This is a genomic window from Tenggerimyces flavus, assembly GCF_016907715.1.
Taxonomy (GTDB): domain Bacteria; phylum Actinomycetota; class Actinomycetes; order Propionibacteriales; family Actinopolymorphaceae; genus Tenggerimyces; species Tenggerimyces flavus.
In genome coordinates this window covers 2,381,433-3,290,193 of sequence record NZ_JAFBCM010000001.1, presented here as the reverse complement: position 1 = coordinate 3,290,193, position 908,761 = coordinate 2,381,433, and the positions used below count along the sequence as shown (strand labels likewise).

The following is a 908,761-nucleotide window of genomic DNA, read 5'->3' as shown; positions in this document are numbered from 1 at the left end:
TGTAGACCGAACGTGCCGCCGCCCTCCAGACCCGGATGCGCGAAGAAGCCCAACGGCCCGAGCCGGTAGTTCATCGTCACGGCGACCACCCCGCCCTGCGCGGCGAGGCGCTGCTCGTCGGCGTCGGCGCCGGAGCCCGTCCGCATCCCGCCGCCGTGGATCCACACCATGACCGGCAGCCGCCCGGGCGAACGCCTCGGCACGGTCACGTTCAGGGACAGGCAGTCCTCCGACGAGGACGCCGGTGAGCCGACCACCGGGTCGGCCGGCTGCGCGCACCGGTCGCCGGGCTGCGACGCGTCCCGTACGCCAGCCCAAGGCGCCACCGCCTGCGGCGCACGCCAGCGCAGCGGGCCGACCGGCGACGCGGCGTACGGGATCCCGTTGAACACCTCCGCCGTCGACGAAGCCACACCTCGCACGAGCCCGGCGTCGGTCCGGACGACCGGTCGCTCCCCCGCCTCGGCCGGCGTGGCCATCCCCACCACGGCCACCGCCGTCGCCAAGCCGACCAGGCTGGCTACCAGCTTGCACATCTGTGTCCCCATTCGTTCGACGATGGAAACGAGCCTGGCAGCGCGACGGGCGGCGGACATCCCCTCCCAGGGCTGAGCCGGCATCCACCGATCGGCTGATCTTGACGCATCCTTGACGCCGTCCCACCACCTGTTGACGACACGTTGGCGCAGGTCAGTGCGACTGTGGAGGGGTGAACATCGGCTCGTTCGTCCAGGCCCACCGGTCTGCCGTCGTCGGAGTCGCGGCGGTGGTGCCGTTCGGTGCATGTGCGGCGATGATCCCGTTCCGGGAGTCGGTCGCCAACACGAACGTCGCGCTGGGGCTGGTGCTGCTCGTCGTGGTCGCCGCGGCGACGGGGTTGCGGGCGGCGGGGCTGGTCGCGGCGGTGTCGAGCGCGATCTGGTTCAACTTCTTCCTGGCGCCGCCGTACGAGACGTTCATCAGGATTTCCGTTCGGGCGTTGACGGATCAGGTCGCCGAACAGATCGTCGAGGTGCTTGGGATCGATGCCTGCCGCCGCGTCGCCGTGGCGCTCGCCGACCAGGTCGGCTCAGCGCTGGCTACGACGGGGACGCCAGGCCGTAGCGCGCGATGACGTCCGGCAGCCAGTCCGGCGTGTCGAACTGGAGTCCGTACCGAGCGACCAACGCCTCGGCCTCCTCCGCCGAGGGCTGGACGCCGCTGGCGGCGATCGACACGACCTCGTGGAAGAAGTTCTCGAACCCCGCCGGGCTGATGATCTCGATCATCCGCGCGGGCACGTCACCGGCGTTCCACATCGCGTGCAGCTCGCCGCGCGGCTTGGTGATGTAGCCGCCCGGGCCGAGGACGACCTCGCGGGAGCCTGACCGGAACCCGATCTCGCCCTCGGTCACGATCGAGTACTCGTCCTCGAGCGTGTGTAGATGCGGCGGCACCAGGGCACCCACCGGGAACGGATGCTCCACCACGGCGATCGCACCGCCGGTGTCCTTCCCCCACAGCTTGAACGCGACACCGATCGCGCCCAAGGATCCCTCCAACCCCTCACCTGGCTGGACGATCGTCAACGGTGGCGCGTCTTCTTCGCTCATGCTTCCAGAATGTCAGCTCACCGGCCACGCTTCGAGCAAATACGCCATCGGCGTGCACTCGACGATCTGCCGCAGCTCGAAGCCGCCCGCGGTCACCAACTCGCGCCATTCCTGCTCGGTCCGGTCGATGCCGCCCGCGACCGCGAGCATCTCGACGTCGTCGAACTTCGAGTAGTGCGGCCCGTTCCCCGGCGGCACGACCGCGTCGACGATCAGCAGCGGCGTATCCGGCCGAGTCGCCCGGCGGATGACCCGCAACAGCGCGAGCGCCTGGTCGTCGCGGAAGTTGTGCACGCAGCTCTTGATCACGTACGCGTCCGCGGTCGCCGGCACCGACGCGAAGAAGTCGCCCTCCAGCAGCTCGATCCGCGCCTCGAGTCCGCGGTCCGCCACCACCGGCTCGGCCTGGGCCAGCACGCTAGGCCGCTCGAACAGGATGCCGCGCGCGGACGGGCTGCGCTCCAGGATCGAGGCGAGCAGGTAGCCCACGCCGCCGCCGAGGTCCATCACGGTGCCGAACCGGCCGAAGTCGTACGCCGCGGCGATGGCCGGCGCGGCGGACGCGTAGAACTCCACGGTCGTGTCGAGGAAGACCTTCTCCACCGCGGGGTTCTGCGCGAGATAGGCGTAGATATCCATCCCGTACAGGTCGTCGAAAGCCGGCTCGCCGGTCAGTGCGCTGTGCATCAGCCGCCCGTACGGCGCCCACATCGGCTCGGCATTGAAGAGCCGCACGGCGCCCCGCATCGAGCCGGGAACGTCCGACCGGAGGCAGTCCGCGAGCGGTGTCAGCGCGAACCGGCCGCCGTCGTCCTCGGCGAAGACGCCCACGCTCGCGGCCGCGCGGAGCAGCCGGTAGAGCGAACGGGGATGGGCTTTGACCTGCTTGGCAAGGTCGTCCGCCGTCCGAGGTCCGTCGGCGAGCGCGTCGGCGACACCCAGCTCGGCCAGCACGCCGAGCGTCGGCGACACCCACTTGGCTGTCAGGAACTGCATCATCTGCGCCTGCGGTGGCAGGGCGGTGGTGTCGGTCATGAGAAATACGGTAAGGCGACCTGACCATCTCGTCAAGGTCAGGTACCCTGACCATCATGACTGAGCCCACGGGACGACGATTCGGCCTGCTGCGCGTCGCGTTCGACCAGGCACTGGCGGCGATCCTCGAGCAGGTCGGCCCGCGCCATCCCGACCTCCGGCAGGCGCACGTGCAGATCTTCCGGTACGGCGGGATCGACGGATCGAACGCCGGTGAGCTCGCCGCCCATGCGGGCATGACGAAACAGTCGATGCACGAGCTCGTCACGCATCTGGAGCGCGCCGGCTACCTGCAGCGGCGTCCCGATCCGAGCGACACGCGCGTACGGACCGTTCGCCTCACCGCCAAGGGCAGACGGCTCGAGCAGGAGCTGCACGAGGCGATCGCGACCGTACTCGAGGACTGGGAACGACGGATCGGAAAGCGCCGGTTCGACCAGCTCTGGACGACGTTGCAGGAGCTCACCGGCGAGCACGGCGAGCTGCCCGGACCCGCGGAGATCAGAGCCGCTTCTCGAACCAGTGGTGGGCGTACGGCTCCTCGTTGAACGCCGGCACCTCGCGATAGCCCGCCGCGCGGTAGAGGCCGATCGCCTCCGTCAACGCCCGGTTGGTCTCCAGCCGCACGACCTTCACGTGGTTCATCGCGGCGCACTTCTCCAGCTCGGCCAACAGGCGACGGCCGAGACCGAGCCCGCGCGCCGACGGATCGACCCACATCCGCTTGAGCTCCGCGGGCTCGTTGCCGTGGAGCTTCAACCCACCGCAGCCGATCGGCTTCCCGTGCAACGAGGCGACGAGCAGCAGCCCGTCCGGCGGCGAGAGCGAGCCGTCGTCCGCCGGCAGGCTGCGCGCCGGGTCGAAGCCGGCGGAGAACCGTTCGGACAGCTCCGCGAAGTACCGCCGCACGCAGTGCCGCGCGTCCGGATGGCGTGGATCGACGATGGACACCTCGACGGTCGAGGCGACGAGCAGCCGTTCGACCTCGCCCATCGCGGCGACGAGCTTGGCCCGCTGGCCGGCGTTGAGCGGCTCCAGGATGCTCGCCGCCAGCGTGTCCGACGCCTCGTCGAGCACCGCGACCTCGCGCCGCCCCTGCGCGGTGAGCGACGCCGTACGGACCCGCCCGTCCGAGCCGCTCTGCGCCACCGACACGAGACCGTCCCGCTCGAGCGAGCGCAGCAGCCGGCTGAGGTAGCCGGAGTCGAGCTCGAGCCGGGCACGGAGCTGCCGAACGTCGGCGCCGGACGGCCCGATCTCCCACAGCACGCGCGACTGACCGAGCGGCCGTTCGCGCGCGAGGTAGGTGTCGTTGAGCGCGCCGATCCGCTGCGTCACGGTCCGGTTGAACCGCCGGACCGAGTCGATCATGCTCACATCCATTCTCTGACTATAGTCAGAGAACTCAGTCGTCGACAGGCCGTCCGTACGTCACCGCGTCGAGGACGACCGGCGGCAGCAGCGTCCGGTACGGAGCGTCCGGGGTGACGCCGAGCGCGTCGTTGATCGTCGCGAACGCCAGCCGGATGCCGACGAACACCGTGACCGTGAAGATCTGCTCGTCCGTCCAGCCCGCCTCGCGCATCGCCTCGACGTCCTCGGCCGCGGTCTTGTTGGGATCGCGGACCACCGCCCGCGTCCAGTTCGCCAACGCTCGTTCGCGATCCGACAGACCGGCGTCGTCCCCCCGCAGCACTCCGGCGACCGTGTCGGCGTCGGCGACACCGGAGATCTTGTGCCCCCAGGCGACCGAGCAGGCCGAGTCGCCGAGCGTCGACGCGCACGCCAGCACCATGATCCCGCGCTCGCGGAACGACAGGTCCTGGCCCTCGATCACCTTACCCAGAAGGGCGAACAGGCCCTCGATCGTCGCCGGCTGGTACGCCCAGAGCCGCGACACGTTCATGACGAAACCGGGACTGTCCAGGTCGCCGTCGAACAGCGCCTTCGCCTCCGGCGTGGGTGTGGGCTCGTGCAGGAACACGTCTCATGCCGCCTTTCGGGCGAGATAGCCGACGACCTCGATCTTGGCCCGCAGCGGCAGGCCGTCGCGCACCTGGACGTGCGCCTGGGCGGTCGCGGCCTCGAGGAACGCGGCCTCGCCGACGTTCTGGATCGCCTCGTACGCGGGTCCCGTCGACGCCAGGGCTCGCGCGAACGTGTCGGGATCGGCGAACTCCCAGGCGGCCGGCACCGTGAACCGTTCGATCTCGACGAACCCGTGGGACGCCAGCAGCTGCTCCCCCGCGCCGGGTCGGCCGAGCTGCATGGCCGCCTGGTTCGCGAGCTTCGCCTCCTGCGCCAGCCGGAGCGGCTCGAGCGCCCAGGCGCCGGGCGACACCTTGATGTGGCCCCACACGGTGAGCCCGACGCGGCCGCCGGGGACGAGCACACGGAGCACCTCGTCTAGCGCGGCGGGCGTCGTGCCCCAGATGCCTCGGAAGCTCGTCACGACGTCGAAGCTCGCGTCGTCCCAGGGCAGCGCGTGCATGTCGCCGACGCGGAGATCGGCGTCCGGCGTACGGTCACGGGCGACCGCGATGAGGCGATCGGAGGCGTCGATGCCGGCGCACGACGCGCCGCGCACCGCGGCGAGCTCGACCGCGAGCCCCGCACCGCAGGCGATGTCGAGGAGGCGGTCGCCGTGGTCGACGCCGAGGCGGTGGTGCATGCCGAGGTACTCGCGGCAGTTGGCGGGCTCGGCCAGCGTCGCGAAGTCGACGGCCTTGCGGCCCCAGCCTTCGTCGACGACCAGCCAGTCTTGTTGTACGGCTTGCTGTGGATCGAGCATGACGGTTGTCCTTCGCCTGGTTGTCGATGGAGCTGGACACGTACGACCAGCTCACCCAGGTCCCCCACGGACCACGACCGGCCCCGCCCGTTCCCCTCGATGGTCTCTCAAACAGGCGGTCCTCCGCCCACGGTTTTCCAGAGTCGCCGCCCCGTTTCGCCCCGACCCCGGCCCACCTGCCCGTGATCATGAACGTGATCATGAAGACAAACCCGGCGTATACGACCAGTTCGGCGTCATGATCACGTGCCCGTGCCAGGTCCGCTAGAAGAACCGCCCCACGGCGGGCGAGAGGTAGCGGTCGAAGTCCTCGGGGAAGGCGTGGCCGAGGCCGGGGATGCGGACGACCTCGACCCCTTCGAGGCGCGCCAACGCGGCCTCGAGGTCCGGGCCGACGTCGTCGTCCTCCTCGCCGAGCAGGACCGTCCCGTTCAACGCCGTGGTGCCGGCGGGGAGATTCTCGACGCGTACGGCCGGTCCCATCGCGATCACGCCGACGGCACGCGGTTCACCCTCGATCGCGCACAGCACGGCCTGCCGGCCGCCGGCGGAGAAGCCCGCCAGGATCAGCGGCAACTCACGGTCGGCGTCGGACAGCGTCGTCAACGCCGCCTTGACGTCGCGGGTGCCGATCGCCGAGTCCGGCCACGATCGGTACGTCGGGGTGTTGCGCTGGCTGGACGGTACGGCGACGACGACCAGGCCGAGCTCAGCCGCGGGCGCCCAGGACTTCGTCGCGTCGGTGGCGTCCTGGCCGGCTCCGTGCAGCGCCAAGAGCACGCCGCGCGGCGTACCGGACGGCCGCGTCACGATCGGGTCGAGCTCGACGTCCGGATCGCTCTCCGAGCGGACCTGCGCCTCCGCGACGAGCTCGGTGAACCCGTCCAGCTCCGCCAGCGGCGCGAGATCGTCGTCCTCCAAGAGGATTCGCGGGTGCCACCAGGCGCCACTCGTCAACGCGGCTTGTAGTTCTTGCAGCGCTTCGGTCGGTCGCCCAGCCGCGGCGAGCACACAGGCCGCCATGTGCGCCAGGTCCGAACGCCAGGGCGCCAGGCCGGATTCGGCGTTCCGCAACAGCTCGACGGCCTCGTCGAACTGCCCCTTGTCGTACAGCTCGAAGACCTCGTTCTCCAAGGTCCGATACCGGTCCCAACCGCTCAATCCAGGCCCGCTCACGCACCGGATCCTAGGCGATGTCAGCCTCGTTCGCTGACTACTTTTGCATCCATAGGGAATGATTGGTGGGTGAGCATCTTTGTCGACACGCCGTTCGCGACGGAAATCGAGGCCGACGACCATCGCGGCCTGTTGACCGTCGCGCAGGGTTGGAAGGTGCCGTACTACCGCACCGTTCCGCTGACCGGGAACAAGTACGTGGTGCACGCGATCATCGGCATCCACGGAAATCTCCGGCGCCCGGACCAGACGTTCACCGGCCTGTTCGACGCCGCTCGCGCTGCTCACGCCACCAGGAAGGTGGCGATCGTCACCCCGTTCTTCCAGACCCACAACGACGAACCGGCCGAGGACGAGGCGCGGTGGACGTCGGCGGCGTGGAAGGAGGGCGGCGAGGCCGAGGGACCGTACGGACTCAGCAGCTTCGCCGTCATGGACGGCATCTTCAGATCCCTTGCGGACAAGGAGAAATTCCCTCGTCTGCGCAGCATCGCACTGGTCGGTCACTCGGCCGGCGGCCAGTTCACCCAGCGGTACGCGGCAGCGGGTGAGGCGCCGACAGAGCTGTCGGGCGTTCGAATACGTTACGTGGTGGCGAATCCGTCGTCGTACCTGTATCTGAGCAATCTGCGCCCAGATCTCGGTGACCCGACCGCCACCGCATTCGACGTTCCCGACAGTTCGTGCGCGGAGTACGACAACTACAAGTACGGGCTGCGCAATCTCGACACGCACTATCTGCGGAAGGTCGGCGCGCGGGAGATGCGAGCGCGCTACCTGTCCCGCAAGGTCACCTATCTGCTGGGCTCCGCCGACGTCGAACGCGACTCCGAGCTCGACACCGAGCCGGCCGCAGAGCTGCAGGGCGCGCACCGCTTCGACCGTGGCCTGCGCTACACCAACTACCTGCGTACGTACTTTCCGTCCGCGCCGCACCAACGGTTGATCGTGCCGGGCGTGGCGCACGAGAACGCCGCGATGTTCGGTTCTCGGCAGGCCCGGTCAGTGCTCTTTGCCTGAGGCCGCTTCCGGTCGGCGGGTGAGGTCGACCACGGTCGGCGGCTCTCCATAGGGCGAGAACTGGATGACCGTGGTTCCCGGCGTCAGCTTCTGGTCGGTCCGGAACCGGTGCTCGAGCTGATCGTCGGCGTCGTTGTCACCGGCGTCCGCCCTCAGCAGGAGCTGGGCCAGCTCGTCCGCGTCCTCGTCCTGGATCCCGTCGCCGACGCCGTCCCAGAGCAGCGCCTCGTGGCCGAACCGGTGCAGGACCTCCTGGATCACGTACAGGCGGACGAAATCCGGGCCGGACAGATCCGAGCCTCGCGCGACGCCGTAGTCGGCGGCGTCCAGGCGGCCGGCGCGGTAGCCCGTCCAGACCTCGGCGGCGGTCTCGAACGGTGCGCCCTCGCCGGTCGGGAGGTCGCGTACGTCGAACGCCCGGCTCCCCGACTCCAGCTCCGGATCGCCGCGCTGCCACCGCTCGCCGTTCCACCACTCGGCGACGACGTGGTCACCGTGGAAGTCGGGGTCGAAGTAGCCGGCGAACCCGACCCTGGTCCGCGCCGGAGTCCCCTGCTCGCGGAGAGCGGCGACAGCGAGCAGCGAGTGGTCCCGACAGCACCCCGCCACCCGGTCGCCCGGCGGTCGCCGCTGGAGCAGCGGTCCGGGGTGTCGCGCCTGGTCGAGGTCGAGGATGGTCTCGACCCACCTCGAGTGGATCTCGTCGCGGCGCTCCTCCTTCATCATCGCCGCCTCGGCCCGGTAGTGCAGGACGAGGTTGGTGGTGGCCCTGCTGATCTCCTCGATCCCGTCCAGCTCCCGCAGCAGCGGCCCATGCCGTCCGGGATCGGAGAAGGCCGAGTGCCGCGCGTACCGCTCCGGAGTGCTCATCCCGCGATGGTGTCATTTTGGAAGCGTCATTTCACCCGGATGGCCGCAGGAGCGAGGCTCTCGATCATCCTCTCGCCCATGCTCATGCAGAGTGCGCGGAACTGTGCCTTGGGGACGTCGACCCGACCACCTAGGTAGAGCCTGATCAGCCCGTGCATGAACGCGGCGAGCAGGAGCGAGATCTCCCAGACCTCGCCGTCGTCGAGCACGCCTTGCGCGATGCCGTCCGCCACGGTGTCCGCGAGCGGGTTGAACCGCTCGGACTGCCCGCCGCGGAAGTCGTGCGGGTACCGTCGAGCGGCCTGGCGCTGCGCGGTGAACATGAAGTCGTAGAGCCGCGGCTGGTCGAGCGCGAAGTCCACGTGGATCTCGAGCAGCTCGCGGAGCCGTCCGTCGGCTGGCGCGCCGGCGCTCTTCTCGGTGAACCGCTGGTCGAGCTCGACGAACGCGTTGTCGGCCACCTGCTCGAGCATCGCGTCGCGGTCGTCGAAGTAGCGGTAGATCGCCATCGGGGTGATGCCCACGGCGGTGGCGACGCGGCGCATGCTGACCTCGTCGGGGCCACGTTGGACGATCAGAGACCGCACCGTTGCGACGATGCGGTCTCTGGTGGTGGTTGCTGCCATGTCCGGCAGTCAACCCGATCGGGGTCTACGCCGTATACCTGTCTACACCCGTAGATGTCCCTGGGCCGTCCCTGGGCTAGCTGTGGGTGACGGTTACGTTGAAGAGCTTGGCCTCGCCGTAGTTGCTGGCGCTGCACGGACTGGAGTTCGTGCAGTTGGCCTGGGTGTACGCGCCGGCCTTGAAGTACGCGCCGGTGAAGCTCTTCGAGATCGTCGTCTGCAGCGTGTTGTTGTAGTACGCCTTGATCTGGCCGCCGCTCACGACGAACTTGACCTGGAATCGCGTGCCCACCTGGAGACTGCTCGTCACGAGCTTGTGGTGTGTGGTGTCGCCGTTCGTCACGTACAGGCTGGTGCCCTCGACCCGGAACACCGACACGTCGTCCTCGCCGTCGTGGATCTGGCCGACCACGAGGTGCGGCTTGTCGTTCGGCAGATGCAGAACGGTCTGGTCGACCACCAACGTGTGCGTGCCCGACGTCGACGACCAGGCGGCGTTGCTGGAACCGTTCATCTCGCGCAGTTCCGAACGTGGGTAGCCCGAACCGCTCGTCGTCACGCCGTTCACCGCCGCCCGGAACACCACCGACTGGCAGTCCGCGGCCGGGACGAACCAGGGGCTCACCTTGTACGTGTCAAGCGCGGGTTGCTTCACCTCGTCCGGGCTTTCCTCGTCGCCGATCGGCAGCTGGATCTTCCAGTTGGTCAGGTTGAGGATGTCCGACGGGTACTGACATGCGGGCGGGGTGGTCCCGCCCTCGGCGAAGACGTCGACCTCGGTGATCGAGGTCCACGCGTTCACGGTGTTGCCGTGGCCGACGACGCGTACGTACCGCGCCTGTCGCGGCGTGAACGAGGTCGTCTCCTGCTGCGTCGTCGTTCCGCTGCTGTTGCCGTTGAAAGCATTGGTCCAGGCGGTGCCGTTGGCGGAGGTCTCGATGTCGAAGCTGGTCGTGCGGGTGTTGCCCTGATGCCACCCGATGGCCAGACTTCCCACGGTGGTTGACGATCCGAGGTCGAAACGGATCCACACGCCGTCGCCCTCGTCGGACCAGCGCGTGCTGAGGTTGTTGTCGCGGGTGTTCGCCGGAACGTTGCCGTCGTCGCCGCTCGCGGTCACGGCGGTCACCGGCACTTCGTCCGCGGCTGCCGCGGTGGTGCTGAGGCCGAGGATCGCAACCGATCCGGCGAGGGTGAGGACAAGGGGTACGCGTAGCGACCGATGCATCGAACGACACCTCTCGTGAAGGGTGCTTCGACTGGGTTGGTGCAACGATGCACCGCCATCGGGCGGCGCGTCAAGGTCCGCTGCTGAACTACTCCGGTGTAACGATCAATCTGGCGGAGCGCTGGTGGATGCCCTGACGACGAGCTCCGGCCGCATGGTGAGCGAGCGCCCGTGCGCGGACGGATCGCCGCTCATCGCCGCCCTCAACTGCGCGAACGCCGCCTCGGACAGGTCGGACAGCGGTTGCCGCACGGTAGTGAGCGGCGGCGTGGCGAGGTCGGCGAGGACGATGTCGTCGAAACCGGTGACCGACAGCTGCCCTGGGATGTCTCGGCCGAGTGACCGCGCGCCGGCGAAGACGCCGAACGCGCAGAGGTCGTTGACGGCCACGATCGCGGTCGGCGGGTGCTCGCGTTGGAGCAGCTCGATCGCGGCCTGCTTGCCGAGCTCGGCGATGTCGCGGTCGCCGTACGTTCCCTCCGGCGCCTCCCAGGTGGGAGCCTGCGCGGGATCGAGGCCGGCGCGCTCGAGCGCGAGGCAGAAGCCGCGGTAGCGGGCGCGGCGGTTCATGCTGTCGAGCGTGCCGGAGACGAACGCGATCCTGGTGTGGCCGAGCCCGAGCAGGTGCGTGGTCGCGAGCTCGGCACCGACGACGTTGTCCACGCTGATGTTCGCCAGGCCAGGTGGGTCGGACGCCTGTGGGGTGCGGTCGAACGTGACGATCGCGAGGCCCTTGTCCAGCAGCGGAACGACGTGCTCGACGTCGGGCAGCGACGAGCAGAGCACGACGCCGCGGATGCCGTCGGCCCACATTTGTTCGACGTACTCGCGTTCGCGGCCAGGGTCGCGCTGGCTGTTGCAGAGCAGCAGGTGGAAGCCGTCGGCGAGCGCGTTGCGTTCGAGGTGCCTGGCGAACGTGCCCCAGAACGGGTTGGCGACGGATGGAACGACGAGCCCGATCGTGGTCGGGTGCCCGGTACGCAGCTGCCGCGCGACCTTGCTCGGCCGGTAGCCGAGCTTGCTGATCGCGTTCTCGATCCGGCGGCGCGTCTTGGGGTTCATCCGCTCGGGCCGGCCGTTGAGGAAGTTCGAGACCGTGCTCGGCGACACGTTCGCGGCCTCCGCCACGTCGTGAATCGTCACCCGCCCCACCATCGGCCCAGCCTATTGCGCGGGTGCCGCGTAAAGTGGCAGTTGGCCGCGACTGGCGAGGGTGGACCACCACCGGGGAGCGGCCTGTTCCGATGTGAGCGTCGACCGCCTGGGCGCTTCCGTCAGCGATCTTCGTTGAGGGAGGCCAGGACATGGAGCTTCGCCACGGGACCAATCCGCACCAGACCGCTTCCGCTCGGCCGGTGACGCCCGGCAGGTGGCCGATGCGGGTACTGAACGGGCAACCGTCGTTGATCAATCTGCTCGACGCGCTGAACGGGTGGCAGCTCGTGCGCCAGGCGAGCTCGGCCGTGGGGAAGGTGGCGGCCGCCTCGTTCAAGCACGTCTCCCCCGCCGGCGCCGCTGTCGCTGACACGGTCGCGGAGGCCTATCGGCTGGCCCGGGACGCCGACCGGAAGTCCTCCTACGGCGACTTCGTCGCGGTCTCCCACCCGGTCTCCGTCGACCTCGCCGAGCTGCTGGCCAGCGTCGTCTCCGATGGCATCGTCGCACCTGGCTACGAGCCGGGCACGGTGGAACGGCTCAGCCGGAAGAAGAAGGGGCGGTACCTGGTCGTCGAGGCCGATCCGACGTTCACGCCGCCGGCCCGCGAGGAACGTGAGGTCTTCGGACTCCGGCTCGTCGAGGACCGCGACGACGTCCCCCTCACGCCCGCCCTGCTCCCGCCTTCCGGCGCGTTGCCATCGCAGGCGGTCGAGGATCTGCTGCTGGGGTTGGCGGTTCTGCGCTTCACCCAGTCCAACTCGGTCGCATACGTGCGCAACGGGATGACGCTGGGCATCGGCGCCGGCCAGCAGTCGCGGATCGACTGCACCGCGCTCGCCGGCGCCAAGGTCGACACCTGGTGGCTGCGCCGCCACCCGGACGACCTACTCGACCAGGTCGCCTGCGTCTCCGACGGCGCCTTCCCGTTCCGCGACAACGTCGACGAGGCCGCCCGCCACGGCGTGCGGTACATCGCCGAGCCCGGCGGCTCGATCCGCTCACCCGAGGTCGAGCAGGCCTGCCGCGAGCACGGCATCACCTACGTACGCACCGCCCTCAGGCTGTTCCACCACTAGCGCGGCGCGGCGGTCGACTCCCGGACGACCAGCTCCGGGCGGATCAGGAGGGAGCGGCCGGGGCGGGGCGTCGAGGACTCGATCAGGGAGTGGAGCTCGCCGAAGGCCGCGGCGGCCATGTCGGGCAGCGACTGGCGCACGGTGGTCAGCGGCGGGGCGGCGAGGTCGGCCAGCACGATGTCGTCGAAGCCGATCACCGAAACCTCAACCCCCACGGCGAATCCGGCGTCCCGCGCTCCCGCGTACACACCCAGGGCCGTCATGTCGTTGATCGCGAAGATCGCCGTCGGCGGCTCGGGCGCGGACATCAGCTCCAGCCCCGCCCGGCGCCCCAGGTCGGCGGCGTCGAGGTCGCCGTACTGCGACCCCGACGCCCCGGCCCACACCGTCACCTCGGCGTCCGTCAGGCCCGCCGCGGCCACCGCGGTCTGGAAGCCGTGGAACCGCTCCGCCCGGTTCACGCTCGCCAACGACCCCGAGACGAACGCGATCCGCCGATGTCCGAGCGCGGTCAGATGCTGCGTCGCGAGCTGCGCCCCCACCACGTTGTCGACCGAGATGTTCACCAGCGGCGGCGGATCCCCGGCCTGCGTCGTCCGGTCGAACGCCACCAACGCCAACCCCCGCGACAGCAATGGCAGGACGTGGTCCAGCGACGGCAGCGACGAGCACAGCACGACGCCGCGGATGCCGTCGTCGAACAGTTCCTCGATGTACTGCCGCTCCCGGTCCGGGTCGCGCTCGCTGTTGCACAGCAGCACGTGATACCCCTGCGCCAGCGCCGCGCCCTCGAGATGCCAGGCGAATGTTCCCCAGAACGGGTTCGCGACCGACGGCACCACCAGCCCGACCGTACGGATCCGCCCCGTCCGCAGCTGCTGGGCCGCCCGGTTCGGCCGGTAACCCAGCCGCGAGATCGCGGCCTCCACCCGCTCGCGGGTCGCGGGCAGCATCCGACCCGACCGCCCGTTGAGCAGGTTCGACACCGTGCTCGGCGACACCCCGGCCGCGCGGGCGACCTCGTAGATCGTCACGCCCTTCACACCGGTCATGGTAGCCGTTCAGTACATCGGTTCACCGCGTAACATCATTGACACACTCCTGCGGTCTCAGTATCTTCCGGTGCATCGATACACTTCCGAGGGGAGAACCCATGCGGCTCTTTCGCACCCTCGCCCTGGCCGCCCTCGCCGTCACCGTCGCCGGGTCCGTCGTCGGTTGCGGCGGAGCGGCCCCGGCGCCGGCCGACCAGTCCGAAGAGGGTGGCACGATCCGTCTCGTGACCCCGATCTTCGAGGGCACCGACGGCAAGAAGGTCCTGGACGGACTGCTCGCGGAGTTCAAGAAGAAGCAGCCGAAGTTCACGGTCCAGGTCGACTACACCACGTACGCCAAGCTCAACGAGAAGCTCGCGACCTCGGTGGCGAGTGGCCGGCCGTACGACGTGATGATGATGGGCGTCGGCTGGATCCCGCCGTTCGCGTCCCGTGGCGTGCTCGCCGATCTCGAGGCAGACCCGAAGGAGCTGGCGAAGACGTACGCCGAACGCGTCGTCACCGCGGGCGTCTACGACGGCAAGGTGTACGCGCTGCCCGTCATGCTCGACACCCGATTCGGCGTCTACCGCAAGGACCTGTTCGCCGAAGCGGGCTTGACGAAACCGCCGAGCAACTTCGACGAGCTCCGTGAGTACGCCAAGAAGCTCACCACCCGCGACGCGAAGGGCAAGCTCACCCGAGCCGGCGTCGACATCCTGTCGAACGACACCCGCCAGACGTACGAGACGCTGATGTGGGCCGCGGGCGGCGCGCTGTTCGACGACGCCGGCACCAAGCCGACGTTCAACTCCCCCGAGGCCGTCAAGGCGCTTCAGCTGATGACCGACCTGGTCCGCACCGACAAGTCGATCGACGTCGGATTCAGCAGCCCGGACGCCGCGACTGCCCCGATCATCAACGGGCGTGCGGCGATGGCGGTCGCGCACAACAACCTGTGGCTGCAGATCCAGGAGCAGGCGCCGGACCTGATCAAGCAGGACAAGATCGGCACGTTCGTCATCCGGGACGCGCAACCCGCGATGTTCCAGGGTGGGACGATCGTCACGATGTCCGCGAAGACGCAGTACAAGGCCGCCGCACGGGACCTGGTCGACTTCCTCGCCGGCCCGGACTCCTCGCTGGCCGCGAGCCAGCAGCGCGGGAACGTTCCGGCGGTCAACAGCCTGCAGAGCTCGGAGTACGTGCAGGGCAACGCGTTCGTCCAGTTCGCGATGAGCAACCTCGACAAGTCGTACTCCGAGGGTGGAGTGCCTGGCTGGTTGGAGATTCGCGGCGACTTCAAGGGCGCGATCGAGTCGGCGCTGCTCGGCCAGAAGACCCCGCAAGAGGCGCTTGACGAGCTCGCGAACAAGGCCACATCCGCGATGCAGCGTAGGTAGCTGAAGGTGGCGAGCACTGTGGCCTCCGAGGCCCAGCCGTCGACCGCGGCCGCGCCGGTGCCCCCGCGCGGCCGCCGGCACCGGCGGCTGGGCTGGGAGCAACGGCGCGCGGCCTGGCTGATGCTGGCGCCCGCGCTCGTCCACCTGATCTGGTGGATCGGCATCCCGGTCGTCGCGACGTTCGTGCTGGCGTTCACCAACTACGACGTGCTCGCCGGCACCGCGAGCTTCGTCGGGTTCGACAACTTCGTCGAGATGTTCTCCGACGACGTGTGGAACGGCGCGATCTGGCACACGATCGTCTACACGTTCTTCACCGTCCCCGTCGCGATGGCGATCGCGGTCATCGTCGCGGTGCTGCTCAACCAGAAGCTCCGTGCCCGCGCGTGGTACCGAGCGGCGTTCTTCCTCCCCCACATCACCGCCACGGTGGCGATCGCGATGGTGTGGATGTGGATGTTCGAGCCGCGGGTGGGGCTGTTCAACGCGATCCTCGAGTGGTTCGGCTTCACCGGACCCGCCTGGCTGTCCGACCCGAACACCGCGATGCCCGCGGTCATCGTCGTCGGTGTCTGGCAGGGCATCGGGCTGAAGATGCTCATCTACCTAGCGGCGCTGCAGAGCATCCCGACCGAGCTGTACGAGGCCGCCTCGATCGACGGCGCCTCGAAGCGGCGGCAGTTCTGGTCGATCACGCTGCCGCTGCTGCGGCCGGCGACGTTCTTCGTCTTCGTGGTCTCGATGATCGGCGCGTTCCAGGTGTTCGAGCAGGTGTACGTGCTCACCGCCGGCGGTCCGGCGAACGCGACCACGGTGATGACGTACGAGATCTACCAGACCGCGTTCAGCGAATTCCGGATCGGCCTCGCGTGCGCGCAGAGCGTGGTGTTGTTCGCGTTCCTGCTCGTCCTCACGTTGATCAGCCGTCGGATGACCGGCAAGGACGACCATGAGACTTAGTGTCGAACAGCGCATGGACGCGACGCAGCGGATCAGCCGGATCGCGCTGCAGCTGGCGCTCGCGATCGCCTCGCTGATGATGATCGCGCCGTTCGTGTGGATGCTGCTGACCTCATTGAAGAGCCCAGCGGACATCGGCTCGTACCCGCCGAGCATCATCCCCAAGGACTGGATCTGGGCCAACTACGCCGACGCGATGGCGGCCGCTCCTTTCCTTACCTACTTCAAGAACAGCCTGCTGATCTCGATCGGGCACACGGTCATCAACCTGGCGCTGGCGATGATGGCCGGGTACGCGCTGGCCCGGATCCGGTTCCGCGGCAGCACGGTGATCTTCATGGGCGTGCTCGCGACGATGATGATCCCGACGTACGCCAAGATCGTGCCGCAGTACCTGATCGCGAAGTCGGTGCCGTTCTTCGGCGGCAACGACTGGCTTGGCCGCGGTGGAACGGGCTGGCTCGACACCTGGTGGGCGCTCATCATTCCCGGAGCCCTTACCCCGTTGGCGATCTTCCTGTTCCGGCAGTTCTACCTCACGCTCCCCCGCGAGCTGGAGGAGGCCGCGCGGATCGACGGGATGGGCGAGTTCGGCATCTTCACGCGGGTGATGACGCCGTTGGTGAAGCCGGCTGTCGCGACGGTCGCGCTGATCACGTTCGAGAACAGCTGGAACAACTTTCTCTGGCCGTTGCTCGTCACGACACGCGACGACCTGCGTGTGATCCAGGTCGGGCTCGCGGTGTTCCAGCAGACCGAGGGGACCCAGTGGGCGTTCCTGATGGCGGGCTCGGCGTTGGCGACGTTGCCGATGATCGTGCTGTTCCTCGCCACGCAACGGTACTTCGTGCAGGGCTTTGCGACCGCAGGGCTCAAATAAGTAGCCCCAACGAGAAGCATGGGAGAAGACGATGTCCTTCGACCTTACCGGCACCCGCGCACTGGTCACCGGTGCCGGACACGGCATCGGCCGCGGCATCGCCCTGGCGCTGGCGGAAGCGGGCTCCGACGTCGTGGTGCACTACGCGTCGTCCGCCGACGCGGCCGCCTCGACGGTGGGCGAGATCGAGTCGCGAGGGCGGAAGGCTCTGGCGGTCGGCGCCGATCTCACCAGTACCGACGCGACCGCACGGCTGCTGGCAGAGACGGTCGGATTCCTCGGTGGGCTTGACATTCTGGTCTGCAACGCCGGGCACCTCGTCGGGCGTTCACCGATCGAGCAGATGACCGACGAGCACTACCTGAAGACGATCGAGGTCAACCTGGGTTCGACGTTCCGTACCTGCCGGGCCGCGATCCCTGCTCTGCGCGAGTCGGGTGCCGGGCGGATCGTGACGATGGCCTCGCTGGCGGCGCACAACGGGGGCGGGAACGGCGCGACGGCGTACGCGGCGTCGAAGGCCGCGGTGCTGGGCTTCACGAAGGGGCTGGCGAAGGAGGTCGCCGTGGATGGGATCACGGTGAACGCGGTCGCGCCGGGCTTCATCGGGGAGACCAAGTTCCACGACACGTTCACCACCTCGGAGGGCCGGGCCACGGCCGTGGCGGGGATCCCGGTGAAGCGCGAGGGCCTGCCTTCGGACGTGGCGGCGGCGGTGCTGTACCTGGTGTCGCCGGCGGCCAGCTTCATCACGGGCACCACGCTCGACATCGACGGCGGCGTCCGCACCCGATGACGCGCCACCTTTCGCACGCCGGACAGGGCGGAGCGCTGCCGCATGAGTCTTGACGGTGGTGTCGTCCTTCCCGCCGAGCGCGGTGGCTGGTGGCATGCGTACGTGTGCCCCGTCCACGGGGGCGAGCTGGTGCACGCGCGACTGCTGGACGGGTCGTTCCCCAAGGACGGCGCGGCCTGTCCGCACGGGTGCCTGATCGATACTCCCGCTGTCCGTGGGGCGTGGGCGGCGTTGGCGCATCAGGCCTGTGCGCGACGGATCCGCTTGCTGGGCGACGAGCAACCCGCTACTGCCGTCGGACTGCTCGTCGAGTACGCGGAGCTGCATGCCTCGTTGACGAACGCCGGCCAGCACGAGCAGGCCGCGTCGTGGATGCTGCGCGGGCGGCTGTTCCACCAGGCGCTGAGCGAGGCGATCTGGGCGGTGTCGGTCGGGCACGCCGCGTGGACGCTCGCCTCGCTCGGCACGGCCGGGCTCGAGCCGGTGCTGCCGATGCTCGACGCGCTCGCCGCCGCGGCCGTCGAGGCGCGGGCGGAGCTGGTCGGGCAGGGCAAGTTCAGCTCGAACTACACGGCCTGGCTGACAGCTGCCGAGATCGTCACGTCGACCGCCGCCGGCTTGATCCGCGGCGAGGTCGTCGAGCGGGACTGGACGACGCTGTACGACCACGTCCTCGCGGCCACGGGCGACGACGGCTGGGAATGGGAGGGCAGCACCTACTACCACGGGTTCGTGCTGCGCGCGTACCTGCTCACCTTGCGCGGAGTCGCACCTGCTTCGCTGCCTGAGCCGGTGGGCAATCGGCTTGCCGCGATGATCGCGGTGCTTACGGGCATCGCTTCGCCGGGCGGGGTCCTGCCGGCGTTGCACGACGGGCCGTACGAACGTCCCGCCACCGAGGAGGAGTGGGTCGAGCTGCGTTGGCTCGCCGACCAGTTCGCCGGTGGGCTTGTCGACGGGTGGTTCGGCGGCCCACCACGGCCGGCGGCGGAGGTGCCGTCGACGTTCGGCGATGTCGGCTATCTGGTCGTCCGAGCCGGCGGCGTCCACGCGGTGCTGGACGCCGGTCCGCACGGTGGATCTCACGGACACCTCGACAAGCTTTCGCTTTACCTGTATGGCGATCGGACTCCCTGGCAGCCCGACCCTGGCCAGGTGCCGTACGCGAGCCCGCTCCGCGCGCACTACAAATCCACCGACGCGCATCCGGCGTTCCGCGTCGACGGCCTCGAGCAGGACGAGTGCGCCGGCACGCTGGCCGGCGACGTCGCGCGGTGCGACTCGGCGTACGACGGGGTCAGCGCGACGAGGCAGCTGATCCGCGGCGACGGCTACCTGGTCGACGTCCTCCGGATCACGGCCGACCGCGAGCGCCGGCTGACGGCTCTGTTGCGGCCGGGCACGGAGTTCGAGGCCGTCGCCCTGCCTGACGGTGTCGTTCGTACCCGCTGGAGCGGCGCGGAGGAGCTGACCGGCTGGCACGTCAGCTCGTTGCCGGCTTCGTTCAGCGTGGGTTCGGGATTCGGCATGGCGGACGATCCGCAGCGGTTCCGTTCGTGGGTCGACTGGTCGGCCGACGGCGAGGCGGTGACGTTCGTCTCGGTCTACCAAGCCGCGGGGGTCGCACCGAAGGTCACGGGGATCCGGTTGGACGGCTCAGACCTGGCGGTCGAGCGAGCCGGCCACGAAGGCAGCATCCATCGGACAGGAGTCTCGTGATGAAGCGCAGCATTCTGATCGCGGTGGTCGCACTGGTCGCGGCTCTGACCGCCGCGCCCGCGTGGGCGGCGACCTCGTACTACGTCAGCCCGTCGGGCGACGACGCTCAGGCCGGCACGTCGTCGGCAACAGCCTTTCGTACGCTGCAGAAGGCGTTCGACGTCGCTCCTCGTGGCTCGACGATCCGGCTCGCGCCCGGTACGTACCTGCAGGACGCGATCACGCGGCACTCCGGTGTGCGTGTGACCGGCCCGGCGAGCGCTGTGCTCAAGGGCGGCGGCGGTGCCCGCATCCTGCAGGTCCAGCACGACGACATCACGCTGGACGGGTTCACGATCGACGGGCTGCACGGCGCGGCGGACAGCAAGGACGGCTACCGCGACAAGCTGATCTACGCGATGAGCGCGGTCGCCGGCGATGGCGTTGCTGGGTTGACGATTCGGGGCATGACGTTGCTCAACGCGGGTGGCGAGTGCGTGCGGCTGCGCTACCTCATCACCGGCACCGAGGTCAGCGGCAACCGGATCCGCGGCTGTGGTGTGCACGACTTCGTCTTCAACGACGGCGGCAAGAACGGCGAGGCGATTTACATCGGCACCGCGCCGGAACAGCAGGGCGCGAACGGCGCGCCGGACGCGCGGCCGGACGTCAGCCGCGACAACCGCGTGTTCGGCAACGTGATCGACACGCAAGGCAACGAGTGCGTGGACATCAAGGAGAACTCGACCGCGAACGTCGTCGAGGCCAACATCTGCACCGGTCAGAAGGACCCGCAGTCCGCCGGCTTCGACGCCCGCGGCTCGGGCAACACGTTCCGCTACAACATCTCGCGCGACAACCTCGGCGCCGGCATCCGCTTCGGCGGCGACACCCCGACCGACGGGACGAACAACGACGCGTACGGCAACGTGATCACCGGCAACGCGGCCGGCGGCATCAAGTTCCAAGCGACACCCCAGGCCCGCGTCTGCGGCAACGCCATGTCCGCCAACACCGGCGGCAACGCCGTCGGCACCTACGCCAGCGCCTTCACCCCCACCGCCCCCTGTCCATACTGAGAGCGTCGGACTCCACCTGATGAGGGGTCAGCAGCTTGTCGAACGAACAGGGCCGGGTCTTCCGCGAGGCATGGATCGCGGGTGTCACGCGGCACTATCCGGGTGAGCCCAAGCCTGGGTACGTCGCGCCGTGGGACGAGACGTCGGATTGGGAGCGCGCCTGTGCGGCCGCCGTCTATGAGCAGGTGCGGCAGTTCATCGAGGTGTCCGCCGGCAGCACGTCCAAGCTGAGCCGCGCCCAACGAGGACGGTTCGTGGCGCTCTGCTGGATCGCTCAGATCTACAAGCACATCCCGGACCCCAAGCCGAGCTATGTCGCCGACTGGGACGACCTGCCGGAGTGGCAACGGGAGACTGACGCCGACATCTTCGACCACATCGAGCGCAGCGGCTGACGTCAGGCGACTGGGCCAGTCAAGAGGCCGAGGCCAGGATTCTGGCCGTCGGACAGAAATAGGAACGATCGTTCCCATTTCGGATACAGGTATTGACCAGTTCCGTGGCCCTGGCTATGGTCTCCCCATTCGGCTACGACCGTAAGTACGCGGTTTCTTCGGGGGAGCCGGTCCACCCGCGGGCAGGGAGTACGAGTCATGCGAATGCGGATCGGTCGTGTCGTCGCGGTTGCGCTGGCCGGCGTTCTGGCCACAGTTGCCACTGCCTGTGGGTCGAGCGGCAACGAAGCTGTCCCGCAGAATCCGGACGAGGTCTCCGGCAAGGTCACGATGTGGATCTATCCCATCGGCGGCGACCTGGAGAACACCTGGTGGCAGCCGAAGGTCGCGGAGTTCAAGAAGAAGTTCGCGAAGGTCGACGTCGAGGTCGTCGTCCAGCCGTGGGCGAACCGCGACGAGCAGCTCACCACCGCGATCGCCGGCGGGAAGGCTCCGGACGTCGTCTACCTGATCCCCGACCAGGTCTCGCAGTACGCCGACACCGGCGCGCTCGCGGACGTGTCGGACGTGATCGCCGAGGACAAGGACGACTTCCGTGCGAACGCGCTGCAGGCGATGACGTACGAGGACAAGCTCTACGGCGTCCCGTTGCTGATGTCGGTCACCACCACGATGGTGAACAAGAAGGCCATGGCGGATGCCGGGATCACCGAGATCCCGCAGACCTGGGACGACCTGCTCGCGGCCGCGCCGAAGCTCAAGGCCAAGGGCTACTACGCGACCACCTACCAGGCCGACCCCACCGCCACGCTGAACCTGTCGTTCTACCCGCTGCTCTGGCAGGCGGGCGGCGAGGTCCTCAGCGAGGACGGCAAGAAGGCGGCGTTCAACTCCGACGAAGGCGTCAAGGCGCTCGAGTTCGTGAAGAAGCTCGTCGACGGCGGGTTCACGCCGAAGGAGGCGCTCACCGCCGTCCTGCCGGTCGAGACCAGCCCGTTCGGCCAGGGCAAGGTCGGCCTGACGATCTCCACGGCCTCGTCGGACCTCTCGGCCTACAAGCTGCCCAGAGAGAACTACGAGATCGGCGCGCCGCTCAAGGACGTCAAGGCAGTCGGGTACGGAACGGTCGGTGGACTCGCCGTCCTCGACTCCGCGAAGGACGCCGCCGCGGCCAAGGCCTGGGTCCAGTGGGTCACCTCCACGGAGGAGATGAAGGAGTTCGACAAGTCCCGCAAGTACTTCCCGCCGCGCAAGTCGGTCGGTGCCCTGTTCGACGACGACCAGCTCGCCGGCACCGAGGAGAAGTACCTCGACGACATGCGGCCCGGCGTCATCAGCCCGCAGGGACGCGCGCTGATGGACCTGATCAAGCCCCACCTCCAGGCAGCCCTGCTCGGCAAGGTCGCGCCGAAGGAAGCACTTGACGCGGCCGCCCAAGAGGTCGATGCGCTGCTCGCCCGCAGCTGAGCTGACCGACGTTGAGCACAAGGCTCGCTCCTGAGACCGCCGACCCCCCGCGGCGGTCTGCGTCGGACCGTCCGGCCGGCACCCGCCGACCGGACGGTCCCTCGCGTTGGCAGACGATGCGCCGCGACGGTTCGGCGATCGCGTTGGTGTTCGTCCTGCCGTACGTCCTGCTCTTTCTGATCTTCCGCATCGGCCCGGCCATCGCCGGCATGCTGCTCTCCCTCACCAAGTACAAGATCACCGGCGACATCGAATGGAAGGGCACGGACAACTTCCAACGCCTGTTCGCCGATCCGCTGTTCTGGAACGCGCTCCGCGTCACCCTCGTCTACACGCTGATCGCGGTCCCGCTGACCGTCCTCGTCTCGCTCGGCATGGCCCAGCTCTGCGCGAGATCGGTCCGTGGCATCCGCGTCTACCGCGCGCTGTACTTCCTCCCGGTGATCACCAGCCTCATCACCAGCGGCGTGATCTGGCAGTGGATCTACTCCGGCAACGGCCCGCTCAACTGGCTGTTCGGCACCATCGGCGTCGGCCCCATCCCCTGGCTCTCGGACGGCTCGATGGTGCTGCCGTCGCTGTCGCTGATGAGCGTGTGGACGCGGTTCGGGTACGACATGCTGATCCTGCTCGCCGGCCTCCTCGCGATCCCGCGCGAGTACACCGAGGCCGCGATGGTCGACGGTGCGTCGGCCTGGTCGCGGTTCTGGCACATCACGCTGCCGCAGCTCAAACCCGCGCTGTTCTTCGTCGTCGTCCTCGAGATCATCCAGTCGTTCCAGGTCTTCGACGTGATCTACGTGATGACCGGTGGCGGGCCGGTCCGGTCCAGCTACTCGCTCGTGTTCTTCCTGTACGACCAGGGCTTCCACTACTTCGACTTCGGCTACGCGAGTGCGGCCGGCGTCATCCTGTTCGCGATCACGCTGGTGATCTCGCTCGCACAGCGGCGACTCTTCCGGGAGGACAAGTGAGCATCGCGCTCTCCCGGCAAACCCGGCCGAGGCCGGCCAGGCGACGACGCCACCCGAGCCGATCGTCGCTGTGGGCGCATCTCCCACTGGCACTCGTCGCGCTCGTGACGATCTTCCCGTTCTACGTGATGGTCGTCCTGTCTCTCCAGCACGGGAAGCCGCTGACCCTCCCGTCGTCACTGTTCCCGACCAGGATCGACCTCGGCGCGTACGTGGAAGCCCTTGCCAGCAGCGACATTCTCGGCTGGGCCGGCAACACGCTCGTCTACTCCCTCGTCTCGGTCGCCCTCGTCCTGGTGTTCGCGTCCATCGCCGCGTACGCGTTCGCGAAGAAGCGCTTCTTCGGCCGAGAGGTGATGTTCTGGTCGTTCATCGCGATGCTGATGGTGCCGTACCACCTGACGCTGATCCCGCAGTTCATCCTGGTCTCCAAGCTCGGGCTGCTCGACACGATGACCGGGCTGATCGTGCCCACGCTCGCGAACGCGCAGGCGTTGTTCCTGATGCGGCAGTTCATCCTCGGCATCCCGGACGAGCTCATCGAGGCCGCGAAGATCGACGGCGCCGGCGAGCTCCGGATCTTCTTCCAGATCGTCCTTCCGCAGTGCAAGCCGATCATGGCGACCCTCGGCGTCTTCATCTTCCTGTGGCACTGGAACGACTTCCTCTGGCCACTGGTCGCGACCCGCTCCCCCGACAACTACGTGTTGACAGTCGGGCTCTACAGCCTGCAAGCCAAGGACGTCTCGCTGGCTGTCACGATGGCCGCCGCCGTCGTGACGTTCCTCCCGATCCTCTTCGTCTATCTGTTGTTGCAGCGGTACTTCGTCCGCGGCGTCACGTTGAGCGGACTCAAATAACCAAAGCAGGAGGCATCCTTGCGCAGGTTCCCGCTCCTTTCCGTCCTTCTCCTCCTCACCCTCGCCCTCATCCAGACGCCGGCTCAGGCAGCCGCGGATCCGATCGAGGACCTCGGCACTCCCTTGACCTCGTTGACGATCATGACCGGAGCCGTCGGCCGCGAGGCCGACGGCTCCGACGTCGTCTACGCGGTCCCGGCGGGTGAGAACGCCCGCCTCAACATCGTCGATCTCCATTCCCGGCAGCTCAAACGCTCCATCCCGCTGCCCGGCGCGTCCGGCTCGTGGGCGGTCACCGTGGCGAGCGACGGCCGCGTGTACGTCGGCAGCTACGCCAACGCGCGCCTCTACCGCTACGACCCGGCGACCACCCAGGTCACCGACCTCGGCTCGCCGATCCCCGGCGAGCAGTACGTCTACGGCCTGTCCGCCGGCGAGAACGGCGTGATCTTCGGCGGTACGTACCCGAACACGCACGCGTTCAAGTTCGACCCCGCGACCGGCCAGACCACCGACTACGGCACGATCGCCGGCACCGAGAAGTACACTCGCGCGACCGCGTACGACCCGGTCCAGAAGGTGCTGTTCGCCGGCCTGCTCTCCCCCAAGGCCCGGCTGATCCGGATCGACACCACGACCGGTGAGAAGCGCGAGATCACCCCGGCAGGACTGACCGGCAGCGGTTTCTCGGACATGAACTACGTCGACGGCAAGATCTTCGCCCAGGTCGACAACCAGATCTACGTGATCGACGCCGTGACGGGCGAGCTCGTCTCGTTCGAGGACCCGAGCGGCGCCACCGTGCAGCGCTATCCGATCATCGCGCGCGGCGTCTCGCCGGCCAGCAACGGCGCGGTGTACTTCACCGCCACCGCGTACGCGATCACCCGCTACGACCTCGCGACCAACACGCTGTCGACGGTGATGTCCGGCGGGCAGCCGGTCTCGCTCGGCCGCGGCGCGGCGATCGGGTACGGCTGGATCACCGAGGACGGCGGGCCCAAGCTGTACGGGCTGGCCGGCAACTACGCCGCGGGCACGTTCCGCTTCGACCCGGCCAGCAGCGCGCTCGAGGTGTGGACGTCGCCGTTCGAGTATGTGCCAGCCCCGCTGGAGAACGTGCTCGCCGACCCCACCACGGGGAAGGTGTACGTCAACGCGTTCCTCAACGGCTCGACCGTCGTCTACGACCCGGCGACCGGCGGGTCCACCGCGACGACGAAGCTCGGCCAGACCGAGGGCTGGGCGTGGGGACCGAACGGCAAGATCTACGTCGGCACCTATCCCAACGGCCAGCTGTCGGAGTGGGACCCCACCACCGGAACCAACCGCGTGCTGTTCGCGCTCGAGGCGACGCACCACCAGAACCGCCCGGTCGCGGTGCTGCCGTCAGGCGGCAAGCTCTTCGTCGGCACGACGCCGGGCTACGGCCTGTACGGCGGCGCGTTGACCTTCTACGACCTCGCCACCGGCCAGCTCGACGTCCACCGCGACATCGTCACGGACCAGACCATCGCCTCGCTGCTGCCGCTGGACGGCAAGATCTGGGCCGGCTCCAGCACCGACGCCGGACAGGGTGCCGACCCGCGGGCGACCGAGGCGCGGCTGTTCCTGTTCGACCCCGCGACGCAGCAGAAGACCGCCGAGTACACGCCCGTCCCCGGCGCCCGCAGCATCAACGAGCTGACCATCGGCCACGACGGCCGGATCTGGGGCCTCGCCGACGGCACCGTGTTCGTGTTCGATCCGGCGACCCGCAAGGTCGTCCGCAAGCTCACAGTGTTCACCGCCCCGGCGAGCGCCCAGGACGGCGCGCTGCTGTGGCGCGACGGCTACCTCTACGGCACGTCCGCGGGGCGGCTGTTCGTCGTGGACTCCCTTGCGGGGAAGGCGAAAGTACTGCGGACCAGCGGGTTGCTCAGGCTCGACGCGACGCCCGACGGACGCATGTACACGCTGCTCCGCGTTGCCGGCGAGACCGAGCTGAGTCACCTCGGTCGCTTCACCCCGCCGGCCGACAAGTGTCCGAACTCCGACCTCCGCGCGACGGTGTGGCGGCACGGAGTCGACAGCAGGGTTCCCAACAGGTTCGTCCGGGACGGCTGCACGCTGGCCGACCTGATCCGAGGATGAGGGAGGGATGTCATGAAGCTGCATCGGTTTCTGATCACCGCCATCCTGGTCGCAGGGGCGGTGTTGGCAGGAGGGACAGCTCATGCGGAGGTGGTGTACGACGCGGTGACGCCCGCGACGTACACCGCGCCCGACGAGCTCAGGGCGTACGAGGTCGCGACGATCAACTTCAGCGTCGCGTCGGGGCAGAAGATCTACGTCTACGGCGACCTGCAGGCCGGCGACGCCAGCAAGCGGACGCTGGTCGACGCCTCGGTGACCTGCGCGGTCGGCGCGAGCATCGGCGGCAAGGTCGTGCACAACGAGAACATCGGCTCCGGGGCGCAGACCTCGGTCTCGCTGGTCGCCCGGATGTTGGTGACCGCACCGTACGCGGGAACGATGTACTGCCGGATGTACGCGTGGGTGGCGACGCTCAGCGGGAGCTCGAGCACGGTGCGGGTGACCGGCGGCGAGCTGAAGATCGGCCGTCGCAGCGTTCCCGGAGGCGTGCAAGCGACGTCGAACAACCAGGTGACGACCGTGGGCAACCCGGTCTACACGCCGGTGATCCCCGGCAGCGCGACGGCGGGCTCGGTGACCGGGCTGTGGCAGTCACCGGCGGGTGCGAGCTCGTTGACCGTTTTCGGCGACCTGTCGATGACCAAGTGCCGGACTGGCGACGCCTACGGCTGTCCGTCGTCGAGCCCGACGGCCGACTCCAGGGTGTCGACCACGTTGTTCGTCACCCAGTTCAACGCGAACGGCTCGGTCTGTGACACGAATACGTACATAGCGGCGGCGACGATCAGCGACGAACGGCGGCACGACGTCAACTACACGGCCCTGACGGTGCCGGTCGCGACCAGCGGGACGTGCGCGCCGAAGTTCTCGATCTACCTGAAGTCGCAGGTCACCTCGGGTGGAGCGGTCGCCACGCACGGCGCCGCGACCGCGGGAGCGATGGGCGTTCTGTTCGTTCTGCCCACCTGACGAACCCGTAGGCATTGACTCCGCGGGGTGGGGTACAACTCGAACATCCCCACCCCAAGGAGACGACGACGATGGCCAAGCGGATCACGTTTCGGGTGACGCCAAAGGGCAACCAGTGGCAGGTCGTCCCGGCACGAGCCGGGGCGGCCGCCCTCTACGCGGACAAGGACCGCGCCGTCCGCGAGGCAAGCGGCCACGCGCGCGAGATCCAGCCCAGCCGCGTGGTCATCTACACCCGCGGCGGCGCGGTCGAGACCGAGTACACGTTCGAGAACGAGCCGCTCCACCAGCACCGAAGCGACCGGGTCGGCTGGTCCCAGCCGCCCGGCCGCCTCGTCTCCTAGCCCTGCCTTCCCTCAGACCCCAGCCACCACGCTCGGCGGTTTCGGCTTCCGGGGTCCGAGGACGACGCTTCGGCCGAAGGCCCCGGCTGGTCGCCGCAGGACCACCCGAAGCCGCCGAGCACCGCGACCCGATGCCGTGGAGGCCGCCCGCGGCCGACACGTGCGAGCGGTCGCCATGGGCCTAGTACCATTTGACCTCGAGTAGCAACCCGCTCTGGACGTAGAACTTGTTCGGTCCCGGTGACACGTCGGCGAAGCCCGTCACGTAGTTCGGGCCCACGTCCACCAGGGTGTCCGGGTCGATCCGCCGGGTCCGCCCGTTGGTCGCGTAGATCGCGCCGTCGCCCGGGTCGTACGCCATGTTCCCCGCGCGCGGCTGGAAGCCCGTCACCGTCGCCCAGTTGTACGCGAACTGCTGGACCGAACGGATCAGCGCGCCGTTGGTCGGCGAGATCTCGAACACCGTTCCGTACGTCAGCCCGAACAGCCGGCCCTGGCCGTCGAACGTCAACCCGCTCACGCCCTGCTCCTCCGGCAGCGGCGTCGACCGCCACAACACCTGGCCGGAGGTCGCGTCGAGCGCGAACACCTGCCCGGGGTGCTTGGAGTTGTCGGACGGGTTGCAGCAGCCGAGCGAGCCGCCGTAGATCACGCCGTCCTTGTAGGTCAACGCCGAGATCTGGTTCGCGCCCTCGACCAGACCCGAGTTCCAGGTGCGCCGCTGGCCGGTCGCGGGGTCGTACAACGTGACCGCCCCGTTGTCCTGGGTGTTCTTCGGCGACGTGCCGATCGCGACGTACGGACCAGCGCTGACCACGGTCCAGGGCCGTTCCTGACCCTCGTCTTTGAGCTCGAACAGCTTCTTCGGGTTCGCGTCGCCGAACGGCTGGGCCGGGTCGTACTCCCACAGCTGCGCGTTCGGGTAGACGCCGAAGTACATCTTCCCGTTGTGCTGGCTCATGCCCTCGATCTGGTGCTTGAAGATGTACTCGGTCCACTTCGTCGTCTTCGGGTCGTACGCGACGAGGCCGCCCTGGAAGTAGCCGCCGCCGTAGACGCGACCGTCGGGGCCTTTCGCCAACGAGCGTGGAGCAGTCGGCGTCCCGACCAGGCCGTCGGCGTACGCGAACGTGCCCTGCTTCGTGGCCGGGTCGTACGTCCACATGTCCCCGCCGCCGGTCGAGCCGTAGATCAGCTCGTGCCCGACCCGCTTGTCGGTCAGCCGCGCGAGCGCCTTGCCGGCGCCGACGCCGCCCTTGTCGGCCTGCTCGGGTCCGCCCTTGAAGCCGGTCGGCGTCAACGTGCCGTCCCGCGGGTCGAACAGGTGCAACTCGCTGTTGACGTTGAAGTAGACCCGGCCCTCGTCGTCGGCCTGCGTGATCGTCTGCCCCATGTAGCCGGGGATCCGCCACTTCCACTGCAGCGTCTTCAGGTCCAGGACCCAGCCGACCTGCTCGGTCGTCCCGCCGGCGAACAGGATGTAGAGATAGCCGCCCTCGTCCTCCATCTGGTACGTGTACTTGTCCGTCGGCATCCCCGGAGGCGGCTGGATCTCCACCCGCTTGCCCGTCCTCGGGTCCACCTGCCAGAACCCGGTCGTCTGCCCGAGGCCGGCGTAGATCTTGCCGCCGGCGGCCTCGACCGAGCGCACGTACAGGAACTTCGCGCCGAAGTCGCCGTAGTCGCGGTACTGCCGCGTCGTCGGATCCCAGCCGAACAGCTTGCCGGGCGGCAGCGGAGCGGCGCCGAAGCCCTCGGTGGTGCCGAAGTAGAAGACGCCACGTTCGTCGGCGTCGCCCTCCCAGGTGAAGCTCGTGCGCGGCGACGGACGACCGAGGTCCTCGACCGCGTTCGCCTTCCAGGGCAGGCGATACACGTGGCCGTAGCCGTACGTGCTCACGTACACCGTGCCGCGCTTGTCGATCGACACACCCCACGCGCCCTGCGCCCCGATGTCTGCCGGCACCTCACCGGACGGCGGTCCGGGCACGTACAGCGGCAGCATCCGCAGGACCTTCTTGGTCAGCGTGTCGATCTCCGCGAGATACGCGGGTTTGCCGCTGAACGCGAGGTACGTCCGTACGGTGCCGTCCGGCATCCGCGCGGTCTCACCGCCCGCCGCGGTGGTCGAATAGAGCGGGATCGTGCCGCGGTTCCACCACTGCGGCGTCGTAGGAGTGATTGCTGCGGGAGCGACGGCAGCGGTGGCCGAAAGGCCCGCCGCGAGCGCCACTCCGATGATCAGCAGCTTGCGCCAGGAACGCATTCGCCTACCCATTGGCCACCACCTCGCGAGATCTTGTGGTCGTGACCGTAAACACAGCAAGGGCGGCCGTCAACGGTCATGTCCAGAACTGGTGCGGACCTGTTGTGGACATGTCCCTCCACGGCGCCTACGCTCGCAATTTGCGGCCGGGTCCGTAACGTGGAGGTGGATCGGTGAGGCGAGGCAAGACACTGCGTGTTCTGGCCATGGCGGCCGCGGTCGTCGCGGCGACGTTCGCGTCGACGGCGGCGGGCGCCGCACCGGCGGCACCACCACCGGCCCCCGTCGGGCCACGTTCGCTGGGCATCCCACTGCAGGACGTGCTGATGATCGGCGGCACCGTCGGCTCGCTGCCGGACGGCCGCCGGGTGATCTGGTCCGCGGTGTCCGGCACACCCGCGTACCTCAACGCGGTCGACACGACGACCGGCGCTCCACTCGTGTCTGTCCCCCTGCCCGGCGCGAGCGGCGCGTACGGCGTCGAGCAGGCACCCGACGGCACCGTGTACGTCGGCACGTACGGCGCCGGCAAGCTCTACCGCCTCCTCCCCGGCGCCACGGCTGCCGAGGATCTCGGCGTCCCGGCCGCGGGCGAGGGGTACGTGTGGAACATCGTCGTCGCGCCCGACGGCACGGTCTTCGGCGGAACCTCGCCCGGCGGCAAGGTGTTCAGCTGGAGTCCCACCACGAAGACGTTCCGCGACTACGGAACGATGGTCGCCGGGCAGACGTACGTGAAGAGCATCGCCTACGCACACGGGAAGATCTACGCCGGCGCGCTCGCCTCCTGGATCGTCACCGAGCTCGACCCCGCGACCGGCGCCAAGCGCCAGCTCCCGCTGCCGCCCGGCATCGGCGACCCGACCGCCAAGGTCGTCAACGACCTGCGCGCGTACGGCGACTTCGTCTACGCCCGCGAGCAGACCGGCCCCGGCCCGCTTCGCGTCTACAACACCGCGACCGGCGCGTGGACCGACACCGTGGAGAGCGCCGCCGGCCTCGACGTCACGCCGCCCGGACCCGACGGCCGCGTGTGGTTCTTCAAGCAGTACGAGGCCGGATCGTCGGAGCTCATCGCGTACGACCCCGTCACGCGGGTCCAGCAGCGCACCGGGTTCAAGGCGTACGGGCGCATCGTCAACACCCGCGGCATCGGCTGGGACGGCGACAGCGTCGTCGGGCTGTTCTGGCGCGGGCTGATGTTCCGCTACGACACGAAGACCGGCCAGTCGCAGAACATCCGGACGACCGTCGCCGGGCAGCCGACGCCGGTCCTCGCGCTGGCCTCCGGCGCGCCGGGCACGGTGTACGCCGGCGGGTTCCTGCAGGGCGGTGTCTCGGTCGTGTCGACGGCTGACGGAGCGACGACGTACAACCGGTTCAGCCAGGTCGAGGCGATGCTGCCGACGAGCCGTGGGCTGGTCATCGGCGCGTACCCGTCGGCGCGCATCTACCGCTACGACGAGTCGAAGCCCTTCTACAGCGCCGAGTACTCCGACCAGGCGCCGCAGGGCAACGAGAACCCGGTGAAGCTGCTCGACCTCACCAGCCACGTGCAGAGCCGGCCGCAGGGACTGGCCGAGGTGCCGGGCAAGCTCGTCTCCGGCTCCACGCCGTCCGGCGACACACTCGGCGGATCCCTGTCCGTGATCGACGCGCGGACCGGCAAGGTCGACCGGATCATCGACGACTTCATCGTCGACGAGGGCATCACGGCGATGGCCGCGGGCAAGCACGGCATCGTGTACGGCGCGACGACCGTCGCCGGCGGGCTCTCGACGACTCCGCCGACCCAGGACCGCGCGACGATCTTCGCCTACGACGTCTTCCGCAACCGCAAGCTGTGGGAGGTCAACCCGTCCGCATCGGTCCGGACGATCTCCGCGGTCGCCGTCGACTCTCGCAACCGGGTCTGGGCGATCGTCGACGGCGACGTGCTCGAGCTGGATCCCTCGACGGGGCGGACGATCCGTACGTTCGACACGTTCGCTGGCCACAACGCGGCGGGCCAGCTCGCGTTCGACGAGACGAAGACGACCCTCTACGCCCACATCGGTGGGGAGAAGGTCGTCCTCGTCGACACCAACCGCAAGACGTACCGCACGCTGCTCACCCAGCCGGCGTTGCGCATGGTCTACAACGCCGGCGAGCTGATCTTCGGGCGTGACGCCGAGCTGATCGCCTGGCAGGTACCCAACCGTTAGCTCAAGCGGAACGCCTTGTCGATCGTCTGGTTCACGGTCGCTCCGCTGTTGTCCTTGGCCAGCACCCGCAGGCCGACGACGCCGGTCTTGGGCAGCTGGAGCGTCGCGGTGTACGCCGCCCCAGCTGGCCGGACCGGCGCCTTGCGCCAGCGGGTTCCGTCGAGCGTCATCTCCACCGTCAGCGAGGTGACCTTCGGCGGGCTGGTCAGATCCTGGTAGAACGGCGTCACCGTGATCTTGTGCGAACGCCCTCCCTGCACGGTGTTGTCGAGCGCGACACCGAGGTCGTACCGCAGGAAGATCGCCGACTCCGGCTTGCAGGGCACGCCCTGGCCGGCGTACGTCAGCACGCACGGGTAGTTCGGCGACTGGTCGTCAACCGTGACTTGCTTCGACCAGAACGTCCAAGCGGTGTTGACGGTCGCGCCACCGCGGAACTGCTTCATCGTGTAGCGGTACTCCTTCGACTCCGGTGGCAGGTCGTACGCCATGAAGCTGCATCCACCGAGTGCCAGTCCCAGCACGGCCGCGAGTGCGACGATCGAGCGCCTCATCGGGACACCTCCAGTTTGCCGTCGCTGAAGCTGATGACCAGTTCCGGATAGACGTACGGCGTGAGTTCCTTGCCCTGGTCGTCGTACAGATGCCGCTCGCACGAGTACGTCGGTACGTCCGGTGGACTGGATGGGTCGTCACAGGTGAGCGGGAACTGTTCGTGGCCGAGGCCCAGATGCCCGGTCTGGTGCGCCGGCTCCGGGGTGGTCAGGTACATGAACTGGTAGAACCTGTTGTCCTCGCGGCAGAGCGAGCACAGCAGCGTCTCGCCCGAGCCGTCCACCGCCGGTTCCACGATCGGCGGACCGGGAACGACCGGCGGCTGGAACCAGTGGATCGACCGCGGCTTCGCCGTCGTGAGGGCGTGGTAGCCGAACTCGACCGACGGTCTGCGTGTCGGCTGCTCCGCGATGAACCGATGCGAAGCCGCCGGGTCGACCGGACCGACGAGCGTGACGAGCGGCCGCGGCGCGACGAACGTGGGCGTCTCCACCGTGGCGAGGGTCGGCCCATCGGTGTTGACCGCCCAGTCGATCGACGTCGCGGTGGGCACGTCAGCGTGCACCAGGTTCTCGACGGCGGTGAGCTGGTCGTCCTTGACCCGGTGGTCGAGGTCGGCGGGCAGCTCGCCGCTCTTGCCGAACCGCAGCAGGTACAGGTACGGCAGGTCGCGTGCTCCCTGGATGGTCAGCTCGACCGGTCCGGCGAGCAGCCGATCGCGCAACGCCTGCGCCTGCTTGGCCGGCAGCGTCATCGTCGGCAGCGCGTACGCCTGGGTGCCGAGCTGGACGCGGCCGGTCGAGCCGGCGACGAGGACTGCCTTGACCCCGGCGTCGGCCAGTCGCTTGATCCGCGGGACGAGGTCGGCGCCACAGACCGGCTGGCAGATGTCGGTCGGCGTGAGCAGGGCGACGGTGGCGGTGGCCGCCTTCGTCGCCGTCGCACCGGTGCCGTCGTAGACGAGCCGGTAGTCGCTCGTGCCGGTCAGCTTGGCGACGGTGTGGTCCGCCGAGCGGTACCGCGGGTGCAGCACCAGCGGGGACGCGCCCTTCGTCGACGCTCGCACCAGTGGCTCACCGAGGATGTGCTGGCTGGCGTAGCCGAACGTGCCCGTCGTGACCGGCGCGACCGGCAGCGTCCAGAAGTTGTCCGTCCCGTCGGCCGACTCGAGCTTGCCGGTCAGCTCCCAGTCGCCGCCGGAGCTGGCGCGTTCGAAGCCGAACCAGGCGTCGTAGGTCTCCGCCGGGCGGTCGGTCTCGATCGTGATGCGACGGGCCTGACGCAGATCGAACGTCATCGCGGCCGCACCCGACACCGGCACGGACGAGTTCAGGACGATGGCGGCCTGCAGCTCTCCGGCGCCGTCGCGCCAGCTCATGCTCGCGGCGACCGTGTACGTGCCCTTCGCCAGCGCGGTGGACACGGTCGGCACACCAGGCAGGGTTCGGGTGGGATCGGCGAAGTCCGTCGATCCCTCGTTGCGCGCCAGCAGCCAACCGTCGACGACGAAGTCGGTGGCGCCGTCCGGCGCGACCGCGGTGAGCGCGAGATCGAACACCTCGGGCTCGACGTACGCGGCGAACGCGGTGGTCAGCGCGGCGTCTCCACCGGCTGCCTTGACGGTGCCGCGGAACATTCCACCGATGTCGCTCTTGGTGGCGTCGACGCTGACGTTCACCTGAGCTGTCCCGCCGGCCGGGACCGTGACCGTGGTGCGGTCGATCGTGACGAGCGCGGCGGGTGCCGGCTGACCTCCGAACGTCTTCACCGTCGGCGTCAAGGTGAGGTTGACGGGAGCGTCACCGTCGTTCGTGTACGTGATGGTCTTTTGCGCTGGTGGGCTGTCGGCGACGACGCGGCCGAAGTCGAGGTTGCCGTCACTGAACACGGCCTGCCGTACGGCGCGGGCGACATCGACCCGCCCGGCGCCCTGCTCGAACGGGCTGAACCCGGTGTCGACGGAACTGCTGACGAGCGCGTCCTTCAGCTGTTTGGCCTGCCAGGTCGGGTGGCGCTGCGCGAGGATCGCGGCGGCGCCGACAACGTGCGGGGTGGCCATCGAGGTGCCGCTGAGGCTCTTGTAGCCGGTGCCGCCCGCCGCGGCCGCGGTGATGTTGACGCCCGGCGCCGCGATGTCCGGCTTCAGGCCGAAGTCCCCGACGCGCGGACCACGGCTGGAGAACTCGGCGAGCTGGTCGAGCTTGTCGGTCGCGGCGACGGTCAGTGCTGAGTCGGCGGTGCCGGGCGAGCCGATCGAGAGCGGGTCCGGTCCGCTGTTGCCGGCGGCGATGACGAACAACGTCCCGTACTGCTCGGTGAGCTCGTCCACGGCCTCCGTCGCGATGTCGCTGGGGTTGGTCGCCCTCCCGCCGAGGCTGAGGTTGACGACGTCGGCGCCGCTCTCGGCCGCCCACTGCATGCCGGCGATCACGCCGGAGATGCTGCCGCGGCCATCGTCGGCGAGGACCTTGCCGGCCAGCAGCTTCGCGCCCGGCGCGACGCCCTTGTACTTGCCCTCCGAGGCGGCGCCGGAGCCGGCGATCGTGGAAGCGACGTGGGTGCCGTGGCCGTTGCCGTCGGTGGTGTCGCCGTCGGGGAGGAAGCTCTTCACCTCCAGTACGTGGCCGGCGAGGTCGGGGTGGTTGTCGTCGATGCCGGTGTCCAGAACGGCGACGGTCGTCCCGGTGCCGTCGAAGCCGGCCTGCCACGCCGCCGGGGCGCCGATCTTGGGCACGCTGACGTCGAGGTCGACGGTGACCCTGCGGTTCAGCCAGACCCGGGTGACACCCGCGTCGAGCGTCCGCTGCATCGGCGTGGTGATCGTCTCCCAGAGCGCGGCGGCGCCGGTCTTCGTCACGTCGATGGCGGTGGCGTCGACGCTTTCGAGCGTGCGCTCGACAGTGGAGCTGGGGAGAGCGTTGGCCCTGTTGGCTTTGGCGTTCTCGTACTGGACGATGATCGGGAGCTGCTTCGTCTCCGCGTCGGTGTAGCCGGCCTCGGCGAGGTAGGAGACGTTGAACAGGTCCGCGTCGACCCTGTTCGCGGTGACGAGCGGGAGTGCGTCGGACGGGTAGACGTAGAGGTCGCCGCCCTGCTGGAGCGTGTGGATCGCGACCGGGCGGCCGTCGGGGCGGTCCGCGACCTTCACCCCGGTGACCTCGAGGCGCCGCTTGGCGTCAACGCCGAGTTGCACCTGGTCGCCGGTGAGCAGGGTGATGGCCGGTGCCGGACGGATGCCGGCCGCGAGCTCGGACATGGAACGGCTGTCCAGGACCCGCTGGGCACCGTCGTCCCCGGCATTGGCCGGTGGACCTCCGGTGACCGAAAGCCCTGCCAGTAAGGTGATTCCGGCAGCAGCGGCCACGACTGAACGACGCATGCAAGCCCCTCTCCCCAGTTCGTACTTGCGGTCGACTCCTCGGGAGGTTGACACAGGGTGCGGAATTGGCGAAAGCGTTCACAGCGACGCGTTTGTAGCATTGACACACATGTTTCACCGGCGAGCTGGGGGCACATCTTGCTGGAGGCGATCGGGCTCGGCCCCGAGGCGGAGCAGCTCTACCTCGCGTTGCTCGACCAGCCGTCGCAGACGCGCGCGGAGCTGGTGTCGCGGCTGCCTGGTTGGTCGGCCGCCCGGGCCTCTCGCGTGCTGACCGATCTGGTCGAACGCGGCTTGGTCACGACGCTGACCGGGCGGCCGCTGCGGTACGCGGCGATCGCTCCGGACATCGCGCTGGAGACGTTGTCCCGGCAGCAGATCGAGCAGGTACGCAAGGTGCAGGAGCTCGTCCCGCGGCTGATGAAGCTGTACTGGGAGGCGACGAAGAGCACGACCGCGACGGACTTCGTCGAGCTGGTGACCGCGGATGTGGAGGGGACGTCGCAACGGACGCGACAGCTGCACCTGTCCGCCCGTTCGCAGGTACGCGCGTTCGAACGACCGCCGCACCCCTGGTCGCCGAACTCGCTCGAGCCGGATGAGCTCGGCGCCCTGCTCGACCCTGACGCGGTGATCCAGCGGGAGAACATCGCGAACGGGGTCCGCTACCGGGTCGTCTACGACAGCGTGGAGGTCGAGGACGCGGCGCGCTGGCCGGACCTGCGGGACTCCGCGCTGGCGGGTGAGGAGATCCGGATCTTCGACGGGCTGCCGGTGAAGCTCGTGCTGTTCGACGATCTGGCGGCGACGACGGCGTTGGCGAACGCCGACGGGCAGCCGATCGGCATCGTCGTCGTGCACAAGTCGCCACTGCTGGACGCGTTGTCGGCGCTGTTCGAGATGTACTGGGCGAACGCCGTTCCCTGGGTCGCGCCGGACACCGCCGACTCGACGGAGGACCAGCTCGTCAGCCTGCTCGCCTCGGGGCATACCGACGAGCTGATCGCCCGCCGGTTGGGGTTGTCGCGCAGTACGGTGCAGCGCCGCGTCAACGACCTGATGGATCGCTTCGGTGCGCGGACGCGCTTTCAACTGGGCTTGCAGCTTGGCCGACGTCTAGCACTCGAGCCGCGACGTACGTGACGACCGCGCTGACCCCGATCACCAACCCCAGCGGTAAATGGGATGCGTCGGAAACGGCGACCGACCTACCCTCATGGGGAATCCGACTCTGTCGTCTCACAGGAAGGGGTCCGCTCGTGCGAACTCGTAGCACCGCTCTTCGGTGCCGGACGAGGCAACGCACGGTCTAGCCGACCCTTCTTCTCGGTCTTTTCCACTCGTCCGTCGTCTCCCGGCGCCGGGGGCATCCGCATGCCCTCATTCAGCCGATGTCAGGAGACGTGGGCCGATGCGCCCTGCCAAGACGAAGATCAAGCGCTTCAAACTGGAGACCAAATACGTCCACCACCGGTCCGAAGGACTGACCCGCCGCCGGAACAAGGGAACCCGGCTGCTGGTCCTCGAGAGCCCCGAGCATCAGGATGGCAGCAACGTGCCGGACAAGAAGTAACGCGCGTCAACGTATTGTTGAAACCCGTTGACTGCGGGCAGAGTACGACCATGCGACGTGTCCGATTTCTCCCACTGCTCGTCGGTTGGATCTGTTGCATAGCCGTCGTCGCCTTCGCCGGGCCGGCTCCCGCCGCGACGGCCCCGCTTCGCGAGGCACCCGCTGCCCCGCTGGCGGGGCCGACCGCGGACCAGCTGCGCGCCAGAGTCCAGGCCTGCGGCACCCAGCTGTCGAACGGGCTGTACTCCCAGGACGCCGGCGGATCGCAGACGATCCCGATCTGCGGCAAGAGCAGCGCGGTGTTCTGGACCGCGGACTTCGACATCGACTGCGACGGTCAGCGCACGACGCAGTGCAACGAGAACACCGACCCCTCGTTCCAGCCGGAGACCGCGTGGTCGCAGTCGAACGGGCAGCCGCTGAACTCCGCGACGCTGCCGTTCATCGTGGTGCCGCTGAAGTCGACGAAGTTCGACTACTCGGCGCACAACATCACCGGCGGGACGGTCGCGGCGGTCGTCTACCAGAACAAGGTGGCGTACGCCGTCGTCGGCGACCTCGGCCCGGCGGCGATCATCGGCGAGGGCTCGTACGAGCTCGCCGAACAGCTCGGCATCAACCCGAACCCCGCGACCGGCGGGGTGGGCGGGACCGTGGTGAGCTTCATCCTGTTTCCGGGCGTGAAGGCCTCGCCGATCGAGGACGCGGCGGAGGCTCGTGCGTTCGGTGAGACGGCGGCCAACCAGTTCGTCGCCGCGGGCGGCGCGTGCGACGACGTGTCGGTGGACTTCACGGCCTATCCGCAGCTGCAGTCCGGCTCGACCGGCGCCGCCGTGAAGGCTTCGCAGTGCCTGCTCACGGCCGCTGGCCACTCCGTCACGCCGTCGGGGACGTACGACGCCACGACGGCGAGTGCCGCCTCGGCGTTCCAGACCGCGCGCGGGCTGCCCTCGAACGGGGTCGTCGACTTCCACACCTGGACCGCGCTGCTCGCGCGCGGTGACAAGCCCACCTTGCGCAACGGCTCCACCGGAGTCGCCGTTCGGAGGTTGCAGCGCTCGCTGACGGCGGCGCTGCGGCGGACCGTGGCGATCGACGGGCAGTTCGGCACGATCACCGAGCAGGCCGTTCGCGACTATCAGAGCTCTCGTTCGCTCGGTGTCGACGGGGTCGTCGGCAACCTGACCTGGACCGCCTTGCAGGCCGGCAAGTAGAGGAGAAACCCCGTGTCGCGGATCCGAACGCTTCTCGTCGCTCTCGCCCTCGTCGCCGTCGGCGCGGCGCCTGCCCACGCGACGGCCGTACCGCGGCAGATCACGATCGCGGCGGCGACGTGTACGTCCGACAACGCGAATCTTGCCGCCCGCTTGAGCTCTGACCTCAACGAGGCGGTCTTCCGCAGCCCGAACAGCATGGGCATCACCGTTCTGGACCGCAGGACGAACACGGTCTGCCACTACAACCCAGACCTGCTCGTCGGCGTCGCCAGCATCATCAAGGCGACGATCGTCGGGACGCTGCTGCGGCGTGCGCAGGAAGAGGGTCGCGGGCTCACGGCGACCGAGCAGAACCAGGCGCGGCTGGCGATCACCGAGTCGAACAACGACACGACGACCGCGATGTACAACTCGCTCGGCAACGCGCGGATCCAGGCGTTCATGAACGCGGTCGGCATGACCGACACCCAGACCGGCACCTGCTGGGGCTGCTACCGGACGTCGTCGAGCGACCAGGTCAACCTGCTGCAGGCGCTGTCCAATGACAACCCTGTGTTGACACCGGACCGCAAGGCGTACCTGCTCGGGCTGATGGCCCAGGTGGTCGCCTCGCAGCGCTGGGGAACGCCGGCCGGGGCGCCGCCGTCGGCGACCGTGCACGTGAAGAACGGGTGGTTCCCGTCCGGTGGTCAGGTCAACAGCATCGGGCTGTTCGACGGGAACGGGCACGACTACATGATGGCCGTGGTGACGGGGAACAGCTTCTCGACCGAGGCCGGCGCTGCCCGGATCGAGCTGGTGGCACGCGCGGCGCACCGTGCGCTGAACCCGACCGTGCCGGCCTGGCCGACCTTGCGCGAGACCTCGTACGGCAACCGGGTGCAGGTGCTGCAGCGGCTGCTGATCTCGCGTGGGGCTTCGCTCAACCCCGACGGCGACTTCGGCCCCTTGACGGCGACCGCGGTGCGCAACTTCCAATCGGCGAACGGGCTGTCCGCCGACGGCATCGTCGGGCCGCTGACCTGGGGCAAGCTGGCTGCGACGGTCCAGTCCGGCGCGACCGGCGAGGCCGTGCGTGCGCTGCAGCTCCGCCTCACGGCGTACGGCCTGGCCGCTGGCGCTGCGGGGACGTTCGACGCGACGACGGTGGCCTCGGTGAAGTCGTTCCAGACCTCGCGCGGCCTTCCCGCCGACGGCGTGGTGGGCGCGACCACCTGGCAGCACCTGGTCAGCTAGCGAGCCAGCGGGAGAGGTCCTTGATCTCGCGTTCGACCGCTGCCGTCATCGCCTTGGTGAACGGCACGTCCTGGTGGAGCTGCTCGACCCACAGGCCGCCGACCTTGTGGTCGGCGGCCGCGTCGAGCTTTCCGACGAGGCGGTCGCCGTACAGGATCGGGAGCGCGAAGTAGCCCCACCGCCGCTTGGCGGCGGGCTTGAACATCTCCAGCTGGTAGTCGAACTCGAACAGTTCGGCCATCCGTTTGCGGTCGTGCACCAGCCGGTCGAACGGCGACAGCAGGGCAGCGCGGCCCTTGAAGGGCTGGCCGAGGAACGACGGGTCGACGCGCCACTTGCCGCGGACGCCCTCGACGACCGCGGGCTCGCCGATCTCGCCGACGTCGATCGGCTCGCCTGGAATGGCGGTCGCCTTCGCGCGGGCAATGCCCAACGAGCGTAGACGTTTCTCGTTGCGGATCCTGTTCGCCTCGTCCGCGGGGACGATGACGTCGTCGGGATAGATCCGCTCGGCCAGGTCGTACAGCCGGTCCCGGCCCTTCCACCCGGCGGCGGCGATCTCGCCGCGTTCGACCATGAAGTCGAGCAGCATCCTGCGGTTGCGGTCGTTGTTCCAACCGGACGACTCCCACGGCACCGCGCAGGTGTCGGGGAGCTCCTTGGACGGGAGCGGGCCGTTCCGCGCGAGCTCGAGCAGGATGTCCTGGCGGCACCGGTCGTTCGCCGCCACCCAGTCGCGCCGGTACTCCTGCCAGTCGCGGAGCTCGCCGCGTCCCGGCCAGTCGGCCATCTCGGCACGGTAGAGCGCGAGATCCTCACCCGGACGGATGTGGCCCTGCAGATCGACCAGCGTGCCGTGCTCGATCGCCTTGTCGAGCTCACGCCGGTCGTACGACGAGCCGAGCCGGCTCCACGCGACGAGGTGCGCGCTCGGCGCGATCGCGTCGGTCGGTTCGGCGCGGAGGAACGTCAACCCACGCACGGTCTCGAGCAGGTCGCTTGGCCGGTGGGCGTCCAGGAGCTGCGCCTGGACCGCGATCCGCCGGGCGTCGCGGCGGGTGAGCTGGTGGACGGTCACCAGCTCGTGTCCAACGGCATGCCCTCGGCGTACCCGGACGCGCTCTGCACGCCGACGACGGCCTTCGCGTGGTACTCCTCCAGCGTGGCCGCACCGACGTACGTGCACGAGCTCCGTACGCCGGCGATGATCGCGTCCAGCAGGTCCTCGACGCTGGGGCGTTCCGGGTCGAGGTACATGCGCGACGTCGAGATTCCCTCGCTGAACAAGGCCTTCCGGCCGCGTTCGAACAGCGTGTCCTTCGCCGTACGTAGCTGCACCGCGCGCGCCGACGCCATGCCGAAGTTCTCCTTGTACAGCCGGCCGTCGCTGTCGCGCCGCGGGTCTCCCGGCGACTCGTACGTGCCGGCGAACCAGGAGCCGATCATCACGTTCGACGCACCGGCCGCCAACGCCAGCGCGACGTCGCGCGGGTGCCGGACGCCGCCGTCGGCCCAGACGTGCTTGCCGAGCTCGCGCGCCCGGCCGGCGCACTCCAGCACCGCCGAGAACTGCGGCCGCCCGACCGCGGTCATCATCCGGGTCGTGCACATCGCGCCCGGGCCGACGCCGACCTTGACGATGTCCGCGCCGGCCTCGACGAGGTCGGTCACGCCCTCGGCTGTCGCGACGTTCCCGGCCACGACGGGCACCTGGGGGTCGAGCGAACGGACCATCTTCAGCACTTCGAGCGTGCGCTCCTGGTGGCCGTGCGCGGTGTCGACGACGAGGACGTCGATGCCGGCCTCGAACAGCGCCTTGGCCTTCGTCGAGACGTCCCCGTTGATGCCGATCGCCGCGGCCACTCTGAGCTTGCCCTCGTGGTCGGTGGCAGGGGTGTAGAGGGCGGCGCGGAGGGCTCGTTCGCGGGTGAGGATGCCGACGATCCGGCCGTTCCCGTCGACGATCGGTGCCAGCCGGTGCCGGCCGTCGTGGAGCTGGTTGAACGCGTCCTCCGCCGCGATGCCGTTCGGCAACGTCAGCAGCTCGGTCGACATCACCGAGCCCAGCTGGGTGAACCGGTCGACGCGTTCGCAGTCCGCGTCGGTGACCACGCCGATCGCACGGCCGTCCTCGACGACCACGACGGCGCCGTGGCCACGCTTCGGCAGCAGGTTGAGCGCCTCGCCGACCGGCGCGTCAGGCGTCATCGTGATCGGCGTGTCGTACACGGTGTGCCGTTCCTTCACCCACGCCACCACGTCGGACACCACCTCGACCGGGATGTCCTGCGGGATCACGGCGATGCCGCCGCAGCGGGCGATGGTCTCGGCCATCCGCCGGCCGGCGACCGCGGTCATGTTCGCGGCGACGATCGGGATCGTCGTACCGCTGCCGTCGACGGTCGCGAGGTCGACGTCCAGCCGGGACGCGATCGCGGACCGGTTGGGGACCAGGAACACGTCGTTGTAGGTCAGATCGTGATCCGGAGTCCGACCGTTGAGGAAGCGCACAGACCCTCCAAGGGGCGTTGGACAACCTCAACGAGCGTAGCTGGCGGCGCCCATTCGCGCCGCCAGCCACTTTGCCGGTTCTTGCCGTTCTCGGTCAGAACGTCTGGATCGCCGACCGGATCTCGGGCCGGAAGATCTCCTTGATCGCCACGCCGCGCGGAGCGTCCAGCTGCGCCTCGGTCTCGCCCGCCTTGAGCGTGATGCCCTGCAGGTAGCTGCCGTAGACGAACGCCCGGGTCCCGGTCTTCACCGGCAGCCTGGCGACGCCCGCGCCGCTGAACCACTTCGTGCCGCCGCTGAGCGAGTACGAGCCGCCCTTGCTGTACAGGCGCATCGTCGAGCAGTAGCTCGATGCGAAGGCGGCGGACTTGCCGAGCGACGCTGCCTCCTGCTTGACGACCTCGCAGAGCGAGGAGTTGGTGCCGTTGGAGGTCGACATGTTGCCGAAGAACCGCGTCTGGCCGGTGGCGTTCAGCGGGTTGCCCGTTTGCGCCCGCTCGTAGATCTTGCCGAGGTCGGTGAGCGTGGTCCGGTTCGGGATCGGTCCGCCGCAGCCGATGTTGTGGTTGAACTTCGTCGCGGTGAGGCCGATCGCCTTGCCCGTCGCCTCGATGTTCGCCGTACCGAACTTCTGCCGGAGCGAGTGCGTGTACGGGTTGTTCGAGGCCGTCATCATCTGCTTGTCCATGATGCCGAGGGTCTGGGTACCGGGGATCGTCGAGCTGTCCGGACAGCTGTTCTGCCAGTCCGGGCGGTTCTGCCGCTTGAAGTTGAGCACCTGGTTCACGTTCGCCGCGCCCTGCTGGATCTTGAGGCTGGCGTGGAAGTGCACGAGCACCTTGATCGAGCTGGCCGGCTCGAACTGCTTGCTCGCCTGCAATGCCGAGGGGGTGGAGCCGTTCACGCGCTTGAGGTAGAAGCCCCACTGCTTGAACGTTCCGTACCTGTTCCACATCGCCGAGCGCGCCTTGCCGTCCGCGACGTCGAGGTTGTCGAGCAGCACGACGGCGAACCGTACGCCGGCCGCGGTGGTGTAGCGCTCGATGTCGATGATCCGCGTGCCGGTCTGGCTGACGGCCTGGCCGACCTGGGTGGAGGTGAGGTTGGTGTACCAGAGCCAGAACGAGACGGGCTCCTTGAACTGCAGAATGTCATACGTGGTTGTCGAAACTCGCTCGAGGTTGATCAGCCGCGCCTGGTTGGTGTTGATGTCGGTGGAGACCTGGGCCGCGGTGCGGTTGATCTTCCACCACCAGGTCCGCGCGTCGGCACCGGCGTTCTTGACGGCGATCAGCGTGTAGAACTTGGTCGTTCCGATCCTGAAGGCGCCGACCTGCTGCGGGCGGAAGCCCTTGCTGATCAGCTCGTTGTACATCGTGGTGGCGTTGGTGCCGACCCGGTAGTACCAGTTGCGGAAGGCGACGCCGGTGTTCTTGACCATGACGACGGCGTACCTCGTGCCGGCTGCCGTCGTGTAGCCCTCGATGTCGACGAGCCTGGCCTGGTTGGCGGTGAGCTTGGTGTTGACCTGCGCGAGCGTCATGCCGTAGTACCACCACCAGCCACCGGTCGCGGCGTACGAGCCGGAGTTGTGCACGAGCCGCGCGGTGAACTTCAGCGGCGAGGCACTGTCGACCTCGAGGTCGGTGATGCGGTAGCCGCCGGAGATCGCGGTCGTACCAAGGTAGGCGGGCGTCTGGCCGTAGTACCAGCGCCAGGCCGTCGGGTTGGACGTCATCCGATCATCGGTCAGCGCGCTACCGCTCGGCGGCACGGCCCCGGCCTGCTGCGGAACGAGTAGTCCGGCGATCGCGACAGCCAGTGCGGCCACCGCCACCCCCAAGCGCCCCCGCCACGTGGTCGAGCGTGTGGACATGCCTCCCCCTTCGTGAGCTTTCTGTTCCGCCGGGTCCCCCGGCGTCCGCTCGACTGTGGCAGCGGGAGGGGGATCTGCCATCCGCACCGACTACGCAAGCAACCGGCACCGGCTACGTAGGCGGCCGCTGCCCGGGCGACGTGCTCCTGCGACGTGATCATGTACGTGATCGTGAAGGGAAACTGGTCGTATACGACGGGTACGCCTTCATGATCACGTACATGATCACCGGGCGCGTGGGCGAGGTCGCTCTTCTTTGGTCAGCTCTACACTGTTGCGTTGGGCGCTCGCCGGGCTTTGGAGCTCTAGGGGACTGTGGCGGCGGTCGAGTGTGGCCACCTGTTTTTCACGCGCCGCCCCTGCCCCCGGAACAGGTGTCCCGGGGGAGGCCTGCTTGCCTTCCGGTCTGCTGCCGTGCTCGGGTCGCTTGTTGGCTTCCCCCGGTCTCTTGTGGCTCGGATGAAGCCGGGGCCGTCCGCCCCCGCTCCGCTTTGAATGAAGGGCACCTTCATTCAATAGGTTCGAATGAAGGTGCCCTTCATTCAAACGCCGTGGCTCGGATGAAGCCGGGCCCTCCGTTGCTATCCGGCGACTCTGTGGAGCCGACTTGCCGAAAATCGCGACCTGCCCACGCCCGGCGCTGGGAGACTGGCATGATCCTCCAGTCTTCGCGACCCGCATCGGCCCTACCTGGCCGGTGAGCGTGGTCGAGGGGTGAGCGGACCGGCCGACCGCCGGGGCGAGTTTTCGATACGATCACTTAGGTCATTTCCGGACGAATCGGACAGGCTGATGCCCGGTGGCAACCGCCCAGCTCGCGAGACGGGGCTTGCGCTGGACCCCACGCGTCGTGTTACAAGGGATGTACGCAGTGTGATCGGACGCCGAGCAATCTCGGGAGGGCGAGCCGATGAGGATTCTGCGCCACGGCTTCGGCCGGCCCGTCGACGGGCAACGTCGAGGGTCCCGTGTGGCTCCGTTAGCTGCGTGTTCCCGCTCCAAGCCGGTCTCGACGCCAGCGCTGTCGTCATGTGCCCACCCGGCCCAACGTCCGCCATCCTGCCCGCCACCCCTGGGCTGCTAAGGCCGGCGTACCCGCCGGCTCGACCGACCGTCTCGAGGAGCGCATGATGAACCAGCGTTCTGATGGGAAAGACGGGGGACCGCTAGCTGGCCGTGAGCGCAGTTCGTCGGCGCTCCGGGACCAACGCAAGGACGCCCGTCTTCGTAAAGAGGCCGAGAAACAGAAGCGCGCGGCCGACCAGCACCGGTCGGACATGCGCGTCCAGCGGCAGACGTCTGCCGCTGTCGTACGCACCGAGCAGGTCGACCAGAAGCTGCAACGGCTGACCACGCTCCTGCTGGCCTCTCTTTCCCGCACCGTCAAGCCGATCGACTTCGAAGAGCTCAAGCAGGCCGTCCCCATGGCCAAGCTCGGCGCCGACCGGGACCCGCTCCCCGAACCGCTGTGGGAGGAGTTCGCCCCGAAGCCGCCGCGCCTACCCGGAAAGCTGCTGCACGCCGCCAAGCACCGGCAGGCACGTGCCGTGGCCGAGGAGGCGTACGCCCGTGCCCTCGAGCGGCACAAGGTCGCCGAGGCTGAGCGGCTGGCCCGGGTCAAGGAGAAGGTGCGCGAGCACGAGGGCAAGACCGCTGGGGCGAAAGCTCGCATCTCGGCGCACAACCGGTCGATCGACTCGCTGCGTCAACGTGTGCTTGCGCGCGACCCGTTCGCGGTCGGCGAGTACTACGACCGCGTCTTCGCCGACGTCGTCGACAAGCGTCCGTTCCCGCGCGGTCGGCGGATCGCGTACGTGCCGGACTCCAAGCTCCTGCTGATCGACTGGCAGCTGCCGTCGGTCGACGTCGTGCCCAAGGAGAAGGAGTTCCGCTACAACAAGTCGACCGACTCGATCGAGGTCTCGAAGTTCCGCACGGTCGAGGAGCTGGACGAGACCTACGACGAGCTCGTCGCCCAGATGGCGCTGCGCGCTGTCAACACCGCCTTGGCAGCGGACCCGGACCACCTCGTCGACACCGTCGTGTTCAACGGGTTCGCCGTTTCGCCCACCCCCGCTGAGGGATCCGAGTTCGACGCGGCCCCGTGCCTGTTCAGCATGCGCGCGGGGCGGCGTACGTTCGCCAAGCTGAAGCTCGCCGACGTCGAGCCGCTCGACCGCGTGCGGAAGCTGTTCGCGGCGCACATCTCCGACCGCCCGGACGAGCTGCAGGGCGTCGAGCCGGTCCTCGCGTTCGAGAACGCCGACCCGCGCGCCAGCCTGCAGCCGGACTCGTCGCCGTTCGGGCCCGACCTGATGGCGATGTCGGTCAAGGAGCTCGAGCAGCTCGCGAGCACCCTGCTGTCCCGCATGGGCCTCGAGCACGAGCTGGTGCGGTCGATGTCCGACGGGCTCGACTACCGGGCTGCGCGGATGACCGACGACGGCGAGGAACGGTTCATCGTCCGCCTGAGGCGCACGACCCAGCCGCTGCAGCCGCAGGTCGTGCGCGATCTGGTCTCGGCCGTACGCCGGGAGAAGGCCGACGAGGGCCTGTTCCTGACGACCGCGGGGATCCTGCCAGCGACGTTCGAGTACGCGAACGGCAAGCCGGTCACCATGCACAGCCGGCAGACGCTGCTCGCGCTCATGCGCCGCCACGGCGTCGGGGCCAGGATCGAGCTCGCGCCAGCCGCCGCGCTCAAGACCCAGCCGGCACGGGTGCCGATGCCCAAGCCGCGCGTCCCGGGCCTCCCGCCGGTAAGGACCGCCCGCTAGGAGGGACGCCGAGGGCGCCGGGGCTGGATCTCGCCGAGCACCTCGTCCGCGTCGGCGCGGGACAGGCCGCTCGCGAGCAGCAGGTCATGCACAGCCGAACGGAGCTGCGCCACGACCACCTGGGCCGAGAAGCCGGGCTCGGTACGTAACGCCTCCGTCGCAAGCGTCGCGGCGTCCAGCAGACCGCGGCGAGCAGCCAACGGTTCGAAGCCGCGGGCGAGCTCGTTCCGGAACGTGCGCACACCCTCGCCCAGCCGGCTGATCGCCGCCGGCAGCGAGGGCGGAACGGTCTCCCCCACGCGCAGCATCACGACCGCGCGCCGAGCCAGCACGCGCACGTTCCGCACCGCCCGGTCGATGTGCTCCACCGCGTCGACGTACAACGCCAGATGCCCGCGCATCCGCCAGCGCACCGGCGCGATCCGCGCGATCTCCGATCCGGCGCCCAACGCGTCGGTGAACTCGGTCAGCTTCGTCTCGATCTCGCGCGCCCGCGACAACGCCGCGGCTGCCGCGTCGCGATCGCCACCGGTCAACGCCTGAGCGATGTCGTCGAGCGTCCCCGCGAGCTCGTCCAGCATCGGGTTCGCCGCCCGCCGCGCCACCACGACCGGGTTCACCGGGATCAGCACAGCGTTGACAAGCAGCCCGATCACGCCACCGATCAACGCGTCAATGAACCGCGACGTGGCCATTCCGCCTTGCGTACCGACGGGAACGAGCGCCACCACGAGGATCGCCGAAGCCGCGCCCTGGTTGACGACCAGCGGACCACCGCCGAGGAACACCGCGACGGCCATCGCCAGCACGACCACCAGTCCGAGCTGCCAAGGACCGCGCCCGATGATCGCGACCAACGCGTCCGCCACCAACACCCCGACCGCCACACCGACGACGAGCTCGATCGCCCGCTGCAGTCGCTGCCCGAGCGAGACCCCCAGCGAGATCACCGCGGCGATCGGCGCGAAGAACGGCTGCTCGTGCCCGAAGACCCGCGTCGCGACCACCCACGCCACCGCAGCGGCGACGGCCGACTGCAGGATCGGGATCGACGTTCGGAACAGCCGCAGGAACCGTCGCTTCGTGGTGTCCTTCGACCGCGAGGTCACATCGTCGAGCAGCCGAGACCAAGCCGCCATCGCGAGAACCTAGAGGTAGAGACCGGTCTGGTCGTCTTCGAGACGCTCGGAGGCGACGGCGTGGATGTCTCGTTCGCGCAGCAGGATGTACGCCTCGGCGCGCACCTCGACCTCGGCCCGGTCCTCCGGGTCGAACAGCACCCGGTCGCCGACCACGATCGTCCGTACGTGCTGACCGACCGCTACGACGCGCGCCCACGCGAGCCGCTTGCCCATCTGGGCGGTCGCGGGAATCAGGATGCCCGCGGACGAACGACGCTCGCCGGACTCGGCGTCGACCGAGACCAGCACACGATCGTGCAGCATCCGGATGGGCAGCTTGTCGGGGTTCGGCGCGCTCACCCTGAGGAGGGTACAGCCAACCTTCCAGCGGACTCGCACGTCGGAAGTGCAACCGCAGTCCGCACTAGGGGGAGAAACCCAATGGTGAAACAGCTCATCCGATTCATCGCCGCCATGGCCATCGCCGGCGGCGCCCTCCTCACCGTCTCAGGTACGGCGTGCGCGTGCAGTTGCGTGCCGAACCCGAACCTGGCCGAACGTGTCGCCAAGGCCGACGTGGTCTTCAGCGGCACCGCGATCAGCACCAAGGAGAAGGGCGAACAGAACAAGGTCATCACCTTCCAGGTCGGCACGACCTACAAGGGCAAGCCGGCCGTCCGCAACGAGATCCTCACCGCACGGGACAGCGCGTCGTGTGGGTTGGAGATCCAGGACAAGACCGAGTACCTCGTCTTCGCCAACAAGAGCGACCACGGTCTGGGGCTGAAGCCCGCCGAGGGCCAGTACACCGCGATCCTGTGTGGCGGGGCCGACCCGTTCACGAAGGCGGGCCACGACGAGCTCGTGAAGGTCAAGGGTGTCAAGCAGGTGCAGGTCATCAACGAGAAGCCTCCGGTCCAACCGGCCAAGGTGGTCAAGACCCAGGAGACGACGAACGAGGTCGCGACCGAGAAGGAGGCGATCAGCGCACCGATCTGGCCCTGGGCGGGCGGAGCGGTCCTGCTGCTCGCGGCGGCCGGTGGTCTCGTGTGGTGGAGGCGCTCGCGCGCCTAGCGAGGTAGGTACGACGCGGCTCCGGTCGTCACGTTCGTCGGCGGATTGCGGGCACCCTCGTTGGGCTTCCGCGAACGAACGAACGGCCGGAGCCGCACCCTTGTTCTGGCGACTAGCGGCGGCGGAAGATCCGCCTGAGCACGATCAGCGCGACGATCGCGCCGCCGGCCACGGCGGCGAACTTCACCAGGCGTTCGGTACGCAGACCGCCGTACTCGTCGACCACGGCGTCCTTGGCCGAGGCCACGCCTCGGGCCGCGAGCGTCTTCGGGTGCACCCGGTCGACCAGCGAGTCGACGGTCGCGGCCAGCCGCTCGCGGGTCGCGGCGAGCTCGGCCTCGATCTGGGCAGGCGTACGGCTCCGGCCCGCGTGTCCGTTGGCCGACGGGTCGGGTGCCGTCGATCTCACCGGGGCGGTTTCGTCACTCACCTTTGAGCCTCCTTCACCATTCGGTGAACGTCTCATCCTTGCAGGTCGACGACGACTTTGACGTCATCGGGCGACCGGTCCAGCGCGTCCTGCCACCGAGTGAGCGGCACCCGCCTTGTGATCAGGCGGCCGAGCCAGTCGCGATCGGCCTCCAGCAGCGCGTCCACGGCGTCGACGAAGTGCCGGCGTGCCGCGTTCACGCTGCCGACGATGGCGGCGTTCTTCATCACCAGTTCCCGGTTGAGCGCCTCATACGCCACGCTCAGCTCGGCTTCGCGGTGCGAGATGCCGATCAGGCAGAGCACGCCGGCGGGAGCGAGCAGCCGTGCGGCGCCGTACGCGAGCGCGCCGACGCCGGTGCACTCGATCGCGACGTCGACCTGCTCGCCGACCTGGTCGAGGCTGGTGACGTACCGGGCGCCGAGGTCGCGGACGAGCGAGGGCTTCACGCCCTCTTCCATCTGGTCCAGAACGTAGACCTCCAGCCCCCGTTGGACACCGAGCAGCGCGGCGAGCAGACCGATCGGCCCGGCGCCGGTGATCAGCGCGGTCGCCGGCTCGTACCACGACCGCGAGCCGATCATCTCGACCTGCTCCCAGACCTTGGCGACGTCGCTGCCGGGCTCGACGAGGACGCCGAGGTCGCCGAGCTCGGCGGGCACCTCGACCGCGAAGCCGGGATCGACCCGCCACTGCTCGGCGCCGAAGCCGTGCCGCTTGCGGATGCCGCGCTCGGTGTAGAGCCCGTTCCGGCAGAAGTCCGCCTCACCGCGAGCGCAGGCGGGACACGGCACCGGGTCGGGGTGCCGCACGATGCCGGCGACGAGGTCGCCCGGTTCGAGCCCCGTACCGGCCGGCGCCTCGAGTACGCGGCCGAGCGACTCGTGCCCGAGGATCAGCCGTTCCTCGCCTGGCGGCTGGTTGCCGAGGCCGTGCTCGATGACCTCAAGATCGGTGCCGCAGATGCCCAGCAGCAGGGCGTCCACGAGCACCGAGCCGTCAGCGAGGGCGGGCTCGGGGACCTCGGTCAGCTCGCCGGATCCGGGCTTGCCGGGAATGGCTGTCATCGCACGCACGATCAAGTCCTACCCCACCGCGAGCACTTTGCGCGCACGCGGTCCCTGGGCACTGTTCGAGCGCCTAGTCGGTTTGGGTCGGGGGCACCCTGGTCCCATAGGTTCGGACGAGGGTGCCCCCGACCCAGCCAGACCTCGCGGCCTGCCTAGCGCAGGAATGCCATCACGTCGGCGAAGAACTGCTTCATGGTGACGATCGCGTGGCCCGCCTTCGGGTACATCACGAGCTGGCCGTGCGGCAGCCGTTCGGCGGTCTCGGCGAACATCTCCGGCGTCCAGAAGTAGTCCCGCGCCCCGCAGATCACCAGCGTCTCGGTCTGGATGGACGGCAGCCGGTCGTACACGTCGAAGCCGTCCTCCGCGCGCAGCACGGCGATCGGGTCGGACGGCCGGGACGCCTTGATCAGCAGTGGGGCGAGCCGCATCGGCACCGCGAGCAGGCGCTGCAGCAGCTTGTTCTGGGTGAAGCCGGCGACGAGGACCTGCGCGTGGAAGCGGCCGTCGCGCTCCATCTTGTGCAGGAGGTCGAGCTGGGCCTGCTTGGCGACCGGGCCGAGCCGGTACGCGGCGCTCGCCGCCACCGCGCGACGGACGACGTCCGGATGGTCGGCGATCAGTTGCAGAACGAGCGAGCCGCCGGTCGAGTGGCCGAGGACGTCGACCGGCCCGCCGCCGAAGTGCTCGCGGATCCCCTCGGCCTGGCTGGCGGCCAGGTCCGCGAACGTCGTGGTCGGCGGCAGGCCGGGCGCGCGGTTGGTGAAGTAGACCTGATAGCCCGCCTGGGTGAACGGAACGACGGTCCCGAGCGTGATCCTGCGCCCCATGCCGGTCGGGGTGACGTGCTCGTGGGTGAAGCCGGAGAGGTAGACCAGCGGGCCCCCTCGCTGCCGACCTTGAGGTACGGCTCGCCGCCCTTGAACGCGCCCTCCACGACCGGGACCTGCTCCATGGCATCCGCCTAGCTATGAACGATCTGGAGATTCGTTCATAGCGTAGCGCGGTCGGGGTGGAAACCGAAGGGCAGCTCGAGCCGGTGCGCGCGCATCAGCTCCTCGTTGCGCAGGATGTCGCGAGTCGGCCCGTCGGCGACGATCGAGCCGTCGTCGATCACGATCGAGCGTTCGCACAGCTCCAGCGCGTACGGCAGGTCGTGCGTGACCATCAGCACGGTCACGTCCAGGCTCTGCAGGATCCGTGCGAGCTCGCGGCGCGAGGCGGGGTCGAGGTTGCTCGACGGTTCGTCGAGCACAAGCAGCGACGGCTCCATCGCGAGCACGGTCGCGACCGCGACGCGGCGGCGCTGGCCGAACGACAGGTGGTGCGGCGGGCGGCTGGCATACTCCCCCATCCCCACCATCGCGAGCGCCTGCTCCACCCGGGCGTCGAGCTCGGGGCCGGTGAGGCCGAGGTTGGCCGGGCCGAACGCCACGTCGTCGCGCACGGTCGGCATGAACAGCTGGTCGTCCGGGTCCTGGAACACGATCCCGACGCGGCGCCGGATCTCGCGCATGTGCTCCTTGTCGACGTCGAGCCCGTCGACCCGGACGCTGCCCACGCCAGCTGTGTGGATGCCGTTCAGATGCAGGACCAACGTGGTCTTGCCGGCCCCGTTCGGCCCGAGCAGCGCGACGCGTTCGCCGCGCTGGATCGACAACGAGACGCCGTACAGCGCCTGGTGCCCGTCCGGATAGGCGAACGCGAGCCCGTCGACCTCGAGGATGGCAGTCATCAGAAGGCCCATGCTCCCACCGCGACGAGGAGCGCGAGAACGGGCAGGCTGGCCGCGGCCGCCCATTGCCGCCGCGTCGCGGCCGCCGTGGCGAGGGCCGGGAGCCGGCCGGTGTAGCCGCGGGACAGCATCGCGAGGTGCACGCGTTCGCCGCGTTCGTACGATCGGATGAACAGTGCGCCCGCGGACTTGGCGAGCACCGGCCAGGCGCGCGGTCCGCGAGCCTCGAAGCCGCGCGACGCCCGGGCGACCTGCATGCGGGCGAGCTGGTCGGTGACCACGTCGAGGTAGCGGACCATGAACGAGGCGATCTGGACGAGCTGGTGCGGGACGCGCAGCCGTTCGAGCCCGGCGAGCAGGTCGCGCTGCTCGGTCGTCGCGCCGAGCAGGATCGAGCCGAGCACGCCGAGCGTGGCCTTGGCCAGCACGTTCCAGCTGCCGAGCAGCCCCGGCTCGGACAGCGACAGCCCGAGGACGTCGATCCGCGGGCCGTGCGCGATGAACGGCAACAGGACAGCGAACGCGACTACGGGCACCTCGACGACGGTGCGCTTGAGCACGAACAGGTACGGCACCCGCGAGATCGCGATCGAGGTGAGGATCAGGACGAGGTAGCAGCCGAACGCCCAGTACGCGGTGCGCGGCGTCGAGACGACGAGCAGCACGAACGTGACCAGCGCGACCAGCTTGGTCTGCGCCGGCAGCTTGTGCACAGGCGAGTGCTCGTGGAAGTAGAGCCTATGGCCGTGCCCTGCACCCATCTAGGCGTTCGCGCGGTTGCGACGGCGCACGACGTACGCCACACCGGTGCCGAGCGCGAGCACGATCGCCACGCCGATGATGCCGGCGAGGCCGCCGGACAGGCGCTCGTTCTGCACGCCCTTCACGCCGTAGTCCGCGAGCGGCGACCCGGCGACCGGGCTGTCCGCGGCGTGCTCGGCGAAGCCCTTGTCCTCGGCGACCTTGTTCAGCCCGTCCGGGGCACTCGAGGCGTAGAAGCTCACCACGCCGGCGAGCACGAGCGTCACCAGCAGGCCGGCGATGAACAGCGTCCGGCGGCTCATGCGGCCGTCCCTTCGCTCGGGGTGCGGATCTCCAGCGGCTGGGCGGCGACGAGCGGGCGGGCGCCGTACACCAGGTCCGGACGTACCGCGACGACCGCGCCGATGGTGAGCGCGGTGATCGCCGCCTCACCGAGGCCGATCAGCAGGTGCACGCCGACCATCGCGCTGAACAGGGCGCCGATCGGGATCGGCGCGGCGCCGCCGATGAGGTACAGCAGGGCGAACGCGAGCGCCGAGACCGGCACCGAGAGCAGCGCGCCGACGAACGCCGCCGGAACCGCCGATACCGGACGTTTCGGCAGGAACCGTAAGACCAGCTTGAAGATTCCCCACCCGACGATGACCGTCACGACGCCCATCAGCGCGATGTTCGTACCGAGCGCGGTGACCCCGCCGTCGGCGATCACCAGGGCTTGGACCGCCAGCACGACGGTCATACATAAGACCCCGGTGTACGGGCCGACGAGGATCGCGGCCAGCGCGCCGCCGAGCAGGTGACCGCTCGTGCCGGCGGCGACCGGGAAGTTCAGCATCTGCACGGCGAAGATGAACGCGGCGACGAGACCTGTCAGCGGAGCCGACTTCTCGTCCAGCTCGCGGCGGGCGCCGCGAAGGCTGAGTCCGATCGCGGCCACGGCGACGACGCCGGTGGCGATCGAGGTGGGGGCGTTGAGGAACCCGTCAGGTACGTGCACGACGTACTCCTCCTGGGCTAGTCCTAGGTGATGGGCCGGCCGGGCGATGTCCTAGGCTCGACAGGGAGCACCGCTGGTCAGGCCCAGCATATGCTCCATGGTCTTACCTGCACATATGTTGCAGGAACGTTCATCCCGAGGAGGCCCAGTGTCCGCCGCACCCCGCCTGCAGCCCGGTGACGTCGCACCCGACTTCACCCTGCCCGACGCCGACAACAAGCCGGTCTCGCTGGCGGACTACCGCGGCCAGAAGGTCATCGTGTACTTCTACCCGGCGGCCTCCACGCCCGGTTGCACCAAGGAGGCGTGCGACTTCACCGAGTCGCAGCCGGAGCTGTCCTCGGCGGGTTACGCCGTCATCGGGATCTCCCCCGACGCGCCGGCGAAGATCGCGAAGTTCCGTGACGAGCAGGGCCTGACGTTCCCGCTGCTGTCCGACCCGTCGCGCGAGGTGCTGACGGCGTGGGGCGCGTACGGCGAGAAGCAGCTGTACGGCAAGACGGTGCAGGGCGTGATCCGGTCCACGTTCGTGGTGGGTGAGGACGGCAAGCTCACCTCGGCGCAGTACAACGTGAAGGCCACCGGCCACGTCGCCAAGCTGCGCCGCGAGCTCGGCGTCTGACCTGCAGCGATAAGGTTCCTCCCTTGGGGAAGGGGTCGTAGCCCAATGGCAGAGGCACATGGCTTAGGACCATGCCAGTGCGAGTTCGAATCTCGCCGGCCCCACGAGCTCAGGGAGATCGTCCCGGCGTGAACGCGCTCCAGACGCTGATCCGGCCGTCCGACCCCGCCGCGCCACCGCGCGTGCGGCGGTTCGACGCCGCCACCATCGCCCTCGCCGTGGTGACCGGCGCCGGGATCGTGGTGCGGATCGCGCTGTGGTGGCAGGACCGGGCGTTCTGGCGGGACGAGCTCTCCCTCGTCCAGAGCCTCGACACGTACTCCGTTCCCCAGCTCTTCGGCCAGCTGACCGACGCCCAGACCGCCCCGCCCGCCTGGCTGGTGCTGGTCAAGGCCTCGACCTGGGTCCTCGGCGACGGCGAACGGGGCTACCGCGTTCTCCCGCTCCTGTTCGGCTGCGCCACCCTCGTCCTGCTCGCGATCTTGGCCGCGCGGCTGGTGAAGAACCGCTGGGCCGCGGTCGTCCCGGTGATCGTGATGAGCACGGTGTCCGAGCTCGTCTTCTACACCGCGCAGACCAAGCAGTACACCGCGGACACGTTCTTCATCACCGGACTCATCCTCCTCGCCGTCCTGATGATCCAAACAGGCAAGGGCGAACGGCTCTGGTACGTCGCGCTCGTCGTCGCTCCGTGGTTCTCCTACGGTGCGATGCTGAGCGTCCCGCTGCTCGCTGCCTGGCTCGCCGTCGTGCAGCTCAGACGCCGTCAACGCGGCCTTGCGCACCTCGCCGTGCGGCTGATCATCCCCGCAGTGTCGGTGCTCGGCGCGGGACTGCTGTCGTGGCGTTTGACCAGCCACGTCAACGAGTTCACGTCGTACTGGGACTACTACCTCGGCCCGGAGAACCTCGCCCACACGTTCCGCTGGACCATCGTCGTCTTCAAGGACCTCGCGATCCGCGAGCTCGGGAGCGCGCTGTGGTGGGCGACCGGGCTGCTGGTCATCGCGGGGTTCGCGGTCGCGCTGCGACGAGGCGTCGGGATCGGCATCATGCTCGTACTGCCGACCGTCGCGGGCTACCTCGTCGGACTGCTCGGCATCTACCCGTTCGGGCACCGGCTGATCCTGTTCTGCGCGCCAGGCTTGGCGATCTGCCTCGGGATCCTGGTCGACGCCGCGATCGAACGAGCCCGCATCCTGCCCTTCAAGTACGCCAAACCCGCCGTCGGCGTACTGGCCGCGGCGATCGTGCTCGCGACCTCGTGGACGACTCCGCAGCGGTTGAGCCACGACCTCAGGTACCAGTTCGGCGTGGACGACTATCGGGCCGCTTTCGCGTTCGTCGCCAAGACCTGGGAGGACGGCGACGTCCTCATCGTCGGCAACGGCGACCGGGCCGCGGCGCGCGTGTACGGGCCCCGCTTCGACCTGCCGATGAACCGGATCCTGCGGGCCAGCCCGACCGAGTACAAGAAGCTGCGCGTGGACTGCCCGACCCCGCAGCTGCGGACCCCGGGCGCGCAGTTCTGGTTCCTCACCGGCGACGCCGTGATGATGTACGCCGGTGTGTCCAGCCGGACCGCGATCATCGCGCCGTTCGTGCCGAAGTACCACGTGGTGAACACCCGCGTGAGCGGCCTGGTCACCGTTCAGGCGATGCTGCCCGGCCAGCACCGCTACGTCTGGCCGACCCGGTGCCTGCGCTACGAACTGGTGACAGCGCCGGTCTACCGGTAGCAGACTGGGGCGTCACGGTACGGAGGTGATCGGTGACGGTTCGAACGCGCGTCGCGTGGGTCGTCGTTCTCGCGTTCGCCGCGGCCTGCGGGCCGACCGCCGAGCCCGCGGCGCCTGGGACCTCGAAGCCGCCGGCACCTACGACCAGCTCCAGCAGGGCGGAGCTGCCCGACCTCGTCGGCAAGGGCCTGCAGTTCGCGCAGGACACCGCCCAGGCGGCGGGCTTCGTCACCCTCACCAGCCACGACGCGAGTGGTCGCGAACGGCTGCAGGTGTCGGACCGCAACTGGAAGGTCTGCTTCCAGTCGCCGCCGCCCGGGTCGGCGGACCCGAAGGCGACCGTCGACTTCGGCGTGGTGAGGCTCGAGGAGACCTGCCCCGCGAAGGACGCGCCGCCGTCGTCGCGCGCGCCGTCGGCACCCGCCGCCATGCCGTCGCTCGTCGGCAAGAGTCTGCGGGTCGCGGAGGAGGCCCTCGGCGCGAACGCGAGCGCCACGGTCCGCGACGCGTCCGGGAAGGACCGCGCCGTCCTCGTCTCGACCAACTGGCAGGTCTGCGCCCAGGACCCCGCGCCCGGCGCGGCGTACGACGGCGTGCCCGTGACGCTGGACGTGGTCAAGTACGGCGAGAACTGCCCTAGCCCGGCCCTAGCCCCGACCTTTCGTCCGGCGGTTGGTTCGACCGGCCCCGCCATGGGGCCAATGATCATGTAAACATGATCAGCCGCCCCGTTACCCCGGGTAGACGCCAGGTAAAGCGGCCACTGGCCGCGTAAGGCGACCACCACGCTTCACCAACGGAGTGCCTTCCGCCCCCAGATCACTCGAGACGTCGCCATCCCAAGCCTCCCCGGCAGGACAGGCACGTCCGTCTTCACAGGCCAAAGCCGCCCACCAACACCTGAAATCTCGAGGTTAGCCCCTGCCCCTAAAGCACCGCGGCTACCAACGGAGCCACCGCGCGCAACGCGCGGCCGCGGTGGCTGAGCTCGTCCTTCTCCTCGGCGGTCAGCTCGGCCATCGTCTGGTCGACGCCGTCGGGCAGGAAGAGCGGATCGTAGCCGAACCCGCCCTCGCCGCGCCCCGCGCGCAGGATCACGCCCGGCACGCGGCCCTCGACCACCTGCTCCTCGCCCGACGGCAGCACGAACGCGACCGCGGAGACGAACGCCGCCGCACGAAACTCGTCCGGGACGTCCTCGATCTGCTCGAGCAGCAGCGCGTTGTTGCGCTCGTCGGACTTCGGCTTCCCCGCCCACCGCGCGGACAGCACGCCGGGCATGCCGTTCAGCGCGTCGACGGCGAGCCCGCTGTCGTCCGCCAACGCGGGCAGCCCGGTCCGGGCGACGGCCGCCCGCGCCTTGAGCAGTGCGTTCCCGGCGAACGTGAGCTCGCTCTCGACCGGCTCGTCGTACGCCTCGAAGTCGTCGAGCGTCAGCACCTCGAGCGACGGCAGCAGCGGGCCGACGATGCGCTCGATCTCGAGCAGCTTCTTCTTGTTGTGCGTGGCGAGGACGAGGCGCGGCATCACAGCGTCCGCGCGAGCGCGTCCCGCTGGAACTGGGCCAGCTCGGCGCAGCCGGCGCCCGCGAGCTCCAGCAGCGCGTCCAGGTCCTTGCGGTCGAACGGCTCGCCCTCCGCCGTTCCCTGCACCTCGACGAAGCGCCCGTCGCCGGTCATCACCACGTTCATGTCGGTCTCGGCGCGCACGTCCTCCTCGTAACAGAGGTCGAGCAGCGCCTCGCCGTCCACGACGCCCACCGAGATCGCGGCGACCGTGTCCTTCAGGGCCTGGCCTCTGAGCGCCTTCTTCGTCTCGAGGTAGGCGACGGCGTCCGCGAGCGCGACGTACGCACCGGTGATCGCCGCCGTCCGCGTGCCGCCGTCGGCCTGCAGCACGTCGCAGTCGAGCACGATCGTGTTCTCGCCGAGCGCCTTGTAGTCGATGACGGCGCGGATCGAACGGCCGATCAGCCGCGAGATCTCGTGCGTACGACCGCCGATGCGGCCCTTCACCGATTCCCGGTCGTTCCGCGTGTTCGTCGCGCGCGGCAGCATCGCGTACTCCGCGGTCACCCAGCCCTGCCCCGAGTCACGCCGCCAGCGCGGCACGCCCTCGGTCACACTCGCCGCGCAGAGCACCCGCGTTCGGCCAAACTCGACCAGCACCGACCCCTCGGCGTGGTCCAGCCACCCGCGCGTGATCTTCACCGGGCGCAGGTCGCCCGTCGATCGCCCATCCACTCTCGTCATGTCTTCGACCCTAGTCAGGCGTGAGTCGATCACTACACGGACGTCTCTTGAGTCAAATTTGACTTGTAGGTCAATTTTGACTCAAGATGAACTCATGATTCCTTCCGAAGTGACCTGGTTCAGCTCGCCGTTCCTGGCGGCGCTCGCCCCACCCGACCCCGACGCGGTCGTCGCCACGGCCACCGAGATCGTCGAACGGCAGCGGCACACCGCCGTCGACGAGCCGGGCCTCGGCATCCTCTGGTTCACCGCGCTCTCGATCGCCGGCTTCCGGCAGTTGCGCGAGACCCACGACCAGGAGCAGTCGGTCGAGGCGTTCCGGCACGCGTTCCTCGACCCGTTCTACGCCTGGGTACGCGACCAGACCGCCGCCGCACTCGACGCCTCCGCCAACCCCGTGGACGTTCTCCGCGAGGAGTCGAAGAGGCGCGAGGCGCACTTCTTCGGCAGGGCGTTCACGTTCGACCGCCCGCAGGACGACGAGCACGGCTACATCTCCGTCGTTCGCGGCTGCTACTACCAGCGGCTCCTCGTCGCCGAGGGCGTGCCGGAGTTGCTCCGCACCTTCTGCGACTTCGACACCGCCTGGATGGACGCCGCCGACGAGCGGCGACACGGCGTGCGGGTCGAGAGGCCGACGACGTTCGGGTACGGCGGTCCGTCATGCTGGTTCGTCATGACCAAGCTGTCCGAGCCCGCGCACGCATGAGCGCCGCCACCAGGATCCTCGTACTCGGGCTGCTCGCCGACGGGCCGAAGCACGGGTATGAGATCCGCCGCTGGCTCGAGACCAGCGAGGCCGAGCTGTGGACCGACGTCAAGCGCGGCTCGGTCTATCACGCGCTCGGCAGCCTCGAACGCGCCGGCCACGCGGAGATCGTCGAGGACGCCTCCACGCCGGCCCGCACGACGTACCGCCTCACCGACGCCGGCCGGTCCGAGCTGCGCCTCCTGCTCCGGGACGGCTGGCAGGACCTGCGCGGCAGCTATCCCCGCGGGCTCTACACGCTGCTCACGTTCGCCGATCCACTTCCGGTCGAGGAACTGCACGCTCTGCGCGACCGGCTCCGGGAGGAGCTCCGCGTGTGGGAGAAGGGCACCGAGGCCAAGCGTTCGCTGCCGAACGCCTCCCTCGTCGCCGCGCTGATGGCGAACGGGCGCGCCCACCTCGAGGCGGACCTGGCGCTGCTCGACGAGCTCAGCGCAGCCGAGCCCCCGTCCTCGCCGCCCAGTTGAGATACGCCGTCGAGTAGATCGGGATCACCTCTGGCGCCGGGTCGTTGACCGCCATCCGCGCGGCCGCCGCCGAGATCGCCGCCGCCGTGTCGCCGAACGAGGCCACGCCGAGCCAGGTGGGCGCCATCGTCTCGTACGCGAGCATCGCCTTCGACCCGCTCCCGTCGACGAACTGCGTCACGGTCGGCCGCCCGTCCGGCGCGGTCACCATCACCTTCTGCGTCAGCGCCTTGTACAACCGCGTCATGTCGTCGGCGCCGATGCCGACCCGGGCGCGGTAGGCCACGGCCGCCATCGTCACGTCGACGTGGGCGTGCGACACGTCCTCCTTGGCTCGGCTCGGACCGCGGACGGGGAAGTTGTCGGAGACGTCGTCCGCGCGCGTCCAGCCGTTGTAGCAAAGGCCGTTCGACCGGTAGTACGTCCACGACACCGTGCCGTCGTCCTTGCGCTGCAGGTCGGTGACGAAGTCGCGGACGAGCTCCGCCGCGCGCTGCCGGTGCCACGGACGACGCCCCGCCATCGCAAGCTCGAGGTAGGTCCGGGCCACCGACGTGCTGTAGTTGTGCGGCAGATCCGAGCCGTCGAGGTTGGTGGGCACGCCGCGCAGGTAGCCGTAGTAGCCGGCGCCCTCGGCGGTGCGCAGGTACTCCTCGTCGTGGATCGCGACCGCGGCGTCGGCCGCTTCGAAGTACTCGGTGGCCTTCGCGCGGTAGCGGCGCGACGCGTTCAGCTTCGGCGTCGTACGGACGATCCGCGCGAACCAGGCGAACGGGTAGGTGATCTGCCCCGTGTGGACGGAGGAGTGGAAGTACGACGAGTGCAGCGTGTCCACGACGGGGACCGGCTCGCCCGCGGCGTCGGGGGTCGGCCGGAGGTCCTTCGCGGTGAGCTGGTCCTTGGCGCCGCTGAACCCGTCGTTGATCCGGCGCACCGCGTAGTTCGGGCTGGCCGGGTCCATCGTCAGGTTGTCGTGCGTGTTGTCCCTGCCGTACATGTCGTGGTGCGTCTGGATCTTGAACGTGCCCGGCGTCGTGCCGGCCGAGACCGTGACGTGCATGCTCTCGGCGAACGCACAGGCCGACCGGATCCGCATCGTCGGCCTTCCCTGCGCGTCGCGCAGGATCAGGTCGCCGGCGGAGTAGGGCCAGTACGCGCGCCACCCGGGCAGCGACTGCCCGCGCCAGTCGCCGACGCCGCGTTCGGTGTCGCGGGAGGCGAGCACGTGGTCGAGGTGGTCGACCGCCTTGTCGAGGTAGTAGGGGTCCCGGTAGGCCTCCCACATCAGCAGGTAGGCCTGGAGGATGTACGCCTCACCCCAACCGAGCGCGGCGCGGTCCTCGTTCAGCTCGGTCTTGCGACCGTTGCCGTTGTTGAACCCGTTGTCGAGCGCGTCGAACTTCGCGCGCGTGGTCCACACGGTCGCGTCCGCGCTCGCGGTCGTTCCGGTGCCGAGAACGAGTCCAGCAGCACCGAGCCCGGCAGCGCCGAGCACTGTCCTTCGAGGGAGCTCCATGCCCGCCGACGGTAGGCCTAACCGGTCATGACCGAAAGACCCGCGTCAGCGAACCATCCGGTTCCGGACGCCCTACGCCAGCGCCGCGCCAGCAATGGTGGGCACGGTCAGATGTCGTACGTGGCGCCGGGCTTGGCCAGCTCGATCGGGTGGTCGTACGCGGGCCGCGCGTCCGCCAGCACGCGGAGCGGGTCGTGCCAGGGCGGGATGTGGGTCAGCACGAGCCGTCGTACGCCCGCGAGCGTCGCGTGCTCGGCGGCCTCGCGACCGGTGAGGTGCACGTCGGGCGGGTTGTCGTCGCCCTCGAGGAACGAGGCCTCGGTGAGCAGCAGGTCGGCGCCGCGGGCGAGGTCGACGAGCGCCGTGGTCGGGCCGGTGTCGCCGGAGTAGACCAGCGTTCGCCCGTTCTGCTCGACCCGGATCGCGTACGCCTCGACCGGGTGGGCCATCGGCGCGACGGTCACGAGGAACGGGCCGAGCCGGATCTTCTCTCCCCCGACCCAGTTCTGGAAGTCGAACTCCTCGCGCATGCCGGGCTTGAGCGGCAGCCCGTAAGCGGTGGCCATCCGGTCCGCCGCGCCCGTCGGGGCGAAGACGGGAACCTGCGGCTGGGCACCGTTCGGGTGGTACTTGCGCGCGACGTAGTACGCGCACAGATCGATGCAGTGATCGGGATGCAGGTGGGTGAGCGCGACCGCGTCGATGCCGTAGATGTCGGTGCAGCTGGCGAGCGGGCCGAGCGCGCCGTTGCCGAGGTCGAGGACGAGGCGGTACGGCTCGGGGTCGAACGACTCGACCAGGTAGCAGGAGGCGGCGGAGTTCGGGCCGGGGAACGAGCCGGAGCTGCCGATGACGGTCAGCCTCATGGCAGCTCCTCGACGAACCGGATCTCCGGTCCGAGGAAGCGGCCGCCGATCTGCATGAAGGAGTCGGGATCCCCCGTGGTGAGGAACCGATGTCGCGGCTCGGGCAGATCGGCGGGTCGTTCCAGGCCCTCGCCGACGAGGCGGGCGTAGACCTCCTTGGCGGTCTCGTCGGCGCTGGAGACGAGCGTGACGCCGTCGCCCATCACGTACGAGATCACGCCGGTGAGCAGCGGGTAGTGCGTGCACCCGAGCACGAGCGTGTCGATGCCGACTTCGGCGAGCGGGTCGAGGTACTCGTGGGCCGCTTGGAGCAGCTCGGGTCCGCTGGTGAGGCCACGTTCGACGAACGGCACGAACCGCGGGCAGGCCCGCGTGGAGAGCGTGACCTGCGGGGCGGCGGCGAACGCGTCGTTGTACGCCATCGCGGTCGCGGTCGCCTCGGTGCAGATCACGCCGACCCGGCCGCTGCGGGTGGCGGCGACGGCCCGTCGGGTGGCGGGCAGGATCACCTCGACCACGGGGACGTCGTAGCGCTCCCTGGCGTCGCGGAGTACGGCGGCGCTGGCGGAGTTGCACGCGATGACCAGCAGCTTGACTCCCCGGTCGACCATGTGGTCGAGGCTCTCCAGGGCGTACTTGCGAACGTCGGCGATCCGCTTCTCGCCGTACGGGTAGCGCGCGGTGTCGGCAAGGTAGAGCACGGGCTCGTGCGGGAGCTGGTCGAGGACCGCCCGCGCGACCGTCAGGCCGCCGAAGCCCGAGTCGAAGATCCCGATCGGCGCGTCTGCCATGGGCGAAAGCGTACGGGTCGTCGCGTTCTGGCGATCGGAAACCGACGCGAACGAGTCGGAAATGGGGCCCTCGACCGGATCGAAACCGTTACGGGGAAGGGCTCAGGCCCAGAGCTGGCCTTCGAGGGTGTCCTCGGCGGCGTCGAGGGTGCCCTCGTACGCGCCGGTCGAGAGGTACTTCCAGCCGCCGTCCGCGACGATCGCCACGACGTCGGCGCGCTCTCCTGCCTTCGCGGCCAAGTGGGCCTGGGCGATCGCGGCGTGCAGCACCGCGCCCGTCGAGATGCCGACGAACATGCCCTCCAGCTCGAGCAGCTCGCGCACCCGGCGCACGGCGTCGCGCGGCCCCACCGAGAAGCGCGAGTCGATCAGCCGGGCGTCGTACAGCTCCGGCACGAAGCCCTCGTCCAGGTTGCGCAACCCATAGACCAGCTCGCCATAACGCGGCTCGGCCGCCACGATCTTGACCGAGGGCTGGTTCTCGCGGAAGAAGCGTCCGACCCCCATCAGCGTCCCCGTCGTCCCCAGCCCGGCGACGACGTGCGTCACCGACGGCAGGTCGGCGAGGATCTCCGGCGCGGTGCCCTCGTAGTGCGCGAGCGCGTTGGCCGGGTTGCCGTACTGGTAGAGCATCACCCAGTCCGGATGCTCCTCGGCGAGCCCCTTCGCCACGCGTACGGCCTCGTTCGAGCCGCCCGCGGCCGGGGACGAGACGATCTCCGCGCCCCACATGCGCAGCAGCTGGCGGCGTTCCTCGGAGGTGTTCTCCGGCATCACACAGACCAGCCGGTAGCCCTTGAGCTTCGCGGCCATCGCCAGCGAGATGCCGGTGTTGCCGGACGTCGGCTCGAGGATCGTCGCGCCCGGGCGGAGCCGCCCCTCCTTCTCGGCCTCGGCGACCATGCGAAGCGCCGCGCGGTCCTTCACCGAGCCGGTCGGGTTGCGGTCCTCGAGCTTGGCCCAGATCCGAACGTTCTCCGCGGGCGCGAACTTCGGCAGCCCGACCAGCGGAGTCTGCCCGATCGCGTCGAGGAGCGAGTCGAACCGCAAGGCTCAGCCGCCCGCGACGGCCGGGAGAACCGTGATCACGTCTCCGTCGGAGAGCGCAGCGCCGAGACCGCCGCGGAAACGGACGTCCTCGTCGTTGACGTACACGTTCACGAACTTGCGCAGGTCGTCGTTCTCGACGAGCCGGCCGCGCAGCCCCGCGTGCTTGGCGTCCAGGTCGTCCAGCAGCTCCTTGAGCGTCGCGCCGTCGGCCTCGACGACCTTGGAGCCGCCGGTGTACGTGCGGAGGATGGTCGGGATGCGAACCTCGATGGCCATGCGAGCTACTCCAGGTGGTCGGTCGGACGGGCTCTCGTTAAAGGGAACCACGCGAACGGGGCGTCTCATTCCGTCAGGTCGGTGGGACGACTTCGACGTCTTCCTCTGTGACCACGCTGTCCACGATGCGGAACGACCGGAACTCCACCGGCCCCTGCCCCTCGTCCGCGCGGGTCGACACTACGACGTAGTGCGCGCCCGGCTCGGAGGCGTAGGAGATGTCGGTCCGCGACGGGTACGCCTCGGTCGCCGTGTGCGAGTGGTAGATCACCACCGGCTCCTCGTCGCGGTCGTCGAGGTCCCGCCAGACCCTGAACTGCTCCTGCGGGTCGAACCGGAAGAACGTCGGCGACCGCTCGGCGTTCTCCATCGGCACGAACCGCTCCGGCCGGTCCGAGCCCTCCGGGCCCGCGACGATCCCGCACGCCTCGTCAGGGTGGTCCTTGCGAGCGTGCGCGACGATGGCCTCGTACGTGGTCCGATCGATCCTCAGCACGACAGGAAGCCTACGGGCGCACGATCGGGGCGCCCACCAGCACGCAGCCGGTCTCGCGCATCTGGGTCAGGGCCGCCTCGGTCGAGGCCAGCGCCACGCCCGCGGTGAGCTCCAACCGGACCGTCGTCTGGAAGCCCTCGCGCGCCGCGTCGACCGCCGTCGCCCGCACGCAGTGGTCGGTCGCGATCCCCACCACGTCGACCGCGTCGACCGAGCGCTCCCGCAGCCACGCCGCCAACCCCGAGCCGTCCTGCGCGAAGCCCTCGAAGCCCGAGTACGCCGCCGCGTGCTCGCCCTTGCTGAACACCGCGTCGAACGGCTGCGGGTCGAGGTTCGGGTGGAAGCCGGCGCCGTCGGTCCCGGCCACGCAGTGCGGCGGCCAGGTGTCGACGTAGTCGGGCGTCGCCGAGAAGTGCGCGCCAGGGTCGACGTGGTGGTCGCGCGTGGCGACCACGAAGTCGTACTCCCGCTCCACCAGCGACGCCTCGTGCCACGTCCGCAGCAGGTTGCCGATGTCGAACGCGACCTCCGCCCCGCCGTTCACCGCGAGACTCCCGCCCTCGCAGAAGTCGTTCTGTACGTCCACCACAATCAGCGCGCGAGTCATCGTCAGGAGTCCTCGTAGGTCGTGTGCAGGGCGGGCTCGCCCCGGGACAGTTTCAGCGCCGTCGGCGGCAGCTCGGCGAGCGAGCGGGCGTGCCGCTCGCGTGCGGCCGAGAGCGGCTCGGTCCAGATCACCTCGCCGGCCTTGACGAACTGGACGAGCAGCGGCCGGTCGTTCGCGTCGCCCTCCGGCACTGAACGGGTCGAGATCACCTCACCCGTGGCGATGTCGTTCTCGTCCAGCCGCCGAAGCGACCACTTGCGGCCCTTGTGCGTGGGCTTGCCGGCCGAGCGCTTCGCCACCCCGACCATCGGCGAGGACGCGTCGGACGACTCCGACCGCGCCACCAGCTTGTAGACGAGCTCCGCCGTCGGCGCCCCGCTGCCGGTCACGACCGAGGTGCCGACGCCGTACGCGTCGACTGGCGCGGCGCGCAGGCTGGCGATCGCGTACTCGTCCAGGTCACCGCTGACGACGATCCGCGTCTTCGTGGCGCCGAGCGAGTCGAGCTGAGCGCGAACGTCGTGCGCGAGCATCAGCAGGTCGCCGGAGTCGATGCGTACCGCCCCCAACGACGGCCCCGCGGCCTCGACCGCCGCGGCGACGCCGGCGTGCACGTCGTACGTGTCCACCAGCAGCGTCGTCCCGGCGCCGAGCGCGGCGACCTGCGCCTCGAACGCCGCCTGCTCGGTGTCGTGCAGCAGCGTGAACGAGTGCGCGCTGGTCCCGCGGGTCGGGATGTCGTACAGCCGGCCCGCCTCGAGGTTGGAGGTGGACGCGAAGCCTGCGAGGTATGCCGACCGCGCCGATGCCAGCGCCGCCCGCTCGTGCGTACGCCGCGAGCCCATCTCGATGATCGGCCGGTCCGCGGCCGCGACCACCATCCGGGACGCGGCCGAGGCGATCGCCGTGTCGTGGTTGAGGATCGACAGCGCCAACGTCTCCAACAGGACAGCCTCGGCGAACGTCCCCTCGACGACGAGGATCGGCGAGCCCGGGAAGTAGCACTCCCCCTCCGGGTAGCCCCAGATGTCGCCGCCGAACCGGTAGTCGGCGAGCCATGCGGCCGTCCGCTCGTCGACGATCTCGCGCTCGCGCAGGTAGGCGAGAACGGACTCGTCGAAGCGGAAATGCTCCAGCGCCTCGAGCAGCCGGCCGGTGCCGGCGACCACGCCGTACCGCCGCCCGTCAGGCAGCCGGCGGCCGAAGACCTCGAAGACCGCGTGCCGATCGGCCGTGCCGCTCTGCAGGGCCGACCGGAGCATGGTGAGCTCGTACTGGTCGGTGAGCAGCGATGTGACCCGTCCCATGGCAGAAGGGTAGTCCGGCACGTTTGATGGGGTCGTGACACGATAGTTCACCGTGAGCACCGCACCTGTCGAGCTGGACGAGCCAGAGGTCGATGACGTCGTCCTGCCGGACCTGCCGTGGGTCACGATCGTCTGGAACGACCCGATCAACCTGATGTCCTATGTGACGTACGTCTTCCAGAGCTATTTCGGCTACTCCAAGAAGAAGGCCGAGAAGCTGATGATGGACGTCCACAAGAAGGGCAAGGCGATCGTGTCGAGCGGCAGCCGCGAGGAGATGGAGCGCGACGTCGAGGCCCTGCACGGCTACGGTCTATGGGCGACACTGCAGAAGACCGGCTCCGAAAAGGCATGAGGTGAGATGACGACTGGCTTCCGGTCGCGGCACGGGGTGGTGTCCGCGACGTTCGTCGCCGACGAGGTCCGGCTGCTGCGCGGGCTGGTCGGCGAGCTGGTCGAGCTCATCTACGACGACGTACCGCCGCGCCGGTCGGAGGTCGCGGAGGATTCCCTGGCCGCGATCGTCGGCGACCTGGGCTCGCCCGAGCCGCCCGAGGACGCCGTCCTCCAACGGCTGTTCCCGACGGCGTACGAGGACGACGACGAGTCCGCGGGCGACTTCCGCCGGTTCACCGAGCGCGGGCTGCGCGACGGCAAGGTGAAGAACGCCGAGCTCGTGCTGGAGTCGCTCGGCGACCCGGAGTACTCCGACCAGGTGACGGTGTCGCTGAACCCGGAGGAGACCCAGTCCTGGTTGCGCACGTTCACCGACCTGCGGCTCGCCCTGGGTACGCGGCTGGGTGTGGAGCAGGACGACGAGGACGCGTGGGAGAAGCTCCCCGAGGAGGATCCCCGCCGCCACGTCTACGGCGTGTACGTGTGGCTCGGCTGGGTCCAGGAGTCTCTGATCCAGTCGCTGAGCTAGGCCGTGTCTCTTGAGTAGCGTCGGTCATCGCGCGTAGCGCGATGGCGCGCGGCGCCTCGCGCCCGGCTGGGCGTGGTGCAGGAGGAATTCATAGTTTGTCCTCTGGGTGACGAACTGGACCGCGGCCAGGCGGGATGCGAGGTGTCGCGCGTCAGGCGATAGTCAAGAGACACGGCCTAGGCAGCCTCGTCGGGTGAGTTAGGCAGCCGCTGCCGATGCCGACGGCGGTCGTCCGCGACGACCATCGGTGCCGTGATCGCTCGCCTGCTCGCCACCGCCTTCGCCGCTCTTCTGCTGGCCACGCTCGTGCCGGCCGCCGCCGAGGCCGCCCCGTCCATCCATCGCTCCGGCTACGTCGAGGTCGACGGCGCCCGGTTGTTCTACGAGGTCAAGGGCCCGCGGCACGCCGCGCACCGGACCCCGGTGATCCTCGTGCACGGGCTGAGCCTCGACCACCGCATGTGGGACCAGCAGTTCGGCGTCCTGGCCTCGACGTTCCTCACCTACCGCTTCGACCTGCGCGGCCACGGCAGGTCCGACCCGGTCACCGCGCCGGTCGGCCTGCACGACAACGTCGTCGGGTTCATGGACGCGCTCGGCATCGACCGGGCCCACCTCGTCGGCCAGTCCCTCGGCGGCAACGCGGTGACCGAGGTCGCGGCGACCCGTCCCGAACGAGTCGCGAAGCTGGTGCTGATCGACAGCGGCATCAACGGGTTCGCCTACCCGACACCGAACGTCCTGCAGCGCATCCCGACCTACCTCGAGATCGACAAGCAGCAGGGCCGCGCCGCCGCCCTGCGGGCTTGGCTGCGCGACCCCTTGTTCGCTACCTCGTTCGGCGACCCGAAGGTGCGGCCGCAGCTGGAGAAGATCATCGGCGGCTGCGACTGCAGCCTGTTCTTCAATCCCGCGTTCCAGATCCGGCCGCCGACGTTCTCCCGGCTCGGTCAGGTGCGGGCGAAGACGCTGGTGCTGATCGGCACGCTCGACGAGCCCGAGTTCCAGGCAGCGTCGACCGCGCTCGACACGTTCATCCCGAGGTCGACCCGGATCGACCTCCCGGGCGCCGGACACATGTCGAATATGGAACGACCGCTGCCGGTGACCCTGGCGACGCTGTTCTTCCTCGCGTCCTAGATCTGCTTGCGCTCCCGGAGCCGGTCCAGGCGGCGGCGCTGCGACGGGTCGAGCATCGCGTAGCCGATCGCCGGTGCGGCGACGGCGGCGATGATCACGAGGACCCCGACGATCGCGCCGATGAAGCCGGGCAGGATCCACCACAGAAGCAGACCCGCGACGACGCCGCCGGCCTGGTAGGCCCTGATCTTTTTCATGCTTCGTCCCTTTCGACGGCACGTCCGGGTCCCGCGTGGATCCCTATTCTCTGCCATCCCAACGAACAAGGCACCCGGGAGACTCCCATTCTGGTCACGCCGCTTCGAGCCGGGCCGTCAGCCGGGCGCGAACGTCGGGCCAGTCGTCGTCGGTCATCGCGAACTGCACGGTGTCCCGCCAAGTCCCGTCCCGGCGCACCTTGTGCTTGCGGAGCACGCCCTCGCGGGCCGCGCCGAGGCGGGCGATCGCGGCCTGCGAGCGCTCGTTGCGGATGTCGGTGTGCCACACCACGCGGACGGCGCCGAGCGTGTCGAACGCGTGCGTCAGCAGCAGCAGCTTGGACTCGGTGTTGAGCCCGGTCCGCCACCAGCGCTTGCCGAGCCAGGTGTAGCCGATCGCGATCGACCTGCTGTCCGGGCTGATCTCGTAGTACGACGTATGCCCGGCGACCTCCCCCGCGCCGCGGCCGCGGACGTCGAGCTGAGCGAACGGCATCAGCACACGTCGTTCCCGCAGGTCTTCCGCCCAGCGGACGAAGTCGACGGCGTCGTCCTGCGACGACAACCGGCCCCTGGTCAGGTGCTGGAACACGGCGTCGTCGTCCGCCGCCGCGAGCAGTTCCGGGGCGTGCTCGAGGGCAATGGGCTCGAGCCGGACGTGCTTGCCGGTGAGCACCGGCTGCTCGTACCAGTCGGTCATGAAGCCTCCAGTCGTGCGGTCAGCTGGTCCCGGACGCCCGGCCAGTCCTCGTCGGTCATCGCGAACTTCACCGAGTCGCGCCACGAGCCGTCCCGCCGCGGCATGTGCTTGCGCAGCACGCCCTCGCGGGTCGCGCCCAGCCGGGCGATCGCCTCCTGCGAGCGGGTGTTGCGGATGTCGGCGTGCCAGACGACGCGGACGGCGCCGAGGTCGTCGAACGCGCGCTGGAGCAGCAGCAGCTTGGACTCGGTGTTGAGCCCGGTCCGCCACCAGGGCGTGCCGAGCCAGGTGCCGCCGATCGTGATCGAGCGGAACTCGGGGTGGATCTCGTAGTACGAGGTCGAGCCGGCCACGACGCCCGGGCCGCCGTCGCGGACGTCGAGCTGGATCCAGGGCACGCGGCGCGCGAGCGGCGACTCGTGGTCGGCGAGCGCCTCGCGGACGTACCGTTCGGCCTCCTCGCGGCGGTGGAACGGGCCGTACCGCAGGTGCTCGAAGACCAGCTTGTCCTGCGGCATCGCGAGGAGTCCGTCGACGTGATCGAGCGACATCGGCTCCAGCCGGACGTACCGCCCGCTGAGGACCGGTGCCTCGAACCACTTTCCCAGACCTGCCACCATTGCCGTTCCATTCGTACTGGTACAAACTAGCGATTGTGTCACTACGATATTCGCCTCGCGGGGCTACGTCCAACGCGATCTCCGCCGATGTGGAAAACGCGGTCCGGACGGGCGACCTCGCGCCCGGGGCGCAGCTGCCGCCGGTCCGGACGCTCGCCGCGACGCTCGGGGTGTCGCCGGGCACGGTCGCGACCGCGTACCAGGCGCTCCGCCAACGCGGGGTGGTGTCGACGGACGGTCGGCGAGGGACGCGGGTGCTCGCCAAGCCGGCTACCGTAGCGCGGTCCCAGCTGCGGCTGCCGGTGCCTCCCGGCGCGCGGGACCTGTCGGCGGGCAACCCGGACCCGGCGTTCCTGCCCGCCTTCGGCCCGCGGCTGCGGCGGCTGGATCCGGAGAAGGTGCTGTACGGCGCGCCGAGCACGGTGCCCGAGCTCGCCGCGCTGGCGCGGGAGCGGCTGGCGGCGGACGACGTGCCAGCCGACCACCTCACGGTGACCAGCGGCTGCCTGGATGGGATAGAACGTTCGCTGGCCGCCCATCTGCGGCCCGGCGACGCGGTCGCGGTGGAGGACCCGGGCTGGCACGGCGTCCTCGACCTGCTCGCCGCGATGAACCTGCGCGCCGTCCCCTGCCCCGTCGATCCCGACGGCCTCGAGCCGGACGGCCTGGCGATCGCGCTCCACCGCGGCGCCAAGGCGGTCGTGGTGACCAGCCGCGCGCAGAACCCGACCGGAGCGAGCCTGCCCCGGGGTCGTGCGGCCGAGCTGCGCGAGGTGCTGGACGACTTCCCGGACGTGCTGGTGGTGGACGACGACCACGCCGGCGAGCTGGCGAGCGAGCCGTTGCACTCGTTGGCCGCTTCGACGGATTCGTGGGCGGTGATTCGTTCGCTGTCCAAGCCGTTCGGGCCGGATCTGCGGTGCGCGGTGCTCGCGGGCGACGCGGAGACGGTGAGCCGGGTCGAGGGCCGCCAGTGGCTCGGCGCACGCTGGGTGTCGACGGTGCTGCAGTCGCTGGTGGTGGCGCTGTGGACGGACCCGGAGGTCACATCGCTGGTGGATCAGGCTCGGCGTACGTACGACGCCCGCCGCTCGGCCCTGCTGGGCGCGCTCGCCGCCCGCGGCATCGAGGCGCACGGGACCTCGGGGTTGAACGTGTGGATCCCGGTCAGCGACGAGACGAGCGCGGCGGTCCGCCTGCTCGAGGCGGGGTGGGTCGTGGCACCGGGTCAGATCTTCCGGATCGCGAGCCGCCCGGGCCTCCGCGTGACGGTGACCACGCTGGAGGAGTCGGAAGCCCCCACGCTGGCCGCCGCCATCGCCGCCGCTCTGGCACCCGGTGGCCGGTCGTCACTGGTCTGAGGGAAGTCCCGCTCGCGCCCGCCAGTACGCCGGTTCGAGCGGCCCGGCCAGCCAGGCCAGCACCTGTTCTACCGCCCGCTCCAACCGTCTGCTCAGCGAGCTGTAGCCGTTGGCGATCAGGCTGAGTTGCTCGACGTAGTGAGTGCCGTGATCGACGTCGCAGAAGCAAGTCACGCCTACCGAAGCCGTCACCTCGCGCATGCCTTGGCGGGTCCAGCTGGCGTCGATGTCCAGCTCGGTCCAGTCGGAACGGTCGCCGATCGACACAGCTGTGCTGAGAAAGACAGCGGTTCCCACGGTCTTCGGACCTGGGAAGGCGGCGTTGTCGATGGACCAGTACCACGTCGGCGCGTCCTCCGGAGGCCTCGCGGAGTCGAGGGCGAGCGCTACCAACCTCATCACGAGAACCTCGGGGGCTTCGATGTCGGGGAAGAGCTCGGCGAGCGGTACCGCCTCGAACGGCCCCTCCTCCATGGCCTGGTGCATCCGCCGATCATTGCCCTGATCAGAGCCTGGGGCAACGACCCTCGCGGCGAAGCGTCACGGCAGCTGCTTGCGTTCGCGCAGGCGCTGCAGCCGACGCCGCTGGGACGGGTCGAGCATCAGATAACCAACGACGGGCGCGGCGATGACGGCGAAGACGATCAACGTGGCGAGCCAGCCCGGCAGCCACCAAAGGGCGAGGAGGCTGACGACCGCCCCGCCGAGAATGTATTTCATGCGGTTCGACATGTCTCCATCGTCCGTTGCGACCGCTCTGCGAACGATCCGGCATCCCCCGGACTTTCCCCCGACGACCGGCCTCAGGGCGTGACGACCACAGGCGCGCCATCCGCGACCAGCCGCCAGTCCACCGCGGCGAAGACGCCCGGGTCGATCGCCCCGACCTCGCGCACCCAGTCGATCAGCAGCTGCCGGATCTCCGCCTGCCGGTTGTAGAGCACCGGCGCCGTCGCGACATGCGGGAAGTTCCCGCCGCCGGACTGTCGGTAGTTGTTGATCGCGACCACGAACTCCTGGTCCGCGCGGACCGGCGCCCCGCCGTATGCGAGCGAGACGATCCGGTGGCCCAGCGGCCGGGCGATGTCGATGTCGTACGTCAGCCGCGCGTCGAGCCCCGCGACGATGTCGTACTGGTAGTCCGCCATGCCGTTCGCGTTCGTGAGCCGCTCCGGCGGGAACGGGCCTGGTCCGTCGACCTGATGGAAGTACTCCGCCGAACGTTCCAGGTACGACCGCAGCTGAGCGCCGGTCAGCCGGACCGCGAGCAGCGAGTTGTCGAAGACGTACAGAGCCGCGACGTCGCGCACGCTCACCTGACCCGCGGGGATCGACGCGGCGCGGTTGAACGGAGCGGCGATCGACAGCACCGGCAGCGAGCCCTCCGGCGTCCCCGCCAGCGCGGCCTTCACCGTCTCCGCCTGGACGAAGTTCACGAAGTCGATCGCCGCGGTGTCCTCGTACCGCGCGGTCGCCGCCGACATCGCCTCCTTGCAGGTCCCGACGACGGAGTTGACGTACGCGACGACCTTGTCGTGGTCGCCCTTCAGCAGCCGCACGATCTCCGGGTCCTCCGGCACGGAACTGCTGTCCAGGATGCTCGCGTGCTTGTCCAGCACCGACCAGCCGTCGGCGAGAGACCAGCGCAGGTCGAGGTCGATCACACTCAGCCGCTTGCCCCAGTACGCGGGCTCGGTGAGCAGCACCTTCGCGCCCGTCGTGACGTTCGTGACGAACCGTTCGGCGATCTCGGCGTGCTGGTGCCCGACCAGGATCGCGTCGATGCCGGGGACCTGCTGGGCCAACAGGATGCTGGCGTTCTCGGGGTACAGGATCGCGTCGCCGTACGAGGAGGACGTGCCGAGGCCGGAGTGGGCGGCGACGATCAGCACGTCGGTGCGGAGCCGCAGCCGCGGCACCCAGACGCGCGCCTGCTCGACCAGACCGGGGAAGCGCATCTGCCCCTCGACGTGCGCTTTGTCCCAGATCGCGATGCCCGGGTTGGTGAGCCCGAGGATGCCGACGCGGACCGGGCGCAGGTCGTCGCGCACACGGACGCTCTTGATCACGTACGGCGGGAACACCGGCCGGTCCGAGCTCCAGTCCAGCGCGTTCGCGCCGAGCAACGGGAACTCGAGCTGCTCCTGCCACGCGCGCAGCAGCGGGATGCCGTAGTTGAACTCGTGGTTGCCGAGCGCCGCCGCGTCGAACCCGATCGCGTTCATCGCCGCCGCCATCGGGTGGAGCTGCCGTTCGCTGGCCGGCTCGATCTTCGCGTAGTAGTAGGCGAGCTGCGTGCCCTGGATCGTGTCGCCGGCGTCGATCAGCAACGTACGTTGGGCACCTCGCTCGGCGCGGACCTCCGCGACGAGCGTCGCGATCTTCGCGAGACCGATCTCGTCGCCGTCGCGATCGTCGTACGCGCGGTTGTTGTAGTAGTCCCAGTTGAAGACGTTCCCGTGCAAATCGGTCGTCCCGAGCACGGTGAGCCGCTCCCGCATGGCCAGCTCCCTCGCCGTTCGGGCACCGTTGTTGCTGGCACCCTACGCGAGCACGAGGAGCGACCGATCCGTCACGACCTCGAGGTGTGAACGCCCTTCCCACTAAGGGAAGACGGCGATCCCGGGGGTGAGGATCCGGTCCGGGTCGTGCTGCGCCTTGAGCGCCTGCATGGTCGCGTAGCGGGAGCCGTATTGCTGTGCCCAGTCGGCGGCCTGCATCGGTGCCGCGCTGATCGGGTAGAGCGTCCCGCCGCCGGCTCGGGCGCGTTCGTAGATCTGCCGGTTGCGGGCGAGCTTCTCGGCGACGAAGGCAGTGTTGGGTCCGGGCAGCGGGGCCGAGGTGAGAACGTCGAACAGGTACACCCAGCCGCTCTGGGTGTCGGGCACGCGGAGGTTCGGCCGGGTGAGCTTGTCCCGCCGCTGCGGGAACAGCAGGCCGAAGCCGGCGAGGCCGACGTCGTCGAACGTGAGGTCGTTGAACGTGTCGATGACGAAGTCCTCGACCTCCTCGCCCGGCAGGAACACGTCGATCCACGGGTGCGGTACGCCGTTCCAGAGGCCGAGTCCCTTGAGCAGGTTGATCAGCTCGTCGACGCGCAGGACGTAGTCGGTGTAGTCGCGGTCGTACTGCTGGCGGAGCAGCCAGAGGTCGTTCATGCCGCGCAGCAGCCTGGCGCCGTTCGGTGGTGTGCCGGGCTCGTACGGGATGGCGAGGTTGAGCACGTACAGCCACGGTGTCGGCAGCGGCAGGGCAGGCACGGAGATGACCGAGCCGAGGCCGCGGGTGAGCGGCGACGTGAGCGCCTCGAGCAGCTGGAGCAGCTTGTCCAGCGGCGGCAGCAGCGGGGTGGGGTCGGCGGCGACCGCGAGCGCGGGCATCGCGACTTGCCCGTACGCATGGGGAATCTCGCCTCTGCCGAGGATCGTGCGGAGGTCCTTGAAGAACGTGCGGGGGTTCGCGTAGAGCAGGCTCCACTGCCGCATCTTGGTCGGCGCGGGGACGAGGTCGAGCTTCGCGCGGGTGATGATGCCGAACTGACCGAAGCCCGCGAGTACGCCCTGGAACAGGTCGGCGTTCACGGTCTCGGAGCACCACACGATCTGGCCGGCGCCGGTGACGACCTGCAGCTCGCGGACGCGGTCGACCTGCGCGCCCTCGATGCCGGTCGTGGCGATGCCGCCGACCGACAGCGTGCCGCCGACGGTGAGCTCGATGTAGCCGGTGAAGACCGGGCACGTCACGCCCTTCGCCGTCGTCTGGGCGAGCAGCGTCTTCCAGAGCACGCCGGCGTCAACGTCGGCGACAGTGGTGCCGATGCTGTGGATCGTGTCGAGCCAGCGGGTCTCGACGACGAGCCCGTTCTCGACGAGCGACTGGCCGTAGACGGAGTGCGCCTCGCCGCGGGGTGCGAGCTTCAGCCCGTTCTGGCGGCAGTACGCGACCATGCTGGCGATGTCCTGGGCGGAGCCGGGACGGAGGATGGCCCACGGCCGGTGATGAACGATGTTGCCCTCGTCGGTGCTGTCCGCCGCAAGATCGGCGTCGCCCATCACGACCACGCCGTCGAGCTGTGGCAACGGCGCGTACGTGCCCTTCGGAGCCGCCTGCGCTTCGCGTACCCACTGTCCGGTCGCGGTGTCGAAGCCCGCCACGACACCTGCCGCGATGACACCCTGGAGAAATCCGCGCCGCTTCATGCGACGTATTCCAGCATTCGGTGGGATCGCGAGGCATCCGTACGAATACGTAATTTCCGCTGTTTGTTACTGAGATCCGGCTCGGTATCGCCCCGGTGTGGTGCCGACGAGCTGGGTGAACGCGGCGATGAAGCTGCTCGGGTTGGCCCACCCGCACGCGCGGGCGACGTGGGTGGCGTCGTGGCCTTCGGCGAGCAGGACGAGCGCGTGCGAGACGCGGAGCTGGGTGCGCCACTCGTAGAAGGTCATGCCGAGCTCGTCGTGCAACAGCCGGCTGAGCGTGCGGGCGCTGGCGCCGATCGTCCTTCCCAGCTCGGCGAGAGGGGTGTTGTCCGCGGGTTCCTCGTACAGCTTCCGCGCGAGGGCTCGCAGCCGGTCGTCGCTTGGCTCGGGCAGCTGGAGTGGCTGCTCGTGCGCTTCTTGGAGCTCATCTATGAGTACGCGACGGACACGGTCGCGAGCTGTGCGGTCGTACTCGCGGGGGCTGGTGAGGCTGAGCAGGAGCTCGCGGGCGAGGTCGGAGGCCTTGAAGACGACTGGATGGTCTGGAATCCGCCGCGCGAGTGACGTTGGGACGACCTCGATCCGCATGTCGGTCTCGCCGTGCGCACGGTGGTGGTGCGCGAACCCGGCGGGGATCCAGGCAATGCGGTTGGCGGGGACGACCGACGTGCCGCGCTCGGTGTGGACGGACAGGACACCTCGGGCTGCGTAGACCAGGTGGCCACGGTCGTGGGAGTGCGCCGCGCTCGTACCGCCTGACGGCCACAGGTGCATGCCGCCGGACGGCCAGAGCTGCGAGCTCACTCCGGCCCAGGGTTGGCGGGCAACGGGCATAGGTTGGCATTTTACCGGTGGTCAGCCACGTCTTGAATGGGCGACAGTGGCATGCATGAGGACGACGATGCGCGCGGCGGTCTGTGTCGGAGCGGGTGGGCCGGAGGTGCTGGAGCTCCGGGAGGTGCCGGTGCCCGCGGTTCGTCCTGGCTGGAGCCTGGTCCGGGTCTGTGGCGCGGGCTTGAACCGGTCGGAGCTCCGGACCCGGCAGGGGCATTCGCCGAGCGTGGTCTTCCCGCGGGTGCTGGGGATCGAGTGCGTGGGGGTCGTGGCCGAGTCGACCTCTCCGCTGGTGGCGGCGGGGACGACAGTGGCGGTGGTGATGGGTGAGCTGGGGCGGGCGTTCGACGGCGGCTATGCGGAGTACGCGTTGGTGCCGAACGCGCTGCTGATGCCGGTCACTTCCACGTTGCCGTGGGAGGTTCTGGCCGCGTTACCCGAGACATACCTCACCGCGCAAGGATCCCTGGATACGTTCGGACTCATACCCAGGGATAGTGGCCGGCTGCTGATCCGCGGAGGAACATCGTCAGTGGGCATGGCAGCCGCGTCGATCGCCTCTGGCCACGGCATCGAGACGGCAGCCACGACCCGGCAGCACAGCAAGGTCGACGCGTTGACCGCGGCAGGCGTCGACCATGTCCTGGTCGACGAAGGCGAATCCCTGGAAGGGAGGGTGCATGCGATCTGGCCCGAAGGCCCCGACTTCGTGCTGGATCTGATCGGAGCTCGCACGGCGCTGAGCTCGCTGCAGCTGGTCCGTCGTGGCGGAACGGTCTGCGTGACGGGCTCGCTCAGCGGCTGGCTGATCCACGAGTTCGAGCCGATCGCGATGATCCCGTCCGGCACGAAGCTCACGTCGTTCCACAGCGACGACCTCAAAGGCAGCGCGGGCGCGCCCGTCCTGCAACGGATCGTCGACGAGATCCAGGCCGGCGCCTATCGGCCGAACGTGGATCGCGTCTTCGGCCTGGACGAGATCGTCGAGGCCCACCAGTACATGGAGGACAACCAAGCCACCGGGAAGGTGGTCGTCATCCCCTAACCGCCTGTGCGCCGACCCGCCCAGGTCCACGCGTACTCGCCGTCGTCGCTCTCCTGGCCCGCCTCGCCCATCTCCAACGGGCGGAACGTGTCGACCATGACCGCCAGCTCCTCGAAGCTCTCCGCCCCCAGCGACGCCTCGATCGCACTCGGCTGCGGTCCGTGCGCGTACCCGCCCGGGTGCAGCGAGATCGAGCCGAGCCCGATGCCGGAGCCCTTGCGGGCCTCGTAGTCGCCGCCGCAGTAGAACATGACCTCGTCGGAGTCGACGTTGGAGTGGTAGTACGGCACAGGGACCGCGAGCGGGTGGTAGTCGACCTTGCGCGGGCAGAAGTTGCAGATGACGAAGTTGTAGCCCTCGAAGACCTGGTGGACCGGCGGCGGCTGATGCACGCGGCCGGTGATGGGCTCGAAGTCCTCGACGTTGAACGTGTACGGGTACAGGCAGCCGTCCCAGCCCACGACGTCGAACGGGTGCGTCGCGTACGTCATCCGCGTGCCGACGATGCCGCTCGGCCCGTTGCCGCGGTGCTTCACGAGCACCTCGACGTCGGTGCCTTCGGCGACGAACGGTTCGGTCGGGCCGTGCAGATCGCGTTCGCAGTAAGGGGAGTGCTCGAGGAACTGCCCGTACCTGGAGAGGTAGCGCTTCGGCGGCGCGATGTGGCTGTTGGCCTCGATCGCGTACGCGCGGATGCCCTCGTCGCCGGTGGGGATCCAGCGGTGGGTGGTCGCGCGCGGCAGCAGCACGTAGTCGCCGGCACGAGCCTCGAGAACGCCGAAGACGGTCTCGACGCGAGCCGAGCCGGTCTCGACGTACACGCACTCGTCGCCGATCGAGTTGCGGTAGTACGGCGACTCTTCGCCTGCCCACACGTAGGAAATGCGGACGTCGCCGTTGCCGAGGAGGAGGCGGCGGCCGGTGACGACGTCGTTCGCCTTCCAGTCCAGGCCCTCGAAAAGCCCGTGCAGCTTGAGATGTCGCGGCGTGAGCGGGTGGTTCGCGGTGGTCGCGAGATCGGGCAACGTCCACACCTGGCTGTCGACGATCGCCGACGGAACGCCCACGTGGTAGAGCAGCGAGGCGTCGGAGGAGAAGCCCTCCTCGCCCATCAGCTCCTCGTAGTAGAGCTCGCCGCTGGGCTTGCGGAACTGGGTGTGCCGCTTGGGCGGGATCTGTCCGACAGCGCGGTAGTACGTCATGCCCCCTGAGGCTAGGACTTCGCCTCCGCCGAGTCGACCACCGCGCGCTCGCGTAGGACAGTTTGCACAGTCTCGATGTCCTTGGGGGACGTACGGGAGGCCAGCCAGTACATCACGCCGGTGGGGATGAAGAACGCCTGGAAGACCGCGAGGCCGAGCGCGAAGTTCAGCGGCGGGGGGAACGAGGACTGCAGCGCCCGGAAGATCACGCCGACGAGCCCGTTGCCCGCGGCGCGGCCGACGCCGTTCACCAGGTTGCCGAGGCTGAACACTGTGCCGCGGTGCTCGGGCGGGTTGACGTCGGCGACGAGCGCGTACCAGTTCGGCGCGTTCGCGGACGTCATCGCGAGGGCGAGCAGCGCGACGACGAAGCTGATGCCGATGACGGGGCTGGTGAAGATGCTCGCGAGAACGCCGAGCGCGATCGCGCCGCTGCCGCCGTCGGAGGGGACGTCGACGTCGAGCGGGAGGAAGAACAAGATGACGTAGAACGGGATGCCGGCGAGGATGCCGATGCTCGCGACCATCGCCCTGCCACGCGGCGTACGTCGTTGGAGCCGGTCGCCGACGAGGCCGCCGAGGATGGAGAAGACGCCGCCCAGTTGGAAGAGCGTGGCGAAGATGCTGCCGATGACGATCGCGACCTCGGTGGTGTAGCCGAGGGCTTCGGCCTTCGCTTGGAACAGTCTCGGCAGCCAGACGAAACTTCCGAAGACGAGCTGCGCGGTGAAGCCCTGGAGGATCAGCCAGACGTTGGTACGTCGTCGCGCGATGCCCTTGAGGTCGTGGGTGCTGATGCGGTGGTCGTACTCCCCGCCGGCCTCGAAGATCTTCTGGAGCTCCGGCTCGCTCTCGCCGCGCTTGATGTCGGCGGTGAAGACGTACGCGGCCGTGGCCACCAGGCCAACGACGGCGAGGACGACGAACGGCCTCCCCCAGTCCCCCGCCCCGAGCACGCCGCCGAGGAGAGTGCCGGCGAGCGTACCGACGCCCTGGCTGAGGCCCCAGAAGCTCATCACCAACCCGCGGCGCTTGGGCGAGATGAGGTCACTGACGACCGAGAACCCAACGCTCGCCACCGCGCCAAGCCCGATCGAGGCAAGCACCTGGGCGGCGAAGAACGCTGGATAGCTGTCGGAGATCGCCGTAGCCGCGGCACCGGCGGCCCAGAGGATCGTGCCGATCATCAGCAGGGGCTTGCGGTTGAACCGGTCGCCGAAGTACGCCCAACCCACACTCGCGACCGCAGCCACCAAGATGCTGCCCGCGGTGACGCCGCCGATGGCGGCTTCCCGGACCCCAAGGTCGTTCGAAATGGGGCTGTAGAGAGGTGGAACGAGCCCAATAGTCACGTTGTCCAGGCTGGCGAGCACGATGAACACAACCACGCTATAAACGCGCCGCGCCCCACCCGGTGTGCTCACCGGGACATCCAAGCAGACAGGGTTTGCTCAGACGTCGGGGTAGGCGTCCACGACTCCCCGCACATCCCCATCGATGTGGTCCCGCGCCTTCGCGATCAGCTCACGCAGGGCGTCGTAGAGACCGAGGTAGTCGAACAGGTCGGCCATCCGATACCAGTCGAGCGAGTCGAGCTCGGGATCCTCGGACTCCAGCCGCTTGAACGCAGCCGGCGGAACGATCTCCCTGGCATGGTGGTACGCGAGTCGCCCGAGCAGCTCCGCGACCGCGCCGAAGTCACCGTCGTTTCCTGCGAGGATGACCAGGTCGTCGACCAAGGCGACAGTAAACTCTGTCGAGGTCGTCCCCAGATACCGCAGGGTCTGACCCTTGAGCTTCAGCTTCCAGAGCGCGGCGCGGTACGTGCGCACGGCTTCGTCCTCATGACCACGTAGGTTCGTCCGGCGCCGAACCTGCTCGTACAGGTCGCGGATGTCCGCGAGGAGCGGTTCATACAGATCAGCGGTTTCCGTCATTGCCTCTTCTTCCCCTCGGAATGCTGTCGGCGTATTCCCACGGCAGGGCTGCGACCCGTTCGGAGAACTCGGCCGCCGTCATCGCCTCTGTCGCGTAGATCGTGCGATGGCCCCACTTGTGCGGGGCGTCCGGGGAGACGTCCTTCCCGTCGCGGTGGATCGCCAGACCCGATCCCTCGGGAGGCTGAAAGTCGACCGGCAGCCGGTGGTACGGACCGTTCATCCCCACGTCGGGATGCCGGGGATCGATGAACGTCGACGCGCCGGGCACGATGTCAGCTGGGCTCGTCGGCGCATAGGGTCCGACGAGCTTGTCCCACGAGTCGATGCCCAGGTCCCTGTCCCTCACCGGCCCAGCGCGGCTCTTGTTGCCGAAGCGGTGGAGCTGTTCGGGGTCGCGGTGCTCGGCGGCTGGGGCGGGGCGGTCGACTTCGGCCGCGAGCTTCTCGGCGTCCGAGGGCTCGAAACGGTCCTTCGACTCCGCCCGGATCTTGGCACCCAGGGCCACGAGAGTGGGTCGATCGGGGAGCTGGGCGGCAGGTTCCGCACGGCTCTCGCGCGGCTCGAGGTGGTCGCGCGGGTCGTACGTCGGCGTCGCGGGGTCGAAGGACTTCGCGTCGGCGACCGCGTCCACCTCCTTGGTCCGGCCCGCGTCGATCGGCGCGCGCGCATCGGGCGGCCGGTCGTCGGGACGGTCGCTGGCTGGGTCGCGGAGCTCGGACATCGCTACTGATCATGCCTCAGCCAGCGACGCAAGGTCACGATGTCCACAGGGCGACTTCGCCCTAAGCTCGGGCGCATGGTCAGCCCGCTGTTCACTCGCCTGATCGACGACGCGGCGATGTTCCCGCCGGGGAACGCGCCGCTCGGCGAGGCCGTTCCCGGGCACGCCGCGCACCGAGGGGCGGCGTACGGGGAGCTGGTCGGCCCGTTCCTCGTCTCCGACCAGCGGCTGCCCGACCTCCAGCCGCCCACCGACCTGGCCATCGGCGTGATCGTCAGCGGCGGCGCCGGCGCGATCGGGCCGGCCCTCACGTGGGCGAGCCGCATGGCGAACGTCCAGGTCAAAGCCGTCGAGGCCGCGCTCAGGGACGAGCCCGAGCTGGCGAGGAACGCCCGCCGCGTCACGATGGCGTACGACCAGGCGAGGCAAGACGGCACCCTGCAAGAGCACGCACACGCCTACATCGAGGTCCCGAGGCTGTACGGCTGGCAGGACGCGCTCGACGTCCTCGCCGAGACCGGCGACCGCGCCAAGCTTCGCACCGGCGGCGACAGCCCTCCCACCGAGCAGGAGCTCGCCGACTTCATCGAGGCCTGCCTCGACCGCGAGCTCCCGTTCAAGCTCACCGCCGGCCTCCACCACGCCGCCCGCAACACCACCGACAGCACAGAGCAGCACGGCTTCCTCAACGTCCTCCTCGCCACCCGCCACGCCCTCGACGGCACCAACCCCACCGAGGTCCTCGCCGAACGCGACGGTACGGTCCTCGCCGAACAAGCAGAAGCTCTCGACGACGCGGCAGCGAAATCCACGCGCCGCTGGTTCACCTCGTTCGGCTCGTGCAGCATCGCCGAACCCGTCGACGACCTCAGAACGCTAGGACTCCTCCGATGAGCTGGGTTCCAGGAGCCGCTGGCTCGCCGTTCGGCATCGACAATCTCCCGTACGGCATCTTCGACCACGGCGACCAACCCCGAGGCGGCGTCGCGATCGGCGAGTACGTCCTCGACCTCGCACCCATCGCGGACGTCTTCGAAGCCCCGACGCTCAACCCTTTCCTCGCTCAGGGCAGAGCGGCCTGGCGAGAGGTACGAGCCCGCATCACCGAGCTCCTCACCGACGAAGCGCACCGCGACCAGCTCACCCTCTTCCCCCAGAACGAAGTCACCATGCACCAGCCGTTCGACGTCGCGGACTACGTCGACTTCTACGCCTCCGAGCACCACGCCTCCAACCTCGGCAGGTTCCTCCGCCCGAACGAGCCCCCGCTCCTCCCCAACTGGAAGCACCTCCCCGTCGGCTACCACGGCCGCGCCGGCACGATCGTGGCGTCGGGCACGCCGGTCGTCCGCCCGCAGGGCCAACGCAAAGCCGACGACTACGGCCCCAGCCAGCGGCTCGACATCGAGGTCGAGGTCGGCTTCGTCGTCGGAACGCCAAGCCAGCAAGGAAGTCGCGCCACCGTCGACAGCTTCGAGGACCACGTCTTCGGCATAGTCCTCGTCAACGACTGGTCCGCAAGGGACCTGCAGGCCTGGGAGGGGCGCCCGCTCGGACCGTTCCTCGCCAAGTCGTTCGCCACCTCGATCAGCAGCTGGGTCGTCCCGCTCGACGCCCTCCAAGATGCCAAGCTTCCCAAGCACACTCAGGACCCCGAGCCATTGCCCTACCTCCAGGGCGAAAACAACGCCAGCTACGAGATCGACCTCGAGCTCAAACTCAACGGGACACCCGTCTCACGGCCGAGGTTCCGTGACCTGTACTGGACACCGGCCCAGATGCTCGCCCACCTCACCGTCAACGGAGCGAGCCTCCGCACCGGCGACCTCTTCGCCTCCGGAACGGTGTCCGGCCCGACCCGCGAGGAGTGCGGCTCCTTCTACGAGCTGTCGCTCGGCGGCACCGACCCGCTCACCCTCCCCGACGGCAGCGAACGCACGTTCCTGCACGACGGCGACGAGGTCACGATCACCGCCACGGCACCCGGCCCGAACGGCGTCCGCATCGGCTTCGGCGAGGTGAGCGGGACGATCCAGCCCGCTCAGTAGAGCACCGCGAGGTACCCGACGAACCCGGCCGTGAGCACCACGGCCGCCAGCTTGCCGGTCCGCCCGAACCCGGTCCAGGGACCCTCGAACCGCCGTACGGCAAGCACGATCAGCCCCAGCACTACCGCCAGCACCGGCAGCCACACGACCCGCGCCGCCAACCAGCCGAGGCTGTCCGGCGTCGCGGTCAGCCCCGCCACACCCGCGCCGCCGATCGCTCCGCCCGCCAGCGAGACGAGCACGAGCGGCACCTGGTGCCAGCAGAAGATCGTCATCGCGGACAGGTTCACCAACGCCGTCCCAGGCCACAGCCCGCGCCGGCGTTCGAGCAGCGCCTTCACGCGCCGGTGCAGCAAGATCGCGGCCCCGGACTGCGCGGCGGCGAGCGCGAGGACGAGCAGCGACGGCGGGTGCGCGTTCGTACGAGCCTCGCCGGGTACGCCGACCATGCTCATCGGGTACTCGAAAACGCCGACCAGCAAGGCGAACAGCGCCACGCCACCGCCGAACAGGACCCACGCCGTCCGCCTGTCAATCCGTCCTTGCGCCCACGAGACACCGAGCTGGAACGCGAACAGCCACCCCGGCAACAGGTTGATCATCCCGATCCACGACGGCATCGACGACGCGAACGGCCCGTACCGCAGCACATCCACCACGGCCACCGTGACGATCAACGGCAGCGCGGCGAACACCCCCAGCCGACGCGACGCCGCGAAGGCGTACGGAGTCAGCGCCGTCACCACCCCGTAGATCGCGATGAACCACAAGGGCTGGACGAACAGCACGAGCCACGTCCGCAGCGACCCGGTCGGCACGCCCGTGAACGCCAACACCGTCAGCGCCAGAGCAGACAAGGCGACGCCCGCGATCACCGGGCGGCCGAGCCGGACGAAGCGGGCCTTCAACCAGTCCCAGTACGTCGACCCGCGTCCACTCGACCGGGTGTAGCTCAGTGCGGCCGAGAATCCCCCGACCAGGAAGAACAAACCGAGCATCTGCAGGAACCAGCTCGCGGGCGCCAGCGCCCCCAGAGTCCGCAGCGGCGACGAGATCTGCAGGCCCTCGGCCGTGAGAACCAGCGCCCCGACCAGCCAGTGCCCGACGATCACACCGAGCGTCGCGAGCGCGCGGTAGCCGTCGATCGCGCGGTCCCGCGAGGCAGGAGTCGCCTCGTCGACCTTCGCGACGTACGCCGACCAGCCGGAACGTCGCCGGGGCCGCGGGCGCGTGAGGACGTCAGCCATGGGTCTCACCCTTCGAGGATGCGAGCGTCACGTCGGCGTACCGGCCGAGCACGATCCGCGCCATATTCGCCAGCGACTCCGAGCCGGGCTGGTAGTAGCTGCCGTGACCGGTGATCGTGCCGGTCGAGAACACCCGGGCACCGAACTCCGGCGAGGTCGGACTCGGCCCGTGTCCGAGGCCCAGGACTCGCACGTTCGGGACGAACTGGATCGGGTCGTCGGCCGTACGCGCCGCCCACACCCGCGCCGAGGTCTCCAGCGCGGCTGCGGAGGGCGCGTCCATGCCCGGACTGCCGATCGCGATCAGGTTCTCTGCCTTGGCCGCCTTCGCGGCGAGCCCGCACGTCACGCTGCCGTAGCTGTGGCAGATCAGCGAGACGTCGGCCTTGGCCGGCAGGATCTTCGTCAGCCGGACGAGGTCGCGCGCGCCCAGCTCGGCGCGCTCGGACCGGACGGCCGACAGGTTGATGACCTCCGGGGTGTCGTACCCGACCCAGGCGACGACCGCGGTCGGTACGTTCGGCGCGGTGCGGCGCAGCTCGGCCAGCAGGGCCTTGGCATTCCGCCGCGGCGAGGCCGTGGAGGGGCTGTTGGTGAAGTCGGCGAGCGACGGGCCACACCCGGGAACGAGCACCGCGATGCGCTTCGCCTTGTCCAGTTCGCCGAACGCCTCGACGACCCGCCCGTCGCCACTCGGATCGAGCGCGAGGAGCTGCCGGCCGTCCACGACGCTGGCCTGGTACCGCAAGGCGCCGAGCTCGGGATGCGGGTCCAACGCCGAGACGTACCCGACTCCGCTGCCCGTCCCGAAGGCGAGCGTCCCCACCAGCGCGAGTGATCTCAGTCTGTTTCTCACATCACATAACGCTAGGAAGTTACGCCTGACCAGCACATCCGGCTCAGCCCCGGTTTCGTGCTGGTGTTACCCCCACCCTTAGGGGGATCTCCCTGAGCCTGGAGTGCTACCGAAGGTTGACCGATGTACGCCAACGGGCTGGGGTTCGAGGTACGCGGTCGTAGACTCCGGATCATGAGGAGGGTCGCGCTAGCCGTCGCCGCGTTCGCCGCTGTCTTCGCGTCGAGTGGCTGTGGCGCGGTGGGTTGGGCGACGCAGGTCGCGGACCAGCCGGCCGCCGCCGAGGCCTCGCCGCAGGTGCCCGACGGCGCGGAGTCGCTGCAGCAGGCGGCCGACAAGCTGAGCGCCGGCGACCACGCCTGGGCCGGAGCGAACAAGGCCCGGATCGTGTCGGTCTATGCCGATCTGGTCAACAACCGCGTCAAGGTCCTCGTCAGCGCCGGTACGAACGCCAACGCCGTCACTGTCGCGGCGAAGAAGGCCACCGGCCTCGCCCCGGTCGTCGAGGCCGCACCCCAGCGAGCCGCCAGCAAACCGCAGACCCCGGCACCCTGCTCCTGCCTGCCCAAGTAGCCAGCGCGCAGGGGCCGAGGTCGTTTGAATGAAGGTCACCTTCATTCAATAGGTTCGTATGAAGGGACCCTTCATTCAAACCGCGTCAGTCGAGGATGTTCTCGTGCAGCTTGGGCACGTCCGCGAGCAGCTTCTTCGTGTACTCGTGCTGCGGGTTGAAGATCACGTCGTCCGTCGGTCCCTGCTCGACGAGCTCGCCCTCGCACATCACCAGCAGCCGGTCGCTCACGTAGCAGGCCTGGCCGATGTCGTGGGTGATGAACAGCACCGTCATGTCGAAGTCGCGGCGCAGGTCACCCAGCACGTTCAGCACGTTCGCCCGCAACGAGGCGTCCAGCATCGACGTCGCCTCGTCCGCCACCAGGATCCGCGGCTGCATCATCAACGCACGCGCGATCATCACCCGCTGGCGCTGCCCACCGGACAGCTGATGCGGCCACTTCTCCAGGACGTCGGACGAATGCAGCCCGACATGGCCGAGCGCCTCGGCCATCCGCGCGTTCGCGGCATCGGCCGACAGCCCGCTGTCCGAGAGCAGCTTCTGCGACCGCTGCAAGAGCCGCTTGACTGTGAAGAACTGGTTGAACGCGCTGAACGGGTCCTGGAAGACCGCCTGCACATCCCGCCAGTACTCGCGAAGATCCTTGCCGCCAAGGGCAGTGACGTCGCGCCCGTCGAGCGAGATCGTCCCCGATGTCGGGTCGAGCAACCGCAGTACGAGCCGCGCCAGCGTCGACTTGCCGCTGCCGCTCTCCCCCACGATCGACACGACTTCCTTGTGGCCAACGGTGAACGACACGTCCTCGACGGCCTTCACCACGTTCGCTCCGTGCCCGAAGTGCCGCGAGACCTTGGACACCTCGAGCAGCGGCTTCGCCTGCGGAGAGCCGTTCCCGGACACCGCGGTCATCCCGCCACCTCCGACACCGACAGCACCGACTTGCCCGGGTTGCTCTGCGACCACCAGCACGCGGAGAAGCGACGCTCGTCGCCCACCTCCGGCGGATCCTCCTCGCTACAGATGTCCATCGCCAACGAGCATCGCGGGTGGAATCGGCACGCCTTCGGGGGGTTCGCCAGGTTCGGCGGCGAGCCCGGGATGCCTGCCACCCGGCGACGCCGGACCTGCGGCTCGGGTACGAGCACCGAGTTCAGCAACGCGCCGCTGTACGGATGCCAAGCCCGGTTGATGATCTCCTGCGCCGCGCCGATCTCGACGACCTTGCCCGCGTACATGATCGCGATCCGGTCCGCGACCGTGTTCAGCACCGGCAGGTCGTGCGTGACGAAGATGACGCCGGAGATGATCCGCTGCTCGAGCATGTCGCGCAACATCTCGATCAGGATCCGCTGCGAGGACACGTCCAGTGCCGACGTCGGTTCGTCGGCGATCAGCAGCTTGGGGTCGAGCAGTGTCGACAGTACGGTCACCACGCGCTGCTTCATGCCGCCCGAAAGCTGGTGCGGGTAGTAGTCGAGCACGCGCGGCGGAAGACTCAACTGGGTCAGCCTTTGGCGCGCCCGGTCGATCGCTTCGGACCGCTTCGCTCCGGGCTCGTGGGCCCGGATCACGTCGTACGCGAAGTCCCGAATGCGCAGCGTCGGGCTGATCGAGTTCATCGCACCCTGCGGCAGCAACGACACGACCTTGCCCCGCCAGAGCCTGGGCGGCTCCTGGCCGGCGCCGAGCCGGAGGATCTCGCCCTCGACCTCGAGCTCGCCCGACTTCACGTACAGCGGCGGCCGGTGCGTCAGCGACAGCACCGCGCCGAGCGTCGACTTGCCCGAGCCCGACTCGCCCGCGATGCCGAGGACTTCGCCTTCTCGCAGGTCGATCGAGACGTCGTCGACGGCCATGACCTCGGTGTCGCCGCCGGTGCTGTACGCCGCGCGCAGACCGCTGGCGCGGAGCAGGCTGCCGGTCGTCGTACCCCACGTCGTCGTCGCGCTCATCGACCGACCTCCACGTCCGTAGCCTCGGGCGCCCCGGTCGCGGCGGCGGGTGGCGCACCGGCGCCGACGGGTGCCGCGCCACCGGCGAGCGGGATGGTCTGCCGCGGCCGCTTGGCCGTCGTTCCGCGCCGCAGCCGCGGGTTGAAGACCTCGTCGAGGCTGGACTGCAGCATCAGCAGCGTGAACGCGATCAACGTCAGCAGCAGGGTCGGCGGAACGAACGCCCACCAGGCACCTGTGCGTACCGCTTCGTTGGCGATCGCCCAGTGCAGCATGGTGCCGAGCGACGTCGTGTCGCTCGGGCCGAGACCGAGCAGGCTCAGCCCCGCCTCGGCGAGGATCGCGCCCGCTACGTGCAGCACGAACGCCATCGCGATGTACGACATCAGGAACGGCAACACGTCGAACGTGATCATGCTGAGGTTGTTCACGCCCGACAGCTTCGCGATGTCGATGTGCTCGCGCGTTCGTACGCTGCTCGCCTGCGCGCGGACCGCTCGCGCCGTCCATGGCCAGCTCGTCACGCCGATGACGATCGCGAGCGCGACAGCGCTGCGCGTGCCCAGCGCGATCGAGAGCAGGATCAGCACGACGATCGTCGGGATCGCGAGCAGGACGTTCGTGATGCCCATCAGGGCCTCTTCGAGGATCCCGCCCCGGAAGCCCGCGATCAGGCCGATGACGACGCCGATCAGGTTGGCGATCGCGCCGGCGACGAGGCCGATCACGAGCGACGTCCGAGTGCCGTACATCAGGTTGATGAAGACGTCGTGGCCGAGGTTGTCCGTGCCGAGGATCGCCTCGCCGGACGGCCGGTCGTACAGGCCACCGACGGTTTGTCCCAACTGGCCATGGAAAAGCACGGGTCCGAGGAACCCGAACAGGACCATGAGCAGGACAGCGACAGCCGCGACCCAGAACCTTGGGGTGAAGCGGATCATTCGCATCGTCAGATCACCGCTCTCCTGCCCGGGCCGCGCGGATCCGCGGATCGACGAACGCGTAGGCGATCTCGACCGCGAAGTTGGCTATCAGCACCGCCACAGCGATGAGCAGTGTGATCGCCTGGATCACCGGATAGTCGTTCGTACTGATCGCGTTGAACAACAGACTACCGATGCCGGGGTAGCCAAACACCAGTTCGGTGATGAGAGCCCCGCCGACGAGCGTGCCGACGGACAGGGCCAGGCCGGTGACCTGGGGAAGCATCGCGTTCCGGAAGATGTAGCGGACGATCCGGTTGTCCGGGAGGCCCAGGCCGCGGCTGTAGTTGACGTAGTCCGAGCCCAGCTCGTAGATCGCCATCGACCGCATGCCGACCGCCTGTCCGCCGATGAAGATGATCACCAGGGAGAAGAACGGCAGCCAGTAGTGCTGTAAGACGTCGGTGAAGAACGGTATCGAGAGCTCCGGAGTCGCGCCGAACTCGTACGCGCCGCTCGCCGGCATGATCGGCCACCACACCGCGAGCAGGTAGAGCAGGATCACGGCGAGGCAGTAGTACGGCATGCTCGACAGGAACAGCGAGCTGAGGAACGCCCCGCGATCGAGCCAGCCGCCCTTGAACGCGGCGATCGCGCCGAGGGCGTTGCCGACGATCCAGCCGATCAGGATGGCGGGCAGCTGGATCGCGATGCTCCACGGCAGCGCGTCCGCCATCAGGTTCGTCACCGGCGTCGGGTAGAGCGAGAACGACGTCCCGAGGTCGCCTTGCAGCAGGTTGCCCACGTAGATGACGAACTGCTCGAAGATCGACTGGTTGAGGCCGAACTCCTGGACGAAGTGCTCGTGGATGCGCTGGAGCGTCTCGCCCTGCGCGCCGCCCCGGCCGAGCTGCGCCACGATCGCGTCGACCGGGTTGCCCGGGATCAGCCGTGGCAGAAGGAAGTTGAGCAAAACCGCCGCGATCAACGCGCCGAGATACCAGAGCGTCTTGCTGACCAGGTATTTCCGGAGACCCATGTCACCTGCCCTTTACCCGTCTGGAGCGTGGAGAGAGGCTGGCGCCCAGAAGTGTCATGAGCGCCAGCCCCAGCTTTAGGCCGTGTCTTGCAAAGATCGCCGTCCGCGCGACACCCCACATCCCGCCTGGACGCGGTGCACATCGTCACCCATATAACCAATATGAGTTCCTCCTGCACCACGCCCAGCCGGGCGCGGGGCGCCGCGCGCCAAAACCGGCGCTATTTGCAAGACACGACCTGTCACGCGCTGACCCGCTCCAGCTTGAACAACCACTCGTTGCCAGCACCGGAGAACTGCGGTGGTGCATCCGGGTTCGCCTCGCTCGGGAAGCCCTTCCAGTTCGACTCGTTGAACTCGAAGAACTCCAACGGGCGGTACATCAACGGGATCATCGGGATGTTCTGCATGTAGATCGTGTCGAGCTGGGTGTAGAGGTCGGGCAGCTCGGCATCGGTCGCACCCGCTGCCTTGTCCAGCAGCGCGGCGACGGCCGGGTCGGAGAAGCGGCCGTAGTTCCAGAACGCCGCCTTGCCCGGAGCGGGAACGCCCCGGTTGTCGAGGACGTCCCGGAAGCGCTGCCACGGAGCGGCCGCACCCGTACCCGCGATGTACCACAGCGCGAGCTCGAAGTTGCCGTTCTGCACGGCCTGCGTGACCACCGGAGCCTGCGGGAACTGCGTCTTGATCTCGATGCCCGCGGCCTTGGCGTTGTTCGCCACGATCTGCAGAGCGGTGTTCCAGTCCGTCCAGCCGGTCGGCGTCTGCACGGTGAACGGGCCCATCCGGGTGCCGTCGCCGAGGACGTAGATGCCGTCGTTGCCCTTCTTCGCGCCGAGCTCGGTCTCGAGGATCTTGGCGGTCTGCTCGGGGTCGTACTTCCAGCCGTTCTTGTCGACGTTCTCCTGGTTGAAGAACTTCTCCTCCGAGCCGGTCGGCAGGATCACGCTGGAGTTCGCGGGCGTGGAGTACCGCGACATCGCCTTGTCAGCGATGTCGGGGTAGTTGATCGCGAACGCGAGAGCGCGGCGTACCCGTACGTCGCTGAACGGCTTCTTCTTGATGTTGATGACGAGCATCGGGATGCTGCCGGGCACGTGGTAGGGCTCCTTCTTGTACCACGTCGAAACGGGCAGCTTCCGGTCCTCCCACATCTGCCAGATCTGCGGGGTGAACTGCTGGGAGACGTCGATCTTGCCCTGCTGCAGGGCGAGGTCGCCTTCCTGGTTGCCCTTGAAAATGGGGTGGTTGATGAACTTGGGGCCGGGAAGGCCGCCGTAGAAGGTCTTGCCCCAGTAGTTGTCGTCGCGGATGAGACCGACCTGCGTCTGGTCGTACTTGTCGATCTTGAACGGACCGGAGCCGATCGGGTCCTTGTTCTCGTCCTGGGTGATCGGCTTGCCGGACTTCTCCTTCTCGTCCCACACGTGCTTCGGAAGGATCGCGGTGCCGGCGAGGTACGACCGGGCGAGCTTGGGGTTGAACGGCGTCTGGCCGAGCGTGAACGTGACGGTCTTGTCGTCGGTCGCTTCGATCTTGTCGAAGTAGTCCCAACAGGCCGCGTACGACACTTCGGGGTGGCGCTTCGCGATGTCGAACGTGTTCACGACGTCGGCGGCCGTGACCGGTTTGCCGTCGCTGAAGTGGGCGTCCGGCTGCAGCTTGACGACGAACGTCGAGCCCTGGCTCTCGTCGAACTCGGCCGCGAGGCCGGGCGAGAGCTTGCCGTCCAGCAGGTTGAAGCGGACGAGCGACTCGAAGACGTACTGCGCACCGGGCTGACCACAGGGCCACGCCGGCGACGAGTTGAACGGGTTGAAGTTCGTCGGCGGACCCCACTGGAAGCCCGCGACGAACAACGTCTCGCCTGCTTGTCCAGCTCGGCCTGCCGGCTTCTTCGCGCCGCCACTGCCGCCTTGGCCCCCTCCGCCGGGAGCACCGCCACTACCCCCGCCGCAGGCGGCAAGTACGCCAGCCATGCTGGCGGCGGCACCGACGGCGGCCGTGTTGACCAGGAACTGTCGGCGCGATGGCCGCGCCTTGTTGGGGAGATCGGACATCGTTGTGTTTCCCTCCACGCGCGCATTGGCTCATGCGTGTAGACGCTGACAAGGGCTTGTCCGCGTCGACGGGCAGAACCGATCGGGGTCCTGTTCTTGTCCATCGCGCCGATGGCAGTGCGGCAGCCGAAGGCCTGTTCGACCAACGAACTGCGACATTGCACCCCCGGGTGATCGGGTGACGGTTGCCAGCAGATTACGACTCCCCGCATCCCGAAACCAGAACTATGAACAGATGGGACGCACTTAATCGTTAAGTCCGGAAGGCAACGGTCACGAATTGGCCACGACGCCTACTGCAAGTCCCAACAATCTCACTGTGCGCAGCGAATCTGGCCGGTGGGTGGACCTGGGTTCAGTACTTGAATACAACAGTTGAACTGTTCAGGACTTATTTCAGAGCGTGAACACCTTGCCAGGGTTGAGGATGCCCTGCGGATCGAAGACCTTCTTGAGCTCGCGGTGCACCCGGAGCGAGGTCTCGCCGATCTCTCTGGCCAGCCATTCGCGCTTGAGCATGCCGACGCCGTGCTCGCCGGTGACCGTTCCCCCGAGCTCGAGGCCGACGGCCATGATGTCGGCAAACGCTTGCTTGGCACGTTCGGTCTGGGCCGGATCACTGGCCTCGAACACGACGTTCGGGTGCAGGTTGCCGTCGCCCGCGTGGCCGACGACGGCGATGAGCAGGTCGACGTCGGTGGCGATGGCCTCTACGCGTTCGACGAAGGCGGCGAGCTCGGTGCGGGGTACGCAGACGTCGTCGATGAGCCTGCCGGTGCCGATGCGCTCGAGGGCGAAGTGGCTCTCGCGCCTCGCGGCGAGCAGCAGGTCGCCCTCTTCCTTGTCCTCCGCCTCGGCGACGTCGAAGCCGCCGGCGTCCTCGAAGATCCGCGCGTACCCGGCGATGTCGGCCTTGGCCTGCTCGGGGGCGGCATCGGACTGGGCGACGAGCATGGCGGCGGCGGTCTCGGGGAGTCCGAAGTTCTTGTACGCGTTCGCGGCTCGGAGGCTGGCCTGGTCCATGAACTCGAGCAGGCTCGGCTGGTGCCCGTTGGCGATGATCCGCGCGACGGCGTCGCCGGCCTGGCGGACGCTCGGGAAGAGGGCGGCGACCGTTCTTGGCTCGCTTGGTTGCGGCAGGAGCGCGAGCGTGACCTCGGTGACGACGCCGAGCGTGCCCTCGGAGCCGACGAAGATCTTGCTGAGGTCGTACCCCGCGACGCCCTTGGCGGTGCGCCTGCCTGTCTTGAGCATTTCGCCGCTGGCCAGGATCACTTCGAGGCCGCGGACGAAGTCGGCGGTGACTCCGTACTTGACGCAGCAAAGCCCGCCGGCGTTGGTGGCGACGTTGCCGCCGATCGTCGAGATGTCCCAGCTGGACGGGTCGGGCGGATAGAAGAGCCCGTGCTCGAGGACCTTCTGGGAGAGCTCGTAGTTGAGGACGCCCGGCTCGACGACGGCGATCCGGTTTGCCGTGTCGATCTCCTTGATTCTGTTCATCCGGTCCATGCCGAGCACGATGCATCCGTCGATCGCGTTCGCGGCCCCGGAGAGCCCCGTCCTCCCGCCCTGCGGGACAACGGGGACGTGGTGCTTGCTGGCCGTTCTGAGGACGTGCTGGACGTGCTCGGTCTGTCTCGGGAACACGGCGACCTTGGGCGTGCCGGCCGGGCAGAACGTGGCCATGTCGTTCCGATAGCTCTGCAGGAGGTCCACGTCGGTGACGATGGCGTCCTTGGGAATCCCCGCCGCGAGGTCCTTGATCAGCCCGTCGGTCATGGCTCCAACGTACTCATTCGTCTGACGTCTGGGCGGTGGAAGGATGGCGGACATGCGTGCCATACAGGTCAGGGAGCAGGGTGGTCCGGAGGTCCTCGAGCTGGTCGAGCTGGCGGATCCGTCGCCGGGGGCCGGTGAGGTCGTGGTGGAGGTCGCGGCGGCGGGGGTGAACTTCGTCGACATCTACCGGCGGTCGGGGCAGTACAAGGTGGAGACGCCGTTCGTCTCCGGCGCGGAGGGCGCGGGCACGGTGTCTGCCGTGGGCGCCGGGGTGACGTCGGTGGCGGTGGGCGACCGGGTGGCTTGGGCGGAGGGCTCCTCGGGCTCGTACACGTCTCATGCGGTCGTGTCGGCCTCCAAGGTGGTGCCATTGCCCTCGTCGGTGTCGTTCGAGCTTGGGGCGGCCGTGCTGCTGCAGGGGATCACGGCGCACTACCTCGCGACCTCGACGTACCCGATCGCCCCTGGCGACTGGGCCGTCGTCCACGCCGGGGCCGGCGGGGTCGGGTTGCTGTTGACCCAGATCGTCAAGCTCCGTGGCGGCCACGTGCTGGCCACCGTCTCGACGCCGGAGAAGGCCGACCTGGCCCGGGGCGCCGGGGCGGACGAGGTGGCGTCGTACTCGGACTTCGTCGACCGCGCTCGTTCCCTGACCTCAGGCGCCGGCGTGCCGGTCGTGTACGACGGCGTGGGGACGACGACGTTCGACCACAGCCTGCAAGCGCTGAGACGCCGCGGCTACCTGGTCCTCTACGGAGCGTCGAGCGGAGCGGTGCGGGAGGTCAACCCAATGGAGCTGCAGAACGCGGGCTCGGTCTTCCTGACGCGGCCGACCATGGGCCACTACCTGGCAACCCGCGAAGAGCTGGTGTCGCGTACAACGGACCTCTTCACCTGGATCGCCGAAGGCAAGCTCTCCGTCCGCATCGGCGGCCAGTACCCGCTGGCCGATGCGGCCAAGGCCCAGACCGACCTGGCATCGCGAGCCACGACGGGCAAGCTCCTGCTGATTCCCTAGCCGGGAACAAGGTCACCGGGGAGTGGGTTGAACGTAATGAAAACGGTTCCCACTCCCCGAGGAGCACCTCCCATGGCCGCCCGCCACCCCGACCACCGCCCCATCATCAAGCTCCGCTCCACCGCCGGAACAGGCACCACCTACGTGACGAGGAAGAGCCGCCGCAATAACCCCGACCGCCTGATCCTGAAGAAGTACGACCCGGCCATCCGCCGCCACGTCGACTTCCGCGAAGAGCGCTAGGCGCCCCAAGTCGTCACGACGACCCGTTTCCCGGCTCTGGCCAGGAACTCAGGCCGCGGAGGAGGGTGAGGAAGGCTTGTTCGGCTGGGGACAAAGAGCGGTCGTGGCGGTGGGCGGCGGTGACGGGGCGGGGCGTGGGTGGGGGTGAAACGGTGATCGGACGTAGCCAGCCGGCGGAGAGTTCGTCGGTCAGCGCGTGTTCGGAGATGAGGCCAATGCCCAGCGTGGCGCGGATCGCTTGTTTCAGCGTCTCCGGACCCCACATGTCCGCGGTCGACACGTCCGACAAGCCCCAGAGGGCGAGGGTTTCCAGCTGGACCGCTCGGGTCGAGGAGCCTCGCTCCCGCAGGAGGAAGTGCTCGGCAGCCAACGCGGACGGCGCTACCGCGAGGCCGGCCAACGGGTGAGACGGGGCGCACACCAGGAGCAGGCGGTCGGTGAGGATCTGCTCGACCGAGAGTTGGTCGGCCGTCGGCGAGCCCGCGAAGACCGCCAGGCCCAGTTCGCCATCCAGCAGGCGAGAACGGACCTGGGCCTCGTTCCCCACGAAGAGGTCACAGGTGATGTGCGGGAACTGGGCTCCAAACCGAGCTAAGAGCCCGGGTAAGAGATAGGTCCCCGCTGTTGTCGTTCCGCCGACCGAGAGGCGGCCCGAAGACAGGCCTTGGACCGATTGGATGGCAGCTACCGCCTGGTCGGCCAGCGAGAAGATGCGGCGGGCATGTTCAGCTAAGACTTGCCCTTCGGCGGTCGGGCGGATGCGTGACCCCGAACGGTCCACGAGCACCGCGCCCAACGACGACTCGAGCTGCCGCACCTGGTTCGACACCGAGGGCTGGCTCATGTACAGCTTCTGGGCCGCAGCCGAGAAGCCGCCGCTGTCCACCACCTGCAGGAAGATCCAGAGGCGGTGCAGGCTGAGCTGCACGAGCACCGATCGTAGAAGATGGCCCCATGAACGGGGAGTACGGAGTCGAAGCCTGGCTCGACGAGCAGCTCGCGAAGGCCGGCCGGCAGCGCACGGGGGACATCACCCAGCCGCGGGTACGCCCGTGGGGCGCCATCTGGCACGCCCCCACCGACCAGGGCGACGTCTGGCTCAAGGCCCCCGGCCGGCGCACCGCCTTCGAGGTCGGCCTGTACGAGATCCTCCAACGTGCGGCCCCCGACCACATCCTCGAGCCGATCGCCGCCGACACCGACCACGGCTGGCTCCTCCTCCCTGACGGTGGCATCCCCGTCCGCGAGCAGCTAGGCGAGCACGACCTCATCGACACCCTCGAGAAAGTCCTCCCCCAGTACGCCCAACTCCAGCGCGCCCTCGCACCGCACGTCGACGCGATGCTCGAAGCCGGCGTCACCGACATGCGCCCGAACGTCATGCCGCAACGCTTCGACGAAGCCTTCGAGGCCGCCGAACGGTACGTCACCGACAGCGGCACCGAAGAAGACCGCGTCAATCTCCAAGCAGTCAAGGCGAAACGCGCCCAGTACGTCGACTGGTGCCAACGCCTCCAAAGCGCCAAGGTGCCAGCGAGCCTCGACCACAACGACCTCCACCTCGCCAACGTCTTCATGACGAACGGCCAAGCCCGCTTCTACGACTGGGGCGACGCCGTCGTCGCGCACCCGTTCGCCAGCATGTTCATCGGCCTCGGCATGATCGGCATCATGCGCGGAGTCAAGGCCGACTCGCCCGACGTCACCAGAGCCCGCGACGCCTACCTCGAACCGTTCACCGACCTCGCGCCGCACAAGGACCTCGTCGAGGAGCTCGAAACAGCCGTTTGGGTCAGCAAGCCCGCCCGTGCCCTCGTCTGGGAACGGTCGATCGACGGCCACGAGAGCGAGTTCGCCGACGCGCCGTACCAGACGATGTGCGGCCTGCTCCGCGACTCCTGGATCCAGCTCTGCTAGGACGATTCAGGCGTGGTTGAGGGCGACCCAGTAGGCGTCGAAGTTGCGCAACCGGTGTCCGGACGGCAGTGGCGTCAACGGACGGTTGACGAGGAACGGCACGCGCTGCTCGGACAGGCCGCCGTGCGAGCGCAACGGGCGGTCGAGTGTGGACAGGTCGTGGCCGGCGGGGGTGGTGCCGACGGCGACGTTCGTACTCGCCACCACCGCGAGGTCACCGATCCGGTCACCAGGAAGCTCGTACCGTTCCACCGCCTCGTCGCGCGTCAGCACGGCCTCGATCCCCAGCAGCGCGGCCAGCCGTTCCCGCGCGACCGGCACGTCCGACGGCGAGGACAGGTGGATGTAGGCGAACGAGCCCAGCGCGCCGTGGTGGACCGGGTACGGGTCGGTGATGGGCAGGATCGTCCGGCTCTCCCCCGCGCCGAACCAATCGTCAAGCTGGTCTTGCAGATAGACCACGCGAGCGACGCCGGCAGCGTCGGTCTTCGCGTTCATGCCGTGGTCCGCCGTGACCACCAGCGTCGCGCCGAGCTCGTCGAGCCGGGCCCAGTAGGAGTCCATCATCGCGTAGAAGTTGTTCGCGACCTCGGTCCCCGGTGCGTACTTGTGCTGGATGTAGTCGGTCAGCGTCAGGTATGTGATCAAGGGCCGCGAACGTTCCAGCAAGGAGACGCCCTCGGACAGCACCCGCTCCGACAGGGCGGCGCTGTAGACGGGCGGTGCGTCGGGCAGCTTCTCCGACGAGAAGCACACCGAGGACGCGGGCAGGTCCTTGCTGAGCAGGCGCCGCAGCTTGTCCTTCGCCGTGATCACCGCGACGGGCGCCCCCGCCGCGTCGAACGCGGCGAAGATCGTCTGCGCCCGAAGGAACTCCGGCTCGTTCATCATCACTTCCTCACCGCGCGAGCGGTCGAAGAAGTAGTTGCCGCTGATCCCGTGCACCGACGGCGGCCGGCCGGTCGCGATCGAGAGGTTGTTGGGGTTCGTCAACGAGGGCATCGCGCAGTCGGCCGTCAGCGCCGTGCCGGTGCCGTTCTCGAGCAGCTTCGCGAGGTACGGCATCCGGCCCGCCGCGAGAGCCTGCTCGTGGTAGGCCGGCTCGCTACCGTCGACGCACACCACCACGACCGGCTCGGTGGGCATCGGATAGTCGCGTCCGTTGACCTGGATGATCTGAGTGCTCGCCATACCCACGATGGTGATGGCGAGCACTCGAAGACAGAACCCCGCGTTTGGCTATGCCGCCTATAACCCCACCGGGCTTGGGGAAACGCCCGATGTACGGGAGGTTAGGCGGCGTCGGACGGGCTGTGCTCCTCCAGCCACCCGCGCAACGGGACGTCGTCGTCCGTCGGCGAGTAGTGCCCGTTGGCGTTGACGCCGTACCCCAGCAGCTGCTTGCGGACCGGGTCGCTGTTCGGCCACAGCTCCTCGACGGTCATGTCGTCCTTGGTACGGATCCAGCGGTAGCCGTACCCGTAGAACAGCACCTTCCGGGTCACGTCCGACCAGTTCGGGCTGGCCGCGTGCCACAGCCTGCGGTCGAAGAACACCGCCGTACCCGGCTTGGCGAGAACGGGCACCGCGCCCACCGGCTGCCCCGTCCCCTCGGGCACCTCGAGGTCGTCCTGCAGATGGCTGCCCGGTACGACCCAGAAGTTGCCCCGCCCGGCCTCGCTCGTGTCGGACAGGAAGTAGGCGACCTTCAGCGAGAGCCGGGGCCGCGGATGCGTGTCGATGTCGCGGTTGACCCGACCGGAGTCCTGGTGCCAGCCGAACGTGTTGTCGGTCTGCTGCAGGCCCGAGGGCGGCGTGACGATCAGGTGCGTGTGGTACAGGTAGATGTTCCAGCCGAGGAGCCCCCACACCTTCGGGAGAACACGCTCGTAGTCGACGAGGTCGGCGAACTTGTCGTGCTCGGGCACGAAGTTCGCCACGAACATCGCCTTGTCGCTCGCCGCTTCCCCGGCCGCGGTCTTCCGCTCATGGACACCGTCGACGATGGCAGTGAGCTCGGAGACCTGCTGCGGCGACAGGGCGTTCTCGAGGTAGAACAGGCCGGTCTTCTCGAAAGTGTTGCGTTCCTCGTCGGTCAGCGCGTACTGCAGGCACGACGGATCCATGACACCTCTTCAGTCAGACGTCAGATGATGGGACAGCGCTGCACCGTCTTTGACGCTAGGTATGCGGTCAAGGAGCGTCAAGAAATTGTCCAGAAGAGGGCGCCGGCGCCGTCCCTCGAGGCCCGACCGGGTGATCATGTACGTGATCATGAAGGCAAACTGGCACATAGGCATGCCAAGCATTCATGATCACGTTCATGATCACGGCGCGGCGCCCTACAGGTTGCCGCGGCGCTCCTGCTCGCGCTCGATCGCCTCGAAGAGCGCCTTGAAGTTGCCCTTGCCGAAGCCGAGCGACCCGTGCCGTTCGATGAACTCGTAGAAGACCGTCGGCCGGTCGCCGATCGGGGCGGTGAAGATCTGCAGCAGGTAGCCGTCCTCGTCGCGGTCGACCAGGATCCCCCGCCGCTGCAGCTCCTCGATCGGAACGCGGACCTCGCCGATGCGCTCCCGCAGCGCCGGGTCGACGTAGTACGAGTCGGGCGTGTTGAGGAACTGCACACCGTTCGCGCGCAGGAGGTCGACCGTACGGAGGATGTCGTTCGTCGCCAGCGCGATGTGCTGGCAGCCGGGACCGCCGTAGAACTCGAGGTACTCGTCGATCTGGCTCTTCTTCTTCGCGATCGCCGGCTCGTTCAGCGGAAACTTCACCCGGTGGTTGCCGTTCGACACGACCTTGCTCATCAGCGCGGAGTAATCCGTCGCGATGTCGTCGCCGATGAACTCCGCCATGTTCACGAAGCCCATCACCCGGTTGTAGAACGAGACCCAGTCGTCCATCCGCCCGAGCTCGACGTTGCCGACGCAGTGGTCGATCGCCTGGAACAGCCGCTTCGGGTGCCCCTCCGGCCGGGTCACGACCGTGGTCCGCGCGACGAAGCCGGGCAGGTACGGGCCGGAGTACTTGGATCGGTCGATCAGCGTGTGCCGCGTCTCGCCGTACGTCGCGATCGCCGCGCGCCGGACGGTGCCGTGCTCGTCGGAGACGTCGTTCGGCTCCTCCAGGATCGTCGCGCCCTGCGCTCGCGCGTGCTCGATGCACTTGTCGACGTCCGGCACCTCGAGCGCGAGGTCGACGACGCCGTCGCCGTGCCGGCGGTGGTGGTCGAGCAGCGGGCTGTCGGAGGCGACGCCGCCCTCGAAGACGAACCGCGCCGAGCCGGCCTTGAGGACGTACGACTTGCGGTCGCGCTGCCCGGTCTCGGGACCGGCGTACGCGATCAGGTCCATGCCGAACGCGAGTTGGTAGAACTGCGCGGTCTGGGTCGCGTTGCCCACGCAGAACACGATCGCGTCCATCGCCGTGACCGGGAACGGGTCGCGGCTCGCGTCGTACTCGACCAGGCCGACGAGCTGCTTCAGCTGCTCGAGATTGAGCTCGGCCTCCTGCTCCTGCGGCGTGAGCTCGCCGATCGTCATCAGTCGCCCTCCAGATCGCTCGCGTCCAGTCTTCCGGAGCATTTCGCGAGCCCACAGAATGCGCAACCGCACGCGGGAACATTGGGCAACTTGTAGAGTCCGCAGCATGCACGACCTGCTCTGGCTTCTGCTGCCCCTCAGCGCGGTGCCGATCTGGGGCATCATCTCCCCACGGTCGCAGTGGCGAGTCCTGCACGCGTGGCTCTACCGGAATCCGGAGGCGAACGAGCCGAGCGATGCGGCGTACACGGCACAACGCGTCGGCAACGCGTTCGTCCTGGTCATGATCGTGGTGGTCGCGGTCATCGCCGCCGACCAGTTCCCGTCGTCGTGAGGCGGGCAGCGTGACCCGCCAACAGCCGCCCGTCGACGCGCTGGACGCGCGGATCATCGAGCTGTTCACCCGCGAGCCCCGGGTCGGCGTGCTGGAGGCCTCCCGCCGGCTCGGGGTCGCGCGCGGCACCGTACAGGCGCGGCTGGACCGGCTGGAACGGACGGGCGTCGTCCGCACCTGGGGCCCGGACCTCGACCCGGCCGCGCTGGGCTTCGACGTCACCGCGTTCGTCACGCTGGAGATCCGCCAGGGCGTCGGGCACGACACCGTCGCGCGGCATCTGGCCGGCATCCCCGAGGTGATCGAGGCCTACACGATCACCGGCTCGGCGGACATGATGGCGCGGATCGTGGCGGAGTCGAACGCCGATCTGCAGCGGGTCATCGACCAGATGCTCGCGTTCGACGGCATCGTGCGTACGTCGACGCTGATCGCCCTCGCGACCCAGATCTCGCGTCGGGTCCTGCCGTTGTTGGCGAAGGCCGCGCGGCAGTCAGCGGGCTAGGTCTCGGGCCCTACCCTGTCGCTCCGCGTTGGACCGCCCAGGTGCGGATCAGGTCGATCCGGGCCTGCAGCTGCTCGGCGGACGCCTGGACCGCGAGCGGGCCGCCGCAGGCGCGGCGGAGGTCGGCGTGCACGGCACCGTGCGGCAGGGAGGTGCGGTGGTGCCACGCAGCGACCAGCCCGTTCAGCTCCCGGCGGAGCACGCCGAGGCGTTCGTACGTCGCCTCCGCCGGCTCGGCGACCGGGGCGGAGGCCGCCTCGGGCTCCTTGCGCTTGGGCTGCGAACGGCGGCGCTTCAACAGCTCGGTCACCTGGTCCGGCTCGAGCAGCCCGGGGATGCCGAGGAACTCGGTCTCGTCCTCGCCGAGCTCGCCGCCGAACTCGTTGCCGTCGTAGACCAGCCGGTCGAACGCCGCCTCGGAGTTCAGGGCTTGGAAGCCCATGCCCTCCTGAAGGTAGTCCGGCATCGTCTCGGCCTGCTCGGCCTGCTGCATCAGCGCGTCCTCGTCCTCGTCCTCCGACGACGGCGGCCGGAGCACGTGGTCGCGCTCGACCTCCATCTCGGCGGCATACTGCAGCAGCGTCGGCACCGTGGGCAGGAACACCGACGCGGTCTCGCCGCGCCGGCGGGCCCGGACGAAGCGGCCGATCGCCTGGGCGAAGTACAGCGGCGTCTGCGTCGCGGTCGCGTACACGCCGACGGCGAGGCGGGGAACGTCGACGCCCTCGCTCACCATCCGGACGGCGACCATCCAGCGCGAGGTGCCGTCGGCGAACTCCTGGATCCGCTTGCTCGCCTTCGGCTCGTCGGAGAGCACGAGGGTGGGCTTCTCGCCGACGATCGCGGCGAGCAGCTTGGCGTACGCGCGGGCGGTGTCCTGGTCGGTCGCGATCACCAGACCGCCGGCGTCGGCGACGTCGCGGCGTACCTCGGTGAGACGCTTGTCGGCGGCCTCGAGCACCTTCTGCACCCAGTCGCCGGCCGGGTCGAGTGCGGTGCGCCATGCCTGGGCGGCGAGGTCCTTGGTCATCGGCGCGCCGAGCCGCGCGGCGATCTCGTCGCCGGCGCTGGTGCGCCACTTCATGTCGCCGGAGTACGCGAGAAACAGCACCGGCCGGACGACACCGTCGGCGAGCGCGCGGCCGTAGCCGTACGCGTAGTCCGACGCACTGCGCGGGATCAGCTCGTCGTCCGGCGCGTAGGTGATGAACGGGATCGGGTTGGCGTCGCTGCGGAACGGTGTGCCGGTGAGGCTGAGCCGGCGGGTCGCCGGGTCGAACGCCTCGCGGACGGCCTCGCCCCAGGTCATCGCGTCGCCGGCGTGGTGGATCTCGTCGAGGATGACGAGCGTCTTGAACCGCTCGCACCGAACCCGGAGGGCGTTCGAGGCGACGGAGACCCCGGCGTACGTCACCGCGACGCCGTCGAAGTCGCGGCTGGTCTTGCCGGACTTGCCGGAGAACGCGGGGTCGATGCTGATGTTGCCGCGGGCGGCCGCGTCGGCCCACTGCTGCTTGAGGTGCTCGGTCGGCGCGACCACGATCAGCCGCTCGACGACGCGGCGTTCCAGCAGGTCACCGGCGATGCGCAGGGCGAACGCCGTCTTGCCGGCGCCGGGGGTCGCGACCGCGAGGAAGTCGCGCGGGCCGCGCTGGGTGTAGAGGTCGTACGCCTCTTGCTGCCAAGCGCGCGGCTTCGCCCAAACACCCTTACTGGCTTGATGATGGGGCAGCTGGCCGGTGGACAGTGTCGTACTCAAGCGGCGCCTTCCCTGGTCCGTACACAACGGGTCCGCGCGGCTCGATGGGGCCGCACGGACTCACCGTCCAGGGTAGACGAGGACGCCGACAGGTGCCGGTCAGGGCGCTTGAGTGTCGGGCTCCTGAGTTTCCGGGGGAAGGGGCGGCAGGACGCAGAACTCGTTGTCCTCGGGGTCGGCCATCACGACCCAGCGCACGGTCTCCTGGCCGATGTCCGCGCGCTTGGCACCGAGCCCGATCAGCCGGTCGACCTCGGCGTTCTGGTCCTTCGGGCGCAGGTCGAGGTGGAGCCGGTTCTTGGTCTGCTTCTGGTCCGGATTGCGGACGAACAGCAGGTCAGGAACGACGTCCTCGAGGCCACTGCCCTCGGGCGGCTCGACGACGGACTCGACCTCGTTCTCGAACGTGACCCGCCACCCGAGCGCGGCAGCCCAGAACGCGGCGAGGGGCGCTGGCTCAACGGAGTCGACGACGATGCATTGGATGCGGATGTCCATGGCCGCCAGCCTGCCCTAGCGATCCGACGTCGGCGCGGCGGGGCGACCTGTACGGAGCGCGACCGTGACGACCCGGTAACGGCACCGCAACAGCGCGTGTGCAAGATTGTCCGTGTCAGGTCACAGGGCGGGACCTCAGGAGTGGGCTATGTCGAACGACCGGAAGCCGGTGGCACGTACCGTGGTCACCTCTACCGTGGGGTTCGTCTCCGAGGTGATGGCTCTGCTGCCCGGCTTCGCAGGCGACAAGGCGCGCCGGAACGCCTGGGAGGCGCTCTGCGCGCACCGGGCGCGCCGGACCGAGTGGGAAGACGCGAGCCGCTGGATGCCGGCGGACGCCAAACCGAAGAGCCCACGCCGGAGCGCTTAGTCGTTGTTCTTGTCTTTTCCGGGCGGCATGCTCTCCCAGATCTCCTTGCACTCCGGGCAGGTCGGGAACTTCTCCGGATCGCGACTCGGCACCCACACCTTGCCGCAGAGCGCGACGACCGGCGTACCCGTCACCATCGCCTCGACGAGCTTCTCCTTCGGCACGTAGTGCGAGAACCGCTCGTGATCGCCGTCGCCATGCGACGGCGTCGTCCGAGTTTCCTCGATCGTCTCGGCACCGGGGCTCATCTGCGTGCTCATCCTGTGATTCTAGGGGCACCTCAGCCACAGCCAGCCGACCAGTTGAATGAAGGGCACCTTCATTCGAACCTATTGAATGAAGGTGCCCTTCATTCAAACCCAGGGGCGGACGGAACCACCCGGCTTCATCGCCACCACAAGAACCCGGGGGAACCCACGAGCGACCTCAGCACGGCAGCCAACCCCAGCAAGAAGGAACCTCCCCCGGGACACCTGTTCCGGGGGCCGGGGGCGGCGCGTGAAAAACAGGTGGCCGGGCCGGGGCGAGTCAAGGGCCGCTCCGCGGTCGCGAAGCGACGTCGTTTGCCAAATCCGCGCGAAGCGCCGCCCAAACGACGCCCTTGACGCGCCCCGGACCGGCCACCAAAATCGACCGCCGCCACAGACCCCGAGAGCACCAACCCCCGAAGAGATCTCATCGAGGACCGCACCAAACAGCACCAGACCCAGAAGAGCTTCGCCGAGAACATGAGCCACTCAGCACTCGACGATGGGAAGCGCAGCACCCGTGACCTTGGATGAAGGTGCCCTTCATCCAAAACCCCGGCCCAAACCCTCGGCCCACCCGCCCGTGATCATGAACGTGATCATGAAGCCCAACCCGTCGTATACGACCAGTTCGCCTTCACGATCACGTTCATGATCACAGGCGTCGAGGAGCCGGGTGGGAGCGGGACCGGAGCCCTCAGTTCATCGCCGGGTCGTCGGGGAACGTCGCCACCAGGGCCAGCTCGTCGCGCTGCCGCCGCAACACCCGCCGCCACAGACTCGAGGGGTCGGTCGAGAACGGGTCGTCCGGCTCCGCGTCGACCACGTACCAGCCGCCGTCGGTGATCTCCGACTCCAGCTGTCCCGGCGACCACCCCGAGTAACCGGCGAACACGCGCATCCCGTGCAGCCCGGTCAGCAGCTCCGGCGGAGCGTCCAGGTCGACCAGGCCGAGCCGCCCGTACAGCCGCCGCCAGCCCAACGGTTCCGCGCCCTTCGGCACCTCCGCCAGCGCCAGCGCCGAGTCGGTCGCGACCGGGCCGCCCTCGAACAGCACGTCCGGCGCGGACACGAACTCGTTCCACGGCGCCAGGACAGACGTCACCGGCATCTCGGTCGGGCGGTTCACCACCACGCCCAGCGTGCCGTCGCCGTCGTGGTCGAGCACGAGGATCACGGTGCGGACGAAGTTCGGGTCACGCAGCATCGGCGTCGCGACGAGCAGCCGCCCGGTCAACGCCACACCGTTCATGTGTCTAGTTTCCCGTGTTCGGGCCCTCTTCGCCCAGAGACCGACCGGAGATTGCCGCGGCGACCACCAAACCGAGACCCACGCCGACGATGTCGGCCAGCGCATCCAGGGGATCGCCGGACCGCGCCGGCAGCAGCGTCGCCTGGATGACCTCGCTGAGAATGGCGTGCGCGACCAAAACGACCCCGAGCCACAGCGAACGAATCCCGACCCAGCGGCCGAGGAACGCGACCAGCCCGAACACCCCAAGGTGCACGAGCTTGTCCGAGTACGGGAACAGCCCCGGGCCGGGCGACCCCGGCCAGTACACAACGAACAACTGCCCGGCGCACGCGACGCCGAACAGCAGCCACCGCGGCCAGGCGGCGCTCAGAGAGAGCCGTCCTGAGCCGGGGGCGCACCGACGCCAGCTGCGGCCACCGCGTCCCGTACGGCCGTCGCCACCGCGTTGTGCACGTCCGGGTGGAACACGCTCGGCACGATGTAGTTCGGGTTCAGCTCCTCGTCGGTGACCACGCCCGCGATCGCGTGCGCGGCCGCGATCAGCATGCTCTCCCGTACCTCTTTGCTGTGCGCGTCCAGCAGGCCGCGGAAGACGCCGGGGAACGCGAGCACGTTGTTGATCTGGTTCGGGTAGTCACTGCGCCCGGTCGCGACGACGGTCGCGTGCTCGCGCGCGGCGGAAGGGTCGACCTCGGGGTCGGGGTTGGCGAGCGCGAACACGACCGCGTCGGGCGCCATCGTGGCGATGTCGGCGCCGGTGAGGATGTTCGGCGCCGAGACGCCGACGAAGACGTCCGCGCCGGCGACCGCGCCGCGCAGGTCGCCGGTGTACTGCGCCTGGTTGGTGTGTTCGGCGATCCAGCGCAGCTCCGTACCCAGGCCGGTCCGGCCGGCGTGGATCACGCCGTCCACGTCGGCGACGACGACGTCCTGCGCACCGGCCGCGATCAGCACCTTGAGGATCGCCGTGCCCGCGGCGCCGGCACCGGACATGACCAGGCGTACGTCGGACAGCTTCTTGCCGACGATGCGGAGCGCGTTCGTCAGTGCCCCGAGAACCACGATCGCGGTGCCGTGCTGGTCGTCGTGGAAGACAGGGATGTCGAGCAGGTCGCGCAGGCGGCGTTCGACCTCGAAGCAGCGCGGCGCGGAGATGTCCTCGAGGTTGATGCCGGCGAACCCGGGCGCGATCGCGCGAACGACCTCGACGATCGTGTCGACGTCCTGGGTATCCAGGCAGATCGGCCAGGCGTCGATGCCGGCGAACCGCTTGAACAGCGCCGCCTTGCCCTCCATCACCGGCAGCGCGGCCTGCGGGCCGATGTTGCCGAGCCCGAGCACCGCAGACCCGTCGGTGACGACCGCGACCGTGTTGCGCTTGATCGTCAGCCGGCGGGCGTCCTCCGGGTTCGCCGCGATCGCCATCGACACCCGCGCGACGCCCGGGGTGTAGATCATCGAGAGGTCGTCACGGTTGCGGATCGGGTGCTTGGACTGCATCTCGATCTTGCCGCCGAGGTGCATGAGGAACGTACGGTCGGAGACCTTGTGGATCGTTACGCCGTCGACCGCTCGCAGCACCTCGACCAGCCGGTCGGCGTGCGCGGTGTCGGTCGCGGCGCAGGTCACGTCTATCCGCAGCCGTTCGTGCCCGGACGCCGTGACGTCGAGCGCGGTGATCGTTCCGCCGGCTCGTTCGACGGCCGACGTGAGGTCGCTCACCGCGCTCCCGCGTGCCGGCACCTCGAGCCGGACCGTGATCGAGTACGAGACGCTGGGCACCATTGCCACGCCGGGTTCCTCCTGTTGTGCGTACCTAGGAGCCCGATCGTCTCACCTAGGCGTCGCGGCGCTTGAACAGGATCCAGGCCGGGAGGAAGATCGCCGCGATCCAGGCCGTGAACGTGAGGCCGCTCACCGAGCGCGACGGCTCCTCGCCCAGCGGGGTGGCCTGGCCCTCGGCGCCAGCGATCGAGCTCACGTCGAACAGGTTCGCCATCCGCGCGCCCGAGCTGAACGGCAGGTAGTGGAACGCGCCGCGCACGTCCTCCAGCGCCGGCAGCAGCGCGAGCGCGCTGAGGATCGGCTCCACCATCAGCGGGACGACGAGGATGATCACGATCGCGACCGGGAGGTTGCGGAACAGCGCGGCGAGGCCGAGCCCGAGCACGCCCCAGAGCCCGACGTACAGGACGTAGCCGATCATCGCCGGCAGCACGGCGTCGTTGGTGAGCGACACCGTCTCACCGAGCAGGCTGCCGATGCCCCAGTTGAGCAGCACGCTGAGGATCGCGGTGACGAGGGACCAGACCGCGACGACCAGCAGCTTGGCGACCACGAGCCGGCTGCGCCGCGGCACCGCGGCGAGCGTGCTGAGGATCGTTCCGTGCCGGTACTCGTGGCCGAACGCGAGCACGCCGATCAGGCCCATGAAGATCGCGACCAGCGGCAGCGGGCTGAACGGGATCCCGCCGGTGAGGATGATCCCGGTGGTGCCGACGTCGGAGCCGCTGTTGCGGGTGAAGTACGCGACGGCGCCGGCGACCGCGAAGCTCAGGAACAGGCCCGCGCCGGTGAGCCAGAACGTGGAGCGCAACGTGCGCAGGCGAACCCACTCGTACCGCAGTGCGTCGATCATCGGTCGATCCCTTCCAGCGCGGCGGTTCCGCCCAGTTGCGCGATGAACTCCTCGCTGCCCTCGGTCGCTTCGAGGAACGCCTCCTCGAGCGTCGCGACCTTCGTCGTCAGCTCGTGCAGCACGATGCCGGCCTGGAACGCGAGCTCGCCGACGTTGGCCTGGTCGATCTCGGTGGCGAGGAGCGCGCCGGTGTCGTCGTTCGTGATCTTGGCGCCGCTCTGGCTGAGGACGTCGGCGAGGCGGCCGTTCTCCGTGGACCTGACGAGGACCGTCGTGCCGGACGCCTGCTGGATGAACGTGTCCACCGAGCCGGTCGCGATGAGCTTGCCGCGGCCGATCACCACGAGGTTGTCGGCCATCAGCGCCATCTCGGCGAGCAGGTGGCTGGAGACGAAGACCGCTCGGCCCTGCGAGGCGTACGACTTGAGGAAGTTGCGCAGCCAGGTGATGCCCTGCGGGTCGAGACCGTTGGCGGGCTCGTCGAGGATCAGCGTGTGCGGGTCGCCGAGCAGCGCGACCGCAAGACCGAGGCGCTGGCCCATGCCGAGCGAGAACGACTTCGGCTTGGCCTTCGCGACCTCGCGCAGACCGACGTACTCGATGACCTCGTCGACGCGCTTACCCGGGATGGCGTTGGCGGAGGCCAGCATCAGCAGGTGGTCGCGGGCGCTCCTTGTCGGGTGGAAGGCTTTCGCCTCGAGCACCGCGCCGACGTGGCGCATGGGATGGCTCAGCTGGTCGTACGGCTTGCCGTCGAACAACGTCTGGCCCTCGCCGTGGTCGAGCCGCAGCATCAGCCGCATCGTCGTCGACTTGCCGGCTCCGTTCGGGCCCAGGAAGCCGGTGACGACGCCCGGCTCGACGTGGAACGACAGATCGTCCACGGCACGTTTCGCGCCGAAGCGCTTGCTCAGCCTGGTGGCCACGATTCGCGACACGGTGTCACCTCCTGGCCACCACGCTATTGCGCTCGCGTGCCCGTCTTGTGGACCTCACGGCCGAGTTTTGCTGGGTGCTTCTCCCCCTCGGGGAGGAGTACCCCTGGTTACATTCGCGTTCCTCACCCTGGTCAGATGCCTGGGTGGAGTCGGTGCGGCAGGATCGGTGCCATGACGACACGACCTTCGTTCAGCACCTGGACCCGCGCCGAGCACGAGGCGTACCGGTCCCGCGTCCGCGGCTGCCTGCTGGGCGGCGCTCTCGGCGACGCCTTGGGCGCGCCGGTGGAGTTCTTATCCCTGTCTGAGATCCGGTCGCGGCACGGGCCAGCTGGCGTGGTCGAGCTGACCTCTGGGCTGGTGACGGACGACACGCAGATGACGCTGTTCACGGTCGAGGGGATGATCCGTGCCTCGCTCCGGTGGGACCGCGGCGTCAACCACGAGCCTTCACAGGTGCGCCGGTCGTACCTGGGCTGGCTGGCGACGCAGGAGCGGTCCTCGCCGCCCGCCGATGTCGTGGGGTGGCTGGGGCGGGAGTCGTGGCTGTACGCGCAGCGGGCTCCGGGGAACGCCTGCCTGTCCGGGCTGCGGAGTGGGCGAACGGGGACGTTGAAGGATCCGGTGAACCCGGACTCCAAGGGCTGCGGGGCGGTGATGCGTTCGGCGCCGTTCGGGCTGATCGCGCCGCGGCCGTACGACAGCCCGGAGCGGTGCTTCCAGTACGCGATCGAGTGCGCGGTGCTGACGCACGGGCATCCGACGGGCTATCTGGCCGCGGGGATGTTCGCGGCGATCATCCGGTGCCTGGTCGAGGGGTCGTCGCTGGCCGAGGCGGTGGATCGTGCTCGGGCGATCCTGGTGACGTATGAGCACCACGAGGAGACCTTGAAGGCGGTCGACGCCGCCGTGGCTGCTGCCTCGGCCGGTACTCCGTCGGCGGAGCAGGTCGAACAGCTCGGCGGCGGCTGGATCGCGGAGGAGGCGCTCGCGATCGGTCTGTACTGCGCGATGGTCTACCTCGAGCCGATGCAGTTCCGCGACGCACTGCTGCTGGCCGTCAACCACAGCGGGGACGCCGACTCGACCGGCTCGATCGCCGGCAACCTGCTCGGCACCCTGCACGGCGAGACCGCCCTCCCGCCAGCCTGGGTGTTCAAGCTGGAAGGCCGCGGCACGATCCTCACCCTGGCCGACGACTTCGCCCTCGAGCAGACCCAGTCCGCCCACCTGCACGGCGACTACGGCCCCGACACCGGCTGGCACTGGAGGTTCTGAGTCGAGGTCGGCCAGGGGATAGCGCGTCCTGGTGGTGGTCACGTACTCTTGCGGGCATGAGTCCTGTAGCTCAGCGATTTCCTCGCCCCGGCCGGCACAGCGGTGCCGTCGGGGTCAGCTTGGGCTGAGCTCCTCTTTCACCGCTCCTCGTTGCCGGTCGGGGTGTCTGTCCCCCTCACCAGCGATCCGCACAAGGAGCTCTCATGTCCCGCTATCTCTCTTCCGACGCGCTCGCACGCGACCTCGCCATCCGCGACCTCAGCGATCCGGCGCAGGGCCAGCACGCCCTGCAAGTCGTCGTTGACAGCGTCACGCAAGCGCTCGCCCAGGCCTGGGCGTGCGACACCCAGACCGGCCGCGAGTCGCCGGTCGTCAGCCTCGACGACAACTACGAGCTGCTCGGGTACGCCAACGACGCGGTGACGCGCGACGTTCGCTACACCAGGTACGTCGACGCGCAGCACGTCCTCCGCAGCCACTCCACCGCGATGATCCCCGCCGCACTCAGAGCCCTTGCCAGCAAGGCGAATCCACCGCACGACGTGCTGCTCTCCTATCCGGGCATGTGCTATCGCCGGGACTCGGTCGACTGGCAGCACACCGGTACGCCGCATCAGCTCGACCTGTGGCGCATCAAGCACGGCACCGACGCACCGATCACCGAGGCCGACCTGGAGGACCAGATCGCCCGTGTGGTCACCGCCGCGCTGCCCGGCGCGCCGTGGCGCACGATCCCCGCCGTCCACCCCTACACGACCCATGGCCGCGAGATCTACGCCGAGTGGAACGGGGTCTGGGTCGAGATCGGCGAGTGCGGGCTCGCGGCACCGCACGTTCTGCGCAAGAGCGGCCTCGACCCCGACGAATGGACCGGAACCGCCATGGGCATGGGAATCGACCGGCTCGTCATGCTCCGCAAGGGCATCCCCGACATCCGGCTGCTGCGGTCGACCGAGCCGCGCATCGCCGGGCAGATGCTCGATCTCTCGCCCTACAAGGCGGTCTCCCCGCTGCCACCGGTCCGGCGCGACCTGTCGGTCGTGGTCGGCCCGGACGTCGAAGCGAGCGACGAGCTCCTCGGCGACCGCGTCCGCGACGCGCTCGGCGACGACGCGGACGTCGCCGAAACCGTCGAGGTGCTGAGCGAAACGCCGTACGAGCAGCTCCCCCAAGCCGCACAAGAGAGGCTCGGCATCCAACCAGGCCAGCGCAATGTGCTCGTTCGCCTCGTGCTCAGGCCGGTCGACCGCACGCTCACCGACGAGCACGCGAACGTCCTCCGCGACCGCGTCTACGCCGCCCTCCACGAAGGCGCGAACGCCGAATGGACGGCGGTGACTGCCTAGCCCGGATGGAGCCTCAATGCCCGGTCGTGCCGTCGATCGCTTCTCGGATGAAGTCGGCGTGACCGTTGTGCCGCGCGGTTTCCTGGATCAGATGGACCAGGATCGCCCGCAGGTTGGCCCGCGCGCCCGACGGCGTCGTGGCCACGTCGTCGAGCCCGCCGGCGGCCACGAGGGCACGGGCTCGCTCGCAGGTGCGGAGGTACTGCCCGACCAGCTCGTCGACCTTCTCGTCAGGCCCGATGCGGAAGTCCGCGTCCGGCTCGCCGTCGGTGGGGAACAGATCTGGCTCGGGCAAACCTCCGTAGATCCTGACGAACCATCCATGCTCGGTCTCGGCGAGATGTTTCACCAACCCCAGCAGGTTGAGTCCCGACGTCGGCATTGGCCGCCGCCGCAGTTGCTCGTCGTCGAGCCCATCCAGCTTGCGCAGCAGGGTGGCGCGGTGCAAGTCGAGCTGCTGGGTCAGTGATTCGCGCTCGTCAGCCAGTCGATCCGGCGTGGCCCGCTCCACCGGCGAGGTGAATACCATGCGCCGACTCTACGGTCGACGTACGACAAACCGGTCCTAGACGAGTCGGCCCATCCGCGGGTCGCTGATGCTGTCCTTGCCGTTCTCGACGTGCCCGGCGTACCCGTACTGGAAGCCGCTCTCCCCGCGGATCGTCACGACCAGGTGGTACCAACCCTTGGTGTGCGCCAAAGACCGGCGCTCGGACTCCGACTCCCCCGGCGACAGCGTCAGCTTGGCCGAACGTCTCGAATACTGGTCCGCCACCACGACCTCGACCCGCCGCGTCCCCTTGTTGGTGACCTTCAGCGTGACCGCGGTGCCGCGCGAGTCGCATGTCGCCCGCACCTCGAGCCGCTCCGAGCCGGAGCCCTTGAACTGCCGGAAGAAGCCGTTCGGCCCATGCACCGTCAGGTCGTAGCGGTCCCCGATGGCAAAGGTGTCGGCCAGGGACTTGTCCGGCTCGACCGTGTACGACCGCGGCTGCGACGCCGGGTCGGCCGACCGGACCTGGAAGACACCGGCCGCGTCGCCGGTGCTGCGGAAGGAGAGATCCACCGAGTCGCCGGACACCTTGGCGTCCGCGTACAGGACGTACGGGAGAGCGCGCGCCGGGCGCACCCCGCGCTCCTGCCGGGGCAGTTCGGGGTCGGCCGGCGGCACCGGCGGCTCGTCGGGCTGCCGCTCCAGCTCGGTGGGCTTCAGGTCGTCGGTGTCGGGCAGCCGGGGGAAGCGCGACCGGTTCGGTTCCCGGAAGTCGAAAGCGCTGGTCAGGTCCCCGACGACCGCACGCCGCCAGGGCGTGATGTTGGTCTCGAACAGGTCCTTGTTCTTCCCCATGAACCGCGCCTCGAGGAACTTGATCATCGAGGTGTGGTCGAAGAGCTGCGAGTTCACCCACCCGCCTCGGGTCCACGGCGACACGATGATCATCGGCACCCGGATGCCCAGCCCGTACGGACCGGCGGCGTAGTTCGCGCTGCCGGGGAAGATCTCGTTCGTGGTCGGTGCGGTCGACTTGCCGTACGCGGGCGTCTGCGGCGGAGTCGGCGGGACCAGGTGGTCGAAGAAGCCGCCGTCCTCGTCGAAGGTGATGAACAGCGCCATCTTGCCCCAGACGTCGGGGTTCGACGCGAGGATGTCGATGACCTGCGAGACGTACCAGGCGCCGAAGTCCGGCGTCCAGTTCGGGTGCTCGGTGTACGCTTCCGGCGCGACGACCCACGACACCTTCGGCAGCCGGCCGCGCTTCACGTCCTCGCGGAAGTCGGTGAGCAGCTTCTCCGGATCCCTGTCCAGGTTGACGATCGACGTTCCGACCTTGGCCTTGTCCGCCAGCGGGTTGCCCGGCTCGGCGCTGCGGTAGCTGTTGAAGTACAGCAGCGAGTTGTCGCCGTAGTTGCCGATGTACGGGTCGTTGGTCCAACCCCAGGAGCCCGCGGCGTTCAGGCCGATGCCGCTGTCCTGGTAGACCCGCCAGGAGACGCCGTTCCGCTCGAGTCGTTCGGGGTACGTCGACCAGCCGTAGCCGAGCTCGGCGTTGTCGACGACCGGGCCGCCGCCCTTGCCGTCGTTGCCGACCCAGCCGCTCCACATGTGGTAGCGGTTCGGGTCCGTCGGCCCGAGCAGCGAGCAGAAGTAGTTGTCGCAGATCGTGAACGCGTCGGCCAGGGCGTACTGGTACGGAATGTCGTCCCGCGTGTGGTACGTCATCGCGGTCACGCCCTTGTTGGGCACCCACTGGTCGTGCCGGCCGCCGTTCCACCCGTTGTGCCCGTCGGTCCACCCGTGCGGCGGGTCAGGCAGGAACGTCTGGCCGAGGTCCGGGACCTCCGGCCGGAACGGCAGCAGCTCGTTCGCGCCGTCCGGCTGGTGCCACACGCTCTTGCCCGTCCCCAGGCGCACCGGGTGCGGGTCCGCGAAGCCGCGTACCCCACGCAACGTGCCGAAATAGTGGTCGAACGAGCGGTTCTCCTGCATCAGGAAGATGACATGCTCGACGTCCTTGATCGAACGATGCTTGTCGCTGGCCGGAATGGCCAGCGCCCGGCTGAGATCCGGGACCGCGGCGGCGACCGCCGGAGCACCCATCATCGCCAGGAACGAACGTCGGTCGACAGTGCCCACGACGGCCACCTTCCTTCGCCTGCGCCTGAAACTAGCGGCTGCAAGCTAACAGCGGTAGGTGGACGCGACATGTCCAACGCACATGACGACGGCAAAGCCGAGGCCGCCCGCGGCCACCCCGCTAGGCGCTGGCACCGCCGTCGATCACGAGGTCCTGCCCGACGGCGAAGCCAGCCTCGTCCGACGCCAGCCAGAGGATCGTTCCGGACACCTCGTCGAGCGTGCCGATGCGACCGAGCGGCGAGGTCTCCTCGACCCGCTTGGCGCGCGCCGCATCGTCCTCGCCGGGGCGCAGCGACATCGTGGTGTCCGCCGACGCGGGGCTGACCGCGTTGATCCGGATGCCGTCGCGGATGTACTCGCGCGCGGCGGCGCGGCTGAGCGCGCTCACCGCGGCCTTCGACGCGCCGTACGCTCCGGTGCCGGGTACGCGGATGTGCGGCCCCAACACCGAGGACAGGTTGACGATCACGCCGCCGCCCTGCGTCTTCATCTGCCGGATCTCCTGCTGCATCGAGAGCAACACGCCCTTGACGTTGACGTCGAAGAGGTAGTCCCAGTCCTGGACATCGATGTCGGCGACCGGACCAGTGGCGGCGAGGACGCCGGCGTTGTTGACGGCGATGTCGAGCCGGCCGTACTCGTCGACGGCGTGTTTGACGGTCCGCGTGACGTCGTCCTCCTTGCTCACGTCCGCCACCACATAGGTCGCGGTGCCGCCCGCGTTCTCGACCTCCTTTACGGTCTCGGCTAGCGGCTCTTGACGGCGACCGGAGACGACCACCTTCGCGCCCTCCCGGGCGAACGAGACCGCCGTGGCGCGGCCGATGCCCGCTCCCGCGCCGGTGACCAGAACGACCTTGTCAGGAAACCGTGTACTCATGGAGTTTCTCCTCATTCTTCTTGTGGGGTTGGCGAAGCGCGATGGCCACGCCGACTGCGGTGAGGACGAACGCGATGGCGGCGACGCCGAAGGCCGCGGCGTAGCCGGCGGTCTGGTGGGCGTAGCTGGCGGCGAGCGAGACGAGGAACGCGAGGCCGACGGTCGGTCCAGCCTCCATCGCGAGGTTCGCGACACCACCGGCGAGACCAGCCTGCTGTTCGGAGGCGGTCGAGGTGGCCGCGACCATCGCGCCGGAGAACGCGAGGCTGGCTCCGGCGACGAAGACCAGCAGGCCGGCCAGGAAGACGCCTACGTATGGGGAATCGGGCTCGATCCGGCTGAGCAGGCCCATGCCGACGGCGGCGAGCCCGAGGCCGATCGGAGTCGCGCGTCGGGCGCCGAACCGGCCGACCACGCGGGAGACGAGCGTGCTCGTGCCGAGCTGCACCGCGACGTACGGGAGGAACGCGAGCGAGGTGAGGATCGGCGAGAGTCCCTTGACCTGCTGGAGATACAGCGAGGTCATGAACCACATCGTGCCCATGCTCGCGGCGGTCACGAAGATCGCCGCGAGGCCGCCGACGCGGGTCCGGTCGGCGAGGAAGCCGAGCGGGAGGACGGGGTCGGCGGTACGACGTTCGACGAGCACGAAGCCGACTCCGAGCACGACCGCCCCGCCGATCGCGACGTATGCGTTGTTGAGCAGGCCGTAGCTGAGCAGGGTCATCGTGGCGGTCGCGAGCAGCGCGCCGAGCGCGTCGATCCGTCGGCGGGCGGGCCGGGCGGTCGTGGGCTCGAACAAGCGCCAGCCGGCGAGCGCCGCGGCGGCGGCGATGACGGCGGGAGCGAGGAACGCGACGCGCCAGGAGCCCCAGGTCAGGACCACACCGGACAGCAGGTTGCCGAACGTCGCGCCGATGCCGGAGAGAACTCCCCATGCCGCAAGGGCTTTCGCCCGGCGGGCCGGGTCGGGCGTGAGCTGGCGAAGCAACACCATGGCGGCGGGAGCGACGAGCGCGGCGCCGATGCCCTGGCCGAACCTGGCGGCGAGCAGCAGCGCGAAGCTCGGGGCGAGCGCGGCCGCGAGGGAGCCGGCGGCGAAGATCGCGAGCCCGGCGAGGAACGTACGCCTGCCGCCCAGGTCGGCGAGCCGGCCGCCGGCGAGCAGCAGGCCGCCGAACGCGAGCCCGTACGCCGCGATCATCAGCGCGACGTCGCCCTGGGACGAGCCGAACTCGCGCTGGATCGCGGGCACGCCGAGCAACGGGAGCGTGATCGCGGCGATCAGCAGCACCTGGGTCGTGCCCAGCAGGATCTTCCGCATCGTCGCTCCTTTCTGGATCGATCGGTCCAAAATGTGGGCAGCGCAAAGCCGCCCGCCTGAGTGGGGTGGACTACTGGAGCGTGCCGAGGGCCTGGTCGACGGCGTCGCGGACGCGATCAGGGTCGGGTTCGCCGCGACCGAGGACGCGCAGGCCCTGCATGACGACGAGCAGGAACCGAGCCAGCACCTCCGGATCCCTGTCGGCTCCGACCTCACCCTGCGCGCGTGCCCGCATCATCGCGCCCGTGAGCGCGTGCTCGAGCTTGTCCCAGCTGGTCTCGACGCGCTTGCAGACCTCGTCGTCGCTGGCCATCAGCTCGACGGCCGCATTCGTGATCATGCAGCCCTTCGGCCCATCCGCAGGACGATCGGCGTACGAGAGCAGGAGCTCACGCACGGCGGGCAGCACGGGGCCGGGCCGCGCGAGCACCTCGGCCGACGACAGCCCAGTCGTCCGCCCGTAGCGCTCCAGCGCCTTCAGATAGAGCTCGTGCTTACTCCCATACGTGGCATAGATGCTCGCCCGGCCGATGCCGAGGTGCTCGACGAGATCGGCCATCGACGTCGCCTCGTACCCGCGCCGCCAGAACAGGTCCAGCGCGCGCTGCAGCACAACGTCGGGGTCGAACTCCTTCAGCCTTGCCACACCCCGACCGTAGCCGAGCTGGAACGATCGGTCAAACAACTTCAGGTCAGCGCCGGACGTGGGTGCGGAGGCCGAAGCCGTACGGGAACAGGGGGTCGTAGACCTTGTCGCCGACGTTGATGGGGAGCTGGGCCATCGTCTTCGGCCACGTCACCGGCAGCCGGCCGGTGTATGCCACGTTGCCGAACAGGGTGTCGGCGACGCCAGCGCCTTCGGTGCCGGGCAGCCAGGCGGCGACCAACGCGTCGATCTGAGGCAGCTGGTCGGTCACCAGCATGGGCCGGCCGGAGACCACGACCACCACGCAGGTCATCGCGGCGCAGACCTTGTCGATCGCGGCGCGATCGGCGGCCGACAGCGAGAGGTCGGCGCGGCCGTTGCCGATGTCGCCGATGCCCTCCGCGTACGGGGTCTCGCCCACCACCACGACGCCGACGTCGTGGCCCTCCAGCGGAGCCGAGGCGTCCCGGCTGTACGTCACCGCGGCGGACGGCGCGACCGAACGGATGCCCGCCAGGATGCTCGTCCCCGGCGTCGTCGCGCCGCTGGAACCCTGCCAGGAGATCGTCCACCCGCCGGACTGGTTCCCGATGTCGTCCGCGTTGCTGCCAGCCACGTAGATCGAGCCGGACTTCTTCAACGGCAGCGTCCGCGAGGCGTTCTTCAACAGCGTCTGGGACTCCGCCACAGCAGAACGGGCCAACGCGCGGTGCGAAGCGGAGCCCACCGACGACAGGTAGGTCCGGTCCACGAACGGCTTCTCGAACAACCCCAGCCGGAACTTCTGCCGCAGGATCCGCCGCGCGGCATCGTCGATCCGCGCCTCGGAGACCTGCCCCGACGTCACGCCGGCGAGCAGCAGCTCGGAGAAGCGCTGGTACTCGTGCGGCACCATCACCATGTCGATCCCCGCGTTCACCGCGGTCACGACATCGCTCGCGTAGTCGCCGGGGATCTGGTCGATCCCCTGCCAGTCCGAGATCACGAACCCGTCGAAGCGGAGTTTCTTCTTCAGGACATCGGTGATCAGCGCCCGGTGCGCGTGCATCTTGACCGGACCGGCCGGGTCGTCGAGCAGGTCGACCGACGAGTACGACGGCATCACCGTTCCGACGCCGCGGTCGAGCGCGTCGAGGTACGGCGCGATGTGCAACCGCCACAGGTCCTTCGTCGTCACCTCGGTGATGCCCTGGTCGGTCGTGTACGAGCCGGTCGTCGACGAGCCGTACGTCGTCCCGCCATCGCCCACCCAGTGCTTCGCGGTCGCGAGCACGCTCGTGGGCTTCGACAGGTCGTTGCCCTGCAGCCCATCCACGATCGTGCCCATGGACTCCACCAGGGAAGGAGATTCGCCGAACGCCTCGTACGCGCGGCCCCACCGTTCGTCGCGCGACACGCACAGGCACGGCGCGAACGTCCAGGTCGCCCCAGTCGCGCGCGTCTCCTTGGCCGTCGCGCGACCAATCGCCTTCACCAGCGAGGGATCGCGCGTCGCGCCCAGCCCGACGTTGTGCGGGAAGATCGTCGCGCCGACGACGTTGTTGTGTCCGTGCACGGCGTCGACGCCGTACAGCAACGGGATCTGCAGCGGCGTTTGCCGTGCCCGCAACTGGAAGCCGTCGACCATGTCGGCCCACGCCGCCGGCGTGTTCGGGTTCGGCACGGACCCGCCGCCCGACAGCAGCGATCCCAACGCCCACGAGGCGATGTCGTCCTGCGCGTCGAGCGCGCCGCGCTCGGCCTGGGTCATCTGCCCGATCTTCTCGGCCAGCGTCATCCGGCCGAGCAGATCGTCGACCCGCTTGCGGATCGGCAGGTCCTCGTCGAGGTACGGCAGCCCGTGCGCGTCGATGACGATCGTCGGCTGGTCGCTGGAAATCCCCACGTTCTCGCCCGACAAGGTGAGGTTGACGGTCTCCGCGACCTCGGCCTTGCGGTCGGACGTCGTCCGCACCCGGAACGTCTGGACAGCTCCCGTGGCAGTGCCGGCAGGGAACGTCAACGATCCATTGACAGCGGTGTAGTCCGTGCCGGGCGTGGCCGTCCCGGGCGAGGATGCGTACGCGATCGTCACCGGCTGCTCGAGCGGCTGGCCAGTGCGCGTCGTCAGGCGGACGCCGACGTCCACGGACTTGCCCTCGCGCACCGAGTAGACCGGCTTCAGCGTGTCCACCGACGCCGGAGGCGGCGGCACCGCGACGCCGTACACCGCGATGTCGTCGAGGGAGAACGTGCCGACCCGCCCGGCGGGAGGCGTGAACGCGAAGCCCCACATCGCGGTCAGATCGAGCTCGTGGTTGATGCCGCCGACCGGTTGGAAGTCGGTTCGGTACTGGAAGCGCGAGAACGGGAGCTCGATCAGCGTCCAGCCGGAGAAGTCGTCGGTGAACGAGGTGTTCCACAGCTCCGACGCCTCGGCGTGCGCGCCGCCGTCCTTGATCTCGAACCAGATCGTCGGTCCCGAACCGGGCGGCTGTGGCGCCGCGTTGTGCCCGTACCACCAGAACCGGATGCCCGCGAAACCGCTCCAGTCCTGCGGGTTCGTGTCGTACGTCAAGTTGTGCACGACGCCGCCCCATCCCCCGGCGTCGGCGTGATAGTCGACACGCAGGGCGTGGTTGTCCGGAACGCCTTCGCGCGCCCGCGACTCGACCGTCAACGTGGGATGGTCGTTCCCATCCGCGCCGAACGTGAAGATCCCCTCCGGATTGCCGAACGGGACCTCGCCCTCGAAGTCGTCAAGAGTTGCACTCGGTTCCGCGGCGGCGGTCGAACTCACGAAGAACGAGCCGAAGATCGCGAACACAGCAAGGAAGATCCAGGTACGACGCATGCAACGCCCCCTCAGACCGAAGCTGCTTGGGAGTTAAGCAGCAGGGGGGCGTCGCGACAAGACCTCAACGAGCGTTCAAGAAATCAACCGTCGGCGTGCGGAGGTCCGTGCGCGTGCGACTTCGTCTCCGGATCCGTTCCCCCGGACGCGCCGGCGAGCAGGCCCGCCGACAGCAGAATCACCACGAGGAACAGCACCGGAACGCCCAACGCCCAGTTCAGCCCGGCCCGCTCGGCGATCGCGCCGATCGCCACCGGTCCGATGACCGCGCCCACGTACCCCGCCGACACCGTCGGACCGAGCACGGAGGCCCGCTTCTTCGTTCGGGTGTTGCCGCCCGCGGAGAACACGATCGGCACGACCGGCCCGATCCCGAATCCGGCGAGCGCGAACCCGACCAGCGCGACGGCCGGCTCCTGCACGAGCAGGAACAAGCCGAAGCCGACCAGGCTGATCAACGTGCCGACCCGCGCCACCATCACCGGGCCGAGGATCATCCCCACCCGGTCCGCGATCAGGCGGCAGATCGCCATCGCGCCGGAGAAGACCGACAGGCTGAGCGCGGCGAACGCCTCGGAGGTGCCGACGTTCTCGTGCATGTAGAGCGGACCCCAGTCGGCGACCGAGCCCTCGGCCAGGAACGAGCCGAAGCCCATCACGCACAGCACCGTGACGACGAGCAGCCCGACCGGCGGTCCCTTGGGTTGCGCCTCGTCGACATGGTGGCCGGTGGTCGCGGCCTCGTGATCGCCGCTGAGCAACGGCATCAGCAGCGGCACGCTGGCGATGAGCACGATCACGCCGACCACGATGAAGTGCACGCGTACGTCGACGCCGAGCTGCGCGACGCCTGCCGCGATCGCCGATCCGACCATCGAGCCGACGCTCCACAGTCCGTGGAACGAGGACATGATCGGCCGTTCGTACAGCCGCTCGACCGCGACCGCGTGCGCGTTCATCAGCACGTCGAGCATGCCGCCGAGCAGACCGAGCACGAACAGCGCGGCGGTCAACGTCCACAGGTTGACCGCGAAGCCGGGACCGGCGAGCGAGATCGCCTGCAGTGCGACCACGACGCGCATCGCGGTGCCCGTACGGCCCTGCTTCTCCATCCGGCCGGTGAGCCTCGTGCCGATCAGGAGGCCGACCGCCATGCCGCCCAGCGCGAAGCCGAGGTCGTCGTGGCTGAGGTCGAGGTTCTCCTTGATGGACGGGATCCGCGGCGCCCAGGTGGCGAACGTCGCCGCGTGCATGAGGAACGTCAGGGCGACGGCGACGCGGGCCTTGCGGACCTCGTTCGTCACAGGAGAAGCGACCGGCATTCATCTGACGATAGCGGTCCCTGGGACCGAAGATCGCCTTCGTCCGCTAACTGAACAGGCGGACGTTCCAGGGGTAGGTGAACCGGTTGCCGGCGGCGGCCGACAGCCCGCCGACGCCCATCAGGATGAACCAGATGAACGCGAGCGGCACGAACAGCAGCCCCGCGATGCCGAACGTGAACGCGGTCGCGACACCGAGCACGATGTTCGCGCCGAGGAACGTCACCTGGAAGTTCACCGCCTCCATCGCCTGCTGGCGGACGAACCGCGACGTCTTGCCCTTGGACGCGGCGATCAGCGCCGGGCCGATGAACAGCGTGAAGAACCCGAGCCAGTGCGCGGCGAGCGCGACCGCTCGTTCGTCGCCCGTCGGCGCGGGACCCACCGGCCCAGCCGTCGCGCCGAGGTGAGCGGACACGGCCTGGGTGGACTGCGCCGCGGCCGGGTGGCCGAGCGGGAGCCCGCGCAGGGCGGTGGACAGGTCGGCACGGTTGACCGCCGCCAGCGCGCCCTCGACCCGGTGGTCGAGCTCGGCGTGGTCGATGCGGCCCTCGGCGAACGCGGTCTGGAGCATGTCCACGGCCCGATCGCGCTCGGTGTCCGATACCCGGAGGGCGTCCGCGGAGGCGTACGGGGAAGCTGGTGCAGGCGTCATGACATCGATGCTCCTTCGTGGGCGGCCATCCGGCATCCGGGATCGACCCTGAAGGGCCCCCGATCCACCTGGCACTACCTAGTGCGGTGGTCTCGTCGTGACCTGCGCGGAGTGGCCGAGCGCGATCCGGGCGAAGTTCGCGAGCGACTCCGTTCCGGGCGCGACGTAGCCGTCGTGGCCGTACGCCGTGCCGGTGTCGACCAGGCGGGCGCCGAACGCCTTGCCGGCCGGGTCGACGCCGTGGAACAGGTCGCCGATCCGTACGTGCGGCGTGAACGTGATCGCGTCGCCCTGCGCGGCGGCGACCCAGACCCGCGGGTGCAGGCTCGCGGCGCGAGGCTGGCGCATGCCGGGGCTTGCGTACGCGACGACGTCGGTGACGTCCGTCGGGTAGCGGGCGAGCCCGCAGACGACCGAGCCGTAGCTGTGGCAGAACACCGTGATCGGCGCGTCGGTCGTGGCGGCGAGACGATCGAGGTACGCGGTGAGCTCGCGCGCCCCGTCGCGCGCCCTCGTTCCGGTCGCGGACTCGACGCCGATGCCGTTCGGGGTCCGGTAGCCGACCCAGGCGACGGCAGCGAGCTTCTCGCTCCTCGCGGCTGCGACGACGGCGTTCGCTGCCTCGAGCGGACCACCCACCCGGCCGGCGTTGTCCATCGTGACGCCGGCGCCGGGGACGAAGACGGCGATCCGTTCGGCCGTGGCGACCGGCGCGCCGACCTCGATGCTGCCGAGGTGCGGGCTGCCGATGGCCTGGCCGACCCCGGCTGTCGCGAGTGCGGCTCCGACGACGGCGCCGGCGATTCCCATCCGTGCGAGCAGGTTCATGCCGCGGAAGCTACGGCCGGGGTGAGGGGCCGAACGTCACCCCGCGGCGCTCCATTCGTCCTGGCTCCGCGGATCTAAGGGATCAGCCGGAGCCGGCGGCGACCAGGCCCGACTCGTACGCGAACACGACCGCCTGGGCGCGGTCGCGGAGGTCGAGCTTGGTGAAGATGCGGCCGATGTGGGTCTTGACGGTCTGCTCCGCGACCACCAGCTGGGCGGCGATCTCGGTGTTGGACAGGCCGCGCGCGATCAACGTGAGCACCTCGGCCTCGCGGGCGGTCAGCGCGTTCAACGCAGGCGCGCGATGGCGTACGGCGGGCCGGTTGCGGGCGAAGTCCTCGATCAGCCGCTTCGTCACCGAGGGCGCGAGCAGCGCGTCGCCGCCGTGGACGACGCGGACGGCGGCGACGAGGTCCTGCGGCGGCGCGTCCTTCAGCAGGAACCCGCTCGCCCCGACCCGCAGCGCCTCATAGACGTAGTCGTCCACGTCGAACGTCGTGAGCATCAGGACTTTCGGCCGGTGCTCCACGCCTTTCGGAGGGTCGAGCAGCTGCCGGGCCGCCTCGAGGCCGTCCATCTCGGGCATGCGGACGTCCATAAGTACGACGTCAGGATGCAGGGTCCGCGACCTTTGGACCGCCTCGGCGCCGTTCGACGCGTCTCCGACGACCTCGATGTCGGACTGCGCGGCCAGCAGGGCGGCGAACCCGGCCCGCACCATCGCCTGGTCGTCGACGACCAGAACGCGGATCGTCACAGCTCCTCCTCGTGCGCGTCGGCGGCGAGCGGAATCGTCGCCACCACCTCGAATCCCCCGTCTTGACGCGGCGCCGCGGACAACGTCCCGCCGAGCATGGCGGTCCGTTCCCGCATGCCGACCAGTCCATGACCGTCGCGGTTCTGCTCCAACGGCATGACGGCGCCCTCGGGCTCGGCGTTCGTGACGCGAATCGTCAGCTCGGTGGGCGACCCGTTCAGCGCCACCCTGGTCTCGGCGCCGGGCGCGTGCCGGATGACGTTGCTCAACGCCTCCTGGACGATCCGATAGCCGGTCAACGAGACCGTCTCCGAGACCTTCGTCGGGAGATCGTTCGCCTCGTACCGGACGTTCGTCCCGGCCCGGCGGGTCGCCTCGACGAGCGCGCCGATCCCGTCCAGCCCGGGTTGCGGCGCCCGGTCGCCGGACTCGCTCGACTCGTCCGACCGCAGAACGGCCAGCAGCCGGCGCATCTCCGACAACGACTGGCGCGCGGACTCGCTGATCGAGGTGAACTCCTGCTTCGCCTCCTCCGACAGCTCGCCCAGCCGGTACTCGGCGGTCGACGCCTGCACGGCGATCATCGACATGTGGTGCGCGACCACGTCGTGCATCTCCCGCGCGATCCTGGTGCGCTCCTCGAGCAGCTGCCGCCGGGACCGTTCCTCGGCGGTGACGAGCTCTTCCTGGACGACGCGTTGGCGGGCGAGGGCGCTCGTTCGGATGGCGGCGCCGATCACGAGCGCGACGGCGGCGAGCATCCACTGCGAGGCGTTCGTGTCGGTGTACGGGTACGTGGGCTCGTGCTGGCTCGCGAACGTGCCGGCGATGCCGACGAGCAGCCAGCTCGCGATCGCGATCCACAGCCGGTGCCGGCGGGCGACGGCGTACTGGATCGGGAGGTACGCGATCAGCGCGTGCGGCAGCCACGGCCAGGGCTGCGTGCCGTTGCCGGGGATCGGGACGACCGCGAACGGGACGACGAAGATGCCGGTCATCGCGAGGAACCAGCCGAGCAGCGGCCGGTGGCCGGCGACGATCAGCGGGACGACCTGCCAGGCGGCGAAGATGAGTGCGGTGGCCCCGGGCTGCCAGGCGAAGTCCTGGGGCCAGAGCGGGCCGGTCGTGTAGTCGGTGTTGGTGAACTGCGTACCGGCCGCGATGAGCGGGATGGCGAGGACGACCGAGCCCGGGCCGACGAGGCGGAAGATCGTCCTGATCGACAGCAGCTTGAACGGGAGGTCCGAGTCGTCCGGGCCCAGCAGCAGGTTGACGACCGCGCGCAGCATCGTCCCGGCGGCCCGTCGGCCACGTCCGGGACGCTGGTCGCGGAGAGTCTTTGCCATGCCACGGCCAGCGTAGGGTCGCCGGCCGCCCGAACGCGTGACCCCAGGGTCGTACTCGCACGTGGCTCCCCGGTGTGACGGGCAGGTCTGACGTGGGCTTTAAGGCTGGCTGAGGGTTTGTCCCGAATCTGGATGACCATGACGACCCAGCCCACGCGGCGTACCCGCCGCAAGTTCACCCAGAAGCAGATCGCCGTGCTGTTCGTCGTGGCGGGCCTGGTCCTCGCGGCGTTCTACGTCGTGGACCGGGTCGTGCTGAATCCGTGGTCGATGTCGACCGGTGGCCGGCCGGCACTGTCCGGCTATTGGCAGGGGACGGCCGACTTCACGCCGGGAGGTCGGCGCAACGTCGTGGTCGAGTTCAGGTACGAGTTCGGGACAGGCACGTCGCGTAGTCACAGCTACGACCCGCTCGCGGGAACGATGAAGACCTGCGGCTCGGACGGCACCCGCGAGGCACACCTGTTCGGGGACTCGGAGAACCGCTCGGGCAGCCTGTTCGAGGTCAGCACGTCGTACGAGGGCACCGGACCTGGCGACTACATCTTCGACCTGCGCGGCGAGTGGGAGGGTGATCGGGTCGGGATGCGGGCGAGATACTCCGTCCAGCTCCCGGAAGGTCAGTACCTTCCCAGCGACAAGACGACCGGCTCGCTCGCGTTCGAGCTGCGCCGGACCACGAAGGCCACGTTCGAAGCCACCTGTCCGACCTGACCTTTCAGGACTTGAACACGCCGTGTGGTGTTGACGGCACCGGCTTCTGCTTCCAGGATCGGGTCCGATGATCTCGCGCGTTGGTGACGTGGGCCGTGCGGTTCCAACGTTGAAGAACGCGCCTGGTCGGGCCAACGACGGCACCAGGAGGGAACCCATGTCAGACAACCTGCCCCGACGCCATGTGTTGCGCGCGGCCGGAGTTCTCGGGCTCGGAGCTGCAGCGGTCGGCGCGCTCAACGGCCAGTCGGCCGCCGCGCCCGTGGCGACGTCCGCGCCGTTGGGTCACGGGCGACTGGACATTCGCAAGGAGCCGTTCGGGACGACGCCGGAGGGCAAGAACGTCGACGTCTACACGTTCTCCAACGGCAAGGTCACGATCTCCATGCTGACCTGGGGCGCGACGATCCAGCGGATCGACCTCCCGGACCGCCGCGGCCGGAAGAAGAACGTCAGCCTGGGCTTCGACAACCTCGACGACTACCGGATGAAGAGCCCGTACTTCGGCGCGACGATCGGCCGGTACGGCAACCGGATCGCCAAGGGCCAGTTCTCGATCGACGGGGTGCAGTACCAGATCCCGCCGAACAACGGCGAGAACGCGCTGCACGGCGGGCCGGTCGGCTTCGACAAGAACGTCTGGGACGCGAAGGTGGTCCGTTCCGACCATGCGATCGGCGTGTCGTTCAGCCTGGTCAGCCCGGACGGCGACCAGGGCTTCCCGGGCACGCTGACGACGAACGTGACGTACACGCTGAACCGCCGCAACGAGCTCCGCGTCGAGTACCGCGCGAGCACTGACAAGGCGACGGTCGTCAACCTCACCAACCACACGTACTTCAACCTGGCAGGTGAGGGCAACGGTGCGATCTACGACCACGTCCTGAAGCTGAACGCGCCGAAGTACACCCCGGTCGACGCCGGCCTGATCCCGACGGGCGAGCTGCCCTCGGTGTCGGGCACGCCGTTCGACTTCCGTTCGCCGCAGACCATCGGGTCGCGGATCCGGTCGAACCACCCGCAGATGTTGATCGGGCGGGGGTACGACCACAACTTCGTGCTCGGCGCGGCGGGCAAGGACGGCTTCCGGCTCGCGGCCAAGGCGTGGGAACCGGAGAGCGGCCGGACCCTGACCGTCCACACCACCGAGCCCGGCGTGCAGGTGTACACGGGCAACTTCCTCGACGGCTCGATCGTGGGGATCGGCGGGAACGCCTACCGGCAGGGCGACGCGTTCTGCCTGGAGACGCAGCACTTCCCGGACTCGCCGAACCAGCCGAGCTTCCCGTCCACGCTGCTGCGGCCGGGCAAGACGCTGAAGTCGACGACGATCTTCGCCTTCGGCACCCACTGAGTGACTGGTCCGAGGAATCGCGGTCCCCGGGCCGCGATTCCTCGGACACCTCGGGCGTGGTTCCTTCTACGCTCGCCTGCGTGACGGAGGTCGTACCCCACATCGGAACGCTGCGGGAGAAGCATCTCCACGCGGCGCTGAAGCAGTGGTACGCGCGTCCGGGGGACCGGTTCGAGGTCCCGGTCGACGGGTTCGTCGTCGACCTGGTGCGCGGAGACCAGCTGATCGAGGTGCAGACGCGCGGCTTCTCGTCGATGAAGCGCAAGGCGGTCGCGCTGCTGGGACTCGGGCATCGGTTGCGGATCGTCCATCCGATCCCGGTCGACAAGTGGATCGTGAAGATCGACGCCGACGGAGTCCTGGTGAGCCGCCGCCGCTCGCCGCGCCACGGCAGCGCGGCGGACATCTTCGGTGAGCTCGTGAGCATCGCCGACGTGTTGGGACATCCGCTGTTGGAGATCGAGGTCCTGCTGACCACGGTGGAAGAGCACTGGCGGCACGGCCTGCACCGAGCCTGGCGTCGCCGCGGCTGGTCGGTGGTCGAACGAAGGCTGCTCGAGGTCGTCCAGGCCGTACGACTCGACAACCTGGCCGACCTGCTCCCCCAAGACCTCCCCGAAGAGTTCACCACGGCAGACCTGGCCAAGAAGCTGAGCCGTCCCCAGCGCGCGGCCCAACAGATGGCCTACTGCCTGCGCCGAGTCGGCACCGTCACCGCCGTGGGCAAGCAGGGCAACGCGGTGATCTACCAGAGGACTTCGAACGAGCAGCCGTAGAGATGTTGCTGGCCGGCCCCGGGTTCCAGGCCAGGGCCGGCCATGGGCGTCACCGCGGAACGTGGGGGATCAGGGCACGTGTTCCTTGGTGACATCCACAGTTCTACGGCCGCCCGCTTGGAACTGACTGGGACCGCACTACGCAGCCCACTACGCAGCACCTACGCAGGGGGGAGGTCGCGGCCCGACCACACGGCTGCCAGACCGGCCCGCGAGGTGACGCCGAGCTTGGCGTACACCCGCTGCAGGTGCGTCTCCACCGTTCGCGCCGACAGGTCCAGCCGCCCCGCGATCTCCCGGCTCGACGCCCCGTGCGCCGCCAGCGCGGCGATCTCGGTCTCCCGCCGGGTCAGGGCCGAACGATCGGCCCGGCCACCGACGACGGGTTCGGAACGTTCCGACCCACTCCCCACCCGGCCGAGCTCCCGTTCGGCCTCCTCCAACACCAACCGGGCGCCGCAGTCCGAGGCCAGCGACGCCGCCCGGCGCAGGTTCAGCGACGCGCGACCGGAGTCGCCCGAGGCCGCCCAGGCCTGGCCGGCGAGCAGGTACGAGCGCGCCATGTTGTACCGGCTCGGCGCCAACGAGTGCCGCTCGGCCGCCTCGATCGCCCGCACCGCCGCGGCCGCCGCCTGGCCGCGCGCCAGCTGGACCCGGGCCCTCGCCAGCAGAGCGTTCCCCGCCCGCGTCGGCAGCCGTGGATGCGACGCCGCCTCGGCCCGCGATGCCCATCCGTCAGCCGACTCCAAGCCGCCCCGGGCCAGCTCGACCGCGGTGATGTACTCGTAGAACACCGGCTTGGTCAGCCGGTCGAACAGCGATGCCTCCGGCCCGCCGGCAGCACGTAGCAGCTCGTCGACGCTCGTGTCCTCGCCCGCCGCGATCCGGATCACCGTCAACGCGAACGTCCGCGCCGCCCTGGCCCGGTCCCCCGCCGGCTGCGCGACAGCCTGCTCCCCCGCCCGCAGCGCCTCAGCCAGGTCGCCGTACAACAGGGCGGCCCAGGCCCGCGTGATGAACGCCAACGCCCGCAGCTCCGCGCTCGGCGACAGCATCGCCGCGTCCACCGCGGTCTCGGCCGCCGCCAAGGACTCGTCCAGCGAACCGAGCGAACGAAGCACGATCGACCGCATGCTGTAGAGGTAGCCGAGCAGGTAGACCTGCCCGCCGCCCTGCGCCAGCGCGACCGCGCGCTCGACGTGCCGCAGACCCTCGGAGTACCGGTCCAGCGGGACCGCGGCCCACGCCGCCCAGTAGAGGGCCTCGAGCCGCGGCGAGATCTCCGCGTCGTACATGCCGTCGATCAACGAGGTCGCCACATCGAGCCACGCGCCCGCCTCGTCGACCGCGCCGACCATCAGCTGACCGTTCGCGAGCACCGCCGCCGCGGTCGCCTCCAATGCCCGGTCGCCGTGCCGCCGGGCGGCGGCCATCGCCTCCATCGCGCTGTCCAGGTTGCCGCCGTACTCGCCGCGGAAGTGCGCCGTCGCGGTCAGCTCGAGCTTCAGCGCGGCCGCCTCGACCGAGTCCTCCTTGCCCAGCACGGACAGCTCGCGCCGCAACAGTGCCGCCGCCTCGTCGTGCCGGCCGAGCATCCGCTCGGCCATCACGCACAGGCTGACGGCGCGGGTACGGGCCGAGCTCGGCGCCGCCGGAAGCTCGGCGAGAATCTCGTGCACGATGTCGCGGCTCGCCGCCAGCTGTCCTGCGACCGCCAACGCCTGCGCGCGGTTCAGCGAGATCTCGATCCGGCGCGCCGAGGTCGCCGGCTCGGTCGGCAGCAGCTGCAGCGCGACGTCGAACCAGTGCGCCGCCGTCGCCGGCGCCCGCGCCATGCTCTCCGCCGCGGCCTGGGTCAGGACCTCGATCGCCTCCTGGTCGCCCGCCTCCGCCGAGTACTCCACGTGGTGGGGGCGGGCGGCGAACGGTGCGCCGCGACGTTCCAACGCCGACGCGGCACGCGCGTGCACGGCGAGCCTGGAGATCTCGCTCAGCGTCTGGTACGTGACGTGCCGCACGAGCGGGTGCCGGAACTGGAACCGCCGCGACCCCTCGGCCGGACGCACGAGATCGAGCCCCAACAGCTCTTCGATCAACGCCAGCACGTTCGCCGGCGCCAACCCGGCTACCTCGGCGACGAGCTCGGGATCGAACGGGTCGCCGAGAACCGCCGCGGCCTGGGCCGCCAGCCGCGCCTCGGGCGAAGCGGTCCGCAGCTCCGAGGCGAGCGCCGACTGCACCGCCGCCGGGACCTCGCCGATCTCGGCCGGCATCGGATGCCCGCCGTCGCTCGGCGACGAACGCGCCAACGCGTCCAGGTAGAACGGGTTCCCGCCACTCGCGAAGTGCAACGCCTGTTGACGTTCCGACGTCACCTCGGGGCCGAGGATGCGCGCGGTGTCCGACGCCGACAGCGGTGTCAAGCGGACCTTGCGTACCAGCCCGTCGTCCGCGGCGAGGTTCAGCGAACCCGCGACGGTCGCGCTGAGCTGACGCGGCCGGTACGCCAGCGCCAGCAGCACCGCGGCGGCCGGCGGATGCCGCAGCAGGTAGCCGACCAGCTCGACCGACGCGTGGTCGGCCCAGTGCAGGTCGTCGAGAACGAACACCAGCGAACCGTTGCTCGCGAGCTGCTCCAACAACCGCCGGATCGCCCTGTGGACGCGGAACCGCTCGGCCTCGACCAGGTTCTCGCTCGGCGTCGTACTCGCGTCGGCGAGCGACGGGAACACGCCGGCGAACTGGCTCGCGTCGATGCCGAGCTGCTTCACCCCGTCCGCGCCGAGCTTGGCGAGCTGGTCGTCGAGCGCGTCGACGAACACCGCGTACGGCAGCATGCCCTGGAACTCCGCCGCCCGGCCGGCGAGCACGAGGTGGTCGCGGCTCTCCGCGAGCCGCCGCAGCTCGGCGAGCAGCCGCGACTTGCCGATGCCCGGCTCGCCGACGATCTCGACGACGCGGAAGCCGCCGCCGGAGTCGTTCAGCTGGTCGACCTCGTCGGAGAGCAGCGCGACCTCGTCCTCGCGTCCGACCAGCCCGACGCGATCGGACTGTTTGGACCGCTCGGTCGCCCTCGCTCGTGCCGCGCGGGGTTGGGAGATCCGTTCGGCCTGGGCGAGGATGTCGGACTCGAGCTGCCGCAACGCCGGTCCTGGGTCGAGGCCGAGCTCGTCGGCGAGCACGGTCCTGGCCTGGCGCAGCGTCGCGAGTGCGTCGCCCTGCCTTCCGGCGCGGTAGAGCGCCAGCGCGAGCAGCCTCCAGCCCTCCTCGCGCAACGGGTGTTCGGCGACGTGGGCCTGGAGCTCCGCGACGGTCTCGGCCGCTTGGCCCAGCGCCAAGGCAGCCACCGCGAGTCGTTCGGTCGCGACCCGGCGCAGCTCCTCGAGCCGCGCGGCCTCGGCGTGGGCCCAGGGCACGTCGGCGAACTCCGCGTACGCCGGCCCGCGCCACAGGTTGATCGCCTCGACCAGTCGCGCCTGCGCGGAAGCGGGCTCGGTGGGAAGCAGCCGTCCGGCCTCGACGAGCAGCGCCTCGAAGTGCCATGCGTCGACGTCTTCGGGAGCGAGCCTCAGCACGTACCCGGGCGACGCGGTGACCAGGATGTTGGCCGGCGTCCGCGGCGGGCGGTCGGGTTCGAGGACGCGCCGCAGCTGTGACACGTACCCCTGGATCGTGGCGAGCGCGCCGGGCGGTGCCTCGTCGTTCCAGATGTCGTCGATGAGCCGTTCGACCGGAACGACCTGACCACGCGCGACGACGAGACGGGCGAGGACAGCACGCTGCCGCGCGCCGCCCAGCTCCAGCGGCACGCTTACTCGGTCGGCCGCGAACGGCCCCAGGACCCGTAGCGCCACCATGCCAAGAGCCAAGCTATGTGCTCAGTACGAGCGCCGTCCGCCGGATCCGGTCAGCCAGACCCGCGCGTTTGTTGTGATCATGGGTCCGATGGTGTCAGGTACGAGAGGAGAAACCCGCGAGTCGCCTGTTGTTATCGCCGGGCCGGTACAGGGTGTTCACCGCGCTCCTGGTCTGGCGGGGCTTCTGGAGGGGATCCTTTTGATGGGGAGGTCGACGTGCGCGTGCTCGTAGTGGGCGGCTCGGGAAAGGTCGGGTCGCTGACGCTGCCCTACCTCGCGGAGCGGCACGAGGTGCGGGTCTTCGACCTGAAGCCGCCGCGACCCGACGTACCAGCCGAGTACGTCGGTGGCGACCTCCGCGACTTCGACGCGCTGCGTTCGGCGGCCGAAGGCCGGGACGCGTTGCTGTTCATGGCGATGGGCCCGATGGCGGACTGGGGCAGCCCGGAGAACGGGCGGCTGCACTTCGACGTCGCCGCCGGCGGCCTCTATCTCGCGCTGCGCGCCGCACACGAGAGTGGCATCACGCACGCGGTCTACACCAGCAGCATGTCGGTGTACTCGTTGCGCGGCCACGAGCAGCGCGCCGCGTACCCGGACGAGACCGTGCCGACCGACGCGACCGGTTTCTACGGGCTGGCGAAGCGGTTCGGCGAGCTGGTCTGCGAGGGCGCGGTGCTGGACTACGGGATGAGCGTCGTCGCGTTGCGGCTCTGCTTCCCGGTCGCCGACGACGAGTTCCCGATCACCGAGCCGCCGGAACGCGCGATCCTCTGCACCTCGGCACGCGACGTCGCCGCTGCGCTGTTGGCCGGGCTGGACCGCCAGGGCCACGGCTTCGAGGCGTTCGGGATCAGCGGCGACGGGAACGAGCGGATGGTGTCGCTCCGCAAGGCTCGTGAGGTGCTCGGCTGGTCGCCGCGGGACGTCACTCCTTGATGGTCCGCGCCTATTCGGCCTTGGGCACGAGGTCGAGTGCAGCGGGTGGACGTGGCTTGTCGGTGACCCAGCCGGCGTCGAGAACGGCGACGCGAACACCGTTCGGCCTCTGCATCCCCAGCACGCCGCCGGTCTTCGGATCGAGCAGGAGCTGCGTGCCCTGCTCGTCGCCGGAACGTTCGATCGCCAGGCCGGCGCGGCCATAGAGGTCGTCGACCCTGCCGACGTAGTGGATGCCGGGGAGATCGGCCAGGACCTTCAGGGCACTGGCGCGCTGCGCGGGTGTGGCCGCGGTGTCGACGAGGAGCTCGCTGAGGACCGCGAACAGCCAGCTGTCTGGATCGTCGTTCTCCTTCGGGTCACGCATCGTCAGCAGCGTGTCGACGAGTTTGTCGGGTTGAGTCGACAGTTTCTGCACGATGATGCCGTTCAGGTCGGCCGCGCCGAGGTAGTTCGCGGGGTCGTCGACCAGGCGTCCTTCGTCGGGGAGCTGGACGACGAGCAACGGGGTGGGCTTCGGGGCGTCGGCGAGCTGCACCTTGACGGCGATCGGCTTGCCCGCCTCCTCGTGGGCCTGGGAGTCGGCGGGGCTGGAGGGCCGCAGTGAGAGCATGCGGAGCCCGGCCGCGGTCATCCCCTTCTCGCCGCCCCAGTGCTCGGCGACGACCGTCAGCTCCATCTTGTAGGGCACGCGGTTGGCGAACGTGACGACCGTGGTCGAGGTGAGGTTGCGGATCCGCCAGTAGTACCCGGTGGGCTTGGATCTGGCGGCTTCGTACGTCGCTGCCTTGCCGATCATCTCGGTGGCGTTCGGGAACGGGGTGGGGCTCGACGGTGGTCCCGCGGGCGTGACGGCGCTCTGCGGTGGGCTGGTCGCCGGCTGGTGGTCCTGGTCGGGGATGAGCTGCGGGACGAGCGAGGCGCCGATGACGCCGGCGGCCGCGACGAGTGCGGTGATCGCGAGGCGGAGGTGGTGGGACTTTGTCCTGCGTACCTCGGTGCGGGTCAGCCGGTCGAGCTTCGCGCGGGCGTCGGCGACGGTGTCCGGGTCCGGGGCTGCCGGCTGGGCGAGGACGTCGCGGAGGAGGCGTTCTTCCTCGTTCATCCTTGCGCCTCCCGGGTCGGGTCGGCGCCGCCGAGGGACTGGCGTACGTGCTTGCGGGCGCGGTTGAGGCGGGAGCAGACCGTTCCGTAGGCGATGTCGAGGGCCTGGGCGACCTCGGTGTAGCTGAGTCCAGCAAGGGCGACGAGCAGCAGGACGTCGCGGTCGCCGGCGTTGAGGCGCGCGAGGGCGCCGGCGAGCTGGCGCTGGATGCTCTGGGCGTCGACGCGTTCGGTGGTGCGTTCCTCGTGGCTGTCGGTGTCCTTCTGCGGGCCGAGGCGTTCGATCGCGTGGTAGGCGCGGAGCTCGACGCGGCGGTGGCGCTTGATCAGGTTGGTGGCGATGCCGTACAGCCAGGCCCGCACGTCGCCCCGCTCGGCGTCGTAGCGGTCGCGCTGGCGGAAGGCGGCGAGGAACGTCTCCGCGGCCAGATCGTCGGCGATGTCCTTGGTGAGCCGGCGGGCGAGGTAGCCGTGGATCTCGGCGAAGTAGCGGTCGAAGATGGCGCCGAACCGTTCGGGCTCGGTCCGGGACTTCTGCACGATCTCCGCGTCGGCACTCGCGTTCGGGCGCGCTTGCGCCTGGTTGCGCAGGATGCCGACCGCGGTGGCCATCTACCCCCCTCGAGCGTGGTTTCGTACGTTCTTGCCCGAAGGATGCCGACCCCTTCTCCTTGGTTGCGGGCGGTGGCCTGATGCGGCCACCTGTCCTCATGATTGAGACATTGGGACACGCCTCGCCAGACCGGGCGCCGGGACGGCAAGCGGACTAAAGTCCGCCCTGATGAGTGACGAGTTGCTGAGCATCGGGTCCGAGCCGCCGCCCCGGGAGCGGGCGGATGCGGCGCGGAATCGGCTGAAGATTCTGGCTGCCGCGGAGCGGTTGTTCGCCCGACATGGCGTCGGCAACGTCTCGATGGACCAGGTCGCCGCCGAGGCGGGCGTCGGCAAGGGGACGCTGTTCCGGCGGTTCGGCGACAAGGCCGGCCTCGCGGTCGCCCTGCTCGGCGAGCGCGAGAAGCAGCTCCAACAGCAGATCCTCCAGGGCGACCCGCCGCTCGGTCCCGGCGCCGAGCCGAGGGAACGGCTCAGGGCGTTCCTGCACGCGTACGCCGACCTGCTCGACGCTCACCTCGATCTCATCCACATGTCCGAGACCGCGAGCCCCGGCGCTCGCTTCCGGATCGGCGCCTACCAGCTCTGGCGCAAGCACGTCGCGATCCTGATCAACCAAGCCAACCCCACAGCAGACGCCGACTTCCTCGCCCAGGCGATCCTCGCCTCCCTCGCCGCCGACCAACGCAAGGCCACCAAGGACGAGTTCCCCACGCACAGGCTCAAGCAAGGGCTCGACACGATCGCCGACAAGCTCACCAGCTAGCGGGTTTCCGACCTCAACACCGCGAGCACGCCGAGATGTCGGCGCGCCGAGGTACGTTCCACAACCATGACAACCATGACAACCACCGCCGACAAGGTCGCGCAGTTCCGCAAGCTCCACGAGGGTCCCGGCGCCTTCGTCATGCCCAACCCCTGGGACGCCGGCAGCGCCAAGGTGCTCGCGGGCCTCGGCTACAAGGCGCTCGCCAGCTCCAGCGGCGCGCTCGCGTTCACGCTCGGCCGCGTCGACGGCGCCAACCTCGTCACCCGCGAGCAGGCGATCGCCCACGCCAAGCAGATCGCGGACGCCACCGATCTCCCGGTGAACGGCGACCTCGAGCGCGGCTTCGGCGACAGCCCCGACGACGCCGCGGAGACGATCCGGCAGGCAGCCGCGGCTGGGCTCGCCGGCGCCTCGATCGAGGACGCGACCGCCAACCCGGACAAGCCGATCTACGACCTCGAGCACGCCAAGGACCGCATCCGCGCCGCCGCCGAGGCAGCCAAGAACGCCGAGAACGGCTTCGTCCTCACCGCGCGCGCCGAGAACTTCCTGTACGGCATCAGCGACCTCGCCGATACCATCGCCCGACTCCAGGCGTACGAGGAGGCCGGCGCCGACGTCCTCTACTGCCCCGGCGTCACCGACCTCGACGACATCCGCGCGGTCTGCGACGCCGTCGGCAAGCCGGTCAACGTCCTCCCGCTCACGCCGACCCTCACCGTCAAGGCCATCGAGGACGCCGGCGCCAAGCGCATCAGCCTCGGCACCTGGTTCCACAACGCCGCGCTCGCCGGGTTCCTCCAGGCCGCGCAGGAGCTCAAGGACAACGGCACGTTCGAGTTCTTCGGCAACTCGCGCGCCGACGTCAAGCCCTACCTGCAAAGCTAGATCGGGCGGGGCGTCGTCCCCGCCATCGTCGAGCCCCGGTACGTCAGCGCGATCCGCTCCGTTGCCGTGTCGGGGTTGTCGACACGAACGAGGAAGCTGTACGCGAGCTCGTCCTCGGCCAGCCGCAGCGCGACGTCGGACTCCGAGACCCGACCGTCCGCGTTCTTCAATGCCACCAGATACGGCTTCAGCCGCGCCTCGATGTCCTTCCGCGCCCGCATCGTCGGCCACCACGTCACGATCGCCAACAAAACAAGGGCGAACGGTGTCGCCGTGAACACCACGAGCCGCGCCCACGGCTGCGACACCCCGCCGAACGCGATCGCCACCGCGATCACCGCGAACACCACGCCGTACAACCAACCCCACGACGACGTCAGCGCCGCCGGGTGCGACGTACGCTGCCGCCGGAACCGCGGCGCGATCCCGGTCAACGACACCTGCCAGCGCTGCAACGAGCGGCTCCCCGACGAGGCGGCAAGCCCGCCCAGCGCGACCGCGATTCCCAACAAAACAAGCAGAACCAGCCCGATCGAACGTCCCGAAGCCGACCCCAGCGCGTTCCACCACTCGACGAACTGCGCCGCGATGTCCTCGTCGTACCGGGTGATCAACCACGCGATCACCGCCACCAACGCGCACAGCACCACGACGGCGGCCGCGGTCAGTCCGAGCCGCGTCCGCGTGAACGACACCGGCGGCTGGAATCCCAACCGGGTAACAAGTTTCGCGGTCAGGTCCGACATCACCGCAGGTGGCGTACGGCTCGGCACGCCCAACATCCCGAGCACGACGAACCCGACGACGACCAGCGCCGCACCGATCACGATGCCCGCGGCGTTGCCGGTGTCGTCGTCGGCCCAGCGGAACCCGGCGTACACCGTCAGCGGTAAGACTGGCGCCAGCAGGACGAGCCCGTGCAGCAACGTGCCCGTACGCAACGCCGCGAACCCGAACGTCGTCAGCAAAGCCGCGACGCCCAGCGCCGTCACCCACCCCGGCGCCCCCGCGACCAGCGCGACGCTCAGCGAGATGCCGCCGAACGCCAACACCAGAAGGGCAACGAACCGCGCCGCCGAGCCGGACAGGGTGAGTCCGAACACCATCCAGTACGGCAACAACGAAGCACCACGCACGCTCCGCGTCACGGCCTTCACCGCCGGGATGCCGACCTTGTCGCTGTCGAGCAGCGTCACGCCCACCGCCGCGGCCGTCGCCGCCGTACGGATCATCTGGTCGCTGCCACGTTCGATCGACAGGTCCTCGCGTCCGATGCCCGCCCGGTCGAACGCGCGCAACGCCTGCACACCGAGACTCAACCGTTCCGAGGCGGCCGTCGCGTGGTTCAGCCGCGACACCTGCCCCAACAGCACGGCCTCGGAGTCGAGGAAGAGCTGTCCTCGGCTCCGCCTGTTCGCACCCTCCGCGCGGTCGGCGTGGATCGCGCGTGCGAGCGCGGGCAGCTCCTCGAGCACGATCTCGATGTGCAACGCCCACGCGACGTACTCCGCCAACCAGGGCAGGTAGCGCCCGTCCTCCTCCGACGGATCGCGCTCCGACAATGCGTGCAGCTCCGCCAGTGCCCGCGCGCCGCACTCGCGGACGACCTCTGGCAGCTGCTCGTCGGCGGTCACCCCGAACAGGTTGGCCGTCAGCGAGGCGAAGTCCTCCGAGACCAGCGCCGCACTCCGTTCGCCGCGCAGCAACGCGAGCCGCCGCAGCCGCCGCGGGTCGGCGACCGTACGAGCCAACGCCGTCGCCGCGTCCAGCCGACCCCACGTCCAGTCGTTGATTCGCCAAGACTCCTTGAGGAAACCGCCGAAGCGGTGCACGGACGCGCCGCCCACCTTGTCGTCCGGCTCCGTGCTGTGTTCGACGAACGCGTTCGGCGTGTGCAGGCTCAGCTGCACGAGCTGCACCGGTCCGCCGCGGGTCTGCGGCGGTTCGGCGATGCAGGTCGCGCACACCATCAGCGCGATCAGCCGCCCGAGCGTCCTGGTCACCGCGTCGGCGGGCTCGCCCGGCAGCGCGTCGGAGTCGAGCAGGTCGCACCAGGCCTGCATGGTGCGGGCCTCGCTCGGCGTCGCGCCCATCGGGTCGCGCAGGTACGGGCAGGTCTCCAGCGCGAGCCGCGCGAGGTCCCGAGCCTGCTCCAGCGTTCGCGCGCCGAGGGTCGACGAGGTACCGACCAGCTGCGTCGCGTACTCCTCGAGCCGCTCGCGCCAATGCTCGGCCGACGGTTCCTCGGCGCCCGGCGTGAACACCGCCGTGTCGATCTCGGCGTGCAGGTCGGCGAGCTTGCCCCGGATCTCGTGCAGCCGTTTGCGCAGCGCCTTCTCGTACACCTCCGCCATGACCTCCGGGCTCGCGACCCGGAAGACGAGCGCGATGACGTCGAGCAGCGCGTCGGAGAGCTGGTCGAGGATCGGCAGCCCCCAGCCCCAGGACGTTCCGTCCTTCCAGGTCTCGCTGTCGGCGGTCGGCGCGTGCGCGCCGGGCGTGAGCGTGGACCAGTCGAGCGCCGTCCGCCAGGTCCAGTGCGACGGCGCGTACGGCAGCTCGCCGCGGACCGGGATGCCGGGCGGGAGCGCGGCGACGGCGTACGAACGTTGCGCCTGCTCCGCGGCCTCGCGGACGCGGTCCCACGGCCACCCCGGCTGGCTCGGCGTCCGGTCCGCGATCTCGCTGGCCTCCTCGCGGATGCGCAGCTCGCGGTAGTGCGGCTGCAGCGGCTCGGCCAGGTCGAACAGGCGCTCCGGCATCGGCGTCGACCCCGCGCGGGCGAGGTTGACGAGCACGTCGCGCAGCCCGCCGCGGCGCGCGGTCGCCTCGCGGCTGTACCGCTCGACCTCGTCGACGAACGACTTGTTGCTCTGGCTCGACCGCGCGCCGAGGATCATCGACGCGGCCTCGGCGACGGTCGGCGGGTCGTTCGGGTCGTCGGCGCGGGCCGCACTGGGAAGGCCGGCGTGCGGGTGGACGACGAGCATGACCCGCCGTACGGAGTCGCTCGCCGGCATCTTGTCGATCGCCTCGAGCGCGGCCTGGGTGGGTGTGTTGACGAGCAGCCCGCCGTCGACGGTGTAGCGGGACAGGTCACGTACGCCGCCGGACCGGTCGGCCTCGGCCCAAGAGACGGCGTTCGCCATGTTCGGCCGCCCGTTGGTGGTGTCGGAGCCGTCGAACACGACCGGGATGAACGACGGCTCGAACGCCAGCGGGAAGCTCGCCGTGCTCCTGGCCGCGAGCGCCAGCTTGTCGACGGTGGCCTCGATCCGTTCGGCTGAGAAGTCGTCGGGCGTCTGCCACTGCCCGTTCACCAACGTGCGCGCGGTCGGGCCGCGGCGGAAGCTGAACGTCTCGTCGTGGGTGGTCTGCTTGAGCGGCTGGCCGAGCGAGTCGACCGTGACGCGCTGTGCGCCGGTGAGCAGCGAGGTCGTGATGGTGAGGTCGACGGGACGTTCGTCGATCGGGCGGGGGTTCCAACGTCGTGCCAGCTGCCGGAAGGCGTCGCGCAGCCTGGGCAGAAAGTATTCGTCCCCCTGCAAAAGTGAGGTGGGACTGCCACGGAACGGCTTGCGGAACATACTTTCGAGGCGGCCCTGGTCAGCCCATAAGTCGCGGAGCAGCCGCAAGTCGGCGTTGACACTGACCTGGGCGACCGAGAGGAACGCGCCGTTGATGCCGCCGGCGCTGGAACCGGTGATGACGTCGGCGCGGGCCTCGGAGCCCATCAGGTCGAGCAGCGCGGCGTACGGTCCTTCGCGCCTGGTCAGGCGGTCGATCTCGAGCGTCGCGCCGCCCATCCAGATCGCGAGACTCACGCCGCCGTTGAGGACGACCGCGAGCCGGATCTCCTCGACGGGCAGGCTGGGCTCGACCGGCCGGTCGGACATCCGGGGCCTCCTAGTGACGGCTAGACACGATCCCCGAGCACACAGTAGGGGGCTCAGGTGGCGAAGATCGTCGGATTCCGCAGGTTGACCGGATGATAGGGGCGTGGCTTATGAGTTGAGCTCCCGGCTCGTGGTGGGTGTGGCGTCGAGTGCGCTCTTCGACCTGGCGGAGTCCGATGCGTACTTCCGTTCGCACGGCGAGGTCGCGTACCGCGTCTACCAGGACGAACGGGTCGACGACACGTTGCGGCCGGGCGTGGCGTTCCCGTTCGTGCAACGGCTGCTCGCGCTGAACGACCTCCGCCCGGGCGACGGCCTGGTCGAGGTGATCGTGCTGTCGAAGAACGACCCGACCACTGGCCTGCGGGTGTTGCGATCGATCGCGACCCATGGCCTGGACATCACCCGCTCCGCGTTCACCCAGGGCAAGGCTCCCTACGCGTACATCCCCGCGTTCGAGATGTCCCTGTTCCTCTCCGGGAACCGGGCGGACGTCGACGCCGCCATCGCGGCCGGCTGTCCGGCTGGCCACGTCCTGCCGTCGGCAGCCGTCTACGACGAAGCCGACCGTGAGCTGCGGGTCGCGTTCGACTTCGACGGGGTGCTCGCCAGCGACGAGTCCGAACGCGTCTACCGTTCGGCCGGCGACCTCGCGCCGTACCACGAGCACGAGCTGAGCCGCCGGTTCGAGGCGCTGGCCAAGGGCCCGTTGCAGCCGCTGCTCGCCAAGCTGAACGCGATCCAAGCGCTCGAGGAGGAGCGTCGGCTCTCGACCGGCACCTACGTTCCGCGGCTGCGGATCGCCCTCGTCACGGCACGCAGCGCTCCCGCGCTCGATCGTGCGATCCACTCGTTGCGGGACTGGGGCGTCCAGGTCAACGACGCGTTCTTCCTGGGCGGGATCGAGAAGGCGCGCGTGTTGGAGGTGCTGCGGCCGCACATCTTCTTCGACGACCAGAGGACGCATTTCGCCGACTTCGTCGCGGGGGTGCACATCCCGTACGGCGTCGCGAACGAGCCGTCTAGATGATCGATTCCAAGGGGTTAGTGGTCGTAGGCCAGGAGTGATCGCTTGATCGGTTGGCTGGTGTGATCGTTGTGCCAGATCGCGGTAGTCATGGCCAGGACGCGTTGGAGGACGCGGACCCAGACGCCTGCGGGGGTGTGGCCGCCGTGGTGTTCGAGGTCGAGTTGGCCTTTGAAGGTGTCGTTGATCGACTCGATGACTTGTCGTAGCGGTTGGAAGAACTCGGCGCCTGCCCGTGGGGTTTCGCCTTTGCGGGTCGGGCGGAGCAGGTGGAGGCCGGCGTCGGCCAGGGCGGTCTCGAACTCGCGGCCGTAGTAGTTCTTGTCCGCGATCACGATCTGCCCGACCCTCCCGGTGGTCAGGTCGGGGTCGGCGTGGAGGACGCCGAGCAGGATCTGACGTTCGTCGGCCTTCGCTCCGGTCAGGGCGAACCCGACCGGTAGCCCGTGCAGGGTGCACAGCAGATGCAGCCGCAGTCCCCAAAAGAAGCGGGAGTGGCTGGCGCAGTAGCCGTACTCAGCCCAACCGGCCAGATCGGAACGACGCGCGGTCTCGCGTGATCGACCGCACTCGACCGGAGTCGAGTCGACCACCCACACATCGTCGGTCCACATCGTGGTGTCGCGGGCCAGCACCCCGACCAACCAACCGATCGTCGAGCCCAACCGCCGCAGCCGCTTGTTGTAACCGGGCTGCTTGGGCAGATACGGGAACAACGCCCGCAGGTGGCTCCGGGCATAGCGCAACCAGCGCGCCTCGCTGGTGTGTCCGAGCAGTGCCTGCATCACCGCCAAGGTGACCAGTTCAGCGTCACTGATCTTCGGAACGATCCCCACCGCAGGACGCCATGGCGCTCGTTCCGGCGCCGACTTCAACCAATCATCGGTCCGCACGTACAGTGCTGTCGCGAGGGTGTCCAGGTCAGCGTCCACGAAGGTCTCCACGAGATCGGCGTCGGGTAAGCAACGCCGATCCTGGACACCCTCCACCTCAGCCAACACTCACCACGCCGAACCACACCCCTTGGAATCGATCATCTAGTGGAGATGGGTTCTGAGCGAGAAGCGCTTGGCGAGAGGGGTCTCGAGGCGTTCGCCGGTCGCCAGGTCCGCGGTGAGCTGGCCGACCAGCGGGGCGAACTTGGCGCCGTGGCCGGAGCAGGGTGAGCAGACGACGATGTTGCCGTACCGGTCGAGGACCCAGTCCTCGGACTGCGTCCAGGTGTAGAGGCAGGAGGCCTCGTTGAACGGGCCGGCCTCGAGGCCGGGCAGGCGTTTGGTCACGTAGTCGACGACGCGTTGGCGGGCGGCGGGGTCGATCGTTCCGGTGCGGGTGTCGGCGGTGGTGACGGTGCCGTTCTCGTGCTCGCCGATCTTGATCACGCCCGGTCGGCCGCCGTCGCGCCCGGCGGGTACGCCGTAGAACGTGACGTTGCCGGCGACGCCGTCGCGGTAGATGAACGTCGGCCACTCGACCGACGGGTCGGCGAGGCCGAAGTGGAAGACCGACTCCTGGGTGACGCGGAGCGGCGGGAGCGTGACAAGGCCTGCGAGCAGGTCGGTGGTCCAGGCGCCGGCCGCGGAGACGACGGTGGTGGCGGTCCAGGACTCCTCGCGGGTGTGCACCCAGGCGAGGTCGTCGGCGAGCTCGATCTTGTGGACGGGTGCGTTCTCGCGTACGAGGGCGCCGTCGGCTCTGGCCTGCTTGATCATCGCGTGGACGGCTCGTTCGGCGTCGATGACCCCGGCTTCGGGGTGGAACATGACGGGACCGTCGAAGACCATGCCGGGCCATCGCGCCTGGGCCTCGGTCTGGTCGAGCAGCTCGGCTTGGACGCGGGAGGCCTTGAGGACGTCGGTGAGCGCCTTCGGCCCGCGGGAGGCGCCGTGGTCGAGGCCGCCTGTGAGGGTGAGCAGCTGTTCGCCGGTCTGGTGCTCGAGCTCGCGCCACAGCTCGCCGGCTTTGCCCGTGAGCTTGACGTACATCGGGTCGGGATAGGCGCGCCGGAAGATCCTGGCGCTGCCGTGCGAGCTGCCGCCCTTGTGCCCGAACTCGTGGGCCTCCATCAGAACGACGGACCGCCCGCGTCCGGCGAGCGCCCATGCGGTGGCCGCCCCCATCAGCCCACCGCCGACCACGATCGCGTCGACGTCCGCGCGCTTGCCCATACCGCTCACCATCTGCTTACTGTCCGCAACAGTGCGCACAGAGCGTAACGAACCCAATGAGGGTGAAGGTAGCTGTCATTCGACCAATCGACCACCCCACGCCCAAACTGGCCTCCGCCAGACCTGAACGCAGGCAGCAACGAAAAAGGCCCCGAGGGGCCCAAATGCTGGTGTCGACAAGAGCAACCCCGTGGGGCGGCCACGAGCCGGCACCGTGGGGGGTCCGGGGGGTCGTCCCCCCGGGGGAAATGACGCGGAGACGCGGCCGGCGCTTTTAGCCGGCACGCGTCGCTCCGCACCGCAAAAGGGCCCCGAAGGGGCCCAAACGCTGGTGTCGACAAGAGCAACCCCGTGGGGCGGCCACGAGCCGGCACCGTGGGGGGTCCGGGGGGTCGTCCCCCCGGGGGAAATGACGCGGAGACGCGGCCGGCGCTTTTAGCCGGCACGCGTCGCTCCGCACCGCAAAAGGGCCCCGAAGGGGCCCAAACGCTGGTGTCGACAAGAGCAACCCCGTGGGGCGGCCACGAGCCGGCACCGTGGGGGGTCCGGGGGGTCGTCCCCCCGGGGGAAATGACGCGGAGACGCGGCCGGCGCTTTTAGCCGGCACGCGTCGCTCCGCACCGCAAAAGGGCCCCGAAGGGGCCCAAACGCTGGTGTCGACAAGAGCAACCCCGTGGGGCGGCCACGAGCCGGCACCGTGGGGGGTCCGGGGGGTCGTCCCCCCGGGGGAAATGACGCGGAGACGCGGCCGGCGCTTTTAGCCGGCACGCGTCGCTCCGCACCGCAAAAGGGCCCCGAAGGGGCCCAAACGCTGGTGTCGACAAGAGCAACCCCGTGGGGCGGCCACGAGCCGGCACCGTGGGGGGTCCGGGGGGTCGTCCCCCCGGGGGAAATGACGCGGAGACGCGGCCGGCGCTTTTAGCCGGCACGCGTCGCTCCGCACCGCAAAAGGGCCCCGAAGGGGCCCAAACGCTGGTGTCGACAAGAGCAACCCCGTGGGGCGGCCACGAGCCGGCACCGTGGGGGGTCCGGGGGGTCGTCCCCCCGGGGGAAATGACGCGGAGACGCGGCCGGCGCTTTTAGCCGGCACGCGTCGCTCCGCACCGCAAAAGGGCCCCGAAGGGGCCCAAACGCTGGTGTCGACAAGAGCAACCCCGTGGGGCGGCCACGAGCCGGCACCGTGGGGGGTCCGGGGGGTCGTCCCCCCGGGGGAAATGACGCGGAGACGCGGCCGGCGCTTTTAGCCGGCACGCGTCGCTCCGCACCGCGTGGAGGTGGGGGGAATTGAACCCCCGTCCATCGTCGATGTTCCAGGTCTTCTCCGGGCGCAGCCTGCAAAGTCGTTCTACTCGGCCCCGGCGCTCTCACAGGCAAGTTCGCCGACAGGCCCAGCCGCCGTAGATGTCCCCACTCGGCCCCGCGGCCGATCCGAGCAGGTAAGCCCTCTAGCTGAGGCCAGGAACCGGGTCGAAGGCGTCCCCGGGCTGACCCTTCGCGTTAGCTCGCTTTAGGCAGCGAGAGCGAAGTTAGTGCGCGTGTTATTGGCACTTATTGGTTTCCAGAGATCGTTAACGAGATAACCCTGGATCCTCGGCCCGCTTCTCCTGAAGCGATCGCACGATGTCGAAACCGTTCACCCCCTCTTGAGTTGTCAAACCCCGACCGAGGTCGAGGCGAGCACCACAATACCGTTCAACGCCCGGCCACCGCACGTCCATTCCCGGCGACCGCCCCGCCAGGCGGCCGCCGGAACTGGTCGAGGTCAGGGCAGGACCTTCACCACGCCCTGGCTGCTGCCGCCAGCGCCGTCCCAGTCGCCGACCAGGGGCTTGTCGCCGGTGTCGCCGAACGTCACGGACTCCGTCGTCTCCGGCGGGTCGATGCCGCTCACGCGGAAGTAGAACGTGCGGTTGCCCGGCCGGTACAGCCCGGGCTCGTCGCGGCCGTCGCCGCGCCAGTCGCCGATCAGCGGCTTGTCGCCGACGTTCCCGTACACCAGCGTCCGCGTCGCGCCGTCCGGCAGCCGCAGGTCGAACGCCGTGCCCTCCGGCCGGTAGACGCCGACGTCGGACACGCCGTTGCCGTCCCAGTCGCCGACCACCGGGACCGCGAACTTCGCCCCGTACGCCAGCGGCGACGTCGACCCGTCCGCGAGCCGGCGCAGGAACGTCCCGGTCAGCGGCGAGTACACGCCCACCTCGTCGCGACCGTTCCCGTCCCAGTCCCCGACGATCGGCTTGTCGCCCGATGAGCCGAACGTGATGTTCACCTGCCCGACCCCGCCGGCGAAGTCGTTCCGCAGATGGAACGTCTGCGTGTCCGGGTTGTACACCCCCGGCGTGTCACCACCGACTCCGTCCCAGTCGCCCGCGATCGGCACCATCGGTGTGTTGCCGTACGAGAACGCCGGAATCGTCGCCACCGAAGACGTCCGGCTGTTCGACAGGAACCACCGCAGCACGCAGATCTCGGCCGCCGGTTGCACGTCCTCCGACGCCGAAGACGAACGCACCACCGACCACACCGCCGACGCACCCAGGACGCAAGATGCCACCACCACAGCGGAAACCAGCTGTGTCAAGACGCGCTTGCTCATCCCCAGCCCCCTCACTTGTCCAGCCGGTAGAGCGCAGCCGCGCCCGGCGCCAACGAGACGTCGATCCGCGTCCGGTCCGGCACCGCCGTGTATCCACCCGAAGCCGGATCGAACAACGACACCGCCGTCACCGACGAGTGCACCGACAGCGAAGACGTCGCCGTGGCGTTGAACCGCCGGTTGGCCACGAGAATCCACCGCCGCGCCGTCGTGTCGCGGAGCTGCCCGAGGACGACCGGGCTGCCGGACGTCGCGGTAATGTACGTGTCAGGCGAGAAGCCGACCGCGCCAGGAGGCAGCGGCAACTCGTTCGCGTGCACGACCCGTTCGGACGTGAGCGGCTTCACCTGCGCGCCCACCTGCCTCAGCCAGGTCGTGTTGACCACCTTCGCCCCGTCGTACAACGGCGTCCGCTCTCCAGCGGCCGTCATCAACGCCGGCCCGAACGCCTCGCCGCGGGCGGGGTCCGGCTGCCAGTAGGTGAAGTACTGGATGCCCTTGCATCCGTACGCCATGCTGAGGTTGCTTTGCCACAACAACTCAGCCTGGTTGGGGAAACGGCGTCCGGCGTACTGGACGCTCTGGATGTAGACCCACGACGGGATCCCCGCGCGCAGCGCCTCGGAACGGATGATCGACCAGTTCTCGAAGTAGCCCGGCTGCTCGCTGCCCGGCGCCGTCGTCAGCGGGTACCGGTCGAACGACAGCAGCGGCGGCTTCAACGTGTCGACGAACGAGCGCACCATCGTCTGGTAGCCGGCGCCCGTGCCCGGGACCAGGTTCGAGTACAGCAGGTGGTTCGGCGCGACCTCTCGCGAGATCGCGAATGCCCTGCCCAGCGTGGGGAAACGCGATGCCGGTGGCTCGTCGCCGAGGCTCCAGCCGACGAACGAGTCGACTCCCTGGTACCGGTTCAGGACTGTCGTCGCCAGCGTGCGCGCGTCGTTCGACGTGATCGACATCGGCACCGAACGGTCGTCGCTGATCGTGAACCGCCCCGCGTAGTTGGCGACATCCTGATCACCGCCGACGAGGAACTTCAGCCCCACCGCGTCCGCCATCCGCATCGCGTGCAGCATGATGTGCGCGTCGAGCAGGTAGTTGCCGCCGATGACGAACGTGAACCCCGCTTCGCGAATCTCCGCGTACCGCTCACCCGTCGTCTCGAACGGATGCGGAGGCCAGAACAGCCCGATCGGGAACTCCGTCCCGCCGAGGAGCGGCAGCCCTCCACATGCCGCGGCCGCGACGACCGGCGCCGATCTCGGGCTGGCTTGGGCCGGCCCGTTCAGCATCCGCTGCCCGACCGGCACCGCCGCCGCGGCGACCAACCCCACCGCGGCCCCGCGCAGAATCGCGCGCCGATCCACCCTCCGCTCCTTCGGGAGCGGGTTCTGCTGTTGCTCCGATGACACGATGCCTCCCCGGTACGACGGCCTTGTCAGGCAGAACGATGCAACCTAGTGCAACGTTGGAGAAGCTTCCTTCGCCGTACCGAACGGTGCTTGACACCCGGACGACTCGACACCTTGCCATCCAATATCCACAGGTGTTGAATTAGCGCCGTGGACACCAAGCGAGCAGCGCTCGGGAGTGCGGCGTTCTTCGTCGCGGCGCCCGGCACGGTCGTCGGGCTGGTTCCCTGGCTCATCACCCGTTGGGACCTCGACGGCGGGTGGTGGCCAGCCCAAGTCCTCGGCGCGGCGCTCGTCGTCACCGGCCTCGTCCCGGTCGTCAGCGCGTTCGCGCAGTTCGCCCAGGCCGGCGGCACGCCGATGCCGCTCGCGCCGACGCAGAGGCTCGTCGTCACCGGCTTCAACCGCTACGTCCGCAACCCCATGTACGTCGGCCTGCTCGTCGTGATCCTCGGCCAGGCGCTCCTCTTCACCAGCCCCGGCCTCGTCGCCTACGCCGCCGCGGCGTGGGCCGCCACGGCGACGTTCGTCCGCTGGTACGAGGAACCCACCCTGCAACGCACCTACGGCGCCGAGTACGACGAATACCGTGCCAACGTCCGCGGCTGGCTCCCACGAAGGCGCCCCTGGACGCCGACGAGCTAGCCCAGAGCGAACGGATTCGGGATAGCGTCCAGCAGCTCCCGCGTGTACGGATCCCGCGCCGACCGGATCACGTCCAACGTCGGCCCGCTCTCCACCAGTCGACCGCGATGCAGCACCAGCACCTCGTCTGCCAACACGCGCGCCGACAGCAGATCGTGCGTGATGTAGAGCATCGCGATGGACCGTTCCCGCACCAACCCATCCAACAGCTCCAGGATCTCCGCCCGGATCGACACGTCCAGCATCGAGATCGGCTCATCAGCCACGATGATCTCCGGGTCCGGCGCCAATGCCCGCGCGACGACGACCCGCTGCTGCTGCCCACCGGACAGCTGGTGCGGGAACTTGTCCACGAACTGCGACGCCGGCGACATCCCCACCGTCTCCAACAGCGCCGCGACCATCGGCCCCACCGTCGCACGCGTCGCCCCGCGGTAGTTGATCAACGGTCGGCTCAGCGTGTAGCCCACCGTTCGCGCCGGGTTCAACGCCGCGAACGGGTCCTGGAACACCAGCTGGATGTGCTGCCGGTAGTCCTTCAACTGCCGCTTGGACAGCTGATCCACCCGCAACGACCCGAACGTCACCGACCCCGACGTCGGCCGCTCGACGCCCGTCACCAACCGCGCCAACGTCGTCTTGCCACTGCCGCTCTGGCCGACCAGCGCGGTCACCATCCCCGCCCGCAGGGCGAACGACACGTCCTTCACCGCGTCGACTTGCGACACCTTCAGACCGCGTCGCGTCCGGTACGTCTTGACCGCCGACGAGACCGCCAACACCTCGTCGCCGTGCACCCGCGCGCCGCCCGAGCTCTTCGTGAACACCTCGCCGTCCACCTCCGGCCGCACGACCTCACCCGGCGGGGCCGCGTACTGCGCCTCCGCCACATGGCAGGCCGCCTCGCCGCCACCCATCGGCAACAGCACGGGCTCGTCCGTAAGGCACTTGTCGACAGCTTCCTTGCACCGCGCCGCAAACATGCAGCCCTGCAAGGGACCGCCGAGGTCCGGCGGACGCCCGGGGATGTACGCGATCCGCACCGACTCCGACCGCGGGTCGGCGTACGCCCCCAACAGACCGCGGCTGTACGGGTGTATCGGCTCGGTCAGCATCGACCGCGACTTCTGGTCCTCGACGATCTTCCCCGCGTACATCACCATCACGCGGTCCGAGATCTCCATCACCGTGCCGAGATCGTGGCTGATCAGCAGCACCGCGAAGCCCTGCGACTGCTGCAGAGCGCGCACGTTGTCCAGGATCGACCGCTGCACGATCACGTCGAGCCCGGTCGTCGGCTCGTCCAGCAGCACGAACCGCGGCTTCAACGCCAACGCCAGCGCGATCGACACCCGCTGCTTCATCCCACCCGACAGCTCGTGCGGATAGAACCGCATGAACGACGGCTCGATCATCACCATCTCGAGCAGCTCGCCGATCCGCGACCGCACCGCGGCCCCACGTAACGACGTATGTTCCTCGATCACGTCACGGAACTGGGCCTCGATCGAGATCACCGGGTTCAACGAGTTCATGCTGCTCTGGAACACCGTCGAGATGTCCCGCCACCGCAGCTTCCGCAGCTCCTCGCCCCGCAGCGACAGCAGGTCCATCCCGTCGAACGTCACCGACCCACCCGTCACCCGACCGGGCGGCGGCAGCAGCCGCAGCAGCGCGTTCCCGAGCGTGGTCTTCCCACTCCCCGACTCACCGAGCAGACCGACGAACTCGCCGTCCTGCAGGGTGAACGAGACATCCCGTACGGCGCGAGTCGGACGCCCCGATCCGTACGCGACGCTGAGCGACTTCACGTCCAGCAGAGACATCTCATCCCTCCCGCAGATGGGGGTTGCTCAGAGCGTCCACGCCGAAGTTGATCAACGTCAACGAGGTAAGCAACAACGCGATGCACAACCCTGGAACACCCAGCCAGACCCACTGCCCGGTGAGCATCGCACCGGAGTTGTTGGCCCAGAACAACATCGTTCCCCAGCTCACCGTCGTCGGGTCGCCGAGACCGAGAAACTCCAAGCCCGCTTCGGCTGCGATCGCTCCGCCGGCCGCACCGAGGAAGCCGGCGACGACCAACGACATCATGTTCGGCATGATCTCGCGGAACACGATCCGCAACGTGCTCTCGCCCGCGAACCGCGCCGCCGTGATGTAGTCGCGTGCCCGCAACGTGAGGATCTGCGCGCGCTTCACCCGCGCACCCCACGCCCACCCGGTGACGCTGATCGTGAAGACGATCAACCACAACCCACGCACTGGCGAGTACGCCGCGATCGTGATCATCAACGGCAGAACGGGAACCACCAGCGCGAGGTTGATGAGGAACGAGAGAACGTCGTCAACCCAGCCTTGCAGGTAGCCTGCGGTCAGCCCGACGAGCAGCGCGATCACCGTCACCAACAGCCCCGCCACGAGGCCGACGATGATCGACGTACGTGCGCCGTACACCAATTGGGACAGGATGTCCTGCCCCGACGCCGTCGTTCCCAACGGGAACGCGCCACCCGGCGCGAGCGACTGCTCGAACTCGGTCGACTTCGGGTCGTGCGGAGCGATCAACGGAGCGAAGACTCCCACGAGCACGAAGACCGCGAGCATCACCAACCCGACGCGACTCTTCTTGTTCGCCCACAGAATCGCGAACCACTTGGGCATCCGCGACTTCCGCGCCTCGGCGATCTCGCGTTCGACGAGCGCTTCGGACTCCTCCGGCTTCGCGACCTGGCCGATCGGCGTACTCATGCCTGCGCCTCCCGTCGGACCCGCGGATCGAGAATTCCGTAGAGGATGTCGGCGAACAGGTTCGCGAGCAGCACTCCGATCGTCGTGAACAAGAAGATCGTCTGCATCAACGGGTAGTCCCGGTTGGAGATCGCGTCGAACATCAGCTTCCCCATGCCTGGATAGCCGAAGATCATCTCGACCATCACCGTGCCGCCGAGGATCGCGCCGAGCCCCATCGCGAAGCCGGTGACGTTCGGCAGGATCGCGACGCGTGCGCTGTAGGTGAGCGCGACGCGACGCGTCTTCAGACCCTTCGCCTGCGCGAGCCGCGTGTAGTCCTCACCGAGCGTGTGCACCATGTTGTTGCGCATGCCGAGGATCCACCCGATCGGCGCCGTGATCAGTAACGACAGCGCGGGAAGGGCGCCGTGGTACGCCGCGTCGGCGAGGAACGCGGCCGACAACGACGGTTCGATCTCGCCGCTGTAACCGCCGGACTCCGGGAACCAGCCCAACGAGAACGCCAGCACGTAGATGAGAATCAGCGCGATCCAGAAGAACGGCAGCGTGCCGAGGAACGTCGACCCGAGGCTCACGACCGAGTCGAACTTCCCGTTCCGCTTCCACGCTGCCGCGGCACCGAGGAGCGTCCCGATGACAAAGCCCACCACGTGCGTGATCCCGACCAGCACGATCGTCCACGGCAGCGCTTCGGCGATCATGTGCGTCACCGTGTAAGGGAAGTACGTGTACGAGATGCCGAAGTCGCCCTGGAAGACCGACCCGAGATAGTCGAAGTACTGCTGGAAGATGTTGCCGGTTGGCAGACCGAGCATGAGCTGCACCGCCCGGACCTGGGCCGGGTCGATCGCCTCCGGGCTCTGGCCTGCCAGCCGACTCAGCATCGTCTGTGCGGGGTCGCCCGGCTGGAGCCGCGGGATGATGAAGTTCAACGTCACCGCGGCCCACAGCGTGAGCAGGAAGAAGGCTCCCCGACTGACGAAGTAGCGCATCGGCTACCCCTTGAAGTCCGGGTTCGGACGCAGCTTCGTCACGATCAGCAGCTGGTTGTCCGGGCCGCCGTACGGGTCCTTCTCGTTCGGCCAGCCGATCGCCTTCTCCGTTCGGTACTGGAACCACTTCGCCCCGTACCACAAGGGAACGTCGGGCACCTGCTCGTACATGCGCATCGCGAGCTGCTGCACGAGTGCCTTCTGCTGCGCCTCGTCGACCGTCTTGACGAGCTGGTCCAGCAGCTCATCGGTCTTGGCGTCCTTGAAGCGGATGTAGTTGGTCGCCGCCGGCTTGCCGATCGGCGCGGTCTGGCTGCTGCCGAACGGGTGCTGGAACGACTGGTAGATGTTGCAGTCGCCACCGTGGACGCCGAACATCATCTCGAAGTTGCCGGACTTCGCGTCCGCGTCGGTCTTCTCGTACTGCGGGGTCTGCAGGTCGATCGTGATACCGAGCGCGGCGAGGTTCTTCTGGACGATCTGCGCTGCCTGGATCCAGTCGACCCAACCGTTCGGCACCATGAACGAGAACGTCATGGGCTTGCCGTCCTTGCCGAGCAGCTTGCCGTCCGCGTTGGTCGTGTAGCCGGCGTCGGCCAGGGTCTTCTTCGCCTGCGCGGCGTCGTACGGGATCTTGCCGTCGTTCTCCAGACCGGCGGGCAGCCAGTCCTTCTGACCAGGCAGGACCAGCGAGGTCTGGCTCGCGGTCTCGACGTACCCGAACTGCGCCTTGTTCTTGATCTCCTCGCGGTCGATCGCGTAGGTCAACGCCTTGCGGAACTGCAGGTCGTCGAACGGGGCCTTGGTGAGGTTCATGGCGATCGCGATGTTGCCGCCCGGCGGGAACCAGTAGTGGTTGTGCTCCGGGTCCTTCGCGACGAACGTCTTCTCGATCTCCGGCACGAACATCGCGTTCCAGTCGTACTCGCCGCGGGCTAGCCGCAGCTTGTCGACCTCGGCGCTTCCCGTGGCCTTCTTGAAGAACAGCTCACGAATCTTGACCTTGTCGGCCTGCCAGTACTGCGGGTTGCGCTCGAGCACGAGCTGCTGGCTGTTCTGGCTCTTGACCTTGAAGGGACCGGTGCCCACGGCCTGTGGGTTGGTGAACTTCGTCGGGTCGGCCTCCTTGGCCCAGATGTGCTCGGGCACGATCGCCGTGTCCACGATCTGGTTCAGGGTCGGAACCGAGGGAGCCTTGAAGGTGAACGTCACCTGCTGGTCGCTGTCGGCGGTGACGCTGGACAGCTTGGACCACAGTCCGTTCGTGTCGAGCGCGGGCGACTTCTTGAACAGGTTGAACGTGAACTCCACGTCCTTGGCGCTGAACGGCTTGCCATCCGACCACTTCACGCCGGAGCGGGTCTTGACGACGAGCTTCGACGGCGTCTCCCACTCGTAGGCCGTGCCCAGCCACGGGGTGATCTCGCAGCTGTAGCGGTTGGTCATGAACAGCGGTTCGAACGTGTACTCCGTGGTGAGCTTCGTCGCCAACAGGAACGGGTTGAAGTTGCGCTGCGGGGCGTTGCCACCACCGAAGTCGCCCATGTTGAGTCGCGCGACCATGCCACCCGCGGACCCGCCGCCGGAGGCGCCTGGCCCTCCGCCGTCACCACCACTACCACCGCACGCCGCTGCTGTTGCTGCGACGAGCACGAGCGACGACACCACCGCCGCGATCCGTACGTTCACGTCGAACCTCCTGGATCGATCTGTCCCCGTGCTTGTGTGTGAGCTGCGTTCAGACACCGCTGCCGCAGCCGCAGCTGCCGCGGATGACGACCTGCGTCTCGATCACGCGGTCGAGCGACGCGTCGATCTGACCGTCGACGTGTCGAAGCAGTAAGCGCGCGGTCTCAGCACCGAGCTCGCGCATGGGTTGATGAACGGTGGTGAGCCCGCTTGCCATCAGGCCCGCCATCGCGATGTCGTCGAAACCGGTGACCGCGATGTCCTGCGGAACGCGCAGCCCGCGGTCCATGACCGCGACGACCGTGCCGAGCGCCGTTTCGTCGTTCGCGCACACGACCGCTCTTGGTCGCCGCGGGAGCTCGTCGAGCATGCGCGCGGTCGCGATGAACCCGTCGGACTGTTGCAGACCGACGCGGATCGGCTCGTGCGGCGGAGCGATGCCGGCCTGCTGGTGGGCTTGCAGAAAGCCTTGCCAGCGGTACGTCGTGTCGGGCGAGCCGGCGGGGTTGCCGACGAACGCGAGGTCGCGGTAGCCGTGGTCGACGAGCAGGTGGGTCGTAAGTCTCGCCATCGCGGCGAGATTTTCGGTGCGGATGGTGGGGACGCCGAGCACGGGGCGGCTGGCGAGGAGCAGAACCGGGTCGCCGCGGTCGTGCAGTCGCCGTACCTGCTCGTCGGGCAGGACGCCGCCCATCACGGCGATGCCGTCGACCCGGTCGACCATGTCGAGCACGAGGTCGACGGACTCGCGGAGCAGGTGCGTCCCGAGGATCACGACGCCGACGCGCGCCTTGACCGCCTCGTCCTCGAAACCGGCGATGACCTCGGAGTAGTAGGGGCCGGCGAGGCCGGGGAACACGATGCCGAGCGCGGAGTGCCTGCCTGCGACGAGCGCACGTCCGAACGGGCTGGGGCGGAACTTGTGGCGTTCGATCGCCTCTTGGACCTTGCGCCTGGTCTCCTCCGAGACCTGGCCGACACCGCGCGCGACCCTGGACACAGTGGCGATCGAGACGCCAGCGTCCTCAGCGATCTGGTGCAGTGTCGGTCCGCGCTTGCTCATCTGGCCCCGGCTCTGGGAGGGTTGCTGTAAAGCGTGCGGTAAACGTTTGCAGAACGAGTTTTCAGGATCGTAACCAGCCGGAAACCTGACTGCAAGAGGTGAAGCCTTGATCGACATCCGGCGCAAGCAGCTCGTGATCGACGGTGTCCCGCGGATCGTGCTTGCGGGAGAAGTCCACTATTTCCGACTTGCGCGAGACGAATGGGCTGATCGGGTCGACAAACTGGCGGCAGCCGGTTGCGACACGGTCGCTTCGTATATCCCCTGGCTTGTGCATGAACTACCCGACGGAACGTTCGATCTATCTGGCCGAAGTCGGCCAGAGAACGACCTCGGGGCGTTCATCGACCTGTGCGCTTCGCGCGGAATGCGCTTTCTCGCGCGGCCGGGGCCGTTCGTCATGGCGGAGCTGAAGAACGAGGGGCTGCCGTATCGCGTGTACGAGGAGCACCCGGAGATCGTTCCGGTGTCCTGGGACGGGTCGGCTGTGTCCAGCCGGACCGTGGACTACCTGGCGCCGGCCTATCTGGAGGAGTGCGCGCGGTGGTACGCGGCGGTGATGCCGGTGCTGGCGTCGCGGCTGGCTCCCGCTGGCGGTCCGGTGATCGCCGTGCAGCTGGACAACGAGGTCGGGATGTTGTCCTGGGTGACGAACTCGCCCGACCTGACCGACTTCGTGTTGGCGGATTTCGTTGCTTGGTTGGGGAAACGGTGGTCTGCCGAGGCTCTGGCTGCGCGGTATCCGTTCTCGATGGATGCTCCGTTGTCCGAGATTGGGTCACATCTCCGTTCGCCGGGCGAGGAGTGGGTGGGCGCGTTCACGCAGGACCTCGGGCACTACCAGCGCGATCGTTTCGCCCGGTACATCGCCGCTTTGCGGTCGTTCGCCGAAACTTCCGGAGTGACCGGAGTCCCGTTCATCGTGAACGTGCACGGCACGAGCAACGGGCGAGGGGACACGTTCCCGATAGGCATCAGCCAACTCGTCGATACTTATCGGGGCATCCCGGGTCTCGTGGCGGGAACCGACCACTACCTCGGCGAGCTCACGCCGCGGAACGTGACGGATCTGTATCTGATCAACGCGTTCATGGATGCGGTGAACGACGCCGACCAGCCGCTGACCTCGGTGGAGTTCGAGGCGGGCGACGGCGACTACGGGAACGACCTGTCGGTGGTGCACGATCCTTCGACGGTCGACCTGAAGACGCGGCTGTGCGTCGCGCAGGGCAACCGGTTGATCAACTACTACATCTTCACGGGGGGCGTCAATCCGCGCTTGCCTACGCTGGTGGGCGATGGGAACGACCGGATCGGCTTCACGGGTGAGCGTCACGGCGTGCACGCGCCGGTGGGGCCGGAGGGGCAGCTGAACCTGTCGTACTCCCGGACAGCCGCCGTAGTGGGTGCGGTGAAGGCGGTGGAGCCGTTGCTGGCGACGATGTCGGAGCAGCATGACGACGTCGCGTTGGCGTTCGTACCGGACTACTTCATGACGGAGTCGGTGTATCCGTCTTCCGCGCTGGCGAAGAAGATCTCGGACAACCTGTCGCGGCATCGGTTCGGCGGACCGGGGCAGATGATGGCGCGGGCGATGCTGTTGGGTGGGTATCGGTTCGGGTCGGTCGCGCTTGACCGGTCGTACGCGCGCAACGCGCCGTTGACGCCGGATCTCGTTCCTACGTTGGCCTTTGGGTCGGCCTCGTACCTGTCGCGCGAGGTGCAGGTCGCGCTGGTCGAGTATCTCCAAGCGGGTGGGCGTTTGCTGCTGTGTGGGGAGGTGCCGGCGTTCGACCTCGAGGGGCGGCCGTGCACGGTGCTGCGCGACGCGTTGGGGTTGGTGCCTCGTTCGTTCATGCACTCTTCGCACGCGTACTTCGTGTCGGTTTGCGCTGCTGGCTGGGCGGCGCCACGGCCGGAGCGGCGGGTCGGGTACGCGCAGGGCTTCGCCGCGTCGTCGGACGCGTTCCTGGTCGACTATCAGACCGGTGACGGGTGCGGCTTCGACCTGACGGTCGGGGCGGGTCGCGCCGTGGTGATCTCGTGCGACTACCCGGGCGACATCTCGCTGTACCGCTCGGCCTTGGAGCGGCTGGGCGCGCCGGCTCGGGTGCGGCACGACGCCTCGCGTTCGTCGCTGGTGGTGACGACGACTGCCAACGACGCCGGGGAACGGTTCGTGCACGCGCTGAACCTGGACGGGTACCCGGCCGAGTTCTCGCTGACCGAGGACGGCGCGCCGTTGTTGGAGGGGGCGCGCGTCTCGCTACCGGGGCGGGGTGCGGTGATGCTGCCGGTCGGCTTGCAGGTGCCTGGCGGGCATCTGGCGTACGCGACGGCGGAGCTGGCGTCGTTCGGTCCGGACTCGATGTCGTTCCGCCCGAGCCCGGGCGGCTTGGTGGCGGCCTTCGCGACCGACCGCACGGTGGTCGCCTCCGCCGGAGAGGTGTCGCTGCGCAACGGCCTTCAAGTGGTGTCCGCGGGGGCCGGCCTGGTGGAGGTCCAGCTGACCTGAAGATTCTTTCGGCGGGATGTCGTATCGCGGCTGCCTCGTTCGTCGGTGGGGTGAACCGAACGAACGAGAGGAAGCGACCATGTACCAGTACCTCGACAACACCGCCCGCTACGAAGCCCTCGTACGCGAAGCCAGCCACGACCACCTAGCGCACTCGGTACGCGCGTCCCGACCGCGGCAACCCCTACTCGGCTGGGTCACCCACCTCACCACCCGCGTGCTCAGACTCGCGTGACGGGGGAAACTTCTCCGGACTGGCCTCATACTCGGCCAACGCTTCCTCACCGTCGTAGGCCGAGGAGAACTCGATGACCGACCCATCATCACGCCGGACCAGCAGCGGCCCATTCCCAATCAACCGGTGGCGCCGACTTCTCGTCCGGACATACTCAGCCGTGTTGTAGACGAAGAGCCACCCATAGTCGCGCTCAATCGTCCACTCATCGTCGACGACCCGCTCCTCGCCCTCGGGATACGGCTTGGACCGCGCGTTCCGCAAATGCGTCTCCGCAATCCGAATGGCTTCCTGCCTACTAAGCACTGATCCACCCTCACCCGGTCCGGTAGATGTCGAAGGTCTTGAAACTATGTGGATCGTGCTCCGCCACGATGTTCTTCTGCCCGTCCACCCAGTACACGTCGCCGTCGAAGTTCACGGCATTGTAGGCGTGGGACTGGTGCTGGTTCTTCCAGCCGATCACGATCGCCCGCGCACCCGGGCCAGCATCGAGCAGAAGTCGCTCGACGTCATCACCCTCGAGTTCCTCGACGTAGTCAATCTGCCGCGCCGACATCGCCGCGTCGAGGTAGTGCTGCTGCTGGTCCTCGGTGGGGCCGGCGGCGGCTGGTCGGCCTCGAAGGACATCGTCGACAGCCATGGCGCATTCCACGCAGTTGTGGCTCGAACGAGTGGGGTTGATGTGCTCGAGCAGGTCCTGCAAGACGTCCGGAGCAAGCTTCCCGTCGGCCTCATCGAGTGCGTCGGCGAACACCTGCTCGGCGTCCCGGACCGCGGTGGCTTCCTTCTCGCTGAGCGCCTTGTCGCTGGTGTCGAGTTCGTAGACCCGAAGCGACCTGCGCTCAGCGCAAGGAACCTGACTCCAGCGATCCGAATCAATGGGACCGAATTCGTCTTCCAGCGGCGCCTCGACAGGCTCAGCGACTGTGGGAGGCGAGTCGACCTGATTGGGGGCAGGGCTGTCGGACGTTCCGCCCACCCTCTTCTCGAATCGTTCCGCAGATGCGGCGCGGACTTTGGCGCTCAGACCGCGCAGAACAGGGCTGTCTAGGCCGGGTACTGGTGGGGCTGGTTCGCGGCGGGTCGATACGTGGTCTGTGGGGTTGTACGTCGGCGTTCGGGGGTCGAAGGATTTGGCGTCCGCCGCTCGGTCGAGTTCCTTGACGCGGGCAGCGGTCCGGGGGTGTGGTGGCTTCCTCGACGGTGTCGCGCAGCTCGGGCATCAGACCCCGATCATGCCCGCATCCTGCTGACTGTGTCGATTCCGCTCATCCCACCTCGTCACCAGCGACGAAGGAGGCTCAGACGGCTGTCAGACGCGACGTTCCGTCGGAGGATGCGCCTCCGGGTGTGCCTCGTAGTCGGCCAACGCCTTCTCTCTCGTGTACGAGGTCGGGAACTGGATGACCGATCCACTCTCGCGCAGGACGAGGAGGGGTGCGTTGCCCACCAGGGCGTCGCGACGGTTCCTCGTACGCACGAACTTCGGTGGTGTTGTACATGAACAGCCACCCGTAGTCCCGCTCGATGGTCCACTCGTCGTCCACAACGAGTGTGTCGGGGCCCGGAGGCAACCTGGATCGCGTGCTCCTCGGCGATGCGTACGGCGTCCTGCTTGGTGATCATCGTTCGCCTAGGTCACCGCGCGCGAGCGAAGACCCGCGTCACGTTGCCGTCGTCGTTCGGGCGGCTGCCCCGGTCCTCGAACCCGCACTTCTCCGCCACCCGGATGGACGCGACGTTGTCCTGGTTGGCCTCGAGGAGCAGCTCGGTCAGGCCGAGCTCCTCGAGAGCCCACCCCGTCACCAACTCCACCGCCCTCGGCGCCACTCCCTTCCCTCGATGGGAGGGAAAGACGCTGTAGGCAATGGCCGTGCCGTCCTCGCGAACCTGCAGATTGACAAGCCCCATCGCCTCATCGGTACGAGCATCCGCAACGATCATCGGCGCGGACGTACCCGACCGCCAAGCCGCCTCGACCCGCTCCATGCTCGACGCGCGAGCGGCCTCATCCATCGGCTCGTCATCCAACCACCGCCGCGTCTCCTCATCCCTACTAGCTGCCGCGATCGCGTCGAGATCCCCCACCACTCGCAGTCGCACCGAGACAAACCCATCCGTCAATGGCTTCGACGGCGGCTCGATCGGAGTCACGAACGAGCGTCCGCGGGGGGAAACTTCTCCGGATCACCCTCGTAAGCCGCAAGCGCCTCCTCACCGCCATACGAGGAGAAGAATCGAATGACGGCCCCGTCGTCACGCCGAACCAGAATCGGCCCGTTGCCGACCAAGCTCTGGTGCGGATCGCGGGCGCGAAAGTACTCAGCCCTGTTGTAGGTGAACAGCCAGCCGTAATCCCGCTCGAGAGTGAGCTCATCGTCGATCACGCGCTCCTCGGCGCCCGTGTAGGGCCCATACCGTCCGCGATTGAGGTAGTCGTCGAGGATGCTGACCGCATCCTGCTTGGTGATCACTGCTGCCCGCCTCCGCTGGTCAGATAGAACTCGAGGCTCTTGTGGTTGTGCGGATTGCGCTCCGTCATCAGGTCCTGCTGCCCATCCAGCCAGAAGACTTCGCCATCGATGTTCGCGACATTGTAGGCGTGCACGGGACGCTGATTCCGCCAGCCAACAACGATCCCGCGCGCACCAGGGCCAGCCTCCGCGACGAGCTGTTCGACGTCCGCCGACGTGACATTGTCGAGGTAGTCGAGCGAACGAACCGAGAGAGCGGCCTTGAGCTCATATGGCGGTTGATCAGGGGTCGGGCCGGCGACTGCCGCACGTCGGGACAGCACGTCATCCACGGACTTGGCGCACTCCACGCAGTTCATCTCCGAGCGGGTCGGGTTGATGTACTGGAGTGCTTCTTGAACGTCATCAGCGGTGAGGTCTTCGCCGGCGTCGTCCAGGACCTCGGCGACGTGCTCCTGCGCCTCTCTGATCTGGCTGACCTCGCCCTCGGTCAGAGCAGCCTTGCTGCCATGCAGTTCGTAGGCACGTTGCGGACGGCATTCGACACAGGGGACTTCGCGGTAGCGGTCGGCGTCGATGGGGCCGAAGGCGTCGGTCTCGGGGACTTCCACCGACTCCACCGCAGCCTCGGGCCCGTCTGGGCGCGGTGCGGCTGGGCTGTCGGACGTTCCCCCGACGCGCGGCTCGAAGCGGTCGGCTGAGGCGGCGTGGACCTTGGCGCTCAGGCTGAGCAGCACTGGGCTGTCGAGGCCGGGCGCGGGTGCTGCGGGCTCGCGGCGGGTCGAGACGTGGTCGGAAGGGTTGTAGGTCGGCGTCCGCGGGTCGAAGGCCTTCGCGTCCGCGGCCCGGTCGAGCTCCCGCACGTGGGCAGCGTCGATGGGCGTGGCGTCGACGGATTCGCGCAGGTCGGGCATCGGGACTGATCATGCCCTGTCGATTCCGCCGATTCCATCCGTCATCACTACATGCACGCACTCATTGCCATGACGCCGACCGGCCAGCACGAGACAGACGAGCTCCAAGGCGCCCACGAGGAGTTCATCGGCGCCCTCGAGCGGGACCACCGGGTCATCCTCGGCGGCGAGCTCAAGCCCCCGCTCGCCGGTCACCTCGGCGCGTACGTCGTACGTTGCCGCGACCTCGAAGAGGCACAGCGGCTCGCCGAACAGGACCCGCTCGCGAAGAGCGGCGCCATCACCGTCCAGGCGTACGAATGGCAGCTCGTCGGCGTCGACCCCGAAGCCGTCGATAAGGACGCACTCCTCTTCCCCTAGCCAGCCCGTACGCTCCAACTACGTGCCCACTGTCGCCGCGATCGGTCTGCTGGTCGGCGCCCTCTCGTTCGCGGTCGTCAGGCCACGCGGGCTCGCCGAGGCGCTGGTCGCCGTACCCGCCGCGGCGCTCGCGATCCTCACCGGCCTCGTCCCCTGGCACGACGCGGCGACCGAGGTCAAGGCGATGGCACCCACCGTCGGCTTCCTCGCCGCCGTCCTCGTCCTCGCCCGCCTCGCCGAGGAGTGGAGCGTCTTCGCCTACCTCGGCGCCCTCGCCGGCAAGGTCGGCCGCACCAATCCCAAGCACCTGCTCGCCGTCGTGTTCGTCAACGCGAGCGTCGTCACCGCCGTCCTGAGCCTCGACGCGACCGTTGTCCTGCTCACGCCCGTCGTCCTCGCCGCCGCTATCAAGGCAGGCGCAAGAACGAGGCCACACCTCTACGCGTGTACGCACCTCGCCAACTCCGCCTCGCTCCTCCTCCCCGTCTCCAACCTCACCAACCTGCTCGCCTTCGACGCCAGCGGCCTGTCCTTCGGCCGCTTCGCCGCGCTGATGGCACTCCCCTGGCTCGCCGTGATCCTGGTCGAGTACGCCGTCTTCCGACGCTTCTTCAACAACGACCTCGCCGCAACGACTACGCCAACCCAGCAGCCGAAGGTCAAAGCTCCCAAGTTCGCCCTCGCCGTCCTCGCGGCAACCCTCCTGGGATTCGCCGCCGCAGACCCGCTCGGCATCCACCCCGCGTTCGTCGCGATGGCCGGAGCAGCGGTCCTCGCGGCACCCAAGCTCAGACGATCCAAAGAGTTGGTGAAAGCCGCCAACCCCGGCTTCCTCGCCTTCGTCCTCGCGCTAGGCGTCCTCGTCCTCGCCGTCAGAAGGCAGGGCCTCGACGACCTCATCGCCCACGCCGTCCCCCACGGCACCAGCCTGCTCGCGCTCCTCGCCGTCGCCACCATCGCAGCCGTCCTGGCCAACCTGCTCAACAACCTCCCCGCCACCCTCGTCCTCCTCCCCGCCGTCCAGCACGAGCCGGCCCTCGTCCTCGCGATGCTCATCGGCGTGAACGTCGGTCCCAACCTCACCTACGCCGGCTCCCTCGCCACCCTGCTCTGGCGCCGCATCCTGCACGCCACCGGCGAACGACCGCTGACCAGCGACTTCCTCAGGCTCGGCGCGATCAGCGTCCCCGCCACACTGATCGCCGGCACCACGGCATTATGGGTGGCTTTGATAACATTTTAGGCCTTATTTCGGAGATGTCCGTTTATCACTCAGCGCAGTCTCAGTAACACCACGTAACGTTCGAGACGTGATCTTGGGGCGTTCGAGAACGGCACTCGCGTGCTGGTTGGTGCTGGTCATGGTCGCTCAGGCGGGGGCGCTGGTGGCACTCCATCGGTTCTTCGTCGGCAGCCCGCTCGGGCAGCTCGTCGAGACCGCCAGCCTCGCCGGCAACGTGTACGGGAGGGACCGCATCCTCCCGCTCGTCGTCGACGTCCTGAACCTCGTCTCCGTCCTCTCCCTCGCCGTCGCCACCATCGCGATCGGCTTCATCGCGCTGGCCAGGCGGCGCGTCGGCCTCGCGCTGGTCGCGATCATGGTCATCGCCGGCAGCAACCTCACCACCCAGATCCTCAAGGACGACGTCTTCACCAGGCCCAACTACGACATCGACGGCGTCACCCGCGTCGCGAACAGCCTGCCCAGCGGGCACACGACGGTCGCCGCCTCGGTCGCGTTCGCGCTCGTCCTCGTCCTCCCGGCGCGGCTCAGGGGCGCCGGCGCACTGCTGGGCGCGGGGTACGCGGCACTCACCGGCGTCGCCACGCTCTCCGCCGGCTGGCACCGTCCCTCCGACGCCGTCGGCGCGTACCTCGTCGTCGGTGCCTGGGCCGCGTTCGCCGGCATGCTGCTCGTCGCGTTCCGCCGCAGGAACACCACGACCAGCGGGGGCGGCCACCCCATCGTCGTCGCCGTGCTCGCGACCGTCAGCGTCGTCCTGCTGATCTGCTCAGCGCTCATGCTGCGCGAGATCAGCGCGGCGTTCCCCGTGCTGTGGCGCGAGTTCGGCGACGACCGGTTCCTCACCGCGTACGTCGGCGGCATCGCCGGCATCGCAGGTACGGCCTGCGCGCTGATCGCGATCTTCCTCGGCACCATGTACCTGGTCGTCCCGCGCAGGACCGTTCCGCGCCAGCGCCGTACGCCGGACGACCACCCGCCCAGGCACGCCCGCGTCGCCACGCCCGCCTGAAATACCCTGCTCAGAAGGGTTGGCGCGGGGCTACCAACGGGTAACACTGATGGGTAGCCTCAGGCGGAAGGGGACCTGTCCCATGAGCCAGACCGCTCACGTGACCGAAGCCGAAGCCCGTGCTGTCGCGGAAGCGGCGCGCGAGAAGGCCTGGGCGAAGCCGAGCTTCGCGAAGGAGCTCTACCTGGGCCGGCTGCGGCTCGACCTCGTCCACCCACACCCGGCGTCGCCGGCGGACAAGCAGGCCAAGGGCCAGGAGTTCCTGCGGAAGTTGCGCGCGTACTGCGAAACTCTCGACGGCCAGGTGATCGAGCGCGACGCCAAAATCCCTGACGAGTACGTCAAGGGTTTCGCCGAGCTCGGAACTTTCGGTATGAAGATCCCCGAGTCGTACGGCGGCCTCGGCCTGGCGATGATCGACTACGCCCGCGCGCTGATGCTGATCGGTTCGGTGCACCCGAGCCTCGCCGCGCTGTTCTCCGCGCACCAGTCGATCGGCGTGCCCGAGCCGGTGAAGCTGTTCGGCACCGACGAGCAGAAGCAGGCGTTCCTGCCGCGCTGCGCGAGCGGCGCGATCAGCGCGTTCCTGCTCACCGAGCCCGACGTCGGCTCGGACCCCGCGCGGTTGCGGATGTCGGCGGTGCCGTCCGAGGACGGCAGTGAGTACGTGCTCGACGGCGTCAAGCTCTGGACGACGAACGGTGTCGTCGCCGAGCTGCTGGTCGTGATGGCCCGGGTACCCGCCTCCGAAGGGCATCGGGGCGGCGTGTCCGCGTTCGTCGTCGAGGCCGACTCGCCTGGCATCACGGTCGAGAACCGGAACGCGTTCCTCGGTCTGCGCGGCATCGAGAACGGCGTCACGCGATTCCACCAGGTCCGCGTACCCGCCGCGAACAGGCTCGACCAGGAGGGGCGCGGGCTGAAGATCGCGCTGACCACATTGAACGCCGGCCGGCTGTCGATCCCCGCGACCTGCGCCGCGGGTGCGAAGTGGTGCCTGAAGATCGCGCGCGAGTGGGCGGCGACCCGCGAGCAGTGGGGCCGTCCGGTCGGCAAGCACGCCGCGGTCGCGAACAAGATCGCCTACATCGCGGCGACGTCGTACGCGCTCGAGGCGATGCTCGAGCTGTCCGCGGAGATGTCGGACCAGGGTGACCTGGACATCCGGCTCGAGGCCGCGATCGCCAAGCTGTACGCGAGCGAGCACGCCTGGCTGGTTGCCGACGAACTGGTGCAGATCCGCGGCGGACGTGGGTACGAGACCGCGGATTCCCTTGCCGCACGGGGCGAACGCGCGATCCCGGCCGAACAGATCCTGCGCGATCTGCGCATCAACCGGATCTTCGAGGGCTCGACCGAGATCATGCATCTGTTCATCGCGCGCGAGGCCGTCGACGCACACCTGCAGGCCGCGGGCGAGCTCGCGGACCCGAAGGCGGAGCTGTCGGTCAAGGCGAAGGCTGCGGCGAAGGCGAGCGGCTTCTACGCCAAGTGGTTGCCGCATCTCGTTGCTGGCAAGGGACAGGTGCCGACGTCGTACGCGGAGTTCGGCGTGCTGGCGAAGCATCTGCGCTTCATCGAGCGGGCGTCGCGGAAGCTGGCGCGCAACACATTCTACGGAATGGCCCGCTGGCAAGGGAAGTTGGAGTTCCGTCAAGGCTTCCTTGCGCGCGTGGTCGACATCGGCTCGGAGCTGTTCGTGATGACGGCGGCGATCGTGCACGCGCACCGCGACCGGGCCAAGGATCCGTCCGGTCAGCTGCTCGCGCTGGCGTTCTGCGAGCAGGCACGCGTACGAGTCGAGGAGCTGTTCGACCGGCTGTGGCGCAACTCCGACGACACCGACTACGCACTCGCCCGCAGCGTACTCGACGGCAAGTTCACCTCGCTCGAGGAGGGCGTCCTGCACCTCTACCCCGAGGCGCCGTGGATCTCCTCGTGGGCGTCTGGCCCGTCGGAGAAGGAGAACCTCGCGCGCCGCATGCTCTAGTGCTCTAGGCGCGGCCGTAGACGGAGACGTGGGCGAGGCTGGTGCCGGTGAACGGTTCGCCGTGCCAGCCGCCGAAGCGGTCGACCAACCTCAGGCCGGCGAGACGCGCCATCAGGTCGAGCTCGCCGGGCGTGACCAGCCGGCACACGATCGGCTGGAAGCGAATGCCCTGTGGGGTAAGGCGAACGTGGTTCTCCTCGAGCAACTGCGTGACCGGGTCGTACCGCGCGACGTCGAACGTCACCCGGTCGAACCCGACGTGCTCCGCCTCGACGTAGTTGGGCTTGCGTTCGTCCACCCAGGCACGCGGGATCGCGGCCTCGATGACGAACACGCCGTCTTCGGTCAGATGGCGCGCGGCGTTCTCGAAACAGCGGATCTGGTCGTCCGCGGTGAGCAGGTTGAAGATCGTGTTGAACACGAGGTAGACGACGCCGTACTCCCGGCCGGTCGCGACGGTGGTCATGTCGCCCACGTGTACAGGGATGCTGGCCTTCTCGCGCAGCCGTTCGACCATGTCCGGTGAGAGCTCGATGCCCTCGACCTCGACACCGGACTCGGCGAGCGGAACGCCGATTCGCCCTGTCCCGATGGCGAATTCGAGTGCCGGTCTGCCTGCCGCTAGGGCCGAGAGGAACTCGACTGCCGGGCCCTCGTCGCCGCGAGGTGCGTTGTCGTACTCCGCCGCCACCTCGGCGCCGAAGCTTGTCGCAGGATCGAATCGCTCCATGGTCGCGAGCCTTCCGCTTGCCTTGCTCTCGACACAAGTGATTTAGAACGCGGCCTCGAGGATCGCTGTGTAGTCCTCGGCGGTGGCCGGGCGCGGGTTGGTGGCGTGGCTGTGGTCGTTGAGCGCGCCTTCGACGATGCGGGGAACGAGGTCGCGCGGCACCTCGAGTGCGGTCAGGGTGGCGGGCAGGCCGAGGCGTTCGTTCAACGCCACAAGCTCGTTCGGCAGGTCGGCCTTCGGCTCCAGGCTCAGCGCGGCCTTCAGGCGGTCGAGCTTCGCGCCCAGTGCTGGCGCGTTGAAGCGCAGCACGCCGGGCATGAGGATCGCGTTCAGCGTTCCGTGGTGCAGCGGCCGTTCCGACGCACCGCCGAGCGAGTGGCTCAACGCGTGCACGCCGCCGAGGCCCTTCTGGAACGTGAGGCCGCCTTCCAGCGCGCCCATCATCAGGTCTTCGCGCGCGGCGAGGTCGGAGCCGTTGGTGACGGCGCGTTCGAGGCTGCCCCACACCCGGCCGGCGCCGTCGAGTGCGATCGCGTCGGCGGGCGGGTTGAAGCGCGGCGAGCAGAACGTCTCGATGCAGTGCGACAACGCGTCCACGCCCGTCGCGGCGGTCAACATCGGCGGCAGTCCGAGCGTCAGCTCTGGGTCGCAGATCGCGCGGAGCGGGATCAGTCGCTGGCTGAGGAAGCCGAGCTTTCGCCCGTCGGACAAGGTGATCAGGGCACCGCGGCCGACCTCTGAGCCCGTGCCGGCGGTGGTGGGGATCGCCAGTAGCGGGGCGACCGGGCCGATCTTCGGCATGCCGCCGAGGATCGCCGCGTACTGGTCCAACGGTTCGGGATGGGTCGCGAGCAGCGCGGCGCCTTTGGCCAGGTCGATCGGGGAGCCGCCGCCGAGCGCGACGATCCCGTCGGCGCCGCTCTGGACGTACGCCGTGGCCGCCGCGCGGACGGCCGCCTCGGTCGGGTTCGGCGGAACTTCCAGGAATCGCACGTGTTCTTCCGGAAGAAGGGCGGCGACGCGGTCGACCAGGCCGGTGGCGGCGAGGCCGTGGTCGGAGATCAGGAACGGCTTCGTGACGCCCAGCTCGGCCAAGGTTTCGGGGAGGCGGCCGAGAGCTCCCGCGCCGAACTCCACCGTGCCGAGATAGCTGATGACTCCGGTGCCGCTCATCGCCCTCCCTCTAGTGCGCAACCGTGGCGGGTTGGCCGCACCACTCCGCCAGCGCCGACCGTACCGCGTCGAACGCGTCGGACTCCTCCGTTGCCCACGCCACGGCGCCGACGACGATCACCTCGGTGGAGGGGGAAGTGGCCACGGGATGACCTCCAAACGGCTGGGCCTCGCTTGCCCCATTTGCCCTGCTGACGAGCAGGCCATCCCAGATGGCTCCGGTAGCTCCCGAGCGACTCCCCGGTGAGGGCGGCGAATGATCATGTTTACATGATCATTCGCCACTCTACCTGGGATACACCCCGCGTAGAGCACCCACACGCCAGGTAAAGCGGCATCGGTGCCCATCCGCCAGCACCCCCGAGTTGCCCATCAGGCCTAGCTGGCGGCGGGTTGGCGGCGGAAGGTGCGGCGGTAGGTCAAGGGGGCGACGCCGAGGGTGGCGTGGAGGTGTTGGCGGAGGGACGTGGCCGTGCCGAAGCCGGCGTCGCGCGCTACCCGGTCCACGGGCAGGTCGGTGGACTCGAGCAGGTGCCGCGCGCGTTCGATTCGCTGGCGGGCAAGCCACTCCCCTGGGCTCACGCCGGTCTCGTCCCGGAACCGGCGCGTGAACGTCCGGATGCTCATCCGCGCATGTCCCGCCATCGTCGCCAGGTCGAGGCGGTCGCCGAGCCGGTTCAGCATCCAGGCGCGGGTGCTCTGGGTCGTCGCGTTCGCGAGCTCCGGCAACGGCCGTTCGATGAACTGCGACTGCCCACCATCGCGCCACGGTGGCACGACCGCGCGCCGGGCGGTGCGGTTGGCGACGTCGCTGCCGTGGTCGGTACGCACGACGTGCAGGCACAGGTCGATCCCCGCACCGATGCCGGCGGACGTCAGCACGTCGCCGTCATCGACGAACAGCACGTCCGGGTTCAGCTTCACCCGCGGATAGAAGCGGCGGAACCGCTCGGCGTGGATCCAGTGCGTCGTCGCCGGCCGGCCGTCGAGCAGGCCGGCGGCACCGAGAACGAACGCGCCGGTGCAGATCGACATCAGCCGCCGCCCGTCGCTCAGTACCTGGGTCAGCGCCTCGGTCAGCTTCGCGTCGAGCGTTCCGTCCTCGAACGGCGGCCCGCCGTGGATGCCGACGACCACGACCGTCTCGGCCTCGTTCACGACCTCCAGTCCGTGGTCGGGAACGATCTGGAACCCCGTCGTCGTCCGCACCGGCCCGCCGTCGGGCGTGCAGACCATGACGTCGTAAAGCCGCCGATTGTCGGCGTTCCGGGCGGTACTGAAGATCTGGGTCGACGACCCGACGTCGAACGCCACGACGTGGGGAAGCGCGAGGACGGCGACGCGATGCTTCGGGGCCATGGCCGGATTCTTTCACATGTTGGCCACCGGGCCACTGGCATCCGTGAGCGGCTTCCTCCACGATCGATGACTGTGACCACCGCCTCGACCGACGCCAGCCAGTCCTCGGACCTCCCCTCGGATCCCTCCGGCGGGCGCCGCCCGCGCCTGCACCGTGCCTGGTTCGTCGCCGGCGTCGCGTTGCTGGTCCTCGTCGGCGCCGCCGGCTTCCGCGCGACTCCCGGCGTACTGATCACGCCGCTGCAGGAGGCGTTCGGATGGTCGCGGGGAACGATCTCGTTCGCCGTTTCGATCAACCTGCTGCTGTACGGCCTCACCGCACCGTTCGCGGCGGCCCTGATGGAACGCTTCGGGCTCCGCAAGGTGCTCACCGGCGCGCTCGTGCTGATCTCGACCGGGGCCGGCCTGACCGGGTTCATGACGTCGAGCTGGCAGCTGATCCTGTGCTGGGGCGTGCTCATCGGCCTCGGAACCGGCTCGATGGCGATGGCGTTCGTCGCGACGATCACGGGGCGATGGTTCGTCAAGCATCGCGGCCTGGTGACCGGTGTCCTGACGGCGGGCGGCGCCACCGGTCAGCTGGTCTTCCTTCCGGTGTTGGCGAATCTCGTCCAGAACCATGGCTGGCGGTCGGCCTCGTACACCGTGGCGATCGCGTCGCTGGCAGTCGTTCCGCTGGTGGTGCTGTTCATCCGGAACTTCCCGCGCGACGTCGGGTTGAAGCCGTACGGTGCGAAGGCGACCGATCCCGAACCGAGCGGGCCGACCGCGATCGGCGCCGGTCGAGCGCTCAGCGTGCTCAAGTCCGCCGCGAAGAAGAAGACTTTCTGGCTACTGGCCGGCGGGTTCGCGATCTGCGGGATCTCGACGAACGGGCTGATCGGGGTCCACTTCATCCCCGCCGCGCACGACCACGGCATGCCGGAACCGACCGCTGCGGGACTGCTGGCGCTGGTGGGGATCTTCGACATCATCGGAACGATCCTGTCCGGCTGGCTCACCGACCGGATGTCCTCGCGCGTCCTGCTCGGCGCGTACTACGCGCTGCGCGGCGCCTCCCTGCTGATCCTGCCTTCGATGTTGGACGCGACCACGCATCCGTCGATGCTGTTCTTCATCATCTTCTACGGGTTGGACTGGGTCGCGACCGTTCCGCCGACGATCAACCTGTGCCGGCAGCACTTCGGCGAGGCGGGGCCGATCGTGTTCGGCTGGGTGTTCGCCTCCCACCAGATCGGCGCGGCACTGGCGGCGACGGTTGCCGGCGTGATCCGCGACAACTCCGGCTCGTACACGTTGGCGTTCTGGGGTGCCGGAGCGCTCTGCTTCGCCGCCGCCGCGATGTCGCTGGCGATCCGCAGCCGGACCGTTGTGCAACAGACGTTGTAAAACAGCTGTTTCAGTACACGTGTTTTACAACGCGTGTTTTAAAACACGTGTTGCACCTCACCGCTTGCGGAGCGACGCCTCGTGGCGCGCCATCGTCGTGGCGAGGTTCGTCTCGACGAGGTCGTCCACCTCCACCGAGGCTTGACGGAGCGCGAGGTAGAGCGCACCGACGACGGGTGGATGTGGTGGAACGACGACCCGCCAGCCGGGCAGGGCCTTCGACAGCAGCAGCTCGAGCCGCGACAGCAGCGGATTGCCGGCACGCATCAGCCCGCCGGCCGTGACCACCACGTGGTCGGCGGGGTCGTCGATCCGCGCCGAACGAGCCGTCGCCAGTACGAGGCGGGCGAGCTCGGCCGAGGCGTCGTCGACGATCGTGCTGGCGAGCGGATCACCCTCGGCGGCGAGGCGCAGGACGATCGGGGCGAACCCGGCGCGTTCGGGGCGGTCGATCTGGTTCGCGTACACACGCCGCGAGATCGCCCGCAGGTCCGGCGCGTTGAAGTAGTCGAGAACGGCGTCGTACAGCGCGCTGCGCTCGACCCGGCCGTCCTCCACCGCGGCCGCGGCGTGGAGCGCCCGCATGCCGAGCCAGTACCCACTGCCCTCGTCGCCGAGCAGATGCCCCCAACCGCCGCGGACCTCGCGCGTACCGTCCGACGAGACGGCCACGGCGACCGCACCCGTGCCCGCGATCAGGCCCACGCCCGGGCGGCCACGGCTGCCACTCGCCAGCGCGGCGTACACGTCGTGCTCGGCCGTCAACGCCTCCACCGCGACGAGATCCCGGACCACCCGGTCGGCGATCTCGATCCCCGCGGTGAGAGCGAGGTAGGCGGAGACGAGCTTGGCTGGCCGCGGTTCGACCGACGCGAGCGCTCCGGTGACGGCGGCGGTGAGCGCCGCGGTGGTCTGGCGGAGCCCCGCCTCGGTCTCGATCCGTTCGCAGCCCGCGCCCCGGCCGACGCCGACGATCTCCCCACTCGGACGAGCGAGCAGCGCGATCGTCCCGGTTTGTCCGGCGTCCACGGCGAGGACGAAGCTCATTGCCGTGACCCTAGTCGCAGTCCGGCTCGTCGAGGCAGCCCAAGCTGAACATCGTGAGGCCACCTGCTGACGGTGGCGTGCGGCGAAACTGAGCGAGCCGGGGCTGCGCCATCAAGCTAGTGCGCTGGGGCGGCGGAGACGAGAGGTTGCGGAAGGAGCAGCAAACCAGCGAGTGAAGGGTCTCTGGGAGGTGGAGGAGGCCCGATGAGCAACGACCGCTCGCCGTCCGACCTCGTCGCCCGCGTCAAGGACACCTTGCAGGCAGCGGCGTCGGCGTTGGCAGCGGCGAGTCGACCAGTTCCGGCCCAGCGGTTCGGCCTGCGTACCAACCAGCGCCGCTGGCACTGGCTCGTCATCGCCCTGGCCGCTGCGGTCGCCGTCAGCCTCGCCCTCGCGATCCCGTACGGGCTGTTGCACCGTTGAGAAACGTCGCGCCGCGGTAGCGCGAAGATTCTGCGATATTCGAGCAACGCGGGGGCACGGCTGGGTGTCTCCTCCTTCGTGACGGAGACGTCTATCAGCCTTCGCCGAGCTCAGACTCTGGCCACGACCGCCGCCGACGGCATGGCGCGTTCGGAGCCGGAGACGGATCGTGACGAGGCGGTCGCTCAGCTGTACGAGACCCACTGGCTCGGGATGGTCCGGCTCGCGGGACTCATGCTCGGCGACCGCCCGTCCGCGGAGGATGTCGTCCAGGACTCGTTCGCCGAGCTCTACCGGCGCTGGGACAAGGTGCGCGACCGGTCGAAGGTCGTGACGTACCTGCGTTCCACCGTCCTCAACCGGAGCCGGAACGTCATCCGCCGCCGGCAGCTGGCGCTGCGCAGGAAGCCGCTGTACGAGCCGCCCGTCTGGTCCGCCGAGTCCGAGGCCGTCCTCGGCGAGGACCGCCGCGAGGTGCTCGTCGCCCTCAACAAGCTCCCCGCAAGGCGCCGCGAGGTACTGATCCTGCGGTACTTCGTCGACCTGTCCGACGCGCAGATCGCCCAGACCCTCGGGATCGCCGAGGGAACGGTACGGTCGGCGGCCCATCACGGACTCGCCACGCTCGCCAAGATCCTGAAGGGAGAGAGCAGGTGAACGATCAAGGCATCGAGCAGCGCCTCCGCGAGGCACTGAAGAGCGCCGGCGCCGAGATCGCCCCGCACGGCATCCGCCCACCGGGGCTGGAAGTGCGTACGCGCGAACGCCGTACCCGCTGGACGCTGGCCGCCGCGGTGGCGGCCGCCTCGGTCACGCTGGCGTTCGGCGTCCCGTTCGCCCTGCTCAACAAGGGAAACTTCGACCCCGCCGGCTCCTTCGACCGACCCAAGGACCCGGCTCCCCTCGAGCTGGTGGTCCCCTCCACCCCGCTGGACTTCTACCTCAACCTCGCGTGGAACGGCGGCCGATTCTCGGCTTACTCGGTCCCCACGACCTCCGACAGCCAGCCGAAGGACTTCTTCAACGACTCGGACTACCGCTCCGCGGCGGCGGCTCCCGACCGGAGGAGCTTCTACCTGGCCAGGCACGACGCCAGCAGTGCCGCGTGTTCGACGCGGATCAGCGTGCTCAGCGTCGAGCAGGAGACCTCTCGGGCCACGCAGTCCACCGTGAAGGACACGGTCGCGACCGGCAAGCGGTACAGCAGTCTCGCGATCAGTCCCGACGGCAGGAAGCTCGCGGCGTGGTACGACACGATCGAGTGGGACGGCAGGCAGTGCGTGACGAACGCAGCCACCACTCACGGCGTGGTGGTGTTCGACCTGTCGACAGGCGGCAAGCGCACGTGGACCCTGTCGACGATGAAAGGATCCTTCGCGCCGGTCGGGATCAACGCGCTCAGCTGGTCGCTGGACAACCGGTACCTGGCGTACCCCCTGGACTTTCCGAGAGCCGTCCCTCCCGCCGAGGTCCTGATCAACTACGGGAAGACAGCCCTGGTACGCCAGCCAGGCCCCGCGGCCGATCAGTTCCGCTACCTCGACACGACGCGGCCGGACGGCACGCTGCCCAGCAACAGCCGGGAGATCACCCGGGACACGAAGGAGCTGTCGAAGTACGTCAGCGTCCAGCTGCTGACGTCGAACCAGTACTACCCGCAGGCTCTCACCGGGTTCGCCCCACAAGGTGGCGCCCGGGTGCTTGCGGTGGGGCTGGAATCCGACGGGGTCACGCGCGCCCTGCTGGAGATCCGGCTAGGGTCCGGCTCGGTGAGTGTCCTCGACCCCTCGTACAACCCGAACGTCCGGGCGGTCAGCTGGTAGCGGCCCCTGGCACGATGGACCCATGGCTCAGACCACGTCCGACCTTCGCGTCCTCCTGCTCGAGAACATCCACCCCGACGCCGCGACGCTGTTGTCCAGTCGCGGCTTCTCGGTGGAGACGTACGACGGCGCCCTGGACGGCGACGAGCTGGTCAAGCGGTTGGACGGCGTGCAGGTGCTGGGGATCCGTTCGACGACGCAGCTCACCGCCGCGGTGTTCGAGCAGGCGCCTGACCTGCTGGCGGTCGGCGCGTTCTGCATCGGGACCAACCAGATCGACCTGCCGGCGGCGACCGAGCGCGGGATCGCGGCGTTCAACGCCCCGTTCTCCAACACCCGCAGCGTGGTCGAGCTCGCGCTCGCCGAGATCATCGCGCTGACGCGGCGGCTGACGGACAAGAGCAGCGGCATGCACGCGGGCGTGTGGGACAAGTCGGCGGTCGGCAGCCACGAGATCCGCGGGCGCGCGCTGGGGATCGTGGGGTACGGCAACATCGGCTCGCAGCTGTCGGTGATCGGCGAGGCGCTGGGGATGTCGGTGTACTTCTACGACCCGGTCGACAAGCTGGCGCTGGGGAACGCGCGGCGATGCGCGTCGCTGGACGAGTTGCTGTCGGTGGCGGACGTGGTGACGCTGCACGTGGACGGGCGGCCGGGGAACCGGGACCTGTTCGGCGAGCGCGAGTTCGCGCTGATGCGGCCGGGCTCGATCTTCCTGAACCTGTCGCGCGGCTTCGTCGTCGACCACGACGCGCTGCGGACCCACATCGAGTCCGGGCACATCGCCGGGGCGGCCGTCGACGTGTTCCCGAACGAGCCGAAGCGGCGCGGCGAACCGTTCTCGTCGGTCCTGCGCGGGCTGCCGAACGTGATCCTCACGCCGCACGTCGGTGGGTCCACGGAGGAGGCGCAGCAGGACATCGGGCGCTTCGTCGCGGCCAAGCTGCTGCACTACGTGGTCGACGGCACCACCTCGCTGTCGGTCAACCTCCCGGCGCTGGCGTTGCCGGAACAGGCGTCGACGCATCGGCTCGCGCACGTACACCGGAACATCCCGGGCGTGCTGGCGACGATCAACGGGCTGCTGGCGGAGCACGGCGTGAACATCGAGGGTCAGTACCTCGGCACCCGAGGCGAGGTCGGCTACGTGATCACCGACTTCGGCGCGTCGGCACCGCCGTCGGTGCTCGAGCGTCTGGCCGGGATGCCGGAGACGATCCGGCTGCGCTCGCTGAGCTAGCCTCGGGATTTCAGGTGTGGGTGGGTCGCCTTACCCGGCCAGTGACCGCTCTACCTGGCGTCCACCCCACGTAAAGCGGCCGTTGATCATGTAAACATGATCATTGGCCCCAGGGCGGGACGGGCCGAGCGGACCCACCGCCGGACGAAAGGTCGAAGCTAGAACGTGTCCAGCGTGGCTTCGCGGGCCGGCAGGGTCTGGGCCTGAACGAGCAGGAAGAGGGCCTCGCGGGCGTGCCGCTGGCCTGCGCTGGTCAGGGCCATCGAACGGCCGCCGCCCGCGACGACCAGGGCTGTCGTCGCGTCGACCAGGACCCGCTGGGCCTCCGCGCGGACCGACAGCCGCTCCGCGTGTGCCTCGTCGAGCGACACCGACTCGTGCAACTCCTCCGACCGCGCCTGCACAGCGGCCAACCGCGACGACAGGCGGTCAGCGGCACCGAATCCAGCAGGCAGGTCGGCCTTCGAGGACAGCTCCCGTAGCTTCCGCAGCGCAGCGGCGGCGACCCCGAAGACGCCCGGGTTCACGTTCACCGTCTGCCGCTGGTCCATCCGCAGCCACTCCTGGATCGGCATTCGCTGCACGATGTGCGAGTCCGGAATCACCACGTTGTCCAGCGCCAGCCGCACGGTCTGCGTCGACGTCATCGCCGCCATCCGCATCGGCGCCGAGGCGATCAGCCCGGGGCGCGGCCGCGCGTTGACGATGCCGAAGACGACCTCGCCGTCCGCGGACGCGCCGCCGAGAGAGAGGACGTCGTTCAGGCCCCAGCCCGTGTACCAGGGCGCCATCCCGCGGAACCGCCAGCCGCCCTCCACGCGCGTCGCCTCGACCGGCCGGTCGGGCCAGCCGCGCAGGTGCGCGAACGCGGTCCCCGCCACGAGCTCACCCCGCACCAGCTGCGGCAACAGGTCCGCACGGATCGGCGCGGAGCTCTCGGCGAGCATGCGTACGGGTCCGTGGTGCTGCGCGGTCACGAACCAGGTAGCGCAGTCCGCACCGGCCAGCACCTGCTGCACCCGACGCCACACCGCGGCGGGCACCTCGGACCCGCCAGCGGACGAGGGCGCGACCAATCCGAGCAGGCCGGCCTTACCGATCGCCTCGAGGTGCGAACGCGGAACGACGTCCGCATCCACCTCGGTCGCGGACGGTTCGAGCAGATCGTCAGCGAGCTGCCGGGCGGCCTGCAGCATCGGATGTTGATCAAGGTCGGTAACCGACGCAACGTTGGTCACGACCCCGATCCTTCCATCGCTACGAGTGACCGCTCGCCCCGGGTCCGGTGAACACTCTGCCCAGGTTGTGCCAGCACACGTCGGCGAGCCAGTCGTCGCCCAGGTCCAGCCGCACCAACGCCTCGAGCGCATGGGCGTACGGGTACGGGATGTTCGGGAAATCGCTGCCGAACAGCACCCTCTCCCGCAGCGCCGCGAACCGGCCCAGCAGCTCCGGCGGATACGCCGCGAAGTCGGAGAAGAAGTCCGTGAACACCATCGTGGTGTCCAACATGACCCGTTCGTATCGTTCCGCCAGCTCGAGGAACTCCCGGTACTCTGGCGCGCCCGCGTGGGCGATGATCACCGGCAGTCGCGGGTACGAGCGCAGCACGCCGGCCACCGGCTCCGGCCCGGTGTGGCTGTTCGGGACCGGCCCCGACCCGGCGTGCAGAACGAGCGGCACACCGGAATCCTCGAGCGCGCCGAACACCGGTCGCAGGTACGGGTCCGCGAGCTCGAAGTCGCCGACCTGCACGTGCGCCTTGAAGACCTGCACACCCTGCTCGATCGCCGCGGCGACGTACTTGCCGGCCTCCGGCTCGGGGAAGAACGTCGCGGACGGCAGACATTCCGGCACCGAGGCCGCGAACGTCCAGGCCCACTCGTTCAGGAACGTCGCGATGCCGGGCTTGTGCGCGTACGGCAACGCGGTGAACCGCCGGACACCCAACGAACGCAGAACCGAGACCCGCTCCTCGTCGCTCCCCTTGTAAAGGACCGGCCACTCCCGCCCGAGGAATGGCCCCGCCAGGTCGAAGTGTCGCCACACCGCCGCCATCACCCGCGGCGGCATGAAGTGCACATGCACGTCCGCGAGACCCGGAATCCCCAATGCCGCAAGAAAAGCAGGAACGTCGGCGTCGACCGTCGGCGACGTCACCACGAGCCGCCTCCCCCGCCACCACCGCCGCCACCGGACGACGAGCTGGACGAGAACCCGCTGCTGCCGGACGACGACGAGCTGCCGCCGCTGCTCCCCGTGGACACCGGCGTCGTCGCCGCCACGGCCACCGCCGAGACCCCAGCCAGGTTGAGCGAGTAGTCGCTGTACGACCACGGCCGCGGGCCGTCGTACCAGGACGGCGACGGCGGGATCCGACCGGCGCGCGCCAGCCGTTCGCAGACGTTCGCCCACTTGTCCGCGAGACCGAACGCGACGGCCCACGGCAGGTAGCGACTGAAGATGTCGACACCCTCCTCGAACCTCAACCGCTCGGCCTCCGCGACCTCGAGGTAGCGCCGGAATCCCCGCACCTGTTGGGCAACCGCCTCCCCCGCAGCGGTACGGCCGCTCCGGACGAACAGCGACGCCACCGCCGCCACGACGCCGAGGACGATGCCCAACCCGAGGAGGCCGAGCCCCAGCGATCCCAATCCAGTGACGATCACGAGCAGGATGAAGAACCCGAAGAACCCGCCAAAGGCCAGCCCGATGCACGAACCCGCCGACAGTGTGAAGCCCAGCCGCGGGTACCAGTTCCGTTCGACCGCGAGCTTGCCGAGCCGGTCCGACACGGCGTTGTGGGCGCGGGCGAACTCGTTGTTGGGGCCGGCGAACGACAGCGAGACGGTCGTGTTCGTGCCGAACAGGTTGCTGATCAGCTCGTTCTCGTGCGGCCGCAGGCTCGCGTCCGGACCGCGCCCGACGGTCAGCGTCCAGTTCGTCGGCTGCCGCCCCGGCACCGTGTCCGCGCCCTCGGAGATCCGCAGGTAGCCGCGCGCGGCGAGGTCGAGCAACGTGGCCGTCGTGTGCGTCGAGTCCACCCGCCGGTTGAGCAGAACGCCTGCCTCGCCTGGCGAAACGTCCTTCGGCGGGCCGAACTGGACGGCCGTGCCATCCGGGGCGAGCAGCGACACGTACTCCTCGCGTGCGGGTTGTCCGGGCGCTGGCGTCAGGCCGGGCGTGACCCCGACGTACCGCTTGTCACGCCGCCGCCGGACCGCGAACAGCAGCGGGACGCCACCGATCAACGCGAACGCCCCCGCGCCGCCGGCCATGTTCGCGGGAGACACCGCGAACGTACGCTTGAGCGCGTTCCGCTCCTCGAGCGTCGGCGCCGGAATCCGCACGCCGGCAAGGTCGAACGCCGCCACGACCGTGAGGACCTCGCCCGGCTCGACGGAACGCTGCGTGAAGACCGCCTTGCCGTCGGCGAGAACGTCGTCGTCACAGGGGTTCTTGCTGCCGGGAGGGCCGAAGAGGCAACGCTGGTGGGTGATTCCGCCCGGCGCCTCGACCGTCACGGTGAGATCGTCGATCGGCACCTGCCAGTGCGGGCCGGCCGCGTCCCAGAACAGCTCGCCGGTCCCGTTCGGCTGGGCGTTGAGCGCACCCTCGATCGTGTAGGTGAGCCGATACGACTGCGGCCCGCTGACCGTCGCGTCCGGATCGCCGATCCGGATGCGGGTCTGGTCGCCGAGCTCCTCGACGTCCACGTCCGCCGGCGCGCCCGTCGAGCTGGACGCCTCGACGCCCACGATCGCGTACTCCCGGTTGCGGTCACCGTCGTAGGGCTCGCGCGTGTCGAGGAGCCGTTCCGGCCCGTGGTTCGGCGTCGCGCCGAAGTCGAACCGGAACTCCTCGGTGACGTGGACCGAACCGTTCGCCTGCACGGCGTAGGTGATCCGGTACGGCCCGAGCTGGCCGTCGTCCGCGGCCAGGGCCGGGCTCGCCGGCGCCACCACGACCAGCACCGCAGCCACGACTGCGATGATCCCCGAACGTCGCGTCCGGCCCGTCGAGGAAGCGGTCAATGTCGGGCGGTCAACGACCGCCCGTCGGAGTCGAAACTGAGCGGGCCGGACGCGACCATCAGCGCTGTGCCTCATGTGCGCTTGGACTCCGCGGTCAGGGCAACCGTTCCCGGCGTCACCACGACCCGCCGCCTCCGCCACCGCCGCCGCTGCCCGACGACGAGCTGGACGAGAAGCCGCTGCCGCCCGACGACGAGCTTCCCGAGCTCGTGGTCACCGGCGGCGACGAGTTCGACACGGCGGCGGCCGAGAAGCCAGCCAGGCTGGTGTTGTAGTCGCGGTACGACCACGGCCGGGTGCTCTCGTACCAGGACGGCGAGGCCGGGATTCGTCCCGCCTTGGCGAGGTCGTGGCAGACGTTCGCCCACTTCTCCGCGATGCCGAACGCGACCGCCCACGGCAGGTACCGGCTGAACACGTCGATCCCCTCCTCGAAGCGCAGCTTCTCCGCCTCCGCGACCTCGAGGTAGTGCCGGAATCCCCGCACCTGTTGAGCAATCGCCTCACCAGAAGCCGTCCGGCCACGCCGCACGAACAGCGACGCGGCCGCCACGACCAACGCCAGCAGGATGCCAGCCGCGAGGAAGCCGAACCCGGCCATGCTCAGGAAGACCATGCCGACGATCACGCCACCGAGAATCGCGATCGAGGCGAAGACCAGCCCGATGATCGAGCCGGCATCCAGCGCTCCCGCCGGCCGCGCGGCGAACCAGTTCCGGTCGACGACGGTCTTCCCCAGCGACTTGATCACCGCTCGGTGTGCGTTGGTGAACGCCGCGAGGTGCCCGCCCTTCGACAGCGCGATGGACTGCATGCTGGCGAACAGGGTCGTCAGGAACCCCTGCTCGTGCGGTCGCAGGCTCGCGTCCGGCTCACCTGTCGCGGTGAGCGTCCAGCCCTTCGGCTGCTGGCGCTTCGGGGTCACCTCAGTCTCGGCGATGTGCAGGTAGCCGCGAACGGCGAGGTCGAGCAGCGTCGCAGTGGTCTGCGTCGAACTGAGCTTGCGATCGAGCAGAACCCCAGCCTCCGCAGGCGAAACGTCCTTCGGCGGGCTGAACTGGACGACGGTCCCGTCGGGTTCGAGCAGCGACACGTACTCCTCGCGTGCCTCCTGCCCCGGTACGGGCGCGAGACCGGGAATCTGGTCGACGTACTTCTTGTCGCGGCGTCGCCGAATCGCCAACGCCAGCGGGACACCGCCGATCAGCGCGACCGCGCCGACACCGCCGCCGACGCTCGCCGGGGACGGCGTGAACGCGTCCCGGAACGGGTTGCGGTCCTTGAGCAGCGGTGCCGGGACGTTCACGTCCGCAAGGCTGAAGGCCGCAACGACCGTGAGGACCTCGCCCGGTTCGATGGTCGTCGCGGCGAAGACAGCGTCGCCGCCAGCGATCCGCGAGGAGCAGGGGTCCGTGCTACCAGGTTTGCCGAAAAGGCAACGCTGCTTGGAGATTCCACCGGGAGCCTTGACCGTGACCGCCACGTTGTCGAGCGGCACCGGCCAGTTCGGGCCGGCGGCGTCCCAGAACAGCTCGCCGCTCCCGTCCGGCTGCGCGTTCAGGGCTCCGACGAGGGTGTACGAGAGCCGGTACTTCTGCGGCCCGCTGACCGTCTCGTCCGGGTCGCCGATCCGGATCCGGGTCTGGTTGTCGATGCCCTCGACGTCCACGTCCGCCGGCGCGCCCGAGGAACTCGACGCCTCGACGTCCTCGACCCGGTAGCTCCGATACCGGTCCTTGTCGAACGCTTCTCGCGTGTCGATGAGCCGCTCCGGGCCGTGGTTCGGGGTGCTGCCGAAGTCGTAGGTGAACCCCTCGACGACGTCGACGGTCCCGTCCGGCTGCACGGTGTAGGTGAGGAAGTACGGGTCGATCCTCCCGTCCTGGACGTCCTCGGCGTCCGCGAGTGCAGGGCTGGCGACCAGAACCGTAGCCAGCGCGGCTACGCACACGATCCCCCGTAGATGTCGGGTCATGCGACTTGGACTCCCCGTTACGTCGTCTTCGTTCCCAGCTTGGTCAGAACCTCGCGGAGCTGACCGAGCGACGCCGCGATCCACGGCAGCCGCAGCGGGTCGGCGCTGCGCAGCGCTTCCCACCGCTGGTCGGACGTCTCCCCGTACAGCAGGCTCGTCGCGACGCGGAACCGCAGCGCGTCCGGTTCGTCGCCGAACGCCTCACCGGCGAGCACTCCTACCCCGTAGCGGTCCAGCAGGAACGTCGCGGCGTCCGCCCCGGTCTTCGCGCCGTGCGCGGCGAACCAGTCGCGGTGTGGCTCGAGGTCCGGGTACAGGTAGAACGCGCCGGTCGGCGGGCGGCAGGTCGCGCCGGCCGCGACGAACTGGTCGTAGACCGCGGTCGCGACCGTTCGGTGCAGCTGGCGGCTCTCGGCGACGTGCTCGGTGACGTCCGGCGGCTCGGCGAAGACGTACGCGGCGACGTCCTGCATCGGGCCGGCGAGGCTCGACCAGACCTCGCTCGCCACGCCGACGATCGCGTCCCGCAGGCCGGCCGTTCGCTCGCCGTCAGGCAGCCGCGCGACGCCGATGCGCCAACCACCCAAGGCCATGCTCTTCGACAGGCCGGTCGTGACGACCGTACGTTCCGGCGCGACCAGGGCCGGGCTCAGCACCAGCGACGGGTCGTACGCGAGGTCGCGGTAGATCTCGTCGGAGAGGATCACCAGGTCGTGCTTGACCGCGACCGCGCAGACCTCGCGGACCAGGTCGGCCGGCGCGAGCGTGCCCGTCGGGTTGTCCGGCAGTGTCAGCACGAGAACGCCCGGCTGCCGGCCGCTCGCCCGCGCCTGCGTGAGCCGCGCGTCGAGGGCGGCCGGGTCGGGGACGCCGCCCGCCTCGGCGGCGATCGGGACGTCGATCACGTGCTTGGCCGCGAGCGCGGCCTGTGCGGCGTAGCTCACCCAGGACGGGCGCGGCAGCACGACGTCGCCGGGCAGGCTGGCGATCACCGCATACAGCAACGCCTTGCTACCCGGCGCGTACACCAGCTGGTCGGGGTCGGTCGCGAGCCCGCGGCGGTCGAAGTAGCCGGCCGCCGCCCGGCGCGCGGCCGGTGCGCCGACGACCGTGCCGTACGCGTTGTGGCCGGTGTTCTGGGCGAGAACGTTCGCCACCGTGGGGAGAACGGGCAGGCCCGCCTCACCGAAGCCGAGGTGCAGGATCTGCTCACCGCGCGCCTTGCGGGCCCGGATCGCTTCGTCGATGGCGAGGGTTGCGGAGTGAACGACCACGGCCCCTGTCTACCAGGAGCCGCCGCCCCCGCCGCCTCCACCGCCCCCGGAGAACCCGCCGGAGAAGCCCGAGCCGCCGCTGGAGGACGACGACGCCGTGGACGACATCGTGGAGCTCGTCGTCGACGCGAAGCTCGTCATCGAGTCGCCGAAGTGGTTGTGGTCGAAGCCGTTCGGGTTGGAGTACCAGTACAGGCCGCCGGCCGTGGCGCTGGTCGCGGCGAGGGCCGCGAACACCTTCGCCCACCGGTCGGTGACGCCGAAGACGATCGCGTACGGCAGGTAGCGGCTGAAGATGTCCTCGCCCTCCTCGAACCGCAGCTGGTCGGTCTCGGCGGTGGTGAGGTAGCGCCGGAAGCCCTGGACCCTGGCGAGCGTGGCCGTGCCCGTGGCGGTCCGGGCGGGCATCATGTGCGCCGCCAGGCGCATGACGAGACCGGCGATCACGAGTGCGACGCCGAGCACGGCGAGGCCGAACTGCTGGTTGGTGAACGCGACGCCGGTGCCGACGCCGGCGGCGATCGCGAGGAGCAGACCGGTGCCGCCCCAGGCGGAGCGGACCTTCTCCGGCGACTTGTGGAACCAGCCGCGCTGGACGGCGTCCTCGTACAGCAGCGTCTGCACCTGCTTGAGGTCGCTCGCGAACCGGTTCTTCAGGCGCGACATCTCGACGACCGGACCGATCTCGAACAGCGACGACAGCAGCTTGGTCTCGGCGTTGGAGAGCTGCCCCTGGCCGCCCTCGAGCTTGGTGAGGCGCCAGTCCTTGCTGTTCCAGAAGTGCTCCGGCGGGATCTCCTCGATGTGCAGGTAGCGGCGGACGGCGAGGTCGACGATCATCGCCGAGACGTCGAGCGCGTCGGCACGTTCGTCCATGATCGTGCCGGCGAGGGCCGGGCCGACACCGTCGGGTGGGCGGAACTCGGGCGCGACCTCGGGCTTGAACCAGCGCGCCGGCCGGCTGACCTCGGGCTGACCGGCGAGCGGGACGAGCCCCGGCGTGAGGCCGCCGTACTCGCGGTCACGGCCGCGGCGGAAGTAGCTGATGCCGGTGAACGCGATCGTCCCGACGAGGAGAGCACCGCCGATGCCGTACGTGATCGGGCCGGGCGCGGCGGCGGCCTCACCGACCGGGCCACCGAGGCGGTTGTTGCGGCCGGAGATCTCCGGCGCGGCCACGTCGACGACCCCATTGTCGATGCCGACGACGAACGTGAGCGGCTGGCCGTACGACAGGTTGAACTGGTCGAACCGCGCCTTCTTCGGGTTCACGATCCGCGCCCCGGCGCACTTGGTGTCGGCGCCCAGCTTGTCCGAGAAGCAGCTGACCTTGTTGATACCGCCGGGCGCGTTGACCGTGACGCTCGCCTTGGCGATCTGGACCGACCAGCCGGTGCCGATCGCGTCCCAGTAGAGCTCGTCGTGGTCGTCGAACGGGTTCATCGCGCCGCGGAGGTGGTAGCGGATCTCGTATGTCTGCCTGCCCGTGACGGTCTTGTCGGGGTGGCCGATGCGCAGGAACGTCTGGTCGGCGCCGGACTGCTCGTCCAGGTCGGCGGGCGCGCCGCTCGGGCTCGACACCTCGACGTCGTCGATGTGGTAAACGCGGTCGCGGTCCTCGTCGACGGCCTCGCGGGTGGGGATGTCGCGGGTGAGGCCGTGCCGGCTGGCGTTGCCGAAGTCGTACTGGATGACCTCGGTGACGTCGACGCTGCCGTCGGGGCGGATGTCGTACGTCGAGTCGTACGCGAGGATGCGCTCCTCACCGGCGGCGCTGGCCGCGGGCATTCCGCCTAGCAGGGCGGCCAGTCCGGCGATCAGACCTACCGCGAGAACACGCTTCTGGACCCCGTTCATGGGGCAAAAGGCTAGCGTTTGCCGCTGTTGAATCTCGCCATGGCCCGCTGGGCCTCGCGGTCGGCGTCCCGCTTGGCGACGGCCTGGCGCTTGTCGTACTGGCGCTTGCCCTTGGCCAGGCCGATCTCGACCTTGGCCTTGCCGTCCTTGAAGTACATCGACAGCGGCACGATCGTGGTGCCGCTCTCGCTCGTCGCCGTGGCGATCTTGTCGATCTCCTTGCGGTTGAGCAGCAGCTTCCGGCGCCGGCGCGGCGCGTGGTTGGTCCACGTGCCCTGCACGTACTCCGGGATGTGCACGCCCTCGAGCCAGGCCTCGCCGTCGATCACGATGGCCCAGCCGTCGACCAGGGACGCGCGGCCAGCACGCAGCGACTTCACCTCGGTGCCGGTGAGAACCAGCCCGGCCTCGTAGGTGTCCTCGATGTGATAGTCGTGCCGCGCCTTCCGATTTTGCGCCACGAACTTCTGACCACGTTCTTTGACCATCCCTCTATCCTCGCGGATCGCCGCAACCCCTTTGCCGGGAGCGTGCGGTGCGGGTCGGCGCCACGAACTTCTGCCCACACTGGCGGTCCTTGATCATCCCTCTATCCTCGCGGATCGCCGCAACCCCTTTGCCGGGAGCGGTGACTTTTCACGTGGGCGGGATGCACCTCCATCGCGTGCCGATGCCGCCAAGCGTGGTGGCCGAGCACCCGGACTCCGGGATGCCGGGCCACCCGCTTGCGGCGACGCTTCGGACGTGGTCGTAGCGCACGCCAGAACTCGAACCTGCAACGAAACTTCATCTCTAGCGTTACAACCACTTCATCGGGTTAACGGTGTCACCGTTCTGATAGACCATGAAATGCAGGTGGCAGCCGGTCGAGTAGCCGGTCGTGCCGACGTACCCGATCACCTCGCCACGGCTCACCCGGTCACCGACATGCGCGGAGTAGCGGGAGAGGTGGTTGTACGAGGTGACGATCGACTTGCCGCTGATCCGTCCGTGCGAGACGAAGATCCGGTTGCCGTACCCGCCGTTGTAGTAGCGGCGGATGACCTTGCCGGACGCCGCCGCGCGGATCGGCGTACCGCACCCGGCGCCGAAGTCGGTGCCGTCGTGCAGCTTCCAGCGGTGCAGGATCGGGTGGAACCGCATGCCGTACGGCGAGGTGATGTGGCCGTACACCGGACGAGACAGCAGGCCGCCGCCGTCGTCGTTGCCGCCACCATCGTCGTTGCCGCCACCGTCGTCGTTGTCGTCGTCGTTCCCGCCGCCGTCGTCCTTCTTGCGCTCGCGCTCCTTGCGTTCCCGCTCCTTGCGCTTGCGCTCTTCCTCGGCTTCCTTGCGGGCGAGCTCCTTGAGCTCCTTCTTGATCCGCTCACGCTCGGCGAGCAGCGCGTCGTACTGCTTCAGGTCGTCGGACTTCGCCTGCGCCGCGGTCGCCTGGATGGCGGCGCGTTCGCGTACGTACTGACCGACCGCGTTCGTCGCCTCGAGCTGCTGGCGCTCGAGCTCGCGCATCCGGGTCAGGTTCTCGGCGGCTTCCTTGCGCTGGTGCTCGGCGTCGGCCTCGGCGAGCTCCAGGGCGGCCTTCTTGGCCGCGACCTCGGCGCGCGCGTCGTTCAGCCGGTCGAGCGACGTGGCCTGCGACTGCGCGACGCTGTCCACGATCTGCAGCCGGCTGAGCAGGTCGGCCGGCGACTCGCTGTTGAGAACGGCGGCGAGCTCGCCGAGCCCGGACTGCTGGTAGTTGGCGTTCGCGAACTCCGCGATCGCCTGACGTTGGTCTTTCACCCGGCTCTGGGCGGTGCCCAGGCTCGCCTTCGCACGGGTGACGCGGTCGCGGGCGGCGACCAGCTTGGCCGCCATCGCCGTGTCCTTGGCCTTCGCCGCGGACAGCTGGCCACGGACGAGCGCCAGCTTGTTCTGGGCGGCGGCGAGATTGACTTCCGCGGACTGGAGCGCCGCGGAGGCGGATTGGAGCGCGGCCGACGACTCGTCGAGGTCCTGCTTGGCACCCTCGAGCTGGCGGTCGACCTTGCGCTTGTCCTCTTGCGGCCCGGCCTGGGCAACGGGCAGCCCCACAGCCAGGGATGCCACCAGGGCACCAGCAATGACGACGCCCAGCGTTCGGCGGCGCCTTCGTACGGCGTGTCGCAGGATCCCGAACGGATCGACACGAGGTCTCGGGGCGGCCGGTGGGCCGTCCTGGGATGCGTTATCGGTCCGAGTCGGTCGGTCCTGGGATTCCAACAACGCGCCCTTGCGGGCACGGGGGAAGTGTCGGAACACAGGTCTTCCCTCCAGGAGATGCCCCGCCGCTAGGCGGAGATCTCGCTCTCGGATGCAGTTGTATTCCGCAGGCTAGCGGATCAACCTCACACGTTGAGGTATTTCCGTAGTGTGACAAACGATGCGATAACTGCCAAGAGAATCCCTAAACCAATCAAAACGGGCATCGTCGCGATCGTCGCGTCCCAACCGATCCACGGAACCGCCCGGATGCCGCTCCTGAGCCGCTCGGTGACCAGCGGCGCGAACGCGAGCGTGGCGCAGGCCAAAGCGGCTCCGGCCAGGGCGGATACCACGCTTTCGACGATGAACGGGAGCTGGATGTACATGTTCGACGCGCCCACCAGGCGCATGATCCCGATCTCTCGTCGCCGGCTGAAGACGGTCAGCCGGATCGTGTTGCCGATCTGCAGGATCGCGGCGATCAAGAGACCTCCGGCCAGGCCTATGGCCATCCATTGCAGCCCGTTCAGCCCCTTGAACAGGGGCTCGAGGACCTCGCGCGAGTCCTGCACGGAGTACACGCCGGGGAGTCCCTGGACCGCGGAGACCACGCCCTCGTACTGCTCGGGGTTCTTCAGGCTCACGCGGTACGACGACTGCAGGTCGTCGGCCTGGACGATGTCCGAGGTCGCCGAGTCCTGGTAGATCTCCTGGTAGCGCTTGAACGCCTCCTGCTGGGTCTCCTCGAAGACCCCCCTGACCTCGGGGTTGCTGGACAGGGTCTGCTTGATCTGCGACTTCTGGTCGTCAGTGACCTTGCCGTCGGCGCACTGCGGCGAGCTCGCGGTGTCGTTGCACATGAAGACCGCGATCTGCACCTTGTCGTACCAGAAGCCCTTGACCAGGTCGACCTCGGCGCGCAGCAGCATGCCGACGCCGAACAGGACGAGCGAGACCCAGACCGTGACGATCACCGCCACCGTCATGGTGAGGTTCCGGCGCATGCCGGTGCCGAGCTCGGAGAAGGCGTATCTGATCCGCATGGTTCCCTTGGGTCTTCTCGGTTACGTCTGGTAGCCGTACACACCGCGCGACTGGTCGCGGACGAGCTTGCCGCCCTCGAGCTCGATCACGCGCTTGCGCATCTGGTCGACGATGTTCGAGTCGTGTGTGGCCATCATCACGGTCGTCCCGGTCCGGTTGATCCGGTCGAGCAGCTTCATGATGCCGACAGACGTGCTGGGGTCGAGGTTTCCGGTCGGCTCGTCGGCGATCAGGATCATCGGCCGGTTGACGAACGCCCGGGCGATCGCGACGCGCTGCTGCTCACCGCCGGACAGTTCGTCCGGCATCCGCAGCTCCTTGCCGTCCAGGCCGACGAGCTCGAGCACCTCCGGGACCACCTTGGTGATGTGGTGCTTCGGCTTGCCGATGACCTGGAGGGCGAACGCGACGTTCTCGTGAACGGTCTTGTTCGGGAGCAGTCGGAAGTCCTGGAAGACCGTACCGATCTGGCGCCGTAGGCGTGGGACCTTCCAGCCGGAGAGCCGGTTGAGCTCCTTGCCTGCGACGAAGACCCGTCCGCGGCTGGGCCGCAGCTCACGGAGCGCGAGCTTGAGGAACGTGGACTTGCCCGAACCGGACTGGCCGACGAGGAACACGAACTCGCCCTTGTCGACATCGACAGTGACATCGGCGAGCGCGGGCCGCGTCTGCCCGTCGTACACCTTGCTGACGTTCTCGAACCGAATCACGGGCGCTTTCCTGGCTGGTAGGGGCTGACCAGTCGTCGAGTGTACGTCTACCGGATGTGATCTTCGGGCAGCTACCCACCGCAACGCGCCGCGGGTGGTCCGGGCGGGCGAGGATAGGGACATGGCAGCACAACGGATGAGCTCGACGCCGTTGCCCGGGATCGGCGTGCGGTACGACCTGACCACCAAGGACGAACGGGACGTCTCGGTCGTCGCGCTCCGCGACGGGTCACGCACGATCAACGTGTACAGCCACGAGGACCCCGACAACTGCGAGGCCGCGCTCCGGCTCACCGGCGACGAGGCGGGGCTGATCATCAACGCGCTGGCGCCGGACCACCAGAACCCGTCGATCCTGCACACGACCTCGCTCGGCCTCGTCGCGGAGCGGATCGAGCTGGAGAGCGAGTCAGCGTGGAACGGGCGCGTGCTCGGCGAGGCCCGGATCCGTACCGAGACCGGTGCCTCGGTGGTCGCGGTGCTCCGCCGGAACGAGGCCATCCCCTCGCCGACGCCGGACTTCCGGCTCGCCACCGGGGACGCCCTGATCGTGATCGGCACCCGCGAGGGCGTGGACGCGGCCGCGGCCATCCTCGGGCAGGACTGACCGCGTGGCGTTGTTCCTGATCGAGCTCGGTGCGATCATTCTCGCCCTCGGGATTCTCGGGCGTGTCGCGAGCCGGCTGAAGTTCTCACCGATTCCGCTCTATCTGCTGGCCGGGCTCGCGTTCGGCCAGGGCGGACTGCTCCCGCTCGCCACGACCGAGGAGTTCGTCGAGACCGGCGCCGAGATCGGCGTGATCCTGCTGCTGCTCATGCTCGGCCTGGAGTACACGGCGTCCGACCTGGTCCGGAACCTCAAGACCCAGTACCCCTCCGGCATCGTCGACGCGGTGCTGAACGGTCTGCCCGGCGCCATCGCCGCGCTGCTGCTGGGGTGGGGCCCGGTCGCGGCGGTGGCTTTGGCGGGGGTCACGTGGATCTCGTCGTCCGGCGTGATCGCGAAGGTGCTCTCCGACCTCGGCCGGCTCGGCAACCGGGAGACGCCGGTGATCCTGAGCGTCCTCGTACTCGAGGACCTCGCGATGGCGATCTACCTGCCGATCGTCACCGCGCTGCTGGCAGGCATCGGCTGGCTGGAGGGCGGCATCACGCTGGCGATCGCGCTCGGCGTGATCTCGGTCGTGCTGTTCGTGGCGTTGCGGTACGGCCGGTTCATCTCCAAGCTCGTCGCGAGCGACAACCCCGAGACGCTGCTGCTGATGGTCCTCGGCCTGACGCTGCTCGTCGCCGGGCTGGCACAGCAGCTGCAGGTGTCCGCGGCGGTCGGCGCGTTCCTGGTCGGCATCGCGTTGTCCGGCGAGGTCGGCGAGGCGACCCACACGTTGCTGTCGCCGCTGCGCGACCTGTTCGCCGCCGTGTTCTTCGTCTTCTTCGGCCTGCACACCGACCCCGCCAGCATCCCCGGGGTCCTGCTACCGGCGCTGCTGCTGGCGTTCGTCACCGCGGGAACGAAGATCGCCACGGGCTACTACGCGGCGCGGCGCGCCGGCCACACGGTCGCGGCCCGCTGGCGTGCCGGCGGCGCCTTGGTCGCGCGCGGCGAGTTCTCGATCATCATCGCCGGGCTCGCGGTCAGCGCGGGCGTGGAGCCACGGATCGGTCCGTTCGCGACGGCGTACGTCCTGATCCTGGTCGTCGTCGGCCCGCTGACCGCCCGCTTCGTCGAGCCGCTCGCCCGGCGGCTGACCGACCTGGTGAAGCGGCCCGCCCCGTCGCCCTAGGCGGGCGACTGCTGCTGGCGGCGCCAGCGGATGCCGGCTTCGACGAGGCCGTCGATCTCGCCGTCGAGGACACCTTGGGTGTTGCCGGTCTCGTACTCGGTCCGCAGGTCCTTCACCATCTGGTACGGGTGCAGGACGTACGACCTCATCTGGTCGCCCCACGAGCCGGCGACGTCGCCGCGCAGCACGTTGAGCTTCGCCTCTTCCTCGGCCTTGCGCAGCGCGAGCAGCTTCGCCTTGAGGATCGTCATCGCGGTCGCGCGGTTCTGTAGCTGCGACCGCTCGTTCTGACACGACACCACGATCCCGGTCGGGAGGTGGGTGATCCGCACCGCGGAGTCGGTCGTGTTGACGCCCTGCCCGCCCGGCCCGGACGAACGGTAGACGTCCACGCGCAGCTCGTCCTCGGGGATGTCGACCTCGTCGGTCTGCTCGATCACCGGCACGACCTCGACCGCGGCGAAGCCCGTCTGCCGGCGGCCCTGGTTGTCGAACGGCGAGATCCGCACCAGCCGGTGCGTGCCCTGCTCGACCGACAGCGTCCCGTACGCGTACGGCGCCTTCACCGCGAACGTGGCGGACTTGATGCCCGCCTCTTCGGCGTACGACGTGTCGTACACCTCGGTCGGGTACTTGTGCCGCTCCGCCCACCGCAGGTACATCCGGAACAGCATCTCCGCGAAGTCGGCCGCGTCCACGCCGCCGGCGCCGGAACGGATCGTCACCAGCGCCTCGCGGGAGTCGTACTCCCCCGACAGCAGCGTCCGGACCTCGAGCGCGTCGATCGCCCGCTTGATCGACGTGAGCTCGCGTTCGGCCTCGCCGAGCACGTCCGCGTCGGACTCGTCCTCGGCCAGCTCGACCAGCACACCGAGGTCGTCCAGGCGCGATCGCAGCGAGCTGACCCGGTCGACCTCGCTCTGCAGCACCGACAGCCGGCTCGTCACGCGCTGGGCGTTCGCCTGGTCGTCCCACAGGTTGGGCGCCAACGCCTGCTCGGACAGCTCGGCGATCTCCTTGCGCATGCGATCCAGGTCGAGAACGGCCTCGATGCTGCGCAGTGTCGTGTCGAGAGCCTTGAGGTCAGCGTCGAAATCGGGTCCAGCCACAAACGCCAAGCCTACGCGCCGGATCAGCCCGCCGTGGCGAAGGTCTCCGCGGACGCCTCCGCGTAGACGGTCAGCGCGCCCGCTCCGGAGATGGCGTTGACGATCGGGAGGTGCGCCGTACCCTCGCAATCCACCGTGACCTCGGCCGCGTTGATCCCGGTCACGTCGCAGTTGATCGAGTCGTCGGCCACGTCCTGCATGTACGCCTGCACCTCGATGCGGGCGAGCTCCTCGCTCAGCACGACCTTGTTGCCGATCACGCCGCCGGTGTAGATCGCCTCGTCGTCGATGCCGTTCGTCGCCGCTAGCGCCGCGCCGTCGGCGATGGCGGCCAGGCCGCGGCGGTAGATGAAGACCTGAGAGGCGTCGAAGACGACCACCATCAGCAGGATGATGATCACGCCGAAGCCGATGATCAACACCGTCATCTGGCCGCGTTCGTCAGCCATGCGTCGCATCGCGTCTCACCTCCCCGCCCGGTAGCGACCGAACGGCGTCGTGTGGGTGCTGGTCACCGGGATCGAGGCCAGCGGGCCGCCGATCGCGTCCGGGATGAACGGCAGCGGCACCGTACGAGTGATCGTGACGACCACCGTCGAGTCCGGCTGGAGGCAACCGCCCGGGCACCGGTACGTGAAGTCGACCGCGCCGATCGACAGGCCCTGGTCGCGCAGCGCGTAGTCCGCGGCCTGCCGCGCCCGCGTCTCCGCCTCGCCCACGCTGTTGGCGAGCGTGAACGCCCGGCCGGCCTCGCGGGTCGCCGCCGAGACGCCGTACGCCGCCGCCTGCACGTCGAAGACCGCGAGCATGATGTAGACGAGCGGGATGAGGAACAGGATCGCGAGATAGCAGAACTCGACGACCGCGTTGCCCCGTTCGCCACTGCCTCGTTCGCCGCTGCCTCGCTCGTCGCGGAGGCGCGCCAGGATCGCTCTCATGCCGGCGTCGGCTCCTTCACGGCGTGCCCCGACACGACGAACTGGAAGCGCGGCCCCCAGAACCCGATCGCCGGCATGGTCGCCCGCACGCTCACGACCATCAGCAACTGGCCGCCGGCGCTTCCGGTACCCGTCGTCGTGCCACCGGCCATGCCGGGCGACAGCGAGTCCGAGATGCAGTCCTCGGCAACGGCCCTGCCCTCGCCGAGGGTGCCGTTGTAGTTGGCGGCCTGCCGGGCTCCCTCGTGCGCGCACGCGGTGAGGGTGTTCCGTACGTGCAGGAACAGCCCGAGCTGGAAGATGCCGAGGAACAAGGGCAGCAGCACCAGCATCACGAGGACGAACTCGGTCGCGGCCGAGCCGTCCTCCGACCCGCCACTGCCGCGCGCGTCAGTCACCCGTCATCCCGGTACGGAGCCTCGCGCCTTGTTCAGGGCGTCCTGCAGAAGCTGGGTGAGCTGCGGGCCGAGGAACAGCCAGAGGGCCGCGATGAGGGCAGCCGTCATCACCGTGATGAGGACCCAGCCCACCATGTCGCCACGCTCGCCAGACCGGGCGTTCAGCAGGCGTGCGTGCAGGCCCGCTATGACGCGGAGCACCTTGTTCTCCTTCGTTGCGTCTTTCATCGTTGGTCCTTTCTCACTGCAATCTCACTGGGTCACCATCTGGAGCCCGATGGCGCCAGGGAAGAACGCGAAGAGCACGGTCACAGGGAGCACGAGGAACACGATCGGGATCATCATCCCGATCTCTTTCTTACCGCCGGTCTCGATGAGTTCGCGCTTGCCTGACTCGCGAACGTCGGCGGCCTGAGCACGAAGCACGTCCGCGAGCGGCGTGCCTCGCTCGACCGAGATCGCGATACCGTCGACGAATCTCGCCAGCGCGGTCAGGTTGGTACGGTCGCCGACCTTCTCCAGCGCCTCGACCAGCGAGAGGCCGGTGCGCGCGTCCTGGATCGCCGAGCGGAACTCCTTGGCGAGCTCGCCCTTGCTGGTGCGAGAGACCCGTTCGAGCGCCGCGACGGGACCCTCGCCCGCGGTCACCGACAACGCCAACATGTCCGCCACGGTGGGGAACTCGGCGATCATCAGCGACTCGCGGTGCTTGACCTGACTGACCAGCCGCCGGTCGCGGAGCAGCACGCCGACGACGAACGCCGCCACACACAGCACCAGCAACGCGACGGGGCTGGCGCCGCGCGCCACGAACGCGAGCAGCGAGATCACCAGCGCGAACGCGAACCCGAGCGCGCCCCAGATCAGCTGCTCGATGCGGAACTCCTCGAGCGTCATGTCCTGGCCGGCCTGCTGCAGCCTTCGCCGGACGACCGCGCCGCCGCCGAGGATGCGTTCGAGCAGTCGCGCGCCGTCGCGGAAGTACGGCCGGAGGATGCGTTCCAGCGTGGGGAACGGCGTGAACGTACGGTCACCCAGCTGGTAAAAGCCACCGACCCCGGGCGCGTCGCGTACGTACGGTGCGAGCCGATCGTCCAAGCGGGGCCTGCGAAACGCCGGGACGCGGACGAACATCAGCAGCAGGCCGAACCCGATGAGGGCGCCGAACAGCCCACCCAGCAAGAGGACTCTCATCGCAGCACCCGCTCTTCCTCGGGGAGGCGTCCGATCCGGAGCATCAGGCGGTACGCCAGCGCGCACATGCCGCCGCCGATGAGGAGGACCAGGAAACCGATCGGAGAGTTGTACCGGGAGATGATCTCCGGCTGGAAGGCGAGGAACGCGAGCACGATCCAGGGCGCCGCGACCGCGAGCTTCGCGCCGTTGACGGTCCAGGACTGGCGGGCCTCGAGCTCGGCGCGGGTCCGTACGTCCTCGCGGAGGAAGCCCGACAGCGTGCGCAGCAGCCGGCCGAGGTCGCTACCGCCGACCTCTCGGGCGATCCGCAGCGACTCGACGATCCGGTCGCCGACGGGGTCGGCGAGGTTGCGCTTGAGCCGGTCCAGGCAGTCGTTGAAGCGACCGGTCGCGCGGTAGTCCTCGCCGAAGCGCTGGAACTGCCTTCTGAGCGCTTCGGGTCCGCGGTGGCCGATCTGCATCAGGGCCTCGGGGAGCGAGAGGCCGGCTCGTACGCTCGACGCGAGGTTGTCGACGACGTCCGGCCACAGCTCACGCAGCTCCTGCCGTCGTGCCCGCGCGCGCATGCGTACGAGCGCCAGCGGCAGGTAGGCCGCCATCGTGCCGAACGCGAGGGCGACGGGGATCACGCCGCCGGACACCAGGAACACGATGAGCAGCACGAACAGGCCCATGCCGACGCACGCGCCGATGAGCTGTCCGGGCGACACGGCCTCGATGCCCGCCTGGGCAAGCAGGTCCTCGGTCCGGTCCTGGAAGCTCGGACCGGTCTTCTCCTGCTTCGGCGCGGGCTTCATGAACGTCCGCGCGATCAGAACGATCCCGAGGCCGAGCATGAGGCCGACGAGGATGCCCATCGACTACGCCACTCCTTCGAAGCGAGGCGCGAGGAGGCGGGACAGGTCGTACCCGATGCGCTCGAAGCGCTCGACGTGCGGCGGGTAACCGTCGGCGCGGACCAGGCGGTCGCCGCGGAGGACGAAGATCGGCTCGAGCTCGACGATGTCGCCCTCGACGCGGCCGGGGACCGCGCAGATCTCTCTTACACGTCGTCTGCCGCTCTCAATGAGCTGGGTGTGGACGACGATGTCGACCGCGCCGGCGACCGTGGGGACGACGAACCTCGAGCCGATGTTCTCTCCCGCGAGCAGCGGGAGCGTGCACATCTTGGTGATGGCCTCGCGCGCGGAGTTGGCGTGGATGGTGCACATGCCGGGGAGGCCGGAGTTCAGTGCGATGAGGAGGTCGAGGCACTCCTCGGCACGTACCTCACCGACGATGATGCGGCTGGGGCGCATCCGCAAGGCTTCCTTGACGAGGTTGCGGAGCCGGATCTCGCCCGTTCCCTCGAGGTTGGACTGCCTTGTCTGCATGGACACCCAGTCGGGCAGCGGGATCTTCAGCTCGAAGACCTCTTCGCAGCTGATCACGCGCTCCCGCGGGGGAACGGCGGCGGCGAGGCAGTTGAGCAAGGTGGTCTTGCCTGCCTGCGTACCACCGGCGACCAGGATGTTGAGGCCGGCGACCGAGCACGCTTCGAGGAATGCCGCGCCCTGGCTGGAGATCGTGCCGAGCGACACGAGGTCCTCGAGGTGGGTCGCCTTGACGACGAACTTCCGGATGTTGATCGCCCAGTGCGTCCTGGTGATGTCCGGGATCACGACGTGCAGCCGGCTGCCGTCGGGGAGCATCGCGTCGACGAACGGGGTGGAGAAGTCGATCCGCCTGCCGGTGGTCTTGAGCATGCGCTCGCACAGGTCGCGCACCTCGTCGGCGGTGAGCACCGTCGTGGTGAGCTCGCTGCGACCGTTCCTCGCGATGAAGACCTTCGAGGGCTCGTTGATCCAGATCTCTTCGATCGTGGGATCGTCGAGGTACTTCTGGAGTGGGCCGAAGCCGGCGATCGCGTTGAAGACCTCGCGGACCACCTCGCGGACGTCGCCGAGTGGAGGAAGTGTCTGGACCAGCGTGCGCTCGTCGTACTGGAGCACCGCCGCGTCGATGAGCCTCCGTACGGCAGCGGCCTCCACCAGGGGATCCAACCCCTGCCGGCGTACCTGCTCCCGCACTTCGGCGTCGATGATGTCGACCGCAGTCATGAGCCCGTCGCACCCCGCGCTCTCGGTGAGTCGTGTCGCTCTTGGTGATACCCCTGCATGTGCCCCTGCATCCCGCCGAATCCCGCAGCCGCCGGATAGTCCGGTTGGTCCTGCCCGCCTCGGGATTCTGTCATGCGTGTGTTTGCCTGCGCGAACCGATGTCCACAGGGTCCGGACGTCGTCCTTGGCGTCCCTTGCATGACAGGCGATACGAGAGACGCTGGCCGGGTGGGGACGGTTCCTTGTCACGGAGAGTGACCGGCGTGTCGCGCTCGGCGGGAGCAGGCGTCGGCTCCCCCGTGCGGCGCGGCGGTGAGAGCGGTCGGCGGAGTTGTTGGACAGATCCCGGGATCTAGGCCGAGATCTGTCCAACAAGTCGACTGGGCGGCGGCTACTCCGGCGTGGCCGAGTGGCGGGCGATCGAGGTCAGGGCCTCGGTGTGGGCGGTGAGGATTGCGCGGCCGTCGGGGGTCAGCTTGATCCACGTTCGCGAACGGGCTGGTCCCGTTCGCAGCTTCTCCTGCTCTACCAGCCCCGCCTCGGTCAGCGTCCGCAGCTGCTTCGACAATGCCGAGTCGCTCAGGCCCGTGGCCTCGCGGACGAAGCTGAACTCCACCTTCGACGCCGGGGCCACCACGGCCACGATGCGGAGGCGGGTGGGGTCGAGCAGAAGGTCGTGCAGCCCGCTTACCGGGGCCGGGTCAGTTGTCATCGGCCGCCCGCTTTCGCAGCCGGAGCCAGCCCACCGTCGTGTGGGCCGCGGCCATCACCACGCCGGCCGCGAGGTGCGGGTACCGCATCCTGCTCCGCCGGAAGCCCGCCACCACCACCCACTCCGTCACCGACAGACCCAGGCTGAGCGCCAACGCCCGCTTGGCCTCCGGACCCATCGCTCCCCACGCCGTCCGCACTTGCTCCTTCAGCGGCGGGTCCGGCGCGCCTTCCTCCCGCGACTGCTTGAGCCGCTCAGCCGCCGCCCGGATGCGCTCTCCCTGGCCGCTCCACAGCCCCATCACCTTCGTGCGGTCGCCCATCCACCAGGCCCAACCGACGATCCCGAGCCGCACCGCGACGCCGCTCGTTCGCCGCAGCCCCGGGCTTCGAATGTCCCCGCACCCCAGCCGGAGCATCGTCGCCACCGCACGCGCCCCGAGCATCGCCCGCTCGCGCCGGTCGTTCTCCCGCCGGACCTGATCCCGCCCCGAGCGCAGGATGCCCAGCGCCTCGTCCGCCGTTCCCGGATCCACCATGGCCCTCCCTCGTTGGTTGCCTGAGAGGAAAGTAACCCAAGCTTTCCACTAAGGCAACCTTGCATGTCCAGCAAAAGTGCGCACCGCGCAATAATCGTGCTAGCCTCCTCACCATGGCCGGACTCCGAGAGCGCAAGAAAGAACAGACCCGCCAAGCCCTCAGCTGGGCCGCGGTCAAGCTCTCCGTCCAGCGCGGCTTCGAGAACGTGCTTGTCGAGGACATCGCCGCGGAGGCGGGCGTCTCGCCGCGAACGTTCAACAACTACTTCTCCAGCAAGGCCGAAGCCGTCGCCGCCCGCCACCTCGACCGCATCACCGTCATCGCCAGCCTGCTTCGCGAACGCCCCAAGGACGAGCCGATCTGGACGGCGATCACCGCCGCCGTTCTCGACCAGGACGGTCTCGACGCCGAGCCGCCCGCCGGGTGGGTCGAGGGCGTACGAGTGATGGTCGAAACCCCTGCCCTGCAAGGCGAAATCGCCAAAGCGTACATCGTCGCCGGTCGCACCCTCGCCGAGGTTATCGCCGAACGTACCGGCACCAACCCCGAGCGCGACCTCTACCCGAAGCTCGTCGCCCAGATGGTCGGCGTCGCGTACGACGTCGCCACCACCCACTGGATGCACACGACCGACCGACCCCAACCGCTCGGCGACCTCCTCCGCGAGTCCCTCGAACAGGTCACCTCCGGCCTCCCCGACCCCCAGAGCTAAGCCCGCCACACGCCCGTCAACCCAAGCTTGCGCGCGCCGCAGGCTCCATGAAACGCGCCCAAAACAAGGAGAAAGTCATGTACGACGTCATCATCGCCGGCGCCGGACCGAACGGCCTCCTGATGGCCACCGAGCTCGCCCTCGCCGGCGTCAAGCCGCTCGTGCTGGAACGTCGCGAAGAAGTTGACGTGTCACCCAAAGCGAACGGACTCGTCGGCCAGGTCAACCAGGCGCTGGACTTCCGCGGCATCTACGAGCGCTTCGCCGGTACGACGCAGCCACCGACCGCGGTCCCGGCGTACCCGTTCGCGGCCATGACCCTCGGCCTCGCCGGCATCGACCGCAACCCGATGTACGTGCTGCCGATCCAGCAACGCCGCATGGAGGAACTTCTCGCCGAACGAGCAAGCGAGCTCGACGTCGAGATCCGCCGCGGCCACGAGGTCAGAAGCCTCACCCAGCAAGGCGAAAGTGTCACGGTGCGGATCGCGACGAGCAGTGGCGAGTACGAGCTCGAAGCCAAGTACCTCGTCGCCGCGGACGGCGGCCGCAGCGCGATCCGCAAGCAACTCGGCATCGGCTTCCCCGGCATCACCGACACCTCGTTCGTCGGTCGCGCTGGCGTCGTCGGCATCGACGCGCCGACGGCCAACCAGGAGACCGGCGAGCTGGACGTCCCGGGGCACGGCACGCTGCGGCCGATGACGTTCACGAGGACGGAGGGCGGGCTGTTCGCGTTCGCGATGTTCGTGCCCGGCCAGTTCCGCGTCACGTTCCTCGAGTGGACCGACGCCGAGGTCCCCGGCGACGACGTCCCAGTCACGTTCGACGAGCTCGGCGCCGCCGCGCGCCGCGTGCTCGGCGCCGAGCTGACCATGCACGAGCCGCCGGACGGCGTACCGGCGATGCTGGGGCGCTCGACCGACGGCATCAACTCGAGGCAGGCCGAGCGGTACCGCGAGGGCCGCGTGTTCCTCGTCGGCGACGCCGCGCACGTGCACTCCGCGATGGGCGGACCGGGGCTCAACCTCGGCCTGCAGGATGCGCTGAACCTCGGTTGGAAGCTCGCGGCCACGATCAAGGGATGGGCGCCGGACGGCCTGCTCGACACGTACGACACCGAGCGCCGACCGGTCGGCGAACGCGTCCTCATGCACACAAGGGCGCAGCTCGCGCTCGTCGCGCCCGGGCCGAACGTCACGGCGCTCCGCGAGCTGTGCGGCGAACTGCTGCAGGACAAGGCGAACGTCCAGCACATCGCCGACCTCATGTCCGGCGCGGACGTCCGCTACGAGCATGGCGACCACGAGCTCACCGGCCGCTTCTTCGCCGACCGCGCCCTCCACGGCGACGGTGGGCTCACCCGCTTCGCCCACCTGATGCGCGGTGCCAGGCCCGTTCTGCTGCTGATGAACGACCGCTCCGACCTCGCCGACCTCGCGACCGGCTGGGCGGATCGGGTCGAGCTGGTGCGCGCCCAACCCGTCGACCACGCCCCACCCGCCGAGGCCGTGCTGGTGCGTCCGGACGGCTACGTCGCCTGGGCCGGCAGCGCGGCCGAGGGTCTGGAACGGGCGCTCGCCACCTGGTTCGGAGTCGCACAGGTGAGAGCCTGACTCCGACGAGGAAGGATCCGCGATGTTGGTCTATGTGGAGAACGGCGTCGCGATGGCGTTCGACCGTGGGAGCGCGGCGTGGACCTTCGACCTGGACTGGTGGGGCGTCTGCGGACAGGGAGTCGACGAGGAGGCGGCGCTGGCTGAGCTCACCCGGCAGGTCGGTGAAGGGCTGGTGGTGGCCGAGCGGATCGAGGGTGACGAGGGGTTGTTCGCGCGGGATCGGTTGCCGTGCACGGAGGCGGGACGTCAGCGCACGTTGGCGATTCTGGCCGAGGTCCGGGCTGACACGATCGCGCTGGTCCGCGCCTGCTCGGACGAGGTGCTCGACTGGGACGACCCCGAGCGCCAGCTGCCGACCTACGCCAGGTGGCGGACGATCAGGCAGCTCGCCTGGCACGTCGTCGACACCGAGAGCCGGTACTACCTGCCCTCTACCGGCCTCGGCTACCGCGAACCGCTCCCGAACCTCGTCGACGAGCTCGAGGCCTCAGCCGGGCACGTGCGATCGACGATCGCCACGATGCCCCCTGACGCCGCAAGCACGGGCTGGAGCGCGGTGAAGCTGCTCCGCCGGCTCGCTTGGCACGAGCGCGGGGAGCTCGAGGTCATGCGCGCGATCAGCAGAGGCCACCCAGCAGCTGGTCGTTGAAGACCACGGCCTTCGTGCCCATGTGGATGCCGTTCACTTGATCGGGCGCGTTGTAGTCGATCTGGAAGAGAATGATGTTGCCGCCCTCCTCCACGTACCAGGACGGCTTCGTTTCGGGCTTGCCCTGGTGCTGCTTCAGCGCTGAGCCGTAGATCTTCTTCAGGTCAGACAGCTTCGGGTACGCCGGGGCGCCAGCGTTGGTGGGAAAGTACGGCTGGTCCATCCCCAGGTGCTGGATCGTCGTCACGCCCTCGCGCGTCAGCACCCACACCTTGGACAGCGAGCCAGTGCCGAGGTAGAGGCCGCAGTTCCGCGGGCCGCCGGGCACCGACGTCGTCAGGACGCCAGACGCCAGCAACGACGGGACGGACGCGCCGACCTTGAGCGCCCCGATGCCGTCGGGCCGTACGACCAGCGGCTCCGGCGCCACGACCTTCTTGCCCGACGGCGGCGCCATCGACGCGTCGGCGAAGACGGCGAAGCCAGGAGGAGAGGAAAGGCTCGACACCTTCGACTCGAAGGAAGCGGCAGCGGGCCCCGTCCACGTCAGGGCGGAGTCCGTAGAACCCACCCGCAACCGCCCGAGCTTCCCGAACGAGCGCTCCGCCGACAGCGGTCCCGCGTCCACGCTCACCCACTTCGTACCGTCCAACCGCCACAGGCTCGGCGGGATGACCGGCGTCTGGCTGAGCTCCTCGTCGCACGCCCCGGCCCGCGCGCTCGCATACACACGACCGTCGCCGCCGCGGTGGACGTCGGTCATCCACACGAAGTCGATGCCCGTCCGCGTGCCGGCCGACAGCTGCTTCGGTGTCGGCAACCCATACGCCGACCCGTCGAGCGGCTTGACCGTACGCGCCGTCAGATCCACCGCCAGAGCCGAGACGAACCCACTGCAAGCCGAGCTGCTCGCCTGCACCAGCGCCACAGCCGAGCCCTGCGGCGAGTACGGGTCCACGTACATTCCCGATGCCCCGCCCGAGCGGTACAGCGGGAACGGCTTCTCCCGCACCCCGTCCGCCCCGACCACGACCAGGTCGGAGATCGTGCTCCGCGCACCGCTGCCGCCGAGCCGTTCCAGCACGACCTTGTCGCCGAACGCGCCGTACGGCGTGACGTAGGTTCGCGAGTCACCGACCGGCGCGCTGGACACCTTCCGCAACGACGGGAGCGCGTACGCCTGCAGCGTCTGCGCGGCGGTGTATCGGCCCGCCACCGTGTACGCCAGCCGCCCGGCCACGGCGACGCCGCCACACCCGGAGCACGCGACCGACTTCTTCGTCGCGGACTCGAGGTCGAGGACCGTGAGCTTCTCGTACCCGCCGACGACCGCGTAGCGACCGTCCGCGCTGAACGCCACCCCGCCGCTGTGGCCGGCCTTGGCGACCACCACACCGTTCTCGACGACGTTGGCGACGCTCTCCGCGGCGTACGCGGTCGTGGTCGGATGCGCGAACGCGCGCACCGCTCCCACCGCGTCGTCGACCGTCTGCGTCAGTACCGAGAGATCGCTGTGCCAGCAGGGAATCGCAGCTGCAACACGAGCCTTGATCGAGCAGGCGTGCACGGTGCTGCGGGTGGCGCCGGCGAGCGCGGAGTCGACCGTCGTGATGCCGTCGCCGAGGTCGACGACCTGCTTGCCGTCGGTCACCTTGGCGCGGGCGGCGAGCTGGAGTACGGCGACGCCCTTCGGCCACGCGGGCAAGGCACGCACCGACGAGGGGTGCAGCGCGTCGCCGAGCGGCCCGGTCAGCGCGGTCAGGACGGCCATGCGCCGGCACGCCGGCTCCGGGCCGTTGTCCTTGGAGCAGGCGGCGAGGTCGCGCATCGCCTGGGCGAGCAGGAGGACGTCGCGCCGCGAGTCGGCCGGCTTCGCGGCGGTCAGCGCCGTCGGCCGGTCGGCGCGGAGGGTACGGGCCACGTCGACCGCGTACGCGCCGTCGTACGGCGTGCCGATCGTCGCGACCACGCCCACGGAGGCGGCGCGAGAGGCCACCGCCCAGCGGGTGGCGAGGCCGCCGGTCGAGACGGCGACCACCGCGACCTTGCGCTTGGCGGCCTTGGCCAGGCAGTCGATCGCCGAGCCGACCGCCGGACCGCTGCCGGACGGGTCGTCGACCCAGAGAGTGGGGTCACCGCCGGTGAGGACGTACGCGGCGACGCCGGGGATCGCGGCGATCCGCGCGGCGAGGCTCGTGTTGTCGGCGGCCACCGCTGCGACGCCCGACGTACCCGCGCTCGCCTGCAGCCCCGCGACGCCGTCCGGCCCGGGGACGAGCAGGACGGGCGCGGCGCCCGGCTTGCCCGTCGACACGAGCTGGGTGCCGGGGCACTTGGCCGGCGTCAGCGTCGGGCCCGGCTTGGGTGGCGACGGCTTCGGCTTCGCGGCGGCGGGCGCGACTTCGAGGACGCGCCACCCGTCGTCGGTGCCGAGCAGCGTGACCTGGGCCGCCTGCTTGGCGGACCCGTTGCTCACGGTCGTACTGACCGTCGCGACCCGCCCCGCGCGCTTCCAGGTGGCGGGGTCCGGCATGACCTTGCTGCCTTGGGGAACGAGCTCGCGCCCGGTCGCGCCCTCGACAAGCACGGTGTCGGCCTTCTCACCGCCCAGCGCGGTGATCGCGCCGCCCGCGGCGTCATAGGTGTCCTGCTCACCGGCGTCGGCGATCTGGTGGACGACGATGCCCGCCTCCGCCTGCTGCCCACCGTCGCCGCGCGGCGCGAACAGCGCCACGCCACCGCCGATCAACGCGAGTACGACAACAATGCCGCCAGCGATCAGCAGCCATCCCCGTTTTGACATTGTGTGGAACGCCCTTCCATAGCCGCGGGCAAGCCTAGCGAAGGCCGCGAATGCGGATGAAGGGCACGTTCGTTCATATCTCAGCTACCGCAGCTGCTCCATCAGACCAGCGTGGATGCCGTGGATGCGCAGCGAGGAGATCCCGTCCTCGGTGAGGTCGTAGAGCACGGCGTACGGGACCCGCACCTGCCGCCCGGTCGCCTCGATCCCGGCGAACGTCCCGGTGTGGGTGCCGACCCAGACGGCCTCGGCCGCCGCGTTCCGGTCACCGACGACAATCGCCCGCGGTTCCGGCCCGCCGTCGAACGCGCCGTGCATGGCGTCGAGGGCCGTCGCCACCTCGTCGCGTCCCCGCACGATCTCCGGCATCCCGTGGACGACCAGCTCGACATCCTCGGTGAAGAACGGCCTGAGGTCACCGCCCTCGATGACCGTGTCGAGATATCTCATGAATGACTTGGACATGTCCGTAGTCACGGTGTCCTCCCCTGGTCGAGGGTTCTGCCTCGCAGGGTCGGCCTCCCCTTGCCCCAAGGCAATAGGGCGTTGTGACTAGCCTCGGGGGAAGGCGCTCCGTAGGTGAAGCGTCGTGGTCGCCTTACCCGGCCAATAGCCCCTCTACCTGGCGTCCACCCCACGTAAAGCGGCCAATGATCATGTAAACATGATCATTGGCCCCAGGGCGGGCCCGGACCGGACGCACTAACGGCCGGACGAAAGATCGAGACTAGGCCGTCGTCGGGAGCAGGCGGCGGACGACGCGGAGGCCGACGGACAGGCGGGCGAGGTCGGTGACGTCGCCGTCGACGATCTCGGCCAGGGTCGAACGGGTCCGCGACACCAGCGTCGCGTCGCGCTGCTCCCACGCCGCCACGCGTTCGGCCGCGGTCGCCTCCGGAGGCGAAGCCTCCAGAACGTTCTGCGTCAGCTGCGCGTGCACGGCGTGCAGGTCGTCGCGCAAAGCGGCCCGCGCCGTCGTCTTCCACCGGTCGTCGCGCGGCAGCGAGAGGATCTTCTCCAGCAGCCGGCCCACCTCGAGCCGCTCCCCCAGCGTGAAGTGCGCCCGCGCCACGTCGACGACGTCGGTCGACGTACGCCGCGCCGTCTCCACGAGACCCAGCCCCGCATAGGCAGGCGAGAACACCGCGACCCGCGTCGCCAGCTCCTCCGACACGCCGCCCTTCAGCAACGAGTCGCGCCGCTTCGCCAGCTGGTCGGCCTCCCGCCCAGTGAGCACCGAAGGCAGCGCCGCCATCAAGGTCGACAACCCAGAGGCGAAGTACTCGATCGTCGACGCGATGTCGATCGGCGGCCGCCTGTTCTGCACCAGCCAGCGCGCCGCACGTTCGGCGATCGTCCGCGCCTCCAAGCGCATCCGCACCTGCACGGCCGAGTCGATCGTGTTGTCCAGGGCCTCAACCGCGGCCCACACCTCGTCGACGCCGTAGATGTTCCGCGCCACGACGTGCGCGCGCGTCAGCTCCTCCGCCGGCGCACCCGTCTCCAGCGACAGCCGGTGGTAGAACGTGATCCCCGCCGTGTTGACGAGCTGGTTCACCGCCTCCGTCGTCACGATCTCCCGGCGCAACGGGTGCGCGTCCATCTGCGCGTCGAAGCGTTCGCGCATCGGCGTCGGGAAGTAGTCGACGAGCTGGCGCCGCAGGTACGGGTCGTCCGGCAGCTTCGTCTCCAGCAGCTCCGACGACAGCACGATCTTCGTGTACGCCATCAGCACCGCGAGCTCCGGCGGTGTGAGGCCGATCCCCTGCTGCTGGCGTTCCCGCAGCTGCCGCAGGTTGGGCAGGAACTCGATCTCGCGGTCGAGGAGATCCGCCTTCTCCAGCCGGTTGATCCACTCCGCGTGCACGTGCAGCAGCGCCGGCGCCAGGGCTTGCGCCTTCTGCAGCGCGACGTTCTGGTCATAGTTGTTGCGCAGAACGAGCTCGCCGACCTCGTCGGTCATGCTCGCGAGGATCTCGTTGCGCTGCTTCTCGGTCAGGTCGCCGTCGTGCACGACCCGGTCGAGCAGGATCTTGATGTTGACCTCGTGGTCGGACGTGTCGACACCGGCGGTGTTGTCGATGAAGTCGGTGTTGATGCGCCCACCACGCAAGGCGTATTCGATCCGTCCGAGCTGCGTCAACCCGAGGTTGCCACCCTCGCCGACGCACTTCGCGCGCAGCTCGGTGCCGTTGATGCGGACGACGTCGTTGGCCTTGTCGCCCGCGTCGCCGTGCGTCTCGGTCGTCGCCTTCACGTACGTGCCGATGCCGCCGTTCCACAGCAGGTCGACCGGCGCACAGAGGATCGCGTGGATCAGGTCGTTCGGCGTCATCGAGGTCACCGACGACCGCGAGATGCCCAGCGCCTCGCGTACCTCGGCCGAGATCGGGATCGACTTCGCCGTACGCGGGAACACCCCGCCGCCGGCCGAGATCAGGTCGGCGTTGTAGTCGGCCCAGCTCGACCGCGGCAGCTGGAACAGGCGGCGGCGTTCGGCGACCGAGACGGCCGCGTCGGGCTGCGGGTCGAGGAAGACGTGCCGGTGGTCGAACGCCGCAACCAGCTTGGTGTGCTCCGACAGCAGCATGCCGTTGCCGAACACGTCGCCGGACATGTCGCCGATGCCGACGCAGGTGAAGTCCTCGTTCTGGCAGTCGCGACCCATCTCGCGGAAGTGCCGCTTGACCGACTCCCACGCGCCGCGGGCGGTGATGCCCATGCCCTTGTGGTCGTAGCCGGTCGACCCGCCGGACGCGAACGCGTCGCCGAGCCAGAAGCCGTACGAGATCGCCAGGTCGTTCGCGATGTCGGAGAACGTCGCCGTGCCCTTGTCCGCGGCGACGACGAGGTAGGAGTCGTCCTTGTCGTGGCGTACGACGTCCAGCGGCGGGATCGTCTCCGAGCCGCGCAGGTTGTCGGTGATGTCGAGCAGACCCGAGATGAACGTGCGGTAGCAGGCGATCCCCTCGGCCAGCCAGGCCTCGCGGTCGACCGCCGGGTCCGGCAGCCGCTTGGCGTAGAAGCCGCCCTTCGCACCGACCGGCACGATCACCGAGTTCTTCACCATCTGTGCCTTGACCAGGCCGAGCACCTCTGTCCGGAAGTCCTCGCGCCGGTCGGACCAACGCAGACCGCCGCGCGCGACCGGCCCGAACCGCAGGTGCACGCCCTCGACGCGCGGCGAGTAGACCCAGATCTCGAAGCGGGGCTTGGGTTCGGGCAGCTCGGGGTTCTTCTTCGGGTCGAACTTGAACGACACGTACTTCTTGGGCTTGCCCTCGGCGTCGCGCTGGAAGTAGTTCGTCCGCAGCGTCGTGCGCATCAGGTTGAGGAACGAACGGATGATGCGGTCCTGGTCGAGGCTCTGCACCGCGTCGAGCGCCCGCTCGATGCGTTCGGTCACGGCGTCAACCTGGGCTTTACGCGCCTTCACGCCGAGCTCGCGGGCCGGGTCGAAGCGCGTCTCGAACAGCTCGACGAGCATCCGCGCCAGGTCCACGTTCGCGGTCAACGTGTCCTCGATGTAGCTCTGGCTGAACGTCGAACCGGTCTGCCGCATGTACTTCGCGTACGCGCGCAGGATCGTCGCCTGACGCCAGGTCTGGCCGGCGCGGAGCACGAGCGCGTTGAAGCCGTCGTTCTCCGCCAGCCCACCCCAGACCGCGGCGAACGCGTCCTGCATGAGCTCGCGGATCGCGCTGGCCGCGGCGCCGGGGCCGCCGCGGTAGACGAGTCCGAAGTCGTAGATCCAGGCCTGCACGCCGTCCTTGGTCTCGATCGCGTACGGCCGCTCGTCGGTCACGTCGACGCCGAACCGCGAGAGGACGGGCAGCACCGCGGACAGCGACAGGCCCGAGCCGGTCCGGTAGATCTTGAACCGGCGCTCGTTCGGCGCCGCGTCGATCGGCTCGTACAGCGAGAGCGCGAGCCCGTTGTCCTTGGGCAGGTCCTCGATCCGGCGCAGGTCGGCGACGGCCGTACGCGCGGGGAAGTCGTCCTGGTACGCCGGCGGGAACGCGTCGTCGTACTTGTGCATGAGCCGCGCGGAGTTGGACTCGCCGACCTGCTCGACGACCGCGTCGTGGAAGTCGTCGGACCAGGAGCGCGTCGTCGACACGAGCTTCAGCTCGAGCTCGGCGACATCAACGTCGGGCACGCTGGTGCCCTTGGGGAGGCGTACGACGAAGTGCAGCCGTGCGAGGACGGACTCGGAGAACCGCAGCGCGAAGTCGATGCTCTCGCCGCCGAACGCCTCCATCAGGATGTCCTGGATCTTCAACCGGACCTGGGTGGAGAACCGGTCCCTCGGCAGATAGACCAGGCAGGAGAGGTAGCGCGCGTAGTCGTCGCGTCGCACGAAGAGCCGGAGCTGCCGGCGTTCCTGCAGATGCAGAACGGCGAGCGCCGTCGGCAGCAGCTCGTCGGCGGAGACCTGGAACAACTCGTCGCGCGGGTAGGTCTCGAGGATGTCCAGCAGGGCCTTGCCCGAGTGCGAGTCCGGCGTGAACCCGGACCGCGCGATGACCTCGAACGCCTTGCGCCGGAGCACCGGGATGCGCTGGAAGCTCTCGGTGTACGCGACGGAGGTGAACAGCCCGAGGAACCGGCGCTCACCGGTGACCTCGCCGTTCTCGTCGAACGTCTTGATGCCCACGTAGTCGAGGTACGCGGGGCGGTGCACGGTGGAGCGGGAGTTGGCCTTGGTGAGGATCAGCAGCTTGCGTTCGCGCGCCCTGGCTCGAACCTCGGGCGGCAGCTGGCTGAACGAGCCGGAGACGCTCTGGTCGGGGTCGGAGCGCAGGATGCCGAGGCCCGTACCGGGGACGGCGCGCAGCACGTCGGCGTCGTCGTGCCGTTCGAGCGTGTACTCGCGATAGCCGACGAACGTGAACTGGTCGCCGGCCAGCCAGTCGAGCAGCTCGCGGGCCTCGACGATCTCGTCCGGCGGGATCTCGGCCGGCGGGTTGTCACCGAGCTCGGCGACGATGTCGCGGGCGCGGTGCTCCATCTTCGGCCAGTCCTCGACGGACTCGCGGACGTCGCGGAGGATGCGGGTGAGCGCGGCCTCGACGCGTTCCAGCTCGACCGTCTCGGACTCGCGGTCGATCTCGACGTGGATCCAGGACTCGCGGAACGCGTCGTGCGCGGTCGCGTCGGTGCCGTCCAGAACGTCGAGCAGCTTGCCGGTGACGTCGCGCCGTACGACGACCTGCGGGTGGACGACGAGGTGGATGCCGCGGCCCTCGCGGGAGAGCTCCATCGTCACCGAGTCGACGAGGAACGGCATGTCGTCGGTGACGACCTCGACGACGGTGTGGCTGCAGGACCAGCCGTGCTCCTCGACCGTGGGGGTGAAGACGTGCACCGACGCGGTGCCCTGCGGACGTTCGAGGGCGAGGCGGAAGTGGCTGCGGGCGGCACCGTAGATGTCGACCGGGTCGCGCCGCACGATGTCCTCGGCGGGGACGTGCCGGTAGTAGGCCTGCAAGAGCGCCTTGACACGATCGACGGACAAGGCCCCGGCGGAGCGACTGTGCTCGGCGACCTTGGCCGCGTCGACGATCAGGGCCTCTTTGGCGTCGTCCCACTTGCCGTTCGTGCCGGTGACACTGCCCGCGGTGACAGTCATGACGATCTCGCCCTTGCTCTCCCACCGGCCGGGTCGGCCGGAGCCACACGTCGATGTGTCGCCACATCGACGATAGTCGCAACGGCCAGCCCGGTGGAGGTGGGAGCGAAGACTCCGCCCCGAGTCACTCGGCGAACGGGTGGCTCGGGCCAACGTCAACCACCGCGCTCGGCGGCGTCGGCTTCCGGGGTCCGAGGACGACCCCATCGGCCGAAGGCCGCAGTCCGGGCGCCGCAGGGCCACCCGACGCCGCCGAGCACCGCGACCCGAAGCCGCTAGGCCGCCCGCGGCCGACGCGTGCGAGCGGTCGCCATAAGCTCAGTGCCAGCGGAAGCGGCGGGCTCGGTGCCTCCCTCCGTTGGGGTCCTCGTAGGACTGGGGCAGCACCACCACGGGGCACGGAGCCCGGCGGAGGCAGCCAGCTACGACGTGGCCGGAACGGCGACTCGAGCCCGGTGGGCCGAGGATCAGCGCTCGCGCGCCGCTCGCCTCGGTACAGAGCACCTCGTCCGGCCGGCCCTGCTGGACCACCGTGTCGATCGGCGGCGGCGCTTGTCCGTCCAGCGCCTCCTTGATCGCCAGGTCCAGCTTCTGCGCGGTCTTCTCCTGCACCGCGTCAGGGTTCAGTAACGCGTCGACGCCGTTGTAGTCGTAGTTCCAGACCGAGACCGCTTTTACGGTCTTCCAACCGTCACGTCCCTCCGAAAGCGCCCATATGAGGGCTTGTCTGCCAGCTTCAGTGTCGTCGACCCCGACCACGAGAAACTGGGTCACACACTCACGGTGCCCCGTCGAACACGCTCTGTCCAGGGCTTTGCCGGAACCTGCCGCCCAGATTTCACCGTTCGTCGGCCGGGCACCGTCGTCGAACGGCAGCAAATGGGGTTTGATCTCCCTTATGGATCTGCACCGCGAGACCAGGTACGACGCGGACCCAGCTGCCGTATACGCGATGCTCACCGACGAGGTCTTCCTCACTCGGTGGGTCAGCACGGGGGCGGCGCTCAGCTACTCAGTCACCGTCACACCGACCTCCAACGGCGGCGCGAACACCCGTACGCAGCAAAGCCTGCCTGCGCGCGTCCCGGACTTCATGACGAAACTCGTCGGCGAGAGCATCGACCTCGACCAGTCCATCGACTGGGGTCCGGCCGGCGCCGACGGGAGCCGGACCGGCCAGATCTCGATCGACGTGGCCAAGGCTCCGGTCACGATGCGCGGGACGATGACGCTCGTACCCGACGGCACCGGCACCCGCCAGGTCGTCGAGGTCGTGATCAAGGCGTCGGTCCCGATCATCGGCAAGAAGATCGAGGAGGCGGCGGCCCCTGCCGTTCGGAACGCGCTGGAGCTCCAAGAACGCCTCGGCCAGGAGTGGTTGGCCTCCCGAGGGTGAACGAGCACGCGATCCACCCGCCCAAGGTCGAGACGTTCGACCTCGAGGCGGGCACGAACGTGGACCCGAAGGGGATCCCGCGCACGCTGGCGTCGTTCCGCGTGACGGACTTCGGGCTGTACGTCGCGCGCCCGCTCGTCGAGCATCCGCGGATCGCCTCGTTCGAGTCCTGGATCCTGCCCGAGCTCGGCCTCCGGGTCACCGACTACACCCCGCATCCCGGGCTCGAGCGGCACCAGGACCACTACATCGACATCATCGACGCGTCGGTGACCGGGCGGGTCTGGCGGACGGTCGACCACTACCTCGACATCGTCGTCCGCACGGGCGGGGAGGCCGTCGTGCTCGACACCGACGAACTGCTCGCGGCGTACGAGGCGGGGCACGTCGACGCCAAGACCGCCGAGCGCGCGCTGGACACGACGTACCTCGCGCTGGCCGGCATCGCGGCGCACGGGTACGACGCCGAGGCGTGGTTGCGTTCGCACGACATCGAGCTCAGCTGGGACGGCAACGGCGTGTCGTCCTGACCGACCGCGGGCTGGGTGTCACTCTCGAGCGTATGGACGACATGTACCCGTGCCCGCGCTGCGAGCAGGTCCAGGCGTTCGTGCACCCGAACTGCCCCGACGGCGACTGCGCCGAGTGGGCATGCACGGTCTGCGGCACCGCCCTCGAGATCGACCCCGGCCTCGTCGCGGTCGCCTAGGCCGTGTCTGGCAAAGATCGCCTGGCGCGCGACACCCCACATCCCGCCTGGACGCGGTGCACCTCGTCACCCATATAACCAATATGAATTCCTCCTGCACCACGCCCAGCCGGGCGCGGGGCGCCGCGCGCCATCGCGCTACGCGCGATGACCGGCGCTATTTGCCAGACACGACCTGCCCGCGCCGATCTCCAGCCGGTAGCCCCCGTCAGCGGTCGGTCTGCGGACGACGAGCGCGATCCGCCACAGGTGGTCTCCCCATGCGCCTCGCAGGCGCCGGTCGTCGAGGTCGATGCGCTCGACCTCGACGTCCAACGCTGCCCCGTCGTAGCTCAGCCGGAGTGTCCGCCCGGGGGTCGGCACCTCGAGCGCTCCCGCCCCGAGGACCACCGGCGCGCCCGAGGCCAGCAGGTGCGAACGGACGTCCCCCGGGACCCGCGAGAACGCCCAGCGGTCCGAGAGCACGATCTGCCCGCCAGCCCGGTCGAGGCGAACGGAGCGGTGCCAGTGCAGCAGGCCAGCTTCGGCCGGGTACGCACCCGCCAGGTCGAGGTCGAAGCGCGCCCCGGTGTCGTCGAGCTCGCAGCGCACATCGGCGGCCCGGTGCTCCTTGCCCGGTGCCTGCTCGTACCCGTCGACGAGCGGGACGTTGTGGTACGCGCTCCGCAGTGACCAGATCTCGTACCGGTCCGGACTGAAGTGCTGGCGCGTGTAGTCCGCGACACCGGCATCGACGAGCACCGGATGACCGTCCAGCGCGACGAGGAACGTCCCGACGTCGTTGTGGTTGTGCGCCTCGGCGTTGTGCCCACCCTTGACCGACAGGAACAACCCGCGGGCGCTCCCGCCCGTCTCGCGCGCGGTGAGGAGCTCGGTGTCCGGCCACCACGCCTGCGCGACGAGCGGCGGGTCGGCCGACGGCTCCGACGCCCAGTCGCTGTCAGCGAGCGCGAGCAGCGCCCGCCCGACCCCGGTGGTCGACTCCGCGAGCGGGCCGTCGCCCCGCAGCCACCGGGCATGAGCCACCATCTCGGCGTCCCCGACGCGTCTCCCGAACCGGTACAGGACATGGGCGCTGGCACCGTCCGCATCGAGCTTCGCCGAGCCGTCCGCGACATTCACGTACCAGTCGCCAGCGATGTGCACGCGGTGCAGGTAGCGCCCAATCTCCCGTACCAGTGGGAGATCGAACGCGTCGAGCACGCCACCACTCGCGGAGCGCAGCACCTCCAGGCACTCCGAGAGCGAGGCACCAGCCCGCCACCAGTACAGCTGCCCCTCGTCGCACGCACCGTCGGCGGGGTAGCCGCCGACGAACACGTCGAGCCCGAAGACCGCGCGCTCGACCGTCGTGACGATCTCCTCGCGGGTGCTGTCGAGCAGCAACGAACAGACGAGCACGTTCGAGTTGATCCACGGGTTCCAGTTGCCCACATGCCCGCGCCGGCCGAACCAGATCCAGCTGTCAACCGTGCGTTGCGGTACGAGGATCCGCCGCCGCACCTCGTCGACGATCCGCTGGCCGAGTCCGCGTTCCTCCACCTTCGGGCGGAGCACCGCGTACGTCCACGCCAGCAGCGCGCCGGTCTCCGCGGCGAACAGGTCGAGCGTCGGGTTGTCCACGTCGGGCAGGGCATGGGTGTTGCGGGCACCGTGCGACTCGTCGTGGGCGGGCAGGCACCATGACGACTCCTCGCAGACCAGCCAGGCGCCGTCGGCGACCTCGTCGTGCCAGCGTTCGTCGTCGGTGAGGCAGGCCGCGAGCACCGCGGCGGCGAGCCGGCGGCGGCGCGCGAAGTACGGGTCCTGGTAGCGGATCCGGTTGCCCGTACGCGCGAAGTCGAGCCACAACGAGGCGGGCAACGCCGGCCATGGCCCCACGCCAGCCAGCCGCTCGGCACGGTCGACCATCGCCGCCGTCGTCGCGGGATGGACGGCCGTCCAGAACGCACGGTCGGTCACGTCGGGGACGGGCCGCCATGCCCCGGGCTCGGGCAGGTGCTCGCGGAGACGTTCGGAGGACAGGGCGGAGTCGAGCATGGAAGTGGTCATAAGTCCTTGTGTCATTGGGAGGCGGCGAACGATTCCGCGTACTCGGAGCGGACCTTGTCTCCGCCCTTCTGCTTCCAGTCGCGCACCGCGTCCTTCCACGTGGAGATCGGCTTGCGCCCGGTGATGATCTCGTTCTGGGCGTCCGTCATCGCCTGGGTGAGCTGCGCACCCTGGGAGCCCTGCGTGTTGGAGTAGAGCCCGAGCGTCGGCGACTGGTTCGCGATCGGGATCGCCTTCTGCTGGTAGGCGTGTTCTTGCTTGGTGAGCTCGGGGTTGCCGGGCTCGTACAGGATCGCGGGCGGTGAGGCGAGATAGTTCAGCACGGTCGCGACCTCGGCGGTGCCCGTGCTGGTCGGGGCTGGGTCGGTGCCCTTCTTCGTGTAGTGCACGCCCTCGACGCCGAGCTTGAACTGCAGGTACTCCTTCGTGCCGAACGGCGCCGCGAGCGCGTTTGCGACCCGGAGCAGCTCGGTGACCCGTTCCTTGCTGGCCTTCTTGATGACGGCGGTGCTGTACGACGGATAGCCCTTCCACAACGAGCGTTCCGACGAACCGTCGAAGTTCGGCGGCAGCATGCCCTCCAGGCGGAAGTCCGCGTTGCTCGGCAACGCCTGCTGGGCGTACCCAGACCACGCGGTGTAGTTGTCGTAGTGGACGCTGACCGTTCCGGCGATGAACGTGGTCTTCGCGTCGATCGACCCGCTGAGCGAGTCGGGGTGGAAGACCCCGTCCTTCCACAGGTCGGCGACGACGCCGATCGCCTGCTCGGTCTCGGGCAGCTCCCAGATGTTGGTGAACGTGCCGTCCTTCTCCTGCCAGTCCGAGGTCGGAACGCCCAGCATCTGCTGCACGAAGATCTTCACGCCGTTCGGCGAGACGCAGGCCCACTTGTTGGAGCGTTCGTCGGTCAGCTCGCGGCAGAGCGTGCGGAACTCCTCGAAGCTGTTCGGGTTGCCGTTCAATCCCTTCTCGGCAAGCAGATCCGCGCGGTAGTACATCAGCGGTCCCACAGCGGCGCGTGGGATCGGCAGACCGTAGATGCCGCCGTTGAAGACACACGTACGCCAGGACTCGGTCGGCAGGTTGGCGAGGAACGGGTACTCCTTCACCGCGTCGCCGGACAGGTAGTCGGTGAGGTCGGCGAACTTCGCCCGCAACAGCTCGGGAACGCGGCCGACTCCCAACAGTTGAAGGAAGTCGGGGATGTCGTCGCTCGCGACGACGGTCGCGAGTTTGCTCGTGTACTCGGCGAGCGGGATGAAGCGGGGTTTGAGGTCGACGTTCAGCACCTGCGCCATGGACTGCAGGTAGCGGTTGCCGTTCACGGGCGGGATCGGTCCGGGGTTGGACACCATCGCCACCAGGGCGCCGCCGCTGCCGGGCTTCTCCGTCAGGCCCGCGACGGGTTCCGCGGGATAGCTGAGGAAACCGGCCTGGATGCCGTCTGTCGTGGGGGCGAGGTCGGGCTTGACGCCTTCGTACGGAACGAACGTGGGCAACTGCACCTTGGCGTTCGACGTCGACGTGTTCGGCTTCGACGCAGGGCCACCGGAGCAGGCGCCCAGCAGGGTCGGCAAGGCGGTCGCGGCGGTGACCCCTCCGATCGCGCGCAGCACCGTTCGCCTGTTCATGGATCCGGGGCTCATGAGCACACCTCCCGTTGGGTCGCCGGAAGCGCTGGGAAAGCGCCTTCCAGCCGGTGTCCAGCTATAGCCGTAGCCCGGCGGTTTTGGCAATCGTTGTTCGGGATGGTGGTGGATGGAACGGCATGGCTCCGGAATGGCACCATGGGCGCTGAGAGGTCCGCCCCGATCGGACGTGCCCTCGAACACGCTCAGAGCCGACCACGCGGGAGCATCGACATGGACGCCGTCACGCACGTACCTCAGCCGGTCAACGAGCCGGTCCTGACCTACGCACCGGGCACGCCCGAGCGCGCACGGATCGAGCAACGCCTCAAGGAACTCGGCAACGAGCAGGTGACGCTGACGGCGACGATCGGCGGTGCGCAGCGTTCGGGCTCGGGCGCTCCGGTGAACGTGGTCAAGCCGCACAACCACGCGCAGGTGCTGGGGACGTTCCAGCACGCCAGCCAGCAGGACGCCCAGGACGCGATCTCCGCCGCCCTGGCCGCGGCGCCGGCGTGGCGGGCATTGAGCTTCGACGACCGGGCAGCGATCTTCCTCAAGGCCGCCGACCTCGCGGCCGGCCCGTGGCGCGAGACGTTGAACGCCTCGACGATGCTCGGCCAGAGCAAGACGATCCAGCAGGCCGAGATCGACGCGGCCTGCGAGCTGATCGACTTCCTGCGGTTCAACGTGTCGTTCGCGCAGCGCATCCTGTCCGACCAGCCGATCTCCTCCCCCGGGATCTGGAACCGTGTGGAGTACCGGCCGCTCGAAGGGTTCGTGTACGCGATCACCCCGTTCAACTTCACCGCGATCGCCGCCAACCTGCCCACCGCGCCGGCGATGCTCGGCAACGTCGTGCTGTGGAAGCCCTCGCCGACGCAGATGCTCTCCGCGTTCCACACCATGCGCCTGCTCGAGGCCGCCGGCCTGCCTCCGGGCGTGATCAACCTGCTACCCGGCGACGGCCTCGCGGTCTCCGAGGTGGCGCTGGCCTCGCCTGCCCTGGCGGGGATCCACTTCACGGGGTCGACGAAGACGTTCCGGCACCTGTGGCACACGGTCGGCTCGAACCTCGACTCCTACCGCTCGTACCCGCGTATCGTCGGCGAGACGGGCGGCAAGGACTTCGTGCTCGCGCACCCCTCAGCCGATCCCGCGGTGCTCCGGACTGCTTTGGTGCGAGGGGCCTTCGAATACCAGGGCCAGAAGTGCTCGGCCGCCTCCCGCGCGTACGTGCCGCAGTCGGTGTGGTCCCGCGTCCGCGACGACCTCGCGGCGGAGACCGACGCCCTGACGATGGGCGACGTCGCCGACCTCTCGAACTTCATCGGCGCGGTGATCGACGACCGCGCGTTCGCCAAGCACAAGGCAGCGATCGACCGGGCACACGCTGCGCCGTCGATCGAGGTGCTGGCGGGCGGGACGTACGACGACTCGGTCGGCTACTTCGTGCGTCCGACGGTGTTGGTGGGGTCAGATCCGACGGACGAGATCTTCTCGACGGAGTACTTCGGGCCCATCCTGTCGGTGCACGTGTACGAGGATGCGGACTACGACTCGGTGGTGTCCCAGCTGGACGCGGCGTCCCCGTACGGCCTGACCGGCGCTGTCATCGCCCAGGACAGAGTGGCGATCGCCGCAGCGGCGGAGCGGTTGCGGTTCACGGCGGGCAACTTCTACATCAACGACAAGCCCACGGGCGCGGTGGTGGGGCAGCAACCCTTCGGCGGGGCGAGGGCGAGTGGGACGAACGACAAGGCCGGCTCGATGTGGAACCTGATCAGATGGCTGAGCCCCAGGTCGATCAAGGAAACGTTCAACCCACCAACGGACTACAGCTACCCCCACATGGCCTGAGCGGAAGCAAGGCCACCACAAGCGACGCGAGCACGGCAACAAACCCCAGCAGGAAGGAACCTCCCCCGGGACACCTGTTCCGGGGGCAGGGGCGGGCGCGTGAAAAACAGGTGGCCGGTCCGGGGTGGGTCAAGGGTCGAAGATCGCGAAGCGACGTCGTTTGCAAACTGCGCGAAGCGCCGTCCAAACGGCGCCCTTGACGCGCCCCGGACCGGCCACCAAAATCGACCGCCGCCACAGTCCCCGAGAGCACCAATCCCGCGGGGGAGCTTCGCCGAGAAGATCCCGAGTGGGAACTGAGCTGCGTCCTTGCCGCCCGCCAGGGTTTTAGCCGGAGCCGTACGCCTCAAGGGCGCCATAGACGGCGCTTCGCGCAGGATGGCGTCGCTTCGCGAGCTTCGCCCCTTGACCCGTACGGCTCCGGCCAAAGTGCGGCGGGGACGGCAACGACGCCGCCCCTGCGAGACGCCCATCCCAGGTCAGGGGAACTCCCCTGCCCCAGCCCCAGGCCTCTTGTGGTGCAGATGAAGCCGGGCCTATCCCTTACCGTGATCATGTACGTGATCATGAAGCCAAACCGGCGTATACGCACTGTCCGCCTTCATGATCACGTTCATGATCACGCGCCACCCCCACACCAGCCACCTCACGAGTTTGCGTGGAGACTTCTGGTCGCCATGGCGACCAGAAGTCTCCACGCTCATACGGATGTGACGGGTGGGACTGGAGCGACGACCATCACCAGACAAGGAAGGGATTGGGGAAGGTTTGGGTCACATAGACCCCCAAAACTTCCCCAATCACCTAGCAGCAAGCGGACTCAGGCGGACTTGCGAGCCGGAGCTTTGGCCGCCTTCTTCGCCGTCGTCTTCTTCGCGGCGGCCTTCTTGGCCGGCGCCTTCTTCGCGGCGGCCTTCTTCGCAGCCGGGGCCTTCTCCTCCGGGGCCTCCCTGGGAGCCTCGCCGCGGCGCTTGCGGGCCGCGTCGACCGAGGCCTGCAGCGCGGCCATCAGGTCGACGACCTCACCGGCCGGGGCGACCTCTTCCACCGCCTCGACAGCGCGGCCCTCGGTCTTGGCCTCGATCAGCTCCTCGAGCGCCTTGCGGTACTCGTCGTGGTACCGGTCCGGGTCGAACACCGTCGACAGGGTCTGGATGTACGACTCGGCCATCGCGACCTCCTGCGGCCGCACCTCGACGTCCGCCGGCGGCGCCACGGTGGCGTCGTCGCGGACCTCGTCGGGCCACAGCATCGTCTGCAGCACCAGGGAGTCGTTCTTGTTCCGGACGATCGCGAGCGACTCCCGGTTGCGCAAGGCGACCTTGACAACGGCGACCTGGCCGGTGTTCTCCAGCGCGTCGCGCAGCAGGACGTACGGCTTCGCGCCGGGCCCCTCGGCCTGCAAGTAATACGAACGCGCCACGTAGATCGGGTCGAAGTCATCCGCTGGGACGAACTCCAGTACCTCGATGCTGTGCCGGCTCGGCAACGGTAGCTCGCCGAAGTCCTCCGACGTCAGGATCACGATCCCGCCGTCGGGAAGCTCGTAGCCCTTCGCGATGTCGGAGTACGGCACCTCCTCGCCGTCGATGTCGCAGACCCGCTTGTACCGGATCCGGCCACCGTCCTCGGCGTGCACCTGACGGAAGGAGATGTCCTTCTCCTGCGTGGCGGCGTACACCTTGACCGGGATCGTCACCATTCCGAAGGAGACGGATCCCTTCCAAATCGCCTGTGGCATGGACAACTCCCAGCCCTCTGGCGCGCTCAATCGGGGAAGAGGCGCGCGTCAACAACCCACCTTGTCGCCCGGCGCGACGGTAGGCAAGTGGTCGTTACGCTACTGCGCTTCGCGCTCGCGCTGCGCGTTCGACGCCACACCGAGCGCGGTCAATGCGGCGTGAACATGGCCCTCGGACGTTTCCAGGGCAGAACGCGCGTCGCTCGGGTCGACGCCGGCGAGCACCGACACGATCGCGGTCTTCAGCTCGCCGCCGGCCTCGGTCAGGACGCGGGCACCGGTGTCCTCGTCGAGCCCGGTCGCCTCGGCCAGGATCGCAAGCGTCCGGCCGCGCAGCTTGGCGTTGGTCGCGACCATGTCGACCATGAGGTTGGAGTACGTACGCCCCAGCCGCACCATCACCGCGGTCGAGAACGCGTTCAACACCAGCTTCTGCGCCGTACCCGCCTTCATCCGCGTCGACCCCGCCACGACCTCCGGGCCGGTGTCGAACGCGAGGAACACGTCGACCTCCGCACCCACCGGCGTGCCCGGGTTGGCCGTGATCAGCGCCGTCGAGGCCCCGAGCCGCCGGGCCGTACGCAGGGCCGCGGCAACGAACGGGGTCCGCCCACTCGCGGCGAGGCCCACGACGATGTCGCCGGCCTTGACCGACGCCTCCATCTCGGCGCTGCCGGCCTCTTCGTTGTCCTCGGCGTTCTCGATCGCCTGCAGCAGCGAGCTCGGCCCGCCGGCCACATGGGTGACGAACCAGTCCGCTGGAGCCGCGAACGTCGGCGGCAGCTCGGCGGCGTCCATCACCGCGAGCCGACCGGACGTTCCCGCGCCGACATAGTGCACGCGCCCGCCGCCGCGCAACGCCTCGACCGCCAGGTCGACGGCCACCGCGAGGCGGGGCAACACGGCGCGCACGGCGCCCGGCACCCGATGGTCCTCGTCGTTGATGAGCCGCAGAACCTCGAGCGTGGACAGCCGGTCGATGTCGTACGTACGTGGATTGCGTGTCTCTGTCGGCGACGTGACTCGGACCACCGCCATCGGTGCCTCCTCCGCGTCGGAGAGCCGCCTCACTTGCGCCGCCCCCGGTTGGCCCCCCTGCTGGACGGCAACCTGTGGTCGCCGATCGCCTCGAGCGTGACCTCCAATGCGTCCACGGTCTCGCGGTAGTGCTTGCGGGCGACGCCGACGAACAGCGCGTCGACCACGGTCAGCTGTGCGATCCGGCTCGCCGTCGCGCCGGAACGGAACGTCGTCTCGCGCGCCGCGGTCGTCAGCACGTGGTCGGCGACGTCGGAGATCGGCGAGCGGGGGAAGTTCGTCAGCGCGACCGTCGTGGCGCCGCGCCGGCGCGCGACCGAGAGCACATCAATCGTTTCCGACGTGGCCCCGGAGTGCGAGATGCCGAACGCGATGTCGCCCGGTCCGAGCAGCGCCACGCTGGACAGCGCGACGTGGGTGTCCGGCCAGGCGAACGCATACCGCCCGATCCGGTGCAGCTTCTGCTGCAGGTCGGCCGCCACGAAACCACTCGCGCCGACGCCGAAGACGTCGATGCGGCCGGCGTTCGACATCAGGTCGGCGACCTGCTCGAGCAGCTCGACGTCGAGCTGTCGCGCGGTCTCCTCCACGGCCTTGGAGTCGGCGAACGCGATCTTCTCGACGATCTGCTCCATCGTGTCGTCCGGGCCGATGTCCGTCCCGACGACGCGGCCTCGTTCGCTGTCGCGAACGGACTCGCGCGCGGACTCCGCGGCGAGCCGGAGCCGAAGGTCGGGATAGCCCGCGAGCCCGAGCGCCTTGCAGAACCGGATCACGGTCGTTTCCGACGTGCCAGCCGCGCGAGCCAGCTCGGTGATCGTGCGTCCCGCAGCGCGGGACGGGTCCTCCAGCACGAGAGCCGCTACGCGCTGCTCGGCGGGCGACAAGGATGGAGACAGCGCTCGGATGCGGATCACGACGCCCTCGGCGAGGGGATCCGCTCCCACAGGAACCTTCGAACTCTTCGGCATGATGGTAAGTAAATTACACGTACCTTCGACGTTACGCGCCGGAACGCCGTAGGCAAGGATCACGTTCCCAACACTTTTCACCAACGCTTGACCCGAGTGAACGGGTTGGATACCGCCTGTCGTCGAAGCGCTTCAGCGCGTGGCCGCGGCGAAGCCCACCGCGGTGAAGCGCTCGGCCTCGCTCTCCCCGTCGACCAGGACACCCTGGGCGTCGGAGAGCCTGATCGCGTCGACGTACACGCCACGGCCCTGGTAGAGCGTGTCGGACGTGTACCGCCAGCGGAGCTGGACCGGTCCAGGCGGCCCGGCGAGGTCTGCCCGCACCGTTCGCCACTCCCGGCCGTTGAAACCGGAGATCTGTCCGGTGTACGCCGACTCCGCGCCGTCCTTCGACCGCGTCTCGAACGGAACGGGAGCCCAGGTTGTCCCACCGTCTCGAGACAGTTCGAGCGTAAGCCAGTCGGAGCGCTCGGTCTCCACGAACTGGGAGAACGTCAGCTTGGTGCTCTCGCTGCGCAGGTCGACCGGCAGCGTGAGCGTTGCCGTCGACGCGTCCACCAGCCCGGAGAACCACGCCGTCTCGCCCTTGCGGGGCGTGACCTTGACCGCTCGGGCGACGTACTGCGCCGCCGTCTGCCGCGCGAACTTCATCGTCGCCGAGCTCCAGTCGCGGCTCGGGTGCACGCGGTTGGTGAGCAGCACGACGAACGTTCGCGACATCGGGTCGATGACGAGGCTCGTGCCGGTGAAGCCGGTGTGCCCGGCCGTGTGCGGCGAGGAGAGCCCGGACATGTACCAGAGCTGGTCCAGCTCGAAGCCCAGCCCGTGCGAGTTGTTCGGGAACTTCTGGTTGTAGTTCGTGATCATCGCCTCGACCGACTCGCGGCTGAGGATCTTGTGCCGGTCGTAGCGGCCGCCGTTGAGGATCGTCTGGCAGAGGATCGCGAGGTCGCTCGCGGTGGAGAAGATGCCGGCATGGCCGGCGACGCCGCCGAGCGACCAGGCGTTCTCGTCGTGCACGCTGCCGCGGACGATGCCGCGCGGCGGGGCGGACTCGTACTCGGTCGCCGCGATCCGGTCGAGCTTGCTCGCGGGCGGGTTGTAGCCGGTGTCGACCATGCCGAGCGGCTCGGAGATGCCGTCGCTGACGAGCTGGTCGAGCGACTTGCCGCTGACGTGCTCGGCGAGGACGCCGAGCGTGATCAGGTTGAGGTCGGAGTAGGTGTAGCGCGTGTCCGGCGGCGCCTGCGGGGCGATCGTCAGCGTCGCGTGGATCCGCGACGCCTTGTCCGGGTAGAGGCGCCAGAGCGCGACCCAGGACGGCAGGCCGGACGTGTGGGTGAGCAGCTGGCGCACCGTGACGGCTTCCTTGCCGTTCGCTTTGAACGGCTTGAGGTAGGTCCAGACGGGCCGGTCGAGGTCGATGCGCCCCTTCTCGACCTGCTGCATGATCACGATCGAGGTGAACAACTTGGACACGCTGGCCATGTCGAAGATCGTGTCCGTACGCATGGCGACCTGCTGGTCGGCGGGCAGCTCGGTGCCCTGGAAGTCGGTGTACTTGACCGCCTTGCCCATCGCCTCGAGCAGCGCGACCTCGCCGTCGTGGGCGGCCAGCACGACCGCGCCGGGGTAGATCGGCTTCTGGGTGCCCTGCGGCTCCATGTACCCCTTGAGCTTGTCGACCAGTTCGGTCAACGTCCCGGCGTTCAGACCTGCCTCCTCGGGGCTTGCTGCGCGGAGCTTGGTGTTCGGAGGCGCGAACCCGGTGTAGGGCTCGTCGAAGCCGCGGTCCTGGCCGCGACCTGCCTGCGCGGGCACGATACCGGCCAGGACGAGCGCGGTGGCGGCGACGAAGGCTGCTGCCAGGCGGGCCTTCATGGCCGTCAGCCCCGCCGGCCCGGGTAGATCAGGTACGGCTTGCGCTGCTTGTCGAACGCCTTGAGCTCGGCCTTCCAGGCGCCGATGACCTCGTCGGTGGTGGCGCCGGCGTCGATCATCGTGCGAAGCCTTGTGGAGCCGGAGAGCTTGTCGATCCAGTACGGGCGAGCCGGGTCGTACGTGTCGTACCGCCAGGCGAACTTGTCGTACTTCTTCGCCTCGACGAGCATCGCGACCGCGGTGGGGACCGGCTCGTAGTCCCAGATGTCGGTGATGTGCAGCTGGACGCCGGCGCAGACCTCGTTGACGTACTTGTTGAACGTGGGAACGAAGTACGCCTCGCGGAACTCGATGCCGGGGAGGCCGTACGCGTTCAGCCGGTCGCCCCAGTGGTAGTCGAGGTACGGGGCGCCGATGAACTCGAACGGCCTCGTGGTACCTCTGCCCTCGGACAGGTTCGTGCCCTCGAACATGCAGGTGCCGGAGTAGACGAGCGCGGTGTCCGGCGTGGGCATGTTCGGGCTCGGCGGGATCCACGGCAGGCCGCTCTCATGGGCGCGGCTGTCGGGGCGCCAGCCCTTGCACTTGATCACGGTGAGGTCGACCGCCTTGCCGGGGTCGGCGTCCTTCGGAAGGAACTCGCCGTTGTAGAAGCGGGCCAGCTCCCCCATCGTCATGCCGTGCTGCTGGCAGACCTCGCGCTTGCCGACGCCGGAGGTCCACTCGGGCAGCATCATGCCGCCATCGGCGCGGCCGCCGACCGGGTTGGGGCGGTCGAGCACGACGTACTTGATGCCGAGCCTCGCGCAGACGGCCATGGAGTCGTAGAGCGCCCACATGTAGGTGTAGAAGCGGGCGCCGACGTCCTGGATGTCGAACACCATGGTCTCGACGCCGGCCTTGGTGAACAGGCGCTGGAGCTTGTCGCGGTTGGCGCCGTACGCGTCGTACACCGGCAGCTGGGTGCGCGGGTCGACCGTGTCGCCCTCGGAGCCGCCGGCCTGGGCGCTGCCGCGGAAGCCGTGCTCGGGGCCGAAGATGCCGACGATGTTCAGCCCGTCGGCGATCGCCATGTCGTCGACGATGTGGCGGGTGTCCTTGAGGACGCCGGTGGGGTTGCTGAAGACGCCGAGCTTGGTGCCCTTGAGCATGTCCCAGTCGGCCGCGGCGGCGACGTCGGCGCCTGGGCGTACGTGGCCCTGGCTGCCGCGCTGCGCCTGCGGCTCGGCGTGGGCGGGGCTGGCGCTGGTCGCCGCGAGCGTCATCGCGGCGCCTCCGGTCAGGGCGGACGCGAGCACCGCCCGGCGGGATGCACCGCCGGCGTTTTCGTTCCCAACCATCACGTGTCCTCCGATTTCGGGCGTACTCGCTGGTCAGCAGTGTGCGGGGTGAACGGTCGTGACGTCACCAGGTAAGGCCGTGACCGGCCGGGTAAAGGACCTCGCCCGGGTCCTCGCCGGACGGGATCGTGACGGGGAGCTTGCCCTGGGGGGTGATCTCGCCGTAGAGGACCTGAGCGAGGGCCGTGATCGAGCCGACGGTCGGGACGTAGGTGACGACGAACGTCTCGACGCCGGCGAGGAAGCCGATGTCGTACGGCTCCTGGACCGCGACCACGACGACCTTCTTGCCGGTGGCGACGAGCTCGTGGACGAGCCGCTGCTGCCTGGCCTCAGGGTCGGTGATCTCGAGGTCCCAGGCCTTCATCGTGAGAACGAACACGAGGTCGGCCTGCGTCGCGCCGGTGACGGCGGTCTCGATGGCGAGGTTGGACGGCTTGGTGCCGGTCTGGAAGACGCCGGCCTGGTGGCCCCTCTTGGTGGCCTCGTTGGCGAGGGTCTGGGTCGCGGTGACTCCGTAGCCGGTGACGAAGACCTTCTTGGGGCTCTTGTCGAGCGGCAGGGTCGCCGCGTCGTTGCGGACGACGGTGATGCTCCGGTTGGTCGTCTTGGCCGCTCTGGTGAGGTGGCTGGCGATGCCGACGACCCTGTCGACGCGTGCTTCGTCGACGAACGGGTCGCGGTTGCTCGCCTTGACTCTCAGGATGCGGGTGACGGCTTCGTTCAGCCTGGCTTCGGTGATCTCGCCGTTCTTGGCGGCCTCGAGGACCGCTTCGTACGCGACCCTGAAGCTCGGCGGCCGCAGCAACATGTCGACGCCGGCGTTGATGGCGAGGACGGGGACGCGGTCGTCGCCGTACTTGTCGCGGACGCCCTGCATGCCGAGGGCGTCGGTGATGACCACGCCCTGGAAGCCGAGGTCGTGGCGGAGGATGCCGGTCATGATCGGCTTGCTCAGCGTGGCCGGGTCCTTGGCGGGATCGAGCGCCGGGAAGACGAGGTGGCCGGTCATGATCATCTTGAGGCCCTGCTGGATGGCCAGCTTGAACGGGACCGCGTCGATCCGTTCCCACTCCTCGCGGGTGTGGGTGATCTCGGGGATGCCGGTGTGGCTGTCGACCCTGGTGTCGCCGTGGCCGGGGAAGTGCTTGGCGGTGGCGACGATGCCGGCTTGGCGTTGGTAGCCGTTGACCTGGGCGGCCATGAACCGCGCGACGGTCTCGGGGTCCTCGCCGAAGCTGCGGACGCCGATGACCGGGTTGCCGGGGTTGATGTTGACGTCGCCGACGGGGGCGTAGTCCTGGTTGACGCCCATCGCGGCGAGCTCTTTGCCGGTGATGGCCGCGGCATCCCGTGCTGCGCTCACGTCTTGGGTGGCGCCGAGGGCCATGGCGCCGGGGAACTGGGTGGCGGGCGGGCCGATGCGGACGATGCTGCCCGTTTCCTGGTCGGTGCCGATCAGGAGGGGGACATCGTTCGCTTCGAGCGCCGCTCTTTGCAGGCCGTTGCTCAGGGCCGCCACCTGGCGTGGGTTGGCGATGTTGGCCGACCAGGTGAAGTAGGAGATGCCGCCGAGGTGGTACTTGGCGATGATCTGCGCCGGGGTGGCGACGCCGTACTCGGCCGTGTTGCGACCGTCGCTGGTGTCCGCGGCGGCGCCGTAAACGTGGTTGACGAACAGCTGGCCGACCTTGTGCTCGACGGTCATCCTGGCGAGCGTGCGGCGGACCCACGGCTCGGTGCTGTCGGCTTCGGCCGTTCTGGCGGTGGCAAGCGCCGTGAGCGCGCTGGCGGCACCGAGGACGACGGTGCGTCGGGCGGGGCGAGATACGGGCACGGATCCTCCCGGCTGGGCATACCGAAAGTAATCTTTGACGAACTCCCCGTCTCTGAAACCTACCTACGGCGTGCCGGGCGCGTCAATGGAGCAGGTCCGGAATCTCCTGCCGGGCAAACCAGAGCAACTCGTACCCCTCGGCCTCGTCGACGACGAACTCCGCGTCCTCGTCGCCCTGATCGGCCTTCTGGATGGCGTTCGCCGCCTTGTCGACGGTGTCCGTGGCGTCTTCTTCGTCGACGTGTACGGCCTGGATCTGCTGGATCGTGATGGCCCGCGCGACCGTTGCCTGACTCCTGGGCCCGTCGGCGGTCTGCTGGACGTCGCTGTCCTCGACGTCCGCCGCGACCACCACCCTGCGCCGGGGGGTCTTGTCGTCGGCAGCGAGCAGCCTGAGCGACGCCTTGGCCGCCTCACTCAGCGCGGCGTACTCGAGCTCCTCGATGTCCCCCTCGACGTACCACTCCCGCAACCTGGGCGTGACGGCATGAGCCCCGAGCGGCCCCGGCCCGAAGCCGCCCTGCTTCACGGCCTCAGCCAACCCGCCGAGCGTGGTCCCGAGATAGACGCGCATGGGTCAAGCATCCCGGAACCCACGCCCCGTCCTCACCCGCCCCGCCGTGGTAGTGTTCTCTCATTGCTCCCCGCCTTCCTCCGGGAATGGCGGGGATGATTATTTGTGGCTAGACTTTCCTCATTGCTCCCCGCCGGTCCCCGGACCTGGCGGGGATGATTTGTTTACGACACCGGACGGGTGTCCGTCGTGTCCTCGCAGGATCGATAGCGAACCACGTCCAGGTAGTGGCACCACGGCGTGTTCGTGCCCGCGAACCGCAACCGGCGGGTGCCATCCCATGCCGCGACCTCCACCGTCGTGGAGCCGAGTCCAGCAACGGTCTCAAGGGCTGGCATGAGGTCTGTGTCGCACGAGAAGAGGATCCCTACGTCGTACGCGCCCTCGATCGCTAGACGGACGAAGTCCACCGCCAACGCGACGTCGATGCCCTTCTCCTGCGCTTGTACCTGCGGCCACCCGCGCGGATAGCGAAGCGGCCGGCGGACGACAGTGACCAGTGGATCTCGATCCCAACCATCCGCCTGCCGATCATTCGCCTCAGCAGCGCTGGCCTGCTCGTGGGCATTGGTCTGCCGCGATAGACGCGGACTCCGACCAACCTGCTGGGGAACTGTCGGCCGACCACGATCGTGTCGGCCACGCGGCGGGGATCGACGTGTCCCACCGATCGACGCGTGCCCTTGGGATGGAACACCTCGAGTGCCGAGAAGTGGACGTTCTGGTAGTCCATGAAGACCATCACGCGAGCAGACATGCCGTGCCCTCTCAAACCGACGCCAATGGGGGCCTCGGAATTCGTACGCCTCCGAGGCGGCGTGGAGAGCACGTGGGCACCCGCCCACTGCTGAACGCTCCGGCCGACATTCGCCTGAGCTCGTTGACGATCCTACGCCAGTCCGCCGACACCCCTGACCCTGTGGACACTGTGGACAGCCCCAACGCCGACCCACCGACGCGACCTAGCGTCGCGGTGCATGACCGTCCACGCGTTCGTCGACGAGACCCGCCGAGGCTCGACGTACTACCTCGTCTGCGCGCTCGTGGATCCAGCCGCGGTGACGCGATTGCGGCGGATCATGCGCGAGTTGCTACTGCGCGGGCAGAGCGAGTTGCACTTCGCGAAGGAGAACGGCTCTCGACGTCGGCAGATCGTCGATCGCCTCGTCTCGACAGAACTGTTCCGAATCCGCATCTACTCGGCGGACTGTGCGACAGGTGAGGAGAACGCTCGTCAGCGCTGCATGGCCAGTCTCGCGGGCGACCTGGTCGAGGCAGGTGCCCAGCGGCTCGTGTTGGACACGCGAGCAGGTCGTGACAGACATGACCAGCTGACACTTCGCCGTCGGCTCGGTGCCCATCCCAGTCAGACCAACGTCACCTACGAGCATGTCGACTCGCGACACGAGCCGCTGATCTGGGTGGCCGACGCGATCGGCTGGTGTTACGGCGCCGGCGGCGAGTGGAGACAACGCGTACTCGCACGCACCGAGAGTCATGCCGTCACCTAGACAGCGCGAAGCCCGGGCAGCCGACCGTCCGGACGGGTCCCGGGCTCACTTTCGAGGCCCACCGGGCCTCGACACCCCTGATTCTAGCTGTGCTCCCGCACTCCAGCCACCGAGAATCCGCCAGCCTGGGGATGTAGGCCGTGTCTGTCAAAGATCGCCTAGCCATCGCGCTACGCGCGATGACCGGCGCTCTTTGCCAGACACGACCTGACCTCGGGATCTCGGGTGTTGGTGGGCGACCTTGGCCTGGGAAAGCAAGAAGTGCCTGTCCTGCTGGGGAAACTTTGGGATGGCGACGTCTCAAGGGATCCGAGCGGGAAGGCACTCCGTGGCTGAAGCGTCGTGGTCGCCTTACCCGGCCAGTGCCCCCTCTACCTGGCGTCCACCCCACGTAAAGCGGCCAATGATCATGTAAACATGATCGTTGGCCCCAGGGCAGGCCCGGACCGGGCGAACCAACCGCCAGCTGAAGATCGAGGCTAAGCGAGTTGGTCATGAAGCGTGGCGCGGGTGGTGCGCAACGAGGTCTCCAGCACGGTGAGGCGGCGCTGCTCGTCCATCACGTTCACGCCGAAGACGGCGAGGTCCTCGGGGCCGGGCGCCAGTACGGTCACGCGGGTGCCTTCGGAACGGAGTTGGGCCAGCTCGGCGACGAGTTGGCGGGTCTGCGGCCGGCGCCAGCGGCGGAGCAACCGGACGGCGAACGTCGTCTTCGGGTAGCTGGCGAACGCTGCCATCGGGGCGAGCACGTAGACCTCGTCCAGTCCCTGACCCGCGGCCAGGTCGGCCGACGCGATCGACACCGTGCCGCCGTCGACGTACGAACGGCCGGCGATCTCTACTGGGGAGAACCAGGCCGGGATCGCGCACGACGCCGTCACGCCCAGGGCGGGGGTCGCGGAACCGCCCGCGGAGAACACCGCGCGGTCGCCGGTCGCGTAGTCCATCGCCACCACGCGCAGGTCCGGCCACGAAGGCCACGAAGGCGTCACCCGGTCCACCAAAGCCGTCAGCTCCGTCGTCTGCCCCCGACCCCGTGGCAACAACCCGGCGAGCAGCACCGGCCCGTTCAAAAGCTCACGCCGCCGCGCCGCAGAAGCCAGCAGAGCACGAGACCCGAAGCCGGGCTTCAAGGCCGGCGGCCGCGCCCCGCCCACCGCGTAGTCGAACTCCACCCCCGCCAACGGCCCCGAGCGAAGCATCCCCTCCCGCTGGTGCTCCAGCTGCTCCCGAGCCGACACCCCACCGGCCAGCATCGCCGCCACCACCGACCCGGCGGACGTCCCCACGAGCAGGTCCATCGACGAAGCCGAAACCCCCGTCGACTCCTCCAACGCCACCAGTGCCCCGACCATCCACGCAGCGCCGAGCACACCGCCGCCGCCCAGGACGAGACCCCGTCGCGGCCGGCTCATCGCGCCCGCTTCCGCGCCGCACGCTTCCGCGGCGCAGCAGAACGAGCAGGAGCCGAAGAAGAACGCCCCACCGAATCCACCAGCTCCGCCAAAGCCTCAGGCAAAGAAGAGGCCAACACCGACAGGTCGGCCATCGCGTCGCGGTCCCCGTTCAGCCCGAAGCACACCCGCCCGTTGTACGACGTCAGCCCGATCGCCAACGCCTGCCCCTTCGCCAACGGCACCACGGGGTACGTCGCCAGCATCGGCGCACCGCCCACGTACAAAGGCGTCTGCGGACCCGGCACGTTCGTCACCACCAGGTTGAACACCCGCCGCGACAACGTGTTCGCCGCCCGCGCACCCAACGCGTGCAACGTCGGCGGCCCGAAGCCAGCCATCCCCGCCAGCGACCGCGCGTCCACCGCCCGCCCCGTCTCGCGGTGCGCCTTCATCGCGTACGACACCTGGTGCAGACGCATCGCCGGCGACGCCTCGCCCACCGGCAGGTCGACCAGGTACTCCGTCACCCGGCTCCCGATCCCGCCCGAGCCAGCCGCCGCAGAGCCCTCCAAGGCCACCGACAACGGCACCATCGCCCGCACAGCAGTGCTCGACCGTACCGAGACCCCACGCGCGAACATCCAAGAACGCAAAGCCCCCGCGATGGTCGCCAGCACCACGTCGTTCACCGAAGCGCCGACAGCAGACCGCACCAGCCGGAAGTCCGACAACGGCATCTCCACCGTCATGAACCGCCGCTGCGCCCCGATCGCCGCGTTCAACGGGCTCACCGGAGCAGGCGAAGCGGCCGTACGCATCGCCGTCGCCAACCCACCAGCGGCGTCGCCCAACACCCGCAGCACCCGCTCGGTGTTCTGCTGCCAGTCGTTCACGACCGAACGTGCCGTCTCCACCAGCTCGGTAGGCCGCCGCACCGAGTCCGACAAGGCCCCAGCCAGCAGCTCCAAAGAAGAAGGCTCAGCAGTCGGATGCCAGGTGTCCACAGGCGGCGCCTCAGCCAGGGAGGCAGACGCATCCAGCACCACCTGCCCGATGTCCACCGCCGAGACCCCGTCGATCATCGCCTGGTGCGTCTTCGAGACCAAAGCGAAGCGCCCACCGGACAGCCCCTCGACGAGATACATCTCCCACAGCGGCCGGAGCCGGTCCAGCGGTCGGCTCATCAACCGGGCCACCAGGTCGCGCAGCTGCTCCTCGCGCCCCGGCCGCGGCAAAGCGGACCGCCGTACGTGGAAGCCCAGATCGAAGTTCTCGTCGTCCACCCACACCGGGTTGGCCAGATGCCCCGGCACCCAGCGCACCCGCTGCCGATAGCGCGGCACGAACGCCAGCCGTCGGCGGACGACGGCGAGCAGCGACTCGTACGAGAAGCCCGGCACCGCCTCGAACACACCCACGCTGCCCACGTGCATGGGAGTCGTGGGTTCCTCCAAATAGAGGAACGAGACGTCCAACGAGCTCAGCCGGTCTGCCACCACCACCCCCTCGAAAGGCCCTCGGGAACCCCCATGGTGGCACGTTCGTCCCGACATGCAGGGCGACACGGTCCACATCCGTGAGGCTGCCACCGGTCTCCCAACGAGCTGGCCTATCGTGACGTTCCGTACAAACAGCCAAGCCGCGGAGGTTGTCGCCGCCATGTCCGGCCGAACGTCTCGCCTGATCGCCGTCGTCGCGGTCCTGGCCGCCGCGTTCCTGCTCGCCAGCTGCGGCGCGAACGAGCCGACGGCCCGGCCCACCGCGACCGGCCCCGCGAAGGAGCTCACGGCCGCCATCGCCAAGGGCAACGTCACCCCGAGCGCCGAGCGCATCGAGGTCAAGGTCGGAACGATCGTCAAGATCACCGTCACCACCGACGCCGAGGACGAGCTGCACGTCCACGGGTACGACAAGAAGCTCACCGTCATCCCGAGCCAGGCCCGCACGCTGACGTTCCTCGCCGACAAGACCGGCCGGTTCGAGATCGAGTTCCACAAGGCCGACAAGCTGATCTACCAGCTCGTCGTCACGCCGTGATCGTCGCGCACGGGATCGGCGGCCGCGGCGACCTGCCCGTCCCGTTCTCCCTGGCCCTCATCGGTGCCGTCGCCGCGCTGGTGCTGTCGTTCGTGATCCTCGCGTTCGCCTGGAAGTCGCCGAGGTACGCCGACGGCGAGGAACGCGGCAAGGCCCTCCCCCAAGGCTTCACGAGCTTCGTCGACTCGAGGGCGTTCCGGATCGCGCTCAAGGTGATCGGCCTCGTCGTCACCGGCTTCTTCGCGGTCGCCGCGGTCCTCGGCCCGGACCTGCTGGTCAACCCCACATTCGGCGCCGTCTACGTGCTGTTCTGGGTCGGTCTCGTGCCCGCCTCGATCCTGCTCGGCCCGATCTGGCGCTACCTCAATCCCCTGCGTACGTTGCACGAAGGGCTCGCCGCCATCCTGGGGATGAAGCCCGAGGAGGGGCTCGCGAAGCTCCCGACCTGGATCGGCTACTGGCCGGCGGCGCTCGGGCTGTTCGCGTTCGTCTGGCTGGAGCTCGTCGCCCCGGGCAACGTCACGCTGCCGGTCGTACGGCTCTGGTTCGCCGTCTACGCGGGCGTGCACTTCATCGCGGCGGCGGTGTACGGCTCGCGCTGGTTCGACCGCGGCGACGCGTTCGAGGTCTACTCGACGATGTTCGCCAAGCTGTCCCCGCTGGCCCGCCGTAGCTCCGACCGACGCATCGTGCTCCGCAACCCGCTGGCGAACCTCGACACCGTCAAGCTCGGTCCCGGCCTCGTCGCGGTGATCGCGGTGATGCTGGGCTCGACCGCGTTCGACGGGTTCTCGACCAGCCCCGCGTGGATCGGCTTCGTGCAGAACGTCGCGGACGGAACGTTCGTCGCCACCGCGGTCCTGCTCGCCTCCGTCCTGCTCGTGGCCGGGACGTTCTGGGCCGCGACCGTCATCGCCGGCGGGCTGTCCGGCAGCCATGACAGGCGGACGCTCCCCCAGCAGTTCGCCGGGTCGGTGATCCCGATCGCGCTGGGGTACGTCGTCGCGCACTACTTCACGCTGTTCGTGGTCGAGAGCCAGCGCACGCTCATCTACGCCTCCGACCCACTGTCCAACGGCATGGACCTGTTCGGCATCGCCGACGCCGGCGTCAACACCTCGATCGCCGACAACCCCGGAGCCGTCGCGATCGTCAAGGTCTCCGCCGTCGTGATCGGCCACGTCCTCGGCGTCATCGCCGCCCATGACCGCGCCGTCACGCTGTTCCCGAGACGTACGGCGCTCCTCGGTCAGCTCCCGCTGCTGGTCGTCATGGTCGGCTACACGCTCGGCGGACTCACGCTGCTCTTCGCCACCTGACGCGTCAGCACCAACAGCATCGCCGGCAGCAGAACGGCCACCCACAGCGCGATCACGTTGAACAGCGCCTCGCCCGGGGTGAGGCCGTCCAGGTGCGTCTGGTGGTAGATCAGGTGCGGCACCGCGAACACCAGATACGCCCCGAGCGCCAGCCTGGCCATCAGCACGTCGAACCGGACGAACGCCACCCACGTCACCAACGCCAGCGCGAGGTTCATCGCGCCGTAGTCCTTCATCAGATGCTCGTTGAACGGGAGCACGTTCACGCCCGGAACGATGTCGTAGAACGAACGCGGCAACAGCAGGGTCCACAACCCCAGAGCCGTCTCGATGACGCCGAGGAACGCCACCCCGCCCCGAACCACTCTCATGCCGCCACTCCTGTCTGGTCGAGGAACTCCTCGAACGTCATGCGCCCCTCGGCGTGTTCGGGAGCAAGGTTGTAGCCCGCCCGAAAACCGTGAGCGATCTTGCCCACAAGGGGAATCGGCACCACGAGCCGGCGCTTCCCGAGCCGACGCAAGGCGGTCTTGACGAGGTCCGCCATGTCGTGGATCACCGGTCCGCCCAGATCGGGTGCGCGACCCAGGGCCGGCCCGACAGCGAGCTCGGCCACCCGTTCCGCGACGTCCACGGCAGCGATCGGCTGGGCACGGAACCCCGCCGGCACCGGAACGATCGGGGACCGGCCGAGCAGGCGCGCGGCAAGGACGAACAGCTCGTGGAACTGGGTCGCTCGCTGCACGGTCACCGGCAGACCGGACTCGGTGAGGATCGTCTCGACCTGGACCTTCGCTCGGTAGTAGCTGTAGGGGATCCGGTCCGACCCGACGATGCCCAGGCAGACGACGTGCGGACGCCCGGCGTGCGACGCGGCCTGCGCCAGAACACGCGCGCCCACGAGGTCCTCGCGCGGCCTGAGGTAGTTCGTCGCGCAGTGGACGACGGCTTCCACTCCGACGAGCGCGGCCCGCATGGCGTCTGGATCGGTCTGGTCGCCGGTCAGCCAAGTCACGCCCGGCGGCGCGTCGGCCGGTCGTGGTCGACGGCTGAGCAGTCGAACCTGCTGCCCGGCGTCGGTGAGCCGGCGGACGACGTGGCGGCCGAGCGCGCCACGACCGCCGGTGACGAGGATCTCCATGGTGCTGCCCTTCTTCGGCGAGACGCTTCAGAAGGACGAACCGGGCAGCGTCTCCATTCGTGACACCTGGCCGGCGATGAACGCGAGCTTGTCCGGGTTGACGACCGTACGCAGCCCGGCGACACCGTCGGCGGTGAGCTCCAGCACGAACACCGCGGCAGGCCGGCCGCCGGCGAACGCGACGAACGCCGGGTCGCCGTTGACGGACATCGCCCGGAACGAGAGCTGCCCGCCGAGCTGGGAGACGTACAGCTCATAGACCCGCTCGTTGCTGAACGGGCTCGCGACGTACCGCGCGACCTTCTCACGGCCCATGATCGGGCGGCGCGCGGCGACGATCTTGCCGCCCCCGTCCGCCCAGGAGACGACATCGTCGAGCAGGAGCTGTTCCAGCTGGGCCAGGTCGCCCGACGACGCCGCGGCCAGGAAGCGTCCCACGACGCGGTGACCTGCCTCCGGCGAGATCTCGTAGCGGGGCCGCGCGTCCTCCAGTCGTTGCTTGCTCCGGCGGAAGAGCTGCCGGCAGTTCGCCTCGGTGTGGTCGAGCACCTCGCCGATGTCGCGGAACGAGTACCCGAACGCCTCGCGGAGCACGAAGACGGCGCGCTCGGCGGGAGTGAGGCGTTCCATCAACGTCAGCAGGGCGAACGACACCGAGTCGCGCTGCTCGACGGTCTCCAACGGACCGAGCGCGTCGTCGCCCTCGGTCAGCACGGGGTCGGGCAGCCACGGGCCGACATACACCTCGCGCCGAGCCCGCGCGGAGGTGAGCCGGGTGAGGCAGAGGTTGGTGAGGACCTTCGTCAGCCAGGCAGGCGGATTCTCGATCGCGGCATGGTCTGCGCCGTGCCAGCGCAAGTACGCGTCCTGCACGGCGTCCTCGGCCTCGGACGCCGAGCCGAGCAGCCGGTACGCGAGGCCGAACAGCCGTCGCCGTTCCGCCTCGAACAGGTCGACGACCTGATCCGCCGTGGTCACCCGATCAGCCTAGCCTCGGGATTTCAGGTATTGGTGAGCGACAGTGGCCTGGGAAAGCTGGACGTGTCTGTCCTGCTGGGCACACTGGGGGGTAGCGACGTCTCGAGTGATCCGAGCAGGAAGGCACTCCGTGCGTGAGGCGTCGTGGTCGCCTTACCCGGCCAGTGGCCGCTCTACCTGGCGTCCACCCCACGTAAAGCGGCCAATGATCATGTAAACATGATCGTTGGCCGCAGGGCGGGGCCGGACCGGTCGCACCAACCGCCGGACGAAATTCGAGGCTAGGCCGTGTCTGCCAGAGATCGCCTGGCTCGCGCCATCGCGCTACGCGCGATGACCGGCGCTATGTGCCAGACATGGCCTTGGCCTACCGGCGGCGACGGCCCTTCTTGCCGAGCGGGATGCCCATAAGCGACGCCGCGAGCTGGCGCAGCTGGGTGCGGGCGGCTGAGCCCGACGCGACCTCGGCGAGCGTCCGGCCCTGGGCGAGCGCGGCGTCGAAGCCGACCCGGTCGTACGGCACGCACACGACGTCGTCGACTCCCGCGTAGCGCATCAGCGCGTCGCGGATCTGGCTCTCGGGGTTGCTGCCGACGGGGCCCTTGCGGACCGCGTTCGCGATCACCCGGATGTTCGCGGTCGGCACGGCCTCCCGCAGCTCGGCCACACCGCGGACGAGGCGCTGCAGGCCGACCGGGTCGGCGCCACCGACCGCGATGACGGTGTTGGCCATCTCCAGCGTGGTCAGCGTGGCTCCGTTGCGGCGGGGCGCCGCGGTGTCGAACGAGATCTCCTCGTCGGACTCGAGGCTGAACCCCACGTCGACGACGATCGCGGCGGCGAGCTGCCGCGCGGTCTCCCAGACCTGCTCGATCGCCGACGCGCGCAGCTCGGGCCAGCGGTCGGCGCGCTGGATGCCGGTCAGCACCCGCAGCCGCGGCAGCACCTCGCGGGCGTGCCGGGCGAGCGCCTGCAGGTCGAGCGAGCCGTTGTTGGCCGAACGGCAGGCCGCCGCGAGGCCGGGTGCCTCGTCGAGCAGCCCGAGCGTCTGAGCGACGACGCCGCCGTACACGTCGGCGTCGGCGAGCAGCGTCGGAACGCCGAACAGCGCCATCTCCGACGCCAGCGTCACCGCGATCGACGTACGCCCCGGTGCGCCCGTCGGGCCCCATACCGCGACTAGCTGCCCGGTACCGGTGGGCGCCTCGTACGGCGGGATGTCCTCGACCGGCGGCAGATTCGGCATCGTGCGCTGCGGGGTCGAGACCGTGTAGTCGGAGACCGCCGCCGGCGCACCGGTGGACAGCTCCACGGCCTCGGCGACCGCCCCGGCGAGCACCTCGGCCGTCGCGTCGGCGGGAACGACCTTCGCGATGCCGAGCCGGTGCAGCCGGTCCTCGCCCTCGGCGTCGCCCGGTGAGACCACACCGACGACGGCGACGCCGCCGGAGATGAGCCGAGCGATCGACTCGCGGTCGAGCCGGCGCAGGTCCGCCGACAGCAGGACCGCACGAGCCTGCCCCGACGCCGCGGTCGCGAGCAGGTCGGGCAGGTCGACGCACCGGCGTACGACATCCAGGCCGTGCGAGCTGCGCTCGAGCGCCTCGACCAGGTCGGACTCCCAGCGCGCCCCGGTCACGGCCGTGAGGACGGGAAGGCTCATCGGTCGGTCACTTCCCCACGCGAAGCACGACGACCGCGGTGCCGGTGACCAGCTTGGAGACGACGGTGTCGATGTCGATCTTCTCGGGGTCGACTCCGAACCGGAGCGTGACCTTGGAGTCGTTCGACCCGGTGAGGCCGGCCTCGCGTGGAACGCTCGTCACCACCACGTCCTCGAGGACCTTGAAGCCGTCCTTCGGCACGGCCTTGGACTCGTCGGGGACGACGTAGACGTCCACCCGTTTGTTGACCGCGACGCCGGCGGGGATGAACTGCGCGGCGATCGGGATCGGCAGGTCGACGAGGTTGCTCTTGTCTTCCTCGGTGGTGAACGCGTTCCGCGGCAGGAACTCGCCCTTGTTGACTTTGCGCAGCATGCGGGCGCCGTTGGGGAACTTGGCCGCCGAGACGTACTGGTCCGCGTTCGTCTTGCTGGTGAACCGGACGCTGGTCGCGACCAGCGAGGTCTCGGCGATGTTGGCGTCCGCGGCGAGGTCGGCCTTGAGCGCCCACACCTCGACTGTCCGGTTGTTGTCGGACAGGATGCGGGCACCGGCCGCCATGGAGCCGAGCACGAGCAGGATCCCGAGGATCAGTTTGGGGTCCAGCCAGCGGGGCAAGCGCTGGCGGGAGGCCTTAGGCGAGGGCACATCCGACAACTTCGATCCCTCCGGATCTCTTCGCTAGGGGCCGACGAGACAGCGTACGCACCCCAGCTGACCACGACATCTATGGGACCCATTTCGGGTACCCGGGTCGATTCTCCCCTCTGACGTCCGACATCAGTCCTCCGGTTTCCACAGGCTGCGAACTCGCCGACTCAGCTGTGGACAACCGAACGCAAACACAGGCAAACGCGTGGCAGACTCGTCATGCACTGTTCTTACGGGTGTCTGAGCGTGCTCGAGCGTTTCTGAGAGTGACCGAGCTGGGTGGTCCGAGGTGTGGCGCGGACCCGCGGAGGGAGATGAGATGGCTGGCACGGCGAGGTTCCTGCAGCTGACCGACGTTGCCGAGATCCTGAACATCTCGGCCGCGCAGACGTATGCGCTGGTCCGCAGCGGTGAGCTTCCGGCGATCAAGATCGGCGGCCGTGGCCAGTGGCGGGTCGAGTCGGCGGCCTTGGAGGCGTACATCGAGCGGATGTACTCCGAGACCAAGACGTTCATCGACGCGCATCCGTTCGGTAAGGGTGAAGAGGCCTTCTAGGCTCAGGAGCGGCGGACGAAGCCGACGCCCGCGAACGGGACCGTACGCACGCCGGCGACCTCGCTACGGCGACGAATCTCCCCCTGTGCGTGCTCGGCCATCTCGAAGAAGTCCGCACCGACCCGGTCGATCGTGCCCGTGACGATCACGTTGTCCCGCAGCGCGACCGCGACCGGCGCTCGGTCGCGCGCGATCCCGCGCAACGCGTAGCCCAGCGTCAGCTTCGCCGCCACCTTGCCCTCACTGCCCGGCGCCGCCGTCAGCGCGCCCAGCCCGACGATCCCGGTGATCGCGTCGAGCGGCACCAGCGCCTCGGCCCGGTGGTCCTCGGTGACGAGCAACCAGTCCGTACCCACGCCGGCGATCCGGCCGGCGACCTTGCCGCCGAGCGTGTGCACCGTGACCGGGTGCCCGAACGCCGGCCGCAGCCGATCGACGAGCCGGAACGTGGCGATCTCACGACGAGTCCGGTCGGCGACTTCGGCCGACTGTTCTGCCGCCTCGAGCTCTTCCAGCTGGGCATCGAGGTCGGCGAAGAGGTTCTCCCAACGCACGCGCCCACGCTAGCGGCCCTGCCTCGGCGACCCTCGCTCGCCAGGCAAACACAAGCAAACGTAGGTAAACGCAGGTATCCGGGCCTGAAGGCAGCCAGCTCGACGCTCGTCGAGGCCAATTCCAGGGCTTGAACCGGTTCGCGGCCCGGATGCGTGTGGGCGGAGGATGGGTAACCGAAGAGTTGGGCATTTCGGACAGTGAGCCGTGAAATTCCTGGTCAGAGGTGGGATCCGTTGACATCACGCACGCGTCAGAGACCAGTACCGAAGGCATCCCGCTTGACATCCAAGCTACTGACGGGATATCAATGCAAACGAACGCAAACGAAGGGTTCGGAGGCCAAGTGATGAGGATGGTGCGGAAGATCCTCTCCCCGATCGGGGTGCTTGCCGCCTTTGTGCTGGGCGGGTGGGGCCTGCGCTGGCTCACTCGCGGCACGATCGAGGCGGTCGTGTCCGGCCCGCTCACGTTCGACGCGCTGCTGATCGCGATGGTGTCGGTGCTCGCGTGGGCCTGCTTCGTCTGGCTCGCGTTCGGCACGCTGCTGATGGCGCTGTCGGTGATCCCGGGCGCGGTGGGTGCCGCGTGCGGTGCGCTCGCCGAGAAGATCACGCCCGCGGTCTACCGCCGCGCGGCGCGGGTCGCGCTCGGTATCGCGGTCACGGCCGGTCCCGTTCTCGGCGGCATCCTGCCGGCGCAGGCGGCGACCACCGACCACCTCAACCAGACCGCGGTCACCAGCACGATGCCCAACCTCGACCGTCCCGGCACCACCCTCCCCGGTGGTTTCGAGCTTCCCAACCTGGACCGTGTCGGCGGTGCCGACGCCGCGGACCAGATCTCGATGCCGGACCGGCCGTTGTCGAGCACCCCCGGGCTGCCCACGGCGGACCGCCCGAACACGAACGACCCGGTGACGCGGGCGCCGACCCGCGACGTGAGCGATGTGCAGGAGCACGTCGTGAAGCGCGGCGACACGCTGTGGGACATCGCCAAGGCAACGCTGCCCGACGGCGCGAGCGGCGCCGAGATCACCCGCGAGTGGCACCGGTGGTACGACGCCAACCGCCAGGTGATCGGCGAAGATCCCGACCTGATCCTCCCCGGTCAGCTCCTCAAGGCCCCGCCGGGCCAGGCCGGATCGTCCTGACCTGCGACCTGCCCTGATCCCGTTCGACATCTCGACGACTCTCGGGGGAACACCATGACCGCCAACGCAACGCTGACCGGCACGAACGTTCGTCGCCTGCCGCGTCGAGTCCCCGTACCGGTGGCCGAGCCGCCCTACGACGACGAGCGCGGCTACGGCTCCCACGACCAGCCGGCGACCCAGGGGACGCTGGCACTCGACCTCCGGACCAGCTCGCCGGCCCCGGAGATCATCGAGCCGAGGCACCTCACCGTCGTCCGTACGTCTCGGCGCCGCCGGGACGAGGAGGACGGCGAGGACAAGTTCTTCGCGCGCCAGCCGACCGCGCGGGAGGCGCTGCCGCACCCGAAGCCGTGGTGCGGGCGCTTCGTCCAGGCACTGGTCGAGGTGCTGGCGGGCGACCGCCCGGCGACCCAGCTGGCGCGGTGGACGAACGACGAGGTGTTCGCCGACGTGGTGAGCCGGGTCAGCGCCCTCGGGCTGTCGACGACCGCCGCGGTACGCACGGGTCTCGGCCGGGCCGTGGTCCGCTCGGTGCACGTGTCCGAGCCCCGCGACGGCGTCGCGGAGTCCGCGGTGCACATCAAGCACGGCGGCCGCTCCCGCGCGGTTGCGGTGCGGATGGAGGGCCTCGACGGCCGCTGGCAGTGCACGGCCCTGGTGCTGGGCTGAGGGGTTGAAGTTGATGGATTTCCGGATCTCGCGGTTGAGCTGAGCCGTCTCGCGGTGAGGTACGGAAACTTGGAGGGGCTCGCGTCCCGAGGGGCGACGCGGGCCCCTCTGCCATGGGAGGAGGGTGATGTCGACGCCGAGGTTCCTGAAGCTCGAGGACGTCGCCGAGATCCTCAACGTGTCCGTCAGCCAGGTGAAGGCCCTCGTGCGACGACACGACCTCCGCGCGGTGCGCATCCCCGACAAGGGCATCTACCGGGTGGAGGTCACTGAGCTCGAGGCCTTCATCGCCCGCCTCTACGCCGAAGAGGCCAGACAAGCCGACCAAGCCAACGCGGACTCCCCCAACCACGTCACCTGACCCCGCACCTGGCAAGGGGGGTCGCCTCCACCCACAGCCAATCCGACTTCACCTACGGGGCCGGGGTTCTTCAACGTGGCAACGGCGTTCCCCACCCCGTTTCGGTGGGTGAAGTCGCCTCGAGCTGTGGACCAGGCAAGGCGAAGGGCGCCTCCGTTCCCTGGCTGGGGAGTGGAGGCGCCCTTCGCGTAGACGGTGGCGCGGTTAGTTCATCCGGGCGCGGGTCTTCGGGTCGCCGTGGCAGCGCTTGTACTTGCGGCCCGAGCCACACGGGCAGGCGGCGTTGCGTGGCGTCCCCGCGTAGTCCAGGTCCGCTCCGCTGCCGTCACCCTGAGCGGCACCGCCAGAGCGGCGCTCGTTGCGCTGCTCGACGCCACCCTCGCCGTCCACCGTGGGCGCCGTGTACGACAGCCGCGTCGGCTGCTGCGGCGCCGTCAGGCCCCGGGCCACCACCCGCGGCTGCTCGGCGCCGTGCCCATGCCCGTGTCCGTGCCCATGTCCATGCCCGTTCGGGGTGTCGGACAGCTCGTCGACGATCTCGTCGGACTCGTCCGACTCCGCCACCTGCACGTCGAGGTTGAACAGGTACCCGACCGACTCTTCCTTGATCGCGTCCATCATCGCCATGAACAGGTCGTAGCCCTCGCGCTGGTACTCCACCAGCGGGTCGCGCTGCGCCATCGCGCGCAGGCCAATGCCCTCGCGGAGGTAGTCCATCTCGTACAGGTGCTCGCGCCACTTCCGGTCGAGCACAGACAAGATCACGCGCCGTTCCAGCTCGCGCAGCACCTCCGCGCCCAGCTCGGCCTCGCGCCGCTCGTACGCCGCCTGCGCGTCCTCCTGCAGCCGCGTCGTCAAGAACTCCGTCGTGACTCCACGCGAGCCGCCGGCGTCCTCCTCGACCTCCGCGATCGTCACCCCCATCGGGTATACCTGCTTGAGGTCGGTCCACAGCTGCTCGAGGTCCCAGTCCTCGACGTACCCGTTCTCCGTCGCGCCCACCACGTACCCGGCGATCGCGTCGTCGATCATCGGCCGCACCTGGTCGTGTACGTCCGCACCCTCGAGAACGCTCCGGCGCTCGTCGTAGATCACGTGCCGCTGCCGGTTCATGACGTCGTCGTACTTCAGGACGTCCTTGCGGATCTCGAAGTTCATCGACTCGACCTGAGCCTGCGCCGACGCGATCGAGTTCGTCACCCGCTTGTTCTCGATCGGTACGTCGTCCGGAATCTTCAAGCTGGTAAGGACCCAGTCCACCCAGTCCGACTTGAACCGGCGCATCAGATCGTCCTCGAGCGACAGGTAGAACCGGCTCTCGCCCGGGTCACCCTGCCGGCCGGAACGACCGCGCAGCTGGTTGTCGATCCGCCGCGACTCGTGCCGCTCGGTGCCGAGAACGTAGAGCCCGCCGACCGCGGTCACCTCGTCGTGCTCGGCCGCCACCTGGCGCTTGTGCCGGGCCAGCGTGTCGGCCCACGACTTCTCGTACTCCTCCGGCGTCTCGACCGGGTCGATGCCCGCGTCGCGCAGCTCGGTGTCGGCGAGGAACTCGTGGTTGCCGCCGAGCATGATGTCGGTCCCGCGGCCGGCCATGTTCGTCGCGACCGTCACCGCACCCTTGCGCCCCGCCTGCGCGATGATCGCCGCCTCACGCGCGTGCTGCTTCGCGTTCAGGACCTCGTGCGGTACGCCGCGCCGCTTCAGCTGCGTCGACAGCAGCTCGGACTGCTCGACGCTGACCGTGCCGATCAGCACCGGCTGCCCGACCGCGTGCCGCTCGGTGATGTCCTCGACGACCGCGTTGAACTTCGCGTCCCGCGTCCGGTAGACGAGGTCGGCCTGGTCCTTGCGGACCATCGGCTTGTTCGTGGGGATCGGAACGACGCCCAGCCCGTAGATCTTCTGGAACTCCGCGGCCTCGGTCATCGCCGTACCGGTCATGCCGGACAGCTTCTTGTAGAGGCGGAAGAAGTTCTGCAGCGTGATCGTGGCGAGCGTCTGGTTCTCGTCCTTGATCGGGGCGCCTTCCTTGGCCTCGATGGCCTGGTGCAGACCCTCGTTGTAGCGGCGGCCGTGCAGCATGCGGCCGGTGTGCTCGTCGACGATCAGCACCTCGCCGTCGATGACGACGTAGTCCTTGTCGCGCTTGAACAGTTCCTTGGCGCGCAGCGCGTTGCTCAGGAACTGGACGAGCGGGGTGTTCGCCGACTCGTACAGGTTGTCGATGCCGAGGTAGTCCTCGACCTTCTCGATGCCCGGCTCGAGGATGCCGACGGTGCGCTTCTTGATGTCGACCTCGTAGTCGGCCTCGGCGCGCAGCCGCTGAACGAGCTTCGCGAACTCCTCGTACCACTTCGAGCTCTGCTCCGCCGGACCCGAGATGATCAACGGCGTCCGCGCCTCGTCGACGAGGATCGAGTCGACCTCGTCCACGACCGCGAAGTGGTGCCCGCGCTGGACACAGTCCTCGATCGTCCAGGCCATGTTGTCGCGCAGGTAGTCGAAGCCGAACTCGTTGTTCGTGCCGTACGTGATGTCGCACGCGTACGCCTGCCTGCGCTCCGCGGGCGTCATCTGGGAGAGGATCACGCCGACGGTGAGGCCGAGGAAGTGGTGCACCCGGCCCATCAGCTCGCCCTGGTACTTCGCCAGGTAGTCGTTGACCGTGATCACGTGCACGCCGTCGCCGGGGAGCGCGTTGAGGTACGCCGCGAGGGTCGAGACCAGTGTCTTGCCCTCGCCGGTCTTCATCTCCGCGATGTTGCCGAGGTGAAGCGCCGCGCCACCCTGGATCTGGACGTCGTAGTGCCGCTGCCCGAGGGTACGCTTGGCGGCCTCCCGGACGGTCGCGAACGCCTCCGGCAGGAGGTCGTCCAGCGTTTCCTCATCAGCGAGGCGCTTGCGGAACTCGTCGGTCATCCCCCGCAGTTCGTCGTCGCTCATCTGGACGAAGTCGTCTTCGATGGCGTTGACCTGAACGGCGATGGCCTGGAGCTTTTTGAGGATCTTTCCCTCTCCAGCACGCAGGAGTCTGTCGAACAAGGCAGGCACGGAGTCTCGGCTCCTTCAACAAGTCGCGTTCTTGGTCATGACACAGCGTTACGGCAGCAACGCACAGTCGACGCCCAGGTCGACCTAGCTGTCATGGTAGGCGACGAGCGGGAGAGAGCCCCAGTTCCCCATGCTCGGCAGGCCTCCGCGAAAGCAGATTTGGAGCAAACCCGCGTCTCGCCTGTGGTCATCGCCAGGCCGTTTGCGTATGTTCACCGCGCTCTCCGTCTGGCGTGGCTTCCGCACGAGTCTTTCCGGACGGCAGCAACGCACAGTCGACGCCCAGGTCGACCTAGCTGTCATGGTAGGCGACGAGCGGGAGAGAGCCCCAGTTCCCCATGGAAGGACTCGCACGGACGCTCCGCCAGACCAGGAGCGCGGTGAACATCCGCAAACGGCCCGGCGATGACAACAGGCGAGACGCGGGTTGCTCCAAGATCTGCTTTGCCGGACGGTACCGGTGTCCGCCAGGATGCGTCCGCATGGAACCCGTCACCCTCAACGCCGGCGACGTCATCCTCCGGATACACAGCCCGGGAGACATCGACGGCATCGTCGACCAGTGCACCGATCCCGAGACCGCGCGGTGGACGACCGTGCCGCAGCCGTACGAGCGGTCCGACGGCGAGAGCTTCGTGCAGTCGCACGTACCGATCGGGTGGCGGGACGACACGGCCTACGAGTTCGCCATCGCCGACGCCAAGACCGACGAGTTCCTGGGCTCGGTCGGACTCCGGCCGGACGGCCCGGGCGGGGCCGAGCTGGGCTTCGGCCTGCGCCGCGCCGCACGCGGGCGCGGCGTGACGCTCACCGCCGCGGAGGCGCTGCTGGACTGGGGCTTCGCGCCCGACGGGCTGGGGCTCGAGGTCGTCCACTGGCGCGCGCACATCGGCAACTGGGCGTCGCGGCGGGTCGCGTGGCGGCTCGGGTTCCGGATGGAGGGCGCCGTCCGCGGGCTGCTGGTGTCGCGGGGCAAGCGGTACGACGGCTGGGTCGGCACGCTCCGTTCGACGGATCGGCGGGCTCCGTTGCGCGCCTGGTACGACGTGCCGGTGCTGACCGGCGAGCGCTGCGTGCTGCGGCCGTTCGCCGAGACCGACGTCGCGGCGGTCGTCGAGGGCTGCACGGATCCGCAGACCCGGCACTGGCTCAGCGCGCTGCCCGATCCGTATACGCCCGAGGACGCGCTCGGCTACATCCAGAGCCGAGCCGAGGAGCACGCGAGCGGCCGCGGCATCTACTGGGCGGCGGCGGATCCGGAGACAGGCCAGTGCCTCGGCTCGTTCGGACTGATGGCCATGGACGAGCTGGGCGGGGGCGCCGAGGTCGGCTACTGGATGCACCCGTCCGCCCGCGGGCGCGGCGTCGCGACCGACGCGGTCCGGCTGCTGGTCCGGCACGCGACGATCGACCTGGAGGACGGCGGCCTGGGGCTGCGGCGGCTGACGTTGCGTACGGCGAGCGGGAACGCCGCGTCGCAGCGGGTCGCGGCGAAGGCGGGCTTCGAACGGACGGGCGTCGAGCGCGCGGCGGAGAAGCTTGGCGACGGGACGTTCGACGACCTGGTTGGCTGGGATCAGCTGCTCGATCCCGGAGCGTGACCGGCGACTACGCTCCGCTCGATGACTTCTCGTCGGATCGACCGTCGTACCTGGCATGACTGACGACGTGACGGCCGCGGTCCAGGCCGGCGACGAGGCGGCATTCGGGCGCCTGGTGGGCAAGCATCAGCGCGAGCTGCAGGTGCACTCCTACCGGATGCTCGGCTCGTTCGAGGAGTCCCAGGACCTCACCCAGGAGACGTTCCTGCGCGCGTGGACGGGGCGGGCGACGTACCGCGGCGACGCCCCGGTCCGCGCGTGGCTGTACAAGATCGCGACGAACGCGTGTCTGGACTTCCTCGCGAAGCACCCACGGCCTCGGCTGACCGCGCCCGAGGGGTCGCCGCCCGTCTCGGTGCCGTGGTTGCAGCCGTACCCGGACGAGCTGCTGGAGAACCTCGCCGCCCCGGACGACACCCCGGACGCCATGGTCGTGGCGAAGGAGACGATCGAGCTCGCGTTCCTCACCGCGATCCAGCACCTGCGGCCCAAGGAACGCGCGGTGCTCATCCTCCGCGACGTCCTCGGCTGGCCGGCGAAGAACGCGGCCGCGACGCTCGACACGACGGTCGCGGCGGTCAACAGCGCGCTCCAACGCGCCCGGCTGACGATGCGTACCCAGCTGCCCGAACGGCGCGCCGACTGGTTGGCCGATCCGTCGGCTGAGGACCTCGCGGTGCTGCGTCGGTTCATGACCGCCTTGGAACGGGTCGACGAGCACGCATTGGCGACGTTGCTCGCCGAGGACGCGATCGTCGGGCACCAGGGCCACGCGGGCGGCAACCTCGAGGCGGTGCCGGTCTGGTACTCCGGCCGGCAGACGATCGTCGAGGGTTGGGAGCCCATCCTGCGTGGACCGCATGCGCAGGAGTTCCGGCTGATGGAGACGCGGGCGAACCGGCAGCTCGCACTCGGGGCCTACATCCGCCCGGCCGGGAGCTCCGGCCCGTTCCTGCCGTTCGTGGTGGAGCTCGTGCGGATCTCGGGCGGCGAGCTGGTGGAGCTGATGGCGTACGGGCCGGAGCTCTTCGACGCATTCGGGCTGCCTAGAGAGCTTTCCTGAGCGGCTTGGCGAGGTCTCCGCGGCCGTTGACCTCGATTCGATCGAGACCGAGCCAAGTGGCCATCGCCTGGAGCTCCTGGGCCAGCTCCTCCGGCGTGTGCGGCGGCGCGTACGTCTCGGCGAACGCCGACTGCACCTTCAGCGCGCCAGCGACGCGGTCCGCCTTGAGGTCGACGCGGGCGACGATGCGGTCGCCGAGGACGAACGGGAGCACGTAGTAGCCGTGCACGCGCTTCGGCTTGGGCACGTAGATCTCGAGGCGGTAGCGGAAGTCGAAGATCTTCTCGCCTCTGGTGCGTTCGAACACGAGTGGGTCGAACGGGCCGACGAGCGCCTTCGCGTTGACCCGTCTCGGGCGCTTCGCATCCTTGTGCAGGTAGGCGGGGCGCTTCCAGCCGTCGATCGTGACGGGTTGGAGGTCGCCCTCCTCGACGAGTTCCTGAACGGCTTGCGCGGTCTCGGCGACGCTGAGCCGGAAGTAGTCGCGCAGGCATTGTTGCGTGGAGACGCCATGCGCCTTGGCGGCGATGCGTACGAGCTCGCGATGCGACTCCTCGACAGTGGGCGTCGGGGTGGCGATGACCTGCGGTGGGAGGACGCGCTCGGGGAGGTCGTACCGCCGTTCGAACGCCGAGTTCCGCCCAGCGCTGGTGATCTGGCCGGAGAAGAACAGCCACTCGAGCGCGACCTTGACGTCGCTCCAGTTCCACCCCCAGTTGTCCTTGCTCCGCGGGGCATCGTGCTCGACCTCGCGAGCGGTGAGTGGGCCGTTCTCCCTTACCTCGTTGAGAATCTTGTCGACGAACCCAGGATCGCGCTCCGCCAGCCGCCGCATGCTGCCCCAAGCATCCTGAGCGGCGCGGGTCATGCGGAAGCGGAGGTAGGGCTGGGTCTCGACGGGGACGTAGGAGGCCTCGTGCGCCCAGTACTCGAACAGCCGCCGCGGCTTCTTGCCGGCAGCGTTGGCGAGCAGGTCGATCGGGTAGTTGCCGAGCCGGCTCCACAGCGGAAGGAAATGGGCGCGGGTGAGCACGTTGACCGAGTCGATCTGGATGAGACCAATCCGCCCGAGCACCCGGGCGAGAGCCCGCGCATCCGGCCGCCCCTTCGGCCGCGGATCGGCGAACCCCTGAGCGGCCAGCACGATACGTCGCGCCTCAGCCGTAGTGAGCGTATCCACAGCTCAGATGCTGCCAGAAGCCACCGACAATCCCCGAACACTGGTGTCGCCAGAGCGCGAACGAGCAGGTCAGAGGCGCAATCGACTTCTGTCCGTGGATCGTCGTACTCTTCACGTCGTGATCACGACACGACAGGACGGGTACGAGATCGACACCGACCCCGGCCGATTCGACATCGCGAAGGTGCATAACTGGCTCTCCACTGATGCCTTCTGGGCGCTAGGCCGCAGCCGCGACGTGGTCGAACGATCGATCCAGGCTTCGCTCAACTTCGGCATCTACGCGAGCGACGGAACGCAGGTCGCCTACGCCCGCGTCGTCACCGATCTCACCACCTTCGCGTGGCTGTGCGACGTCTATGTCGACCGCGCCCACCGCGGAAAGGGTCTCGGCACCTGGCTCGCCGCCACCGTGCGCGACCACCTCGCCCCGTACGAACTCAAGCGGATCATCCTGTCCACCCTCGACGCGCACGAGGTCTACAAGAAGGTCGGCTTCGTGCCGTTCCCCGACCCAGAGAAGCTCATGATCCTCGCGTGACCGGTCAGGTGATCTCGAGCAGGTTCTCGCGCACCGCGTAAAGCACAGCTTCCATCCGGGAGTGGAGCTGCAGCTTCTCCAGGATGTTCCGCACATGGTTCTTCACCGTGTTCTCCGAGATCACCAACCGCCGCGCGATCTCGCGGTTGTTCAACCCCTGGGCCACCAACCGCAGGACCTCGAGCTCGCGGTCGGTCAACCGCGGCGAAGGGATCTCAGCGGCGGCGGACCGGCGGGACATCTCCTTGAACTCGTCCAGCAGCTTCGCCGCCATCGAAGGACTGATCAGCGACTGACCCTCAGCAACCACCCGCACCGCATGCGACACGTCGTCGATCGACGAATCCTTCAGCAAGTACCCGGACGCCCCGGCCTTCACGGCCTCGTACAGGTCAGCTTCCTCGTCCGACATCGTCAGCATGATGATCTTGATCGTCGGCGCGACCTCTTTGATCGCGCGGCAGGCCTCGATGCCGTCCGCTTGGGGCATGCGGACGTCCAGCAGCACGACGTCCGGCAGCACCTCGCTGACGAGCGTCGTGCCCGCGCGGCCGTCCGATGCTTCGCCTACGACGCTGATGTCGTCTTCCTGCTCCAGCAGCAGGCGCAGCCCACGACGGAACAGCTCGTGGTCGTCGACGACCACGACGCGCAACGGATCGGGGGCAGCGGGTTCGGGGTGCTCCCCCGGCTGGGCCTCGGTCACGCCCGCATGATGTCACGGACGGACCCGCCGCGACCCCGGTTTGCCGGGGCCGGGCGGGTCAGCCACGTCACGTTCCCGTCACCTCGGCGGGAACCTGGGCAGGAACGCCGGCGGCGTCCAGAGCGATCACGCCGTAGTCGTAGCCGCGCCTGCGGTACACGACGCTCGGGCGCCCCGACATGGAGTCGATGAACAGGAAGAAGTCGTGCCCGACGAGCTCCATCTCGTACAGCGCCTGACCCAAGGCCATCGGCTCCGCCTCGTGCACCTTCTGGCGTACGACGAGAGGCCCATCCCCTACGACTTCGAGCCCGGCGACCGATGACGTCTCCGGCTCGTACTCGTCCATCTCCGTGACGGCCACCGAACTGGAACCGTTGCCATTGCCGTTGTTCGCCGCGACCGCCGCCGTCGCCTGGGCGACCGAGATCGGGGTCCGCGTGCCGTGGTGCACCCGCCGCCGGTCGGCGGCCTTGCGCAACCGGGCAAGGAGTTTGTCGATGGCCATGTCGAGTGCCGCGTGCCGGTCGTCCGTCGCGGCCTCGGCCCGAACGATCGGGCCACGTGAATAGACGGTGAGTTCCACCCGCTCGGAGCGATCGGCCAATCGCCGATTGTGCTCCTTGGAGACCTCCACCTCGATCCGGATGACTCGAGCGGTAAACCGCTCCAGACGTGTCAGCTTGTCTTCCACGTGCTGACGGAATCGGTCAGTCACCTCACAGTGCCGACCCTTGACCACAACGTCCACGAAAGCCTCCCTGTCGTCGAGTTGTCCGCCCCCGTTGCAAGGGATCCTCAAACCCCTATCCGGAACCAGCGACGATGAATCCTGCTGTTTGGAAAGCAATCCCTCCTGTGCTCGAGATCCGACGGTACGAAAGCACCCACCCGGCCGACCTGGTCTTCGTCCCCACATCCGCCTGCCGAGGGTCTCGCGGCCTTGGTTGCCACTACTCCCCTTCTCCCGAGACGAAGGGCATCGGACCCTTCGGCGGGGCAGGACTTACGTCTAAGCCGCACCGTGATCGAGCGACAAGAAGTCGCCTTACGTGGGCCGTTTAGCCTGCGACTGGCATCGGCTTGCCGAGGGAGATTCTCGCTCACGAGGTCCTCCCTGACGCAACCACGGACCCGGGCGGGTGCCATGTCGAAACGCTAGTCCCATCGGGACGTTCTCGGTACTGGTCAACCCCGTGAATATCCGGTGAGAGCGCTCCGGTTTCAGCTACCAGCCGTAGCAATCCGGCGTGTCGTCGCCGCGATGACCGCCGCGGCGTGGACGGGAATCCCCGCTCGAAGCAGCGCTCGATGCGCCTCCACGAGCGTCGATCCGGTCGTCACGACGTCATCGACAACGATGACGTTTCCCCAGTCCTGCAACGAGATCCGCAACGGTACGACACGGAACGCACCGTCGAGGTTGGCCTGCCGTCCGGCCGCGTCCAGCCCTGCTTGGTCGGCTACCCTCCGTGCGAGCCGCACAATGGGTCGAATCCGAACCTGATGCCCAGATCGACGCAAAGTTACCGCCGCGTGTCTCGTGATTCGAGCCAACGGATCGTGACCACGCCGCCGAATCGTCCGTCGGGCGGACGGGATCGGTACCAACGTGACGGCGGTTCGTTCCTCCCCCATCGAAGCGCCCACGGCAGCCGCAAGCGCCGCACCGAGCGGCGCGGCGAGCGCGCCGACGCCGTCCTCCTTGTGCGCCACGATCGCCGCCCGAGCCACGCCCTCGTACGGCACCGTCGCCCACGTCGCCGGCAAGCTCGGCGGCAGCGGCCGCGGTACGGCACGCCGAGGCGCTCCGGTCAGCCCGAGCGCACACTCCCCACACAGCGGCCGGCCGCCGACCTGACACCCGACACACCGGCTGCCGAGGAACAGGTCGGCGAACTCGTCCCGCAGGAGTCCGCCCAACGCGCCACGAAGGTTCACACAGCACAGCCTGGCAAGCCAGGCGAGCAACCGCAGCGAGCCAAGACAGAGCTGTGGAAAGTCGTGGTCGCCTTACCCGGCCAGTGGCCGCTCTACCTGGCGTCCACCCCACGTAAAGCGGCAAATGATCATGTAAACATGATCATTTGCCCAGGGCGGGGTGGGGCGGGCCGGTCGAACCAACCGCCGGACGAAAGATCGAGACACTGCCTACCCGGGATAGACCGGCGACGCGCCCCGGTCGACCAACACCCAGCGCACCTCGCGGTCCTCCCGGTACAGCGAGCCGTCCGTCGCCCCCATCAGCAGCGGCAGCCCGGGCGCCGCGGCGATGCTCTTCGGCTCGGCCGTCCCCGGCGGCGGGGTCGTCTCGACCAAGCGCCCGTCCATGCTGACCCGCCCCACCGCCGGAACGCCGGTCGCGTCCCGCCCGAGGACCGCGACCTGGTCCACACTCGACCAGGCCAGGTCGCTCAGGTCGGTCAGATCCAGCGGCAGCTCTCGGATGCCGCCGATCTGCGGCGTGCCCGTACGACTGATCCAGCCCATCATCAGGCGGTTGTGGCCGTCGATCCGCACCAGCGCCGCGATCCGGATCCCGTCCCTGCTGACCTTGAACGCCTGCAGCCCGCGCGTCAGCAACGCCGGCGCCTTCACCACCATGGGCTTGCCCTTGCCTTGAATCGGGTCGAGCGCGACGATCCGCGTCCCGTCCGAGCGCCGGTCGACCAGCCACGCCAGCCCCTCCCGGTCCCAGGACGGTTCCAGCACCCGCTGCCCGGTGTAGATCAGCTCGGGCGGCGCGTTGTAGTTCAGGGCCGAGGTCGGCGACTTCGCCTCCTTGTCCAGCCGCGGGTTGACGAGCAGCACCTCGCGCCCGTTCGGCGACACCACGACGTACCGGTCGGCGTACGCGGTGTCCTGCCCCCCGGCGGGGGTGAAGCTCACCGGAACCGGGCTCACCGCCATCGAACCGACCTGGACCTGCCCGTTGCCCAGTCGCCCCAGTGCCGGCGCGGTCGAGATCGCGGTGACCTGCACGACGCGGCCGTCGCGGAGGGCGTACGCGTTCGTCGAGAACGTCCCATCCTCGGCTCTGTCGTTGGACGCGGCGTCCAGCGCCTGCACGCTCGACCCTGGCTGGTCCTTCACGACCTGCAGGGGCTCGTGCTGGCTGAGGAGCTGCAACTGCTTCAGGTCGGGGACCTGGCGCAGCGTCCAGCTCAGCTGGTTGGCGATCAGCCTGCGCTCGTTGTACGACAGGTCGGGCGGGATGCCGTCGAGGTCGATGCTCGCCTGGTCGTCCACCACGGGCACCGACTGCGTGGTCAGCCGGGTCCCTCGCGGGATCGCCGTCCGCACCGCCGGCTTCATCCACGCGGTCGGGCCGTCGAGGACCGCCTGAACGAGCATCGTCACGACGTTCCCGCGGAACGGCAGGTAGACGGGGTCGGGGACGAGATAGTCGTCGGAGGAGTCCCAGAAGTAGGTGTCGTAGCGGAGATACTCGGCCTTGAAACTCGCATCCGAGATCAGGAGGAAGTTCGGCGGGTTCGCGATCCGCCACTCCTTGCCCGCCTGGACGAACTTGAAGTCGTAGCCGACCTGCGCGTCCCGCGCGGCCGGCGTCCAGCCACCGTCCGCGCCGACGGTTCCGATCCAGCCCGTCTGCATCCGCAGGCTGTTGGTCTTGGCGTCGAACGGTCGCGGCACACTGGACTCGTGCACGCGCAGGTCCGTCGGCCGCCACAGGGCACGTTCGGACGGAACGAGGAACTCGCGAGCCACCGGGAAGTCGCGCTGGTACGTCGCCATCGCGGCGAGGAAGCCCTCGAGGATCTGCTCCGGCGTGTCCCCCGCCCGCGGGCCTTCCGGGGCCGCCGGGATCAGCTCGTCGTCGCCCTGCTGAAGATCGACCGGCGCCGAACGTACCTCCCGGTCCATCGGCAGCGCGGCGCATCCGGTGAGCGCCACCACCGCGACGAGACCGACGAGCAGGCGCCTCATGTCGACGCTCCCGGCGACTCGGCGTTCTCCGGGCTCGCGGTCAACTCCGCGAACGGGCGGCGGGCGTCGTCGGGCACCAACGGGATCGGCGAGTGGTCCAACGGCTCGCTCGGCCGCCGCGGCACGGTGAGCCGGAAGTGCGCGCCCTCGCCCGGGCTCCCCCAGGCCTGCAGCCAACCACCGTGTAGCAAGACGTCCTCCATCGCGATCGCGAGCCCGAGGCCGGTTCCCCCGGTCGTCCGCGCCCGTGCGGGGTCGGCGCGCCAGAACCGGTCGAACACCATGGCCGACTCCCCTGGCTTCAGCCCGATGCCGTGGTCGCGGACGGACACCGCGGTGGCCTGCTCGTCGGACGCGACGCGGATCTCGACGTCCCTGCCCTCGCCGTACTCGATCGCGTTGATCACCAGGTTGCGCAGCACCCGCACCAGCCGGCGCGGGTCGACCTCGGCCACGCACGCGGTGTCGGGAAGATCGAGGACGAGCCGGCTGCCTTTGCGGGTCGCGAGCGGCTGCGCCGCGTCGACGACCTGCCGAACGAGGGGGCGGAAGTCGACGTCGTCGAGCTCCAGCGCCGCCGCACCGGCGTCGAACCTGCTGATCTCCAGCAGGTCGGTCAGCAGCGCCTCGAAGCGGTCGAGCTCGTTCTGCAACAGCTCCGCGGACCGGGCGATGCTGGGGTCGAACGAGCGCCGCGCGTCGTGCAGGACGTCGGCGGCCATCCGTACGGTGGTGATCGGCGTCCGGAGCTCGTGCGACACGTCGGAGACGAACCTGCGCTGCACCCGGGAGAGCTCCTCCAGCTGCCGGATCTGCCGCTGCAGGCTGGCGGCCATCTGGTTGAACGACGTCGCGAGCCGGGCCAGGTCGTCCTCGCCGCGGACGCGCATCCGCTGGTCGAGCCGGCCGGCGGCGAGCCGTTCGGCGATCTCACGAGCCATCCGGACCGGCGACACGACCTGCCTCGTGACGAACCAGGCGACCAGCCCGAGCAGCAGGACGAGCAGCGAGCCGACGGCGATCAGCGACCGCTGCAGGAGGTCGAGGATGTCCTGCTGCTGGCGGAGGTCGAAGAAGTAGTACAGGTTGAACGTCGCGTTGGTGTCGGACTCCCGGAGCTGCGAACCGATGACGAGGTTGGGCGTCATCGATCCGTCCGTCCGGACCAGGCTGACGAACCGGTACGACACCTGGCCGATCCGCAGCGAGCGGGTCAGATCGTCCGGCACGCTCCAGACGAGCGGCGTGTTCATGGTCGCCTCGGCGACCGGCGGGACGTCGTCACCGTTCGGCTTGACGATGCGAACGCCGACCTCATACAGACCGCTCGTCCGGGCCCGCATCGCGATGTCCTCGGACAGGTCCAACAACACCCGGTTGGTGTCGCCGGTCGGCTCGGCCGCGTCGATGGTCACCTTCGTCGAACGCAGATCCGAGGACGCCTCGACGATGGACGAGTCGATCTTCTCCTGCAGGATGCCCTCGCTCACCTGACGAAGCAGCATCCAGCTGGCGAGCACGACCACCACGGTCGAGAGCACGAGCGTTCCGGCGACCACGCGCACCTGCAGCGAACGTCGCCACGCGGCCAGGCCGCGGCGGGCCAGCAGCGTCACGCGCCGGCTCGCCGACCGGCGCCAGGGCTCGGGTCGTCCGTTGGTCAGGTCTGGCCCGCCTTGTACCCCACGCCCCGGACGGTCACGACGATCTCCGGGTGCTCCGGATCCTTCTCGATCTTGCTGCGCAGCCGCTGCACGTGCACGTTGACCAGGCGCGTGTCGGCGGCGTGGCGGTAGCCCCAGACCTGTTCGAGCAGCTGCTCGCGGCTGAACACCTGCCAGGGCTTGCGCGCGAGACAGACCAACAGGTCGAACTCGAGCGGGGTCAGGCTGACCGACGTACCGTTCCGCTTCACCGCGTGGCCGGGAACGTCGATCGCCAGGTCGCCGATCGTCAGCGACTCGGGCACGGCCTGCTCGTTGCGACGCAGCCGGGCCCGGATGCGGGCGACCAGTTCCTTGGGCTTGAACGGCTTCATCACGTAGTCGTCGGCGCCGGACTCCAGCCCGAGGACCACGTCGACCGTGTCGGTCTTGGCGGTGAGCATGACGATGGGGACGTCCGACTCGGCCCGGATCTCGCGGCATACGTCGATGCCGTCCTTGCCCGGGAGCATGAGATCAAGGAGGACGACGTCCGGCTTGGTCTCGCGGACCTTCGCCAGTGCCTTCTCCCCCGACTCGCAGAACACCGACTCGAGCCCTTCGCTGCGGAGCACGATCCCCAGCATCTCGGACAGCGCGGTGTCATCGTCGACGACCAGGATCCGACCCTTCATGAGGCCAATCGTCGCACCATGCGCCGCAGAACGCTCGCACCTGGGCTTTCGTCCTCATCGAGCCGCGTCGCGGGAGTGAACGCCGCGCCAGTGCAACGCGTTGGTTAGTCGAGGCGCCGAACGTGGCACGATGACCGTCACGCAGGGGATGCGACGTGTGAGGGGTTCGAGATGAGCGAGCAGCCGGGCCAGCCAGAACCGGGCAGTACGCCGGGCTGGGCTCCACCCGGAGGGCAGCCCGCGTGGGGCACGCAACCACACCCGCAGCAGCCTCCGCCGCCGCAGCAGGCACCACCTCAGCAGCCGGGTGGCTGGGGTACGCAGCAGCCTCCGCCTCAGCCGGGCGGCGGCTGGGGCACGCCACCACCGCCGCCTCCCCCGCACTCGGGTTGGGGCGCACCGCCGCCGCAGCCGGGTGGTTGGGGTGGCCAGCCAGGGTACGGTCCGCCGCAGGCGCCCAAGCCCGGCATCGTCCCGCTACGCCCGCTCGGGTTCGGCGAGATCCTGGACGGCGCGTTCACGACGATCCAGCGCTACCCGAAGATCCTGCTCGGCCTGTCCGCGCTGGTGATGACCGTCGTCACCGCGCTCGGTCTGGTGGCCACGTTCGTCGGCGCGGGCGACATCATCGCCGCCGACCCGAGCCAGATCACCCAGATCAGTGACGCCAGCTGGATCACGTTCATCGTCTCGATCCTGGTCGTCGTGCTGCTGTCGTTCGTCGCCGGCTACGCGCTGACCGGCATGGTCACCGCGACCGTCGGCCGCGGCGTGCTCGGGCAGCCGATGACGGTCGGCGAGGCCTGGCGATCGGCGCGACCGCACATCCTTCGGCTGTTCGGGCTGGGCCTGCTTCTCAGCGCCATCGCCATCGTCGGCGTCGCCGTCATCACGATCCTGGTCGCGCTCGCCGCCTACTTCGAGCTCACCTGGCTGGCGGTCCTGCTCGGCATCGTGCTGGGCATCGGCGGCATCGTCTTGTTCGTCATGTTCACGACGCGGATGGTCTGCGCGTCCGCGATCCTGGTGCTCGAGACCAACCCGGTCGACCCGAACTACCCGCAGGGCGAGCAGCGCAAGGTCGGCATCGTCGCGGCGATGAAGCGCTCCTACGGCCTGGTCAAGGGCCGGTCGTGGCGTACGTTCGGCCTCATCTTCGTCGCCGGGCTCATCGCCGGTGTCGTCTCCCAGATCCTGCAGATCGCCTTCCTCCTGCTGGGCACGATGATCGGCCTCGCGTTCGGCCAGACGGCGACCGGTACGGCGTTCACGCTGGCGGTCTCCTCCGTCGGCGCGATCGGCTCGGCCGTCATCCAGCTCGCGTTCGTCGCCGCGGTCAACGCGATCATCTACGTCGAAGCGCGGATGCGTACGGAGGGCTTGGACATCGAGCTCACCCAGGCCACGACTCCCGGCTACGGGCAACCCACGGCCACGCCCTGGGTGGCGCGTTGATCCTGCTCGATCCACCGATCGACATCGGCCGCGAGGAGGCGGCCAGGGCCGCGCGCGAGGAGCTCGTCAAGCGGATCTACCACGAGGACGAGCCCGGCGTCGTCTCGCGCGCGCTGCAGTGGTTGTACGAGCGGATCCTGGAGTTCCTCGCCCAGATCGCGAGCAACTCTCCGGGCGGCTACTGGGGCATCATCGCCGTCGTCCTGCTGGTCGTGCTGCTCGTCATCCTGATCCGCTGGCGGGTCGGCAAGTTGGCCCGGTCGCGGGCACGGGCGGACGCGGTCGTCTTCGAGGGACGAACGCGGACGGCGGCCGAGCACCGTTCGGACGCCGAGGCGGCAGCGCTGGCGGGCGACTTCGAGAAGGCGGTGCGCGAACGGTTCCGCGCGATCGTCCGCGACCTCGAGGAGCGCACGCTGATCGACGAGCGGCTGGGCCGGACGGCGTACGAGGTGTCGACCGAGGTCGCGCTCGTCGCGCCGGACGCCGCCGAGCCGATGCGCGCTGCGGCGACGGTGTTCGACGAGGTCTGTTACGGCAGCCGGCCGGGCTCGGAGCACGCGTACGGCGTGGTCAAGCAGGCCGACGAGGCGATCCGTTCGATCCGCCGGCGGGCCGCGAGAGTCGCCGGATGAGTACGTCGGTCGACGTCACGCCGCGGCGCGCCTGGCAGAGCGTGCGCTGGCCGGTGATCGTGATCGGCGTTGTGCTGATCGCCGGCATCCTGATCGGCATCCTCCGGGCGACGACGACCGGCGGACCGCTCGACCCGAGATCGGCACGCCAGAACGGTGCCCGCGCGCTCTCGGTCCTGCTCGAGCAGCGCGGGGTCGACGTCGAACGGGTGACCACGCTCGAGAGCGCACTCGAAGCCGTCGGCGAGAACGAGCCCACCACGTTGCTGATCGCGACGCCCGACCTCCTCGTCCCGCTCCAGCTCGACCAGATCAAGGACGCGAAAGTCGACCACGTCGTGCTGCTCACCCCTCGCGCGAAGACGCTCCAAGCGCTGTCCCCGCACGTCCAGGCGCCCGAGAACGCGTTCCAGGTCATCCGCGAGCCGCGCTGCGACCTCCCACTCGCCGAGCAGGCCGGCTCGATCCGGGGCAACGGCGAGGCGTACCGGATCGCTCCCGACGCTCCCGCGGGCGAGCTGACCGGCTGCTACGGCGACGGCCAGCGGTTCGGCCTGGTCCGCTGGATCGACGGCGAGCGCACCGTCGACGTCGTCGGAACCCAAGAGGCGTTGACGAACACCCGACTCGACGAGGAGGGGCACGCGGCGTTCGCGCTCAACCTGCTCGGCGACAATGCCCACCTCGTCTGGTACCTGCCGTCGCTCTCCGACGTCCCGCAAACCGGCGAGCCGGGCGCGCCGGCTGACCCGCCGTCGCTGTTCTCGCTGCTGCCGGTCGGCGTCCGCTACGCGGTCGGGATGGCCGCCGTGGGCATAGCGCTGCTGATGATCGCCCGGGCTCGCCGCCTCGGCCCGGTCGTACCTGAACCACTGCCGGTCGTCGTCCGAGCCTCCGAGGCAGTCGAGGGCCGGGCGCGCCTGTACCGGCGTTCGCGGGCTCGCGACCGTGCGGCCGCGGGGCTGCGCGAGGCGACCCGTTCGAGGCTCGCTCCGTTGCTGGGGATGCCGATCACCGCGCCCGAGCACGTTGTCGCGGCGGCCGCCGCGGCACGGACCGGCCGACCCGCTGCCGAGGTCGCCGCGTTGCTCGGCGACCCGGTCGGAACAATGACAGACCTGGACGACGCCGGGCTCGTACGCCTGGCCGATCAGCTCGATGTCCTCGAGCAGGAGGTACGCCGATCGTGACCGAGCACGGCACCCAGACCGCCCCCTCTTCGGCCTCTTCGGCGCGGAGCGAGTCCGAGGCCGCTCGCCAGGCCCTCATCGCGTTGCGCGCGGAGGTCGGCAAGGCCGTCGTCGGCCAGGACGCCGCGGTGACCGGCCTGATCATCGCGCTGCTGTGCCGCGGGCACGTTCTGCTCGAAGGCGTCCCCGGCGTGGCGAAGACGCTGCTGGTCCGGGCGCTCGCCGCCGCGCTGCAGCTGCAGACCAAGCGCGTGCAGTTCACGCCGGACCTGATGCCGGGCGACGTGATTGGCTCGCTGGTGTACGACACTCGCTCGGCGGAGTTCGAGTTCCGCAAGGGCCCGGTCTTCACCAACCTGCTGCTCGCCGACGAGATCAACCGGACGCCGCCGAAGACCCAGGCCGCGCTGCTCGAGGCGATGGAGGAGCGGCAGGTCACGATCGAGGGGACGGCGCGCGAGCTGCCCGACCCGTTCGTCGTCGCCGCCACGCAGAACCCGATCGAGTACGAGGGCACGTACCCGCTCCCCGAGGCACAGCTCGACCGGTTCCTGCTGAAGCTGCACCTCACGTTGCCGTCGCGGCAGGAGGAGGTCGCGGTGCTGGGCCGGCACGCGGCCGGCTTCGACCCGCGCGACCTGGCCGCGGCGGGGTTGCGTCCGGTCGCCGGCGCCGCGGAGCTCGCGGCGGCGCGCGAGGCCGTGACCCGGGTGCAGCTGCATCCGGAGGTGATCGGGTACGTCGTCGACCTGGCCCGTGGGTCGCGGCAGTCGCCGTCGCTGCGGCTCGGGGTGTCGCCGCGTGGTGCGACGGCTTTGATGAGGGCCGCGCGGGCTTGGGCGTGGCTGTCGGGGCGCGACTTCGTGACACCGGACGACGTGAAGGCGCTCGCGCTGCCGGCGCTGCGACACCGCGTGGAGCTGCGGCCGGAGGCGGAGATCGAGGGCGTGTCCGTCGATGCCGTCCTCGAGGGCATCCTGTCCACCGTTCCCGTGCCTCGGTAGTGCGTCGATGGCGCTGACGGTCCGCGCCGGGCTGCTCGCGTTGGTGGGCGCCCTGGTCGTTGCGTTCCTCGTTCCCAGCCTGGCAGGTGTCTGGCTGGTCACCGGTGTCGTGCTGCTGCTCGTGCTCGTGGACTTCCTGCTGGCGGGATCCGCACGTGGGTTGACGTTCGAGCGCGAGGGAGCGACGTCGGTACGACTCGGCGAGACCGTCGACGTGTCCTTGCTGGTGACGAACCCGGGCACTCGTCGGGTGCGCGGGAAGCTGCGCGACGCCTGGCCGCCGTCGGCCGGCGCTCTGACGCAGCGGCACTCTCTCGACGTGCCTGTGGGCGAACGCCGCCGCGTCAACACCACCTTGACGCCGACGCGGCGGGGCGACCGACCGGCGTTTCGCGTTACGGTACGGGCGTTTGGGCCTTTGGGGTTAGCGGCTCGGCAGGGCTCGCACTCGGTGCCGTGGACAGTGCGGGCGTTGCCTCCGTTCGAGAGCCGGAAGCACCTGCCGTCGCGGCTGGCTCGGTTGCGGGAGCTGGACGGCCGGGCTTCGGTGCTCGTGCGCGGGCAGGGCACGGAGTTCGACTCGTTGCGGGACTACGTTCCCGGCGACGACGTTCGTTCGATCGACTGGCGGGCGACGGCGCGGCGGCGCGGCGTTGTCGTACGTACGTGGCGGCCCGAACGCGACCGGCACGTGTTGATCGTGCTCGACACCGGGCGGACGTCGGCGGGCCGGGTCGGCGACGCGCCGCGGCTGGACCACGCGATGGACGCCGCTCTGCTGCTCGCCGCGTTGGCGACCCGAGCCGGCGACCGGGTGGATCTGCTGGCGTTCGACCGGCGGTTGCGGGCCGACGTCGCGCGGTCCGGTCCGGAGGAGGTGCTGGGGCGGCTGACGTCGGCGATGGCGGTGATCGACCCGGAGCTGGTGGAGACCGACCACCGAGGGCTGGCCGCCGCTGTGGCGTCGCGGGCGACGCAGCGGTCCCTAGTCGTGTTGCTGACGGGGCTCGACGCGGCGGTGGTCGAGGAGGGACTGCTGCCCGTTCTGCCTGCCCTCACCCGGCGGCACGAGCTCTGCCTCGCGGCCGTGGCCGACCCGCTGGTGGAGTCGCTGGCCCGCGGCCGCGGCAACCTCGACGCCGTCTACGGCGCGGCCGCCGCCGAGCGCGCCCGCGCCGAACGCCGCCGCGTGACCGCCCTGCTGGAACGCCTCGGCGTCACCGTCGTCGACCAACCACCCGACCAGATCGCGCCGGCGCTGGCCGACACCTACCTCGCCCTGAAGAAGGCCGGCCGACTCTAGGCTCGATCTCTCGTCCGACGGCTGGTCTCGACCGGTCCGGCCCCGCCCTGGGGCCAATGATCATGTAAACATGATCAGCGGCCGCATTACGCCGGGTAGACGCCAGGTAAAGGGGTCACTGGCCGTGTAAGGCGACCACCAGGCTAGGCCGTGTCGAACGCCGCCACCGCGGTCTCGATCACCGTGTCGGCAGGGCGGGTGTCCACCACTGGCGCCGCCGGTCCGGGTAGACGACTTCGGACAACTGCGTCGGCGTATCGCCGAGCAGCCGGCCGGCGATGTGCGCCACCGTCGCCGGGTCGCCGCCCCCGTTGGCGCGCAGGTTGAGCAGGATCCGGGCCGAGCCCTGCGCGAGGGCGAACGCGGCGTCGAGGTACGGCTGGGCGAGGTTGATGCTCTCGAGGTCGTCGATGCTGATGAGGCAGGTCCCGTCCGCCAGCCGCCGCACCTGCGAAACGCACGCGGCACGAGCCCGGACCACGTCCGGGTCGGGATCCGGCCAGCCCGGCGACTCGGTGTCGGGCCGGCCGGTGCCGCCGGGTTCGAAGGTGAGCGCGAGATGGCGGGAGACGGTCCACGCGCACCGTTCGATCGCCACGCAGTCGACGTGAGTGACCGGCGTATCCACCGCCCCGAACCGTTCAGTGAGCACGGCGATGAGCGCGTCGCGGCGGGCGCCGGGCGGCATCAACCGGCGCAGCCAGCCCGTGAGCCGCTCGACGAGGTCGTGCACCACCAGAGCGTCGGACATGATCGAACAGTAGAGCTACCGCGGTTGCGGTACGCCGGGCACCGCCGCTGGCTGATGCCCTCCGCGCGCGGCGGGCATGCTCTCCTGCGCTCCCTCCTGCGACTTCCCTCACCAGGCCGGGGTTTACATCGTGGCAAGGATGGCCAGGAACCCCGTTTCGGCTAGGGAAGTGCGCAAGCCTGTGGACGACCGGCGGCGAGTCGCTCGAAAAGGGGCCCCTCATACGACGAGGGCGGTGCATCCCCTGGGAATCATGAACCGCGCCTGGTGGTTTGGGTCCGGGGCGCCCCGGTCCCATAGGTTCGGACCAGGGTGCCCCCGACCCCACCAGACCTCGCCACACCAAGCACCACAGCTCGCCTCGACACCACCCACGCCCACCCAGCTGACACCGATCGGTCACCAGGCCTTGACACCCGGTGAGAGCCTCCCTAGCCTCGCGCAAGAATCAGCAATCGATTTCTGGGTCCTCGGGAGGCCGTCATGCGTGCTGGGCTCGTCGCGGTCGCGTTCGCTCTGGGCATCGCCACCCTCGCCGGCACGCCCGCCGCCACCGCGGAACCGGCAGCCCAGACAGCTGCTCAGGCGCCCAGGCACGGGCCGGTCGGCTGGGAGACGTTCCGCAACCCCGAACGTCTCGCCGAGATCGGCACCGACTCGCGCACGCTGCAGTTCTCCAGCTTCGACCGCAGCGGCAGCAACAACGACGGGTTCGGCGGCAACTACTCGTGCCTGCGCACCGAGAACACGAACTGCGTCATCGCCGAGCAGCAGGGCGCCGGCGAGATCGACTCGATCTGGTTCACCCGCGACAACGGCGACGTGCGCAACACCGGCTGGATCAGGATCGAGCTCGACGGCCAGACCGTCGTCGACACCAGCCTGCAGGACGTCGTCGACGGCAAGCTCGGCGCGCCGTTCACGTACCCGCTCGTCGCGAACGCCGACCAGAGCTCCGGCGGCGTCTACATCAAGGTCCCGATGACCTACCGCGAGAACATGCGGGTCACCGTGCAGAGCAACCCGTTCTTCTACCACGTCACCTACCGCACGTTCGCCAGCCCCGAGGGCATCGCCACGTTCGACAAGAACGACAAGGCCGAGGACGTCCTCGCCAAGCTCACCGCATCTGGCACGCAGGATCCCAAGCCACAGCAGCCGAACGCCCAGACCGCCAGCAAGGACCTCGCGATCGCCCCCGGCGCGACCGCGACGATCGCGACCGCCAAGGGCAGCGGCGCGATCACCGCGCTGGGCTTCGAGCTCCCCCAGCTCGGCACGCACCCGGTAGGCACCGAGGTCCTGCAGAAGGCGCGGCTCCGCGCCACGTTCGACGGCGTACGGACGATCGACTCGCCGCTGGGCGAGTTCTACGGCAGCGGGCTCGGGCTCTACAACGTCAAGGCGTTCACGTTCGGCATGGACCCGGCCGCCAAGAAGCTCCAAGCCTGGTGGCTGATGCCGTACGCGAAGAACGCGAAGATCGAGCTCTACAACGGCTCCAGCGAGACGATCACCGGCAAGGCGACGACCACGACGTCCGCCGACCCGAAGTGGGCGAACGAGCTCGCGAACGGGAGCGTCGGGCACTTCCGCGCGACCTCGCAGAGCGCGCAGGCCACGTTCGGCCGCGACGTCATGTTCCTCGAGACCGTCGGCCGCGGGCGTGTCGTCGGCGTCACCCAGACCGTCAACGGCGGACCCAAGTCGGGCTGGCGGCTCGCCTACCTCGAGGGCGACGAGCGCGTGTTCGTCGACGGCGCGACCAGCCCGGCGCTGCACGGAACAGGCACCGAGGACTTCTACGAGGGCGGCTGGTACTTCAACCGCGACGCGTTCACCACGCCGACCACCGGCACCCCGGTCAAGGACCGCACGGACTGCGTCGAGGGCTGCACCGGCATGTACCGGCTGCTGCTCGCCGAGGGCATCAACTTCGACAACAGCATGCGATTCAGCATCGAGCACGGGCAGGGCGACGACGAGCCGGCGCTGGAGGCGTCGACGACGTACTGGTACGGCCTGCCGACCGGCGCGCAGCAATGGTCGGACAGCCTCGACGTCGGCAGCCCGGCGAGCGAGAAAGCCCATGACTACAAGGCGTCCGACGTCGGCAAGGTCACCAAGCTGACGAGCAGGTACGAGGGCGTCGACGGTCCGGCGGAGCACGTGACGCTCGACGCTCGCGCGACGTCGGCACAGGTGTCGTTCAAGGTCGGTGTGCCCGCCGCGAACCAGGGTGTGACGCTGCGCCGTACGTCCGACCAGGCCAAGCCGTACCAGTCGGCCAGGGTCGCGGTCGACGGCGTGCCGGCCGGCACCTGGTACCAGCCGCTCGGCAACGCCGACCAGCGCTGGCTGGACGACTCGTTCGAGCTGCCCGCGAGCCTCACCGCAGGGAAGAGGTCGGTCACGATCACGCTCGCGCCCACCGAGGGCAGCCCGCCGTGGAGCGCGGCCGCGTACCAGGCGATCGCGAAGCTTCCGGTCTACCGCGATCGGGCGAATCCGGACATGATCAGCGGTGTGAGGACGTCGACGGGGACGTACAACCAGATCGAGCTGTCCTGGCTGCCCGGCCGCGACGACGTCTACGCTCCGCGCTACCAGGTGTTCGCGTCGACCACGAGCGGGTTCAAGCCGGCGCCGAGCAACCTCATCGGCACCACGATGACGCCGGGCTTCACCCATCACGACCTCGCGCCGCGCGAGACCTGGTACTACAAGGTGCGGGCCATCGACCGTTCCGGCCGCGTCGGGCTGCCGTCGGCCCAGGTTGTCGGGGTTGCCGGTGACATCGTCCGGATCGAGGCCGAGCGGTTGCTGCCGCCGGTGTCGGCCGAAGGCCCGCTGACCGCGCAGGGCAACTGCTGCGGCGTCGGCTGGTCCGGCGGCGCGCAGCTGTGGTTCACGCCGACCGAGGCGGGCAAGAAGTTCGTGGTCGAGTTCGAGATCAAGACCGCCGGCAAGTACGAGGTGACGACGCAGCAGACGTTGGCACGCGACTACGGCATCAACACCCTCGCCATCGACGGCGTGACGATCGGCGAACCGTTCGACGGGTACGCGTTCCCGGACGTGAAGGTCAGCCCGCCGCTCAGCTACGGCGAGCACGACCTGTCGGCTGGCAAGCACACGTTGACAGTGACGGTGGGGAGCAAGAACCCGGCAGCGATCAGCTACATGGCAGGCATCGACTATCTGCAGTTCCAACGGGTGGACTAGGAATCTCGCTTGGCTATCGACGTCAACGACGACGCCGCGGCCCCGGGCAGCACGTCGGGGCCGTCGGTGCTGTCCATGCGCGGCATCAGCAAGGCCTTTCCCGGTGTCCGAGCGCTCGACGACGTGTCGTTCTCGGTACGCGTCGGCGAGGTGCACGCCCTGCTCGGGGAGAACGGCGCGGGCAAGTCGACGCTGTGCAACGTGCTGTCCGGCGTCTTCGCGGACTACGACGGAACGATCGAGTTCGACGGCCAGCCGGCGAACATCCACTCGCCGAAGGACGCGCAGTCGCTCGGCATCGGGATGATCCACCAGGAGCTCAATCTCGTTCCGGACATGTCGATCGCCGACAACATCTTCCTCGGCCGGGAGCCGCGGACCCGGATCGGGACGATCGACCGCAAGACGATGATCAGCCGGTCGCGCGAGCTGCTGGGCGAGCTCGGCATGCGGCTCGAGCCGCGACGGCTGATCCGCAACTGCCGGATCGCCGAGCAGCAGCTGATCGAGGTCGCTAAGGCGCTGTCGTTGAACGTCCGCATCCTCGTAATGGACGAGCCGACGTCCGCGCTCGCCGATGCCGAGGTGCAATTGCTCTTCGACGTCATCCGTACGTTGACCGCGCGCGGCGTCGCGGTGATCTACATCTCGCACCGGCTGGAGGAGCTGGCCGAGATCGCGGATCGCGTGACGGTGCTTCGGGACGGCCATGCGGTCGGGACGCGCGACATGGCCTCGGCGACGCGCCAGGAGCTGATCGCGATGATGGTCGGGCGGCCGCTCGGCGAGCTGTTCCCGCGGGTCGCGGCGACCGAGTCTGACGCATCGGAGCGACTACGTGTGTCGGGGTTGACGCTGCGCGGCGATGCCGCGATCGGGCGGTCTCCCTTGCACGGCGTCGATGTCTCGGTACGTGCGGGCGAGATCGTCGGTCTGGCTGGGCTGATGGGCGCTGGGCGTACGGAGGTCGTGGAGGCGATCTACGGCGCGTTCGGCGAGCATCTGGTGCGCGGGTCCATCTGGGTGGACGGCAAGCCGTTCCGGCCGCGTTCGCCCCGGCACGCGATCCGACGCGGGCTGGCTCTGGTGGCGGAGGATCGCAAGGCGCAGAGTCTCGTGCTCGGCAACACGGTGAAGTTCAACGCGAGCCTGGCCGCGCTGAAGGCGTTCCGGCGCTGGTTCACCGTCGACGGCCGGCGCGAACGTGCGGCAGTCGCCGAGCAGGTGAAGGCGTTGCGGATCAAGACGCCGTCGTTGACGTCGGCAGTCGCCAACCTGTCCGGCGGAAACCAGCAGAAGGTCGTCCTCGCCAAGTGTCTGTTGACGCATCCGTCGGTGCTGTTGATGGACGAGCCGACGCGCGGGATCGACGTCGGCGCGAAGGCCGAGATCTACGCGCTGATGAGCGAGTTGGCGTCACGCGGCGCGGGGATCTTGATGGTGTCGTCGGAGCTGCCGGAGCTGCTCGCGATGTGCGACCGCATCCTCGTTCTGTGCGAGGGCCGGCTGACGGCCGAGCTGTCGCGGGAAGAGGCAACGCAGGAACGGATTCTCGAGGCGGCGACGGCGCGCCAAGTCGTCCTTGCCGAGACCGAACGGGGAGAGGTGCGGTAGGTGTCCCACAGCACGGCCGACGTGCCCAACGGGGTGAGCAACTGGCGCCGTACGTTGTCGATGTTGGGCTCGCTCCAGGGGTATATCGGGCTGGTGCTCGTCGTCAGCGCGGGCATCCTCACCAAGGGCGACATCTTCCTCAACCAGGCCAATTTGACCAACGCTGTCGGGGCATTCGCGTCGCGCGGCATCCTCGCGGTCGGGGTGACGCTGGTGATCCTCACCGCCGGCATCGACCTGTCGGTGGGCTCGATGCTGGGGCTGGCGTCGATGGTGTCGGCGATGTTGCTGTCGCGCGCGGACCTGAGTCCGTGGATGATCCTGCCGCTGGCGATGGTCGCTGGCGGGGCGATGGGTTTGTTCAACGGTGCGGGCACGACGTTGCTGCGGATCCAGCCGTTCGTCATGACGTTAGCGACCTTATCGGTGTTCCGTGGCATCGACAGACAGATCAGCAACAACGTCAGCGTGGGCACGCAGATCGCGCAGGACGACGGCACGCTGACGCCACACTCGGAGCAGTTCCAGCTGTTCGGAACGCCGGGGCACAACCTGTTCGAGGGCGTCTTAGGTGCCGGTGTGTACTATCCCGTGCTCGCGTTCGTCGTTGTCTGCATCGTCTTTCAGCTGATCCTGTCGAAGACGACGTTCGGACGGCACATCTACGCCGTCGGCGGCAACGAGACCGCGGCGCGGCTGTCCGGGGTGAACGTGACGCGGGTGAAGATCGCCGTGTACACGCTGGCCGGACTGCTCGCCGGCTTCGCCGGACCGATCGACGCCGCGTACTCCGCGTCGGCGGATCCGCAAGCGGGCTTCTCGTACGAGCTCGACGCGATCGCCGCGGCCGTGATCGGCGGCGCCTCCCTTGCCGGCGGGCGAGGAACGATCATCGGAACGTTCGTCGGCGCGTTGATCCTGACGTTGCTCGACAACGTGCTCGGGCTGAACGCGGTGAGCGACAACCTGCAGCTGATCATCAAGGGCTTGATCGTGATCGTCGCGGTGGTGCTGCAACGACCCGATCTGTTCACCTCGGCGAGCGCGGCGGTGCGCCGCGCGTTCGGGCGGGACGATTCAACCCACACAACAAGGAGATCGACATGAGATCGAAGGTGCTCGCTTTCGGGGTGGCGGCGGCTCTCGCCATGGCGGTCGCCGCCGGGTGCGCGTCCACGACCGAGACTCCGGGATCCGGTGCGACCGGCGGCGCGTCAGGCTCGGAGTCGGGCGCTCCGACGAAGTCCGAGTACGTGGTCGGCTACTCGCAGTCCAACAACGCCGAGCCGTACCGCGCGCAGCTCAACATTCAGTTGGAGCACTTCATCAAGCAGTACCCGGACCTGAAGCTGCTGCCGATCACCGACGCGCAGCAGGACTCGGGCAAGCAGGTGGCGCACGTGCAGAACTTCATCCAGCAGAAGGTGGACGTTCTGATCGTGTCGCCGAACGAAGCCGCGCCGTTGACCGCGGCAGTGCAGCAGGCGTGTGACGCGAAGATCCCGGTGATCGTGCTCGACCGTACGGTCAACACCGACTGCTACTCGTCGTTCATCGGCGGCGACAACGTGGCCGCGGGCCGCAAGGCCGGCGAGCTCGCCGTGCAGCTGCTGCCGTCCGGCGGGAACGTGGTGGAGCTGCAGGGGATCCTGTCGAATCAGCCCCAGATCGACCGCGACAAGGGCTTCCGCGAGGCGATCGCGGCGAACCCGAAGATCAAGATCATCCAGCAGCGCGAGGCCAAGTGGCTGAAGGAAGAGGCCACGACCGTGATGAACCAGTGGCTCGCGCAGAACCTGAAGATCGACCTCGTATACGCCGAGAACGACCCCATGGCCCTGGGCGCCTACCTCGCCGCCGCCGGACGCGGCCAGGAGAAGGCGATGAAGTTCATCGGCACGGATGGGTTGGCCATCCCCGACGGCGGCATCCGCGCCGTCCAGCAAGGCCAGCTGGCAGGCACGTTCATCTACCCGACGGGCGCCGAGGAAGCGGCCAAGGCCGCGAACGCCCTGGTACACGGCGAGACGGTGGAGAAGGACCAGACGCTGGAGATCGAAGGCGTGACCCCGGAGAACGCGGCCGACCTGTACGCGAAGTTCGACTTCAGCAACAAGTAGCCACTGTCCCCGACCTTCCACCCGCCACTTCACCCACCGGACCGGGGTTGTCCAACGTCGCAACGGCGTTCTCAACGCCGCTTCGGTGGGTGATGTCGCGCGAGCTGTGGACATCCGCCCGCAGTGGAGGGCTGGTCTGCCGGCCGGAGTCGGGGATCGCCTACGCGAACCGCTCGAGCGCGGCGAGCGCCTTGCGTGCCTCCACCCGGAGGCACCACTCGTCCAGCCGCATGGCCTGCTCGAGGTACGGGACGCTCGACCGATCCCCCACCTTGCCGAGCACCATCGCTCCGGCGGCCATCACGACCGAGTCCTCCGACGGGTCAGCCAGCACCCGGTGGATCTCCGCGACGAGCTCCGACGTCGCCGAGCCGATTGCGTACACCGCGAACAGGCACGCCTGCCGGACGCGACCGCGACACCGCCAGTCCTCCTTCAGCTCCTCCGGATACTCGCGGTCGAACACTGCCTCGGTCCTGATCAGCTGCTCGGCCATCCGCGTGTCGTCGTAGCTTCCGACGAACTCGCGGACCCGCGGCTGCGAGTACAACTGTCGTGCGTTCTCCGCCACCAAGACCTCGTACAGCAGGGGCAACCAGGCCGCGTCGCCGCACTCCCCCATCGCCACCGCGCAGGCATAGCGAACGCGCCAGTCCGGATGCCGGCAGTTCGCCCGCAGTGCCTCCGGGTCGGCGAGGACCTGCTCCATCAGCCCCGCATGCTCGATCATCGCGCCACTCCGAAGCGGTACTCGTCCTCGTTGGTGAGCACGGTGACGATCCCGTCCGCGCAGCGCGCGGAGCGGATCACTTCCTCCTCGACCGGATAGGCGAGCGCCATCCCGCCGGTCATCCCGATGGTGCCGTCGCCCTGGCCGTCGTAGTGTCCCTTGGGTACGTCCACCCGCAGCACGACGTGCACCTCCCGCAGCGCGTCGAAGCGTTCCGGGATCCGCACCCGTGGAGCGATCAGCTCGCCGGACAGGGCGAACGGCGACAGGTCGACCTCCTCGCCCGACACGTACAGCCGCGGCGCGTGCATGCCCACCGGAAGCCGGAGCCAGCTAGGCCCCGGGCGCTTGACGACCATCCGCATGTACCACCACCTCTGGGGGTTCGACAGCCCCGTCTCCATATACGCCGGCAGCCGCATCGGTACGAGGTCCGTGCTCCGTTCGAGCGCCGCCACCGCCTCGGACAGCGAAAAGGCGGCGTCCGGGACCACGCGGAAGCCGGCGAGTTCCGTCGCGTCGGCACGGGTACGCGAGATCAGCGCCACGAACAGTCGACGTACCTCACGGCCGCGGACGCTGAAGTCGACCAGCTCCGAACGACCGTCCGGCTTGTACGGATGGTTCTCGACCCGCTCGATGCGGAGCTCATCGTCGTTCCACAACTCGATCAGCTGCAGGGTCACGCCCTCCGGCGTCTCGACGCGTACCCCCCGGTCCATCCGCGCCACGCCTGGCCGGAACAGGAACCGCGACGTCACCAGATGCTCCGACTCGGCTTCGAACGTGTCCTCCACGGTGAAGAACCGGTCGAGATGGAGCCGCGTCCTCCGGCTCACGACACGGACATCCGGGAAGTTCTCCCGGTAGATCGGTGTGACGTCCGCCTCGACCAGACCAGGCCCGAACGAGGACGACAGGACCTGGTCGTACGCGGCGTGCGCCCGCATCGACTCCGCGCCGTCCACGACGATCACCGAGTGCGCGCCCGCGCAGCCGTCGCCGTAGTTGTAGCGGGTCTCGGTGTCGATCGCGAGGAAACCGACCGTCCGCCAGGTGTCGTCGAACTGGAACCGGTGCGGAGCGTCCGGAGTCGGCGAACCGTCGGCGGAGATCGGGGTGCGAAAGCCGTTGAACAGCACGGCATTCGGGTTCACGTGCGACCGAGTCGGGATGTCCGGCTCGGACTCGTCCCACAGCTGCATCGCGTAGCGGTCGCCGTCGGCGCTGACCAGCGCCGCGCCGAGGTGAGGCTCGTACCAGCTCCGGCCATCGTCGTCGCCGACCGGAGGCTCGTCCGGCCACCAGATCAGCGTCCAGACGAGGTCGTCGTACGCCCAGCCGATCCCGATGTCGTAGGTCCAGATGCACTCGTTCTCCAACACCCGTTGGAAGATCGGCTCCCTCGTCCGGAGCGCGCCGTACGCGAGCGTCGAGCGCACACCCCACTGGTAGCCGTAGTTGTCCCACGGCAGCAGCAACCCACCGGGCATGAACGAACGGGCGACCATGCGCAGTACGCTGACCGGGAGTGCCCCCTCCTCACCCACCGAACGGTGGAGGAGGCCGGTCTCACCCGTGATCCGCTCCAGCACCTCGACTGCCAACGGGATCGCCGGCCCGTTGACACAGTCCATGTACGAGCTGCCCTCGCCGGTGTAGCCGCTCACCGGGAGGTCGGACAGCAGCCCCGGCAAGCGCCGCAGCCCGTCGCGGAGCATGATCCCGGCCATCCGCGAGCCGTCCGCGAACAGCTGGCCGACTATCGTGTTCGACAGGCAGAGCGACAACGCCTGGTTGTCGACGCACTCCGGCTCGGGCTTGGTGCGCATGCCGTAGTAGAAGTTGACGAAGTGGTACGCGATCAGCTGCTCGGAGATGCGCTCGCGTTCCTCCGCGGTGAAGGCGTCGACCGTGCACAACCACTGGAAGTAGAGCGCGACCTTCGCGTGGGGGAAGGCGAAACACCAGAAGTGGAACTGGAGCCCGGAGCAGAAACTCATCGGGTCGAGCTTGTCGAGATAGGTGAAGACGAGCTGCCGCGCGCGTTCGATGTCGTCGGGGTCACGGGTCACGACTGCGACGAACGGTACGAACCAGCCGAAGTCCGCGGGTGCGCTGCGCGCCGAGTTCCGCAGCAGGTTCCACAGCTCCGCACGCCGTGTCCCCTCCTCGGCGAGGACCCGCTCGCGCAGCTCGTCCATGTCCTCCAGCAGGAACGGTCGGTCGGTCCTCACAGCTTGATCGCTCCTGCCGTCAGCCCGCTCATGAACGAGCGCATCGAGAGGAAGAACGCGATCAGCAACGGCAGCGCGGCGAGCGCGTAGCCGGCGATCATCATGCCGTAGTCGAGCCCGGCCGCCGTCGACAGCTTGAAGATCCCGACCGTGATCGTCCGCTTGTCCGGGTCGGTGAGCGTGACCAGCGGCCAGATGAAGTCGTTCCAGACGAACAGCAGGACGTTCAACGACATCAGGGCGATCATCGGGCGCAGCAACGGGAGCACCAGACTCCAGAAGATCCGCAGCTCGCCGGCGCCGTCCATGCGCATCGAGTCGAACAGCTCCCGCGGCTGCTGGTCGACGAACGTCTTCATCACGAAGACCCAGAACGGCTGCGACGTCCCCATGCAGAACAGCGCGATGACGAACGGCGTGTTGAGCAGGCCGAGCGACGACGCCAGCACGAACGAAGGAACGAGGCTCATCACACCGGGCAGGAACATCTTGGCGAACAACAGCACGAACAGGATCCGCCGCATGGGGAAGCGCAGCGCACTGAACGCGTACCCGCCCAGCGCCGCCGCGCCAACGGTCAGCACGCAGCTCAGCGCCGCGTAGACCAACGTGTTGACGAAGTACGGAGAGACGTACTCGAACGCCTTGACGTAGTTCTCCAGATGCAACGGCAACGACGGCGAGAAGAAGTCGTCGAGCATCTGCTCCAGGTTCTTGAGCGATCCAACGATCATCAAGTACAGCGGGAACAGCATGATCGCGATGATGATGATCAGGTATGTGTTCTTGAGCACGTTCGCCGGCGACGGTTGCCGGCGGCGGCCACGTCGCATGCTCAGGGTCTCCGCCATTGCCTAGTCCCTCGACTTCAGGAACTTCAGCGCCAGCAGGGAGACGGTCAGCGCCAGCAGGAACAGGATGAGTCCCAGCGCGTAGGCGTAACCGTAGTCAGGCGCACCGGTGTTGGGGAACGCCTTGAAGTACATCAGCAGCCCGGGGGTGATCAGCCCGTGGTGGACCGACGCGTTGTAGAACACCAGTTGGGTGGCGAAGACCGTGATCCCGGCCCCGATGACGCCCATCAGGTTGAGCTTGAACTGCCCGATGATCAGCGGGAACTCGAGGCTGAAGAACTTCCGGATCGGTCCGACACCGTCCAGCTTGGCCGCGTCCCATACAGAGTCGCTGATGCTGTTGAGCCCACCGAGGTAGATCAGCGCGCTGTTGGCGGAGACGAACGGGATGCCGGTCAGCAGGATCGTCCACTTGATGAGTTCCGGGTCGCCGAGGAACCGGACGCGCTCGAAGCCCAGGTCGACGAGGACGTTGTTGATCGCGCCGAAGTCGTAACCCAGGATGAAGATCCAGGTAAGCGTGAACACCAGCGCCGGCACGACCATGGGCAAGCACAGCAGCACGCGGTAGACGTACTGCAGCTTGCTGTTCTGGATGCGGAAGAGCACAACGCTGCAGACGATCGTCGGGACCATGAGCACGAGGTAGGCGACGAGGAAGAAGAGCATGTTGCCCAGCGAGGCGTGGAACTCCGGATCGACCAGCACCCGTTGGAAGTTCCCGAGCCCCACGAAGACCGGCTCCGGGTTGCGGTCGGACCAGGTGAAGAACGAACGCACCACCCCGTCGATGGTCGGAATCCAGTCGAAGATGATGTTGCTGACCAAGGCCGGCAGGGCGAGGACGATTCCGACGAGCGCGGTCTTGGTAAGGACGCGTCGCCAGCGGATCCGCTGGCGATGCTCCTCGGGGTCGATGTCGAGGATCAGGCCGACGATCCGCCGCGACAGCCGTACGCGCCGCCGCCGCGGCTGGCGCGGCGGCGGCGCGATCGGCAGCGCGTCCCTGTCGACGAGGTTCGTCATCGGCTCAGCCGAGCACCCTCAGGTCGCCCTTCAGCGAGTAGTAGTAGCGCTCGTAGAACTTCAACCGCAGTTGGGCGAACGCCAATGCCCGGCCCTTCTCCTCCTTGGTGTCCGCGGCGGCCTTCTGCGCGTCGGCCTTCGCGGTCGCGACGCCTTCCTTCAGCGCCTCCAGCTTCGGGATGTCCTTCGCCCACTCCGGAGCCGCGACCGCCTTCACCATGTCCGCCGAGCTCATCGAGCCGCTGAGGAACCTGGTCAGGTCGACGTCCCAACCTGCCTTGCCCCACTCGACGACCGTGTAGCCGAGGACGTGCTTCGCGTACCCGCCCGGAGGCTCGGCCACCACGAACGGCGTCAGGGCATCGATCAGCGGCACGTCCTTCACCGGGGACATCGACTGCGCGGTCTGCACGTACTTGGCCTGAACGTCCTTGCTGGACAGGTAGCGCAGGAAGTCGACGATCGCATTGAGCTTCTTGGTGTCCTTCGCGCTCGCGGCGTTCACGGTGAAGCCGTACTCGTGCTTTCCCGCACCACCCGCCGCGGCGGGGCGGTCGACCGCGAACGGCGCTGCGGCGTCGGCCTCGGCCTGGGTGACCCAGCCCTGTCCGACCGCGTACGGGAGCGTGTCCTTGCCGAAGTAGGGAAGCTGGAACAGGCCATACCCGTCGGGGAACGACGAGTCGCTCAGCGACCCGACCAGCGTGCCGTAGTCCCAGAACGTCGTGTTCATCAGCGCGGCCTTCGCACTGGCGAACGTGAGGATCTCGGTCTCCGGGCTGTTCTCGGTCCAGCTCGTCTGGTAGTAGCTGAGGTGCTGCTTCATCAGCTTGAACATCGCCGGGTAGTACGGCAGGTCCGTCAACGCTGGTTGGGATCCGCCGGTGTAGCACGTGAGCACGTAGAGCTTGTCGTTGTAGAGGTCGTCGGCGAACTCGGGAGTGTTGAACTCCGGGGCAAAGTACCTGTCGGCGTAGTCCGCGCCGAACCCGTAGCCGATCTGGGAGACCTTCCCGCCGACGTCCTTCGAGCCGGCGATCGGCGCGACCTCGGGCTTGCCCTTGAGCGCCTCCAGCCAGGTGAACATCTCCTTCCAGTCCTTCGGAGGAGAGTTCGGGTCGAGCCCGGCGTCGGCGACGAGCTTCTTGTTGAAGATGTAGAGCTTGCCTGCGTAGACGTCCGGGTTGCCGTCGTTCGGGACGAACAGCAGACCGTTCGCGCTCGACGCGTTCTTCTCCGGCGGGAAGGCGGCCTCGCCCCCGACGAAGGTGTCGATCCAGCGCGGCTCGCGTTTGTCGTACGGGTTCGGCTGGAGCAGGTGCTTGCGGAGGTCGAGCAGGTTCGCGCTGAACGTCGTGCGCTGCCCGGACTTCATCTGGACGATGTCCGGCGCCGTGTTGCCGGCGAAACCCGTCTCGAGGATGCTGCCGAACGTGTCGTCCGCCTCGTACTTGATCTCGATGTCGACGTCCTCATGGGTCTCCATGTAGGACTCGGCGATCTTCTGGTAGCCCTCGTAGTACTTCGTGCTCGACTCCGGACCGTGCCAGGTCAGCAGCTCCACTGTGGTGGCCGCCGGCGACTTCGGTTCATCCGTACACGCCGCGAGCAGCGACGCCCCCAACAGCACCGCGGCGAATCCGGTCGCGACTCCCTTGATCTGCATGGTGGTCAGCCACCCTTCAGTACATGCCCATGTAGCGGGTCTCGCTCCGCTCGAAGTCCCCGTAGAAGGTCAGATCGCCTTCGCGATCGTTGAGGCGTTCCAGGTGTCGGAGCTTGTCCTCGTCGAGCTCCACACCGAGGCCCGGCCCGTCCGGCACCCGGAAACAGCCGTTCTCGTAGGCGAACATCTCCGCCAGGACGTCGTCGGTCTGATGGTGGTAGTGGGAGTCGATGGCATACGGCAACACCGGAAGGGCGGCCGCGAGCTGCAGGTAGAGCGCGGTGGAGATGCCCGCCTCCCCGCCGGAGTGGAAGCCGATGCCGATCTGGAACGTCTGGCACGTCGCCGCCGCGCGCCACACATTGTTGATGCCGCCCCAGTCGTGCACGTCGAGCAGTTGCACGTCGATGGCGTGCTCGCGGATGGCCATCGGGAGCTCGTCAAGCTGCACCGAGCACATGTTGGTGGCGAACGGGATCCGCACGTCCCGGCGTGCCCTGCTCATGCCCTCGATGCCCCAGACCGGGTCCTCGTACCACTCCAGGTCGAGCTCCTCGAACCTGCGGCCCATCCTGATCGTGGTCTCGACGGACCACAGGCTGTTCGGGTCGAACCGCAAGCGGTGTTGGGGAAACGCCTCGCGCAGGGCCGCCGTCGTCGCGACCTCCTCTTCGGGCGAGTAGACGCCACCCTTCATCTTGATCGTGGTGACACCGGTGCGCTCGCACAGCTCGCGGGTGTAGTCGACGACTTCTTCCGCCGTCCGTTCGCCGCCCTCGCCCCGCTCGTTGCGCTGCCGGTAGAAGACGTACGCGATCGTGGGGATCTCGTCGCGCATCTTCCCGCCGAGCAGCTGGCTGATCGGCCGTCCGGCCGACTTGCCCATGATGTCGAAGCAGCAGGTCTCGAGCGCCTGCACCGCGTACTTGCCGGTGTTGCCGTGATAGCGCGGCACGTACCAGAAGTGCTTGAGGATCTTCGCAGTGTCGAACGGATCCTGGCCGAGGTAGAACTCCTTCAGCTCGTTGAGCTGCACGAGCGTCGAGTCCCCGCCGCAGGTCTCGCCGATGCCCTCGATCCCCTCGTCGGTCTGCATGCGGACGATGACGCGCGTCCACGAGCGATTGATCCCGCCGGCCCAGAGCATCGGGGCGTGCAGGGGGATGTTGACCTTGTGGAACTGGACGCTGGTGATCTTCACGGCGGTCCTGTGCTCGGCGGCGGGTTGTGCTACGTTCGAACTTGAACGTTATAAACAAGATCTTCGCTCGTCAAGACTTCGCCGGCCGTGTTCCCCATCCATGGACGGCAGATTGGGACTTCCGATGGCTGGATCGAATCCAACACCGGACGCGATGGAGTTGTCGTCGGCACTCATCTGCGACGCCTTGGACGAGCTCGGGCTCCCCGTGCAGCTGATGGACGATGCCATCCGCCCGCTCGCCCTGGACACGGTGATCTGCGGGCCGGTGCTGACCGTCGAGGTCCAGTCCTCCAGCGAGGTGACGGCGCCGGACGTCCCGTACGCGAACGAGATCCTCGCCGTCGACGCCCTCCAGCCGGGCAGCGTGTCGGTCTATGCCGTGCCCGCCGACAATCGCGCCGCTGTGTGGGGCGAGTTGTTCTCCCATGCGGCGTTGGCGCGTGGGGCCGCGGGCGCGATCGTGGACGGGTACGTTCGCGACACCCGGCAGCTGCGGGAGATGAAATACCCTGTGTTCTGCCGTGGGGCGTCGCCGTTGGACACGCGAGCGCGTGCTCGAGTCCGCGAGATCGGGTCGCCGGTCCAGGCGGGAGGGGTCCAGGTGCATACGGGCGACTTCGTCGTAGCCGACAGCGACGGCGTGGTCGTCGTGCCCGCGTCAGCGATGGCGGACGTACGCCAGCTCGTTCTGCACCGGGTACGACGGGAGAGCGGCGCGCGACACGAGCTCCGCAACGGCCGATCCCTCGACGCGGTCTGGGACAAGTGGCGGGTGCTGTGACGGGCTCGGTACCCGATCGGGCGACCATGCGCGATGTGGCCGAACGAGCCGGCGTGTCGATGCAGACCGTCTCCAACTACCTGAACAACCGGCACCGGCCGCGGAAGGACACCCGCGAGTCGATCGAGCGGGCGATCTACGACCTGAAATACCGGCCGAACGCGTCCGCGCGCTCGCTTCGTTCGCAGCGGGCGCACTCGATCGTTCTCGCCCTCGAGGACCCCAGCCATCTGGGGCTGCACGATCCCCTGCACCTTGAGTTCCTGCACGGTGCGACGGGCGCGGCTCGTGCATCCGGCTACACGGCGGTGGTGGACGTGACGGCTCCCGGTGAGGCGGCGAGCTCTGCTCTGCGCCTGGTCCGCGAGGGGCGGGTCGACGGCGCCATCCTCAGTGTGGGTGAGCTGGACGCCGGTCACCGGCGCGATATCGCGGCGATCACCCGACTGTCGGCGCCCGTCGTTCTGTTGCAGCAGGATCCGGTGCTGCCGCGCGTTCAAACGGTGTCGGCGAACGACCAGCGCGGCGCCTTCGAGGCGGTGCGGCAGCTCGTCGCCTTGGGGCATCGGCGGTTCGTGTGGCTGGGCGCGGATCCGGAGTGGCCGGGGCCGCGGCACCGTCGCGAGGGGGTACGGCTGGCGTGCTCGTCCGCGGAGGTGTCGTTGGTGGAGTGGGAAGCTTCGGCTTACACCGTTGCCGATGCTCGGCTGGCAGTGGCCGGCCTGCTGAGTGAGGCCGCTGCTCCGACAGCCGTCATCGCGGCGAACGATTTGATCGCGTTGGGTGTCGTTCAGCAGGCCGAGGCGGATGGGCTGCGGGTGCCGTCGGATGTGTCGGTAGTGGGTTTCAACGACTTCGACTTCGCGAGCTGGGTGCGGCCCTCGATCACGACGGTCCGCCTTCCCGGTGCGCGGATGGCGGCGCGGGCGTTCGATCTGGTGAAGGAGTCGTTGGACGACCCTTCGCGACCTGCCGAGGCGGTGTCGTTCGAGGTGGAGCTCGTTCTGCGGGACACGACGGCAGGGGTGCGGTCATGATCTCGGCGGTGGTGACGGGCGCGGCGCACGGGCTGGGCGCGGCCGTCGTTGCCGCATTGGTGAGCGCCGACGTGCACGTGGTAGCGACGGACATCGACGACGAGGGCCTGTCGCGGTTGGCCTCCGAGCTCGGGGTGTCGACCGTGGTGGGCGGGGTCGAGGATCCGTCGTCGCACGAGACCGCAGCGGAGGTGGCCGAACGTACGGCTCCCCTTGCCTGGTGGGTGAACAACGCAGGCATCGACGTTCAGGGCGCGGCACACGAGATCACGCCCGCTTCGCTGGAGGCGGCGCTGCGGGTGCTGCAGTTCGGGCCGATGTACGGGACGTGCACCGCGGTCCGCCGGATGCTGCCCCACGGGCGCGGATCGATCGTGAACGTGTCGTCGATCCAGGCCTTCGCGCTGTGGCCCCGCTACTTCGCCTACGGCGCGGCAAAGGCCGCCGTCGTCGCGATGTCCCGGAGCGTGGCGGTGGACTACGCGCCTTACGGGATTCGCTGCAACGCGGTGTTGCCGGGATCGATGGACACCCCGATGCTGCGCGCGACTTTGTCTCCCGGGGCGGACGTGTCGGAGAGCTTGCGCCAAGAGGGTGCGATCTCCCCCATGGGTCGCGTGGCCTCACCCACCGAGGTCGCCGCCGTGATCGCCTTCCTCCTCTCCGACGCCGCCTCCTACGTCAGCGGCGCAGAGATGGTCGTCGACGGCGCCACCACTGCCCGCGGCTTCCCCACCCCACCGATCACGCTCTGAGCCGGACCTGCTCGGCCAGCCATTCCAGGCCCTCGGCGGCGTGGGTGATGATCGAGATGTGGCTCTCGCCGTCCTTCACCCGCAGCTCGGCGGTGGGGCAGTGGGCGGCGAGCCACTTGCCGTGGGAGACGGGGATGACCTGGTCCTTGTCGCCGTGGATCAGCAGTAGCGGGGCGGTGATGTCGCGCGGGTCGCAGCCCCAGGGGTGGGTGCTGGCGATGTCGTCGTCGATCCCGCCGCCGGGGTCGCCTTCCATCGCCGGTCGGACGACCTCGCCGAACCAGGACCACTCACCCGAGAGCGTGGCGATGTCGGCCTCGGTGAGCTCCATGTCGTACTCGAACGACGAAGCCTCCAGCTCCTCCCTCGCCTCGAGCCCGGCGGCTCCCGCGGACATGGAGATTCGGGTGGACGGGATCATCCCGGCGTACCAGTCCAGGCCCTCGGCGGAGAACGGCGCGGGCCCGGAGAGGCTCACCGCGGCGGCCACCCGCGACGGGAGCGCCGCCGCGCAGCCGAGCGTGTACATGCCGCCTCCTGACTGACCCATCACGGCGAAGCGCTCGAAGCCCAGCGCGTCCGCAACGGCCAGCACGTCCGCGGCGGTGTCCGCGATCGTACGTCCGACCTGCCGAGTCGACCCGCCGTATCCCGGCCGGTCGATCGACACCCAGCGCAGCCCGAGCCGCGCGGCCAGCGAGTACAGCGGCGCCGGCGGGGTGCCGATGTTCGTCGTTCCGTGGTGCCAGAACACCGGGAACCCCGAGCCGCCGAGGTCGTAGTAGTGCAGGGTCCGGCCGTCGGCCAATGCGAGAGAGGATTCGTTCATCACACTAGGAGGTCGGAGCCGATCGCGGCTTTTCGACATCGCCGGGCAACCAATTCAGTTTCGCCGCATGCCAGGCGAGCTGCGTACGGGTGTCGGCGCCGGCCTTGATCATCAGATCGTGGACCCGTCGCTGCACCGTACGCAGCGACAACCCCAGCTGGCTCGCGATCGCCTTGTCCGCGACGCCGGCGACGAGCAGCGACAGCAGGTACAGCTCGTCGTTGTCGGGTCCGGTCTCGGCCGCCTGACCGCCGTCGCCGGTCAGCTGCAGCGGCGACGAACGTTCCCAATGGGTCTCGAACAGCGCGATCAACGCGTCCAGCAGGCTGCTCTGCCGGATCAGCGCGGCCGTCGGCTCACCGAGGCCGTCGGCGGCGGGTACGAGTGGGCACAGCGCGAGCGAGCCGTCGGCGATGGCGAGGCGTACGGGCAGCGTCGACGTCGCCCGCGCGATCTCGCCGCTGCGGATCGACGTGGCGGCGCTCTCGATCATGCCCGGCTCCTCGAGCAGCGCACGCTCGTAGATCACGCGGTAGCGGATCCCCCGCGCGAGCATGTCGAGCTCCTCGTCGTTGTCCGCGGACGTCATCGCGACGTGGCCGGCCTTGCAGAACCAGACGATCTCGTGCCGCGCCGACAGCTGCAGGTTGCGGATCTGCTGGCGGAGCGGCGCCGCGCCCGTGACGACCTCGACGAGCTGGCTCGCGTCGCGGCGGCGGGCACTGCTGCGGTACTCCTCGGAGAGCTGGAAGACCGCGTTCCGCGCCCACTCCAGCGACTCCTGGCCGCTCAGCAGCAGCGGGCCGAAGCCGACGTCCGGCGGCATCGGCTCGTACCGCTCGTCCGGCCCGGCGATGCGGCTGACCAGCCCCTTCGCGTGGAGGGACTCGAGCAGCTTGACGGTCTCCTCGACCGTGAGGTCGAGCTTGACCGCCAGGTTCTCGGGGCAGGAGTCGAACGTGCCGACGAGCAGCCTGTAGACGCGCTCCTCCTCCGGCCCGATCCCGGTCGCCTCCAGCATGCTTAACCTCCTCGCCCAGCCCCGTTGGTCGCGCGTTCTGCTTCCGATGATGCAGTAGAGCGACCGGTCTCGGCGAAGTCGGGCTCGTTGGTGGACGGTTGACTAGGCTCTGGTCGCGTGAAATTCGGGCTGAACGTGCCAGCTGTCGGCGATCCCTCGTTCCTCCTCGACCTCGCGGTCACGGCGCAGGAGACGGGCTGGGACGGGTTCTTCGTCTGGGACCACCTGCAAGGAGCCGCGTACCGGCCGGAGCTGCACGACCCGTGGTCGCTGTTGGGTGCGATCGCGGCGCGAACGACGACGATCCAGGTCGGCACGCTGGTGACGCCGGTCGCTCGCCGCCGGCCGTGGCAGCTGGCGAAGCAGGTCGTGACGGTCGACCACCTGAGCGGCGGCCGGGCGACGCTGGGCGTCGGGCTCGGGGTGCCGGCGGCGCTGGAGTACGAGGCGTTCGGCGAGTCCGGCGACCCGCGCACACACGCGGCGATGCTCGACGAGGCGCTCCCGTTGATCGACGCGATCCTGCGCGGCGACGCGGTCGAGCACTCCGGCGAGTACTACCAGGTGTCCGCGCACCTCGCGCCGGCCGCGGTACGCAAGCCGCGCCCGCCGATCTGGGTGGCCGGCGGGGTGGGCCGCCGCAAGCCGATGGAACGAGCGCTGCGCTGGGACGGCTTCTACCCGCTCGACCCGAGCGCGTCCGAGGGCGGCCTGTCCGCCGACGTCCTGGCCCGTACGGTCGAGGCGCTCGACCCACCGGACGGCTTCGAGATCATCACCGCGCTGAACTCGACGTCCTCGGTCGCCGCCCTCGAGCAGGCCGGCGCCACCTGGATCATCGACGAACCCAAGGGCTTCGACGAGCCGCTGACGGTCATCCAGCAACGCATCGAGGCCGGTCCGCCCCGGGCGTAAGGAACCGGGGCCGCCCGGTAGGAGGCGGCCCCGGACTCGGGGGTTACTTCAGGCCGTAGGCGCGGACGACCGTCTGGTCGACGGCGTTGCCGGCGGTGTCCGTAGCCTGCACTCGGAGCGTCACGAAGCCGTTCGAGGACTTCGGCGGCGCCAGCGTCACGCGGTACTTGCCGTCGCCGCGCGACGACACGTGGGCCGCGGAGCGCCAGGTCGCCCCGTCGTCGTACGACGCCCAGACCTTCGCGCTCTTCACGCGCGGGCCCTTCAGACCGTCCTGGTGCCGGACCGTCAGGTCGATCGACTGCCAACGCCGTGCAGGCACCCGGTTGTCCAGCCCCGCCTCGGTCGCGTAGTCCAGCTGCAGCAACGGCAGCAGGGCCTGCGTCCCCGCCGGCGTACGCGACGAGCCGAACGTCCACGACGTCCGGGTCCGCGTCGAGAACGCCCAGTCCGGCGACGTCCGCGCCACATCGACGTCCAGCCGGTACGTGCCCGACGCGGCACCAGCAGGGAACTGGCCCCAAGGCTCCGGCACGTCCGCGATCAACGTCCCGTCCCGGTACAGCTGAGCCGACACCACGTCGGTCACCGGCCCGAACCCGCCCTCGATGTAGCCGTAGTGCCCCGGAGCGCCGTCACCGAACACCGGCACACGCAGGGTCAGCAGGTCGGCCTCGCGGTACGACCCGGACCTGGACCCGCGCGGGATCACCGGACGCGACACCGGCGCGAACCAGGACTGCGACAGCCGCTCGCCCGAACGGTAGGTCCGCGGCTGCTCGGTCAGCCCCTGGTACAGCTCGTTCATGTTGTCGAACTGCCGACCGAACTTCACCTTTTGCTGCCACATCGTGCCGTCGGTGCTGACGTACTCCTCCCGCACGTGACCGGTCCCGACGAGCCGCTGGTGATGGTTGATCGCGTTGTCCTGCCACGGCCGCCAGCCGAACCGCTGCTCCGACGACCAGCCGTCGCCACCGGACTCGTGGTAGCGAGTCGTCACCAGCGCGGTGTTCCGGCTGCTCACCTTGTAATGCACGCCATCGGCCGGCACCTGCTGGTGCGACACCTGCATGATGTCGTACAGGTACGGGCTCACCGACACGCCGATCAGCTCCAGCTTGACCGTAGATCCCTTGGAGCGAAGGAGATTCGCCTGGTTCTCCGGCACCAGCGCGCCCGGGATCGGCAGCCGGTCGCCGTACGCGGCGGGGTTCCAGCGTGAGTACGGGCCGTAGAACTCCGGCGGAACGATCACCGCCATCGCCGCCCCTGCGGCCGCCGCGTCCCGCGTGCGGTCCTCGTACAGATCGTCAACCGACGTGACGAGAACGGCCTTCCCGCGGACGTCCTTCCCGGCATAGTCAGCCGGCAGCCCGGCACCCACGTCGACCACTGTCAACGTGCGCTTGCCATCGACCGGCTGCGACAACGCGAGCAGGAACAGCTCGACCGGCTTGGCGGACTTCCCCGACACCCGTGCCGTCGATCGCAGCTGCGGTGCCTCGAGCTGCCAGCGCGTGCCGAACTCGAACAGCCCATCCGTGACGCGCTTGGTCGGTACGACCCGCAGCTCCTGCCCGGTGTAGAACTGCATCGTGTAGTTCGTCACCGACCGCGCGCCGAACTCGCGCCGCACGTACCAGCTCAGAATCGTCTTCTGTTCCGCGGGCTTCGGCGTCTCGATCCGCACCGGCCGCGCCTTGCGGACGTCGAAGACGTGCGTCGCGTCGGCCTTGACCTGGAACGAGGGATCGGTCACCTCGTACGAGACGCCGTCGGGATCGACGCCCTCGTGCACCATGCCGTGGACCTGGTACGTGCCCTCGGCGAGCTCCAGCGTCCTGGTGTACCCGTCCGGCATGTAGCCCACGAAGTCGAACCGCGCGTCCTCACCGATCACGGCCATCGCGTCGAGACCACCGGGGCTGCCGTCGCTCTTGACCGCCTTGAACGTCACGCGATGCCGCGGCGCCTCGCGCGACACGCCCAGCGCCGTACGCACCTCGACCGATCCGGCGCGCGCGGTGAGGACGCCGCTGAAGATGCCCGACCGCAGGACGGCCGGGTCGACCGTCACCTTGACGGTCCCCGACCCGCCTGCCGGCACTGTCAAGGACGACTTGTCGAGCGCCACGGCGTCCGCCGGCAGCGCTCCGCCGGGACCGGTCAGCGACAGCTGCAACGACAGCGTCGCTGGCTGCGCGCTCGCGTTGGTGTAGGTGACCTCCTTCGTCACCTTCGCGGTGTCCTTCGCCGTGAACACGCCGAGGTCGACCACCGACGTGCCGAAGACGCCCTGCGACACGGCGCGCTGGACGTCGACCCGCCCGACGCCCTGGTCGAAGACGCTCAGCCCGTCCTTCGGCTTGGCCGTACTCGCCAGCGCGTTCTTGAGCTGGACTGCCGTCCAGGTCGGGTGCTGCTGCGCGAGGATCGCCGCCGCGCCGGCGACGTGTGGCGCGGCCATCGACGTACCGGACGCCGCGGTGTAGTGGTCGTCGACCGGCGTCCCCAGCGACGTTCCCGCGGCCCGCGCCGCGACGATGCCGACGCCCGGACCGGTGATGTCCGGCTTGATCGCGAAGTCGCCGACGCGCGGTCCGCGGCTGGAGAACGGCGCCAACGTCTCGTCGCGCGCCACCGCGCCGACGGTGAGGGCGGAGGAGGCCGAGCCCGGCGAGCCGACCGTGTAGCCGCCGGACTGGCCGCTGTTGCCGGCGGACACGACGAACAGCGCGCCGGTCTCCGCGGTCAGCTCGTTGAGGGACAGGCTCAGCAAGTCGGTGCCGTCGGTCGGATCGCCGCCGAGGCTCATGTTGATGACCTTCGCCCCGGCCCTCGCGGCCCACTGCATGCCGGCGATCACCTCGGAGTCCGAGCCGTAGCCGCTGTCGTCGAGGACCTTGCCGGCGAGCAGCTGCGCGCCGGGCGCGACGCCCTTGCGCGATCCGCCGGAGGCAGCGCCCGTGCCGGCGACCGTCGACGCGACGTGCGTGCCGTGGCCGAAGCGGTCCTTGGTGTCGGGGCTGGTGGTGAAGTTGCGGGCCTCGACGACCTTGCCGGCGAGGTCGCCGTGGGTGTCGTCGACGCCGGTGTCCAGGACTGCCACCTTCACGCCCGTACCGTCGAACCCGGCCTGCCAGGCGTACGGGGCGCCGATCTGCGGCACGCTGCGCTCGAGGTTCGCGCGGACCTTCCGGTCCAGCCAGACGTACTCGACGCCGCCGTCGAGCCGCAGCTCGCCGATCCGCGTGGTCTTCGGCGCCGCGGTGTCGTTGTCGAGCGCCTCCCAGAACGTGCCGATCCGCTGCTTGTCCGCAGCGAGCGCGCGGGCGTCGATGCTGTCCAGGACGGGGCCGGCCTCGATCGCGGGCAGCGCCCTCGTGGCGCGAGCCTCGTCGACCTTCGCGCCGTACCGCACGATCAGCGGCAGGCTCTTGCTGCGCGCGTCGTCGTAGCCCTGCGCGATCAGCTCGGTGACGTTGAACAGCGTGCGGTCGAGGCGCTGGTTGGCGAGGTACGGGATCGCGTCGTGCGGGATCACGAGCAGGTCGCCGTCGAGCTCGAGTTGCTGGAACGACATCCGTTCCCGACCCACACCCGGCGAGACCGTCGCGGCGTGCTTGCCGCCGGGAACCTCCTGGACGGACACCACGTCGCCGGTGAGCAACGTGACGCGCTTCGCCGTACCGGCGAGCGGGGTCACCGTCGCCGGCTTCGAGGGAGACTGCGCCACTGCCGGCGCGACCGAGGCCGCGCCGAAGAGGAGACTGGCGACAGCTCCGAGTACGAGGACACGCGACCGTACTGACTTGATGCGCACTCTGAAGGCCCTTCGTTGCCCTGCCGATGACAGACCCGTCCCCGTCAGGCCTGAGAATGCCCGGAAATGTCACTCCCTGTCATTAGCCCAAAGCTGCCGCGGATGCGACATGTCGCGTCTTGGACACCCCGTCAGGCGTGGTCGCGGTCGCGCTTGTACTGTTCCCAGTCCGCGAGCATCTTCCGGTGGTACGTCGCCAGCCAGCTCATGTAGTCCCGCATGTACGCCAACCGCCGCTTCGGCACCTCGTCGCCGGCGGCCAGCAGCTCGAGGGCCTTCTCGGCGAAGCGCTCGCGGCGGGCCAGATGCGGACGCTCGCCGGCGAGGAAGGCGCCCCAGATGTCGTCCTCGACCGCGAAGTAGTAGGTCCGCTCCCCCGCGACCGAGACGCGCTTGATGAAGCCGTCCGCCAGCAGCACCCGGGTCGCCGACGAGATCGAACCCGTGCTCGCCCGCAGCGCCTGGCTCAGCTCGGCGCTGGACACCTTGGGCGCGTTGCTCAGCATCAGATAGCCGAGCACGCGGCCCTCCATCGGGGAGCCGCGGGCCGCCCAGATCACGCCGAGCTCCTCGACCAGGTCCATCCGGCGATCCTCGTCCAAGACCTCAGGGGCCGCCGGGCCTGGAGCCGGAGCCCGCTTGCGTTTCGCCATCGGCCTCCCCGGCCCCTAAATATGGATCCCCTCCAGTCGCCTCGCCAGACCAGGAGCGCGGTGAACGCCCTGTACCGGCCAGGCGACGCGGACAGAACACTCGCGGGTTTCCTCCAAAATGCCAGCCCACGTAACTTTCAGTTCACACTGAAAACTCGACATTTACTGTATTGACAGTGCTCGGCAAGCTACCAAGGATGACCTGGTGGGGTCGAGAGGTGAGCTTGAGGAGAGCCCAACATGAGTCTGAAGCGGGTAGGCATCGCCATGCTGGCCGGCATCGCGATCCTCGCGGCGAGTGCCTGCGGCGGTGACGCCGGATCGGGTGACGGGGACAAGCAGCCGTCGACGTTCTCCGTGGGAGGCGTCGAGCCCGACCACCTCACGCCGGGCCAGGCGACCGGCGCGTACGACCAGATGCACGCCCTGTTCGCCCCGATCGTCAAGCTCGACGAGAAGAACGAGCTCACCTACGTTCAGGCCGAGTCCGTCACCTCGACCGACAACACGACCTGGACGATCAAGTTCAAGCCCGGCTGGACGTTCCACAACGGCGAGTCCGTGACCGCGCAGAGCTATGCCGACGCGTGGAACGCGACCGCGTACGGACCCAACGGCTGGGGCAACAACGGCCAGCTCTCGAACGTCGTCGGGTACGACAAGCTCAACCCCGAGAAGGGCAAGCCCGCCACCGAGAAGCTCGAGGGCGTCAAGGTCGTCGACGAGACCACGATCCAGGTCACGCTGAAGGGCCCGGACAGCCAGTTCCCCTACCGCCTCACGCCGAGCTCGCCCGGCTGGTACCCGATGCCGAAGGCCGCGTTCAAGGACCTCAAGGCGTACGACGAGAAGCCGATCGGCAACGGTCCGTTCCAGATGGACGGCGCCTGGCAGCACGACAAGCAGATCGCGATGACCAGCTACGACGGCTACAAGGGCACGAAGCCGAAGGTCGACGGCGTCGTCTTCAAGATCTACAGCCAGATGGGTACGGCTTACACCGACCTCGTGGCGAACAACGTGGACGTCATCTTCGTCCCGCAGGAGAAGTACCGCCAGGCCGACAAGGACCTTTCCGGCCGCATCATCGCGTTCAACGCCGCGTCCATCGACTACCTCGGTTTTCCCTTGTGGGACAAGCGATTCTCCGACGTACGCATCCGTGAGGCGATCTCGCTGTCGATCGACCGCGACGCGGTCAACGAAGCGATCTTCGGCGGCCTGTACGAGCCCGCCAAGTCGATCCTGTCGCCGAACACGATCGGCGGCTCCACGGACTCCTGCGCCGAGCTCTGCGCGTTCGACGCCGCCCGCGCCAAGCAGCTGCTCGCTGAGGCCGGCGGCTGGCAGGGACCGATGGAGATCTGGTTCCCGGGCGGGGTCGGCTACGAGCAGACGTTCGAGGCGATCGCCAACCAGATCAGGCAGAACCTCGGCATCGCGGACGTCACCGTGAAGGCGCAGCCCGGCTTCACCCAGTACCTCCAGGCGTTGTCCGACAAGTCCGTCAAGGGCCCATTCCGCGGCCACTGGGGCTCGCTCTACCCGAGTGCGCAGAACGTCCTCAGCGCGCTGTTCACCAAGACCGGCGAGGGCAACCACACCTCCGGCTTCTACAGCAACCCCGACGTCGAGAAGCTGATCTCCGACGGCAACGCGGCGAAGTCGCCCGAGGAGGCCGTCGACCTGTACAAGCAGGCCGAAGAGCGGATCATGCAGGACTTTCCGGTCGCGATGCTCTTCTATGCCAAGTACGTCTACGGCTACAGCAAGAACGTCGACAACGTACGGATCGGGCACGACCAGATCGAGCTGACTGAAATAAGACTCGCACGGACGTAGCGCCAGACCAGGAGCGCGGTGAACATCCGAAAACGGCCCGGCGATGCCGACGGACGAGTCGCGGGTTAGCCCTCAAAAGACAAGGCTCGCACGACGCCACGTCAGACCAGACGCATGCAAGAGAACGCCACGTCCGCACCACCGAAGGAGTTGCGCCGGTTGGACCTCGATCTCGTCGCGCTCGCCAGCGACGTCCCGGACTTCGACCACTTCCCCACCGTCGACGAGCTGACCGCGGCGTTCCAGCGGCTCGCCGACGACCATCCCGACGTCGCCACGTTGCACCGCGTCGGTACGTCTCGACTCGGTGATCCGCTGACCTGCTTGACGATCGGAGCGGGCGAGAACGACGCGGTCGTGTTCGCCGGACCGCATCCGAACGAGCCGATCGGCGGCCTGACCGCCCTGCACCTCGCGACGATCCTCTGCCAGGACGAGGCGTTGCGGAGCTCGTTCGGCCTGCGCTGGCACGTGATCGGCTGCATCGACCCGGACGGAAGCCGGCTGAACGAGGGCTGGTTCAACGGGCCGATGACCCGCGGCCACTACGGCCGGCACTTCTACCGCCCGGCCCCGGACGAGCAGGTCGAGTGGACGTTTCCCTTTGTCTACAAGGACGCCTACTTCGACCGGGTGATGCCGGAGACGCTCGCGCTGATGCGGCTGATCGACGACACCAAACCGGTGTTCATGTCCTCGCTGCACAACGGCGAGAACGGTGGCGTCTTCTACTACCTCAGCCGACCGACTCCCGAGCTGTACGAGCACCTCTACGTCACTCCGCGGGCGCTCGGCATCCCGATCGACACGAGCAAGCCCGAGGTGCCGTACGTCGCCGAGTTCTCCCCCGGTGTTTACGAGGTGATTCGCGGCGAGGACACCTACGACTTCCTCCAGAGCGTCGGCAACGACCCGACGGACCGGGTCGGCGGCGGCGCGAGCTGGTCGTACGCCGAGCGCTGGGGCACGCTGACGATCGTGACCGAGGTCCCGTACTGGGCCCATCGCGACGCGAACGACGAGTCCCCGAGCGACCTGACCTACGCCGACGTCCTCCGCAGGCGGGCGTCCGGGCTGGAGGAGGTCCACCGTGTCCTCGGCGGCGTGCTCGACACCGTCCAGCGCGACCTCACGGTCGACTCGCCCTATCTGAGCGCCCTGAAGTGGTTCGTTCCCGGTCTGCCGGGCCACGTCGCTGCGGACCGGACGCGGGCGGACGATCCGGAGAACGCTCGGTCCGCCACGGTCGCCGAACGCTTCCACGCCATCGACGTCGGTCGCATGTTCGCCGTCCGCTACGGCGGCATGCTGCTGGCGGCGCTCAGCGCCGAGCTGGCGGCAGGCAACCGCACCCCCAGGATCCGGGCCCAGTTCGCCCACCTCAGCGAGGTCTTCGAGACGTGGACGGAGATCGCCGAGGGCGAGACTGCCGGCGAGCCGATCCCGATCCGGCACCTGGTCGGCGTGCAGCTCGCCGCGATTCTCGCCGGCGCCCGGCAGGCCGTGGCCGAGGCGAAGGGCTGACCACGAAGCATGGGCAGGTACGTAGTTCGCCGCCTGCTGCAGCTCGTCGTGATCTTTCTCGGTGTCACTCTCCTTATTTTCTTGGCGATCTACGCTCTGCCCGGCGACCCGATCCGCGGGATGGCCGGCGACCAGCCACTCTCGCAGAGCGTCGTGGAGGCGCTGCGTGAGCGCTATCACCTGAACGATCCCGTGCTCGTGCGGTACGTCGGCTACCTCGGCGACGTGCTGACCGGCGATCTCGGCGAGGACTTCAACGGGCGCAGCGTCTCCACGTTGATGGCCGAACGCTGGCCGGTGACGATCACGCTGGCGTTGACGGCGTGGCTGATCGAGATCGTGGTCGGCGTGCTGCTCGGGGTGTTCGCGGCGCTGCGTCGCGGCAAGGTGTTCGACTATGTCGTGCTGGTGTTCACGATCGCGGTGATCTCGATCCCGGTCTTCGTGCTCGGCTACACCGCGCAGCTGCTGTTGGGCGTTCGCGCCGGGCTCTTCCCGGTGTCGGGTGTGGACGAGGGCTGGCCGCGTTCGTACCTGCTGCCCGCGTTGATCCTCGCCGCGTTCGGGCTCGCATCGGTGGCGCGGCTCGTTCGTACGTCGGTGTTGGAGAATCTCCGCGCCGACTATGTCAAGACCGCCTTGGCGAAGGGGCTGTCGCGGCGGTACGTCATCGGGCGCCACGTGTTGCGGAACTCGCTGATCGCCGCGGTGACGTACCTCGCGATCGAGCTCGGCTACCTGCTCGGCGGCGCGGTCATCATCGAGGGCATCTTCAACCTGCCGGGCGTTGGGCAGCTGCTGTTCAACGCGATCCGCGTCCACGAAGGCCCTGTGATCGTTGGCGTTTCGACCGCGCTCGTGCTGATCTTCCTGCTCGCGAACCTCGCCGTGGATGTGCTGTACGGCGTACTCGACCCGAGGATTCGTCGTGAGTGAGCTGACGTCCTCGCTCCAACCCGACACGGAACGGCGGGCCTCGTTCCTCGGCGACGCGTGGCGGCAGCTGCGGCGCAACCCGATCTTCTGGCTCGCCGGAGTCGTCGTGGCGGTGATGGTGCTGATGGCCGTCGTGCCTGGTCTGTTCGCGGGTTGGTTCGGGCACGGCGACCCGCGGGTGTGCGATCTGGGGAGCAGCGGGGCGGCGCCTGTCGAGGGGCATCCGTTCGGTTTCGACAAGCAGGGTTGCGATGTCTACGCGAACGTGGTCTACGGGGCGCGCGCGTCGATCTCGGTCGGCGTGCTCGTGACGTTGGGCAGCCTGGTGTTGGCGATCGTGCTGGGGAGCCTGGCCGGGTTCTACGGGCGGATGGTCGACGTGGTGGTGTCGCGACTGACGGACGTGTTCTTCGGGTTCCCGTTCATCCTTGGGGCGTTGGTCGTGCTGACCAGCTTCGACAACCGGAACGTGTGGACGGTGTCGCTGGTGTTGGCGATGTTCGGCTGGCCGACGTTGACGCGGCTGATGCGATCGACCGTGCTCGCGACGCGGGACCTGGAGTACGTCACCGCGGCTCGTGCCCTGGGTGCGTCGGATGTGCGCGTGCTGCTGCGGCACATCCTGCCGAACGCGATCGCGCCGGTGATCGTGATCGGGACGCTCTCGGTCGGCGGCGTCATCGTCGCCGAGGCGGCGCTGACGTTCCTGGGGATCGGGCTGCAGTCGCCGGCGATCTCCTGGGGGCTGCAGCTGTCGACGGCGCAGAACGACTTCCAGGCGTACCCGCACCTGCTGGTCTTCCCGTCGTTGTTCCTGAGCGTGACGGTGCTCGCGTTCATCCTGCTGGGGGACGTGCTGCGCGATGCTCTGGACCCGCGCCTGCACCGGTAGGGGCTAGCGGGGCGCGGCGAAGCCTCCGCTGTCGGGTGGCTGCTGCTGGGGCGGCGGTTGTGGTGGTTGTGGTGGCTGGAACGGCGGGGGCTGCGGCGGTGCCGCCTGCTGCTGCGGGGCGCGGCCGAAGGCGCGGCGGCTGCGTTCGCCCAACACCGCGGCGAGGTAGGCCCAGGCGGGCGTTCCGGGCGGCGGAGGGGGCGACACGTACTGCGCCATCGTGCCCGCAAGCCGGCCGCCGAGCGCCTCCCGTGCCGCGGGCTGGAGCTCGGCGTACCGGGACAGGAACGAGCGCGTGGACAGGGCCAGGTCGTCCGGTACGCGGGACAGCTCCGCCATCGAGGCCCACGACACCAGCTGCGGCGGGATGTCCGGCAGCGGATCGGGCGCCTGCGGCGCTCGTTCGCGGACCACCACGGTCCCGGCGAGCATGTCGCCGACCCGCTTGCCGCGGCTGGACATCATCGCGGTCGTGAAGCCGACGACCCCGGACGTCCCGAAGAAGTCGACGACGAACCCCGCGAGAGCGCGGACGAACGCGTGCCGGAACCGCACCGGCCCGCCGTCGTCGCGGACCACCCGCAGCCCGAGCGCGTACTTGCCGACCGTCTTGCCGCGGGTCAGCGTCTCCATCACGGTGTTGTAGCCGACGAACGTGCCGACCATGCCGATCAGGATCAGCGCGGTGACCATCGACGAGGACAGCCGGCCGCCGATGGTCAGGCCGACCGGGATCAGCAGCGCGGTGAAGATGGCGGCCTCGATCAGCAGGTCGACGCCTAGCGCGAGCGCGCGGGTCGCCGGGCGGGCGAGCCGCAGCTCCAGGACGACTGCCTCTCCGGTCACCAGTTCGCTCACGACGCTAGTCTGCCAGCGTGGAGCTGGAGGCGTACGTTGCTGCCCATCAGGCGCAGTGGGACAGGTTGGCCGAGTTGGTCAACCACCGCAGGCGGCTGAGCGGAGCCGAGGCGGACGAGCTCGTCACGCTGTACCAGCGCGTCGCCACCCACCTGTCGGTGATCCGTTCGACCGCGCCGGACGCGCAGCTGGTGGGGCGGCTGTCGACGTTGGTGGCGCGGGCCCGTTCTGCCGTGACGGGGGCGCACACGCCCGCCTGGCAGGAGGTCACGCGGTTCTTCGTGGTCTCGTTCCCGGCGGCTTTGTATCGGACGATGCGGTGGTGGGTCCCGACTGGGCTGGCGTTCTACGCGGTGGCTGTGGCTGTGGGCTTCTGGGTGGGGACGAGCCCTGATGTGCAGTCGCAGATCGCTCCTCCTGAGCAGATCCAGCAGCTGGTGGAGCACGACTTCGCCGACTACTACTCGTCGGCGCCGGCTGCTGAGTTCGCTCTGGGGGTGTGGACGAACAACGCCTGGGTGGCTGCGCAGAGCCTCGTTTTGGGGGTTTTGCTGTGTGTGCCGGTCGTCAACATCTTGTGGCAGAACGCGGCGAACGTCGGCATCTCCGGCGGGCTGATGGTCGTGAACGACCGGGCGGACGTCTTCTTCGGGCTGATCACGCCGCATGGGCTGCTCGAGCTGACCGCTGTGTTCGTCGCTGCCGGGGCTGGGCTGCGGCTGGGGTGGACGGTCGTCGACCCTGGGGGTCGCACGCGGATGCAGGCTCTTGCTGAGACTGGGCGCGCGACTGTCGGCATGGCCTTGGGGTTGGTTGTGGTGCTGCTGGTTTCGGGGGCTATCGAGGGGTTTGTGACGCCTTCTGGGTTGCCGACGTGGGGTCGGGTGGGGATCGGGGTGGTGGCTGAGGTGGCGTTCTTCGCGTACGTCCTCATCCTCGGCCGCCGAGCTGTCCGGGCTGGCGAGACGGGCGACATCAGCGCGAGGGATCGCGGAGACATGCTCCCCACCGTCGGCTGACGGCCCCGCGCCTCCCACTCGCCGAGCTTCGGCACGCTTCCCACTCGCTGAGCTTCGGGCGCGCTCTCCGGGGAGCGGGTGCTCCGCCTCGTCATCTCGTCCGCCAGTGTCCGGTCGCGGCGGAGCGAGTAAAGGGCGCCGCGGCGGCTTCGCAGACGGGGCAGCGTCGCTACGCGACCGCTACGCGGCCCTTGACTAGCTCCGCCGCGACCGGAAAGGCGCATGGACGAGATCGACGTGGCGCCTGATCGACTCCCCGCCAGCTCCCCCGCGCCTGTCCTCCCCGTCCACCAGCTCGCGGCCCACTCCCCTTCCGCGCCCCCACTGCCGGGGGAGCTCTCCGCTGCTTGAATGAAGGGCACCTTCATTCAATAGGTTCGTATGAAGGTGCCCTTCATTCAAACCTCCGCCACCCTCCCGCGCTCCGCTCCCTTCGTCGCCATCCCCGGCGACCCGAGCTGTCCGCAGTTTGGATGAAGGGCACCTTCATCCAAAGCACCCCTCCTCTCCCCGGCCGAGCTGGCCCGCCACGTTTCGAGACCCATCGCTGGCGACCTGACTCGCCACGATCAGCTGCCGCCCACTGCCACCAACCGCCATCCCCCGCCGCACCCCGTTGTTTTGAATGAAGGGCACCTTCATTCAATAGGTTCGAATGAAGGTGCCCTTCATACTGTGATGTCTCGGGACATCGGAATGGCTCGGACCTGCAGGGTGTAGGTCTGGGCTAGTTCTTTGTCGGTGCTGGTCTGTGTGGTCGTCTGGTGGGTTGGTAGTCGCGGCGTGGGTCGATGGTGAGGTCGCGGAGGATTTCTCCAGTGGCGGCGTTGATGACGGTGACGTGGAGGTCTTGGACGAGCAGGATGACGCCTGTTCGGGCGTAGGTTCGGCCGATACCGATGTGACGGAGCTGGCCGGCGACGCGCAGGGTGACGCTGCCTGCTTTGTCGATCTTGTCGCGGCGGACGCGGTTGTGGCGGTCGGTGCTGCGGTCTGGGCTGCCCCGCGCTTTCCGGACCGCTTCGTTTGCGGGCGTTTATGCTGCGAGCTGCTGATTCAGGTACTCGTTGCGGACTTGCTGGGGAGTCCGGTAGCCGATTCCTGAGTGGATTCTTCGGCGATTGTAGAACAGTTCGATGTAGGTCGCAATGTCGTCACGGGCTTTCTTGCGTGTTGGATAGGCGGTGCGATAGACACGCTCGACCTTCAGCGTGGAATTGAACGATTCGGCAAGTGCGTTATCGTAACAAGTCCCGGTCCGTCCCATCGAGGCGCGCATCGCGAAATCCTCGATCCTGGCCGCGAACTCACCAGAGGTGTATTGCGTTCCGCGGTCAGAGTGGAAAATGCAATCTTCCGCGAGATCGTGATTTCGCGCCGCCATGCCGAGCGCGTCGGCGACAAGTTGAGCGCGCATGTGGTCGGCCATAGCATAACCAACGACTTCTTTGTTGAAACAATCGATCACAGTCGCCAGATAGAGCCACCCTTCCCAGGTATGAATGTAGGTAATATCGCCCACGAGCTTCGTTCCCGGTGCCGCGGCGGTGAAGTCGCGGCGGACCAAGTCCGGGACGGCCGGGTCGACATCGCCGGGGATCGTGGTAACCCTGTACGGACGCGGCTGGCAGGGCATCAAGCCCAGCTCACGCATCAGGGCGCGGACCAGCTCCTCACCGACCTGCTCGCCGGCGCCGACCAGCTCGACGTGGATACGCCGGTATCCGTACGTGCCGTCGGACTCGTCGAACAACGCCCGAATCTTGACCTTCAGATCCTCGCGCCGTCGGACGGTCGCACTCATCGGCCGACACCGCCATTCATAGAACCCCGATGTCGACACGCCAAGCCAGCCGCACATCTTCCGAACACTAGGGACATTTCGTGGAGCATCAGCCGAATCGTGGTCGGCGACCATGGCAGCACACTCATCGACGACCTCGTACCTGCTGGTCACCGTTGCTCCTTCGCGAAGTATGCCGCCGCTCGTTTTAGGAAGTTGTTCTCCATCTCCAGCTCGCGAACTTTCCGCTCGAGTTCCCGTAGTCGCGCCCGCTCAGACAACTCCAACGGCGACTCCTCGCCGACGTGCGTTTCGCGGTAGGCCTTCACCCAATTGCCCAAAGTGGTCTCACCGACCCCGATTTCACGCGCGACATCGGCAATTCGGCGGCCGCTCTCGACCACCAGCCGAGCCGCCTCCTCGCGAAACTCCGGCGTGAACGTGCCCTTCCTTCTCGCCACCACCAATTCTCCTTTCCAGACGGGACCGTATGCGGTCCGCAGTCCGGAAAGTGGGAGGCACGCCAGTCGGTGCTGCGGTCGGTGCTGGGGGTGGCTTTGGGTCGAGTGGTGTAGATCGTGGCGGGGGTGGCCTGGTGGGGCAGGGAGCGGTGCGGCCGGCGCTGGTTGTATTCGGCCACGAAGGCGTCGAGGAGGGTCTGCAGCTCGGTGATGGTGGTGGGCTGGGCTGGTTGGGCGTGTAGCCACTTCTTCATCGTCTGCTGGAAGCGTTCGACCTTGCCCTGGGTCTGCGGGTGGTTCGGTTTGCCGTTCTTCTGGGTGATGTTCAGCTCTCGGAGCGCGTGTTCGAGGTGGTTGCGGCCGCCCTTGCCGCCGGAGAACCGGGTGGTGAACACCATCCCGTTGTCGGTCAACGTGGATGCCGGAATCCCGTGCGCTGCAACGGTTTCGCGGAACCGGGCGAGCACGATCGGGCCGGTGACCCGCCAGTGCACGGTGACCGACAAGGCGTAGCGGGAGCAGTCGTCGAGCCAGGTGATGATCTCGGTGTCGGCGCCTGAGGTGCCGTCTGGGCGAGTGAGCCGGTAGTGGGTGAAGTCGGACTGCCAGCACTCGTTCGGCTGCTCGGCTTCGAAGCGGATGTAGGAACTCTTCGGGCGCTTGGACGGTTCTGGTGTGACCGCGCCCGCCCGGCCCAGGACCCGGTTGATCGTCGCCCGCGACACCATGACCTGGTGATGGTGCCGCAGGTGCCAGCCGATGGTGTCGGCCGATGGTGTCGGCGCCAGCATCCAGACCGGCCTCGGTGAGCTTCTTGCGGAGCTCGAGGACCAACTCAACGGTCTGGGGTGGGGTCGCCCCAGGGCTCGTCTTCGGAGCCCGCGAGCGCGGCTCGAACGCGGCCTCGCCCTCGACTCGGTAGCGACCCATGAGCCGGCTGATCCAGCCCTGGGAGACCCTGTAAAGGCGGGCGACCTCCGACTGGGACTGACCAGCCAGAACAGCGGTGATGACAAGGCGACGCGTCGACATGGCGCAGCCTGTGCGCCGCCGGCCATTCCGAAGACCCGCGACACGCTATACCGATGACCTGAGACACCCCATTCCGATGTCCTGAACCAGGACAAAGGTGCCCTTCATACAAAACGGCCGCACCGGAGGCACGACTTTTGGAGGGGGTATCCCCGACTCTTGCCGCTGTTGTGACCATCCGCCCCAATGCTGCAATGGGCCTCATGCGCAAGCCCAAGCCCAAGCTCCGCCCCCTTGCGGTGGCGACCGTTGTCATCTGCCTGCTCAGTGCGCTCGTCTCCGCGCCCGCGGCCGGTGCAAGCGCTGACGTGCGCCTCTATCTGCCCGAGCCGACCGGGCCGTACCCGACCGGCACGACCCGACTCCATCTCGTCGACGAGAAGCGCACCGACGACCTCGCTCCGACGCCGCGCGACCGCGAGCTGATGGTCCAGCTCTGGTATCCAGCCGTCCCGGTCGGCACCAAGGCTCCGTACGCGCCTACACACGAAGCCGCCGGACTGCAGGAGTACTACCCCGTCCCCGCGGGCGGCTTCAGCGAAGCGGTGACACACAGCAGGGCGAACGCGCCGGCGATTCCGGGGCGGTATCCGGTCGTGCTGATGTACCACGGGCTGTGCGCCGCGCGGACCGACACGACCGCCATCAACGAGGAGCTGGCGAGCCGCGGGTTCGTCGTCGTGGCGATCGGCAGTACGTACGAAGCGTGGAAGGTCGAGTTCCCCGGCGGCCGGGTCGCGAGTACGTCGGACCCCGAGTTCTGCGGCGCCGCGAGCGGCGACATCGAGAGCCCCAAGAACCTCGCGCTGCTGAACAAGCTGCAGCGCGTACGCGTCGGCGACGTCTCGTTCGTTCTCGACGAGCTCGAGCGTCGGCCAAGGGAGCTGCCGCGCTTCCTCGGCCGTTCGCTGGCACTGGACGAGGTGGGCATCTTCGGCCACTCGATGGGCGGCGCCACCGCCGCCTGGGCCACCGCCGCGGACAAGCGGATCCGTGCGGGAGCCAACCTCGACGGGCTGTTCGTCGGGCCGGTACGCAAGACCGGCTTGAAGAAACCGTTCCTCATCATGGCCAGCGAGTACCACCACACGACCCTGCCCGACCCGACCTGGGCGGACGTCCTGCCGAAGCTCGACGGCTGGCATCGATGGCTCCGGCTGCGCCAGGCCGGCCACTACCGCTTCGTCGACCTCGGCGGCAGCGCCGAGCAGTGGAACCTCCGCGCAACGATGGGGCCGGACGCGTGGCAAGCCAACTTCGGCGACATCGACGACCATCGCTCCCAGCAGATCGTGATCCGCTACACGACGGCGTTCTTCGAACGGTTCTTGAAGGGTCAGCGCGAGCCGCTCCTCGACAAGCCGTCAGCGAAGTACCCGGAGGTCGAGTTCCGCGCAACGTCAAGCGCGGGTTGACATGACGAGAGGGGCACCCCGACCGGCGGTGCCCCTCTCGTCAGCGGTTGCTCAGTAGCGGTAGTGGTCGGGCTTGTACGGACCCGCCACGTCGACGCCGATGTAGGCGGCCTGCTCCTTGGTCAGCTCGGTGAGCTTCGCACCCAGCGCGGGCAGGTGGAGGCGGGCGACCTTCTCGTCGAGGTGCTTCGGCAGGACGTACACGCCGATCGGGTACTCGTCGGTCTTCGTGAACAGCTCGAGCTGCGCGATCACCTGGTTGGTGAAGCTGTTCGACATCACGAACGAAGGGTGCCCAGTCGCGTTTCCCAGGTTGAGCAGCCGGCCCTCGGACAGGACGAGGATCGCGTGCCCATCGGGGAAGACCCACTTGTGGACCTGCGGCTTGACCTCGATCTTCTCGATGCCCGGAACCTTCGCGAGTCCGGCCATGTCGATCTCGTTGTCGAAGTGCCCGATGTTGCCGACGATCGCCTGGTGCTTCATCCGGGTCATGTCGTCGGCGGTGATGATGTTGAAGTTGCCGGTCGTGGTGATGAAGATGTCGGCGGTCTCCACGACATCCTCGAGCAGCGCGACCTGGAAGCCGTCCATCGCCGCCTGCAGCGCGCAGATCGGGTCGACCTCGGTGACGACGACGCGCGCGCCCTGGCCGCGGAGCGACTCGGCCGCGCCCTTGCCGACGTCGCCGTACCCGCAGACGACCGCGACCTTGCCGCCGATGAGGACGTCGGTGCCGCGGTTGATGCCGTCGATCAGCGAGTGGCGGATGCCGTACTTGTTGTCGAACTTCGACTTCGTCACCGAGTCGTTGACATTGATCGCCGGGAACAGCAGCGTGCCGGCCTTCGCCATCTCGTACAGGCGGTGGACGCCGGTCGTCGTCTCCTCGGTGACGCCCTTGATGCGACCCGCGATCGTCGACCACTTCTGCTTGTCGGTCGCGAAGGTGTTGTGGAGCAGGCGGAGAACGATCGCGAACTCCTCGCTGTCCGCGGTCTCCGGAGCCGGGACGACGCCGTTCTTCTCGTACTCCGCACCCTTGTGTACGAGCAGCGTGGCGTCACCGCCGTCGTCGAGCAGCATGTTCGGACCTTCACCACCGGGCCAGGTGAGCGCCTGCTCGGTGCACCACCAGTACTCCTCGAGCGTCTCGCCCTTCCAGGCGAAGACGGGGACACCCTTCGGGTCGTCCGGCGTGCCGTCCTTGCCGACGACGACCGCGGCCGCGGCGTGGTCCTGGGTGGAGAAGATGTTGCAGCTCACCCAGCGCACGTCGGCGCCGAGGGCGGTGAGGGTCTCGATGAGTACGGCGGTCTGGATCGTCATGTGCAGGCTGCCCATGATCTTCGCGCCCTGGAGGGGCTGGGCCGCGCCGAACTCCTCGCGGACGGCCATCAGACCCGGCATCTCGTGCTCGGCCAGGGTGATCTCCTTGCGGCCGAAGTCCGCGAGGTTCAGGTCCGCGACCTTGTACTCGAACGACATTGCTCTCCTTAGTCCGGTGTCCCCGGGTGGGAGCGTAGCCGCGCCCTCACCGATTCCTCGCGCCGGATCGCCCGTTCTTGACAGAACTTTGTCAGAATAGCCGGCATGCGGATCTCGGCAGCGGCTCACGAGCTCGGAACCTCGCCTCGGATGCTGCGCTATCGGGAGTCGCTCGGCCTGCTCCCCACCCCGTCACAAGGGCACCGGCAGTACTCCGACGAGGCCCTGTCCGTCGCCCGCCTGGCGCTGGAGTTGGAGCAGCACTACGACGTGTCGCCCGCCGCCCTGGCCTTCGCCATCCGGGTGCTGGCCGAGCCGTCGGTGGCGGCGTCGGTACGAGAGCTGGCCGAACGTACCGGCCGCCTCCCCACCGCCGCCGAGACCGAGCGCGAACGAGCCCTCAAATGGCTCGGCCGCAGCGGCGTCCTACCTCCCCGAATCTGATCCAGCCCCGACTCCACCCGGTGATCATGTACGTGATCGTGAAGCCAGACTGGTCATATACGACTAGTACGCCTTCATGATCACGTACATGATCACGGCCTAGGACAGCGGTGGCGCGCTCTCGGCGGGGGCGCGGTCGAGGTCGGGCTCGACGTAGATGGCGCGGGCGATCGGGACGGCTGCGCGGATGCGTTCTTCGACCGCGTTGATGGCATCAGCCACGTCCGAGGCGCGGTCCGACGCCGTCACGGCGATCTTGGCCGCCACCAGCAGTTCCTCCGGGCCGATGTGCAGCGTCTTCATGTGGATCAGCCGATCCACCAGCGGCTCGTCGGCGATCGCCTTCTCGATCGCCGCCACGTGCTCGGCGGTCGCGGACTCGCCGATCAGCAAGCTCTTCATCTCCACGGCCAGGATGATCGCGATGATCACCAGCAGCACGCCGATCGACATCGAGCCGAGGCCGTCCCAGATGCCGTTCCCGGTGATCAGGGTCAGCGAGACGCCGATCAGCGCGAGCACCAGACCGACCAGCGCGCCGAGGTCCTCGAGCAGGATCACCGGCAGCTCCGGCGACTTGGCCCGCCGGATGAAGTTCTTCCACGACGCCGACCCGCGTACGTGGTTCGCCTCGACGATCGCCGTACGGAACGACAGCGTCTCCAGCACGATCGCGATCAGCAGCACCACGACCGGCACCCACTGCCACGCCGTGATCGGGTGCGGCTCGCTGACCTTGTGCCACCCCTCGTACAGCGCGAAGAGTCCACCGACCGAGAACAGCACGATCGACACGATGAACGCGTAGATGTACCGCTCGCGCCCATAGCCGAACGGGTGCAGCTCGTTCGCCTCGCGCTCCGAGCGCTTCTTGCCGACGAGCAGCAGAACCTGGTTACCGGCATCCGCCACCGAGTGGATCGACTCGGCCAACATCGCCGACGACTGGGTGAGCAAGAACGCGATGAACTTCGTCACCGCGATACCCGAATTGGCGAGCAAGGCAGCAACGACTGCCTTGGTGCCTCCCTCTGCGCTCATGCGGCCCTTCCGTTCGTGACCCCGAAACGTTTTGCCATATCTTGCCGGAAGAGATCTAGACAGCCAGACCGGCCGTCGCCCTGAAGATCACGCCGTCCCCGGAAAGCGTCACCGCGCCGTCCGAAGCGCCTGCGAACGCCGAGGCGCCCCGCGCCAACGACACCTGGCCGCGCTCGCTCTGCGCCACGGCGGAACCAGCGACGCACAGCAGGATCTGCGGCCCTGCCGCCTCGAGCTTCACCTCGTGCTCGGCCGACACCGTGATCCGCGACAGCCGGAAGTCCGGCGCCGGCGTCGGGTACACCTCTTCGCCGCCCGGCCGAGCCTCCGGCACCAAGACCCGAGCCGCAGCAGGCGTGAAGTCGAGCAGCCGCAGCAGCTCCGGCAGGTCGATGTGCTTGCTGGTCAGACCGCCGCGCAGCACGTTGTCGGAGTTCGCGAGGATCTCCACGCCGACGCCGGACAGGTACGCGTGCAGGTTGCCCGCCGGCAGGTACAGCGCCTCCCCCGGCCGCAGGTCGACGTGGTTCAGCAGCAACGCCGCGATCACGCCGGGATCGCCCGGGTGCTTCGACCCGAGCAGCCGCAGCAACGCGGCCTCCGGCAGCGACGACGACCGAGCCCGCGCGAGTACGGCGGCGACCAGCCGCCGCTGCTCGGCCACCGGCGCCGTCATCAGCATCGTGAAAGCCGCCCGCACCCCTCGCGCGTCCGGCTGCTCGCGCAGATGAGCGACGTACGGCTCCAGCTCGGCCGCCCCCAGCGCGTCGACCGAGGCCAACGTACGAGCCGGCGGCTGGAAGCCCACCAGCGCGGAGAAGTCGGTCAGCGCGCAGATCAGCTCCGGCTTCGCGCCCGCGTCCTTGTAGTTCCGCTCCGGAGCCGACAGCGGGATGCCCTCGTCGTTCTCCCGTTCGAACCCCTCCCGCCCCTGCTCCGGGTTCGGGTGCGCCTGCAGCGACAACGGATCGGCAGCCGCCAGCACCTTCAACAGGAACGGCAGTCGCGGGCCGAAGCCCTCGAGGACGGCCGGCCCCAGCTCACCCGCGGGATCCGCCTCGATCACGTCCACGAGCGAACGGCCGCCGACCAACGACGGCGACCCCGGATGGGCGCCCATCCACAGCTCGGCCTGCGGCTCGCCGGTCGGTTCGACTCCAAGCATCTCGGGGATCGCGGTGGGCGAACCCCAGGCGTACGGGCGGATCGGGTTCTCCAGGAGCTGCATGTCCCTTGGCCCTCAGATCGTGTCGTCAGGTGGCTGCCGGCAGGTACTTACCCAGTCCGACCGCGAGGTAGATCGCGACGTACGTCCCCATCGACTGCAACGCCGCGTACCGCGCGACCTCCGGACCCTCGGTCCAGCTGATCGTGCGGGTGTGCACCTGCGCCTTCTCCGCGGTCGCCAGCAGCCGGCCGCGGTTCGCGCGGATCACGGGCTGCTCCGAGCCGTCGTCGAGAACGAACAACGCGGGCCGCAGCGGGGTCGCCGCCGGGTCGGCCCAGGGGTCGGCGAACAGGTCGCGCGGAGGCGAGCCCTCGATCACCGGAACGAGATGGTCGGCGTCGGCCGCCAACGCGGCGCGACCGGAAGCTCGGCGCAACGTCTCCGCCACCCGGCGGCCGGCGCGGGCCGCGAGGACCGAGCCACCCCACACGAGTGGCAACGCCTCGGCGAGCACGAGCGACAGGTCCTTCGCCGGGTTCGAGGCGAGGTCGGCGTACGGCGAGCAGCGCGAGGCCACGTCGTCGAGCGCCATCGCGACCGACTCGCCATTGACCTCGGGTCCGAGCTCGAGCACGTGCAACAGCTGCAGAACGACGACGGCCACGGCGAGCGCGTCACCGGTCTGCGACGGCACCAGAATCGTGTCGCGCCCCTCGGCCATCTCCGCGAGCGGCGACTGCGTCGGGCAGGCGACGATCAGCGTGCTGCCGCGACGTACCGCCTCCTGCACGGCCGACTGCGTCTCCGCGTCGGAGCCGCCGGGCGCGAGCACGACGACCAGGTCGAGCGCGCCGACCCACCCCGGCAGGCCGGGTCCGGGCCAGGCGACGAACGGCACCGGGCACCACGGCTCGAGCACGGCACGCAGCAGCCGGGCGTCCGCGCCGGCCGCCACCAGGGCGCGCGGCCGGCCCAGCTGGGTGAGCCGTTCCGCGACGTCGTTGCTCGCGTTCGCCTCGGTCCGTACGCGCGCGCCGGCCTCGGCCAGGCCGCGCAGCGCCGCATCGGCGTGCTGCAACGCCTCGGCGTCGTCGAGCAGGCTTTCGTCGAACGATTGAACCGACACTCAGGTGCTCCTACTCGGTCGGCGCGTCGTCGTCGGAAGCCGCTTCGCTCGGCTTCTCGCCGGGCTTGCGCGCTTCGTCGACGAGCAGCACGGGAATGTCGTCGCGCACTGGGTACGCGAGCCCGCAGGCCCCGCTCGTGCAGACCAGCTCGTTCGCGCCGTCGTCCACGCGCAGAGCCGACTTGCAGGCCGGGCAGGCCAGGATCTCGAGCAGTTCTTGGTCGAGGTTCACGAGGGCGATGCTTCCCTTCCCACGCCGCGTACGAGGTCGAGGACCTCGTCGCGGATCCGTTCCATGGTGGCCTGGTCGGAGGCCTCCGCGTTGAGCCGAAGCAGCGGCTCGGTGTTGGACGGGCGGAGATTGAACCACCAGTCGGGGTGTTCGACCGTGAACCCGTCCAGCTCGTCGATCGTCACGTCCGAGCGGCTGGCGTACTGCTTCTTCACCAGCGTCATCGTCGCATCATGGTCCGCCACGGTCGTGTTGATCTCGCCCGACGACACGTACCGTTCGTACCCGGCCATCAGCTCCGACAGCGGCATCTCGTCGGTGCCGAGCGCGGCGAGCAGGTGCAGCGCGGCGAGCAGGCCGGAGTCGGCGTGCCAGAAGTCGCGGAAGTAGAAGTGCGCGGAGTGCTCGCCGCCGAAGATCGCGCCGGTCTCCGCCATCCGGGCTTTGATGATCGAGTGGCCGACGAGCGTCCGTACCGGGTGGCCGCCACGTTCGCGGACGATCTCGGGGACGGCGCGCGAGGTGATCACGTTGTGGATGATCGTCGCGCCCGGCTCCCGCTCGAGCTCGCGGGCGGCGATCAGCGCGGTGACGGCGGACGGCGAGACCGACTCGCCCTCCTCGTCGACGACCCAGCAGCGGTCCGCGTCGCCGTCGAACGCCAGACCGAGGTCGGCGCCCTCGTAGCGGACGCGTTCCTGCAGGTCGCGGAGGTTCTCCGGGTCGAGCGGGTTGGCCTCGTGGTTCGGGAACGTGCCGTCGAGCTCGAAGTAGAGCGGAACGACCTCGATCGGCAGCCCGGCGAGCACGGCCGGAACGGTGTGGCCGGCCATCCCGTTGCCGGCGTCGACGACGACGGTGAGCGGGCGGATGTGTTCGAGCGGGACGAGCTCGCGGAGGTAGTCGGCGTACGCGGCGAGCAGGTCGCTGTGCTCGACCGAGCCTTGGCTTTCGGCGGGCTCGAAGTCCTTGTCGGCGAGGATCCTCAGCTCGGCGAGCCCGGTGTCGCGGCTCAGCGCGGCGGCGCCGGCGCGACACAGCTTGATGCCGCCGTACTTGCCGGGGTTGTGGCTCGCGGTGAACATCGCGCCGGGGAGTCCGAGGCGGCCGCTGGCGAAGTAGAGCAGGTCGGTCGAGGCGAGCCCGATGTCGATCACGTCGACGCCCTGGCTGGTCACGCCCTCGATGAACGCGGCGGCGAGGCCAGGCGAGGAGAGGCGCATGTCGCGGCCGACGACGACCTTCGGCGAGGCCACGACGTGGACGAACGCGGCACCGATCCGGCGCGCGAGGTCGTCGTCGAGCTCGTCGGGCGCGACACCGCGGATGTCGTACGCCTTGAAGACCGCCCCTGCATCTGACACGGCCACACCCTAACTGGCGAGCGGGTCAGGTCGAGTCGGGAGTACGCAGGACGCGCAGGTGACCGCGGCGGCCGACCTCGACCGGAGGCTGGTCGGAGGACTCCTCCGGGCGGGCGGCCTCGCGGACCGCGTTCGCCAGCGCCTCGAGGTCGTCGTGCGAAGGGCGGAGCGCGTCGGGATCCGGCGCGAGCCGGATCACCTCCCAGCCGCGCGGCGCGGTGAGCCGCTCCGCGTGCTCGGCGCACAGGTCATAGCAGTGCGGCTCGGCGTACGTCGCCAACGGACCCAGCACCGCGGTCGAGTCGGCGTAGACGTAGGTCAGCGTCGCGATCGCCGGGCGCAGACATGCCGTCCGCGAACATCTCCGAAGCGACCCCACGTTCGGATCGTAGCGGGCGCCACCCCCAACCAGTTCTTCCGCCACGCGTCAGGCGCCGGCCCGCTCCTGCCAGAGCTCTTCGCGACCCACCGAGACTGCGATGTCGACCTCGTTGCCCTCGGGGTCGGCGAGCGTCCACCACTCCGGCGCCTCGGCGTCGTAGACGATCCGGCCGCCTGCTGCGAGGGCCGCATCGATGCGTGCCTGGGCCTGGTCGTTCGGTACGAAGACGTCGACGTGGATGCGGTTGCGCTGCTTGCGCCGGTCCTCCTCCGAGGTGTCGATCTCCAGGAAGAACACCGGTGCGTTGAGCCTGCGCGGGTCGAAGAGGTCGGTGACATGCTCGCGCTGGTCCTCCTCGTAGCCGAGGACGGTCCGCCAGAAGTGACGGAGCACGGGGACGTCGGCGGCATCGATCCCGACCTGGACGAACCGCAGCGGAGCCGGGTCCGCGGCCAGCCCCATCCCCCGCGCCGCGGCCTGGATCTTGCGGGCCAGCTCCGGGAACGGGTCGTTCCACTCCTGGTCCTTGCCGGTGTCGAGCAGCACGCCGCCCGGGCGCAGGTCGATCATCATCGGCATGCCGGCCTCGTCGGCCATCCCCGCCGCGACGGCGGCGACCTCGGCGCCCTGCTGGGGCGAGGAGACCGGGTAGAACACCATCCCGGCGAACGGACCACTCCAGTCAGCGGTCTCCGGTGCCTCCAGGCGCTCCGCCGGCCCGAGCGGGATGACGTCCGCTTCGTTGCCCTCGGCGTCGGCGAGACCCACCTCGATCACCCCGGTGGCACGGCCGCCGACCGCCTCGACTCCGTCGGCGGCCAGCGCGTTCGGGCGCACGATGTCGAGGTGGATCCGGTTGCGCAACGGTCGTGGGTCGCTCTGCTGCTGGAACCAGATCGCCGGGTGCCGCCGCATCGGGTCGACCAGGTCGTCGTCGCCCACCAGGTCGTACCCCAGCGCGGTCTGCCAGAACGGGACCACCGCCGCCTTGTCGAGCACGTCGATCGTCACCTGGACGTCCTGCACGGCCGACGGATCGGCGGCTCGGCCGAGGTCGCGCGCGGCCGCGGAGATCTGCCGCGCCAGCTCCACGTCGGCAGTGGTGAGGTCGGGCGGGGAGGGGATACGTACGTGCACGCCACTGGCGCGCAGGTTGACGTCCGGCTGGCGCCCGCCGAGGTCGGCGATCCGGCGCACCAGCTCAGCGCCGGCGGCGTGCGAGGGCGCGTCGAACCACGCGTTCGCGCCGAAGGCGAGAACGCGCCAGTCCTCGACCCCGTCGGAGTCCTGGAACTGCTTCGCGGTGAGCCGCTCGTCGGTCATGGCCGGAAGGATGCCACGGACCCACCGACATGTGGGTGGAACAACTAGGCTTCGACCATGTCCGGAGGGCTTCCAGATCCCCTCGCCGGCCCCGACCCAGGCGCCGGCGTACGGCCTGGTTCCCGCCGCGACCGACACGGGCGCGGCATGCGCGGCCCGCTCGCCGTCGGCGGCCCACTCGCGCCGGACGGGGTACCGGTGGCGCGGACCCGTTCGCAGCGCTTCGACGACCTGGTCCTGGACGCGGTCGAGGAGCTCGAACGCAGGTACGCCAAGGAACTGTCCGGCGTCGAGTTCGCGGTCGAGGACGTTCCCGACCCGACGACCGCGCCGGACGAGGAGGACATCCCGCTCGGCGTCCTGGTGGAGCCCGGTCCGAACAGACCGGCCCGAATCGTGATCTACCGCCGCCCGATCGAGCTGCGCACGGTCGGCTCGTCCGAATTGTCCGCACTCGTCCACGATGTCGTCGTCGAACAAGTCGCCGAGCTGCTGGGCATCGATCCCGAGCAGATCGACCCCGACTACGGGACCGAGATCGACTGAGCTCAGCGCACTGGTTTTGAATGAAGGGCACCTTCATTCGAACCTATTGAATGAAGGTGCCCTTCATTCAAAACGGGCAGTCGGAAGGCCCGGCTTCATCGACACCACAAGAAGCAGGGGGCCAACAGGCGACGCGAGCACGGCAGCAAACCCCAGCAAGAAGGAACCTCCCCCCGGGACACCTGTTCCGGGGGGCAGGGGCGGCGCGTGAAAGACAGGTGGCCGGGCCGGGACGAGTCAAGGGCCGCTCCGCGGTCGCGAAGCGACGCTCTCACCCCGCGCGAAGCGCCCCCTGGGAGGCGCCCTTGACGCGCCCCGGACCGGCCACCACACTCGACCGCCGCCACAGACCCCGAGAGCACCAACCCCGGAGAGCTCTCACCGGAACACCGCACCAAGACAGCACCAACAGCCGGCGAGCTCCGCCAAGAACCTGAGCAAGTTGAATGAAGGGCACCTTCATTCGAACCTCCTCGAGCGAGGGGACCCCTCCGCCCTTCGCGAGAGTGTGGGGTTCTGGTCGCGACACGCCGGCGTGTCGCGACCAGAACCCCACAGTTTGATGGGACACGGTGGATGGGCCGGGCTATTGAATGAAGGTGCCCCTCATTCAAAGCGGCGCGGTGGCCGCTGTCGAGGTGGCCGGGTAGTGCTGGTGTGGCGAGAGCTCGGCTGGGTCGGGGGCACCCCTGTCCAAACCTATGGGACCAGGGTGCCCCTCACCCAAACCTCCGCCACCCGCCCGTGATCATGAACGTGATCATGAAGGCAAACCCGGCGTATACGACCAGTTCGGCTTCATGATCACGTTCATGATCACAGGCGTCGAGCGCACCCCGCGGCCGGCCGATTAGATGAAGGGCACCTTCATCCAAACGTGTCGGGCCGGCGGCCGATCGGCGCGGAGTCAGGACAGAAACCTGTCGGTGGTTCGTGTCACAGTCGGGTTCGCGGCAACGTCAGTGCAGCAAAAGAACAAAGACACCGAGCAAGAGTGGATTCGACGATGACTCTGCAAGCAGCGACCAAGGGCCGGGTTCTCGAGCCGGCCGACGCCGACTTCGAGCCGGCCAGCAAGCCGTGGAACGTAGCCGTCCCTCAGTCTGTCGCGGCCGTGGTCGAGGCGACCGACGCCGACGACGTGGCGAGTGTTGTTCGCTATGCGCGCAAAGAAGGCCTGACGGTCGCCGTCCAGCCGAACGGGCACGGGGCGAGCGGCAACGCCGACGGCGTGATTCTCCTTCGTACCAAGGCACTCCAGACCATCGAGGTCAACGCCGCCGAGCGCACCGCGAAGGTGGGCGCCGGCGTCAGCTGGGGCCAGGCACAGGCCGCGACCGAGGCGCACGGCCTGACCGGGCTCCCCGGCAGCGCACCGGTGGTGAGCGTCGTCGGCTACACCCTCGGCGGCGGCCTCGGCTGGTTCGCCCGCAAGTACGGTCTCGCGGCGCACAGCGTGCGCGCGTTCGACCTCGTCGACGCCGACGGCAACCAGCAGCACGTCACCGCGGACTCCGACGCCGACCTGTTCTGGGCACTGCGGGGCTCCGGCGGCGACCTCGCGATCGTGACCGCGGTCGAGTACGGCCTCTACGAGGCGCCCGGCCTGTACGGCGGCGCGCTGGCGTGGCCCGCGGACAAGGCCGCGGACGTGCTCGCCACGTTCAAGGAAGTGACCGCGCAGGCACCCGACGAGCTGACCCTCTGGTTCGGCCGGCTGGAGATCCCGAACGGACCGCCGCCTATGGTCGCGATCCAGGCCGCCTACCTGGGCGACGCCGACGCCGGACAGGCGCTGCTGGCCGCGTTCGACAAGCTCGGCGACCCGCTCCAGGACACCCGCCAGGAACGCACCCTGGCCGAGCTGGCCGCGATCACCAACGACCCGACCGACCCGTCGCCGGGCAAGGGTCGCTCCTCGATGCTGACCAGCCTGAACGACGACGTCACCGAGACCCTGCTCGACGGCTCGCTCGCACCGCTACTCGCCCTCCAGCTCCGCCACACCGGCGGCGCGCTCGCCGCGGCCGGGCCGGACGCCGGACCGCACGGGTCGATCGCCGAGCCGTACCTGCTGTACGCGTTCGGTCTCCCGCTCAGCCCGGAGCTGGCCGCGGGCATCAGCACCAAGCTCGACGAGTACGAAGCAAAGCTGGGCGACAACGTCAGCGGGCGGAAGCCGTTCACGTTCCTCACCGGTGGCGAGTCGGCCTCCGACGCGTTCGACCAGCCGACGATCGAACGGCTGCGGCAGCTCAAGCGCGACCGCGACCCGGCGAACGTGTTCCGCTCGAACTACCCCGTTCTGGACTGAGGCTCCAAGCCGGCTTCCTGATGGGCCACGTGGCACGCCGCCGCGTGGCCAGGCCGGGTGTCGGCGAGCCTCGGCGTCACGCTGCGGCAGACGTCGATCGCGACCGGGCACCGCGGCTGGAAGCGGCAGCCCTCCTCGGGGTCGATCACCCGGGGCGGCTCGCCGACGTCGTCCGTCGGCACGGCCAGCGGGGCCCACGGGTCGGGTGCCGCGGACAGCAACAGCTTCGTGTACGGGTGTTGCGGATCGGTGAGCACCTGCTCGCACGGTCCGCTCTCGACGACGTGGCCCGCGTACATCACGAGCATCCGGTCCGCGACGTACCGCGCCGACGCCAGGTCGTGGGTGATGTAGAGGAACGAGACGCCCTCGGTCTCCCGCAGCCGCGCCATCAGGTTGAGGATGCCGATACGGATCGAGACGTCGAGCATCGAGACGGGCTCGTCGGCGAGGATCACCTCGGGTCGGCACGCGAGCGCGGCGGCGAACCCGACGCGTTGCCGTTGCCCACCGGACAGTTCGTAAGGGTACTTGTGCAGCACGTCGGACGCCGGCGTCAGCCCGACCTCCTCGAGCAGCCGGGCCGCCTCGGCCTCGCGCTGGGTGCCGTTGAGGTCGCGGCGGTGCAGCTTGAGCGCCCGCAGGATCGGATGCGCGACCGGGTAGACCGGGCTCAGCGAGCTGAACGGATCCTGGAACACCATCTGCACGCGACGCCGGTAGTCGAGCTGCCGCTTGCGACCCCGCAGCGACGTCACCAGCGAGCCGCGGAACGAGATCTCGCCCGCGGTCGGCGGGTACAACTGGGCGAGCAGTCGCGCGACGGTCGACTTGCCGGAGCCACTTTCGCCTACCAGCGCGACGATCTCACGTTCGCCGATCGTGAGGTCCACGTCGTCAACGGCGTGCAGCGTGTGGCCGCCGAACGCTCCGCCGACCTTGAAGTGCCGGGTGAGGCCGCGCGCGGCCAGGACGTCGGTCATCGCGACCCCGCCCCCGCTCCAGTGAACAGGTGGCAGCGCACCAGGTCCGACCCACCCACCGTGACCGCCTCCGGCTCGACGTCGTCGCAGACCTCCATCCGCTGCGGGCAGCGCGGATGGAAGCGGCATCCGCTCGGCGGATGCCGCAGGTCCGGCGGGCTGCCCGGGATGCCGGTGAGCTCCTTGCGCTCGCCGAACACCGACGGGAACGCCTGCAGAAGTCCCACGCTGTAAGGATGTTGCGGGGCGTTGAACACGTCGCGGGTACGGCCGAGCTCGACGATCTGCCCCGCGTACATGATCGCGAGCCGGTCGGAGAAGTGGCTCACCAGCGACATGTCGTGGGTGACGAACAGCACGGCGAAGCCGAACTCCTTCTGCAGCTGCTTGATCCGCATCATCAACGAGCGTTGGGCAACGACGTCGAGTGCGGACGTCGGCTCGTCCATGATGACGAGGTCCGGGCGGAACACCAGCGCCATCGCGATCATCGCCCGCTGCCGCATGCCGCCGGAGAGCTGGTGCGGGTAGCTCTTCAGGTGGATCGGGTCGATGCCGACGAGCCGCAGCGCCTCTTCGGACCTGGTCCTGATCGCGTCCGCCGAGACCTTCTCGTGCGCGAGCATCGCGTCCTGGAGCTGGTCGCCGATGGAGAGCACCGGGTTGAGGGCGTTCATCGCGCTCTGCATGACGACGGAGTAGTCGCGCCAGCGGATCTGCCGGAGCTCGGCCTCGGTCAGCTCGACCATGTTGTTGCCGTTGAAGTCGACCGTTCCGCTGACGATGCGGGCCGGTTCGCTGAGCAGCTTGGCGATCGCGTACAGCAAGGTCGACTTGCCGCAGCCCGACTCGCCGACGATGCCGATGAACTCGCCGCGGTTGACGGTCAGGCTGACATGGTCGACCGCGCGGACAGGTTGGTCGAGACCGTACTCGACGACCAGGTCCTCGACGGCGAGCAGCGGTCCCGTGGCCGCCTCGCCCAACCGTGCCTCGGTCTCCGGCCGGATCATGACGCCGCCTCCGCCGTCACGCTCGACCGCCGGCGTCGAACGCGGCGCCGCGGAGGACGCAGGGCCGGGTTGCTGACTTCGTCGAACGCGTAGTTCAGCAACGTGATGCTCGCTCCCAACAGCCCGATGCACACACCCGGCGCCAGCTCCCACAGCGGCGCGCCTGCCTGCAGCGCCTCGTTGTTGTGCGCCCACCGCATCATCGATCCCCAGCTGACCGTGGAGATGTCGCCGAGCCCGATGAACTGCAACCCGACCACGGCGATCAGCCCGTACACCGCCGCGCCGAGGAAGTTCGCGACCAGCAGCCCGGTCATCGTCGGCAGGATCTCGAACACGATCGTGTACCACGTACGCTCGCCGCGGACCCGCGCCGCCTCGAGGAATTCCCTGTTGCGCAAGGCCAAACCCTGCGCGCGGAACTGTCGCGCACCGTACGCCCAGCTGGTGAGCGCCACGACCAGCACCATCACCATGATGCCGCTGCTGCGGATGTAGGAGCTGATCACGATCAGCAGGGGCAGCCCGGGCAGCACCAGGAAGATGTCGGTCACGAGCGAGATGATGTGGTCGGGCAGGTTGCCGATGTACGCCGCCGCCACGCCGATCAATGCGGAGATCGTCGTCGCGATCGCGCCGATGAGGAACGCGATCAGCAACGACTGGCGTGATCCGAAGACCATCTGGGAGAACACGTCGCCGCCGTACGCCGTGGTCCCGAGCAGGTGCTGGGCGGACGGGCCGACCGCGCGTTCGAACTCGTTGCTGGTCGGGTCGTGCGGGGCGATCAACGGCGCGAGCAGCGCCATCAGCACGAAGATCACGAGGATCACCGCACCGATCAGCGCCTTCGGGCTGCGGACCACCGCGATGAGCAGGTTCGAGATCGCGCCGCCGCGGCGACGGCCGGGTGTGGGGACGACGGCCTCGAGCGGGTCGACCGGGGGAACGTTCTGCGCGACCATCTAGGTCGTGCCTCTTGAGTAGCGTCGGTCATCGCGCGTAGCGCGATGGCGCGCGGCGCATCGCGCCCGGCTGGGCGTGGTGCAGGAGGAATTCATAGTTTGTCCTATGGGTGACGACGTGCACCGCGGCCAGGCGGGATGCGAGGTGTCGCGCGCCAGGCGATAGTCAAGAGGCACGGCCTAGGCCCTCACCCTCGTGCGCGGATCGATGACGTACGTCACCGCGTCGGCGATCAGCACCGAGATCAGCGTGGCGGTCGTGATCAGCAGGAACAGCGCCTGCATCAGCGGGTAGTCCTGCCCGGTGACGGCCTGAACGAGGATGAATCCCACACCGGGATAGGAGAAGACGAGCTCGACGAGCAGCGCGCCGCTGATCACGAAGCCCATCGACATCGCGAAGCCGGTGAGGTTGGGCAGGATCGCGTTGCGGCTCGCGTACTGGAACATGATCCGCGTCGACGACAGCCCCTTGGCCCGCGCCATCTTCACGTAGTCCTCGGTGAGCACGCCGATCATCGTGTTGCGCATGGTGAGGACCCAGCCGCCGATCGAGGTGACGATGATCGCGCTCGCCGGCAGTACGGCGTGGGCGATGATCTGCCCGACCGTGGCCCAGGACATCGACAACCCGAGTGTGACGTCGTACCCGAAACCGACCGGCGCCCACCCGAGCACGACCGCGAAGATGAACAGAAGGAGCAAGCCCACAAAGAAGAACGGCAACGCGCCGACGACCGCGAACACCGGTGGCAGCACGCTGTCGAGGATTCCTCCGCGCCGCCAAGCCGCGGCGGCGCCGAGGAACGTGCCGAGCAGGAACGAGATGATCGTCGTGACTCCGACCAGCCCGAGAGTCCACGGCAGCGCGATCGCGATCACGTGCGTCACCGAGTCGGGGAAGTACGTGATCGACGACCCGAAGTCGAACCTGAACACCTGTCCCCAGTAGGCGAAGTACTGCTTCACCAACGGGTCCGTGGTGTTCAGGCCGAGCATGACTTCGAGGGAGTGCCTCGCCGCCGGGCTGATCTGACCCTTCATCCGGTTCATCATCTGCTGGATCGGATCGCCGGGCATCAGCCTGGGCAGCAGGAAGTTGATACTCACTGCTGCCCAGAACGTGACGATGAAGAACTCCAACCGACGGAGCAGTCGGATCATCCTGTGGGCCCCTACCTACTTCGGCTCGAGGTTCAGTAGCACCACACCCCAGTCAGGCTGCGCGTACGGTGCCGGGTTGGCGTACGGGTTCTCAGCAGTCGGCCAGTTGCCGAACCGCGTGGTGTCGGTCTGCGACCAGGAGACGTTCTGCGTCACCGGAATCACCGGCACCTCTTCGAGCATGATCTGCGAGAGCTGCTTGACGATCGCGACCTGCTCGTTCTTGTCGGTCGTCTGGTCGTACTGCTGGATCAGCTGGTCGGTCTTCGGGTCCTTCCACCGTTCGAAGTTGCGGAACGTGTCCTTGCCGATCGGCTGGAAGTACTCGCCGTACATGATGTCGCGGAGCTCGTAGAACGGCGTCGGTCCCGTGGACGCTCCCGAGTAGGCGAGCTGGAACTCACCTTGGGATTTCCGCTGGTCGTACTGCTGCCCGTTGAGGTTCAACGCCTCGAGCTCGATCCCGGCGGCCTTGAAGCTGCCGACGAGCACCTGCACGGACGCGACCCAGTCGGTGAAGCCACCGTTGTTGATGATGCTCAGCTTGAACGGCTTACCGTCGGGCTGTTGGAACATCCCGTCGGCGCCCTTCTTGAAGCCTGCTTGGCCGAGCAGCTCGGCGACCTTCGCCGGGTCGTACTTGTAGCCGGCCTTGTCGACGGCGGCCTGGTCGATCCACTCCTCGAAGGTCGGCGTCGGGATGCCCGCCTGGTTCGCCGGCGGCTGGTAGCCGTACATGCCGTCCTTCGACACCTTCGGCCCATCGGTCGCGTACACCAGCGCCTGCCGGACGCGCTTGTCCTTCAGCAGGGGATCGGTCACGTTGAGCGCGATGAAGACGCTGCCGTTCGGCGGGAACCAGTACTTGCGGTTCGCCTTGTCCTTGTTGACCCAGTAGTTGTCGATGTTCGGGATGAACTGGCCACCCCAGTCGCCCTTGCCCTGTGCGAGATAGAGGTTCGCGGGCTGGTTGTCGGTGAAGGCCGGGTAGAGCACCTTCTCGACCTTCGGCTTGCCGGGCTGCCAGTAGCTCGCGTTCTTCGTGTACGTGATGGCCTGCGGCGTGCACTCGCCCACCTTGTACGGGCCGGTGCCGACCGGTTCCTTCATGAGCTCCTTGACCGGATCGGTGATCGACGACCAGATGTGCTCGGGAAGGATGTTGGTCTGCCCGGCGAGGAAGAAGAACGACGATGTCGAGACGCGCTTGAACTTGAAGACGACGGTCTTGTCGTCGGTCGCGGTCACGCTGTCGAGGACGCCTTCACCCCAGAGGGCATAGGAGTCGGTGGCCTCGTTTTCCTTAGCCAGGTTGAACGTGAACGCCACGTCCTTGGCGGTGAACGGCTTGCCGTCGGTCCACTTCACGCCTTCGCGCGTGGTGAACGTCAGCTCCTTCTGGTCCTCGCTCCACTTGTACTCCGTGGCGAGCCAGGGTTGCTCCTTGCCGTTCAGTGAGTTGATGAAGATCAACGGCTCCCACACCGCGCCACGCGTCTGGCCAGCGGCCGGCGCGAACGGGTTGAAGTTGCACGTCCAGAGGGAGCCGGAGGCGTTGACGATCGCCAACGTTCCCTTTGCTCCAGCATTGTTCTGGTTGCCTGATCCGCCCTGCTGTCCGCCGCAAGCGGCGGCGACCAGGGCGACGACGGACAGTCCCAGGGCTGCCCAGAAGAACCGCGTTCGACGCACCTCGCCCACCCTTTCTGGAGGCTTCCGCTCTACCGACCCAAGGGCCACGGAAGCCCGTGTTTCTGCGTAGAGTGCCGGACCCTCAGGGATTTATCAAGGGTTCTTTCGATAAGACCTTGTCAACTCCGTTTCGATTGGGTATCACGGTTCGCAAGCTGGCGCGTTCGATACCGGAAGGGGGCTCGATGGAGCGACGATCCGCCGGGGCAACACCTCCCTTGCTGCGCAGGATGAACGCAGGTCTGGTGCTCGACACGCTACGCCAGTCGAGCCCGCTGAGCGTGACCGAGATCGGCGTGATGACCGGATTGTCGAGGCCCACTGTCGATGCCGCGGTCGAGGACTTGTCCCGCCTCGGACTGGTGCTTCCCGCCGACGGTTCGACGGTCACGCGGCGCGGCCGTCCCGCGCGGCGGTTCGCGTTCCATTCCTCGGCTGGGTACGTCGTCGGAATCGATATCGGCTACGAAGCGGTGAACGTCGTCGTGAGCGATCTGAACGGCGAGCCGGTGGTCGAGCTGTCCCGCCCGATTCCGTTCTCGGCCACCCGCCGGCGCCGGATCGCGGAGGTCCGGCGGACCGCGTTCCTGGCCGTCGAACGTGCCGGCGCGGCTCCTGCGTCGGTGCTTGCGGCGGCCGTTGCGAGTCCGGGCATCATCGACACGACGTCGGGCCGGGTGATCTTCTGCAGCGCGTTGCCGCACTGGTCGGACTTCGACCTGCGCTCGGAGCTCACGGACGCGTTGGGGTGGCACGTCGAGATCGACAACGACGCGAACCTAGGCGCTGTGGGCGAGCGGTGGAAAGGGCTTGCCCGTTCCACCGGTGACCTGGTCTTCTTCCTCGTCGGCGGCCGGATCGGCGCGGGGATCATGATCGACGGCCGGCTCGTTCGCGGTCATCGCGGCGGGGCCGGCGAGATCGGGTTCCTGGACATGTGGGACGAGGCGCGTACGACGAAGGGCTCGCTGGCGTCGGCCACGGCGGCCACCGTCGCGGAGCTCGTCGGCTGGGGATCCGCGACGCCCTCGCGCGCCTCGCTGCGGGCGCCGTCGGAGGGCGACCTCGAGTGGGGCATCGACACCCGCGCCGTCCTGGAGGCCGCCCGCGGTGGGTCGCGGCGGGCACGGTCGGATCTCGAACGCTTCCTCGCGAGCACGAGCTACGTCCTCGCCACCATGGCGATGCTGCTGAACCCCTCCCTGATCGTCCTGGGCGGCGGCTCAGCGGACGACGTCCTGCTGTCTCCGTTGCGCGACCTGCTCGCCCGCCTCACCCACGACCGCATGTCGGCACCCCCCTCGCTGGCCGCCTCCGACCTCGGCGAACGCGTGATCGCCCTCGGCGCCGTCCGCCAAGCCCTCGACTACGTCGAGTCGCGACTGCTCGATCACCTCTAAGACTTTGCCATCTCTAGACTCTGCGGATGGAGATCCGCACGTTCGCCGAGAGCGACCGCCCATTGATGATGGAGCTCGCCGCTGAGGCGGGCAAGGACGCGTTGACAGGCTCGTTGTGGGGCGATCCGGAGTCGGAGGCGGCGGTCTATCTCACGCCGTACTACACGCTGGAGCCGGAGTCGTTCTTCGTCGCCGTTGTCAACGGCTCGTTGGCGGGCTACTTGGCGGGCTCGCTGGGCACCGCGGTGCCGAGCGAGGAGAAGCGGATGGACGCGGTGATCCGCGAGTACCGCCTGATGTCGCGGAAGGAGTCGCGCGGCTTCTTTATGCGGGCGATGTTCGACTCCGTCTCGTCGACGCTGCTGCGGCGGCCGACCGCCGGCGAGCTGGAGGATCCGCGCTGGCCGGCGCACCTGCACCTCAACGTCGTTCCTTCGGCCCGCGGCACCGGCGCGGCCGCCGGGCTGATGGAGGCCTGGTTCGCGCGGCTTCGCGCCGAGGGCTCCACCGGCTGCTACCTGCAGACGCTGGTGGAGAACGTCCGCGCGGTGCGGTTCTTCACCAAGATGGGCTTCACGCCGCACGGCGACGCGCCGTTCGTGCCCGGCATCCGCGGCCCGAAGGGCGAGAAGCTGCACCAGCAGACGATGGTCTGGAGTCCGTGATCCCGGACCTCACCGGCGCGACCGTGCTGGCCGACGGGCCGAACCGGATCCTCCGCGTCGGCGACACCATCGTGCGCGTCTACCGTTCGGCGGTGACGGCCGAGCGCCTCGCGGATCTCCAGTACGTACGCACCGAGCTTCGCCGGCACGGCCTCCCGATCCCCGCCCTGCTGTCCGATGAGCCGTTCACGGTCGACGGCCGGCTGGCCGAGGTCGAGGAGTACGTCGAGCACGACGGGCGGATGAACACGCAGACCCGGCTGTTCCTGGGCGCCGGGCTGCTCGGGCGGATGCACTCGGTGCTGCGTGAGCTGTCGGTCTCGCCGGCGGGAAGAACGTGCGACTTCGCCAACCACCTCGAGGCTTCCGCGGCACTCGACGGAACGCGCCTCGGCGTTCGCCGGATGCGTTCTTGGGGCCCGATCGGCGTGGGACGCCCACGCCGATCGGGCACTCGCGTTGGCCGAGGTCGTCGCCTCCCGCGAGGCCGACGTGTCGCCGCGGCAGCTCGTGCACGGCGACTTCTGGGACAACAACGTCTTCTTCCGCGGCGAGCGGCTCGTCGCGGTCGCGGACTTCGACTTCCTCGCCGTACGGCCGCGCCTCGACGATCTCGCGTTGACCCTCTACTTCGCCGACAGCCACCTCGGCCTCGACACATGGCGCGAGCGGATGACCCCACTGCGGATGCTGGTCGAGTCGTACGACGTGGCGCAGGACCACCCGCTGTCCGCGGCCGAACGGCTCGCGCTCCCGTGGGCGATCGGGCGGCAGCCGCTCTGGGGGTACGGGCACTGGGTCGTCTCGCTACCGGAACCCGCCGCGCAACGGCACGCGGCCGAGACCGAGCGCGACCTGGACCGGGTGGCCGCGTTGGTACGGGATCCGCGCTGGGCGGAGGCGTTCGTCACTCGCTGAGCGCGGCGCGGAGCATGTCCTCGACGTCGGGGTGCGTGAACGTGAAGCCGGCTTCTCGGAGCCGTTCCGGCAGCACGCGGAGGCCGCCGAAGACCTCGTCCGCGATCCTTCCGAGCCCGATCCTCAGCAGCGCCTGCGGGATCGGGAACGGGAGGGCGAGGCGCGTTCTGAGCAGGTCGCGAAGCAGGCGCATCAGGTCGGCGTTGCGCATCGGGCTTGGCGCGCTGACGTTCACCGGGCCCTCTTCGTCGGCCTCGGCGAGGAAGCGCACGGCCCGGACCGCGTCGTGCAGGGAGACGCAGCTCCAGTACTCATGGCCGGTCCAGAAGCCTCCGGTCAGCCCGAACCGGCAGCCCTGGATCAGGGGTGGCAGCAGGCCGCCGCGACCACTCAGCACCAGGCCGGTGCGCAGGTGGCAGACCCGTACGCCCGCCTCGCTCGCCGGCGCGGTTGCCGCCTCCCACTCACGTGACACCTGGGTCAGCAGGCCGGTCGTTCCCGGCGCGCTGGACTCGGTGAGCACCTCGTCGCCGCGGTCGATGCCGTAGAAGCGGATGCCCGACATCGAGAGCAGTACGTCCGGGCGACTCTTGGCGACTGCTCGCGCGAGGGTCTGGGCCGCGACGACGCGCGTCGAACGGATGGCCTCCCCATACTTTCGGGTCCATCGGCGGTCACCAAGTCCCGCTCCGGCCAGGTTGATCACGACGTTCGCACCGTCGAGCAGACCCGGCGACACGACCATCGGGTCCCAACGCACCTCTTTCGGCCCACGCGGCGGACGACGGACCAGCCGAACGACCTGGGCACCGTCACTTTCGTAGGCCTCGCGCAATGCCGTGCCGATCAGGCCGCTCGACCCGGCGATGACGACCCGCATCTCAGCCCACGCCGACGGCCACGGTCACCACGAGGGCGAGGGCGAACGCGATCCCGACGAGTCCGACCATCGCTCCTGCTCGGAGGCGAAGTGCCCGCTGGTACGCCGGCAGCTCCTCCGCCGTCGCGAACACCCGCGCCGGCCAGTGCCGCCACGACACCTCGACGAAGATGGCGGCAGCGACAGCCTCGAGCACGACCGCCACGGCGAAGCCGACCCGCGCGGTGCCCTGCGCGGCTGCCACGACGCCGAGCCCGCTCAACAGGAGGGCGGCCACCAGCCCCACGACCCGCCACCGGTTCCCCTGCGCGAGCGCGACGAGGAACTCCTCCCGTCGCCCCACGTCCGCGAAGAACTTCGCCACCGCCGGCTGCACCACGAACAGGCTGTAGGTCATCGACCCGAACCAGGCCGCGCCCACGCCGAGGTGGACGATCGCGAACACCACCGACAAGGCGAACATCGGCGCGACTCTACCCAAACCAGTCGATACGTTGCGTGCATGGATCCTGAACTCGTCGTAGCCCTCGTCGGCCTGTTCGCCGCCATCGTCACCGCACTGCGGCCGCGGCTCGGCGGCCTGGACCACCGCCGGCGGCGAATCAGCAACGACCTCGACCTGCTGGACAAGGTCCCGGCGGACATGACCGAGGCCCGCGAACAGCTTGCGAACGTGATCGGCCGCGACGTCGCCCGGCTCGTCCGCAGCGATCTCGAGGAACGCCGCGAGCCCGGCACCGCCCTCTCCGCCGCGGTCGCCACCCTCGCCCTCGGCGCCCTCACCGTCTGGATCGCCCAAACCGACGGCTGGTGGCTCATCGTCGCGGTCGTCCCCGGCCTCGTGACAGCAGCCTGCGCGTACGGTTTCGTCATCTCCCTCCGCAAAGTCCGCCGCGACTCCGCCGGCAACCCGCTGCGCGCCGAACCGGAGTAGCACGACCTCACGAACCCACCCGTCGGGAGCGTCTACTCGATATGACCGCTCACCACACCCACCTCGACACCGAGCTCGGGCAGCTCCTCGTGTCCGCCGACGAAGGCGCGCTGACCGGGCTGTACTTCCCCCACCATTGGCGCATGCCCCCCGCCGAACGTCTTGGCGAGGAGGCCGCCGACCCGCTGTTCGACGAGACCGCGGTCCAAATTGCCCAATACCTTCGTAGTGAGCGCCAGACTTTCGAGCTGCCGATCAGGCTGATCGGCGACGACTTCCAGCAGAAGGTATGGCGCCTTCTGGAGCAGATCCCCTACGGAGTGACCACGACGTACGGCGAGCTCGCCGACCAACTGGGCAACAAGGCGCTGGCGCAGACCGTGGGCAAGGCTGTTGGCGACAACCCGATCAGCATCATCGTGCCCTGCCACCGGGTCGTCGGCAGCGACGGCAGCCTGACCGGGTACGCGGGTGGGCTGCAGCGCAAGCGCACGTTGCTCGAGCTCGAAGAGGGACCATCGGTGCGGCTCTTCTGAGAGCATGTCCGCATGGCCGTGATCAGTCGCGGGTTCGGCGGGCGGCGGCGCCGCGCCGAGGAGGATCTCCCGCCCGGGCAGTACCTCACCGAAGACTTCCCCGTCCTGTCCGCCGGCCCCACGCCGGTCGTCGACACGGCGGAGTGGGAGTTCGTCATCCAGACCGAGACAGGCGCGCGCCACCGGTGGAGCTGGGACGAGCTGCAAGCCCTGCCGATCGAGGAGATCACCAAGGACATCCATTGCGTCACCAGGTGGTCCAAGCTCGAGACCACCTGGCGCGGCGTGAGCCTGGACACGCTCTTCGAGCAGGTCGAGACGGCGTACGACTACGTCCTCGCGCACTCCTACGGCGGCTACACCACGAACCTGCCGCTGGAGGACCTGCTCGACGGCAAGGCGTGGATCGCGTTCGAGTACGACGACTCGCCACTCGCTCCCGAGCACGGCGGCCCGGCGCGGCTGCTCGTTCCGCACCTGTACTTCTGGAAGTCGGCGAAGTGGGTCCACGGCCTGGTGATGCAGACCGACGACGAGCCGGGATTCTGGGAGCAGAACGGGTACCACCTGTACGGCGATCCCTGGCTCGAGCAGCGCTACTCGTGACCACCTGGCGAGCCGCGACCGTCGCCTCGACGGCCAGGCTGACCTCGACCGCGCGGAGCATCGTGCTCGATGTTCCAGGCTGGCAAGGCAATCTTGCCGGACAGCACCTCGACCTGCGACTCACCGCCGAGGACGGGTACCAGGCGGTCCGGTCGTACTCGATCGCGTCGGTCGGTCCTGGTCAGCTGGTCGAGCTCGGCGTGGACAAGGTGGTCGATGGCGAGGTTTCGCCTTACCTGGTTGACGAAGTACGAGCAGGCGACCAGCTGGAGATCCGCGGACCGCTCGGTGGCTGGTTCGTCTGGCGGCCCGCCGACGTCGGGCCTGTTCAGCTCGTCGCGGGCGGCTCGGGGATCGTGCCGCTAGCGGCGATGATCCGCGCGCGGCGGACGTCATCGAGTGTCGCGCCGTTCCGGTTGCTGTACTCCGCGCGTACCCCGGACGACGTGCTGTTCGCCCCCGAGCTCGACAATGCTGGCGACGTCGAGATCACGTTCGCGTACACGCGGCGCGCGCCGGATGGCTTTGCCCGTAAGCCGAAACGGCTCGACCGTACGGACCTCGCCGAGCTGACGCTGCCGCCGGCCGATGACCTGACCGTGTTCGTGTGCGGACCGACTGGGTTCGTCGAGGCGGTCGCGGACGGCCTCGTGTCGCTCGGCCACGATCCCGCGCGGGTGAAGACCGAACGCTTCGGAGGTGCCTGATGCCCGCCCACGTCGACGGCAACGCGCTCGCCGGCCCGATGTCGGAGCTGTTCGCGTTCGACGTCACGGTTGCGACCGCCGTATGTGGCTCGTGCGGCGACAACGCTCATATGGGTCAGGCGATGGTGTACGTGAGCGCGATGGGACATGTCGCCCGCTGCCGCTCCTGCGGCGACGTGCTGATGGTGCTCGTCGAGACGCCGAACGGCACGATGCTCAACGTCCGCGGCCTCACCGGCCTGCGGATCGCGCCGACCGGCTGAGCCTCCGGCCGACGGCGGCGGCGAGGAGGTAGAGCGCCACGGCCGCCAGGACGTGCCAGATCGCATGGCCTTGCGGAACGAGCCTGCCGATCGCCGCTCCCACGCCGAGGACCACGATGGCCGCGACGAGGGTGCCTCGCAGAGCGGGGCGCTTTCGCGCTCGCTGGACGCTGAGGCCGATCGCGACGACGGCCAGCGCGACCTGGACCATCGTCGACGTGTCGTGGCCGATCGCTACGGCGGGGACGACGAACGCGGTCGGGACGAGCCACCAGGCCGGCGAGAGCTTGCGGCGCGTGAGGTCGGACGCCGCGTCCACCGCCACGTAGGCCAGGACGGCGGCGAGCGGGAGGTCGTGGGCGTACGCCTGCCAGCTCGGATGCGGCCCGTGTTGGATGAACGAGCCGATGCCCACCGCCGCGACGAGCAGGGCGAGCGTTCGCTGCCTCCGACGAACGAGGATGGCGGCTGCCGCGACGACGAACGCCAGGCTGCTGATCGCGTCCACGTTCACCTGAACAGCGCGCGGACGTGGAAGGTGACGGTCTCGACCGCCTTCTCGTGGGTCGTCACGCCGATCAGGCAGTGCAGCGACAGCCCGTCGATCAGCGCGACCAGCTCCGTCGCCGCGGCGGCGGGGTCGAGGGGCTTCGTCTCCTTGGCCGAGACCGCGTACGTCAGGATCCGCACGATCCCCTCGTGCAGTTCGTCGTACGCGCGCTTCAGCACGACCGCGAACTCCTTGCGCACCGCCGCTCGGGCGACGAATGCCACCCAGACCCGGGCCTGGCCGAGCAGGTCGGCCTCGGTCCAGAGCGACTGGAGCGCCGATTCCAGGAGCAGGTCCCGGCTCGCGCCGGCGCCCCAACCCGCCGCGCGTTCCCGGTCGACCGCCTCGTACACGTGGTCGACCGTGCGCTCGACCATGTACTCGAACGCGAACCCCAGCATCTCGTCCTTGCTCGCGAAGTAGTGCTGCGCCGAGCTCACCCCGGCCTCGGCGGCGACGTCGCGCATGCTCACGGCCTCGAGGCCATCGCGCGCGGTGATCCGCCACAGTGCCTCGGCCAGCAGCCGGCGCCGTTCGTCGTGGTCGACCTGTTTGGGCATCCGCCTCCGCCTTCTCCGAGTGGTTGCGTTCCATTCTCGGTTATCTTACGATCGTAATAATATTACGATCGTAACAAAACCCTGAGAGGTCGCCACCATGTCCACGACGACGCCTGTCGATCGCGCGCCCGCCGGGCCGCTCGCGGTCGGCCAGCGCAAGCTCGCGCCCGACCTCGCGCGCGGCGCGATGCTGCTGTTCATCGCGCTCGCCAACGCGCACGAGTTCCTCCGTACGACACCCGTGACGATCCGCGGGTACCCGACCAGCCTCGGCCCGCTCGACCAGGCCGTCACCGCGATCCTCATGACCGTGGTCGACGGGCGGGCGTACCCGATGTTCGCCGCCCTGTTCGGCTACGGGATGGTGCAGATCTTCGCCCGCCAGGAGGCGTCCGGACGCGACTGGCGATCGTCGCGGTCGCTGCTCCGGCGCCGCGGTCGCTGGATGGTGGTGATCGGGCTCCTGCACGCGCTACTGCTGTTCGCCGGCGACATCATCGCGGCGTACGGCGTGCTCGCCCTGCTGCTCGTCGGCGCGCTGCGGTCGAAGCTGTCCCGACTGCCCGTCTGGGCATGGATCGCCCTCGTCGCGGGCTCGTTGACGTACGCGATCTTCGCGCTGCCGTTGGGCTTCGACTCCGCGGGCGGGCCACCGAACCCGTTCGGCGGTGAGACATTCGTCGAGGGCATGATCGCCCGTGGCGCGTCGTGGATCGTGACCATGCCGCTGTTCGCCCTGACCGCGATTGCGCCGTTCCTGATCGGCGTGTGGGCTGGGCGCCGGCGGATCCTGGACGAGCCGGAACGGTTCCGTTCGCTGCTGACGAAGGTGTCGACCTGGGGCGTCGCCGGCGCGATCGTGGGCGGCATCCCGCTCGCGCTCGTCGCGGCGCAGGTGATCCCAGTGACGTCGATCAGCCTGACGTACGGACTCGGCGTCCTGCACACGGCGACGGGCTACCTCGGCGGGATCGGATATGCGGCGGCAATCGCCCTGCTGGCAACGCGAATCGGCACTCAGCGCGGGGTGGTCGTCGAAGCACTGGCGGCAACCGGCCAGCGCTCGATGACCAGCTACCTCCTGCAGTCGGTGATCTGGACGACCCTCTTCCTGCCCTACACCCTCAACCTCGGCGCCCACCTCGGCGTCGCCGCCACCGCCCTGATCTCCATCGGCGCCTGGGCGTTGACGGTCGTCCTCGCGGCGCTGATGCAACGCGCTCACCTGCGCGGCCCGTTCGAAGGCCTCCTGCGCCGCCTGACCTACCGCACCTGACAAGGAAGGAAGAAGCCCCGGTCCGAGCGGACCGAGGCTTCTTCCTTCTGTGCACGAACGTCTGACGCAGAACCCTATCGGCGTACCTTGAACCGAAGGTGCAGCACCCGGTCGCCCTGGATGACCACGTGCGGATCCTCCAGCAGTTGCTGCCCATCGATGCTTCCGAAGTAGCGCTTGCCCGATCCGAACACCACCGGCACCACGTCCATCGCCACCTCGTCCACGAGGCCGGCCGCGAGGATCTGGCTGCCCACCTCGCCGGCGTTCACCGAGATGGTTCGCTCCCCGGCGAGTTCCTGGGCCTTGTCGATCGCAGCTGTCACGTTGTCGACGAAGTGGTACGACGCCTCGGGGTGCCAGCCGTCGGGCTTGGGCCGGTGGGACACCACGACCACATGGTCACCCGCGGGCGGCTGACCCTCCCAGCCGTTCACCAGGTCGAACAGGTTGCGGCCCATCACGGTCGCGCCGATCGCTGCCCACATCGGCCGGACGTACTCCGCCGATGCCCTCGAGACCTTGAAGTCGTTTCCCACTCCGGAATGGTCGTACGTCTGGTCGCCGCCTGCGGCGATCAGGGTGTCCCCACTGAAGTACCACTCGTGGAGTGGACCGATGCCGTCGTTCTCGTCAGCGATGAAGCAGTCCAGCGACACCACGTTGTGCATGACTACCCTGCCCACAGGTTCTCCCTCGAGTCTTCTTGCGCGCCGTTCACTCCGATCTTGTCGGCCCGCGAGGCGAGCAGGCATGTAAGAAATCAATCAACGGGCATCGGACCGTGGTCCGGCGGGAACTCTCGCTCGACGGGGAACCGGCGCCGCAAGGTGAGGTACTCCGTCGGGGTGTGTCCGGTGAAGTCCTTGAACTCCCTGGCTGAAATGGGCCCGGTCGAAATAGCCCGCCTTGTGGGCGAGCTCCGACCAGTCGACCGGACGGAGGGCGTCGACAGACAGGATCAGCCGCGCGAAGCGGTAGATCCGCGCCACCCGCTTCGGCGTGACCCCGACAAGGGACTTGAACTGCGCGGCCAGGTGAGTGCCACTCACTCCGGCGGCGTCGGTCAGCGCGCCGACCGGGACCGCGCCGTGGGACCTCTCCAAACGCCTACCGGTCTGTCGGACCAGGTCGAGACCACGAGACGGTGTCTCGGCGAGTCGCGATCGCAGCTCGTCCTCCAACACCCGCAGCGTCTCGGTGGCCGATGCGAGGTCGCCGACCTGGTTGCGCATCCGGTCCAGAGACCGTTGCCAGACGGTGTCGACCGGCACCCATCGGTCCCGCAGCTCGGTCGCCGGGACGTCGACGAACGGCGACATCCCCCAAGGCTTGAAGTGCACCCCGACGAGCCGCACCTGAGCCGGGTAGTCGAAGCGGAAACGCCGGGTCCAGACACCCATGAACCAACCATCGGCGAACACTGCCGGCGGCACCGAAGGGTCGGAGTCCCACAGGCGGACCGGTCCGCCCAGGTTGAGGAACAGGTGCGCCGACGGCATCGGCGGGACGTTCACCCGGCGGTGGCGCGGAACCCCGGTCAGGCAGTAGAGGTCGTCGATGAACCGGTCGAGCGGCGGGGCAGGCACCCGGCCGACGTACTCCATGGACCCAGTGTGGCCGACGAGGGTTTCCGGTCGCGCGGAAGGCGCCAGCCCGTGGCTTCAGGCCGCAAGCAGAACGCCCGTCAGGACTGGGTCCTGACGGGCGTTCCGACTTTGGTAGCGGGGGCGGGATTCGAACCCGCGACCTCTGGGTTATGAGCCCAGCGAGCTACCGAGCTGCTCCACCCCGCGTCGCCTGAGTAAGAGTACGGGGCGATGCCGGGGGAGGCAAATCGGGGGTGGCTAGCCCGTTGCTGGGGTCGCGCTGGGGCCTGGCGACGGCGAGCCGGACGGCCTAGGCGTGCCCGTGGGCGAAGGCGCGGCCTCCTCCTTCTGCTGGGCCGCCACCGCCCGGGCCACGGCGGCCTTGGCCTCCTCGACGGACTTCGCGTACCCCTGCAGGTCGCCCTTCTTCAGCGCCGCGTCGGCAGCCGCGAAGGCCGCGTTGGCCTCGTCCAGCGCCTTCTGGACCTCTGCCGACGGCGTCCCGGTGGGCGGTGGTTGCTCACCGGTCGGCGGCGGCTGCTCGCCGCCGGGGTCCTCGCCCGTGTCACCCCCGGCGTCGCCGGAGAAGAGCTGGTCCAAAGCGGCCTGCAGGGTGTTGCCGACGCCGATCTTGCCGCCGAACGACGCCACGACGAGCTGGAGGACCGGGTACGTCCCCTCACCCTTGCGCTGCACGTAGATCGGCTGCACGTACAGCAGCCCACCGCCCACGGGGAGCGTCAGCAGGTTGCCGTGTTGGATCGTCAGCTGGTTCTGCCGCAGCGGTAACAGCTCACGGGCGACGGCGGGATCGGTCTGCAGCTTGTTCGAGATCTGCGCCGGGCCGTCGATCCGTACGTTCTCCGGCAACTGCAGGATCGAGATCTTCCCGTAGTCGTCCGACCGCGCATCGGCATTGACCGCCACGAACGCGGCGAGGTTCTGCCGGTTCAGGTAGATGTACGTCGACGTCAGCGAGAACGAGGGCTCGTCCTCGTCCGGCATCCGCACCGACAGGTAGTACGCCGGCTGCTTGCGCTGCCCGTCCGCCTTCGTCGGGTCGGCCGGCACCCGCCAACGCTCGGTACCGCCGTAGAACGTCCGCGGGTTCTGGACGTGGTACTGGCCGAGGACCTCGCGCTGCACCTTCATCAGGTCCTCGGGGTAACGCACGTGGTCGAGCAGCTCGTCGGGCATGTCCGCCTTCGGCTCGACCGTTCCCGGGAACGCCTTCATCCACGTCCGCAGCATCGGGTCGGTCTCGTCCCACGCGTACAGGTGCACCGAGCCGTCGAACGAGTCGACGACCGCCTTCACCGAGTTGCGGATGTAGTTGACCTGCTCGCTCGGCTGGCCCACGATCGCCGGCTGCGACGTCAGTGCGTCCGACGTCGCGTCGTCGAGCTCGAGCCGCTGCGAGAGCGGGTACTTGTCGGTCATCGTGTAGCCGTCGAGGATCCAGACGATCCGCGCACCCTCTTTGCCGTTCCCGTCAGGGTCGACGATCGCGGGGTACGGGTCGGAGTCGATCGTCAGCCACGGCGCGACCTTCTGCAGCCGTTCGCGCGGCGTACGGTCGTACAGGATCTTCGACTCGGGGTGGATTCGCCCGGACAGCAGGATGTTGCCGTCCTGGAACTTCGCCGCGTACAGCGCGCGGTTCACGAAGTTGCCGACCGGCACGCCGCCGGCGCCGGCATACGTGTAGTTCGTCTGCGCGTCGGCACCGTCGCCGCCGGGGATGTCGACCTCGTACGGCGTCGTGCCCTTCGCGCCACCGACGATCGAGTAGTGCGTCGACTCCTCGCCGAAGTAGACGCGCGGCTCGTACTTCTCCTCGTCGGACAGGTCACCGCTCGGCGGCAGCCCACCCTCGGCCCACACCGGCGCACCCTCGCTGTCGCGCTGGTTGCCCTTCGCCGCGACGAAGCCGTACCCGTGCGTGTAGACCGTGTGGTCGTTGTTCCAGTTGCGCTGCGCCTCACCGACACCGGCCAGGCTGAGCTCGCGGACCGCGACCACGGTGTCCTGCTTCTTGCCGTCGATCGTGTAGCGGTCGACGTCGAGCGGAGCCTGGAACGAGTAGAAACCGCGCTGCTGCTGCAACTGCTCGAACGTCGGCGTGACGATCGTCGGGTCCATCAGCCGGATGCCGGGCAACGTCTCCGCGTCGCTCTCCAGCTGCCCCGCGGTCGCTGTCGTCTTCGCCGAATATATGTCGACGCTGGCATCGGCGACGTCGTACGCCTGTCTTGTCGCGTTGATGTTGCGCTCGATGTACATCGCCTCGCGGTCGGGCTCGTTCGGCCGGACCGTGAACTGCTGCACGATCGCCGGCCACAGCCAGCCCAGCAGCACCGCGGACAGCACCAGCAGGCCGAAGCCGATGCCGGGCAGGATCCACGTCTTGCGGACGACGTTCGCGAAGAACAGCAGCGCGCAGATCACCGCGATGATCGTGAGGATCGTCTTGGCGGGCAGCAACGCGTTCGCGTCGGTGTACGTGATGCCGGTGAACTCCTGCCTGGACAGGCGGTGTGAGCCGAGCATCAGCGCGTACCGGTCGAACCAGTACGCCACACCCTTCAACAGCACGAAAAGCCCAAGCAGCACGGACAAGTGGCCCTGCGCCGCGTTCGACACCTTCTGCCCCGGCGTCTGCAGCCGGATGCCGCCGTACAGGTAGTGCGCGACCAGCGCGACCACGAGCGACAGCACGACGACCGCGAAGCCGAAGTTGATCAGGAACCGGTACCACGGGTAGTCGAAGATGTAGAACGAAACATCCAGCCCGAACTGCGGATCTTTCTGTCCGAACGCCGTCGCGTTCTGCCACTGCAGGAACGTCTCCCACCGACCAGCAGCGCTGGAGCCCGCGATAAGTGCCAGGATCCCAGCGAGAATTCCGGCGATCAGCTTGCGGTGCGGGTCGATCGCGTCCCGATAACGGTCGAGCGTCTGTTGCTCGTTCGACATCGCGCGGTAGCGCGGCCGCAGCCGGTACGCGATCGCCAGGTTGCCGAAGACCGCGGCACCCAGCACGACACCGAACACGGCGAACAGCAGCACCCGGGTCAGCAGCGTCTTGGTGAAGACACTCGAGTAGTCGATCGCCTGGAACCACAACCTGTCGGTCCAGAAGTTCGTGAAGATCAGGAACAGGACCACCAGCACGACCAACACGACGATGGTCGGTAGGAGGGCCCTACCACGGCCCGTACCGCGCGGGAAGCCTCGGCGGAACGGGTCACGTGGAGCGGAGAAACTGCTCACCAGATCCTCGATTCGACGGTGTCGGTGCTCATGGTTCGTACCGGAAGGCGGCCCGTGCGCTCGAAGCATCGAGCACGCGTAGCCAGACTTCCGGTATGTCCGGGCAACTTAGCGGAGGCCCGCCAAGTTCCCGAAGATCACCCCTGACACGAGGGAATGTTCTTTCCGCCCTTACTCAACGTGGTCAAAGCGTCGACGGCGTCGCGCAGCGTGGCGACGCGGACGAGCTGGATGCCCTTGACGTTGGCCTGCGCGGCGGCCTGGCAGTTGTCGGCGGGAACGAGGAACACTGTCGCGCCCTTGCCGCGGGCGCCGGCGATCTTCTGCTGGATGCCGCCGATCGGACCGACCTTGCCGCTGCCGTCGATCACCCCGGTGCCGGCGACGTGCTTGCCGTCGGTGAGCGGCCCCGGCGTCAACTTGTCCACGATCGCGAGCGCGAACATCGTTCCGGCGCTCGGCCCGCCGATGTCCTGCCCGAGGTTGACCTTCACGTCGAACGGGAACTCGTACCCGTTCGCCGGCGTGATCCCGACCACCGGGCGCTTGTTGGTCGGGTCGTCCTTCGACTCGACCGTGCGGATCTTCACCTCGACCGGCTTGCCGTCGCGGCGTACCTCGAACTCGACCTCGTCGCCGATCTTGTGCTTGGTGATTGCTGCGACGACGTCGTCTCTGGTGTGGACCGGTGAACCGTCGATGGTGACGAGAACGTCACCCGCCTTGAGCTTGCCGACCGCCGGCGCGTCCTTCACGACGGCCTGGACGAGCACCTCGTCGGTGACGGTCTCGCCGACCTGGCGCAGCGCCGCGGCGATCGCGTTCTGCTGCGAGCCGGTCATCTGCTCGGCGTTCTGCTCCTCCACCTGCTGCGGCGTCTGGTCCGGCGGGTAGATGTAGTCGCGCGGAACGACGGCGACCGTCGGGTCGAGCCAGCCGCCGATCGCGCCGAGCAGCTCGAGCTTCTGGTCGGGGCTGGTGACGGCGACCGTGGTGAGGTCGAGCTGGCCGGTCGTGGGGTACGTCTTGTGGCCGTCGACCTCGACGATCGGCTTGCCCTTGATCTCGCCGAGCGTGTTCTCGGTCGGGCCGGGGCTCATCGCGACGAACGGGACCGGGAACAGCCAGGCGACGGCGAGCAGCCCGACGAGCAGGATGGCGGCGATCGCCATCGTGGCGGTACGGCGAGACATGGCGTCAGGGTATGTGACCAGGCTGAGAACGGCGCGCCAGCGGTCCCCTGCCCGGTCGGCGCGGCTCGACGACCGGTCGTCGTCCGAAAGTTTCGCGCCGATTGACAGCCGGTGAGAACGGTCTTACCGTCCGAAGCAGTTCGCATTGTCGAACAGCGTTCGAAATCTCGAACAGGTCCTCGGGGTGTTGCCCTACGGCAAGGAGGCCGCCATGGGAGACATCGATCCACGGGTCGAAGAAGCTGTCGAAACTTTCGGACTGCCGGCGGTCGCCCGGCGCAGGCTGCTGACGGGCGGTGGTCTGTTCAGCGCCGGCCTCGCCGCCTCGGCCCTGCTCGCGGCGTGCGGCCCGGACCAGCAGTCGAACTCCGGTGGTGAGGGGGTCGGGGACTTCCCGAAGACGCCGAAGTGGAAGTTCGTGTTCGTCAACCACGTGACGAGCAACCCGTTCTTCGTTCCCACGCAGTACGGCGCCGCGGACGCCTGCGCCTTGCTGGGCTGCGAGTTCCAGTGGACGGGGTCGAAGACGTCGATCGCGGGCGAGATGGTCAACGCGACGAACGCGGCGGTCTCGGCGAAGGCCGACGGCATCGCGCTCTGCGTCGTGGACGTCAACGCGTTCGCGAAGCCCGTCGACAACGCGCTGGACGCCGGCATTCCGGTCGTGTCGTACAACGCCGACGGCGCGCCGGGCAAACCGGGCACGAACCGGCTCGCCTACATCGGGCAGGACCTGTTCACGTCGGGCGTACGACTGGGCGAACGGATCGCCGAGCTCGTCGAGTCCGGCGAGGTCGTCGGCTTCATCGCGACGCCCGGCCAGCTCAACATCCAGCCGCGCATCGACGGCGCCAAGCAGGCGATCGAGCAGTCCGGCAAGTCGATCACGTTCAACCAGATCGCCAGCGGAGCGGAACTTCCGCAGGAGCTCAGCACGATCGACGCGTACTCGCAGGGACATCCCGACCTGAAGGGGATGTTCGCGGTCGACGCGGGATCGACCGAGGGCGTGGCGAAGGTGATGGCGAAGTACAAGCTGAAGGACAAGGGCGTCGCGTCCGGAGGTTTCGATCTGGTTCCCGGAACTCTCGAAGGAATCAAGAACGGGCACCTGGACTTCACCATCGACCAACAGCCCTATCTGCAAGGTTTCCTGCCGGTACTTTCGCTGTATCTCTACAAACTTTCGGGCGGACTGGTCTCGCCGGCGGAGACGAACACTGGCCTGTTGTTCGTGACGAAGGACAACGTCGATCCGTACCTCACCACGAAGACCCGCTTCGAGGGCTCGGACACCAAGCAGCAGTTGGTCGAACGTTCCGGCGCGATCGGCCACGGGTAGGCCCAGGTTGATCGCGCTGCGCCGGATCGGGGACGAGTTCCTCAAGCGCCGCGAAGCGAGCATCCTGCTCGTGGCCATCGCGTTGATGGCGTACTTCCAGGCGACGACCGGAATCTTCTTCACCGAGAGCAACATCGTCAACGTGTCGCAGTACGTCGCGGCGACGGCGATCATCGCGGCGGGGCAGGTGCTGTTGCTCGTCAGCGGCGAGATCGACCTGTCCGTCGGGAACGTCTACACGCTGGCACCGTTCCTCATGCACTACGCGGTGGACTTCTGGGGCGTTCCGGTGATCCCGTCGATCCTGCTGGCGTTGGTGTTGTCGGCGCTGATCGGGTTGGTGAACGGGTTCATCACGGTGGTGCTGCGGGTGCCGTCATTCGTCACCACGCTCGGCATGCTGTTCCTGATCAGCGGCATCACGTTGATCACCTCCAACGCGTATCCGGTGCCGATCCCGACCGCGGCGGACGCGTTCGCTCCCTGGTTGGGGGCGGCGCCGTGGGCCGAGATCATCTGGGCGTTGCTGATCATCGCGGTGCTCCATGCGGTGTTGACGAGTACGCGTTGGGGGCTGCACACGATCGCGGTGGGCGGCAACCTGCTCGGCGCGTCCGAGGCGGGGATCCGGGTGGGCCGGATCAAGATCGGGAACTTCATGATCTGCAGTGCGCTCGGCGGCTTCGCGGGGATCATCGAGGCGTTCCGGATCGACTCGATCGACCCGACCGCGGGCGGGACCGGGATCATGTTCGCGGCCGTGGCGTCGGCGGTGATCGGCGGTACGGCGCTTGCCGGCGGATCGGGCACGATCATCGGCGCGCTGCTGGGCGCGGTCGTGCTGGGCGTGCTGCGGGACGGGTTCAACCTGATCGGAGTCGACGCTTACACGTTCGACCTGATCATCGGCGCGGCCATCCTGCTGGCGATGATCTCGAACGTGCACCTGGCTCGATTACGACGAGCGGGGAGAACGTAGATGGCCGCGGACGTTCTGACCGTGTCGCACGTGGCCAAGCGCTTCGGCGCGGTGACCGCGCTGCGCGATGTCAACCTGCGCTTGGCAGCGGGCGAGGTGCTCGGGCTGATCGGTGACAACGGGGCGGGCAAGTCGACGTTGATCAAGATCCTGTCGGGCTTCCACCAGCCCGACTCCGGAACACTTTCGCTCGACGGGGTGGAAGTTTCGCTGCGCTCGGTCGACCATGCGCGCTCGTTGGGGATCGACTGCGTGTACCAGGATCTGGCGTTGGTGAACGAGCTCTCGGTGTACCACAACATGTTCCTCAACCGAGAGCTCGTTCGCTGGCCACTGCTGCGGAACCGTTCGATGCGTACGCTGGCGGCCCAACACCTCGCGGACATGGGCGTGTCCGTACCGTCGGTCGACGTCGAGGTGGCGAAACTTTCGGGCGGCCAACGCCAGGCGATCGCCGTCGCCCGCTCGGTGTACTCGTCGGCCCGGATCCTCTTACTGGACGAGCCGTTGGCCGCGATGGGCGCCAAGGAGGGCGCGCTGATCCTCGACCTCGTACGCCGGCTGAGAGATCGCGGCGACGTGTCGATCATCATCATCGCGCACAACTACGCCCAGATCCTCGAGGTCTGCGACCGCGTGAACCTCCTCCAGCACGGCGAGATCTCCTACGACGTCCCCAGGTCACGGACGTCCGTGCAGGAGCTGACCGACCTGGTAGTGGCCGAGTACCGGCAGGCCAAGCACCGTCAAAGCGACACGAGCGGAGGCTAGGCCGCGGACGACTTCGGATCGAGTCGGACGACGAGCTCGGCCTCGAGCGCTCGGGCAAGACGCTCCAGCAACGGGATGGTGGGGACCGTGCCCCCAGCCTCGAACCGAGCCACTGCCGGCTGCGTCATCTCGGCCGCGCGGGCAAGCTCGGACTGCGTCCAGCCCCGGGCCCGACGGCAAATGATCATGTTTACATGATCATTTGCCGCTCTACGTGGGATGCACCCCGTGTCAAGCACCCGCTCACCAGGTAAAGCGGCGTCGGTGCCCGTCCGCCGACACCGCCTCTATAGCTAGGGGCTGCCGACCCATTCGTCGGAGCCGTCGGTGAAGCGTTGGTGCTTCCAGATCGGCACGTTCGCCTTGAGGTCGTCGATCAGCTGCCGGCAGGCCGCGAACGCCTCGCCCCGGTGCGGTGCGGACACGGCCGCGACCACGGCGAGGTCGCCGATGCCGAGGTCGCCGACGCGGTGCACGGCGGCCAACGCAGTGACCGGGTGGGCGGCGGACACGGCTTCGGCGACGGACTGCAGCACGGCGGCCACGGTGGGGTGGGCCGAGTAGCCGAGCTCGACCACCGACTTCCCGGAGTCGAGGTCGCGCACCGTTCCCACGAATACGCACGTCCCACCAGCGGCGGGATCGGCAACGGCGGCCAGCACCTCATCGACAGACAGCGGCTTCTCCCGTACGTCCAACAACCGGATGACCGAGCTCACACGCCGCCTCGCTTCTTCCGCCGCGCCCGCCGCACCACGGCGGCCGCACCCAGCAGGGCCACGGTCGCGCCGGCAGCGCCCAGGGTCGCCGTCTCCGTACGACCGATCCGCCGCCCCAGCGCCGTCGTACGACCAGCCACCGCCTCGGCCAGCACCGAGCAAGCCGTCAGATTGTCGAACGTCGGCGTCCACCCAGCCGTACGCAGCCGCGCCGACGACACCACCCACGGGTGCGAGACGTACGCCAGATCCGACGCGGGCGCCGGCGTCAGCCCCAGCCGGTGCAGCCGCTCGGCTGCCCCGAAGGCCAGGCCTTCGGGCAGCTCCAGCCGCGGCAGCCCGAACAGCTCCTCGACCTCCGCCTGCTCCAGGAACCCGTCACACCCGCACGTCACCGCGCCCGAGACCCGTCCCAGAGCGGCAAGAGCGAGCGCGGACACCAGGTCGTCCACATGGCAGAACTGCCAGATCGGCTTCGTCCCCCGGATCACCAGCAGCCGCGCCGCCTCGAAGTGCCGGGTCAGGAACGAGTCCACGCCTGGGCCGACGAGCAGCGACGGGCGTACGACGGTCACCGACAGCCCCGGGTGAGCCCGCGGCGCCCGTCGCGCCAGCCACTCGATCTCGAGCAGGTCGCCGACGATGCCCTCCGGACGCGCCCGCAGCGGCCCGTCCTCGTCCAGCGGGATCGGGTTGTCCGCCGCCGCGCCGTAGACCATCGCCGAGGTGCACAACACCACCCGGGGAACCCCCGCCGCAGCGGCAGCCGTTAACACGGTCTGAGTGCCGCGAACGTTGCGCGCACTGCGCTGCCGAGCGTCAGAGTCAGGTGAGAGGTCGAGGTCGAGATGTACGACGACGTCGCAGCGCGCGATGCGCTGTGCCACAGCGGGGTCTCGTACGTCGAGAACCCGCCAGTCCACCCCGTCCAGATCGCCCCGCCGCTCGTCCACGCCGATGACTCGCTTCACCTCGGCGAGCCCGGTGAGCCGCTCGGCGAGGGCACGGCCCAACCCCGTCGCGGCGCCAGTCACCGCGACGGTGAGACCTTCGCCACGTCGCGAAGGACGGCGCGTCATGCTCCGAGTGCTGCGCCCTGGGCGAACTCGGGTGGGTTCATCGCTCAGCAGGTCTCCCACAGAGCTAGGTTGGACATATGAACAGCTCCTCCCGGACCGCTGTGACGTTACCCCTGGCAGCGTGCACATGCGCCGTTGCCCGAACGCTACCGCCACATTCGCCTTCCGGAGGTGGACGCGCATGAGTGACCAACCGGGCGGCGGCGCATCCGGCGACGAGCCGGAGAAGCGCCCCGAGAACCCGTTCGCCGGGACCCCGTTCGAGGCCTGGGGAGCCGGGGGCGGTGCGGCCGGCGGTGCAGCCGGCATGCCCGACCTCGCCGCGATCTTCAGCCAGCTGTCGAGCATGATGGCCTGGAAGGGCGGGCCCATCAACTGGGACCTCGCCACCGAGACCGCGCGGCAGACGATCCGCGAGTCCGGTGACGCCTCCCTCACCGCGGCCGAGCGCGCGACGATCGACGACACCGTACGGCTCGCCGAGCACTGGCTGGACGGCGCGACCAACCTGCCCGCCGGATCCGCCGGCCAGGCCGCGGCCTGGAACAGGGCCGAGTGGCTCGAGGGCACGCTGCCCGCGTGGAAGAAGCTCGTCGAGCCGCTCGCCGTGCACATCGTGAACGCGATGGGCAACGCGCTGCCCGAGCAGGCGGCCGCGGGGATGGGCCAGCTGGGCGGCATGTTCACCCAGTTCGGTGGCGCGATGTTCGGCGCCCAGGTCGGCCAGGGGCTCGGACAGCTGGCGACGGAGGTCTTCGGCGGTACGGACATCGGCCTGCCGCTCAGCTCGCTGGGCCACCCGGTGCTGTTGCCGGGCAACATCGCAAAGTTCGGCGAAGGCCTGGAAGTTTCGGCCGAGGACGTCCGCCTCTACCTCGCGCTGCGCGAGGCCGCCCACCAGCGGCTGTTCCGGCACGCGACCTGGCTGTCGGCGCACCTGTTCAGCGCGGTCGAGGAGTGGGCACGCGGCATGAACGTCGACATGTCCAAGATCGAGGGCCTGGCCAGCCAGCTCGACCCGTCCAACCCCGAGGCGATGCAGGACGCCCTCAACTCCGGGATGTTCGAGCCCGAGGACACGCCGCAGCAGCGCGCGGCGCTGGGCCGGCTGGAGACCACGCTCGCGCTCGTCGAGGGCTGGGTCGAGGACGTCGTCACGCAGGCGACCGCCGGGCGGATGCCGTCGGCGGTGCAGCTGCACGAGGCCGTACGCAGGCGGCGCGCGACCGGCGGGCCGGCCGAGCAGACGTTCGCCACGCTGGTCGGGCTGGAGCTGCGCCCGCGCCGCGTGCGCGAGGCGGCCCGGCTGTGGGCGGTGCTGCGCGAGTCGCGCGGCGAGTCCGGCCGCGAGGCGCTGTGGGAGCACCCCGACCTGTTGCCGTCGAGTGCCAACCTGGACGACCCGGACGGGTTCGTACGCGAGAGCGACGCGATCTCGGCGCTGGAGTTCGACGACATCGGCGACCTCGGGTTCGACAAGCCGAAGCCCGACAACGGCTCGGACAAACCAGACGAGCCCGCTTCGTGAGCCTGCACGCGGAGGCCATCCGTACGCTCACGAACTGGCAGGCGCCGAACGAGGACCAGGAGCTGCTCCGCAAGGAGTACGTCGACTACCTGCTGAACCACCTGGACGCGATGACGCGGGCCTCGCGGCCGGCGCACCTGACCGGGAGCTCGATCATCCTGGACGAGGCCGGCGCGCGGACGTTGCTCGTTCTGCACAACAAGATCGGCCTGTGGGTGCAACCCGGCGGGCACTGCGAGCCGGGCGACGAGACGCTCCGGGACGTGGCGCTGCGCGAGGGCCACGAGGAGACGGGCGTCGACGGGCTGATCGTGAGCCCGGAGCCCCTGATCCTGTCGAAACACTGCGCGCCCTGCGGCGCCGAATCGCACTACGACGTGCAGTTTCTGGTGACCGCGCCCGCCGATGCGAAGCTCGTGGTGAGCGAGGAGTCACACGACGTGCGCTGGTTCTCGGTCGACGAACTGCCGAGCGACCTCGCGCTCGGCGTGGACGAGAGCGTCCGAGCAGCTACCGAACGAGCAGCCAGACGATCAGCGCGATGACGAGCACGCCGACGACGATGCCGCCGATCAGCAGCGGGGTGCGGTTCGTCCCGGTCGGCTGAGCCGTCTCCGCGTCGCCCTTGGCCACGAAGGCCTGGAACATCTGCGTGTTGGCGCCGGGGTCCTCTTCGTTCTCGGGCATGCGGGAGACCATACCGGCCAGATCCCCACACCCGTTGTAGCTTCGCCGTGACGCGCGACCTGGTGACGGGGCGCGCGTTGGGGTCTCGTACCGTGTGCACCTCTTACTCGTTCAGCGAAGGAGCCAACGAACGTGGCTGGACTGCCGGACGGCGGGAAGGTGCTGCCGATCACGCGCTGGGGTACGCCGGTCATGCACCAGCGGTGCCGCCCGGTGACGGAGTTCGACGACGCGTTGGCCCAGCTCGTGGCCGACATGACCGCGACCATGCACGCCGCCGACGGCGTGGGGCTCGCGGCGAACCAGGTCGGGATCGACCTCGCGTTCTTCGTGTTCTACTGCACCGACGAGGACGACGTGCTGCACGAGGGCGTCGTCTGCAACCCCACGGTGGAGCTGCCCGAGGGACGCGCCCGCGACCTGGACGACTCCGACGAGGGTTGCCTGTCGCTGCCCGGTGCATACGTGCCGTGCGCCCGGCCAGACTTCGCGACCGTACGGGGCGTCGACCTCACCGGCGCGCCCCTCGAGCTCACCGGCACCGGCCTGCTGGCGCGGTGCTTCCAGCACGAGACCGATCACACGAACGGGATCGTGTTCGCCGACCGGATCTCCAAGCGGTGGCGGAAGAAGCTGTACGCCGAGCACGAGATGCTCGCGGGCGGCTACCCCGCCGACTGGCCCGTCTCCCCCGGCCCCGCCGACCACGCCAGCTGACCCCCGCCTCGTGCGCCCCCTTTGGGTCGGGGGCACCCCGGTCCCAAAGGTTGGGACCAGGGTGCCCCCGACCCAGACCAGACCTTCGCTGCACCAGCACCAAGGGGCCACCTCGACACCGGCCACCACGCCTCCGTTTGGATGAAGGGCACCTTCATCCAAACCGCCGACCCCCTCGCCAGCGCCTCACCGCGGTGATCATGAACGTGATCATGAAGCCCAAGCGGTCGTATGCGCCGGTCTGGCTTCATGATCACGTTCATGATCACGGCGCCCCCCTAAGTGGGCGAGGGGGCGAGGCCGAGTTGGCGCATCATGTCGAGGTCGTCGCGGATGCCCCAGTCCTCGGCGATCTTGCCGTCCGCACCGAAGCGGAGCACCCGCATCATGCGCAGCGCGACCGTGCTACCGGTGGCCGGGATGCCGCCGGGCAGCGGGCCGCCCTGCTTGCCGTGCATCGTCAGATGCAGGGCCACCAGGTCGCCCTCGGCCAGCGCGTGGTGCACCTCGTACGACAGGCCTTCGAACGTCGCCCGCAGGAACGTGATCGTCCGCCACACGCCCTCCGGCCCGGGCGGCGAGCCCGGCTGCGCCTCGTGCCCGATCCCATCGGGATGGACGATCGCCGCCACGTCCTCGAACGTGCCATTCGGGAAGATCTCGGTGAACAGCCGCACCGCGGCGGCCTTGTTGCGCTCGGACATGGTTCCCCCTCTAGGATTCGATGGATCCAAGCTTAATTCATGTCAGGTAGGTTCTACCGAATGACGGACGATGTCAAGAGCCGGCGCAAGTACGACTCGAGCCGGCGGCAGGCGCAGGCCGAACAGACGCGCGTGGACATCGTGTCCACGGCGCAGGAGCTGTTCGTCGAGAACGGCTACGCGGGCACGACTCTCGCCGCCGTCGCCAAGCAGGCGGGCGTCGTCGTCGAGACCGTCTACCGCTCGTTCGGCAACAAGGCGGGCCTGTTCAAGGCCGTCATCGAAGCGGCAGTCGCCGGCGGCGCCGAACGGGCGACCACGCCGCCCGAGGCGCGCAAGGCGATCGCGGACGTGATCGAGGAGACCGATCCGGCGACGAAGCTGGCGAAGTACGCGCGCACCCAGCCCGGCATCCACCGCCGTTCCGGACCGTTGTTGCGCGCGCTCGCGACCGCCGCCGCGACCGACCCGACGCTGGCCGAGCTCGCCCAGCAGCTCGACGACCAGCGCCGCACCGGCATGCAACGCTTCGCCGGCCACCTCACCGAGCAGGGCATGCTCCGCGCCGGCCTCACGGTCGACGAGGCTGGCGACATCCTGTGGACGATGAACGCGCTCGCCGTCCACGACCTGCTCGTCCTGCAAACGGGCTGGTCCCCCGAGCGCTACCGCGACTGGCTCGCCGACTCGCTCTACCGGCTGCTCGTCGCGGACTGAGCGTCCGGCGTTGGTCTTCCACGGTGCGAGCATCGGCGCCCCGACCGGGTAGCCGGCGCTAGGTTCGATCATGGAACGAGGAGGTGGCTCGCGATCTCGGAGACGATCGCCGCTGACGTGGTGTCCGCGCTCGGGCTCGACGGCCCGGACGCCGAGCCGATCGTCGGCGGCCGGGTCAGCAAGGTCTGGCGGGCCTCTCGTGGCGGCGCGCCAGTCGCGCTGCGCCAGTCGCCGCCGTTCCGCCAGCTGCCCGAGGTCACCTACGAGTGCGACCTCCTGACGACGCTCGCCGCGAGGACCGCGCCGGTCGCGGACGTCGTAGCAGGCCCGACGCCGGTGGACGGCTCGGTCTGGGTCGCGTTCGGCTGGGTCGACGGCGTACACCCGGCGGTCCCGGTCGAGGACCTAGCGAGCTACGGCCGGCTGCTCGCGACCCTCCACGACCACACCGCGGCCTCCGTCGCGACGTTCGGCCAACGCCCGGGCTGGGGCAGGCTCGACGAGTTCCTCACGATGCCGCGCCCCGGCGGGGGAACGATGGCGGAGATCCTGCCCGACTTCGAGCGCGCGTCCGGTGCGGCGGGAGCGTGGCTGCGGCGGCTGGCCGAGGACGTGCACGGGCGCCTGGCCAAGGCGCCGATCGGGTCGTTCCCGCGGGTGGTCGCCCACGGCGACTTCGCGCCGGGCCAGGTGCTCATGCACGACGACGGCGTCGCCGCGGTCCTCGACTGGGACTTCGCCCATGTGGACCTGCGGTTGGCCGACCTCGCGATCGCCGCGTCGATGGCGCGGCCCACCGTGGCCCGGGCGGCCACGTTCGTACGCGGGTACTTCGACGTCGCGGGTACGGACGTCGGCGACCTCGATCTGCTCGCGGACCTGCGTTGCGCGTTCCACCTGACCAACCTCGGCAACTACCTCTGCGCACGTTGGGCCCACGGCGCCGACATCGCGCCGCAGGTGAAGATGCTCACCGAACGGCTCGAGCGCGAGCAGTGGTGGGGACCGACGCTGGTCGCCGCGGCACGCGAGGCCGAGGCCGCAGGCACCCGATCGACGCCGGCAAGCCGGCCGGTCACCAGGGAGTCGTCCGACCTCGAGCTGGCGCAGGAGCTCGCCGACCGCGCGGCGGTGGTCGCGCAGCACTACTTCGAACGCGGCGTCTCCACGGAGATCAAGGCGGACGCGAGCCCCGTCACCGAGGCGGACCGAGCGGTCGAGCATCTCCTGCGGGACGCGCTAGCCGAGCTGCGTCCCGACGACGGAGTGTTGGGCGAGGAGTTCGGCGGCCAGGGCGAGAGCGATCGAACGTGGATCCTCGATCCGATCGACGGTACGGGCGCGTTCGCTCGCGGCTTGTCGAACTGGCGGATCCAGCTCGCCCTCGAAAGCGAAGGCGAGATCGTCGTGGCGGTCGTCGACGCGCCGGCGTTGGGCGTCCGCTGGTGGGCGGCGACCGGCACCGGCACGCACGAGCGCGCGACCGGCGGAGCCGACCGGCGACTGCACGTCTCGAAGACGGCGGCGATCGACGACGCGCTGGTCGCCCCGTACCCGCGGCAACTCGCCCACCGGCTACCGGCCAGCACCCGCCAACCGCACACGCCGTTCGGCCTCATCGACCTCATCCGCGGCCTGATCGACGCCTACTTCGTGGAGTGCTGCCACACCTGGGACCACGCGCCCTGGATCCTGCTCGTCCGCGAGGCCGGCGGCACGTTCACCGACCACCGCGGCGGGTCCGCTCCCGACCAGCGCGGCGGGCTGTACTCCAACGGCCGGATCCACCAGGACCTCCTCGCCGCGCTGTCACCGGCCCTGGGCACCGCTGACTGACGGTTCGAAGTAGCGCGCACACAGGCGCAGGCGGCGCGCGTCCCAGACCATGTACGTGCCCAGCACGAGTTGGACGAGGCTGCGCCACACGTCGCCCCACCGGTCGCCGAGGCGCATCGCTGCGAGTCGAATCCTCAACCAGGTCGGCGAAATCGACTGTCCGCGAGGCGAGATCAGGACCGGCGCGCGGTTGGGGATCGAGCGGGTATGAGTGGCCGAGGTGCGCAGCTCGTACCGCCGCAGCACCTCGCGGACGACGACGCGCATCGTGATCGGCGCGACGCCGCGGGCGGGGCAGGCGCGGTTCGCGACGATGCCGAACGGGATGAAGTTGACGTGGCGCGCGACGAGCTCGTCCCAGCGGTCGGGGTCGAACGTGTCCGCGTGGTCATAGCCTGCGCGGTGGAACTCCGGGTAGTTGAAGCACACCACCGAGCCGCGCGGCAGCGTGGTCGTGTCGTCGACGACGATCTCGTCGGAGGTGATGCGGTGCGCGATGCCGAACAGTGGATACATCCGGAATGTCTCCGAGATCACCTTGTCCAGCAGATCGTCGTCGTCAACCCGCGCTTGCAGGGTCGGATGTCGTGCCAGCACCATCAAAAGGTGGGCCATCGCCTCCGACATCTGCACGACGGCGGTGTTGAAGTAGGTCCCTTGGAGGTAGAAGGCCCGCTCTTCGTCGGTCATCCAGTCCGGAAGTTGGTGCCGAACGTCGTGCACCCTGGTCCTCAAGTAGCGGGTCAGGGCGTCGCGGCGGTCCATATGGCGCAGTCCGGTGCACTTGAGTGCGGTCACCACGTCGTTCGCGTTCCCGACGATCAGCCCGCGCGCCTCGCGTGGGCAGGGCTCCTCGAACACCACTTCGTAGTACAGCTCGGCCCAGATGGGCATCGTCAGGTCGCGCAGCTGGACGAAGGTGAGGCGGTCGAACCGCCGCTCGTCCAACACGGCCTGCGCGCAGCGCGCCGTCAGCTGCTCCAGCGGTTCGCGCCGTACAGCAAGGATCTTCCGCGTGGTCCGCGCGACCTCGTCGTACCGCTCCCCCGGCTCGAGATGCTCCTGGTGGAGGTGCGCGCCGGGGCTGAGCCAGTACCAGAACAGGTCCGACAGCGCGGCGCCCTTGCTGCGTCCGTTCGCCGCCGGATGCGCGTACACCTGCTGGAAACGTTCGACGGGAACGAGCGGTCCCGGGATCGCGATCCCGTCCGGACCGTTGATCCGGGCGAAGATCCGGATCCGCAGCGCCACCACGACCCGCGGCAGCCAGAACGGGAACGTCGCGACAACGGCGACGACGAGCACGCCGACGATCAGAGCCGGGACCATGACTCCTCCGGAGCCGGACGGACCAGCTCGCGGGACACCTCGAGGACGGATGAGCAACCGCACAAGGCCATCGCGCGGTCGAGCTCGGTTCGCAGGATCGACAGAACGTCGCCGACCCCCTGCTCGCCGCCGGCAGCCAGCCCCCAGATGATCGGACGTCCGAGCGCCACCGCGGTCGCGCCGAACGCCAACGCCTTGAGCACATCGGTTCCGCGCCGGATGCCGCCGTCCAGGACCACCGGGACGCGGCCGTCGACCGCCTCGGCGATCGCCGGGAGCAGGTCGATCGTCGCGGGTACGGTGTCAAGCTGGCGTCCGCCGTGGTTGGAGACGACGATCGCCGCGACGCCGTTCTCGACCGCGAGCCGCGCGTCCTCCGGGTGCGTGATTCCCTTCAGCACCACGGGCAACGAGGTCGCGGTGCGCAGCCAGGCGAGGTGGTCCCAGGACAGGTCGCCGGTGAACCCGATCGACCGCGGGTTGCCCCACTCGCCGGTCGGCAATGGCTCGCGGGTGTTCTCGGCGACGAGCAGCCCAGGCAGGTCCAGGAACCCGTTCCGCCGGTCCCGTTCGCGGTTGCCGTAGACGGGCGAGTCGACGGTCACGACCAGCGCCGAGCAGCCGGCGGCCTCGGCACGTTCGATCACGGCCTGCGAGTAGGCAAGGTCGGGTTGCAGGTAGAGCTGGAACCAGAATGCCGCGTCTGGGTTGGCCGAACGGCCCGCCGCGGTGATCTCCTCGACCGCCGTCGTCGCCGCCATGCTGATGATCGAGAGTGACCCGGCGGCCGCGACGGCTCGCGCGCTGCCCTTCTCACCGTCGGGATGCGCGAGCAGGTGGAACGCCGTGGGCGCAGCAAGGATCGGCATGGACAGCCGGTGACCGAGCACGTCAACGGCGAGTTGACGATGAAACGCGCCGCGCAGCACCCGAGGCACGAGGCCGATCCGCGCGTACGCCGACGTGTTCGCGCGTACGGTCACCTCGTCGTCCGCGCCACCGGCGTAGTAGTCCCAGATCGCCGGGTCGAGCCGCCGCCGAGCCTCGGCCTCGAAGTCGCGCAGTGCCAATGGGGTCATCGAGTGGCACCCTGCGGGACGTCGGCGAGCTGGCGCTCGAAGAAGGCGCGGAGCGGATCGCGGTGCGCCTGCGGCCTGTTCCACTCGTTCTCGAGGTTCTCCGCGACGTGGTGGACGCCGACCAGCTCGCCGCGCCGGTAGTGGCGGACGACCGGGTGCAGGTACGCGGCGTCGTGCGCGACGCCGACCTCGTCCTGCTTGATCCGGCTGATCGTGACGTCGAACGGATCGTACTTGTCGTGGTCCGGGCCGTACTCGAGCGTGATCGTGAACGCGTCGGCCGACTGCCCGAACGCGCTCTCGTGCACGTAGCCGACCGGGACCTCCTCGTAGTACTTGGCGCCTCCCTGGTCGCAGACGATCAGGTCGGCGAGCACGCCGAACTGCTGCCAGAGCGCCGAAGTGCGGTTCACCCTCTCGAGGGTGTTGTCCATCAGCACGGTGGGGTCGGCGGCCAGGACGAGGTGCGGCCACTCGGTGTCGTGGTAGCGCTGGTCGAGGATCTTCGCGAGCGCGCGGACGCCGTACCGGAAGCCGTGGATGAACCCGTTCGTGCCGTGTTTGAAGTCCCGCATCTGCGTGACGGTGCCGGCGAAGTAGAGCCCGTGGATGTTCGTCGACTCGAAAGCCGCTGTCTGGTTGGGGAATCGGTCCTTGATGACGAGCTCGGGGCGGCAGTCCTCGTCGAAGATCGAGTGGTCGAAGCGGAAGCCGGTGCAGACGAGCACCCGGTCGTACCGCAGGTCCTTCTTCACCTCACCCGCGCGGACGAAGCTGAACGTGACCACGTAGCCGTCGTCGGTACGCTCGATACGCTTCACATCGCCGTCCAGCAAGGCGTTCTGCGACTTCAGCTGGTAGGTGTCGAGGAAGTTGTTGTTGACCGCGCGCAGGTGCCCGACGAAGTGCGTCTTCCACGACATGTTGATCGAGCTCGGCCCGGCGACGTGGATGACCGCGGTGGTCTCCATCAGGTTGTCGGCGGTCTCGAACGCGGAGTTGCCCTTGCCGAGGATCAGCACGCGCTGGTCGACGAAGTCCTGCGGATCGGTCGGCATCGTGGTGTAGAGCTCGGCGGTCTCGATGCCGGGAACGTCGGGGAGGTACGGCTTCGACGGTCCGGTCGCGACGATCAGTCTCTCCGTCTCGTACGTATCGCCGTTCTGGTCGGTGACGCGGAACCCTCCGCCGTTCCGTGAGACCTGGACCGCGCGGGTGCCGTACCTGATGTTGACGCCGGTCTTGACGGCGAAGTCGGCGAGGTAGCGGACCATGTCGTCGGCCTGCGGAAAGTACCTGGGTGTGTAGCGCGTGAACAGCAGGTCGGGATCGTCGGAGAGCAGCGAGTTCCAGTCCATCCGCAGCCGCAGCTCGGGGTCGTCGTACCCGGTGTGCGGCTTGTTGATCGAGATCAGCTGGCGGTGCCGCGGGAACGTCTTGAAGAAGCTGCCGGCAGAGTCGCCGGCCTCGAGCAGGAGGTAGTCGCGGTTCGCCTGCTGCAGGTAGTACCCGATCTGGAGTCCAGCCGGCCCGGCCCCGATCACCAGGTACTCCATGTCGCCTCCTCGCCGCGCAGGGGGACGCCTGCGGAACGACGCGGCATCCGCCCCGCAGGCGTCTCGCACTAGGACACGGACGGGGGCGGCGTTGGGTTCAGGCCGGTTTCGTCGCCTGGTCGAGGACGGCCGCGATGTTGCCGCCGAGGATGGCTCCGCGGTCCGCCTCGTCGAGCGGGGCGAACAGGACCCGACCGAGGGTGAGGCGGAGGTCGAGGAACGGGAAGTCCGAGCCGAACACGACGCGGTGCGCGCCGAGCTCGTCGACGAGGTGCTTGATGCGTTGGCCCGTACCGAACGAGCCACACAACTCGAGCAGGATGTTGGGGTGGCGCCGGGCGACGTCGACGATCTCCTCGTAGCCGGGACCGGTGGCGCCGGCGTGGCCGGCGAGGAGCGTGAGCTGGGGATACCGTTCGGCGACGGCGCCGATCTCGTCGAGCCCGTTGTACTGCGAGCCGTGCCAGCTGTGGGTGAGAACGGGGAGCCGCTGCTGCTCGGCGAACGCGTACACGTCCTGGTAGCGCGGGCTGGTGAGGGCGTACTGATGCAGCTCGGGGTGGAGCTTGATGCCGACGAACCTACTGTCGTTCGCTCTGGCCTCGAGCTCCTTGAGCGGGTCCTGCCAGGGATTGACGACGAAGTAGCCCTTGAGCCGTCCGTTGGTGTCGTCGACGGCCCGCGCGGTCTCGTCGTTGCCCTTGCTGGCGTCCTCCTGGATGGCGCGGTGGCTGGAGAGGATCGCGGTGTCGACGCCGCAGCGGTCCATGACGCGGACCATGGCCTGTGGGCTGTGGTCGGCGATGAAGAACAGGCTGTACGGGCCCAGGTGGGCGTGGGCGTCGATGATCCTGGTGTCTTCGAGCGGCTGGCGGCTGAGCACGGCGTCGTTCATGCGGCGGCCCGCCCGATGGTTTCGACGGTGGCGTCGTCGAGCTCGGACCAGAGCAGCCTGGTGACGGCCTCGCCGGGATCGCGGGCGGGGTAGCCGGTGCCGAAGACGACGCGGTGGGGGCCGTACGTGGCGGCGAGCCACTCGAGGGCGCCGTGGCCGGCGAGGTAGGCGGTGTCGACCTTGACGTTGCTCGTTCGCTGGAGCACGCCGGCCGCTTGGCGGAGGGTGCGGTAGCCGAGGTCCTGGACGACGAGCTCCAGCTCTTCGTGCTGGCGGGCGAGGCTCTCGATAGCTGGCCAGCTGGTCTGGGCGAGGCTGGTGTAGATCGTCAGTCCGGCCGCTGCTGCCTGCGCGATCGTGTGCGCGATGTCCTTGCCGTCGAGTGCGAAGCCATGGTCGAGGGGGTAGAGGCGGATCGCCTGCACGCCTGCTTGGGTGGCTCGTTCGACGACGTTGGGCGTCTCGTTCGTGGTGTCGGGGAGGGCGACCCAGACGGGGCTCAGGCGGGGCTGGTCGTGGACGAGGTCGAGCAGCTCGCGGTTGCCGGTCTCGGGATCGTGCAGCCAGGAGGCGACGTTGCCGACGAGGGCCTTGGCGATGCCGCAGCGGTCCATCGTGTCGAGGAGCGCCTGCGGAGAGCCGTCGTGCCCGACGTCCTGACGCGGGAGTCGCCCGAGCAGCACGTTCGTGTCGATCAGCTCCACCACGCCGCCCAGCCTTTCGGTCCTGCCCCGAACCTGTCAATTCCGTCGCCGCACCCGGCCACCTGGGACCATTGCGACATGACCTGGATCGCGCCCGAGGTGGATCGGGGACACCGGACGGACCTGGCGTGCGGCGAGCGGGAGATGCTGGACGACTGGCTGAGGTTGCGCCGCGTGTTCTTCCTGCGCAAGTGCGCCGGCCTGACCGCCGAACAGCTCCGGACCGCCTCGGTCGAGCCGTCGAGCCTGACCCTGCTCGGTCTGCTGCGACATCTGGCCGAGGTCGAGCGGGAATGGTTCCGGGAGAAGTTCCTGCACGAGGACCTGCCTGCGCTGTACCCCGGAGGCGGGTTCGACGTCCTCGCCGACTCCGACGCCGAGGCCAGCTACCGGACCTTCCTGGACGAGACCGCCCGCTGCGACGCCGCGGTGGCACACCATGACCTGGACGAGCTGGCCGATGACGCCAAGGCGCCGACCGGCAAGGTCAGCCTCCGTTGGATCTACATCCACGTCATCGAGGAGTACGCGCAGCACACCGGCCACGCCGACCTCCTCCGCGAGCGCATCGACGGCGCCACCGGCGCCTAGCCGCACCGGGCACAGGGAACTTCATCGTTGATGGGCGACTCTGGCCTGTGAGGCGTCGTGGTCGCCTTACCCGGCAAGTGGCCCCATTACCTGGCGTCTACCCGGCGTCATGGGGCCCCTGATCATGTTTACAGGCTCTACGCAGCCAAGCGTGGTGTGCGGTGTCTGATGTGGGTGGCTGCGGGTTTGGGTGGCCAGTCTATGTCGGCGCAGGCGAGGAGGATGCGGGCGCGGTAGTTGGTGAAGCTGCGGAAGCCGAAGCCGATGCGTTTGATCTTCTTGATGATGGTGTTGGTGCCTTCGGTGGGGCCGTTGCTGGCGTAGGGGTGGTCGGCTCGGGCGAGGATGGGGTCGCGCCACTCGGTGAGGGTGTTCGCCAGGGTCGCTAGTTCGGGGATGTCGTCGTGGTGGGCGTAGTAGCGGGCGTCGGCGATGAGCCGGTCAAGGCGTGCGGTGACCCTTGTTTTGTTGGGGAAACGCTGCCTCGCCGTGGTGTCGACGCGTTGGTAGAGGTGGCGGAGGCGGTGGGCGATCTCCCAGGTGGCGCCGACCTGGCCGGTGGGGTCGTGGTCGAGTAGGACGGTGCGCAGTCGGGTGGCGCGGTGTCCGTCGGGGGTGAAGGCCTCGGGTTTGCTGCGCAGCAGCCGCAGTGTGTCGTGCAGGGGGTCGCCCTTGCGGCCGCGGCGGCCGAGTTGGTCGAACTGGACCCGGCGGCGGACCAGTTCGGTCGTGTCGGTGCCGAGTTTGACCAGGTGGAAGGCGTCGAGCACCACGCTGGCCTGCGGCAGCCCGGTCCGTAGCCCGGACCGGTAGGAGCGCAGCGGATCACACACCGCGGCCTGGATACCGGCCCGCCAGGCCGGGTCCCGGTGGGCGAACCAGTCGGACACGATCCGGCCGGTGCGGCCCGGCAGCACATCGAGCAGCTTCCCGCGGCCGACGTCGACGATGGTGGTGCAGAACCGCATCCACTGCACCGGCCCACGGGCCCCGAACACGTGCTCATCGACGCCGACCGCGGTCACCGCACGCGCCTCCGGTGGCCGGCGCAGCGCCTTCGCGGCGGCCACGACGGCGGTGTTGACCGTGCCCCACGACACACCGAACTCCGCGGCCACCGTCGCCACCGCGGACTGGTCCTGACCGACCCGGCGCACCGCCTCGGCCACCGCCCGCTCGGTCATACACCGCCGCGGCCGAATCAGCTCACTCGTCTCAGACCACGTCACCGCCGTCGCCGTGGTCGTCGTCGTCGTCGTGGCCGTGGCCGTCGCCGTGGTCGTTCTTCCTTGCAGGCAACGAGGTTCGCGGCATCGCCACAACCGCTTATGCCACACCAGCAGCACCGGCTTACCCGCAATCGGCAGATCCCGCACCACCACCGGCCGCCGACCATGCGGCGACGCGACCGCCCCACACCCCCGACACGCCTCCCGACACGCCTGCGACCCGGCCGTGGTCTGAATCAGCAGGTTCCACTCCCCGAGCAGTTCCACCGCCCGAGTCACCTCGAACCCCTCAAGGCCCAACGCGGCCGTCCACCCAGTAACGTCATCCACGGGTCCTGTGCTCCTTCCAGCCCCGGCTGATTCGCAACCAACCGAGACTGACCGGCACAGGACCCCCCTCACGAGGAGACACGCCGACAGGTCTGCTACCAGCCCCACCACCACCCTTGGCTAAGAAGAGCCTGTTTACATGATCATTGTCCCCAGGGCGGGGCCGGGCCGGGCGAACCCACCGCCGGACGAAAGATCGAGGCTAGCTGTAGCCACACCGGGCACAGCAAATGGGCCGGACCAGCGCGTGCTGATCCGGCCCCACGACGTGCGTCGGTTACTGCGGTACTGCGGTGCTCGGGAGGTGTCAGGCCTTGCCGAGGATCCGGTTCAGGTTCGTGCCGCATACCGGGCACTTCGCCTTCGACATGCGCGTGCCCTTGGCGTTGACGACGACCTCACCGGTCACGGTGCGCTTCTCCCGGCACTTCACGCAGAAGTGCTCACCTTCGAAAGTTTCGGCCATGACGGCCCTCCTTGCTGTGCCTTGCGTCCGGGCAGGGCGGGCCCGCCCTGGGCCGCCCGATCTCGGGTCACCCTATGCCAGGGTCCGCGCCTAACCGACGCTCGCCACGCTGACACGAGGCCCTCCTGCCACAATGTACGTTGGGTAAGCATTGTGCTGCCCAACGCCGGGCATCTTACGCCTAGGCACGCCTGAAGCCACACGGTGGGGCCAGGCTGTGGATAACGGAGAGTAAACGGCAGAAACCCGCGCCGCTCCCAGGGGGCAGTCGGGGTCGGCGCGGGAATCCTCATACAAAGCCCCCGGGTGGCCCAGATGGACCGCTTGCCTTCCCCTTGCGAGCGGGTCATCCGGGGCCCGGGGACTTCGTTACTGAGGACGCTACGAGCCCCGAGACCCGCCGTCAACGAGTCTGGGCAGACTGCTGTCCACGGCTGTGGAAAACCCTGTGGATTGTGTGTGCAAAGCGCCGGTGGATGGTGTGGACGGACTGTGGGGAGCCTTGTGGAGTGAGCGTCACTGCAGGTAGTACCTGTGCTCTGACCTGCGGTTTCGTCCTCCACCTCCTGTGGAGCGCAGAAATATCGGCGAGATGACCGGCGGCGGTTGTCGGCGTTCGGGAGTACGTTTCTGCCGTGGCCGAACCTGTGGCTCGTTCAGGTGGTGCGCGAGGACGTTCGCGCACCCGTACGGCTGCGGGCGACCTGCCGCTGACCGAGGTGGGCCCGGCCGAGGTCGAGGTCCGGCGCAGCCGCCGCCGGCGCCGGACGGTGAGCGCGTACCGCGACGGCGACCGGGTGGTCGTGCTGCTGCCCGCCCGGATGTCGCGGGCCGAGGAACGCGAGTGGGTCGGGGTCATGCTCGAACGGCTCGCCGCCCAGGAACGCCGCCGCCGGCCGAGCGACGACGAGCTGATGACCCGGGCGAGGCTGCTGGCGCGACGCCATCTCGACGACAAGGCGCGACCGGCGAGTGTGCGCTGGGTGACCAACCAGGGCATGCGCTGGGGCTCGTGCACCCCGAGCGACGGCACGATCCGGCTGTCGTCCCGGCTGCGCGGCATGCCGCAGTGGGTGATCGACTACGTCCTCGTACACGAGCTCGCCCACCTGCTCGAGGCCGGACATACTGCCCGATTCTGGGCACTCGTCGATCGTTATCCCCAGTCCGAACGAGCCCGCGGGTACCTCGAGGGCGTCGCTGCGGCGGCCAACCTCGACCTGCGCGGCGAGGTGCCGCCCGATCCGGACGAGGACCTCCGCCTGTTCGAGTGAATGCCCGTTCGGGCAAGCCTGAGCGGGACGATCATGGCTAACGTTCCGGTGTGCTCGACCTCGTACTCCGCCTGGCCAAGCGGCGCCCGCACGTCCGGCTGCAGACCGTCCGGCTCGAGGAGTTGACGCCCGAGCTGACCCGTGAGCTGCACGCGATGTCCAACCGGCTGGCGACCGAGGACCTGGCCCACTTCGAGGTGCACGCGAAGTCGAACGACGTCGTGCACGTCTTCCGCCGGCGGGACACCGACGAGATCGTGGGGTTCCAGTTCTGGCGGACGATGCCCATCGACCTGCCCCGCAGCCGGGTGGTCGCGGGCGGGAAGCTGCGGATGGACCCGGAGTTCCGCAACCGCGGGCTGCATCTGCTGTCGGGGTTGGTGTTCTACCTCAGCGAACGGGTGCGCCACCCACGCACGCGGCTCTACCGGATCTCGGTTGCGAGCGTGCTCGGCTTCATCTCGCTCACCGACACGCTCGCGTCGTACACCCTGCTCCGACCCACGGCCACCGACCGCGAGTCGGTCGCGGTCCGGGACGTTTTCGCAGCCCTGGCTGACGAAAGCGACTTCGAGCTGCGTGACGACGGGCTGATCTTCGTCGACATCTTCATGACCGAGGAGACGCTGGGCCGATACCCCGCGGAGTTCTTCGAACGAGCAGCGGCGCGGGTCTATCGGACGGCCAACCCCGACTTCCGGACGAACGGCTGCTTCCTCGGCTTCTGGTTCCGCTTCACCCCGACCAACGTCCTCAGCCTGACCCGCGCGGTGATCCGCAAGATCCGAAGGAGCACCCCCTGATGCGTACGACCATGCGCGCCGACCTGACCGTGGCCGTCAAGGCCCGAGACAAGCCGGCGATCGCCGCCCTGCGGTCGGCGTTGGCGGCGATCGAGAATGCCGAGGCCGTCCCGGTCGACGAGTCCAGCACCAACCTCACGGGCACGGCCCAGGTCGTCGGCGCGACCGCGTTCGGAGCGGCGGAGGCGGAGCGGCGCGAGCTGACCGAGGACGAGGTCGCGGCGATCGTGGCGAACGAGGTCAGCGAGCGCACCAACGCCGCCGACGAGTACGTCCGCCTCGGCCGCGACGACCAGGCCGAACGCCTCCGGGCTGAGGCCGAGGTGTTGAACCACTACCTGTGAACTTAAGAAAATCAATGCCGACCTCTTGAAAATTAATATTTCATCGCGCATTCTCTGAGACATGGCAGATGGCGCGATGGACTGGCAGGAGCTCACGAACCTGACCCGAGGTCAGCCGTTCGTCGTCGAACGGGTGCGCCTGCCAGGCAGCGGCGTCGCGATCGAGGGCGAGTTCGAGCTGCCGCAGCTGGCCCAGCTCAACGTCGAGGACCAGGTCTTCGTCACGGCGTTCGTGCGCTCCCACGGCTCCATCAAGGAGATGGAGCGGATCTTCGGAGTGAGCTACCCGACGATCAAGTCCCGGCTGAACCGGATCACCCAGCAGCTCGGCTTCGTCGAGACCGATCCGGCGCCTTCGCGGGCGGACGTCATCGATCGGTTGCGCCGCGGCGAGATCACCGCGCAAGAGGCGCTGGCGGAGCTGGAGAGTGCGCCGTGATGCCGCAGCTGGTGACGGTACGGGTCAACCAGCCCGACCATCGCCCGATCCGGATCTGGGTCCCGGTCCTCCCGATCGTGCTCCTGCTCTCGCCGTTCCTGATCCTCGCCCTGCTGGCGGCTGCCGTGGCTGGCCAGCTCTATCGCGTCGACGTGCCGCAGGTGCTCGACGCCGGGTGGCGCATCGTCTGCGCGCTCCCTGGCACCCAGATCGACGTCCACGAAGGCCGTACCGACGTACTCGTCACCTTCGACTAGGAGATCCCCATGAACGAACAGCGCAAGGACATTCTGGCCATGCTGGCCGAGGGCAAGATCACCACCGAGGAGGCAGAGCGCCTCATCGCCGCCGTCGAACGGGACCAGCCAGCCGCGACGACAGTCCTCGAGCGTCCGAAGGGCAAGGCGAAGTACCTGCGGGTGATGGTGGAGTCCATCGAGAACGGCGAGCAGGGACGGGTCAACGTACGCGTTCCCCTGCAACTGCTCAGGGCCGGCGTCAAGCTCGCGGCGCTGATCCCGCCCCAGGCGATCGGTCACATCAACGACGAGCTGACCAAGTCGGGCGTGCCGATCGATCTCACCCAGCTCAAGCCCGAGCAGCTGGAGGAACTCGTCGAACACCTCGACGAGGTGACGATGGAGATCGACCAGTCCGACGCCAAGGTGCGCGTCTTCTGCGAGTAGGCCTTCAGAGACGTTCGCCCGCGTTGGTGCGGCGGGTGACGACGCGGTCGGCGACGAACGACATGAACGGGACCGTGCCGGCCAGGAAGACCAGCAGCGTTCCCTTGATCGACCACCGCGCGCGGCGGGCCAGGTCCAGGGCGAACGCGAGATAGACCAGGTAGAGGAAACCGTGCAGCGGCCCGACGACCGCCGACACCATCGGCTGGTCGGCGAGACGGTTGAGCGGCAGGCCGACGAACACCAGGATCACCAGGCCGACGCCCACCACGTAGGCCAGCACACGGAAGCGGAGCAGGGCGCCGCGAAGGGGCGGCGCGATCGTCGAGGTCATCGCTCCTGCTCGTTCAGCCGGGACAGGTACTTGTTGTACTCGTCCAGCTCGGAGTCCGGCGGCGGTGGCGCGGCCAGGAGCAGCTGACGGGAGATGACCTTCGGCGGCAGCGGTGGCAGGGTCGCGACCGGGTCGGGCGGCGGAGGCGGCGCCTCCCGGCCGGCGTCCCGCAGCAGCCGCCACCACAGGTAGACGGCGAACGCTCCGAACAGCGGCCATTGGACCGTGTAGGCGAGGTTCTGCCAGCTCCCACCGTTCTCGTGGTAGCGCATCCACTGCCACCAGCCGAGCGCGCACATGCCGACCGCCGCCACCACGACGAGCAGGGTGAAGGCGATCCAGCGCGGGGTGAGCAGGCGCTTGACCACAGAACGAAACTAGCAGCCTGTGGACACTGTGGAAGCAGCCCGCACCCACCCTCGTCGCAGTGGCACTCTCGACCTCGTCCACGATCACGGGGAGGTGCGGGAACGACCATGCGACCGCTCTTGAAGCCAGGCGTTCATCGCGTCTGGCGCGACCACCAGACGCTCCAGCTCGGGCTCGATCCAGACCGCGCGGTGGTGCTCGCCGGCGTCGATCAGGCGCTGGCGGACATCGTCGACCGGCTCACTGGCGCGCACACGCTCGACGCTCTTGCTGTGTACGGAGAAACGCGCGGCGTCGACGTGCGGACGACGCGTACGTTCGTCGGCATGCTCGCCGAGAGCGGCCTGCTCGACGACGCCGACCACCTCCCGCCGCACCTCAGCGCCCTGCCGCTGCGAGAGCGCGAACGGCTCAGACCCGACCTCGCCGCGGCCGACCCCAACTCGCTCGAGCGACGCCGGCAGGCGACCGTCCTCGTCCACGGCGCCGGCCGCGTCGGCGCGACCGTCGCCACGCTGCTCGCCGCCGCCGGCATCGGCAGGGTGCGGTCGGTCGACCAGGCCAAGGCCACGCCGGCCGACCTCGCGCCAGCCGGCCTTCGGGAGGAGGACGTCGGTCACTCCCGCGCGTCCGGGGTGAGCCGGACGATCCGTGCCGTCGCGCCGTCGACCGACACGACGAACGTCCAGGTGGGTGGCCACCGGCCGGACCTCGTGGTGGTCGCCCCGGACGAGGAGCCGGACCGACAGCTCGCCCAGGTCCTTGTCCAGCATGGGATTCCGCACCTGTACGTGCGGGTCTGGGAAGCCCGCGGCGTACTCGGCCCGCTCGTCCTGCCGGGCACCGCCTCCTGCCTGCGCTGCCACGACCTGCACCGCGCCGACCGCGATCCCGCCTGGCCGCACCTGCTCGCGCAGATCCTCACCGCCAGACCGGCCGTCCGCGCTTGCGACGTCACGCTCGCGACCACTACCGCGGGCATCGCGGTGCTGCACGTGCTCGCGTTCCTCGCCGGCGAACCGGTGCCTTCGCGGGACGCCACGATCGAGCTCGCGCTGCCGTTCGCCACCCCACGGCGACGGTCCTGGACGCCGCACCCACGGTGCGGCTGCCAGTGGGACCACCTGGCCAGCGCGGCTGCTTAGTGCGCGGAGTCGACCGTGAGGCTGCTCTGCGGCACCCGAGCGGGTGACGGCAAGGCTCGCTGAGCGGTCGGGCTCCGCGCCATCGGCACAGACATGTCGGTGGTCACGTCTACGGTCGAGTGCATGCGCTATGGATTCGTACTCGCCTATGGCGACGCACGCACGGCGGCCGAGCTCGCCCAGATCGCGGAGGAACACGGCTGGGACGCGTTCTTCTGCTGGGAGTCGGTCTGGGGCATCGACCCCTGGGTCGCGCTGACCGCGGCCGCGATGACCACCGAACGCATCAAGCTCGGCACCATGCTCACCCCTCTCCCCCGACGCCGCCCATGGGAGCTCGCGAGCCAGACCGCGACCCTCGACAACCTCTCCGGCGGCCGCGTGATCCTGCCGATCGGGCTCGGTGTACCGAGCAACGAGCCGCGCTTCTGGCTGTTCGAGGACGACCCCGGCCGCAAGGTCCGCGCCGAGCTCATGGACGAGGGCATCGACATGCTTCGCCTGCTCTGGAAGGACAAGACCTTCACGTACGAGGGCACCCACTACCGCTCACGAGCGCTCGACACCGAACCGATGCCGGGGCTCCCGCCGACACCGGTCCAGCCGACGATCCCGATCTGGGCGGTCGGAGCCTGGCCGCGGATGAAGTCGATGAAGCGCGCCGCCCAGCTCGAGGGCTGGCTCCCCGCGTACCACCCGACCGATCCCGATGCGGACAAGGAGCTCACGCCGCAGATCCTGGCCGAGGCGGTGGCGTGGATTCGCGAGGAACGCGCGAAGGCCGGCCGGAAGATGGACGACTTCGACGTGATCTGGGAGGGCAAGACGCCCGCGGACGACCCGGCGGCCGGCGCGGCGAAGGCCCGTGAATGGGCGGACGCGGGAGCCACCTGGTGGCTCGAGGCCGACTGGGACTCGTTCGATCCCAACGAGGTACGTCAGGCGTCCGAACGGCGTCTGCGGGCGGGTCCGCCGCGAATCGAGGTGTGAGCTGGTGGACAAAATGTGAAACCGGTTGGCAGGAACAGCGACAATGGGGCGGTGAGCGATCTCCCCCGCAGCGCGGCGGCTCGCGCGCTCAAGCTGGCTGGCCTGCCGTTCGGCATCGCCGGCCGGGCGACGCTTGGGCTGACCAAGCGCCTCGGCGGCAAGCCGGCCGAGGCGGTCGCGGAGGAGCTGCAACGCCGCACTGCCGACCAGCTGTTCAAGGTGCTCGGTGAGCTCAAGGGCGGCGCGATGAAGTTCGGCCAGGCGCTGTCGATCTTCGAGGCGGCGTTGCCCGAGCAGCTCGCCGAGCCGTACCGAGCGACACTGACCAAGCTGCAGGACTCGGCGCCGCCGATGCCCGCGTCCACCGTGCACCGAGTGCTCGCCGAGGAGCTGGGCCCGAACTGGCGCCGGCGACTGCGGAAGTTCGAGGACGTTCCGGCTGCCGCGGCGTCGATCGGCCAGGTGCACAAGGCGCGCTGGACCGACAATCGCGAGGTCGCGGTGAAGATCCAGTACCCGGGCGCGGCGAAGGCGCTGCGCAGCGACCTGAACCAGATCGCCCGAGTTGCCGGCCTGTTCGGTGCGCTGTTTCCGGGCGTCGAGGTGAAGCCGCTGATCGAGGAGCTCAAGGCCCGGGTCGGCGAGGAGCTCGACTACGAGCACGAGGCGGAGGCGCAGCGCGGGTTCGCCAAGGCGTACGCCGACGACCCGGAGATCGCGGTGCCGCGCGTGCTGTTCCAGACGCCGCGGGTGCTGGTGACGGACTGGCTGGACGGCCGGCCGCTCAGCGACGTCATCGCCCACGGCACCCAGGCCGAACGCGACCACGCCGGCCTGCTGTTCGTCCGGTTCCTGTTCTCCGGGCCCGACCGCGCCGGCCTGCTGCACGCGGATCCGCACCCGGGCAACTTCCGCATCACGCCCGACGGGCGGCTGGGCGTGCTCGACTACGGGTTGGTGGCCCGCCTGCCGGACGGGTTCCCGCGGCACATCGGCACGCTGCTGCGCGTCGGGATGAGCGGGGACTTCGAGACGGTCGTCGAGGGGCTGCGCCGCGAGGGGTTCATCCGGGCGGGGGTCGAGATCCAGCCGGAGGATCTGTACGAGTACCTCAACCCGTTCATCGACCCGGCGCGGGAGAAGACGTTCAAGTTCAGCCGGGAGTGGATGCGGACCCAGTTCCAGCGGATCACCGACATCCGCGGCGGCTCGATGGCGATGAAGATCAACCTGCCGCCGTCGTACCTGCTGATCCACCGCGTGTGGAGTAGCGGCGTGGGCGTGCTGGCCCAGCTCGGCGCCGAGGCGCCGTTCCGCGGTGAGCTGGAACGGTGGCTGCCCGGCTTCGTCGACGATCCGGCCGACGAGGAACGGGATCTGGTCGACGCCTGACCGCACGCTAAGTGAAAGCGGTCGACCACGCTGAGCTGTTGTACGACGACGAGGAAGATGTCGGCCGCAAACTTCCTGGAGGCGGCGATCGTCATCGATCGGGTCGGTGATCCTGTTCTGAGCAGGCAGCTGGACGCACTGATCGATGAGGCGAGTATTGAAGTCGAAGCAGTGACGAAGTCGCAGGCTCACCTGGCTCGGACTGCGTATCGCGACTTCGGCAAAGGCAGTGGTCATCCCGCCGGACTCAACTTCGGGGACTGTTTCGCGTACGCGTGGGCGAAGGAGGCGGGCGAACCTCTGCTCTTCAAGGGAGACGACTTCGTCCACACGGACGTGACTCCCGCGAGGTGAACGGGATTTGGTCGACGCTTGACCGTCGGCCGACCATCCCGTGGCCGAGCCCGACCTAGCGTGGGTGCTGCGGCCCCGACTCCGGCGAGTCGTGGCCTCCCCGAGGAGAGGGGCGGACTCGAGAAGGCGTGGGTTGGTCTCCCCAGCTGATCACACCAAGCCAGATCGAGCCGCCCCTCGACACGTCCGGCCGATGCGATCAAGCGGTTACCACCAGGCCATGTCCAGCCGGCCCTCGATGCCTCTCAGGTTCTCGCGCGTGCAGCTCTCGCAGTAGTGCTTGGCGCGGCTGTCCTCGAACGAGACGACCCAGGTGAGCGGCGGTTCGTCGTTCGGTGCCGAACTTCCGCACAGGTCGCAGACGATCATTGGGCTCCTCTTTCGGTAGGTGGCCCCGTGCCCTCCTCTATCGTCGCGCGCTCGGTCGCCGTTGGCGTTTCACGGACATCACAGGATTCGTCGTGTCGCGTTGTGCGGTCCCGGCAGTCCGTCACATGAGTGAACGCCGGGAGCCTCCCCCTCGAGGCAGGAGGCTCCCGGCGTTCAGTCACTCAGTTGTTCAGTTGGTGCTCAGTCGCTCAGACGAGACGGGCGACCGCGAGCCGTGCCTGATGCACGGCCTGGCTGGCCCTTCGCTTGAACCGGCGGGCGCGCAGCAGCTGCGCGGCCCGGCGGCTCTCCTCCGCGGTTTCGAGACGCCCGCGTATCTGTGCTCGAGCCAGGTCTTCTTGAATGAGATGCATCGAAGTACTCCTGAAAGTCTTGGTGGTTCTCGGCTTCGGGTTCATGTGTCCATTTTTTGGTCGTCGGGGGACGTGTTCCCACGTCCAGGTCGGGTGGCGGTACTACGCGGCTACGGGGTTCTTCCGAGGCCGACCCCTGGGACGCTTGCGTGGAACAACCACGCCAGCGACGAGCAGCTGGCCGCCCCACACTCCCCAAGGCTCACGCCGGGCAAGCGCACCCTCCAGGCACTCCTGGACGAGCGGGCAGCTCTGGCAGAGGGACTTCGCGAACTCCACGTCGTCAGGCTTCTCCGCGAAGAACAGCTCAGGGTCGTACGAGCGGCAGGGAAGCTCGACCTGTGCGGAGACCTCGACGAAGGGTTCGAGGACGCTGAGACTCATACCGTTTCACCTCCTCTCATGGCTGGCAGTTGGCCGTAAGAATCAGAAAGGCCGCGGATCCCGGGGTTCGGGTTCCGCGGCCTGGAGGCGCCGGTCTGAGTGGGACTCATAAGACCGGTGGACTCCAGGCAGTGTTACCCGGGACGGGGCGCTGCGTGGTCGGGATGTAGGCGGTGGCGGACAGGTTCTTGGTGGTGCTCGGGGACGCGGTACGGCCCTCGCCGAGGCGGCCGCTGGACAGACTGGTCCCCTGGTGCGAGGCGAACGAAGGCGCAAGGCGGCGCTCCGGACGCGCGAAAACGCCAAGTCGAGTGGCCGACTGCACACGGAAGGAAGCGTCGACGGTGACCTGACGCGAGCTGGTTTCGTTCTTGATCATCGGACTGCCTCCTTCCTTGGACGCGGGCGGGCGCTCTCTGGCGCAATGGGTTCGAGAGATGAGGGTAGACGGATTCCGGAGGGCCTCGCAAGCAATTAAACCCAACTCCTTGAAACGTTTTCCGGAGCCAGGCGTGAGCCGCGGGAAATCGTGGTCTCAGGAACCGTCGCAGAGCTCCAGAACGGCGTCGCCGTACTTCTCCAGCTTGGCCGCGCCGACGCCGGAGATCCTGGACAGCTCCGCACGGTCCGACGGCTTCGCCTCGGCGATCGCGGTCAGCGTCGCGTCGGTGAAGATCACGTACGCCGGCACCTTCTGCTCGGCCGCAAGCTCCTTGCGCCACTCGCGGAGCTGCTCGAACAGCGCCTCGTCCAGACTCGACGGGCAGTCGAAGCAGCGCCCGAGCTTGCGGTCCGACGCCTCGACCAGCGCCTTGCCGCAGACCCGGCACTTCGCGACGCCCTTGGACTTGCTCCGCCCCGAACCCCGCACGCCCGCCGGCCGGTCCGCCGCGGCGGAGCCAGTCGGTCGGACGCCGTCCAGGAACCGCGACGCCGAGCGCCGCGCCCGCTGGCCCGGCGAACGTGCCGTCGCCCACGACACGGCGAGGTGCTCCCGGGCGCGGGTCACGCCGACGTACAGCAGCCGGCGCTCCTCCTCGATCTGCTCCGGCGTCTCGGCGTAGATGATCGGCATCGTTCCCTCATGCATGCCGGCCAGGAACACCGCGTCCCACTCCAGGCCCTTCGCCGCGTGCAACGTCGACAACGTCACACCGTCCGCGGTCGGCGCGTGCTGCGCGGCCGCCCGCTCCTCCAGGATCGCCACGAACTCGGCCAGTCCGGCCGCCGGCTGCTCCTGCGCGATCGAATCCGCGAGCGTGGCCAGCGCGGCGAGCGACTCCCAGCGCTCGCGGACCGCGCCGGTGCCCGTCGGCGGGTCGGCCGTCCAGCCGGCCGAGCCGAGCACGGTCCGTACGTCCACGACCAACCCCGAGGTCTCGTCCTCCTGCGCGGCCCGCGCCGCCCCGCGCAGCAGGACGATGGCCTGGCGCACCTCCGGGCGGTCGAAGAAGCGCTCGGCGCCGCGGACGAAGTACGGGATCGACCGCTCGGCCAGCGCCTGCTCCAACGCCTCCGACTGCGCGTTGATGCGGAACAGCGCCGCCATCTCGCGGTAGGGCACGCCTTCGGCCGCGAGCTTCGCGATCGCGAGCGCGATGCTCTCGGACTCGACGACCTCGTCCGCGTGCTCGGTGAACGTCGGCTCCGGCCCGTCCGGGCGCTGTGCGAGGAGGGTGACTGCCTTGTCGGCCGCCTTCCCGCGGGCAGCGTCGAGCAGCCCGTTCGCCACCCGGACGACCTGCGGCGTCGACCGGTAGTCGCGGACCAGCCGGACGACGGAGGCGGACGGGTAGCGCCGCTTGAACCCGAGCAGGTAGTCGGGCGAGGCACCCGCGAACGAGTAGATCGTCTGGCTCGCGTCGCCGACGACGCAGACGTCCTCGCGGTCGCCCAGCCACAGCGAGAGCAGCGTCTGCTGCACCGGGCTCACGTCCTGGTACTCGTCGACGACGAAGTGCTTGTACTGCGAACGGATCGCCTCGGCGACCTTGCGGTCGTCGGCGAGCAGCGCGGTCGCGCAGAGCAGCACGTCCTCGAGGTCGATCACGCCGCGGTCGCGGCGGACCTCCTCGTACGCGGCGAACACGCGCGAGACCGTCGCGAAGTCGTACCCCCCGACCTGCCGGCCCATCTTCGCCGCGACCGCGGGGTAGTCGTCGGGCCGGACGTTGCTGACCTTCGCCCACTCGATCTCGCTCGCGAGGTCGCGCCGGCCGGCGACGTCGGCGTCGACGCGGCACCGGTTGGCGGCCTCGGAGACCAGCCTGAGCTTGGTGTCGACGATCGGCGGCAGCTCGCTCTTGTAGACCTGCGGCCAGAAGTACCGCGCCTGCCGGAGCGCGGCGGAGTGGAACGTCCGCGCCTGCACGCCCACGACGCCGAGCTCGCGCAGCCTCGTCCGCATCTCGCCGGCGGCGCGCGTCGTGAACGTCACCGCCAGCACCTGCTGCGGCTTCCACATGCCGGAGAGCACCGCGTACGCGATCCGGTGCGTGATCGCGCGCGTCTTGCCCGTACCCGCGCCCGCGAGGATGCAGACCGGACCGCGCAGCGCCAACGCCGCCTCGCGCTGCTCGGGGTCGAGCGCGTCGAGGATGGCGTCGGGATGCGGAAGTCCGGTCGCGTCGGTCACGCCACCCATCATGACAAGGGGCCACCGACAACACGCCGCGGCGTGCACACACCTGTGGACATTGCCGTCAGGTGATGCAGAACTCGTTTCCCTCGGGGTCCCGCAGCACTAGCAGATGGGTGCGACTGACCAACGTGGCGCCGGCGGCGATCAGCCGTTCCGCCTCGGCCTCCTTCCGGGCCTCGCTCTCCTCCGCCGGGACCGTGCGAGACACGGCGATGTCGAGGTGGACCCGGTTCTTCACGGTCTTCGGTTCCGGAACGGCGTTGAAGAAGATGTCCGGGCGCTTGCCGGTGGAGTCGACGATCGTGCGCGCGAGGTAGCGCTGGTCCTCCGGGATGCCCTGCGCGTCCGCCCATTCCTCCCAGGTCGCGAAGCCGGTCGGCGGTCGGGCGGGATCGTCGGGCGGGCAGCCTGGGTACGTGTAGCCCTCCAAGGCGACGAGCCAGAAGCGCGAGACGAGGTCAACGTCGGCGCAGTCGAAGACGAGGTGCAGGTCGTAGGCCATGACGAGCATCATGGATTGCCCTCGGTGACACCGTCATGTCACCGTCTTGTCTGTGAATCGGACGGACCGGCTGTACGCGCTGGTGGAGGAGCTGCGCCGCTCGGGACGGCGTACGTCGGCGGCGCTGGCCGCGACGTTCGAGGTCAGCCAGCGGACGATCAAACGCGACGTGCTCGCACTCCAGGAGTCGGGCGTTCCGGTGTGGGCCGAGCCGGGACCGGGCGGCGGGTACGTGCTCGACGCGGAGGCCTCGCTGCCGCCGGTGAACTTCACGGCGCGGCAGGCGATCGCCGTGGCCGCTGCGCTGGCTTCGGTCCGAGGGGCGCCGTTCGCGACCGACGGGGCCGCGGCGCTGGCGAAGGTGCTCGACGTGCTGTCGCCGGCTGCCCGCCGGCGCGCCGAGGAGATCGCGACCAGGGTGTGGGTGAACGACGAGTCCGGACCGGCGAACGGGGCGGCCGCGCGGGCCATCGAGGAGGCCATCGCCCAGCATGTCGTCGTCGCGCTCGACTACGTCTCCGCGTCCGGCGAGCGCACCCGTCGACGCGTGGAGCCGATGATCATCGCGAACACGTACGGCTCCTGGTACCTGATCGCGTGGTGTCAGGAACGCGCGGGCGTGCGCTGGTTCCGTTGGGACCGCGTCGCCAGCGCTCGGCTCACCACGGAGCCCGCGGCCGAACGTGACCTCTCGCTGATCGGCGAGTTCCCGCCGACCGCGCGATCTGTCTTGTCCTAGGCCGTGTCTCTTAAGTAGCGCTGGTCATCGCGCGTAGCGCGATGGCGCGCGGCGCACCGCGCCCGGCTGGGCGTGGTGCAGGAGGAATTCATAGTTTGTCCTCTGGGTGACGAACTGGACCGCGGCCAGGCGGGATGCGGTGTGTCGCGCGCCAGGCGATAGTTAAGAGACACGGCCTAGGCCGCGGCGAGCTTCTTAGGCCGCGGCGAGCTGCTGCTGGATCTCGGCCAGCGACGGGTTGGTCAGCGCCGTGCCGTCGGCGAACACCACGGTCGGAACGGTCTGGTTGCCACCGTTCACGTTCTCCACCAGCTCGGCAGCCTTGGGGTCCTGTTCGATGTCGACCTCCGTGAACGGGATGCCCGCACGATCCAGCTGCCGCTTCAGCCGGTGGCAGTAACCACACCAGGGCGTGGAGTACATCGTGAACGTGCCCGTCATCGGAGTCCTTTCCCTGACCCTGAGTCCTGTGTACCTGACATAACCGCAGACTCATCCCCCGGTAATCCCTTACCCATGGCCAGTTGCGGAGACTCTCGTCACATCCTAGATTGCGCTTGTGGCACATGCGCAAGCCGCGTCTCCGCTCACGCTCGGGCGGCCGGCGCCGACCCTGGACGCCGAGCCGGCGTCGCTCGCGCTGGCGCTGCCCACCGCGATGCTGCTCGTCGACTACGCCGCGCGTGGCAACACCGTGCCGACCGCATGGCCGCAGACCGCTGCTCAGGAGGTCGACCCTGGTCTGCTGGAGAAGGCGCTCGCCGTGCGTGCCGTGCTCGGTCACGGGGATGGACTCCGCGCGTACCTGCTCCCTCGACTGCCGGCCGGCCACGCCGCACATCGGGACTGGGAGGGGTTGCGGTCCTGGCTGGTCGGGATGGACGTGGCCGAGCTGATCGACTTCGGGATCCAGCACAACGTCACGTACGGCGAGCGGCTGGGCTTCCCGTTGAGCGACGAGGACGTTCGTACGTTGGCCGCCGCGGAACGCGCTCCGGCGGCTCGTCGCCGCGAGCTCAGGTTGCGGTGGCTGCTGAAGGAGTGGGGCGTTCCGAAGGCCTCGGCTCGGGCGGAGTCCGCTGCGGATCCGGGCTGGTTCGGCGCGACGTTGCTCGAGCTGCTGGACGCGATCGTCGCCGCTGGTTTCGAGGAGACCTGGATCGAGGCGGAGTACCGGCTCGCGGAGAGCCTCGCGCGGCTGGAGCCGGCGCCTGCTGGACTCGAGCCGCGGCAGTGGGTGACGCGGGTCAGCGGGCTGCGGATCGACGACCGGTGGCTGCCGTGGCTGAACGAAGCGGCGCGCGTCGTCGTCATGCCGTGCCCGCACCTCGGCAACCACCTGACCGTGTTCGAGACGCTGGACGAGGACGCGGCGACAGTGTGGGTCGGCTTCGAGCCGACGATGTCGCGACGGCCGCCTGTCCGGGAGACAGCTGGGGATGTCGGCGGGCTGGCGAGTCTCGGCCGGCAGATCGTGGTGATGGGCGACCAGACCCGGTTGTCGATGCTGCTCGTTCTCGCTCGCCGCGAGCAGCCGACGGCGCAGCTGCTCGCCGACGAGCTCGGCATCCACCTGTCGACGGTGTCGCGGCAGCTGGGCCAGTTGGAACGCGCGGGGCTGCTCGTGGTCACCCGCGACGGCCCGGTCCGCCGGTACGACGTCGACCGCACCGCGATCCGTACGCTAGCCCGCGCCCTCGAGCACGCCCTCGGTTAAGGAGCAAGTCGATGTACCCGTGGTCCACCGCGCTGGCCGGTCGCCTGGACGAGCACGTCGTGTCGAGCGAGCTCCTGCGAGGCAACCCACTCGGCGACTCGCCGGACCGGGATCTGATCGTCTACGTGCCACCGGGATACGAGGACTCGCCCGAGCAGCGCTACCCGACGGTCTATGTGCTGCAGGGCTACACCGGCACCTTGGGTAGCTGGCACAACGAGTCGGCCTACAGCCGCACCTTCTACAGTTCGGCGGACGCGATGTTCGCGCGCGGCGACGCGCCACCGGCGATCGTGGCATTCGTGGATGGCTGGAACCTCTACGGCGGCAGTCAGTACATCGACTCGCCGGGAACCGGCCAGCATCATGCACACTTCTGCGAGGAAGTCGTGCCCTTCGTCGACTCGCGCTATCGGACGTTGGCTGATCGCGAGCATCGCGGCCTCATGGGCCACAGCTCCGGTGGCTATGGGTCGGCGGTGACGTCGATGCTGCGTCCGGACTTGTTCGGTGCTTTCGTCAAGCACGCTGGGGACGCCGGATTCGAGATGTGCTACCTGCCGTCGATTCCGGATGCCGTGCGCGCGCTGCGCGACTATGACAGTGATGTCTGGCGATGGTGGGAGGACTTTCGCACGCGAGCGGAGGACAACCTCGCCTTCTCCAAGCCTGGCGACGGGTTGATCCTCGTGTATCTCGGGTTGGCCGCCTGCTACTCACCGGATGGCGACGCGAAGCCCGCACTCCCCTTCGATCCGCGGACCGGATCGCTCCGGCCGGAACACTGGGAGCGCTGGTTGGCGTGGGATCCGGTGCGGATGGTCTCGCGCCATGCGGAGGCGATGCGGTCGATGCGCGGCATCTGGATCGACGCCGGACGGCGCGACGATTTCCACCTCGATCTCGGCGCCGAGGCGTTCCGCGACGCGTTGGTCACGGCGGGTGTGTCAGTAGACGCGATCAGGTTTGAGCTGCATGACGGCACGCATGCCATCTCGGGCGATCGCCTCATGAACTCGCTGACCTGGTTGACGAAACTACTCACGCCATGACGCGGGTCGAGCTGCGGACCGACGTCGATGGCTTGGTGGACGAGCTGGCCGACGTCGATCGGGAGACGTTCAGCGCGCCGGGTTACGACGGGGATCCGGACGACATCGCGCGGTTCCGCGACGAGCAGTTGCTGAAACACGCGCCACGCAAGGGATTCCGGATCGCGACCGCTCACGACGACGGGCTGCTGGTGGGCTTCGCGTACGGCTATACCGGCGAGGTCGGGCAGTGGTGGACGGACCGAATGCTGCGACTCGCCCCGCCCGATGTGCATGCCTGGCTGGGTGGGCACTTCGAGTTCGTGGAGATCGCCCTCCGGCCACGCTGGCAGGGGAAGGGCATCGGATCGGCGATGCACGACTGCCTGCTCGCCGGCCTGCCGCACGATCGCGCGATGCTCACGACCTGGCAGGACGAGACCCGACCCGCCCGTGTGCTCTACCAGCGCAAGGGATGGCGGCCACTCGCGGACGTCGAGGACTCCACCGTGATGGGGCTGCGGCTACCAGTTCCCGGGTAGCTCGCCGCCGTACCAGGTCTCGATCAGGCGCCGCGCGATCGACACCTGGCCGGGAAGCAGCAGTTCGCCGGCGTCGATCGCGGCGACCATCTCCTCGCGGGAGTACCAGCGCGCCTCGGTGATCTCCTCGCCGTCCACGTCGATCTCGGTCTCGACCGCGCGGGCGTAGTAGCCGAGCATCAGGCTGGACGGGAACGGCCACGGCTGGCTGCCCGCGTACTCGGGGTCCGCCACGACGACGCCGGTCTCCTCGTGCACCTCGCGCACGACCGCGGCCTCGAGCGACTCTCCCGGCTCGACGAACCCGGCGAGCGTCGAGAAGCGTCCGGGCGGCCAGGTCGGCTGATGCCCAAGCAGGCAACGGTCTTCGTCGTCGGTGACGAGCACGATGATCGCGGGGTCGGTGCGCGGGAAGTGTTCGGTGCCGCAGGCCGGGCACTTGCGCAGGTTGCCGGCGGGCGGGGTCTCGGTCGCCGCGCCGCACCGCGCGCAGAACCCGTGCGAGGTGTGCCAGTTCGCGAGCGCCTGGGCGTGAACGAACAGCCCGGCATCACGATCGGGCAGCAGGCTGCCGACCTCGCGGAGTCCGGCGAGGTGGTCGCCGGGAGCCTCGCCCGTACGGATCGCGAAGAACGGGACGCCGTCCTCGTCGAGGCCGAGGAAGTACCGTTCGGCGCTGTCGTCGACCTCGGTCGGCGAGAGGAACGCGAGCGCCGTACCGGACTCGTCGATCGCGACCTTGCCGTCGGCGAACGACAGCACCCGAGCGCGAGGGTCGGCCCAGCGGGCCGCCACCCAGTCGGGGTCGGAACGGGCTTCGGTGGAACGGTCGAGGCGGTGGCGGGCGAGAGCGAGACCTTCAAGACGCGGCACGCCCTCCACATTACTTCCGTGTGGAGGGCGTGCCCTGCCGGTGTCTAACAGACCGGGACGCCAGGTAAGAACGACGCCGGGTCAGCGATGTAGATGTTGGTCATGAAGCCGCCCTGGTCGCGCAGCTTCGCCCACCACTTGTTGGAGTAGCCCTCGACGTTGACCGTGTCACCCTCCTTCTGGCACAGCACCCAGACCTGGGTGGGGCCAGGAAGGGTGGTGACGACGGGTGAGTTCAGGTAGGCGTCCTGGCGTACGTTGACACCGGAACCCCAGGTCATGAACGCCTTGCCGCCACCACCGCCGCAACCGTTGTCGCTGGTGATGCTCCGCTGGCCGTACGAGCCGGGGTACGGCGCGAGCGACTGGCCGTTGATGTGGATGACCTGACCGCCACCGTTGTACAGCTGCTCGTAGTGCTGGTGCGGGCCGCTGGAGTTGCCGGTGCTGCCGGTCGTCCCGATCTGCTGGCCCTGCGACACGGCCTGGCCGTTCGCGACGGAGTACGCCGACAGGTGGAAGTGGTAGGTCTTCCAGCCGCCGCCGTGCTCGATCCGGATGTACAGGCCGGCACCGCCGGGCTCGTTGTGCCGATACGCGGTGCCCGCGGCGGTGGCGAGGGTGGGTGCCCCGTTCGTTCCGCCGCCGTTCTTGACGAAGTCGAGCGCCAGCCGGACCTCCTGGCTGTGATGGCTGTAGGTCCAGCTCTGTCCACAGGGGAACGGCGCCTTGAAGTTCGGTGCCGCCTGGGCCTGCGGTGCCGCGACCACGGTGACCGCGATCGCGAGGAGTGTCCCCAATGCAACGCGTATTGCTCGTCTGTAGATAGGCATGCGGATGCCACCTTTCTGAGAGCTGGGCCGGCCGCGCCCTTTCCGCCCGCGGCCACCCACGGAAGATGGTTCCCGCATCGCGGTATCGACCGCCAGGGATTGGCACCAAGCTGTCTGGGCTTGTCCGGATCGTCTGGCAGGATCGCGACCATGGCCACCCCATCGACTGGACCGAGCTTCCACCTCGGCGCGATGCCGGGACAGATCGCCGACACGGTGCTGTTCCCCGGCGACCCGTTGCGCGCGGAGTGGATCGCGACCACGTACCTCTCCGACGTCTCGTGCTACTCGAAGGTGCGCGGGATGCTCGGGTTCACCGGGACCTACAACGGGCGCCGGATCTCGGTGCAGGGATCCGGGATGGGCCAACCCTCGTTGGCGATCTACGCGAACGAGTTGCTGTCGCACTACGGCGTACGCACGCTGGTGCGGGTCGGGTCGTGCGGCGCGTTGACGACTGCGGTGGGGCTGCGCGACCTGGTGTTGGCGATGACCGCTTCGACGGACTCGGCGATGAACCGGGTGCGGTTCGAGTCGTTCGACTACGCGCCGGCGGCGGACTTCTTCCTGCTGCGCAAGGCGTACGACCTCGCGGTGGCGCGTTCGTTGCCGGTGCATGTCGGGCCGATCGCGGCGATCGACTCGTTCTACTCCGAGGTGCCGGCGCAGCTGTTGCGGCTGGCGGAGTACGGGGTGCTCGCGGTCGAGATGGAAACGGCGGTGCTGTACACGTTGGCGGCGAAGTTTGGCGCACGGGCGTTGACGATTCTCACCGTCGGCGACCATGTGGTGACGGGCGAGGCGACGACCGGAGAGGAACGCGAGCGCGGGATGGCCGCGATGGCGGAGCTGGCGCTGGCGACGGTGACTGATGACTAAGACGACCTGGGACGGGCTGCCGATCGCGTCGGACTGGCCGACGGGAGCCGCGGTGGTGGTGTTCCGGCGGGCTTCTACGGGCCTCGAGCTGCTGGTGCTGCACCGCGCCCACAGCGGTCCGGAGTACGAGGGCGACTGGGCCTGGACGCCGCCGACGGGGGCTCGGTTTCCGGGCGAGGACGTGCTTGTGTGCGCTGCTCGTGAGCTGCACGAGGAGGCGGGCCTTTCGCTGCCGATGACGCGGCTGGACGAGGGCGAGTCGTGGGCTCGGTTCGTGGCCGAAGCGCCTTTGGACGTTGTCGTGACCATGCATGACGCCGAGCACGATCGGTACGAGTGGGTCGCGCCGGAGGTAGCGCTGAGCCGGGTGGCGCCGGAGACGGTGCGGGACGGCCTGCGCAAGGCGTTGGACTGGATCGATGGCCAGGTCCTGCCAGCCGACCCCGAAGCCGAGGCCACTGCATAGGGTCGAAGCCATGAGCCTTGGCGTGATCGGCATCCTGCATCCCGGCGAGATGGGCGCGGCGGTGGCGAAGCTGCTCGCCGATCGTGGGCATGAGGTGGTGTACGCCTCTGCCGGACGTTCGGAGGCCACTGTCTCGCGCGCCAAGGAGGCCGGCCTCGTGGACGCCGGCACCGTTTCCGAGGTTGTCGGGCGCAGCTCGGTGGTGCTGTCGATCTGCCCGCCTCATGGCGCTGTCGAGTTGGCGCGCGAGGTCGCCGGCTACGGCGGCACGTACGTCGACGCGAACGCCGTCTCGCCTGACACCGTGCGCTCGATCGCCGCGCTGATCGAGGACGGCGGCGGCACGTTCGTCGACGGCGGCATCGTCGGCGGACCGCCGCGCCGCGAGGGCACGCGGCTCTACCTGTCGGGTGCGGCCGCCGAGCCGGTGGCGGCATTGTTCGCCGACACCGTGCTCGACGCTCGTACCGTCTCCGACGAGATCGGCAAGGCCTCGGCGCTCAAGATGGCCTACGCCGCCTGGGGCAAGGGCAGCGCCGCGATGCTGCTCGCGATCCAGGCGCTGGCCCGTGCCGAGGGCGTCGAGGACGCGTTGCTCGCCGAGTGGGAGCTCTCGCAACCGCAGCTGGCGGCACGGCGCGAGGGCGCCGCGACGTCCGCCGGGCACAAGGGCTGGCGCTGGATCGCCGAGATGGAGGAGATCGCGGCCACGTTCAGCAGTGCTGGGCTGCCGCCCGGCTTCCACCAGGCGGCGGCCGAGATCTTCGCCCGCTCGCCGCGGGTCGCCCAGAACGCACCGGTCGACCTCGACGAGGTGGTGGCCGCGCTCGTCGCGCGGAACCGCTAGGCCTCATCGAAGACCACCGGAACGGCCGTCGGATAGTTGGCGAGGTCCACGACCGAGCCGGTGCGCGCGATCGGAATCGCGACCCACCTCTCGTTGTGGAACTCGTACCACAGCAGATACTCGCGAGAACGCTCGAGCGCTGGCATGACAGGGGCTCCTCCCCGTAAGCGCACCTTGCTTCGAACCCCGCCCGCACCCGCATCCACAGGCCCGCTCGCACCGGACCTGCGGAAGATCTCGACTTCAGTAATATCGAACGCATGATCGAAGCCTAGAGGATGGCGCCGACATTGGGCGGAAGGGGAACCGGGAGGTGATTCGAGGTGTAGGAGGGGTGTCCGTGGATGCGTAGGTGAGGAGCGGTCCGATGAGGCGTGTTGCTGTGGTTCTGTTTGTCCTGGTGGGCCTCCTCGGGTTCGCCGCCCTGCCCGCGCAGGCAGGCGGTCCGACGAGCGTCCTGCTGGCGTCGCCGACCCTGCAGAAGGCGGCAGCGCTCTACAACGCCGGCGGCGACTACACGCGGCTCGCCGATGCCGTCGACCTGGAGGGGGCGGTCGTCGCCGACTCGAAGGTGCCCGCCCGGTTGGGGATTGGGCCAGGGTCGGGGGCGATCAACCTGACGTGGCTCATGCACGACGTGTGGATCTGGCGGGTGGACCGGGTGCAGATCGAGCCGGACGGGAAGGTATGGCTCAACACCACGATCGCCGACTCTGGCGGCAACCTGGCCGTCGAGGGCGACGGTGTTTGGCACGCGGCTCCGCAGCCGAAGGAGCTGGTGGCGTTGCTGACCAAGCTCGGTGTGTGGGACGGGGTAGGGAGCAAGAAGGCCCAACCGGACAACGCCATCGTCACCGGCGGGAGTGGGGCTGTTGGTGGTGGCGGTGACGACGCTGCGCCGCCGGCGGCGGACACGACGACGCCGGTCGCGTCGACCAGCCCAACGCCGTGGCTCTTCGCCGCGATCGCCCTGCTGGGTGTGGGTGTGGGCTTCGCGGTCCGTCCCGGTCTCGCCCTGGCCGCGCGCTTCCGCGGGCGGCACCCGAAGCAGCAGCTCATCGACGCCTGACCCCGTGCCGCCGAGGATGCTGATCGGCGGCGCGCTCCCGTGATCATGAAGCTGAACTGGTCATATACGCCGGGTTTGCCTTCATGATCACGTTCATGATCACTGGCCACAGCCGATCCCGGCCCGCTGGGTTTGGATGAAGGTGCCCTTCATCCAATCCGCCGGTGCACTCGACGCCCGTGATCATGATGATGATCGTGAAGCCGAACCGGTCTTATTCGGCCGGTTCGCCTTCATGATCACTGGCTTCGTCGGTTGGGTCGGGGGCACCCAGGTCCCATGCCCGGCCCATCCACCATGTCCCATCAAAGTGTGGGGTTCTGGTCGCGACACGCCGGCGTGTCGCGACCAGAACCCCACACTTTCGCGAAGGGCGGAGGGTCCCCTCGCTCGAGGAGGTTCGGACCAGGGTGCCCCGACCCAGTCACACGACCATCATGGCCACCTCGACAACCCGCCCGGTGCACTCACGCCCGTGATCATGAACGTGATCGTGAAGGCAGAGGTGGCCTATGCGCCTGTCTGCCTTCATGATCACGTTCATGATCACTGGCTTCGTCGGTTGGGTCGGGGGCACCCAGGTCCCATAGGTTCGGACCAGGGTGCCCCCGACCCAGTCACACCACCACCATGGCCACCTCGACAAACCGCCACCCGGTGCACTCACGGCCAGCGGGGTGGCTGGTCAGCGGTAGCCGGCGGCTTGGAGGTGGTAGAGGGCGGCGTAGTGGCCCTGGGCGGCGATGAGCTCTTCGTGGCTGCCGTACTCCGCCACCTCGCCGTCCGACAGGACGAGGATCAGGTCGGCCACCCGCACGGTCGAGAAACGGTGCGTGACGAGCAGCGTGATGGCGCCGCGCGTGGCTCCTGCTCGGGCCGCGGCGGCGTAGCGCTCGAACAACGCGTGCTCGGTCGGTGCGTCCAGCGCTGACGTCGGCTCGTCGAACACCAGCAGCAACGGCTCCTGACGCATCAACGCGCGGGCCAGGGCGACCTTCTGCCACTGGCCGCCGGACAAGTCCACGCCGCCCTCCCAGGTCGGGCCGAGCTGGGTCGCCAACCCGGCGGGCAACGAGCCCTCGAGCTCGTCGGCCGCCGCCCGGTGCAGCGCGGTACGTACGGCGGAGGCGTCGTCGAACGAACGCAGCAGTCCCACTCCCACGGACTCCCGCACGGAGAACTCGAACTTCGCGTAGTCCTGGAACGCCGCCGACCCACTCGACCGCCACGCCTCCACGTCGAACTCGGTGAGGTCGACGCCGTCCACCAGGATCCGCCCGCCAGTAGGCCGATACAGCCCGGTCAGCAGCTTCACCAGCGTCGACTTCCCGGCACCGTTCTCCCCCACCAGGGCCACCACCGCGCCAGCCGGAAGCACCAGCGACACGTCGCGCAACGACGACGACTCGGCACCGTGGTAGCGGAACGACACCCCCTCGAGCGCGATGCCCTCGCGCAGCTCCGTCGGAGGTCGAAGAGTCCCCGCATACTGCTCCCGGGCGACCCGCGCGGCATAGGAGCGCAACCAGAGCAGCCGGCCCGCCGTACGCAACGAGTCCGCAGCGTGCGCCGCCATCCACGCCGACTGCACCGCCGCCGACTGCAACCCGGCCAGCATCGCGATCGCGAGCGCCACCGTGCCGGGCGTCGAGTCCAGAACGAGCCAGCCGATCACAAGCCCGGCGACGAGCAGGAAGAACGCGCTCTCGGCGAACGACAGCAGCGCGCTCTTGCGGTCGGCCGCGACGTACGGTGCTCCCGCGGCGTCGACCGATCGCCGTAGTCGGGACCGGATTTCCCCACGAAGGTTGAAGATCCGCAGCTCCATCCCGGCGGAAGCGCTCGTGACGAGCTCACCGAGGTGCCGCGTGAGCCGCCACCGCGCGGCGGAGGCCTGCTCGGCGTCGGACTTCCAGCGGTACCGGTACCGGGTCCCGATCAGTGCCGGGAGCCCGGCCACCATGACGATCAGCAGCCGCGGCTCGACCGTCGCGGCCACGACGAGCGTCGCGACGGAGAAGAGCATCGACCGGACGAGCACGAGCAGGAACCGCAGCGCGTTGCCCAAAGCCGACCGCTGTTCGCGGATGACCTCGAGCTGGTCGAGGTAGTCGGCGCGTTCCTGGTGTTCGAGGCTCGGGATCCGCGACGTCAGCTCGGCGATCTGCCGGTCGAACTCGAATCCGGCGCGTTCGGCGAGGCCGATCCGCGCGTGGTTGCCCGCCAACGTGAGCGCGAACGCGACACCGGCCGACACCATCAACGCGACCACGGCGAGGACAATCGCACCGCGGTCGTGCGCGACGGCTCCGTCGACCAGCACCTTCAACCACAGCGGGCTGAGGACGGTGATCAACGTCCCGACCATCTCCAGCAGGCAGATCGCGGCTCGTCCCGGACTCGCACGGACGGCGGTCCCGGTGAGCAGGAAGATCTGCTGCACGACCTCACGCATCGAGGAATCTCCTTGCCTGCAAGGAGAACATCGTCGCGTAGCGACCGCCGAGCGCCATCAGGTCGTCGTGCGTCCCGTCCTCGACGATCACTCCGTCGGCGAGGACGACGATCCGGTCGGCGTGCCGTACGGACGACAACCGGTGCGACACGAGGATGGTCGTCGTGCCGCGGGTCACGCTGAGGAAGCGGTCGAACAGTTCGGCCTCCGCCCGGACGTCGAGCGAGGCGGTGGGCTCGTCGAGGACCAGCACTCCGGCACCGCCGTCGAGCGCCATGAGCGCGCGGGCGAGGGCGACGCGCTGCCACTGCCCGCCCGACAGGTCGGTCCCGCCTTCGTACGCGGCGGACAGAACGGTGTCCATGAGCAGGCGCTGGTCCAGCAACGCCGTGGCGCCGGCGTCCGCGATCGCACGGCTGAGCGCGGCGTCGTCCCGCGGGCCGTCGGGGTTGCCGAACGCGACGTTCTCGCGCAGCGTCAGGTGGTAGCGCACGAAGTCCTGGAAGATCGCGGCGACCCGCGCGCCGCCCACGTCGACCTCGCCCGCGTCGGGCCCGTACAGACCGCACAGCAGCTTGATCAGCGTCGACTTCCCGGCGCCGTTCTCACCGACGATCGCGATCGACTGACCCGCGGGGATGGACAGCGACAGGCCGCGGAGAACGGGTGTGGCGCGGTGCGGATAGCCGAACGTGACCTCGCGGAGCTCGACCCTCGCAGGGACTTTCGCCTTGCTGGGTAGTGGATTCTCCTCGCGCGTCGCCTCCGCGAGACGGCGCAGGTGCAGGGCGAGCGCCGCGGCGCGGCCGAGCTGGGTCTGCGGTTCGCCGAGCACGGCAGTGTTCTGCACACCGTGAACGGCCTGGACGTAGACGGCGATCGCACCCAGCGAGATGGCGCCGCCGTACGCGGCGAGCCCCAGGGAACCGAAGACGGCGGCGTTCGACGACAGGAGCGCGACCGCGGCGATCCCGAGCGGCCAGAACGACTGGAGTCGATGGCGCCAGACCGACGACATCGCCTTCAGCCAGGTCGCGCCGAACACCTCGACGAGGTGCCTCGACAGGCCGAAGATCCGCACTTCCTTGGCGGCTGGGCCGCCCATCAACAGGCCGCGGACGTACTCGGCACGCCGGCGTTCCGATCCGGTCACCGACACGAGCTCGTCGAACACCGTCGAGAGCCACTTGTCGAACGACCAGCCGACGACGAACCATCCAGCCAGCAAGACGATCGGCGCCCACCAACGGAACGTCGCCAGCACGACCGCCGATCCCACCGACGACAGGCGTGCCGCGACCAGCATCGACGTCGAGGTGACGCCGTACAGGAAGTTGCCTTCGCGCAGCGCCTCGGACACCGCACCGAGGTGGCGTGCGGTGGTCGGGTCCTCCAGGTGGCCGATGTGGCGCGGACCGAGGCTCGCGGCGGCCAGCACGTCGTACACAGTCGCCAGATAGCGCGCGGTCAACTCTTGAGAGGCGATCTGTTCCGCACATCGCAACCCGGCTTGGACGATCAGCGCGCCGATCAACGCGATCAACGCCCAGGTGGTACGGGCACCCACGTCGGCGAGCGAGCCGACGAGCGCACCGATCGCGAGGATGACCGCGATCGGCGCGCAGCCGCTCGCGACCGCGACGAAGGCGGAGACCACCGACCAGAGCTTGCTCGATTGCCAGAGCAAACCCGCGTACGCCCGATACCGTCGGATGGTCTCGATCCCAGCAATGCTGGGGGTTCGGTCGCGCCCGCGTCAACGACGAGCGGCGCGGCGGACGGCGTTCGCGAGCAGGGCGACGACCGCTTCCAGCGGGCCGCGGCGTTTGGTCAGGTACCACAGCGTCGCGAACGTCAGAGCGCCGATCGCCTGGACGACGTACGAGGTCAGGGCGTCGTTCGGCAGCACCGGCGAGCTGACCAACAGGACGTGGGCGCTGTAGAGCGTGAGCGTTATCGCTCCGGCAGCGGCCAGCGGGATGAGCAGCGGACGCAGGAAGCGGGCGACGAGCAGGACCGCACCGAGGAGCGCGATCGCGAAGCCGGTGGTCTGGAGCAGGTCGAACGGCGTGGTCGAGTGCGGCGCGTCGACCGCGAGCCACCACCACGTCGTGGGCGGCGTCGTTCCGTACATGCTCGTCGACAGCGCGCGCTCGATCTCCGTCGAGGTCTCGCCGAGACGGGTGGTCGCGACGAGAACCTCGCGGCCGCCGAACACGTTCATCAACAGCCAGGACGCGGACGCTCCGAGGCCGACGAGCACCGCGCCGGCGGCGAGCAGCCCGGCGGCGACCTTGGTGTTGCGCAGGTCGAGGCGACCGACGGCGAGGCCGGCGGCGAGGTACGTGAGCCAGGCGAGCGCCGGGTAGTAGCCGGTCAGCAGGAGCTCGGACAGCAGCCCGAACGGGTCGCCGATGAGCCGGTCGAACGTCGGGTTCCCGCGATCCGGGCTGGGCAGACCGGCCCGCAGCAGGTGGCTGACCACGGGAACGACGAGCGCCAGGCCGACCGCGACGAGGGCCAGTGTCCGTGCGCGCAGCCGGAGCAACGGGATGCTGAGCAGGAAGAACATCGCGTAGTAGGGCAGGATCACGGCCAAGCCGGAGTCGACGTATCCGAGCGACAGCCCGATCGCGCCGATCGCGAGCGCCCGGACGGCGACGGAGGCGGCGAACCCGTTCGGGTCGGGCCGGTTCCCGCCGGACGCGAGCGCGAGGCCGACGCCGGCGAGGACCGCGAACGTGGCGGCCGCGCGCCCGCCGGTGAGCTGGTACGCGGCGGAAACCGTCCCGTCGGCGTTCGTCGAGGGCAGAACGTGCACGACCATCATCCCGAGCAGCGCGAGCCCACGGGTCGCGTCGACACCCACCAACCGCCGCCGCGGCTCCGGCCGCTTGGCGTCGGTGGCGGGCGACTCCTGCTCGGCCACGGACATGTGGTCCATCATCGCGCCCGCGCCGAAAGTCAGCCGAAGAACGACCAACGCGGCGCTAGAACGGTGCTAGAGCCGTACCAGCGGCGTTCGCGACGCTCGATCCATGAACAGAACACCGATTCCGCACATCATGAGAAGTCTTGCCACGTTGATCGGCGTCTGTGTGCTCGGCGTCGCCAGCTTCGCCGCGTGGACCGGGGCGGCGTCGGCCGACTCGGTCCAGACGTTCAAGAACCAGGCCACGAGCCGCTGTCTCGACGACAGCGGCAAGGGCCTGCGGACCGTCAGCTGCAACGGCAAGATCACCCAGAACTGGAACGTGCACGTCCGGGGCGACAAGTCTCGACAGCTGAAGAGCATCGGGACCGGAGAGTGCCTGGACGACAGCTCCAAGGGTCTGCGCACCCTGCAGTGCCACCCGGGCTCGAGCGCGAGCACCAAGTTCCAGAGCTGGCGCGTGGTGACGTTCAACGACGGAACGATCTGGTTCCAGAACAAGGCCACCGCGAGGTGCCTCGACGACAGCTCGAAGGGCCTGCGTACGTTCAAGTGCTGGCCTGGCTCGAACGACAACTCGAGGTTCCAGAGCTGGTTCTGAGTGCTGACCTCGACAGGACTCGGCGGGCCGCCCACCCTACCCGGGCGGTCCGCCGACCTTCGCCCGTACTCGCTCCGCTTCCGGATGGCCGAGCTCATCGAGAATCGTCAACGCCCGTTGCCACATCTCGCGGGCGGCAGCATGGTCGCCGGCGTCGTGGTGGGCGTCGCCCAGGCTGTCCAGCCCGGCCGCCTCGTAGTACTTGTCACCGCCGATCGCGGTGTACAGGTCGAGCGAACGTTGGTACGTCTCGACAGCCCGTGCGAGGTCGCCCCGCCGGTGGTGCACGTAGCCGAGGGTGTGCGAGGCCGCGGCCAGACCGTGCGACGCGCCCAGCTCCTCGAAGAGCGCGGCCGCCTGTTCGCCGTAGTCCAACGCCTTGTCGTACTCGCCCAGCATGGCGCTCAGCCAGCCCGCCGAGTTGAGGGCGTTCGCCTCGCCCAGGCGATGTCCCGCGCTCCGGAACAGCTCCAGAGCGCGCACGCCATGCTCTTGCGACTCGACCCACCGACCCTGCGACTCCAGCACATTGGCGAGACCGATGTGGACGAATCCCTGGCCGGAAGTGTCGTCGAGCTCGCGAAGAAGGGACAGCGACTTGCCCAGATGGTCGAACGCGTCGTCGGTGTTCCGGAGCTCGGTGGCGGCGCTGGCCAGGTAGCGGTGCGACGTCGCCTCACCGCGCCGGTCGTCCGATCTCCGGGCGGCCTCCAGCGCGACGTGCTGGGTGTCCACCCAGTCCTGCCAGTGGCCGCGCCAGTCCAGGAAGTCGACGAGGGTCCAGGCGACCTGCCAGCACTGCGCGTCGTAGCCGTGCGACGCCGCCAGGTCGACCACACCCAGCAGGACGAGGTGTTCGGTGTCGAACCAGTCCAACGTCTGCTCGAGATCGACCATCGGTTCCGGCTCGACCCCCGGTGCCGCGGGAGCCAGCTTGATCGGGTCGCGACGCGACGACAGCAGCATCGCGCCAGCGTGCCCGGAGGAGAGGTAGTGGCCGATCATGCGCCCGATGGCGGTGTGACGGACGTCGTCGGCGTCGTGCTCCCTGGCGAGCTCCGCGGCGTACACGCGCAGCAGATCGTGGCACGAGAACCGACCGGGAACGTGCTCGTCCAGCAGGGTGCAAGTCGTGAGCTCGTCGAGCAGGCGCCGCGTCTCGACGAGATCCCAGCCCGCGAGGCTGGCGGCGGCCGCGAGCGAGATGTCCGGACCGGGATGCAGGCCGAGCAGCCGGAACAGCTGGGCGGCCTCCTGAGTCAGCGCGCGATAGGACCAGGAGAGAACGGCGGTCAGGTCGGCGGACCGGTCCTCGCTCCGGAACGCGTCCAGCCCCTGGCGGATGTCGGTCAGCTCGGCGGCGACCGCGCTCAACGGCCAGCTCGGCTTGGCGGCCGCGCGGGAGGCGACGATCGCGAGCGCGAGTGGGAGTCCGGCGCACCCGGCGATCAGGTCGGCGACCGCGGCCGGTTCGGCGGCGATGCGCTCCGCGCCGACGCGACTCTCCAACAGTTCCGCCGCGTCGTTCTCCGTCAGCAGCTCGACCCGTTCCGCGCGGGCGTCGTGCGTCGTCACCAGCCCGGACAGGTCCCTGCGGCTCGTGACCAGCGCGGAGCTCGAGCCCGCACCGGGCAGCAACGGTCGCACCTGGTCGGCGTCGCGGGCGTTGTCGAGAACGAGCAGCGCGCTCCGTTCGGCCAGCACGCTGCGCAGCAGCGCCGACTGCGCCACCACCTCGGGTGGAATCTGCCGCGACGGTACGCCCAGCTCGGTGAGCAAACTCGGCAGCAGGCTGGCCGGCTCGACGACCCGCTCGGTAGGCCCGAAGCCGCGCAGGTCGTGGAAGAGGATGCCGTCCGGGAAGTGGTCGTGCACCCGTTCGGCCCAGTGCACGGCCAGCGTGGTCTTCCCGATCCCGGCGCTGCCGGTCAGCAGCACGACCCGGCCGCGGGTCTCGTCGAGCCGGGTCAGCAGCTCGGCCCTGCCGGCGAGATGCCGGACGGGAGTCGGCAGCTGCCGCGGGACGATCCGCTCTGCTTCGCGTTCCGGCTCGTCGTCGGCGGGCGGATCGAGGCTGGGGTCGGCGTTCAGGATGCGCTGCTGGAGCTCGCGGAGCGCGCGCCCCGGCTCGATACCCAGCTGCTCGTCGAGCAGGTCGCGGACGCGGCGGTACGAGTCCAGCGCCTCGGCCTGCCGGCCCGCTTGGTACTGCGCGGTGATCAACAGCTCCCAGCCGCGTTCGCGCAGCGGGTGCGCGGCGACATACTCCTCCAGCTCGCCGAGCGCCTCGGTGTGCCGGCCCAGCGAGAGGACCGACGCCAGGTACAGCTCGGTCGCGTCCCAGCGCCGTTCGCCGAGCGTGTCGGCGGACGTTCGTACGGTCGCCAGCTCGACGTCAGCGAACGCCTCGCCCCGCCACAGCCGCAGGGCGTCGCGAAGAGTGTCGACCGCGGACTCCGTGTCACCGGCCTCGATCAAGCCGTGCGCGTCCTCCACCGACTGATGGAAGCGCTGGACGTCGATGACGCCGTCCAGCGCGTGCAGGACATAGCCGGACTCGCGGGTCTCCAGCCGCAGGTCGTCGTCCAGCAGCTTGCGGAGCCGGTAGACGTTCGCCTGCAGGGTTCCGGTCGCCGAGGGCGGCGGACTGCCGTCCCAGAGCTCGTCGACGAGCTGGTCGCGGCGGACGACCTGGTTCGCCGACAGGACGAGGAGGGCGAGCAGTCCGCGCAGCTTGGCGGCACCGATGACGGTCTGCTCCCCGTCGTGCCACAGCTCCACCGTTCCGAGCACGCGAATCTCCATCGGGCCCCAATCTAGGCCACGCTAGAGCACGTCTTTCGAATATCGCCTGACGCGCGACGCTATGCATCCCGTCTGGCCGCGGCGCAATTCGTCACCCATATAACCAATATGAGTTCCTCCTGCGCCACACCCATACGGGCGCCTAGCGCCGCGCGCTTAACCACCGCTATTCGAAAGACGCGCCCTAGAACCGCGTCAGAACGGAGTCAGAGCCACGCAAGGGGCATTCGGGACGCTCGTCGCATGAGTAGAGCAAAGGTCTCGCACGTCGTGAGAAGCCTCGCCATGCTGGTCGGCACCACCGCGCTCGCTGTCGCCAGCTTCGCCGCGCTGGGCGGCTCGGCCTCGGCCGATTCCACCCAGACGTTCAAGAACCAGTGGACCAAGAAGTGTCTCGACGACAGCAGCGCCCACGGTGTCCGCACCTTCACCTGCAACGGCACGTCCTACCAGCAGTGGAAGGTCCACGTGTGGGGCGACCAGACCCGGCAGTTGAGGAGCAACTCGACCGGTAAGTGCCTCGACGACAGCAACCTCGGACTGCGGACGTTCAACTGCTGGCCGGGCTCGGACGCCCGCTCGAAGTTCCAGAGCTGGTACGTGCACCGGTGGAACGACGGCACGATCCAGTTCAAGAACCAGACCACGGGTAGGTGCCTCGACGACACCGGCGGGAAGGGCCTGCGCGCGATCAAGTGCTACGCCGGCGGCTCGAAGTACCAGAGCTGGTACTGATCCTCGTTCGATCCTCACCTGGGCCGCCTACCTCGGTAGGCGGCCCTCGGCCTGTCACGGAGCGAGCGGCACCGAGGTGACCAGAGCTTCCAGGCCTTCGCGGTCGAGCAGGTCGACGGGTCGGATCGTCGTGTTCTGGCGTACGTAGTGGAACGCGGCGCGCACCTGCTCCAGTGGCAGACCCGTGAGCTGCGACCAGGCCAGCCGGTACGCCGCCAGCTGCACCGACGTCACGGCCAGCTCGTCGGGATCGCGCGGCACGCGGCCGGTCTTCCAGTCGACGACCTCGATGCCCTCGCCCCCGTCCTCCTCGCGCGGGAAGACCGCGTCCGCCCGGCCGCGCACGACCACGCCGGCCACCACGAGCTCGAACGGAACCTCCACCTCGACCGGCTGCTGCTCCGCCCATTCCGAAGCCAGGAAGGCGTTCTGCAACACCTCGAGGTCGCTGTCAACCTCGGCCTGTTCGTCGGCCGAGCCGGGCAGCTCATCCACGTCCAGCAGCTGCGGCCGCCCGAACCGAGACTCCAGCCACGCGTGGAACGCCGTGCCTCGGCGGGCCAACGGGTTGGGTGGGCGCGGCACCGGGCGTCGGATCACCCGTGCGAGGGCGGACGGATCGCGCCGCAGCGACACCAGCTGCGAGACCGACAGCCGCTCCGGCAGCTCCACCAGCACCTCGTCGCGCGCGGCCCGCCGCGCGCGCTCGGACAGCAGCAGGTCGACGTCACGGTGCCATTCGTACGACGCCTCGAGCACCGGCTGCGGCATCGGTGCCGGCGAGTCCAGGGCAGCGAGCGACAGCCCGACGAGGTTGGCGCCGGCGCGGATCTCCGTACGCCGCTTGTCGTCCAACGGGTCGTACGGCCACGCGTGGCTCGGCGGCTCCGCGGTCACCGGGTTGCCGCCCTCGACGTCGACCGTCCCGTGCCACACCGGCAGCGACCCCGCGCCGGCCGCGCAGACCGCCGCGATCTCCTGCAGATACTCCCCCGGCTCGCGCGGCTTCGTCGTCTCGTCCCACCGATAGCCCGAGCAGATCAGCAGCTGCCGCGCCCGAGTGACCGCGACGTACGCCAACCGCCGCTCCTCCAGCCGCGCCCGCTCGCCGCAGTCCTCCATGAACTGCTCGAACGCCGCCTTCACGTCGCCCTGGTCGGCGGCACCGGACACGTCGAGCTCGGGCAGCACCGCCGCGTCGCCGCGCAATGGGAACGGCAACGCGCCCACGTCGGACAGCCACGCCTTGTCCTTCGCCCTGGCCGCGGGCAGAACGCCCTCGACCATGCCGGGCACGAACACGACGTCCCACTCCAGGCCCTTCGCGCCGTGCACGGTCAGCACCTGGATGCGTTCGTCGTCGATCTCGACCTGGCCCGGCTCGAGCCCGCGCTCCTCCTCGTCGGCAGCGTCGAGGAACGCCAGGAACGCCGTCAGCGTGGCGCCCTCGCCGCTGTCCGCGAAGCCCACCGCGACGTCGAGGAACGCGTCGAGGTCGGCGCGGCTCGTCGTGACGTCGCCCGTGCGGGCCGCGACCTCGACGTCCAAGCCCAACGTACGAACGACGTCGGCCACCAGATCGACCAACGGCTGCGCGGCCCGCGAGCGCAACGTCCGCAGCTCGTCCGCCAACGCCGTCATCCGCCGGCGCCCCGCCGGGGAGAACCAGCCCTCCTGCGGCAACGCGTCCAGCGCGTCGATGATCGACCGCTGGTCGATGTCGTCGGCGGAGATGCGGCGCCGCTCACCCGAGGTGTCGACGGCGATCTCGGGCGCGGCCTCCGCGGGTTGGCCCGCGGCCCGCGCCGCCGCGAGCCTGCGGGCCCAGCGGCCCAGGCCGTCGAGGTCGCGCGGCCCGATCCGCCACCGCGCTCCGGTCAGCAGCCGCATCAGCGCGTCGCCGCGGGACGGGTCGGAGAGCACCCGCAGCGTCGCCACCACGTCGGTCACCGCGGGGGTCGCGAGCAGCCCACCGACACCGACGACCTCGACCGGCAGGCCGTACCCGCGCAACGACCGCGCGATCCGGTCGATCTGCGCGCGCTTGCGGACGAGGACGGCGACCGTTCGCCCCACGCCGCCGGCCGAACGCAGCGGTGCGTCCGCCGTCCAGAGCTCGTTGATTCTGGCGGCGACGTCGCGTGCCTCGTCGTCGACGGTGAGGTGCAGCGACGCGAGCACCTCGCCCGCGCCGGTCGAGGGGTGCGACGCCAGCTCGGGAACGACCAGCCCGCCGCTTCGCAGCGGCTCGGCGAGGACGTTCGCCACCGCCAACACCGAAGCCCCGTTGCGGAAACTCGTCGACAGCGAACGGGTCGGCGCCGCCTCGCCGGTGCCCGATCGGAACTGCTCGCCGAACGCCACCAGCGTCGCCGCGCTCGCGCCGCGCCAGCCGTAGATCGACTGACACGGGTCGCCGACCGCGACGATCGGATGCGCGGTCTTGCCTCCGTACAGCCCACGCAGCATCGCGAGCTGCGCGTGGCTGGTGTCCTGGTACTCGTCGAGCAGCACGACCGAGTAGCGGTCTCGTTCGCGCTCGCCCACCTCGGGGAACTCCTCGGCGAGCTGCGCCGCCAACGCCGCCTGGTCGGCGAAGTCGACGGCTTCGCGGCGTTGCTTCTCCGCGACGAACGCCTCGACGATCGGCAGCAGCTGCACCCGTGCGACCTGGCGCCGCAGCGCGCCCTCGACCTCGGCGTGCAGTTGTCCCTTGGTCCGCGCGACCTTCGGCTTCTCCTTGACGCGCGCGATCAGCCGTTGGGTGAAGTCCTCGAGCTGCGCCGGCGTCACCAGGTGGCCGGCCATCTCGCCGTGCAGCGAGAGCACCGCGTCGACGACGGTGGAGAACGCGTAGTCGACGAAGTCCATCGGGCCGTCGTACGTCTCGACGACGCGGGTCGCGTACTGCCAGGCGATCGCGGGCGTGACCAGTCTCGTGCCGGGCTCGCGGCCGAGCCGCAGCGCGTGCTCGGCGACGATGCGCTGCGCGTAGGCGTCGTACGTGGCGACCGACACGTCGCCCGGCGTCGAGTCGTCGTACGGACCGGCTGGGCCGAGGTGTCCGCGGGCTCTGAGCTGCTGCAGCCTGCGGCGGATTCTCGCCGCCAGCTCGCGCGCAGCCTTGCGGGTGAACGTCAGACCCAGCACCTGCTCGGGCGCGACCAGCCCGTTCGCCACCAGCCACACCACGCGCGCGGCCATCGTCTCGGTCTTGCCCGAACCCGCGCCGGCGACGACCACCTCGGGTCCGAGCGGTGCCTCGATCACCGCCGCCTGCTCCGGCGTCGGTGGGTGATTGCCCAACGCTCGTGCGAGATCCGCGGCCGAGTAGCGCGGCGCGGACTCGTCGACCTCCCAGGACAGCGGCATCTGATCGGGCAGCACGGTGCGGCGTGGGCTCATGGCGTCACCTGCCCACCCTCGACGTGCACCGGGCAGCTCCTCCGCACGTCGCAGACGTTGCACCAGCGGTTGTCCGCGGCCATGAACACAGTGCGGCGCCGGCTCATGGCGTCACCTGCCCACCCTCGACATGGACCGGGCAGCTCCGCCGCACGTCGCAGACGTTGCACCAGCGGTTGTCCGCGGCGAGAAACGCGGCGCCGGCCATCCCCTCGGCGGTGTTGCGGACGAGGCGCTCGGCCCACTCCGGGTCCTCGGCCTGCTCGATCGGCGGCTGGTGCTGCTCGGCTGCCTTCGCGCCGGTGCCGAGGTGGACGAGCATCGCGCCGCCGCTCCGAGTCTCGCCTCCTGCTGCTTCGGCGAAACCTCCGCGCTGGACGGCGAGCTGGTACGCGCCGAGCTGGGGGTGCTCGGGCAGGTCAGCTCGTGCTGGTCGACTCTTGCCGGTCTTGAGGTCGACGACGATCAGCCTGCCCTCGCTGTCTCGCTCGAGCCGGTCGATCCTCCCGGTGAGCTTGGCGCGGCCGACCTGGACCTCGAAGCCCTCCTCGGCGGCGACGAGCGCGCGCGGGTTGCCGCGCAGCCAGCCGGCCAGTCGTTCGACGATGTCGCGCGCCTGCGTGTGCTGGCGGTCGGCGTACCACCCGGTGCCGGCGTCGATCTCCGGCCAGCGCTCCTCGAACTCGTCGAGCAGCTCGTCGATGTCGACGCCGGCCGACGCGAGGTCGTGGACGAGGTTGCCGATGCCCTGGCGTACCTCGTCGCCCGCGCTGCCGCCGGAGGCTTCGAGCAGCCAGCGCAGCGCGCAGCGGCTGAACGCCTCGACCTTGCTCGGTGAGACGCGGACGCTCTCGTGCGGGCGGCGGAGTGGTCCGTCGTCGGAGAGCGGCGGGAGCGCGTACCAGCTGCCGGGGTGCGCGCCCCTGACGCCGGCGGCGGCGAGCCTGGCCAGCTCGTGCGCAGCAGCCTGCCTGCGTGCTTCGTCGCTGCCTTCGGGTGCGCAGACAACCGAACGGAGCTCGGCGACGACGGACGCGAGGTCGAGGCCTCTCGGCACGCGGGTGAACGGGCGCTCGTCGCCCGGCCCGGTCCAGGGCGCGAGCTCGTCGAGGAAGCGGGACGGGTGCGACTCCTCGTCGGAGATCGCGGTGACGAGAAGCTGCCTGCGAGCTCTCGTCACCGCGACGTAGAAGAGTCTGCGTTCCTCCGCGAGCATCCGCGCGACCGCGAACGCCGGGGAGCTGTCGCGGCCGGCGACCAGGTCGACGAGCTGCTCCGAGCCGAGCAGCGAGCCGCGGATGCGCAGGTCGGGCCAGACACCCTCCTGAACCCCGGCGACGGCCACGACCTCCCACTCGAGGCCCTTGGCGGCGTGCGCGGTGAGGACCGCGACCGCGTCTCCGTCGGGTGCGCGCGGGGCGAGCGTGTCGGCCGGAATCTCCTGTCCCAGCAGGTGATCGAGGAACACCGCGGGACCGGCGGCGGGCAGTCTGTCGACGAACCTTTGGACGGTGTCGAACAGTGCTGTGACCGCGTCGAGGTCGCGGTCGGCTGTTGCGGCGCCTGGTCCGCCGGCGGCTGCGCGTGCCGCCCAGCGGTCGGCGACGTTGGCTCCGTTCCACATGGCCCAGAGGACGGACTCCGCGGTGGCGGCGTCGTCGTCGATCGCCTTGGTGGCGAGCTGGAGCAGCTCGGCGATGCGGTGCGCGGGCCGCATGGCGTTCTCGTCGAGCGGGGTGAGTTCGAGCGGCTGCTGGATGACCTCGACGAGTAGCTCGGCGGAGGCCTTCGTGCCGCCGTTGGCGAGCTCGAACCGTCTGAGCTCTTGCCTGAGCCGCCGGAGGGCGAGGACGTCGGCGCCGCCGAACGGGCTGGTGAGCAGCTCGACGGCGACGTTCGTGTCGAGCTCGCGGCGACCGGCGGCGAGCTCGAGCAGGGTGAGGAGCGGTCTGACGGCCGGCTGGTCGACGAGCGCGAGCTCCTCCAGCCGTACCGTCGCGGGCACGCCGGCCATGGCGAGCGAGCGCCTGAGGACGGGGACCTGGGTGGCGGCTCTGACGAGCACGGCCATCCGCGACCACGGGATGCCCTCGACGAGGTGGGCTTCGCGGAGTCGTTGCGCTGCGTACGCCGCCTCCTGGTTGGCGCTGCGGAAGAGGTGGACCTCGAGGCTGCCGTCGTTGGTGCTCGCGGGAACGAGGCGGCGGTGCGCGGGCGGGCCGCCGAGCTTGGCGGCGACCCTCCTCGAGGCGGCGAGGAGGTTGGTGCCGGCTCTGCGCGAGGTGGTGAGCGCGACGGTGCGGGCGTCGGCGCCGTCGGCGCGCTTGAACCGCTGGGCGAAGTCGCGGATGCCGTCGACCTCGGCGCCGCGGAACGCGTAGATCGACTGGTCGGGGTCGCCGACGACGATCAGGTCGCGGCCGCCGCCGGCGAGGAGCTGGAGCAGCTCCTCCTGGGCGGGGTCGGCGTCCTGGTACTCGTCGACGAGGACGACGGACCGTGCTTCGCGTTCTTCTTCGAGCAGCTTCTTGTCGGTGCGAAGCAGGTCGACGGCGGCTCGCACCAGCTCGGCGGGGTCGAGGGCTGGGGTTTCGGGTCGGAGGGCGGTGACTGCCTCGTACTGCCTGGCGAACTTGGCGGCGGAGACCCAGTCGTCGCGCTTGTTTGCCTTGCCGAGCTTGGCGAGGCTTGGTGGGTCGATGCCGCGCTCGGCCGCTCTGAGGAGGAGGTCGCGGAGCTCCTGCGCGAAGCCTCTGGTGAGGAGGGCGGGTCTGACTAGCTCGGGCCAGTCGCGGGCTTGGAACTCCTCGACGTCGCCTCTGAGCAGGTCGCGGATGAGGAGGTCCTGCTCGGGTCCGGCGAGCAGGCGTGGCGTGGGGAGGGCGTTGAGGACGGCTTCGCGTCTGAGGAGGCCGAACGCGTAGGAGTGGAACGTTCTGGCCAGCGGCTCGCGGATGGTGCGGTCGAGCCTTGCCGCGATGCGGTCTCTGAGCTCGGCGGCTGCTCTGCGTCCGAACGTGAGCGCGAGGACCTGGCCGGGGTTGAGGCCGTCCCGTTCGATCCGGTCGGCCGCGGCCTCGACGAGCGTGGCGGTCTTGCCGGTGCCCGGGCCCGCGAGAACGAGCAGCGGACCACCTCGATGATCGACGACTGCTCGCTGGGCAGCATCGAGCGCCGGCGCCGCTTGGTGAGTGCGGGGCCGGCGAACGAGTCTGTAGGCCGGAGCAGGCATGCCGGGCATTCCATCAGACCGCTCCGACAACCGTCTCGCCGCCGGGCCGATGAGGCGTGATTCCCTTGTGGGAAAGACGAAACGAGGTCCGAATTGTCTGTGGATTGCTGTGGATTGCCTGTGGGCAACGCACTTGACTCAGGCGTTGGCGTTCGCTGTCAGCGGATTCTCGGGGAGGCCGGCTGGTCGGTGGGGTCGGGGAGTGGTGGGCCTCCCGCCTGCGACAGTGCGGCCGTGTCCAGCTCGCTGCGTAAGCTGTTGGCTCGTGTTCCTGTCCATGAAGTCGACGCGAGCTGTGCCTGACCGACCTGAGATCGTGTGCATCTGCGGCTCTGCCCGGTTCGCGGACGAGCTGCGCGCGGCGAACCGCGACTTGACCTTGGCAGGCGTCATCGTCGTCGCGCCCGGCGTCTTCCGGCCCGCCGAGGATCACGACGCAAACGAGGTGATCACCGACGAGCAGAAGACCGCGTTGGGCGCCCTCCACCTGCGCAAGATCGACCTGGCTGACCGCGTCCTGGTCGTCAACCCCGGCGGGTACATCGGCGAGTCCACGAGCAGGGAGATCGCCTACGCCCGCGCCACCGGCAAGCCGATCTCGTTCACCGATCCCGTCTGACCAGTGCTTCTCCAGGCTGAAACAGTGGCGTGGGCTCGCGACGCCGCCTAGCCTCGATCCTTCGTCCAGCGGTTGCTTCACCCGGTCCGGCCCCGCTCTGGGGCCAATGATCATGTAAACATGATCAATGGCCCCATTACGTGGGGTGGACGCCAGGTAGAGGGGCTACTGGCCGCGTAGGGTGACACGACGCTTCACCTACGGAGTGCCTCCCGCTCGGATCACTCGAGCCCTCGCAATCCCAAGCCTCCCCGCAGGACAGACACGTCCCTCTTCACAGGCCAAAGTCGCCCACCAACGATGAATCCTGAGGCCAAGTCTTGTCTGGCAAAGAGCGCCGGTCATCGGGCGCAGCGCGATGGCGCGGGGCGCAGCGCGTCAGGCGATCGTTGGCAGACACGGCCTAGTCGCCAGGGGCCGCAGTCGCCACCTTGCGGCGTCGGCTGAGCTTCTTCGGCTGCTTCCCGTCCCAGCGCGCCTGGCGCATGTCCACCCGCGCCGGATCGCCGGTGGGGCGGAACGGCGTGCCCTCCGAGCGCAGCTGCCGGATCGCCTCGCCCGCGTTCGCTTCGTGCGGGCTGCCATCGGCGCGGACGACGCGCCACCAGGGGACGCCGCCGCCGTAGTGGGACATCACCCAGCCGACCTGGCGAGGGCCACCCTCACCGAGGTACTCGGCGATGTCGCCGTACGCGAGCACCGTGCCGGGCGGGATGCGTTCCACGACCGCGAGCACGCGCTCGACGTACTCCTCCGTTGGCATTCGGCGGTCCTCCCGACGACAATCGAGCCGTGCTCTGGCGGATCAATCAGATCATCAACGCGCTGGCAGTGATCGCCGTGGTCGCCGCGCTGGTCTTCCTCGCGGTGGCGTTCGTCCGGTCGCTGGTCGATCCCACCTCGGATCGGCACGGCTACGCGATGATCTTCTCCGCCGTCCTCGGCGTCGTCGCGATCGCGCTGCTCATCCCGCTGGTCGCGGCCGCGAAACAACTGCGTCGTCGCCAGCGGGCTGGCGCGGGCTGGCAGGTCGTCACCGGAGCGATCGTCGCGGTGATCAGTGCGATCGTTCCGGGTCCGTACTGGATCGGAATCGTCGTCGGGCTCGGGGTAGCGGCACCGGCGGTGCCGCTACTCCTCACCAAGCAGCGCGTCGATCAGTAGGAAGGCTTGTCCGGCTCGATCTGGGAGACCCACGCGAGGATCCCGCCGCCGACGTGCACAGCGTCGGAGAAGCCCGCGCCCTTGGCCGCGGCCAGCGCCTCGGCCGAACGTCCGCCGACCTTGCAGTGCAGCACGATCTGCTTGTCCTTGGGCAGCTTCTCGAACGCCTCGCCGGTGAGGAACTCGCCCTTCGGGATCAGTACCGCGCCGGGGATGTTGACGATCTCGTACTCGTTCGGCTCGCGTACGTCGACCAGCTCGAAGTCGCGCTGACCAGCCTCGCGCTCGTCCAGCCACTGTTTGAGGGTGCGTACGTCGATCGTGGAGTCCACCGCTGCCTCCGCTGCCTCGTCGGAAATCACTCCGCAGAATGCCTCATAGTCGATCAGCTCCGTCACCGGGGCGGTCTCCGGGTCGCGGTTGATCTTGAGCTCGCGCCACGACATCTCCAGCGCGTCGAAGATCAACAGCCTGCCGATCAGCGGGTCGCCGATGCCGGTGATGAGCTTGATGGCCTCGTTCACCATCACGCTGCCGATGGAGGCGCACAGCACGCCGAGCACGCCGCCCTCGGCGCAGGACGGGACCATGCCGGGCGGCGGGGGCTCGGGGTAGAGGTCGCGGTAGTGCGGACCCTGCTCGGCCCAGAACACGCTGACCTGGCCTTCGAACCGGTAGATCGAGCCCCAGACGTACGGCTTGCCGAGGATCACGGCGGCGTCGTTCACCAGGTAACGCGTCGCGAAGTTGTCGGTGCCGTCGAGGATCAGGTCGTAGTCACCGAGCACCTCGAGCGCGTTGTCGGAGTCCAGCCGCGTCTCGTGCAGGATCACCTCGACGAACGGGTTGATCTCCTGGATCGACTCCTTGGCGCTGCGCGCCTTCGGCTTGCCGACGTCGGACTGGCCGTGGATGACCTGGCGCTGCAGGTTGGACTCGTCGACGGTGTCGAAGTCGACGATGCCGAGCGTGCCGACACCGGCGGCGGCCAGATAGAGCAGCGCGGGGCTGCCGAGGCCACCGGCGCCGATGACCAGGACCTTCGCGTTCTTCAGGCGCTTCTGCCCGTCCATGCCGACGTCGGGGATGATGATGTGGCGCGAATAGCGACGCACCTCATCGACCGACAAAGACGCGGCGGGTTCGACGAGCGGCGGAAAGGACACGGCGTACTCCTCGGGGTGGACAGCACTCACGGTTGGCAACCGGGTACGTGCCCTCCATGTTCCCGCATCGGTCCAAACGGTGGACGCCCAGCTCATAGGGTGGACGGATCATGGTTCTTCGCCGGATGCGCACCCTCGCCGTGCTCGAGCTCGCGAACGTGATCATCATCTCGGTCGCGCTGCTTGCCGTCTTCCGGATGCCGCCCACGGTGTCCAACCTGACCGGCCTCGTGCTGGTGGCGGCGTTCCTCGTGGAGGGCGGCGTCTACTGGTGGCTCAAGGCGCGCCAGCTGGTGACCAGGGCTCCAGCGCCGGCTGGCATGGCGACATTCCGGCTGCTGCGACGTGTGAACGTGGTCCTGCTGGCCGCGGGCGCGGTGGTCATCGCGGCCGACTCGGTGGCGAGCGGCATGGGCGTACGGAGCTGGCCGGGCGTGGCGTTGTGGGTCTTCGCGGTGCTGGAGTACGTGAACTACTTCCACGTTCAGCTCATGCACGACACCCGCGCCGACCTCGCCCGTCTGTTCACCCGCGGCCTGCACCGTTCGCACCTGGCGCGCGACCTCACCGCGCGGCGGTGACGCCGGCGGGTGGTTTCGAATGAGGGCGTCCCTGTAGCGATCTCCTCGAGCGATGGGCCGGGCTCTTCGATAGAGGGACGCCCTCATTCGAAACGGGCGGCCGCCCGGACCAGGGGGCTCGCTCAGGTCCGCTAGCTCGCGGCGGCCGAGCGGGTGGCGCTGGAGGCTTCGTCGCGGCCCTTGCAGGCCAGGCCGTCCGCGCGCTCGTTGCCGGGGTCGCCGCTGTGGCCCTTGACCCAGCGCCAGTCGACCTCGTGCACGCCGGCTGCGGTGTCGAGGCGGCGCCAGAGGTCCTCGTTCATCACTGGCTTCTTGGCCGAGGTCAGCCAGCCGCGCTTCTTCCAGTTGTGGATCCAGCTGGTGATCCCACTCCGCACGTACACGCTGTCGGTGTGCAGTACCACGACGGACGGCCGCGTGAGGCTCTCGAGCGCCATGATCGCGCCCATCAGCTCCATCCGGTTGTTGGTCGTGACGGACTCGCTGCCGTACAGCTCCTTCTCGTACGCGCCGTACCGCAGCAGCGCACCCCAGCCACCGGGCCCGGGATTCCCGCTGCAGGCCCCGTCGGTGTAGATCTCGACAGCCGTGTCCATGCCGCAGAACCTACCGTCATTGGTACGCCCGCGACTGCAGGCCGTACAGCTCCGCGTACAGGCCGCCATGGGCCATCAGCTCGGCGTGCGACCCCAGCTCGAGCACGCTGCCGGAGTCGAGGACGACGATCAGGTCGGCCATCCGTACGGTCGAGAAGCGGTGCGACACGAGCAGCGTCACGGTGCCGCGGGAACGGGAGTCGCGCGCGGCTTCGGCGAAGCGGGTGAACAGCGCGTGCTCGGTCTGCGGGTCCAGCGCCGCGGTCGGCTCGTCGAACACCACCAGCAAAGGGTCCTGCCGCATCAAGCCCCGCCCGAGCGCGAGCTTCTGCCACTGCCCACCGGACAGGTCCACCCCGTCCCACTGGGTGCCGAGCTGACTCTCCAGGCCATCCGGCAGAACGTCGATCACCGACGTCGCGCCCGCCCGGTCCAGCGCCGTACGGACCGCGCCCTCGTCGGAGAGCCGCCGCAGATCGCCAACCCCCACGGTCTCGCGGGCGACGAACTCGAACGCCGCGTGGTCCTGGAACGTCGCGCTGACCCGCGACTGCCACTCCGCCAGCGGGAACCGCTCGATCGGCGTCCCGTCGACGAGCACCGAGCCCGAGTCCGGCACGTAGAAACCGCTGAGCAACTTGACCAACGTGGTCTTGCCCGCTCCGTTCTCGCCCACGAGCGCGACGACCGAGCCGGCCGGCAGCTGGAGCGAGAGGCGGTCGAGGATCAGCCGGTCGGTCTCGGGATAGGCGAACGTGACGTCCCGCAGCTCGATCCCGTCCTGCACCGATGCCGGCACCGACAGCGGGTTCTCGGGGGTCCGGGCGACCCGGACGGCGTACCGCTCGAGCCACAGGAACCGACGGGCAACCCGCAACGTACGCAGGAAGTTCGTGCCGTACGACACCATGGTCCGCGCCGCCCAGCCCAGGTTGGCCGCGAGCCCGACCGCGAGGACGACGTCACCCGGCGTCGCGCGCCCGTTCAGCGCCAACGAGATCACGAACACGACCGCGCCGACGTACCCCGCGGCCGAGAGCAGAGCGTCGAGCGACTGCAGTACCGCGCCCTTCCAGTCCGCCCGATGGCGGACCGCGACGACGGGGTCGGAAGCCTTGTGGTGCAGGCGAACGAGCTCGTCCGTCAGCCCGAACACCCGCAGCTCCTTGCCCGACGAGCCGTTCGTGCCGAGCTCGAACAGGTCCCGCCGCAGGCGTTCGGCCTCGCTCGTCTCCTCCTGCGCCGCGACCTGGAGGTCGCGGGTCTTGCGTCCGACAAAGACCGAGACCCCGCCGAGGGCCGCGAGGGCGAGCAGCGCGGGATGGACCTGCGCGAGGAGTACGGAGACCGCCACGAGCGTGCTCAGCGAACGGACGATTCCCGCTGTGGCGTTGGTCATCTGGCCGAGTCCGTCGCGTTCCTCGCGGATGCGATGGACCTGGTCGAGGTACTCCGGATGCTCGTGGTGCGCGAGGCTGTCCGCGCCGCCGAACGTCTCCATCAGCTTGCGGTCGGCGAGCGCGCGGGTACGTTCGAGGACGGCGAACACGCAGTTGCAGTAGATGAAGACGTTCAGCATCAGCACGCCCACGCCGACCGCGAGGAGCGCGACGGCCCAGAGACCTGTCTCCAGGTCCTGCGCGGAGACGGCGTCGACGAACACCTTGCCGGCCCAGACCAGGATCGGTGGACCCGCGGCCATGACCACGCCGGTGAGCAGCTGTCCCGTGGCCTGCAGCGGTGCCGCCTTGAAGCCGAACCCGATCGTCCGGCGGAACGCCTCGAACGACTCGCTCATCTCATGCCTCCGCTCGGAATCGCTCGGCCTGCAAGGCGAACATGTGCGCGTAGCGGCCGTCGCGTTCGATCAGCTCGTCGTGCGTACCGTCCTCGATCACGCCGCCCTCGGTCATCACCACGATGCGATCGGCACGCCGGACGGTGGAGAACCGGTGCGAGATCAGGCAGGTCGTGAGGCCTTCGGTGAGCTCGAGGAACCGGTCGTACAGCTCGGCCTCGGCGCGGACGTCGAGCGCCGCGGTCGGCTCGTCGAGTACGAGCACGCGCGCTCCCGCGTCGACGGCGAACATCGCACGGGCCAAGGCGATTCGCTGCCACTGCCCGCCGGACAGGTCGACGCCGCCGGTGAACTCGCGGGAGAGGATGGTGTCCCAGCCGTTCGGCAGGTTGCGGATGACGTCGAGGGCGCCGGCGCGTTCGGCGGCGTACTCGAGCCGTTCGAGATCGCGGTTGTGGCTCGGCGCGCCGAGGCCGACGTTCTCCTTGGCGGTAAGGGGATAGCGGGCGAAGTCCTGGAAGAGGACGGCGATCCGTTCGCGCCAGGCTCGCGGGTCGAGCTCGCCGAGTGGCGTGCCGTCGACGGTGATCTGCCCGCTGGTCGGCTCATACAGGCGGCAGAGCAGCTTGACGAACGTCGTCTTGCCGGCTCCGTTGTCGCCGACGATCGCGAGCGACCTGTGCGCCTCGATGTCCAGGTCGAGGCCGGCGAGGGCGTCGCGGTCGGCGTTCGGATAGCGGAACGTCGTTGCCTGGAAGGAGATCTGCTCGCGCGGCGCGTTCGGTGGAAGCTCGCGCGGCGCTGTCTGCGCCAGCTCGACGCGCTGGCTCGACAGCTCGTCGGCCATGCTGAGGATCTTCGGAACCGTGACGGCGGCGCGGGAGAGGTAGACGTTGTTGTCGTCGAACGCCGTGTACGAGTTGGCGCCGGCGAGCGCCTGAATGAAGACCGCGATCGCGGCGAGTGAGAGCACACCGTTCACGCCCGCGTAGACGAGCAGGACGTAGGTGAGCAGGTTGACGAGCAGGATCGCGCTGGTCGTCCCGTACATCACCGACTTCCGGGGCTTCCGGGTCTTCCAGACCGGTTCGATCGCGGTGCGGAACGAGGTGTCGAACCGTTCGAGCAGCCAGTCGAGCATGCCCCAGATGCGGATCTCCTTGGCCGGCCCTGGCGTGAGCGCGAGGTCGCGGTAGTACTCGCTGCGGCGGAGCTCGTTGCTCTGGTTGTACGTGACGGCACCGACGCGGAAGTACTCGCGCTGCATGAGGTGCACGACGATCGGCCACATCACCAGCCAGATCAGGCCGAGCCACCAGTGGAAGAAGAAGAGGACCGCGACGGAGGCGAGCGCGCGGAGCCAGGACGGGATCACGCCGGGCAGGGCCTCGATCGCGCGACCCGCGTTCTCGGCGTCGACGGACAGGCCGCGCGCGGTGCGGATCTTGTTGATGACCTCGGGGTCCTCGAGGTGTTGGATGCCGGTGGGTTGTCCGACGGCCTCCATGACGCGTTCCTGCAGGTACCGGTCGACGTCGCGCCCGAGCGTGGCGGCCGTGGCCTGCAGAATCGGGGCGGTGGCACGTTCCACGACGACGAGCCCGCCGATCGCGACCAGCAGCCAGATGCTGCGCTCGGACTCGCCGGTCCTGACCGCCTCGGGGATGCCGCCGATCAGCAGCCCGGTCAGCACGCCGGCGGCGACCGGGACGAACGACTGGACCAGCACTCCGGCGACCATGACCGCGGTCCGGCGGCGGCTCAGCTTGGGGAGCAGCCCGAGAACGGAGAGCAGACCCTTGATCGACGGCGGCAACCACCGCGTGACGTCAGCTCGAGTTGGCATGACGTCACTATGACGGCATTGTCGACGTCGCCGCAACCCCTTCTGCCGCTTTCTGACAGCACTAAGACGCCGGCCAGTCGGTAGGCTGGTCGGAGTGGAGGTGTTGGAGCTCGTCGATCCGGCGCGGCGGCGGTGGGATGGCACCGGCCCGCGACCGGTGCGGACGTACGTCTGGCGGCCGCCTGCCGAGCGGCCACCGCTCGCCCTGCTGTCGCACGGCCACGGTGGCCATGCGCGCGAGCTCGGCTGGCTCGCCGAGGCCCTCGTGGCGACCGGCTTCGCGGTCGCTGCCCCCGAGCACCACGGCTGCACGGCGAACGACGAGGTCCCCGAGGGCTTCGCGTTCGGCTGGGAACGGGCTCGCGATCTGTCCTTCGTGCTCGACCACCTCGACGACGTCTCCATGCAGGAGACGGTCGCCGTCGGCAACTCCGGCGGCGCCTATGCCGTCGCCGCGCTGCTCGGCGCCCGGCTGGACCGCGACGTCTACCAGGGCCTGATGGCCGCCGAGAGCGAGCTGCGGACCGAACTCCTCCGCCGCAACCCGGACCTGCTCTCCGACGACCTGCTGGCGGCGGCCACGGCCTCGTACGCGGACGACCGGGTGACCGCCGCGTTCCTGATGGCGCCCGTCCTGGGCACGATGCTCGACCGGCGTTCCCTGAGCGCCATCGACAAGCCGGTCCGGATCCGTTGGGGCGAGGCCGACGACATCGCCCCGCCTGGCGAGAACGCGTTGGTCTACCTCGACGCGATCCCCGGCGCGACCGGGGAGTCCCTGCCCTGCGGGCATCTCGAGTTCTCCGGCGACATCGACGATCCCCGCGATATCCGCGGCCAAGTCGCCGCGGAGGTGGTCGCGTTCGTGAGGGGTGTCGCGCCTTACCCGGCCAGTGGCCGCTCTACCTGGCGTCCACCCCACGTAAAGGGGGGCGAGGTCAACCGGTCGAAGCAACGGTCAGGCTGCTGCCGGGTTGGCGAGCAGTTCGTTGAGGGCGGGGGCGGGCCGGGCGAACCCATCGTCGGACGAAAGATCGAGGCTAGGCGCGGCCGGAGATGACGTCGGCGATCTCGGCCACCTTCGACGTGTGGCCCAGGCCGGCGTCCTCCTGGCGGTCGGCATAGCGGTACGCCGCGTACATCGCGTGCACGCCGAGGTAGCGCAGCGGCTCGGGCTCCCAGCGGCGGACTGTGCGACCCACCCAGGGCAGACCGACGAGCGGGGTCTCGCGGCCCAGCACCAGGTCGGTCAACGTCCGGCCAGCAAGGTTCGCCGTCGCGACGCCGTGCCCGACGTAGCCCCCAGCGGCACCCAGGCCGGTCGACGAGTCGAACGTCACCGTCGAACACCAGTCCCGTGGCACCGCCAGCACCCCCGACCACGCGTGCTCGACAGCCACGCCGCGCGCGACCGGGAAGAAGCGCCCGAGCAACTCGGCCAACGCCGCCACAGTGTCCGGCGAGGTCTGGCCCGACGAGTCCCACCGCGACCCGAACCGGTACGGCACTCCCCTGCCACCGAAGGCGATCCGCCCGTCCGCCGTGCGCTGCGCGTACATGTACGCGTGCGCGGCGTCACCCAGCAGCTCCGACCCGGACCAGCCGATCTCCTTCCAGGCCTCCTCGGGCAGGGGCTCGGTCACGATCAACGAGCTGTTCATCGGCAGCCACGTACGCCGCTCGCCGCGCAGCCCCGCGGTGAACCCCTCCGTTGCCCGCAACACGTGCCGCGCCCGCACCGTCCCGCGCGAGGTCCGGACGATCCCCGGCCGCACCTTCGTCACGCGCGTGCCCTCATAGATCGTCACGCCCATGCGCTCCACCGCACGCGCGAGCCCGTACACCAGCTTCACGGGGTGGATCCGCGCGCAGTGCGGCGAGTACGACGCGAGCAGCGCGCCCTCCACTTGCAGCCGTTCACCAAGCTCCATTGGCGAAAGTAGCCACTTGTCCCGCTCGCCAACACCCCACTGGCGGGATGCCTCGACCTCGTTCAACAGGCGCGTACGCTGCGGTGAGCTCCGCGCGACGCAGAGCACGCCGCCCTTCACCGCGTCGATGTTGAAGCCCTCGCCGTCGGCGACCGAGAGCACCTCGTCGACGCTCCCGTACATCGCCTTCTGCAACGCCACCACACCGTCGCGCCCGTGGGTCTGCGCATAGCGCTCGGGCGACCCGGCCAGCTCACCGGTCAACCAACCGCCGTTGCGACCCGAGGCACCGAAGCCCGCGAACTCCCTTTCCAGCAAGGCGATCCGCAGCGACGGATCGCTGCGAGCCAGATAGTAAGCGGTCCACAACCCGGTGTAGCCGGCACCGATGATCGCCACATCCACTGTGGTGTCACCTGGCAGCGCGGGCCGCCGTTGGGGCGTACCGAGCTGCCGCCACCAGAACGAGACGCTTCCGTTGACGAAGTCGACCATGAGTCGCTTTGTTCCCATTCCCATATCGCAATTTCCCGACCTGCGATCCCAGCCGGAACGTACGACAGTCAGCCCGGTCTGTCGAGCGGTTCTTATGAGGCTCGTCACGTTCTCTCCGCTTTAGGTCACGCCGCCGCCAAGCATCTCGTCAGACAGGTGACGGCGGGTCCGGAAGGAGGACCAATGCGAACACCTCGGTTCCGCTTGGCACAGGTGGGCGAGCGATCGGCCTGGCTCGACGCGCTGCGCGTGCGAATCTTCCCTGACCGTTGGTCATCCCTGTTCGGCCAGATCTCCCTCTACTCCTTCGTCGCGGTACTGCTGAGCGGCGTCGTACTGATGTTCTTCTACGACCCCTCGGCAACGGTCGTCAGCTACGACGGCTCGTACGGCCCGTTGCACGGCGTACGGATGTCGAAGGCGCTCGAGTCCACGCTGCACATCTCGTTCGACGTGCAGGGCGGCATGCTCGTACGGCAGCTGCACCACTGGGCCGCGCTCGTCATGATGGCGGCTCTGATGCTCCTGCTGCTGAGGCTGTTCTTCGTCGGCGCGTACCGCAAGCCCCGCGAGAAGACCTGGCTGACGATCGTCACCCTCCTGCTCGTCGCGATGGGCATCGGACTCACTGGCTCGGCACTGCCCGACGACCTCCTGTCCGGCTCGAGCATGGCGATCCTCGACGGCGTTCTCGCGGCGACCCCGCTCGTCGGCCCGCTGGCGTCCAGGCTGCTGTTCGGCGGCCCGTTCCCCGGCGACGTCAACGCGGTGCTCTACCCGGCGCACATTGGACTTTCCGTCGTCGCGATCGGGCTATTCGCCCTCCTGATCCGACAGGCGGTCAAGCGCCGGCACGTCGTCGCGGCCTCCTGGCGGCGGCTGACCGCCAAGCGGGTCGGAACGTTCTTCGCGACTCTCGGCGTGCTCGTCCTGATGGCCGGGACGCTGACCATCAACCCGATCTGGCTGTTCGGACCCGCCGACCCGGCGAGCAGTACGGCAGGCGCCTCGCCGAGCTGGTACCTCGCGGTCCTCGACGGCGCGCTGCGGCTCGCACCCGGGTGGGAGGTCGAGTGGCTGGGCCGGACCTGGTCCGTCGCAATCCTCGCACCGCTCGCGGTGATCACGCTGTTCTTCGCGGTGCTGGCGCTGTACCCGTACCTCGAACGGCTCTTCACCAAGGACCGCAAGGAGCACCTCGAGGTCGAGCGCTTCCGCGACAACCCGAGGCGCAGCGGGATCGGCGTGGCCGGCATGGCGTTCTACGGCGTGCTCTGGGCGGCCGCCGGCTCGAACACCCTCGCCCCCGCGTTCGGCGTGACCGTCGAGGGCATGATGTTCGCGTTCCAGCTCCTGCTCGTGGTCGGGCCGGTCGTCGGCTTCCTCGTCACGCAGTACGTCTGCCTCGGCCTGCTGCGACGCGAGCAGGACGACGCGCTGCACGGGTACGAGACCGGCATCATCATCCGGTCGCCCGAAGGCGGCTATACCGAGGTGCACGCCCCGGTCGAACGAAAGCCGGAGCTCGTCGGAACGAAGGTGCGCGAGCTCAGCGGCCGGCCTTAGGTGGAGGTACGAGCTCGTTCAGCTCGGCCAACTCCGCCGCGGTGGGGATCCACTCCCCCGCGGCGGCGTTCGCCTTGACCTGCTCGGCGTTCATCGCGCCCGCGATCACCGACCCGCAGCCCGGCTGGGCGTCCAACCCGCCGATGCCGACCTCGAGCAACGTCCGACCGTGCGACTCCGCCCACGACCGCAGTGACTCGGTCCGGTCGATCCGGTCCGCGACCCACTGGTCCTGGTCGCGCAGCCGCGAGTTCGACGGGATCGGCTCGCCGCGGCGGACCTTGCCGCTCAGCAGGCCGCGGGCCAGCGGGAAGTACGGCAGCATGCCGACGCCGTAGTGCCGCGCGGCCGGGACGACCTCGGCCTCGGCGCCGCGTTCGAGCAGCGACCAGTGGTTCTGGGCCGATACGAACGCGGTGATCCCGAGCTCCTTCGCGACGTGCGCGGCCTCGGCGATCCGCCAGCCGCCGAAGTTCGAGCTGCCGACGTACCGGACCTTGCCCTCCTTGACGAGCTCGTCCAGCGCGGACAGCGTCTCGGCGATCGGCGTCTTCGGGTCGGGGTTGTGGATCTGGTAGAGGTCGACGTAGTCCGTACGCAAGCGCCGGAGCGACTCCTCGATCGCGCGCCGGATGTACGCACGACCACCGCGTGCGCCGGCGGCGGGTCCGTAGCCCATGTCGCCGGCGAACTTCGTCGCGAGCACGACCTGGTCGCGATGGCCCGCGACCGCCTCGCCGAGCAGCTGCTCCGAGCCGCCCTTGTTGCCGTAGACGTCCGCGGTGTCGAACAACGTGATGCCCTCGTCGAGCGCGGCGTGGACCACCTCGCGCGTCCCGTCGGCGTCGAGGCGACCGCCGAAGTTGTTGCAGCCGATGCCGACGACGGAGACCTGCAGGCCGGAGTTCCCGAGCGAGCGATAGCGCATGTCTCAATAACGTACCGGCATGCCAAACCCGGACGACTTGCCGTAATCGCGGGACAGTTTGCCACCCCATGTGCCAGCGTGGCCGACGGTCACGGGTCGGTCACAAAACGAGGGGGAAGTTTTGCGCAAACTGATCAGCATCGCGGCGGCTCTGGCGGTCGCCGTACCCATGTCGTTCACGATGGCGACCGCGGAGGCCGCACCGTCCCCGTCGAGCCGCCTCACCGATCCACGGACGCCGTCGATCCCGCAGCGCTACCTGGACCAGCCGATCACCTGGTCGGTCTGCTCGTTCGACGCGTCCGTCAAGCAGCTGTACCCAGCGGCGCCGACGACGAACTGCGCGAAGGTCAAGGTGCCCATGGACTGGGCGCACCCGAACGCGCACCCCGACGTCGAGGTCGCGATCTCGTACAGCCGGGCGACGTCGACCTCCAAGGGTCTGATGACGACCAACCCGGGCGGACCTGGTGGTCCCGGGCTCACGTTCTCCGCCGGCCTCGCCGTGGACAAGCCGCAGCTGTTCGAGCAGTACGACCTGCTGGGCTTCGACCCGCGTGGCTTCGGCCAGAGCACACCGCTGCGCTGCCTCACCACGACCGAGGCCATCGAGGCGCTGCCGACGACACCGGACTACCGGGAGCGGACGCGGCAGACGCACAAGACCGAGGTCGCCGAGGCGAAGCTGCTCGCGGACGCCTGCTCGGCTGAGGAGTTCGGTCAGTTCGTCAGCAGCCAGCAGACCGTGTACGACATGGAGTTCCTGCGCGCGCTGATGAACAAGCAGCAGGCGCCAGCACGGCTGCTGAACTTCATCGGCTACAGCTACGGCACCTGGCTCGGCGGCTGGTACGCCGACACGTACCCGCAGCGCGTGGGCCGGTTCGTCCTCGACTCGAACATGGACTGGACCCACACCCAGTGGGCGAACGTCAACTTCGACACGTTCTCCGGCGAGCGCCGGCGCGACACCCAGCTGTTCCCGTGGATCGCGCGGCACTCCGACCAGATCGTCGGCCTCGGCTCGACGCGGCGCGCGGTGACGAAGACGTACGACCGGATCCGCGCCGAGCTGGTCCGGCTGGTCAAGGCGGGCACCAGCGGCGTACGCGGCGACAGCCTCGACGGTCTGCTCTACAGCGCGTCGTACGGGAACGTCCGGTTCATCCGCGCGACCCTCGACATCCTGGTGCACGACGAGTACGCGAAGGCGCCGTCGGCGTCCGGCCAGATCGAGCTGGCGCACGTCGAGCGGGCATGGGCCCGGATCGCTCCGGAGCTGCAGAAGTACGACACGTTGGCGGCGATCCGCAGCCGGTACGGCGTCACCGACCCGTCCAGTGCGACCGCCGTCGAGTACCGCGTGACGACGCCGGGCTCGCGGCTGGAGGAGGCCCGGAAGTCGCTGCCGAAGGGCAAGCTCGCGCCGAAGGACGCCGTCGTGAACCTCGGCGCCGTCAGCACGGTGGTGCGGTGCAACGACACCCGGTGGAGCAAGGACCCGTCGTTCCACCTGCGCGAGGCGGACCGGAACGCCCGCAAGCACCCGTTCTTCGGCTACGTGGTCGGGGTGCCGATGTGCACGTTCTGGCCGTACGCGCCGCAGGACCGGAAGGCGGATCTGAAGAAGTCGCCGCGGATCCTGATGGTGAGCGGCGAGCTCGACCCGGCGACGGCGTACGAGGGTGCCTTGCGTACGCACAAGGACACCTCGCGGTACACGCGGTTGGTGAGCATCGACGACGAGGGCCAGCACGGCCAGTACATCGGCTCGCCGTCGGCGTGCGTGGAGACGATCGGCGACCGGTACGTGTTCACCGGTGAGCTGCCCGGCCGGAACCGTACCTGCGGCACGTCGCCGCTGCCGGAGGACGGCTCGGTCTACCCGGTGGACGGTCCGATCGACGGCAACTCCGAGCACCTGCCGCGGGACCGGTCGCTGGCCAAGGCGAGCGCGATGGACGGCCCGAACAGGTTGCTGCAGGCCGTCATGGACCGCGTCGCGGCTGAGGCGTCGATCCGCTGACCTGAGGGATTCGAATGAGGAACGCCCTGTAGCGATCTATTCGCTACAGGGCGTCCCTCATTCGGAGCGGCGGTGCGGTGCCAGGATGGGCCGTATGGCGGCGAGCAACACGGTGCGGACCAAGGTCGACGGGCACGTTCTCCAACTGTCCAACCTCGACAAGGTGCTCTACCCGGACACCGGGTTCACCAAGGGCGAGGTCATCGACTACTACATGCGCGTCTCGCCGCACCTGCTTCCCCACCTCGCCGACCGGCCTTTGACGCGCAAGCGCTGGCCGGACGGAGTCGAGAGCCAGCCGTTCTTCGAGAAGAACGCGCCCCGCGGCACCCCGAACTGGGTCCGCACCGTCCTCGTCCCCTCCCCGGGCAGCACGAGGGGCAGCGAAGAGGTCAACTACATCGTCGCGAACGACCTCGCGACGCTCGTCTGGCTCGCGAACCTCGCTGCCCTCGAGCTGCACATCTTCCAGTGGCAGGTCGGCCCGCGCGGCGGGCTCAAGGAGCCTGACCTGCTGGTGATCGACCTCGATCCCGGTCCGCCGGCGAACGTCGTGGACTGCTGCAAGGTCGCCCTGCTGCTGCGCGACCTGTTCGCCGAGGACGACCTGGTCGCGTGGGCGAAGACGTCCGGCTCCAAGGGCATGCAGCTGTACGTACCGATCGAGCCGACCGCGTCGCAGCAGACGTCCGCGTACGCCAAGGAGCTCGCCGAACGGCTGGCCCGCGACCACCCGAAGCTCGTCGTCGCGAAGATGACCAAGCAGATCCGGCCGGGCAAGGTGTTCCTGGACTGGAGCCAGAACAACTCGGCGAAGACGACCGTGGCGCCGTACTCGCTGCGCGGGAAGAACGCGCCGACGGTGTCGACGCCAGTGACGTGGGAGGAGGTCGAGGCTTGCCGGAAGGTGGCGGACCTGACGTTCCGGACCGACGACGTGCTCGACCGGGTGGAGGAGTTCGGCGATCTGTTCGCCGAGTTGCGCAGTTTGCGGCAGCCGTTCCCCTGAGCGAATCCACTCCAAACGGTAGGATCGCTCCCTTCACCCCCTGGATTCCGGACATTCGAGGAGCGGCCGAGTGAGCACGTCAGAGGTCAGACCCCGAGGTGGGCGACTACCGCGGGTGGCCCGGCGAGCCCAACTCCTCGAGGCGGCGCGAGACGTGTTCGTCGCGCAGGGGTACCACGCGGCGGCGATGGACGACATCGCCGACCGGGCGGGGGTGAGCAAGCCCGTTCTGTACCAGCACTTCCCTGGCAAGCTGGACCTCTACCTGGCGTTGCTGGACGCGTCCTGCGACGCGCTGGTCGGCGCGGTCCGCGCTGCGCTGGCGTCGACGACGGACAACAAGCTGCGCGTCGCGGCGACGATGCAGGCGTACTTCGACTTCATCGACGACGCCAACGGCGCGTTCCGGCTGGTGTTCGAGTCCGACCTCACCGGTGAGCCGTCCGTACGCGACCGCGTCGAGCTCGTGGCGCGCCAGTGCGCGGACGCGATGGCGGACGTGATCCAGGAGGACACCGGGCTGCCGCGCGCGGAGTCGATGCTGCTGGCGGCCGGGCTGGCCGGGATGGCGCAGGTGACGGCCCGTTCCTGGGTGTCGTCCGGCTCGACGGTCCCCCGTACCGCAGCCGCCGACCTCGTGGCGTCCTTGGCCTGGCGGGGCATCCGCGGCTTCCCCCGGGCGGACGAGCAGCACTGAGTGCTTGGGTGTTGGCACGGGTCGGCTAGCCTCGACAACGTCAACGTCGAGTCCGGCTCGTCGAAGAAGCTCCCCGCGCATCGGTCATGCAACTGACAGACGGATCGTCCGATGAACCCGCGAAACTGAGCGAGCCGGGGCTCGACCAATATGGACCAGTCGTACGTGGCAGAGGAAGGTGACCTGTGGAGGTCAAGATCGGCGTCCAGCACATCTCTCGCGAGATCGTGCTCGAGAGCAACCAGAGCCCAGAGGACGTCGAGTCGGCCCTGTCCGCAGCGCTCGACAAGGGCACCGTGCTGTCCCTCGCGGACGAGCGCGGCCGTCGCATCCTCATCCCGGCCGACCGGATCGCCTACGTCGAGATCGGCGCCGGCCAGGAGCGCAAGGTCGGCTTCGGGGCGTGAGCTCGTGGTCCCTGCGCGGGCTCGCCCGCGCAGGGGTCTAGCGGTACGCCTGCGCCTGGAGCGTGTAGAGCTCGGCGTAGAGCCCGCCCGCGGCCATCAGGTCGTCGTGGCTCCCCAGCTCGTGCAGTCGTCCCTCGTGCATCACCACGATGAGGTCCGCCATCCGTACGGTGGAGAAGCGGTGCGATACCAGGACCGTGATCCCTCCCGCTGACCGCTGCGTCGCCTCGGCGAAGCGTTCGAACAGCGCGTGCTCGGACTCCGGATCCAGCGCGGCGGTCGGCTCGTCCAGAACGAGCAGCAACGGCTCGGGCCGCATGAACGCTCTCGCGAGCGCGAGCCGCTGCCACTGGCCGACGGACAGGTCGACGCCGCCCTGCCAGGCCGAGCCGAGCTGCGTGTCCAGTCCGTCCGGAAGCTGCGCGACCACGTCCTCGGCGTCGCCCCGCTCTAGCGCGCGATCCACCGCCCCGCGGTCGTCGAGCCTCGGCAGGTCGCCGACGCCGACGGTGGTCGCGGCCACGAACTCGAAGCGGTCGAAGTCCTGGAACCCCGCGCTGCACCGCTCCCGCCAGCTCCCGACGTCGATCGAGTCCATCCCGACGTCGTCGACGCGGATCGTCCCGGCGGTCGGCTCGTACAGGCGGAGCAGCAGCTTGACCAGCGTCGTCTTGCCGGCGCCGTTCTCGCCGACGAGCGCGACCGTGCTCCCCGCGGGCAGGTGCAGGTCGACGTCCCGCAGTGCGGGCGCGTCGGCCTGCGGGTAGCTGAAGCCGACACCGTTCAACGTGATCCCGCCGAGCACCCGCTCGGGCGCCGGCGAGCCTGCGCCGGCGGCGACGCTCTCGCGCACGTACGTCACGAACTCCCCGTACGCCTTGAAGAATCTCCACGTCCGCGCCATCCCCTGCACCTGGCCGTTCACCATCCCGGCGACCTGGTCGACCCGCGCGGCGAGCAGGACGATCAGCGCGATGTCGCCGGCGGGCGCGGAGCCGTTCCGCACCAGGACGACGGTGTACGCGATCGCCGCGCCGTAGCCGAGCGCGAAGCCCAACCGCGCCGCCACCTCGAGGAGCAGACCCTGCCGGCTGGCCCGGATCGTCTCGGCACGTTCGGCGGCCAGCACCTCGCGGAACCGGGTGAGCAGCAGCCGACCCAGCCCCGACGTCCTGGTCTCGACGCCGTGCTCGGGCGCCGCCGCGATCTCGCGGAGTCGCCCGCGCATCCGCCCGTGCCGCGCCAGCCGTTGCCGTACCTCGTGCTGCCGGCGGCCGGCCACGCTGCCCGACCAGATCCGCAGCAGGCCGAGCGCCGGCAGCAGCAGGAACTCGGGCCGGACGCTGGCGAGCAGACCGAACGTCGCGGCGACCTCCAGCGCTGTCACCACCGCCCCCACGAGCCCGGTGCTGAGATAGCTCATGTCACTCACCTGGCCGCGCAGATAGGCGACCTTGTCGGCGAGCGACGGGTTCTCGTGGTGCGCGACGCCCGGCACCCGCGAGACGTGCGCCATCAGGTCGCGGTAGATCCGCAGGTGGCCCCTGTCGTTGACGGTCGACTCGAGCGCGTTGAGGACCGGCGGTACGACGAGGCTGAGGGCCAGGCCGCCGACGATCAGGGCGGCTCCGATGGCACTGGGATCGCGTGAGGTCAGGCCGTCGATGACGAGCTTCAGCCCGACCAGCGTCACCAGCGGGGCGAGCGCGCGGACGGTGTTGAGGACGAGCTGGATCCAGGTCAGCAGCGGCGACGTACCGAACGCCATGCCGAACCACAGGCGGAAGGTCATCGGCCCTCCTCCGTCCGTGTGTACCGGTCCGCCTGCAGCGTGAACATCGCCGCGTACCGGCCGCCGGCGGCCATCAGCTCGTCGTGCGTGCCGGACTCGGCGATCCGCCCGTCGGCGAGGACCACGATGCGATCGGCCGGACGTACGACGGAGAAGCGGTGCGAGATGACCAGCGAGGAGACGCCCTCGGTGTGCTCGAGGTACCGGTCCACCAGGTCGGCCTCGGCGCGAACGTCGAGCGCGGCGGCGGGCTCATCGAGGACCAGCAGACCGGCACCGCCCTCGACCGCTACCAGCGCGCGGGCGAGCGCGAGCCGCTGCCACTGGCCGGCGGACAGGTCGACGCCGCCGTCGAACTCGGCGGAGAGAACGGTCTCCCAGCCGCGCGGCAACTCGCCGACGAATCCGGCAGCACCCGACCGGTGCGCGGCGGACCAGATGTCGCGATCTCCCTTACCCAGAAGGACGTTCTCGGCAGCGGTCATCGGGAGGCAGGCGAAGTCCTGCGTGATCGCCGTGACCCTGGCCTGCCAGCGAGCCAGCGCGGCCTCGTTCAGCGTCGCCAGGTCCGTGCCGTTGACCAGCACACGGCCACTGGTCGGCTGATACACGCCGGCGAGCAGCTTGACGAGCGTGGACTTCCCGGCGCCGTTGACGCCCACCAGCGCGAGCCGTTCGCGCGGTGCGATCCGCAACGAGAGGCCGCTGAGAACGTCGCGGCTCTGGCCTGGATAACGGAAGCCGACGTCTTCGAAGACGACCTCCAGCTGATCGCCCCAGCTCGGCGGCCTGCCGTCGCGAGGTGACGGCTCGCCGACTCGTGCGGACAACTCGCGGAGCGCGCGCAGCGCCTGCCGGCCGGTCTGCCCGCTGCCCAGGCCGGAGTTCCACATCAGCGCCGCCCCCAGCGTCGCCGGAACGGCAAGCAGGGCAGGGATCACGGTGCCGACCTGCGTGAGCGACAGGCCGCCTGCCGTACCCGCGCGGATGCTCGCGACGAGTCCCCACAGCAGGACGCCGAGGTAGCCGACGAACGCGGCGGTGGTGACGAGTGTCGTACGTCGCCGGCCCGCCCAGACCGGTGCCATGATCGCGTTCCACAGCGCGGCATAGCTGTTCGTGAGCCACGACGCGAGGCCGAACACCCGGAGTTCCTTCGCCGAGCGGCTCATCGCGAGGTCGAACACGTACTCCGAACGCCGTTGGCCCTCGGTGTCACCGGCCCAGATCCCGCTCTCCACCCGCCGCTCCCGAGCGAGCCACGCCTCCACCGCTAGCGTGGCGACGCACAACAGCACGGCGTACCACCAGCCGAGGATCGTGCCGACCAGGACCGCCGCGCCCGCGAGCGACAGGTGCGTAGCGACCATGCCGACCTGCGCCGACAGCGCGAAGCTGATCGAGGTCCAGCCCACACCACCGGAGGCCGTGTGGAGGTTGTGCACCTCGGGATCGTCGAGGTGGGCGATGCCGCGGGGACGCACGAACGGCTCGACCCGCGCGTACTCGACCGCGACCTTGGCCGTGGCTTCCAAGCCCGCTTTCAGATGCTCCTCGACGAGCGGCAGCGCCGAGCTCACCAGGAACGCGACGACGAGGAGCAGCGCGGGGAGTGCGAACGAGCCCAGCTCGGGGTCGGAGCCGATCACCCGGCCGGTCAGGAAGAGGAGTGCCGTACCGGTGAGGGAGCCCGCCACCGCGCACGCCAACGCGGCCACGAGGTAGCCGGGCGCGACGCGAAATCCGTACAGCAGAAGGTTAATCAACGACCGGACACTATCCGAGCACAGGCCGTACTGACGATCCGTTTTTTCGCGCACGCTGACCGAGCTGGTCGCCCTGGTGGGGACGGTGCACCCGTGTTCCCCACCAGGGCGACGCCTTGTTGCCGGCTACCCGGTGAAGCCGGCGGTGATGCGGGTGAACTCCCATTCCGGCTGGTCGATGCCGCTGCAGTTCGACACCACGCCGCCGCCGGGGCAGGGGCGGTCGCGGTTGACGGCCCAGTAGGCGAGCCGCGCGAGCTGCTTGGAGTTCGCCCAGTCGCGGATCTGTCGCCAGGTGTCGAGCGACGTCAGCTCCTGCTGGTCCGACAGCCCGTTCATCCCCGAGATGCCCATGTGCCGGTAGGCCGTCGCGTCGTCCCAGCCGAACGCGTTCTTCAGCGCGTTCTTCAAGCCCTCCGACGCGTTGACCGTGTTCTGGTACATGTTCGCGCCGCCACTGAAGTCGAACGGCATGATCGTGAACACGTCGATGTTCGTCTGCAGCTCAGCGGCCCGGTTGACCAGCCGGATGCCCGTCGAGGACGGCCCCGAGGTCGTCGTGCCGAACGTGACGATCGTCTTGATCCCCGGGTTGTTCTGCTTGACGATCTTCAGCGCGTTCAGGATCCGGTCCTGAACGGTGAAGTTCTCGAACTCGTCGGTGTTCTCGATGTCCGCGTCGACGGCCTTCAGCCCGTACGCGTCGATCACCGACTGGAACGCGCCCGCCAGCGCTTCCGGCGTCGAGCAGTTCGGCCCGAGCTTGTTGCCGCTCCAGCCACCGAACGACGGGATGACCTCGCCGCCGCCCGCGCGGATCTGGTTGATCGCGGTCTGGTCGACGCCACCTGTCAACGGGCGGGTGCCGTCCCAGGCCGGGTTGCAGCCACCGGAGGAGAGGATGAACGCCATCGTGAACGTCTTGATCCCCGTCGCCTGCATCACGGTCTGCGGGTTCGGCGGGTTTCCCCAACCCTCATAGAGATACGGCGCCGCGCCCATCCCGGCCGCGGGCGTCGTGCAGCCCGTCGTCGTCGCTGTCACCGGTCCGCTCGCCACCGACTCTCCCACGCTGTTGTACGCCTTCACCGTGTACGTGTGCGACGTACAGGTCGCCAACCCACCCAGTGTCGCGGACAGCCCGGACCCGGTCGAGCGCACGGTCGTGCCCTCGTACACGCGGTAGCCGGTCACCGTTCCCGACGACGCGTTCCACGCCACCGAGATCGACGAGTTCGTCGTACCGGTCACCCGCAGATTGCCAGGCGTGCTTGGCGTTCCCGGCGTACCGGAGCCCGAGCAGGGAGCGCCGTTGAGCAAACAGTTAGCCGGGTTGCCTGTTCCGTTCGCGACGAAGCCGAACGTCACCGACGCACCCGGCGCGATCGACCCGTTGTACTCGCGGTTGGCGAACGTGTAGTGGCTGCCGGAGGAGGTGAGCAGCGTGTCCCAGTACGTGCCGACGGACGTGCCGCCTGGCATATCGATCTCGACCCGCCAGCCCGAGATCGTCGACGTCGTGCCGTTGGTGATCGTGTACTTCGCTTCGTAGCCGGTCTCCCAGCTCGCCGTCTTGCCGAACGTGGCGGTGGCCGGCGCTGCCTGCGCGGTGTGCGTGAACGCGAGCACCGCCGCGGAGGTCAGTAGGGCAGCAAGGGCTACCCGCAGGGGTTTGTTCATCCGAACACTCCTGAAGGAAAGGAAGGTGCTTAGTGGTTGTGGTGCGACTCCTGAACGGCGTCGCGCACGTACGTGGGTGTGCCGACGCCCTTGAGCGAGGCGACCAGCTCGACCATCGGAGCCCAGTTCGTTCCCGTCAGCGCGGAGTTCGGCGACCCGCCGCCGAAGACGACGTCGGAGCAGGAGTAGAACGCCTCCGGGCTGTCGTTGCGCTGCCAGATCAGGTAGATCAGGTGCCGGCCGCTCTTCCCGGACGGCAGCTGGACGTTGAACGTGTACCGGTTGTTCGACACCGGGGGCTCGTCGACGCGGAAGAACGGCGTCGACTCAAGCGACGACCAGTTCAACGGCTGGTTCGGGTTGTAGCCGTCGCGGGTGACGTACAGCTCCCAGCTACCGCGGTGCGGGGCCGTCGCATGGAACGTGAACGTCGTCTGCGCGCCAGACGTTAGGGAGGTTGCCTGCCAGTCCGAACGGGGCAGGTCGAAGCCCTTGTACTTGTCGCGACCGGCGCTGCACAGCTTGCCGTCCGGGATGATCGCCCGGTGGTTGCCGGCCGCGTTCGCGATGTTCACCTCGTTCCAGTCGTAGACGGGCTGCGTGCCACCGAGGGCCTTCGCGGCCTGACAGGCAGGCGTGGTTGGGTTCTCCACGTTGTCGTTGAACCTGCACTGGTAGGTGCGGCTGATCGGGTTCTCCATCGACCCGTGCGCGTACGCGGGCGTCGCCGCCATCACCATCGTTCCGACGAGGACGCCGGCGGCGAGCAACTGCAGTGATCTGTTCATGAGTTCGCTCCAGGGGTGTGTCACCGGGCTGGTCAACTGCTGGGCGATCTGCTCGAACAACGAATGGATAGGCAATCTGCCTATCAGTTGCGCCGAGTGTCACACCGCCGACACAACCCGTCAAGATGCGCAGACATGCCAACTTCCATGCGCTTTCGCTCGCTTACAAGCATTGAAGCGTCGCGTTCACGCCGTGGTGGCATGAAACCGATTACTAGGCGTGCGTATCGACCGGAAGCAGGACAAATCGATTGGAAGATTTGCGCGCCAAATGCGCACGCGGGGCTCAGATTGAGCGATGATCAAGCCGGGTAGTGCTTGTGCGGGAGCGAGGGCGCTCTCGCCTGAGAAAGGGGCACCGCGGTGGAAGTCATTGGCGTCATCATCGCCGGCATCATCATCGGCCTTCTGGGCAAGTGGGTCGCTCCAGGCAACCGAGACAACATCCCGTTCTGGCTGACGCTCGTTTGTGGCGTGGGCGGCGTACTGATCGGCTACTACGTGGCTGGTTTGCTCGGCGTCAAGGACACGCCGGGCATCGACTGGCTGCGCTGGATCATCAGCATCGTCCTGGCCGCAGTACTGGTGGTGATCGCTGCCGCCGTGACCGGCCGCAGCAAGACCACGACCTGACGAAGCCCGCTTGGGGCTCCCGCCTGGACCGCTCAGGCCTGGAGCCCCAAGGCGGTCATCCGCTGCGTGTGCATCTCGGTGAGTCTGGCAAACATCCTGCCTATTGCCGCGAGATCCATCCCCGGGCGGTCCACTCCCCCGACGAGCAGCGCGGTGAGCGCGTCCCGATCCGCCGCGACCCGCTGTGCCTGTGACCAGGCCTCTCCCACCAGCCGCCGCCCCCAGAGCGCGAGCCGGCCACCGATCCGCTGGTCCTCCTCGATCGCCTTCCGTACCCGGTCGACGATGAACTCCGCCTGCCCCGAGTTCTCCAGCACCTCGAGCACGAGCGCACGGGTGTCGGCGTCGACGTACGCGGCGACTTCGCGGTAGAAGTCGGTCGCGATCCCGTCGCCCACGTACGCCTTGACCAGCCCCTCGAGCCAGTCCGAGGGCGCGGTGTGCTCGTGGAACGCGTCGAACGCGGTCCGGAACGGCTCCATCGCCGAGACCGGATCGACTCCGAGCAGCTGGAGCCGGTCGCGGAGCCGTTCGAAGTGGTGGAACTCGTTCACCGCGAGCGCGTCGAGCGCGGCCTTGTCGTCCACGGTCGGGGCCATCGTGGCGTCCATCACGAACCGTTCGAATGCCGTGAGCTCGCCGTACGCGAGCACCCCCAGCAGGTCGATCACCGCGGGGCGGTAGACCGGATCGTCGAGGGCGGACGGGACCTGCTCAGCGGGCTGCTCGGCAGTCATGTGCGGATCGTAACGGCCCGCCAAGTAGACTGACTGGTTGCTAGGGCCATCGCGTGGGTGTCACCCCGTCCGGTCAGGGACCGCGAGGCCGCGAATGCAGCGAAGAAAAGAAGCGAGAAAGCTCTGACGACCTTCAAGGAACTCGGTGCGCTACCGGAGATTGTCGACGCCCTAGAGCGCGTCGGAATCACCGAGCCGTTCCCGATCCAGACGATGGCGATCCCGATCGGCCTGCTAGGCACCGATCTCATCGCTCAGGCGCGCACCGGCACGGGCAAGACGCTCGCGTTCGGGATTCCCGTCCTGCAGCGGATCGTCGCCCAGGGCGACCGCGAGTACGCCGACCACGACGCGCCGGGCAAGCCGCAGGCGCTCGTCGTCGCGCCCACCCGGGAGCTCGCGCTCCAGGTCGCCGCCGACCTCCAGGTCGCGGGCGCCATCCGCGACGTCCGCACCCTCACCGTCTACGGCGGCGTGCCGTACGAGCCACAGCTGGACGCCCTCAAACGCGGCGTCGACGTGGTGGTCGGCACGCCCGGGCGGCTGCTCGACCTCGCCGACCGCGGCAGCCTCGTCCTCTCCCACGTCAAGGTGCTGGTGCTGGACGAGGCCGACCGGATGCTCGACCTCGGCTTCCTGCCGGACGTCGAGCGGCTGATCGCCAAGACGCACGAGCTGCGCCAGACGATGCTGTTCTCGGCGACCATGCCGGGCGACATCGTGCAGCTGGCCCGCCGGCACATGCGGCACCCGATCAACGTGCGCGCCGAGTCGGCCGAGGACAGCCAGATGGTTCCGGCGACCGCGCAGTTCGTCTATCGCTGCCACGACATGGACAAGCCCGAGGTGATCGCGCGGATCCTGCAGGCCGAGGACCGCGGCCGAGTCATGGTGTTCTGCGAGACCAAGCGGGCGGCGCAGCGGCTGTCCGACGACCTCGCCGAGCGCGGCTTCGCGGCGGCGGCGATCCACGGCGACCTCGGGCAGGGCGCCCGGGAGAAGGCGCTGGAACGGTTCCGCGGCGACAAGATCGACGTGCTGGTCGCGACCGACGTCGCGGCGCGCGGGATCGACGTCGAGGGCGTCACGCACGTGATCAACAACGAGTGCCCGGACGACGAGAAGTCGTACCTGCACCGGATCGGGCGGACCGGGCGCGCTGGCGCGACGGGCGTCGCGGTGACGTTCGTGGACTGGCCCGACATGCAGCGCTGGAAGATGATCAACAACGCGCTGAAGCTGCCGTTCGACGAGCCGGTGGAGACGTACTCCACGTCGGACCACCTGTTCTCCGACCTGGGCATCGCCAAGGACGTGACCGGCACGGTGGGCCCGCCAAAGGTCAAGTCGCCGCGGCGACGGTCCGAGTCTTCGGACGACAGCCGTACGGAACGTCCCGCGCGCAAGGCGGCCCGCACGCGGACTCGGCAGCGGCGCCGCCTACGTGACGGCGAGCCGGTCGGGGGGGCTTCGGAAGGCGCGACGACCGCACCGGAGCAACCGGCCGAGGCGGCGTCGTCATCGGACGAAGGGCCGGCGCGGCGCAAGCGCGTACGCCGTCGGCGCAAGGCTGGATCGGACGCTACGCCCGCCGAATAGGCGGAAAGGCGAAGGTCGTCGTCAGACGATGACGACCTTCATGCCGACCTTGGAGAACTCCCACAGGGCGATGGCGTCCGGGCGGGCCTGACGCACGCAGCCGTCGGAGAGCGATGTCCCGAGTTGGGCGAGCGTCTGCACCGGCTCGCCGGAGTCCATGAACTCGGGGATGTCGTGGAAGCCGATCCCGTTGCCCTTGGGAGTCTTGTAGAACGAGACCATGTAGTTCATGGTCTCGATGCCGTGGTAGCTCGTCGTGTGCTCGCGCTTCTTGTAGATCTCGAACGTGCCGGGCTTGAGCTGCCCGAACTTCGTGCCTGAGACCAGGTAGCTGCGCTCCACGTCGTTGTCGTCGTCGACGAGCCAGACGTAGTTGTCGTCGAGGTCGTACACGATCCGCTTGCCCTCGCCGGAGCTCGCCGGCAGCGGCCACTCGCCCGCCTTGGGCTTCGACGACGGGGTCGCGGGCTGCTCGGGAGTCTGGTTGGGCTCCACCGGCGGGGCAGTGTTCTTGTTCTTGCCCGCTGTCGTCGGGGACGGCGCCGGCGGAACGGTCTCCGGCCGAGTCCCGCGGGACGCGCGGTCGTCACTGCGTTCCGCCGTGGGAGTACCACCATCGGCGGTCAACGTGAGCTGGCTCGGGTCCGGGAGCTGGAAGACCCCGCTCGCGCCCAACAGCGCGACAGCGACGGTCAAGGCCGAGGACACGGCAGCAACGACGCGGCCACGGCGCACGCGTGGCACACGTGCACGACGCCGCCCGGCGTGCTTCACCTCCGGCCTCCTTCGTGCCCTCGGGACCCCCGGCGTGGGCCATCGTACGACGCCGCGGATCCTTACCGAACGCGCCGGGTCCGTGTGTCCGGCCCGAATCATCCTCTGGAGGGTCCTTGCCCTACGGTTACTCCTCGTGAGCACACCACGGTCACTGGAACTCCAGGCGGGGGTTCAAGCACGGCGACTCGTCACCACTCGTGGTGAATTCGCCTGCCTCGAAGCCATCCCGGCCGGTTGGGATCCATCCGTACGCGGATCTGCCGCCCTGCTCCTTCCGGGCTGGACGGGGAGCAAGGAGGACTTCCTCTCGGTCCTCGGACTGTTGGCCGGACCTGGCCGCAGGGTCGTCGCCGTCGACCTGCGCGGACAGTACGAGACGCCCGGTCCCGACGACGCCAGCGCGTACGCACTCGACGAGCTCGGCGCCGACGCCGTCGCGATCGCGCGCACCATCGATGCCGGTCCCGTCCACCTGGTCGGCCACTCGTTCGGCGGCTTCGTCGCCCGCGCCGCGGTGCTCGCGGCCCCCGACGCGTTCGCCTCGCTCACGTTGCTGTCCAGCGGCCCGTCCGGGATCCGGGACCTCAAGCCGCAAGAGTCCGACCTGCTCCGGATGATGATCGACGCGATCCCCACGCAGGGTCTCGGCGCCGTCTGGGAGGCGAAGCGCGCGATCGAGGTCGCGCAGGGCCAGCCCGCGCCGGCCGAGGAGATCGTGGAGTTCCTGCAGGCTCGGTTCCTGGCGAACAACCCGACGTCGCTCCGCGTCATCACCCAGCACGTCCTCGAGGCGCCGGACCTGGTGGACGACCTCGCGAAGGTCGACCTTCCCAAGCTGGTGGCGTACGGCGCCGACGACGACGGCTGGGCGCCGGAGCTCCAGGCACGGATGGCCGAGCGCCTCGACGCCCAGCACGAGGTGATCACCGGTGCCGGGCACTCCGCGCCGGTCGACCGTCCGATGGCGACGGCCGAGGTGTTCACGCACTTCTGGGACGAGGCCTCACAGCCCTAGTCGCGATCCGGCTGGTCGAAGAAGCCCCATCTGGACATCGCTGCGCCGCTTGACAGGCGGTGGCGTGCGGCGAAACTGAGCGAGCCGGACCGCGACCATCAAACTGAGAGGCCGTTCGGGAAGAGGGCGCCGTACGCGATCACGGCGACCGCCCAGGAGACCAGCAACCAGATCCAGCCCTTGCCGCCCTCCTTGTTCATGGCGAGTACCGCGAGCAGGACGACGGCCAGGAGCAGGATCGCCGCGGCCGGCAACTTCCCGTTGGTCTGGGAGAACGCATACAGACCGGCGAGAACCGCGGCAGCGATCGTGACGATGCTGAGGAGCTTCTTCGGGTTGGCCAGGAGCTGCAACGGTCCCATGCTCACCACGGTAGGCGAACGCGGCTTCGTCGGCTGATCTTGACGCGCCTTTCATGATCGTCTTCATCGGAGCGCGACGGATCCAGGCGGGGTCAGCACTTGACGGAGCCCGCTCATGGCGGGACCGTCTAGTGCATGAAGGGTGATCCGGTTTGCCCGAGGTGTGGTGGTTTCGTCCATCCGCCGTCGGCTTGGTCATCGTCGTGGAGCTGCGATCGGCACGGCGTGGTGGCTCCGCTGCTGCCGAGCGTGCAACCGACACCTGAGGGCGTACGTCGGTTCGCCGACTGGTCGCACCTGCCGATCTGGCTGCCCTGGCCGCTCCCGCACGGCTGGGTCGTCGCCGGAACGGGGCACGCCGGGGCGGACAACGACCGAGCGCGCGCCACCGTTCTCGCGCTGAACGGACCGAACCCGCTCGGCGGCGCCGGTGAGCTGCTCCTCGTCGCGGAGGAGCCGGGCGTCGGGCTGGGCGCGTACCTCTCGGGGATCGACGGGCCCGACCCGGGCGAGAAGTTCGGGCTCGGGCAGGCGGAGGCGAAGGTCGACGCCGACGGGCACCCGACGTCGCTGTGGCACGTCCCCGCTCCGCCGGACCGCGCCGTGTACGCGGGCGAGGCGGCCGGGCTGTGGATCTGGCTGATCCTGTTCCCGGAGACCGCTGGGACGTTGTTGATGGAGCCGATCACGTTGGCGGACGTGCGCGGGATGGGCCGGGAGGTCGAGATGCTCCCGTTCGGCGCGCTCACTCCGCGCTTGCCGGGGGTGGAACGCTAGCGTTCGGGGCGTGCGCATCGATCTGCACGCTCATACGAGCCGTTCCGACGGGACCGATTCGCCGGTCGAGCTGATCCAGGCCGCTTCGGCGGCGGGGTTGGACGTCGTGGCGTTGACCGACCACGACACGTTCATCGGCTGGGACGAGGCGCGCGCCGAGGCCGAACGGCTCCGCGTCGGGCTGATCGTCGGCGCGGAGATCTCCTGCCGGTTCGGGCACATGGGCGTCCACCTGCTCGCGTACCTGCCCGACCCGACCGACCCGACGTTGCAGAACGAGCTGGAACGAGTCCGCGAGGGCCGGAACGCGCGGGTGCCGCTGATCCTCGAGCGGCTCGCGGCGCTGGGCGTGAACCTGACGCTCGAGGACGTCGCGGCGGAGTCGGTGGAGGCGACGTCGCTCGGCCGGCCGCACATCGCGGACGCGCTGGTGGCGCGCGGGTATGTCGCGTCGCGCAAGGAGGCGTTCGACCGGTGGCTCGCCGAGGGGAAGCCGGGCTACATCACGCGGTACGCGCCGGATCCGGAGTCGACGATTCGGTTCGTGATCGAGGCTGGTGGGGTGCCCGTTCTGGCGCATCCGTGGGGACGCGGGAGCCGGTCGGTGTTGACGCCTTCGGTGCTCGCGGACTTCGCTGCGCTGGGGTTGGCCGGGGTGGAGGTGGATCATCACGACCACGACCCGGCGACGCGGGAGGCGCTGCGGTCGCTGACTTCCTCGCTGGGGCTGATCGCTACGGGATCCTCGGACTATCACGGGGCGGGGAAGACGGACCACGATCTGGGGAGCTGTACGACGTCGCCGGAGCAGTTCGAGCGGTTGTTGGAGGTCGCCGCGAAGAACTCCGAGGCTTCGGATCGGTCCGCGGCTACGCCTTATCTGCCATGAGTTATCCCCAGCCTCTTGTTTCGCACTGGCGTTCGAATCGCTCGTTCGTCATTCTTGGGTCAGTCGCGAGGGCTCGCCTCGCACTGACCTGGGGAGACGGACACGCTGAAGCTGGGCTACGCGGATGAGGAACCTGCTCGACTGGCAGCTCTTCGGCGAGGTCGCGATCACGCTCGCGGTGATCATGGACCCGCCGGGCACGATCCCGATCTTCCTCGCCCTGACCTCCGGCAAGACCGTGGGCGTCCGCCGCCGGGCAGCCTGGCAAGCGGTGGCGGTGGCGTTCACGGTGATCGTGGCGTTCGCGATCTTCGGGCAGAGCATCCTGAGCTACCTGCACATCAGCCTGCCCGCGTTGCAGGGAGCCGGTGGCCTGTTGCTGCTGCTCGTTGCCTTGGAGCTGCTCACCGGGCGCGCCTCCGAGCCGTCGGCGACAGCGGACGTGAACGTCGCCCTGGTGCCATTGGGTACGCCGCTGTTAGCGGGGCCGGGCGCGATCGTGGCGACGATGGTGTTCTCGCGACAGGTGGACTCGGTCCGCACGTTCGCCTCCGTGGCCCTGGCCATCGTGGCCGTCCACGTGATGCTGTGGCTGTCGATGCGCTACTCGGTGCTGATCATTCGGTTGATCAAGGACAGCGGAGTCACGCTGGTGACGCGCATCTCGGGCCTGCTGGTCTCGGCCATCGCCGTGCAGCTGATCGCCGACGCCATCCGCTCCTTCGTCGCCGAGCCCTAACCGCCCACCCACCACTCCACGCCGACATCCCCACCCCCGTTGGCCATTCGCAGCCACAGCCCTCCACTCGCCATCGCGCCTGGGCAAGCCACCTCGCCTGCGACCGACGACGCCGCCACCGCTGCCCACCACTCGGCCCGACCATGCCGCCCACGCCCACGAGTGCGAGCTCTGACGAGCGAGCGTCCTCACCCGCGGTCCCCCGCCACCCCCCATCGGAGCCCCGACGATGACCTCCACCCGCAACCACACCGCGTTCCCACAGCACCGATGCACGCCAGCATCGCTTACCCCCTTGCCCATTCACGCCACCGCGGCACCCACGCGCGCCACCCGACGTCACCGCCAAACACCGCCCTCGCGATCTCCGCAGCCACCACGCCTCCAACCCCTCTCCCCGATCTCCACCAGACCGCCGCCACCGCCATCCCGACCAGCGTGGCCGCGGCGAGGCTGGGGGTGGTCGCTGCGAGGATGGCCTACATGACCGCGCCCGAACAGCTCGGCTTCGAGCAGATGCCACGCCGGCTGTTTCGCGCGACTCCGACCAGGTTGCTCGGCTGGCTCGACTGTCCGCGGCGGTACCGGTTCACCTACCTCGACCGGCCGCCACCGCCGAAGGGTCCGCCCTGGGCGCACAACAGCCTCGGGGCGGCCGTCCACACCGCGCTCGCCTCCTGGTGGCGGCTCCCGCTCGAGCACCGCACCGTCGAGGCCGCCGGCGAGCTGGTCGAGCGAGGCTGGCTGGAGGACGGCTTCCGCGACGAGGCGCAGAGCTACCGCTGGCGCCAACACGCGAGGCGACTGGTCGAGACCTACACCACCGGTCTCGATCCGGCCGACGAGCCCAAAGGCGTCGAACGCACCGTCGCCCTCACCACCTCGACGCTCGCCCTGTCTGGACGGGTCGACCGGATCGACGAACGGCTGATCCCCGCCGACGATCCCGACACCGACGGCCCGGTACGCGAGGTCAGCGCGGTCGAGCTCGTCATCGTCGACTACAAGACCGGCCGGCACGTCCTCGACACCGACGACGCCCGTACCTCGCTCGCCCTCGCGGTCTACGCGGCCGCGGCGGCACGGACGCTCCGCAGGCGCTGCCGGCGGGTCGAGCTGCACCACCTGCCCACCGGACGCGTCGCCTCCTGGGAGCACTCCCCCGAGTCGATCACGCGCCACCTGCTCCGCGCGGAGAGCATTGGCGAGGAGGCGTACGCCGCCGAGCAGGCGTTCCGCGCCGGGCTCGACGACGCCGCCAAGGATCGGGTGTTTCCGCCGATCGTCGGATCGCAGTGCCAGTGGTGCGACTTCGCCAACCACTGCCCCGAAGGCCGCCGCGCCTACACGTCCCACCGCCCCTGGGACGGCCTGGACCCGGAGGTCTGATGCCGACCCGAGTGCCCTGCGTGGGCGCACTCGTGCACGACGACCAAGGCCGACTGCTGCTCATCCGGCGCGGTAGGCCGCCGTCCGAAGGCCTGTGGTCGGTACCGGGCGGGCGGGTCGAGCCGGGCGAGTCCGGCGCAGAGGCCACCGCCCGGGAGGTACGGGAGGAGACCGGCCTGACCGTACGCGTCGGCCAGCTGATCGGCTCGGTCGAACGCCCCGGCCGCACCGACGACGAGGTGTACGTCATCGACGACTACGCCGCCACGCTCGTCGGCGACCCCCACCCCACCGCCGGCGACGACGCGAGCGAGGTGCGGTGGGTCACCGGCGAGGAGCTCGAAGACCTCCCGCTCACCCCGGGACTCCTCGAGACTCTCACCGCCTGGCGGCAACTTCCCCGACGATTCAGGCCAGAAACTGACCGGAAGCCTGCATAGCGTCAGCGTCATGGACCGATACATGCACGGTGTGCCCTGCTGGGTCGACACCACCCAGCCCGCCCCGGCCGCGGCGCAAGCCTTCTACACGAAGCTGTTCGGCTGGACGTACGAGACCCACGACGGCAGCGGGTACGCGATGGCCAAACTGCGCGACGGGTACGCCGGCGCGATCACGGCCGCTGACCAAGAAGCGCCGGCGACCTGGAACACCTACGTCTGGGTCGACGACGTGGACGAGGTCGCCCAACGCGCCGCGAAGGCGGGCGGAACGGTCCTCGTCAGCCCGTACGACCTCGGCCAGGACGGCCGCTCGGCCACGATCGCCGATCCGGCGGGCGCGAGGCTCCAGCTCTGGCAGCCCGGCGACCACCGCGGCGCCGACCGGATCAACGAGCCCGGTTCCTGGAACTTCAACGACCTCCAGACCACCGATGTCGAGGGCGCGAAGGCCTTCTACGGCGAGGTGTTCGGCTGGCACGCGGACGAGATCGACTTCGGGTTCGGCAAGAGCTGGATGTGGAAGCTGGACGGGTACGGCGACCTGCTCGCGAACTTCGACCCGAACATCCGCGAGCGCCAGGCCGCCGACCAGGCACCCGACGGCTTCTGGGACGTCGTCGCCTGGATGAGCGAGGTCACCGACGAGACGCCGCCGACCTGGGGCATCACGTTCAGCGTCGAAAACACTGACGCCGCGCTGGATCGGGCGACCAAGGGCGGCGCCGAGGTGATCGTTCCCGCCTACGATGCCGGCCCCGTCCGCACCGCCGTGATCAAGGACCCGCAGGGCGCCGTCCTCACCTTGAGCAAGTACACGTCGCCGACGACCTGACGGACTCGGTCGCTCGGTTGCCAGGCAGACAGCGGGTCAGGAGTTCCAGCGTTCCACCGCGGGAGTGTCGCGCTCCCAGCCCAGCACGCTGAGCGTCGCGACGTTCAACACCAGATGGGCGCCGGCCTCGGGTGGCAGGTCGACCCAGCGTGCGGCGAGGACGCGCAACACATGCCCATGCGCGAACAACAGTGCCGTCGTCGCCTCGCGCCGCACCCGCGCGATCAGCCGATCCACGCGTGCGGCAACGTCGGCAGCGGTCTCGCCGCCGGGCGACGGCGCTCTGAAGACCGTCCAACCCGGGACGGTCTCGCGGATCTCGGCGGTGGTCCTGCCCTCGTACTCGCCGTACCGCCACTCGTGCGCGTCCGGATCGACCACCGCCCGGTCGCCGAAGCCGGCGAGCCGGGCGGTCTGCCGAGCGCGCTGCAGCGGGCTGGTCAGCACCAGGTCGAACGTGGTGCCGGCCAGCCGTTCCGCGAGCGCCTTCGCGGCTTGCTCTCCCGCCGACGTCAGCGGGAGATCGGTCGTACTGGTGTGGCGATGCGTACGGCTCCACTCGGTCTCGCCGTGACGAGCGATCCAGAGCTCGGCGCCTTCGGTCACAGCGTCCCGGTCTTCAGCGCGAGCTGCGCGAGATGGTTGCGCGCTTCTTCGGCATGGTGCGGGTTGCAGAGCACGTCGTACTTGGCGGCGACGACCTGCGTACGCGAGGTGAAGTCACGGTTGCCGCCGGTCGCGCGGTAGCCGACCCAACCGAAGATCAGGCCGAACAGCGCACCGATGACGACGCCGAGGATGATCAGCAGGAAGTTCGAAGGCGGCAGCAGGGACATCAGGACGCCGACGAACAGACCGAACCAAGCTCCGCTTCCGGCGCCCGCCAGGATTGCGCTGCCCTGGGTGATCCGGCCGGTGACGCGCTCGACGAGTCGCAGGTCGCTCCCGACGATCGTCACCTGCTCCACGGGGAACTTCTGGTCGGACAGATAGTCCACCGCACGCTGCGCCTCGGCGTAGTTCGGGTACGAACCGACGGGCAGACCGGTGGGCGGTTCGGGAAGTGGCAGGGACATGGTTCGCCCTCTCCTCCGGCCGCGATGGCCGGACGCCGGGTGATGAAGATGTTCACGAAGGATGCCCCAAGACCACCGCTCCCCGCTGGTAGGCTTGCCGGCGGTCGTGTGTTTGAGGGGGCCGTCTTCGCCTGTCCGCAGACGGGTTTCCCCTTTGGCTGCGGCCTCATACACGTGACGCCCGGCAAGGGCCCGGCGGCGAGGAGGTGGACCCGGTGAATCCTGCCGATCAACAGAGTACCTGCGTCCTCCGTCGCCATTCCCGTCTCAAACGCTGATCGTCGGCCTTCCCGGCCCGCGGTGAGCCGCGGGGCCTCGGAGGACCTCCGCCGTTCGCGACACCCGTCGCGAACGCAGCCCGAGAGTGTTCGACGAGGAGGTGGTCACCATGGCCGCAACCAGCACCAGCACCAACAACCTGCGCAACCGCAATGCGGTTCTTACCGGACGCCGGGCACGCGCGATGATGCGCGTGCTTCGAGGACGTCCCCCGCAGGGCATCGCCCCCGCGCCCGTGGAATCCGACTCCGTCCTCGAGCCCGCGTCGGCCATCGTCGACTGGGCGTTCTACAAGAACGGCGTCCGCCAGTACGAGGTGACCTCGTACACCGATGCCGTCCGTCGCGCCCGCAAGGGCGGCGGCTTCGTCTGGATCGGTCTGTTCGAGCCGACCGCCGACCAGCTCGCGGGCATCGCGGACGAGTTCGACCTGCACCCGTTGGCCGTTGAGGACGCGGTGGACGCGCACCAGCGGCCGAAGCTGGAGCGGTACGACGACACTTTGTTCGCGGTATTCAAGACCGTGCGCTACTGCCCGCACGAGCTCGGCACGACGACGTCGGAGATCGTGCAGACCGGCGAGGTGATGGCGTTCGTCGGCCCCTCGTTCGTCGTCACCGTTCGGCACGGTGACCATGGCGCGTTGGGCAAAGTACGTACGCAGCTGGAGAGCAACGCCGAGCACCTCGCGCTCGGCCCGTCTGCCGTCCTGCACGCGGTTGCCGACGGTGTGGTCGACGACTATCTGGCCGCGGTGGACCGGCTGCAAGACGACATTGACGAGCTCGAGGCCGCCGTTTTCGGTACCCGTGGTGCGCGAAGCGTCGACCGCGTCTATCACTTGAAGCGTGAAGTGCTCGAGCTCAAGCGGGCGGTGGCGCCGTTGGCGGGGCCGCTGCACGAGCTGGCGCAGCGACCGATGCGGCTGGTCGTACCGGACATTCGCGAGTACTTCCGCGACGTCGAGGACCACTTGGCGCGGGTGCGTGAGCAGGTGGTCTCGTTCGACGAGCTGCTGACGTCGATCCTGCAGGCGAGCCTGGCCCGGTTGACGGTCGCGGAGAACGAGGACATCCGCAAGATCTCCGCTTGGGTGGCGATCATCGCGTCGCCGACGATGATCGCGGGCATCTACGGGATGAACTTCGACTTCATGCCGGAGCTGCGGTGGCGGTTCGGCTACTTCATGGTGCTGGGACTCATGCTCGTCGTGTGCTTCTCCCTGCACCGGTTCTTCAAGCGCAACGGCTGGCTCTAAGCGAGGCGCCCCCGCCGATCACGGCGGGGGCGTTTCCGCTTCAGGCGTTGGCCGCTTCGACGTACGCGGTCAGGATGCCGCCCCAGCCGTCGTCCGCACCGACACCGTTGCGCAGCTGCTGCCAGTCGTCGCCGTGCTTCTCGAACTCGGAGTGCACGAGCGTGACCGTCGTCCGCTTCTCGGTGTCGGCCTCGAACCGTACGTCGATGCGACTGGCCCGCTCGGGATCGACGCCATCGAAGGCCGGCTTGATGTCCCACGACAGCGCGACGTGGTGCGGCGGATCCCACTCGAGTACGTGGCCCCAGTCGCACTCCTTGCCGTCGGCGGTGCGCTCGTACCACCGGCCGCCCTTCTCCGGCTCGATGACCGCGGCGACCAGGTCGCCGTCTCCGAGGTGATGGCCGCGCGGCCACCAACTGTCGAACCGTTCGGTGAACACCGCGAACGCGCGCTCGATCGGAGCGTCAACCGTGACTTGCACCCGAACGGTGTCGTCTGTCTGCTGCGTCATGTTTCCTCCTCGACGGCCTGCTGAAAGGCGGCCATCGCATCCGTCCAGAACTGCTGGAAATACCCGCGCAAGCCGTCGACCCCCTTCGGATCGATCCGATACACCCGCTTGGTCCCCACGGCTTGGTCCACCACGAGCCCGGCCTGCTTGAGCACCTTGAGGTGCTGCGAAACCGCTGGCCGGCTGACCGGGAGCTCCGAGGCCAGGACGCCGACCGAGCAAGGACCTCTGCCGAGCCGCTCGAAGATCGCCCGCCGAGTCGGATCCCCCAGAGCTTCGAGAGCGCGGCCTTGGTAAGTCCCCACGAACGGTAAGTCTGCACTTACACTACTGACCTGTCAATACTCACAGCTGGTGCGACTTCACCCACCCGACCGGGGTTCTGCAACGTGGCAGGAGCCTTCGAAACCCCACTTCGATGGGTGAAGTCGCATCGGCTGTGGACAGGCCCAGCTCCGAGCGCGGGGCGCCGACGGGTGGCAGGGGGCGTCTCGCATCGCGACTTTGCCCATGAGGAGGCGTTCTGAGGACCAACGAGGTGGGTCGGGAACGCCCCTTTGGTGGGCGAAGTCGCGCGGGGGCTACTTGCGACGGGTCGAGGCGTGGGAGGCGACGGCGAGGATGGCGGCGTACTGGGTGCCGACGAGCTTCTTGATCGGGATCGTCTCGGCCGACGATGCCTCCTCCGCTTCGTCGCACCAGGCCTGGAACGTCTCCGACAACGCTGCCCGGCGGAAGCGGATCGCGGGGGTGCCGTTGCCGATCGCCACCTCGCCGTCCAGTGCTCGCAGCAGCATGCCGCCGTAGCGCAGGCGGAACATGTGCACCAGGTCCTCGCACGAGTGCTGCTCCGCCACGGTCGCCGGGCGCGAGGCCTCGGCCACGGCGGCGCGGCGTTCGTTCATCTCGGGCAGGGATGCGCACATCGGCGCGAAGTAGCGAGTCGCCCGCAGGAACGGCGAATCCGTCACCATGTCATCGGAAACGTGTTCCAACGTGTCCGTCAGCAACCACGCCAACTCCCGCAGGCCCAGAGCCTGGGTCCGCAACAGATCCCCGTAGCCGATCTTCGCCGGCCGCTGGTCCCCCGCGTTCTTGTCCGCCAAGTACGGCAGCTCCGACACCAACGTCAGCGTCCCGTACCGCGACGCGTAAGCCCCCGACGAGTCCCCCGCGACCTCGTGGAGCGGATCGACCCCGGCGGACTCGGCGTAGTCGTACGCCTCCTCCGTCGAGGCCGTCTGGTAGATCGCCGTGTCCAGCCGCCGGATGAACGGCGCCTCCGGTTCCCCGGTGTCCAACGGCAACCCCAGATGCGCCGGAATCCCTTGCAGCACAGGGTAAAGCGACGGCTCCGGCCGTGACAGGTAGTAGTACACGCCGCCCACCTCGCCGTTGTGCAGCGAGCACATGAACGTCGGCCGCGTGTCGTCGATCAGCCGCATCAGCGCCAACGTCTCCGGGAGCACCTGGTCGAAGTACGCGCGTTTGTACGCGAACGGGAACGTCCACTCCACCTGCTCCGAGGCCGCCGGGCGGTAGAAGTTCCGCGCGTACAACGTCCGCGTGAACGGCCCCTCGAACCACCCCTCGTTCAGCCGTGTCCCGTCCGGGTCGATGCACGGCACGATGTGCCAGGTGTACCCCAAGCGTTCACGCAACGCCGGGTCCGCACAGATCCGCCGAGCCAGATGAACGGCGGTCAGCCCGCCGATCGGCTCGTTCGGGTGCGGCATGCCGAAGACCACCGCATGGTGCTCGCCGCTCCCCACGGTCAGACAGACCAACGGCTCACCGAGCCGCGAGGTCCCGATCCGCCGCAGCCGAGCTACGTCGGAGTACTCAGCCGCCAGGCGCTGGGTCGTGGCCACCAGCTCGTCGACGCCGGCAAATCCGTCCATTGCCGGAACGCTCTCGAGTTCGTCAACGAGCATCGGGTCGAGCATTGGTGGTGTCCTCCCTGATAACGCGGCCTCGCGGCCAACCCCGGCGTGTCCCACACGCGCCCCCTGGCATCTTGCCTGCCGTTCCGGCGGATGGACATGGGCCGCGTCACCAAGCGGACGGCGACTCTCACATCACGGACGGTGAAAAGACCCAGTCCGTCCCGGTAACCACCTGAACGCTCCACGTGGTCGCCTCTCCGTGTGTCTTCCACCGAAACAGCTCGATCGGGAGAATGCAGCGTGCTCGTCCTTCGTCAAGCGCGGCTCGGCAGCCGCGGCCAGACCGCCGATCTCACCATCGACCATGGACTGGTCACCGCGATCACCCCCGCCAAATCCACCGACGTACCGCGCGACGCTACGACGGTAGACCTGGAAGGGCGGACCGTACTACCCGCGATGTGGGATGCGCACGCCCATCTCGTGCAGTGGGCAACGAGCCGACGGCGGATCGATCTCACGAAAGCGCGTTCAGCTGCGGATGCGGTCGCCCTCGTACTCGCCGCCGTCGATGGGCGGGCCGGCGGCGAGATCATCAGCGGATTCGGTTTTCGGGACGGAATCTGGCCCGACCAGCCGCACCAGGACCTGCTCCAGGCCGCGCTCCCGGACCGCCCGATCGCCCTGCTCAGCAACGACCTGCATACCGTCTGGTTGAGCCCGGCCGCGCTCGAGGTCGTCGGTGCGAACGAGCATGAAACCGGCATCCTTCGCGAACAGGACTGCCTCCGCGCCGTCGCCGCCCTCCCCCAGGCACCGGTCGAGACACTCGACCAGTGGGTCGCCGAGGCCGCCACCGCGGCCGCGGCCCGCGGCGTCGCCGGGATCATCGACTTCGAGTTCGCCGACAACCTCACCGACTGGCCGCGCCGCCTCGCCCAGCACCGGATCGACGTACGGATCCAGGCCACCGTCTACCCCGCCTGGCTCGAGCACGCCATCGCCGCAGGTCACCGTACGGGCGACCGCCTGCACGACCTGCTCGAGGTCGGCCCGCTGAAGCTGTTCGTCGACGGCTCGCTCAACACCCGAACGGCGTACTGCGCACGCCCCTACCCCGGCCTCGAAGGCGACGCGGCGAACGGTCTGCTCGAACTCCCGCCCGACGAACTGGTCACGAGCATGAGGCGCGCCGTCGAGAACGGGCTGCAGCCCGCGGTCCACGCGATCGGCGATCTCGCCAACCGGATCGCTCTCGACGCGTTCGAGCAGGTCGGCTGCACGGGCCGGATCGAGCACGCGCAGCTGGTCGATGTGTCCGACGTACACCGGTTCGCCCGACCCGGACTCGCCGTGGGTGTCCAGCCCGCGCACGCGCCGGACGACCGCGACGTCGCCGACAAGTACTGGGCGGGACGGACGGAGCGCGCGTTCCCGTACGCCGACCTGCTCCGCGCCGGTGCGACTCTCGAGCTCGGCTCGGATGCTCCGGTCGCGCCGCTCGACCCGTGGGACGGCATCGCGTCCGCGATCACACGGACGGATGACGACCGGCCGGCCTGGCATCCGGAACAAGCGCTGGAACTTCCGGACGCACTCGCCGCGGCGAGCCGCGGCCGCCGCGAGCTCGAGATCGGACAACCCGCCGATGTCATGATTCTCGACGACGATCCGGCCGACCTTGTTCCGGAAGATCTCCGCAAGATCGAGGTCTTCGGCACGCTGCTGGCCGGCCGCTGGACGCACGGCAACCCCACCGGGTAGGGCCATACGGGCGGTTTGCCCAGGAACCGCCGTCGTCAACTCCAGGTTGACGCCACCCCAATTCCGCGCTTCCGCATTTACTGACTGCTCTCCCTGCTTACGCTGGCCAGCGAAATGTTGATGTAGGGGGACGTTCCTTGCTGGAAAGTGTTGGCCTGACACCCGACGAAGAGCTGATCTACACCACGTTGGTGGATCGACCGCGTGCCAGTGCGGACGATTTGCTCGACCTCGGACTACCACGTGCTCGCGTACGAAAGACCCTCGCCACCTTGGAGAGCAAGGGGTTGGTCTCGCTGCTGCCCGGACTGCCGAGGCGCTACGCCGCGGCCGCGCCGGATGTGGCGCTGGAGGTGTTGATCCGCTCGCGTGAGGAGGAGCTGCAACGCGCCCGAGTCACCGCGGGACATCTTGGCGAACGGCATCGCGGCGCGCGCCCTGCCACCGGGCCCGAGGAGGTCGTCGAGATCGTCACGACCGCCGACGCGACGTCGCAACGCTGGCTCGAGCTGCAGCGCAGCGCGCGGCGCCAGGTCCGCGCATTCGATCGCCCGCCGTACTTGGGGTACGGGCCGAACAACGTCGAACGCGAGCTGCTCGCGCAGGGCATCGAGTACCGGGTGATCTACGACCGGGTCGGGCTCGAGCTGCCGGGGCACCTCGACGCGGCGCTGGAGATGGTCGAGGCCGGCGAACAGGCCCGCGTGACGACCGACGTCCCGGTGAAGATGTTCGTCGCCGACGAGCACGTCGGCCTGATCTCCTTGCAGGGTTCGGAACGTGCCGACAGCGCGATCGTCGTCCACGCGTCGTCGGTGCTGGACACGATGGTCGCGCTGTTCGAGGAGGTGTGGCGTCGTTCGCTCCCGCTGCGCGCCGAACCTTCCGCGGACCCGCATCAGCGCGGCCAGGTGCAGGTCAAGCTGCTTGCCCTGTTGGCAGCCGGCCTCACCGACGAGGCGATCGGCCGGCAGCTCGGCGTGCACACGCGCACAGTGCGCCGCCACGTACGGCAGCTGATGGACGAGCTCGACGCCGGCACGCGTTTCCAGGCGGGCATGCAGGCGGTCCGCCGCGGAATGCTGTAAATGATCGGCCCGCCAAGTGCCAGCAGTCCGGTCCGGTGAAGTGGCGACGACGCGGGGCTGCTGCTACGGAAATGATCGGCCCGCCAAGTGCCAGCAGTCCGGTCCGGTGAAGTGGCGACGACGCGGGTCTGCTGCTACGGAAATGATCGGCCCGCCAGGTGCCAGCAGTCCGGTGCCGGGGGGGACGACGCGGGGCTGGCGCTTTGCGGGCCGATCCGTGTACGGAGACGACGAGCCCTGACCGCTGTCCCCTCCGCAACGTCGCCGACGTTAGGGCGGTCCATCCGCCCGGACAACCTCACCGGACGCCCGCTTCCGGGCATTGTCCGGAAGCGGGCGGGCAAAGATCTCCCAAGCCCTCCGGGTATGCCCCATTCGCGCCTCCGAGAAGCCATAAGGTCGAGCCCGTGAGTGCACAGAACACAGCGCCGTACGGCGAGTGGATCTCCCCCATCGAGGCGGCCAGCCTCACCCGTGGCGGCCGGGCGTTCGGCTTCCCGACGTTCGCCGGCGACGAGCTCTGGTGGACCGAAGCGCGCCCCGACGAGTCCGGCCGCAGCGTCGTCGTCAGGCGGCGCGCGGACGGCGAACGCGTCGACCTGATCCCCCAGCCGTGGAACGCGCGGAGCCGCGTGCACGAGTACGGCGGGGTCTCGTACGTCCCGCTGCCGGACGGCGCGCTGGCGTTCGTCGAGTTCACCGACCAGCGCCTCTACCGCGTGGACCCGGGCGAGGATCCCGTCCCGCTCACCCCGGAGTCGGGCGCCAAGCTGCGCTTCGCCGAGCTCCAGCTCAGCCCCGACCAGGCCGAGATCCTCTGCATCCACGAACGCCACAGCGCCGGCGACCTCGAGCGCGCCATCGTCGCCGTTCCCCTCGACGGAAGCGCGGCGAACGACGCGAGCGCCATCCGCGAGCTCGTCAGCGGCTCGCGCTTCCTCTCCAACCCGCGCGTCTCCCCCGACGGCACCAAGCTGTCCTGGCTGGCCTGGGACCACCCGAACATGCCCTGGGACGGCACCGAGCTGCGCATCGGCGCGATCGAGAACGGGCGCGTCGACAGCTGGGACGTCGTCCTCGGCGGCCCGGCCGAGGCGGTCTATCAGCCGGAATGGGCGTCGAACGACGAGCTCTACGTCGTGACCGATCGGTCCGGGTTCTGGAACCTCTACCGGCTCGAGCCTGGCAACGACCCCGAGCCGTTGCATCCGGTCGAGGAGGAGTTCGCCCAGCCGCTGTGGCTGCTCGGGATGCGGACGTACGGCGTGCTCCCCGACGGCCGCATCGCCGCCGTCCACGGGCTCGGCGTCCAGCGCATCGGCATCCTCGACCCCGCCACCGGTGCGCTCGACGACCTCGACCTGCCGTTCTCGGGGTTCGAGGTCATGGTGGACATCTCGGGCAGCCGGTTCGCCGCGCTCGCCTACCGGCCGGACCGGCCCACGTCGCTGATCGTCGTCGACCTCGCGACCGGCGCGCACGAGGTCGTGCGAGAGGCGTACGAGGCCGACGTCGTGCCGGACGCCACGTACCTCCCGGTGGCCGAGTCGACGACGCTCCGGCCCGCCGGCGGCCGCGAGGTGCACGTCCACATCTACCCGCCCCGCAACCCCGACTTCCAGGCGCCGGACGGCGAACTGCCGCCGTACGCGGTGTTCGTGCACGGCGGTCCGACCGCGATGCAGCACGCGAAGTACGACCTCAGCATCGCCTACCTGACCAGCCGGGGCATCGGCGTGCTCGACGTCAACTACGGCGGCTCGTCCGGGTACGGGCGCGCCTATCGCGAACGGCTGAACAAGCAGTGGGGCGTCGTCGACGTCGAGGACAGCGTCGCCGCGGCCCAGGCGCTGGTCGAACGTGGGGACGCCGACCCCGCGCGCCTCACGATCCGCGGCGGCTCGGCCGGCGGCTGGACCGCCCTGTGCGCCGCGGTGGCGACCGAAACTTTCGCCGCGGCGAACTCCCTGTTCGGCCCGGCGGACCTGCGCTCGTTCGCCGCGACCACGCACGACTTCGAGGCGCGGTACCTGGACGGGCTGATCGGCTCGCAGCCCGAGGACGCCGCGATCTACGACGAACGGTCGCCGATCACCCACGTGGCCAAGACGTCCTGCCCGGTGCTGATCCTGCAGGGCGAGGAGGACCGGGTCGTACCGAAGGAGCAGTCGCAGCTGTTCGCCGATGCCCTGCGGGACTTGGGGATCCGGCACGCGCTGATCATGTTTCCGGGAGAGCAGCACGGCTTCCGGAAGACCGAGTCGATCATCGCCGCGACCGAGGCGGAGCTGTCGTTCTACGGCCAGGTGCTCGGCTTCACCCCGCCAGGGGTGCGGCCGATCGACATCACTCCCTAGCGCATGCCACTCGCCCGGGCCCTCACAAACTGTGGGGTTCTGGTAGCGACACGCTGGCGTGTCGCTACCAGAACCCCACAGTTTGTGAGGGGGCTAGGGGCGAGAGGCATGCCCTAGCCTCGTCTCTATGGACGCGCAGCTGCTGGCCGCGCTCGTCGACGAGGCGGGGCGCAAGTCGGACCTGCTGTGGCTTCGCTACGCAGGTCTGGACCGGGCGCGCGCGGTGTGGCACGCCTGGCAGGACGGCGTCGCGTACGTGGTCGCGGGCGGTGGCGAGCAGCCCGTTCCCGGCCTCGCCGAGGCTGCCGAGGTCACCGTGACCGCGCGGGCCAAGGACAGCCAGGCCCGCCTGGTCACCTGGCGGGCGCGCGCGGAACAGCTCACCCCCGGCTCACCCGAGTGGGACACCGCGCTCGCGGCGTTGCGGAGCGAACGGTTGAACGCCACCGACGCGGCGAACCTGCCGGACCGCTGGGCGAGCGAGTCGACGATCACCCGCCTCGTTCCGACCGGCGAGGTCCTCGAGCACCCCGGCAAGATGCCGACCGACGACGAGGCCGCGCCGCCACCGGACAGCCCGGCGACGACACGCGGCAAGTTGCCGTGGGTCTTCCACCGCCGCCCGACGCGCGGGCCGAAGCTGTCGTGAGCGAGCTGGCGGAGGCCGTTCAAGCCCTGGACCTCGTCGATCACCACGTGCACGGCGCGATCTCGACCGAGGCGGACGACTTCGAGCAGCTGATCAGCGAGTCCGACCGGCCCCTGCCCGATGGGCTGAGCGCGTTCGACTCTCAACTGGGCTTCGCGATTCGCCGGTGGTGCGCTCCCGTCCTCGGGCTCGAGCCGCACGTGTCACCCGAGGACTACCTCGCGGCACGCCGGGAGCTCGGTACGGACGATGTCAACCGGCGCTTGCTGCACGCCTCCGGCATCGCGCACTACCTGCTGGAGACCGGCTACGCGGCCGACCGAATCCTCGACCTCGACGGCATGAGCCTCGCGTCGGGTGCGACGACCGACGAGGTCGTCCGCCTGGAGTCGGTGGCCCAGCAGGTCGCCGGGTCGGGCTGTACGGCGGCCGAGTTCGCGCCGCGCTTCGCCGAGGCGTTGGACGAACGGCTCGCCTCCGCAGTGGGAACGAAGACCGTCGTGGCGTACCGGTTGGGCCTCGACTTCGAGCCGCAGCAGCCTTCCCTGCGCGAGGTCGAGACCGCGGCGGGTGAGTGGCTGGCGAGCGGGTCGACCGATCGCGTCAGCGATCCTGTGCTGCTCCGGCACCTCATCTGGGCCGGCGTCGAACGGAGGCTGCCGCTGCAGTTCCATGTCGGGTTCGGCGACCCGGACCTGCGGCTGCATCGGGCCAACCCGCTGCTGCTGACGGAGTTCATCGAGCTGGCCGAGCCGTACGGCACGCCGCTGATGCTGTTGCACTGCTACCCGTTCCACCGCGAAGCGGGCTACCTGGCGCACGCGTACCGAGACGTCTACTTCGACGTCGGCCTCGCGGTGAACTACACCGGCGCGCGGGCCGCGGCGATCGTCGCGGAGTCGTTGGAGACGGCACCGTTCGGCAAGCTGCTGTTCTCCTCCGACGCGTGGGGCCCGGCCGAGCTGCACTACCTCGGCGCGCACCTGTGGCGGCGCGCGATCACCCACGTGCTGGGCGAGTTCGTCGACGCCGGCGAGTGGGCCGAGGCGGACGCCATCCGGGTCGCGACGATGATCGGCCGCGACAACGCGCGCCGCGTCTACGGACTTTCCCCCGTCGCATAGGGTTTGCCCGTAGAACGAGGCGCGAGGGAGGTCCTGTGACAAGCAGCACGCCGACCAGGGTCTTCGCCGCACGACTCGCGTCGACCGCGGTCTTCGACCCGCATGGCGATCCCGTGGGCAAGGTCCGCGACATCGTCGCGATGCTGCGTACGGACCGACGCCCGCCGCGCATCCTCGGCCTCGTCGTCGAGGTCCTCGGCCGGCGGCGCGTGTTCCTGCCGATGACCAGGGTCACAAGGGTCGACGCCGGCCAGGTCGTCACGACCGGCCTGGTGAACATGCGCAAGTTCGAGCAGCGGCCGACCGAGACGCTCGTGCTCGGTGAGATGTTCGACCGCCGGGTCACGCTGGAGGAGACCGGCGAGCAGGTCACGGTGTTCGACGTCGGGCTGGAGCAGAGCCGCAACCGGGACTGGGAGATCACGAAGATCGCGATCGTCAAGGGGGCAAAGCGATTCGGTCGCCGTGGCCAGACCGCGGTCGTCGACTGGGACGCGGTGACCGGGTTCTCGCTGGTGGAGGAGGCTCAGGGCGCGCGGCACCTGTTGGCACGGCTGGAGACGATGAAGGCGGCCGACCTGGCGAGCGTTCTGCACGACTTCACCCCGAAGCGGCGGGCGGAAGTGGCGTCGGCGTTGGGCGACGAGCGGCTGGCGGACGTGCTGGAGGAGCTGCCCGAGGAGGACCAGGTCCAGATCATCGAGGAGCTGGACCTCGAGCGCGCGGCCGACGTTCTGGAGGAGATGTCGCCGGACGACGCGGCGGACCTGATCGCCGAGCTGCCGCCGGACCGGGCCGAGCAGCTGCTGCTGTTGATGGCGCCGGAGGAGGCGGACGACGTACGCCGGCTGCTCGCGTACGAGGAACGTACGGCCGGCGGCCTGATGACCACCGAGCCCGTGATCCTCCCCCCAGACGCGACGATCGCGGACGCGTTGGCACGGCTGCGCAACGAGGAGTTGACACCGGCCCTCGCGACGATGGTGTTCGTCTGCCGGCCGCCGATGGAGACGCCGACTGGACGACTGATCGGCGTCGCGCACTTCCAACAGCTGTTGCGAGAACCCCCGTCTGATCTGGTGTCGAGCGTCATCGACACCGACCTCGAGCCGCTATGGCCGGAGGCGTCGCTGGACGAGGTGGCAAGCTACCTCGCGACGTACAACCTGATGGCGGCTCCCGTCGTCGACGAGTCCAGCCGGCTGCTCGGTGCGGTGACGGTGGATGACGTTCTGGACCATCTGCTGCCGGAGAACTGGCGCGAGCGGTACGCGGAGGTGACCCGTGGCACGTGACGACCGGCCAACCGCCGACCCCACCGATGTGCGACCCACGAAGGCTCGCCGCGACCGAGATCGCTTCCTGGTCTCGCGAACCGACGCCCAGCGGCTGGACGTACCGCTGTATCCGCGGCGTTCGCTGATCCAGTTCGAGTACGACCCGGAGTTCTTCGGGCGGTTCTCGGAGAACTTCGCCCGCTTCCTCGGGACGGCACGGTTCATCGCGTACATGACGTGCTTCGTCGTCGTGTGGATCCTGTGGAACGTGTTCGCGCCCGGCAACCTGCGGTTCGACCCGTTCCCGTTCATCTTTCTGACCCTGATGTTGTCGCTGCAGGCCTCGTACGCGGCGCCGCTGATCCTGCTCGCGCAGAACAGGCAGGAGGCCAGGGACCGGATCCAGTACGACCACGACCGGGACGTGGCGGACCGGACGCGTGCGGACATGGAGTTCCTGGCGCGTGAGGTGGCGTCGCTGCGGATGTCGGTCGGGGAGGTGGCGACCCGCGACTTCCTGCGCTCGGAGCTGCGTTCGCTGCTGAACGAGTTGGACGAACGGGACACCGAGCGTGACTCCGGGCGCCCCGACAATCTGCGGGCTGGGGCTCACAAGACAGGCGCGCCCGTTCGGGACTAGGGTCTGAAGCTCGTCGGCGGTCGCGGTGGCCGCCTCGAGGGGAGCAGCTGTGAAACGACTGCTGGTGGGCATGCTTGCCGTCTTCGTGGCCGGATCGTTCCTGGCCGCGCCCAGTGCCTCGGCGACCAGTGCCGCCGCCAAGGCTCCGGCACCGGCTCCGCAGGGCGCCAAGAGCCAGTTCAAAGGGCTCGACCCGGGCAAGACGCAGACACTGCGGCAGCAGATCCCGGTCAACGTGGTCTTCGTCGGGTTCGACAAGATCTCGGCCAGCAAGCTGAAGGCGGAGCTGCCGAAGTCGTACGAACCCGTCGTCCGTGCGCCCCAGTTCTACGGGCTCGCCGGGCGCGACATGGGTCTGCGCTTCGACTTCAAGTACAACGTGATCGACACCAATCGGCGTTTCGAGGACAAGTTCTTCGGATTCCTTGCCAAGAAGGGCAAGACGAACCCGCTGACGGTCTACCAGCAGCAGTACAACGACCAGCTGAACAACGTGCTCGACGTGACGCCGCAGGTGAAGAACATCGACGCGGTGTCGGTGGAGAGCTGGCTGGCGAGCAACGGGCGTTCGTCGTTGGGCATCAGCCCGCGCAGCTACACCGTCTACTACCTGAACTGGTTCGGGCGGAAGGACTTCAAGTACCACGTGTACACGAAGACCGACGAGCCCGACCCGGACACCGGCTACAACTTCGGCGAGCAGCGCGCGTCCCGCAAGCTGATCGCGTGGGGCGGCACGAACAGCCGGTCCTGGTTCTTCGACCCGTCGGCCGGCCCGGAGGCGTGGAGCGGCAGCTGGAACGTCGACGACGCCGACCTCGACGGCGACGACGTGGCGGACTACCGGATCCCGCCGATCTGGGAGTACGGCGCGTACCGCCCGAAGAGCGCGCTCTACAGCGACCTGGGCAAGCTGACCCGCTACGCGGCGATCAACCTGCTCTTCACGACGTCGCCGCTGTACGACCCGTTGAACACGACACCTGGGCCTGGCGGCAAGAAGGTCGTGCACCTCGAGGTCCTGCAGGACAATCCCGACTCCGACGGGCTCGCGTACATCCGCGGCAAGTTCGTCAAGTCGAAGCTGGCCGCGTTCCAGCCGTACTACGACTGGTCCGTCAAGACTGAGTTGACGGATCCAATCGACGCAGGCGCCAAGCGGGCCTTGAACATCTGGGCTGGCGTGGTCGAGGAGGACGACTGCTGGAACGCGTACCAGGACCCAGGTGCGGAGCTGTTCTGCTACTTCGCGGAGAACAAGGCGCAGTACCAGCCCTCGTACCGGCCGAAGGACTACGTGGGCTCGATCTGGGCGTTCGACACGACCGACTCGGTGGTGGCGGGGCTGCTCGGGTACGCGGACGACAACTACACCGACGGAACGCAGACCGAGACGTTCGCGTTCGACACGCCGGAGACGCGCGAGGCGGGGTACGGGTTCACGACGACCGCGGTGCACGAGTTCGGCCACCACATCGGGATGTCGCACCCGCACGACGGCTACGACTCGGAGTCCGCGGTGGACTACGGGGGCTCGGGCGAGTTCTACTTCGCGCAGTCGGGCGACGAGTCGAACACGATGATGAGCTACATCGACCTGAACTGGGACTTCGGCCAGTTCGACCGGGACAACATGTACCGGTGGGAGACCGCGGGATACCTGAACGAGGCGAACTCGCTCGCGGGGTTGGTGCTGAAGCACCCGCAGGCTTGGAAGGTGCGGGGCTTGCTGGCGGCGGCTGACGTCTATGCGGTGCTGGCCAAGGCCGAGTTCCGGAACTGGCGGTACCTGGGCGGCGTGAACCACGCGCTGAAGTCGTACCGGACGGTGCAGAAGGCCGCGGCTCTGCTGGGCGTCTCCGAGCCTCCGGAAGTGGCGGCCAAGCGGGCGCCGGGCGGACGGCCGGACAACCACCCGGCCCAGCCGGAGCCGATCCACGGGCCTCGCGGGCAGCGGTAGCCCTTATGGCGTGACGGCGGCCCCTTCGTCCCTTCGGGGACGTCGGGGCCGCTGCCTTGTCTCGGCTTGCGCCTGCGACGAAGGTGGCTGGAGCGACGCAGCGGCGTCTCGGCATCGCTGATGCGCAGGCCGCCCTCCGGGTGCTCTCCTGGATGGCTCTCCGGTGGCTCCCCAGGTGGCGGCAAATGATCATGTTTACATGATCATTTGCCGCTCTACGTGGGATACACCCCGAGTGAAGCACCCACTCGCCAGGTAAAGCGGCCTCGGTGCCCGTCCGCCAGCACCCCCGACGTATGCGACAGGTCCTAGCCGGGTGGGCCTTGCTGGATGACGGATCGGTACGCCTCGGGGCTCTCGGGGGCGAGGGCGATCCACCAGGTCGCGCCGGCGTCCTCGTACTCCGCGACGGCCGGGGTGTCGGACCAGCCGTTCGCGGCGACCTCGAAGGGGGCGTCGCCTCTCAGCTCCTTGGCGAAGGCCGCGGCGGCGGCGATGTCCTCGACGCTGATCGGCTGGTCGGTCGCCTGGTTGTCGGTCATCAGGTAGACGCCGTCCCAGCGGACGGCCCGGCGCATCGGCTTGCGGTGCGGCCAGCCGGTCGCTACCCAGACCGGCACCCGCGGCGACTGCAGCGGCGGTGGAGCGATCTGGGCGTCGGTCAGCCGGAAATGCGTTCCTTCGAAGGAGAACGGACGCCCCGTCCAGAGACCTGCCACGACCTCGAGCGCCTCGTCCAGCTGCTGGGCACGTACCCGCAGGTCCCAGGCGTCGCCGAACGGGACGAAGTCGTGCTCGGCGTGGCCCACCGCGGCACCGAAGATCAGGCGACCGCCGGACAGGTGGTCGATCGTCGCCGCCTGCATGGCCACTTCGCCCGGCCGCCGCCTCGGGAGCGGGGTCAGGAACACGCCGAGCTTGACGCGCTCGGTCCTGAGAGTGACCGCGGTCAGCCCGATCCACGGGTCGATCGCCCGCTTCGGGCCGCCGAGGCCGTCCTGCAGGAAGAAGCCGTCCCAGCCGGCCGCCTCGGCGTCGTACGCCAGGTCCGCGAGCAGGCGCGGGTCGGCGTACGACCCGTCTATCGGTACGTCGAGTCCGAATCGCATGTCCCCTGGCCTATCAGTCCCCACCGACAACCTGCCTCGGTACGATCCGGCGATGGTCGAATGGCATGACTTCGTCGAAGAAGCTCCCCACATCGCCGAGCTGTTCCAGCGCCGGCATCAGGCGACAGGCAACCTCTGCATGCTCGGCACGCTCCGTTCCGACGGCTATCCACGGATCAGCCCGGTCGAGCCGCGGATCTTCGAGGGGCACCTCACGATCATGGGCATGCCGGGGACGACGAAGTTCGCCGATCTCGAGCGCGACCCGCGTTTCACCCTGCACACGGCGACCGTCGACACCCACGTCAGCGAGGGCGACGCCAAGCTCACCGGCGATGTGGTGAACCTGCAGGACGAGGAGCTGCACCAGCGGTTCACCCAAGCGCTGTTCGAAGAGATCGGGATGGACCTGCGCGGGCAGAGGTTCGATCCGTTCTTCGTCGCCGACCTCAAGGGGGCGTCGACGGTCGAGATGAACGACGGTGTGATGTACATCAGGGTGTGGAAGCCGGGCCAGGGCGAGCGGGCCGTGCGCAAGACCTGAGGCAGCCACGTAGCATCGGGGTTGTGAAGACGCTCCCCACCGAGGATCAGGTACGTACCGCGCTCGGCAAGGTGCTCGACCCGGAGATCAAGCGGCCGATCACCGAGCTCGGCATGGTGCGCTCCGCCGAGGTGCGGCCCGACGGGCATGCCGAGGTGACCGTACTGCTGACGGTCGCCGGCTGCCCCATGCGCGACACGCTGACCCGTGACGTGACCGCGGCAATGGCCGCGTTGCCGGGCGTGACTGACGTGAACGTGACGCTGGACGTGATGTCCGCGGAGCAGCGCCAGCAACTGCAGGGGCAGCTGCGGGGCGGGACGCCGGCGCGGGAGAACCCGTTCTCGCGGCCGGACTCGCTGACCAAGATCTTCGCGATCGCGTCCGGCAAGGGCGGCGTGGGCAAGTCCACGGTGACGGCGAACCTCGCCGTGGCGATGGCCGCGCGCGGGCACAAGGTCGGCGTGATCGACGCGGACGTGTACGGGCACTCGATCCCGGCGATCTTCGGCGTCGCGGACACCCGGCCGACGCGGGTCGAGGACATGATCATGCCGGTGCCGGCGCACGGTGTGAAGGTGATCTCGGTCGGCCAGCTGAAGCAGAAGCGCGACCAGGTCGTGGCGTGGCGCGGGCCGATGCTCGATCGGGCTCTGGTGCAGATGCTCGGAGACGTCTTCTGGGGCGACCTGGACATCCTGCTGCTGGACCTGCCGCCTGGCACGGGGGACATGGCGATCTCGGTCGGGCAGCACCTGACGAACTCCGAGGTGGTCGTGGTGACGACCCCCCAGGAGGCCGCGGCCGAGGTGGCCGAACGGGCAGGAACGATCGCCTCGATGCTGCACCAGCGGGTGACGGGCGTGATCGAGAACATGTCCTGGCTGCCGTGCCCGCACTGCGGACCGTCGCACCAGATCGACGTGTTCGGTACGGGCGGCGGTGCCCGGGTGGCGGAGACGCTGACCCAGCGCTTCGGCTACCCGGTACCGCTGCTGGGCTCGATCCCGTTGGACGTGACGCTGCGCTCGGGTGGCGACGTGGGGATGCCGGTGGTGGTGAGCGACCCCACCTCGGCGTCGTCCGTCGTCCTGACAGAGATGGCCTCCGCCCTCGGCGGCCGCAGCCGCGGCCTCGCCGGCCGCTCCCTCACCCTGACCCCAGCCGCCCGCAGCTAGCTGGCCGACTTGTTGGACAGATCTCGGCATTGAGACCGACATCTGTCCAACAACTCGGCTCTTGCCTGAGTGTCGGCGGGCGACCGGCGGGGTTGGGTGGCTTTGGATTCGGAGCGGATCCGGCCGATATCGGAGCGGATGGTGGCGAGCGACCCCGAGCTCAGCGCCGGCCCGCACTTCCCTTACCCAGCTGGGGTTCTGCACCGTGGCAATACCGGCCAGAACCCCACCCCGGTAAGGGGAGTCGCCGATCTGGGGACACACATCCCGCATCGTGACTTCACCACGAACCGCGCCCACGATCATGCGGTAGACCTGCAGCGAAGGCAGCTCAGCGTCGTCGATCGTCCTGCCGAGGTGGCCTCGACCCCTCGGCGGCCGCGCCCTCACGCTCACGCCAGCCGCCCGCGGCTGGCCGCCCATCCACAGATCCACAGCCAGCCCGCACTTCCCTTACCCAGCTGGGGTTCTGCACCGTGGCAACACCCGCCAGAACCCCACCCCGGTAAGGGGAGTCGCCGATCTGGGGACACCTCGCCGATGGTTGCCTCACGCGGCCAACAACCCCTCTACCTGGCGTCTACCCCACGTAAAGGGGCCAATGATCATGTATACATGATCATTGCCCCCAGGCCCTAGGGCTGCTGATTCGCCTCTTTGGAGGTGGAGGGGGAGGCGGCGCGCTGGAGGAGGGTGCGGAGGGTTTCTTGCTGGGCCTCCGTCAGGTTGTCCACCGGGCTGTGCTCGCTGAGGCGCTTCACCACCGCGGCGCGGCGTCGCTTGCCCGCGGGGGTCAGGACGAGCTGCCGAGCTCGGCGGTCGGTGGGGTGCGGGCGCCGTTCGACCAGCTGTTGTTGCTCGAGCCGGTCCAGGACGAACGTCACGTTCGACGGCTCGCAGGACATCCGCTCCGCCAGCTCCCGTGACGTGATCGGCTCCGACAGCTCCCGCAGCGCGATCACCTGCGTCGCCGTCATCTCCAGGGAGTCCGCCACGCGGCGAGCCTGAACGTCCATGCGGTGCGCGAACCGATGGATCAGCTTGCACAGGTCCCGATCGAGCTCCTCACTCGCCATGGCAAAGAGTCTAGCTTGCACGGTGCAATCCATGATAGTTCTAGTCTGAACTATCCAAACTAGATGCATCGGAGGCCAGCCCCGTGCCCGTGCTGTCGCTCATGCTCGTGGTTTTCAGCCTGACCACCGGCGAGTTCGTGCCCGCGGGCATCCTCCCCGACGTGGCCGACGACCTGAACGTTTCGCTCGGGTCCGCGGGCCTGCTGGTGACCGCGTACGCGCTCGGCATGATCGTCGGCGGACCGGTCGTGACCGTCCTGACTGCGAGGTACGCGCGCAAGCAGCTGATCGCCGGACTGGTCGGCTTCGCGATCCTCGCCAACCTGGCCTCGGCGATCGTCCCGCACTACCTGCTCGTGCTCGCGACCCGCTTCGCCGCCGGGTTGGTGGTGGCGACGTTCTTCGCCGTGGCCATCGCGATCGCCATCGCCACGGCGAAGAAGGGCCGCGAGTCCTCGGCGGTCGCCCGGCTCGCGGCCGGCATGAGCCTCGGCCTCATCCTCGGCGCACCGATCGGCACGTTCGTCGGGCAGCACCTCGGCTGGCGTGCGACGTTCGTGGCCGTCGCCGCGATCGCCGCCATGGGGCTGCTGATGGTGCTGCGCTTCGTTCCAGCGCAGGCGGCCGCCGCGACGTCGTCGGTGGCGAACGAGCTGCGGGTCTTCAAGAGCAAGCAGGTCTGGCTCGCGATCGCGCTCACGGCCCTGGGGAACGTCGGCGTGGTGACCGTTTTCACGTACTTCGCCCCGCTCGCCACCGACGTCGCCGGCTTCGACGCCGAAGCCGTGCCGGTCCTGCTGCTCGTGTACGGGGCGGGGAGCCTGCTCGGCAACTTCGTCGGCGGCTGGCTCTCCGACCGCGCGCTCGTCCCGTCGCTGGTCGGGATGCTCGCCGTTCTGGCCGGCGCGCTGGTGCTCCTCAAGGCACTGGGCGACACCCAAGCCGCGTTCGCCGTCCTCGCGTTCGTCCTCGGCGCGTTGGCGTTCGCGATCGTGCCCGGCCTGCAGACGCTGGTCGTCTCGTCGGCCAGCGCGGCCCCGACGCTGGCCGTGGCGGTGAACGCGTCCGGCTACCAGGTCGCGGCGGCGTTCGCCGGTTGGCTGGGTGGGCAGCTGATCGCGGGCGACACCGGGATGCGCAACCTGCCGCTGGTCAGCGCCGGGTTGACCGTTCTCGGACTACTTGTCGCGCTCACAATGCTGCGGCAGTCGCGGACCGGCGCCCAGGTCTAGGTGCGCCAGGCACAGGTGTGCTATCCGAGTTACCCTTAGCGCGTGTTCGACATCGGGATCCCTGAGTTTTTGGTGCTGGCAGTCGCCGCGCTGTTCATCTTCGGTCCCGACCGCCTGCCCGACATCGCCCGCCAGGCGGCGCGGGGCATCCGGACCGTACGCGCGATGGCCCAGAACGCCCGACGCGAGCTGACCAAGGAGCTCGGCCCGGAGTTCGAGGACTTCGACATCAACGACCTCAACCCGCGGACGTTCGTCAAGAAGCGGCTGCTGAACGACCTCGACGAGGACGACCTGCGCTTCGACAAGGACCTGGACATCCGCGACGCGTTCCGCGACGACGACACCGCGTCGACGAACGGGAAGAACGGCCACACCGACGAGCTCGACTCTGCGGTCGTGACCGACGACACCGCCGCCGATCTCACCGCGGACGCTGCCAGCGAGACCGAGGCCGCGGCCGCCAGCACGACCCGCACCAAGACCCGCCCGCTCAACGGCCGCGTCCCCTTCGACCCCGAAGCGACCTGACCCAAGCAGGGCCTCAGCCGCGCTGCTCGCCCAACGTCACGGTCACCCGGTCTTCCTTGCCGGAACGCTTGTACGTCAGGGAAACCCGCTGCCCCGGCACATGGCTCCGGATCTGCACGATCAGATCGTCCGCCCCGGTCACCTTGTGCCCGTCGATCACCGTCACGATGTCCCCGGTCCGCAGCCCAGCTTCAGCCGCCGCCGACCCCGGCGTCACCTCGACCACCCGCGCGCCAGGCCCGTCGAAGCGCACGTCCACCGTCGCGCCCATCACCGGATAGACCGCGTACCCGTTCTTGATGATCTGGTCGGCCGTCCGCCGCGCCTGGTTGATCGGGATCGCGAAGCCGAGCCCGATGTTGCCCTGCGCCTGCTCCTCCTCGGCCCCGGGGTCCTGCCCCAGCGTGGCGATCGCGGAGTTCACCCCGATCACCTCCGCGCGCAGGTTGACCAGCGGCCCGCCGGAGTTGCCCGGGTTGATCGCCGCGTCGGTCTGCAGCGCGTTGATGAACGAGTTCTCGCCCTCACCGCCCGCCGTCACCGGCCGGTTCCGCGCGCTCACGATCCCGCTGGTCACCGTCCCCGCCAGCCCGAGCGGCGAGCCGATCGCCACCACCGGCTCCCCGACGATCACGCCGTCGGAGTCGCCCAGCGCGACCGGATGCAGGTTGTCGACCCCGGTCACGCGGATCACCGCGAGGTCGTACGACGGACTCCGCCCGACGATCTTCGCCGGCGCTTCCTCGCCGTTGTCGAAGCCGACCGTGATCGAGCCGTCGGTCGCGGCCATCGCGATCACGTGGTTGTTGGTGACGATGTGGCCGTCGTCTCGGATCACGAAGCCCGAGCCGGTCGCCTTCCCGGCCTTCGACGACACCTTGATCTGGACGACGCTCTGCAGCATCGCCTCGGCGACGGTCGCGACGTTCTCCGGCTTCGGGAACGCCTTCTCCTTGTCGCCCAGGTTGTCGTTGATCGGCGGCGCCGGCTCGCCGGCGACCGGGTCGGCGAAGCGCAGCGTGCCGTACGTTCCCGCCACCGCCCCGATCGCGCCGGCGACGAGCGCGATCACGATCGCGACGACCACCAAGGTCCCACGACGCGGACCGGTCGAGACAGGGGCAGCCGGCCGGTCGAACGACGTCATGCCGAACGGCGCCGTCGACGGAGCCGGCATCGACGGCGAGGGCCGCGCCCACGCGGGCGGGGGCTCGAAGTCCGGCCGGCCGACGGGATAGCCAGGAGGCCGCCAGCTGGGCGGCGGCATCGACGGCGAAGGTGGCGGCAGGGGCTGCCCGCCAGGCGGAGCGAAGGGCGAGCCGTAGAGCTGGCCACCGTAAGGGCTGGGCGAAGGAGCCGGCGGCGGGCCGGGTAAGGCCGTCGTCGGCTCGTCATCAGGGCGTTGGTGACGCCCCTCCTGTGGCTCGGACATCCGGGCCCTCTCCCTCGTGCACCCCGTACGGGTAATCCACGTTACCCATGTTCCCCCGCGGACGACCGCTCCGAACGGATCCGGTTCAGTCGAACGGGTTCAACCAGGAGACCATCCGCGTCATGCCCCGGTCCAGTCGCTGTCCGAGTCCGTTGTCGGACGCTCCGGAGTCGGTCCCGTGGTGCGGGAACGTCGCCAGCAGCGCGTCGAGTCCCCGCGGGGTGTCGCTGACCGCCGTGTACACCGTCTCGCCGCTCGCCCAGACCGCGTACGACGACAGCCCATAGCGAACGTAGTGACGAGCGTTACCTGTTCCGACCTCGCTGAAACCCTCCAGCGACGAGGCGTCGAGCCGGCCCCGCTGCTCGAAGACCGAGGCGGTGGTGAGGCCGTCGGAGTACGCCAGGTGCAGCGACGTGCCGTCGGTGGAACGGCGTACGTCGGTCAGCCGCAGCGCGCCCGCGACCTCCGGCGCGCAGCACGTCCAGCCGGCCTCGGTCAGCGAGGTGTACGCGGCGGGCGAGACCTTCAGCCCCTCCGCCTGCTCGAGCATCGGCGGCAGGTGCGAGACGAACACGTCGGGGTCGATGGACAGGTCGATGAAACCGCTGGCACGTTCGAGCGAGCCGTCCGACGCGTAGAGCTCGCGGCGCAGCAGCAGGCCGGTCTCGTCGTCGATCCAGAACCGGGCCGCGATCGCGCCGGAGCCGGAGTGCGCCTCGACGATCGTGGCCGGGCGGCCGGCGGACTTGGCGGCGCCGGCGACCGTGACCGCGTAGCGGTCGGCCAGCGTCGACGTCTCGCCGTCGGCGGTGGCGAGCCGGCCCACGTCCGTACCGGACCGGGCAGCGACGAAGCGCGCCTGGTCGGCCGCGCCGGTGGAGTCGCCGCCGCGGACGCGCACGACCGTGCCCTGGCCCGGGAGGTTGGTAAGGTCGACGAGCTCGGAGCTGCTGGCCGAGCCGCGCCAGACCGAGACGAACTGGGTGCCGAGGTAGGCGACGGTACGTTCGGCGGCCGTCGCCTGCGCCAGCAGTTCCAGCGCGTCCGGCTCATCGGCGCCATCGGGCGCCGGCGGCTGGTCCGTACGCGGCCCCGCGGTGGCGGTCGAGGAGAGCCCGCTGCTCAGCATCAGCCCCGCGACGACGACGAGCGCCAACAGTCGCAGGGCGGAAGAGGTACGAAGGTGCGAGGAGGACACGAGGCCGTCACCGTCCGACGACGCCGGTCAGGACTCCTCGGTCGAAGGACGCGGTGATCGCGCCGGCGTCGCCCAGAGGCTGGTTGGCCACAGTGCCGGCATGCTCGACGGAGAACTGCTCGACGGGCGGGACGACCGAGACCTGGGACGGCTGGTTCGTCTCGCCGCCGGCGGCGAACGCGACGACGAACGCCATCCCGGCCAGGGAGACGACACCGGCCACTCCGACGCGGAGTGGCCGGCCGAGACGGCTCGCGCGGCCCGGCCCGGTGCTTGCGGCGAGGTTGCCCGGACGGCCGGTGAACGGACCCGTACGCGGGCGGGTGAGGCCACGCAGCCGGCGCCGAGGCGCGACCGGCGGCGGTGGCTGAGGCGGCTGTGAATCGTCTTGGGGGTCGCCGAGCTTCAGCAGCCCGGCGACGAAGGACTCGGAGGGAACGGGATCCGGCAGTGAGCTGACCGCGGCCTTGACCTGGCGGTTGGCCTCCACGGCCTCGCGGCACTCGTCGCAGTGCGCGAGGTGGGCCAACAGCTGGTCCCGCGACTCGTGGTCGAGCTCGCCGTCGGCGAGGGACGAGAGCCAGGGTGTGTCATGGCTCACGACGTACTGCCTCCTCCGGTGCCGACTCGCTCGGTCTCCTGCTCGATGGCGTCCGACTCGGCGCCGGCCCGCTCGGGCATCCGGTGCGCCAGCGCGGCGCGCAGGTGCGCGCGGCCACGGTGGATCCGGCTCCGGACGGTTCCCAGCTTCACGCCGAGCGTAGCGGCGATCTCCTCATACGACAGTCCTTCGATGTCGCAGAGGACGACAGCCGCGCGGAACTCCGGGACCAGCCCGTCGAGCGCCGCCTGGATGTCGGCGTCGAGATGCCGGTCGTCGTACGACTGGTCCGGGCTCGGCTCGGAGCCGGCCAGGCGTTCGGACGCGTCCTCGGGCAGGGCGTCGAAGCGGATGCGCTGCTTGCGGCGTGCCTGGTCGAGGAACAGGTTGGTCGTGATGCGGTGCAGCCAGCCCTGGAATGTGCCGGGCGTGTAGGTGTTCAGCGAACGGAAGACGCGAACGAAGACCTCCTGCGTGAGGTCCTCGGCATCGTGCTTGTTACCGGTCAACCGGTATGCCAGCCGGTAGACGCGGGTTGAGTGCGTACGGACGATCTCTTCCCACGACGGCGGCGTCCAGACCTCTTCTTCGGTCAGTTCGACTGGCGACGCGGTGGCCGTGTCTCTCGGTTGATCGATCACCGGAGCGGCTCCCCCTCTCCACGTGAGAGTCGCGGTCATGCTTGCCATGCCCACAACTGCTCACCACCTGCCGCCGGTGTAGGGAGTACCGTCGGCACCCGCCGGTGCGGCGGATGCTCACATCATCCCCAACGGTCGGCCCAACTGGATCGGTTCCGGGCCCGGATTTAGGCTCTTCTTAGACTCAGGGTTTTCCCTGAGGGGTCGTCCGTCTGAGGTCTGATCCAGGGTTGCTCCCACCACTCCTGGCCTGCGCCGCTAGCCATCTTTGGTCGCGGCTCGACTCGCTCAGTTTCGCTACGGCTAGCCAATTCAGGCCGCGACACGCCGCCTTCGCTGCTTCGACGAGTCGACCGCGACTAGGCTTCCGTCACGGAACGTAGGCGACGACTTGAGGGAGGCAGCCATCAGCACGCCGCTGAACGCCGCGAGCCTGGCGTACGCCGAGAGTTATGTCGCCGAGGACGAGGTCCTCACGGCCGCCCGCGCACGGGGTGCGGAGGTCGGTGCGCCGCCCATCGGCCCAGGTGGCGGCGCCACACTGCGCTTCCTCGCCACGTTGCTCCAGGCCAAGTCGGTCGTCGAGGTCGGCACGGGCTGCGGCGTTTCCGGCGTCTGGCTGATCCGCGGGATGGTGCCGTCCGGCACGCTCACCTCGGTCGACGTCGAGGCCGAGCACCAGCGGCTCGCGCGGGAGACGTTCGCCGACGCCGGGATCCCGCCGCAGCGCACCCGGCTGATCACCGGCCGCGCGCTGGACGTGCTGCCGCGGCTCACCGACGGCGGGTACGACCTGGTGTTCTGCGACGGGGACAAGAAGGAGTACCCGGAGTACTTCGCCGAGGCGCTCCGCCTGCTGCGCCCGGGCGGCGTGGTGGCGATCGACAACACGCTCTGGCACGACCGCGTCGCCGATCCCGCGCAGCGGGACCCGTCGACGGTGACGATCCGCGAGCTGAACAAGACCCTGCTCGAGGACGAGCGCGTGATCCCGCTGCTGCTCCCGGTCGGCGACGGCCTGCTCTGCGCAGTCAAGAAAATCTAGCCACTCACGTGGAGCTGGACGATCTCTCCCGCCGGGTGGAGGCGGTGAGTTCGGCGTACGCCGAGTCGCACGGGTTCGAACGGACCGAGACCTGGTACCTGCTCAAGCTGCAGGAAGAGGTCGGCGAGCTGACCCAGGCGTACCTCAAGCGCACCGGCCAGGCGCGCGCGAACGGGCGGTCGCCGGAGGAGCTGGAGGCGGCGTTCCGCGCGGAGCTCGCCGACGTCCTCGCCCACACGCTGCTGCTCGCCCGCGCCTGCGGCGTCGACATGCCGGCCGAGCTCGAGGCGAAGTGGCTCTGGCGGGTCGACCCCGCCTGACCTGACAGCTCCCTTGCGCAACTTTCGGTAGTCCGCATGCGTCAGTACCTAGGACGGCGTAGTACCGCGCCGTCCTTAGGAGCGACGACCATCGGCGGGGGTCCCGTGCTCAGCTCGCGGAAGAAGTGGTGGGTGGCGGCCGGCGTCTGCGCGGTGGTCGCCATCGCGTTGCCGTTCCTCTGGAGGCACTTCGGCTTCGACCTCAAGGTCTATCGAATCGGCGGCTCGGCGATGCTGACCGATCCGTCGACCCTCTACACCGCTCGCCTGCCGAAGAGCCCGCTGCCGTTCACGTATCCACCGTTCGCCGGGCTGGTCTTCGTCCCGTCGGCGTTGCTGCCCTGGCCGCTGGCGTACGTGACCTCAATCGCCGCGTCGGTGGTCGCGCTGTGGACGCTGTGGCGCGTCGGCCTTGCCAAGCTCGTCGCCGGCCGCCTGCATCCGGCGATCCTCGTCGCCGTCGTCGCGGGATCCCTGCTGATCGAGCCGGTCCGGGAGACCGTTTCGTACGGGCAGATCAACCTGATCCTCTGCGCGGTCATCGTCTACGACCTCGTGCGGGCGAACCATCCCGCGCGCGGAATCTGGGTCGGGATCGCCGCGGGGATCAAGCTCACGCCGCTCGTCTTCTTCGCCCTGCTGCTGGTCACCCGCCAGTGGCGAGCGTTGGCCCACGCCATCGCGGCGTTCGCCGGCACCGTGGTGATCGGCTTCGTCGTCGCGCCGCGGACCGCCTGGCAGTACTGGACCGAACTGCTCCCCGACACCGGTCGGATCGGCGCGCTCGCGTACGCCAGCAACCAGTCGTGGAACGGCCTGCTCATCCGCCTCAGCGGGGACACGGCTGGTGGTGGGCGGCTGTGGCTGGTCCTGGTCGTCGTGACTGTCGTCGGCGCCTTGTGGCTCGCGCGCGCACTCTGGTCGCGCGGCGACCGGCTCGCCAGCGTGTCCGTCTGCGGCACGATGGCGTTGCTCTGCTCGCCGGTCTCCTGGAGCCACCACTGGGTGTGGGCGGTCCCGCTCGGCGTCGCGCTGGTCTCCGGCACCGCCGTCGGCCGGCGCCATCCGATCCCGGTGGCGGCGACCTGGTTCGGCCTGTTCGTCCTGGCCCCGATCTGGTGGCCACCGCACGGCGCCGACCAGGAGCTGACGTGGTCGCTCGCCGAGCAGGTCGTGGGCAACGCCTACCTCGTCCTCGCGCTGACGGCCATGGCCCTCCTCGCGCGGGGCTGTGGGCCGCTACGGAATCGAGACGGTGGCGAAGATCGGCTCGTGATCGGACTGCCCGGTCGCACCCACCCGGCAGGCGAACGTCGCGCTCGGCGGACCGAAGACGTAGTCGAGCTTCAGGCTGCCGAACGTCGGCCTCCCGTCGCGGGCGCCTCCGTGCGCCGACTGGTCGCACTCCTCGTACGCGGCGTACAAGGGCACCAGCGCGCTCTTCGGCTCGTCGCCCTCGGCATCGTCCGGCGGTGACAGGTTGAGATCCCCGCCGAAGATCGACGTGTAGCCGGACTTCGCGACGCGTTGCAGCAAGGCCTGGGCCTGCTCGGGGCGGAAGTCGTCAGCCGGCGGCAAGGTCGGATGCCCCGCGCTGAAGTGCGCGGCGCAGACGTGCAGCTTTCTCGACTCGACCGTCGCGCACACCGCGACGCGCTGCTCCTGCGGGCTGGCGACGGTCGCGGGCGGCGAGGGCAGCGGATACCAGTGGTACCAGGCGTTCTCGGCGGGCACTGCCAACGCGATGCCGAACGAGCCTCGAGCAGCGCCGGCGGTGTCGCGCTGGCAGGCCTTCTGCACGAGCACGACGGGAGTGAGGTTGGGGAGCCGTTCGTACGACGGCGCGAACCGCACCGACCAGGCCCTTCCGCTGCGCCGTTCGAGCTCCTGCTCCACCAGCGGCGCGTGCGTCTCGCAGACCTCCTGGAGCAGGACGGCGTCGGCGGCGAAGCCCGCGCTGGTGGCCTGCGTCGCCACCGCGCTCGCCATCGGCCCGCCCGGGGTGTGGAAGAAGTCGCAGGCGGCGTTGTTGGCCGCGCAGACGTTCCACGACATCACCGAGACGGTGCCGGCCGATGGCGTGGGTTGGTCCGTGGTGGGAGGCGGCGGCGCGGTGAGGTCGGTGAGGACGAACCGTTCCCAACCGCCGACGGTGGTCGAGCGGGCGCGCAGCATGCCGGCGTCCTCGCCGGCTGCGTTGACCTCGGTGGTGACGTACCTCGCGGCGCCGAACGACCAGATCGCCACCGTGGTCGGGTCGCTGTCGCCGCCGTCCTCGAGGCGGAAGCGTTCCCAGGCGCCGACGCTGTCCGACCTCGCACGCAGGAGCCCTTGGTACGCGCCGGGATAGTTCGCCTCCACCGTGACGAACTTGCCGTTCGCGAGCGACTTGATGCTGAACGTGCTGCCGTCGCTGTCGTTGGCGTTGTGCAGCGTGTAGCGCTCCCAGGCACCGGCATTGGCACCGCGCGCCCGGAGCATGCTGGCGTCGGCCCCGACCTTGCTGATCTCGGTCGTGACGTACCGGCTGTTCGCCACCGCGCGGATCGACCACTCCTGGCGGGCGGCCGCCGGCGGGTCCGCGGCGTGGGCGGTCGTTGCGTGCAGGCCAGCGAGAACGAGGCCGGCAGCAAGGGCGAACGCGAGGCTGCGCATGGCGCGAATGTAGGGACCACCGCTCGCTCGCTGCGACGCCCTTGGCACCAAGCGGCCCGGCTGGGGCCGCTTGTACTAGCCAGTCGGGACCCAGAAGCGGAGCTTGCCGACCCGTTCGTCCTCCAGGACACCGCCACTGGCCTCGATCACCTTGCGCGAGCCCACGTTGTCGTTGTCGCAGGTCACGAGCACCGGGTCGATGCCGAGCGCGTGCGTGATCGGCAGCGCCGACTTGAGCATGGCGGTCGCGTGGCCGCGCCGGCGCGCGGACGGGCGTACGTCGTAGCCGATGTGGCCGCCCTGCTCGAGCAGGAACTCGGTCAGCTGGTGCCGGATCGAGAGCCGGCCGAGGTACTCGTCACCGTCGACGTACCAGAGCGTCGTCGCGGGGACGATGCCCTCCGCGCGCGGCGTCTCGGGTAGCGCGTCGGCCTTGATGGCCTCGACGTACGCGGCGAACCCGGCCGGCGTCGACCAGGTCCCGCCGTACTTCTGCGTCTCGCGGCCGAGCATCGTCCGGTCGGACGCCTGCCCGCGCCCCTCGGCGAGGAACTCCTGGACCGCGGCGAGGAACGACAGGTGGACCCGGGCAACGGGCTGAATCAGTTCAGGCACCTGCCCATTCTCCCCCGCAGAGCCAAGCGGGCTATGCGAATATCGGGCCATGCTGAACGGGGAACGAGTCCTGCTTCGCGCGACGACCCGCGACGACGTACCGATGCTGCACCGGCTCGAGTCCGATGCCGACCTGCAGCAGTTGACCAACACCAGGCCGTGGCGCCCGGAGTCGCTCGAGGCCGCCTACGCGCGGTACGACAAGGAGCTGGTCGACCTCGACAAGGCGATGGCGCTGTTCACGATCGTTCCCCGCGACCGGGCGGACGAGGTGGGGAGCGGCGTCGGGTACGGGCTGCTGTGGGGCATCGACGTGCACCAGCGCGTCGCGCACCTCGGCCTCTCGCTCGTTCCCGAAGCGCGTGGGCAGGGCTACGGCCTGGATGCCGTCCGCGTGCTGCTCGACTACGGCTTCCGCATCCGCGCCCTGCTGCGGATCGGCTGCGAGACGTTGACGACCAATACCGGCATGATCAAGGTCGCGGAGGCGGCAGGCTTCGTCCGCGAGGGTGTTCTTCGCTCCGTGGGGTACGTCGATGGCGAGCGTGTCGATGAACAGGTGTTCGGCTTGCTCTACGAAGAATGGAAACAGAAGTAGTCCCTTACGTTTGACTAGTGCGAATAGGGTGCGCACATGGCCAGGCAACCGCGCGTTCTCGGCATCGTTCTCGCCGGCGGGGAAGGCAAACGGCTGCTGCCGTTGACCGCTGACCGTGCGAAACCCGCGGTCCCGTTCGGCGGCACGTACCGGCTCATCGACTTCGTGCTCTCCAATCTCGCGAACGCGGAGTACCGGCAGCTCTGTGTGCTGACGCAGTACAAGTCGCACTCGCTCGACCGGCACGTGTCGCTGACCTGGCGCATGTCGACGCTGCTCGGCAACTACGTGACGCCGGTGCCGGCGCAGCAGCGGCTCGGACCTCGGTGGTACCAGGGCAGTGCGGACGCGATCTACCAGTCGCTGAACCTCATCTACGACGACCAGCCGGACCACGTCGTGGTGTTCGGCGCGGACCACGTGTACCGGATGGACGCGTCGCAGATGGTCGACCAGCACATCGCCACGGGCGCGGGCGTGACGGTCGCGGGGATCCGGATGCCGCGCTCGCAGGCGTCGGCGTTCGGCGTGATCCAGGCCGGCGGGCCGTCGGGGCGTGAGATCGAGGCGTTCCTGGAGAAGCCGGCCAACCCGCCGGGCCTCGCGGACAGTCCGGATGAGTCGTTCGTCTCGATGGGCAACTACGTCTTCTCGACCGATGTGCTGCTCGAGGCGCTCCGGCTGGACGCGGACGACGAGGGCTCGGTCCACGACATGGGCGGCTCGATCATCCCGCTGCTGACCGCGAAGGGCGAGGCGTACGTGTACGACTTCGCCGAGAACGAGGTGCCCGGCGCGACCGACCGGGACCGGTTCTACTGGCGCGACGTCGGGACGCTCGACTCGTACCACGAGGCGCACATGGACCTGGTGTCGATCGACCCGGTGTTCAACCTCTACAACCGGCAATGGCCGATCTACACGAGCTTCCCGCAGTACCCGGGCGCGAAGCTGGTGGAGGGCGGCCAGGCGAACGAGTCGATCCTGTCGATGGGCTCGATCATCGCCGGCGGCGCGGTCGACCACTGCGTCCTCTCGCCCGGCGTCCGGGTCGGGCGCGGAGCCCGCGTGGACGAGACTGTGGTCCTGAACAACACCGTGATCGGCGCCGGCGCGGTGATCAAGCGGGCGATCCTGGACAAGAACATCGTGGTCCCCGACGGCGCGGAGATCGGCGTCGACCACGAGCACGACCGCGCCCGCGGCTTCACCGTGTCCGCGGACGGCGTGACCGTGTTGGGGAAGGGGCAGGAGGTCATCCTCTAGCAGTGGAGAATGCTCGACGCCATGGCAGGTGACTCAGGGGGCTTGGTGAGTCGATACGCGCTCGTCTGGTATCCGAACCGGGCATCGCGAACCCATGTCGTGGACCAGGAGTCCGGCAAGCTGCTGTGTGGACGAACCCGTACGGCCGCGTTCCTGAACGCCGAGGAGGCGGCGAGGCGCGGCTTCGACCTTGCCGCGTCACCGACGTGCAAGCGGTGCCGTGACCAGCAGGCCAAGCTGCTCGAGCAGGACGGTGTGGCGCGCCCCAGCGCCTTGCAACGGATCGTTGCCGCGCTGCGCCGGCACCCGGTTCGCACGGCGCTGGTGGCGGTCGGGTCGGGCCTGGTGGCACTCGCGACGATCGTCGGAACCTCCATCACGGTCGCCGACTACGTCGCGAAGAACGACACGAGTCCGCTGAGTCTCCACCTCGCGCCATTCAGTGTGGACTATCCGCTGGTGACCTACGTGCTTCCCTTCGACGCGCCCATCGAGACGTTCCCCGCTGGCGAGGACTCCTACTGTTCACCAGAACGGCTCGAGTGGCTTCGCGCGCATGGCGCTTCCCGCTTGACCAAGTACGGCGTCGAACTCCGCAACGACGCCAAGGACGGCGCGCAGCTCTCGGTGCGAAACCTGCGGGCTCAGGGGACGTCGACCCCGGTCTCGGAGCCCGTCCTGCTGGTCGACTGCGAGTTCGGCGGCGGTATCGCGGACTCTGTCGCGCTGACGTTGGATCTCGACTCCCGTCGCCCGGCGGTGGAGAGCAGGTCGAACCGCCCCTTCGCGTTCAACCTCGCTCCCGGCGAGACGGGGTCGTTGTTGATCACGACCGAGGGACTCCAGGACTTCGCCGGCAAGGTGACCGTGGAGGCTACCGTCGAAGGCGAGACCCGCTCCTACGACGTCCCGATGTCGCCTGACAGCGGCACGTCCTTGTCGATCCCGGCGTCAGGCCTCGCGACCATCCAGCACGCGACGATGCGGAAGACGTCGGGCCAGTTCTCCTGCTGGACGGAAGGCAAGGGCAAGCCGGCGCCGGCTCTCTGCGATGCGACCGAGGTCAGGTTGCGCGTCGCTCGAGCGTGGGGGCGTACGGATCTCGTCGACAAGCTCCTGGTCGACAACCCGTTCCGCGTCCCGGGCCGGCAGCGACGGCGACGGGGTGTTCGAGGTCGTCCAGCGCTTCAACGACTGTGACCCTTCGTGCGCCGAGGGCACGACGACGGACCAGACGTACTGGTGGGCCGAGAACGACTATCGGGCCGACTAGCGGACCGAGTCGTACACCGCGAGAGTTTGGTGGGCGATCGCTGACCAGTCGAATGCGCTGATCGCGCGTTCGCGGCCGGCGCGGCCCATGGTGGCGGCGCGGGCGGGATCGCCGAGCAGTTCGTTCACGGCGGCAGCGAAGGTGCGTTCGAACGTCTCCGGGTCGTCCGGCGTGTACGGGACCAACAGGCCCGTCTCGCCGTTCGCGACGACCTCGGGGATGCCGCCCACGGCGCTGGCGACGACGGCTGTCTCGCAAGCCATGGCCTCGAGGTTCACGATGCCCTGCGGCTCGTAGATCGAGGGACAGCAGAAGACCGTCGCGTGGGTCAACGCCTGCAGGATGTCCTCGCGCGGGAGCATCTCCTGCACCCACACCACGCCGTCGCGCGAGGCCTGCAGCGAAGCCACAGCGGACGCCATCTCCGCGGCGATCTCCGGGGTGTCCGGTGCTCCGGCCAGCAGCAGAATCTGCGCGTCAGGGTCGAAGCGGGCGGCCGCTCGGACCAGGTGCGCCACACCCTTCTGGCGCGTGATCCGCCCGACGAAGACGACGTACGGCCGCGCCGCGTCGATCCCCACCCGCGCGAGCACGTCGGTCTCCGCGACCGGGTGGTACAGCGACGTGTCGATCCCGTTGTGCACCACGTGCACGCTCGACGCGTCCAGGAACGGGTAGCAGTCCAGCACGTCGTCGCGCATCGCGTGGCTGACCGCGATCACCGCGGCAGCGCCGGAGTACGCCGTCTGCTCGGCCCACGAGGACAACCGGTAGCCGCCACCGAGCTGCTCCTCCTTCCACGGGCGCCGCGGCTCGAGCGAGTGCGCGGTCAGCACGTGCGGCACACCATGCAGCAGGCCGCCCACGTGCCCGGCCAGGTTCGCGTACCACGTGTGCGAGTGCAGGAGCTCCGCCTCGCCGGTCACCGCCGCCATCTCCAGGTTCGCCGCGAAGATCCGCAATGCCGGGTTAGCGCCCGGCAGCCGAACGTCCTGCTCCGAGTGCGCCACCGCACCCGGACGCGGCTCCCCCAGACAGTGCACCGACAGCTCCACCAGCGACCGCAGCTCGCGGCTCAGGTAGTCGACATGGACGCCAGCGCCGCCGTAGACGTGGGGCGGGAACTCCCGGGTGAGCAAGGCGACTCGCATGTTCGCGACAATAGGCGCTATGGCCAGCGACCCGCTCGACCGGATCCGGAAGCTCTGTCTCGCGCTGCCCGAGGCCACCGAGCGCCTCAGCCACGGCGAGCCGACCTGGTTCGTCCGCGACAAGAAGGTGTTCGTCTCGTACGCCAACCAGCACCACGACGACCGCGTCGGGATCTGGGCCGCCGCGGGCGAGGGCGTGCAGACCGAGCTGATCGCGACGGATCCCGAGCGCTACTACCGGCCGCCGTACGTAGGCCACCGCGGCTGGATCGGCATCTACCTCGACGTGCCGGCCGACTGGGACCGGATCGAGGAGCTCATCGAGGACGCGTATCGCCAGATCGCCCCGAAGAAGCTCCTCGCCCAGCTGGACGCGGAGACCAGCGACGGCAAATGATCATGTTTACATGATCATTTGCCGCTCTACGTGGGATACACCCCGCGTAGAGCACCCACTCACCAGGTAAAGCGGCATCGGTGCCCCGTCCGCCAGCACCACCGACCTACCCACCAGGTCCTAGCGCAGTCCGTACGCTCGGACCACCGACTGGTCGAGCCGGTTGCCGAACCGGTCCGTTGCCGATACCCGCAGCGACACGAACGCGCCCTTCCTCGGCGGAGCTACGAGCACCTCGAAGTCGCCGTGCCGCGACGGCCGCACCGAGGCGCGCGACCACGACGTGCCGTCGTCGAACGACACGTCGACCGTCGGGCGCCGCACCGTACCGAACGCCGAGTCAGGCAACGGATCCAGCGCCATCGGCACCCACTCCGACCGCCACGAGGCCCGGTTACGCGAGTCCACGTCCGGCGCGAACCGCGCGACCGCGGCCGGCAGCCGCGTCTCCGACTCGACGTGCGACGACCGGAACGTCCACGAGATCGCCTGCCGGGTGGAGAAGTCCGCGACCGACCGTTCGACCGTCGTCGCCAACCGGTACGTGGCCGACGCCGCCGGAACGTCCGCGAACAGGACCCCGGGCTCGGACGACTCCGCGACCCGCTGCCCGTTCCGGTACAGAACGGTCTCGCCCGCGTCCACCGCGGACGCACCCACGTGCCCCGCGGCGTCGGAGAACAACGGCACGTCCATGACGATCGAGTCGCCGCTCCGCGCGACCGGCGGGTTCTTCCCGCCCGTCGGCCACGACGGTCCGAACACCGCCGCGTTCCACTGCTCCGACACGCGGTCGCCGGGCTGCAGGAAACGCTCGTCCGCGCGCAGCGTCGTCAACGTCACCGGCGCGTTCTGGCCATCGCGCACGACCTCGTCGAACGACGCGTTCCAGCCCACGCCCTCCGGCTGCACGTACTGCGTCGCCTTCCCGGGCAGGTCGTACGGCACGCCCAGCGACGCTCCGCCCGCGGAGGTCCCCGGCGCCAACCCGAACAGGTACTTCAGACCCTCGCGCTTGGACACGGTCGAGGAGAACGTGGCCGTGATCCTCGCCAGCTGGCTGTCCTTCACCGTGCGCTGGAACCCGGTGACGTACTTCCCGTAGCCGAACCAGTTCAGCGCATAGAAGTACGGCGTGTTCGCGAAGTTCCCCTTCGGCCCTTCCTCGCCCCACTGCCCGGTGACGCGCGACACGAAGTCGCTGTCGGGAACGGTCGGGCCGAGGTGCGCGGTGTAGAAGCCGTCGAGCGTCCAGGTCAGGTAGCCCGAGATGTGGTCGCCCCGTCCGTGCTTGCGCAGGTAGCCGATGTCGATGATCGCGGCGTCGGCGGACTTGCGCGGCAAGGTCACCTTGACAGGCTTCGCGAGCCGGGAGTCCAAGGTGACTCGCGTGTTCGCGCCGACTTCGATCAACGGACGCACGAGCATCGCCGTGTCCCAACCGCCACCGTTCCGGGCCGTCCCGACGTACGTCTCCAGGTGGTAGCGGCCCTTCGGCACCCGAACGGTCACCACACCGGACGGGTCGGTCGGATGGATCCACAGGCTGTCCGGGTCGTCGATCGAGTACAGCGTCGTCACGACGTTGCCTGTCAAGGCACCCTTGCGGTCGACTGCCGACAGCGTCAGGTCGTAGCTCTCCGGCTCGAGCTCGACCGCGAGCGGGACGCCGACAGTCTGGCCGCCCCCGCTCGCGACGATCCGCCCGTGGTAGATGCCGGGTGGCCCGTCGTGCCGAGTGTTCGAGGTCACCGTGACCGTGGCCGATCCCCCGGCCGGCACGGTGACACTCGACGCGCTCACGGTCAGCGCGCCAGCGGGGGCAGGCTGTCCGTTCGCGTCGAGAAGGGTCGCCTCGAGGGCGAGCGTCGCTGCTGTCAACCCGAGGTTGCGGTACGTCAGCTGCCGCGACACCGGAAGGTCGTCGTCATGCGGCCAACCCTGCTTGCCGAACGAGAGACCGCCCGGCGACGTGACCACGTTCTGCTTGATCGCGGCGGCGACGTCGATCCGACCCGAACCCTGGTCGTACGGGCGCAGCGACGGATTCGGCCACGCCGACGCCATCAGCGCCGCCTTGAGGTCGGAGCCCTTCCAGGAAGGATGCTGCTGCGCGAGCAGGGCCGCGGCGCCCGCGACGTGCGGTGTCGCCATCGACGTACCGGAGGCGCGGATGTAGCCGGGCTCCACGACCGGACCCATTTCGGTGCCGGCCGCCTGCGCCGCGACGATGCCGACGCCGGGTGCGGTGACGTCCGGCTTCATCCCGAGGTCGCCGATCCGGGGGCCGCGGCAGGAGAACACCGCGAGCTGCTCGTTCCGGTCGCTCGCGCCGACCGACAGGGCGGCGTCCGCGGTGGCCGGCGAGTTCACGTACTCCCCTTGCGTACAACGCGGCCGGTTGCCCGCCGCCGCGACGAACAGCGCGCCGGTCTGGGCGGTGAGGTCGTTGACGGCCTGCTCGAGCGGGTCGATGTCCGGGGTGTCCTCGCCGCTCAGGCTGAGGTTGATCACGCGGGCGCCCTGCTCGACCGCGGCCCAGTGCATGCCCGCGATCAGCGCGGAGTCGGGGCAGCTGCCGGAGTTGTCGCACACCTTGCCGTCGAGGATCTGCGCGTCGTACGCCACGCCGCGGTACTTCGCGTTCGTGCCGGCGATCGTCGAGGCGACGTGCGTACCGTGGCCGAAGCCGTCGCCGGCTGGGTCGGTGGTGAAGTTCCTGCTCGCGACGACCTGGCCCGCGAGTGACGGATGCGCCGCGTCCACGCCGGTGTCGAGGACCGCGACCTTCACGCCGCGTCCGGTGAACCCGGCCTGCCAGGCGGCCGGCGCCCCGATCTGCGGGACGCTCTGGTCGAGATCGATCTTGCGCAGCCGGTCCAGCCAGACCTTGCCGCGGACCTGCTTGCTCAGCAGGGCGTTCCAGAACGTGCCGGGCTCGTCGAGTCGCATCGCGACGCCGCCGACCGTGGCAAGCGAACGAACGGCGGACGCACCTGCGCCCGCGAACGAGCGCGTCCCGCCGGTCACGATCACCGGCAGCCGGTCGTGGTAGCCGGACGCGGCGAGCTCGGTGACGTCGAACAGGTGCCGGTCCAGCGTCCCGTTCGCCACCAGCGGCGCGGCGTCGGTCGGGATCACGTACAGGTGACCGCGGGACCGTTCGGTCTGGAAGCTCACGTCGCGGCGGCCGGGGCCGCGCAGCACCGACAGCCGCGCGCCGTCGGGCGAGAGCAGCACCACGCGGTCGCCGGTCAGCAGCGTCACTGCCTTCTGCGACTGCGGCTGCGGCTCGGCGGCGGCCGGGCTTGGGGCTGCCGAGGCCGGCACCGGCGCGCCCGTGACGACCAGCGCGGCCGCGAGCACGACGGCCCGCAGGAGAGGAGTCGATCCCATGCTCCGCATTGTGAGCAAGAGGTGAACGCAGGTGGAGAGTACGAGCTGGCGGGAACCGGCGTTGGCTGGATCCCGCCAGCGGCGTACGCGTACGACGTCCGTTACTGGACGCGGATCGCTGGCTACCGAATGCCGTACGCCCGGATCAGCGTCTGCTCGAGCTCGTTGCCCGAGCGGTCCTCAGCCGTCGCGCGGAGCGAGACGAACTTCGCGTTCTTCGGCTTCAGGACGGCCTTCCAGGCGTTCTTGCCGGACGGCAGCAGCGGCGCCTTGTGCCAGGTGTCGCCGTCGTCGTACGACACCTCGACCCTCAGCTTGTGCAGCTTGCCGACAGCCGAGCCGGCCTGCGCCTGCGCGGTCAGCGGAAGCACCACGATCGGCTTGCGCTTGGCGTAGTTCTCCGCGTCGACGTCCGGCTTGTACTGCACCGACCACAACGGCAGCGGTTTGAAGTCCTCGCCGGCAACGTGGCCCGAGCGGAACTTCCAGCTCACGTCCTCCACCGTGGTGAACGGCGCGAGCTTGGTGCGGTCAGCGTGCGTCTCGAGCGTGAACTCGCCGCGTCCTGCTGGCAGGTTGTCGACCTCGACGTAGCCGGCGTACTCGGTCTCGCCGACCAGCTGGCCGTTGCGGAACAGCTTCGTGTACCCGCTGTCGGCCAGGGAGTAGCCAGCGTGGCCGCCCTGGTCGCTGAACAACGGCACGTCGGTGAACAGGAAGTCGCCCGCGCGGCCGGCCGCCAGGATCTCGCCCGGGAAGGCCGGCGAGAACGCGGCGGCGTTCCAGCGTTCCTTGTACCGCTTGCCCGCCTTCAGCGTCCGGGGCTCGGCGTTCAGCGCCGTGACGTCGTTCGGGAAGCCGTCCGGGTCGAGGACGAACTCGCTGAAGCTCCCGCCCCACCGCACGCCCTGGGGCTGGTTCAGCTCGGTCACCGTCGACGGCAGGTCGGACACCAGACCGGCGGACCAGCTGCCGCTGCCGTTCGGCCCGTAGGCGAAGACCACCTTGCTGCTCTGGCGTCCCGGCAGCGTCTGCGACGCCGCGGCTTTGACCGTCGCGAGCTGCTTGTCCTTGACCGACTTCTGGAACCCGGTGAAGTACGTGCCGGTCTGGTACCAGGCGAGCCCGTAGCGGTACGGGGAGTTGCGGAACGCCCCGTCCTCACCAGGCTCGGCCAGCTGCAGGTTGACCCGCGCCGTGAACGACGTCGGGTCGAGCGCCTCGCCCTGATGTGCGGTGTAGATGCCGTCGAAGCTGTCCGCCAGGTACGACGAGTCGAGGCCGGAGTTCTCGGTGAGGATCAGGTAGCCGATGTCTGCCAGCAACGGCTTCGCCGACGCCTTCTCCGCCTTGATCGAGATCGGCTTCGCCTCGCGGGCGTCGAACGTGAGCGTGGTGGTCTTGTCGACCGTGATCGTCGGGCGCAGCAGCACGCTCGACGTACTCGCCTCGTCCTCACCGGTGTCGATCGCGCTCTCGATGAGGTAGTCGCCCTTCGGCAACCGGACCTTGGTGGCGGTGTTGCCGAAGTAGAAGTTCCAGAAGTCGACGCTCAGGCCGAACACCAGGTCCGACGCCGAGCCGTCGGCCTTGCCGTCCCGGTCGATGTGGTTGATCGTGACGTCGTAGCTCTCGATCTCCTTCTCCACACCGAACGGGGTGATCGCCGACGCCGTTCCGGCGGTCGCGGTGATGCTGCCGCTGTAGAAGCCGTCCGGGCCGGCGTGCTTGGTGCTGGCCGTGACGGTGACGTCAGCGGTGCCGCCCGCGGGAACGGTGACCTCGTTCGCGCTCATCGTGAACGCACCTGCCGGCGCGGGCTCGCCGTCCGGACCGGTCATCGTGCCGGCGAGCGCGAGGGTGACCGGTGCGCTGCCGAGGTTGCGGTACGTCAGCGTCTTCGCCACCGGCTGGTCGTCGTCGTGCGGCCACCGCTGGGTGCCGAACGACAGGCTGACCGGCTCGGAGACGACCGACTGGGTGATCGCCTTCGCGACGTCCACCCTGCCCGCGCCCTGCTCGAACGCGGCGAGCTCCGGGTTGGGCTTGGCCGAGGCCATCAAGGCGGCCTTCACCTGCGGGCCCTTCCAGTCGGGGTGCTGCTGCGCGAGGATCGCGGCGGCCCCGACGACGTGCGGGGTGGCCATCGACGTACCGGACAGGCTCAGGTACTTGTCGCCGACGGGGGTGCCGATCGAGGAGTCCTTCGACTTCGCCGCGACGATGTCGACGCCGGGAGCGGTGATGTCGGGCTTGACCGCGCCGTCGCCCACCCGCGGGCCGCGGCTGGAGAACGAGGCGAGCTGGTCCTGCTTGTCGACCGCGCCCACGGTGAGCGCGGCATCGGCACTGCCGGGCGAGCCGACCGTCTTCGCGCCGAACTCGCCCTCGTTGCCGGCGGCGATGACGAACAGCGTGCCGGTCGTCTCGGTCAGCGTGTTGACGGCCTCCTCGAGCGGGTCGAGCTCCGGCGTGTCGGTGCCGCCGAGGCTGATGTTGACGACCTTGGCGCCCTGGTCGACCGCCCACTGCATGCCGTCGAGGATGGCGGACTCGGGGCAGCCGTAGAGCTCGCAGACCTTGGCGTCGAGCAGTTGCGCTTCGTACGCCACGCCCTTGTACCTGCCGTCCGACGCGGCCGCGGTGCCGGCGATCGTCGACGCCACGTGGGTGCCGTGGCCGACGAGGTCCTTGGCCTCCTCCGCGGTGAAGTTCTTCGCGGCAACGACCCGCGCGGCCAGGTCGGGGTGGGTGGCGTCGATGCCGGTGTCGACCACTGCGACCTTGACGCCCTTGCCGGTGAAGCCCTTCGCCCAGGCGGTGGGCGCGCCGATCTGCGGGACGCTCTGGTCGAGGACGGGCTTCTTGATCGCGTCCAGCCAGACCTTCTCCAGGCCGGTGCTGAGCGTGGTCGGGCCGGTGATCTGATGCCAGAAGTTCGTCGCCTCGCCTGGGCCGACGCTGACGGCCTGGCCGCCGATCGCCGGCAGGGCGCGCTCGGTGTCGGCGCCGGCCTGGCGGAGCGTGTTGGCTCCGTTCTTGCCCTTGGCGTAGGTGACGATCAGCCTGAGGCGCCCGTCCCGCTGGGCGTTGGTGAGCGCGAGCACGTCGAACAGTCGCCGGTCCACCTTCCCGGACTGGACCAGCGCCGCGGCGTCGCGCGGGATCACGTACAGCTTGCCGTCGGCCCGATGCGTGCTGAACGTCATGCCCCGGCGGCCCTCGCCGGGTGTCACGCTCGCCTTCGAGCCGTCCTTGGCGTACAGCGTGACGCGGTCACCGGTGACCAGCGTGACCGTGCTCAGTGCGCCCGGCTGCGATGCCGGGCGCGTGCCGTTCGCCACTGGGTCCGTTGCCGCGAGGCCGCTGCCAGTCCCGGCGACGAGCACCCCGGCGATTCCTGCTACGAGGACGGCGAGGCTCGCCGTTCTCCCCCGTTGCTTCCACCACTTCATGCATGACCTCCCAGGGTCAGATTGGGAGGGATCGGTCCCCGAGAGGACAAAGCTGGTCACGCATCCCCGTGATCGTGCCGACCCCCGTACAGCACCTGGTGTTGATGCGATGATTACATACTCGGTATGCAACCGCCACTCGTGTTATCCCAGGAGAAGTGGGTGGAGGGCTGAAAGGTTGGGAAGCTGTCCGGATTCGGACGGTGATGGGATGACTGCAGGCAGCGAGAACCCCGGCCGGACATCCTGGTCCAGCCGGGGTTCAGAGAGTTAGGTCGCGAGGCGTAAACGCGATCTAGGGGACCACCGACTTGAGCGCGTCGCCAAGCTCGCTGGCCTCGTCGGCCGAGAGCTCGACCACGAGCCGCCCGCCACCCTCGAGTGGGACCCGCATGACGATGCCCCGGCCCTCCTTGGTGACCTCCAGCGGTCCGTCGCCTGTCCGCGGCTTCATGGCCGCCATGCGCGCACTCCCTTCCTGTGATCTGTGCGAGACGACTCACACCGTGGTTCGGTGACCACGCCGCCAACGCGTGTCGATTCGATCGCCCATTATCCCGCACAGTTCCCGCGGCATGTACGCAAGATCGGCATACCGGTCCTGACCGACTGCGGCAGAGGCGTTCAGAGAGGCAAGAAGAGGGTGAAACAGGGTGGGAAGAGGAGGTGGGATGTCACGCGGCCACGCCCGGCTTCATCTGCACGACAAGAGACCGGGGCTCCACAAGCGACGCGAGCACGGCAGCAGACCTAGGGCCAAGCAGGCCTGTCCCGGGACACCTGTTCCGGGGGGAGGGGGCGGCGCGTGAAAAACATGTGGCCGGGCCGGGGCGAGTCAAGGGTCGAAGATCGCGAAGCGACGCCTCTCACCGCGCGCGAAGCGCCCCTGGGAGGCGCCCTTGACGCGCCCCGGACCGGCCACCACCATCGACCGCCGCCACAGACCCGAGAGCTCCAAGCTCCCGAAGAGCGCCCGTCGGAACAGTGAAGAGCTGACCAAAGAAGAGCTCTCGCCACGCTGGCGCGCAGCACCTCCGCGCAATGAGGTGTGCGGCCACCGGCTCGACTGGGGTCCGCCCAGTATCTCCGCGCGACGAGAGGAGCGGCCACCCGCTCGGCTGTCATCCGCGCAACACCCCCGCGCGATGAGGCGTGCAGTCATCGCCTCGGTTGTCAGTCGCGCAGCTCCACCTTGTGCGGGGAGCTGTCCCAGTGCGGAGTCGAGATCGCCTGCTGATGGGTCGCCCCGGGAGTTTATGGGCCGCCCTCAATGTCAAGGGCGCTTCGCGTCTCGACCAAACTCGCGGCAGTGCATGGCTGGCGCGGCCGGTGGGCGAGTTTGTGCGAGATCAGGTCGCGGAGCGACCTGACCCTTGACATTGAGCCTCTCGGCGGCCCGACGCAGGTCGTTAAGGGCAGGCTCCGCCTGCCCACCCGTGCCCCGTGGCGACCCGGCACGAGCAGCAGCGCTGAGATCCAAAGACGCTCAGCTTCACGCACTCACCTCCCGCGGCCACACCCCGGCCACCGCCAGAGGTGGCCGTCGCCATTCTCGTTAGCCCGAAGACTATGAGCGCTATAGCGACCAAAAGTCTTCGCGCTCATCCCATGGCCGCCAGCTGACCGATGACTGTGGAAACTATGGGCGCTATAGCGACCCAAAGTTTCCACGATCCTCCCAGTTCAGCCCTCGTCGGCCCGGCCCACGAGGTAGCGGCCGCCGACGTGGTCGAGGGCTGTTTCCACGGACTCGATCAGCAATCGACGAGCGTCCGAGTGCGCTACCTCGTCCAAGCCAGCAACCAGGTCCGCGGTCAGCACGGCGTCGTAGTCCCGCAGCTCCTGCAGCAGCCACTTCCCCCGCCCCGACCACACCCGAGCGGCCGCCAAAACCAGATCGCCAGACCGTTGAAAGAGCTCAGCAGCGATCATCAAAGTCTCGGCACGTTCCATCGACCACTCGACGTCCAGCAGCAGGTCCGTGACCACGTACCGCATCCGCGTGAGCTCCGGCCCCTTCACCAGCCGCGGCCCCTCGTCGAAGATCGACTGGGCCGCCGCCTTCGCCGCATCCGTGACCGACGCGCTCCCCGTCACCGGGACGCCGTCCAGGATCAACGTCGTCAGGACCGGCCGCCGCTGTTCGATGTCCTGGGCCAGCCAGCGGTGCAGGCCGTCGTCGTCGTACGCGAACAAGTCGACGGTATGCCCGTCCCACGACACCGTCTCGCGCCGCGAGCCCACGCCGTCCTCGACGAGCACGATCACGTCGATGTCGGACGTTGGGGTGGTGGTGTTGCGGACCACCGAGCCGGACAGCATCGCTGCCCGGAAGCCGGGGAACGCGTCGCGTACGTGGCGCAGAACGAGCCGCCGGGCCGCATCGAACTCCATGATCGCAGAGCATCGCATGCCGCCCGGCAGCTCGCCCAGGAGGGACTACTGGCGGAACCAGCTCTGGGTCTGACCCGAGTGGCAAGGCATCGTCCGGAACCCCTGGTCGCTGTCGTCCATGCACCGCGAGGTCGCCTGGTTCAGCGTAAGAGGGGCGTCGGAAACCGAACGTGGAACGGGCAGCTACCTGCCAATGCAGCAAAGGGACTTAAGGGATTTCAGTACAGTCCCCGCCGCGCCGCGATGGGCGGTCGGTCGCCGCGTACGGAGGCGATCATGTCGAGCACCTGCAACGTCTCCGGCACCTGGTGCGCGCGGAAGACCCGCGCCCCCTGCCAGGCAGCCAGAGCCGTCACCGCCAACGTCCCCGCCAGCCGATCAGAAGGCTCGGGCAGGTCGAGTGTCTCGCCCACGAACTTCTTGTTCGACAACGCCACCAGCACCGCGTACCCCGTCGCCACGAGCTCGTCCAGGCGCCGCGAGATCTCCAACGACTGCCAGGTGTTCTTGCCGAAATCGTGCGTCGGGTCGAGCAGGATCCCGTCCGGCCGCACGCCGACGGAGACCGCCCGCGAGGCAAGAGAAAGCGTCCCCTCGACCACCGAGGCCATCACGTCGGAGTACGCCACCCGGTGCGGGTCGGTACGAGGTGGCAACCCGCCCGTGTGCGAGCAGACCAGCCCGACCGAGAACTCCGCCGCCACCTCCGCCAGAGCAGGGTCAGCCCCAGCCCAGGTGTCGTTCAGCAGATCAGCCCCGGCGAGACAAGCAGCCCGCGCCACCTCCGAACGCCAGGTGTCCACCGAGATCACCACCGAGGGAAACCGCGACCGCACCTCCGCCACGAACGGCACCGTCCGCCGCAGCTCCTCCGCCACGTCGACCGTCGGCCCGTACCCCGCCTTCACCCCGCCGATGTCGACGATCGAGGCGCCCTCCGAGACGACCTGGGCCACTCGGTCCAGCGCGGCGGCGTCGGTGTACGTGGCGCCGCGGTCGAAGAACGAGTCGGGCGTACGGTTCACGATCGCCATCACCGCGTACCCCGTGGCGCCGAAGTCGATCGACCCAAGACGCACTACGTGTACCTCCCGCTACCCAATGCGTTGACCCAGCGTGGCACGATCGTGCCCATGACCTACATCTGGGTCGCCCTGGTGGTCGTCCTGCTCGGGCTCACCGCGGCTGTGGCGATCGGGCGCGGCGGCGCGATGGCGCGCGCGTACCCCGACCGTCCGGAGGTACGGCTGCCTGCCGACCGCCCGCTCACCGCGGAGGACCTGGAGGACATCGACTTCTCCGTCACCATGCGGGGCTACCGCATGGACGAGGTCGACGACGTGCTGCAGAGGCTCGTCACCGAGATCGCCGAACGCGACGCGCTGATCGCCGAGCTCGCCGGTCCGGCCAAGCACCGGGCGCCCGCGGACGAGGACGACGACGCGTTCGGCCCGCCGGAGGCGTACGAGTTCGTCGAGGAGCACCCCCAGCAACAAGCACGGCCGACGCAACGGCAGCAGCGGGCGGAGTCGTACGCCCAGCCGTTCAGCCAGCCGTACCCGCAACAGCCCCCGCGTACCCAGGCCTCAGCCGACCCGCACCAGACGTGACGACGGGTGAGGTCACCGCGTCGGTGGTCGTCCACGCGCCGCCGGAACGGGTCTGGGCGATGCTCGTGGCCTGGGAACGGCAGGGCGAGTGGATGTTCGCGACCTCGGTCGACGGCACAGCCGACGAGGTCGGCGGCCGGCTGGCAGCTCGGACGGGTGTCGGTCCGCTGGGCTTTACTGACCACATGATCGTCACAGCATGGGAGCCGCCGACCCGGTGCGACGTCCTGCACGTCGGCCGGCTGCTGCGCGGCGACGGCGGGTTCCGCCTCGAGCCCGTCGCCGGCGACCGCACCCGCCTGGTGTGGTGGGAACGGATCGCGGTGCCGTTCGGGCCGCTCGGCAAGGTGGCCTGGGCCGTCGGCGGACCGGTCTTCAGCGTGTTCGTCCGCCGCTCGTTGCGTACGTTCGCCCGCCTCGTCGAGGCCGGCGCGTGAGCGGCGCCGTCGCGGGTCCGGACGGCAAGCTGCGCTGCCCGTGGGGCATGTCGGCGCCGGAGTACATCGCGTACCACGACAAGGAGTGGGGCAAGCGGATCCGTACGGACAAGGGTCTGTACGAGCGCATGACGCTCGAGGCGTTCCAGTCCGGCCTGTCCTGGTTGACGATCCTGCGCAAGCGCGAGGGCTTCCGGAAGGCGTTCGACGGCTTCGAGCTGGAGACTGTCGCCGCGTACGGGCCGAAGGACGTCGAGCGGCTGCTCGCCGACGCGGCGATCGTGCGCAACCGCGCGAAGATCGAGGCGGCGATCCGGAACGCGAACGCGGCGCTGGCGCTCGAGGGCGGACTCGCCAAGCTGCTCTGGTCGTTCGCCCCCGACCCGAAGGGGCGGCCGGCACCGAAGACGCTGGGCGACGTGCCGCCGCTGACCGACGAGTCCAAGGCGATGGCGAAGGAGCTCAAGCGGCGCGGCTTCGCGTTCGTCGGTCCGACGACGGCGTACGCGCTCATGCAGGCGGCCGGCCTGGTCGACGACCACCTCGTCGACTGTCACGCACGGCGAAAGGAGAAGTGATGACACGGCAGCGAGTGGCATCGGGCGCACCGTACGAGGAAACGTACGGCTACAGCCGCGCCATCACCGTCGGCGACCGCGTGCTGGTCTCCGGCACGGCTCCGATCTGGCCGGACGGGCACGTCGACCCCGACCCAGCCGTCCAGGCGAAGCGCTGCTTCGACATCATCCTGGCGGCGCTGGCGGAGGTGGAAGCCGGACCGGAGCACGTCGTCCGTACGCGCATGTACATCACCGACCCGGCCATCTCCGACATCGTCGGGCGGACCCACGGCGAGGTGTTCAAGGACATCCGGCCGGTGACCAGCATGATCGTGGTCAGCCAGCTGATCGACGAGCGCTGGCTGGTCGAGATCGAGGCCGAAGCCGTCCTCGACACCCTCCTCCACGACTAGGCTCATGGCGACCGCTCGCAGCGGTCGGCCGTGGCCGGCCTCCCACGCTTCGGGTCGCAGTGCTCGGCGGCTCCGGGTGGACCTGCGGCGATCGGATGGGGCCTTCGGCCGGGCGGATCGTCCTCGGCCCCCGGAAGCCGAAACCGCCGAGCGTGATGGTGTGCGTTGTCGAACAAGCGGAGGATCAAATGTCGCCTGTCACGTACGAGGTCAAGGACCAGGTCGCGACCATCACGCTGAACCGGCCCGAGGCGCGGAACGCGATGGACCTGTTCCTCAAGGAGGCGCTGCGCGACGCGATCCGGGACGCGGCGACCGACGAGGGCGTGCGCTGTGTGGTGCTGACCGGGAACGGGCCGGCGTTCTGCGTCGGCCAGGACCTCCGCGAGCACGCGGCCGCGCTGCAGGACAAGGCGCCGGAGGAGCTGTGGGGCACCGTTCCGGCGCACTACAACCCGATCGCGCAGGGCCTCGCGACCATGCCGAAGCCGGTGATCGCCGCGGTGAACGGGATCGCCGCGGGCGCGGGCGCGAGCATGGCGTTCGCCTGCGACTTCCGGCTGCTGGCCGACACCGCGGGCTTCAACCTCGCGTTCGCCGGCGTCGGTCTGTCCTGTGACACCGGCTCGTCATGGACGCTGCCCCGCCTGATCGGCCACGCGCGCGCCATCGAGCTGCTGCTCCGGCCGCGGACCGTCTCGGCCGAGGAGGCCCTGACGCTCGGACTCGCCACCGAGGTCGTCCCCGCCGCCGGCCTCGCCCAGGCCGCCGCCTCGCTGGCCAGGACGCTCGCCGCCGGCCCGACCGCCGCGTACGCCGCGATCCGGCTGTCGCTCGCATACTCCGCGAACCACAGCCTGGACGAGTCGCTCGCCTTCGAGGCCGACATGATGCGCGCCACCGGGTCGACCGACGACCACCGCAACTCCGTCGCCGCGTTCGTGGCCAAGCAGCAGCCGACGTTCACCGGGCACTGACGAGCGCTCACCACATGTACGGGCTCACCGCGTGCAGCACGTCGAGCAGGCGGTGGCGCACGGTCGCCTCGTGGCTCAGCAGGACAGGCGTCTTCTCCCCGCTCGGCCGGACGCCCGTCGTCGCGAGGATGTAGACCATCCGCAGCGTGTGCGCCGCGTTGCTGACCTCGGCCGGCGGTGGGCCGTGTCCTCGGCGAGCCCAGCTGTCGGCGACGGCGTCCAACCACCGCACCGCCGTCCACTCGGTCAGCTCCCGCCGCGTCAGGGTGAGCGCGATCGCGTACCCCAGCCGGTCGTCCTCGTGGTCGCGCCACACCTCGGCCGCCGGCCTCGTCAGCCGCTCGGAGGCGACGGACAGCACCAGCTCGGGGCGCACCTGCGGACACCGTCCGAACGCGCCCAACAGGTCCGCGCCATGGGCGACGGCGTGCAGCCAGCCGAGCCGGGGATCGAAGCCGCGCAGGTCGTCCTCGTTCGGGTACCAGGCCGCGAACGCGTCGAACCAGGCCTGGCTGAAGCGCCCCTTCGAAACCACCGAGTCGAGGATCAGCGGGGCAAACGTCCGCGCCTGGATCTCGTCGGCCGTGAACCGCTTGGCCATCTGGTCGCCGAGCAGATCGAGCTCGGCCGGCGGCAGCACGTCGCGGGCGATCCAGGTCGCCAGAATCGAGTAGCCCAGCTCGTCGCGTACGACCGGATCGTCCGACGTCAGCATCCGCGCCAGCTCGTCGACGAGCGACGGCAGATCCTCGTTCTCGGGAACGGCGTAGTCCGCGGCCGCGACGGCCCTCCAGTCGACCATCCGCACACCCTAGTCATCCCAAAGACAGCCAACTCCGGCAGGAAATCCTTTACTGTCCACAAGCCAGCGCTCGACCACTCAGTGCAAGCCCTCCTGACGGCTATCCTCGCGATCAAGTGCTCGCCCGGGGGTGGTCTCGTGCGGTTTCGGTTGCTCGGCCCACTGGAGGTCGATGCTGACGACGGCAGCTCGGTCCGGTTGACCGGACTGAAACGCCGCCAGCTGTTGGCATGCCTGCTGTCCGCCGACCAACACACGCTCGCGGTCGACCAGCTGATCGCGATGCTCTGGCCCGACCGCGACCCGAAGTCCGCCCGCAGCAGCCTGCACGTGTACGTCTACCAGCTCCGCCGCGCGCTCCTGGACGAGACCCGGATCGCCCACGTGCACGGGACGTACACGCTCGTCGTCGGCCCGAACGAGTACGACGCCGACCGGTTCGACGCACTGCTCACCGACGGCCAGCTCGCCGCTCAGGGCGGCGACTCCACCAAGGCTGCCGAGCTCATGCGCAAGGCGCTCGACCTCTGGCGGGGCGAGCCGCTCGCCGGGCTCGACAGCGTCGACCAGCTGCGCGAGGTGGCCGCGCGCCTCACCAGCCAGCGCCTCGCCGCGATCGAGGCCGCGATCGACGCCGAGCTCGCTCTCGGCCAACACACCAAGGTGATTCCCGAGCTCACCCAGCTCGTCAACGAGCACCCACTCAGCGAACGGTTCCGGGCCCAGCTCATGCTCGCGCTGTTCCGTTCCGGCCGCCAGGCCGAGGCGCTGCAGGCCTACCGGCAGGGCCGCGTGATCCTGCAGCGGGAGCTGGCCCAGGAGCCCGGCCGGGAGCTGCGCAACCTCGAGCAGGCCGTCGTACGCGAGGATCCCGCGCTCGCCTGGACCGACGGCGCGTCGGCGCCCGCCCAGCAACAGCCGCCGCCGGCCAGGGTCGAGGCCAAGCCCACGATGCCCGCCGAGCTCCCGACTGACATCGCCACGTTCAGCGGCCGCGCGGGCGAGGCTGCCCGCCTGCACACGTACCTGACGAACGCGGCTCGCGGCGCCACTCCGATCGCGGCCATCGACGGCACCGGCGGCGTCGGCAAGTCCGCGCTCGCGATCCGCGTCGCCCACGCGGTCGCCCCGGAGTTCCCTCACGGCCAGCTCTACATCAACCTGCGCGGCGCGACGCCGGGCGTCGCGCCGCTGTCCCCGCAGGCCGTGCTGAGCAGGTTCCTGCGCGCGCTCGGGAGCAACGACGTCCCGTCCGACCTCGACGAGGCGACCGCGCGCTACCGCTCGCTCACGTCCGCGCGGCGCCTGCTCGTCGTGCTCGACGACGCGTACGACGCGGCCCAGGTACGGCCGCTGCTGCCCGGCGGATCGACCTGCGCCGTCCTCATCACCAGCCGCGACGTGATGTCCACCGTCGACGGCGTCGGCCACCTCCACCTCGACACGCTCACCGAGCCGGACGGGATCGAGCTGCTGGCCAGCCTGGTCGGGAGCGAACGCGTCGACGCCGAGCCCGGCGAGGCCCTTCACATCGTGCGCCGCTGCGGCCTGCTCCCGCTCGCGATCCGCATCGCCGGCGCGAGGCTCGCGACCCGCACCGACTGGACGTTGGCGACGTTCGCCGACCGCCTCGCCAATGCGCAAGGCCGTCTTGACGAGCTCCAGCACGCCGACCTCGCCGTCCGAAGCAGCTTCGCGCTCAGCCTCGACCAGCTCCGCGCCGACTCCGTCCGCGGCGACATCGATCCGGCGAGGCTGTTCGAGCTGCTGGGGCTGCTCGACACCGCCGACTTCGCCGCGCCCGTGGCGGCCGCGCTCGCCGACGGCAGCCCGCACCACGCGGCGGCGGCGATCGACCCGCTCGTGCGGGCGCAGCTCGTCCAGCCCCTTGGCGCCGGCAAGTACGCGATGCACGACCTCGTTCGCCTGCACGCGCGCGAGCTGCTCACCCGAGACGTCGACGAGCTCGACCGCGAGACCGCGATCCGGCGCGCGCTGCACTACTACCTGGCGAGCGCGCGCAACGCGATGACCACGCTCATCTACGACAGCGCGCCGCGCACGGAGTACGGCACACCGCCCCACGAGCTCCTGCATGCTGGCAGCACGTTCCGCGACCGCGTCGCCGCGGCCGACTGGCTGGCGGCGGAGCAGGACAACCTGATCGCGGTGACGCGGCAGGCGATGACGTTCGCGCCCGACGGGCCGATGATCGCGATCGGGATGGCCGCCGCGCTCAACGCCTCGATGGGCATGCACGGGCATTGGCACGCGCTCGCGGGAGTGCACGAGCTCGTTCTCCCCGCTGCCGAGGCGAGCGGCGACGAGGCGACGATCGCCTTGGCACACGGGGATCTGGGCCGCGCGTACAGGCTGTCCGGCCGCCGCGACGACGCCGAGCGGCACTTCGAACGAGCGTTGGCCGGCTGGCAGCGCGTCGACGACCGCGACCACGAGGCCGACATCCTGTTCAGCCTCGGCTCGATCTACGCACGTCGCGGCCATCGCGTGTCAGCGGAGCAGTTCTTCCAACGTGCGTTGCAGATTCGTCGCAACCAGCAGGATATGTTCGGCGTCGCCCACCTGCTGAACGTGCTCGGCAGCGAGGCCAACCGCAACGGACAGTACCCAGACGCGCTGGAGTACTTCGACCAGGCGCTGACGATCTTCCGCCAGCTGGACGAGCGTCGCGGCGAGGGCATGGCGCTGGAGAACACCGCCGAGACGCACCTCGCGGCCGGCGATCCCAAGCGGGCAGTGCCGCTCTATCTGCAAGCCACGCTGGTGTACGACGACGCGGGCGACAAGCTCGGCGAGTCCGTCTCGTTCTGGAACCTCGGCCGGGCGCTCAACGCGCTCGGCGACCCCGACGAGGCGAAGGCCTGCTGGCGTTCGTCGTTGACGATCCTGCGCGACCTGCACCTCATCGCGCCGGACGAGATCGAGACCATCCTCGCCTCGCCGGACCCCCAACTGCCCGCACACGTCAACAGCTGAGGCCAGTTTCATCGTCGCTGAACCTCACAGTCAGGTCACGTTCACCTGCCCACGAAGCGGACCGCGTTAGCCTCTGGGGATGTACGAGCAACAACCGGACCCCTCTGTGCACCCGGACCGCCCGCCGCAGAAGCGGCGTGGGCGGATCCTGATGCGGCGCGCACAGGTCCAGACGAGCACCACCGACCAGCGCCTCCTGGACAGCCGCGGCCCTGCTGACTGGGTCCACACCGACCCCTGGCGGGTGCTGCGTATCCAGTCCGAGTTCATCGAGGGCTTCGGCATGCTCGCCGAGCTCGGGCCGGCGATCAGCGTGTTCGGCAGCGCGCGGATCGGGAAGGACGATCCCACGTACGCGGTCGCCGAGCAGCTCGGCCGCGCTCTGGTCGGCGCCGGCTACGCCGTGGTCACCGGTGGCGGGCCGGGCACGATGGAGGCCGCCAACAAGGGCGCGAGCGAGGCTGGCGGCGTCTCGGTCGGTCTCGGCATCGAGCTGCCGTTCGAGCAGGGCCTCAACCCCTGGGTCGACATCGGCATCAACTTCCGCTACTTCTTCGCCCGCAAGACGATGTTCGTCAAGTACGCACAGGGATTCGTCGTTCTGCCCGGCGGGTTCGGGACGTTCGACGAGCTGTTCGAGGCGCTCACCTTGGTGCAGACGCGCAAGGTCACGTCGTTCCCGATCGTGTTGATGGGGACGGCGTACTGGTCCGGCCTGATCGACTGGCTCCGCGGACCGGTTCTCGCCGAGGGCAAGATCAAGGAGACCGACCTCGAGCTGCTCCAACTCACCGACGACATCGACGAGGCGATCGCGATCATCAAGGCGTCGGAGGCCGGCGCCGGCGGCACGATCGTCGACGAGCCCGTGCCGGAGGAACCGCCCGAGTAGCCGGGTGCCGCGGTCCTTTCCCTCTGGCTGTACGAACCGCACCCGAACGACCACGTGGCCCTTCGGCCAGAGGGAAGGGGCCGCGTTCAAGCACCCGGCTCGGAGCGCGCCAGCGCGACCATGACACAGCGTATCTTTACACTGGTAACTTACCGGTGGTAACTTGGTAGGCATGGCGGATGCCTACCATCACGGAAACCTGCGCCAGGCCGTCCTCGAGCGGGCCGTCGCGGTCATCGCGACCGACGGGCCGACCGGGTTCAGCCTGCGCTCGCTCGCGGCCGACCTCGGCGTGAGCCACACCGCTCCCCTGCACCACTTCCGCAGCCGGGAGGGCGTGCTCAACGCCGTCGCGGCCGAGGGCTTCCGGCTGCTCAGCGACAAGCTGACCACGCTGCGCGAAGCGGGCGCCGGGTTCCTCGAGGCGGGCGTGGCGTACGTGGAGTTCGCTCTGGACCACCCGGCGCACTTCCAGGTGATGTTCACGCCCACGCTGCTCGACGAGAACGATCCCGACCTGGCCGCCGCTCGCGAGGCCTCGTTCCGCGAGCTGCGCGCCGGCGTCGACCAGATGTCCGACGAGGGCCGGGTCGAGGACGCGGCCACCGCGATCGTCGCGAGCTGGTCGCTGGTGCACGGCATCGCGACGCTCGCGCTGACCGGCAACCTGGACAAGGCCGAGCTGCGCCCGCTCATCGCGCGTGGCGACATCCTCGCGATCGCGCGCAGGAGCGCCGCGATGCTCTACCCGGACCAGCCATGAGACTCCTGCGGGCGGTGCTCGTGTTCGTGGGAACGAGCGTCGCGCTGCTCGTCGTGGCCGCGCAGTTCGCGCCGGGCTGGCGGCCGGGCGTCGCCGAAGCGCCTCTCGACCCGCAACCGCTCAACCCTCGCCAGAGCATCACCTACGAGATCGAACGCATCGACGTCGACGGGCACGCCTGGGTCGTGAAACCCATGACCACCAGCAACGTTCCCGCCCTCGTTCTCGTGCACGGCGCCGGGTCGAAGGATCGCGACGAACTACTGGGCTTCGCCGAATCCCTTGCCCGCAAGGGAATTGCCGCGATCACGTACGACAAGCGCGACTACTCGTTCTTCCGCCGCGACTTCGCCGCGCTCGCCGACAACGCTCGCGAGGCGGCAGACGTGCTCGCCGCGCAGCCCGGCATCGACAAGAACCGGCTCGGCATGCTCGGGTTCAGCGAGGGTGGCTGGGTCGTGCCGCTCGCGCTGCAACGCGAGCCGGAGAGATACGCGTTCGCGGCGTTCCTGTCCCCGTCGTTCGTCACGCCGCTCGAGCAGGTGGCATGGACGGCGGACCGGTCGGTGGCATGGGCGCCGGAGTTCGTGCGCCGCGTTCCGGCGACGGCCCTCGCATCGGGCCGGACGGTCGCCGACTTCCTCGACTTCGACGTCGAGCCCGCGTTACGGCAGCTTCGCGTTCCCACGTACGCGATCTGGGGCGCCGACGACGCGATCGTCCCGGTCGCCACGGCGGTCCGTGTGCTCACGACGAACGTCGCGCCGGCGACCGTACGCGTCCTCCCGGACACCGGCCACAGTCCCACCGGCGACGACTGGATCACCGACCTCGCGGGCTGGATCACCGCGCTGCCTTCCAGCGCGGTCGAGGAGGTTCGCGGCGTCGAGCCCGCGACGCTCGCCGGCCCGCCGACGCCGCCCGAGAACGCCTGGTTCCTCAACCCCCTCGGCCACTTCGTCATCGCGCTCGCGCTGGCGATCGCGGCCTTCCGCAGACCCAAACGTCAATAAAACTTGGAGATTCACCATGTCCCCCGGCACCCTCATCACTACTGGCGCCGTCCTCTTGGCGGTCGCCGGCATCGCGTACGGCGGCACGTTCCTGCTCCGCGTCACCACCGGCGGCGTGCCCGCCAACGACCTGCAGAAGAGTTTCTACCGCGCGGGTCACGCCCACGCCGGCGTGCTCGTGATCCTCGGCCTGGTCGTCCGGCTGCTCGTCAACGAGGCCAACGCTCCCGGCTGGAGCAGTGCGCTCGCGGACGGCGTGCTGTTCGCGGCGATCCTCATGCCAGCAGGCTTCTTCCTCTCCGTACTTGGCAGCAACCCGCAGCGCCCGAACGCCCTGCGCTACCTCATCTGGCTGGGCGCCGCCTCGCTGACGGTCGGCGTCGTCGGGGCCGGGGTCGGCCTGATCTCCGCTGGCCTGGCGGCGAGCTAGGAACGGATCAAGTCCTCCAGCGTGTCAATGGCTACGGGCATCGCGGCCTCGTCGATGTCGAAGTACGGGTTGTGGTGCGGCGCCTCGTTGCCGCCACCGACGAGCATGTAGGTGGCAAGGCCGCCTTGACGCTGCACCTCGCGTGCGAACAACGAGGCGTCGTCGCTGCCGCCCATCTGATGCGTGCGTTCAGTCTTCTCCGCGCCGTACCGGGCGGTGGCGAGGCGTACGACCGCATCGACCAGCTCGTCGTCGCAGGACATCGTCGCCGAGCCGCCCGTACGTTCGATCTCGACCTCCAGCCCGTGCATCGCCGCAGCACCACGCAGCACGGTCTCGACACGCTCGGTCAGCGCCTCGCAGACGTCGGTGTCGACCGACCGTGCCTCGAGCGTCATTTCCGCCCACGAGGGAACGATGTTCACGTTGTCGCCGCCGTGCAGCGTGCCGACGTTGATCCTCGTGTCGGCGGTCGAGTAGCGCGGCAGTGCCATCACGTTCAGCAGCGCGGAAGCCGCGCCCACCAAGGCGTTCCGCCCCTGCTCGGGCGCTCCGGCAGCGTGCGCGGCGATGCCGCTGAACCTGGCCCGCAGCTTGTGGGTGGCGAGCAGGCCCACCGCACCGCCGATCACCGTGCCGGCCGGCTGGTCCAGCCCGAGGTGGACGGCGACGAACCGGTCCACGCCCTCCGCGACACCGGCGCCGAGCATGGCCCGGGCACCGCGGCCGCCTTCCTCGGCTGGCTGGAAGAAGATGCGCACCCGGCCGGCGAACGCCCGGTCGGCCAGCCGTTCGGCCAGGGCGAGCCCGATCACCGTGTGCGTGTCGTGCGCGCACGCGTGCATGAACCCGTCCGCGCAGTGAAAGCCTTGTGCGGCAGGGAAATGTGCGTCGTCCGCTGCCTCGGTCAGCGGCAGCGCGTCCATGTCGCAGCGGATCCCCCACGTGGGTCCCGGCCGGTCGCCCTCGAGCTCGGCGACGATCGCCGTCCCCTCGGTCGCGGCCTGAGCGGCGAGCTCGCGGTCGGCCCCAGTCGCGACGGCGCGCTCGTACATCCGCTGCCGTGTCGCGTCGTCCGGGTACGCCGAGATCCCGTCGATCCGCATCGCGTGATGCCCGCGCCGCGTCGAGATTCCCAACGAGGCAAGGCGATCCGCGACGATGCTCGACGTGCGGATCTCCAGGAACGCGGGCTCGGCGTACCGGTGCAGGTCGCGGCGGAGCTCGACGAGCTGCTCGAAGTTCAAGTGGGGTCCTTTCACTGTCCAGGAAGGCGAATCTCGGAGCCCGGACCGACGGGCAGGCCGAAGACGTAGAAGATCGTGAGCACCGCCACCCAGGTGATCCAGAACGGGATCACGAAGATGCTGAGGCGGGCTAGCAGCCCGCCGAGCTGCAGCTCGGGCTGGTAGCGGCGGGCGTACTCGAGCTGCACGTACACGTACGGGTTCAGCGGCGTGATCGGCTGGGTCGCGGAGTCGCCGATGCGGTACGCGGCCTGGATGAACGCCGGGTCGTACCCGAGCAGCATGAACGCCGGCACCATCACCGGCGCGAGCAACGCCCAGAGCGCGGAGCCGGAAGTGATGAACAGGTTGGCGAACGTCGCGATCAGCACGATGCACAGCACGCCGACGTACCCGGTGAGGTGCGCGGCCTCGAGTCCCTCGGCCGCCTTGACGGCGAGCAGCGTGCCGAGATTGGTCCAGGTGAACAGCGCGATGAACTGCGCGGCGGCGAAGATGAAGACGATGTAGCCGGACATGTCCTTGACGGCTTCGGCCATCATCTTCGGCACGTCGCGGGTGCTGGTGATCGTGCGTGCGAACAGGCCGTACGACACGCCGGCGATCAGGAACGCGACGACGATGAGCGGCACGATGCCGGACACGAACGGCGACGGGATCAGCGCACCGCCCTCACCGCGCAGCGGGCTGCCGGGGAGCAGCCAGGCGGCGAAGACGCCGACGACGTACACGGCGAGGATGACCACGGTGCCGATCAGCGCCCGCCGCTGGCGACTGTCAAGGCCGCGTTGCGGCTCCTTGTCGGGATCCGTCCAAGGGCCCAGGCGGGGCTCCAGCACCTTGTCGATGAGGAAGCCCCCGACGACCGGGAGGATGAGTCCCGCGACCGCGGAGAAGAAGTAGTTCATCGCGATGTGCGTGGTGATCTGCGCGCCCTGCGGGACGATGCCGACGACCTCTTGGGTGATGCCCTGCAGCAGCGCGTCGAGCGAGCCGATCAGGATGCCGCCGCCGTACCCGGCCGTCCCGCACGCGAACGCGCCGATCAAGCCGGCGATCGGGTGCCGGCCGGCGGCCTTGAAGACGAGGGCGGCCAGCGGCGGGATCACGATCACGCTCGGGTCGGACATCACGTGGCCCTGGCAGGCGACGAACGCGACGGCGTACGGGAGCAGCCATCGCGGCGCCCTGGCGAACGTCGCGGTGACCGCCGACGACAGGAAGCCGGTACGTTCGGCGACGCCGACCGCGATCAGCATCACGAGCACGTTGCCGAGCGGCGGGAAGCTGATGAAGTTGTCGACGAAGTTCTCCAGCCACCACACGATGCCGTCGCTGGTGAGAATTCCCCGTACTGGTTGGGCTTCGTCCTGACCGGGGATCGTGACCGTGACGTGGAACGCGGCGACGATCGTCGAGGCGACCGCGAGGATCGCGATCAGATAGACGAAGAGCATGAACGGGTCGGGGATCTTGTTGCCGACCCGTTCGATGCCGGCGAAGACCTTGTCGAGCCGGCCGCTCACCGGTTGGGTGATCCTCTGCCTCCGAGCACGTTCCGGGTCTCGATGCTGGTCAGGTCAACCGGCGCGCCGTTCAGCGTGTACGTCTCGTTCACGATGTGCAGCTCGGGATCGCCGACGATCTGCCAGCGAATCCCGCCCCAGGTCACGTCGACCTTCGGGTGGAACGTGGCGGCTCTCTCGTACTTGTGCGTGATGGTCTGGTCCGGGTACGGCTCACCACCGGTGGTGGTCGTCCGCTTCTGGTTGTCGCCGAAGTCCCACTCGAACGGGTTGGGCGCGGCCCAGACCTCCACCTGCACGGACCCGATCGGGATGATCTCGTGGTACGGATCGTCGTCGGCGTAGAAGATCGTGTCGAGGTTGACCAGCGTCTGCCCGTTCGGCGGCTGGATGAACACCTCCGGCCGCTGCACGCGCTGCTTCAGCTCGTCCAGCACCATCTCGTCGGTGACCATCCGCATCCGGTTGTACCTGAGCGGGTAGTAGCCGGCGCCGGCGAGATAGGCGTCGCTGTAGAGGGAGTGCGTGGGTGGCGAGGCTCCGAACGTCATCACGCGGACGCCCACGCCGGGGATGTACGCCGACTCGGCCAGCGCGATGTGGCCGTCGCTGTTGACGGCGTCGCCGGGCTGGAGCTCTGACCAGGAGATGCGGTGCGAGATCTCTTCCATCGTGCTGGTCGTGTAGCCGGGGTTGTTGGCGTGCCAGGCCATGCTCACGAAGCCGGAGCAGTCGGTGCGGTACGACGTCCCGTTCAGGTCGACGTGGCCGGCCGTCTGGCTGTAGGTCAGGCCCAGCGTCACCCAGTACTCGGCGCGGAAGAGCGCTTCCTCGGGCGTGATCGGGGTGTTCTGGTCGGCTGCCGTACGGCTGTAGGTCGCGCCGCCCGCGGGCATGCGTACGGTCGCGTCGCTCGGCGGTGCGCTGACCACCAGCGCGGCCAGCACGAGCATCGACGCGATCGACACCCGACCATACGGGCGCCGCGCCACCCGGGTCCGCACCATGAAACCCCCATCTCAGGAAGCGGGCGAAGTGCGACATCCGACCAAACCCGACAGCAGTCTACGAATCCCCTCAACTCTTGAACAGAGTTCCCGTCGGCCACTGTGGATAACCGTGAACGCGGTCTGGAGGCGGGGCACTACGCTTCGTGCCTATGACGAACGGGGCGGCCCTGCTCGGCCGTGTCTGCCGCGGGCTCGTGGCGTTGGCGCTGGCTGGCGTGGTGGTGGCCGGCTGCTCGGCCGACCCGATCGCGCCGCCGGAGCTGGAGCCGGACTCCGAGTCGACGGTGTCCGGAGGCGTCGCGCCTGGCGCGACAGCTTCGTCGGAGCCGCCGACGGGGAGTGCGGCACCGGGCGAGGCGATCGACGTGTGCGCGCTGGTGCCGACGGACGTCGTCCGCGCGCTGATCGGTGCCGCTTCGGTCGAGCAGGTGCCCGAGGCCTCGCCCTCCGCGACGCCGGCTCCGGGCGGACCGACGATGCCGACCGCGTACCGGTGTACGTACAAGTGGGGCGAGGACCCGGTCGCGACGCGGCTGCTGCTCTCCGTGCTGCCGTCCAGCGGAGCCGACACCCCGCAAGCGGCGGTTGACAACCTGCTGGGCACGCCTTCGACCGCGGTTCGGGACGTCGGCGAGGCGGCCGGGGTGGATCGCAGCGGGCGGTTGGGGAACGGGTACGCGTTCCTGGCGGCGGCGAAGCAGACCACCTCCGGCGTGGGGGCGGTCCTCGTACGCGCGCCGACGGCGACGACGGACGACAAGCTGGCCACGTTGGCCAAACACCTGCTCGCCGCGCTCTAGGTTCTGGGGAAAGTAAACGGAGGCGCGACCCCCATGGTCGCGCCTCCGTCCTTCGAAGTGTGAGCCGTCACCCGCGCTGGGGATCCACCTCGAAGGCCTTGGCCAGGTCGTCCAAGATGTACTCGGCGCCCTGGATGCTGCAGGGGGTCATCCACAACGTGTCCTGGACCTCGTGGACACGGCCCTGGAGCTTCTTCCAGAGCGCGCCGCCCTGGATCTGCCCCTTGGTCTTGGCGCTTACGCCCGCCTCGTCGGCGTACGTCGTCACGAAGATGTCGTCCGCCTCGGCCTTGAGCGTCTCCTCGGCGGAGATCTCGAGGGCGAAGTCCTCGACGTCCTGGGCCTTTGGTCGTGCCAGGCCGGCGTCCTGCAGGACGATTCCGCTGAACGAGGCCTTCTGGTAGAGGCGCGTGGGGCCGTCGACGAACCGTACGACCGAGATCGTCGGGTTGCCCGCCTTGGCGTTGATCGCATCCCCGATCGCCTTGGCGCGCTTCTCATACCTTGCTAGCTCGTCCTTGGCCTTGGTCTCCTCGCCGAGGGCGGTGCCGATCAGCTCGATGTTCTTCTTCCAGCTCGGGCCGGTCGTCTCGCTGAACACGGTGGGCGCGATCGCGCTGAGCTTGTCGTAGATCTTCTCGTGGCGGACCTTGGCGGACAGGATCAGGTCGGGCTGGAGGGCGATGATCTTCTCCAGGCTGGGCTCTTCCAGCGTGCCGACCGACTGCGCGTCCTTCGCGAGCGTGTCGCGGGCGTCGCCGAGGTACTCGGGGAGCTCGTCGCCGATCGCGCGGTACGAGGTGAAGCCGACGACCGGCGTACCCAGCAACAGCGCGTCGTCCACCATCGACGCGTCGAGCGCGACGACCCGCTTCGGCTTGGCGGGGATCGTCGTCTCGCCCATGGCGTGCTTGACCGTGAGCGGGAAGCCCGCCGCGTCGTCCGGAGCGCTGGCGCTCGCTGTCGGCCCTTCGGCAGCTGGCTCGTGAGGCTCGTTGGTGGTGTTCGCTCCACATCCCACCAGCGCCGCGACAGCGAGCACCGCCGCCGTCACCACCGCCATCTGGCGCACTGCCATGCACATGCCCTTCTCGGTCTTGTTCTGGCTTCGTCTGGCTTGGTCTGGCTGGCTTGGCGTGCGGCTCACCCCCTGGAAGAGCCGCACGAGGGAGACCATAGCTTAGGTAAGCCTAAGCTCGGAAGACCTTGACCACTGAGAACCCGATCACACCTGCCCTCGGGACGTGATCATGTCGGTGATCATGTCGCCCAACTGGCGCCTGAGACGGCTGCGCCTTCATGATCACTCGGCTGTGCGGTCCGCGCGCTGTCCGTAGAGTGGGTGCTCCGCGTCGACCAGCTCGCGTCCACTCCGACGGGCTGCCTCGCGATCGAGCTGTCCGGCTAGCGGGGTTCGTCACCGGCTCTCCGGGGAGTGGTGCTCTGCCTCGTCATCTCGTCCGCCAGTGTCCGGTCGCGGCGGAGCGAGTAAAGGGCGCCGCGGCGGCTTCGCAGATGGGCGGCGTCGCTGCGCGACCGCTTTGCGGCCCTTGACTAGCTCCGCCGCGACCGGAAAGGCGCAGGGACGAGATCGACGTGGCGCCTGATCGACTCCCTGCCAGCTCCCTGGCGACATCACTCCCCGACGACCAGCTGGCGCACCCAGCTCTGCCGCGCCCCATCCCCTTCGCCACCACTCCCGCTGTTTGGATGAAGGGCACCTTCATCCAATAGGTTTGGATGAAGGTGCCCTTCATCCAACGCACTCCCTCCACTGGCGGCCGAGCTGCCCCGCCACGTTTCGAATGAGGGACGCCCTCATTCGAAACCCTGCCCTCACGCGCCATCCACTTTGCCCATCAAAGGGGCGTTCCGAGGGTGCCCGCAGGGGTGGGAACGCCCCCTTCATGGGCAATGTCACGATGCGGGATCAGCTGATCGCTGTCCACAACCTGCGCGACTTCACCTACCGAAACGGGGTTCGGAGCGCTGTTGCAACGTTGGAGAACCCCAGCCCAGTAGGTGAAGTGCGCCCTGGTTTGAATGAAGGGCACCTTCATTCAATAGGTTCGAATGAAGGTGCCCTTCATACAAAACGCGGGCGCGGGTTAGTGGGCGGGGTGCCAGGTGCGGGTGTCGTCGCGTTCGAAGTCGTTCCGCGCCGACTCTTCGAACTTCGAACCGTTCCACTGCATCGTGGTCACCGTCATCCGCGGCCCGTCGGCGTCGATGAGGTTGTAGCCGTTCGGCTCGCCCTTCAGCCGGTTCGAGAACGCCGTCCCCGACTGCGCTACCACCATGCCGCCGGCGGCGCCGCAGTAGCTGAGGTGGGTGTGGCCGCCGAGCAGGAGGTCGCACTTGGCCTTCAGCCGTACCAACGCCGCGGCCGAGCGGCCGACCATCCCCCGCGTTCGCGAGGCCTGGGTCAGCAGGAATGGGTGATGTGTCACCAAAACGCGAAGATCCGAGGACGACGACTCCTCAAAGACCGCCAACGATTCCTCGACCTGGCGCGTGTTGATCCGCCCGCGCGACCAGTCCGGGTGGAAGCCCCAGCTCCGCGCCGTGTTCACGCCCACCGCTACCAGGCCCGGCGACACCGCGGTCGCCGTCTCGAAGGGCTCCGACCCCAGGTGCCGCCGCCATCGGCGCCAGGGGCGGGCGAAGCGCGACCAGACGCGCCAGCCGGGAAGGTCGTGGTTCCCTGGTACGACCAACGTCGGCGCCGCGATCGAGTCCAGGAACGAACGGGCGGCAACGAACTCCCGCTCCCGCGCCGTCTGCGTCAGGTCACCGCACACCGCCACCAGCGCCGGCGCGCGCTCGCTCAGCTCCGACGCCAGCGCCGTCACGATGGTGTCGATCTCCCGCCCGAAGTGCAGATCCGAGATCTGCGCGATCCGCACCGTCATGAAGCCGCCCCAGGCATCAACACCGACAGCGCTCGCGGCGACAGCTCGAACTGGAGCGGCAATGTCAACTGAATCACCTCGCCGTCGGTCATGACGCTCATCATGCCCAGTCCGTCGAAGTCGATTCGTACGGATTCACCCCCGTACGTGCGCAGCCGCTTCGCCTGCTTCCAGCTGCCCATCATCACCTTCGTCGCGATGCCCGCGAGATCCCACCGAGTCCGGTCGCGCGCCACGTACACGGCGAGCTTCCCGGTGTCGAGCCGCCCGCGACCCGGCATCGGCGCCGGCCCCTCGGCGAGCGGGTTGTTCGAGACCACCACGGCCCGCGTCCGTACGGAGTGCGGAGTGCCGTCGACGTCCATCGTGAGCCGCATCCGCGGATAGGTACGGAGCGTCTGGAACGTACGAGCCACCAGCTGCACCACCCGAGGTCCCGGCGCCGAACGCGCGCGCTCGCGGATCCGCCCGAGGTGCGGGAGGACGGCCAAAACCGTGCTGCACAAGAACAATCGGTCGTTCACCCGCGCCACGTCGATCTCATGCGTCGGCGCCGAGAGAACGGCCGCCACCGCCTCGTCGAGCCGCGCCGGAACGCCGAGATCCCGCGCCAGCACGTTCATCGTCCCCGTCGGCAGCACCCCAAGCGGCACCGACGTACCGACCAGCTGCTGTGCCACCGACGTCGCCGTCCCGTCCCCACCAGCGGCCAGCACGGCGTCGGGCGAGGAGTCGAGAACGCCGAGCACCAGAGCCCCCACCCGCCCAGGGTCGAACTCGTACAGCTCGAACTCGACCCCCTGCGCGGTCAGCAGGTCCTTGAGCTGAGCGCTCACCGGCTGACCCTGCTGGCCAGAGCGCTCGTTGTAGATGACCGCGATCTTGCGCCGTTGTGACATAGCCGATTCCTACCCCAGTGCCGGCCGAATAGCGCGCTGGACCAGCACGAGACCACGCGGCGTGTTCCCGCCATACTCGCCGAAGTGCCCCGACCCATGACAAATCACACGATCAAGAAGAACGATCCGGCCAGACAGCGGCGAGAGCGGCGCGGGACGGCACACCGAGCTTGGCATAGACGTGCGACAGGTGCGCCTCGACGGTACGTTCGCTGATCACGAGCTGAGCCGCGATCTCCTTACTGGCAAGGCCGATCGCGGCGAGCTCGGCGATCTGACGTTCGCGGCGCGTCAGCTCCGCCATCCCGCCGGGAGCGGGACGCCGCCCACCGCGGGCACCGATGCGGCGCTGCTCGACGATCGCTTCGTCGTGCAGCTGCCTAGCCCCACAAGCGATCGCGAGCTCGACCACCCGTTGCAGCAACGGGACCGCGCGATCGGTCGCGCCGGCGGCAAGGTGGGCTTGCGCTCCCAGCAGGCACGCCCGCCCGAGGTCGTACCGAGCGCCAGCCCGAGCGTACGAATCCGCAGCCACGGAAGCGAGTTCGGCACCACGAACGAAGTCGCCCGACGCGATCAGCACCCGTGCCCGCGCCCGCGCGGCGTGCCCGCTCCGGCGCGGCAACGCGGGATGCGCGACGCTGTCGGCGCGCGTCGCCCAGCGGTCCGCCTCGGCCAACCGCCCGCGACCCACCTCCGCGGCCGTGAGCATCTCGTACGAGATCGCCTGGGTGAACGGGTCGAGCGTCGGCGCACCGTCCAGGTCCAGCGCGGCGATCAGCTCCTCGGCCGAGCTGTAGTCGCCGGACGCGAAGCGCGCGGCGGTGTACGCGACGATCGCCTCCGGCCGGCTCAGGTGGTCGCCGACAAGCGCGGCCTCCTCGACCGAACGACGTCCCAGGTCGATCGCGAGCGGCAGATCCCCATGCCAGTGGGCGATCCAGCACAGTTGGGTGAGGACGGTCGACCGCATCCCGTCGCTCGGCGACAACGCAGCGGCTTCCATCGCCGCCTCCGCGGCGGCCTCGGCCTCGTCGATCCGGCCGAGTATCCGCAGCGCGACCGTTCGGCTGTTGAGGAGGTACGTGAGGACCCAGCCTTGCCCACTGGACTGGGCGATCGCGAGCTCGCGGCCGGAGTAGCGCAGGCAGTCCTCGAAGCGGTCCAACGACATCGCCGACATCGCGACCCAGTCGAGGGCGTCGGGGCGGCGCGCGAGCTCCGCGTCGTACAACCCGTCGACGAGTGCGGCCGCCGTCTCGTACCACTCGCGGGCCTCGTCGAAGCGCCTCGCGACGGAGCCACAGATCGACAGGATGCCCGCCGCGGTCGCTTCGATGACGCGATCGCCATGCCAGCGGGCGATCTGAAGCGCCTCGGTGGCGGCGATGCGTGCCGCGTCGACGTTGTTGGCGCACAGGATCTCGGCCGCGCCGAGCTCGAGCTTGAGGACCGCGAGATCGAGCGAGTCGACTTCCTGGACGTGGGCGAGCTCGCGCCGGATCAGTTCGCGCGCCTGCTGCGGTCTGGCGAGCATGCGGGCGACCAGCGAGAGGAGCTCGACGGCCTGCAGGCGTTCGGGGCTGGCGCGCAACGGCAACCGGTCGAGCAGCTCGTCGGCGATGTCGCGGGCGGTACGCATGTCGCCGGCGATCGCGTACGCCCGGGCCTGCGCGAGGGTGAGCTCGGCGCGGCGCCGATCCTGGCCCGGGTCGGCGGAGAGTCGTTCGAGCGCCGCTCCGTACCAGTGGGCGGCGGCGGACGGGGCCTTCGCCATGTTCTCGCGCGCGGCTTCGACGAGGACGTCGACGCCGTGCTCGTCGCCGGGCTCGGCGGATCGTTCGACGTGGTGGGCTCGCGCGGTGGCCGGCGCACCCTGCCGTTCGAGCGCCTTGGCGATCCGCGCGTGCGCGGCGACCCGGAACACCGCCGGCGCGGAGTGGTAGGTGACGTGGCGAACGAGCGGATGCCGGAACTGCATCCTGCGTGGGCCGTCCGTCGGCCGGACCAGGTCCATCGCGCGTAGTTCGTCGAGGTAGCCGAGTACGTCGGAGTCGGGCAGCTCGGCCGCCTCGGCGACGATGTCGATCTCGAACGGGTCGCCCACCGCGGCGGCGGCCTGGGCGACGAGCTGGGCGTCCTGGGTGGCGCTGGCGAGCTCCGAACGCAGTGCCGCCTCGAGCGTGGCGGGCACCTCACCGACGAGCCCTCCCCTTGCCTCGTTGGTGAGTTGGATGCCCGAACGCAGCAACGCGTCGAGGTAGAACGGGTTTCCGCCACTCGCCTCGTACAGGCTCCGCGCGCGGGCCGGCGAGACGTCCGGCCCGACGAGCTCGCCCGCTTCCTCGCTGGTGAGCGGGACGAGCTCGTGCCGCTCGACCAGCCCCTCCTCGGCAGCCCGCGAGATCGCGGACAGCAGGGCGGCCGGCGCCTGCCGCGGCCGGTACGCGATGGCGAGCACGATCGGCGCCCGCGGGGTGTGCCGGAGCAGGTGGGCGAGCAGCTCGACCGTGGCGTCGTCGGCCCAGTGCAGGTCGTCGAGAACGAGCACCAGCCCCTTCTCCGCGAGCCGCGCGATCAGCTGGACGGCGGCCCGGTGCACGAGGTAGCGCTCGACCTCGACGGTCTCGGGCGGGTCGTCGGCGATGAGATCGGCCAGCGCCGGGAACACGAGCGCGCCACGGGCGACGACGGCGTGCTCGATCGCGTTGCCCTGGTACGCGGCCAGCCGGCCGAGCTGGTCGTCGAGCGCTTCGACGAACGGGCGGAACGGCTGGCGGTGCTCGTACTCCCCCGCCCTGCCGGCGACGACCGTGAGGCCCGCCTCGTGGGCGCGGCTGCGAAGCTCGGCGAGCAGCCGGGACTTGCCGATGCCCGGCTCGCCAACGATCTCGACGACGCGGAGCCGTTCCTGAGTGGTGACGCCGGCCAGCAGCAGGTCGAGGGCAGCAAGGTGCGTACCCCGTCCCACGAGACCCCCGCCGCGGCCCATACGGTCGATGCTAACCGGGACAAACCGGCTGGTGTACGGGATTTACTCCCATTCGATCGTGCCCGGCGGCTTGCTGGTCACGTCGACCACGACCCGGTTGATCTGGCGGACCTCGTTGGTGATGCGCGTCGAGATGCGTTCGAGCAAGTCGTACGGCAGCCGTCCCCAGTCGGCGGTCATCGCGTCCTCGCTCGTCACCGGGCGGAGCACGATCGGGTGACCGTACGTTCGTCCGTCGCCCTGGACGCCGACGGAACGGACACCGGCCAGCAGCACGACCGGGAACTGCCAGATCTCGCTGTCCAGACCGGCGGCCGTGACCTCCTCGCGGGCGATCGCGTCGGCCTCGCGGAGGATGTCGAGGTTGTCGCGGTTGACCTCGCCGACGATGCGGATCGCCAGGCCGGGGCCGGGGAACGGGTGCCGCCAGACCATCTCCGGCGGCAGGCCGAGCTGCTCGCCCACCCGTCGGACCTCGTCCTTGAACAGCCACCGCAGCGGCTCGACGAGCGCGAACTGCAAGTCGTCGGGAAGCCCACCCACGTTGTGGTGCGACTTGATCACAGCGGCGCCCTCGCCGCCGCCGGACTCGACGACGTCGGGGTAGAGCGTGCCCTGGACGAGGAACTCGACGGCCTCGCCGTCGGCGCCGGCCTTCTCGACGATCTCACGGGCGGCCTGCTCGAACGTCCGGATGAACTCGCGGCCGATGATCTTCCGCTTCTGCTCGGGATCCTCGACCCCCTTGAGCGCGTCGAGGAACTGGTCGACGGCGTCGACGACGACGAGCTCGACGCCCATCGCGGCGACGAAGTCGCGTTCGACCTGCTCGGCCTCGCCCTTGCGGAGGAGTCCGCCGTCGACGAAGACACAGGTGAGCTGGTTGCCGACCGCGCGCTGGACCAGGGCGCCGGCGACCGCGGAGTCGACGCCGCCGGACAGGGCGCAGACGACCCGCTTGCCGCCGATCTTCGCCTGGATGTCGTGCACCGCCTCGTCGACGATGTTGACCATCGTCCAGGTCGGGCGGCAGCCGGCGAGGTCGTACAGGAAGTGCTCCAGCACCTTCTGCCCGTGCTCGGTGTGCAGTACCTCGGGGTGCCATTGCACGCCGGCGAGCTTGCTGTCGACGTTCTCGAACGCGGCGACCGTGGCGCGCGGGCTGGAGGCGAGGACGTCGAAGCCCTCGGGGGCGCCGATCACCTCGTCGCCGTGGCTCATCCAGACGGTGTGGTTGGTCGGAAGCCCGGCGAGCAGCTTACCGTTGTCCTTGACGGTCACGGTGGTGCGGCCGAACTCGGAGTTGCCGGTCAGCGCGACGTTCCCGCCGAGGGCCTGGGCCATCGCCATGAAGCCGTAGCAGATGCCGAACGTGGGAACGCCAGCCTCGAACAGCGACCGGTCGATCTGCGGCGCACCCTCGGCGTAGACCGACTGCGGACCGCCGGACAGGATCACGGCCTTGGGGCGCTTGGCGAGGATCTGCTCGACCGGCATCGTGTGCGGCACGATCTCGGAGTAGACGCGCGCCTCGCGCACTCGCCGGGCGATGAGCTGTGCGTACTGGGCGCCGAAGTCGACAACGAGTACAAGATCGTGATCCGTCACCTTGGTCAGTCTATCGACCGCCGCTCCGCCGACCTCCTCGGGCGATCCGCGCGCACCTGCCACCTGGTCAGCTGGGTCGGGGGCACCCTGGTCCCATAGGTTCGGACGAGGGTGCCCCCGACCCAACCAGACAGCGCCGGCTGGAGGCGGACCGGCCGTGAGCACCTCAGCTGGTTAGACTGCCGCCGTGTCTTTCCTGCGTACCTCCGCGATCGCCCTTGCCGGGTTGGCGTTCCTCGCCGCGACCGGTTGTAGCGCTGTGCAGCAGGCAGCGGAGGATGTCACCTCCGAGGCGGCTGCCCGCGCGATCGCCGAGTCCATCGGGCCGGTGCTCGAGCAGGTCGGGCACACCCTCGACGGCACACCCAAGTGCGAGACCGACCTCTCCGCGGTGGACGGCAACGACGTGCTGGCCGGCACCGTGTCGTGCACGGGCAAGACCACGAAGAGCGAAGCGGTGCAGGCCACGTTCGACGGCCGGCTGTCGGTGAACGACTGCACCGGCTCGCTGTCGATCAAGGTCGGCAGCAAGGAAGTCGTGAACACGCCGGACCTGCCGGCCTGCTCCATCGGGGGTTGACCTCAGGGGAATCCCGTAGGTCGCGGGGATGAACGAGTCGAGCCTCGCGATCGATGCCGGACGAGTCCCCGGCGAGCGATTCTCGAAGCATGAACGCTTTCGATGTCCTCGCAGTGATCTTCGCGGTCGTGGGCATCCCCGTCCTCGCAGCGCTCGCTGTTGTCCCTGCGGTGTGGGATGTGCTCGATGCCCGCGCGAAAAGATCCAGAAAAGTGAACTCCCCGCAACCTGCCGTAACTGCCCCCGCGCTGACTCGTTGGTGAAGCGACGGGGCGGTGCTGGCTTGATCGGGCCTACGCCCGCCGTCCGTGCGGAGGCGACCGCTCGCGGCCTCGCGGCCCTCTGCGCGCGTGTCGGGACCCGGCTCCTCGCCTGCGGGGGCCGGGTTCCGCCGGCTTTCGGCCATGTCTCGGTAGATCTGCCAGGATTCGGCGGAACCGGAACCCGAAGAAGGACGTCGCACCCTCATGATGGCCACCGCTCGCTGGCGAAACATTGTCGTTGCCGCCTGTTCGATCGCCCTCGTCTTCACTGTCGCTGGGTGCGGCGCGGAGCGCTACGATCCGAACGCACAGGGTCCCACGACCACACCGACGACCGAGCCGACCTCGACGCCGGCTCCGACCTCGACGGCGGGTGACATCACGATGTCCATGCCTCTGATCCTCAGGCGCACTGGCGGATTCGCCGGGTTCAACGACAATCTCACGGTGAAGGCCGACGGTACGGCCACGCTCGTCAGCCGCGGCAACAAGCCGCTCACCTGCACGGTGGAAGCGAAGACGTTCGAGAAGCTCAACACCGCGATGCAGGCCATGGGCACGGTTGCGGCCCCGGGCGGCAAGCCGAGCAAGACGCCGCCGATCGCCGATGAGATCTATCTCACGTTGATCGTCGGCGACCAGACCATCCGCTACCAGAGCCTCGGCGACGCCGCGTCGACCTGGAAGCCGGTCTTCGACGTGATGAACCAGATCCTCGGCTCCGCGTTCGCCCTGCAGCACAAGACGAACACCGAGGCTGGAGCCTGCACCGCCTAAACCCTCAACGCCGCCGGGGCCGAGGCTGGCACCGAAGGTGACCGGGGTGCGATCGGGTCGACCCGGACGTACGGCGATCCCAGCACCGGCCGCGGATCGACCTCACCGGCGTTCGGCCAGAACGCCATCGCCCGCTCCGCTTGGGCGGTGATCGTCAAAGACGGGTTGACGCCGAGGTTCGCCGACACCGCCGAGCCGTCGACCACGTGCAGGCCGGGATGCCCGTAGACGCGTTGGTACGCATCCACGACGCCCTCCGACGAAGAAGCGCCGATCACGCAGCCGCCGATGATGTGCGCCGTCAACGGGATGTTGGCGATCTCCCCCCAAGTCCCGCCCGGCGTGCCGTCGATGAGCTTCGCGAGCCGGCGGACGACCTCGTTCGCGATCGGGATCCAGACCGGGTTCGGCTCGCCGTGCCCCTGCCGTGACGTGAGCCGGCCGCGCCGCATGCGGACGGTCAGCGAGTTGTCCAGCGACTGCATCACCAGCGCGATCACCGTGCGCTCCGACCAGTGCCGCAGGTTGAGCAGCCGGCCGAACGTCGCGGGATCCTTCGCCACCGCGCCCAGCCACTTCAGCACCCGCGGAGTACGGCCGCCGCCGTCCGTCATCACGGTCTGCAGCAGGCCCATCGCGTTGCTGCCCTTGCCGTACCGCACCGGCTCGACGTGCGTGTACTCGTCGGGATGGAACGACGAGGTGATCGCGACGCCCTGCGAGTAGTCGGTCCCCCGCTGCTGGCTGATCGCGCCGAGGATCGCCTCGGAGTTGGTCCTCGTCAGATCCCCGAGCCGGGACGACAGCCGAGGAAGCCAACCGTCGTTGGCCATCCGGTGCAGCAACCGTTGCGTTCCCAACGCGCCACCCGAGAAGACCACCTGCTGTGCGGTGAACGTCTGCTTGCCCCTGCCGTGCCTCGGCGAGGTGCGCTCGGTGTCGACCGCGTACCCGCCCCGCGCCACCGGGCGGACGGCGACGGCGGTCGTCAGCGGATGAACGACGGCACCGGCGCGCTCGGCGAGATACAGGTAGTTCTTCGTCAAGTCGTTCTTGGCATGGTGCCGGCACCCGGTCATGCACTCGCCACATTCCAAGCAGGCACGGCGTTTCGGACCCGCACCGCCGAAGAACGGGTCGTCGACCTCCTGCCCCGGCTTCGTCCCGGACTCGCCGAAGAACACCCCGACGGGCGTGAGCTGGAACGTGTGCCCGACACCCATCTCGTCGGCGACCTTGCGCATCGCGAGATCGGACGGCGTCATGGTCGGGTTGACAGTGACGCCGAGCATCCGGCTCGCCTGGTCGTAGTACGGCGCCAGCTCCGTCCGCCAGTCGGCGATGTCGCGCCACTGCGGGTCGTCGTAGAACGGGGCTTTCGGCTCGTACAGCGTGTTCGCGTACACCAACGACCCACCGCCGACGCCGGCGCCGGAAAGCACCAGAACGTCGTGCAGCAAGGTGATCCGCTGGATGCCGTACCAACCGAGCCGCGGCGCGAACAGGAACTTGTCCTTCTCCCACGACGTCTTCGGCAGGTTGTTCTCGTCGTACCGGTCACCGGCCTCGAGCACGCCGACGCGGTAACCCTTCTCGCTCAGCCGCAGCGCCGTGACGCTCCCGCCGAAGCCCGATCCGACAACGAGAACGTCGTAGTCTCGTGCTACGCCGAGGTAGTCCGCGCTCATCGGCGACCGGTCTTGCGCAGCACCCGCAGCGCGACGGTCATGCCGCGCGCGAACAACGGGTACGGGACGCCGGCCGGCGGCGCGACCCGGATGCCGCGCTGGACCGCGATCGTCTGCGCCTCGGTGTACTTGAGCAAACCCTCGGCGCCGTGCCGCCGTCCGAGCCCGGAGTCGGAGAACCCGCCGAGCGGTGCGTCGAGGCTGCCCCACGCCGCGGCGTACGCCTCGTTGACGTTGACGGTGCCGGACCGCAGGCGTTGCGCCACCGCTCTGGCCCGGGCCGTGTCGCGGCTGTAGACCGCGGCGTTCAGGCCGAACGAGGTGTCGTTCGCCCGCGCGATCGCCTCCTCGTCGTCGGCGACCTTGTAGATCGAGACGACCGGGCCGAACGTCTCCTCGGCGAAGCACTGCATGCCGGGCTTGACGCCTTCCAGCACGGTGGGCTCGTAGAAGTACGGGCCGAGGTCCGGGCGTCGCCGGCCGCCGGCGAGGAGGCGCGCACCCTTGTCCACCGCGTCTTCGACGTGTCGCGTTGTGGTCTCGAGCTGCCGTTCGTTGATCAGCGAGCCCATGTCGGGCTCGAAGTCGTACGTCGCGCCGAGCCGCATCGCGTTGACCCGTTCGACGAACCGCTTGACGAAGGCGTCGTAGATCGGCGCCGCGACGTACAGGCGCTCCATCGACTCGCAGAGCTGACCGGAGTTGGAGAAGCTGCCGCGGACCGCGCCCTCGGCGGCGACGTCGAGGTTGGCGTCGTCGAGGACGAGCATCGCGTTCTTACCGCCGAGCTCGAGCGTGCAGCCGATCAGCCGTTCGCCGCACCGTTGGGCGACCTGGCGTCCGACTGCGGTCGAGCCGGTGAAGCAGACGAAGTCGGCCTCCTCGATCAGCGCGCTGCCGATCGTCGGGCCGTCGCCGACGACGATCTGCCAGAGGTCGGCCGGAAGGCCAGCGTCGGCGAGGAGTTCGGCGCCGACGAGCGCTGACAAGTTGGTCTTGACATCGGGCTTGAGCACGACCGCGTTGCCGGCGACGAGCGCGGGCAGGGCATCGGTGATCGCCAACGTCAGTGGGTAGTTCCAGGGAACGATGAAGCCGACGACGCCCTTGGGATGGCGGATCTCGGTGGTGCTGGTGAGCATCGGGAACAGGCCGGCTCGTGCGGCCGGGAGCAGGTGCTGCGTCGCCGTACGCGCGTAGTAGCGGGCGGTGAGGGCGACGTCGCACACCTCCTCGAACGCGTGCTTGCGCGCCTTGCCCGACTCCGCCTGGACGATGTCGAGGATGTCCTGCTGCCGGTCGAGCACGAGGTCGTGCAGCCGGAGCAGGAGCTCGACGCGTTCCTTCAACGGCACCTGAGCCCAGTCGGCCTGGGCCTTGCGGGCGCGCTGGAACGCCGCGGCGACGTCGTCCTCGGTGGACGCGGGGATCTGCGCGAGCGGCTCACCCGTCGCGGGCGCGATGCTCGTGATCGTCTTGCCCGACGTGGCGAAGACGCGTCCGGTGAGAGCCGCGATCCGCTCGGGCGTGAGGCGGGACTCGCCCGCCTGCGGCTGCGTCGTGGAAGCCGTCATGGCGTCAGCTTAGGCCGAGATCGCCGCGGACGTTACCCACGAGTTAGGTGTCGCCTCCGCGAGGAGATCGCGAACCTCGCCCCCGGCACGGCGGTCAAGGTCCAGACGGTCGCCGCTGCTCGCCGACGTCAAGGCGGAGCTGGACGACACCGTAGATCTCTCCCCCGCCCCCACCGTCCACAGATCTCCGCGACGTCACCCACCCAACCGGGGTTCTGCAACGTGGCAATTGCCTCGCGAACCCCGTTGGTGTGGGTGAAGTGCGTTCCGGCTGTGGACAGGATTAGCGGTCGACGGCGCCGTCGTCGTCGAACTCCTCGCGGCAGAGCTCGCTGATGGCCTCGATCGCCTCGGCGAGGTTGGCGAGGATGCGCGGCTCGAGGCGCTGGAGGATGCGGACCTTGTGCTCGCGACCGAGCTCGGCGAAGTCCGCGACCAGCTTCTTCCCCTCGTCGGTCAACGAGATGCGCCGGACGCGCCGGTCGTTCGGGTCCGGCTGGCGCCGCACGAGCGCTCGGGCCTCCAGCCGGTCGACGATCCCGGTCAGCGTGGTCAGGCCCACCCCCAGGATCTCGCCCAGCTGGACCGACGAGTGCTCCCCCTCCAACGCCAGGATCACGACCACCCGGAGCTGCTGCACGGTGAGGTCGGTCGCGAAGATCCCGCCGGACCGGTTGTGCACCGCTACCCGATGGATCACGCGTTCGGCACGGTCGATTCGGGCGATCAACTCCTCCCGTTCGGCCATGCGCACCTCCTCCCGTTGGAGGACCTCCCCCTGAGAGGACCCTGAGATCGCTTCGCCTGCCGATGATAGTTCGTGCTACACGAAGTATTGTCGTCCACGTCCGGAGCCGCAGTACGCCCGAAGGGTCCACGTCATGTCTAGATTGGCCAGACTCAGTCTCGCCAACCGTAGCCTCGTCGCGCTGATGTCGATTGTGATCGTCGGCTTCGGGCTGCTCTCGACGGTCTCCCTCAAGCAGGAGCTGATCCCGTCACTCACACTGCCGGGCGCGTTCATCGCGACCAGCTACCCCGGCGCCTCGCCCGAGATCGTCGAACGCGAGCTCACCGAGCCAATCGAGTCCGCCATCACCGGCGTCGACGGGTTGTCCAAGACGACCTCGACGTCGAGCAACGGCTTCTCGATGATCCAGGCCGAGTTCACGTACGGCACCGACGTCGCCCGCGCGGTCCAGGACGTCCAGCAGAACATCAACCGGATCTCCGGCCAACTCCCCGAGGACGTCGACCCGACCGTCCAGGCGGGCAGCACCGACGACTTCCCCGTGGTGCTGTTCGCGGTGACGTCCGACGCGGACGAGAAGGTCCTCGCGCAGCGCCTGAAGGAACGCGTGATCCCCGAGCTCGAGGGCATCGCCGACGTTCAGGAGGCGACCGTCACCGGCGCCCGCGACGAGCAGGTCACGGTCACCGTCGACGCGAAGAAGCTCGAGGCCCGCGGCCTCACGCTGGACGCGGTCACGACCGCGCTGCAGGCGAACGGCGTCAGCATCCCGGGCGGCAACCTCGACCAGGGCAGCCGTACGTTGCCGGTCGAGGTCGGCAAGTCGTTCGGCTCGGTCGCCGACCTGCGGAACGTGCCAATCGTTCCCACCTCGGCGCCGCCGGCTCAGCAGCCGGAACCGCAGCCGAGCCCGCAGCCGACCGGCGAGCCGGGCGGGGACCCGGGTGAAGAGCAGGCGCCGCCGGCGCCCGCGCCGCAGGAGCCTGCCGCTCCGCAGGCCACCAAGCTGTCGGACGTCGCCACCGTCAAGGCCGCCTTGGCGCAGTCGACGTCGATCACGCGTACGGACGGCAAGGAGTCGCTCGGCATCTCCGTCACCAAGAAGACCGAGGGCAACACGGTCACGGTCGCCAACGAGGTCAAGGACAAGGTCCCCGACCTCGAGGACGCGCTCGGTGACAACGCCAAGTTGACACTGGTGTTCGACCAGGCTCCGTTCATCGAGGAGTCGATCGAGGGCCTCACCACCGAGGGCGCGATCGGCCTGCTGTTCGCCGTTCTGGTGATCCTCGTCTTCCTGCTGTCGTTGCGATCCACGCTCGTGACCGCGGTGTCGATCCCGTTCTCGTTGCTGGTCGCGATGATCGGCCTGTACGTCGGCGGCTACTCGCTCAACATCCTCACCCTCGGCGCGCTCACCGTCGCCGTCGGACGCGTCGTCGACGACTCGATCGTCGTGCTCGAGAACATCAAGCGACATATCGCCTATGGCGAAGAGAAACGCGCCGCGATCCTCACCGCGGTCAAGGAGGTCGCCGGCGCGGTGACCGCCTCGACGGTCACGACGGTCGGCGTGTTCCTGCCGATCGCGTTCGTCGGAGGCCAGACCGGCGAGCTGTTCCGCCCGTTCGCCGTGACGGTCACGATCGCCCTGCTGGCTTCGCTTTTGGTCTCGCTGACGGTGATCCCGGTGCTGTCGTACTGGTTCCTCGGCACGAAGACCGCTGCGGCCGGCAACGAGGCCGCCGTCGCCGAGGCGGCGGAGGCGGCCGAACGACGCAGCATCCTGCAGCGCGCGTACGTCCCGGTGATCCGCTGGGTCACGAAACACCGGCTGGTCACGATCTTCGTCGCGCTGGTGATCTTCGCCGGCACGATCGGCGGCGCGACGTTCCTCAAGACGAACTTCCTCGACCAGAGCGGCCAGAACACGCTCACGGTCACCCAGACGATGCCGGTCGCGACCTCGCTGGGCAGCACCGACGCCGCGGCGAAGAAGGTCGAGGCGGTGCTGACCGGCTTCGACGGCGTCGAGTCGTACCAGGCCACGGTCGGATCCGGCGGCGGCTTCGGCGGGTTCGGCGGCGGTGGCGGCTCGAACGAGGCGACGTTCTCGATCACCACCGACGAAGAAGCCGACCAGGCCGACATCCTGGACCGGCTGCGGACCCGGCTGGACCAGGTCACCGGCGCGGGCGAGATCGCCGTCGAGTCGGGCGCTTCCGGCTTCGGGCCGTCCGGGCTCGAGGTCATCGTGCAGGCGCCGGACGCGACGGTGTTGCGGAACGCCGCCGCGCAGGTCGAGCGCGCGATGCGCGACGTCGACGGTACGGCGGACGTGTCGAACAACCTCGCCGCCGACCAGCCCGGCGTCCGGGTCGACGTCGACCGGACGAAGGCCGCCGCGGTCGGGCTCTCGGACGCGCAGATCGGGCAGGCCGTACGCCAGGCGTTCGAGGGTCAGCAGTCCACGACCGTGCTCATCGACGCGGCGCAGCGGGACGTGATCGTTCGCGGCGGCGCGGAGCCGACGACGGTGGCAGCCCTGCGTAGCTTGGCGATTCGTACGCCGCTCGGCACCTCGGTGGCGCTGTCGACGGTCGCGACGGTGTCGGAGTCCGAGCAGCCCGCGCAGCTGACCCGGATCGACGGCGAGCGCAGCGCTTCGGTGACGGCTTCGGTGACCGCGTCCGACGTCGGCAAGGTGTCGGCGGATCTGCAGACTCAGCTCGACGACCTGTCGCTGCCGTCCGGGGCGTCGTACACGCTCGGCGGCGTCTCGTCGGAGCAGTCTGAGGCGTTTGGCCAACTGGGCTTGGCGTTGCTGGCCGCGATCGCGATCGTGTTCCTGGTGATGGTCGCGACATTCCGCAGCATCGTGCAGCCGCTGATCCTGCTGGTGTCGGTGCCGTTCGCGGCGACCGGAACGCTCGGCCTGCTGCTGGCGACGAACACCGCTCTGGGTGTGCCGGCTCTGATCGGCTTGCTGATGCTGGTCGGGATCGTGGTGACGAACGCGATCGTTTTGATCGACCTGATCAACCAGTATCGCGAGCAGGGCATGTCCGTTCGCGAGGCGGTGATCGAGGGCGGCCGGCGCCGGCTGCGGCCGATCCTGATGACGGCGACGGCGACGATCTTCGCGCTGCTACCGATGTCGTTGGGGCTCACGGGCGGCGGCGTGTTCATCTCGCAGCCGTTGGCGATCGTGGTGATCGGCGGGCTGATCTCGTCGACGCTGTTGACGTTGGTGCTGGTGCCGACGCTCTACACGATGATCGAGGGTTGGAAGGAGCGTCGGGCCGAGCGGCGGAACGGGCACCGCTTGGCTCCTCCTGCTCCGGAGCAGGAGGAGGGGATCGCTGTTCAGCCGGCGCCGCTCGTCGACCTGCCTCCGGTTCCGCGCCGACGTGCGGAGAACGGGAACACGCCAGCACCGTCGCCGACGCCCGAGCCCGCCCACGCGGCGGAGCCCAAGCCTGAGCCGGAGACCCAGCCGCAGCCCACGCCCGTGCAGGTGACGGTCGACGGCACGACGGCGACGCGGGTGGGCGTACTGCAGGTCGAGGTGCTGGTCCGCACCGTCCCACCCGAGCCGCCCAAGTCGGACTGAGTTGGGTCGGGGGCACCCTCGTCCGAACCTATGGGACCAGGGTGCCCCCCCACCCAGTCCGGCTGAGCCCATCCACCTCCGCGATCAGCTGCTCCACTCGTCGGTGGAGTTGGGTCGGGGGCACCCTCGTCCGAACCTATGGGACCAGGGTGCCCCCCACCCAGTCCGGCTGAGCTGGGCGAGGGCTAGTGGACGACGACCTCGATGCGCTGGAACTCCTTGAGCTCGGTGTAGCCGGTCGTCGCCATCGCGCGGCGGAGGGCGCCGACGAGGTTCATGGTGCCGTCGGAGCTGTGCGACGGCCCGAAGAGGATCTCCTCGAGCGTCCCGGTCGTACCGAGGTGGATGCGTGCGCCGCGGGGAAGCTCGCCATGGTGCGCCTCCATCCCCCAGTGGAAGCCGCGGCCAGGCGCCTCCTCGGCGCGGGCGAGCGGGGAGCCGAGCATGACCGCGTCCGCGCCGCAGGCGATCGCCTTGGTGATGTCGCCGGAGCGGCCGACCGAGCCGTCGGCGATCACGTGCACGTACCGGCCGCCGGACTCGTCGAGGTAGTCACGACGCGCCGCGGCGACGTCGGCGACCGCGGACGCCATGGGTACGGCGACGCCGAGCACCGAGTGCGTCGTGTGCGCCGCTCCCCCGCCGAAGCCGACGAGCACGCCGGCCGCGCCCGTACGCATCAGGTGCAGCGCGGCCTGGTACGTCGCGCAACCGCCCACGATGACGGGGACGTCGAGCTCGTAGATGAACTGCTTGAGGTTGAGCGGCTCGATCTGGTGCGAGACATGCTCGGCGGAGACAGTCGTACCGCGGATCACGAAGATGTCGACGCCCGCGTCCACGACCGTCTTGGAGAACTGCTTGGTCCGCGACGGCGACAGCGCCGCCGCGACCGTCACGCCCGCCTCGCGGATCTGCGCGATCCGCTGCGTGATCAGGTCGGGATCGACGGGCGCGGAGTAGATCTCCTGCATCCGCCGAGTCGCGCCAGCCTCGTCGAGGTCGGCGATCTCCTCCAGCAGCGACTCCGGGTCGGCGTACCGGGTCCACAGGCCCTCGAGGTTGAGCACCCCGAGGCCGCCGTGCTTACCCAGCGCGATGGCCGACTCGGGCGACATGACCGAGTCCATCGGCGCCGCGACCACAGGCATCTCGAACCGGTACGCGTCGATCTGCCACGCCGTGGACACCTCTTCGGGATCCCGCGTCCGCCGCGACGGCACGATCGCCACACTGTCGAACGAAAACGCCCGCCGCCCGCGCTTCCCGCGGCCAATCTCGATCTCGGTCACCGCACCATTGTCGCTGGCGCTACGACTGGCCCCAGTAGTTGGGGGCCTCGACGGTCATCTTGATGTCGTGCGGGTGGCTCTCCTTGAGCCCCGCGGAGGTGATCCGGACGAACTGGCCGCGGGACTGGAGCTCGGGGATCGTGGGGGCGCCGACGTAGAACATCGACTGGCGCAGGCCGCCGACCAGCTGGTGGGCGACGGCGGCCAGGGGGCCGCGGTATGGGACCTGGCCCTCGACGCCCTCGGCGATGATCTTCTCCTCCGAGGTGACGTCCGCCTGGAAGTAGCGGTCCTTGGAGTACGAACGGGTCTTGCCGCGCGACTGCTGGGCGGCGAGCGAGCCCATGCCGCGGTAGGACTTGTACTGCTTGCCGTTGATGAACACCAGCTCGCCCGGGCTCTCGTCGCAGCCCGCGAGCAGGGAGCCGAGCATCACCGTGTCTGCGCCCGCGACCAGGGCTTTCGCGATGTCGCCGGAGTACTGCAGCCCGCCGTCGCCGATCACCGGCACCCCGGCGGCCCGGCAGGCCGCGGCGGCCTCGGCGATCGCGGTGACCTGGGGTACGCCGACGCCGGCGACCACGCGGGTCGTACAGATCGAGCCCGGCCCGACGCCGACCTTGACGCCGTCCACACCCGCGTCGACCAGCGCCTGGGCAGCGGCCCGGGTGGCGACGTTGCCGCCGACGATGTCGACGTTCGCCGCGGCCGAGTCGCTCTTCAGCCGCTGGATCATCTCCAGCACAGCCGTCGAGTGCGCGTGCGCCATGTCCACGATGATCACGTCGACGCCGGCCTCGACCAGCGCCATCGCGCGCTTCCACGCGTCGTCGAAGATGCCGATCGCCGCGGCGACGCGCAGCCGGCCGGAGGAGTCCTTGGTCGCGAGCGGGAACTTGTCGCGCTTCACGAAGTCCTTGAGCGTGATCAGCCCCTGCAGCCGACCCGCGTCGTCGACCAGCGGCAGCTTCTCGATCTTGTGCTGCGCCAGCAGCCCCATCGCGTCGTCGGCGGAGATGCCGACGTGCCCGGTGACGAGCGGCATCTTCGTCATGACCTCGCGGACGAGCCGCCGCTGGTCGGTCTCGAAGCGCATGTCACGGTTGGTGACGATGCCGAGCAGCATCCCGTCGTCGTCGACGACCGGGACGCCGGAGATGCGGTACTGCCCGCACAACGCGTCCGCTTCGCCGATCGAGGCGTCCGGGCCGATCGTGATCGGCTGCGCGACCATGCCGGCCTCGGAGCGCTTCACGAGGTCGACCTGCTGGGCCTGGTCGTCGATGGACAGGTTGCGGTGCAGGACGCCGAGCCCGCCCTGGCGCGCGATGGCGATCGCCATCCGCGCCTCGGTCACGGTGTCCATCGCGCTGGAGAGCAGCGGGATCTTGACCTCGATGCGCTTGGAGACGCGCGTACTCGTGTCGACTTCACTGGGGATGACGTCCGACGGGCCTGGCAGCAGCAGGACGTCGTCGAACGTGAGGGCATCGGGAACAGAAAGGCCGGGGACGTCGGCGGGGCTTGTCATCATTCCTCCGGTCGCGAACGTCTCCTCATGCTAGCGGGACCAGCCCAACGACCGGCGGCGCCACCGCGCTAGCGGCGCGCTAGAAGGGCGCCAGCGGCGATCGGCACGGTGATGTCGTCCAGCTACCCGCAGAAAGGACACCTCGTGCGAAGCACTGCCGTGCGACTCCTGGTGACCGCCGTCGCGCTGATCGCCGGCGCCCTGCTGCTCACCGCACCCGCCCAAGCCGCCGAGCCACGCGAAGCGCCCCCGGCGAGCGGCTTCTCGAACTACGACACCTTCGCGGCCGCGAAGTGGAGGTTCCGGTACGACTGCGGCACCGGCGTCAGCCGGAGCGCGTGCAACGAGGTCCGCGGCCGGTACAACTACGCCGGCTGGGCGACCTCCAGGATCTACTACCGCCCGCCGGGCTGCACGGCTCCAGGCGTCATCTGCCCGACGTACTACTTCTACTACGGCCGGTCATAAGGGCTTCCCAGTTAGACCCGGCGCCAGCGGTACGCCAGCGAGGGAGTGGCAGGATGCATGGGTCCAAAACCCCCTAGAAAGGACAAACCGTGCGAAGCTCTCTCGCGCGACGTCTGGTGACCGCAGTGGCGTTGGTCGCCGGCGCCCTCCTGGTAGCCGCGCCCGCACAGGCAGCCGAGCAACGCGAGGCGCCTGCGCCTCTCGCGATCGATGTCCCGACGCTCCCGTTCGTCGAGCTGCCGCCCACGTACACCGGCGCGACGGTCGACCTGGCTCGGGGCGACGCGGTCGCGTCCGCCCAGTTGTGGAAGTACCGCTACGACTGCGGCATCGGCGTCAGCTACGGCGCGTGCAACGAGGTCCGTGGCCGGTACGGGTACAACGGCTGGCCGACGTCCGACATCGCCTACCGCCCGCCGGGCTGCACGGCTCCCGGCGTGATCTGCCCGACGTACTTCTTCTACTACGGCCACTGAGTCACCGCGGGTCGGGCCTGTCTGCCGCTCAGGCGGGCAGGCCCACCAGCTTGGCGCTCACGTCCCAAAGCCGCTGCGCGAGCTCCGGATCCTGCGCCCGCGCCGACGGTGGCACGGCGCGGTCGCGGTCGAAGTACGCGCCGGTCAGCGCCGCGTACGCCGGGTTCGCGACCAGGTCCGCCAGGTACGAGCCGCCCTGCTCGGCGGTGATGAACGAGGGCCGCATGAGCAGCGCGATGACCGGCTTCGCCCAGGTCGGGGCGCCGGACCAGATGTTGGTGTTCACTCCGCCCGGGTGCAGGGCGTTCGAGGTGACCTCGGCGGGCAGCCGGCGCGCGAGCTCGGAGGAGAACAGCACGTTGCACAGCTTCGATCGCGCGTACGCCTTCATCACCCCGTACCCGCGCTCGTAGCCCAGGTCGTCGAAGTCCAGTGACGCGTTCAGATGTCCCACCGACGACACCGTGACAACGCGCGCAGGGGCGCTGGCCACGACGCGGTCGAGCAGCAGGTTCGTGAGCAGGAACGGCGCGAGGTGGTTGACCGCGAACGTCGACTCGATCCCGTCGACCGTCAGCCGGCGCCGCTTGTTCACCGTGCCGGCGTTGTTGACGAGCACGTCCAGCCGGTCGTACGTCGACAGCACCCGCTCGGCGAGTGAACGCACCGACTCCTGCGAAGCGAAGTCGGACCTGATCAGCTCGACCTCGGCACCGGGGGCGCGCGAGGCGACCGCCGCCGTGGCGGACGCGATCCGTCCGGGGTCGCGACCGACCATGACCACCCGGGCGCCCCGCCGGGCGAGCGCGATCGAGGCCTCGAGCCCGATGCCACTGCTGGCTCCGGTCACGAGCACGGTCTTGCCGTGGACGTCCCACTCCATCGGTCCACCCTCCTCGAAGTAGTCAACGACAACATACCCGAGAGGGGACGAAAGGTTCCCGGCCGGCCGCGGTGGGGTCAGGCACCACGGCCAGCCGAGGCCAGAGGGGTACGGCGTTACGGCGCGACGCGGTAGTCGAACCGACTGAACATCCACGCCTGCACGGCGAGCTTCGCCGACACCCACGCGGACGCGCGGGCAAGGATCCCCGGCGGCTCGGTCGCGGTCACCGACGGGCCGGTCGCGTCCGCGGCGTGCCGCGGCTGCGGCACCGTGGGGCCGGCGGCGACCGGGGTGGAGCTGGGGGTGGCGTTCCCGGTCACGACCCGCACCAGATGCCCGCGCAGGCAGGCCACTTCGGCGACGATGACGCCGGGCTCGGTGGAGTAGAGAGCCTGAATGCTGGACGTGCTGACCAGGTACGTCCGGTCGCACTCCTCGCAGGTGATCGCAAACATCGAGCTCCTCCTTGTCCACCGCTCGCGAGTCCACTTGTCTCGGCCGAGAGGTCCACTATCTTGCGTCGGGTTTCCCCGTACGTTCTGGCGATCTAGCGCTTTCTCCCTCATACTCTGACCAAGAAGCGAAATGATTGGCAGGGCCAATGGCACGTAAAGTGGACTCTTCTGTTCTCGAAGTGGGCCGCGCTCTCGGATCGTGGACGGTCGGGGACGGTCCGATGTACCGGAAGCTCGCCGACGCCGTCCGGCGGGCGGTCGAAGGCGGCGCGCTCGCGGGTGGCGACCGGATGCCGTCCGAACGTCAGCTCGCCGACCTGCTAGCGGTGAGCCGGACGACAGTCGTGGCGGCGTACGACGACCTGCGCGAGAACGGCGTCGTCGAGAGCATGCGCGGGAGCGGGACGCGGATCGCGCGCCGGTCCGGCAGCCGGGGTCCCAGTGACGGCCGCGTGCCGGGCGGCCGCGGTGCCACGATCTTCCAGCGGCTGATCGACGGACCGGGCGAGCTGATCTCGCTCGCCTGCGCCGCCGAGCCAGGCGACCAGGATCTGCTCGAGGTGATGCGCGAGGTCGCCGAGCACGACATGCCCGCGCTGCTGCAGAGCCAGGGGTTCTTCCCGACCGGCTTGCCGATCTGCCGCGAGGCGGTCGCGAACTACCTCACCAGCGGCGGGTTCCCGACCGCGCCCGACCAGGTGCTGATGACCACCGGTGCGCAGCAGGCGCTCGCGCTGATCGCCGAGCTCTACCTGACGCGCGGCGACCGCGTGCTGGTCGAGTCGCCGAGCTGGCCCGGCTGTTTCGACGTGTTCCAGGCCGCCGGCGCGGAGCTCGTCACCGTTCCGCTCGACGACGAGGGGGCGCGCGCCGACGCGTTCGCGGCCGCGTGCATCGACTACGAGCCGACGTTGGCGTACGTGATGCCGACGTACCACAACCCGACCGGCACGCTGATGTCCGAGTCGCGCCGCCGGAAGCTCGCCGAGATCGCCACGAGGACAGGCGTGCCGATCGTCGAGGACAACGCGTACCTGGGCTTGCGGATCGCCGAGCCGTACGACGCGCCGCAGCCGGCGCCGCTCGGTTCGTTCGCCGGTCCCGGCGGCGAGGTGCTGTCGATCGGCTCGCTGGGCAAGGCGGTCTGGGGCGGGCTGCGGATCGGCTGGGTGCGCGCTCCGGCGGAGATCATCGAACGGTTGGCGCGCCGGAAGGTGCTGGCCGACCTGAGCAGCCCGGTGTTCGAGCAGGCGGTGGCGGCACGCCTGTTGCCGCGCCTGAACCAGATCCAGAGCGAACGTGCGGCGCATCTGCGGCCGCAGCTCGACACGCTCGAGCGGCTGCTCCGCGAGCAACTCCCGACCTGGCGGTGGCGGCGTCCGGACGGCGGCCCGGCGATCTGGGTCGAGCTGCCGCCGGGCGTGGACGCGGAGGTGTACGCGCAGGTCGCGCTACGCCACGGCGTCGAGGTGATCCCTGGCTCGGCGATGATGTTCGACTCCGTACGCAGCAACCACATCCGGATGCCGTACACGTTCCCGGAGCCGGTTCTCGTCGAGCTCGTCGACCGTCTCGCCCGCGCGTGGATGGAGCTCAACCGGCACGGACCGGTGGAGTCCCGTCCCGTGCAGCGCCTGGTGCTCTGAGCTTGGGTTATCCGACGAACGCAGCCCAGTTGGGACGGCGTCGGTCTCCAGCGCGTTGAGGTAGACGCTGAGCTTGCCGTAGTAGAGGTAGACGGCCTCGCGGTAGACCTGGTGCTGCACGAACGGCGAGGCGACGAACCCATGCCCGCGGTCGATCCGGTCGACGCGGAGCTCTTCCTCGGAGAAGCGATCGAGCGCGCTCTTCATCGCGGCGTCCTGCTCAGCGAACCACCCCTGCAGCCCCGCCACCGTGACCGGCGAAGGCGGCGGAAGCTCGCGGTGCGTCCAGTCGAGCTCGAACGTCGCGAACGAGTGGGTGTAGACGCCCTGTGTCTCGCCCAGCTCGACCAGCTGTCCACCCAGAGTCGGGTTGCGGCCGGGCAAACTTGTAGTCGAGGTGGGAGTCGGAAACCAGCGTCAGCAGCAGATCGCGCATGGAGTGATGGCCGCGAATCTCCTCATCGAACAGCTTGTTCATCAGCATCCCCTCAGCACCGATGGCGGGCGATCGAGCCACAGGCTAGTGACCACAACCGACAGGAACTCCCGGCTTCATCTGCACGACAAGCAAGCGGGGGCCCCACAAGCGACCCACGCACGGCAGCAGACCGGAACGACAAGCAGTCCTGGCCCGGGCAACTGTTCCCGGGGGTGGGGCGGCGCGTATGAAACTGGTGGCCGGTCCGGGGCGGGTCAAGGGTCGAAGATCGCGAAGCGACGCCTCTCTCCTCCTGCGCGAAGCGCCCCTCAGAGAGGCGCCCCCTGTTGACGCGCCCCGGACCGGCCACCACACTCGGCCGGCGCCACAGCCCACGCCAGTTCCAAACTCAGGAGTGCTCGCCGACGCAACAGCTCCAGCTGCCCACAGGAAGAGCCCCCCCCCCCCCGCCGTGACGTGTATGGCCATCGACTCAGCTGTCCATCGACCTATGTAGTGAGTGGTCGCACCAGCACCAGCGGCCACATCCTCGATCAGCGCGGAAACTATGGGCGCTATAGCACCCCAAATCTTCCGCGCTATCTCTCCACACCCGGCCACCCGCCACCCCGCTGGTGGGAGCCAGCTCATCTCCAAAGGTCGGCCAACTAACCGACCTATGGAGATCAACGACCGAGCCGCACCACATGAGTCACACCAGCCACATCACGGATTAGCGCGAAGAGAATTAGCGCCAGAGCGGCCAAAAGTCTTCGCGCTGACCCTGCTCAGCCATCAGATCGGCTCCGACCGCTCCCCACGCCACTGGCCGCTCCGCCGGTGCGGCCGCTCGCCAGCCGCTGTCGGCGTCGCAGCAGTCAGTTCTCGCCCCCGATCGATGCGAAGTGGGTTGGGCCCAGCGCGCTAGAGCGGCCAAGAGGCTTCCCGCCAAGCCGTCTCAGCCGGTGAGATCCGCGCCCACAATGGAGCAATCCCGAAAAGCGGGATAGTCGTGGGATGAGTTGCCGGCAAACGATGCCCAGATCACGATGCGGGATCGTGGCCGCAGGCAACATCCCCCTGAGTGGGATTCCTTCCCAGATTCTGCCCACATCCCGGGATTTCCGCACGCCAAGTGGGGGGTCGGTGACACATCGCGCTAAAAGCTGCGCCATCATGAGGACCTCATGTCAGATGATCAGGTCACCCTGCGCTCGGTCGCGGCCCCGGTGTACCTGCCCTCGCTGCTCTACGGCATCGGCCAGGGCGCGATCGTCCCGATCATCGCCCTGTCCGCCCGCGACCTCGGCGCCTCCATCGGGCTCGCCAGCCTCGTCGTCGGGCTCGTCGGGCTCGGCCAGATCGTCGGCGACATCCCGGCCGGCGCGCTCGCGGCACGGGTCGGCGAACGAAGGGCGATGCTCGCCGCCACCGTTCTCGCCGCCGCCGCACTCCTCGTCTGCATCCTCGCCACCACGATCTGGATGCTCGGCATCGCGATCCTCGCCACCGGGTTCGCCGGCAGTGTCTGGGGCCTCGCACGACAGGCCTATCTGACCGAGCTCGTCCCCTACCAGCTCAGGGCCCGCGCGCTCTCCACGCTCGGCGGCGCGCAGCGGATCGGCATGTTCATCGGCCCGTTCCTCGGCGCGCTGGCCGCCCACTACTGGCACACCGACGGGCCGTACGCCCTGCACCTGGTGACCGCGATCGTCGCCGCCGGCGTGCTGTTCGTCCTCGCCGACCCGACCAAGCGCGACCAACAGCGACGGGCCACCAACGAAGCGCCCAAGGGCACCGTCCAGATCGCCAAGCAGCAGTTCGCGGTCCTCCGCACGCTCGGCGTCGGCGCCCTGCTGATCGGCGCGATCCGCGCATCCCGTCAGGTCGTCATCCCCTTGTGGGCGGACCAGATCGGCCTCGACCCCGCCGCCGTCAGCATCATCTTCGGCATCTCCGCGGCGGTCGACATGCTGATGTTCTATCCCGCCGGCAAGGTCATGGACCGCGTCGGACGAGCCTGGGTCGCCGTTCCGTCCATGCTCATCCTCGGCATCGCCCACCTCGTTCTCCCCCTGACCCACACGCCCGCGACGCTGGCCGCCGTCGCGGTCGTCATGGGCTTCGGGAACGGAATCGGCTCGGGCCTCATCATGACGATGGGCGCCGACCTCTCGCCCCCAGAAGCGCGGACGGAGTTCCTCGGCGTCTGGCGGCTCTTCTCCGACCTCGGGAACGGGGCCGGCCCGCTGCTGATCGCCGGCATCACCGGCCTGTCCGCGTTGGGTCCAGCCGTCCTCGTCATGGGCGTGATCGGGCTCGGCGGCGCCGCCGTCCTCGGCCGCTGGATCCCGCGGCACATCCCCTCGCCGAAGAGCTAGCTGTTCGCCGGTACGTCAACTGGCGTTCGCCTGCCGCCCCTAATTTGCATGCGTGAAGCTCCGTATCGCCGCCTGCCTAGGTCTGGTCGCCGCCACCATCGCCCTGACGCCAACGGCGCAAGCCAGTAACGGCAAACACCTCACAGTGACTCAAGTCGGCACCTATGCCACCGGCATCTTCGACGAGGCCGCGGCCGAGATCGTCACGTACGACGCCAAGTCCAAGCGCCTCTTCGTCGTGAACGCCGCCCAGGCCAAGATCGAGGTCCTCGACGCCCGGAAGCCGGCGACGCCGACCAAGCTCTTCGACCTGCAGACGACGGGCACGACGGCCGCCGATGGTTCGACGATCCCGGACGGCTCGTCGGCCAACTCCGTCGACGTCCGCCGGGACGGCCTGGTCGCCGTCGCCGTCGAGTCGGCCACGAAGACCGACAACGGCTGGGTCGTGTTCTTCGACGGCCGGAGCAGCACCGGCAAGCCGCTCGGCGCGGTACGGGTCGGCGCGCAGCCCGACATGGTGGCGTTCACGCCGGACGGCGACTACCTGCTCGCCGCCAACGAGGGCGAGCCGAACGACGACTTCACCGTCGACCCCGAGGGCTCGGTCGCGGTGATCGACACCCCGCGCCGCGGCGTTCCGCGCCAGCGCGACGTCGAGCTCGCCGACTTCCACCGGTTCGAGCGCAAGGTCCCCCATGGGGTAAGGATCTTCGGCCCCAAGGTGAACACGCAGTTCCCGGTGTCGGCCAACCTCGAGCCCGAGTACATCACCGTCGACAAGCGGAGCAGGACAGCGTACGTCACTCTCCAAGAAGCCAACGCGATCGCCGAGATCGACATCCGCAAGGCGCGCGTCACCGAGCTCCGTGCCCTCGGCGTCAAGGACCATTCACGCAAGCACAACGGCATCGACCCGTCCGACCGGGACGACGCGATCGCCATCGACCGAGTGCCGGTCTACGGCATGTACCAGCCGGACGCCGTCGCGTCGTACACCTTCGGTGGCAGGACGTTCCTCGTCACCGCGAACGAGGGCGACGTCCGCGAGTGGGGCGACTACGTCGAGGCCGCGCGGGTCAAGGACCTCGGCGACGACGGGCTGGCTCCCTTGTGTGCCGGCGCGTTCGACCCCTCCGTGACCGAGGACGCCGAGCTCGGCCGCCTCAACGTCAGCATCGCCAGCGGGCTCAAGGCCGACGGCTCCTGCTACGAGAGGCTGTACGCGTTCGGCGCCCGCTCGATGTCGATCTGGACCACGAACGGCCGGCAGGTCTTCGACTCCGGCGACGAGTTCGAGCGTGTGACTGCCGAGGCCAAACCTGCGTTCTTCAACTCCAACCACACCGAGGCGAACTTCGACGGCCGCAGCGACGACAAGGGTCCCGAGCCCGAGGGCGTCACGATCGGCGAGGTGCGAGGCCGTACGTACGCGTTCGTCAGCCTCGAGCGCGTCGGCGGCGTGCTGGTGTACGACATCACCAACCCGTACCGCGCGGAGTTCGTGTCGTACGTCAACAACCGCGATTTCGCCAACCAAACAGGAGATCTCGGCCCGGAGGGCGTGACGTTCATCCCTGCCGACGAGTCGCCGGTACGCGGGACGCCGATGCTCGCGGTGGCGAACGAGGTGAGCGGCAGCACCACGCTGTACCGCCTCGACCTCAGGCGTCCTTAGCGGTGGGGTCGACGACCTGGCCGAGGAACAAGGGCGTCTTGGTCGGCAGGTGCATGATCGCGAACGCGAACGGGTGGTCGGCACGCAGGGGGATTCCCGGCGCGGGCGCCGAGACGGGAACGGCAGAGATACCCGTGACCGCGGCGGCCTCGGTACCCCACTCGTCGACGGTGATGTTCGCCCGATGCACGACCTGGTCGATCATCACGCCGGGCAGCATGCCGGAGAAGTCCGCTTCGGGAGTGAACGGCACCTCCATGCCGAGCTCGCGGAGCGGCGGGACGAGGTCGAGATCGGTCGCGAAATCCCAACGTGGCATGGTCAGATCGACCTGCGCCTTCTTGAGCTTGGACGAGATCGTGTCGAGGACGTCCGGCGTCAGGAGCGACGCCGGCGCGGCGTCGCCGCGGGGGACGACGACCCACATCGCCAGCTCACCGCCGAAGTAGGTGAGCTCCCCTGCTTGCCAACCCGGACCCTCGGCGTACCGCCGTTCGTCCCGGCTGAACATCGTCGGGACCGGGACTGTGCCGGCCGACCGGCGGAACGGTTGGTCCGACATGGGAAGCATCGGCACGGTCCAGTCCGCCTTCAGGTACACGGCGTTCGCCAACACCAGCAGTGTTGTCGGGTCGAGGTCGTCGAACAGCTTCTTGATCCGGTCGGCCGTCTGCTCCCGGACCCAGGCATTGATGAACGCCATCGCCCGGTCCGGCTGGGTGAAGTCGACGCGCTGCACGCCGGCGCCGTACTGCTCGGCCACAAGGTCGAGGAACGCCTTCACCACGTCGATGCCCGCTTGAGCGAACAGCCCGTTCGCGATCGCCACCACCGGCGGCTTGGGGTCGTCCTCGGGCTTGCGTTTCGCGTTGCTCTTCGGCGGAATCGCCTTCGCGGTGACGATGTCGTCGGCGAGCCGGTGGAGCGCCAGATGCGGGTTCCACGGGAAGCCGAGCACCCTGTCGATCTGCTCCTCGGTCTCGCCCCGCGCGCCGGCACGGGCCATGCCGAACGCGGTCGCGATCGAAAAGGGTGACAACACGGCGTTCTTGGTCGGATCGGACACCAGGTCGAAGAGCTTCGCGCCGAACGCGGTCATGCCGTTCACCGCGTACGTCGTCGCCTCGATCGGAGGCGGATGGATCAACCGGGTCGGCCGAACCTTGTTGCCAGGTGAGGACTCCCGCCCGCAGGCTGCCGCGACCGCGGCGAGGAGGACTGCCGCGAGCACATCGCGTCGTGAGGTCATGTAACGAAGACGGGCGGGACAACCGATTGGTTGTCCCGCCCGTCTTCGTTACTGAGACGAGAGCGCTGACCTCAGTGGCCGTGCCCGTGACCGTGACCGGCGCCACCGGCGTCGGCCTCGGAGTCCTCGGGCTTGTCCACCACGAGCGTCTCGGTGGTGAGCAGCATCCCCGCGATGGAGGCGGCGTTCGACAGAGCCGAACGGGTCACCTTCACCGGGTCGATGACACCCTGAGCGGCGAGGTCGCCGTACTCGTTCGTCGAGGCGTTGTAGCCGTTCGTTCCGCCAGCCTCGCGGACCTTCTCGACCACGACGTAGCCCTCGACGCCCGCGTTCTCGGCGATCCAGCGCAGCGGCTCGGCGGTCGCGTACTTGACGATCCCGACGCCGATCAGCTCGTCGCCGGTCTGGCCAAGGCCGTCCTCGAGCACAGCGGCGGCGACGACGAGCGCCGACCCACCGCCGGTGACGATGCCTTCCTCGATCGCGGCCCGAGTAGCAGACACCGCGTCTTCGATGCGGTGCTTCTTCTCCTTGAGCTCGACCTCGGTCGCGGCACCGACCTTGATCACGCACACGCCGCCGGCCAGCTTCGCGAGCCGCTCCTGCAGCTTCTCGCGGTCCCAGTCGGAGTCGGTGTTGTCGATCTCGGTCTTGATCTGGTTCGTACGAGCCAGAACCTCGTCCGACTTGCCGGAGCCGTCGACGATCGTGGTGTCGTCCTTGGTGACGACCACACGCCGCGCCGTACCCAGCACCTCGAGCCCGACCTGGTCGAGCTTGAGGCCCATCTCCGGCGACACGACCTTCGCACCGGTCAGGATCGCCATGTCCTCCAGCATCGCCTTGCGGCGGTCACCGAAGCCAGGCGCCTTGACGGCGACGGAGGAGAACGTGCCACGGATCTTGTTCACGACCAGCGTCGCGAGCGCCTCACCCTCGACGTCCTCGGCGATGATCACCAGGGCCTTGCCCGACTGCACGACCTTCTCCAGCAACGGGAGCAGGTCGGACATCGAGGCGATCTTGCCCGGGTAGATGAGGATGTACGGGTCCTCGAGCACGGCTTCCTGGCGCTCGCTGTCGGTCACGAAGTTCGGGGCGATGAAGCCCTTGTCGAACTGCATGCCCTCGGTGAGCTCCAGCTCCGTACCCAGCGAGTTGGACTCCTCGACGGTGATCACGCCGTCCTTGCCGACCTTGTCGAACGCCTCGGCGATCAGCGAACCGATCGTGGCGTCCTGGGCCGAGATGGTCGCGACGTGCGCCATCTGGTCCTTGGTGTCGACGGACTTCGCGCTGTCGAGCAGGTGCTTGTTGAGCGCCTCGACGCCAATGTCGATGCCGCGCTTGAGCGCCATCGGGTTGGAGCCGGCCGCCACGGCACGCAGGCCGCGGTGCACCATCGCCTGCGCCAGCACCGTCGCGGTGGTGGTGCCGTCACCGGCGATGTCGTTGGTCTTGGTGGCGACCTCCTTGACGAGCTGGGCACCCAGGTTCTCGAACGGGTTGTCCAGCTCGATCTCACGAGCGACGGTCACGCCGTCGTTCGTGATGGTCGGAGCGCCCCACTTCTTGTCGATCACGACGTTGCGGCCCTTGGGGCCGAGCGTCACCTTCACGGTGTTCGCGAGGGCGTCGACGCCGCGCTCCAGCGCGCGCCGTGCGTCCTCGTCGAACTCCAGAATCTTGGGCATGAGGAAAGTACGTCCTTCCACGGCGACGCCCCGGGAGCCGAATCCCCTTGGCAGGGTGGCAGCCCGGGGCCTAGCCGATCGTCAGGTCAGCGGAAGATCACTTCTCGACGATGGCGAGCACGTCGCGAGCGGACAGGATCAGGTAGTCCTGGCCGTTGTACTTGACCTCGGTGCCGCCGTACTTGCTGAAGATCACCTTGTCGCCGACAGCGACGTCGAGCGGAACACGGTTGCCGTTGTCGTCGATGCGACCCGGCCCCACCGCGAGGACCTCGCCCTCCTGGGGCTTCTCCTTCGCGGTGTCGGGAATCACGAGCCCGGACGCAGTCGTTTCCTCGGCGTCGAGCGCCTGAACGACGATGCGGTCCTCGAGCGGCTTGATGGAGACCGACACTTGCTGACCTCCCCTTTCACGGGATGTCACGGTGACTGTGGAACATGACCGTTTGGACGCGAACGGCAGGTCGTCGTCGCGGTGTCGACCGACCAGCTCGCTGATGCTGTCATTGGCACCCTAAGGTCGAGAGTGCCAACTCTGAATCTAGGCCGTCTTTAGCACTCGGTCAACCTGAGTGCCAATGGATTGGGGTGCCATTTGGAACTGGAGACGTTCCGGGCGCTCCGGACGCCTGCGGGCTCGCGGTTGCTGGCCGCCTGCGAGGGCTACCGGGAGGCGGACGCCGTACGGCTGGCGACCCGCCTGCGCAAGGACCATCCGGCTGACCTCGTCGCGGCAGCGCTGACCCAGGCTTCGCTCCGGCAGCAGGCGGCGGCGAAGTTCGGAGCGGACGCCGCCCTCCTCTTCTTCACCCGCGAGGGCCTGGAGCAGGCGACCACCCGGGCGGTCGCCGAGCACCGGACGCGGCGCCTGAACGGGGCGGTCGTGGATCTGTGCTGCGGCCTCGGCGGCGACCTGCTCGCCCTCGCCCGCGCCGGCCTCCAGGCGACCGGCGTCGACCGAGACCCGCTGACCGTCGAGCTCGCCCGGGCCAACCTCGAGGTGCTGGGCCTGGCCGCGACCGTCGAGCAGGCGGAAGTCGAGTCGTACGACCGCTCGCCGTACGACGTCGCGATCGCCGACCCGGCGCGGCGTGGGGCGCGCGGGCGGATCTTCGACCCGGCCGCGTACTCGCCGCCGTGGTCGTTCGTCCTCGCCCTGCTCGAGAGCGACGCCTGTGTGAAGACCGCGCCGATCATCCCGCACCGGCTGGTCCCCGAGGGGGTCGAGGCGGAGTGGGTCAGCGAGCGCGGCGAGGTCAAGGAGGCGGCGCTGTGGTCGGGGCGCTTCGTGTCCGCGCGGCGGCGGGCCACCGTTCTCGCCTCCGGGGCTTCGCTGACCGACGCCGACGATCCGGGCGGCGCGGACGTGCTTCCGCCGTCCGGCTACCTGTACGAGCCGGACGGTGCCGTCGTCCGCGCCGGCCTCGTCACCGCGGTCGCGCCGCTGGTCGGGGGCGCACTGCTGCACGCGGAGATCGCGTACCTCACCTCTCAGGAACTGGTGGCGACGCCGTTCGCGACCGCGTACGAGATCACCGACGTGCTGCGGTACGACGAGCGCCAGCTCCGCAAGCTGTTCAAGGACCGGAAAGTCGGCCGGCTGACCATCAAGAAGCGCGGTCTCGACGTCGACCCGGCCGACGTACGCAAGCGCCTGGTCGCGAAGGGGCCGAACGAGGCGACGCTGGTCCTCACCCGCACGCCGGAGAGCACGGTCGCGCTGCTGTGCGAAAGTCGTTTGCGACCTTTGCCCCACTCGCCGCGTCCTTCCTCGTAGAGGGAGAGGTGACGGTGACCGACGCCGCCGAGGATTTCCACGCGTACGTGTACGCGCGGTATCGCGCGCTCATGCGCACCGCGTTCCTCCTGACCGGCGACCACCACGCCGCCGAGGACCTGGTGCAGACCGCACTCGCGAAGGCGTTCCTCGCGTGGGCTCGGATCGAGCGACGCGAGGCCATCGACTCCTACATCCGCAAGACGATGGTCAACGAGCACACGAGCTGGTGGCGGCGGGCCTGGCGGCGCCGCGAGGTCACCCGCGAGCAGGTGCCCGACCAACCGCTGGACGACCTGGGCGAACGGGATCGCGACCTGTGGGACCTGGTCGAGCGGCTGCCGGCGAAGCAACGCGTCGCGGTGGTCCTCCGCTACTACGAGGACCTCACCGAGGCCGAGACCGCCGCGGCGCTGGGCGTTTCGGTGAGTGCGGTGAAGAGCCGTACGAGTCGCGCCATCGCCGAGCTCCGCTCCGTCCTCACCGAACCCACGTCCGTAGAGAGGAATGCCCGATGACCGAGGCCGAGGACCTGCTCCGCGGTGCCCTGCACCGCGTAGCCGACGGCGTCCGCGCCGAACCGGTGCCGCACGCCATCGTGCGCCGCGCCCACCGGCGCCGGAGCCGCCGTCGCGTGGGCTTCGCCGCGGCGGGCGCCGCGCTGGTCACGGCGGCGGTGCCGTTCGGCGCCTCGTTCGTCCGCGCGCCGCTACCCACCCACGGGACAGCGACCGACCAGCCGGTGGCGAGCGGGTCTACCGCCGCGGCTCCTGGGCCGGTGAGCATCGACTTCGACAAGCTCTCGCGCGGTCCGGAGCCGGCGGTCGCGTACTACGCCAACGGCGTGATCCGCGACGGCGGCAAGGCGATCTCGTTCCGGGACTACAAGTACGTGGGCGAGCTGGCGAAGGTCGCGTCCGGCTACGCGGTCGTGGCGGCGCACGATGTCGATGGGATGCGCGAGCTGATCCTGGTGGGCGCGGACGGCTCGCGACGGCCGATGGGCAAGGGAGTGTTTCACCGCCCGGCGATCTCCGCCGACGGCCGGACGATGGCGTGGTCTTCGTTCTACGAGGTGGACGGCGAGACCACGACGACGCTCTATCTCGCCGACACCGCTTCCGGCACGATCGTTCGGACGCTGAGTCTCGGGACGGGCGACGACAAGCTCGCCGTGCCGCGCGCGATCGACGGCAAGACGGTCATCGTCGAACGGGCCACGAACGCGTTGTCCAAGCCCGTGCAGGCTTGGGACACGTCGACGAACGAGCTGACCGCCTGGTACGACGCGTACGGTCTCGCCGGCATGTCCGCTGACGGTTCTCTGGCTGCTGTCGGCCGGGCCTCCAGCCAAGACCCGGAGATCTGCTTCGACCTGGTCGCGGTGCCCGACAAGCGGCGGCTGTGGCAGAGCTGCGACTACGACCACTGGGCCGTGGCGTTCGCACCGGACAGCAAGCACCTGCTGTCGGCGCGGGTGCGTCACGAGCTCGTGGAGATGGAGGACTGGCCGGCGGTGCCGACCTCGAAGCCGGGCGGGGGCACGCCGACTCCCATGGTGCCGACGCCGGATCGGAACTACACGGCCTCGATCGACCTCTATGTGCTGGACGCGTCGACGGGGAAGCGGGTCCTGCAGATCAAGGGGCAGCAGCCGCTGCAGCGGACGTGGGAGTCCTCGGACACGTTCCTGTTCACCGCGGTCGACGGCAAGCGAACCGCCATCGTCCGGTGCACGCTCGCGGGCAAGTGCGAGCTCGCGACCTCGCCCCGCGAAGACTCGACCGACGGCTGGAGCGACCAGACCCTCGACGCCCGCAACGGCTGACGCTGGCCGGTGATCATGAACGTGATCATGAAGGCGGACTGGTCGTATACGACCAGTTTGGCTTCATGATCACGGGACGGGACTCCCTTCCTATGCTTGCGGGATGGAACCTCTGACCCGCTACATCGAGGCGTGGGTGGCGAACGATCCCGACCGGATCGCCGCCGCGGTCACCGAGGACTGCGTGATCACCGAGTGCTACGGGCCGGTGTATCGGGGCAGGGACCGGGTGCGCGAGTGGGCGGTGGCGTGGTTCGCGCTCGAGCGGGTCGTGCACCGGTGGACGGTCACCGACTCCTTCGGCGCGGGCGATCGGGAGGCGGCGCAGTGGACGTTCGAGTGCACGTCGGACGGTGATCGCACCACGTTCGACGGGGCGACGATCTCCACCTCGCGGGACGGGCTGATCCACACGCTGCGCGAGTTCGAGACGTCGGCGCCGCTGTACGACTGGACTGGCGAGTGGAGATGACGGCTCAGAGCGTGTGATCCCCGTCCGCCGCGTTGGCCGCGGCGTACTGCTCGAGCTTGTCCAGGTCGGGCTCGACGCCGAGGCCCGGTCCCGTCGGCGCGGTCATCGCGCCGTCGGCGATCGGCAGCCGTTCGGTGAGGATGTCGTCGGCGAGCAGGTAGTACATCGAGTCGATCGCGTACCGCAGCTCGGGCATCGCCACCGCCAGGTGCAGGTGCGCCGCGGTGGACAGGCCGAGCTCGCCGCCGCTGTGCAGGTTCATGCCGAGGCCGAACGTCGAGCAGAGCCGCCCCAGCTGCTTCGTCCCCATGATCGAGCCCCACTTGTGCACATCGCCGTGCAGAACGTCGATCGCCCCAGCCCGCACCGCCGGCGCGAACTCGTCGAAGCGCACCACGCACATGTTCGTACACAACGGGATGCCCACCCGCTGCCGCACCAGCGCCATGCCCTCGATGCCAGGGCACGGATCCTCGAGATACTCCAAGCCCAGCGGCACCAACCGCCGCCCCGCCTCGATGGTCTCGTGCACGGTCCACGCCGCGTTCGGATCCACCCGCAGCTTGGCGTCCGGATGGGCCGTACGCAACGCCTCCATGATCGCGACGTCGCCCACCGGGTCACTCGTCCCCTTGAGCTTGATCGCGTCGAATCCCCAACGCTCACGGGTCGTTCGCGCCGCATCAGCCACCTGCTGAGGCAGGTCGGACGGCTCAGGTCCCGCGTCGGCCCGGGTGATCAGGCACGTCAGCGGAACGTTCGTACGGAACGAGCCGCCGAGCAACCGCGACAGGGGCTGCCCCGACACCTTGCCGATGATGTCCCAGCACGCGATGTCGATCCCCGCCAGCGCCGCATAACCCAAGTAGCCATAGAAGAACGGCACCATCTCGAGCGTCTTCGCCATCCGTTCGAGCTCGAACGGGTCGGTCCCGATCAGCTTCGGCGCGAGCTTGTCGATCAGCGTCGCGACAGGGCGGCCGTGCATGGTCTCGCCCCAACCGACGACGCCGTCGTCGGTCCGCACCCGCACCACCGTCCGAGTGGTCCCCGCCTTCGTCTCGAACGAGCTCGTGAAAGCCTGCGTCAACGGTACGTTGACCACCCAGGTGTCGACCGTCTCGATCCGCACAGCAGCAAAGCCTTCCGTCAATGGTCTTGGGGAGCGACGATACTGCGCACATGACGACCGCTCGCACCGCTCGGCCGCTAGCGGCCTCACGGGCTTCGGGTCGCGTGCTCGGGGGCGGCGGGTGGCCCTGCGGCGACCATGGCGGCCTCCGGCCTAGGCTCGTCCTCGGCCCCCGGAAGCCGCCACCCCCGAGCGTGATGCCTTGGCTCAGTGACCAGGTGGTCCTATTTCTCTGCGCGGCAACGGACTCGAGTAGACCACGCTGGTCGTCACCGGGCCGAGTCCGGCCAGTCGCCCGGTGACCTGTTCGAGATGCCGCATCGACCGGGCCAGCACCTTCAGCATGAAGCAGTCGTCGCCCGTGACGTGGTGCGCCTCGATCACCTCGGGCATCTTCGCGATCAGGTCGTGGAACGGCTTGTAGTTGCCGGTCGGGTAGCGAATCCGTACCAGCGCCAGCACGGTGAGCCCGAGCCGTTCGGTGTCCAGCACGGCCGTGTAGCCGGCGATCACGCCGAGCGACTCGAGTCGTCGTACGCGTTCGGTGACAGCGCTCGGCGACATCGACACCGTCCGGGCGAGGTCGGCGAAGCTGGCCCGTCCGTTCTGTTGCAGGGCGACGAGGATGCGCCAGTCGGTCTCGTCCAGGGATTCAGCGGCCACGAAGCCTGGATACCAGGGAATCGCCGGCCGGACAACGGCAACGCCGTGGATCGTCCGTTCCCGTGCCCGGCCAGAGTGCCTAGCGTTGACGGCATGACGATCACGATGACGACGGCACCGCTCCGCGTCCCGCCCGCGGACCCGGAGGCGGCCGCGAACTATTTCCGTACCAAGCTCGCCTTCCACACCGACGTCTCCGACGTGGCCGCCGCCATCGACGCCGCGAAGGCGATGAACGCGGACAAGGGCTTCGTGCTGCTCGACTCCCGCAACGCCGCGTCCTGGGAGCAGGGCCACGTTCCCGGCGCGATCCACCTGCCGCGGCCGGAGATCACGAAGCGGGCGCCGGAGTTGCTCGACAAGGACGTCCCGGTGGTCACGTACTGCTGGGGACCCGGCTGCGACGGCGCGATGAAGGCCGCGCTTGCCCTTGCGGAGTTGGGCTTTCGGGTCAAGGAGATGCTCGGCGGCATGGAGTACTGGATCCGCGAAGGCCTCCCCGTCGAGACAGCGGCCGGTGTCGCGCGGCAGCCCATCGACCCCCTGACGGCCCCGGCGCATCCCTGACCCGTACGAGGGTCACACCTGATGTGGCAGCGGGTCTGGCCCGGATTTGATGAACGGCATGACTGTTCTCACAGCCTTGGCCACCGGCGCCGTTTCCCTCGCCCTGGTTGCCTCTCCTGCCGCCGCCGACGTACGGCATGAGCGTGGCGACCTGGTTTCGATAACCCCCATTGAACGTCTGACGCGCGCCGAGCTGGCGACCTACCTCGACAACTCCGGGATGGACGTCCCGCGCACGCGGTTCGGCACCGACGCCTACCGCGTCGTCTACCGGACCATCACGCCGCAAGGCAAGCCCACGACCGCGAGCGGGCTCGTCGCGTTCCCGCGCAACGACGACCGCCGGCTGCGGCTGGTGACGTTCCTGCACGGAACGAACGCCACCAAGAACACCACCGCGAGCAGGCTGCACGAGGCTCCCGATCGGGCGAGGTCGCTGCTGTTCGCCGGCGCCGGGTTCGCCGTCGCCGCACCCGACTACCTCGGGCTCGGCGTCGGTCCGGGCCGGCATCCGTACGCCGACACCGACTCCGAGACGAGCGCGTCGATCGACCTTCTCCAAGCCACCAAGAAGATCGCGCGCATGCGGGACGTGAGCCTGCATCGTGGCGTCGACCTCACCGGGTTCTCCCAGGGCGGGCGAGGAGCGCTGAGCGTCGGGCGCGCCCTGCAGCGCGGCGAGGCGCCTGGCTTCGATGTGCACGCGATGGCACCGGTGGCGGGACCGTACGACACGCTCGGGGTGGAGCTCCCGGCGCTGGTGGACGGTCGGGTGACGAAGAAGATCGCGACCCTCTACACGGCCTACCTCCTGACCTCGTGGAGTTACCTGATGGACCTCTACGACGACCCGGCGGAGGCGTTCCAGCCGCGGTATGCCGGGACGGTCGACGGGTTGATGGACGGCACCCACCCGTTCCCGGAGATCGCCGCGGGGCTGCCGGGCAGCCCGCGCGAACTGCTGACGGACGAGTACTGGGAGCTGATGAAGCACCCCACCGGCGAGTTCCGGGCGCGCCTCGCGTACGCCGACCAGATCTGCACCGACTGGCGCCCGCGCGCCCCCATCCGCATGTACGTCGGCTCGGCGGACGCCGACGTCCCAGCGGCGAATGCCGAAAGCTGCAAGGCGAAACTGCGCCAGAACGGCGTTCACTCGAAGATCGTCGACGTCGGCCCCGTCGACCACAACACCACCGGCGTGCTGGCCTACCCCCAGATCCTGCGCTGGTTCGAACGCCTCTAAGGCACTCCGTAGGTGAACCGTCGTGGTCGCCTTACCCGGCCAGTGGTCGCTCTACCTGGCGTCCACCCCACGTAAAGCGGCCAATGATCATGTAAACATGATCATTGGCCCCCCGACCCGGGCCGGGCCGGTCGAACCAACCGCCGGACGAAGGATCGAGGCTAGGCCGGCGGACTCAAGAGGCGGCGGCTTCGTCCACGTCCTCGACCAGGTGCTTGGTGAGGTCGTACAGGCGCTGGGCATTGGTGGGGTCGAGGGTGGGGAGCGCGAGGTCGACGGGCTTGTCGCGGTCCCAGGCGATCAGGCGCTGGCCGGAGGGTGGCGCGTCCATCAGCTCGATGATCGGCGCGACGGCCTGCTCGGGCGTCTGTGCGAACAGCTTGCCGACCACGCGCAGGACCGTTCGCAGGGGTTGGGGGGTGTGGTTGGTTCCGCTGTCGGTGTGGCCCGGGTGGTCGAGGAGGAAGCGGGTCCGGCCGGACGGGTGGTTCTGGACGTAGTGCACGCCGAGCAGGTCGTTCGCCCGGCCGGCCTGCAGGGTCGCCTTCACCATGCCGAAGCCGCGCGACAGCGTGAGGTCGTCCCATGCGATCGAGCCGGTTGTCATCCCCGTCCCGCCGATGGACACGATCACCGGCGCAGACCCCTTCTCCAGCAGGGACGTCAGCCCATAGGACAGCACGAACCGCGAGACGTAGTACAAGGCGAACGCGCTCTCGAAGCCATCCACGGTCACCTCCCGGCGAAGCGGCGCCATCATCGCGGTCAGCACGAGCCCGTCGAGGCGAGAGTGGCGCGAACGTACGGCCGCCAGGACTCGCGCGTTCTCCGCCACCGAACGCAGGTCCGCCTGGACGAACGCGCCATCGCCGTCCCCAGCCGAGGCCAGGAACTCAGCGCCCCGCGCCGCCGACGAACCCACCACCGTCACCCGCGCACCCAGCCGCAGATAGTGCAGCGCCAAAGCCCGGCCCATCCCGGTCGTCCCACCCGCCACCACGAGATCGCGCATCAGCCCACTCCTAAGTCATCGATCGGTGACTACGGAGAATAGACAGCCGTCGGCTAGCATGTCAACAGTTGGTGACTTGACCCGGAGGAGGCGAGATGACCCGCAAGCGCGACCGTGAGCAGACCAGGCAGGAGCTGCTGGCGACGGCCCGGCGGCAGTTCGCGCGAGCCGGGTACGACGGGACCAGCGTGCGCGACGTCGCCGGCGCGGTCGGGGTCGATCCCGCACTGGTCTTCCGCTACTTCGGCAGCAAGCGCGGCCTGTTCGACGAGGCGATGGCCGCGCACACCGACGCCATGATCGACGCGCCCCTCGAGCAGTGGCCGCGAGAGCTGCTCGGCAGGCTCGTCTTCCAGGACTGGGAAGAGTACGACGGCGAGCACCCGCTGATCGTCGCCCTGAGGTCGATCGGCTCCGACGACGAACGAGACCGGCTCCGCGACGAGATCTGCGCCGCGCACATCGACAAACTCGCCGACCTCGCCGGAGACGCCAAGGACAAGCAGCTCAGGGCCGAGCTGTTCGCCGCCTGGATGCTCGGCCTCGGCATCCTCCGCTCCGCCGTCCGCACGCCAGCGCTGGCCAAGGCCGAGCAACAGGACCTCCAACCCCACCTCGAGGCAGTGGCCGAGGCCATCTTCGGCCGCCCGATTCCCGGACCCGAGTGAGCCGGTAGGTTCGACAGCGACCGCATCGGGACCGAAGGAGCACGCATGGCCAGGGAAGAGATCCGGACCGACAAGGCACCGACGCCCGCGGGCGCGTACTCGCAGGGCATCGTGGCGAACGGGTTCCTCTACACCGCGGGCTTCGGCCCCGTCGACCCGGCGACCGGACAGCTCGTCGAGGGCGGCGTCGCCGAGCAGACCGCGCAGGTCATGCGCAACATCGCCGCGGTCCTGGCCGAGAAGGGCCTCGACTTCTCCGACGTGGTGAAGTCGACCGTTCACCTCGCGAGCGCCGACGACTGGGCCGACTTCAACAAGGCGTACGAGTCGTTCCTCACCCCGCCGTACCCCGTTCGCACCACGGTCGGCTCCACGATCAAGGGCATCCTCGTCGAGGTCGACGTCGTCGCAGCCCTCCGCTAGGCCCGCCAGCGGCTGACCGGTTTCAGCCGCCCCCGTTCACGAACTGGGCTCTTGCAACCCTCGTGCCGTTCACCCAACCGGCACAGACTGCCCACCGTGAGACGGCCTCCGCTCCGAGCCGCCCGGCCACCGCTTGTGCGCCGGGCGCTGGGAGTTCTCCTCGCCGCCCTCGTCCTCGCGCTGGCCGCGCCGACTCTCGCCCAAGCACACAACGGAAACGTCGGGTTCTCCGAGATCCGGATCGCGGGGAACGACGTCGAGTACGACCTCTACCTCGATGCCCGCCAGCTCTCCGCAGCCCTCGTCCTCAGCACCGAGGGTGACACGCCGATCCCCGGCGCCGGCAACGGGCTGAAGCTGCAACGCGCCGAGCTCGTCAAGCTCGTCACCGACGGCGTCAAGATCACGAACGCGAGCCAAGCCGTCGCGCCGAAGCTCGAGTCCGTCGAGGCGACCAGCGCGGGCAAGCTCACCGACCTCGGCGGCGTCGCGATGATGGGTGACATCCCGCTCCTGCACGTCACGCTGCGGTTCGCGTTTCCCACAGCGGTCCAGGACTACGCGATCGACTACCGGCTCTTCCTCGCGCAGAAGGGCCAAGAGCAGCACGCGAATCTCGCCTGGCTGCACGAGAACGGCAAGACCAGGACGTTCATCTTCAACCCCGGCGGCCAACCGCTGGTCCCGGACGCGAAGGACACCAAGAACGCGGCCGCCAAGACCACCTTGAAGTCCGCCGACAACCCGTTCGGCGACACCGACCTGTCCGCGCTCGCCAACCGCACGCTCGACTCGCCGATCACCGCCGCCAGCCTGTTCGCGATGGCGTTCTTCTTCGGCTGCGTGCACGCTCTCGGCCCCGGGCACGGGAAGTCGGTGATGGCGGCGTACGTCGTCGGCACCCAGGGCCGCGCCCGCGACGCCGTCGCGATCGGCGTCGTCGTCGCGTTGATGCACACGCTCAGCGTGCTGGTGATCGGCGTCGGGCTGTGGCAGGCCTGGGAGGCGTTCGCGCCCGAGGAGCTCTTCCCGTGGCTGTCGCTCGCGTCCGGCATCGCCGTGCTCGGCGTGGGTCTGTGGATGTGCCGGCGCTGGTTCCGGCGCAAGACCACCGAAGCGCACGGCCATGGTCACGGGCACGGACACGGACATGGACATGGCCACGGACACGGCCACGGACACGGCCACAGCCACGAGCTGCCGGACGGGGTGAAGCCGCTCTCCTGGCCGGGCATCCTCGCGCTCGCCGCCTCCGGCGGCCTGCTGCCCTCGCCGTCGGCCCTCGTCGTCCTGCTCGGCGCGACAGCGGCCGGACGGATCGCGTTCGGACTCACCCTGATCGCCGCGTTCTCCCTCGGCCTCGCCGCGACGCTCGTCGTAGTGGGCCTCTCACTCGTCTGGGGACGCAACGTCGTCGCCAGTCGACCACGGGGGCAACGGTTGCTCGCCAAGACGCCGCAGGTGAGTGCGGTCGTCCTCACCGCGGTCGGAATCGTCCTGACGATCTCCGCCTTTACCCAGTTCGCTTAAGAGGAGCCCCATGAGACCTCAACCCTGGTTGGCTGTTCTCGGCGCCACGGTTGTCGCCGGAAGTCTCGCCACTACCCTCGTCCAGACCGAGTCCTCCCACGCCGACGCGCCGCCCGGAACCGCCGCCGTCACCGGTCAGGTCTTCGCCGACCTCGACAAGGACGGCACCAAGGACGGCAACGAACCAGGCATCCCGAACGTCGCCATCTCCGACGGCGACGTCGTGAAGCGCACCGACCACCGCGGCAAGTACGCGTTGACGGTCAACACCGAACGGCGCAAAACCGATCTGGTGTTCGTCAGCTCCCCCGCAGGCTTCGTCCCCGCACCCGACGCCGACAACATCCCGCGCTTCTACGCACCGGTGACCCCGGACGCGGCAGGCAACGCGATCGTCGACTTCGCCCTGCGGCCGAACAGCGACGCCACCCGCCGCAGCTACCGGTTCATCGGGCTGGCCGACGTCCACGTCCAGGCCGGTACGACCAACAACAAGGAACGCTTCAGCGGCCAGATCGCCCAGATCAACAAGCTGATCGCGACGTCCACGCCGAAGGACCGGCCGCTCTTCTCGGTCGTCTCCGGTGACCTCACGAACAACGCGACGCTGCAGGAGTTCGCCGACTTCCGCGCCGGGACGAAGGTGTCGACGATCCCGGTCTGGCCGGCGATCGGCAACCACGAGTACTTCTTCCAGTCCGGCAACACCTACGCCGACCTGGTCGACAACTACCGGCAGACGGTCGGACCGGAGTGGTACTCGTTCAGCTCCGGCGACCGGCACTTCGTCATGCTGGACAACATCCAGGGCCTCAACCAGCCCGACCAGCTGCGCTGGTTGGAGCAGGACCTGGCGCTGGTGCCGCGGTGGCAGCAGGTGGTCGTGATCACGCACATCCCGATCAACACGCCGCAGGCAACGACCGTCGACAAGCTGCCCGCGCTGGTGAAACTGCTGGAGCGGCACAACACCAAGCTGCTGCTCGCCGGGCACACGCACTCCAACGACGTCGATGCGGCACCGATCAAGGGCGCGCTGCACGCGGTCACCACCTCGTCGTCGTACACGATCGACCAGACGCCGAACGGGTTCCGCGTCGTCAGCTTCAAGGGCAACCGGATCAACCTGCCGTTCCGTGAGTACGGCCAGTCGAAGAACCTCACGATCGTCAACCCCGCTCCCGGCGGCTCGCTGCCGCGCGCGAGGACGGCGATCGAGGTGAACGCGTACGACACCTCGCTGGAGGTGGCGAGCGCGCGCTACCGCATCGACAACGGTGGTTGGCGATCGCTGTCCGCCGTAGGCGACTGGACGTGGACCGCGCCGGTCGACGCCCGGTCCTGGCTACTCGGTTCACACAAGATCACGGTCGAGACGACCGGCACGGACGGCACGAAGAGCTGGCAGGAGGGCACGTTCAGCGTGGTCGCCGCATCCGCTGCTCCCGAGCAGGGTGCGCCGTGGACGGCGTTCCACGGCAACCCGGCGCACACCGGGCTGACGACGGACGCTGTCAAGCCGCCGTTGCGGCTGGCGTGGACGCACTTCACCCAGGGCAAGATCCTGACCGGATCGCCTGCCGTGGTTGACGGTGGCGTCTACATCGGCGTACGCGACGAGAACGACGTGAAGCTGAACGCCGTGCACGCGTTGGATCTCGCGACCGGCAAGCTGCGGTGGTCGGTCAAGGCCGACGGGCAGGTCGAGGGAACGCCGTCGGTCGTCGACGGGGTCGTGTACGCGACGTCGATCCGCGGCACCGTGTACGCGATCAAGGCCTCGACCGGCAAGGTGCTGTGGTCGTACCGCGCCGGCAACCCGGGCGACCGGGTGTGGATGTACCAGGCGCCGACGGTCGTCGACGGCGTGATCTACCAGAGCTACTCGACCGGTGCGGGAACGGCGTTGGAGGCGATCGACGCCGCGACCGGGACCCGGAAGTGGATCGCGAACAGCGGGATCGGCGGCAACTGGCACTCGTTCGGCACGGCTGCCGTGGCGGACGGGCTGGTGGTGCACGCGGCACAGGGCGGCCTGCTGAGCGCGTTCGACACCGCGACCGGGACGCGCAAGTGGGCGAAGGCACCGGCCGGAGGCTGGACCCGTACGGCTCCGGTCCTGGCAGATGGCCAGCTGCTGATGACGTTCCAGGGCGACATCGTGGTGGCGCTCGATCCTTCAACCGGGGTTGAGCGTTGGCGGTACCGCAGCCCGGGCAAGTCGTTCCTGGCCGGCGACGGCACGGCGTCCGCGCCGGCGGTGTCGAACGGGGTCGCGTACGTGTCGTTCGCCGACGGCTCGGTGACGGCGCTGGACCTCGCGACCGGCCTGAAGCGGTGGAGCCACCAGACCGGACACGGCGTGCTCTCCTCGCCGGCGGTGTCGGGCGACGTGGTGTACGTGGGTGGCAACGACGGCTTCGTCCGGGCCCTCGACGCGGCCACCGGCGCGGAGCTGTGGAAGCACCGCCTCGGCCCTTGGGTGGCCTCGTCACCCGCGGTATCGGGCAACGCCCTCGTGATCGGCGCGTACGACGGCAACGTCTACGCGTTCACCTCGGCGAGCTAGCGCAAGGAGCTGGCCGCGGCGGAGAGCGATCCGCCGCGGCCAGTCCGCTATTTGGGCTCGACCTCCGTGGTCTCATCGGTCCCACCGAGCATCTCGCACGGACTCACCGGGCCGATGACGTTGTAGAACGACAGGGAGGAAACGAGAGCCGAACTGGATGAACGGTGATCGGCGAGACGGAGAACGACAGTCTGGTCGGGTCGCTGCGGTCGATAGCGAAGCTCGATCGAATCCCAATGTTCGCTCTCGCCGGGGACGATGTCGACCGGACCGTCCGGATCGAACTTCTGACCTGGCTTGTGAGCGCATCGCCTTCCATAAGGCACGAAGGCGATCTCGGACCGGATGCCGAGCTTGGCCAGTGCCTGCTCCAAGCCGTCCGGATCCCGCAGCTCGATGAACTTGATCCGCACCGTATCGTCGCCGGTCTTTTCGACCGCCCAGGCGGGACTCGCGGGCTGCACCACGCCGCTCACCGCGATCGCCGTGGCGGCCGCGGCCACCGCTCCCACCAAGGCGATCCGGGGCTTCCAGCCGAAACGGCGCCGCTTCGGTGCGGGCGCCGCGTTCTCTGCCACCACGGCTTCGAGCTCCAGCTCCAGCTTGTCTTCGAACCTTGTCATCTCATGCCTCCGTCAAGCTCGGGTTGGCGGCGACGAAAGGGGTGAGCTGGTCACGTAGCTGCTTCCGGGCCCGATGCAGCCGCACTCGTGCTGCCACCGGCCGGATACCCAGCGCTCGTGCGGCCTCCGCCACGCTCAGGCCATCCAGCGCGACCAGCTCCAGGACCGCTCGTTCGCCCTCGACCAGTGCGTCCATCGCGGCGTAGAGCTCCCGCGAGCGAGCCTCCGCGTCGATGCGTTCCTCCAGCCGCACTAAGTCGTCGGGCTCGAGCAGCCGTCGGCCGGCGATGCGCCCGACCGCGGATCGCTCGAGGTACCGGCGCCGGCGGTCGGTCGCGACGACGTTCCGCGCGACCCCGTACAGCCACGCCAGCTCGCCGGCGCCGCTCCCCCGGTAGGTCGCCGCCGAGGAGATCGCCGCGAGGAACACGTCGGCGGTCAGATCGGCAGCGAGGTACGGGTCGTCGACGCGGCGCGCGATGAAGCGTTGCACCGCCTCCACATGCGTGCGGTAGAACGCCCGGAACGCCTCCCGGTCGTGGCTGATCGCCGTCAGCTTGCCTGCCACCTGCTCCCCCTTCATCGCCTTGCTTACACCCGCTTGTGGCGGCGGAGGGCGAAAGCGTTACTTGCTCAGAGAGAGACCCTCGCTCTCGGTCAGACGTTGCCCGAGACGGCGCGCCACTCCCGGGGCGAGCAGGATCGCGACCACGCCGACGAGGAGCCACGCTCCAGCGACGATCGGGAAGAACCGCGCCGGCCCCTCCGAGGGGTACGGGATCACGTTCCGGTACAGCGTGTAGCCCAGCACCACCAGGGCGCCGAGGGGGATCACGATCTCCCATCGCCGCACCGGCAAGGCCCGCTTGACGAAGAGCAGCCAGATCACGCCGATCGTCGTCAGCACATAGACCACGAGCAGCATCAGCGTCCCGATCGTTCCCGACCACAGGAACGTGTCGAACGGCACCGCGCCGAACGCGACCACGCACACGACGATGATCAGCGCCATCGCGCTCGCCACCACGACGGCCGACCGCCCCGGCGTCCCCGCGGCGGTGAGCTTGCCGAGTCCTCGTTCGCCCACGCTGTCCCGCGACAACGCGTACAGCAGCCGCGATCCGCCGACCACACAGGCCAGACAGCAACCGAACGCGCTCACCGCCGCGCCCGCGCTGATCAGATACCCGACCCAGCCGCCGACGTACGACGAGCCCAGATCACCAAGCAGGGAAGGCGAAGAGCCGAACGCCTCGACTCCGGCGGCATCCGTACCGAAGCCCATCATCTCGACCGCGGTGACCACGACGAAGTACACGCCGCCGAAGATCGCCGTGCCCAGGATCGCCCGCGGGATGTCGCGCTTGGGGTTCGCCGCCTCCTCCCCCAGCGTCGCGGCGGCCTCGAAGCCGGCGAACGACAGGAAGCCGAACACCACACCGAGGAACACCGCCGACACGTCCGTCCCGGCGGCCACAGTGAAGACCTCGAGGGTGAACGAACGCCCGCCCGGCGCGCTCCCCGACAGCAGCCGCACGAGCACGACGACGATGGTCAGCAGGATCAGCACGAGCGTCGCGATCTCCACGGTCAGCAGCACACTCGTACCCCGCCGAGCCGGCACGACCGTCAGCAGCAGCGCGCCGACCAGCGCGACCGCGGTGAGGAGGAACGGCGCGAGCACTGGTGGGTTCGGCCAAATCCCCACCTCCTGCAGGAACGCGGTGCCGAAGATGCCGGCCGCCGAGCTCGTCACGACGCCGTAGAACGTGTACGTGCCGAGCAGTCCCCAGCCGGCGACCACCCCGGTCCGCGGCCCGAGCGTCGCGCCGACGAACCCGTACACCGAACCCGCGTGGTGGAAGTGCTGGCAGAGCCGGACGAACCCGTACGCCACCAGCAGCACACCGACCGCGGCGAGCAGGAAGGCGAGCGGGACCGCACGGCCGACCGACGGGATCATGCCCTGCGGGTTGATGTTCGCGGCCATGCTCGGTGCCATCAGCGCGACGGAGAGGCCGACGGCTTGCCAGACGTTGAGGGACCTGCGGAGCTGAGGTGCGCTAGCCATGTCCACCATGAAACCGCCGGTGGCCCCTGGACTGCGCCATCCGTAGGCAAAATTGGCCGATCGGGCAGCGGTGCTGACATGCTGTTCCCTCGTGAGTACATCGGAACGAGCGATCTCGGCGCTGGCGGCATGGGAGCCGGAAGGTGGCGGCGGGACCAACGTGCACGCGGGCGACGTCGGCTGGGCCACACGGAACGAGGACTTCGAGCCGCGGATCTGGGAGAACGACTCGGGCGAGATCGCGGCAGTCGGCATCGGCTCGGGTGACGAGGACATCACGCTCTCGGTCGCACCGGACCATCGGCAGGACCACGTTCTCGCCGCCAGAATACGGTCGGACCTGGCGAGCGTGAAGGTCGTCGACACTCCGGACGGGACCGCTCTGCGGGAGGCGCTGCTTGCCGACGGGCGGCGGCTGGGTGACGACCCCTGGCAGGCGTTCTACCGCCCGACGACGTCGGAGGATCTCGACCTCCTCGACGACGCCGTGGCGCCACTCGCCGGTGCCGACGACGTGGCCGCTCGGGTCGCGGTCCAGCGGGCCGGGTTCGAGGGGTCCACGTTCACGGTCGAGCGGTGGGAACGGGCGGCGGCGAGCTCGGCCTACGACGGCCGGTTCGACCTGTTGCTGCGTACGCCCACCGGCGCCCCCGCGGCCGTGGCGACAGGCTGGATGTCCCGGCCTGGCGCGTGCGGGCTGCTCGAGCCGGTGGCCACCGATCCGGAGCACCGCGGCCACGGATACGGCCGGCGGGTCGTGCTCGCGACGTGCCGCGCGCTCGCTCGCGCCGGCGCGAGCGGCGTCCGCGTCGTGACCCCGGCGCGGAATGAGGGCGGCGTACGGCTCTACCTGTCGTCCGGCTTTCAGACGGTCACTCAGTGGCGCTTCCTGGTGAAGTAGTAGGGGTGAGGGAACGCCTTCGGTCCGCAGGTCGCGTCACGCTCGGCGTGGCGATCGGTGCGGCGACGGCGTTCCTCGACCTCTGCTTCGTCATCGTCGCGGGGCTCACGGTCGGCGCGAGCTGGATCTGGCCACGCGCAAGGGAGATCGTCGTTCCGCCGGTGCTTGCCGGCGCTCGTTCTCTTGCTGGCTTGGAACGGCGGCGCGTCGTCCGGTATCTCGGCGGCGTGGAGGAGCACGAGTTCACTGGCTGGCAGGCGATGCGGTACCTGGCGCTGCGCTGGGTCGTCGGCTTGCTCGGGCTGTTCGTCCTCTTCCTTTTGGGCTTCGGGCTCGCGGTCACCGGCTCGATGCTGCTGGCCTGGACGACCGGCTTCCCGTGGTCGTTCGTCGAGTCCGGCGGGCGAGTGACGTGGGAGACGGTCGCGCTCGCCGCGATCCCCGGCGCCGTGCTGCTCTACCTCGATCTTGTCGGCATCGCCGGGGTCGCGGGGCTGGATCGTGCGCTGGTACGGCGGATTCTCGGCCCGACTGCGAACGCCCTGCTGCAGCGGCGAGTCAGCGAGCTGTCGGAGAGCCGCGCGCTGGTCGTGGAGGCGGTCGACGGCGAGCGGCGGCGGATCGAGCGGGACCTGCACGACGGCGTCCAGCAGCGGCTCGTCGCGCTGGGCATGCTGCTGGGCCGGGCTCGGCGCAGCCAGTCGCCGGACAAGACCGCGGAGCTGCTGGTGCAGGCGCACGAGGAGTCGCAACAGGCGCTGCACGAGCTGCGCGAGGTGTCGTGGCGTGTCTACCCCGCGGCGCTGGACCAGCAGGGGCTCGCCGCGGCGTTGGAGAACGTGGCCGATCGTTCGCCCGTCCCGGTCGAGCTGGACTTCGCGCTCGCCGGGCGGCCGCCGCGCAACGTGGAAGCGGTGGCGTACTTCGTGGTCTGCGAAGCCGTGACGAACGCCGCGAAGCATGCCGGCGCGCACCGCGTGGACGTCACGATTTCCCAGTCGGACAAGATGATCCACGTGCGGATCGCGGACGACGGCGTGGGTGGGGCCGATGCCTCGGGCGGCGGCCTGGCGGGGCTGGCTCGGCGCGTGGCAGCGCTGGACGGTTCGTTCGCCGTGGTGAGCCCGGCCGGTGGCGGCACGACGATCACGGCGGAGCTGCCATGCGAGTGATCCTGGCCGAGGACTCGACGTTGCTGCGCGAGGGATTGGTGCGGCTGCTCGTCGAGGAGGGGCACGAGGTCGTGGCCGCCGTGGGTGACGGTGACGCGCTGGTGGAGGCGGTGCGCGCGTCGCCGCCGGACGCGGTGGTCGTCGACGTACGGATGCCGCCGACGCACACCGACGAGGGACTGCGAGCGACATTGGAGATCCGGCGGCTGTTCCCGTCGGTCGGCGTGCTGGTGCTGTCGCAGTACGTGGAGAAGCGGTACGCGGCGGAGCTGATCACCCACGACGCGGACGGGATCGGCTACCTGCTGAAGGACCGGGTCGCGCAGGTCGGCGAGTTCCTGGAGGCGCTGGACCGGGTCGGCGCGGGCGGGGCTGCGTTCGATCCCGAGGTGGTGCGGCAGCTGCTGTCCCGTACGTCGCACACCTCGCCACTGGGCCGCCTGACGGCACGCGAGCGCGACGTCCTCGACCAGATGGCGCAGGGCTTCACGAACGCGTCGATCGCGGACCGGATGCACGTGTCGCAGAGCGCGGTGGAGAAGCACATCAACGCGATCTTCGACAAGCTCGAGCTCTCCCATCAGCCGGGATACAGCCGCCGGGTTCTCGCCGTTCTCCGTTATCTCGGTAGTTGAGGCGGCCCGGCCAGTTGCGGAGCCACGAGTTGTCCGGCGGGATGGCGCAACGCGTGGTCCTCGCGCTCGCGCTGGCTGGCCGCCCGCAGGTCGTCCTCGCCGACGAGCCCACCACCGGCCTGGACGGCCCGCTGGTCGAACGGACCGCCGACACCCTGCGCGGGCTCGCCGACGACGGCACCGCCGTGCTCATGATCACGCACGACGTCGCGGCCGCCGAGCGCACCGCGGCCGAGGTCGCGATCATGTACGCCTCCCGGCTGGTCGAGACCGGCTCGACGAGGCGCTCGCCGGTCCCTGGCATACGTACACGTGCGAGCTGCTGGATGCCCTTCCCCACCGAGGGTTCCGGCCGATCGCGGGTATCCCCGGACCTGACCGCGTTGCCAGACGGCTGCCCACGCCGCCCGATGCAACGGCACGCTGGCGCTGATGTCCGCCGGCGCGCGGAGCGTCGCGTGTGGGGTTGGCGCCGGCATGCTGACCGCTACGGAACTTCGGCGGGTTTCCGGAAGGGTGTCCCCGTCTGGACGGGCTCTTGCCCACCACCCCCGACACCTCACGCTGCCACCTCACCCACCGGTCGGCCACCTCGCGCACCGCGCGACCGTCACTCCACCCCATGCCCCGGAAGTCCCACCCCTCTTCACCATCGTGACCTCACACGTCGGCCCGCCACTCTCACTCACCGGGCTGCCACTTCGCCCACCGGGTTGCCATCTCACGCATCCCGTCACTCCCATCCTCTTCACCCATCGTCCCCTTGTGGGGTGTGCTGTTTATGTTGCTTTACCCAACCCTGCTTGGGCGAAGTAGCTGGTCGGGCTGTGGCGGCGGTCGATTGTGGTGGCCGGTCCGGGGCGCGTCAAGGGCGCCGCGGCGGCTTCGCAGTCGGGCGGCGTCGCTTCGCGACCGCTTTGCGGCCCTTGACTCGCCCCGGTCCGGCCACCTGTTTTTCACGCGCCGCCCCCGCCCCCGGAACAGTTCCCCGGGACAGGCCTGCTTGCCTTTTCCGTCTGCTGCCGTGTTGCGGTTGCTTGTGGAGTCCCCAGCTTGCTTGCGGCTTGGATGATGTCGGGGATTTCCCTTGCCGTGTTGGGCATTAAGCCGATTCCTTTGGTAGAATTCTGCTATGGAATCGACCACCTGCTCGAACACCATCGGCACCGCCGATGGTGTGTCGGCGTGGTCGATGTCCGATGACCAACTCACCACCGCACTCCTCGACAACGCCACCCAGCTGAACCAACTCCAGGGCCGCCAGCTCGAACTGATCCGCGAGGCCGACGCCCGGAACCTCGCCGTCACTGCGGGCGCGGCGAACACCGCGCAGTGGGTTGCCGGCGTCCTTCGTGTTCCTTCGGCTGAGGCCGGTGCGATGGTGAAGCTGGCCAGCCACCTCCACGCCGACCTTCCCGCCACCGCTCGAGCGTTGGCTGAGGGCGAGATTTCTGTTCCGCACGCACGAGTGATCTCCCGGGTCGTGACGATGCTGCCCTCCCACATCGCCACCCCGGAACTCCGCTCCGAGGTCGAAGCCACCCTGCTGAAGAACGCCGCCACCTTCGACCCCAAAGTCTTGGGCAAGGTCGGGAACCGGCTCTTGGAGACCGTCGCGCCGGACCTTGCCGACCAGGTCCTGGAACTGAAACTCAAACAAGAAGAAGCCAGCGCCGAACGCGACCGGTTCCTCCGCATGACCTTCGACACCACGTCAGGGACATGGCGAGTCACCGCCCGACTCCCCAAAGTGGTCGGGGAACGCCTCAAACTCGTCCTCGACCCACTCGCCGCACCCCAGCCCGGACCCGACGGCCGCGACACCCGCCTCCCCGAACAACGCAACGTCGACGCTCTGGATGAGGCCTGCCGCCGGTTGTTGGCTGAGAAGCTGGTGCCCTCCCATGGTGGGAACCCGACCCAGCTGGTCGTCACCGTCACCCAGACTGGTGGGCGGACCCTGCACACCGGGATCGAACTCTCGCGCAAACTCGTCGACCAACTCATGTGTGAAGCAGACCGGGCATTCTTGGTCAAGCCCGACGACCAGCCCGGCCGCGTCACACTGCTGACCGACACCCAGCAGCGACTCTTCCAGGGGAAGCTGCGCCGGTTGCTCGAGCTCAGAGACGGTGGCTGCGCGTTTCCCGGTTGTGATCGGCCTCCTGGTTGGTGTCACGCCCATCATGTGGTTCCGTGGAGTAAGGGCGGGCCCACTACCCGCGACAACGGCGTCCTGCTCTGCGGGTACCACCACCGGTTGATCCACCAAGGCGCGTGGCAAGTCCGCATCGCGCTCGATGGGTTACCGGAGTTCTTACCCCCAGACTGGATAGACCCCCACCAACAACCACTCCGCAACCACCGCCTCACCCTGGCGTGCCTCCCACTTTCCGGACTGCGGACCGCATACGGTCCCGTCTGGAAAGGAGAATTGGTGGTGGCGAGAAGGAAGGGCACGTTCACGCCGGAGTTTCGCGAGGAGGCGGCTCGGCTGGTGGTCGAGAGCGGCCGCCGAATTGCCGATGTCGCGCGTGAAATCGGGGTCGGTGAGACCACTTTGGGCAATTGGGTGAAGGCCTACCGCGAAACGCACGTCGGCGAGGAGTCGCCGTTGGAGTTGTCTGAGCGGGCGCGACTACGGGAACTCGAGCGGAAAGTTCGCGAGCTGGAGATGGAGAACAACTTCCTAAAACGAGCGGCGGCATACTTCGCGAAGGAGCAACGGTGACCAGCAGGTACGAGGTCGTCGATGAGTGTGCTGCCATGGTCGCCGACCACGATTCGGCTGATGCTCCACGAAATGTCCCTAGTGTTCGGAAGATGTGCGGCTGGCTTGGCGTGTCGACATCGGGGTTCTATGAATGGCGGTGTCGGCCGATGAGTGCGACCGTCCGACGGCGCGAGGATCTGAAGGTCAAGATTCGGGCGTTGTTCGACGAGTCCGACGGCACGTACGGATACCGGCGTATCCACGTCGAGCTGGTCGGCGCCGGCGAGCAGGTCGGTGAGGAGCTGGTCCGCGCCCTGATGCGTGAGCTGGGCTTGATGCCCTGCCAGCCGCGTCCGTACAGGGTTACCACGATCCCCGGCGATGTCGACCCGGCCGTCCCGGACTTGGTCCGCCGCGACTTCACCGCCGCGGCACCGGGAACGAAGCTCGTGGGCGATATTACCTACATTCATACCTGGGAAGGGTGGCTCTATCTGGCGACTGTGATCGATTGTTTCAACAAAGAAGTCGTTGGTTATGCTATGGCCGACCACATGCGCGCTCAACTTGTCGCCGACGCGCTCGGCATGGCGGCGCGAAATCACGATCTCGCGGAAGATTGCATTTTCCACTCTGACCGCGGAACGCAATACACCTCTGGTGAGTTCGCGGCCAGGATCGAGGATTTCGCGATGCGCGCCTCGATGGGACGGACCGGGACTTGTTACGATAACGCACTTGCCGAATCGTTCAATTCCACGCTGAAGGTCGAGCGTGTCTATCGCACCGCCTATCCAACACGCAAGAAAGCCCGTGACGACATTGCGACCTACATCGAACTGTTCTACAATCGCCGAAGAATCCACTCAGGAATCGGCTACCGGACTCCCCAGCAAGTCCGCAACGAGTACCTGAATCAGCAGCTCGCAGCATAAACGCCCGCAAACGAAGCGGTCCGGAAAGCGCGGGGCAGCCCACCCCAGCCGCCTAAACCGCGGCCGGGGCCAGCGGAGCGCGCGCCGCCCGCCAGCGGTCACCCCACACGGCCAACCACCCCAATACCTGGCGTCCACCCCACGTAAAGCGGCCAATGATCATGTAAACACGATCATTGGCCCGGGCCGCTGGAACGGTCGATTGGTGATTGGCCAGAGCCCTCCGGCCGTCAAGCCCAGTGGCGAAGCAGGCGCGGCCCCGCTCCGGCCAGGACGTTGCGCACCCAGTCCGGGCGCCACCCGTACACCAAGACAAACAGATAGCCGCCCTCGACGGGGAAGGCGTCGAGGGGCGTCTGGTATGTGGTGCCAGTCCTGCCGATGCGTACGGAGGACGAGCTGGCCGGCGACGACAACAGTCGACTCACGGGCCTACCAATACGTGGGATAGTTGGCCGCTCACGAACGAATGTCCACGGGGCGATGCAACCTATCTCGGGGTGACCGCATCCCCTGAGTGTGTCGATAGTGGTGGAGGACGTCATGACCGACGTCACCGAGGAGTTCAGCTCCTACGCGGCCGCACGCCAGAAGGCGCTGCTGCGTACGGCTTTCCTCCTCACCGGGGACTATCACGCGGCGGAGGATCTGGTTCAGATCGCGCTCGCGCGTACGTACCTTGCCTGGAACAAGATTCGGGACAAGGGCGCGCTCGACGCGTTCGTCCGCCGCACGATGATCAACGAGCATTCGAGCTGGTGGCGCCGGGCCTGGCGTCGGTTGGAACACACGACCGACACGTTGCCCGAGCGCCCCGACCCACCACCGACACTCGACCAGAGCGAGCGGGACGAGGTGTGGGAGCTCGTGTGCACGTTGCCACCGCGCCAGCGGGCCGCTGTCGTTCTGCGTTACTACGAAGGCCTCAGTGAGCTCGAGACGGCCGCCGCGCTCGACTGCTCGGTCGGCACCGTCAAGAGCCAGACCAGCCGTGCCCTCGCCACCTTGCGCGGGCGGCTCGGCCCACCACCAGCCAGTACGTCGACTGTCGCAGAGGAGGGAGCCCGATGAACAACAACGACGACAACTTGGACGAGCGGCTCACTCAGTCCCTGGAGCGGCAGGCCGCACACGTGCCGCTTCGTTCCCATCTCACCGGCTCCGCGTTGAAGCAGGCGTCCCGCATCCGTGCGCGCCGCCGCGCCGGTGCTGTCGTCGCGAGCGTCGCGGCCCTGGCCATCGCGGTCCCGGTGGGCCTGCAGATCTTCAACGACGGCAGGCCGAACAGCAGCGACTTCGTTGGGCCATCCCCGTCGACGAGCGTGACGGCGGCGGTGCCCTCGCCGGACCTGTCTTCGCCGTCTCCGTCGTTCTCGCCGCCCGTCGCGCCTTCGCAGTCGCCGTCGCGTACGCCGCAGTCGAACGCGCCGAACCCGAACCCGAAGCCGCAGGACCCGGAACCGACGCGCAAGAAGACCTGGGAGTTCGACTTCGACGAGCTGGACCGCGGCCCGGCGCCGAAGGTCCCGTACGTCGACGGCCGGACCGTGCACGACGACGGCGAGACCCGACGGATCGGGGCGAACGACCGGCTGCTGGCTGTGGTCGGTGCCGGCGACGTCGTGTGGGCCGCGGATGCGCAGGGCGGCGCCCCGGACCTCGCCCTGATCCGTCCCAACGGTGACCGGGTCCCGCTCGCCGAGCGGAGCTCGGCTCCCACCGCGGTGATCTCGTGGGCCGGCGTCTCGGCGGACGGGAAGCGGATGGCGTGGAGCACGTCGGTCTCGGGAACGAGTCCGGGCGAAGGAACGGCCTCGGTGACCTACGCGGACGCGGAGACCGGCACCGTGATCCGAGAGGGCGAGACACACGGCCCGCTCGAGGCGGTCGGCATCGTGGGGACACGGGTCGTCATGTCGAGCTACGACGAAGGCACGATGTTGTGGAACGGCGCCACCGACAAGTGGACCACCTGGGACGGCGTGCACATCGTCTGGAAGACCCACCCCGAGTCCGGACTCGTCTCCCTCGGCCGGCCGTCGGGCATGTTCCCCTGCGGCGCGGTGGCGCGGATCTCCCAGCCAGGCGACAACCTCTGGAGGGACTGCGAGTACCGGATCGACACGTTCTCACCCGGAGGCGAGTTCGGCACCTCGATCCACGTACAGACCGACGGGCTCGGCCCGAACCTCGTCCGGCTCGTCGAGGCGCGGACGAACGAGGTGCTGGTGACGCTCGAGGGCGACTCGCAGCTCATGACGAACCCCGTCTGGGAGTCGGACCGGGCGGTCCTGCTCTCCGCGTACGTCGACGGCGAGTGGGCGATCGTCCGGTGCACGGTCGACCGGACCTGCGAGCTCGCGACCAAGCCGCAGAAGGGCATGTCGGATGAGAACGCCCTCTATGCGGTGCGGGACGAGCGTTAGTGAACGCGGAGTTCGAGTCGATCGACGTGCCCACCGCGGAGGCGATGTGGCGGTCGGGTGATCTGGTCGTGGACGTGCGGATGGCCGAGGAGTACGCCAGCGGGCACATCGCGGGAGCCGTACATGTGCCGCTGGACCGGATCCCGTTCCTGCTCTCGACGTTGCCGCCGGGCCACGTGATCGCGGTGTGCTCGATGGGCAACCGTTCGCGCCGCGCCGCCGAGACGTTCGCCCGCCTCGGTCGCACCTCGTTCAGCCTGCAGGGCGGAACGAAGGCGTGGGAGGCAGCCGGCCTCCCGATCGAACGCAGCCCGTCGCCGGGTCCCCGCGTCCGCGAGTCCTGGTGGCGCCGGCTGCTCCGCTAGGAGCCATCCGCCAGCACCGCCGACGTACGTCACAGGCGGAAGGCCCAGTCTGGTCGGTCGTCGCAGGGCCCGAGCCGGGCGCCCCAACTCGGCTCGGGGCCCTGCGACGCCTGCGCCAGCGGTAGCGCCGACGCTGGTCTCACGGTCCTGACCGACCGCCGCTTCGGTCAGGTGCGGTCTCGGTCGAGGTCCTCGACCGACTTCTCCGCACGATCGACCAACCGTTCCAAGAACTGATCGACCTCATGCTCCTCCTCCGCATCGCCCCGTCGTCTCAGGTTCTGGCGCGCTGGCGCGAGCCAGAGCCCCAACACCACGAGTCCGATCGCGATGCCCCATCTGCCGAGGTGCGGACTGGGCTTGCCGTCGAACGTGTCGACGAGCAACAGCACCACAGCGACGATTCCCAAACCCCAGGCCCCAAGGTCCGTGAGGTGGCTTTGCCCGAAGAGCTTGGCCACCACTGCGCACCGACGAGTCACCTTCCCATCCCCTTAGCCGAATGGACCTCCTAGGCCGGTCCCGCTCCGCGACGTCCCGCTGCGGGCGGGTGGAACACTCATTGTCACCGGCCGCACACTGTTAGGGAAGGCCTTGGGGGAAGTACTTACGCGTAGTTGCTCTCAGTTACTCACGCCAGCCATGGTTACGCCTGGGTGGTCGGCGGACGGCTACCCTCCGCGTCGGAACGGGCTCGGAATGGCCCCTTTAGGCCGTGACGAGGGAGCGCAGCCGCTCCTCCAGCTCCACGATCCGGCTGTGGATCCGATCCCGCTCGACGGCGGACACCTCCGCCACGTCCACGATCTGGTGCAACAGCCCGAGCGCCGCGACGAGCTGTTCGCGGGTGTACCGCGGCCGCTCCTTGGCCGCCCCATCCAGCGGTGAGGGCTCGCCACCGTTCAGGACGGCCTGGCTCGAGCCCTCCTGCCAGTCGAGCCCGGCGTTCAGCCGCCACAGCGTGAGCTCGCGGACCCGGTTGCCCGCCTCGATCTGCCCGACGGTCTTCGCGGTGATGCCGGCCGCCTTGGCGACCTCGGCGATCGTGCGCCCGAGCGCGAGCCGGCGCCGTTTGGCGACCTGGCCGAGCCGTTCGCGATCCGTTCCCACAACGGACAGTGTGACATCGACGTTCGGCTTCAGGTAGCGAGTTACCGCTACCTACCGACAAGTATCTCCCTTGACTTACCTCTAATTACTGCTAGATACTCCTACTTGGCGACGCTCACCGTTCCAACCAACGAGGAGGGTCGCGATGAGCACCGACCAGTGGACGTTTCTTGGCGTCGTCGTGGTGGCCGTGGTGAGCCTGACCGGACACCTTTTGCACTTGCTTTCGGCAAAGCTCTCCGAAAAGCAGATCGGCAACGTCCTGCAGCAGTACGCCCGCGTGGACGACCGGTTCGACGAGCTGACGGCCCGGCTGGACAAGGTGGACCGCCGGATCGGGCGAGGACGAACGGGTCGACGTCGGGTTCGGCCTGCCCACCGCCCGGCTTGCTTCACCTCGATCGGCATGGCCACTTCTCCGACGTCGACCCGTCTCCCCCGTCCAGGCGCCCCCGTCCGGGCCTGGGGGACGGACGGGGGCGCGGCGTTGCGGTCGAAGCGGGGCGACGCTCACCGACCGCAACGCCATGGCTACGGATCCTAGGCGCTCAGTCGTACGGAAGTCTAGACTTCTGGTAATTCAGATTCTCGGAAGTTCGATGTACGCTCCGTGCATGTGGCTGATCGACCCGGCCGCCCTCGATACCGATGACGGACGGCCGGCGTACCGCCAGATCGCCGACGCGATCCGTGACCTGATCCTGCGCGGCCAGCTGAAGACCGGCGACACCGTTCCGTCCGAGGCGAATCTCGCCGACGAGCTTGGTGTCGCGCGGCAGACGGTGCGCGAGGCCTACGAGCTCTTGCGCGGCGAAGGACGCATGATCCGCCGGCGCGGGAAGCCGACCACCGTGCGCGCGTCGATCCCGGTCCGACGGCTGGCGACGTCGCGGTACGGCGAGGAGCTCGCGCGGGTGCTCTCCGGCGCCACGCACGAGCCGACCGCGGCGTTCTGCACCGACCACGGGATCACCTGGACCGAGTACGGGATCGACGCCGCGTTCACCGAGATCGCGGCGTCGGCCTCGCACGCCCAGCTGCTCTCAGTGCCGGAGGGCACGCCGCTGCTGCGGCGGGTGCTGGTGGAGCACGCCCGCGGCGTGGCTGTACAGATCCGCGTCTCCTGCCTCCCGTTGGCGCTGGTCAAGGGAACGCCGGTCGCGGATCCCGCCCAGCAGCCCTGGCCCGGGGGCACGATCGCCGAGCTCTACTCCCTCGGGAAGGTCGTGGAACGGGTCGACGAGGATCTCCGCGTACGAAGGCCGACCCAGTGGGAGGCACGGACGCTGGAGATCGCGCGCGAGCTGGACGTGTGGGAGAACACCCGGGTGTTCGTCGCCGACGGCACGCCCGCGGAGGTGTCCGAGGTCGTGATGCCGGCGTCGGGCAACACCATCCACTGGTCGTCCAACCTCGAGGCCGCCATCGCCGACCACCGCCGCCCCCACGTGACGGCGACGGCGGCGACTGCCTAGCGCGCACCGTTTCGACCTACGGCGTGGTGGTGTGCGCCTCCGGGTTCGTCCAGTACCAGGTCTCCGGGTCGTACACCGCCGGCGACGGGTGGATCCACGGGGCCGCGAAGCCACCGAGCTTGAGGTTCTCCTTCTCCGGCACGTTCTTCATGTCCTCGTGCACCAGCACGATGTACGGCGTGTTCGCGCACACCCCGAGCAGCCACGGGCCGTCGGAGATGTGCACCTTCGCGATCTCCCACACCAGCTGACGACGCTTCACCGCGTCCGGCTCGATCTTGCTCTGGTCGTACAGCTGCCACAGCTTCTCGATCGGGCCACCCTTCTCGGGCTCCATCCGAGGCGGCGTGCGCTTGAACGGGTCGAGGTCGAGCTGCTCCTTCTCCGCGGGCGTCCCACGGACGTTGTAGAACTCGCCCTGCAACGGCGCCCAGCGAGACGACTCGATCGGCACCATCCACTGCGGGTAGACGAGGCAGTTCGGCCCGTCGCCGGTCTCCCAGTTCGTGTTCGTCATCAGCTTGCCGAACCGCCACTGGTCGCCGTACCCCTCCGGCGCCACCGGGTTGAGCTTCGTGTCGATGCCGATCGCGTTCCAGTCGCGCGCCAGCAGGTTGTTCTTCGACACGTGCTCGGGCGCGGAGTCGGCGTGGTAGTCGAGGTGGATCCGGAGCTTCGTGCCGTCCGCCATCTCCCGCTTGCCGTCGCCGTCCTTGTCCACGATGCCGATCTCGTCGAGGATCTTCTTCGCGAGCTCCGGGTCGTAGTCGATGAAGGAGTCCCGCCATGCTGCGTAGTTCTTCTTCGCCTCGCCGTCGATCTGGAACTCGATCGCCTTCGGGCTCATCGTCCCGGTCGTCAGCTCACCGGTGTCGTAGTAGACCGCGCGGCGCACTTCCTTGCGGTTGTACGCGTGCGACAGGGCCTGCCGGAACTTGGCGTCGCGGAACAGCTTGCGCAGCTTCGGCTCGAAGTAGTCCTGGTTGAAGAAGACCAGCGAACCGCTGCCGTCGCCGGCGTCCCAGAGCAGTACGCGCAGGTGGTTCTTCGACTGGGCCTGCTTGAAGCCGGCGACGTCGGCCAGGAACAGCGCGGTGAAGCCGCCGTACGCGAAGTTCACCTTGCCCTGTTGGGCTTGCAGCTTCTGGATCTCCGCCCGCGCCACCGCGGTGAGCGTCATCCCGTCGAGGTACGGCAGCTGGTCGCCGTTCGGCATCACGCACCAGTAGTACGGGTTTCGTTCGAACGTGACGATCTTGCCCTCGTCGTACGACTTGCAGCGCCAGCCCGTCATCACCGGGCAGTCGGGGTTGCGGGTCCACGCGCGCTTCTGGTCGAACTGGCCCTCGTCGGACGCCCAGGTCTTCGGCGTCTTCGGGTTGTACTTCGGATGGAACTGCTTCATGTAGTGCTTCGGCTCCATCCAGCCGGGACCGTTCCCGCGGTTGACCCACATCGCCAGCCGGTCGGCGGTCAACGGGGCCGGGGCATCGAACTCCATCACGATCGTGAGCGGATCGGGCGCCGTCATCTTCATCAACGTGCCCTTGCCGGAACGGGCCTCGTCCGGCGGGACCTCGCTGTGCTCCTCGTTGAGGACCATGTCCTCCCACCAGAACATGATGTCCTCGGTCGTCCACGGCTGACCGTCGGACCACTTCAGGCCCTTGCGGAAGTGCAGCTCCCAGCGGGTCGCCTCGGAGTTGGACTCCCAGCTCTCGACGAGTCCGGGCCCGATGTCCTGGCCGTCGTTCAGGTAGCGCAGCAAGGAGTGGCCGTACATGTACTCCGCGTGCGAGCCCTCTTCCGTACCGGGCGTGAACGTGAAGATCTGGCCGCCGTACTTGCCGGGGGTGACCCACTTGTGCGGGATGACGTACGGGTTCTCCGGCAGCCGCTCGGCGATGGCCGGGAGCTTGCCCGACTTGACCTGCTCGGCGAGCTGCGGCGCCTCGTTGAACTTCGCGGGCTTCGGGAGCGGGTCGACGGTCGAGCCGACAGCGGCGGAGTTGGTCGGCGAGGACGTGCCGTTGCCGTTCCCGCTGCCGGTGCTGCCCGGGTTGTTGCTGGAGCACGCGGCGAGAGCGACGCTGCCCGCCGCGACCGCGGACACCCGCAGCAGAGTACGTCGGCTGAGGCCAGGGTCGGTCATGATGTCGAATCCCCTCGGATGTGATGGCAAACAGTCGTGCGCCCGTACCCCCGAGGGCGGCAATCGATTTCGTGGAATCGATTTCTCGCGATCGTATGACCGTGTTACGGGCATGTCAACGAGAACGCCGAGGCTGGCCTCGCGCCTTACCCGGCCAGTGACCGCTCTACCTGGCGTCCACCCCACGTAAAGGGGCAAATGATCATGTAAACATGATCAATGGCCCCAGGGCAGGGCGGGACAGGGCGGGGCCGGACCGGTCGAACCCACCGCCGGACGAAATCCCGAGGCTAGGCGAGCACGCTCGTGACCGGCATCGAGGAGTCCGCCGGCAGGTCGAGGGCGGAGGGGCTGACGCCACGGGACACCAGCTCGACGCCGAGGGCGGCGACCATCGCGCCGTTGTCGGTGCAGAGGCCGGGCCTCGGTACGCGGACGCGGATGCCAACCTTGCCGGCGCGTTCCTCCGCGAGCACCCGCAGCCTGGAGTTCGCGGCGACGCCGCCGCCGATGAGCAGGTCGGTCACGCCGGCGTTCTTGCAGGCGTCGACGGCCTTGCGGGTGAGGACGTCGCAGACCGCCTCCTGGAACGAGGCCGCGACGTCGGCGACCGGAATCGGTTCACCGGAGCGTTCGCGGGCCTCGACCCAGCGCGCGACCGCGGTCTTGAGGCCGGAGAAGGAAAAGTCGAAGCGATGCCGTTCGAAGTCGCGCGGCCCGGTGAGGCCGCGCGGGAACGTGACGTACGCGTTGTCGCCCTGCTTGGCCTCGCGGTCGATGTACGGGCCACCGGGGAACGGCAGTCCGAGCAACCGCGCGACCTTGTCGAACGCCTCGCCCGCGGCGTCGTCGATGGTAGAGCCGAGCGGGTCGATCTTCTGGGTGACGTCCTCGACGAGGAGCAGGGAGGAGTGGCCGCCGGAGACGAGCATCGCCAAGCAGGGTTCGGGAAGCGGGCCGTGCTCGAGCGTGTCGACGGCGACGTGCGCGGCGAGGTGGTTGACGCCGTACAGCGGCTTGCCGAGCCCGAGCGCGAGGGCCTTCGCTGACGCGACGCCGACGAGCAGCGCGCCGGCTAGGCCGGGGCCGCTGGTGACGGCGATCGCGTCGACGTCGTCGAGTCGTACGTTCGCCTGCTTGCAGGCCCGTTCGATGCCGGGCACCATCGCCTCGAGGTGCGCGCGACTGGCGACCTCGGGGACGACGCCGCCGAACCGCGCGTGCTCGTCGAGACTGGACGCGATCGCGTCGGCGAGCAGGGTCGAGCCGCGAACGATTCCGACTCCGGTTTCGTCGCAGGATGTCTCGATGCCCAGGACCAGCGGCTCGTCACTCACCGGACGAGCCTACGTGAACAGCACCTGCACGACGCGCCAGGCGGCCTCGATGCCCGGCACGCACGGACTCACGGTGCGCTCGCCGTCCATCGACAGGTGCGCCCCGATCGCGGCGGCCCCGATGAAGACCAGCAGCACCAGGCCCTGTCGCACCATCCTCCGCAGCTTCACGATGTCCTCCGCCGATCGCGCTTGAAACCAACGCCTCAAGCATCGTGATCAGCGTGTCGGCAAACCATGATGCGCACATCCCTCTTCAGTCGGGTGCATGCCAGACCTTCGAGGTAGTGCTTGCCCTACCTTCGGCGGACCCTAGCGACCTTTGAGGGCGCGGTCGTCGGCGTCGAAGTCGGGGTCCCAGACGGCGGGCGGGTGGGCGAGGTGCCAGGCCACCGACTTTTCAAGGGCCTCCTCGCGGTTGCTGGGCTCCCAGCCCAGAACGGTCCGCGCCTTCGCCGAGTCCATCAGCAGGTGCTGGCTGACGATCCCGGTGAGGGACAGGTCCTTCGGCAGCTGGGAGTCGGCCACCGGCACCAGCTCGGCGGAGGAGTCGGCGGCGTCGAGGATCTGTTGGGCGAACAGGCCGAACGGGGCGGTGTCGCGCTCCACCACGTTGAACGCCTCGCCCTGCGCCGCGTCCGTCGTCAGCGCGAGCTCCACCGCTGCCGCGACGTCCTCGACGTACACGCGGCTGAACAGGAACTGCCCCGACCCCACCGGGATCCGGTCCCGCTCTCCACGCAGCCGGCGCAGGATGAACTCAAAGCGCCGCTGGTAGTCGTGCGGCCCGTACACCGCGCCCAGCCGAAGCACGGCGCCACCGCGCTCGAGGAACGGTGGCTCGACCTCGAGATTCTCGAAGTCGCGCCCATCGACGAACCGCCGGGTGCGCAGCGGCGAGGTCTCGACGAGCGGCACCGCGTCGGTGACGCGGCCGGAGTGCAGCCCGTCGTAAGCGCGATAGACGTCCCCGCTGGAGATCGCCACCAGCCGGATCCCTGCCGGCAGGACATCGAGCGCCGCCGTGGCGTCCCGCCCGTTCATCGCGTACACCTCGACCGCGGCCTCGGGTCCGAACGCCTCGATCCGCGCCCGCTCGCGGCGCAGCCCCGAACGGTCGACGTGCAGGTGCTCGGCGGCGGCCAGCGACTCCGGCTCGGTGTCGCCGCGGTGGACGACGAGCACCTCGTGCCCGTTCCGCAGCAGCCGGGCACTGATCGCCAGGCCGATGAACTTCGTCCCGCCCAGAACCACGATGCGCATGCCGTGCAGCCTCCCGGACTGGCGACCCCAAGGCAACGCGAACCACCCCGAGTTCACTCTCAGCGTCGCCGACTCTGCTGACAGCGAAGCTCTCGGCGCAACGACGAGGCAGTCGAAGCTAGGCTGGCCACGTGCTGCTCGCGTTCGACACCGCCACGGCCGCGGTCACGGTTGCCCTGCACGACGGGCAACGCGTGGTCGCCGAGTCGACGGTGGTCGACGCCATGCGCCAGGGCGAGCTGCTCGCGCCCGGCATCGCCCACGTTCTCGCCGAAGCCGGCGTCGACCGGACCGCGCTGACCTCGATCGCCGTCGGCGTCGGCCCCGGCCCGTTCACCGGCCTCCGCGTCGGCCTGGTCACGGCGCGCACGCTCGGCCACGTGCTCGGCATCCCGGTACGAGGCGTCTGCACCCTCGACATCCTCGCCGCCGACGTCACCGCCGACGGACCATTCCTCGTCGCCACCGACGCGCGGCGCAAGGAGGTCTACTGGGCGAGGTACGCCGACCCCCACACCAGGGTCGACGGACCCGACGTCGCCAAGCCCGCCGACGTTGCCACCGACCACTCGGTCGCCGGCAGGGGCCCGCTCCTCTACCCCGACGCGTTCCCCAAGCCCACCGGCCCCGAGTTCCCGAGCGCCGCCACCCTCGCCACCATCGTCGCCACGGGCAGGGTGCACGAGCTGGAGCCGCAGCCGCTCTACCTCCGCCGGCCGGACGTGACCATCGCCACCGGGCGCAAGAGCGTGTTGGCGCGGTGATGGTCGCCATGGACATGTTCCGGCCGGCGAGTACGCAGGACCTACATGTCCTTCGCGGCCTCGAGACCGCGTGCTTCGGCCGCGACGCGTGGGGCGAGGAGGCCCTCCGGGGCGAGCTGGACGGCGTTCCCGACACGAGGTACGTGCTGGTCGCCGAGCAGGGCGACGACGTGATCGGCTACGCGTCGCTGCTCGCGATGGCCGAGACCGCCGACGTGCAACGCATCGCCGTCCACCCGCAGGCCTGGCGCCGGGGCGTCGGCCGCTCCCTGCTCAGCGCGCTGCTCGACGAGGCGCGCAGGCGCGGCTGCGGTGAGGCGCTGCTCGAGGTACGCGCGGACAACCACGGCGCGATCAAGCTGTACGAGGAGTTCGGCTTCGCCCCGCTCGCGCGCCGCCCCGGCTATTACGACGCCGGCAACGTCGACGCGGTCGTGCTGCGGCTCGAGCTCTAGCTCGGCCACCCAGCGATCATCTTCGCCACGAGGCTCTGGAGCTCGTCCCGCTCCTCGGACGTGAGCGGCTGGACCGCCTGGTAGGCGGCGAGGAACGCGTCGCGGATGTCCGGCGGCGTCGGCGCCCAGTTGTGGAAGCGCGTCCCCAGCAGGACAGTGGCCTGGGCGAGGTCCTCGACCCGACGCTTGTACTGGGCCTCCTCCAGGTCGAGCACGGCGGTGATCCGGCCGTCGGCCCAGAGGATGTTGGCCGAACGGAAGTCGTTCCCCACCAGCTGCGTGCCGGGTCGCGGCGGCTCGGCCGTGGGGATGACGTGCGGGTACGCGGCGAGCTCGAGCTGCAGCGTGGCCATCATCTCCCCCGCCGCCCGAACCTGCGCGGCGTCGGTGACGTCGAGCAGCTCGCCGGGCATCACGTTCTGCAGCGCGAGCGAGAACCCGTCCAGCTCCAGCTGCAGCCGCCCGTCTCGAGCTTGCCGCGGGGCGGAAACAGGGATGCCGCGCTGGTCCAGCCAGCTGGTGAGGTCGGCGATCGCGGCGAGGCGTGGGAAGGCCGGCACGTTCACCGACCACTTCGCGATCATGCGACGTTCGCCAACGGTGATCCACGCCATCAGGTTGGTGGAGCTGAGCACGAGCCGGTCGCAGGACGTGAGCGCGAGGCCCCAGTGCCGGTCGAGCACGCCGCCCAGCCACGACGACACCGCGGCCGGCGACTCGAACCGGAACCGCTCGGCCAGCGCCGAAGACGGATCGACGGACTCCCACAACATCGTCAGCGAGGGCGCGCTCATCTTAGTCACGGGCCACGAGTCAACCAAACTCGCGCGCCCCTCGCCACTCGCCGCCACCGCCGCGCCACCGCCGGCTCCGACGTTTCGAATGAGGGACGCCCTCTATCGAAGAGATCGCTACAGGGACGTCCCTCATTCGAATCCCTCCGGGAAGCCAGCCGCTACGCGTGTTGCTCCGGGTTCGTCCAGAAGTAGGCCTCCGGGTCGTACACCGCCGGCGACGGGTGCTGCCACGGACCGACGAGGCCGCCCTGAGCGAGATTCTCCTTGTCAGGAACGTTCTTCAGGTCCCGATGTGCCAGGATCAGCGCCGGCGGGTTGGCGACCGAGCCCATGAAGAACGGGCCGTGCTCGATGTGGATCTTGATCATGTCCCACACGAAACGGTGCCGCTTCGTCGCGTCGACCTCGACCTTCGCCTGGTCGTACAGCTTCCACAACTGCTCCACCGGCCCGCCCGGCTCCGGCGCCGCCCGGGGCGGGGTGCGCTTGTACGGGTCGACGTCGGCCTGCTCCTTCTCCGCCGGCGTGCCGCGCACGTTGTACCACTGCCCCTGCAACGGCGCCCAGCGCGCGGGCTCCACCGGAACGAGCCACGCCGCCTGGGTCAGGTGGTCGCGCGCGCTCGACACCTCCCACGAGCAGTGCGACACGAGCTGACCCGACTGCCAGCGCGGGTCCCAGCCGTCCGCGGGGATCGGATTCAGCTTCACCGTAAGGCCAATCGCCTCCCAGTCGCGCTTCAGCTGGTCGTTCTTCGCGATGTGGTCCGGGGCCGCGTTCGACTGGTAGTCCATCCAGATCGTCAGCGGGCTCCCGTCGGCGAACTCCCGCTTGCCGTCGCCGTTCTTGTCGACCACCCCGAGCTCGTCGAGCATCGACTTCGCCAGCTCCGGGTCGTACTTGACGTAGCTGTCGCGCCAGCTCTCGTAGACCGAACGCCCCTCGTCGCTCACGACGTACTCGATCGTCTTCACACCCATCGTGCCCGTCGTCGGATCACCGAGGGTGTAGTAGATCGACTTCTTCACGTCGGGCCGGTTGAACGCGTGCGACAGCGCCTGCCGGAACTTCGGCTCGCGGATCAGCTCGCGCAGCTTCGGGTCCTTCGCGTCCTGGTTGAAGAAGAACATCGACCCGGTGCCCGATCCGGTGTCCCACATCCGCAGCACGAGGTTGCTCTGCTTCTCGGTCTGGCGGAGTCCGGAGATGTCGGCGAGCCCGAAGCCGGCGAACGGACCGTGAACGTAGTCGAGTTTCCCCTGCTGTGCTTGGAGTTTTCCGACCTGCGGCTCACCGACGACCGTGTACGTGAGCTTGTCGACGTACGGCAGCTGCTGACCCTCGCGGTCCACGACCCAGTAGAACGGGTTGCGCTCCCACACCACCTGCTGGCTGTCGCGGTACGACGTCACGCGCCAGCCCGTCATCGTCGGGCAGTCGGGGTTCCTCGCGTGGTTGCGCTTCGTCTCGAACGCGCCACCGAGACTCGCCCACTCCTTCGACGCGCTCTTGTTGTACGTCGGGTGGAACTGCTGCAGATAGTGCTTGGGCTCCATCCACGTCGAGCCGTTGCCGCGTTTGGTGTATCCAGCAAGGCGATCCGGCGTCAGCGGTGCCGGCGTCTCGAACGTCATCACCAAGGTGACCTCGTCGGTCGCCTTCAACGTCGCCGGCTTCCCGTTCGCCGCCTTGCACTCGTCCGGCGGGATTTCGGTGTGCTCCTCGTTGAGCACCATGTCGTTCCACCAGAACATGATGTCCGCGGTCGTCCACGGCTTCCCGTCCGACCACTTCAGGCCCTTCCGGAAGTGCAGTGTCCACTCGCTCTGCTCCTCGTTGGACTCCCAGCTCTCGACGAGTCCGGGAACGATGTCCAAGCTGTCGTTGACGAAACGCAGCAACGAGTGGCCGTACATGTACTGCTTCATCTGCCGGACGTCGCCGTCGCTGGTGCTCGGGATCATCAGCCGGATACTGCCGCCGTACTTGCCCTTCTCGATCCACTTGTGCGGAACGACGTACGGCTTCTCCGGCAGCCGTTCCTCGACCGCGGGGAGTTTGCCGGCCTTGACCTGCTCGGCGAGAAGCGGAGACTCGGAGAACGACGAGGGGGGTGCAATCGGCTCGGTCTCCGAGCCCTTGGCCTTCGAGGCGGGCGTACCGCTGGACTGGCCACCGTTACCGGAGCCTTGAGGAGCATTGGAACTTCCGGAACAGGCGGCAAGGACGACGGATCCGGCGGCAACCGCGGAACCGTAGAGGAAACCTCGCCTGCTCGTCTTCGCGCAGGTCGTATCCATTGCTCATGCTAGGCATCGGCCTTGACAGAGTGTCCAGCGTTGCAGACGTGTTGCAGCCGGCCAAAGTCGGAAGGCTAGCTCCGAAACTTTCGGAGCGGAGTGTCCAGCCAGCGCCTGCCCACGGGCACGATGCGCACCCAGCGCTCGTCGCCATCGGCGCCGACCGTTCTGGTCAGTACCACTTCCAGCCGGTCGTCGGCGAGCCCCTCGGCGAGCCCTTCGCCCCATTCGACGACGGTCACCGCCTCGTCCAGCGAGGCGTCGAGGTCGAGATCGTCGAGCTCGAGGACGCCGCCCAGGCGGTACGCGTCCACGTGGACGAGCGCCGGGCCGGAGTCGAGCGACGGATGGACGCGCGCGATGACGAACGTCGGGGACGTCACGTCGCCGCGGATGCCGAGGCCGGCGCCGATTCCCTGTGTCAACGTCGTCTTGCCGGCGCCGAGCTCGCCGGCGAGCAGGACGAGATCACCGGCGCGCAGAACGCCGGCCAGCCGTACGCCGAGCTCCCGCATGTCATCGGCGGTCGGCGCGGCGAGCTCCACCGGCAGCCGCTTCGCGAAGTGCACGTCGGGCTCGTTGCGTTCGGCTTCGAGGTAGCCGCGGCGACGCCAGAACGCCAACGTGGTCGGGAGTTCGACTCGCCCGATGAGGCGTACGCCGTCCAGGCCGCGCACCTCCGCGACCTCCTCGGCGCAGCCGACCATCGCGGTCGCGACGCCGCGATGCTGGTGCCGCGGATGGACCGAGACCCGGCGCAAGTGCAGCCAGCCGTCCTGCTCCACGAACAGCATCGTCCCGGCGGCATGACCGTCCACGGTCGCGAGCAGACCGCCGCCGGACTCGACCGCCTGCTCCACCGAGGCGACCGTCTCCTGCAGCGCGGTGCTCGGTGGGTTCATCGGCGGACGGGCTCCGAACGCCGCGTGGATCACGTCGACGACGTCGGCCGCGTCCTTGGCCGTCGCCTCGACGACGTGCAGATCGATCATCGACGACTCTTCCGTTTGCTCGTGCCAGCAACGGCTTTCGACCGCACGAGGAGCTCCCGCAAGTGGGCGTTGACCTCGTCGGGGTACTCGATGAGGATCATGTGCCCGCAGTCCTCGAGCTCGACGTACTCCGCGTTCGGCAGCCGCCAGGCCAGCTCGCGGCTGTGCTCGACCGGCGTGATCAGGTCGCCCTGGCCGCACATGATCAGCGCCTCGATGCCGTCCAACGTCGCGAGCGCGTGGTACTTGTCGTGCTCGGCGAAGCCGGGGAAGAAGTCGGCGACCACGTCGATCGGCGTCCCCGCGAGCATCTCGGCCACGAACTCCACCCGCGCGGGTGGGACCTTCGAGCCGAACGAGTAGTGCTTGGTGAGCAGGTAGCCGACGTCGCTGCCGGCCTTGCGTCCGTGCTCGACCAGGTCGGGGGCGCGCGAAAGTGCGGCGACGAACGCGGGCGCGACGCGGTGGACCAGCCGACCGACCGGTCCGGGAACGCCGAGCGTCACCTTGTCGAGGCCGCCCGCGCTGGTGGCGAGCAGGCAGACGCCGACGACGCGTTCGGCGAACAGCTCGGGCTGCTGGTCGGCGAGCGCGAGGATCGTCATGCCGCCCATCGAGTGGCCGACGAGCACGATCGGGCCCTCCGGCGCGACCTCCTGCAGCACCGCGGCGAGGTCCCGGCCGAGCTGGGGGATGTTCGTCTGCTCCGACGGCGACCGCCCGGACCGACCGTGCGAGCGCTGGTCGTAGAACGCCATCCGGTACTCGCCGGCCAGCTCCTTGCGCTGGAAGTGCCAGCAGTCCAGGTTCAGCGCGTACCCATGGCTGAACACCACGGTGACCGGCGGCTTCTTGCGGCGCTGCTTGGGGATGACGTCGGAATCGAGCTCGTCGACCTCGGCGTACAGCTCCAGGCCGTCGTCGGTCTTGACGACGAGTGGCGTGCCGCGGCGGGAGCCGAACGGCTCGCCGTCCAGCTCGGGGTCCGGCATCCGCCGCCGGCCGACGGCGAACCGTTCGACCGCGAGGCCGATCGCCGCACCGGCGGTCAGCACGCCGGCGGCCGCTCCCACCAGGCCGGTCCGTCGGCCGAGTACGCCGACGCCGGTCTTGTCGCCTTCACTCACGCGATTCCCTCCAGCCCACCGTAGGTACGCGGCACGCGGGTGCCGAGGCGGGTCACGATCTCGTACGAAATCGTGCCAGTCGCCTCGGCCCAGTCCTGCGCGGTGGGTTCGCCGCTGGTGCCGGGGCCGAACAGCACGACGTCGTCGCCTTCCTTCGCGGTGGCGTCACCCAGATCGACCACGAACTGGTCCATGCAGACGGTGCCGGCGATCCTGCGGACCGCGCCGGCCGCCCAGACCGGACCGACGTTGCTCGCGGCGCGCGGGACGCCGTCGCCGTAGCCGAGCGGCACGAGCCCGAGCGTGGTGGCGTCCGGCGTGACGTAGCGGTGGCCGTACGAGACGCCGTGGCCCTTGGGGACGCGCTTGACCAGCGCGAACCTCGCGCGAAGCGTCATCGCGGGTGTGAGCCCGAGCTGCTCGGAGGTCTGATGGTCGGGGATCGGTGAGAGGCCGTACGTCGCGATGCCGGCGCGGACGAGGTCGTAGTGCGTCCGCGGAGCGGAGACGGTGGCCGCTGAGTTCGCGAGGTGCCGGATCTCTGGCCGGACAGCTTTCCGTTCAGCTTCCGACAAAGCTTGCTCGAAAGCTTTCCGCTGCAGCTCTATCGAGGGGTGGCCAGGCTCGTCGGCGCAGGCGAGGTGAGACCAGACGCCCACGATGTGGACGGTGCCGTCGGCCTGAGCCCGCGCGGCGGCGTCGAGGAGGGCGGCCCAGTCGTGCGGCTGGGCGCCGCCGCGGCCGAGACCGCTGTCGACCTTGAGGTGGACGCGGGCGGTCGTGCCGCGCGCGGCGGCCGCGGCGGCGATGTCGGCGAGCTGCCAGGGTGCATAGGCAGCGAGGTCGATGTCGGCGGCGAGCGCGTCCTCGTACGGTTCGCCGGGAGTGGCGAGCCAGCTGAGGATCGGCGCGGTGACGCCGGCCGCGCGGACGGCGAGCGCTTCCTCGAGCACTGCGGTCCCGAGCCAGGTCGCGCCGCCTGCGACAGCGGCCCGAGCGGTGGCCGCGATGCCGTGCCCGTACCCGTCGGCCTTGACCACGACCATCACGTCCGCATCGCGGGCATAGCCCCGCAACGCGGCGACGTTGGCTCGAATCGCCGCGAGGTCGACATACGCCTCAGCGCGAAGTGGTGCGTCCATGCGACCTTCAGTGTCCCAGAGTGCCGCGAAGAACCAGTCCTAGACTCGGCCGGGTGGGGAATCCGTACGGGTCGATCACCGACGTTCCAGGGATCCAGGTCGGGCAGGCCCAACGCATCGGGGACGGTTGGCTGAGCGGGGTCACGGTGGTCGTCCCGCCGGACGGGACGGTCGGCGCGGTCGACGTACGTGGCGGTGGGCCGGGTACGCAGGACACCGACATCCTGGCTCCGGGCACGATCTCCGATCTGGTGCACGCCGTCGTGCTGACCGGCGGCAGCGCGTACGGGCTCGCGTCGGTCGGCGGCGTCCAGCGCTGGTGCGAGGAACAGGGGCGTGGCCTGTCGCTCCGCGGGACCGTCGTGGTGCCGATCGTGCCGGGCGCGGTGGTGTTCGATGTGGGTCGCGGCGGCGAGGTCAAGGCCCGGCCGGACGCGGCGATGGGGTACGAGGCGGTCTCCGCGCTCAGCACCACCGTCGACGTCGGCGTGGTCGGAGCGGGCACCGGAACGCAGCTGGCGAACGGCACGCTCAAGGGCGGCATCGGCACCGCGAGCATCCGGCTCGGCGGCGTCACCGTCGGCGCGATCGTCGCGGCGAACGCGGCCGGCTCCCCCGTCAACGAACGGACCGGCGAGCTGCTCGCCGCGCCGTACGTCCCCGACGACGCCCTCCGCCCCGGCATCCCGAGCGAGCATCCACTGCCACAGGAGCCACCGTCTGGCCGGGATCTCAACACCACGCTCGCGGTCGTCGCCACCGACGCGAAGCTGACCAGGCCCGAGGCGCGGCGGATGGCGATGACGGGCCACGACGGCCTCGCGCGTGCCGTCCGTCCCGTTCACACGCTTGCCGACGGCGACGCCGTGTTCGGCCTCGCGACCGGTACCGCGGATCCCGCCGAAGCCGCGCCTGAGTGGTGGCCCGAGGACCGCAGGCTGGGTGGCATCTTCGCGATCCAGGCAGCCTCGGCCGACGTCGTCACGCTGGCGTTCCTGCACGCCGTTCTGGCCGCGACCTCCGTACGTACGCCCGCGGCCGAGATCCCCGCCTATCTGGACCGGTATCCAAGCGCCCAACCCATTTCTTTCCGGCGCACATCATCAAACTAGGTTCAACCCCGTTGACGTCGGGAAAGCACCACGCTCGCGCGGGCGCAGATCATCGAACGCGCGAACACCTGGCTCACCGCGCGCAACGGCGGCCCGGTGCCGTACACATGGAGAAGAGCTCGAAGTACCGGCCGATGCGCGGTCACTCGGTCACGGACTAGTCCCGTTAGCTGAGGACGCGTCTGATCGCGTCGGGCAAAGCGTGGGCGACCGCCTGAGCGGTCACCGGGCCGCCATCCGCGGCCAACTGGCCAGCGGTGCCGTGCAGGTAGGCGCCCACGCTGCCGGCATCGAACGGTGACAGCCCCGATGCCAGCAACGAGCCACACAAGCCCGACAGGACATCGCCGGACCCCGCGGTCGCGAGCCACGACGTGCTCGCCGTGTTCACCCGGATGCGACCGTCGGGTCCGGCGATGACCGTTGCCGAACCCTTGAGCAGAACGGTCGCGTTCCATCGCTTCGCGGCCTCGCGCGCATGGTGCAGCCGGCGCTTCTCGACGTCCTCGCGGTCGACTCCGAGCATCCGCGCCAGCTCCCCCGCGTGCGGTGTGAGGAGGACGGGACTGTCACAACTCTCCGGCAGGTAGCGCAGGCCGTCCGCGTCGACGATCGCGGGAAGCCCACTCCGCAAGGCGTTTCGTACCTCCTCGGCCTGCGACTCGTCGTCGCCGAGACCCGACCCGATCGCCCACGCCTGGACGCGGCCGGCTCCGACCACCTCGGGATAGCGCTGCCGTACGAACGCCGCCGGCTCGTCCGGCCCGACGTAGCGCACCATGCCGACCGGGCCACCCAACGCGCCGCCCACGGCGAGAACGGCGGCGCCGGTGTACTGCTGCGAGCCGGCGAGGACGCCGACGACGCCGCGGCTGTACTTCTGCGCCTCGTGCCCCGGCGTAGGCAAGAGCGCCTTGACATCGCTGGGTTGCAGGACCTCGAGCGCGGGCTCGGGCAGGTACGGATCGAGACCGATGTCGACGAGCTCGACGCTGCCGGCCGATTCCCTTGCTGGGTCGACGAAGTGGGCGATCTTGTGGGTGCCGAACGTGACCGTCAACTCCGCCTTGACGTGCCGTTCCGGCGTCTCGCCGGTATCGACGTCGACACCGCTGGGGACGTCGACGGCCACGAGGGGGATTCCGGCCGCCTCGACAACGTCCAGCGCCCGCTCGGCCTCGGGCCTGAGGCCCGGCCGGCCACCGATGCCGACGACGCCGTCGAGTACGAGGTCCGCGTCCCGGACCCGGTCGACGACCTCGCCGCCGGCGGCGAGCAAATCGGCGAGCCCGCCCTGATGCGCCTTCTCGGGGTTGAGCAGCACGGCCTCGACGCGCGCGCCGCGGCGAGCGAGCCGCGCGCCGGCGTACAGAGCGTCGCCGCCGTTGTCGCCCGAGCCGGCGAGGACGACGACGCGGGCACCGTACGCCCTACCGAGGAAGTCCATGCAGGCAGCGGCGAGACCAGCGGCGGCACGGTGCATCAACGTGCCCGGCGGCAGCGTCGCCATCAACGCGGCCTCGGCCGCACGGACCTGCTCGACGGTGTGTGCTCGTCTCACGCCTTCTCCAGAACGACAACGGCAGAAGCGATTCCGGCATCGTGCGACAGCGAGAGGTGCATGCTCGTCACGCCAAGCTTCTCGGCCTGCTCGGCGACCGTGCCGCGGACCTCCAGCCAGGGTCGGCCGTCGGCGTCGGTCACCACCTCGGCGTCCTGCCATTGCAGGCCGACCGGGGCGCCGAGCGCCTTGGCCAGGGCCTCCTTCGCCGCGAACCGCGCGGCGAGCGACGCGACCGAGCGGCCACGTTCGGCCTCGGTGAACAGGCGCGTACGCAGGCCCGGCGTGCGCTCGAGCGTCACGCCGAACCGTTCGACATCCACGACGTCGATGCCCAGCCCGACGATCATCGGACCATCCTCGCAGAGACAGTAGTCTTGCGGCTGTGCCGGCCGATCATCACTTCCCGCGCTTCCATGTCCGCCCGCCCCGTGGCTACGTCAACGACCCCAACGGCCCTGTGTACGTGGACGGGCGTTGGCACCTCTACTTCCAGTACGTGTCCGACACGCCGCGCCGCGGTGCGGTCGCCTGGGGACACGCGAGCAGCGCCGACCTGGTGACGTGGCAGTACCACCGGCCCGCGATCAGTCCGGATCCGGACGGGATCGACCGCGACGGCTGCTGGTCGGGCAACGCGGTCGTCACCGACGACGGCCTGACGGCGTTCTACTCGGGCTTCCGGCAGGGGCATCCGTACCAGTCGGTGGTAGCAGCGACGTCGGTCGACGGCGGCGCCTCATTCGGGCCGCCGGTGCCGGTGGTGGCGGATCCGTCACCCGAGGAGCAGGTCAAAGAGTTCCGCGACCCGTTCGTCTGGCAGCACGGCGAGGGCTGGCGGATGGTGGTCGGCTCGGGTCGTGCGGGCGGGCCGGGGACGGCCCGGCTGTACGCGTCGACCGACCTGACGTCATGGACGTACGAGGGCCCGTTCGCGGAGCTGCCGCGGACGCGAGGCGCCGACTACGACACGGGTGAGATGTGGGAATGCCCACAGGTGTTGACGTTCGACGGCCAGGACGCGCTGCTGATCAGCCAGTACTCGTGGACCAGCGGTGGGACGAACGACGTGTTCTCCCTTGTGGGTGAGACCGTGCACCGGGTCGACCTCGGGACGAACTTCTACGCCGCGTCGGCGATGCGTTCGAGCCCAGTCGGTCCGCTGGTGTGGGGCTGGGTGACCGAGGGGCGTACGCAGGAGTGGACGGTCGAGGCGGACTGGTCGGGGATGCTCTCGCTGCCGCGTTCGGTGTCGCTCGCCTCGGACGGACGGCTGGCTTCCGTGCCGGTCGAAGCCCTGACGGCACTGCGGAATCAGCGCGTCGAGTCTCTTGACGACCTGCCGGCCCAACTGGAGGTCTCTGCCCGGGTGGCGGGATCCGCGCGGCTCACGCTGCACTGCGGGCCGGACGAGCGGTTGGTCGTGGAGGTGGCGGACGGAACGGTGACCGTCGACCGGGACGCCGCGAGCTCCGACCCCCGCGCGCACGGCGGACGGTTCACGTTCGCCGAGCCGGGCGAGGAGCTCACGCTGCGCTGGTTCCTGGACGGCTCGGTCAGCGAGCTGTTCACCGGCAGCGGCCGCAGCTCGACCGTCCGCTTCTACCCCACGACCCCACCGCCGTGGCGGCTCGAGGTCGAGGGCGACGCCTCCGTCGAGGCGTGGACGCTCGGCGCGGACTGACGACCGATCGCCGCCACAGCAGCGCCGAGAGCGGCCGCGAGCATGGCCGCGAGGAAGGCGATCCGGTAGCCGGTCAGGTTGTCGGCCGGGATCCCGGCGAGCCCGACGAACACGGCGAGTCCGATGGCGGTGCCGATCTGCCCGCCGGAGGTGAGGAATCCTGCCGTCGTTCCCGACTCGTCCGCTGACTCCTTCCCTGCCAGTCCGATGAATCCAGCGTGGGCAACGGCGGCGCCTACGCCAAAGACCAACCAGGCAAGGAGGAACGGGTGCCAGACCGTGCTCCGCGCGTCGACGGTGAGGAGGAGCCCGATCCCGACGACGATGACGACCATGCCGGAGATCATCGCGGCGTGGTGTCCTCGACGCCGGATGATCGCGCCGCCGAGGACGGCGCCGGAGATGAGGCCGACGTTCGCGGGGATGAAGCCGAGACCCACCTGAAGTGGGGTCGCGTCGCGGAACGTCTGCAGGAACAGTCCGTAGAAGAAGATCGGCGTGTTGATCGCCGCGCCGTGCAAGGTCGCGAGAACGATCGGCTGCAGCGCGGGCCAGCGACGCAGTGAGGACGGAACGAGGGGGTGCCGGCCGTGGCGTTCCCGCTTCAGCCACACGACCACGAGAACGACGCTGATGGCGAGCGGGAGGACGCCGATGGGCATGCCCTGTTGCAGTCCCGTGAGGCCGAGGACGAGCAGGGTCGCGGCTGCCGACGGGAGGCTGGCGTTCAGCACGTCGACCCGGCGTTGAGCGGATCGCTGCTCGGGCTGGAACCGGCCGAACGCGGCCTTCGCCAGCAGAACCGTCACCAATGGAGCGAGTGCCAGCAGCAGGAACGTCGCTCGCCAGCCGTGGTTGGCGATCATCCCTCCGCCGGTGACGGCGATGAGTCCTCCGGCGCCGCCGGCGACGTTCCACCAGATCAGCGCCCGGTGACGGTCCGCGCCAGCGGCGAACCCCGTGGCCAGCAACGACACCATCGCCGGTGTGTAGAGCGCCATGCCGATTCCCTGAGCGACGCGGGCGAGCAGGAGCACCGCGAAGTGCGGAGCGATCGCCGCGGCGATGCTGCCCGCCGCCATCAGGAGCGATCCGGCGACGAGGATGCGTGGTCCCCCGTACCGATCGGCCAGGCGGCCCGCCACCAGCAGACCACCGGCGTACGTCAGGGCGGTCGCCCCGACGACCCATTGCAGCAACGCCGGGGAGATCCGCAGGTCGGCGCCAATCGAGGGCAGGACGATCGCCACCGCTTGGAACGCCACCACGACCCCGAGCTGGCCGAAGCCGAGCGCCGCGATGCGAAGGTTCGCATGGTCGGCCGCCACGAGTGACCCTTCCCTTCGTCCACCGGCTAAAGTCGGATAGGTGGAATCAGGGCGACCGTACCAGCAAAACGCGGTTAGGCGGTAGACGTGCAGGAACTGGACGCGCGCATCGACGCGCAGGGACCAAGCGTCGGCGGCGCGCTCTGCCTCGACTTCGCCAACACGGTCGAGCCGAGGGGCGGCACTCCGGACACCGACCTGTCGACGGTTCCCGACCTCCGGGACGACCTGAACGACGGCTACGACCTGGTCGCCTGGGGTTTCCGTCAGGGGCTCTACGACCGGCCACGCGCCGCGGAGCTGTGGCACCTGGTCGAGTCCACCGACCTGCTGAGCCGAGCCCTGACCCTCCGTGATGCGGTCTACCGGGTCTTCACCTCGCTCGTCGTCGGCACCGCACCTGCTGCCGGCGATGTCGCCGTGCTTCGAACAAGCAGCGCGGAGGCGTTGGCGGCCGCTACCTGGCAGCCTCGCGTCGGCGGCCTCGACCTCAGCTGGCCCGACCCGGACCCGGGAGTCGTGCTCGGGCAGGTGGGTCTGTCCGCGCTCGACCTGCTCCGCGACCCCGCGTCCGCCAGGATCAAGCTCTGCCCTGGCTTCGGCCGCGGCGGAACGTCGTGCGGCTGGCTGTTCCTGGACACGACGAAGAACAGGTCCCGACGGTGGTGCAGCATGTCCGACTGCGGCAACGTCAGCAAGAGCCAGCGGCAATCCAGGCGTCGACAGGACCAGCGCGCCTCACGCTGACGATCCTCCGCCGCGACGAACGTCGGCCAGCTGGCCGATTCTTTCTTGCCCGCTTAGCCTCGATCTTTCGTCCGGCCGTTGGTTCGCCCGGTCCGGCCGACCTGGGGCCAACGATCATGTTTACATGATCATTAGCCGCTTTACGTGGGGTGGACGCCAGGTAGAGCGGCCACTGGCCGGGTAAGGCGACCACAACGCTTCACCTACGGAGTGCTTCCCGCTCAGATCACTCGAGACGTCGCACTCCCAAGGCTCCCCAGCAGGACAGGCACTTCCGTCATTCGCAGGCCAGCGTCGCCCACCAACACCTGAAATCACGCCCTATGGCGTGGGTCGGTCGACGTCGCCGCGCCAGGCGCCGGTCTCGGCGCCGCGTGCTTCGATGAACGTCTTGAACTTGCCAAGGTCCGCCTTGATCTGGGCGTCGATGATGCCCACCTTGTCGCCGATCTTCTCGGCGAGGTTCTCGGGCTCGAGGTCGAGTTGCACCATCACCTTGGTCTGCGTGGGCGAGATGCGGTGGAACGTGACCACGCCGGACTGGCGGGGCGAGCCGCTCTCGGTGGTCCACGCGACGCGTTCGTCCGGGACCTGTTCGGTGATGCGGGTGTCGAACTCGCGGCGTACACCGGCGATGTTGGTGACCCAGTGGTTGCGCTGGTCGTCGAGCTGGCTGATCGACTCCACCCCCGACATGAAGTGCGGGAAGTCCTCGAACTGAGTCCACTGGTTGTAGGCGGTCGTGACCGGAACCTCGACCTCGATCGACTGTTCGGTACCCATACTGCTCCTTCGATTGTCGTGTAGCCCGGGCCTACCCTGGGTTTTAGTGCTAAAACAAAGCGGTAGATGGTTTCGGGTAGACGGTCGAAGGAGGGCCGATGGCGACGGTCCACGCAGGTTCTCTCCACGGCTCGCCGGCCGAGGGCGGAGTCACCGCCTTCGTCGGCGCGGTACGGGCGCACCTGCACGACCTGATCGACACCGAAGCGGCCCGCTGTCAGCTCGGTGAGGTCGGTGGCCTGTTCGCAGAGCTCCGCACCGCCCTGGACGGCGGGAAGGGACTCCGGCCGGCGTTCTGTCACGCCGGCTACGTCGCGGCTGCTGGCCGGTCGGCCGGCGCGCTCGATGGGGACTTGGTACGGGCCGGGGCCGCGTTGGAGCTCCTCCACACGTTCGCGTTGATCCACGACGACGTGATGGACGGGTCACCGCTCCGACGCGGGCGTCCCTCTGTCCATGCGGCCCTCGCGGCGACCCATCGCGAGCACGGTTGGCGCGGCGAGGTGCGGCGGGTGTCGGAGGGGATGGCAGTGCTCGTCGGGGACGTCGCGTTCACGCTGGCGCACCGGCTGGCCGCCGAGTTCCGGCCGGCAGCGAGCCGGATCTGGCACCGGCTCTGCGGCGACCTGATGATCGGTCAGTACCTCGACCTGCACGGCAGCGCCACCGGCAACCCGACCGTCGACCATGCCGCGGCGGTCGCCGTTCTCAAGTCCGCCCACTACACCGTTCTCGGTCCGCTGCGGCTCGGGTACGCGCTGTCCGGGAGTCCGACGTTCCCGGACGGCCTGAGTCAGTACGGGCTGCTGCTCGGGGAGGCGTTCCAGCTCCGGGACGACCTGCTCGGCGTGTTCGGCGATTCCGCCGAGACGGGCAAGCCCGTCGGCGAGGACCTGCGGAACGGCAAGCCCACCAGGTTGTTGGCAATCGCCACGGAACGCGCCACAGGAGCGCTGGAGCAGCGGATCCTCAAGCGGGTGGGCGATCCGGAGCTCAGCGACGACGACGTCGATGAGCTCGTCGAGGTCGTGGAGTCCACCGGCGCTCAAGCCGAGGTGGAATACCTCATCTCCCAGGCGGTGCGGCGATCGGTAACAGCGCTTGAGGATTCGGCCCTTCATCCCGACGCGGTGCCGGCGTTGACCAAGCTGGCCTACCAGACCGCCTGGCGGTCCCGGTGACTGACAGTGCTCCGTCGATCGACCTGACCGAGGCAGCTCGGCGGCTCGGCGTGCATTACATGACCGCCTATCGGTACGTGCGGCTCGGGCGGCTGGCCGCGACCCGTAGCCGCGGGCGGTGGTGGATCAGCCCCGACGACCTCGCCAACGTCACACCGGGTCCGGTGCGGACACGCTCGCGGCGCCGTACCAACGACGTACCGCGTCGTGGGCATCCGTCGCGGGTCTACGCGAGTCGGTTGGAGGATCGGCTGGTCGCTGGCGACGAGCCGGGCGCGTGGGCGGTCGTCCAAGCAGCGTTGGCCAGTGGTGCCGATCCGACCCAGGTCGTCCTGCACACGATCGGCCCGGCCATGCGGGCGATCGGGGACGGCTGGGAGAGCGGCCGGTTGTCGGTGTTCGACGAACATCGCGCCACCGCGGTCGCCGTACGGGTGTTGGGACGCCTCGGCCCGTTGTTCCGCCGGCCAGGGCGTCCCGGCGGAACGGTGCTGCTCGCGGGGGTGGCCGGGGATCCGCACGCGCTGCCGGTGGCGTTGACGGCAGATGTCCTGCGTGGGGCGGGTTTCGCGGTGATCGATCTCGGCTCGAACACGCCGGTCGAAGCGGTGGTCGACGCGGTCGTCGCCACCCCCGCGCTGGTGGCTGTCGGGGTGTCCGTGAGTGCCGACGGGCACGCCACCGCGGCCCGCCGTACCGCTGCCGCCGTCCGCCGGGCACGGCCCGGCACTCCGGTGGCGATGGGCGGACCCGCGGTCCCCGATCTGGCCACCGCCCGATCCCTGGGTGCCGACCTGTGGGCGGCGGACGCCGGACAGTTCGCCACCGTGCTGAGGGAGCTCACGTGATGAGGCATGTGCCCGTTTTGTGTACCCGCAGGAACCAGTCGCCCTGCGTGCTCCTATCGTTGCGAGATCGAGTCGGTGATGTTCTCGTGAGTGGGTACGAGTGGTCCGGCACGACAACCACCAAGGGGGTCACCTGATGGACCAGCGACCGCGTCAGCCGTCCAGCGAAGAGCCGCCGGCCACCAAGGACGTCCCGGAGACGTCTGCTCCCGTCGCGGTTCCCGTCGAACCGGCGAGCGCTGAGGTCGAGGCCCCGAAGCACGCAGCGCCGAGTCCCGAAGCGCCGAGGCCGGGAGCCAAGGAGACGCTCCGGTCCCGTACGGGTGGGTTGTGGGTCGTGTTGATCGCCGCGACTGTCGTGCTGATTCTGCTGCTGGTGTTCGTGTTGCAGAACCAGCAGAAGGTCCAGATCTCGTTCCTCGCCGCGGAGGGGTCGCTCCCGCTGGGGGTCGCCTTGCTGTTCGCCGCGATCGCCGGCGTGCTCATCGTCGCCATTCCTGGCACCGGCCGCATCCTGCAGCTCCGCCGTAGGGCTCGCCGGAAGCTTTAGGCCGCGTCTGTCAAAGATCGCCTGACGCGCGCCACCTCGCATCCCGCCTGGCCGCGACCTAACCTCGGGATGTCAGGTGTTGGTGGGCGACATTGGCCTGGGAAGATGGAAGTGCCTGTCATGCTGGGGATCTTGGGACGGCGACGTCTCGAGTGATCCGAGCGGGAAGCACTCCGTAGGTGAAGCGTCGTGGTCGCCTTACCCGGCCAGTGGCCCCTCTACCTGGCGTCCACCCCACGTAAAGCGGCCAATGACCATGTAAACATGAATCATTGGCCCCCCGGGGCGGGCCTGGACCGGGCGAACCCACCGTTGGACGAAAGATCGAGCCTAACGCCGAGGCCAGCACGACGTGGGCTCTCTGACCCATCCGTCGTGCTGGCCTTGTTTGTTGCCTACTTCTTGTCGTCCCGACTGAGCGCGTCCTTGACCGCGTCGCCAGCCTTGTCGGCGGCATCGCTCAGCTTGTCGCCGGCCTGCTGCAGCTTGGACTTCGCCTGCTCGCCGCGACCTTCGGCCTCGAGCTCTTCGTTGTCGGTGACCTTGCCGAGAGTTTCCTTGGCCTGGCCTACGACTTCGTCCTTCTTGTGATCCAGCTTGTCGCTCTCGCTCATGGAAGCACTCCCCTTCAGCCGACGCGCCTGACACCGAGACAGCACGCCAGGTAGCGCGTCCGAACATCGACAGTCGTCGACGGGCCACCTCTACCCCGCTTCGCTCACCTCACGCCGGAATCGCTCGTCAAGCTTGCGTGCCAGACCCATCCACGACTGCGACAGCTCCGAAGTGAGGGTGACCTCTGACTTACCGATGAGTGGAGTTGCTTTCGATGATCACGCTGGCCTTGATCGGCTTGGTGGGCGGTTTGATCACGGGGGTTTCTCCGTGTGTGTTGCCGATGTTGCCGATCATCTTCTTTGCGGGTACGGCCGGCAAAGAAGAGAACCAACCCGACAAGCAGGCCGGCAAGGCGGATGGCTCGCCGGGCAAGGCGGGACGGCATAGCCGCACCGACGCTGCCGGTGGGGTGTTGGTGGATGAGGTTGTCGAGGCAGCGCCGAAGAAGGCGAAGCGGGATTTTCGGCCGTTGCGGATCATCGCGGGGATCGTGGTGAGTTTCAGTGTGTTCACGTTGTTGGGTTCGGTGATCTTGTCGTTCCTGGGCCTGCCGGACAGCTTCCTACGCTGGGCCGGGCTGACCGTGCTGGTGCTGGTCGGTCTGGGCCTGATCTTCCCGGCGTTGGGGCATCTGATCGAGAAGCCGTTCTACCGGCTCCCGAAAGTCACCCGCAACGCCAACGGCGCGTTCGTCCTCGGCCTCGGCCTCGGCACGTTGTATGTGCCGTGTGCCGGCCCGGTGTTGGCCGCGATCACCGTCGCCGGTGCGACGGGGCAGATCGGCTGGCGCACCGTCGTGTTGACGGTGTCGTTCGCGGTCGGTGCGGCGCTGCCGCTGCTGGTGTTCGCCGCCGCCGGCTCGAGGATCGCACGCAGGGTGAAGGCGTACCGCGACCACGCCCGCGGGTTCCGGATCGGCGGCGGGATCGTGATGATCCTCCTCGCCATCGCGCTGGGGTTCGGTGTGACCGATCTGCTGCAGAAAGCGTTGCCGAACTACACCGGCGGGTTGGAGAAGAAGGTCGCCGAGTCCGACACCGTCCAAGGCGTCCTCGCCCCCGCCATCGGTGAGGGCGGGGAAGAGTTGGCGAAGTGCACGCCGGGGGCGGCGGAGTTGGCGTCGTGTGGGGCGGCGCCGGAGTTCCGCGGCACCCAGCGATGGTTCAACACCCCCGACAACCAGCCCGCGACGGTGGCGGGGTTGAAGGGGAAAGTGGTGTTGGTCGACTTCTGGGCCTACTCCTGCATCAACTGTCAACGCGCCACCCCCCACCTGTTGGCGTGGGACCAGACGTACGGGCCGTTGGGGTTGCAGATCGTGGGGATCCACTCCCCGGAGTTCGCGTTCGAAAAGGACCCCGGGAATGTGGCGGCGGCGATCCGGAAGGAGAAGATCGGCTACCCCGTCGGGCAGGACAACAACCTGTCCACGTGGACCGACTACCGCAACCGGTACTGGCCCGCGAAATATCTCATCGACGCCCAAGGGATTGTGCGGGCGATCAAGTTCGGCGAAGGCGACTACGGACAAGTCGAAAACCAGTTCCGCCAACTCCTGAAAGACGCCAACCCCGAGGTGAAGCTCCCCGACCCGGTCGACGGGACCGTCAAAGCCGACAACCCCGGCGCCAAAGGCACCACCCCCGAAACGTTCCTGTCCTACGCCCGCGCCACCAACTACCAAGGCACCGGGACACTCACCCCCGACGACGGACGGGTGTTCGGGCTCAACCCCAACCAGCCCAACGACACCTTCAGCCTCGGCGGGACCTGGGCCGTCGACTCCCAACACCTCACCGCCACCACCAACGCCCAAGTACGACTCAACTTCAACGCCGCGAAGGTCTACCACGTCCTGTCCGGCCAAGGCACCGTCACCATCAAGATCCCCGGTAAGCCGGACAAGACCATCAACGTCAAAGGCACCCCCAACGCCTACCAACTCCTCGACCAACCCAACGCCGAGCGCAACACCATGACCCTCACCTACAGCCCAGGCATCTCCGCCTACACCTTCAGCTTCGGCTGAGCACAGCTTTCTCGAGATTCCACCCATCCAGCGGGCCGTTGGCACCGAACACCAAGCGGGCCTCCGAACGGCGGGGCGCTTTCAAGACAGAGGAGCACCACCTCATGAAGACCATCCGATCTCGATTCCGCTTCGGCGTGATGTTCGCCGGTGTGGGGCTGCTGGCCATGGTGGGTGCGGCCTGTGGCAACACCGCCGAGCCCACGACGCAGAACGAGCCCGCCCCCACGACGAGTGCGTCTTCTGAGGCGCCGGACGCGATGGGCGCCGGCATGGTCGGTGCCGGGTGCGCCGGCTACGCCGACCAGGTCCCCACCGGACCTGGTTCGGTCGAAGGCATGGCCAAGGACCCGGTCGCGGTCGCCGCCAGCAACAACCCGCTGCTGAAGACCCTGGTGTCGGCGGTGTCGGGGAAGCTGAACCCGAAGGTCAACCTCGTCGACACCCTCAACGGGGCCGAGTTCACCGTCTTCGCCCCGGTCGACGACGCGTTCGCCAAGATCGACGCCAAGACCATCGAGACGTTGAAGACCGACGACAAGATGTTGTCGAAGATCCTCACCTACCACGTCGTGGCCGGGCAGCTCGCCCCCGACGCCGTGGTCGGCGACCAGAAGACCGTCGAAGGTGGCACCGTCAAGGTCACCGGTACCGGTGACGACCTCAAGGTCAACGACGCTTCGGTCATCTGCGGCGGAGTGAAGACCGCCAACGCCACCGTCTACCTCATCGACACCGTCCTCACACCCCCCGCCGACAGCGGCGCGATGGGCGCGGGCATGGTCGGCTCCGGGTGCGCCGGCTACGCCGACCAGGTCCCCACCGGCCCCGGCTCGGTCGAAGGCATGGCCAAGGACCCCGTCGCCGTCGCCGCCAGCAACAACCCGCTCCTGAAGACCCTCGTCTCCGCCGTCTCCGGCAAGCTGAACCCGAAGGTCAACCTCGTCGACACCCTCAACGGCGCCGAGTTCACCGTCTTCGCCCCCGTCGACGACGCCTTCGCCAAGATCGACGCCAAGACCATCGAGACGCTGAAGACCGACGACAAGATGTTGTCGAAGATCCTCACCTACCACGTCATCGCCGGGCAGCTCGCCCCCGACGCCGTGGTCGGCGACCAGAAGACCGTCCAAGGCGGCACCGTCACCGTCACCGGCTCCGGCGACGCCCTCAAGGTCAACGACGCTTCGGTCATCTGCGGCGGCGTCAAAACCGCCAACGCCACCGTCTACCTCATCGACACCGTCCTGATGCCGATGTAGTGCACGGTTCGCAACCGTCACCCCGACTCTGCCGGCGCCGCGAGGCGCCGGCAGAGTCATGCTCAGGTGGTGGGCGACTGCGCGGCGAGCCAGTCGGCGAGGTCGGAACGCTTCGTCAATCCTGTCTTGACATAGATGCGCTGCAGGTGGTTTTCCACCGTACGTACGGAAAGAACGAGCCGCGCGGCAATCTGCCGGTTGGTCAGGCCGGTCGCCGCAAGAGTCGCGACCTGTTGCTCACGTTCGCTCAACGGGCTCGACGACGCCGCCGAGGCCCACCAGCGGAACGGGCCGGTGTCGCACAGCGCGAGCAGCCGGTCCCGTTCGCTCGTCGCGCGACCCGCCGCTCGCCGGTCTCCCGCGGCGAGGAAGCGCGCAGCCGCTGTGTCGACCACCTCGGCCGCCTGGTGGATCATGCCGAGCTCCGCGTACCGGGCCGAAACGTCCAACAGGGATTGAGCATCCCCCGACGCCAACGCGCGGATGTGCCCCTCGTGTGCGTGCGGAACGGGCGAGTCGCACAGCGACGCGAGGTCGCCCACCTGCGACGCGGCCCGCGAGACGTACCCGAACCGAGCCATCAGATGCAACGCCTCGACCGCGCGGCGCGGCTGCGACTCCGCGACGCAGGACGCGACGAGCCGGTCCAGCCGGTCGTACGCGGACCGCATCGATCCCTCGCACCCCTCGACGAACGCGTACGCGAGCTGGTCCTGCTCGATCAGCGCCCGCACCGCGGGGGACGCGGCGGCAAGCGACTCCGACTCCGCCATCGCGGCGCGGGCTTCGGCGATCCGCCCACACGCGGCCTCGGCGGTGGACAGACCGGACAGCGCGAGGCGAACGAAGTACCCGAGGCTGAGATCCCTTGCCAGGCTGACGCATTCCCGAAGTCCCTGGGCGGAAGCTTGGAACAGCCCGCGGGCGAAGTCCACCTGAGCCCTCACCCGTAGGCCGTAACAGATGAACTCGGCCCAGTCCCACGCCGTCCCGGCCGCGATGTGCTGCTCGGCGACCTGTTCGGCCTCGTCCAGCCGGCCCGCGGTCACCAGGATCCGCCCGTAGCCGGCGAAACGGGTCGGCAGCGCGGCGGCCTTCTCGTACGCCTGCGCGAGCTGCAGCGCCTCGTCGCTCCGGCCGACCTGCTCCAGCGCCATCACGAGCGTGGGTACGGGTCCGACCTCGGGCTGGTCGAGGAACCCGGGCTCGGCCTCAGCGACGTCGATGGCCGCGCGGTAGTCGCCGCCGTAGACGAGTGCCTCGATCCGTACGCACGCCGCGGCGTGCCGGACCGTAGGCGGCAGCGGGGTCGGGAGCGCGTCGAGGTAGGCGAGCGCGAGGTCGGGGCGTTGCAGCCCCTCGCAGAAGTTCTCGCCGCGGATCCGCAGGAACGCGGCGAACTGGGCGTCGTCGAGCTCGCGCGGATCGAGCCTGGCGAGCAGGTCCTCGGCCTCGGCGAAGCGACCCTGGTAGCCGACCGCACGGGCGAGCCTCAGGGTGCGCGCGGGAAGGGTCGGGTCGGCGGCGGCCGCGAGGCGCTCGGCAAGGGCGGGGTCGAACAGCAGCAGCGCCCGGCTGGCGGCGGCGAGCAGGTCGGGGTTGTCGGGGCGTTCGCCGGCGTCGAGGCTGAGCGTGACCCAGCGCAGGAGCTGGTCGGGGTCCGTGGGTTCCTTCATCGCGCGGACGAGCGCCCGCCGGAGCCGCCGTGCGGTGACGGGCGACATGCCGGCACGGAGGACCTCGCCGTACAGCGGATGCGGCAGCTGAACGGTGGCGCCGGAGCTGTCCGGGTGCAGCAGGCCGCGGTCGACGAGGGCCTCGACCCGTTCGTCGGGGACGACGGCGGCGAGCAGGTCCACGTCGATCGGCTCGCCGAGGGCGACCAGCCTCAGCGTCTCGAGCTCCGGGTCGGAGCAGCCGTCGAACCGTTCCTGCAGCAGGTCGGTGACGCGGCTGCTCAACGTACGCGCGCCCGTCCACTGCCAGACGCCGTCGATCTGGCGCAGGCTGGCGTCGGCAAGGCCAGCCTCGACGAGCTCACGGAGGAACAGCGGGTTGCCGCCGGTCGCGCGGCCGAGGCGGGACGTGGTGAGTGTGTCGACCGGCCCGGCGAGCGCACCCTCGAGCAGCTGGCGGACCTGCGTGGTCTGGAACGGCGTCACGTCGATCCGGGCCGCGCCGCCGTCGCGCCAGAGTCGCTGGATCGCGTCGGGGCAGCGCTGGCCGGACCGTACGGTGGCGAGCACCCGGAACGCGCCGCTCGATGCGAGCTGGTACACGAGCGCCGCCGACCCGTCGTCGAGCAGGTGCGCGTCGTCGACGACCAGCACGGGCCGGTCGGGGCTCGGCGTGGCGGCGAGCAGGCGGGTGCTGATCTGGTGCAGGAGCAGGGTCTCGCTGGTCTGCGGAACGTCGTCGCCGAGGAACCTGACGAACGGGCCGAACGGCACGCCCGCGCTGGCCTGGGTCGCGGCGACCCACTCGATCGCGCGGCCTGCCTGGCCGAGGTCATGGGCGAGCTCCCGCGCGAGGCGGGTCTTGCCGACACCGGCGTCGCCCACGAGAACAGCGGCCCCGGGCTCGGCCACGAGGGCACGCCTCGTCGCCTCGTACTCCCCCGTGCGGCCGCGGAGCGGCCATGCGCCCACCATGTACCCCTCCCTCCCAGAACCCATCCTCGCGCCCGGAGTGCAACGATGAACAGGCTTTGAGCGGATCAGCGGCCCCAGGAGGCGCTGAACGGGGGTCAGACCTTGCGGAGCCGGACCCGGGTCACGGTGTGGTCGACCGCCTTGTGCAGGACGAGCCGTGCCCGCCCCCGCGTGGGCAGGATGTTCTGCTCGAGGTTGGGGCCGTTGATCGAGTCCCAGATCTGTCCCGCCAGCGTGACCGCCTCGGCTTGGCTGAGGTCGGCGAAGCGGCGGAAGAACGAGGCCGGGTCGCGGAACGCCGTCTCGCGCAGCTTGAGAAATCGGTTCACGTACCACTGCCGCACGTCACCCGGCGCCGCGTCCAGGTAGATCGAGAAGTCGAAGAAGTCGCTCACCGCGAGCCCGCGCCGCCCGTCGGTGCGGATCCGCGCCGGCTGCAGCACGTTCAGTCCCTCGACCAGCAGGATGTCCGGCGAGTGCACCTCGAGCCGCTTGTCGGGAACGATGTCGTACACCAGGTGCGAGTAGATCGGCGCCGTCACCACCGGCACGCCGGACTTCACCGCGACCACGAAGCGCAGCAGCGCGCGCTGGTCGTACGACTCGGGAAAGCCCTTTCTCTCCATCAGGCCACGACGTTCAAGCTCCGCGTTCGGCAGCAGGAAGCCGTCGGTGGTGACCAACTCCACACGCGGATGGTCCGGCCAGCGCGCCAGCAGCTCGCGCAGCAGCCGCGCGACCGTCGACTTGCCGACCGCCACCGAGCCCGCGACGCCGATGACGTACGGCGTCCGCGTGGTCATCGCGTCGTCCGGCCGGCCGCGTTCGCCGCCGAGGAACGTATTCGTCGCCCGATGCAGCTGCCCGGTGGCCCGTACGTACAGGTTGAGCAGCCGGGTGAGCGGCAGATAGACCTGACGTACCTCGTCCAGGTCGATCTCGTCGCCGAGTCCCCGCAGCCGCTCGACCTCCGTCGCCGTGAGCGGCATGGGGGTCTGCTCGGCGAGCTTCGCCCACGCCTCCCGATCGAGCTCGACGTACGGCGTCGCAGCGGCCTCCCGAAGTCGTTGCATACCCCAAACCTACGGCTCGCCTACCACAGTCCCGGAAGCCGGCGCCAATTATCCCCAACCGCCACGACGAAACTCGGCAGGCCTTACGCTGGCTCGCATGTGTGGAATCGTCGGATACGTCGGCCCCGCGGAAGCGGTCGGCGTCGTGATCGAGGGCCTTCGCCGCCTGGAGTACCGCGGGTACGACAGCGCGGGCGTGGCCGTTCCCGACCAGGACGGCATCCAGCTGCGCAAACGCGCCGGCAAGCTGGCGAACCTGGTGCAGGCCCTCGACGAGGAGCCGCTGCCGGCGTCCAGTACGGCAATGGGCCACACCAGATGGGCCACGCACGGAGCGCCGACGGACCCGAACGCGCACCCGCACCTCGACTGCGAGGGCCGGATCGCGGTGGTCCACAACGGGATCATCGAGAACTTCGCCACCCTGCGCGCCCAGCTCGAGGCCGACGGGCACAAGCTCGCCTCCGAGACCGACACCGAGGTCGTCGCGCACCTGCTCGAGGACGCGACCGAGCGCGCGAACGGCGACCTCGCCGCCGCCATGCGCGACGTCTGCCGCCAGCTGCACGGCGCGTTCACGCTCGTCGCGGTCGACGCCACCCAGCCTGACCTCATCGTCGCCGCCCGCCGCAACTCCCCGCTCGTCGTGGGCCGCGGCCAGGGACAGAACTTCCTCGCCTCCGACGTCGCGGCGTTCATCGCCCACACGCGCGAGGCGATCGAGCTCGGCCAGGACCAGGTCGTCTCGATCACCGCCGACGAGATCGTCGTCACTGACTTCCACGGCGAACTCGCCGAGACCAAGGACTACACGGTCGACTGGGACGTGTCTGCCGCAGAGAAGGGCGGCCACGACTACTTCATGCTGAAGGAGATCGCCGAGCAGCCGCAGGCGGTCGCCGACACGTTGCTCGGCCGGCTCACCGAGGCGGGCGACATCGTTCTGGACGAGGTGCGCCTCACCGACCAGGACCTGCGCGACGTCGACAAGGTGTTCATCGTCGCGTGTGGCACGTCGTACCACGCCGGCATGGTCGCGAAGTACGCGATCGAGCACTGGACGCGGCTCCCCTGCGAGGTCGAGCTGGCGAGTGAGTTCCGCTATCGCGACCCGGTGCTCGACCGTTCCACGCTGATCATCGCGATCTCGCAGTCCGGCGAGACGATGGACACGTTGATGGCGATCCGGCACGCGAAGGAGCAGAAGGCGCGCGTGCTCGCGATCTGCAACGCGAACGGATCGACGATCCCGCGCGAGTCCGACGCCGTGCTCTACACCCACGCTGGTCCGGAGATCGCGGTCGCGTCGACGAAGGCGTTCCTGACCCAGCTCGCCGCCTGCTACCTGGTCGGTCTGCACCTCGCGCACGTTCGCGGCATCAAGTACGCCGACGAGGTCGCGGCCGTCGTCGCGCAGCTGCAGGCGATGCCGGGCAAGGTCGAGCAGGTGCTGGAGACGATGGAGCCGGTACGCGAGCTCGCGCGACAGATCGCGGACTCCCGTTCGGTGCTGTTCATCGGCCGGCACGTGGGCTTCCCGGTGGCTTTGGAAGGTGCGCTGAAGCTCAAGGAGCTCGCGTACATGCACGCCGAGGGCTTCGCCGCCGGCGAGCTGAAGCACGGGCCGATCGCGCTGATCGACAAGGGCACGCCGGTCGTGTGCGTCGTTCCGTCGCCCGCGGGGCGCGGCGTGATGCACGACAAGGTCGTCTCGAACATCCAGGAAGTGCGTGCGCGCGGTGCCCGGACGATCGTGATCGCGGAGGAGGGTGACGTCGCGGTCGAGCCGTACGCGGACCACCTGATCCGCGTGCCGCGGACGCCCACCGTGCTGGCGCCGCTCGTCACGGTGGTGCCGCTGCAGGTGCTCGCCTGCGAGATCGCTGCCGCCCGCGGCAACGACGTCGACCAGCCGCGCAACCTGGCGAAGAGCGTCACCGTCGAGTAGGTCCGGCGGCCGCCGGTCAGCCCTTCTGGCAGGTGGGGCACCAGTAGAGGTTGCGGCCGGCGAGGATCGTCTTCGAGACGACCGTGCCGCAGACGTGGCACGGCTCCTCCGCGCGGCGGTAGACGTACACCTCGCCGCCGTGGCGGTCCTTGCGGGCGGCCCGGCCCATCGCCCGCGGCAGGTGCTCCGGGCGGACGGTGTCGATGCGGCCGACGCGTACGCCCCGGCGCATCAGCGTCACCAGGTCGGCCCACAGCTCGTCCCAGAGCGCGCGGTCGACCTGGCGACCCGGGAGCATCGGGTCCACCTGGTGGCGGAACAGGATCTCGGCGCGATAGACGTTCCCCACGCCCGCCAGCACCTTCTGCTCCATCAGCAGCGCGGCGATCGACAGCTTCGACTTCTTGATGCGCGCGTACGCCAGGTCCGGGTCGGCGTTCTTGCGCAACGGGTCGGGTCCGAGCCTGGCGAGCAGCTCTCTGCGCTGCGGCGCGGTGATCAGCTCGCAGATGATCGCCCCGCGCAGGTCGACGACGTGCGTCTCGCCGACCATCCGCATCCGTACCTGCCCGACCGGCGGCAGCTCCGGGAGCGGCAGCGAGCTGAACTCGCCGATCAGCCCCAGATGGACGTGCACGATCGCGTCCGGTCCGTAGTGGTGGAACAGGTGCTTGCCGTACGCCTCCGCCCGCTGCAGCACGCGGCCGTCGACCAGCGCGGCGGAGGCGGTGAAGCGGCCCTGCGGGCTCGAGACGCGCACGGGCCGCCTGACGAACAGCTTCTTGTGCTCGCGCGCGAGCCGATGCAGGGTGTGGCCCTCAGGCATGGGCGCTCCGGGCGAACGCGAGGCTCTCCTCGATCAGGCCCAGGACGATCGCGAGCTCGGCGTCGTCGCGCGGCCCGTAGACCATGATCTCGGTGTCGTGCTCGACGTACCCGTGCGGCTCGCCCCAGCCGAGCGCGCACACCTCGGCGGCGCGCTCGCGCGGCAGGCACAGGTGCAGGCTGGTGTCGGTGACGCCGTGCAGGTGAACGGGTTCCAGCGGCGGTTCGGGGTTGAGCGAGGTCGCGGGGTCGGTGACGTTGCGCAGGTCGTCGAGGAGCAGGGCGCGCGAGGAAGGGACGGAGACGCCGCTCAGGCCTTCGACGACGCCTTGCAGCGTCGTGGCGGCGTGCACGAGCCGGCCCCACAGCTCGGGCGAGGAATGCTGGTCGAGCTGGCGATGCGGTCCCTCGTCGGAGGTGGCGGGGCGTGCTCCCGAGCGCGGCGTTAGCGTCACACCCGCGAGGCTAGCGCGGCCTGACGCTTTCGAATGAAGGGCACCTTCATTCAAACCTATTGAATGAAGGTGCCCTTCATAAGAACCTCCTCGAGCGAGGGGACCCTCCGCCCTTCGCGAAAGTGTGGGGTTCTGGTCGCGACACGCTGGCGTGTCGCGACCAGAACCCCACAGTTTGATGGGACATGGTGGATGGGCCGGCCTATTGAATGAGGGTGCCCTTCATTCGAAACGCGGCGGGGGCCTGAACTCGCCGATGGCGGCCAGGGCGTCGGCGGTGACGAGGGCGGCGAACGTCTCCCGTGTCATCGGCCGCGCGGGCAGGCCGTGCCGCAGCCTCAGCTTGCGCAGCGCGACCGGACCGTACGCGAAGAAACCCCGCGCCGCGTCGCGGTCACGTCTCAAGCCTGGTTGGAGATACGGCTCGCGGTGACCGATCGGGAGGTTCGCGAGCAGCCGGTCGCTGGTGCCACTGAGGAAGCTGTGCAGCTGCCGGCGCAAGTCCGGGTTGACAGGCACCTCGAAGCTCACGGGCGCCGAGCGGGTCAGCTTCGCCGGCACGCGTTGCGCCGGGTCTTCGGACGCCGCCCACAGCAGCCGGAGGAACGCCGTGTAGCCGTCACTGCACGCGAGGCCAGGCGGACTCCCGACTCCCTTGCCCAGATGGGGAAAGCACCCGTACACCGTGCCGCCGACCGGCTCGAGCCGGAGCGTGAAGCTCAGCCGGTCGGCGACACCGGGCGCCAGCACGATGTGGTTCCAGACCCCGAGCGGGCCGGCGTTGTGCGGTGGCGCGAGGGCCGTGATCAAGTCGGTCTCCCACGCGACCGCGGCGGCCTCGTCGGGCAGCTCGCGCCAGCGCACCTCGGCGACGCGTTCGTACAGCTCTGCCAGCCGTTCCGGCGAAGGCTTCGCGACGGCGTGCTGCTTGAGCCGACGCCGGAGGTGGCCGGCCTTCCCGACGTACAGCAGCTCGGTCCGCACGCCGAGCATGAAGTACACGCCCGGCGTATCGGGCGCTCGCGCGGCCGCGTCGAGGAGAGCGCTCACGCGGTACGGAGCTGCGCGTGGTGCGAGGCGACGTGCTTGTCGGGCAGCACGAGCTGACCGGCCGGCATCGCCTCGAACGCTGCCGGGATGTCGCGGAGTCGGCGGATCATCAAGCCCTCCACGTGGTTCGGATGGTTGGCGTACTCAGGCTCCCAGAAGTGCACCCAGCCGACCAACTCGGTCACCTCGTCCTCGGTCAGGCCGTCGACGAACTCCAGCGTGGTCGAACCGAGCCAGGCGCACTCGTCCAGCAGTTGCTGCCAGCTCAGCTCCAGGCCGCGGACGCGGATGGACTCGTTCCGCGAGTCCACGTCCATCCCGCCTCCGTCGTCGTCCGACCAGTCCTTCCGGTCCCCGTTGATCTCCTCGCGCGTCGGCGCCACGCCGCTGAAGGCGCCGCGGACGTTCACGAGGTGGAAGCGCACGTAGGCCTGCACGTGGTTGACGACGTCGTGCGCGGTCCAGGTGCCGCACACGTCAGGTGTACGCGTCGCCACCGGGTCGAACGACCCGACCGTCGCCGTCCACTCGCCCCAGTCCTGCTCGAACCTCTTGGTCACTTCGGCTCTGTCCATGTCCCTTACGGTTTCAGCCGATGTAGACATCTGGTGTCTTATTCATCCGCTACTTTCAAGACCATGCGCGCCGAGCGACTCCTCCGGATCGTGATGCTGCTGCAGACCCGCGGCCGGGTCACGGCGGCGGAGCTCGCGCGCGAGCTGGAGATCTCCACGCGTACGGTCAAGCGGGACATGGAGGCGCTGAGCAGCGCCGGGATCCCCGTGTACGCCACGCGGGGCGGGGCGGGCGGTTGGCGGCTCGTCGAGTCGTACCGCACCAGCCTGACCGGCCTCACCACCAGCGAGGCCCTGTCGATCGTGGTCGGCCACACCCACGGCGTCCTCGCCGACCTCGGGCTCGACGACCCGGGCGACGGGCCGATCCTCAAGGTGCTCGAGACGATCGCACCCAGCGCCCGTGCTCGCATCGACCACGCTCGCGAACGCATCCACGTCAACGACGGGTCGTGGGGAGACCAGGCCAAGCCACCGGATCCCGCACTTGTCCAACTACAGAAGGCGATCTGGGACGATCGCGTCGTGCGGATCAGGTACGGCACCTCGCCGACGAGCGTCCGACTGCAGCCGTACGGGCTGGTCCGCCAGGGCACCTGGTACCTCGTCGCTCGCCGAGGGTCCGAGCTGCGGACCTACCGCGTGTCCCGCATCCACCAGCTCGAGAGCACCGAGGAGACGTTCGCGCGCGAGGCCGGCTTCGACCTCGCGAGCCACTGGCAGGAGGCGGGCAGGAGCTTCGCCGCGAGCCATCCCCGCTATCTCGTCGAGCTGAGACTCCGCGGCGACGCGTTGATCCGCGCCCGCTGGGTGTGGGCCCGCGAACGCGCGATCGGCGAGCCCGACGCCGACGGCTGGGTACGGGCGACGTTCGACCTGCAGGACGCGGAGAACGCGCAGACCGTGATCCGCCAGCTCGGCGCCCAGACCGTCGTCGAGGCCCCCGACGAGCTACGTCAGGCGACGATCGCCTACGCCCGTGGAGTCCTGGACGTCAACGGCTAGGGCGTGAGCGTGCGCTGCCAGCCCTGGTTGTACTCGAAGATCCGGTAGCCGAGCTCCTCGTTCACCGCGACCATCGGGCCGTTCTCCTCGGCGTTCCAGGTGTCGATCCGGGTGACCTCCGGGTGCGCGGTCTGCAGCGCTCGGAGGTTCGCGACCTTCACCGCGAGGCCCAGCCGGTGACCGCGATGCTCGGTGAGTACGAGCGTGTCCCACTGGGATCCTCGGCTGGGGTCGTGCTTGGTCACGACGGCCTGGGTGTGCGCCACGACGGTCCCGTCGGGGGCGATCGCGACCGTGGCGTACAGCGTGCGCCCCTGGCGTTCGAGGTTGGCCTCGTCCTCCCGGAGCCGTTCGACGTCCCACTCGGCGACGTCGTACGAGATCTCGCCCGTGGGCGCTTCAGTGTCCAGCAACGCCTTCAGGTTCGCGTACTGCTCGGCGTACTCGTCGGGGCACGGACCCTCCCAGGACACGATCTGGTAGTCCGACGCGCGCTCTTTCGCCTTGGCAGCAAGGGCATCCAGCCGATCATCGGGTACGGGGAGCAGCTGCCGCCGGCGTACCTCGGTGATCCCGTGCGTGAAGCCGTGCTTGGTGAAGAACCCCACCCCGGGCCAGTCGGTGACGCCGACCGGGATGTGCAGTCCGCCGATGAGGTTGGTCCGGCCGTTCTGCCGGGCGAACTCGATGAGCGCGTCGAGCAGCGCGGTGCCGATGCCCTGGCGCCGATGCTCGGGCGGAACGCAGATGTTGAGCTCGAGGCGCTGCAGATTCTCCCGCTGCGGAAGGCCGGCCCAGGCCCCACCCACGCAGCGATCGGCATCGTCGTACGCCCCGAACGGAGCCATCGGGAACGCCGCCGACGGGTGCCGATACACCGCGGCGGCCTCAGGCGAGGTCCAACCGCCCGGGTCGGTGCGGCCGGCCTCGAACCCGACCGTGTACGTGTCGTACCAGGTCCGGAAGGCCGCGTCGTCGTGCGGATCGACACGTCGAACGGTCGTCATCGCCAGGCCGCCTACGCGAGGTTCCGCTGATACTCGTGGCTGTACTCCACGATGCGGTAGCCGAGCTCCTCGTTCACCGCGACCATCGGGCCGTTCACCTCGGCGTTCCAGGTGTCCATCCGGGTGACGTCGGGGTGGGCGGTCTGGAGCGCCCGGACGTTCGCGATCTTCACCGCGAGCCCGAGCCGGTGGCCGCGGTGCTCGGCCAGAACGAGCGTGTCCCACTGGTAGGCGCGGGTCGGGTCGTGCTTCGTCACCGCTGCCTGCGTGTGCGCGGCGACCGTTCCGTCCGGTGCGATCGCGATCGTGCTGAACAGCGTTCTGCCTTGCAAGGTTGCGACTTCTTCCTCGTCGCGGAGCCGCTGGACGTCCCAGTCGGGGACGTCCCAGTGGACGTCTCCGGTCGGCGCCTCGGTGTCGAGCAGCGCCTTCAGGTGCGCGTACTGCTCGGCGTACTCGTCCGGACAGGCTCCGTTCCACGACACGATCTTGTAGTCGCCGGAGCGCTCGTCCGCCTTCGCCGCAAGGGCATCGAGCCGTTCGGCCGGTGCGGGCAAAGGCTGTTGTCGCCGGACCTCCATGAGGGCAAGGCTGAAGCCGTGCTTCGTGGCGAACGCGACGCCCGGCCAGTCCTCGACGTCGACGGGGACGTCGACACCGGCGAGCATGGTCGTCCGGCCGTCGGCCAAGCCGTGCTCGATGAGCGCGGCGAGCAGCGCGGACCCGATTCCCTTCCGGCGATGCTCGGGCGGGACGCCGACGTTGAGGTTGGCCCGCTGGAGATTCTCCTTCTGCGGAAGGGAGGCGAACGCCGCGCCCACACACCTTCCGTCATCGTCGTACGCGGCGAACGGGGTCCGCCGGATGGACGGGTCCGGATGCCGGTAGGCGACCGTGATCTCCGGATAGGTCCAGCCGGTCGGATCGGTGCGATCCGCCTCGATACCGGCGGCGAGGGCGTCGTACCAGGCCCGGAATGCCGCGTCGTCATGCGGATCGACGCTACGTACGGTGGTCATGGGCAGGCAGCCTAGCCGCATGACGGGTGGGGAAACCCGATTTAACCCGGCGGGATCTCGGTCAGAGGGCGAGCGACTGCTTGACCGTGCGGGCGAGGTCCTCCGCCACCCGGTGGGCCTGCTCGAACGTCGGCGCCTCGACCATCACGCGAACCAGGAGCTCGGTGCCGGAGGGGCGCAGCAGCACGCGGCCGGTGTCGCCGAGGTCGGCGGTGGCCGCTTCGACGGCCTTGCGGACCGAGGAGTCGGTGTCCGCGCGGGACTTGTCGACGCCGCTGACGTTGACCAGGACCTGCGGCAGGCGGGACATGACGCTCGCGAGGTCGGCGAGCGAGCGGCCCGTCTCGGCCATCCGGGACATCACGTGGGCCGCGGTGAGTACGCCGTCGCCGGTGGTGGCGTGGTCGAGCAGGATCACGTGGCCGGACTGTTCGCCGCCCAGCGCGTACCCGCCGGCCTTCATGGCCTCGAGCACGTACCGGTCGCCGACCTTCGTCTGCTCGACGTCGATGCCCTGCTCACGCATGCCGAGGACGAAGCCGAGGTTGCTCATCACGGTCGCGACGACCAGGTTGTTGCGCAGCCTGCCGGCGTCGCGCAGCCCGACCGCGAGGACGGCCAGCAGCTGGTCGCCGTCGACGACGTTGCCCTCGGCGTCGACCGCGAGGCACCGGTCGGCGTCGCCGTCGTGGGCGATGCCGAGGTCGGCGCCGTGCTCGAGGACTGCCGCAGCGACGGCGTCGAGGTGCGTCGAGCCGCAGTTGTCGTTGATGTTGAGGCCGTCCGGCTCGGCGTACAGCGCGATGACCGTCGCGCCGAGCCGCCGGTAGGTCTCCGGAGCGGTGCGGTAGGCGGCTCCGTTCGCACAGTCGACGACGACCTTGAGGCCGTCGAAGCGATGCGGGACGGTGCCGACCAGGTGGGAGACGTACGTCTCGAACCCGCTGCCGTCGTCGGTCACCCGGCCGACGCCGGCGCCGGTGGGGCGCTGCCAGGGCTCGCGCAGGCGGGCCTCGATCGCGTCCTCGATGGCGTCGTCGAGCTTGTGACCGCCCTTGGAGACGAACTTGATCCCGTTGTCCGGCATCGGGTTGTGCGACGCGGACAGCATCACGCCGATGTCGGCGTTCAGGTACGCGGTGAGGTGCGCGAGCGCGGGCGTGGGCAGGATGCCGAGCCGTACGACGTCCACCCCGGCGCTGGCGAGGCCAGCGATGACCGCGGCCTCGAGGAACTCACCCGACGCGCGGGGATCGCGCCCGACCACAGCGGTCGGGCGGTGACCCTCGAACGCGCCGGCCTCACCGAGGACGTGCGCGGCAGCAACGGACAGGTCGAGCGCGAGCTCGGCCGTGAGCAAGCCGTTGGCGAGCCCACGTACACCGTCCGTACCAAACAGTCGCCCCATCGTGGAGCGGCCGCTCAACGCTTCGAGTACTGAGGAGCCTTACGAGCCTTCTTCAGACCGGCCTTGCGCCGTTCCTTGGCCCGCGCGTCCCGCGTCAGCATGCCGGCGCGCTTGAGCGGGGGCCGGTTGGTGTCGTGGTCGACCTCGTTCAGCGACCGCGCGATGCCGAGCCGCAGCGCGCCGGCCTGGCCGGTCACGCCGCCGCCGTGGATGCGCGCGATGACGTCGTAGCGGCCCTCGAGGTCGAGGATCACGAACGGCTCGTTGACGTGCTGCTGGTGAACCTTGTTCGGGAAGTACTTGTCGAGCGGCTGACCGTTGATCGTCCACTGGCCGGTGCCGGGCACCAGACGGACCCGCGCGACGGCCTCCTTGCGGCGGCCCGTCGCGGAAGCGGGGCCGATCGCGGCCGGTCGCGGCGCGGCGGCCTCACCCGGAGCGCTCTCCGAGCTGTAGGCGACGCCGGTGCCGGAGTCGTCGGAGGACGTCGTGTAGTTGCCACTGAAGTCCTCGTCGATCGTGTCGACGTCGGGCGCGGCGGCCGGAGTGTCCGTTGTGGTGTCGCTCACAGGTTTCCTCGCATATGCGCAGCGGTCACTGCGCGATCTGGGTGATCTCGAACGTCTGGGGCTGCTGGGCCTTGTGCGGGTGTTCGGGGCCCGCGTAGACCTTCAGCTTCTTCAGCATCTTCCGGCCGAGTCGGTTCTTGGGGAGCATGCCCCAGACCGCGCGCTCAATGGCGCGGCGCGGGTTCTTGTCCAGCAGCTCGCCGAACGGGACCGAGGTCAGTCCACCCGGGAAGCCGGAGTGCCGGTGGGAGAGCTTGTCCTCGCGCTTGTTGCCAGACAGCGCAACCTTGCCGGCGTTGACGACGACAACGAAGTCGCCGGTGTCGACGTGAGGTGCGAACGTCGGCTTGTGCTTACCCCGCAGCAGAGTCGCCACGTGGCTCGCGAGCCGCCCGAGGACGACATCGGTCGCGTCGATGACGTGCCACTCGCGGGTCACCTCGCCGGGCTTGGGGCTATACGTGCGCACAGTCGTGGGCCTTCACTGGTCGTCGTGGTCGTTCTGGGAGTTGCTTTGCGGCTTACACCACGTTACGCGTGACGTAAACCATGCTCGAGAGGTGGGTACAGAGTCGCGCCGGTACCTCGCGCACACGCGTCAGCAGGCGCAACGACCGCCCAGGATACCCGGTAGAACATGGACGGGTCAAAGTGGGGGCTTGGCGGGCTCTCCGTGGTTCCGCTGCCGTCCTCTCTGGAGATGCTGTCTTGGAGCGAGCTAGCTCTCCGGGTCGCGGGGTTCGTCCCTCATTGTCCGGTCGGCCTCGCTCCTCTGTAGTTCAGCTGCCGTCCCCTCCCGACCGCTGTCTTGGAGCGATCGAGCTGTCCGGGTCGTGGGGTTCTGGCGTGCGCTCTCCGGGAGTGGGTGCTCCGCCTCGTCATCTCGTCCGCCAGTGTCCGGTCGGCGTCGCTTCCCGTGGATCAGCTGCCGTCCTCTTCCCGCGCGCTGTCTCGGAGCGATCGAGCTGTCCAGGTCGTGGGGTTCTGGCGTGCGCTCCCCGGGAGTGGGTGCTCCGCCTCGTCATCTCGTCCGCCAGTGTCCGGTCGGCGTCGCTCCCCTGTGGATCAGCTGCCGTCCTCTTCCCGCGCGCTGTCTCGGAGCGATCGAGCTGTCCAGGTCGTGGGGTTCTGGCGTGCGCTCCCCGGGAGTGGGTGCTCCGCCTCGTCATCTCGTCCGCCAGTGTCCGGTCGGCGTCGCTCCCCTGTGGTTCAGCTGCCGTCCTCTTCCCGCGCGCTGTCTCGGAGCGATCGAGCTGTCCAGGTCGTGGGGTTCTGGCGTGCGCTCCCCGGGAGTGGGTGCTCCGCCTCGTCATCTCGTCCGCCAGTGTCCGGTCGCGGCGGAGCGAGTAAAGGGCGCCGCGGCGGCTTCGCAGACGGGGCGGCGTCGCTTCGCGATCTTCGACCCTTGACTAGCTCCGCCGCGACCGGAAAGGCGCATGGACGAGATCGACGTGGCGCCTGATCGACTCCAGATCAGCTCGCCCGCGCCATCACTCCCCGTCGACCAGCTCGCGCCAACTCTCGCCGCGCCCCATCCCCTTCGCCACCACTCCCGCTGCTTGGATGAAGGGCACCTTCATCCAATAGGTTTGGATGAAGGTGCCCTTCATCCAAACGCACTCCCCTCCGCTGGCGGCCGAGCTGCCCCGCCACGTTTGTATGAAGGGCACCTTCATTCAATAGGTTCGTATGAAGGTGCCCTTCATTCAAACCGGCGCGGGGTGCTCAGCGTTCGACGAAGACGGCGACCGTCCGGGCCGGAACGGACAGCGTCCCGGTCTGGCGGTTGAACGAGGCCTTCTTCACCACTTGGTCGTTGCTGCGCAGCTGCGCCCGGTGCAGTTCGACCTTCGCGTTCTTCAACGACGGTAGCGTCTGCTGCACGGCCGACGCGCTCGCATTGAATACCACGATCACCGACTCCGCCCGCGGGTCGAGGTCCGGCCCGACCTTGTCGGACAGCGTCATCGTCACCACGCCCGGCGCCTCGGACGCGCCCGACAGTGGGAACGACATCCGTTGCTGCACGGCGGACAGCGAGCCGAGCTGGAAGAGCGGCGTCGACGTACGGATGTCGAGGAACTCCTCGTACCGCTCCCAGGTGTCCTCGATCGCCTTGCAGTCCGGCCGCAGCGCCGGGTTCGCGAGCAGCGGGCGCGCGTAGTCCCACTTGCTCGAGTTGTCCGCCGCCGGCGGCAGTCCAGCGCCGAACCCGTTGCCCGCCTTGCAGTCGACCAGGTAGCGGTTGAACCAGTCGCCGGAGTTGTACGAGTTGCGATCCAGCGACTTCGACCGCAGTTTCTCGCTACCCGCATGGACGAACGCCACACCCTGCGAGAGCGACGTCGTCGCCAGCGACAGGGTCTGCATCCGTACGCGATCGGCCATCGTCATCGACGTCGGCAGCTTGTACGTCAGCGCGTCGAACAACGTCTCGTTGTCGTGCGCGTCCACGTACGTGATCGACTCCTGCGGGTCGGCCGTGTAGCCAGCCGGCGCGCCGTTGTAGTCGACGTCGCTGCCCTTCACGACGGCACCCGACGAGGAGGTGAACGAGTAGTCCTTCAGGTTGCCTGTCAAGCCCACCTTGACGAGGTCCTGCAGATGCAGCAGCCGAGCCCGCTGCTGCTCCGGCGTCCCGTTGACCGCGTCGCCGTTCGGGTCGGTGAACAGGCCGCTGCCGAAGCCCTGCACCCGCGGGTTCTCGTCGAACGGGCCGCCACCGCGCACCGCGTCGCGGAGCCGGTCGTTGAACGTTCCGATGCCCGTCCCCGCCAGGTTCCCCTGTGTGGCTTGGACAAAGCGCGCGTCGTTGGCGACCTCGCCGAAGTTCCAGCCCTCGCCGTACACCAGGATCTTCTTCCCGTCCACGCCGTCCTTCGCGACCGTCAGCGCATCGAGAGCCGAACGTACGGCCAGCATGTTCGACTTCGGGTGGTGACCCATCAGGTCGAAGCGGAAGCCGTCGACCTTGTAGTCCTTCGCCCACGTGACGATCGAGTCGACGACGAGCTTGCCCATCATCGCGTTCTCCGGCGCGGTGTTCGCGCAGCACGTCGACGTCGCGACCGTGCCGTCGTCCATCAGGCGTTGGTAGTAACCGGGCACGATCTTGTCGAGCACCGACGTCGGCGCCTGCCCGGACGACGGCGTGTGGTTGTAGACCACGTCCATCACCACGCGCAGGCCGGCGCCGTTCAAACCCTCCACCATCTGGCGGAACTCCTTGACCCGCGTGGATCCGTCCGGGTTCGACGCATAGGAGCCCTCGGGCGTCGTGTAGTGGTACGGGTCGTAGCCCCAGTTGAACCCGTCCGAGTTCGCGACCGCGCCGACACAAGCCTGCTGCTGGTCGGAATCGGCAGGCAGGGAGGGCAGATCGCAGGCCGGCTGCTGCTGGTCGGACTTGAGCTCCGGGATCGACGCGATGTCGAACACGGGCAGCAGATGCACGTACGTCATGCCGGCGGTCGCCAGGTCGCGCAGGTGCCGCATGTTCTTGGAGTTCTTGTCGGTGAACGCGAGGTACCCACCACGATGTGCTGCCGGCACGGTCGGGTCGCTGGCGGAGAAGTCCCGCACGTGCAGCTCGTAGATCGACGACTCCTCGACCTTCTGGACCGCCTTCGGCTTGCTCAGCTTGTTCCACTTCGCCGGCGCGAGCGCCGCGTCGGTGAGGTCGACCAGCTGGCTGAGCGTGCTGTTCGCGGCGAGCGACACCGAGTACGGGTCGGTCACCGAGTTCGTCACGACCTGCTGGACGGACGGCTGCCAGACCTTGACGCGGAACTTGTAGTACGAGCCGCGCCAGCCCCCTTCGCCGCGCACAGTCCACACGCCGGTGGCGTTGTCGCGTGCCATCGGGACGAGCGAAGGCTCCGTGTCCGTTGAGGATTCGTACCGCTCGAGCGCGACCTCCTGCGCGGACGGCGCCCACACCGACAGCGTCGGCACTCCCCCGGCCCACTGCGGGCCGAGCTTCGCCGCCGCCGCCGCGTTGCCGTAGACGTCGTCCAGCACACCCGCGAGCTGGACGCCGGTCGCGGCGCGGAGCCCCAGGCCGCCGCGTTCGATCGCGACGACCTGACCGCGCAGGGCGGTGTCGACGCGTTCCTTGTCGCGCGGGTCGACGTGGAAGGCCGCCAGCCCGGCGAGGTGCGGCCACTTCGCCTTCTGGGCATCGGTGAGGCCACCAGGGACGAGCCGGAGCCACGTACCCACGGAGATCTCGCCGTCCTCGACCTTCAGATCGCCGTCAGCCGAGGTCACCAGCGCGTACGTCAGTCCCGGGGAGGGCTCGACGTCCCAGACGACCGTGTCCCGGTCGAGCCACTGCGCCTTGGACTTGGTGAGATCGGCGTCGACCCCCGATCCCGCGGGCATCGGCAGGAGATAGCCCTCGCGCCCGTTCAGCATCCACACCTCGTGCCCGACGCTGACGAGGTCGAGCGACTGGTCGGCGGGCAGGTCCTTCTCGTCGCCCTTGTGCACGATGTACGACAGGCTGGTCGCGCCCTCCGCCAGCGGCACCCGGAAGTACACGCCGTACGCGTCGGTGCCCGCCGGCTGCAGCGGCGTCGCCCACTCGGTCGGGTTGGCGGCGCCGGTCCAGACGTGCAGACCCCAACCGGCGTACGCGTTGTCGTCGCGGCGGTAGTGCAGGATCGCGACGTTCTCCGCAGCCGCCCTCGTCTCGTGAATGGCGTTCTGTCCCGACGCGATCCACGCGTTCGGCGTGCTCGCCGGGGTAAGGAACTGGTCGGGTCCGGGATCCTTCTCGTCGCCCTTGTGGATGATGAAGCCCATCTGTGCATCCGCGGCGACGACCGGCACGTTCCAGTACGGGCCGAACTGGTCGGTGCCGTCCGGCTGGCGCGGCGCCTCCCAGGTCGTGCGCGTCTCCGGTGCGAGCGCGTCGCCCCACAGGTGCAGGCCCCAGCCGGTGTAGTCGCCGTCCGGCCGGTTGTAGCGCACGGTCGTGTAGCCCTGGGCAGCGGCTTGGGAGGTGAAGACCTCGCACGTGCCGCTCTTGATCCAGATCTCGCCATTCCTTGCGGGGTTGGCGAAACGGTCGGTATCGCAGTCCTTCTCGTCACCCTTGTGCGCGATGAACCCGACGTTGCTCGCGCCGGGGTTGAGCTTCACCCAGGCGAACCGGCCGTACGTGTCCTCGCCGGCGAACGGCAGCGGCTCGCCCCACTGCACCTCGCCCTCGATGTCACCCCAGGCGTGCAGACCCCAGCCGTCGTAGTTGCCGTCAGCGCGGTCGTAATGCACGACGAGGTAGTCGCGCTGGACCTCGCCACCGCCGTCGGGCGGCTCGGGCGCCTTGGTGGCGTTGCCGGTCGCGGCCGCCAGCCGGTTGGCCGAGTCCTTGACGACGGCCTTGTACTGAATGGCCGTGCCGGCGGGGATTCCCGTGGTGTCGTGGAAGATGCGGTACGGCGCGTTGTCGTCCGTGCCGAGCACTGCCCAGTCCTGGTCGCCGACCTTGGCGGCGAAGGTGACCTGCGCGAAGCCGGTCGGGGTGACGTTCGCGGCGATCTCCGCGCGGCCGGCGACCTGGTCGGGAACGGTGAGCGCGATGCTCGGACCGGTCGCCTCGGGTGTACTTGTCGTTCGCGCCTGGAGGACGACGCCGCCGAGGGGCGGGACGAGGACCTCGATCGTCTTGTCCGCCGCGGAGTCCGCGCGCCTCGTGGCGGTGCCGCTGGCCCAGAGCTGACGGAACACCATGCCGGCGGAGTAGGTCGGGATGCGTACGGTCTGCGCGGTCTCGCTGTTGTTCAGCGCGACGACGTACTCCTGCGGGAAGGCCTTGTTGATGCGGCTGAACGCGTACACGCCCGGCCCGTCGCTCGCCAGCCGGTGGATCTGCGCGCCGTCGCGGAGGGCCGGGTGCTCGGTTGTGAGGGTCGATAGCTCGGCGATCGCCTTGTACAGCGGGTGATTCTTGTCGAAGTTGTCCTGCGCGTGGGTCGCCGTCGTACCGATCAGGTCGTCGTCGAGGTAGTCGGCGGTCTGGCTCGCGAACATCGTCTGCCGCGCGTCCTTGTCGCCGCCAGGGCCGGTGAAGCCCTGCTCGTCGCCGTAGTAGATGACAGGCTGACCTCGTGCCAGGAACAGCAGCGCGTGCGCGAGCTTGTCGCGGGCGAGCAGCTCTTCGTCTGTCGCTCCGGGGTTGTCCTGCTTGATGAACGCGCCGATGCGGCCCATGTCGTGGTTGCCGAGGAACGTCGGCGAGGAGTAGACGTTGGAGTCGGCGTCGGTGTAATAGTCGTCGTTCGCGAACAGATCTCTCAGGCTTGTTGCTGTTCCGCCTTGCGAGGCGAACGTGCGCGCGGCGCCCTGGAATGGGAAGTCCAACGCCGCTTGGAGCTTTCCCTCTGTGGTGTAGCGCGAGACGAACTCGGGGTTGCCGTCGAAGATCTCGCCGAACATGAAGAAGTCCTCGTTGCCCTTCTGGGCCGCGAACCCCTTGACCTCGGGAGCGAACTTCTGCCAGAACTCCATGTTGACGTGCTTCACGGTGTCGATGCGGAACCCGTCGATGCCGGCGTCCTCGACCCAGGTCTTGTAGACGTCGGTCAGTCCCTTGACGACCTCGGAGCGTTCGGTCCAGAGGTCGTCGAGCCCGAAGAAGTCGCCGTACTCCGCGGACTCGCCGGCGAACGTCGAGTCGCCGCGGTTGTGGTACATCGTGCGATCGTTCAACCAGGCGGGCGTTTTGACCGTTTCGTCTTGCGTGGTGGGGAAGGTTGGCGTGTAGGGGAACGAGTCGTTGTCGACCGCCGGAAAGTCTTGCTGGCCGGCGTGCTGGCTGTCGTCGAACGGCCTTCCCTGGGCGTCGAGGTACGGGTAGGCGGCCTTGTTGCGGTAGCCGTACAGCTTCTCCGCGTAGTCGATGACGTCGGCGGTGTGGTTGGTGATGATGTCGAAGAAGACCTTCATGCCCTTGGCGTGGGCCTTGTCGATGAGGTCCTTGAGGTCGTCGTTGGTGCCGAGGTGCGGGTCGATCTGGGTGAAGTCGGTGATCCAGTAGCCGTGGTAGCCGGCACTCGCATTGGCGCCTGTGCCCTGGACGGGGCGGTTCTTGAAGCTCGGGGTCATCCAGATGGCGGTGCTGCCGAGACCTTTGATGTAGTCGAGGTTGTCGATCAGCCCGGCGAGGTCGCCACCGTGGTAGAAGCCCTTGTCGGTGGGATCGAACCCGGTCTCGAGCCTGCTCCCCGTGAGACCGCCGTTGTCGTTCGCCGCGCTGCCGTTGGCGAACCGGTCGGCCATGACGAAGTAGAAGCGCTCTCTGGTGAGATCGACGCGAAGCGAATCCTGCGCGAGCTCCTCGTTGCTGGGCTCGGCCGCTTGCGCGACGGGCACTATCGCGACAAGAGAGGCAAGCAGGGCAAAGACGACAACCAAGGCCAACCGCAGGCGACGCACGGGCACCTCCGCGAGCAAGTGACGGTGCCGCCGATCCTGTCAGAGGGAACGCGAGTGTCGGACCCGATTGCGCCAAGCGGCCACACGTACCACCCACCACCGCACCCACCCGCGAGTTGTTGGACAGATGTCGGGTTCTTGGCCGACATCTCTCCAACAACTCCCAGGTTGCGGGACGCGGCGAGAGGGGCACCCCCTGGTGGGAGCGCCCCTCTCGGTACGAGCCGGTGTCAGCCGACTGGCTCGAGGACCTTCTCCTCGCAGTCGTCGCAGTCCTCCACCGCGGTACGCGCGGCGGGGGCTGGGACCGGCTCCGGCTCCTCCACCTCACCACCACCGTGGGCGGCGTCGTGGGCGGCGTCGTGGGCGGCGTCGTGGGCGGCGTCGTGGGCGTTCACGTGGCGGAGGGTCAGGACCGCCGCGACGGCCAGGAGGGCGAAGACGATGGCCGAGATCGTGAAGCCCGTGGTCAGGCCCGTCGTCAGCGCCTCACGTCCGGTCGTCAGCAGGCTCGAAGCCACGTCGGTCGGCAGCGACTGGGCCGCCTGCGCCGCGGTGGCCAGGCCCTCGCGGGCCACCTCCACCACGCCCGAGGGGATGGCCGGATCGACGTTCGCGGTCAGCTCGCTCCGGTACACCAGCGTCCCGAGGCTGCCGATCGTCGCCACTCCCAGTGCGATGCCGAGCTCCGCGCTCGTCTCCGACACCGAGGCGGCCGAGCCGGCCCGCTCCGGCGGCGCGGCGGACATCACCAGCGCGTTGCCGAGCGCGACCATCGGGCCGACTCCGATGTTGCCGATCGTCAGGCCGACCACCAGCAGCACCAGCCCGTGCGAAGCATCCACCTGCGTCACGACCAGGTGCCCGACGGCGGTGACGGCGAGGCCGGCGCCGATGAGGTACGCGGGGCGGATCCGGTGCGCCAGCTTCGGCGCGAGCAGGTTGCTGCCGACCATGGCCAGCGTCCCCGGCACCTGCCAGAGCCCCGCCTCGAGCGGCGAGAGGCCGGCGACGAGCTGCAGGTACAGGTTGACCAGGAAGAACGTCCCCGCCGCCACTACGCCGGTGACCATGTTGATGCCGAGCGCGGAGGCGAACGTACGGTTCGTGAACAGCTTCAGGTCGATCATCGGGTTCTCGATCCGCTGCTGCCGGCGTACGAACGCCACACCCACCAGCAGACCGGCGACCAGCGCGACGACCGGGAAGAGCACCAGACCCTGCTTCGCGATCTCCTTCAGCCCGTACACCACCGGCAGGATCGTGCCGAGGGACAGCGCCACACTCGCGAGATCCAGACGACCAGCCGAGGGACTCTTGTACTCCGGCAGCAGGAACCGGCCCACCGCGAGCAGCACGACCATCACCGGGACGCCGAGCAGGAACGCCGAGCCCCACCAGAAGTTCTCGAGCAGGATGCCGCCGACCAGCGGGCCGACCGTCATGCCGCCCATGAAGCAGCTGATCCAGACCGAGATGGCGAAGCCCATCTGCTTCGGGTCGCGGAACATGTTGCTGATCAACGCCAACGTCGACGGCATCAGCGTCGCGCCGGCGACCCCGAGCAGCGCGCGGGTCGCGATCAGCATCTCCGGGCTGGTCGAGTACGCGGCGAGTACGGAGGCCGCGCCGAACGCCGCGCCGCCGATGAGGAGCAGCTTCCGCCGGCCGATCCGGTCGCCGAGCGTGCCCATCGTGACCAGGAACCCGGCGATCATGAAGCCGTAGATGTCCATGATCCACAGCTGTTCGGTGCTGCTCGCGCCGAGATCGACGGTGAGGTGCGGAAGCGCGAGGTAGAGGACGCTCATGTCTATGGAAAGCAGCAGGGTCGGGAGGGCCAGCACTGCGAGCCCGATCCACTCCCGACGTCCCGCCTTGGGTGCTGCGCTGACAACGTTCACCTGCTTGCCTTTCTCATCGTTCTAGCTGAGTTCGATGCCATGGAGACCGCGGGCGTGGGCGAAACTCATCGGTCTTGCCGGAAGTCAGTAGGTTCTTCGCATGAACAAGCTGATCGAGCAGGCAGTCGACCTCGCGATAGCGAACGCCGACGAGGGGCAGCTCCCGTTCGGCGCGGTCGTCGTTCTGGACGGAGCCGTCGTGGCGACGGGCGTCAACACGGCCTTGCGGGACTCCGATCCGACGGCGCACGGCGAGGTGGCGGCCGTACGGAACGCCTGCGCTGCGCTCGGCGTACTCCACCTCACCGGCTCGCTCGTCGTGTCGAGCTGCGAGCCGTGCGCGATCTGTCACGCCGTCTGCGCTTCGGCGGGCGTGACGAAGATCGTCTACGCGGCGCCGAAGGAGTACGTGCCCGATCTGGGATACCCGGCGCCCGATCTGGGCACGCTGCCGGGAGAGATGCAGTCGGCCCTGCGCGCGTTGGCACCGGAACAGCTGGAGTACGTGCCGAGCGACCGGGCCGCGGAACCGTTCGAGCGATACCTGGCATATGTGGCACGGAAGGGTGATTCGTGACGAAGCTCGGACTGAACATCCGGAACTTCGGGCCGGCCGCGTCGCCGGAGGCCTTCCGGTCCTGGGCCACGTTCGCGGAGGACCACGGCTTCGCGGTGGCGACCATCTCCGACCACGTGGCGCTGACGCCCGAGGTGGCTGCTCTCTACCCGGAGCCGTTCTACGACCCGTTCACGGTCAGTACGTGGCTCGCGGGGCTCACTTCGTCGCTGCGGTTCGTCACGTCGGTGGCTATTCTGCCTCTGCGCGACCCGTTGCTCACGCTGCGGTCTCTGGCGAACCTCGACTCTCTGAGTGGCGGGCGGTTCGTGCTCGGCGCCGGCGTGGGGTGGTCGGAGGAGGAGTACGCGGCGGTCGGTGTGCCGTTCCGGTCGCGGGGTCGGCTGCTCGACGAGCGGCTCGAGACTGTCGTCGCGGAGCGCCCTGTCGGGGTGCCTGTGTGGGTGGGCGGGACGAGTCCGGCGGGGATCCGGCGGGCGGTGGGGTACGGGGACGCGTGGCACCCGATCAACCAGCAGATCGGTTGGATCCGGGAGGTCGGCCTGCCTGCCGTACGCGCTGAGGCGTTGCGGCAGGGGCGGCCCATGCCGGCGTTCGTGCCGCGGATCCGGGCTCGGCTGCTGCCCGTGGACCTGATCGAGTCGGATCGGCTGGTCGGCATGGGGAGCCTGCGACAGATCCTCGCCGATGTCGCGGAGCTGTCGGCGCTAGGTGCGGAATACGTCGTACTCGACACGAACGCGGACAGCCCGGCGGAACAGCTGCCGCTGGAGCACGACTTCGCGACGCTGCGCGAGATCGTGGGAGCGCTAGAGCCGGCGTAGGTGGAAGCCGCCGTCGATGTCGATGACCTGGCCGGTGCTGAACGGGAGCAGGTCCTGCGCGATGGCGACGACGGCCTTGCCCACGTCCTCGGGCTCGCCCCAGCGCTTGATCGGGGTGAGGTCCTGCTCGAAGATCAGCTTGTCGTACTTGGCCTTGACACCGCCGGTCATGTCGGTGGCGATGATGCCGGGCCTGAGCTCGTAGACGTTGATGCCGTGCTCGGCGAGCCTGGTTGCCCAGAGTTGGGTGAGCATCGTCAACCCCGCCTTGGCGATGCAGTAGTCGCCTCGGTCGACGCTCGCGGCGTACGCACTGATAGATGACACGACAACTATCTTGGGCTTGCTTTCGTCGTGGTTCCCCTGGCTGATCATGCGTGCGGCGACCAACTGCGTAAGGAAATAAGGGCCTTTGAGGTTGGTCGAGATCAGCCGGTCGAAGGACTCCTCGGTCGCTTCGAGGATGTCGGCGCGTTGCGTCGGTGCTACGCCGGCGTTGTTGACGAGCAGGTCGATGCGGCCGAACGCGTTCATCGCTTCGTCAACCAGGCGTTGACGGTCGTCCGTACTGGCGATGTCCGCTTGGACGAGGTGCGCCTTCTGACCGCGTTTGGTCACCTCCGCTTGGACTTCTTCGGCCGCTTCGCGGTTGCGGGCGTAGTTGACGACGACGTCGTGGCCGGCTTCGGCGAGGGCGATGGTGATGCCTCTGCCGATACCGCGGGAGGCTCCGGTGACGAGGGCGGTCTTGCTCACTTCGTACCGCCGAAGAAGGCGTAGTACGGCTCGTTCCTGGCGATGCGCTGGAGGTAGAGCGCGAGCTCGCGGGCGTGGTAGTCGCCCCACATGCTGGACTCGCCGTTCGGCACCTGCTGGCCTGGCGCGACGTGATCCCAGCCGTTCGGGCGGTGGTAGACGGAGTGCAGCAGGAGGCCCTGGTGTGCGGCGTCGGTGGAGAGGTAGGGCTCGCCGAAGATGGTGTCGGCGACGGTGAGGCCGGCCTGCCAGTACTTGTTTCCTTCGTCGCCGAGGTAGCGGCCGAGCCTGAGCAGGCCCTGCGCGGCGATGGCCGCGGCGGAGGAGTCGACGGGCTCGTGGGCGTTGTACGGGTCTGCCTTGTGGTTGGTCGGGTCGTCGAGGTGGGCGAGGCCGGGGGCGCCGGTGTCCCAGTACGGAACGCCGTCGGTGGGGGTGTGCTCGAGGTAGAAGTCGCAGGTGGCCTGGGCGGCCTGGCGCATCATCGCCTCGATGGCCGCGCGGCCGCCGTACGGTTCGAGCGCCTCGTCGGTGACGTACGGGAGGAACTCGAGCTGCTCGGGGTAGCCGAGCATCGCCCAGGCGAGGCCGCGGCTCCAAGTGGTGAACGGGGAGTAGCCCTGCTGGGTGCTCGGGGTGCGGAACTGGCCGTCGTTGACGTTGAAGACCGACTCGTGTGCGGTGCGGCCTCTGAGGTCGTAGGCGTCGCGGCCCTCGCCGTAGAAGACGTTGTACTTGGCGGTGTTGGCGGCGTGCTCGATGAGCCTCTTCAGGAGGGGGACGCGCTCGTCGTGCTCGGCCATGAGGACGTGACCGAGGTGGTGGGAGAGCGCGAGGGCTCTGAGGGAGCGGATGGTGTCGACGAAGAGGCTCTGCGGGCCGTTGAAGGAGTAGATGTAGCCGGTGCCGTCGTCCGTCGTGCGCCATCTCGCGGCCTGGACTGCGCCGGTGAGCTTGAGGGCGAGCTCGTAGAAGTCGCGTTCGTGTTGGTTTTCCTCGATCTTGCCCTCGTTCATGAGGCGCCAGAGGTTGCCGTACGTGCTGACGTTGTTGAACCCGTGGTCGTGGACGCCGACGTGGCTGACGTGCGGGGCCATGGCCTCTCGGGTGCGTTGCTTGCCGAGGTCGAGGAAGCCTTGGTCGCCGGTGGCGTCGAACTGCAGGATGGCGGACCCGTACTGGAAGCCTTGGGTCCACTCCGTCCACCCGCGGGCCGTGTACCGTCCCTCGATCGTGAACACCGGCGAAGCCTCCCCCGGCGGGCACGTCTTCTCGATCGACTCGATCTTCGCGGCGGACGCCTCCCACAGCTTCCCGATCTTGGGGAGAAGTGCCTCAGGCGTGAGCTCGTCGTCAACACGGATCATGCGGAGCAGCATATCGGGAAAGCGCATTCCACTAGGCGATGGTGCCGGACGAGTGCCCAGCCGAAACCGGACCGGACTGAGACTGCGGCCCGCCTTTACATTGCCACCACTCCCTACCAGCGAGGTAGCAGCGATGTTTGAGTGTCACGGGTGGGCGACCGTTCAGGCCACGGCTGGCGACGAGGAGCCGGGTGACGCTCAGGCTTCCTACGATCGCGTCACTGAGCCGGTCGCGTCCCTGGCGACCTCGCCCGGGGTGTCGAGCTTGCGGTGGGTCGGACGGACTGTCGCACTAGCCTCGGGATTTCGGGTGTTGGTGGGCGACAGTGGCCCGGGAAGGCCGGACGTGCCCGTCCTGCTGGGGAGACTTGGTGTGGCGACGTCTCGAGTGATCCGAGCGGGAAGGCACTCCGTAGGTGAAGCGTGTCATGGTCGCCTTACCCGGCCAGTGGCCGCCCTACCTGGCGTCCACCCCACGTAAAGGGGCTAATGATCATGTCAACATGATCATTGGCCCCAGGGCTGGGCGGACCCACCGCCGGACGAAAGATCAAGCGCTAGGGCTTGCGGTGGAAGCGGGAGGCGACGACGAGGGCTGCGGCGATGAGGACCACATTCTTCACCACGAACTCGCCCTCGGTGGTCAGCAGCAGGGGGTTGCCGTCCTGGAAGGCGATCTGCGGCTGGGTCACCAGCACCAGGAAGGTGCCGCAGAGGTGGGCGGCCATCACGGCGGAGAGGGCAACGAGGTGGCGGCCTACCAACAGGGCCGCGCCCAGGCCCACCTCGAAGAGCCCCAGGGCCGGCACGAACCAGGCTCGGTCGAGGAACGGAATGGTGTTCGCGACCAGGTCTCCCACCGGCGTCACGTCGAGGACCTTCAGCGCGCCGAACCAGATGAACACCAGGGCCAGCGCTCCTCGGAGCAGGTGCGGCGAGAAGCGTTGCAGGATCGCGCTGATCTTGTCCTCGGCGAGTTTGACCTTGCCGTACAGGGACTTGGGCGCCTCGGGACGGGCCGGGGTGGACTGGCGGGGCGGCAGCAGAGTGGTGGTCATCGGTAGCTCCTCTTCATATGTAGTCCGTCTACACAGAAGAGCTTCGAGCAGAACGGCCGGAGGCGAATCCGGGCCGATCCCCCGGCCGACCCTGACCGCACCCCGAGCCCGGCCACGGGTCTCCCCGACCCGCGTCCAGGCCGAGCTCGACCCGCCTGGCCCGAACCGCGGCACGCAGCGCGCCGCGAAGCCGGCGTCCTCGTACGAGAGCCGCCGCACCGTCTCGGCGACATCGGGCGGAACGAGAGCCATGCCGAACAGTCCAAGCACTCAGCGTTCCCGCTGGACCCGCCCTTCGTCCCAGACTGCCCGATCGGACTCGTAAACCTCCCCATCGGCCCCGAACACGAAGAACCGGTCGAAGCCGCGCGCGAACCAGCGGTCGTGCGTCACCGCGATCACCGTGCCCTCGAAGGCCGCCATGCCGTCCTCCAGCGCGTCCGCCGAGGTCACGTCGAGGTTGTCGGTCGGCTCGTCCAGCAGCAGGCAGGTCGCGCCGGACAGCTCCAGCAGCAGGATCTGGAAGCGCGCCTGTTGCCCGCCCGACAGCGTCTCGAACGTCTGCTCCGACGCGTCCGCGAGCTCGTACCGGTCCAACGCCCGCGACGCCTGTTCGCGCGGCATGCCCTCGCGGTGGTCGTCGCCGCGGTGCAGGATCTCCAGCAGCGTACGGCCGATCAACTCGGGGTGCTCGTGCGTCTGCGCGAACCAGCCTGGACGTACGCGAGACCCGAGTTTCGCCCGCCCGGTATGGGCAACGGGCGCGATCGGCACCTCGCCGACCGGTCGGTGCTCGGCGTCCGGCAGCGAGCCGCCGACGGCGAGCAGTCGCAGGAAGTGCGACTTGCCCGACCCGTTCGACCCGAGGACCGCGACGCGCTCGCCGTACCAGACCTCCAGCGAGAACGGCTTCATCAGGCCGGTCAGCTCGACATCTTCGCAAACCACAGCCCGCTTGGCCGTTCGCCCACCACGCAAGCGCATCTTGACGTTCTGCTGCAGCGGGACGGCCTCCGGCGGGCCTTTCTCCTCGAACTTCCGCAGCTTGGTCTGCGCCGCCTTGTACGCCGCCGCGGCGCCGTCGTTGACCATCGCGCGGCGCTTCATCAGCGCGACGAAGATCTTGATCTTCGCGTGCTCCTCGTCCCAGCGCCGGCGCATCTCTTCGAGCTTCTCGAACCTGGCCTTCCGGGCGTCGTGGTACGACTCGAACCCGGCGGGGTGCGTCCACGCCGTGTTGCCGACCTCACCGAGCTCGACCGTGACGACGCGCGTCGCGGTGTTGGCGAGCAGCTCGCGGTCGTGGCTGACGTACAGAACGGTCTTCTGCGACTCGTTCAGCCGCTCCTCCAGCCAGCGCTTCGTGGGAACGTCGAGGTAGTTGTCCGGCTCGTCCAGCAGCAGGACCTCGTCCTGACTTCTCAACAGGGCTTCGAGAACGAGCCGCTTCTGCTCACCGCCGGAGAGCGTGCGGACCTCGCGATATCGGGCCCGGTCGTACGGGATGCCGATCGCCTCGGTGCAACACATGTCCCAGACGACCTCGATGTCGTACCCGCCCGCGTCGCCCCACTCGTGCAGCGCGTTGGCGTAGCGGAGCTGGGTGCGTTCGTCGTCGCGGTCCATCATCGCGAGCTCGGCGGCCTCGACCGCTTCGGCGGCATTCTGGACGCGAGGCGGGGCGACGGTGAGCAGCAGGCCGCCGACGGTGGTCTCGTCGCGTACGGACCCGACGAACTGGCGCATCACGCCCAGCCCGCCCGAGCGCGTGACCGAGCCCTGGTGCGGATCGAGATCGCCGGCGACGATGCGGAGCAGGGTCGTCTTGCCGGAACCGTTGGCTCCGACCAGCGCGACCTTGGCGCCTTCGCCGACGCGGAAGCTGATGTCGTCGAGCAACACCCGCCCGTCGGGGAGCTCGAACCTGACACCAGCGACATCCACATGACCCATGCCGCCCAGTCTGCGGTCTGTACGGCAGGTCAGCCACTCATTTGGGCCACAGCGGCGCCAGGCTGGTGTCGTAGCCCCTGCCGTCGTGCGGAGGCACGATGATCAGGCGGAGAAGGTCCTCGGTGAGCTGGCGGCTGGTCTTGCCGTCGAACGTCCAGCGTGCCGCGCAGACACTGAAGCTGACGACCACGTCGGTGTCGCCAGCGCTGGAGTGGACGCGGAGAACCATGGGCTCGTCGCCCATCGGCCTGTCGTAGTCCTGACACTCCCCGGTGTTGGGATGGTTGGGTCCGGCCCCCCGGGGCGCGGCGAGGACCGCGTCGACGAGAGCGCGAGCCTGGGAGCCCTGCAGTCGGGTGGAGGCGATGACCTTGCCTGGAGCGAGGCCGACCCATCCGTCCCGGATGGAGTACGAGCAGATCGACACCGAGTCCACGGTGGCCGAGGGATCGAGGCCAGGACCGATCGGCCCCTTGGTCGGGGTGGGGATCGGGTGCTCGGCCGGGCAGCCGAGTGCGTCCACACGTCCGGACGGTCGGGCAGTCGCGAGAATGCGGCGCCGCAGTGCCGAGTCCTTGGTCCCGACGGTGAGCTTGACGCCGGCAACGATCTTCGTCTGTCGGACCCAGCCGTGGTCGAGACGCTCCGTGCCCACGTCGACCATGCTGTTGAACTCCAGGAAGTCCGAGCGGTACTTGACGTTGGGGACCGACGGCCAGCACCCGAAGGCGACGACCGTCACCCGGACGACCGAGGGCTTCATGCGCCGACCAAGGCACGAGCTCCAGGAGCCGGTGCTGTAGCCCCAGGACGCGGGGACCTGGACCTCCACGCCTCCGTAGGACTCCCAGCGCCAGCCGGGGAGGAGGAGGTTGTTGGCGAACGGGACCGCGCTGGGTACCTGGATGACCGCGAACACCAAGGCGGCGACGGCCACGGCGGCGGACCCGGAGGTGAGGAGACCGCGGCGGCGACGGTGGCGGAGTCGGGCCTGGACGCGGTCCGCTAGGCCGTCGGCTGAGGGGGCGTTGGCGGCTTGGCGTTCGAGGGTGCGCTCCAGCAGCTCGTCGACGTTCATGTCCGCTCCGCCTCCTCCTGGGAGTTCAACCTCGAGCGCAGGGCTGCTAGCGCTCGGTGGATCTGGGATCGCACCGTTCCCTCCGAACACGACAGGATCGAGGCGATCTCCGCGTCCGTCCGCCCCTCGTAGTACCTCAGCACCACCGCGGCGCGTTGGCGCACGGGCAGCGACGACACCAGGGCCCAGGCGAAGTCCTCCGCCACCACCGCTTCCGACACGTCCGCGGCAGCCCCGGCAAGCGGCGACAGGTCCGACACCAGCACCTCGCGCCGGCGGAAGCGCCGCCAGAACGTCGTGTCCGTGTTCACGACCATCCGGCGTACGTACGCCTCCGGCGCGCCGCCCCGGACGATCCGCGCCCACCGGGGGCACGCCGCGGCCAGGGCCGACTGCACGGCTTCCTCCGCGCGACCGCGGTCCCGCGTCACGAGGTACGCGAAGCGCAACAAGGCGGGACCCCGGGCGGCGACCCACGCGGAGAAGTCGACCTCCCCGGTCTCCCCCATCGGGCACCTCCCACCCCTACCCACGCTCCACCAGCGCCGGACGTTGCATAGGCCAACCAAGGCCAATCAAGGCCACGATGCGGGAAACTGTCCCATTATTCGCAACGCAGGTCGCAATCCGTGGGCAATCCGCCCTATTCTGGTAATCGGTGGCAGCGTTGCGCGACCGGGGGCGCGCCTGGACCCACGAGGAACGGCTTCGAATGGCTGAGCACACCGCAGTTCGCAAGCTAGTGCCCTGGCGATACGGCCTGTGGTCGATCGCCGCTCCCGCGATGGTCTACGTCCTGGCAGTCGACATCGTCGCTGTCGCCGTGCTCGCCGTCATCCTCTCCAGCGGCCTCACCAGCGACTTCCAGACCCAGGACCTCGGCGTCCTGCTGATCCTCATCGCCTGCGCGATCCTCAGCACCGAAGGCGCCCGCCTGGTCGAGCGTCGCCGCCGTACGTCGAGCCCGCTGCACAAGGACTTCCAACCGGTCTGGCTGCTGGCCGCCGCGTTCCTGCTCCCGCTCGCCGGCGCCGTCCTGTTCACGATCGCGCAGCGCTCCTGGTGGCGGATCCGCGCCGGCCACTGCATCCCCTACCGCTGGTTCTTCTCCACCGGCGTCGCCGTCCTGTCCGCCGCGGCCGCGCACTCGCTGTTCCAGGGGATCTCCGGGATCCTCGTCCAGGCCGGCTGGCCCGCCGGCAATGCGATGGTCATCGGCATGCTGCTCGGCGGCCTCAGCTACTTCCTGCTCGACACGATCCTCTGCGCGGTCGCCATCAAGTTGCTCAAGCCGACCAGCACGCTCCGGGACGCGTTCGGCGGCGCCGAGGACTGGGCGGTCGACGGCATCGCGCTGACCCTCGGCTGTGTGGTCGCCGCCGCGGCCGCGTTCACGCCGTGGTTCGCCCTGCTCGCCGTGCCCGCGAGCCTGATCGCCCAACGGGCGTTGCTACTGCGCCAGCTCGAGGTCGACATCAACACCGACCGCAAGACCGAGATGGCGAACTTCTCCTGGTGGCGCGAGCAGGCCGAGAGCCTGTTCAGCCAGCTGGTCGCACGCCAGGGCCGGCTGACGATCCTGTTCATCGACCTCGACCTGTTCCGTTCGGTCAACGCGCAGTACGGCCACCTCGTCGGCGACCGCGCCCTGCTCGCCGTCGCGCAGACGCTGCGCGGGCTGGTACGTCGCGAGGACCTCGTCGGCAGGTTCGGCGGCGAGGAGTTCGTGGTCGCGCTCCCGCACGCCAGCGTGGACGAGGCGTACGACGCGGCCGAACGCATACGTACTGAGATCTCGCGGACGCCGCTCAGCGTGCCGTCCGACGACGACATCGCCGACGTCGAGGTGCTCGTCACCGTGTCGATCGGCATGGCCGCGTACCCCGAGGACGGCGTCACGCTCGACCGCCTGCTCGAGCAGGCCGACCGCGCGCTCTACGCCGCCAAGGCCGCCGGCCGCAACCGCGTCATGCGCGCCGACCCCGGCTCGGCGCCGGTCACCGGCACCCCGCTCCAGGCGTACCTGGACACGCCGCTCCCCCGCTAGCCACCTGGCAAATGATCATGTTTACATGATCATTTGCCGCTCTACGTGGGATCCACCCCGCGTAAAGCACCGACATGCCAGGTAGAGCGGCATCGGTGCGCCCATCCGCCAGCACCACCGACCTACCCCACAGGTCCTAGTCGCGAGCGACCGCCAGCAGGACGGCCGCCACCACCGCCGGAGTGATCAGCGCGAGGTGGTTCGCGCCTTGCCAGAACTCGCCGCGGACCGCGTACGTGCACAGCGACGTCGTCCAGACGGCCGCCGCCCACGCGAACGCGAAGATCAACAGGGGCGGCCGCGGCACGACGACCGCCACGACGAGGAGCACGGTGAGCAGCGCGTCCGGGACGAGGAACGGGTTGTCCGAACGGATCGCGTTGGACGTCACGAAGTACCAGATCATCACGAGCGCCAGCAGGATCGCGACCACGCGAGCGATCCCGAGCGTGAAGTCGAGCTGAAGGATACGAGCGAGCATGTCTACAACGTAGACTTTGCGTGACCCATTGTCTACGGTGTAGACAGATCGGCATGGCCAGGAACCTCTCCCCCGCGGCGATCGCCCGGACGGCCCTCGAGCTCGGCGACCAGGACGGCCCGGCGGCGATGTCCATGCGCGCGATCGCGGGCAGGCTCGGCTGCGACCCGATGGCCCTGTACCGGCACTTCGCCAACCGCGAGGCCCTCCTCGACGCGGTCGCCGACCTCGGGCTCGCCGAGGTCGCCGACCCGGATCCCCAGCAGGCCTGGGACGTACGGATCGTCGCCACGGCCACGGCGATGCGCCAGACAGCGCTGCTACACCCGGGAATCGCCGCCCACCTGGCGTCCCGCCCGTCGCTCGGCGAGCACGGCCGCCGCCTCGGCGCAGGACTGTTGACCGCATTGCGGGAAGGCGGCCTGCCAGCCGGAACAGCCGTCCGCGTCCTGCAGACGCTCGTCGCCTACCTGGCCGCAGGCCTGGCGATGGCGGTCCAGGCGGGAGTACGCGACGAACGGTGGTGGCAGGCCAGCGAGGTCGTCGACGCGCTGGCGACGCCAGGGCTGGGCGAGGAGCTGTTCGCCGTCGGATCGGCCGAGCAGTTCGCGTTCGGCCTCGACCTGCTCATGGTGGGGATCAGGGCGCAGGCACGGCCAGGAGTGGCCGACAACGGGCACGGAAGCGACGTGCCCGCCAGGGGTTCGGAATACTCGGGGTGATTTGTTTCCCTCGTAAAGGAGTAAGGCATGGGGATCAGCATCGGCGTGGTCGGTGCCGGCCAGTTCTCCCGGAGCTTCATCCCACTGTTCCAGGCGCACCCCGACGTGAGCGAGGTCAGGCTCACCGAGATCATGCCGGACCGACTCAAGGCCGCGGCCGAGCGGCACGGGATCGAGAAGACGTACGCGAGCGTCGACGAGCTCTACGCCAGCGATGTCGACGCGATCGCGATCTTTACCCAGCGCTGGACGCACGGCGAGCTCGCTCTCAAGGCGATCCAGGCGGGCAAGCACACGTACTCGAGCGTCCCGATGGCGATCACGGTCGACGAGATCGCCGCGATCGTCGAGGCGGTCAAGCAGACCGGCCTCACGTACATGATGGGCGAGACCTCGCACTACTACCCGTCGTCGGTGTTCTGCCGTAGCAAGATCGCCGAGGGCGCGTTCGGCCGCATCTTCTACGCCGAGGGCGACTACGTCCACGACATGGATCTGGGCTTCTACGACGCGTACAAGTACTCCGGCGGCGACAACTGGCAGGAGACCGCCAGCTTCCCGCCCATGCTCTACCCGACGCACGCGGTCGGGAACGTGCTGTCGGTGACCGGCCTGTACGCGACGCACGTCTCGTGCATCGGCGTGCAGGACCAGCGCGGCGACGGCGTCTTCGACAAGGACGTCAGCCTCTGGCAGAACGACATCAGCAACGCCACGGCGTTGTTCAAGATGTCCGACGGCGGGGCGATGCGGACGAACGAGCTGCGCCGCGTCGGCTACCCGTCGCACATCCGCGAGTCCCGGCTGCGGGTGTTCGGCACCGAGGCCTCGTTCGAACAGATGGCGACGGTCTCGCTCTGGCAGAACAAGTCCGGCGTCGAGGACGTGTCGGACCTGCTGCAGCCGCGGCGGTCGGCGAGCCTGGACGACCCGGAGCTCGAGGGCATCTCGCCGGCGCTGCGGGACGCGTTCGTGTCCGGCAGCGCGCCGGTGCACGACCGTTCGGCGCTGCCGAAGGAGTACACCGGCATGCACAACGGGCACGAGGGATCGCACCACTTCCTCGCGAACGACTTCGTCCGCTCGGTCGTGGACAAGACGCTCCCGCCGGTGAACGCGTGGATCGCGGCCCGCTACTGCCTGCCGGGCATCGTCGCGCACGAGTCGGCCAAGCAGGGCGGCGTCCAGCTCCCCATCCCCGACCACGGGGACGCGCCGGCCTAGACCCGGTGATCATGTACGTGATCATGAAGGCGCAGTGTTCCTATGCGCCGGTACGGCTACATGATCACGTACATGATCACGGCAGGTCGGCGACTGAGGGGATGCCGTGGAGGCCGATCGCGGCGCGTACGCCGCTGCGGACGGCCTCCGCGACCACGGTCGCGGCCACGGCTTCGAGGCTGAGCACGCTCTTCGGCTCGACCGTTCCGGCGGCGATGGCGAACGCCGTGTCGCCGTCCAACCCCGTACCGGACGGCGACACCGTGCTCGCCATGCCTCCGCTGGCGGCGTGCGCGAGCCGCGCCACCTGCGCCTTCGTCAGCTTCGCGTCGGTCGCGACGACGACCAGCGTCGTCGCGCGGCCCCAGTAGACCAGCGGGTCCGGGTCCGTACGCAGCGCCTCCGACGCTCGGGCGAACGCGCCGTCGCGGCGCATGCCGGCGAGCACCTGACCGTTCTCGTCGAGCACGTCGCCGAACGCGTTCACCACTGCCCAGGCGGCGACCTGCGGCCCCTGCGCCGTCACAGTCCACGAACGACCGAAGCCGCCCTTCGTGGCGCTCGACGGACCGTCCACGTCGCCGACCGTCGCGCCCGTACCGGCGCCGACCGTGCCGAGCGCCTCCTCGCCGGCGGGTACGGCGGCGTCCAGCGCCGCGGCCACCGACGCCGCCGTCGGCCACTCGGGCGGACCGACCAGCAGGTCGAAGATCACGGCAGCCGCGACGCCCGGCAGCGGGCGACCGGCGACGGGATAGCCGACGCCGCGGTCGGACAGCACGTGCACCGCCTGTGCGGCGGCCGCGAGACCATACGAGCTCCCGCCCGTCAGCACGATCGCGTCGACGCCGTCGGCGACGCCGTGCGGACCGAGGCCCTCGACGTTCAGCGTCCCGGCGTTCTGCCCGTGCACCTCGGCGGCCATCACCGAGCCCTCGGGTGGCAGGAAGATCGTCAGCCCGGTCCCGGCCTCGAGGTCGGTCCAGTGCCCGATGCGCAGGTTCTTCACGGAGGTCATGCTCCCAACACCTCAGCTGCCAACCGCGCCGCACGCGCCCCGTTCAGCGGAACGAACTTGAATCCCCGCCCGCTGCAGCACGACGCGACCACGACCCGATCGTGCCGCGCGAGGTGGAAGCGCGACTCGGGCAGCCAGGTGTAGATGCAGCCGTAGCTGTCGAACGGATCGGGCTCGAGGTCGGCGTAGCGTTCGCGCGCCCAGTCCGCGAACGCGGCGACGTCCGCGGCGACGGACGGCCGCGCCGAGCCCGGGTCACTCGACAGGTCGAGCGCCGGACCGGGGTCATGCAAGCCGCCCTTGACAACGGCTCCGGACGACTCCGGCAACGCGTAGAACTCCGTGCCTCCCGCGCGGATGTCGATGACCGTCGGCGTCGGCCGGCCGGAACGGAAGTACGTCGGCGACTGCAGCGTCGGCCGCGCGTCGAGCGAAACGCCAACCTGGGCGGCAAGTCCGGCGATCCAGCCGCCGGCGGCGAGGACGACCGAACGGGCGCGCACCACCCTGCCGGCCACCTGCACGTCGACGTGTGAGGCGGAGACGTCGAGCGCCTCGACCGTGACGCCGGACTGAACGTCCGCGCCGTGGGCTTGCGCATCCGCGAGCAGCGCGGCAACGGCAGCGTCCGCGCGCACCACGCTGGAGTCCGCCTGGAAGACCGCGTCCTCGCCCAGTGCACGTACGCCGGGGAAACGCTTCTCGACCTCGACAGCATCGAGCACCTCGACCGCGACGTCACACGCCCGCAGGGCGGCTTCGGTGGCCGCCATCCGCACGCCGAACTCGAGCCCGCCCACCCGGTCCAACAGCCGGTGGCCGGTGTCGTACTCGAGCCGCCGCCACAGTTCCATCGCCTGCTGGGCATCGCGAACGTCGTCGACGCGGCCGTGCGCGAGCCGTACGATCCGGCTCTCCCCGTGGCTCGACCCCGCCTGATGGGACAGCGCGAACTGCTCGAGCACCAACGGGGCGTACCCGGCCCGGGCGAGCTCGCGTGCCGTCGCCAGGCCCACCGCGCCGGCCCCGACGACAACGACGTCCACGGTCTCGGTGGCAACCATGGCCTGGACGCTACGACCGCCGACCGCCGACCTCATCCGCCGCCGGTTGGAACGCGGCAGGCAGATCTCCTGCCCACAGCGGAAGGAGAGGACTGCCATACGGCGGTACGTTCTGGCCCTCAACCGGACAGGTTGGAGCAACGATGAACGCACTCACCCGCCGCGACCTCGGCCGCCTCGCCGCGCTCAGCCTGCTCGGCAGCGCCGGACTCGCCGCCTGCGCGGGAAGTCGCACCGCCGAGGGCGAGGGCGACCAACCACCCAAGGCCGTCGACAAGCTCACGTTCGCGCTCGGCGCCGCGCCCCGCAGCCTCGATCCCGCGCACGGCTTCGACGCCGACTCCGCGACCGTCCTGACCGCGATGTACGACCAGCTGCTGGTCATGTCCGCGGACGGCAAGCTCACCAACCACCTCGCCGAGGAGTGGAGCCAACCCACTCCGACCACGTACGTCTACCAACTCCGCGACGGTGTCACGTTCTGGGACGGCACCAAACTCACCGCGCAGGACGTGGTGTTCTCCCTGGAACGGCACCGCGACGCCGAGGTGGCGTCGGAGTACTCGATCTACTACACGAAGGTGAAGTCGATCGAGGCCACTGGCGAGCGCGAGGTCACGATCACGCTGACCAAGCCCGACCCGTTCTTCGCGTACGTCCCCGCGCTCGTCGGACCGATCGTCAACGAGGCGTTCGTTCGCAAGCAGGGCAAGGAGTTCGGCACGCCGACGGGGCTCACGCTTGGCACCGGGCCGTACAAGATCGTGTCGTACTCGACCTCGGACGGCGCGAAGATCGTCCGCAACGACAGCTACTGGGGACCGAAGCCGGCGATCCGCGAGATCTCCTTCGACGTCATCACCGACCCGGAGTCGTTGCGGCTCGCGATGCGCTCGAACCAGGTCGGCGCCACGCGTTCGATCCCGTTGGACACCGCGCCGCAGTGGGACCAGCTGGAGAGCGTCGAGGTGACGTACGCCCGTGCGCCCAACCTGGTCTACCTGTCCTTCGACGTGCTGACCAAGCCGTGGGACGACGTGCACGTGCGGCGCGCGGTCTCGCACGCCGTCGACCGGGCAGGCCTCGTCAACGCGCTGTACCACGGCCATGCGCGGGCACCGAAGAGTCCGGTGGCCGAGGACTACTGGAACCAGCTGCTCTCCCCCGACGAGGTCACGGCGCTGTACGACGGCCTGCCTGCGTACGACTTCGATCTGGAGAAGGCGAAGTCGGAGCTCGCGCAGTCCGCGCATCCGGACGGCTTCACCGCGACCGTGCGCTACACCGCGGCCGACACCGTCGTCGCGAAGACCCTGCAGAACCTCGCCGAGAACCTCAAGCAGCTCAACGTCACGCTCAAGCTGCAAGGGCTCGGCGGAACGACCGCGACGTCGGAGCTCTACGGACACAAGAGCCTTGGCCTGCGCGTCGCGTACTTCGCGCCGGACTACCCGGACCCCGCGACGTTCCTCTCGCTCGGCCTGGGCAAGGCACAGATGATCGAGAACGGCTGGAACTTCGCCAACTTCACCACGCCGGAGATCGAGACCCTGCTGCAGACGCAGGAGTCGAGCACCGACCCGGAGATACGGCGACCCGCGCTGGAGCAGCTGACGAAGATCATGGCCGAGGAGCAGCCGTACGCCGCGTTGTTCATGTACGACGTGAGCCTCGCGCTGTCCAAGGACCTCACGTACGACGGCGACTACAGCATCTGGTCGCTCTATCCGAGCCAGCTGGTCGCGAAGCTGGGACCCGCCAAGTCGTGACAGGCCTGGCGAAATACGTCGGCCGCCGCCTGGTGGCGGCCGTCCTCGTGCTGCTCACGGTCAGCTTCGCCGTGTTCGCCCTGCTGGCGTTGAGTCCTGGCAGTCCGGAGCAGATCCTGCTCGGCGACCGGCGCGCCTCGCCCGAGGCGCTCGCGGCGATCCGCGAGCAGTACCACCTCGACGACCCGTTCCTCGTGCAGTACGGCCGCTGGCTGGTCGACGCGGTCCAGTTCGACTTCGGCACGTCGGTGCGGTCGTCGGTGCCTGTACTGAACGAGATCGGCGAGCGGTTCCCGATCACCGCGCAGCTCGCGCTCTACGCCACGCTGATCCTCGTCGTGATCGCCGTGCCCGCCGGGATGATCGCCGGCGCGCACCGGAACAGCGGCATCGACCGCGTCGTCACACTCGGCGGCGTCGTCGGCGTGAGCGCTCCGGTGTTCGTGACCGGGATCGTGCTGCTGTACGTCTTCGGCGTCGCGCTCGGCTGGTTCCCGTTGTACGGCGCGGGCGACGGGCTGGCCGAACGGGTGAGCCACCTGACGCTGCCCGCCGTCGCACTCGCCTCGACGCAGGTGGCGTTCGTCGCGCGGCAGACGAGGGCGGCAGCGCTGACGGTGTTCGAGCAGGACTACACGACGTTCGCGCGGGCGCGCGGCCTGCCCCGGCACGCGATCTGGCTCGGGTACGCACTGCGCAACAGCGCCTTGCCCGTCGTCACGTCGGTCGGGCTCGTGGTCGCGTCGTCGTTGACCGGCGCGATCCTCGTGGAGACGACGTTCTCGCTACCGGGTCTCGGCGCGCTGATGATCGAGGCAGTGAACGGCAAGGACATCCCTGTCGTACAAGCACTTTCGCTGCTCGCCGCGGTCGTCTTCGTCGGCGTCAACCTGATCGCGGACGGCGTGTGCCTCGCGCTCGACCCGCGGCTGCGGCGAAGGGTGCTCCGATGAGCGTCGTGGCCGCGATCCGTCCCGGCGAACGCCGCCGCCTTCGCCTGCCGAGCGCGGCCGTCGCGGTCTCGGCCGCGTTCGTCGCGCTGGTCGCGATCGCCGCCGTCGCGGGGCGCTGGCTGGCGCCGATGGATCCGTCGCTGCAGGACCTGACCCAGCCGACGGCAGGTCCGTCCGCGGCGCACTGGCTCGGTACCGACGACCTCGGCCGCGACATCTGGTCGCGGCTGCTCGCCGGCACCGGCACGGCCGTCCTCGGTCCGCTCGCGATTGCCGTGGGTGCGTTGGTGATCGGGACCGCGCTCGGGTTGCTCGCCGGGTACGTCGGCGGCCTCGTCGACGCGGTGATCTCACGGCTCGCCGACCTGGTGTTCGCGCTCCCGGGCGTGATGATCGCGATCGTCGTCGTGGGGGTGCTGGGTGGCAGCTACCTCACCGCGGTGGCCGTGTTGACGTTCCTGTTCGTGCCCGCCGACGTGCGGCTGGTGCGCTCGGCTGTGCTCGCCGTTCGGGAGCTGCCGTACCTGGAAGCCGCACGGACGTTGGGCGTTCGGCCCGTGCGCCTCGTGCTCGTGCACCTGTTGCCGAACGTCGCGCCGACTGTCGTGGCGAATGTGCTGCTCGACTTCGGGTACGGGCTCGTCGCGCTGTCCTCGTTCTCGTTCCTCGGCCTCGGCATCCCTCCGGGCACCGCCGACTGGGGGCTGATGATCGCGGAGAACCGTTCGGCGCTCGACCTCAATCCCCTTGCCTGCTTGGCGCCTGCCGTCCTGCTGACGCTCACTGCGGCGGCGGTGACGATCCTCGGCGACTGGACGTACGAACGGTTCGCCAGCAGGACGGTGCGCGATGAGTGAGCTGCTCGAGGTCACCGACCTGCGGATCGCGGCCGGCGAACGGACGATCGTCGACACCGTGAGCTTCGCGCTCGACGCCGGCGAAAGCGTCGCGCTGGTAGGGGAATCCGGCAGCGGCAAGTCGATGACGGCACGAGCACTGACCGGTCTGCTGCCGGCGGGCGTTGCCGCCACGGGGAGCGTGCGCTTCGAGGGCACGGACCTGCTGAGCGCCGCGAACAGGCGGCTCCAGCGATCCGTCCGCGGCGGCGGGATCTCTTTGCTGCTTCAGGATCCGTTCACCATGCTCAACCCGCTGACGACGGTCGGGCAGCAGCTCGCCGAGACGTTGGGTTCCCGGGAGCGTAGCGAGATCGCGCGCCGGCTCGCGGAGGTCGGCATCGACGCGGACGTGGCGAGGCGGTACCCGTTCGAGCTGTCCGGCGGCATGCGGCAACGCGTCGCGATCGCCGCGGCGATCGCGAAGGACCCGCGGCTGCTGCTCGCCGACGAGCCGACGACCGCGCTCGACACGACGACGCAACGCGAGGTGCTGCGGCTGATCTGGAGCATCCAGCGCGACCGCGGCATGGGCCTGCTGCTGATCACGCACGACATGCGGGTCGCGTTCGCGCTGTGCGACCGGGTGCTGGTGATGTACGCGGGCACGCTGCTCGAGGCGGCGTCCCCTCGCGAGCTGGCGACGCAGCCGCTACACCCGTACACGGCCGGGCTGCTCGCGGCCGAGCCGCCACTGGACCGGCGCAGCGACCGTCTCGGCGGCATCCCGGGGCGCGTGCCGCGACCCGATGATCTCGCGGACGAGTGCGTCTTCGGGCCGCGCTGCGACTGGCGTACGGAGGTGTGCGCCAAGGCCCGGCCGGTGCTGGAGCTCGTCGGTGCCGCACACTCGACGGCCTGCGTACGCCACGACACGCTCGCGCCGGACCTCGCCGCCGTGCCGCAGCGCGCCGCCGCTGCACCGGTGGCGGAGCTCGAGCGGGCGCCGACGCTGCTGTCGGTGCGCGGGCTGACGAAGACGTTCGGCTCGACGCGGGCGGTCGACGACGTCAACTTCGAGCTGCGGGAGGGCCGGCACCTCGCGATCGTGGGCGAGTCCGGCTCGGGCAAGACGACCATCGCCCGCTGCCTGCTCGGGCTGGAGACGCCGACGGCCGGCACGATCTCGCTGCCGGAAGGCCCGGTGCAGTGCGTGTTCCAGGACCCGTACTCCTCGCTCAACCCCTCGCACTCCGTCGGCTTCGCGCTCGCCGAGGCCGTACGGCTCGGGCCGGGCGACACCTCCGTCGCCGAGTTGCTCCGGCAGGTCGGGCTGCCCTCGGCGTACGCGCGGCGACGGCCGGCCGCGCTGTCCGGCGGCGAACGGCAGCGGGTCGCGATCGCGCGGGCCCTCGCGCTGCGGCCGCGGGTGCTGGTCTGCGACGAACCCGTCGCCGCGCTGGACGTGTCCGTGCAGGCGCAGGTGCTGGACCTGCTGCGTACGGTCGGCGCGAACGGCACCACGTTGGTGTTCATCACCCACGACCTCGCGGTCGCACGGCAGCTCACCGACGAGATGATCGTGCTGCGGCGTGGGAAGGTCGTCGAGACCGGGACGACGGAACGGCTGCTGACCGCGCCCGAGCACGAGTACACGAGAGCGCTGCTCGAAGCCGTCCCGACCGGCACGACCGACTGGCTGCAGTAGGAGGAGAGCATGCGGGTCGAGGAGTGGTTCGCCGCTTACCTGGAGCCGTCGCTGCACCAGGTGAGCGGCGCGGCGGAGGTGGTGCCGAGCCCGGATGGCGAGGTGGTCGCGTTCGTCGGGTCGATCCTCACCGACCTGAACGGCACACCGATCCACCGCCTCCACCTGCTCGACGTCGCGCGCAACGTCGTCACCCCGGTCGGCGGCGGTGAGGACGACAAGTCGCCCGAGTGGTCGCCGGACGGGCGGCTGCTCGCGTACGTCACCACCGACGGCGCGGCCGTCGTCACGCGCGACGGGACACCGGCCGACGTCGCGGTCCCGACGCTGCCGGGCGTCGCGGAGTACGTCCGCTGGTCGCCGTCCGGCACCCGACTGCTCGTGGGCGTGGCCGATCCGGGCTCGGACGTGGCCGGCGCCGCCGGGTCGGGGACGCTGCCCGACGCGACGACGCCCAGCGCGGACTGGGCTCCCGCCGTGGTCTCGTGCGACGCCGAGCACGGGCGGCGCTGGTGCGCGATCGTCGACCTGCGATCCGGCCAATGGGAGCGAGCAACGTCGGCGGCGACGAACGTCTGGGAGGCCGCCTGGTGCGGCGAGGACGAGCTGCTCGCCGTCGTCTCGACGAGAGCCGACGAGGGTGCCTGGTACGCGGCGACCGCCGCGATCATCGAGCTGCGCCGCGGCGAGGTACGTACGGTCCACCGCTCCGACGACCAGCTCGGCTCCCCCACCTGCTCGCCATCGGGCTGGCATCGTTCGCTGGTCCAGGCGGTGGCGAGCGACCGCGGCTTCGTCCAGGGCGAGCTGCTGATGCTCGACCGGGACGGGTTCGCGCGCCCGATCGACACCCGCGGTGTCGACGTGACCGACACCTGCTGGCGCACCGAGGACCGGCTGACGTTCGCCGGCCTCCGTGGCCTGGAGTCCGTTGCGGGCGAGGTCGACGTGGTCACCGGCGAGGTCACTGAGCTGTGGGCGACGACCGAGTCGTTCGGCGGCAAGCTGCCACGCGTACGGCCGTCGCGCGACGGCACGGTGTTCACGGCCTCGGAGAGTCATCGAAGGTTCGTCGAGCTCGTCGCGGTGACGAACGGGAAGCCGACCACGCTGCTGTCGTTCGCGCACGACGGGGTCGACGCGGTCGGGCTGCCGACCTGGCGGGTGGAGCCGACCGCCTGGACCGCGCCGGACGGGCTGGAGATCCAGGGCCTGCTTTCGCTGCCGCCAGGGAGCGGGCCGTTCCCGCTGGTGCTGTCCATCCACGGCGGGCCGGTCGGCGCGTTCCGGGACCGCTGGCTGATGAGCTACTCGTACCTCGCCGTCCTGCTCTCCCGCGGCTACGCCGTCCTGCAAGCGAATCCGCGCGGCTCGACCGGACGCGGGCAGGACTTCGCCCGACTGGTCAAGGGCGACCTGAACGGCGCCGACACGCTCGACCTGCTGAGCGGCGTCGACGCGGTGGTCGCCGACGGCCTGGCCGACCCGAGCCGACTCGCGGTCACCGGTGGCAGCTACGGCGGCAACATGACCGCCTGGCTGATCACCCAGGACCAGCGGTTCGCGGCCGCGGCGCCGCAGCACCCGCACACCGACTACGTGAGCTTCCACTTCAGCTCGAACATCCCGGAGTTCGACGCGCTGTTCCTCGACAGCGACCCGCTCGACCCGGCCGGGCGGCACGTGACGCGGAGCCCGTTCCGCTACGCGGCGAACGTGCGGACGCCGATGCTGCAGCTCGCCGGCGGGCTGGACCGGTGCTGCCCGCCGGAGCAGGCGGTGCTGTTCCACAACGCTGTCGCCGCGCACGGCGTCCCTTGCGAGCTGGCCGTCTACCCGCAGGAGGGCCACGGCGTACGGGCGATCCCGGCAGTCGTCGACAGCACGGCTCGGCTGGTCAGCTGGTTCGACCGCTTCCTGCGCCCTTGAGGTGGGTGTCGAACCAGCCCCGGACTCGGTCGAAGTAGTCGAGAAAGTGCTCGTGCTCGGCGAACCCATGGCCCTCGCGCGGGTAGACGACGAGCTCGGCCTCGCAGCCCTCCGAGGTCAGCGCCTGGTAGAGCTCCTGCGCCTGGCCGAGCGGCGTACACAGGTCCAGTTCGCCGTGCAGGATCAGCGTCGGCGTGGTCGCACCGCGGGCGTGCATGATCGGCGACAGCTTCACGTGGTTTCCGGTGGCGTCGTACGCGTCGGAGCCGAACTCGATCTCGGTCAGCCGCGGGATGTTCGACGTGTTGTGGAAGCTCACCCAGTTCGACACGGACGAGATCGGCACGGCCGCGGCGAAGTGCTCGCTGCCGGCCGTCGCGGCCCAGGCGGCGAGGAACCCGCCTGCCGAGCCGCCGACGATGCCGACCCGTTCGCGGTCGATGCGGCCGGCGTCGGCGAGGTGGTCGATGCCCGCGACGACGTCGCGCAGGTCCATCGGGCCGTAGTCGCCGAGGTGCGCGCGGGTGAACGCCTGGCCGCGGCCGGTGCTGCCGCGCTGGTTGGGGAACAGCACCGCGTACCCGGCGAGGGCGAGCGCGTTGCCGAGGCCCTTGTAGCCGGCGAGGTACGTCAGCGTCCAGGCGTTGTTGGGGCCGCCGTGCGCGTACACGACGAGCGGCAACGGCTCGTCGGTCGGCGTCGGCGGAAGCATCAGGATGCCCTCGATCACCGTGCCGTCGTCGGTCGGCCAGGTGGCGGTCTCGACCCTCGGCTTCGGGAGGTCGAGTCCTTCGTTGATCGTGGTGAACGGCTGCCAGCTGCCGTCCTCGAGCAGGCACAGTTCGGGTGGTCTGCCGGGCGCCTGTACGGACGCGAGCACGCGGCTGCCGCCGGCGGAGATCGCGGCGTGGTGGACGTGGGTGAAGCCGAGCGTGGCCGGTCCGTTGAACAGCTCCTCGACCGTGCCGTCGCTGGCGATCAGCCCGCAGGTGGTGTGCAGGTGGGACTGCCCGACGTAGAACAGCCTGCCGTCCGGCTGGAAGCTCAGCCGCTGGATGTCCTTGTCCTTGGCGATCGCGGTTGTCTCGCCGGTCGCGAGGTCGAGCAGCATGGGCTCGCCGAGGCCCTGGCCGCGGTCGCTCATGTAGCCCTCGACGAACGCGGCGGTCGTGCCGTCGGGCGACAGCGTCGGTGCCTGCAGCTGCCAGTCCGACTCGTGCACGGTCCGCGCGGTGCCCTGGCCGAGGTCGAGCAGGGCGAGGGTCGCGCTGTACCAGGCGTTCTCGCTCGGGTCGGGCGAGACGACGGCGAGCACCTCGGTGCCCGTACCGCCGAACTCCCAGACGTTCACGCCCTCGGGGCTGACCGCCTCGGCGGCGCCGGACGCGAGGTCGACGCGGTAGATCCGCCGCCACGCTTGGCGCGGGCGGTAGACACGCGGGTCGGTGGTCTCGTCGCCGATCCTCGTCGCGCCCTGCCCGCCGGCTCGGTCGGTGCCGGGCTGGGCGACCAGGACAAGCAACTGGCGTTCGTCGTCCGACCAGGCGATCGCCTCCACGTCGCCGGGCAGCGCCCCGACCGGTCGTACGTCGCCGTCCCACAGGTACAGGGTGGTTCCGGCGCCGGCACGGTCGGAGCCGAACGCGAGCAACCGCCCGGTCGGCGACCAGGTCGGCAGCAGGTCGCGACCCTCGCCGGGGATCGGCTCGGCGGGTGGTCCGTCCAGGTGGCCGACGTAGAGTGCCGACCGCAGCCGACCGCCCTTCGGCTTGGTCGGGTCGGCGACGACGAACGCGTACCGTTCGCCGTCCGGGCTCAGCGTCGGTTCGCTCGGCTGCCGGCAGGCGAGCAGCCGTTCCGCGATCTCCTGAGGCATCGCCCCAACGTAAACGTCTGGTTTCCGCTACGCCTGCGCCACGCGTTGGAATCGGCGCGCGGCCGTTCAGATCGTGGGCGCAGTCGTACGATCACGACAACCGGCCAGGTCGGGAGGCCCGAGGTGATCCCAGGACTGCAGCAGGTCGTGGACTCCCTGAGCGCGCGCCTGGAACGCTCGGTCACGATCGACGACACCCGGCTGAACGTGCTCGCGTACAGCATCGTGAACGGGCAGGTCGACCCCATGCGGACCGACGCGATCCTGCATCGCGCCACGCCGACAGCTTCGGCGGAGTGGCTGTTCTCGTTGGGCATCACGCGCGCGACCGGTCCGGTGCGGCTGCCGGGGCGGCCGGAGTTCGGGCAGCTGCCGCGGGTGTGCGTGCCCGTACGCACCGGACGGTCCTGCTCGGCTACCTCTGGGTGATCGACGAGGACGAGAAGCTGTCCGACTCGGACCTCTCGCTCATCGACGGGGAGGCTGGGCTGGTCGGGCAGCTGCTCTACCAGGAACAGTTGTTGGAGAAAGTCCAACGGGGCAAGGAGAACGAGCTCGCCCGGGATCTCTTGTCGGAGTCTGCCGCGCTGTCCGAGGCTGCCGCTGCCGAGCTGGCGGATCTCGGGTCGTTCGTGTCGTCGGGTTCCTGCGTGGTGACGGTCGTGCAGCCTTCGCCGGGGGTGGAGGTGCCGCCGGACCTGCGGGTCGTGCTCGCGGACGCGCTGCACGGTGCTTCGCGGCAGTTCTCGCCGCGGCACAGCCTGTATCTCACGCGTGGGCGGGAGGGGTTGCTGCTCACGACGCACGCCGTCGCCGAGGGTGTGTACGCGCAGCTGTCGGCCGTCGTCGCTGGGCTGGTGCGTTCGGTTTCCGGGCAGCTCGGTGCCGCGGTCGACGTACGGGCCGGGATCGGCGAGGCGGTGTCGTCGTCGACGGCGCTGCACGTCTCGTATCGCCAAGCCTGCTTGGCGTTGCGGGTGGCGCGGGCGGTGCCCACGTTCGGCGCGGTGACCGCGTTCCCGGACCTCGGCGTCTACCGGATCCTGGCCACGTTGCCGGCGGAGTCCCTCACGCCCGACCTGCTCGACGCCGGCCTGCGGCGGCTGCTGCGGGAGGGGCCGCCGATCATGACCGAGACGTTGGAGACCTACCTCGACTGCGCGTGCGACTCGACCCGTACGGCCGCGGCGCTGCACATCCACCGGACGACGCTGCACTACCGGCTGGGACGGATCCAGGAGATCACGGGCGCCGACCTGAACGACGGCACCCAGCGCCTGACGCTGCACCTCGGGCTCAAGGCCGCGCGCTTGGCCCCGGATCCTCCCGCCTGAGCGTCAGGTGCCGTTTCTGAACGCGCGGCGGTAGCTGGTGGGGGTGGCGCCGACGTGGGTGCCGAAGTGGTGGCGGAGGTTGGTGGCCGAGCCGAGTCCGCAGCTTTGGCTTACCTGGTCGACGGACATCGCGGTGGTCTCGAGCAGGTCGCGAGCCCGGTTCAACCGCTGGGCCAGCAGCCACTGGCGGACGGTCGTGCCGGTCGAGGCGTGGAAGCGGCGCATGAACGTACGCTCGCTCAGCTGCGCCTGCCGGGCGAGCGCGGCGACGGTGAGGGGCTGGTCCAGGCGCTCTTCGGCCCACTGCAGCAGCGGCGCGAGGCTCTCGTCGTCGGTGGCGGGGATCGGCTCGTCGACGTACTGGTTCTGGCCGCCGGTCCGGTGCGCCTGGACGACCATCGCGCGGGCGATGCGGTTGGCCGTCTGGGCGCCCTTGTCCTTGCGGACGACGTGCAGGCACAGGTCCATGCCCGCGCTGCGGCCGGCGCTGGTGAGCACGTTCTCCTCGTCGACGTAGAGCGCCTTCTGGTCGACGTCGACGCGCGGGTACCGGGCGGCGAGCTTGTGGGTCTGCTGCCAGTGCGTGGTCGCGCGCCTGTCGTCGAGGACGCCGGCCGCCGCGAGGACGAACGCGCCGCTGCAGAGGGAGATCATCCTCGCGCCGTTGGCGGCCGCTTGGCGTACCGCCGCGACGAGCTCCGGCGGGATGCCGCCGGTGCCGAGCCAGGCGAACGGGAGCGCCGGGACGAGCACGGTGTCGGCCTCGCCCAGGGCGCTCAGCGGGGCGTCGGGCGTGACGACGACTCCGGGCTCAAGGCGGGTGGCGTGGTCGGCGCAGAGGGTGAGCTCGTACCAGTCGTCGTACCACCGGGCGCCGAAGATCTCCCAGGCGATGCCGAGCTCGTACATCGGCATGTCCTCGACGACGGGGATGGCGATCCGGTGCATGGCGTTCAGTCTGGCAGGAAACTTGCGGAGATAGGCAAGCCTGCCACTCGTCGGGCCTGCCGGCGGCGCCCCAGGATGAGCGGCATGAGCAGCGAGAACGAGTGGCAGGTGGTCGAGCTCCGCCAGTACACGTTGAAGGCCGGGCAGCGCGACGTGCTGGTCGACATCTTCGACACGCACTTCGTGGAGAGCCAGGAGGAGCTCGGGATGCGGGTGCTCGGCCAGTTCTACGACCTGGACGACCCCGACCGCTTCGTCTGGATCCGGGGCTGCCGCTCCATGGCGGCGCGCCGGGAGGGGCTGGAGGCGTTCTACCGGCACAGCGTGGCGTGGAAGACGTACGGCCCGGCGGCGAACGAGACGATGATCGACTCCGACGACGTCTACCTGCTGCGCCCGACGCGCCCGATCGACGGCCTGCAGCCGCGCCCGCCGGTGGGGTCGACTGAGCGGACCGACTCGACGTTCGTCTGCGCCTTCGGCGACGCGCCCGGCGACCTGCTGGCGGCGTTCGAGACCGAGCCGGCGGAGAACGACTTCCCCGACCTGCCGGTCCACGAGGGCGTGGACGTGCGGGTCGAGCTCGCCCGCGGCGACTTTCCCGGGCTGCTGCGGCTCGCGCCTACGGCGAGGTCGGCGATCCGCTGACGCGGAGGACGCGGAAGCCCTTCGCGCTGCCTTCGCGGGTGGTCTGGTGACCCTGCTCGATCAGCCACTTCTGCAACGAGTCGGCGCCCAGGTTCCTCGCCACGACGAGCCAGGCCGCGCCGTCCGGCTTCAGCCGCGGCAGCCAGCGCAGCAGGAGCTCGTGCAGCGCGGCCTTACCGATCCGGATCGGCGGGTTGGACCAGAGCTGGTCGAAGCGCAGCTCGTCCGGCACGTCGTCCGGCCCCACCGCGTGGACCGTCACGCCGAGCCGCTGGGCGTTCGCGCGGGTGAGCTCGAGGGCTCGGGTGTTCACGTCCACGGCCCAGACGTCGGCGTCGGGGACCTGGGTCGCCAGCACCGACGCGATCGGTCCGTAGCCGCAGCCGAGGTCGAGGAACGTTCCCGGCTTCGTCGGCAGCGGCGCCTCGCGGAGCAGCACCGACGTGCCGAGGTCGAGCCGGTCGCCGGAGAAGACGCCGGTGGAGGAGGTGAGGTCGTACCTCCGCCCGTACGCGGTGAACCACACCTCGCGCGGCTGGTCGGCGACCGACGGGTCGGCGGAGAAGTAGTGGTCGGTCATCGACGGCGTCTCGTCTCGTTCGCGCGGGCCGCGAGGGCCTCGTCGGGCGGGTAGCCGACCTCCTCGAGCGTGAGGCCGTGCGGGCGGACGACGTTGACCGCGGAGTCGCGGACGCCGGCGGCGAGCACGGCGGCCGGCCACTCGACCGGTCGGCGGCCCTCTCCGACGGGCAGCAGCGCGCCGACCAGCGCGCGCACCATCGAGTGGCAGAACGCGTCCGCCACGACCCGGCCGACCGCGAGGCCGGCGTCGTCGCGGGCCCAGGAGTACTCGAGCAGCCGGCGTACGGTCGAGGCGCCCTCGCGGCGGCGGCAGAACGCGGCGAAGTCGTGCTCGCCGAGCAGGTGCTTGGTGGCCGCGTTCATCGCGTCCAGGTCGAGCCTTCGCGGATGGTCGAGGACCTCGTGCCGGTGCAGCGGGTCGGCGGTCGCCGGGTCGTCGCAAACGCGGTAGGCGTAGCGGCGCCAGAGCGCGCCGAAGCGGGCGTCGAACGCCTCGGGCACCACCCGGGCTCTCCGGACCCGGACGTCGCGCGGCAGCGTGCCGTTGAGCCGCTCGACGAGCGCGTCGGCAGGCGGCCGGTCGCTTCGGCCGACGACGCCGGCGTAGGCATCGGGCGGGAGGTCGACGTGGCAGACCTGGCCACGCGCATGGACGCCGGCGTCGGTGCGGCCGGCGCAGGTGAGGGCCGGCGGCGGCTCCACTCGTACAACCACGCCGAGCGCCTCCTCCAGCGTCTGCTGGACGGTCCGCAGGCCCGTCTGGGTCGCCCAGCCGGAGAACTCGGTGCCGTCGTACGCCACGTCCAGGCGCAGACGAACGAGCCCGCCGCCCTCAGTGGGGGCGGCGGGCTCGTTCGGGTGCTGAGACTCGGTCAGGACTCGTCGTCCGACGTCTCGCCGGCCTTGTCGAAGCCGGCAGCCTTCGCGTCGTCCTCGGTCTTGAAGTAGACCTCGGCGTGGGTCTGCTCGTACCACTGGCCGTCGGGCGTGTGGTACTTGCGCGAGTCGGCGTTGCCCTTGATCGCGTACTCCGGGTCGGGCGAGGTGCCGTCCTCGTTCGCGTCGATCGACCCCGCGCCGTACGGGCCGTCCGGCTCGGCGTCGGCGGTGTCGTCGGCCTTGGCCTCCGGCGCCTTCTCCGCGGGCTTCGACTCCGCCGTCTTGGCCGCCGGTGCCGGAGCGGTGGTCGCCGCGGCCTCGAGCGCCTCGACCAGCTCGATCACCGCGAGCGGGGCGTTGTCGCCCTTGCGCGGGCCGAGCTTGGTGATGCGGGTGTAGCCGCCGGGACGGTTCGCGAACTGCGGGCCGAGCTCGGCGAACAGCTTGTGCACGATGTCCTTGTTGCGGATCACCGCGTGCACCTGGCGACGCGAGTGCAGGTCGCCGCGCTTGGCCTTGGTGATCAGCCGCTCGGCGAACGGGCGCAGCCGCCGGGCCTTCGTCTCGGTCGTGGTGATCCGGTTGTGCTCGAACAGCGAGGTGGCGAGGTTCGCCAGCATCAACCGCTCGTGCGCCGGGCTACCGCCGAGGCGGGGACCCTTGGTGGGCCTGGGCATGTGGTGCTCCTTCCTGCGCCGGCCGTGTCAGGTACCGGCGTCAGCGCCGCTCCCGTTCGCGAACGAAGCGGGAGCGGCTGACGGGCGATTCGGCAGTAGCGCCGGATCGATGTGACTAGTACTGCTCGGTCTCGGCGTACGACTCTTCGTCGTCGTCGAAGTTGTCGACCGCGGTGCTCGGGTCGAACCCGGGCGCGCTGTCCTTGAGCGACAGGCCCATGCCGGCGAGCTTCTGCTTGACCTCGTCGATCGACTTGGCCCCGAAGTTCCTTATATCCAGCAGGTCCTGCTCGCTGCGGGAGATCAGCTCACCCACGGTGTGGATGCCCTCGCGCTTGAGGCAGTTGTACGAACGCACGGTGAGGTTGAGGTCCTCGACCGGCAGCGCCAGATCGGCGGCCAGCTGCGCGTCGACCGGCGACGGGCCGATGTCGATGCCCTCGGCGTCGACGTTCAGCTCGCGGGCCAGGCCGAACAGCTCGACCAGCGTCTTGCCGGCGGACGCCACCGCGTCGCGCGGGCGCATCGACGGCTTGGTCTCGACGTCGACGATCAGCCGGTCGAAGTCCGTACGCTGCTCGACACGCGTCGCCTCGACCTTGTACGTGACCTTGAGCACCGGCGAGTAGATCGAGTCGACCGGGATCCGGCCGATCTCGGCGTCGGAGCGCTTGTTCTGTACGGCGGAGACGTAGCCACGGCCACGCTCGACGACGAGCTCCATCTCGAGCTTGCCCTTGCCGTTCAGCGTCGCGATGTTCAGCTCGGGGTTGTGCACCTCGACACCGGCCGGCGGCGCGATGTCGGCGGCGGTCACGTCACCGGGGCCTTGCTTGCGCAGGTACATCGTGACGGGCTCGTCGTGCTCGCTGGAGACCACGAGCTCCTTGAGGTTCAGCACGACCTCGGTGACGTCTTCCTTGACGCCCGGGATCGTGGAGAACTCGTGCAGCACGCCGTCGATCTTGACGCTGGTGACAGCCGCGCCGGGGATCGAGGAGAGCAGCGTCCGGCGCATCGAGTTGCCGAGCGTGTAGCCGAAGCCCGGCTCCAGCGGCTCGAGCACGAAGCGCGACCGGAAGTCGGAGACGACTTCCTCGGACAGGGTGGGACGTTGTGCGATGAGCATCTTCTGTTTCCTTTCCTCGCGACGTCCGCCATATGACGTCGGCGATGAGGACTACTTCTTCGAGTGTCTCAGACCTTCGAGTAGTACTCGACGATCAGCTGTTCTTGGATCGGAACGTCGATCTGCTGACGGACCGGCATGGAGTGCACCAGGACTCGCAGGCTGCCCGAGAGCACCTCGAGCCAGCCGGGAACGGGGCGCTCGCCGTGCGAGGCCAGTGCGACCTGGAACGGGAGCATCTCGCGCGACTTCGGGCGGATGTCGATGACGTCGTGCGGGCTCACGTGGAAGCTCGGCACGTTGACCTTCTTCCCGTTCACCAGGAAGTGGGCGTGCACGACGAGCTGGCGGGCCTGCCGACGCGTACGGGCGATGCCCGCGCGGTAGATCACGTTGTCGAGGCGGGTCTCCAGCAGCTGCAGGAGGTTGTCACCCGACTTGCCGGGGCGACGGATCGCCTCTTCGTAGTAGCGCTTGAACTGCTTCTCCAGCACGCCGTACGAGAAGCGAGCCTTCTGCTTCTCGATCAGCTGGACGCGGTACTCCGACTCCTTGGCCCGGCCGCGGCCGTGCTGGCCGGGCGGGTAGGGACGGCGCTCGAAAGCCTTGTCGCCGCCGACGAGGTCGATGCCGAGCCGGCGGGACTTCTTGGTCATGGGACCGGTGTAACGGGCCATTGTCGATACTCCTTCGGGCTCAGACCCGGCGCCGCTTGGGCGGGCGGCAGCCGTTGTGGGGCACGGGGGTGACGTCCTGGATCGTTCCGACCTCGAGGCCCGTGGCCGTGAGGGAACGGATCGCGGTCTCGCGGCCGGAGCCCGGTCCGCGAACGTAGACGTCGACCTTCTTCATGCCGTGCTCCATCGCCCGGCGAGCGGCCGCCTCCGCGCACATCTGCGCGGCGAACGGCGTGGACTTGCGCGAGCCCTTGAACCCGACCGTGCCCGAGCTGGCCCAGGCGATCACCGCACCCGAGGGGTCGGTGATCGTCACGATCGTGTTGTTGAACGTGCTCTTGACGTGCGCGTGGCCGAACGAGATGTTCTTCTTCTCCTTGCGGCGCACCTTCTTGGCGGCCGAGGCCCTCTTCTGGGGAGGCATGTGGTGTCTTTACTCCAGTCGACTTGAGATCGAGGACTACTTCTTGCCGGGCTTCTTCTTGCCGGCAACGGTCTTGCGCGGGCCCTTGCGGGAGCGCGCGTTCGTCCGGGTGCGCTGACCACGGACAGGAAGGCCACGGCGATGCCGAATGCCCTCGTAGCAGCCGATCTCGATCTTGCGGCGGATGTCGGCCTGGACCTCGCGGCGGAGGTCACCCTCGATCTGGTAGTTGGCGTCGATCCAGTCGCGGAGCTTGACGAGCTCTTCGTCACCCAGCTCGTGCACGCGGAGGTCGGGGTTGACACCCGTGGCCTCGAGCGTGGCGTGGGCGCGGGTGCGTCCGATGCCGAAGATGTAGGTGAGCGCGATCTCGATGCGCTTGTCGCGCGGGAGATCGACGCCTACAAGTCTTGCCATGTGGGGGCGCTTTCCTTTCGCTGGCGGAGGTGTCGTACGCGCCGCATCTCGGCCTGCCCTGAGTCGCTTTCGTTCCGACTCGGCCGAGCCCCAGCCTCCGGTCCGGGGGTAACACTCCGCTGTGGTGCTGGTGCGGAATGAGCGGTCGCGTTGCTCGTGTGGATCTGCTCTAGCCCTGGCGCTGCTTGTGGCGAGGGTTCTCGCAGATCACCATGACCCGGCCGTGACGGCGGATCACCTTGCACTTGTCACAGATCTTCTTGACGCTCGGCTGAACCTTCATCAGTCTTCTTTCGGGCGCGAGGCTTGCACTTAGCGGTAGCGGTAGACGATCCGGCCGCGGCTCAAGTCGTAGGGCGACAGCTCCACCACCACCCGGTCCTCGGGAAGGATCCGGATGTAGTGCTGGCGCATCTTGCCACTGATGTGGGCGAGAACTTTGTGCCCGTTCGCGAGCTCCACGCGGAACATCGCATTGGGCAGGGCTTCGACGACGGAGCCCTCGATCTCGATGACGCCTTCCTTCTTCGCCATATCCTCCGCACTTCGCCTGGTTCGGAACCTTGTGCCACGGGACTACCTGTTGCCCGTCCCGCGGAATTTCGATGATTCCCGCCCCCGCGTCGAACGCGGTCAGCCGCTGGGCAGGATCCAAGGTGGCTCAAACCTGAGCCAGCGAGTTAGTGTACGTCACTTAGGCACAAGATGCCCAATCGGCCCCCCTGCTCTCACGCCTGGGGGCCTTGTGGCGGGGTGCCGCTACCGGGCGGCCTTGCGGATCAGCGTGACGGTCAGCAGGACCGCGCCCCAGGGGCCGGCCACCCAGATCGGCCAGAAGTACTCGGCGTTGCCGTTCCCGAGCGAGACCAGCAGCCAGATCATCACGTTCAGGGAGACCGCGCAGGCCCAGATCGTCCACAGCACCCGCATCGCCTTGCCGTCCTTCTTCGACGGCGCCGGGGCGGGAGCGGTGGCCTTGACGATCTCGGGCGTCTGGTGCGTACGCATCACCGGAATGTCGCGGACCAGCGGCTCGATCTCGCCGTACGTCTGCGCCTGATAGAGCGCATCGAGGCGGTCGTTGAACTCCTCGATCGAGAGCCGCCCCTCGCCATGGGCGTCTCGCAACCGGGCGGCGATCTTCTCCCGGTCGCCGTCTGACGCTCGCATCTGTGGTCCGTAGGGCACGAAGTAAGTGTGCCTCGTGGGCCGGCCAGTGACCATCGGGGTAACCCCCCGTCGACCCGGGGGTTACCCGGACAGCGGCCGCGCGCCCGCCCGCTCGCTCGCGAGGTTTGAATGAAGGGCACCTTTGTCCTGGTTCAGGACATCGGAATGGGGTGTCTCAGGTCATCGGTATAGCGTGTCGCGGGTCTTCGGAATGGCCGGCGGCGCACAGGCTGCGCCATGTCGACGCGTCGCCTTGTCATCACCGCTGTTCTGGCTGGTCAGTCCCAGTCGGAGGTCGCCCGCCTTTACAGGGTCTCCCAGGGCTGGATCAGCCGGCTCATGGGTCGCTACCGAGTCGAGGGCGAGGCCGCGTTCGAGCCGCGCTCGCGGGCTCCGAAGACGAGCCCTGGGGCGACCCCACCCCAGACCGTTGAGTTGGTCCTCGAGCTCCGCAAGAAGCTCACCGAGGCCGGTCTGGATGCTGGCGCCGACACCATCGGCCGACACCATCGGCTGGCACCTGCGGCACCATCACCAGGTCATGGTGTCGCGGGCGACGATCAACCGGGTCCTGGGCCGGGCGGGCGCGGTCACACCAGAACCGTCCAAGCGCCCGAAGAGTTCCTACATCCGCTTCGAAGCCGAGCAGCCGAACGAGTGCTGGCAGTCCGACTTCACCCACTACCGGCTCACTCGCCCAGACGGCACCTCAGGCGCCGACACCGAGATCATCACCTGGCTCGACGACTGCTCCCGCTACGCCTTGTCGGTCACCGTGCACTGGCGGGTCACCGGCCCGATCGTGCTCGCCCGGTTCCGCGAAACCGTTGCAGCGCACGGGATTCCGGCATCCACGTTGACCGACAACGGGATGGTGTTCACCACCCGGTTCTCCGGCGGCAAGGGCGGCCGCAACCACCTCGAACACGCGCTCCGAGAGCTGAACATCACCCAGAAGAACGGCAAACCGAACCACCCGCAGACCCAGGGCAAGGTCGAACGCTTCCAGCAGACGATGAAGAAGTGGCTACACGCCCAACCAGCCCAGCCCACCACCATCACCGAGCTGCAGACCCTCCTCGACGCCTTCGTGGCCGAATACAACCAGCGCCGGCCGCACCGCTCCCTGCCCCACCAGGCCACCCCCGCCACGATCTACACCACTCGACCCAAAGCCACCCCCAGCACCGACCGCAGCACCGACCGCAGCACCGACCGCCACAACCGCGTCCGCCGCGACAAGATCGACAAAGCAGGCAGCGTCACCCTGCGCGTCGCCGGCCAGCTCCGTCACATCGGTATCGGCCGAACCTACGCCCGAACAGGCGTCATCCTGCTCGTCCAAGACCTCCACGTCACCGTCATCAACGCCGCCACTGGAGAAATCCTCCGCGACCTCACCATCGACCCACGCCGCGACTACCAACCCACCAGACGACCACACAGACCAGCACCGACAAAGAACTAGCCCAGACCTACACCCTGCAGGTCCGAGCCATTCCGATGTCCCGAGACATCACAGAATGAAGGGCACCTTCATTCGAACCTATTGAATGAAGGTGCCCTTCATTCAAACGGCGGGGAGCGGGCAGCAGCTGATCGACGGGGAGTGGGGTCAGCGTTCGGGAACAGTGATGCCGAGCTCGGCGAACTTCGCGACCCCGCCGTCGGGTTCGGTCAGGACCCAGGGGCCATCGGGCGTCACTGCCACGGTGTGTTCGCAATGCGCCGCGTACGCGCCGTCGGAAGTCACCACAGTCCAGTCGTCGTCCAGCACGTCCGTCTCCGCCGAACCGAGGCAGATCATCGGCTCGACCGCGACCACCAACCCGGGCACCAGCTTCGCACCACGGCGGCCCTTCCCCGTGTTCGGAACGTCCGGCGCCTGGTGCATCTCGGTGCCGATCCCGTGCCCCACATAGTCCTCGACCACGCTGTACGCCCCGGAAGCCGCGACCGTCGACGAGACGGCCTGGGTGATGTCACCAATCCGGTGACCCTCCACCACGGCCGCGAGCCCAGCCCACAAGGCCGACTCACACGCAGCGGCCAGGGCAACCAAAGAGGCGTCGACAGCACCCACGGGCACCGTGATGGCCGCGTCGCCGTGCCAGCCGTCGACGATCGCGCCGCAGTCGATCGAGATCAGGTCCCCGGCGCGCAGCACCCGCGGGCCAGGGATCCCGTGCACCACCTCGTCGTTCACCGACGTACAGATCGACGCGGGAAACCCCTGATAGCCAAGGAACGAAGGCAAAGCCCCCGACGAACGGATGTGCGCCTCCGCCAGAGCGTCCAGCTCCAACGTCGTCACCCCAGGCGCAACGGACGAACGCAGCAACGAAAGCGTCGAGGCCACGACCAGCCCAGCAGCACGCATGGAGCGCACCTGGGCAGGCGTCTTGTACTGGATCTTGCGATCGAAGAACACCAACGAACCCAGCTCAGCCGGTCTGGTGCAGAGCGGCGAGCACCCGCTGGGTGACGTCCTCGACCTCGCCCATGCCGTTCACGAGCACCAACAGCCCGCGCTGGGCGTAGATGTCGAGCAACGGCTCAGTCTGCTCGGAGTACACCTCGAGCCGGCGCCGGATCACGTGCTCGGCGTCGTCGGACCGGCCGTCGGACTCCGCCCGGCCGGTGAGCCGCTTGACCAGCTCGTCCTGGTCGACGTGCAGGACGAGTACCCGGTCCAGCGTGGTGCCCTCGTCGGCGAGGATCTTGTCCAGAGCCTCGACCTGGGCGACCGTCCGCGGGTATCCGTCCAGCAGGAAGCCCTCGGTCAGCTCGTCCAGCCGAGCCCGGACCATGCCGTTGGTGATCTCGTCCGGCACGTACTCGCCGGCGTCGAGGTAGCGCTTGGCCTCGCGGCCGAGCATCGTGCCCGCCTCGACGTTCTTGCGGAAGATGTCCCCGGTGGAGATCGAGGGCACACTCAGTCCGTCGGCGACAGCCTTGGCCTGAGTGCCCTTCCCTGCACCCGGCGGCCCCATGATGAGGAGCCGCATCAACGCAGGAACCCTTCGTAGTGCCGTTGCTGCAGCTGGCTCTCGATCTGCTTCACGGTGTCCAGACCGACACCCACCATGATCAGGATCGACGTGCCACCGAACGGGAAGTTCTGGTTGGCGTCGATCAGCACCAGCGCGATCAGCGGGATCAGCGACACCAGGCCCAGGTAGGTCGCGCCCGGGGCGGTGATGCGGGAGAGCACGTACTGCAGGTAGTCCTCGGTCGGCTTGCCGGCCCGGATGCCCGGGATGAAGCCGCCGTACTTCTTCATGTTGTCGGCGACGTCCTTCGGGTTGAACGTGATGCCCACGTAGAAGTACGTGAACGCCACGATCAGCAGGAAGTACCCGACCATGTAGAGCGGGTGGTCGCCGCGGGTGATGTTGTCGCTGATCCAGGTCGCCCAGCCCGCGGTGGGGTTGAACTGCGCCGCCAGCACCGGCAGATAGAGCAACGAGGAGGCGAAGATCACCGGGATGACGCCGGCCTGGTTGACCTTCAGCGGGATGTACGTGGAGCTGCCGCCCATCGCGCGCCGGCCGACCATGCGCTTGGCGTACTGCACCGGGACCCGGCGCTGCGCCTGCTCGACGAAGATGACCGCCGCCATGATCACGAGGCCGATGGCGAGGGTGATGATGAACGTCCCCCAGCCCTTCTGCACCCGGATCTGCCAGAGCGCGGACGGGAACGACGCCACGATCGAGGTGAAGATCAGGATCGACATGCCGTTGCCGACACCGCGGTCGGTGATGAGCTCGCCGAACCACATGATCACTGCCGTACCAGCCGTGATCGTGATCACCATCGTGATGATGGTGAACAGGCCCTCGTCGGGGATCAGGTCCTCGTTGCAGCCCTGGAACAGCTGGCCGGGCGTACGGGCCAGCGCCACGATCGTGGTGGCCTGCAGGATCGCGAGGCCGATCGTGAGGTACCGGGTGTACTGGGTGATCTTCTGGGTGCCGGAGTGGCCCTCCTTCTTGAGGGCCTCCAAGCGCGGGATCACCACGGTCAGCAGCTGGATGATGATGCTCGCCGTGATGTACGGCATGATTGTCAGCGCGAAGACCGACAGCTGGAGCAACGCTCCGCCGGAGAACAGGTTGAGCATCCCGTAGACCGAGTTGCCCTGTTGCAGTGCCGGCTGCAGACACCGCTGGACAGCCTCGGAGTCAACGCCAGGCGTAGGAAGTACCGAGCCGACCCGGAACAGCGCGATGATGAACAGCGTGAAGAGCAGCTTCTTCCGCAGGTCCGGCGTCTTGAACGCGTTGACGAACGCGGTGAGCACCAAAGCCTCCTGCGTGCCGCCGTTGCTGGCGGGTCGTCGGTGAACAGAGAATGTCGTAGTCCGGCGAATCCCGACTCAGCTGCTGCGGCGTCCCCGGCGTACCCAGGGACTTTAACGCACCAGCTTGCGGTCTGACGCCGGAAGGGCGGCCCGGATGGCCGGGCACGCCCTCCCGTTCAGTTTTACAGCTTGGTGACCGAGCCGCCAGCCGCCTCGATCTTCTCGGTTGCGCTCTTGGAGAACGCGTGCGCGCTGACCTGCAGCGCGACGCCGATCTCGCCGTAGCCGAGAACCTTCACCGGGGCGGTGTCACGTACGGCGCCCTTGGCGATCAGGTCGGCGACAGTGACCTCGCCGCCCTGGGGGAAGAGCGAGTTCAGCTTGTCCAGGTTGACGACCTGGAACTCGACGCGGAACGGGTTCTTGAACCCCTTCAGCTTCGGGATCCGCATGTGCAACGGCATCTGGCCACCCTCGAAAGCGGCGGGGATGTTGTTGCGCGCCTTGGAGCCCTTCGTACCGCGGCCAGCGGTCTTGCCGCCGTGGCCGCCCTCACCGCGTCCGACCCGCCGCTTCGCCTTCTTGGCGCCGGGGGCGGGGCGCAGGTGATGGACCTTGAGCGGCGTGCCGCCCGAGGTCTCTTCACGTGCTTCAACGGTCTTCGTGTCTGCCATCGTCAGTCGACCTCCTCGACCGCGACGAGGTGGGACACCGTCGCGATCATTCCCCTGATCTCGGGGCGGTCCTCCTTGACCACTACGTCGTGCAGGCGCTTGAGCCCGAGCGAACGCAGGGTGTCCCGCTGGTTCTGCTTACAACCGATCTGTGAACGCACCTGGCGCACCTTGAGCCGGGTCGACATCACGTACTCACTCCTGCTCGGGCCCGCAGCAGCGCCGCCGGAGCGACGTGCTCGACGGGCAGTCCACGGCGCAGAGCGACCTGCTCGGGCGACTCCAGAGCCCGCAGAGCCGTCTCGGTGGCGTGCACGATGTTGATCGCGTTCGACGAGCCGAGCGACTTGCTCAGAACGTCGTGGATGCCGGCACACTCCAGGACCGCGCGCACCGGGCCGCCGGCGATGACGCCGGTACCAGGCGAGGCGGGACGCAGCATGACGACGCCCGCGGCCTTCTCGCCCTGCACGGGGTGCGGGATCGTGCCCTGGATGCGCGGCACCTTGAAGAAATGCTTCTTGGCCTCTTCGACACCCTTGGCGATCGCCGCGGGCACCTCCTTGGCCTTGCCGTAGCCGACACCGACGGTGCCGTCGCCGTCACCGACGACGACCAGAGCGGTGAAGCTGAACCGGCGGCCGCCCTTGACGACCTTGGCGACGCGGTTGATGGAGACGACGCGCTCGATGAACGCGGTCTTCTCCGCGACGGACCCGCCCCGACGATCGTCCCGGCGGTCCCGGCGCTCACCAGTGCCGCTGCCGCGGCGTTGTTGCGGTGGCATATGGGGTTACCTCTCCTTTATCGATGCGTCAGAAATCGAGTCCGCCCTCGCGGGCGGCATCGGCGAGCGCCGCGAGGCGCCCGGTGTACTTGTTCCCGGCCCGGTCGAAGACGACCGCGTCGATCCCGGCCGCCTTGGCCCGCTCGGCGACGAGCTGACCGACCCGCGTGGACTGGGCGGTCTTGGCGTCGGACGAAGCGCGGAGCTCCGCCTCCATCGTGGAGGCCGAGACGAGCGTACGACCGGCGACGTCGTCGACCACCTGGGCGAAGACGTGACGGGCGGAACGGGTGACGACGAGGCGCGGGCGCTCGGCCGTACCGAACAGCTTCTTGCGGACCCGAAGCTGACGACGCAGCCGGGACCGAGTCTTGGTGTTCGTCGACCTGTGAGTCGCGAGACTGGTGGCCATCTCTACTTACCAGCCTTTCCGACCTTGCGGCGGATGTGCTCGCCCGCGTAGCGGATGCCCTTGCCCTTGTACGGCTCGGGCTTGCGAAGCTTGCGGATGTTGGCAGCGGTCTCGCCGACCAGCTGCTTGTCGATCCCCGACACGGAGAACTTGGTCGCCGTCTCGACCGCGAACGTGATGCCCTCGGGGGCGTCGACCGTGATCGAGTGGCTGTAGCCGAGTGAGAACTCGAGCTGCGTCGGTCCCTTGGGGACGACGCGGTAACCGACGCCGACGATCTCGAGCTTGCGCTCGTAGCCCTCGGTCACGCCCGTCACCATGTTGGAGACCAGCGTGCGGCTGAGCCCGTGCAGTTCCTTGCTCTTGCGCTCCTCGTCGGGCCGCTTGACCTCGAGGGTGCCGTTGTCGGCGACCACCTTGATCGGCTCGGCCACGACGTGCGACAGCGTGCCCTTCGGTCCCTTGACCGTGACAGCCTGGCCGTCGATCTTGACGTCGACACCGGACGGCACGGGAATGGGGAGCTTGCCAATACGCGACATGTGAGTACGTCCTCCTCCCGTTCCGTCACCAGACGTAAGCGACGACTTCGCCGCCTACGCCACGCTTGCCAGCTTGCTTGTCGGTCAGCAGACCCTGCGACGTCGAGATGATCGCCACCCCGAGTCCGCCCAGAACCTTCGGCAGCCCCGTCGACTTCGCGTACACCCGCAGCCCCGGCTTCGAGATCCGCCGGATACCGGCGATCGACCGCTCCCGGTTCGGGCCGAAGCGCAGCTCGAGAACGAGGCTCTTGCCCGCCGCTCCCGGCGCCGGCTCCTCGACGCGCCAGCCCGCGATGTAGCCCTCCTGCTGGAGGATCTCCGCGACGCCTGCCTTCAGCTTGCTGAACGGCATCACAGTGGCGTCGTGGTACGCCTGGTTGGCGTTACGCAGACGGGTCAACATGTCTGCGATCGGATCGGTCATGCTCATGTGTGAGGCTGCCTTCCCGCCGCGGTTTCCCACCTGGGGTGGGACCTTCGGCGTGTTAAAAGGTGTCGGTTACCAAGAGCTCTTGGTGATGCCGGGGAGCTCGCCGCGGTGTGCCATCTCGCGCAGGCAGATTCGGCACAGGCCGAACTTGCGGTACACCGCACGAGGGCGGCCACACCGCTGGCAGCGCGTATAGCCACGCACGTTGAACTTCGGCTTCGCCTTGGCCTTGATGACAAGGGCGGTCTTCGCCACGTCAGGTCTCTCCTTCGATACCCGGGACTACCGGGGCTCCGCGAAGGGGAACCCGAGCTGCCGAAGCAACTCACGCCCCTCCTCGTCGTTCTTGGCACTCGTCACGACCGTGATGTCCATGCCGCGGGACCGGTCGATCCTGTCCGGGTCGATCTCGTGGAACATGACCTGCTCGGTGAGACCGAACGTGTAGTTGCCACGGCCGTCGAACTGCTTCGGCGACAGGCCGCGGAAGTCGCGGATACGGGGCAGTGCGAGCGACACCAGCCGGTCGAGGAACTCCCACATCCGGTCGCCGCGCAGCGTCACGTGCGCGCCGATCGGCATGCCCTCGCGAAGCTTGAACTGCGCGATGGACTTGCGGGCCTTCGTCACCGACGGCTTCTGACCGGTGATGCCGGTGAGGTCCTTCACCGCGCCGTCGATCAGCTTGGAGTCGCGAGCGGCCTCGCCCACGCCCATGTTGACCACGACCTTGGTGAGACCGGGCACCTGCATCGGGTTCGCGAACCCGAACTTCTCACGCAGGGCGGGAATGATCTCCTCGCGGTACCGGGTCTTGAACCGCGGCGGCGCGGTGCGAGTTTCAGGCTGCGCGTCGGTGGTAGCCGTCATCAGATCTCCTCGCCGGTCTTCGTCGCGATGCGCACATTGCGATAACCGGTGTACGTGGTGCCGTCCGCGCGCGTCTTCTCGACCTCACGGCGCTCGTAGCCGACGCGGGTCGGCACCTTCTTGCCTTCGACCTCGACCAGCAAGGTGACGTTCGAGACCGGAATCGAGGCCTCCTGCGTCACGATGCCGCCGGTCGTACCCTGACGACCGCTGGCCTGGACGACCTTGGTGTGCCGCTTGACGCGGTTGGCGCCTTCGACGAACACGCGAGAGCGTGTCGTGTCGACGCTGATCACCTTGCCTTCGACGCCGCGGTCCCGGCCTGCGAGGACCCGGACGACGTCGCCCTTCTTGATGTGCAGGGACTTCACCCGTGCCATGCTCACAACACCTCCGGGGCGAGCGAGATGATCCGCATGAACCGCTTCTCGCGCAGCTCGCGTCCGACGGGTCCGAAGATGCGGGTGCCACGGGGCTCGTTGTCGTTGCCGCGCAGCAACACCGCGGCGTTCTCATCGAACTTGATGTACGAGCCATCCGGGCGGCGGCGTTCCTTCACCGTGCGGACGATGACCGCCTTGACGACCTCGCCCTTCTTCACGTTGCCGCCGGGGATCGCGTCCTTGACGGTCGCGACGATGACGTCTCCGATTCCCGCGTAGCGCCGGCCAGAGCCACCGAGCACGCGGATGCAGAGAATCTCCTTCGCACCCGTGTTGTCGGCGACCTTGAGTCGCGACTCCTGCTGGATCACCTTAGTTCTCCCATGTCCAACGACCTGCTCAGCAAGTGAGCGGATCGGCAGTCGTTACTTGGCCTTCTCGAGGATCTCGACGATGCGCCAACGCTTGGTGGCGGACAGCGGACGGGTCTCCATCAGGAGCACCCGGTCGCCGACACCGCACTCGTTGGCCTCGTCGTGCGCCTTGAGTCGGTGAGTACGCCGCATGACCTTGCCGTAGAGGGCGTGCTTCACACGGTCCTCGACTACGACGACAACGGTCTTGTCCATCTTGTCGCTCACCACGAGGCCCTCACGGGTCTTGCGGAAGCCACGCTTGTCGGTGTCCGCCACAGCGGTCGCCGTCGTTACTTCTTCGTTAGCGCTCATGCGGCACCCTCCGTCGTCTCAGCGGTCGGCGCGGTCGTGATGCCGAGCTCGCGCTCGCGCATCACCGTGTAGATCCGCGCGATCTCCCGGCGGACGATCTTGAGCCGGCCGTGGCTCTCGAGCTGGCCGGTCGCCGCCTGGAAGCGGAGGTTGAACAGCTCCTCCTTGGCTTCCTTCAGCTTGTCGACGAGCTCGAGCTCCTCGAGGTTGCGGAGCTCGGTGGCCTTCGAAACCGTTGCCATCACAAGTCACCCGCCTCTCTCTTCACGAACCTGCACTTCATAGGAAGTTTGTGGATCGCGCGCCGCAAAGCTTCGCGGGCGATCCCCTCCGGCACGCCGGAGAGCTCGAACATCACGCGGCCAGCCTTCACGTTCGCGATCCACCACTCGGGCGAACCCTTACCGGAACCCATCCGGGTCTCGGCCGGCTTCTTGGTCAGCGGGCGGTCGGGGAAGATGTTGATCCACACCTTTCCGCCACGCTTGATGTGCCGGGTCATCGCGATACGCGCGGACTCGATCTGCCGGTTGGTGACGAAGTGGCCTTCCAGTGCCTGGATGCCGTAGTCACCGAACGCCAGCGTCGTACCGCCCTTGGCCATGCCGCCACGCTTGGGCGTGTGCTGCTTGCGGTGCTTGAACCGCCGCGGGATCAGCACGCGTCAGCCCTCCTGTCCTGCGCTCGGGGCCTCGGTTGCCGCCGGAGCCGGAGCCTGTGCCTGGGGCTGCTGAGCGCCGGCGTTGTCGCCACCGCCGCGCTGACCACCCTGGCCACCACCCTGACCGCCCTGACCGCCGCGACCACCGCGGTCGCCACCACGGCCACCGCCGCCGCCACCACGGCCGCCGCGACCACCGCGGTCGCCACGGTCACGGTCGCCGCCGCTCGGACGGCGCTGCGCGTTGGCGCGGGCCTCGGCCTGCAGCTTCTCGCGCTCGGCCCGGGACACCGGAACCTCGCCCTTGTAGATCCAGACCTTCACGCCGACGCGGCCGAAGGTCGTACGGGCCTCGTAGAAGCCGTAGTCGATGTCGGCACGCAGCGTGTGCAGCGGCACCCGACCCTCGCGGTAGAACTCCGAGCGCGACATCTCCGCGCCACCGAGTCGTCCCGAGCACTGGATCCGGATACCGAGCGCGCCGGCCTTCTGGGCGCTCTGCATGCCCTTACGCATGGCGCGGCGGAACGCGACCCGACTCGCCAGCTGCTCGGCCACGGCCTGAGCGACGAGCTGCGCGTCGACCTCGGGGTTCTTCACCTCGAGGATGTTCAGCTGCACCTGCTTCTCGGTGAGCTTCTCCAGGTCCGCGCGGATACGGTCGGCCTCCGCACCACGGCGGCCGATGACGATGCCCGGACGCGCGGTGTGGATGTCGACGCGGACCCGGTCCCGGGTGCGCTCGATCTCGACCTTGGAGATGCCGGCCCGCTCCATGCCCTTGGTGAGCAGGCGGCGGATCGACACGTCCTCGCCGACGTAGTCCTTGTAGAGCTTGTCGGCGTACCAACGGCTCTTGTGGTCGGTCGTGATACCCAGCCGGAACCCGTGCGGGTTGACCTTCTGTCCCACTACCGGGCCCTCCTGTTCGCTTGCGCCTTCTTGGCCGGTGCCTTCTTGGCGGTCTTCTTGGCCGCCTTGGTGTCGGCCTCAGGCTCCTCGACCGGCTCCACGATCACGGTGATGTGGCAACCACGCTTGTGGATCGGGGTGACCCGACCCTGCGCGCGAGGACGCCAGCGCTTGAGCGTCCCGCCCTCGTCGACGAACGCGATGGCCACGCGGAGCGCGCCCGCGTCGAGCTGGAGGTTGTGCTCGGCGTTGGCCACCGCACTCTCCAGCACCTTGCGTACGGGCTCACTCGCGGCCTGCGGCGCGAACCGCAGGATCGCGACCGCATCCTCGGTCGGCAGACCTCGAATGAGGTCGACGACCCGACGGGCCTTGGTCGGCGACACACGTACGTGCCGCGCGACCGCCCGTGCCTGGACGGGGGCTTCCATGACGTCACTCCCAGTTGTCGCGGTCACCGGCGCCGGCTCCTACGGTCGTCCTTCTCGTGACCGCGGAAGGTCCGAGTCGGGGCGAACTCGCCGAGCTTGTGGCCGACCATCGCCTCGGTCACGAAGACCGGAACGTGCTTGCGACCGTCGTGCACCGCGATCGTGTGGCCCAGCATGGCCGGCACGATCATCGAGCGTCGGGACCAGGTCTTGATGACCTGCTTGGTCCCCTTGTCGTTCTGGACCACCACCTTTTTGATCAGGTGGCCGTCCACGAAGGGGCCCTTCTTGAGGCTACGTGGCATCTTTCAAGGCTCCTTAGCGGTGCTTACCAGAGCGGCGGCGACGAATGATGAGCCGATCACTGGGCTTCGACTTGCGGGTGCGGACCTCGGGCTTGCCCCACGGCGACACCGGGTGCCGACCACCGGACGACTTGCCCTCACCGCCACCGAGCGGGTGGTCGACGGGGTTCATCGCCACACCACGCACGGACGGGCGCTTGCCCTTCCAGCGGTTCCGGCCGGCCTTGCCGATCGAGATGTTGCTCTGCTCGGCGTTGCCGACCTCACCGACGGTCGCGCGGCACCGTACGTCGACCATGCGCTGCTCGCCTGAGGGCATCCGCAGCGTGGCCATCGAGCCCTCGCGCGCCTGCAGCTGCACCGACGCACCGGCGGACCGGGCGATCTTGGCGCCACCGCCGGGCCGCATCTCGATCGCGTGGATCGTGGTGCCGACCGGGATGTTGCGCAGCGGCAGGTTGTTGCCGGGCTTGATGTCCGCGCTCGGGCCGTTCTCGATCTGCTGTCCCTGCTTCAGGCTCGCGGGCGCCAGGATGTAGCGCTTCTCGCCGTCGGCGTAGTGCAGCAGCGCGATGTTCGCCGTGCGGTTGGGGTCGTACTCGATCTCCGCGACCTTGGCCGGCACGCCGTCCTTGTCGTACCGCTTGAAGTCGATCAGCCGGTACGCGCGCTTGTGACCGCCACCTTGGTGACGCGTCGTGATCTTGCCGGAGTTGTTCCGGCCGCCCTTCTTCGCCAACGGGCGCAGCAGCGACTTCTCCGGGGTCGAACGCGTGAGCTCGGCGAAGTCCGAGACGCTCGCGCCACGACGACCCGGGGTCGTCGGCTTGTACTTACGGATAGCCATTCGTCAGTCCCCTAGCTCACTGGTCCGCCGAAGATGTCGATCCGCTGCCCGTCCTGGACGGTCACGATCGCCCGCTTGGTGCTCTTGCGCGTCCCCGTTCCGAACCGCGTGCGGCGCTTCTTGCCCTGCCGGTTGAGGGTGTTCACGTCGGTGACCTTGACGTTGAACACCTTCTCGACCGCGATCTTGATCTCGGTCTTGTTGGCATCGGGGTGCACGAGGAACGTGTACTTGTTCTGGTCGAGGAGGCCGTAGCTCTTCTCGCTGATCACCGGCGCGAGGAGGACGTCGCGGTGGTCCTTGTGAATGGCGCTCACTCGTCACCCTCCTCTTCTTTCTCAGCCGGCTTGTCAGCGGTCTTCTTCGCCGCAGCCTTCTTGGCGGTCTTCTTAGCTGCTGCGGCCTTCTTCGCCGGCGCAGCCTCGACCATCGTCGCGTCGGTCTCGCCACCCTCTTCGGGATCGGAGTCCGCGGTCTTCTTGGCCGCTGCCTTCTTCGCGGCGGCCTTCTTGGCCGGCGCTGCCTTCTCGGCGACGACCTCGATGCCGGAGAACTCCTGGAACGCCGCCGCGGTGAACACCACGTCGTCGGACGTCAACACGTCGTAGGTGTTGAGCTGGTCCGGAACGATCAGGTGCACGTTCGGGACGTTCCGCAGGCTCTTCCAGCCCAACTCGTCGTCGCGGTCCAGCACCACCAGCACGTGGCGGCGGGACGTGATCGCGGCGATCGCGGCAGCGGCGGCCTTGGTCGACGGGAGCTCCGTGCCGACCAGTCCGGTCACCACGTGCACCCGGCCGTTGCGAGCCCGGTCCGACAGGGCGCCGCGGAGCGCGGCGGCCTTCATCTTCTTGGGGGTCCGCTGGTCGTACGAGCGCGGCGACGGGCCGTGCACCACACCACCGCCGGCGAACTGCGGCGCACGCCGCGAGCCCTGCCGGGCGCGGCCGGTGCCCTTCTGCCGGTACGGCTTCGCGCCACCGCCGCGGACCTGGCCGCGGGTCTTGGTGGACGCCGTCCCCTGGCGGGCCGCGGCCTGCTGGCCGACGACCACCTGGTGGATCAGCGGGATGTTCACCTGGACGTCGAAGATCTCGTCCGGGAGGTCCACGGAGCCGGCCTTGGCGCCGGTCTCGTTCAGTACGTCGACGCTGGTCACTTGGCCACCACCTTCGCGGCGTTGCGGATGAGGACGACCGAGCCACGCGCGCCGGGGACGGCGCCGCGGAGCAGGATCAGGCCCTTGTCGACGTCGACCGCGTGCACCTTCACGTTCTGCGTGGTGACGCGCTCGCCGCCCATCCGGCCGGCCATCTTCTGACCGCGGAACACGCGGCCCGGAGTGGCGCAGGCGCCGATGGAGCCCGGCGAACGGTGCTTGCGCTCGACGCCGTGGCTCGCGCGCAGACCGTGGAAGCCGTGCCGCTTCATGACGCCGGCGAAACCCTGGCCCTTGCTCTGCCCGGTGACGTCGACGATCTGGCCGGCCTCGAACACCTCAGCGGTGAGCTCCTGACCGGTCGTGTACTCCGACGCGTCGGGAGTACGCAGCTCGATCACGTGCCGCCGCGGCGTCACGCCCGCCTTCGCGAAGTGCCCCGAGTCGGGCTTGTTGACCTTGCGGGGGTCGATCGCGCCGAACGCGATCTGCACACCCGAGTAGCCGTCGGTGTCCGGCGTACGGACCTGCGTCACGACGCAGGGTCCGGCCTGGACCACGGTGACCGGGATGAGCTTGTTCTGCTCGTCCCAGAGCTGGGTCATGCCGAGCTTCTCGCCCAGCAGGCCGCGCTGCTTGCGGCCCTCTTTCACGGTGCTCATCAGTAACAGTCCCTCAGAGCTTGATCTCGATGTCGACACCGGCAGGCAGGTCGAGACGCATGAGCGAGTCGACTGTCTTCGGCGTCGGGTCGATGATGTCGATGAGCCGCTTGTGGGTCCGCATCTCGAAGTGCTCGCGGCTGTCCTTGTACTTGTGCGGCGACTTGATCACGCAGAAGACGTTCTTCTCGGTGGGCAGCGGAACCGGCCCGGCGATCTTGGCGCCCGTACGCGTCACCGTCTCGACGATCTTCTTCGCCGAGCTGTCGATGACCTCGTGGTCGTAGGCCTTGAGCCTGATGCGGATCTTCTGTCCCGCCATGTCCTTCTCTCCTACGCTCGGGCCTGTTCGCCCGTTGCGGCCAATGCGTCCTGTCCGTGCCATTCCGCCGACCCCCGCGGTCGGGTGTGTCGCGTACTCGAACCGCATGGATCCCTTGGTTTTCTGGATCCGGTGGGGGTCGTCGTCCAGTCGTGGGACCGGACGCAGGTGTTGTTCCCGTCATGCATGCATGGGAAATGCTGACCAGGTCTCCGGGTCGGCCATGTCACGCGCGTGAGAAACGCGGACACGCCTCGGCGGCCTGTCGCAGGCAACCCGGCAAGTATGCCAGACCGCCCTGCCAGCACGCTAATCGGGGTGGGACTCTGTGAGGAGTCCCACCCCGATCGCTTGAACCTACTTGAGAACCTTGGTGACCCGGCCGGAGCCGACCGTACGGCCACCCTCGCGGATCGCGAAGGTCAGCGTCTCCTCCATGGCGATGGGCTGGATCAGCTCAACGCGCATCTCGGTGTTGTCACCCGGCATGACCATCTCGGTGCCCTCGGGGAGGTGCACCACGCCGGTCACGTCCGTCGTACGGAAGTAGAACTGCGGGCGGTAGTTGTTGAAGAACGGCGTGTGCCGTCCGCCCTCTTCCTTCGACAGGATGTAGACCTGCGCCTCGAAGTCGGTGTGCGGCGTGGTGGTACCCGGCTGCACGATGACCTGGCCACGCTCGACCTCTTCGCGCTTGGTGCCACGAAGCAGCAGGCCGACGTTCTCACCCGCGCGAGCCTCGTCGAGGATCTTGCGGAACATCTCGACGCCGGTGACGATCGTCTTGGTCGACGCGTCCTTGATGCCGACGATCTCGACCTCAGCGCCGGCCTTGAGGATGCCGCGCTCGACTCGGCCGGTCACGACCGTGCCGCGACCGGTGATCGTGAAGACGTCCTCGACGGGCATGAGGAACGGCTTCTCGATCTCGCGCGTGGGCTCCGGGACCGACTCGTCCACGGCGGCCATGAGCTCGAGGATCTTCTCGCCCCACTCGGCGTCGCCCTCGAGCGCCTTCAGCGCCGAGACGCGAACGACCGGAGCGTCGTCGCCGGGGAACTCCTGCTCGTTGAGCAGCTCCCGGACCTCGAGCTCGACCAGCTCGAGGATCTCCTCGTCGTCGACCATGTCGGACTTGTTCAGAGCCACGACGATGTACGGCACGCCGACCTGACGGGCGAGCAGCACGTGCTCACGCGTCTGGGGCATCGGACCGTCGGTCGCCGCGACCACGAGGATCGCGCCGTCCATCTGGGCCGCGCCGGTGATCATGTTCTTGATGTAGTCCGCGTGACCCGGGCAGTCCACGTGCGCGTAGTGGCGCTTCTCGGTCTGGTACTCCACGTGCGCGATCGTGATCGTGATGCCGCGCTGCTTCTCTTCCGGCGCCTTGTCGATCTGGTCGAAGGCGTAGAAGGGGTTCACATCCGGGTACTTGTCATGCAGCACCTTGGTGATCGCCGCGGTGAGCGTGGTCTTCCCGTGGTCGATGTGCCCAATGGTGCCGATATTGACGTGCGGCTTGGTGCGCTCGAACTTCGCCTTCGCCACTTCGGGCTCCTCCTGATTTCTTTCTTACTACGCCGTTCAACTAGGCGCGAAACTTTACGGGACTGGTGTACAGGGACTACGCGCGGGTCTCCCCGCTCACTCGCCCCGGACCTTCTTGACGATCTCCTCGGACACCGACTTCGGAACCTCGGCGTACGAGTTGAACTCCATGTGGGGCACTGCGCGCCCCTGGGTCTTGCTGCGCAGGTCGCTGACGTAACCGAACGTCTCCGACAGCGGCACCAGCGCGGTGATGACCCTGTTACCCGCGAACTCGTCCATCTTCTGAACGTGCCCGCGACGACTGTTGATGTCGCCGATCACGTCGCCGAGGTAGTCCTCGGGCGTCGTGACCTCGGCCCTCATGACCGGCTCGAGCAGAGCCGGGCCGGCCCGCCGTGCCGCTTCCTTGAAGGCCATAGATCCGGCGATCTTGAACGCGAGCTCGGACGAGTCGACCTCGTGGTAGGCACCGTCGCGCAAGGTCACCTTGATGTCGACGACGGGGTAGCCGGCGAGTACGCCGAACTCCATCGCCTCCTGGATGCCCTCGTCGACGGCCGGGATGTACTCCCGCGGGATCCGTCCACCGCTCACCGCGTTGACGAACTCGTAGCCACCATCGCCCTCGCCGCCTGTGGGCTCGATGTCGATGATCACGCGCGCGAACTGGCCGGAGCCACCCGTCTGCTTCTTGTGGGTGTACTCGACCTTCTCGACCTTCTTGCGGATGGTCTCGCGGTAGGCGACCTGCGGCTTGCCGACGTTCGCCTCGACCTTGAACTCGCGCTTCATCCGGTCGACCAGGATGTCCAGGTGGAGCTCGCCCATCCCGGAGATGATGGTCTGGCCGGTCTCGACGTCCGTACGGACCTGGAACGTCGGGTCCTCGTCCGCGAGTCGCTGGATGGCTCCGGAGAGCTTCTCCTGGTCGCTCTTGGTCTTCGGCTCGATCGCCACCGAGATGACCGGCGCCGGGAAGTTCATCGACTCGAGGATGATCGGCTGGTTCGGGTCGCAGAGCGTCTCACCCGTGGTGGTCTGCTTGAGGCCCATCACCGCGACGATCGAGCCGGCCGTGGCCTTCTCGATCTCCTCACGCTTGTTCGCGTGCATCCGGTAGATCTTGCCGATCCGCTCCTTGCGGTCCTTGGTGCTGTTGAGCACCTGAGTCCCGGAGGTGAGCGTGCCGGAGTAGATCCGGAGGTACGTGAGCTTGCCGAGGTGCGGGTCGCTCATGATCTTGAACGCCAGCGTCGCGAGCGGAGCCTCCTCGTCGGGGTCGCGCTCGAGGATCTCCTCCTCGCTCTTCAGCGAATGACCAGTGACCGAACCCACGTCGAGCGGGCTGGGCAGGTAGTCGACGACCGCGTCGAGCAGGGGCTGGACGCCCTTGTTCTTGAACGCGGTGCCGCAGAGCACGGGGGTGACCTTGCTCGCGATGGTCGCGCGCCGGATCGCCGTCTGGAGCTGCTCGGTCGTGGGCTCCTGGCCCTCGAGGTAGAGCTCCATGATCTCGTCGTCGGCCTCGGCCAGCGCCTCGAAGAGCCGGTCTCGCCACTCCCGAGCGGCCTCGGTGTGCGTCGCCGGGATGTCCTCGATCGTGTAGTCCTCGCCCTTCTCGGGCTCGCCACGCCAGGTGAGGGCGCGCATGTTGACCAGGTCGATGACGCCGATGAAGTCGGCCTCGGACCCGAGCGGCAGCTGGAGCACCAGCGGGGTCGCGTTCAGCCGGTCGACGATCATCTCCACGCAGCGGTGGAACTCCGCGCCAACACGGTCCATCTTGTTGACGAAGCACATCCGCGGGACGCCGTACCGGTCGGCCTGCCGCCAGACGGTCTCCGACTGCGGCTCGACTCCGGCCACCCCGTCGAACACGGCGACGGCGCCGTCGAGGACGCGCAGGTTGCGCTCGACCTCGACGGTGAAGTCGACGTGCCCGGGGGTGTCGATCAGGTTGATGGTGTGGTCTTTCCAGTGGCAGGTCGTCGCGGCGGACGTGATCGTGATGCCGCGCTCCTGCTCCTGCTCCATCCAGTCCATGACGGCAGCACCGTCGTGGACCTCACCGATCTTGTAGGTGATGCCGGTGTAGAACAGGATGCGTTCGGTGGTCGTGGTCTTGCCCGCGTCGATGTGGGCCATGATGCCGATGTTGCGGATCGTGGCCAGGTCGACAGTGCGAAGGTCGGTCGCCATCAGGCTCGTCAGGTCTTTCGTAGAAGTCTTTTATGGGTTCGCTGCAGGAGTCGCGGCGCCCCTACATCCCGCTGTGAACTACCAGCGGTAGTGGGCGAACGCCTTGTTGGACTCCGCCATCTTGTGCGTGTCCTCGCGTCGCTTCACGCTCGCGCCGAGACCGTTGGAGGCGTCCAGGATCTCGTTCATCAGACGCTCCGCCATGGCCTTCTCGCGGCGGGCCTGGGAGTAGCTCACCAGCCACCGCAGCGCGAGGGTCGTCGAACGTTCGGCACGCACCTCGATCGGCACCTGGTAGGTCGCGCCACCGACACGGCGGCTCTTGACCTCGAGGGCCGGCTTGACGTTGTCGAGCGCCCGCTTGAGCGTGATCACCGGATCGGTGCCGGTCTTCTCGCGGCAGCCCTCGAGCGCTGTGTAGACAACGCGCTGGGCGAGTGCCTTCTTCCCGCTGCGCAGCACCTTGTTGATCAGCTGCGTGACGAGCGGAGACCCGTACACCGGGTCGATGATCGGCTTCCGCTTCGGGGCCGGACCCTTGCGGGGCATTAGCTCTTCTCCTTCTTCGCGCCGTAGCGGCTGCGGGCTTGCTTGCGACCCTTGACGCCCTGCGTGTCGAGCGATCCGCGGATGATCTTGTAGCGGACGCCCGGCAGGTCGGCCACTCGGCCGCCACGGACCAGGACCATCGAGTGTTCCTGCAGGTTGTGACCCACACCGGGGATGTACGCGGTCACCTCGGTGTCACTGGTCAGCCGGACGCGTGCCACCTTGCGCAGCGCGGAGTTCGGCTTACGCGGGGTCGTGGTGTACACACGCACGCAAACCCCCCGTCGCTGAGGCGAACCCTTGAGCGCCGGCGTCTTGTTCTTCGACACCTTGTCCTTGCGGCCCTTGCGGACCAACTGCTGGATGGTGGGCACCGCGTCGTTCCCTATCTTTCGTCGGTGACGTCTTCTTCGTAGTCGTTGCTCCGACCCCCGCGGTCGGGTGTGTCGCCCGGCCAAGGCCGTCACGCCGACTTGATCGACGGAAACGTGGGGGTCCACGCGCGCCCTCACCGGGCACACATGAGTGCCCAGTCAACGCCGGGCACGGTCTTGAACCTTACCTGGTCCGACCAAGTGCGGTCAAAGCAGGGTGGGTGATGGGGACACTGTGGCTGTCCCGCCTGTCCAGTTTAGCTCGCGACCTGGGCTTTTGGCTGCTTGGCGCGCAGGATCGCGACGTTCACGGCGATCAGCCAGATCATCGTGAGGGCGCCCATCGAAGCGGTCGTTCCCCAGCCGTTGGCGGCATAGAAGTTCGCGGGGACGTTGCCGAAGAACATCGAGGGGACGAAGGCCGCGTTGATGGCTGCGATAGCGATCGCGGACCGGCCGACCCATCTCGGTGCTATTGCGGTCTTGATGACGGCGATGCCGAGGCTGAGTGCGAAGAGTCCCTCGAGGAGGCGGGCGATCGTTCCGTACAGGAGGTAGGTGCCGCTCACCGAGATCGTCGGGTCGATCGGGTCTGGTGCCGCGATCACGGCGCCGACCTCGAGGCCGGTGGAGACGAGCAGGACGGTCAGCCAGGCTCCGCCGGCGGTGGCTGTGAGCGTGCCGAGCCACTCGTACGACCTGTCGGCCTCCTTGATCAGCTGGCGGATGCCGGTGATGAACACGAACAGGAGCGTCAGCCCGAGCAGGCCCAGGAGGCTGCGGAACAGCACGTTCGCGTCCGGAGGTGGGCCTGAGTACACGAAGTACAGTGGCACCTCGATGAGCGTGAGGATCGCGGCGATCAGGCCCGTGAGTCCTGTTGCCTTCCGGATGGTCTGGACGTTCATCTCGGTCTCCCGCGTTTGGTGTTGCCCATAAACTATAAGGACTATAGTAATGGACGCTCTGCCCGGTCCGCTGGCCCGGATGTGGCGGGTCACGCCCACCCGGCGGCTGGGTCGGCCGGCCGAGCTCGACGTCGACCAGGTCGTCTCGACGGCCGTCTCGCTCGCTGACGCTTCCGGGCTGGCTGGGGTCTCGCTTCCGAAGATCGCCGAGGTGCTCGGGGTCACACCGATGTCGCTGTACCGGCATATCGGCAGCAAGGACGAGCTGTATGGGCTGATGGAGGACGTCGCTTACGGTCCCCCGCCCTCTGTCTCGGCTGCGTCGTGGCGGGACTCGCTGCGGGGTTGGGCGGTTGCGTTGCGGGGGGTGTTCCGGGACCGGCCTTGGCTCGTTCGGCTGCCCATCGCCGGCCCGCCGAGTGGGCCGCACACGGTGGGCTGGATGGACGCTGGGTTGTCCGCTCTTCGGGCCACTCGCTTGTCGTGGGCTTCGAAGGTCACCGTGATCACTGTGGTGAGCGGGTACGTGCGGCATGCGGAACTGATGGGGCAGCAGCTGGCCTCGAGCCGTGGCGACGTCTCCTTGCTCGAGGCTGAACGCGACTACGGGCGGGTGCTTGCTTCGCTCGCTTCGGCCGACCGGTATCCGGAGGTTGCTGCTTTGTTCGCCTCGGACCTGTTCGAGACGGGCGAGGCCGCGGGGGATGCCGACGCTGACTTCGCGTCGGGGCTGGATCTGATCCTCGACGGGGTTGGGGTTCTGGTCGCCCGTTTTGAATGAAGGGCACCTTCATTCGAACCTATGGAATGAAGGTGCCCTTCATTCGAAACGTGGCGGGGGCGGGGTCGACTGGGTCGGGGGCACCCTCGTCCGGACCTATGGGACCGGGGCGCCCCTCACCCCAAGCCTCGGCCACCCCTGTCCGTGATCATGAACGTGATCATGAAGGCAAACCCGGCGTATACGACCAGTTCGGCTTCATGATCACGTTCATGATCACGAGGGTGGGGGTCATTGGCTCGGCGGATCGCTGTTGTCGGCGCGTTTGAGCTCGATTGACCTTGGCGAGCTGTTTGGCCGTTGGTGCTCGCCGTGGGCTGTTGCGGCGGTCGATTTTGGTGGCCGGTCCGGGGCGCGTCAAGGGCGCCTCTCGGGGGGCGCTTCGCGCGCGGCGAGAGGCGTCGCTTCGCGACCGCGGAGCGGCCCTTGACTCGCCCCGGACCGGCCACCTGTCTTTAACGCGCCGCCCCTCCCCCGGGAACGGGTGCCCGGAGGAGGTTCCTTGCCGTTCAGGTTTGTTGCCGTGCTTGCGTTGCTTGTGGGGTGCCCCCGGTCTCTTGTGGTGTCGATGAAGCCGGGCCTTCCGTCCCCGCTGTTTGAATGAAGGGCACCTTCATTCAATAGGTTCGAATGAAGGTGCCCTTCATTCAATGGATCGGGAGCTGGTGGGGTGGCGTTTCGAATCAGGGCGTCCCTCTAGCGATCTATTCACTAGAGGGACGCCCTCATTCCAAACGAAAGCACGGGCGGTGGCGCCTCGAGGTCGCCACCGCCCGTGCGGGTCTTGCTAGTTCGATACCCCTTGGTTAGTTGGAGTATCCGCCGAAGTCGAAGTCCTCTAGACGAACCGCTTCGCCTGTGCCCGACCCGAACGTGTAGTCCGCGTCGTAGCCCTCGTAGCCGACCATCGTGTACATCGCGGCCTTCGCCTCCTCGGTGGGCTCCACCCGGATGTTGCGGTACCGCTCCATGCCGGTACCAGCCGGGATCAGCTTTCCGAGAATCACGTTCTCCTTCAGACCGCGCAGCGAGTCCGACTTGCCGTTGATCGCCGCTTCGGTGAGGACCTTGGTGGTCTCCTGGAACGACGCCGCGGACAGCCACGACTCGGTGGCCAGCGAGGCCTTGGTGATGCCCATCAGGACCGGACGGCCGGAAGCCGGCTGCCCGCCCTCGGCGACGACGCGACGGTTCTCCTCTTCGAAGCGCATCCGCTCGGCGAGCTCGCCGGGCAGCAGCTCGGCGTCGCCGGACTCGATCACCGTCACCCGGCGGAGCATCTGCCGGACGATGATCTCGATGTGCTTGTCGTGGATGGTCACGCCCTGCGAGCGGTAGACCTCCTGCACCTCGTTGACGAGGTGCTGCTGGACCTGCCGCATGCCGAGGACACGGAGCACGTCCTGCGGGTCCGGCGTGCCCTGCGTGAGCTGCGCGCCAACCTCGACGTGGGTACCTTCCTCGACCAGGAGCCGCGACCGCTTGGAGACGGGGTAGCCCTTCTCCTCCGAGCCGTCGTCCGGTACGACCACGAGCTTGCGTGCCTTGTCGGAGTCCTCGATGCGCACCCGGCCGGCAGACTCCGCGATCGGAGCCTTCACCTTCGGAACGCGCGCCTCGAAGATCTCCTGCACTCGGGGCAGACCGTGCGTGATGTCCTCACCCGCGACACCGCCGGTGTGGAACGTACGCATCGTCAGCTGCGTGCCGGGCTCACCGATCGACTGGGCGGCGATGATGCCGACCGCCTCGCCGATGTCGACGAGCTTGCCGCTGGCCAACGACCGGCCGTAGCAGGCCGCGCAGGTACCGACGCGCGAGTCGCAGGTCAGCACCGAACGGACGCGAACCTCTTCGACGCCCTCGCCGACCAGGCGGTCGATGACGACGTCACCCAGGTCGGTCCCGGCTTCCGCCACGACCTTCCCGCCCGACGTCTGCACGTCCTCGGCGAGGATCCGCGCGTAGACCGACGTCTCGACGTTCTCGAGCTTGCGGACCGAACCGTCGGCCTGCTTGGACGCGATCCGCTTCAGCAGACCGCGCTCACTGCCGCAGTCCTCGTCGCGAACGATGACGTCCTGGCTGACGTCCACCAGACGACGGGTCAGGTAGCCGGACTCAGCGGTACGAAGCGCCGTGTCGGCCAGACCCTTCCGAGCACCGTGGGTGGCGATGAAGAACTCACCAACCGTCAGGCCCTCGGCGTAGTTGGACTTGATCGGCCGCGGGATGATCTCACCCTTGGGGTTGGCCACCAGACCACGCATGGCCGCGATCTGCGCGACCTGCATCATGTTTCCGCGGGCACCCGAGTGGACCATCATGAAGATCGGGTTGATCTTGTCGAACCCGTCTTCCATCTCCCGAACGACCTCGGCCTTGGCCTGGGTCCAGATCTCGATGAGCTCCTGGCGACGCTCGTCGTCGGTGATCAGACCACGGTCGAACTGCTTCTGGACCTTCGCTGCCTTGTCCTCGTAGCCCGACAGGATCTCGGCCTTCCGCGGGGGCGTGACGACGTCACCGATCGAGATCGTGACGCCGGAACGGGTGGCCCACTTGAAGCCGATGTCCTTCAGCGCGTCGAGGCAGTGCGCGACCTCGACCTTGGCGTACCGCTCGGCCAGGTCGTTGACGATCACACCGAGCTGCTTCTTGCCGACCTCGAAGTCGACGAACGGGTAGTCCGCCGGCAGGGTCTCGTTGAACAGTGCGCGACCGAGCGTGGTGTCGACCACGACGGACGAGCCCTGCTCGTACCCCTCCGGAGCGGTCCAGCCGAGCGGCGGCGCGTAGTCCTTGAACCGGATCTTGATCTTGCTCTGAACGTGGATCTCGCCGTGGTCGAACGCCATCAGCGCCTCGGCCACCGACCCGAACGCCCGGCCCTCACCGATCAGACCGTCACGGTCCAGGGTGAGGAAGTAGATCCCGATGATCATGTCCTGCGACGGCATCGTCACCGGACGGCCATCGGCCGGCTTCAGGATGTTGTTCGTCGACAGCATGAGGATGCGGGCCTCGGCCTGCGCCTCCGCCGACAGCGGAACGTGCACCGCCATCTGGTCGCCGTCGAAGTCGGCGTTGAACGCCGCACACACCAGCGGGTGCAGCTGGATCGCCTTACCCTCGATGAGCTGCGGCTCGAACGCCTGGATGCCCAACCGGTGCAGCGTAGGCGCACGGTTCAGCAGCACCGGGTGCTCGGCGATGACCTCTTCCAGCACGTCCCAGACCACCGGACGCTGCCGCTCGACCATCCGCTTCGCGCTCTTGATGTTCTGCGCGTGGTTCAGGTCGACCAGCCGCTTCATGACGAACGGCTTGAACAGCTCGATCGCCATGCCCTTCGGCAGACCGCACTGGTGCAGCTTCAGCTGCGGACCGACGACGATGACCGAACGGCCGGAGTAGTCGACGCGCTTGCCGAGCAGGTTCTGACGGAACCGGCCCTGCTTGCCCTTGAGCATGTCGGACAACGACTTCAACGGACGGTTGCCCGGCCCGGTGACCGGACGGCCGCGGCGGCCGTTGTCGAACAGCGCGTCGACGGCCTCCTGCAGCATCCGCTTCTCGTTGTTGACGATGATCTCCGGCGCGCCCAGGTCGAGCAGTCGCTTGAGCCGGTTGTTCCGGTTGATCACGCGGCGGTACAGGTCGTTCAGGTCGCTCGTCGCGAACCGGCCACCGTCGAGCTGCACCATCGGGCGCAGGTCCGGCGGGATGACCGGGACACAGTCGAGCACCATGCCGAGCGGGTTGTTGTTCGTCGTGAGGAACGCCGACACGACCTTCAGCCGCTTGAGCGCACGGGTCTTCTTCTGACCCTTGCCGCTGCGGATGATCTCGCGCAGGTTGATCGCTTCGGCGTCGAGGTCGAAGTCGGCGAGCCGCTGCTTGATCGCGGACGCGCCCATGTCGCCGTCGAAGTACTTGCCGAAGCGGTTGCGCATCTCGCGGTAGAGGATCTCGTCGCCCTCGAGGTCCTGGACCTTGAGGTTCTTGAACCGGGTCCACACCTCTTCCAGGCGGTCGAGCTCGCGCTGGTTGCGGTCGCGCAGCTGGCGGATCTCGCGCTCGGCGGCTTCCTTCACCTTGCGGCGCGCGTCGCTCTTGGCACCCTCGGCCTCGAGCTGGGCGAGGTCCTCCTCGAGCTTCTTCATGCGCTGCTCGGCGTCGTTGTCACGGCGCTGTTCGATCTGCTTGCGCTCGACGTCGATCCGGGCCTCCATCGACGGGAGGTCGCGGGTCCGGGCGTCGTCGTCGACACGCGTGATCATGTAGGCGGCGAAGTAGATGACCTTCTCGAGGTCCTTCGGCGCCAGGTCGAGCAGGTATCCGAGCCGGCTGGGCACACCCTTGAAGTACCAGATGTGCGTGACCGGCGCGGCCAGCTCGATGTGGCCCATCCGCTCGCGCCGAACCTTGGCGCGGGTCACCTCGACGCCGCAGCGCTCACAGATGATGCCCTTGAAGCGGACGCGCTTGTACTTGCCGCAGTAGCACTCCCAGTCCCGGGTCGGACCGAAGATCTTCTCGCAGAAGAGTCCGTCCTTCTCGGGCTTGAGCGTGCGGTAGTTGATCGTCTCGGGCTTCTTTACCTCACCGTGCGACCACGTACGGATATCGTCGGCCGTGGCGAGGCCGATGCGAAGCTCGTCGAAGAAGTTGACGTCGAGCACGTGTTCTCTTCCCCAGGGGTAGTTACTGATAGGGCTGGCTCAGTCGAGGGCGGGGACGGGAGAGGCCTTCAAGAGCACCGCTCCCGTCCCGCATGCCTCAGACTTCCTCGACGCTGCTCGGCTCCTGCCGGGTCAGGTCGATACCGAGCTCCTCCGCTGCGCGGAAGACGTCCTCCTCGGTGTCGCGCATCTCCACGGCCATCCCGTCACTGGACAGGACCTCCACGTTGAGGCAGAGCGCCTGCATCTCCTTGACGAGCACCTTGAACGACTCAGGGATGCCCGGCTCGGGGATGTTCTCGCCCTTGACGACCGCCTCGTACACCTTCACGCGGCCGGTCACGTCGTCGGACTTGATCGTGAGCAGCTCCTGCAGCGCGTACGCCGCGCCATAGGCCTCGAGCGCCCAGACCTCCATCTCACCGAAGCGCTGACCACCGAACTGCGCCTTACCACCCAACGGCTGCTGGGTGATCATCGAGTACGGACCCGTCGAACGCGCGTGGATCTTGTCGTCGACGAGGTGGTTGAGCTTCAGCATGTAGATGTAGCCCACAGCGACCGGCTCGGGGAACGGCTCGCCGGTCCGGCCGTCGAGCAGCCGGGCCTTGCCGTTCGTGCCGACCATGCGGTTGCCGTCGCGGTTCGGCTCGGTCGAGCCGAGCAGCCCGGCGATCTCTTCCTCGCTGGCACCGTCGAACACCGGCGTCGCGACGTTGGTACGGCCTTCGGCCATGCCCGCCCCGATCGCCTGCAGACGTTCCTTCCAGCTGGTGTCGTCGCCTTCGATCGCCCAACCAGAGTTGGCAACCCACCCGAGGTGGGTCTCCAGCACCTGGCCGACGTTCATCCGGCCCGGGACACCGAGCGGGTTGAGGATGATGTCCGCCGGAGTCCCGTCCTCGAGGAACGGCATGTCCTCGACCGGCAGGATCTTCGCGATGACACCCTTGTTGCCGTGCCGGCCGGCGAGCTTGTCGCCGTCCTGGATCTTCCGCTTCTGAGCGACATACACCCGGACCAGCTGGTTGACGCCCGGCGGCAGCTCGTCGCCTTCCTCGCGGTCGAAGACGCGGACACCGATGACGGTGCCGGTCTCGCCGTGCGGAACCTTCAGCGACGTGTCGCGGACCTCGCGCGCCTTCTCACCGAAGATCGCGCGGAGCAGCCGCTCCTCCGGCGTCAGCTCGGTCTCACCCTTGGGCGTGACCTTGCCGACCAGGATGTCGCCGTCGCGGACCTCGGCGCCGATGCGGATGATGCCGCGTTCGTCGAGGTCGGCCAGCATCTCCTCGGAGACGTTCGGGATGTCCCGGGTGATCTCCTCCGGACCCAGCTTCGTGTCGCGGGCGTCGACCTCGTGCGCCTCGATGTGGATCGAGGTGAGGACGTCCTGCTGCACGAGCCGCTGGCTCAGGATGATCGCGTCTTCGTAGTTGTGCCCTTCCCAGGACATGAACGCGACCAGCAGGTTGCGGCCCAGCGCCATCTCGCCGTTGTCGGTGCACGGACCGTCGGCGATGACCGTGCCGACCTCGATCCGGTCACCCTCGCCCACGAGCGGACGCTGGTTGATGCACGTACCCGCGTTCGACCGGCGGAACTTCGACAGCCGGTACGTCTGGTACGTGCCGTCGTCCTGAGCGACCTCGACGTAGTCGGCGCAGGCCTCGCGGACCACGCCTGGCGCGGTCGCCACGACCACGTCGCCGGCGTCGACCGCGGCGCGGTACTCCATGCCGGTGCCCACGAGCGGGGCCTCGGAACGGATCAGCGGCACGGCCTGGCGCTGCATGTTCGAGCCCATCAGCGCGCGGTTGGCGTCGTCGTGCTCGATGAACGGGATCATCGCGGTCGCGACGGAGACCATCTGCCGCGGCGAGACGTCCATGTAGTCGACCCGGTTCGGCGGCACCAGCTCGGTGTCACCACCCTTGGTCCGCACCAGCACCTGCTCGTCGGCGATCGTCCCGTCGTCGTGCAGCCCGGTGTTGGCCTGGGCCTTGACGAAGCGGTCCTCCTCGTCGGCGGTGAGGTAGTCGATCTGGTCGATGACCTTGCCCTCGACGACCTTGCGGTACGGCGTCTCGATGAAGCCGAACGGGTTGATCCGTCCGAACGACGCGAGCGAGCCGATCAGACCGATGTTCGGGCCTTCCGGCGTCTCGATCGGGCACATCCGGCCGTAGTGGCTCGGGTGGACGTCACGGACCTCCATGCCGGCACGGTCACGGGACAGACCGCCCGGGCCGAGAGCGTTCAGACGCCGCTTGTGCGTCAGGCCCGCGATCGGGTTGGTCTGGTCCATGAACTGGCTCAGCTGGGAGGTGCCGAAGAACTCCTTCAGCGCCGCGACCACGGGCCGGATGTTGATCAGGGTCTGCGGCGTGATCGCCTCGACGTCCTGAGTCGTCATCCGCTCGCGGACCACCCGCTCCATCCGGGCGAGGCCCGTACGGAGCTGGTTCTGGATCAGCTCGCCGACGGTACGCATCCGGCGGTTGCCGAAGTGGTCGATGTCGTCGTCCTCGACCAGGATCGTCCCGCGCGGCGCCTCGAGCTCTGCCCTGCCCTCGTGCACAGCGACGAGGTAGCGAATGGTCGCCACGATGTCGTCGATCGTCAGCACGGACTGATCGTGCGGGAGCTCCAACCCGAGCTTCTTGTTGATCTTGTAACGGCCGACCTTCGCGAGGTCGTACCGCTTCGGGTTGAAGTAGTAGTTCTCAAGCAGCGCCTGGGCGGCCTCCCGCGTCGGGGGCTCACCGGGACGGAGCTTGCGGTAGATGTCGAGCAGCGCGTCGTCCTGGCCGGACGTGTGGTCCTTCTCCAGGGTGAGACGCATCGACTCGTAGTCGCCGAACTCCTCGAGGATCTGCGCGTCGGTCCAGCCGAGCGCCTTCAGGAGGACAGTGACGTTCTGCTTGCGCTTGCGGTCGAGACGTACGCCGACGGTGTCGCGCTTGTCGACCTCGAACTCGAGCCAGGCACCCCGCGACGGGATCATCTTCGCGGTGAAGATGTCCTTGTCGGAGGTCTTGTCCGGGCTCCGCTCGAAGTAGACGCCGGGCGAACGCACGAGCTGGCTGACCACGACACGCTCGGTGCCGTTGATCACGAACGTCCCCTTGTCGGTCATGAGCGGGAAGTCGCCCATGAAGACCGTCTGGGACTTGATCTCGCCGGTCTCGTTGTTCATGAACTCGGCGGTGACGAACAGCGGAGCCGCGTACGTGAAGTCGCGCTCCTTGCACTCGTCGACGGAGTTCTTCGGCGGCTCGAACCGGTGGTCGCGGAACGAAAGGGACATGGTCCCCGAGAAGTCCTCGATGGGAGAGATCTCCTCGAAGATCTCCTCCAAGCCGGACTTGGTGGGTACATCCGTGCGACCCTCTTCGAGGGCACGCTCGACCCGGGCCTGCCAGCGATCGTTGCCGATCAAGGTGTCGAAGCTCTCGACCTGCAAAGCGAGCAGGTTGGGAACCTCAGCAGCTTCCTTGATCTTGGCGAACGACACGCGACGGGGCGGTTCGGCGTGGTCGGATGTGCGGGTGGACGTAGTGGACGCAGTGGTGGGCGCGGCGGCCAAGAGGGGTCCTTCCGAGGCTTGCAGTCGCTACACATGCCAGACCATCCACGAGGGAGTCGCGGACAGTCGGAAGGCAGGGCAAAGCGACAGTGTAGCCTCTCGACACACTGCTGTCCAGTACCCGGATTTCTTCAAATCGGAGGACTCGTCGGATGCCCCCGGCTGAGGCTCCAGACGCCAGTCTCTGTTCTCCGTCCTGCCGACACCCCGCGTGGCCGCCCCGCGTTGTGCCGAGTCACCCTTCGTCACCAAGTGACTCTGCGAGGATGACGCCGATGGGGGTCGAGAGTCAAGCATTTCCGTCCCGCCACCTGGGATTTTAGCGATCTGCTCACGCCGGGCGACACGGTTTGACCCGCTCTGGACACGACCCGTTCACTGCGACGGCCAAGCGGCGCCTGCCCGGTCGGTCTGGGTCAGCCTCGCCGCCACTATGGGCAGGTGGCTGCGCTGTTGGATGAAGGGCACCTTCATCCAAACCTATTGGATGAAGGTGCCCTTCATCCAAAGTCGCGGCCCCAGAGCAGCTCCAGCCAGGGATCCGCGGCGTGATGAGCTCGAGCTGCCCCTGGTCGACGCCCCAATCCCTCGCGCCGCCACCTCTCCGCGCCCGCGGTGATCATGAACGTGATCATGAAGCTGAACCGGTTGTATACGCCGGGTTTGCCTTCATGATCACGTACATGATCACGGGGCACGGCCACCAGCCGAAACCCTGCCGGGGGGTTAGAGGGCGTCGATGTCGCTGATCAGCCAGCGGTCGTCGATGTGGTCCATGGTGATTCGTACGCGGTTGAAGTCCGTCCGCGGCTCCTTCAGCCGGTTGCTGGTCGTCGTCTGGTTGACGAACAGCAACGTCACCACCCGGTCCGGTGTGGCGGAGACGGCGGAGGCGGTGCGGACCTCGGCGACGACGACGGCGTTCGTCTGGGTCGCGGTCGGGCGGACGACGGTGGTCGTGGTCTTGGTGTACTCGCTCGCGAACGTCCCGGTCAGGTGGCCCGAGGCGGTCTTGAAGTCGCGGTCGAGCTGGCGGTAGTCGTACGACAGCACCGCCTTCGCCGCGGTCCGGGCGGCGGCCACGGCCTCGGTGCGGGCGCGGTCGACGGCCGAGGCTTGGACGGCGCGGAACGCGAGAATGCCGAACGCCACCAGGGCGATCGCGGTGACGACGGCGAGCACGATCACCAGGACCGGCGCGCGGAGATCCTCGTCCGAGCGAGACGCAGGCGGCGCCTGCTCGACCACCTCGGCGGCCGGCGAGGGTACGGCCGGCGCCAGGTCCGGCGAGGTCTCGGCGGCGATCGCGGCCTCGATTTCGTCCGACGTCGGCGACGTCGGCGACGTCGGCGACGTCGGCGACGTCGGCGCGGTCGGCGCGGTCGAGCGCGCGTCGTCGGTCGCGAAGCTCCGCGGCGTACGGCGTTCTCCGGCGATCGGCCGGCGACGAGTCGGCATCAGCTCACCCCACGAACTGCAGGTCGACGACACGCCACCCGGCCCGCTCGCGGACCAGGTCCAGCTGCATCCGGTAGTGCTTCACGCTCCCCTTCGGCGCGGCCACGTTCGTCACCGACGCGTCCGCCACCACCAGGGCGCGCGCCGAGTCCGGGTCGAACGACACCAACCCCGCCTCGAGCACCTCCCCGCGCGACACGGTCTTGTTCGCCGCGACCTGCTTCTTCAAGTCGGCAGTGGCATTCCGGAACTGAGAACGGAAGTCCCCCGAGGACAGCGACACCACGTTCGCCGCGTTCTCGTCGAACGTCCGGTAGTCCAGCGTCGTGAAGTTCACCGTCAGCTGCCGCGCGATCCGCAGCGCATCCGTCCGCGCGTCAGCCGACCGCTGGTCCCGCACCACCAGCACCGTGAGGAACGCGACAGCGACCAGCGCGCCCGCCACCAGGATCGCGAGAACGAGAACGAGCACCGACCGCGGACTCATCGCGCGGTCGGACCGACCAACAGCCACTTCCACGAATCCTCTCCGAACGCCTTCTGCTGTCCCCCCAACGAGCCGAGCGACCCGGGGATACTCCGCGCGGGCGAGTCGGCGTCGACACGCGGCGCGTTCTGCGCCCCGCGCATCGTCGTCTTCTCGTCCTTGCACGAGGCCGACGTGTTCGCGGACTGGTCCTGCGTCTCCTCCGGCGTCCGCTTCGTCGTTCCCTCGTACCCCTTCCGGCACGACGCAGGCCCCAGCGACAGCTGCAGCCCGAAATGCGCGGTGTAGTGCCCGGTCACCGGATCCTTGTCGATCACCGTGTAGCCGCCACGGACGACGTACGGGTAGATGATCAGGATCTGCTGCAGGTTCTCCGTGCGCACCCGCACGATCTGCCCGGCCGTCGTGAGGTTCGCAAGCAGAACGGGGACGTCGCTCGCGTTCTCGTCCAGCAGCGCAGACACCTCGCGCGCGGTCAGGATCCCCGAGTCGAGCACCTGCCGGAGCTTCGGATCCGACGCGACCAGCGTGTCCGACAGGTCGGCGAGGTCGCGGGAGAAGCTCTTGATCGCGCCGCCGGACTCGCGCTGCGTACGCAGGACCGTCGACCCGTCCTCGATCAGCGAGATCGTCTGCTCGAGGTTGTCGTCGGCGGTCTCGATCAGCGCGTTGCCGGAGTCGACGATGCGGCTGAGGTCGTCCCCCGTTCCCCAGAACGCGTCGCCGAGCTCGTCGATCACCGTCGTCAGGTCCTCCTTGCCGACGGAGTTGACCAGCCGGTCGAGGTCGAGCAAGAGCTTCGTCGTCGGGATCGGCGTCTTGGTGTCGCGCCGCGCGATCGTCGCGCCGTCGTCGAGGTACGGGGCGCCGTCGCGGCGCGGCTGCAGGTCGACGTACTGCTCGCCGATCGCGGACCGGTTGGCGACGACCGCCACCGTGTCGGCCGGGATCCGCGGCGCGTCGTCCTCCAGCGCCAGCCGCACCTCGACGCCGTCCGGCGTCGGCGTGAGCTTGTCGACGCGGCCGACACCGACGCCGCGGTACGTCACCTCGGCGGTCTCGAAGATCCCGCCGGAGTCGGCGAAGTCGGCGGTCACGTGGTAGCCGCGGCCGAGGATCAGGTCGTCGAGCCCGGCGTACCGGGCGCCGACGTACGAGACGCCGACCAGCGTCAGCGCGACGAACAGCACGAGCTGGATCCGGACGAGCTTGCCGATCATCCGATCCCTCCCACCAGCAGGCCCGCGAGCTCCGGGTCGTACGCGGCGCCCTGCGCGTCGGCCTGCGTGCAGATCGGCGGCAGCGGGAGCGGGGGCAGCGTGATGCAGGCCGACGGCAGGGGGAGCGGCAACGTCGGCAGGGCGGTCGGCAGCGGGATAGGCAGGGTCGGCAACGGGACCGGCAGTGTGGGCAGCGCCGTCGGCAGGCTGGTCGGAAGCGGCGGGAGTGGCGGCAGGCTCGGCAGCGGGATAGGCGGCAGGCTCGGCAACGGCAGCGGTCCCTGGTCGCTGAGCAACGCGGGCAGGTTGAGGTCGAGCGTCAGCTGCATGTTGGTGTAGTCGCCCTGGACGGCGTTGGCGGCGGAGTCGGCGAACGGGTACGTGAACAGCACCTGCAGCGCGTTCGGCAACGCGTCGCCCGCCTTCGCCAGCTCGGTGAGGACGGGATCGAGCGCCTTCAGGTTGGCCAGCAGGTCTTCCTTCGTACCCTCGATCACGCGCGTGCCGGTCACGCCGAGCTTGGACAGCTCGACGAGCAGCTTGGTGAGGTTCTTGCGCTGGTCGGCGAGAATCGTCAACGCTGCTGGGAGTTCGTCGATCGTGGTCGCGAGCGTGGTCTTCTGCTTCGCCAGCGACGCGGCCAGCTTGTCGAGGCTCGCGAGGGCGCGGTTGATCTCGGCCTTGTGCTCGTCCAGCTCGCCGATGAACGTGTCGAGGTTGTTCAGCAGCGAACGCAGGTCGCTCTCTCTGCCCTCGAGCGTCTTGTTCAGCTCGACCGTGATCGTCTTGAGCTGCGCGACGCCGCCTCCGTTCAGCAGCAGAGAGAGCGCGGACAGCACCTCCTCGACCTCGACGTTCCGGCCGGTCCGCGACAGCGGGATCACGTCGCCGTCGGACAGCTCGCCGTACGTCCGTGTGCCGGCCGCCGGCTTCGCGAGCGACACGAACTTCTCACCCAGCAAGCTGGTCTGGCGGATCTGCGCGGTCGCGTTGTCGGGCAGCTTGACGCCTTCGCGAACGCGGATCCGTACGTTCGCGGTCCAGCCGTCGAGCCACACCTTCTCGACCTGGCCGACCGCGACGTCGTCGACGCGGACCGACGAACGCGGCACCAGGTCGAGCACGTCGCGGAACTGCACGGTCACGTGATAGCCCGGCCCGCTGCCACCCTGGCCGCCGGGCAGCGGCAGGTCGTAGACGGAGAACGAGCAGCCGGCGAGCACCGAGAGTCCAAGCAGGGCTAGGAGAAGTCGCTTCATCGCGCGCCCTCCTTCGCCAGGATTCCGCCGAGGGTGAGGTCGCGGCCGGACTGCACGTTGGTCGTCGCCGCCCGCGCCTCGCCACCGGGCAGGGGCGGCAGCGGCAGGTCGTCGAGCAGCGCGCGCAGGTCCTTGCAGGCGTCCTCCGGCTGCCCGAGCTGCTGGAGCAGCGAGCACAGGTACAGGCCCGGGTCGTCGGTCTGCGCGAAGTTGTTGCGGGTGTCGAGCGTGCCCGACTTCGGGTTGTACGTACGGTCCAGGTTGGCCAGCGCGACCGGCGACTCGTCGATCACCTCGCGCAACGCGTCCTGCTGCTTGACCAGCGTCTTGGACAGCTCGGTGAGCCCGTCGATGTTCTGCCGCAGCTCGGCGCGGTTGTCGTGCACGAACGACGACACCTCTGACAGCGCGACCGCGAGGTTGTCGAGCGCCTTCTGCAGGTCCGCGCGCTCGCCGGAGAGCTGGTCGGCGACGAGCTGCAGGTCGCCGTTGAACTGGCGGACGTTCTCGTCGTTGTTCGCCAACGTGGTCGTGAAGTCCTGCAGCTGGCGGACCGTCGCGAACAGGTCCTCGCGACTGCCGGACAGCGTGCCCACCGCGTCGGCGAGGTCGCCGACGGTGCTGTTGACCTTCTTGCCCTGCCCGTCGAGGTTGCGCGCGCCGGTGTCGAGCAGCTCCGACAGCGCGCCGTCCTTGTTCGCGCCGTCGGGACCGAGGGCGACCGACAGCTCGTTCAGGCTGGAGTAGATCCGGTCCAGCTCGACCGGGACCGCGGTGTCGCGCAGCGGGATGTCGGCGCCGTCGGCGAGGACGGGGCCGCTGCTGTAGGCCGGCGTGAGCTGCACGTACCGGTCGCTCACCAGCGAGGGCGCGGCGATGACCGCCTTGGCGCTCGCCGGGATCTTGTGCCTGGTCTCGTACGACAGGTCGACGCGGACGGTCTCGCCCTCGGGCGTCACCTTGTCGACGCGGCCGATCTTCACGCCGAGCACGCGGACGTCGGACCCCTCGTACAGGCCGATCGTGCGCGGGAAATGCGCCGTGACGTGGGTCTGCGGCGGGTCCGGCCAGACCGCGTACACGATGCCGGCGACCACCGCGACCGCGATGATCACGGCGAGAACGTGGGTGGCACGGGCCCAGCGCAGCAGCTTGGGCAACGGCGTCGACAGGCTCACTGCGCGCCTCCCGCCGGCTGTCCGGGCAGCCTCGGCACGGCCGGGAGCGGCGCGAGGTTGGGGATGTAGGTGTCGAACCACGGGCCGGTGCCCAGCGTGTTGGCGAACACGCGGACGAACGGCGCCAGCAGCTCGATGCTCTTGTCGAGGCTGGCCTGGTTCTTGCGCAGCAGCGCGACGACGCCGGCGAGCTTGCGCAACGCGGGCTCGAGCTGCGCGCGGTTGTCGGCGACCAGGCCGGTGAGCTGCGTGGACAGGGTCTGTGTGGTGACGAGCAGCTGGTGGATGAGCTCGCGCCTCGCCTGGATCTCCTTCAGCAGCAGGTCGCCGTCCTTGAGCAGCTTGACCAGCTCGTCGTCGCGGTCGGACAGGACCTTCGTGACCGTCTTGGAGTTCTCGAGCAGGGTGCGGAGCTGCTCGTCGCGGGTGGCGATCGTGCGCGAGAGCCTGGACAGGCCGTTCAGCGTGTCGCGAACCTCGTCCGGGGTGTTCTCGAACGTGTCCGACAGCGTGCCGAGCGCGGTGGCGAGCTGCCCGGTGTCGATGCGTTCGGTGGTCTCGGTGAGGTCGGTGAACGCTTCGACGACGTTGTAGGGCGCCACCGTACGGTCGCGCGGGATCTCCGTCTTCGGGTCGAGGTGTCCGGGGCCGGCGGGCTCGAGCGAGAGGTACATGCGGCCGAGCACGGTCTTGATCCGGATCGCCGCGCCAGTCCTCGTGCCGAGCCGGGTGTCCTCGTCCTCGACCTTGAACCCGACGCGGACGTGGTCGCCGTCCAGCTCGACGGTCTCGACGTGGCCGACCTTGACGCCCGCGACGCGGACCTCGTCGTCGGGGCGGATGCCGCCCGCCTCGGTGAACTGCGCCGCGTACTTGGTGCCGCCGCCGATCACCGGCAGGTCGTCGGCGTTGAACGCGGCGTAGACGAGGACGCCGAGCACCGCGAGCCCGGCGGCGCCGATGCTCAGCATGCTGCGTTCGCGGAACGGCCTCATCGCTGGCACCTCTGCGCGGTGACGTGCAGCGAGGTGCGCGGCAGCTCCTGCCCGTTGGGCAGCACGATGCGGGCCTCGAAGTCGCACATGTAGAAGTTGAACCAGCTGCCGTACGTCGCCGTGCGGGTCAGCGCGGTGAGCTTCGGCGGCATGTTCTTCAACGTACGTTCGACGATTCCGGCGTTCTCGTTGAGCGTGCCGGCGAGCGTGCTGAGCTCGGCGATGTCCTTCTTCAGCGGCCCGCGGGCGTCTTTCAGCAGGCCGGCTGTCTGGGTGTTGAGGTCGACGATCGAAGCGAGCGAGTCGCCGATCGCCTTGCGGTCCTCCGACAGCCCGGAGACGAAGCGCTGCAACTCGCCGATCAGCTCGCCGAGCTTCTCGTCCCGTTCGCCGACGGTGGCGAGCACGGTGTTGAGGTTGTCGATCAGGTCGCCGATCACCTTGTCCTGGTCGGCGAGGGAGCTGGTGAGCGAGGCCGTGTGGGTGAGCAGGCTCTCGACCGTTCCGGCTTCTCCCTGCAGGACTTGGATGATCTCGTATGCGAGCTTGTTGACGTCCTGCGGCGAGAGCGCGGCGAACAGCGGCTTGAAGCCGTTGAACAGCACGTTCAGGTCGAGCGCGGGCTGGGTCTGACTGAGCGGGATCGTGTCGTTCTCGCCGAGCGGCGTCGCCGCGCCCGGGCCTTCGCTCAGCGCGAGGTAGCGCTGGCCGACGAGGTTCCGGTAGCGCAGCGCCGCGCGCACGCTGGTGGACAGCTGCTGGTCGGCGTCGACGGAGAACGTGATCTTCGCGGTGGGCTTGGCGTTCCCTTGCTGCTCGACGCCGATCTCCTGGATCTCGCCGACGCGGACGCCAGCGATGCGGACGTCGTCGCCCTTCTCCACACCGGTCACGTCGGTGAAGATCGCGCCGTACCGCTTGGACTCGCCGAGGCCGATGTTGGCGATCGTCACGGCGAGCACGGCCGTCGCGAGAACCGTCACGACGGCGAAGATGAGGAGCTTGATGCCCGCGGAGGCGGTCTTCATCGCACGCTCACCTCCGTTCCCCTGGCCAGCGGGCCGAACAGCAGCGTGGCGATGTCGGGAACGTCCGTTGGCTGCTCGTCCATCACCGGCGCGACGAGCGCGTCGACCAACGCCTGCTCGTCCGCGGTGCCCGCGTCGCCGCTCGTGACGTCGAAGACGCTCGGCGTGCGGCTGCCGGGGCCGGGCTGCTCGCCGACGCCGTCGTGGATGTTGCCGCCTGGGCCGGGGTTCTTCTGGTTGTACGGCGGCGTCGGCAGGCTCCGGCAACCGGGACCGCGGTCGTCCAGGAACGCCGGCCGGTCCTCGCGGCTGTAGCCGCGCTTCTGCGGCACGACCTCGAGCGTGATGTGCAGGCTGCGCGCGGTGCCCTTGAAGTGCTCGCCGCCGCCGAACGCGTCGGTGAAGCGCGGCACCCAGTTCGCCATGCCCTGCAGCAGGCAGGTGTACTCCGGCGAGTACGTCGCGAGCACCTCGAGCGTCGGGCGGCTCACTTCGCCGAGCTCGATCAGCGCTCGTTCGTTCTTGGCGAGGAAGTCGTCGGCGGTCTGCGCGGTGCCGGACAGGTCGACGAGGAAGTCCTGCAGGGCTTGCTTCTTCAGCACGACGGTGTTGCCGGTCGTGGTGGCGTTCTTCAGCAGGCGTACGAGATCGGGGGTCGCGTCGTCGTAGATGTCGGCGACGTTCGCGAGCTCGGTGACGTCCTGCTTGAGCGCGGGGACGTGCGGGTTGAGCTCGGTGAGGTAGCCGTCGAGCTTGACGAGATTGTCGCCGATCTCCTCGCCGCGGCCCTCGAGCGCGGTGGCTACGGCGTTCAGGGTGGCGTTCAGCTTGGCGGGGTTGATCGTTCGCAGCAACGGATAGACGTCGTTCAGCACGGTCTCGAGCTCGATGCCGACCCTCGTGCGGTCGCGGCTGATCACGTCGCCCTCGGCGATCGTGAGGTGGCTGGTGCGTTCCGGCACGACCAGGTCGACGAACTTCTCGCCGAACAAGGTCTTCGGGAGGATCCGCGCGGTGACGTTCGCGGGGATCAGGTGGTCGTCGTCCGGGTTGAGCGCGAGCTTGATCTTGGCGCCGTCGCCCTCCGCCTCGATCTCGCGTACCTCGCCGACGATCGCGCCGCGCAGCTTCACGTCGGCGTGCTTGTCCAGCTGCAGGCCGATGTGGCTGGTCTCGAGCGTGACGTCGGTGGTGTGCTTGAAGATCTGGTTGAACGAGGCGTACGTCAGCCAGCCGAAGGCCGCGAGCACGGCCAGGAAGGCGAGCCCCAGCGCTCGCCGTCGAATCGTGCCTCCCTGCGGCATTCGCCCTACCCTGCCAGCCGGACGCTCGTCGTGGCACCCCAGATGGCCATCGAGAGCAGCAGGTCGACGACGTTGATCGCGACGATCGACGTTCGCACCGCGCGCCCGACGGCGACGCCCACGCCGGCGGGACCACCCGAGGCGTTGTAGCCGTGGTAGCAGTGGATGAGGATGATCACGACCGCGAAGACGAGCACCTTGCCGAACGACCAGAGCACGTCGTACGGCGGTAAGAACAGGTGGAAGTAGTGGTCGTACGTGCCGGCGCTCTGGCCGTAGTAGCCGGTGACGATCAGCCTGGTGGCGAAGTAGCTGGAGAACAGGCCGATCACGTACAGCGGGATGATCGCGACCAGGCCGGCGATGATGCGGCTGGTGACGAGGAACGGCAGGCTCGGTACGCCCATGACCTCGAGCGCGTCGACCTCTTCGGAGATCCGCATCGCGCCGAGCTGGGCGGTGAAGCCGCAGCCGACCGTCGCGGCGAGCGCGATGCCGGCGATGAGCGGGGCGATCTCTCTGGTGTTGAAGTACGCGCTGACGAAGCCGGTGAAGGCCGACGTGCCGAGCTGCTGGAGGCTCGCGTACCCCTGCAGGCCGACCTCGGTGCCGGTGAAGAACGCGAGGAACGCGATCACGCCGACCGTTCCGCCGATCACCGCGAGCGCGCCGGTACCGAACGTGACCTCGGCGAGCAGGCGCCAGACCTCGCGCCGGTAGCGGCGGATCGTGCGCGGCGTCCAGGCGAGGGCCTTGAGGTAGAAGGAGAGCTGCGCGCCGAGCAGGTCGAGGAGCTTGACCGGCGCCGTTGCCACGTTCCTGATCGCCACGCTCAGCCGCCCTTCGGCGGGACGATCTGGAAGTAGATCGCCTGCATGACGAAGTTGGCGAAGAACAGCAGCATGAACGTGATCACGACGCTCTGGTTGACCGCGTCGCCGACGCCCTTGGGTCCGCCGCCGGCGTTCATGCCCTTGTACGACGCGACCATCGCGGCGATGAAGCCGAACACGAGCGCCTTGATCTCGCCGGCCCACAGGTCGGGGAGCTGGGCTAACGCGGTGAAGCTGGCTATATACGCGCCGGGGGTGCCGCCTTGGAGGACGACGTTGAAGATGTAGCCGCCGATCACGCCGACGACGCTGACGAGGCCGTTCAGGAAGACGGCGACGACCATGGCGGCGAGGACGCGCGGGACGACGAGCCGGTGCAGCGGGTCGATGCCGAGGACCTGCATGGCGTCGAGCTCTTCGCGGATCTTGCGGCTGCCGAGGTCGGCGCAGATCGCTGAGCCGCCCGCTCCCGCAATGAGGAGGGCGGTGGCGATCGGCGAGGCTTCGCGTACGACCGCGAGCACCATCGCGGCGCCGGCGAACGACTGGGCGCCGAACTGCTTGATCAGGCCGCCGACCTGGAGCGCGATGACCGCGCCGAACGGGATCGCGACGAGTGCGGTCGGGACGATCGTGACGCTGGCGATGAACCAGGCCTGTTGGAGGAACTCGCGCCACTGGAACGGCCTGCGGGGGAAGGCGCGGAGGACGTCGAGGGTGAACGCGAACAGCCTCCCGCTCGCCTTGACCGGCGTCGCGGGCGTCCAGGTCACGACATCGCCCCGGCCGTCACCGTCGGCTGGAACGACCCGGGCGGCGGTGCGATGCCGTACGTCGCGCACCACTCCCCGGGCGGGCGTTGGGTGTCTCTGGCGTACCCGTCGGACGGGGTGAGCTGGAGCGGGATCGGCGGCAGCGGCGGCAGCTCCACGCCGGCCGCGGCCTCGGCGGCGAGCTCGTCGGCGTCCTTCTCCTCGGCCATCCCGATCGGCCCGAACCGTTGGGCGTTGAGGAACTGCCTGACGACGGGCTGCTCGCTGCTGAGGAGCATCTCGCGCGGGCCGAACATGGCGAGGTGGCGGTGGTAGAGCAGGCCGATGTTGTCGGGCACCGTGCGGGCGGTGTTGATGTCGTGGGTGACGATCAGGAACGTCGCGCCGGTGTCCTGGCTGAGGTCGACGATGAGCTGATTGAGGAACGCCGTACGGACCGGGTCGAGGCCGGAGTCGGGCTCGTCGAGCAGCATGATCTCGGGGTCGAGCACGAGTGCCCGTGCCAGGCCGGCCCGCTTGCGCATGCCGCCGGAGATCTCGCCGGGGAGCTTGGTCTCGGCGCCTTGAAGACCGACCATGTCGATCTTCTCCATGACGATCCGGCGGACTTCGCTCTCGGACTTCTTGGTGTGCTCGCGGAGCGGGAACGCGACGTTGTCGTAGAGGTTCATCGAGCCGAAGAGGGCGCCGTCCTGGAAGAGGACGCCGAACAACTTCCGGATCTCGTACAGCTTCCGCTCGCTGCACGTCGCGACGTCGTTTCCCTCGATGTAGATGTGGCCTTTGTCCGGTTTGAGCAGGCCGACGAGGCACTTGAGGAAGACCGACTTGCCGGTGCCGCTCGGGCCGAGCATGACGTTGATCTCGCCCTCGGGGAGCGTGAGCGTGACGTCCCGCCAGATCAACTGGCCGCCAAAGGACTTCGTCAATCCCTCGACGCGGACTTCCACCCCCACAACGGACTCCCTTGCGGCCTAGGACGGGTCTACAGGCCGGCCGCCGGACCCTTCGCGCGGGCAACAACCAGCGCTCCCCCGGTGCAGCCCAACGAACCGAAGCAGCAGAGGTTACGCGCCAGTCACTTACCGGTCCAGCCCGGTCTCCCAGGATTTGTGTCCCGCGACGGTCGTTTCCACACATCGCCCGCTTCGTGCGGATGTGGGCTCAGGCCTCGAACGGGTTGAGCAGCCGTACGCCGGTCCGCTCGACGTCCTTCGTGCTGCGGGTGACGAACGTCCAGTCGTGCAGGAGGGCGGTCGCCGCGAGGATGCCGTCCACGACGGGCAGCCGGTCGGGACTGCTCAGCCGACCCCACTCGTCGGCGATGTCGCTGGTCACCGGAACGATGCGATCGGCATAGCTTCTGCGCAGCACCGCCAGCTGCTCGCTGAGCCGCCGCGACCGATGCGGATCTCGCCGCCGAATCGTTTCGACGCCCAGCCGGATCTCGCCGACCGTCAGCGCGCTCAGATAGAGATCATGGGACGACACCTCGTCGTACCAGGCGAGCAGCCGCGGGTCCGGAAGCGACTTCCCGAGCTCGGAGACAACGTTGCTGTCGAGGAGATACGGCACGTCAGTCGTCCGACCGGTCGATCTCCCGCGGATACTCCTCGGGACGCTCCAGGACCTCGTCCGGGAGCTCTGGCATCGTCCTGAGGAAGTCCTTGAAGCTCAGCTCTCCCCCGGTCAGATGTCTGTATGCATTGATGTCGATCAGCACAGCGATCTCCTCCCCATGTTTGGTGACGATCTGCGGCCCGTCCTCCTGCGCTCGACGCAGCACCTCGCTGAAGCGCTGCTTCGCCTCCTGAACCTGCCATCTCATAGACCTGATCGTACTCTGTCCTGTCTAGTCTGGACAGCATAGGCGATTGTCGCCAGACATGCCGAAGGCGGCCACCCACGCTGTGGATGACCGCCCTCTGACGAGCGTTCGTGCTGGTGCTGCCGCGTACTACTTGAGCGAGACGCTGGCACCGGCGGCCTCGAGGGCCTCCTTGGCCTTGTCGGCCTGCTCCCCCTTGATTGGCACCGTCACCTTCTCCAGGACGGGCTTCGGCGCGCCAGACAAGCAGAATGGCGGCCACCCACGCTGTGGATGACCGCCCTCTGACGAGCGTTCGTGCTGGTGCTGCCGCGTACTACTTGAGCGAGACGCTGGCACCGGCGGCCTCGAGGGCCTCCTTGGCCTTGTCGGCCTGCTCCTTGTTCACCTTCTCCAGGACGGGCTTCGGCGCGGCCTCGACGAGGTCCTTCGCCTCCTTCAGGCCCAGGCTGGTGAGGGCACGGACCTCTTTGATGACCTGGATCTTCTTCTCGCCAGCGGCCTCGAGGACGACGTCGAACTCGTCCTTCTCCTCCGGAGCCTCGGCAGCGGCGCCGCCGCCACCCGGACCCGAGGCGGCCGCGACGGCGACCGGGGCGGCCGCGGTCACGCCGAACGTGTCCTCGAACTGCTTCACGAACTCGCTGAGCTCGAGGAGCGTCATCTCCTTGAACGCGTCCAGGAGCTCGTCGGTGCTGAGCTTCGCCATGAGTGGCTTACCTTCCCTTGTTTTCTTGCACTGTCACTTGGTGGCTTGCTGGTACGCGGTTCAGCTCTCGCTGGCTGCGTCGTCAGCGGGGGCGCTCTCCTCGGCCTCGGCCGCAGCCGGGGCGCTCTCCTCCGCCTCGGCCTCGACCGGGGCAGCGCCGCCCTCGGCCTCGACCTTCGCGCGCAGTGCCTCGGCGAGCCGAGCGGCCTGCGACAACGGAGCCTGGAACAGCGATGCCGCGCCCGACAGCGACGCCAGCATGGCGCCCGCGAGCTTGGCGAGCAGGACCTCGCGGGACTCGAGGTCCGCGAGCTTGGTGATCTCGTCGACCTTGAGCGCCTTGCCGTCGAGGACGCCGCCCTTGATCACGAGATTGGGGTTCGCCTTGGCGAAGTCACGCAGTCCCTTGGCGACCTCGACCGGGTCGCCCTTGATGAACGCGATCGCCGAAGGGCCCTGGAGCAGCTCGTCGAGCTCCCCGTAGCCAGTCTCCTTCGCGGCGATCTTGGTCAGCGTGTTCTTCACCACGGCGTAGCTGGCGTTCTCACTGATCGAACGCCGCAGCTCCTTGAGCTGGGCGACGGTGAGCCCGCGATACTCGGTCAAGACCGCGCCGTTCGAGCTCTTGAACTCATCGGTGAGCTCGGCGACCGCGGCTGCCTTGTCCGGCCTCGCCATGGGTCTCCTTCCACTGCACTGGGGTGCCGGCTGCGCGGAAGGACCCGAGAAATGCGAAACGCCCCGCGCGGACGCGCAGGGCGGAGGCGATGCCTACGTACGTTTCCCTGATCACGCCTGCGCTGGCCGCCCACTACTTCTCGCGGGACCTTCGACTGCCCCAGAGGGCAGCAACCGGCGGTCTTTGGCTACGGACCAGAGTACGGGACGGCGGGCGTGGCGACCAAATCGGGGTCGCCACGCCCACCTCCTCAGCCCTTCGGCAGCTTGCCGATCTGGCTGGCCGGCGGAGCACCCAGGTCGAGGGAGGTGCCCCAGTCGTAGTAGACGAAGTCCAGCGGTTCGCCCTCGGTCAGGACCGGGACGACGAGGCGGTGCGGCAGGAAGTCGTCGTCGACATACAGCTCGTACGACAGCGTCTTGACGCCGCGCGAGGCGAGCTGCTGGTACGCGGCCTGGGCGCCGGACTTCAGCTTGGCCAGGTCGGAGAGCTTCACCTCGACCTCGTGCTTGGTGGTCGCGACGCCCTCGACGTCGGCCGCGCTGCTGCTGGTGATCCTGCCGTACTGCAGACCCGCGAGCTGCGCGGTCGGGTCGATGCTCTGCCGCATCCAGGCGAGCATCGCGGCCGTGGCCTGCTCGCTGGAGTTCTTGCTCGCGCTGAGGCCCGCGACGTCGACCCACGGCTTCTTGTCGTCGTCGGTCATGCCGGGGATCTTCATGTAGATCGCGTTCGGCAGCAGGACCATCGCGACCTCGGAGCCCTGCGACACGACCGTCGAGCGGCGCGCGAAGTCCTTCGTACCGAACTCGACCTCGCCCGCGAACTGCTCGAGCTGGGCGTTCTTCTTGGCGAGCTTGATCTTCGCGCTGCCCTTGGCGTTCGCCGCGTCGACCGTCTTCGCCGTCAACGACCGCGCGGTGAGCTTCTCCTTGGGCTTGTCCTTCTTGCGCACCTCGCCGCGCGTGGACCGTTCCGCCGCCTTCGTCGGGGTCGGCTTCGCCACGGCCGCGGGCTTCTCACTGGGCGCAGCCTTGGTCGGCTTCGCGCTGGCCTTGGCGGGCGCCTCGACGGCCACCTGGGCCTTCGGATCGGCTTGTTGGTTGCAGGCCGCCATACCGAACGTCATACACAGGACACTCGCCGTAACGGCAAGTCGTCGCAGTGTCATACGTGAAACCTCCCGGATCTCGGTCTGTTGTCCCCTGCGCCTTCGAACGCGCCTACCCCTACGCGCGCCGCGACCGGGCAACCCCCCACGAATGCCCCGTACGCGTACGGACCCCTAGATGTCGGAGCATCGTAGCGACGCTCCCCCGGACCCTGGGCACCACCCCTTCGCAGGGCGCGACCGCGTGATCACGGAACGAGAAGGCCCGGACCTCCACCAGGAGATCCGGGCCCTTCGAGAACTGAGCGACTACCTATTGCCCAGAACGGGTTCCGACTCGACGATGCTGAACTCCGCCGACTCTCCGTTGATCGGCACTGGCGTCATCGGCTCGTCCACACCGATTCCCTCGACATGGATCTCACCCACCCAGCTTGCGTTCAGGAAGACCCTGTTCCCCGTTATGGCTTCGCGGAACGTATGCGAGATGTAGTGGCCGGGGTTCGTCCGCGGGTCGATGTTCCTGTCGTAGGTGTTGCCCGGGCCTCGACCCGAGATGACCTCCACCGTCTCGCCTCTGCCGTTGACGAACGTCCAGACGTAGTCATCCAGCCATGCTCGGATGGTCCCGATGAACGGTTCCCGGCCACCCTCGACCCTGACCTCGATCTCCACGATGACCGGATCCGTCTGAACGACGTCGTCAGCGATGAGCGGATCGGTCGGGTCGGGGTAGTCGGTCGAGACAATCACCGGCAGGTTGACCAGGCCCTGGGGATCGGGCTTGATCTCCGGGACGGGTCTCGGAAGCTCTTGGAAGACGTTGGCGCTCAGGACCTGCTGATGGATCTCGTCCATCGTGATGACGTCGTCATCGCCAGGCTCATCGCAGTCGGCATCTTTGCCGATCCACGGGCCCATCGTGCCGTCCGGCTCCGGCGTCCGCTCCCATCGGATCCAGGCGAACGTCGGCAGACCCGTTGGCCCGGGAAGATCCGAGCAGTAGATCCCCACGATCTCCGCCGGTGGGCCGGCGCAGGCGTAGTCGGGGTTCCCGTCAGGACAGGTCAGGTCCTTCTGGCTGCTGTACTGGGTCCACGCCAGCAGCGGACCGTCGTTGCCCGGCGCCGGCGTGTCCTCCGGCGCGCGCCAGTAGGCGTTCGCCTCGGAGCTGTACTGCCAGCTGATGCCCGGCCCGGTGGGCGCGGCCTCGGCGGGCTCGGCGAGCCCGGCCTGGCTCAACGCAACGACGGACAGCGCCGCGACGGCGGCGATCAGAATCCTGGCGACGCGCATGTGCTCCCCTAGCTGTAAGACCAGCGAACGACGTGCCACGTGTCACCTGACTTCTTCAGGTGGAAGTTCGAGATATCGGGCTCCGCACCAGCCCGCCCGATGGTCTTGCCCGCCGCGTTGACGACCTTGTACGCGGCAACCGTGCTGTCTACCCGGACGACGACATCGGCGACCGGCGAGTCGACCACGCTGAACCTCGGGTCCTGATACTCACCGCCGACGATCTTCTGGTTCTTGGCGTAGATCCCCTGGATGTAGGCGATCCCGTCCTTACAGGTGGTGCAGCTCTTGTCGAAGACCGCCTGAGCGTCCTTGAAGTCACCCGTGGTCGTGGCCTTGTCCAGGGCGGTCAAAACGTTCTGGACGAACGCTTCGGCAGCCGCCTTGGTCGCGGCGTCGACCTTCCCGCCGCCACCGGTCTCGACCACATCGGTCGGGGTCGGCGCAGCCGTGGGCTTCGCGCTGGCAGTCGCCGAAGGCGTCGGAGTGGGCGTGCTGACCGACTGGGTGGGAGCCGGGGTGTCGAGTGCAGGCGGCTCAGGGCTCCCGCCGCCGCACGCGGTGAGCGTGCAGGCGAGAGCGACCGACGCCGCCAGTCCTAGCGAGAACCGCACGCTCACACCCCTGTTATGCCCCAATGTCCGGTGCCGCACGCTCCGGACCGGGAGCAGCGTAACGGTCCGTAGTTACCAAGTGAAGGCGACCCCGCGATTTTGAGATTTCGGGACCTTCGACGTTGGCATGGCTACAGACGGTTCCCGCCTCGGGGTGCGCCGACTACCTCCTGCCCAGGACCGGCTTGGCCTCCACCACGTTGACCGTGGCGTCGTAGTCGAACTCGATCGGCGGGATCGGCTGGGAGACCATCCCCTCCACGTCCACCTCGCCGGTCCACAGGACGTCCAGATGAACGTTCCAGTCGCCGGTCTGGGTGAAGGTGTTCTTGACGTAGTAGCCGCCGTCGTTGCGAGGGTCGACGTCGGCTGTGTAGTCATGACCTCGGCCGTTGACCGTGTCCGCGCGTCCCTCGAACGTCCAGGTGAACTTGGCCTGAGCCCGGAGCTCGCCGACGAGGTTGCCGCCGGGGCGCGGGATGTCGATCGGGATCGTCAACGTGACCGGGTCGGCGTTGAGGTCCACGCCCGGGATGTTGCCGGGGTAGTCGGTCGAGACCACCACGGGCAGGTTCACCAGGGCTTGGGGGTCTGGGCTGATGACCGCCACCGGGTCGGGGAGGTCCCGGATGATCGAGTAGTCGACCACCCAGGTGCGGATGTCCTCGAGCGAGACCCAGTCCTCGGGGCCAACCTCCACGCAGTCCGTTCCGAGGCCGAGGCCCCCGTCTGTGTCGATCATCCACGGGCCGGGGTTCGCCGGATCCGTCACCTCGCGGGTGAAGCGGGCGTGCGCGAACCAGGGCAGACCGTTCGGCCCAAGCCCGGGCTCGCCGTAGTCAGGCCCGCACCAGGACGTGCCACCCTGCGCCCACGGCGGGCTGCATTGGTGATCGTCGGAGTGCCGGCACACCCATGGCGACCCGACCTCGACGAGAACGGTCGCGGGGCCGCCTCCGCCGCCGCCACCTTCCTCGCCGCCCTCCGGCTCCCGGTAGTAGCCACCGCCTTCTTCGTGGTAGTTCCAGTTGAGGTCACCCGTCTCGGGCACCGCCGACGCGCCAGGGATGGCCGCGACCTGCAGACCCACGACCACCGCGATGGCCGCTCCACCCGCGAGCAGTCTCCAAAGCCGCATAGCGATGCCCCCTCAGGTCCAGGCGATGACGCGCCAGCCCGCCGAGCTCTTGCTGACAAAGAAGTTCGACACATCCGGCTTGGCCGGCTCGTTCTGCACGACTTTGCCCGACGCGTTGTGGACCTTGTAGGCCGCGATCGTGCTCTCCACCGTGATCAGAATCGACTCCCGCCCCGAGTCGCCGACCGTGAAGCGCGGATTGGTGTAGGTGCCGCCCTCGAGACGACCACCATCGCTGTAGATCCGCTCGAGCGACCTGACCGTCGACCGGCAGTCGGCGCACGCGTCGGTGTACAGCTCCTTGACCGCGTCGAACTTCCCCGACAGCGACGCCTGGTCGATGGTCTTGATGAACGTTCGGACGAATGCGGTCGCCTCCGCCGCCACCGCGGGGTCCACCGCGTTCGGCGAGATCGCGTTCTTCGGCTCGCCAGTCGACGTCGCCGCCGGGCTCGGCGGCGCCGAAGTCGGTGGAGCGGTCGGTCCTGGGGCCTGGGTGGACGAGGCGGTCGGCTCAGGGTCGCTCACGGTGGGAGCCTCCGGGCTGGCTCCGCAACCGGCCACGACGAGCGCGGCAGCCGTCGCTGCCGTCAGGAGAACCGAGTACCGCCGCACTTTCACACCCCCATACGTGCCCCACCGGCCGTACACGACGGCCCGAGAGCATCGTAACCGCGGCGACAAAGGGCGTAAACCGGCCAGGACTGGAGCTGTGCACAACGAAAGAGCCGGCCGCCCCCGAGGGGGTAGCCGGCTCTCGGTGTACGAGACCGCGGGTCAGGCGGGGGTCTCTTCGAGCTTCAGCTTGTTCGGGTCGACCAGGATGCCCGGGCCCATGGTCGTGGAGACCGTGATCTTCCGCAGGTACCGGCCCTTGGCCGACGAGGGCTTCAGACGCATGATCTCGTCCACGGCGGCCGCGTAGTTCTCGGCCAGCTGCTGCTCGGAGAACGAGGACTTGCCGATGATGAAGTGCAGGTTGGCGTGGCGGTCGACGCGGAACTCGATCTTGCCGCCCTTGATCTCCGACACGGCCTTCGCCACGTCGGTGGTCACGGTGCCGGTCTTCGGGTTCGGCATCAGGCCTCGCGGGCCGAGGACGCGGCCGAGGCGGCCGACCTTGCCCATCAGGTCGGGGGTCGCGACGACGGCGTCGAAGTCGAGCCAGCCGCCGTTGATGCGCTCGATCAGGTCGTCCGAGCCCACGAAGTCGGCCCCGGCGGCCTCGGCCTCAGACGCGCGGTCGCCGGTCGCGAAGACCAGGACGCGGGCGGTCTTGCCGGTGCCGTGCGGCAGGTTCACGGTGCCGCGGACCATCTGGTCGGCCTTGCGGGGGTCGACCCCGAGCCGCATCGCGACGTCGACCGTCTGGTCGAACTTCGTCGACGTGTTCTGCTTGGCCAGAGCCACGGCCTCGCGGGGACCGTAGAGGACGGACGGATCCACCTTCTCGGCGGCGGCTCGGTAGGACTTGCTGCGCTTCATTGCTGTCTCCTCAAAGACAAAGAGATCGTGGTACGGGCCAGCGCGGCCCTCCCACTGGGGAACGAACTACTTGACCGTGACACCCATCGACCGGGCGGTGCCCTCGACGATCTTCATCGCCGCGTCGATGTCGTTGGCGTTCAGGTCGGGCATCTTGGTCTCGGCGATCTCGCGGACCTGGGCACGCGTCACCGAGGCCACCTTGACGGTGTGCGGCGTCGGCGAGCCCTTGTCCAGGCCGGCGGCCTTCTTGATCAGCTCGACCGCGGGCGGCGTCTTGGTGACGAACGAGAACGAGCGGTCCTCGTAGATCGTGATCTCGACCGGGATCACGTTCCCGCGCAGCGACTCGGTCTGCGAGTTGTACGACTTGGTGAACTCCATGATGTTGATGCCGGTCGGGCCGAGCACCGTACCCACGGGCGGGGCGGGCGTCGCCTGGCCAGCCTGGAGCTGCAGCTTCAGGACTGAAGCGATCTTCTTCTTGGGGGGCATGACGTGTGCGTCCTCTGGTGATGTGAACCGTGTGGTTGCTCAGACCTTCTGGATCTGAGTGAACGAGAGCTCGACCGGGGTCTCCCGGCCGAAGATCTCCACGAGCGCCTTCACGCGCTGCGACTCGGGGTTGAGCTCGGTGATCGTGGCGTGCAACGTCGCGAACGGGCCGTCGACCACCATGACCGAGTCGCCCGTCGCGAAGTCGACGACCTCGGCCTTCTTCTTCTTCGTTTCGCCGCCGGCCTGCTCCTGCGCGGCCTCTTCGATCGCCGGCGCGAGCATCTTCTCGACCTCTTCGAGGCTCAACGGCACCGGCTGGTGCGCGTGCCCGACGAAGCCGGTCACCGACGGGGTGTGCCGAACGGCTGCCCACGACTCGTCGGTGAGGTCCAGGCGTACGAGGACGTACCCGGGCAGAACGGTCCGCCGCACCATCCGGCGCTGGCCGTTCTTGATCTCCGCGACCTCCTCTTGCGGAACGACTACCTCGTAGATGTAGTCCTCCATGTTGAGGCTCTGGATGCGGTTCTCCAGGTTGGCCTTGACGCGGTTCTCCATGCCGGAGTACGTGTGAATGACGTACCAGTCGCCGGGCTTGGAACGCAGTGCCTCGCGGAACTCCTCGAGCGGGTCCCCGGCGGGCGCGTCGATGTCCGCGGCCTCGTCGGAGTCCGCCGCCTCGTCGGAGTCCTCAGCGTCATCGGAGGCGGCAGCGTCGTCGGAGGCGACGGGGGCATCAGCAGCAGCGGCGTCCAGCTCTTCCGAGGTCGTCTCGGCGTCGGAAGCTTCAGGAACATCCGTGGCGTCGGAGGCGTCGGTCGCACCCTCGGCCAGGTCGGTCGCGACGGCAGACTTCTGCTCGTCCTGACCCTCCGGGTCGCGGATCTGGTCGTCCCAGTCGGACACTTGTGACTCTCCGTTTTCTCTCTCGCGTAGCCTTCGCTGCTCGCTGGGCGGTCAGCAGTTTGTTCGTTGCCCGCCCGCGACGTCGACAAGAACCGTCAGCCGAAGACCTTCAGCATCAGCCAGCCGATCCCCAGGTCGAGGAGCGACACGATCCCGATGATCGCGAGCACGAACACCAGCACGACCGTCCAGTAGGTGATGAGCTGCTGGCGGGTCGGCCAAATGACCTTGCGCAGCTCGGCAACCACCTGGCGGTAGAACAGGCCGACACGAGCGATGGGACCGCCGCCGTCACCCGACTTCTCCGGGCGGGCACGCTCCGGGGTCGCCGTAGACCCGCGCGTCTCCGTCACTGTTCATCCTCACCGTGGTCGTCGATCAGGCTTGGCTCCCACTCGGGCGAGCCGGAGCCGGCAGGGCAGGAGGGACTCGAACCCCCAACCTGCGGTTTTGGAGACCGCTGCTCTACCAATTGAGCCACTGCCCTACGGCAGTCCAGGCACACCAACTAACGGTGCAGGACCACCAGAGTGAAGAGTGTACGGGACCAGACGCGCCCTACGCGAACCGGCCTGTCTGTTCATCGCTTGGCCACGTTTGGAACCATGTCCTCATGACCATTTCACCAGGCACCGACGCCCAGAGCCAAACCGCCGCCGAACGAGCCCGCATCTCCACGCGGATCGGCAACATCGCCGAGTCCGCCACACTCGCGGTCGATGGCAAGGCGAAGGCGCTCAAGGCGGCGGGCCGGCCGGTCATCGGCTTCGGCGCGGGCGAGCCCGACTTCCCCACGCCCGACTACATCGTCCAGGCCGCCGCCGAGGCGTGCGCCGACCCGCGCAACCACCGCTACACCCCCGCCGCGGGCCTCCCCGAGTTGCGCGAGGCGATCGCCGCGAAGACCAAGCGGGACAGCGGGTACGAGGTCGCCGCCAACCAGGTGCTCGTGACGAACGGCGGCAAGCAGGCCACGTACGTCGCGTTCGCCGTCCTGCTCGACCCGGGCGACGAGGTGCTGCTGCCCGCGCCGTACTGGACCACCTACCCCGAGTCGATCACGCTCGCCGGCGGTGTCCCCGTCCCGGTCGAGACCGACGAGAGCCAGGAGTACCTCGCGACCGTCGAGCAGCTCGAGGCCGCCCGCACCGAGCGCACGAAGGCGCTGCTGCTCTGCTCCCCGAGCAACCCGACCGGCGCCGTCTACTCCGCCGACCAGCTGAAGGCGATCGGCGAGTGGGCCGTCGAGCACGGCGTCTGGGTCGTCTCGGACGAGATCTACGAGCACCTGACGTACGACGGCGTCGAGTCCGCCTCGATCGCGGTGGTCGTGCCCGAGCTCGCCGACCACTGCCTGGTCGTCAACGGCCTTGCCAAGACCTACGCGATGACCGGCTGGCGCGTGGGCTGGTTGGTCGGGCCGACCGACGTGATCAAGGCCGCGGCCAACTACCAGTCGCACCTGTGCGGCAACGTCAGCAACGTCGCCCAGCGGGCCGCGATCACCGCGGTCTCCGGTGACCTGTCGGCGGCCGCGGCGATGCGCGAGGCGTTCGACCGCCGCCGCCAGCTGATCGTCCGGCTGCTGTCGGAGGTGCCGGGCTTCGTCTGCCCGCTGCCGAAGGGCGCGTTCTACGCGTACCCGTCGGTCAAGGGCGCGCTCGGCAAGCTGATCCGCGGCAAGCGGCCGCAGACCTCCTCCGAGCTCGCCACGCTGATCCTCGAAGAGGTCGAGGTCGCCGCGGTGCCGGGTGAGGCGTTCGGTACGCCGGGCTACCTGCGCTTCTCGTACGCGCTCGGCGACGACGACATCGTCGAGGGCGTCACGCGGATCCAGAAGCTCCTCGCCGAGGCGCAGGACTAGAGCCCAGAACGTGACAGCCGACCGTCCGCTCGACCCGCTCCCGAAAGCGCACCTGCACCTGCACTTCACCGGGTCGATGCGGCACGGGACGCTCGTCGAGCTCGCCGACCAGCACGGCATCCGGCTGCCCGACTCCTTGCGGGAGTCGTGGCCGCCGCAGCTGCTCGCGACCGACGAGAAGGGCTGGTTCCGCTTCCAGCGCCTGTACGACACCGCCCGCTCGGTCCTCAAGACCGAGGAGGACGTCCGCCGCCTCGTTCTGGAGACCGTCCAGGACGAGGCCGCGGAAGGCTCGGGCTGGTTGGAGATCCAGGTCGATCCGTCCGGGTACGGCACGCGGTTCGGCGGCATCACGGCGTTCACCGACCTCGTCCTCGACGCGGTCCGGGATGCCTCCGACCGCACCGGTGTCGGCGTCGCGGTGATCATCGCCGCGAACCGGATCCGGCACCCGCTCGACGCCCGCACGCTGGCCCGGCTCGCGGCCCAGTACGCCGACCGGGGCGTCGTCGGGTTCGGCCTGTCGAACGACGAGCGCCGGGGCGAGCCGTACACGTTCGCCCGCGCGTTCGCGATCGCCGAGCGCGCCGGCCTCGCGAGCGTCCCGCACGGCGGCGAGCTGATGGGTCCGGAGAGTGTCACCGCGTGCCTGGACTGGCTGCACGCGACCCGCGTCGGGCACGGCGTACGGTCCGTCGAGGACCCGGCGCTGCTCGACCGGATCGCCACCCAGGGCGTGCCGCTCGAGGTCTGCCCGGCGAGCAACGTCTCGCTCGGCGTCTACCCCGACCCGGCGGCCGTCCCGTTGCGGAAGCTGTTCGAGGCCGGCGTGCAGATCGCCCTCGGCGCCGACGACCCGCTGCTGTTCGGCGTACGCCTCACCGGCCAGTACCGCATCGCCCGCTGGCACGGCTTCACCGACGAGGAACTGGCCGAGCTGGCCCGCATGTCGATCCGCGCCTCGTGCGCTCCGTCCGACGTCAAGGAGCGCCTACTCAAGGGCGTCGAGGACTGGCTCAGCAGCAGTTGACGGCAAATGATCATGTTTACATGATCATTTGCCGCTCTACGTGGGACGCACCCCACGTCAAGCACCCACTCGCCAGGTAAAGCGGCATCGGCGCCTATCCGCCAGCACCGCCGACTTACGCAACAGGTCCTAGAGGTCCGCGGAGACCAGGACGGGTTCCGGCACGAGGTCGATCCCGAACGCCGAGTGCACGCCGTCGCGGACCTCGCGGGCGAGGGTGAGCAGCTCCTCGGTGGACGCGCCGCCGCGGTTGGTCAGGGCGAGTGTGTGCTTGCTCGACAGCCGTACGGACCCGCTGCCGTACCCCTTCACGTACCCGGCCTGCTCGATCAGCCACGCCGCGCTGGTCTTCACCAGCCCCTCGCCGGCGGGCCACTGCGGCGCGTCGCCGGGCAGGTTGGCGGCGTGCGCGGCGTCGAGGATCGGGTTGGTGAAGAACGAGCCCGCGCTCCACGTGTCGTGGTCGTCCGGGTCGAGCACCATCCCCTTGCCGCGGCGCAGGCCGAGGACGGCCTCGCGCATGCTGACCAACGGCACCCGGCGATCCAGCTCGGTGCCCAGCGTGCGCGCGAGCTCGGCGTACCGCACGGGCGCGCCCAGATCGCCGACGCGGAACTGGAAGACCACCTCGAGCACGACGTACCGTTCCGGCTCCCGCTTGAACCGGCTGGTCCGGTAGCCGAAGCCGCAGTCCGCGTTGGCGAACGTCCGGACCTGCCCGTCGACGCGGTCCCAGACGCGGACCTGCGCGAGCGTGTTCTCGACCTCCTGGCCGTACGCGCCGACGTTCTGGATCGGCGCGGCACCGACCAGGCCGGGGATGCCGGACAGCGCCTCGACGCCGACCCAGCTCTGTTCGATCGCGTGCCGGACGAACGCGTCCCAGTTCTCCCCCGCCGCGACGCGGACGGTCACGCCGGCGCAGGACGAGTCGTCCTCGACGGCGATCCCGCGCGTCGCGACGCGGACGACCGTGCCGGGGAAGCCGGCGTCGCCGACGACGAGGTTGCTGCCGCCGCCGAGGATCAGGACGGCCTCGCCCGCGGCGTCGAGGCGCTCGACGGTCGAGCAGAGCTCGTCGGTGTCGGAGATCTCCAGGAGCTCCTTGGCCGGCCCGCCGAGCCGCAGGGTGGTGAGCGTCGAGAGCGGCACGTCGTACATCAGGCGACCCGTACGACCGCGCGGGCCATGCCGAGAACCTTGGTCTCGCCGACCGTCGCGATCAGGTCGACGCGGACCCGTCCGTCGTCGAGCACCGCGGCGACCTTGCCGGTGACGACGAGCTCGACCGGCTCGTCGGAGTCGGGAACGGCGATCGGGTTGGTGAAGCGCGTGGAGTACTCCTCGACGCGTTCGGGGTCGCCGGCCCACTCGGTGACGAGGCGGGCGGCGGCGCCCATCGTGAGCATGCCGTGCGCGATCACTCCCTCAAGGCCGACCTCGCGGGCGACGCGGTCGCTCCAGTGGATCGGGTTGAAGTCCCCGGAGGCACCCGCGTAGCGGACCAGCGTCGCGCGGTCGATGCGGACGGTCTGGCTCGGCAGCTCGGTACCGACCTCGACGGCGGTCACGCTGGTTCTCCCTTGTGCACGACGGTGGCGCTGGTGGTGCAGACCTGCTCGCCGTCCTCGGTGGCGACGGTCGTCCTGGTGATGACCAGGTCGGTGCCGCCCATGGAACGGATCGTCTCGATCGCCAGCGTGGCGCTGAGCCGGTCGCCGGGGCGGATAGGACGGGCGTAGGCGAACTTCTGGTCGGCGTGCATGATCTTGTGCAGCGGGACGCCTAGATCGGCGAGCATCGCGCTGAGCAGGTCCATCACGATCACGATCGGGAACGTGGGCGGCGCGACGACCTTCGCGTTGTCCGGATGGGTGTACGCGGGGTTCGGGTCGCCGACCGCCGCGGCGAACTCGGCGATCTTCGCGCGGCTCACCTCGTACGGCGCCGGCGAGGTGTACGTACGACCAACCAGGTCGTCAGCGAGCGGCATGGCGGCGAACGTACCCCTTCAATCTCTCTAACGCAGAAAGGGGCCCAGCCCCGTAGGTGGGGCGGGCCCTCAGCTGTCACCGAAAGCGACTAGTCCCATTAGTCGCGGCCCGACTCGCTCAGTTTCGCCACCGCCACCGTGAGTCACTACTCAGCGAGGTGCCGGAGGGCTTCTTCGGCGAGTCGACCGCGACTAGCGCGTCTCGCGGTGTGGCGTGTGCGTCCGGCAGCGCGGGCAGAACTTCTTCAGCTCGAGCCTGTCGGGGTCGTTACGCCGGTTCTTCTTGGTGATGTAGTTCCGCTCCTTGCACTCGGTGCAAGCCATAGTGATCTTGGGGCGGACGTCAGCGCTCTTGGCGGCCACGGGATGCCTCTTGGTCGGTTGTCGGTCGGGTGGTGCTGCGGGTGCTTGTCTCGATGGTGCCCCATCGAGACAAGCGAGTGGTAGCGGTGGCCGGACTCGAACCGGCGACACAGCGATTATGAGCCGCTTGCTCTACCGCCTGAGCTACACCGCCGCCAAACCGGGAAGACCCGGCGCAGAGCCCCAATACGGAATCGAACCGTAGACCTTCTCCTTACCATGGAGACGCTCTGCCGACTGAGCTATTGGGGCGGGCGATCACCAAGGGTACAGGTGGCCGGACCAGGATCGGAAACGGGTTCCCTCGCCGCTCGCGTGCTACGAAGGACGCATGCGGATCGGAGTGGTTTTCCCCCAGACCCAGATCGGCGCGGACCCGGGTGGGATCCGTGCGTACGCCGAGGCAGCGGCCGACCTGGGCTACCAGCACCTGATGGTCTACGACCACGTTCTGGGCGCCGATCCGGCCGCTCGCGAGGGGTGGAAGGGCGCGTACGACCTGCACGACACGTTCCACGAGCCGTTCGTGCTGTTCGGCTGGCTGGCCGCGTTCTCGCCGCTGGAGCTCGTCACCGGCGTGATCGTGCTGCCGCAGCGCCAGGCGGCGCTCGCGGCCAAGCAGGCGGCCGAGGTCGACATCCTGTCCGGCGGGAAGCTGCGGCTCGGCGTGGGCATCGGCTGGAACAAGGTCGAGTACGAGGCGCTCGGCGAGGACTTCCACCGGCGCGGACGCGTGCTCGACGAGCAGATCGACCTGATGAAGCGGCTCTGGACCGAGCCGGTCGTCACCTCGGAGGGCAGCCGGCACAACGTCCAGGCCGCCGGCCTCGCGCCGATGCCGGTCCAGCGGCCGATTCCGATCTGGCTGGGCGCGGAGCGTGCCGAGGCGGCGTTCGACCGGGTGGGCCGGGTCGGCGACGGCTGGTTCCCGCAGGTCGCGCCCGGCGCGAAGCTGGACGACCTGATCGCCCGAGTCCATGCCGCTGCCTCGCGACATGGGCGCGATCCCGCGCAGATCGGCATGGAGGGCCGAATCTCCGTACGCGCCGGCCAGCTCGACGCGGTCGCGGCGGAGGCGGACGGCTGGCGGAAGGCGTCCGCGACGCACATCTCGGTGAACACGATGCCCGGCGGCCGCAAGACCGTCGACGAGCACATCGCCCTGCTCCGCGAGGCCACTGCAGCTGTGGGTCTCGGTTAGGGAAGCTCGGTCATGGCCTCGAGCTCGTCGTCGCTGAGCCTGTTGAGAATCGCCTTGCCCGCTTGGGCCTGTGCCGTGGTCGGCAGCTTGCCGTCGAGCAGGTCGGGCAGCGCGATCTCGTACCCGGCGCGGACCCGCGGGAGGTAGCGGTGCCGCGTGCGGGCCACCGCTGAGGACACCCGGATCGCGTGCTCGTTGCCGGGCGGAACGTTCGGACGGTCGATCTCGATCGCGCCGTAGCGCAGCCCGTTCGCGAACTCGCACGCCGTGCACTCCACCGGCCCGGCACCGCGGGCGATGCCGCACTCCGCGCAGGTCAGCTGGTCCAGCGCGGCGTCGACGACGCGCCACTCGAACTCGGCCGGGTTCTGCAGGACGATCTCCGCCAGGTCGGGGCCGGAGGCGTCGTGTTCGGCACAGAACGCGGCCCAGCTCGCGGCGATGCTCGACTCCACCGCCTCCAGCGCGGCGCGGAAGCGCGGATGGTCGACGCGGCGCATCGTCCCACCGTAGCGACGGCGCGGTGGGCACAATGTGCCCATGGCAGTCACGGACGAGGCGATCGAGAAGATCAAGGAGATGATCGTCTCCGGTCGCCTGCGGCCCGGTGACCGGTTGCCGAAGGAGGCCGACCTCGCGTCGAACCTCGAGCTCTCCCGCAGCTCCCTGCGCGAGGCCGTCCGCGCCCTGAGCGCGTTGCGCATCCTCGACGTACGGCAGGGCGACGGTACGTACGTCACCAGCCTCGCGCCGAGCCTGCTGCTCGAGGCACTGAGCTTCCTGGTCGACCTGCACCACGACGACACCCTGTTGGAGATCTTCGAGGTCCGCCGCATGCTCGAGCCCGCGGTCACCGCGCAGGCGGCGATCCGGATCGACATCGAGGACCTCGACGCGCTGCAGAAGCACCTCGACAAGATCCACCCGGGCTCGACCGTGGAGGAACTCGTCGCGAACGACCTGGAGTTCCACAGCCGGATCGCCGCCGCGTCCGGCAACTCGGTGCTGAAGTCGCTGCTCGACAGCCTGTGCGCGCCGACCGTACGGGCCCGCATCTGGCGCGGCCTCACCCAGGAGGGCGCGGTCGAACGTACGGTCGCCGAGCACGTCGCGATCCTCGACGCCATGCGCGCCCGCCAGCCCGAGACGGCCCGCGCGCTGGCCACCGTGCACGTCCTCGGCGTCGAGGAGTGGCTCCGCAAAGCTCCCTAGTCCCCATGGCGACCCTCGCGACGCGGGCGGTCGCAGAGCGACCTGGCGGCTTCGGGTCGCGGTGCTCGGCGGCATCGGGTGACCCTGCGGCGACCAGAAGGCGGCCTTCGGCCGGACGGGTCGTCCTCGGCCCCCGGAAGCCGACACCGCCGAGCGTGGTGGCTGAGGCCGGTGGCCACGTCTGGGCGCTCTGACGAGGCGGGCCAGGACCGGACGGCGTCGCCTGGGAGCCGCCGACCGTTCACGCGGCGCCTGGATACTCCAGGCCCATGCGCATCAAGATGCTCGCCACTGTTCTCGCCGCGGCCGTGGCCACGTCGCTCGTCGCCGCGGGTTCGGCCGTGGGGCAAACCACAGCAGGCGACAGCGAGGCCGCGATCGCGATCACCGAGCAGGCCTCCGACCAAATCCTCGTCCTCGCCTCCGACGACGCCGCCTGGAGCAAGGCCCAGGTCGCGTGGCGTTGGCGGCCGACCGCGGCGAACGGGTTCGCCGACCTCGTCGACAACTGGGGCCTCCCCGACGAGGCCAAGCTCCGGCACCGCGGCGACCAGGCCTACCTGCTCACCACCGACTCCTACGGCCTCGCCGCCGTCGTCCCCTACCCGCAGGGCACCGGCTCGTACTGGGCCGCCGACGTCGGCCGCCCGGCGAACCCGCACAGCATCGAGCTGCTGCCGAACGGCAACGTCGCGGTCGTCGCGAGCACCGGCGGCTGGCTGCGCGTCTACACCGCCTCGCAGGATCCGCGGTCGACGACGTACGTCCAGTTCGACCTGCCCGACGCGCACGGCGTGTACTGGGACGAGAAGCGCGACCTGCTCTGGGCCCTCGGCGGGCACGACCTCGTCGCGCTGCGCATGACCGGCCGCCCGGGACAGCCGCGGCTGACCGAGGTCCGCCGCGTCGCGCTGCCGACCCCGTGGGGGCACGACCTGCAACCGGTCTCGAGCGACGACGACCGGCTCTGGATCACGACGGGTTCGCAGGTGTACCAGTACTCCTACGCCAGCAACACGTTCCTGCAGGACTTCCCCGCCGCCGGCGTCATCCAGACCGGCGTGAAGAGCGTCGGCGACGAACGCGCCTCCGGCCAGGTCCTCGCGTCGCTCGTCCAGGTCGGGAACATCTGCACGTGGTGTACGGACACGGTGTCGCTGTTCGAGTCCGACGGCTCGTTGCTGCTGCACGGAGCGCAGATCTACAAGGCCCGCTGGTGGGTCGACCCGAACGCCGACTGACACACTGGGGAGTTGTGAGGCTGCCGAACGACTTCCCCGTTGTCGAACGCACCGCCGTCCGTCTGGTGCTGCTCGACGCCGCCGACCAGCTGCTGGTGTTCCACACCCACGACCCGAACTATCCCGAGCTCGGCCAGTGGTGGGAGCTGCCGGGCGGTGGCCTCGACAAGGGTGAGACGTACCTCGAGGCGGCCGTACGCGAGCTGCGCGAGGAGACCGGCCTGGTCATCACGCCGGACGAGGTCGGGCCGCCGTCGTGGCGGCGGGTGTCGTCGTTCATCTACCGGACCGAGCGCCGACTGCAGAGCGAGGTCATCGTCAAGGTGCGGTTGACGGCGGTCGCGCCAGACATCGACGAGTCGCAGCGCGAGGAGCACGAGGCCGACGACTACACCGGCTTCCGGTGGATGCCACTCGCGGAGGTGCTCGTGAGCAGCGAGCGCTTCTATCCCGGGCGGCTGCCGGAACTGCTGCCGGACTTCCTTGCGGGCAAGGAGATCGACGAGCCTTTCGAGTTGTGGTCATGAGCGAGTACGTCGACCTCGGTGAGGTGCGGTTGTTCGTTCGGCAGCTCGGTCGCGACAACCCCGACCCGCCCGTCGTCGTCATCCACGGCGGGCCGGACTGGGATCACGCGTACCTGCTGCCCGGCCTGGAACCGCTCGCTCGCGATCACCACGTGGTGGCGTTCGACTGGCGCGGTTGCGGTCGCAGCACCCGCGACCTGCCGCTGACGGCGTACCACCCGGACCCGGTCGTGAAGGATGTTCGCGGGCTGATCGCGCACCTCGACGTGCCGCAGGTGGATCTCGTCGGCTTCTCCACCGGGGGCAGGATCGCGCAGCTCTTGGTCGAGCGCCACCCGGAGCTCGTCCGCCGGCTCGTGCTGGCGTCGACGATCGGCTTCCCGACGTACTCCACCGAGACGCGGGACGCGTGGCCGGAGTACCAACGCAGGCTGGCGATGCAGCAGGACGACGACGCGTTCGCCGGCGACGAGACGTACGAACGCGCGGCGCGCGACGCCGCACCGACGTCGATCTGGAACCTCGACCTGATGCCGGCGTACCAACGGCTACTCGACACCGTGCACTGGTCCGGCGAGTGGGGCAAGGCGCTCGCCGCCGGCCTGCTGCCGCCGTTCGGACCGCCCGACGCCGAGCAGGTGCTGCGCGACTTCGGCCGGCCGGTCCTCATCCTGCACGGCGAGCAGGACCTGGGCTTCCCCGTCGAACACGCGCGCAGGCTGCACGCGGCCGTTCCCGGGAGCACGCTCGCGATCGTCGACCAGGCCGGGCACATGGCCCAGTTCGAGCACCCTAAGGAATGGGCGCGGCACCTGCACACGTTCCTCGGCGTCACGGATCCGTAAGGCCCCGAAACCTTCCGGACGTACGGTCCGCGTCCCTAGCGTCGGAGTCGTGACCGACGTCGATGTCGTACTTCCGAGCCTGAACGAAGAAGCCGCACTGCCTTGGGTGCTTGGCCGAATGCCGAACGGCTATCGCGCGATCGTCGTGGACAACGGCTCGACCGACGCCACCGCTCGCGTCGCCGCGGCCCACGGCGCGGTGGTGGTGAGCGAACCGCAGCGCGGCTTCGGCGCGGCGTGCCTGGCCGGACTCGCCGCCGCTGAGGCGCCGGTCGTCGCGTTCTGCGACGCGGACGGATCTCTCGACCCACAAGAGCTTCCGCACGTCTGCGAACCGATCGCGGCCGGCCGGGTCGACCTGCTGCTCGGCCGGCGACGAACGACGACGTGGCATGCCTGGCCGCCGCACGCGCGGCTCGGCAACGCCGTCCTCGCCGCGAGCCTGCGCCGGCGCCTCCACCTACGGCTCACCGACCTCGGGCCGATGCGTGCCGCCCGCCGCGATTCCCTGCTGACGTTGGGCTTGCGCGATCGCCGGTTCGGCTTCCCACTCGAAATGGTGATCCGTGCCGCCCAGCAGGGTTGGCGGATCGAGGAGACCGACGTCAGCTATCTGCCACGTACGGGAAAGTCGAAGGTCACCGGAACGATCCGCGGCACGCTGCGGACGATCCACGACATGCGCCGAGTCCTCGCGGGAGCCGGCGATGCGACCTGACCTCACGCTCGTGGTGATCGCCAAGGAACCCGTACCTGGCCACGTCAAGACGCGTTTGACGCCGCCCTGCTCGCCGGATGAGGCCGCCGAGATTGCCGAAGCCGCGTTGGCCGACACGTTGCAGGTCGTTGCCTCGACGCCCGCTCACCAGCGCGTACTCGCGCTTGCCGGCAGGCCGGGCGCCTGGCTTCCGGACTGCTTCGACGTCGCCCCGCAGGTGTCCGGAACGCTCGACGTACGGATCGCCGGTGTCCTGGCCGAGGTCGCCGGGCCGATGGTGCTGGTCGGCATGGACACCCCGCAGCTCACCTCAGAGCTCCTACTGTCTTGCGACTTCTCCACTCGTCCAGCCTGGCTGGGACTCGCGGAGGACGGCGGGTTCTGGGCACTCGGGCTCGCCCGGCCGGATCCCGAGCTTGTCCGCGGCGTACCGATGTCCGTGCCGCACACCGGCGCCGCCCAGCTCGAGCGCTTGGAGCAGGCCGGTCTCGAGGTCGGCCTGCTGCCGACGCTGCGCGACGTCGACACCTGGCCGGACGCGCTCGCGGTCGCCGCGGCGGCGCCGAAGACGAGACTCGCCCGCGCGGTCTCCGCCCTCACGGCGGCGGCAGCCCGATGAACGAGCTCACGCTCGACCTCGCACGCTGGGCCCGCGCTCCCGACGACACGGATACCCGCGTCCTTGATCGCTGTCTCGGACCCGCTCTGGACGTGGGATGCGGGCCGGGTCGGATGGTGGTCGCATTGGCGCGCCGCGGCGTTCCCGCGCTCGGCATCGACGTCGCGCCCGAGGCCGTCCAGCACGTGCTGAACGCGGGCGGCCTCGCGCTCGTGCGCTCGGTGTTCAAGCACGTTCCGGGTGAAGGGCGCTGGCAGCACGCGATCCTGCTCGACGGCTGCATCGGCATCGGCGGCTCCCCGATCGCCCTGCTCAAACGTGTGCGCGAACTGCTCGCGCCCGGTGGCGTCGCGTACGTCGAGCACGACACCTCGCCCGACCGCGCGGACCTCACCACCGCACGGATCTCCGACGGCCGCGGCCGCGTCAGTGCGCCGTTCGCCTGGGCGGTGATCGGCCACAACGCCCTCGACCGCGCGGCCCAGCAGGCCGGGCTGCGCGTACTCGAGACGTGGCCACCGAGCGACCGAGCGCTGTGCGTCCTGCAACGCCCCGCGGAGGTGTCCTGATGCGTACGCCTCCCCTCCCGCCCAAGGTCGCCGAGCTCCTGCGCCAGCCGCCCGGACCGTTCCAGCCGTCGTTCTGGCGCAGTCCGTTGCGCGGCCCGTGGCTGACCTCGATCCTCGGCATGATCCTGCTCGTCGGGCTTGCGATCGTGTTCCTGACCGGGCTGCTCTCGTACGCCGCGTACAACCCACGCCTCGGCGGTCCGTACAACGACCTCACACCAGGCAAGGGGATTCTCGGCTTCTACCTGTTCACCTGGCCCACCCGACCGGCCTGGCTCTACCAGCTCACCCAGGGCTTGCACGTGCTCGTCGGCATCGCGCTCGTGCCGGTGCTGGTCGCGAAGCTCTGGTCGGTGATCCCGAAGCTGTTCGCCTGGCCGCCCGTGGACTCGCCCGCTCAGGCGGTCGAACGCGGCAGCCTGCTGCTCGTGGTGGGCGGCGGGATCTTCGAGTTCGCGACCGGCATCATCAACGTGCAGTACTGGTACGAGTTTCCCGCCGGCTTCTACACGGCCCACTTCTACGGCGCGTGGATCTTCCTTGCCGGCTTGACCGTTCACGTGGTCGTCCGATTCGGCCGGATGATGCGGGCACTCCGCGGCACGCGGCTGCGGGACGTCCTGCGTACGAACGTCGACGACACCCGCGCGGAGCCCGCCGACCAGCAGGGCCTCGCCACGCCGAACCCGGCGCCGGCAACGATGTCGCGACGCGGTGTCCTCGCGCTGATCGCCGGCAGCTCGTTCCTGCTCCTGTTGGTCTCCGCCGGCCAGACGCTGGGTGGCCCGTTCCGCCGGCTCGCGCTGCTCGTCCCCCGTGGTGGCACCGAAGGGCGCACGACGAACGACTTCCAGGTCAACAAGACCGCTGCCTCCCGTGGCGTCACCGCGGCGATGGCCGGCCCTTCGTGGCGGCTGACGCTGAACGGCGTACGCGCGGTCGAGCTGTCGCGGGATGACCTGCTGGCGATGCCGCAGCACACCGAGCGGCTGCCGCTGGCCTGCGTCGAGGGTTGGTCGACGACGCAGAACTGGACGGGCGTACGCCTGCGCGACCTCGCCGAGCTGACCGGGGCACTCGACACGGCGGGCACCGTGCTGGTCGAGTCGCTGCAGGCACGCGGTGCGTTCCGGTCCGTCCGGCTCGCCCGCAACCAGCTCCTCGACGAACGTTCGCTGCTCGTCCTTCGCGTGAACGGTGCCGACATCTCCATGGACCACGGGTTCCCGGCGCGGATCATCGTGCCGAACAACCCCGGTGTGCACAACACGAAGTGGGTGACCCGGATGACGTTCGAGAGGGCACGATGAGGAAGCTGTGGCAGTGGTACGGCGCCAGCCCGGTGCAGCTGCTCGGCCTGCTGGCGGCGTTCGCGGTGGCGGGGTACGCGGCGCTGCAGCTCGTTCCCGCGGATCCGATCGGCGTCGCGTTGTGGTTCGCCGGTGGTGTCGTGCTGCACGACCTGGTGCTGTTGCCGATCTACTCGCTCGCCAACCTCTCGGTGGCCAAGGTCGCGCCGTCGCGGAGCTGGCTCAACCACGTGCGAGTGCCGTTCGTCCTGTCCGCGTTGCTGTTCGTGGTGTTCTTCCCGAGCATCCTCGGGCTGCCGGGCGCCCTGTCGAGCACGCTCGGCCGGGAGCCGCAGCCGATTCTCCTGCACTGGTTGCTGATCACGGGTGCGCTCTTCGGCGGATCCGCGGTGCTGCTGGCGGTCCGCCTACGCTCACCACTGCGTGATCAGCAGGTGCTGAAGGAGAAGGGCGGCACCGGCCTGGACGGCGAGCCACCGGCGGTGCTTGGCGGCGGGGAGCAGCGCGCAGCTGGCGAGCAGCCAGGCCGCGAACGGCAGCCAGATCCGTTCGACCTCGGACTTGCTCATCCCGGACAGGCTCGCCACGACGACGCAGGCCAGCGCGGCGAGAACGGGGACGACGATGCCGCGCCGGACGCGGGTGCGGCGAAGACCGGCGGCGACGGCCGGTCCGGTGGCCAGCGCGAGCGCGCCGAAGTTGGCCCAGATCCAGTAGCCGTCCGGCCGGAGTCCGCCGACGCCCTGGTTGTAGCGGATGACGAGCTGTTCGTACCCCTCCCACCAGGCGAACCCGCCGACGGTCACGGCGAGAACGACAGCGGCCGCACCGGCGCTGGCGAGGAGCGCGGCCCGGAGGCTCCGGCGGGCGACGAGCACGGCCAGGGCCGGGATGGCTAGGAGAACGAAGCCGTAGGACAGGTAGAGGCTCGCACCGAGGAGTAGCCCGCCCGCGATCGCGGCGAAGGTCGAGCGTAGGCAGAGCAGCGCGACGCCCCACGCCGTCACGGCAAGGAACATCGCATCGGCGGAGACGCCCATCCAGATCGCCGTGGGCGCGAGCACGAGGAACGGCATCGCGCGCCGGGCCATCGCCTCGCTGTCCAGCGCTCTGATCGCGATGGCGACGGCAACGCAGCCGGTGGCGCCGAGCAGGACGACGACGATCGCGGCGGCGGCCGGACCGTGCAGGCCGATCCGGTCCAGGAAGACGAAGAACGCGAACGCGCCCGGCGGATGTCCGGCGACGTGGATGGCCCACGAGTCGGGCTGGCCGTCGACGATCCTGCCCGCGAACGTGGGCAGGAAGTCGTTCCACGGTGGCGCGTTCGGGACGTCGCTCAGGTACTCGCTGGGCTTGGCGAACAGGTTCGCGAACCTCGACCACCCGTCGACCATTGCGAGCGCGAGGATCCAGGCGACCGAGGTCGCCCAGCCGGCGAGCAGGAGCCTTCGCCATGGCAACGTGCGCGCCACGGCTGGGCCGTACCAGACCGTCGCGGCGGCGATCGCGAGCGCGACCGGCGTACTCCACGAGACGTGTGGCGAGACGGTGGCGAAGATCGGCGGCGTGGTGATGTGCACCGGCTGGCCGGTGGCGTTGAGGATCGCGCCGACGGTCGCGGAGAGCGCGATCAGTATTGCCGCGGCGATGGCCGCGATGGTGTCCGCGCGAGTGCCGTCGTTGGTCGCCACGGTGCTGAGCCTAGGAAGGAGAACGGGACGAATTCCCTTACGAGGTGGTGACGCCGGCGTTCGACTCGGCCTGCAAGAGCCGAGCGCGGGATAGCGTCCAGGACATGCGATTCCTGGTCACGGGCGGACGTGGGTTCATCGGCCGGCACATCGTCGAAGCCTTGGAGTCCCGCGGCCACGAGGTCGTCGTGCTCGACCGGGTCGACGGTCTGGATATACGCGACGCCGACGCTGTCAAGGCTGCCTTGCGCGGGGTCGACGTGGTGTGCCACCAGGCGGCGAAGGTCGGGCTGGGCGTGAACGTCGCCGACCAGCCTGCGTATGCGTCGCACAACGACGTGGGTACGGCGACGCTGCTCGCAGCGATGGCCTCGGTGGGCGTGCGCCGGTTGGTGTTGGCGAGCTCGATGGTCGTGTACGGAGAGGGCGCGTACGCCTGCGCCCTGCATGGTCCGGTCGCGCCACCGCCGCGGCACGCCGGCGAGCTGGACCGCGGTCTGTTCGAGCCCACGTGTCCCCGCTGCGGTGGCGAGCTGGCGCCCGCGTTGGTGGACGAGGGCGCACGGCTCGACCCGCGGAACGCGTACGCGGCGAGCAAGGTCGCGCAGGAGCACTACGCGTCGGCGTGGGCGCGGGAGACGGGCGGGTCCGTGATCGCGCTGCGGTACCACAACGTGTACGGGCCTGGGCTGCCGCGGAACACGCCGTACGCCGGGGTGGCGGCGCTCTTCGCGTCGGCGGTGGACCGGGGCGAGGCGCCAAGGGTGTTCGAGGACGGCAAGCAGCGCAGGGACTTCGTGCACGTGCGCGACGTGGCGGCGGCGAACGTGTGCGCGTGTCAAGCGTTGGTTGACGGGATGCGCGCGTACAACGTCGGGAGCGGAACTCCGCGTACGATCCACGACCTGGCCGCGGCGATGTCGCCGGTCGAGCCGGTGGTGACGGGCGAGTACAGGCTTGGCGACGTACGGCACATCACGGCGTCGTCGGAGCGGATCGCCCGCGACCTGGGCTGGTCGGCGGAGGTGCCGTTCGCCGACGGGATCGCCGAACTGTCAGCAGACCTGGCCGGCCGGCGCTAGCGGACCCCGATGGTGCGGAACTGGATGCTGATCCGCGGGCCGACGGGCTTGGCCGTCTTGGGGATCGCGTGCTCCCAGGTGCGCTGACACGAGCCACCCATCACGACCAGATCGCCATGCCCCACTGGGAACCGATGCCGCACCGACTCGTTCCCCGCCCCACCGCGCGGCCGCAGCACCAGCGGGCGAGCGGCGCCGAGGGAGAGGATCGCGACCATCGTGTCCTCGTACTGGCTCCGCCCGATCGTGTCCCCATGCCACGCCACGCTGTCGCGACCGTCGCGATAGAAGCACAGCCCGGCCGTACGGAACTCCTCCCCGAGCTCGTCGGCATAGTGCGCGGACAACGCCACCCGCGCCTGCTCGAGCAGCGGATCGGGCAGCACCTGGTCCTCGGCGTAGAAGCACACCAGCCGCGGCACGTCCACCACGCGCTCGTACATCTGCCGCCGCTCCGCACGCCACGGCACGTCGTCGACCAACCGGCGGAACAACCCGTCCGACCCGCGCAGCCACCCCGGCCGCACGTCCACCCACGCACCCCGGCTCAACCGCGTCCGCGCCACCGACGGACCCAGCTCGCCGAGCCCCTCCCCGCCCGCGTCATCGTCGAGCAGCGACTCCTGGAACGGGACCGACATACCGCCCACCGTAGCACGATCTTCGAACATACGTTCTATCGACCGGACGCCTCCGAGCCACGAGACTGTGCGGCATGGCGGGATGGACAGCGGCGGACATCCCCGATCAGCGCGGGCGCACGGTGATCGTCACCGGCGCGACCAGCGGGCTCGGCGCACTCGCCGCTCGGGAACTCGCCCAAGCCGGCGCGAAGGTGTTCCTGGCGAGCCGCGACCTCGGAAAGCTGCGCGCGGTGGCGGGGTCCATCGCCGGCGAGACCGAGGTACGGGAGCTCGACCTGGGCTCGCTGGAGTCGGTGCACGCGTTCGCGGACGCTCTCGAAGACCCCGTCGACGTTCTGATCAACAACGCCGGCGTGATGGCGGTGCCGGAGGGGAGGACCACGGATGGCTTCGAGCTCCACCTCGGGACCAACCATCTCGGGCCGTTCGCGCTCACCGGGCTCCTGCACTCGCGCATCCGGGAGCGGATCGTCACCGTGTCCAGCGGGCTGCACGTGCTCGGCCGGATCAGCGACGACCTGAACTGGGAGCGCCGCCGCTACCAACGGTGGCTGGCGTACGCGCAGTCCAAGCTGGCGAATCTGCTGTTCGCGTACGAGTTGCAGCGTCGGCTGACCGCCGCGGGACAGCCGACCATCTCGGTGGCCGCGCATCCCGGGGTCTCCGCGACCGAGGGACAGCGCCGCGACACCTCGTTCCAGGGCAAGATCCTCGCCGGCGGCCCGGCGCAGAGCCCCGAGATGGGCGTCCTGCCACTGCTCTACGCGGCGACCGCGCCCGGTGTGACTGGCGGCGTCTGCGTCGGACCGGACGGCCTCCTGCAGCGTCGCGGCCATCCGACCCTGGTCGCTTCCAGCCGCAGGTCGCGAGACCTGGCCACCGCCGCCCGGCTGTGGGACCGATCCGAAGTCCTGACCGGCGTCCGCTACCCCTGACGGCGCGCTTAACCGGACAAGCGGCAGGACCCGATCCGTAGTAGGGTCACCCCAATTCCGGTTCAGTGAGGGCCTGGTGAAACGACCGACCATTGCCGACATCGCCCGCCGTGCGGGCGTGTCGAAGGTTGCGGTCTCGTACGCGCTCAACGGCCAGCGCGGGGTGTCGAAGGAGACGCGCGCCCACATCCAGGCGATCGCGGACGAGATCGGCTGGCGGCCGAACAGCGCGGCGCGGATGCTCAACGGCGCGCGATCGCGGACGATCGGCCTCGCCCTCTGCCGTCCGGCGCGCGTGCTCGGCGTCGAGCCGTTCTTCATGGAGCTCGTCAGCGGCATCGAGAGCGCGCTCGCGGCCCAGTCGTACGGCCTGCTGCTCCAGGTCGTCGCCGACCACCAGCAGGAGATGGCCGTCTACAACCGCTGGTGGGGTGAGGGCCGCGTCGACGGCGCGTTCCTCGTCGACCTGCACGTCGACGACCCGCGGGTCAAGGAGCTCGAGGCGATGCGCATGCCGGTCGTCGTGATCGGCCACCCCGACAGTGCCGGGTCGCTCGCGAACGTGTGGTCCAACGACGACAGCGCCGTGTACGAGACCGTCCGCTATCTCGCGCGCCTCGGCCACCGCGCGATCGCCCGCGTCTCCGGGCCGACGCTGTTCCACCACACCGGCATCCGCGACCTCGCGTTCGACCTGGCCTGCCAGCGCCTCGGACTGCCGCCGCTGAGGACGATCCGCACCGACTACACCGGCGAGGCCGGCGCCCAGGCGACCCGCGACCTCCTCGATGGCGTCGAGCCGAGCGCACGGCCCACCGCGATCGTCTACGACAACGACATCATGGCCATTGCCGGCCTCTCCGTCGCGCAGGAGCTGCGGATCGAGATCCCGAGCCAGCTGTCCATCGTCGCCTGGGACGACTCCCCTCTCACCCGCGTCGTCCACCCGCCGCTCACCGCCCTCACCCGCGACATCGCGAAGTACGGCGCCCACGCCGCGACCCGGCTGCTCGCCCTCATCGGTGGCGAGCGCGGCGTCTCGTACGAGGACCAGAGCCCCCGCCTCACCCCGCGCGGCAGCACCGCCCCACCGGCGAAGTAGCCAACGAGGCATAGGCTCGGTAGATGGCTAGTGAGCAGACGTTCGTCCTCGTCGGGGCCGGATTGGCGAGTGCCAAGGCGGCGGAGTCACTTCGCGCCGAAGGGTTCGACGGACGCGTTGTCGTCGTCGGCGAGGAGAGCGACCTTCCGTACGAACGACCGCCACTGTCGAAGGGCTATCTGCTCGGCAAGGAGGAACGCGACAAGGCGTTCGTCCACGACCAGGCCTGGTACGACGAGCACCACATCGAGCTCCAGCTCGGCGTGCACGCCGAGGCCATCCACCGCGACACGAGCGAGCTCGAGCTGTCGGACGGCAGCCGGCTGAGGTACGACAAGCTGCTGCTCGCGACCGGCTCGTTCCCGCGCAAGCTGACCGTTCCCGGCGCCGACCTCGCCGGCGTCCACTACCTGCGCAAACTGCACGAGTCGGACAAGCTGAAGGCGGCGATCGAGACCGGTAACCCGCGGGTCGTCGTGATCGGCGGCGGCTGGATCGGCCTGGAAACCGCTTCCGCGGCCCGCGAGGACGGCTGCGAGGTGACGCTGCTCGAGGCAGCCGACGCGGTCCTGAAGGCTCCGCTGGGTCCGGAGATGGGCGGCTTCTTCGCCGAGGTGCAGCGCGCCCACGGCGTCGACGTACGCCTCGGCGCGAAGGTCGCGGAGATCCGCGGCGACGGTGGCAAGGCCACCGCCGTCGTACTCGAGGACGGCACCGAGCTCCCCGCCGACCACGTCATCGTCGCGGTCGGGATTCAGCCGAACACCGAGCTCGCCGAGCACGCCGGCCTGGACGTCGACAACGGCGTTTTGGTTGACGCGTCACTCAAAACGAGCGACCCCGCGATCTTCGCCTGCGGCGACGTCGCCAACACGCTGCACGCGTTCTACAACGAGCGCATCCGTGTCGAACACTGGGACAACGCCAAGAAGCAGGGCACCGCCGCGGGCAAGGCGATGGCGGGCCAGGACGTCGCGTACGACGTCATCCCGTACTTCTTCACCGACCAGTACGACGTGGGCATGGAGTTCGTCGGCTGGTTCAAGCCCGGCGGCTACGACCGCGTGGTGACGCGCGGAGACGTCGACAGCCAGGCGTTCCACGCGTTCTGGCTCGCTGGCGACCGGGTCGTCGCGGCCATGCACGTCAACCAGTGGGACGACGGCGTCGGGGTGCAGCGGAAGCTGATTCAGCAACACAGCAAGGTGGATCCGGCCAAGCTCGCCGACACCGAGACCAAACTCGAGTCCCTCCTCGACGGCTGACCGCGTCCCTACGCTCCTAGCGCCTCGGCCCGAACCCGCGCCGGCGCGGTCGAGCCGCGCACGACGAGCTCCGGCTCGAACAGCAGCTCCTCCGTCTGTACCGCCACGCCCTCGATCTGGTTGACGAGCACGGTCACCGCCGCGCGACCGATCGCCTCGATCGGCTGCCGGACGGTGGTGAGCGGCGGGTTCGTGCAGTTCATGAACGCCGAGTCGTCGAAGCCCACCACCGACACGTCCTCCGGCACCGACAGCCCGCGCCGCCGGACGGCGCGGATCGCGCCGAGCGCCAGGACGTCCGACGCGCAGACGATGCCGGTCACCCCCGCCGCGATCAGCCGGCTCGTCACCGCGTGCCCGCCCTCGAGCGAGAACGACGTCCGCCCGATCACCTCCGGCGGCACCGGCAGCCCCGCCCGCGAGGCCTCGCGAACGAACGTCGCCAGCTTGCGCCGCGACGGGATGTGATCCTCCGGACCGAGCAGCAGCCCGATCCGGGTGTGCCCGAGCGACCGCAGGTGCCCGTACGCCTGCTCGACCGCCACCGCGTCGTCGGTCGCGAGGATCGGGAACGGCATCGAGTCGACGCCCGCGTTCACCAGCACCGCCGGCAGCCCTCGCTCACGCAGCCTGCCGTAGTGCTCGTGCGGCGCGTCCGCCTCGGCGTAGTGCCCGCCGGCGAAGATCACGCCGGACACCTGCTGCTCGAGCAGCATCTTCACGTAGTCCGCCTCGGACAGGCCGCCGGCCGTACGCGTGCACAGCACCGCGGTGAAGCCGCGCTGCGCGAGCGCGCCGCCGACGACCTCGGCGAGCGCGGGGAAGATCGGGTTGTTGAGCTCGGGGAGCACGAGGCCGACGAGCCGCGCGCGTTCGCCGCGCAGCTGGGTCGGGCGTTCGTACCCAAGCACGTCGAGCGCGGTGAGGACCGCGCCGCGGGTGGCCTCGGAGACGCCCGGTTTGCCGTTGAGCACCCGGCTCACCGTCGCCTCGCTGACACCGACCTTCTTCGCGACCTCGGCCAGTCGCCGGCGCGGATTCGGTTGCGTCACGCTGTCAATCATAGTCAGGTTCGCGCAAGCGACTTGCAGGTCTATCTGGTCCCATTCTGGACATGCCATTCGTCGATTTTCATTGCTTCATCGCGTTCTTGCTGCTTACGCTCGATACGTTTCGGCACCACGGTCGTCATCAAGCTGAACCCCGACCCCATCTGGGGACCGCGGACGCAGAACGTCCAGGTGCTGGGGCGGGAGCAGTCCGCCTCTGGGGTGTCGAATCTGGCGGCGGCGCAGAACTACGCGTTCGACCCGTCGTCGGGGAACACCGTGACGATTCCCGTCTCGGCACGGGTCGCCGACGTGCAGCTGCGGTTCACCAGCAACACCGGCGCCCCGGCCGGGCAGGTTGCGGAGCTCCAGGTCTTCGGGACCGCGGCGCCGAACCCTGACCTCGTCGTGACCTCGATGTCGTGGTCGCCTTCGTCGCCGGTCGAGACGGACGCGATCACGTTGTCCGCGACCGTACGCAACGCCGGCTCCGCTGGATCGGCGGCCAGCGCGGTCGGGCTCTATCTCGCGGGCACGCGCGTCGCGACTCCGGCCGTGGGCGCTTTGGCGGCGGGTGCTTCGACGACCGTTTCGGCCAATGTGGGAACGCGAAACGCCGCCACCTACGCGGTCTCGGCGAAGGCGGACGAGGACGATGCGGTGGTCGAGCAGGACGAGGCGAACAACGCGTTCGCCAACCCTGCCTCGCTCGTCGTGTCGCCGGTGGCGAGCTCCGACCTGGTCGCGGCGCCGACGAGCTGGACGCCGAGCAATCCGTCCAACGGGAACACGGTGACGTTCGGCGTCGCGATCAAGAACCAGGGCTCGGTGGCGTCGGCGAGCGGTGCGCACGGGATCACGGTGACGGTGCTGGACGAGTCCGGCGCCGCGGTGCGTACGTTGACCGGCTCGTTCTCGGGCGTGATCGCCGCTGGGGCGACGTCCGCGCCGGTCAGCCTCGGCACGTGGACCGCCGCGAACGGGCGCTACACCGTCCGGACCGTGCTCGCGAACGACGGCAACGAGCTGCCGGTGAAGCAGGCGAACAACACGTCGACGTTGCCGTTGTTCGTGGGGCGTGGCGCGAACCTGCCGTTCGACCTGTACGAGGCCGAGGACGGTCTGCTCGGCGGCGGTGCGGCCGTGGTCGGGCCGAATCGGCGCGTCGGCAACCTCGCCGGCGAGGCGTCGGGACGGCGTGCGGTGACGTTGAACTCGAACGGCTCGTTCGTGGAGTTCGTCACGCGGGCAAGCACGAACACGTTGGTGACGCGCTTCTCGATCCCCGACGCTGCGGGCGGTGGCGGGATCGACTCGTCGCTGAACATCTACGTGAACGGCACGTTCCACAAGGCGATCTCCCTGACCTCGCGCTACGCATGGCTGTACGGGGCGGAGGCGTCACCGGGGAACTCGCCGAGTGCCGGTCCGGCGCGGCACATCTACGACGAGGCGAACGTGATGTTGGACTCGACGGTGCCCGCTGGCGCGCGGATCCGGCTGCAGAAGGACCCCGCGAACTCGACGACGTACGCGATCGACTTCGTGAGCCTCGAGCAGGTCACTCCGCGCGCGAACCCGGATCCGTCGCGGTACGTCGTTCCGGCCGGTTTCTCCCACCAGGACGTACAGAACGCGCTGGACACGGCGCGGCAGTCCTCGACGGCCGTGGGCGTCTACCTGCCGGCGGGTGAGTACCAGACGTCGTCGAAGTTCAACGTGTACGGGAAGGCCGTGTCGGTAGTCGGCGCGGGGCCTTGGTACACGCGGTTCGTTTCGCCTGCTGGGCAGGAGAACACCGACGTCGGCTTCCGCGCCGAGGCGACGGCGAACGGGTCGACGTTCGCGCACTTCTCATCGTTCGGCAACTGGGTCTCGCGGGTGGACGGGCCTGGGAAGGTGTTCGACTGGACGAACGTGTCGAACATGACGATCGACGACGTGTGGGCCGAGCACCAGATGGTCCTGCTGTGGGGGACGCATCTGACTGGCGTGACCGTCACGAACTCGCGGGCGCGGAACCTGTTCGCGGACGCGATCAACATCACGAACGGCTCGACGAACAACCGCGTGTCGAACGTCGAGTCGCGTGCATCGGGTGACGACTCGTTCGCGATGTTCGCGGCGATCGACGTCAACTCGGGTGACCAGACGGGCAACGTGTACGAGAACCTGACGTCCCTGCTGACCTGGCGGGCGGCCGGAGTGGCGGTCTATGGCGGGTATGGGAACACGTTCCGGAACATCTACGTGGCGGACACGCTGGTGTACTCGGGTGTGACGATCTCGTCGCTGGACTTCGGGATTCCTATGTCTGGCTTCGGCTCTAGTCCGCCTACGCGGTTGGAGAACATCTCGTTGGTACGTACTGGCGGGCACTTCTGGGGCTCGTAGACGTTCCCCGCCCTCTGGTGCTTCTCAGCGTCGAAGGTCTTCCAGGGGATCCGGGTGAGTGACGTGCACATCGTGGATCCGACGTACCACGGGATCATGTTCCAGACGAACTACGTGGGCTCGACACCACAGAACCCCGTCACCGACACGGTGTTCACGAACGTGTCGATCACGGGAGCGCAGAAGAGCGGCGACGAGTTCGACGCGAAGTCCGGCTTCGGCATCTGGGCCAACGAACTCCCCGAGCCCGGCCAAGGCCCCGCACGCGGCTCGGCGACGTTCAACGGGCTGACGATGAGCAACAACCACACGAACGTCCGCAACACAACCTCAACCTTCACCATCACCGTCAACTAGCCGCCCGTTTGAATGAAGGGCACCTTCATTCAATAGGTTCGAATGAAGGTGCCCTTCATGAGAAACGGCGGGAGGCGGTTCTCCACAGAGCTGCCCTCGGCGGCAGCGGGAAGCCGGTCCAGCGTGCGATCGTTGGTCGATGCCGCGCCGCCGCAAGGTCGATCACGACGCCCTGGACGAGCTCATTCGTCGCCGTCAGGGCGTCCTTCGCGTGAGCGAGCTGGAGCGTCTCGGCGTTCCCGGTCCCACCGTGAGCTACCGAACGCGCGCCGGCGGTCCCTGGCAACGGATCCTGCCAGGCGTCGTCCTCGCCTTCAGCGGAGCGGTCGCGCCTCACCATCGGCGTCTGGCCGCGATCGTGTACGCCCGCGGCGGAGCACTCCTGACCGGACTGACCGCGCTCGAGCTCTATGGCCTTCGAGATCCGCAGCCGGACCAAGCGGTCCAGGTCTTGGTTCCTCATCGGCGACGACGTGCGTCGAGCGGATATGTGGTCGTCGAACGCACGATCCGCATGCCCAGCCACCGTTGGCGATCCTCACTACCTTGCGCCCCACCTGCCCGAGCGGTCATCGACGCCTGCCGCCGGCTCGGACGCATCGATACGGTCCGTTCGATCATCGCTGACGCCGTGCAGCGCGGCCTGTGCACGATCCCCAGCCTCCTGACGGAGCTCGCCGAATCCCAGATACGCGGCACGAAGCTGCCCCGACTCGTCCTCCGGGAGGTGATCGCCGGCACGCGTTCGGTTGCCGAGGGCAGGACCCGCGAGCTGATGCGCCGACGAGGAATCCCGGAGCCACTCTGGAACCACGACGTGTACGACAGCGACGGAAGCCTCCTCTGCCGACCGGATGCCATCTGGCCCGAGCTCGGCGTGGTCCTCGAAGTCGACTCCATGGCCTGGCATCTCTCGCCGGCCTCGTACCGGCGCACCCAGGCTCGTCAGCGCCGCATGGCTAAGTACGGGCTCATCGTGATCCCCGTAGCACCCAGCGATCTCGGGCAGAGGCCGCTGGAGATCCTCGCCGAGGTCGAGCAAGCCCTCTCCGCCGCGAAGCTCCGTACCGCGCCCGCGATCGTGGTCCGCCCGAGCGCCGCCACCGCCGCCTGAGCCCTCCCCGCCGTTTCTCATGAAGGGCACCTTCATTCGAACCTATTGAATGAAGGTGCCCTTCATTCAAACCGGCGCGGGAGGGGTGGGGCGGCGGCCGGATGGGGTCTTGCGCGTTGACATGGAACGGTGTTTTGGATCTGCTGGGTGGCCTACGTTCGTCGGGAGGCCGCCGTGCGCAAGTCGCGTTACCTGCCCATCGTCGCCATCGCGCTCGTCGCCTCCGCGACGCTCGGGCCGTCTGGCGCGTACGGAGAGCAGCAGCCGCCCGCGAACGGGGGTGACCCGGACGGGTACGTGATCGGCCAGCAGCCCTACAGCACCGTCTACGAGGGCGCCCCTGGTGAGATCGCCGGCAACGCGCTCGTCGAGGCGTTCGACTCCGTCCAAGCCGGCAAGCCACAACGCACCGTGCAGATGACCTGGCAGTCGAACGAGGACGTCGCCGCCGCTGACAGCGAGGCGTCGATGATCCACTCCTACAACGGTGGCTACACGTTCCCGAGCGGCATCAACGCGGACACCGGCGCCGGCTGGTTCGCCAAGCTCCGCGACGGCAGCCTGCTCGGCATCGAGTTCATCCCCGAGCGCGTCGTCGACACCCACACCGTCGAGCTGATCGCCCGCCGTTCCACCAACCTCGGCAAGACCTGGACCAAAGTCCCCTCCACGTTCACCACCGACTTGACGTTCGACCCGAAGAAGTTCGACCGCGGCATCCGCGCCCACCGCGACATCTTCTACGCCAACGACGGCTCGCTCTTCCTCACCTACTACACGTCCTACCCGAGCGACCCGGGCTACCGCACCGAGCTCGCGCGCAGCACCGACAACGGACGTACGTGGAAGCGCTTCTCCACCGTCGCGACGTTCACCGACGGACGCTGGATGGGCGAGACCGGCATCGGCCGCGCGGCCAACGGCGACCTCGTCGCGGTGCACCGAACGGGCTTCCCCGGCGGCAAGAACTCCGACCTGCTCTACACGAACCGCTCCACCAACGACGGCGTGACCTGGTCGAAGCCCGCGCCGATCACGATCACGACGGCGAACGGAGAGCCCCCGCCCACCAACGGCGTCATGCCCGTCCTGAGGCTGCTGCCGAACGGGATCATGACGCTCAGCTGGGGCCGCCCGGACAACTGGCTCGCGATCTCCCCCGACGGTCTCGGCCGGACGTGGGAGCAGGCGCAGACGACGTACGTCAACCACCCGAAGGTCAACGCGGAGTTCCAGCGCTTCCACGGCTCGTCCGGCAACGGCGCGCACGCCGTGGTCGCGTCCAACCGCGTCCTCGCCGTCGGCGACAACTGCGCGCCGTCGTGGGGCTGCCCGGAGACGGACGCGGGCTTCCAGATCGACGGCGAGTACCGCGTGTGGAAGAAGTTCGTCGACGTCGTGGGACCGGGCGTCGGCAAGATCGACCTGCTCGGCAAGTACCAGGCCGGCAAGGTGAAGATCGCGACGACGATGAACGCGCGGGACAAGCGGCTTCCCGAGCTCGGTCCGTTGGGCCCGATCGACGGCTCGACCGACTGGGCGTCGAGCGCGGTGCGCGTCGGCGGAGCACGGCCGGCGACGTACGAGCTGACGCTGGATCGCACGTACACGTTGACGAAAGCAGGACTCAGCCTGCACCCAGGCAAGCCGGCCGCGGCGACCGTCGAGGTGTCCGTGGACGGCGAGACCTGGCAGCCAGCGGCGTCGACCGGCACGACCACGAGCTACGCGATGAAGTACTACCCGCTCGACAAGGTGCAGGCGAAGTACGTGCGGATCACCGTGTCGGACAGCAACGTCGAGCCGGTGGGGAACGCGTTCCTCAACGAGATCGAGCTGTACTCGACGGTGAACTCGTTCGAGAACGACCCGGTCAACTACGTGCCGCGCGGCTACTCCGACGGGATCGGCGCGCGGGTCACGGACTTCAACGTGGACGACTCGCGGCACATCCTGCGGCTCGTCGACCCGTGGGTCGACCAGATCGCGCAGCTCACCTGGAAGAGCGCGCCGGCGGCGAAGCAGGACCTGTCGTTCCGGGTGAACTCGATCGGGTACGCGCGGAGTTTCGCCTTCACCACCAGGGGAACGACGGCGGACGGCGCGGCCGTACCCGCGTACCAGCTGAACGTCGGCAGCGACGGCAGCATCGGCTGGTACGACACGGTCGCGAAGAAGTGGACGAAGCTCACCGCGGCCGGCGTCGCGCCGCAGAAGGTCTGGCACACGCTGCGAGTGTCGGCGACGCTCACCTCGGCTGAGGTGTTCCTGAACGGGACGCTTGTGGGGACCGTTCAGCCCTCCACGCCTGGGCTTTCGGGCCTGACCGGGCACCAGTTCGCGTCGAGCGGCACCACGTCGCAGTACGACCACTTCCTCATCGACGACGTCGAGCAGATCAATCCCGCGTGATCAACTGGAGGCGATGACAGATGGGCCGAAGAGCCGCTGCCGCGGTGCTGGCGTTGGCGACGGGGGTGGGTGTGATGGCGACCGTTCCGGCATCGGCTTCCTCGGTGGGGACGCCGAGTGATCCGGTGATCGTGGCGACCGCGCCGGAGGGCAAGAAGGCGTTCTTCGCCGACATGGTGCGGCTGCGCGACGGGCGGCTGCTCGTGGCGTACCGCGACTCGGTCGCACACATCAACCAGGACGGGCGAATCCTGCTCGTGTCGAGCTCCGACGGCGGTCGTACGTGGTCCGCGCCGCGGGTCGCCGTGGACACCGCGATCGACGACCGCGACCCGAAGCTCACGCAGCTGCGGGACGGCACGGTGCTGATGAACTTCTTCCGTACCGACTGGACCGGGTACCCGCCAGGCCCGGCGACCCTGCACGGAACGTACGTGGTGCGGTCGACCGACGCGGGCGCGACCTGGTCCTCGCCAGTCCAGGTGGGGACGGCGATGTCGGGGCCGTCGTCGGTGATCGTCGGCGCGTACTACGCCGGGCACGCGGCGACGCATGGGCCGATCGTGGAGCTGCGGAACGGCGACCTGCTGGTGCCGCTGTACGGGCGGCTGCCGGAGGGCGGTCCAGGCCCGGCCTCGGTGGTGCGGTCGACGGACGGCGGGCTGACGTGGCCCAAGGAGAACGAGTCGTTCATCGGGCGCGATGCTCCGGTCGACTACCAGGAGCCGAACGTGTCGGTGCTGCGCGGCGGCACGCTGCTGTCGGTGATCCGTACGTCGATCAACAAGGCGTACGTGTCCTGGTCGCGCGATGACGGCCACACCTGGTCAACGCCGCTGGCGACCACGTTGCCGGCGTCGTCGCACCACCAGCTGGTGCTGCGCAACGGCGACGTGCTGCTGACGTACGGGGACCTGTCCGGTGCGTTCGGACCGGGCCGGCCGACCGCCGGTCGGATCCTGCAGCACCCGGAGCGCTCGATCGAGGCGAAGAAGGACATCCTGCTCTACGACGCCGCGGACAATGGTCCGCCGACGTCGGACCAGGCGAACCCCTCGAGCGTCGAGCTCGCATCGGGTCGCTTCTTCACGATCACCAGTGACCCGTACCTCGGCTCCATCGTGGGCGTCTACACCCGCCGGTCGGACTACGTCGGGCACCGGTAGAGGCAACGAGAAAGGCGCCTCCACCCTGGTCAGGGTGAAGGCGCCTTAGCCGGTGTCGGATCCGGACGGCCCGGCCACGTCAGCGGCGGCCTTTGCGGGAGCGGCGGACCTCGCGGGCCACGCGGTGGTTGTGGGCCTCGCGGAGGCGGTCGTTGTAGCGGGTGTTCGCGACTTCCTGGTCGAACTGGAACATGGTGGCGGTCCCTTTGGGATCAGCGGCTCTTGCGGAAGGTGCGGCGGAAGGCGTTACGGACGCGGTGGTCGTGGGCCTCACGCAGCCGGTCGGCGTAGCGGGTGTTGGCGACGTCCTGGTTGAACTGGAACATGGTGGTGGCCCTTTCAGGAAGGTCTCTCTCGCGCTGTCAAAGAGGTAGACGCCAGCCACCACAGAAACTCATCGGTCCGCAGGCAACAATCCCGCCTCAGCCTCCACGCGCTGGTCGTACCGCAACCGAGCGGAGGCGATCTCCTTCTGGTGCTCCTCGGTCCACCGCACCAACGACTGCACAGTCTCGTGCAAGGTCCGCCCCATCGGCGTGAGCGAGTAGTACACCCGCGGCGGTACGGACGGGTGCACCGTACGCAGCACCACGCCGTCGCGCTCGAGCTGGCGCAGCGTCACCGTGAGCATCCGCTGGCTCACCCCGTCGATGCACCGGCGCAGCTCGTTGAAGCGCAGCGTCTCGGCGTCCAGCAGCGCGATCACCAGCAGCGACCACTTGTCCGCGATCCGGTCGAGGATCTGCCGCACCTCGCAGCCCTCGCGCGAATCCCACTGGAACGGGTCCGCGCCACCTACGTCGGTGTCGCAGCGGTGCTCAGGTTCTTCCAAAGTGCCTTCTTCCACAATTCCCCATGGTTCCGCATGATGGGCCTAGTTACAAGAGGTAACCACCACGCGCCCCAGGAGAGACCCCGTGTCCACGACTGAGCAAACGCTCGGCCCACCGAACGACCAGAAGATCCGCGGCCGCGCCTGGGCCGTCCTCATAGTCCTCTGCGGAACGATCTTCCTCGAGGGCATCGACGTCTCCATGATGGGCGTTGCCCTCCCGTCGATCCGCGCCGAGCTCGGCATGTCCACCGTCGGGCTGCAGTGGGTGGTCAGCGCGTACGTCCTCGGGTACGGCGGCTTCGTCCTGCTCGGCGGCCGCGCAGCAGACCTGCTCGGCAGGCGCAGGATGTTCCTCACGTTCATCGCGATCTTCATCGTGTTCTCCGGCCTCGGCGGGCTCGCGACCGAGGGCTGGATGCTGATCGTCGCCCGCTTCGCCACCGGCGTCGCCGCCGCGTTCCTCACGCCGGCGAGCATCTCGATCGTCACCACCACGTTCGCCGAAGGCAGACAGCGCAACCAGGCGATGCTCGTGTTCGCCGGCGCCGGAGCGGGCGGGTTCTCCCTCGGCATGGTCGTCGGCGGGCTGCTCTCGGCGGTCGACTGGCGCTGGGTCTTCTTCGCGCCGGTGATCATGTCGACCGCCATCCTGATCGGCGCCATCGCCCTGCTCCCCAAGATCGGACGCATACAACGGCAAGGCGGCTTCGACCTCGCCGGCGCCCTCACGCTGACCGGCGCGATGCTGCTGCTCGTGTACGGCCTCGTCCAGCTCCCCGAGGTCGACGCAGGCCAGACGATCGCCACGATCGCGGCGAGCCTGCTCCTCCTCGCGGCCTTCGTCGCGATCGAACGCAAGAGCCCCGACCCACTCATCAGGTTCGGCATCCTCCGCTCCGCCTCACTGGTCAGAGCGAACGTCGGCGCCATGCTGCTCGTCGGCTCGTTCACCGGCTTCCAGTTCATCACCGTGCTCTACCTGCAGGAGCTGCGCGGCTGGTCGGAGATCGAGACCGGCCTCGCGCTCGCGGTCGCCGGCATCGACGCGATCCTGGCGCCGACGGTGACGCCGATCCTCGTCCGGCGCTACGGCAACGCGAAGGTGATCGTCGGCGGCTTCCTCGCGGTCGCGGCGGCGTACGCCCTGCTGCTGCCGCTCGGCATGGACTGGTCGTTCCTGATGCTGCTCCCCTCGATGCTGCTGCTCGGCGTCGCGTTCACGTTGACGTACGGACCACTGATGATGACCGCGACCGACGGCGTCGCCGAGTCCGAGCAAGGCCTCGCGAGCGGGATCGTGACGACGTCGTTCCAGTTCGGCTCGGCGCTCGGCCTCGCGATCGTGGCCATGGTGCTCGCGGCCGCGGTGGGAGCTAGTGTCGATCCGGTGGAGACGTTGAACGGGTACCGCACCGCGCTCCTGGTCCCGGTCGCCGGCTCCCTCATCGCCATCGCGGTCGCCTTGACCGGGGCGCGCCGGAAGGGAGCCTGATTGCGGGACCTCTTCGCGAAGGCACGGGCCGACCAGGTGTTCTCCGGAGCCGCCTGGTCCGTCGGCCGTTCGCACGGGATCGTCGACCGCGGCGTCCTCGGCACGCTGGCCTGGGACGGCGAACCCGTCACCGAGGACACGCTGTGGGACCTCGCGTCCGTCACCAAGCCGATCTTCGGCCTCGCCGTTCTCCGGCTGATCGAACGAGGCACGCTCGCGCTGTCGGATCCGGTCGAGAAGTGGCTCCCCGACTACGCGGGCACCGACAAGGCACGGTTGACAGTCGAGCAGCTCCTCTGCCACACCTCCGGCATGCCCGGCCGCGTTCCGCTCTACCGCGACCATCCGACGCGTCAAGGTCTGCTTGACGCCGTCCGCGAGCTCCCCCTCCACAGCCCGCCCGGAACGAACGTCGAGTACAGCTCGCAGGGCTTCATGATTCTCGGCCAGCTCGCCGAAGCCGCCGCGGGCCAACCGCTCGACCAGCTCATCGCCAAGCCCCGCATGGGCGAGCTCGGCTTCAACCCGACCGACGCGGCGCGATGCGCCGCGACCGAGCAGTGCCGGTGGCGCGGGCGGCTCGTCCAGGGCACGGTGCACGACGAGAACGCCGACGTTCTCGGCGGGATCGCCCCGCACGCCGGCCTGTTCAGCACCCTCGACGCGCTCGAGGACCTCGCCCACTCATTGCTCAGCAACGACGGAAGCTTCCTCAAACCAGGCACGCTGAACGAGATGACCAAGCCCCGCACCGACCACCTCGAGTCGCGGCGCACGCTCGCCTGGCAGGGCGCTCCCACTGGAGACCGGCTGAGCAAGGCCGCGTACGGGCACACCGGCTTCACCGGCACGAGCCTGTGGATCGACCCCGAACAGGACATCTTCCTTGTCCTGTTGACGAACAGAGTGCATCCCCGCCGGGAGGGTCCGGCGGGGATCGCACGGGTGCGGCGCGCGTTCCACGCCGAGGCGTTGGCCGGCTAGGCCGCCGGCTTCGAAGTCAGGAACGAGATGTGGATGCCGCTCGGGTCCTCCATCGTCGCGAACCAGCCCTGGTCCTCGCTGATGAACGTCCGCGGGATAACGACCTTGCCGCCGGCCTTGGGCACCCGGTCGAGCAGGGCCTCGAGCTCGTCGGTGTTGAAGTAGATCCGTACGTGCCGGCCGGCAGGCGACGCGTCACCCGACGCGGCGTCCAGGCCACCGACCCAGGTGCCCGACGCGTCCACCGCGGCCTCGAAACCCTCACCGTACGGCTGGAACGTCCAGCCGAAAACCGCGCCGTAGAACTGCTTGCCCTGTTCCAGGTCCGGCACCTGGATCTCGAACCAGGCCACACTGCTCATCGAATCCTCCTTGGCTGAGCCGATCTTCTGTCAGCCATGACGGATGGACTCGAGGAAATCGACAGCACCGCGACCAGATTCTTCCCCGAACCCTCCGCCGACACCGCACATGCCGCGGCGAGGTAGCCTCGGTCAATGACCGCCAGCACCACACCGTCTCAGGACAATCCGGGCGCACGCCGCGGGTTCGAGACGCTCGCCATCCACGCGGGCCAGCCCGCCGACCCGTCCAACGGCGCCGTGATCACGCCGATCTACGCGACCAGCACCTACCTCCAGGACGGCGTCGGCCAGCCCAGGCAGGGCTACGAGTACTCCCGCACGCAGAACCCCACCCGCAAGGCGCTCGAGGACTGTCTCGCCGCGCTCGAGCACGGCAGCCGCGGGTTCGCGTTCGCGAGCGGGATGGCGGCCGAGGACACGCTCCTTCGCGCGGTCCTCTCCCCCGGCGACCACGTGGTGATCCCGGACGACGCGTACGGCGGCACGTACCGCCTGTTCGCCAAGGTCCTCGAGCGGTGGGGCGTCGACTACACGGTCGCGCACGTCGCCGACACCGACGCGGTGCGCGCCGCTGTCGCGGCGCGGCCGACGAAGGTGCTGTGGGTCGAGTCGCCGACCAACCCGCTGCTCGCCGTCGCGGACATCGCCGCGCTGGCGCAGATCTCCCGCGAGCACGGCGCGCTGTTCGTCGTCGACAACACGTTCGCGTCGCCGTATCTCCAACAGCCGTTGACACTTGGTGCCGACGTGGTGGTGCACTCGACGACGAAGTACGCGGGCGGGCACTCCGACGTGGTCGGCGGCGCCCTGGTCGTCAACGACGCCGCGCTGGCCGACCAGCTCGCGTTCCACCAGAACGCGATCGGCGCGGTGGCCGGGCCGTTCGACGCGTGGCTGGTGCTGCGCGGGCTGAAGACCCTTGCCGTTCGCATGGAACGGCACTGCGACAACGCCGAGCGCGTCGCCGCGTTCCTCGCCAACCACGCGAAGGTCGCCGAGGTCATCTACCCCGGACTGCCTTCGCATCCGGGGCACGAGGTCGCGACGAAGCAGATGCGCCGGTACGGCGGCATCGTCTCGTTCCGGGTGGTCGGCGGCCGCGAGGCAGCGGTCGAGGTGTGCGGTCGGACCGAGCTGTTCGCGCTGGCCGAGTCGCTCGGCGGGATCGAGTCGCTGATCGAGCACCCGGGCGAGATGACCCACGCGAGCACGGCCGGGTCGCCGCTGGAGGTGCCGGACGACCTGATCCGGCTGTCGGTCGGGATCGAGACCGCGGACGACCTGCTGGACGACCTCGCCCGCGCGCTCGGCTAGCGCCTGTGACGTGACGAGCAGGCCGCCCCGGGTGCTCCTGGACGGCTCTCCGGTCTCCCCCGAGTGACTCCCCCGTGAGGGCAAATGATCATGTTTACATGATCATTTGCCGCTCTACGTGGGATACACCCCGCGTAGAGCACCCACTCACCAGGTAAAGCGGCGTCGATGCCCGTCCGCCAGCACTACCGGCTTACCCCACAGGTCCTACACCTGCGGGAGCTCGTCGGCGAGGTCGAGCAGGAACTTGGTGAGCGCGATCCGTTCGGCGAAGTGCGCCGCGAGCTCGGGTGAGTAGCCCTCGCCGAAGCGTTCGAACGGGATCGCGGTGAACGCCGAGCGGAGCAGCAGCGAGGCCACGAAGCCGTACCGGACCGCGTCCTCGCCCGGCTCCCAACCCTCTTCGCGGAGGCCGTCGACGTACGCCGGGATGATCGCGTCGTGGACGGCCCGGAGCTCGTCCGTACGCAGCTCGCCGGCGTGGGCGAGGCCGATCAGCAGCTGGCCGAGGTCGAACCCCACCGCGAGCGGGCAGTCGAAGCCCCAGTCGATGACGACGAACGTGTCGGGCGCGTCGGCGGGAACGAGCAGGTTCTGCGGGCTGGCGTCGCCGTGCGCGTACGTGTGCGGCCGCTGCTCGAGGCCGTCGAAGAACTCCTCGATCCGCGTGGCGAGCGCCTGGAGCCGGCCGCGTACGTCGGCGTCGGGGCCGCCCGGCCAGGCCGACTCGAGCAGCGGGTGCGCCCAGGCCGCGTCGTCGTCGAGCAAGGGCAGGGCGCCGATCGTGACGCGGCCGTCGACGTAGTAGCGCAGGGCGTCGTTCAGCACGGCGTTCGGGCGCGGGTAGAACGGCTCCACCTGGCCCGGGCGCCGGCGGGCGGCGAGCCGGCCGAGCGCTCGGGCGGCGCGTTCGAACCTGCGCAGGTCCCAGGGAGCGGCGCTCTGGCGAACGTCCTCGACCCAGAGCGCGACGCGTTCGTCCTCGAGCTCCTCGGCGCGGTAGAGCTTGGCGAGGCGGAGACCTTCGGGCAGGAGCGCGCCGAGGTCGGAGACGTACGCGCGTTGCTCCAACCGCCACGGGAACTCGGTGACGAACAGCGTCCGCGCCTCGGGTGGGACGAGGTCGATCAGCGCCCAGTGCTTGGGCGACTGGAGCAGCTTGAGGAAGATCGACTGCGGCACGTCGGCGCCGGCCAGCTTGACCTTCAGCCGCTTGAGCGCGCCGGTCGACGGCGTGCCGACTACGTAGTCGACGGGCTCGATCCACCAGCCCTCGACCGTCGCCGCCTCGTCGCCGGAGGCCGCGCGGGCGAACGCCTCGACGGTGGCGTCGTCGAGGACGACGGGAGCGGGCAGCTCCTGGCTCTGCACATCGATCATGGTGACGACCATGCTCGCCCCTGGCCGCCCGCGGTATCCGGCGTTTTACGTATCTGTGGGCTTCGGGGCGGGCACAACGGCGAACTTGGGCAGGAAAATGTGTACGAGCGGGCCGATTCCGAACGCGTACACGACGGTCCCGATGCCGACCGTGCCGCCGAGCAGCCAGCCGATGACGAGCACGGTGACCTCGATGGCGGTGCGGACGAGCCTTACCGACTTGCCTGTCCTGCGGACGAGTCCGGTCATCAGGCCGTCGCGCGGGCCGGGGCCGAACCTCGCGCCGATGTATGCGGCCGTGGCGATGGCGTTGAGGACGACGCCGCTGAGCATGAACGTGATGCGGAGCGGCCAGCTGGTCTGGACGGGGATGACCGCGAGGGCGCCGTCGACGACGAGGCCGATGACGATCGCGTTCGAGATCGTACCGATGCCGGGCCACTGCTTGAGCGGGATCCAGAGCAGCAGGACCACGACGCTGACGAGGATGACGACGATGCCGAACGAGAACGGGGTGCGGTTCGCGAGGCCCTGGTGGAAGACGTCCCAGGGGTCCAGGCCCAGATTGGACTGGATCATCAGGGCCATCGAGATGCCGTACAGCGCGAGGCCGGCGTAGAGCTGGGTCAGCCTTCGTGCGAGCCGGCCTTCTTTGAGAGCTTCGATGGGCGAGGACGCGAACGAGACGTCTTGGGAGATCACTCGTTCGATGATGCCTTCCAAGTGGCCTCTTCGGGTAGGTCCACTTGGAGCCAACTGGACCTTTCTGGGCTGCGCTCTGTTGGGCTTGACCTCCAGTCCGCCCACCCGAGTAGGCGTCGAATCTAGGTCTTGACTTATATAAGCAACAGCTGAATACTGCGCGGCATGAGTGATGTGACGAAGCCGCGGGCGCGCGTGGGCACGACCGCGGGGATGTTGGCTTGTGGGGTTGCCGCGGGGCCGATCTACGTGGTGGTGGGGCTCGTCCAGCTCCTGATCCGCGACGGGTTCGACATCTCGCGGCATCCCCTCAGCGTGATGAGTAACGGCGACCTCGGCTGGATCCAGATCGCCAACTTCCTCCTCGCCGGCGGCCTCACGGTGGTCGGCGCGGTCGGGCTGCGGCGCGCGCTCCGGCCGGGCAAGGCCGCCACCTGGGGGCCGCTCCTCGTCGGGATCTACGGCGCCGCGGTGTTCCTGAACGGCCTGTTCCGCGCCGACCCCGTCGACGGCTTCCCACCGGGCACGCCGCTCGGGCCGCCGACGACGATCAGCTGGCACGGCAGCGTGCACTTCTTGGTCGGCGCCCTCGGGTTCTTCGCGCTCATCGCCGGCACGTTCGTCATCGCCAGGCGATTCAAGGCAGAACAGCAGAACGGCTGGGCGATCTACTCCCGAACGACCGGCGCGGTCTTCGCGGCGGGGTTCCTCGCCTTGCCCATCAGCGGAAACAACCCCGCTGCCGCCGTCTTCTTCGCCCTGACCGTGGTCGTCGCCTGGGCCTGGGTCTCAGCTGTCACCGGCAAGCTGCGCAGCCAGCAGACCTAGCCTCGGGCGGCGTCGTCGCCTTACCCGGCCAGTGGCCGCTCTACCTGGCGCCCACCCCACGTAAAGGGGCCAATGATCATGTAAACATGATCATTGGCCAAGGGCGGGGCACCGGTCGAACCCACCGCCGGACGAAAGAACGAGGCCAGGCCGTGTCTGCCAAAGATCGCCTGGCGCTCGACACGACCTAGCCGCAAGCCACGCCCGTGGCGTGGATCGGGCAGTAGCCGAACGGGTTCTTGTCCAAGTACTGCTGGTGATAGTCCTCGGCGTAGAAGTACGTGTCCAACGGCTCGATCTCCGTCGTCACGTCCCCGAAGCCCGCCTCCTTCAACCGCGGCGCGTACGAGGAGCGCGTCTCTTCGGCCTCGGCACGCTGTGCGCCGGACGTCACGTAGATCACCGAGCGATACTGCGTCCCGACGTCGTTCCCCTGCCGGTACCCCTGGGTCGGGTCGTGCGCCTCCCAGAACACCCGGAGCAGGTCCCGGTACGACACAAGAGCGGGATCGAAGACGACCCGCACGACCTCGGTGTGGCCGGTCCGCCCGGAGCAGACCTCTTCGTACGAGGGGTGCGGTGTGTAGCCGCCCGCGTAACCGACCGACGTCGACCAGACCCCCGGCATCTGCCAGAACAGCTTCTCCGCACCCTAGAAGCACCCGAGGCCAAACACCGCGACCTCGTACCCCTCCGGCACCGCCCCCTCGAGCGGCGTGCCGAGCGTGGTGTGGCGGGCGGGGACGTCGAACGGCCGGACGCTGCGGCCCGGCAGCGCGGCCTCCCGGGTGGGGAGCTCGACCTTCCTGCGGAACAAAGACATGTGATGCCCTCCAATGGTTCGGCATCCAGCACAACCGCGCCGGTGAGGCCGGTGTTCCAGGGCAGATCTTACGGAACGGTGATGTGGCGAAACCTCCCAGTCACACCGTCCTGCCAGGCTTTCCAGCAGTGGACGCAAGGCAGGAAGGAGCCCGGCGATGGGGCGAGACAGCGTGGTGCTCCGCAAGGGTGGGGCCGGTTGGCTGACCACGAGTGACGGGCGGTTCGTCGTACGGCGACAGGGTACGAAGTGGACCGTCTCCGAACGATCCGGCGCCCGGGTGTTCGCCAATCCCGGTGGCCCGAAGCAGGAGACGGCGGAGCGTACGGACCTCAAAGGCGTACGCCTGTTGATCTTTCTCGTCCGCGCCGAGGAGGCGTACCGGACCCGGAAGAAGGCGGCCTAGCCGAAGCGCGCGTGGTCGGCGAGCACCGCGTCCACGACCGAGTGGTTGATCGAGGCGGCCTGCTGGTTATGGTCGAACGCCGCGAGGCCGATCAACGCCTTCCACAGCGCCCAACCCCGAGCCCGCGCCCACATGCCGGCGTCGTGGGCCACGGTCTCCCGGAACGCGTCCTGCGCGGGGCCACGGAACGTGGTCAGCCCGATCACCAGCTCACACGAGGGATCCCCGACGCCGGACGTGCCGAAGTCGATCACCGCCGAGAGCAGGCCGTCTCGAACGAGCAGGTTGCCGTGCGAGATGTCGCCGTGGAACCACGTCGGCGGCCCGTCCCACTTCGCCTCCAGCGCGGCGTCCCACACAGCCGCCGCGGTCGCTGTGTCGATCCGGCCCTCGAGCGCCGCCAACGCCCGCCGCGTCTCGTCGTCGTAGTACGACGGTGAGGTCCCGCGATAGAAGCTGTGCGCGCCCGCGACCGGCCCGTCGGTCGTGTCGCATCCCTGCAACGCCAGGATGAACGACGCGATCGCCACCGCGAAGTCGGCGTCGGAGGCGATGCGCGCCATCTTCGAGCTCTCGCCGTCCAGCCAGCCGCGGATCGACCAGTGGAACGGGTAGCCCTCCCCCGGCTGCCCCAGTCCGAGCGGCACGGGCACCGGAACGGGCAGCGACGGAGCGAGGATCGGCAGCCACCGGTCCTCCTTCTCCACGGCCGGCGCGTACGAAGCGGCCGTGGGCAGGCGCGCGGTCATCGCGTCGCCGAGCCGGTACGTCCGGTTGTCCCAGCCGTCGATCTTCACCGGCGTGACCGGGAGGTCCGCCCACTGTGGGAACTGGGCCCTGACCAGGCGCTTCACCAGGTCCGCGTCGATCCCTGCCCGGCCGTCGAAGTGCTCGTTGTCTGCCATCCCGCGCCAGTGTTCCGGCCCACCTCGTCCCGTGCAAGCCAGTTTGACCGACGTAAGATTATGATCTTAATCTTACGAGCATGCCTCGCCACGCCGATCCCGAACAGCGCCGCAAGCAGGTCGCCGAGGCGCTGCTGAGCGTCGTCGAGCAGGAAGGCCTCGACGCCGCGAGCATCCCGCGGATCGCCCGCGAGCTCGGGGCGACGACGGGGCTGGTGCAGACGTACTTCCGCAGCAAGGACGAGCTGCTGCTGTTCGCGATCGACCACCTCGGCGAGCTCGTTCAGGCCAGGGTCACGGCTGCGGTCCAGGCCGCCAACGACGATGTCGCGGACCGGCTGCACGCGGGCATGGCCGTGCTCGCCAGCGGCGACGAGTCCGAACGAGAGGGCGAGGGCCGGATCTGGCTGGCGTTCCTCGCCCGCGCCGCCCACCACCCAGGTCTGCGCGAACGCCACGTGGCCGGCGCCAAGGAGATCAGGCTCCGCTGCCAGTACGCGTTCGAGCTCGCGAAGGACCTTCGCCGAGTCCCGCCGGACCTCGACACGAAACGCGCCGCGCTCGCCCTACAAGCGTTCGCGGACGGGCTCGCGGTGCAGCGCGCGCTCGAGCCGGAGCTCGTCACCCAAGCCGACGCGCGCGACCTGCTCCGCGAGTATCTCGACCGAATCTTCTTACCTGACGGGGGAAAACCTTGACCACCGGATTGATCCTGACACTCGCCGGTTTGGCGCTGATCGACAGTACGAGCATCGGCACGCTGTTCATCCCGGTCTGGTTGCTGCTCGCGCCCGGCCGCGTACGGGTCGCGCGCATCGTGCTCTACCTCGCCACGATCGCCGCGTTCTACTTCGCCGCCGGCCTGGTGATCGCGTTCGGCGTCGGCGCGCTGGCCGACCGGGTCGGCGACAGCATCGACCCGCGCATCGGACTCTGGATCCAACTCGTGCTCGGCGTCGGCCTGTTCGTGCTGAGCTTCCGGTTCGATCCCAAGCGGGCCAAGAAGTCCGGGCGCATCACGGCCTGGCGCGACCGGGCGACCTCGGAAGGAACGTCGGTGGGCTGGCTGATGGGCCTCGCCCTCCTCGCCGCGCTGGCCGAGGTCGCGACGATGCTGCCGTACCTCGGCGCGATCGGCCTGATGACCACGAACGGCCTCGCGACCGGCACGATCGCGGTCGTCCTGGCCGGCTACTGCCTCGTGATGGTCGTTCCCGCCCTCGTCCTGCTCACCCTGCGCCTCACCGCCCGCACCAAGATCGAGCCCCTGCTGGAACGGATGAACCGCTGGGTCGTCGAGAAGGGCGCCAGCGCGACCGGCTGGATCCTCGCCATCGCCGGCTTCCTCGTCGCGCGGGACGCCGTCGCGAGGCTGTGGTTCCCGCACCTACTCGGCCAGTAGCTGTCCGATCCGGCTCCTCGCCGATCGTCTCCCCTTCAAACGATGGGAGACGAACATGGAGCTGTTGGAGGAGTACCGCCGCGCGCAGGCTGGCTTCGATGCCGTCCTGGCCGCCGTGCCCGGTGACTGCTGGGACGAGCCGTCGCGGTGCGAGGCGTGGTCGGTGCGAGACGTCGCCGGTCACGTCACCTGGGGCCAGCGTCAGCTCCAGGCCTGGGCAACGGGACAGGTGAACGAGGACCAAGCCGGCGCTCCCGGCGCGCCGCACCCCGGCGCGTTGGCCGGCGCCGACCCGCTGGCCACTTGGCGGGAGGCCAGGGCCGCGGCGTGGGAGACGCTGAACGCGGACTCGCTACGGCGGGAGTTGACGCTGTCCAACCTCGGCGAGACGACGGTCGAGGCGATGGTCACCGTGCTGGTGACCGACCACCTCGCCCACACCTGGGACATCGAGCACGCGCTCGGTCTGGGCATCAAGCTCGACGAGGAGCTGATCCCCGGCTCGCTCGCTTGGGCGCGCGAGAACATCGTGCGCGCGCCCGCCTTCTTCGGCCCGGAACGCACGCCCAGCCACCACGACGAGCAGTCCCGCTGGCTCGCGTTCCTCGGCCGAGCCGCGTAGGACGTCATGCCGCCTCCAAGCCGAGCAGGACCTTCTTGGCAGCGACACCGCCCGCGTACAGGCCCATGCTGCCGTCGCTCTTCACCACGCGGTGGCACGGGATCACGATCGGCACCGGGTTCAGCGCGCACGCCGTTCCCACGGCCCGGAACGCCTTCGGGGACCCGGCCAGCTCGGCGACGCGCGCGTAGCTCGCCGTCGTTCCGTACGCGATCTCCGGCAGGTGGTCCAGGACAGCACGCCGGAACCCGCGAGCCAGCGCGAGGTCCACCGGCGTCGAGAAGCTGTGCCGGGTGCCGGCGAAGTACTCGTCCAGCTCGATCGCGACCCAGTCGAGGCGACGAGGCGCGCGCAGGATCCGCGGGCTCAGCTGGTCCGAAAGCCCTTGCAGGACGGCATCTTCGTCATCGTGGAGGAACGCGACCCGCACCACACCGCGGTCGGTCGCCGCGAGCAGCAGGTCACCGACCGGGCTGGCGACAGTCCGGTACGCGACATCGAGCGCACCCACGTCCTCAGCCTTGACAGCAAGGAGATCCTGCAGCTGCGTGACCTTGTCAAGCTCATCTTGACAGGCTGATCCCGCCAACATCTCTTCGATACTCATGACATTGCTCCCTGATACGTCTTGCGGAGGGCCGCGACGCCGTCCGCGGCGTTGCGCCGCGCGGCTGCTTCGCTGATGCCCAGGAGTCGGCCGACCTCGCGATAGGGCAGGTCGGCCAGGTAGTGGTACGCGACCGAGGCGCGCTGCTTGTCGGGCAGCGAACGTACCGCCGCCCACAGCTCGTCGTCCGGCTCGGAGGGATTCCCCAATGAGGACTGGCGTTCTGGCAACGACTCGACTGGCAGTGGTGCCCGAGCATGAGCTCGGAACCTGTCGATCGCCTTGCGATGGGCGATCGTGACCAGCCAGGCGCGGACGTTCGCTCCGGGATCCAGGTCCGGATAGGCCTGCATCGCGGAGAGGAACGTCTCGGACCACGCGTCGTCAGCATCCGCCGGGCTCAAGAGGGCGCGACACACCCGCAGCACCACCGTGCCGTGGTCGCGTACCACCTGTTCGAACGGCTTCACTCTCACACCCTGCAGACGCTGGCCGGAGAAGTTTCGTGAGGTCTAAGAGGCAGCAACTCGGAACTGTTGCGGACTGAGCCCGCGGACCCGTTTGAACGCCGTGCTCAGCGCGAACCCGCTGCCGTACCCGACCTTCCGCGCCACCGACCCGATCGTCGCGTCCGGCTCCCGCAGCAGGTCGGCCGCGAGCGCCAGCCGCCAGCCGGTGAGGAACGTCATCGGCGGCTCGCCGACCAGCTCGGTGAACCGGCGCGCGAAGGCCGCCCGCGAGATGCCGAGCTCCGTGGCGAGACTCGCGACCGTCCACGGATGGGCGGGGTTGTTGTGCAGCATGCGGAGCGCGCGCCCGACGATCGAGTCGCTCTGCGCCCGGTACCAGGCCGGCGCCTCGGCCTCCGGACGGGACAGCCACGCGCGCAGCACGGAGATCACCAGCAGGTCGAGCAGCCGGTCGAGGATCACGGCCTGGCCGGGCTCGTCCTTGGCAATCTCCAACTCCAGCAGGGAAATCAGCGCGTTGTCCCAAGCGTCGCCCGGCATCGTGAGCATCGGCGGCAGGGCGTTGAGGAGGCGCTGGCTGAGCTCGCCCTCGAGTTGGTACGTGCCGATCAGCATCATCGTGCCGCCGTCGGGACTGTTGCCCCACGTCCGTACGCCGAGGTCCATCGCCTGCTCGAGGTCGAACCCGTCAGGCGTCGAGCAGCGCTGGCCCGGATGAATGACGGCCTGCGGCTCGGTGTCCGGCGCGTCGGCAACGGTGTACGGCTCCGGCCCGCTGGCGATCACGATGTCCCCCGCGCGGACGAGGATCGGCTCACCGCCGTCGGGCACCACGCAGGCGTCGCCGCGCACGAGCACCATCACGCTGAGCGGAGCCTTGTCCTGGATGCGGACCGACCACGGCGGGTCGAGCATCGCGCGGAGCAGAAACGCCCCTTTCGCCCTCGGTCCGTCCAGCAGCCCCGTCAACGCATCCATGCCGAGCAGTGTAGACGCTTGCATATGCGGGCGAGCCTTTGAGCCATGGTTCGTCTCGCTTGGGTGCCCTTGACTAGAGGACATGACGAACGAACTTCCTGTTCTGCTGGTAGGCGGCCGAGGCAAGACCGGGCATCGCGTGGCGACCCGGCTGAAGTCCCTGGGCCGTGCGGTACGGATCGGCTCGCGGACGGGCGAGCCGCCGTTCGACTGGGATGACCAGTCGACCTGGGGTCCGGCCCTGACCGGGGTGTCGGCCGCGTACGTGACGTACTACCCGGACATCGCGATCGAGGGCGCCGCGGACGCGATCCGCCGATTTGTCGACGTGGCGCTGGAGCACGGCGTCCGACGGTTGGTGCTGCTGTCGGGTCGCGGCGAGCCAGAGGCGCGGAAGAGCGAGGAGATCCTCGAGGCGTCGGGCGCGGACTGGACGATGGTGCGGTGCGGCTGGTTCGCGCAGAACTTCAGCGAGGGCATGTTCGTGGACTACGTCCTGGCAGGCGAGGTCGCACTGCCGGCGGGCGAGGTCGGCGAGCCGTTCGTCGACGTCGACGACATCGCGGACGTCGTGGTGGCGGCGCTGACCGAGCCGGGTCACGTGGGGCAGTTGTACGAGCTGACCGGGCCTCGGCTGCTGACGTTCGCCGAAGCGGTGGCGGAGATCGCGAAGGCCGCCGGGCGGCAGGTCGAGTACCGCGAGGTGAGCACGGAGGAGTTCGTCGCCGGGCTGTCGGCGGTGGGGGTGCCCAAGGAGATCGTCGAGTTCCTGGCGTTCCTGTTCGGCGAGGTACTGGACGGCCGGAACGAGCACGTCACCGACGGCGTGCAGCGCGTGCTGGGCCGGCCGCCGAAGGACTTCGCCGACTACGCCCGCGACGCCGCGACCACCGGCGTCTGGAACGTTTAGGTGAGGCGGGTCGTGCCGCCGAGCTGAATGGCGAGGTCGGACACGATCCGCGCGCTCACCTGATAGCTCAACGGGGCTTCGGGATTCCACGATCCCACCTGCCCGGCCTGTACGGCGGGCAGGATCTCCCAGACGGGGTGGGCGGCGAGCTGCGCCATTCTCAACGACACCGAACGCGAGTCGACCAGGACCAGGTCGGCCGGGATCTCCGCGACGTCGTCCCACAGCACGGTCTGCCAGGACGCGTCCTCGGCGACCGGCAACCGCAGCAGGCCCACCCCGAGCTCGGAGAAGTACCGCAGATCCGGCCAGCCCAGCGGGTTCGCGAGATGCACGCGTTCCTGTTCGGCCGACAGCGCGAGGATGCGGAGGCCGGCGCGTTCCTCCAGGGCGAGACGTACCGAATGTGCCGCTTCGTCAAGCGAGGAACGACCTTGCTGCAGATCCGGCGAGTCGGCCCGGGCACCGAGCGCGAGGGCGAGATCGGCGAATCGCGACAGCGGCTCGGTCAACGTCCGGCCGGCGCCGACGCGCAGGCCGACCGTCGGCGCCATCGCCTCGAACTCCGCGGCGATCTCCGGCGGCACTCCGTACAACGCGTCGTCTCGATACAGAACGCTGACGATCAGGTCCGGGGCGAGCGAACGAACGGCGTCCAACGACACCGATCCGCCGGCGCCGACCGAGACCGGCCCGCTGCCAACTCCAGCGCCGGTATCGGCGTCGTGCTGCGAACCGAAGACGCCCGCACTCGAGATGCCGAAGTCCATAAGGGACATAGCCACCCGCGAGTACGCGAGCACCCGCGCAGGCCGCGATGACGAGGACACCGTTCGCCCACGGTCATCGGTAAAAGTCCACGCCACACCGCCAGCGCCACCCACGAAGGGTCCCTCCCAAGATCTCGCGACGTAGTCGGCTCCTCTCTCACCGTATGCCAACGACGCGCCTATCAGAAGGTCGGGTCAGCTTTGGGCCAATACCGGAACGTCGATCAGATCGCCGAGCCGCGGTCCGGTGTCGAGCAGCGTGACCGGCGCTTTGGTGACCTCCTCGACTCGACGGATCAGCTCCCGGACGGGCTCGGAGATCTCGTCGAACGCGCGCACTCCGCGAACGGCGGGGTCGACGTGGTCGCAGAAGGTCAGCGCGATCTGCGTGGGTCCGTTCAGCATCGCCGCGTACTCGAGCAGCTCCCACGCGATGCCCGCGGCCTTGCGGCGCTGCCGGCCGGTGACGACGCCGTACTCGACGACGGCCCGCTCCGCGACCTCGTCCGTCGACAGCTCGAACGGCAACGGTCCCGCGCCGCTGCGCGTCGGCAGCGCCTTGACGACCATCACCACGTCGTCGACGCGTTGCCAGGACAGGCCGACGTCGTCCATCGCGGCGGCCGAGGTGCAGTTGCCGGAGGTGGTGAACGGATAGTCGGAGCTCAACGAGAGCGACAACATCGTGCCCTGCGAGCCCTCGACCAGCACCGTTCCGGTCGAGGCGGTCTCGTTGACCAGCCGCGGCACGTCGGTGAGGTACTCCCCGAGGGCGGGGACGTCCTTCGCCTGCTGGGCCTTGCGGAGAACGAGGTCGGCGCGGGCCGGTCCCGTTCCCGAGCCCGTGGTACGGACCGTCTCCACCAGGTGCGGGTCGGTACGGTCGAGCGTCACGTGCTCGGGCGCGATGATGCCGCTACGCCCGTCGGCGAACACCTTGCCAGCAAGGCCAAAACGTTCGACCTCGTCGGCGAAGACCGTCGGATCGATCAGCACGCCGGGGCCGACCGCGACGTTCGTCGACGGGTTGAGCCAACCGGTCGGCAGCTGCCTCGCGCGAATGTGCGTGCCGTCGTCCAGCGTCACGCTGGCTCCGGCGTTCGTCCCGATGCCCGCGCGGACGGCGAGCTGTACGTTGTCGCGCCGGGCCAGATGCGCGCACACCTTGCCCTTGCCCGAGTCGCCCCACAACGCGTCCACGATGATCACAGCACCCATCCGAATCACTCCTCACCGATAGGCAACAGCGCGTTGACAGCACTGTCGTCAGCGCCGAACCCGACAACGGACAACAAGGCCGACGCCTGGTCGGGCGGCAGCAGCTTCGACCGCAACCGCACCAGGTGCTGGCCGAACGCTTCCTCCAACTCCGGTCGCAGCTCGGCGTAGATCGCGGCGAGGTAGGCCTCGTCGCGGATGAGCTTGTCGACGACGCGCAGCAGCGCCGGATGCTTGGTGTAGACGGCACCGGCGGGCTCGTCGAGCGAGGCGATCAGCGCGGTCTCGTGGTCGACGGACAGCGTCAGCAGGTGGCCGCCGACCGTACGGTCCGGCGGCTCGTGCCGGTAGACCTCGCCGAAGTCGACGGGCGCGTCGCCGAACACGTTCACCACGACCTCGCAGCCGCTTCGGGCGGCGGCGCGGAGGGGTTCGCCCAACCAGGCAAGGTCATCCGACCATAGACACACGGCGACTCGGGTTGTGGCTTCGGCCACGAGGGATGCGGCGCGGGAGATCGTGACGTCTCGACCGCGGAGCGACCAGAACGCGGCCGGCTCGGCGGGTGCTGCCAGCGCGGCGAGCTCGGCGGTCAACGCCTCGCACCTGCTGACGGTGTCGCGCTTGATCCGCCCGAGCACCTCGGCCGGCGGCTGGGCGACGAACCGCGCGGGCGTGTCGTTCACCTGCGAGACAACGCCGCGCTCGGTCAGGCCGGAGAGCACCTGGTACACGTTCGCCCGCTGCAGCCCAGCCAGCTTGGCGATCTCGTACCCCGTCGCCGACGGCTGTCGTAGCAGCGCCACATAGACGCGGGCCTCCTGCGAGGAGAACCCCACCGCAACCAATCCCTCGATCACGTGCGCCTACGCTAACAGCGACGTAGTAGTGCGCGCAACTACTACGGCGGCGGCGAGCTAGGCGGCCGCGGCGGCCCGGGTGCCGAACGGCTCGGTCACGTGGTCGGCGCCAGCGGCGAGCAGCGTGTCGTACGAGGTGCCGCGCTCGACGTACGCGGCGATTGCCACGCGGCGCGCACCGTTCGCCCGCAGGGTCGCGACGGCCGCCGCGACTGCGTCGGGCGACAACGCCACCTGGAACGGAATCGCCAACCGGACAGCGAGATGCGACGCGATCGACGACACCTCCGGCGACGTCGTGTCGGCCGCGAACACCACCCCGTCGGGCAGTCCGCTCCCCAACACGTGCAGTCCGGCATAGAGCCGACCAGCAAGCAGTGCAGACGATTTCATGTGTCCACCTCCGGGTCCGATGTTGCGAGACGGTAGCCGCGCTTGGTCACCGTCCGGATGATCCGAGAGTCGCCGAGTCCGGCGCGCAACCGGGCGATGGCCATCTCGACCGCGTGCCCGTCCGCGCTGCGCGGCAGGGCCCGCAGCAGGTCGGCACGCGAGATGACCCGTCCTGATTGCTGTGCGAGCGTCCGGAGCAACGTCATCGGTGCCGGAGCCAACATGCGCATATCGCCGTCAATAAGAACGGCGTGTCCTCTGATCTCGAGCTGATGCCCCGCGGCCAGAACGGTCAACGTACGGAAGGGAGGCAGCTCATCCACCAACGACCGCACCAGGCCGCCGAGCCGCGCGCGCTCAGGCTCCACTGTCGGCACGCCGAGCCGCCGCAGCGGTCCGGCAGCGACGGGACCGACGCAGGCCGCCATCACATCACTGCGCAGGGCCTCCAGGACCGCCTCCCGTTCGGACCCCGCGACCTCCAGCAGCGCCGCCGAAGCCGGCGCGCTGGTGAACGTCACCGCATCCACGTACCGAAGTTTGATCAACTCCACCAGGCGATTCAGCGGCGTCACATCCTCCGGCAGCACCCACCGGTAGACCGGAATCTCCATCACCGACGCCCCCGCGGCGGTCAGCGCGGCGACGAAGTCGGGCAACGGCTCGCCATGCAGCTGAACGGCGATCCGCAGGCCAGCGACGCCCTTCTTCAGCAGGTATTCCAGCACCTCCGCCGAGCACTCCGACTCCGGCGACCAGGCCGCCTGCAGCCCCGCGGCGCGGATCGCGCCGTGCGCCTTTGGCCCGCGCGCGAGCAGCTCCGCCTCCGACAGGACGCTCAGCAGCCGGTCCGCGATCCCCGCGCTCTCGGCCGCCTCCAGCCAACCACGGAAGCCGATTCCGGTCGTCGCGACGACGACGTCGACACCGCCGAAGAGGCAGGCTCGGGTCGCGTCGAGCAGCTCGGTGTCGTCCTCGAGCGGAACGATCCGGATCGCCGGCGCCTCCACGACTCGGGCGCCTCGGCGTTCCAGCAACGCCACCAGCTCCTCGCGACGCCGCGCGGCGGTCACCCCGATCGTGAAGCCAGACAGCGGGCGCAGCGCGGTCGCCTCAGCGGATCCCGACCGCGTGGTCACGGGACGACCGACCGGCACCGGAGTCGAGGTCACGACGGGTCCCGTGCGGCCACCCGCACGATGCCGTCTGTGCAGGAGACCGCGTACGTACGAATCATCACGTTGGGTTGGCCGAAACACTCGCCGGTGCGCAAATCGTAGACGTCCTTGAACATCGGCGACGCGACCGTCGGCGCGTGGCCGCGGGTGCCGACGATGCCGCGGGAGAGCACGTACGCGCCGGAGCACGGGTCGTAGTTGCTCACCGCGTAGACCGCGCCGTCGTGCGTACGGAACACCGCGACCTGGTCGCCGCCCACGAGTGCCGCGACGCCACGTTCGGGCTCCAGGTCGTCGAAGCGGCACACCTCCGTCCACTGCCGCGTCCAGATCGCTGTCATGGGTCCACCTCTCGAACGGGCAGCCGGGTCCCGGCTACCACGACGGGTTGGCGATGTTGGGCCGGAACGCGTTGTCCGCGTTCGGTGACGAACTCGATCGACGGGTCGGGCGCGTCCGGTGCGTTGACGAACGAGACGAACCTGCGCAGCTTGTCCGGGTCCTCCAACGTCGCGCGCCACTCGTCGACGTAGCTGCCCACATGGCGATCCATCGCCGCGTCGAGGTCCGCGCAGAGGCCGAGGCTGTCGTCGACGATGACCTCGCGCAGGTAGTCGAGCCCGCCGTCGAGCGACTCCAGCCACGCCGCAGTGCGCTGCAGCCGGTCGGCGGTGCGGATGTAGAACATCAGGAAGCGGTCGATGTAGCGAACGAGCGTCGCGGTGTCGAGGTCGGTCGCGAACAGGTCGGCGTGCCGTGGGCGGAAGCCGCCGTTGCCGCCGAGGAAGAGATTCCAGCCGTTCTCGGTCGCGATGACGCCGAAGTCCTTGCTGCGCGCCTCGGCGCATTCGCGGGCGCAGCCGGAGACGGCGCACTTGATCTTGTGCGGCGCGCGCAGGCCGCGGTAGCGCTCCTCCAGCGCGATCGCGAGGCCGACGGAGTCCTGGACGCCGTACCGGCACCAGGTCGTTCCGACGCACGACTTCACCGTGCGCAGCGCCTTGCCGTACGCGTGTCCGGACTCGAAGCCCGCGTCGACGAGCCGCCGCCAGATCGCCGGCAGCTGGTCGACCCGCGCGCCGAGCAGGTCGATCCGCTGCCCGCCGGTGATCTTCGTGTAGAGGCCGTAGTCGCGGGCGACCTCGCCGATCACGATCAGCTTGTCGGGCGTGATCTCGCCGCCGGGGATGCGCGGGACGACCGAGTACGTGCCGTTGCGCTGCAGGTTGGCGAGGAAGTGGTCGTTGGTGTCCTGCAGCGTTGCCTGCTCCCCTTCGAGCACGTGGCCGTTGCCGAGGCTGGCGAGGATCGAGGCGACGGTCGGCTTGCACAGGTCGCAGCCGCGGCCCTGCCCGTGCTCGGCGACGAGCTGGGAGAACGTCGTGATCCCGCGGACGCGGATGAGGTCGAACAGCTCCTGCCGCGAGAACGCGAAGTGCTCGCAGATCGCCTTGTCCTGTTGGACTCCTGCTTCGGCGAGCAGCGACTTGAGCAGCGGGACACACGAGCCGCAGGTCGTCCCGGCCTTGGTGCAGGCCTTGATGCCTGGCACGTCCTTGCAGCCGTCGGAGATGGCCTCGAAGACGTCGTTCTTCGTGACAGCGTTGCACGAACAGACCTGGGCCGTGCCTGGCAGCGTGCCCTCGACCTGCCCGGAGCCGAGGAAGTCGGCGAGCTTGCCGGGGATCGGTCCGCCGATACTCGCGCGGAGGGTCGCGTACGCCGAGGCGTCGCCGACCAGGATGCCGCCGAGCAGCGTCTGCGCGTCGTCTGTCAAGGCGAGCTTGGCGTAGACGCCGTACGCGGGATCGGCGTACACCACGTCGAGCTCGCCCTGTGCGTCGCCGAAGACAGCGACGTCGATGCCGAGTAGCTTGAGCTTGGTGGACAGGTCGGCGCCCTTGAACGTGGCTGGCTGGTCGAGCAGTTGCTGCGCCACGACCTCGGCCATCGCGTAGCCCGGTTGGACGAGCCCGTACACGCGGTCGATCATCAGCGCGCACTCGCCGATCGCGTAGACGTCGGCGTCGGTTGTGCGGCAGGTCTCGTCGACTGCTATGCCGCCGCGTTCGCCTACCGTCAACCCGGCCTTGCGGGCGAGCTCGTCGCGCGGACGTACGCCCGCGGCGAAGACCACGAGATCGACGCCGAGCTCCTGGCCGTCACCGAACACCATGCTCTTGACGGCGCCGTCGGCTCCGGGTTCGAGCCGTTCGGTCTTGGTGGCGGTGTGCACGGTGAGGCCCAGCGCCTCGACCTGCACCTTGAGCATCGCGGCGCCGGACTCGTCGAGCTGCTGCGGCATCAGCCTCGGCGCGAACTCGACAATGTGGGTCTGCAATCCCAACAGGCGCAGGGCATTCGCTGCTTCGAGGCCGAGCAGTCCCCCGCCTACCACCGCGCCGACGCCGCGTCCGGCGGCGTAGTCGCGGAGGGCGACGAGGTCGTCGATCGTGCGGTAGACGAACGTTCCCGGCAGGTCGTGGCCGGGCACCGGCGGGACGAACGAGTAGGAGCCCGTGGCGAGCACGAGCGCGTCGTACGGGTACTCCCCGTCGACGGTCCGTACGACCTTGCGGTCGCGGTCGACCTCGGTCACCTGCGCGCCGAGCTTCAGGCAGACGTCGCCCTCGTGGTCGTAGAACCCTTCTGGTACGAGCGAAAGCTCCTCCGGCGTGGCGCCGGAGAAGAACGCGGACAGCCCGACCCGGTCGTACGCCGGTCGATTCTCCTCGGCCAGCACGGTGATCTGCCAGCGCCCGTCCACGTCGCGCGCTCTGAGCGTCTCGACGAACCGTTGACCCACCATCCCGTTGCCCACAACGACGACGCGGCTCATGCCACCATCCCCCCGGCGACCCTCGCGACGCGTGCGGTCGCAGAGCGACCTGGCGGCTTCGGGTCGCTGTGCTCAGCGGGGTCGGCGTGACCCTGCGGCGACCAGATAGGCGGCCTTCGGCCGGTCGGGTCGTCCTCGGCCCCCGGAAGGCCGACCCCGCGGAGCGTGTTGGCCGAGGTCATGCCACCACCTCCTCGGTTGCAGCCTCGTCGGCCAGTTCGGCGACGAACGACTCGACGACGTCGCGGCAGGTGCCGCAGCCGGTACTTGCTCGCGTTGCCGCGACCACGTCCGCGGTCGTCCGCGCGCCGCCCACCCATGCCCGGACGATCGCCCCTGTCGTGACGCCGTTGCAGTTGCACAGCGTGGCGTTCGGCGAGGACGTTGCCGGGGCCGCATCGCCGGAGCCGCCGAACAGCAAGGAGCGTGGGTCGTTCGGCACCGGCAGGTCGCGGTCGAAGATCTGCGTCACCGTTCCCACCGTGGGGTTGTCGCCGAGCAGGATCGCGCCGACGAGGCGTTGGTCCCGGATCACCACCTTCTGGTACGTGCCGCGCGCGACATCGGTGAACGTGACGACCTCGGCGCGTTCGTCGTCGAGATGCGGATCGCCCAACGTGGCAAGGTCGACGCCGTTCGCCTTGAGCCGGGCGACCTGCCGCGAGCCCAGGTACCGGCTGGTCCCGCCGCAGATCACCTCGGCCGCGACCTTCGCCTGTTCCCAGGCAGGTGCGACGAACCCGTACGAGACGCCGCGATGCTCCGAGCAGTCGCCGATCGCGTAGATGTGCGGGTCGCTCGTACGCATCCGGTCGTCCACCACGATGCCGCGGCCGACCTCGAGTCCGGCGCGTTCGGCGACCGCGGTCTGCGGCCTGACGCCGCAGGCGATCACCAGCAGGTCCGCGGGCAGTTCGGTGCCGTCCTCGAGGAGGATGCCTTCGACGCGTTCGGTCCCTTGGACCTCGGCGGCGACGCCGTTGGGTCGTACACTCACGCCGAGATTCGCCAACGTGACCACGAGAAGCTGGCTCGCCTCGGCATTGAGCTGGCGTTCCATCAACTGCCTGCGCGGGTGCAGGACCTCGACGTTCAAGCCGCGCATTGCCAACCCACGTGCGGCTTCCAACCCGAGCAGCCCGCCGCCGAGCACGATCGCGTTCTTCGCCGTGGCGGCGGTCGCGACGATCTTGCGGCAGTCGTCAAGCGTACGGAACGTCGCGGCGCCGTCGATCAGCGTCGCGTTCGGCCTGGTCAGCCCGGCGACAGGCGGGACCATCGGCAGGCTGCCGGTCGCGAACACGAGCGTGTCGTAGCGGGTCGTTCTGCCGTCGTCGGATCTGATCGTGCGTTCGGCGGGGTCGAGGTCGACGACCTCGACGCCGACGCGCAGGTCGAGCGGTCCTTCGGGCTCGGCCAGCGGCACGTCGTCCTCGGACAGCTTCCCGGCGAGCACGTCGGAGAGCAGGATCCGGTTGTACGAGCGGGTGGGCTCGGCGCCGAAGACGGTGATCGTTCGCCTCGGGTCGCGTTGCCTGAGCTCGGCGGCGAAGCGGGCGCCGGCCATCCCGTACCCCACGATGACCACGCTCATGGCGCCACCTTCTCCAGGCGCACGGCGCAGACCTTGAACTCGGGCATCTTGGACGTCGGGTCCAGCGCGGGGTTGGTGAGCGTGTTGGCGCGGCCGGCGCCGCTCCAGTGGAACGGCATGAACGCGGTGTCGGTGCGGATCGTGTCCGTGATCCGCGCCGGCGCGGTCGCCTCGCCGCGGCGGCTGACGACGCGGACCTCGTCGCCGTCCTCGATGCCATGCCGACCGGCCAGTTGGGGGTGCAGCTCGACGAACGGATCGGGTGCCGCCCTCCGAAGGGAGGGGATGCGCCTGGTCTGTGCGCCACTTTGGTAGTGGGCGAGCACCCTTCCGGTGGTCAGATAGACGGGGTAGGTGGAGTCGACGTCCTCGACCGCCGGCCGGTACTCGACCGGGACGAATCTCGCACGTCCATTGGGAGTTGCGAACCCATCGTGGAACATCCGTGGGGTGCCGGGGTGGTCTTTGGTGGGGCATGGCCAGAAGACGCCGCCGTCCCGGTCGAGACGTTCGTAGCTGATGCCGGCGTAGTCGGCGATACCTCCGGCGCTCGCGCGGCCCAGCTCCTCGAACGTTCGTCGGGGGTCGGCGCTGATCTTGTCGCCCTTGCCAAGACTTTCGGCCAATCCGGCGAGGATCTCGAGGTCGGTCCGTACTTTCGGCGGGGGTGGTCGCAACCTTCGGCGGCGGATGACCCGACCTTCGAGGTTGGTGGTGGTCCCTTCTTCCTCCGCCCACTGGGCCGTGGGTAGCACGACGTCGGCGATCGCCGCGGTCTCGGACTGGACGAGGTCGGCCACGACGAGGAGGTCGAGACTCTTCAGCCGTTCCTCGACGTGCTTGGCGCGAGGCGCGGAGACGACCGGGTTGGTGCCGAAGACGAGCAGGGCGCGCGGACCATTCGGCTGGCCGAGCGCGTCGAGGAGTTCGTAGGCGCTGACGCCGGGCATCGGCAGGTCCGCTGGATCGACTCCCCACACCTTGGCGACGTGCTCGCGAGCTTTGGGGTCGTCGAGCTTGCGGTAGCCCGGGAGTTGGTCGGCCTTCTGGCCGTGTTCGCGGCCGCCCTGACCGTTCCCCTGTCCGGTGAGGCAGCCGTAGCGGTTCCCTTCTGTGCCAGGGAGACCGAGCGCCAAGGCGAGGTTGACGAAGGCGCTGACGGTGTCGACGCCCTTCGCGTGCTGCTCGGCTCCCCGTGCGGTGAGGACCAGCGCGTTGCCCGCGTCGTGCAGGATGCGGATCGCCTTGCGCTGTTGGGAGACGGGCACGCCGGTGATGCGTTCGACGCGTTCTGGCCAGTAGGCCATGGCGATCGGGTGTACCTCTGCGAAGCCCTCGGTGCGTGCTCCGATGTAGTCGCGGTCCACGTACCCCTCGACGATCGCCAGGTGCAGCAGTCCTTGCGCGAGGGCGAGATCGGTTCCGGGCGTGAGCTGTAGGTGGAGCGTCGCGCGCTTGGCGGTGGGGGTGCGGCGCGGGTCGACGACGATGAGCGCGCCACCGTTGCTCTGCATCGTGCTGAGATGATGGACGAACGGCGGCATGGTCTCGGCGACGTTGCTGCCGACGAGCAGGATCGCTTCGGCGCTTGCGATGTCGGCCATGGGGAACGGGAGGCCGCGGTCGAGCCCGAACGCCTTGATGCCGGCGGCCGCCGCGGAGGACATGCAGAAGCGGCCGTTGTAGTCGATGTTCTTGGTGCCGAGGACGACGCGGGCGAACTTGCCGAGCGCGTACGCCTTCTCGTTCGTCAGTCCGCCACCGCCGAGGATCGCGACGGCATCGGGGCCGTGCTGGTGTTGAATCTGTTGGATGCGCTGAGTGATGTGCGCCAGCGCTCGTTCCCAGGTGGTGGGCTCGCCGTCGATGGTCGGGGTGGTGAGGCGTTCGTTCGAGGTCAGCAGCTCCGCGGCGGTCCAGCCCTTCTGGCACAGGCCGGGCGGGTTGTCGCCGGTCGCCCGGGGCGCGACGTGGACCAGGTCGCCGTCGCCGCGCAGGTCCATGCCGCACTGCAATGCGCAGTACGGGCAGTGCGTCGCGGCCCCGGGCATGGGTTCGAGCGTGCCGAGTGGCAGTTTCACCGGCGAGTCTCCTTTGTTTCAGGGCTGCTACGAAGTCCTCACACGGCTGCTTCGGCCAGACTGGGCATTCGAGCGGCGAAGAGCTGCCGGCGCAGGTAGAACCACCAGGTGACGCCGAAACAGACGGCGTAGAAGACGGCGTACGCGATCACCGCGGTGTCGACCACGCCGGTGGCGGCGATGGAGCTGCCGTACGCGCGCGGGATGAGGAACCCGCCGAAAGCCCCGATCGCGCCGGCGATGCCGAGACAGGCGGCGCCCTGCGTACGCGCCTTGGCTCGGGCGTCCTCGATGCCGGCGGCGGCGTCCTTCTCGCCCTGGGCGCGGAAGATCGCGGGGATCATCCGGTAGGTCGAGCCGTTGCCGGTGCCGGCCGAGGCGAACAGGACCGCGAACGAGCCGAGGAACATGGCGAGCGAGTGCGTGCGGACGGCGATCAGGACGCCGACCATGCCGAGGATCATCGCGGCGAAGACGCCCAGCGTGACCCTGGCGCCGCCTACTTTGTCGGACAGCCAGCCGCCGACGGGCCTGATCACAGACCCGATCAGGGCGCCGATGAACGCGATCTTGAGCAGGCCGGCGTCGTTCGGGAACTCGTTCTTGATCAGCAGCGGGAAGGCCGCGGTGTAGCCGACGAAGGAGCCGAACGTGCCGATGTAGAGGAACGACATCACCCACGTCTGCGGGCGTTTGAGTGCTTCGAGCTGGCCTTTGATGGGTGTCTGGGCGACCTTAAGGTTGTCCATGAACACGAACGCGCAGATCGCGGCGGCGAGGACGAACGGGACCCAGATCAGTCCCGCGAGGCTGAGGCTCACGGCGGCGCCTACGGCGACGATCCAGGGGACGGCGAACTGCACGACGCTTGTGCCGAGATTGCCGCCCGCGGCGTTCAGGCCGAGTGCGAAGCCCTTGCGTCGTTCGGGAAAGAAGAACGTGATGTTGGTCATCGAGGAGGCGAAGTTGCCTCCGCCTAGTCCGGCCGTGGCGGCGACGATGAGGAGGACCGTGAACTCGGTGGTGGGGTTGCTCACCGCCACGGCGAGCAGCCCGGTGGGGATGAGGAGCAGGAGCGCGCTGATCACCGTCCAGTTGCGGCCGCCGAACCTGGTGACGGCGAACGTGTAGGGGATTCTGAGCGTGGCGCCTACGAGGTTGGGGACCGCGACGAGCCAGAACAGCTGGTCGACGGTCAGGTTGAACCCGGCGGCGGGGAGGCTGACGACTACGACGCTCCAGAGCAGCCAGACGAGGAACCCGAGGTGCTCGGCGAAGACCGAGAAGATCAGGTTCCGGATGGCTATGCGGCGGCCGGTGCGGGCCCAGAAGGTGGCGTCTTCTGGCTCCCAGACGTTGATCCACCGGCCGCTGCCAGTGGGCGGCGCGGGCTTCGTGTCGAGGGTGGTCAAGACATCCTCCTGGAGCATCCGACGCGGTAGCAGGCGTCGGCGACGCTAGGCAGGCGCTGTTTCGGCGCAGTGAGGACGCGGCCACTCGCACGTAACAGTGCCCGCACAACGCCGGCTTTGGACGGTGAGAACTCACCCCGGCCCGGGTTCCTCTCGGCGCCGATCCTCTGCCCATGGTGCTGTCTGGGTGCGGTGTTCGGTGAGCGCTCTTCGAGGGTTTGGTGCACTTCGGGGATGTCGCGGCGGTCGATTGTGGTGTCCGGTCCGGAGCGCGTCAAGGGCGCCGTTCGGGGGCGCTTCGCGGACGGCGAACGACGTCGCTTCGCGATCTTCGACCCTTGACCCGCCCCGGACCGGCCACCAGTTTCAAGCGCGCCGCCCCACCCCCGGAACAGTGTCCCGGAGGAGCTTGCTTCTTGCTGGGGTCTGCTGCCGTGCTCGCGTCACTTGTAGGTTTCCCCCGGCCTCTTGTCGTGCAGATGAAGCCGGGAGTTGCCGTCAAGGAGGCAGAGCGGCACTCCGCCGGCCCCGGCCGCTGGTTAGACACCCCAGGTCCGTAAGTTGTCAAGCGGCGGTTTGTTGATCTTGGTTTCGGTGGGCCCAGGCGGTGTGTTCGTCGTAGTGGGTGTGGTGGCGTAGGCATCCGTGGAGGATGCCGACGAGGCGGTTGCCGAGGGCGCGGAGGGCTTGGTGGTGGAGGTCGCCGGCGGCGCGGTGTTGGTCGTAGAGGGCGCGTGCTCCGGGGCTTCGGGTGAGGGAGCAGAAGGCCCAGGCGTCGATGGCGTCGTAGAGGCGGCGGTTGCGGACGTGGCGGGCGAGCACGGCGCGTTTCTTGCCCGAGGCGATGGTCAACGGTGACGTGCCGGCGTAGTTCTTGCGAGACTTGGTGGTGGTGTAGCGAGTGGGGTCGTCCCCGAACTCACCGAGCACCCGGGCGCCGAGGATGACACCGAGTCCTGGCAGGGAGCGGTAGATGTCGGCGTCCGGGTGGTGCTCAAAATGGGCTGCGAGTTCGGTTTCGAGCTCGCTGATCTGGCGGTTCATCTCGGCGATGATGCCGACCGCGGCGCGGGTGGTGGCCGCGAACGCGGCCGCCACTGGGACGGGTGCGGCCAGCTGCTCGGTGCGCAACGCGGCCTGGATCTCGCGGGCCCGGGTGTCGAGGTTGCGGCGGCGCCCGGCCTGCTTCAGCGCTGACCGGATCGACGAGACGCTCAGCCGGGCACCCTGGTCGGGGGTCGCCGCGCGCTCGAGCACGGCCAGCGCGTCCCGGTCGGTGAGATCGTCGAAGGCGACCAGCGCGCCCGGGTAGTACTCGCGCAGCGCCGAGCGCAGCGCGTTGGTCTGCCTGGTGCGGGCCCAGATCAGGTTCTGGTGGCCGCGGGCCAACACCTTGACAGCCTCAGCACCCGCACTGTCACCGGCGATCGGCCGGTGGTTGTGGCGGTCGGTGCGGACCAGGTCGGCGAGCAGTTTCGCATCACCGGCGTCGGACTTGGCTCCCGACAGATGGTGGCGGTCGCGGTAGCGGGCCACCGCCAGTGGGTTGATCGCATACACCTGGTACCCGGCCGCGACCAACGCGTTGACCCACAGTCCACGGTCGGTCTCGATCCCGACCACCACCCCGGCCGGGTCCACGCCATGATCCTCGGCATGGACGGCGGCGTGGCTGGCGACCACGTCATGCAACGCCCGGATCCCGGGCAGCCCTTCCGGCAGCCGGCGCGAGGCCAACCGTTCACCGTTGTCGTCCATCACGTGAATGTCGTGATGATCCTCGGCCCAGTCATCGCCAACGAAGATCATCGATCACCTCCCAAGGTGCGCCGAGTCGCTGGAACCTGTCCGAGCCGAAGGCAACCCGGCGGCAACCTAATGGATCAGTGCTCACGCCATCATCGACGGGCACGACACCCCATCAGCGCTACAGGAAGCCTCACCAACCGGCCGGCGCACGATCTAACCCTAGGAGTCGAACATCGATCCAGGCGGCAGAAGTGCTCACCGGCCAGCGGCTCGGCGACCAGCGTTCCTCCAACCAGACATCATCCGTTCGAGGCTCGCCGATCAGGTCCCATTAGGCGGCCGGGGTGAGGCGGTGGTTGCGGAGTGGTCGTTGCTGGGGGTCGATCCAGTCTGGGGGTAAGAACTCGGGTAATCCGTCGAGCGCGATGCGGACCTGCCACGCGCCCTGGTGAATCAGGCGGTGGTGGTAGCCGCAGAGTAGGACCCCGTTGTCGCGGGTGGTGGGTCCGCCCTTGCTCCAGGGGGTGACGTGGTGGGCGTGGCACCAGCCGGGAGGCCGATCGCATCCGGGGAACGCGCAGCCGCCGTCTCGGAGTTCGAGCAACCGACGCAGTTTGCCTTGGAACAGTCGCTGCTGGGTGTCGGTCAGCAGACTGACCCTACCGGGCTGGTCCTCGGGCTTCACCAGGTAGGTGCGGTCGGCCTCACACATCAGCTGGTCGACGAGTTTGCGGGACAGTTCGATCCCGGTGTGCAGGGTCCGCCCACCGGTGCGGGTGACGGTCACCACCAACTGGGTCGGGTTCCCGCCATGAGAGGGAACGAGCCGCTCGGCGAGGAGTCGGCGGCAGGCCTCATCAAGGGCATCGACATTGCGCTGTTCGGGGAGCCGGGTGTCACGTCCGTCGGGTCCGGGCTGCGGCGCGGCGAGCGGGTCGAGAACCAGTTTGAGGCGTTCCCCGACGAGTTTGGGGAGCCGGGCGGTGACCCGCCACGTGCCCGACGACTCGTCGAAGGACATGCGGAGGAACCGGTCCCGTTCGGCGCTGGCTTCTTCTTGTTTGAGCTTCAGTTCCAGGACCTGGTCGGCAAGATCGGGAGCGACGACCGTCAGCAGATGGTTCCCGACCTTGCCCAACACTTTCGGGTCGAAGGTCGCGGCCCGCTCCAGCAGCGTTGCCTCCACCTCGGAGCGCAGCTCGGGGGTGGCGATGTGGGAGGGCAGCAGCTGCACCACCCGCGAGATCACTCGCGCGTGCGGAACAGAAATCTGACCGTCAGCCAACGCTTGCGCGGTCGCAGGAAGCTCGGAGTCGAGATGAGATGCCAGCTTCACCATCGCCCCAGCCTCAGCCGAAGGAACCCGAAGGACGCCGGCAACCCACTGCGCGGTGTTCGCGGCACCCGCGGTGACGGCGAGGTTGCGGGCGTCGGCCTCGCGGATCAGTTCGAGCCGGCGGCCCTCGTGCCGGTGGAGGGCCGTCTCGTTGTCGAGGAGTGCGGTGGCGAGGTCGGCGTCGGACATCGACCACGCCGACACACCATCGGCGGTGCCGGTGGTGTTCGAGCAGATGGTCGATTCCATAGCAGAATTCTACCAGCCGAACCGGTCTAATGCCCAACCCAGCAACGGAAATCTCCCGGCTTCATCGAAACTACAAGAGGCCGGGGCTCCACAAGCAACCGCAACACGGCAGCAGACGGAAAAGGCAAGCAGGCCTGTCCCGGGGAACTGTTCCGGGGGCGGGGGCGGCGCGTGAAAATCTGGTGGCCGGGCCGGGGCGAGTCAAGGGCCGCAAAGCGGTCGCGAAGCGACGCCTCTCTCCAACTGCGCGAAGCGCCGCCTAGAGGCGCCCTTGACGCGCCCCGGACCGGCCACCACAATCGACCGCCGCAACAGCCCGACCAGCTACTTCACCCAAGCACAGCAGGGAAAAGCAACAGCAAGAGCATGCCCAAGAGGAGGCGATGACAAAGGGGGATGGGAGCCGTGCCCAGGGTGGCCTTCGTGAAGGATGAGCAGCGCGGCACGAGCGGCGTGGGGCCGGGGGTGGCCGAACCGGTGGCCGGGCCGGGGTGGCCGAACCGGTGGCCGGGGTGGCCGGGCCGGGCCGGGGTGGCCGGGGCGACCGGGCCGGGCCGGGGTGGCTGGGGCGACCGGGCCGGGCCGGGGTGGCCGGGGCGACCCGGGCCGGGCCGGGGTGGCCGGGGCGACCGGGCCGGGCCGGGGTGGCCGGGGTGGCCGGGGTGGCCGGGGTGGCCGAGCCGGGTGACCGAGCCGGGTGACCGAGCCGGGTGACCGAGCCGGGTGACCGAGCCGGGTGACCGAGCCGGGGTGGCCGAGCCGGGTTGCCGAGCCGGTGGCCGGGGTGGCCGGGGCGACCGGGCCGGGCCGGGGTGGCCGGGGCGACCGGGCCGGGGTGGCCGGGGTGGCCGGGGTGGCCGGGGTGGCCGGGGTGGCCGGGGTGGCCGAGCCGGGTGACCGAGCCGGGTGACCGAGCCGGGTGACCGAGCCGGGTGACCGAGCCGGGTGACCGAGCCGGGTGGCCGAGCCGGGTGACCGAGCCGGGTGACCGAGCCGGGTGACCGAGCCGGGTGGCCGAACCGGTGGCCGGGGTGGCCGGGTCGGGTGGGCTGGGTCGGGTGGGTTGGGTGGTTCCGGCTCCAGGTGGTCAGCTACTCCGGCGCGATGGCGCGAGGTGGTTGGGAGGGTTGCCAGTTCGCCGTCGCCCCGAAGCCACCGGCCATGCGGCTCGATGGGATCAGCCTCAAGGCGACGTCTCGAAGGCCAGCAGAGAACAGCCCGCTCAGCTGAGAGATCTGCCCCATTCGACGCGACTGCGCAGCCACCCCTCCAGCTCGCGGTCGGCGCAAGGCGTCATAAGCCAACAGCGCGGCGGGTACGTCCTCCGACGCAACGTCCCCCACGGCGATGGCGAGCTCCACCGCATCCTCCAAAGCCATGGCCGCCCCCTGGCCGAGGTCCGGCGTCATCGCGTGGGCCGCGTCGCCCAGCAGAGCCACCCGACCATGAACGTACGTACGCGGCTGGGGCCACAGCATGTTCACGTCGTTCCGCAAAACCCGCTCAGCAGGCGTCGCAGCGATCAAGGCACCAACCGGCTCATGCCAGCCCGAGAAGAGCTCCGAAAGCAGCCGCTTCTGATCCCCCAGCTCAGCAGCCCGCGGCCGGGAGGTACCCAGCGTCGCGTACCAGTAGATCCCACCGTCCGACAGAGGGATGTACCCAAACCGCTGCCCCCGGCCCCACGTCTCGCCGCCGTCCGACACCTCCATGCCAACCGACGCGGGAACGATCCCACGCCAGCTCACGTACCGCGCCGACGTGATGGACGCGGAGGTGTCGACAGCGGCCCGGACCACGCTCCCGATCCCGTCCGCCCCGATGACGAGGTCCGCCGAGTAGGCGTCCCCACCGGCACGCACCGAGGCCATGTCCTCCACCTGCGAAACCGCCGTGCAAGTCCGTCCCAGCAGGAACGAAGAAGAAGGGATCTGCCGCCCCAGAAAGGCATGCAGCTCAGGCCGCTCCACCATGATCGGCGCGTCCACCGTCTGCATAGCCCGCAACGCGTCGACGTCCATCCGCGCGAGCCATGCACCCGACGGCGTACGCAAACCGGCCAACCCACCGAGCGAAGGCCGCCCGCGCAACACGGCAGCAGCGGCCGGATCCACAAACTCCACAGCACGCACAGCATTGGCCCACAAAGCCAACGCCGAGCCGACGGCACGCACCTCGTCGGCGCGCTCCAGCACCAAGACTTCCCAGCCCGCACGCACCAGTGCGGACGACACCGCGAGTCCACCGACTCCAGCGCCAACGACGACCGCCGTTCGCGACACGAAAGATCCCCTCCCTCTACAACTGTAGAGGACTCTACAACTGTAGAGCTAAGATCACCATGTGATTCCGGAAAAGCCATCGCGAGCGGACACCCTGGCCGACGCGGCCATCGACGTTCTCGCCGACGAAGGCCTGCGCGGACTGACGCACAGAGCCGTCGAGCAACGCGCCGGCCTGCCCAACGGATCGACCACGTACTACTTCAAGACGAGATCCGCCTTGGTACGTGGAGTCCTGGCCCGCCTCCTCGAGCTCGACCGCCAGGAGTTCCAGACCTTCGGCCTCGCAGGGCTCCCCCCATCACGCGCAACGCTCGTCGACGCCGCCACGAAGCTCCTCAGGCACCTCTCGACCACGGCGAGAAACCGCCAGATCGCCAGATTCCAGCTCTACCTCGACGGCGACCCCGACGACGAACGCAAGGCCATGCTCGACGCAGCAACGCAAGCCATCGAGGCGAGCTCCATAGCGATGCTGAAGCTGCTCGGCTCAAAGAACGCACGCCGCGACGGCAAACTCCTGCAAGCCCTGCTGGACGGCCTCCTCTACGACCAGGTCGCGAGGCAGCAGACCAGCACAGCCGAGCTACGCCGCCGCGTCAAGCTCGTCCTCGACGCCGTGGTCCCCCCACCAAAGACAGCCGACAACCCAGGGTGACCTCAGGCGGAATCCGGATGCGGTTCCGCGCGTTCATCGGATATTCATGTCTGAACGCTGCGATCATGATCCGATGGGAGTTGCCAGGTGAACAAGGCAAGAGCCGCACGCAAGCTCGCCACCGCCGCCCTGTCCGGGGTGGGCGGGGTCGGCGTGCTCGGCGGCGCCCTGTTCGTCCTTCTCGGCGCCGAGGCCATGCTGGCCAGGCGCGCGATCGGCGGCCCCGTCGGTGACGCACCACAGGCGAACGGCATCTACGGGTACGGCGAAGGCGAGGAGATCTCGTTCGTCGTCCTGGGCGACTCGACCGCCTGCGGCTTCGGCGTCCAGGACCCCGACGAGACCCCTGGCGCGATGCTCGCCGGCGGCCTCGCGTCGCTCTCCGGAAGGCCCGTACGACTCACCGGCCTCGGCGTCGTCGGTGCCGAGACCCAACACCTCGACGTCCAGGTCGACCAGGCGCTCGAGCAGCGCCCCGACCTCGCGCTGATCATCGTCGGTGCGAACGACGTCACCCACCGCATCAAGCCGTCGGAGTCGGTACGCCTGCTCGCCGAGGCGATCCAACGCCTCCGCGCCGCCGGCTGCGAGGTCGTCGTCGGCACCTGCCCCGACCTCGGCACGATCGAGCCGGTCGCGCAGCCCCTCCGCCAGATCGCCCGGTACTGGAGCCGCAGCCTCGCCCGCGCCCAGACCGCCGGCGCGGTCGCGGCCGGTGCGCGCACCGTGAGCCTCGGCTCGCTCCTCGGCCCTGCGTTCGCCGCGGCGCCGCGCGAATTGTTCGGGCCCGACCGGTTCCATCCCTCGGCAACGGGGTACGCCAGCGCCTGCGTCGCGCTGCTCCCCTCGCTCGCCGCGGCCCTCGGCTACTGGTCCGACGACGAGGACGGCGACGGGTACGGCGACGCACACCCCGACGGTCAGGTCCTGCCGATCTCGTTCGCCGCGGCACAGGCCGCCAAGGACGAGGGCACCGAGGTCACCCCGCGCGGCCGCTGGGCGATCCTGCGCCAGCGCGAGCCGGAGCCCGAGCTCCCGCTCGACCAGGCCAAGACCCGCTGACGGCGTAGCTCGACACGGACAGCGATTAGGCTGCCGACGTGCGCTACTACGAGTCGTTGCTCGACCTGGTCGGCAACACCCCGCTGGTCCGGTTGTCCCGCGTCGCCGAGGGCGTCGAGGGTCTGCTGCTGGCCAAGGTCGAGTACTTCAACCCCGGCGGCAGCGTCAAGGACCGCATCGCGCTCCGCATGGTCGAGGGCGCGGAGCAGGACGGCCTGCTGCACGAGGGCGGCACGATCGTCGAGCCGACCAGCGGCAACACCGGCGTCGGGCTCGCGATCGTCGCGCAGGCCAAGGGCTACAAGTGCGTGTTCGTCTGCCCGGACAAGGTCAGCGAGGACAAGCGGAACGTGCTCAAGGCGTACGGCGCCGAGGTCGTGGTCTGCCCGACCGCCGTGCCACCCGAGCACCCCGACTCGTACTACTCGGTCTCCGACCGCCTGGTGAAGGAGATCGACGGCGCCTGGAAGCCCGACCAGTACTCCAACCCGCACAACCCCCGCTCCCACTACGAGGACACCGGCCCGGAGCTTTGGGAGCAGACCGAGGGCAGGATCACGCACTTCGTCGCGGGCATCGGCACCGGCGGCACGATCAGCGGCGTCGGGCGCTACCTCAAGGAGGCGTCGAACGGGAAGGTCCAGATCGTCGGCGCCGACCCGGAAGGCTCGGTCTACTCCGGCGGAACGGGTCGCCCGTACCTCGTCGAGGGCGTCGGTGAGGACTTCTGGCCGACGACGTACGACCAGAAGATCTGCGACCGGATCATCGCGGTGTCCGACCAGCAGTCGTTCGCGATGACCCGGCGCCTCGCCCGCGAGGAAGCCCTGCTCGTCGGCGGTTCCGCCGGCATGGCCGCCGTCGCGGCCGCCCAGGTGGCCCGCGAGGCCGGACCCGACGCGGTCGTGGTCGTCCTGCTGCCGGACGGCGGCCGCGGCTACCTGTCCAAGGTCTTCGACGACGGCTGGCTGACCCAGTACGGCTTCCTCTCCTCCGCCAGCGACGACACCGTCGGCGACGTGCTGCGGCGCAAGTCCGGCACGATGCCGCCACTGGTCCACACGCATCCGAACGAGACGATCGCCGAGGCCATCGACATCCTGCGCGAGTACGCGGTGTCGCAGATGCCCGTCGTCCGCGCCGAACCGCCGATCATGGCGGCCGAGGTCGCGGGCGCGGTGCACGAACGCGCCTTGCTGGACGCGCTGTTCTCCGGCGATGCGCGGCTCGCGGACCGGGTCGAGCAGCACATGTCCACGCCGCTCCCGTCGCTCGGTGCCGGCGAGCCGGTGGCGGCCGCTGTGGCCGCGTTGGAGGGTGCGGACGCGCTGCTGGTACTCGACGACGGCAAGCCGACCGGCGTCCTCACCCGGCAGGACCTGCTCGGCTACCTGGCGGCCCGCTGATGGTCGCCCGCGCCGGCCAGGCGGCGCTCGTCACGGGCGCGTCGAGCGGCATCGGCCGCGCGACGGCGGTGCTGCTCGCCGAGCGCGGCTGGTACGTGTTCGCCGGCGTACGGCGGGACTCCGACGCGGAGCTGATGGGCGACCTGCTCGGCGACTACGGGCAGCCGGTGCTGCTGGACGTCACCGACCCGCGGTCGCTGCTCGAGGCGGAGGTCGTGGTCCGCGGCTCGGGCGGGCTCGACGCACTCGTCAACAACGCGGGGATCGCGGTGGCGGCCCCGCTGGAGTACCTCCCGCTCGCGGACTTCCGGCGCCAGCTCGAGGTCAACCTCACCGGACAGCTGGCGGCGACGCAGACGTTCCTGCCGCACCTGCGGTCGTCCGGTGGGCGGATCGTGTTCGTGGGATCGATCTCCGGGCGAGTGGCGAACCCGTTGCTCGGGCCGTACGTCGCGTCGAAGTTCGCGCTCGCGGGGTTGGCGGACACGCTGCGGACGGAGCTGGCGCCTTCTGGGGTTGCGGTTTCGCTGCTCGAGCCGGGGCCGATCGCGACGGACATCTGGCGGCGCAGCCGTGAGGTCGGCCTGGCTCTGGCGCGGCGGTTGCCGGTCGACGCGCGCCGGCGGTACGGGACGATGATCGAGGCGTTCGAGCAGCTGGCGGGATCCGTCGAGGCACGGGCGCTGCCGCCTCGTTCGGTGGCGACGATCGTCCATCGCGCGTTGACCGCGGTTCACCCGAAGCCGCGCTACCTGATCGGCCGGGAGGCGTGGGTAGGCGCCGCGTTCGCGATGCTGCCCGCGCGGTTGCGGGCGCGGATCATGGAGTTCCAGGTACGCGGCCACGGCGTGCGGCCGCGGCTGTCAGCCGTTCGCCCCGAAGACGGCGGCGAGGGCGTTCCACCGAGCGATCTCCGCGCCGTTCGTCCGTGAGTACTCGGCACTGACGCGCCGGCCCTTCCACTCGCCGACGATCTGCGCGCGATCCGGGCCGCCGTAGATCATCGTGCTGATCGTGCCTGGCGGAACGGGCGCGAACGGATCCCCCTTGGCGTTCTCGAGTGCCGCGATGGCCGCCTGAGCGTTCGGATGCGTCCCGCCTGCGGGATCGTCGGTGAGCTCCCACACCCGCGGCTGCTCGTTCGGCTCGGCCCAGACCGTGATCGTCAGCGCAGTCATGTTCACGACGTTAGCGCGTCGCGAGTGATAGGAAGTCGCCATGACGGATCGACTGGTCGGCATCAGCGTGGTCGGACACGGCAAGGTGTCGGCCGTTCCCGATCTCGTGCTCGTGTACGTGACGGCGAACTCCGAGGCCTCGAGCGCCGCCGCGGCTAACGAGCAGGCCTCCGTGGCGATGCGCGCGATGCTCGCCGCCGCCTCGTCCGCCGGGGTGGCGGACGCCGACCGGCGCACGCTCTCGATGAACCTCTCCTCCTGGCGGCCGGACGTCGGTCGGCCGATGGTGTTCCAGGCGAACCAGCGGCTGCTGCTCCGCCTCCGCGACGTCGCGGGATCCGGCGAGGTCGTGCAGGCGGTGCTGGTCGCAGGCGGCAACAACGCGGGGCTGGACTCGTTCCAGCTGACCGTCGAGGACCCCGCGCCGTACCTCGACCGCGCCCGCGACCTCGCGATGGCCGACGCCCGGCACCGCGCGGACGAGCTGGCGCGCCTGGCGGGACGTGAGGTCGGGTATGTGCTCGCGGTGAGCGAAGGCGTTGGTGGCGTTGGTGGGCCGCAGCCGATGTACCGCTCGGCGAAGTCCTGGGTGGAATCCGGCGACGCCTCTGCGCCCGTTGAGGGCGGCGAGCTCGAGATCGACATGTCCGTGACCGTCGAGTACGCCTGGGCCGATTAGGTCGTGTCTGACAAATAGCGCCGGTCATCGCGCGTAGCGCGATGGCGCGCGGCGCCCGGCTGGGCGTGGTGCAGGAGGAACTCATATTGGTTATATGGGTGACGAGGTGCACCGCGGCCAGGCGGCCTCTGCTGACTTCTGGGGGGTGTCGCGCGCCAGGCGATCTTTGGCAGACACGGCCCAGCCTCGATCTTTCATCCGGCGGTGGTTCGACCCGGCCCGCCCTGGGCCAATGATCATGTATACATGATCATTAGCCCCTTTACGTGGGGTGGACGCCAGGTAGAGCGGCCACTGGCCGGGTAAGGCGACCACGACACGCGTCACCTACGGAGTGCCTTCCCGCTCAGATCACTCGAGACGTCGCAACGCCAACTCTCCCCAGCAGGACAGGCACTTCCGTCTCTCCCAGGCCACTGTCGCCCACCAACACACGAAGTCCCGAGGCTAGCGCCTCGAGAAGTCCCTCGAGCTGGGCACCAGCGCCGCCAGCCCGGGCGCCAGGAAGCAGACCACCGCGCAGAAGCCCAGCACCGCACCGATACCGAACGCCGACATCGCCGGCGCGATGAGCGCTAGGCCGACCGGCGCGAGCCCGTACGAGAGCAGGAAGTCCAACGACGACACGCGCGCCAGCTTGGAGGGCTCGACCTCGCGCTGCGTCGCGGTGAACCACGGCACGTTGAACAGCTCGATCCCCAAGCCCGCAAGCACATACGCGCCGACCACCACGGCCGGATGCACGGGTAGCAGCAACGCGAGCGGCGCGAACCCGTAGCAGGCGAGGGACGCCAACGCCGCCCAGCCCTGCGCTCGAGGCCGCCAGCGCGCGATGACCAACGCGCCGACCAGCGCACCCGCGGTGTAGGCGGTGAGGGCCGCCGCGAGCACCACCTGGGTGCCGTACCGGTCCCGGCTGATCAACGGCAGCGCCACCCCGGTCGCTGAGTAGCCGGTCGCGATCACCGCCGTCAGCGCACCCAGCCCGGCGAGGAACCAGGGATGGCGGCGAGCCTCCCGTACGCCCTCGACGAACTCCGCGACCAGCCCGATGCGCTCGGGCCGAGCAACCTCAGCCGATCCGGACGGCGGGACGAGGGCCGCGATCAGCCAGATGACCCCCATGCCCACGAGCAACCAGGGCGTCCCGACCACCGTGGCCACTAGGGCAGTGAGCGCGGGCGCGACGAGCACGATGACCCTGGTCGCCAACGAGAGCGCGGCGTTCGCCTGTTGCCGGCGCTCACCGTCCACCACCTCGGCCGTGAGCGCCTGGAACGCCGGCCGGCACGCCCCCTGCCCCGCGCCGACGACCGCGGCCGCCACCGCCATCAGCAGCGCGGACCGCCCGAGGCCGAGCGCGACCACCGGCGACCCGATCGCCGCCGCCAGACCCGCCCAGAACACCACGCCGCGACGGGAGTACCGGTCGGACAGCAGCCCGCCGACCGGGACCGCGACGAGGAAGCCGACCGTCCTGGTCGCCAGCACGAGGCCCAGCCCGGCCGGCGTCAGCGTCCGATCGAGGACAGCCAGACCGAGGATGAACGGGAACGCCCAGGTCGCCAGCCCGGACGCCGTCGTGCCCACCCACAGGCGCAGGAACGCCGGATCGCGAAGGATCGAAGGCGTTTTCCCCACTGTGGCGGTTGATCCGGTCACCTGTTGAGACTCCTCGTCGTTGTTGCACACTTGTCGCAGATGCTACCTAGGTGCAGCTTGGCAGCGCGTCCGACATACTAATGAAAACCGTTACCGTTTACACTCTAGGCTGTCATCGTCCTGGGAGGGGCTCCATGCCGTATCGCACACTCGCCGGCGCGCTCATGCTCGCCGTCCTGGCTTCAGCGTGCGGTGGTCCCGCCGAGACGTCCTCGTCGCCGTCCGGCGCGCCGACCGTCCAGCTCGACAGCTGCGGCCAGCAGCTCTCGTTCGAGCAACCACCCGAGCGGGTCGTCACGCTGGACCAGTCGTCGACGGAGATCCTGCTGGCGTTGGGACTTCAGGACCGGATGGCCGGCACGTCGAACCTGAAGACCGAGATCGCGCCGGAGTACCAGGCCGCCTACGCGAAGGTGCCAGTGGTCGCGCCGAAGATCCCGACCGCCGAACAGCTGCGCGCGGCGACGCCGGACTTCGTGATCGGCTCGTTCACCGACTACTACACGAAGGACCGCGTCGGTACGCGCGCGGAGTTGAGCGAGCTCGGGCTGCCGTCGTACGTCAGCGCGGTGGACTGCCCGCAGGACAACAAGACGGGGATGACGCCGTTCGACCTGCTGTTCGCCGACTACGAGAGTTTCGGTCGAGTCTTCGGCGTGGAGGATCGCGCGAGCAAGCTCGTGAAGGACCAGCGTGCGGTCGTCGAGCAGGCGAGCGCAACCAAGCCCAAGGTGACGGACACGCCGACGGTCGTGTGGATCTACTCGGTGTTCAACGGACTGCCGTACGTCGCCGGCGCCACCAGCCTGCCTGCGGAGATGAGCCGGCTGGTCGGGGCGAAGAACGCGTTCGACGACATCGACGAGGACTGGCCGGAGGCCTCCTGGGAGCAGATCGCCCAGCGCGACCCTGACTTCATCGTGCTCGGCGACCTGCCGAAGCGCGGCGCGAAGGGCGACAGCGCCGCCGACAAGCTGCAGCTGATGAAGGAACATCCGACCGTCTCGCAGCTCTCCGCCGTGCGCGAGAACAAGGTCCTGCAGATGCCCGGCATCGAGCTCGACCCGTCCGTCCGTACGGTGCACAGCCTCGGTCTTCTCGTCGACGGGATGAGAGACCTCGGCTATGTCCGTTGACTCGAAGCCGAGACAGGACACGTTCACCGACTCGGTACTCCATCCGCGACAACGCGGAATCCCTGTGGGGGTGGAGGATTCTCAGCCGATTGGTGAACGTCGGTCCGGCCTGTCCGTGGCCTTCGTCTTCGCTCTCGGCCTCGTCGTGCTGGTCCTCTCCGTGGCGGCGTCGGTACGGATCGGCACCACTGACGTCGGGTTCGCCGAGCTCGGTCGCGTGCTCGGCACGCGGCTCGGCCTCGCCGTCGAGCCGTTGCCGAGGCTGGTCGACTCGCTGCTGTGGGACCTGCGCATCCCACGCGTGCTGATGGCCGCGCTGGTCGGGGCGTGCCTCGCGATGTGCGGCGCCGCCCTGCAGGCCGTCACCCGGAACGCGCTCGCCGACCCGTACCTGCTGGGCATCTCCTCCGGAGCGTCGACCGGCGCGGTCGTGGTGGTCGTGCTCGGCATCGGAGCCGGCTCGGTCGGTGTCACCGGTGGCGCGTTCGTCGGCGCGGGAGTGTCGTTCGCGTTGCTGATGTTCCTGCTGCGACGGAGCGGGCTGGACTCGGCGCGCATCGTGCTGACCGGCGTGGTGGTCGGGCAGTTGTTCGCGGCGATCACGTCGCTGGTGTTGATGGCCTCGGGCGACGCCGACACGACGCGAGCGATCACGTACTGGCTGCTGGGCTCGATGGCCTCGGCACGCTGGGACGGCGTCCTTGTGTGTGCAGTGGCGTGCGTGGTCGGGCTGGTCGTCCTGTGGTTGTACGCGATCGCGCTGGACGGCTTCTCGTTCGGCGCGGACACCGCCGCGTCGTTGGGAATCAACGTCCGCGCGACGCGGATCGTCCTGCTCGTCGTCACGGCACTGCTGACCGCGGTCGCGGTGGCGACGGTCGGCGCGATCGGCTTTGTGGGCTTGATCGTTCCGCACGCCGTACGGTTCCTCGCCGGCCCGCTGCACCGGGTGCTGATCCCGCTCAGCGCATTGGTCGGCGCGATCTTCCTCGTGTGGACCGACGCGGTCGCGCGGGTGGCGTTCGCCCCGCAGGAGATCCCGGTCGGCGTGGTCACCGCGCTGCTCGGCGTTCCGCTGTTCCTGCTGATCCTGCGTCGGCGAGGTGAGCTGTGAGGATCGACGTCGAACAGCTCGCCTGGATGGCGGGTTCGACCACGATCGTGTCCGGGATCGACCTCGCGGTGCGGTCGGGCGAGACCGTCGGGCTGGTCGGGCCGAACGGATCGGGCAAGTCCTCCCTGCTCAGGTGCGTCGCCGGGCTCCGTACGCCGACCCGGGGCACGGTGCGCTTCGACAGCGAGGACATCCGCGGCTGGAGTCCTCGACGGGTTGCCCAGCACCTCGCGTTCGTCGAGCAGGCGTCCGACGCCGACAGCGACCTGCGGCTCGGCGACGTGGTGGCGTTAGGACGGACACCGTTCCGCGACCGCTGGCGAGGCCTCAGCCGAGCCGACCGGATCGTGGTCGAGGCCGCGGTCGAACGCGTCGAGCTCGCTGGCTTGGAGGGCCGTGCCTGGAAGACGCTGTCGGGCGGCGAACGGCAACGCGCCCACCTCGCCCGTGCGCTCGCCCAGCAGCCATGGGCAGTCCTGCTCGACGAGCCGACCAACCACCTGGACGTCAAACACCAACTGGCGTTGCTCGAACTCCTCGCCGAGACCGACCAGACCGTGATCGTCGCCCTGCACGACCTCTCGATGGCGGCGCGCTACTGCGACCGGCTCGCGATGCTGCACAGCGGCACCCTGGTGGCCTCCGGAACGCCCGAAGAGGTCCTCACCCCGGGCCGACTGCGCGACGTGTTCGGCATCGACGCCGAGGTCGGCACCGACAGCCTCGGCAACCTGGCGATCGCGTACCGCTCACCGGCCTAGCGACTTGGCGATCGCGGTCAGCTCCTCCAGGGAGCGGTCGCCTTCGAGGCGGTAGGTGATGCCGTTGTTCTGCCAGATCAGGGTCTTCGCGGCCATGCGCGCCGTCTCGGTGCGGTTGACGCCGTCGCGGTCGATGTAGACGAGTGAGTGCGGGCCGTCGATCCAGACGGCGGGCTCGTCGGCGTCGATGTCGATCCACTCGAACGCCCGGTCGCCCACGATCTTCTTGTAGTACGCGTACTCCACCCGCCCGTCGAACGCGTCCAGCCGCACGCCCGAGGCCCACATCAGCGTCACCACGCGGGGTGGGGTGCCGTCGACGATCTGCACGCCGTCCGGCGCGCCGAGCTCCGATGGCACCAGGACATCGAAGCGGGCGGCGGCCCGAGCCTCCTCCAGCGACACTGTCCGCGTCTCGGGCAGCGTGCCCTGCCCGGTCGGCAGCGGCGAGGGGGCGGAGTCGATGCGGATCTCGATGCCGGCGTACCGGAGCAACGAGACGATGCCCGCCCGCACCTCCGGCGACGCGGCGATCGTCACCGACCCGGCGAGCAGCACCAGCGCTACGACCACCAACCAGCGCAGCCGAAGCCACAGCCCGCGCTTGGCGGGCGGCGCCGACAGCCGCGTCACGACCGCGGCGCTCACGTCGCGGGGAAGAGGAACGTCGAGCGAACGGCCCAGCGCACGCAGCTCCGACTCCAGCCGCTCAGCCATCGCGATCCTCCTTCCCCAACGCCTGCTGCAGCCGCGCCAACGCCCGCGCGGTCCGCGACTTCACCGACCCGGCCGGCCACCCGAGCACCTGAGCCGTCTCGGCCTCGCTCAGCTCGAGGAAGTACCGGCACGTCACGGCCTGCCGGTACTTCTCCGGCAACGAACGGACGGCGACCAGCAGGGCCGACCGGCGCTCCGAACTCAGCGCCGTCAGCTCCGGATCGTCCGGCGCGACCACGCCGGAAGGCGTCAACGCCGAAGCCCGCAGGACCAGGCCGTCCAGGCGGCGACGGGAGCGGTGCAGGTTACGGGTCTCGTTCACCACGATCTGCAACAACCAGGGCCGGAACACCTCCCCGCGCCGGAACTTCGCCAAGTGGCGATATGCCTTGATGAACGCCTCCTGCACGACGTCGTCGGCGTCGTCGCCGGCCCCGAACATCACCGCGGCCCGATGTGCGGGCGCGGTGTAGCGGGCGACCAGGGCCGCGTAGGCGTCGAGGTCGCCGTCGAGGGAGCGGCGCACCGCCTCGTCGTCGTCCGTGCTCATTCCTTCTTCGAGAGCTCTCGGCTGTTTTACACGGTGGCAGGTCGATCGGTTCCATGGCAGGATGAACGACATGTAGCGTGCTGACCGGCCTCGCGACCGGTCCTGTGTTGTGCCCAGCACTCTCTGGCTGGGCAGGGCGCGCATCCCCTCGCTGGGCCTTCGGCTTTCCCCCGTCACCACGTAGGAAGTTGACCTAGCGATGTGCATCCAGTTGTTCCCCAATCCGCCCCCACGGACGCGCTATGCCGCCATCGCCGAGCTGCTCAGCTCGCTCGGTGAGCCGGCCTACCGCCTGTCCCAGCTCGTACGTGCCGTCCACCGCACCGGAACCACCGAGTACGCGCAGCTCAGCGCACTCCCCCGCAGGGTTCGCAGCAGTCTGATCGAGGCCTTCGGCCCGACGTTCGCCGACCTGCGGCCGATCGCCCGCCAGTCCGGCGACCAGGTCGAGAAGACCCTCTTCGAGAACGACAACGGCGCTCGCATCGAGACCGTCCTCGCCCGTTACCGCACCGGCTGGACCTCCCTCTGCCTGTCCACGCAGGTGGGTTGCGGCCTCGGCTGTACGTTCTGCGCCACCGGCGCGGTCGGCCTCGTCCGCAACCTCAGCGCCGACGAGATCTGCGACCAGGTCCTCTACCACCAGCAGCAAGGCCCGGTTGACAGCATCGCGTTCATGGGTATGGGCGAGGCACTCGCCAACCCGCACACGTTCCCCGCGCTCGACGTCCTCACTCATCCCGACTACTTCGGCCTGTCCCCACGGCGCATCACGGTGTCAACCGTGGGTTTCGCTCCCGGCCTGCAACGGCTGGTTGACAGCCACCCGCAGGTGAACGTGACGCTGTCGGTGCACTCCCCGTTCCCCGCCGAACGTTCCACGCTGATCCCGCTGGAAGGGCGTTTCCCGCTGGCTTCCTGCCTGGCGATCCTGGACCAGCACGTCGCCGAGACGCGGCGGAAGACGTACCTCGCGTACCTCCTCATCGACGGCGTCAACGACTCGCCCGCGCACGCCACCGCGCTCGCCTCGCTGGTGAACTCACGCGACCAGCCGCGGCTGTTCCACGTGAGCGTGATCCCGTACAACGACGCGGTCGGCGTCACGCCCGCCTACCGACGGCCGAGCGCCGCGCGGGTCGCGGAGTTCCTGCGCACGCTGCGGTCGGCGAACGTCCGGGCGACCCAGCGGCAGCAGTTCGGCGGCGCGCTCGACGCGGCGTGTGGCCAGCTGCACGCGCAGTACCTGTCCTCGGCGCCCGCCCCGGCCGCGGACCGGCGTAGACTCCCCATTACTGCTGGGTAACAAGGAGGGGTTCCATGCCCGAGGCCGTGATCGTCGCCACCGCCCGTTCGCCCATCGGGCGCGCGGTGAAGGGCTCGCTGAAGGACGTTCGCCCCGACGACCTGGCGGCATTGGTGGTGCGCGCGGCGCTGGACAAGGTGCCGGCGTTCGACGCCGCGGAGCTCGACGACCTCTACCTCGGCTGCGCCGAGCCGCACGACGAGCACTCCGGCAACCTGGCGCGGCGCGTCGCCGTACAGCTGGGGCTGGACGGCGTCCCGGCCGTGACCGTGAACCGGTTCTGCGCGTCGAGTACGCAGACCGCGCGGATGGCGTTCCACGCGATCAAGGCCGGCGAGGGTTCGGCATTCGTCTCGGCCGGCGTCGAGTGCGTCTCGCGCTACAAGGCGTTCGGCTCGGCCGGTGTGGATCCTTCTTCGACGCAGAACGCCGTCTTCGCCGACGCGGTTGCTCGTACCGCGAAGACCGCCGAGACGAACGAGACCTGGCGCGACCCGCGACTCGATGGGTTGGTGCCGGACATCTACATCTCGATGGGCCAGACCGCCGAGAACGTCGCGACCTCGCGCGGTGCCTCGCGGGCGGTGCAGGACGAGTTCGGCGTACGGTCCCAGAACCTCGCCGAGGCGGCCACCAAGGCGGGCTTCTTCTCGCGCGAGATCACGCCGCTGACGTTGCCGGACGGGACCGTGGTGTCGACCGACGACGGGCCGCGGTTCGGCACGACGCTGGAGGGGGTCGCGGGCCTGAAGCCGGTCTTCCGGCCGGACGGCACGGTAACCGCGGGCAACTGCTGCCCGCTGAACGACGGAGCCGCCGCGGTCGTGATCATGAGCGACTCGAAGGCTCGCTCGTTGGGTCTCACGCCGTTGGCGCGGATCGTCGCGACCGGCGTCTCGGCACTGTCGCCCGAGATCATGGGCCTCGGTCCGGTCGAAGCCTCGCGGCGTGTACTGGCGCTGGCGGGCATGTCGATCGGCGACATCGACCTGGTCGAGATCAACGAGGCGTTCGCGGCCCAGGTCGTCCCGTCGGCGGAAGAGCTCGGCATCCCGTGGGACAAGCTCAACGTCCACGGCGGCGCGATCGCCTTGGGCCACCCGTTCGGCTCGACCGGCGCGCGCATCATGACCACGTTGCTGAACGGGCTGCAGACGCGCGACGAGACGTTCGGCCTGGAAACCATGTGCGTCGGCGGCGGCCAGGGAATGGCGATCATCCTGGAGCGACTGAGCTAGCGATCCCCAGCTCGCGGCCCGCCCGGGTGATCATGTACGTGATCGTGAAGCCGGACTGGCCTATACGACGTGTTTGCCTTCATGATCACGTACATGATCACGGCGCCGGGCATCTTGCAGCTGGTGCTACCAGACGACGTCGTCGAGGGCCGGCCACGGGGGACCCGCCCGCAGGACGTGGAGGAACGCCACTCCTGATTTTCTGCCGCTCGGGTGTTGGTCGCCGCGACTCCAGCGATGCATCGCGACGATCGCGATCACGATCCCCCTGCACTCGCCGACCAGATCTTGGTCGGCGTCGGGATAGTGCTGGCTGACCTCGCTGGGCACCCAAGCCAGGTCGTACTCGACGGGCCCGTGGGCGGTGTTCTCGAAATCGATGAACAGCGGCCCGTTCTTCGTGTCGAGGAGGTTCCCCGGGTGCGGCTCGCCGTGCAGCAGCTGTTCGGGGGCCTGCCGGTCGACGATTGCTTGGCCCAGATCGCGCAGCGTGTCGGCGAGCAGCGCCCGGTCCGGATCCGCAAGGTCGGGAGTGACGGCACGGCTGGCAACGTCTCGTTGGGTAGCAGCCACTCGATCCATGACGTGCGGCGTCGGGACCTCGATCCGCCGCAGGCCGGCGTGAAGACGTGCGAGCGCCTGCGCGTACTCGGCCGGCGGAAGCGTTCGAGACGGCACCGGTTCGAAATACGCCCACATGGCGATCTTGAAGCCGTCCCGCACGAAGACACGTGGTTCGACCCGAGCGTCGAGCCCGGCGACCGGACCGTCCAGCCGCGCCAGCCGTCGCACGAGGTCGACTTCTTGTTCCGCGCTGGCGAAATGCGTTATGGGCGCGACTCGCGCTACGACGTCGCAGGGCGTCAGCCGGATGACGAGTCGGTTGGAGTCGCTGAGAACGATCGCGTCGTCGACGGCCAGGCCGAGTTCTGAGGCGAGCGACATCGCCGCAGCCACCGCACGCCGCACTTCACTTGCTTCCATGTCCGTGTCCCTTCCCGTTGAGGAATTCCTTGATCGCCCGTTTGGACATGAGTACGTGCCGGGACGCGTGTTGCCCATGCTGGGCAATGATCGCGAGCTCGGCTTCGAGGTCCGAGCGCCGAGTACGCCAGATGGCCGGGATCAGGCGCCATTCATCGCGCAACCGTTGCCAGGCCGAGTACTCACATCCTTCTGGCAGTTGGTCTGGCATGCGGAGGCCGCGCAGCAACGCGCGTCCCGCACACCGCCACCACGGCGTGGCGAGGACCACCACGGTGTCGGCGCGTTCGAGCCGGAGATCGAGCGTCTCGGTGTAGTTGCCATCGGCGATCCACGCGTCGCCGGCAAGGAGGCCGCGTTGTTTCTCGCGCCACTCGGCCTCCGACGGTTCGGTCCAGCCGGCCTTCCAGAACTGGAGGTCCAGATGGATGAGCGGTAGGTCGAACTTGACCGCAAGTGCCCGGGAGAACGTGGACTTCCCGGATCCAGCCATCCCGGTGACGACGATGCGGGTCCCGGGCCCAGAAGACCTCACCGTGCACGCACCGACGGTTCGCCCAGCGGATTCTCAGGCAGGCGGGGCTCAGTCAGGGTTGGTCGTGGTCGCTGGCGGAGTCGCCAGCGATGGTGGCGCGATACTCGCGGATATCGACGCTCGGCCTCTGCCTGAGCTTCGATCCGCAGCAAGAGTTGAACTTCGTGGGGGTACATGACACCTTCGCAGGGTCGCAGCGGCAAATGACCTTCTGCGACACGGCAGGCTCAAGGGCGGCTACCGGGCATGGCTCCCCGCGATCAGGAAGCTCCCGGCAGCATCGCAGTGCTGCCTATCGACGCAGCACGCGACGACACGTCCGTACCTACCGTGTCAGCGCGTGCCCCACCGGCCGGGTAGGTCGCGATGCACCCGACCCCAGATGCCATCCGTCATGAGCAGCCTCTCCTACGACAGTTCAGGGGGGATTCTAACCAGCCTCTGCCGGCGAAGCCCGCATCCGACATATCAGCGCAAGCCCGCCCCAAGCTCGCCGGGACCGGAGGCGACACGCGCGAACTGGCAGGCAGAGCCGTCGATTGTTGCTTACCGTGATGGAAACCGCGGCAGTCGACGAGGGAGGTCGAGATCCGTGAACATCCGGTACGGCTACACCGTGCACGCGTGGACGAACGGGATTCCGCGATGTGACGTGGTGGTCCGGGGCGAAGGCGAGCCGTCCATGGAGGAAGTCACTTGCGCGGCCTGCCTGTTGCTGGCTCCAGACGATTCCGTCTGGCTCAGCACCGCGTAGGCCGTATCTGGCAAATAGCGCTGGTCATCGCGCTCCGCGCGATGGCGCGCGGCGCATCGCGCCCGGCTGGGCGTGGTGCAGGAGGAATTCATAGTTTGTCCTATGGGTGACGACGTGCACCGCGGCCAGGCGGGATGCGAGGTGTCGCGCGTCAGGCGATCTTTGGCAGACACGGCCTATGGTCGGGGACATGAGTCCCCAGATCGCTACCGAGACCAAGCTGAGCCGCGCCGAGGTGCTCGAGTTCCTGCGGCCGAGGCACCGCGGCATCCTCGCGACCACGCGCCGCGATGGGCGGCCGCAGTTGTCTCCCGTCACGCTCGGCATCAGCTCGAACGACCGCATCGTGATCTCGACGTACCCCGAACGCGCGAAGGCCCGCAACGTCCGGCGCAACCCGGCCGTCAGCCTGTGCGTGCTGTCCGACGGCGGCGACCCGTGGATCCAGGTCGACGGCACCGGACGCGTCCTCGACCTGCCCGCCGCGATGGACGGCCTGGTCGACTACTACCGCTGCATCAGCGGCGAGCACCCCGACTGGGACGAGTACCGCGCGGCGATGGAACGGCAGGCCAAATGCCTGCTGGAGATCGACATCGAGAGCTGGGGACCGCAGGCACAAGGAGGCTTTCCCGCACGCTTGGTAACGGCAGATTGAACCCCTTCCGACCATCGCACGCTCTGTAGAAGTCCAGTGACTGTCCGTAGATTGAGCGGAGGGGTTGCGAGTACGCCGTTCGTCAGGCACGCTCGTTCCATGGTTCGACTCTGACCGGTCCTGACCCCGATCTCTGGGAGGCCCCCCATGGCTCTACACCACTCCGAAGAGACACATCAGAACCTCGTCGCGCGGATCCCCCACGCGACCGGACGTGAACTCCCTGAGTGGTTCAAAGCCATGGAAGCAGGACCAACGTTCCTACGCTTCGATGACCGGGTGAACTGGCTGCGCGACGAGTACGGTCTCGCGCACGGACACGCGACGGCGATCGTGCACGAGTCGGATCTCCAGCGCGCACAGCGCTGCTTCGACTAGAGCGTCTGAGCCACTCTTTCGAGTCCTTCGAGATCGCGGTCCCCGAGGCCGCGATCTCTGACCTTCACGCCCGGCTGGCGGCCACCCGCTGGGCTTCGGAGTTGGCGGGCGTCGGCTGGTCGCGCGGCGTCCCGGTCGACTACCTGCGCGGGCTCGCCGACCATTGGGCGACGGCGTACGACTGGCGTGCCTGGGAGCAGCGGCTCAACGCGTACCCGCAGTCCCGCACGACCATCGACGGGCAGCCGATCCACTTCCTGCACGTCCGGTCGCCGAACGAGGACGCGCTGCCGCTGATCCTCACGCACGGCTGGCCGGGCTCGGTCGTGGAGTTCCTCGAGGTGATCGAGCCGCTCAGCGACGAGTTCCACCTGGTGATCCCGTCCCTGCCCGGCTTCGGCTTCTCCACGCCGCTGTCCGGCCCGGGCTGGAACCACGAGCGGATCGCCCGCGCCTGGGCCGAGCTGATGGCGCGGCTCGGGTACGAGCGGTACGGCGCCGCGGGCGGCGACACCGGCTCGCTCGTCTCGCCCGACCTCGGCCGCGTCGCCCCTGAGCACGTCGTCGGCGTCCACATCAACGGCGGCCTCCGCTCTCCCGAAGGCGCGGAGGAGCTGTCTCCAGAGCGGGGGGCGTTCGCGGAGTACGTACGCGCCGAGGGCACCGGGTACGCCGCGGTGCAGTCGACCCGCCCGCAGACCGTCGCGTACGCGCTCACCGACTCCCCCGCAGGCCTGCTCGCCTGGCTGGTGGAGAAGTTCAAGGAGTGGACCGACCCGGCGCACGAGCTGCCCGAGGACGCGATCGACCGCGACCACCTGCTCACCGACGTGTCGCTGTACTGGTTCACCGAGACCGCGGCGTCGTCCGCGCAGCTCTACTACGAGGTCCGGATGGCCGAGGCGGCCGGCGTCGACACCTCGATCTCCGGCGTCCCGACCGGGGTCGCGGTGTTCCCGACCGACCCGGCGATCCGGCGGCTGGTGGAGCGCGAGCACAACGTCGTGCACTGGTCGGAGTTCGACCGCGGCGGACACTTCGCGGCCATGGAAGCAGCGGACCTGTTGGTCGCTGATCTCCGGGAGTTCTTCCGTTCGTTGCGCTGAGGCGGCACGCTGTCTCTCAACGTGAACGGGAGGCACGCACATGAAGATCCTTCTGCGGTTGGCGATCGTGGCCGGCGTTGTCGCTCTGACGGCCGGCACCCAGTCCGCGTACGCGGCCCCGACGAACCCCTGGCTCGACCTGCGCGTCCTCAACATGGCCCACCAGGGCGGAGAGAACGAGGCGCCGTCCAACACGATGTACGCGTTCAAGCGCGCCGTCGCGCTCGGCGCGAACGTGCTCGAGCTCGACGTCCACGCGACGTCCGACGGCGAGCTCGTGGTGACCCACGACGCGACCGTCGACCGGACGACCGAGGGCACCGGCCGGGTGCGCGACAAGACCGTGGCCCAGGTGCAGGCGCTGGACGCGGCGTACGAGTTCGTGCCCGACCGCGGCACCGTCGCGGGGCTGCCGCCCGCGTCGTACCCGTTCCGCGGCGTCCGGACAGGCGCGGTCCCGCCGCCGGCCGGCTACAGCGCGACGGACTTCCGCGTGCCGACACTGCGCGAGGTGCTCGCGGCGTTCCCCACCGTGCCGTTGAACATCGAGATCAAGGGCACCAGCGACACCGACGTCGCGTCGTTCCTGCGCAACGCGGGCATCCTCGCGACCGTCCTGAAAGCCAAGGGCCGGACGGACGTGATCGTGGTGTCGTTCAACGACGCGGCGGTCGCTCAGTTCCACCAGCTCGCGCCGAAGATCCCGACCGCGCCGGGGATCGTGCGGACGCTCGCGTTCGTCACGCTGGGCATCTCGCCGCCGGCGGGCACCGCGGCCCTGCAGCTGCCGGTGGAGTACGGCGGACTCAAGATCGCGACGCCCGCGGTGGTCAAGCGGGCGCACGCGAGGGGGTACGCGGTGCACGTGTGGATGAGCGGGCAGCCGGAGTCCGACGCGCTGTACGGCCAACTGGTGGACATGTGCGTCGACGGGATCATGCCGGCGTTCCCCTCCCGGCTGGAGGCGGTGCTCGACGCACGGAACGTCGTGCGGCCCGGGCAGCCTGGCGAGGATCCCTGCTGAAACACCGACATAGGGCTGTCGCGTAGGCCGTCGAAGCTCTTCTCATCGGTTCGAAACACCTTTGAGAAGGAGCATTCATGAGCAACGACACTGTGACGTGGTTCGAGGTCGCGAGCGACGACGCCAAGGCCACCGAGGAGTTCTACGGCGAGCTGTTCGGCTGGACGTTCGCGTCCGACCCGAACTCGGCGGCCGAGGGGATGGACTACCGGCTGATCTCCTACCGCGGCGCGCAGGCCCCGAGCGGCGGCTTCATGGTGACCGGCGGGCAGCTGCCGAACCACGCGGTGTTCTACGTCCAGGTCGCCGACATCAAGGACGCCTGTGAGCGGGCAGAGAAGCTCGGCGCCACGGTCGTCCACGCCTCGCCGGACTCCTCGACGCCGTTCGCGTACCTGAAGGACCGCTCCGGCAACCAGTTCGCCATCTTCACGCCGGGGTCGAAGTAGCGGGTTGTCGGTGGGCGGTGTGACACTGCGGTCGGTGAACAAGACCGAGCGCATGTACGCCGTGGTGGAGGAGCTGCGTGCCGTGGCGCCGCGCGCTCGCAGCGCCTCCTGGCTGGCGGAGCGCTTCGAGGTGTCCGTACGCACGATCGAGCGCGACCTGTCGGCCCTGCAGCAGGCGGGCGTGCCGATCTGGGCGACGAACGGGCGGCGCGGCGGCTACTCGGTCGACGCGGCGATGACGCTGCCACCGTTGAACTTCACGCCCGCCGAGGCGGTCGCGATGGTCGCGGCGTTGGCCCTGGCCGGCCCGACGCCCTGGTCGGACGCGGCCCGCAGCGGGCTGGCGAAGATCGCGGCGGCGATGTCGGACGCGGACCGGCGTTCGGCGGGCGAGCTCGTGCAGCGCGTCCTGGTTCCCGAGCAGGCCGACGCCGGCGGCGGCATCCCGGGGATCGTCGGGCAGGCGCTGGCCGAGCGGCGGGTGCTCGAGATCGACTACACCGACATCAAGGACGCCGTGACCAGCCGGGTGATCGAGCCGACGGGCTTCGTCTCGGTCAACGACGCCTGGTACGTGATCGGCTGGTGCCGGCTGCGAGAGGCGTACCGGGTGTTCCGGATGGACCGGATCAGCGCGGCGGTGGCCCGGATGGAACGAGCGCCGGAACGCCCGCCGGTGGACCCGCACGGTGACATTCCCACCACCGTGCGGGCCCTTTCCATGTGACTGGTTGCTCTAGCGAGGCATGCCGTTCTCGACCCGGGCGGAGGTCTCCGCCGCCGTCTCGGTCTCCCAGGGCTCGGTCCGCCAGAACTGCGGCGGCCGCTGCTCGCGCACCTCGAAGATCATCTCGTCGCTGAACTTCTGTCCGTACCGGTCCTTGAACCAGATCTGGGCCACGTGCGTCCCGATCTCCAAGCCCACCGGCATCTTGACCCGCCACAGGTGGCTGGACTTCTCTGCGATGTACGACGGCGACCCGCTCTGCGGCACGCCCGGCCCGGCCTTGTCGCCGCGCCCGGTCTCGAAGCCCTGCGCCCGCGGGTTGCCCGACGTGCTCTGGAACCCGTACCGCGCGACCTGCAGCTGCCGCACCGCCGAGAACGGGTCGGCGTAGTCCACGCCGAGCTTGATCGCCTCGCCGTTGCCCTCCTGGGTACGCGTCAGCGCGAACGGCTTGCCGCCGTCGATGCTCACGTTCACCTTGGAGTCCTTCGTGCTGTTCCACACGTTCGCGGTCAGGAACACCCCGGACTCGAGGTCGGCCGGCGTGAACAGCTTCAGGTCGGCCAGGTCGTTGAAGTTGACCGGAGGCACCTTGCCCGAGGTCGGCGGGTTCTCGGCCGTCCACGCGCGCAGCTTGGTGAACCACTCGCGGAACTGCGGGGTGTTGAACGACAACCACATCTGCAGATCCGGGTCGAGCCCGGATCCGTAGAACGTGTCGACGTACTTGGGCCCGTCGAACTTGAACACGTGATACCCACGCGGCTCGCCCAGCCGCGAGATCGTCTCGGGCACGCCGTTGATGTCGAGGTCACCGGACCACCAGGCGCCTGACGGAGCACCGGCGACGATGTGGTGGATCGGCGCCTTCTCGACGCCCACCGCGCCCTTCCAGCCCTTGTACGACTCGCCGGGGATCATGTTCTCCAGCGTGTGCGTGTGGCCGGACAGGTCCAGCGCCGGCCGACCCTCGAGCAGCTTGTAGATCGCGTTGGCGTTCGCGGTCTGGTGCGGCAGCTGCTCGTTGTCGATGAACGACACCAGCGGCACGTGGTGGTTGAGCACGACCAGCTTGTTCTTCGGCACCCGCGCCAGGTCGTTCTTCAGCCACTCCAGCTGCTGGTCAGCGACCCGGCCAGCGTAGTTGCTGTTCGGGTTCTTGCAGTTCGGCGGCAGGTCCTCCGCTGTGCAGGGGTAGATGAGGTTGTCGATCACGACGAAGTGGACCTCGCCGATGTCGAAGGAGAAGTACGGCGGGCCGTACTCACGCCGCCAGGTGTCGGCCGCGTCGGCGTCGCTCTTGGCGTCCCAGTCCATGTCGTGGTTGCCGTACACGTAGTACTGCGGCAGCCCGAGGACGCTCATCATGTCCTTGAACCGGGGCAGCAGCCCGAGGTCGTCGCCGACGACGTCGCCGAGGATCAGCATGCACTCGGTCTTCGACAGGTCACTGCCGACGAGGTCCTTGGTGACGGTGTCGCGGACGTACCCGACCTCGTTGTTCGAGTACGGCTGGGTGTCGCCCATGATCGCGCAGTCGAACTTCTTGGTGACCTTCGTGGGCACCATCGGGAAGTTGATCGCCGCCGGCAGCGGGCCGGTCGGCGCCAGGCCACCGAACCGCAGCTTCGGCGATCCGGCGGGCTTGTGCTGGTACGACATCTGCGGGATGCCGTCCTCGTCCAGCGGTACGGCGTAGTTCGCCGGCTTGGTGACGAACACGCTCATGTCAGCCAGCGCCGGCAGGGCGTACCGGCCGTCGCGGTCGGTCGTCGCGACGTCGCGACCGTTCGCGACGGTGACGCCCTTGATGCCGGGCTCGCGGAGCTGGCGTTTGCCGTCCCGGTTGAGGTCGTGGAAGACGACACCGGACACGGTCTCGGTTTCGGCCTTGGAGTGTTCGGCCGCTGGCACCACCTGCACCTTGCCGACGTAGTCAACCTGGGCGGACGGCTTGAGCCGCGACTCCGGCGGGCGGGCCGGGTCGCTCGGCAGGGCGGCTGCTGCGTTGGGGGCCGGAGCGGCGACGGCGGTCGCCCTCGGCTCGGCGAGCTGTGCCCCCGCGGCGACGACGCTGAGCGCTCCGGCGGCGATCAGCACGACACCTACCTTGCGGAGTACTGCATGTTGGGGTCTCAACACGGCTGTTCCTCCCTCGAGGTTTGACGCCCGAAGCAAAGAGCCGCCAGGTGACAGCCGTCTGACGTACACCCGACATTGGACCGAACGACCCCTTCTCCGCCGGAGTTGGCCATCCGGGGCGTCTTGTCCGTTTTGCCCTAGTCTCGGGAACGAACGACGCGGGGAGTTCGTCGTTCGGAATGACGACAGCCGCTTTACCTGTTCATTACCATTGCCACACTGCTCCACCCACCAAGCACCGCCCGTCCCGCCACCAGGCGGAGGAGGACCTCGAGGATGCACAGCAAGAACCCCGTCTTCGCTCGGAAGGACGGCGCCTTCAAGAGCGCGGGCTACGCCGCCCAGGCGCAGGGCATGTCCGCCGACCAGCTTCGCGACATGTACACGGCGCCGTCGTACCAGGGACCCCAGGGCGCCAAGGGCGCGATGACGATCGACGACGTCGTCGCGCGGACCGCGATGACGCTCGGCACGGTGATCCTCGTCGCCGGCGCGACCTGGTACTTCACCAACCCCAACGGCCTCTACCTGATCGGCGCCGCGCTGGTCGGGCTCGGCATCGGCTTCTTCATCAGCCTCAAGCACGTCACGAACCCGGCGGTGATCCTCGGGTACGCGGCGGTCGAGGGCATCTTCGTCGGCCAGGCGAGCGAGCTGCTCGACGCGTACGCGTCCCGCGGCCTCGGGTCGAGCGGCATCGTGCCGCAGGCCGTCCTCGGCACGCTGTGCGCGGCGGCCGGCATGCTCGCGCTGTACAAGTTCCGCGTGATCCGGGTGACGGGCAAGTTCAAGCGCTTCGTCATCGGCCTCACCGCGGGCTTCTTCCTGCTGGTGATGGCCAACCTGGTGCTGAGCCTGTTCGGCCTGAACCTGGGTCTGTCCGGCCTCGGCGGCATCGGCCTGATCTTCGCGATCATCGGCGTGGCCCTGGCGTGCTTCAACCTGCTGCTCGACTTCGACTACGTCGAGCAGGGCATCAAGTCCGGCGCCCCGGAGAAGGACGCCTGGTTCGCGGCGTTCGGCCTCACGGTCACGATGGTGTGGCTGTACATCGAGCTCCTGCGCATCTTCGCCATCCTGCGCGGCGACGACTAGCCACCTGCTGACGAACGTGCCTGGATGACTCCCCAGTGGCGGCAAATGATCATGTTTACATGATCATTTGCCGCTCTACCTGGGTTACACCCCGCGTAGAGCACCCACTCGCCAGGTAAAGCGGCATCGGCGCCCCGTCCACCAATACCGCCGACTTACGCCACAGGTCCAAGCCACCTGGTTCTCTGCAGCTCGCAAGAGAGCCCGGTCGTCACCACCGGGGCTTTGCTCTGCGTCAGTGCTCGTCAGGCGGGAGGTAGTTCCCCTCGAGGACTTCCTTCCGCGGGCCGGGGCCACCGCGGATGCCGTACGAGTCGAGCACCAGCTCGGCGGTCTCGCGTGGGCCGAGCCGGTCGAGTCGGCACCACATGCTCACCCGGAACCGGTACGTCCAGATCACCGGGAAGTCCTCGCGCCGGTTTACGAGCGCCTGCTCGGTGTCCATATCTCCGGTCCACACCTGCAACAGCTCGTGCCCGTCGTCGTCCCACCGCAGCCGAGCGAACGGATGCCGCCCCACGTACCAGGCCGGCGATCCCTCGTGCGCCTCCCCGAGCAGAGCGCGCGGCAACCGTTCGGCGAGCGCGCAGACGTCTGACCAGGCCGTCATGGGCTGACGATAGCCCGATCCTCGCCTGGGCCGCCTCTGACCACGGTCGGACGGACCGCGGTCCGATGCGCACGGCGCCCGGAATCCTTCCACGCATGAAGCCCCTTCTTCGTCTCGCGACGCTCGCGGTGGCCCTCGCCGGTACGGTGTCCGCGCTCGTCGCCCCGCCCGCGTACGCCTCTCCCCTGGCCTGGGGCCCGTGCCCGGACGGCGGCGGCACGGTGGGCATCGAGTGCGCCACACTGCGCGTGCCTGTCGACTGGAGCCGCCCGACCGGACGCAAGCTGACGTTGACACTGGGCCGGCTCCGTTCCGACGGCGACCGCCCGGCCAAGGGCTCGGTGCTCGTGAACTTCGGCGGCCCGATCGGCATCAGCATCGAGGCGATGCGGAGAGTGCTGAGGCAGTTGACGTACTAGCGCGCCGGCTCGCGTTGGACCATCGCGAGCGCTCCGGACGGGCAGCGTTCGACGGCTTCACGAATGCGCGTATCAGAGTCGGCGTCGGGGTCGGCGACGAGCAACGTCACCACCCCGTCGTCGTCCTGGTCGAAGATGTCCGGCGCCGTCAACACGCAGTTGCCGGACCCGATGCAGACATCGCGATCGACCTCGAGACGCATGACCGACTCCCTCCTACGACGACTCGTTCACCACTCTAGGGGAAGCTCGGCGACGCCGAAAACGAAGGAGAACGCGCGGTACTTCACGTTCTCCACCGGGATCCCCAACCGCAGCGTGGGGAACCGTTCGAACAGTGCCGGGAACGCCAGCCGCATCTCCATCCGCGCCAGTGGCGCGCCGAGGCAGTGGTGCAGGCCGTGGCCGAACGCGAGATGCGCCGCGATCTTGCGCGACACGTCGAACTCGTCCGCGCGCGGGTCGAGCACAGGGTCGCGGTTGGCGGCGGGAACCGAGCAGACGACGACGTCGCCGGCGGAGATCTGCTGGCCGCCGAGCTCGACGTCGGTCCTGGCGAGGCGCGGGATCACCGTACGGACGATCGACAGGTAGCGGAGCATCTCCTCCACGGCCTGGTCGATGTTGCGGGGATCCCTTGCGAAGGCGAGTTGTTCGGGATTCTGCAACAGCAGAAGGGTTCCGAGGCCCAGCATATTCGACGTCGTCTCGTGCCCGGCGAGCAGCAGGAGGTCGGCGAGACCGGACAGCTCGCGGTCGGTGATGGCGTCGCCGTGCTCGCGGATGAGCATGCCGATCATGTCCTCGCCGGGGTCCCGCCGCTGCTCGGCGACGAGGTTGGCCATGTACTCCAGGCCTTCCGCCTCGACCTCCATGCGGTAGTCGAGCGGGAGCGACAGGTCGAGCCGGATGTTGCTCCGGCGTTGGAAGTCGGCGCGGTCCGCGTACGGGACGCCGAGTAGCTCGCAGATGACCAGCGACGGGATGGGCAGCGCGAACGCCTCGACCAGGTCGGCGGGCGGGCCGGTCTGCTCCATCTTGTCCAAGTGCTCGGCGATGATCGCGTTGATGCGCGGCTCGAGGCGTCGCAGTCTGCGGACCGTGAACTCGCCGGTGAGGAGCTTGCGCAGCGAGGTGTGGTCGGGCGGGTCGTAGCCGAGCAGGAAGCCCGAGCCGTCGCCGCCGGTCTCCGAGGGCTCCCAGCGGTTGCTGAAGTTCTCGACGTCGCTCAGCACGTGGCGGACGTCGTCGTACCTCGTGACCAGCCAGCCGGTGCCGCCGTTCAGCATCTCCGCGGGTGAGACGGGTTGCTCCTCGCGGAGCTTGGCGAGCTCGGGGATGGGTTCGTAGCCGTCTCGGCGGAGGTGGACGGGGAGCGTCGGAGTCTCGGTCATCAGCCAGGGGTTCCTTCCTGGGTGGGGCTAACCGAGACCGGACTCTCGTTTAGCCGTCCTGGCACGGTAACACAAGTGAGAGCCAACTACCGTTTGCTACCTTGTGAACGTGAACACCCCCGTCCGCCCTCTTCGCGCCGACGCCGCGCGCAACGCCGAGCGCCTGATGTGCGAAGCGCGGCTGGCCTTCGCCGAACCGGATGGTGCGGACGTACCCCTGGAAGACATCGCCCGCCGGGCAGGCGTCGGGGTGGCGACGTTGTATCGGCGGTTCGCCTCGAAGGACGAGCTGATCCGTTCGATCCTCGAAGCGCGGTATGCCGAGCTGGTGGAGCCCGTCCTGGCGCGCGCGGTCGCCGACGACGACCCCTGGAACGCGATGGTCTCCGCCTTGGAGGCAGCGTTGGTGCTGACGGAGGAGGAGCACGGCACGATCAAGGCAGCCCGCGACCCCGGAACGGTCATCGGCGCGCTGGCGAACCGCTTCTTCGACGAACTGGCTCAACTGATGCGCCAAGCCCAGTCCCGCGGCCTCGTACGGGCCGACCTCCAGCCGGACGACATCCCGGTCCTGGTGGTGATGCTGATGAACACCATGCACGTCACACCCCCCAACGGCTGGCGCCGCTACTTCGCCCTCCTCCTCGACAGCCTCCGCCCCTCGTCAAACCCCCTGCCCTGACGCCTCGCTCGGGAGCAACGGTTCGAGCTCCGGGATGGTGACCCCGGTACGCCTCTTCGCCCGCGCGTACAGGCTCGCCAACTCGCCGGCCAGCTCCCGATCGGACGGCGGCTCCTGCCGGATCACCTCGAAGCCGTAGTCGCGTGGGTCGATCTCGCCTTCGAGTTCTCCAGGCTGAAACCGCTCGATCCGAAGCATCGGTTCGCAGTCCTCACTGTCCGGTCATGATCTTCGACAACCCGGCCACCAGGACGTTCAGCCGTCGCCGGCAGTTCAGGGCTGTGGTGAGGTCGAACAGCTGGGGCGAGGCACTGGAGAAGCTGATCGTCGCGCAACCGATCGCCTCACCGGATCGGACGTCCTGCACGACGTGCGCGATGACCTGCCCGTAGGAGTTGGCCAGCTTCCTGGCGTCCTCCCACCTCAGGTTCCGCGTGATCGACGGATGGCTGGTGGCCCACATCGCATCGTCCCGCAGGGCTGCCTGGTACTCGTTCCGCGAGATGTCCAGCGTGACGAACTCCGAACGGTCGTTCTTCATCACGCACACGCCCACGAGGCCCACGCCCTTCCTGAACCTCACCCCACTCGGAGCGGGCGGCGACGTCAGACTGACGGCGACCAGCCGTTGGAGCTGCGGACGGATGGTGAACTTCGCCAGGCCGGCGAACGGTCGCTTCTTGATCATGTCTTTCAGATAGATCCGCACCTGGGACGGCAGGATCTTGCGGTACCACAGCGGAACCTCCCAGACGTGAATGCAGAGACCGAGGAGGTCGTCGGTGACTCGCCTCTTCATGCAGAGGTCGATCAGCGTCTCCTCGACAATTGTTCGGACCTGCTCGATGCGATCGTTCTTCGGTGCTTGAAGCCAACGCTGAACACCGTTGACGCGCTGAATCGCCACCGCGAGCACCAGAACCGTCGATGCGACGACCCCCGTTGTTCCTGCCGACTGAATAGTCCCGTTGATGGTGATGAACGCCGCCCAGACCACGATCGCCGCTGCCGATAGAACGACCAGCTTCACCTGCCTCACCTCTCGCTGCCCCAAGGAACGCCAGACGGGATGAGTCCAAGTCTCCGTGGCGGCAAGCCGAATCGGCGTGGATCCGACCGCGAGATTGGCTGGTTAGGGGATCAGTTGGGTCTCCCTACGAACGCGGGACAGCCGCGCCGTTCGCACCGAAGCCGACCAAAGGTCGCGCGAGCAGGGGAGGCCGCCTCGTGCCCCCGGTGGGATTCGAACCCACAGCTGGCACCCATTTTAAGTGGGCCGCCTCGACCAGTTGGGCTACGGGGGCGCGGTGCTCAGCGTACTGAAGGGCTAGAGGATCCAGTCGCGACGAGTCAACGGAACCTCGCTGCGGCCGTCGGCGTGGGGGCAGACCGCCAACACCTGGTGGACCGAGATGCGGGCTGCTTCGAACGCCAACGCTGACGCTGCCATGTAGAGGTGCCAGGCACGCACGCGCCCCGGTGAGGTGCGGGAGGCGCAGGCGGACCAGTGCTCCTCGAGGTTCGAGACCCACGCCCGCAAGGTACGGGCGTAGTGCTCGCGCAGCGACTCGACGTCGCGCACCTCGAAGGACGCGTCCTCCAGGGCGGAGATGATCGTTCCCAACGGCACCAGCTCGCCCTCGGGCGCCGCGTAGGCGTCGACGAAGGAACGCACCGGCGCGCTCGACTCGCCCGAGCGCGCGATCTGGTGGTTCAGCAACCGCCCGCCACCGCGCAGCAACGCGAACATCGACGACGCGTACGAACCCAGATGCTCCGCCCCCACGTGCTCGGTCAGACCCAGCGAAGCGATCGCGTCGTACGGACCGTCGTCGACCTCCCGCCAGTCAGCGAGCCGAATCTCCAACCGGTCAGCGAGATCAGCCTCGGCGATCCGCTTCCGCGCCAGCTCGGCCTGCTCCGCCGACACCGTGATCCCCACCCCGCGAACGCCGTACTCAGAAGCCGCGTGCAACAGCAGCGACCCCCACCCACAGCCCACGTCCAGCAGCCGCATTCCCGCCGTCAACCCCAGCTTGCGGCACACCAGATCCAGCTTCGCCCGCTGCGCAGCCTCCAGATCGAGAGCAGGATCAGCAAAGTACGCAGAGGAAAAGACCAGAGAAGGCCCAAGCACGTAAGAGTAAAACTCGTTCCCCACGTCGTAGTGGTGACTGATCACCGCCCGGTCCCGCCCCACCGGCAGCGGCCGCACCGACTCCTCCGGCGGCGGCTTCGGCGCCGGCCCGACCGCACCCAACAACACAGCCGTACGCAAGAGCTCCCGACGATCGGCAGCAGTCAGATCGGGCCGCCGGCCGATGAAGCGCCCAAAAGGCGCCAGCCGCTTCAAAGCAGAGAGCAGGTCGCCCTCGACGTCGACCTCGCCCGCCACGTACGCGCGAGCGAGGCCCAGCTCGTCGGGCCGCCAGAGCATCCGGCGCAACGCGCGCCGCGAGTGCACCAGCACCACGGGCGCGTCGGCGGGCCCGGCCTCCGACCCGTCCCAGGCGCGGATCCGGAACGGCGCCTCACGGCCGAACAGCCGCAGCAGTACGTCGTGCAGCCGTTCGGCCACATCGGAACCGGCCACCGTTCCCCCTTCGCAAAATAAGGATCCCCTCCGGCCGCCGCGCCAGACCAGGAGCGCGGTGAACATCCGAAAACGGCCTGGCGATGCAGACAGAAGACTCGCGGGTCTCCCTAAGAATGCCCGTCAAAGGGCACTCAAGAGGTTATCGCCGCGAGCCGACCTTCCGGGGCGCGGGCACCTCAGCCTTCGCGGAGAACGGCGTCGCCGTACGCCGGAACTCGTCCCGCGGGTGCTGCAGATCACCCAGCGACACGACCTCGCGCCGGAAGAACAAGGCCAGCGTCCAGTCGAGCGCGATCCGAATCTTGCGGTTCAGCGTCGGCATCTGCAGCAGGTGGTACGACCGGTGCAGGAACCAGGCCGGCCAGCCCTTGATCTTGATGCCGACCAGCTGCGCCGCGCCCTTGTGCAGGCCGAGCGAGGCCAGCGACCCGAGGTGCTTCCACCGGTAGTCGCGGAGCTCGCCGCCGCGGAGCGAGGCGGTGATGTTCGTCCCCAGCAGCTTGGCCTGCCGCAACGAGTGCTGCGCCGACGGCGAGGTCAAAGCCCCGGGCGCGCCGGTCACGTCCGGCACCGCCGCGGCGTCGCCGGCGGCCCACGCGTCGTCCAGACCCTCGATGCGCAGGTCGGTCCGCGTACGGACCCGGCCCTTCTCATCGAGCGGCAGGTCGGTCTTCGCGAGCACCGGGTTGGCCTTCACCCCAGCGGTCCACACGATCGTGTCGGAGTCGAACGTCGTGCCGTCCGACAGCACCACGTGCCCGTCGACGCACGACTCCAGCCGCGTCTCGAGCTTCACGTCGATGTGCGCCTCGCGCAGCCGGTCGACGGTGTAGCGGCCGAGATCCTCACCCACCTCCGGCAGGATCCGGTTCGACGCCTCGACGAGAACCCAGCGCATCTCCTCGGGCTTGATGTCCTCGTAGTACCGCGACACCGCGTACCAAGCCATGTCCTGCAGCTCGGCGAGCGCCTCGACGCCCGCGTACCCGCCGCCGACGAACACGAAGTTCAGCGCCCGGCGCCGCACCTCTTCGTCATCGGTGGACGCGGCGAGGTCGAGCCGGTCGAGTACGTGGTTGCGCAACGCGATGGCCTCTTCGACCTGCTTGAAGCCGATGCCCTGCTCGGCGAGACCCGGAATCGGAAGCGTCCGAGCCACCGAGCCGAGAGCGCTCACCAGCACGTCGTACTTCAGGTCGTACGCCTCACCGGCGCGCGGCTCGATCCGCGCGGTTTTGCTTGCGTGGTTGATGGAAAGCACGCGACCGGTGATCACGTCCGTCTTCGGCAGCACCCGGCGCAGCGGCACGACGACGTGTCGCGGCTCGACACTTCCGGCGGCCGCCTCGGGGAGGAATGGTTGGTACGTCATGTAGGACCGCGGGTCGACCACGGTGATCTTGACCTCGCCCCGCTTGAGCTCGCTTCGCAGGGACTTCTGGAGCCGGAGCGCGGTATACATCCCGACGTACCCGCCACCGGCGATGAGGACGTGGCGTGTGTTCACGTCCATTCACCTCCTCGGTCGGCTTCACCCTATCGTGCTCGTGAAACCGTTCACAATGTCATAGCGCTCACACTGGCCCGGGTATTCCGACACGCGTGGACGGTGTCCGGCTTGTCCCATCATGTCGAACCACCCCTATCCTTCGCGTCGTGGAAGGCATCGTTTTCGCGATCATCTTTCTGGTCATCATCGTCGTCGGCATCGGTCTGGTGATAGCGATTCCGCTTGGCCTGATCGCGCGCCGGCGGGAACGAGCCCGTACGTCGGCGATCGCGTCGTGGGCCGGGTCGCTGGGCTTCACCGCGTACCCGCCGGGCACCCCGGTCCGGTGGACCGAGCGATTGCCGGGACACCGCGCGACCGGGGTGAGGATGCTCTTCGCTGGTCAGCGCGGTGGGCGGACGGTCGGGGTGGCGGAGTACGAGTACCACGAGACCACGACGCAGATGATCAACAACCAGCCGCAGACAATCACCTCGACCAAGCGGTACCTGGTCTGCGTGGCCGACGTGGGCGCCGAGTACCCGCCGATCGAGGTCGTGGAACGGTCCGGTGGCTCGAAGCTGTGGCGGTGGCTGACCGGACCCGCGGACACCGAGATCGGAGTGGCGGACTTCGACGCGCGTTACCGGGTCTCGACAGAGTCGCCCGAGGTGGCGCGACAGCTGGTCGGGCCGGCTCTGGTGGCCGCGCACGTCGAGGGATCCGTACCGCCGTGGAGTCTGTACGGGTCCGACCTGCTCGCGTACTGGCCGGGGCGCTTCGACGCCAAGACCGCGCTGCCGTGCCTGGACGCGGTGGTCCGGGTGGCAGAGCTGCTTGGGAAGTAGGGTCACGCCGATGGAAATCGTCCTGGTCGGTGGCGTCGTCCTGATCCTGATCGTGGTGGGCCTCGTTCTGGCGATCATGGTCCCGCTGCTCAACCGCGCGCGGCGGCGGGAGGAGCTCTGGGCCTCGACCGTCGCGTCCTGGGCCTCGGCGCAGGGCTTCACCGCGTACCCGGAGGGGACGCCGGTGCGGTGGACCGAGCGGCTGCCGGGCACTCGTGCGGTGGGGGTGCGCTTCCTCTTCGCCGGCCAGCGTGCTGGGCGGACGGTCGGGTTGGCGGAGTACGAGTACCACGTGACGACGCAGTCGGGGACGAGCACGCACCGCTTCCTGGTCTGCGTGGTGTCCGTCGAGGGCACGTATCCGCCGATCGAGGTGGTCGAACGTTCTGGCGGCTCCCAGCTGTGGCGGTGGCTGACCGGGCCGGCGGACACCGAGATCGGCGTGGCCGAGTTCGACGAGCGCTACCGGATCGCGACGGAGTCGCCCGAGGTCGCGCGGCAGCTGGTCGGGCCGGCTCTGGTGGCGGCGCACGTGGCGGGTTCCGTACCGCCGTGGAGCCTCTACGGGTCGGACCTGCTCGCATACTGGCCCGGCCGGCTCGACCCCGCGACCGCGCTGCCGTCCTTGGACGCGGTGCTGCAGGTGGCGGAGCTGTTGGGGAAGTAGCCCACGGGTGTCGGTGCGGCGGGTCATGATGGCGGCATGCATGGACAGTCGGAGGCGAAGACGCACGACGAGTACATCGCGGCGCTCGACGAGCCGCGGCGGAGTGAGATCAGGGCGCTGCACGAGCTGGTGCTGCGGACGGTGCCCGAGCTGGAACCGACGATGATGGGCGGCGCGCTCGGCTACGGGCCGTTCCACTATAAGTACGCCTCCGGCCGCGAGGGCGACGCGACGCTGGTGGGGATCGCGAACAACAAGCAGTACATCTCGCTGTACGTGATCGCGGCGAACGAGGACGAGGGCTACATCGCCGGCTCGTACCAGTCGAAGTTGCCGAAGGCGTCCATCGGCAAGGGCTGCGTACGCATCAAGCGCCTGTCCGACGTCGACCTCGACGTCGTCGCCGACCTCCTCCGCCACGCGGCCCAGGTCGGCCCAGCCGTCCGCGGCGGCAAGGCCACTTAGCCGACGAGCTCGCGCGCTCGGGTGAAGATGGCGTCGAGCATGTCGGCGGTGAGGCGGCCGGTGAAGGTGTTCTGTTGGCTGGGGTGGTACGAGCCCAGCAGGACTGCCGAGGATGACTCGGACCGCAGCTCGGTCTCGGCGGCGTGGCCGAACTTGGGCTTGGGCCGCGGGATCGCATAGCCGGCGGCTCGGAAGGCGCGCAGTGCGGCGTCCCAGCCGTACGAGCCCAGGGCCACGATGCAGCGGACGGACGGGGCGACCAGCGAGACCTCGCGGGTAAGCCAGGGGAAGCAGGTGTCGCGTTCGGACGGCAGCGGCTTGTTGTCCGGCGGCGCGCACCGGATTGCCGCGACCATGCGGGCGTTGAGCAGCGCCTGGCCGTCGCCCGCGTGGGTGCTCGTCGACTGGGCCGCGAAGCCGGCCCGGTGCAGGGCCGCGAAGAGCCAGTCGCCGGAGCGGTCGCCGGTGAAGATCCGCCCCGTACGGTTCCCGCCGTGGGCCGCCGGCGCGAGGCCGACCAACAGCAGCCCAGGAGTGGGCGAGCCCCAGCCGGCGATCGGGCGGCCCCAGTACGGCTCGTTCTCGAACGAACGGCGCCGGGCCACCGCCACCGCCTCCCGCCAGGTCACCAGCCGCGGGCAGGCGCTGCAGACCGACTGACGCGCCACCAGCTCGGGCAGCGAGGCGGACGCGGCCAACGACTCGACGGCCGCGGCGGAGTCAGCCACCGGCGTCGACAAGGGAGCAGGATCGTCCGGCCAGCCCGTCCCCGGCGGCACCGGAGAGGGGAACAGCACGCCGGTCAGCGGATGTGGCAACACGCCGCCGATTGTGCCCGAAGAGGAACAGGACTAGACCAGTGCGCCCTCCCCGGCGAGAATCGACCCTGGTCACGACACCCCAGGACACCCGACGCACCGCCGAATGGTCTCCTCGAGGTCGCCCGTGACCTGGTCACCACCAGGCCACCGGCCCTAGCGTCGAAGTGTTCCAGCATCAAGGAGGCGTCGTTGTCCCACCCGTCGGTGAACCTCACCGCTGCAGCCGAGCAGGCGCAACGCGTCGTCAGCCAGGTCATCGCGACCCAGACCGGCAACATCAGGCAGGCCGCCGAGCTGATCGCCAACGCCCTGGCGAACGACGGCATCATCCAGGCGTTCGGCACCGGCCACTCCCGCGCCATCGCGCTCGAGCTCGCCGGGCGCGCCGGCGGACTCGTTCCCGCGCACCAGCTCTGGGTCAAGGACCTGGTGATGTACGGCAAATCCGAGCCGGAAGAGATCCTCGACCCGCTCGTCGAACGCGATCCCGACCTCGCTCGCCGCATCCTCGACCTCGCCGACATCCACCCCGCCGACGTCTTCGTGATCGCCAGCCAGTCCGGCGGCAACGGCTCCATCGTCGAGATGGCCATCCTCGCCAAGGAACGCGGCCACCAGGTCGTCGCGATCACCTCGCACGAGCACAGCAGCAACATCACCTCGCGGCACGAGTCCGGCAAGAAGCTGTACGAGCTCGCCGACATCGTCATCGACAACTGCGGCCCGTACGGCGACGCCACCCTCCCACTGCCGACCGGCGGAGCGACCGCGCCCACCTCGACGATCTCCAGCGCGCTGATCGTGCAGATGCTGGTCTCGGAGATCTGCGGCATCCTGCTCCAAGCCGGCGAGACTCCGCCGGTCATGGTCTCCATGAACACCCCGGAAGGCGACCGGCACAACGCCGCCCTGGTCGACCGGTACGGCGACCGCATCCGGCTGGGAGAGCCTTGAGCCGTATCTGCCCGACACCTCAAGAGGTCGTCGAATCGGCAACCAGCACGCCGATTCCGAGCGTCGTCGCCGTCATCAACGGCCCGGACACCGACCCCGCCGCGCGGCGCGTCCTCGAGGCAACGCTGCGCGGCGCCGGCGCCGAGGTCCGGCACGTCCGCGCCCGCGACGTGGTGCCGAACGAGCACCTGCTCGTCTACCTCGGCGGCCCCGCGGAGAACCCCACCACCGCGCGCATTCTCCAACGCCTGAACGTCAAAGGACCCGAGGACCTCCCCGCCGAGGGGTACGTGCTCGCGAGCGGCCGAGCCGGCGACCGGAGCGTCGTGACCCTCGCCGGCGCCGACCCGACGGGTACGTACTACGCCGCCCACACGTTCCGCCAGCTCCTCGACGGCACCGATCGCCTGCCCAGCATCGCCATCAGGGACTGGCCGCGGCTGTCCGTACGCGGAGCGATCGAGGGCTTCTACGGCAGCCCGTGGTCCGACGAGGATCGCGCGGACCAGCTCGCGTTCTACGGCGCGCACAAGCTGAACACCTACCAGTACTCGCCGAAGGACGACCCGTACCTGCGCGAACGGTGGCGCGACCCGTACCCCGACACCGAGCTCGCCCAGCTCGCCTCGCTCGTCGCACAGGCTCGGGACCACCACGTCACGTTTACGTACGCGCTCTCCCCCGGCCTCTCGGTCTGCTACTCCAGCAACGACGACCTCGCTGCTCTGGTGGCGAAGTTCGAACAGCTGTACGCGATCGGCGTGCGCTCGTTCAACGTTCCGCTCGACGACATCAGCTACACCGACTGGAACTGTGCCGCGGACGAGGAACGCTTCGGCACGGGAGGCGGCGCCGCCGGCACGGCCCAGGCGTACCTGCTCAACCGCGTCGTCGAGGCGTTCGTCGCACAGCACGACGACGTCTCGCCGTTACAGCTCTTCGGGCATCGGATCATGCTCTGGGACAACTACCCGGTCAACGACTACCAACGCGGCCGGCTCGCGCTCGCCCCGTACACCGGTCGTCAACCCCGCCTTGCGGACCAGCTCGTCGGCGTCGTCGCCAACCCGATGAACCAGGCCGCCGCCAGCAAGCTGGGCCTCTACTCCGTGGCGGACTACGCCTGGAACCCGGAACGCTTCGACCCGCAGCAGTCCTGGCAGGACTCGCTCGACGAGTACGCGAAGGGCGACGAGAACGTCTCCACGGCGCTGCGGATGTTCTGCGACACCCAGCACTGGCTGGAGACGATCACCGGTGTCGACGCTCCCGAGCTGGCCGCCGCGATCGAGGCGTTCTGGCCAGCCTGGTTGGCGAAAGACGACGCGGCGATCACGACGTTCGAACGCCACGTCGTCGCGTTCGCCGCGGCACCGGACGTGCTGAAGGGTGGGCTGGAGCCGGCGTTCGCCACCGAGACGCGGCCCTGGCTCACGACGATGACGGTCTGGGGCGAGGCGATGGCGACCTGCCTGGACCTGCTCCGCGCGCATCGCGAGAGCGATGCTCAGGCCGTTCGGACCCTGACGACTCGGCTCGACACGTTGGTCTCGCGGGCGAGGTCCGAGGTGGACCCGAACGACCCGAGCGTGCCGGTGAAGGTCGCCGACGGGGTGGCCGACCGCTTCGTGCGGGACGTGCTCACTGCCGTTCGCTAGAGGCGGTTAGCGGCCAACTGGTGCATAGTGCTTCGGTGACTACGCACACGGGGACCGAGCGCAGCGTGGCGCCGGTGTTGCTGACGGGGTTCTTCCTCCTCGCGATCGCCCATCTCGGGCTGATGCTGGCCGACGTCGAGCCGTGGACGTCGATCACCAAACCGCTTCCGGCGTTGACACTTCTGGCGTACGCGCTGGCTACTCGGCGCGGCGGGCTGCTCGCGCTGGCGCTGCTGTTGTGTGCCGCGGCGGACGTCGTGCTCGATCTCGACGGCCTGTTCGTCGTTGGCGTCGTGATGTTCGGGCTGGCGCATCTGTGTTTCATCGTGCTCCTGGTCCTGCGCCGGGCGCGGCTCCGGGTGCCGATCGTGCTGGCCTACCTGGTGGTCTGGGTCCTGGGGCTCTGGTGGCTGTGGTCGGACCTCGGTGAGTTGCGATTCCAGTTGGCGGGGTACAGCCTGCTGGTGGTCGCGATGGCGATCGTGGCCGCGGGGTTGAACCGGCGTACGGGCCTGGGCGGTGCGTTGTTCGTCGTGTCGGACACGCTGATCGCCGTCGGTCTGGCGGGGCGGGAAGTCGTTCCGCAGCAGGGGGTGCTGGTGATGGTGACGTACTTCGCGGCGCTCTACTTCCTCGCGACGGGAGTTCGTCGGCGCACTTGACGGCCGGCCCGGCGAGGTGATGTCATGCGTTCGCCTTGAATGACATCTCCGCTGCGAACGACCGGCTCACGGCGTTCGGCAATCAGCTCATCGCCGTCCATGACTGGCTCCGCGACACGATCACGCACCTGCGCGAGAACGTGGACTCGCCCGCCGTCGACCTACGAACCCACTGCCTGGCGTTCTGCCACGCGATCACCCGCCACCACACCGGCGAGGACTCCGACGCGTTCACCTTGCTGCGCGAGCAGTTCCCGACGCTGAGTCCTGTCCTCGACACGCTGAGCCGCGACCACGGGCAGATCGAACACCTGCTGCAGCGCCTCCAGCACCTCCTCGACACCGGCGACCGCGTGGCCATCGGCCGCGAGCTGGATGGCATCGCGGTACTGCTCGAGTCGCACTTCTTCTACGAGGAGAAGAAGATCATCACGGCGCTGAACTCGCTCCACGTGCCCGAGTGGGAACGGGAACGACCCGCCTTCCTCGAGCGGGGAGACGACTAGCGGAGCCGCTCGGCAGCCTCGATCGCGAGTTCGGCACCGCCCGGTGCCACCGGCGTCATGTTCACCTCGTAGGTCGGCGTCGCGTACGCCGCTCGCGTCGGCAGGTACCCCAGGTACCCGCCGGTGTAGCCGACCAGCACCGACTTCGGCGGCAGCAGGTCGGCGAGGTCGAGGTACGGTTCGCCGCCCAGCCCGACCAGCGTGAAGTCGCCGATCCGCAGCACCGACACGGCGAGCCGGGGGGACGGAGAACGCCGGCCGACACCGAGCTCGGCACCCTGCAACGCGGTCTCCGCCTCCCGGACGGCGAACGGGTCGCCGCTCGCCCGGGCCGCGACGAGCCGGGCTCGATGAGCCTCGATCGTCGAGGTGTCCGGCGCATCGGTACGCGCCGGCATGGGCAGGTCGGGAGAAACGGCTCCGTCGAGCGCTCCGGCGACCTCGAAACCGTTCGTCGCGAGCAGGTTGACCAGCTGGCTCGCCGCCAGCTCACCAAGCCAGGAAAGCTCCTCGGGCGTCTGCGCACGCCGGTGTAAGCGCGTCGACACGTCGCCTGCCGCCCCGGTCGCGACCATCACCCACGTACGCGCACCCAACTGCTCGCCCAGAGAACGACGCACAGCCCCCGCCAGATCAGCGCTCACCACGCAGGAGTCGGCACCCAACACGGTCGGATGAACGGGCAGCACCGCCACCGCCCCGGACAGACCAGCAGGCCCACGCACAGCGAGAACGTCGACCGGCACCCACGACCGAGGAGCGGGCCCACTCCGCTGCGCGCCCACGCCGTCCAACCGACCGCGATGCCAGGTCAGCGACGCCGAGGCCTCCTCCGCCACCGCCCGCCGCACCGCGAGAACGGCCGCCGGCACCAGCAGCGAGACCAGCCACGCAGGCGTCTCTTCACCAAGGGCACCAACACGCGTCTCCGGCCCGGAGTGCGTATGCGTCGCGCTCACCCAGACCAGCTCAGCGGCAGTAGACGGCACAGCAGCCACGACAGCATCGGTGATCGAGGCAACCAGGTCGACGTTCACCGCCACCACGTCCAGCACCAACCACACCAGCCGCCGCGAGCCCGACGACACTGTGAAGGCGTGCACCTCAAGACCGTCAAGCACGCCTTGACTACCACCAAGACGGGCCGCGTACCCGCCCATCAAGGAGCCGTCCGGGATCGAGAACGGGTGCACGCCGTGCCCGCACCTCACCGCATCGCCTCCACCATCCACCGCGTGATCGCCAACGGGTTCGTGATCGCCGTACCCACGACGACCGCGTGCGCACCGGCGTCGAGAGCGGCCCGGACGTCCGCAGCGGTCCGATACCGCCCCTCCGCGACGACCTCGCAGTCCAGCTTCGCCGCCAGGTCTGCGACCAGTCGGATGTCCGGGTCTGTCGGCACCGACCCGTTCGTGTAGCCGGACAACGTCGTCGCCACCGCGTCAGCGCCAGCGTCCCGCGCCACGAGCGCCGACTCGACGCTGTCCACGTCCGCCAGAACGGGAACGCCCAGCTCAGCATGGATCCACTCGATCTGCGTCGCCAACGTGTGCCCGTTCGGACGAGGCCGCAGCGTCCCGTCCAAGGCGACGACGTCGGCGCCCGCTCGTACGACGTCGGCGGCCGACTCCACCGTCGGCGTGATGAAAACGCCAGACGGGTCGCCCACCTTGTAGATGCCGATGATCGGCACGGACACCTCGGCGCGGATCGCCGCGACATCCACCGGTCCATTGGCGCGGATCCCGGACGCCCCGCCGTCAACGGCGGCTTTCGCCATCAGCGACATCGGCTCCGGACCATGCAGCGGATTGCCCGGTCGCGCCTGACACGACACGATCAACGCACCCGCCGCGTACGGCAGTCTTGACACCACAGCTCACCTCATTCCCGCAGTCATGGTCACTCCCTCGACAAACCTTCGCTGTAGCGAGAGAAACAGCAACAAAGTCGGCAGCAGAGCCAGCAGCGCCGCTGCCATCATCATCGGCACTCCCGCACTGCCGAGGTTGTTCGCCTGCATCGCGGCCAGGCCGACGGGCAGGGTGCGGTGGGCGTCGTCGGCGCCCACCAGCAGGGGCCACAGGTGGCTGTCCCAGTTCGTCATGAAGATGAACAGCGCCAACGCGGCGATCGGCGCGCGGACGACCGGCGCGACGATCGACACGAGCGTACGAAGCTCGCCCGCACCGTCCAGCCGAGCCGCCTCGAGCAGCTCGTCCGGCACCGAGTCGATCGACTGCCGCATCAGGAAGATGCCGAACGCGCTCGTGCCGGCTGGGATGATCAGGCCCGCGAACGAGTTCACCCAACCCAGCTGGAAGACCAGGGCGTACAATGGCACGTAGATGATCTCGACCGGCACCATCAACGTGGCCAGGATGATCACGAAGACCGCGTTCCGGCCGCGGTAGCCGAACTTGGAGAAGCTGTACCCAGCCGCCGTGCACGTCACCACGTTCAGCACGGTGACACTGACGCCCACCACGACGCTGTTCAGGTAGTAGCGCGCGAACGGCGTCTCGGTGAACGGCAGCGCGAAGTTGGACCATTCGAACGTACTCGGCAACCACGACAGCGGAACGGCGAGCACCTCGCTCGCTGGCTTGAGCGCCGACAGCGTCGCGTACACCAACACAGACACGAAGATCAGCCCGCCCAGCGTGGTGAGCGAGACGCGCAGGACGCGGCCGAGCGTGGCGCTCACCGGTCTCGCCTCCGGAACGCGCGGAGCTGGATGAGCGTGAGCAGGAGCAACGCCCCGAACATCAGGACGGCGACCGCGGACGCGCGTCCCATGCGCGCGTTCTCGAACGCGGTCTTGTACACGAACAGGTTGATCACCTCGGTCTCGAACGAGCCGCCCGTCAGTACGACTTGCGGGCTGAACGCCTGAAACCCCCGGATCACCGCCATCACAGCACACACCGCGGTCACGGGTCGCAGCAACGGCAGGGTCAGATGCCAGAATCTGCGGAAGCTGCCGGCGCCGTCGAGCGACGCGGCCTCGTGCAGGTCGGGCGAGATGGCCTGCAGCCCGGCGAGGAACAGGATCAGGAAGAAGCCCATCTCCTTCCAGACGCTCATGATCACCAGGCCCCAGCGCGCGGTCGAGGAGCTGGTCAGCCAGTTCACGTCGATCGACAGCGCCTGGTTGAGCAGGCCGTCCGGGTGCAGCACGACGCGCCAGATCACCGAGACGGCGACCCAGCTCATCGCGACCGGGACGAAGTACAGCAGCCGCACCAGGCCCATGCCGCGGGTCTTGGTGTGCAGCGCCTGGGCGAGGACGAGCGCGAGGATCAGGGCGGGACCGTACGTACCGAGCACGTAGAAGCCGGTCTGGCCGAGCGCCTCGTGGAAGCGCGAATCCGTTGCCAGGAAGGCGAAGTTGGCCAGCCCGACGAACTCGGGATCCGAGGTCAGGTTGTAGTCGAAGACGCTCAGGTAGAACACCCGCAGCATCGGGTAGACCGCGAACGCCGCGAACAGGACGACGGCGGGAACGGCGAGCAGCGCGCCGATCACGTCGCGCGAGAGCCCGATCCCGCGCCGCCTCCGCCGCCCACGGCGTCCGGGGTCCGCGGGATCGACCTCCGCGGACCGCTCGGACGTCCTGTTGCTGAGAATCGCCATCGTCGGCTAGCTGTCCAGGCTGCGCTGGATCTGGTCGGCCGCCTTCTTCGCCGCCTCCTCGGGGGCGACTCCGTTGAATACGGCGTCGTTGACCATCTCGGTCACGGCGTCCTGGATCTCGGCGTAGTGCGGAACGACGGTGTCGAACGCGCCGTTCGCGTACGCGCCCGCCCAGACGTCCAACGCGGGCAGCTCTTTCGCGGCCGCGCTGGTCTCCCAGCCCTTGACGGGTTGGATGAAGTCGACGTCGGCGATCCAACGCTCGTGGTTGTCGGCCATGAACGAGATGAACTTCCACGCCTCGGGCTGCTGCTTGCTGGCGACGTTTACGGCCCAGTAGTACGCGTACCAGCGGTTGACCGGCTTGGCCGGATCGACCTGCGGCAGCGGGACGACCTGGAGCTCCTTGTACGTGTCGGGGTTGCTCTGCCGGATCTGTTCCATCGACCAGGGATAGACGACGGCCATCGACTGGCGGCCGGTCGCGAGGTCGGAGAACGGCGACGTCGCGTCTCTCGACGAGGCGTTCGGGTCGTGCACCTTGTCCGGTCCGGTGGCGAGTTTCGCCCAGATCTGCAGGGCTTTCACGGCCTCGGGCGAGGTGACGGCTTCCTTCAGCGTCTTCGGATCGGCGATCTCGCCGCCGGTCTGGTTGAGCAAAGTCTGCAGCTGCTGGGTGTACCAGCCGGAGTGCAGGTAGTTGAAGCTGAACGCCTGCTCGTGTCCGGCGGCGACGAGCTTCTTGCCGTACGTCGTGACGTCGTCCCAAGTGGCCGGCGGCTTCGCGGGATCGAGCCCGGCGTCCTTGAAGTGCTTGGTGTTGATGACGAACGCGGTGGCGTTGAACTCGCTGGGAACGCCGTACAGCTGGCCGTCCGCGGAGGCGCCGTCGAGCGTACCTTCGTTGTATTTGGCGCGAATCTCGTCGACCGACTTGGCGCCGAAGCCCTCGGGGTCGATCGGGGCGAGCAGCTTCTTCGGCAGGTACTCGCCGCGCAGCGCGCTGTCGTCCATGTTGATGATGTCCGGGCCGCTGCCGTTCGACAGCGAGGTCAGCATCTTCGTTCCGAACTGGTCGTTCGGGATCGTCTCGTATTGGACTTTCACGTTGGTGTGTTGCTTCTCGTACTCCGCGACGAGCTTCTTGTTGAGCTCGACCATCGGCGGGTGCGTGTGCGACCAGAACGTCAAGGTGACCTTGCCATCGGCCGTGCCCGCTCCGTTGTTGCCGCAGGCGGCGAGGGCGGAAACCACTGCCAGCAAGGCGATTGAGCCCACGAGGTGGCGACGTGTGAGGGTTGACATGACTGACTCCGTTGCGAGGGAGGGACTTTACCCCGTGGGCCCCATGCCGACGTTGGGGCGGACGACCTGTCGTGGAGGTCGGAGCTCGGCGGTGAGGGTGTAGCGGTCACCGCGATAGACGGCACTGCCGGTTTCGAAGACGCGCCCGCGGCCATCGAGGACTGTCGTTCGAAACACCAAGCAGGGTTGAGTGACCGGGATGCCGAGCCATTCGGCGGTCCGGGTGTCGGGCATCGCTGGCTCGAGCCGTGACGTGCCGGTGGCGACCTCGACGCCGTAGCGGACGGCGAGGAGCTCGTACCAGGAGTTGTTGAGGTCCTCCGGCTGCAGACCGGGGACGTAGGCGTCGGGGAGGCTGGTGCGTTCGACCACCATCGGCACGTCGTCGGCCGTTCGGAGGCGGATGAACGCGAGGACCATGTCCCCGACCGGGATGCGAAGCCGGCGTGCCAGGCCGCGGTCCGCGCGGTGCCGGCGGAACTCCAGCGTCGTGCTGCCCGGCGTGAGTCCACGCCGGCGCATGTCGTCGGAGAACGAGGTCATCACCAGCCGCCGGACGACCTTGGGGCGGCAGGTGAACGTACCGCTGCCTTGTCTGCGGATGAGCAGCTCTTCGGCGACGAGCTCGTCCATGGCTCTGCGGAGGGTCATCCGAGAGACCTGCCATTTGGCGGCGAGCTCGCGTTCGGACGGCAACAGGGCGCCCTCGGGGAGGTTGTCGACGAGGCTGAGCAGCCGTGCTCGGATCTCTCCAACCTTGCCGGGGGGCGAGCTCTGCATAGCCGACACTCCTTCCCTACTCCGCCGCTGCCTCTCTACTTGACGCCAGATCGCGGGCTGGCGCTATCCCCTGACGGATCGAATGTAGACCACCCGTCCGCTGGCTGGCCTGGGCCTTTGCGGCTGACCAGGGCCGTTGGGGGCGCGTTGCGGACCACTGGTCTACTGCTCCTGCGGCACGGCCCGGGTCGCGCGGTACTCCAGGACGGCGAACGCGGCGCAGATGACGGCGGCCGCTCCCAGGGCTGCGACGGCCGGTGCCTGAAGGCTCTGTACGACGAACAGGACGATGACGATCGCGTTCACGGCTAGGCCGTGTCTCTTAAGTAGCGTCGGTCATCGCGCGCGGCGCGATGGCGCGCGGCCCCAAGGAAATTCACAGAGCGCGCCCGGCTGGGCGTGGTGCAGGAGGAATTCATCGTTTGTCCTTGGGTGACGACGTGCACCGCGGCCAGGCGGGATTGCGAGAGGTGTGGCGACGTCTCGAGTGAGCTGAGAGGGAAGGCACTCCGTAGGTGAAGCGTCGTGGTCGCCTTACCCGGCCAGTCGCCGCTCTACCTGGCGTCCACCCCACGTAAAGGGGCAAATGATCATGTAAACATGATCATTTGCCCTGGGGCGGGGCGCGGCGGACCGGTCGAACCCACCGCCGGACGAAAGATCGAGGCTAGCTGCTCCCGAGGACGGAGACGAGCTGGACCAGGCGGTACGCGGTCGGGAAGTCGGCAGCCTGGTAACGGAGGGTGCAGCCGTCCAGGCGCTCCATGCCCGGGATGAGCAGGGCTAGCTCGGTCATGCCGGGGCTGAGGACGTCGATCTCCAGCTGGACCTGGTCGCCGAAGCGGGGTGGGCGGACGGCGGCGCGGTCGCGGAGGGCGTCGGGGACGCCGGCCTCGATACGGGCGCACGCCTCCTCGGGGTGCAGCGACTCGGCTGCACGGGCGCCGAGGGCGCGCTTGACCACGACGGCGTGGATGCCGGGGACGATCCCGCCGGCCTCGGCCGCGACCGTGTCGTCGCCCGCGACGAGGACGGGGACGGCCTGGTGATGTGCGGCCAGCGCGGCGTTCAGGCCGATCTCGCCCAGCGAGGTGCCGTTGCACCGCACGTCGGCGAACACCCCGCCGTTCACCGTGTGGGCGAGAACGGACTGCGCCGAGCCGGCCTTGCCGTGGTAGCCGACGAACACGACCGCGTCCACGCCCGACTCGATGCCGGCGAGCATGCCCCACTGCTTGGGCTTGCCGCGCAGCAGCCGGGCACGCCGGTCGAGCCGCTCAGGGAGGAGGTTGCGGAACCGCGCGTGCGCGTCGCTCACCAACACCTCGGCCGACCCCGCGTGTGCGAAGACGCCCCGCACCGCGGCGTTGGCCTCAGCCGTCATCAGCTCCCGGTTGCGCTCGTACTCACTCTCCCCCGGCCGCACATCCACGCCGTCGACGACACCGGCGATGCCCTCCATGTCCACCGAGACCAGTACGCGCATGGGCCGACTCTGCCAGGAAGCGGACAGACCGTGTGCAACTTCCAGCCCGGTCGCGCATCTATCTAGCGTGGAGCTACTGACGAAGGCGGGTCCCGAGGTGGACACGGCACGCGGGGAGTTCGGGGAGCTGTTCTACGGGCACGCGGCGCGGATGGTGCGGCTGGCCGCGCTGCTCGGAGCCGACGACCCGGAGAACGTGGCGCAGGAGGCGTTCGTTCGGCTCTACCAGGCGTGGGACCGGGCGCGCGACCCGGTGAGCTACGTCCAGCGGACCGTGGTCAACCTGGTCCGTGGCCGACACCGGCATCTGCATGTCGTGCGGCGCAAACAGCCCCCGCCCGAGCCGCCGGCAGCCTCGGCGGAGGAAGCCGTGGTCATCAGGGACGAGCACCGCGAGCTGCTCCGCGCCGTCGACCGGCTGCCGGTACGGCGGCGCGAGGCGCTCGTCCTCCGCTACTGGATGGACCTCTCCGACGCCGAGGCCGGCGCCGTGATGGGCGTCTCGCCCACCACCGTCAAGTCGCACGTCTCACGGGCTCTCCGGGAGCTCGCCGACAGCTTGGAGAAGCAGTCATGAACAGGCTCGAAGACAGGGTGCGCGAAGCACTCGACGACCAGGCGTCGACCCGGCGCGTGGACCTCGACGCGCTGTGGCGGGCGACCGAGCCGCAGCTACGGAGGCGGAGTACGGCACGGCCCGTTCTCCTCGGCCTCGCGGCGGCCAGCGTCGCGGTGGCCGGAGCGTTCGGCGTCCACGCGCTCACCCGGCCCGCGCCGACGATCACGCCGGCTGCCACGCCCTCGCTCCCCGCGCCGGCGCCGACCGATGTCCATCCCTCGCCGAACCCGTCGCTGGAGCTTTGGCCGGACGCCAGAGGCCGCCTCACGACGCGGGAGGCCGAGGAGGTCTTCCGGGCCGCACGGCGAATCGACGACCTCGGCGACGGCCAGTTCGTCCCGATCGACGTCGTCGCGGGAACCGACGGCAGCCGCTGGGCGCTCGGCGCGTACCGGGTCGCGGCGGACGCGCCGCGGAACGTGTCCGGCAAGCCGATGCTCTGCTACCACACGCTGTGGCTGAGCGGCGGGCCGGAGAACCCCGGCGAGGGCGCCGGCTGCTCGGGCACGACGCTCCCGCAACCGGACGACCCCGGCAACGCCACGTTGACGTCGACGCACGCGCTCAACCTCCCCGTCGACGGCGACGGCGACCACGTCGAGACCGGCCAAGAGTTCTACGCCGGCCGCGCCGCCACCACCGTCCACCGCGTCGTCGGGATCGACGCGAAGGGCAAGAGGTACGAGGGCGTCGTCGCGGGCTGGACGCTGGACTGGGAGCTGCGGCAGTACTTCATCGTCACCAAGACCGAGGTGACGTTGACGAAGGTCGAGGCCTACGACGAGGACGGCAGGCTGCTGACGACCGTCCCCTCACCCCACTAGGGCGTGTCTCTCAAAGAGCGTCGGCAAAGCGCGCGAGCGCGCGGCGCCCCGCGCCCGGCTGGGCGTGGTGCAGGAGGAACTCATATTGGTTATATGGGTGACGAGCTGGACCGCGGCCAGGCGGGATGTGGGGTGTCGCGCGCCCGGCGATATTTGAGAGACATGCCCTAAGCAAGTGACCAGGCGATGCCGTCGAGGATGTCGTGCTCACTCACGACGACCTCGGCGGCCTTCGCCCGTTGCACGATGCAGTCCAGGATCAGCGCACCCGCGCCGATCACGTCGACGCGACCGGGATGCATGAACGGCAGCGCGGCACGTTGCTCGTGCGACAGGTGCAGCAACCGCTCGGTGACGGTGTGCACGTCCGCCGCGGAGATGCGCGCGTGGTGGATGCGTTCCGGCTCGTACGCGGGGAGGTCCAGCACCATCGCGGCCACAGTCGTCACCGTTCCGGCGAGGCCGACGAACGTCTTCGCCTGCTCGAGCGGCACCGCCGCGGCGGCGAGGTCGAGCTGCCGCTCCACCTCGGCCAGCGCCGCGAAGACACCCTCCATCGTGGGCGGCGAGGTGTTCAGGTGGCGCTCGGTGAGCCGTACGCACCCCAGGTCCACCGAGATCGAGGCTTCCGGCGAAGCACCGCCGAGCACGAACTCCGTCGACCCACCGCCGATGTCGACGACGAGGTACGGTCCGCCCTCGGTGAGCTCGCGCGTGGAACCGGCGAACGAGAGCGCCGCCTCCTCCGCGCCCGTCACGACTTCCGGCTCGACCCCGAGGAGCGAACGCACGCCGTCCACGAACTCCGCTCGGTTCGACGCGTCCCGGGTCGCCGAGGTGGCGACGAAGCGCACGCGCTCCGCACCGAGCTCGGCGATGCGCGCGGCGTACACCTCACAGGCGGCGAACGTCCGTTCCAATGCCTCCGGCGCCAGCTGCCCGGTCCGGTCCACGTCCTGCCCGAGCCGCACGATCTCCAACCGCCGATCGAGATCCACCAGCGTCCCAGCAGCAGCGGAGACCTCGGCCACCAGCAGCCGGATCGAGTTCGTCCCACAGTCGATCGCCGCGACCCTCATCCGGGCTCCTCACCCACACAGGGCCCCTCGGCCCACCAATCCGGCAGCAACTCCAGCGCCTCGTCGCCGAGCGGGTTGACGCCCTGCCCAGCCGCCAAGGCGTGGCCGACCAGCGCGTGCAGGCATTTCACCCGGTCCGGCATGCCGCCCGCCGAGACGCCGGCGATCTCCGGCACCGACGAGATCGCCTCGCGGTGCGCGAGGTACGCCTCGTGCGCCTTGCGGTACGCGGCGGCCAGCTCGGGGTCGGACTCGAGCCGCGACGTCCACTCGCGCATCAGCCCGCTCGCCTCCAGCCGCCCGATCTCGGCGGCGGCGCGCGGGCAGGTCAGGTAGAACGTGGTCGGGAACGGCGTACCGTCCGGCAATCGCGGCAGCGTCTCGACGACGTCCGGCAGGCCGCAGCCGCAGCGGTGCGCGACCGCTCGTACGCCACGCGCCGGCCGGCCGAGCTGCGCGCTGACCGCGTCGAGGTCGGAGGGGGAAACCGTCACTGGCCGGGCGTGACTTCGGGGTCGATCGTCGCCGCCGGTTTGGGCTTCTTCGGCTCCGCCGACGGGACCGGTGGGTTGCCGGCGTTCTCCACGCTGCCCCACAAGGTCGACCACCAGGGCCGCGCCGCGTTGCCCTTCGCCGACGACTTCTCGGTCGGGGGCTTGGCGGTCTCGCCCGCGGTCTCGTCGACGACCTTGTAGCCGGTCTCGCCGGGCAGCACCCAGCCGAACCGTTCGCGCGCCTGGGCCTCGATGTACGCCGGATCGTTCCAGCGGTTCAGCTCGTCCTCGAGCTCGCCGACGCGTTCGGTACGGTCCGCCTGCTCGGCCTTCAGCTCGGCGATCTGCGAGCGCTGCTCGGCCCACGCGCGCAGCGACGAGGCGTACGAGACGACCAGCGCCGCCAGCACGAGCGCGAGGATCGCGGCCCGGCCGGTGAGGCTGGACCGCCTCGCCGCGGCGGAGGGCCCCGACGGACCGGCCGGCGGCGGGCCGGCCGGGGCGTCGGTGGGGACGGTGCGGCGCGTACGTTCCGGGCCCGACCGCGCGCCACGCCCCGGCGAACCCGGGGACGTGCCTGCCCGCGTCCTGCCACGAGCGGCGGGACGCGGGCTGCGACGGGGACCCGGCATGGGGGCTCAGGCTCCGCCGGTGAAGCGCGGGAACGCCGAACGTCCGGCGTACCGTGCGGCGTCGTCCAGCTCCTCCTCGATGCGGAGCAGCTGGTTGTACTTCGCGACGCGCTCGCTGCGGGCCGGGGCACCGGACTTGATCTGGCCGGCGTTCGTCGCGACGACGAGGTCGGCGATCGTGGTGTCCTCGGTCTCGCCCGAGCGGTGACTGATCATGCAGGTCATCGCGGACTTGTGCGCGAGCTCGACGGCGTCCAGCGTCTCGGTCAGCGTACCGATCTGGTTGACCTTGATCAGGATCGAGTTCGCCGCGGACTCCTTGATGCCACGGGCCAGGCGCTCGGGGTTGGTGACGAACAGGTCGTCGCCGACGATCTGCACCCGGCTGCCGATCGCGCCGGTCATCGCGGTCCAGCCGGCCCAGTCGTCCTCGGCCAGCGGGTCCTCGAAGGAGACGATCGGGTACGCGTCGAGCAGCTCGCCATACAGCGTCGCCATCTCCTCCGACGACTTCGGCGCGCCCTCGAAGATGTACGCGTTCTTGTCGGCGTCGTAGAACTCCGTCGCCGCCGCGTCCAGCGCGACCGCGATGTCCGGTCCCCAGCGGAAGCCGGCGTTCTCGACGGCGGTCTTGATCAGCTCCAGCGCGTCCCGGTTCGACGGCAAGTCCGGCGCGAAGCCGCCCTCGTCGCCGAGTCCGGTCGACAGGCCGCGGCTCTTCAGCAGCGACTTGAGCGCGTGGTACGTCTCGGCGCCCCAACGCAGTGCCTCGGAGAACGTGGCAGCACCGATCGGGGCGATCATGAACTCCTGGAAGTCCACGTTGTTGTCGGCGTGCGCGCCGCCGTTGATGATGTTGAACATCGGCACCGGGAGCCGGTGCGCGTTCGGTCCGCCGATGTAGCGGAAGAGCGGCAGGTTGGCCGACTCGGCGGCGGCGCGGGCGACGGCGAGCGAGACGCCGAGGAGCGCGTTCGCGCCGAGCTGCGCCTTGTTCGGGGTGCCGTCCAGGTCGATCAGCTTCTGGTCGACGAGCCGCTGCTCGCTGGCCTCGTACCCGACGAGCTCGGGCCCGATCGTGTCGAGAACGGCGTCCACGGCGGTCTGCACGCCCTTGCCGCCGTACCGCTTGTCGTCGCCGTCCCGGAGCTCGACGGCCTCGAACTGTCCGGTGCTCGCGCCCGACGGAACGGCCGCGCGCTCGATGGTGCCGTCGTCGAGGGCGACCTCGACCTCGACGGTGGGATTGCCGCGCGAGTCCAGGATCTCCCGCGCGCCGACGGCCTCGATGGTGGCCACGTACCCTCCCTGACTATCTGGCTCTGCTGTCCGCAGTCGAGCCTAGCCGCGCCTGGTGCGAGGCCCGAGGACCGACCCGCATTGTGGCAACCATCGCAGACAGCCATCGCGGCCAGGACAAGGCGAAGCCCGGCCCCGCGATCGTCACCGCGGGGCCGGGCTTCGTCAGGTTACCGCTAGCGGCTGGCCCGCATCCGTCCGGCGCGGGTCGCCGCCACCAGGCCGAGCAGGCCCAGGATCAGCAGCAACGACGCGCCACCGCCGACCAGCAGGAGCTCCCCGCCGGTCTTCGGCAGCCGCGCTCCGACCGGAGGATTCGCGGCCGGGTTGTCCGTACGGGCACACGGCTTGCCGGCCTCGCAGCCCTGCAGCGGCCCGTCACCGGAGACCACGTTCCCGAGCTTGTGGTCGTGCTGGTCGTCGTACGACAGCACGGTCACCGAGTACGTGATCGTCACCGTCTTGCCCGCCGGCACCGTGCCCGACCAAGTCAGCGTCGACCCCGACACCGCCACGGCAGAGCCGTCCGACGCGGCGGCGTCACCGTTGTACGTGGCGTCGTCCAGCACGCCCGACAGGTCGTCGGTCACGACCGGCGACACCGGCGCCGCACCCTTGTTGGCGACCAGAACGCGGTACGTCACCTTCTGCCCGTCGGCGACGGACTCCCCGGACGCCGGGTCGGCCGACTTGCTCAGCGTGTAGCCGCCCGAGGAGTTCTCCGTCGTCGCGCACGGCGCCGTCTTGCAGCCCGAGACCGGGCCGTCGCCGCTCGCCACGTTCTTCAGCAGGTGGTCGCCCTGCTCGGAGAACGCCAGGACCTTCACCGAGTACGTGATCGTCACCGTCGCGCCCACCGGCAGCGGCCCGGACCACGTCAGCGTCGACCCCGACACCGTGGGCGCCGGCCCGGACGAAGCCGAGGCGTCACCGTTGTACGTGGCGTCGTCCAACACCGCGGACAGGTCGTCGGTCACCGTCGGCGTCAGCGGAGCGGCGCCCACGTTCTGCACCTCGACCGTGTACGTCAGCACGTCGCCGCCCGACACGGCCGTCCCGCTCTCCGGGTCGACGGACTTGGCGATCGTGTAGCCACCCGACGGGTTCTCGGTCGACACACAAGGCGTCGCCTCGCACCCGTCGATCGGACCGTCACCGCTCGCCGCGTTCGCGAGCGTGTGGTCGCCCTGCGCGTCGAACGCCAGGACGGTCACCGAGTACGTGATCGTCACGGTCCCGCCGACCGGCACCGCGCCGGTCCAGGTCAGCGTCGTCTCCGACACCGACGGCACCGAGCCGTCCGACGCCGCCGCGTCACCGTTGTACGAGGCGTCGTCCAGCACGTCGGTCAGGTCGTCGGTCACGGTCGGCGTCACCGGAGCACCGCCGGTGTTGGTGACGGTCAGCGTGTAGGTGATCTTCTGGTCCGCCTCGACCGCCGTACCGGCCGCCGGGTCCGCGGTCTTGGCCAGCGTGTACGAGGCGACCGGGTTGGTCGTCGTCGCGCACGGCTTGGCCGGGCAGTCCTGGATCGGACCGTCACCGCTGGCCGCGTTCTTCAGCACGTGGTCGCCCTGCTCGGCGGTCGGCTTGACCGTCACCGAGTACGTGATCGTCACCGTGCCACCGACCGGCACCGGGCCCGACCAGGTCAGCGTCGGCTCCGACACCGTCGGCGCCGGCCCGTCCGACGCGGCGGCGTCGCCGTTGTACGAGGCGTCGTCGAGCGTGCCGGACAGGTCGTCGGTCACGGTCGGCGTGACCTCGGCCTTCCCGGTGTTGGTGACGGTCAGCGTGTAGACGACCTTGTCGCCCGCCTTGACGGCACCGTCAGCGGCCGACGAGGTCTTCGTCAGCGTGTACGCCGGCTCGCCGCCGGTGCACGTCTTGACGCTCGCCTTGTCGTTGTCCGGGTTCGGGTCGTTCTCGTTCCCGGTGACCGAAGCGCTGTTGGAGAAGCAGGTCTCGTACGTCGCTGGCGCCTTGCCGACGACCACGATCTCGACCGAGTCGCCGACCTCGAGCCGCCCGCCGTTGTACGTCAGCGTGTGGTCGTCGATCTTCGCGCCAACCGTCGGCGTCGACAGCTCGGTCACCTCGGCCGGCAGCTGGTCGGTGACGGTGAAGCCGGAGGCGATCCCGGCGCCGTTGTTCGTCACCTTCAGCGTCCAGCGGACCTCACCGGACGGGTCGACCGCCGACGGGGCGGACTTCTCGATCGCCAGGTCGGCGGGCTTGCTGATGCAGCCGGTGCCGTCGTTGTTGTTCTGGCCGGGAACGGGCCCCGGAACCGTCGAGACGAGCGTGAACGTCGGGTTCGCCGAACCAGGGTTGGCGACCGCGATCTGGTGGTTGTTGCCGGTCACGTTCGCGCTGAACCCGAGGTTGCCGTTGCCGTACCGCCAGGCCGCGCCGTACTGGCCGTTCTCGGGGGCGTTCTGCACAGGCGAGGTGAACGTCACGACGCTCGCGTCGGCCGGGTTCAGCCGGTAGAGCGTGGTCACGGTGCCCACGCGCGACTGGCCCCAGAAGAAGCCGTCGGCGTACGCGAAGTCGGCCGGCGTCCAGCCTGCCACCGGGCCGACCACCTGAGCGGCCGCCGGGGTCGTGGTCACGTCCACCTTGGTGAGGTGGTTCGCCACGATCGAGTAGTAGGTGCCGTCGTCGTCGAACGCGCCGACGATGCTGCCGTTGGCCGCGAGCTCCGCGTCACCCTGGGGTGCGCCGAGGCTGGTGACCTTGCCGGTCGCGTCGATTCGCAGCAGCCGACCCGGCTGGTGTCCGCCCTCGGGGCCGGTGCTCATCCCGTAGATGTAGCCGTCCTTGGGGTTGACACCGATCGCGTTGTACCGCCAGTCGCTCGCCGGGCCGACCGGCACGAAGTCCGACCCGCCGGCGCTGTACTCCTGCGCCTTCAGGCCCGTGGGGATGCCCTGGGAGAGGAAGACAGTCGAGACCTCGCAGGGGAACGTGGGCGGCGCGACGACCTCGAGCGTGGCGCACTCGGGCGCGTCGAGGCCGGTGAGCGCGAGGTTCTTCGCGCAGTTCTCGTATGTGCCGGGGCTCTTCGAGACGACGTTCACCGACGCCTCGCAGGTCTCCTGACCAGCCGCGAGGGTGCCCGTCATCGTCAGGACACCGCCGGTGTGGTCCAGGCTGAACGAGAAGGGCGCGCAGGTCGACGTGAAGCCGCCGTCACCGGCGATGTCGAGGCCTTCGGGCAGCGTGTCCGTGAACGTCCAGTCGGCCTTCTCGGCGAGCTCGGAGGTGTTCGTCACCGTGAACGTCAGCCGGGAGGTCTCGCCGACGTCGACATTCGCGGGCGCGAACGCCTTCGCCAGCTTCGGCGTCACGTCGAGCACGCGGATGTTGTCGAAAGCCGCGTCGTTGCCGCCACCGCTGCCCTGCCCGTTCACCAGCCGGATGCCGAGCTGGTCACCGTCGAACAGCACGGCCTTGTTGCCGGCGTACGTCCCCGCGCGGGTCGCGGTCGGGCCGGAGTCGACGCTGTTCGCCGGACTCGGCACGATCTTCGCGTTCGGGTCGGTGCACGGGTCGATCGGCGTGGTGAACGTCGGAATCGACTGCGCACCGTCCACGAGGTAGAACTTCAGCGCGGCGTGGAGCGCGTGGCAGCTGTTCTCGGCGGCGTCGACGGAGAACGTGACGAACCGGCCCTTTGTCGGCAGCGCGATCGGTTGCTTGGTCTCGAACTGCACCTTGTCCGCGCCCGGGTTTCCGTAGGTGTAGGCGGACACGCCGTGGTTGGTCTCGGCCTTCTGGTGCAGGGCGCCGAGGGAGTACGAGAGGCCGCGCGACAGGTTCCACCAGTTCGCGGCACCGCAGTCGGCGACGGGAGCGGCGGCGTCGGCCGGGGCCTGCCAGGAGGCGACCCAGCCGTTGCAGCCCTGCAGCCACGCGGGGTCGGCCACGTAGCCGTGGCTCTTGCCCTGGTAGGCGTCGAGGCGGACCGGGTCGGTGCCGGTGTTCTCGAAGTCCTCGGTGAACAGGACCTTCGGGTCAGCAGGTGCGGCGGCCTTCGGCTTGGTCTGCGCGATGGACTGCGCGATGGCCTGCGCGGGCGCGGCGCCGGCGAAGCCGACGGCGGCGATGACAGCCATCGCGGAACCGGCGCGCAGCAGCCGACGAGAGATGGGGTTGGTGAACGACACGATCCCGCTCCAGGGCGTGGGAGTCCGCGCGTGGGGAAGGTCGCGCGATGACGATGGGTAGTGGTTCGTCTACAGAGAGTGCAATTTCTAGCACACCAGAAACCGCTATCTCGCACGACCCTCGCAAAACGGGCGCTCAGTCACTTTCTGCCGCGCGGACCGCCGCGAGATAGCGGCGGATCTCGTCGCGCAGCGCCTGTTCGGGGTCGAGGTCGGTCGCCCGCGCCTTCTGGACCAGTGCGAACAGGTCCTTGCCGAGCTGGTCCTCTTCGTTCGCCGGCTCGCCCGTCCGTACGTCGAGGTCGGTCCGCGCCACCCGGCCGAGCACCTTCTCCGCCAACGTCAGCGCGGGCAGGGCCAACGGGACGCCCTCGACCGCCGACGCCCGCTGCTTCTCCTCGGCCTTCAGCTGGTCCCAGGCGGACTCGATCTCGGCGACGTCCGTCGTCGTCGCGTCGCCGAACACGTGCGGGTTGCGGCGGATCAGCTTCGCCACCAGGTCGCCCGCCACGTCGTCGAGGGAGAACGGCTGGTCGTGCTCCTCGGCGAGCCTGGAGTGGAAGACGACCTGGAACAGGAGGTCACCGAGCTCCTCGCGCAGGTGCGCCTCGTCCCCGGTCTCGAGCGCCTCGACGGTCTCGTACGCCTCCTCGACGAGGTACTTCACCAGCGTGCGATGCGTCTGCGACTGCACCCACGGGCAGCGGTCGCGGAGCTGGTCCATCACGTCGACGAGGTCGAGCATGCGGGCACCGGGCAGGTCGTACGACGCGGGCACGACCTCCAGGCTCGGCAGGTCCTCGACCTCGAGGGCGAGCTGGTTGGCCAGGGACTCGGCCAGCCCGGGGTCGCCGGCTTCGCTCGCCAGCCAGACGACGGTCCTGCTCTTGCGGGCTTCGGCAATCAGCGCGTGCGCCCACTCGGCCGTACTCGCTGGCTTCACCGGCGCGACGTCGACGCCGGCTGCTGCGAGGTACGGGAGCTGGGGGTGCTCGGGATCCGGCGTCCACACGACGTTCGCCGTGCGGAGCGCGTCCCAGGCGGGCCAGCCGAGCAGTCCGGGAGCTACTCGCGGCGAGGTGAGCAGCAGGACGACTCGGCCCGCGGTCACGACCCCGCGGGCGCCTCCGGCGCCGCGCCTTCCGGAGGGGTGATCTTGACGAGGTCGCCGCCCTCGGGCGTGATCGAGGTGCCGTTCCACTTGCCGAAACGCGGGTTGACCTTCACCCCGACGCGCTTGGCGGTCTTGGTGATCTCGACGGCGAGGAGCTGCTGCGCCTTCTCCTGGTCGGCCTGGGACTCCGGGTCGAGCTCCTTGCCGAGCAGCTTGGCCGCGAGCTTGTCCAGCAGCAGGACGTACCGCGCGTACCCCTCCAGCATGTCCGGCGGCGGCGGCGTGCCGTTGTTCTGCAGGATCTGCTGGGTCTGCTTCTTGAGGTCGGCGACGAGCTTGCTGACGTCCGCGTCGGTCACCTCGACCTCGGCGGTCGTCGCGGCGGCGTTGACCAGGTGCTGCCCGACCAGGTTGCCGAGCACCAGCTGCTGGTTGCTCTTCAGGTCGGCGGCGCTCTCGCGCTTGGTCAGCTCGGCCATGTCCTTGGCCTGCTTCTGGACGTACTCGACCGTGATCGTCTGGCCGTCGACCTCCGCGGCCATCCCGGCGGCGCCGAGCCCGCCACAGCCAGCGAGACCGAGTGCGGCGGCGAGGCCGATGGCGGCGAGTGCGGCGCGAGGCTTGCGGATCACGTCGACGTCCTTTCTGGGCAGCTCTTCGCAGCAGATCGTACGGTGTCAGCCTTGGAGCTTGGTCAGTAGCTCCGCCGCCGCACGCAGGGTCTCTGGCCGCTTCGGGAACGCGAAGCGCACCTTGCTCCTCCCGGCCTCGTGGTGTTCGGGGCGCCAGAAGCTCGCGGCGGGGACGCAGGAGACGCCGATCTCGGTGATCAGCCTGCGGGCGAACCGCGTTCCGTCCCGGTCTGGGTCGAGCCTTCTGGTGTCGGCGAGGACGTAGTAGGAGCCGTCTGGGCGCCTGAGCTCGAAGCCGATGTCTTCCAGTGCGTCACAGAGCAGGTCGCGGCGTTCTCTGTACTTGATGGCGAGGTCGTCGTAGTACGTCGCTGGCAGCTCGAGGGCGGTGACGCCGGCGGCCTGGAGTGGTGCTGGGGCGGCGATGGTGAGGAAGTCGTGCACTTTGCGGATCGCCTTTGTCAGCGTTGGCGGCGCGACGGTCCAGCCGACCCGCCAGCCAGTGACCGCGTACGTCTTCGACATCGCGTTGACGGTGATCGTCCGGTCCTCGAGGCCCGCGATGCGCGCGGGTGGGAGGTACCCGCCTTGGCCGAGGTAGTGGATGTGCTCGTAGATGGAGTCGACGACGAGCGTGACGTCCCACTGCTGGCAGAGCTCGGCGATGAGCTCCAGCTCCTCGCGGCTGTAGACCTTGCCGGTGGGGTTGTTGGGGTGGCAGATGACGATCGCCTTGGTCCTGTTGCCGAACGCGCTGCGCAGCTCCTGCTCGTCGAACGTCCAGTCGGGCTCGCGGAGCTGGACGAGTCTTGGGATCGCGCCGGCGAGGATCGCGTTCGGTTGGTAGTTCTCGTACCAGGGTTCGAACATCACGACCTCGTCGCCCGGATCGAGCAGCGCGAACGTGACCGCGACGAGCGCCTCGGTGGCGCCGCAGGTGACGCAGAGCTCGGTGTCGGGGTCGACCTGCCAGCCCTCGTACGTTCTGGCGGTCTTGTCGGCGATGGCCTGGCGGAGCTCGGGCATGCCGTACGTCATCGGGTACTGGTTCAGGTCGGCATGGATGGCGCGCGCCGCCGCCTCCTTGAGCTCGGGCGGACAAGGGAAGTCCGGATAGCCCTGCCCGAGGTTGATCGCGCCGTGCTCGGCAGCCAGTCGGAAGGTCTCCCGAATCACCGACTCGCCGAACTGTCCCGCCTTATTGCTGATCCGCGGCATGCCCCCAGTGTGCCGACCTCTTCCAGCCGGCGCAGGGTCTCTTCCATGCCGGCTCGGAGCTCGGCTCGGCGGTTCTTGCTGCCGAACACGTACGTGATGATCACCCAGCCGAACCAAGGGATCGGCTTGGTCACCTCGTACGACTCGGTCACCTCCGTGCCGCCCTCGACCGGCGAGAAGCGGTAGCGCCACATGACGTGGCCGGCGGTCTTCTCGCGGCGGACGAAGGCGAACTCGCGCCCGGGGTCGGCGACCAGGACCTCGGGCTCGTTCGTCCAGCTCGGCCCGCGGCTGACCTTGTTCGTCGCGCGGAACCTCGCCCCGACGACCGGGCCGGAGGCGGCGTCGACCCACTCCGCCGCGAGGATCTCCGGGCTCAGCTCGGGTGTCCGCGTGACGTCGGACACGATCGCGTACAGCGCTTCGGGCGTCGCGGCGATAAGGCGGGTGACCTGGTCGGTGTCGAGCGTCTGCATGAGATTCTCCCCCTCGCGAGCATCGATAGCTAAAGCTAATATAATTAGCTATTGCTTGTCAATGTAGCCTAGGCCCATGACGGAAGCGGTGGAGCGAACGGACCGGCGCGGGCTGAGGCGGCAGCAGACGATCGAGGAGATCCTCGAGGTCGCGCTCGACCTGATGGCCGAGCGCGGAGTGGGCGGGCTCGCGCTGAGCGAGGTGGCGCGAAGGATCGGCGTCCAGCCACCCTCCCTCTACAAGTACTTCCCGTCGCTGCACGCGATCTACGACGAACTGTTCGCCCGCGGTCAGCGAGCCCATCTCGACGCGATGTCCACAGCCGTCCAGGGCGTCGAGTCCGGGCTCGCGGCCGTCACCAAGGCGCAGGAGGCCGGGATGCGCTGGGCGATGGCGAACCTCCCCCTGGCTCAGCTGCTGTTCTGGCGCCCGGTCCCCGGCTTCGAGCCCAGCGAGGAGGCGTTCGAGCCGAGCAAGCAGATGGTCGAGCTGTTCCGTACGGCCCTCCGGCGAGCAGTCCGCCAGGGCGAGCTCGGGCCGGGCGGCGCGTCCCAGGAGGCGATGGGCATCGTGGCGGTGGCGATGGCCGGCGTCTCCAGCCAGTACCTCGCGAACGAGCCCGGCGTGCCGTGGGAGCGGAGCGTCTACGTACGGCTGTTGGCGCGCACCCCCGAGTTCCTGCGAGCCGCGTTCCCGCCGCGCTGACGACGATCGGCCGTTCGGCCGAGGTCGCTTCCTCGGCCCCGCAGACCCGCGCCAATGATCATGTAAACCTGATCATTGTCCGCTTCACGTGGGGTAGACGCCAGGTGAAGCGCCCATTCGCCAGGTAGAGCAGATATTAATCTACATATATCGGTCTGAGACCGGCGTCCTTGATCTACATAGGTCGACCAAGCCTGCCGGCGAGGCGCACGGCAGGTTTCCGTGATCATTGGCCATCTGCTCAGGCACCATGCGGCGAGGGTTGCGATCGGCCGTTCGGCAGAGGTCGGGAGAGCGGGCCAAGAACTAGGCTGGGCTGCCGTGGGTCAACAGACACGAACGTGGATCGGCGTCGCCGCGGGGGCGGTCGTCGTGCTTGCGGGCGTGTGGATGGCGTTCGCGGTCGGCTCACCGTTCCCCGTCGCCACCGCCGCGGCCAGCGGTGGGTGGCTCGCGCTCGCGATCTCCTGGCCGTACACCCGTTCCCGGGTGCCGATCGTCACGGCGACGGCGGCGACGATGTCGTTCGCGGCGACGGTGTTCACCGCGGTCGAACGTCGTGCGGCGATCGAGAACACCGAGACGTTCCTCGGTTTCCTCATGCTCGTCGAGACCGCTGCCCTGCTGGCGTTGATCGCCTGGTGCGCACGGTCGGCGACGATCCCCGTCGCGGTCATGGCGGGCGGCGCGGCGGCCCTCGCGCAGGCGGCGATCCTGCTCCGCTCGGTGATCCCGGCCAGCCCGTTGGAGTTCGTCGGCCTGATCGGCTTCTGGGGGCTCGGGTCGCTGGGCGCGGCGGGGATCGGGATCTACATCCGCTGGCTGGACGAGAAGCGCGAACGTGCGGTCGACACCGCTCGGCGCGCGCAGCGGATGGATCTCGCGCGCGATCTGCACGACTTCGTGGCCCACGACGTGAGCGGGATCGTCGTTCAGGCCCAGGCGGCGCAGGTGATCCTGCCGTCGAACCCGGCCGAGGCACTCGCGGCGTTGAAGCGAATCGAGGACGCGGGGCTGCAGGCGTTGGACGCGATGGATCGGACCGTGCACATGCTGCACGACGCCACGGACCTCTCGACGCGCTCGCCGGCTCAGGGGTTGGCGGAGCTGCCCGAGGTGGTGTCGCGCTTCGGGGCGAGCGGGTCGGCCGCGGTGTCGCTCTCGCTTCCCGCGGGTTTGGCGGACACCGTTCCACGCGAGGTCAACACGACGGCGTACCGGGTCGTCGTGGAGGCGTTGACGAACGTACGCCGGCACGCGCCGTCCGCTCGGTCCGTCAAGGTCGCCGTGACAGCCGACAAGGCCGCGTTGACAGTCACGGTCACGAACGACGAGTCGGCCGGCCACGCGCCGGCTCTCGGCGGAACCGAGCGGCCGCGGAGCGGGCTCGGCCTGCTGGGCTTGACCGAGCGGGTTGAGGCCGTCGGTGGAACGTTGACCGCCGGACCGCTGGATGCCGACGGGTGGCGTACCGAGGCCGTCCTTCCCCTGCCAGAGATGGATTCTGAATGAGCACACGCATTGTCATCGCGGACGACCAGGAGAACGTGCGCAGCGGGTTCCGGCTGATCCTGGACGCCCAGCCCGACATGCAGGTGGTGGGCGAGGCCGCGGATGGCGCCTCAGCGGTGGAGCTGGCGCGGCTGCTGCGGCCGGACGTCCTGCTCGCGGACATCCGGATGCCCAAGCTGGACGGACTGGAGGTCACACGTCTCTTGGCTGGGCCGGACGTGGCGGATCCGGTGCGCGTGGTGGTGGTGACGACGTTCGACCTCGACGAGTACGTGAACACGGCTTTGCGCAACGGGGCTTGCGGATTCCTGCTGAAGCGCTCCGGGCCGACGCTGCTGGTGGAGGCCGTACGCGCGGCGATGGCGGGGGACACGCTGATCGCGCCGCAGGTGACTGTCCGGCTGCTGCAGCAGCTCCGCGCGAAGGAGGCGGCGTCGTCGCACCGGTCGCCTCAGGAAACGCTGACCGAACGCGAGCTCGAGGTCGTCCGCCTGGTGGCTCAGGGGAAGACGAACGCCGAGATCGGCGCCGAGCTTTTCATCTCACCAGGAACGACGAAGACGCATATCGCCAACGTACAAAGGAAGTTGGCGGTGCGGAACCGGGTGGGGATCGCGGCCTGGGCCTGGGACACCGGGCACGCGATCCCCTAGCGGGTCTGCCTTATGCAGTGAACGTGTCCGGGTCGGGGCCGGTGCGGAAGCCCTTCTCCAGCGGGGCGAACGCCGCGACGTCCTCGGCGGTGAGCTCGAAGTCGAAGACCTCGAAGTTCTCCTTGATGCGGCTCGGCGTGACCGACTTCGGGATCACGACGTTGCCGAGCTGGAGGTGCCAGCGCAGGATGACCTGGGCGGGCGTCTTGCCGTACTTGTCGGCCAGCTTGGCGATCAGCGGGTCCGTCAGCACGTCGCCGCCGGAGGCGAGGGGGCTCCAGGCCTCGGTGAGGATGCCGTGCTCGGCGCAGAAGGTGCGGAGGGCTGCCTGCTGGAGGTACGGGTGCAGCTCGATCTGGTTGAGCACCGGCACGATGTCGGTCTCGTCCAGGAGGCGCTGCAGGTGGGGCTGGTGGAAGTTCGAGACGCCGATCGACTTGACGCGGCCGTCGTTGAGTAGCTGCTCGAACGCCTTCCAGGTCTCGACGTACTTGTCCCGGTGCGGCGACGGCCAGTGGATCAGGTAGAGGTCGACGTAGTCCAGCTCGAGCTTCTTGATGCTCTCGTCGAACGCCGCCAGCGTGCTGTCGTAGCCCTGCTCGGAGTTCCAGAGCTTGGTAGTGACGAACAGTTCGTCGCGCGCAACGCCAGACTCGGCAATCGCCCGCCCCGTACCCTCTTCGTTACCGTAGATCGCGGCCGTGTCGATGCTGCGATAACCAGTCTCGATCGCCACCCGCACGGCGTCGACGACCAGCTCCTCGGGCACCTGCCAGACACCGAATCCCAGCTGCGGGATCTCCACACCGTTGTTGAAAGCGATCGTGGGGACCTTGCTCATAGACGCGTCTTCCTCCAGCTCGATGGTGCACTCGGAACCTGCAGCATACGTCAGACGATTGCCCATCACCGGCCGTGATGAGACCAATCGTCAACCCCGATTGATCAATCCCCCAGCAATTGGTCCCGCCACTCCGCGAACCGCGCCCGGGACTCGTCGACCTGCTCGGCGGACAAGCCATAGCGCTCGAACAGCCTGGTGGGTAGCCGGTCGATGCGTGCGATCGACTGCGCGAACATCGAGCGGACAAAGCCGGCGTCGGCGTTCTCGGCCAGCCTCAGAACGTCCTCGCGACTGAATCTCCCGGAACGAAGAACGGCGTCGATGTCGATGAAGTCCCTCGGTTCGCCTCGGCCGTAGAGAGCGCTCATCTTCGAGGCGACCAGGTCATCGAGATGGAGCACCGGTCCGATAGCCATCTGCACGGGCTGATGCTGGCGCCAGTCGGCCGCGAGGTCGACCGAAGTCTCGCCCGAGCCCGCACCGTCGGAGACGGCGAGTCGCGCGAAGGTCTCGTATCGCTTCTCGATCGCGACCCCGTAGCCAGCGGACCGGTAGGCATCGACGATCACGTCCACCGCTCGGTCGAACTGGTCCTTCCGGTCCCACGCGACGAACAGGTCGATGTCATCGCTCGGTCGATCGACGATCCCGTGTACCTGGATGGCTTGCCCACCTGCCAAGGCGAAACCGAACTCGCCCAAGGCTCGCAGGCCGATCTCGGCGAGCCGCTCCTGCAGTGGGTCCACTAGCCGGCGGCTGCCGTGCGCGGAGCCTCGTGCGCGAGCACAGGAAACGTCCGCTCCCACAAGGCCCTCACCCGAGCAGGGAGGAACAACGTGGGCCACAGTCGGATCAGAGTCGGGCGGTCGAGCCAGCGAGCGAACTCCTCATGGCGGGACCCTTCGCGGAGAACGACCTCGTACAGGTAAGCGAGCTCGATGGGATCGTCGAGGTCGTACACCGGCTCGCCCGACCAGTCCAGACGCGCGTCCAAGTGCACGACTCCGGAGGTCGGGCCGTGGAGGTCGTCGAGGGTGTCCGCGACGAAGTACGGGCGGTTCGCGGCGTAGCCCGCGCCGGGTGGGGCTGGGCGGGGTTCGTCGGCTGCCATCGTTGACCTCCTTTCCCTGATCAGGCTACCTGAATCACGCCTTCTTGGCCGGCGCCGGAGCGTCCACGAGGATGGCGTCGATGAGGTCGCCGCACCACTTGAGCAGCTCCAAGTCACGCAACGGCGTCCCGCCGATGGGCGCCGTGGCGGGGCGGGGAACGAGGATGGTGCGCAACTGGCGCTTGACGATCGTCCGCGGGTACAGCCGGTTGAGCCGCATTTCCTGCGATTCCCGCAGCTCCACCGGCGCGAAGCGGATCGCGTTTCCCTGCACAGTCACGTCGGTCAGCCCCACAGCGGACGCCTTCAAGCGGAAGCGGGCCACCTCGAGGAGGTTCTCCACCGGCTGCGGCAAAGTGCCGTACCGGTCCGACAACTCCTCGGCCACCGCCGCGACCTCATCCAGCGACCGCACGGCGGCCAGCCGCTGGTACATCTCCAGCCGCAACCGCTGCGAGTCCACGTAGTCGTGCGGCAGGTGCGCGTCGATCGGCAGCTCGACCTTGACCTCGTTGTCCTCCTCGGGAACGTCGCCGCGGAACTCCGCCACGGCCTCTCCCACGAGCCGGATGTAGAGGTCGAAGCCGACGTCCGCGATGTGCCCGGACTGCTCACCGCCGAGCAGGTTGCCCGCCCCGCGGATCTCCAGGTCCTTCATCGCGACCGCCATGCCCGCGCCGATCTCGGTGTTCTGCGCCAACGTCGCCAGCCGCTCGTGCGCGGTCTCGGTGAGCGGCTTCTCCGGCGGGTAGAGGAAGTACGCGTACGCCCGCTCGCGGCCACGACCGACCCGCCCGCGCAGCTGGTGCATCTGCGACAGCCCGAACAGGTCCGACCGCTCCACGATCAACGTGTTCGCGTTCGAAATGTCCAAGCCCGCTTCGACAATCGTCGTACAAACAAGCACGTCCGCCCGCTTCTCCCAGAAGTCGACCATGACCTGCTCGAGCTGGTGCTCACTCATCTGCCCATGCCCGACCGCGACCCGCGCCTCCGGCACCAGCTGGCGAATCCGGGCGGCCGCGCGCTCGATCGTTTGCACGCGGTTGTGCACCAGGAACACCTGGCCCTCGCGCAACAGCTCGCGCCGGATCGCCGCGACCACCTGCTTCTCGTCGTACCCACCGACGAACGTCAACACTGGATGGCGTTCCTCCGGCGGCGTCATGATCGTCGACATCTCCCGGATGCCGGTGATCGCCATCTCCAGCGTCCGCGGGATCGGCGTCGCCGACATCGTCAGTACGTCGACCGAAGCGCGCAGAGCCTTGAGTTGCTCCTTGTGCTCCACGCCGAACCGCTGCTCCTCGTCGACCACGATCAGCCCGAGGTCCTTGAAGCCGACCTCCTTCGACAGCAGCCGATGCGTCCCGATCACCACATCGACAGAGCCCGCCGCGAGACCGTTGAGGACCTCCTTGGCCTCCTTGTCGGTCTGGAACCGCGACAACGCCTTCACCGTCACCGGGAACGGCGCGAACCGTTCGGCGAACGTCGAATGATGCTGCTGCACAAGCAAAGTCGTCGGCACCAGGATCGACACCTGCTTCCCGTCCTGCACCGCTTTGAACGCCGCGCGCACCGCGATCTCGGTCTTGCCGTACCCCACGTCACCACAGATCAGCCGGTCCATCGGAACCGTCTTCTCCATGTCTGCCTTGACGTCCTCTATCGTCGCGAGCTGGTCGGAGGTCTCGACGTACGGGAACGCGTCCTCCAACTCGCGCTGCCACGGCGTGTCCGGCCCGAACGCGTGCCCCTCCGTCGCCTGCCGCGCCGCGTACAGCTTGATCAGCTCCGCGGCGATCTGCTTGACCGCCTTGCGTGCCCGGCCCTTGCGCTTCGCCCAGTCCGAGCCGCCCATCTTGTCCAGCGACGGGTCCTCGCCACCGACGTACCGCGTCACCAGGTCGAGCTGGTCGGTCGGTACGAACAGCCGGTCGCCTGGCTGCCCGCGCTTGGACGGCGCGTACTCGATCAGCAGGTACTCGCGCGTCGTCCGCGCCGCGCCCGTACCCACCGTGCGCTCGGCCATCTCGAGGTACTTGCCGACCCCGTGCTGGTCGTGCACGACGTAGTCGCCGGGCTTCAGCTCCAGCGGGTCGATCGTCCGCCGACGCCGCGTTGGCATCCGGCGCATGTCCTTGGTGGACGGTCCGGCGCGGCCGACCAGGTCCTCCTCGGCGAGCACCGCGAGCTTCAACGCCGGCGCGACGAACCCGTGGTCGAGCCGCCCGCACACCACGTGCACGACGGACGGCTGGGGCTCTTCGAAGTCCGATTTGGCAAGCCTGGCTGCGATATCGCCGCCGGTGAGCACCTCGACGATACGTTCCGCCGGGCCGTGGCCCTCGGTGACGTACACGACGCGCCACCCGTCGGCGAGCCAGCCCTTGATGTCGGCGAGCGCGCGCTCGGTGTCGCCGTGGTACGCGACCGCGGCCTCGGCGCCGATCGCGTGCGACTCGATCGCGCCGGCCTCGATGTCGACATCGAGCTGGATGAGCTCGCCCATCTCGGTGCGCTGCGGCGCAGCCGTGGTGGTCTCGGCGTCGAGGGCGAACGGGGAGACGCTCCACCACGCGAGGTCGGCCGACATCGCGTGCCCGCGGACGTCGGCGAGGCTGCGGTATGCGGCCGGGCCGAGGTCGATCGGCGCCTGCCCACCGCCCGCGGCCGCCGCCCAGGACGCCTGCAGGAACTCCTCGCTCGTCGCGACGAGGTCGTGCGCCCTCGTCCGAACCCGCTCGGGATCGCACACCAGAACGTGCGTCGCCGGCGGGAGGATGTCGAGCAGCAGCTCCAGGTCGTCGACGAGAACGGGCGCGAGCGACTCCATGCCCTCGACCGCGTGCCCCTGCGCGAGCTTCTCGAACAACTCCTCGAGCTCGGGGTGCTCGACGGCGAGCTTGGCCGCCCGGTCGCGTACGGCGTCGGTGAGCAGCAGCTCGCGGCACGGCGGCGCGTACAGCCCGTGCTCGGCCGGGCCGAGCGAACGCTGGTCCGCGACCTTGAAGTAGCGGATCTCGTCGACCTCGTCGCCGAAGAACTCCACCCGCACCGGGTGCTCGTCGATCGGCGGGAACACGTCGACGATGCCGCCGCGGACGGCGAACTCGCCGCGCCGCTCGACCAGGTCGACGCGGGTGTACGCGGCGGCCGCGAGCTTGCGGACGAGGACCTCGAGGTCGATCTCGTCCTTGACGTGAAGGCTGACGGGCTCGAGGTCGGCGAGGCCCTTCACCTGCGGCTGGAGGACCGAACGGACGGGCGCGACGACGACCTTGGGGCTGGGGTTCTCGTCGTCGGGGTGGACCAGCCTGCGGAGGATCGCGAGCCGGCGGCCGACGGTGTCGGATCGCGGCGAGAGGCGCTCGTGCGGGAGCGTCTCCCAGGCCGGGTAGTAGGCGGCGGCGTCCTCGTCGCCGAGCAGGCTCTGCAGGGTGGCGGTGAGGTCCTCGGCTTCGCGGCCGGTCGCGGTGACGGCGAGCACCGTACGTCCCGCCCCGCCGGCGTTCGCGTCGGCCGCGAGGGCGGCGACGACGAGCGGCTGCAGCGCCTTGGGCGCGGTGAGGTCGAGCGGCGACAGCCTGGTGCCGGGCACGGCGTCGCGCGCCTGAGCGACGGCCTCGCCCAGCGCGGTGTCGGAGGTGGTGAGCTCAACGAGGTGAGCGAGACTCATGGGCTCCTCTTCAGGGCAGCACAGAATGCCCCCTTCGACGAAATCGACGGGGGTGAGGGCTTGCTTCTCCAGCCTATCCGAGCCCGCCGACAATGCCCGCTCCCTTTACTGCCGGACGCCGCTCCCGCTGCGGACAAATGATCATGTTTACATGATCATTTGCCGCTTTACGCGGAGTAGACGCCAGGTGAAGCGCCCATCCACCGTGTAAACACGATCATTTGCCGGTTGGCGAAGCGGACCAGGGTCCGGTACGTTCGATGGCATGAGCCTCGAGCTGATCCGTGAGCTCGGCAGTCAGGAGCACTGGCTGGCCGTGCTCGTCACGCAGCGCCCCGCGGCCGGGCGGTCGGCGGTGTCGGTGGTGAACGCCGGCATCCTCGACCACCCGACGACCGGCGAGCCGACGGTCGCGTTCGTCGCCCGCGGGCGTACGGCGAAGCTCACGAATCTCCGCGCGAACCCGTACGCCACGCTCGTCTTCCGCGCCGGCTGGGAGTGGGTCGCGGTCGAGGGCCCAACCGAGCTCGCCGGACCCGACGACAAGCTCGACGGACTCGACGCCGAAGGACTACGCCACCTGCTGCGCAACATCTACCACGCCGCCGGCGGGCAGCACGACGATCTCGACGAGTACGACCGCGAGATGGCCGCCGACCGTCGCACGGCAGTACTCCTGAGCCCCAAGCGCTTCAGCGCCAACCCACCCGGCACCGAACACGAGGACTGAACGAATGACCCAGCGCCCCGCCACGCAGCCAGGAACGATCCAGGTCTGGTCGGACCTGCTCTGCCCGTTCGCCCACTACGCGATCCACCGCCTCCTCGACACCCGCGACGAGCTCGGCCTCGACGTCAAAATCGACCACCACACGTTCGCGCTCGAACTGTTCGACGGCCCACACAAGCGGCCCGGCACCGACAGCGAGGCGGTCGGCCTAGGCCAGGTCGTGCCCGAGCTCGGCTGGCGGCTCTGGTCAGCGCCCGACTGGGAGTACCCCTCGACCGTGCTGCTGGCGAACGAGGCGATCCACGCCGCCAAGGAACAGGGCCTGCAACAGTCGGAGGACCTGGATCGCGCACTCCGCAAGGCGTTCTGGCTCGAGTCGCGGTCGATCGCGCACCGCCAGGTGATCCTCGACGTGGCGAACGAGACCGGCACCGTCGACGTCGCGCACCTCACCAACGCGCTCGACCATGGCACCCACCGCGCCAACGTCAGCGAGGACCACGAAGTCGCGCAGTCCGACAGCATCAAGGGCAGCCCGCACCTGTTCCTCGCCGACGGCACCGACGCGCACAACCCCGGCATCGACGTGCGCTGGGACGGCCCGTTCGCGGCCGGCTACCCGATCGCCGCGGAGAAGGACCACGGCTGGGCCGAACGCCTGCTCCGCCTCGCAGCCACATGATCGACAAGGTCGTCGTCGGCGACCTCGACACCAACTGCTGGATCATCCGAGCGCCGGGAACGAACGAGGCCGCGCTCATCGACCCCGGCGCCGAGCCCGACCGTATCCTCCAGGCTGTCGACGGCCTGGACATCAGGGCGATCGTCCTCACCCACGCCCACTACGACCACGTCCTCGCGATCCCCATCCTCACGCACCAGCTCAAAGCGCCCGTCCTCGCGCACCCAGCAGAGAAAGAGGTCTGGCAGCACGAGCTCGCCCACCTCGAAGAGCACGGCCACTTCGACGCCGGCACCGCCACCGAGGACCTCCTCGCCGTGGGAAGACCTCCGCGAGCCACCGGCCAGCTGTGGGACGGAACGGTGGACCGCCCACTCCAGGACGCCGACACCATCGCCATCGGCGAGCTGGAGATCACCGTCAAACACACCCCTGGCCACAGTCCCGGCAGCATCTGCCTCGCGATCGAGGGCCACCTGTTCACCGGCGACACCCTCTTCCCCGGCGGCCCCGGCCTCACCGGCGCGCAGTGGCCGCTCACCAGCTTCGAGGCGATCATGCGCTCCATACGCGGCCTGCTCGCCGACACACCAGACGAGACACAGATCCACCCAGGCCACGGCAGGGACACCACCGTCGGCGCGGAACGTCCGCACCTGCGGGAATGGGCCACCCGAGGCTGGTGAACAGCTACGCTTACATGATCGTCACGAGAGGCACGGGGTTGGACCGCCGCGACATTCTTCGCTCGATGACCGTTGGTATGGGGACCGCGTTCGGCGTCTCCGCCATCGGTGGGTCCGCCGCTGCCGCCAACGACGACCCGCGCGGCCGCGAGACGGTCATCCGCCTCACCCCCAAGGACAGCATCCAGGCCGCGCTCGACGACGGCGTCCAGAGCGTGCAGCTGAGCCCCGGCGACTGGAAGATCAGCAAGCCGATCATCGCCCGGCCCGGCGCCTCGCTCACCGGCTCCGGCCAGTCCTCCAGGCTCCTCGCGAGCGTCGCGGACCTCCCGAGCGTCCTCGCGATCGGCGACGGCAAGCAGTGCGACGGCTTCGTGGTCTCCAACCTCGTGGTCAACGCCAACCGCCTCGCGATCACCGGCATCGACCTCAACCCGGTCGGCCGCGGCAGCTACTACGAGGACGAGCCGGATCCGATGCATCGGCTCGTCAATCTCTGGGTGTACGACGCGATCCAGGACAACATCTGGTACCGCGGCGACGCCCGCGCGACCGTCACCCAGCTCGTCCGGTCAAGACGGGCGGGGCGGCACGCGTTCCACTGCACCAACAGCGACTCCTGGTGGATGGCCTGCGAGGGTACGACCACCAAGCCAGGCATCGACTCGGCCGGCTTCTTCGTCGGCACGACGAACTCGTTCTTCGTCGCGTGCAAGGCCTGGTACTGCCGCGACTACGGCTACTACGTCCGCGGTACGCGCAACAAGTTCAGCGTCTGCGAGTCGCAGGACACCCGTTCGCACGGCTGGTACATCGAGTACGACAAGAACGTCTTCAACGGCTGCGTCGCCGACACCGCCGGCTTCCACGACGTCGGCGGCACCCCGAAGACGGCCGACGGCTTCTACGTCGTAGGCGACAACGAGTCGCAGGCGCTGATCGGCTGCCAGTCGTTCGACCGGCTCGGCAGCCCACACCAGCGGTACGGCTTCAACGTGCCGGCCTCGATGGTCGACGAGGGCCGGCTGGTCGCGCCCACCGGCTTCGGCAACCTCGCCGGCCTGGTCCACCGGCGGTCGTGACGGACGTCTCGGAGGATCTGCGCCGGCTCGTCACCCAGCTCTGGGGCGGAGGACTGGCCGCCGATCGGCTCGCGATCGGCTGGGACGCGAAGGTCTCCCCCGGCTGGACAGTCGCCGAGCGGTACGCGATCGCGCCGAACCGTTCTCGGGCTCGCTTCCTCATCCCGCGCACCTCGCCGCGGGTCACCGCCGCGACACTGCTCCGCTACAACGGGCTGCGGTCGGGACGCGTCCGGCTCAGCCGCGCTGTGCTCGGGACCGCGGCGAAGCTCGGGTTGCCGCCGGCGCCGCACCATCTGAACATCCTCGTCCGCGACTCGGTCCCTGCGGTGGACCGGCCGCGGTGGTTGCTTGCCGACCACCTCGCCCACGTTCTCGGCAAGCCTCGCCTGCATGCCGCGATGGGCGTACTGAGCAAGCACCACAAGCCGACGCTGCAGCTGTTCGACGATGCCGGCGAGAGTGTCGGGTACGCGAAGGTCGGCTGGAACGACGCGACCCGCGACCTGGTCGCGACCGAGGCCGCCGCGCTCGCCGAGGTCCGGTCGGGGCCGAACGCCGCGGCGCCCGCACTCCTGCATACCGGGCGCTGGCAGGACCTCGCGATCGTCGTGACCGCGCCGCTGCCGTACGACGTCCGCGCGCGCCGCGGCGACGAGCCGCCGCTGGCGGAACGGCTCCGCGAGCTCGTCCCGCCGACCTCGCAGGCGCCGGTACGAGACGCGCCGCACGTCGCCCGGCTGCGCGCGGAGATCGACGAGCTCGCGTTCAAGCTGCCCGAGGCGCGGCTCGCTACGGTCGCGACGAGGCTGCTCGACGACCTTCCCGCGGGCGACCCCGTCGCGATCGGCCGCTGGCATGGCGACTGGGTCCCGTGGAACCAGGGCGAGGCCGGCGGGACGCTCTATGCCTGGGACTGGGAACACAGCCGCGACGGGGTGCCGTTCGGGCTGGACGCGTTGCACTGGCTGTTCCAGATTCGGGTAGTTCGGGAGAGTCGGCCGGTTACGGACGCTGTGACCGAACTGCACCACCGCGGGCCGGAGCTCCTGCATCGTTATGGAGTGTCCGACACCCATGCCGCGGCGTTCGTTCGCCTCTATCTCGCCGAGATGCTCGTACGTACCTGGCGCTCGGCCGCGGCTGGCTCCGATTGGACTCCGGCGCTTTATCCCGCACTTGTGGATGCTGCTCGCTAGCGTGCCGTGACTGTCTGTATGGTTGCCCGTGCTTGAGCAGTGACTGTCGGTTGAGCTAACCGTTCGGGTACGTTCACCGTTTCTTCTAAGAAGGGCCCGTTTTCTGGCCCGACGATTACGATACGTAGGCGAGTAAAGGTCGCCTAAGGGGTTCAGGCATGCGAGATGGTGACGATTCGGGCATTGGTAACAATGTGTCATTGTCCGACTTCTTCGCCTTGCTCCGCTATGGGTACAAACTCATCGCGGCGGGGGTGATCGCGGGCGTCGCTTTGGCGGCCATCGCGGTCTTCGTCGTGCCCAAGACCTACACCGCCACCTCGGTCGTCACCGTCAACCCGATCGCCAGCGATCCGCTCGCCGACAGCGGCGGCCGTGGCGCGGTCAACACGACCACCGAGGCCGCGATCCTCCGGTCCACGACCGTCGCCGCGCTCGCCGCGGACGAGCTCGGCAACGACCAGGAGCCGCGCGAGCTGCTCGGTTCTCTCCGGGTCACCGCGCCGCGCGAGTCCGAGGTGCTGGAGATCCAGTTCGACGCCGGCTCCGCGGCCAGCGCGGCGAACGGCGCGAACGCGTTCGCCGAGGCGTACCTTGCGTACCGCAGCAGCGTCGTCCGCGACCAGGCCACCGAACAGCTCCGCAACCTCAACGGCCGGATCGACACGCTCGAGGGCGACCTTCGCCAGATCGAGGAACAGATCGCCGACGCCGGCTCGAGCAAGGCGAAGGAGTCCGAGTCGGCTCTGCAACGCCAGCTGGTGCTGCAGGAGCTCAGCACGCTGCGCAGCCAGGAGAGCCGTCTCACCACGTACTCCATCAACGCCGGCCACATCATCGACCAGGCGCTGCCGCCACGCGAGCCGACCTCGCCGAAGGCACTGATCTTCCTCGGCGTCGGGTTCACGGTCGGCCTGCTGGCTGGACTCAGCCTCGCGCTGTTCCAGCAGCTGCGACGCAAGCGGATCGCGAACGTACGCGACGTCGAGACGCTGGTCGGGCAGCGACCACTGGCGATCCTCGGCGGCCGGGGTACCGACTCCCGCGGGCAGGCGCAGGCGTACCGGGTCGCGCTCACCAAGCTGTTCGCGCTCGAACGTCCCGACTCGATGCTGGTGACCGGCGACGACATCGACTCCTCCGCGGTCGTCGCGACCGGGCTCGCGGTCGCGCTCGCCAGCGCGGGCGCCCACACGACGTTGCTGCTGCCACACTCGCCGGCGGCCGAGGTGATCCTGCGCGCGCTCCGCGTCGGGCCACGTCCGTTGATCACCGCGGCGCCGGAGGCCGGCGACGGCCCCCTTTCGTTGCCGCGGCCGGTACGTTCCGAAGCCATCCATCGCCTCTCCGTCGCGAGCCTCGCGCTCGGCGGCGGGCTGACCGGCGGCATGGTGAAGGCGCTGGGGAGCGAACGCATCGTCGTCGCCGGGCACAGCTGGCAGGACCAGGCCACGGTGCTCGACGTCGCGCAGGCCGTGGGCGGCGTGATCCTCGTGCTCAGCAAGCACAAGACCGACGGGCACGAGGCACGGCTGCTGGTCGACGACCTCGAGCAGGTCGGCGCCCGGTTGCTCGGCTCGCTGTTCGTCGCGGGCCGGCCCGAGCCGGTTCCCGGGCTTCGGCCCACAACGTCCATGCCCACAGGCGAAACCGACGAGGGGTCGGTCGGCAAGCCGCGTGGGTTCGGGTCCAGTTCGAAGTCGAGGTCGTGAACGATGCGCATCCTCTTCGTGTGCTCGACCGGGGGCCACCTCGCCCAGCTGATGGCGCTGCGGCCGTGGTGGGAGGAGCACGAACGTCTGTGGGTGACGTTCGATCTCGAACCGGCCAAGACACAGCTCGCGGACGAGCAGGTGATCTGGGGTCACCACCCGACGACCCGCCATGTGCCGAACCTGTTCCGCAATGCGGTATTGGCCACCAAGGTGCTACGCACTTACCGGCCAGACGTCGTAGTCTCCACTGGAGCGGGCTTGGCTATCCCATACTTCCCACTGGGCAAGCTGTTCGGGGCCCGCACCGTGTATCTCGAGGTCTACGACCGGATCGACTCGCCCACGATCACGGGCCGAGTCTGTTATCCGTTCGCGGACTTGTTCTGCCTGCAATGGGAGGAACAACGACGCAGCTATCCCAAGGGCGTCGTCGTCGGTCGAACGTTATAGAGCCGAATGGAAACGGTGAGGAGTCATAGCGTCACATAGGGGTCGCGCGGGGAAAAAGCGCCTGGGGAGGAAATCGCATGATCGTTCAACCGTTGGTGTTTGTCACCGTCGGTTCAGACCATCACCGGTTCGACCGGTTGATGGAGTGGACCGAGGACTGGCTCGCCAGCGTGGGCGGCAACGTCGAGTGCGTGGTTCAGCACATGACGTCACGGCTGCCGTTGGGGGCTCAGGGACAGCAGATGTACGCACGTGACCAGATGCTGGATCTGATGAGAAACGCGACGGTCGTCGTCGGGCAGGGAGGCCCGGGGACGATCATGGACGCCCGTTCGTCCGGCCGGCTTCCGGTCGTGGTGCCGCGGCTGTCCCGACTGTCCGAGGCCGTCGACGACCACCAGGTGGCGTTCACCCGTCGCTTGGCCAAGGACGGGTACGTGAAGGTGGCCGAGTCGGTCGCCGCACTGCGGGCCGAGCTCGACAGCGCGCTGGCCGAGCCGTCGGCGTACACCGTCGTGGACGGGCGCAACGACATCTCGGGCACGATCGCCCGCTTCGGTTCGATGGTGGAGAACCTGGTCGAGCGAGGTACCGAACGCCGTCCGCACCACCACCAGCCCACGCACCGCCTCGACATCCGCCGCCGCTAGGCCTCCGCCGGCGCACCTGCACCCGGTTGGGTCGGGGTGCCCCCGGTCCGAACCTATGGGACAAGGGTGCCCCTCACCCAGTTCGTTGTCCGGCTGGAGCGGGCTGGCCCTTAGGTGGGCCAGCTGAAGGCGGGGCCGAGCCGTTTGGCGACTTCTTCGTTGTGGGGGGCGTAGAAGTCGCACAGCTCGGCCCAGGTGGCGTCGTTCATCTTCGGCGCCGGGACGTGGTTGCGCCGTTCCTTACGCGGGAGCGCGTACGGAGGCAGGCCGAGGAACGAGCATGTCTGGTCGAAGACCGCCTGCTCGTCGGCGTAGAACGCCTCGCTCGGCAGCACGAGCAGCTGGGACTCGGGCAGCGCGTCGTACCAGCGCTCGAGCTGCGGCAGGTAGACGCCGCGGTCGCGGTAGCTGAAGAAGTCGTGCGCGAAGCTGTAGGCGAACGGGTCCGCGGAGATCCGTTCCAGCTCGCCCTCGACCCGCGCCGGCTCGGCAGCCAGCGCGTCCTCGAAGGACAGCGGCTCCAGACCGTTCTGCACGTTGTCCTGGTACTGCGAGAACGCCCGCTTCACCGGATGCCGCAGCAGCACGATGATCTTGACCGACGGCATCGCGTTCGCGACGCGGGCCGCGATCCGCGGGTCGTAGAGGTAGTACGGCGACGACTCCCCCGACAGCGGCCGGTAGCCGAGCCGCCGCGCGGCGGTCGAGCGGTACGCGGAGGTGTGGAAGTGCGAGCGGTACCAGCTCTCCCCGCGCGCGAAGTGCTCGAAGAAGTACGCCGGGCTCTTCAGTCCGCGTGCCTGCGGGAACATGCCCAGGATCCCCGGGTGCTGCAGCAGGTAGTTGAACAGCGACGTCGTGCCGCCGCGCTTGGTGCCGATCAGCAGGAAGTCCGGCCACGGCCGCCACCGCGAGGTCGCCGCCGCGTACTGCCGCGTCGCCACGTTCGCGACGTCCTTGACCCAGCGCGGCGCGCGATCCTTCAACCCCATTTAGGATTCCTGCCTTCGCAACAAGACGTTCTTGAACGTCGAGAGGTCGAACGTACGGCGTTCACGCCAGCACCACAGGCCGTACAGGGCCGTCGACACCAGCACCGCGCCCACCACCATCGGCACCGACGGTGTGAACAGCCAGCGGGCGACGAGCCCGACCGCGAGGTAGCAGACCGCCACGGGAACGGCGACGCGGAGCAGCCGCCCGAGCTCCGGCCGCACGCCGACCAGGTGGCGGACCTCGGCGACCGTGACGAGCGCGTCGAACGTCATCGTGACCGACCAGGCGATCGCGGCGCCGACGATGCCGTACGCGGGAACGAGCACGAGGTTGGCGGTCACGTTCAGCGCCACCGCGGCGACCTTGTTGCCGAACTGCCACGTGCTGTTGCCGCTCATCAGCAACAGGGACTGGATGTTCCCGGCGGCGAGCGCGATCATCATGCCGACCGCGAGGATCGCCAGCGCCGTCGACGCGGCGGTGAACTGCGGCCCGAAGATGCCGAGCACGACGTCGCCGTACAGCGCGAGCGACACGTAGATCGGCCACGACGCGAGCATGATCCAGCCGGCCGAGACGCCGTACAGGCTCTGCACGCGGTCCTTCAGACCCTGCGTCAGCAGGGAGCTGAAGCGCGGCGCGATCGCGAGGCGGAGGGCTTGCTCGGCGATCGTTCCGGACGTGATGAAGCGGCTCGCGGCGGCGTAGATGCCGGCCTCGGCCGGGCCGAGCATCGCTCCGACGATCAGCACGTCGGCCCAGACGAGCACGATCTCCAGAACGGCGGATGCCCCACGGGGCAAGGTGAAACGCCAGAACTCCGACCAGCCGGCCCAGGCCTGCTTGCCGGTGGTGGGCTGGCGACGCAGTTGCTTCCAGACGATCCAGGCGGCGATCGCGAGGCCCACGCACAGCGGGGCCGACCAGGCGTACACGACCGCGATCACTCCGCCGCCCGCCAGCATCGCGACGCCGGCGGCGAGCGGGCGGAGGGCCGGGAGCGCGAGGTTGTTGACGACGGTGAACGGGACCACGTCGCCGAAGCCGCGGGTCGCCGCGAGCAGCACGACCATCGGCGCGGCGACGAGCAGGAACGGTGCCATCGCGCGGAGCGCGTTCGCGTACGACGACTCGTCGCCGGCGATCAAGCCGCTGGCGGCGTACACCACGACGGCTGCTGCCACACTCGCGATGGCCACGGGGACGAGCGCGGCGAGGACGGCGCGGCGGGACTCGTGCGCGAGGCCGCTCGCCGCGAGCCGCGGCAGCTGCCAGAGCAGGCCGGTGTCGGCGCCCAGCTTCGCGACGTTGAACGCGATCGTGAACACCGCGATCGCCTGGAACACGACACCCGCGCCCTCCGCGCCGATGCCGCGCGTGACGACGATCGTGAGGACGAAGCCGCCGAGGGCAGCGAACGCCGCGCCGACGAAGCTGATCGCACCGCCGCGCGCGACGCCGGCGAGCTCCTGCCGGGTCGAGGTCACTTCGTGGCCTCCGCGAGCTCTGGTTCGGGTTCCCTCTCCGGTGGCCCCTTCTGCTGCCTGATCCGGTGCGCCTCGCGCAGACCGAGGGCGCCGCCGACGAGAAGGAGGACGAGCTGCGGCCCGTCCAGACCGTAGTAGAGGTGCGCGACGAGCCCGGTCACCGGAACGAGATGGAGCGCGAGCGTCGCGCCGCTGCGGAGTCGCCGCGTGCCCCAGACGAGCAGGATCAGGAACACCTCGAACATCACGAGCGCGATGAGGCCGTGGGAGAACATCACGTTCCAGAAGTGGCCCTGTGTCCCGAGCGAGATGTCGACGTGTTCGGACGGTCTTGGCGCGCCGTACCCGAGGACCGGCGACTGCAGCGTCTTCTCGAACGTCTCGGCATAGATGCGACTTCGGCCGTCGGAGGTGTTGCTGTACGTCTGGCGTAACTCGAGCTGCTGGGTGAATCCGGAGGCGAGCAGGATCCCGACGCCGATCACCGACACCACGACCAGCGCGAGGAACGCCCGGGCGTCGCCCTTGAACAGCAGCCGAACCGCGCCGTACGCGAACGCGGCGCCGACCGCGAGGAGCATGCCGCGGTTGAGCGTCGCCGTCGCCGGCACCAGCGCCGCGAGCAGCGCGACCGCGAGCAGGACCTTGCCGCGGAGCGTGCGGAGCTTCGTCCACGCCAGCAGGACGAACGGGAGGAGCAAGGCGAGGTTGACGCCCCAGCCGTTCGTGTACGGGAACGGCGCGCTCGGCCGGCTGAACGTGACCGGCGAGCCCCAGGGCGTCTGCTGCTGGGCGAACTTCGGGATGACGAGGTCCCGGACGTACTCGTTGTCCATCAGCGCGCCGGGCAGCAGCCGCGACATCGGCGTCTGCAGCTCGCCGGTGGGGAACAGCACGCCGAGGTAGCCGCCGGCGACGACGAACAGGAAGAAGACGAGGATCCCGAACGCGAGCTTGCGTACGGTGAGGCGCTGCCAGGCGTTGTAGACGTACACGAACGCAATCGTCGCGCCGAGGTAGTTACCGACGCGGAAACCGAAGCCCACAAGGCGAAGCGGCTCGTCCAGCATGAGCGCGGAGGCGAGCAGGAACACCCAGAAGAGCGCCCAGGGCAGGAACGCCTTGGGGAACCGGATGTCGCGGTAGACGATGAGCATCGCGAGCATCGGGACGGCGGCGAGCGCGATCCAGAACGGCGCGAGGCCGAGCACCCACGCGACGGGATAGCCGACGAAGAACGCGAGGACCGGCCAGGCCGGCAGCACGTTCTTCTGCTTCGTCGCGGCGGCGGTCATACGCCTCGGCCGGTTCGTTGGGCGAGCTTCTGGACCCAGGTGGGGTTGATCAGTCGGAACGAGGCGGCGAGGGCGACGAGCGCCTGCTTCTGGGTCGGCTGGTGCTTGAGCGCTCTGACGGCCCACCGGCGGGCGTCCTTGTGCTTGCCGAGCGCGGCGTACGCGAACGCGATCTTGCCCTCGTGCCAGGCGCCGAACCGCGGCTGCCTGCGGTACTCGGGGTGCGCCTCGAGCAGGTAGCTGTGCGCGTCGACGATCACCTCCCACTTCGAGGCGAAGAAGGAGGACTGGTGCCAGTAGACGTCGACGAGCGGCTCGCGGACGCACAGCAGCGGGGCGACGCGAGCGGCGCGCAGCATCAGGTCGTAGTCCTCGCCGTACGCGCCGGGGAGGTCCTCGTTGACGAGGCCGATCCTGTGCTTGAGGGCTGTGCGTTCGAACAGGAACGAGCTCGGGTGGATCTCGGCGATCCTGTTCGGGAGGAGCTCGAGGAGGGTGACTTCCTCGTACGGGACCGGGCGTCGCAGCTGGCGGCCCTCATAGTGGACGACCATGCCGGTGGCGACGAAGCAGCAGTCGGGGCGTTGCTGGAGGGCGTCGACCTGGGCGGAGATCTTGCTGGGGTGCCACTCGTCGTCGTCGTCGCAGAACGCGACCAGGTCGGTGTCGGCCGCCTCGATCCCGGTGTTGCGAGCGCCGGCGAGGCCCGGCTTGCGTTGGTTGTCGAGGATCTTGACCGGCCGGTTGTCGTCGGCGGGGAGGTCGAAGCGTTCGGACTGGTCGAAGACGACGACGAGCTCGATGCTTCCCTCGTAGTCCTGCTTGGCGATCGCGTTCAGCGCTCGATGGAGGAGCTCGCGCCGGTCCCTGGTGCAGACCACGACGGCGACAGTGGGCAGCGCAGGCAACGGCCACGTCCGCGTGCCCGTCTGTGGAGCGGTCACCCCCGCCATCTGCTGCCCTCCCAAGCTGCCCTGACCTGCGATTTTAGGTCACCGGCCGCTCAGCTGTCCGCGCAGCTGTGGACGTCTCCCCCGCGGCGGGCGGCGTGGCTGGCTGACGCATCGAGGGCGGAATGAGCCAGCCGCCGGACTCCGACGTCTCCCAGCGCAGGCCCGTGACGGATCCCCGCGTGGGCGGCTGGGTGGGTGGCTGGGTCATAGCCGGATCCAATTCGAGGGGACGAGGTCGGTGGCGTCGGCGTGGTTGTCGGCGAACCACTGCGCCGGGGCGACGGTCGAGAGGGGGCTGGCGTCGGCAAGCCAGGCGGCCCACCAGCTGAACGAGCTGTTCGCGATCACCCGACCCGCGCACGCCGCCATCAGGGCGATCTCGCCGATCGGCTCGGTCGCCACCGTTCGCGGGACCAACACGTCGTCGGGTTGGGCGAGGTTGGCCCGAACCCAGTCGAGGTCGTCGCTGAAGTACAGGAAGCGGTTCGCCCCGGCCTCGCGCAGCTGCTTCGTGGCCAGCGCGTAGTAGTCGTCGCCCAACGTTCCGTGGTGGGCGGCCGCCACCGGGTTGGTCACGTAGTCGCCGCGGCGAACGTGCACCGCCGCGACGTCGCCCGCGGCGAGGACCTCAGCCAGCAGCGCATGGCCCTCCGGCGTCAGCGTCGAGCGGCCGAACGCCGTCACTCGCTCGCGGATGGACGCAGCAGCCGACTCGAAGTAGCGCGGCGACTGCCAGTAGCCCAGGAGGTAGTTCCGCGGCCCCAATAGCGAGCCCAGGTGGGAGACGTAGCCGAACGAGGGCTCCCGCACCACGCGCAACCCGGGCAGGCGAGAGAGCAGACCCGCCTTGTCCAGCGCCACCAGGCCGAGCCCCACTGGCCGCGACAACCGCGGGAACGACGACAGCAGCGGAGCGATCGCCAACGGCCGGTCACCGCGCAGTCGCACGGTGTCGAACACCACGCGGTGCCCGTTCTCGGACAACGCAACGGCCAACGCCCATTGGAAGAGTTGATTGCCCAGCCCACCCCGCAGTGAGACCACCGTGCTCACGGGTCGTACCTCGTCCGCCGCGCCGCCGACCCGTCCAGCTCCTCCGAGAGCCGCCGCACGTCCGCCTCGACCATGATCCGCACCAGCTCGGGCGCGTGCACCTGAGCCTCCCAGCCCAGCTCCTTGCGGGCCAGCGAGGCGTCGCCAATCAGCTCGTCGACCTCGGTCGGCCGCTCATAGCGGGCGTCGTAGCGGATGTACTGCTCCCAGTCCAGCTCCACGCAGGCGAAAGCCGCGGAGACGAAGTCCCGCACCGAGAACCGCGTCCCCGTCGCCACCACGTAGTCGCGCGCCGAGTCCGCCTGCAGCATCCGCCACATCGCGTCCACGTACTCCGGCGCGTAGCCCCAGTCGCGCACCGCGTCGAGATTCCCCAAGTACAGCGAGGACTCGAGCCCAAGCTTGATCCGCGCCACCGCCCGGGTGATCTTCCGCGTCACGAACGTCTCACCGCGCCGCGGCGACTCGTGGTTGAACAGGATCCCGTTCACCGCGAACATTCCGTACGCCTCGCGATAGTTCCGCGCCATCCAGTACGCGTAGAGCTTCGCCGCACCGTACGGCGACCGCGGATAGAACGGCGTCTCCTCCGACTGCGGCGGCGGCGAAGCGCCGAACATCTCCGACGACGAAGCCTGGTAGAACCGCGTCGAGACGCCCGTCGAACGGATCGCCTCCAGCAGCCGCGTCGTCCCCACGCCCGTCACGTCGCCGGTGTACTCGGGCTGGTCGAACGACACCCGCACGTGCGACTGGGCCGCCAGATGGTAGATCTCGTCGGGCTGCAGCCGGGCCACCAGCGACATGATCGCCGAGCCGTCCGTCAGGTCGCCGTGATGGAGAAAGAGCCGCGCCGCCGACTCGTGCGGGTCCTGGTAGAGGTGGTCGATGCGGTGGGTGTTGAACGTCGACGCCCGCCTGATCAGCCCGTGGACCTCGTACCCCTTGGCGAGCAACAGCTCCGCCAGGTACGAACCGTCCTGACCCGTGATCCCCGTGATGAGCGCCCGTTTCACCGCAAATCCCCTCCGACGTGCCCTTTCTTGCAATGACGGTACAGAACAGACCACCCGATCCGCACCGAATAGGTAATGTTCACGGCATGACCACGCTCGACCGGGATGCCACCGTCTACGTCGCCGGCCACCGGGGCCTGGTCGGGTCGGCCGTCTGGCGGCACCTCGAGCGCGAGGGTTTCACCAACCTGGTCGGCCAAAGCTCCCACGAGCTCGACCTGCGCGACCGGGAAGCGACGTTCGAGTACTTCGCGAAGACCCGCCCCGACACCGTGATCCTCGCCGCCGCCAAGGTCGGCGGGATCATGGCGAACTCCACCGCCCCCGCGGAGTTCCTCTCCGACAACGTCCGGATCCAGGTGAACGCGCTCGACGCCGCGCACGAGTTCGGCGTACGCCGGTTGCTGTTCCTCGGCTCCAGCTGCATCTACCCCAAGCTCGCGCCGCAGCCGATCCGCGAGGACAGCCTGCTCACCGGCCCGCTCGAGCCCACCAACGACGCGTACGCGATCGCCAAGATCGCCGGTGTCCTGCAGGTCCAGGGCATGCGCCGCCAGTACGGCGTCCCGTACATCTCCGCGATGCCGACCAACCTGTACGGGCCGAACGACAACTTCGACCTGCGCACGTCGCACGTCCTCCCCGCGATGATCCACCGCTTCCACGAGGCCAAGGTCGCCCAAGCCGAGAGCGTCACGCTCTGGGGCACCGGCACGCCGCGGCGGGAGTTCCTGCACGTCGACGACCTCGCCCGCGCCTGCCTGTTCCTGTTGGAGAACTACGACGACCCCGCGCCGATCAACGTCGGCGTCGGCGAGGATCTCCCCATCAAGGAGCTCGCGGAGCTCGTCGCCGAGATCGTCGGCTACGAGGGCACGCTGGAGTGGGACACCAGCAAGCCCGACGGAACGCCGCGCAAGCTGCTCGACGTCAGCAGGCTGCACGCCCTCGGCTGGACCGCGGAAATCCCTTTGCAGCAAGGGATTCGCGAGACTTACGCGTGGTTCACCGCTTCTGCAATGTGAAGATGCCACAACCCATTCGCAATCCGAACGTCTCGTTCGCGCCGGCCTCGTCGAGAGGCACGTCGATGTGGACCTCGCCGGCGTCGTCCACGTAGGAGAACAGCTTCACGTCGTACCGCTCGTCGATCAGGTCGAGCAGGTACGGCAACGAGAAGACCCGGTGCGCGTCGAACTCGATCCGCTGCACCTGCCCCATCGGCACCGAGAAGTAGAATGTCCCACCAGGCTTGAGCAAACTCCACAGCGAGTCCCACCCGGCGAGGTAGCCGCGGTAGTCGAGCGTGTCACCGTATCGCCCGAGCCCGAAGTGCTCCAGCGTGTGCAGGCAGGACAGCGAGTCGGTGTACTCCACGTACTCCGGGGGCAACGAGCTCAGGTCGAGCTGCCGGAACTCGATCCCCCGCGCCGACGTGTGCAGCGGCCGGATGTCGAAGACCTCGACGTCCCGGAACGCCGCCACGTGCGCGATCAGCCCGTCTACGCGCGAGCCGACATCGACGTGCCGCGCGGGCGACGCCATCCGAATCTGCTGCGCCACCAGGAGATCCTGGTGGAAGTAGTGCCCAGACGCCGAGCCGCTCTCCACGTACCGGTCGCCCGGCGCGGGGAACGGCGCGGCCCACACGAAGTCCTGATGCCCGTGCTGCGCGGCGAGCCGGCGGAACGTCCGCCGGTTGCGCAGGAACGTCGGCGTCCCACGCAACGCGGCGGCAGTCGTCCGCAGGTCGATGCCGTAGGAGTTCAGCGCCCGGTTGACTCCGCGCGCGAACTCCCGCAACCGACCCCGTGCCGGCATCTCATTGCCCCAACAGCTGCAGATCGAAGCTCAGGTCCGAGCCCGACGCCTCGAGGTTGTGCATCTCGACCGCGATCGTGTTCGTCCCCGCCACCAGGGCGGACTTCGGGATCGAGAACGTCACCGGTGTGGTCTCCGCCCCACGGTCGCTGATGCCGCTCGACGCCCTGGTGGTGACGGTCAGCGCGCCCGCCGGGAGGTTCGTCCGGGCGACCTCGGTGCCGTTGACGTACACGGCGGCGCCGTCGTCGCGGATCAGGTTGAGCGTGACGGTGGTGAACAGGCTCGGGTCGGCGACGTCGAACGTCCTCCGGAAGTACGAGGTCAGCGGCCGCGGCGTCCCGGTCGAGATCACCGTCTCCTCGTCGCTGTCGCCGAACCCGAACTCGGCCGGAGCGCGACCCCACGCGGAGTCGTCGAACGACGTGTTCTTCCACGCCGTGCCCCGGTCGACCCCGTCGAATGCCCAAGCCCACGTGGAGTTGTAGCCGATCAACGTGGTCTTCGGACCACCCGTCACACCGGCCGTCGAGGCGCCGAGGTTGCCCGCGGTGTCGATCGCCCGGACGAAGTACCGGCTGGCCTGGGTCGCCGTCGTGTCGTTGAACGAGGTCGTCGACACCGTCGCGATCACCCGGTCGTTGCGCAGCACCTGGTAGCTCAGGCTGCCCTTGTTGTCGGTCGCCGCGCCCCAGGTGAGCGAGACGCCCGAGCCGGCCGCCGTCGCCTTGAGATTCGTCGGCTTGGTCGGGGCGGTGGTGTCACGGCCACAGAACTTCCCGAAGCCGCCGAGCCACTGGTACGACGACGTCTGGTACGACCCCTGGATCAGGTCGCCGCCGAACCACAGGCAGCCCTTCGTGTCCGCGGTCAGCTCCCACGGCCCCAGACCGCCACGGGCCTTGAGCGTCGGGAAGAACTCCGGCAGGTAGTCGCCGGTCACCGCGTCGAACGCGCCGACGAACGTGACGCCGTCGACCTGCGTCCAGGTCGGGCTCGGCGTCGGCCAGGACGACGAGTCCTGCCACATGTTCTCCGCGCAGTGGCAGGAGGCGTAGACGACACCGTTCACGACACCGAGAGCCTGGAAGTCGCCGCCCTGGGTCGTGGTGAACGAGCGCTCGAACGTGAAGTCGTCGCGGTCGTACTTGCCCAGGATGTGCTCCGAGCCGCCGACCCAGACGCTGTCGCCGATCTCCATGATCGTCTGCTGGTACTGCTTGTCGACGGTCGTTCCCGACGGCACCCACTTCTTCATGCCCGGCGTGAGCACGCCGCCGCCAGTGACGTTGATCACCGCGACCTTGTTGGTGCCGGTGACGCCGTTGACCGTGGTGAAGTAGCCGGAGAAGTAGACGCGGTCGTTCCGGTCGCTCGCGTCGAGCTCGATGATGCTGCCGTTGAAGTTGGGCTTCCACGTCCCGTCGGGGCGGCCGTTCGCGACGTTAACGCGCGCCGCGCGTCCCACGGTCACCGGCCCGAACAGCGCGCCCGCGGTCGGGTCGCCGCCGGTGATCCGGTTGAAGTCGCCGCCGACGTACAGCCAGCTGCCCTGCACATCGATCGCCCGCGCCCGGCCGCGAGCAGTGCCGTTCAGCACGTTCGACCGCCACTTCGGGTCGACCGCACCGGTCACCGGGTCGAGCTTGGCGAGGCCGCCGACCGCGACTCCGTTCACGGTCGTGAAGTCACCGGAGATGATCAGCTTGTTGTCCGGCGTCTTGGCCAGGTCCCACACCAGGCCGTTGACCACCGGCCGGAAGCCACTGCGCCACTCGCCGGTGTCGATGTCGAAGCCGGCGAGGTAGCGCTGCTCCACCTTCTCGCCCGCGCCGGGGTTGGCGCCCTTCTGGACGTACTGGAACGCGCCGCCGACGAACATCGTGTTGCCGACCTGCGCGAGACCCTCGGCCTCGAGGTTGAGCTCGGTGCAGCCGCCGATGCAGCCGGTCACGCCCCACGGCGTGGTGTTGACGGTCTTGGAGTCCATCAGCGGACTCAGCGTCTTGGCGGGCGTGCCGGCGGTCGGGATCTCGTCGAACGAGGAGTCGGTGATCCGCGGCCGGATGAACACCTGCGTGAACGGGATCGCGGCGTTCTCCGACGCGTACTCCCAGAGATAGCTCGTCGCGTTGTTGGCACCGCCGATGTTGGGGCCGAACGAGAATCCGGCCGCCCAGCCGTGCTGCTGGATCCGCGCGGTGGCGACGTAGCGGTAGCTGTTGTCGTTCGCCCAGGACCGGCTGCTGCCGCTGCCGCGGTTGACGCCGTCGACGGTGAACTGCGCGATCCGGTGGCCGGCGGAGATCATCCAGGACCAGCGGTCGCGAGAGGCGAACCGCCAGCGCATCTCCTGCCAGTCCGTACCGTCGGAGTTCGTCGCGCGACGAAGGCGCACACCGTCCACGAGCGAGTCGACCCGGCCGCCGTCGAGCAGGCCGTCGATCGTCTTCGCCGGCAACGCGGCCGGGGTGAACGCGCCCGTGCCCGTCGTCGTGGTCCGCACCGCGGAGGGGGTGCCCTGGCCGTTGTACGACCAGTTCCAGCCCTGCCGGCCGCGGGCGACCAGCACCCAGCCGCCGCCGTCGGTCACCATGTCGCAGTAGAACTGCGCCGGCGACACCAGCTTGGAGGTCTGCAACCAGTAGATGCCGTTGGGCGAGTTCGGATGCGACTGCTTGATCGCCCAGCACGACGGTGACGCGGTCACGCTGGTGAGCCCGGTCGGGGGAGGCGGATCCGCCGCCTGAACCGTCGACGGCGGCAGCACGATGAGCACACCGCTAGCCGCCGCGACCGTCGCGGCGAGAATCCTACGAAACTTCATGCATGGCCTCCTCTGGCCGCTTCCCCGTGCCAGTGTGCCGGCGTTCCTGCTTGTGCATCGCGGTTTTCCCCAACCGTTACTCAGGTTGTGGAAGGGGAACGCGCCATACCTCGGACCCGCGCCCCTCCGAGCTGACCAGAAGCGCGTGCCCGTCCTCGCTGAACGTCATGCCTTCCCCTTGCCGTTGCGGGGGCAGGGGGATGTCCGTAGGCGGATGAGTAAACACCTCGGCGAGATCGGGCGACGCACCGGCCTTCCATACGTACGCCGTCGTGGCATCCCGCAGTGCGAGAAGCCTCCCGTCGGGCGACCACGCACCGCCAGACAGCTTTGTTTTGTTGAGGGTTGCGACGCGTCGGAGCTGGTTGACGTTCGTCGTCGATGGCTTCGACGGGAACGTCCACACTTCTGCCGGCTTGCCCGGCTGCTCGATCTTCGTGACCAGGTAGACCTGCTCGGTCTTCGGTTCGACGAGGATCGATTCGACGTTCGGCACGTAGGGACTGGGGAAACGAGCTCGCCAGGTGACGAGCTCGGTGGCCTCCGCGGCGGCGGGTTGGCTGGGGAGCGCGAGCCGGAGGACGGCGATCTCCCGGCGCAGACCGGCGCCGCTCTGCTTGTTCTCGGAGTACGCGTCGCCGGTATCGGCCACGTAAATATGCCCGTTCGCGACGGCGACGTCTTCCCAGTCGGTCTGCTCCGTGCCGGCACGGATGCGGTCGACCGTCTCGCCCTTGTCGTTCACGCCGTAGACGACCGGCTGGTTGCCCGCGTCGTTGACGGTCCAGAGCAGGCCGTTCGGACCGGCCGCGAGCCCGCTCGACTCGGCGACGTCCGGGTCCTGCCAGCCGAAGATCGCCGCAGGTCCGCTCGGCGGCGCGGTCGTGGTCGCCGCCACCGGGGACGGGTTCGGCTGCTTCGTCGCGCCGTTCGCGCAGCCGGCGAGCACGGCGAGCAGAGCCAGGGGGACGAGCCAACGCATCAGTACGCTCCGGTCCCCTTCGCCACGGCACGCACGGTCTTGACCAAGATCACCAGGTCAAGCCAGAACGTCCAGTTCTCCACGTAGGTGAGGTCGAGGCGTACCGACTCGTCCCAGGAGAGGTCGCTTCGGCCGCTGACCTGCCAGAGCCCGGTGATGCCGGGCCGCACCGCGAGTCGGCGTCGCACGTCGACACCGTAGCGGTCCACTTCGACCGGCAGTGGCGGGCGTGGGCCGACGAGCGACATCTCGCCGCGGAGCACGTTGAGTAGTTGCGGGAGCTCGTCGAGCGACGTACGCCGCAGCAGCCTTCCGACACGAGTGACGCGCGGGTCGCGGCGCAGCTTGAACAGCACGCCGTTGCCGTCGTCGCCCTCGAGCTCGTCGAGCTGTGCCTCGGCGTCGGAGACCATCGTGCGGAACTTGTAGACGACGAACTCCTTGCCGCCCTTGCCGACGCGGACCTGGCGGAACAGCGCGGAACCATTGCTGTCCAGGTGAATCGCGAGCGCGATCAGTAACAGGAGCGGGGCGAGGACGAGCGTGGCGACGGCGGCGAGGACGCGGTCCAGCAGGGCCTTGACGATCCGGCGCGGACCGGACAACTCGGCGTGCTCGACGTGCAGCAGCGGCAGGCCGGACATCGGGCGGACCGTCGTACGCGGGCCGGCGACGTCGAGCAGGCCGGGCGAGATCAGCAACCTGGTCTGGGATTGCTCGAGCTCCCAGGCGAGCCGGCGCAGCGCGAGGCCGTCCATCTCCGGGCAGGGCAGGACCGCGACGGTGTCGGCGCGGGCCGCCTCGACCGCGTCGGGGATGTCGAGGAACGTGCCGAGGACCGGGACGTCGACGTCGCTCAGCCGGTGCCTGTTCCGATCGGGCGGCAGGCAGGCCGCGACGACCTGCAGGCCGTGGCGCTGGTCGGCGGCGAGCCGACGGCTGGCCTCGGCGACCGTACGTTCGTACCCGACGAGCACGACTCGGTGCAGGTTGCGGCCGGAACGCCAACGGTGGTGGAGGATTCGGCGCAGTGCGTACCGTCCGGTGAGGTCCAGGCCGGCGGCGAGGACGAGCGCGGTGACCATGTAGATCCGCGAGATCTCGGCCATGGTGGCGTAGGAAACCGTTGCCAGCAAGGCGATCAGCGTCGCACCGACGGCGAGCACGCGCCGGTACTCGTCGCTGCCGACGTAGAGGTAGCGCTGCTCGTACCCGCGCCCGGCCTGCATGGCGACGAGCCAGGCGAACGGGAGCACCACCGCGATCGCGACGTGCTTGAGCTCTGCCTCGAAGCCGAAGCGGAGCACGTAAGCGAGCCACCCGGCCAGCGCGACGAGCGCGAGGTCGAGCGCGACAAGCTGCCGCTGGTAGCGGCGTTCCCAGGCCCGCGAGCCGTGTGCGACCGCGGTCCGCTGTGCCCTGAACCCCTGAATCAGCGGTCGCGGAATCTCGCTGACGGACAAGTGTGCCAATCCTCCCCCAGTAGCAAGGCACAGCTCTCCCCCAGAGTGCCCTGCTGACTCTTGCCGGACTGCCTCAGAACCCCGGCCTGACCCCATTCCGGACGGGTTCCTTATTGGGACAACGGCAAATGAGAGACGAAAGTTAACACTAGCCTCGATTGTCGCAGCCCGGGCTCGCTCAGTTTCGCCGCACCCATTGCCTGCCACCCGCCCTCGCGGTGTCCTTTTTGGGCTTCTTCGACGAGCCGGACTGCGACTAGAGATGGTAGCTGTTCTGTGCTTTTTCCAACCCGTCCTCGATCAGCGCCTCGACGGAGTCCGCGGCGCGGTCGACGAAGAACGCGAGCTCCTTGCGCTCAGCGCTGCCGAACGGTGACAGTACGAAGTCGGCGGGGTCCTGGCGACCGGGCGGACGGCCGATGCCGAAGCGGATCCGGTAGTAGTCGCCGGTGCCGATCGAGCGGCGAACGCTCTTCAGCCCGTTGTGCCCGTTGTCGCCGCCGTCCTTCTTCAGCCGGAGCGTTCCGTACGGGATGTCCAGCTCGTCATGGATGACGATCAGCTGGTCGGGCTCGACCTTGAAGGACTTGAGCACGCTCGCGACCGGGCCGCCGGACTCGTTCATGTACGAGCGCGGCTTGGCGAGGATCGCCTTCGTTCCGGGCGTGCCGCCGATCCGGCCCTCGACGAGGTCGGAACGGGCGCGAAGATGTCGTTTGAACTTCGCGCCCATCCGCTCGGCGAGCAGGTCGACCACCTCGTGGCCGATGTTGTGCCGGTGTCCGGCGTACGTGGGGCCTGGGTTGCCCAGGCCCACGACGAGCCAAACCTCGTTCACTCGCTGGCTGCGGCCTCAGCCGACTCGGACTCCGCCGCACCGTCGGCCGGCGCGTCGGGCTCATCGCGCTCGACGCCAGCCTCGGCCTCGGCTTCGGCCATGTCGGCCTCGATGTCCTCGGCGGTCGGGGCGGCCGTGATGTTGACGACCAGCGCCTCCGGGTCGAGCTGGAGCGTGGTGCCCGCCGGAAGGACGATGTCCTTCGCGTGGATCTGGCTGCCGATCCCCAGGCCCTCGATCGAGACCTCGATCTGGGCGGGGATGTGGGTGGCCTCGGCCTCGACGGACAGGTTGTTGTGCTCCACGCCGACCAGCGCGCCGGGAACGGCCTCGCCGATGATCGAGAGCGGGACGTCGATCGTGACCTTCTCGCCGCGCTTGACGATCAGCAGGTCGACGTGCTCCAGGTAGCCCTTGAGCGGCTCGCGCTGCACCTGCTTGGGGAGGGCGAGCTCGCTGCCTCCGGTGGCCAGCTCGACGTCGAACAGCACGTTCGGCGTCTTGAGCGCGAGCATGAGCTCATGGCCGGGCAGCGTGATGTGCACGGGGTCGCTGCCATGGCCGTACAACACGGCGGGCACGAGTCCCGCCCGCCGGATACGCCGCGCCGCGCCCTTGCCGAACTCGCTGCGGGACTCGGCCTTGATCTTGACCTCGGACACGAACTAACTCTCCTCGGGTGTTACAAGCATCTTTGGGTGTGCGTGGGCGGTTGTGTCTCGCGTGGTGTGTCTCGTCCGGGGGCGGACCATGCCACGACGGGCACCGGAAATCCGACCCACCGCGTCGATCACGGAGCCGGTACTGGCTTCCCTCGCCGAGGCAACCGCATAAGCGTACCCGAGCACGGGGCGCGGCTCCACGCGGGGACCGTTTTCCACACGTTCAGCCCCCGGTCGTACGCGTGCCGCCTAGCTGACCCCGCCGAACAGGCTGGTGACGGAGCCGTCCTCGAAGATCTCGCGGATGGCCATGGAGATCAGCGGCGCGATGGACAGGACCGTGAGATTGTCGAAGCGGCGCTCTTCGGGGATCGGCAGCGTGTTGGTGATCACGACCTCGCGGATCCGGGCGTTCTTCAACCGGTCCACCGCGGGGTCGGACAGCACGCCGTGGGTCGCGGCCACGATCACGTCCGCGGCGCCCGCGTCGAGCAGCGCCTCGGCGGCCTTCACGACCGTTCCGCCGGTGTCGATCATGTCGTCGACCACGACGCAGGTACGGCCCTCGACGTCGCCGACGACCTTGTTCGCCACGACCTGGTTCGGGACGTTGATGTCGCGGGTCTTGTGGATGAACGCCAACGGGCAGCCGCCCATCCGTTCCGTCCACTGCTCCGCCACCCGCACGCGCCCGGAGTCGGGCGCGACCACGGTCACCATCGACGGGTCGACGCGCTGCACGAGGTAGTCGGCGAGCACGGGCAGCGCGAACAGGTGGTCCACCGGCCCGTCGAAGAAGCCCTGGATCTGGGCCGTGTGCAGGTCGACCGCCATCAGCCGGTCGGCGCCGGCCGTACGGAACAGGTCCGCCACCAGTCGCGCCGAGATCGGCTCCCGCCCGCGGTGCTTCTTGTCCTGCCGCGCGTACCCATAGAACGGGATCACCACCGTGATGCGCTTCGCCGACGCCCGCTTCAGCGCGTCGACCATGATCAGGTGCTCCATGATCCACTCGTTGATAGGAGCCGTGTGGCTCTGCATCACGAACGCGTCGCTGCCTCGGACCGACTCCTCGAAGCGGACGTAGATCTCCCCGTTGGCGAAGTTGTAGGCCTTCGTCGGCACCAGCTCGACGCCGAGCAGCTGCGCGACCTCGGTGGCCAACTCCTCGTGTGCACGACCCGAGAACAGCATCAAGTTCTTCTGAGTCGTGCGCTTCAGACCGGTCACTGGGCGCTCCTCCCTCGACCAACCGCGAGCGACGCTCGCCCCTGCCTATGGGCAGCATATGCAAGCAAGGTTGATCGACAGAAGGCGCCTCAGTCACCAGGCGGTCCATGCTTTGGCCAACTCTGAGCCACCTGACCTTCACCGGCCACCTCGCCAGCAGCGCCCAGCGCGGAGGCGGTTTTGATGAAGGGCACCTTCATTCGAACCTATTGAATGAAGGTGCCCTTCATTCAAAACGGGGGCGGCGACGGAAGGCCCCGGCGTCATCGCCACCACAAGAGACCAAGGGTCCACAAGAGACCGCGACACGGCAGCAGACCGGAACCGAAAACAGGCCTAGCCCGGGCACCCGTTCCCGGGGCAGGGGCGGCGCGTAAAAAACGGGTGGCCGGGCCGGGGCGAGTCAAGGGCCGCTCCGCGGTCGCGAAGCGACGTCGTTTGCCAAACTGCGCGAAGCGCCGCCCTTGACGCGCCCCGGACCGGCCACCACCATCGACCGCCGCAACAGCCCACGGACAGCACCAACCCCGGACAGCCTGCAAAGAACACCGCACCAAGACAGCGCCAAAAGCCAGAGAGCTCCGCCAAGAGGCCGAACCAGTCCCCTCCACCAAGCGCGCCCTCAACGCCCGTGATCATGATGATGATCGTGAAGCCGAACCGGTCATATACGACGGGTTTACCTTCATGATCACGCTCATGATCACGGACAGGCGTCGGCGGGCCCCGCTGCGCATTGGATGAAGGGCACCTTCATCCCATAGCCCGGCCCATCCACCATGTCCCATCAAACTGTGGGGTTCTGGTCGCGACACGCCGGCGTGTCGCGACCAGAACCCCACACTTTCGCGAAGGGCGGAGGGTCCCCTCACTCGAGGAGCTTTGGATGAAGGTGCCCTTCATCCAACGAGCGGGGACCTAAGCGTCGCCGGCCGAGTCGGCCTCGGCAGCGCGCTCGGCTGCCGCAGCGGTCTTCGTCCCAGCTCGCTTGCGCGCCACCCAGCCGGCGATGTTCCGCTGCTGGCCACGGGCCACGGCGAGTTCGCCAGGCGACACGCTCTTCGCGACGGTCGAGCCGGCGGCGACGTACGAGCCGTCCGCGATCGACACGGGCGCGACCAGCACCGAGTTGGACCCGACGAACGAGTGCTCGCCGACGTCGGTGTGGTTCTTGTGGACGCCGTCGTAGTTGGCGAAGATCGTGCCCGCGCCGATGTTCGCGCCGGCGCCGATGGTGGTGTCGCCGGCGTAGGTGAGGTGCGGCACCTTCGCGCCCGGGCCGATCTCGGCGTTCTTCGTCTCGACGAACGTGCCGATCTTGCCGCCGTCGCCGAGCCGGGTCCCGGGCCGCAGGTACGCGAACGGCCCGACCGAGGCACCGACGCCGACAAACGCGCCCTCGCCGTGCGTACGGACCACAGAAGCCTCCGCGCCGACGACGACGGAGGTCAGCGTGGTGTCCGGGCCGACCGAAGCGCCCTCGCCGACCGACGTGGCGCCGCGCAGGATCGTCCCCGGCTGCAGGACCACGTCGCGGGCGAGCGTGACGGTGTCGTCGACCCACGTCGTCGCCGGGTCGACGACCGTGACGCCCTCCATCATCCAGCCGGTGAGCACACGGTCGTTCATGATCCGCCCCAGCTCGGCGAGCTGCACGCGGTTGTTGACGCCGAGCACCTCGCGCGGGTCGCCGACCATCGCGGCGCTGACCCGGTGCCCCTCCTCGCGGAGCAGGCCGAGCACGTCGGTGACGTACTCCTCGCCCTGCGCGTTGTCGGACTTCAGCCGGCCGAGCGCGTCGACGAGCAGCTGAGCGTCGAACGCCCAGATGCCGGAGTTGATCTCGGCGATCGCGCGCTGCTCCTCGGTGGCGTCGCGATGCTCGACGATCGCCAGGACAGCGCCGTCGGAGTCGCGGAGCACGCGCCCGTACCCGGTCGGGTCGTCGACCACCGCGGTGAGTACGGTCGCCGCGGCCTCGGTGCCGGCGTGCGTCTCGGCCAGCTGCCGCAGCGTCTCGGCGGTGAGCAACGGGGTGTCGCCGGTCGCGACGATCACCGTCCCCGAGAGCTGAGGCAGCTCGTCGAGCGCGATCCGCGTCGCGTGGCCCGTCCCGTTCTGCTCCTCCTGTACGACCGGCCGGATCGCGGGGTCGAGGTCGGCCAGGTACGCGATCACCCGGTCGCGACCGTTGCCGACGACCACCACGAGATGCTCCGGCGAAAGGGCCAGGCCGGCGCGGGCGACGTGCCCGACGAGCGGGCGGCCGCCGATCTCGTGCAGCACCTTCGGCGTGCGCGACTTCATCCGCTTGCCTTCACCTGCGGCGAGGACGATCACGGCTGCGGGTTTGGCTGTCATGAACCCTCTCGGTTCCTTACGGGACGGGCGGACGGGGCCACGAGCATACGTGCCGTACCGGACCATCGTGACGGCAACCAGTCGCTCGCGGCGGGGTTTCGCCCGGGTGACTACCGTTGGTCCGCATGGCGGACGACGACGGCGACGACCTGCGGCAGGTGCTGCTGCGGGAGATGCCGTGGTACATCTCCGCCGCCGTCCGGTTCCAGATCGCGATCGCGGACCAGCTGCGCATGCCGCTCACCGACGTGCACGCGATCGGCGCGCTGGTGGAGTTCGCCCCGATCGGCGTACGCCGGCTCGCCGACCTGATGGGGATGACGACCGGGGCGACGACGCGCCTGGTGGACCGGCTCGAGCAGCGCGGATTCGTCGTCCGCGAGCCCGATCCCGACGACCGGCGGCGCGTCGTGCTGCGAGTGGTCCCGGAGCGGGTCGCCGACGTGGCGCGATACTTCGAGGCGATGGGCGAACGGTGGGGCGAGCAGCTCGACGGCTACGACTCCGAACAGCTGCGCTTCCTGGTCGAGTTCCTGCGACTCGGCCGCAAGCACGCGGTGGAGGAGACCGAGGCGCTGCGCGCGACGGGTCGCGCGCATGGCAGCAGACGCGACGCGTAGGGGTATCCCCCGACTTCTCCCTGGTCGCTGCACAGAACACTAGCTGCTCAAAGCAGCGATCTGCTCAACTAGATACATGACCCCGATCCTGTTGACCGTCGTCTTCTCGACCGTCGTCACCGGACTGTTCAATCTCTCCGAGTTCATGCCCATGCCCGCCGCGCTCGCCGCGGGCGCCGCGTGGGGAGTGGTCCTCGGGCTGCTCGCCAGCTGGCTCCGGTCGAAGCCCGTCGGGGTCTGGCTGGAGGACGGCTTCGTCGGGCTCGGCGCGATCGGCTTCGCGTTCGCCGGGTGCGGCGGGCTGATGGCGATCCTGCTGCTCGACGGCACGTTGGCGAGCTCGTCCGTGACGGGCGAGACGCTGGAGAGCACGTTCCTGCCCTCGATTCCCTACTACATCGCGGTCAACAGCGCGCTGGAGCTGCTGATCGTCCCCGTCGTACTCGTGATGGGCTGGCGCCCGGGCGTACGGCGGGTGCTCATCGTCGGCACGGTGACCGCGTACTTCGCGATGCGGCTGTGGACGTACGTCGCCTTCGTCCCGGCGCGACTGGGCTGGGCCGACGCCGACCACTCTTCCCAGGTGCTCACGGCGACCGACCGCGCCCAGGCCGGGCGCGACCTGATGCTGAGCGACCCGCGCTGGATCCTGCTGCTCGCACTGTTCGCGGTCTTCGTCGTGGCCACCGCCCTGCCTGCAAGGCGTCGCTAGTCTGCCCACATGACACGGGTGGCGAGGGCGGCGGAACGGTTGGCGATCGCGCACCAGATCCTCGACGACCTCGCGTTGCTCGACCGCTGGCGCCCGCACGGCGAGGTGGTCGTGTGCGGATCGGTGGGGATGGAGCTCGTCGTACGTCCGGACATCGACCTGGAGATCCACTCCGAGACCGCCGGCGTCGCCGAGGGCTTCGCGATCGTGAGCGCGCTCGCCGAACTTCCAAGCCTGCAAGGGATGCGCTACCGAGACTTCCGCGACGGGCGCGAGGACGGCCTCTACTGGAAGCTCGAGTACGTGCACGCGGACGAGGTCTGGACGGTCGACATGTGGCTGTTCCGGGGCCGCGCGGCCGCCGAGACTCGGGGCCGGCAGGAACGGATCAAGCGCGCGCTGACCGAGGAGCATCGCGACACGATCCTCGCCATCAAGGAAGCGGGCCTGGCCGTGGGCATCCGTGCCCACGGCCACTGGCTCTACCGCGCGGTGCTGAACGAGGGCGTCCGCACCCTCGACGAGTACCAGACCTGGATCGGCGACCAGGACGTCTGGGAACGGATCACCTGGGAGCCCGCGACACCACCACCGCCGTCAGTGCCATGAGCGCCGCACTGATCACGGCGACCAGGTGGAAGCCCGCGACGAACGACTCGCGCGCCGTCGCCAGTGCGTCGTTGGAGAGCCCGGAGGCCACGGCGCTGGCGAGGCTGTCCCTTGCCGCGGCGGACACGTCGACCGACGACATCCCGTTCCGGTAGACCGCGACGACCACGCTGCCCAACGCCGCGATGCCGAGCGCCCCGCCGAGCTGCGGTGCCGTGGACGAGATCGCAGCCGCCATGCCCGCTCGAGAAGGAGGCGCCGCGCCGATCACGAGGTCCGTCGCGAGCGCCATCATCGGCCCCAGCCCCGCCGACACCGTAATGGTCCCGACGAGCAGCAGGCCCACACCGTTCACCTGCGTCAGGACGCCGAACCCCAACGCGGACAGCAACAACCCCACGCCGATGACCCGGCTCGGGCCGAACGTACGAGCCAGCCGCGGTGCCACCACCGACCCCACGATCACGCCCACCGCTGACGGCGCCGTCAACAGCCCAGCGCCCAAGGGCGACAGCCCCTGCACGAGCTGCAGGTACTGCGCGACCAGCAGGTTCAGCCCCCACAGCACGAAGATCCCGACGACCAGCGTGCCGACCGCCAGGTTGAACGTACGGTTCCGGAACAACCGCAGGTCCACGAGCGGACTGTCAAGCTTCGATTGACGGCGCACGAACAGCCAGCCGAACACCACGCCGACCACGACAGCAACGCCTGCGACCAGCCCGAGACCCTCGGCCGCGACTCGCTTCAGCCCGTACACCAACGGCAACACCGCGGCCATCGACAGCACGGCGCTCACCAGGTCGAGCCGCTCCGCCGCGCCCCGATGCTCCGGCAGCAGCACCCGCCCCAACGCCAACAGCAGCACCATCACCGGCACGCCGATCAGGAACGCCGATCCCCACCAGAACCGCTCCAGCAGCCACCCGCCGACCAGCGGCCCGATCGCCGTCCCGCCCGACACCGAGGCGACGATCACGCTCACCGCGACCGCCCGCTGCCGCGCCAACCGGAACATCACCATGATCAGCGACAGCGTCGACGGCATCAGCGTCGCGCCGGCCAGCCCCATGAACGCCCGCGCCGCGATCAGCAGCTCCGGCGTCGGCGCGTACGCCGCGAGAGCGGACGCGACACCGTACGCCGCCGCCCCGACGAGCAACAGCCGCCGCCGGCCGATCCAGTCTCCCAGCTTGCCGATCGTGATCAGCGAGCCGGCGAGGACGAACGCGTAGATGTCGACGATCCACAGCAGCTGCGTACTGCTCGCGGACAGGCCCACGCCGATGGCGGGCAGGGCGAGATGGGTGACGGTGAGCTCGAGTGAGGCGAGCAGCGCGGGAACGGACAGCACGGCGAGGCCGATCCACTCCCGCCTGGTCGCGCGGGCGGCATCGGTCGCCGTCGTGGAGTCGGTCATGCCTCGATCCTGGAACCTCAGGTTAGGTCGAGGTCAAGTACCGCCCGGGCGTCAGCCGCCGTTCAGAACGTTGCGGAAGACGTTCTCGAAGCGGGCGCCGTCAGCGGTCGTGCCGACCAGCTGGGGTGTGCCGTTCGGTACGTCGATCGTCCGTCCGGACGACGCGCCCTCCAGCACGACGTCGACGGGTCGCAGCCGGTAGGTCACGGTGTCGTCGACGATCGAGGAGGCGGCGAGCGCGTCCCACCAGAACATGATGTCCAGCTCGATCAGCGGCGGCATGTCCGGCTGCGTGACGATCGAGTGGACGAGCTTGGCCTCCACGGTCTTGGCGTTGGCGCCGAGTCGGTCGATGTACTCCTGGGTGATCAGGACATGGTTCGTCGCGTCCAGCGGAACGATCCGTACCCGGCCGTCCGGCATCGTCTCGTAGACCGTGTCAGCGGCGATCGGGTCGATCCACTGGTTGACCTCCTGGGTGTTGTCGAAGCCGCCGGTCGTCGAGCCGAACAGGTTGCCGCCGACGTCGAACGCGCCGCCCATGACGTAGAGGCGGGCGATCTTCTGCGGAACGCGCGGGTTGGAGCTCAGCGCGGTGGCGACGTTGGTGAGCGGGCCGGTCGCCAGGACCGTGACGTTCCTGGGCGAGGCGAGGACGGTCCGGGCGATCAGCTGCGCGGCGGTGTACGGCGCCGGCCGGTAGGGGATGCCGGCGTCGTCGAGGGCGCCGGTGAGGACGCGTTCGAACGTCTCGCGCGCCTCGGGCGGGGCGGGGTGGACACCGTTCGGCGAACCGTCGGCGACCGGGACGTTCGGCAGCCCGCAGCGCTTGAGGATCTGGCGTGCGTGGGTGAGCGAACGGCCGGCCGTACCGATGCCGTTGTCCACCACGGTGACGGCGCGCAGCTCGATGCGGCGCTGCTTGTGGGCCTGGCAGAGGAACGCGAGCGTGGACGCGTCGTCGAAGTCGAGGTCGCTGTCGTACACGACGGGGATCGGTCTCGGGGTGGAGCTGACCGGCTCGGCCGACGCGGTGCCCAAGGTGCCCGCGGCGCCGAGCGCGAGCACCACGACGATCGTACGAAGGAAGCTCAGCATGGGCCGAGAACTTACGGATCGGCGATGGCATATCGATGGCGCGAGCTTGTCTCCTCAGCCGGCGTCGAACGCCTTGACCAGGGCCTTCGGGGCCTGGCACCGCCACGCGTCGGTGAGCAGCTCCTCAAGCTCGTGGACGTCGATGGCAGCCAGCCTCACGAGCACCGCGGGGTAGCCGTTGTAGTGCGGCTCGGTGAAGTAGATGTCCGGCTCGGCGGCGATCAGCTCGTCGCGGTCACCCACGCTGGCCGTGCGTACGGCGAGTACGGCGGGCTGCGGGACGCGCGCCTTCTTCGGCTCGAGCCGCTCCAGCCACACCCACGCGATGCCCTTCGCCTTGCCCTTGGTGAGCACGGAGAACCCGAACCGGTCGTCGCCCTCCGACACCTCGGGCAGCGAGAGCGCGATGCGGCGCACATCGTCCTGCGTTGCCATGCGGGCAAGCATGCCAGCCGTACGCCGCCCCCCGATTGGAGAAAATCGCCCGCCCTCAACCGCTCCCCCGCCGCTCTCCCCCGGCCCCGGTGATCATGTACGTGATCATGAAGCCGGACCGGTCGTATACGCACAGTTTCCCTTCATGATCACGTACATGATCACGGCGTGAGCTCGGCCAGGGCGGCGAGGACGCGGGCCGGGGTCATCGGGAGGGTACGGATCCGCGCACCCGTCGCCGCGTACACGGCGTTCGCGATCGCCGCTGGCATCGGGTTGATCGCCGGCTCGCCCGCTCCCCACGCCGGCTCCTCCGGGCGGTCGATGAGGATCGTCTCGATCGTCGGCACCTCGCTGAACCGCAGCACCGGGTACGACGACCACACCACGCTCGTCACCCCGCGCGCGTCCAGCTGGACCTCCTCCTTCAACGTCCGGCTGATGCCCTGGATCACGCACCCCTCGATCTGGTTCCGCAGCCCGTCCGGGTTGATCACCAGCCCGCAGTCGTGCGCGACCACCACCCGTCGCACCCGCACCACGCCGGTCGCGGCGGCCACCGAGACCTCGGCGTACACGGCGACGTAGGTGAACTCCGTCTCGTACCGCGCGAAGGCCAACCCCGCCCCGACACCCTCCACCGTTGGCCGCGTCGTCCACACGTCCCTCAACGCCTCCATGACTGCGAGGGCGCGCGGGTCGTCGAGCGAACGCAACCGCAGCTCCAGCGGATCCACCCCGCCGGCCACCGCCAGCTCGTCGACGAACGACTCGTTGGCGAACGTGTTCGAGAACCCGCCCAACGACCGCAACGCCGTCGTGCGCGGGAACCGGTAGCGCAACGGCGCTTCGGGCTGGTTGGTGGTGCCGACCGTCTCGAACGACCGGACCAGCCGCGCGACCAGCCGGTTGTTCGGGAACGCGTACGTCACCGGCGCGTTCCGCCCGCCCGAGTTGCCCGCGGACGTCGGCAACGACGCCGGCAACGCGCCGGTCAGCAGCCCCGCGAGCACGGTGCCCGGCGATCCGTTCGGCCGCGACCCGTGCGTCGGCGTGTAGAGGTTGTGCTCCCAGGCGACGATGCCGCCGTCGGTCACGCCGCCGCGCAGGTCGTGCGCCATCGCCGGGCCGAGCGGTTCCCAGCCGTGCTCGTTCTGCCGGCTCCATTGCACGCGTACGGGCTTGCCGGCAGCTCGCGACAGCAGCGCGGCGTCGGCCGCCACGTCGTCGGCGCCGTTGTGCCCGTAGCAGCCGGCGGCCTCCTCGTAGATCACGTGCACGGCGGCGGGCGTGAGCCCCAGCAGCGCAGCGAGCGTGTTGCGCAACGCGTACACGCCCTGCGAGCCCGACCACACCGTCACCTGCACGCCCGTCTTCCGGTCGGGCGTCGCGCGCACGTCGGCGATCGAGCAGGACGGACCCATCGCGGCGTGCATGTGGAACGGCGTCTGATAGCTCGCCTGCGTCGTCACCGCCGCCGAACTCAGCGCCGCGTCGACATCGCCGACCGACACCTCGGTCACGGTCCGGTAGTGGTGGGCCGGGTCGCGCAACGCCTGGTCGAACGTGTCCTGCGCGACGAGCGGCTGCCCGTCCTCCCACACCACGACGATGCCGGTCGCCGGGGCCGCGGCCTGGATCGCCGCCCACTCCGTCATCGCAACGACGCCGACGAAGTTGCCCTGCTGGACGACGTCCACGAAGCCCGGGATCGCCTGTGCCTTGGTCAGCGACTCCGGGGTGATCGAGACGAACCGCGCGTTGCGTCCGTTCGGCCGGATCACCCGACCGTGCAGCATGCCGGCGAGCCTGACGTCCTGGAGGTAGGTGAACCGCGCCGTCACCTTCTCCGGCAGGTCCACCCGGTCGACGGACTGTCCGACCAGTCGGTAGTCGCCGGCCGCGGCGAGGGGCGCGTCCGGGTCGGCGGCGAGCACGATGTCGGAACGGGCCAGCAGCTGCGTGTACGTGATGGGCCTGCCGTTCCCAGGCGCGGAGAACGAGCCGTCGCGCGCGACGAGCTGCGTCGCCGGGACGCCGAAGTGCTGCGCGGCCAGGCCCAGCAGAGCGTGGAACGCGGTCGCGGCTGCCCGGCGGAGCTGCGGTCCACCGTTCTGGATCGTCTTGCTGCCGGCCGTCGTTCCCTGGTCCGGCGTGAGGCGCGTATCGCCTTGTGCGTAACGGACTTCGGCGTTCGTGAGGCGAAGCTCCTCGAGCACGATCTGCGTCAACGCGGTCTGAACGCCGGTGCCGAGCTCGACCTTGCCGCTGTGAATGCTGATCCCGTGCCGGTCCAGCAGCAGCCAGGCAAGCGTGGTGTCGTCGATCTGGATGCCGCGTCCCGGCGCTGCGTTGGCCGTGGGTGCGAACGCGAACGAGACGGCCAGCGTGCCGGCACCGGCGAGGAACCCGCGCCGGGTCAGCTCAGCGGTCCTCACAGCGCCACCTCCGCGGCCTTGCGGATGGCCCGCATGATCCGAACGTGCGCGCCACACCGGCAGATGTAGTTGAGCGTCGAGCCCTCTGCCTCGCCGGACAGGAACGCCGCGATCTCCTCCTGTGTGGGCACGGTGGTGTTGCCGGCGGCTCGGCGTTGTCGCAGCCAGCCGAGCGCGCCCATGACGATGCCGTTGATGCAGTACGCGCACTGGGCGGCCTGCTCGTCGATGAACGCCTGCTGGATCGGATGGGGATGCTCCGGCGTTCCCAGCCCGTCGAGCGTCTCGACGTTCGCGCCCTCGGCGACGGTACGGAGCGGGGTCACGCAGGAGCGGCGGATCTGGCCGTCCAACAAGACGGTGCAGGCGCCGCACTGCGAGACTCCGCAGCCGAACTTCGGGCCGTGTTGGCCGAGCGCGTTGCGGAGGACGTACAGCAGCTGCTCGCCCTCGTCCGGGACGGTCACGGTGCGGTTCTCGCCGTTGAGGTTGAGGTTTCGGGTCAGCGGTGTCGACACGAGCGGCTCCCTTGGGCAGGCCACGCCATCACTTCGGGCCACGTCGGCGGCGGTGCGCGAGTTCACGAGTCAGCCTCGGGTGACCGCAACCGGTCGGATCTCCGTTGCTCGACGTAGCTTTCGCCCGCGCGCCTTCGGCAATTCATCGGTGCGGTGGCCGTCGTTTCGACGGCGGTTCGACGCTGGCTTGTCGCGGGGGCCCGTTGTTTCTGTGTCTGCTCGAGAGGAACGAGATGGTGTCCCGCAGGAAGCTCACCACGAGCGCGCTCGTCGCCGCACTGTCGCTGGTCGCGCTCGGCGCGTTGGGCCCGGCCTCGGCCGCGGTGCCGGCGGCGGATCCGGTGCCGGAGTTCACCGCGACGCTGAAGGCGACGTACCCAGCGTTCGACGCCAACCAGGGCGTGGCGGTCGACGACAAGTACTTCTACGCCGTCAACAACCAGACGATCACCAAGCACTCGCGCTCTACTGGCCAGCCGCTGCTGCAGTTCGCCGGCGCCTTGGACGGGCCGATCGAGCATCTGGACAGCGGCGTGGTCTACCGCGGGAAGCTCTACGCGGCGCACTCGAACTACCCGGAGTGGCCGATGGAGAGCTCGATCGAGGTGTTCGACACTCGGACGATGCGGCACGTGCGGACGTTCGCATTCGGCATCTACCGCGGCTCGCTGACCTGGCTGGATCACCACGACGGGTTCTGGTGGGCGACGTTCGCGAACTACAACCGCGTGCAGGACGGGCAGACCGAGCCGTACGGGAAGACGTACAACACCCAGGTCGTGAAGCTGGACGACGAGTTCAACGCACTGCAGTCGTGGACGATCCCGAAGGTGATCCTCGACAAGTTCGAGCTGATGTCGAACTCGGGCGGCTCGTGGGGACCGGACGGCCGGCTGTGGCTGACGGGGCACGACCTGCCGGAGGCGTACGTGATGCGGCTGCCGGTGGCTGGCGGCGAGCTCGAATGGGTGGCGACGGTGCACGTGCCGGGGATCGAGGGCCAGGGCATCGCCTGGTCGGACGCCGGGCGCCGCTCGACGCTGTTCGGGATCTCGCGCGACAACGCGGTGGTGCGCGAGTACACGGTGCCGTTCGGTTCGATCGAGGACCCGGCGAAGAAGTACTGGGAGGTGCTCGGGCCGGGCTCGTTCCGGCAGTAGTGCCAGCGCGGCGCCAGCGCCGTGCCACCGATTGCTGACAGGGTTGCCGCGACGTAGCTCAGCAAGTCATGGAGGCACAGCGATGGACACGTCCGCGTACCTGAACGCGGTGGTCGAGCAGACGAGCATCCTGGCCGACTGGGTCGAGGGCAGGGATGCCTCGGCCCCGGTGCCGACGGCTCCGAAGTGGACGCTGGCCGACCTCGTCGACCACGTCGGCGCGACCCAGCGGATGGTCGCCCTGCTCGTGGGTCAGCGGATGAGCGAGCCCGCCGATGCGTTCGCCGGTTATGTCCCGGCCCCGACCGACTCAGCCGAGTGGGGCGCCTGGCTGAACGGCACCGCGGCCGAGGCGATGCGGGCGTTCGAGTCGGTCGACGATGCCACGCCGGTCTGGGATCCGTCCGGCGCCGCCGCGGGCGTGCCGTTCTGGTCACGTCGGTTGTTCGGCGAGGCTTGCGTCCATCGCGCGGACGCGGCTGCGGCGCTCGGCACGCGGTACGAGCTGGCGCCGGAGCTTGCGGTGGGGGCGATCGAGGACTGGCTGGACACGATGACTTCCGACGGCTACTGGGAGAACCGGCCGGACTTCGCGAACGCGTTGCGCGGCGACGGCCAGACCCTGCACTTCCACGCGACCGACGCGCCCGGGGAGTGGCTGGCGCGCCGCGAACCAGACCGGGTCGCCCTGGAACGTACGCACGCCGAGGCGGACGTCACGCTCAGCGGCCCAGCCTCCGACCTCCTCCTCGTGATCAGCAGGCGCCGCCCGTTGGGCGAGGCTCCTCGCTTGGAAACGCGGGGCGATCGGGCACTGCTCGACCTCTGGATCGAACACATGGACTGGGTCACCGACTGACCCCGCGCTTGTCCTCCACTGGTGGAAGGACGGTGAGGTCGACGGGGCCGAGAGAGGTGGTCTCGGCTCCGTCGACCTTCGCCATCGCGTCGTCGGGGATGCCGAGGATGTCGCAGGTGGGATAGGCCTGGCGCCAGGGCTCGATGTCGTACTGGCCGAAGTGCGGGGCGACGACTGTGTTCGGGAGCCAGCCCCACAGGGCGAGCGGCTCGGCGCCGGCGAGCATGCCGGCGCCGAACACCGCGGCGCCCGCGCTGCAGCCGGCGAGGACGGCGCCGTTGTCGTACGCGGACCGCAGTGCCGCCAGGGCGGGCGTCCCGCGCGTGACCTCGACCAGCCGGAGTGGCGAGCCGCCGCCGATCAGCACGAGGTCGGCCGAGGCGAGCCGCGAGACGACGGCCTTGTCGTACGCGTCGTCCCGCGAAGCCAGCCCGGAGTCGTCCAACGGCACCGGGAAGTGCCCGCGCAACCCGTCGAGCAGCGCCGCATCCGGTGCCTCGAGGGCGGCCAACAGGGCTACGGCGCGGGTGGGGCGGGTGGGGCGGCGGCAGGCGCCGAGGATCGTCTGTTCGTGCGGTGCCGGCGAGGTGCTGTAGAGGAACAGGGGCATGCGACCGATTCCTTTCCGTGCCGCTCGGGGTCCCTACGGTAGGACCCACCACGAGCAGGAGCCGAGCCATGCCGACCGCAACCGAGCGCGACGACTTCGTCCGGAGCACCGAGCCGTACCGGCGGGAGCTGCTCGCGCACTGCTACCGCATGCTCGGCTCGATCGACGACGCGGAGGACGTGCTGCAGGAGACCTACCTGCGGGCATGGCGCGGGTACGGCGAGTTCGAGGGCCGCGCGTCGCTGCGTACCTGGCTGTACAAGATCGCGACAAACGCCTGCCTCACCGCGCTCGAGCAGCGCGGCCGGCGCGCGTTGCCGTCCGGGCTGGGCGCGCCGAGCGACGACCCGGACGCCGAGCCCGTACTCCTCGACGCCGACTGGATCCAGCCGCTGCCGACCGCCCTCGTCGCGAACGACGCGCAGGACCCGGCGAGCATCGTGGCGTTCCGCGACAGCCTCCGGCTCGCGCTGATCGCGAGCCTGCAGTACCTGCCCGGCCGGCAGCGTGCCGCCTTGCTGCTGCGGGAGGTCCTCGCCTGGTCGGCGAAGGAGGTCGCCGAGACGCTGGGTACGTCGACCACGGCCGTCAAGAGCATGCTGCAACGAGCCCGCGCCAAGCTCGACGAGGTCGCGCCGACAGCCGAGCTGGTGGAGGAGCCCGAAGAGCCAGAGCAAAGGGCGCTGCTCGAGCAGTACATCGCCGCGTTCGAGAACTCCGACCCGAAGACCATCGAACGCCTGCTGCGCGAGGACGCGACCCTGGAGCTGATCGGCTCGAAGGCCTGGTACCAGGGTCGCGCCTCCTGCCTGCCGTACCTGACCAGGCACGCGCTCTTCACCAAGGGCGACTGGAAGATGCTGCCGACGAGCGCGAACGGCCAACCCGCCGCAGCAGCGTACGTCCGCGCCGAGGACGGCACCCACCAACCCCTCGGCATCGCCGTCCTCGCCGTCGCGAAGGGCGGCCTCCAAGGCATCACCGTCTTCCCCGACCCCACCCTGGTCGAGCGCTTCGGCTTCCCGAAAGAGCTCTAGCGAACGGGCTCGTAGATCGCGATGTAGGTCATCCCGGTCTTCGGCTCGCCCTGGACGAACCGAAGACTCGCTTCTCCCGCGGGATGTGGCCACTGCCCCTGCAAGAGGAAGCCGTCCACGTCTGTATCGGACGTGGCCTGGTGCTTCAGCCCCACCAGCTGGAGCTCTCCGAACTCCCCGATCCCGGCCGATCCGTAGCCGACCACGAACGGAGTGTCCGCCGGGGTCGGGATCGTCAACCGCTTCTGGGCATCAGCTACCGCGGTCCGGACATCGACCAGCCGATAGTCATAGCCGCGATAGTCGACCAGCGTTTCGATCTCGACCGACGAGTCACCTGCGACGAGCCTTCGCTTCTCGCCGTCCTGGTAGACCCCCACACCGATCCGCGCGCGCCCAGCGACAGTCTTTCCACGCCCGTCGACAAGGCGGACCGTGACCGTGTTCGGCTGCCCCACCTTCACGCCTGGCCAGCCCTCGCCAGCCATGCCTGCGGAGACCGCGAGTCCGCCGACCTCACGCCGCTCCAGGTGACATCCATGGAAGTACTCACTCTCGACACCGTTGATGCTCACCTTGACCGACTGAGTTCCGTCACCATGGCAGAACGGCGCGACCCGCACTTGCTTCGACGACGGCGTGAACTCGAAAGCCAGCGTGTTCTGCGCAGGCGCACCGATCCTTGCCCCCACCAGGCTTCTGCCGCCCACCTGGCTCCGGTATCGGAACCCGTCGTTGACGTAGTCGTCCGGACTCGCCGGCGGAGTCCGCCTCGGCATCGGATCCTGTTCGGCCGGCGCAGGTGTGTAGAGGCCGACCCCCATCACCGCGGCGCGATCGCCGACGAGCTTGCCGTCGAGAGTCTCGACTCGGAGCGTCACGGTCGAAGCGCGACCGGGGCGAGCGATGGTCCACAGTCCGCTGTCGGCGGAGTAGGTGGAGGAACCGTGCAGTTCCCTACCAGAGCAGGCCGTGCTCGAGACAGCCAAGCCGTCGATCGTGATCTCCAACACGCTGTCGTCCGGGTTGTCGGCCGAGCAGACGCCCGCCACCGTCAGGGCGTCCGCGCCCGGCGTCCACTCGAACGTCGTCTGGGTCTGGCCCGGGTTACCGACGAAGGCCTTCTGGAGGGTCGCCCCTTCCAGATGCAGGGGGAACCGCACGCCTTCCGCGACGTAGTCCTCGGTCGGCCCTGGAGACGGGGACTTGGCGGGCTCCGGCGAACTGTCGCGGGTCAGGTCGGGCAGGACGCCTACCGCGACCGCTACCAGCGCGACCACCACGACGGCGGAGCCGGCGACGCGACGGTTGCGGCGAGTTGTGCGGATCTTGCGCTGGACGCCGGGAAGCAGGTCGACGCCGGCTTCGGGATCCTCGGCGCGATGGGCAAGTTCGGCCCGCAGGTCGGCGAGGTTCATCGCGTGCCCTCCTTGCGGGTGTCGGTCTCGATCAACGCGGGGTCGATGCGCAGCTTGGCTAACGCCTTGTGGGTCTGGCTCTTCACGGTTCCGACCGAGCACTCCAGCAGCCGCGCGGTCTCGGCCTCGGTCAGGTCCTCGTAGAACCGCAGCACGATCACCGCCCGTTGCCGCCGCGGCAGTCGTTGCAGCGCGGCCCAGAGGTCGGTCCGTTCCTCGAACGAGGCCCCAGCAACGACAGTGGTCTCGGGCACGGAATCGGTCGCCCGTTCCCCGTTCCACCGGCGCCGCCACCACGAGGCGTACGTGTTCACCAGCACCTTGCGGACGTACGGTTCCGGGTCACTCCCCGAGATCCGCGACCACGCGAACCACACCTTCGACAGCGCCGTCTGCACCAGGTCCTCGGCGAGACCGTGGTCCTGGGTCAGCAGGTACGCCGTCCGCAGCAGGCGCGACGTGCGGGCGGCGACGTACGCCTCGAAGCCCTCGGCTCCGGACCCTGCCTCCGGCACAGGCGCCCCCGTTCGGCCGACGCCCGCCAGCGTCAGGCTGCTGTCATCGATCGTCACACCGTGGCAGACCGGCTGGCCTCCCGCGATGGTTGCCCGCCCGCGCCAACTAGAAGTTCAGCACCAGCCCGCTCTCGGCCAGGGCCAACGGGCCGGTGTATGACGCCGACGCCTCGGCGAGGAACGGCTCGCGCGGGTCCTCCGGCCACAGGTGCGTGAGCAGCAGCCGCCCCACCCCCGCCGAAGCGGCGTACGAACCCGCCTGCCGGGCGCTCGACAGCCACCGCGCCGAGTCGTCCGGCACCACGTCGGCGTGCGTCGCCTCGGCCAGGAACACGTCCGCGTCCTGGGCCAGCGCCACCACCAAGTCGCTCGGCCCGGTGTCGCCCGTGTACGCGAGCACCCGCCCGCCGGCGGTCAGGCGGAGGCCGGCGTTCGGCGTGAAGTGCGGCAGGTCGAACGTCGAGACCGCGAACGGCCCCACCGACAGCGCCTCCCCCGGCGCGAACGGGCGCAGCGCCACAGCCGACGCAAGCATCCCCGGCCGGTCCAGCGCGAGCACCGCGTCCAACGCATGCGGCGGCGCGTACACAGGCAACGAAGGCGCCGGGTCGTCACACAAGGCACGCGCCCGCAGCAGCGGGTTCAGGTCGGCGCAGTGGTCCGGGTGCCCGTGGCTGACGATCACCGCGTCGACCGCCGACGCCGGCAGGTACGACAACAGCCGCGGCATCGTCGCGTACCCCACGTCCACCAGCAGCCGGAACCCGTCGGCCTCGACCAGAAACCCACTACACGCGGAACCAGCGGCGGGATAGGCACCGCACGCACCCAGAACGGTCAGCCGCATCTAGGTCGTGTCTCTTGAGTAGCGTCGGTCATCGCGCTCCGCGCGATGGCGCGCGGCGCATCGCGCCCGGCTGGGCGTGGTGCAGGAGGAATTCATAGTTTGTCCTCTGGGTGACGATCTGGACCGCGGCCAGGCGGGATGCGAGGTGTCGCGCGTCAGGCGATAGTCAAGAGGCACGGCCTAGAACGACACCGCGATCGCGTCCACCTCGAGCAGCCAGGCCTCGGAGTAGATGTCGGTGATGATCGACGTGAACGCCGGCCGATGCCCTTGCAGGACCTCCTCCAGCACCTCGCCGTGCGGCGCCCGGTACGCGCGGTCGGACAGATACACGGTCAGCTTGGCGAGGTTGTGCACGGTCATCCCCGCCTCGGCGAGCACGGCGAGCAGGTTCGCGTACGTCACCCGCGCCTGCGTGGGAAAGTCCGCCGGAACGTTGCCCTCAGTGTCCGACCACGGCACCTGCCCGCTCACGTACAACGTCCGCCGAGCCCCGGTGACGAGCGCGCCGTGGGTGAACGTGGACGTGGGCGGCGGAAGGACGGACGGGTTGACGGCGGTGATGCCGGCCTCGGTCATGCGCGAATTCTCCCCTTCGTCGGCGTAAGTCGAAGTAAGCAGCGCTAGCCTGTCGCGCGATGCCCACTTTCGACTACTCCGAATTCCCCACGCTGCGGACCGAACGCCTGGTCCTGCGCGAGCTCCGGGGATCCGACGCCGAGGACCTGTTCGCTGTCCGCAGCGATCCGTACGTCCAGCGCTACAACTCCGTTCCGCACACCGATGTCTCCGAGTCCGCCGAGATGATCGAACGGCTCACGGAGCTCTTCGCCAAGCACGAGTGGATCCACTGGGGCGTGGCACTGCGGGAGAACGACAAGCTGATCGGCCTCTACAGCCTCGGCTGGAACGAAGGACACCGGCGTGCCGAGATCGGGTACGACCTGAACCGTGCGTACTGGGGCAAACGACTCGCCAGCGAAGCCCTCGGGGCGATGCTCGCGTTCGCCTTCGACGTCCTCGAGGTCAACCGCCTCGAGGCACAGACGATCGCGGACAACCACGAGTCGACCAGGCTGCTCCGCAAGTTCGGCTTCCAGCTCGAGGGCGTACGCCGCGGGTACTCCCTGGAAGAGGACGGCGAGTTCCACGGCGGCGCGATCTACGGCCTGCTGCGCAGCGAGTACGAAGGCGGCCAGGCATGAGTGACGTCACCGTCCGGCGCGCAACGACCGCGGACGTGCCGGGTTGGCTGGACTCGAGTGCGGCGCTGTTTGCCGAGGACGCCGGCACGCGGGACGAGACGATGAATGTGCGATTCCCGCACGAGCTGGGCGTCGACGGGTACGCCGACCTGCTCACGAAGCCCGAACGGCTCGTCCTGGTCGCGGACGCCGGCGGGAAGATCGTCGGACACCTCACCGGCGTCCTGACCGAGCCGTCCGCGATCCGCCCCGTCCGCATCGCGACCCTCAGCAGCCTGTACGTCCGCCCCGCCCACCGCGGCCAGCACGTCGGCGCCGAGTTCGTCCAAGCGTTCCGCGCATGGGCGAAGGAGCAGCAAGCGGACCGCATCGCCGTCACCGCGTTCGCGACCAACGAAGCGGCGATCAGGTTCTACGAACGACAGGGATTCGCCCAGTACACACTGACGTTGGAGACGACGCCGTAGCAGGCGTGCGAACATCGCAGGTATGGCCGTCCTGGAACGCGAGCACGAGCTCGCGGTGCTCGCCGAGGCTGCCCGCGGGGCAGCCGAAGGGCAGGGACGCGTCGTCCTGATCTCCGGCGAGGCGGGCATCGGCAAGTCGCGCCTCGTCCACGCCGCCCGCAGCCGGGTCCCCGCCGAGGGCAGGGTGCTCGTCGGCCACTGCGACGACCTCGCCACCCCGCAGATCCTCGGCCCCTTCCGCGACCTCGCCAACGCGGTCGGTACGGAGCTCGCCACCGCGCTGCGCGGCGCCGACCGCGACCGCATCCTCACCGCGCTCCACACCGAGCTGCAGTGGGCAGGCCACCCCACGCTGCTCGCGATCGAGGACATCCACTGGGCCGACGACGCCACGCTCGACGTGCTCGGCTACCTGATCCGCCGCGTCCACCAGCTCCCCGTCGTGCTGCTCCTCACCTACCGCGACGAGGACCTGACCACGAACCACCCCGTCCGCAGGGTGCTCGGCCAGGCCGCCGCGAGCGGCGCCTCGCACCAGCTCCCCCTCCGCAGGCTGTCCAGGGACGCCGTCAAAGACCTGGCGACAGGAACCGAGCTGGACGCCGACGAGGTGTTCGCGATCACCGCGGGCAACCCGTTCTTCGTAGGCGAGGTCATCGCCGCCGGCGACGCCGAGGGCGTGCCCCGTTCGGTCGTCGCCGCGGTGATGGCGCGCGTCCACACGCTCGACCCGGACGTACGCCAAGCCGTCGAACAGCTCGCCGTCCTGCCGACCGCGATCGGCCGCTGGCTGGTCGACGAGCTCGTTCCGGGCGGCCTACCGACCCTCGCGAACGCCGAGGAACGCGGACTGCTCACCGTCACACCGCAACGCGTCGCGTTCCGGCACGAGCTCGGTCGGCGCGCGATCCTGGACGGGCTGCCCGCGATCCGCCGCATGCGCTACAACGCCAACGTCCTGGCAGCGCTGGAGAAACGGCCGGAGAGCGATACCGGACAACTCGTCCACTACGCCGCGAGAGCCGGCGACCACCAGGCGATCGCCCGCTACGGCCCGGCCGCGGCGAGGGACGCGGCCCGCACGGGCGCCCACCGCGAGGCGGTCGCGCACTACCAGCTCGTCCTCGACCAGGCCGACGACTTCGAGCCGGCAGAACGAGCGCAGCTGCTGGAGGACTACGCGGTCGAGTGCTACACGGTCGGCCGGAACGTCCAGGCCGCCGACCTGCAGGAACGCGCGATCGCGGTACGCCGCGAGCTCGGCGACGACCTCGCAGTCGGTACCGGCCTGTGGTGGCGGTCGAGGATGCTCAAGCTGGCGGGCGACCAGCACGGCGCCGAGGTCGTCGCGGAGGAGTCGGTCGCGGTCCTGGAGAAGCTCGGCGAGGGCCACGAGCTCGCGCTCGCGTACACAAACCTCGCCGCCCTCCACCTGTTCGCCCACCGGTACGACCAGGCGCGTCCGCTCGCCGAGCGCGCGATCGACCTCGCCCGTGCGACCAGCGACCAGGTCACGTTGGCGCACGCCCTGAACGCGCTCGCGGTGTGCCGCTGGGACCTGCACCTCGGCGACGGGCACGAGCTGATGGAGGAGAGCCTGCGGGTCGCGCTCGAGGCCGGCGCGCCCGATCCCGCCTGCCGCGCGTACGCCAACCTCGCCTGCGGCATGGTCGACCGCTACCGGCTCGACGAGGCCGAGCAGTACGTCCGGTCCGGCCGCGAGTTCGCCCAACGCGTCGAGCACCTCGGCGCGCTGACCGCGATGACCGTCCTGACCTCGCGGATCCACCTGGGCCGCGGCGAATGGGACGACGCCGAGCGCACGCTCAGCCGGATCTCGCGGACCGAGCCCATGCACGGGTCGATCGCGCTGATGGTCCTCGGCCGGGTCGCCGCGCGGCGCGGGGCCACGGCAGCGGAAGGCATGCTGGCCACGTCCGTCGCGCTCAGCCGGAAGACCGGCGACCTGCAGCGCATCGCCTGGTCCGCCGCCGCGGCCGCCGAGGGCGCCTGGCTGCGGGGCGCGTACGACGAGGTCCAGGATCTCGCGCGCGAGCCGTTCGACGAGGCGTTCGGCGTCCGCGCGACCGTGCTGTGGCCGGAGCTCGCGTACTGGCTGCGCCGCGCCGGCCACCAAGTGGAGCTGACGACCTCGGACTCCCCGTTCGCACTGCTGCTCGACGGCGACTGGCGCGGTGCCGCCGAACGGTGGCGGAGCGCCGGCTGCCGGTACGAGCACGCGCTCGCGCTGTACGAGAGCGGCGACCCCGGCGTCCTGCTCGAAGGGCTCAAGATCCTCGAGGACCTCGACGCGAGACCGCTCGCCCAGCTGACCAGGCTGCGGCTGCGTGACCTGGGCGTCTCCCACGTTCCGCGCGGCCGGTCGACGACCACGCGGGAGAACCCGGCCGGCCTCACCACCCGCCAGCTCGAGGTGCTGCGGCTGCTCGCGGAGGGCCTCAGCGACGCCGAGATCGCGGGCCGGCTGACGGTGTCGGTACGGACGGCGAGCAACCACGTCGCGGCCGTCCTGCACCGGCTCGAGGTCCGCAGCCGCAGGGACGCCGCGGAGCTGTGGACAAAACTGAGTAGCAGCTCATCGTGATCTGAGTAGCGACAGCTCACGCGGACGCACGCGACCCGGACGTAGAAAGGATCCAGGTCAGTGCGAGTTCAGGGGGATGAGCCATGACCAGTGTGATCAGTCGTGAAGACACGAGAACTACGACCACCGACGAGTGGGACGTTGCCGACGACGGCTGGGGGCGCCGCGCGGTCGACTTCGCCACCCTGAGCGAGCCGGGGAGCTGCCGGGAGTTCGTCACGCTCCACCACCGGCTGGACATCTCGCTGGGCGAACGGCTCCTCGACGTGTCCTGCGGGTCAGGGCTCGCGCTCGAGCTCGCCCGCGTGCGTGGCGCCGAGTGCGCGGGCATCGAGGCCTCGCACCGCCTCGTCGCGATCGCGCGGGACCGCAACCCCGACTCCGACCTCCGCGTCGGCGACGGGCACGCGCTGCCGTGGGACGACGAGAGCTTCGACGTCGCGACCAGCTTCCGGGGGATCTGGGCGTCGACGCCGTCGGCGATCCGCGAGGTGCACCGCGTGCTCGTACGAGGCGGGCGCGTCGGCCTCACGACGTGGGGCCAGCTGCGCCGTTCGCCCGGCACGTGGGCGTACACCCCGTTCCGGATCGCCGACGTGGGGCCGTTCGAGCACGAGGCCTCGCTGGAACTCGGCACACCGGGCGCCGGCGAGGAGTTCCTGACCCGGCACGGTTTCGTCGACGTGGAACGATTCGACGTCCCGATGGTGTGGGAGTTCGCCGACCCGTACACCTACGCGCGCACGCTCGCGTCGACCGGACCGGCGTACGAGGCGATCGAGAGCATCGGCGAGACCGCGTTCATCGAAGCGGCGATCCACCAGGCCCAGAAGCTCGTCCGCGACGGTCTGCCGCTCCGGGCGCCGATCGACGTCGTCGGGTACGTGGCGCGCAAGCCGTTCTAGGTCCGGTAGGTCAGGACGAGTGCGCCGCTCGCGAGGCGACGCACGTCGGTCAGCGTCTGCTCCTGGCGCGCGTACGTCCCGCTGAACAAGGGCGTTCCGCCGCCCTGCAAGAGCGGGTTGACGATGAGGCGCAGCTCGTCGACCAGTCCCTGGCCCGTCAGCTCCGTCGCGGCGTTCGCGCCGGCGAAGAGGGCGAGATCCTTGCCTGGTTGGGACTTCAGCTTCACCACGTCGTCGACGGTGACGAAGTGGCTGTTGTTCCAGTCGCTCTGCCGAGCCGTCCGCGAGAGGGCGTACTTGGGCAGCTCGTTCATCAGCCGCGCCGTCTCGCGCTGGGTCTCGGACTGAGCGGTCTCGCCGGCCGTCGGCCAGTACGGGGCGAGTCGTTCGAACGCCACGCGCCCGAACACCATGCCGTCGATCGAACGCAGCGTGTCCAGGATGAAGCTGTCGAACTCGTCGTCGGCGAAGTGCCAGTCGATGTCGCCGTTCGCGTCCTCGACGTAGCCGTCGAGCGTGACGTTGATCTGCAGGAACAGTGTGCGCATGGTGGTTACCCTTTCGGTTGGTCTTGTAGGTACGGACAAACGAGCGCGTCGAAAGTCACCGGAGGAGGTCAGGTTCTTTGTCGACTGCCACCGAGCACGAGTTCGAGCCGTACCGAGGCGAGTTGTTCGCGCACTGCTACCGGATGGTCGGCTCCGTGCACGAGGCGGAGGATCTCGTGCAGGACACGTTCCTGCGCGCGTGGCAGGCGCGGGACGCGTTCGAGGGTCGAGCATCGGTGCGTACGTGGCTGTACAAGATCGCGACGAACGCCTGCCTGAACGTGCTGGGCTCCGCGCGCCGCCGGGTGCTGCCGATGAGCTTCGAGCCGGAGTCCGACCCGGCCGATCCCGTGGCGATGCGGTCGGACGTTCCGTGGCTGGAGCCACTCCCGGGCGGGGAGCTGGACGAACGCGACAGCGTGCGGCTCGCGTTCGTCGCGATGGCGCAGACGCTGCCGCCCCAGCAGCGCGCCGTGCTGTTGCTGCGGGACGTGCTCGGCTTCCGCGCCGCGGAGGTCGCGGCGATGCTGGACACGACGACGATCGCCGTCAACTCGAGTTTGCGCCGAGCCCGTTCCGCGCTCGACGACAGCTCGATCTCGTCCGTTCCCGAGCCCTCCACTGCCGCGGACCGCCGGCTGCTCGACGCGTACGTCGCGGCGTGGGAGGACAAGGACGTGCCCGCGATCATCGCCCTGCTGACGTCGGACGCCGTCTGGGAGATGCCGCCGCTCACCGCCTGGTACCGCGGCCGGGCAGCCATCGGCCACCACCTCACCCACCGCTGTCCGGTCAAGCCCGGCGAGGCCACGCTCGTCCCGGTGGTAGCGAACGGCCAGCCCGCCTTCGCCACCTACGTCCGCCGCCCGGACGGCACCCGGCACGCGCAGTTCCTGCAGGTCCTGGAGGTGGGTCCGACCGGCATCGAACACCTCTACGCGTTCAGCGATCCGGCCGTCTTCGCACTCTTCTCTTTGCCCGCTGCTGACGAAATCTGACAGATAGCCCCGGTATCGTGGCCGAACGCCGGGGGCTGGGCGAGGCGGGTGCGGGGGCGAAAAGTGGACGTGTCGTTGCGGGTCCTGGGGCCGTTGCAGGCCTTCCGGGACGGACGAGACGTCACCCCCGCGGCCGGCAAGCAACGTACGGTCCTCGCCCTGTTGGCTCTCAACCCCGGCGTCGCGGTCCCGGCCGAACGGCTGATCGACGACCTCTGGGGCGAGTCCCCCGTCGGCAACGCCCGCGGCACGCTGCACGCCTACGTCTCCCGGCTGCGCAAGGTGCTCGGCGACGACGTGATCGTGACGAGCAGCGGCGGCTACCGGCTGGATCTGGCCCACGCCGACGTCGACCTGGTCGCGTACGACGCCGCCGTCCACGCGGCGGACGAGGCGGAGGAGGCGGGCCAGCCGGAAGCGGCGCTCGAGCTGCTCCGGTCCGTCGCCGAGCGATGGCAGAGCGAGCCGCTGACGAACGTTCCGTCCGACCCGCTGCGGCAGCGGGTGGTCCCCGGCCTGCTCGAACGCCAGCTCACGGTGATCGAACGCAGCGCCGAGCTGGAGCTCCGCCTCGGCCGGGCGGCCGAGGTCGTCACCGCGCTCCGCGGCCTGGTCGACGAGCACCCGCTCCGCGAGCGGGCGTGGGACGTACTGATGCGCGCCCTGTACGCCGCCGGCCGCCCGTCGGAGGCCCTCGCCGCGTACCAGCAGGCGGCCGAGACGTTGGCGAGCGAGCTCGGCGTCGACCCGGGCGAGACGCTCCGGCGTACCCACCAGGCGATCCTCACCGAGAGCCTGGACTGCGCGCCCGATACCGACCCTGCCGCCGTACGGCCGGAGACTCCGCACGAGCTGCCCGTCCGCCCGGCGGGTCTGGTCGGCCGGCAGGGACAGCTGGAGCAGGTGACGTCCTGGCTCGCCGACCCCGACACGTCGCCCCTGGTGCTGATCGCCGGGGCGCCCGGCGTGGGCAAGTCGGCGTTGGCCGTCGCGGCCGCGCACCAGGCGAGCGCGCGCTACCCGGACGGGCAGCTGTTCGTCGACCTCCGCGGCTTCTCCGCCGAACGAGCCCTCACCCCCGCCGACGTCCTGCCGCGCTTCCTGCGGGCGTTGGGCGTGCACAGCCGCCGGATCCCGGTCGACGTGGACGAGCAGACCGCGCTGTACCGGTCCCGCCTGGCCGGCCGCCGCGTGCTGGTGGTGCTGGACAACGTCGCGACCGTGGACGTCGTACGTCCGTTGGTCCCCGGCTCCCCGGGCAGCGCGGTCGTGGTGACGAGCCGCAACACCCTCGAGCCGCTGGTCGCGCTGGACCGCGCCCGGGTCGTGCTGCTCGACGTCCTCTCGGCCGACGAGGCCCGTCAGGCGCTGGCCGACCAGGTCGGCGAGGAACGCGTGGCCGCCGAGCCTTCCGCGGTCAGCCAGCTGGCGGAGATGTGCGGCCACCTGCCGCTCGCCCTCCGCGTCGCCGGCGCGAGCCTCGCCACCCGGCCGCCGTACGCGATCGCCTCGCTGGTCGAGGAGCTCACGCTGCTGGAGGGCCCGGACTCCCTCGTCCGTACGTCCTTCGCCACGTCGTACGCCGCTCTCGACGACGACACCAGGCGGGTCTTCCGGCTGCTGGGCCTGATCCCCGGCCAGGACCTCACCGCGGAGTCGCTGGAAGCGATGACTGGAGCCAGCCCGCGCCGAGCCCTGGCCACGCTGACCGCCGCCAGCCTCGTCGACGAGCAGCGGGACGGCAGGTACCGCGTGCACGACTTGCTCCGCCTCTACGCCCGCGACCGCGCGGACGCCGAGAACGCCGAGGCCGACCGCGAGGCCGCGCGGCGCCGCCTGTTCGACTGGTACATCGCCAAGCTCGACGCGACCGCCAACCAGCTGTCCGGTCAGCACAGCCGCGACCGGCCCGCGAACGCCGGGCCGTGGAGCCTGGAGCAGATCGACCGCGAGCTGCCCAACCTGATGGCCGCCGTGCACGACACCGCGACGGAAGGCCCGTACGAGCTCGCCTGGGAGCTGGCCGACGCGCTGCGGCCGTACCTCTCCACCCGAGCCCGCTACGCGGAGTGGAAGATCACGATCGACCTGGTGACGCCCGTCGCCGGGCAGTACGGAGACGACCGAGCCCGGGCGATGATGGCCGCGCACGCCGGCCGGCTCCACTTCAACCTCGGCGAGTTGACCGACGCCGTTTCGATGCTGGAGCGAGCGCGAGATCTCGCCGCGGGGATCGGCGACACCACGTTCGAGGCGAGCGTCCTGCAGGTGCTCGCGATCGCCCTGCACCGGCTGGTCCGCCTGCCCGAGGCGTACGCCACCTGCCAGCGCGCCTTCGACCTCCTCAGCGCTGCCGGCCACGAGAGGCAGGCCGCGGCGTTGGCCGTCGACCTGGCGCACCACGCGATGGAGCTGGGGCACCTCGTCAGCGCGCTCGAGGGGTTCGAGAGCGTCCGCGCCGAGATCGAGAGCGCGGGCGTCACCAGAACGCTCGCGGTCCTCCACGACAACCTGGCCTGGACCCAGCTGCGCCTCGGCAACCTGGACGAGGCGCTCGACCACGTCGAGCGGAATCTGCGGATCAACCACGAGATCGGCCTGGTCATCGATCTGATCAACGGCTACCTCGGGCTCGCCCGCGTCCGGCTGGACCGGGGCGAGTACGAGCTGGCCCGGGCCGCGGTCGCCCTGGCCCACGACGCCGCCGAGGTTCCCGGGAGGCGGGACCATCAGCTCGAAGTCCAGCTGACGTTGCTGGAGGTCGACCTCCGGGCCGGTCGCCCGGCCGCCCCGATCCTCGCCGAGCTCGAACGGAACGCGGACGAGGTCGCGCGTACGGAGCTCATCGGCAACGCCTGGATGCTCGAGTTGCGCACCTTGGCGAACCTCCGTACGGGCCGTCCCGCCGAGGCTCTCGCGCTCGCCGAGGAGGGGCTCGAGCACTGGTCCGGCCGGCATCCGTTGGCCCACGACGGCCTGCTCACCGCGGCGTCGGCGGCGCTCGTCGAGCTGGGTCGGTGGGACGAGGCGATCGGGTACGGCGACCGCGCCCTGGCCCGGCACCGCGAGACGGGCTACCGGCTGGGTGAGGCACGCACGCTCTGCGCGCTCGGTGACGCCCACTCTGGTCGCGGCGAACCGGCCCTCGCGCGGGAGTGGTGGACGCTGGCCCGGGACGTCTACGCCGCGATGGGCACTCAGGAGATCGCCCAGGCGGCGCGGCGGCTCCGCTAAGCGGCGCGGCGTCGATAGCGGCCGGGCGCCATGCCGTGTTGACGTTTGAACGCGTTCGCGAACGCGAACTCCGACGAGTAGCCGACCGCTGCGGCGATCGTTCCCAACGGTGCTTCGGAGTCCATCAGCAGCCGTGCCGCCGTCGTCAGCCGCCACCAGGTCAGGTACGACAGCGGTGGTTGCCCGACCAGCGTGGCGAACTTGCGGGCGAACGGCGCACGCGACAGCCCGGCCTCGCTGGCCAGCGAGGCGACCGTCCAAGGCCGCGCCGGCTCGCGGTGGATCGCCTGCAACGCCGCGGCGACGGCGGGATCGCGCAGCGCCGCGGCCCAACCGCCCGAGCCGGTCGAGCCGGTCGCCGGCTGGTCGTCGAACCAGGCCCGCAGGATGTAGAGCAGCAGCGTGTCGAGCAACGCCGGGATGATCGCGTACGTGCCGATGCGAGGGCGCTCCAGCTCGGCGCTCAGTAGGTCGATCGCGGCGCGGAGTTGTGGCTGATGTCCAAGCCTGGCTGGGAGATGGATCAGCGGCGGAAGGTCTCTGAGTAGCGGATGGGTCCGTTCCGGCTCGAGCCAGTACGCGCCGCCGAGCACCACGGTCACCGCGCCGTCGCTCGCCGGCGCGGCCGCCGTCACAAAGCGGTCGTCGAATCGCGGGTCCTCCGGACTGCACGGCTCCGGCGCGGCGGGCGTCGACGGGCTGTCGGCGAGGACGTGCTCGCCAGCCTGCGGGAAGAACAGCACGTCCCCGGCGTTCACCAGCACCGGTTCGGCTCCTTTGACGAGCAACCAGCAGCTGCCCTGCAGGATCACGTGGAATCCGGCCGCGCCCGACTCGGTCGTGAACCGCTGTCCCCACGGCGCGCGCCAGGTCACCAGCGCGGACAGCGGACGGCCGCTGCGCACCACCGAGATCACGTCGCTCAGGACGTCGAGGTCCATGCCATCCACCGTACCCGCCCGGAGACGATCGCGTATGAACTCGGGATCGGTACGCATGGGCTGTCTCTCCGCATCGCCATACGTTCGTAGCCATGACGAAACTCCTGACGATCTTCGGGGCTGGTCCCGGCCTCGGACTGTCGGTCGCCCACCGCTTCGGCCGCGAGGGGTACGAGGTCGCCCTCGTCGCCCGCAACGAGCAACGCCTGCTCGAGCACGTCCGCACGCTGGGCTCGGCCGGCGTCAAGGCGCACGCGTTCACCGCCGACCTCACGGACCCGGCCAGTGCTCTGGGGGCGCTCACGACGATCCAGCGGACGCTCGGCAAGGTGGACGTGCTGTTCTACAGCGCGACGGGCGCGCTCGAGCACGTCGCGCGCCCGGCCGACGTCTCCCTCGACAACCTGCGTCCGTTGCTCGACCAGATCGTGCTCACGCCGGTCGCCCTCACCCATCAGGCCCTGCCCGACCTGGTCGAACGCGGCGGCGGTGCGCTGTTCAGCTATGGCGGCTCCGCGCTCGTTCCGACCCCGGAGATGGCGAACGTCGGCATCTCGATGTCCGCACTCCGCTACCACGCGCTGGCGCTGCACCGTGAGCTCGCGCCGCGTGGCGTGTACGTCGGCGGGCTGGCGATCACCGCGTTCATCGAGAACACCCCGGCGGCTCTTGCCCTCGCGTCGGCGATGCCGAACGTACCCGTGGTGTCGCCCGACTCGCTCGCGGAGTCGCTGTGGACCCAGTTCGCCGAACGGCTCGACCCGGACGGCATCGCGCCGCGGCCGATCGCGGGTTGACCCTGTAGTTGGGTACGGGGTTGATGATGGAGGCATGCGGACGAAGGAGCTCGCCGACCAGGTCGGCGTGAACACGCAGACGCTGCGCTACTACGAGCGCCGCGGCCTGCTGACGGTGCCGCCGCGCTCGCCCGGCGGGTATCGCGACTACCCGTCGGACGCGATCGCGCTGCTGCGGTTCGTCAAACGGAGCCAGCAGCTGGGGTTCACCCTCGACGAGGTCGAGGAGCTGCTTTCGCTCGACGCCGGGGGCCCGGACAGCTGCGACGCTGTCCGGGACCTGGCACATGGGCGAATGACCGACCTCGAACGCCGGATCGCCGACCTGCAGCGCATGCACTCGGCTTTGGGTGACCTGCTCGCGACCTGCACGTTGCCCCGCGCCGAGCGCGCCTGCCCGTTGTTGCTGCCATGAGGATCGAGGTGTTGCACGTACCGGACTGTCCGCTCGTCGCTTCGCTGCTCGCGCGGTTGGGCGAGGTTTCGGACGAGCCAGTGGTGCTGCGCTCGATCACGACGGAGGCGGAGGCGGAGGCTTACGGGATGGCCGGATCGCCCACGCTGCTGGTGGATGGAGTGGATCCGTTCGGCCTTGCGCCGCCGTCGTTGACGTGCCGCTTCGGGCCTCTGCCGACTGTCGAGCAACTCCGCTCCGCGCTCACACTCGGCCTCGGCCTCGGCAAGGCCAGCGCCGCCGCTGTACTCAGCCCGCCGGCACGGCAGGCGCACCAGGCGATCCTCCGGTGGTTCGTCGACCACGGTTCGGCGCCCTCCCTTGCCGAACTGGCGTCCCCAACGGTGGTTGACGAACTGACCGCGCGCGACCTGATCGCCCTCTCCGCCTCCGGCGAGCTGCGCGCGGCGTACCCGTTCTCGCCGACGCCGACACGCCACCGCGTCGCGCTGGACGACGGGCCCGAGTTGTACTCGATGTGCGCGATCGACGCGCTCGGCACATCCGCGATGCTCTCTCGCCCGCTCACGATCCGTTCCACTGAGCCTTCCACCGAGGTGCCGATCGAGATCCGCGTCGACGGCTCCTCTGCCGAGTGGAACCCCTCGTCCGCCGTCGTCTTCGCCGGCACGAGCGGCGACTCCTGCTGTCAAGCGTCTGTTGACAAGACCTGCGGCTCGATCAACTTCTTCACCTCACCCGCCGCAGCCCGCTCCTGGTCCGAACAGCAACCCGGCACGATCCTCTCCCAGCACGAAGCCCTCCTCTGCGGCATCGCCGAGTTCGGCCCCCTCCTGCTCCACACCAACCTCGACCCGCAGACCTAGCCCCACCGTTTCGAATGAGGGCGCACCCCCAACGCCCCGTGATCATGTACGTGATCATGAAGCCGAACTGGTCGTATACGCAGGGTTTACGTTCATGATCACGTTCATGATCACGGGCAGGTCGCGCCGAGGGTTGGGGTGAGGGGCACCCTGGTCCCATAGCCCGGCCCATCCACCATGTCCCATCAAACTGTGGGGTTCTGGTCACGACACGCCAGCGTGTCGCGACCAGAACCCCACACTTTCGCGAAGGGCGGAGGGTGCCCTCGCTCGAGGAGATCGCTACAGGGACGCCCTCATTCCAAAACCTGACGCGCCCCCAACGCCCGCGGCGCGGTTGGGTGAGGGGCACCCTGGTCCCATAGGTTCGGACAGGGGTGCCCCCGACCCAAACCACCCCCGGAGCGCGCGGTTCACGATCCCAAGGACACGCCACCTCGGTCGCACCCTCCACCGTCGCAGAGGCCACCCATCCCGCATCGTGACTTCACCCACCCAAGGGGCGTTCCCGACCCCTTCGAGCACCGCCCGAACGCCCCCTCCATGGGCAAAGCGGCGCGCCGCCGCACACACGAGGGCCAGGGCACCCCACGTGACCAAGCCGGCCGGGTTGGATGAAGGTGCCCTTCATCCAAACCCACCGGCGGCTGGCGCCGGTGATCATGTTCGTGATCATGAACGTGCACAGGGCTGGACAGAGTAACTCTAGCTATATAGAGTTAATGACGTGATCCGCTCTCGACGACCCTCGCCGCAAACCGTGGCGATCGTGCTCGCGCTGGCTGAGACGCCGGCCAGCTGGCAGCACGGGTATGAGCTGTGCAAGCGCCTCGACATCAAGGCCGGGTCGATGTACCCGATCCTCATGCGCCTCGCCGACCGCGGGCTGCTCGAGACGAAGTGGGAGGACGAGGCGCCGGTCGGGCGGCCGCATCGGCACCTCTACCGGCTCAGCGGACCCGGCCGCGCGCTCGCGACCGAGCTCGCGGCGACACCCGCCGAGGACGCCCGCACTCGGCTGGTCCCGCAACCAGGAGGCGGGTCGGCATGAGAGTCCGCGCCAGCGAGCCCGCCCTGTACGTGCTCGTCGCGCTCCTCGCGGTCGGCTGGATCACCGGCTTCACGATCTCGGTCGGCGGCGTCCCCGCGACGCCCGACGCCGGCCTCTACCCACAGCTGCTGATCGCCGCCGTCGTCATCGCAGCCCCGTGGTTCGTCGCCATACGGCTGGTCTGGCGCCGCTGGTGGACGCGGACCGGCGCCGACCTCGCCACGCTGGATCCGCCGGCCCAGCTGCTGGCGGCCGCGGTCGCCGCGACGCCGCGGCACCGGCGCGACTGGGGTGCGGCGATGCTCGCCGAGCTGGACCAGGTACGCGACCCGGCCGAGCGCTGGGCGTTCGCGGTGAGCAGCGCCCGGGCGGCGGCGTTCCCGCCTCGGATCAAGCAGGTGCCGACGTACGTCGTCGCCGCGCTCGGCGTCGCGGCCGTCGCGGCGGCGGGGCTGACGATCAGCCGGACGATGCCGGCACTGCAGGTGTTCGGCGTGACGTTCGTCGCGCTCCTCGGCGTGCTCGCCCTGGTGACGACGGCACGGTCGCGCCGGATTCTCCGCCCACCGGCGGCCGGCTTCGTCGTCACCGCGGTCGGGCTGGCCGCCGTCGCGGCGTGCGTCGCGGCGGTCGGGTACTTCCTGACCGAGTTCCCGATCGGCGCCCTGCATCTCCCGCCGGCGGCCGCGGTGTTCCTCGCGGCCGCGTTGGCGGGAGCCGTCTGGCTCGTCCTCAACCCGCCGCGCGGCCTGGTCACCAGCCCCCAAGCCCGGTACGTCGGCGCGGGCATCGCGCTCAGCCTGGCCGCGGTCCTGTTCGTGCTTTCCCAACGTGGGTTGAACGATGCGGGCCCGCTGTCCGTCGGCATCCTGGGCTTCCTGTTCCTCGCGCCCGTCCCGGTGCTGCTCGTCGGCTCGCTGACGACAGCCTTCGCCAACCGGTCGTTCCGCACTGGCGCGCAGACCGCGGTGTGGGCCGCCGTCCTTACCTCGTTGGCGTTCTTCGCCGTCGCGCTCCTCGAGGCCATCAACTGGTATCACGTCGGCTCCAGCCTCATCCTCGCCGCCGACGGCATCCCACTCGTCGCGGTCGGCGAGAACCTCCGCAACTTCAGCTGGGGCCTGATCCTCTTCCCCTCCTGGTGGCTCCCCTTCGGCCTCCTCGGCGCCGCCCTCGGTCACCGCATCGGAACCCTCGTGCGCCGGCATGCCCGAGGTGGTGACGTTCAAGGCCTAGGCTCGCTCGGGTGACAGAGCTCGCCGGGGCGCGCCGCGCCATCCTCGCGGTGGTTGGCGTGCTGTGGTTGAGCGCCGTCGCCGTCCCGGTCGTCGCGGTCGCGAACGAGCCAAGCCCGCTCTGGCAAGCGCTCGGCGCGGCTGGCCTCGTCCTGCTGACCGCGACGTTCGGCGCCACGTTGTACGCGGTCGCCACCCCCACGATCCCCAGCAGGCAGCGCCGCCTCTTCACCATCGGCTTCGCGGTGGCGGCGGCGCTCTCGATCGTCCTCGTCGCACCCGTCGGCGCCGACGACCGGTACACCTGGGCCTGGATCGGCGGCGCCACCGCGGGCTTCGTTCCCCTGCTGCTGGACGGCGTCGGCCGGTGGATTGTCGCCGGCGCCGTCGTTGCGACCGCCGTCCTGGTCGGCGCGCTGACCGGCGGCGAGCCGCTCGTACACGGGGTGATCGCGCTGTCCATCGCCGGCACGATCACGGTCGCCGTCGTGCTGCCGTTCTGGCTGTGGGACCTGCTCGTCTCCGCGCGCGCCGGCCGCGAAGCCCAGGCGCTGCTCGCGGTGAGCGAGGAACGGCTCCGGTTCGCGCGCGACGTCCACGATCTGCTCGGCCACCGGCTCGCGGTGATCGCGCTCAAGGCCGAGCTGGCCTCCCGACTCGCAAGCACCGATCCGGAACGGGCGGCGCGCGAGGCCGCCGAGGCCCAGCACCTCGCGGCGACCGCGCTCGGCGAGGTCCGCGAGGCAGTCCATGGCTACAGCGAAGTCGACCTCGACGACCAGCTGACAGCGGTCGAGGGTGTCCTGCGAGACGCCGGAGTCCGTTGCACGGTTGAACGTTCCGACGTCTCGCTCTCGACCGAGGCGGCGACCCAGCTGGCGCTCGCGTTGCGAGAGGGCTGCACGAACGTGCTGCGGCACAGCACCGCTGGATGGTGCACGATCTCCCTGAGCACCGACGACGCGGAGGTACGGATGACGGTCGCGAACGACGGCGCGGCTTCGGCGGCCGCGGACCGGCTGAGCTTCGGCCTGCGCGGCATCGCCGAACGCCTGGCCACCGTCGGCGGAACGCTGCGCACGGACCGTACGGGCGACGTGTTCACGCTCGCGATCACCGTACCCACAGCCTCATGATCCGCGTCCTGCTCGCCGACGACGAGGAGTTGATCCGTACCGCCCTCGCCGCGCTGCTCGGGCTCGAGCCCGACCTCGAAGTCGTGGCACAGGCGTCCGACGGACGAGCGGCGGTCGAGGAAGCGCGGGCGCACCGGCCGGACGTAGCGGTCGTCGACCTGCAGATGCCCGTCCTCGACGGGCTCGAGGTCACCGCCGAGCTCGCCTCGGTCCTGCCGGACTGCAAGGTCGTGATCCTGACCGGGCGCGGCCGGCCGCCGCATCTGCAACGAGCGTTGGAAGCTGGGGCCAAAGGGTTCGTTCCGAAGGGCTCGCCCGGCGGCACGCTGGCCGACGTGATCCGGCGCGTGCAGGCGGGGAGCCGGTACGTCGACCCCGCGCTCGCCGCCGACGCGCTGACCGCGCCGCCGTGCCCGCTGACGCAACGGGAGCTGGAGGTGTTGCGGCTCGCCGAGTTCGACACCCCGGTGTCGGCGATCGCTCGGCGCACGTCGTTGTCACAAGGCACCGTCCGCAACCATCTCTCCGCCATCGTCTCGAAGCTCGGCGTGGCCAGCCGCGCCGAGGCGTTCCGGATGGCGAACGAGAACGGCTGGCTCTAGCCTCGGGATTTCAGGTGTTGGTGGGCGCCATTGGCCTGGGAAGACGGAAGTGCCTGTCGTGCTGGGGAAACTTGGGACGGCGACATCTCGAGTGATCCGAGCGGGAACGCTCTCCGTAGGTGAAGCGCCGTGGTCGCCTTACCCGGCCAGTGACCGCTCTACCTGGCGTCCACCCCAGGTAAAGCGGCAAATGATCATGTAAACATGATCATTGGCCCCAGGGTGGGCCCGGACCGGTCGAACCAAACCGCCGGACGAAGGATCGAGGCTAGCGCGCCTTCCTGCGGGCTCGGTGGACCTTGGACCGCAGCGCGCGCCGCGCCACCGGTCCGAGGTCGTCGACCACCTCGACCAGTACCGCGAGCTGCTCCAGCGCGTCCAGCGCGTGCCGCGCGCCGGCCTCGTCCACCGCTTCGAACAGCTCCAGCCCGATGAACGCCGCCGACACCGCGCGGGCCAGGCCGGGGACGTCGGCGACCTCGGCGAACGGGGTGCCGCGCAGCAGCCGCGCCAGCACCGGCTCGATCTGGTCGATCCACAGCTGCAGCGCCCCGGCGACGGCCGGCCCGAGCTTCGGATCGATCTGCGCGCCCGCGAGGAGCTGGCCGAGCACCGCGACGTTGCCGCGTTCGCGTTCCTCGGCGTGGATGTGGCGGCCGAGCTCGAGCAGTTCGCGCAGCGATCCGACAGCCTCGAAGCGCTCGGCGTACCTTTCGACCCGCTCGGCGGCGTTCACCGTGCACGCCGCCGCGAGCAGCTGGTCGACGCTGCCGTAGTGGTAGAACACCAGCGCCTGGTTGGCCCCGGCGGCAGCGGCGATCGTCCGCGCGGACACGCCCGCGATGCCGTGGGTGCGGATCGCCTCGATCGCCCCGTCTAGCAACCGCTGCTTGGTGTCGGTGGACATCCGCCTCCCTGTGCTGGGCCCACGGCCGCGGCGTGGGGTGCGGCAATCATCGCATCGGCCACGAGCTGGGCCAGCCACCTGACGCCGGGCAGTCGGAGGAACCAGCCGACGAACGCCCAGCCGAGGTGGAGATGCTCGAGGCCCCTTGCGATCGCGGCCACTCCGTTCTCTTGGTGACCGTCCCCGCTGACGTAGCGCGCTCGCCAGAGCGTCGGCCGGTGCAGGTGCGCCGGCGCGAGGACGAGTCGCTGCGGGTCGCGTTCGGCGAGGAAGTCGCGGATGGCCCGGCAGGCCGTGCAGTTGTCGTCGAGCCACAGCGTGGCGGGCGGCCCGGTCGCATACGGGCGCCAGCGCGGCCACCAGTTGGGGACCATGCCGTCGTAGGTGCGCCAGACCTTGCCGTACGTCGTCGCGAGGTAGTAGCGCTCGTGCGGGTCCGCGACGCCGATGCCGAACGCGATCGCGGCCCCCACGCCGGCAGCGAGAGCGAGGCTCTGCGTCGTCGCGGCGAGCAGGGCCAGCAGCGCGACAGCGCTGAGCTGCATGGGGTTGCCGACGTACGCGTACGGGCCGGTGGTGACGAGCCTGTCGGGCGGGTCCCAGGGGTACGGCGTGCCGTTGCCGCGGACCGCGAACTCATACACGGCGAGGAGTGCGGGCAGCGAGAGCAGGAACGCCAGCTGCGCGATGGCGAGCATGGCCCAGCGTGGGAGCTCGGTCAGGTTCGTCCAGGCGCCGTCGCCGTACTCGAACGCGATCGTCGGCAGCAACCAGAGCGTGGCACCGGCGAAAACCGCCATCTGTAAGGCGATCCTCGCCCCGAGTCTGCGTCGGTCGGCGGTCCAGCGACCAACCAGCGCCGCGGGCAGCGCGATGGCGAGGATCGAGACGAGCTCGGCGGGGAGCCAGTTCCGTTCCAGCTGGACGAGGGGGTGCAGGAGCTGGAGTGCGGTGAGGTCGAGCCAGAGCAGGATTCCCATCGCGACGGGCAGCGGGAGCACGCGGCGGTAGAGCACGGGGAGTGCACCCCAGAGCGCGGCCCAGGCCAGCCAGAGGTCGACGGGCATGCCACGGAATGCCCCGTCCACGCTGGCGAATCCGTACCCGTCGACGTCGTCCGCGACCTCGCGCGAGGCAGCGATCCCGACCGCCGCGGCGATGAACCCGAGCAGCGCGCCGGCGCGGCCGCGCTTGGTGCGGTCGAAGCAGAGGCCGGGCACGACGAGCGCGATCGTGACCAGGAGGGTGAGGAACCGCTGGGCGATCATCGCAGCGCCAGTGAGTCGAGCAGGTACGTCGCCCCTTCGTGCATGAAGGCTTGTTGCAGCGGGCCGAAGTACCAGGACGGGTCAAGCTTGCGCTCGTACCAGATCGTCAACCGTACTTGGGTCTTCCCGCCCACTGCCTGCCAACTGACGACAGCGCGTTCGAGGCCGACCCAGCGGGCGGTGATCGTGGTGTTCTCCTCGACGCCGAACTCGACGCTGGTGGCGGTCGTCTTGGTGACTCTCGTTCTGGTCGCGCCGCCGGGGCCATGCGAGCCGCCGTGGTAGTCGAACGTCCAGCGGTCGCCCGCGTCAAGGCCTTCGCCCGTGACGTGGTGGGGCATCGGGACGTGCAGGAGCTTGAGCGCCGGCGATCGGACGTCCGTCGGCTTGGGTCCCTGCTCCATCCGCGCGCGGACCTGTTCGGAGCTGAGCGCGACGGTCCTCGTGACGGTGATCGCCTGGTGCGGGTCGACGCGCAGGTCGGGGCTGGCGCCTTCGAGTGAGGCGACCAGAAGAACGGGGATCAGCAGTAGTCCGTGCCTGCGCGCGTGCGGTCCGCGTACGGCGGCCACGACGCCGTGCACGATCGCGTACACGATGGGCGCGGCGAGGATGACGCAGATCGCGCCCTCGTGGAAGAGCGCGGCGGTGACGAGCAGCAGGATCGTGGTGAGCTGGAACGCCCGGCCGTGCCCGGTCGCGGCGGGCGCGAGGATCAGCACGACGGCGAGCAGCATCGGCAGGCCGACGAACAGCATCGCGCTGTCGGCCCGGCCGGTCTGCCACATCCACCCGAACGCGGCGACGCCGACCGCTGCGAGCAGGCCGGCGAGCGCCCACTGGTACCTGTTCGGCCGCCTGGACTGTTCTTGCTCGGCTTCGACCTGATGCTCGGACATGCAACCCCTCCCACCTGCGTTTGAGCACTCGCTCAAACGGGAGGTTACAACGGTTTGAGCAGTTGCTCAACTTGGGGTCGTGGAAGGATCGCGGACATGAAGAACTACCCACTCCTCGAGGTGCGGGTCAGCACCCCGAAGCTCGAGCTGCGCGCCTCCACCGACGAGCTGCTGGATCAGCTCGCGGAGGTCGTTCGCGCGGGCAAGACCCATGCCGAGCCGGCCCCGTACGACGACCCGATGTCGTTCTACGAGACCGATCCGGACCTGCGGGTCGCCAAGTGGCTTCGGGCGGTCTGGCGGCGCCGCGGCACGGTCGAGCCTGGTGCCTGGCGGCTCAACTTCGCGGTCATGGTCGACGGCCAGCCGGTCGGCGAGCAGTCGATCACGGGAGTGGACTTCGCCACGCTCGGAACGGTCACGACCTTCTCCTGGTTGTCCGTCGATCTGCGTGGCCGTGGCCTCGGGCGCGAGATGCGGGCAGCGATCCTGCACCTGGCGTTCGACGGCCTCGGGGCGAAGGAGGCAGGCAGCGACGCCTTCGTGGACAACCGCGGCTCCAACGCGATCTCACAAGGTCTCGGCTACGAACCCAACGGGTACGAATGGGCAACCAGACAAGGCGAACCCGCCCTGCTCAACCGGTGGCGACTCACCCGAGACGCCTGGGAGAAGCACCGCAGGGACGACATCGAGCTCCACAACCTCGAGGCCTGCCACGCCCTCCTGCCGTTGACCTAGACCGGCGGCTCCGGGTCGTACTGGATGCCGCGGCGCACCTCACGAGCACGTTCGGGACTGACCAGCCGGGCGACGAGGTGCAGCGCCATGTCGATCCCCGCGGACACCCCGGCCGCGGTGATCACGTCGCCGGAGTCGACGAACCGGTCGTCGGGGCGGAGCTCGATCGTGTCGTCGAGCCGCTTGAGGTAGTCGAGCGACGCCCAGTACGTCGTCGCCGGCCGGTCGCGGAGCAGGCCGGCGGCCGCGTACACGAGCGAGCCGGTGCAGACGCTCGTCATCAGCGAGGTCGCCTTGGCCTGCGCGCGGATCCAGTCGAGGTACGCCTCGTCCTCGAGCAGCGGCCCTGTTCCGAACCCGCCGGGGTGCACCAGGATGTCCAGCTCAGGCGCGTCCGCGATCCCGTACTCGGCCTCGATCCGCAGCTTCTTGGCGGCCGTCACCATGCCCGCCCGCGGAGCCAGCGACGTGACCACGTACCCGTCCTCGGGATGGTTCTGGGTCCAGTACCCCAGCACCTCCCACGGCCCGACGGCGTCGAGCTCCTCGACGCCGTCGAACAACACGATGCCGATCCGCTTCACGCTCGTCTCCGTCATGCCTCCCACTGTGCCCGTTCGGCGACGCGAGGGGCGACGCCACGTACCCCACAGATCGCGCCATCCGCGCGATACTGCTGACCATGACCACGGGGCAGGACGAGTTCGACGCGCTGCTGCGCGAGCACCGCCGCTGGGCGGCCGGGCACGGCGGACGGCGGCTCGACCTGACCGGCCGCGACCTCACCGGTATCGATCTGCGGCACGCCGAGCTGATCGAGGCGATCCTGCGCCAGGCAGTCCTCGTCCGCGCCGACCTGACCAAGGCGAACCTCGCCGGCGCGGACCTCACCGAAGCCGACCTGACCGGCGCTCGGCTGCTTCGTACGGACCTGACCGAGGCGGTGCTCACCGACGCCACGCTCGATGAGGCGGAGCTGACCAAGACGTTCTTCCTCGGCACCGATCTGCGCGGCGTACGGCTGCGCAACGCGAAGCTCGACCGGGTCGGCTTCGACGGCGACCAGGTCGAGGGGTGGGACGCCACCGGCGCGACCGGCACCGTGCTCACCGACAGCACCGTCGTCGACGGCACCGGCCAGGCTGACGCGATCATGGCGCTACGCCAAGCCGGCGCGAACGTCTCGGCCTTCACCGCCGGCCGCTCCACGCGCTGACCGGAATCCTTTCGTCGGACCGATGAGTTTCGCGGTCTCATGGGGTTCCACCACCATGAGCACAGTGAGCATCGCTGAGGAGGAGCAGGTCGTCCTGGCCGCTCGTGACGGGGACGAACGAGCGTTCGGCGAGCTGGCCGAACGGTACCGGCCGGAGCTGCGCGTGCTTTGCTATCGCATGCTCGGTTCGCTGGACGAGGCCGAGGATCTGGTCCAGGACACGTACCTGCGGGCCTGGCGCGCGCGGGACACGTTCCGGCTGGAGGGGCGCTGGTCTTTCCGCGCCTGGCTGTACCGCATCGCGACGAACGCCTGCCTGAACGCGCTCAGCCGATCCCCGCTCCGCAAGGTCCTGCCCGCCCAGCTCGGCGCGGCTGGGGACCCGAGCGAGCCCGTCGCCCCGCCCGTGGAGCTGCCTTGGCTGCAGCCGTTCCCCGACGACCTGCTCGCCGCGAGCGACCCCGAGGAGATCGTCGTCGCGAAGGAGTCGATCGAGCTCGCCTATCTCGCCGCGATCCAGCATCTTCCGCCGAGGCAGCGGGCGGCGCTCATCCTGCGCGAGGTCGTCGGCTGGTCGGCCAAGGACGTCGCAGCGCTGCTCGAGACCACCGACGCCGCCGTCGCCAGCGCGCTCCAGCGGGCTCGCGCGACGATGCCCTCGCGGTCGGCGAGCCGACCGTCCACGGCGGAGGAACGGGAGGTCCTGCGCCGCTACATGGACGCGCATGAACGCGCCGACATCAGCGCGCTCGCGGCGCTGCTGCGGGAGGACGCGATCGCGGAGATGCCGCCGATCCCCACCTGGTTCGACGGACGCGAGGCGATCCTCACCGCGACCGCGCGCGGCTTCCAGACCATCGGGCCGGTGCGGTTCATCGCGACGCACGCCAACGGCCGCCCGGCGGCCGCGTGCTTCGCGAACGGCAGGCCGTTCTCGCTGGACCTGCTGCGCATCGAGCGAGGCCAGATCGCCGAGATCACCAGCTTCGGCCCCGACACGTTCCGCTTCTTCGAGGAGCTGACATGAGACGACTCGTCTTCCACATCCAGGCGACGCTGGACCTGCGCATCTCGACCACGACGGGCGACCTGTGGGAGCCGTTCCCGTGGGGCGAGGTCGAGACCGCGTACCTCTCGGAGATCTTCCGCGGCGCCGACACGTGGGTGCTCAGCCGCAAGCTGTACGAGGTGATCGTTCCGTACTGGGACCAGGTCGCCCACGGCACCCAGCCGGCCGAGACCGGGGCCGACCGCGAGTTCGCGGCTGTGCTGCATTCGCTCGGGAAGGTGGCGATCTCCCGGACGCTCGAGCCGACGCCCGAGCGATCGGTGATCGCGGACGACGTACCCGCGGCGCTCGAGGCCCTGAAACGGCAGAACGGCAAGGACATTCTTCTGTCCTGCGGCCCCGCGACCCTCGCTCCGCTCGCCGCGACGCCGGGGCTGATCGACGAGTTCCTCCTGTCGCTGAGCCCGATCGTCCTCAGCGACGGCCCGCGCATCTTCGACAGGCTCGCGAACGATCTCGCGCTCGAGCTCGTGGACTCGAAGGTCTTCGACGCCGGGGTCGTCCTCCTCCGCTATCGATCCTCGTGACGTGTCGGTGCCCGCTTGTACGGTGCGGCGATGGCAACCATCTGGATCGCAGCGATCGCGGCGCGGTATCGGGGGATCCTCGACGACCTGGCGATCGGTCTCCGAACCTGTCCGGACGAGCTGTGGGAGGAGAGCCTGTACCCCGTCGATCCGGCCGAGCCAGCGACGTGGACCCCGCTCGGCCCGGACGGGCGGCCGTTCGAGGACGAGGCGGTCGCCGAGCGCAAGCGGCATGCCCAGGGCGCTGTGTGGCGGACCGCGTCGCACGCGCTGTACTTCACCGACGCCGACCTGTCGGCGATGGAGCAGGACTGGGTGCCGTTTCCGCCGCTGTCGCTGCACGATGAGGACGAGAACGTCGTGCCGTCGACGTACTCCCGCGAGCAGCTGGTGGCGTACGTCGCCTACTGCCGGCGCAAGGTCGACGAGGTCTTCGCCGACCTCACCGACGAGCAAGCGGCTGAGCCGGTCGCCGAGTCGCACCGCCACCGGGGAACGCCGGTCGGGGAGATGCTCGTGACCGGCCTGGTCCACCTGCAGATGCACACGGCCCAGCTCCGCACGTACCTGGTGACCCGCGGCGTCCCCTGGGCAGGTGAGTAACTGGCGCCTAGCCTCGATCTTCCGTCCGACGGTTGGTTTCGACCGCCCCTGCCCGACCCCGCCCTGGGGCCAATGATCATGTTTACATGATCATTGGCCCCCCTTTACGTGGGGTGGACGCCAGGTAGAGCGGCCACTGGCCGGGTAAGGCGACCACGACACCTACGGAGTGCCTTCCGCTCGGATCACTCGAGACTTCGCAATCCCAAGCCTCCCCAGCAGGACAGGCACTTCCCGAGGCTTAGTCGGACGCGGGTGCGTAGCGCTGCAGCACGACACCGGAGTCGAACCGCTCCTCCGAGAGCGGACGTAGCGAGATTCGCCTTGTGAAGAAGGGCCTTCCGGCTCCGAGGAAGACCGGGTGCACGAGCAGGTGGTACTCGTCCATCGCGCCGATCGAGGTCAGCGCGTCGACCACGCTGAGGCTGCCGTAGATGACGATGTCACCGTCGTGTGTGCTCTTGAGGGTGGCAACGGTCTGTTCGTCGATCGTCTCGAGGCGCGTCGTGCCCTCCCATTCGGCGGTCTTGCCGCTTCGCGAGACGACGTACCGGGCGAGCTCACCGAGCCGTCGCGCGTACCGGCGAGTGCCCTCGTCCTCGTTCGGATCCGTGGCGGCGTTGGGCCAGTAGCCCGCGAAGTCGGCGTGCGTACTCCGGCCGAACAACAGCGCGCTGGCGTTGTCGACGAGGTCCTGCTCGTACGTCATCATCGACTCGCCGAGGAGCAGCCAGTCCATCTCGTTGTCGACGTTGGCGACGAACCCGTCGAGCGTGATCCATGCGGTCGCGACGATTCTTCCCATCCCGGCAGCCTACGGCCGCTGGCCCGCTAGAAGCGGTCGAGGCGGCAGTCCGCCAGCGCCGGCTCGTCGGTGCCGTCGACCAACTCCTTCGCGATCAGCCGGCCGACGCCCGGGGCGAGCGTGATGGCGGCGTGCATCACCGCCAGGTACAGGCCAGGCGTGTCGGCGACCGGGCCGACGATCGGCTCGCCGTCCGCCGGCATGGGGCGTGGGCCGACCCGGGCGCTGAGCAGCTCGACACTCTCGGAGCCGCGGAAGGTGGACCGGATGGCGGACAGCGTCCGTTCCGGCTCATCCGCGGCAGCGATGAGCCGGTCCGGCGCGACCTGCCGGAGATCGAAGTTCTCCGTGTTGACCACCGTGCGGACCAGGCCGGCCGGGGCGCGGAACCGGAAGAGCGTCGCTGGCGACGGGTCGACCGGGACACGTACGCCCAACGGCGCGGCCAGCGTCGCCGTTGCCGCTCCGGCCGCGAGCACCACGGTCGCGCCGTCGAGAGGTCCCGCGGCCATCTCGACCCCGACGATCCGACCCGCGGCGTCTCGGCGGATAGCGGTGACCGGGACGTCGGGATGCACCTGGGTGCCGTGCTCACGGGCGCCCGCGATCAGCCGTTCGGTCACGCCCACCGGATCGACGGCACCCTCGTCGGGTGCCCAGATGGCCCACTCCGGGGGCTGCCGCAGGTTGGGCTCGAACGTCGCCGCGGCGGCCCCGTCGACGATCTTCTGCCCGGGCTTGGCCTCCGGCGCGTCTTCGCCCGTGCGCCACGACAGCGAGCCGGACCAGGTCACGGGAAGACCCGGCAGCTCAGCCTCGAGCCGCCGGTACTCATCGGTCGCAGTCGCCCGCAGCTCAGCAGCGCTACCGCTGTGTACCGACGAGGCGATCCAGGCGAACGAGTTCACCGTCACCCCTTCACCCGGCCGCCCGGCATCGAGAAGAGTCACGGCAGCACCGGCCCGGGCAGCGTGATACGCCACCGAAGCCCCCACAACCCCGGCACCGACAACCACAACGTCCCTGCTCACTGACTGGCTCACCACCCTGGCGATGCTACTGGTGGCGAGGCTCGCTGCTTATCGCAGTGCGCGAACGGTCTCGGCTACCTCACTCAGTCTCGACCTGGACTCGAGCTCGGTGACCATCCCGCCGCTGCCAGGTGCGGCGATGGGGTTGACGACGTGGTCTTTTCCTTGCAGGTAGAGCCCTTGAGATGAGCTCAGGACGTAGTAGGACGCATCGGCCTTGGAGATCAGGAACCACACGGCCAGCCCCTTGGGCAGGTCCTCCTTCATACGCGCGACGCTGTCTGCTGGATCGACGCTGCCGGCGAGGAACTCGACGGTGAGCTTGTCGCGGTCCTGCTCGGGCAACTTCCCGCTGAGGATCTCGACGGGCTGGATCGTCATGCCCCACATGTGGACATCGTGGATCATGCGGGTCTTCTTCACGTCGACCACCTTGGCCACGACCACCGCCGTGGAGGCTTTGACTCCGTCGTCGACCGTCTCGAAGTTGTGGACCTCCTCTATCGCTCCACCCGCGAGCCTCATCGGTGCGAAGAACTCGAGATCGCTCTTCACGTGCACGTCGATCGCACCGACGCCCGCAGGGCCGATCGACAGTTGATCCAAAAACCTCGGCGCGATCAGGAGCGCCGCGGTGGCGAGTGCCGCAACAGCAACGATCGCAACACCGATCCGCCGGCGTGACGTTCGCCGCGGATCGAGGTCGTCACCCGGCTGGTCCAGTTGGCTACCTACTGCGGGATCGAGGACGCGGGTGAGGATGGTGCGCCCACGTGAGGAGCTGGCCCAGCGGGCCAGTTGCGGTCGGGCGTCGCGAAGCAGCTCGCTGGTGCCCTTTCGCTTCATGGCTGGACCTCCTGGTCGTTCTTGGTGCGTAGAGCCAAGCTTGAGCCGGCGCGGCTGAGTTGGGTGCGCAGACGTCGCCGAGCACGGAAGAGCCGCACGGCGTACGTGGCGGGTGAGCATCCGACGACACGTGCGGCCTCGCGGGCGCTCAGGTCGTACCAAGCCGACACGGTGAGAATCTCTTGGTCCAGGGTCGAAAGCTGACTGACGGCGGCCAACACGTCGTGCTTACCCTCGATTGCCGCGGGGAGACTCTGGGCAGAGTCAGCATCGAGCGCCGCGATGCGCTCGACCAGTGCGGACCGGCGGGCCTCGCCACGCAGCTCGTTGGCGAGCACCTTGCGTGCGGTGACGAGCAGCCATGGGAGGGCGTGACTCGGAACCCTGTCGATCCTGCGCCAAGCGATGGCAAACGTTTCCGCGACCACGTCCTCCGCGGTGTGCACGTCGGTGCGGTGACTCACGTACGCATAGACCTGATCGGCATGTGCCTCGAAGATGTCGCGGAGGCGGTGTTCGGCAACGTGAGGAGCGGCGAGTCGATCACCCCGGCGGCCCATCAGCTCCTCCCCTGCCGTTCTAGCGGATCGTCCCCCGTCGGCCCGTCCGCATCTACCTAGGCATTGTCCGGCCGGAGCCGGTTTCTTACAGGTCGCGACCATGACGCCGAACCAGGAGCCGTATGACGGTGCGACTCGGTAGGGTGGCGCTTGTCCGAGTCGTCACTCGTTCTGCCGGTGATGAATCGAGGCGTGGGTGCGCGTCCCCGCACTCACGCCGTCCTCGACGGTTCTGGCGGTGAGTTCGGGCCGGTTCGAGGTGGACGCCCCCGGCCCTAGTCCGCCCCGCTTGGCAGCGGAAGGGTTCGTCATGCCAAGCGCACCTCGTTCTCCATCGCCCTCTCACGACCGGCCGACACCAGGGTCGGGTTATCGGGCCGCGTTCGCCGCGCCGGGTACGGCGGCGTTCTTCGTCGCGGCGGTCCCAGGCCGGCTGGGGGTGGCGATGACCGGCCTGGGCATCGTCTGGCTGATCCACTGGAGCACCGGCTCGTTCGCGGTCGCGGGGATCGTCGCCGGCAGCTTCGCTCTCGCCCAAGGCGTCGTCGGGCCACAGGCCGCCCGGCTGGTCGACAGGTTCGGTCAGCTGCGCGTGCTCCCGTGGTGGATCGCCGCCCATGCGTTCTCGGCCCTGTTGATCGTGCTGGTCGCGAGCGCCGGGATGCCGCGGTGGGCGATGATCGGGTCCGGTGCGTTGCTGGGGGCGACGCTGCCCCAGCTCGGCGCGCTGACCGCGGCGCGCTGGTCCCACGTGTTGGGTGACACGCCGGCACTCAGCGCCGGGTACGCGGCGGACTCCCTCGGTAACGGAATCGCCTTCCTGGTAGGCCCTGCCCTGGTCGGCGTCTTCGCCGCTCTGGTGCATCCAGCGCTCGGGTCGGCGGTGGCCGCCTTGCTGGTCGTGGGCAGCGGCGCCGCCTTGGCCAGGCTTCGACACACCGCGCCTCCGCCGGCCGCACGGACTGTCGAGCCCGCGGGGTTGTCGAGCAGAAGGCGATCCGGGTTACTGACCGGAGAATTCGTCGCGCTCGTGGGCGTGAACGTCGGTATCGGGCTCTACTTCGGCGCGATGCAGGTATCGGTGACCGGTGCGGTCGTCGCACAGAACGCGGCACAGTTCGCGGGACCGATCTACAGCGTGATGAGCGCGGCCAGTCTGGTGGCCGGCCTGATCTACGGCTCGCGGACCTGGCGACCTCGTCCGTCCACCCAGCTCGCTCTCGTCTCGATAGGTCTCCTGATCGGGTCCACCCCACTGCTCTGGGCGACCTCGCCGACCGCGATCGCCGCAGCGCTCGTCGTTCCCGGGCTCGCGATCGCACCCGCACTGGTGTTGTCCAGCGTCCTTGCCCAGGCCAGCGTCCGCCGTGACGTGCTGACCCAGGCGCTCACCTGGCTCGGCTCGACCAGCGCGGCCGGAGCAGCGGTCGCGAACGCCGTCGCAGGCATCGCCCTGGAACGGCTCGGCGTCCCGTGGGGATTCGCGGTCGCCATCCTCGGATCGGCTGTTGCCGCGATGGCGACAATCGCCTTGCGGCTCGGCGAACGCGGCACGTCCTAGCCACGCGGGTTGGCGAATGTTCGGACCGCCTAGGCTCGGGGCATGGCCAAGCCTCGCGTGCTTCTGACCGGTGCGACCGGCTCCATCGCCCAGCAGCTCCTTCCTGCGCTAGCCGAGCGGTACGACCTCCGCAAGATCGATGTCCGCCCCGGTGACGGCGTCGAGGTGGTGGATCTGCTCGCCGAGTCCGACCTGTCCGGGCTGTTCGACGGCCTCGACGCGGTCGTGCACCTCGCGTACCACCGGCCGACCGGCGACAGCCTGCAGGAGCGGTACGACGGCGAACGAGTGAACGTCGACCTGATGCAGCGCGTCTACCAGGCCGCGTTCGACGCCGGCGTTCCGCGCGTCGTCGCGGCGAGTACGAACCAGGCCGCGAAGTGGTACGAGCAGCCTTACTACGCCGGCCGTCGCGATCGCGTCTCGCCGGAGGACTATCCGCGGCCGGACAACTTCTACGGGTGGGCGAAGGTCGCGTACGAGTCGCTCGGTTTCCTCTACGCCTGTGGGAGTTTGGGCCGCCAGCTCGAGGTGGTCCAGATCCGCATCGTCGCACCACGAGCGATCGACGGGGCGCTGTTCGTCGACGAGCCGCAGCGCTACATCCGCGACCTCGCCGGCTACGTCTCCGAGCGCGATCTCCAACAGCTGTTCGTGAAATCGCTCGACACGCCGGACATCGCGGACGAGCACGGCGTGCCGTTCCACATCTTCTACGGGGTGTCGAACAACGCCCGAACGTTCTGGAGCATCACCAACGCACGCGAGGTCATCGGGTACGCGCCGGAGGACGACTCGGAGGCGCTGTTCGCCGACGAGATCGCGCGCATCCTGTACGGTAAGCCCTCGTGACCGATCGTGCGGCCGCATACGTACGCCAGCTCCTCGCCGCCCACGACTACTTCCGCACCGGGCTCGCCGACCTGCGCCGCGTGATCGCCGCGCCGCCGGAGAAGACGGAGGAGGCGGAGCTTCGTTCCTGGGCGTCGGATCTGCGCATCCAGTGCCTGTACTTCTGCAACGGCCTGCACATGCACCACACGCTCGAAGACCAGCGGATGTTTCCTGCCGTTCTCGTCGAGGATCCCGAGCTCGGACCGATCGTCGAGCGGCTCGAAGCCGATCACCGGAAGGTCGCGGAGATCATCGACGCGATCGAGTCCCGCCTCGGTGAGCTCTCCTCGGACCCGTCCGGAGTACGCGAGGAGCTGAACCGGATGGCCGACGCGCTGCTCGAGCACCTGGCGTACGAGGAGGAGCAGCTCACCCCCGTGCTTGCCCGAATGACCGGTCCCATCTAGGCCGCGGCACGCCCGTAAGTGCGTGGCCGCTCTCATCGCCGTCTGTTAGACAGGAGGCGTGATGAATCTGGCCGCGCTGGAGAACAAGCCGACCTTGCAGGGTGCTCGGATCCGCCTCGAGCCGCTCGGGATCGAGCATCTGGATGGGTTCGTCAAGCAGATGCAGGACCCCGACCTGGACCGGCTGACCGGTTCGCACGGCGGCAACCCGTCGCTGGAAGTCGGCCGGCAGTGGCTCTCGACGCGCAAGGGGACGAAGGACCGGCTGGACCTCGCGATCATCGAGACAGAGACGGGCGACTTCGCCGGCGAGATCGTGCTGAACGACCTGAGCACGGCGAACGAGTCGTGCAACCTGCGGCTCTGGCTCGGCGCGAGCTTTCGCGACCACGGGTACGGCTCGGAGGCGATCCGGCTGGTGCTGGCGTACGCGTTCGACGTCGTCGGGCTGCACCGCGTCGAGCTCGAGGTCTACGCGTTCAACCAACGGGCGATCCGGACGTACGAGCGGTGCGGGTTCGAGGTCGAGGGCCGGCTGCGGCACGCGCTGCTCTGGGAGGGCGAGCGCTACGACGCGCTGATCATGGGGATTCTGAACGAGGCGGCGTGAAGGCCCGTCGGTAGGCGACCGGCGTCGTCCCCAGCGTGCGGCGGAAGTGCTGACGGAGGGCGATCGCCGTTCCGAAACCGGCACGTGGCGCGATCTCCTCGACCGACAGCTCCGTCGTCTCCAGCAGCTCGCGCGCCCGCAGTAGACGTCGGCGGATCAGCCACTGCAGCGGCGTCGTGCCGGTCTGTTCGCGGAACCGACGGTTGAGCGAACGTACGCTCGTCGCCGCCTCGTCGGCGATGTCGGTCAACGTGAGCTCCTGGTCGAGGCGTTCCTCCATCCAGTGCATCACCGGCTCGAGGCTGCCGCCGGACTCCGGCTCGGCGTACGCGATGAACTGGGCCTGCCCGCCGTCGCGCGCCAAGGGCATCACCGCATGTCGTGCGGCCTCGGCGGCGACCACCGAGCCGTAGTCGCGCAGGACCAGGTGGAGGCAGAGGTCCAACGCCGCCGCGCCGCCCGCGGAGGTCACGATGTCGCCTTCGTCGACGAAGAGCACGGAGTCGTCCACCCGCACCTGCGGATAGAGCGCGGCGAGTTCGGCGGCGTTGCCCCAGTGCGCCGCGGCCCGCCGCCCGTCCAGGAGTCCCGCGGCGGCGAGAACGAAGACCCCGTCGCAGATCGAGCCGATGCGCTTCCCGCGCTGGTGCGCCACGCGAAGCAGGTCGACCACCTCGGGCGGTGGCGGATCGGTGTAGTCGCACAGACCGGGAACCAGGATCGTGTCGGCATCGGCCGCGTCCGCCCACGAGCGATGCGGAATGACCTCGAACGCGGGCACGGCGCCAGGGAAGGTCGCGGTCACCGGAGGCCCGCAGACCCACACCTCGTACAGGGGGTCGCGGCAGGACGTCTGCGGCTCGAGATGGACGTGGCCGAACACGAGGGACGGCATGGACAGGTCCATGGCGCCGCACTTCTCGAGCGTGATGATCGCCACGATGTGCATGGCCAGAATCTATCGGATCTCGGCATTCTTGCCACTGTTTCGTGCCTGCCGTCGCGCGGAGCATGGAGGCATGACTCTCGTGGATGGCCTGCTGGCCTTGGTGTTTGGCGCTGCTGGACTCGGGTCGTTCGTGCTCGTCGGATGGCTCCTCGATCGACGCCTGGGGCCGCATGCCCGGGCTTGGGCAGATAGCTTTCGCTCTCGTGAGCGTTCTCGCCTGGTTGAACCCCGCGCGGCCCGACTTCCCCGCCGCGGTACCGCGGGACGAGCGGCGCGCGTTGACGATCGAGCTCCTGATCGTGTTCGCGATCACGTTCGGCCTGTCGGGGATCCGGTCGCTGCTGTCGTTGATCGACGCCGCGCTGGACACGACGCCGCTGAGCCAGCAACAGGTGACGTTGAACCCGCCGCTCGCCGCGGAACAGCTGATCGACCTCCTGATGCAGCTGACGAGTGTGCTCCGGCTGCTCGCCTGGGGCGCGTTGGGGCTGTACCTGCTCTGGCGTGCGGGTCTCAAGCTGGCGTCGATCGGGCTTGACCGGACGCGCGTCTGGCGAGACCTGGCGGCAGGGAGCGGGATCGCGGCGTTCATCGGCATCGCCGGGCTGGGCGTGTTCCTGGTCGGGCGGGCGCTCGGGCAGAGCCTGGCGGTGCAACCGTCGACGCTGGACGACACCTGGTGGCGTACGGGCGTGCTGGTGCTGTCGGCGTTCGGCAACGCGTGGGCCGAGGAGGTGCTCGTCGTCGGGTACCTGCTCACGCGGTTCCGGCAGCTCGCCTGGTCGGAGAACCTCGCGTTGCTTGCGGCGGCGGTGCTGCGGGGCTCGTACCACCTGTATCAGGGGCTGCCGGGATTCGTCGGGAACGTGGCGATGGGGCTGGTTTTCGGCCGGTTGTGGCAGCGCACGAACAGACTGTGGCCGTTGATCGTCGCGCACACGTTGATCGACGTGGTGGCGTTCGTGGGGTACGCGTTGCTGCGCGGGAAGGTGAGCTGGCTGCCTTGAGCCCTAGAGCAGGCCGATGTGCTCGTTCAGGCAGGTCTGGTACCTGGCCTCCTGGTGCTGGAACGGCAGGCACGGCTCGGCGCGGGCGGACCAGATGAAGCTGAGCACGATCGTGGCGACCGCGAGCCCGAACGCGGTGTAGGCGATCGGCCCGTTGCTGGCCCGCTGCCGGTAGACGCGCACGATGCCGGTGATGCTGAACGCCAGCGCGAACGCGGCCGCGAACATCGTCCATCCCCAGCCGAACAGCAGGTTGCCCAGGAACGCGGCGCCCCCGAACGCCAGCGCCAACCAGGCCGACCCGTTCCACATCTGCCGCTCGGGCACCTTGGCCCCATCGGGCTGCTCAGGCTGCGCCGGCACCGACTCCGCAGTACTCATCCCCCCATTCTCGCGTGCGCCCGCCAAACCGCCTCGCGTAGAGTCTCCCCTCGGCCCCAGCGCTACGCTGGTGCCACCTCCCATGGGGCGTCGTCTAAGGGCAAGACCGCAGATTTTGGTTCTGCTGATGGGGGTTCGAGTCCTCCCGCCCCAGCACTCAGCTCTCGCTTGGCAGGACAAAGCAGCGCCCCGAGTTCGTTCCACTCGGGGCGCTGCTCTGGTTGCTGTCCGGGCGTGTCTCTCAAAGAGCGTCGGCAAGAGCGCGTAGCGCGCGTGCGCGCGGCGCCCCGCGCCCGGCTGGGCGTGGTGCAGGAGGAACTCATATTGGTTATATGGGTGACGAGCTGGACCGCGGCCAGGCGGGATGTGGGGTGTCGCGCGCCCGGCGATATTTGAGAGACACGCCCTTAGGCGACGCGCTGTTCCGTCGGCGCCTCGTGGCGCTGTCGGGGCAGTCGTGGTCCCGCCCGTACCGGGGAGCGTGACCCGGTATCGGTCTGCGTGCGAGCCCGGCGACGAGCGGCCGACTGCCGGTGGTACTTCTGCGCCTCAGCGATGAGGTCGGCCTGCTTGGTCTTGGCGACCTCGAGGATGGCGAGTTCGGTCAACATCTTGTGCTCCTTGAAGGTTTCTGGCTGATGGCTCAATTCTGGTGCGAACCAGCCGGCCAGCCATGGGGAGCGACGTGCGTATGTTTGACCGCCGCGACCTACCTAGTCCGGTAGTCGTACGACTAGGTACCTAGGTCCGTTCAGCCGTTCTCCAGACACCAGAGCCGCCAACCGCCACACGGCCCCACCCGTGAGCATTGTTCGCTCGCTCATGCCTCCACTATGGCAGCGACTCAGGCGGGCGTATCCGGAAAACTACGTAGAGGCCCCGCCCCTCGGCGCTGCTAGGCTCGGAGACATCCCATGTCCCATGTCAACCGTCGATCGGGGCCACCTTGACCACCTCTCCAGAGCCACCCCTGTCTCGACGGACTTTCGTGGGCGGGATCGCGGCGATCTCGGGCATGGCAATGGTGGATCCCATGGCGCCCAAGCAGCTCGCTCCGTCCCCGCCGACCGAGTCGCTGGTGTTCACCAACGCGGACCGGTCGTACCCGTACAACGTCTACCACCAGGTCGGCATCGCCCGGGCCGCGAACGGGCATCTCCTCGCGTACGCCGAAGGACGGATCGACACCGGCGACTCGACCATGCGGATTGACCTGGTCTGCCGCCGCAGCACCGACGGCGGTCGCACCTGGAACACGGCGATCTCGCGGCTGTACGGCTACGGAACGATCCACTACGACGGCGCGGACCGGCCGCTCCGCTACTTCAACGGCAACTTGCTCGTCGACAACCGGACGGGGCACATCTTCGCGTTCGCGGAACGCAAGATCGGCGACCAGGCGTACTCGGAGGCCAACCAGTTCCGCGCGAACCGCCTTGTCTACAAGAAGAGCACGGACCACGGTGTGACCTGGGGAGCCGAGAACGAGATCCCCGAGGCCGTCTTCGCCGGACTTCCCGGCGACCGGCACGTCACCTCGCCCGGTCATGGCATCCAGACGTCCACTGGGCGCCTGATCATGCCGGTCTCGAACCAGTTCCTGCACTACAGCCCGGACTACACGGTGTCGTTCCTATACAGCGATGACAGCGGGACGACCTGGCAGATGTCGGAGTACGTACGGACGCCGCTGCCGTACTCGGGACTCGGTGAGGTCCGGGTCGCCGAGACGGGAATCCCCAACCAGCTCAGGGCTCTCGGCCGGGGCAGGAACGGCAACAGCGACCCGTCGCATCCGGGCGACTACTTCAAGGTCACCTCGCTCAGCGAGGACAACGGCCGCACGTGGTCGCCAGCGGCGCTGGTGACCGAGCTGCCGGAGTGGATCGACGGCGTCGATGGCGGCATGGCGCGGTTCACCAACCAGGCCGGTGGGCTCCTCGTCGCGTCGACATCCGACGTGCCGCCAGGATGGACTGGCAACCGGGGCAACCTGAACGCGTACTACAGCCGCGACGGCGGAGCATCATGGGCCAAGGGACCACGGTTCATCACCGGACCGTCATCGAACTCCGACCTCGTCCAGGTTGACGGCACGACCATCGGCTGCGTCTACGAGAAGGGCAAGTACGCCGACAGGAGCGTGTACCAGTCGCCCGACGTCGTCTTCGCGCGATTCGACGAGGCGTGGCTGACGACGCCGGAACCGCTGCGGTCCCTCCGCCCGGCCAGCGTGTGGAAGCTCGACGAGCTGAGCGGAACCGTCGCCCGCGACAGCGGCTCGAGCGCTCGCCATGGCACGGTGGTCGGTGGGACCTGGGTCTCGGCGGGGCGGAACGGCGGAGCGCTGAGGCTGAACGGGACGAGCGCGTACGTCGATCTCCACGACGTGCTCGACCCGGGTTCCGGCGGCTACACCGTGTGCCTGTGGTTCCGGCGCAGCTCGGTGGCTACGCTCACCAGCCCGCAAGTCCTTGCCAGCAAGGGAAATCGCGCCTCCCAACGCGAGGGCTGGTCGATCATGCTGACCCCGCCCGGCAATCAGCTCCTGGTCCGGGTCAACGCCGGGACGAACGAGCAACGCGCCTCACGCCAGATGACGACGCCGCTGTCGGACACGAACTGGCACCACGTCGCACTGGTTGTCGATCGGCAAGCCGGCGTGCTCCGGGGCTACCTCGACGGCACCGATGCCTATTGGAACAACGGCGGCAGCGGGCCGACCGACAACCTGATCGACGGCTTCGGCGGCATCGACAACACCGACCCCCTCTACATCGGCGCGGTCGTCGACCAATCGGCATCGCACGACTTCTTCGCCGGGACGATCGACGACGTCCAGATCTTCACCGCCGCGTTGAACACGCGCGAGATCGCCGCGATCGCCAGTTCCTAGTGAGGGCCCTTCTTCGCCAACCCCAGTGCGGCGGTGTCGGCGGAGCAGGTGAGCTCGCCGGGCTGGATGGTGACGCGTGGAGGGACCCAGACCTCGGTGGCCTTGCCGTCGACCCGGGCCAGCAGGCAGTCGCTGCCGGCCCGGACGGCGATGCCGGTCCAGCCGTCGTGCGCCAGGACGTCGAACGTCGCGCCAGGTTCCGTGATGGTCGCCCCCACCGCCGCCCGTACGGATGCCTCGTCGGCGTTCGGCAGCCCCTTCAACGCTGCCGTCACCCGCTTCAGAGCGTCCGCGGGCAGGCTCGGCGGTGGGGGTGGGATGGAGATGACGAGCGGCGGGCCGGAAGGACAGCCGACCACCTTCGGGTCGTCGCCCGCTCCGGTCCAGCCGCCGTACTGGTACTCGAAGCACATCGTCGCTTCGGGGTCGTCGGTGCTGAACTTCTGGCTGGGATACCTCGCGGTGATCCGGGCGACGATCACGACGTTCTGGGCACGCGAGGTGCCGTCGGCGCGCAGGAACGACACCTCCGGATCGTCCGGCGCGCGCCGCACGAGGTCGAGAGCGGTGAAGTCCGGGGACACGCCGATCGTCATCTGCCGGCCGAGCAGGGTGGCTCGATCCTTGGCCAGCCTCTCCGCGGCCGAATCGCCCCAGGAGCAGCCGGCGAGCGCGAGCACGACGAGGAGCCCCGCGAGACGTCTCATGCGCGCCATGGTGCACGGTCCGACGACTTAGCGCAGAACGTTCCGCCGAAATATCATCCCGTTGTAGATCGTCTCTGATAGCCTCGAAACCATGAAGCCGGAAACGCCCGCCGAGCTGGCCGCTGACCTGATGTTCCTGCTGAACCAGGCGACGTACGCGCTCGCCACCGACATGTCCGCGGGGCTCACGCATCTCGGGGTCAGCACGCGCGACTACTGCGTGCTGCTCACCGCGCAGACCGGCGAGCTCACCCAGAAGGAGCTCGGCGACCTCTGCTCGCTCGACAAGACCACGATGGTCGTCACCATCGACGGCCTCGAGCGCGCCGGGCTTGCCGTACGGCAGCCGTCCAGCACCGACCGGCGGGCGCGGATCGTTCAGGTCACCGACAAGGGCCGCGACCTGGTGAAGGAGGCCCGCGAGATCGTCGACGGGATCTACGCGGGCATCCTCGACGAGCTCCCGGCCCGCGAACGTTCGGTCTTCGTCGACTCCCTCGTCCGCCTCGTCGGCGCCGGAGGAAGGCTCGCCGAGCCTTCGCACGTCGGCCCGGCGATAAGACGGCGGGGCACGCGTTCGGTCAACTAGGCAAGGACGAACGCCTCGCGCAAGTGTGACGTCGCGAGCAGCGCACCGCGGGAACGAGCGTCCGCGAGCAGCTCCAGACGGGTGAAGCGCGCGAGCTCCGGATCGCTCTCGTACGCGTACGCCACCTCCGGATCCGCCAGCTGTACCTCGTGCACGAGCACGTCGCCCGTCACCACCAACCCCTCCCCCACCAGCACCGACTGATGCCCCGGCGTGTGCCCCGGCGTCGGCACGACCTCCACCCCCGGCGCCACCAAAGACCGTCCGTCGACGAGATCCAACAACCCCGACGAGAACAGCGGCGACACCACCCGCGAGCCGACCGTCTCGAACTCCGAGCGCTGCAAAACGTAACGGGCATTGGGAAAATACGGCGCAGAGTCGACCACCGCCCACCCCACGTGATCGCTGTGCAGATGCGTCAACACCACCGCGGACACGTCGCCCGGCGCCAACGAGATCTCAGAAAGCAAGGCGGGCAACCGCCCCGGCACCGGCGTCCACGTCTCCGCCCCAGCAACAGAAGGCCCGATCCCCGCATCGACCAGGACCGACCGCCCGTCGGCCAACCGAAGCGCGAAGCAGCGGAAGTCGAGCTCCCACACCCCGGCCAGACCCGCCGAGGGGAACGCCGAGGACAGGTCCTCGAAGAACGGCCCCGTCCCGTCCACCAACGCCGACACCACCACGTCGCCGAACGCCCGCCGCTCCACAGCCATCCCAACAACTCCCGAAAATTATAGTTCTGAACGGAACCATCTGATACGGTCTCTTCTGCGCGCAGACGACTTTGCTACCCAAGCCCAGGAGACCCCCAACGATGTCCACCGACCTCGCGACGAGAACCACCTCCCGCTGGCTCGCGCTCGTCGCCTTGTGCGCCGGGCAGCTGATGATCATCCTCGACGGCACAATCGTGACCGTCGCGGGACCATCCATCCAGGCCGATCTCGGCTTCACCCAGGCCAACCTCGCCTGGATCGTCAACGCCTACCTGATCGCGTTCGGCGGCCTGCTCCTCCTCTCCGGACGCCTCGGCGACCTCGCCGGCCGCAAGCGCATCTTCACCGCGGGCCTGGTGATCTTCACCATCGCCAGCCTGGCCGCCGGCCTCGCCGACCACCAAGGAGTACTGATCGCCGCGCGCTTCGTCCAGGGTGTCGGCGGCGCGATGACGACGGCCGTGGCGCTCGGCATGATCATCACGATGTTCCCCGAGCCTCTCGCGCGGGCGAAGGCGCTCGGCGTGTACGCGTTCGTCGGCTCGGCCGGCGCCTCGATCGGCGTCTTCGCCGGCGGCGTCCTCACCCAGACGCTCGGCTGGAACTGGGTCTTCTACGTCAACCTGCCGATCGGCATCGCGATCATCGCCCTCGCCAGCCGCGTGCTGCGGAACGAGAACGGCCTCGGCTTCCAAGCTGGCGCGGACGTCGTCGGCAGCATCCTCGTCACCGCCGGCCTCATGCTCGGCGTCTACACGATCGTCCAACCCACGTTCTGGTTCGGCGCCGTGTCCGTCGCACTGCTCGGCGCTTTCGTCGTCCGCCAGGCGCGAGCGAGGAATCCCCTGCTCCCGTTGAGAATCTTCCGCAACCGCACCTTGACAGCGGCGAACATCTCACAGATGTTGATGATCGCGGCGATGATGGGCTTCCAGTTCGTCGTCGCGCTCTACCTGCAACGGGTCCTCGGGTACGACGCGCTCGCCACCGGACTCGCGTTCCTGCCCATCACGTTCGCGATCGGCATCGTCTCGCTCGGCCTGTCCGCCCGCCTCGTCACGAGGTTCGGCCCACGGCGCGTCCTGATCGCAGGACAGCTCTTCCTCGCCGTCGGGTTCGTGATTCTCATGCAGGCAACGGAGAACAGCGGCTACGTCTTCCCCGTCCTGCCCGCGCTGATCGTGCTGGGCGTGGGCGGCGGGCTCTCGCTGCCGTCGATCAACAGCCTCACGATGTCCGACGTCGCGCCGGACGACGCCGGTCTCGCGTCAGGCCTCGCGAACACCACGATGCAGGTCGGTGGAGCGCTCGGCGTCGCGGTCCTCGCCGCGCTCGCGACGTCCCGCGCCGACCACCTCACGAGCGTGGGCGAACGAGCAACCGCCGCGCTCGCCAGCGGCTACCAGCTCGCGTTCACGGTCAGCGGCACCCTGATCCTCGCCGCCGCTCTGGTCGCGTTCACCCTGACGAAGAAGCAGGCTGCATGATCTCGATCCGATTGCCCGCACCATCCGCGGTGTAGAGGCGCAGGTAGCCAGGAAACAGCGCGTCCCGCTCGACCGCGTAGCCGCCACGTTCCAACCGGGCGGCCACGCGGTCGAGATCGTCGACGAGGAACGCCGGATGTGCCTTGCGGGCTGGGCGAAACTCCTGTTCGACGCCCACGTGCACCTCGACCGCACCGTCCGCGGAACGGAACCAGGCACCACCCCGAGCCGCCAAAGCGGGAGGCTTCGCGACCTCGACCAGTTCGAGCGTCGACGCGTAGAACGCGCGAGCGGCGTCCTCTCCGCCAGCAGGACAGGACACCTGAACGTGATGCAGCCTCATCAGCCCTCCCGCAGATACAGCTTCATGCCGACGTGACTCGCCTTGAACCCGAGGCGCTCGTAGAACCGATGCGCATCGACCCTCGCCACGTTCGTCGTCAGCTGCAGCCGCGCACACCCGCGGCGCCGCGACTCGTCGATCACCCAGTCCATCAAGGTCTTTCCGATCCCCTGCCCGCGAAGGTGCGAGACCGTACGAACGGACTCGACCTGCGCGATCAGCCCACCGAAGTAGCTGAGCTGACGGATGAAGTTCAGCTGCGCGGTCGCGACCAGCTCACCGGAGAGCTCGGCGACGAGCAGGAGCGAGTTCGGATCGGCGGCGATCTGGGCGAACGCGCACACGTACCGACCGTCCACCTCCGACGAGCTGGGAACGTTCTCGGCAACCTCGCGAATCGAGTCCTCGGCGAGCATCCTCAACAGCGGTGGGAGATCCGCGGCAACGGCCTCCCGAATGACCAGGCTCATGCCTCGTCCTTCCGCCCCACCGCGAACACCCGCCGGTAGGAGAGCACGGTCCCGTACGAGTGCGCCGGATAGGCCGAACGCAGCCGCGACCGGTACTCCGCCTCGAACGCGGGCCGGACGTCGTCGGGCAAAGCCTGCAGGATCGGCCGCGCGCCCGTTCCCTTGATCCATTCGAACGCCGCGTCCTCACCCTCCAACACGTGCAGGTACGTGGTCTCCCAGGCGTCGACGGTGCAGCCGGCCCAGTCGAGCACCTCGAGATAGCGCTCCGGCGCCTCGACCGCAGGCCGGAACGTCGACAGCGGCACGAAGCCCGCGAACTCCGGCGACTCAGCAAGCGCACGCAGGATCGTGTGCGTCGGCGCGTCGAAGTTGCCCGGCATCTGGATCGCGATCCACCCACCCGGCGCGAGCTTCTCCACCAGGTCGGGAAGCACCGAGATGTGGTCGGGCACCCACTGCAACGTCGCGTTGCTCACCAGCACGTCGACCGGCCGGCTCGGCGCCCACGCGCGCAGGTCGCCGACGGTGAACTCCAACCGCCCCGGCTGGCTCAGTGCCAGCGCGCTCGAGATCATCTCCGCGCTCGAGTCCAGGCCCTCGACGTACGCGCCAGGCCACCGATCGAGCAGCGTCGCGGTCAGGTTGCCCGGCCCGCAGCCCAGATCGACGACGTACGAAGGATCGGTCGCGCCCACGCGCGCCAGCAGGTCGCCGAACGGGCGGCCGCGCTCGTTCGCGAACTGCAGGTACTTGCCCGGATCCCAGACGACGGTCATGACCCTCCTCAGACGCGGTATCTCGACATCGAGAGAGTTTGCCTGTCCACATATCTCGATGTCAAGACTCTTGATCGCCCGTCGCACGGACTAGGCTTGCGTTGTGAACAGTACGGACGAGGTCGATCGGCTCGTTGCCGCGTGGCAGCGCGAGCTGCCCGAGCTCGACGTGTCGCCGTTCGAGGTCCTGTCCCGCGTCTCGCGGCTCGCCAGGCACCTGGACCGCGCGCGCCGGTTGGTGTTCGCGGCGCACGACCTGGAGACGTGGGAGTTCGACGTGCTCACCGCGCTCCGCCGCGCTGGCCCGCCGTACGAGCTCTCGCCTGGCCGGCTGCTCACGCAGACGCTGGTGACGAGCGGCACGATGACGAACCGGATCGACCGGCTGGCGGCGAAGGGCCTGGTCGAGCGCGGGCCGGACCCGTCCGACCGGCGCGGCGTACGGGTGCGGCTGACGACCGCCGGCCAGGAACGGGTCGACGCCGCGCTGGCGGAGCTGCTGGGCTACGAACGCGAGCTGCTCGCCGGGCTTCCGCCCACCGATCAGACCCAGTTGGCAGGCCTGCTGCGGCGACTTGTCGCACCGTTCGACGAACAGGCTTAGTACAAATCCCGTGGCCGCCCGGCGTTCGCGCTGGCGAGACGGCATGATGAGGGTGTGCAGATCTCGGCGCGAGCGGACTATGCGGTACGAGCGATGCTGGAGCTCGCCGCCGCGCAAGCTCCGACCCTGAACGCGGCCACGCTCGCCGAGTCGCAAGGCCTGCCGCACAAGTTCCTTGAGGCGATCCTCGCCGACCTGCGCCGTGCCGGCCTCGTCCGCTCCCACCGCGGCGCCGAAGGCGGCTACCGCCTGGCTCAGCCCGCCTCGGAGATCTTCGTCGGCGAGGTCATCCGCGCCGTCGACGGCCCGCTGGCCGGCGTGCGCGGGATGCGCCCCGAGCAGGCCCAGTACGAAGGCGTCGCCGAGCACCTGCAAACCGTCTGGATCGCCACCCGCGCGGCCGTCCGCAGCGTGCTCGACCAGACGAGCCTCTCCGACGTCGTCACCGGCGACCTCCCGCCGCACGTACGAGACCTGATCGCCCGCCCCGACGCCTGGAAATCTCGCTAGCGCCTGTGAAAGTGGCTGGAGCGACGTAGTGGCGTCTCGGCATGGCTGACGCGCAGGCTGCCCCAGGGTGCTCCCGGATGGGCTCTGCGGTGGCTCCCGAGTGACGGCAAATGATCATGTTTACATGATCATTTGCCGCTCTACGTGGGATACACCCCGCGTCAAGCACCCACTCGCCAGGTAAAGCGGTATTGGCTAGCCGGTCACTCCGCGGCCTCGGCGAGCTCGAGCCAGCGGGTCTCGACGTCCTCCCGTTCGGCCTTCACCGTACGCAGCTCCTCGTCGAGCTTCATCAACCGCTCGTAGTCCGCGGCGTGCGCGGCAAGGTCGCCGTGCAGCTGCTCCTCGCGCGCGGTCAGCCGAGACAGCTGGCGTTCCAGCTTCGCCAACTCCTTCTTCGCCGCCCGCTGCTCGGCCGCGTCGGACGTACGTGCCGTGGACTCGGCAGTCGCGACCGGAACGGCGGAGGCGTCGGCGCGGCGGCGGGCGAGGTACTCCTCGACGCCGCCGGGCAGGTTCGCCAGCGAGCCGTCGCCGACCAATGCCCACACGGTGTCGCAGACCCGCTCGAGGAAGTACCGGTCGTGCGACACCACGATCATCGACCCCGGCCACGCGTCGAGGTAGTCCTCGATCACCTGCAGCGTGTCGATGTCCAGGTCGTTCGTCGGCTCGTCCAGCAGCAGCACGTTCGGCTCCGCGATCAGCAACCGCAGGAGCTGCAGGCGCCGCCGTTCGCCACCCGACAGGTCACCGATCCGCGCCGACAGCGCGTCGCCGCGGAAGCCGAAGCGCTCCAGCAGCGACACCGCCGACACCTCGGGACCGGAGGTGGGAACGGGTCGCCGCCCCACCGCGCCGGGCCGGATGTTCGTCGGCGCCAGCTTGATCACCCGCCGGATGTCCTCCACCGACGACTGCACGCGATCGGTGAGATCGAGCCCCTCCAACGACTGCGTGAGATGCGCCAACGACACCGTCCGCCCCGTCACCAGCCGACCGGCTGTCGGCGCATCGGCGCCGGACAGTACGCGCAGCAACGACGTCTTGCCCGACCCGTTCACCCCCACGAGCCCGATCCGGTCGCCCGGCCCGAGCTGCCACGTCACCCGCGACAGCAGCGAACGTGCGCCGCGGACGACGTCCACGTCCTCGAGCTCCAGCACGGTCTTGCCCAACCGTGTCGTCGCGAACTTCGCCAGCCCGACCGAGTCCCGCGGCGGCGGCTCGTCCTCGATCAGCGCGGACGCCGCGTCCAGGCGGAACTTCGGCTTCGACGTACGCGCCGGCGCACCGCGCCGCAGCCAGGCGAGCTCCTTGCGCATCAGGTTCTGCCGCCGCGTCTCGACGGTGTCCGCGAGCCGCATCCGTTCGGCCTTCGCCAAGACGTACGCCGCGTACCCGCCCTCGTACGACGAGACCTCGCCGTCCGCGACCTCCCACGTCTGCGTGCACACCGCGTCCAGGAACCAGCGGTCGTGCGTCACCACGACCAGCGCCTCCGACCGCTCCACCAACGTCCGCGCGAGCCAGTCCGTGACCTCGATGTCCAGGTGGTTCGTCGGCTCGTCCAGCAGCAGCAGGTCGTGGTCGGCGACCAGCACCCGCGCCAGCGACACCCGCCGCAGCTCGCCACCCGACAGGCCGTCGAGAGTACGGTCCAGCGGCACGTCGGCGAGCAGCCCGGCGAGCACGTCGCGTACGCGCCGGTCGCGCACCGCCTCGTCCACCGACCGCCCCGGCAGCACCGCCTCGGCAACGGACGGCCCGGGTAGCGCGTCCTGCTGCGCGAGCATGCCGACCCGCAGCCCGCCGGCGTGCGTGATCCGCCCGGCGTCGGGCTGTTCGGTCCGCGCGAGCAACCGCAGCAGCGTGGTCTTGCCGTCGCCGTTGCGGCCGACGACGCCGATCCGTTCGCCCTCGGCGATGCCCAGGCTCACACTTGAAAGCAGCGGTCGGACGCCGTACGCCTTGTCGACGCGTTCGATGTTGACGAGGTTGGTAGCCATCTCGTCCGCGAGGCTATCCGAGTCCGGCCACGAACCCCACGTGCGTAAGCCAAGATCGCTATCGTCGAAGCCATGGCAGCCCTGAAGATCACCGAGGTCGAACGGATCGTTGTCAACGTCCCGTTTACACCGCGCGCCCACGAGTGGAACGCCCTGCTGGTGTGGAACTGGAGTGTGGTCGAGGTCATCCGTGTCCACACCGACGCCGGCATCACCGGCTGGGGCGAGACACTTCCCCACTATGGCTGGGGAAACGTCACCGACGAGGCCGTCGCTCGGGTGAAGGGCGGCAACCCCGCCGACTTCCTCGCCGACGACTCACTCGGCCCGGGGTTGCAGATGGCGATCTACGACCTCGTCGGCAAGGCGAACGGTGTTCCCGCGTCGGCGCTGATCGGTCGGCGCGTTCGCGAGTGGTGCCCGATCGCCTGGTGGAACACCAAGATGCCTCCGGAGGTGCTCGCCGAGGAGGCCCGCGACGCGGTCGCGGCCGGCTACACGTTCCACAAGTTCAAGGTGCGGCCGTGGATCGACGTGTACGAGCAGGTCGCGCAGGTGAGTGCCGCGACGCCACCGGAGTACCGGCTCGACGTCGACTGGAACTCCATGCTGCTGTCCGTCGGCGAGGCGACACCGGTGCTCCGCGAGCTGGACACGATGGAGAAGATCGCGATCTACGAGACGCCGATCCCGCACCCGGACATCGAGGGCTACCGGCAGCTGCGGGAGAAGGTCGCGCGCCCGTTGGCCGTTCACGTCAAGGGGCATCCGCTCGTTCCGGTGTTGAAGAACGAGACCACCGACGGGTTCGTGATGGACGTCGGCGTCCAGGCGATGATCAGGTACAACGCGATCAGCGCCGAGTTCGGCAAGAACTACTGGATCCAGCTCGTCGGCACCGGCATCACCACGGCGATGGTCGCGCAGCTCGGCTCGGTGATGAGCCACGCGCGCTGGCCCGCGGTGACCGTGATGAACAACTACTCCGATGATCTTCTTGTTGACCCGTTGACGATTCGCGACGGGTACGTGAAGGCGCCGGACGCTCCGGGGCTCGGTGTCGAGGTCGACGAGGAGGCGCTGGAGCGCTTGCGGATGGAGCCGCCGTACGAGCTCCCCGGCCGCCGGCACCTCCTCACCGTCTCGTGGCCGCACGGGCGGGCGGTGCACTACGCGCACATGTCGCAGACCTGGGCGGACTTCCTCGCCGGGAACCACCCCGTGCAGGAACGCGGCGCGAAGATGGACGTCCGCGTCGACGACGGCTCGGCGGAGTGGGCCGACCTGTACGCGCGCGCCAAGCTCGGCCCCGTGCACGACCGTCTCTAGCGCAACGGACGAACGCCCCGCGTACAACCGGACACAAAGGAGCCCCCCGGACGTGTGCCGGGAGGCTCCTTTATATGACGATATTTCGACCTAACGGTGGCTTACGCCACCGAATCGGTCAGACCTGGTCGAACTCGCCCTTGCGAGCGCCGTCCAGGAAGCAGTCCCACTCATGGGGGGTGAAGACCAGCGCGGGACCGGTGGGGTTCTTCGAGTCGCGCACCGCGACATGAGCACCGAGGTCCGCAACCTCAACGCAGCCGCCGGTGGCGGTCGACTTGGCCGACTTGTGCCACTCGGCCTGGGACAGGTCGATGTTCATCCTTGCCTCTCTTCATGGGCCGCCATCTCTCTGATGATGGCGGAGATCAATCCGGTTGTTTCCGCAGGACTTAGTGCACTCGCGGTCAAATAGCTATAAGCGAGGTTACATCGGTCCAAATCGGAACTGCGCTCCAGGTAAAGGTTTCCCGCTTGACCTTCGACGTACACCACGGGCGAGTGCTGTTCCTCGTCGAAGTCGAAGATCGTGAACGCACCAAGAGCGCCAGGGTGCGCGCCTGCTTGGAACGGGACGACCTGCAGCGTGCAGAGCTCTTTCATTTTGAGGAGGTGGTACAGCTGGGCACGCATGACATCAGGCCCACCCACCATCCGCCGGAGACTCGCCTCGTCGAGGATCACCCAGATGCGGGGCGGGTCGTTGCTTTCCCATACGTGCTTCTTCCGGTCGGTCCGGATCCGCAGGAAGCGCTCCATCTCGGCCGGCGTGCCGCCGGTGATCGCCTCGTCCAGTGCTGACGCGTACTCGTCCGTCTGCAGCAGGCCGTGCACGATCATCGGTTCGAATATGCGCAACGACGTCGCCTCGGATTCCAGGGCGAGGTAGTTGGCCCAGTGCGACGGCACGCTGCCGTACTGCGCCCACCAACCGCGTTACTTACCAAGCTTCTGCAGGTCCGCGAGAGCGTGCCGGAGATCGTCGTCGGGCTCGACCTTGTAGAGCTCGAGCAGGCGCTCGAACTCGGCCTTGCCGACGCCGACGTCGCCGGACTCGATCTTCCGAATCTTCGACTCGGAACATCCGAGGTCCTCAGCGACCACGGCGAACGTGAGTCCGGCCTCCTGGCGCAGGTTCCTGAGCTCTTCACCCAGTCGCCATCGCGAGATGGTCGGCCCACTCACTCTGGGCATGCGGTCCTCCTCGAAGCGTAACCGGCCCCAGTCTGACTCGTTGTGGCAGACATAGCAAGTACAACCGAGAGATCAGTTCTTCAGGACCAGCTGGACTTCTCAAAATTCCATGGAAGATTTACTTGACTTAGCGTAGCACCGCTGTCACTGTTGGAACTCCTGGAGGCCGCCGTAGACCCCGGCCCATTCCCTGCGCGGCGGCCTCCAGGACACCAACGGGTGGTCATTGGAAGATGACCGAGCATGGAGGGTCGAGCGATGCCAGTCGTCGCGACTGCGATGCCTTGCCGATTTCAGCTTTATCGCCATCACGATGCGACCGGGGTTTCGGGCACGGGAGTCGTCGCGTGGGGCACGGTTTATCCCAATGGCAAGGTGAGCCTCGCGTGGAATGGTTCTCGACCGTCGATCAACATCTACGAGTCACTCGCCGACGTGACCGCGATCCACGGGCACGACGGCTTTACCCAGATCATCATGTGTGACGAGCTGCCACTGTCGGTTCGGGCCGGCGCAGGTGCTTCGTCCAGCTTTGATTGGTAAACCGGCTCCACCCCATAAACGTGGCGCCGGCCGGGATGCCCAGCAATGCCCCGGCCGGCGCCCGCCCCAAAACTCCATGAAGTGACCGCACCGGTTAGAGGTGCATGATCGGCGAGAGGTCGGAGGGCTCACGCTCTTCCGGTTCGATCATGTGCCTCTAACCGGTGCGGTGTTTTGTTGGCGCATTTATCGCGCTATTCCACGTCGACGACCGCGCCGAGCGATTCCGCCAATGCGACGGCGCCGGCAAGGTCGAGTTTCGTTTCTCCCAGAATCGCGCTGCGAAGATCGACCGCGCTGAGAGTGCAGCCGCGAAGGTCGGCTTTGCGGAGGTCCGTTCCCCGCAGCGTCGCGAACGACAGGTCGCAGCCGCGCAGCGTGGCCTCGGACAGGTTCGCCTCCGACAGGTCCGCGTCGCTGAGCTTCACGTCCGCGAACGTCTGCTTCGCCAGGTCGGCCCCGCGCATGACCGCGCCGACCCACTGCCCGCCGCGCACGGTGATCGGGCGGAGCACGCACTCGACGAACGTGCTCCCCGACACCTTGCAGCCGTCCAGCGTCACGCCGAAGAACGACGTGCGCCGGAACGTACAGCCCACGAACGCCGTCGCCGAGAACTCCGCCGCGTTGAACTTGCAGCGGGAGAACTCGCACTCCTCGAACGTCGCGCCCTTGCTCCGCGCCTCGGTCAGGTCGACCTCGGTGAACGAGCAGCGGACGAACAACGCGTCGCCGAGCTCCCGGGCGTACCAGTCCTCGTCGTCGAACGTCTCGTCCGCGTACTCCTCGCGCTCAGCCACGCCTCGATCCTGCCGCATCGGACCGACAAAGCTCCTGGGACTTGGTGGAGAACCGACCTGTTCGATTATTTGAGGAGCAAACCCGCGACTCGACTGCCGGCATCGCCAGGCCGTTTGGGGATGTTCACCGCGCTCCTGGTCTGGCGTGGCGTCCGGAGGGGATCCTTATTGAGTCCCTAGATGCCGGCCTCCGTACGCACCAGGTCGATCAGCATCATCGGATCGGCCAGGTCGTGCGCCATCCCGCGGGCCTGGAACCAGTGCGAGATGTTCGACGCGTCCCGTTCCAGGAACGTATGTCCCTGCGGGTTGGCGATGACGTCGACCACCTGGGGCAGGTCGATCAGCATCAACGTGCCGTTGTGCACGAGCAGGTTGAACGCCGAAAGGTCGCCGTGGGTGTAGCCGAGCCGGCCCATCAGCGCCATCGCCTCGACGAGCTGACGCCAGAGTTCGGCCAGTTCGTCCGGTTCTGGCCGGAGCTGAGCAAGCCGTGGAGCCGCGCCGCCCTCGCGGTCGCCGAGGAACTCCATCAGCAGCTCGGTGCCGATCCGTTGCACCGGGTACGGCACGGGAGCGCCCGCGTTCCACAGCTCGCCGAGCACGTCGAACTCGGCGATCGCCCACTGCTGGGCGATCAGGTTGCGGCCGAACGCGCTGCGGTTGGCGACCGCCCGACGTTCGCGCGACTTCCGCGACCGGCGGCCCTCGAGGTACCCGGCGTCGCGGTGGAACATCCGGTGGTCACCGCTGCGGTAGCGCTTCGACGCGAGCAGGATTCCGTCGTCGGTGTCCGGCACGGAGCGTTCGATCAGGAAGACGTCGGCTTCCTTGCCGGTCTTGAGGATGCCGTGCTGTTCGTCGACGGCACCGAGGTGGGTGATCAGCCAGTCCGGATACGGCTCGGGGCCGCGCTGTGCGTCCGGATCGTCCCAGGTCGTCCAGCGGTAGCCGTACGGCGGACCGTCGTCGATCTCTTCGGTCTCGCGTTCGCGGAACAGCTGGGCGACGCCTTCTTCGGTGAGGCGGCCCCGGGAGTTCGGACTCTTCTCGTCCTCGTCGCGGAACGCACGCGTCCGCGCCTCGGTCCGCAGGTCAGCGTCGTCGAAGCGCTCGTACAGCGCTTCGAGGTCGGTCTGGTGGTTCTCGTTCTCGATCAGATGATTGAGGTCGCGCTTGCGCACGGGTGGACTCCTTGGGAGTTCTCGTCTCCCGAGGAAGTCAGCTCAGACGGCGACTCGGGAGATGGCGATCAATGGAAAGTGGGCAGCCACAATCCGGGCGACAGTCCTATCCACAACGCACCTCCCTCTCAGTGAGCCGACGCGCGGGCACGCGCAGTCGGACGGCGTCAACAATGGACGATGCCGCCTACCGGCGGCGAACGCAAGTGGTTTTCGCACCCCACCGGGAGGACGACCCGTGCCCACCCCCACCGTGACCTCCGTCGTCGCAGGTCAGCCCGTGTCCGGCGGCCGTACGACAACGTCGACCAACCCTTCCCGGCTGGCTGAGGTCGTCGCGACCGTCGAGCTCGGCTCGTCCGACACGTTCGTCGACGCCTGCCGGGCCGCCCGTGCCGCGCAACGCGCCTGGGCGGACGTGCCCGCTCCCGTCCGCGGCCAGGTCGTCGCGGCGATCGGACGCCTGGTCGAGGAGAACGCGGAGGCGCTGGCGCAGCTGGTCACCCGCGAGATCGGCAAGCCGCTGGCCGAGGCGCGCGGTGAGGTGCAGGAGATCGCGGACACGTGCGCGTTCTTCCTCGGCGAGGGCCGGCGGTTGTACGGGCAGACGGTGCCGTCGGAGATGCCGGACAAGCAGCTGTTCACGTTCCGCAACCCGGTCGGCGTCGCGGCGATCATCACCGCCGGCAACTTCCCGGTCGCGGTCCCGTCCTGGTACCTCGTGCCCGCGCTGCTCTGCGGCAACGCGGTGGTGTGGAAGCCGGCCGAGTACGCGGCGGCTTCGGCGAACGCCTTGTACGAGCTCTTCGCCCACGCCGGCCTGCCGGCGGGTGTGCTCAACCTCGTGCAGGCCGACGGCGCGAACACGTTCGCCGGGCTCGAGACAGCGCTCACGCAAGGCCTGGTGGACAAGGTCGGCTTCACCGGCTCGACCGAGGTCGGGGCGAAGATCGGCGAGCTGTGCGGACGCTTCCTGCAGGCGCCATGCCTCGAGCTCGGCGGCAAGAACCCGATGGTGGTCACCGAGAACGCTTCACTGGACCTGGCGGTCGAAGGCGCGTTGTTCTCCGGGTTCGGGACGGCGGGCCAGCGCTGCACGTCGCTCGGCACCGTGATCGTGCACGAGTCCGTGCACGCCGAGTTCGTCCGACGCTACGCCGACGCCGTTTCGCACGCTGTCATTGGAGATCCGACGCAGGACGTGCTGTACGGTCCGATGCTGGACGAGCGTTTCGCCCACCGGTACGAGAAGTTCCTCGACTGGGTTCGCCCGCATCACACCGTGCTCGGGTCGAGCGCGGTGGGTCGGATCGGTACCGATGCGCCGCGCGAGGGGTTCGTGGGCGACCCGGGCGAGGGGCTGTTCTACCACCCGGTGGTGCTGGACGGCGTGCGCCCGGACGACGAGGTGTTCGGCGAGGAGACGTTCGGTCCGCTCGTCGGCATCACGACGTACACCCAACTGGACGAGGCGATCGAGCTGGCGAACGCTCCCGGCTACGGGTTGTCGGCGGCGATCTACACGACGGATCCGCAAGAGGTGTTCACGTTCCGGCGCGGCATCGGCGCGGGGATGGTCAGCGTGAACAACTCCACCAGCGGCGCCGAGGCGCATCTGCCGTTCGGTGGGAACGGCCGATCCGGCAACGGCAGCAGGCAGTCCGGGCAGTGGGTGCTGGACCAGTTCACCCGTTGGCAGGCGGTGAACTGGGACTACTCAGGCCGGCTGCAGAAGGCGCAAATGGACACGGCGACGCTGACCGGCGACCCCTCATTCCGCCTCTGACTCCGGCCGCGGCGCGGTGGCGAGTTCGGCGAGCGCGGACCAGGCACCGGGCACGTCGAGGCTGCGGGCGGCGTACGACGCGATCAGCAGCTCCTCGGTGAGGAACCGGTCGTGCTTCTCCGACGCCTTGTTCGCCACGGTCTCGGCGAGCACGAGCGGGGCGGGCTGCCGGTCGACGGCGAGGTCGCGGATCAGCTCCCACAGTCCGAACGCGTTGGTGCGGCGGACGGTCAGCGCCACACCGTCCTGACCGACCTCGAGGTGGTGCTGGCGGAGCACGACCGCGAGGGTGTTCATGATCTTGTCGCCGCGCCAGGGCATCAGCACGGTGTCACGTCCCCAGGACACGATCGGCTGCTGGGCCAACAGCAGCCGCTTGTACGACGACCGACCTTCGTCCAACAGTCGTTGGGCGATCTTGTCGAGGTAGGGCGGGACGTCGTCGCTCTCGTACCACTGGCGCATCCGCCGCCTGACCTCGTCGGCGACCTCGGCGCCCACGCCGGGGAACGACGGCGGCTTGCCACCGCGCGCGGGCTCGAGGTCGATGATCTTCTGCTCGGTCTCGACCGAGAGCACCCGCCAGCGCCGACCGCTGAAGATCAGCAGGCTGCCGACCGAGACCGGGTAGTCGACCGGCAGTGAGCCGAGCGTGCGGCCGCGCGAGACCAGCCTGTACTCCTCGTCGGTCGTGAACGCGGTGTAGAAGCTGTAGTGGTTGACCAGCCGCTCCCCTGCCTGGCCGTGCAGCAGCAGTCCGTCGCCGGCCTGGGCGACCAGCTCGGCCTGGCCCATCACCCGGAGCAGCGCGACGAACATCGGCTGGTCGACGTTCCGGAACGGTCCCCGCGCGCACAGCGCGTCGAACATCGACGCGGCGTCGGCGCCGCCGCGCTGGGCGATGACGGAGAGGACCTGCTGGAGCAGCGTCGACAGCTGCAGCTTCTTCAGGTCGGGTGGCTCGTACCAGCGTTCGAGCAGCAGATCGACCATCGCGATCGTCTGCATCAGCTCGGCGCGCACGGCGTCGGCGGGCGGGGTGCGTTCGTCGAGCTGGTTCTCGCTGACGTACAAGCGGAGCACGGCCGGCTGCCCGCGCCGACCGGACCTTCCGAGTCGTTGGCGGAGGACGGAGACGCCGAGCGGGGCGCCGATCTGGGCGACGGAGTCGGCCGAGCCGATGTCGATGCCCATCTCCAACGTGGACGTGCAGATCGCGGTCGTCGGAGTGTCGGACGCCTTCAGCCTCTCCTCGACGTGCTCGCGGACCTCCTTGGAGAGGTTGCCGTGGTGCGGGAGGAACTCGTTCGGCAGGTTCGCGTCGGCGCACCGCCGCGCGAGCAGGTCGGTGTAGGTCTCGACCAGGCCGCGGGCGTTGGTGAAGACGAGGTTGTCGGTGCCGCGCAACGTCGCGAACAGGTGGTCGACGATCGCGCCCTTCGCCCAGTCGACGAGCTCGCCGGTCGGGTCGGCAGCGGCCTTGATCGGATCGGCGGCGATGTAGCCGCGCAGCTGGAGCCGCAGCTCGGCTCGTTCCTCCGCGGCGTCGATGACGACGACGTCCTCCCCGGCGCCCGGTCGGAGGTACTCGGCCGCGGCGGCGAAGTCGCCGAGCGTCGCGGACAGCGCGATCCGCGGGACCTGGTGGCGGGTGGCGAGCTCGAGCCGGTGCAGCAGCGAACGGAGCTGGGCGCCTCGTTCGGTGCCGATGAACGAGTGCAGCTCGTCGATCACCACGTACCGCAGCCCGCCGAAGAGCTTGCCCATCTTCTCGCCCTGGTTGACGAAAAGCGACTCGAGCGACTCCGGCGTGATCAGCAGCAAGCCATCGGGCTTGCGGAGGACGAGCTTCTTCTGCGAGCCCGCGACGTCGCCGTGCCAGCGGTGCACGGGCAGCTCGAGGTACTCGCAGAGTTGGTCGAGGCGGGAGTGCTGGTCGTTGATCAGGGCCTTGAGCGGGCTGAGGTAGAGGGCCTTGACGCCGGTCTCGGGTGGGGCGGTCGCGAGCACCGAACAGATCGGCAGCCAAGCGGCTTCGGTCTTGCCGCTCGCGGTGGCGGCGGCGACGATCACGTCCCGATCCCCCGCCATGATCGGCTCCGCTGCGTGCTCCTGCGCGCTCCGCAGCGACTGCCAGCCCTGGTCCCAGATCCACTTCTGGACGCGCGGGTCGAACCGGTCGAACGCCGACGAGACCGCCGCGGTCTCAGAGCCGGAAGCTGGCGAGTCCATCGTCGTCATCATCGGCTGCGGTTGCGTCGGCGCCCGGCAGCGGCGCCAGCTCGGTGTCGACCTCGGGGGCGAGCTCGACCGTGCCGACGAGCTGCTTCCAGTCGCTGCCCGGATTCTGCTCGAGCACGGCGAGCAGGTCGAGGAATCCCTTGATCGTGTTGCGGGGCGTGCGGAAGTACGCGTCGCCGATGCGCTCGGCACAGTGCCGCATGTACGACTCCAGCCCGTCGTCCGGCACCAGGTAGGCCGCGGGGTCGCCGCTCGCGAAGACGTGCCGGAGCTTGCCCAGCAGCACGTACATGTCCTCGGGCGTGAGGTTGGCCAGCCGCACGACCGGGCCGGTGAGGTCGACGAGCCCGCCGGTGGCGAACGTGTTCTCGGCCAGCCGCGACTGCAGCGCCGGGTAGCTGAACAGGCCGCGGCGGGTGTCCTGCAGGAAGTCCGGGGTGCCGCCGAACACGAACCCGATCCCGCCTCCCGTGCCCTGCAGGCTGTCGTTGACGATGCGCAGCAGCTGCTCGTAGTTCGCGTTGCGGGCTTGGGTGTTCGCCAGCTTGTAGAGGTTGACCATCTCGTCGAGGCAGACCAGCAGGCCGCCGTACCCGGCCAGTCGGATGAACCTCGCGAGCAGCTTGAGTTGGTCGTAGAAGTTGCTGTCGTCGACGATCGTCCGGACGCCGAGGGCCTTGCGCGCGTCCGTTCGGGTCGAGTACTCGCCACGCAGCCAGCGCACAGCGTCGTCGCGGAGCTGCTCGTCGCCGGTGTCGTGGCCGCGCCAGTACGAGGCGACGACCTCGGCGAAGTCGTAGCCGCCGGTCAGTTCGGTGAGCTCGGCGAGCCGTTCGCGGATGACGGTCTCGGGCTGCTCGTCGCGTTCGCGTGCTTCGGTCAGCGCGGAGGTGACGAACCGTTCGACGACGGCGGCCATCGCGCCGCCGTCCGGCTTGGCCCTGGTCGCCATGGCGCGCATCAGCTCGGTGTAGAGGCTGCGCGCCTGGCCGCCCGTCGCGTGCAGCCGTCGGTCCGGCGACAGGTCGGCGTGCACGGTGACGAGCTTCTGCTGCAGGGCGATCGAGCGCACGAGGTGCAGGAAGAACGTCTTGCCCGAGCCGAACTCGCCGATCACGAACCGGGCGGTCGAGCCGCCATCGTCGATGCGGGCGATGTCGGCGACGAGCGCCTTGACCTCGGCGGCGCGCCCGACCTGGATGTGTTGCTGGCCGGTCCGGGGCACAACGCCGGTGCGGAGCGCCTGCACGAGCGTGTCGCGGTCGCGCGGCCGGATGCGGGCGGTCTCTTGGGTCGCGGTCACGAGAGCAGCTCCTGCAAAACGTCGGGGTCGAGCTCGAGGTCGTCGTCGCCGAGCAGGACGAGGTCGTCGGCGGTCTCGAGGGCGGCTTCGTTGAGGACGTCGAGCGCTCCGGCCGGCAGCAGCCCGTGCTGACCGGCGAGGCCGTCGAACTCGTCCCTGGACCAGGTGGGGCGGGCGGCGAGCGCGCGGAGCAGGGCCGAGTGCGCGGCGTCGAGCCCTGCCACTGAGGCGACCGGCTCAGTCGGCGGCGCGGCTGCCTGCGGGGCAGGCTGCTCCGGCTCTGGTTCCTCGGTGAAGATGTCGTGCAGCAACGCGGAGACGGTCGCGGTCTCGGCAAGCTTGGCCTGGATCAGCGCGGTGTCCAGCGGCTTGTATGCGGGCTTCTTCTTCGGCGGTCGCGGGACGACGACGTGCTCCGGCTTCGGCAGCAGGTAGTCGTCCTTGGCCCAGTCCCGCTTCCGTACGACGACAGGGTCGCGCGCGGGCTTCTGTACCTTCCACGCGGTCGGGTGCTGTCGCCCGGTGAGCGAGCCCTGCAGCAGGCGGGGAACGGTCGCCGGGTCGAGCCCGAGCCGGGTGTAGCTCGCGAGCAGCTCCGAGATCTGCCTCGGCAGCACCAGCCGGCCGGTCGCCGCGGCCTGGATGAGCAGCTCGCCCACCGTGGCGCGCAGCGTCGCGGACAGCTCCGCGAGCCCGCCGGCCACGCCCACCTTGCCGAGATCGCCAGCCAGGGAACGGATGTGCGCGTCGAGCTTGGCTCGTTCGGCTTCGTCCAGCCGCAACGCGGCCGCGGCCAGGTCGGCCAGCCCGTCCTTGCCTGACAGTGCCATGGCTAGCTCCACGAACGCGACGGCCGCCGCATAGGTCGTGCTCTGACTCGAGGGTTGGAAGTCGTCGATGGTGCTCCGCACGAACTCGGTGAGCTCGCGGCGTGACTCGCGGCCGAACGCCTCGGGCAGCTCCCGGCGGTGGAACGCGGTCGACTCGAGGACCTCGCTCGCCGGCTCGTACTTCACGCGCAGCTGTCGCTTGGTCGGCCGCAGCACGCGGCCTTCGCCGTACTGCTCCTGGTAGTGCGAGGCGAAGTGCTCCTCGAACTCGCCCCAGCGGGCGGTGGGCGCGGCCCAGTCGACGTCGGCGCCATGCCAGGCCCAGGCCAGCGCCCAGGCCGCGGGGATCGGGCGGCCGTGCACCACGTGCGCGCTCAGCGCGCGCCGGATCGTCATCGGCGGCGGCCAGCGTTGCTCGCCGCGTTCGGGAACGACGAACTCGTCCGGGCTCGGGCGGTTCGGCGCGGCGATGAGCTCCAGCAGGTCGAGGAACGCGGTGGCGTACCGGCGGAAGGGCGGCTGCTCGCCGTACACCTCCAGCAGCGCGCGCACCTCGCTCTCGATCAGCGGGACCTCGGCCCAGACGTCCTGGTCGGTGTAGCGGTCCTGGACGACGCGGCGTTCGAGCCCGTAGAAGAACAGGAAGACGTACCCGATCGAGACGTCAGGCGTGCGGCGGCCAGCGCTGAGCCAGCGCAGGTAGGCGGCGCGCTCGGCCGGTGTGATCGTCTCGTACGACGGCCAGAAGCCCAGGTCCCTGCGGTCGTCGACCGGCCCGCCGACGGCGAGGTCCGGGTCGATGCACGAGGGCTCCTTGGTGTCGGCGCGGCCGACGAAGATCATCCCGTCGGGCAGGTCGTGACCGTGCACGCGGACGCTCTCACCGGGCGGGACCCACCGCGCGGTGAGCAGGGGTGGTGGAGCCGTCGACTGTCGGCGACCCGCGTACTGTCGCCAGTCGTGTCGACGGACCGTACCGACGCGCCGGGCGGCGCGGACAGACGTGTCCATCTCGACCCCTTTGAGCTTCCTTGACAGGTTCGAACATAATGGCGGATGCGATGAACCGCCAGTCGTGGCTTCGTGTCGCGGACCATGATGGCAGCTGGCACCGACATCGGCGGGCGGCCATCCACAGCGCATCCACAGCTCGAGCCCGCGGTTGGCGCGCCGCCGCGCACCCTGGACACTGGATGCCATGAGGATCGGTGTGATCGGAGCGACCGGGCAGGTCGGCGCGGTGATGCGGCAGCTGTTGGTGGAGCGTGCGTTCCCGGCTTCGGAGGTGCGGTTCTTCGCCTCCGCGCGGTCGGCGGGGCGGACGCTGCCGTTCGCTGGACGCGAAATCACCGTCGAGGACGCGGAGACGGCTGACTACTCCGGCCTCGACGTCGCGTTGTTCTCCGCCGGCGCCTCGACGTCGCGTGAGCTCGCGCCGCGGGTCGCCGCCGCCGGCGCGGTGGTGGTGGACAACTCGTCCGCGTGGCGGATGGACCCGGACGTTCCGCTGGTCGTGTCCGAGGTCAACCCGCACGCGCTGTCGTCGATCCCCAAGGGCATCGTCGCGAACCCTAACTGCACCACGATGGCCGCGATGCCGGTGCTGGCGCCGCTGCACCGCGAAGCCGGGCTGAAGCGGCTGGTGGCGAGCACGTACCAAGCCGTGTCCGGCACTGGGCTCGCCGGCGTGGCCGAGCTCGAGGAGCAGGTACAGAAGGGTGCGTCGTCCGCCGCGGCTTTGACGTTCGACGGCTCCGCGGTGTCGTTCCCGCCGCCTTCGTCGTTCTCCGCCCCAGTCGCGTTCAACGTGCTGCCGCTGGCCGGGTCGCTGGTGGACGACGGGTCGTTCGAGACGAACGAGGAGCAGAAGCTGCGGAACGAGAGCCGCAAGATCCTGGAGCTCCCCGACCTCCCCGTCGCCGGCACCTGCGTCCGCGTGCCGGTCTTCACCGGCCACTCGCTGTCGATCAACGCCGAGTTCTCCCGGCCGATCACGCCGGAGCGCGCGGCCGAGCTGCTCGCGTCCGCGCCGGGCGTGGAGCTGGTCGACGTCCCCACCCCGCTGATGGCCGCCGGCAAGGACCCGTCGTACGTCGGACGTATCCGCCGCGACACCACCGTCGAGCACGGCCTGATCCTCTTCGTCAGCAACGACAACCTCCGCAAGGGCGCTGCGCTGAACACCATCCAGATCGCCGAGCTCCTCGCCGCCCACTGAGCGGCGATCCACGGACGCCTGATTCACGTCGAACGCATTGATTCATATACGGTGATCGTACGCACGTTCGACGACGAAGGCGGTACCGTGAATGCTATGGCAGCGATGGTCGAGGTCCCCGGGCATTTCCCTATGCCCTGGGAGGAGTACGAGGCCCTTGGCCCCGAGGTCCGCGGCGAGTACATCGACGGCGAACTGGTGATGGCCGCACTTCCCAGCAGAGCTCATCAGGCAATGTGCTTCAGACTGGCCCGCCTGCTTGACGATGCCATGCCCGAGGGCGCACATGTCACGATGAGCTGGGGCTGGAAGCCCGCCGATGACGAGTTCGGTCCGGACGTGATGGTCTTCCCCGAAACCGAGGATCAGAAGCGCTTCAAGGGCATTCCGCACCTCGCCGTCGAGGTACTCTCGACGGACCGAGCCGCCGATCTCATGCGCAAGTTCGCGAAGTACGCGGCAGTCGGTCTGCCGCGCTACTGGGTGATCGATCCCGAGGTCCCCGAGATACTCATCTTCGAACTCGTCGGTGGCGGATACGTGGAGCGCCATTGCCTCGGTCCGGAGGATGAGGCGGAGCTGGACTTCGGACCCGGCAAGGTCAAGGTGCGGCCGAGGGATTTGCTCGCTTAGATCACGCGGGCTCCTGGGACGGGGCCGCTGACTGGCTTGACCGACGACACGAGGCCGGAGCTCGAGAGGGTCACGGCCAGGTCGACGGCGTGGTCGTTGTCGCGGGCGAGGAATACGCAGGTCGGGCCCGAGCCCGACACCAGGGAGCCGAGGGCGCCGTGCTCGGTGCCGAAGTCCAGGACGCGCCGCAGCCTCGGGCGGAGCCGCAGGGCCGCGGGCTGGAGGTCGTTCGTCAACGCCTGCCCCAGCGCCACTGGGTTGCCGGCGAGCAGGGCCGCCATCAGGTCGGACGGCACCGTTGGTGAGGCGGTCAGCTCCGGATCGTCGAGCATGCGGTCGAACTCGCTGAACACCGCCGGCGTCGACAGCCCCTCGGGATCGAACGCGAGCACCCAGGCGTACGTCCCGCGTGCCAACGCCGGCGTCACCAGCTCGCCGTGCCCCGAGCCGACCGCCGTACCGCCGACGACGCAGAACGGGACATCGCTGCCCAGCCGTGCCGCCACCGCGAGCATCTCCTCACGGTCCAACTCCGTTCCCCACAAGGCATCGCAGGCCACGAGCGCGGCCGCCGCGTCCGAGCTGCCGCCCGCCATCCCGCCCGCGACCGGGATGCTCTTGCGGATCGTCAACGCGACGCCCTCGTCGATCGCACACTCCTCGGCCAGCAGCGAGGCGGCCCGGACGGCGAGGTTGTCCTCCGTCACCGGAACGTGCTCGGCCCCGAGTCCGCTCACTGAGATCGAGATTTCCCCAGCAGGCAAGGAAGTCGCGGTCACCTCGTCGTACAACGACACGGCCTGGTAAACGCTCGCCAGCTCGTGGTAGCCGTCCGAGCGACGCGGCCCGACCAGCAACGCCAGGTTGATCTTCGCTGGCGTACGTACGACCACGCTGCTCAAGCCAGCTCCTCAGCGATGCGGGCGAACTCCTCGACGTTCAACTGTTCGCCGCGCGCGGACGGGTCCACGCCCGCGGCGCGCAGCACTTCCTCGGCGCGCACTCCGGACCCGGCGAGCGTGGAGAGCGCGGCCCGCAACGTCTTACGCCGTTGGGCAAACGCCGCGTCGATGACCGTAAAGACGGCCTTGCGCTCGACCTTCGCCAAGGGTGCCGGACGCCGCGTGAACGCCACCAACCCGCTGTCAACCCGAGGTTGCGGCCAGAACACGGTCCGCCCCACCAGGCCCGCGCGGTGCGACGTCGCGTACCAGGCCAGCTTCGCGCTCGGCACGCCGTACACCTTCGAACCCGGCGCGGCGACCAGCCGGTCGGCGACCTCGAGCTGCACCATGACCAGCCCACGCACGACAGTGGGGAACCGCTCCAGAATGTGCAGCAACACCGGAACGGAAACGTTGTAGGGGAGATTGGCCACCAGACTCGTCGGCTGCGGATCCGGCAGCTCCTCGACGCGCATCGCGTCCGCCTCGACCACGGTCAGCCGGTCGGCGCGATCGGGCGCGTACGTGGCAACGGTCTCTGGCAGCGCTTGGGCGAACGCCGACTCGATCTCCACCGCCGTGACAGCCGCGACGTCGAGCAGACCAAGCGTGAGCGAGCCGAGCCCAGGACCGATCTCGAGCACGACGTCGTCCGGCTCGATCGCCGCCGCCCGTACGATCCGCCGGATCGTGTTGGCGTCGATGACGAAGTTCTGCCCACGCTGCTTGGTGGGATGGACGTCGAGAGCCGCGGCCAGCTGACGCACGTCCGCCGGACCAAGCAGGCGGGTGCCTGCCGATCCGGCGGACGCGTCGTCGATCACATGCCGAACGCTACCGGCAACCTCTAGTCGAACAGGTGATGCCCGCAGGACCACTGCCCCGCGCCGGCCTTCTTGTACAGCAGCTTCGCGCGGTACGTCTGCTCCCCGGCCGAGTTGTCGATCGGGTTGCCAGACCCGCCCACCGACCGCCAGGTCGACAGCGAGAACTGGTACAGCCCGTAGTGCCCGTTCGGGTTCACCGCGCGCGGGTTGCCGCCGGACTCGCAGTCGGCGAGCGCGGCCCAGTTGAGGCTGTCGACTTCGCCGCCGACGTTCCCGCCGCCGCCGTTCTCCTCCGGGCGCTCCTTGGTGCCGACGCGGACGATCTTGTCGATCGCCTTACGGACAACCGATTCCGACACCAGGACGGTCTTGACCTTCTTGCCATCGATGTAGGTGATCCGGACGACCTGCTTCTTCAGCCCGGTCTCGCCAGCGCGCTCGGTCTTCGTCTGGTCCTCGAACAGAGAGTCGTCGTCCTTCTTGACCTTCTTGAACGGGAGATCGACGTCGAGCGTGCGGGTGACGGTGGAGACCCGCTTGATCGTGACCTTCGTGCCGTTGGCCAGCAGCGTCGTGAGCTTCGGCGAGACGAGGTCGTCACTGTCGAGCTTGATGTTCGCCTGCTTCAACGCCTCGCCGACCGTGAGCGCGGTCGCGTCGACCGACGTGGTCTTGCCGTCGTGAACGACGTCGAGCCGCTTGAGCGTCTTCACGTCGAGGCTGAGGCCGGCCCGTTCGATGCCGGCGGAACGGCTCGCGCTGAGGGCGGCGCCGCTGTAACGCAGGCCCAGCTCCTCGAACGCACCGTTCACGCTGAGCGCGGTCACCCAGTGCTTGGACTGCTTGCCGTCGATGGTGAGCGTCAGCGGGCGGGCGTACTTCACCGCGATCCGAGCGCCGTCGACCAGCTTGGCGTCCGTTCCAGGCGCGACCACGTCGCGCGAGGCCACCTGGACTTTTTCACCGGCCAGAACGTCACCGACGGTGCTGCCGAAGGTGTGGATCGTTCTGGTCTGGCCATCGACCGACAGGGTCACCGTCTTGTCGAGGGCCGTGTAGGCGACGCTGCCGACGCCGAGGGCTCCAACCACCCCGGTCGCGACCGCGCCGATGAGAATCGACTTGCGCACGGTTCTCCGATGCTTGAACGTCCCGGACACGGGGAACAGCTCTACCCAGACCCCCGGAAAGCGGCACCTAAGTGACCGGGTGCCGCTCGTCTGATGCAGTGCTGCCGAAGACTTCCCCGACTCCGGCCAACGTCACGGGACCATAACGGGGTTGTCGAACGCGATCAACTCTGCGTGCCGAAGTCTGCCATTCTGGGCACTCACTGTGATCATCGACACACGCAGCGGTGGTCACCATTCGCCCAGAACGGACACCGAGGACGCCTCGATCGCGGCGCACAGTGCCTCTTCGGGCAGCTCTTTGACGGCTGCCATCGCGCGGACCGTCAACGGGATCAGGTAGCTCGCGTTCGTCTGCCCACGATGCGGGACAGGCGGCAGGTACGGGGCGTCGGTCTCGACCAACAGGCGGTCCAGTGGGGTCTCCCGGAGGGCCGCACGGAGGTCGTCGGCGTTCTTGAACGTCACCGTGCCGGCGAACGACAGGAAGAAGCCGCGGGCGAGGCATTCGCGGGCGAACGCCGCGTCACCGGAGAAGCAGTGCATGACGACCCGATCGGGCGCGCCCTCGTCGTCGAGCACGCGCAGGATGTCGGCATGCGCGTCCCGGTCGTGGATGACCAGCGCCTTGTCGTGCCGCTTGGCGAGCTCGATGTGAGCCCGGAACGCGTCCTCCTGGCCCTTCCAGCCGTCCTCGGGCGTACGGAAGTGGTCCAGGCCGGTCTCGCCGATCACCCGGACCCGTACGCTCGTCTGGGCCAGCCGGCCGATCTCCGCCAGCGCCTCGTCGAGGGTGCCGGCGGCGAGCAGGCCGGGGATCTCGTTCGGGTGCAGGGCGACGCCGGCGACGACCTGGTCGTACGTCTCGGCCGCCTCGACCGCCCAGCGCGCGCCGGGTAGGTCGCAGCCGATCTGGACAATGCGGGTGACGTTCGCCTCGGACGCCTTGCGCAGCGCGTCCTCGACCGGCAGGACGTCGGCGTCGGCCGCGCCGTAGCGAACGACGTCGAGGTGGCAGTGCGAGTCGATCACCGGCGCCGCGAGGGGCGCCGGCGCCTCGGGCATCATTCCTTGGGTTCCTCGATCCGCGGGAACAGCACGTCGCCCTTGGTGACCGTCGCGCCGGCGGGGAGCTGGCCCCAGCGGCTCACGTCTTCGATCAGCTGCTCCTCGAGCTTGCCGAGCGACTCCTCCGCGCCGAGCGACGCCCACAACGCGGCCGCCGTCTTCGGCATCACCGGGTTGTGCAGAACGGCGACCGCACGGAGCGACTCGGCGGCGGTGTAGAGGATCGTGGCGAGCCGTGCGCGAGCTTCGGGCGACTCGTCCTTCGCGACCTTCCACGGCTCCTGCTCGGTCACGTACACGTTGACCCTGCCGACGAACCGTTCGATCGCCGCGAGCGCCTCGTGGAACTTCAGCCCGACGGCCGCGACGTCGGCCTGGACCGCGGTGGTGCGGAGCTCCTCGGCCAGCGCTTCCTCCGCCGGGGAATGGTCGGTGGCTTCGGGGAGCTTCCCGTCGAAGTAGCGACCGACCATGGCGGCCACGCGCGAGGCGAGGTTGCCGAGCCCGTTCGCGAGCTCGGCGGTGTAGACGGCGGTCAGGTGCTCCCAGGAGAAGGAGCCGTCGGAGCCGAACTGGATGGCGCGCAGGAAGTAGTAGCGGAACGCGTCCGAGCCGAACGTGTCGATGATCTGGCTCGGGGCGATGCCGGTGAGCTTGGTCTTGCTCATCTTCTCGCCGCCGACCAGCAGCCAGCCGTGGGCGAACACCTTCTTCGGCAGCGGCAGGCCGGCCGCCATCAGCATCGCGGGCCAGATGACCGCGTGGAAGCGCAGGATGTCCTTGCCAACGAGTTGCACGTCGGCTGGCCATGTCCGCTCGAACATCAACGGCTCCGCGCGATAGCCCGCCGCGGTGACGTAGTTGAGCAGTGCGTCGATCCAGACGTAGAGGACGTGGTCCTCGTCCCACGGGACCGGGATGCCCCAGTCGAACGTCGAGCGCGTGATCGACAGATCCTGCAAACCCTGCTTGACGAACGCGATGACCTCGTTGCGCGCGCTCTCCGGCGCGACGAAGTCGGGGTTGTCCTCGTAGTAGGCGAGCAGCCGGTCCGCGAACGTCGAGAGCTTGAAGAAGTAGTTGTGCTCCGACAGCATCTCGACGGGCCGATGGTGGATCGGGCAGAGCTTCTCGCCGTTCTCGCCGTCGAGCAGCTCGCCCGGGAGCTTGAACTCCTCGCAGCTGACGCAGTACGGACCCTCGTACGAGCCCTGGTACACCTGATCGGTGTCGTACAGGTGCTGCCAGAACTCCCGCACGCGCTCGGTGTGCCGCGGCTCGGTCGTGCGGATGAAGTCGTCGTTGCTCGCGTCGATGACGTTCAGAACGGGCTTCCACGCGGTCTCGACGAGGCGGTCACACCACTCGCGCGGGCTCATGCCGTTGGCCTCTGCGCTGCGCATGACCTTCTGGCCGTGCTCGTCGGTGCCCGTGAGGAACCACACGGTCTCGCCCCGCTGCCGGTGCCATCGCGCGAGCACGTCCGCGGCGACGGTCGTGTACGCGTGCCCGATGTGCGGGGCGTCGTTGACGTAGTAAATGGGTGTGGTGACGTAGAACGCCTTGCTCTGCTTGGCGTCCATGGAGCGCGAGGTGTCGACCATGATGGAAAATCCTACGGTGGGCGATCCCGAGCACCTGTCGCCGGCCGACCTCGTGGCCGCCGCCGTACGCGAGTTCGGCGAGCGCGAGCTCGTCCTGCGCTGCGTGGCGTTGCTGCGTTCCGGTTCCTGGGTTGACGATCCGGACCTGTTGCCGGCGATCGCGAACGGGCAGGGCTCGGAGGTGATGGCCGGCCGTTGGGGTCCGCCGTACTGGGCTCGGGTGTGGGCGATGCGGACGTTCCTCTACGCCTGGGACCCGGCCGCCGTCCCGGTCGTGGTCGCCGGCCTGTCCGACGAGGCGTGGCGGGTGCGCGAACTGGCCGGCAAGGTCGCCGTGAAGTGCGAGGTCGGCGAGGCAGCCGCCGCGCTGCTCCCCGTTCTCGCCGACGAGATCCCGCGCGTCCGCGCCGCGGCCGCCCGCGCGGTCGGCACGGTTGGCGAGTCCGAGCACGCGGGCCCGTTGCGCGCCCTGCTCGAGGACGACGAGTCCTCGGTCCGCGTTCAGGCCGCCCGGGCCTTGGAACGGCTCGCGAAGCGCCTGGACCGCGACATCGACCACCTCGGACTGCCCTGACGCGATGAGTCCGCGCCCTTCTCCGGGTCTCAACAGGGGTAAGGAGCTCCAGAGAAGCGACGAAAGGTACGCATGATGACGTCCGACACCAGCTTTGGCACGCCCGCGATCGTCGACCGCGCGACCTGGGAGGCGGAGCTCGACAAACTGCTCGTCCGGGAGAAGGCGCACACGCGGGAGGGCGACGCGATCGCGGCCGCCCGGCGGCGCCTGCCGATGGTCGAGGTGGACGCGACGGTCCCGGTGGTCGGTCCGGACGGTCCGGTGCCGCTGATCGACGCTTTCGAGGGCCGCCGCCAGCTGCTCGTCTACTACCACATGTGGCACGACGGCAACGCCGCCGCGGAACAGTGCGAGGGCTGCACGTTCTTCACCGGACAGGCGCTCGAGCTGTCCTACCTGCACAGCCGGGACGTCACGTACGCGACGTTCTGCCAGGGCACGTACGAGGAGAGCTCGCGGTACCAGAAGTTCATGGGCTGGGAGATGCCCTGGTACTCCGCCCGCGACGCGGCCGGCGAGCTGCTCGGTGAGCGCCACTTCGGCGGTTACGCCAGCTACCTGCGTACGGACGGCCGGGTCTTCGAGACGTACTGGTCGACCGGCCGCGGCACCGAGGCAGGCGCGAACAGCTACCACCTGCTCGACCTCACGGTGTACGGCCGGCAGGAGCCCTGGGAGGACTCGCCGGAGGGCTGGCCGGGTCAGTTCGCCACGGCTGGGGAGCAGTTCCGGCTGAACGGCCGACCCACCGCGCAGTGGTCCCGGCTCGCCGCGGGCCGGTCGGACGACCTGTCGCCCGGCGCGTAGTAGCCCGGCGTTGAGCCCATGTGAAGGGCCCTCGGGCAAGCTTGGCTCGCATGAGCCGTGAAACCGGGGGCCCGGCCGACATCCGGGACATGGGGATCGTCCACTCCGCGCTGCGCCGCGACCTGCGCCGCGTCCGGATGGTGCTGACCGCAGACGGGGAGATCGCCCAGGAACGGCGACGCGCCATCGGCGAGCACCTGGTGTGGCTGATGCACTCGCTGCACGTCCATCACACCGGCGAGGACACGCATCTGTGGCCGGAGATCAGGCGGCGCGAGCCGTCGGCCGGAGCGCTGCTCGACGTCATGGACGCCGACCACAAGCGCATCGCGGGCCCGATCGGCGGGATCGAGAAGGTCGGGACCGCGTACGCCGCCGGGTCGGCCGACGCGGCCGAGGTGCTGGCGGCCGTGGACCAGCTGGAGGCGGCGCTGCTGCCGCACCTCGCCCGCGAGGAGCAGCAGATGATGCCGGTCGTGGCGCAGGTGCTGACGGACACGGAGTACGAAGAGCTCGGCGAACGCGCGTTCATCAAGCCCAAGTCCTTCTCGGACCTGGCGATGGAAGGGCACTGGGTGCTCGACAACGCGACGCCGGAGGTCCGGGAGCTGATGGTCAGCAAGATCCCCGCCGTGCCGAGGTGGATCCTGCTCAACCTGCTGGGCGGCCCGTACCAGCGGCGCCGGAAGGCAGCGTGGGAGGGAACGCCAGCCGCCGACCTCGCCCCCGTTCCGGCCGAGAGCCTGTCCTAGCCTCGGGATGTCAGGTGTTGGTGGACGACGGTGGCCTGGGTAGGACGGACGTGTCTGTCCTGCTGGGGAGAGTTGGCGTTGCGACGTCTCGAGTGAGCTGAGCGGGAAGGTGCTCCGTAGGTGAAGCGTGTCGTCGCCTTACCCGGCCAGTGGCCGCTCTACCTGGCGTCCACCCCACGTAAAGAGGCCAATGATCATGTAAACATGATCAATGGCCCCAGGGCGGGGATCAGCAGAGTCCGCCTTGACGCGGTGCGGCTCGTCACCCACATAGCCAATCGAGTTCCTCCTGCGCCACGCCCATACGGGCGCCTAGCGCCGCGCGCTTGACCACCGTTATTCGAGCGACGCGCGCCCTAGCGCTTCGCCGCGATCACCGCGTCGTACACGGTGCGCTTCCGCGCGCCCGTCGACGCGGCCACCTCGGCTATCGCGTCCTTGGTCGTCGCCCCGGCGTCGACCCGGGCGGCGACCAGGGCCGCGAAGTCGGCGTCGGCGGCCACGACCGCCGGTGCCCCGCCGACGACCACGGTGATCTCCCCGCGCACCTCCGACGACTCGGCCCAGGAGGCGAGTTCGGCCAGCGGGCCGCGGAGCACCTCCTCGTACGTCTTCGTCAGCTCCCGGCACACGGCTGCCGACCGTTCGGCTCCGAACGCCTCGACCAGCGCGGCCAGCATCGCGCCCAACCGATGCGGCGCCTCGAAGAACACCATCGTCCGCTGTTCGGCGGCGAGGCCCGCCAGCCGCGACGAACGCTCCCCCGCCTTGCGCGGCAGGAAGCCCTCGAAGCAGAACCGGTCCACGGGCAGCCCCGACACCGCCAGCGCGGTGAGCACCGCCGACGGCCCGGGCACCGCCGTCACCCGCACCCCGGCCGCCACGGCGGCCGCGACCAGCCGGTAGCCCGGATCGGAGACGGACGGCATCCCGGCGTCCGTCACGAGCACGACCCGCGAGCCGTCGGTGAGCGCATCGACGAGCTCGGCCGTACGCCGTGCTTCGTTGCCCTCGAAGTACGACACGACGCGTCCGCCGACGACCACACCCAGCGCGTCGGTCAGCCGGCGCAGCCGCCGGGTGTCCTCGGCCGCGACGACGTCCGCCGCCTCGAGCTCGGTCCGCAGCCGGGGCGGCGCGTCCTCGTACGAGCCGATCGGGGTCGCCGCCAGGACGAGTACGCCAGCTGTCACGGCCGCCATCCTCGCACCCACACCACGACGGCGGTTCGAATCCGACGTCCGTACCATGGCCCGGGTGACGACGACGACCGGCCGCGATCTCGAGGACGGCCTCGACCCGCGCCCGGCCCCCGACGCCCCCACGAACGGCCCGACCACGACCGTCGGGCGCGACGCGGAAGGCCTCCGGATCCCGCCGCTGCGCGAGCGACTCTCGCCACCGATGCCCGTCGACCGCGTGATCGGCTGGCTCGCACCGCTGCTGATCACCGCGGTGGCCGGCTTCTTCCGGTTCTGGAACCTGGGCAACCCCGCGAAGTTCGTCTTCGACGAGACGTACTACCCCAAGGACGCCTGGTCGCTGCTGAACTACGGCGTCGAGCACCAGTTCGTCGAGAAGGCCAACGACCTGATCGTCGGCGGCAACCTCAACGTCTTCGTCAACCCGCTGCAGCCGTCGTTCGTCGTCCATCCGCCGGCCGGCAAGTGGCTGATCGCGCTCGGCGAGTGGGCGGTCGGCATGAACCCGTTCGGCTGGCGTGTCGCGATCGCCGTCCTCGGAACGCTGTCGATCCTGGTGATGGCGCGCCTCGTACGCCGCCTCACCCGCTCCACGCTGCTCGGCTGCGTCGCCGCGCTGCTGCTCGCGCTCGACGGCCTGCACCTGGTCGAGAGCCGGATCGCCCTGCTCGACCTGCCGGTGATGTTCTGGCTGCTGCTGGGCCTGAGCACGCTGCTAATCGACCGGGACTGGATGCGCCGCCGGATCGCGGATGCCGCCGAGCCACTCGGCCGGATCGCGCCCGGCCAATGGGGGCCACGCCTGCTCTGGCGCCCCTGGCGCCTCGTCGCCGGTCTGTGCTTCGGGCTCGCGATCGCGACCAAGTGGAGCGCGATCATCCCGCTCGCGGTCTTCGGGCTGCTGACCGTCTGGTGGGACTGGGGCGCTCGGCGGGCCGTACGTTCGACGCTCTTCCGCGTGAGCACCTTCTTCCGCGCGATCCTCGACGCGTTCGTCGCGTTCGTCACGATGGTCTTCACCGCAGCGCTGGTGTACGTGGCGTCCTGGACCGGCTGGCTGGTCACGACGACGGGGTACGACCGCAAGTGGGCGACGGACAAGGACCCGGTCTTCCTCGGCGTCTCGCTGCCGAACCCGCTGCCTGGCTTGTTCGACCCGCTGCGGTCGCTCTGGCACTACCACCAGGAGATCTGGACGTTCCACACCAACCTGACCGACACCCACCAGTACCAGTCGAGCCCCTGGAGCTGGCTCGTCGTCGGGCGGCCAGTGTCGTTCGACTGGGTGGACAAGATCGGCCCGGACAAGGGGTGCTCGACCGATCGCTGTGTCCAGGAGATCCTCGGCATCGGCACCCCGATCCTCTGGTGGGGCGCGACGATCGCGGTCATCGCCTGCCTGGTGTTCTGGCTCGCCGGTCGCGACTGGCGCTTCGGCATCCCCGTGCTCGGCGTCGCGGCGACCTGGATCCCGTGGTTCCAGTACGACGACCGCCCCATCTTCTACTTCTACGCGATCGTGATCCTGCCGTTCCTCGTCATCGGCGCCACGTTGGTGCTGGGCAAGGTCCTCGGCCCACCCGAAGCCCCACCCAACCGCCGCATGTGGGGTGCGGCGTTGGTGGGCGGCTTCGTGTTACTGGTGGCGCTGAACTTCGCGTACCTGTTCCCGATCCTCACCGACCAGACCATCACGTACGCGGAGTGGCTGAGCCGGATGTGGCTCAAGACCTGGGTCTGACCCAGCGCCACACCAGGGCTCCCGCGACCACGAGCCCACCGACAGCGGCGGCGGTGCGGACGATCGACTTCTGGAGTCGTTCCTTCTGCCGCCGCTGCATCGACTCGGCGTCGTTCACCCGCGGGAAGGGCGCGTCCGGAACGGGGACGCCGAGGAACGCGCACAGCGGCTCCCAGCCCTGCGACACCTCGTAGACCAGCAGCTTGTCGGCCGGCACGTATACCTGCACGGCCGCGTTGTGCGCCTCGAACACGCGCACCACGTTGTCCCGTGTCACCAGGTCCCCGCCGAACTGCCGGTCGGTGATCAACCGCCGCATCGCGATCCCGAACGGGCGGAACCGCGGGAAGTTCAGCTGCACCACCAGCCGCGCGAGGCTCTCCCACACCGACGTCGAGTGCCGCAGGTTCCGGAAGATCGTCGAGCTCCCGCTGGCGAACCACTTGTCCGGGTCCCGCACCGTCAACAGCACCTTGGCATCCGGGAAGGCGTCGATCAGCTCCCGCCAGACCGCGGCGCCGGGCCAGTCGACCGTCGCCTCGTAGTCGCCGAACACCTCGCTCCAGTCGACCGGATCGCCGTTCGCGAAGTGGATCCACGGCGCCATGTGCTCGGGGTCCCTGGTGGCCTCGCTCATGTGATGGCACGGCGCGAACCCGAGCTGCTCCAGCGCGAGCTTGATCGACGACGTGCCCGTACGGCCGAATCCGACCCCGATCACCCTCACGGTACGAAGGTTACGGCAGGTCGCGCTCCTCGCGGAGCGTGCTGTACATCACCATGTCGTGGTACGTGCCGGCTCGGAACACCGCATTCCGGAGCACGCCCTCGCGGACGAAGCCGGCCCGCTCGAGCGCCTTCTGCTCGGCGACGTTGCCCGCCTCGGTGCTCGCCTCGATCCGGACGGCCGGTGTGTGCGCGAACAGGTACGAGACGAGCTCGCGCTGCGCCTCGGTCCCGTACCCGCAGCCCCGGAACGCCGGCAGGATCATGATGCCGATCGCCCAACACGCACCGTTCGGCGGCGGCGCGTTCATCGACAACCGCCACGACACGTCGCCGACGAAGTGGCCCGCCTCGGAGACCACGGCGAGATGACCGCCGTCCTCGCGCAGTGCCTTCACCGGCTCGTTCGCCGTCCACGAACGAAAGCCGAACCAGGAGAACTCACCCGCCGCGTCGGGGTCGTTCTCGACCTCGATGACCAGGGCGATGTCGTCGCGCGTAAGCGGACGAAGCGTGACTACCGACATGCGACCATTCTCGGATGGAGGTCACCTGGCGACCGCTCGACCCCACGGACCACGACGCGTTGGTGGCGCTCGTCGAGCGCTGCGCTGCCATCGATGGTGGCGCGTTGGAGCTGTCGGCCGAGCGTTTCCTCGGCGAGTCGGTCACGTCGATCGGCGCGAAGGACGCGACTGGCAGGCTGCTCGCGGTGGGTTCTGTCAACGTCCGTGGGGAGTTCACCGACTCCTCGGGCATGGTCGACCCGACGCTCCGCGGGAACGGGCTCGGCCGGCGGCTGCTCGAGTGGGCCACCAAGCAGCTCGCTCCGGGGACGAAGCTGCGGATCCGTACCGAGGCGTTGAGCGAGTCCGCCGAGCGGCTCTACGCGCGGAACGGGCTGGCGTGCACGTTCGCCGAGGACGTCATGCGGCACGACCTCGGAGCTGCCGTTCCGGCGGTCGCGTACCCGGACGGCGTGACCGTGGAGGCATGGTCCGAAGACACCAGCGGGCAGTTCTTCGCGGCCTATCAGGCCTCGTTCCGGGACCGTCCGGGCTTCCCCGACTGGACGTACGAGCAGTGGACCGGCTGGATGGTCGACGACGACTTCCGACCCGATCTGTCCCTGTTCGCCGCGCTCCAAGGCAACCCGGCGGCGTTCATCACAACCACGTCGGACTGGATCATCCAGGTGGGCGTCGACCCGGCGTACCGAGGCCGGCGACTCGGCGCCGCACTCGTCGCGGACGTCCTCGCACGGATGCGTGCCGAGGGCGGAAAGACGTGCATGCTCGACGTGAACGTCAACAACCCGAACGCGGCGAACCTCTATCACTCGTTGGGCTTCGCGACGATCGGCCGACGCGCGACGTACGAGCCGCACGAATAATCCGTTGCACGCGACCCCTCGTTCGGGGTCCACTTGTCTCGGTCGTCAGGGTGGCGACCCGATCGAGACTGGGACCAGGGGAGGAGGCGTTGTATGACCGTCAGGACGGTCTCGCTGCGCCTGCTTGCAGGTCCCGGCCGCGAGTCCTAAATAGCCGCCGCTCCGTGCCTCTCGCCGGAGTGATGATCGGCTGCTCGTGACCGCCCTTCCAGCAGTGCGCGCCCGTCCTTTCCTTGGTCATCAGCGCATGAAGGGCTCCTCCCTTGTCCCAGTTTCACCAGTCTCGTAAGTACAAACCACGCCGACGCGACCGCCTTCGACCGGCGACGACGTTCCGCTGCACCAGGTGCCGGCTGGACGTTTCGATGGACGCACCTGGCACGGCGCATCGCAACCACTGCCCGAACTGCTTGTGGAGCAGGCATCTCGACGACGACGTCCCGGGCGACCGCGACGCGACGTGTGGCTTCTCGATGGAACCGATCGCGATCTCCGTACGCGGCGACGGCGAATGGGTGCTGCTCCATCGCTGCACCGGCTGCGACGAGATCCACCTCAACCGCACCGCGGGCGACGACAACCCGTTGTTGCTGCTAAGGATGGCGATTCGCCCGCTGGCGCAACCGCCCTTCCCGCTCGAGCTGCTCAGCGGGCTGTAGTGCCGCCACCAGCGCGGCCACGACGAACGCGACAGCCAGGAACGTGCCGAGGCAGCTCACCGCGAGCTGCCACGGCTCGTACCTCAGCTCGATCTGGCTCCCTCGCGGGAGCGCCCACGTGAACGGAGCCAACGCGGTCCACACGACGAACACCGCGCCGTTCCAACGCATCACTC

The 908,761-nt window shown here is 69.1% G+C and carries 870 protein-coding genes, 7 tRNA genes, 1 other RNA gene, 6 pseudogenes and 1 riboswitch (2 of these 885 only partly in view); of the genes and pseudogenes, 365 read left to right on the top strand and 519 right to left on the bottom strand.

Going from position 1 to position 908,761, the window contains the following annotated elements:
- Window positions 1–548: the 5' portion of a carboxylesterase/lipase family protein gene (locus JOD67_RS15435; protein WP_205118254.1), read on the bottom strand. 1,042 nt of this gene lie to the left of the window's left edge; the window shows 548 of its 1,590 coding nt (coding positions 1–548); it begins with the start codon at window positions 546–548; its stop codon lies beyond the left edge, outside the window.
- A gap of 161 nt (window positions 549–709) precedes the next feature.
- Here JOD67_RS15435 and JOD67_RS15430 point away from each other — a divergent pair, with 161 nt between their 5' ends.
- Window positions 710–1,114: a DUF4118 domain-containing protein gene (locus tag JOD67_RS15430; protein ID WP_307782408.1), complete on the top strand. Its 405-nt coding sequence runs from the start codon at window positions 710–712 to the stop codon at window positions 1,112–1,114.
- Here JOD67_RS15430 and JOD67_RS15425 read toward each other — a convergent pair.
- Window positions 1,080–1,592, bottom strand: coding sequence for a cupin domain-containing protein (locus JOD67_RS15425; RefSeq protein ID WP_205118253.1), 513 nt, complete (start codon window positions 1,590–1,592; stop codon window positions 1,080–1,082). The two genes, JOD67_RS15430 and JOD67_RS15425, sit on opposite strands and share 35 nt — an antisense overlap.
- 12 nt (window positions 1,593–1,604) lie before the next feature.
- Entirely contained in the window at window positions 1,605–2,627 is a 1,023-nt protein-coding gene (locus JOD67_RS15420; protein ID WP_205118251.1) for a methyltransferase, read from the bottom strand.
- Between the two features lie 56 nt (window positions 2,628–2,683).
- Between JOD67_RS15420 and JOD67_RS15415 the strand changes: the two genes are divergently transcribed.
- Window positions 2,684–3,175, top strand: a complete 492-nt coding sequence (locus JOD67_RS15415; protein WP_205118249.1) for a MarR family winged helix-turn-helix transcriptional regulator — start codon at window positions 2,684–2,686, stop codon at window positions 3,173–3,175.
- Here JOD67_RS15415 and JOD67_RS15410 read toward each other — a convergent pair.
- From JOD67_RS15410 to JOD67_RS15395, 4 genes are all read right to left on the bottom strand, one after another.
- On the bottom strand, window positions 3,129–3,998 hold the full coding sequence (locus tag JOD67_RS15410; RefSeq protein WP_239553861.1) for a MarR family winged helix-turn-helix transcriptional regulator: 870 nt from the start codon (window positions 3,996–3,998) through the stop codon (window positions 3,129–3,131). The genes JOD67_RS15415 and JOD67_RS15410 overlap by 47 nt on opposite strands.
- 34 nt (window positions 3,999–4,032) lie before the next feature.
- A complete protein-coding gene (locus tag JOD67_RS15405) occupies window positions 4,033–4,611 on the bottom strand; it encodes a carboxymuconolactone decarboxylase family protein (protein WP_205118247.1) in 579 nt (192 codons plus the stop codon).
- A gap of 3 nt (window positions 4,612–4,614) precedes the next feature.
- Entirely contained in the window at window positions 4,615–5,418 is an 804-nt protein-coding gene (locus JOD67_RS15400) for a methyltransferase domain-containing protein (RefSeq protein WP_205118245.1), read from the bottom strand.
- Between the two features lie 264 nt (window positions 5,419–5,682).
- The gene (locus tag JOD67_RS15395; protein ID WP_205118243.1) at window positions 5,683–6,594 is read right to left on the bottom strand and encodes an alpha/beta hydrolase; all 912 of its coding nucleotides are present in this window, start codon (window positions 6,592–6,594) and stop codon (window positions 5,683–5,685) included.
- A gap of 69 nt (window positions 6,595–6,663) precedes the next feature.
- Here JOD67_RS15395 and JOD67_RS15390 point away from each other — a divergent pair, with 69 nt between their 5' ends.
- Complete coding sequence (locus JOD67_RS15390) at window positions 6,664–7,614, top strand: hypothetical protein (RefSeq protein ID WP_205118227.1); 951 nt, start codon at window positions 6,664–6,666, stop codon at window positions 7,612–7,614.
- Here JOD67_RS15390 and JOD67_RS15385 read toward each other — a convergent pair.
- The 4 genes from JOD67_RS15385 to JOD67_RS15370 form a co-directional block, all read right to left on the bottom strand.
- Window positions 7,597–8,484 carry a transglutaminase-like domain-containing protein gene (locus JOD67_RS15385; RefSeq protein ID WP_205118225.1) on the bottom strand — a complete coding sequence of 296 codons (888 nt, stop codon included), beginning with the start codon at window positions 8,482–8,484 and terminating at the stop codon, window positions 7,597–7,599. The genes JOD67_RS15390 and JOD67_RS15385 overlap by 18 nt on opposite strands.
- Before the next feature lie 26 nt (window positions 8,485–8,510).
- Entirely contained in the window at window positions 8,511–9,110 is a 600-nt protein-coding gene (locus JOD67_RS15380; protein WP_205118224.1) for a TetR/AcrR family transcriptional regulator, read from the bottom strand.
- Window positions 9,111–9,186: 76 nt separating this feature from the next.
- Entirely contained in the window at window positions 9,187–10,338 is a 1,152-nt protein-coding gene (locus tag JOD67_RS15375) for a polysaccharide lyase family 7 protein (RefSeq protein ID WP_205118222.1), read from the bottom strand.
- Between the two features lie 105 nt (window positions 10,339–10,443).
- The gene (locus JOD67_RS15370) at window positions 10,444–11,481 is read right to left on the bottom strand and encodes a LacI family DNA-binding transcriptional regulator (protein ID WP_307782407.1); all 1,038 of its coding nucleotides are present in this window, start codon (window positions 11,479–11,481) and stop codon (window positions 10,444–10,446) included.
- 47 nt (window positions 11,482–11,528) lie between these two features.
- Window positions 11,529–11,612: riboswitch (ZMP/ZTP riboswitch) on the top strand.
- A gap of 6 nt (window positions 11,613–11,618) precedes the next feature.
- Here JOD67_RS15370 and JOD67_RS15365 point away from each other — a divergent pair.
- Complete coding sequence (locus tag JOD67_RS15365; protein WP_307782740.1) at window positions 11,619–12,572, top strand: 5-aminoimidazole-4-carboxamide ribonucleotide transformylase; 954 nt, start codon at window positions 11,619–11,621, stop codon at window positions 12,570–12,572.
- Here JOD67_RS15365 and JOD67_RS15360 read toward each other — a convergent pair.
- Complete coding sequence (locus tag JOD67_RS15360) at window positions 12,569–13,615, bottom strand: LacI family DNA-binding transcriptional regulator (protein WP_307782406.1); 1,047 nt, start codon at window positions 13,613–13,615, stop codon at window positions 12,569–12,571. The two genes, JOD67_RS15365 and JOD67_RS15360, sit on opposite strands and share 4 nt — an antisense overlap.
- Window positions 13,616–13,725: 110 nt before the next feature.
- On the opposite strand from JOD67_RS15360, the gene JOD67_RS15355 reads away from it, so the two are divergent.
- The 13 genes from JOD67_RS15355 (at window position 13,726) to JOD67_RS15295 (ending at window position 27,567) form a co-directional block, all read left to right on the top strand.
- A complete protein-coding gene (locus tag JOD67_RS15355; RefSeq protein WP_205118215.1) occupies window positions 13,726–15,009 on the top strand; it encodes an ABC transporter substrate-binding protein in 1,284 nt (427 codons plus the stop codon).
- Window positions 15,010–15,015: 6 nt separating this feature from the next.
- A complete protein-coding gene (locus tag JOD67_RS15350; RefSeq protein WP_205118213.1) occupies window positions 15,016–15,969 on the top strand; it encodes a carbohydrate ABC transporter permease in 954 nt (317 codons plus the stop codon).
- A gap of 13 nt (window positions 15,970–15,982) precedes the next feature.
- Window positions 15,983–16,849 (top strand): carbohydrate ABC transporter permease, encoded by an 867-nt coding sequence (locus JOD67_RS15345; RefSeq protein WP_239553860.1) that lies wholly within the window; start codon window positions 15,983–15,985, stop codon window positions 16,847–16,849.
- Window positions 16,850–16,880: 31 nt separating this feature from the next.
- Window positions 16,881–17,645 carry an SDR family NAD(P)-dependent oxidoreductase gene (locus JOD67_RS15340; protein ID WP_205118209.1) on the top strand — a complete coding sequence of 255 codons (765 nt, stop codon included), beginning with the start codon at window positions 16,881–16,883 and terminating at the stop codon, window positions 17,643–17,645.
- Between the two features lie 42 nt (window positions 17,646–17,687).
- Window positions 17,688–19,364 carry a heparinase II/III domain-containing protein gene (locus JOD67_RS15335; RefSeq protein WP_205118207.1) on the top strand — a complete coding sequence of 559 codons (1,677 nt, stop codon included), beginning with the start codon at window positions 17,688–17,690 and terminating at the stop codon, window positions 19,362–19,364.
- Complete coding sequence (locus JOD67_RS15330) at window positions 19,364–20,422, top strand: right-handed parallel beta-helix repeat-containing protein (RefSeq protein WP_205118205.1); 1,059 nt, start codon at window positions 19,364–19,366, stop codon at window positions 20,420–20,422. The genes JOD67_RS15335 and JOD67_RS15330 overlap by 1 nt, the downstream gene beginning before the upstream one ends.
- A 35-nt stretch (window positions 20,423–20,457) precedes the next feature.
- Window positions 20,458–20,817, top strand: coding sequence for a hypothetical protein (locus tag JOD67_RS15325; protein ID WP_205118203.1), 360 nt, complete (start codon window positions 20,458–20,460; stop codon window positions 20,815–20,817).
- 204 nt (window positions 20,818–21,021) lie between these two features.
- Entirely contained in the window at window positions 21,022–22,284 is a 1,263-nt protein-coding gene (locus JOD67_RS15320; protein ID WP_205118201.1) for an ABC transporter substrate-binding protein, read from the top strand.
- Between the two features lie 116 nt (window positions 22,285–22,400).
- Window positions 22,401–23,258: a carbohydrate ABC transporter permease gene (locus JOD67_RS15315; protein WP_205118199.1), complete on the top strand. Its 858-nt coding sequence runs from the start codon at window positions 22,401–22,403 to the stop codon at window positions 23,256–23,258.
- A complete protein-coding gene (locus JOD67_RS15310) occupies window positions 23,255–24,118 on the top strand; it encodes a carbohydrate ABC transporter permease (RefSeq protein ID WP_307782405.1) in 864 nt (287 codons plus the stop codon). The genes JOD67_RS15315 and JOD67_RS15310 overlap by 4 nt, the downstream gene beginning before the upstream one ends.
- An 18-nt stretch (window positions 24,119–24,136) precedes the next feature.
- Complete coding sequence (locus JOD67_RS15305) at window positions 24,137–26,251, top strand: DUF6923 family protein (protein ID WP_205118197.1); 2,115 nt, start codon at window positions 24,137–24,139, stop codon at window positions 26,249–26,251.
- 12 nt (window positions 26,252–26,263) lie between these two features.
- Window positions 26,264–27,223 (top strand): hypothetical protein, encoded by a 960-nt coding sequence (locus JOD67_RS15300; RefSeq protein ID WP_205118195.1) that lies wholly within the window; start codon window positions 26,264–26,266, stop codon window positions 27,221–27,223.
- Between the two features lie 71 nt (window positions 27,224–27,294).
- Window positions 27,295–27,567 (top strand): DUF2188 domain-containing protein, encoded by a 273-nt coding sequence (locus tag JOD67_RS15295; RefSeq protein ID WP_205118193.1) that lies wholly within the window; start codon window positions 27,295–27,297, stop codon window positions 27,565–27,567.
- Between the two features lie 181 nt (window positions 27,568–27,748).
- On the opposite strand, the gene JOD67_RS15290 is transcribed toward JOD67_RS15295, so the two are convergent.
- Window positions 27,749–29,845: an outer membrane protein assembly factor BamB family protein gene (locus JOD67_RS15290; RefSeq protein WP_205118191.1), complete on the bottom strand. Its 2,097-nt coding sequence runs from the start codon at window positions 29,843–29,845 to the stop codon at window positions 27,749–27,751.
- A gap of 161 nt (window positions 29,846–30,006) precedes the next feature.
- On the opposite strand from JOD67_RS15290, the gene JOD67_RS15285 reads away from it, so the two are divergent.
- Window positions 30,007–32,037, top strand: coding sequence for an NHL repeat-containing protein (locus tag JOD67_RS15285; protein WP_205118189.1), 2,031 nt, complete (start codon window positions 30,007–30,009; stop codon window positions 32,035–32,037).
- Here JOD67_RS15285 and JOD67_RS15280 read toward each other — a convergent pair.
- Together JOD67_RS15280 and JOD67_RS15275 are read right to left on the bottom strand one after the other, a co-directional pair.
- The gene (locus tag JOD67_RS15280; RefSeq protein WP_205118188.1) at window positions 32,034–32,591 is read right to left on the bottom strand and encodes a hypothetical protein; all 558 of its coding nucleotides are present in this window, start codon (window positions 32,589–32,591) and stop codon (window positions 32,034–32,036) included. The two genes, JOD67_RS15285 and JOD67_RS15280, sit on opposite strands and share 4 nt — an antisense overlap.
- Entirely contained in the window at window positions 32,588–35,848 is a 3,261-nt protein-coding gene (locus tag JOD67_RS15275) for a S8 family peptidase (protein ID WP_205118186.1), read from the bottom strand. The genes JOD67_RS15280 and JOD67_RS15275 overlap by 4 nt, the downstream gene beginning before the upstream one ends.
- A 261-nt stretch (window positions 35,849–36,109) precedes the next feature.
- Between JOD67_RS15275 and JOD67_RS15270 the strand changes: the two genes are divergently transcribed.
- The 4 genes from JOD67_RS15270 (at window position 36,110) to JOD67_RS15255 (ending at window position 39,997) form a co-directional block, all read left to right on the top strand.
- A complete protein-coding gene (locus tag JOD67_RS15270; protein WP_205118184.1) occupies window positions 36,110–37,114 on the top strand; it encodes a helix-turn-helix transcriptional regulator in 1,005 nt (334 codons plus the stop codon).
- 268 nt (window positions 37,115–37,382) lie between these two features.
- Window positions 37,383–37,544, top strand: a complete 162-nt coding sequence (locus JOD67_RS15265; RefSeq protein ID WP_205118182.1) for a hypothetical protein — start codon at window positions 37,383–37,385, stop codon at window positions 37,542–37,544.
- Window positions 37,545–37,594: 50 nt separating this feature from the next.
- A complete protein-coding gene (locus JOD67_RS15260) occupies window positions 37,595–38,758 on the top strand; it encodes a peptidoglycan-binding protein (protein ID WP_205118180.1) in 1,164 nt (387 codons plus the stop codon).
- A 12-nt stretch (window positions 38,759–38,770) separates the two neighbouring features.
- Window positions 38,771–39,997 carry a peptidoglycan-binding protein gene (locus tag JOD67_RS15255; RefSeq protein ID WP_205118178.1) on the top strand — a complete coding sequence of 409 codons (1,227 nt, stop codon included), beginning with the start codon at window positions 38,771–38,773 and terminating at the stop codon, window positions 39,995–39,997.
- Here JOD67_RS15255 and JOD67_RS15250 read toward each other — a convergent pair.
- The 3 genes from JOD67_RS15250 to JOD67_RS15240 all read right to left on the bottom strand — a co-directional run bounded on the left by JOD67_RS15250 (window position 39,990) and on the right by JOD67_RS15240 (window position 44,384).
- A complete protein-coding gene (locus JOD67_RS15250; protein WP_307782404.1) occupies window positions 39,990–41,075 on the bottom strand; it encodes a DNA glycosylase AlkZ-like family protein in 1,086 nt (361 codons plus the stop codon). The two genes, JOD67_RS15255 and JOD67_RS15250, sit on opposite strands and share 8 nt — an antisense overlap.
- A complete protein-coding gene (locus tag JOD67_RS15245; protein WP_205118176.1) occupies window positions 41,072–42,508 on the bottom strand; it encodes a GuaB1 family IMP dehydrogenase-related protein in 1,437 nt (478 codons plus the stop codon). Before JOD67_RS15245 ends, JOD67_RS15250 begins: the two co-directional genes overlap by 4 nt.
- A gap of 94 nt (window positions 42,509–42,602) precedes the next feature.
- Window positions 42,603–44,384, bottom strand: a complete 1,782-nt coding sequence (locus JOD67_RS15240; RefSeq protein WP_205118174.1) for a serine hydrolase — start codon at window positions 44,382–44,384, stop codon at window positions 42,603–42,605.
- A 1,130-nt stretch (window positions 44,385–45,514) separates the two neighbouring features.
- Between JOD67_RS15240 and JOD67_RS15235 the strand changes: the two genes are divergently transcribed.
- Complete coding sequence (locus tag JOD67_RS15235) at window positions 45,515–47,161, top strand: restriction endonuclease (protein WP_205118172.1); 1,647 nt, start codon at window positions 45,515–45,517, stop codon at window positions 47,159–47,161.
- On the opposite strand, the gene JOD67_RS15230 is transcribed toward JOD67_RS15235, so the two are convergent.
- A complete protein-coding gene (locus JOD67_RS15230) occupies window positions 47,158–48,300 on the bottom strand; it encodes an FUSC family protein (protein ID WP_205118170.1) in 1,143 nt (380 codons plus the stop codon). The genes JOD67_RS15235 and JOD67_RS15230 overlap by 4 nt on opposite strands.
- A gap of 9 nt (window positions 48,301–48,309) precedes the next feature.
- A complete protein-coding gene (locus JOD67_RS15225) occupies window positions 48,310–48,606 on the bottom strand; it encodes a GroES family chaperonin (protein ID WP_205123008.1) in 297 nt (98 codons plus the stop codon).
- 117 nt (window positions 48,607–48,723) lie between these two features.
- Here JOD67_RS15225 and JOD67_RS15220 point away from each other — a divergent pair, with 117 nt between their 5' ends.
- Window positions 48,724–49,356 (top strand): hypothetical protein, encoded by a 633-nt coding sequence (locus JOD67_RS15220; RefSeq protein ID WP_205118168.1) that lies wholly within the window; start codon window positions 48,724–48,726, stop codon window positions 49,354–49,356.
- 112 nt (window positions 49,357–49,468) lie between these two features.
- Here JOD67_RS15220 and JOD67_RS15215 read toward each other — a convergent pair whose 3' ends face one another.
- The 7 genes from JOD67_RS15215 to JOD67_RS15185 form a co-directional block, all read right to left on the bottom strand.
- A complete protein-coding gene (locus JOD67_RS15215; RefSeq protein ID WP_307782403.1) occupies window positions 49,469–49,786 on the bottom strand; it encodes a DUF3618 domain-containing protein in 318 nt (105 codons plus the stop codon).
- 32 nt (window positions 49,787–49,818) lie between these two features.
- Window positions 49,819–50,853, bottom strand: a complete 1,035-nt coding sequence (locus JOD67_RS15210) for a glucose 1-dehydrogenase (protein ID WP_239553859.1) — start codon at window positions 50,851–50,853, stop codon at window positions 49,819–49,821.
- Window positions 50,854–51,008: 155 nt separating this feature from the next.
- The gene (locus JOD67_RS15205; protein ID WP_205118163.1) at window positions 51,009–51,686 is read right to left on the bottom strand and encodes an alpha/beta fold hydrolase; all 678 of its coding nucleotides are present in this window, start codon (window positions 51,684–51,686) and stop codon (window positions 51,009–51,011) included.
- 161 nt (window positions 51,687–51,847) lie between these two features.
- Entirely contained in the window at window positions 51,848–52,591 is a 744-nt protein-coding gene (locus JOD67_RS15200; protein ID WP_239553858.1) for an energy-coupling factor ABC transporter ATP-binding protein, read from the bottom strand.
- The gene (gene cbiQ, locus JOD67_RS15195) at window positions 52,591–53,352 is read right to left on the bottom strand and encodes a cobalt ECF transporter T component CbiQ (RefSeq protein WP_205118159.1); all 762 of its coding nucleotides are present in this window, start codon (window positions 53,350–53,352) and stop codon (window positions 52,591–52,593) included. The genes JOD67_RS15200 and cbiQ overlap by 1 nt, the downstream gene beginning before the upstream one ends.
- The gene (locus JOD67_RS15190) at window positions 53,353–53,655 is read right to left on the bottom strand and encodes a PDGLE domain-containing protein (protein WP_205118157.1); all 303 of its coding nucleotides are present in this window, start codon (window positions 53,653–53,655) and stop codon (window positions 53,353–53,355) included.
- Window positions 53,652–54,350, bottom strand: coding sequence for an energy-coupling factor ABC transporter permease (locus JOD67_RS15185; protein ID WP_205118155.1), 699 nt, complete (start codon window positions 54,348–54,350; stop codon window positions 53,652–53,654). The genes JOD67_RS15190 and JOD67_RS15185 overlap by 4 nt, the downstream gene beginning before the upstream one ends.
- A gap of 115 nt (window positions 54,351–54,465) precedes the next feature.
- On the opposite strand from JOD67_RS15185, the gene bcp reads away from it, so the two are divergent.
- The 4 genes from bcp (at window position 54,466) to JOD67_RS15165 (ending at window position 57,424) form a co-directional block, all read left to right on the top strand.
- Window positions 54,466–54,972, top strand: coding sequence for a thioredoxin-dependent thiol peroxidase (gene bcp, locus JOD67_RS15180; RefSeq protein WP_205123007.1), 507 nt, complete (start codon window positions 54,466–54,468; stop codon window positions 54,970–54,972).
- 31 nt (window positions 54,973–55,003) lie between these two features.
- Window positions 55,004–55,076, top strand: a tRNA-Leu gene (locus tag JOD67_RS15175).
- Between the two features lie 24 nt (window positions 55,077–55,100).
- The gene (locus tag JOD67_RS15170; protein WP_205118153.1) at window positions 55,101–56,711 is read left to right on the top strand and encodes a glycosyltransferase family protein; all 1,611 of its coding nucleotides are present in this window, start codon (window positions 55,101–55,103) and stop codon (window positions 56,709–56,711) included.
- 32 nt (window positions 56,712–56,743) lie between these two features.
- Entirely contained in the window at window positions 56,744–57,424 is a 681-nt protein-coding gene (locus tag JOD67_RS15165) for a hypothetical protein (RefSeq protein ID WP_205118151.1), read from the top strand.
- A gap of 214 nt (window positions 57,425–57,638) precedes the next feature.
- Here JOD67_RS15165 and rdgB read toward each other — a convergent pair whose 3' ends face one another.
- Complete coding sequence (gene rdgB / locus JOD67_RS15160; protein WP_205118149.1) at window positions 57,639–58,238, bottom strand: RdgB/HAM1 family non-canonical purine NTP pyrophosphatase; 600 nt, start codon at window positions 58,236–58,238, stop codon at window positions 57,639–57,641.
- Window positions 58,238–58,963, bottom strand: a complete 726-nt coding sequence (rph, locus tag JOD67_RS15155; RefSeq protein ID WP_205118147.1) for a ribonuclease PH — start codon at window positions 58,961–58,963, stop codon at window positions 58,238–58,240. The genes rdgB and rph overlap by 1 nt, the downstream gene beginning before the upstream one ends.
- Window positions 58,964–59,057: 94 nt before the next feature.
- Here rph and JOD67_RS15150 point away from each other — a divergent pair, with 94 nt between their 5' ends.
- Together JOD67_RS15150 and JOD67_RS15145 are read left to right on the top strand one after the other, a co-directional pair.
- The gene (locus JOD67_RS15150) at window positions 59,058–59,672 is read left to right on the top strand and encodes an L-2-amino-thiazoline-4-carboxylic acid hydrolase (RefSeq protein WP_205118145.1); all 615 of its coding nucleotides are present in this window, start codon (window positions 59,058–59,060) and stop codon (window positions 59,670–59,672) included.
- Window positions 59,669–60,199 (top strand): PadR family transcriptional regulator, encoded by a 531-nt coding sequence (locus JOD67_RS15145; protein WP_205118143.1) that lies wholly within the window; start codon window positions 59,669–59,671, stop codon window positions 60,197–60,199. The genes JOD67_RS15150 and JOD67_RS15145 overlap by 4 nt, the downstream gene beginning before the upstream one ends.
- Here JOD67_RS15145 and JOD67_RS15140 read toward each other — a convergent pair.
- The 8 genes from JOD67_RS15140 to JOD67_RS15105 all read right to left on the bottom strand — a co-directional run bounded on the left by JOD67_RS15140 (window position 60,162) and on the right by JOD67_RS15105 (window position 67,108).
- Window positions 60,162–61,715 carry a hypothetical protein gene (locus JOD67_RS15140; RefSeq protein WP_205118142.1) on the bottom strand — a complete coding sequence of 518 codons (1,554 nt, stop codon included), beginning with the start codon at window positions 61,713–61,715 and terminating at the stop codon, window positions 60,162–60,164. The two genes, JOD67_RS15145 and JOD67_RS15140, sit on opposite strands and share 38 nt — an antisense overlap.
- A 107-nt stretch (window positions 61,716–61,822) precedes the next feature.
- The gene (locus tag JOD67_RS15135) at window positions 61,823–62,581 is read right to left on the bottom strand and encodes an MBL fold metallo-hydrolase (protein WP_205118140.1); all 759 of its coding nucleotides are present in this window, start codon (window positions 62,579–62,581) and stop codon (window positions 61,823–61,825) included.
- Complete coding sequence (murI, locus tag JOD67_RS15130) at window positions 62,578–63,372, bottom strand: glutamate racemase (RefSeq protein WP_205118138.1); 795 nt, start codon at window positions 63,370–63,372, stop codon at window positions 62,578–62,580. The genes JOD67_RS15135 and murI overlap by 4 nt, the downstream gene beginning before the upstream one ends.
- 102 nt (window positions 63,373–63,474) lie before the next feature.
- The gene (locus tag JOD67_RS15125) at window positions 63,475–64,422 is read right to left on the bottom strand and encodes a PLP-dependent cysteine synthase family protein (protein WP_205118136.1); all 948 of its coding nucleotides are present in this window, start codon (window positions 64,420–64,422) and stop codon (window positions 63,475–63,477) included.
- A gap of 3 nt (window positions 64,423–64,425) precedes the next feature.
- Window positions 64,426–64,698, bottom strand: coding sequence for a MoaD family protein (locus JOD67_RS15120; RefSeq protein ID WP_205118134.1), 273 nt, complete (start codon window positions 64,696–64,698; stop codon window positions 64,426–64,428).
- 73 nt (window positions 64,699–64,771) lie between these two features.
- Window positions 64,772–65,194, bottom strand: coding sequence for a M67 family metallopeptidase (locus tag JOD67_RS15115; protein WP_205118132.1), 423 nt, complete (start codon window positions 65,192–65,194; stop codon window positions 64,772–64,774).
- A gap of 10 nt (window positions 65,195–65,204) precedes the next feature.
- Window positions 65,205–65,801, bottom strand: a complete 597-nt coding sequence (locus JOD67_RS15110; RefSeq protein ID WP_205118130.1) for a nicotinamidase — start codon at window positions 65,799–65,801, stop codon at window positions 65,205–65,207.
- Between the two features lie 2 nt (window positions 65,802–65,803).
- On the bottom strand, window positions 65,804–67,108 hold the full coding sequence (locus tag JOD67_RS15105) for a nicotinate phosphoribosyltransferase (protein ID WP_205118128.1): 1,305 nt from the start codon (window positions 67,106–67,108) through the stop codon (window positions 65,804–65,806).
- A gap of 52 nt (window positions 67,109–67,160) precedes the next feature.
- Between JOD67_RS15105 and clpS the strand changes: the two genes are divergently transcribed.
- The 3 genes from clpS (at window position 67,161) to JOD67_RS15090 (ending at window position 69,173) form a co-directional block, all read left to right on the top strand.
- On the top strand, window positions 67,161–67,463 hold the full coding sequence (gene clpS, locus JOD67_RS15100) for an ATP-dependent Clp protease adapter ClpS (protein ID WP_205118126.1): 303 nt from the start codon (window positions 67,161–67,163) through the stop codon (window positions 67,461–67,463).
- A gap of 6 nt (window positions 67,464–67,469) precedes the next feature.
- Window positions 67,470–68,033, top strand: a complete 564-nt coding sequence (locus JOD67_RS15095) for a DUF2017 domain-containing protein (RefSeq protein ID WP_205118124.1) — start codon at window positions 67,470–67,472, stop codon at window positions 68,031–68,033.
- Window positions 68,034–68,285: 252 nt separating this feature from the next.
- Window positions 68,286–69,173: an alpha/beta fold hydrolase gene (locus JOD67_RS15090; RefSeq protein ID WP_205118122.1), complete on the top strand. Its 888-nt coding sequence runs from the start codon at window positions 68,286–68,288 to the stop codon at window positions 69,171–69,173.
- On the opposite strand, the gene JOD67_RS15085 is transcribed toward JOD67_RS15090, so the two are convergent.
- The 3 genes from JOD67_RS15085 to JOD67_RS15075 form a co-directional block, all read right to left on the bottom strand.
- Entirely contained in the window at window positions 69,170–69,370 is a 201-nt protein-coding gene (locus tag JOD67_RS15085; RefSeq protein WP_205118120.1) for a tail-anchor membrane protein, read from the bottom strand. The genes JOD67_RS15090 and JOD67_RS15085 overlap by 4 nt on opposite strands.
- 94 nt (window positions 69,371–69,464) lie before the next feature.
- Window positions 69,465–70,070 carry a GNAT family N-acetyltransferase gene (locus JOD67_RS15080; protein WP_205118118.1) on the bottom strand — a complete coding sequence of 202 codons (606 nt, stop codon included), beginning with the start codon at window positions 70,068–70,070 and terminating at the stop codon, window positions 69,465–69,467.
- A complete protein-coding gene (locus JOD67_RS15075) occupies window positions 70,067–70,690 on the bottom strand; it encodes a GNAT family N-acetyltransferase (RefSeq protein ID WP_205118116.1) in 624 nt (207 codons plus the stop codon). Before JOD67_RS15075 ends, JOD67_RS15080 begins: the two co-directional genes overlap by 4 nt.
- Before the next feature lie 35 nt (window positions 70,691–70,725).
- On the opposite strand from JOD67_RS15075, the gene JOD67_RS15070 reads away from it, so the two are divergent.
- On the top strand, window positions 70,726–72,051 hold the full coding sequence (locus JOD67_RS15070) for an aminotransferase class I/II-fold pyridoxal phosphate-dependent enzyme (RefSeq protein WP_205118114.1): 1,326 nt from the start codon (window positions 70,726–70,728) through the stop codon (window positions 72,049–72,051).
- On the opposite strand, the gene JOD67_RS15065 is transcribed toward JOD67_RS15070, so the two are convergent.
- The 5 genes from JOD67_RS15065 to JOD67_RS15045 form a co-directional block, all read right to left on the bottom strand.
- Window positions 72,040–72,537: a hypothetical protein gene (locus JOD67_RS15065; RefSeq protein ID WP_205118112.1), complete on the bottom strand. Its 498-nt coding sequence runs from the start codon at window positions 72,535–72,537 to the stop codon at window positions 72,040–72,042. The genes JOD67_RS15070 and JOD67_RS15065 overlap by 12 nt on opposite strands.
- A gap of 54 nt (window positions 72,538–72,591) precedes the next feature.
- Complete coding sequence (locus tag JOD67_RS15060) at window positions 72,592–72,783, bottom strand: tail-anchor membrane protein (protein ID WP_205118110.1); 192 nt, start codon at window positions 72,781–72,783, stop codon at window positions 72,592–72,594.
- 71 nt (window positions 72,784–72,854) lie between these two features.
- Window positions 72,855–74,552 carry a bifunctional metallophosphatase/5'-nucleotidase gene (locus JOD67_RS15055; RefSeq protein WP_205118109.1) on the bottom strand — a complete coding sequence of 566 codons (1,698 nt, stop codon included), beginning with the start codon at window positions 74,550–74,552 and terminating at the stop codon, window positions 72,855–72,857.
- A 102-nt stretch (window positions 74,553–74,654) separates the two neighbouring features.
- Window positions 74,655–76,250, bottom strand: coding sequence for an FAD-binding protein (locus JOD67_RS15050; RefSeq protein ID WP_205118108.1), 1,596 nt, complete (start codon window positions 76,248–76,250; stop codon window positions 74,655–74,657).
- Window positions 76,251–76,316: 66 nt separating this feature from the next.
- Window positions 76,317–77,087, bottom strand: coding sequence for an AraC family transcriptional regulator (locus JOD67_RS15045; RefSeq protein ID WP_239553855.1), 771 nt, complete (start codon window positions 77,085–77,087; stop codon window positions 76,317–76,319).
- Between the two features lie 55 nt (window positions 77,088–77,142).
- Between JOD67_RS15045 and JOD67_RS15040 the strand changes: the two genes are divergently transcribed.
- Window positions 77,143–78,132, top strand: coding sequence for a zinc-binding dehydrogenase (locus JOD67_RS15040; protein ID WP_205118106.1), 990 nt, complete (start codon window positions 77,143–77,145; stop codon window positions 78,130–78,132).
- On the opposite strand, the gene JOD67_RS15035 is transcribed toward JOD67_RS15040, so the two are convergent.
- The 4 genes from JOD67_RS15035 to JOD67_RS15020 all read right to left on the bottom strand — a co-directional run bounded on the left by JOD67_RS15035 (window position 78,129) and on the right by JOD67_RS15020 (window position 81,995).
- The gene (locus tag JOD67_RS15035) at window positions 78,129–79,334 is read right to left on the bottom strand and encodes a homogentisate 1,2-dioxygenase (protein WP_205118104.1); all 1,206 of its coding nucleotides are present in this window, start codon (window positions 79,332–79,334) and stop codon (window positions 78,129–78,131) included. The two genes, JOD67_RS15040 and JOD67_RS15035, sit on opposite strands and share 4 nt — an antisense overlap.
- 11 nt (window positions 79,335–79,345) lie before the next feature.
- Window positions 79,346–80,722 (bottom strand): MFS transporter, encoded by a 1,377-nt coding sequence (locus JOD67_RS15030; RefSeq protein WP_307782400.1) that lies wholly within the window; start codon window positions 80,720–80,722, stop codon window positions 79,346–79,348.
- Window positions 80,723–80,785: 63 nt separating this feature from the next.
- Complete coding sequence (locus JOD67_RS15025; RefSeq protein ID WP_205118100.1) at window positions 80,786–81,271, bottom strand: hypothetical protein; 486 nt, start codon at window positions 81,269–81,271, stop codon at window positions 80,786–80,788.
- On the bottom strand, window positions 81,255–81,995 hold the full coding sequence (locus JOD67_RS15020; RefSeq protein WP_205118098.1) for a hypothetical protein: 741 nt from the start codon (window positions 81,993–81,995) through the stop codon (window positions 81,255–81,257). Before JOD67_RS15020 ends, JOD67_RS15025 begins: the two co-directional genes overlap by 17 nt.
- Window positions 81,996–82,070: 75 nt before the next feature.
- Here JOD67_RS15020 and JOD67_RS15015 point away from each other — a divergent pair, with 75 nt between their 5' ends.
- Together JOD67_RS15015 and fahA are read left to right on the top strand one after the other, a co-directional pair.
- The gene (locus JOD67_RS15015) at window positions 82,071–82,889 is read left to right on the top strand and encodes a hypothetical protein (RefSeq protein ID WP_205118096.1); all 819 of its coding nucleotides are present in this window, start codon (window positions 82,071–82,073) and stop codon (window positions 82,887–82,889) included.
- A complete protein-coding gene (gene fahA / locus JOD67_RS15010; RefSeq protein ID WP_205118094.1) occupies window positions 82,886–84,043 on the top strand; it encodes a fumarylacetoacetase in 1,158 nt (385 codons plus the stop codon). The genes JOD67_RS15015 and fahA overlap by 4 nt, the downstream gene beginning before the upstream one ends.
- Here the strand turns inward: fahA and JOD67_RS15005 are convergent.
- Both JOD67_RS15005 and JOD67_RS15000 read right to left on the bottom strand, forming a co-directional pair.
- Window positions 84,037–85,290: an acyltransferase family protein gene (locus JOD67_RS15005; protein ID WP_205118092.1), complete on the bottom strand. Its 1,254-nt coding sequence runs from the start codon at window positions 85,288–85,290 to the stop codon at window positions 84,037–84,039. The two genes, fahA and JOD67_RS15005, sit on opposite strands and share 7 nt — an antisense overlap.
- Window positions 85,283–86,146: an alpha/beta hydrolase gene (locus JOD67_RS15000; protein ID WP_205118090.1), complete on the bottom strand. Its 864-nt coding sequence runs from the start codon at window positions 86,144–86,146 to the stop codon at window positions 85,283–85,285. The genes JOD67_RS15005 and JOD67_RS15000 overlap by 8 nt, the downstream gene beginning before the upstream one ends.
- Before the next feature lie 174 nt (window positions 86,147–86,320).
- Between JOD67_RS15000 and JOD67_RS14995 the strand changes: the two genes are divergently transcribed.
- A complete protein-coding gene (locus tag JOD67_RS14995; RefSeq protein WP_205118088.1) occupies window positions 86,321–86,719 on the top strand; it encodes a hypothetical protein in 399 nt (132 codons plus the stop codon).
- 85 nt (window positions 86,720–86,804) lie between these two features.
- Here JOD67_RS14995 and JOD67_RS14990 read toward each other — a convergent pair whose 3' ends face one another.
- From JOD67_RS14990 to JOD67_RS14965, 6 genes are all read right to left on the bottom strand, one after another.
- A complete protein-coding gene (locus JOD67_RS14990) occupies window positions 86,805–87,629 on the bottom strand; it encodes an ABC transporter ATP-binding protein (protein ID WP_205118086.1) in 825 nt (274 codons plus the stop codon).
- Window positions 87,626–88,672 carry an ABC transporter ATP-binding protein gene (locus JOD67_RS14985; RefSeq protein WP_205118084.1) on the bottom strand — a complete coding sequence of 349 codons (1,047 nt, stop codon included), beginning with the start codon at window positions 88,670–88,672 and terminating at the stop codon, window positions 87,626–87,628. The genes JOD67_RS14990 and JOD67_RS14985 overlap by 4 nt, the downstream gene beginning before the upstream one ends.
- Complete coding sequence (locus JOD67_RS14980; protein WP_239553854.1) at window positions 88,669–89,613, bottom strand: ABC transporter permease; 945 nt, start codon at window positions 89,611–89,613, stop codon at window positions 88,669–88,671. Before JOD67_RS14980 ends, JOD67_RS14985 begins: the two co-directional genes overlap by 4 nt.
- Window positions 89,614–89,626: 13 nt before the next feature.
- A complete protein-coding gene (locus JOD67_RS14975) occupies window positions 89,627–90,634 on the bottom strand; it encodes an ABC transporter permease (protein ID WP_205118080.1) in 1,008 nt (335 codons plus the stop codon).
- A 242-nt stretch (window positions 90,635–90,876) separates the two neighbouring features.
- Window positions 90,877–92,694, bottom strand: coding sequence for an ABC transporter substrate-binding protein (locus JOD67_RS14970; protein ID WP_239553853.1), 1,818 nt, complete (start codon window positions 92,692–92,694; stop codon window positions 90,877–90,879).
- A gap of 396 nt (window positions 92,695–93,090) precedes the next feature.
- Complete coding sequence (locus tag JOD67_RS14965) at window positions 93,091–94,473, bottom strand: FAD-binding oxidoreductase (protein ID WP_205118078.1); 1,383 nt, start codon at window positions 94,471–94,473, stop codon at window positions 93,091–93,093.
- A gap of 52 nt (window positions 94,474–94,525) precedes the next feature.
- Between JOD67_RS14965 and JOD67_RS14960 the strand changes: the two genes are divergently transcribed.
- Together JOD67_RS14960 and rpmG (JOD67_RS14955) are read left to right on the top strand one after the other, a co-directional pair.
- Window positions 94,526–95,491, top strand: coding sequence for a quinone oxidoreductase family protein (locus JOD67_RS14960; protein WP_205118076.1), 966 nt, complete (start codon window positions 94,526–94,528; stop codon window positions 95,489–95,491).
- Window positions 95,492–95,563: 72 nt separating this feature from the next.
- Entirely contained in the window at window positions 95,564–95,734 is a 171-nt protein-coding gene (gene rpmG / locus JOD67_RS14955) for a 50S ribosomal protein L33 (RefSeq protein WP_205118074.1), read from the top strand.
- A gap of 13 nt (window positions 95,735–95,747) precedes the next feature.
- Here rpmG (JOD67_RS14955) and JOD67_RS14950 read toward each other — a convergent pair whose 3' ends face one another.
- On the bottom strand, window positions 95,748–96,662 hold the full coding sequence (locus tag JOD67_RS14950; protein ID WP_205118072.1) for a LysR family transcriptional regulator: 915 nt from the start codon (window positions 96,660–96,662) through the stop codon (window positions 95,748–95,750).
- A 26-nt stretch (window positions 96,663–96,688) separates the two neighbouring features.
- Here JOD67_RS14950 and JOD67_RS14945 point away from each other — a divergent pair, with 26 nt between their 5' ends.
- On the top strand, window positions 96,689–97,651 hold the full coding sequence (locus JOD67_RS14945; RefSeq protein WP_205118070.1) for a phosphotransferase: 963 nt from the start codon (window positions 96,689–96,691) through the stop codon (window positions 97,649–97,651).
- Between the two features lie 6 nt (window positions 97,652–97,657).
- Here the strand turns inward: JOD67_RS14945 and JOD67_RS14940 are convergent, their stop codons facing one another.
- The 3 genes from JOD67_RS14940 to hppD form a co-directional block, all read right to left on the bottom strand.
- Window positions 97,658–98,842: an alkaline phosphatase family protein gene (locus JOD67_RS14940; RefSeq protein WP_205118068.1), complete on the bottom strand. Its 1,185-nt coding sequence runs from the start codon at window positions 98,840–98,842 to the stop codon at window positions 97,658–97,660.
- Between the two features lie 101 nt (window positions 98,843–98,943).
- On the bottom strand, window positions 98,944–99,777 hold the full coding sequence (locus JOD67_RS14935) for a phytanoyl-CoA dioxygenase family protein (RefSeq protein WP_205118066.1): 834 nt from the start codon (window positions 99,775–99,777) through the stop codon (window positions 98,944–98,946).
- A 216-nt stretch (window positions 99,778–99,993) separates the two neighbouring features.
- Window positions 99,994–101,196: a 4-hydroxyphenylpyruvate dioxygenase gene (hppD, locus tag JOD67_RS14930; RefSeq protein WP_205118064.1), complete on the bottom strand. Its 1,203-nt coding sequence runs from the start codon at window positions 101,194–101,196 to the stop codon at window positions 99,994–99,996.
- Between the two features lie 106 nt (window positions 101,197–101,302).
- Between hppD and JOD67_RS14925 the strand changes: the two genes are divergently transcribed.
- Window positions 101,303–101,530, top strand: coding sequence for a DUF6199 family natural product biosynthesis protein (locus JOD67_RS14925; RefSeq protein ID WP_205118062.1), 228 nt, complete (start codon window positions 101,303–101,305; stop codon window positions 101,528–101,530).
- 10 nt (window positions 101,531–101,540) lie between these two features.
- On the top strand, window positions 101,541–102,035 hold the full coding sequence (locus JOD67_RS14920) for an Lrp/AsnC family transcriptional regulator (RefSeq protein WP_205118060.1): 495 nt from the start codon (window positions 101,541–101,543) through the stop codon (window positions 102,033–102,035).
- A gap of 10 nt (window positions 102,036–102,045) precedes the next feature.
- On the opposite strand, the gene JOD67_RS14915 is transcribed toward JOD67_RS14920, so the two are convergent.
- Entirely contained in the window at window positions 102,046–103,794 is a 1,749-nt protein-coding gene (locus JOD67_RS14915) for a DEAD/DEAH box helicase (RefSeq protein ID WP_205118058.1), read from the bottom strand.
- 99 nt (window positions 103,795–103,893) lie between these two features.
- Window positions 103,894–104,292 (bottom strand): VOC family protein, encoded by a 399-nt coding sequence (locus tag JOD67_RS14910; protein WP_205118056.1) that lies wholly within the window; start codon window positions 104,290–104,292, stop codon window positions 103,894–103,896.
- Between the two features lie 148 nt (window positions 104,293–104,440).
- Between JOD67_RS14910 and JOD67_RS14905 the strand changes: the two genes are divergently transcribed.
- Window positions 104,441–104,662, top strand: a complete 222-nt coding sequence (locus tag JOD67_RS14905; RefSeq protein ID WP_205118054.1) for a hypothetical protein — start codon at window positions 104,441–104,443, stop codon at window positions 104,660–104,662.
- On the opposite strand, the gene JOD67_RS14900 is transcribed toward JOD67_RS14905, so the two are convergent.
- The 6 genes from JOD67_RS14900 to JOD67_RS14875 form a co-directional block, all read right to left on the bottom strand.
- The gene (locus tag JOD67_RS14900; RefSeq protein WP_205118053.1) at window positions 104,659–104,922 is read right to left on the bottom strand and encodes a DUF3039 domain-containing protein; all 264 of its coding nucleotides are present in this window, start codon (window positions 104,920–104,922) and stop codon (window positions 104,659–104,661) included. The two genes, JOD67_RS14905 and JOD67_RS14900, sit on opposite strands and share 4 nt — an antisense overlap.
- Before the next feature lie 685 nt (window positions 104,923–105,607).
- Complete coding sequence (locus JOD67_RS14895) at window positions 105,608–106,162, bottom strand: YqgE/AlgH family protein (RefSeq protein ID WP_205118051.1); 555 nt, start codon at window positions 106,160–106,162, stop codon at window positions 105,608–105,610.
- 4 nt (window positions 106,163–106,166) lie between these two features.
- Complete coding sequence (locus JOD67_RS14890) at window positions 106,167–106,481, bottom strand: VanZ family protein (RefSeq protein WP_239553852.1); 315 nt, start codon at window positions 106,479–106,481, stop codon at window positions 106,167–106,169.
- A 50-nt stretch (window positions 106,482–106,531) separates the two neighbouring features.
- The gene (locus JOD67_RS14885; protein ID WP_443734525.1) at window positions 106,532–107,956 is read right to left on the bottom strand and encodes an NAD-dependent malic enzyme; all 1,425 of its coding nucleotides are present in this window, start codon (window positions 107,954–107,956) and stop codon (window positions 106,532–106,534) included.
- A gap of 46 nt (window positions 107,957–108,002) precedes the next feature.
- Window positions 108,003–108,803 (bottom strand): ABC transporter permease, encoded by an 801-nt coding sequence (locus tag JOD67_RS14880; RefSeq protein WP_205118049.1) that lies wholly within the window; start codon window positions 108,801–108,803, stop codon window positions 108,003–108,005.
- Window positions 108,800–109,741, bottom strand: a complete 942-nt coding sequence (locus tag JOD67_RS14875) for an ATP-binding cassette domain-containing protein (RefSeq protein ID WP_205118047.1) — start codon at window positions 109,739–109,741, stop codon at window positions 108,800–108,802. Before JOD67_RS14875 ends, JOD67_RS14880 begins: the two co-directional genes overlap by 4 nt.
- 171 nt (window positions 109,742–109,912) lie before the next feature.
- On the opposite strand from JOD67_RS14875, the gene JOD67_RS14870 reads away from it, so the two are divergent.
- Window positions 109,913–111,019 carry an ADP-ribosylglycohydrolase family protein gene (locus JOD67_RS14870; RefSeq protein ID WP_205118045.1) on the top strand — a complete coding sequence of 369 codons (1,107 nt, stop codon included), beginning with the start codon at window positions 109,913–109,915 and terminating at the stop codon, window positions 111,017–111,019.
- Window positions 111,020–111,222: 203 nt separating this feature from the next.
- Window positions 111,223–112,365, top strand: coding sequence for a PheS-related mystery ligase SrmL (gene srmL / locus JOD67_RS14865; RefSeq protein ID WP_205118043.1), 1,143 nt, complete (start codon window positions 111,223–111,225; stop codon window positions 112,363–112,365).
- Window positions 112,366–112,378: 13 nt separating this feature from the next.
- Here srmL and JOD67_RS14860 read toward each other — a convergent pair whose 3' ends face one another.
- The 11 genes from JOD67_RS14860 to JOD67_RS14810 form a co-directional block, all read right to left on the bottom strand.
- Window positions 112,379–112,894: a DinB family protein gene (locus JOD67_RS14860; RefSeq protein WP_205118041.1), complete on the bottom strand. Its 516-nt coding sequence runs from the start codon at window positions 112,892–112,894 to the stop codon at window positions 112,379–112,381.
- 36 nt (window positions 112,895–112,930) lie between these two features.
- Window positions 112,931–115,000 (bottom strand): phosphocholine-specific phospholipase C, encoded by a 2,070-nt coding sequence (locus JOD67_RS14855; RefSeq protein ID WP_205118039.1) that lies wholly within the window; start codon window positions 114,998–115,000, stop codon window positions 112,931–112,933.
- 121 nt (window positions 115,001–115,121) lie between these two features.
- Window positions 115,122–115,883, bottom strand: a complete 762-nt coding sequence (locus tag JOD67_RS14850) for an SDR family NAD(P)-dependent oxidoreductase (protein WP_205118037.1) — start codon at window positions 115,881–115,883, stop codon at window positions 115,122–115,124.
- Window positions 115,864–117,207 (bottom strand): MFS transporter, encoded by a 1,344-nt coding sequence (locus JOD67_RS14845; protein WP_205118036.1) that lies wholly within the window; start codon window positions 117,205–117,207, stop codon window positions 115,864–115,866. Before JOD67_RS14845 ends, JOD67_RS14850 begins: the two co-directional genes overlap by 20 nt.
- A 70-nt stretch (window positions 117,208–117,277) precedes the next feature.
- Window positions 117,278–117,853, bottom strand: a complete 576-nt coding sequence (locus JOD67_RS14840; protein ID WP_205118034.1) for a TetR/AcrR family transcriptional regulator — start codon at window positions 117,851–117,853, stop codon at window positions 117,278–117,280.
- A 46-nt stretch (window positions 117,854–117,899) separates the two neighbouring features.
- On the bottom strand, window positions 117,900–120,686 hold the full coding sequence (locus tag JOD67_RS14835; RefSeq protein ID WP_205118032.1) for a glycoside hydrolase family 3 N-terminal domain-containing protein: 2,787 nt from the start codon (window positions 120,684–120,686) through the stop codon (window positions 117,900–117,902).
- Window positions 120,687–120,769: 83 nt separating this feature from the next.
- Window positions 120,770–122,008, bottom strand: coding sequence for an MFS transporter (locus tag JOD67_RS14830; protein WP_205118030.1), 1,239 nt, complete (start codon window positions 122,006–122,008; stop codon window positions 120,770–120,772).
- 46 nt (window positions 122,009–122,054) lie between these two features.
- A complete protein-coding gene (locus JOD67_RS14825; RefSeq protein ID WP_205118028.1) occupies window positions 122,055–122,663 on the bottom strand; it encodes a DUF1707 and DUF4870 domain-containing protein in 609 nt (202 codons plus the stop codon).
- Window positions 122,664–122,741: 78 nt separating this feature from the next.
- Window positions 122,742–123,491, bottom strand: coding sequence for an alpha/beta hydrolase (locus tag JOD67_RS14820; RefSeq protein WP_205118027.1), 750 nt, complete (start codon window positions 123,489–123,491; stop codon window positions 122,742–122,744).
- An 82-nt stretch (window positions 123,492–123,573) separates the two neighbouring features.
- Complete coding sequence (locus JOD67_RS14815; RefSeq protein ID WP_205118026.1) at window positions 123,574–124,248, bottom strand: response regulator; 675 nt, start codon at window positions 124,246–124,248, stop codon at window positions 123,574–123,576.
- Window positions 124,245–125,594: a sensor histidine kinase gene (locus JOD67_RS14810; protein WP_205118025.1), complete on the bottom strand. Its 1,350-nt coding sequence runs from the start codon at window positions 125,592–125,594 to the stop codon at window positions 124,245–124,247. Before JOD67_RS14810 ends, JOD67_RS14815 begins: the two co-directional genes overlap by 4 nt.
- Window positions 125,595–125,732: 138 nt before the next feature.
- Between JOD67_RS14810 and JOD67_RS14805 the strand changes: the two genes are divergently transcribed.
- The 3 genes from JOD67_RS14805 to JOD67_RS14795 all read left to right on the top strand — a co-directional run bounded on the left by JOD67_RS14805 (window position 125,733) and on the right by JOD67_RS14795 (window position 128,438).
- Entirely contained in the window at window positions 125,733–126,308 is a 576-nt protein-coding gene (locus tag JOD67_RS14805; RefSeq protein ID WP_205118024.1) for a hypothetical protein, read from the top strand.
- 157 nt (window positions 126,309–126,465) lie between these two features.
- A complete protein-coding gene (locus JOD67_RS14800; RefSeq protein ID WP_205118023.1) occupies window positions 126,466–127,662 on the top strand; it encodes an aldose epimerase family protein in 1,197 nt (398 codons plus the stop codon).
- Between the two features lie 80 nt (window positions 127,663–127,742).
- A complete protein-coding gene (locus tag JOD67_RS14795; protein WP_205118022.1) occupies window positions 127,743–128,438 on the top strand; it encodes a DUF8091 domain-containing protein in 696 nt (231 codons plus the stop codon).
- A 161-nt stretch (window positions 128,439–128,599) separates the two neighbouring features.
- Here the strand turns inward: JOD67_RS14795 and JOD67_RS41180 are convergent, their stop codons facing one another.
- Window positions 128,600–132,295 carry a BTAD domain-containing putative transcriptional regulator gene (locus JOD67_RS41180; RefSeq protein ID WP_205118021.1) on the bottom strand — a complete coding sequence of 1,232 codons (3,696 nt, stop codon included), beginning with the start codon at window positions 132,293–132,295 and terminating at the stop codon, window positions 128,600–128,602.
- A gap of 216 nt (window positions 132,296–132,511) precedes the next feature.
- On the opposite strand from JOD67_RS41180, the gene JOD67_RS14785 reads away from it, so the two are divergent.
- The gene (locus tag JOD67_RS14785; RefSeq protein ID WP_205118020.1) at window positions 132,512–133,234 is read left to right on the top strand and encodes an NAD-dependent epimerase/dehydratase family protein; all 723 of its coding nucleotides are present in this window, start codon (window positions 132,512–132,514) and stop codon (window positions 133,232–133,234) included.
- A gap of 10 nt (window positions 133,235–133,244) precedes the next feature.
- Here the strand turns inward: JOD67_RS14785 and JOD67_RS14780 are convergent, their stop codons facing one another.
- Both JOD67_RS14780 and JOD67_RS14775 read right to left on the bottom strand, forming a co-directional pair.
- On the bottom strand, window positions 133,245–134,339 hold the full coding sequence (locus JOD67_RS14780; RefSeq protein ID WP_205118019.1) for a CU044_5270 family protein: 1,095 nt from the start codon (window positions 134,337–134,339) through the stop codon (window positions 133,245–133,247).
- Window positions 134,336–134,950, bottom strand: a complete 615-nt coding sequence (locus JOD67_RS14775; protein WP_205118018.1) for an RNA polymerase sigma factor — start codon at window positions 134,948–134,950, stop codon at window positions 134,336–134,338. The genes JOD67_RS14780 and JOD67_RS14775 overlap by 4 nt, the downstream gene beginning before the upstream one ends.
- A 169-nt stretch (window positions 134,951–135,119) precedes the next feature.
- On the opposite strand from JOD67_RS14775, the gene JOD67_RS14770 reads away from it, so the two are divergent.
- Both JOD67_RS14770 and JOD67_RS14765 read left to right on the top strand, forming a co-directional pair.
- A complete protein-coding gene (locus tag JOD67_RS14770; RefSeq protein ID WP_205118017.1) occupies window positions 135,120–135,716 on the top strand; it encodes a TetR/AcrR family transcriptional regulator in 597 nt (198 codons plus the stop codon).
- A 75-nt stretch (window positions 135,717–135,791) separates the two neighbouring features.
- Window positions 135,792–136,607, top strand: a complete 816-nt coding sequence (locus tag JOD67_RS14765; protein WP_205118016.1) for an isocitrate lyase/PEP mutase family protein — start codon at window positions 135,792–135,794, stop codon at window positions 136,605–136,607.
- On the opposite strand, the gene JOD67_RS14760 is transcribed toward JOD67_RS14765, so the two are convergent.
- Window positions 136,604–140,503, bottom strand: a complete 3,900-nt coding sequence (locus JOD67_RS14760; protein ID WP_205118015.1) for a patatin-like protein — start codon at window positions 140,501–140,503, stop codon at window positions 136,604–136,606. The genes JOD67_RS14765 and JOD67_RS14760 overlap by 4 nt on opposite strands.
- Before the next feature lie 103 nt (window positions 140,504–140,606).
- Here JOD67_RS14760 and JOD67_RS14755 point away from each other — a divergent pair, with 103 nt between their 5' ends.
- A complete protein-coding gene (locus JOD67_RS14755) occupies window positions 140,607–141,533 on the top strand; it encodes a 5'-nucleotidase (RefSeq protein WP_205118014.1) in 927 nt (308 codons plus the stop codon).
- Between the two features lie 14 nt (window positions 141,534–141,547).
- Here JOD67_RS14755 and JOD67_RS14750 read toward each other — a convergent pair whose 3' ends face one another.
- The 5 genes from JOD67_RS14750 to JOD67_RS14730 all read right to left on the bottom strand — a co-directional run bounded on the left by JOD67_RS14750 (window position 141,548) and on the right by JOD67_RS14730 (window position 147,664).
- Window positions 141,548–142,462 carry an IS982 family transposase gene (locus tag JOD67_RS14750; RefSeq protein WP_205118013.1) on the bottom strand — a complete coding sequence of 305 codons (915 nt, stop codon included), beginning with the start codon at window positions 142,460–142,462 and terminating at the stop codon, window positions 141,548–141,550.
- A gap of 105 nt (window positions 142,463–142,567) precedes the next feature.
- The gene (locus tag JOD67_RS14745; RefSeq protein WP_205118012.1) at window positions 142,568–143,710 is read right to left on the bottom strand and encodes an FAD-dependent oxidoreductase; all 1,143 of its coding nucleotides are present in this window, start codon (window positions 143,708–143,710) and stop codon (window positions 142,568–142,570) included.
- 1,254 nt (window positions 143,711–144,964) lie between these two features.
- Window positions 144,965–145,339, bottom strand: a transfer-messenger RNA (tmRNA) gene (gene ssrA, locus JOD67_RS14740).
- 121 nt (window positions 145,340–145,460) lie between these two features.
- On the bottom strand, window positions 145,461–146,294 hold the full coding sequence (locus JOD67_RS14735; RefSeq protein ID WP_205118011.1) for a hypothetical protein: 834 nt from the start codon (window positions 146,292–146,294) through the stop codon (window positions 145,461–145,463).
- 11 nt (window positions 146,295–146,305) lie between these two features.
- A complete protein-coding gene (locus JOD67_RS14730) occupies window positions 146,306–147,664 on the bottom strand; it encodes a hypothetical protein (RefSeq protein ID WP_307782399.1) in 1,359 nt (452 codons plus the stop codon).
- A 195-nt stretch (window positions 147,665–147,859) separates the two neighbouring features.
- Here JOD67_RS14730 and JOD67_RS14725 point away from each other — a divergent pair, with 195 nt between their 5' ends.
- Window positions 147,860–148,354: a methyltransferase family protein gene (locus tag JOD67_RS14725; RefSeq protein WP_205118010.1), complete on the top strand. Its 495-nt coding sequence runs from the start codon at window positions 147,860–147,862 to the stop codon at window positions 148,352–148,354.
- Here the strand turns inward: JOD67_RS14725 and JOD67_RS14720 are convergent.
- The 5 genes from JOD67_RS14720 to JOD67_RS14700 are packed head-to-tail and all read right to left on the bottom strand — an operon-like array spanning window position 148,351 to window position 154,855.
- Window positions 148,351–150,180 (bottom strand): ABC transporter ATP-binding protein, encoded by a 1,830-nt coding sequence (locus tag JOD67_RS14720; protein WP_205118009.1) that lies wholly within the window; start codon window positions 150,178–150,180, stop codon window positions 148,351–148,353. The genes JOD67_RS14725 and JOD67_RS14720 overlap by 4 nt on opposite strands.
- A 1-nt stretch (window position 150,181) precedes the next feature.
- A complete protein-coding gene (locus tag JOD67_RS14715; RefSeq protein ID WP_205118008.1) occupies window positions 150,182–151,108 on the bottom strand; it encodes an ABC transporter permease in 927 nt (308 codons plus the stop codon).
- Window positions 151,105–152,103: an ABC transporter permease gene (locus JOD67_RS14710; RefSeq protein WP_205118007.1), complete on the bottom strand. Its 999-nt coding sequence runs from the start codon at window positions 152,101–152,103 to the stop codon at window positions 151,105–151,107. Before JOD67_RS14710 ends, JOD67_RS14715 begins: the two co-directional genes overlap by 4 nt.
- 3 nt (window positions 152,104–152,106) lie before the next feature.
- Window positions 152,107–153,792: an ABC transporter substrate-binding protein gene (locus JOD67_RS14705; RefSeq protein ID WP_307782398.1), complete on the bottom strand. Its 1,686-nt coding sequence runs from the start codon at window positions 153,790–153,792 to the stop codon at window positions 152,107–152,109.
- A gap of 49 nt (window positions 153,793–153,841) precedes the next feature.
- A complete protein-coding gene (locus tag JOD67_RS14700) occupies window positions 153,842–154,855 on the bottom strand; it encodes a LacI family DNA-binding transcriptional regulator (RefSeq protein WP_205118006.1) in 1,014 nt (337 codons plus the stop codon).
- A gap of 133 nt (window positions 154,856–154,988) precedes the next feature.
- Between JOD67_RS14700 and JOD67_RS14695 the strand changes: the two genes are divergently transcribed.
- Both JOD67_RS14695 and JOD67_RS14690 read left to right on the top strand, forming a co-directional pair.
- Window positions 154,989–157,370 (top strand): beta-galactosidase, encoded by a 2,382-nt coding sequence (locus tag JOD67_RS14695; protein ID WP_307782739.1) that lies wholly within the window; start codon window positions 154,989–154,991, stop codon window positions 157,368–157,370.
- Window positions 157,371–157,449: 79 nt separating this feature from the next.
- On the top strand, window positions 157,450–157,605 hold the full coding sequence (locus JOD67_RS14690) for a hypothetical protein (RefSeq protein WP_205123373.1): 156 nt from the start codon (window positions 157,450–157,452) through the stop codon (window positions 157,603–157,605).
- On the opposite strand, the gene JOD67_RS42385 is transcribed toward JOD67_RS14690, so the two are convergent.
- The 6 genes from JOD67_RS42385 to JOD67_RS14660 all read right to left on the bottom strand — a co-directional run bounded on the left by JOD67_RS42385 (window position 157,555) and on the right by JOD67_RS14660 (window position 160,996).
- A complete protein-coding gene (locus JOD67_RS42385; protein WP_205118004.1) occupies window positions 157,555–157,911 on the bottom strand; it encodes a YrhB domain-containing protein in 357 nt (118 codons plus the stop codon). The two genes, JOD67_RS14690 and JOD67_RS42385, sit on opposite strands and share 51 nt — an antisense overlap.
- A 10-nt stretch (window positions 157,912–157,921) precedes the next feature.
- Window positions 157,922–158,587, bottom strand: a complete 666-nt coding sequence (locus JOD67_RS41905) for a toxin glutamine deamidase domain-containing protein (protein WP_205118003.1) — start codon at window positions 158,585–158,587, stop codon at window positions 157,922–157,924.
- A gap of 333 nt (window positions 158,588–158,920) precedes the next feature.
- On the bottom strand, window positions 158,921–159,088 hold the full coding sequence (locus tag JOD67_RS14675; protein ID WP_205118002.1) for a hypothetical protein: 168 nt from the start codon (window positions 159,086–159,088) through the stop codon (window positions 158,921–158,923).
- A 158-nt stretch (window positions 159,089–159,246) separates the two neighbouring features.
- Window positions 159,247–159,711 (bottom strand): GNAT family N-acetyltransferase, encoded by a 465-nt coding sequence (locus tag JOD67_RS14670; RefSeq protein WP_205118001.1) that lies wholly within the window; start codon window positions 159,709–159,711, stop codon window positions 159,247–159,249.
- 47 nt (window positions 159,712–159,758) lie between these two features.
- Window positions 159,759–160,082 (bottom strand): YrhB domain-containing protein, encoded by a 324-nt coding sequence (locus JOD67_RS14665; RefSeq protein WP_205118000.1) that lies wholly within the window; start codon window positions 160,080–160,082, stop codon window positions 159,759–159,761.
- Window positions 160,079–160,996 carry a toxin glutamine deamidase domain-containing protein gene (locus JOD67_RS14660; RefSeq protein WP_205117999.1) on the bottom strand — a complete coding sequence of 306 codons (918 nt, stop codon included), beginning with the start codon at window positions 160,994–160,996 and terminating at the stop codon, window positions 160,079–160,081. The genes JOD67_RS14665 and JOD67_RS14660 overlap by 4 nt, the downstream gene beginning before the upstream one ends.
- A 51-nt stretch (window positions 160,997–161,047) precedes the next feature.
- Between JOD67_RS14660 and JOD67_RS14655 the strand changes: the two genes are divergently transcribed.
- The 4 genes from JOD67_RS14655 (at window position 161,048) to JOD67_RS14640 (ending at window position 165,601) form a co-directional block, all read left to right on the top strand.
- On the top strand, window positions 161,048–161,356 hold the full coding sequence (locus tag JOD67_RS14655) for a YciI family protein (RefSeq protein ID WP_205117998.1): 309 nt from the start codon (window positions 161,048–161,050) through the stop codon (window positions 161,354–161,356).
- A 22-nt stretch (window positions 161,357–161,378) separates the two neighbouring features.
- Window positions 161,379–162,599, top strand: coding sequence for an SLC13 family permease (locus JOD67_RS14650; RefSeq protein WP_205117997.1), 1,221 nt, complete (start codon window positions 161,379–161,381; stop codon window positions 162,597–162,599).
- A 67-nt stretch (window positions 162,600–162,666) separates the two neighbouring features.
- Window positions 162,667–163,611, top strand: a complete 945-nt coding sequence (locus JOD67_RS14645; RefSeq protein WP_205117996.1) for a phosphatase PAP2 family protein — start codon at window positions 162,667–162,669, stop codon at window positions 163,609–163,611.
- A gap of 82 nt (window positions 163,612–163,693) precedes the next feature.
- The gene (locus JOD67_RS14640; protein ID WP_205117995.1) at window positions 163,694–165,601 is read left to right on the top strand and encodes an acyl-CoA dehydrogenase family protein; all 1,908 of its coding nucleotides are present in this window, start codon (window positions 163,694–163,696) and stop codon (window positions 165,599–165,601) included.
- 4 nt (window positions 165,602–165,605) lie between these two features.
- Here JOD67_RS14640 and JOD67_RS14635 read toward each other — a convergent pair whose 3' ends face one another.
- The 4 genes from JOD67_RS14635 to JOD67_RS14625 all read right to left on the bottom strand — a co-directional run bounded on the left by JOD67_RS14635 (window position 165,606) and on the right by JOD67_RS14625 (window position 168,863).
- Entirely contained in the window at window positions 165,606–166,331 is a 726-nt protein-coding gene (locus JOD67_RS14635) for a class I SAM-dependent DNA methyltransferase (RefSeq protein ID WP_205117994.1), read from the bottom strand.
- 42 nt (window positions 166,332–166,373) lie between these two features.
- Complete coding sequence (gbd, locus tag JOD67_RS14630) at window positions 166,374–167,504, bottom strand: 4-hydroxybutyrate dehydrogenase (RefSeq protein WP_205117993.1); 1,131 nt, start codon at window positions 167,502–167,504, stop codon at window positions 166,374–166,376.
- Between the two features lie 10 nt (window positions 167,505–167,514).
- Entirely contained in the window at window positions 167,515–167,649 is a 135-nt protein-coding gene (locus JOD67_RS41175; protein WP_275577072.1) for a hypothetical protein, read from the bottom strand.
- 233 nt (window positions 167,650–167,882) lie between these two features.
- Window positions 167,883–168,863 carry a GlxA family transcriptional regulator gene (locus JOD67_RS14625; RefSeq protein ID WP_205117992.1) on the bottom strand — a complete coding sequence of 327 codons (981 nt, stop codon included), beginning with the start codon at window positions 168,861–168,863 and terminating at the stop codon, window positions 167,883–167,885.
- 72 nt (window positions 168,864–168,935) lie between these two features.
- Between JOD67_RS14625 and JOD67_RS14620 the strand changes: the two genes are divergently transcribed.
- Window positions 168,936–170,252 carry an MFS transporter gene (locus JOD67_RS14620; protein WP_307782397.1) on the top strand — a complete coding sequence of 439 codons (1,317 nt, stop codon included), beginning with the start codon at window positions 168,936–168,938 and terminating at the stop codon, window positions 170,250–170,252.
- A 57-nt stretch (window positions 170,253–170,309) separates the two neighbouring features.
- Here JOD67_RS14620 and JOD67_RS14615 read toward each other — a convergent pair whose 3' ends face one another.
- The gene (locus tag JOD67_RS14615; protein ID WP_205117990.1) at window positions 170,310–171,299 is read right to left on the bottom strand and encodes an N-acetylglucosamine kinase; all 990 of its coding nucleotides are present in this window, start codon (window positions 171,297–171,299) and stop codon (window positions 170,310–170,312) included.
- A 204-nt stretch (window positions 171,300–171,503) separates the two neighbouring features.
- Here JOD67_RS14615 and JOD67_RS14610 point away from each other — a divergent pair, with 204 nt between their 5' ends.
- The 4 genes from JOD67_RS14610 to serA all read left to right on the top strand — a co-directional run bounded on the left by JOD67_RS14610 (window position 171,504) and on the right by serA (window position 174,785).
- Window positions 171,504–171,722, top strand: coding sequence for a hypothetical protein (locus JOD67_RS14610; protein ID WP_205117989.1), 219 nt, complete (start codon window positions 171,504–171,506; stop codon window positions 171,720–171,722).
- 78 nt (window positions 171,723–171,800) lie between these two features.
- A complete protein-coding gene (locus tag JOD67_RS14605; RefSeq protein WP_307782396.1) occupies window positions 171,801–172,379 on the top strand; it encodes an RNA polymerase sigma factor in 579 nt (192 codons plus the stop codon).
- Window positions 172,376–173,545 (top strand): WD40 repeat domain-containing protein, encoded by a 1,170-nt coding sequence (locus JOD67_RS14600; RefSeq protein ID WP_205117988.1) that lies wholly within the window; start codon window positions 172,376–172,378, stop codon window positions 173,543–173,545. Before JOD67_RS14605 ends, JOD67_RS14600 begins: the two co-directional genes overlap by 4 nt.
- A 22-nt stretch (window positions 173,546–173,567) precedes the next feature.
- Window positions 173,568–174,785: a phosphoglycerate dehydrogenase gene (gene serA, locus JOD67_RS14595; protein ID WP_205117987.1), complete on the top strand. Its 1,218-nt coding sequence runs from the start codon at window positions 173,568–173,570 to the stop codon at window positions 174,783–174,785.
- Between the two features lie 158 nt (window positions 174,786–174,943).
- Here serA and JOD67_RS14590 read toward each other — a convergent pair whose 3' ends face one another.
- The 10 genes from JOD67_RS14590 to ftsE form a co-directional block, all read right to left on the bottom strand.
- Window positions 174,944–176,023 (bottom strand): acyl-CoA dehydrogenase family protein, encoded by a 1,080-nt coding sequence (locus JOD67_RS14590; protein WP_205117986.1) that lies wholly within the window; start codon window positions 176,021–176,023, stop codon window positions 174,944–174,946.
- 19 nt (window positions 176,024–176,042) lie between these two features.
- A complete protein-coding gene (locus JOD67_RS14585; RefSeq protein WP_307782395.1) occupies window positions 176,043–176,945 on the bottom strand; it encodes an amidohydrolase family protein in 903 nt (300 codons plus the stop codon).
- Complete coding sequence (locus JOD67_RS14580; RefSeq protein ID WP_205117985.1) at window positions 176,942–178,768, bottom strand: DUF2207 domain-containing protein; 1,827 nt, start codon at window positions 178,766–178,768, stop codon at window positions 176,942–176,944. Before JOD67_RS14580 ends, JOD67_RS14585 begins: the two co-directional genes overlap by 4 nt.
- Before the next feature lie 166 nt (window positions 178,769–178,934).
- The gene (locus tag JOD67_RS14575; protein ID WP_205117984.1) at window positions 178,935–180,794 is read right to left on the bottom strand and encodes a DUF2207 domain-containing protein; all 1,860 of its coding nucleotides are present in this window, start codon (window positions 180,792–180,794) and stop codon (window positions 178,935–178,937) included.
- Window positions 180,795–180,811: 17 nt separating this feature from the next.
- Entirely contained in the window at window positions 180,812–182,068 is a 1,257-nt protein-coding gene (locus tag JOD67_RS14570; RefSeq protein ID WP_205117983.1) for a pyridoxal phosphate-dependent aminotransferase, read from the bottom strand.
- Window positions 182,069–182,077: 9 nt separating this feature from the next.
- Window positions 182,078–183,925 (bottom strand): DUF2207 domain-containing protein, encoded by a 1,848-nt coding sequence (locus JOD67_RS14565; protein WP_205117982.1) that lies wholly within the window; start codon window positions 183,923–183,925, stop codon window positions 182,078–182,080.
- 11 nt (window positions 183,926–183,936) lie between these two features.
- Window positions 183,937–184,413 (bottom strand): SsrA-binding protein SmpB, encoded by a 477-nt coding sequence (gene smpB / locus JOD67_RS14560; RefSeq protein ID WP_205117981.1) that lies wholly within the window; start codon window positions 184,411–184,413, stop codon window positions 183,937–183,939.
- Window positions 184,414–184,723: 310 nt separating this feature from the next.
- The gene (locus JOD67_RS14555) at window positions 184,724–186,013 is read right to left on the bottom strand and encodes a M23 family metallopeptidase (RefSeq protein ID WP_205117980.1); all 1,290 of its coding nucleotides are present in this window, start codon (window positions 186,011–186,013) and stop codon (window positions 184,724–184,726) included.
- Window positions 186,014–186,291: 278 nt separating this feature from the next.
- Window positions 186,292–187,191: a permease-like cell division protein FtsX gene (gene ftsX / locus JOD67_RS14550; protein ID WP_205117979.1), complete on the bottom strand. Its 900-nt coding sequence runs from the start codon at window positions 187,189–187,191 to the stop codon at window positions 186,292–186,294.
- Between the two features lie 21 nt (window positions 187,192–187,212).
- Window positions 187,213–187,902 (bottom strand): cell division ATP-binding protein FtsE, encoded by a 690-nt coding sequence (gene ftsE / locus JOD67_RS14545; RefSeq protein WP_205117978.1) that lies wholly within the window; start codon window positions 187,900–187,902, stop codon window positions 187,213–187,215.
- 121 nt (window positions 187,903–188,023) lie between these two features.
- On the opposite strand from ftsE, the gene JOD67_RS14540 reads away from it, so the two are divergent.
- Complete coding sequence (locus tag JOD67_RS14540) at window positions 188,024–188,509, top strand: cation:proton antiporter regulatory subunit (RefSeq protein WP_205117977.1); 486 nt, start codon at window positions 188,024–188,026, stop codon at window positions 188,507–188,509.
- Between the two features lie 4 nt (window positions 188,510–188,513).
- The gene (locus JOD67_RS14535; RefSeq protein WP_205117976.1) at window positions 188,514–189,686 is read left to right on the top strand and encodes a cation:proton antiporter; all 1,173 of its coding nucleotides are present in this window, start codon (window positions 188,514–188,516) and stop codon (window positions 189,684–189,686) included.
- Here the strand turns inward: JOD67_RS14535 and prfB are convergent.
- From prfB to JOD67_RS14485, 10 genes are all read right to left on the bottom strand, one after another.
- Window positions 189,683–190,795 (bottom strand): peptide chain release factor 2, encoded by a 1,113-nt coding sequence (gene prfB, locus JOD67_RS14530; protein WP_205117975.1) that lies wholly within the window; start codon window positions 190,793–190,795, stop codon window positions 189,683–189,685. The genes JOD67_RS14535 and prfB overlap by 4 nt on opposite strands.
- Window positions 190,796–190,818: 23 nt before the next feature.
- Window positions 190,819–191,253 (bottom strand): pilus assembly protein TadG-related protein, encoded by a 435-nt coding sequence (locus JOD67_RS14525; protein ID WP_239553848.1) that lies wholly within the window; start codon window positions 191,251–191,253, stop codon window positions 190,819–190,821.
- A gap of 6 nt (window positions 191,254–191,259) precedes the next feature.
- Complete coding sequence (locus JOD67_RS14520; RefSeq protein WP_205117974.1) at window positions 191,260–191,733, bottom strand: hypothetical protein; 474 nt, start codon at window positions 191,731–191,733, stop codon at window positions 191,260–191,262.
- Window positions 191,730–192,131: a TadE/TadG family type IV pilus assembly protein gene (locus JOD67_RS14515; protein ID WP_205117973.1), complete on the bottom strand. Its 402-nt coding sequence runs from the start codon at window positions 192,129–192,131 to the stop codon at window positions 191,730–191,732. Before JOD67_RS14515 ends, JOD67_RS14520 begins: the two co-directional genes overlap by 4 nt.
- A gap of 3 nt (window positions 192,132–192,134) precedes the next feature.
- Entirely contained in the window at window positions 192,135–192,359 is a 225-nt protein-coding gene (locus JOD67_RS14510; RefSeq protein ID WP_239553847.1) for a hypothetical protein, read from the bottom strand.
- A 24-nt stretch (window positions 192,360–192,383) separates the two neighbouring features.
- Window positions 192,384–193,325 (bottom strand): type II secretion system F family protein, encoded by a 942-nt coding sequence (locus JOD67_RS14505; RefSeq protein ID WP_205117972.1) that lies wholly within the window; start codon window positions 193,323–193,325, stop codon window positions 192,384–192,386.
- Window positions 193,322–194,185, bottom strand: coding sequence for a type II secretion system F family protein (locus tag JOD67_RS14500; RefSeq protein ID WP_205117971.1), 864 nt, complete (start codon window positions 194,183–194,185; stop codon window positions 193,322–193,324). Before JOD67_RS14500 ends, JOD67_RS14505 begins: the two co-directional genes overlap by 4 nt.
- A 3-nt stretch (window positions 194,186–194,188) precedes the next feature.
- Entirely contained in the window at window positions 194,189–195,427 is a 1,239-nt protein-coding gene (locus tag JOD67_RS14495; protein WP_205117970.1) for a TadA family conjugal transfer-associated ATPase, read from the bottom strand.
- 391 nt (window positions 195,428–195,818) lie between these two features.
- Window positions 195,819–196,139 (bottom strand): transcriptional regulator, encoded by a 321-nt coding sequence (locus JOD67_RS14490; protein WP_205117969.1) that lies wholly within the window; start codon window positions 196,137–196,139, stop codon window positions 195,819–195,821.
- Window positions 196,129–196,677 carry a hypothetical protein gene (locus JOD67_RS14485; RefSeq protein WP_205117968.1) on the bottom strand — a complete coding sequence of 183 codons (549 nt, stop codon included), beginning with the start codon at window positions 196,675–196,677 and terminating at the stop codon, window positions 196,129–196,131. The genes JOD67_RS14490 and JOD67_RS14485 overlap by 11 nt, the downstream gene beginning before the upstream one ends.
- A gap of 113 nt (window positions 196,678–196,790) precedes the next feature.
- Here JOD67_RS14485 and JOD67_RS14480 point away from each other — a divergent pair, with 113 nt between their 5' ends.
- From JOD67_RS14480 to JOD67_RS14470, 3 genes are all read left to right on the top strand, one after another.
- The gene (locus tag JOD67_RS14480; RefSeq protein ID WP_205117967.1) at window positions 196,791–197,390 is read left to right on the top strand and encodes an acyl-CoA-like ligand-binding transcription factor; all 600 of its coding nucleotides are present in this window, start codon (window positions 196,791–196,793) and stop codon (window positions 197,388–197,390) included.
- Between the two features lie 77 nt (window positions 197,391–197,467).
- A complete protein-coding gene (locus JOD67_RS14475) occupies window positions 197,468–199,006 on the top strand; it encodes an FAD-dependent monooxygenase (protein ID WP_205117966.1) in 1,539 nt (512 codons plus the stop codon).
- Window positions 199,007–199,028: 22 nt separating this feature from the next.
- The gene (locus JOD67_RS14470; protein WP_205117965.1) at window positions 199,029–199,658 is read left to right on the top strand and encodes a DinB family protein; all 630 of its coding nucleotides are present in this window, start codon (window positions 199,029–199,031) and stop codon (window positions 199,656–199,658) included.
- Here the strand turns inward: JOD67_RS14470 and JOD67_RS14465 are convergent.
- The 4 genes from JOD67_RS14465 to JOD67_RS14450 all read right to left on the bottom strand — a co-directional run bounded on the left by JOD67_RS14465 (window position 199,627) and on the right by JOD67_RS14450 (window position 208,867).
- On the bottom strand, window positions 199,627–202,461 hold the full coding sequence (locus JOD67_RS14465) for a lipase family protein (RefSeq protein WP_205117964.1): 2,835 nt from the start codon (window positions 202,459–202,461) through the stop codon (window positions 199,627–199,629). The two genes, JOD67_RS14470 and JOD67_RS14465, sit on opposite strands and share 32 nt — an antisense overlap.
- An 84-nt stretch (window positions 202,462–202,545) precedes the next feature.
- Window positions 202,546–202,926, bottom strand: a complete 381-nt coding sequence (locus JOD67_RS14460) for an ester cyclase (RefSeq protein ID WP_205117963.1) — start codon at window positions 202,924–202,926, stop codon at window positions 202,546–202,548.
- Window positions 202,927–203,188: 262 nt separating this feature from the next.
- Entirely contained in the window at window positions 203,189–208,093 is a 4,905-nt protein-coding gene (locus JOD67_RS14455) for an NAD-glutamate dehydrogenase (RefSeq protein WP_205117962.1), read from the bottom strand.
- Window positions 208,094–208,411: 318 nt separating this feature from the next.
- A complete protein-coding gene (locus JOD67_RS14450; protein WP_205117961.1) occupies window positions 208,412–208,867 on the bottom strand; it encodes a universal stress protein in 456 nt (151 codons plus the stop codon).
- A 124-nt stretch (window positions 208,868–208,991) separates the two neighbouring features.
- On the opposite strand from JOD67_RS14450, the gene JOD67_RS14445 reads away from it, so the two are divergent.
- Genes JOD67_RS14445 through JOD67_RS14435 form a run of 3 tightly spaced genes read left to right on the top strand, consistent with a single transcriptional unit; the run spans window position 208,992 to window position 210,198 of the window.
- Entirely contained in the window at window positions 208,992–209,489 is a 498-nt protein-coding gene (locus JOD67_RS14445; protein ID WP_205117960.1) for a DUF2505 domain-containing protein, read from the top strand.
- A complete protein-coding gene (locus JOD67_RS14440) occupies window positions 209,486–210,019 on the top strand; it encodes a ribonuclease FAU-1 family protein (RefSeq protein WP_205117959.1) in 534 nt (177 codons plus the stop codon). Before JOD67_RS14445 ends, JOD67_RS14440 begins: the two co-directional genes overlap by 4 nt.
- Before the next feature lie 32 nt (window positions 210,020–210,051).
- Entirely contained in the window at window positions 210,052–210,198 is a 147-nt protein-coding gene (locus JOD67_RS14435; protein ID WP_205117958.1) for a hypothetical protein, read from the top strand.
- 138 nt (window positions 210,199–210,336) lie between these two features.
- Here the strand turns inward: JOD67_RS14435 and JOD67_RS14430 are convergent, their stop codons facing one another.
- On the bottom strand, window positions 210,337–212,238 hold the full coding sequence (locus JOD67_RS14430; protein WP_205117957.1) for a heparinase II/III domain-containing protein: 1,902 nt from the start codon (window positions 212,236–212,238) through the stop codon (window positions 210,337–210,339).
- 23 nt (window positions 212,239–212,261) lie between these two features.
- The gene (locus JOD67_RS14425) at window positions 212,262–213,896 is read right to left on the bottom strand and encodes a type 2 periplasmic-binding domain-containing protein (protein ID WP_205117956.1); all 1,635 of its coding nucleotides are present in this window, start codon (window positions 213,894–213,896) and stop codon (window positions 212,262–212,264) included.
- Window positions 213,897–214,112: 216 nt separating this feature from the next.
- Between JOD67_RS14425 and pruA the strand changes: the two genes are divergently transcribed.
- Window positions 214,113–215,738 carry an L-glutamate gamma-semialdehyde dehydrogenase gene (pruA, locus tag JOD67_RS14420; RefSeq protein WP_205117955.1) on the top strand — a complete coding sequence of 542 codons (1,626 nt, stop codon included), beginning with the start codon at window positions 214,113–214,115 and terminating at the stop codon, window positions 215,736–215,738.
- 820 nt (window positions 215,739–216,558) lie between these two features.
- Here pruA and ku read toward each other — a convergent pair.
- The 9 genes from ku to JOD67_RS14375 form a co-directional block, all read right to left on the bottom strand.
- Window positions 216,559–217,479 carry a non-homologous end joining protein Ku gene (ku, locus tag JOD67_RS14415; protein WP_205117954.1) on the bottom strand — a complete coding sequence of 307 codons (921 nt, stop codon included), beginning with the start codon at window positions 217,477–217,479 and terminating at the stop codon, window positions 216,559–216,561.
- A gap of 99 nt (window positions 217,480–217,578) precedes the next feature.
- Window positions 217,579–218,517 (bottom strand): N-acetylmuramic acid 6-phosphate etherase, encoded by a 939-nt coding sequence (murQ, locus tag JOD67_RS14410; RefSeq protein ID WP_205117953.1) that lies wholly within the window; start codon window positions 218,515–218,517, stop codon window positions 217,579–217,581.
- Between the two features lie 29 nt (window positions 218,518–218,546).
- Window positions 218,547–219,488 carry a MurR/RpiR family transcriptional regulator gene (locus tag JOD67_RS14405; RefSeq protein WP_205117952.1) on the bottom strand — a complete coding sequence of 314 codons (942 nt, stop codon included), beginning with the start codon at window positions 219,486–219,488 and terminating at the stop codon, window positions 218,547–218,549.
- A gap of 132 nt (window positions 219,489–219,620) precedes the next feature.
- Window positions 219,621–221,369, bottom strand: coding sequence for a serine hydrolase domain-containing protein (locus JOD67_RS14400; protein WP_205117951.1), 1,749 nt, complete (start codon window positions 221,367–221,369; stop codon window positions 219,621–219,623).
- Between the two features lie 5 nt (window positions 221,370–221,374).
- Entirely contained in the window at window positions 221,375–222,709 is a 1,335-nt protein-coding gene (locus JOD67_RS14395) for an exo-beta-N-acetylmuramidase NamZ family protein (RefSeq protein ID WP_205117950.1), read from the bottom strand.
- Window positions 222,710–222,773: 64 nt separating this feature from the next.
- Window positions 222,774–224,546, bottom strand: coding sequence for a glycoside hydrolase family 3 protein (locus tag JOD67_RS14390; RefSeq protein ID WP_307782394.1), 1,773 nt, complete (start codon window positions 224,544–224,546; stop codon window positions 222,774–222,776).
- An 82-nt stretch (window positions 224,547–224,628) separates the two neighbouring features.
- A complete protein-coding gene (locus JOD67_RS14385) occupies window positions 224,629–225,120 on the bottom strand; it encodes a DUF6912 family protein (protein ID WP_205117949.1) in 492 nt (163 codons plus the stop codon).
- A gap of 164 nt (window positions 225,121–225,284) precedes the next feature.
- Complete coding sequence (locus JOD67_RS14380) at window positions 225,285–225,530, bottom strand: PIN domain-containing protein (protein ID WP_205117948.1); 246 nt, start codon at window positions 225,528–225,530, stop codon at window positions 225,285–225,287.
- Window positions 225,512–225,877 (bottom strand): hypothetical protein, encoded by a 366-nt coding sequence (locus tag JOD67_RS14375; RefSeq protein ID WP_205117947.1) that lies wholly within the window; start codon window positions 225,875–225,877, stop codon window positions 225,512–225,514. The genes JOD67_RS14380 and JOD67_RS14375 overlap by 19 nt, the downstream gene beginning before the upstream one ends.
- A 220-nt stretch (window positions 225,878–226,097) precedes the next feature.
- Between JOD67_RS14375 and JOD67_RS14370 the strand changes: the two genes are divergently transcribed.
- On the top strand, window positions 226,098–226,631 hold the full coding sequence (locus tag JOD67_RS14370; protein WP_205117946.1) for a hypothetical protein: 534 nt from the start codon (window positions 226,098–226,100) through the stop codon (window positions 226,629–226,631).
- Between the two features lie 479 nt (window positions 226,632–227,110).
- On the opposite strand, the gene JOD67_RS14365 is transcribed toward JOD67_RS14370, so the two are convergent.
- Both JOD67_RS14365 and JOD67_RS14360 read right to left on the bottom strand, forming a co-directional pair.
- Entirely contained in the window at window positions 227,111–228,046 is a 936-nt protein-coding gene (locus JOD67_RS14365; RefSeq protein ID WP_205117945.1) for a patatin-like phospholipase family protein, read from the bottom strand.
- The gene (locus JOD67_RS14360; protein WP_205117944.1) at window positions 228,043–229,524 is read right to left on the bottom strand and encodes a WS/DGAT/MGAT family O-acyltransferase; all 1,482 of its coding nucleotides are present in this window, start codon (window positions 229,522–229,524) and stop codon (window positions 228,043–228,045) included. The genes JOD67_RS14365 and JOD67_RS14360 overlap by 4 nt, the downstream gene beginning before the upstream one ends.
- 118 nt (window positions 229,525–229,642) lie before the next feature.
- On the opposite strand from JOD67_RS14360, the gene JOD67_RS14355 reads away from it, so the two are divergent.
- Both JOD67_RS14355 and JOD67_RS14350 read left to right on the top strand, forming a co-directional pair.
- Window positions 229,643–230,065, top strand: a complete 423-nt coding sequence (locus JOD67_RS14355) for a cupredoxin domain-containing protein (protein WP_205117943.1) — start codon at window positions 229,643–229,645, stop codon at window positions 230,063–230,065.
- Window positions 230,062–231,384, top strand: coding sequence for a hypothetical protein (locus tag JOD67_RS14350; protein ID WP_205117942.1), 1,323 nt, complete (start codon window positions 230,062–230,064; stop codon window positions 231,382–231,384). Before JOD67_RS14355 ends, JOD67_RS14350 begins: the two co-directional genes overlap by 4 nt.
- Here JOD67_RS14350 and JOD67_RS14345 read toward each other — a convergent pair.
- The 5 genes from JOD67_RS14345 to JOD67_RS14325 form a co-directional block, all read right to left on the bottom strand.
- Window positions 231,345–231,755, bottom strand: a complete 411-nt coding sequence (locus JOD67_RS14345) for a hypothetical protein (protein WP_205117941.1) — start codon at window positions 231,753–231,755, stop codon at window positions 231,345–231,347. The two genes, JOD67_RS14350 and JOD67_RS14345, sit on opposite strands and share 40 nt — an antisense overlap.
- The gene (locus JOD67_RS14340; protein WP_205117940.1) at window positions 231,752–232,525 is read right to left on the bottom strand and encodes an SDR family oxidoreductase; all 774 of its coding nucleotides are present in this window, start codon (window positions 232,523–232,525) and stop codon (window positions 231,752–231,754) included. The genes JOD67_RS14345 and JOD67_RS14340 overlap by 4 nt, the downstream gene beginning before the upstream one ends.
- Before the next feature lie 27 nt (window positions 232,526–232,552).
- The gene (locus tag JOD67_RS14335) at window positions 232,553–233,503 is read right to left on the bottom strand and encodes an RNA polymerase sigma-70 factor (protein ID WP_205117939.1); all 951 of its coding nucleotides are present in this window, start codon (window positions 233,501–233,503) and stop codon (window positions 232,553–232,555) included.
- Between the two features lie 367 nt (window positions 233,504–233,870).
- Window positions 233,871–235,166 carry a CpaE/TadZ family protein gene (locus tag JOD67_RS14330; protein WP_205117938.1) on the bottom strand — a complete coding sequence of 432 codons (1,296 nt, stop codon included), beginning with the start codon at window positions 235,164–235,166 and terminating at the stop codon, window positions 233,871–233,873.
- Between the two features lie 7 nt (window positions 235,167–235,173).
- Entirely contained in the window at window positions 235,174–235,785 is a 612-nt protein-coding gene (locus JOD67_RS14325) for a hypothetical protein (RefSeq protein WP_205117937.1), read from the bottom strand.
- Between the two features lie 352 nt (window positions 235,786–236,137).
- Here JOD67_RS14325 and JOD67_RS14320 point away from each other — a divergent pair, with 352 nt between their 5' ends.
- A complete protein-coding gene (locus JOD67_RS14320) occupies window positions 236,138–236,374 on the top strand; it encodes a helix-turn-helix domain-containing protein (RefSeq protein ID WP_205117936.1) in 237 nt (78 codons plus the stop codon).
- Window positions 236,375–236,376: 2 nt separating this feature from the next.
- On the opposite strand, the gene JOD67_RS14315 is transcribed toward JOD67_RS14320, so the two are convergent.
- Entirely contained in the window at window positions 236,377–236,928 is a 552-nt protein-coding gene (locus tag JOD67_RS14315; RefSeq protein WP_205117935.1) for a hypothetical protein, read from the bottom strand.
- Between the two features lie 347 nt (window positions 236,929–237,275).
- Between JOD67_RS14315 and JOD67_RS14310 the strand changes: the two genes are divergently transcribed.
- The 3 genes from JOD67_RS14310 (at window position 237,276) to JOD67_RS14300 (ending at window position 239,112) form a co-directional block, all read left to right on the top strand.
- Window positions 237,276–238,079: a LysM peptidoglycan-binding domain-containing protein gene (locus JOD67_RS14310; protein ID WP_205117934.1), complete on the top strand. Its 804-nt coding sequence runs from the start codon at window positions 237,276–237,278 to the stop codon at window positions 238,077–238,079.
- Window positions 238,080–238,133: 54 nt separating this feature from the next.
- Entirely contained in the window at window positions 238,134–238,751 is a 618-nt protein-coding gene (locus JOD67_RS14305) for an Rv3235 family protein (protein ID WP_205117933.1), read from the top strand.
- A 127-nt stretch (window positions 238,752–238,878) separates the two neighbouring features.
- Window positions 238,879–239,112, top strand: a complete 234-nt coding sequence (locus JOD67_RS14300; protein WP_205117932.1) for a helix-turn-helix domain-containing protein — start codon at window positions 238,879–238,881, stop codon at window positions 239,110–239,112.
- 204 nt (window positions 239,113–239,316) lie between these two features.
- Here JOD67_RS14300 and secA read toward each other — a convergent pair whose 3' ends face one another.
- Window positions 239,317–242,166: a preprotein translocase subunit SecA gene (secA, locus tag JOD67_RS14295; protein WP_205117931.1), complete on the bottom strand. Its 2,850-nt coding sequence runs from the start codon at window positions 242,164–242,166 to the stop codon at window positions 239,317–239,319.
- A 482-nt stretch (window positions 242,167–242,648) separates the two neighbouring features.
- On the opposite strand from secA, the gene JOD67_RS14290 reads away from it, so the two are divergent.
- Both JOD67_RS14290 and JOD67_RS14285 read left to right on the top strand, forming a co-directional pair.
- Window positions 242,649–243,767 carry a GNAT family N-acetyltransferase gene (locus JOD67_RS14290; RefSeq protein ID WP_205117930.1) on the top strand — a complete coding sequence of 373 codons (1,119 nt, stop codon included), beginning with the start codon at window positions 242,649–242,651 and terminating at the stop codon, window positions 243,765–243,767.
- A 55-nt stretch (window positions 243,768–243,822) separates the two neighbouring features.
- Complete coding sequence (locus tag JOD67_RS14285; protein WP_205117929.1) at window positions 243,823–244,830, top strand: RNA polymerase subunit sigma-70; 1,008 nt, start codon at window positions 243,823–243,825, stop codon at window positions 244,828–244,830.
- On the opposite strand, the gene JOD67_RS14280 is transcribed toward JOD67_RS14285, so the two are convergent.
- Window positions 244,814–246,010: a winged helix-turn-helix domain-containing protein gene (locus JOD67_RS14280; RefSeq protein ID WP_205117928.1), complete on the bottom strand. Its 1,197-nt coding sequence runs from the start codon at window positions 246,008–246,010 to the stop codon at window positions 244,814–244,816. The two genes, JOD67_RS14285 and JOD67_RS14280, sit on opposite strands and share 17 nt — an antisense overlap.
- A 118-nt stretch (window positions 246,011–246,128) precedes the next feature.
- Here JOD67_RS14280 and JOD67_RS14275 point away from each other — a divergent pair, with 118 nt between their 5' ends.
- Complete coding sequence (locus tag JOD67_RS14275) at window positions 246,129–246,551, top strand: GNAT family N-acetyltransferase (RefSeq protein WP_307782393.1); 423 nt, start codon at window positions 246,129–246,131, stop codon at window positions 246,549–246,551.
- A gap of 4 nt (window positions 246,552–246,555) precedes the next feature.
- Here the strand turns inward: JOD67_RS14275 and JOD67_RS14270 are convergent, their stop codons facing one another.
- The 6 genes from JOD67_RS14270 to mtrA all read right to left on the bottom strand — a co-directional run bounded on the left by JOD67_RS14270 (window position 246,556) and on the right by mtrA (window position 253,543).
- Window positions 246,556–247,257 (bottom strand): response regulator, encoded by a 702-nt coding sequence (locus JOD67_RS14270; RefSeq protein WP_307782392.1) that lies wholly within the window; start codon window positions 247,255–247,257, stop codon window positions 246,556–246,558.
- Window positions 247,258–247,324: 67 nt separating this feature from the next.
- Window positions 247,325–247,951 carry a ribosome hibernation-promoting factor, HPF/YfiA family gene (hpf, locus tag JOD67_RS14265; protein WP_372442331.1) on the bottom strand — a complete coding sequence of 209 codons (627 nt, stop codon included), beginning with the start codon at window positions 247,949–247,951 and terminating at the stop codon, window positions 247,325–247,327.
- A gap of 530 nt (window positions 247,952–248,481) precedes the next feature.
- Window positions 248,482–249,198, bottom strand: a complete 717-nt coding sequence (locus tag JOD67_RS14260) for a ComF family protein (RefSeq protein ID WP_239553844.1) — start codon at window positions 249,196–249,198, stop codon at window positions 248,482–248,484.
- 210 nt (window positions 249,199–249,408) lie between these two features.
- Entirely contained in the window at window positions 249,409–251,205 is a 1,797-nt protein-coding gene (locus JOD67_RS14255; protein WP_205117926.1) for an LpqB family beta-propeller domain-containing protein, read from the bottom strand.
- Window positions 251,202–252,821 (bottom strand): MtrAB system histidine kinase MtrB, encoded by a 1,620-nt coding sequence (gene mtrB, locus JOD67_RS14250; protein WP_205117925.1) that lies wholly within the window; start codon window positions 252,819–252,821, stop codon window positions 251,202–251,204. Before mtrB ends, JOD67_RS14255 begins: the two co-directional genes overlap by 4 nt.
- A 44-nt stretch (window positions 252,822–252,865) precedes the next feature.
- A complete protein-coding gene (mtrA, locus tag JOD67_RS14245; RefSeq protein ID WP_205117924.1) occupies window positions 252,866–253,543 on the bottom strand; it encodes an MtrAB system response regulator MtrA in 678 nt (225 codons plus the stop codon).
- A 171-nt stretch (window positions 253,544–253,714) separates the two neighbouring features.
- On the opposite strand from mtrA, the gene JOD67_RS14240 reads away from it, so the two are divergent.
- The 5 genes from JOD67_RS14240 to JOD67_RS14220 are packed head-to-tail and all read left to right on the top strand — an operon-like array spanning window position 253,715 to window position 259,130.
- Window positions 253,715–254,998, top strand: coding sequence for a hypothetical protein (locus JOD67_RS14240; RefSeq protein WP_205117923.1), 1,284 nt, complete (start codon window positions 253,715–253,717; stop codon window positions 254,996–254,998).
- Window positions 254,995–255,633 (top strand): DUF4129 domain-containing protein, encoded by a 639-nt coding sequence (locus JOD67_RS14235; protein ID WP_205117922.1) that lies wholly within the window; start codon window positions 254,995–254,997, stop codon window positions 255,631–255,633. The genes JOD67_RS14240 and JOD67_RS14235 overlap by 4 nt, the downstream gene beginning before the upstream one ends.
- A complete protein-coding gene (locus JOD67_RS14230; protein ID WP_205117921.1) occupies window positions 255,630–256,823 on the top strand; it encodes a DUF4350 domain-containing protein in 1,194 nt (397 codons plus the stop codon). Before JOD67_RS14235 ends, JOD67_RS14230 begins: the two co-directional genes overlap by 4 nt.
- On the top strand, window positions 256,820–257,827 hold the full coding sequence (locus tag JOD67_RS14225) for an AAA family ATPase (RefSeq protein ID WP_307782390.1): 1,008 nt from the start codon (window positions 256,820–256,822) through the stop codon (window positions 257,825–257,827). The genes JOD67_RS14230 and JOD67_RS14225 overlap by 4 nt, the downstream gene beginning before the upstream one ends.
- Before the next feature lie 7 nt (window positions 257,828–257,834).
- Window positions 257,835–259,130 carry a DUF58 domain-containing protein gene (locus JOD67_RS14220; protein WP_205117920.1) on the top strand — a complete coding sequence of 432 codons (1,296 nt, stop codon included), beginning with the start codon at window positions 257,835–257,837 and terminating at the stop codon, window positions 259,128–259,130.
- Window positions 259,131–259,308: 178 nt separating this feature from the next.
- On the opposite strand, the gene JOD67_RS14215 is transcribed toward JOD67_RS14220, so the two are convergent.
- Window positions 259,309–259,881, bottom strand: coding sequence for a hypothetical protein (locus JOD67_RS14215; RefSeq protein WP_205117919.1), 573 nt, complete (start codon window positions 259,879–259,881; stop codon window positions 259,309–259,311).
- A 483-nt stretch (window positions 259,882–260,364) separates the two neighbouring features.
- Between JOD67_RS14215 and JOD67_RS14210 the strand changes: the two genes are divergently transcribed.
- From JOD67_RS14210 to JOD67_RS14195, 4 genes are read left to right on the top strand one after another with little or no spacing between them, the layout of a single operon-like run.
- Window positions 260,365–263,106 carry a glycoside hydrolase family 172 protein gene (locus JOD67_RS14210; protein WP_205117918.1) on the top strand — a complete coding sequence of 914 codons (2,742 nt, stop codon included), beginning with the start codon at window positions 260,365–260,367 and terminating at the stop codon, window positions 263,104–263,106.
- Window positions 263,107–263,115: 9 nt separating this feature from the next.
- Entirely contained in the window at window positions 263,116–264,720 is a 1,605-nt protein-coding gene (locus tag JOD67_RS14205; RefSeq protein WP_205117917.1) for a sugar ABC transporter ATP-binding protein, read from the top strand.
- Window positions 264,721–265,827, top strand: coding sequence for an ABC transporter permease (locus tag JOD67_RS14200; protein WP_205117916.1), 1,107 nt, complete (start codon window positions 264,721–264,723; stop codon window positions 265,825–265,827).
- The gene (locus tag JOD67_RS14195; protein ID WP_205117915.1) at window positions 265,824–266,840 is read left to right on the top strand and encodes a substrate-binding domain-containing protein; all 1,017 of its coding nucleotides are present in this window, start codon (window positions 265,824–265,826) and stop codon (window positions 266,838–266,840) included. The genes JOD67_RS14200 and JOD67_RS14195 overlap by 4 nt, the downstream gene beginning before the upstream one ends.
- 160 nt (window positions 266,841–267,000) lie before the next feature.
- Here the strand turns inward: JOD67_RS14195 and JOD67_RS14190 are convergent, their stop codons facing one another.
- From JOD67_RS14190 to JOD67_RS14165, 6 genes are read right to left on the bottom strand one after another with little or no spacing between them, the layout of a single operon-like run.
- Complete coding sequence (locus JOD67_RS14190; RefSeq protein ID WP_205117914.1) at window positions 267,001–267,570, bottom strand: HEAT repeat domain-containing protein; 570 nt, start codon at window positions 267,568–267,570, stop codon at window positions 267,001–267,003.
- Window positions 267,567–269,807 (bottom strand): hypothetical protein, encoded by a 2,241-nt coding sequence (locus JOD67_RS14185; RefSeq protein WP_205117913.1) that lies wholly within the window; start codon window positions 269,805–269,807, stop codon window positions 267,567–267,569. Before JOD67_RS14185 ends, JOD67_RS14190 begins: the two co-directional genes overlap by 4 nt.
- Window positions 269,804–270,658, bottom strand: a complete 855-nt coding sequence (locus JOD67_RS14180) for a carbohydrate ABC transporter permease (protein ID WP_205117912.1) — start codon at window positions 270,656–270,658, stop codon at window positions 269,804–269,806. Before JOD67_RS14180 ends, JOD67_RS14185 begins: the two co-directional genes overlap by 4 nt.
- 3 nt (window positions 270,659–270,661) lie before the next feature.
- Window positions 270,662–271,687, bottom strand: coding sequence for a carbohydrate ABC transporter permease (locus JOD67_RS14175; RefSeq protein ID WP_205117911.1), 1,026 nt, complete (start codon window positions 271,685–271,687; stop codon window positions 270,662–270,664).
- A gap of 4 nt (window positions 271,688–271,691) precedes the next feature.
- Complete coding sequence (locus tag JOD67_RS14170; protein WP_205117910.1) at window positions 271,692–273,353, bottom strand: ABC transporter substrate-binding protein; 1,662 nt, start codon at window positions 273,351–273,353, stop codon at window positions 271,692–271,694.
- A gap of 16 nt (window positions 273,354–273,369) precedes the next feature.
- Window positions 273,370–274,554, bottom strand: a complete 1,185-nt coding sequence (locus JOD67_RS14165) for an enolase C-terminal domain-like protein (RefSeq protein ID WP_205117909.1) — start codon at window positions 274,552–274,554, stop codon at window positions 273,370–273,372.
- 124 nt (window positions 274,555–274,678) lie between these two features.
- Between JOD67_RS14165 and JOD67_RS14160 the strand changes: the two genes are divergently transcribed.
- The 3 genes from JOD67_RS14160 to JOD67_RS14150 are packed head-to-tail and all read left to right on the top strand — an operon-like array spanning window position 274,679 to window position 277,130.
- On the top strand, window positions 274,679–275,338 hold the full coding sequence (locus tag JOD67_RS14160; RefSeq protein WP_205117908.1) for an RraA family protein: 660 nt from the start codon (window positions 274,679–274,681) through the stop codon (window positions 275,336–275,338).
- Window positions 275,339–275,373: 35 nt separating this feature from the next.
- Window positions 275,374–276,375 carry a LacI family DNA-binding transcriptional regulator gene (locus tag JOD67_RS14155; RefSeq protein WP_205117907.1) on the top strand — a complete coding sequence of 334 codons (1,002 nt, stop codon included), beginning with the start codon at window positions 275,374–275,376 and terminating at the stop codon, window positions 276,373–276,375.
- A complete protein-coding gene (locus JOD67_RS14150) occupies window positions 276,372–277,130 on the top strand; it encodes an SDR family NAD(P)-dependent oxidoreductase (RefSeq protein ID WP_205117906.1) in 759 nt (252 codons plus the stop codon). Before JOD67_RS14155 ends, JOD67_RS14150 begins: the two co-directional genes overlap by 4 nt.
- Here the strand turns inward: JOD67_RS14150 and JOD67_RS14145 are convergent.
- A complete protein-coding gene (locus JOD67_RS14145) occupies window positions 277,120–277,959 on the bottom strand; it encodes an alpha/beta fold hydrolase (RefSeq protein WP_205117905.1) in 840 nt (279 codons plus the stop codon). The two genes, JOD67_RS14150 and JOD67_RS14145, sit on opposite strands and share 11 nt — an antisense overlap.
- Before the next feature lie 4 nt (window positions 277,960–277,963).
- On the bottom strand, window positions 277,964–278,980 hold the full coding sequence (locus JOD67_RS14140) for a helix-turn-helix domain-containing protein (RefSeq protein WP_205117904.1): 1,017 nt from the start codon (window positions 278,978–278,980) through the stop codon (window positions 277,964–277,966).
- A gap of 117 nt (window positions 278,981–279,097) precedes the next feature.
- On the opposite strand from JOD67_RS14140, the gene JOD67_RS14135 reads away from it, so the two are divergent.
- Window positions 279,098–279,895, top strand: a complete 798-nt coding sequence (locus tag JOD67_RS14135; protein WP_205117903.1) for an LLM class flavin-dependent oxidoreductase — start codon at window positions 279,098–279,100, stop codon at window positions 279,893–279,895.
- 43 nt (window positions 279,896–279,938) lie between these two features.
- Here the strand turns inward: JOD67_RS14135 and JOD67_RS14130 are convergent, their stop codons facing one another.
- The gene (locus JOD67_RS14130) at window positions 279,939–283,721 is read right to left on the bottom strand and encodes a S8 family serine peptidase (RefSeq protein WP_307782389.1); all 3,783 of its coding nucleotides are present in this window, start codon (window positions 283,719–283,721) and stop codon (window positions 279,939–279,941) included.
- Window positions 283,722–283,852: 131 nt separating this feature from the next.
- The gene (locus JOD67_RS14125) at window positions 283,853–284,305 is read right to left on the bottom strand and encodes a GbsR/MarR family transcriptional regulator (RefSeq protein WP_205117902.1); all 453 of its coding nucleotides are present in this window, start codon (window positions 284,303–284,305) and stop codon (window positions 283,853–283,855) included.
- Between the two features lie 309 nt (window positions 284,306–284,614).
- Here JOD67_RS14125 and JOD67_RS14120 point away from each other — a divergent pair, with 309 nt between their 5' ends.
- The 4 genes from JOD67_RS14120 (at window position 284,615) to JOD67_RS14105 (ending at window position 289,568) form a co-directional block, all read left to right on the top strand.
- Complete coding sequence (locus JOD67_RS14120; RefSeq protein ID WP_205117901.1) at window positions 284,615–286,216, top strand: peptide ABC transporter substrate-binding protein; 1,602 nt, start codon at window positions 284,615–284,617, stop codon at window positions 286,214–286,216.
- Window positions 286,217–286,330: 114 nt separating this feature from the next.
- Window positions 286,331–287,740 carry a M14 family zinc carboxypeptidase gene (locus tag JOD67_RS14115; RefSeq protein WP_205117900.1) on the top strand — a complete coding sequence of 470 codons (1,410 nt, stop codon included), beginning with the start codon at window positions 286,331–286,333 and terminating at the stop codon, window positions 287,738–287,740.
- 9 nt (window positions 287,741–287,749) lie between these two features.
- Window positions 287,750–288,676, top strand: a complete 927-nt coding sequence (locus JOD67_RS14110) for an ABC transporter permease (protein WP_205117899.1) — start codon at window positions 287,750–287,752, stop codon at window positions 288,674–288,676.
- Window positions 288,669–289,568 carry an ABC transporter permease gene (locus JOD67_RS14105; protein WP_205117898.1) on the top strand — a complete coding sequence of 300 codons (900 nt, stop codon included), beginning with the start codon at window positions 288,669–288,671 and terminating at the stop codon, window positions 289,566–289,568. The genes JOD67_RS14110 and JOD67_RS14105 overlap by 8 nt, the downstream gene beginning before the upstream one ends.
- 3 nt (window positions 289,569–289,571) lie before the next feature.
- On the opposite strand, the gene JOD67_RS14100 is transcribed toward JOD67_RS14105, so the two are convergent.
- Window positions 289,572–290,426, bottom strand: coding sequence for an RDD family protein (locus JOD67_RS14100; RefSeq protein WP_205117897.1), 855 nt, complete (start codon window positions 290,424–290,426; stop codon window positions 289,572–289,574).
- Between the two features lie 17 nt (window positions 290,427–290,443).
- Here JOD67_RS14100 and JOD67_RS14095 point away from each other — a divergent pair, with 17 nt between their 5' ends.
- Window positions 290,444–291,445, top strand: coding sequence for a stage II sporulation protein M (locus JOD67_RS14095; protein WP_205117896.1), 1,002 nt, complete (start codon window positions 290,444–290,446; stop codon window positions 291,443–291,445).
- Window positions 291,446–292,295: 850 nt separating this feature from the next.
- Window positions 292,296–292,550, top strand: coding sequence for a hypothetical protein (locus JOD67_RS42380; protein ID WP_205117895.1), 255 nt, complete (start codon window positions 292,296–292,298; stop codon window positions 292,548–292,550).
- On the opposite strand, the gene JOD67_RS14085 is transcribed toward JOD67_RS42380, so the two are convergent.
- The 3 genes and pseudogenes from JOD67_RS14085 to JOD67_RS42375 form a co-directional block, all read right to left on the bottom strand.
- A protein-coding gene (locus JOD67_RS14085; RefSeq protein WP_239554848.1) for an IS3 family transposase occupies window positions 292,482–293,635 on the bottom strand; the annotation gives its coding sequence in 2 pieces (ribosomal slippage) (window positions 292,482–293,434 and window positions 293,434–293,635; 1,155 coding nt in all). The genes JOD67_RS42380 and JOD67_RS14085 overlap by 69 nt on opposite strands.
- Window positions 293,554–294,480: an integrase core domain-containing protein gene (locus JOD67_RS40110; RefSeq protein WP_239553843.1), complete on the bottom strand. Its 927-nt coding sequence runs from the start codon at window positions 294,478–294,480 to the stop codon at window positions 293,554–293,556. The genes JOD67_RS14085 and JOD67_RS40110 overlap by 82 nt, the downstream gene beginning before the upstream one ends.
- Before the next feature lie 139 nt (window positions 294,481–294,619).
- Window positions 294,620–294,721 (bottom strand): annotated as a pseudogene (locus JOD67_RS42375) (hypothetical protein); the annotation flags it as partial.
- Between the two features lie 203 nt (window positions 294,722–294,924).
- Here JOD67_RS42375 and JOD67_RS14075 point away from each other — a divergent pair.
- Entirely contained in the window at window positions 294,925–296,136 is a 1,212-nt protein-coding gene (locus JOD67_RS14075) for an alpha/beta hydrolase family protein (RefSeq protein ID WP_205117894.1), read from the top strand.
- 51 nt (window positions 296,137–296,187) lie between these two features.
- Here JOD67_RS14075 and ahcY read toward each other — a convergent pair whose 3' ends face one another.
- Window positions 296,188–297,624 (bottom strand): adenosylhomocysteinase, encoded by a 1,437-nt coding sequence (gene ahcY, locus JOD67_RS14070; protein WP_205117893.1) that lies wholly within the window; start codon window positions 297,622–297,624, stop codon window positions 296,188–296,190.
- A gap of 105 nt (window positions 297,625–297,729) precedes the next feature.
- Between ahcY and JOD67_RS14065 the strand changes: the two genes are divergently transcribed.
- Entirely contained in the window at window positions 297,730–298,068 is a 339-nt protein-coding gene (locus JOD67_RS14065; protein WP_205117892.1) for a MerR family transcriptional regulator, read from the top strand.
- Window positions 298,069–298,167: 99 nt separating this feature from the next.
- Here JOD67_RS14065 and JOD67_RS14060 read toward each other — a convergent pair whose 3' ends face one another.
- From JOD67_RS14060 to JOD67_RS14030, 7 genes are read right to left on the bottom strand one after another with little or no spacing between them, the layout of a single operon-like run.
- Window positions 298,168–299,109: a cation diffusion facilitator family transporter gene (locus tag JOD67_RS14060; RefSeq protein WP_205117891.1), complete on the bottom strand. Its 942-nt coding sequence runs from the start codon at window positions 299,107–299,109 to the stop codon at window positions 298,168–298,170.
- A 55-nt stretch (window positions 299,110–299,164) separates the two neighbouring features.
- Complete coding sequence (gene manA / locus JOD67_RS14055) at window positions 299,165–300,337, bottom strand: mannose-6-phosphate isomerase, class I (RefSeq protein ID WP_205117890.1); 1,173 nt, start codon at window positions 300,335–300,337, stop codon at window positions 299,165–299,167.
- A 25-nt stretch (window positions 300,338–300,362) separates the two neighbouring features.
- Complete coding sequence (locus tag JOD67_RS14050; protein WP_205117889.1) at window positions 300,363–301,403, bottom strand: SIS domain-containing protein; 1,041 nt, start codon at window positions 301,401–301,403, stop codon at window positions 300,363–300,365.
- 10 nt (window positions 301,404–301,413) lie between these two features.
- Window positions 301,414–301,635 (bottom strand): Trm112 family protein, encoded by a 222-nt coding sequence (locus JOD67_RS14045; protein ID WP_205117888.1) that lies wholly within the window; start codon window positions 301,633–301,635, stop codon window positions 301,414–301,416.
- Entirely contained in the window at window positions 301,632–302,999 is a 1,368-nt protein-coding gene (locus JOD67_RS14040) for a phosphomannomutase/phosphoglucomutase (RefSeq protein ID WP_205117887.1), read from the bottom strand. The genes JOD67_RS14045 and JOD67_RS14040 overlap by 4 nt, the downstream gene beginning before the upstream one ends.
- Window positions 303,000–303,024: 25 nt before the next feature.
- The gene (locus JOD67_RS14035; protein WP_205117886.1) at window positions 303,025–303,378 is read right to left on the bottom strand and encodes a DUF3499 domain-containing protein; all 354 of its coding nucleotides are present in this window, start codon (window positions 303,376–303,378) and stop codon (window positions 303,025–303,027) included.
- 48 nt (window positions 303,379–303,426) lie between these two features.
- Complete coding sequence (locus tag JOD67_RS14030) at window positions 303,427–304,704, bottom strand: 4a-hydroxytetrahydrobiopterin dehydratase family protein (protein WP_205117885.1); 1,278 nt, start codon at window positions 304,702–304,704, stop codon at window positions 303,427–303,429.
- Window positions 304,705–304,761: 57 nt separating this feature from the next.
- On the opposite strand from JOD67_RS14030, the gene JOD67_RS14025 reads away from it, so the two are divergent.
- Window positions 304,762–305,250: a metallopeptidase family protein gene (locus JOD67_RS14025; RefSeq protein ID WP_239553842.1), complete on the top strand. Its 489-nt coding sequence runs from the start codon at window positions 304,762–304,764 to the stop codon at window positions 305,248–305,250.
- Window positions 305,251–306,256: 1,006 nt separating this feature from the next.
- Window positions 306,257–307,564 (top strand): FAD-binding oxidoreductase, encoded by a 1,308-nt coding sequence (locus tag JOD67_RS14020; protein WP_205117884.1) that lies wholly within the window; start codon window positions 306,257–306,259, stop codon window positions 307,562–307,564.
- Here JOD67_RS14020 and JOD67_RS14015 read toward each other — a convergent pair.
- From JOD67_RS14015 to JOD67_RS13995, 5 genes are all read right to left on the bottom strand, one after another.
- Window positions 307,546–308,547: an ABC transporter ATP-binding protein gene (locus tag JOD67_RS14015; RefSeq protein WP_205117883.1), complete on the bottom strand. Its 1,002-nt coding sequence runs from the start codon at window positions 308,545–308,547 to the stop codon at window positions 307,546–307,548. The two genes, JOD67_RS14020 and JOD67_RS14015, sit on opposite strands and share 19 nt — an antisense overlap.
- Complete coding sequence (locus JOD67_RS14010) at window positions 308,544–309,560, bottom strand: ABC transporter ATP-binding protein (protein ID WP_205117882.1); 1,017 nt, start codon at window positions 309,558–309,560, stop codon at window positions 308,544–308,546. The genes JOD67_RS14015 and JOD67_RS14010 overlap by 4 nt, the downstream gene beginning before the upstream one ends.
- A complete protein-coding gene (locus tag JOD67_RS14005) occupies window positions 309,557–310,525 on the bottom strand; it encodes an ABC transporter permease (RefSeq protein ID WP_205117881.1) in 969 nt (322 codons plus the stop codon). The genes JOD67_RS14010 and JOD67_RS14005 overlap by 4 nt, the downstream gene beginning before the upstream one ends.
- 180 nt (window positions 310,526–310,705) lie before the next feature.
- Entirely contained in the window at window positions 310,706–311,689 is a 984-nt protein-coding gene (locus tag JOD67_RS14000; protein ID WP_205117880.1) for an ABC transporter permease, read from the bottom strand.
- 15 nt (window positions 311,690–311,704) lie between these two features.
- On the bottom strand, window positions 311,705–313,381 hold the full coding sequence (locus JOD67_RS13995) for an ABC transporter substrate-binding protein (RefSeq protein ID WP_205117879.1): 1,677 nt from the start codon (window positions 313,379–313,381) through the stop codon (window positions 311,705–311,707).
- 230 nt (window positions 313,382–313,611) lie between these two features.
- On the opposite strand from JOD67_RS13995, the gene JOD67_RS13990 reads away from it, so the two are divergent.
- From JOD67_RS13990 to JOD67_RS13980, 3 genes are all read left to right on the top strand, one after another.
- Window positions 313,612–314,781, top strand: a complete 1,170-nt coding sequence (locus JOD67_RS13990; protein ID WP_205117878.1) for an ROK family transcriptional regulator — start codon at window positions 313,612–313,614, stop codon at window positions 314,779–314,781.
- A gap of 26 nt (window positions 314,782–314,807) precedes the next feature.
- Window positions 314,808–315,446 (top strand): GNAT family N-acetyltransferase, encoded by a 639-nt coding sequence (locus JOD67_RS13985; RefSeq protein WP_205117877.1) that lies wholly within the window; start codon window positions 314,808–314,810, stop codon window positions 315,444–315,446.
- A gap of 306 nt (window positions 315,447–315,752) precedes the next feature.
- Window positions 315,753–316,364 carry a phosphotransferase gene (locus JOD67_RS13980; protein WP_205117876.1) on the top strand — a complete coding sequence of 204 codons (612 nt, stop codon included), beginning with the start codon at window positions 315,753–315,755 and terminating at the stop codon, window positions 316,362–316,364.
- Here the strand turns inward: JOD67_RS13980 and JOD67_RS13975 are convergent.
- Together JOD67_RS13975 and JOD67_RS13970 are read right to left on the bottom strand one after the other, a co-directional pair.
- On the bottom strand, window positions 316,354–317,244 hold the full coding sequence (locus tag JOD67_RS13975) for a TIGR01777 family oxidoreductase (RefSeq protein WP_205117875.1): 891 nt from the start codon (window positions 317,242–317,244) through the stop codon (window positions 316,354–316,356). The genes JOD67_RS13980 and JOD67_RS13975 overlap by 11 nt on opposite strands.
- A 1-nt stretch (window position 317,245) precedes the next feature.
- A complete protein-coding gene (locus JOD67_RS13970; RefSeq protein WP_205117874.1) occupies window positions 317,246–317,707 on the bottom strand; it encodes a hypothetical protein in 462 nt (153 codons plus the stop codon).
- A gap of 39 nt (window positions 317,708–317,746) precedes the next feature.
- Here JOD67_RS13970 and JOD67_RS13965 point away from each other — a divergent pair, with 39 nt between their 5' ends.
- From JOD67_RS13965 to JOD67_RS13945, 5 genes are read left to right on the top strand one after another with little or no spacing between them, the layout of a single operon-like run.
- Window positions 317,747–318,178: a hypothetical protein gene (locus JOD67_RS13965; RefSeq protein WP_205117873.1), complete on the top strand. Its 432-nt coding sequence runs from the start codon at window positions 317,747–317,749 to the stop codon at window positions 318,176–318,178.
- 41 nt (window positions 318,179–318,219) lie between these two features.
- On the top strand, window positions 318,220–318,714 hold the full coding sequence (locus tag JOD67_RS41165; protein WP_205117872.1) for a methylated-DNA--[protein]-cysteine S-methyltransferase: 495 nt from the start codon (window positions 318,220–318,222) through the stop codon (window positions 318,712–318,714).
- A 12-nt stretch (window positions 318,715–318,726) separates the two neighbouring features.
- Window positions 318,727–319,320: a sulfite oxidase-like oxidoreductase gene (locus tag JOD67_RS13955; RefSeq protein ID WP_205117871.1), complete on the top strand. Its 594-nt coding sequence runs from the start codon at window positions 318,727–318,729 to the stop codon at window positions 319,318–319,320.
- Window positions 319,317–320,027 (top strand): ferredoxin reductase, encoded by a 711-nt coding sequence (locus tag JOD67_RS13950; RefSeq protein WP_307782388.1) that lies wholly within the window; start codon window positions 319,317–319,319, stop codon window positions 320,025–320,027. Before JOD67_RS13955 ends, JOD67_RS13950 begins: the two co-directional genes overlap by 4 nt.
- Window positions 320,027–320,290, top strand: coding sequence for a DUF6510 family protein (locus tag JOD67_RS13945; protein WP_205117870.1), 264 nt, complete (start codon window positions 320,027–320,029; stop codon window positions 320,288–320,290). The genes JOD67_RS13950 and JOD67_RS13945 overlap by 1 nt, the downstream gene beginning before the upstream one ends.
- Here the strand turns inward: JOD67_RS13945 and JOD67_RS13940 are convergent.
- Both JOD67_RS13940 and JOD67_RS13935 read right to left on the bottom strand, forming a co-directional pair.
- Window positions 320,259–320,804 (bottom strand): hypothetical protein, encoded by a 546-nt coding sequence (locus JOD67_RS13940; RefSeq protein ID WP_205117869.1) that lies wholly within the window; start codon window positions 320,802–320,804, stop codon window positions 320,259–320,261. The genes JOD67_RS13945 and JOD67_RS13940 overlap by 32 nt on opposite strands.
- A complete protein-coding gene (locus JOD67_RS13935) occupies window positions 320,801–321,400 on the bottom strand; it encodes a TetR/AcrR family transcriptional regulator (RefSeq protein WP_205117868.1) in 600 nt (199 codons plus the stop codon). Before JOD67_RS13935 ends, JOD67_RS13940 begins: the two co-directional genes overlap by 4 nt.
- Before the next feature lie 97 nt (window positions 321,401–321,497).
- Here JOD67_RS13935 and JOD67_RS13930 point away from each other — a divergent pair, with 97 nt between their 5' ends.
- On the top strand, window positions 321,498–322,676 hold the full coding sequence (locus tag JOD67_RS13930; protein WP_205117867.1) for a DUF418 domain-containing protein: 1,179 nt from the start codon (window positions 321,498–321,500) through the stop codon (window positions 322,674–322,676).
- A gap of 74 nt (window positions 322,677–322,750) precedes the next feature.
- Here JOD67_RS13930 and JOD67_RS13925 read toward each other — a convergent pair whose 3' ends face one another.
- From JOD67_RS13925 to JOD67_RS13905, 5 genes are all read right to left on the bottom strand, one after another.
- Complete coding sequence (locus JOD67_RS13925) at window positions 322,751–323,362, bottom strand: dihydrofolate reductase family protein (protein WP_205117866.1); 612 nt, start codon at window positions 323,360–323,362, stop codon at window positions 322,751–322,753.
- Between the two features lie 81 nt (window positions 323,363–323,443).
- On the bottom strand, window positions 323,444–324,283 hold the full coding sequence (locus JOD67_RS13920) for a helix-turn-helix domain-containing protein (RefSeq protein ID WP_239553840.1): 840 nt from the start codon (window positions 324,281–324,283) through the stop codon (window positions 323,444–323,446).
- A 112-nt stretch (window positions 324,284–324,395) separates the two neighbouring features.
- Window positions 324,396–324,472, bottom strand: a tRNA-Met gene (locus JOD67_RS13915).
- A gap of 51 nt (window positions 324,473–324,523) precedes the next feature.
- On the bottom strand, window positions 324,524–327,538 hold the full coding sequence (locus JOD67_RS13910) for a UPF0182 family membrane protein (protein ID WP_205117865.1): 3,015 nt from the start codon (window positions 327,536–327,538) through the stop codon (window positions 324,524–324,526).
- 137 nt (window positions 327,539–327,675) lie between these two features.
- Window positions 327,676–328,731 carry a YlbL family protein gene (locus JOD67_RS13905; protein WP_205117864.1) on the bottom strand — a complete coding sequence of 352 codons (1,056 nt, stop codon included), beginning with the start codon at window positions 328,729–328,731 and terminating at the stop codon, window positions 327,676–327,678.
- Between the two features lie 211 nt (window positions 328,732–328,942).
- Between JOD67_RS13905 and JOD67_RS13900 the strand changes: the two genes are divergently transcribed.
- Genes JOD67_RS13900 through JOD67_RS13890 form a run of 3 tightly spaced genes read left to right on the top strand, consistent with a single transcriptional unit; the run spans window position 328,943 to window position 331,823 of the window.
- Window positions 328,943–330,073 (top strand): sugar ABC transporter substrate-binding protein, encoded by a 1,131-nt coding sequence (locus JOD67_RS13900; protein WP_205117863.1) that lies wholly within the window; start codon window positions 328,943–328,945, stop codon window positions 330,071–330,073.
- 7 nt (window positions 330,074–330,080) lie between these two features.
- Window positions 330,081–331,052, top strand: a complete 972-nt coding sequence (locus JOD67_RS13895) for an ABC transporter permease (RefSeq protein ID WP_205117862.1) — start codon at window positions 330,081–330,083, stop codon at window positions 331,050–331,052.
- Window positions 331,053–331,823: an ATP-binding cassette domain-containing protein gene (locus JOD67_RS13890; protein WP_205117861.1), complete on the top strand. Its 771-nt coding sequence runs from the start codon at window positions 331,053–331,055 to the stop codon at window positions 331,821–331,823. It begins immediately after the preceding gene.
- Here JOD67_RS13890 and JOD67_RS13885 read toward each other — a convergent pair.
- From JOD67_RS13885 to JOD67_RS13875, 3 genes are all read right to left on the bottom strand, one after another.
- On the bottom strand, window positions 331,820–332,011 hold the full coding sequence (locus JOD67_RS13885) for a helix-turn-helix domain-containing protein (protein WP_205117860.1): 192 nt from the start codon (window positions 332,009–332,011) through the stop codon (window positions 331,820–331,822). The two genes, JOD67_RS13890 and JOD67_RS13885, sit on opposite strands and share 4 nt — an antisense overlap.
- Window positions 332,012–332,116: 105 nt before the next feature.
- The gene (locus JOD67_RS13880) at window positions 332,117–332,542 is read right to left on the bottom strand and encodes a molybdenum cofactor biosynthesis protein MoaE (protein WP_205117859.1); all 426 of its coding nucleotides are present in this window, start codon (window positions 332,540–332,542) and stop codon (window positions 332,117–332,119) included.
- A complete protein-coding gene (locus JOD67_RS13875) occupies window positions 332,539–333,621 on the bottom strand; it encodes an NAD-dependent epimerase/dehydratase family protein (RefSeq protein WP_205117858.1) in 1,083 nt (360 codons plus the stop codon). Before JOD67_RS13875 ends, JOD67_RS13880 begins: the two co-directional genes overlap by 4 nt.
- 181 nt (window positions 333,622–333,802) lie before the next feature.
- Between JOD67_RS13875 and JOD67_RS13870 the strand changes: the two genes are divergently transcribed.
- Together JOD67_RS13870 and JOD67_RS13865 are read left to right on the top strand one after the other, a co-directional pair.
- A complete protein-coding gene (locus JOD67_RS13870) occupies window positions 333,803–335,149 on the top strand; it encodes a zinc-dependent metalloprotease (protein ID WP_205117857.1) in 1,347 nt (448 codons plus the stop codon).
- On the top strand, window positions 335,146–335,694 hold the full coding sequence (locus JOD67_RS13865) for an NUDIX hydrolase (protein WP_205117856.1): 549 nt from the start codon (window positions 335,146–335,148) through the stop codon (window positions 335,692–335,694). The genes JOD67_RS13870 and JOD67_RS13865 overlap by 4 nt, the downstream gene beginning before the upstream one ends.
- Here the strand turns inward: JOD67_RS13865 and JOD67_RS13860 are convergent.
- Entirely contained in the window at window positions 335,660–335,836 is a 177-nt protein-coding gene (locus tag JOD67_RS13860) for a hypothetical protein (RefSeq protein ID WP_239553839.1), read from the bottom strand. The two genes, JOD67_RS13865 and JOD67_RS13860, sit on opposite strands and share 35 nt — an antisense overlap.
- 132 nt (window positions 335,837–335,968) lie before the next feature.
- On the opposite strand from JOD67_RS13860, the gene def reads away from it, so the two are divergent.
- Window positions 335,969–336,553 carry a peptide deformylase gene (gene def / locus JOD67_RS13855; protein ID WP_205117854.1) on the top strand — a complete coding sequence of 195 codons (585 nt, stop codon included), beginning with the start codon at window positions 335,969–335,971 and terminating at the stop codon, window positions 336,551–336,553.
- 278 nt (window positions 336,554–336,831) lie between these two features.
- On the opposite strand, the gene JOD67_RS13850 is transcribed toward def, so the two are convergent.
- Window positions 336,832–337,257, bottom strand: a complete 426-nt coding sequence (locus JOD67_RS13850) for an ester cyclase (protein WP_205117853.1) — start codon at window positions 337,255–337,257, stop codon at window positions 336,832–336,834.
- Window positions 337,258–337,317: 60 nt separating this feature from the next.
- Between JOD67_RS13850 and JOD67_RS13845 the strand changes: the two genes are divergently transcribed.
- Both JOD67_RS13845 and JOD67_RS41900 read left to right on the top strand, forming a co-directional pair.
- A complete protein-coding gene (locus JOD67_RS13845; RefSeq protein WP_205117852.1) occupies window positions 337,318–337,974 on the top strand; it encodes a TetR/AcrR family transcriptional regulator in 657 nt (218 codons plus the stop codon).
- Window positions 337,975–338,091: 117 nt separating this feature from the next.
- A complete protein-coding gene (locus JOD67_RS41900) occupies window positions 338,092–339,810 on the top strand; it encodes an inositol monophosphatase family protein (protein WP_205117851.1) in 1,719 nt (572 codons plus the stop codon).
- Here JOD67_RS41900 and JOD67_RS13835 read toward each other — a convergent pair.
- The 5 genes from JOD67_RS13835 to JOD67_RS13815 all read right to left on the bottom strand — a co-directional run bounded on the left by JOD67_RS13835 (window position 339,784) and on the right by JOD67_RS13815 (window position 345,376).
- Complete coding sequence (locus JOD67_RS13835) at window positions 339,784–341,139, bottom strand: cytochrome P450 (RefSeq protein WP_205117850.1); 1,356 nt, start codon at window positions 341,137–341,139, stop codon at window positions 339,784–339,786. The two genes, JOD67_RS41900 and JOD67_RS13835, sit on opposite strands and share 27 nt — an antisense overlap.
- A complete protein-coding gene (locus tag JOD67_RS13830) occupies window positions 341,124–342,218 on the bottom strand; it encodes an alpha-hydroxy acid oxidase (protein ID WP_205117849.1) in 1,095 nt (364 codons plus the stop codon). The genes JOD67_RS13835 and JOD67_RS13830 overlap by 16 nt, the downstream gene beginning before the upstream one ends.
- Entirely contained in the window at window positions 342,215–343,774 is a 1,560-nt protein-coding gene (locus JOD67_RS13825; protein ID WP_205117848.1) for an NAD(P)-binding domain-containing protein, read from the bottom strand. The genes JOD67_RS13830 and JOD67_RS13825 overlap by 4 nt, the downstream gene beginning before the upstream one ends.
- 97 nt (window positions 343,775–343,871) lie before the next feature.
- Entirely contained in the window at window positions 343,872–344,669 is a 798-nt protein-coding gene (locus tag JOD67_RS13820) for an amidohydrolase family protein (RefSeq protein ID WP_205117847.1), read from the bottom strand.
- Window positions 344,666–345,376 (bottom strand): amidohydrolase family protein, encoded by a 711-nt coding sequence (locus tag JOD67_RS13815; protein ID WP_205117846.1) that lies wholly within the window; start codon window positions 345,374–345,376, stop codon window positions 344,666–344,668. Before JOD67_RS13815 ends, JOD67_RS13820 begins: the two co-directional genes overlap by 4 nt.
- A 75-nt stretch (window positions 345,377–345,451) precedes the next feature.
- Here JOD67_RS13815 and JOD67_RS13810 point away from each other — a divergent pair, with 75 nt between their 5' ends.
- Complete coding sequence (locus JOD67_RS13810) at window positions 345,452–345,964, top strand: DinB family protein (RefSeq protein ID WP_205117845.1); 513 nt, start codon at window positions 345,452–345,454, stop codon at window positions 345,962–345,964.
- Window positions 345,965–346,101: 137 nt separating this feature from the next.
- Here the strand turns inward: JOD67_RS13810 and JOD67_RS13805 are convergent, their stop codons facing one another.
- Window positions 346,102–347,193, bottom strand: a complete 1,092-nt coding sequence (locus JOD67_RS13805) for an ISL3 family transposase (RefSeq protein ID WP_307782728.1) — start codon at window positions 347,191–347,193, stop codon at window positions 346,102–346,104.
- A gap of 637 nt (window positions 347,194–347,830) precedes the next feature.
- On the bottom strand, window positions 347,831–347,989 hold the full coding sequence (locus tag JOD67_RS13800; protein WP_205117844.1) for a DUF5679 domain-containing protein: 159 nt from the start codon (window positions 347,987–347,989) through the stop codon (window positions 347,831–347,833).
- Between the two features lie 704 nt (window positions 347,990–348,693).
- Between JOD67_RS13800 and JOD67_RS13795 the strand changes: the two genes are divergently transcribed.
- The 6 genes from JOD67_RS13795 to JOD67_RS13770 all read left to right on the top strand — a co-directional run bounded on the left by JOD67_RS13795 (window position 348,694) and on the right by JOD67_RS13770 (window position 351,535).
- Window positions 348,694–349,263 (top strand): M48 metallopeptidase family protein, encoded by a 570-nt coding sequence (locus JOD67_RS13795; protein ID WP_205122988.1) that lies wholly within the window; start codon window positions 348,694–348,696, stop codon window positions 349,261–349,263.
- Window positions 349,264–349,313: 50 nt separating this feature from the next.
- Window positions 349,314–350,066 carry a hypothetical protein gene (locus JOD67_RS13790; protein ID WP_205117843.1) on the top strand — a complete coding sequence of 251 codons (753 nt, stop codon included), beginning with the start codon at window positions 349,314–349,316 and terminating at the stop codon, window positions 350,064–350,066.
- Entirely contained in the window at window positions 350,066–350,410 is a 345-nt protein-coding gene (locus JOD67_RS13785; protein WP_205117842.1) for a GatB/YqeY domain-containing protein, read from the top strand. Before JOD67_RS13790 ends, JOD67_RS13785 begins: the two co-directional genes overlap by 1 nt.
- Window positions 350,411–350,471: 61 nt before the next feature.
- On the top strand, window positions 350,472–350,849 hold the full coding sequence (locus JOD67_RS13780) for a DUF2089 domain-containing protein (RefSeq protein WP_205117841.1): 378 nt from the start codon (window positions 350,472–350,474) through the stop codon (window positions 350,847–350,849).
- The gene (locus tag JOD67_RS13775; RefSeq protein WP_205117840.1) at window positions 350,849–351,106 is read left to right on the top strand and encodes a hypothetical protein; all 258 of its coding nucleotides are present in this window, start codon (window positions 350,849–350,851) and stop codon (window positions 351,104–351,106) included. Before JOD67_RS13780 ends, JOD67_RS13775 begins: the two co-directional genes overlap by 1 nt.
- Before the next feature lie 9 nt (window positions 351,107–351,115).
- Window positions 351,116–351,535, top strand: a complete 420-nt coding sequence (locus JOD67_RS13770; RefSeq protein WP_205117839.1) for an SHOCT-like domain-containing protein — start codon at window positions 351,116–351,118, stop codon at window positions 351,533–351,535.
- 4 nt (window positions 351,536–351,539) lie between these two features.
- Here the strand turns inward: JOD67_RS13770 and JOD67_RS13765 are convergent, their stop codons facing one another.
- Both JOD67_RS13765 and JOD67_RS13760 read right to left on the bottom strand, forming a co-directional pair.
- Window positions 351,540–351,869, bottom strand: a complete 330-nt coding sequence (locus tag JOD67_RS13765; RefSeq protein WP_205117838.1) for a DUF3817 domain-containing protein — start codon at window positions 351,867–351,869, stop codon at window positions 351,540–351,542.
- Entirely contained in the window at window positions 351,866–352,237 is a 372-nt protein-coding gene (locus JOD67_RS13760) for a hypothetical protein (RefSeq protein WP_205117837.1), read from the bottom strand. The genes JOD67_RS13765 and JOD67_RS13760 overlap by 4 nt, the downstream gene beginning before the upstream one ends.
- A 108-nt stretch (window positions 352,238–352,345) precedes the next feature.
- Between JOD67_RS13760 and JOD67_RS13755 the strand changes: the two genes are divergently transcribed.
- The 4 genes from JOD67_RS13755 to JOD67_RS13740 all read left to right on the top strand — a co-directional run bounded on the left by JOD67_RS13755 (window position 352,346) and on the right by JOD67_RS13740 (window position 356,119).
- Window positions 352,346–353,383 (top strand): ThiF family adenylyltransferase, encoded by a 1,038-nt coding sequence (locus tag JOD67_RS13755; RefSeq protein WP_205117836.1) that lies wholly within the window; start codon window positions 352,346–352,348, stop codon window positions 353,381–353,383.
- A 123-nt stretch (window positions 353,384–353,506) separates the two neighbouring features.
- Entirely contained in the window at window positions 353,507–354,373 is an 867-nt protein-coding gene (locus tag JOD67_RS13750; protein WP_205117835.1) for an LLM class flavin-dependent oxidoreductase, read from the top strand.
- Window positions 354,374–354,424: 51 nt separating this feature from the next.
- Window positions 354,425–355,765, top strand: a complete 1,341-nt coding sequence (locus JOD67_RS13745; RefSeq protein WP_205117834.1) for an ABC1 kinase family protein — start codon at window positions 354,425–354,427, stop codon at window positions 355,763–355,765.
- 57 nt (window positions 355,766–355,822) lie between these two features.
- The gene (locus tag JOD67_RS13740) at window positions 355,823–356,119 is read left to right on the top strand and encodes a type II toxin-antitoxin system VapC family toxin (protein WP_205117833.1); all 297 of its coding nucleotides are present in this window, start codon (window positions 355,823–355,825) and stop codon (window positions 356,117–356,119) included.
- Between the two features lie 207 nt (window positions 356,120–356,326).
- Here JOD67_RS13740 and JOD67_RS13735 read toward each other — a convergent pair whose 3' ends face one another.
- From JOD67_RS13735 to JOD67_RS13710, 6 genes are all read right to left on the bottom strand, one after another.
- Entirely contained in the window at window positions 356,327–356,488 is a 162-nt protein-coding gene (locus JOD67_RS13735; RefSeq protein WP_205117832.1) for a hypothetical protein, read from the bottom strand.
- 209 nt (window positions 356,489–356,697) lie between these two features.
- Window positions 356,698–356,907 (bottom strand): putative WhiB-interacting protein, encoded by a 210-nt coding sequence (locus tag JOD67_RS13730; RefSeq protein WP_504970670.1) that lies wholly within the window; start codon window positions 356,905–356,907, stop codon window positions 356,698–356,700.
- Window positions 356,908–356,964: 57 nt separating this feature from the next.
- Complete coding sequence (locus JOD67_RS13725) at window positions 356,965–357,246, bottom strand: WhiB family transcriptional regulator (protein WP_205117830.1); 282 nt, start codon at window positions 357,244–357,246, stop codon at window positions 356,965–356,967.
- A 106-nt stretch (window positions 357,247–357,352) separates the two neighbouring features.
- Window positions 357,353–357,625: a hypothetical protein gene (locus JOD67_RS13720; protein WP_205117829.1), complete on the bottom strand. Its 273-nt coding sequence runs from the start codon at window positions 357,623–357,625 to the stop codon at window positions 357,353–357,355.
- A 156-nt stretch (window positions 357,626–357,781) separates the two neighbouring features.
- Window positions 357,782–359,890 carry an ATP-dependent DNA helicase UvrD2 gene (locus JOD67_RS13715; protein WP_205117828.1) on the bottom strand — a complete coding sequence of 703 codons (2,109 nt, stop codon included), beginning with the start codon at window positions 359,888–359,890 and terminating at the stop codon, window positions 357,782–357,784.
- A gap of 58 nt (window positions 359,891–359,948) precedes the next feature.
- Complete coding sequence (locus JOD67_RS13710; protein WP_205117827.1) at window positions 359,949–360,389, bottom strand: VOC family protein; 441 nt, start codon at window positions 360,387–360,389, stop codon at window positions 359,949–359,951.
- Window positions 360,390–360,441: 52 nt separating this feature from the next.
- Here JOD67_RS13710 and JOD67_RS13705 point away from each other — a divergent pair, with 52 nt between their 5' ends.
- Window positions 360,442–361,128 (top strand): helix-turn-helix transcriptional regulator, encoded by a 687-nt coding sequence (locus tag JOD67_RS13705; RefSeq protein ID WP_205117826.1) that lies wholly within the window; start codon window positions 360,442–360,444, stop codon window positions 361,126–361,128.
- Window positions 361,129–361,323: 195 nt separating this feature from the next.
- On the opposite strand, the gene JOD67_RS13700 is transcribed toward JOD67_RS13705, so the two are convergent.
- A complete protein-coding gene (locus JOD67_RS13700; protein WP_205117825.1) occupies window positions 361,324–361,569 on the bottom strand; it encodes a mycoredoxin in 246 nt (81 codons plus the stop codon).
- Window positions 361,570–361,687: 118 nt separating this feature from the next.
- Between JOD67_RS13700 and JOD67_RS41895 the strand changes: the two genes are divergently transcribed.
- Genes JOD67_RS41895 through JOD67_RS13685 form a run of 3 tightly spaced genes read left to right on the top strand, consistent with a single transcriptional unit; the run spans window position 361,688 to window position 364,418 of the window.
- Window positions 361,688–362,845, top strand: a complete 1,158-nt coding sequence (locus JOD67_RS41895; protein ID WP_205117824.1) for an ArsR/SmtB family transcription factor — start codon at window positions 361,688–361,690, stop codon at window positions 362,843–362,845.
- Between the two features lie 11 nt (window positions 362,846–362,856).
- A complete protein-coding gene (locus JOD67_RS13690; protein WP_205117823.1) occupies window positions 362,857–363,897 on the top strand; it encodes an alpha/beta hydrolase in 1,041 nt (346 codons plus the stop codon).
- Window positions 363,894–364,418 (top strand): GNAT family N-acetyltransferase, encoded by a 525-nt coding sequence (locus JOD67_RS13685; protein WP_205117822.1) that lies wholly within the window; start codon window positions 363,894–363,896, stop codon window positions 364,416–364,418. The genes JOD67_RS13690 and JOD67_RS13685 overlap by 4 nt, the downstream gene beginning before the upstream one ends.
- On the opposite strand, the gene nudC is transcribed toward JOD67_RS13685, so the two are convergent.
- Together nudC and JOD67_RS13675 are read right to left on the bottom strand one after the other, a co-directional pair.
- The gene (gene nudC / locus JOD67_RS13680) at window positions 364,401–365,291 is read right to left on the bottom strand and encodes an NAD(+) diphosphatase (RefSeq protein ID WP_307782385.1); all 891 of its coding nucleotides are present in this window, start codon (window positions 365,289–365,291) and stop codon (window positions 364,401–364,403) included. The genes JOD67_RS13685 and nudC overlap by 18 nt on opposite strands.
- A gap of 44 nt (window positions 365,292–365,335) precedes the next feature.
- On the bottom strand, window positions 365,336–366,124 hold the full coding sequence (locus JOD67_RS13675; RefSeq protein WP_239553837.1) for a peptidoglycan DD-metalloendopeptidase family protein: 789 nt from the start codon (window positions 366,122–366,124) through the stop codon (window positions 365,336–365,338).
- A 150-nt stretch (window positions 366,125–366,274) separates the two neighbouring features.
- Here JOD67_RS13675 and deoD point away from each other — a divergent pair, with 150 nt between their 5' ends.
- From deoD to JOD67_RS13660, 3 genes are read left to right on the top strand one after another with little or no spacing between them, the layout of a single operon-like run.
- Entirely contained in the window at window positions 366,275–367,003 is a 729-nt protein-coding gene (gene deoD, locus JOD67_RS13670; protein ID WP_205117819.1) for a purine-nucleoside phosphorylase, read from the top strand.
- Window positions 366,996–367,469 carry an NUDIX domain-containing protein gene (locus JOD67_RS13665; protein WP_205117818.1) on the top strand — a complete coding sequence of 158 codons (474 nt, stop codon included), beginning with the start codon at window positions 366,996–366,998 and terminating at the stop codon, window positions 367,467–367,469. The genes deoD and JOD67_RS13665 overlap by 8 nt, the downstream gene beginning before the upstream one ends.
- 10 nt (window positions 367,470–367,479) lie before the next feature.
- Complete coding sequence (locus JOD67_RS13660; protein WP_205117817.1) at window positions 367,480–368,316, top strand: NAD(P)-dependent oxidoreductase; 837 nt, start codon at window positions 367,480–367,482, stop codon at window positions 368,314–368,316.
- Here the strand turns inward: JOD67_RS13660 and JOD67_RS13655 are convergent.
- The gene (locus JOD67_RS13655) at window positions 368,313–368,462 is read right to left on the bottom strand and encodes a hypothetical protein (RefSeq protein ID WP_205117816.1); all 150 of its coding nucleotides are present in this window, start codon (window positions 368,460–368,462) and stop codon (window positions 368,313–368,315) included. The genes JOD67_RS13660 and JOD67_RS13655 overlap by 4 nt on opposite strands.
- Before the next feature lie 236 nt (window positions 368,463–368,698).
- On the opposite strand from JOD67_RS13655, the gene JOD67_RS13650 reads away from it, so the two are divergent.
- Complete coding sequence (locus JOD67_RS13650) at window positions 368,699–369,385, top strand: hypothetical protein (RefSeq protein WP_205117815.1); 687 nt, start codon at window positions 368,699–368,701, stop codon at window positions 369,383–369,385.
- Between the two features lie 685 nt (window positions 369,386–370,070).
- On the opposite strand, the gene JOD67_RS13645 is transcribed toward JOD67_RS13650, so the two are convergent.
- The 3 genes from JOD67_RS13645 to JOD67_RS13635 all read right to left on the bottom strand — a co-directional run bounded on the left by JOD67_RS13645 (window position 370,071) and on the right by JOD67_RS13635 (window position 374,775).
- Window positions 370,071–371,840 (bottom strand): ABC transporter ATP-binding protein, encoded by a 1,770-nt coding sequence (locus JOD67_RS13645; RefSeq protein ID WP_205117814.1) that lies wholly within the window; start codon window positions 371,838–371,840, stop codon window positions 370,071–370,073.
- The gene (locus JOD67_RS13640; protein WP_307782384.1) at window positions 371,833–373,497 is read right to left on the bottom strand and encodes an ABC transporter ATP-binding protein; all 1,665 of its coding nucleotides are present in this window, start codon (window positions 373,495–373,497) and stop codon (window positions 371,833–371,835) included. The genes JOD67_RS13645 and JOD67_RS13640 overlap by 8 nt, the downstream gene beginning before the upstream one ends.
- 99 nt (window positions 373,498–373,596) lie before the next feature.
- The gene (locus tag JOD67_RS13635; protein ID WP_205117813.1) at window positions 373,597–374,775 is read right to left on the bottom strand and encodes a heparan-alpha-glucosaminide N-acetyltransferase domain-containing protein; all 1,179 of its coding nucleotides are present in this window, start codon (window positions 374,773–374,775) and stop codon (window positions 373,597–373,599) included.
- Between the two features lie 103 nt (window positions 374,776–374,878).
- Between JOD67_RS13635 and JOD67_RS13630 the strand changes: the two genes are divergently transcribed.
- Window positions 374,879–375,373 carry an RICIN domain-containing protein gene (locus tag JOD67_RS13630; protein ID WP_205117812.1) on the top strand — a complete coding sequence of 165 codons (495 nt, stop codon included), beginning with the start codon at window positions 374,879–374,881 and terminating at the stop codon, window positions 375,371–375,373.
- Window positions 375,374–375,409: 36 nt separating this feature from the next.
- Here the strand turns inward: JOD67_RS13630 and JOD67_RS13625 are convergent, their stop codons facing one another.
- Window positions 375,410–378,178, bottom strand: a complete 2,769-nt coding sequence (locus tag JOD67_RS13625; protein ID WP_205117811.1) for an AfsR/SARP family transcriptional regulator — start codon at window positions 378,176–378,178, stop codon at window positions 375,410–375,412.
- 243 nt (window positions 378,179–378,421) lie between these two features.
- On the opposite strand from JOD67_RS13625, the gene JOD67_RS13620 reads away from it, so the two are divergent.
- Entirely contained in the window at window positions 378,422–378,913 is a 492-nt protein-coding gene (locus tag JOD67_RS13620) for an RICIN domain-containing protein (RefSeq protein WP_205117810.1), read from the top strand.
- Between the two features lie 54 nt (window positions 378,914–378,967).
- Here JOD67_RS13620 and JOD67_RS13615 read toward each other — a convergent pair whose 3' ends face one another.
- The gene (locus tag JOD67_RS13615; RefSeq protein WP_205117809.1) at window positions 378,968–382,318 is read right to left on the bottom strand and encodes an ATP-dependent helicase; all 3,351 of its coding nucleotides are present in this window, start codon (window positions 382,316–382,318) and stop codon (window positions 378,968–378,970) included.
- A 103-nt stretch (window positions 382,319–382,421) separates the two neighbouring features.
- Complete coding sequence (locus JOD67_RS13610; protein ID WP_205117808.1) at window positions 382,422–385,550, bottom strand: ATP-dependent helicase; 3,129 nt, start codon at window positions 385,548–385,550, stop codon at window positions 382,422–382,424.
- A 295-nt stretch (window positions 385,551–385,845) separates the two neighbouring features.
- On the opposite strand from JOD67_RS13610, the gene JOD67_RS13605 reads away from it, so the two are divergent.
- Window positions 385,846–386,169, top strand: a complete 324-nt coding sequence (locus JOD67_RS13605; protein ID WP_205117807.1) for a hypothetical protein — start codon at window positions 385,846–385,848, stop codon at window positions 386,167–386,169.
- A 403-nt stretch (window positions 386,170–386,572) separates the two neighbouring features.
- Here the strand turns inward: JOD67_RS13605 and JOD67_RS13600 are convergent, their stop codons facing one another.
- The gene (locus JOD67_RS13600; protein ID WP_205117806.1) at window positions 386,573–386,932 is read right to left on the bottom strand and encodes an MGMT family protein; all 360 of its coding nucleotides are present in this window, start codon (window positions 386,930–386,932) and stop codon (window positions 386,573–386,575) included.
- A 29-nt stretch (window positions 386,933–386,961) separates the two neighbouring features.
- On the opposite strand from JOD67_RS13600, the gene JOD67_RS13595 reads away from it, so the two are divergent.
- Window positions 386,962–387,333 (top strand): hypothetical protein, encoded by a 372-nt coding sequence (locus JOD67_RS13595; RefSeq protein ID WP_205117805.1) that lies wholly within the window; start codon window positions 386,962–386,964, stop codon window positions 387,331–387,333.
- Here the strand turns inward: JOD67_RS13595 and moeZ are convergent.
- Window positions 387,327–388,499, bottom strand: coding sequence for an adenylyltransferase/sulfurtransferase MoeZ (gene moeZ / locus JOD67_RS13590; protein WP_205117804.1), 1,173 nt, complete (start codon window positions 388,497–388,499; stop codon window positions 387,327–387,329). The genes JOD67_RS13595 and moeZ overlap by 7 nt on opposite strands.
- Before the next feature lie 110 nt (window positions 388,500–388,609).
- On the opposite strand from moeZ, the gene JOD67_RS13585 reads away from it, so the two are divergent.
- Complete coding sequence (locus JOD67_RS13585; RefSeq protein ID WP_205117803.1) at window positions 388,610–389,080, top strand: multidrug transporter; 471 nt, start codon at window positions 388,610–388,612, stop codon at window positions 389,078–389,080.
- Window positions 389,081–389,211: 131 nt separating this feature from the next.
- On the opposite strand, the gene rnhA is transcribed toward JOD67_RS13585, so the two are convergent.
- The 3 genes from rnhA to JOD67_RS13570 are packed head-to-tail and all read right to left on the bottom strand — an operon-like array spanning window position 389,212 to window position 393,320.
- The gene (gene rnhA, locus JOD67_RS13580; RefSeq protein ID WP_205117802.1) at window positions 389,212–389,676 is read right to left on the bottom strand and encodes a ribonuclease HI; all 465 of its coding nucleotides are present in this window, start codon (window positions 389,674–389,676) and stop codon (window positions 389,212–389,214) included.
- A gap of 16 nt (window positions 389,677–389,692) precedes the next feature.
- Entirely contained in the window at window positions 389,693–391,474 is a 1,782-nt protein-coding gene (locus tag JOD67_RS13575) for an ABC transporter ATP-binding protein (RefSeq protein ID WP_205117801.1), read from the bottom strand.
- A 1-nt stretch (window position 391,475) separates the two neighbouring features.
- Window positions 391,476–393,320, bottom strand: coding sequence for an ABC transporter ATP-binding protein (locus tag JOD67_RS13570; protein WP_205117800.1), 1,845 nt, complete (start codon window positions 393,318–393,320; stop codon window positions 391,476–391,478).
- Window positions 393,321–393,414: 94 nt separating this feature from the next.
- Here JOD67_RS13570 and JOD67_RS13565 point away from each other — a divergent pair, with 94 nt between their 5' ends.
- Window positions 393,415–394,380 carry an alpha/beta hydrolase family protein gene (locus tag JOD67_RS13565; protein WP_205117799.1) on the top strand — a complete coding sequence of 322 codons (966 nt, stop codon included), beginning with the start codon at window positions 393,415–393,417 and terminating at the stop codon, window positions 394,378–394,380.
- On the opposite strand, the gene JOD67_RS13560 is transcribed toward JOD67_RS13565, so the two are convergent.
- Window positions 394,361–395,764, bottom strand: coding sequence for an NAD(P)/FAD-dependent oxidoreductase (locus JOD67_RS13560; RefSeq protein ID WP_239553834.1), 1,404 nt, complete (start codon window positions 395,762–395,764; stop codon window positions 394,361–394,363). The genes JOD67_RS13565 and JOD67_RS13560 overlap by 20 nt on opposite strands.
- A 165-nt stretch (window positions 395,765–395,929) precedes the next feature.
- Here JOD67_RS13560 and JOD67_RS13555 point away from each other — a divergent pair, with 165 nt between their 5' ends.
- Complete coding sequence (locus tag JOD67_RS13555) at window positions 395,930–397,312, top strand: cytochrome b (RefSeq protein WP_205117798.1); 1,383 nt, start codon at window positions 395,930–395,932, stop codon at window positions 397,310–397,312.
- Here JOD67_RS13555 and JOD67_RS13550 read toward each other — a convergent pair.
- Window positions 397,296–398,240, bottom strand: coding sequence for an aldo/keto reductase (locus JOD67_RS13550; RefSeq protein ID WP_205117797.1), 945 nt, complete (start codon window positions 398,238–398,240; stop codon window positions 397,296–397,298). The genes JOD67_RS13555 and JOD67_RS13550 overlap by 17 nt on opposite strands.
- Window positions 398,241–398,361: 121 nt before the next feature.
- On the opposite strand from JOD67_RS13550, the gene JOD67_RS13545 reads away from it, so the two are divergent.
- The 4 genes from JOD67_RS13545 (at window position 398,362) to JOD67_RS13530 (ending at window position 402,379) form a co-directional block, all read left to right on the top strand.
- Window positions 398,362–400,266, top strand: coding sequence for an alpha/beta hydrolase (locus JOD67_RS13545; RefSeq protein ID WP_239553833.1), 1,905 nt, complete (start codon window positions 398,362–398,364; stop codon window positions 400,264–400,266).
- A gap of 94 nt (window positions 400,267–400,360) precedes the next feature.
- The gene (gene ligD / locus JOD67_RS13540; RefSeq protein WP_205117796.1) at window positions 400,361–401,275 is read left to right on the top strand and encodes a non-homologous end-joining DNA ligase; all 915 of its coding nucleotides are present in this window, start codon (window positions 400,361–400,363) and stop codon (window positions 401,273–401,275) included.
- 70 nt (window positions 401,276–401,345) lie between these two features.
- Window positions 401,346–401,972 carry a TetR/AcrR family transcriptional regulator gene (locus JOD67_RS13535; protein ID WP_205117795.1) on the top strand — a complete coding sequence of 209 codons (627 nt, stop codon included), beginning with the start codon at window positions 401,346–401,348 and terminating at the stop codon, window positions 401,970–401,972.
- Window positions 401,973–402,157: 185 nt separating this feature from the next.
- Window positions 402,158–402,379, top strand: a complete 222-nt coding sequence (locus JOD67_RS13530; RefSeq protein ID WP_205117794.1) for a DUF3107 domain-containing protein — start codon at window positions 402,158–402,160, stop codon at window positions 402,377–402,379.
- A 37-nt stretch (window positions 402,380–402,416) separates the two neighbouring features.
- On the opposite strand, the gene JOD67_RS13525 is transcribed toward JOD67_RS13530, so the two are convergent.
- The 4 genes from JOD67_RS13525 to JOD67_RS13510 all read right to left on the bottom strand — a co-directional run bounded on the left by JOD67_RS13525 (window position 402,417) and on the right by JOD67_RS13510 (window position 408,405).
- Window positions 402,417–404,171: an ABC transporter ATP-binding protein gene (locus tag JOD67_RS13525; RefSeq protein ID WP_205117793.1), complete on the bottom strand. Its 1,755-nt coding sequence runs from the start codon at window positions 404,169–404,171 to the stop codon at window positions 402,417–402,419.
- On the bottom strand, window positions 404,168–405,937 hold the full coding sequence (locus JOD67_RS13520) for an ABC transporter ATP-binding protein (protein ID WP_205117792.1): 1,770 nt from the start codon (window positions 405,935–405,937) through the stop codon (window positions 404,168–404,170). Before JOD67_RS13520 ends, JOD67_RS13525 begins: the two co-directional genes overlap by 4 nt.
- 126 nt (window positions 405,938–406,063) lie before the next feature.
- Window positions 406,064–407,617, bottom strand: coding sequence for a cellulose binding domain-containing protein (locus tag JOD67_RS13515; RefSeq protein WP_205117791.1), 1,554 nt, complete (start codon window positions 407,615–407,617; stop codon window positions 406,064–406,066).
- Window positions 407,618–407,646: 29 nt separating this feature from the next.
- On the bottom strand, window positions 407,647–408,405 hold the full coding sequence (locus JOD67_RS13510; RefSeq protein ID WP_205117790.1) for a lytic polysaccharide monooxygenase auxiliary activity family 9 protein: 759 nt from the start codon (window positions 408,403–408,405) through the stop codon (window positions 407,647–407,649).
- 363 nt (window positions 408,406–408,768) lie between these two features.
- On the opposite strand from JOD67_RS13510, the gene JOD67_RS13505 reads away from it, so the two are divergent.
- On the top strand, window positions 408,769–409,038 hold the full coding sequence (locus JOD67_RS13505; RefSeq protein WP_205117789.1) for a GlsB/YeaQ/YmgE family stress response membrane protein: 270 nt from the start codon (window positions 408,769–408,771) through the stop codon (window positions 409,036–409,038).
- A 32-nt stretch (window positions 409,039–409,070) separates the two neighbouring features.
- On the opposite strand, the gene JOD67_RS13500 is transcribed toward JOD67_RS13505, so the two are convergent.
- The gene (locus JOD67_RS13500; protein WP_205117788.1) at window positions 409,071–409,775 is read right to left on the bottom strand and encodes a ferritin-like fold-containing protein; all 705 of its coding nucleotides are present in this window, start codon (window positions 409,773–409,775) and stop codon (window positions 409,071–409,073) included.
- A 213-nt stretch (window positions 409,776–409,988) separates the two neighbouring features.
- Between JOD67_RS13500 and JOD67_RS13495 the strand changes: the two genes are divergently transcribed.
- A complete protein-coding gene (locus JOD67_RS13495) occupies window positions 409,989–411,374 on the top strand; it encodes a DEAD/DEAH box helicase (protein ID WP_205117787.1) in 1,386 nt (461 codons plus the stop codon).
- A gap of 21 nt (window positions 411,375–411,395) precedes the next feature.
- On the opposite strand, the gene JOD67_RS13490 is transcribed toward JOD67_RS13495, so the two are convergent.
- The gene (locus tag JOD67_RS13490) at window positions 411,396–412,082 is read right to left on the bottom strand and encodes a L,D-transpeptidase (RefSeq protein ID WP_205117786.1); all 687 of its coding nucleotides are present in this window, start codon (window positions 412,080–412,082) and stop codon (window positions 411,396–411,398) included.
- Window positions 412,083–412,284: 202 nt separating this feature from the next.
- Here JOD67_RS13490 and JOD67_RS13485 point away from each other — a divergent pair, with 202 nt between their 5' ends.
- Window positions 412,285–413,166, top strand: a complete 882-nt coding sequence (locus JOD67_RS13485) for an alpha/beta fold hydrolase (protein ID WP_205117785.1) — start codon at window positions 412,285–412,287, stop codon at window positions 413,164–413,166.
- Between the two features lie 98 nt (window positions 413,167–413,264).
- Here the strand turns inward: JOD67_RS13485 and JOD67_RS13480 are convergent, their stop codons facing one another.
- Window positions 413,265–413,528, bottom strand: a complete 264-nt coding sequence (locus JOD67_RS13480) for a hypothetical protein (RefSeq protein ID WP_205117784.1) — start codon at window positions 413,526–413,528, stop codon at window positions 413,265–413,267.
- A 135-nt stretch (window positions 413,529–413,663) separates the two neighbouring features.
- Between JOD67_RS13480 and JOD67_RS13475 the strand changes: the two genes are divergently transcribed.
- From JOD67_RS13475 to JOD67_RS13450, 6 genes are all read left to right on the top strand, one after another.
- A complete protein-coding gene (locus tag JOD67_RS13475) occupies window positions 413,664–414,305 on the top strand; it encodes a DUF6758 family protein (RefSeq protein ID WP_205117783.1) in 642 nt (213 codons plus the stop codon).
- Between the two features lie 10 nt (window positions 414,306–414,315).
- On the top strand, window positions 414,316–415,194 hold the full coding sequence (locus JOD67_RS13470; RefSeq protein WP_205117782.1) for a PHP domain-containing protein: 879 nt from the start codon (window positions 414,316–414,318) through the stop codon (window positions 415,192–415,194).
- A 124-nt stretch (window positions 415,195–415,318) separates the two neighbouring features.
- Entirely contained in the window at window positions 415,319–415,933 is a 615-nt protein-coding gene (locus JOD67_RS13465) for a MarC family protein (protein ID WP_239553831.1), read from the top strand.
- Window positions 415,934–416,416: 483 nt separating this feature from the next.
- Window positions 416,417–417,322: a RecB family exonuclease gene (locus JOD67_RS13460; RefSeq protein WP_239553830.1), complete on the top strand. Its 906-nt coding sequence runs from the start codon at window positions 416,417–416,419 to the stop codon at window positions 417,320–417,322.
- Window positions 417,322–417,762, top strand: coding sequence for an NUDIX hydrolase (locus JOD67_RS13455; RefSeq protein ID WP_205117780.1), 441 nt, complete (start codon window positions 417,322–417,324; stop codon window positions 417,760–417,762). The genes JOD67_RS13460 and JOD67_RS13455 overlap by 1 nt, the downstream gene beginning before the upstream one ends.
- Before the next feature lie 10 nt (window positions 417,763–417,772).
- The gene (locus JOD67_RS13450) at window positions 417,773–418,597 is read left to right on the top strand and encodes a VOC family protein (protein WP_205117779.1); all 825 of its coding nucleotides are present in this window, start codon (window positions 417,773–417,775) and stop codon (window positions 418,595–418,597) included.
- Window positions 418,598–418,633: 36 nt separating this feature from the next.
- On the opposite strand, the gene JOD67_RS13445 is transcribed toward JOD67_RS13450, so the two are convergent.
- Both JOD67_RS13445 and JOD67_RS13440 read right to left on the bottom strand, forming a co-directional pair.
- Entirely contained in the window at window positions 418,634–419,203 is a 570-nt protein-coding gene (locus tag JOD67_RS13445) for a histidine phosphatase family protein (protein WP_205117778.1), read from the bottom strand.
- Entirely contained in the window at window positions 419,200–419,673 is a 474-nt protein-coding gene (locus tag JOD67_RS13440) for a general stress protein (RefSeq protein WP_205117777.1), read from the bottom strand. The genes JOD67_RS13445 and JOD67_RS13440 overlap by 4 nt, the downstream gene beginning before the upstream one ends.
- 388 nt (window positions 419,674–420,061) lie before the next feature.
- Here JOD67_RS13440 and corA point away from each other — a divergent pair, with 388 nt between their 5' ends.
- Entirely contained in the window at window positions 420,062–421,210 is a 1,149-nt protein-coding gene (corA, locus tag JOD67_RS13435; RefSeq protein WP_239553829.1) for a magnesium/cobalt transporter CorA, read from the top strand.
- Between the two features lie 40 nt (window positions 421,211–421,250).
- Here the strand turns inward: corA and JOD67_RS13430 are convergent, their stop codons facing one another.
- The 3 genes from JOD67_RS13430 to JOD67_RS13420 all read right to left on the bottom strand — a co-directional run bounded on the left by JOD67_RS13430 (window position 421,251) and on the right by JOD67_RS13420 (window position 423,658).
- Window positions 421,251–421,724, bottom strand: a complete 474-nt coding sequence (locus JOD67_RS13430) for an SRPBCC family protein (RefSeq protein ID WP_205117776.1) — start codon at window positions 421,722–421,724, stop codon at window positions 421,251–421,253.
- Window positions 421,721–422,029, bottom strand: a complete 309-nt coding sequence (locus tag JOD67_RS13425; RefSeq protein WP_205117775.1) for an ArsR/SmtB family transcription factor — start codon at window positions 422,027–422,029, stop codon at window positions 421,721–421,723. Before JOD67_RS13425 ends, JOD67_RS13430 begins: the two co-directional genes overlap by 4 nt.
- A 276-nt stretch (window positions 422,030–422,305) precedes the next feature.
- Entirely contained in the window at window positions 422,306–423,658 is a 1,353-nt protein-coding gene (locus tag JOD67_RS13420; RefSeq protein ID WP_205117774.1) for a M14 family zinc carboxypeptidase, read from the bottom strand.
- 252 nt (window positions 423,659–423,910) lie between these two features.
- Between JOD67_RS13420 and JOD67_RS13415 the strand changes: the two genes are divergently transcribed.
- The 8 genes from JOD67_RS13415 to JOD67_RS13380 all read left to right on the top strand — a co-directional run bounded on the left by JOD67_RS13415 (window position 423,911) and on the right by JOD67_RS13380 (window position 434,469).
- Complete coding sequence (locus JOD67_RS13415) at window positions 423,911–425,374, top strand: amidohydrolase (protein ID WP_205117773.1); 1,464 nt, start codon at window positions 423,911–423,913, stop codon at window positions 425,372–425,374.
- 137 nt (window positions 425,375–425,511) lie between these two features.
- Window positions 425,512–426,462, top strand: a complete 951-nt coding sequence (locus JOD67_RS13410) for a helix-turn-helix domain-containing protein (RefSeq protein ID WP_205117772.1) — start codon at window positions 425,512–425,514, stop codon at window positions 426,460–426,462.
- Window positions 426,463–426,869: 407 nt separating this feature from the next.
- Window positions 426,870–428,819: a S9 family peptidase gene (locus JOD67_RS41890; protein WP_205117771.1), complete on the top strand. Its 1,950-nt coding sequence runs from the start codon at window positions 426,870–426,872 to the stop codon at window positions 428,817–428,819.
- Between the two features lie 127 nt (window positions 428,820–428,946).
- Complete coding sequence (locus JOD67_RS13400) at window positions 428,947–429,468, top strand: hypothetical protein (protein ID WP_205117770.1); 522 nt, start codon at window positions 428,947–428,949, stop codon at window positions 429,466–429,468.
- Entirely contained in the window at window positions 429,465–430,592 is a 1,128-nt protein-coding gene (locus JOD67_RS13395; RefSeq protein WP_205117769.1) for an amidohydrolase family protein, read from the top strand. The genes JOD67_RS13400 and JOD67_RS13395 overlap by 4 nt, the downstream gene beginning before the upstream one ends.
- A gap of 35 nt (window positions 430,593–430,627) precedes the next feature.
- Window positions 430,628–431,887, top strand: a complete 1,260-nt coding sequence (locus JOD67_RS13390) for a magnesium transporter MgtE N-terminal domain-containing protein (RefSeq protein ID WP_205117768.1) — start codon at window positions 430,628–430,630, stop codon at window positions 431,885–431,887.
- Between the two features lie 28 nt (window positions 431,888–431,915).
- Complete coding sequence (locus tag JOD67_RS13385; RefSeq protein WP_372442364.1) at window positions 431,916–432,509, top strand: DUF1003 domain-containing protein; 594 nt, start codon at window positions 431,916–431,918, stop codon at window positions 432,507–432,509.
- Between the two features lie 49 nt (window positions 432,510–432,558).
- Window positions 432,559–434,469, top strand: a complete 1,911-nt coding sequence (locus JOD67_RS13380; RefSeq protein ID WP_205117766.1) for a zinc metalloprotease — start codon at window positions 432,559–432,561, stop codon at window positions 434,467–434,469.
- Window positions 434,470–434,777: 308 nt separating this feature from the next.
- Here the strand turns inward: JOD67_RS13380 and JOD67_RS13375 are convergent, their stop codons facing one another.
- Window positions 434,778–435,578 carry an LLM class flavin-dependent oxidoreductase gene (locus tag JOD67_RS13375; RefSeq protein ID WP_205117765.1) on the bottom strand — a complete coding sequence of 267 codons (801 nt, stop codon included), beginning with the start codon at window positions 435,576–435,578 and terminating at the stop codon, window positions 434,778–434,780.
- 52 nt (window positions 435,579–435,630) lie between these two features.
- On the opposite strand from JOD67_RS13375, the gene JOD67_RS13370 reads away from it, so the two are divergent.
- Together JOD67_RS13370 and JOD67_RS13365 are read left to right on the top strand one after the other, a co-directional pair.
- Window positions 435,631–436,122 carry a pyridoxamine 5'-phosphate oxidase family protein gene (locus tag JOD67_RS13370; protein WP_205117764.1) on the top strand — a complete coding sequence of 164 codons (492 nt, stop codon included), beginning with the start codon at window positions 435,631–435,633 and terminating at the stop codon, window positions 436,120–436,122.
- 14 nt (window positions 436,123–436,136) lie between these two features.
- Window positions 436,137–437,300 carry an Mrp/NBP35 family ATP-binding protein gene (locus JOD67_RS13365; protein ID WP_372442363.1) on the top strand — a complete coding sequence of 388 codons (1,164 nt, stop codon included), beginning with the start codon at window positions 436,137–436,139 and terminating at the stop codon, window positions 437,298–437,300.
- Between the two features lie 635 nt (window positions 437,301–437,935).
- On the opposite strand, the gene JOD67_RS13360 is transcribed toward JOD67_RS13365, so the two are convergent.
- Entirely contained in the window at window positions 437,936–438,376 is a 441-nt protein-coding gene (locus JOD67_RS13360; RefSeq protein WP_205117762.1) for a MarR family winged helix-turn-helix transcriptional regulator, read from the bottom strand.
- An 83-nt stretch (window positions 438,377–438,459) separates the two neighbouring features.
- On the opposite strand from JOD67_RS13360, the gene JOD67_RS13355 reads away from it, so the two are divergent.
- Window positions 438,460–439,608, top strand: a complete 1,149-nt coding sequence (locus JOD67_RS13355; protein ID WP_307782383.1) for an MFS transporter — start codon at window positions 438,460–438,462, stop codon at window positions 439,606–439,608.
- A gap of 42 nt (window positions 439,609–439,650) precedes the next feature.
- Window positions 439,651–440,139, top strand: coding sequence for a sec-independent translocase (locus JOD67_RS13350; protein ID WP_205117761.1), 489 nt, complete (start codon window positions 439,651–439,653; stop codon window positions 440,137–440,139).
- Between the two features lie 13 nt (window positions 440,140–440,152).
- On the opposite strand, the gene JOD67_RS13345 is transcribed toward JOD67_RS13350, so the two are convergent.
- The 4 genes from JOD67_RS13345 to sigE form a co-directional block, all read right to left on the bottom strand.
- Window positions 440,153–441,406, bottom strand: coding sequence for a S1C family serine protease (locus tag JOD67_RS13345; protein ID WP_239553828.1), 1,254 nt, complete (start codon window positions 441,404–441,406; stop codon window positions 440,153–440,155).
- A gap of 250 nt (window positions 441,407–441,656) precedes the next feature.
- The gene (locus JOD67_RS13340) at window positions 441,657–442,772 is read right to left on the bottom strand and encodes a sigma-E factor regulatory protein RseB domain-containing protein (RefSeq protein ID WP_205117760.1); all 1,116 of its coding nucleotides are present in this window, start codon (window positions 442,770–442,772) and stop codon (window positions 441,657–441,659) included.
- Window positions 442,773–442,779: 7 nt separating this feature from the next.
- Complete coding sequence (locus JOD67_RS13335) at window positions 442,780–443,373, bottom strand: anti-sigma factor (RefSeq protein ID WP_205117759.1); 594 nt, start codon at window positions 443,371–443,373, stop codon at window positions 442,780–442,782.
- On the bottom strand, window positions 443,370–444,014 hold the full coding sequence (gene sigE, locus JOD67_RS13330) for an RNA polymerase sigma factor SigE (RefSeq protein ID WP_372442330.1): 645 nt from the start codon (window positions 444,012–444,014) through the stop codon (window positions 443,370–443,372). Before sigE ends, JOD67_RS13335 begins: the two co-directional genes overlap by 4 nt.
- 391 nt (window positions 444,015–444,405) lie before the next feature.
- On the opposite strand from sigE, the gene JOD67_RS13325 reads away from it, so the two are divergent.
- From JOD67_RS13325 to JOD67_RS13315, 3 genes and pseudogenes are all read left to right on the top strand, one after another.
- Complete coding sequence (locus JOD67_RS13325) at window positions 444,406–445,059, top strand: O-methyltransferase (RefSeq protein ID WP_239553827.1); 654 nt, start codon at window positions 444,406–444,408, stop codon at window positions 445,057–445,059.
- A gap of 8 nt (window positions 445,060–445,067) precedes the next feature.
- Window positions 445,068–445,379, top strand: coding sequence for a nucleoside triphosphate pyrophosphohydrolase family protein (locus JOD67_RS13320; protein ID WP_205117757.1), 312 nt, complete (start codon window positions 445,068–445,070; stop codon window positions 445,377–445,379).
- A 36-nt stretch (window positions 445,380–445,415) separates the two neighbouring features.
- A pseudogene (locus JOD67_RS13315) lies at window positions 445,416–446,351 on the top strand (glycosyltransferase 87 family protein); the annotation flags it as partial.
- Between the two features lie 267 nt (window positions 446,352–446,618).
- On the opposite strand, the gene JOD67_RS42370 reads toward JOD67_RS13315, so the two are convergent.
- Complete coding sequence (locus JOD67_RS42370) at window positions 446,619–448,034, bottom strand: endonuclease/exonuclease/phosphatase family protein (RefSeq protein WP_372442329.1); 1,416 nt, start codon at window positions 448,032–448,034, stop codon at window positions 446,619–446,621.
- A gap of 75 nt (window positions 448,035–448,109) precedes the next feature.
- Window positions 448,110–448,649 carry a GNAT family N-acetyltransferase gene (locus JOD67_RS13310; RefSeq protein ID WP_307782382.1) on the bottom strand — a complete coding sequence of 180 codons (540 nt, stop codon included), beginning with the start codon at window positions 448,647–448,649 and terminating at the stop codon, window positions 448,110–448,112.
- A gap of 49 nt (window positions 448,650–448,698) precedes the next feature.
- On the opposite strand from JOD67_RS13310, the gene JOD67_RS13305 reads away from it, so the two are divergent.
- From JOD67_RS13305 to JOD67_RS13295, 3 genes are read left to right on the top strand one after another with little or no spacing between them, the layout of a single operon-like run.
- Complete coding sequence (locus tag JOD67_RS13305) at window positions 448,699–449,247, top strand: GNAT family N-acetyltransferase (RefSeq protein WP_205117754.1); 549 nt, start codon at window positions 448,699–448,701, stop codon at window positions 449,245–449,247.
- 36 nt (window positions 449,248–449,283) lie between these two features.
- On the top strand, window positions 449,284–450,513 hold the full coding sequence (glgC, locus tag JOD67_RS13300; protein ID WP_205117753.1) for a glucose-1-phosphate adenylyltransferase: 1,230 nt from the start codon (window positions 449,284–449,286) through the stop codon (window positions 450,511–450,513).
- A gap of 45 nt (window positions 450,514–450,558) precedes the next feature.
- The gene (locus tag JOD67_RS13295; protein ID WP_205117752.1) at window positions 450,559–451,713 is read left to right on the top strand and encodes a hypothetical protein; all 1,155 of its coding nucleotides are present in this window, start codon (window positions 450,559–450,561) and stop codon (window positions 451,711–451,713) included.
- 69 nt (window positions 451,714–451,782) lie between these two features.
- Here the strand turns inward: JOD67_RS13295 and glgA are convergent, their stop codons facing one another.
- The gene (gene glgA, locus JOD67_RS13290; RefSeq protein WP_205117751.1) at window positions 451,783–452,937 is read right to left on the bottom strand and encodes a glycogen synthase; all 1,155 of its coding nucleotides are present in this window, start codon (window positions 452,935–452,937) and stop codon (window positions 451,783–451,785) included.
- 19 nt (window positions 452,938–452,956) lie between these two features.
- On the opposite strand from glgA, the gene JOD67_RS13285 reads away from it, so the two are divergent.
- Window positions 452,957–453,334 carry an MmcQ/YjbR family DNA-binding protein gene (locus tag JOD67_RS13285; RefSeq protein WP_205117750.1) on the top strand — a complete coding sequence of 126 codons (378 nt, stop codon included), beginning with the start codon at window positions 452,957–452,959 and terminating at the stop codon, window positions 453,332–453,334.
- Window positions 453,335–453,454: 120 nt separating this feature from the next.
- Here the strand turns inward: JOD67_RS13285 and JOD67_RS13280 are convergent, their stop codons facing one another.
- The 5 genes from JOD67_RS13280 to folP all read right to left on the bottom strand — a co-directional run bounded on the left by JOD67_RS13280 (window position 453,455) and on the right by folP (window position 463,658).
- A complete protein-coding gene (locus tag JOD67_RS13280; protein ID WP_205117749.1) occupies window positions 453,455–456,730 on the bottom strand; it encodes a S8 family peptidase in 3,276 nt (1,091 codons plus the stop codon).
- Between the two features lie 122 nt (window positions 456,731–456,852).
- A complete protein-coding gene (locus JOD67_RS13275) occupies window positions 456,853–460,185 on the bottom strand; it encodes a S8 family serine peptidase (protein WP_205117748.1) in 3,333 nt (1,110 codons plus the stop codon).
- A 295-nt stretch (window positions 460,186–460,480) separates the two neighbouring features.
- Window positions 460,481–460,648, bottom strand: coding sequence for a DUF3117 domain-containing protein (locus JOD67_RS13270; RefSeq protein WP_205117747.1), 168 nt, complete (start codon window positions 460,646–460,648; stop codon window positions 460,481–460,483).
- Window positions 460,649–461,868: 1,220 nt separating this feature from the next.
- Complete coding sequence (locus JOD67_RS13265) at window positions 461,869–462,579, bottom strand: nucleotidyltransferase domain-containing protein (protein ID WP_205117746.1); 711 nt, start codon at window positions 462,577–462,579, stop codon at window positions 461,869–461,871.
- Between the two features lie 218 nt (window positions 462,580–462,797).
- Window positions 462,798–463,658, bottom strand: a complete 861-nt coding sequence (gene folP, locus JOD67_RS13260; RefSeq protein WP_307782381.1) for a dihydropteroate synthase — start codon at window positions 463,656–463,658, stop codon at window positions 462,798–462,800.
- A 54-nt stretch (window positions 463,659–463,712) separates the two neighbouring features.
- Here folP and JOD67_RS13255 point away from each other — a divergent pair, with 54 nt between their 5' ends.
- The 5 genes from JOD67_RS13255 (at window position 463,713) to JOD67_RS13235 (ending at window position 466,576) form a co-directional block, all read left to right on the top strand.
- Window positions 463,713–464,189: a DivIVA domain-containing protein gene (locus tag JOD67_RS13255; RefSeq protein ID WP_205117745.1), complete on the top strand. Its 477-nt coding sequence runs from the start codon at window positions 463,713–463,715 to the stop codon at window positions 464,187–464,189.
- On the top strand, window positions 464,186–464,626 hold the full coding sequence (locus JOD67_RS13250) for an SRPBCC family protein (protein WP_205117744.1): 441 nt from the start codon (window positions 464,186–464,188) through the stop codon (window positions 464,624–464,626). Before JOD67_RS13255 ends, JOD67_RS13250 begins: the two co-directional genes overlap by 4 nt.
- Entirely contained in the window at window positions 464,623–465,204 is a 582-nt protein-coding gene (locus tag JOD67_RS13245; RefSeq protein ID WP_307782380.1) for a DNA-3-methyladenine glycosylase I, read from the top strand. The genes JOD67_RS13250 and JOD67_RS13245 overlap by 4 nt, the downstream gene beginning before the upstream one ends.
- Window positions 465,204–465,599: a RidA family protein gene (locus tag JOD67_RS13240; RefSeq protein ID WP_205117743.1), complete on the top strand. Its 396-nt coding sequence runs from the start codon at window positions 465,204–465,206 to the stop codon at window positions 465,597–465,599. Before JOD67_RS13245 ends, JOD67_RS13240 begins: the two co-directional genes overlap by 1 nt.
- A gap of 188 nt (window positions 465,600–465,787) precedes the next feature.
- On the top strand, window positions 465,788–466,576 hold the full coding sequence (locus JOD67_RS13235; protein ID WP_205117742.1) for an enoyl-CoA hydratase/isomerase family protein: 789 nt from the start codon (window positions 465,788–465,790) through the stop codon (window positions 466,574–466,576).
- Window positions 466,577–466,583: 7 nt separating this feature from the next.
- Here the strand turns inward: JOD67_RS13235 and JOD67_RS13230 are convergent, their stop codons facing one another.
- On the bottom strand, window positions 466,584–467,378 hold the full coding sequence (locus JOD67_RS13230) for a DUF2785 domain-containing protein (RefSeq protein WP_205117741.1): 795 nt from the start codon (window positions 467,376–467,378) through the stop codon (window positions 466,584–466,586).
- Window positions 467,379–467,516: 138 nt separating this feature from the next.
- Between JOD67_RS13230 and JOD67_RS13225 the strand changes: the two genes are divergently transcribed.
- From JOD67_RS13225 to JOD67_RS13205, 5 genes are all read left to right on the top strand, one after another.
- On the top strand, window positions 467,517–470,375 hold the full coding sequence (locus JOD67_RS13225; RefSeq protein WP_205117740.1) for an AfsR/SARP family transcriptional regulator: 2,859 nt from the start codon (window positions 467,517–467,519) through the stop codon (window positions 470,373–470,375).
- 79 nt (window positions 470,376–470,454) lie between these two features.
- Window positions 470,455–471,267, top strand: a complete 813-nt coding sequence (locus tag JOD67_RS13220; RefSeq protein WP_205117739.1) for an LOG family protein — start codon at window positions 470,455–470,457, stop codon at window positions 471,265–471,267.
- 172 nt (window positions 471,268–471,439) lie between these two features.
- Window positions 471,440–472,030: a TetR/AcrR family transcriptional regulator gene (locus tag JOD67_RS13215; protein WP_205117738.1), complete on the top strand. Its 591-nt coding sequence runs from the start codon at window positions 471,440–471,442 to the stop codon at window positions 472,028–472,030.
- Window positions 472,027–473,043, top strand: a complete 1,017-nt coding sequence (locus JOD67_RS13210) for an alpha/beta hydrolase family protein (protein ID WP_205117737.1) — start codon at window positions 472,027–472,029, stop codon at window positions 473,041–473,043. Before JOD67_RS13215 ends, JOD67_RS13210 begins: the two co-directional genes overlap by 4 nt.
- Window positions 473,044–473,059: 16 nt before the next feature.
- The gene (locus JOD67_RS13205; RefSeq protein ID WP_205117736.1) at window positions 473,060–473,473 is read left to right on the top strand and encodes a hypothetical protein; all 414 of its coding nucleotides are present in this window, start codon (window positions 473,060–473,062) and stop codon (window positions 473,471–473,473) included.
- Here JOD67_RS13205 and JOD67_RS13200 read toward each other — a convergent pair.
- Genes JOD67_RS13200 through JOD67_RS13190 form a run of 3 tightly spaced genes read right to left on the bottom strand, consistent with a single transcriptional unit; the run spans window position 473,470 to window position 477,253 of the window.
- Entirely contained in the window at window positions 473,470–474,720 is a 1,251-nt protein-coding gene (locus tag JOD67_RS13200; protein WP_205117735.1) for an amidohydrolase, read from the bottom strand. The genes JOD67_RS13205 and JOD67_RS13200 overlap by 4 nt on opposite strands.
- An 11-nt stretch (window positions 474,721–474,731) precedes the next feature.
- Window positions 474,732–476,246, bottom strand: coding sequence for an AbgT family transporter (locus JOD67_RS13195; protein ID WP_205117734.1), 1,515 nt, complete (start codon window positions 476,244–476,246; stop codon window positions 474,732–474,734).
- On the bottom strand, window positions 476,243–477,253 hold the full coding sequence (locus JOD67_RS13190; RefSeq protein WP_205117733.1) for an NlpC/P60 family protein: 1,011 nt from the start codon (window positions 477,251–477,253) through the stop codon (window positions 476,243–476,245). The genes JOD67_RS13195 and JOD67_RS13190 overlap by 4 nt, the downstream gene beginning before the upstream one ends.
- Before the next feature lie 152 nt (window positions 477,254–477,405).
- Here JOD67_RS13190 and JOD67_RS13185 point away from each other — a divergent pair, with 152 nt between their 5' ends.
- Window positions 477,406–478,056 (top strand): hypothetical protein, encoded by a 651-nt coding sequence (locus JOD67_RS13185; protein ID WP_205117732.1) that lies wholly within the window; start codon window positions 477,406–477,408, stop codon window positions 478,054–478,056.
- A gap of 67 nt (window positions 478,057–478,123) precedes the next feature.
- On the opposite strand, the gene JOD67_RS13180 is transcribed toward JOD67_RS13185, so the two are convergent.
- The 5 genes from JOD67_RS13180 to guaA form a co-directional block, all read right to left on the bottom strand.
- The gene (locus tag JOD67_RS13180; RefSeq protein ID WP_239553826.1) at window positions 478,124–479,134 is read right to left on the bottom strand and encodes an ABC transporter substrate-binding protein; all 1,011 of its coding nucleotides are present in this window, start codon (window positions 479,132–479,134) and stop codon (window positions 478,124–478,126) included.
- Between the two features lie 1,030 nt (window positions 479,135–480,164).
- The gene (locus JOD67_RS13175; RefSeq protein ID WP_205117731.1) at window positions 480,165–480,968 is read right to left on the bottom strand and encodes a metallophosphoesterase family protein; all 804 of its coding nucleotides are present in this window, start codon (window positions 480,966–480,968) and stop codon (window positions 480,165–480,167) included.
- Window positions 480,965–481,867 (bottom strand): diacylglycerol/lipid kinase family protein, encoded by a 903-nt coding sequence (locus tag JOD67_RS13170; RefSeq protein WP_205117730.1) that lies wholly within the window; start codon window positions 481,865–481,867, stop codon window positions 480,965–480,967. Before JOD67_RS13170 ends, JOD67_RS13175 begins: the two co-directional genes overlap by 4 nt.
- A 112-nt stretch (window positions 481,868–481,979) precedes the next feature.
- Window positions 481,980–484,859: an ATP-binding protein gene (locus tag JOD67_RS13165; protein WP_205117729.1), complete on the bottom strand. Its 2,880-nt coding sequence runs from the start codon at window positions 484,857–484,859 to the stop codon at window positions 481,980–481,982.
- A gap of 42 nt (window positions 484,860–484,901) precedes the next feature.
- Window positions 484,902–486,476, bottom strand: a complete 1,575-nt coding sequence (gene guaA, locus JOD67_RS13160) for a glutamine-hydrolyzing GMP synthase (protein ID WP_205122976.1) — start codon at window positions 486,474–486,476, stop codon at window positions 484,902–484,904.
- A gap of 178 nt (window positions 486,477–486,654) precedes the next feature.
- On the opposite strand from guaA, the gene JOD67_RS13155 reads away from it, so the two are divergent.
- Complete coding sequence (locus JOD67_RS13155) at window positions 486,655–487,047, top strand: hypothetical protein (RefSeq protein WP_205117728.1); 393 nt, start codon at window positions 486,655–486,657, stop codon at window positions 487,045–487,047.
- 653 nt (window positions 487,048–487,700) lie between these two features.
- The gene (locus tag JOD67_RS13150; RefSeq protein WP_205117727.1) at window positions 487,701–488,087 is read left to right on the top strand and encodes a hypothetical protein; all 387 of its coding nucleotides are present in this window, start codon (window positions 487,701–487,703) and stop codon (window positions 488,085–488,087) included.
- Here the strand turns inward: JOD67_RS13150 and JOD67_RS13145 are convergent.
- The 3 genes from JOD67_RS13145 to JOD67_RS13135 form a co-directional block, all read right to left on the bottom strand.
- On the bottom strand, window positions 488,084–489,775 hold the full coding sequence (locus JOD67_RS13145; RefSeq protein ID WP_205117726.1) for a GMC oxidoreductase: 1,692 nt from the start codon (window positions 489,773–489,775) through the stop codon (window positions 488,084–488,086). The two genes, JOD67_RS13150 and JOD67_RS13145, sit on opposite strands and share 4 nt — an antisense overlap.
- The gene (locus JOD67_RS13140; RefSeq protein ID WP_205117725.1) at window positions 489,772–491,349 is read right to left on the bottom strand and encodes a succinic semialdehyde dehydrogenase; all 1,578 of its coding nucleotides are present in this window, start codon (window positions 491,347–491,349) and stop codon (window positions 489,772–489,774) included. Before JOD67_RS13140 ends, JOD67_RS13145 begins: the two co-directional genes overlap by 4 nt.
- 283 nt (window positions 491,350–491,632) lie before the next feature.
- The gene (locus JOD67_RS13135) at window positions 491,633–492,097 is read right to left on the bottom strand and encodes a MarR family winged helix-turn-helix transcriptional regulator (protein ID WP_205117724.1); all 465 of its coding nucleotides are present in this window, start codon (window positions 492,095–492,097) and stop codon (window positions 491,633–491,635) included.
- Between the two features lie 133 nt (window positions 492,098–492,230).
- Between JOD67_RS13135 and JOD67_RS13130 the strand changes: the two genes are divergently transcribed.
- Window positions 492,231–495,713, top strand: coding sequence for an efflux RND transporter permease subunit (locus JOD67_RS13130; protein ID WP_205117723.1), 3,483 nt, complete (start codon window positions 492,231–492,233; stop codon window positions 495,711–495,713).
- A 185-nt stretch (window positions 495,714–495,898) separates the two neighbouring features.
- On the opposite strand, the gene JOD67_RS13125 is transcribed toward JOD67_RS13130, so the two are convergent.
- Both JOD67_RS13125 and guaB read right to left on the bottom strand, forming a co-directional pair.
- Window positions 495,899–497,005: a GuaB3 family IMP dehydrogenase-related protein gene (locus JOD67_RS13125; protein ID WP_205117722.1), complete on the bottom strand. Its 1,107-nt coding sequence runs from the start codon at window positions 497,003–497,005 to the stop codon at window positions 495,899–495,901.
- Window positions 497,006–497,024: 19 nt separating this feature from the next.
- Window positions 497,025–498,539: an IMP dehydrogenase gene (guaB, locus tag JOD67_RS13120; protein ID WP_372442328.1), complete on the bottom strand. Its 1,515-nt coding sequence runs from the start codon at window positions 498,537–498,539 to the stop codon at window positions 497,025–497,027.
- 141 nt (window positions 498,540–498,680) lie between these two features.
- On the opposite strand from guaB, the gene JOD67_RS13115 reads away from it, so the two are divergent.
- Both JOD67_RS13115 and JOD67_RS13110 read left to right on the top strand, forming a co-directional pair.
- The gene (locus JOD67_RS13115) at window positions 498,681–499,004 is read left to right on the top strand and encodes a hypothetical protein (RefSeq protein WP_205117720.1); all 324 of its coding nucleotides are present in this window, start codon (window positions 498,681–498,683) and stop codon (window positions 499,002–499,004) included.
- Window positions 499,005–499,093: 89 nt separating this feature from the next.
- Window positions 499,094–499,480 carry a hypothetical protein gene (locus JOD67_RS13110; RefSeq protein WP_205117719.1) on the top strand — a complete coding sequence of 129 codons (387 nt, stop codon included), beginning with the start codon at window positions 499,094–499,096 and terminating at the stop codon, window positions 499,478–499,480.
- A 28-nt stretch (window positions 499,481–499,508) separates the two neighbouring features.
- On the opposite strand, the gene JOD67_RS13105 is transcribed toward JOD67_RS13110, so the two are convergent.
- Both JOD67_RS13105 and JOD67_RS13100 read right to left on the bottom strand, forming a co-directional pair.
- The gene (locus JOD67_RS13105) at window positions 499,509–500,363 is read right to left on the bottom strand and encodes an SDR family oxidoreductase (protein ID WP_205117718.1); all 855 of its coding nucleotides are present in this window, start codon (window positions 500,361–500,363) and stop codon (window positions 499,509–499,511) included.
- A gap of 116 nt (window positions 500,364–500,479) precedes the next feature.
- On the bottom strand, window positions 500,480–500,821 hold the full coding sequence (locus JOD67_RS13100) for a hypothetical protein (protein ID WP_205117717.1): 342 nt from the start codon (window positions 500,819–500,821) through the stop codon (window positions 500,480–500,482).
- Window positions 500,822–500,967: 146 nt separating this feature from the next.
- Between JOD67_RS13100 and JOD67_RS13095 the strand changes: the two genes are divergently transcribed.
- The 3 genes from JOD67_RS13095 (at window position 500,968) to JOD67_RS13085 (ending at window position 506,944) form a co-directional block, all read left to right on the top strand.
- Window positions 500,968–502,467 carry an aminotransferase-like domain-containing protein gene (locus tag JOD67_RS13095; protein WP_205117716.1) on the top strand — a complete coding sequence of 500 codons (1,500 nt, stop codon included), beginning with the start codon at window positions 500,968–500,970 and terminating at the stop codon, window positions 502,465–502,467.
- A 1,605-nt stretch (window positions 502,468–504,072) separates the two neighbouring features.
- Complete coding sequence (locus JOD67_RS13090) at window positions 504,073–505,266, top strand: MFS transporter (RefSeq protein ID WP_205117715.1); 1,194 nt, start codon at window positions 504,073–504,075, stop codon at window positions 505,264–505,266.
- Window positions 505,267–505,318: 52 nt separating this feature from the next.
- Window positions 505,319–506,944, top strand: a complete 1,626-nt coding sequence (locus JOD67_RS13085) for a choice-of-anchor I family protein (RefSeq protein WP_205117714.1) — start codon at window positions 505,319–505,321, stop codon at window positions 506,942–506,944.
- On the opposite strand, the gene JOD67_RS13080 is transcribed toward JOD67_RS13085, so the two are convergent.
- From JOD67_RS13080 to groES, 3 genes are all read right to left on the bottom strand, one after another.
- Complete coding sequence (locus tag JOD67_RS13080) at window positions 506,931–508,193, bottom strand: serpin family protein (RefSeq protein ID WP_205117713.1); 1,263 nt, start codon at window positions 508,191–508,193, stop codon at window positions 506,931–506,933. The genes JOD67_RS13085 and JOD67_RS13080 overlap by 14 nt on opposite strands.
- Window positions 508,194–508,264: 71 nt before the next feature.
- On the bottom strand, window positions 508,265–509,890 hold the full coding sequence (gene groL, locus JOD67_RS13075) for a chaperonin GroEL (RefSeq protein WP_205117712.1): 1,626 nt from the start codon (window positions 509,888–509,890) through the stop codon (window positions 508,265–508,267).
- Between the two features lie 97 nt (window positions 509,891–509,987).
- Complete coding sequence (groES, locus tag JOD67_RS13070) at window positions 509,988–510,284, bottom strand: co-chaperone GroES (protein ID WP_205117711.1); 297 nt, start codon at window positions 510,282–510,284, stop codon at window positions 509,988–509,990.
- 201 nt (window positions 510,285–510,485) lie between these two features.
- Between groES and JOD67_RS13065 the strand changes: the two genes are divergently transcribed.
- The 4 genes from JOD67_RS13065 to JOD67_RS13050 all read left to right on the top strand — a co-directional run bounded on the left by JOD67_RS13065 (window position 510,486) and on the right by JOD67_RS13050 (window position 513,967).
- Window positions 510,486–511,667 carry a class I SAM-dependent methyltransferase gene (locus JOD67_RS13065; protein WP_205117710.1) on the top strand — a complete coding sequence of 394 codons (1,182 nt, stop codon included), beginning with the start codon at window positions 510,486–510,488 and terminating at the stop codon, window positions 511,665–511,667.
- 14 nt (window positions 511,668–511,681) lie between these two features.
- Window positions 511,682–512,185 carry a SigE family RNA polymerase sigma factor gene (locus tag JOD67_RS13060; RefSeq protein ID WP_205117709.1) on the top strand — a complete coding sequence of 168 codons (504 nt, stop codon included), beginning with the start codon at window positions 511,682–511,684 and terminating at the stop codon, window positions 512,183–512,185.
- Entirely contained in the window at window positions 512,182–513,495 is a 1,314-nt protein-coding gene (locus JOD67_RS13055; protein ID WP_205117708.1) for a WD40 repeat domain-containing protein, read from the top strand. Before JOD67_RS13060 ends, JOD67_RS13055 begins: the two co-directional genes overlap by 4 nt.
- A gap of 103 nt (window positions 513,496–513,598) precedes the next feature.
- Window positions 513,599–513,967: a nuclear transport factor 2 family protein gene (locus JOD67_RS13050; protein WP_205117707.1), complete on the top strand. Its 369-nt coding sequence runs from the start codon at window positions 513,599–513,601 to the stop codon at window positions 513,965–513,967.
- A 4-nt stretch (window positions 513,968–513,971) separates the two neighbouring features.
- Here the strand turns inward: JOD67_RS13050 and JOD67_RS13045 are convergent, their stop codons facing one another.
- Both JOD67_RS13045 and JOD67_RS13040 read right to left on the bottom strand, forming a co-directional pair.
- Window positions 513,972–515,099: a mandelate racemase/muconate lactonizing enzyme family protein gene (locus tag JOD67_RS13045; protein WP_205117706.1), complete on the bottom strand. Its 1,128-nt coding sequence runs from the start codon at window positions 515,097–515,099 to the stop codon at window positions 513,972–513,974.
- A gap of 207 nt (window positions 515,100–515,306) precedes the next feature.
- A complete protein-coding gene (locus JOD67_RS13040; RefSeq protein ID WP_205117705.1) occupies window positions 515,307–515,762 on the bottom strand; it encodes an Lrp/AsnC family transcriptional regulator in 456 nt (151 codons plus the stop codon).
- Window positions 515,763–515,855: 93 nt separating this feature from the next.
- Here JOD67_RS13040 and JOD67_RS13035 point away from each other — a divergent pair, with 93 nt between their 5' ends.
- Together JOD67_RS13035 and JOD67_RS13030 are read left to right on the top strand one after the other, a co-directional pair.
- Window positions 515,856–516,329: a rhodanese-like domain-containing protein gene (locus JOD67_RS13035; RefSeq protein WP_239553824.1), complete on the top strand. Its 474-nt coding sequence runs from the start codon at window positions 515,856–515,858 to the stop codon at window positions 516,327–516,329.
- A 58-nt stretch (window positions 516,330–516,387) separates the two neighbouring features.
- Entirely contained in the window at window positions 516,388–517,575 is a 1,188-nt protein-coding gene (locus tag JOD67_RS13030; protein WP_205117704.1) for a hypothetical protein, read from the top strand.
- 175 nt (window positions 517,576–517,750) lie between these two features.
- Here JOD67_RS13030 and JOD67_RS13025 read toward each other — a convergent pair whose 3' ends face one another.
- Window positions 517,751–518,587: an SDR family NAD(P)-dependent oxidoreductase gene (locus JOD67_RS13025; protein WP_205117703.1), complete on the bottom strand. Its 837-nt coding sequence runs from the start codon at window positions 518,585–518,587 to the stop codon at window positions 517,751–517,753.
- A 95-nt stretch (window positions 518,588–518,682) separates the two neighbouring features.
- Between JOD67_RS13025 and JOD67_RS13020 the strand changes: the two genes are divergently transcribed.
- From JOD67_RS13020 to JOD67_RS13005, 4 genes are all read left to right on the top strand, one after another.
- A complete protein-coding gene (locus JOD67_RS13020; RefSeq protein WP_205117702.1) occupies window positions 518,683–519,255 on the top strand; it encodes a TetR/AcrR family transcriptional regulator in 573 nt (190 codons plus the stop codon).
- 45 nt (window positions 519,256–519,300) lie between these two features.
- Complete coding sequence (locus JOD67_RS13015) at window positions 519,301–519,678, top strand: RidA family protein (protein ID WP_205117701.1); 378 nt, start codon at window positions 519,301–519,303, stop codon at window positions 519,676–519,678.
- 96 nt (window positions 519,679–519,774) lie between these two features.
- Entirely contained in the window at window positions 519,775–521,208 is a 1,434-nt protein-coding gene (locus JOD67_RS41885) for a nickel/cobalt transporter (RefSeq protein WP_205117700.1), read from the top strand.
- A 10-nt stretch (window positions 521,209–521,218) separates the two neighbouring features.
- Window positions 521,219–523,777 (top strand): outer membrane protein assembly factor BamB family protein, encoded by a 2,559-nt coding sequence (locus JOD67_RS13005; RefSeq protein ID WP_205117699.1) that lies wholly within the window; start codon window positions 521,219–521,221, stop codon window positions 523,775–523,777.
- A 47-nt stretch (window positions 523,778–523,824) separates the two neighbouring features.
- On the opposite strand, the gene JOD67_RS13000 is transcribed toward JOD67_RS13005, so the two are convergent.
- The 3 genes from JOD67_RS13000 to JOD67_RS12990 are packed head-to-tail and all read right to left on the bottom strand — an operon-like array spanning window position 523,825 to window position 526,471.
- Window positions 523,825–524,400: a hypothetical protein gene (locus tag JOD67_RS13000; RefSeq protein ID WP_205117698.1), complete on the bottom strand. Its 576-nt coding sequence runs from the start codon at window positions 524,398–524,400 to the stop codon at window positions 523,825–523,827.
- Window position 524,401: 1 nt separating this feature from the next.
- On the bottom strand, window positions 524,402–524,968 hold the full coding sequence (locus tag JOD67_RS12995; protein WP_307782379.1) for an RNA polymerase sigma factor: 567 nt from the start codon (window positions 524,966–524,968) through the stop codon (window positions 524,402–524,404).
- Window positions 524,969–525,025: 57 nt separating this feature from the next.
- Window positions 525,026–526,471: an APC family permease gene (locus tag JOD67_RS12990; RefSeq protein WP_205117696.1), complete on the bottom strand. Its 1,446-nt coding sequence runs from the start codon at window positions 526,469–526,471 to the stop codon at window positions 525,026–525,028.
- Window positions 526,472–526,562: 91 nt separating this feature from the next.
- Here JOD67_RS12990 and JOD67_RS41880 point away from each other — a divergent pair, with 91 nt between their 5' ends.
- From JOD67_RS41880 to JOD67_RS12960, 6 genes and pseudogenes are all read left to right on the top strand, one after another.
- The gene (locus tag JOD67_RS41880) at window positions 526,563–527,372 is read left to right on the top strand and encodes a GNAT family N-acetyltransferase (protein WP_205117695.1); all 810 of its coding nucleotides are present in this window, start codon (window positions 526,563–526,565) and stop codon (window positions 527,370–527,372) included.
- Window positions 527,373–527,377: 5 nt separating this feature from the next.
- Window positions 527,378–528,544, top strand: a complete 1,167-nt coding sequence (locus JOD67_RS12980) for a sensor histidine kinase (RefSeq protein ID WP_205117694.1) — start codon at window positions 527,378–527,380, stop codon at window positions 528,542–528,544.
- Window positions 528,535–529,179, top strand: a complete 645-nt coding sequence (locus JOD67_RS12975; protein WP_205117693.1) for a response regulator transcription factor — start codon at window positions 528,535–528,537, stop codon at window positions 529,177–529,179. Before JOD67_RS12980 ends, JOD67_RS12975 begins: the two co-directional genes overlap by 10 nt.
- Window positions 529,180–529,220: 41 nt before the next feature.
- Window positions 529,221–530,285 carry a P-loop NTPase family protein gene (locus JOD67_RS42365; protein WP_372442362.1) on the top strand — a complete coding sequence of 355 codons (1,065 nt, stop codon included), beginning with the start codon at window positions 529,221–529,223 and terminating at the stop codon, window positions 530,283–530,285.
- A gap of 26 nt (window positions 530,286–530,311) precedes the next feature.
- Window positions 530,312–531,448 (top strand): annotated as a pseudogene (locus JOD67_RS12965) (HNH endonuclease signature motif containing protein); the annotation flags it as partial.
- A gap of 171 nt (window positions 531,449–531,619) precedes the next feature.
- Window positions 531,620–532,827 (top strand): IS3 family transposase gene (locus JOD67_RS12960; protein WP_372442340.1). Its coding sequence is split into 2 segments (ribosomal slippage): window positions 531,620–531,875 and window positions 531,875–532,827, totalling 1,209 coding nucleotides; the frame shifts between segments, so codons are not numbered across the junction.
- Between the two features lie 230 nt (window positions 532,828–533,057).
- On the opposite strand, the gene JOD67_RS12955 is transcribed toward JOD67_RS12960, so the two are convergent.
- Window positions 533,058–533,255 carry a hypothetical protein gene (locus JOD67_RS12955; protein ID WP_205117691.1) on the bottom strand — a complete coding sequence of 66 codons (198 nt, stop codon included), beginning with the start codon at window positions 533,253–533,255 and terminating at the stop codon, window positions 533,058–533,060.
- Between the two features lie 115 nt (window positions 533,256–533,370).
- Here JOD67_RS12955 and JOD67_RS12950 point away from each other — a divergent pair, with 115 nt between their 5' ends.
- From JOD67_RS12950 to JOD67_RS12940, 3 genes are read left to right on the top strand one after another with little or no spacing between them, the layout of a single operon-like run.
- Window positions 533,371–533,898: a SigE family RNA polymerase sigma factor gene (locus tag JOD67_RS12950; protein WP_205117690.1), complete on the top strand. Its 528-nt coding sequence runs from the start codon at window positions 533,371–533,373 to the stop codon at window positions 533,896–533,898.
- The gene (locus JOD67_RS12945; protein ID WP_205117689.1) at window positions 533,895–535,253 is read left to right on the top strand and encodes a hypothetical protein; all 1,359 of its coding nucleotides are present in this window, start codon (window positions 533,895–533,897) and stop codon (window positions 535,251–535,253) included. The genes JOD67_RS12950 and JOD67_RS12945 overlap by 4 nt, the downstream gene beginning before the upstream one ends.
- On the top strand, window positions 535,253–535,618 hold the full coding sequence (locus JOD67_RS12940; protein WP_205117688.1) for a rhodanese-like domain-containing protein: 366 nt from the start codon (window positions 535,253–535,255) through the stop codon (window positions 535,616–535,618). The genes JOD67_RS12945 and JOD67_RS12940 overlap by 1 nt, the downstream gene beginning before the upstream one ends.
- A gap of 167 nt (window positions 535,619–535,785) precedes the next feature.
- Here the strand turns inward: JOD67_RS12940 and JOD67_RS12935 are convergent, their stop codons facing one another.
- Entirely contained in the window at window positions 535,786–536,100 is a 315-nt protein-coding gene (locus JOD67_RS12935) for a hypothetical protein (RefSeq protein WP_205117687.1), read from the bottom strand.
- Between the two features lie 226 nt (window positions 536,101–536,326).
- Window positions 536,327–536,728 (bottom strand): helix-turn-helix domain-containing protein, encoded by a 402-nt coding sequence (locus JOD67_RS12930; RefSeq protein ID WP_205117686.1) that lies wholly within the window; start codon window positions 536,726–536,728, stop codon window positions 536,327–536,329.
- A 145-nt stretch (window positions 536,729–536,873) separates the two neighbouring features.
- Here JOD67_RS12930 and JOD67_RS12925 point away from each other — a divergent pair, with 145 nt between their 5' ends.
- Both JOD67_RS12925 and JOD67_RS12920 read left to right on the top strand, forming a co-directional pair.
- Window positions 536,874–537,272, top strand: coding sequence for a hypothetical protein (locus tag JOD67_RS12925; protein WP_205117685.1), 399 nt, complete (start codon window positions 536,874–536,876; stop codon window positions 537,270–537,272).
- A gap of 70 nt (window positions 537,273–537,342) precedes the next feature.
- Window positions 537,343–538,203, top strand: a complete 861-nt coding sequence (locus tag JOD67_RS12920) for a GntR family transcriptional regulator (protein ID WP_205117684.1) — start codon at window positions 537,343–537,345, stop codon at window positions 538,201–538,203.
- Between the two features lie 16 nt (window positions 538,204–538,219).
- On the opposite strand, the gene JOD67_RS12915 is transcribed toward JOD67_RS12920, so the two are convergent.
- The 4 genes from JOD67_RS12915 to JOD67_RS12900 form a co-directional block, all read right to left on the bottom strand.
- A complete protein-coding gene (locus JOD67_RS12915) occupies window positions 538,220–540,355 on the bottom strand; it encodes an ABC transporter substrate-binding protein (protein WP_205117683.1) in 2,136 nt (711 codons plus the stop codon).
- A 290-nt stretch (window positions 540,356–540,645) separates the two neighbouring features.
- On the bottom strand, window positions 540,646–541,692 hold the full coding sequence (tsaD, locus tag JOD67_RS12910) for a tRNA (adenosine(37)-N6)-threonylcarbamoyltransferase complex transferase subunit TsaD (protein ID WP_205117682.1): 1,047 nt from the start codon (window positions 541,690–541,692) through the stop codon (window positions 540,646–540,648).
- A 9-nt stretch (window positions 541,693–541,701) separates the two neighbouring features.
- A complete protein-coding gene (locus tag JOD67_RS12905; protein WP_205117681.1) occupies window positions 541,702–541,863 on the bottom strand; it encodes a hypothetical protein in 162 nt (53 codons plus the stop codon).
- Window positions 541,864–542,004: 141 nt separating this feature from the next.
- Window positions 542,005–542,955 carry an NAD-dependent epimerase/dehydratase family protein gene (locus tag JOD67_RS12900; protein ID WP_205117680.1) on the bottom strand — a complete coding sequence of 317 codons (951 nt, stop codon included), beginning with the start codon at window positions 542,953–542,955 and terminating at the stop codon, window positions 542,005–542,007.
- 131 nt (window positions 542,956–543,086) lie between these two features.
- On the opposite strand from JOD67_RS12900, the gene tsaB reads away from it, so the two are divergent.
- Both tsaB and rimI read left to right on the top strand, forming a co-directional pair.
- Window positions 543,087–543,719, top strand: a complete 633-nt coding sequence (tsaB, locus tag JOD67_RS12895; protein WP_205117679.1) for a tRNA (adenosine(37)-N6)-threonylcarbamoyltransferase complex dimerization subunit type 1 TsaB — start codon at window positions 543,087–543,089, stop codon at window positions 543,717–543,719.
- 8 nt (window positions 543,720–543,727) lie between these two features.
- Window positions 543,728–544,174, top strand: coding sequence for a ribosomal protein S18-alanine N-acetyltransferase (rimI, locus tag JOD67_RS12890; RefSeq protein ID WP_205117678.1), 447 nt, complete (start codon window positions 543,728–543,730; stop codon window positions 544,172–544,174).
- Here rimI and JOD67_RS12885 read toward each other — a convergent pair.
- The 5 genes from JOD67_RS12885 to alr all read right to left on the bottom strand — a co-directional run bounded on the left by JOD67_RS12885 (window position 544,171) and on the right by alr (window position 550,532).
- Window positions 544,171–544,968 carry a phosphotransferase enzyme family protein gene (locus JOD67_RS12885; RefSeq protein WP_205122974.1) on the bottom strand — a complete coding sequence of 266 codons (798 nt, stop codon included), beginning with the start codon at window positions 544,966–544,968 and terminating at the stop codon, window positions 544,171–544,173. The two genes, rimI and JOD67_RS12885, sit on opposite strands and share 4 nt — an antisense overlap.
- 161 nt (window positions 544,969–545,129) lie before the next feature.
- Window positions 545,130–547,271: an ABC transporter substrate-binding protein gene (locus tag JOD67_RS12880; protein WP_205117677.1), complete on the bottom strand. Its 2,142-nt coding sequence runs from the start codon at window positions 547,269–547,271 to the stop codon at window positions 545,130–545,132.
- A gap of 74 nt (window positions 547,272–547,345) precedes the next feature.
- Window positions 547,346–548,263 (bottom strand): tRNA (adenosine(37)-N6)-threonylcarbamoyltransferase complex ATPase subunit type 1 TsaE, encoded by a 918-nt coding sequence (gene tsaE / locus JOD67_RS12875; protein ID WP_205117676.1) that lies wholly within the window; start codon window positions 548,261–548,263, stop codon window positions 547,346–547,348.
- The gene (locus JOD67_RS12870; protein WP_205117675.1) at window positions 548,260–549,390 is read right to left on the bottom strand and encodes an alpha/beta fold hydrolase; all 1,131 of its coding nucleotides are present in this window, start codon (window positions 549,388–549,390) and stop codon (window positions 548,260–548,262) included. Before JOD67_RS12870 ends, tsaE begins: the two co-directional genes overlap by 4 nt.
- Window positions 549,387–550,532 carry an alanine racemase gene (alr, locus tag JOD67_RS12865; RefSeq protein ID WP_205117674.1) on the bottom strand — a complete coding sequence of 382 codons (1,146 nt, stop codon included), beginning with the start codon at window positions 550,530–550,532 and terminating at the stop codon, window positions 549,387–549,389. The genes JOD67_RS12870 and alr overlap by 4 nt, the downstream gene beginning before the upstream one ends.
- Before the next feature lie 53 nt (window positions 550,533–550,585).
- Here alr and JOD67_RS12860 point away from each other — a divergent pair, with 53 nt between their 5' ends.
- Window positions 550,586–551,644, top strand: coding sequence for a P1 family peptidase (locus tag JOD67_RS12860; protein WP_205117673.1), 1,059 nt, complete (start codon window positions 550,586–550,588; stop codon window positions 551,642–551,644).
- Window positions 551,645–551,810: 166 nt separating this feature from the next.
- Here JOD67_RS12860 and JOD67_RS12855 read toward each other — a convergent pair whose 3' ends face one another.
- The gene (locus tag JOD67_RS12855) at window positions 551,811–553,205 is read right to left on the bottom strand and encodes an NAD(P)H-hydrate dehydratase (protein ID WP_205117672.1); all 1,395 of its coding nucleotides are present in this window, start codon (window positions 553,203–553,205) and stop codon (window positions 551,811–551,813) included.
- Window positions 553,202–553,555 (bottom strand): holo-ACP synthase, encoded by a 354-nt coding sequence (locus JOD67_RS12850; protein ID WP_205117671.1) that lies wholly within the window; start codon window positions 553,553–553,555, stop codon window positions 553,202–553,204. The genes JOD67_RS12855 and JOD67_RS12850 overlap by 4 nt, the downstream gene beginning before the upstream one ends.
- Window positions 553,556–553,590: 35 nt before the next feature.
- Between JOD67_RS12850 and JOD67_RS41875 the strand changes: the two genes are divergently transcribed.
- Window positions 553,591–554,889, top strand: a complete 1,299-nt coding sequence (locus JOD67_RS41875; protein ID WP_205117670.1) for a glycoside hydrolase family 32 protein — start codon at window positions 553,591–553,593, stop codon at window positions 554,887–554,889.
- Here JOD67_RS41875 and JOD67_RS12840 read toward each other — a convergent pair.
- Entirely contained in the window at window positions 554,808–556,217 is a 1,410-nt protein-coding gene (locus JOD67_RS12840; protein ID WP_205117669.1) for an MFS transporter, read from the bottom strand. The two genes, JOD67_RS41875 and JOD67_RS12840, sit on opposite strands and share 82 nt — an antisense overlap.
- An 87-nt stretch (window positions 556,218–556,304) precedes the next feature.
- Here JOD67_RS12840 and JOD67_RS12835 point away from each other — a divergent pair, with 87 nt between their 5' ends.
- On the top strand, window positions 556,305–556,964 hold the full coding sequence (locus JOD67_RS12835) for a CGNR zinc finger domain-containing protein (RefSeq protein ID WP_205117668.1): 660 nt from the start codon (window positions 556,305–556,307) through the stop codon (window positions 556,962–556,964).
- Window positions 556,965–557,285: 321 nt separating this feature from the next.
- On the opposite strand, the gene JOD67_RS12830 is transcribed toward JOD67_RS12835, so the two are convergent.
- Complete coding sequence (locus JOD67_RS12830; protein WP_205117667.1) at window positions 557,286–557,747, bottom strand: SRPBCC family protein; 462 nt, start codon at window positions 557,745–557,747, stop codon at window positions 557,286–557,288.
- A 98-nt stretch (window positions 557,748–557,845) separates the two neighbouring features.
- Here JOD67_RS12830 and JOD67_RS12825 point away from each other — a divergent pair, with 98 nt between their 5' ends.
- The 3 genes from JOD67_RS12825 (at window position 557,846) to JOD67_RS12815 (ending at window position 560,326) form a co-directional block, all read left to right on the top strand.
- A complete protein-coding gene (locus JOD67_RS12825; RefSeq protein ID WP_205117666.1) occupies window positions 557,846–558,928 on the top strand; it encodes a polyprenyl synthetase family protein in 1,083 nt (360 codons plus the stop codon).
- Complete coding sequence (locus tag JOD67_RS12820; protein WP_205117665.1) at window positions 558,925–559,776, top strand: B12-binding domain-containing protein; 852 nt, start codon at window positions 558,925–558,927, stop codon at window positions 559,774–559,776. Before JOD67_RS12825 ends, JOD67_RS12820 begins: the two co-directional genes overlap by 4 nt.
- 136 nt (window positions 559,777–559,912) lie before the next feature.
- Window positions 559,913–560,326 carry a LapA family protein gene (locus JOD67_RS12815; protein WP_205117664.1) on the top strand — a complete coding sequence of 138 codons (414 nt, stop codon included), beginning with the start codon at window positions 559,913–559,915 and terminating at the stop codon, window positions 560,324–560,326.
- Window positions 560,327–560,721: 395 nt separating this feature from the next.
- Here the strand turns inward: JOD67_RS12815 and JOD67_RS12810 are convergent, their stop codons facing one another.
- Window positions 560,722–560,940, bottom strand: a complete 219-nt coding sequence (locus JOD67_RS12810; protein ID WP_205117663.1) for a CsbD family protein — start codon at window positions 560,938–560,940, stop codon at window positions 560,722–560,724.
- Between the two features lie 284 nt (window positions 560,941–561,224).
- Here JOD67_RS12810 and JOD67_RS12805 point away from each other — a divergent pair, with 284 nt between their 5' ends.
- Window positions 561,225–562,973, top strand: a complete 1,749-nt coding sequence (locus JOD67_RS12805; protein WP_239553822.1) for a redoxin domain-containing protein — start codon at window positions 561,225–561,227, stop codon at window positions 562,971–562,973.
- A 104-nt stretch (window positions 562,974–563,077) separates the two neighbouring features.
- Entirely contained in the window at window positions 563,078–564,235 is a 1,158-nt protein-coding gene (locus tag JOD67_RS41870; RefSeq protein ID WP_307782378.1) for a fasciclin domain-containing protein, read from the top strand.
- A 62-nt stretch (window positions 564,236–564,297) separates the two neighbouring features.
- Here JOD67_RS41870 and JOD67_RS12790 read toward each other — a convergent pair whose 3' ends face one another.
- Together JOD67_RS12790 and coaA are read right to left on the bottom strand one after the other, a co-directional pair.
- Window positions 564,298–566,886 (bottom strand): helix-turn-helix transcriptional regulator, encoded by a 2,589-nt coding sequence (locus tag JOD67_RS12790; protein WP_205117661.1) that lies wholly within the window; start codon window positions 566,884–566,886, stop codon window positions 564,298–564,300.
- Window positions 566,887–566,981: 95 nt separating this feature from the next.
- A complete protein-coding gene (gene coaA, locus JOD67_RS12785) occupies window positions 566,982–567,959 on the bottom strand; it encodes a type I pantothenate kinase (RefSeq protein WP_205117660.1) in 978 nt (325 codons plus the stop codon).
- 97 nt (window positions 567,960–568,056) lie between these two features.
- On the opposite strand from coaA, the gene glmS reads away from it, so the two are divergent.
- Window positions 568,057–569,907, top strand: coding sequence for a glutamine--fructose-6-phosphate transaminase (isomerizing) (gene glmS / locus JOD67_RS12780; protein ID WP_205117659.1), 1,851 nt, complete (start codon window positions 568,057–568,059; stop codon window positions 569,905–569,907).
- A 16-nt stretch (window positions 569,908–569,923) separates the two neighbouring features.
- Here glmS and JOD67_RS12775 read toward each other — a convergent pair whose 3' ends face one another.
- The 4 genes from JOD67_RS12775 to JOD67_RS12760 all read right to left on the bottom strand — a co-directional run bounded on the left by JOD67_RS12775 (window position 569,924) and on the right by JOD67_RS12760 (window position 572,812).
- Window positions 569,924–570,733, bottom strand: a complete 810-nt coding sequence (locus tag JOD67_RS12775) for an Fpg/Nei family DNA glycosylase (RefSeq protein ID WP_205117658.1) — start codon at window positions 570,731–570,733, stop codon at window positions 569,924–569,926.
- Window positions 570,726–571,187: a luciferase domain-containing protein gene (locus JOD67_RS40050; RefSeq protein WP_239553821.1), complete on the bottom strand. Its 462-nt coding sequence runs from the start codon at window positions 571,185–571,187 to the stop codon at window positions 570,726–570,728. Before JOD67_RS40050 ends, JOD67_RS12775 begins: the two co-directional genes overlap by 8 nt.
- A gap of 222 nt (window positions 571,188–571,409) precedes the next feature.
- Window positions 571,410–572,237, bottom strand: coding sequence for a nucleotide excision repair endonuclease (locus JOD67_RS12765; protein WP_205117657.1), 828 nt, complete (start codon window positions 572,235–572,237; stop codon window positions 571,410–571,412).
- On the bottom strand, window positions 572,234–572,812 hold the full coding sequence (locus tag JOD67_RS12760) for a hypothetical protein (protein ID WP_205117656.1): 579 nt from the start codon (window positions 572,810–572,812) through the stop codon (window positions 572,234–572,236). Before JOD67_RS12760 ends, JOD67_RS12765 begins: the two co-directional genes overlap by 4 nt.
- A 63-nt stretch (window positions 572,813–572,875) precedes the next feature.
- Here JOD67_RS12760 and JOD67_RS12755 point away from each other — a divergent pair, with 63 nt between their 5' ends.
- Window positions 572,876–573,817, top strand: a complete 942-nt coding sequence (locus JOD67_RS12755) for a helix-turn-helix transcriptional regulator (protein ID WP_205117655.1) — start codon at window positions 572,876–572,878, stop codon at window positions 573,815–573,817.
- Here JOD67_RS12755 and JOD67_RS12750 read toward each other — a convergent pair.
- The 7 genes from JOD67_RS12750 to JOD67_RS12720 all read right to left on the bottom strand — a co-directional run bounded on the left by JOD67_RS12750 (window position 573,814) and on the right by JOD67_RS12720 (window position 587,164).
- On the bottom strand, window positions 573,814–574,824 hold the full coding sequence (locus JOD67_RS12750) for a GNAT family N-acetyltransferase (RefSeq protein ID WP_205117654.1): 1,011 nt from the start codon (window positions 574,822–574,824) through the stop codon (window positions 573,814–573,816). The two genes, JOD67_RS12755 and JOD67_RS12750, sit on opposite strands and share 4 nt — an antisense overlap.
- Window positions 574,825–574,835: 11 nt before the next feature.
- A complete protein-coding gene (locus JOD67_RS12745; RefSeq protein WP_205117653.1) occupies window positions 574,836–575,843 on the bottom strand; it encodes a GNAT family N-acetyltransferase in 1,008 nt (335 codons plus the stop codon).
- A gap of 61 nt (window positions 575,844–575,904) precedes the next feature.
- Window positions 575,905–577,251: a phosphoglucosamine mutase gene (gene glmM / locus JOD67_RS12740; RefSeq protein ID WP_205117652.1), complete on the bottom strand. Its 1,347-nt coding sequence runs from the start codon at window positions 577,249–577,251 to the stop codon at window positions 575,905–575,907.
- A 14-nt stretch (window positions 577,252–577,265) separates the two neighbouring features.
- Window positions 577,266–577,820, bottom strand: a complete 555-nt coding sequence (gene rpsI, locus JOD67_RS12735) for a 30S ribosomal protein S9 (RefSeq protein ID WP_372442327.1) — start codon at window positions 577,818–577,820, stop codon at window positions 577,266–577,268.
- A gap of 25 nt (window positions 577,821–577,845) precedes the next feature.
- Window positions 577,846–578,289, bottom strand: coding sequence for a 50S ribosomal protein L13 (gene rplM / locus JOD67_RS12730; RefSeq protein WP_205117651.1), 444 nt, complete (start codon window positions 578,287–578,289; stop codon window positions 577,846–577,848).
- Window positions 578,290–579,545: 1,256 nt separating this feature from the next.
- The gene (pulA, locus tag JOD67_RS12725; protein WP_205117650.1) at window positions 579,546–585,197 is read right to left on the bottom strand and encodes a pullulanase-type alpha-1,6-glucosidase; all 5,652 of its coding nucleotides are present in this window, start codon (window positions 585,195–585,197) and stop codon (window positions 579,546–579,548) included.
- Window positions 585,198–585,490: 293 nt separating this feature from the next.
- Entirely contained in the window at window positions 585,491–587,164 is a 1,674-nt protein-coding gene (locus JOD67_RS12720; RefSeq protein WP_307782377.1) for an MFS transporter, read from the bottom strand.
- A 100-nt stretch (window positions 587,165–587,264) separates the two neighbouring features.
- Between JOD67_RS12720 and JOD67_RS12715 the strand changes: the two genes are divergently transcribed.
- Both JOD67_RS12715 and JOD67_RS12710 read left to right on the top strand, forming a co-directional pair.
- On the top strand, window positions 587,265–587,741 hold the full coding sequence (locus tag JOD67_RS12715) for a nucleoside deaminase (RefSeq protein ID WP_205117649.1): 477 nt from the start codon (window positions 587,265–587,267) through the stop codon (window positions 587,739–587,741).
- Window positions 587,738–588,565, top strand: a complete 828-nt coding sequence (locus tag JOD67_RS12710) for an LLM class flavin-dependent oxidoreductase (protein WP_205117648.1) — start codon at window positions 587,738–587,740, stop codon at window positions 588,563–588,565. Before JOD67_RS12715 ends, JOD67_RS12710 begins: the two co-directional genes overlap by 4 nt.
- On the opposite strand, the gene JOD67_RS12705 is transcribed toward JOD67_RS12710, so the two are convergent.
- The 6 genes from JOD67_RS12705 to JOD67_RS12680 all read right to left on the bottom strand — a co-directional run bounded on the left by JOD67_RS12705 (window position 588,551) and on the right by JOD67_RS12680 (window position 595,286).
- Entirely contained in the window at window positions 588,551–589,321 is a 771-nt protein-coding gene (locus tag JOD67_RS12705) for a 3-ketoacyl-ACP reductase (protein WP_205117647.1), read from the bottom strand. The genes JOD67_RS12710 and JOD67_RS12705 overlap by 15 nt on opposite strands.
- Window positions 589,318–590,688 carry a glycoside hydrolase family 88 protein gene (locus JOD67_RS12700; RefSeq protein ID WP_205117646.1) on the bottom strand — a complete coding sequence of 457 codons (1,371 nt, stop codon included), beginning with the start codon at window positions 590,686–590,688 and terminating at the stop codon, window positions 589,318–589,320. The genes JOD67_RS12705 and JOD67_RS12700 overlap by 4 nt, the downstream gene beginning before the upstream one ends.
- A gap of 557 nt (window positions 590,689–591,245) precedes the next feature.
- Complete coding sequence (locus JOD67_RS12695; RefSeq protein WP_205117645.1) at window positions 591,246–591,746, bottom strand: hypothetical protein; 501 nt, start codon at window positions 591,744–591,746, stop codon at window positions 591,246–591,248.
- 270 nt (window positions 591,747–592,016) lie between these two features.
- The gene (locus JOD67_RS12690) at window positions 592,017–593,699 is read right to left on the bottom strand and encodes an ABC-F family ATP-binding cassette domain-containing protein (protein WP_205117644.1); all 1,683 of its coding nucleotides are present in this window, start codon (window positions 593,697–593,699) and stop codon (window positions 592,017–592,019) included.
- Window positions 593,700–593,736: 37 nt separating this feature from the next.
- The gene (locus JOD67_RS12685; protein WP_205117643.1) at window positions 593,737–594,777 is read right to left on the bottom strand and encodes a hypothetical protein; all 1,041 of its coding nucleotides are present in this window, start codon (window positions 594,775–594,777) and stop codon (window positions 593,737–593,739) included.
- A complete protein-coding gene (locus JOD67_RS12680) occupies window positions 594,774–595,286 on the bottom strand; it encodes a SigE family RNA polymerase sigma factor (RefSeq protein ID WP_205117642.1) in 513 nt (170 codons plus the stop codon). Before JOD67_RS12680 ends, JOD67_RS12685 begins: the two co-directional genes overlap by 4 nt.
- Window positions 595,287–595,489: 203 nt before the next feature.
- On the opposite strand from JOD67_RS12680, the gene JOD67_RS12675 reads away from it, so the two are divergent.
- Entirely contained in the window at window positions 595,490–596,824 is a 1,335-nt protein-coding gene (locus JOD67_RS12675; protein WP_205117641.1) for a GGDEF domain-containing protein, read from the top strand.
- A gap of 136 nt (window positions 596,825–596,960) precedes the next feature.
- Here JOD67_RS12675 and JOD67_RS12670 read toward each other — a convergent pair whose 3' ends face one another.
- A complete protein-coding gene (locus tag JOD67_RS12670) occupies window positions 596,961–597,305 on the bottom strand; it encodes a hypothetical protein (RefSeq protein ID WP_205117640.1) in 345 nt (114 codons plus the stop codon).
- A 53-nt stretch (window positions 597,306–597,358) separates the two neighbouring features.
- Between JOD67_RS12670 and JOD67_RS12665 the strand changes: the two genes are divergently transcribed.
- Complete coding sequence (locus JOD67_RS12665; protein WP_205117639.1) at window positions 597,359–598,027, top strand: TetR/AcrR family transcriptional regulator; 669 nt, start codon at window positions 597,359–597,361, stop codon at window positions 598,025–598,027.
- Window positions 598,028–598,054: 27 nt separating this feature from the next.
- Complete coding sequence (locus tag JOD67_RS12660) at window positions 598,055–599,251, top strand: Gfo/Idh/MocA family protein (protein ID WP_205117638.1); 1,197 nt, start codon at window positions 598,055–598,057, stop codon at window positions 599,249–599,251.
- Window positions 599,252–599,327: 76 nt separating this feature from the next.
- On the opposite strand, the gene JOD67_RS12655 is transcribed toward JOD67_RS12660, so the two are convergent.
- Both JOD67_RS12655 and JOD67_RS12650 read right to left on the bottom strand, forming a co-directional pair.
- Window positions 599,328–600,269 (bottom strand): P1 family peptidase, encoded by a 942-nt coding sequence (locus tag JOD67_RS12655; protein ID WP_205117637.1) that lies wholly within the window; start codon window positions 600,267–600,269, stop codon window positions 599,328–599,330.
- Window positions 600,266–601,333, bottom strand: coding sequence for an FAD-dependent oxidoreductase (locus JOD67_RS12650; protein ID WP_205117636.1), 1,068 nt, complete (start codon window positions 601,331–601,333; stop codon window positions 600,266–600,268). The genes JOD67_RS12655 and JOD67_RS12650 overlap by 4 nt, the downstream gene beginning before the upstream one ends.
- Window positions 601,334–601,476: 143 nt before the next feature.
- On the opposite strand from JOD67_RS12650, the gene JOD67_RS12645 reads away from it, so the two are divergent.
- From JOD67_RS12645 to JOD67_RS12625, 5 genes are read left to right on the top strand one after another with little or no spacing between them, the layout of a single operon-like run.
- A complete protein-coding gene (locus JOD67_RS12645) occupies window positions 601,477–603,102 on the top strand; it encodes an ABC transporter substrate-binding protein (protein WP_205117635.1) in 1,626 nt (541 codons plus the stop codon).
- Window positions 603,099–604,055 (top strand): ABC transporter permease, encoded by a 957-nt coding sequence (locus tag JOD67_RS12640; RefSeq protein WP_205117634.1) that lies wholly within the window; start codon window positions 603,099–603,101, stop codon window positions 604,053–604,055. Before JOD67_RS12645 ends, JOD67_RS12640 begins: the two co-directional genes overlap by 4 nt.
- Entirely contained in the window at window positions 604,052–604,912 is an 861-nt protein-coding gene (locus JOD67_RS12635) for an ABC transporter permease (RefSeq protein ID WP_205117633.1), read from the top strand. Before JOD67_RS12640 ends, JOD67_RS12635 begins: the two co-directional genes overlap by 4 nt.
- Window positions 604,905–606,599 (top strand): dipeptide ABC transporter ATP-binding protein, encoded by a 1,695-nt coding sequence (locus JOD67_RS12630; protein ID WP_205117632.1) that lies wholly within the window; start codon window positions 604,905–604,907, stop codon window positions 606,597–606,599. Before JOD67_RS12635 ends, JOD67_RS12630 begins: the two co-directional genes overlap by 8 nt.
- Window positions 606,600–606,608: 9 nt before the next feature.
- Entirely contained in the window at window positions 606,609–608,528 is a 1,920-nt protein-coding gene (locus JOD67_RS12625; protein ID WP_205117631.1) for an alpha/beta hydrolase family protein, read from the top strand.
- Here the strand turns inward: JOD67_RS12625 and JOD67_RS12620 are convergent.
- Window positions 608,497–610,404, bottom strand: a complete 1,908-nt coding sequence (locus JOD67_RS12620) for a S9 family peptidase (RefSeq protein ID WP_205117630.1) — start codon at window positions 610,402–610,404, stop codon at window positions 608,497–608,499. The two genes, JOD67_RS12625 and JOD67_RS12620, sit on opposite strands and share 32 nt — an antisense overlap.
- A gap of 123 nt (window positions 610,405–610,527) precedes the next feature.
- Between JOD67_RS12620 and JOD67_RS12615 the strand changes: the two genes are divergently transcribed.
- Complete coding sequence (locus JOD67_RS12615) at window positions 610,528–610,833, top strand: hypothetical protein (protein ID WP_205117629.1); 306 nt, start codon at window positions 610,528–610,530, stop codon at window positions 610,831–610,833.
- Complete coding sequence (locus tag JOD67_RS12610; protein ID WP_205117628.1) at window positions 610,785–611,738, top strand: PucR family transcriptional regulator; 954 nt, start codon at window positions 610,785–610,787, stop codon at window positions 611,736–611,738. Before JOD67_RS12615 ends, JOD67_RS12610 begins: the two co-directional genes overlap by 49 nt.
- A 3-nt stretch (window positions 611,739–611,741) precedes the next feature.
- On the opposite strand, the gene JOD67_RS12605 is transcribed toward JOD67_RS12610, so the two are convergent.
- Window positions 611,742–612,686, bottom strand: a complete 945-nt coding sequence (locus JOD67_RS12605; RefSeq protein WP_205117627.1) for a helix-turn-helix domain-containing protein — start codon at window positions 612,684–612,686, stop codon at window positions 611,742–611,744.
- A gap of 84 nt (window positions 612,687–612,770) precedes the next feature.
- Here JOD67_RS12605 and JOD67_RS12600 point away from each other — a divergent pair, with 84 nt between their 5' ends.
- Complete coding sequence (locus JOD67_RS12600; protein ID WP_205117626.1) at window positions 612,771–613,334, top strand: NIPSNAP family protein; 564 nt, start codon at window positions 612,771–612,773, stop codon at window positions 613,332–613,334.
- On the opposite strand, the gene JOD67_RS12595 is transcribed toward JOD67_RS12600, so the two are convergent.
- The 10 genes from JOD67_RS12595 to JOD67_RS12550 all read right to left on the bottom strand — a co-directional run bounded on the left by JOD67_RS12595 (window position 613,309) and on the right by JOD67_RS12550 (window position 619,289).
- Window positions 613,309–613,914, bottom strand: a complete 606-nt coding sequence (locus JOD67_RS12595) for a class I SAM-dependent methyltransferase (RefSeq protein WP_205117625.1) — start codon at window positions 613,912–613,914, stop codon at window positions 613,309–613,311. The two genes, JOD67_RS12600 and JOD67_RS12595, sit on opposite strands and share 26 nt — an antisense overlap.
- The gene (truA, locus tag JOD67_RS12590; RefSeq protein WP_307782376.1) at window positions 613,911–614,717 is read right to left on the bottom strand and encodes a tRNA pseudouridine(38-40) synthase TruA; all 807 of its coding nucleotides are present in this window, start codon (window positions 614,715–614,717) and stop codon (window positions 613,911–613,913) included. Before truA ends, JOD67_RS12595 begins: the two co-directional genes overlap by 4 nt.
- Window positions 614,718–614,788: 71 nt before the next feature.
- Window positions 614,789–615,472, bottom strand: a complete 684-nt coding sequence (rplQ, locus tag JOD67_RS12585) for a 50S ribosomal protein L17, sunset domain variant (protein ID WP_205117624.1) — start codon at window positions 615,470–615,472, stop codon at window positions 614,789–614,791.
- A 115-nt stretch (window positions 615,473–615,587) separates the two neighbouring features.
- Window positions 615,588–616,601: a DNA-directed RNA polymerase subunit alpha gene (locus JOD67_RS12580; RefSeq protein WP_205117623.1), complete on the bottom strand. Its 1,014-nt coding sequence runs from the start codon at window positions 616,599–616,601 to the stop codon at window positions 615,588–615,590.
- Between the two features lie 68 nt (window positions 616,602–616,669).
- Window positions 616,670–617,278 (bottom strand): 30S ribosomal protein S4, encoded by a 609-nt coding sequence (rpsD, locus tag JOD67_RS12575; RefSeq protein WP_205117622.1) that lies wholly within the window; start codon window positions 617,276–617,278, stop codon window positions 616,670–616,672.
- 19 nt (window positions 617,279–617,297) lie between these two features.
- Entirely contained in the window at window positions 617,298–617,702 is a 405-nt protein-coding gene (rpsK, locus tag JOD67_RS12570) for a 30S ribosomal protein S11 (RefSeq protein ID WP_205117621.1), read from the bottom strand.
- A 36-nt stretch (window positions 617,703–617,738) separates the two neighbouring features.
- Window positions 617,739–618,119 carry a 30S ribosomal protein S13 gene (rpsM, locus tag JOD67_RS12565; RefSeq protein ID WP_205117620.1) on the bottom strand — a complete coding sequence of 127 codons (381 nt, stop codon included), beginning with the start codon at window positions 618,117–618,119 and terminating at the stop codon, window positions 617,739–617,741.
- A gap of 169 nt (window positions 618,120–618,288) precedes the next feature.
- Window positions 618,289–618,402 carry a 50S ribosomal protein L36 gene (rpmJ, locus tag JOD67_RS12560; RefSeq protein ID WP_020575560.1) on the bottom strand — a complete coding sequence of 38 codons (114 nt, stop codon included), beginning with the start codon at window positions 618,400–618,402 and terminating at the stop codon, window positions 618,289–618,291.
- 29 nt (window positions 618,403–618,431) lie between these two features.
- Window positions 618,432–618,653 (bottom strand): translation initiation factor IF-1, encoded by a 222-nt coding sequence (gene infA, locus JOD67_RS12555; protein WP_205117619.1) that lies wholly within the window; start codon window positions 618,651–618,653, stop codon window positions 618,432–618,434.
- Between the two features lie 225 nt (window positions 618,654–618,878).
- The gene (locus tag JOD67_RS12550; RefSeq protein WP_205117618.1) at window positions 618,879–619,289 is read right to left on the bottom strand and encodes a DUF1707 SHOCT-like domain-containing protein; all 411 of its coding nucleotides are present in this window, start codon (window positions 619,287–619,289) and stop codon (window positions 618,879–618,881) included.
- A gap of 237 nt (window positions 619,290–619,526) precedes the next feature.
- On the opposite strand from JOD67_RS12550, the pseudogene JOD67_RS42360 reads away from it, so the two are divergent.
- A pseudogene (locus tag JOD67_RS42360) lies at window positions 619,527–619,628 on the top strand (hypothetical protein); the annotation flags it as partial.
- Window positions 619,629–619,767: 139 nt separating this feature from the next.
- Window positions 619,768–620,757 carry an integrase core domain-containing protein gene (locus tag JOD67_RS12545; protein ID WP_239553820.1) on the top strand — a complete coding sequence of 330 codons (990 nt, stop codon included), beginning with the start codon at window positions 619,768–619,770 and terminating at the stop codon, window positions 620,755–620,757.
- Between the two features lie 147 nt (window positions 620,758–620,904).
- Here the strand turns inward: JOD67_RS12545 and map are convergent, their stop codons facing one another.
- The 29 genes from map to JOD67_RS12400 all read right to left on the bottom strand — a co-directional run bounded on the left by map (window position 620,905) and on the right by JOD67_RS12400 (window position 639,307).
- Window positions 620,905–621,669 carry a type I methionyl aminopeptidase gene (map, locus tag JOD67_RS12540; RefSeq protein ID WP_239554786.1) on the bottom strand — a complete coding sequence of 255 codons (765 nt, stop codon included), beginning with the start codon at window positions 621,667–621,669 and terminating at the stop codon, window positions 620,905–620,907.
- Window positions 621,670–621,733: 64 nt separating this feature from the next.
- On the bottom strand, window positions 621,734–622,297 hold the full coding sequence (locus tag JOD67_RS12535; protein ID WP_205117616.1) for an adenylate kinase: 564 nt from the start codon (window positions 622,295–622,297) through the stop codon (window positions 621,734–621,736).
- Complete coding sequence (gene secY / locus JOD67_RS12530; protein WP_205117615.1) at window positions 622,297–623,595, bottom strand: preprotein translocase subunit SecY; 1,299 nt, start codon at window positions 623,593–623,595, stop codon at window positions 622,297–622,299. The genes JOD67_RS12535 and secY overlap by 1 nt, the downstream gene beginning before the upstream one ends.
- Window positions 623,596–623,777: 182 nt before the next feature.
- A complete protein-coding gene (gene rplO, locus JOD67_RS12525) occupies window positions 623,778–624,269 on the bottom strand; it encodes a 50S ribosomal protein L15 (protein ID WP_205117614.1) in 492 nt (163 codons plus the stop codon).
- 2 nt (window positions 624,270–624,271) lie between these two features.
- Window positions 624,272–624,457, bottom strand: coding sequence for a 50S ribosomal protein L30 (gene rpmD / locus JOD67_RS12520; protein WP_205117613.1), 186 nt, complete (start codon window positions 624,455–624,457; stop codon window positions 624,272–624,274).
- Window positions 624,457–625,056, bottom strand: coding sequence for a 30S ribosomal protein S5 (gene rpsE, locus JOD67_RS12515; RefSeq protein ID WP_205117612.1), 600 nt, complete (start codon window positions 625,054–625,056; stop codon window positions 624,457–624,459). Before rpsE ends, rpmD begins: the two co-directional genes overlap by 1 nt.
- 28 nt (window positions 625,057–625,084) lie before the next feature.
- Complete coding sequence (rplR, locus tag JOD67_RS12510; RefSeq protein ID WP_205117611.1) at window positions 625,085–625,468, bottom strand: 50S ribosomal protein L18; 384 nt, start codon at window positions 625,466–625,468, stop codon at window positions 625,085–625,087.
- A gap of 2 nt (window positions 625,469–625,470) precedes the next feature.
- Complete coding sequence (gene rplF, locus JOD67_RS12505; RefSeq protein ID WP_205117610.1) at window positions 625,471–626,010, bottom strand: 50S ribosomal protein L6; 540 nt, start codon at window positions 626,008–626,010, stop codon at window positions 625,471–625,473.
- A gap of 25 nt (window positions 626,011–626,035) precedes the next feature.
- Window positions 626,036–626,443 (bottom strand): 30S ribosomal protein S8, encoded by a 408-nt coding sequence (gene rpsH / locus JOD67_RS12500; protein WP_205117609.1) that lies wholly within the window; start codon window positions 626,441–626,443, stop codon window positions 626,036–626,038.
- Window positions 626,444–626,512: 69 nt separating this feature from the next.
- On the bottom strand, window positions 626,513–626,698 hold the full coding sequence (locus JOD67_RS12495) for a type Z 30S ribosomal protein S14 (protein ID WP_205117608.1): 186 nt from the start codon (window positions 626,696–626,698) through the stop codon (window positions 626,513–626,515).
- Between the two features lie 27 nt (window positions 626,699–626,725).
- A complete protein-coding gene (gene rplE / locus JOD67_RS12490) occupies window positions 626,726–627,313 on the bottom strand; it encodes a 50S ribosomal protein L5 (RefSeq protein WP_205117607.1) in 588 nt (195 codons plus the stop codon).
- The gene (gene rplX / locus JOD67_RS12485) at window positions 627,313–627,693 is read right to left on the bottom strand and encodes a 50S ribosomal protein L24 (RefSeq protein WP_205117606.1); all 381 of its coding nucleotides are present in this window, start codon (window positions 627,691–627,693) and stop codon (window positions 627,313–627,315) included. Before rplX ends, rplE begins: the two co-directional genes overlap by 1 nt.
- A 2-nt stretch (window positions 627,694–627,695) precedes the next feature.
- Entirely contained in the window at window positions 627,696–628,067 is a 372-nt protein-coding gene (gene rplN / locus JOD67_RS12480; RefSeq protein ID WP_205117605.1) for a 50S ribosomal protein L14, read from the bottom strand.
- Window positions 628,068–628,121: 54 nt separating this feature from the next.
- A complete protein-coding gene (gene rpsQ, locus JOD67_RS12475) occupies window positions 628,122–628,424 on the bottom strand; it encodes a 30S ribosomal protein S17 (RefSeq protein WP_205117604.1) in 303 nt (100 codons plus the stop codon).
- Complete coding sequence (rpmC, locus tag JOD67_RS12470; protein ID WP_205117603.1) at window positions 628,421–628,666, bottom strand: 50S ribosomal protein L29; 246 nt, start codon at window positions 628,664–628,666, stop codon at window positions 628,421–628,423. Before rpmC ends, rpsQ begins: the two co-directional genes overlap by 4 nt.
- Entirely contained in the window at window positions 628,666–629,085 is a 420-nt protein-coding gene (gene rplP / locus JOD67_RS12465) for a 50S ribosomal protein L16 (RefSeq protein ID WP_205117602.1), read from the bottom strand. Before rplP ends, rpmC begins: the two co-directional genes overlap by 1 nt.
- Window positions 629,086–629,088: 3 nt before the next feature.
- Window positions 629,089–629,997, bottom strand: coding sequence for a 30S ribosomal protein S3 (gene rpsC, locus JOD67_RS12460; RefSeq protein WP_205117601.1), 909 nt, complete (start codon window positions 629,995–629,997; stop codon window positions 629,089–629,091).
- Window positions 629,997–630,428, bottom strand: a complete 432-nt coding sequence (gene rplV / locus JOD67_RS12455) for a 50S ribosomal protein L22 (protein ID WP_205117600.1) — start codon at window positions 630,426–630,428, stop codon at window positions 629,997–629,999. The genes rpsC and rplV overlap by 1 nt, the downstream gene beginning before the upstream one ends.
- A gap of 23 nt (window positions 630,429–630,451) precedes the next feature.
- Window positions 630,452–630,733 carry a 30S ribosomal protein S19 gene (rpsS, locus tag JOD67_RS12450; protein ID WP_205117599.1) on the bottom strand — a complete coding sequence of 94 codons (282 nt, stop codon included), beginning with the start codon at window positions 630,731–630,733 and terminating at the stop codon, window positions 630,452–630,454.
- Between the two features lie 13 nt (window positions 630,734–630,746).
- A complete protein-coding gene (gene rplB, locus JOD67_RS12445; RefSeq protein ID WP_205117598.1) occupies window positions 630,747–631,580 on the bottom strand; it encodes a 50S ribosomal protein L2 in 834 nt (277 codons plus the stop codon).
- 11 nt (window positions 631,581–631,591) lie between these two features.
- Entirely contained in the window at window positions 631,592–631,897 is a 306-nt protein-coding gene (gene rplW, locus JOD67_RS12440) for a 50S ribosomal protein L23 (protein ID WP_205117597.1), read from the bottom strand.
- Entirely contained in the window at window positions 631,894–632,739 is an 846-nt protein-coding gene (gene rplD, locus JOD67_RS12435) for a 50S ribosomal protein L4 (protein WP_205117596.1), read from the bottom strand. The genes rplW and rplD overlap by 4 nt, the downstream gene beginning before the upstream one ends.
- A complete protein-coding gene (gene rplC / locus JOD67_RS12430) occupies window positions 632,736–633,401 on the bottom strand; it encodes a 50S ribosomal protein L3 (protein WP_205117595.1) in 666 nt (221 codons plus the stop codon). The genes rplD and rplC overlap by 4 nt, the downstream gene beginning before the upstream one ends.
- A 13-nt stretch (window positions 633,402–633,414) precedes the next feature.
- On the bottom strand, window positions 633,415–633,723 hold the full coding sequence (rpsJ, locus tag JOD67_RS12425) for a 30S ribosomal protein S10 (RefSeq protein WP_205117594.1): 309 nt from the start codon (window positions 633,721–633,723) through the stop codon (window positions 633,415–633,417).
- A 357-nt stretch (window positions 633,724–634,080) separates the two neighbouring features.
- Window positions 634,081–635,274, bottom strand: coding sequence for an elongation factor Tu (gene tuf, locus JOD67_RS12420; RefSeq protein WP_205117593.1), 1,194 nt, complete (start codon window positions 635,272–635,274; stop codon window positions 634,081–634,083).
- A gap of 96 nt (window positions 635,275–635,370) precedes the next feature.
- Entirely contained in the window at window positions 635,371–637,476 is a 2,106-nt protein-coding gene (fusA, locus tag JOD67_RS12415) for an elongation factor G (protein ID WP_205117592.1), read from the bottom strand.
- A 78-nt stretch (window positions 637,477–637,554) separates the two neighbouring features.
- Window positions 637,555–638,025, bottom strand: a complete 471-nt coding sequence (gene rpsG / locus JOD67_RS12410) for a 30S ribosomal protein S7 (protein ID WP_205117591.1) — start codon at window positions 638,023–638,025, stop codon at window positions 637,555–637,557.
- Complete coding sequence (gene rpsL, locus JOD67_RS12405; protein WP_205117590.1) at window positions 638,025–638,399, bottom strand: 30S ribosomal protein S12; 375 nt, start codon at window positions 638,397–638,399, stop codon at window positions 638,025–638,027. Before rpsL ends, rpsG begins: the two co-directional genes overlap by 1 nt.
- A 257-nt stretch (window positions 638,400–638,656) precedes the next feature.
- Window positions 638,657–639,307 (bottom strand): hypothetical protein, encoded by a 651-nt coding sequence (locus JOD67_RS12400; RefSeq protein ID WP_205117589.1) that lies wholly within the window; start codon window positions 639,305–639,307, stop codon window positions 638,657–638,659.
- A gap of 49 nt (window positions 639,308–639,356) precedes the next feature.
- Between JOD67_RS12400 and JOD67_RS12395 the strand changes: the two genes are divergently transcribed.
- Window positions 639,357–640,088 carry a TetR/AcrR family transcriptional regulator gene (locus JOD67_RS12395; RefSeq protein WP_205117588.1) on the top strand — a complete coding sequence of 244 codons (732 nt, stop codon included), beginning with the start codon at window positions 639,357–639,359 and terminating at the stop codon, window positions 640,086–640,088.
- 806 nt (window positions 640,089–640,894) lie between these two features.
- Here the strand turns inward: JOD67_RS12395 and JOD67_RS12390 are convergent.
- The 27 genes from JOD67_RS12390 to JOD67_RS12260 all read right to left on the bottom strand — a co-directional run bounded on the left by JOD67_RS12390 (window position 640,895) and on the right by JOD67_RS12260 (window position 669,648).
- Window positions 640,895–644,773, bottom strand: coding sequence for a DNA-directed RNA polymerase subunit beta' (locus JOD67_RS12390; RefSeq protein ID WP_205117587.1), 3,879 nt, complete (start codon window positions 644,771–644,773; stop codon window positions 640,895–640,897).
- 97 nt (window positions 644,774–644,870) lie between these two features.
- The gene (rpoB, locus tag JOD67_RS12385; RefSeq protein WP_307782375.1) at window positions 644,871–648,290 is read right to left on the bottom strand and encodes a DNA-directed RNA polymerase subunit beta; all 3,420 of its coding nucleotides are present in this window, start codon (window positions 648,288–648,290) and stop codon (window positions 644,871–644,873) included.
- A 798-nt stretch (window positions 648,291–649,088) separates the two neighbouring features.
- Window positions 649,089–649,820 (bottom strand): hypothetical protein, encoded by a 732-nt coding sequence (locus JOD67_RS12380; RefSeq protein WP_205117585.1) that lies wholly within the window; start codon window positions 649,818–649,820, stop codon window positions 649,089–649,091.
- A 4-nt stretch (window positions 649,821–649,824) separates the two neighbouring features.
- Complete coding sequence (locus tag JOD67_RS12375) at window positions 649,825–650,334, bottom strand: Rv1363c family protein (protein ID WP_205117584.1); 510 nt, start codon at window positions 650,332–650,334, stop codon at window positions 649,825–649,827.
- Window positions 650,304–651,527 (bottom strand): MCE family protein, encoded by a 1,224-nt coding sequence (locus tag JOD67_RS12370; protein WP_205117583.1) that lies wholly within the window; start codon window positions 651,525–651,527, stop codon window positions 650,304–650,306. Before JOD67_RS12370 ends, JOD67_RS12375 begins: the two co-directional genes overlap by 31 nt.
- A complete protein-coding gene (locus JOD67_RS12365) occupies window positions 651,524–652,786 on the bottom strand; it encodes an MCE family protein (RefSeq protein WP_205117582.1) in 1,263 nt (420 codons plus the stop codon). The genes JOD67_RS12370 and JOD67_RS12365 overlap by 4 nt, the downstream gene beginning before the upstream one ends.
- Window positions 652,783–653,964: an MCE family protein gene (locus JOD67_RS12360; protein ID WP_205117581.1), complete on the bottom strand. Its 1,182-nt coding sequence runs from the start codon at window positions 653,962–653,964 to the stop codon at window positions 652,783–652,785. The genes JOD67_RS12365 and JOD67_RS12360 overlap by 4 nt, the downstream gene beginning before the upstream one ends.
- The gene (locus tag JOD67_RS12355) at window positions 653,961–654,959 is read right to left on the bottom strand and encodes an MCE family protein (protein ID WP_205117580.1); all 999 of its coding nucleotides are present in this window, start codon (window positions 654,957–654,959) and stop codon (window positions 653,961–653,963) included. Before JOD67_RS12355 ends, JOD67_RS12360 begins: the two co-directional genes overlap by 4 nt.
- On the bottom strand, window positions 654,956–655,987 hold the full coding sequence (locus JOD67_RS12350) for an MCE family protein (protein ID WP_205117579.1): 1,032 nt from the start codon (window positions 655,985–655,987) through the stop codon (window positions 654,956–654,958). Before JOD67_RS12350 ends, JOD67_RS12355 begins: the two co-directional genes overlap by 4 nt.
- On the bottom strand, window positions 655,984–657,291 hold the full coding sequence (locus JOD67_RS12345; RefSeq protein ID WP_239553818.1) for an MCE family protein: 1,308 nt from the start codon (window positions 657,289–657,291) through the stop codon (window positions 655,984–655,986). Before JOD67_RS12345 ends, JOD67_RS12350 begins: the two co-directional genes overlap by 4 nt.
- Before the next feature lie 5 nt (window positions 657,292–657,296).
- Window positions 657,297–658,121 (bottom strand): MlaE family ABC transporter permease, encoded by an 825-nt coding sequence (locus tag JOD67_RS12340; protein WP_307782374.1) that lies wholly within the window; start codon window positions 658,119–658,121, stop codon window positions 657,297–657,299.
- Between the two features lie 2 nt (window positions 658,122–658,123).
- The gene (locus JOD67_RS12335) at window positions 658,124–658,897 is read right to left on the bottom strand and encodes an MlaE family ABC transporter permease (RefSeq protein ID WP_205117578.1); all 774 of its coding nucleotides are present in this window, start codon (window positions 658,895–658,897) and stop codon (window positions 658,124–658,126) included.
- The gene (locus tag JOD67_RS12330; protein WP_205117577.1) at window positions 658,894–659,853 is read right to left on the bottom strand and encodes an ABC transporter ATP-binding protein; all 960 of its coding nucleotides are present in this window, start codon (window positions 659,851–659,853) and stop codon (window positions 658,894–658,896) included. The genes JOD67_RS12335 and JOD67_RS12330 overlap by 4 nt, the downstream gene beginning before the upstream one ends.
- Before the next feature lie 208 nt (window positions 659,854–660,061).
- The gene (locus JOD67_RS12325) at window positions 660,062–660,472 is read right to left on the bottom strand and encodes a type II toxin-antitoxin system VapC family toxin (protein WP_205117576.1); all 411 of its coding nucleotides are present in this window, start codon (window positions 660,470–660,472) and stop codon (window positions 660,062–660,064) included.
- Window position 660,473: 1 nt separating this feature from the next.
- A complete protein-coding gene (locus JOD67_RS12320) occupies window positions 660,474–660,725 on the bottom strand; it encodes a type II toxin-antitoxin system Phd/YefM family antitoxin (RefSeq protein WP_205117575.1) in 252 nt (83 codons plus the stop codon).
- A 316-nt stretch (window positions 660,726–661,041) separates the two neighbouring features.
- Window positions 661,042–661,434 carry a 50S ribosomal protein L7/L12 gene (gene rplL / locus JOD67_RS12315; RefSeq protein ID WP_205117574.1) on the bottom strand — a complete coding sequence of 131 codons (393 nt, stop codon included), beginning with the start codon at window positions 661,432–661,434 and terminating at the stop codon, window positions 661,042–661,044.
- A 60-nt stretch (window positions 661,435–661,494) separates the two neighbouring features.
- Window positions 661,495–662,112 (bottom strand): 50S ribosomal protein L10, encoded by a 618-nt coding sequence (gene rplJ / locus JOD67_RS12310; RefSeq protein WP_205117573.1) that lies wholly within the window; start codon window positions 662,110–662,112, stop codon window positions 661,495–661,497.
- Window positions 662,113–662,363: 251 nt separating this feature from the next.
- Complete coding sequence (locus tag JOD67_RS12305) at window positions 662,364–663,242, bottom strand: SCO4651 family lipoprotein (RefSeq protein ID WP_205117572.1); 879 nt, start codon at window positions 663,240–663,242, stop codon at window positions 662,364–662,366.
- Between the two features lie 291 nt (window positions 663,243–663,533).
- Window positions 663,534–664,520: a hypothetical protein gene (locus JOD67_RS12300; protein ID WP_205117571.1), complete on the bottom strand. Its 987-nt coding sequence runs from the start codon at window positions 664,518–664,520 to the stop codon at window positions 663,534–663,536.
- An 8-nt stretch (window positions 664,521–664,528) separates the two neighbouring features.
- On the bottom strand, window positions 664,529–665,134 hold the full coding sequence (locus tag JOD67_RS12295; protein ID WP_205117570.1) for a DUF6318 family protein: 606 nt from the start codon (window positions 665,132–665,134) through the stop codon (window positions 664,529–664,531).
- Between the two features lie 163 nt (window positions 665,135–665,297).
- Entirely contained in the window at window positions 665,298–666,272 is a 975-nt protein-coding gene (locus JOD67_RS12290) for a hypothetical protein (protein WP_205117569.1), read from the bottom strand.
- Window positions 666,273–666,284: 12 nt separating this feature from the next.
- Entirely contained in the window at window positions 666,285–666,800 is a 516-nt protein-coding gene (locus JOD67_RS12285; protein WP_205117568.1) for a hypothetical protein, read from the bottom strand.
- Window positions 666,801–667,049: 249 nt separating this feature from the next.
- Complete coding sequence (gene rplA, locus JOD67_RS12280; RefSeq protein WP_205117567.1) at window positions 667,050–667,757, bottom strand: 50S ribosomal protein L1; 708 nt, start codon at window positions 667,755–667,757, stop codon at window positions 667,050–667,052.
- Window positions 667,758–667,823: 66 nt separating this feature from the next.
- Window positions 667,824–668,252, bottom strand: coding sequence for a 50S ribosomal protein L11 (rplK, locus tag JOD67_RS12275; protein WP_205117566.1), 429 nt, complete (start codon window positions 668,250–668,252; stop codon window positions 667,824–667,826).
- Between the two features lie 39 nt (window positions 668,253–668,291).
- Complete coding sequence (nusG, locus tag JOD67_RS12270) at window positions 668,292–669,161, bottom strand: transcription termination/antitermination protein NusG (RefSeq protein WP_307782373.1); 870 nt, start codon at window positions 669,159–669,161, stop codon at window positions 668,292–668,294.
- A 95-nt stretch (window positions 669,162–669,256) separates the two neighbouring features.
- Window positions 669,257–669,514, bottom strand: coding sequence for a preprotein translocase subunit SecE (gene secE / locus JOD67_RS12265; RefSeq protein ID WP_205117565.1), 258 nt, complete (start codon window positions 669,512–669,514; stop codon window positions 669,257–669,259).
- 61 nt (window positions 669,515–669,575) lie between these two features.
- A tRNA-Trp gene (locus JOD67_RS12260) sits at window positions 669,576–669,648 on the bottom strand.
- 126 nt (window positions 669,649–669,774) lie between these two features.
- Here JOD67_RS12260 and JOD67_RS12255 point away from each other — a divergent pair.
- Together JOD67_RS12255 and JOD67_RS12250 are read left to right on the top strand one after the other, a co-directional pair.
- Window positions 669,775–671,025 (top strand): pyridoxal phosphate-dependent aminotransferase, encoded by a 1,251-nt coding sequence (locus tag JOD67_RS12255; RefSeq protein WP_205117564.1) that lies wholly within the window; start codon window positions 669,775–669,777, stop codon window positions 671,023–671,025.
- A 10-nt stretch (window positions 671,026–671,035) separates the two neighbouring features.
- Window positions 671,036–672,055: an adenosine deaminase gene (locus tag JOD67_RS12250; protein ID WP_205117563.1), complete on the top strand. Its 1,020-nt coding sequence runs from the start codon at window positions 671,036–671,038 to the stop codon at window positions 672,053–672,055.
- 129 nt (window positions 672,056–672,184) lie between these two features.
- Here the strand turns inward: JOD67_RS12250 and JOD67_RS12245 are convergent, their stop codons facing one another.
- From JOD67_RS12245 to JOD67_RS12220, 6 genes are all read right to left on the bottom strand, one after another.
- The gene (locus JOD67_RS12245) at window positions 672,185–673,216 is read right to left on the bottom strand and encodes a UDP-N-acetylmuramate dehydrogenase (protein ID WP_205117562.1); all 1,032 of its coding nucleotides are present in this window, start codon (window positions 673,214–673,216) and stop codon (window positions 672,185–672,187) included.
- The gene (locus tag JOD67_RS12240) at window positions 673,216–673,626 is read right to left on the bottom strand and encodes a MaoC family dehydratase (RefSeq protein ID WP_205117561.1); all 411 of its coding nucleotides are present in this window, start codon (window positions 673,624–673,626) and stop codon (window positions 673,216–673,218) included. The genes JOD67_RS12245 and JOD67_RS12240 overlap by 1 nt, the downstream gene beginning before the upstream one ends.
- Complete coding sequence (locus JOD67_RS12235) at window positions 673,623–674,048, bottom strand: FAS1-like dehydratase domain-containing protein (protein WP_205117560.1); 426 nt, start codon at window positions 674,046–674,048, stop codon at window positions 673,623–673,625. The genes JOD67_RS12240 and JOD67_RS12235 overlap by 4 nt, the downstream gene beginning before the upstream one ends.
- A 192-nt stretch (window positions 674,049–674,240) precedes the next feature.
- Window positions 674,241–674,411, bottom strand: coding sequence for a 50S ribosomal protein L33 (gene rpmG / locus JOD67_RS12230; RefSeq protein ID WP_205117559.1), 171 nt, complete (start codon window positions 674,409–674,411; stop codon window positions 674,241–674,243).
- Between the two features lie 78 nt (window positions 674,412–674,489).
- Window positions 674,490–674,565 (bottom strand) — tRNA-Met (locus JOD67_RS12225).
- Window positions 674,566–674,590: 25 nt separating this feature from the next.
- A tRNA-Thr gene (locus JOD67_RS12220) sits at window positions 674,591–674,663 on the bottom strand.
- A gap of 79 nt (window positions 674,664–674,742) precedes the next feature.
- Here JOD67_RS12220 and JOD67_RS12215 point away from each other — a divergent pair.
- Entirely contained in the window at window positions 674,743–675,612 is an 870-nt protein-coding gene (locus JOD67_RS12215; RefSeq protein ID WP_205117558.1) for an LLM class F420-dependent oxidoreductase, read from the top strand.
- On the opposite strand, the gene JOD67_RS12210 is transcribed toward JOD67_RS12215, so the two are convergent.
- Complete coding sequence (locus JOD67_RS12210; protein WP_205117557.1) at window positions 675,609–676,112, bottom strand: hypothetical protein; 504 nt, start codon at window positions 676,110–676,112, stop codon at window positions 675,609–675,611. The two genes, JOD67_RS12215 and JOD67_RS12210, sit on opposite strands and share 4 nt — an antisense overlap.
- A gap of 40 nt (window positions 676,113–676,152) precedes the next feature.
- Between JOD67_RS12210 and JOD67_RS12205 the strand changes: the two genes are divergently transcribed.
- The 8 genes from JOD67_RS12205 to JOD67_RS12170 all read left to right on the top strand — a co-directional run bounded on the left by JOD67_RS12205 (window position 676,153) and on the right by JOD67_RS12170 (window position 682,653).
- A complete protein-coding gene (locus JOD67_RS12205; RefSeq protein WP_205117556.1) occupies window positions 676,153–676,824 on the top strand; it encodes a FadR/GntR family transcriptional regulator in 672 nt (223 codons plus the stop codon).
- A gap of 269 nt (window positions 676,825–677,093) precedes the next feature.
- Entirely contained in the window at window positions 677,094–678,065 is a 972-nt protein-coding gene (locus JOD67_RS12200; protein WP_205117555.1) for a DUF6528 family protein, read from the top strand.
- Between the two features lie 14 nt (window positions 678,066–678,079).
- Window positions 678,080–678,592: an NUDIX hydrolase gene (locus JOD67_RS12195; protein ID WP_205117554.1), complete on the top strand. Its 513-nt coding sequence runs from the start codon at window positions 678,080–678,082 to the stop codon at window positions 678,590–678,592.
- Window positions 678,589–679,437 carry an alpha/beta fold hydrolase gene (locus JOD67_RS12190; RefSeq protein WP_205117553.1) on the top strand — a complete coding sequence of 283 codons (849 nt, stop codon included), beginning with the start codon at window positions 678,589–678,591 and terminating at the stop codon, window positions 679,435–679,437. Before JOD67_RS12195 ends, JOD67_RS12190 begins: the two co-directional genes overlap by 4 nt.
- Before the next feature lie 49 nt (window positions 679,438–679,486).
- Window positions 679,487–680,155: a glycosyltransferase family 2 protein gene (locus tag JOD67_RS12185; protein WP_205117552.1), complete on the top strand. Its 669-nt coding sequence runs from the start codon at window positions 679,487–679,489 to the stop codon at window positions 680,153–680,155.
- Window positions 680,145–680,774, top strand: a complete 630-nt coding sequence (locus JOD67_RS12180; protein WP_205117551.1) for a TIGR04282 family arsenosugar biosynthesis glycosyltransferase — start codon at window positions 680,145–680,147, stop codon at window positions 680,772–680,774. The genes JOD67_RS12185 and JOD67_RS12180 overlap by 11 nt, the downstream gene beginning before the upstream one ends.
- Window positions 680,771–681,343, top strand: a complete 573-nt coding sequence (locus JOD67_RS12175) for a class I SAM-dependent methyltransferase (RefSeq protein WP_205117550.1) — start codon at window positions 680,771–680,773, stop codon at window positions 681,341–681,343. The genes JOD67_RS12180 and JOD67_RS12175 overlap by 4 nt, the downstream gene beginning before the upstream one ends.
- A complete protein-coding gene (locus JOD67_RS12170; protein WP_205117549.1) occupies window positions 681,343–682,653 on the top strand; it encodes a molybdopterin-dependent oxidoreductase in 1,311 nt (436 codons plus the stop codon). The genes JOD67_RS12175 and JOD67_RS12170 overlap by 1 nt, the downstream gene beginning before the upstream one ends.
- Window positions 682,654–683,066: 413 nt before the next feature.
- Here JOD67_RS12170 and JOD67_RS12165 read toward each other — a convergent pair whose 3' ends face one another.
- Window positions 683,067–684,347 (bottom strand): hypothetical protein, encoded by a 1,281-nt coding sequence (locus JOD67_RS12165; RefSeq protein ID WP_205117548.1) that lies wholly within the window; start codon window positions 684,345–684,347, stop codon window positions 683,067–683,069.
- Between the two features lie 104 nt (window positions 684,348–684,451).
- On the opposite strand from JOD67_RS12165, the gene JOD67_RS12160 reads away from it, so the two are divergent.
- Complete coding sequence (locus JOD67_RS12160) at window positions 684,452–685,429, top strand: NAD-dependent epimerase/dehydratase family protein (RefSeq protein WP_205117547.1); 978 nt, start codon at window positions 684,452–684,454, stop codon at window positions 685,427–685,429.
- On the opposite strand, the gene JOD67_RS12155 is transcribed toward JOD67_RS12160, so the two are convergent.
- Window positions 685,426–686,070: an alpha-ketoglutarate-dependent dioxygenase AlkB gene (locus JOD67_RS12155; protein ID WP_205117546.1), complete on the bottom strand. Its 645-nt coding sequence runs from the start codon at window positions 686,068–686,070 to the stop codon at window positions 685,426–685,428. The two genes, JOD67_RS12160 and JOD67_RS12155, sit on opposite strands and share 4 nt — an antisense overlap.
- Window positions 686,071–686,144: 74 nt before the next feature.
- Here JOD67_RS12155 and JOD67_RS12150 point away from each other — a divergent pair, with 74 nt between their 5' ends.
- The 3 genes from JOD67_RS12150 (at window position 686,145) to JOD67_RS12140 (ending at window position 689,375) form a co-directional block, all read left to right on the top strand.
- Window positions 686,145–687,008 (top strand): oxidoreductase, encoded by an 864-nt coding sequence (locus JOD67_RS12150; RefSeq protein ID WP_205117545.1) that lies wholly within the window; start codon window positions 686,145–686,147, stop codon window positions 687,006–687,008.
- Window positions 687,009–687,084: 76 nt separating this feature from the next.
- Window positions 687,085–688,110, top strand: a complete 1,026-nt coding sequence (locus JOD67_RS12145; RefSeq protein WP_307782372.1) for a LacI family DNA-binding transcriptional regulator — start codon at window positions 687,085–687,087, stop codon at window positions 688,108–688,110.
- 23 nt (window positions 688,111–688,133) lie between these two features.
- Complete coding sequence (locus JOD67_RS12140) at window positions 688,134–689,375, top strand: NAD(P)/FAD-dependent oxidoreductase (protein ID WP_205117544.1); 1,242 nt, start codon at window positions 688,134–688,136, stop codon at window positions 689,373–689,375.
- 8 nt (window positions 689,376–689,383) lie between these two features.
- On the opposite strand, the gene JOD67_RS12135 is transcribed toward JOD67_RS12140, so the two are convergent.
- Complete coding sequence (locus tag JOD67_RS12135) at window positions 689,384–690,427, bottom strand: LacI family DNA-binding transcriptional regulator (RefSeq protein WP_307782371.1); 1,044 nt, start codon at window positions 690,425–690,427, stop codon at window positions 689,384–689,386.
- Between the two features lie 189 nt (window positions 690,428–690,616).
- On the opposite strand from JOD67_RS12135, the pseudogene JOD67_RS12130 reads away from it, so the two are divergent.
- From JOD67_RS12130 to JOD67_RS12115, 4 genes and pseudogenes are all read left to right on the top strand, one after another.
- Window positions 690,617–693,175, top strand: a pseudogene (locus tag JOD67_RS12130) (CARDB domain-containing protein).
- 139 nt (window positions 693,176–693,314) lie between these two features.
- Window positions 693,315–694,289, top strand: coding sequence for a type IV toxin-antitoxin system AbiEi family antitoxin (locus JOD67_RS12125; RefSeq protein ID WP_205117542.1), 975 nt, complete (start codon window positions 693,315–693,317; stop codon window positions 694,287–694,289).
- A gap of 147 nt (window positions 694,290–694,436) precedes the next feature.
- Window positions 694,437–696,701: a discoidin domain-containing protein gene (locus JOD67_RS12120; protein ID WP_205117541.1), complete on the top strand. Its 2,265-nt coding sequence runs from the start codon at window positions 694,437–694,439 to the stop codon at window positions 696,699–696,701.
- Between the two features lie 20 nt (window positions 696,702–696,721).
- Entirely contained in the window at window positions 696,722–697,867 is a 1,146-nt protein-coding gene (locus JOD67_RS12115; RefSeq protein ID WP_205117540.1) for a sialidase family protein, read from the top strand.
- A 394-nt stretch (window positions 697,868–698,261) separates the two neighbouring features.
- Here JOD67_RS12115 and JOD67_RS12110 read toward each other — a convergent pair whose 3' ends face one another.
- Window positions 698,262–698,699: a winged helix-turn-helix transcriptional regulator gene (locus JOD67_RS12110; RefSeq protein ID WP_239553816.1), complete on the bottom strand. Its 438-nt coding sequence runs from the start codon at window positions 698,697–698,699 to the stop codon at window positions 698,262–698,264.
- Window positions 698,700–698,784: 85 nt separating this feature from the next.
- On the opposite strand from JOD67_RS12110, the gene JOD67_RS12105 reads away from it, so the two are divergent.
- Together JOD67_RS12105 and JOD67_RS12100 are read left to right on the top strand one after the other, a co-directional pair.
- The gene (locus JOD67_RS12105; RefSeq protein ID WP_307782369.1) at window positions 698,785–700,194 is read left to right on the top strand and encodes an MFS transporter; all 1,410 of its coding nucleotides are present in this window, start codon (window positions 698,785–698,787) and stop codon (window positions 700,192–700,194) included.
- Window positions 700,195–701,178, top strand: coding sequence for a serine hydrolase domain-containing protein (locus JOD67_RS12100; RefSeq protein WP_205117538.1), 984 nt, complete (start codon window positions 700,195–700,197; stop codon window positions 701,176–701,178).
- Here JOD67_RS12100 and JOD67_RS12095 read toward each other — a convergent pair.
- Window positions 701,175–701,540: a VOC family protein gene (locus JOD67_RS12095; protein ID WP_205117537.1), complete on the bottom strand. Its 366-nt coding sequence runs from the start codon at window positions 701,538–701,540 to the stop codon at window positions 701,175–701,177. The two genes, JOD67_RS12100 and JOD67_RS12095, sit on opposite strands and share 4 nt — an antisense overlap.
- Window positions 701,541–701,675: 135 nt before the next feature.
- Between JOD67_RS12095 and JOD67_RS12090 the strand changes: the two genes are divergently transcribed.
- Window positions 701,676–702,857, top strand: a complete 1,182-nt coding sequence (locus JOD67_RS12090) for a cystathionine gamma-synthase (RefSeq protein ID WP_205117536.1) — start codon at window positions 701,676–701,678, stop codon at window positions 702,855–702,857.
- Window positions 702,858–703,064: 207 nt separating this feature from the next.
- On the opposite strand, the gene JOD67_RS12085 is transcribed toward JOD67_RS12090, so the two are convergent.
- Together JOD67_RS12085 and yczE are read right to left on the bottom strand one after the other, a co-directional pair.
- The gene (locus tag JOD67_RS12085; protein ID WP_205117535.1) at window positions 703,065–704,237 is read right to left on the bottom strand and encodes a phosphotransferase; all 1,173 of its coding nucleotides are present in this window, start codon (window positions 704,235–704,237) and stop codon (window positions 703,065–703,067) included.
- A 45-nt stretch (window positions 704,238–704,282) separates the two neighbouring features.
- Complete coding sequence (yczE, locus tag JOD67_RS12080; RefSeq protein ID WP_205117534.1) at window positions 704,283–704,939, bottom strand: membrane protein YczE; 657 nt, start codon at window positions 704,937–704,939, stop codon at window positions 704,283–704,285.
- A gap of 165 nt (window positions 704,940–705,104) precedes the next feature.
- Between yczE and JOD67_RS12075 the strand changes: the two genes are divergently transcribed.
- Window positions 705,105–705,767, top strand: a complete 663-nt coding sequence (locus JOD67_RS12075) for a DUF998 domain-containing protein (protein ID WP_205117533.1) — start codon at window positions 705,105–705,107, stop codon at window positions 705,765–705,767.
- Window positions 705,768–705,954: 187 nt separating this feature from the next.
- Here JOD67_RS12075 and msrA read toward each other — a convergent pair whose 3' ends face one another.
- The gene (gene msrA / locus JOD67_RS12070; protein WP_307782737.1) at window positions 705,955–706,407 is read right to left on the bottom strand and encodes a peptide-methionine (S)-S-oxide reductase MsrA; all 453 of its coding nucleotides are present in this window, start codon (window positions 706,405–706,407) and stop codon (window positions 705,955–705,957) included.
- Window positions 706,408–706,419: 12 nt separating this feature from the next.
- The gene (locus JOD67_RS41865) at window positions 706,420–706,590 is read right to left on the bottom strand and encodes a hypothetical protein (protein ID WP_307782368.1); all 171 of its coding nucleotides are present in this window, start codon (window positions 706,588–706,590) and stop codon (window positions 706,420–706,422) included.
- 157 nt (window positions 706,591–706,747) lie between these two features.
- Between JOD67_RS41865 and JOD67_RS12065 the strand changes: the two genes are divergently transcribed.
- Window positions 706,748–706,996, top strand: a complete 249-nt coding sequence (locus JOD67_RS12065) for a hypothetical protein (RefSeq protein WP_205117532.1) — start codon at window positions 706,748–706,750, stop codon at window positions 706,994–706,996.
- On the opposite strand, the gene JOD67_RS12060 is transcribed toward JOD67_RS12065, so the two are convergent.
- The gene (locus JOD67_RS12060; protein WP_205117531.1) at window positions 706,993–707,901 is read right to left on the bottom strand and encodes an aminoglycoside phosphotransferase family protein; all 909 of its coding nucleotides are present in this window, start codon (window positions 707,899–707,901) and stop codon (window positions 706,993–706,995) included. The two genes, JOD67_RS12065 and JOD67_RS12060, sit on opposite strands and share 4 nt — an antisense overlap.
- 80 nt (window positions 707,902–707,981) lie before the next feature.
- On the opposite strand from JOD67_RS12060, the gene JOD67_RS12055 reads away from it, so the two are divergent.
- Genes JOD67_RS12055 through JOD67_RS12045 form a run of 3 tightly spaced genes read left to right on the top strand, consistent with a single transcriptional unit; the run spans window position 707,982 to window position 709,925 of the window.
- Window positions 707,982–708,599, top strand: coding sequence for a TetR family transcriptional regulator C-terminal domain-containing protein (locus JOD67_RS12055; protein ID WP_205117530.1), 618 nt, complete (start codon window positions 707,982–707,984; stop codon window positions 708,597–708,599).
- Window positions 708,596–709,303, top strand: coding sequence for a GAP family protein (locus tag JOD67_RS12050; protein ID WP_205117529.1), 708 nt, complete (start codon window positions 708,596–708,598; stop codon window positions 709,301–709,303). The genes JOD67_RS12055 and JOD67_RS12050 overlap by 4 nt, the downstream gene beginning before the upstream one ends.
- Before the next feature lie 55 nt (window positions 709,304–709,358).
- Window positions 709,359–709,925: a maleylpyruvate isomerase family mycothiol-dependent enzyme gene (locus JOD67_RS12045; RefSeq protein ID WP_205117528.1), complete on the top strand. Its 567-nt coding sequence runs from the start codon at window positions 709,359–709,361 to the stop codon at window positions 709,923–709,925.
- Between the two features lie 4 nt (window positions 709,926–709,929).
- Here the strand turns inward: JOD67_RS12045 and JOD67_RS12040 are convergent, their stop codons facing one another.
- From JOD67_RS12040 to JOD67_RS12030, 3 genes are read right to left on the bottom strand one after another with little or no spacing between them, the layout of a single operon-like run.
- Window positions 709,930–710,532 (bottom strand): methylated-DNA--[protein]-cysteine S-methyltransferase, encoded by a 603-nt coding sequence (locus JOD67_RS12040; RefSeq protein WP_239553815.1) that lies wholly within the window; start codon window positions 710,530–710,532, stop codon window positions 709,930–709,932.
- Entirely contained in the window at window positions 710,529–711,002 is a 474-nt protein-coding gene (locus JOD67_RS12035; RefSeq protein WP_307782367.1) for an RNA polymerase sigma factor, read from the bottom strand. Before JOD67_RS12035 ends, JOD67_RS12040 begins: the two co-directional genes overlap by 4 nt.
- Before the next feature lie 42 nt (window positions 711,003–711,044).
- A complete protein-coding gene (locus JOD67_RS12030; RefSeq protein ID WP_205117526.1) occupies window positions 711,045–711,980 on the bottom strand; it encodes an AraC family transcriptional regulator in 936 nt (311 codons plus the stop codon).
- An 82-nt stretch (window positions 711,981–712,062) separates the two neighbouring features.
- Here JOD67_RS12030 and JOD67_RS12025 point away from each other — a divergent pair, with 82 nt between their 5' ends.
- Window positions 712,063–712,890, top strand: a complete 828-nt coding sequence (locus JOD67_RS12025; protein WP_205117525.1) for an NAD(P)H-binding protein — start codon at window positions 712,063–712,065, stop codon at window positions 712,888–712,890.
- Here JOD67_RS12025 and JOD67_RS12020 read toward each other — a convergent pair.
- From JOD67_RS12020 to JOD67_RS11960, 13 genes are all read right to left on the bottom strand, one after another.
- On the bottom strand, window positions 712,887–713,720 hold the full coding sequence (locus JOD67_RS12020) for an ABC transporter substrate-binding protein (protein ID WP_205117524.1): 834 nt from the start codon (window positions 713,718–713,720) through the stop codon (window positions 712,887–712,889). The two genes, JOD67_RS12025 and JOD67_RS12020, sit on opposite strands and share 4 nt — an antisense overlap.
- 135 nt (window positions 713,721–713,855) lie before the next feature.
- The gene (locus tag JOD67_RS12015) at window positions 713,856–714,878 is read right to left on the bottom strand and encodes an adenylosuccinate synthetase (RefSeq protein WP_205117523.1); all 1,023 of its coding nucleotides are present in this window, start codon (window positions 714,876–714,878) and stop codon (window positions 713,856–713,858) included.
- A 5-nt stretch (window positions 714,879–714,883) separates the two neighbouring features.
- Window positions 714,884–715,738 (bottom strand): TrmB family transcriptional regulator, encoded by an 855-nt coding sequence (locus JOD67_RS12010; protein WP_205117522.1) that lies wholly within the window; start codon window positions 715,736–715,738, stop codon window positions 714,884–714,886.
- Window positions 715,739–715,795: 57 nt separating this feature from the next.
- On the bottom strand, window positions 715,796–716,131 hold the full coding sequence (locus JOD67_RS12005; protein WP_205117521.1) for a hypothetical protein: 336 nt from the start codon (window positions 716,129–716,131) through the stop codon (window positions 715,796–715,798).
- Complete coding sequence (locus JOD67_RS12000) at window positions 716,128–717,303, bottom strand: uroporphyrinogen-III synthase (RefSeq protein ID WP_307782366.1); 1,176 nt, start codon at window positions 717,301–717,303, stop codon at window positions 716,128–716,130. The genes JOD67_RS12005 and JOD67_RS12000 overlap by 4 nt, the downstream gene beginning before the upstream one ends.
- Window positions 717,300–717,650 (bottom strand): nitrite reductase small subunit NirD, encoded by a 351-nt coding sequence (gene nirD / locus JOD67_RS11995; RefSeq protein ID WP_205117520.1) that lies wholly within the window; start codon window positions 717,648–717,650, stop codon window positions 717,300–717,302. The genes JOD67_RS12000 and nirD overlap by 4 nt, the downstream gene beginning before the upstream one ends.
- Entirely contained in the window at window positions 717,647–720,148 is a 2,502-nt protein-coding gene (nirB, locus tag JOD67_RS11990) for a nitrite reductase large subunit NirB (protein ID WP_205117519.1), read from the bottom strand. Before nirB ends, nirD begins: the two co-directional genes overlap by 4 nt.
- A gap of 178 nt (window positions 720,149–720,326) precedes the next feature.
- Window positions 720,327–721,742 carry an FAD-dependent oxidoreductase gene (locus JOD67_RS11985; RefSeq protein WP_239553814.1) on the bottom strand — a complete coding sequence of 472 codons (1,416 nt, stop codon included), beginning with the start codon at window positions 721,740–721,742 and terminating at the stop codon, window positions 720,327–720,329.
- On the bottom strand, window positions 721,739–723,823 hold the full coding sequence (locus JOD67_RS11980; protein ID WP_307782365.1) for a molybdopterin oxidoreductase family protein: 2,085 nt from the start codon (window positions 723,821–723,823) through the stop codon (window positions 721,739–721,741). Before JOD67_RS11980 ends, JOD67_RS11985 begins: the two co-directional genes overlap by 4 nt.
- Window positions 723,824–723,861: 38 nt before the next feature.
- Complete coding sequence (locus JOD67_RS11975; RefSeq protein ID WP_239553813.1) at window positions 723,862–725,235, bottom strand: NarK family nitrate/nitrite MFS transporter; 1,374 nt, start codon at window positions 725,233–725,235, stop codon at window positions 723,862–723,864.
- A gap of 564 nt (window positions 725,236–725,799) precedes the next feature.
- Window positions 725,800–727,044: an IS110 family RNA-guided transposase gene (locus JOD67_RS11970; RefSeq protein WP_205117517.1), complete on the bottom strand. Its 1,245-nt coding sequence runs from the start codon at window positions 727,042–727,044 to the stop codon at window positions 725,800–725,802.
- Window positions 727,045–727,315: 271 nt separating this feature from the next.
- The gene (locus tag JOD67_RS11965; RefSeq protein WP_205117516.1) at window positions 727,316–728,569 is read right to left on the bottom strand and encodes an HNH endonuclease signature motif containing protein; all 1,254 of its coding nucleotides are present in this window, start codon (window positions 728,567–728,569) and stop codon (window positions 727,316–727,318) included.
- Window positions 728,570–729,660: 1,091 nt separating this feature from the next.
- Window positions 729,661–730,851, bottom strand: a complete 1,191-nt coding sequence (locus JOD67_RS11960) for an FAD-dependent monooxygenase (RefSeq protein WP_205117515.1) — start codon at window positions 730,849–730,851, stop codon at window positions 729,661–729,663.
- Between the two features lie 61 nt (window positions 730,852–730,912).
- On the opposite strand from JOD67_RS11960, the gene JOD67_RS11955 reads away from it, so the two are divergent.
- The 4 genes from JOD67_RS11955 (at window position 730,913) to JOD67_RS11940 (ending at window position 734,909) form a co-directional block, all read left to right on the top strand.
- Window positions 730,913–731,509 (top strand): TetR/AcrR family transcriptional regulator, encoded by a 597-nt coding sequence (locus JOD67_RS11955; protein WP_205117514.1) that lies wholly within the window; start codon window positions 730,913–730,915, stop codon window positions 731,507–731,509.
- Between the two features lie 87 nt (window positions 731,510–731,596).
- Window positions 731,597–732,571, top strand: coding sequence for an SGNH/GDSL hydrolase family protein (locus JOD67_RS11950; protein WP_205117513.1), 975 nt, complete (start codon window positions 731,597–731,599; stop codon window positions 732,569–732,571).
- Between the two features lie 38 nt (window positions 732,572–732,609).
- On the top strand, window positions 732,610–733,977 hold the full coding sequence (locus JOD67_RS11945; protein ID WP_205117512.1) for a cystathionine beta-synthase: 1,368 nt from the start codon (window positions 732,610–732,612) through the stop codon (window positions 733,975–733,977).
- Window positions 733,977–734,909: an SDR family oxidoreductase gene (locus tag JOD67_RS11940; protein ID WP_205117511.1), complete on the top strand. Its 933-nt coding sequence runs from the start codon at window positions 733,977–733,979 to the stop codon at window positions 734,907–734,909. Before JOD67_RS11945 ends, JOD67_RS11940 begins: the two co-directional genes overlap by 1 nt.
- Here JOD67_RS11940 and JOD67_RS11935 read toward each other — a convergent pair.
- Window positions 734,841–735,155: an SSI family serine proteinase inhibitor gene (locus JOD67_RS11935; RefSeq protein ID WP_205117510.1), complete on the bottom strand. Its 315-nt coding sequence runs from the start codon at window positions 735,153–735,155 to the stop codon at window positions 734,841–734,843. The genes JOD67_RS11940 and JOD67_RS11935 overlap by 69 nt on opposite strands.
- Before the next feature lie 40 nt (window positions 735,156–735,195).
- Between JOD67_RS11935 and JOD67_RS11930 the strand changes: the two genes are divergently transcribed.
- Window positions 735,196–735,834, top strand: a complete 639-nt coding sequence (locus JOD67_RS11930; RefSeq protein ID WP_205117509.1) for an SIMPL domain-containing protein — start codon at window positions 735,196–735,198, stop codon at window positions 735,832–735,834.
- A gap of 447 nt (window positions 735,835–736,281) precedes the next feature.
- Here JOD67_RS11930 and JOD67_RS11925 read toward each other — a convergent pair whose 3' ends face one another.
- The gene (locus tag JOD67_RS11925; protein ID WP_372442326.1) at window positions 736,282–737,526 is read right to left on the bottom strand and encodes an MFS transporter; all 1,245 of its coding nucleotides are present in this window, start codon (window positions 737,524–737,526) and stop codon (window positions 736,282–736,284) included.
- 104 nt (window positions 737,527–737,630) lie between these two features.
- Here JOD67_RS11925 and JOD67_RS11920 point away from each other — a divergent pair, with 104 nt between their 5' ends.
- The 3 genes from JOD67_RS11920 to JOD67_RS11910 all read left to right on the top strand — a co-directional run bounded on the left by JOD67_RS11920 (window position 737,631) and on the right by JOD67_RS11910 (window position 740,507).
- Window positions 737,631–738,632, top strand: a complete 1,002-nt coding sequence (locus JOD67_RS11920) for an ABC transporter substrate-binding protein (protein WP_239553812.1) — start codon at window positions 737,631–737,633, stop codon at window positions 738,630–738,632.
- 115 nt (window positions 738,633–738,747) lie between these two features.
- Window positions 738,748–739,746, top strand: a complete 999-nt coding sequence (locus tag JOD67_RS11915) for a FecCD family ABC transporter permease (protein WP_307782364.1) — start codon at window positions 738,748–738,750, stop codon at window positions 739,744–739,746.
- Window positions 739,743–740,507, top strand: coding sequence for an ABC transporter ATP-binding protein (locus JOD67_RS11910; RefSeq protein WP_205117506.1), 765 nt, complete (start codon window positions 739,743–739,745; stop codon window positions 740,505–740,507). Before JOD67_RS11915 ends, JOD67_RS11910 begins: the two co-directional genes overlap by 4 nt.
- On the opposite strand, the gene JOD67_RS11905 is transcribed toward JOD67_RS11910, so the two are convergent.
- Together JOD67_RS11905 and JOD67_RS11900 are read right to left on the bottom strand one after the other, a co-directional pair.
- The gene (locus JOD67_RS11905) at window positions 740,496–741,224 is read right to left on the bottom strand and encodes a hypothetical protein (protein ID WP_205117505.1); all 729 of its coding nucleotides are present in this window, start codon (window positions 741,222–741,224) and stop codon (window positions 740,496–740,498) included. The two genes, JOD67_RS11910 and JOD67_RS11905, sit on opposite strands and share 12 nt — an antisense overlap.
- Window positions 741,217–741,774 (bottom strand): RNA polymerase sigma factor, encoded by a 558-nt coding sequence (locus tag JOD67_RS11900; protein WP_205117504.1) that lies wholly within the window; start codon window positions 741,772–741,774, stop codon window positions 741,217–741,219. Before JOD67_RS11900 ends, JOD67_RS11905 begins: the two co-directional genes overlap by 8 nt.
- Window positions 741,775–741,973: 199 nt before the next feature.
- Between JOD67_RS11900 and JOD67_RS11895 the strand changes: the two genes are divergently transcribed.
- Both JOD67_RS11895 and JOD67_RS11890 read left to right on the top strand, forming a co-directional pair.
- Entirely contained in the window at window positions 741,974–743,080 is a 1,107-nt protein-coding gene (locus JOD67_RS11895) for a radical SAM protein (protein WP_205117503.1), read from the top strand.
- Window positions 743,081–743,094: 14 nt separating this feature from the next.
- Window positions 743,095–744,318, top strand: coding sequence for an acetyl-CoA C-acetyltransferase (locus JOD67_RS11890; RefSeq protein ID WP_205117502.1), 1,224 nt, complete (start codon window positions 743,095–743,097; stop codon window positions 744,316–744,318).
- A gap of 126 nt (window positions 744,319–744,444) precedes the next feature.
- Here JOD67_RS11890 and JOD67_RS11885 read toward each other — a convergent pair whose 3' ends face one another.
- Window positions 744,445–745,302, bottom strand: coding sequence for a phosphotransferase (locus JOD67_RS11885; protein WP_205117501.1), 858 nt, complete (start codon window positions 745,300–745,302; stop codon window positions 744,445–744,447).
- On the bottom strand, window positions 745,289–745,795 hold the full coding sequence (locus tag JOD67_RS11880) for a P-loop NTPase family protein (protein WP_205117500.1): 507 nt from the start codon (window positions 745,793–745,795) through the stop codon (window positions 745,289–745,291). The genes JOD67_RS11885 and JOD67_RS11880 overlap by 14 nt, the downstream gene beginning before the upstream one ends.
- Window positions 745,796–746,781: 986 nt before the next feature.
- Between JOD67_RS11880 and JOD67_RS11875 the strand changes: the two genes are divergently transcribed.
- The 6 genes from JOD67_RS11875 to JOD67_RS11850 all read left to right on the top strand — a co-directional run bounded on the left by JOD67_RS11875 (window position 746,782) and on the right by JOD67_RS11850 (window position 750,933).
- Window positions 746,782–747,249, top strand: a complete 468-nt coding sequence (locus JOD67_RS11875; RefSeq protein ID WP_205117499.1) for a PPOX class F420-dependent oxidoreductase — start codon at window positions 746,782–746,784, stop codon at window positions 747,247–747,249.
- A 147-nt stretch (window positions 747,250–747,396) separates the two neighbouring features.
- Window positions 747,397–747,627 carry a DUF4287 domain-containing protein gene (locus tag JOD67_RS11870; RefSeq protein ID WP_205117498.1) on the top strand — a complete coding sequence of 77 codons (231 nt, stop codon included), beginning with the start codon at window positions 747,397–747,399 and terminating at the stop codon, window positions 747,625–747,627.
- Window positions 747,615–748,733, top strand: a complete 1,119-nt coding sequence (locus tag JOD67_RS11865) for an epoxide hydrolase family protein (RefSeq protein WP_307782736.1) — start codon at window positions 747,615–747,617, stop codon at window positions 748,731–748,733. Before JOD67_RS11870 ends, JOD67_RS11865 begins: the two co-directional genes overlap by 13 nt.
- 40 nt (window positions 748,734–748,773) lie before the next feature.
- Window positions 748,774–749,757, top strand: a complete 984-nt coding sequence (locus JOD67_RS11860) for a glycerophosphodiester phosphodiesterase family protein (protein WP_205117497.1) — start codon at window positions 748,774–748,776, stop codon at window positions 749,755–749,757.
- Window positions 749,758–749,834: 77 nt separating this feature from the next.
- The gene (locus tag JOD67_RS11855) at window positions 749,835–750,206 is read left to right on the top strand and encodes a VOC family protein (protein WP_205117496.1); all 372 of its coding nucleotides are present in this window, start codon (window positions 749,835–749,837) and stop codon (window positions 750,204–750,206) included.
- Between the two features lie 34 nt (window positions 750,207–750,240).
- A complete protein-coding gene (locus JOD67_RS11850; protein WP_205117495.1) occupies window positions 750,241–750,933 on the top strand; it encodes a helix-turn-helix transcriptional regulator in 693 nt (230 codons plus the stop codon).
- A gap of 9 nt (window positions 750,934–750,942) precedes the next feature.
- On the opposite strand, the gene JOD67_RS11845 is transcribed toward JOD67_RS11850, so the two are convergent.
- Entirely contained in the window at window positions 750,943–753,033 is a 2,091-nt protein-coding gene (locus JOD67_RS11845) for a calcineurin-like phosphoesterase C-terminal domain-containing protein (protein WP_205117494.1), read from the bottom strand.
- Window positions 753,034–753,351: 318 nt separating this feature from the next.
- Between JOD67_RS11845 and JOD67_RS11840 the strand changes: the two genes are divergently transcribed.
- The gene (locus JOD67_RS11840) at window positions 753,352–754,170 is read left to right on the top strand and encodes a Bax inhibitor-1/YccA family protein (protein WP_205117493.1); all 819 of its coding nucleotides are present in this window, start codon (window positions 753,352–753,354) and stop codon (window positions 754,168–754,170) included.
- A gap of 235 nt (window positions 754,171–754,405) precedes the next feature.
- On the opposite strand, the gene JOD67_RS11835 is transcribed toward JOD67_RS11840, so the two are convergent.
- Window positions 754,406–754,780, bottom strand: a complete 375-nt coding sequence (locus tag JOD67_RS11835; protein WP_205117492.1) for a hypothetical protein — start codon at window positions 754,778–754,780, stop codon at window positions 754,406–754,408.
- Between the two features lie 95 nt (window positions 754,781–754,875).
- Here JOD67_RS11835 and JOD67_RS11830 point away from each other — a divergent pair, with 95 nt between their 5' ends.
- Window positions 754,876–755,199, top strand: coding sequence for a hypothetical protein (locus tag JOD67_RS11830; protein WP_205117491.1), 324 nt, complete (start codon window positions 754,876–754,878; stop codon window positions 755,197–755,199).
- Here the strand turns inward: JOD67_RS11830 and JOD67_RS11825 are convergent.
- Together JOD67_RS11825 and JOD67_RS11820 are read right to left on the bottom strand one after the other, a co-directional pair.
- Window positions 755,196–755,402: a ferredoxin gene (locus JOD67_RS11825; RefSeq protein WP_205117490.1), complete on the bottom strand. Its 207-nt coding sequence runs from the start codon at window positions 755,400–755,402 to the stop codon at window positions 755,196–755,198. The two genes, JOD67_RS11830 and JOD67_RS11825, sit on opposite strands and share 4 nt — an antisense overlap.
- Before the next feature lie 27 nt (window positions 755,403–755,429).
- On the bottom strand, window positions 755,430–756,593 hold the full coding sequence (locus tag JOD67_RS11820; protein ID WP_205117489.1) for a cytochrome P450: 1,164 nt from the start codon (window positions 756,591–756,593) through the stop codon (window positions 755,430–755,432).
- 109 nt (window positions 756,594–756,702) lie between these two features.
- Here JOD67_RS11820 and JOD67_RS11815 point away from each other — a divergent pair, with 109 nt between their 5' ends.
- Entirely contained in the window at window positions 756,703–757,275 is a 573-nt protein-coding gene (locus JOD67_RS11815) for a TetR/AcrR family transcriptional regulator (protein WP_205117488.1), read from the top strand.
- Here JOD67_RS11815 and JOD67_RS11810 read toward each other — a convergent pair.
- The 5 genes from JOD67_RS11810 to JOD67_RS11790 all read right to left on the bottom strand — a co-directional run bounded on the left by JOD67_RS11810 (window position 757,258) and on the right by JOD67_RS11790 (window position 761,384).
- Window positions 757,258–757,473, bottom strand: a complete 216-nt coding sequence (locus JOD67_RS11810; protein ID WP_205117487.1) for a hypothetical protein — start codon at window positions 757,471–757,473, stop codon at window positions 757,258–757,260. The genes JOD67_RS11815 and JOD67_RS11810 overlap by 18 nt on opposite strands.
- A gap of 13 nt (window positions 757,474–757,486) precedes the next feature.
- Complete coding sequence (locus JOD67_RS11805) at window positions 757,487–758,305, bottom strand: hypothetical protein (RefSeq protein WP_205117486.1); 819 nt, start codon at window positions 758,303–758,305, stop codon at window positions 757,487–757,489.
- A 198-nt stretch (window positions 758,306–758,503) separates the two neighbouring features.
- Window positions 758,504–758,579 (bottom strand) — tRNA-Leu (locus JOD67_RS11800).
- 23 nt (window positions 758,580–758,602) lie between these two features.
- On the bottom strand, window positions 758,603–759,868 hold the full coding sequence (locus tag JOD67_RS11795) for a class I SAM-dependent methyltransferase (protein ID WP_205117485.1): 1,266 nt from the start codon (window positions 759,866–759,868) through the stop codon (window positions 758,603–758,605).
- Window positions 759,869–760,010: 142 nt separating this feature from the next.
- The gene (locus JOD67_RS11790; protein WP_205117484.1) at window positions 760,011–761,384 is read right to left on the bottom strand and encodes an NAD(P)/FAD-dependent oxidoreductase; all 1,374 of its coding nucleotides are present in this window, start codon (window positions 761,382–761,384) and stop codon (window positions 760,011–760,013) included.
- A 143-nt stretch (window positions 761,385–761,527) separates the two neighbouring features.
- On the opposite strand from JOD67_RS11790, the gene JOD67_RS11785 reads away from it, so the two are divergent.
- The 3 genes from JOD67_RS11785 to JOD67_RS11775 are packed head-to-tail and all read left to right on the top strand — an operon-like array spanning window position 761,528 to window position 763,340.
- Complete coding sequence (locus JOD67_RS11785) at window positions 761,528–762,208, top strand: hypothetical protein (RefSeq protein ID WP_205117483.1); 681 nt, start codon at window positions 761,528–761,530, stop codon at window positions 762,206–762,208.
- Between the two features lie 10 nt (window positions 762,209–762,218).
- Complete coding sequence (locus JOD67_RS11780; protein WP_205117482.1) at window positions 762,219–762,875, top strand: hypothetical protein; 657 nt, start codon at window positions 762,219–762,221, stop codon at window positions 762,873–762,875.
- Window positions 762,876–762,911: 36 nt separating this feature from the next.
- Entirely contained in the window at window positions 762,912–763,340 is a 429-nt protein-coding gene (locus tag JOD67_RS11775) for a DUF1801 domain-containing protein (RefSeq protein WP_205117481.1), read from the top strand.
- Here JOD67_RS11775 and JOD67_RS11770 read toward each other — a convergent pair.
- Window positions 763,337–764,170 carry a uracil-DNA glycosylase gene (locus JOD67_RS11770; protein ID WP_205122956.1) on the bottom strand — a complete coding sequence of 278 codons (834 nt, stop codon included), beginning with the start codon at window positions 764,168–764,170 and terminating at the stop codon, window positions 763,337–763,339. The two genes, JOD67_RS11775 and JOD67_RS11770, sit on opposite strands and share 4 nt — an antisense overlap.
- 180 nt (window positions 764,171–764,350) lie before the next feature.
- Between JOD67_RS11770 and JOD67_RS11765 the strand changes: the two genes are divergently transcribed.
- The 4 genes from JOD67_RS11765 to JOD67_RS11750 are packed head-to-tail and all read left to right on the top strand — an operon-like array spanning window position 764,351 to window position 767,941.
- Window positions 764,351–765,115: a sugar isomerase domain-containing protein gene (locus tag JOD67_RS11765; protein WP_205117480.1), complete on the top strand. Its 765-nt coding sequence runs from the start codon at window positions 764,351–764,353 to the stop codon at window positions 765,113–765,115.
- The gene (locus JOD67_RS11760; protein ID WP_205117479.1) at window positions 765,112–766,773 is read left to right on the top strand and encodes a glycoside hydrolase family 84 protein; all 1,662 of its coding nucleotides are present in this window, start codon (window positions 765,112–765,114) and stop codon (window positions 766,771–766,773) included. The genes JOD67_RS11765 and JOD67_RS11760 overlap by 4 nt, the downstream gene beginning before the upstream one ends.
- A gap of 35 nt (window positions 766,774–766,808) precedes the next feature.
- A complete protein-coding gene (locus JOD67_RS11755) occupies window positions 766,809–767,435 on the top strand; it encodes a lysoplasmalogenase family protein (protein ID WP_205117478.1) in 627 nt (208 codons plus the stop codon).
- A gap of 35 nt (window positions 767,436–767,470) precedes the next feature.
- The gene (locus JOD67_RS11750; RefSeq protein ID WP_239553811.1) at window positions 767,471–767,941 is read left to right on the top strand and encodes a hemerythrin domain-containing protein; all 471 of its coding nucleotides are present in this window, start codon (window positions 767,471–767,473) and stop codon (window positions 767,939–767,941) included.
- Here JOD67_RS11750 and JOD67_RS11745 read toward each other — a convergent pair.
- The 8 genes from JOD67_RS11745 to JOD67_RS11710 form a co-directional block, all read right to left on the bottom strand.
- On the bottom strand, window positions 767,938–769,044 hold the full coding sequence (locus JOD67_RS11745) for a hypothetical protein (RefSeq protein ID WP_205117477.1): 1,107 nt from the start codon (window positions 769,042–769,044) through the stop codon (window positions 767,938–767,940). The genes JOD67_RS11750 and JOD67_RS11745 overlap by 4 nt on opposite strands.
- A gap of 104 nt (window positions 769,045–769,148) precedes the next feature.
- Window positions 769,149–769,817 (bottom strand): N-acetylmannosamine-6-phosphate 2-epimerase, encoded by a 669-nt coding sequence (locus JOD67_RS11740; protein ID WP_372442325.1) that lies wholly within the window; start codon window positions 769,815–769,817, stop codon window positions 769,149–769,151.
- A gap of 6 nt (window positions 769,818–769,823) precedes the next feature.
- Window positions 769,824–770,651 carry a carbohydrate ABC transporter permease gene (locus JOD67_RS11735; protein ID WP_205117475.1) on the bottom strand — a complete coding sequence of 276 codons (828 nt, stop codon included), beginning with the start codon at window positions 770,649–770,651 and terminating at the stop codon, window positions 769,824–769,826.
- On the bottom strand, window positions 770,648–771,580 hold the full coding sequence (locus tag JOD67_RS11730; protein WP_205117474.1) for a carbohydrate ABC transporter permease: 933 nt from the start codon (window positions 771,578–771,580) through the stop codon (window positions 770,648–770,650). The genes JOD67_RS11735 and JOD67_RS11730 overlap by 4 nt, the downstream gene beginning before the upstream one ends.
- 6 nt (window positions 771,581–771,586) lie before the next feature.
- Complete coding sequence (locus JOD67_RS11725) at window positions 771,587–772,885, bottom strand: ABC transporter substrate-binding protein (RefSeq protein ID WP_205117473.1); 1,299 nt, start codon at window positions 772,883–772,885, stop codon at window positions 771,587–771,589.
- 27 nt (window positions 772,886–772,912) lie between these two features.
- Window positions 772,913–773,665 (bottom strand): GntR family transcriptional regulator, encoded by a 753-nt coding sequence (locus tag JOD67_RS11720; RefSeq protein ID WP_205117472.1) that lies wholly within the window; start codon window positions 773,663–773,665, stop codon window positions 772,913–772,915.
- 162 nt (window positions 773,666–773,827) lie between these two features.
- Window positions 773,828–773,971: a hypothetical protein gene (locus JOD67_RS11715; RefSeq protein WP_205117471.1), complete on the bottom strand. Its 144-nt coding sequence runs from the start codon at window positions 773,969–773,971 to the stop codon at window positions 773,828–773,830.
- A 361-nt stretch (window positions 773,972–774,332) separates the two neighbouring features.
- Window positions 774,333–775,151 (bottom strand): M55 family metallopeptidase, encoded by an 819-nt coding sequence (locus JOD67_RS11710; RefSeq protein ID WP_205117470.1) that lies wholly within the window; start codon window positions 775,149–775,151, stop codon window positions 774,333–774,335.
- Between the two features lie 67 nt (window positions 775,152–775,218).
- On the opposite strand from JOD67_RS11710, the gene JOD67_RS11705 reads away from it, so the two are divergent.
- Together JOD67_RS11705 and JOD67_RS11700 are read left to right on the top strand one after the other, a co-directional pair.
- A complete protein-coding gene (locus JOD67_RS11705; protein WP_205117469.1) occupies window positions 775,219–775,728 on the top strand; it encodes a sigma-70 family RNA polymerase sigma factor in 510 nt (169 codons plus the stop codon).
- Window positions 775,725–776,594 carry a hypothetical protein gene (locus tag JOD67_RS11700; RefSeq protein ID WP_205117468.1) on the top strand — a complete coding sequence of 290 codons (870 nt, stop codon included), beginning with the start codon at window positions 775,725–775,727 and terminating at the stop codon, window positions 776,592–776,594. The genes JOD67_RS11705 and JOD67_RS11700 overlap by 4 nt, the downstream gene beginning before the upstream one ends.
- 167 nt (window positions 776,595–776,761) lie before the next feature.
- Here JOD67_RS11700 and JOD67_RS11695 read toward each other — a convergent pair whose 3' ends face one another.
- The 9 genes from JOD67_RS11695 to JOD67_RS11655 form a co-directional block, all read right to left on the bottom strand.
- Entirely contained in the window at window positions 776,762–777,673 is a 912-nt protein-coding gene (locus tag JOD67_RS11695) for a Ppx/GppA phosphatase family protein (RefSeq protein WP_205117467.1), read from the bottom strand.
- Window positions 777,670–778,167 (bottom strand): DUF501 domain-containing protein, encoded by a 498-nt coding sequence (locus tag JOD67_RS11690; RefSeq protein ID WP_205117466.1) that lies wholly within the window; start codon window positions 778,165–778,167, stop codon window positions 777,670–777,672. The genes JOD67_RS11695 and JOD67_RS11690 overlap by 4 nt, the downstream gene beginning before the upstream one ends.
- Window positions 778,164–778,799, bottom strand: coding sequence for an FtsB family cell division protein (locus JOD67_RS11685; RefSeq protein ID WP_205117465.1), 636 nt, complete (start codon window positions 778,797–778,799; stop codon window positions 778,164–778,166). Before JOD67_RS11685 ends, JOD67_RS11690 begins: the two co-directional genes overlap by 4 nt.
- Before the next feature lie 6 nt (window positions 778,800–778,805).
- On the bottom strand, window positions 778,806–780,098 hold the full coding sequence (gene eno / locus JOD67_RS11680) for a phosphopyruvate hydratase (RefSeq protein ID WP_205117464.1): 1,293 nt from the start codon (window positions 780,096–780,098) through the stop codon (window positions 778,806–778,808).
- Between the two features lie 176 nt (window positions 780,099–780,274).
- Window positions 780,275–784,270: a DUF7927 domain-containing protein gene (locus JOD67_RS11675; RefSeq protein ID WP_205117463.1), complete on the bottom strand. Its 3,996-nt coding sequence runs from the start codon at window positions 784,268–784,270 to the stop codon at window positions 780,275–780,277.
- A 136-nt stretch (window positions 784,271–784,406) separates the two neighbouring features.
- Entirely contained in the window at window positions 784,407–785,381 is a 975-nt protein-coding gene (locus JOD67_RS11670) for a nucleoside triphosphate pyrophosphohydrolase (RefSeq protein ID WP_205117462.1), read from the bottom strand.
- Window positions 785,378–786,016: a SurA N-terminal domain-containing protein gene (locus JOD67_RS11665; protein ID WP_205117461.1), complete on the bottom strand. Its 639-nt coding sequence runs from the start codon at window positions 786,014–786,016 to the stop codon at window positions 785,378–785,380. The genes JOD67_RS11670 and JOD67_RS11665 overlap by 4 nt, the downstream gene beginning before the upstream one ends.
- 45 nt (window positions 786,017–786,061) lie before the next feature.
- Window positions 786,062–787,234 carry a pyridoxal phosphate-dependent aminotransferase gene (locus tag JOD67_RS11660; RefSeq protein WP_205117460.1) on the bottom strand — a complete coding sequence of 391 codons (1,173 nt, stop codon included), beginning with the start codon at window positions 787,232–787,234 and terminating at the stop codon, window positions 786,062–786,064.
- Window positions 787,189–787,710, bottom strand: a complete 522-nt coding sequence (locus tag JOD67_RS11655) for an SRPBCC family protein (RefSeq protein ID WP_205117459.1) — start codon at window positions 787,708–787,710, stop codon at window positions 787,189–787,191. The genes JOD67_RS11660 and JOD67_RS11655 overlap by 46 nt, the downstream gene beginning before the upstream one ends.
- A 76-nt stretch (window positions 787,711–787,786) precedes the next feature.
- Here JOD67_RS11655 and JOD67_RS11650 point away from each other — a divergent pair, with 76 nt between their 5' ends.
- The 3 genes from JOD67_RS11650 (at window position 787,787) to JOD67_RS11640 (ending at window position 790,581) form a co-directional block, all read left to right on the top strand.
- Complete coding sequence (locus tag JOD67_RS11650) at window positions 787,787–788,416, top strand: TetR/AcrR family transcriptional regulator (RefSeq protein WP_205117458.1); 630 nt, start codon at window positions 787,787–787,789, stop codon at window positions 788,414–788,416.
- A gap of 321 nt (window positions 788,417–788,737) precedes the next feature.
- Entirely contained in the window at window positions 788,738–789,928 is a 1,191-nt protein-coding gene (locus JOD67_RS41860) for a sensor histidine kinase (protein ID WP_205117457.1), read from the top strand.
- Window positions 789,925–790,581, top strand: a complete 657-nt coding sequence (locus JOD67_RS11640) for a response regulator (protein WP_205117456.1) — start codon at window positions 789,925–789,927, stop codon at window positions 790,579–790,581. The genes JOD67_RS41860 and JOD67_RS11640 overlap by 4 nt, the downstream gene beginning before the upstream one ends.
- A gap of 10 nt (window positions 790,582–790,591) precedes the next feature.
- Here the strand turns inward: JOD67_RS11640 and JOD67_RS11635 are convergent, their stop codons facing one another.
- The 4 genes from JOD67_RS11635 to mfd all read right to left on the bottom strand — a co-directional run bounded on the left by JOD67_RS11635 (window position 790,592) and on the right by mfd (window position 796,218).
- Window positions 790,592–791,422, bottom strand: coding sequence for an aldo/keto reductase (locus tag JOD67_RS11635; protein WP_205117455.1), 831 nt, complete (start codon window positions 791,420–791,422; stop codon window positions 790,592–790,594).
- Between the two features lie 104 nt (window positions 791,423–791,526).
- Window positions 791,527–792,171, bottom strand: coding sequence for a nucleotidyl transferase AbiEii/AbiGii toxin family protein (locus tag JOD67_RS11630; protein ID WP_205117454.1), 645 nt, complete (start codon window positions 792,169–792,171; stop codon window positions 791,527–791,529).
- A complete protein-coding gene (locus JOD67_RS11625) occupies window positions 792,171–792,536 on the bottom strand; it encodes a transcriptional regulator (protein ID WP_205117453.1) in 366 nt (121 codons plus the stop codon). The genes JOD67_RS11630 and JOD67_RS11625 overlap by 1 nt, the downstream gene beginning before the upstream one ends.
- A 34-nt stretch (window positions 792,537–792,570) precedes the next feature.
- Window positions 792,571–796,218: a transcription-repair coupling factor gene (gene mfd / locus JOD67_RS11620; RefSeq protein WP_205117452.1), complete on the bottom strand. Its 3,648-nt coding sequence runs from the start codon at window positions 796,216–796,218 to the stop codon at window positions 792,571–792,573.
- Between the two features lie 265 nt (window positions 796,219–796,483).
- Between mfd and JOD67_RS11615 the strand changes: the two genes are divergently transcribed.
- From JOD67_RS11615 to JOD67_RS11580, 8 genes are all read left to right on the top strand, one after another.
- Window positions 796,484–796,948: a pyridoxamine 5'-phosphate oxidase family protein gene (locus JOD67_RS11615; protein ID WP_205117451.1), complete on the top strand. Its 465-nt coding sequence runs from the start codon at window positions 796,484–796,486 to the stop codon at window positions 796,946–796,948.
- Window positions 796,949–796,952: 4 nt separating this feature from the next.
- Window positions 796,953–797,630, top strand: a complete 678-nt coding sequence (locus JOD67_RS11610) for a DsbA family oxidoreductase (RefSeq protein WP_205117450.1) — start codon at window positions 796,953–796,955, stop codon at window positions 797,628–797,630.
- Window positions 797,627–798,316, top strand: coding sequence for an MBL fold metallo-hydrolase (locus JOD67_RS11605; RefSeq protein WP_205117449.1), 690 nt, complete (start codon window positions 797,627–797,629; stop codon window positions 798,314–798,316). Before JOD67_RS11610 ends, JOD67_RS11605 begins: the two co-directional genes overlap by 4 nt.
- A 65-nt stretch (window positions 798,317–798,381) precedes the next feature.
- Window positions 798,382–799,398 (top strand): hypothetical protein, encoded by a 1,017-nt coding sequence (locus JOD67_RS11600; protein ID WP_205117448.1) that lies wholly within the window; start codon window positions 798,382–798,384, stop codon window positions 799,396–799,398.
- A complete protein-coding gene (locus tag JOD67_RS11595) occupies window positions 799,395–800,597 on the top strand; it encodes a hypothetical protein (RefSeq protein ID WP_205117447.1) in 1,203 nt (400 codons plus the stop codon). The genes JOD67_RS11600 and JOD67_RS11595 overlap by 4 nt, the downstream gene beginning before the upstream one ends.
- A gap of 200 nt (window positions 800,598–800,797) precedes the next feature.
- Entirely contained in the window at window positions 800,798–802,309 is a 1,512-nt protein-coding gene (locus tag JOD67_RS11590) for a Wzz/FepE/Etk N-terminal domain-containing protein (RefSeq protein ID WP_205117446.1), read from the top strand.
- A 3-nt stretch (window positions 802,310–802,312) separates the two neighbouring features.
- A complete protein-coding gene (gene pssD / locus JOD67_RS11585; RefSeq protein ID WP_205117445.1) occupies window positions 802,313–802,762 on the top strand; it encodes a PssD/Cps14F family polysaccharide biosynthesis glycosyltransferase in 450 nt (149 codons plus the stop codon).
- Window positions 802,763–802,839: 77 nt separating this feature from the next.
- A complete protein-coding gene (locus tag JOD67_RS11580; protein WP_205117444.1) occupies window positions 802,840–803,412 on the top strand; it encodes a glycosyltransferase in 573 nt (190 codons plus the stop codon).
- Window positions 803,413–803,522: 110 nt separating this feature from the next.
- On the opposite strand, the gene JOD67_RS11575 is transcribed toward JOD67_RS11580, so the two are convergent.
- The 7 genes from JOD67_RS11575 to gmd are packed head-to-tail and all read right to left on the bottom strand — an operon-like array spanning window position 803,523 to window position 810,212.
- A complete protein-coding gene (locus JOD67_RS11575) occupies window positions 803,523–804,404 on the bottom strand; it encodes a sulfotransferase (RefSeq protein WP_205117443.1) in 882 nt (293 codons plus the stop codon).
- Entirely contained in the window at window positions 804,405–805,895 is a 1,491-nt protein-coding gene (locus JOD67_RS41855) for a flippase (RefSeq protein WP_205117442.1), read from the bottom strand. It lies immediately after the preceding gene.
- Entirely contained in the window at window positions 805,892–807,190 is a 1,299-nt protein-coding gene (locus JOD67_RS11565; protein WP_205117441.1) for an O-antigen ligase family protein, read from the bottom strand. The genes JOD67_RS41855 and JOD67_RS11565 overlap by 4 nt, the downstream gene beginning before the upstream one ends.
- A complete protein-coding gene (locus tag JOD67_RS11560; protein ID WP_205117440.1) occupies window positions 807,187–808,134 on the bottom strand; it encodes a glycosyltransferase family 2 protein in 948 nt (315 codons plus the stop codon). The genes JOD67_RS11565 and JOD67_RS11560 overlap by 4 nt, the downstream gene beginning before the upstream one ends.
- A 43-nt stretch (window positions 808,135–808,177) precedes the next feature.
- Window positions 808,178–808,351 (bottom strand): hypothetical protein, encoded by a 174-nt coding sequence (locus JOD67_RS11555; RefSeq protein ID WP_205117439.1) that lies wholly within the window; start codon window positions 808,349–808,351, stop codon window positions 808,178–808,180.
- On the bottom strand, window positions 808,348–809,196 hold the full coding sequence (locus JOD67_RS11550; RefSeq protein ID WP_205117438.1) for an alpha-1,2-fucosyltransferase: 849 nt from the start codon (window positions 809,194–809,196) through the stop codon (window positions 808,348–808,350). Before JOD67_RS11550 ends, JOD67_RS11555 begins: the two co-directional genes overlap by 4 nt.
- Window positions 809,193–810,212 (bottom strand): GDP-mannose 4,6-dehydratase, encoded by a 1,020-nt coding sequence (gene gmd, locus JOD67_RS11545; protein ID WP_205117437.1) that lies wholly within the window; start codon window positions 810,210–810,212, stop codon window positions 809,193–809,195. The genes JOD67_RS11550 and gmd overlap by 4 nt, the downstream gene beginning before the upstream one ends.
- Before the next feature lie 86 nt (window positions 810,213–810,298).
- Between gmd and JOD67_RS11540 the strand changes: the two genes are divergently transcribed.
- Complete coding sequence (locus JOD67_RS11540) at window positions 810,299–811,237, top strand: GDP-L-fucose synthase family protein (RefSeq protein WP_205117436.1); 939 nt, start codon at window positions 810,299–810,301, stop codon at window positions 811,235–811,237.
- On the opposite strand, the gene JOD67_RS11535 is transcribed toward JOD67_RS11540, so the two are convergent.
- The 8 genes from JOD67_RS11535 to glmU form a co-directional block, all read right to left on the bottom strand.
- The gene (locus tag JOD67_RS11535; RefSeq protein WP_205117435.1) at window positions 811,218–812,033 is read right to left on the bottom strand and encodes a DUF268 domain-containing protein; all 816 of its coding nucleotides are present in this window, start codon (window positions 812,031–812,033) and stop codon (window positions 811,218–811,220) included. The two genes, JOD67_RS11540 and JOD67_RS11535, sit on opposite strands and share 20 nt — an antisense overlap.
- Before the next feature lies 1 nt (window position 812,034).
- On the bottom strand, window positions 812,035–814,860 hold the full coding sequence (locus JOD67_RS11530) for a fibrinogen-like YCDxxxxGGGW domain-containing protein (protein ID WP_205117434.1): 2,826 nt from the start codon (window positions 814,858–814,860) through the stop codon (window positions 812,035–812,037).
- Window positions 814,861–814,936: 76 nt separating this feature from the next.
- Window positions 814,937–815,842, bottom strand: a complete 906-nt coding sequence (locus JOD67_RS11525) for an NHL repeat-containing protein (protein ID WP_205117433.1) — start codon at window positions 815,840–815,842, stop codon at window positions 814,937–814,939.
- Window positions 815,842–817,305 (bottom strand): sugar transferase, encoded by a 1,464-nt coding sequence (locus JOD67_RS11520; RefSeq protein WP_205117432.1) that lies wholly within the window; start codon window positions 817,303–817,305, stop codon window positions 815,842–815,844. The genes JOD67_RS11525 and JOD67_RS11520 overlap by 1 nt, the downstream gene beginning before the upstream one ends.
- Window positions 817,306–817,561: 256 nt before the next feature.
- The gene (pth, locus tag JOD67_RS11515) at window positions 817,562–818,143 is read right to left on the bottom strand and encodes an aminoacyl-tRNA hydrolase (protein ID WP_205117431.1); all 582 of its coding nucleotides are present in this window, start codon (window positions 818,141–818,143) and stop codon (window positions 817,562–817,564) included.
- The gene (locus JOD67_RS11510) at window positions 818,140–818,805 is read right to left on the bottom strand and encodes a 50S ribosomal protein L25/general stress protein Ctc (protein WP_205117430.1); all 666 of its coding nucleotides are present in this window, start codon (window positions 818,803–818,805) and stop codon (window positions 818,140–818,142) included. The genes pth and JOD67_RS11510 overlap by 4 nt, the downstream gene beginning before the upstream one ends.
- Window positions 818,806–819,054: 249 nt before the next feature.
- Window positions 819,055–820,035: a ribose-phosphate diphosphokinase gene (locus JOD67_RS11505; RefSeq protein ID WP_205117429.1), complete on the bottom strand. Its 981-nt coding sequence runs from the start codon at window positions 820,033–820,035 to the stop codon at window positions 819,055–819,057.
- Window positions 820,036–820,953: 918 nt separating this feature from the next.
- Window positions 820,954–822,396, bottom strand: coding sequence for a bifunctional UDP-N-acetylglucosamine diphosphorylase/glucosamine-1-phosphate N-acetyltransferase GlmU (gene glmU, locus JOD67_RS11500; protein ID WP_205117428.1), 1,443 nt, complete (start codon window positions 822,394–822,396; stop codon window positions 820,954–820,956).
- Between the two features lie 125 nt (window positions 822,397–822,521).
- On the opposite strand from glmU, the gene JOD67_RS11495 reads away from it, so the two are divergent.
- From JOD67_RS11495 to JOD67_RS11485, 3 genes are all read left to right on the top strand, one after another.
- Window positions 822,522–823,016, top strand: a complete 495-nt coding sequence (locus tag JOD67_RS11495; RefSeq protein ID WP_205117427.1) for a MarR family winged helix-turn-helix transcriptional regulator — start codon at window positions 822,522–822,524, stop codon at window positions 823,014–823,016.
- A 76-nt stretch (window positions 823,017–823,092) separates the two neighbouring features.
- Window positions 823,093–823,728 (top strand): hypothetical protein, encoded by a 636-nt coding sequence (locus JOD67_RS11490; protein ID WP_205117426.1) that lies wholly within the window; start codon window positions 823,093–823,095, stop codon window positions 823,726–823,728.
- A gap of 9 nt (window positions 823,729–823,737) precedes the next feature.
- Window positions 823,738–824,337 carry a hypothetical protein gene (locus JOD67_RS11485; RefSeq protein ID WP_205117425.1) on the top strand — a complete coding sequence of 200 codons (600 nt, stop codon included), beginning with the start codon at window positions 823,738–823,740 and terminating at the stop codon, window positions 824,335–824,337.
- Here the strand turns inward: JOD67_RS11485 and JOD67_RS11480 are convergent.
- From JOD67_RS11480 to JOD67_RS11460, 5 genes are all read right to left on the bottom strand, one after another.
- Entirely contained in the window at window positions 824,294–825,757 is a 1,464-nt protein-coding gene (locus tag JOD67_RS11480) for an MFS transporter (protein ID WP_205117424.1), read from the bottom strand. The two genes, JOD67_RS11485 and JOD67_RS11480, sit on opposite strands and share 44 nt — an antisense overlap.
- Window positions 825,758–825,808: 51 nt before the next feature.
- Window positions 825,809–826,855, bottom strand: coding sequence for a nucleoside hydrolase (locus JOD67_RS11475; RefSeq protein ID WP_205117423.1), 1,047 nt, complete (start codon window positions 826,853–826,855; stop codon window positions 825,809–825,811).
- Between the two features lie 54 nt (window positions 826,856–826,909).
- Window positions 826,910–827,290, bottom strand: coding sequence for an MmcQ/YjbR family DNA-binding protein (locus tag JOD67_RS11470; RefSeq protein ID WP_205117422.1), 381 nt, complete (start codon window positions 827,288–827,290; stop codon window positions 826,910–826,912).
- Between the two features lie 161 nt (window positions 827,291–827,451).
- Window positions 827,452–829,728, bottom strand: a complete 2,277-nt coding sequence (locus tag JOD67_RS11465) for a xanthine dehydrogenase family protein molybdopterin-binding subunit (RefSeq protein ID WP_205117421.1) — start codon at window positions 829,726–829,728, stop codon at window positions 827,452–827,454.
- The gene (locus tag JOD67_RS11460) at window positions 829,725–830,246 is read right to left on the bottom strand and encodes a (2Fe-2S)-binding protein (RefSeq protein ID WP_205117420.1); all 522 of its coding nucleotides are present in this window, start codon (window positions 830,244–830,246) and stop codon (window positions 829,725–829,727) included. Before JOD67_RS11460 ends, JOD67_RS11465 begins: the two co-directional genes overlap by 4 nt.
- Window positions 830,247–830,482: 236 nt before the next feature.
- Between JOD67_RS11460 and JOD67_RS11455 the strand changes: the two genes are divergently transcribed.
- Together JOD67_RS11455 and JOD67_RS11450 are read left to right on the top strand one after the other, a co-directional pair.
- Window positions 830,483–831,406, top strand: a complete 924-nt coding sequence (locus JOD67_RS11455) for a hypothetical protein (RefSeq protein ID WP_307782362.1) — start codon at window positions 830,483–830,485, stop codon at window positions 831,404–831,406.
- A gap of 82 nt (window positions 831,407–831,488) precedes the next feature.
- The gene (locus JOD67_RS11450) at window positions 831,489–832,265 is read left to right on the top strand and encodes a maleylpyruvate isomerase family mycothiol-dependent enzyme (RefSeq protein ID WP_205117418.1); all 777 of its coding nucleotides are present in this window, start codon (window positions 831,489–831,491) and stop codon (window positions 832,263–832,265) included.
- Here the strand turns inward: JOD67_RS11450 and JOD67_RS11445 are convergent.
- The gene (locus JOD67_RS11445; RefSeq protein WP_205117417.1) at window positions 832,255–832,875 is read right to left on the bottom strand and encodes a Type 1 glutamine amidotransferase-like domain-containing protein; all 621 of its coding nucleotides are present in this window, start codon (window positions 832,873–832,875) and stop codon (window positions 832,255–832,257) included. The two genes, JOD67_RS11450 and JOD67_RS11445, sit on opposite strands and share 11 nt — an antisense overlap.
- Here JOD67_RS11445 and JOD67_RS11440 point away from each other — a divergent pair.
- Window positions 832,758–833,912 (top strand): sigma-70 family RNA polymerase sigma factor, encoded by a 1,155-nt coding sequence (locus tag JOD67_RS11440; RefSeq protein WP_307782361.1) that lies wholly within the window; start codon window positions 832,758–832,760, stop codon window positions 833,910–833,912. The two genes, JOD67_RS11445 and JOD67_RS11440, sit on opposite strands and share 118 nt — an antisense overlap.
- Here JOD67_RS11440 and JOD67_RS11435 read toward each other — a convergent pair.
- From JOD67_RS11435 to JOD67_RS11420, 4 genes are all read right to left on the bottom strand, one after another.
- On the bottom strand, window positions 833,909–835,330 hold the full coding sequence (locus JOD67_RS11435) for a hypothetical protein (RefSeq protein ID WP_205117415.1): 1,422 nt from the start codon (window positions 835,328–835,330) through the stop codon (window positions 833,909–833,911). The two genes, JOD67_RS11440 and JOD67_RS11435, sit on opposite strands and share 4 nt — an antisense overlap.
- Window positions 835,327–835,902, bottom strand: a complete 576-nt coding sequence (locus tag JOD67_RS11430; protein ID WP_205117414.1) for a SigE family RNA polymerase sigma factor — start codon at window positions 835,900–835,902, stop codon at window positions 835,327–835,329. Before JOD67_RS11430 ends, JOD67_RS11435 begins: the two co-directional genes overlap by 4 nt.
- 49 nt (window positions 835,903–835,951) lie before the next feature.
- Window positions 835,952–836,692: an MBL fold metallo-hydrolase gene (locus JOD67_RS11425; RefSeq protein WP_205117413.1), complete on the bottom strand. Its 741-nt coding sequence runs from the start codon at window positions 836,690–836,692 to the stop codon at window positions 835,952–835,954.
- A 180-nt stretch (window positions 836,693–836,872) separates the two neighbouring features.
- Complete coding sequence (locus tag JOD67_RS11420; protein WP_205117412.1) at window positions 836,873–837,271, bottom strand: RidA family protein; 399 nt, start codon at window positions 837,269–837,271, stop codon at window positions 836,873–836,875.
- A 59-nt stretch (window positions 837,272–837,330) separates the two neighbouring features.
- Between JOD67_RS11420 and JOD67_RS11415 the strand changes: the two genes are divergently transcribed.
- From JOD67_RS11415 to JOD67_RS11400, 4 genes are all read left to right on the top strand, one after another.
- On the top strand, window positions 837,331–837,897 hold the full coding sequence (locus JOD67_RS11415; protein ID WP_205117411.1) for a GNAT family N-acetyltransferase: 567 nt from the start codon (window positions 837,331–837,333) through the stop codon (window positions 837,895–837,897).
- Window positions 837,894–838,364, top strand: a complete 471-nt coding sequence (locus JOD67_RS11410; protein WP_205117410.1) for a GNAT family N-acetyltransferase — start codon at window positions 837,894–837,896, stop codon at window positions 838,362–838,364. The genes JOD67_RS11415 and JOD67_RS11410 overlap by 4 nt, the downstream gene beginning before the upstream one ends.
- A gap of 22 nt (window positions 838,365–838,386) precedes the next feature.
- Window positions 838,387–840,969 (top strand): ATP-binding protein, encoded by a 2,583-nt coding sequence (locus tag JOD67_RS11405; RefSeq protein WP_205117409.1) that lies wholly within the window; start codon window positions 838,387–838,389, stop codon window positions 840,967–840,969.
- Window positions 840,970–841,052: 83 nt separating this feature from the next.
- The gene (locus JOD67_RS11400; RefSeq protein WP_205117408.1) at window positions 841,053–841,874 is read left to right on the top strand and encodes a class I SAM-dependent methyltransferase; all 822 of its coding nucleotides are present in this window, start codon (window positions 841,053–841,055) and stop codon (window positions 841,872–841,874) included.
- On the opposite strand, the gene JOD67_RS11395 is transcribed toward JOD67_RS11400, so the two are convergent.
- Window positions 841,871–842,422, bottom strand: a complete 552-nt coding sequence (locus JOD67_RS11395) for a dihydrofolate reductase family protein (RefSeq protein WP_205117407.1) — start codon at window positions 842,420–842,422, stop codon at window positions 841,871–841,873. The genes JOD67_RS11400 and JOD67_RS11395 overlap by 4 nt on opposite strands.
- Before the next feature lie 56 nt (window positions 842,423–842,478).
- On the opposite strand from JOD67_RS11395, the pseudogene JOD67_RS11390 reads away from it, so the two are divergent.
- Both JOD67_RS11390 and JOD67_RS11385 read left to right on the top strand, forming a co-directional pair.
- Window positions 842,479–843,420: pseudogene (locus tag JOD67_RS11390) on the top strand (sigma-70 family RNA polymerase sigma factor); the annotation flags it as partial.
- 69 nt (window positions 843,421–843,489) lie between these two features.
- A complete protein-coding gene (locus tag JOD67_RS11385; RefSeq protein WP_205117405.1) occupies window positions 843,490–846,654 on the top strand; it encodes an AfsR/SARP family transcriptional regulator in 3,165 nt (1,054 codons plus the stop codon).
- Here JOD67_RS11385 and JOD67_RS11380 read toward each other — a convergent pair.
- Window positions 846,651–847,595 carry an AraC family transcriptional regulator gene (locus JOD67_RS11380; RefSeq protein ID WP_205117404.1) on the bottom strand — a complete coding sequence of 315 codons (945 nt, stop codon included), beginning with the start codon at window positions 847,593–847,595 and terminating at the stop codon, window positions 846,651–846,653. The genes JOD67_RS11385 and JOD67_RS11380 overlap by 4 nt on opposite strands.
- Before the next feature lie 92 nt (window positions 847,596–847,687).
- Here JOD67_RS11380 and JOD67_RS11375 point away from each other — a divergent pair, with 92 nt between their 5' ends.
- The 7 genes from JOD67_RS11375 (at window position 847,688) to JOD67_RS11345 (ending at window position 853,697) form a co-directional block, all read left to right on the top strand.
- A complete protein-coding gene (locus JOD67_RS11375) occupies window positions 847,688–848,392 on the top strand; it encodes an SDR family NAD(P)-dependent oxidoreductase (protein WP_205117403.1) in 705 nt (234 codons plus the stop codon).
- A 34-nt stretch (window positions 848,393–848,426) separates the two neighbouring features.
- On the top strand, window positions 848,427–848,807 hold the full coding sequence (locus JOD67_RS11370; RefSeq protein ID WP_205117402.1) for a MerR family transcriptional regulator: 381 nt from the start codon (window positions 848,427–848,429) through the stop codon (window positions 848,805–848,807).
- Window positions 848,804–849,673 carry an alkylmercury lyase family protein gene (locus JOD67_RS11365; RefSeq protein ID WP_205117401.1) on the top strand — a complete coding sequence of 290 codons (870 nt, stop codon included), beginning with the start codon at window positions 848,804–848,806 and terminating at the stop codon, window positions 849,671–849,673. Before JOD67_RS11370 ends, JOD67_RS11365 begins: the two co-directional genes overlap by 4 nt.
- Window positions 849,674–850,400: 727 nt before the next feature.
- Complete coding sequence (locus JOD67_RS11360; protein ID WP_205117400.1) at window positions 850,401–850,724, top strand: PadR family transcriptional regulator; 324 nt, start codon at window positions 850,401–850,403, stop codon at window positions 850,722–850,724.
- Window positions 850,721–851,974, top strand: a complete 1,254-nt coding sequence (locus tag JOD67_RS11355) for a hypothetical protein (RefSeq protein ID WP_205117399.1) — start codon at window positions 850,721–850,723, stop codon at window positions 851,972–851,974. The genes JOD67_RS11360 and JOD67_RS11355 overlap by 4 nt, the downstream gene beginning before the upstream one ends.
- A complete protein-coding gene (locus JOD67_RS11350) occupies window positions 851,971–853,095 on the top strand; it encodes a sensor histidine kinase (protein ID WP_307782360.1) in 1,125 nt (374 codons plus the stop codon). The genes JOD67_RS11355 and JOD67_RS11350 overlap by 4 nt, the downstream gene beginning before the upstream one ends.
- The gene (locus JOD67_RS11345) at window positions 853,092–853,697 is read left to right on the top strand and encodes a response regulator transcription factor (RefSeq protein WP_205117398.1); all 606 of its coding nucleotides are present in this window, start codon (window positions 853,092–853,094) and stop codon (window positions 853,695–853,697) included. The genes JOD67_RS11350 and JOD67_RS11345 overlap by 4 nt, the downstream gene beginning before the upstream one ends.
- A 268-nt stretch (window positions 853,698–853,965) precedes the next feature.
- Here the strand turns inward: JOD67_RS11345 and JOD67_RS11340 are convergent, their stop codons facing one another.
- Genes JOD67_RS11340 through JOD67_RS11330 form a run of 3 tightly spaced genes read right to left on the bottom strand, consistent with a single transcriptional unit; the run spans window position 853,966 to window position 856,771 of the window.
- Window positions 853,966–854,604, bottom strand: coding sequence for a TetR/AcrR family transcriptional regulator (locus JOD67_RS11340; RefSeq protein WP_205117397.1), 639 nt, complete (start codon window positions 854,602–854,604; stop codon window positions 853,966–853,968).
- The gene (locus tag JOD67_RS11335; RefSeq protein WP_205117396.1) at window positions 854,574–855,872 is read right to left on the bottom strand and encodes a methyltransferase; all 1,299 of its coding nucleotides are present in this window, start codon (window positions 855,870–855,872) and stop codon (window positions 854,574–854,576) included. Before JOD67_RS11335 ends, JOD67_RS11340 begins: the two co-directional genes overlap by 31 nt.
- Window positions 855,869–856,771: a hypothetical protein gene (locus JOD67_RS11330; protein ID WP_205117395.1), complete on the bottom strand. Its 903-nt coding sequence runs from the start codon at window positions 856,769–856,771 to the stop codon at window positions 855,869–855,871. Before JOD67_RS11330 ends, JOD67_RS11335 begins: the two co-directional genes overlap by 4 nt.
- Before the next feature lie 96 nt (window positions 856,772–856,867).
- On the opposite strand from JOD67_RS11330, the gene JOD67_RS11325 reads away from it, so the two are divergent.
- Window positions 856,868–857,512, top strand: coding sequence for a GNAT family N-acetyltransferase (locus JOD67_RS11325; protein WP_205117394.1), 645 nt, complete (start codon window positions 856,868–856,870; stop codon window positions 857,510–857,512).
- Here JOD67_RS11325 and JOD67_RS11320 read toward each other — a convergent pair.
- Window positions 857,509–858,111, bottom strand: coding sequence for a DJ-1/PfpI family protein (locus JOD67_RS11320; protein WP_205117393.1), 603 nt, complete (start codon window positions 858,109–858,111; stop codon window positions 857,509–857,511). The two genes, JOD67_RS11325 and JOD67_RS11320, sit on opposite strands and share 4 nt — an antisense overlap.
- 83 nt (window positions 858,112–858,194) lie before the next feature.
- Here JOD67_RS11320 and JOD67_RS11315 point away from each other — a divergent pair, with 83 nt between their 5' ends.
- From JOD67_RS11315 to JOD67_RS11300, 4 genes are all read left to right on the top strand, one after another.
- Entirely contained in the window at window positions 858,195–858,728 is a 534-nt protein-coding gene (locus tag JOD67_RS11315; RefSeq protein ID WP_205117392.1) for a pentapeptide repeat-containing protein, read from the top strand.
- 64 nt (window positions 858,729–858,792) lie between these two features.
- Complete coding sequence (locus JOD67_RS11310; protein WP_307782359.1) at window positions 858,793–859,755, top strand: RNA polymerase subunit sigma-70; 963 nt, start codon at window positions 858,793–858,795, stop codon at window positions 859,753–859,755.
- Entirely contained in the window at window positions 859,752–860,324 is a 573-nt protein-coding gene (locus JOD67_RS11305; RefSeq protein WP_205117390.1) for a dihydrofolate reductase family protein, read from the top strand. Before JOD67_RS11310 ends, JOD67_RS11305 begins: the two co-directional genes overlap by 4 nt.
- Before the next feature lie 30 nt (window positions 860,325–860,354).
- On the top strand, window positions 860,355–860,927 hold the full coding sequence (locus tag JOD67_RS11300; RefSeq protein WP_205117389.1) for a DinB family protein: 573 nt from the start codon (window positions 860,355–860,357) through the stop codon (window positions 860,925–860,927).
- Window positions 860,928–861,168: 241 nt separating this feature from the next.
- Here the strand turns inward: JOD67_RS11300 and JOD67_RS11295 are convergent, their stop codons facing one another.
- From JOD67_RS11295 to JOD67_RS11280, 4 genes are all read right to left on the bottom strand, one after another.
- Window positions 861,169–861,732, bottom strand: a complete 564-nt coding sequence (locus tag JOD67_RS11295; protein WP_205117388.1) for a dihydrofolate reductase family protein — start codon at window positions 861,730–861,732, stop codon at window positions 861,169–861,171.
- 26 nt (window positions 861,733–861,758) lie between these two features.
- Window positions 861,759–862,748: an NAD(P)/FAD-dependent oxidoreductase gene (locus JOD67_RS11290; RefSeq protein WP_307782735.1), complete on the bottom strand. Its 990-nt coding sequence runs from the start codon at window positions 862,746–862,748 to the stop codon at window positions 861,759–861,761.
- Between the two features lie 63 nt (window positions 862,749–862,811).
- The gene (locus JOD67_RS11285; protein ID WP_205117386.1) at window positions 862,812–863,609 is read right to left on the bottom strand and encodes a hypothetical protein; all 798 of its coding nucleotides are present in this window, start codon (window positions 863,607–863,609) and stop codon (window positions 862,812–862,814) included.
- Window positions 863,606–864,169: an RNA polymerase sigma factor gene (locus JOD67_RS11280; protein ID WP_205117385.1), complete on the bottom strand. Its 564-nt coding sequence runs from the start codon at window positions 864,167–864,169 to the stop codon at window positions 863,606–863,608. The genes JOD67_RS11285 and JOD67_RS11280 overlap by 4 nt, the downstream gene beginning before the upstream one ends.
- Window positions 864,170–864,479: 310 nt before the next feature.
- On the opposite strand from JOD67_RS11280, the gene JOD67_RS11275 reads away from it, so the two are divergent.
- The 4 genes from JOD67_RS11275 (at window position 864,480) to JOD67_RS11260 (ending at window position 867,641) form a co-directional block, all read left to right on the top strand.
- Window positions 864,480–865,730, top strand: coding sequence for an MFS transporter (locus tag JOD67_RS11275; protein WP_205117384.1), 1,251 nt, complete (start codon window positions 864,480–864,482; stop codon window positions 865,728–865,730).
- A 42-nt stretch (window positions 865,731–865,772) separates the two neighbouring features.
- Window positions 865,773–866,582, top strand: coding sequence for an NAD-dependent epimerase/dehydratase family protein (locus JOD67_RS11270; protein ID WP_205117383.1), 810 nt, complete (start codon window positions 865,773–865,775; stop codon window positions 866,580–866,582).
- Window positions 866,579–867,031 (top strand): hemerythrin domain-containing protein, encoded by a 453-nt coding sequence (locus tag JOD67_RS11265; RefSeq protein ID WP_205117382.1) that lies wholly within the window; start codon window positions 866,579–866,581, stop codon window positions 867,029–867,031. The genes JOD67_RS11270 and JOD67_RS11265 overlap by 4 nt, the downstream gene beginning before the upstream one ends.
- A 61-nt stretch (window positions 867,032–867,092) precedes the next feature.
- A complete protein-coding gene (locus tag JOD67_RS11260; protein WP_205117381.1) occupies window positions 867,093–867,641 on the top strand; it encodes a GNAT family N-acetyltransferase in 549 nt (182 codons plus the stop codon).
- On the opposite strand, the gene JOD67_RS11255 is transcribed toward JOD67_RS11260, so the two are convergent.
- Window positions 867,613–868,590: a GlxA family transcriptional regulator gene (locus JOD67_RS11255; protein WP_205117380.1), complete on the bottom strand. Its 978-nt coding sequence runs from the start codon at window positions 868,588–868,590 to the stop codon at window positions 867,613–867,615. The genes JOD67_RS11260 and JOD67_RS11255 overlap by 29 nt on opposite strands.
- 203 nt (window positions 868,591–868,793) lie before the next feature.
- On the opposite strand from JOD67_RS11255, the gene JOD67_RS11250 reads away from it, so the two are divergent.
- Window positions 868,794–869,597, top strand: coding sequence for a CPBP family intramembrane glutamic endopeptidase (locus tag JOD67_RS11250; RefSeq protein WP_307782358.1), 804 nt, complete (start codon window positions 868,794–868,796; stop codon window positions 869,595–869,597).
- A gap of 3 nt (window positions 869,598–869,600) precedes the next feature.
- Here the strand turns inward: JOD67_RS11250 and JOD67_RS11245 are convergent, their stop codons facing one another.
- Window positions 869,601–869,978, bottom strand: coding sequence for a hypothetical protein (locus tag JOD67_RS11245; protein ID WP_205117379.1), 378 nt, complete (start codon window positions 869,976–869,978; stop codon window positions 869,601–869,603).
- 83 nt (window positions 869,979–870,061) lie between these two features.
- Here JOD67_RS11245 and JOD67_RS11240 point away from each other — a divergent pair.
- Window positions 870,062–870,132: transfer RNA gene (locus JOD67_RS11240), tRNA-Gln, on the top strand.
- 253 nt (window positions 870,133–870,385) lie between these two features.
- On the opposite strand, the gene JOD67_RS11235 is transcribed toward JOD67_RS11240, so the two are convergent.
- Window positions 870,386–870,589, bottom strand: a complete 204-nt coding sequence (locus JOD67_RS11235; RefSeq protein WP_205117378.1) for a hypothetical protein — start codon at window positions 870,587–870,589, stop codon at window positions 870,386–870,388.
- Between the two features lie 422 nt (window positions 870,590–871,011).
- Here JOD67_RS11235 and JOD67_RS11230 point away from each other — a divergent pair, with 422 nt between their 5' ends.
- Window positions 871,012–872,874, top strand: a complete 1,863-nt coding sequence (locus tag JOD67_RS11230) for a sialidase family protein (RefSeq protein WP_205117377.1) — start codon at window positions 871,012–871,014, stop codon at window positions 872,872–872,874.
- On the opposite strand, the gene JOD67_RS11225 is transcribed toward JOD67_RS11230, so the two are convergent.
- Window positions 872,871–873,581, bottom strand: a complete 711-nt coding sequence (locus JOD67_RS11225; RefSeq protein ID WP_205117376.1) for a hypothetical protein — start codon at window positions 873,579–873,581, stop codon at window positions 872,871–872,873. The genes JOD67_RS11230 and JOD67_RS11225 overlap by 4 nt on opposite strands.
- Window positions 873,582–873,672: 91 nt before the next feature.
- On the opposite strand from JOD67_RS11225, the gene JOD67_RS11220 reads away from it, so the two are divergent.
- A complete protein-coding gene (locus JOD67_RS11220; protein WP_205117375.1) occupies window positions 873,673–874,170 on the top strand; it encodes a MarR family winged helix-turn-helix transcriptional regulator in 498 nt (165 codons plus the stop codon).
- Here the strand turns inward: JOD67_RS11220 and JOD67_RS11215 are convergent.
- Window positions 874,167–874,889, bottom strand: a complete 723-nt coding sequence (locus JOD67_RS11215; protein ID WP_205117374.1) for an MBL fold metallo-hydrolase — start codon at window positions 874,887–874,889, stop codon at window positions 874,167–874,169. The genes JOD67_RS11220 and JOD67_RS11215 overlap by 4 nt on opposite strands.
- A gap of 101 nt (window positions 874,890–874,990) precedes the next feature.
- On the opposite strand from JOD67_RS11215, the gene JOD67_RS11210 reads away from it, so the two are divergent.
- Window positions 874,991–876,379: an MFS transporter gene (locus JOD67_RS11210; RefSeq protein ID WP_205117373.1), complete on the top strand. Its 1,389-nt coding sequence runs from the start codon at window positions 874,991–874,993 to the stop codon at window positions 876,377–876,379.
- On the opposite strand, the gene JOD67_RS11205 is transcribed toward JOD67_RS11210, so the two are convergent.
- Genes JOD67_RS11205 through JOD67_RS11195 form a run of 3 tightly spaced genes read right to left on the bottom strand, consistent with a single transcriptional unit; the run spans window position 876,351 to window position 877,971 of the window.
- A complete protein-coding gene (locus tag JOD67_RS11205) occupies window positions 876,351–876,722 on the bottom strand; it encodes a VOC family protein (RefSeq protein WP_205117372.1) in 372 nt (123 codons plus the stop codon). The genes JOD67_RS11210 and JOD67_RS11205 overlap by 29 nt on opposite strands.
- Window positions 876,722–877,192, bottom strand: a complete 471-nt coding sequence (locus tag JOD67_RS11200) for a GNAT family N-acetyltransferase (RefSeq protein ID WP_205117371.1) — start codon at window positions 877,190–877,192, stop codon at window positions 876,722–876,724. The genes JOD67_RS11205 and JOD67_RS11200 overlap by 1 nt, the downstream gene beginning before the upstream one ends.
- The gene (locus JOD67_RS11195) at window positions 877,189–877,971 is read right to left on the bottom strand and encodes a trans-aconitate 2-methyltransferase (RefSeq protein ID WP_205117370.1); all 783 of its coding nucleotides are present in this window, start codon (window positions 877,969–877,971) and stop codon (window positions 877,189–877,191) included. Before JOD67_RS11195 ends, JOD67_RS11200 begins: the two co-directional genes overlap by 4 nt.
- Before the next feature lie 103 nt (window positions 877,972–878,074).
- Here JOD67_RS11195 and JOD67_RS11190 point away from each other — a divergent pair, with 103 nt between their 5' ends.
- Together JOD67_RS11190 and JOD67_RS11185 are read left to right on the top strand one after the other, a co-directional pair.
- Window positions 878,075–878,575, top strand: a complete 501-nt coding sequence (locus JOD67_RS11190) for a MarR family winged helix-turn-helix transcriptional regulator (RefSeq protein WP_205117369.1) — start codon at window positions 878,075–878,077, stop codon at window positions 878,573–878,575.
- A 54-nt stretch (window positions 878,576–878,629) separates the two neighbouring features.
- The gene (locus tag JOD67_RS11185) at window positions 878,630–879,085 is read left to right on the top strand and encodes an RrF2 family transcriptional regulator (protein WP_205117368.1); all 456 of its coding nucleotides are present in this window, start codon (window positions 878,630–878,632) and stop codon (window positions 879,083–879,085) included.
- Window positions 879,086–879,288: 203 nt separating this feature from the next.
- Here the strand turns inward: JOD67_RS11185 and JOD67_RS11180 are convergent, their stop codons facing one another.
- Window positions 879,289–881,094 carry an ABC-F family ATP-binding cassette domain-containing protein gene (locus JOD67_RS11180; RefSeq protein WP_205117367.1) on the bottom strand — a complete coding sequence of 602 codons (1,806 nt, stop codon included), beginning with the start codon at window positions 881,092–881,094 and terminating at the stop codon, window positions 879,289–879,291.
- A 72-nt stretch (window positions 881,095–881,166) separates the two neighbouring features.
- Between JOD67_RS11180 and JOD67_RS11175 the strand changes: the two genes are divergently transcribed.
- Entirely contained in the window at window positions 881,167–882,423 is a 1,257-nt protein-coding gene (locus JOD67_RS11175; RefSeq protein WP_205117366.1) for a mandelate racemase/muconate lactonizing enzyme family protein, read from the top strand.
- A gap of 118 nt (window positions 882,424–882,541) precedes the next feature.
- Here JOD67_RS11175 and JOD67_RS11170 read toward each other — a convergent pair whose 3' ends face one another.
- Genes JOD67_RS11170 through JOD67_RS11160 form a run of 3 tightly spaced genes read right to left on the bottom strand, consistent with a single transcriptional unit; the run spans window position 882,542 to window position 883,617 of the window.
- Window positions 882,542–882,745: a DUF397 domain-containing protein gene (locus JOD67_RS11170; RefSeq protein ID WP_205117365.1), complete on the bottom strand. Its 204-nt coding sequence runs from the start codon at window positions 882,743–882,745 to the stop codon at window positions 882,542–882,544.
- Window positions 882,742–883,332 carry a DUF5753 domain-containing protein gene (locus JOD67_RS11165; protein ID WP_205117364.1) on the bottom strand — a complete coding sequence of 197 codons (591 nt, stop codon included), beginning with the start codon at window positions 883,330–883,332 and terminating at the stop codon, window positions 882,742–882,744. The genes JOD67_RS11170 and JOD67_RS11165 overlap by 4 nt, the downstream gene beginning before the upstream one ends.
- A gap of 27 nt (window positions 883,333–883,359) precedes the next feature.
- Entirely contained in the window at window positions 883,360–883,617 is a 258-nt protein-coding gene (locus JOD67_RS11160; RefSeq protein ID WP_205117363.1) for a helix-turn-helix domain-containing protein, read from the bottom strand.
- A gap of 258 nt (window positions 883,618–883,875) precedes the next feature.
- On the opposite strand from JOD67_RS11160, the gene JOD67_RS11155 reads away from it, so the two are divergent.
- Window positions 883,876–884,160, top strand: a complete 285-nt coding sequence (locus JOD67_RS11155; RefSeq protein WP_205117362.1) for a hypothetical protein — start codon at window positions 883,876–883,878, stop codon at window positions 884,158–884,160.
- Between the two features lie 194 nt (window positions 884,161–884,354).
- Here JOD67_RS11155 and JOD67_RS11150 read toward each other — a convergent pair whose 3' ends face one another.
- Both JOD67_RS11150 and JOD67_RS11145 read right to left on the bottom strand, forming a co-directional pair.
- Window positions 884,355–884,960 (bottom strand): pentapeptide repeat-containing protein, encoded by a 606-nt coding sequence (locus JOD67_RS11150; RefSeq protein WP_307782357.1) that lies wholly within the window; start codon window positions 884,958–884,960, stop codon window positions 884,355–884,357.
- Window positions 884,961–885,136: 176 nt separating this feature from the next.
- The gene (locus tag JOD67_RS11145) at window positions 885,137–886,144 is read right to left on the bottom strand and encodes a serine protein kinase RIO (protein WP_205117360.1); all 1,008 of its coding nucleotides are present in this window, start codon (window positions 886,142–886,144) and stop codon (window positions 885,137–885,139) included.
- Between the two features lie 238 nt (window positions 886,145–886,382).
- Here JOD67_RS11145 and JOD67_RS11140 point away from each other — a divergent pair, with 238 nt between their 5' ends.
- Window positions 886,383–887,930: an aldehyde dehydrogenase family protein gene (locus JOD67_RS11140; protein WP_307782356.1), complete on the top strand. Its 1,548-nt coding sequence runs from the start codon at window positions 886,383–886,385 to the stop codon at window positions 887,928–887,930.
- On the opposite strand, the gene JOD67_RS11135 is transcribed toward JOD67_RS11140, so the two are convergent.
- Genes JOD67_RS11135 through JOD67_RS11125 form a run of 3 tightly spaced genes read right to left on the bottom strand, consistent with a single transcriptional unit; the run spans window position 887,916 to window position 893,315 of the window.
- Window positions 887,916–890,162 (bottom strand): DEAD/DEAH box helicase, encoded by a 2,247-nt coding sequence (locus tag JOD67_RS11135; RefSeq protein ID WP_205117358.1) that lies wholly within the window; start codon window positions 890,160–890,162, stop codon window positions 887,916–887,918. The two genes, JOD67_RS11140 and JOD67_RS11135, sit on opposite strands and share 15 nt — an antisense overlap.
- Entirely contained in the window at window positions 890,137–891,474 is a 1,338-nt protein-coding gene (locus JOD67_RS11130; RefSeq protein ID WP_205117357.1) for an ATP-binding protein, read from the bottom strand. Before JOD67_RS11130 ends, JOD67_RS11135 begins: the two co-directional genes overlap by 26 nt.
- A complete protein-coding gene (locus JOD67_RS11125) occupies window positions 891,471–893,315 on the bottom strand; it encodes a TerB N- and C- terminal domain-containing protein (protein ID WP_205117356.1) in 1,845 nt (614 codons plus the stop codon). The genes JOD67_RS11130 and JOD67_RS11125 overlap by 4 nt, the downstream gene beginning before the upstream one ends.
- Before the next feature lie 187 nt (window positions 893,316–893,502).
- Between JOD67_RS11125 and JOD67_RS11120 the strand changes: the two genes are divergently transcribed.
- Both JOD67_RS11120 and JOD67_RS11115 read left to right on the top strand, forming a co-directional pair.
- Window positions 893,503–894,522 (top strand): aspartate-semialdehyde dehydrogenase, encoded by a 1,020-nt coding sequence (locus tag JOD67_RS11120; RefSeq protein ID WP_205117355.1) that lies wholly within the window; start codon window positions 893,503–893,505, stop codon window positions 894,520–894,522.
- A gap of 51 nt (window positions 894,523–894,573) precedes the next feature.
- Window positions 894,574–895,155 carry a Uma2 family endonuclease gene (locus tag JOD67_RS11115; protein WP_205117354.1) on the top strand — a complete coding sequence of 194 codons (582 nt, stop codon included), beginning with the start codon at window positions 894,574–894,576 and terminating at the stop codon, window positions 895,153–895,155.
- Here the strand turns inward: JOD67_RS11115 and JOD67_RS11110 are convergent.
- From JOD67_RS11110 to metG, 5 genes are all read right to left on the bottom strand, one after another.
- Complete coding sequence (locus tag JOD67_RS11110; protein ID WP_307782734.1) at window positions 895,152–896,048, bottom strand: 4-(cytidine 5'-diphospho)-2-C-methyl-D-erythritol kinase; 897 nt, start codon at window positions 896,046–896,048, stop codon at window positions 895,152–895,154. The two genes, JOD67_RS11115 and JOD67_RS11110, sit on opposite strands and share 4 nt — an antisense overlap.
- 5 nt (window positions 896,049–896,053) lie before the next feature.
- Window positions 896,054–896,923 carry a 16S rRNA (adenine(1518)-N(6)/adenine(1519)-N(6))-dimethyltransferase RsmA gene (rsmA, locus tag JOD67_RS11105; protein ID WP_307782355.1) on the bottom strand — a complete coding sequence of 290 codons (870 nt, stop codon included), beginning with the start codon at window positions 896,921–896,923 and terminating at the stop codon, window positions 896,054–896,056.
- Between the two features lie 23 nt (window positions 896,924–896,946).
- Window positions 896,947–898,056, bottom strand: a complete 1,110-nt coding sequence (locus JOD67_RS11100; protein ID WP_205117352.1) for a resuscitation-promoting factor — start codon at window positions 898,054–898,056, stop codon at window positions 896,947–896,949.
- A gap of 231 nt (window positions 898,057–898,287) precedes the next feature.
- Window positions 898,288–899,121: a TatD family hydrolase gene (locus JOD67_RS11095; protein ID WP_239553809.1), complete on the bottom strand. Its 834-nt coding sequence runs from the start codon at window positions 899,119–899,121 to the stop codon at window positions 898,288–898,290.
- The gene (gene metG, locus JOD67_RS11090) at window positions 899,121–900,728 is read right to left on the bottom strand and encodes a methionine--tRNA ligase (protein WP_239553808.1); all 1,608 of its coding nucleotides are present in this window, start codon (window positions 900,726–900,728) and stop codon (window positions 899,121–899,123) included. The genes JOD67_RS11095 and metG overlap by 1 nt, the downstream gene beginning before the upstream one ends.
- Here metG and JOD67_RS11085 point away from each other — a divergent pair.
- The 3 genes from JOD67_RS11085 (at window position 900,727) to JOD67_RS11075 (ending at window position 902,864) form a co-directional block, all read left to right on the top strand.
- Complete coding sequence (locus JOD67_RS11085) at window positions 900,727–901,302, top strand: HEAT repeat domain-containing protein (protein WP_205117350.1); 576 nt, start codon at window positions 900,727–900,729, stop codon at window positions 901,300–901,302. The two genes, metG and JOD67_RS11085, sit on opposite strands and share 2 nt — an antisense overlap.
- A gap of 75 nt (window positions 901,303–901,377) precedes the next feature.
- On the top strand, window positions 901,378–902,112 hold the full coding sequence (locus JOD67_RS11080; RefSeq protein WP_239553807.1) for a DUF899 family protein: 735 nt from the start codon (window positions 901,378–901,380) through the stop codon (window positions 902,110–902,112).
- A gap of 50 nt (window positions 902,113–902,162) precedes the next feature.
- On the top strand, window positions 902,163–902,864 hold the full coding sequence (locus JOD67_RS11075; RefSeq protein WP_205117348.1) for a hemerythrin domain-containing protein: 702 nt from the start codon (window positions 902,163–902,165) through the stop codon (window positions 902,862–902,864).
- A 356-nt stretch (window positions 902,865–903,220) separates the two neighbouring features.
- On the opposite strand, the gene rsmI is transcribed toward JOD67_RS11075, so the two are convergent.
- Window positions 903,221–904,066 (bottom strand): 16S rRNA (cytidine(1402)-2'-O)-methyltransferase, encoded by an 846-nt coding sequence (gene rsmI, locus JOD67_RS11070; RefSeq protein WP_205117347.1) that lies wholly within the window; start codon window positions 904,064–904,066, stop codon window positions 903,221–903,223.
- Between the two features lie 55 nt (window positions 904,067–904,121).
- Here rsmI and JOD67_RS11065 point away from each other — a divergent pair, with 55 nt between their 5' ends.
- Window positions 904,122–905,807 carry a dolichyl-phosphate-mannose--protein mannosyltransferase gene (locus tag JOD67_RS11065; protein ID WP_307782354.1) on the top strand — a complete coding sequence of 562 codons (1,686 nt, stop codon included), beginning with the start codon at window positions 904,122–904,124 and terminating at the stop codon, window positions 905,805–905,807.
- Here the strand turns inward: JOD67_RS11065 and JOD67_RS11060 are convergent.
- Together JOD67_RS11060 and JOD67_RS11055 are read right to left on the bottom strand one after the other, a co-directional pair.
- Window positions 905,791–906,534, bottom strand: coding sequence for a sulfotransferase family protein (locus JOD67_RS11060; protein ID WP_205117345.1), 744 nt, complete (start codon window positions 906,532–906,534; stop codon window positions 905,791–905,793). The two genes, JOD67_RS11065 and JOD67_RS11060, sit on opposite strands and share 17 nt — an antisense overlap.
- Window positions 906,535–906,544: 10 nt before the next feature.
- Window positions 906,545–907,060 (bottom strand): GNAT family N-acetyltransferase, encoded by a 516-nt coding sequence (locus JOD67_RS11055; RefSeq protein ID WP_205117344.1) that lies wholly within the window; start codon window positions 907,058–907,060, stop codon window positions 906,545–906,547.
- Between the two features lie 14 nt (window positions 907,061–907,074).
- On the opposite strand from JOD67_RS11055, the gene JOD67_RS11050 reads away from it, so the two are divergent.
- Entirely contained in the window at window positions 907,075–907,926 is an 852-nt protein-coding gene (locus JOD67_RS11050) for a GNAT family N-acetyltransferase (RefSeq protein WP_205117343.1), read from the top strand.
- A 263-nt stretch (window positions 907,927–908,189) separates the two neighbouring features.
- On the top strand, window positions 908,190–908,585 hold the full coding sequence (locus tag JOD67_RS11045; RefSeq protein WP_275577069.1) for an RNHCP domain-containing protein: 396 nt from the start codon (window positions 908,190–908,192) through the stop codon (window positions 908,583–908,585).
- On the opposite strand, the gene JOD67_RS11040 is transcribed toward JOD67_RS11045, so the two are convergent.
- Window positions 908,520–908,761, bottom strand: the 3' portion of a protein-coding gene (locus JOD67_RS11040) for a glycosyltransferase 87 family protein (RefSeq protein ID WP_205117341.1). 943 nt of this gene lie beyond the right edge of the window; the window shows 242 of its 1,185 coding nt (coding positions 944–1,185); the start codon falls outside the window, past its right edge; its stop codon occupies window positions 908,520–908,522. The two genes, JOD67_RS11045 and JOD67_RS11040, sit on opposite strands and share 66 nt — an antisense overlap.

Excerpts from the sequence above, each read along its gene's own strand:
- JOD67_RS15425 (WP_205118253.1), bottom strand. The coding sequence starts at position 1,592 with ATGAGCGAAGAAGACGCGCCACCGTTGACGATCGTCCAGCCAGGTGAG.
- JOD67_RS15420 (WP_205118251.1), bottom strand. The coding sequence starts at position 2,627 with ATGACCGACACCACCGCCCTGCCACCGCAGGCGCAGATGATGCAGTTC.
- JOD67_RS15415 (WP_205118249.1), top strand. The coding sequence starts at position 2,684 with ATGACTGAGCCCACGGGACGACGATTCGGCCTGCTGCGCGTCGCGTTC.
- JOD67_RS15410 (WP_239553861.1), bottom strand. The coding sequence starts at position 3,998 with ATGATCGACTCGGTCCGGCGGTTCAACCGGACCGTGACGCAGCGGATC.
- JOD67_RS15400 (WP_205118245.1), bottom strand. The coding sequence starts at position 5,418 with ATGCTCGATCCACAGCAAGCCGTACAACAAGACTGGCTGGTCGTCGAC.
- JOD67_RS15385 (WP_205118225.1), bottom strand. The coding sequence starts at position 8,484 with ATGAGCACTCCGGAGCGGTACGCGCGGCACTCGGCCTTCTCCGATCCC.
- JOD67_RS15380 (WP_205118224.1), bottom strand. The coding sequence starts at position 9,110 with ATGGCAGCAACCACCACCAGAGACCGCATCGTCGCAACGGTGCGGTCT.
- JOD67_RS15375 (WP_205118222.1), bottom strand. The coding sequence starts at position 10,338 with ATGCATCGGTCGCTACGCGTACCCCTTGTCCTCACCCTCGCCGGATCG.
- JOD67_RS15355 (WP_205118215.1), top strand. The coding sequence starts at position 13,726 with ATGCGGCTCTTTCGCACCCTCGCCCTGGCCGCCCTCGCCGTCACCGTC.
- JOD67_RS15345 (WP_239553860.1), top strand. The coding sequence starts at position 15,983 with ATGGACGCGACGCAGCGGATCAGCCGGATCGCGCTGCAGCTGGCGCTC.
- JOD67_RS15340 (WP_205118209.1), top strand. The coding sequence starts at position 16,881 with ATGTCCTTCGACCTTACCGGCACCCGCGCACTGGTCACCGGTGCCGGA.
- JOD67_RS15335 (WP_205118207.1), top strand. The coding sequence starts at position 17,688 with ATGAGTCTTGACGGTGGTGTCGTCCTTCCCGCCGAGCGCGGTGGCTGG.
- JOD67_RS15330 (WP_205118205.1), top strand. The coding sequence starts at position 19,364 with ATGAAGCGCAGCATTCTGATCGCGGTGGTCGCACTGGTCGCGGCTCTG.
- JOD67_RS15320 (WP_205118201.1), top strand. The coding sequence starts at position 21,022 with ATGCGGATCGGTCGTGTCGTCGCGGTTGCGCTGGCCGGCGTTCTGGCC.
- JOD67_RS15315 (WP_205118199.1), top strand. The coding sequence starts at position 22,401 with ATGCGCCGCGACGGTTCGGCGATCGCGTTGGTGTTCGTCCTGCCGTAC.
- JOD67_RS15300 (WP_205118195.1), top strand. The coding sequence starts at position 26,264 with ATGAAGCTGCATCGGTTTCTGATCACCGCCATCCTGGTCGCAGGGGCG.
- JOD67_RS15295 (WP_205118193.1), top strand. The coding sequence starts at position 27,295 with ATGGCCAAGCGGATCACGTTTCGGGTGACGCCAAAGGGCAACCAGTGG.
- JOD67_RS15290 (WP_205118191.1), bottom strand. The coding sequence starts at position 29,845 with ATGGGTAGGCGAATGCGTTCCTGGCGCAAGCTGCTGATCATCGGAGTG.
- JOD67_RS15280 (WP_205118188.1), bottom strand. The coding sequence starts at position 32,591 with ATGAGGCGCTCGATCGTCGCACTCGCGGCCGTGCTGGGACTGGCACTC.
- JOD67_RS15275 (WP_205118186.1), bottom strand. The coding sequence starts at position 35,848 with ATGTCCGAGCTCGCGGCCGGCATCCGTCCGGCACCGGCCATCACCCTG.
- JOD67_RS15265 (WP_205118182.1), top strand. The coding sequence starts at position 37,383 with ATGCGCCCTGCCAAGACGAAGATCAAGCGCTTCAAACTGGAGACCAAA.
- JOD67_RS15260 (WP_205118180.1), top strand. The coding sequence starts at position 37,595 with ATGCGACGTGTCCGATTTCTCCCACTGCTCGTCGGTTGGATCTGTTGC.
- JOD67_RS15240 (WP_205118174.1), bottom strand. The coding sequence starts at position 44,384 with ATGTCCACACGCTCGACCACGTGGCGGGGGCGCTTGGGGGTGGCGGTG.
- JOD67_RS15235 (WP_205118172.1), top strand. The coding sequence starts at position 45,515 with ATGAACCAGCGTTCTGATGGGAAAGACGGGGGACCGCTAGCTGGCCGT.
- JOD67_RS15230 (WP_205118170.1), bottom strand. The coding sequence starts at position 48,300 with ATGGCGGCTTGGTCTCGGCTGCTCGACGATGTGACCTCGCGGTCGAAG.
- JOD67_RS15225 (WP_205123008.1), bottom strand. The coding sequence starts at position 48,606 with ATGCTGCACGATCGTGTGCTGGTCTCGGTCGACGCCGAGTCCGGCGAG.
- JOD67_RS15220 (WP_205118168.1), top strand. The coding sequence starts at position 48,724 with ATGGTGAAACAGCTCATCCGATTCATCGCCGCCATGGCCATCGCCGGC.
- JOD67_RS15210 (WP_239553859.1), bottom strand. The coding sequence starts at position 50,853 with ATGACAGCCATTCCCGGCAAGCCCGGATCCGGCGAGCTGACCGAGGTC.
- JOD67_RS15205 (WP_205118163.1), bottom strand. The coding sequence starts at position 51,686 with ATGGGGCGCAGGATCACGCTCGGGACCGTCGTTCCGTTCACCCAGGCG.
- JOD67_RS15200 (WP_239553858.1), bottom strand. The coding sequence starts at position 52,591 with ATGACTGCCATCCTCGAGGTCGACGGGCTCGCGTTCGCCTATCCGGAC.
- cbiQ (WP_205118159.1), bottom strand. The coding sequence starts at position 53,352 with ATGGGTGCAGGGCACGGCCATAGGCTCTACTTCCACGAGCACTCGCCT.
- JOD67_RS15190 (WP_205118157.1), bottom strand. The coding sequence starts at position 53,655 with ATGAGCCGCCGGACGCTGTTCATCGCCGGCCTGCTGGTGACGCTCGTG.
- bcp (WP_205123007.1), top strand. The coding sequence starts at position 54,466 with ATGTTGCAGGAACGTTCATCCCGAGGAGGCCCAGTGTCCGCCGCACCC.
- rdgB (WP_205118149.1), bottom strand. The coding sequence starts at position 58,238 with ATGCCGCGCCTCGTCCTCGCCACGCACAACAAGAAGAAGCTGCTCGAG.
- rph (WP_205118147.1), bottom strand. The coding sequence starts at position 58,963 with ATGACGAGAGTGGATGGGCGATCGACGGGCGACCTGCGCCCGGTGAAG.
- JOD67_RS15150 (WP_205118145.1), top strand. The coding sequence starts at position 59,058 with ATGATTCCTTCCGAAGTGACCTGGTTCAGCTCGCCGTTCCTGGCGGCG.
- JOD67_RS15145 (WP_205118143.1), top strand. The coding sequence starts at position 59,669 with ATGAGCGCCGCCACCAGGATCCTCGTACTCGGGCTGCTCGCCGACGGG.
- JOD67_RS15140 (WP_205118142.1), bottom strand. The coding sequence starts at position 61,715 with ATGGAGCTCCCTCGAAGGACAGTGCTCGGCGCTGCCGGGCTCGGTGCT.
- JOD67_RS15135 (WP_205118140.1), bottom strand. The coding sequence starts at position 62,581 with ATGAGGCTGACCGTCATCGGCAGCTCCGGCTCGTTCCCCGGCCCGAAC.
- murI (WP_205118138.1), bottom strand. The coding sequence starts at position 63,372 with ATGGCAGACGCGCCGATCGGGATCTTCGACTCGGGCTTCGGCGGCCTG.
- JOD67_RS15120 (WP_205118134.1), bottom strand. The coding sequence starts at position 64,698 with ATGGCCATCGAGGTTCGCATCCCGACCATCCTCCGCACGTACACCGGC.
- JOD67_RS15110 (WP_205118130.1), bottom strand. The coding sequence starts at position 65,801 with ATGACTCGCGCGCTGATTGTGGTGGACGTACAGAACGACTTCTGCGAG.
- JOD67_RS15105 (WP_205118128.1), bottom strand. The coding sequence starts at position 67,108 with ATGGGACGGGTCACATCGCTGCTCACCGACCAGTACGAGCTCACCATG.
- JOD67_RS15095 (WP_205118124.1), top strand. The coding sequence starts at position 67,470 with ATGACGACTGGCTTCCGGTCGCGGCACGGGGTGGTGTCCGCGACGTTC.
- JOD67_RS15085 (WP_205118120.1), bottom strand. The coding sequence starts at position 69,370 with ATGAAAAAGATCAGGGCCTACCAGGCCGGCGGCGTCGTCGCGGGTCTG.
- JOD67_RS15080 (WP_205118118.1), bottom strand. The coding sequence starts at position 70,070 with ATGACCGACTGGTACGAGCAGCCGGTGCTCACCGGCAAGCACGTCCGG.
- JOD67_RS15075 (WP_205118116.1), bottom strand. The coding sequence starts at position 70,690 with ATGGTGGCAGGTCTGGGAAAGTGGTTCGAGGCACCGGTCCTCAGCGGG.
- JOD67_RS15065 (WP_205118112.1), bottom strand. The coding sequence starts at position 72,537 with ATGCACCAGGCCATGGAGGAGGGGCCGTTCGAGGCGGTACCGCTCGCC.
- JOD67_RS15060 (WP_205118110.1), bottom strand. The coding sequence starts at position 72,783 with ATGTCGAACCGCATGAAATACATTCTCGGCGGGGCGGTCGTCAGCCTC.
- JOD67_RS15055 (WP_205118109.1), bottom strand. The coding sequence starts at position 74,552 with ATGCGGGAGCGGCTCACCGTGCTCGGGACGACCGATTTGCACGGGAAC.
- JOD67_RS15050 (WP_205118108.1), bottom strand. The coding sequence starts at position 76,250 with ATGAAGCGGCGCGGATTTCTCCAGGGTGTCATCGCGGCAGGTGTCGTG.
- JOD67_RS15045 (WP_239553855.1), bottom strand. The coding sequence starts at position 77,087 with ATGCCCGTTGCCCGCCAACCCTGGGCCGGAGTGAGCTCGCAGCTCTGG.
- JOD67_RS15040 (WP_205118106.1), top strand. The coding sequence starts at position 77,143 with ATGAGGACGACGATGCGCGCGGCGGTCTGTGTCGGAGCGGGTGGGCCG.
- JOD67_RS15035 (WP_205118104.1), bottom strand. The coding sequence starts at position 79,334 with ATGACGTACTACCGCGCTGTCGGACAGATCCCGCCCAAGCGGCACACC.
- JOD67_RS15025 (WP_205118100.1), bottom strand. The coding sequence starts at position 81,271 with ATGACGGAAACCGCTGATCTGTATGAACCGCTCCTCGCGGACATCCGC.
- JOD67_RS15020 (WP_205118098.1), bottom strand. The coding sequence starts at position 81,995 with ATGTCCGAGCTCCGCGACCCAGCCAGCGACCGTCCCGACGACCGGCCG.
- JOD67_RS15015 (WP_205118096.1), top strand. The coding sequence starts at position 82,071 with ATGGTCAGCCCGCTGTTCACTCGCCTGATCGACGACGCGGCGATGTTC.
- fahA (WP_205118094.1), top strand. The coding sequence starts at position 82,886 with ATGAGCTGGGTTCCAGGAGCCGCTGGCTCGCCGTTCGGCATCGACAAT.
- JOD67_RS15005 (WP_205118092.1), bottom strand. The coding sequence starts at position 85,290 with ATGGCTGACGTCCTCACGCGCCCGCGGCCCCGGCGACGTTCCGGCTGG.
- JOD67_RS14995 (WP_205118088.1), top strand. The coding sequence starts at position 86,321 with ATGAGGAGGGTCGCGCTAGCCGTCGCCGCGTTCGCCGCTGTCTTCGCG.
- JOD67_RS14990 (WP_205118086.1), bottom strand. The coding sequence starts at position 87,629 with ATGACCGCGGTGTCCGGGAACGGCTCTCCGCAGGCGAAGCCGCTGCTC.
- JOD67_RS14985 (WP_205118084.1), bottom strand. The coding sequence starts at position 88,672 with ATGAGCGCGACGACGACGTGGGGTACGACGACCGGCAGCCTGCTCCGC.
- JOD67_RS14980 (WP_239553854.1), bottom strand. The coding sequence starts at position 89,613 with ATGATCCGCTTCACCCCAAGGTTCTGGGTCGCGGCTGTCGCTGTCCTG.
- JOD67_RS14975 (WP_205118080.1), bottom strand. The coding sequence starts at position 90,634 with ATGGGTCTCCGGAAATACCTGGTCAGCAAGACGCTCTGGTATCTCGGC.
- JOD67_RS14970 (WP_239553853.1), bottom strand. The coding sequence starts at position 92,694 with ATGTCCGATCTCCCCAACAAGGCGCGGCCATCGCGCCGACAGTTCCTG.
- JOD67_RS14965 (WP_205118078.1), bottom strand. The coding sequence starts at position 94,473 with ATGACCGACGGGCTGATCAAGGACCTCGCGGCGGGGATTCCCAAGGAC.
- JOD67_RS14960 (WP_205118076.1), top strand. The coding sequence starts at position 94,526 with ATGCGTGCCATACAGGTCAGGGAGCAGGGTGGTCCGGAGGTCCTCGAG.
- rpmG (WP_205118074.1), top strand. The coding sequence starts at position 95,564 with ATGGCCGCCCGCCACCCCGACCACCGCCCCATCATCAAGCTCCGCTCC.
- JOD67_RS14945 (WP_205118070.1), top strand. The coding sequence starts at position 96,689 with ATGAACGGGGAGTACGGAGTCGAAGCCTGGCTCGACGAGCAGCTCGCG.
- JOD67_RS14940 (WP_205118068.1), bottom strand. The coding sequence starts at position 98,842 with ATGGCGAGCACTCAGATCATCCAGGTCAACGGACGCGACTATCCGATG.
- JOD67_RS14935 (WP_205118066.1), bottom strand. The coding sequence starts at position 99,777 with ATGGATCCGTCGTGCCTGCAGTACGCGCTGACCGACGAGGAACGCAAC.
- hppD (WP_205118064.1), bottom strand. The coding sequence starts at position 101,196 with ATGACGATCGGCGAGCTCACGCCGCAGGAGCAGGAGGCCGAGCTCAAT.
- JOD67_RS14925 (WP_205118062.1), top strand. The coding sequence starts at position 101,303 with ATGCACGACCTGCTCTGGCTTCTGCTGCCCCTCAGCGCGGTGCCGATC.
- JOD67_RS14910 (WP_205118056.1), bottom strand. The coding sequence starts at position 104,292 with ATGGACATCCGCATCCAATGCATCGTCGTCGACTCCGTTGAGCCAGCG.
- JOD67_RS14905 (WP_205118054.1), top strand. The coding sequence starts at position 104,441 with ATGTCGAACGACCGGAAGCCGGTGGCACGTACCGTGGTCACCTCTACC.
- JOD67_RS14900 (WP_205118053.1), bottom strand. The coding sequence starts at position 104,922 with ATGAGCACGCAGATGAGCCCCGGTGCCGAGACGATCGAGGAAACTCGG.
- JOD67_RS14895 (WP_205118051.1), bottom strand. The coding sequence starts at position 106,162 with ATGAACGGTGTGGCGTTGACCGGGCGGCTGCTCGTCGCGACGCCGATG.
- JOD67_RS14880 (WP_205118049.1), bottom strand. The coding sequence starts at position 108,803 with ATGATCGACGCACTGCGGTACGAGTGGGTTCGCCTGCGCACGTTGCGC.
- JOD67_RS14870 (WP_205118045.1), top strand. The coding sequence starts at position 109,913 with ATGACGACACGACCTTCGTTCAGCACCTGGACCCGCGCCGAGCACGAG.
- srmL (WP_205118043.1), top strand. The coding sequence starts at position 111,223 with ATGTCCCGCTATCTCTCTTCCGACGCGCTCGCACGCGACCTCGCCATC.
- JOD67_RS14860 (WP_205118041.1), bottom strand. The coding sequence starts at position 112,894 with ATGGTATTCACCTCGCCGGTGGAGCGGGCCACGCCGGATCGACTGGCT.
- JOD67_RS14850 (WP_205118037.1), bottom strand. The coding sequence starts at position 115,883 with ATGAGTACACGGTTTCCTGACAAGGTCGTTCTGGTCACCGGCGCGGGA.
- JOD67_RS14845 (WP_205118036.1), bottom strand. The coding sequence starts at position 117,207 with ATGCGGAAGATCCTGCTGGGCACGACCCAGGTGCTGCTGATCGCCGCG.
- JOD67_RS14835 (WP_205118032.1), bottom strand. The coding sequence starts at position 120,686 with ATGCGTCGTACCTGGATCTTCCTTGCTGTGTTCGCGATCTTCGGCTCG.
- JOD67_RS14830 (WP_205118030.1), bottom strand. The coding sequence starts at position 122,008 with ATGCCGGTCGCTTCTCCTGTGACGAACGAGGTCCGCAAGGCCCGCGTC.
- JOD67_RS14825 (WP_205118028.1), bottom strand. The coding sequence starts at position 122,663 with ATGACGCCTGCACCAGCTTCCCCGTACGCCTCCGCGGACGCCCTCCGG.
- JOD67_RS14820 (WP_205118027.1), bottom strand. The coding sequence starts at position 123,491 with ATGAACCTGCTCGCACGGATGGGAATCGCCGGCGCCGTCGTCGGAGCC.
- JOD67_RS14810 (WP_205118025.1), bottom strand. The coding sequence starts at position 125,594 with ATGGCAAAGACTCTCCGCGACCAGCGTCCCGGACGTGGCCGACGGGCC.
- JOD67_RS14805 (WP_205118024.1), top strand. The coding sequence starts at position 125,733 with ATGACGACCCAGCCCACGCGGCGTACCCGCCGCAAGTTCACCCAGAAG.
- JOD67_RS14800 (WP_205118023.1), top strand. The coding sequence starts at position 126,466 with ATGTCAGACAACCTGCCCCGACGCCATGTGTTGCGCGCGGCCGGAGTT.
- JOD67_RS41180 (WP_205118021.1), bottom strand. The coding sequence starts at position 132,295 with ATGGTGGCGCTACGGGTCCTGGGGCCGTTCGCGGCCGACCGAGTAAGC.
- JOD67_RS14780 (WP_205118019.1), bottom strand. The coding sequence starts at position 134,339 with ATGAACGAGGAAGAACGCCTCCTCCGCGACGTCCTCGCCCAGCCGGCA.
- JOD67_RS14775 (WP_205118018.1), bottom strand. The coding sequence starts at position 134,950 with ATGGCCACCGCGGTCGGCATCCTGCGCAACCAGGCGCAAGCGCGCCCG.
- JOD67_RS14770 (WP_205118017.1), top strand. The coding sequence starts at position 135,120 with ATGAGTGACGAGTTGCTGAGCATCGGGTCCGAGCCGCCGCCCCGGGAG.
- JOD67_RS14765 (WP_205118016.1), top strand. The coding sequence starts at position 135,792 with ATGACAACCACCGCCGACAAGGTCGCGCAGTTCCGCAAGCTCCACGAG.
- JOD67_RS14760 (WP_205118015.1), bottom strand. The coding sequence starts at position 140,503 with ATGTCCGACCGGCCGGTCGAGCCCAGCCTGCCCGTCGAGGAGATCCGG.
- JOD67_RS14745 (WP_205118012.1), bottom strand. The coding sequence starts at position 143,710 with ATGGTGAGCGGTATGGGCAAGCGCGCGGACGTCGACGCGATCGTGGTC.
- JOD67_RS14735 (WP_205118011.1), bottom strand. The coding sequence starts at position 146,294 with ATGAGCAAGCGCGTCTTGACACAGCTGGTTTCCGCTGTGGTGGTGGCA.
- JOD67_RS14720 (WP_205118009.1), bottom strand. The coding sequence starts at position 150,180 with ATGTCTCTGCTGGACGTGAAGTCGCTCAGCGTCGCGTACGGATCGGGG.
- JOD67_RS14715 (WP_205118008.1), bottom strand. The coding sequence starts at position 151,108 with ATGAGTACGCCGATCGGCCAGGTCGCGAAGCCGGAGGAGTCCGAAGCG.
- JOD67_RS14710 (WP_205118007.1), bottom strand. The coding sequence starts at position 152,103 with ATGCGCTACTTCGTCAGTCGGGGAGCCTTCTTCCTGCTCACGCTGTGG.
- JOD67_RS14700 (WP_205118006.1), bottom strand. The coding sequence starts at position 154,855 with ATGAGCAAGCGCGGACCGACACTGCACCAGATCGCTGAGGACGCTGGC.
- JOD67_RS14690 (WP_205123373.1), top strand. The coding sequence starts at position 157,450 with ATGTACCAGTACCTCGACAACACCGCCCGCTACGAAGCCCTCGTACGC.
- JOD67_RS14660 (WP_205117999.1), bottom strand. The coding sequence starts at position 160,996 with ATGCCCGACCTGCGCGAATCCGTCGACGCCACGCCCATCGACGCTGCC.
- JOD67_RS14655 (WP_205117998.1), top strand. The coding sequence starts at position 161,048 with ATGCACGCACTCATTGCCATGACGCCGACCGGCCAGCACGAGACAGAC.
- JOD67_RS14640 (WP_205117995.1), top strand. The coding sequence starts at position 163,694 with ATGAGCCAGACCGCTCACGTGACCGAAGCCGAAGCCCGTGCTGTCGCG.
- JOD67_RS14635 (WP_205117994.1), bottom strand. The coding sequence starts at position 166,331 with ATGGAGCGATTCGATCCTGCGACAAGCTTCGGCGCCGAGGTGGCGGCG.
- gbd (WP_205117993.1), bottom strand. The coding sequence starts at position 167,504 with ATGAGCGGCACCGGAGTCATCAGCTATCTCGGCACGGTGGAGTTCGGC.
- JOD67_RS14625 (WP_205117992.1), bottom strand. The coding sequence starts at position 168,863 with ATGGCCCCGAAGCATCGCGTCGCCGTCCTCGCGCTTCCCCACGTCGTG.
- JOD67_RS14615 (WP_205117990.1), bottom strand. The coding sequence starts at position 171,299 with ATGAGCTTCGTCCTCGCCGTGGACGCCGGACAAACCGGGACGATCGCG.
- JOD67_RS14610 (WP_205117989.1), top strand. The coding sequence starts at position 171,504 with ATGAGCAACGACCGCTCGCCGTCCGACCTCGTCGCCCGCGTCAAGGAC.
- serA (WP_205117987.1), top strand. The coding sequence starts at position 173,568 with ATGGCTCAGACCACGTCCGACCTTCGCGTCCTCCTGCTCGAGAACATC.
- JOD67_RS14575 (WP_205117984.1), bottom strand. The coding sequence starts at position 180,794 with ATGACCCGACATCTACGGGGGATCGTGTGCGTAGCCGCGCTGGCTACG.
- JOD67_RS14565 (WP_205117982.1), bottom strand. The coding sequence starts at position 183,925 with ATGAACGGGGTCCAGAAGCGTGTTCTCGCGGTAGGTCTGATCGCCGGA.
- smpB (WP_205117981.1), bottom strand. The coding sequence starts at position 184,413 with ATGGTCAAAGAACGTGGTCAGAAGTTCGTGGCGCAAAATCGGAAGGCG.
- ftsX (WP_205117979.1), bottom strand. The coding sequence starts at position 187,191 with ATGCGGATCAGATACGCCTTCTCCGAGCTCGGCACCGGCATGCGCCGG.
- JOD67_RS14540 (WP_205117977.1), top strand. The coding sequence starts at position 188,024 with ATGGCAGCACAACGGATGAGCTCGACGCCGTTGCCCGGGATCGGCGTG.
- JOD67_RS14525 (WP_239553848.1), bottom strand. The coding sequence starts at position 191,253 with ATGCGACGCATGGCTGACGAACGCGGCCAGATGACGGTGTTGATCATC.
- JOD67_RS14520 (WP_205117974.1), bottom strand. The coding sequence starts at position 191,733 with ATGAGAGCGATCCTGGCGCGCCTCCGCGACGAGCGAGGCAGCGGCGAA.
- JOD67_RS14510 (WP_239553847.1), bottom strand. The coding sequence starts at position 192,359 with ATGAAAGACGCAACGAAGGAGAACAAGGTGCTCCGCGTCATAGCGGGC.
- JOD67_RS14505 (WP_205117972.1), bottom strand. The coding sequence starts at position 193,325 with ATGAGAGTCCTCTTGCTGGGTGGGCTGTTCGGCGCCCTCATCGGGTTC.
- JOD67_RS14500 (WP_205117971.1), bottom strand. The coding sequence starts at position 194,185 with ATGGGCATCCTCGTCGGCCTCATGCTCGGCCTCGGGATCGTTCTGATC.
- JOD67_RS14495 (WP_205117970.1), bottom strand. The coding sequence starts at position 195,427 with ATGACTGCGGTCGACATCATCGACGCCGAAGTGCGGGAGCAGGTACGC.
- JOD67_RS14490 (WP_205117969.1), bottom strand. The coding sequence starts at position 196,139 with ATGACAACTGACCCGGCCCCGGTAAGCGGGCTGCACGACCTTCTGCTC.
- JOD67_RS14485 (WP_205117968.1), bottom strand. The coding sequence starts at position 196,677 with ATGGTGGATCCGGGAACGGCGGACGAGGCGCTGGGCATCCTGCGCTCG.
- JOD67_RS14480 (WP_205117967.1), top strand. The coding sequence starts at position 196,791 with ATGGCCGGACTCCGAGAGCGCAAGAAAGAACAGACCCGCCAAGCCCTC.
- JOD67_RS14475 (WP_205117966.1), top strand. The coding sequence starts at position 197,468 with ATGTACGACGTCATCATCGCCGGCGCCGGACCGAACGGCCTCCTGATG.
- JOD67_RS14470 (WP_205117965.1), top strand. The coding sequence starts at position 199,029 with ATGTTGGTCTATGTGGAGAACGGCGTCGCGATGGCGTTCGACCGTGGG.
- JOD67_RS14465 (WP_205117964.1), bottom strand. The coding sequence starts at position 202,461 with ATGTCAAAACGGGGATGGCTGCTGATCGCTGGCGGCATTGTTGTCGTA.
- JOD67_RS14460 (WP_205117963.1), bottom strand. The coding sequence starts at position 202,926 with ATGTCCAAGTCATTCATGAGATATCTCGACACGGTCATCGAGGGCGGT.
- JOD67_RS14455 (WP_205117962.1), bottom strand. The coding sequence starts at position 208,093 with ATGACTGTCACCGCGGGCAGTGTCACCGGCACGAACGGCAAGTGGGAC.
- JOD67_RS14445 (WP_205117960.1), top strand. The coding sequence starts at position 208,992 with ATGGATCTGCACCGCGAGACCAGGTACGACGCGGACCCAGCTGCCGTA.
- JOD67_RS14435 (WP_205117958.1), top strand. The coding sequence starts at position 210,052 with ATGGACGACATGTACCCGTGCCCGCGCTGCGAGCAGGTCCAGGCGTTC.
- JOD67_RS14430 (WP_205117957.1), bottom strand. The coding sequence starts at position 212,238 with ATGCTCGACTCCGCCCTGTCCTCCGAACGTCTCCGCGAGCACCTGCCC.
- JOD67_RS14425 (WP_205117956.1), bottom strand. The coding sequence starts at position 213,896 with ATGAGCCCCGGATCCATGAACAGGCGAACGGTGCTGCGCGCGATCGGA.
- pruA (WP_205117955.1), top strand. The coding sequence starts at position 214,113 with ATGGACGCCGTCACGCACGTACCTCAGCCGGTCAACGAGCCGGTCCTG.
- ku (WP_205117954.1), bottom strand. The coding sequence starts at position 217,479 with ATGCCACAGGCGATTTGGAAGGGATCCGTCTCCTTCGGAATGGTGACG.
- murQ (WP_205117953.1), bottom strand. The coding sequence starts at position 218,517 with ATGGCGGTGGTCCGAGTCACGTCGCCGACAGAGACACGCAATCCACGT.
- JOD67_RS14405 (WP_205117952.1), bottom strand. The coding sequence starts at position 219,488 with ATGCCGAAGAGTTCGAAGGTTCCTGTGGGAGCGGATCCCCTCGCCGAG.
- JOD67_RS14400 (WP_205117951.1), bottom strand. The coding sequence starts at position 221,369 with ATGAAGGCCCGCCTGGCAGCAGCCTTCGTCGCCGCCACCGCGCTCGTC.
- JOD67_RS14395 (WP_205117950.1), bottom strand. The coding sequence starts at position 222,709 with ATGGTTGGGAACGAAAACGCCGGCGGTGCATCCCGCCGGGCGGTGCTC.
- JOD67_RS14385 (WP_205117949.1), bottom strand. The coding sequence starts at position 225,120 with ATGCGCGTCTATCTCGGGACCACGCTCGGCGGGTTGGCTGAGGCCGTG.
- JOD67_RS14375 (WP_205117947.1), bottom strand. The coding sequence starts at position 225,877 with ATGTCTGCTCGCGTGATGGTCTTCATGGACTACCAGAACGTCCACTTC.
- JOD67_RS14370 (WP_205117946.1), top strand. The coding sequence starts at position 226,098 with ATGACCGTCCACGCGTTCGTCGACGAGACCCGCCGAGGCTCGACGTAC.
- JOD67_RS14365 (WP_205117945.1), bottom strand. The coding sequence starts at position 228,046 with ATGAGCCGGCCGCGACGGGGTCTCGTCCTGGGCGGCGGCGGTGTGCTC.
- JOD67_RS14345 (WP_205117941.1), bottom strand. The coding sequence starts at position 231,755 with ATGAGAGTGGTTCGGGGCGGGGTGGCGTTCCTCGGCGTCATCGAGACG.
- JOD67_RS14340 (WP_205117940.1), bottom strand. The coding sequence starts at position 232,525 with ATGGAGATCCTCGTCACCGGCGGTCGTGGCGCGCTCGGCCGCCACGTC.
- JOD67_RS14330 (WP_205117938.1), bottom strand. The coding sequence starts at position 235,166 with ATGAGCCTTCCCGTCCTCACGGCCGTGACCGGGGCGCGCTGGGAGTCC.
- JOD67_RS14320 (WP_205117936.1), top strand. The coding sequence starts at position 236,138 with ATGGCTGGCACGGCGAGGTTCCTGCAGCTGACCGACGTTGCCGAGATC.
- JOD67_RS14310 (WP_205117934.1), top strand. The coding sequence starts at position 237,276 with ATGAGGATGGTGCGGAAGATCCTCTCCCCGATCGGGGTGCTTGCCGCC.
- JOD67_RS14305 (WP_205117933.1), top strand. The coding sequence starts at position 238,134 with ATGACCGCCAACGCAACGCTGACCGGCACGAACGTTCGTCGCCTGCCG.
- JOD67_RS14300 (WP_205117932.1), top strand. The coding sequence starts at position 238,879 with ATGTCGACGCCGAGGTTCCTGAAGCTCGAGGACGTCGCCGAGATCCTC.
- JOD67_RS14290 (WP_205117930.1), top strand. The coding sequence starts at position 242,649 with ATGGAACCCGTCACCCTCAACGCCGGCGACGTCATCCTCCGGATACAC.
- JOD67_RS14285 (WP_205117929.1), top strand. The coding sequence starts at position 243,823 with ATGACTGACGACGTGACGGCCGCGGTCCAGGCCGGCGACGAGGCGGCA.
- JOD67_RS14255 (WP_205117926.1), bottom strand. The coding sequence starts at position 251,205 with ATGAGGCGCCTGCTCGTCGGTCTCGTCGCGGTGGTGGCGCTCACCGGA.
- mtrA (WP_205117924.1), bottom strand. The coding sequence starts at position 253,543 with ATGAAGGGTCGGATCCTGGTCGTCGACGATGACACCGCGCTGTCCGAG.
- JOD67_RS14240 (WP_205117923.1), top strand. The coding sequence starts at position 253,715 with ATGAGCGAGCAGCCGGGCCAGCCAGAACCGGGCAGTACGCCGGGCTGG.
- JOD67_RS14230 (WP_205117921.1), top strand. The coding sequence starts at position 255,630 with ATGAGTACGTCGGTCGACGTCACGCCGCGGCGCGCCTGGCAGAGCGTG.
- JOD67_RS14220 (WP_205117920.1), top strand. The coding sequence starts at position 257,835 with ATGGCGCTGACGGTCCGCGCCGGGCTGCTCGCGTTGGTGGGCGCCCTG.
- JOD67_RS14215 (WP_205117919.1), bottom strand. The coding sequence starts at position 259,881 with ATGTCCGACGCTCTGGTGGTGCACGACCTCGTCGAGCGGCTCACGGGC.
- JOD67_RS14210 (WP_205117918.1), top strand. The coding sequence starts at position 260,365 with ATGCGTGCTGGGCTCGTCGCGGTCGCGTTCGCTCTGGGCATCGCCACC.
- JOD67_RS14195 (WP_205117915.1), top strand. The coding sequence starts at position 265,824 with ATGAGATCGAAGGTGCTCGCTTTCGGGGTGGCGGCGGCTCTCGCCATG.
- JOD67_RS14190 (WP_205117914.1), bottom strand. The coding sequence starts at position 267,570 with ATGATCGAGCATGCGGGGCTGATGGAGCAGGTCCTCGCCGACCCGGAG.
- JOD67_RS14180 (WP_205117912.1), bottom strand. The coding sequence starts at position 270,658 with ATGGCGGAGACCCTGAGCATGCGACGTGGCCGCCGCCGGCAACCGTCG.
- JOD67_RS14175 (WP_205117911.1), bottom strand. The coding sequence starts at position 271,687 with ATGACGAACCTCGTCGACAGGGACGCGCTGCCGATCGCGCCGCCGCCG.
- JOD67_RS14170 (WP_205117910.1), bottom strand. The coding sequence starts at position 273,353 with ATGCAGATCAAGGGAGTCGCGACCGGATTCGCCGCGGTGCTGTTGGGG.
- JOD67_RS14160 (WP_205117908.1), top strand. The coding sequence starts at position 274,679 with ATGGCTGGATCGAATCCAACACCGGACGCGATGGAGTTGTCGTCGGCA.
- JOD67_RS14150 (WP_205117906.1), top strand. The coding sequence starts at position 276,372 with ATGATCTCGGCGGTGGTGACGGGCGCGGCGCACGGGCTGGGCGCGGCC.
- JOD67_RS14145 (WP_205117905.1), bottom strand. The coding sequence starts at position 277,959 with ATGAACGAATCCTCTCTCGCATTGGCCGACGGCCGGACCCTGCACTAC.
- JOD67_RS14140 (WP_205117904.1), bottom strand. The coding sequence starts at position 278,980 with ATGCTGGAGGCGACCGGGATCGGGCCGGAGGAGGAGCGCGTCTACAGG.
- JOD67_RS14125 (WP_205117902.1), bottom strand. The coding sequence starts at position 284,305 with ATGGACCTGGTCGAGGAGCTCGGCGTGATCTGGGCGGCCCGCGGCTCC.
- JOD67_RS14120 (WP_205117901.1), top strand. The coding sequence starts at position 284,615 with ATGAGTCTGAAGCGGGTAGGCATCGCCATGCTGGCCGGCATCGCGATC.
- JOD67_RS14115 (WP_205117900.1), top strand. The coding sequence starts at position 286,331 with ATGCAAGAGAACGCCACGTCCGCACCACCGAAGGAGTTGCGCCGGTTG.
- JOD67_RS14110 (WP_205117899.1), top strand. The coding sequence starts at position 287,750 with ATGGGCAGGTACGTAGTTCGCCGCCTGCTGCAGCTCGTCGTGATCTTT.
- JOD67_RS40110 (WP_239553843.1), bottom strand. The coding sequence starts at position 294,480 with ATGCTGGCGCCGACACCATCGGCCGACACCATCGGCTGGCACCTGCGG.
- JOD67_RS14075 (WP_205117894.1), top strand. The coding sequence starts at position 294,925 with ATGCGCAAGCCCAAGCCCAAGCTCCGCCCCCTTGCGGTGGCGACCGTT.
- ahcY (WP_205117893.1), bottom strand. The coding sequence starts at position 297,624 with ATGTCGTTCGAGTACAAGGTCGCGGACCTGAACCTCGCGGACTTCGGC.
- JOD67_RS14065 (WP_205117892.1), top strand. The coding sequence starts at position 297,730 with ATGCGGATCTCGGCAGCGGCTCACGAGCTCGGAACCTCGCCTCGGATG.
- JOD67_RS14060 (WP_205117891.1), bottom strand. The coding sequence starts at position 299,109 with ATGAGCGCAGAGGGAGGCACCAAGGCAGTCGTTGCTGCCTTGCTCGCC.
- manA (WP_205117890.1), bottom strand. The coding sequence starts at position 300,337 with ATGCAGCTCCTGGAGAACCCGATCCGCCCGTACGCCTGGGGTTCGCCC.
- JOD67_RS14030 (WP_205117885.1), bottom strand. The coding sequence starts at position 304,704 with ATGACCGACGAGCGGCTCACCGCGAAGCAGTTCCAGGACTCCGACGGG.
- JOD67_RS14025 (WP_239553842.1), top strand. The coding sequence starts at position 304,762 with ATGTCCGGAGGGCTTCCAGATCCCCTCGCCGGCCCCGACCCAGGCGCC.
- JOD67_RS14020 (WP_205117884.1), top strand. The coding sequence starts at position 306,257 with ATGACTCTGCAAGCAGCGACCAAGGGCCGGGTTCTCGAGCCGGCCGAC.
- JOD67_RS14015 (WP_205117883.1), bottom strand. The coding sequence starts at position 308,547 with ATGACCGACGTCCTGGCCGCGCGCGGCCTCACCCGGCACTTCAAGGTC.
- JOD67_RS14010 (WP_205117882.1), bottom strand. The coding sequence starts at position 309,560 with ATGATCCGGCCGGAGACCGAGGCACGGTTGGGCGAGGCGGCCACGGGA.
- JOD67_RS14005 (WP_205117881.1), bottom strand. The coding sequence starts at position 310,525 with ATGGTCGCGCAGAACGTTCCCCCGGTCGACCCGCTCGAGGCCGTCGTC.
- JOD67_RS14000 (WP_205117880.1), bottom strand. The coding sequence starts at position 311,689 with ATGATCCGACTGCTCCGTCGGTTGGAGTTCTTCATCGTCACGTTCTGG.
- JOD67_RS13990 (WP_205117878.1), top strand. The coding sequence starts at position 313,612 with ATGAACGCAGGTCTGGTGCTCGACACGCTACGCCAGTCGAGCCCGCTG.
- JOD67_RS13985 (WP_205117877.1), top strand. The coding sequence starts at position 314,808 with ATGGAGATCCGCACGTTCGCCGAGAGCGACCGCCCATTGATGATGGAG.
- JOD67_RS13975 (WP_205117875.1), bottom strand. The coding sequence starts at position 317,244 with ATGCGGGTCGTCATCGCCGGGTCGAGCGGCCTGATCGGCACGGCATTG.
- JOD67_RS13970 (WP_205117874.1), bottom strand. The coding sequence starts at position 317,707 with ATGTTCGCCTTGTCGGTGGTGTTCGCGATCGTCCACCTCGGCGTGGGC.
- JOD67_RS13965 (WP_205117873.1), top strand. The coding sequence starts at position 317,747 with ATGGATCCTGAACTCGTCGTAGCCCTCGTCGGCCTGTTCGCCGCCATC.
- JOD67_RS41165 (WP_205117872.1), top strand. The coding sequence starts at position 318,220 with ATGACCGCTCACCACACCCACCTCGACACCGAGCTCGGGCAGCTCCTC.
- JOD67_RS13955 (WP_205117871.1), top strand. The coding sequence starts at position 318,727 with ATGGCCGTGATCAGTCGCGGGTTCGGCGGGCGGCGGCGCCGCGCCGAG.
- JOD67_RS13945 (WP_205117870.1), top strand. The coding sequence starts at position 320,027 with ATGCCCGCCCACGTCGACGGCAACGCGCTCGCCGGCCCGATGTCGGAG.
- JOD67_RS13935 (WP_205117868.1), bottom strand. The coding sequence starts at position 321,400 with ATGCCCAAACAGGTCGACCACGACGAACGGCGCCGGCTGCTGGCCGAG.
- JOD67_RS13930 (WP_205117867.1), top strand. The coding sequence starts at position 321,498 with ATGTCCACGACGACGCCTGTCGATCGCGCGCCCGCCGGGCCGCTCGCG.
- JOD67_RS13920 (WP_239553840.1), bottom strand. The coding sequence starts at position 324,283 with ATGGAGTACGTCGGCCGGGTGCCTGCCCCGCCGCTCGACCGGTTCATC.
- JOD67_RS13905 (WP_205117864.1), bottom strand. The coding sequence starts at position 328,731 with ATGTCTCGCCGTACCGCCACGATGGCGATCGCCGCCATCCTGCTCGTC.
- JOD67_RS13900 (WP_205117863.1), top strand. The coding sequence starts at position 328,943 with ATGGGAGACATCGATCCACGGGTCGAAGAAGCTGTCGAAACTTTCGGA.
- JOD67_RS13890 (WP_205117861.1), top strand. The coding sequence starts at position 331,053 with ATGGCCGCGGACGTTCTGACCGTGTCGCACGTGGCCAAGCGCTTCGGC.
- JOD67_RS13885 (WP_205117860.1), bottom strand. The coding sequence starts at position 332,011 with ATGATCATTTGCCGTCGGGCCCGGGGCTGGACGCAGTCCGAGCTTGCC.
- JOD67_RS13875 (WP_205117858.1), bottom strand. The coding sequence starts at position 333,621 with ATGACGCGCCGTCCTTCGCGACGTGGCGAAGGTCTCACCGTCGCGGTG.
- JOD67_RS13870 (WP_205117857.1), top strand. The coding sequence starts at position 333,803 with ATGAGTGACCAACCGGGCGGCGGCGCATCCGGCGACGAGCCGGAGAAG.
- JOD67_RS13860 (WP_239553839.1), bottom strand. The coding sequence starts at position 335,836 with ATGCCCGAGAACGAAGAGGACCCCGGCGCCAACACGCAGATGTTCCAG.
- JOD67_RS13850 (WP_205117853.1), bottom strand. The coding sequence starts at position 337,257 with ATGTCCGAGCGCAACAAGGCCGCCGCGGTGCGGCTGTTCACCGAGATC.
- JOD67_RS13845 (WP_205117852.1), top strand. The coding sequence starts at position 337,318 with ATGACGGACGATGTCAAGAGCCGGCGCAAGTACGACTCGAGCCGGCGG.
- JOD67_RS13835 (WP_205117850.1), bottom strand. The coding sequence starts at position 341,139 with ATGGTCCCGGCTCTGATCGTCGGCGTGCTCGTCGTCGCCGTTGTCGCG.
- JOD67_RS13830 (WP_205117849.1), bottom strand. The coding sequence starts at position 342,218 with ATGACCCCATTGGCACTGCGCGACTTCGAGGCCGAGGCTCGGCGGCGG.
- JOD67_RS13825 (WP_205117848.1), bottom strand. The coding sequence starts at position 343,774 with ATGGAGTACCTGGTGATCGGGGCCGGGCCGGCTGGACTCCAGATCGGG.
- JOD67_RS13820 (WP_205117847.1), bottom strand. The coding sequence starts at position 344,669 with ATGAACGACGCCGTGCTCAGCCGCCAGCCGCTCGAAGACACCAGGATC.
- JOD67_RS13810 (WP_205117845.1), top strand. The coding sequence starts at position 345,452 with ATGACCTGGATCGCGCCCGAGGTGGATCGGGGACACCGGACGGACCTG.
- JOD67_RS13800 (WP_205117844.1), bottom strand. The coding sequence starts at position 347,989 with ATGGCCGAAACTTTCGAAGGTGAGCACTTCTGCGTGAAGTGCCGGGAG.
- JOD67_RS13785 (WP_205117842.1), top strand. The coding sequence starts at position 350,066 with ATGCGTACGACCATGCGCGCCGACCTGACCGTGGCCGTCAAGGCCCGA.
- JOD67_RS13780 (WP_205117841.1), top strand. The coding sequence starts at position 350,472 with ATGGCAGATGGCGCGATGGACTGGCAGGAGCTCACGAACCTGACCCGA.
- JOD67_RS13775 (WP_205117840.1), top strand. The coding sequence starts at position 350,849 with ATGCCGCAGCTGGTGACGGTACGGGTCAACCAGCCCGACCATCGCCCG.
- JOD67_RS13770 (WP_205117839.1), top strand. The coding sequence starts at position 351,116 with ATGAACGAACAGCGCAAGGACATTCTGGCCATGCTGGCCGAGGGCAAG.
- JOD67_RS13765 (WP_205117838.1), bottom strand. The coding sequence starts at position 351,869 with ATGACCTCGACGATCGCGCCGCCCCTTCGCGGCGCCCTGCTCCGCTTC.
- JOD67_RS13755 (WP_205117836.1), top strand. The coding sequence starts at position 352,346 with ATGCGACCGCTCTTGAAGCCAGGCGTTCATCGCGTCTGGCGCGACCAC.
- JOD67_RS13750 (WP_205117835.1), top strand. The coding sequence starts at position 353,507 with ATGCGCTATGGATTCGTACTCGCCTATGGCGACGCACGCACGGCGGCC.
- JOD67_RS13740 (WP_205117833.1), top strand. The coding sequence starts at position 355,823 with ATGTCGGCCGCAAACTTCCTGGAGGCGGCGATCGTCATCGATCGGGTC.
- JOD67_RS13735 (WP_205117832.1), bottom strand. The coding sequence starts at position 356,488 with ATGATCGTCTGCGACCTGTGCGGAAGTTCGGCACCGAACGACGAACCG.
- JOD67_RS13730 (WP_504970670.1), bottom strand. The coding sequence starts at position 356,907 with ATGAACCCGAAGCCGAGAACCACCAAGACTTTCAGGAGTACTTCGATG.
- JOD67_RS13725 (WP_205117830.1), bottom strand. The coding sequence starts at position 357,246 with ATGAGTCTCAGCGTCCTCGAACCCTTCGTCGAGGTCTCCGCACAGGTC.
- JOD67_RS13720 (WP_205117829.1), bottom strand. The coding sequence starts at position 357,625 with ATGATCAAGAACGAAACCAGCTCGCGTCAGGTCACCGTCGACGCTTCC.
- JOD67_RS13715 (WP_205117828.1), bottom strand. The coding sequence starts at position 359,890 with ATGGGTGGCGTGACCGACGCGACCGGACTTCCGCATCCCGACGCCATC.
- JOD67_RS13710 (WP_205117827.1), bottom strand. The coding sequence starts at position 360,389 with ATGGCCTACGACCTGCACCTCGTCTTCGACTGCGCCGACGTTGACCTC.
- JOD67_RS13700 (WP_205117825.1), bottom strand. The coding sequence starts at position 361,569 with ATGACGGGCACGTTCACGATGTACTCCACGCCCTGGTGTGGTTACTGC.
- JOD67_RS13690 (WP_205117823.1), top strand. The coding sequence starts at position 362,857 with ATGTACCCGTGGTCCACCGCGCTGGCCGGTCGCCTGGACGAGCACGTC.
- JOD67_RS13685 (WP_205117822.1), top strand. The coding sequence starts at position 363,894 with ATGACGCGGGTCGAGCTGCGGACCGACGTCGATGGCTTGGTGGACGAG.
- JOD67_RS13675 (WP_239553837.1), bottom strand. The coding sequence starts at position 366,124 with ATGCCTATCTACAGACGAGCAATACGCGTTGCATTGGGGACACTCCTC.
- deoD (WP_205117819.1), top strand. The coding sequence starts at position 366,275 with ATGGCCACCCCATCGACTGGACCGAGCTTCCACCTCGGCGCGATGCCG.
- JOD67_RS13665 (WP_205117818.1), top strand. The coding sequence starts at position 366,996 with ATGACTAAGACGACCTGGGACGGGCTGCCGATCGCGTCGGACTGGCCG.
- JOD67_RS13660 (WP_205117817.1), top strand. The coding sequence starts at position 367,480 with ATGAGCCTTGGCGTGATCGGCATCCTGCATCCCGGCGAGATGGGCGCG.
- JOD67_RS13655 (WP_205117816.1), bottom strand. The coding sequence starts at position 368,462 with ATGCCAGCGCTCGAGCGTTCTCGCGAGTATCTGCTGTGGTACGAGTTC.
- JOD67_RS13645 (WP_205117814.1), bottom strand. The coding sequence starts at position 371,840 with ATGCGTGAGGTCGTGCAGCAGATCTTCCTGCTCACCGGGACCGCCGTC.
- JOD67_RS13635 (WP_205117813.1), bottom strand. The coding sequence starts at position 374,775 with ATGTCCGTGGCCGAGCAGGAGTCGCCCGCCACCGACGCCAAGCGGCCG.
- JOD67_RS13630 (WP_205117812.1), top strand. The coding sequence starts at position 374,879 with ATGAACAGAACACCGATTCCGCACATCATGAGAAGTCTTGCCACGTTG.
- JOD67_RS13625 (WP_205117811.1), bottom strand. The coding sequence starts at position 378,178 with ATGGAGATTCGCGTGCTCGGAACGGTGGAGCTGTGGCACGACGGGGAG.
- JOD67_RS13620 (WP_205117810.1), top strand. The coding sequence starts at position 378,422 with ATGAGTAGAGCAAAGGTCTCGCACGTCGTGAGAAGCCTCGCCATGCTG.
- JOD67_RS13615 (WP_205117809.1), bottom strand. The coding sequence starts at position 382,318 with ATGAGCCCACGCCGCACCGTGCTGCCCGATCAGATGCCGCTGTCCTGG.
- JOD67_RS13610 (WP_205117808.1), bottom strand. The coding sequence starts at position 385,550 with ATGCCTGCTCCGGCCTACAGACTCGTTCGCCGGCCCCGCACTCACCAA.
- JOD67_RS13600 (WP_205117806.1), bottom strand. The coding sequence starts at position 386,932 with ATGCCAACGGAGGAGTACGTCGAGCGCGTGCTCGCGGTCGTGGAACGC.
- JOD67_RS13585 (WP_205117803.1), top strand. The coding sequence starts at position 388,610 with ATGGTTCTTCGCCGGATGCGCACCCTCGCCGTGCTCGAGCTCGCGAAC.
- rnhA (WP_205117802.1), bottom strand. The coding sequence starts at position 389,676 with ATGGACACGGCTGTCGAGATCTACACCGACGGGGCCTGCAGCGGGAAT.
- JOD67_RS13575 (WP_205117801.1), bottom strand. The coding sequence starts at position 391,474 with ATGAGCGAGTCGTTCGAGGCGTTCCGCCGGACGATCGGGTTCGGCTTC.
- JOD67_RS13570 (WP_205117800.1), bottom strand. The coding sequence starts at position 393,320 with ATGCCAACTCGAGCTGACGTCACGCGGTGGTTGCCGCCGTCGATCAAG.
- JOD67_RS13560 (WP_239553834.1), bottom strand. The coding sequence starts at position 395,764 with ATGGGAACAAAGCGACTCATGGTCGACTTCGTCAACGGAAGCGTCTCG.
- JOD67_RS13555 (WP_205117798.1), top strand. The coding sequence starts at position 395,930 with ATGCGAACACCTCGGTTCCGCTTGGCACAGGTGGGCGAGCGATCGGCC.
- JOD67_RS13550 (WP_205117797.1), bottom strand. The coding sequence starts at position 398,240 with ATGCGCTATCGCTCGCTCGGGAACTCCGGCCTGCAGGTCTCCGTCGTC.
- ligD (WP_205117796.1), top strand. The coding sequence starts at position 400,361 with ATGGCGGCGAGCAACACGGTGCGGACCAAGGTCGACGGGCACGTTCTC.
- JOD67_RS13525 (WP_205117793.1), bottom strand. The coding sequence starts at position 404,171 with ATGACCTTCCGCCTGTGGTTCGGCATGGCGTTCGGTACGTCGCCGCTG.
- JOD67_RS13515 (WP_205117791.1), bottom strand. The coding sequence starts at position 407,617 with ATGAACAAACCCCTGCGGGTAGCCCTTGCTGCCCTACTGACCTCCGCG.
- JOD67_RS13510 (WP_205117790.1), bottom strand. The coding sequence starts at position 408,405 with ATGAACAGATCACTGCAGTTGCTCGCCGCCGGCGTCCTCGTCGGAACG.
- JOD67_RS13500 (WP_205117788.1), bottom strand. The coding sequence starts at position 409,775 with ATGACTGCCGAGCAGCCCGCTGAGCAGGTCCCGTCCGCCCTCGACGAT.
- JOD67_RS13495 (WP_205117787.1), top strand. The coding sequence starts at position 409,989 with ATGGCGATCCCGATCGGCCTGCTAGGCACCGATCTCATCGCTCAGGCG.
- JOD67_RS13480 (WP_205117784.1), bottom strand. The coding sequence starts at position 413,528 with ATGGGACCGTTGCAGCTCCTGGCCAACCCGAAGAAGCTCCTCAGCATC.
- JOD67_RS13475 (WP_205117783.1), top strand. The coding sequence starts at position 413,664 with ATGAAGGGTGATCCGGTTTGCCCGAGGTGTGGTGGTTTCGTCCATCCG.
- JOD67_RS13465 (WP_239553831.1), top strand. The coding sequence starts at position 415,319 with ATGAGGAACCTGCTCGACTGGCAGCTCTTCGGCGAGGTCGCGATCACG.
- JOD67_RS13460 (WP_239553830.1), top strand. The coding sequence starts at position 416,417 with ATGACCGCGCCCGAACAGCTCGGCTTCGAGCAGATGCCACGCCGGCTG.
- JOD67_RS13455 (WP_205117780.1), top strand. The coding sequence starts at position 417,322 with ATGCCGACCCGAGTGCCCTGCGTGGGCGCACTCGTGCACGACGACCAA.
- JOD67_RS13450 (WP_205117779.1), top strand. The coding sequence starts at position 417,773 with ATGGACCGATACATGCACGGTGTGCCCTGCTGGGTCGACACCACCCAG.
- JOD67_RS13440 (WP_205117777.1), bottom strand. The coding sequence starts at position 419,673 with ATGTCCCTGCCACTTCCCGAACCGCCCACCGGTCTGCCCGTCGGTTCG.
- corA (WP_239553829.1), top strand. The coding sequence starts at position 420,062 with ATGGCCGCAACCAGCACCAGCACCAACAACCTGCGCAACCGCAATGCG.
- JOD67_RS13430 (WP_205117776.1), bottom strand. The coding sequence starts at position 421,724 with ATGACGCAGCAGACAGACGACACCGTTCGGGTGCAAGTCACGGTTGAC.
- JOD67_RS13420 (WP_205117774.1), bottom strand. The coding sequence starts at position 423,658 with ATGCTCGTTGACGAACTCGAGAGCGTTCCGGCAATGGACGGATTTGCC.
- JOD67_RS13400 (WP_205117770.1), top strand. The coding sequence starts at position 428,947 with ATGGACGCGCAGCTGCTGGCCGCGCTCGTCGACGAGGCGGGGCGCAAG.
- JOD67_RS13375 (WP_205117765.1), bottom strand. The coding sequence starts at position 435,578 with ATGCGATTCGGACTCGACGTACCGATAGACGGGTCGTACGCCGACCCG.
- JOD67_RS13370 (WP_205117764.1), top strand. The coding sequence starts at position 435,631 with ATGGTCGAATGGCATGACTTCGTCGAAGAAGCTCCCCACATCGCCGAG.
- JOD67_RS13360 (WP_205117762.1), bottom strand. The coding sequence starts at position 438,376 with ATGGCGAGTGAGGAGCTCGATCGGGACCTGTGCAAGCTGATCCATCGG.
- JOD67_RS13345 (WP_239553828.1), bottom strand. The coding sequence starts at position 441,406 with ATGCCGCCGCCCAGCTGGCGGCCTCCTGGCTATCCCGTCGGCCGGCCG.
- JOD67_RS42370 (WP_372442329.1), bottom strand. The coding sequence starts at position 448,034 with ATGCGCAGCCTCGCGTTCGCCCTTGCTGCCGGCCTCGTTCTCGCTGGC.
- JOD67_RS13305 (WP_205117754.1), top strand. The coding sequence starts at position 448,699 with ATGCTGAACGGGGAACGAGTCCTGCTTCGCGCGACGACCCGCGACGAC.
- glgC (WP_205117753.1), top strand. The coding sequence starts at position 449,284 with ATGGCCAGGCAACCGCGCGTTCTCGGCATCGTTCTCGCCGGCGGGGAA.
- glgA (WP_205117751.1), bottom strand. The coding sequence starts at position 452,937 with ATGCGAGTCGCCTTGCTCACCCGGGAGTTCCCGCCCCACGTCTACGGC.
- JOD67_RS13285 (WP_205117750.1), top strand. The coding sequence starts at position 452,957 with ATGGCCAGCGACCCGCTCGACCGGATCCGGAAGCTCTGTCTCGCGCTG.
- JOD67_RS13280 (WP_205117749.1), bottom strand. The coding sequence starts at position 456,730 with ATGGGATCGACTCCTCTCCTGCGGGCCGTCGTGCTCGCGGCCGCGCTG.
- JOD67_RS13275 (WP_205117748.1), bottom strand. The coding sequence starts at position 460,185 with ATGAAGTGGTGGAAGCAACGGGGGAGAACGGCGAGCCTCGCCGTCCTC.
- JOD67_RS13270 (WP_205117747.1), bottom strand. The coding sequence starts at position 460,648 with ATGGCGGCCATGAAGCCGCGGACAGGCGACGGACCGCTGGAGGTCACC.
- JOD67_RS13265 (WP_205117746.1), bottom strand. The coding sequence starts at position 462,579 with ATGGAGTTCGATGCGGCCCGGCGGCTCGTTCTGCGCCACGTACGCGAC.
- JOD67_RS13255 (WP_205117745.1), top strand. The coding sequence starts at position 463,713 with ATGACCTACATCTGGGTCGCCCTGGTGGTCGTCCTGCTCGGGCTCACC.
- JOD67_RS13240 (WP_205117743.1), top strand. The coding sequence starts at position 465,204 with ATGACACGGCAGCGAGTGGCATCGGGCGCACCGTACGAGGAAACGTAC.
- JOD67_RS13235 (WP_205117742.1), top strand. The coding sequence starts at position 465,788 with ATGTCGCCTGTCACGTACGAGGTCAAGGACCAGGTCGCGACCATCACG.
- JOD67_RS13230 (WP_205117741.1), bottom strand. The coding sequence starts at position 467,378 with ATGGTCGACTGGAGGGCCGTCGCGGCCGCGGACTACGCCGTTCCCGAG.
- JOD67_RS13220 (WP_205117739.1), top strand. The coding sequence starts at position 470,455 with ATGTACGAGCAACAACCGGACCCCTCTGTGCACCCGGACCGCCCGCCG.
- JOD67_RS13215 (WP_205117738.1), top strand. The coding sequence starts at position 471,440 with ATGGCGGATGCCTACCATCACGGAAACCTGCGCCAGGCCGTCCTCGAG.
- JOD67_RS13210 (WP_205117737.1), top strand. The coding sequence starts at position 472,027 with ATGAGACTCCTGCGGGCGGTGCTCGTGTTCGTGGGAACGAGCGTCGCG.
- JOD67_RS13205 (WP_205117736.1), top strand. The coding sequence starts at position 473,060 with ATGTCCCCCGGCACCCTCATCACTACTGGCGCCGTCCTCTTGGCGGTC.
- JOD67_RS13190 (WP_205117733.1), bottom strand. The coding sequence starts at position 477,253 with ATGGTGCGGACCCGGGTGGCGCGGCGCCCGTATGGTCGGGTGTCGATC.
- JOD67_RS13185 (WP_205117732.1), top strand. The coding sequence starts at position 477,406 with ATGACGAACGGGGCGGCCCTGCTCGGCCGTGTCTGCCGCGGGCTCGTG.
- JOD67_RS13180 (WP_239553826.1), bottom strand. The coding sequence starts at position 479,134 with ATGGCAGTGCGCCAGATGGCGGTGGTGACGGCGGCGGTGCTCGCTGTC.
- JOD67_RS13175 (WP_205117731.1), bottom strand. The coding sequence starts at position 480,968 with ATGACGGTGCGGATCGCGCAGATCTCGGATCTGCACTTCGGGCGGGAG.
- JOD67_RS13170 (WP_205117730.1), bottom strand. The coding sequence starts at position 481,867 with ATGTCACAACGGCGCAAGATCGCGGTCATCTACAACGAGCGCTCTGGC.
- JOD67_RS13165 (WP_205117729.1), bottom strand. The coding sequence starts at position 484,859 with ATGGGCCGCGGCGGGGGTCTCGTGGGACGGGGTACGCACCTTGCTGCC.
- JOD67_RS13150 (WP_205117727.1), top strand. The coding sequence starts at position 487,701 with ATGCCTCTGATCCTCAGGCGCACTGGCGGATTCGCCGGGTTCAACGAC.
- JOD67_RS13145 (WP_205117726.1), bottom strand. The coding sequence starts at position 489,775 with ATGAGCGCGGACTACCTCGGCGTAGCACGAGACTACGACGTTCTCGTT.
- JOD67_RS13140 (WP_205117725.1), bottom strand. The coding sequence starts at position 491,349 with ATGACGGCTTCCACGACGCAGCCGCAGGCGGGCGAGTCCCGCCTCACG.
- JOD67_RS13135 (WP_205117724.1), bottom strand. The coding sequence starts at position 492,097 with ATGGCCGAACGGGAGGAGTTGATCGCCCGAATCGACCGTGCCGAACGC.
- JOD67_RS13130 (WP_205117723.1), top strand. The coding sequence starts at position 492,231 with ATGTCTAGATTGGCCAGACTCAGTCTCGCCAACCGTAGCCTCGTCGCG.
- guaB (WP_372442328.1), bottom strand. The coding sequence starts at position 498,539 with ATGATGACAAGCCCCGCCGACGTCCCCGGCCTTTCTGTTCCCGATGCC.
- JOD67_RS13105 (WP_205117718.1), bottom strand. The coding sequence starts at position 500,363 with ATGGAGTGGGACGTCCACGGCAAGACCGTGCTCGTGACCGGAGCCAGC.
- JOD67_RS13100 (WP_205117717.1), bottom strand. The coding sequence starts at position 500,821 with ATGTTTGCGATCACCTGCGAGGAGTGCGACCGGACGTACCTGGTCAGC.
- JOD67_RS13095 (WP_205117716.1), top strand. The coding sequence starts at position 500,968 with ATGGCACGTAAAGTGGACTCTTCTGTTCTCGAAGTGGGCCGCGCTCTC.
- JOD67_RS13090 (WP_205117715.1), top strand. The coding sequence starts at position 504,073 with ATGTCAGATGATCAGGTCACCCTGCGCTCGGTCGCGGCCCCGGTGTAC.
- JOD67_RS13080 (WP_205117713.1), bottom strand. The coding sequence starts at position 508,193 with ATGACCTCACGACGCGATGTGCTCGCGGCAGTCCTCCTCGCCGCGGTC.
- groL (WP_205117712.1), bottom strand. The coding sequence starts at position 509,890 with ATGCCCAAGATTCTGGAGTTCGACGAGGACGCACGGCGCGCGCTGGAG.
- JOD67_RS13055 (WP_205117708.1), top strand. The coding sequence starts at position 512,182 with ATGACCGAGGCCGAGGACCTGCTCCGCGGTGCCCTGCACCGCGTAGCC.
- JOD67_RS13050 (WP_205117707.1), top strand. The coding sequence starts at position 513,599 with ATGGAACCTCTGACCCGCTACATCGAGGCGTGGGTGGCGAACGATCCC.
- JOD67_RS13035 (WP_239553824.1), top strand. The coding sequence starts at position 515,856 with ATGACGATCACGATGACGACGGCACCGCTCCGCGTCCCGCCCGCGGAC.
- JOD67_RS13030 (WP_205117704.1), top strand. The coding sequence starts at position 516,388 with ATGACTGTTCTCACAGCCTTGGCCACCGGCGCCGTTTCCCTCGCCCTG.
- JOD67_RS13025 (WP_205117703.1), bottom strand. The coding sequence starts at position 518,587 with ATGCGCGATCTCGTGGTGGCGGGTGGGACGACCGGGATGGGCCGGGCT.
- JOD67_RS13020 (WP_205117702.1), top strand. The coding sequence starts at position 518,683 with ATGACCCGCAAGCGCGACCGTGAGCAGACCAGGCAGGAGCTGCTGGCG.
- JOD67_RS13015 (WP_205117701.1), top strand. The coding sequence starts at position 519,301 with ATGGCCAGGGAAGAGATCCGGACCGACAAGGCACCGACGCCCGCGGGC.
- JOD67_RS13005 (WP_205117699.1), top strand. The coding sequence starts at position 521,219 with ATGAGACCTCAACCCTGGTTGGCTGTTCTCGGCGCCACGGTTGTCGCC.
- JOD67_RS13000 (WP_205117698.1), bottom strand. The coding sequence starts at position 524,400 with ATGACAAGGTTCGAAGACAAGCTGGAGCTGGAGCTCGAAGCCGTGGTG.
- JOD67_RS12990 (WP_205117696.1), bottom strand. The coding sequence starts at position 526,471 with ATGGCTAGCGCACCTCAGCTCCGCAGGTCCCTCAACGTCTGGCAAGCC.
- JOD67_RS12975 (WP_205117693.1), top strand. The coding sequence starts at position 528,535 with ATGCGAGTGATCCTGGCCGAGGACTCGACGTTGCTGCGCGAGGGATTG.
- JOD67_RS42365 (WP_372442362.1), top strand. The coding sequence starts at position 529,221 with ATGGCGCAACGCGTGGTCCTCGCGCTCGCGCTGGCTGGCCGCCCGCAG.
- JOD67_RS12950 (WP_205117690.1), top strand. The coding sequence starts at position 533,371 with ATGACCGACGTCACCGAGGAGTTCAGCTCCTACGCGGCCGCACGCCAG.
- JOD67_RS12945 (WP_205117689.1), top strand. The coding sequence starts at position 533,895 with ATGAACAACAACGACGACAACTTGGACGAGCGGCTCACTCAGTCCCTG.
- JOD67_RS12925 (WP_205117685.1), top strand. The coding sequence starts at position 536,874 with ATGAGCACCGACCAGTGGACGTTTCTTGGCGTCGTCGTGGTGGCCGTG.
- JOD67_RS12920 (WP_205117684.1), top strand. The coding sequence starts at position 537,343 with ATGTGGCTGATCGACCCGGCCGCCCTCGATACCGATGACGGACGGCCG.
- JOD67_RS12915 (WP_205117683.1), bottom strand. The coding sequence starts at position 540,355 with ATGACCGACCCTGGCCTCAGCCGACGTACTCTGCTGCGGGTGTCCGCG.
- JOD67_RS12900 (WP_205117680.1), bottom strand. The coding sequence starts at position 542,955 with ATGCGCATCGTGGTTCTGGGCGGGACGAAGTTCATCGGCCTGGCGATC.
- rimI (WP_205117678.1), top strand. The coding sequence starts at position 543,728 with ATGGACATGTTCCGGCCGGCGAGTACGCAGGACCTACATGTCCTTCGC.
- JOD67_RS12885 (WP_205122974.1), bottom strand. The coding sequence starts at position 544,968 with ATGAGCGCGCCCTCGCTGACGATGTTGTGGGAGTCCGTCGATCCGTCT.
- JOD67_RS12880 (WP_205117677.1), bottom strand. The coding sequence starts at position 547,271 with ATGGATACGACCTGCGCGAAGACGAGCAGGCGAGGTTTCCTCTACGGT.
- tsaE (WP_205117676.1), bottom strand. The coding sequence starts at position 548,263 with ATGATCGATCTGCACGTCGTCGAGGCGACGGCCAAGGACGCGGCCGAC.
- alr (WP_205117674.1), bottom strand. The coding sequence starts at position 550,532 with ATGGACGCACCACTTCGCGCTGAGGCGTATGTCGACCTCGCGGCGATT.
- JOD67_RS12850 (WP_205117671.1), bottom strand. The coding sequence starts at position 553,555 with ATGATCGTCGGGCTGGGCATCGACGTCGTGGATGTCGAACGGTTCGGC.
- JOD67_RS12830 (WP_205117667.1), bottom strand. The coding sequence starts at position 557,747 with ATGGGTACCGAACAGTCGATCGAGGTCGAGGTTCCGGTCACGACCGCC.
- JOD67_RS12825 (WP_205117666.1), top strand. The coding sequence starts at position 557,846 with ATGGCGACGGTCCACGCAGGTTCTCTCCACGGCTCGCCGGCCGAGGGC.
- JOD67_RS12815 (WP_205117664.1), top strand. The coding sequence starts at position 559,913 with ATGGACCAGCGACCGCGTCAGCCGTCCAGCGAAGAGCCGCCGGCCACC.
- JOD67_RS12810 (WP_205117663.1), bottom strand. The coding sequence starts at position 560,940 with ATGAGCGAGAGCGACAAGCTGGATCACAAGAAGGACGAAGTCGTAGGC.
- JOD67_RS12805 (WP_239553822.1), top strand. The coding sequence starts at position 561,225 with ATGTTGCCGATCATCTTCTTTGCGGGTACGGCCGGCAAAGAAGAGAAC.
- JOD67_RS41870 (WP_307782378.1), top strand. The coding sequence starts at position 563,078 with ATGAAGACCATCCGATCTCGATTCCGCTTCGGCGTGATGTTCGCCGGT.
- JOD67_RS12790 (WP_205117661.1), bottom strand. The coding sequence starts at position 566,886 with ATGGTGGGCGCATGGCCGCTCCGCGGCCGCACGGGGGAGTACGAGGCG.
- coaA (WP_205117660.1), bottom strand. The coding sequence starts at position 567,959 with ATGCAACGACTTCGGGAGGCCGCTGCGACGCCGTACGTCGAGCTCGAT.
- glmS (WP_205117659.1), top strand. The coding sequence starts at position 568,057 with ATGTGTGGAATCGTCGGATACGTCGGCCCCGCGGAAGCGGTCGGCGTC.
- JOD67_RS12775 (WP_205117658.1), bottom strand. The coding sequence starts at position 570,733 with ATGCCTGAGGGCCACACCCTGCATCGGCTCGCGCGCGAGCACAAGAAG.
- JOD67_RS12760 (WP_205117656.1), bottom strand. The coding sequence starts at position 572,812 with ATGGACAGAGCCGAAGTGACCAAGAGGTTCGAGCAGGACTGGGGCGAG.
- JOD67_RS12755 (WP_205117655.1), top strand. The coding sequence starts at position 572,876 with ATGCGCGCCGAGCGACTCCTCCGGATCGTGATGCTGCTGCAGACCCGC.
- JOD67_RS12750 (WP_205117654.1), bottom strand. The coding sequence starts at position 574,824 with ATGACGACCGTTCGACGTGTCGATCCGCACGACGACGCGGCCTTCCGG.
- JOD67_RS12745 (WP_205117653.1), bottom strand. The coding sequence starts at position 575,843 with ATGACCACCGTACGTAGCGTCGATCCGCATGACGACGCGGCATTCCGG.
- glmM (WP_205117652.1), bottom strand. The coding sequence starts at position 577,251 with ATGGGGCGACTGTTTGGTACGGACGGTGTACGTGGGCTCGCCAACGGC.
- JOD67_RS12715 (WP_205117649.1), top strand. The coding sequence starts at position 587,265 with ATGAACAAGCTGATCGAGCAGGCAGTCGACCTCGCGATAGCGAACGCC.
- JOD67_RS12700 (WP_205117646.1), bottom strand. The coding sequence starts at position 590,688 with ATGATCCGTGTTGACGACGAGCTCACGCCTGAGGCACTTCTCCCCAAG.
- JOD67_RS12695 (WP_205117645.1), bottom strand. The coding sequence starts at position 591,746 with ATGACCACCACTCTGCTGCCGCCCCGCCAGTCCACCCCGGCCCGTCCC.
- JOD67_RS12690 (WP_205117644.1), bottom strand. The coding sequence starts at position 593,699 with ATGGGTCATGTGGATGTCGCTGGTGTCAGGTTCGAGCTCCCCGACGGG.
- JOD67_RS12685 (WP_205117643.1), bottom strand. The coding sequence starts at position 594,777 with ATGAACGTCGACGAGCTGCTGGAGCGCACCCTCGAACGCCAAGCCGCC.
- JOD67_RS12680 (WP_205117642.1), bottom strand. The coding sequence starts at position 595,286 with ATGGGGGAGACCGGGGAGGTCGACTTCTCCGCGTGGGTCGCCGCCCGG.
- JOD67_RS12675 (WP_205117641.1), top strand. The coding sequence starts at position 595,490 with ATGGCTGAGCACACCGCAGTTCGCAAGCTAGTGCCCTGGCGATACGGC.
- JOD67_RS12670 (WP_205117640.1), bottom strand. The coding sequence starts at position 597,305 with ATGCTCGCTCGTATCCTTCAGCTCGACTTCACGCTCGGGATCGCTCGC.
- JOD67_RS12665 (WP_205117639.1), top strand. The coding sequence starts at position 597,359 with ATGGCCAGGAACCTCTCCCCCGCGGCGATCGCCCGGACGGCCCTCGAG.
- JOD67_RS12660 (WP_205117638.1), top strand. The coding sequence starts at position 598,055 with ATGGGGATCAGCATCGGCGTGGTCGGTGCCGGCCAGTTCTCCCGGAGC.
- JOD67_RS12655 (WP_205117637.1), bottom strand. The coding sequence starts at position 600,269 with ATGACCTCCGTGAAGAACCTGCGCATCGGGCACTGGACCGACCTCGAG.
- JOD67_RS12650 (WP_205117636.1), bottom strand. The coding sequence starts at position 601,333 with ATGGTTGCCACCGAGACCGTGGACGTCGTTGTCGTCGGGGCCGGCGCG.
- JOD67_RS12645 (WP_205117635.1), top strand. The coding sequence starts at position 601,477 with ATGAACGCACTCACCCGCCGCGACCTCGGCCGCCTCGCCGCGCTCAGC.
- JOD67_RS12635 (WP_205117633.1), top strand. The coding sequence starts at position 604,052 with ATGAGCGTCGTGGCCGCGATCCGTCCCGGCGAACGCCGCCGCCTTCGC.
- JOD67_RS12630 (WP_205117632.1), top strand. The coding sequence starts at position 604,905 with ATGAGTGAGCTGCTCGAGGTCACCGACCTGCGGATCGCGGCCGGCGAA.
- JOD67_RS12625 (WP_205117631.1), top strand. The coding sequence starts at position 606,609 with ATGCGGGTCGAGGAGTGGTTCGCCGCTTACCTGGAGCCGTCGCTGCAC.
- JOD67_RS12620 (WP_205117630.1), bottom strand. The coding sequence starts at position 610,404 with ATGCCTCAGGAGATCGCGGAACGGCTGCTCGCCTGCCGGCAGCCGAGC.
- JOD67_RS12605 (WP_205117627.1), bottom strand. The coding sequence starts at position 612,686 with ATGCACCGGATCGCCATCCCCGTCGTCGAGGACATGCCGATGTACGAG.
- JOD67_RS12600 (WP_205117626.1), top strand. The coding sequence starts at position 612,771 with ATGAGCAGCGAGAACGAGTGGCAGGTGGTCGAGCTCCGCCAGTACACG.
- JOD67_RS12595 (WP_205117625.1), bottom strand. The coding sequence starts at position 613,914 with ATGACCGACCACTACTTCTCCGCCGACCCGTCGGTCGCCGACCAGCCG.
- rplQ (WP_205117624.1), bottom strand. The coding sequence starts at position 615,472 with ATGCCCAGGCCCACCAAGGGTCCCCGCCTCGGCGGTAGCCCGGCGCAC.
- JOD67_RS12580 (WP_205117623.1), bottom strand. The coding sequence starts at position 616,601 with ATGCTCATCGCACAACGTCCCACCCTGTCCGAGGAAGTCGTCTCCGAC.
- rpsD (WP_205117622.1), bottom strand. The coding sequence starts at position 617,278 with ATGGCCCGTTACACCGGTCCCATGACCAAGAAGTCCCGCCGGCTCGGC.
- rpsK (WP_205117621.1), bottom strand. The coding sequence starts at position 617,702 with ATGCCTCCCCAGAAGAGGGCCTCGGCCGCCAAGAAGGTGCGCCGCAAG.
- rpsM (WP_205117620.1), bottom strand. The coding sequence starts at position 618,119 with ATGGCAAGACTTGTAGGCGTCGATCTCCCGCGCGACAAGCGCATCGAG.
- rpmJ (WP_020575560.1), bottom strand. The coding sequence starts at position 618,402 with ATGAAGGTTCAGCCGAGCGTCAAGAAGATCTGTGACAAGTGCAAGGTG.
- infA (WP_205117619.1), bottom strand. The coding sequence starts at position 618,653 with ATGGCGAAGAAGGAAGGCGTCATCGAGATCGAGGGCTCCGTCGTCGAA.
- JOD67_RS12550 (WP_205117618.1), bottom strand. The coding sequence starts at position 619,289 with ATGCGAGCGTCAGACGGCGACCGGGAGAAGATCGCCGCCCGGTTGCGA.
- JOD67_RS12545 (WP_239553820.1), top strand. The coding sequence starts at position 619,768 with ATGCTGGCGCCGACACCATCGGCCGACACCATCGGCTGGCACCTGCGG.
- map (WP_239554786.1), bottom strand. The coding sequence starts at position 621,669 with ATGCGTGCTGCTGGGCTGGTCGTGGCCTCGACGCTTTCGTTGCTGCGT.
- JOD67_RS12535 (WP_205117616.1), bottom strand. The coding sequence starts at position 622,297 with ATGCGGCTCCTCATCATGGGGCCGCCGGGTGCAGGGAAGGGCACTCAG.
- rplO (WP_205117614.1), bottom strand. The coding sequence starts at position 624,269 with ATGGCAGACACGAAGACCGTTGAAGCACGTGAAGAGACCTCGGGCGGC.
- rpmD (WP_205117613.1), bottom strand. The coding sequence starts at position 624,457 with ATGTCGACCCGGCTCAAGGTGCGCCAGGTGCGTTCACAGATCGGTTGT.
- rpsE (WP_205117612.1), bottom strand. The coding sequence starts at position 625,056 with ATGCCACCGCAACAACGCCGCGGCAGCGGCACTGGTGAGCGCCGGGAC.
- rplR (WP_205117611.1), bottom strand. The coding sequence starts at position 625,468 with ATGGCCACCAGTCTCGCGACTCACAGGTCGACGAACACCAAGACTCGG.
- rplF (WP_205117610.1), bottom strand. The coding sequence starts at position 626,010 with ATGTCGCGTATTGGCAAGCTCCCCATTCCCGTGCCGTCCGGTGTCGAC.
- rpsH (WP_205117609.1), bottom strand. The coding sequence starts at position 626,443 with ATGAGCATGACCGATCCGATCGCAGACATGTTGACCCGTCTGCGTAAC.
- rplE (WP_205117607.1), bottom strand. The coding sequence starts at position 627,313 with ATGACGGCTACCACCGACGCGCAGCCTGAAACTCGCACCGCGCCGCCG.
- rplX (WP_205117606.1), bottom strand. The coding sequence starts at position 627,693 with ATGGCACGGGTGAAGTCCCTGCACATCAAGAAGGGCGACGTCGTCCGG.
- rpsQ (WP_205117604.1), bottom strand. The coding sequence starts at position 628,424 with ATGAGCGCTAACGAAGAAGTAACGACGGCGACCGCTGTGGCGGACACC.
- rpmC (WP_205117603.1), bottom strand. The coding sequence starts at position 628,666 with ATGGCAACGGTTTCGAAGGCCACCGAGCTCCGCAACCTCGAGGAGCTC.
- rplV (WP_205117600.1), bottom strand. The coding sequence starts at position 630,428 with ATGGAAGCCCCCGTCCAGGCACGGGCGGTCGCGCGGCACGTACGTGTG.
- rpsS (WP_205117599.1), bottom strand. The coding sequence starts at position 630,733 with ATGCCACGTAGCCTCAAGAAGGGCCCCTTCGTGGACGGCCACCTGATC.
- rplB (WP_205117598.1), bottom strand. The coding sequence starts at position 631,580 with ATGGCTATCCGTAAGTACAAGCCGACGACCCCGGGTCGTCGTGGCGCG.
- rplC (WP_205117595.1), bottom strand. The coding sequence starts at position 633,401 with ATGAGCACCGTGAAAGAGGGCCGCAAGCAGCGCGGCCTGCTGGGCGAG.
- rpsJ (WP_205117594.1), bottom strand. The coding sequence starts at position 633,723 with ATGGCGGGACAGAAGATCCGCATCAGGCTCAAGGCCTACGACCACGAG.
- fusA (WP_205117592.1), bottom strand. The coding sequence starts at position 637,476 with ATGGCGACCGACCTTCGCACTGTCGACCTGGCCACGATCCGCAACATC.
- rpsG (WP_205117591.1), bottom strand. The coding sequence starts at position 638,025 with ATGCCCCGCAAGGGTCCGGCCCCGAAGCGGAAGCCGATCATCGACCCG.
- JOD67_RS12400 (WP_205117589.1), bottom strand. The coding sequence starts at position 639,307 with ATGAACGTCCAGACCATCCGGAAGGCAACAGGACTCACGGGCCTGATC.
- JOD67_RS12395 (WP_205117588.1), top strand. The coding sequence starts at position 639,357 with ATGGACGCTCTGCCCGGTCCGCTGGCCCGGATGTGGCGGGTCACGCCC.
- JOD67_RS12380 (WP_205117585.1), bottom strand. The coding sequence starts at position 649,820 with ATGCCGACTCGTCGCCGGCCGATCGCCGGAGAACGCCGTACGCCGCGG.
- JOD67_RS12370 (WP_205117583.1), bottom strand. The coding sequence starts at position 651,527 with ATGATCGGCAAGCTCGTCCGGATCCAGCTCGTGCTGTTCGTCGCGCTG.
- JOD67_RS12365 (WP_205117582.1), bottom strand. The coding sequence starts at position 652,786 with ATGAAGCGACTTCTCCTAGCCCTGCTTGGACTCTCGGTGCTCGCCGGC.
- JOD67_RS12355 (WP_205117580.1), bottom strand. The coding sequence starts at position 654,959 with ATGAGGCCGTTCCGCGAACGCAGCATGCTGAGCATCGGCGCCGCCGGG.
- JOD67_RS12350 (WP_205117579.1), bottom strand. The coding sequence starts at position 655,987 with ATGAAGACCGCCTCCGCGGGCATCAAGCTCCTCATCTTCGCCGTCGTG.
- JOD67_RS12345 (WP_239553818.1), bottom strand. The coding sequence starts at position 657,291 with ATGCCGCAGGGAGGCACGATTCGACGGCGAGCGCTGGGGCTCGCCTTC.
- JOD67_RS12320 (WP_205117575.1), bottom strand. The coding sequence starts at position 660,725 with ATGAGATGGCAGGTTCAGGAGGCGAAGCAGCGCTTCAGCGAGGTGCTG.
- rplL (WP_205117574.1), bottom strand. The coding sequence starts at position 661,434 with ATGGCGAAGCTCAGCACCGACGAGCTCCTGGACGCGTTCAAGGAGATG.
- rplJ (WP_205117573.1), bottom strand. The coding sequence starts at position 662,112 with ATGGCGAGGCCGGACAAGGCAGCCGCGGTCGCCGAGCTCACCGATGAG.
- JOD67_RS12305 (WP_205117572.1), bottom strand. The coding sequence starts at position 663,242 with ATGACGTTCGGTATGGCGGCCTGCAACCAACAAGCCGATCCGAAGGCC.
- JOD67_RS12300 (WP_205117571.1), bottom strand. The coding sequence starts at position 664,520 with ATGCGCGTCGCCAGGATTCTGATCGCCGCCGTCGCGGCGCTGTCCGTC.
- JOD67_RS12290 (WP_205117569.1), bottom strand. The coding sequence starts at position 666,272 with ATGCGGCTTTGGAGACTGCTCGCGGGTGGAGCGGCCATCGCGGTGGTC.
- rplA (WP_205117567.1), bottom strand. The coding sequence starts at position 667,757 with ATGAAGCGCAGCAAGTCCTACCGAGCCGCCGCCGAGAAGGTGGATCCG.
- rplK (WP_205117566.1), bottom strand. The coding sequence starts at position 668,252 with ATGCCCCCCAAGAAGAAGATCGCTTCAGTCCTGAAGCTGCAGCTCCAG.
- JOD67_RS12255 (WP_205117564.1), top strand. The coding sequence starts at position 669,775 with ATGACCATTTCACCAGGCACCGACGCCCAGAGCCAAACCGCCGCCGAA.
- JOD67_RS12245 (WP_205117562.1), bottom strand. The coding sequence starts at position 673,216 with ATGTACGACGTGCCGCTCTCGACGCTCACCACCCTGCGGCTCGGCGGG.
- JOD67_RS12235 (WP_205117560.1), bottom strand. The coding sequence starts at position 674,048 with ATGCCGCTCGCTGACGACCTGGTTGGTCGTACGTACACCTCGCCGGCG.
- JOD67_RS12215 (WP_205117558.1), top strand. The coding sequence starts at position 674,743 with ATGCGGATCGGAGTGGTTTTCCCCCAGACCCAGATCGGCGCGGACCCG.
- JOD67_RS12210 (WP_205117557.1), bottom strand. The coding sequence starts at position 676,112 with ATGCGCCGCGTCGACCATCCGCGCTTCCGCGCCGCGCTGGAGGCGGTG.
- JOD67_RS12205 (WP_205117556.1), top strand. The coding sequence starts at position 676,153 with ATGGCAGTCACGGACGAGGCGATCGAGAAGATCAAGGAGATGATCGTC.
- JOD67_RS12200 (WP_205117555.1), top strand. The coding sequence starts at position 677,094 with ATGCGCATCAAGATGCTCGCCACTGTTCTCGCCGCGGCCGTGGCCACG.
- JOD67_RS12190 (WP_205117553.1), top strand. The coding sequence starts at position 678,589 with ATGAGCGAGTACGTCGACCTCGGTGAGGTGCGGTTGTTCGTTCGGCAG.
- JOD67_RS12180 (WP_205117551.1), top strand. The coding sequence starts at position 680,145 with ATGCGACCTGACCTCACGCTCGTGGTGATCGCCAAGGAACCCGTACCT.
- JOD67_RS12175 (WP_205117550.1), top strand. The coding sequence starts at position 680,771 with ATGAACGAGCTCACGCTCGACCTCGCACGCTGGGCCCGCGCTCCCGAC.
- JOD67_RS12170 (WP_205117549.1), top strand. The coding sequence starts at position 681,343 with ATGCGTACGCCTCCCCTCCCGCCCAAGGTCGCCGAGCTCCTGCGCCAG.
- JOD67_RS12160 (WP_205117547.1), top strand. The coding sequence starts at position 684,452 with ATGCGATTCCTGGTCACGGGCGGACGTGGGTTCATCGGCCGGCACATC.
- JOD67_RS12155 (WP_205117546.1), bottom strand. The coding sequence starts at position 686,070 with ATGTCGGTCCCGTTCCAGGAGTCGCTGCTCGACGATGACGCGGGCGGG.
- JOD67_RS12150 (WP_205117545.1), top strand. The coding sequence starts at position 686,145 with ATGGCGGGATGGACAGCGGCGGACATCCCCGATCAGCGCGGGCGCACG.
- JOD67_RS12140 (WP_205117544.1), top strand. The coding sequence starts at position 688,134 with ATGGCTAGTGAGCAGACGTTCGTCCTCGTCGGGGCCGGATTGGCGAGT.
- JOD67_RS12125 (WP_205117542.1), top strand. The coding sequence starts at position 693,315 with ATGCCGCGCCGCCGCAAGGTCGATCACGACGCCCTGGACGAGCTCATT.
- JOD67_RS12115 (WP_205117540.1), top strand. The coding sequence starts at position 696,722 with ATGGGCCGAAGAGCCGCTGCCGCGGTGCTGGCGTTGGCGACGGGGGTG.
- JOD67_RS12095 (WP_205117537.1), bottom strand. The coding sequence starts at position 701,540 with ATGAGCAGTGTGGCCTGGTTCGAGATCCAGGTGCCGGACCTGGAACAG.
- JOD67_RS12090 (WP_205117536.1), top strand. The coding sequence starts at position 701,676 with ATGACCGCCAGCACCACACCGTCTCAGGACAATCCGGGCGCACGCCGC.
- JOD67_RS12085 (WP_205117535.1), bottom strand. The coding sequence starts at position 704,237 with ATGATCGATGTGCAGAGCCAGGAGCTGCCCGCTCCCGTCGTCCTCGAC.
- JOD67_RS12075 (WP_205117533.1), top strand. The coding sequence starts at position 705,105 with ATGAGTGATGTGACGAAGCCGCGGGCGCGCGTGGGCACGACCGCGGGG.
- JOD67_RS41865 (WP_307782368.1), bottom strand. The coding sequence starts at position 706,590 with ATGTCTTTGTTCCGCAGGAAGGTCGAGCTCCCCACCCGGGAGGCCGCG.
- JOD67_RS12065 (WP_205117532.1), top strand. The coding sequence starts at position 706,748 with ATGGGGCGAGACAGCGTGGTGCTCCGCAAGGGTGGGGCCGGTTGGCTG.
- JOD67_RS12060 (WP_205117531.1), bottom strand. The coding sequence starts at position 707,901 with ATGGCAGACAACGAGCACTTCGACGGCCGGGCAGGGATCGACGCGGAC.
- JOD67_RS12055 (WP_205117530.1), top strand. The coding sequence starts at position 707,982 with ATGCCTCGCCACGCCGATCCCGAACAGCGCCGCAAGCAGGTCGCCGAG.
- JOD67_RS12045 (WP_205117528.1), top strand. The coding sequence starts at position 709,359 with ATGGAGCTGTTGGAGGAGTACCGCCGCGCGCAGGCTGGCTTCGATGCC.
- JOD67_RS12040 (WP_239553815.1), bottom strand. The coding sequence starts at position 710,532 with ATGAGTATCGAAGAGATGTTGGCGGGATCAGCCTGTCAAGATGAGCTT.
- JOD67_RS12030 (WP_205117526.1), bottom strand. The coding sequence starts at position 711,980 with ATGGATGCGTTGACGGGGCTGCTGGACGGACCGAGGGCGAAAGGGGCG.
- JOD67_RS12025 (WP_205117525.1), top strand. The coding sequence starts at position 712,063 with ATGACGAACGAACTTCCTGTTCTGCTGGTAGGCGGCCGAGGCAAGACC.
- JOD67_RS12015 (WP_205117523.1), bottom strand. The coding sequence starts at position 714,878 with ATGGGTGCTGTGATCATCGTGGACGCGTTGTGGGGCGACTCGGGCAAG.
- JOD67_RS12005 (WP_205117521.1), bottom strand. The coding sequence starts at position 716,131 with ATGAAATCGTCTGCACTGCTTGCTGGTCGGCTCTATGCCGGACTGCAC.
- nirD (WP_205117520.1), bottom strand. The coding sequence starts at position 717,650 with ATGACAGCGATCTGGACGCGGCAGTGGACGGAGGTGTGCCGCTTCGAC.
- nirB (WP_205117519.1), bottom strand. The coding sequence starts at position 720,148 with ATGAGCCGCGTCGTCGTTGTGGGCAACGGGATGGTGGGTCAACGGTTC.
- JOD67_RS11985 (WP_239553814.1), bottom strand. The coding sequence starts at position 721,742 with ATGAGCGTGGTCATCGTGGGGTACGGGATGGCCGGCGCCCGCTTCGCC.
- JOD67_RS11970 (WP_205117517.1), bottom strand. The coding sequence starts at position 727,044 with ATGATCTTCGTTGGCGATGACTGGGCCGAGGATCATCACGACATTCAC.
- JOD67_RS11965 (WP_205117516.1), bottom strand. The coding sequence starts at position 728,569 with ATGGAATCGACCATCTGCTCGAACACCACCGGCACCGCCGATGGTGTG.
- JOD67_RS11940 (WP_205117511.1), top strand. The coding sequence starts at position 733,977 with ATGGTCGCCCGCGCCGGCCAGGCGGCGCTCGTCACGGGCGCGTCGAGC.
- JOD67_RS11935 (WP_205117510.1), bottom strand. The coding sequence starts at position 735,155 with ATGACTGCGCTGACGATCACGGTCTGGGCCGAGCCGAACGAGCAGCCG.
- JOD67_RS11930 (WP_205117509.1), top strand. The coding sequence starts at position 735,196 with ATGACGGATCGACTGGTCGGCATCAGCGTGGTCGGACACGGCAAGGTG.
- JOD67_RS11920 (WP_239553812.1), top strand. The coding sequence starts at position 737,631 with ATGCCGTATCGCACACTCGCCGGCGCGCTCATGCTCGCCGTCCTGGCT.
- JOD67_RS11905 (WP_205117505.1), bottom strand. The coding sequence starts at position 741,224 with ATGGCTGAGCGGCTGGAGTCGGAGCTGCGTGCGCTGGGCCGTTCGCTC.
- JOD67_RS11900 (WP_205117504.1), bottom strand. The coding sequence starts at position 741,774 with ATGAGCACGGACGACGACGAGGCGGTGCGCCGCTCCCTCGACGGCGAC.
- JOD67_RS11895 (WP_205117503.1), top strand. The coding sequence starts at position 741,974 with ATGTGCATCCAGTTGTTCCCCAATCCGCCCCCACGGACGCGCTATGCC.
- JOD67_RS11890 (WP_205117502.1), top strand. The coding sequence starts at position 743,095 with ATGCCCGAGGCCGTGATCGTCGCCACCGCCCGTTCGCCCATCGGGCGC.
- JOD67_RS11885 (WP_205117501.1), bottom strand. The coding sequence starts at position 745,302 with ATGGAAGCAAGTGAAGTGCGGCGTGCGGTGGCTGCGGCGATGTCGCTC.
- JOD67_RS11880 (WP_205117500.1), bottom strand. The coding sequence starts at position 745,795 with ATGGCTGGATCCGGGAAGTCCACGTTCTCCCGGGCACTTGCGGTCAAG.
- JOD67_RS11875 (WP_205117499.1), top strand. The coding sequence starts at position 746,782 with ATGAGTCCCCAGATCGCTACCGAGACCAAGCTGAGCCGCGCCGAGGTG.
- JOD67_RS11870 (WP_205117498.1), top strand. The coding sequence starts at position 747,397 with ATGGCTCTACACCACTCCGAAGAGACACATCAGAACCTCGTCGCGCGG.
- JOD67_RS11860 (WP_205117497.1), top strand. The coding sequence starts at position 748,774 with ATGAAGATCCTTCTGCGGTTGGCGATCGTGGCCGGCGTTGTCGCTCTG.
- JOD67_RS11855 (WP_205117496.1), top strand. The coding sequence starts at position 749,835 with ATGAGCAACGACACTGTGACGTGGTTCGAGGTCGCGAGCGACGACGCC.
- JOD67_RS11840 (WP_205117493.1), top strand. The coding sequence starts at position 753,352 with ATGCACAGCAAGAACCCCGTCTTCGCTCGGAAGGACGGCGCCTTCAAG.
- JOD67_RS11835 (WP_205117492.1), bottom strand. The coding sequence starts at position 754,780 with ATGACGGCCTGGTCAGACGTCTGCGCGCTCGCCGAACGGTTGCCGCGC.
- JOD67_RS11830 (WP_205117491.1), top strand. The coding sequence starts at position 754,876 with ATGAAGCCCCTTCTTCGTCTCGCGACGCTCGCGGTGGCCCTCGCCGGT.
- JOD67_RS11825 (WP_205117490.1), bottom strand. The coding sequence starts at position 755,402 with ATGCGTCTCGAGGTCGATCGCGATGTCTGCATCGGGTCCGGCAACTGC.
- JOD67_RS11820 (WP_205117489.1), bottom strand. The coding sequence starts at position 756,593 with ATGACCGAGACTCCGACGCTCCCCGTCCACCTCCGCCGAGACGGCTAC.
- JOD67_RS11810 (WP_205117487.1), bottom strand. The coding sequence starts at position 757,473 with ATGCTTCGGATCGAGCGGTTTCAGCCTGGAGAACTCGAAGGCGAGATC.
- JOD67_RS11790 (WP_205117484.1), bottom strand. The coding sequence starts at position 761,384 with ATGGACGTGAACACACGCCACGTCCTCATCGCCGGTGGCGGGTACGTC.
- JOD67_RS11780 (WP_205117482.1), top strand. The coding sequence starts at position 762,219 with ATGGAAATCGTCCTGGTCGGTGGCGTCGTCCTGATCCTGATCGTGGTG.
- JOD67_RS11775 (WP_205117481.1), top strand. The coding sequence starts at position 762,912 with ATGCATGGACAGTCGGAGGCGAAGACGCACGACGAGTACATCGCGGCG.
- JOD67_RS11730 (WP_205117474.1), bottom strand. The coding sequence starts at position 771,580 with ATGGCGATTCTCAGCAACAGGACGTCCGAGCGGTCCGCGGAGGTCGAT.
- JOD67_RS11725 (WP_205117473.1), bottom strand. The coding sequence starts at position 772,885 with ATGTCAACCCTCACACGTCGCCACCTCGTGGGCTCAATCGCCTTGCTG.
- JOD67_RS11720 (WP_205117472.1), bottom strand. The coding sequence starts at position 773,665 with ATGCAGAGCTCGCCCCCCGGCAAGGTTGGAGAGATCCGAGCACGGCTG.
- JOD67_RS11710 (WP_205117470.1), bottom strand. The coding sequence starts at position 775,151 with ATGCGCGTACTGGTCTCGGTGGACATGGAGGGCATCGCCGGTGTCGTC.
- JOD67_RS11700 (WP_205117468.1), top strand. The coding sequence starts at position 775,725 with ATGAACAGGCTCGAAGACAGGGTGCGCGAAGCACTCGACGACCAGGCG.
- JOD67_RS11695 (WP_205117467.1), bottom strand. The coding sequence starts at position 777,673 with ATGAGGGTCGCGGCGATCGACTGTGGGACGAACTCGATCCGGCTGCTG.
- JOD67_RS11685 (WP_205117465.1), bottom strand. The coding sequence starts at position 778,799 with ATGCCGGGTCCCCGTCGCAGCCCGCGTCCCGCCGCTCGTGGCAGGACG.
- JOD67_RS11660 (WP_205117460.1), bottom strand. The coding sequence starts at position 787,234 with ATGCCGCGGATCAGCAATAAGGCGGGACAGTTCGGCGAGTCGGTGATT.
- JOD67_RS11655 (WP_205117459.1), bottom strand. The coding sequence starts at position 787,710 with ATGCAGACGCTCGACACCGACCAGGTCACCCGCCTTATCGCCGCGACG.
- JOD67_RS11650 (WP_205117458.1), top strand. The coding sequence starts at position 787,787 with ATGACGGAAGCGGTGGAGCGAACGGACCGGCGCGGGCTGAGGCGGCAG.
- JOD67_RS11640 (WP_205117456.1), top strand. The coding sequence starts at position 789,925 with ATGAGCACACGCATTGTCATCGCGGACGACCAGGAGAACGTGCGCAGC.
- JOD67_RS11635 (WP_205117455.1), bottom strand. The coding sequence starts at position 791,422 with ATGAGCAAGGTCCCCACGATCGCTTTCAACAACGGTGTGGAGATCCCG.
- JOD67_RS11625 (WP_205117453.1), bottom strand. The coding sequence starts at position 792,536 with ATGGCAGCCGACGAACCCCGCCCAGCCCCACCCGGCGCGGGCTACGCC.
- mfd (WP_205117452.1), bottom strand. The coding sequence starts at position 796,218 with ATGAGTCTCGCTCACCTCGTTGAGCTCACCACCTCCGACACCGCGCTG.
- JOD67_RS11615 (WP_205117451.1), top strand. The coding sequence starts at position 796,484 with ATGAGCCTCGAGCTGATCCGTGAGCTCGGCAGTCAGGAGCACTGGCTG.
- JOD67_RS11610 (WP_205117450.1), top strand. The coding sequence starts at position 796,953 with ATGACCCAGCGCCCCGCCACGCAGCCAGGAACGATCCAGGTCTGGTCG.
- JOD67_RS11605 (WP_205117449.1), top strand. The coding sequence starts at position 797,627 with ATGATCGACAAGGTCGTCGTCGGCGACCTCGACACCAACTGCTGGATC.
- JOD67_RS11600 (WP_205117448.1), top strand. The coding sequence starts at position 798,382 with ATGACCGTTGGTATGGGGACCGCGTTCGGCGTCTCCGCCATCGGTGGG.
- pssD (WP_205117445.1), top strand. The coding sequence starts at position 802,313 with ATGCGCATCCTCTTCGTGTGCTCGACCGGGGGCCACCTCGCCCAGCTG.
- JOD67_RS11580 (WP_205117444.1), top strand. The coding sequence starts at position 802,840 with ATGATCGTTCAACCGTTGGTGTTTGTCACCGTCGGTTCAGACCATCAC.
- JOD67_RS11575 (WP_205117443.1), bottom strand. The coding sequence starts at position 804,404 with ATGGGGTTGAAGGATCGCGCGCCGCGCTGGGTCAAGGACGTCGCGAAC.
- JOD67_RS11565 (WP_205117441.1), bottom strand. The coding sequence starts at position 807,190 with ATGACCGCCGCCGCGACGAAGCAGAAGAACGTGCTGCCGGCCTGGCCG.
- JOD67_RS11555 (WP_205117439.1), bottom strand. The coding sequence starts at position 808,351 with ATGACCCAGCCACCCACCCAGCCGCCCACGCGGGGATCCGTCACGGGC.
- JOD67_RS11540 (WP_205117436.1), top strand. The coding sequence starts at position 810,299 with ATGACCACGCTCGACCGGGATGCCACCGTCTACGTCGCCGGCCACCGG.
- JOD67_RS11535 (WP_205117435.1), bottom strand. The coding sequence starts at position 812,033 with ATGCCGGCACGGGGTCGGTTGCGGGAGTTCGCGCGCGGAGTCAACCGG.
- JOD67_RS11530 (WP_205117434.1), bottom strand. The coding sequence starts at position 814,860 with ATGAAGTTTCGTAGGATTCTCGCCGCGACGGTCGCGGCGGCTAGCGGT.
- JOD67_RS11525 (WP_205117433.1), bottom strand. The coding sequence starts at position 815,842 with ATGCGTTGGCTCGTCCCCCTGGCTCTGCTCGCCGTGCTCGCCGGCTGC.
- glmU (WP_205117428.1), bottom strand. The coding sequence starts at position 822,396 with ATGACAGCCAAACCCGCAGCCGTGATCGTCCTCGCCGCAGGTGAAGGC.
- JOD67_RS11495 (WP_205117427.1), top strand. The coding sequence starts at position 822,522 with ATGGCGGACGACGACGGCGACGACCTGCGGCAGGTGCTGCTGCGGGAG.
- JOD67_RS11490 (WP_205117426.1), top strand. The coding sequence starts at position 823,093 with ATGACCCCGATCCTGTTGACCGTCGTCTTCTCGACCGTCGTCACCGGA.
- JOD67_RS11485 (WP_205117425.1), top strand. The coding sequence starts at position 823,738 with ATGACACGGGTGGCGAGGGCGGCGGAACGGTTGGCGATCGCGCACCAG.
- JOD67_RS11480 (WP_205117424.1), bottom strand. The coding sequence starts at position 825,757 with ATGACCGACTCCACGACGGCGACCGATGCCGCCCGCGCGACCAGGCGG.
- JOD67_RS11475 (WP_205117423.1), bottom strand. The coding sequence starts at position 826,855 with ATGCTGAGCTTCCTTCGTACGATCGTCGTGGTGCTCGCGCTCGGCGCC.
- JOD67_RS11470 (WP_205117422.1), bottom strand. The coding sequence starts at position 827,290 with ATGGCAACGCAGGACGATGTGCGCCGCATCGCGCTCTCGCTGCCCGAG.
- JOD67_RS11450 (WP_205117418.1), top strand. The coding sequence starts at position 831,489 with ATGGACACGTCCGCGTACCTGAACGCGGTGGTCGAGCAGACGAGCATC.
- JOD67_RS11445 (WP_205117417.1), bottom strand. The coding sequence starts at position 832,875 with ATGCCCCTGTTCCTCTACAGCACCTCGCCGGCACCGCACGAACAGACG.
- JOD67_RS11435 (WP_205117415.1), bottom strand. The coding sequence starts at position 835,330 with ATGAACCTCGCCGACCTGCGGGCCGAACTTGCCCATCGCGCCGAGGAT.
- JOD67_RS11425 (WP_205117413.1), bottom strand. The coding sequence starts at position 836,692 with ATGCGGCTGACCGTTCTGGGTGCGTGCGGTGCCTATCCCGCCGCTGGT.
- JOD67_RS11420 (WP_205117412.1), bottom strand. The coding sequence starts at position 837,271 with ATGACCGAGGCCGGCATCACCGCCGTCAACCCGTCCGTCCTTCCGCCG.
- JOD67_RS11415 (WP_205117411.1), top strand. The coding sequence starts at position 837,331 with ATGCCCACTTTCGACTACTCCGAATTCCCCACGCTGCGGACCGAACGC.
- JOD67_RS11410 (WP_205117410.1), top strand. The coding sequence starts at position 837,894 with ATGAGTGACGTCACCGTCCGGCGCGCAACGACCGCGGACGTGCCGGGT.
- JOD67_RS11405 (WP_205117409.1), top strand. The coding sequence starts at position 838,387 with ATGGCCGTCCTGGAACGCGAGCACGAGCTCGCGGTGCTCGCCGAGGCT.
- JOD67_RS11400 (WP_205117408.1), top strand. The coding sequence starts at position 841,053 with ATGACCAGTGTGATCAGTCGTGAAGACACGAGAACTACGACCACCGAC.
- JOD67_RS11395 (WP_205117407.1), bottom strand. The coding sequence starts at position 842,422 with ATGCGCACACTGTTCCTGCAGATCAACGTCACGCTCGACGGCTACGTC.
- JOD67_RS11380 (WP_205117404.1), bottom strand. The coding sequence starts at position 847,595 with ATGGACCTCGACGTCCTGAGCGACGTGATCTCGGTGGTGCGCAGCGGC.
- JOD67_RS11375 (WP_205117403.1), top strand. The coding sequence starts at position 847,688 with ATGACGAAACTCCTGACGATCTTCGGGGCTGGTCCCGGCCTCGGACTG.
- JOD67_RS11370 (WP_205117402.1), top strand. The coding sequence starts at position 848,427 with ATGCGGACGAAGGAGCTCGCCGACCAGGTCGGCGTGAACACGCAGACG.
- JOD67_RS11365 (WP_205117401.1), top strand. The coding sequence starts at position 848,804 with ATGAGGATCGAGGTGTTGCACGTACCGGACTGTCCGCTCGTCGCTTCG.
- JOD67_RS11355 (WP_205117399.1), top strand. The coding sequence starts at position 850,721 with ATGAGAGTCCGCGCCAGCGAGCCCGCCCTGTACGTGCTCGTCGCGCTC.
- JOD67_RS11345 (WP_205117398.1), top strand. The coding sequence starts at position 853,092 with ATGATCCGCGTCCTGCTCGCCGACGACGAGGAGTTGATCCGTACCGCC.
- JOD67_RS11340 (WP_205117397.1), bottom strand. The coding sequence starts at position 854,604 with ATGTCCACCGACACCAAGCAGCGGTTGCTAGACGGGGCGATCGAGGCG.
- JOD67_RS11335 (WP_205117396.1), bottom strand. The coding sequence starts at position 855,872 with ATGATCGCCCAGCGGTTCCTCACCCTCCTGGTCACGATCGCGCTCGTC.
- JOD67_RS11330 (WP_205117395.1), bottom strand. The coding sequence starts at position 856,771 with ATGTCCGAGCATCAGGTCGAAGCCGAGCAAGAACAGTCCAGGCGGCCG.
- JOD67_RS11325 (WP_205117394.1), top strand. The coding sequence starts at position 856,868 with ATGAAGAACTACCCACTCCTCGAGGTGCGGGTCAGCACCCCGAAGCTC.
- JOD67_RS11320 (WP_205117393.1), bottom strand. The coding sequence starts at position 858,111 with ATGACGGAGACGAGCGTGAAGCGGATCGGCATCGTGTTGTTCGACGGC.
- JOD67_RS11315 (WP_205117392.1), top strand. The coding sequence starts at position 858,195 with ATGACCACGGGGCAGGACGAGTTCGACGCGCTGCTGCGCGAGCACCGC.
- JOD67_RS11305 (WP_205117390.1), top strand. The coding sequence starts at position 859,752 with ATGAGACGACTCGTCTTCCACATCCAGGCGACGCTGGACCTGCGCATC.
- JOD67_RS11300 (WP_205117389.1), top strand. The coding sequence starts at position 860,355 with ATGGCAACCATCTGGATCGCAGCGATCGCGGCGCGGTATCGGGGGATC.
- JOD67_RS11295 (WP_205117388.1), bottom strand. The coding sequence starts at position 861,732 with ATGGGAAGAATCGTCGCGACCGCATGGATCACGCTCGACGGGTTCGTC.
- JOD67_RS11285 (WP_205117386.1), bottom strand. The coding sequence starts at position 863,609 with ATGAAGCGAAAGGGCACCAGCGAGCTGCTTCGCGACGCCCGACCGCAA.
- JOD67_RS11280 (WP_205117385.1), bottom strand. The coding sequence starts at position 864,169 with ATGGGCCGCCGGGGTGATCGACTCGCCGCTCCTCACGTTGCCGAACAC.
- JOD67_RS11275 (WP_205117384.1), top strand. The coding sequence starts at position 864,480 with ATGCCAAGCGCACCTCGTTCTCCATCGCCCTCTCACGACCGGCCGACA.
- JOD67_RS11270 (WP_205117383.1), top strand. The coding sequence starts at position 865,773 with ATGGCCAAGCCTCGCGTGCTTCTGACCGGTGCGACCGGCTCCATCGCC.
- JOD67_RS11260 (WP_205117381.1), top strand. The coding sequence starts at position 867,093 with ATGAATCTGGCCGCGCTGGAGAACAAGCCGACCTTGCAGGGTGCTCGG.
- JOD67_RS11255 (WP_205117380.1), bottom strand. The coding sequence starts at position 868,590 with ATGCACATCGTGGCGATCATCACGCTCGAGAAGTGCGGCGCCATGGAC.
- JOD67_RS11245 (WP_205117379.1), bottom strand. The coding sequence starts at position 869,978 with ATGAGTACTGCGGAGTCGGTGCCGGCGCAGCCTGAGCAGCCCGATGGG.
- JOD67_RS11235 (WP_205117378.1), bottom strand. The coding sequence starts at position 870,589 with ATGTTGACCGAACTCGCCATCCTCGAGGTCGCCAAGACCAAGCAGGCC.
- JOD67_RS11230 (WP_205117377.1), top strand. The coding sequence starts at position 871,012 with ATGGCGCCCAAGCAGCTCGCTCCGTCCCCGCCGACCGAGTCGCTGGTG.
- JOD67_RS11225 (WP_205117376.1), bottom strand. The coding sequence starts at position 873,581 with ATGAGACGTCTCGCGGGGCTCCTCGTCGTGCTCGCGCTCGCCGGCTGC.
- JOD67_RS11220 (WP_205117375.1), top strand. The coding sequence starts at position 873,673 with ATGAAGCCGGAAACGCCCGCCGAGCTGGCCGCTGACCTGATGTTCCTG.
- JOD67_RS11215 (WP_205117374.1), bottom strand. The coding sequence starts at position 874,889 with ATGGCTGTGGAGCGGCGGGCGTTCGGCGACGTGGTGGTGTCGGCGTTG.
- JOD67_RS11210 (WP_205117373.1), top strand. The coding sequence starts at position 874,991 with ATGTCCACCGACCTCGCGACGAGAACCACCTCCCGCTGGCTCGCGCTC.
- JOD67_RS11205 (WP_205117372.1), bottom strand. The coding sequence starts at position 876,722 with ATGAGGCTGCATCACGTTCAGGTGTCCTGTCCTGCTGGCGGAGAGGAC.
- JOD67_RS11200 (WP_205117371.1), bottom strand. The coding sequence starts at position 877,192 with ATGAGCCTGGTCATTCGGGAGGCCGTTGCCGCGGATCTCCCACCGCTG.
- JOD67_RS11195 (WP_205117370.1), bottom strand. The coding sequence starts at position 877,971 with ATGACCGTCGTCTGGGATCCGGGCAAGTACCTGCAGTTCGCGAACGAG.
- JOD67_RS11180 (WP_205117367.1), bottom strand. The coding sequence starts at position 881,094 with ATGGCTACCAACCTCGTCAACATCGAACGCGTCGACAAGGCGTACGGC.
- JOD67_RS11175 (WP_205117366.1), top strand. The coding sequence starts at position 881,167 with ATGGCAGCCCTGAAGATCACCGAGGTCGAACGGATCGTTGTCAACGTC.
- JOD67_RS11170 (WP_205117365.1), bottom strand. The coding sequence starts at position 882,745 with ATGAACATCGACCTGTCCCAGGCCGAGTGGCACAAGTCGGCCAAGTCG.
- JOD67_RS11160 (WP_205117363.1), bottom strand. The coding sequence starts at position 883,617 with ATGCCCAGAGTGAGTGGGCCGACCATCTCGCGATGGCGACTGGGTGAA.
- JOD67_RS11155 (WP_205117362.1), top strand. The coding sequence starts at position 883,876 with ATGCCAGTCGTCGCGACTGCGATGCCTTGCCGATTTCAGCTTTATCGC.
- JOD67_RS11135 (WP_205117358.1), bottom strand. The coding sequence starts at position 890,162 with ATGGACTCGCCAGCTTCCGGCTCTGAGACCGCGGCGGTCTCGTCGGCG.
- JOD67_RS11125 (WP_205117356.1), bottom strand. The coding sequence starts at position 893,315 with ATGGACACGTCTGTCCGCGCCGCCCGGCGCGTCGGTACGGTCCGTCGA.
- JOD67_RS11120 (WP_205117355.1), top strand. The coding sequence starts at position 893,503 with ATGAGGATCGGTGTGATCGGAGCGACCGGGCAGGTCGGCGCGGTGATG.
- JOD67_RS11095 (WP_239553809.1), bottom strand. The coding sequence starts at position 899,121 with ATGCCCGAGGCGCCGGCGCCCCTCGCGGCGCCGGTGATCGACTCGCAC.
- JOD67_RS11085 (WP_205117350.1), top strand. The coding sequence starts at position 900,727 with ATGATGGAAAATCCTACGGTGGGCGATCCCGAGCACCTGTCGCCGGCC.
- metG (WP_239553808.1), bottom strand. The coding sequence starts at position 900,728 with ATGGTCGACACCTCGCGCTCCATGGACGCCAAGCAGAGCAAGGCGTTC.
- JOD67_RS11080 (WP_239553807.1), top strand. The coding sequence starts at position 901,378 with ATGACGTCCGACACCAGCTTTGGCACGCCCGCGATCGTCGACCGCGCG.
- JOD67_RS11075 (WP_205117348.1), top strand. The coding sequence starts at position 902,163 with ATGAGCCGTGAAACCGGGGGCCCGGCCGACATCCGGGACATGGGGATC.
- rsmI (WP_205117347.1), bottom strand. The coding sequence starts at position 904,066 with ATGGCGGCCGTGACAGCTGGCGTACTCGTCCTGGCGGCGACCCCGATC.
- JOD67_RS11055 (WP_205117344.1), bottom strand. The coding sequence starts at position 907,060 with ATGTCGGTAGTCACGCTTCGTCCGCTTACGCGCGACGACATCGCCCTG.
- JOD67_RS11050 (WP_205117343.1), top strand. The coding sequence starts at position 907,075 with ATGGAGGTCACCTGGCGACCGCTCGACCCCACGGACCACGACGCGTTG.